General features: G+C 58.3%; 772 protein-coding genes, 24 tRNA genes, 7 pseudogenes, 1 riboswitch and 1 other annotated feature (2 of these 805 running past the window's edge). Of the genes and pseudogenes, 426 read left to right on the top strand and 377 right to left on the bottom strand.

Annotated elements, in window-relative coordinates; genetic code table 11:
- Positions 1-1885 carry the 5' portion of a PTS fructose transporter subunit EIIC gene (locus I6L46_RS09630; protein WP_216977966.1) on the bottom strand. 8 nt of this gene lie to the left of the window's left edge, so 1885 of the gene's 1893 nt are visible here — the first part of the coding sequence; it begins with the start codon at positions 1883-1885; its stop codon lies off the left edge, out of view.
- A 503-nt stretch (positions 1886-2388) separates the two neighbouring features.
- On the bottom strand, positions 2389-3588 hold the full coding sequence (gene manA, locus I6L46_RS09625) for a mannose-6-phosphate isomerase, class I (RefSeq protein ID WP_216977965.1): 1200 nt from the start codon (positions 3586-3588) through the stop codon (positions 2389-2391).
- A 129-nt stretch (positions 3589-3717) separates the two neighbouring features.
- On the opposite strand from manA, the gene I6L46_RS09620 reads away from it, so the two are divergent.
- On the top strand, positions 3718-4593 hold the full coding sequence (locus I6L46_RS09620; protein ID WP_005361632.1) for an AraC family transcriptional regulator: 876 nt from the start codon (positions 3718-3720) through the stop codon (positions 4591-4593).
- Positions 4594-4749: 156 nt separating this feature from the next.
- Entirely contained in the window at positions 4750-6003 is a 1254-nt protein-coding gene (icd, locus tag I6L46_RS09615) for an NADP-dependent isocitrate dehydrogenase (RefSeq protein WP_005347179.1), read from the top strand.
- 72 nt (positions 6004-6075) lie between these two features.
- On the opposite strand, the gene I6L46_RS09610 is transcribed toward icd, so the two are convergent.
- The 3 genes from I6L46_RS09610 to dsdX form a co-directional block, all read right to left on the bottom strand.
- A complete protein-coding gene (locus I6L46_RS09610; RefSeq protein WP_005337712.1) occupies positions 6076-6252 on the bottom strand; it encodes a hypothetical protein in 177 nt (58 codons plus the stop codon).
- Positions 6253-6560: 308 nt separating this feature from the next.
- Positions 6561-7892, bottom strand: a complete 1332-nt coding sequence (locus I6L46_RS09605) for a D-serine ammonia-lyase (protein WP_216977964.1) — start codon at positions 7890-7892, stop codon at positions 6561-6563.
- A 16-nt stretch (positions 7893-7908) separates the two neighbouring features.
- Complete coding sequence (gene dsdX, locus I6L46_RS09600) at positions 7909-9246, bottom strand: D-serine transporter DsdX (protein ID WP_216977963.1); 1338 nt, start codon at positions 9244-9246, stop codon at positions 7909-7911.
- Positions 9247-9469: 223 nt separating this feature from the next.
- Here dsdX and dsdC point away from each other — a divergent pair, with 223 nt between their 5' ends.
- Complete coding sequence (dsdC, locus tag I6L46_RS09595) at positions 9470-10414, top strand: DNA-binding transcriptional regulator DsdC (protein WP_216977962.1); 945 nt, start codon at positions 9470-9472, stop codon at positions 10412-10414.
- Between the two features lie 168 nt (positions 10415-10582).
- Here dsdC and I6L46_RS09590 read toward each other — a convergent pair whose 3' ends face one another.
- From I6L46_RS09590 to I6L46_RS09580, 3 genes are all read right to left on the bottom strand, one after another.
- Positions 10583-10759, bottom strand: coding sequence for a hypothetical protein (locus I6L46_RS09590; protein WP_005337704.1), 177 nt, complete (start codon positions 10757-10759; stop codon positions 10583-10585).
- 311 nt (positions 10760-11070) lie between these two features.
- Complete coding sequence (locus tag I6L46_RS09585; protein ID WP_139473602.1) at positions 11071-11520, bottom strand: C40 family peptidase; 450 nt, start codon at positions 11518-11520, stop codon at positions 11071-11073.
- 191 nt (positions 11521-11711) lie between these two features.
- Positions 11712-12620: a hydrogen peroxide-inducible genes activator gene (locus I6L46_RS09580; protein ID WP_005337702.1), complete on the bottom strand. Its 909-nt coding sequence runs from the start codon at positions 12618-12620 to the stop codon at positions 11712-11714.
- 146 nt (positions 12621-12766) lie between these two features.
- Between I6L46_RS09580 and I6L46_RS09575 the strand changes: the two genes are divergently transcribed.
- Positions 12767-13369: a peroxiredoxin C gene (locus tag I6L46_RS09575; RefSeq protein ID WP_005337701.1), complete on the top strand. Its 603-nt coding sequence runs from the start codon at positions 12767-12769 to the stop codon at positions 13367-13369.
- Positions 13370-13616: 247 nt separating this feature from the next.
- Here I6L46_RS09575 and I6L46_RS09570 read toward each other — a convergent pair whose 3' ends face one another.
- From I6L46_RS09570 to I6L46_RS09545, 6 genes are all read right to left on the bottom strand, one after another.
- Positions 13617-14582, bottom strand: a complete 966-nt coding sequence (locus I6L46_RS09570; protein ID WP_204383597.1) for an alpha-L-glutamate ligase-like protein — start codon at positions 14580-14582, stop codon at positions 13617-13619.
- 3 nt (positions 14583-14585) lie between these two features.
- The gene (locus I6L46_RS09565) at positions 14586-16124 is read right to left on the bottom strand and encodes an inactive transglutaminase family protein (protein WP_005337699.1); all 1539 of its coding nucleotides are present in this window, start codon (positions 16122-16124) and stop codon (positions 14586-14588) included.
- A gap of 3 nt (positions 16125-16127) precedes the next feature.
- Positions 16128-16916 (bottom strand): ATP-dependent zinc protease, encoded by a 789-nt coding sequence (locus I6L46_RS09560; protein WP_254203149.1) that lies wholly within the window; start codon positions 16914-16916, stop codon positions 16128-16130.
- Between the two features lie 52 nt (positions 16917-16968).
- On the bottom strand, positions 16969-17946 hold the full coding sequence (gene cmoB, locus I6L46_RS09555) for a tRNA 5-methoxyuridine(34)/uridine 5-oxyacetic acid(34) synthase CmoB (protein ID WP_216977961.1): 978 nt from the start codon (positions 17944-17946) through the stop codon (positions 16969-16971).
- Complete coding sequence (gene cmoA, locus I6L46_RS09550; protein ID WP_216977960.1) at positions 17943-18689, bottom strand: carboxy-S-adenosyl-L-methionine synthase CmoA; 747 nt, start codon at positions 18687-18689, stop codon at positions 17943-17945. Before cmoA ends, cmoB begins: the two co-directional genes overlap by 4 nt.
- 275 nt (positions 18690-18964) lie before the next feature.
- A complete protein-coding gene (locus I6L46_RS09545) occupies positions 18965-19813 on the bottom strand; it encodes a DUF72 domain-containing protein (RefSeq protein WP_216977959.1) in 849 nt (282 codons plus the stop codon).
- 162 nt (positions 19814-19975) lie between these two features.
- On the opposite strand from I6L46_RS09545, the gene I6L46_RS09540 reads away from it, so the two are divergent.
- From I6L46_RS09540 to I6L46_RS09530, 3 genes are all read left to right on the top strand, one after another.
- A complete protein-coding gene (locus tag I6L46_RS09540; RefSeq protein WP_005337686.1) occupies positions 19976-20227 on the top strand; it encodes an FmdB family zinc ribbon protein in 252 nt (83 codons plus the stop codon).
- 32 nt (positions 20228-20259) lie between these two features.
- Positions 20260-22026 (top strand): aspartate--tRNA ligase, encoded by a 1767-nt coding sequence (gene aspS, locus I6L46_RS09535; protein ID WP_005337684.1) that lies wholly within the window; start codon positions 20260-20262, stop codon positions 22024-22026.
- A 102-nt stretch (positions 22027-22128) separates the two neighbouring features.
- A complete protein-coding gene (locus I6L46_RS09530; protein WP_005337681.1) occupies positions 22129-22869 on the top strand; it encodes a YebC/PmpR family DNA-binding transcriptional regulator in 741 nt (246 codons plus the stop codon).
- Between the two features lie 524 nt (positions 22870-23393).
- On the opposite strand, the gene adhE is transcribed toward I6L46_RS09530, so the two are convergent.
- Entirely contained in the window at positions 23394-26060 is a 2667-nt protein-coding gene (adhE, locus tag I6L46_RS09525; RefSeq protein WP_019446648.1) for a bifunctional acetaldehyde-CoA/alcohol dehydrogenase, read from the bottom strand.
- Positions 26061-26900: 840 nt separating this feature from the next.
- On the opposite strand from adhE, the gene I6L46_RS09520 reads away from it, so the two are divergent.
- The 7 genes from I6L46_RS09520 to I6L46_RS09490 all read left to right on the top strand — a co-directional run bounded on the left by I6L46_RS09520 (position 26901) and on the right by I6L46_RS09490 (position 34658).
- On the top strand, positions 26901-27536 hold the full coding sequence (locus I6L46_RS09520; RefSeq protein WP_005337678.1) for a YchE family NAAT transporter: 636 nt from the start codon (positions 26901-26903) through the stop codon (positions 27534-27536).
- A 279-nt stretch (positions 27537-27815) separates the two neighbouring features.
- Positions 27816-29435 carry an ABC transporter substrate-binding protein gene (locus I6L46_RS09515; protein ID WP_216977958.1) on the top strand — a complete coding sequence of 540 codons (1620 nt, stop codon included), beginning with the start codon at positions 27816-27818 and terminating at the stop codon, positions 29433-29435.
- Positions 29436-29533: 98 nt separating this feature from the next.
- Positions 29534-30454, top strand: coding sequence for an oligopeptide ABC transporter permease OppB (gene oppB, locus I6L46_RS09510; RefSeq protein ID WP_005337672.1), 921 nt, complete (start codon positions 29534-29536; stop codon positions 30452-30454).
- Positions 30455-30468: 14 nt separating this feature from the next.
- A complete protein-coding gene (gene oppC / locus I6L46_RS09505) occupies positions 30469-31380 on the top strand; it encodes an oligopeptide ABC transporter permease OppC (RefSeq protein WP_019446650.1) in 912 nt (303 codons plus the stop codon).
- A gap of 54 nt (positions 31381-31434) precedes the next feature.
- Positions 31435-32415 (top strand): ABC transporter ATP-binding protein, encoded by a 981-nt coding sequence (locus I6L46_RS09500; protein ID WP_005337668.1) that lies wholly within the window; start codon positions 31435-31437, stop codon positions 32413-32415.
- Positions 32416-33411, top strand: a complete 996-nt coding sequence (gene oppF, locus I6L46_RS09495; RefSeq protein ID WP_005337666.1) for a murein tripeptide/oligopeptide ABC transporter ATP binding protein OppF — start codon at positions 32416-32418, stop codon at positions 33409-33411. It begins immediately after the preceding gene.
- Positions 33412-33713: 302 nt separating this feature from the next.
- The gene (locus I6L46_RS09490) at positions 33714-34658 is read left to right on the top strand and encodes a TerC family protein (protein ID WP_005337664.1); all 945 of its coding nucleotides are present in this window, start codon (positions 33714-33716) and stop codon (positions 34656-34658) included.
- Between the two features lie 65 nt (positions 34659-34723).
- Here the strand turns inward: I6L46_RS09490 and alr are convergent, their stop codons facing one another.
- Entirely contained in the window at positions 34724-35950 is a 1227-nt protein-coding gene (gene alr, locus I6L46_RS09485; RefSeq protein WP_216977957.1) for an alanine racemase, read from the bottom strand.
- A 173-nt stretch (positions 35951-36123) separates the two neighbouring features.
- On the opposite strand from alr, the gene I6L46_RS09480 reads away from it, so the two are divergent.
- Positions 36124-36573, top strand: coding sequence for an isoprenylcysteine carboxylmethyltransferase family protein (locus I6L46_RS09480; RefSeq protein ID WP_005361602.1), 450 nt, complete (start codon positions 36124-36126; stop codon positions 36571-36573).
- Positions 36574-36702: 129 nt separating this feature from the next.
- On the opposite strand, the gene tapW is transcribed toward I6L46_RS09480, so the two are convergent.
- Both tapW and I6L46_RS09470 read right to left on the bottom strand, forming a co-directional pair.
- The gene (gene tapW / locus I6L46_RS09475) at positions 36703-37842 is read right to left on the bottom strand and encodes a type IVa pilus ATPase TapW (protein WP_005361600.1); all 1140 of its coding nucleotides are present in this window, start codon (positions 37840-37842) and stop codon (positions 36703-36705) included.
- A 57-nt stretch (positions 37843-37899) separates the two neighbouring features.
- The gene (locus I6L46_RS09470) at positions 37900-38256 is read right to left on the bottom strand and encodes a DMT family protein (protein ID WP_005337656.1); all 357 of its coding nucleotides are present in this window, start codon (positions 38254-38256) and stop codon (positions 37900-37902) included.
- A gap of 112 nt (positions 38257-38368) precedes the next feature.
- Between I6L46_RS09470 and I6L46_RS09465 the strand changes: the two genes are divergently transcribed.
- The 3 genes from I6L46_RS09465 to I6L46_RS09455 all read left to right on the top strand — a co-directional run bounded on the left by I6L46_RS09465 (position 38369) and on the right by I6L46_RS09455 (position 41068).
- Positions 38369-39100: an ABC transporter substrate-binding protein gene (locus I6L46_RS09465; RefSeq protein ID WP_216977956.1), complete on the top strand. Its 732-nt coding sequence runs from the start codon at positions 38369-38371 to the stop codon at positions 39098-39100.
- A gap of 97 nt (positions 39101-39197) precedes the next feature.
- Complete coding sequence (gene btuC / locus I6L46_RS09460) at positions 39198-40205, top strand: vitamin B12 ABC transporter permease BtuC (RefSeq protein WP_216977955.1); 1008 nt, start codon at positions 39198-39200, stop codon at positions 40203-40205.
- A gap of 65 nt (positions 40206-40270) precedes the next feature.
- Positions 40271-41068: an ATP-binding cassette domain-containing protein gene (locus tag I6L46_RS09455; protein ID WP_216978037.1), complete on the top strand. Its 798-nt coding sequence runs from the start codon at positions 40271-40273 to the stop codon at positions 41066-41068.
- A 22-nt stretch (positions 41069-41090) separates the two neighbouring features.
- On the opposite strand, the gene aac(6') is transcribed toward I6L46_RS09455, so the two are convergent.
- Together aac(6') and I6L46_RS09445 are read right to left on the bottom strand one after the other, a co-directional pair.
- Positions 41091-41549 (bottom strand): aminoglycoside 6'-N-acetyltransferase, encoded by a 459-nt coding sequence (gene aac(6') / locus I6L46_RS09450; RefSeq protein WP_216977954.1) that lies wholly within the window; start codon positions 41547-41549, stop codon positions 41091-41093.
- A gap of 6 nt (positions 41550-41555) precedes the next feature.
- The gene (locus tag I6L46_RS09445) at positions 41556-42620 is read right to left on the bottom strand and encodes a 3-deoxy-7-phosphoheptulonate synthase (protein ID WP_213386391.1); all 1065 of its coding nucleotides are present in this window, start codon (positions 42618-42620) and stop codon (positions 41556-41558) included.
- Positions 42621-42764: 144 nt separating this feature from the next.
- Between I6L46_RS09445 and I6L46_RS09440 the strand changes: the two genes are divergently transcribed.
- A complete protein-coding gene (locus I6L46_RS09440; protein ID WP_005337641.1) occupies positions 42765-43145 on the top strand; it encodes a diacylglycerol kinase in 381 nt (126 codons plus the stop codon).
- Between the two features lie 81 nt (positions 43146-43226).
- On the opposite strand, the gene serA is transcribed toward I6L46_RS09440, so the two are convergent.
- From serA to I6L46_RS09415, 5 genes are all read right to left on the bottom strand, one after another.
- Positions 43227-44459 carry a phosphoglycerate dehydrogenase gene (gene serA, locus I6L46_RS09435; RefSeq protein WP_005337639.1) on the bottom strand — a complete coding sequence of 411 codons (1233 nt, stop codon included), beginning with the start codon at positions 44457-44459 and terminating at the stop codon, positions 43227-43229.
- 325 nt (positions 44460-44784) lie between these two features.
- Positions 44785-45438, bottom strand: a complete 654-nt coding sequence (gene rpiA / locus I6L46_RS09430; RefSeq protein WP_042083875.1) for a ribose-5-phosphate isomerase RpiA — start codon at positions 45436-45438, stop codon at positions 44785-44787.
- A gap of 161 nt (positions 45439-45599) precedes the next feature.
- Positions 45600-46196 carry a 5-formyltetrahydrofolate cyclo-ligase gene (locus tag I6L46_RS09425; RefSeq protein WP_042083872.1) on the bottom strand — a complete coding sequence of 199 codons (597 nt, stop codon included), beginning with the start codon at positions 46194-46196 and terminating at the stop codon, positions 45600-45602.
- 211 nt (positions 46197-46407) lie between these two features.
- A complete protein-coding gene (locus tag I6L46_RS09420) occupies positions 46408-47742 on the bottom strand; it encodes a Na+/H+ antiporter NhaC family protein (protein ID WP_216977953.1) in 1335 nt (444 codons plus the stop codon).
- Between the two features lie 428 nt (positions 47743-48170).
- Positions 48171-49151 (bottom strand): alpha/beta hydrolase, encoded by a 981-nt coding sequence (locus tag I6L46_RS09415; RefSeq protein WP_216977952.1) that lies wholly within the window; start codon positions 49149-49151, stop codon positions 48171-48173.
- Between the two features lie 273 nt (positions 49152-49424).
- Here I6L46_RS09415 and dapB point away from each other — a divergent pair, with 273 nt between their 5' ends.
- From dapB to I6L46_RS09395, 4 genes are all read left to right on the top strand, one after another.
- Positions 49425-50237, top strand: coding sequence for a 4-hydroxy-tetrahydrodipicolinate reductase (gene dapB, locus I6L46_RS09410; protein WP_005347132.1), 813 nt, complete (start codon positions 49425-49427; stop codon positions 50235-50237).
- Between the two features lie 669 nt (positions 50238-50906).
- Entirely contained in the window at positions 50907-52043 is a 1137-nt protein-coding gene (gene carA, locus I6L46_RS09405) for a glutamine-hydrolyzing carbamoyl-phosphate synthase small subunit (RefSeq protein WP_005337628.1), read from the top strand.
- 20 nt (positions 52044-52063) lie between these two features.
- A complete protein-coding gene (carB, locus tag I6L46_RS09400) occupies positions 52064-55288 on the top strand; it encodes a carbamoyl-phosphate synthase large subunit (RefSeq protein WP_216977951.1) in 3225 nt (1074 codons plus the stop codon).
- 301 nt (positions 55289-55589) lie between these two features.
- Positions 55590-56741, top strand: coding sequence for a DUF1615 domain-containing protein (locus tag I6L46_RS09395; protein WP_201989150.1), 1152 nt, complete (start codon positions 55590-55592; stop codon positions 56739-56741).
- A 65-nt stretch (positions 56742-56806) separates the two neighbouring features.
- Here I6L46_RS09395 and I6L46_RS09390 read toward each other — a convergent pair whose 3' ends face one another.
- The 5 genes from I6L46_RS09390 to I6L46_RS09370 all read right to left on the bottom strand — a co-directional run bounded on the left by I6L46_RS09390 (position 56807) and on the right by I6L46_RS09370 (position 61287).
- On the bottom strand, positions 56807-57679 hold the full coding sequence (locus I6L46_RS09390; protein WP_127005817.1) for a nuclease-related domain-containing protein: 873 nt from the start codon (positions 57677-57679) through the stop codon (positions 56807-56809).
- 23 nt (positions 57680-57702) lie between these two features.
- Positions 57703-58482 carry a phospholipase D family protein gene (locus I6L46_RS20725; RefSeq protein ID WP_254203148.1) on the bottom strand — a complete coding sequence of 260 codons (780 nt, stop codon included), beginning with the start codon at positions 58480-58482 and terminating at the stop codon, positions 57703-57705.
- 238 nt (positions 58483-58720) lie between these two features.
- Complete coding sequence (locus I6L46_RS09380; RefSeq protein ID WP_042056543.1) at positions 58721-59104, bottom strand: hypothetical protein; 384 nt, start codon at positions 59102-59104, stop codon at positions 58721-58723.
- A gap of 87 nt (positions 59105-59191) precedes the next feature.
- On the bottom strand, positions 59192-59740 hold the full coding sequence (locus I6L46_RS09375) for a hypothetical protein (protein ID WP_136501575.1): 549 nt from the start codon (positions 59738-59740) through the stop codon (positions 59192-59194).
- Positions 59741-60363: 623 nt separating this feature from the next.
- Positions 60364-61287: an autotransporter domain-containing protein gene (locus I6L46_RS09370; protein WP_234887736.1), complete on the bottom strand. Its 924-nt coding sequence runs from the start codon at positions 61285-61287 to the stop codon at positions 60364-60366.
- A gap of 265 nt (positions 61288-61552) precedes the next feature.
- Here I6L46_RS09370 and I6L46_RS09365 point away from each other — a divergent pair, with 265 nt between their 5' ends.
- Positions 61553-62428, top strand: coding sequence for an OmpA family protein (locus I6L46_RS09365; protein ID WP_005337611.1), 876 nt, complete (start codon positions 61553-61555; stop codon positions 62426-62428).
- 86 nt (positions 62429-62514) lie between these two features.
- Here I6L46_RS09365 and gloA read toward each other — a convergent pair whose 3' ends face one another.
- The 9 genes from gloA to I6L46_RS09320 form a co-directional block, all read right to left on the bottom strand.
- On the bottom strand, positions 62515-62928 hold the full coding sequence (gene gloA / locus I6L46_RS09360) for a lactoylglutathione lyase (protein ID WP_005337610.1): 414 nt from the start codon (positions 62926-62928) through the stop codon (positions 62515-62517).
- A gap of 56 nt (positions 62929-62984) precedes the next feature.
- Positions 62985-63626, bottom strand: a complete 642-nt coding sequence (gene nth, locus I6L46_RS09355; protein ID WP_216977950.1) for an endonuclease III — start codon at positions 63624-63626, stop codon at positions 62985-62987.
- Between the two features lie 13 nt (positions 63627-63639).
- Complete coding sequence (locus I6L46_RS09350) at positions 63640-64392, bottom strand: electron transport complex subunit E (RefSeq protein WP_216978036.1); 753 nt, start codon at positions 64390-64392, stop codon at positions 63640-63642.
- Positions 64393-64416: 24 nt separating this feature from the next.
- Positions 64417-65049 carry an electron transport complex subunit RsxG gene (gene rsxG, locus I6L46_RS09345; protein WP_216977949.1) on the bottom strand — a complete coding sequence of 211 codons (633 nt, stop codon included), beginning with the start codon at positions 65047-65049 and terminating at the stop codon, positions 64417-64419.
- A gap of 43 nt (positions 65050-65092) precedes the next feature.
- Positions 65093-66145: an electron transport complex subunit RsxD gene (gene rsxD, locus I6L46_RS09340; protein ID WP_005337606.1), complete on the bottom strand. Its 1053-nt coding sequence runs from the start codon at positions 66143-66145 to the stop codon at positions 65093-65095.
- Positions 66146-66156: 11 nt separating this feature from the next.
- Entirely contained in the window at positions 66157-68928 is a 2772-nt protein-coding gene (gene rsxC, locus I6L46_RS09335) for an electron transport complex subunit RsxC (RefSeq protein WP_216977948.1), read from the bottom strand.
- A 14-nt stretch (positions 68929-68942) separates the two neighbouring features.
- Positions 68943-69521 carry an electron transport complex subunit RsxB gene (rsxB, locus tag I6L46_RS09330; RefSeq protein WP_005350799.1) on the bottom strand — a complete coding sequence of 193 codons (579 nt, stop codon included), beginning with the start codon at positions 69519-69521 and terminating at the stop codon, positions 68943-68945.
- 2 nt (positions 69522-69523) lie between these two features.
- Positions 69524-70105: an electron transport complex subunit RsxA gene (gene rsxA / locus I6L46_RS09325; protein ID WP_005337600.1), complete on the bottom strand. Its 582-nt coding sequence runs from the start codon at positions 70103-70105 to the stop codon at positions 69524-69526.
- Between the two features lie 181 nt (positions 70106-70286).
- Complete coding sequence (locus I6L46_RS09320) at positions 70287-73430, bottom strand: DUF3427 domain-containing protein (RefSeq protein ID WP_216978035.1); 3144 nt, start codon at positions 73428-73430, stop codon at positions 70287-70289.
- A 214-nt stretch (positions 73431-73644) separates the two neighbouring features.
- On the opposite strand from I6L46_RS09320, the gene I6L46_RS09315 reads away from it, so the two are divergent.
- Positions 73645-73908, top strand: a complete 264-nt coding sequence (locus tag I6L46_RS09315) for a hypothetical protein (protein ID WP_042056561.1) — start codon at positions 73645-73647, stop codon at positions 73906-73908.
- 204 nt (positions 73909-74112) lie between these two features.
- Positions 74113-74481 carry a VOC family protein gene (locus I6L46_RS09310; RefSeq protein WP_005337594.1) on the top strand — a complete coding sequence of 123 codons (369 nt, stop codon included), beginning with the start codon at positions 74113-74115 and terminating at the stop codon, positions 74479-74481.
- Positions 74482-74603: 122 nt separating this feature from the next.
- Here the strand turns inward: I6L46_RS09310 and I6L46_RS09305 are convergent, their stop codons facing one another.
- Positions 74604-76184, bottom strand: coding sequence for a carboxylesterase (locus I6L46_RS09305; RefSeq protein WP_159143952.1), 1581 nt, complete (start codon positions 76182-76184; stop codon positions 74604-74606).
- 345 nt (positions 76185-76529) lie between these two features.
- Here I6L46_RS09305 and I6L46_RS20780 point away from each other — a divergent pair, with 345 nt between their 5' ends.
- A complete protein-coding gene (locus tag I6L46_RS20780) occupies positions 76530-76652 on the top strand; it encodes a hypothetical protein (protein ID WP_005350832.1) in 123 nt (40 codons plus the stop codon).
- Positions 76642-77661 (top strand): 23S rRNA pseudouridine(2604) synthase RluF, encoded by a 1020-nt coding sequence (rluF, locus tag I6L46_RS09300; RefSeq protein WP_216977947.1) that lies wholly within the window; start codon positions 76642-76644, stop codon positions 77659-77661. The genes I6L46_RS20780 and rluF overlap by 11 nt, the downstream gene beginning before the upstream one ends.
- Before the next feature lie 65 nt (positions 77662-77726).
- On the opposite strand, the gene I6L46_RS09295 is transcribed toward rluF, so the two are convergent.
- Positions 77727-78989 (bottom strand): cyanate transporter, encoded by a 1263-nt coding sequence (locus I6L46_RS09295; protein WP_216977946.1) that lies wholly within the window; start codon positions 78987-78989, stop codon positions 77727-77729.
- Positions 78990-79165: 176 nt separating this feature from the next.
- On the opposite strand from I6L46_RS09295, the gene I6L46_RS09290 reads away from it, so the two are divergent.
- Positions 79166-80008 carry a LysR family transcriptional regulator gene (locus I6L46_RS09290; RefSeq protein WP_216977945.1) on the top strand — a complete coding sequence of 281 codons (843 nt, stop codon included), beginning with the start codon at positions 79166-79168 and terminating at the stop codon, positions 80006-80008.
- A gap of 75 nt (positions 80009-80083) precedes the next feature.
- Here I6L46_RS09290 and rsmS read toward each other — a convergent pair whose 3' ends face one another.
- A complete protein-coding gene (gene rsmS, locus I6L46_RS09285) occupies positions 80084-80239 on the bottom strand; it encodes a pleiotropic regulatory protein RsmS (protein ID WP_074042636.1) in 156 nt (51 codons plus the stop codon).
- Positions 80240-80333: 94 nt separating this feature from the next.
- A complete protein-coding gene (locus I6L46_RS09280) occupies positions 80334-80801 on the bottom strand; it encodes an acyl-CoA thioesterase (RefSeq protein ID WP_021230653.1) in 468 nt (155 codons plus the stop codon).
- 138 nt (positions 80802-80939) lie between these two features.
- Between I6L46_RS09280 and I6L46_RS09275 the strand changes: the two genes are divergently transcribed.
- Positions 80940-81578: a tellurite resistance TerB family protein gene (locus I6L46_RS09275; RefSeq protein WP_042656069.1), complete on the top strand. Its 639-nt coding sequence runs from the start codon at positions 80940-80942 to the stop codon at positions 81576-81578.
- A gap of 153 nt (positions 81579-81731) precedes the next feature.
- Positions 81732-82190 (top strand): GNAT family N-acetyltransferase, encoded by a 459-nt coding sequence (locus tag I6L46_RS09270; protein WP_216977944.1) that lies wholly within the window; start codon positions 81732-81734, stop codon positions 82188-82190.
- A 93-nt stretch (positions 82191-82283) separates the two neighbouring features.
- On the opposite strand, the gene I6L46_RS09265 is transcribed toward I6L46_RS09270, so the two are convergent.
- Positions 82284-83699 (bottom strand): PLP-dependent aminotransferase family protein, encoded by a 1416-nt coding sequence (locus tag I6L46_RS09265; protein WP_216977943.1) that lies wholly within the window; start codon positions 83697-83699, stop codon positions 82284-82286.
- A gap of 122 nt (positions 83700-83821) precedes the next feature.
- Here I6L46_RS09265 and I6L46_RS09260 point away from each other — a divergent pair, with 122 nt between their 5' ends.
- From I6L46_RS09260 to I6L46_RS09225, 8 genes are all read left to right on the top strand, one after another.
- Positions 83822-85393, top strand: a complete 1572-nt coding sequence (locus tag I6L46_RS09260; RefSeq protein ID WP_139732364.1) for a cytochrome ubiquinol oxidase subunit I — start codon at positions 83822-83824, stop codon at positions 85391-85393.
- Entirely contained in the window at positions 85393-86532 is a 1140-nt protein-coding gene (gene cydB, locus I6L46_RS09255; RefSeq protein WP_204379963.1) for a cytochrome d ubiquinol oxidase subunit II, read from the top strand. The genes I6L46_RS09260 and cydB overlap by 1 nt, the downstream gene beginning before the upstream one ends.
- Positions 86533-86548: 16 nt before the next feature.
- A complete protein-coding gene (gene cydX, locus I6L46_RS09250) occupies positions 86549-86659 on the top strand; it encodes a cytochrome bd-I oxidase subunit CydX (protein WP_005337572.1) in 111 nt (36 codons plus the stop codon).
- Positions 86660-86780: 121 nt separating this feature from the next.
- On the top strand, positions 86781-87740 hold the full coding sequence (locus I6L46_RS09245; protein WP_216977942.1) for an MBL fold metallo-hydrolase: 960 nt from the start codon (positions 86781-86783) through the stop codon (positions 87738-87740).
- Entirely contained in the window at positions 87733-88059 is a 327-nt protein-coding gene (locus I6L46_RS09240; RefSeq protein ID WP_216977941.1) for a hypothetical protein, read from the top strand. Before I6L46_RS09245 ends, I6L46_RS09240 begins: the two co-directional genes overlap by 8 nt.
- Entirely contained in the window at positions 88047-88904 is an 858-nt protein-coding gene (locus tag I6L46_RS09235) for a DUF692 domain-containing protein (protein WP_216977940.1), read from the top strand. The genes I6L46_RS09240 and I6L46_RS09235 overlap by 13 nt, the downstream gene beginning before the upstream one ends.
- Entirely contained in the window at positions 88897-89691 is a 795-nt protein-coding gene (locus tag I6L46_RS09230) for a putative DNA-binding domain-containing protein (protein ID WP_216977939.1), read from the top strand. The genes I6L46_RS09235 and I6L46_RS09230 overlap by 8 nt, the downstream gene beginning before the upstream one ends.
- Entirely contained in the window at positions 89688-90296 is a 609-nt protein-coding gene (locus I6L46_RS09225) for a DoxX family protein (RefSeq protein WP_216977938.1), read from the top strand. The genes I6L46_RS09230 and I6L46_RS09225 overlap by 4 nt, the downstream gene beginning before the upstream one ends.
- 113 nt (positions 90297-90409) lie before the next feature.
- Here I6L46_RS09225 and I6L46_RS09220 read toward each other — a convergent pair whose 3' ends face one another.
- The 7 genes from I6L46_RS09220 to I6L46_RS09190 form a co-directional block, all read right to left on the bottom strand.
- The gene (locus I6L46_RS09220; RefSeq protein ID WP_216977937.1) at positions 90410-91081 is read right to left on the bottom strand and encodes an NAD(P)H-dependent oxidoreductase; all 672 of its coding nucleotides are present in this window, start codon (positions 91079-91081) and stop codon (positions 90410-90412) included.
- Between the two features lie 142 nt (positions 91082-91223).
- Positions 91224-92402 carry an MFS transporter gene (locus I6L46_RS09215; RefSeq protein WP_216977936.1) on the bottom strand — a complete coding sequence of 393 codons (1179 nt, stop codon included), beginning with the start codon at positions 92400-92402 and terminating at the stop codon, positions 91224-91226.
- 550 nt (positions 92403-92952) lie between these two features.
- Positions 92953-93756, bottom strand: a complete 804-nt coding sequence (dkgB, locus tag I6L46_RS09210; RefSeq protein ID WP_216977935.1) for a 2,5-didehydrogluconate reductase DkgB — start codon at positions 93754-93756, stop codon at positions 92953-92955.
- A gap of 65 nt (positions 93757-93821) precedes the next feature.
- Positions 93822-94118, bottom strand: coding sequence for a putative quinol monooxygenase (locus I6L46_RS09205; protein ID WP_064336428.1), 297 nt, complete (start codon positions 94116-94118; stop codon positions 93822-93824).
- A gap of 151 nt (positions 94119-94269) precedes the next feature.
- Positions 94270-94824: a hypothetical protein gene (locus I6L46_RS09200; RefSeq protein ID WP_136501583.1), complete on the bottom strand. Its 555-nt coding sequence runs from the start codon at positions 94822-94824 to the stop codon at positions 94270-94272.
- 484 nt (positions 94825-95308) lie between these two features.
- Positions 95309-95575 carry a VOC family protein gene (locus I6L46_RS09195; protein WP_216953296.1) on the bottom strand — a complete coding sequence of 89 codons (267 nt, stop codon included), beginning with the start codon at positions 95573-95575 and terminating at the stop codon, positions 95309-95311.
- On the bottom strand, positions 95562-95960 hold the full coding sequence (locus I6L46_RS09190) for a DUF6404 family protein (protein ID WP_216977934.1): 399 nt from the start codon (positions 95958-95960) through the stop codon (positions 95562-95564). The genes I6L46_RS09195 and I6L46_RS09190 overlap by 14 nt, the downstream gene beginning before the upstream one ends.
- Before the next feature lie 194 nt (positions 95961-96154).
- Between I6L46_RS09190 and I6L46_RS09185 the strand changes: the two genes are divergently transcribed.
- A complete protein-coding gene (locus tag I6L46_RS09185; protein ID WP_216977933.1) occupies positions 96155-97057 on the top strand; it encodes a LysR substrate-binding domain-containing protein in 903 nt (300 codons plus the stop codon).
- Positions 97058-97228: 171 nt separating this feature from the next.
- Here I6L46_RS09185 and I6L46_RS09180 read toward each other — a convergent pair whose 3' ends face one another.
- From I6L46_RS09180 to I6L46_RS09165, 4 genes are all read right to left on the bottom strand, one after another.
- Positions 97229-97462, bottom strand: coding sequence for a hypothetical protein (locus tag I6L46_RS09180; protein ID WP_019446771.1), 234 nt, complete (start codon positions 97460-97462; stop codon positions 97229-97231).
- Between the two features lie 193 nt (positions 97463-97655).
- Complete coding sequence (locus I6L46_RS09175; RefSeq protein ID WP_042056323.1) at positions 97656-99632, bottom strand: methyl-accepting chemotaxis protein; 1977 nt, start codon at positions 99630-99632, stop codon at positions 97656-97658.
- A 226-nt stretch (positions 99633-99858) separates the two neighbouring features.
- Entirely contained in the window at positions 99859-101361 is a 1503-nt protein-coding gene (gene glpK, locus I6L46_RS09170) for a glycerol kinase GlpK (protein WP_005337546.1), read from the bottom strand.
- A 53-nt stretch (positions 101362-101414) separates the two neighbouring features.
- Entirely contained in the window at positions 101415-102263 is an 849-nt protein-coding gene (locus tag I6L46_RS09165) for an MIP/aquaporin family protein (protein WP_005350866.1), read from the bottom strand.
- 489 nt (positions 102264-102752) lie between these two features.
- On the opposite strand from I6L46_RS09165, the gene glpT reads away from it, so the two are divergent.
- From glpT to I6L46_RS09120, 9 genes are all read left to right on the top strand, one after another.
- Complete coding sequence (gene glpT / locus I6L46_RS09160) at positions 102753-104111, top strand: glycerol-3-phosphate transporter (RefSeq protein WP_005337540.1); 1359 nt, start codon at positions 102753-102755, stop codon at positions 104109-104111.
- 102 nt (positions 104112-104213) lie between these two features.
- Positions 104214-104972, top strand: coding sequence for a DeoR/GlpR family transcriptional regulator (locus I6L46_RS09155; RefSeq protein WP_005347045.1), 759 nt, complete (start codon positions 104214-104216; stop codon positions 104970-104972).
- A 317-nt stretch (positions 104973-105289) separates the two neighbouring features.
- Positions 105290-106777 carry a glycerol-3-phosphate dehydrogenase gene (gene glpD / locus I6L46_RS09150; protein ID WP_139441312.1) on the top strand — a complete coding sequence of 496 codons (1488 nt, stop codon included), beginning with the start codon at positions 105290-105292 and terminating at the stop codon, positions 106775-106777.
- 106 nt (positions 106778-106883) lie between these two features.
- Positions 106884-107972 (top strand): glycerophosphodiester phosphodiesterase, encoded by a 1089-nt coding sequence (gene glpQ / locus I6L46_RS09145; protein WP_005337531.1) that lies wholly within the window; start codon positions 106884-106886, stop codon positions 107970-107972.
- 218 nt (positions 107973-108190) lie between these two features.
- Positions 108191-108673 (top strand): serine protease inhibitor ecotin, encoded by a 483-nt coding sequence (gene eco / locus I6L46_RS09140; RefSeq protein WP_005337529.1) that lies wholly within the window; start codon positions 108191-108193, stop codon positions 108671-108673.
- Positions 108674-108971: 298 nt separating this feature from the next.
- Positions 108972-109343: a DUF413 domain-containing protein gene (locus I6L46_RS09135; protein WP_005350885.1), complete on the top strand. Its 372-nt coding sequence runs from the start codon at positions 108972-108974 to the stop codon at positions 109341-109343.
- Entirely contained in the window at positions 109343-110215 is an 873-nt protein-coding gene (gene hdfR, locus I6L46_RS09130; protein ID WP_005337525.1) for an HTH-type transcriptional regulator HdfR, read from the top strand. Before I6L46_RS09135 ends, hdfR begins: the two co-directional genes overlap by 1 nt.
- Positions 110216-110390: 175 nt before the next feature.
- Positions 110391-111332 carry a hypothetical protein gene (locus I6L46_RS09125; RefSeq protein ID WP_216977932.1) on the top strand — a complete coding sequence of 314 codons (942 nt, stop codon included), beginning with the start codon at positions 110391-110393 and terminating at the stop codon, positions 111330-111332.
- A gap of 145 nt (positions 111333-111477) precedes the next feature.
- Complete coding sequence (locus I6L46_RS09120; RefSeq protein ID WP_005350888.1) at positions 111478-112668, top strand: amino acid aminotransferase; 1191 nt, start codon at positions 111478-111480, stop codon at positions 112666-112668.
- A 77-nt stretch (positions 112669-112745) separates the two neighbouring features.
- Here the strand turns inward: I6L46_RS09120 and I6L46_RS09115 are convergent, their stop codons facing one another.
- On the bottom strand, positions 112746-113243 hold the full coding sequence (locus I6L46_RS09115) for a DUF2062 domain-containing protein (RefSeq protein ID WP_216978034.1): 498 nt from the start codon (positions 113241-113243) through the stop codon (positions 112746-112748).
- A complete protein-coding gene (locus tag I6L46_RS09110) occupies positions 113237-113755 on the bottom strand; it encodes a DUF2062 domain-containing protein (RefSeq protein WP_216977931.1) in 519 nt (172 codons plus the stop codon). The genes I6L46_RS09115 and I6L46_RS09110 overlap by 7 nt, the downstream gene beginning before the upstream one ends.
- Before the next feature lie 27 nt (positions 113756-113782).
- Here I6L46_RS09110 and I6L46_RS09105 point away from each other — a divergent pair, with 27 nt between their 5' ends.
- From I6L46_RS09105 to I6L46_RS08995, 23 genes are all read left to right on the top strand, one after another.
- Entirely contained in the window at positions 113783-115984 is a 2202-nt protein-coding gene (locus I6L46_RS09105) for a DNA internalization-related competence protein ComEC/Rec2 (protein ID WP_216977930.1), read from the top strand.
- A 104-nt stretch (positions 115985-116088) separates the two neighbouring features.
- The gene (gene msbA / locus I6L46_RS09100; RefSeq protein ID WP_075115539.1) at positions 116089-117852 is read left to right on the top strand and encodes a lipid A ABC transporter ATP-binding protein/permease MsbA; all 1764 of its coding nucleotides are present in this window, start codon (positions 116089-116091) and stop codon (positions 117850-117852) included.
- Entirely contained in the window at positions 117852-118847 is a 996-nt protein-coding gene (gene lpxK, locus I6L46_RS09095; RefSeq protein ID WP_216977929.1) for a tetraacyldisaccharide 4'-kinase, read from the top strand. Before msbA ends, lpxK begins: the two co-directional genes overlap by 1 nt.
- A gap of 123 nt (positions 118848-118970) precedes the next feature.
- Positions 118971-119159, top strand: a complete 189-nt coding sequence (locus tag I6L46_RS09090; protein WP_005347033.1) for a Trm112 family protein — start codon at positions 118971-118973, stop codon at positions 119157-119159.
- The gene (gene kdsB / locus I6L46_RS09085) at positions 119156-119905 is read left to right on the top strand and encodes a 3-deoxy-manno-octulosonate cytidylyltransferase (protein WP_216977928.1); all 750 of its coding nucleotides are present in this window, start codon (positions 119156-119158) and stop codon (positions 119903-119905) included. The genes I6L46_RS09090 and kdsB overlap by 4 nt, the downstream gene beginning before the upstream one ends.
- A 212-nt stretch (positions 119906-120117) precedes the next feature.
- Positions 120118-120762, top strand: coding sequence for a UvrY/SirA/GacA family response regulator transcription factor (gene uvrY, locus I6L46_RS09080; protein WP_005337448.1), 645 nt, complete (start codon positions 120118-120120; stop codon positions 120760-120762).
- 127 nt (positions 120763-120889) lie between these two features.
- The gene (gene uvrC / locus I6L46_RS09075; protein WP_216977927.1) at positions 120890-122743 is read left to right on the top strand and encodes an excinuclease ABC subunit UvrC; all 1854 of its coding nucleotides are present in this window, start codon (positions 120890-120892) and stop codon (positions 122741-122743) included.
- A 199-nt stretch (positions 122744-122942) separates the two neighbouring features.
- Entirely contained in the window at positions 122943-123497 is a 555-nt protein-coding gene (gene pgsA / locus I6L46_RS09070; protein ID WP_005337443.1) for a CDP-diacylglycerol--glycerol-3-phosphate 3-phosphatidyltransferase, read from the top strand.
- Between the two features lie 181 nt (positions 123498-123678).
- Positions 123679-123754, top strand: a tRNA-Gly gene (locus tag I6L46_RS09065).
- A gap of 35 nt (positions 123755-123789) precedes the next feature.
- Positions 123790-123863: transfer RNA gene (locus tag I6L46_RS09060), tRNA-Cys, on the top strand.
- A gap of 41 nt (positions 123864-123904) precedes the next feature.
- Positions 123905-123991: transfer RNA gene (locus tag I6L46_RS09055), tRNA-Leu, on the top strand.
- 89 nt (positions 123992-124080) lie between these two features.
- The gene (locus tag I6L46_RS09050; protein ID WP_216977926.1) at positions 124081-125103 is read left to right on the top strand and encodes a site-specific integrase; all 1023 of its coding nucleotides are present in this window, start codon (positions 124081-124083) and stop codon (positions 125101-125103) included.
- A gap of 193 nt (positions 125104-125296) precedes the next feature.
- Positions 125297-125509 (top strand): hypothetical protein, encoded by a 213-nt coding sequence (locus tag I6L46_RS09045; protein ID WP_213391821.1) that lies wholly within the window; start codon positions 125297-125299, stop codon positions 125507-125509.
- Between the two features lie 130 nt (positions 125510-125639).
- Positions 125640-127772, top strand: coding sequence for a VapE domain-containing protein (locus I6L46_RS09040; RefSeq protein ID WP_216977925.1), 2133 nt, complete (start codon positions 125640-125642; stop codon positions 127770-127772).
- A gap of 630 nt (positions 127773-128402) precedes the next feature.
- On the top strand, positions 128403-129542 hold the full coding sequence (locus tag I6L46_RS09035) for a phage major capsid protein (protein WP_216977924.1): 1140 nt from the start codon (positions 128403-128405) through the stop codon (positions 129540-129542).
- Positions 129543-129592: 50 nt separating this feature from the next.
- On the top strand, positions 129593-130120 hold the full coding sequence (locus I6L46_RS09030) for an HK97 family phage prohead protease (RefSeq protein WP_216977923.1): 528 nt from the start codon (positions 129593-129595) through the stop codon (positions 130118-130120).
- Positions 130101-131150 (top strand): phage portal protein, encoded by a 1050-nt coding sequence (locus I6L46_RS09025; protein WP_216977922.1) that lies wholly within the window; start codon positions 130101-130103, stop codon positions 131148-131150. The genes I6L46_RS09030 and I6L46_RS09025 overlap by 20 nt, the downstream gene beginning before the upstream one ends.
- Entirely contained in the window at positions 131147-131434 is a 288-nt protein-coding gene (locus I6L46_RS09020; protein WP_216977921.1) for a head-tail connector protein, read from the top strand. The genes I6L46_RS09025 and I6L46_RS09020 overlap by 4 nt, the downstream gene beginning before the upstream one ends.
- Positions 131434-131751 carry a phage head closure protein gene (locus I6L46_RS09015; protein WP_216977920.1) on the top strand — a complete coding sequence of 106 codons (318 nt, stop codon included), beginning with the start codon at positions 131434-131436 and terminating at the stop codon, positions 131749-131751. The genes I6L46_RS09020 and I6L46_RS09015 overlap by 1 nt, the downstream gene beginning before the upstream one ends.
- 9 nt (positions 131752-131760) lie before the next feature.
- Entirely contained in the window at positions 131761-131928 is a 168-nt protein-coding gene (locus I6L46_RS09010; RefSeq protein ID WP_161494967.1) for a hypothetical protein, read from the top strand.
- A gap of 206 nt (positions 131929-132134) precedes the next feature.
- On the top strand, positions 132135-132395 hold the full coding sequence (locus tag I6L46_RS09005; protein WP_216977919.1) for a hypothetical protein: 261 nt from the start codon (positions 132135-132137) through the stop codon (positions 132393-132395).
- Entirely contained in the window at positions 132343-132723 is a 381-nt protein-coding gene (locus I6L46_RS09000; RefSeq protein WP_216977918.1) for a phage terminase small subunit P27 family, read from the top strand. Before I6L46_RS09005 ends, I6L46_RS09000 begins: the two co-directional genes overlap by 53 nt.
- A 64-nt stretch (positions 132724-132787) precedes the next feature.
- Positions 132788-134347 carry a terminase large subunit gene (locus I6L46_RS08995; RefSeq protein ID WP_216977917.1) on the top strand — a complete coding sequence of 520 codons (1560 nt, stop codon included), beginning with the start codon at positions 132788-132790 and terminating at the stop codon, positions 134345-134347.
- Between the two features lie 581 nt (positions 134348-134928).
- Here I6L46_RS08995 and I6L46_RS08990 read toward each other — a convergent pair.
- Genes I6L46_RS08990 through I6L46_RS08980 form a run of 3 tightly spaced genes read right to left on the bottom strand, consistent with a single transcriptional unit; the run spans position 134929 to position 137900 of the window.
- Positions 134929-136461: a tripartite tricarboxylate transporter permease gene (locus tag I6L46_RS08990; RefSeq protein WP_216977916.1), complete on the bottom strand. Its 1533-nt coding sequence runs from the start codon at positions 136459-136461 to the stop codon at positions 134929-134931.
- 9 nt (positions 136462-136470) lie between these two features.
- Positions 136471-136902: a tripartite tricarboxylate transporter TctB family protein gene (locus I6L46_RS08985; RefSeq protein WP_005350923.1), complete on the bottom strand. Its 432-nt coding sequence runs from the start codon at positions 136900-136902 to the stop codon at positions 136471-136473.
- Between the two features lie 11 nt (positions 136903-136913).
- Complete coding sequence (locus I6L46_RS08980; RefSeq protein ID WP_216977915.1) at positions 136914-137900, bottom strand: tripartite tricarboxylate transporter substrate binding protein; 987 nt, start codon at positions 137898-137900, stop codon at positions 136914-136916.
- Between the two features lie 222 nt (positions 137901-138122).
- On the opposite strand from I6L46_RS08980, the gene tctD reads away from it, so the two are divergent.
- A complete protein-coding gene (tctD, locus tag I6L46_RS08975; RefSeq protein ID WP_021229423.1) occupies positions 138123-138797 on the top strand; it encodes a transcriptional regulator TctD in 675 nt (224 codons plus the stop codon).
- Between the two features lie 43 nt (positions 138798-138840).
- Positions 138841-140196, top strand: coding sequence for a sensor histidine kinase (locus tag I6L46_RS08970; protein WP_216977914.1), 1356 nt, complete (start codon positions 138841-138843; stop codon positions 140194-140196).
- Between the two features lie 68 nt (positions 140197-140264).
- Here I6L46_RS08970 and I6L46_RS08965 read toward each other — a convergent pair whose 3' ends face one another.
- The 5 genes from I6L46_RS08965 to I6L46_RS08945 all read right to left on the bottom strand — a co-directional run bounded on the left by I6L46_RS08965 (position 140265) and on the right by I6L46_RS08945 (position 143206).
- Complete coding sequence (locus tag I6L46_RS08965; RefSeq protein ID WP_216977913.1) at positions 140265-140513, bottom strand: GlsB/YeaQ/YmgE family stress response membrane protein; 249 nt, start codon at positions 140511-140513, stop codon at positions 140265-140267.
- A 247-nt stretch (positions 140514-140760) separates the two neighbouring features.
- Entirely contained in the window at positions 140761-140937 is a 177-nt protein-coding gene (locus I6L46_RS08960; protein ID WP_019445078.1) for a DUF3606 domain-containing protein, read from the bottom strand.
- A 253-nt stretch (positions 140938-141190) separates the two neighbouring features.
- Positions 141191-141922 carry a UDP-2,3-diacylglucosamine diphosphatase gene (lpxH, locus tag I6L46_RS08955; protein ID WP_088869252.1) on the bottom strand — a complete coding sequence of 244 codons (732 nt, stop codon included), beginning with the start codon at positions 141920-141922 and terminating at the stop codon, positions 141191-141193.
- Positions 141919-142719 carry a DUF4269 domain-containing protein gene (locus I6L46_RS08950; protein ID WP_216977912.1) on the bottom strand — a complete coding sequence of 267 codons (801 nt, stop codon included), beginning with the start codon at positions 142717-142719 and terminating at the stop codon, positions 141919-141921. The genes lpxH and I6L46_RS08950 overlap by 4 nt, the downstream gene beginning before the upstream one ends.
- Entirely contained in the window at positions 142709-143206 is a 498-nt protein-coding gene (locus I6L46_RS08945) for a peptidylprolyl isomerase (protein WP_005337417.1), read from the bottom strand. The genes I6L46_RS08950 and I6L46_RS08945 overlap by 11 nt, the downstream gene beginning before the upstream one ends.
- Before the next feature lie 212 nt (positions 143207-143418).
- Between I6L46_RS08945 and cysS the strand changes: the two genes are divergently transcribed.
- A complete protein-coding gene (gene cysS / locus I6L46_RS08940) occupies positions 143419-144795 on the top strand; it encodes a cysteine--tRNA ligase (RefSeq protein WP_106843960.1) in 1377 nt (458 codons plus the stop codon).
- A 118-nt stretch (positions 144796-144913) separates the two neighbouring features.
- Positions 144914-145594 (top strand): hypothetical protein, encoded by a 681-nt coding sequence (locus I6L46_RS08935; RefSeq protein ID WP_158113984.1) that lies wholly within the window; start codon positions 144914-144916, stop codon positions 145592-145594.
- 3 nt (positions 145595-145597) lie between these two features.
- On the opposite strand, the gene I6L46_RS08930 is transcribed toward I6L46_RS08935, so the two are convergent.
- The 10 genes from I6L46_RS08930 to I6L46_RS08885 form a co-directional block, all read right to left on the bottom strand.
- Positions 145598-147403 (bottom strand): hypothetical protein, encoded by a 1806-nt coding sequence (locus I6L46_RS08930; protein WP_158113986.1) that lies wholly within the window; start codon positions 147401-147403, stop codon positions 145598-145600.
- 257 nt (positions 147404-147660) lie between these two features.
- Positions 147661-148191 carry a hypothetical protein gene (locus I6L46_RS08925; protein WP_158113988.1) on the bottom strand — a complete coding sequence of 177 codons (531 nt, stop codon included), beginning with the start codon at positions 148189-148191 and terminating at the stop codon, positions 147661-147663.
- A gap of 982 nt (positions 148192-149173) precedes the next feature.
- A complete protein-coding gene (locus I6L46_RS08920) occupies positions 149174-149929 on the bottom strand; it encodes an ABC transporter substrate-binding protein (RefSeq protein ID WP_216977911.1) in 756 nt (251 codons plus the stop codon).
- Positions 149930-150068: 139 nt separating this feature from the next.
- The gene (locus tag I6L46_RS08915) at positions 150069-150815 is read right to left on the bottom strand and encodes an ABC transporter substrate-binding protein (RefSeq protein WP_216977910.1); all 747 of its coding nucleotides are present in this window, start codon (positions 150813-150815) and stop codon (positions 150069-150071) included.
- Positions 150816-150945: 130 nt separating this feature from the next.
- Positions 150946-151692: an ABC transporter substrate-binding protein gene (locus tag I6L46_RS08910; protein ID WP_216977909.1), complete on the bottom strand. Its 747-nt coding sequence runs from the start codon at positions 151690-151692 to the stop codon at positions 150946-150948.
- 71 nt (positions 151693-151763) lie between these two features.
- A complete protein-coding gene (locus I6L46_RS08905) occupies positions 151764-152282 on the bottom strand; it encodes a GDYXXLXY domain-containing protein (protein WP_216977908.1) in 519 nt (172 codons plus the stop codon).
- On the bottom strand, positions 152279-153283 hold the full coding sequence (locus I6L46_RS08900; protein WP_216977907.1) for a DUF4401 domain-containing protein: 1005 nt from the start codon (positions 153281-153283) through the stop codon (positions 152279-152281). Before I6L46_RS08900 ends, I6L46_RS08905 begins: the two co-directional genes overlap by 4 nt.
- Positions 153276-154214 (bottom strand): DUF2157 domain-containing protein, encoded by a 939-nt coding sequence (locus I6L46_RS08895; RefSeq protein ID WP_216977906.1) that lies wholly within the window; start codon positions 154212-154214, stop codon positions 153276-153278. Before I6L46_RS08895 ends, I6L46_RS08900 begins: the two co-directional genes overlap by 8 nt.
- A gap of 164 nt (positions 154215-154378) precedes the next feature.
- Positions 154379-154936, bottom strand: a complete 558-nt coding sequence (locus tag I6L46_RS08890; protein WP_005346773.1) for a TMEM165/GDT1 family protein — start codon at positions 154934-154936, stop codon at positions 154379-154381.
- Positions 154937-155195: 259 nt separating this feature from the next.
- Positions 155196-155525, bottom strand: a complete 330-nt coding sequence (locus I6L46_RS08885) for a translation initiation factor (protein WP_005350971.1) — start codon at positions 155523-155525, stop codon at positions 155196-155198.
- A gap of 119 nt (positions 155526-155644) precedes the next feature.
- Between I6L46_RS08885 and I6L46_RS08880 the strand changes: the two genes are divergently transcribed.
- The 3 genes from I6L46_RS08880 (at position 155645) to I6L46_RS08870 (ending at position 158507) form a co-directional block, all read left to right on the top strand.
- Positions 155645-155872 (top strand): FeoA family protein, encoded by a 228-nt coding sequence (locus I6L46_RS08880; protein WP_005337384.1) that lies wholly within the window; start codon positions 155645-155647, stop codon positions 155870-155872.
- Between the two features lie 128 nt (positions 155873-156000).
- Positions 156001-158271 (top strand): Fe(2+) transporter permease subunit FeoB, encoded by a 2271-nt coding sequence (gene feoB / locus I6L46_RS08875; RefSeq protein ID WP_216977905.1) that lies wholly within the window; start codon positions 156001-156003, stop codon positions 158269-158271.
- Entirely contained in the window at positions 158268-158507 is a 240-nt protein-coding gene (locus I6L46_RS08870) for a FeoC-like transcriptional regulator (protein ID WP_064339967.1), read from the top strand. The genes feoB and I6L46_RS08870 overlap by 4 nt, the downstream gene beginning before the upstream one ends.
- A gap of 95 nt (positions 158508-158602) precedes the next feature.
- Here I6L46_RS08870 and I6L46_RS08865 read toward each other — a convergent pair whose 3' ends face one another.
- Both I6L46_RS08865 and I6L46_RS08860 read right to left on the bottom strand, forming a co-directional pair.
- Complete coding sequence (locus I6L46_RS08865; protein ID WP_216977904.1) at positions 158603-159253, bottom strand: DUF2913 family protein; 651 nt, start codon at positions 159251-159253, stop codon at positions 158603-158605.
- A gap of 98 nt (positions 159254-159351) precedes the next feature.
- Positions 159352-160647: a DEAD/DEAH box helicase gene (locus I6L46_RS08860; RefSeq protein ID WP_216977903.1), complete on the bottom strand. Its 1296-nt coding sequence runs from the start codon at positions 160645-160647 to the stop codon at positions 159352-159354.
- 286 nt (positions 160648-160933) lie between these two features.
- Between I6L46_RS08860 and I6L46_RS08855 the strand changes: the two genes are divergently transcribed.
- The gene (locus tag I6L46_RS08855) at positions 160934-161512 is read left to right on the top strand and encodes an O-methyltransferase (protein ID WP_216977902.1); all 579 of its coding nucleotides are present in this window, start codon (positions 160934-160936) and stop codon (positions 161510-161512) included.
- Between the two features lie 79 nt (positions 161513-161591).
- Here I6L46_RS08855 and I6L46_RS08850 read toward each other — a convergent pair whose 3' ends face one another.
- A complete protein-coding gene (locus I6L46_RS08850; protein ID WP_216977901.1) occupies positions 161592-163007 on the bottom strand; it encodes an FAD-dependent oxidoreductase in 1416 nt (471 codons plus the stop codon).
- A gap of 12 nt (positions 163008-163019) precedes the next feature.
- Complete coding sequence (gltB, locus tag I6L46_RS08845; protein ID WP_216977900.1) at positions 163020-167477, bottom strand: glutamate synthase large subunit; 4458 nt, start codon at positions 167475-167477, stop codon at positions 163020-163022.
- Positions 167478-168088: 611 nt separating this feature from the next.
- Here gltB and I6L46_RS08840 point away from each other — a divergent pair.
- From I6L46_RS08840 to I6L46_RS08800, 10 genes and pseudogenes are all read left to right on the top strand, one after another.
- Entirely contained in the window at positions 168089-169018 is a 930-nt protein-coding gene (locus I6L46_RS08840) for a TIGR01212 family radical SAM protein (protein ID WP_005337371.1), read from the top strand.
- Positions 169019-169395: 377 nt separating this feature from the next.
- Positions 169396-171540, top strand: coding sequence for a type I secretion system permease/ATPase (locus tag I6L46_RS08835; protein WP_005337360.1), 2145 nt, complete (start codon positions 169396-169398; stop codon positions 171538-171540).
- Positions 171533-172966: an HlyD family type I secretion periplasmic adaptor subunit gene (locus I6L46_RS08830; RefSeq protein ID WP_005350982.1), complete on the top strand. Its 1434-nt coding sequence runs from the start codon at positions 171533-171535 to the stop codon at positions 172964-172966. The genes I6L46_RS08835 and I6L46_RS08830 overlap by 8 nt, the downstream gene beginning before the upstream one ends.
- A gap of 37 nt (positions 172967-173003) precedes the next feature.
- Positions 173004-174329, top strand: a complete 1326-nt coding sequence (locus I6L46_RS08825; RefSeq protein WP_043819337.1) for a TolC family outer membrane protein — start codon at positions 173004-173006, stop codon at positions 174327-174329.
- Between the two features lie 135 nt (positions 174330-174464).
- Positions 174465-175217, top strand: a complete 753-nt coding sequence (locus I6L46_RS08820) for a transglutaminase-like cysteine peptidase (protein WP_254203160.1) — start codon at positions 174465-174467, stop codon at positions 175215-175217.
- A 3-nt stretch (positions 175218-175220) separates the two neighbouring features.
- The gene (locus tag I6L46_RS08815; RefSeq protein WP_206877790.1) at positions 175221-177146 is read left to right on the top strand and encodes an EAL domain-containing protein; all 1926 of its coding nucleotides are present in this window, start codon (positions 175221-175223) and stop codon (positions 177144-177146) included.
- Between the two features lie 257 nt (positions 177147-177403).
- A pseudogene (locus tag I6L46_RS20720) lies at positions 177404-178225 on the top strand (retention module-containing protein); the annotation flags it as partial.
- 444 nt (positions 178226-178669) lie between these two features.
- Positions 178670-192742, top strand: coding sequence for a DUF5801 repeats-in-toxin domain-containing protein (locus tag I6L46_RS08810; RefSeq protein ID WP_254203159.1), 14073 nt, complete (start codon positions 178670-178672; stop codon positions 192740-192742).
- An 86-nt stretch (positions 192743-192828) separates the two neighbouring features.
- Complete coding sequence (locus I6L46_RS08805) at positions 192829-193389, top strand: hypothetical protein (RefSeq protein ID WP_216977898.1); 561 nt, start codon at positions 192829-192831, stop codon at positions 193387-193389.
- A 56-nt stretch (positions 193390-193445) separates the two neighbouring features.
- On the top strand, positions 193446-194162 hold the full coding sequence (locus tag I6L46_RS08800) for an SIMPL domain-containing protein (RefSeq protein WP_194496065.1): 717 nt from the start codon (positions 193446-193448) through the stop codon (positions 194160-194162).
- A 136-nt stretch (positions 194163-194298) separates the two neighbouring features.
- Here the strand turns inward: I6L46_RS08800 and ahpF are convergent, their stop codons facing one another.
- The 3 genes from ahpF to I6L46_RS08785 form a co-directional block, all read right to left on the bottom strand.
- Positions 194299-195879 (bottom strand): alkyl hydroperoxide reductase subunit F, encoded by a 1581-nt coding sequence (gene ahpF / locus I6L46_RS08795; protein WP_167572544.1) that lies wholly within the window; start codon positions 195877-195879, stop codon positions 194299-194301.
- 124 nt (positions 195880-196003) lie between these two features.
- Positions 196004-196570, bottom strand: a complete 567-nt coding sequence (gene ahpC, locus I6L46_RS08790; protein WP_005337335.1) for an alkyl hydroperoxide reductase subunit C — start codon at positions 196568-196570, stop codon at positions 196004-196006.
- 691 nt (positions 196571-197261) lie between these two features.
- Positions 197262-197708 (bottom strand): CBS domain-containing protein, encoded by a 447-nt coding sequence (locus tag I6L46_RS08785; protein ID WP_139405300.1) that lies wholly within the window; start codon positions 197706-197708, stop codon positions 197262-197264.
- Between the two features lie 211 nt (positions 197709-197919).
- Between I6L46_RS08785 and queA the strand changes: the two genes are divergently transcribed.
- From queA to nlpI, 7 genes are all read left to right on the top strand, one after another.
- Complete coding sequence (queA, locus tag I6L46_RS08780; protein WP_005344678.1) at positions 197920-198972, top strand: tRNA preQ1(34) S-adenosylmethionine ribosyltransferase-isomerase QueA; 1053 nt, start codon at positions 197920-197922, stop codon at positions 198970-198972.
- 74 nt (positions 198973-199046) lie between these two features.
- Positions 199047-200183: a tRNA guanosine(34) transglycosylase Tgt gene (tgt, locus tag I6L46_RS08775; protein WP_069555774.1), complete on the top strand. Its 1137-nt coding sequence runs from the start codon at positions 199047-199049 to the stop codon at positions 200181-200183.
- 52 nt (positions 200184-200235) lie between these two features.
- Entirely contained in the window at positions 200236-200571 is a 336-nt protein-coding gene (yajC, locus tag I6L46_RS08770) for a preprotein translocase subunit YajC (protein ID WP_005337327.1), read from the top strand.
- 18 nt (positions 200572-200589) lie between these two features.
- Positions 200590-202443, top strand: a complete 1854-nt coding sequence (secD, locus tag I6L46_RS08765; RefSeq protein WP_005337324.1) for a protein translocase subunit SecD — start codon at positions 200590-200592, stop codon at positions 202441-202443.
- 10 nt (positions 202444-202453) lie between these two features.
- The gene (gene secF, locus I6L46_RS08760) at positions 202454-203401 is read left to right on the top strand and encodes a protein translocase subunit SecF (protein ID WP_005337322.1); all 948 of its coding nucleotides are present in this window, start codon (positions 202454-202456) and stop codon (positions 203399-203401) included.
- A gap of 84 nt (positions 203402-203485) precedes the next feature.
- A complete protein-coding gene (locus tag I6L46_RS08755; RefSeq protein ID WP_019446086.1) occupies positions 203486-203854 on the top strand; it encodes a rhodanese-like domain-containing protein in 369 nt (122 codons plus the stop codon).
- A gap of 90 nt (positions 203855-203944) precedes the next feature.
- Positions 203945-204889, top strand: a complete 945-nt coding sequence (nlpI, locus tag I6L46_RS08750) for a lipoprotein NlpI (RefSeq protein WP_005351017.1) — start codon at positions 203945-203947, stop codon at positions 204887-204889.
- Between the two features lie 65 nt (positions 204890-204954).
- Here the strand turns inward: nlpI and I6L46_RS08745 are convergent, their stop codons facing one another.
- Together I6L46_RS08745 and I6L46_RS08740 are read right to left on the bottom strand one after the other, a co-directional pair.
- On the bottom strand, positions 204955-205827 hold the full coding sequence (locus tag I6L46_RS08745; protein WP_216977897.1) for a U32 family peptidase: 873 nt from the start codon (positions 205825-205827) through the stop codon (positions 204955-204957).
- Between the two features lie 11 nt (positions 205828-205838).
- Positions 205839-206834 carry a peptidase U32 family protein gene (locus I6L46_RS08740; RefSeq protein WP_042080116.1) on the bottom strand — a complete coding sequence of 332 codons (996 nt, stop codon included), beginning with the start codon at positions 206832-206834 and terminating at the stop codon, positions 205839-205841.
- Positions 206835-207023: 189 nt separating this feature from the next.
- On the opposite strand from I6L46_RS08740, the gene I6L46_RS08735 reads away from it, so the two are divergent.
- The gene (locus I6L46_RS08735; RefSeq protein ID WP_005344837.1) at positions 207024-207557 is read left to right on the top strand and encodes an SCP2 domain-containing protein; all 534 of its coding nucleotides are present in this window, start codon (positions 207024-207026) and stop codon (positions 207555-207557) included.
- Here I6L46_RS08735 and I6L46_RS08730 read toward each other — a convergent pair.
- Complete coding sequence (locus I6L46_RS08730; RefSeq protein WP_005359788.1) at positions 207510-207926, bottom strand: hypothetical protein; 417 nt, start codon at positions 207924-207926, stop codon at positions 207510-207512. The two genes, I6L46_RS08735 and I6L46_RS08730, sit on opposite strands and share 48 nt — an antisense overlap.
- Before the next feature lie 187 nt (positions 207927-208113).
- Here I6L46_RS08730 and trmJ point away from each other — a divergent pair, with 187 nt between their 5' ends.
- The 20 genes from trmJ to I6L46_RS08630 all read left to right on the top strand — a co-directional run bounded on the left by trmJ (position 208114) and on the right by I6L46_RS08630 (position 227099).
- A complete protein-coding gene (gene trmJ / locus I6L46_RS08725) occupies positions 208114-208836 on the top strand; it encodes a tRNA (cytosine(32)/uridine(32)-2'-O)-methyltransferase TrmJ (RefSeq protein WP_047434362.1) in 723 nt (240 codons plus the stop codon).
- Positions 208837-208928: 92 nt separating this feature from the next.
- Complete coding sequence (iscR, locus tag I6L46_RS08720) at positions 208929-209432, top strand: Fe-S cluster assembly transcriptional regulator IscR (protein WP_026035025.1); 504 nt, start codon at positions 208929-208931, stop codon at positions 209430-209432.
- 53 nt (positions 209433-209485) lie between these two features.
- Complete coding sequence (locus tag I6L46_RS08715) at positions 209486-210700, top strand: IscS subfamily cysteine desulfurase (protein ID WP_021229687.1); 1215 nt, start codon at positions 209486-209488, stop codon at positions 210698-210700.
- 41 nt (positions 210701-210741) lie between these two features.
- Positions 210742-211125: a Fe-S cluster assembly scaffold IscU gene (iscU, locus tag I6L46_RS08710; RefSeq protein ID WP_005333813.1), complete on the top strand. Its 384-nt coding sequence runs from the start codon at positions 210742-210744 to the stop codon at positions 211123-211125.
- Between the two features lie 15 nt (positions 211126-211140).
- Positions 211141-211464 (top strand): iron-sulfur cluster assembly protein IscA, encoded by a 324-nt coding sequence (gene iscA, locus I6L46_RS08705; RefSeq protein WP_005333812.1) that lies wholly within the window; start codon positions 211141-211143, stop codon positions 211462-211464.
- 118 nt (positions 211465-211582) lie between these two features.
- Positions 211583-212101, top strand: a complete 519-nt coding sequence (hscB, locus tag I6L46_RS08700; protein WP_216977896.1) for a co-chaperone HscB — start codon at positions 211583-211585, stop codon at positions 212099-212101.
- A gap of 28 nt (positions 212102-212129) precedes the next feature.
- On the top strand, positions 212130-213977 hold the full coding sequence (gene hscA / locus I6L46_RS08695; RefSeq protein WP_216977895.1) for a Fe-S protein assembly chaperone HscA: 1848 nt from the start codon (positions 212130-212132) through the stop codon (positions 213975-213977).
- A 1-nt stretch (position 213978) separates the two neighbouring features.
- Positions 213979-214317: an ISC system 2Fe-2S type ferredoxin gene (fdx, locus tag I6L46_RS08690; protein WP_005333808.1), complete on the top strand. Its 339-nt coding sequence runs from the start codon at positions 213979-213981 to the stop codon at positions 214315-214317.
- A gap of 173 nt (positions 214318-214490) precedes the next feature.
- Positions 214491-215795, top strand: coding sequence for an aminopeptidase PepB (gene pepB, locus I6L46_RS08685; RefSeq protein ID WP_216977894.1), 1305 nt, complete (start codon positions 214491-214493; stop codon positions 215793-215795).
- Entirely contained in the window at positions 215792-217075 is a 1284-nt protein-coding gene (gene pepB / locus I6L46_RS08680; protein ID WP_005359802.1) for an aminopeptidase PepB, read from the top strand. Before pepB (I6L46_RS08685) ends, pepB (I6L46_RS08680) begins: the two co-directional genes overlap by 4 nt.
- 267 nt (positions 217076-217342) lie before the next feature.
- The gene (gene ndk, locus I6L46_RS08675; protein ID WP_005333805.1) at positions 217343-217771 is read left to right on the top strand and encodes a nucleoside-diphosphate kinase; all 429 of its coding nucleotides are present in this window, start codon (positions 217343-217345) and stop codon (positions 217769-217771) included.
- Between the two features lie 167 nt (positions 217772-217938).
- Positions 217939-219042 (top strand): bifunctional tRNA (adenosine(37)-C2)-methyltransferase TrmG/ribosomal RNA large subunit methyltransferase RlmN, encoded by a 1104-nt coding sequence (locus I6L46_RS08670; protein WP_005344856.1) that lies wholly within the window; start codon positions 217939-217941, stop codon positions 219040-219042.
- An 11-nt stretch (positions 219043-219053) separates the two neighbouring features.
- The gene (gene tapF, locus I6L46_RS08665) at positions 219054-219845 is read left to right on the top strand and encodes a type IV pilus biogenesis/stability protein PilW (protein WP_216953941.1); all 792 of its coding nucleotides are present in this window, start codon (positions 219054-219056) and stop codon (positions 219843-219845) included.
- Complete coding sequence (rodZ, locus tag I6L46_RS08660; RefSeq protein WP_216977893.1) at positions 219835-220806, top strand: cytoskeleton protein RodZ; 972 nt, start codon at positions 219835-219837, stop codon at positions 220804-220806. The genes tapF and rodZ overlap by 11 nt, the downstream gene beginning before the upstream one ends.
- Positions 220807-220816: 10 nt before the next feature.
- On the top strand, positions 220817-221932 hold the full coding sequence (ispG, locus tag I6L46_RS08655) for a flavodoxin-dependent (E)-4-hydroxy-3-methylbut-2-enyl-diphosphate synthase (protein WP_216977892.1): 1116 nt from the start codon (positions 220817-220819) through the stop codon (positions 221930-221932).
- A gap of 138 nt (positions 221933-222070) precedes the next feature.
- Positions 222071-223348 carry a histidine--tRNA ligase gene (gene hisS / locus I6L46_RS08650; RefSeq protein WP_167565141.1) on the top strand — a complete coding sequence of 426 codons (1278 nt, stop codon included), beginning with the start codon at positions 222071-222073 and terminating at the stop codon, positions 223346-223348.
- 3 nt (positions 223349-223351) lie between these two features.
- The gene (locus tag I6L46_RS08645) at positions 223352-224002 is read left to right on the top strand and encodes a tetratricopeptide repeat protein (RefSeq protein ID WP_021229680.1); all 651 of its coding nucleotides are present in this window, start codon (positions 223352-223354) and stop codon (positions 224000-224002) included.
- Complete coding sequence (gene bamB / locus I6L46_RS08640) at positions 223995-225179, top strand: outer membrane protein assembly factor BamB (protein WP_216977891.1); 1185 nt, start codon at positions 223995-223997, stop codon at positions 225177-225179. The genes I6L46_RS08645 and bamB overlap by 8 nt, the downstream gene beginning before the upstream one ends.
- Before the next feature lie 74 nt (positions 225180-225253).
- On the top strand, positions 225254-226750 hold the full coding sequence (gene der, locus I6L46_RS08635; RefSeq protein WP_108588207.1) for a ribosome biogenesis GTPase Der: 1497 nt from the start codon (positions 225254-225256) through the stop codon (positions 226748-226750).
- A 124-nt stretch (positions 226751-226874) separates the two neighbouring features.
- Positions 226875-227099, top strand: a complete 225-nt coding sequence (locus I6L46_RS08630; RefSeq protein ID WP_042056368.1) for a zinc ribbon domain-containing protein — start codon at positions 226875-226877, stop codon at positions 227097-227099.
- A 372-nt stretch (positions 227100-227471) separates the two neighbouring features.
- Here I6L46_RS08630 and mltF read toward each other — a convergent pair whose 3' ends face one another.
- Positions 227472-228956 (bottom strand): membrane-bound lytic murein transglycosylase MltF, encoded by a 1485-nt coding sequence (mltF, locus tag I6L46_RS08625; RefSeq protein WP_005344877.1) that lies wholly within the window; start codon positions 228954-228956, stop codon positions 227472-227474.
- 149 nt (positions 228957-229105) lie between these two features.
- Here mltF and purL point away from each other — a divergent pair, with 149 nt between their 5' ends.
- Positions 229106-233029 carry a phosphoribosylformylglycinamidine synthase gene (gene purL, locus I6L46_RS08620; RefSeq protein ID WP_216977890.1) on the top strand — a complete coding sequence of 1308 codons (3924 nt, stop codon included), beginning with the start codon at positions 229106-229108 and terminating at the stop codon, positions 233027-233029.
- 63 nt (positions 233030-233092) lie between these two features.
- Here purL and I6L46_RS08615 read toward each other — a convergent pair whose 3' ends face one another.
- The 24 genes from I6L46_RS08615 to I6L46_RS08500 all read right to left on the bottom strand — a co-directional run bounded on the left by I6L46_RS08615 (position 233093) and on the right by I6L46_RS08500 (position 264293).
- A complete protein-coding gene (locus I6L46_RS08615; protein ID WP_202002214.1) occupies positions 233093-234637 on the bottom strand; it encodes an HD domain-containing phosphohydrolase in 1545 nt (514 codons plus the stop codon).
- Between the two features lies 1 nt (position 234638).
- Positions 234639-236096 (bottom strand): HD-GYP domain-containing protein, encoded by a 1458-nt coding sequence (locus I6L46_RS08610; RefSeq protein ID WP_216977889.1) that lies wholly within the window; start codon positions 236094-236096, stop codon positions 234639-234641.
- Positions 236093-237229, bottom strand: coding sequence for an FIST signal transduction protein (locus tag I6L46_RS08605; protein ID WP_216977888.1), 1137 nt, complete (start codon positions 237227-237229; stop codon positions 236093-236095). Before I6L46_RS08605 ends, I6L46_RS08610 begins: the two co-directional genes overlap by 4 nt.
- 232 nt (positions 237230-237461) lie before the next feature.
- The gene (nuoN, locus tag I6L46_RS08600) at positions 237462-238925 is read right to left on the bottom strand and encodes an NADH-quinone oxidoreductase subunit NuoN (RefSeq protein WP_042056116.1); all 1464 of its coding nucleotides are present in this window, start codon (positions 238923-238925) and stop codon (positions 237462-237464) included.
- A complete protein-coding gene (gene nuoM, locus I6L46_RS08595) occupies positions 238922-240466 on the bottom strand; it encodes an NADH-quinone oxidoreductase subunit M (RefSeq protein ID WP_005337249.1) in 1545 nt (514 codons plus the stop codon). Before nuoM ends, nuoN begins: the two co-directional genes overlap by 4 nt.
- A 98-nt stretch (positions 240467-240564) precedes the next feature.
- Positions 240565-242412, bottom strand: coding sequence for an NADH-quinone oxidoreductase subunit L (gene nuoL, locus I6L46_RS08590; protein WP_216977887.1), 1848 nt, complete (start codon positions 242410-242412; stop codon positions 240565-240567).
- Positions 242409-242717 (bottom strand): NADH-quinone oxidoreductase subunit NuoK, encoded by a 309-nt coding sequence (gene nuoK, locus I6L46_RS08585; protein ID WP_216977886.1) that lies wholly within the window; start codon positions 242715-242717, stop codon positions 242409-242411. Before nuoK ends, nuoL begins: the two co-directional genes overlap by 4 nt.
- Positions 242714-243265 carry an NADH-quinone oxidoreductase subunit J gene (gene nuoJ, locus I6L46_RS08580; RefSeq protein WP_005337246.1) on the bottom strand — a complete coding sequence of 184 codons (552 nt, stop codon included), beginning with the start codon at positions 243263-243265 and terminating at the stop codon, positions 242714-242716. Before nuoJ ends, nuoK begins: the two co-directional genes overlap by 4 nt.
- Before the next feature lie 10 nt (positions 243266-243275).
- The gene (nuoI, locus tag I6L46_RS08575) at positions 243276-243818 is read right to left on the bottom strand and encodes an NADH-quinone oxidoreductase subunit NuoI (protein ID WP_005337245.1); all 543 of its coding nucleotides are present in this window, start codon (positions 243816-243818) and stop codon (positions 243276-243278) included.
- A 10-nt stretch (positions 243819-243828) separates the two neighbouring features.
- A complete protein-coding gene (gene nuoH / locus I6L46_RS08570) occupies positions 243829-244797 on the bottom strand; it encodes an NADH-quinone oxidoreductase subunit NuoH (protein WP_005337244.1) in 969 nt (322 codons plus the stop codon).
- Entirely contained in the window at positions 244794-247550 is a 2757-nt protein-coding gene (gene nuoG / locus I6L46_RS08565) for an NADH-quinone oxidoreductase subunit NuoG (RefSeq protein WP_216977885.1), read from the bottom strand. The genes nuoH and nuoG overlap by 4 nt, the downstream gene beginning before the upstream one ends.
- A 41-nt stretch (positions 247551-247591) precedes the next feature.
- Entirely contained in the window at positions 247592-248977 is a 1386-nt protein-coding gene (gene nuoF / locus I6L46_RS08560) for an NADH-quinone oxidoreductase subunit NuoF (protein WP_005351112.1), read from the bottom strand.
- Positions 248974-249516 (bottom strand): NADH-quinone oxidoreductase subunit NuoE, encoded by a 543-nt coding sequence (gene nuoE / locus I6L46_RS08555; protein WP_234928252.1) that lies wholly within the window; start codon positions 249514-249516, stop codon positions 248974-248976. The genes nuoF and nuoE overlap by 4 nt, the downstream gene beginning before the upstream one ends.
- An 80-nt stretch (positions 249517-249596) precedes the next feature.
- Positions 249597-251402: an NADH-quinone oxidoreductase subunit C/D gene (nuoC, locus tag I6L46_RS08550; RefSeq protein ID WP_216977884.1), complete on the bottom strand. Its 1806-nt coding sequence runs from the start codon at positions 251400-251402 to the stop codon at positions 249597-249599.
- Between the two features lie 2 nt (positions 251403-251404).
- On the bottom strand, positions 251405-252079 hold the full coding sequence (locus I6L46_RS08545; protein ID WP_005344917.1) for an NADH-quinone oxidoreductase subunit B family protein: 675 nt from the start codon (positions 252077-252079) through the stop codon (positions 251405-251407).
- A gap of 29 nt (positions 252080-252108) precedes the next feature.
- A complete protein-coding gene (locus tag I6L46_RS08540; RefSeq protein ID WP_005344919.1) occupies positions 252109-252513 on the bottom strand; it encodes an NADH-quinone oxidoreductase subunit A in 405 nt (134 codons plus the stop codon).
- 379 nt (positions 252514-252892) lie between these two features.
- On the bottom strand, positions 252893-253462 hold the full coding sequence (locus I6L46_RS08535) for a DUF1566 domain-containing protein (RefSeq protein ID WP_021231425.1): 570 nt from the start codon (positions 253460-253462) through the stop codon (positions 252893-252895).
- Positions 253463-253475: 13 nt separating this feature from the next.
- Positions 253476-254915 carry a DUF1566 domain-containing protein gene (locus I6L46_RS08530; RefSeq protein ID WP_216977883.1) on the bottom strand — a complete coding sequence of 480 codons (1440 nt, stop codon included), beginning with the start codon at positions 254913-254915 and terminating at the stop codon, positions 253476-253478.
- Positions 254916-254974: 59 nt separating this feature from the next.
- Entirely contained in the window at positions 254975-257422 is a 2448-nt protein-coding gene (locus I6L46_RS08525; protein WP_216977882.1) for a proprotein convertase P-domain-containing protein, read from the bottom strand.
- The gene (locus I6L46_RS08520) at positions 257419-259425 is read right to left on the bottom strand and encodes a prolyl oligopeptidase family serine peptidase (protein ID WP_216977881.1); all 2007 of its coding nucleotides are present in this window, start codon (positions 259423-259425) and stop codon (positions 257419-257421) included. The genes I6L46_RS08525 and I6L46_RS08520 overlap by 4 nt, the downstream gene beginning before the upstream one ends.
- The gene (locus I6L46_RS08515; RefSeq protein WP_216962214.1) at positions 259425-261563 is read right to left on the bottom strand and encodes a TonB-dependent hemoglobin/transferrin/lactoferrin family receptor; all 2139 of its coding nucleotides are present in this window, start codon (positions 261561-261563) and stop codon (positions 259425-259427) included. The genes I6L46_RS08520 and I6L46_RS08515 overlap by 1 nt, the downstream gene beginning before the upstream one ends.
- A 162-nt stretch (positions 261564-261725) precedes the next feature.
- Entirely contained in the window at positions 261726-262601 is an 876-nt protein-coding gene (locus I6L46_RS08510; RefSeq protein WP_005337213.1) for a flagellar motor protein MotB, read from the bottom strand.
- Complete coding sequence (locus I6L46_RS08505; protein WP_216977880.1) at positions 262579-263337, bottom strand: flagellar motor protein; 759 nt, start codon at positions 263335-263337, stop codon at positions 262579-262581. Before I6L46_RS08505 ends, I6L46_RS08510 begins: the two co-directional genes overlap by 23 nt.
- 659 nt (positions 263338-263996) lie before the next feature.
- Positions 263997-264293, bottom strand: a complete 297-nt coding sequence (locus I6L46_RS08500) for a hypothetical protein (RefSeq protein ID WP_111913728.1) — start codon at positions 264291-264293, stop codon at positions 263997-263999.
- A gap of 97 nt (positions 264294-264390) precedes the next feature.
- Here I6L46_RS08500 and I6L46_RS08495 point away from each other — a divergent pair, with 97 nt between their 5' ends.
- The 7 genes from I6L46_RS08495 to I6L46_RS08465 all read left to right on the top strand — a co-directional run bounded on the left by I6L46_RS08495 (position 264391) and on the right by I6L46_RS08465 (position 278606).
- The gene (locus I6L46_RS08495) at positions 264391-265644 is read left to right on the top strand and encodes a Fic family protein (protein ID WP_254203146.1); all 1254 of its coding nucleotides are present in this window, start codon (positions 264391-264393) and stop codon (positions 265642-265644) included.
- Positions 265645-265781: 137 nt separating this feature from the next.
- Positions 265782-266213: an antitoxin Xre/MbcA/ParS toxin-binding domain-containing protein gene (locus tag I6L46_RS20820; RefSeq protein ID WP_125609425.1), complete on the top strand. Its 432-nt coding sequence runs from the start codon at positions 265782-265784 to the stop codon at positions 266211-266213.
- Between the two features lie 488 nt (positions 266214-266701).
- Complete coding sequence (locus I6L46_RS08485; RefSeq protein WP_216977879.1) at positions 266702-267637, top strand: WYL domain-containing protein; 936 nt, start codon at positions 266702-266704, stop codon at positions 267635-267637.
- A 79-nt stretch (positions 267638-267716) separates the two neighbouring features.
- Positions 267717-269552, top strand: coding sequence for a site-specific DNA-methyltransferase (locus I6L46_RS08480; protein ID WP_216977878.1), 1836 nt, complete (start codon positions 267717-267719; stop codon positions 269550-269552).
- Position 269553: 1 nt separating this feature from the next.
- Positions 269554-272205, top strand: coding sequence for a DEAD/DEAH box helicase (locus I6L46_RS08475; RefSeq protein WP_216977877.1), 2652 nt, complete (start codon positions 269554-269556; stop codon positions 272203-272205).
- A gap of 96 nt (positions 272206-272301) precedes the next feature.
- On the top strand, positions 272302-276183 hold the full coding sequence (locus I6L46_RS08470) for a hypothetical protein (RefSeq protein WP_216977876.1): 3882 nt from the start codon (positions 272302-272304) through the stop codon (positions 276181-276183).
- Positions 276183-278606 carry a hypothetical protein gene (locus tag I6L46_RS08465; RefSeq protein ID WP_216977875.1) on the top strand — a complete coding sequence of 808 codons (2424 nt, stop codon included), beginning with the start codon at positions 276183-276185 and terminating at the stop codon, positions 278604-278606. Before I6L46_RS08470 ends, I6L46_RS08465 begins: the two co-directional genes overlap by 1 nt.
- 398 nt (positions 278607-279004) lie before the next feature.
- On the opposite strand, the gene I6L46_RS08460 is transcribed toward I6L46_RS08465, so the two are convergent.
- Positions 279005-279481 (bottom strand): hypothetical protein, encoded by a 477-nt coding sequence (locus I6L46_RS08460; RefSeq protein ID WP_216977874.1) that lies wholly within the window; start codon positions 279479-279481, stop codon positions 279005-279007.
- Positions 279482-280012: 531 nt separating this feature from the next.
- Between I6L46_RS08460 and I6L46_RS08455 the strand changes: the two are divergent.
- A pseudogene (locus I6L46_RS08455) lies at positions 280013-280488 on the top strand (transposase); the annotation flags it as partial.
- Between the two features lie 166 nt (positions 280489-280654).
- On the opposite strand, the gene I6L46_RS08450 reads toward I6L46_RS08455, so the two are convergent.
- From I6L46_RS08450 to I6L46_RS08385, 14 genes are all read right to left on the bottom strand, one after another.
- Positions 280655-281302 (bottom strand): hypothetical protein, encoded by a 648-nt coding sequence (locus I6L46_RS08450; protein WP_216977873.1) that lies wholly within the window; start codon positions 281300-281302, stop codon positions 280655-280657.
- A gap of 915 nt (positions 281303-282217) precedes the next feature.
- Positions 282218-283228 carry an AAA family ATPase gene (locus tag I6L46_RS08445; protein WP_041994706.1) on the bottom strand — a complete coding sequence of 337 codons (1011 nt, stop codon included), beginning with the start codon at positions 283226-283228 and terminating at the stop codon, positions 282218-282220.
- Between the two features lie 1019 nt (positions 283229-284247).
- The gene (locus tag I6L46_RS08440; protein WP_216977872.1) at positions 284248-285210 is read right to left on the bottom strand and encodes a site-specific integrase; all 963 of its coding nucleotides are present in this window, start codon (positions 285208-285210) and stop codon (positions 284248-284250) included.
- A gap of 137 nt (positions 285211-285347) precedes the next feature.
- Positions 285348-286544 carry a tyrosine-type recombinase/integrase gene (locus I6L46_RS08435; protein ID WP_254203145.1) on the bottom strand — a complete coding sequence of 399 codons (1197 nt, stop codon included), beginning with the start codon at positions 286542-286544 and terminating at the stop codon, positions 285348-285350.
- A gap of 712 nt (positions 286545-287256) precedes the next feature.
- The gene (locus I6L46_RS08430) at positions 287257-288564 is read right to left on the bottom strand and encodes a site-specific integrase (protein WP_254203144.1); all 1308 of its coding nucleotides are present in this window, start codon (positions 288562-288564) and stop codon (positions 287257-287259) included.
- A gap of 83 nt (positions 288565-288647) precedes the next feature.
- Positions 288648-288735 (bottom strand) — tRNA-Ser (locus I6L46_RS08425).
- Between the two features lie 145 nt (positions 288736-288880).
- Positions 288881-289498 (bottom strand): TPM domain-containing protein, encoded by a 618-nt coding sequence (locus I6L46_RS08420; RefSeq protein WP_005337196.1) that lies wholly within the window; start codon positions 289496-289498, stop codon positions 288881-288883.
- Between the two features lie 20 nt (positions 289499-289518).
- On the bottom strand, positions 289519-290244 hold the full coding sequence (locus tag I6L46_RS08415) for a YgcG family protein (RefSeq protein WP_005351128.1): 726 nt from the start codon (positions 290242-290244) through the stop codon (positions 289519-289521).
- Positions 290241-290831 carry a LemA family protein gene (locus I6L46_RS08410; protein ID WP_005346564.1) on the bottom strand — a complete coding sequence of 197 codons (591 nt, stop codon included), beginning with the start codon at positions 290829-290831 and terminating at the stop codon, positions 290241-290243. The genes I6L46_RS08415 and I6L46_RS08410 overlap by 4 nt, the downstream gene beginning before the upstream one ends.
- Before the next feature lie 85 nt (positions 290832-290916).
- Positions 290917-291654 carry a penicillin-insensitive murein endopeptidase gene (gene mepA, locus I6L46_RS08405; RefSeq protein WP_103251755.1) on the bottom strand — a complete coding sequence of 246 codons (738 nt, stop codon included), beginning with the start codon at positions 291652-291654 and terminating at the stop codon, positions 290917-290919.
- Positions 291648-292553, bottom strand: a complete 906-nt coding sequence (locus I6L46_RS08400) for an amino acid ABC transporter permease (protein ID WP_216977870.1) — start codon at positions 292551-292553, stop codon at positions 291648-291650. Before I6L46_RS08400 ends, mepA begins: the two co-directional genes overlap by 7 nt.
- Positions 292553-293374 carry a transporter substrate-binding domain-containing protein gene (locus I6L46_RS08395; RefSeq protein ID WP_058058418.1) on the bottom strand — a complete coding sequence of 274 codons (822 nt, stop codon included), beginning with the start codon at positions 293372-293374 and terminating at the stop codon, positions 292553-292555. Before I6L46_RS08395 ends, I6L46_RS08400 begins: the two co-directional genes overlap by 1 nt.
- 2 nt (positions 293375-293376) lie before the next feature.
- Entirely contained in the window at positions 293377-294174 is a 798-nt protein-coding gene (locus I6L46_RS08390; RefSeq protein WP_216977869.1) for an amino acid ABC transporter permease, read from the bottom strand.
- The gene (locus tag I6L46_RS08385; RefSeq protein ID WP_075115892.1) at positions 294167-294937 is read right to left on the bottom strand and encodes an amino acid ABC transporter ATP-binding protein; all 771 of its coding nucleotides are present in this window, start codon (positions 294935-294937) and stop codon (positions 294167-294169) included. The genes I6L46_RS08390 and I6L46_RS08385 overlap by 8 nt, the downstream gene beginning before the upstream one ends.
- A gap of 106 nt (positions 294938-295043) precedes the next feature.
- Here I6L46_RS08385 and I6L46_RS08380 point away from each other — a divergent pair, with 106 nt between their 5' ends.
- Positions 295044-295586 carry a hypothetical protein gene (locus tag I6L46_RS08380; protein ID WP_216977868.1) on the top strand — a complete coding sequence of 181 codons (543 nt, stop codon included), beginning with the start codon at positions 295044-295046 and terminating at the stop codon, positions 295584-295586.
- Between the two features lie 216 nt (positions 295587-295802).
- A complete protein-coding gene (locus I6L46_RS08375) occupies positions 295803-296084 on the top strand; it encodes an RNA-binding protein (RefSeq protein ID WP_005337180.1) in 282 nt (93 codons plus the stop codon).
- A 70-nt stretch (positions 296085-296154) separates the two neighbouring features.
- Here I6L46_RS08375 and I6L46_RS08370 read toward each other — a convergent pair whose 3' ends face one another.
- Entirely contained in the window at positions 296155-297054 is a 900-nt protein-coding gene (locus I6L46_RS08370; protein ID WP_139411973.1) for an aldo/keto reductase family oxidoreductase, read from the bottom strand.
- A gap of 147 nt (positions 297055-297201) precedes the next feature.
- On the opposite strand from I6L46_RS08370, the gene I6L46_RS08365 reads away from it, so the two are divergent.
- From I6L46_RS08365 to ltaE, 3 genes are all read left to right on the top strand, one after another.
- Complete coding sequence (locus I6L46_RS08365; RefSeq protein WP_005351138.1) at positions 297202-297609, top strand: helix-turn-helix transcriptional regulator; 408 nt, start codon at positions 297202-297204, stop codon at positions 297607-297609.
- 87 nt (positions 297610-297696) lie between these two features.
- Complete coding sequence (locus I6L46_RS08360; RefSeq protein ID WP_129503856.1) at positions 297697-298398, top strand: SDR family oxidoreductase; 702 nt, start codon at positions 297697-297699, stop codon at positions 298396-298398.
- A 112-nt stretch (positions 298399-298510) separates the two neighbouring features.
- A complete protein-coding gene (ltaE, locus tag I6L46_RS08355; RefSeq protein WP_216977867.1) occupies positions 298511-299530 on the top strand; it encodes a low-specificity L-threonine aldolase in 1020 nt (339 codons plus the stop codon).
- A gap of 89 nt (positions 299531-299619) precedes the next feature.
- Here the strand turns inward: ltaE and I6L46_RS08350 are convergent, their stop codons facing one another.
- From I6L46_RS08350 to I6L46_RS08340, 3 genes are read right to left on the bottom strand one after another with little or no spacing between them, the layout of a single operon-like run.
- Positions 299620-300051 (bottom strand): PAS domain-containing protein, encoded by a 432-nt coding sequence (locus I6L46_RS08350; RefSeq protein ID WP_216977866.1) that lies wholly within the window; start codon positions 300049-300051, stop codon positions 299620-299622.
- 8 nt (positions 300052-300059) lie between these two features.
- Positions 300060-301082, bottom strand: coding sequence for a response regulator (locus I6L46_RS08345; RefSeq protein ID WP_216977865.1), 1023 nt, complete (start codon positions 301080-301082; stop codon positions 300060-300062).
- Positions 301083-301136: 54 nt separating this feature from the next.
- The gene (locus I6L46_RS08340) at positions 301137-302075 is read right to left on the bottom strand and encodes a LysR family transcriptional regulator (protein ID WP_129503858.1); all 939 of its coding nucleotides are present in this window, start codon (positions 302073-302075) and stop codon (positions 301137-301139) included.
- A gap of 861 nt (positions 302076-302936) precedes the next feature.
- Here I6L46_RS08340 and I6L46_RS08335 point away from each other — a divergent pair.
- The 5 genes from I6L46_RS08335 to I6L46_RS08315 all read left to right on the top strand — a co-directional run bounded on the left by I6L46_RS08335 (position 302937) and on the right by I6L46_RS08315 (position 308899).
- Positions 302937-304889 carry a bifunctional diguanylate cyclase/phosphodiesterase gene (locus I6L46_RS08335; protein ID WP_013723827.1) on the top strand — a complete coding sequence of 651 codons (1953 nt, stop codon included), beginning with the start codon at positions 302937-302939 and terminating at the stop codon, positions 304887-304889.
- Positions 304890-305032: 143 nt separating this feature from the next.
- Positions 305033-306598 carry an AbgT family transporter gene (locus I6L46_RS08330; protein WP_005351146.1) on the top strand — a complete coding sequence of 522 codons (1566 nt, stop codon included), beginning with the start codon at positions 305033-305035 and terminating at the stop codon, positions 306596-306598.
- 71 nt (positions 306599-306669) lie between these two features.
- A complete protein-coding gene (gene nfsA / locus I6L46_RS08325) occupies positions 306670-307395 on the top strand; it encodes an oxygen-insensitive NADPH nitroreductase (RefSeq protein WP_216977864.1) in 726 nt (241 codons plus the stop codon).
- 191 nt (positions 307396-307586) lie between these two features.
- Positions 307587-308351, top strand: a complete 765-nt coding sequence (locus tag I6L46_RS08320; protein WP_005337161.1) for a hypothetical protein — start codon at positions 307587-307589, stop codon at positions 308349-308351.
- Positions 308345-308899 carry a VOC family protein gene (locus I6L46_RS08315; protein ID WP_216977863.1) on the top strand — a complete coding sequence of 185 codons (555 nt, stop codon included), beginning with the start codon at positions 308345-308347 and terminating at the stop codon, positions 308897-308899. Before I6L46_RS08320 ends, I6L46_RS08315 begins: the two co-directional genes overlap by 7 nt.
- 260 nt (positions 308900-309159) lie before the next feature.
- On the opposite strand, the pseudogene I6L46_RS08310 reads toward I6L46_RS08315, so the two are convergent.
- From I6L46_RS08310 to argA, 3 genes and pseudogenes are all read right to left on the bottom strand, one after another.
- Positions 309160-309557, bottom strand: a pseudogene (locus I6L46_RS08310) (IS4 family transposase); the annotation flags it as partial.
- Between the two features lie 70 nt (positions 309558-309627).
- Positions 309628-311040, bottom strand: a complete 1413-nt coding sequence (gene lysC, locus I6L46_RS08305; protein ID WP_216977862.1) for a lysine-sensitive aspartokinase 3 — start codon at positions 311038-311040, stop codon at positions 309628-309630.
- Between the two features lie 90 nt (positions 311041-311130).
- Positions 311131-311354: riboswitch (Lysine riboswitch) on the bottom strand.
- A gap of 107 nt (positions 311355-311461) precedes the next feature.
- Complete coding sequence (argA, locus tag I6L46_RS08300; protein WP_139739920.1) at positions 311462-312790, bottom strand: amino-acid N-acetyltransferase; 1329 nt, start codon at positions 312788-312790, stop codon at positions 311462-311464.
- 267 nt (positions 312791-313057) lie between these two features.
- On the opposite strand from argA, the gene msrA reads away from it, so the two are divergent.
- The gene (msrA, locus tag I6L46_RS08295; protein ID WP_216977861.1) at positions 313058-313690 is read left to right on the top strand and encodes a peptide-methionine (S)-S-oxide reductase MsrA; all 633 of its coding nucleotides are present in this window, start codon (positions 313058-313060) and stop codon (positions 313688-313690) included.
- A gap of 261 nt (positions 313691-313951) precedes the next feature.
- Here msrA and I6L46_RS08290 read toward each other — a convergent pair whose 3' ends face one another.
- From I6L46_RS08290 to I6L46_RS08280, 3 genes are read right to left on the bottom strand one after another with little or no spacing between them, the layout of a single operon-like run.
- Positions 313952-314287: a DUF3802 family protein gene (locus tag I6L46_RS08290; protein ID WP_005333735.1), complete on the bottom strand. Its 336-nt coding sequence runs from the start codon at positions 314285-314287 to the stop codon at positions 313952-313954.
- A 57-nt stretch (positions 314288-314344) separates the two neighbouring features.
- Complete coding sequence (locus I6L46_RS08285) at positions 314345-314833, bottom strand: GNAT family N-acetyltransferase (RefSeq protein WP_216977860.1); 489 nt, start codon at positions 314831-314833, stop codon at positions 314345-314347.
- Positions 314830-315213 carry an MmcQ/YjbR family DNA-binding protein gene (locus tag I6L46_RS08280; protein WP_123173264.1) on the bottom strand — a complete coding sequence of 128 codons (384 nt, stop codon included), beginning with the start codon at positions 315211-315213 and terminating at the stop codon, positions 314830-314832. Before I6L46_RS08280 ends, I6L46_RS08285 begins: the two co-directional genes overlap by 4 nt.
- Before the next feature lie 118 nt (positions 315214-315331).
- Here I6L46_RS08280 and I6L46_RS08275 point away from each other — a divergent pair, with 118 nt between their 5' ends.
- A complete protein-coding gene (locus I6L46_RS08275) occupies positions 315332-316126 on the top strand; it encodes an alpha/beta fold hydrolase (protein WP_216977859.1) in 795 nt (264 codons plus the stop codon).
- 105 nt (positions 316127-316231) lie between these two features.
- On the opposite strand, the gene kwaB is transcribed toward I6L46_RS08275, so the two are convergent.
- From kwaB to I6L46_RS08245, 6 genes are all read right to left on the bottom strand, one after another.
- Positions 316232-317191, bottom strand: a complete 960-nt coding sequence (gene kwaB, locus I6L46_RS08270; protein ID WP_216977858.1) for an anti-phage protein KwaB — start codon at positions 317189-317191, stop codon at positions 316232-316234.
- Entirely contained in the window at positions 317184-317771 is a 588-nt protein-coding gene (gene kwaA / locus I6L46_RS08265) for an anti-phage protein KwaA (RefSeq protein WP_216977857.1), read from the bottom strand. Before kwaA ends, kwaB begins: the two co-directional genes overlap by 8 nt.
- 475 nt (positions 317772-318246) lie before the next feature.
- Positions 318247-318729, bottom strand: a complete 483-nt coding sequence (locus I6L46_RS08260; protein WP_254203143.1) for an MgtC/SapB family protein — start codon at positions 318727-318729, stop codon at positions 318247-318249.
- 262 nt (positions 318730-318991) lie between these two features.
- Complete coding sequence (locus I6L46_RS08255; protein WP_216978030.1) at positions 318992-320044, bottom strand: lipocalin-like domain-containing protein; 1053 nt, start codon at positions 320042-320044, stop codon at positions 318992-318994.
- Positions 320045-320229: 185 nt separating this feature from the next.
- Complete coding sequence (locus I6L46_RS08250) at positions 320230-322659, bottom strand: FtsX-like permease family protein (RefSeq protein ID WP_216977855.1); 2430 nt, start codon at positions 322657-322659, stop codon at positions 320230-320232.
- Positions 322660-322689: 30 nt separating this feature from the next.
- Positions 322690-323370, bottom strand: coding sequence for an ABC transporter ATP-binding protein (locus I6L46_RS08245; RefSeq protein WP_216977854.1), 681 nt, complete (start codon positions 323368-323370; stop codon positions 322690-322692).
- Positions 323371-323567: 197 nt separating this feature from the next.
- Here I6L46_RS08245 and I6L46_RS08240 point away from each other — a divergent pair, with 197 nt between their 5' ends.
- A complete protein-coding gene (locus I6L46_RS08240) occupies positions 323568-324035 on the top strand; it encodes a DUF4357 domain-containing protein (RefSeq protein ID WP_005333716.1) in 468 nt (155 codons plus the stop codon).
- Between the two features lie 107 nt (positions 324036-324142).
- On the top strand, positions 324143-325567 hold the full coding sequence (nhaD, locus tag I6L46_RS08235; RefSeq protein ID WP_042055656.1) for a sodium:proton antiporter NhaD: 1425 nt from the start codon (positions 324143-324145) through the stop codon (positions 325565-325567).
- 87 nt (positions 325568-325654) lie between these two features.
- Here nhaD and I6L46_RS08230 read toward each other — a convergent pair whose 3' ends face one another.
- From I6L46_RS08230 to I6L46_RS08190, 9 genes are all read right to left on the bottom strand, one after another.
- Positions 325655-326866, bottom strand: a complete 1212-nt coding sequence (locus I6L46_RS08230; protein WP_216977853.1) for a Bcr/CflA family multidrug efflux MFS transporter — start codon at positions 326864-326866, stop codon at positions 325655-325657.
- 113 nt (positions 326867-326979) lie between these two features.
- On the bottom strand, positions 326980-328674 hold the full coding sequence (locus I6L46_RS08225; protein WP_216977852.1) for a hypothetical protein: 1695 nt from the start codon (positions 328672-328674) through the stop codon (positions 326980-326982).
- Positions 328675-328732: 58 nt separating this feature from the next.
- On the bottom strand, positions 328733-330103 hold the full coding sequence (locus tag I6L46_RS08220; RefSeq protein WP_216977851.1) for a hypothetical protein: 1371 nt from the start codon (positions 330101-330103) through the stop codon (positions 328733-328735).
- A 158-nt stretch (positions 330104-330261) separates the two neighbouring features.
- Entirely contained in the window at positions 330262-330822 is a 561-nt protein-coding gene (locus tag I6L46_RS08215; RefSeq protein ID WP_216977850.1) for a hypothetical protein, read from the bottom strand.
- 34 nt (positions 330823-330856) lie between these two features.
- A complete protein-coding gene (locus tag I6L46_RS08210) occupies positions 330857-332281 on the bottom strand; it encodes an NAD(P)/FAD-dependent oxidoreductase (protein ID WP_216977849.1) in 1425 nt (474 codons plus the stop codon).
- A 102-nt stretch (positions 332282-332383) separates the two neighbouring features.
- Entirely contained in the window at positions 332384-333223 is an 840-nt protein-coding gene (locus tag I6L46_RS08205) for an FTR1 family protein (RefSeq protein WP_216977848.1), read from the bottom strand.
- Complete coding sequence (locus tag I6L46_RS08200) at positions 333223-336213, bottom strand: YncE family protein (protein ID WP_216977847.1); 2991 nt, start codon at positions 336211-336213, stop codon at positions 333223-333225. Before I6L46_RS08200 ends, I6L46_RS08205 begins: the two co-directional genes overlap by 1 nt.
- Before the next feature lie 4 nt (positions 336214-336217).
- The gene (locus tag I6L46_RS08195; RefSeq protein WP_182962855.1) at positions 336218-336667 is read right to left on the bottom strand and encodes a hypothetical protein; all 450 of its coding nucleotides are present in this window, start codon (positions 336665-336667) and stop codon (positions 336218-336220) included.
- A 128-nt stretch (positions 336668-336795) separates the two neighbouring features.
- Positions 336796-337281 carry a YqhA family protein gene (locus I6L46_RS08190; RefSeq protein WP_005333692.1) on the bottom strand — a complete coding sequence of 162 codons (486 nt, stop codon included), beginning with the start codon at positions 337279-337281 and terminating at the stop codon, positions 336796-336798.
- A gap of 277 nt (positions 337282-337558) precedes the next feature.
- On the opposite strand from I6L46_RS08190, the gene I6L46_RS08185 reads away from it, so the two are divergent.
- On the top strand, positions 337559-338548 hold the full coding sequence (locus tag I6L46_RS08185; protein WP_216977846.1) for a DUF2860 family protein: 990 nt from the start codon (positions 337559-337561) through the stop codon (positions 338546-338548).
- 224 nt (positions 338549-338772) lie between these two features.
- Here the strand turns inward: I6L46_RS08185 and I6L46_RS08180 are convergent.
- Both I6L46_RS08180 and I6L46_RS08175 read right to left on the bottom strand, forming a co-directional pair.
- Positions 338773-338848, bottom strand: a tRNA-Asn gene (locus I6L46_RS08180).
- Between the two features lie 2 nt (positions 338849-338850).
- Positions 338851-338926, bottom strand: a tRNA-Asn gene (locus I6L46_RS08175).
- A 487-nt stretch (positions 338927-339413) separates the two neighbouring features.
- On the opposite strand from I6L46_RS08175, the gene dauA reads away from it, so the two are divergent.
- The 6 genes from dauA (at position 339414) to I6L46_RS08145 (ending at position 347174) form a co-directional block, all read left to right on the top strand.
- Positions 339414-341150, top strand: coding sequence for a C4-dicarboxylic acid transporter DauA (gene dauA / locus I6L46_RS08170; RefSeq protein WP_216977845.1), 1737 nt, complete (start codon positions 339414-339416; stop codon positions 341148-341150).
- A gap of 183 nt (positions 341151-341333) precedes the next feature.
- Positions 341334-341421 (top strand) — tRNA-Ser (locus I6L46_RS08165).
- An 83-nt stretch (positions 341422-341504) separates the two neighbouring features.
- A complete protein-coding gene (locus I6L46_RS08160) occupies positions 341505-342788 on the top strand; it encodes a tyrosine-type recombinase/integrase (protein WP_254203142.1) in 1284 nt (427 codons plus the stop codon).
- Between the two features lie 260 nt (positions 342789-343048).
- Complete coding sequence (locus I6L46_RS08155) at positions 343049-344200, top strand: site-specific integrase (RefSeq protein ID WP_216977844.1); 1152 nt, start codon at positions 343049-343051, stop codon at positions 344198-344200.
- Between the two features lie 83 nt (positions 344201-344283).
- Positions 344284-345252, top strand: a complete 969-nt coding sequence (locus I6L46_RS08150; protein ID WP_216977843.1) for a site-specific integrase — start codon at positions 344284-344286, stop codon at positions 345250-345252.
- A gap of 569 nt (positions 345253-345821) precedes the next feature.
- Positions 345822-347174 (top strand): virulence-associated E family protein, encoded by a 1353-nt coding sequence (locus I6L46_RS08145; protein WP_216977842.1) that lies wholly within the window; start codon positions 345822-345824, stop codon positions 347172-347174.
- Between the two features lie 624 nt (positions 347175-347798).
- Here the strand turns inward: I6L46_RS08145 and I6L46_RS08140 are convergent.
- A complete protein-coding gene (locus tag I6L46_RS08140) occupies positions 347799-348815 on the bottom strand; it encodes a GlxA family transcriptional regulator (protein WP_216977841.1) in 1017 nt (338 codons plus the stop codon).
- Positions 348816-348937: 122 nt separating this feature from the next.
- Between I6L46_RS08140 and I6L46_RS08135 the strand changes: the two genes are divergently transcribed.
- Entirely contained in the window at positions 348938-349828 is an 891-nt protein-coding gene (locus tag I6L46_RS08135; protein WP_216977840.1) for an MBL fold metallo-hydrolase, read from the top strand.
- A gap of 716 nt (positions 349829-350544) precedes the next feature.
- On the opposite strand, the gene I6L46_RS08130 is transcribed toward I6L46_RS08135, so the two are convergent.
- From I6L46_RS08130 to I6L46_RS08095, 8 genes are all read right to left on the bottom strand, one after another.
- Positions 350545-351267 (bottom strand): virulence factor, encoded by a 723-nt coding sequence (locus tag I6L46_RS08130; RefSeq protein WP_216977839.1) that lies wholly within the window; start codon positions 351265-351267, stop codon positions 350545-350547.
- Positions 351268-351278: 11 nt separating this feature from the next.
- Positions 351279-353828 carry a bifunctional lysylphosphatidylglycerol flippase/synthetase MprF gene (mprF, locus tag I6L46_RS08125; RefSeq protein ID WP_216977838.1) on the bottom strand — a complete coding sequence of 850 codons (2550 nt, stop codon included), beginning with the start codon at positions 353826-353828 and terminating at the stop codon, positions 351279-351281.
- A gap of 153 nt (positions 353829-353981) precedes the next feature.
- On the bottom strand, positions 353982-354164 hold the full coding sequence (locus I6L46_RS08120; protein WP_005337116.1) for a hypothetical protein: 183 nt from the start codon (positions 354162-354164) through the stop codon (positions 353982-353984).
- Positions 354165-354218: 54 nt separating this feature from the next.
- Entirely contained in the window at positions 354219-355544 is a 1326-nt protein-coding gene (rstB, locus tag I6L46_RS08115; protein ID WP_216977837.1) for a two-component system sensor histidine kinase RstB, read from the bottom strand.
- Between the two features lie 21 nt (positions 355545-355565).
- Positions 355566-356276, bottom strand: a complete 711-nt coding sequence (gene rstA, locus I6L46_RS08110; protein ID WP_216977836.1) for a two-component system response regulator RstA — start codon at positions 356274-356276, stop codon at positions 355566-355568.
- A gap of 317 nt (positions 356277-356593) precedes the next feature.
- Positions 356594-356669 (bottom strand) — tRNA-His (locus I6L46_RS08105).
- Between the two features lie 52 nt (positions 356670-356721).
- Positions 356722-356798: transfer RNA gene (locus I6L46_RS08100), tRNA-Arg, on the bottom strand.
- 37 nt (positions 356799-356835) lie between these two features.
- Positions 356836-356912, bottom strand: a tRNA-Pro gene (locus I6L46_RS08095).
- Between the two features lie 213 nt (positions 356913-357125).
- Here I6L46_RS08095 and folD point away from each other — a divergent pair.
- Positions 357126-357980, top strand: a complete 855-nt coding sequence (folD, locus tag I6L46_RS08090) for a bifunctional methylenetetrahydrofolate dehydrogenase/methenyltetrahydrofolate cyclohydrolase FolD (RefSeq protein ID WP_005337113.1) — start codon at positions 357126-357128, stop codon at positions 357978-357980.
- Between the two features lie 116 nt (positions 357981-358096).
- On the opposite strand, the gene cspD is transcribed toward folD, so the two are convergent.
- The gene (gene cspD / locus I6L46_RS08085; protein ID WP_005300025.1) at positions 358097-358315 is read right to left on the bottom strand and encodes a cold shock-like protein CspD; all 219 of its coding nucleotides are present in this window, start codon (positions 358313-358315) and stop codon (positions 358097-358099) included.
- Between the two features lie 229 nt (positions 358316-358544).
- Here cspD and clpS point away from each other — a divergent pair, with 229 nt between their 5' ends.
- Positions 358545-358862: an ATP-dependent Clp protease adapter ClpS gene (clpS, locus tag I6L46_RS08080; RefSeq protein WP_005337111.1), complete on the top strand. Its 318-nt coding sequence runs from the start codon at positions 358545-358547 to the stop codon at positions 358860-358862.
- Between the two features lie 59 nt (positions 358863-358921).
- Positions 358922-361177, top strand: coding sequence for an ATP-dependent Clp protease ATP-binding subunit ClpA (gene clpA, locus I6L46_RS08075; protein ID WP_005337110.1), 2256 nt, complete (start codon positions 358922-358924; stop codon positions 361175-361177).
- A 68-nt stretch (positions 361178-361245) separates the two neighbouring features.
- Here clpA and infA read toward each other — a convergent pair whose 3' ends face one another.
- From infA to aat, 3 genes are all read right to left on the bottom strand, one after another.
- Positions 361246-361464 (bottom strand): translation initiation factor IF-1, encoded by a 219-nt coding sequence (gene infA / locus I6L46_RS08070; RefSeq protein ID WP_005300033.1) that lies wholly within the window; start codon positions 361462-361464, stop codon positions 361246-361248.
- 68 nt (positions 361465-361532) lie between these two features.
- A complete protein-coding gene (locus I6L46_RS08065) occupies positions 361533-362249 on the bottom strand; it encodes an arginyltransferase (protein ID WP_216977835.1) in 717 nt (238 codons plus the stop codon).
- A complete protein-coding gene (gene aat, locus I6L46_RS08060) occupies positions 362246-362953 on the bottom strand; it encodes a leucyl/phenylalanyl-tRNA--protein transferase (RefSeq protein WP_204383427.1) in 708 nt (235 codons plus the stop codon). The genes I6L46_RS08065 and aat overlap by 4 nt, the downstream gene beginning before the upstream one ends.
- 19 nt (positions 362954-362972) lie before the next feature.
- Here aat and I6L46_RS08055 point away from each other — a divergent pair, with 19 nt between their 5' ends.
- The gene (locus I6L46_RS08055; RefSeq protein WP_005337104.1) at positions 362973-363443 is read left to right on the top strand and encodes a glycine zipper 2TM domain-containing protein; all 471 of its coding nucleotides are present in this window, start codon (positions 362973-362975) and stop codon (positions 363441-363443) included.
- 108 nt (positions 363444-363551) lie between these two features.
- Here the strand turns inward: I6L46_RS08055 and I6L46_RS08050 are convergent, their stop codons facing one another.
- From I6L46_RS08050 to ald, 3 genes are all read right to left on the bottom strand, one after another.
- Positions 363552-364799, bottom strand: coding sequence for a diguanylate cyclase (locus I6L46_RS08050; protein ID WP_005351207.1), 1248 nt, complete (start codon positions 364797-364799; stop codon positions 363552-363554).
- A 62-nt stretch (positions 364800-364861) separates the two neighbouring features.
- The gene (trxB, locus tag I6L46_RS08045) at positions 364862-365812 is read right to left on the bottom strand and encodes a thioredoxin-disulfide reductase (protein ID WP_019445530.1); all 951 of its coding nucleotides are present in this window, start codon (positions 365810-365812) and stop codon (positions 364862-364864) included.
- 185 nt (positions 365813-365997) lie between these two features.
- Positions 365998-367113, bottom strand: coding sequence for an alanine dehydrogenase (gene ald / locus I6L46_RS08040; protein ID WP_005337098.1), 1116 nt, complete (start codon positions 367111-367113; stop codon positions 365998-366000).
- 150 nt (positions 367114-367263) lie between these two features.
- Between ald and lrp the strand changes: the two genes are divergently transcribed.
- The 5 genes from lrp to serS all read left to right on the top strand — a co-directional run bounded on the left by lrp (position 367264) and on the right by serS (position 374179).
- A complete protein-coding gene (lrp, locus tag I6L46_RS08035) occupies positions 367264-367755 on the top strand; it encodes a leucine-responsive transcriptional regulator Lrp (protein ID WP_005300047.1) in 492 nt (163 codons plus the stop codon).
- A gap of 202 nt (positions 367756-367957) precedes the next feature.
- Positions 367958-370474 carry a DNA translocase FtsK gene (locus tag I6L46_RS08030; protein ID WP_302054300.1) on the top strand — a complete coding sequence of 839 codons (2517 nt, stop codon included), beginning with the start codon at positions 367958-367960 and terminating at the stop codon, positions 370472-370474.
- Positions 370475-370554: 80 nt separating this feature from the next.
- Complete coding sequence (gene lolA / locus I6L46_RS08025) at positions 370555-371163, top strand: outer membrane lipoprotein chaperone LolA (RefSeq protein ID WP_041202312.1); 609 nt, start codon at positions 370555-370557, stop codon at positions 371161-371163.
- A 76-nt stretch (positions 371164-371239) separates the two neighbouring features.
- Positions 371240-372577, top strand: a complete 1338-nt coding sequence (locus I6L46_RS08020; RefSeq protein ID WP_216977833.1) for a replication-associated recombination protein A — start codon at positions 371240-371242, stop codon at positions 372575-372577.
- 306 nt (positions 372578-372883) lie between these two features.
- A complete protein-coding gene (gene serS, locus I6L46_RS08015; protein ID WP_216977832.1) occupies positions 372884-374179 on the top strand; it encodes a serine--tRNA ligase in 1296 nt (431 codons plus the stop codon).
- 2 nt (positions 374180-374181) lie between these two features.
- Here serS and I6L46_RS08010 read toward each other — a convergent pair whose 3' ends face one another.
- Complete coding sequence (locus I6L46_RS08010; protein WP_216977831.1) at positions 374182-374358, bottom strand: hypothetical protein; 177 nt, start codon at positions 374356-374358, stop codon at positions 374182-374184.
- Between the two features lie 8 nt (positions 374359-374366).
- Here I6L46_RS08010 and I6L46_RS08005 point away from each other — a divergent pair, with 8 nt between their 5' ends.
- The 9 genes from I6L46_RS08005 to I6L46_RS07965 all read left to right on the top strand — a co-directional run bounded on the left by I6L46_RS08005 (position 374367) and on the right by I6L46_RS07965 (position 382513).
- Positions 374367-374855, top strand: coding sequence for a CvpA family protein (locus tag I6L46_RS08005; RefSeq protein ID WP_005337086.1), 489 nt, complete (start codon positions 374367-374369; stop codon positions 374853-374855).
- Positions 374856-374876: 21 nt separating this feature from the next.
- Complete coding sequence (gene purF, locus I6L46_RS08000) at positions 374877-376397, top strand: amidophosphoribosyltransferase (protein ID WP_005359990.1); 1521 nt, start codon at positions 374877-374879, stop codon at positions 376395-376397.
- 205 nt (positions 376398-376602) lie between these two features.
- Positions 376603-377361 carry a tRNA-(ms[2]io[6]A)-hydroxylase gene (miaE, locus tag I6L46_RS07995; protein WP_005346385.1) on the top strand — a complete coding sequence of 253 codons (759 nt, stop codon included), beginning with the start codon at positions 376603-376605 and terminating at the stop codon, positions 377359-377361.
- A 303-nt stretch (positions 377362-377664) separates the two neighbouring features.
- Positions 377665-378309 (top strand): adenylate kinase, encoded by a 645-nt coding sequence (gene adk, locus I6L46_RS07990; protein WP_005337083.1) that lies wholly within the window; start codon positions 377665-377667, stop codon positions 378307-378309.
- 98 nt (positions 378310-378407) lie between these two features.
- On the top strand, positions 378408-379382 hold the full coding sequence (gene hemH / locus I6L46_RS07985) for a ferrochelatase (RefSeq protein ID WP_216977830.1): 975 nt from the start codon (positions 378408-378410) through the stop codon (positions 379380-379382).
- Between the two features lie 34 nt (positions 379383-379416).
- Positions 379417-379809 (top strand): MAPEG family protein, encoded by a 393-nt coding sequence (locus I6L46_RS07980; protein ID WP_005346381.1) that lies wholly within the window; start codon positions 379417-379419, stop codon positions 379807-379809.
- A gap of 186 nt (positions 379810-379995) precedes the next feature.
- A complete protein-coding gene (locus I6L46_RS07975; RefSeq protein WP_005337079.1) occupies positions 379996-381300 on the top strand; it encodes an inosine/guanosine kinase in 1305 nt (434 codons plus the stop codon).
- 180 nt (positions 381301-381480) lie between these two features.
- Positions 381481-381843, top strand: a complete 363-nt coding sequence (locus I6L46_RS07970) for a DUF2750 domain-containing protein (RefSeq protein WP_005337077.1) — start codon at positions 381481-381483, stop codon at positions 381841-381843.
- A 175-nt stretch (positions 381844-382018) separates the two neighbouring features.
- On the top strand, positions 382019-382513 hold the full coding sequence (locus tag I6L46_RS07965) for a hypothetical protein (RefSeq protein WP_019445537.1): 495 nt from the start codon (positions 382019-382021) through the stop codon (positions 382511-382513).
- Here the strand turns inward: I6L46_RS07965 and I6L46_RS07960 are convergent.
- Complete coding sequence (locus I6L46_RS07960; protein WP_031227665.1) at positions 382476-384116, bottom strand: EAL domain-containing protein; 1641 nt, start codon at positions 384114-384116, stop codon at positions 382476-382478. The two genes, I6L46_RS07965 and I6L46_RS07960, sit on opposite strands and share 38 nt — an antisense overlap.
- Before the next feature lie 189 nt (positions 384117-384305).
- On the opposite strand from I6L46_RS07960, the gene glgC reads away from it, so the two are divergent.
- Positions 384306-385580 (top strand): glucose-1-phosphate adenylyltransferase, encoded by a 1275-nt coding sequence (gene glgC / locus I6L46_RS07955; protein WP_216977829.1) that lies wholly within the window; start codon positions 384306-384308, stop codon positions 385578-385580.
- Positions 385581-385664: 84 nt separating this feature from the next.
- On the opposite strand, the gene I6L46_RS07950 is transcribed toward glgC, so the two are convergent.
- Together I6L46_RS07950 and I6L46_RS07945 are read right to left on the bottom strand one after the other, a co-directional pair.
- A complete protein-coding gene (locus tag I6L46_RS07950; protein ID WP_216977828.1) occupies positions 385665-387662 on the bottom strand; it encodes a hypothetical protein in 1998 nt (665 codons plus the stop codon).
- Between the two features lie 195 nt (positions 387663-387857).
- Positions 387858-388409 carry a lipoprotein gene (locus tag I6L46_RS07945; protein ID WP_005337065.1) on the bottom strand — a complete coding sequence of 184 codons (552 nt, stop codon included), beginning with the start codon at positions 388407-388409 and terminating at the stop codon, positions 387858-387860.
- Between the two features lie 227 nt (positions 388410-388636).
- Here I6L46_RS07945 and I6L46_RS07940 point away from each other — a divergent pair, with 227 nt between their 5' ends.
- The gene (locus I6L46_RS07940; protein WP_216977827.1) at positions 388637-389407 is read left to right on the top strand and encodes a hypothetical protein; all 771 of its coding nucleotides are present in this window, start codon (positions 388637-388639) and stop codon (positions 389405-389407) included.
- 12 nt (positions 389408-389419) lie between these two features.
- Here the strand turns inward: I6L46_RS07940 and I6L46_RS07935 are convergent, their stop codons facing one another.
- The 3 genes from I6L46_RS07935 to I6L46_RS07925 form a co-directional block, all read right to left on the bottom strand.
- The gene (locus I6L46_RS07935) at positions 389420-389881 is read right to left on the bottom strand and encodes a DUF2919 domain-containing protein (RefSeq protein ID WP_042023947.1); all 462 of its coding nucleotides are present in this window, start codon (positions 389879-389881) and stop codon (positions 389420-389422) included.
- A gap of 148 nt (positions 389882-390029) precedes the next feature.
- Entirely contained in the window at positions 390030-390977 is a 948-nt protein-coding gene (gene corA, locus I6L46_RS07930; RefSeq protein WP_005337059.1) for a magnesium/cobalt transporter CorA, read from the bottom strand.
- Between the two features lie 293 nt (positions 390978-391270).
- On the bottom strand, positions 391271-392914 hold the full coding sequence (locus I6L46_RS07925; protein ID WP_121463522.1) for an electron transfer flavoprotein-ubiquinone oxidoreductase: 1644 nt from the start codon (positions 392912-392914) through the stop codon (positions 391271-391273).
- 169 nt (positions 392915-393083) lie between these two features.
- On the opposite strand from I6L46_RS07925, the gene I6L46_RS07920 reads away from it, so the two are divergent.
- From I6L46_RS07920 to aroG, 5 genes are all read left to right on the top strand, one after another.
- Entirely contained in the window at positions 393084-393851 is a 768-nt protein-coding gene (locus I6L46_RS07920) for an electron transfer flavoprotein subunit beta/FixA family protein (protein ID WP_139412005.1), read from the top strand.
- The gene (locus I6L46_RS07915; RefSeq protein ID WP_216977826.1) at positions 393848-394774 is read left to right on the top strand and encodes an electron transfer flavoprotein subunit alpha/FixB family protein; all 927 of its coding nucleotides are present in this window, start codon (positions 393848-393850) and stop codon (positions 394772-394774) included. Before I6L46_RS07920 ends, I6L46_RS07915 begins: the two co-directional genes overlap by 4 nt.
- Before the next feature lie 225 nt (positions 394775-394999).
- Positions 395000-396088 carry a 3-phosphoserine/phosphohydroxythreonine transaminase gene (serC, locus tag I6L46_RS07910; protein ID WP_100653568.1) on the top strand — a complete coding sequence of 363 codons (1089 nt, stop codon included), beginning with the start codon at positions 395000-395002 and terminating at the stop codon, positions 396086-396088.
- Positions 396089-396305: 217 nt separating this feature from the next.
- Positions 396306-397589, top strand: a complete 1284-nt coding sequence (gene aroA, locus I6L46_RS07905; RefSeq protein WP_005351267.1) for a 3-phosphoshikimate 1-carboxyvinyltransferase — start codon at positions 396306-396308, stop codon at positions 397587-397589.
- 220 nt (positions 397590-397809) lie between these two features.
- On the top strand, positions 397810-398865 hold the full coding sequence (aroG, locus tag I6L46_RS07900) for a 3-deoxy-7-phosphoheptulonate synthase AroG (RefSeq protein WP_005351268.1): 1056 nt from the start codon (positions 397810-397812) through the stop codon (positions 398863-398865).
- A gap of 126 nt (positions 398866-398991) precedes the next feature.
- Here aroG and I6L46_RS07895 read toward each other — a convergent pair whose 3' ends face one another.
- A complete protein-coding gene (locus tag I6L46_RS07895; RefSeq protein ID WP_005360022.1) occupies positions 398992-400587 on the bottom strand; it encodes a methyl-accepting chemotaxis protein in 1596 nt (531 codons plus the stop codon).
- A gap of 256 nt (positions 400588-400843) precedes the next feature.
- On the opposite strand from I6L46_RS07895, the gene hutW reads away from it, so the two are divergent.
- Positions 400844-402205, top strand: coding sequence for a heme anaerobic degradation radical SAM methyltransferase ChuW/HutW (gene hutW / locus I6L46_RS07890; protein WP_216977825.1), 1362 nt, complete (start codon positions 400844-400846; stop codon positions 402203-402205).
- 111 nt (positions 402206-402316) lie between these two features.
- On the opposite strand, the gene I6L46_RS07885 is transcribed toward hutW, so the two are convergent.
- The gene (locus I6L46_RS07885; RefSeq protein ID WP_216977824.1) at positions 402317-403720 is read right to left on the bottom strand and encodes a DEAD/DEAH box helicase; all 1404 of its coding nucleotides are present in this window, start codon (positions 403718-403720) and stop codon (positions 402317-402319) included.
- A 182-nt stretch (positions 403721-403902) separates the two neighbouring features.
- On the bottom strand, positions 403903-404379 hold the full coding sequence (locus I6L46_RS07880; protein ID WP_216977823.1) for a glutathione peroxidase: 477 nt from the start codon (positions 404377-404379) through the stop codon (positions 403903-403905).
- A gap of 349 nt (positions 404380-404728) precedes the next feature.
- Here I6L46_RS07880 and I6L46_RS07875 point away from each other — a divergent pair, with 349 nt between their 5' ends.
- Positions 404729-405337 (top strand): 2OG-Fe(II) oxygenase, encoded by a 609-nt coding sequence (locus I6L46_RS07875; RefSeq protein ID WP_005360026.1) that lies wholly within the window; start codon positions 404729-404731, stop codon positions 405335-405337.
- A gap of 204 nt (positions 405338-405541) precedes the next feature.
- Positions 405542-406531, top strand: coding sequence for a D-alanine--D-alanine ligase (locus tag I6L46_RS07870; RefSeq protein ID WP_216977822.1), 990 nt, complete (start codon positions 405542-405544; stop codon positions 406529-406531).
- 165 nt (positions 406532-406696) lie between these two features.
- Here I6L46_RS07870 and mngB read toward each other — a convergent pair whose 3' ends face one another.
- Together mngB and mngA are read right to left on the bottom strand one after the other, a co-directional pair.
- The gene (gene mngB, locus I6L46_RS07865; protein ID WP_216977821.1) at positions 406697-409351 is read right to left on the bottom strand and encodes a mannosylglycerate hydrolase; all 2655 of its coding nucleotides are present in this window, start codon (positions 409349-409351) and stop codon (positions 406697-406699) included.
- A gap of 86 nt (positions 409352-409437) precedes the next feature.
- The gene (gene mngA, locus I6L46_RS07860) at positions 409438-411384 is read right to left on the bottom strand and encodes a PTS 2-O-a-mannosyl-D-glycerate transporter subunit IIABC (RefSeq protein ID WP_216977820.1); all 1947 of its coding nucleotides are present in this window, start codon (positions 411382-411384) and stop codon (positions 409438-409440) included.
- 246 nt (positions 411385-411630) lie between these two features.
- On the opposite strand from mngA, the gene I6L46_RS07855 reads away from it, so the two are divergent.
- Positions 411631-412350, top strand: a complete 720-nt coding sequence (locus I6L46_RS07855; protein ID WP_069553902.1) for a GntR family transcriptional regulator — start codon at positions 411631-411633, stop codon at positions 412348-412350.
- Positions 412351-412464: 114 nt separating this feature from the next.
- Here the strand turns inward: I6L46_RS07855 and xseA are convergent, their stop codons facing one another.
- Entirely contained in the window at positions 412465-413844 is a 1380-nt protein-coding gene (gene xseA / locus I6L46_RS07850; protein ID WP_216977819.1) for an exodeoxyribonuclease VII large subunit, read from the bottom strand.
- 290 nt (positions 413845-414134) lie between these two features.
- Between xseA and I6L46_RS07845 the strand changes: the two genes are divergently transcribed.
- From I6L46_RS07845 to I6L46_RS07820, 6 genes are all read left to right on the top strand, one after another.
- On the top strand, positions 414135-414686 hold the full coding sequence (locus I6L46_RS07845) for a cytochrome b (RefSeq protein ID WP_216977818.1): 552 nt from the start codon (positions 414135-414137) through the stop codon (positions 414684-414686).
- Positions 414687-415130: 444 nt separating this feature from the next.
- Positions 415131-416594, top strand: a complete 1464-nt coding sequence (gene guaB / locus I6L46_RS07840; protein WP_005345006.1) for an IMP dehydrogenase — start codon at positions 415131-415133, stop codon at positions 416592-416594.
- Between the two features lie 84 nt (positions 416595-416678).
- Positions 416679-418268, top strand: a complete 1590-nt coding sequence (gene guaA / locus I6L46_RS07835; protein ID WP_129504193.1) for a glutamine-hydrolyzing GMP synthase — start codon at positions 416679-416681, stop codon at positions 418266-418268.
- A 379-nt stretch (positions 418269-418647) separates the two neighbouring features.
- Positions 418648-418920 carry a hypothetical protein gene (locus I6L46_RS07830; protein ID WP_216977817.1) on the top strand — a complete coding sequence of 91 codons (273 nt, stop codon included), beginning with the start codon at positions 418648-418650 and terminating at the stop codon, positions 418918-418920.
- A 399-nt stretch (positions 418921-419319) separates the two neighbouring features.
- Positions 419320-419760 carry a hypothetical protein gene (locus I6L46_RS07825; protein WP_216977816.1) on the top strand — a complete coding sequence of 147 codons (441 nt, stop codon included), beginning with the start codon at positions 419320-419322 and terminating at the stop codon, positions 419758-419760.
- Positions 419761-419849: 89 nt separating this feature from the next.
- On the top strand, positions 419850-420575 hold the full coding sequence (locus I6L46_RS07820) for a hypothetical protein (RefSeq protein WP_216977815.1): 726 nt from the start codon (positions 419850-419852) through the stop codon (positions 420573-420575).
- 311 nt (positions 420576-420886) lie between these two features.
- On the opposite strand, the gene I6L46_RS07815 is transcribed toward I6L46_RS07820, so the two are convergent.
- Together I6L46_RS07815 and I6L46_RS07810 are read right to left on the bottom strand one after the other, a co-directional pair.
- Positions 420887-421714 (bottom strand): bifunctional transcriptional activator/DNA repair enzyme AdaA, encoded by an 828-nt coding sequence (locus tag I6L46_RS07815; protein WP_199415521.1) that lies wholly within the window; start codon positions 421712-421714, stop codon positions 420887-420889.
- A 51-nt stretch (positions 421715-421765) separates the two neighbouring features.
- A complete protein-coding gene (locus tag I6L46_RS07810) occupies positions 421766-422530 on the bottom strand; it encodes an SDR family oxidoreductase (protein WP_216977814.1) in 765 nt (254 codons plus the stop codon).
- Positions 422531-422849: 319 nt separating this feature from the next.
- Here I6L46_RS07810 and I6L46_RS07805 point away from each other — a divergent pair, with 319 nt between their 5' ends.
- Positions 422850-424220 (top strand): leucine-rich repeat-containing protein kinase family protein, encoded by a 1371-nt coding sequence (locus I6L46_RS07805; RefSeq protein ID WP_216977813.1) that lies wholly within the window; start codon positions 422850-422852, stop codon positions 424218-424220.
- Positions 424221-424512: 292 nt separating this feature from the next.
- Positions 424513-425160 (top strand): thiopurine S-methyltransferase, encoded by a 648-nt coding sequence (locus tag I6L46_RS07800; RefSeq protein ID WP_005337003.1) that lies wholly within the window; start codon positions 424513-424515, stop codon positions 425158-425160.
- A 332-nt stretch (positions 425161-425492) separates the two neighbouring features.
- Here I6L46_RS07800 and I6L46_RS07795 read toward each other — a convergent pair whose 3' ends face one another.
- The gene (locus I6L46_RS07795) at positions 425493-428279 is read right to left on the bottom strand and encodes an insulinase family protein (RefSeq protein ID WP_216977812.1); all 2787 of its coding nucleotides are present in this window, start codon (positions 428277-428279) and stop codon (positions 425493-425495) included.
- 162 nt (positions 428280-428441) lie between these two features.
- Between I6L46_RS07795 and sixA the strand changes: the two genes are divergently transcribed.
- From sixA to I6L46_RS07780, 3 genes are all read left to right on the top strand, one after another.
- Complete coding sequence (gene sixA, locus I6L46_RS07790) at positions 428442-428909, top strand: phosphohistidine phosphatase SixA (RefSeq protein WP_216977811.1); 468 nt, start codon at positions 428442-428444, stop codon at positions 428907-428909.
- A 133-nt stretch (positions 428910-429042) separates the two neighbouring features.
- On the top strand, positions 429043-429249 hold the full coding sequence (locus tag I6L46_RS07785; RefSeq protein WP_005336998.1) for a DUF1107 domain-containing protein: 207 nt from the start codon (positions 429043-429045) through the stop codon (positions 429247-429249).
- Between the two features lie 164 nt (positions 429250-429413).
- Entirely contained in the window at positions 429414-430331 is a 918-nt protein-coding gene (locus I6L46_RS07780) for a DMT family transporter (RefSeq protein WP_216977810.1), read from the top strand.
- Between the two features lie 150 nt (positions 430332-430481).
- On the opposite strand, the gene I6L46_RS07775 is transcribed toward I6L46_RS07780, so the two are convergent.
- Positions 430482-430967 (bottom strand): cell division inhibitor, encoded by a 486-nt coding sequence (locus tag I6L46_RS07775; RefSeq protein ID WP_005333614.1) that lies wholly within the window; start codon positions 430965-430967, stop codon positions 430482-430484.
- A 230-nt stretch (positions 430968-431197) separates the two neighbouring features.
- Between I6L46_RS07775 and I6L46_RS07770 the strand changes: the two genes are divergently transcribed.
- Positions 431198-431395, top strand: a complete 198-nt coding sequence (locus I6L46_RS07770) for a DUF4250 domain-containing protein (protein ID WP_042055771.1) — start codon at positions 431198-431200, stop codon at positions 431393-431395.
- A gap of 375 nt (positions 431396-431770) precedes the next feature.
- A complete protein-coding gene (locus I6L46_RS07765) occupies positions 431771-434245 on the top strand; it encodes a glycogen/starch/alpha-glucan phosphorylase (RefSeq protein WP_216977809.1) in 2475 nt (824 codons plus the stop codon).
- Positions 434246-434308: 63 nt separating this feature from the next.
- Here the strand turns inward: I6L46_RS07765 and I6L46_RS07760 are convergent, their stop codons facing one another.
- Both I6L46_RS07760 and trxC read right to left on the bottom strand, forming a co-directional pair.
- A complete protein-coding gene (locus I6L46_RS07760) occupies positions 434309-435691 on the bottom strand; it encodes a DASS family sodium-coupled anion symporter (protein ID WP_005333606.1) in 1383 nt (460 codons plus the stop codon).
- Positions 435692-435852: 161 nt separating this feature from the next.
- Positions 435853-436287 carry a thioredoxin TrxC gene (gene trxC, locus I6L46_RS07755; RefSeq protein ID WP_005352560.1) on the bottom strand — a complete coding sequence of 145 codons (435 nt, stop codon included), beginning with the start codon at positions 436285-436287 and terminating at the stop codon, positions 435853-435855.
- A 187-nt stretch (positions 436288-436474) separates the two neighbouring features.
- On the opposite strand from trxC, the gene I6L46_RS07750 reads away from it, so the two are divergent.
- The 4 genes from I6L46_RS07750 to I6L46_RS07735 all read left to right on the top strand — a co-directional run bounded on the left by I6L46_RS07750 (position 436475) and on the right by I6L46_RS07735 (position 443571).
- Positions 436475-439279, top strand: coding sequence for a response regulator (locus tag I6L46_RS07750; RefSeq protein WP_216977808.1), 2805 nt, complete (start codon positions 436475-436477; stop codon positions 439277-439279).
- 166 nt (positions 439280-439445) lie between these two features.
- The gene (locus I6L46_RS07745; RefSeq protein ID WP_216977807.1) at positions 439446-441182 is read left to right on the top strand and encodes an ABC transporter transmembrane domain-containing protein; all 1737 of its coding nucleotides are present in this window, start codon (positions 439446-439448) and stop codon (positions 441180-441182) included.
- Entirely contained in the window at positions 441179-442930 is a 1752-nt protein-coding gene (locus I6L46_RS07740; protein WP_216977806.1) for an ABC transporter transmembrane domain-containing protein, read from the top strand. The genes I6L46_RS07745 and I6L46_RS07740 overlap by 4 nt, the downstream gene beginning before the upstream one ends.
- A 167-nt stretch (positions 442931-443097) precedes the next feature.
- Positions 443098-443571: a DUF4442 domain-containing protein gene (locus I6L46_RS07735; RefSeq protein WP_005352552.1), complete on the top strand. Its 474-nt coding sequence runs from the start codon at positions 443098-443100 to the stop codon at positions 443569-443571.
- Positions 443572-443604: 33 nt separating this feature from the next.
- Here I6L46_RS07735 and ybcJ read toward each other — a convergent pair whose 3' ends face one another.
- Positions 443605-443838: a ribosome-associated protein YbcJ gene (gene ybcJ / locus I6L46_RS07730; protein ID WP_005361116.1), complete on the bottom strand. Its 234-nt coding sequence runs from the start codon at positions 443836-443838 to the stop codon at positions 443605-443607.
- Between the two features lie 260 nt (positions 443839-444098).
- Here ybcJ and I6L46_RS07725 point away from each other — a divergent pair, with 260 nt between their 5' ends.
- The 3 genes from I6L46_RS07725 to pdxY all read left to right on the top strand — a co-directional run bounded on the left by I6L46_RS07725 (position 444099) and on the right by pdxY (position 446522).
- Complete coding sequence (locus I6L46_RS07725) at positions 444099-444662, top strand: phaC PHA synthase (protein ID WP_216977805.1); 564 nt, start codon at positions 444099-444101, stop codon at positions 444660-444662.
- Between the two features lie 76 nt (positions 444663-444738).
- Positions 444739-445494, top strand: coding sequence for a DUF429 domain-containing protein (locus I6L46_RS07720; RefSeq protein ID WP_216977804.1), 756 nt, complete (start codon positions 444739-444741; stop codon positions 445492-445494).
- Between the two features lie 164 nt (positions 445495-445658).
- Entirely contained in the window at positions 445659-446522 is an 864-nt protein-coding gene (gene pdxY / locus I6L46_RS07715) for a pyridoxal kinase PdxY (RefSeq protein WP_216977803.1), read from the top strand.
- 107 nt (positions 446523-446629) lie between these two features.
- On the opposite strand, the gene I6L46_RS07710 is transcribed toward pdxY, so the two are convergent.
- Positions 446630-447748 (bottom strand): glycerol dehydrogenase, encoded by a 1119-nt coding sequence (locus tag I6L46_RS07710; protein WP_216977802.1) that lies wholly within the window; start codon positions 447746-447748, stop codon positions 446630-446632.
- Between the two features lie 488 nt (positions 447749-448236).
- Positions 448237-448629 carry an NUDIX domain-containing protein gene (locus tag I6L46_RS07705; RefSeq protein WP_216977801.1) on the bottom strand — a complete coding sequence of 131 codons (393 nt, stop codon included), beginning with the start codon at positions 448627-448629 and terminating at the stop codon, positions 448237-448239.
- Between the two features lie 338 nt (positions 448630-448967).
- Here I6L46_RS07705 and I6L46_RS07700 point away from each other — a divergent pair, with 338 nt between their 5' ends.
- The gene (locus tag I6L46_RS07700) at positions 448968-449813 is read left to right on the top strand and encodes a DUF5718 family protein (protein WP_216977800.1); all 846 of its coding nucleotides are present in this window, start codon (positions 448968-448970) and stop codon (positions 449811-449813) included.
- Between the two features lie 57 nt (positions 449814-449870).
- Positions 449871-450310, top strand: a pseudogene (locus I6L46_RS07695) (GNAT family N-acetyltransferase).
- Positions 450311-450387: 77 nt separating this feature from the next.
- Here I6L46_RS07695 and I6L46_RS07690 read toward each other — a convergent pair.
- The 3 genes from I6L46_RS07690 to I6L46_RS07680 form a co-directional block, all read right to left on the bottom strand.
- Entirely contained in the window at positions 450388-450708 is a 321-nt protein-coding gene (locus I6L46_RS07690; RefSeq protein ID WP_216977799.1) for a DUF4377 domain-containing protein, read from the bottom strand.
- 93 nt (positions 450709-450801) lie between these two features.
- Positions 450802-452088, bottom strand: a complete 1287-nt coding sequence (locus I6L46_RS07685; RefSeq protein WP_005333572.1) for a citrate synthase — start codon at positions 452086-452088, stop codon at positions 450802-450804.
- Between the two features lie 177 nt (positions 452089-452265).
- Complete coding sequence (locus I6L46_RS07680) at positions 452266-452466, bottom strand: hypothetical protein (RefSeq protein ID WP_124929313.1); 201 nt, start codon at positions 452464-452466, stop codon at positions 452266-452268.
- A gap of 64 nt (positions 452467-452530) precedes the next feature.
- Here I6L46_RS07680 and sdhC point away from each other — a divergent pair, with 64 nt between their 5' ends.
- The 8 genes from sdhC (at position 452531) to sucD (ending at position 462104) form a co-directional block, all read left to right on the top strand.
- Positions 452531-452908 carry a succinate dehydrogenase cytochrome b556 subunit gene (gene sdhC / locus I6L46_RS07675; protein ID WP_005333571.1) on the top strand — a complete coding sequence of 126 codons (378 nt, stop codon included), beginning with the start codon at positions 452531-452533 and terminating at the stop codon, positions 452906-452908.
- Positions 452902-453246, top strand: a complete 345-nt coding sequence (gene sdhD, locus I6L46_RS07670) for a succinate dehydrogenase, hydrophobic membrane anchor protein (protein ID WP_005333558.1) — start codon at positions 452902-452904, stop codon at positions 453244-453246. Before sdhC ends, sdhD begins: the two co-directional genes overlap by 7 nt.
- 1 nt (position 453247) lies before the next feature.
- Positions 453248-455014 (top strand): succinate dehydrogenase flavoprotein subunit, encoded by a 1767-nt coding sequence (sdhA, locus tag I6L46_RS07665; protein WP_040066317.1) that lies wholly within the window; start codon positions 453248-453250, stop codon positions 455012-455014.
- Positions 455015-455030: 16 nt separating this feature from the next.
- Entirely contained in the window at positions 455031-455747 is a 717-nt protein-coding gene (locus I6L46_RS07660; RefSeq protein WP_005333549.1) for a succinate dehydrogenase iron-sulfur subunit, read from the top strand.
- A 115-nt stretch (positions 455748-455862) separates the two neighbouring features.
- On the top strand, positions 455863-458673 hold the full coding sequence (gene sucA, locus I6L46_RS07655) for a 2-oxoglutarate dehydrogenase E1 component (protein WP_216977798.1): 2811 nt from the start codon (positions 455863-455865) through the stop codon (positions 458671-458673).
- Positions 458674-458706: 33 nt separating this feature from the next.
- Positions 458707-459894, top strand: a complete 1188-nt coding sequence (gene odhB / locus I6L46_RS07650) for a 2-oxoglutarate dehydrogenase complex dihydrolipoyllysine-residue succinyltransferase (protein ID WP_216977797.1) — start codon at positions 458707-458709, stop codon at positions 459892-459894.
- Between the two features lie 171 nt (positions 459895-460065).
- Positions 460066-461232: an ADP-forming succinate--CoA ligase subunit beta gene (gene sucC, locus I6L46_RS07645; protein WP_216977796.1), complete on the top strand. Its 1167-nt coding sequence runs from the start codon at positions 460066-460068 to the stop codon at positions 461230-461232.
- The gene (sucD, locus tag I6L46_RS07640) at positions 461232-462104 is read left to right on the top strand and encodes a succinate--CoA ligase subunit alpha (protein ID WP_005333542.1); all 873 of its coding nucleotides are present in this window, start codon (positions 461232-461234) and stop codon (positions 462102-462104) included. Before sucC ends, sucD begins: the two co-directional genes overlap by 1 nt.
- A 136-nt stretch (positions 462105-462240) precedes the next feature.
- Here the strand turns inward: sucD and I6L46_RS07635 are convergent, their stop codons facing one another.
- The 6 genes from I6L46_RS07635 to phnR all read right to left on the bottom strand — a co-directional run bounded on the left by I6L46_RS07635 (position 462241) and on the right by phnR (position 470635).
- The gene (locus I6L46_RS07635; RefSeq protein ID WP_216977795.1) at positions 462241-463743 is read right to left on the bottom strand and encodes a hypothetical protein; all 1503 of its coding nucleotides are present in this window, start codon (positions 463741-463743) and stop codon (positions 462241-462243) included.
- 519 nt (positions 463744-464262) lie between these two features.
- Complete coding sequence (locus I6L46_RS07630) at positions 464263-465669, bottom strand: FAD-dependent oxidoreductase (protein WP_216977794.1); 1407 nt, start codon at positions 465667-465669, stop codon at positions 464263-464265.
- Positions 465670-465687: 18 nt separating this feature from the next.
- Complete coding sequence (locus I6L46_RS07625; RefSeq protein ID WP_216977793.1) at positions 465688-467424, bottom strand: putative 2-aminoethylphosphonate ABC transporter permease subunit; 1737 nt, start codon at positions 467422-467424, stop codon at positions 465688-465690.
- On the bottom strand, positions 467421-468515 hold the full coding sequence (locus I6L46_RS07620) for a putative 2-aminoethylphosphonate ABC transporter ATP-binding protein (protein ID WP_216977792.1): 1095 nt from the start codon (positions 468513-468515) through the stop codon (positions 467421-467423). The genes I6L46_RS07625 and I6L46_RS07620 overlap by 4 nt, the downstream gene beginning before the upstream one ends.
- Positions 468516-468787: 272 nt before the next feature.
- Entirely contained in the window at positions 468788-469807 is a 1020-nt protein-coding gene (locus I6L46_RS07615; RefSeq protein ID WP_216977791.1) for a putative 2-aminoethylphosphonate ABC transporter substrate-binding protein, read from the bottom strand.
- A gap of 120 nt (positions 469808-469927) precedes the next feature.
- Positions 469928-470635, bottom strand: coding sequence for a phosphonate utilization transcriptional regulator PhnR (phnR, locus tag I6L46_RS07610; RefSeq protein ID WP_047438836.1), 708 nt, complete (start codon positions 470633-470635; stop codon positions 469928-469930).
- 265 nt (positions 470636-470900) lie between these two features.
- Between phnR and phnW the strand changes: the two genes are divergently transcribed.
- From phnW to phnX, 3 genes are read left to right on the top strand one after another with little or no spacing between them, the layout of a single operon-like run.
- On the top strand, positions 470901-472043 hold the full coding sequence (phnW, locus tag I6L46_RS07605; RefSeq protein WP_216977790.1) for a 2-aminoethylphosphonate--pyruvate transaminase: 1143 nt from the start codon (positions 470901-470903) through the stop codon (positions 472041-472043).
- The gene (locus I6L46_RS07600) at positions 472040-473479 is read left to right on the top strand and encodes an aspartate aminotransferase family protein (protein ID WP_216977789.1); all 1440 of its coding nucleotides are present in this window, start codon (positions 472040-472042) and stop codon (positions 473477-473479) included. The genes phnW and I6L46_RS07600 overlap by 4 nt, the downstream gene beginning before the upstream one ends.
- Positions 473472-474311, top strand: a complete 840-nt coding sequence (gene phnX, locus I6L46_RS07595) for a phosphonoacetaldehyde hydrolase (protein ID WP_216977788.1) — start codon at positions 473472-473474, stop codon at positions 474309-474311. Before I6L46_RS07600 ends, phnX begins: the two co-directional genes overlap by 8 nt.
- Before the next feature lie 98 nt (positions 474312-474409).
- Here the strand turns inward: phnX and I6L46_RS07590 are convergent, their stop codons facing one another.
- The 9 genes from I6L46_RS07590 to nrfA all read right to left on the bottom strand — a co-directional run bounded on the left by I6L46_RS07590 (position 474410) and on the right by nrfA (position 483362).
- On the bottom strand, positions 474410-474862 hold the full coding sequence (locus I6L46_RS07590; RefSeq protein ID WP_216977787.1) for an NUDIX pyrophosphatase: 453 nt from the start codon (positions 474860-474862) through the stop codon (positions 474410-474412).
- A gap of 54 nt (positions 474863-474916) precedes the next feature.
- A complete protein-coding gene (locus tag I6L46_RS07585) occupies positions 474917-475546 on the bottom strand; it encodes a DUF2268 domain-containing putative Zn-dependent protease (protein WP_199428600.1) in 630 nt (209 codons plus the stop codon).
- Between the two features lie 91 nt (positions 475547-475637).
- Positions 475638-476843 (bottom strand): heme lyase NrfEFG subunit NrfF, encoded by a 1206-nt coding sequence (gene nrfF, locus I6L46_RS07580; protein WP_216977786.1) that lies wholly within the window; start codon positions 476841-476843, stop codon positions 475638-475640.
- Positions 476840-477454 (bottom strand): DsbE family thiol:disulfide interchange protein, encoded by a 615-nt coding sequence (locus I6L46_RS07575; RefSeq protein WP_216977785.1) that lies wholly within the window; start codon positions 477452-477454, stop codon positions 476840-476842. Before I6L46_RS07575 ends, nrfF begins: the two co-directional genes overlap by 4 nt.
- Positions 477451-479418: a heme lyase NrfEFG subunit NrfE gene (gene nrfE / locus I6L46_RS07570; protein ID WP_216977784.1), complete on the bottom strand. Its 1968-nt coding sequence runs from the start codon at positions 479416-479418 to the stop codon at positions 477451-477453. Before nrfE ends, I6L46_RS07575 begins: the two co-directional genes overlap by 4 nt.
- Before the next feature lie 136 nt (positions 479419-479554).
- Entirely contained in the window at positions 479555-480508 is a 954-nt protein-coding gene (gene nrfD, locus I6L46_RS07565) for a cytochrome c nitrite reductase subunit NrfD (RefSeq protein WP_216977783.1), read from the bottom strand.
- An 87-nt stretch (positions 480509-480595) separates the two neighbouring features.
- Entirely contained in the window at positions 480596-481276 is a 681-nt protein-coding gene (gene nrfC / locus I6L46_RS07560; protein ID WP_216977782.1) for a cytochrome c nitrite reductase Fe-S protein, read from the bottom strand.
- Positions 481273-481866: a cytochrome c nitrite reductase pentaheme subunit gene (nrfB, locus tag I6L46_RS07555; protein WP_216977781.1), complete on the bottom strand. Its 594-nt coding sequence runs from the start codon at positions 481864-481866 to the stop codon at positions 481273-481275. The genes nrfC and nrfB overlap by 4 nt, the downstream gene beginning before the upstream one ends.
- A 53-nt stretch (positions 481867-481919) precedes the next feature.
- Positions 481920-483362 carry an ammonia-forming nitrite reductase cytochrome c552 subunit gene (gene nrfA / locus I6L46_RS07550; protein ID WP_216978028.1) on the bottom strand — a complete coding sequence of 481 codons (1443 nt, stop codon included), beginning with the start codon at positions 483360-483362 and terminating at the stop codon, positions 481920-481922.
- Between the two features lie 720 nt (positions 483363-484082).
- Here nrfA and I6L46_RS07545 point away from each other — a divergent pair.
- Positions 484083-496934: a retention module-containing protein gene (locus I6L46_RS07545; RefSeq protein ID WP_216977780.1), complete on the top strand. Its 12852-nt coding sequence runs from the start codon at positions 484083-484085 to the stop codon at positions 496932-496934.
- Between the two features lie 98 nt (positions 496935-497032).
- On the opposite strand, the gene glpC is transcribed toward I6L46_RS07545, so the two are convergent.
- The 5 genes from glpC to I6L46_RS07520 form a co-directional block, all read right to left on the bottom strand.
- Positions 497033-498235, bottom strand: coding sequence for an anaerobic glycerol-3-phosphate dehydrogenase subunit GlpC (gene glpC / locus I6L46_RS07540; RefSeq protein WP_216977779.1), 1203 nt, complete (start codon positions 498233-498235; stop codon positions 497033-497035).
- 51 nt (positions 498236-498286) lie between these two features.
- Positions 498287-499552, bottom strand: coding sequence for a glycerol-3-phosphate dehydrogenase subunit GlpB (gene glpB / locus I6L46_RS07535; RefSeq protein WP_216977778.1), 1266 nt, complete (start codon positions 499550-499552; stop codon positions 498287-498289).
- Positions 499542-501215, bottom strand: coding sequence for an anaerobic glycerol-3-phosphate dehydrogenase subunit A (gene glpA, locus I6L46_RS07530; RefSeq protein WP_216977777.1), 1674 nt, complete (start codon positions 501213-501215; stop codon positions 499542-499544). Before glpA ends, glpB begins: the two co-directional genes overlap by 11 nt.
- A 226-nt stretch (positions 501216-501441) precedes the next feature.
- A protein-coding gene (locus tag I6L46_RS07525) for an IS3 family transposase (RefSeq protein WP_216977659.1) occupies positions 501442-502661 on the bottom strand; the annotation gives its coding sequence in 2 pieces (ribosomal slippage) (positions 501442-502313 and positions 502313-502661; 1221 coding nt in all).
- Between the two features lie 122 nt (positions 502662-502783).
- On the bottom strand, positions 502784-503239 hold the full coding sequence (locus I6L46_RS07520; protein ID WP_216977776.1) for a YchJ family protein: 456 nt from the start codon (positions 503237-503239) through the stop codon (positions 502784-502786).
- 123 nt (positions 503240-503362) lie between these two features.
- Between I6L46_RS07520 and I6L46_RS07515 the strand changes: the two genes are divergently transcribed.
- The 4 genes from I6L46_RS07515 (at position 503363) to I6L46_RS07500 (ending at position 508262) form a co-directional block, all read left to right on the top strand.
- Positions 503363-505030: a methyl-accepting chemotaxis protein gene (locus tag I6L46_RS07515; protein WP_139406894.1), complete on the top strand. Its 1668-nt coding sequence runs from the start codon at positions 503363-503365 to the stop codon at positions 505028-505030.
- Between the two features lie 132 nt (positions 505031-505162).
- Positions 505163-506374, top strand: coding sequence for an ROK family protein (locus I6L46_RS07510; RefSeq protein WP_042055876.1), 1212 nt, complete (start codon positions 505163-505165; stop codon positions 506372-506374).
- Positions 506375-506548: 174 nt separating this feature from the next.
- Positions 506549-507304 (top strand): tRNA-uridine aminocarboxypropyltransferase, encoded by a 756-nt coding sequence (locus I6L46_RS07505; protein ID WP_216977775.1) that lies wholly within the window; start codon positions 506549-506551, stop codon positions 507302-507304.
- 181 nt (positions 507305-507485) lie between these two features.
- Positions 507486-508262: a TSUP family transporter gene (locus I6L46_RS07500; RefSeq protein WP_179903794.1), complete on the top strand. Its 777-nt coding sequence runs from the start codon at positions 507486-507488 to the stop codon at positions 508260-508262.
- A 76-nt stretch (positions 508263-508338) separates the two neighbouring features.
- Here I6L46_RS07500 and I6L46_RS07495 read toward each other — a convergent pair whose 3' ends face one another.
- Both I6L46_RS07495 and I6L46_RS07490 read right to left on the bottom strand, forming a co-directional pair.
- Positions 508339-509205, bottom strand: coding sequence for a LysR family transcriptional regulator (locus I6L46_RS07495; RefSeq protein WP_158111136.1), 867 nt, complete (start codon positions 509203-509205; stop codon positions 508339-508341).
- A gap of 69 nt (positions 509206-509274) precedes the next feature.
- Positions 509275-510192, bottom strand: coding sequence for a DMT family transporter (locus tag I6L46_RS07490; RefSeq protein ID WP_164536671.1), 918 nt, complete (start codon positions 510190-510192; stop codon positions 509275-509277).
- Positions 510193-510360: 168 nt separating this feature from the next.
- Here I6L46_RS07490 and I6L46_RS07485 point away from each other — a divergent pair, with 168 nt between their 5' ends.
- The 3 genes from I6L46_RS07485 (at position 510361) to I6L46_RS07475 (ending at position 514057) form a co-directional block, all read left to right on the top strand.
- Positions 510361-511239 carry a helix-turn-helix domain-containing protein gene (locus I6L46_RS07485; protein WP_113739972.1) on the top strand — a complete coding sequence of 293 codons (879 nt, stop codon included), beginning with the start codon at positions 510361-510363 and terminating at the stop codon, positions 511237-511239.
- Positions 511240-511501: 262 nt separating this feature from the next.
- Positions 511502-513139 (top strand): ATP-dependent endonuclease, encoded by a 1638-nt coding sequence (locus I6L46_RS07480; protein WP_216977774.1) that lies wholly within the window; start codon positions 511502-511504, stop codon positions 513137-513139.
- 198 nt (positions 513140-513337) lie between these two features.
- Positions 513338-514057 carry a hypothetical protein gene (locus tag I6L46_RS07475; protein ID WP_064338076.1) on the top strand — a complete coding sequence of 240 codons (720 nt, stop codon included), beginning with the start codon at positions 513338-513340 and terminating at the stop codon, positions 514055-514057.
- Between the two features lie 94 nt (positions 514058-514151).
- Here I6L46_RS07475 and glgX read toward each other — a convergent pair whose 3' ends face one another.
- Positions 514152-516215, bottom strand: a complete 2064-nt coding sequence (gene glgX / locus I6L46_RS07470) for a glycogen debranching protein GlgX (protein WP_216977773.1) — start codon at positions 516213-516215, stop codon at positions 514152-514154.
- A gap of 196 nt (positions 516216-516411) precedes the next feature.
- On the opposite strand from glgX, the gene I6L46_RS07465 reads away from it, so the two are divergent.
- From I6L46_RS07465 to yjjG, 9 genes are all read left to right on the top strand, one after another.
- Positions 516412-516488 (top strand) — tRNA-Met (locus I6L46_RS07465).
- Between the two features lie 94 nt (positions 516489-516582).
- A tRNA-Met gene (locus tag I6L46_RS07460) sits at positions 516583-516659 on the top strand.
- An 88-nt stretch (positions 516660-516747) separates the two neighbouring features.
- A tRNA-Met gene (locus I6L46_RS07455) sits at positions 516748-516824 on the top strand.
- A gap of 88 nt (positions 516825-516912) precedes the next feature.
- Positions 516913-516989: transfer RNA gene (locus tag I6L46_RS07450), tRNA-Met, on the top strand.
- A gap of 88 nt (positions 516990-517077) precedes the next feature.
- A tRNA-Met gene (locus I6L46_RS07445) sits at positions 517078-517154 on the top strand.
- A gap of 88 nt (positions 517155-517242) precedes the next feature.
- A tRNA-Met gene (locus I6L46_RS07440) sits at positions 517243-517319 on the top strand.
- A gap of 88 nt (positions 517320-517407) precedes the next feature.
- Positions 517408-517484 (top strand) — tRNA-Met (locus I6L46_RS07435).
- Between the two features lie 171 nt (positions 517485-517655).
- Complete coding sequence (locus I6L46_RS07430; RefSeq protein WP_216978027.1) at positions 517656-519155, top strand: leucyl aminopeptidase family protein; 1500 nt, start codon at positions 517656-517658, stop codon at positions 519153-519155.
- 14 nt (positions 519156-519169) lie between these two features.
- A complete protein-coding gene (gene yjjG, locus I6L46_RS07425) occupies positions 519170-519850 on the top strand; it encodes a pyrimidine 5'-nucleotidase (protein ID WP_139408360.1) in 681 nt (226 codons plus the stop codon).
- A 117-nt stretch (positions 519851-519967) separates the two neighbouring features.
- On the opposite strand, the gene I6L46_RS07420 is transcribed toward yjjG, so the two are convergent.
- From I6L46_RS07420 to dusC, 3 genes are all read right to left on the bottom strand, one after another.
- A complete protein-coding gene (locus I6L46_RS07420) occupies positions 519968-520687 on the bottom strand; it encodes an ABC transporter substrate-binding protein (RefSeq protein ID WP_139408358.1) in 720 nt (239 codons plus the stop codon).
- Between the two features lie 160 nt (positions 520688-520847).
- Complete coding sequence (locus I6L46_RS07415) at positions 520848-521216, bottom strand: hypothetical protein (protein WP_005333451.1); 369 nt, start codon at positions 521214-521216, stop codon at positions 520848-520850.
- Positions 521217-521313: 97 nt separating this feature from the next.
- On the bottom strand, positions 521314-522258 hold the full coding sequence (gene dusC, locus I6L46_RS07410) for a tRNA dihydrouridine(16) synthase DusC (protein WP_216977772.1): 945 nt from the start codon (positions 522256-522258) through the stop codon (positions 521314-521316).
- A 123-nt stretch (positions 522259-522381) separates the two neighbouring features.
- Between dusC and I6L46_RS07405 the strand changes: the two genes are divergently transcribed.
- The 5 genes from I6L46_RS07405 to nfo all read left to right on the top strand — a co-directional run bounded on the left by I6L46_RS07405 (position 522382) and on the right by nfo (position 527756).
- On the top strand, positions 522382-522759 hold the full coding sequence (locus tag I6L46_RS07405; RefSeq protein ID WP_064335934.1) for a YbaN family protein: 378 nt from the start codon (positions 522382-522384) through the stop codon (positions 522757-522759).
- Between the two features lie 134 nt (positions 522760-522893).
- Positions 522894-523439, top strand: coding sequence for an adenine phosphoribosyltransferase (gene apt, locus I6L46_RS07400; RefSeq protein ID WP_005352403.1), 546 nt, complete (start codon positions 522894-522896; stop codon positions 523437-523439).
- A 172-nt stretch (positions 523440-523611) separates the two neighbouring features.
- On the top strand, positions 523612-526152 hold the full coding sequence (gene dnaX, locus I6L46_RS07395) for a DNA polymerase III subunit gamma/tau (RefSeq protein WP_216977771.1): 2541 nt from the start codon (positions 523612-523614) through the stop codon (positions 526150-526152).
- A gap of 114 nt (positions 526153-526266) precedes the next feature.
- Positions 526267-526596 carry a YbaB/EbfC family nucleoid-associated protein gene (locus I6L46_RS07390; protein WP_005333445.1) on the top strand — a complete coding sequence of 110 codons (330 nt, stop codon included), beginning with the start codon at positions 526267-526269 and terminating at the stop codon, positions 526594-526596.
- 317 nt (positions 526597-526913) lie between these two features.
- Positions 526914-527756 carry a deoxyribonuclease IV gene (gene nfo, locus I6L46_RS07385; RefSeq protein WP_216977770.1) on the top strand — a complete coding sequence of 281 codons (843 nt, stop codon included), beginning with the start codon at positions 526914-526916 and terminating at the stop codon, positions 527754-527756.
- 93 nt (positions 527757-527849) lie between these two features.
- Here the strand turns inward: nfo and I6L46_RS07380 are convergent, their stop codons facing one another.
- Positions 527850-528755, bottom strand: a complete 906-nt coding sequence (locus tag I6L46_RS07380; protein ID WP_216977769.1) for a LysR substrate-binding domain-containing protein — start codon at positions 528753-528755, stop codon at positions 527850-527852.
- A gap of 102 nt (positions 528756-528857) precedes the next feature.
- On the opposite strand from I6L46_RS07380, the gene I6L46_RS07375 reads away from it, so the two are divergent.
- The 5 genes and pseudogenes from I6L46_RS07375 (at position 528858) to I6L46_RS07355 (ending at position 534697) form a co-directional block, all read left to right on the top strand.
- Positions 528858-529850, top strand: coding sequence for a TDT family transporter (locus tag I6L46_RS07375; RefSeq protein ID WP_216977768.1), 993 nt, complete (start codon positions 528858-528860; stop codon positions 529848-529850).
- A gap of 258 nt (positions 529851-530108) precedes the next feature.
- Entirely contained in the window at positions 530109-531098 is a 990-nt protein-coding gene (gene lpxM, locus I6L46_RS07370; protein ID WP_216977767.1) for a lauroyl-Kdo(2)-lipid IV(A) myristoyltransferase, read from the top strand.
- A gap of 150 nt (positions 531099-531248) precedes the next feature.
- Positions 531249-532244 (top strand): lauroyl-Kdo(2)-lipid IV(A) myristoyltransferase, encoded by a 996-nt coding sequence (locus I6L46_RS07365; protein ID WP_216977766.1) that lies wholly within the window; start codon positions 531249-531251, stop codon positions 532242-532244.
- 195 nt (positions 532245-532439) lie between these two features.
- Entirely contained in the window at positions 532440-533300 is an 861-nt protein-coding gene (locus I6L46_RS07360; RefSeq protein ID WP_216977765.1) for a PA4780 family RIO1-like protein kinase, read from the top strand.
- A 121-nt stretch (positions 533301-533421) separates the two neighbouring features.
- Positions 533422-534697 (top strand): annotated as a pseudogene (locus I6L46_RS07355) (IS4 family transposase).
- A gap of 47 nt (positions 534698-534744) precedes the next feature.
- On the opposite strand, the gene I6L46_RS07350 reads toward I6L46_RS07355, so the two are convergent.
- Positions 534745-535269: a GNAT family N-acetyltransferase gene (locus I6L46_RS07350; protein ID WP_216977764.1), complete on the bottom strand. Its 525-nt coding sequence runs from the start codon at positions 535267-535269 to the stop codon at positions 534745-534747.
- A complete protein-coding gene (locus I6L46_RS07345; RefSeq protein ID WP_216977763.1) occupies positions 535266-536504 on the bottom strand; it encodes a GGDEF domain-containing protein in 1239 nt (412 codons plus the stop codon). The genes I6L46_RS07350 and I6L46_RS07345 overlap by 4 nt, the downstream gene beginning before the upstream one ends.
- A 25-nt stretch (positions 536505-536529) precedes the next feature.
- Here I6L46_RS07345 and I6L46_RS20775 point away from each other — a divergent pair, with 25 nt between their 5' ends.
- A complete protein-coding gene (locus tag I6L46_RS20775; RefSeq protein WP_302054299.1) occupies positions 536530-536658 on the top strand; it encodes a hypothetical protein in 129 nt (42 codons plus the stop codon).
- A 109-nt stretch (positions 536659-536767) separates the two neighbouring features.
- Here the strand turns inward: I6L46_RS20775 and I6L46_RS07340 are convergent, their stop codons facing one another.
- Complete coding sequence (locus I6L46_RS07340) at positions 536768-537262, bottom strand: prolyl-tRNA synthetase associated domain-containing protein (RefSeq protein WP_216977762.1); 495 nt, start codon at positions 537260-537262, stop codon at positions 536768-536770.
- A gap of 166 nt (positions 537263-537428) precedes the next feature.
- Between I6L46_RS07340 and I6L46_RS07335 the strand changes: the two genes are divergently transcribed.
- Both I6L46_RS07335 and I6L46_RS07330 read left to right on the top strand, forming a co-directional pair.
- Positions 537429-539855, top strand: coding sequence for a DNA polymerase II (locus tag I6L46_RS07335; protein ID WP_216977761.1), 2427 nt, complete (start codon positions 537429-537431; stop codon positions 539853-539855).
- A 74-nt stretch (positions 539856-539929) separates the two neighbouring features.
- The gene (locus I6L46_RS07330; RefSeq protein ID WP_005352362.1) at positions 539930-540181 is read left to right on the top strand and encodes a DinI family protein; all 252 of its coding nucleotides are present in this window, start codon (positions 539930-539932) and stop codon (positions 540179-540181) included.
- Between the two features lie 176 nt (positions 540182-540357).
- On the opposite strand, the gene I6L46_RS07325 is transcribed toward I6L46_RS07330, so the two are convergent.
- From I6L46_RS07325 to dcuC, 5 genes are all read right to left on the bottom strand, one after another.
- Positions 540358-541221 (bottom strand): DUF2927 domain-containing protein, encoded by an 864-nt coding sequence (locus I6L46_RS07325; protein ID WP_216977760.1) that lies wholly within the window; start codon positions 541219-541221, stop codon positions 540358-540360.
- A gap of 26 nt (positions 541222-541247) precedes the next feature.
- Positions 541248-541751, bottom strand: a complete 504-nt coding sequence (locus tag I6L46_RS07320; RefSeq protein WP_139732206.1) for a M48 family metallopeptidase — start codon at positions 541749-541751, stop codon at positions 541248-541250.
- Positions 541752-541895: 144 nt separating this feature from the next.
- A complete protein-coding gene (locus tag I6L46_RS07315; protein ID WP_216977759.1) occupies positions 541896-543539 on the bottom strand; it encodes a hypothetical protein in 1644 nt (547 codons plus the stop codon).
- Between the two features lie 189 nt (positions 543540-543728).
- Complete coding sequence (locus I6L46_RS07310) at positions 543729-545375, bottom strand: bifunctional UDP-sugar hydrolase/5'-nucleotidase (protein ID WP_216977758.1); 1647 nt, start codon at positions 545373-545375, stop codon at positions 543729-543731.
- A 91-nt stretch (positions 545376-545466) separates the two neighbouring features.
- Positions 545467-546819: an anaerobic C4-dicarboxylate transporter DcuC gene (dcuC, locus tag I6L46_RS07305; RefSeq protein WP_216977757.1), complete on the bottom strand. Its 1353-nt coding sequence runs from the start codon at positions 546817-546819 to the stop codon at positions 545467-545469.
- A 195-nt stretch (positions 546820-547014) separates the two neighbouring features.
- Between dcuC and I6L46_RS07300 the strand changes: the two genes are divergently transcribed.
- Positions 547015-547479, top strand: coding sequence for a hypothetical protein (locus I6L46_RS07300; RefSeq protein ID WP_069555799.1), 465 nt, complete (start codon positions 547015-547017; stop codon positions 547477-547479).
- A 183-nt stretch (positions 547480-547662) separates the two neighbouring features.
- Complete coding sequence (locus tag I6L46_RS07295) at positions 547663-548259, top strand: DUF922 domain-containing protein (RefSeq protein ID WP_047438590.1); 597 nt, start codon at positions 547663-547665, stop codon at positions 548257-548259.
- Positions 548260-548354: 95 nt separating this feature from the next.
- Here I6L46_RS07295 and mnmC read toward each other — a convergent pair whose 3' ends face one another.
- Positions 548355-550373: a bifunctional tRNA (5-methylaminomethyl-2-thiouridine)(34)-methyltransferase MnmD/FAD-dependent 5-carboxymethylaminomethyl-2-thiouridine(34) oxidoreductase MnmC gene (gene mnmC, locus I6L46_RS07290; protein WP_216977756.1), complete on the bottom strand. Its 2019-nt coding sequence runs from the start codon at positions 550371-550373 to the stop codon at positions 548355-548357.
- Positions 550374-550463: 90 nt separating this feature from the next.
- Between mnmC and fabB the strand changes: the two genes are divergently transcribed.
- Positions 550464-551675, top strand: a complete 1212-nt coding sequence (gene fabB, locus I6L46_RS07285) for a beta-ketoacyl-ACP synthase I (RefSeq protein WP_005336905.1) — start codon at positions 550464-550466, stop codon at positions 551673-551675.
- Between the two features lie 64 nt (positions 551676-551739).
- On the opposite strand, the gene I6L46_RS07280 is transcribed toward fabB, so the two are convergent.
- From I6L46_RS07280 to I6L46_RS07270, 3 genes are all read right to left on the bottom strand, one after another.
- Positions 551740-551910, bottom strand: coding sequence for a hypothetical protein (locus I6L46_RS07280; protein ID WP_216977755.1), 171 nt, complete (start codon positions 551908-551910; stop codon positions 551740-551742).
- Between the two features lie 96 nt (positions 551911-552006).
- The gene (locus tag I6L46_RS07275; RefSeq protein WP_204483453.1) at positions 552007-553692 is read right to left on the bottom strand and encodes an aspartate:alanine antiporter; all 1686 of its coding nucleotides are present in this window, start codon (positions 553690-553692) and stop codon (positions 552007-552009) included.
- Between the two features lie 773 nt (positions 553693-554465).
- Positions 554466-554541 (bottom strand) — tRNA-Asn (locus tag I6L46_RS07270).
- Positions 554542-554674: 133 nt separating this feature from the next.
- Between I6L46_RS07270 and uvrB the strand changes: the two genes are divergently transcribed.
- The 3 genes from uvrB to I6L46_RS07255 all read left to right on the top strand — a co-directional run bounded on the left by uvrB (position 554675) and on the right by I6L46_RS07255 (position 557768).
- Positions 554675-556687 carry an excinuclease ABC subunit UvrB gene (gene uvrB / locus I6L46_RS07265; RefSeq protein WP_216977754.1) on the top strand — a complete coding sequence of 671 codons (2013 nt, stop codon included), beginning with the start codon at positions 554675-554677 and terminating at the stop codon, positions 556685-556687.
- Positions 556684-556941 carry a YkvA family protein gene (locus I6L46_RS07260; RefSeq protein ID WP_005360976.1) on the top strand — a complete coding sequence of 86 codons (258 nt, stop codon included), beginning with the start codon at positions 556684-556686 and terminating at the stop codon, positions 556939-556941. The genes uvrB and I6L46_RS07260 overlap by 4 nt, the downstream gene beginning before the upstream one ends.
- A gap of 179 nt (positions 556942-557120) precedes the next feature.
- The gene (locus I6L46_RS07255; RefSeq protein WP_041202713.1) at positions 557121-557768 is read left to right on the top strand and encodes a DedA family protein; all 648 of its coding nucleotides are present in this window, start codon (positions 557121-557123) and stop codon (positions 557766-557768) included.
- A 70-nt stretch (positions 557769-557838) separates the two neighbouring features.
- On the opposite strand, the gene I6L46_RS07250 is transcribed toward I6L46_RS07255, so the two are convergent.
- The 3 genes from I6L46_RS07250 to nhaB form a co-directional block, all read right to left on the bottom strand.
- Positions 557839-559058, bottom strand: a protein-coding gene (locus I6L46_RS07250; RefSeq protein ID WP_216977659.1) for an IS3 family transposase whose coding sequence is annotated in 2 segments (ribosomal slippage) — positions 557839-558710 and positions 558710-559058 — 1221 coding nt in all. Because the reading frame shifts where the segments join, the coding sequence is not laid out codon by codon here.
- A 114-nt stretch (positions 559059-559172) separates the two neighbouring features.
- Positions 559173-559694 (bottom strand): disulfide bond formation protein DsbB, encoded by a 522-nt coding sequence (gene dsbB, locus I6L46_RS07245; protein WP_005336895.1) that lies wholly within the window; start codon positions 559692-559694, stop codon positions 559173-559175.
- A 98-nt stretch (positions 559695-559792) separates the two neighbouring features.
- Entirely contained in the window at positions 559793-561373 is a 1581-nt protein-coding gene (gene nhaB / locus I6L46_RS07240) for a sodium/proton antiporter NhaB (RefSeq protein ID WP_216977753.1), read from the bottom strand.
- Positions 561374-561706: 333 nt separating this feature from the next.
- Here nhaB and fadR point away from each other — a divergent pair, with 333 nt between their 5' ends.
- The 6 genes from fadR (at position 561707) to I6L46_RS07210 (ending at position 567308) form a co-directional block, all read left to right on the top strand.
- Positions 561707-562420, top strand: a complete 714-nt coding sequence (gene fadR, locus I6L46_RS07235) for a fatty acid metabolism transcriptional regulator FadR (protein ID WP_026034983.1) — start codon at positions 561707-561709, stop codon at positions 562418-562420.
- Positions 562421-562685: 265 nt separating this feature from the next.
- Complete coding sequence (locus tag I6L46_RS07230) at positions 562686-562826, top strand: TIGR02808 family protein (protein ID WP_005345965.1); 141 nt, start codon at positions 562686-562688, stop codon at positions 562824-562826.
- 179 nt (positions 562827-563005) lie between these two features.
- Positions 563006-563563 carry a YaeQ family protein gene (locus I6L46_RS07225; RefSeq protein ID WP_042055890.1) on the top strand — a complete coding sequence of 186 codons (558 nt, stop codon included), beginning with the start codon at positions 563006-563008 and terminating at the stop codon, positions 563561-563563.
- Between the two features lie 12 nt (positions 563564-563575).
- Positions 563576-564460: an AEC family transporter gene (locus I6L46_RS07220; RefSeq protein ID WP_005345962.1), complete on the top strand. Its 885-nt coding sequence runs from the start codon at positions 563576-563578 to the stop codon at positions 564458-564460.
- Between the two features lie 264 nt (positions 564461-564724).
- Entirely contained in the window at positions 564725-565189 is a 465-nt protein-coding gene (locus I6L46_RS07215; protein WP_058056875.1) for a hypothetical protein, read from the top strand.
- Positions 565190-565472: 283 nt separating this feature from the next.
- Positions 565473-567308 (top strand): sigma 54-interacting transcriptional regulator, encoded by a 1836-nt coding sequence (locus tag I6L46_RS07210; RefSeq protein WP_216977752.1) that lies wholly within the window; start codon positions 565473-565475, stop codon positions 567306-567308.
- Positions 567309-567478: 170 nt separating this feature from the next.
- Here I6L46_RS07210 and I6L46_RS07205 read toward each other — a convergent pair.
- The 7 genes from I6L46_RS07205 to I6L46_RS07175 all read right to left on the bottom strand — a co-directional run bounded on the left by I6L46_RS07205 (position 567479) and on the right by I6L46_RS07175 (position 569850).
- Positions 567479-567555 (bottom strand) — tRNA-Val (locus I6L46_RS07205).
- A gap of 38 nt (positions 567556-567593) precedes the next feature.
- Positions 567594-567670: transfer RNA gene (locus I6L46_RS07200), tRNA-Val, on the bottom strand.
- A 25-nt stretch (positions 567671-567695) separates the two neighbouring features.
- Positions 567696-567772, bottom strand: a tRNA-Val gene (locus tag I6L46_RS07195).
- A gap of 18 nt (positions 567773-567790) precedes the next feature.
- Positions 567791-567867 (bottom strand) — tRNA-Val (locus tag I6L46_RS07190).
- Between the two features lie 12 nt (positions 567868-567879).
- Positions 567880-567956: transfer RNA gene (locus I6L46_RS07185), tRNA-Val, on the bottom strand.
- Between the two features lie 159 nt (positions 567957-568115).
- Entirely contained in the window at positions 568116-569495 is a 1380-nt protein-coding gene (locus I6L46_RS07180; RefSeq protein WP_005360967.1) for an MATE family efflux transporter, read from the bottom strand.
- Between the two features lie 148 nt (positions 569496-569643).
- Positions 569644-569850, bottom strand: coding sequence for a YaeP family protein (locus I6L46_RS07175; RefSeq protein ID WP_005336882.1), 207 nt, complete (start codon positions 569848-569850; stop codon positions 569644-569646).
- Between the two features lie 130 nt (positions 569851-569980).
- Between I6L46_RS07175 and I6L46_RS07170 the strand changes: the two genes are divergently transcribed.
- Positions 569981-570883 (top strand): DMT family transporter, encoded by a 903-nt coding sequence (locus I6L46_RS07170; protein ID WP_216977751.1) that lies wholly within the window; start codon positions 569981-569983, stop codon positions 570881-570883.
- 103 nt (positions 570884-570986) lie between these two features.
- Positions 570987-571604 (top strand): riboflavin synthase subunit alpha, encoded by a 618-nt coding sequence (locus I6L46_RS07165; protein WP_216963876.1) that lies wholly within the window; start codon positions 570987-570989, stop codon positions 571602-571604.
- 174 nt (positions 571605-571778) lie between these two features.
- Here I6L46_RS07165 and I6L46_RS07160 read toward each other — a convergent pair whose 3' ends face one another.
- From I6L46_RS07160 to I6L46_RS07145, 4 genes are all read right to left on the bottom strand, one after another.
- Positions 571779-571982, bottom strand: coding sequence for a CPXCG motif-containing cysteine-rich protein (locus I6L46_RS07160; RefSeq protein ID WP_005336871.1), 204 nt, complete (start codon positions 571980-571982; stop codon positions 571779-571781).
- A 271-nt stretch (positions 571983-572253) separates the two neighbouring features.
- Positions 572254-572913, bottom strand: coding sequence for a hexitol phosphatase HxpB (gene hxpB / locus I6L46_RS07155; RefSeq protein ID WP_005360961.1), 660 nt, complete (start codon positions 572911-572913; stop codon positions 572254-572256).
- Positions 572914-573039: 126 nt separating this feature from the next.
- Entirely contained in the window at positions 573040-574218 is a 1179-nt protein-coding gene (purT, locus tag I6L46_RS07150) for a formate-dependent phosphoribosylglycinamide formyltransferase (protein WP_216977750.1), read from the bottom strand.
- Between the two features lie 85 nt (positions 574219-574303).
- Positions 574304-575194, bottom strand: a complete 891-nt coding sequence (locus I6L46_RS07145; protein ID WP_216977749.1) for a DMT family transporter — start codon at positions 575192-575194, stop codon at positions 574304-574306.
- 226 nt (positions 575195-575420) lie between these two features.
- On the opposite strand from I6L46_RS07145, the gene I6L46_RS07140 reads away from it, so the two are divergent.
- Positions 575421-576008, top strand: a complete 588-nt coding sequence (locus I6L46_RS07140; protein WP_005352326.1) for an FMN-dependent NADH-azoreductase — start codon at positions 575421-575423, stop codon at positions 576006-576008.
- Between the two features lie 183 nt (positions 576009-576191).
- On the opposite strand, the gene I6L46_RS07135 is transcribed toward I6L46_RS07140, so the two are convergent.
- The 4 genes from I6L46_RS07135 to I6L46_RS07120 form a co-directional block, all read right to left on the bottom strand.
- Positions 576192-576371: a hypothetical protein gene (locus I6L46_RS07135; RefSeq protein WP_216977748.1), complete on the bottom strand. Its 180-nt coding sequence runs from the start codon at positions 576369-576371 to the stop codon at positions 576192-576194.
- 156 nt (positions 576372-576527) lie between these two features.
- A complete protein-coding gene (locus tag I6L46_RS07130; RefSeq protein ID WP_005336858.1) occupies positions 576528-576716 on the bottom strand; it encodes a DUF4250 domain-containing protein in 189 nt (62 codons plus the stop codon).
- A 2-nt stretch (positions 576717-576718) separates the two neighbouring features.
- A complete protein-coding gene (locus I6L46_RS07125) occupies positions 576719-577183 on the bottom strand; it encodes a MarR family winged helix-turn-helix transcriptional regulator (protein ID WP_005336856.1) in 465 nt (154 codons plus the stop codon).
- Positions 577184-577353: 170 nt separating this feature from the next.
- On the bottom strand, positions 577354-578568 hold the full coding sequence (locus tag I6L46_RS07120) for a UPF0149 family protein (protein ID WP_216977747.1): 1215 nt from the start codon (positions 578566-578568) through the stop codon (positions 577354-577356).
- 231 nt (positions 578569-578799) lie between these two features.
- On the opposite strand from I6L46_RS07120, the gene I6L46_RS07115 reads away from it, so the two are divergent.
- Positions 578800-579660, top strand: a complete 861-nt coding sequence (locus tag I6L46_RS07115) for a S1 RNA-binding domain-containing protein (protein WP_005336853.1) — start codon at positions 578800-578802, stop codon at positions 579658-579660.
- Between the two features lies 1 nt (position 579661).
- Entirely contained in the window at positions 579662-579973 is a 312-nt protein-coding gene (locus I6L46_RS07110; protein WP_021229998.1) for a DUF1289 domain-containing protein, read from the top strand.
- A 54-nt stretch (positions 579974-580027) separates the two neighbouring features.
- On the opposite strand, the gene I6L46_RS07105 is transcribed toward I6L46_RS07110, so the two are convergent.
- The gene (locus I6L46_RS07105) at positions 580028-580351 is read right to left on the bottom strand and encodes an HI1450 family dsDNA-mimic protein (RefSeq protein ID WP_005336851.1); all 324 of its coding nucleotides are present in this window, start codon (positions 580349-580351) and stop codon (positions 580028-580030) included.
- 147 nt (positions 580352-580498) lie between these two features.
- Here I6L46_RS07105 and I6L46_RS20770 point away from each other — a divergent pair, with 147 nt between their 5' ends.
- The gene (locus I6L46_RS20770; protein ID WP_019445852.1) at positions 580499-580627 is read left to right on the top strand and encodes a hypothetical protein; all 129 of its coding nucleotides are present in this window, start codon (positions 580499-580501) and stop codon (positions 580625-580627) included.
- A gap of 3 nt (positions 580628-580630) precedes the next feature.
- Here the strand turns inward: I6L46_RS20770 and mtgA are convergent, their stop codons facing one another.
- The 5 genes from mtgA to minC form a co-directional block, all read right to left on the bottom strand.
- Complete coding sequence (gene mtgA, locus I6L46_RS07100; RefSeq protein WP_204385377.1) at positions 580631-581344, bottom strand: monofunctional biosynthetic peptidoglycan transglycosylase; 714 nt, start codon at positions 581342-581344, stop codon at positions 580631-580633.
- Between the two features lie 62 nt (positions 581345-581406).
- Positions 581407-581733: an HI1450 family dsDNA-mimic protein gene (locus I6L46_RS07095; RefSeq protein WP_005352317.1), complete on the bottom strand. Its 327-nt coding sequence runs from the start codon at positions 581731-581733 to the stop codon at positions 581407-581409.
- A gap of 197 nt (positions 581734-581930) precedes the next feature.
- Complete coding sequence (gene minE / locus I6L46_RS07090; RefSeq protein WP_005336848.1) at positions 581931-582197, bottom strand: cell division topological specificity factor MinE; 267 nt, start codon at positions 582195-582197, stop codon at positions 581931-581933.
- A 2-nt stretch (positions 582198-582199) separates the two neighbouring features.
- The gene (gene minD, locus I6L46_RS07085) at positions 582200-583012 is read right to left on the bottom strand and encodes a septum site-determining protein MinD (protein ID WP_005336847.1); all 813 of its coding nucleotides are present in this window, start codon (positions 583010-583012) and stop codon (positions 582200-582202) included.
- Between the two features lie 18 nt (positions 583013-583030).
- Complete coding sequence (gene minC / locus I6L46_RS07080) at positions 583031-583750, bottom strand: septum site-determining protein MinC (protein ID WP_042055924.1); 720 nt, start codon at positions 583748-583750, stop codon at positions 583031-583033.
- Positions 583751-583857: 107 nt separating this feature from the next.
- On the opposite strand from minC, the gene I6L46_RS07075 reads away from it, so the two are divergent.
- Positions 583858-584136, top strand: coding sequence for a YcgL domain-containing protein (locus tag I6L46_RS07075; RefSeq protein ID WP_042055926.1), 279 nt, complete (start codon positions 583858-583860; stop codon positions 584134-584136).
- Positions 584137-584991: 855 nt separating this feature from the next.
- Here I6L46_RS07075 and I6L46_RS07070 read toward each other — a convergent pair.
- The 3 genes from I6L46_RS07070 to I6L46_RS07060 all read right to left on the bottom strand — a co-directional run bounded on the left by I6L46_RS07070 (position 584992) and on the right by I6L46_RS07060 (position 588461).
- A complete protein-coding gene (locus tag I6L46_RS07070) occupies positions 584992-586362 on the bottom strand; it encodes an L-serine ammonia-lyase (protein WP_005336844.1) in 1371 nt (456 codons plus the stop codon).
- Between the two features lie 275 nt (positions 586363-586637).
- Complete coding sequence (locus I6L46_RS07065; protein WP_216977746.1) at positions 586638-588023, bottom strand: L-serine ammonia-lyase; 1386 nt, start codon at positions 588021-588023, stop codon at positions 586638-586640.
- Between the two features lie 153 nt (positions 588024-588176).
- Entirely contained in the window at positions 588177-588461 is a 285-nt protein-coding gene (locus I6L46_RS07060; RefSeq protein WP_216977745.1) for a pyrimidine/purine nucleoside phosphorylase, read from the bottom strand.
- Positions 588462-588731: 270 nt separating this feature from the next.
- Between I6L46_RS07060 and I6L46_RS07055 the strand changes: the two genes are divergently transcribed.
- Positions 588732-589973 carry a dicarboxylate/amino acid:cation symporter gene (locus I6L46_RS07055; protein WP_005352303.1) on the top strand — a complete coding sequence of 414 codons (1242 nt, stop codon included), beginning with the start codon at positions 588732-588734 and terminating at the stop codon, positions 589971-589973.
- Positions 589974-591606: 1633 nt separating this feature from the next.
- Here I6L46_RS07055 and pfkA read toward each other — a convergent pair.
- From pfkA to elyC, 3 genes are all read right to left on the bottom strand, one after another.
- Positions 591607-592578: a 6-phosphofructokinase gene (pfkA, locus tag I6L46_RS07050; RefSeq protein WP_005336840.1), complete on the bottom strand. Its 972-nt coding sequence runs from the start codon at positions 592576-592578 to the stop codon at positions 591607-591609.
- 149 nt (positions 592579-592727) lie between these two features.
- Positions 592728-593483: a triose-phosphate isomerase gene (gene tpiA, locus I6L46_RS07045; protein ID WP_047440675.1), complete on the bottom strand. Its 756-nt coding sequence runs from the start codon at positions 593481-593483 to the stop codon at positions 592728-592730.
- A 135-nt stretch (positions 593484-593618) separates the two neighbouring features.
- Positions 593619-594389, bottom strand: coding sequence for an envelope biogenesis factor ElyC (elyC, locus tag I6L46_RS07040; protein ID WP_216977744.1), 771 nt, complete (start codon positions 594387-594389; stop codon positions 593619-593621).
- A gap of 101 nt (positions 594390-594490) precedes the next feature.
- Here elyC and cmoM point away from each other — a divergent pair, with 101 nt between their 5' ends.
- The 6 genes from cmoM to I6L46_RS07010 all read left to right on the top strand — a co-directional run bounded on the left by cmoM (position 594491) and on the right by I6L46_RS07010 (position 602928).
- Positions 594491-595267: a tRNA uridine 5-oxyacetic acid(34) methyltransferase CmoM gene (gene cmoM / locus I6L46_RS07035; protein ID WP_033113262.1), complete on the top strand. Its 777-nt coding sequence runs from the start codon at positions 594491-594493 to the stop codon at positions 595265-595267.
- Between the two features lie 100 nt (positions 595268-595367).
- A complete protein-coding gene (gene mukF / locus I6L46_RS07030) occupies positions 595368-596687 on the top strand; it encodes a chromosome partition protein MukF (RefSeq protein WP_216977743.1) in 1320 nt (439 codons plus the stop codon).
- Positions 596668-597387, top strand: a complete 720-nt coding sequence (gene mukE / locus I6L46_RS07025) for a chromosome partition protein MukE (RefSeq protein WP_005336835.1) — start codon at positions 596668-596670, stop codon at positions 597385-597387. Before mukF ends, mukE begins: the two co-directional genes overlap by 20 nt.
- A 3-nt stretch (positions 597388-597390) precedes the next feature.
- Positions 597391-601818 (top strand): chromosome partition protein MukB, encoded by a 4428-nt coding sequence (mukB, locus tag I6L46_RS07020; RefSeq protein ID WP_216977742.1) that lies wholly within the window; start codon positions 597391-597393, stop codon positions 601816-601818.
- Between the two features lie 61 nt (positions 601819-601879).
- Positions 601880-602497, top strand: coding sequence for a hypothetical protein (locus I6L46_RS07015; protein ID WP_216977741.1), 618 nt, complete (start codon positions 601880-601882; stop codon positions 602495-602497).
- Between the two features lie 38 nt (positions 602498-602535).
- Positions 602536-602928, top strand: a complete 393-nt coding sequence (locus tag I6L46_RS07010; RefSeq protein WP_216977740.1) for a septal ring lytic transglycosylase RlpA family protein — start codon at positions 602536-602538, stop codon at positions 602926-602928.
- A 39-nt stretch (positions 602929-602967) separates the two neighbouring features.
- On the opposite strand, the gene I6L46_RS07005 is transcribed toward I6L46_RS07010, so the two are convergent.
- Positions 602968-604206, bottom strand: a complete 1239-nt coding sequence (locus tag I6L46_RS07005; RefSeq protein ID WP_216977739.1) for a PD-(D/E)XK nuclease family protein — start codon at positions 604204-604206, stop codon at positions 602968-602970.
- Between the two features lie 255 nt (positions 604207-604461).
- On the opposite strand from I6L46_RS07005, the gene I6L46_RS07000 reads away from it, so the two are divergent.
- Positions 604462-605292, top strand: a complete 831-nt coding sequence (locus tag I6L46_RS07000) for a hypothetical protein (protein ID WP_216977738.1) — start codon at positions 604462-604464, stop codon at positions 605290-605292.
- A 79-nt stretch (positions 605293-605371) separates the two neighbouring features.
- Here the strand turns inward: I6L46_RS07000 and I6L46_RS06995 are convergent, their stop codons facing one another.
- Both I6L46_RS06995 and I6L46_RS06990 read right to left on the bottom strand, forming a co-directional pair.
- Complete coding sequence (locus I6L46_RS06995; RefSeq protein ID WP_216977737.1) at positions 605372-605575, bottom strand: hypothetical protein; 204 nt, start codon at positions 605573-605575, stop codon at positions 605372-605374.
- Between the two features lie 394 nt (positions 605576-605969).
- The gene (locus tag I6L46_RS06990; protein ID WP_254203141.1) at positions 605970-607295 is read right to left on the bottom strand and encodes a triacylglycerol lipase; all 1326 of its coding nucleotides are present in this window, start codon (positions 607293-607295) and stop codon (positions 605970-605972) included.
- A 212-nt stretch (positions 607296-607507) separates the two neighbouring features.
- On the opposite strand from I6L46_RS06990, the gene I6L46_RS06985 reads away from it, so the two are divergent.
- A complete protein-coding gene (locus I6L46_RS06985) occupies positions 607508-608512 on the top strand; it encodes a Wadjet anti-phage system protein JetD domain-containing protein (RefSeq protein WP_216978026.1) in 1005 nt (334 codons plus the stop codon).
- Between the two features lie 41 nt (positions 608513-608553).
- Here the strand turns inward: I6L46_RS06985 and I6L46_RS06980 are convergent, their stop codons facing one another.
- A complete protein-coding gene (locus I6L46_RS06980; RefSeq protein ID WP_040070009.1) occupies positions 608554-609147 on the bottom strand; it encodes a hypothetical protein in 594 nt (197 codons plus the stop codon).
- 605 nt (positions 609148-609752) lie between these two features.
- On the opposite strand from I6L46_RS06980, the gene ygeW reads away from it, so the two are divergent.
- The 7 genes from ygeW (at position 609753) to I6L46_RS06945 (ending at position 618542) form a co-directional block, all read left to right on the top strand.
- Entirely contained in the window at positions 609753-610940 is a 1188-nt protein-coding gene (ygeW, locus tag I6L46_RS06975) for a knotted carbamoyltransferase YgeW (RefSeq protein WP_040070007.1), read from the top strand.
- Between the two features lie 137 nt (positions 610941-611077).
- Positions 611078-612277 (top strand): diaminopropionate ammonia-lyase, encoded by a 1200-nt coding sequence (gene dpaL, locus I6L46_RS06970; protein WP_040070005.1) that lies wholly within the window; start codon positions 611078-611080, stop codon positions 612275-612277.
- A gap of 139 nt (positions 612278-612416) precedes the next feature.
- Positions 612417-613634 (top strand): YgeY family selenium metabolism-linked hydrolase, encoded by a 1218-nt coding sequence (locus I6L46_RS06965; protein WP_101530615.1) that lies wholly within the window; start codon positions 612417-612419, stop codon positions 613632-613634.
- 114 nt (positions 613635-613748) lie between these two features.
- The gene (hydA, locus tag I6L46_RS06960; protein WP_216977736.1) at positions 613749-615173 is read left to right on the top strand and encodes a dihydropyrimidinase; all 1425 of its coding nucleotides are present in this window, start codon (positions 613749-613751) and stop codon (positions 615171-615173) included.
- A 95-nt stretch (positions 615174-615268) separates the two neighbouring features.
- Entirely contained in the window at positions 615269-616201 is a 933-nt protein-coding gene (arcC, locus tag I6L46_RS06955; RefSeq protein WP_216977735.1) for a carbamate kinase, read from the top strand.
- Between the two features lie 171 nt (positions 616202-616372).
- Entirely contained in the window at positions 616373-617296 is a 924-nt protein-coding gene (locus I6L46_RS06950) for a DMT family transporter (protein ID WP_216978025.1), read from the top strand.
- 160 nt (positions 617297-617456) lie between these two features.
- Complete coding sequence (locus I6L46_RS06945) at positions 617457-618542, top strand: calcium/sodium antiporter (protein ID WP_042011257.1); 1086 nt, start codon at positions 617457-617459, stop codon at positions 618540-618542.
- Between the two features lie 94 nt (positions 618543-618636).
- On the opposite strand, the gene yqeB is transcribed toward I6L46_RS06945, so the two are convergent.
- On the bottom strand, positions 618637-620229 hold the full coding sequence (gene yqeB, locus I6L46_RS06940) for a selenium-dependent molybdenum cofactor biosynthesis protein YqeB (protein WP_216977734.1): 1593 nt from the start codon (positions 620227-620229) through the stop codon (positions 618637-618639).
- Between the two features lie 27 nt (positions 620230-620256).
- Positions 620257-621105, bottom strand: a complete 849-nt coding sequence (yqeC, locus tag I6L46_RS06935; protein WP_216977733.1) for a selenium cofactor biosynthesis protein YqeC — start codon at positions 621103-621105, stop codon at positions 620257-620259.
- 1 nt (position 621106) lies between these two features.
- Here yqeC and mocA point away from each other — a divergent pair, with 1 nt between their 5' ends.
- The 11 genes from mocA (at position 621107) to xdhC (ending at position 639026) form a co-directional block, all read left to right on the top strand.
- Positions 621107-621754, top strand: coding sequence for a molybdenum cofactor cytidylyltransferase (gene mocA, locus I6L46_RS06930; RefSeq protein ID WP_302054298.1), 648 nt, complete (start codon positions 621107-621109; stop codon positions 621752-621754).
- A 319-nt stretch (positions 621755-622073) separates the two neighbouring features.
- Positions 622074-625184 (top strand): putative selenate reductase subunit YgfK, encoded by a 3111-nt coding sequence (gene ygfK / locus I6L46_RS06925; protein WP_216977731.1) that lies wholly within the window; start codon positions 622074-622076, stop codon positions 625182-625184.
- 30 nt (positions 625185-625214) lie between these two features.
- Entirely contained in the window at positions 625215-626543 is a 1329-nt protein-coding gene (ssnA, locus tag I6L46_RS06920; RefSeq protein ID WP_216977730.1) for a putative aminohydrolase SsnA, read from the top strand.
- Positions 626544-626623: 80 nt separating this feature from the next.
- The gene (ygfM, locus tag I6L46_RS06915) at positions 626624-627400 is read left to right on the top strand and encodes a molybdopterin-dependent oxidoreductase FAD-binding subunit (RefSeq protein ID WP_042062625.1); all 777 of its coding nucleotides are present in this window, start codon (positions 626624-626626) and stop codon (positions 627398-627400) included.
- A complete protein-coding gene (locus I6L46_RS06910; protein WP_216977729.1) occupies positions 627397-630294 on the top strand; it encodes a molybdopterin-dependent oxidoreductase Mo/Fe-S-binding subunit in 2898 nt (965 codons plus the stop codon). The genes ygfM and I6L46_RS06910 overlap by 4 nt, the downstream gene beginning before the upstream one ends.
- Before the next feature lie 95 nt (positions 630295-630389).
- On the top strand, positions 630390-631913 hold the full coding sequence (locus I6L46_RS06905; protein WP_216977728.1) for a nucleobase:cation symporter-2 family protein: 1524 nt from the start codon (positions 630390-630392) through the stop codon (positions 631911-631913).
- 52 nt (positions 631914-631965) lie between these two features.
- On the top strand, positions 631966-633282 hold the full coding sequence (guaD, locus tag I6L46_RS06900) for a guanine deaminase (protein ID WP_216977727.1): 1317 nt from the start codon (positions 631966-631968) through the stop codon (positions 633280-633282).
- Positions 633283-633679: 397 nt separating this feature from the next.
- Positions 633680-634981: an NCS2 family permease gene (locus I6L46_RS06895; protein WP_180343373.1), complete on the top strand. Its 1302-nt coding sequence runs from the start codon at positions 633680-633682 to the stop codon at positions 634979-634981.
- 373 nt (positions 634982-635354) lie between these two features.
- Entirely contained in the window at positions 635355-637673 is a 2319-nt protein-coding gene (xdhA, locus tag I6L46_RS06890) for a xanthine dehydrogenase molybdenum-binding subunit XdhA (RefSeq protein WP_216977726.1), read from the top strand.
- Entirely contained in the window at positions 637666-638544 is an 879-nt protein-coding gene (xdhB, locus tag I6L46_RS06885; RefSeq protein WP_216977725.1) for a xanthine dehydrogenase FAD-binding subunit XdhB, read from the top strand. Before xdhA ends, xdhB begins: the two co-directional genes overlap by 8 nt.
- Positions 638541-639026 (top strand): xanthine dehydrogenase iron sulfur-binding subunit XdhC, encoded by a 486-nt coding sequence (gene xdhC, locus I6L46_RS06880; RefSeq protein ID WP_216977724.1) that lies wholly within the window; start codon positions 638541-638543, stop codon positions 639024-639026. Before xdhB ends, xdhC begins: the two co-directional genes overlap by 4 nt.
- A gap of 115 nt (positions 639027-639141) precedes the next feature.
- Here xdhC and I6L46_RS06875 read toward each other — a convergent pair whose 3' ends face one another.
- Positions 639142-639681, bottom strand: coding sequence for a glycine zipper 2TM domain-containing protein (locus tag I6L46_RS06875; RefSeq protein ID WP_026035120.1), 540 nt, complete (start codon positions 639679-639681; stop codon positions 639142-639144).
- A 502-nt stretch (positions 639682-640183) separates the two neighbouring features.
- On the opposite strand from I6L46_RS06875, the gene I6L46_RS06870 reads away from it, so the two are divergent.
- On the top strand, positions 640184-640372 hold the full coding sequence (locus tag I6L46_RS06870; protein WP_005345660.1) for a hypothetical protein: 189 nt from the start codon (positions 640184-640186) through the stop codon (positions 640370-640372).
- Positions 640373-640434: 62 nt separating this feature from the next.
- Here I6L46_RS06870 and I6L46_RS06865 read toward each other — a convergent pair whose 3' ends face one another.
- Positions 640435-641961, bottom strand: coding sequence for a YfcC family protein (locus I6L46_RS06865; RefSeq protein ID WP_216977723.1), 1527 nt, complete (start codon positions 641959-641961; stop codon positions 640435-640437).
- A gap of 667 nt (positions 641962-642628) precedes the next feature.
- Between I6L46_RS06865 and I6L46_RS06860 the strand changes: the two genes are divergently transcribed.
- On the top strand, positions 642629-644251 hold the full coding sequence (locus I6L46_RS06860; RefSeq protein ID WP_216977722.1) for an acyl-CoA synthetase: 1623 nt from the start codon (positions 642629-642631) through the stop codon (positions 644249-644251).
- A gap of 86 nt (positions 644252-644337) precedes the next feature.
- Here the strand turns inward: I6L46_RS06860 and I6L46_RS06855 are convergent, their stop codons facing one another.
- Entirely contained in the window at positions 644338-645627 is a 1290-nt protein-coding gene (locus I6L46_RS06855; RefSeq protein ID WP_216977721.1) for a sensor domain-containing diguanylate cyclase, read from the bottom strand.
- 354 nt (positions 645628-645981) lie between these two features.
- Here I6L46_RS06855 and I6L46_RS06850 point away from each other — a divergent pair, with 354 nt between their 5' ends.
- Complete coding sequence (locus tag I6L46_RS06850) at positions 645982-647511, top strand: P-loop NTPase fold protein (protein WP_216977720.1); 1530 nt, start codon at positions 645982-645984, stop codon at positions 647509-647511.
- 33 nt (positions 647512-647544) lie between these two features.
- Here I6L46_RS06850 and hisIE read toward each other — a convergent pair whose 3' ends face one another.
- Genes hisIE through hisG form a run of 8 tightly spaced genes read right to left on the bottom strand, consistent with a single transcriptional unit; the run spans position 647545 to position 654795 of the window.
- Positions 647545-648195: a bifunctional phosphoribosyl-AMP cyclohydrolase/phosphoribosyl-ATP diphosphatase HisIE gene (hisIE, locus tag I6L46_RS06845; protein ID WP_216977719.1), complete on the bottom strand. Its 651-nt coding sequence runs from the start codon at positions 648193-648195 to the stop codon at positions 647545-647547.
- Positions 648188-648961 (bottom strand): imidazole glycerol phosphate synthase subunit HisF, encoded by a 774-nt coding sequence (hisF, locus tag I6L46_RS06840; protein ID WP_019446757.1) that lies wholly within the window; start codon positions 648959-648961, stop codon positions 648188-648190. The genes hisIE and hisF overlap by 8 nt, the downstream gene beginning before the upstream one ends.
- Positions 648961-649722 (bottom strand): 1-(5-phosphoribosyl)-5-[(5-phosphoribosylamino)methylideneamino]imidazole-4-carboxamide isomerase, encoded by a 762-nt coding sequence (hisA, locus tag I6L46_RS06835; protein WP_216977718.1) that lies wholly within the window; start codon positions 649720-649722, stop codon positions 648961-648963. The genes hisF and hisA overlap by 1 nt, the downstream gene beginning before the upstream one ends.
- 5 nt (positions 649723-649727) lie before the next feature.
- On the bottom strand, positions 649728-650369 hold the full coding sequence (hisH, locus tag I6L46_RS06830; RefSeq protein ID WP_216977717.1) for an imidazole glycerol phosphate synthase subunit HisH: 642 nt from the start codon (positions 650367-650369) through the stop codon (positions 649728-649730).
- Positions 650369-651478 (bottom strand): bifunctional histidinol-phosphatase/imidazoleglycerol-phosphate dehydratase HisB, encoded by a 1110-nt coding sequence (hisB, locus tag I6L46_RS06825; protein WP_216977716.1) that lies wholly within the window; start codon positions 651476-651478, stop codon positions 650369-650371. The genes hisH and hisB overlap by 1 nt, the downstream gene beginning before the upstream one ends.
- 15 nt (positions 651479-651493) lie before the next feature.
- Positions 651494-652564 carry a histidinol-phosphate transaminase gene (hisC, locus tag I6L46_RS06820; protein ID WP_216977715.1) on the bottom strand — a complete coding sequence of 357 codons (1071 nt, stop codon included), beginning with the start codon at positions 652562-652564 and terminating at the stop codon, positions 651494-651496.
- Positions 652561-653886 (bottom strand): histidinol dehydrogenase, encoded by a 1326-nt coding sequence (hisD, locus tag I6L46_RS06815; RefSeq protein WP_216977714.1) that lies wholly within the window; start codon positions 653884-653886, stop codon positions 652561-652563. Before hisD ends, hisC begins: the two co-directional genes overlap by 4 nt.
- Before the next feature lie 12 nt (positions 653887-653898).
- Positions 653899-654795 carry an ATP phosphoribosyltransferase gene (gene hisG / locus I6L46_RS06810; RefSeq protein WP_005345626.1) on the bottom strand — a complete coding sequence of 299 codons (897 nt, stop codon included), beginning with the start codon at positions 654793-654795 and terminating at the stop codon, positions 653899-653901.
- Between the two features lie 29 nt (positions 654796-654824).
- Positions 654825-654949 (bottom strand) — a sequence feature (His leader region).
- Between the two features lie 187 nt (positions 654950-655136).
- Here hisG and I6L46_RS06805 point away from each other — a divergent pair.
- From I6L46_RS06805 to rnd, 7 genes are all read left to right on the top strand, one after another.
- Positions 655137-655382 carry a hypothetical protein gene (locus tag I6L46_RS06805; RefSeq protein WP_216977713.1) on the top strand — a complete coding sequence of 82 codons (246 nt, stop codon included), beginning with the start codon at positions 655137-655139 and terminating at the stop codon, positions 655380-655382.
- Positions 655383-655449: 67 nt separating this feature from the next.
- Positions 655450-657369: an ATP-dependent DNA helicase gene (locus tag I6L46_RS06800; protein ID WP_216977712.1), complete on the top strand. Its 1920-nt coding sequence runs from the start codon at positions 655450-655452 to the stop codon at positions 657367-657369.
- A 90-nt stretch (positions 657370-657459) separates the two neighbouring features.
- Positions 657460-658161 (top strand): tRNA (adenosine(37)-N6)-threonylcarbamoyltransferase complex dimerization subunit type 1 TsaB, encoded by a 702-nt coding sequence (tsaB, locus tag I6L46_RS06795; protein ID WP_216977711.1) that lies wholly within the window; start codon positions 657460-657462, stop codon positions 658159-658161.
- A gap of 118 nt (positions 658162-658279) precedes the next feature.
- A complete protein-coding gene (locus I6L46_RS06790; protein WP_019446435.1) occupies positions 658280-658795 on the top strand; it encodes a Slp family lipoprotein in 516 nt (171 codons plus the stop codon).
- 8 nt (positions 658796-658803) lie between these two features.
- On the top strand, positions 658804-659682 hold the full coding sequence (locus I6L46_RS06785) for an alpha/beta fold hydrolase (protein WP_216977710.1): 879 nt from the start codon (positions 658804-658806) through the stop codon (positions 659680-659682).
- 198 nt (positions 659683-659880) lie between these two features.
- On the top strand, positions 659881-661557 hold the full coding sequence (gene fadD / locus I6L46_RS06780) for a long-chain-fatty-acid--CoA ligase FadD (protein ID WP_201910965.1): 1677 nt from the start codon (positions 659881-659883) through the stop codon (positions 661555-661557).
- A 108-nt stretch (positions 661558-661665) separates the two neighbouring features.
- Positions 661666-662778 (top strand): ribonuclease D, encoded by a 1113-nt coding sequence (gene rnd, locus I6L46_RS06775; protein ID WP_216977708.1) that lies wholly within the window; start codon positions 661666-661668, stop codon positions 662776-662778.
- Positions 662779-662958: 180 nt separating this feature from the next.
- On the opposite strand, the gene I6L46_RS06770 is transcribed toward rnd, so the two are convergent.
- The 6 genes from I6L46_RS06770 to I6L46_RS06745 form a co-directional block, all read right to left on the bottom strand.
- The gene (locus I6L46_RS06770; RefSeq protein ID WP_204479335.1) at positions 662959-663603 is read right to left on the bottom strand and encodes an MBL fold metallo-hydrolase; all 645 of its coding nucleotides are present in this window, start codon (positions 663601-663603) and stop codon (positions 662959-662961) included.
- 22 nt (positions 663604-663625) lie between these two features.
- Positions 663626-664741: a tRNA 2-selenouridine(34) synthase MnmH gene (mnmH, locus tag I6L46_RS06765; protein WP_216977707.1), complete on the bottom strand. Its 1116-nt coding sequence runs from the start codon at positions 664739-664741 to the stop codon at positions 663626-663628.
- Positions 664738-665775, bottom strand: coding sequence for a selenide, water dikinase SelD (gene selD, locus I6L46_RS06760; protein ID WP_216977706.1), 1038 nt, complete (start codon positions 665773-665775; stop codon positions 664738-664740). Before selD ends, mnmH begins: the two co-directional genes overlap by 4 nt.
- Before the next feature lie 411 nt (positions 665776-666186).
- Positions 666187-667371 (bottom strand): acyltransferase, encoded by a 1185-nt coding sequence (locus tag I6L46_RS06755; protein ID WP_216977705.1) that lies wholly within the window; start codon positions 667369-667371, stop codon positions 666187-666189.
- Between the two features lie 333 nt (positions 667372-667704).
- Complete coding sequence (locus I6L46_RS06750) at positions 667705-668898, bottom strand: class I SAM-dependent methyltransferase (RefSeq protein WP_005336736.1); 1194 nt, start codon at positions 668896-668898, stop codon at positions 667705-667707.
- A gap of 113 nt (positions 668899-669011) precedes the next feature.
- Complete coding sequence (locus I6L46_RS06745; RefSeq protein ID WP_216977704.1) at positions 669012-670442, bottom strand: methyl-accepting chemotaxis protein; 1431 nt, start codon at positions 670440-670442, stop codon at positions 669012-669014.
- Positions 670443-670524: 82 nt separating this feature from the next.
- Here I6L46_RS06745 and I6L46_RS06740 point away from each other — a divergent pair, with 82 nt between their 5' ends.
- On the top strand, positions 670525-670797 hold the full coding sequence (locus I6L46_RS06740; protein WP_005345583.1) for an acylphosphatase: 273 nt from the start codon (positions 670525-670527) through the stop codon (positions 670795-670797).
- A gap of 15 nt (positions 670798-670812) precedes the next feature.
- A complete protein-coding gene (locus I6L46_RS06735; protein ID WP_216977703.1) occupies positions 670813-671679 on the top strand; it encodes a CHAD domain-containing protein in 867 nt (288 codons plus the stop codon).
- Positions 671680-671816: 137 nt separating this feature from the next.
- Here the strand turns inward: I6L46_RS06735 and metG are convergent, their stop codons facing one another.
- A complete protein-coding gene (gene metG / locus I6L46_RS06730; RefSeq protein WP_216977702.1) occupies positions 671817-673850 on the bottom strand; it encodes a methionine--tRNA ligase in 2034 nt (677 codons plus the stop codon).
- Positions 673851-674036: 186 nt separating this feature from the next.
- Here metG and apbC point away from each other — a divergent pair, with 186 nt between their 5' ends.
- The 4 genes from apbC to I6L46_RS06710 all read left to right on the top strand — a co-directional run bounded on the left by apbC (position 674037) and on the right by I6L46_RS06710 (position 678368).
- Positions 674037-675119, top strand: coding sequence for an iron-sulfur cluster carrier protein ApbC (gene apbC, locus I6L46_RS06725; protein ID WP_204383191.1), 1083 nt, complete (start codon positions 674037-674039; stop codon positions 675117-675119).
- 110 nt (positions 675120-675229) lie between these two features.
- On the top strand, positions 675230-675874 hold the full coding sequence (gene udk / locus I6L46_RS06720) for a uridine kinase (protein ID WP_005352133.1): 645 nt from the start codon (positions 675230-675232) through the stop codon (positions 675872-675874).
- A 63-nt stretch (positions 675875-675937) separates the two neighbouring features.
- Positions 675938-676519 carry a dCTP deaminase gene (dcd, locus tag I6L46_RS06715; protein ID WP_005336719.1) on the top strand — a complete coding sequence of 194 codons (582 nt, stop codon included), beginning with the start codon at positions 675938-675940 and terminating at the stop codon, positions 676517-676519.
- A 376-nt stretch (positions 676520-676895) separates the two neighbouring features.
- Entirely contained in the window at positions 676896-678368 is a 1473-nt protein-coding gene (locus I6L46_RS06710) for an inorganic phosphate transporter (protein WP_201995598.1), read from the top strand.
- A 184-nt stretch (positions 678369-678552) separates the two neighbouring features.
- On the opposite strand, the pseudogene I6L46_RS06705 reads toward I6L46_RS06710, so the two are convergent.
- Both I6L46_RS06705 and rne read right to left on the bottom strand, forming a co-directional pair.
- Positions 678553-679643, bottom strand: a pseudogene (locus tag I6L46_RS06705) (IS3 family transposase); the annotation flags it as partial.
- Between the two features lie 115 nt (positions 679644-679758).
- Positions 679759-682851, bottom strand: a complete 3093-nt coding sequence (gene rne, locus I6L46_RS06700; RefSeq protein ID WP_216977701.1) for a ribonuclease E — start codon at positions 682849-682851, stop codon at positions 679759-679761.
- 413 nt (positions 682852-683264) lie between these two features.
- Between rne and rluC the strand changes: the two genes are divergently transcribed.
- The gene (rluC, locus tag I6L46_RS06695) at positions 683265-684209 is read left to right on the top strand and encodes a 23S rRNA pseudouridine(955/2504/2580) synthase RluC (RefSeq protein WP_201298857.1); all 945 of its coding nucleotides are present in this window, start codon (positions 683265-683267) and stop codon (positions 684207-684209) included.
- Positions 684209-684871 carry an HAD-IA family hydrolase gene (locus tag I6L46_RS06690; protein ID WP_216977700.1) on the top strand — a complete coding sequence of 221 codons (663 nt, stop codon included), beginning with the start codon at positions 684209-684211 and terminating at the stop codon, positions 684869-684871. Before rluC ends, I6L46_RS06690 begins: the two co-directional genes overlap by 1 nt.
- A 100-nt stretch (positions 684872-684971) precedes the next feature.
- Here the strand turns inward: I6L46_RS06690 and I6L46_RS06685 are convergent, their stop codons facing one another.
- Positions 684972-685553, bottom strand: a complete 582-nt coding sequence (locus I6L46_RS06685) for a nucleoside triphosphate pyrophosphatase (RefSeq protein WP_216977699.1) — start codon at positions 685551-685553, stop codon at positions 684972-684974.
- 119 nt (positions 685554-685672) lie between these two features.
- On the opposite strand from I6L46_RS06685, the gene yceD reads away from it, so the two are divergent.
- From yceD to I6L46_RS06610, 15 genes are all read left to right on the top strand, one after another.
- Entirely contained in the window at positions 685673-686194 is a 522-nt protein-coding gene (yceD, locus tag I6L46_RS06680) for a 23S rRNA accumulation protein YceD (protein WP_013723766.1), read from the top strand.
- Between the two features lie 19 nt (positions 686195-686213).
- Positions 686214-686381 carry a 50S ribosomal protein L32 gene (gene rpmF, locus I6L46_RS06675; RefSeq protein WP_005300935.1) on the top strand — a complete coding sequence of 56 codons (168 nt, stop codon included), beginning with the start codon at positions 686214-686216 and terminating at the stop codon, positions 686379-686381.
- A 9-nt stretch (positions 686382-686390) separates the two neighbouring features.
- Positions 686391-687410, top strand: a complete 1020-nt coding sequence (gene plsX / locus I6L46_RS06670; protein WP_216977698.1) for a phosphate acyltransferase PlsX — start codon at positions 686391-686393, stop codon at positions 687408-687410.
- Between the two features lie 7 nt (positions 687411-687417).
- Positions 687418-688377: a beta-ketoacyl-ACP synthase III gene (locus I6L46_RS06665; protein ID WP_040065495.1), complete on the top strand. Its 960-nt coding sequence runs from the start codon at positions 687418-687420 to the stop codon at positions 688375-688377.
- A 71-nt stretch (positions 688378-688448) separates the two neighbouring features.
- Entirely contained in the window at positions 688449-689384 is a 936-nt protein-coding gene (gene fabD / locus I6L46_RS06660; RefSeq protein ID WP_216978024.1) for an ACP S-malonyltransferase, read from the top strand.
- A 13-nt stretch (positions 689385-689397) separates the two neighbouring features.
- Positions 689398-690132 carry a 3-oxoacyl-ACP reductase FabG gene (gene fabG / locus I6L46_RS06655; RefSeq protein ID WP_005333159.1) on the top strand — a complete coding sequence of 245 codons (735 nt, stop codon included), beginning with the start codon at positions 689398-689400 and terminating at the stop codon, positions 690130-690132.
- Between the two features lie 158 nt (positions 690133-690290).
- Complete coding sequence (gene acpP, locus I6L46_RS06650) at positions 690291-690527, top strand: acyl carrier protein (protein WP_005300909.1); 237 nt, start codon at positions 690291-690293, stop codon at positions 690525-690527.
- An 82-nt stretch (positions 690528-690609) separates the two neighbouring features.
- Positions 690610-691851 (top strand): beta-ketoacyl-ACP synthase II, encoded by a 1242-nt coding sequence (fabF, locus tag I6L46_RS06645; RefSeq protein WP_005360452.1) that lies wholly within the window; start codon positions 690610-690612, stop codon positions 691849-691851.
- A gap of 68 nt (positions 691852-691919) precedes the next feature.
- Positions 691920-692726: an aminodeoxychorismate lyase gene (pabC, locus tag I6L46_RS06640; protein ID WP_216977697.1), complete on the top strand. Its 807-nt coding sequence runs from the start codon at positions 691920-691922 to the stop codon at positions 692724-692726.
- Entirely contained in the window at positions 692716-693717 is a 1002-nt protein-coding gene (gene mltG, locus I6L46_RS06635) for an endolytic transglycosylase MltG (protein WP_042083043.1), read from the top strand. The genes pabC and mltG overlap by 11 nt, the downstream gene beginning before the upstream one ends.
- Positions 693717-694358 carry a dTMP kinase gene (gene tmk, locus I6L46_RS06630; protein WP_144713191.1) on the top strand — a complete coding sequence of 214 codons (642 nt, stop codon included), beginning with the start codon at positions 693717-693719 and terminating at the stop codon, positions 694356-694358. The genes mltG and tmk overlap by 1 nt, the downstream gene beginning before the upstream one ends.
- Entirely contained in the window at positions 694343-695290 is a 948-nt protein-coding gene (holB, locus tag I6L46_RS06625; RefSeq protein ID WP_216977696.1) for a DNA polymerase III subunit delta', read from the top strand. The genes tmk and holB overlap by 16 nt, the downstream gene beginning before the upstream one ends.
- A 25-nt stretch (positions 695291-695315) precedes the next feature.
- Positions 695316-696095 carry a TatD family hydrolase gene (locus I6L46_RS06620; RefSeq protein ID WP_005345529.1) on the top strand — a complete coding sequence of 260 codons (780 nt, stop codon included), beginning with the start codon at positions 695316-695318 and terminating at the stop codon, positions 696093-696095.
- A 285-nt stretch (positions 696096-696380) separates the two neighbouring features.
- The gene (locus tag I6L46_RS06615) at positions 696381-697409 is read left to right on the top strand and encodes a site-specific integrase (protein WP_254203140.1); all 1029 of its coding nucleotides are present in this window, start codon (positions 696381-696383) and stop codon (positions 697407-697409) included.
- A 161-nt stretch (positions 697410-697570) separates the two neighbouring features.
- On the top strand, positions 697571-697855 hold the full coding sequence (locus I6L46_RS06610; RefSeq protein ID WP_216977695.1) for a RepB family protein: 285 nt from the start codon (positions 697571-697573) through the stop codon (positions 697853-697855).
- A 226-nt stretch (positions 697856-698081) separates the two neighbouring features.
- Here the strand turns inward: I6L46_RS06610 and rsmF are convergent, their stop codons facing one another.
- The 4 genes from rsmF to I6L46_RS06590 form a co-directional block, all read right to left on the bottom strand.
- Positions 698082-699512, bottom strand: coding sequence for a 16S rRNA (cytosine(1407)-C(5))-methyltransferase RsmF (rsmF, locus tag I6L46_RS06605; protein WP_216977694.1), 1431 nt, complete (start codon positions 699510-699512; stop codon positions 698082-698084).
- 144 nt (positions 699513-699656) lie between these two features.
- Positions 699657-702209, bottom strand: coding sequence for an MlaD family protein (locus I6L46_RS06600; RefSeq protein WP_216977693.1), 2553 nt, complete (start codon positions 702207-702209; stop codon positions 699657-699659).
- Between the two features lie 55 nt (positions 702210-702264).
- Entirely contained in the window at positions 702265-702867 is a 603-nt protein-coding gene (locus I6L46_RS06595) for a paraquat-inducible protein A (protein ID WP_005333132.1), read from the bottom strand.
- On the bottom strand, positions 702851-703477 hold the full coding sequence (locus I6L46_RS06590; protein ID WP_005345516.1) for a paraquat-inducible protein A: 627 nt from the start codon (positions 703475-703477) through the stop codon (positions 702851-702853). The genes I6L46_RS06595 and I6L46_RS06590 overlap by 17 nt, the downstream gene beginning before the upstream one ends.
- Before the next feature lie 147 nt (positions 703478-703624).
- On the opposite strand from I6L46_RS06590, the gene prpB reads away from it, so the two are divergent.
- From prpB to I6L46_RS06575, 3 genes are read left to right on the top strand one after another with little or no spacing between them, the layout of a single operon-like run.
- Positions 703625-704512, top strand: a complete 888-nt coding sequence (gene prpB, locus I6L46_RS06585; RefSeq protein WP_042055048.1) for a methylisocitrate lyase — start codon at positions 703625-703627, stop codon at positions 704510-704512.
- 10 nt (positions 704513-704522) lie between these two features.
- Positions 704523-705650: a 2-methylcitrate synthase gene (gene prpC, locus I6L46_RS06580; RefSeq protein ID WP_216977692.1), complete on the top strand. Its 1128-nt coding sequence runs from the start codon at positions 704523-704525 to the stop codon at positions 705648-705650.
- A 10-nt stretch (positions 705651-705660) separates the two neighbouring features.
- A complete protein-coding gene (locus tag I6L46_RS06575) occupies positions 705661-707106 on the top strand; it encodes a bifunctional 2-methylcitrate dehydratase/aconitate hydratase (RefSeq protein WP_216977691.1) in 1446 nt (481 codons plus the stop codon).
- A 99-nt stretch (positions 707107-707205) separates the two neighbouring features.
- Here the strand turns inward: I6L46_RS06575 and I6L46_RS06570 are convergent, their stop codons facing one another.
- Positions 707206-707934 carry a hypothetical protein gene (locus tag I6L46_RS06570; protein ID WP_216977690.1) on the bottom strand — a complete coding sequence of 243 codons (729 nt, stop codon included), beginning with the start codon at positions 707932-707934 and terminating at the stop codon, positions 707206-707208.
- Positions 707935-708193: 259 nt separating this feature from the next.
- Between I6L46_RS06570 and I6L46_RS06565 the strand changes: the two genes are divergently transcribed.
- Positions 708194-708526, top strand: a complete 333-nt coding sequence (locus I6L46_RS06565) for a polyhydroxyalkanoic acid system family protein (RefSeq protein ID WP_216977689.1) — start codon at positions 708194-708196, stop codon at positions 708524-708526.
- A gap of 255 nt (positions 708527-708781) precedes the next feature.
- Complete coding sequence (locus I6L46_RS06560) at positions 708782-710212, top strand: wax ester/triacylglycerol synthase family O-acyltransferase (protein WP_216977688.1); 1431 nt, start codon at positions 708782-708784, stop codon at positions 710210-710212.
- A gap of 109 nt (positions 710213-710321) precedes the next feature.
- On the opposite strand, the gene I6L46_RS06555 is transcribed toward I6L46_RS06560, so the two are convergent.
- From I6L46_RS06555 to I6L46_RS06540, 4 genes are all read right to left on the bottom strand, one after another.
- Positions 710322-711110: a hypothetical protein gene (locus tag I6L46_RS06555; RefSeq protein WP_216977687.1), complete on the bottom strand. Its 789-nt coding sequence runs from the start codon at positions 711108-711110 to the stop codon at positions 710322-710324.
- A 25-nt stretch (positions 711111-711135) separates the two neighbouring features.
- Positions 711136-711777 (bottom strand): TetR/AcrR family transcriptional regulator, encoded by a 642-nt coding sequence (locus I6L46_RS06550; RefSeq protein ID WP_111901102.1) that lies wholly within the window; start codon positions 711775-711777, stop codon positions 711136-711138.
- A 1-nt stretch (position 711778) separates the two neighbouring features.
- Complete coding sequence (locus I6L46_RS06545; RefSeq protein WP_128815567.1) at positions 711779-712966, bottom strand: patatin-like phospholipase family protein; 1188 nt, start codon at positions 712964-712966, stop codon at positions 711779-711781.
- A 94-nt stretch (positions 712967-713060) separates the two neighbouring features.
- Positions 713061-713633 (bottom strand): phasin family protein, encoded by a 573-nt coding sequence (locus I6L46_RS06540; RefSeq protein ID WP_005333118.1) that lies wholly within the window; start codon positions 713631-713633, stop codon positions 713061-713063.
- A 248-nt stretch (positions 713634-713881) separates the two neighbouring features.
- On the opposite strand from I6L46_RS06540, the gene I6L46_RS06535 reads away from it, so the two are divergent.
- Positions 713882-715867: an SDR family oxidoreductase gene (locus I6L46_RS06535; RefSeq protein ID WP_216977686.1), complete on the top strand. Its 1986-nt coding sequence runs from the start codon at positions 713882-713884 to the stop codon at positions 715865-715867.
- Between the two features lie 111 nt (positions 715868-715978).
- On the opposite strand, the gene I6L46_RS06530 is transcribed toward I6L46_RS06535, so the two are convergent.
- Positions 715979-717198 (bottom strand): IS3 family transposase gene (locus I6L46_RS06530; protein WP_216977685.1). Its coding sequence is split into 2 segments (ribosomal slippage): positions 715979-716850 and positions 716850-717198, totalling 1221 coding nucleotides; the frame shifts between segments, so codons are not numbered across the junction.
- Between the two features lie 85 nt (positions 717199-717283).
- A complete protein-coding gene (locus tag I6L46_RS06525; RefSeq protein WP_216977684.1) occupies positions 717284-718159 on the bottom strand; it encodes a triacylglycerol lipase in 876 nt (291 codons plus the stop codon).
- A 170-nt stretch (positions 718160-718329) separates the two neighbouring features.
- Here I6L46_RS06525 and I6L46_RS06520 point away from each other — a divergent pair, with 170 nt between their 5' ends.
- From I6L46_RS06520 to I6L46_RS06505, 4 genes are all read left to right on the top strand, one after another.
- Positions 718330-718632 carry a YebG family protein gene (locus I6L46_RS06520; protein WP_042055032.1) on the top strand — a complete coding sequence of 101 codons (303 nt, stop codon included), beginning with the start codon at positions 718330-718332 and terminating at the stop codon, positions 718630-718632.
- 311 nt (positions 718633-718943) lie between these two features.
- On the top strand, positions 718944-720221 hold the full coding sequence (locus I6L46_RS06515) for a tyrosine-type recombinase/integrase (RefSeq protein ID WP_216978022.1): 1278 nt from the start codon (positions 718944-718946) through the stop codon (positions 720219-720221).
- A 354-nt stretch (positions 720222-720575) separates the two neighbouring features.
- A complete protein-coding gene (locus I6L46_RS06510; RefSeq protein ID WP_216977683.1) occupies positions 720576-720914 on the top strand; it encodes a hypothetical protein in 339 nt (112 codons plus the stop codon).
- Between the two features lie 322 nt (positions 720915-721236).
- Positions 721237-721503 (top strand): hypothetical protein, encoded by a 267-nt coding sequence (locus I6L46_RS06505; RefSeq protein ID WP_216977682.1) that lies wholly within the window; start codon positions 721237-721239, stop codon positions 721501-721503.
- A 386-nt stretch (positions 721504-721889) separates the two neighbouring features.
- Here the strand turns inward: I6L46_RS06505 and I6L46_RS06500 are convergent, their stop codons facing one another.
- Positions 721890-722093: a DNA-binding protein gene (locus tag I6L46_RS06500; protein WP_236758173.1), complete on the bottom strand. Its 204-nt coding sequence runs from the start codon at positions 722091-722093 to the stop codon at positions 721890-721892.
- 115 nt (positions 722094-722208) lie between these two features.
- Between I6L46_RS06500 and I6L46_RS06495 the strand changes: the two genes are divergently transcribed.
- Positions 722209-722559, top strand: coding sequence for a DUF3653 domain-containing protein (locus I6L46_RS06495; protein WP_069526819.1), 351 nt, complete (start codon positions 722209-722211; stop codon positions 722557-722559).
- A 22-nt stretch (positions 722560-722581) separates the two neighbouring features.
- Here the strand turns inward: I6L46_RS06495 and I6L46_RS06490 are convergent, their stop codons facing one another.
- The 10 genes from I6L46_RS06490 to I6L46_RS06445 all read right to left on the bottom strand — a co-directional run bounded on the left by I6L46_RS06490 (position 722582) and on the right by I6L46_RS06445 (position 730315).
- Positions 722582-722914, bottom strand: a complete 333-nt coding sequence (locus tag I6L46_RS06490) for a hypothetical protein (protein ID WP_216977681.1) — start codon at positions 722912-722914, stop codon at positions 722582-722584.
- Between the two features lie 327 nt (positions 722915-723241).
- The gene (locus I6L46_RS06485) at positions 723242-723763 is read right to left on the bottom strand and encodes a hypothetical protein (RefSeq protein WP_216977680.1); all 522 of its coding nucleotides are present in this window, start codon (positions 723761-723763) and stop codon (positions 723242-723244) included.
- 24 nt (positions 723764-723787) lie between these two features.
- A complete protein-coding gene (locus I6L46_RS06480) occupies positions 723788-724138 on the bottom strand; it encodes a hypothetical protein (protein WP_216977679.1) in 351 nt (116 codons plus the stop codon).
- 447 nt (positions 724139-724585) lie between these two features.
- Complete coding sequence (locus tag I6L46_RS06475; RefSeq protein WP_216977678.1) at positions 724586-725788, bottom strand: zonular occludens toxin family protein; 1203 nt, start codon at positions 725786-725788, stop codon at positions 724586-724588.
- Complete coding sequence (locus tag I6L46_RS06470; protein WP_019446390.1) at positions 725789-726103, bottom strand: DUF2523 family protein; 315 nt, start codon at positions 726101-726103, stop codon at positions 725789-725791.
- 6 nt (positions 726104-726109) lie between these two features.
- The gene (locus I6L46_RS06465; protein ID WP_216977677.1) at positions 726110-727555 is read right to left on the bottom strand and encodes a hypothetical protein; all 1446 of its coding nucleotides are present in this window, start codon (positions 727553-727555) and stop codon (positions 726110-726112) included.
- 111 nt (positions 727556-727666) lie between these two features.
- Positions 727667-727891 (bottom strand): hypothetical protein, encoded by a 225-nt coding sequence (locus I6L46_RS06460; protein WP_019446388.1) that lies wholly within the window; start codon positions 727889-727891, stop codon positions 727667-727669.
- A gap of 298 nt (positions 727892-728189) precedes the next feature.
- On the bottom strand, positions 728190-728510 hold the full coding sequence (locus tag I6L46_RS06455; protein WP_023583768.1) for a hypothetical protein: 321 nt from the start codon (positions 728508-728510) through the stop codon (positions 728190-728192).
- 34 nt (positions 728511-728544) lie between these two features.
- Positions 728545-730077, bottom strand: coding sequence for a replication initiation factor domain-containing protein (locus I6L46_RS06450; RefSeq protein ID WP_216977676.1), 1533 nt, complete (start codon positions 730075-730077; stop codon positions 728545-728547).
- Positions 730064-730315, bottom strand: a complete 252-nt coding sequence (locus I6L46_RS06445) for a hypothetical protein (RefSeq protein WP_019446385.1) — start codon at positions 730313-730315, stop codon at positions 730064-730066. Before I6L46_RS06445 ends, I6L46_RS06450 begins: the two co-directional genes overlap by 14 nt.
- A gap of 124 nt (positions 730316-730439) precedes the next feature.
- On the opposite strand from I6L46_RS06445, the gene I6L46_RS06440 reads away from it, so the two are divergent.
- From I6L46_RS06440 to fabA, 3 genes are all read left to right on the top strand, one after another.
- Positions 730440-730832 carry a helix-turn-helix domain-containing protein gene (locus I6L46_RS06440; RefSeq protein WP_216977675.1) on the top strand — a complete coding sequence of 131 codons (393 nt, stop codon included), beginning with the start codon at positions 730440-730442 and terminating at the stop codon, positions 730830-730832.
- Positions 730833-730881: 49 nt separating this feature from the next.
- Positions 730882-732858 (top strand): Lon protease family protein, encoded by a 1977-nt coding sequence (locus I6L46_RS06435; protein ID WP_043820061.1) that lies wholly within the window; start codon positions 730882-730884, stop codon positions 732856-732858.
- Positions 732859-732956: 98 nt separating this feature from the next.
- Positions 732957-733496: a 3-hydroxyacyl-[acyl-carrier-protein] dehydratase FabA gene (gene fabA / locus I6L46_RS06430; protein ID WP_196783564.1), complete on the top strand. Its 540-nt coding sequence runs from the start codon at positions 732957-732959 to the stop codon at positions 733494-733496.
- Positions 733497-733580: 84 nt separating this feature from the next.
- Here fabA and rmf read toward each other — a convergent pair whose 3' ends face one another.
- The 6 genes from rmf to I6L46_RS06400 form a co-directional block, all read right to left on the bottom strand.
- Positions 733581-733757, bottom strand: coding sequence for a ribosome modulation factor (gene rmf, locus I6L46_RS06425; RefSeq protein ID WP_010674759.1), 177 nt, complete (start codon positions 733755-733757; stop codon positions 733581-733583).
- Positions 733758-733918: 161 nt separating this feature from the next.
- Positions 733919-735832 carry an ABC transporter ATP-binding protein gene (locus I6L46_RS06420; RefSeq protein WP_216977674.1) on the bottom strand — a complete coding sequence of 638 codons (1914 nt, stop codon included), beginning with the start codon at positions 735830-735832 and terminating at the stop codon, positions 733919-733921.
- A gap of 73 nt (positions 735833-735905) precedes the next feature.
- On the bottom strand, positions 735906-736136 hold the full coding sequence (locus tag I6L46_RS06415; RefSeq protein WP_115521471.1) for a glutaredoxin family protein: 231 nt from the start codon (positions 736134-736136) through the stop codon (positions 735906-735908).
- Complete coding sequence (rlmKL, locus tag I6L46_RS06410) at positions 736136-738331, bottom strand: bifunctional 23S rRNA (guanine(2069)-N(7))-methyltransferase RlmK/23S rRNA (guanine(2445)-N(2))-methyltransferase RlmL (protein ID WP_216978021.1); 2196 nt, start codon at positions 738329-738331, stop codon at positions 736136-736138. The genes I6L46_RS06415 and rlmKL overlap by 1 nt, the downstream gene beginning before the upstream one ends.
- A 139-nt stretch (positions 738332-738470) precedes the next feature.
- Complete coding sequence (gene ykgO, locus I6L46_RS06405; protein WP_074042696.1) at positions 738471-738596, bottom strand: type B 50S ribosomal protein L36; 126 nt, start codon at positions 738594-738596, stop codon at positions 738471-738473.
- Positions 738597-738860, bottom strand: a complete 264-nt coding sequence (locus tag I6L46_RS06400) for a type B 50S ribosomal protein L31 (protein WP_042055007.1) — start codon at positions 738858-738860, stop codon at positions 738597-738599.
- Positions 738861-739109: 249 nt separating this feature from the next.
- On the opposite strand from I6L46_RS06400, the gene I6L46_RS20715 reads away from it, so the two are divergent.
- On the top strand, positions 739110-739253 hold the full coding sequence (locus I6L46_RS20715; RefSeq protein ID WP_254203139.1) for a hypothetical protein: 144 nt from the start codon (positions 739110-739112) through the stop codon (positions 739251-739253).
- Here the strand turns inward: I6L46_RS20715 and I6L46_RS06390 are convergent.
- The 9 genes from I6L46_RS06390 to I6L46_RS06350 all read right to left on the bottom strand — a co-directional run bounded on the left by I6L46_RS06390 (position 739241) and on the right by I6L46_RS06350 (position 752912).
- Complete coding sequence (locus I6L46_RS06390; RefSeq protein ID WP_139408155.1) at positions 739241-739777, bottom strand: cell division protein ZapC; 537 nt, start codon at positions 739775-739777, stop codon at positions 739241-739243. The genes I6L46_RS20715 and I6L46_RS06390 overlap by 13 nt on opposite strands.
- A gap of 90 nt (positions 739778-739867) precedes the next feature.
- Positions 739868-740878: a quinone-dependent dihydroorotate dehydrogenase gene (gene pyrD / locus I6L46_RS06385; protein ID WP_005336601.1), complete on the bottom strand. Its 1011-nt coding sequence runs from the start codon at positions 740876-740878 to the stop codon at positions 739868-739870.
- A gap of 77 nt (positions 740879-740955) precedes the next feature.
- Entirely contained in the window at positions 740956-745794 is a 4839-nt protein-coding gene (locus I6L46_RS06380; RefSeq protein ID WP_216977672.1) for an NAD-glutamate dehydrogenase, read from the bottom strand.
- 278 nt (positions 745795-746072) lie between these two features.
- Complete coding sequence (locus I6L46_RS06375; RefSeq protein ID WP_005351919.1) at positions 746073-746294, bottom strand: DUF2835 family protein; 222 nt, start codon at positions 746292-746294, stop codon at positions 746073-746075.
- Between the two features lie 70 nt (positions 746295-746364).
- Entirely contained in the window at positions 746365-748989 is a 2625-nt protein-coding gene (gene pepN, locus I6L46_RS06370) for an aminopeptidase N (RefSeq protein ID WP_216977671.1), read from the bottom strand.
- A gap of 144 nt (positions 748990-749133) precedes the next feature.
- Positions 749134-751149, bottom strand: coding sequence for a carboxy terminal-processing peptidase (prc, locus tag I6L46_RS06365; RefSeq protein WP_139408162.1), 2016 nt, complete (start codon positions 751147-751149; stop codon positions 749134-749136).
- A gap of 8 nt (positions 751150-751157) precedes the next feature.
- A complete protein-coding gene (gene proQ / locus I6L46_RS06360) occupies positions 751158-751796 on the bottom strand; it encodes an RNA chaperone ProQ (protein WP_005351923.1) in 639 nt (212 codons plus the stop codon).
- Positions 751797-751898: 102 nt separating this feature from the next.
- Positions 751899-752357 (bottom strand): GAF domain-containing protein, encoded by a 459-nt coding sequence (locus I6L46_RS06355; protein WP_005360536.1) that lies wholly within the window; start codon positions 752355-752357, stop codon positions 751899-751901.
- A gap of 93 nt (positions 752358-752450) precedes the next feature.
- Entirely contained in the window at positions 752451-752912 is a 462-nt protein-coding gene (locus I6L46_RS06350) for a hypothetical protein (RefSeq protein ID WP_113739597.1), read from the bottom strand.
- Between the two features lie 281 nt (positions 752913-753193).
- On the opposite strand from I6L46_RS06350, the gene ccoN reads away from it, so the two are divergent.
- From ccoN to ttcA, 11 genes are all read left to right on the top strand, one after another.
- Positions 753194-754618 carry a cytochrome-c oxidase, cbb3-type subunit I gene (gene ccoN / locus I6L46_RS06345; protein WP_005360548.1) on the top strand — a complete coding sequence of 475 codons (1425 nt, stop codon included), beginning with the start codon at positions 753194-753196 and terminating at the stop codon, positions 754616-754618.
- A gap of 16 nt (positions 754619-754634) precedes the next feature.
- Positions 754635-755249: a cytochrome-c oxidase, cbb3-type subunit II gene (gene ccoO, locus I6L46_RS06340; RefSeq protein WP_005336618.1), complete on the top strand. Its 615-nt coding sequence runs from the start codon at positions 754635-754637 to the stop codon at positions 755247-755249.
- Between the two features lie 10 nt (positions 755250-755259).
- On the top strand, positions 755260-755439 hold the full coding sequence (locus tag I6L46_RS06335; protein ID WP_005336620.1) for a CcoQ/FixQ family Cbb3-type cytochrome c oxidase assembly chaperone: 180 nt from the start codon (positions 755260-755262) through the stop codon (positions 755437-755439).
- Complete coding sequence (ccoP, locus tag I6L46_RS06330; protein ID WP_005351929.1) at positions 755439-756422, top strand: cytochrome-c oxidase, cbb3-type subunit III; 984 nt, start codon at positions 755439-755441, stop codon at positions 756420-756422. The genes I6L46_RS06335 and ccoP overlap by 1 nt, the downstream gene beginning before the upstream one ends.
- 140 nt (positions 756423-756562) lie before the next feature.
- The gene (locus tag I6L46_RS06325; protein ID WP_043820362.1) at positions 756563-757063 is read left to right on the top strand and encodes a FixH family protein; all 501 of its coding nucleotides are present in this window, start codon (positions 756563-756565) and stop codon (positions 757061-757063) included.
- Positions 757064-757149: 86 nt separating this feature from the next.
- Positions 757150-759534 (top strand): heavy metal translocating P-type ATPase, encoded by a 2385-nt coding sequence (locus tag I6L46_RS06320; RefSeq protein WP_216977670.1) that lies wholly within the window; start codon positions 757150-757152, stop codon positions 759532-759534.
- Positions 759535-759672: 138 nt separating this feature from the next.
- The gene (gene ccoS, locus I6L46_RS06315; RefSeq protein ID WP_040065576.1) at positions 759673-759861 is read left to right on the top strand and encodes a cbb3-type cytochrome oxidase assembly protein CcoS; all 189 of its coding nucleotides are present in this window, start codon (positions 759673-759675) and stop codon (positions 759859-759861) included.
- Positions 759845-760531: a sulfite exporter TauE/SafE family protein gene (locus I6L46_RS06310; protein WP_058057692.1), complete on the top strand. Its 687-nt coding sequence runs from the start codon at positions 759845-759847 to the stop codon at positions 760529-760531. The genes ccoS and I6L46_RS06310 overlap by 17 nt, the downstream gene beginning before the upstream one ends.
- 68 nt (positions 760532-760599) lie before the next feature.
- Positions 760600-761355 carry an FNR family transcription factor gene (locus tag I6L46_RS06305; RefSeq protein ID WP_005351934.1) on the top strand — a complete coding sequence of 252 codons (756 nt, stop codon included), beginning with the start codon at positions 760600-760602 and terminating at the stop codon, positions 761353-761355.
- A gap of 151 nt (positions 761356-761506) precedes the next feature.
- A complete protein-coding gene (gene uspE / locus I6L46_RS06300) occupies positions 761507-762454 on the top strand; it encodes a universal stress protein UspE (protein ID WP_204477066.1) in 948 nt (315 codons plus the stop codon).
- A 74-nt stretch (positions 762455-762528) separates the two neighbouring features.
- Positions 762529-763437: a tRNA 2-thiocytidine(32) synthetase TtcA gene (gene ttcA / locus I6L46_RS06295; protein WP_128816148.1), complete on the top strand. Its 909-nt coding sequence runs from the start codon at positions 762529-762531 to the stop codon at positions 763435-763437.
- A gap of 74 nt (positions 763438-763511) precedes the next feature.
- Here ttcA and I6L46_RS06290 read toward each other — a convergent pair.
- From I6L46_RS06290 to I6L46_RS06280, 3 genes and pseudogenes are all read right to left on the bottom strand, one after another.
- Positions 763512-764618 (bottom strand): annotated as a pseudogene (locus I6L46_RS06290) (IS3 family transposase).
- A 128-nt stretch (positions 764619-764746) separates the two neighbouring features.
- A complete protein-coding gene (locus tag I6L46_RS06285; RefSeq protein ID WP_216977669.1) occupies positions 764747-765433 on the bottom strand; it encodes a DUF2987 domain-containing protein in 687 nt (228 codons plus the stop codon).
- Positions 765434-765449: 16 nt separating this feature from the next.
- On the bottom strand, positions 765450-766187 hold the full coding sequence (locus tag I6L46_RS06280; protein WP_005351939.1) for a hypothetical protein: 738 nt from the start codon (positions 766185-766187) through the stop codon (positions 765450-765452).
- Between the two features lie 201 nt (positions 766188-766388).
- Here I6L46_RS06280 and potA point away from each other — a divergent pair, with 201 nt between their 5' ends.
- The 11 genes from potA to I6L46_RS06225 all read left to right on the top strand — a co-directional run bounded on the left by potA (position 766389) and on the right by I6L46_RS06225 (position 777179).
- Positions 766389-767492 carry a spermidine/putrescine ABC transporter ATP-binding protein PotA gene (potA, locus tag I6L46_RS06275; RefSeq protein WP_005351940.1) on the top strand — a complete coding sequence of 368 codons (1104 nt, stop codon included), beginning with the start codon at positions 766389-766391 and terminating at the stop codon, positions 767490-767492.
- On the top strand, positions 767479-768366 hold the full coding sequence (potB, locus tag I6L46_RS06270) for a spermidine/putrescine ABC transporter permease PotB (RefSeq protein WP_216977668.1): 888 nt from the start codon (positions 767479-767481) through the stop codon (positions 768364-768366). The genes potA and potB overlap by 14 nt, the downstream gene beginning before the upstream one ends.
- Positions 768363-769133, top strand: a complete 771-nt coding sequence (gene potC / locus I6L46_RS06265; protein WP_005336644.1) for a spermidine/putrescine ABC transporter permease PotC — start codon at positions 768363-768365, stop codon at positions 769131-769133. Before potB ends, potC begins: the two co-directional genes overlap by 4 nt.
- Before the next feature lie 81 nt (positions 769134-769214).
- Entirely contained in the window at positions 769215-770282 is a 1068-nt protein-coding gene (locus I6L46_RS06260; protein WP_216977667.1) for an extracellular solute-binding protein, read from the top strand.
- A 144-nt stretch (positions 770283-770426) separates the two neighbouring features.
- Positions 770427-771044, top strand: coding sequence for a glutathione S-transferase family protein (locus I6L46_RS06255; protein ID WP_216977666.1), 618 nt, complete (start codon positions 770427-770429; stop codon positions 771042-771044).
- 233 nt (positions 771045-771277) lie between these two features.
- On the top strand, positions 771278-771697 hold the full coding sequence (gene rbsD, locus I6L46_RS06250) for a D-ribose pyranase (RefSeq protein WP_216977665.1): 420 nt from the start codon (positions 771278-771280) through the stop codon (positions 771695-771697).
- 36 nt (positions 771698-771733) lie between these two features.
- On the top strand, positions 771734-773263 hold the full coding sequence (gene rbsA, locus I6L46_RS06245; RefSeq protein WP_216977664.1) for a ribose ABC transporter ATP-binding protein RbsA: 1530 nt from the start codon (positions 771734-771736) through the stop codon (positions 773261-773263).
- Entirely contained in the window at positions 773260-774228 is a 969-nt protein-coding gene (rbsC, locus tag I6L46_RS06240; protein ID WP_005336670.1) for a ribose ABC transporter permease, read from the top strand. The genes rbsA and rbsC overlap by 4 nt, the downstream gene beginning before the upstream one ends.
- A gap of 30 nt (positions 774229-774258) precedes the next feature.
- Positions 774259-775134 carry a ribose ABC transporter substrate-binding protein RbsB gene (rbsB, locus tag I6L46_RS06235; protein ID WP_040065583.1) on the top strand — a complete coding sequence of 292 codons (876 nt, stop codon included), beginning with the start codon at positions 774259-774261 and terminating at the stop codon, positions 775132-775134.
- A 108-nt stretch (positions 775135-775242) separates the two neighbouring features.
- Positions 775243-776175: a ribokinase gene (gene rbsK / locus I6L46_RS06230; RefSeq protein ID WP_124929418.1), complete on the top strand. Its 933-nt coding sequence runs from the start codon at positions 775243-775245 to the stop codon at positions 776173-776175.
- A complete protein-coding gene (locus tag I6L46_RS06225; protein WP_216977663.1) occupies positions 776175-777179 on the top strand; it encodes a substrate-binding domain-containing protein in 1005 nt (334 codons plus the stop codon). Before rbsK ends, I6L46_RS06225 begins: the two co-directional genes overlap by 1 nt.
- Positions 777180-777266: 87 nt before the next feature.
- On the opposite strand, the gene I6L46_RS06220 is transcribed toward I6L46_RS06225, so the two are convergent.
- From I6L46_RS06220 to I6L46_RS06150, 15 genes are all read right to left on the bottom strand, one after another.
- On the bottom strand, positions 777267-778916 hold the full coding sequence (locus I6L46_RS06220) for a diguanylate cyclase (RefSeq protein WP_216978020.1): 1650 nt from the start codon (positions 778914-778916) through the stop codon (positions 777267-777269).
- Positions 778916-779392 carry a hypothetical protein gene (locus tag I6L46_RS06215; RefSeq protein WP_043820367.1) on the bottom strand — a complete coding sequence of 159 codons (477 nt, stop codon included), beginning with the start codon at positions 779390-779392 and terminating at the stop codon, positions 778916-778918. The genes I6L46_RS06220 and I6L46_RS06215 overlap by 1 nt, the downstream gene beginning before the upstream one ends.
- A gap of 91 nt (positions 779393-779483) precedes the next feature.
- Positions 779484-780257, bottom strand: coding sequence for a Sir2 family NAD+-dependent deacetylase (gene cobB, locus I6L46_RS06210; protein ID WP_005351956.1), 774 nt, complete (start codon positions 780255-780257; stop codon positions 779484-779486).
- Between the two features lie 60 nt (positions 780258-780317).
- Positions 780318-780959: a GNAT family N-acetyltransferase gene (locus tag I6L46_RS06205; protein ID WP_216977662.1), complete on the bottom strand. Its 642-nt coding sequence runs from the start codon at positions 780957-780959 to the stop codon at positions 780318-780320.
- Between the two features lie 3 nt (positions 780960-780962).
- On the bottom strand, positions 780963-782207 hold the full coding sequence (locus tag I6L46_RS06200) for a response regulator (protein ID WP_069527574.1): 1245 nt from the start codon (positions 782205-782207) through the stop codon (positions 780963-780965).
- Complete coding sequence (locus I6L46_RS06195; RefSeq protein WP_216977661.1) at positions 782194-786183, bottom strand: transporter substrate-binding domain-containing protein; 3990 nt, start codon at positions 786181-786183, stop codon at positions 782194-782196. The genes I6L46_RS06200 and I6L46_RS06195 overlap by 14 nt, the downstream gene beginning before the upstream one ends.
- 15 nt (positions 786184-786198) lie before the next feature.
- Positions 786199-786495, bottom strand: a complete 297-nt coding sequence (gene ihfA, locus I6L46_RS06190) for an integration host factor subunit alpha (RefSeq protein WP_005300715.1) — start codon at positions 786493-786495, stop codon at positions 786199-786201.
- A gap of 3 nt (positions 786496-786498) precedes the next feature.
- Positions 786499-788886 carry a phenylalanine--tRNA ligase subunit beta gene (gene pheT / locus I6L46_RS06185; protein WP_216977660.1) on the bottom strand — a complete coding sequence of 796 codons (2388 nt, stop codon included), beginning with the start codon at positions 788884-788886 and terminating at the stop codon, positions 786499-786501.
- A gap of 12 nt (positions 788887-788898) precedes the next feature.
- A complete protein-coding gene (gene pheS / locus I6L46_RS06180; protein ID WP_005351972.1) occupies positions 788899-789882 on the bottom strand; it encodes a phenylalanine--tRNA ligase subunit alpha in 984 nt (327 codons plus the stop codon).
- A gap of 376 nt (positions 789883-790258) precedes the next feature.
- Positions 790259-791478 (bottom strand): IS3 family transposase gene (locus I6L46_RS06175; RefSeq protein WP_216977659.1). Its coding sequence is split into 2 segments (ribosomal slippage): positions 790259-791130 and positions 791130-791478, totalling 1221 coding nucleotides; the frame shifts between segments, so codons are not numbered across the junction.
- Between the two features lie 108 nt (positions 791479-791586).
- Positions 791587-791943: a 50S ribosomal protein L20 gene (gene rplT, locus I6L46_RS06170; RefSeq protein ID WP_005300683.1), complete on the bottom strand. Its 357-nt coding sequence runs from the start codon at positions 791941-791943 to the stop codon at positions 791587-791589.
- 15 nt (positions 791944-791958) lie between these two features.
- Positions 791959-792156, bottom strand: a complete 198-nt coding sequence (rpmI, locus tag I6L46_RS06165) for a 50S ribosomal protein L35 (RefSeq protein WP_005300673.1) — start codon at positions 792154-792156, stop codon at positions 791959-791961.
- A gap of 86 nt (positions 792157-792242) precedes the next feature.
- Entirely contained in the window at positions 792243-792773 is a 531-nt protein-coding gene (infC, locus tag I6L46_RS06160) for a translation initiation factor IF-3 (protein WP_234923365.1), read from the bottom strand.
- Positions 792774-792794: 21 nt separating this feature from the next.
- Positions 792795-794723, bottom strand: a complete 1929-nt coding sequence (thrS, locus tag I6L46_RS06155) for a threonine--tRNA ligase (protein ID WP_216977658.1) — start codon at positions 794721-794723, stop codon at positions 792795-792797.
- A gap of 232 nt (positions 794724-794955) precedes the next feature.
- Entirely contained in the window at positions 794956-795543 is a 588-nt protein-coding gene (locus tag I6L46_RS06150; RefSeq protein WP_201946549.1) for a tetratricopeptide repeat protein, read from the bottom strand.
- A 173-nt stretch (positions 795544-795716) separates the two neighbouring features.
- Here I6L46_RS06150 and I6L46_RS06145 point away from each other — a divergent pair, with 173 nt between their 5' ends.
- Both I6L46_RS06145 and I6L46_RS06140 read left to right on the top strand, forming a co-directional pair.
- Positions 795717-796772, top strand: coding sequence for a PA0069 family radical SAM protein (locus I6L46_RS06145; protein ID WP_216977657.1), 1056 nt, complete (start codon positions 795717-795719; stop codon positions 796770-796772).
- Between the two features lie 576 nt (positions 796773-797348).
- Positions 797349-798746: an alpha-amylase family protein gene (locus I6L46_RS06140; RefSeq protein WP_254203138.1), complete on the top strand. Its 1398-nt coding sequence runs from the start codon at positions 797349-797351 to the stop codon at positions 798744-798746.
- A 107-nt stretch (positions 798747-798853) separates the two neighbouring features.
- Here the strand turns inward: I6L46_RS06140 and gyrA are convergent, their stop codons facing one another.
- Complete coding sequence (gyrA, locus tag I6L46_RS06135) at positions 798854-801601, bottom strand: DNA topoisomerase (ATP-hydrolyzing) subunit A (protein WP_101531355.1); 2748 nt, start codon at positions 801599-801601, stop codon at positions 798854-798856.
- 198 nt (positions 801602-801799) lie between these two features.
- Here gyrA and ubiG point away from each other — a divergent pair, with 198 nt between their 5' ends.
- From ubiG to yfaE, 5 genes are all read left to right on the top strand, one after another.
- On the top strand, positions 801800-802516 hold the full coding sequence (ubiG, locus tag I6L46_RS06130) for a bifunctional 2-polyprenyl-6-hydroxyphenol methylase/3-demethylubiquinol 3-O-methyltransferase UbiG (protein ID WP_005352120.1): 717 nt from the start codon (positions 801800-801802) through the stop codon (positions 802514-802516).
- Positions 802516-803211: an HAD family hydrolase gene (locus I6L46_RS06125; protein ID WP_216977656.1), complete on the top strand. Its 696-nt coding sequence runs from the start codon at positions 802516-802518 to the stop codon at positions 803209-803211. The genes ubiG and I6L46_RS06125 overlap by 1 nt, the downstream gene beginning before the upstream one ends.
- Before the next feature lie 622 nt (positions 803212-803833).
- Positions 803834-806101 carry a class 1a ribonucleoside-diphosphate reductase subunit alpha gene (nrdA, locus tag I6L46_RS06120; RefSeq protein ID WP_204383153.1) on the top strand — a complete coding sequence of 756 codons (2268 nt, stop codon included), beginning with the start codon at positions 803834-803836 and terminating at the stop codon, positions 806099-806101.
- An 80-nt stretch (positions 806102-806181) separates the two neighbouring features.
- On the top strand, positions 806182-807315 hold the full coding sequence (gene nrdB / locus I6L46_RS06115; protein WP_204385369.1) for a class Ia ribonucleoside-diphosphate reductase subunit beta: 1134 nt from the start codon (positions 806182-806184) through the stop codon (positions 807313-807315).
- Positions 807312-807635, top strand: a complete 324-nt coding sequence (yfaE, locus tag I6L46_RS06110; protein ID WP_204383152.1) for a class I ribonucleotide reductase maintenance protein YfaE — start codon at positions 807312-807314, stop codon at positions 807633-807635. The genes nrdB and yfaE overlap by 4 nt, the downstream gene beginning before the upstream one ends.
- A 120-nt stretch (positions 807636-807755) precedes the next feature.
- Here yfaE and mltA read toward each other — a convergent pair whose 3' ends face one another.
- Positions 807756-808907, bottom strand: a complete 1152-nt coding sequence (mltA, locus tag I6L46_RS06105; RefSeq protein WP_019445143.1) for a murein transglycosylase A — start codon at positions 808905-808907, stop codon at positions 807756-807758.
- A gap of 150 nt (positions 808908-809057) precedes the next feature.
- Between mltA and I6L46_RS06100 the strand changes: the two genes are divergently transcribed.
- Entirely contained in the window at positions 809058-809309 is a 252-nt protein-coding gene (locus tag I6L46_RS06100) for a DUF1289 domain-containing protein (protein WP_042053709.1), read from the top strand.
- A 108-nt stretch (positions 809310-809417) separates the two neighbouring features.
- Here the strand turns inward: I6L46_RS06100 and fruA are convergent, their stop codons facing one another.
- Genes fruA through fruB form a run of 3 tightly spaced genes read right to left on the bottom strand, consistent with a single transcriptional unit; the run spans position 809418 to position 813243 of the window.
- The gene (gene fruA / locus I6L46_RS06095) at positions 809418-811142 is read right to left on the bottom strand and encodes a PTS fructose transporter subunit IIBC (protein ID WP_216977655.1); all 1725 of its coding nucleotides are present in this window, start codon (positions 811140-811142) and stop codon (positions 809418-809420) included.
- Positions 811139-812128 (bottom strand): 1-phosphofructokinase, encoded by a 990-nt coding sequence (gene pfkB / locus I6L46_RS06090; RefSeq protein WP_216977654.1) that lies wholly within the window; start codon positions 812126-812128, stop codon positions 811139-811141. The genes fruA and pfkB overlap by 4 nt, the downstream gene beginning before the upstream one ends.
- On the bottom strand, positions 812128-813243 hold the full coding sequence (gene fruB / locus I6L46_RS06085) for a fused PTS fructose transporter subunit IIA/HPr protein (protein WP_216977653.1): 1116 nt from the start codon (positions 813241-813243) through the stop codon (positions 812128-812130). Before fruB ends, pfkB begins: the two co-directional genes overlap by 1 nt.
- Positions 813244-813539: 296 nt before the next feature.
- Here fruB and cra point away from each other — a divergent pair, with 296 nt between their 5' ends.
- From cra to I6L46_RS06060, 5 genes are all read left to right on the top strand, one after another.
- Positions 813540-814526 (top strand): catabolite repressor/activator, encoded by a 987-nt coding sequence (gene cra / locus I6L46_RS06080; protein WP_216977652.1) that lies wholly within the window; start codon positions 813540-813542, stop codon positions 814524-814526.
- Positions 814527-815076: 550 nt separating this feature from the next.
- On the top strand, positions 815077-816270 hold the full coding sequence (locus tag I6L46_RS06075) for an aromatic amino acid transport family protein (protein ID WP_216977651.1): 1194 nt from the start codon (positions 815077-815079) through the stop codon (positions 816268-816270).
- A 253-nt stretch (positions 816271-816523) separates the two neighbouring features.
- A complete protein-coding gene (locus I6L46_RS06070; protein WP_139462536.1) occupies positions 816524-817081 on the top strand; it encodes a hypothetical protein in 558 nt (185 codons plus the stop codon).
- Between the two features lie 220 nt (positions 817082-817301).
- Positions 817302-817688 carry an MAPEG family protein gene (locus I6L46_RS06065; protein ID WP_216977650.1) on the top strand — a complete coding sequence of 129 codons (387 nt, stop codon included), beginning with the start codon at positions 817302-817304 and terminating at the stop codon, positions 817686-817688.
- A 116-nt stretch (positions 817689-817804) separates the two neighbouring features.
- Complete coding sequence (locus tag I6L46_RS06060) at positions 817805-818455, top strand: hypothetical protein (protein WP_088868985.1); 651 nt, start codon at positions 817805-817807, stop codon at positions 818453-818455.
- Positions 818456-818574: 119 nt separating this feature from the next.
- On the opposite strand, the gene I6L46_RS06055 is transcribed toward I6L46_RS06060, so the two are convergent.
- Positions 818575-819975: a DEAD/DEAH box helicase gene (locus tag I6L46_RS06055; RefSeq protein WP_216977649.1), complete on the bottom strand. Its 1401-nt coding sequence runs from the start codon at positions 819973-819975 to the stop codon at positions 818575-818577.
- A gap of 348 nt (positions 819976-820323) precedes the next feature.
- Here I6L46_RS06055 and I6L46_RS06050 point away from each other — a divergent pair, with 348 nt between their 5' ends.
- The gene (locus I6L46_RS06050; RefSeq protein WP_216977648.1) at positions 820324-821154 is read left to right on the top strand and encodes an ABC transporter substrate-binding protein; all 831 of its coding nucleotides are present in this window, start codon (positions 820324-820326) and stop codon (positions 821152-821154) included.
- A 111-nt stretch (positions 821155-821265) separates the two neighbouring features.
- Here I6L46_RS06050 and aroC read toward each other — a convergent pair whose 3' ends face one another.
- Together aroC and prmB are read right to left on the bottom strand one after the other, a co-directional pair.
- The gene (aroC, locus tag I6L46_RS06045; protein WP_021230156.1) at positions 821266-822354 is read right to left on the bottom strand and encodes a chorismate synthase; all 1089 of its coding nucleotides are present in this window, start codon (positions 822352-822354) and stop codon (positions 821266-821268) included.
- A 12-nt stretch (positions 822355-822366) separates the two neighbouring features.
- Positions 822367-823302, bottom strand: a complete 936-nt coding sequence (gene prmB / locus I6L46_RS06040) for a 50S ribosomal protein L3 N(5)-glutamine methyltransferase (RefSeq protein WP_216977647.1) — start codon at positions 823300-823302, stop codon at positions 822367-822369.
- A gap of 82 nt (positions 823303-823384) precedes the next feature.
- On the opposite strand from prmB, the gene smrB reads away from it, so the two are divergent.
- Together smrB and I6L46_RS06030 are read left to right on the top strand one after the other, a co-directional pair.
- On the top strand, positions 823385-823909 hold the full coding sequence (gene smrB / locus I6L46_RS06035; RefSeq protein ID WP_005333198.1) for an endonuclease SmrB: 525 nt from the start codon (positions 823385-823387) through the stop codon (positions 823907-823909).
- 57 nt (positions 823910-823966) lie between these two features.
- Positions 823967-825262, top strand: coding sequence for a sensor domain-containing diguanylate cyclase (locus tag I6L46_RS06030; RefSeq protein WP_216977646.1), 1296 nt, complete (start codon positions 823967-823969; stop codon positions 825260-825262).
- Positions 825263-825394: 132 nt separating this feature from the next.
- Here the strand turns inward: I6L46_RS06030 and I6L46_RS06025 are convergent, their stop codons facing one another.
- The 4 genes from I6L46_RS06025 to I6L46_RS06010 form a co-directional block, all read right to left on the bottom strand.
- Positions 825395-826003 (bottom strand): histidine phosphatase family protein, encoded by a 609-nt coding sequence (locus I6L46_RS06025; RefSeq protein ID WP_216977645.1) that lies wholly within the window; start codon positions 826001-826003, stop codon positions 825395-825397.
- A 153-nt stretch (positions 826004-826156) separates the two neighbouring features.
- A complete protein-coding gene (locus I6L46_RS20815) occupies positions 826157-826297 on the bottom strand; it encodes a hypothetical protein (protein WP_216977644.1) in 141 nt (46 codons plus the stop codon).
- Positions 826298-826879: 582 nt separating this feature from the next.
- Positions 826880-828343, bottom strand: coding sequence for a chitinase (locus I6L46_RS06015; protein WP_216977643.1), 1464 nt, complete (start codon positions 828341-828343; stop codon positions 826880-826882).
- Positions 828344-828650: 307 nt separating this feature from the next.
- A complete protein-coding gene (locus I6L46_RS06010) occupies positions 828651-829871 on the bottom strand; it encodes a methyltransferase (RefSeq protein ID WP_216977642.1) in 1221 nt (406 codons plus the stop codon).
- Between the two features lie 184 nt (positions 829872-830055).
- On the opposite strand from I6L46_RS06010, the gene I6L46_RS06005 reads away from it, so the two are divergent.
- Entirely contained in the window at positions 830056-830634 is a 579-nt protein-coding gene (locus I6L46_RS06005) for an alkylphosphonate utilization protein (protein ID WP_216977641.1), read from the top strand.
- 202 nt (positions 830635-830836) lie between these two features.
- On the opposite strand, the gene I6L46_RS06000 is transcribed toward I6L46_RS06005, so the two are convergent.
- Entirely contained in the window at positions 830837-832363 is a 1527-nt protein-coding gene (locus I6L46_RS06000) for a fumarate hydratase (protein ID WP_005351759.1), read from the bottom strand.
- A gap of 294 nt (positions 832364-832657) precedes the next feature.
- Between I6L46_RS06000 and pabB the strand changes: the two genes are divergently transcribed.
- From pabB to I6L46_RS05985, 3 genes are all read left to right on the top strand, one after another.
- Complete coding sequence (pabB, locus tag I6L46_RS05995; RefSeq protein ID WP_254203136.1) at positions 832658-833941, top strand: aminodeoxychorismate synthase component I; 1284 nt, start codon at positions 832658-832660, stop codon at positions 833939-833941.
- Between the two features lie 42 nt (positions 833942-833983).
- Complete coding sequence (locus I6L46_RS05990; RefSeq protein ID WP_005351753.1) at positions 833984-834550, top strand: CoA pyrophosphatase; 567 nt, start codon at positions 833984-833986, stop codon at positions 834548-834550.
- 216 nt (positions 834551-834766) lie between these two features.
- On the top strand, positions 834767-836065 hold the full coding sequence (locus tag I6L46_RS05985; protein ID WP_005345325.1) for a serine/threonine transporter: 1299 nt from the start codon (positions 834767-834769) through the stop codon (positions 836063-836065).
- Between the two features lie 554 nt (positions 836066-836619).
- On the opposite strand, the gene sstT is transcribed toward I6L46_RS05985, so the two are convergent.
- Positions 836620-837870 (bottom strand): serine/threonine transporter SstT, encoded by a 1251-nt coding sequence (gene sstT / locus I6L46_RS05980; RefSeq protein WP_216977639.1) that lies wholly within the window; start codon positions 837868-837870, stop codon positions 836620-836622.
- Positions 837871-838224: 354 nt separating this feature from the next.
- Between sstT and I6L46_RS05975 the strand changes: the two genes are divergently transcribed.
- The 4 genes from I6L46_RS05975 (at position 838225) to I6L46_RS05960 (ending at position 845480) form a co-directional block, all read left to right on the top strand.
- Positions 838225-840141 (top strand): ATP-dependent DNA helicase RecQ, encoded by a 1917-nt coding sequence (locus I6L46_RS05975; protein ID WP_216977638.1) that lies wholly within the window; start codon positions 838225-838227, stop codon positions 840139-840141.
- Between the two features lie 591 nt (positions 840142-840732).
- Complete coding sequence (locus I6L46_RS05970; protein WP_033113275.1) at positions 840733-842655, top strand: PrkA family serine protein kinase; 1923 nt, start codon at positions 840733-840735, stop codon at positions 842653-842655.
- A 23-nt stretch (positions 842656-842678) separates the two neighbouring features.
- Positions 842679-843950, top strand: a complete 1272-nt coding sequence (locus I6L46_RS05965; RefSeq protein ID WP_005360363.1) for a YeaH/YhbH family protein — start codon at positions 842679-842681, stop codon at positions 843948-843950.
- 9 nt (positions 843951-843959) lie between these two features.
- Positions 843960-845480 (top strand): SpoVR family protein, encoded by a 1521-nt coding sequence (locus I6L46_RS05960; RefSeq protein ID WP_019445117.1) that lies wholly within the window; start codon positions 843960-843962, stop codon positions 845478-845480.
- Between the two features lie 171 nt (positions 845481-845651).
- Here I6L46_RS05960 and fadJ read toward each other — a convergent pair whose 3' ends face one another.
- The gene (gene fadJ, locus I6L46_RS05955; RefSeq protein WP_216978018.1) at positions 845652-847799 is read right to left on the bottom strand and encodes a fatty acid oxidation complex subunit alpha FadJ; all 2148 of its coding nucleotides are present in this window, start codon (positions 847797-847799) and stop codon (positions 845652-845654) included.
- Positions 847799-849109, bottom strand: a complete 1311-nt coding sequence (gene fadI / locus I6L46_RS05950; protein WP_216977637.1) for an acetyl-CoA C-acyltransferase FadI — start codon at positions 849107-849109, stop codon at positions 847799-847801. The genes fadJ and fadI overlap by 1 nt, the downstream gene beginning before the upstream one ends.
- 182 nt (positions 849110-849291) lie before the next feature.
- Between fadI and I6L46_RS05945 the strand changes: the two genes are divergently transcribed.
- The 11 genes from I6L46_RS05945 to I6L46_RS05895 all read left to right on the top strand — a co-directional run bounded on the left by I6L46_RS05945 (position 849292) and on the right by I6L46_RS05895 (position 861602).
- Entirely contained in the window at positions 849292-850242 is a 951-nt protein-coding gene (locus I6L46_RS05945; RefSeq protein ID WP_216977636.1) for a MoxR family ATPase, read from the top strand.
- Positions 850233-851135 carry a DUF58 domain-containing protein gene (locus I6L46_RS05940; RefSeq protein WP_216977635.1) on the top strand — a complete coding sequence of 301 codons (903 nt, stop codon included), beginning with the start codon at positions 850233-850235 and terminating at the stop codon, positions 851133-851135. The genes I6L46_RS05945 and I6L46_RS05940 overlap by 10 nt, the downstream gene beginning before the upstream one ends.
- A complete protein-coding gene (locus I6L46_RS05935) occupies positions 851120-851659 on the top strand; it encodes a DUF4381 domain-containing protein (RefSeq protein WP_216977634.1) in 540 nt (179 codons plus the stop codon). The genes I6L46_RS05940 and I6L46_RS05935 overlap by 16 nt, the downstream gene beginning before the upstream one ends.
- The gene (locus I6L46_RS05930) at positions 851656-852648 is read left to right on the top strand and encodes a VWA domain-containing protein (protein ID WP_216977633.1); all 993 of its coding nucleotides are present in this window, start codon (positions 851656-851658) and stop codon (positions 852646-852648) included. The genes I6L46_RS05935 and I6L46_RS05930 overlap by 4 nt, the downstream gene beginning before the upstream one ends.
- Positions 852639-854090, top strand: a complete 1452-nt coding sequence (locus I6L46_RS05925; protein ID WP_216977632.1) for a VWA domain-containing protein — start codon at positions 852639-852641, stop codon at positions 854088-854090. Before I6L46_RS05930 ends, I6L46_RS05925 begins: the two co-directional genes overlap by 10 nt.
- A gap of 20 nt (positions 854091-854110) precedes the next feature.
- Positions 854111-855631, top strand: coding sequence for a BatD family protein (locus tag I6L46_RS05920; RefSeq protein ID WP_216978017.1), 1521 nt, complete (start codon positions 854111-854113; stop codon positions 855629-855631).
- A 13-nt stretch (positions 855632-855644) separates the two neighbouring features.
- Positions 855645-856244 carry a sigma-70 family RNA polymerase sigma factor gene (locus I6L46_RS05915; RefSeq protein ID WP_005333245.1) on the top strand — a complete coding sequence of 200 codons (600 nt, stop codon included), beginning with the start codon at positions 855645-855647 and terminating at the stop codon, positions 856242-856244.
- Positions 856237-857016, top strand: a complete 780-nt coding sequence (locus tag I6L46_RS05910; protein WP_216977631.1) for a DUF3379 domain-containing protein — start codon at positions 856237-856239, stop codon at positions 857014-857016. The genes I6L46_RS05915 and I6L46_RS05910 overlap by 8 nt, the downstream gene beginning before the upstream one ends.
- A 402-nt stretch (positions 857017-857418) precedes the next feature.
- On the top strand, positions 857419-858744 hold the full coding sequence (locus tag I6L46_RS05905; RefSeq protein ID WP_040065665.1) for an outer membrane protein transport protein: 1326 nt from the start codon (positions 857419-857421) through the stop codon (positions 858742-858744).
- 252 nt (positions 858745-858996) lie between these two features.
- Positions 858997-860262, top strand: a complete 1266-nt coding sequence (locus I6L46_RS05900) for an outer membrane protein transport protein (RefSeq protein ID WP_216977630.1) — start codon at positions 858997-858999, stop codon at positions 860260-860262.
- 116 nt (positions 860263-860378) lie between these two features.
- Complete coding sequence (locus tag I6L46_RS05895; protein ID WP_216977629.1) at positions 860379-861602, top strand: EAL and HDOD domain-containing protein; 1224 nt, start codon at positions 860379-860381, stop codon at positions 861600-861602.
- On the opposite strand, the gene I6L46_RS05890 is transcribed toward I6L46_RS05895, so the two are convergent.
- Positions 861599-862774, bottom strand: coding sequence for a thiolase family protein (locus I6L46_RS05890; protein ID WP_216977628.1), 1176 nt, complete (start codon positions 862772-862774; stop codon positions 861599-861601). The genes I6L46_RS05895 and I6L46_RS05890 overlap by 4 nt on opposite strands.
- Before the next feature lie 122 nt (positions 862775-862896).
- On the opposite strand from I6L46_RS05890, the gene I6L46_RS05885 reads away from it, so the two are divergent.
- Positions 862897-863289: a MerR family DNA-binding transcriptional regulator gene (locus tag I6L46_RS05885; RefSeq protein ID WP_005360322.1), complete on the top strand. Its 393-nt coding sequence runs from the start codon at positions 862897-862899 to the stop codon at positions 863287-863289.
- Positions 863290-863395: 106 nt separating this feature from the next.
- Here the strand turns inward: I6L46_RS05885 and rplY are convergent, their stop codons facing one another.
- The 6 genes from rplY to I6L46_RS05855 form a co-directional block, all read right to left on the bottom strand.
- Positions 863396-863683, bottom strand: coding sequence for a 50S ribosomal protein L25 (gene rplY / locus I6L46_RS05880; RefSeq protein WP_005333252.1), 288 nt, complete (start codon positions 863681-863683; stop codon positions 863396-863398).
- Positions 863684-863799: 116 nt separating this feature from the next.
- Positions 863800-864687 (bottom strand): hypothetical protein, encoded by an 888-nt coding sequence (locus I6L46_RS05875; RefSeq protein ID WP_216977627.1) that lies wholly within the window; start codon positions 864685-864687, stop codon positions 863800-863802.
- A 95-nt stretch (positions 864688-864782) separates the two neighbouring features.
- The gene (gene hrpA, locus I6L46_RS05870; RefSeq protein ID WP_216977626.1) at positions 864783-868682 is read right to left on the bottom strand and encodes an ATP-dependent RNA helicase HrpA; all 3900 of its coding nucleotides are present in this window, start codon (positions 868680-868682) and stop codon (positions 864783-864785) included.
- 240 nt (positions 868683-868922) lie between these two features.
- Positions 868923-869345 carry a CBS domain-containing protein gene (locus tag I6L46_RS05865; protein WP_216977625.1) on the bottom strand — a complete coding sequence of 141 codons (423 nt, stop codon included), beginning with the start codon at positions 869343-869345 and terminating at the stop codon, positions 868923-868925.
- A gap of 120 nt (positions 869346-869465) precedes the next feature.
- Positions 869466-870743 (bottom strand): HD-GYP domain-containing protein, encoded by a 1278-nt coding sequence (locus I6L46_RS05860; RefSeq protein WP_216977624.1) that lies wholly within the window; start codon positions 870741-870743, stop codon positions 869466-869468.
- A gap of 295 nt (positions 870744-871038) precedes the next feature.
- Positions 871039-871221 (bottom strand): hypothetical protein, encoded by a 183-nt coding sequence (locus I6L46_RS05855; protein ID WP_162517540.1) that lies wholly within the window; start codon positions 871219-871221, stop codon positions 871039-871041.
- A gap of 364 nt (positions 871222-871585) precedes the next feature.
- On the opposite strand from I6L46_RS05855, the gene I6L46_RS05850 reads away from it, so the two are divergent.
- The 8 genes from I6L46_RS05850 (at position 871586) to I6L46_RS05815 (ending at position 880986) form a co-directional block, all read left to right on the top strand.
- Positions 871586-873124: an arylsulfatase gene (locus tag I6L46_RS05850; protein ID WP_254203134.1), complete on the top strand. Its 1539-nt coding sequence runs from the start codon at positions 871586-871588 to the stop codon at positions 873122-873124.
- A gap of 144 nt (positions 873125-873268) precedes the next feature.
- Positions 873269-874246 carry a MoxR family ATPase gene (locus I6L46_RS05845; protein ID WP_216977622.1) on the top strand — a complete coding sequence of 326 codons (978 nt, stop codon included), beginning with the start codon at positions 873269-873271 and terminating at the stop codon, positions 874244-874246.
- Between the two features lie 8 nt (positions 874247-874254).
- The gene (locus tag I6L46_RS05840; RefSeq protein WP_216977621.1) at positions 874255-875238 is read left to right on the top strand and encodes a DUF58 domain-containing protein; all 984 of its coding nucleotides are present in this window, start codon (positions 874255-874257) and stop codon (positions 875236-875238) included.
- The gene (locus tag I6L46_RS05835) at positions 875238-875759 is read left to right on the top strand and encodes a DUF4381 family protein (protein ID WP_042053780.1); all 522 of its coding nucleotides are present in this window, start codon (positions 875238-875240) and stop codon (positions 875757-875759) included. Before I6L46_RS05840 ends, I6L46_RS05835 begins: the two co-directional genes overlap by 1 nt.
- Positions 875752-876795 carry a VWA domain-containing protein gene (locus I6L46_RS05830; RefSeq protein WP_216977620.1) on the top strand — a complete coding sequence of 348 codons (1044 nt, stop codon included), beginning with the start codon at positions 875752-875754 and terminating at the stop codon, positions 876793-876795. The genes I6L46_RS05835 and I6L46_RS05830 overlap by 8 nt, the downstream gene beginning before the upstream one ends.
- On the top strand, positions 876792-878522 hold the full coding sequence (locus tag I6L46_RS05825) for a VWA domain-containing protein (protein ID WP_216977619.1): 1731 nt from the start codon (positions 876792-876794) through the stop codon (positions 878520-878522). The genes I6L46_RS05830 and I6L46_RS05825 overlap by 4 nt, the downstream gene beginning before the upstream one ends.
- Positions 878503-879834, top strand: coding sequence for a BatD family protein (locus I6L46_RS05820; protein ID WP_254203133.1), 1332 nt, complete (start codon positions 878503-878505; stop codon positions 879832-879834). Before I6L46_RS05825 ends, I6L46_RS05820 begins: the two co-directional genes overlap by 20 nt.
- Positions 879835-880050: 216 nt before the next feature.
- Complete coding sequence (locus tag I6L46_RS05815) at positions 880051-880986, top strand: LysR family transcriptional regulator (RefSeq protein WP_216977618.1); 936 nt, start codon at positions 880051-880053, stop codon at positions 880984-880986.
- On the opposite strand, the gene I6L46_RS05810 is transcribed toward I6L46_RS05815, so the two are convergent.
- Genes I6L46_RS05810 through I6L46_RS05800 form a run of 3 tightly spaced genes read right to left on the bottom strand, consistent with a single transcriptional unit; the run spans position 880983 to position 884250 of the window.
- On the bottom strand, positions 880983-881783 hold the full coding sequence (locus I6L46_RS05810) for an SUMF1/EgtB/PvdO family nonheme iron enzyme (RefSeq protein ID WP_216977617.1): 801 nt from the start codon (positions 881781-881783) through the stop codon (positions 880983-880985). The genes I6L46_RS05815 and I6L46_RS05810 overlap by 4 nt on opposite strands.
- 34 nt (positions 881784-881817) lie before the next feature.
- Positions 881818-882933: a tetratricopeptide repeat protein gene (locus I6L46_RS05805; protein WP_216977616.1), complete on the bottom strand. Its 1116-nt coding sequence runs from the start codon at positions 882931-882933 to the stop codon at positions 881818-881820.
- A 3-nt stretch (positions 882934-882936) separates the two neighbouring features.
- A complete protein-coding gene (locus I6L46_RS05800; RefSeq protein WP_216977615.1) occupies positions 882937-884250 on the bottom strand; it encodes an anaerobic sulfatase maturase in 1314 nt (437 codons plus the stop codon).
- A 343-nt stretch (positions 884251-884593) separates the two neighbouring features.
- On the opposite strand from I6L46_RS05800, the gene sbcB reads away from it, so the two are divergent.
- A complete protein-coding gene (sbcB, locus tag I6L46_RS05795; RefSeq protein ID WP_216977614.1) occupies positions 884594-886021 on the top strand; it encodes an exodeoxyribonuclease I in 1428 nt (475 codons plus the stop codon).
- A 155-nt stretch (positions 886022-886176) separates the two neighbouring features.
- Positions 886177-886677 carry a hypothetical protein gene (locus I6L46_RS05790; protein ID WP_005360277.1) on the top strand — a complete coding sequence of 167 codons (501 nt, stop codon included), beginning with the start codon at positions 886177-886179 and terminating at the stop codon, positions 886675-886677.
- Between the two features lie 78 nt (positions 886678-886755).
- On the opposite strand, the gene I6L46_RS05785 is transcribed toward I6L46_RS05790, so the two are convergent.
- On the bottom strand, positions 886756-888465 hold the full coding sequence (locus tag I6L46_RS05785) for a glycoside hydrolase family 36 protein (protein WP_216977613.1): 1710 nt from the start codon (positions 888463-888465) through the stop codon (positions 886756-886758).
- Between the two features lie 161 nt (positions 888466-888626).
- Between I6L46_RS05785 and I6L46_RS05780 the strand changes: the two genes are divergently transcribed.
- The 3 genes from I6L46_RS05780 to cdd all read left to right on the top strand — a co-directional run bounded on the left by I6L46_RS05780 (position 888627) and on the right by cdd (position 890736).
- Positions 888627-888983, top strand: a complete 357-nt coding sequence (locus tag I6L46_RS05780) for a CidA/LrgA family protein (RefSeq protein ID WP_005333279.1) — start codon at positions 888627-888629, stop codon at positions 888981-888983.
- Entirely contained in the window at positions 888980-889666 is a 687-nt protein-coding gene (locus I6L46_RS05775; protein ID WP_033112624.1) for an LrgB family protein, read from the top strand. Before I6L46_RS05780 ends, I6L46_RS05775 begins: the two co-directional genes overlap by 4 nt.
- 185 nt (positions 889667-889851) lie before the next feature.
- Positions 889852-890736, top strand: coding sequence for a cytidine deaminase (gene cdd / locus I6L46_RS05770; protein WP_115522309.1), 885 nt, complete (start codon positions 889852-889854; stop codon positions 890734-890736).
- Between the two features lie 130 nt (positions 890737-890866).
- On the opposite strand, the gene I6L46_RS05765 is transcribed toward cdd, so the two are convergent.
- Positions 890867-892252: a tryptophanase gene (locus I6L46_RS05765; protein WP_216977612.1), complete on the bottom strand. Its 1386-nt coding sequence runs from the start codon at positions 892250-892252 to the stop codon at positions 890867-890869.
- Between the two features lie 460 nt (positions 892253-892712).
- Between I6L46_RS05765 and I6L46_RS05760 the strand changes: the two genes are divergently transcribed.
- From I6L46_RS05760 to asd, 4 genes are all read left to right on the top strand, one after another.
- On the top strand, positions 892713-892877 hold the full coding sequence (locus I6L46_RS05760) for a DUF2256 domain-containing protein (protein ID WP_080741246.1): 165 nt from the start codon (positions 892713-892715) through the stop codon (positions 892875-892877).
- Positions 892877-894397, top strand: coding sequence for a cryptochrome/photolyase family protein (locus tag I6L46_RS05755; protein WP_216977611.1), 1521 nt, complete (start codon positions 892877-892879; stop codon positions 894395-894397). The genes I6L46_RS05760 and I6L46_RS05755 overlap by 1 nt, the downstream gene beginning before the upstream one ends.
- Positions 894398-894553: 156 nt before the next feature.
- Positions 894554-895861, top strand: a complete 1308-nt coding sequence (locus tag I6L46_RS05750) for a D-amino acid dehydrogenase (RefSeq protein ID WP_302054301.1) — start codon at positions 894554-894556, stop codon at positions 895859-895861.
- A gap of 360 nt (positions 895862-896221) precedes the next feature.
- A complete protein-coding gene (asd, locus tag I6L46_RS05745) occupies positions 896222-897334 on the top strand; it encodes an aspartate-semialdehyde dehydrogenase (protein WP_005345266.1) in 1113 nt (370 codons plus the stop codon).
- Positions 897335-897435: 101 nt separating this feature from the next.
- On the opposite strand, the gene fdhD is transcribed toward asd, so the two are convergent.
- From fdhD to I6L46_RS05720, 5 genes are all read right to left on the bottom strand, one after another.
- A complete protein-coding gene (gene fdhD, locus I6L46_RS05740) occupies positions 897436-898269 on the bottom strand; it encodes a formate dehydrogenase accessory sulfurtransferase FdhD (RefSeq protein ID WP_216977609.1) in 834 nt (277 codons plus the stop codon).
- Positions 898266-900398 carry a sigma 54-interacting transcriptional regulator gene (locus I6L46_RS05735; RefSeq protein ID WP_216977608.1) on the bottom strand — a complete coding sequence of 711 codons (2133 nt, stop codon included), beginning with the start codon at positions 900396-900398 and terminating at the stop codon, positions 898266-898268. The genes fdhD and I6L46_RS05735 overlap by 4 nt, the downstream gene beginning before the upstream one ends.
- A gap of 416 nt (positions 900399-900814) precedes the next feature.
- Positions 900815-901213, bottom strand: a complete 399-nt coding sequence (locus I6L46_RS05730; protein WP_216978016.1) for a hypothetical protein — start codon at positions 901211-901213, stop codon at positions 900815-900817.
- A gap of 96 nt (positions 901214-901309) precedes the next feature.
- Entirely contained in the window at positions 901310-903454 is a 2145-nt protein-coding gene (fdhF, locus tag I6L46_RS05725) for a formate dehydrogenase subunit alpha (protein WP_081376060.1), read from the bottom strand.
- Positions 903455-903500: 46 nt separating this feature from the next.
- Positions 903501-904100 carry a 4Fe-4S dicluster domain-containing protein gene (locus I6L46_RS05720; RefSeq protein WP_033112617.1) on the bottom strand — a complete coding sequence of 200 codons (600 nt, stop codon included), beginning with the start codon at positions 904098-904100 and terminating at the stop codon, positions 903501-903503.
- A gap of 398 nt (positions 904101-904498) precedes the next feature.
- Here I6L46_RS05720 and I6L46_RS05715 point away from each other — a divergent pair, with 398 nt between their 5' ends.
- The 16 genes from I6L46_RS05715 to hypF all read left to right on the top strand — a co-directional run.
- Positions 904499-905137 (top strand): DJ-1/PfpI family protein, encoded by a 639-nt coding sequence (locus I6L46_RS05715; protein ID WP_216977607.1) that lies wholly within the window; start codon positions 904499-904501, stop codon positions 905135-905137.
- Positions 905138-905279: 142 nt separating this feature from the next.
- On the top strand, positions 905280-906194 hold the full coding sequence (locus I6L46_RS05710; RefSeq protein WP_216977606.1) for a hypothetical protein: 915 nt from the start codon (positions 905280-905282) through the stop codon (positions 906192-906194).
- 119 nt (positions 906195-906313) lie between these two features.
- The gene (locus I6L46_RS05705; RefSeq protein WP_005333309.1) at positions 906314-906736 is read left to right on the top strand and encodes a GNAT family N-acetyltransferase; all 423 of its coding nucleotides are present in this window, start codon (positions 906314-906316) and stop codon (positions 906734-906736) included.
- 531 nt (positions 906737-907267) lie between these two features.
- On the top strand, positions 907268-909136 hold the full coding sequence (kup, locus tag I6L46_RS05700; RefSeq protein WP_216977605.1) for a low affinity potassium transporter Kup: 1869 nt from the start codon (positions 907268-907270) through the stop codon (positions 909134-909136).
- 615 nt (positions 909137-909751) lie between these two features.
- The gene (locus I6L46_RS05695) at positions 909752-910417 is read left to right on the top strand and encodes a 4Fe-4S dicluster domain-containing protein (protein WP_216977604.1); all 666 of its coding nucleotides are present in this window, start codon (positions 909752-909754) and stop codon (positions 910415-910417) included.
- Positions 910417-912288, top strand: a complete 1872-nt coding sequence (gene hyfB, locus I6L46_RS05690; protein WP_216977603.1) for a hydrogenase 4 subunit B — start codon at positions 910417-910419, stop codon at positions 912286-912288. The genes I6L46_RS05695 and hyfB overlap by 1 nt, the downstream gene beginning before the upstream one ends.
- Position 912289: 1 nt before the next feature.
- Positions 912290-913243 (top strand): respiratory chain complex I subunit 1 family protein, encoded by a 954-nt coding sequence (locus I6L46_RS05685; RefSeq protein ID WP_216977602.1) that lies wholly within the window; start codon positions 912290-912292, stop codon positions 913241-913243.
- Between the two features lie 80 nt (positions 913244-913323).
- Positions 913324-915042 carry an NADH-quinone oxidoreductase subunit C gene (locus I6L46_RS05680; RefSeq protein ID WP_216977601.1) on the top strand — a complete coding sequence of 573 codons (1719 nt, stop codon included), beginning with the start codon at positions 913324-913326 and terminating at the stop codon, positions 915040-915042.
- Positions 915043-915051: 9 nt separating this feature from the next.
- Positions 915052-915609, top strand: coding sequence for a formate hydrogenlyase complex iron-sulfur subunit (locus tag I6L46_RS05675; RefSeq protein ID WP_005345227.1), 558 nt, complete (start codon positions 915052-915054; stop codon positions 915607-915609).
- Complete coding sequence (locus I6L46_RS05670; protein ID WP_216977600.1) at positions 915609-916424, top strand: NADH-quinone oxidoreductase subunit B family protein; 816 nt, start codon at positions 915609-915611, stop codon at positions 916422-916424. The genes I6L46_RS05675 and I6L46_RS05670 overlap by 1 nt, the downstream gene beginning before the upstream one ends.
- Positions 916417-916830 (top strand): formate hydrogenlyase maturation HycH family protein, encoded by a 414-nt coding sequence (locus I6L46_RS05665; RefSeq protein ID WP_206817793.1) that lies wholly within the window; start codon positions 916417-916419, stop codon positions 916828-916830. Before I6L46_RS05670 ends, I6L46_RS05665 begins: the two co-directional genes overlap by 8 nt.
- Positions 916830-917321, top strand: coding sequence for a hydrogenase maturation peptidase HycI (hycI, locus tag I6L46_RS05660; protein WP_042029432.1), 492 nt, complete (start codon positions 916830-916832; stop codon positions 917319-917321). The genes I6L46_RS05665 and hycI overlap by 1 nt, the downstream gene beginning before the upstream one ends.
- A 214-nt stretch (positions 917322-917535) precedes the next feature.
- Positions 917536-917627, top strand: a tRNA-Sec gene (locus tag I6L46_RS05655).
- Positions 917628-917939: 312 nt separating this feature from the next.
- Positions 917940-919418 carry an L-seryl-tRNA(Sec) selenium transferase gene (gene selA / locus I6L46_RS05650; protein WP_216977599.1) on the top strand — a complete coding sequence of 493 codons (1479 nt, stop codon included), beginning with the start codon at positions 917940-917942 and terminating at the stop codon, positions 919416-919418.
- A gap of 4 nt (positions 919419-919422) precedes the next feature.
- Positions 919423-921348, top strand: a complete 1926-nt coding sequence (selB, locus tag I6L46_RS05645) for a selenocysteine-specific translation elongation factor (RefSeq protein ID WP_216977598.1) — start codon at positions 919423-919425, stop codon at positions 921346-921348.
- Positions 921345-922746: the 5' portion of a carbamoyltransferase HypF gene (gene hypF / locus I6L46_RS05640; protein WP_216977597.1), read on the top strand. 1037 nt of this gene lie beyond the right edge of the window; 1402 of the gene's 2439 nt are visible here — the first part of the coding sequence; its start codon is at positions 921345-921347; its stop codon lies beyond the right edge, outside the window. Before selB ends, hypF begins: the two co-directional genes overlap by 4 nt.

The raw sequence follows: 922746 nt of genomic DNA, 5'->3' as shown, positions 1-922746 counted from the left end.
CGTTTGCCTTGTTGCCCTGAGTGCGGGCCAGCAGTGCTTCCGGATTGTGGATCGCCTCCTTGGTCTTCACGTCGATGACCTCGATATCGGTGAAGCGCTCGCGGTTCTTGATAGCCACGTCGTGGGCGAAGATGACGCAGCGGGCGTTGGCGACATCCTTGGCGGTAATGCGGTTGATGATGCCGTTGGCGCCCTGGGTCTCGACCTTGATCTTGATCCCCTGCTTGGCGGCGGCCTTCTGCAGGCTCTTGGCGGCGAGGAAGGTGTGGGCAACGCCAGACGGGCAGGCGGTGATGGCCAGTACGTCTGCTTCTCCTTCCGCTTCAATGATCTCGAAGCTGGTTTGGGTGGCGGTCACGTCATCTTCTTCGCTCACCGGCTTCTTCAGCAGGTTGACGATGATGGCGGTGGTCAGGGCGCCGAGGATGGTACCCAGGATGTAGCCCATCTTGCCTTCAACAACCGGCAGGACAATCCAGCCACCCCAGGGGGCGTGGTTGATACTGTGCATCATGAAGCCGGTGATGTTGCCGACGATGCCGCCTGCGACGATGGCCGGGATAACGCGCATGGGGTCAGCGGCGGCAAACGGGATAGCACCTTCACTGATACCGATCATGCCCATGATGGCGGCCGCTTTGCCGGATTCACGCTCTTCTTTCTTGTAACGCTTCGGAGACATGAAGGTCGCCAGCGCCATACCCAGTGGCGGCACACAGATGGCGATACCGACACCACCCATCAGCCAGGGCTGGGTGTTGACCTGAGTCTGGGCAAACAGGGTCGCAACCTTGTTGACCGGGCCGCCCATATCGAAGGCGGTCATACCACCCAGAATGGCCCCCAGCATCACTTTACCTGAGCCCGCCATGCTGGAGAGCCAGTGGTTCATTCCTTCCATCATGGCGGCGATCGGGGCACCGATCCCCCACATCACGATGCCACACACCAGGAAGGTACCGATCAGCGGATAGATGAAGATGGAACCGAGCGAGGTCATGGAGTCAGGCAGCTTGATCCGTTTGAGCTGATTGACCACGAAACCTGCGATAAAGCCCACCAGAATGGCGCCGAGGAAACCGGTTTGATAGTGCTGAACGGCAATCCAGGAGCCGATCATGCCCGGGGCCAGGCCCGGCTTGTCAGCCAGCGAGTAGGCGATGTAGCCACCCAGTACGGCAGTAAACAGAGTCAGACCGGCGATACCCATGGTGGCCATGTCTTTAAGGAAGCCCGCTTCCGGTACGGCGCCCTTGCCGCTCATCATCACCGACAGGGAGAGCAGCACACCGCCTGCCACGATGAAGGGGATCATGTGGGAAGTACCAAACAGCAGGTGCTGCTTCATGGTGTTGAGGCGCTCCTTGAAGGTGCGATCGGTGGGTTCAACCGGAGCAGAGGCCTCCGGTTTGGCGGCTGGCGCCGGTTTTTCCGCTTTCGGGCCTTGCTTGAGCAGGGTCAGGGCTTGCTCGACGGTAGTGGCCGCTTTCATCTGCTCGATAAAGCCCGGCTCCAGTAGACGGGTAGAGAGCTCGGCCAGCACTTCGATGTGGTGGTTGGCGCCGCCATCCGGGGAGGCGATCATGAAGATCAGCTGGGTCGGCTTGCCATCTTCGGCGCCGTACTCGATACCCTGACGGCTGACACCGATGGCAATGGCCGGACGGCTGACAGCCTTGCTCTTGGCGTGGGGCAGGGCGACACCCTGCTCGAAGCCGGTGCAGTCCAGCTGCTCGCGGGCCCAGATATCCTTGACGAATTGCTGTTGATCAGACACGGCGCCATCGCGCGCCAGCATCTGTGCCATCTCGTTGAACAGGGCCTCCTTGCTGGTGGCCTTCAACTCCAGGCAGATGAGTCTGCCGTTGGTCATGGTGGGTAACATATTACTCTCCTGGCTCCGTTGCCGAGCCGCATGATGGGGGGAACAATTGACATGGATATTGTTCTCCCGTTGGCGCGGTGCCGAAATCGGACAAATGTGCCGTTTACTAGATTTTTGTGCTGGCAAGAATGAGCTGTGACTCTCATCTCGTTTTAGCGTGATGATTAAATTCGATGTGAATATGAATTTAATTATTTATTATCAATTACTTAGTTTGGTTTCGTTCGTGCGAAATCGTATCTGAGTGTCTAGGTCGATGATGAGTTTTCTGTGATGGAATGGATATTTGTGTGATTTGTTATGGGTCAATAGTGTGAGCTGGTTGGCAAATAGCAGGCGCCTCAAGTGATTTTATTGTCATTAATTGGGAGGGAGATAACTCTGAGAGTCTGGTCAACCGTGTTGTGAAGCGATGAAAGGGGATGGATGGGGATAAAAAACAAGGGCCATCATTGATGGCCCTTGCGCATGTTCGGGTGGGGGCATCGCCCGGGATGTGCTCGTTAGCAGCGGTTGCCGGCGCGGGCGACCCGTCCTTCGGCCAGCAGTTGATAACTGCCAGTCGCAGCAGGAATAAAGGCAGATTGCCCCTTTTCCAGACGCAGTGACTGTTCGCCTTGCTTGAGGGTCACTGTGTCATCAATGGCAAACAGGATCTCGGCGCTGGCAGTGGTGAGCTGATGCTCGCCAGCCGGGTAGACGCTGAAAGTGAAGTCAGGTACCGGCACGTCGAAGTGCTGTACCGCACCATCACAGCGGGGGGCCAGCAGGATCTGGTCATCCGGTTTGGCCTGGCAGCGCGTGCAGTCCAAGAGCTCTGCCACATCGATGTATTTGGGGGTGAGGCCAGCGCGCAGTACGTTGTCGGAGTTGGCCATGATCTCGAGGCCGGTGCCGCGCACATAGGCGTGCGGGGTGCAGGCATCGAGGAACATCGCCTGACCTGGCTCAAGCGTCACCACGTTGAGCAGCAGCGGCGAGAAGAGGCCCACATCTCCCGGGTACTGGGCCGCCAGACTGGTGATGAGGGCAAACGTCTCCTCATCCTGATGGGCGGCGGCATAGTCCAGCAGTCCTTCCAACGCCTCCTCCTTGCGCGCCCCTTCCAGTACCAGCAGCTGGTAGAAGAAGTGCTGCAGGCCCGCTTCATTCTGGCTGGCGGCAAGGGCTGCGGTCAGATCGGCGATGGCCGCCAGATTGACCCGCTCGAACAGTGCCAGAATGGCGGGAATGGCGCGAAAGCCGTTCATCGCCTGATAGGGGGTGAGGGCAAAGACAAGCTCCGGTTTATGGTTCGGGTCCTTGTAGTTGCGATTGCTCGCCTTGATATCGATGCCTGCGGCCTCCTCTTTGGCAAAGCCCGCTTCGGCCTGAGCCTTGCTCGGGTGCACCTGAATGGAGAGAGCCTTCTCGGCACACAACACCTTGAACAGGAACGGCAGGCTGCCAAAACGGGCGAAGGTGGCCTCACCCAGCGCGGCGGCCGGAGCCCTGTCGATCACCGAAGAGAGCTTTTGCACACTGCCCGCCAGCGTCACCTCGGAGCAGCCGTTGGGGTGAGCCCCCATCCAGAGCTCGGCCTGGGGTTTGCCTTGCGGGTTGGGAATGCCAAACAGGGTGGTGAGGGAGTCATGACTGCCCCAGTCATAGCCTTGAATCGGGTTTTGCATCAACAGAAAGGAGGGCAGATCGCTACTGCTCATAAGGGACGCCTCGTCTAGTTTGAAGAAAATCGGGTGCAGAAAAGGGTGGCATTACTGCTGTGGACCGGACTATAACATGGGCGGTCGCGCGCGCCGCAACCGCTTGCCTCTCTCTTGATCAGGATCACCATGTCTCTCATCTTCAGCCAACTGCTCGACGGAGCCCTGAGCGAACAGGTTCCATTTGACCAAATCTGGTTTGCCAGTGAACAGGGGGTGCCACCCAGTTTCAGCTATCAGGTCAACTTTCCCCGCCTCGAGCTGGTCTTTAGTGGCGAGTATCTCAACCAGATCTGGGACAGGGAGGAGGGGGTCAGAGAGATCAGCGTGTTACCAGGACAGGCGCTCTATATCCCTCCCAACGGCTGGAACAAGCCGCTCTGGACCACCGACTGCTCGGTGCTGAGCCTGCTGTTTGGCAAACGCCAGCTGGGGTTCAGTCTGGTGAGCAAGCGCCGTGAAGATCCGGACTTTTTCGATGTGCAAAAGCACAGCATCATGGCGCGGGCGGGCCATGTGATCGAACACATTCTGGCGGCGCTGAACGTACTGACCGAGGATCCTGGTCGCTCCCCCACCGATGATCACCTGCTGCAGGCCCTGCTGGCGAGTGCCCGTCAGCTGTTGCTGGAGTCCGCCACGGATCGGCCACGGGGGGCAGAGCTCTTTCACGGGATCTGCATTTATATCCAGGAGAACTTTCACCGTCCCATCACCCGTGACTCCATTGCCCACCGCTTCAACGTTTCAGCCAGCCATCTCTCCCACCTGTTCCGCGAGCAGGGTCATATGCGCCTTGCCGATTACATCAGTTGGGTGCGGATCGATCGGGCCAAATTCATGCTGAAAAAGTACCGCTTTCGTCTTGAAGAGGTGGCCAGTCGCTGCGGTTACAGTGACGTGAACTACTTCTGCCGGGTGTTCAAACAGAAGACCGGCTTGACCCCTTCCCAGTATCGTTCCCTGAGTCAGCCGCAGGCGGCGGCCAGCGAGCTGGAGGGATAACTGGGCGGGGTCGGAGAGGCGTGGTGACGGCGCACTGGCGGGTGGCTACCTCTTTGGTCTGACATGCTTTCTTGTCGTTTTATTATGAAAATGAATGGGCTAAGATGGCCGCGCGCAACAAACAAGTTGATAACAAACGGAAGTTAGGAGATGCCGATGGAAAGCAAAGTAGTAATCCCGACCCAGGGTCAGAAAATCACAGTCGATGCCAACGGCAAGCTGCAGGTTCCCAACCATCCGATCATTCCGTTTATTGAAGGGGATGGCATCGGTGTTGACGTAACCCCGGCCATGTTGAATGTGGTGAATGCTGCGGTCGAGAAAGCCTACAAGGGCGAACGCAAGATCGCCTGGATGGAGATCTATACCGGCGAGAAATCGACTCATGTCTATGGCGAAGGTGCCTGGCTGCCGGCCGAAACCCTGGATTTCATTCGCGAATACTGCGTGGCCATCAAGGGCCCGCTGACTACTCCGGTCGGTGGCGGTATTCGCTCTCTCAACGTAGCCCTGCGTCAGGAGCTGGATCTCTACATCTGCCTGCGTCCGGTGCGTTACTACGACGGCACCCCGAGCCCGGTGAAGCGTCCTGATCTGACCGACATGGTGATCTTCCGCGAAAACGCCGAAGACATCTACGCCGGTATCGAGTGGAAGGCCGACAGCGCCGAAGCAAACAAGGTGATCGCCTTCCTGCAAAACGAGATGGGCGTGAAGAAAATTCGCTTCCCCGAGTCCTGCGGGATCGGCATCAAGCCGATGTCCAAAGCCGGTACCGAGCGTCTGGTGCGTGCCGCCATCGAGTATGCCATCGACAACGATCGCGACTCCGTGACTCTGGTGCACAAGGGCAACATCATGAAGTTCACCGAAGGTGCCTTCAAGGATTGGGGCTATGCTCTGGCCCAGAACGAGTACGGTGCCCAGCTGATCGATGGCGGCCCATGGTGCTCCTTCAAGAACCCGAAAACCGGCAAGACCATCGTCATCAAGGATGTCATCGCCGACGCCTTCCTGCAGCAGATCCTGCTGCGTCCGGCCGAGTATGACGTCATCGCCTGTATGAACCTCAACGGCGACTACATCTCCGACGCGCTGGCCGCTCAGGTAGGCGGTATCGGTATCGCACCGGGTGCCAACATCGGTGACGGCGTGGCCCTGTTCGAGGCGACCCACGGCACTGCACCTAAGTATGCCGGTCAGGACAAGGTCAATCCGGGCTCCCTGATCCTCTCTGCCGAGATGATGCTGCGCCACATGGGTTGGGTCGAAGCGGCCGATCTCATCATCAAGGGGATGGAAGCGGCGATCCGAAACAAGACCGTCACCTATGACTTCGAGCGTCTGATGGAAGGGGCCACCCTGCGCTCCTGCTCCCAGTTTGCTCAGGACATGATCGACCAGATGTAATCTGCTGCTTGCCAGAAACGCAAAACCGGCGCCATGTGCGCCGGTTTTTTTATCGCGAAAGAGTGAAGGGGCTTATTGCGCCTGCTCTACGTGTTGCTGATAGCGTTGCTGCCATTTGCTGGTTTCTGCTTCATCACCCTGGGCCTTCCAGAAGGCGCAGATGGTGTTGGCAAGTTCCGAAGCCATCGCGTGATCTCCGTCACGTCGACTCATCAGATAATCTCCCAGCCAGCTTTGATATTGTTTCATTACCCGATCTCCTTATCTGATGTGCCCTTGAGGGTGCCCACCTTGACGGGAGCCTGTCGGCTCATCCTGGGGGGAACATCATCAGGCATGATGGTGCAAAGTCACGACCCGGGCAGAGAGCCCGATGGGCAATCTGGCGGCGAACGTGACGCGAGATGTCAAAAAATGAGCGCCATTTTAGCACAAACTGACCAACTTGGGGAAATTGTCGCCATGGATTGCGACAGAACTGCCCCATCCCCTTGTTCCCAAAACAGAAAACCCGCCGTGATGGCGGGTTGATTTGCAGATAAAAGTGGCGAAAAAGCCTAGAGCTTGGCGCTGGCCAGGTACTTTGCCATCTCTTCGGCGGGCACCATGCCACCGCCGGTGGCCCACACCAGATGGGTGGCGCGGGCCATGGTTGCGGCATCGCAACCGCGCCCGGTGAGCCACTCGGGATTGGCTGCCACCCGCCACGGGCCTGCCATACCCGCCAGGGCTGACGGTTCGAGTGTGATCTGCTCATCGCGCGCCAGCAGTCCCAGCAGGTCATACATCTCCTGATCGCTCAGGGTGTAGAAGCCTGCCAGCAGCCGCTCCATGGCGCGGCCGACGAAACCAGAGGCGCGCCCTACCGCGAGGCCGTCGGCTGCGGTGAGGTTGTCGATGCCCAGATCCTGCACCGCAATGGCATCGTGCAATCCGGTGTGGACCCCCAGCAACATGCAGGGGGAGTGAGTGGGCTCGGCGAAGAAGCAGTGAACGTTATCCCCGAACGCGAGCTTGAGACCAAAGGCCACGCCGCCCGGGCCGCCACCCACGCCGCAGGGCAGGTAGACAAACAGCGGGTGGTCGGCATCCACCTTGATACCCATCTGGTCGAACTGCGCTTTCACCCGCTCGCCCGCCACCGAGTAGCCGAGGAACAGGGTGCGGGAGTTCTCGTCATCGATAAAGAAGCAGTTGGGGTCGCGTTCGGCCTCTTTGCGCCCCTGTTCCACCGCCACCCCGTAATCTTCGGCATATTCGACCACGATGACGCCGTGTTCACGCAGCTTGCGCTTCTTCCACTCCCGCGCATCGGCCGACATGTGGACGGTGACGGTAAAGCCGAGCTTGGCACTCATGATGCCGATGGACATGCCAAGGTTGCCGGTGGAGCCCACTGCGATGCTGTAGTGGCTGAAGAACTGGCGAAACTCGTCGCTGAACAGTTTGCGGTAGTCATCCTCTTCCCGCAGCAGACCAGCCTTGATCGCCAACTGTTCGGCGTGAGTCAGCACCTCGTAGATACCGCCTCGCGCCTTGATGGAGCCGGAGATGGGCAGGTGGCTATCTTTTTTGAGCAGTAGTCGACCGGTGACCTCGACTCCGTAGCGCTGGTTGAGCGTAGCCTGCATCGCCGGAATAGCGGCGATCTCGGACTCCAGGATGCCGTTGCTGGCGCGGGTCTCGGGGAAGGCCTCGCACATGTAGGGAGCGAAGCGGGCCAGCCGAGCGGAAGCGTCCGCCACATTGTTGTTATCGAGCCCCACATAGGGCAGACCGGCAGCCAGAGTGGTGGTGTTGGGGTTGAACCAGGTGACTGGCTCAAGCGCGATCAGGGATTGCACCAGTGGAAATTGCGCTGTGAGTTGTTGTACGTCGATGTTTTTCATAGTGTTCTCGGTCTTGTTACACGATATAGGAGAGCAGGAAGGTACCGGCCAGCGCCATCAGGGAGGCGACCAAGGTGGCGGTGGTGTAGTACTTGAGCGTTTCGTTCAGGGTGGCGCCGCAATACTGCTTGACTAGCCAGAACAGAGAGTCAGTCACCATGGTGCAGCCAATGGCACCGGAGCCGATGGCCAGGGTCATGATCTCCGGGCTGATATCCGGGTAGTGCACCATGATGGGGGAGACGATGGCGGTGGCGCCCATCATGGCGACGGTGGCGGAGCCCACGGCGGCGTGCAGCACGATAGCCACCAGCCAGGCCAGCAGAATCGGGTGCATATCCAACTGGGAGAGGATAGTGGCCAGAGAGTCGCCCAGCCCACTCGCCTTGAGTACGCCGTTGAAGGCGCCGCCCGCTCCGATAATGAGCAGGATATTGGCGATGGAGGAGAAGCACTCCTCGGTCTTGTTGAGCAGCCCTTCCATCTTCATCTGCTGGCGGATCCCCAGCACGTAGTAGGCGGTGAAGGCGGCAATGAACATGGCGGTGATGGGGTTGCCGATAAACTCCAGCACGGTATAGAGGTGGCTGGCGTGATCCATGTTGAGCTCGGCGACCGTCTTGGCCAGCATCAGCAGGATGGGCAGCAGCACGGTGAAGAGCGAGGCGCTTAAGGTCGGGAGAGTTGCTTCATCGCGGGCCTTGATGTCGGCAAAGGCAGCGGGTACCTCCTTGAATGGAATCCGGTTACCCAGCAGCTTCAGAAACAGCGGACCGCCCACCAGCGAGGCAAACAGCCCGACCGCCAGACCATAGACGATGACGGATCCCACATCGGCGCCCAGCTGATTGGTGACGTAGAGGGCGGCAGGGTGAGGCGGTACGATGCAATGCACGGCCATCAGGGCGGTACAGAGCGGAATGGCCAGCTTGAGCAGCGAGGTGTTGGTCTTGCGGGCGATGGAGAAGGCCAGCGGGATCAGCAGTACCACGCCGACTTCGACAAACAGGGTGATGCCACATACCAGACCAACCAGCACCATGATGACATCCGGCGAAAGCCAGCGGCATCTCTGCAGGGCGAGGCCGATGCGCTCCGCCGCGCCCGACACCTCCATCATCTTGCCGAGTATGGTGCCAAGGCCGATGACGGCGGCGAGAAAGCAGAGCGTGCCGCCAATGCCCTCTTCCATGGCGCTGACTATCTTGAGGGGCTCCATCCCCATCAGGGTGCCCACATAGAAGCTGGCCAGCAGCAGGGCAAGAAAGGGGTGGATCTTGCCCTTCACTATGGTGACCACGATAAGAACGATGCTACTTAGCAAGGTAGCGATGACCCATACCTCTGAACTCATACTGCGCCTCGACATCTGTTGTTTGTGATTGTTTATGCGCTTATTGAATGAAAATGAGGCGGGGCTGACAAATGATGAAATCGACCACTTGGGTGAGCTGAAGTGATGCAAAGACGCTACATTGGTCACAATTTATCTAAATTACACTCTTTGGGTCTTTTGGCTTCATCCTGAAGGTGGCCTGTGGGTGTATCATTGGCGGCCATCGCGAAGAGGGGGATGAATGTATAACGGGGATAATTACATATCGCGCAACAAACTGCTGAGTGGCTACCAGCTGGCCAAGCTGCACACCTTCGAGGCGGCCGCCCGCCACGGATCCTTTGCCATGGCAGCTGATGAATTGTCGCTGAGTCCCAGTGCCGTGAGTCACCGGATCAGCGCGCTGGAAGAGGAGCTGGGGTTCAAGCTCTTTGAGCGTTTTCACCGCAAGGTGGTACTGACGGCGGATGGGCAGCGGGTGTTCTGGGCGCTCAAATCGTCGCTGGAGTTCATCAATCAGGAGATCCTGGAGATCAAGAATCAGGAACTATCCGGTACCCTGACCATCTATTCGCGTCCCTCCATCGCCCAGTGCTGGCTGGTGCCCAGGTTGGCTGATTTCTCCCGCCAGCATCCGCAGATCGAGCTCAATATCATCACTGGCAACGAGAACATCAACCTGCATGGTTATGGCATCGATTTGACCCTCTATTTCGATGAGAAGAGCCCGGAGCGGCTTGCCATCCACCCGCTGATGGATGAGTACATGCTGCCGGTCTGCAGCCCGGAATATGCCGAGCAGCACGGGCTTGTCGGCAATCCCGCCAACTTGTCCTTGTGCCGTCTGCTTCATGATCGGCAGGCGTGGGGATTTGACTCGGATACCGATGAATGGAGCTGCTGGGCTCGCCACGCCGGGGTCAGCCTCGAGGCATGCCAGTTGAGCATGGGTTTTGATCGCTCGGATCTCGCCATCATCGCCGCCATGAATCACGCCGGGATCGCCATGGGGCGCAAGAATCTGGTGAGCAAGCGACTGGCACGCAACGAGCTGTTGGCCCCTTTTGCCGGGCTGGAGATCAAGTGCGAGCAGCGTTATTACATGGCGACCCTGCCCAATCGGGCGTGTCCCAAGATCCAGGCCTTTATCGACTGGGCGCAGGAAATGGCTGCCGAGATGGAATGAACAGAGGCCGGTGCGCAAGAGCAAAATGAAGATGGTAAAGCGCGAGTGAACGAAGGTAGCGGTTTAACGTAGCGGGAAAATTGGGGGAGAGGGGTTGGCTGATGGTGGTTGGTCGCGAGTGGCCTTGCTGCCAACACCGGGTGGCTGGCAGCAAGGCAACGGTCGGGATCAGGTGGTCTTTTCCAGATGGTTCTGGTAAATCTGCTGCCACTTGTCCAGTTCGTTTTCATCACCCTGCTGCTGCCAGAACTCGCAGATGGAACTCGCCATCTCGCATGCCATGGCGTGGTCACCGTCACGGCGACTCATCAGGTATTGCCCCAGCCAGCTTTGATACTGTTTCATTGCACGATCTCCTTATCTATTTAACCCTTGATACTGCAGCTGTGGGCCACCCGTCCGGCAGTGTTGCGCCACACTCCACTTTCGCCGCGCGCTGCTTGTTATCGCCTCGCTTGTTGTCAATCAGGACAGAGAACGTATGAGAAAGAGGCGAAAGTGTTAAAAATTGGCCACCACCTTATCACAAAATGGTGTGATATGCAGGCTTTGGGGCCAATTGAGTTATAAGCGTGGGTTGTGTGTCCCGACATAGCGACATGGATTGACGGAGAGTATCGGCACGCAACTTGTGCCGCAAGCAGGCGTTTGAGTGGTTACTGGGTCACCCGACGTGCCTGCCAGTAGCGACTGTTCCAGTAGACGTTGTCGAGGCGGGAGCGGATCACTCCCTTGCTGGTGGAGGCGTGAATAAACTCGCCGGCACCTGTGTAGACCCCCACATGGTACTGTTGCCAGCCGGTTTTGAAGAAGACCAGATCCCCGTGTTGCAGCCGGTAGCGATCCACCTGTTTGCCAATGCTGGCCTGAGATTCGGTGGTTCTTGGCAGGTTGAAGCCCAGCACCTGACTGTAGGCGAGCTGGGTGAAGGCGGAGCAGTCTAGCCCGGCGCGGCTGGCGCCGCCCATGCGGTAGGGAACACCGCGCCACTGTTGGTAGAAGCCATCAAAGGCACTGCTCTGCCGGGGGGCCGGAGGCGGCTCCGGCGTGCTGGAGCAGGCGGCCAGCAGCAGAGTCAGCAGGGATAGCAGCAGCTTGCGATACATCGGGCTCTCTCCACGGACGGGTCTACCAAACGAGACATTTATCGAGCGCCATATCCTGCCAAATCGTTCTGGCGGTAGGGGGCGCGACAACTTTTCCATCATAAACAGGGATCTGACTCCAGACCTAGTCTCCGATAGGAAAAATGTGGTGGGGAACTGAAAAACGCCAACCCGAGGGCTGGCGTTTGTTGTCACTCGTTGTGGCTGATCAGCGGTTTAAGCAGCTCGGCCAGCTTGTAGAAGGTCTGCACCCGGGTGGTGCTGGGGCGCCAGACCAGCCCGATCTCGCGATAGGAGGTCTCTCCCGGCAGCGGGATGGCCACCAGATCGGAGTTGGCAAGAATGCCGGCATCGATGGCCATCTGCGGCAGGAAGGTGGTGCCAAGGCCCGCTTCCACCATCTGCACCAGGGTGTGCAGGCTGGTGGCGGCAAACGGGTTGATCTTGCTCTTGTCCCGCAGGCGGCAGGCGCTCACTGCGTGCTCGGTGAGGCAGTGCTCCCGCTCCAGCAGGAAGATGCTCTGGTTGGGCAGCTCCTTGTAGTCGAACGGGGTATGCAGACCGGCCGCCATGCTGGCGGGCATCACCATGTGGAACGGATCCTGGCCCACGGTCTTGCAGTGAAATCCCCCGATCTCGATGGGCAGGGCGAGGATCAGCAAGTCGAGCTGACCCTGTTCCAGCTGCTTGAGCAGATTGCTGGTGGTGTCTTCACGCAGCAACAATTCGAGGTCAGGATAGGTTTTGCTGCACTCTTTCAGCAGCTTGCTCAGCAGGAAGGGGGCGATGGTGGGAATGCAGCCAAGACGTACCGTCCCCTGCATCACGCCGCCCTGATGTTGCCCGAGCTCCATTAGATCCCGCGCATCGGAGAGTAAATTGCGAGCGCGCTCGACGATTTCCATGCCGACCGGGGTCATAATGAAGCTCTTGTGGTCCCGCTCCACCAGTTGCAGGTTCATCATGTCCTCCAGCGTCTGGATCCCGGTACTCAGGGTCGACTGGCTGACATGACAGGCCTTGGCGGCGCGGTTGAAGTTCTTGTGCTCATCGAGAGCGACCAGATATTGCAGCTGTTTGAGGCTGGGCCAACGTTGCATAGAAAAACCCGATTAATGCTATCTATTTAATTTGATTTAACTAATCTACCATCAGGTCTATAGTTTGTCGCTTGAATTAGATGGACTTGGCTCTAGGTAGCCCAATCCTCACCGGATTGTTCACTTCACATAAAGAGGAATTGAATATGGTATTGGTAGGCCGTCCCGCACCCGATTTTACCGCCGCAGCTGTTCTGGGTAATGGCGAGATCGTTGATTCATTCAACCTGTCATCCCACATCAAAGGCAAAGCTGCCGTTGTCTTCTTTTATCCGCTCGATTTCACCTTCGTCTGCCCGTCCGAGCTGATTGCCTTCGATCACCGTTATGAAGAGTTCCAGAAGCGTGGCGTGGAAGTGATCGGTGTTTCCATCGATTCCCAGTTCTCCCACAACGCATGGCGCAACACCAAAGTGGAAGATGGCGGTATCGGTCAGGTCAAGTACCCGCTGATCGCCGACGTGAAACACGAAATCTGCAAAGCCTATGACGTTGAGCATCCGGAAGCCGGCGTGGCGTTCCGTGGCTCCTTCCTGATCGACAAGAACGGTGTCGTTCGTCACCAGGTTGTCAACGATCTGCCGCTGGGCCGCAACATCGACGAGATGCTGCGCATGGTCGATGCCCTGCAATTCCACGAAGAGCACGGCGAAGTGTGCCCGGCTCAGTGGGAAAAAGGCAAAAAAGGTATGCAAGCCTCTCCGGACGGCGTTGCCAAGTACCTGTCCGAGAATGCTGACTCCCTGTAATCGGGCTGCACTCTCCTTGAAGAACCGGCGTCTTGGCGCCGGTTTTTTTATACCAGAGATTTATCCATCCCCTGACATTGCGGTCACACTCTTCTCGCTCCATCGCTATTCCAAGCTGCCGTTCGCTGGCGTACTCGTTGTTTCGAAATGAGATGCTGATCCGAATGGCTAGGTGGGGGGATATGCCGACAGACAATCGCCATAAAAAAAGCGCGCCATAGGCGCGCTTAGTTCACAAGCGAAGAAGTTATTCCTCAAAGATCCCGAAGTGATCCTTGGCGAAATTGACTCGCTGCTCCACGTTCATCTTCACCTGGCCCAGCTTCTCGATAGTCTTGAGATTGGGCACCAAGCCGCGACCGTTGGCGATCTGGATGGCAAGACCGGGACGGGCGTTGAGCTCCAGCAGCATGGGGCCGCGGAACTTGTCCAGCACCATATCGGTACCGATATAGCCCAGACCCGACATCTCGTAGCAGGAGGCGGCCAGGGTGAGCAGGGTATCCCAGTGTGGGACCTTGAGCTCATAGAGGTCGAGGCCGGTATCCGGGTGGTGGCGCAGCGGATTGCCAAACTGCACTGCCCGCAGGGCACGACCGGTACGCAGGCACAGACCCACTCCCACGGCGCCCTGGTGCAGGTTCGCCTTGCCATCGGAAGCCGAGGTGGAGAGGCGCATCATCGCCATCACCGGGAACCCTTTGAAGATGATCACTCGGGCATCGGGTACCCCTTCAAAAGAGTAGCCGTCGAACACATCATCAAAGTTGATGAGGCCTTCGACCAGCGCCACGTCGGGCTTGCCGCCAAGCGAATAGAGCCCCGCCAGAATGTTGGAAACATGGCGCTCCAGATCCTGACCGTTGGAGGCGCTGCCGTTGGGTTTATAGAAGAGGCCATCTTCCTGACGCAGGATCACCAGGATCCCCTTGCCGCCCGAGCCACGGGCCGGCTTGATGCAGAAGCCCGGCCAATCTTTTACCAGCTCGGTGATGCGACCCACATCGTGCTGGGCACGGATGGTACCGATCAGCTCAGGCACGGTAACCCCTGCATCCAGCGCAATTTGCTTGGTCTGCAGCTTGTCATCCACCAGCGGATAGAGGCTGCGCGGATTGTAGCGGCTGATGTAGGAGTGGTTGCGCTTGTTCATGCCGAGGATGCCTGATTGGGACAGGCTCCACGGGGTTGTGTATTTTTCCCAGAACCACATCGGTTACTTGTCCTTACCCGGGGTGACGCCAGATTTCATCTCGTCCACCAGCGGCTTGAAGCGCTTCAGTTCGCTCAGCTTGTAGCCGGTGTAGTTACCCATCAACAGCACGGTCGCCATCAGCACCAGCTGCAGGCCGAGGAAGTTGAAGGTGAGGTGACGAATAAGCTCGTTATCCATGGCCAGATAGGCGATGACGGCAACCAGCAGAGAGCCGCCGCCTTGGCGGAACACCTCTTTCGGGCCCTCTTCTTCCCACAGGATGGACATCCGTTCGATGGTCCAGGAGAGGATGATCATCGGGAAGAAGGTGATCTTCATGCCGTCGGTCAGCCCCAGCTTGAAGGCGAACGCCGAGAAGATACCGATCATCGAGATAACCATGATGATGATGGCCGATATTCGGGCGACCAACAGCAGGTTAAGCCGCGACAGATAGGAGCGGATGATGAGACCGGTGCCGACGATCAGCAGGAAGCCGATGAGACCGGTGACCAGCGAGGTCTGGATAAAGGCGACCGCGATCAGCACAGGCATAAAGGTACCTGAGGTCTTGATCCCAACCAGAACCCGCAGGAACACCACCATCAGCACGCCGATCGGGATCAGCAGCAAGCCCTTGAACAGGGTCTGCTCTTCCAGCGGCAGGCTGTGGATGGAGAAGTTCATCATCTCTGATTTTTCGAACTTCTGCGCCAGTGCCACGCTGACCGGCTGCTCCTGTTCGATCATCGAGAAGCTGACACGGGAGTTGTGACCACCGGTCACGTCCAGCAGGGCGCCGGAATTGTATTCCCACAGCAGCAGGTTGGCCGGACGACCCTGTTCACCGGTTTGCGGGTTGAACAGCTTGTAGTCGGTCGGGCTGTTGAATACCTGCAGATAATCCACCAGCTCCTGACGACGGCGGCCATCTTCCAGATTCAGAGCATGCACCACGCGGGTGGGGACGTCAGCATTGTTGAGCAGCTCGGCGATCAGGTTGGCGCGGCTCTTGTGCTTTTTCAGCAGCTCGGCGTTCTGCTCCTGCTTCTCGATCTCCTTGATGATCTCGCGAGTCAGGGTGTAGCCGTCGGCAGAGCGCTCCTGCGCCCGCTCGAGGATCTGCTTCATCGCGGTGGCATAAGGCTCACTCTCGATCTGCTTCTCGATGGCAGGCGGCTGCGGATTGGCGGCCGGTTTGGCATGGGCATCCGCCATCATGTCGACGCGGTAGTAAAGCTCCTGACGGCCAGAGGCGGTGCGGATGGACCACTCGGCGCGGGCATCGCCATCTTTCTCGACGAAGGAGAGGCCGTAGCCGGGGCTGGCGGCGTTCTCGTTCATCAGGGTGAAACCGGGCTGGGTGCCCGGGATGGCCAGAGAGGCGATCACCGGCTCACCGGTCGCCTCAAACTCCAGCTTGGCTTCGATGGACCAGATCTGGCGCTTTTCACCGGGCGTCAGCGGTACATCCAACGCGATATGGTGATAGATCGTCATCCCCAGGCCGACAATGTACAGCAGGGCTACCAGCAAATAGAACGGCTTACGGGAAACCATGGATTATTTCACATCCTTGAGCTTGGGTTTGGGTTGGATATATTCGCGGGCCACATCAACCACGGCGATGTCTTTCAAAAATTCGCGACCCAGCAGCACAGGGAAGGTCATGTCGCTACGGTCTTTCAGGGTAAATTCGGCTTTCTCGGTCATGTCGCCAATGCGCACGGCCAGACGCACTACCGGACGGCGGTCGAGGTCGTCGGCAGAGGCCTGACGCACCCGTACATGGCGTACCAGCGGCGCTTCGATCTGGAGCTTGTCGTCCACTTCCTGATGGCTCAGGAAGAAGCGCACCCAGTTTTTGCCGTTGCGCTCGAAAATGGTGATCTCCTGCGCACTGATGGAGGAGGTGGTCGCACCGGTATCGACCCGCGCCTGGAAGGCGTCGTTGGCCGCATCAACCCAGATCCACTCGGCTTCACCGACCATCAGCTTGCCATCGATGGTGTGACCCTGATTGGGGGCCGGGCACTTCTCGGTGGGGATGGCCATCGGCTTGGGCGGCTCGGAGGGGAGGGTGGCGAGCTTGTGGTCTACTTGCTTGACGGACTCTTTCATATTGGTGACATCTGTGTTGAGCTGAACCAGCAGGTGCTGTTGCTGCACATACTGCTTCTGTTGCTGTTCCATGGATGTTTGCAGGCGCTGCTCGCTCTGGCTCAGCTCGCTACGAAGCTCGGCCAGCGTCAGAGCAGGGACCTGAGGCGCTTTTTCCATATTGACACACCCGCCGAGACTAAGCAGGGAGAGCAGGGTCATTCCTTTTAATTTGCTTTTCATGTCATTCATTTAACTGTGCTTCCTGGAATTGGGTCAGTGTAACTTCCTGAATCGCCATCGGCTAGTCTTTGGCCTTGCGGGCAATCAGTACGGCACGTTTCGGCGCCGGGTGTCCTTCTACCGTGAGTGCTGGATTGTCTGGATCCAGATAGTCACTCAGGGATTCATTAATCATCCAGTCGGTACGACGCTGTTCGTCGGTGCTGGTCATATTCTCGTCTACTATCCGCACGTCGGTGAAGCCGCAGCGCTCGACCCACAGCTTGAGGGCGCGGCTTGAGGGAATAAACCAGACGTTGCGCATCTTGCCGTAACGGTCAGTGGGCATCAGCACGTCGTTGACCCCGCCATCGATCACCAGGGTCTCAAGCACCAGCTCGCCATCATCTTTCAATTGATTGCGCAGCTGCTCGATGTGCTCGATGGGGGATTTGCGGTGATAGAGCACCCCCATGGAGAAGACGGTGTCAAAGGCACGCAGCTCCGGCAGTTCCTGAATGCCGAGCGGCAACAGGTGGGCGCGCTGATCATTGCCCGCGAAGTGGCGAATGGCCTCGAACTGGCAGAGGAACAGCGGACTCGGGTCGATGCCGACTGCAAGCCGAGCCCCTTCACCCACCATGCGCCAGAGGTGGTAACCGCTGCCGCAGCCCACATCCAGCACGTAACGGCCTTCGAGCTGGCTGATATGGGGCAGCACCCGATCCCACTTCCAGTCAGAGCGCCACTCGGTATCGATGTGGATGCCGTGTACGGTGAACGGCCCCTTGCGCCAGGGCATGAAGTGACGCAGCAGGCTCTCGACCTTCTTGCGCTCCCCTTCGCCAAGGCTCTCGGCCGAACCAATCTCGACCCGGCTTTTCAGCTCGATGTTGCCGGGGGAGACCACCGGCAGCTTGTTGAGGGCGCGGTTCCAGCGCGGCAGGTCGCCATGCTGGTTGTCATGTTGCCAAGCGTGCAGCTGGGCGGGCAGGGTATGCAGCCAGTGGCTCAGCCGGTTTTTGGCAATTAGTTGATAGAAATTGGCAAAGTCGATCATGGCTGGGCGTCGCTGGATTTGATGGCAATCATGGAGCCGAAGTTAAAGCATTGGAACCAGAGATCCTGATGGACGAAACCGGCCTCCCGCAGACGGGCCTGATGCACCGGCAGGCTGTCGGTGCGCATCACGTTCTCAAGGGCAGTTCGTTTCTGGCTGATCTCCAGCTCGCTGTAGCCATTGGCCCGCTTGAAGTCGAGATGCAGATCGATCAGCAGCTCGTTGACCGGTTCATCTTCGAAGCGGAACTTTTCGCTCAGGATCAGGATCCCGCCCGGGCGCAGCCCATCGTGAATGCGCTGGATCAGGGCGGTCCGTTTCTCTGGTTCGACAAATTGCAGGGTGAAGTTGAGCACCACCACGGAGGCGTTCTCGATCTCGATGTCGCAGATATCTGCTTCCACCAGCTCCACCGGTACCTCGGATTTGAAGCCGGAGAGGTGGGCGCGGGCGCGCTCGATCATCGGATGGGAGAGATCCACCGCGGTGATGCGGCAGCCGGGCTGGCTGACATGGCGACGCATCGCCTGGGTCGCGGCGCCCAGTGAGCAGCCGAGATCATAGAGTCGGCTCTCGGGTTGGGCGTAGCGGGCGGCCATCATGCCGATGGCAGAGATGATGTTGCTGTAACCCGGCACCGAGCGCTGGATCATATCGGGAAACACGTCGACGACCTGTTCGTCAAAACAGAAGTCACCCAATCGGGCGATCGGGGCGGCAAAAATTTGATCTTTGGTATGCATGCTGGCGCAACCTGACAGTCGGGACATCACCCGGCTGTATTGTTCAATTGAGTCGTTGGGTGACACCCATCAGAGTAGATTTATCACCTGTTTACGAACGGGGTGGCTGGTCATGAAATCCTTTGGACCTGTCCTGTTCGTACGGGCCATGTTCCGGACCCTTACTTGGGGCGGTAGTGTAGAGGATTGATGGCCGTTTGTCTTGACGCCAGGGCTTGCCACGCCACAAAAAAGTACTTTTTTTACAGCGAAACGATGGCCACAGAATGGGTTGGCTAAAAGCGCAGCACTCCCTGCCGTGCGCGATCGTTTTCCCCCGGCCAGGGGGCCATATCCTGCTCCAGCAAGCGGGTGATCTGGCGGGCCAGCTCAGGTGCCTGGGCGTTGTCGGCAGTATGTATATAGAGGTAGAGATCTTTCCCCTCCGCGAGCCACTGGCGCCAGTGGGGGAGCCAGCTGGGCAGGAAGGGGTGATTGGCCGCCGGATCCGGCAGGCCGATAAAGCGCACCATGGGGGCGTTGGCGGTGGCCAGCAGATGCACCGGTAGGCGCGGTTTCTTGCCCTGGGCATCGACAAGGGCTGGCGTGGTTGCTTGCACCGAGAAGAGTGGCCGGCTGTCGAGCATCACCCGGTTCACACCCTGTTCCATCAGCAGCCGGTTTAATGCCCGCTCGGCCTCCCCCTTGGCGAAGAACTCAGGGTGACGCACCTCGAGGGCGTAGCGAAACGCCCGCGGCAGCCGATCGATGAAGGCCGCCAGTCTGGCCAGCCCCTGTGGCCCGAAACGGGCGGGCAACTGCAGGGTGAGCAGCCCCAGCTTGTCGTGCAGCGGGGCGAGCAGACGAATAAAGTCGGCGACTTGTTTGTCTGCGCTCACCAGATCGCTCTGGTGGCTGATGGTTTGCGGAAATTTGAAGTTGAAACGAAAGTGATCGGGCACCGCATCGGCCCAGCGCTGTACCGTATCGGGGGTCGGCAGGGCGTAGAAGGTGGTATTGCCCTCCACCGAATTGAACACGGTGGCGTAGTGGGAGAGGTGTTCGGCAGGCTTGGCGCCAAGGCCCAGCAACTGGCCTGGCCAGCTGGGGTGGGACCACTGTGGCAGGCCCAAATAGAGGCTCATGATGGCTATTCTCTTCGCTCTTGGTGCATTCGTGCCGATTTTTTGCCCGCTTTTTGCCATCGAGCGCAAAAAACTGGCGAAAGGAGGCTGCTGGCCATTTTACCCAAAAGGGGGTTTTCCTCTATAATGCCAGCCCTTTTGTTTATCAATTTCTTGTGACCCATGCCTATCTACGAATATCGTTGCGACGTCTGTGGCCATGAATTGGCAAAACTGCAAAAGCTTTCCGATGCCCCCCTGACCGACTGTCCGGCCTGTAGCAAGCCGAATCTGGTCAAGCTGATATCGGCGGCAGGCTTCCGGCTCAAGGGAACCGGATGGTACGAGACTGATTTCAAACCGGGTAAGAAAAAGAATCTGGCCAGCTGTGAGACAGACGGTGCTTGCCAGTCGTGCCCGGCGGCCCAAGGTTAACCGTCTCTCTACAATTTCGAAGGAAGAAGTCCATGCGCTCTATCTATTGCGGACAGGTCAATGAGGCCCATGCAGGGCAGACCATTACATTGTGCGGTTGGGTTCATCGTCGTCGTGATCTCGGCGGTCTGATCTTTATCGATATGCGCGACCGGGAAGGGATCGTTCAGGTGTTCTTCGATCCGGACAAGCCGGACGCGTTCGCGCTGGCCTCCGAGCTGCGCGGCGAGTTCTGCATCCAGGTGACCGGTGTGGTGCGCACCCGTCCCGAGTCCCAGCGCAACAGCGACATGGCCACTGGCGCCATCGAAGTGTTCGCTCACGAGCTCAACATCATCAACCGTGCCGAGCCGCTGCCGCTGGACTTCAATCAGGTCAACAGCGAAGAGATCAGCCTCAAGTATCGCTACCTGGATCTGCGTCGTCCCGAGATGGCCAAGTACCTGAAAACCCGTGCCAAGGCCAGCGCCTTCGTACGCCGCTTCATGGACGAGCACGGCTTCCTCGATATCGAGACCCCGATGCTGACCAAGGCCACCCCGGAAGGTGCCCGTGACTATCTGGTGCCGAGCCGCGTGCACAAGGGCAAGTTCTACGCTCTGCCGCAATCACCCCAGCTGTTCAAGCAGTTGCTGATGATGTCCGGCTTCGATCGCTACTACCAGATCGTCAAGTGCTTCCGTGACGAAGACCTGCGTGCCGACCGCCAGCCGGAATTCACCCAGATCGACGTGGAGACCTCCTTCATGACCGCGCCGCAAGTGCGTGAAGTGATGGAAGAGATGATCCGCAAACTGTGGCTGCACATCCTGAACGTGGATCTGGGCGACTTCCCGATCATGACCTTCGACGAAGCCATGCGTCGCTACGGCTCCGACAAGCCGGACCTGCGTCTGCCAATGGAGCTGGTCGATGTGGCTGATCTGCTGACTGCTGTCGAGTTCGCCGTGTTCGCGGGCCCCGCCAACGATCCGAAAGGCCGTGTGGCTGCCCTGAAAGTCCCGGGCGGTGCTGAACTCTCTCGCAAGCAGATCGACGAATACACCAAGTTTGTCGGCATCTACGGTGCCAAGGGCCTGGCCTGGATGAAGGTCAACGAAGCGGCCAATGGTATCGAAGGCGTGCAGTCTCCGGTTGCCAAGTTCCTCTCTGACGCCATCGTGCGCGAGATCCTGGCTCGTACCGGCGCTGCCGACGGCGATATCATCTTCTTTGGCGCTGACAGCAAGAAAGTGGTCTGCGATGCCATGGGCGCCCTGCGTCTGAAAGTGGGTCGCGATCTGGGCCTGCTGGAGAACAGCTGGAAACCGCTGTGGGTCATCGACTTCCCGATGTTCGAGGAAGATGGTGAAGGTGGTCTGGCCGCCATGCACCACCCGTTCACCGCGCCGAGCAACATGAGCCCGGCCGAGCTGAAAGCCAATCCGGTGGGTGCTTACGCCAACGCCTACGACATGGTGATCAACGGCTACGAAGTGGGTGGCGGCTCTGTCCGTATCCACAACAGCGAGATGCAGTCCACCGTGTTCGATATCCTGGGTATCACCCCGGCCGAGCAGCGCCTGAAGTTCGGCTTCCTGCTGGATGCGCTGAAGTACGGTACCCCGCCGCACGCCGGTCTGGCCTTCGGTCTGGACCGTCTCAGCATGCTGCTGACCGGCACCGAAAACATTCGGGACGTCATCGCCTTCCCGAAAACGACCGCGGCTGCCTGTCTGATGACAGACGCCCCCAGCCTTGCCAATGCCGCCCAACTGGGTGAGCTGGCGATTGCAACCACCGTCAAGGGCGACGAGTAAGCCGATACCGGCACCGGAGGCCGCCGCCGTGCGGCCTCTGTGTTTCCCTTGGGTTAGTCATGATCAGTGTTACTGACATTTAAAAAATAACGGAGAGTCTCTATGGCAGGTCACAGTAAATGGGCCAACATCAAACACCGCAAGGCCGCTCAGGACGCCAAGCGTGGCAAGATCTTCACCAAACTGATCCGCGAAATCACTACCTCCGCGCGTCTGGGTGATGCCGATCCCGCCAACAACCCGCGTCTGCGTGCTGCGGTGACTGCCGCCCTGACCAACAACATGACCCGCGACACCATCAACCGTGCCATTCAGCGTGGCGCCGGTGGTGGCGATGGCGAACAGCTCGAGACCATCGTGTACGAAGGTTACGGCCCGGCTGGCTCTGCCGTGATGGTAGAGTGCCTGACCGACAATCGTAACCGTACCGTAGCCGAAGTGCGCCACGCCTTCAGCAAGTGCGGTGGCAACCTGGGTACAGACGGCTCCGTCGCCTATCTGTTTAGCAAGAAAGGTCTGCTGACCTTCGTGGGCGTAGACGAAGATGCCCTGATGGATGCCGCGCTGGAAGCGGGCGCCGATGACGTGGTCACCGAAGAGGATGGCACCATCGAGGTGTACACCACCCCGAACGACTTCGGTACCGTGCTGGACGGTCTGGAAGCTGCCGGCTTCAAGGCCCAGAGCGCCGAAGTGACCATGATCCCCTCCACCGAAGCGGAGCTGGATGCAGAAACTGCACCCAAGCTGATGCGTCTGATCGACATGCTGGAAGATCTGGACGACGTGCAAGAGGTGTATCACAACGGCTCCATCTCCGATGAAGTCGCTGCGACCCTCTGATCGCTGAATCGTGCTCTCCCGATGGCAGCCTGATGGCTGCCATTTTTTTATCTTTGTATCGTGGCAACTGCTGATGCGTCGGTTGCGCAACTGGTGCTGCAACTCTCTTCACTGACAGTCTTTCCCGCTTTCTCTGCGAATTATCATTGCTCTGTCTCTGCCAGTCGGTTGGCCCTGCACGTATGCCAGTCGCAGTTCTGCTGCATTGCGTTAGCGAGGCTCCGCTTATCCTGTTTATCACACCTTTAGCTCTTGAGATGGCGTTGACTGCTCACATCTGCCCGTCAGGGTAATTCGTTGCGGGTAGGGGAGAGGAGGTGATGGAGCGTGCTCTTGTTATCACAGGGGCCCATCAATACAGAGTCACAGGTTGGGATGTCGATAACGGATTGGTTGGGGCGAGTTGGTTGGTTGGGAAGTTAGGGGCTGCACTACCGCAATCGGCTGGAGAGAGGAGCTCTGTGATAAGTGACAGATAAAAAAAGCCCGCGCAGTGCGCGGGCTTGTTATCTCAGGACTGGTTATCAGGCCTTGGATTTCTTCTTGCCTTCAACCTTGGCTTCAACCGGGGCAGCAGTTACCGGAGCGGCTTCGGTGAACGGACGACCGTAGTAGGAGTCCAGCAGAACCTGCTTCAGCTCGCTGATCAGCGGGTAGCGCGGGTTGGCGCCGGTGCACTGGTCATCGAAAGCTTCGATAGCCAGCTGGTCAACCTTGGCCAGGAAGTCAGCTTCAGTCACGCCAGCTTCGCGGATAGAGGCCGGGATACCCAAGGTAGCCTTCAGCTCGTCCAGCCAGGTCAGCAGCTTCTCGATCTTGGCGGCGGTGCGGTCACCGGCAGCAGTCAGACCCAGGTGGTCAGCGACTTCGGCGTAACGACGACGAGCCTGCGGACGGTCGTACTGGGAGAACGCAGTCTGCTTGGTCGGGTTGTCGTTCGCGTTGTAGCGGATGACGTTGCTGATCAGCAGGGCGTTAGCCAGACCGTGCGGAATGTGGAACTCGGCACCCAGTTTGTGAGCCATGGAGTGGCACACACCCAGGAAGGCGTTGGCGAACGCGATACCGGCGATGGTGGCAGCATTGTGCACCTTCTCACGAGCGATCGGGTCGTTGGCACCGTTCTGGTAGCTAGATGGCAGGTACTCTTTCAGCATTTTCAGGGCTTGCAGCGCCTGACCGTCGGAGTACTCGTTAGCCAGTACGGAAACATAGGCTTCCATGGCGTGAGTCACGGCATCGATACCACCGAAGGCACACAGGGACTTCGGCATGCCCATGACCAGGTTGGCATCAACGATGGCCATGTTCGGGGTCAGCTCGTAGTCAGCCAGCGGATACTTCTGACCAGACACTTCATCGGTTACTACCGCAAACGGAGTGACTTCAGAGCCGGTACCGGAAGTGGTGGTGATACAGACCAGTTCGGCCTTCACGCCCATTTTCGGGAACTTGTAGATACGCTTGCGGATGTCCATGAAGCGCATGGCCAGATCTTCGAACGCAGTGTTCGGGTGCTCGTACATCACCCACATGATCTTGGCCGCATCCATCGGTGAACCACCGCCCAGCGCCAGGATAACGTCCGGTTTGAAGGAGTTGGCCATCTCGGCACCCTTGCGAACCACAGCCAGGGTCGGGTCAGCTTCTACTTCGTAGAACACTTCCACTTCCATATTCTGTGCTTTCAGCAGGCTGACCAGTTCATCGGCGTAGCCGTTGTTGAACAGGAAGCGGTCAGTTACGACCATGGCACGCTTTTTACCTTCCAGGTCGCTCAGAGCGATCGGCAGGGAACCACGACGGAAGTAGATGGATTTCGGAAGTTTGTGCCACAGCATGTTTTCTGCCCGTTTTGCGACTGTCTTCTTGTTGATCAGGTGCTTCGGACCCACGTTTTCGGAGATGGAGTTACCGCTCCAGGAGCCGCAACCCAGGGTCAGGGACGGTGCCATTGCGAAGTTGTACAGGTCACCGATACCGCCTTGGGTAGACGGAGTGTTGATCAGGATACGCGCGGTCTTCATCTTGTCGCCGAAGTACTTGATGCGGTCAGCGTTGCGGTCCTGGTCGGTGTACAGACCTGAGGTGTGGCCGATACCACCGATGTTGACCATGTCACAGGCCATATCAACGGCGTTTTCGAAGCTGCTTGCACGGAACATACCGAGCAGCGGGGACAATTTCTCGTGAGCGAACTCGTCTTCTGCACACAGCTTGACGCCTTCACCGATCAGGATCTTGGTATCAGCCGGTACAGTCACGCCTGCCATCTCGGCAATCTTGGTGGCTGGCTGGCCAACGATGTTGGCGTTCAGGGCACCGTTGATCAGGATGACTTTACGTACCTTGTCAGCATCTTCTTTGGAGAGCACGTGGCCCTTGTGGGATGCAAAACGCTCTTTAACCTGGTCGTAGATGGCATCAACAACGATGACTGCCTGCTCGGAGGCACAGACCACGCCGTTATCGAAAGTCTTGGACATCAGGATGGAGGCAACGGCACGCTTCACGTCGGCGGTTTCGTCGATAACGATAGGTACGTTACCGGCACCCACACCGATAGCAGGCTTACCGGAGGAGTAGGCTGCTTTCACCATGCCCGGGCCACCGGTGGCCAGGATCAGGTTGATGTCTTCGTGCTTCATCAGGGCGTTGGAGAGCTCAACAGACGGTTGGTCGATCCAGCCGATGATGTCTTTCGGCGCACCAGCGGCAACAGCTGCATCCAGTACCAGCTTGGCAGCGGTATTGGTGGAGTTCTTGGCACGGGGGTGCGGGGAGAAGATGATGGCGTTGCGTGTCTTGAGCGCGATCATGGATTTGAAGATCGCAGTGGAGGTCGGGTTGGTGGTCGGAACGATACCACAAATGATACCTACCGGCTCGGCGATGGTGATGGTACCCATCTGATCATCTTCGCTCAGAATGCCGCAGGTCTTCTCGTCTTTGTACTTGTTGTAGATGTATTCGGAGGCGAAGTGGTTCTTGATAACCTTGTCTTCGATGATACCCATACCGGATTCTTCCACGGCCATCTGGGCCAGGGGGATACGGGCGTTGTTGGCGGCCAGGGCGGCGGCACGGAAGATCTTGTCTACCTGCTCTTGAGAGAAGCTGGCGAATTCACGCTGGGCTTCCTTAACGCGGGCGACCAGTGCATCCAGTTCAGCCAAATTGGTTACTGCCATGTTTATCTCCTGATTATTTGAAAACTGTTTAGTAAGACGTTGGCAATGCCCGGCAATTATAGTCGCCCTGTCAAGACGGTATCGTTGCAACAGCTTTTTCACATGCCTTACTAAATCGCTTTCTGAGTCGATTATAGAGCGGGGCTGACTCAGAAAAACTTGATCTGGATCATGTGTAACAAAAGAACAAAAGAAATTTTATTTCACAATCCTTGTTTGACTGATGTTATCGGAATGTGCATCAAAGGGAAAGGCGAGAGACTTGTTAACGCAGGGTAATAAACCACATTTATCAAGTGGTTAATTGCAATCGAACATAGGATTGCAGAGCTATTTTGGCGGTATAGGTTAGCAAATATGAGTGAATTGGTTTCAAAATCACCGACAAACGCACTTTATTCCAGCGTTTGTTGCAAAAATGATTGTTGTTTTAATCCATGACTAATCCGCTTTATTCCCCGAGGGGGCCATTTCTGCCCCCTTTCCCGGTTTTTGCATTGTGGCTCTCTTGCCGAGTCAATGACGTGATGTCTGGCCTGAAATAGTGGGAAGGCAAAGCCTGGATCCTCTCGAGTCGCTTGATCATTCGGTCTGTCATCGTCGGACTCTCTGGTCATGATTAAGCAGGCTTGCGCTCACTTTTCTGGCGCGTGTCGGGCGGTAGAAAGGGTTTTTGGCATCGGTTTATGCCAGTTAGCGCTGATGCATTAGATGAACTAACTAAAAAACCCTCAAAATGGTGAGATTATTTGATTGGTGCCCGCTCTGGCTATGATGTAAATTTACGCACGAAATTAATGGACTGGCCCGCTGGGCCCGAAACTCTATTGGAAGGCGCCTATGGCAGCAATTGACGTCTCGTTGTATTTGAAGTTTTTTGTCGGTTTGTTCGCAATTATCAACCCGCTTGGTTTGTTGCCGGTGTTTGTCAGCCTGACCAGCCACCATACCCAGGCCGAGCGGATGAAAACCAATACCACCGCCAATATCGCGGTGATGGTGATCCTGCTGGTCTCCATGTATATGGGGCAGCTGATCCTCGATGGGTTTGGCATCTCGCTGGCATCGTTCCGGATCGCCGGTGGGTCGCTGATTACCCTGATTGCCTGGTCGATGCTGCAGGGCAAGCTGGGCGAGGTGAAGCATAACAAACAGGAAAAGGGCGAACTGGCGGTGCGCGAATCTATCGCCGTGGTACCGCTGGCGCTGCCGCTTATGGCGGGTCCCGGTGCCATCTCCTCGGTGATTGTCTATGCCAGCCAGAGCCACTGGCAGCAGCTACTCGGCATGTCAGTGGTTGTCGTGGTCTTCTCCTTTTGCTCCTGGCTCATCTTCCGCGCCGCGCCGCTGCTGTTCAAGATCATGGGCAACACCGGCATCAACGTGGTGACCCGTATCATGGGTCTTATCATGATGTCGCTGGGTATCGAGATCATGGTGGCCGGCATCAAGGGGGTTTTCCCCAGCCTGATGTGAGCCAGCTCCGCTTTATGAAAGCCGGTCCTCGTGACCGGCTTTTTATTGGTTGCTTTTTGCCCGGTCTTTTCTAGAATCGGTCGTTTGTGTGAAAAATGAGCGCTTTGCTGGTGTTTTAATACTGAAAAAGCGCATGACGGCTGATTTTTTGACCAGAAAATGACGATTACCCTGACAATATCTGTTGCATTATCGGAATTGGCAGGGAATTATGCTGGGAGCGGGTTTTAACCCCGTCACTTTAAAAAACGCATGGAATGTTCTTGTTGGAGTAGGGAAATGACTCATAAAAAAACAATGATTAACACATTGCTGGTGGCTGCACTGTTTGGTGGCGTCAATGTGGCTCAGGCTGCCGATGTCCCGGCGGGAACCAAGCTGGCTGAAGTCCAGCAACTGGTAAAAGGCAACGGCTCCGAGCCTGCGACCCTTGACCCGCACAAGACCGAAGGAACGGTCGAATCCAATATCCTGCGCGACCTGTTCGAAGGTCTCGTTGCTTCCGGCCCGAAAGGGGAAATTCTCCCGGCAGTGGCTGAATCCTGGGAAACCAAGGATAACAAGCACTACGTCTTCCATCTGCGCAAAGATGCCAAGTGGTCCAACGGTGACCCGGTCACTGCCCACGATTTCGTCTTTGCTTTCCAGCGTGCCGTTGATCCGAAAACTGCCTCTCCTTACTCCTGGTATCTGGAGATCCCGACCATTGCCAATGCCTCCGAGATCATCGCAGGTAAAAAGCCGGCTGATACGCTGGGCGTGAAGGCGACCGACGACTACACCTTCGAAGTGCAGCTCGAGAAAGCGATCCCTTACTTCGTCAGCATGCTCTCCCATACCACCACCTATCCGGTACCGAAGAAGGTGATCGAGAAGTTCGGTGACAAGTGGACCCAGCCGGAAAATATGGTATCCAACGGTGCCTATACCCTGAAGAACTGGGTGGTGAACGAGCGCGTCGAAGTGGAGCGCAACAAGCACTACTGGAACGATGGCAAGACCGTTATCAACAAGGTGGTCTATCTGCCCATCCAGTCTACCAACGCCGACCTGAGCCGCTATCTGGCGGGCGAAGTGGACATCACCTATCAGATGCCCATCGAGCGCTTCAAGCAGATGAAGAAAGAGAAGCCGGACGAGCTGAAAGTGACCGGTTATGTTGGTACTTACTACTACCAGTACAACGTCAAGAAGAAGCCGTTTGACGATGTGCGTGTCCGTACTGCGCTCTCCTATGCCATCGATCGCAACGTGATCGCCGACAAGGTGATGGGTCAGGGTCAGACGCCGGGTTACACCCTGGTGCCGGACTTCGTCGATGGCTTCAAGCCGGTAGCGCCCGAGTGGTCGAAGATGACCCAGGCCGAGCGTGATTCCAAGGCCAAAGCGCTGCTGCAAGAGGCCGGTTTCGATGCCAGCAAGCCGCTGAAGTTCGAGCTGCTCTACAACACCGATGACAACCACAAGAAAGTGGCTGTGGCCGTGGCCTCCATGTGGAAGAAGCTGGGCGTGCAGGTGAGCCTGGTCAACCAGGAGTGGAAAACTTACCTGGAAACCAAGAAACAGGGTCAGTTTGACGTAGGTCGTGCCGGCTGGATCGCCGACTACAACGAAGCCTCCTCCATGCTGGATCTGATGCAGACCACCCACGGTAACAACGACGGCAAGTACTCCAATCCGGAGTTCGACAAGCTGATGGATTCATCCCGTGATCAGGTCGATGTGGCTGCCCGTAACAAGCTCTACGTCCAGGCTGAAGAGATCCTGGCCAAAGACATGCCGATCGCCCCCATCTACCAGTACGTGACTGCCCGTATGGTCAAACCCTATGTAGGCGGCTACCCGGCCAACCCGCTGGATAACCTCTACAGCAAAGATATGTACATCATTGCTCACTGATTTAAAGCAACAAGTCGCATAACAAGCAGGGCCCGCCAGACGGCGGGCCTTTATTACAACCGCGACCATTTGGAAGCAGTACAGGACAGGAAATGTCTATGTTGAAATTCATTTTTAAACGGCTATTGGAAGCGATCCCGACTCTGCTGGTCTTGATCACCGTCTCTTTCTTCATGATGCGTTTCGCCCCCGGTAACCCCTTTACCAGCGAGCGTTCACTGCCCCCCGAAGTCATCGCCAACATCGAGGCCAAATACGGGCTCGACAAACCCATTGGCATGCAATATCTCACCTACCTGGGCAACCTAGTGCAGGGTGATTTGGGCCCCTCTTTCAAATACAAGGATTTCACCGTCAATGATCTGGTGAGCCAGGCGCTGCCTGTTTCCGCCAAGATCGGGACCACGGCCTTCTTCTTCGCCGTGCTGCTGGGGGTCACCTTCGGCACCATAGCGGCACTGAAACAGAACACCATCATCGACTATCTGCTGATGTCGTCGGCCATGGCCGGGGTGGTGATCCCGGGCTTTGTGCTGGCGCCCTTGCTGGTGCTGTTTTTCAGTATTCATCTGGGTTGGTTCCCTGCCGGTGGCTGGCAGGGTGGTGGCATCCAGTTTATGGTGCTGCCGGTGTTTGGCATGATGATGTACTACATCTCTGCCATCTCGCGGATCATGCGGGGCAGCATGATCGAGACCATGAACTCCAACTTCATCCGTACCGCCCGTGCCAAGGGCTTGCCGCTGCGACACATCATCCTGAAACACGCGCTGCGTCCGGCTATGTTGCCGGTGGTCTCCTATCTGGGCCCGGCCTTTGTCGGCATCATCACAGGTTCCGTGGTGATCGAGACCATCTTCGGCCTGCCGGGGATCGGTCAGCTGTTCGTCAACGGTGCCCTTAACCGTGATTACTCCATGGTGCTCGGTCTGACCATTCTGGTCGGCGCCCTCACCATCACCTTTAACGCTGTGGTCGATATTCTCTACGCCTTTATCGATCCCAAGATCCGTTACTAATTCGGGAGTTCATCATGGTTGTTTCAACTGAAAAACGCGACGCCATCGAGGCGTTCGCGCAAAAAGTGGAAGTGGTGGAGGGGCGCTCCCTGTGGAAGGATGCCCGTCGCCGTTTCCTGCGCAACAAGGCGGCCCTGACCAGCCTGATCATTCTGACCATCATCGGTCTGGCGGTCATCTTTGGTCCCCATCTGTCCCAATACACCTTTGACGATCCGGACTGGGGTGCCATGCAGTCGCCGCCCGATATGGAAGCGGGTCACTACTTCGGAACCGACAGTCTGGGGCGAGATCTGTTCGTGCGCACCCTGCTGGGCGGTCGCATCTCCCTGATGGTCGGCATCATGGGTGCCATGGTGGCGGTCATCATCGGTACTTTGTATGGCGCGGCCTCCGGCTTTATCGGTGGTCGGGTCGACAGCCTGATGATGCGGGTACTGGAGATCCTCAACGCTTTCCCCTTCATGTTCTTTGTCATCATGCTGGTCACCTTCTTTGGCCGCAATCTGGCACTCATCTTTATCGCCATCGGGGCGGTGAGCTGGCTCGACATGGCGCGGATCGTGCGCGGCCAGACTCTCAGCCTCAAGAGCAAGGAGTTTATCGAGGCAGCCCACGTCTGTGGCGTCTCCAAGTGGAAGATCATCACCCGTCACATCGTACCGAATGTACTCGGTATCGTGGCCGTTTACGCCACCTTGCTGGTGCCGGGCATGATCATGTTTGAATCCTTCCTGAGTTTCCTGGGCCTTGGGGTTCAGGAACCGATGACCAGCTGGGGTGCCCTGCTGGATGAAGGCTCCAAGTCGATGGAAGTGGCCATCTGGCAACTGCTGTTCCCCGCCTGCTTTATGGTGGTGACCCTGTTTTGCTTCAACTTCCTCGGGGATGGTCTGCGTGACGCCCTCGATCCGAAAGATCGTTAATCGAGCATCGGGTCGACAGGAAAGCATCACGAAAGATCGATAAGGAGTTTTTATATGAAGTTACTGGATGTGAAAGATCTGCGGGTCGAGTTCAAGACCCCGGACGGCAATGTGGTGGCGGTCAACGACCTCAACTTTTCTCTCTCTGCGGGTGAAACCCTGGGGATCGTCGGCGAGTCCGGCTCTGGCAAATCCCAGACGGCCTTTGCCATCATGGGGCTGCTGGCCAAAAACGGCATTATTACGGGCTCCGCCAAGTTTCAGGGGGAGGAGATCCTCAACCTGCCGGAGTCCAAGCTCAACAAGATCCGCTCCGAGAAGATCGCCATGATCTTCCAGGACCCCATGACCTCGCTCAACCCCTACATGAAGGTGCAGGATCAGCTGATGGAAGTGCTGATGTTGCATAAGGGCGTCAGCAAGGCGGAAGCGTTCGAAGAGTCGGTACGGATGCTCGATGCGGTGAAAATTCCCGAAGCACGCAAGCGGATGGGGATGTATCCCCACGAGTTCTCCGGCGGTATGCGTCAGCGGGTGATGATCGCCATGGCGCTGCTCTGCCGGCCGCAACTGCTGATCGCCGACGAACCGACTACCGCACTCGACGTGACCGTACAGGCCCAGATCATGACTCTGATGAACGAGCTCAAGCGCGAGTTCAACACTGCCATCATCATGATCACCCATGACCTTGGCGTGGTCGCCGGTATCTGCAACAAGGTGCTGGTGATGTATGCCGGTCGTACCATGGAGTACGGCAAGGTAGACGATATCTTCTATCGCCCGAGCCACCCCTACACCGAAGGCCTGCTGCGCGCCATTCCTCGTCTCGATACCGAAGGGGAAGTGCTGCCCACCATCCCGGGCAATCCGCCCAACCTGCTGCGTCTGCCGACCGGCTGCCCCTTCCAGGAGCGTTGCCACCGGGTCAGCGAGATTTGCGGCCAGCAGTCACCGATCCTGACCCCGTTCAACGACGGTCGGGAGCGTGCTTGCCACTGGGTTTCGGATGCCATGAACAAGGGGGCCAACTAAATGGGTGCCGACAAAAAATTGCTGTTGGAAGTGTCTGACCTCAAGGTCCACTTCAGTATCAAGAGTGGCAAGGCGTGGCCCTGGGCCAAACCGTCCGACCTCAAGGCGGTCGATGGGGTGACCTTGCGTCTCTATGAGGGTGAAACCCTCGGTGTGGTGGGGGAGTCCGGCTGCGGCAAATCGACCTTTGCCCGCGCCATCATCGGTCTGGTACCGGCCACCGATGGCAAGGTGGTGTGGCTGGGTGACGATCTTACCAAGCTCGATCAGAATGCCCTGCGCGAGAAGCGCAAAGAGATCCAGATGATCTTCCAGGACCCGCTGGCTTCTCTGAACCCGCGCATGACCATCGGCGACATCATTGCCGAGCCGCTCATCACCTTCTATCCCAACCTGCCGCGGGAAGAGGTGAAGGAGAAGGTGCGCGCCATGATGAGCAAGGTGGGGCTCTTGCCCAACCTGGTCAACCGCTACCCGCACGAGTTTTCTGGCGGCCAGTGCCAGCGGATCGGTATCGCCCGGGCGCTGATCCTCGAGCCCAAGATGATCATCTGCGACGAGCCGGTGTCGGCGCTTGACGTATCCATTCAGGCGCAGGTGGTCAACTTACTCAAATCCCTGCAAAAGGAGATGGGGCTGTCGCTTATCTTCATCGCCCACGATCTGTCGGTGGTCAAGCACATCTCCGACCGGGTACTGGTGATGTATCTGGGCAACGCCGTCGAGCTGGGGACTCGCAAGGAGATCTTCGCCAACCCGTTGCACCCCTACACCAAGGCGCTGATGTCAGCGGTGCCGATCCCGGACCCTGAGCTGGAGCGCAACAAGGTGATCCAGATCCTGGAGGGGGACTTGCCCTCACCGATGAACCCGCCGTCCGGTTGCGTGTTCCGCACCCGCTGCCCGGTGGCTGGCCCCGAGTGCGCCAAGACCCGCCCCGTGCTGGAGGGGAACTTCGATCACGCGGTCTCCTGCCTCAAGGTCGACCCGCTCTGATGGGGATGTGTTGAACCTGTTTGCGGGGCTCCTTGATGGGGCCCCGATTTATTTCTGGCGGTAGTGAAGATGCCTCTTGGCGTTATCTTTTACCGCTGCTACTATCCGCGCAACAAGGGGAGTAACTTCTCGCCGGTTTGTCGTCATTACGGTGCACCCATTTCCTGCAGTGCACCCGGCAGCCGGGCAGTCGATGCAAATCAGCTGTAAGTGAGACCTTGCCGAGAGGCAAGGTGTATCTGCTCCAAACGCAAACCCATGCCTCTCGGTCGTGGGTTTTGTCGTTTTTGGGAGAAGTGAACATGGGTGAATGGTGGATGTGGACCGGTTTCTTCAGCATAGTGCTGGTCCTGTTATGGATAGACATACGCTTTGTCGGTGGCGGCAAGTCACACAAGGTGTCCCTCAAAGAGGCGGGCGTCTGGTCCCTCATCTGGGTCAGCGTGGCCCTGCTCTTCAACCTGGCCATCTGGCTCTGGCTCGATCACAGCGCGGGCCGTGAGATTGCCAACCAGAAAGGGCTGGAGTTCCTCACCGGCTACCTCATCGAGAAAGCGCTGGCAGTGGACAACGTCTTCGTCTGGCTGATGCTGTTCGGCTACTTTGCCATTCCAGCCGAGCTGCAGCGCCGGGTGCTGCTGTACGGGGTACTGGGTGCCATCGTGATGCGTGCCGGTATGGTGTTCGCGGGCAGCTGGCTCATCGAGCAGTTCCACTGGATCCTCTATCTGTTCGGCGCTTTCCTGCTGCTGACCGGTGCCAAGATGTTGTGGGCGGCCGACAAGGAGCCGGACTTGGCCAACAATCCGCTGCTGGGCTGGATGCGCCGTCGCTTCAAGGTGACCGAGACCCTGGAAGGGGAGAAGTTTTTCGTCTGGCGTGACGGTGTGCGCTATGCCACCCCGCTGCTGCTCATTCTGGTTCTGGTGGAGGTGAGCGACCTTATCTTCGCGGTGGACAGTATCCCGGCCATCTTCGCGGTGACCACGGATCCCTTCATCGTGCTGACCTCCAACATCTTCGCCATCATGGGTTTGCGTGCCATGTACTTCCTGCTGGCGGGTGTGGCTGATCGCTTCGCCCTGCTCAAATACGGTCTGGCGCTGATCCTGATGTTTATCGGGGTCAAGATGCTGCTGCTGGATATCTTCAAGATCCCGACCGGCATAGCACTGGGCGTAGTCGCGTTGATCCTGCTGGCATCCATGGGGCTGAGTCTGTTTGTGACCCGTAAAAAGGCCGCTTGAGCGCGGCAGACAATTAAGCAATAACAACAAGGGCTCCCGCGGGAGCCCTTTTTCATATCGCGTGATCAGCGTTTGATCTTCTTGGGGTTGGTGTAGCCCCAGATGGTGTACATGTCCGCCAGCAGGGCGCCGTTGTACTCCTCCAGATCCGCCTGTTTCACTTCGGCTTCACCCTGATGGCCAAACAGCACCACCTCGTCGCCGGGTTTCACCCCTTTCAGGTCAGTCACATCCACCATGATGGTGTTCATGGAGGTCTTGCCGACCACCGGCACCTTCTGACCCTGGATCAGCACATAGGCTTTGTTGCTGAGCGCACGGCGATAACCATCGGAGTAGCCCAGCGGCAGGTTGGCGAGCCAGGAGTCACGCTTGAGAGTAAAGGTGCGGTCATAACCGACGGTGTTACCCGCTGCATAGTGGTTGACCGAGGCGACCTGGGTCTTGAATGCCATCACCCGCTTGTATTCGGTGTGGGAGGGGATGGAGTCACCGTAGAGCAGGCCGCCCGGGCGCACCATGTCGAAGTAGGCGTCCGGCACGGCCAGAGTGGCGAAGGAGTTGGCGGCGTGGATGGTGATCTTGCTGCGATCCAGCTTGCCCGCTTCCAGCAGCCACTGGGAGTCCAGTTTGAACTGGGCCAGCCCCATCTTGACGTCCTCTTTCTCCTCAACCGGGAAGTGGGTCATGATGCCGACCGGGGTGATCCCCTTTAGCTTGAGCATGGCCAGCGCATCCTGCTTGGCATCGGCCAGACGCAGATCGATGCCGTTGCGGCTCATGCCGGCGGAGTTGAGTGCAATATGCACCGGAATGGTGGTGTGGTGGCGCTGGGCGATATCGGCGATACCCTGGGCACTCACCAGACTGCCGATCAGCTCCTCCATCTTGTAGGGCAGGGCCTGCTCTACTTCATCCGGGGTGGCAGCACGCACCCGCATCAGACGGCCGGTAAAGCCCTTCTCGCGGGCGACGCGCGCCTCTTCGTTGCTGGCGATGCCGATGCAGGGGATATTGGCCTTGACCACGGAGGGAACCAGCAGGTCGATGCCATGACCATAAGCGTCGGCCTTCATGATGGCGCAGATCTGCGGGCCTTTGTCGCCGAGGCGATCCTTGAGGGTCTGGATATTGTGTTCAAAGGCGCCCAGATCCACTTCCAACCAGGCGTTGCTGGCGGTTTGCTCCTGGCCGTTGCGATGATCCGTCGCAAGGGGCAGATAGGGAGCCGCAACGGCTTGGCCCGCGAGCAGGCCGAAGATCAGGGTAGCCAGCAGAGTTTTCTTGTGCATGGTGATTCCTTTTTGTTGTTCGCGTTGGATAGTTTGGACGGGGTCGGCCACATTGGTGGTGGTTTAACCACAACTTGTTGTTATTATTATGATCTTTGTCACTCTCAACAGGCGCTGACTGGTTGGGAGTCTACCGCAACACGGGTTCGGCCGACACTCGTCAGGGGAAGAAAATGGTCAATCTTGAGTTACGTTTGCCACCACCGCTGATCTTCCTGCTCTGTGCCGGGGCCATGTGGTGGCTAAGAGGGGAGAGTCAGCCCGGCATCTGGGCAATGGCGCTGATGGCTGTGCTGGTCGTGGCGGGGGCCATCATGGGATTTGGTGCCCTGCAACGGTTTCGTCACCACCAGACCACGGTCAGCCCCACCAAACCTCAGCACACCAGTCGTCTGGTAACCTGCGGCGTTTATCGTGTCAGTCGCAATCCCATGTATCTGGGACTGCTCTGCTGGCTGGCCGCCTGGGGCTGTTATCTCGGTGGAAGTTGGGTCTGGGTTGGGCCAATCGTGCTGGTGGCCTGGCTGACTCGCTTTCAGATCATGCCGGAGGAGCGGCTGCTGCGCGCCCGTTTCGGCGACGAGTATGTGGCGTATTGCCAGCGCGTTCGCCGTTGGTGCTGACTGGCTATGATCTGCGTGATCTGCGTGATCTGCGTGATCTGCGTGATCTGCGTGAGCTGAGGGATAAGTCGGGTCAGCTGTGCGGGATAAAGAGAACCCCGGGCGGGCTCGGGGTTCTCGAGGGGCTAGTTAGAAAAAATCGCCCTTCTCGTCCTTGGTGGGTTCGAGGCTCCAGCCGGTGGCATCGCTGCTGCTGGCGATCTGCCCCTTCTCCTTCCACAGCTTGATCTTGAGGCGCAGGTTGTTGGCCGAGTCGGCGTTTTTCACCGCCTCTTCTTCCTCAATTACCCCTTCCACCACCAGATCAAACAGGGCGCTGTCGAAGGTGACCATGCCGAGGGCCTTGGATTTTTCCATCACCTCTTTGAGGCCGCCAAATTCACCGCGCTTGATCATGTCGCGGATGGTGTGGGTGCCGAGCATGATCTCCACCGCGGCCCGGCGGCCACCATCGGTGGTTTTCACCAATCGCTGGGAGACAAAGGCCTTGAGGTTGTTGCCCAGATCGTTGAGCAGCTGCGGGCGGCGCTCCTCGGGGAAGAAGTTGATAATGCGATCCAGCGCCTGGTTGGCGTTGTTGGCGTGCAGGGTGGAGATGGCAAGGTGGCCGGTTTCGGAGAAGGCCAGCGCATGTTCCATGGTCTCGCGATCGCGGATCTCACCGATAAGAATGACGTCCGGCGCCTGACGCAGGGTGTTTTTCAGGGCTGCGTGGAAGCTGCGGGTATCCACGCCAACCTCCCGCTGGTTGATGATGCTCTTGCGGTGGCGATGAACGAACTCCACCGGATCTTCGATGGTGATGATGTGGCCGCCGCTGTTGCGGTTGCGATGGTCGATAAGCGCCGCCAGCGAAGTGGATTTACCCGAGCCGGTACCGCCGACAAACAGTACCAGACCGCGTTTCTCCATGATGGTGTCGAGCAGCACAGGCGGGAGTTTGAGATCTTCAAAGCGGGGGATGTCGGTCTTGATGTTGCGGGCCACCAGAGAGACTTCGTTGCGCTGCTTGAAGATGTTGACCCGAAAGCGGCCGATCTGGGGCAGGGAGATGGCGAGGTTCATCTCCAGATCCTTCTCGAACTGCTGCTTCTGCTCGCCATCCATGATCTCGGCGGCGATCCGCGCCACTTCACCCGGTTCCAGCGGCGTTTCGTTGAGGGGGCGCAGGCCGCCGTTAAACTTGGCGCAGGGGGGCGCGCCGGTCGACAGATAGAGGTCTGAGCCATCCTGCTTGGCCAGGATCTGTAACATGTCTCGCAATTCCATTTTTTGCCTCGTCGATCAATGAGATGCCATGAGCGGGATGATATTGAGTGTACAGTCTCAGGCGCCGGTCAGTTTCTCGCGAAAGACAAAAAAGACCGCACCGAGAATGCAGAGCCCTGCCCAGAGATAGTCCCATTTCAGATCTTCCTTGAGATAGAAGATAGAGAAGGGGACGAATACGGTGAGTGTGATCACTTCTTGCAGGATTTTAAGTTGGCCCACGCTCATCACCGTATGGCCGATGCGGTTGGCGGGCACTTGCAGCAGGTATTCGAACAGGGCGATACCCCAGCTCACCAAGGCGGCAATGATCCAGGGTTTATGGTTCATGCTCTTGAGGTGAGCGTACCAGGCGAAGGTCATAAAGACGTTGCTGCAGAGCAGCAGACCGATACTGGTGAAAATCGGGTTCATAGGGTTCTCCTTGAAAATCCGGCGCATTTTATCCCTGAACCACGGGTTTTCATACGTGGTGCGGGAGGGTATTTTTAACCAACAGGATAAGCCGTGCGAGGTATGCGACGGGATGGGCAAGTTATGCGGGATTGTGTTGTTACTGTTATTTGCCATGCCGGTGCGAGCGACCCCGACGCTGACGGTAGCCACCGATCTGTGGCCGCCATTTCGCATCCTGCAAGCGGATGGCCGGTTGCAGGGGCTCGACATGGACATCCTGCGCCGGTTGCAACAGGCGAGCGGCATTGAGTTGCAGGTACGGCGGATGCCGTGGGGCAGGGCGCTCAAGCAGATGCAGACCGGTCAGGTCGATCTGATGATTGGCCTCGCCTATACCGCCGAGCGGGCGCAGTTCATCGACTATCTGCAGCCTGCCTACTATCAGTGCTGGCCCGCGTTTTATGGTCAGCCGGTCAATGTGGCCCGGATCCACCAATACCGTGATCTGCAGGGGGCGAAGGTGGGCTATGTGCTCAACTCCGCCTACTTTGAGCCCTTCAACAGTGACAGCCGCCTCGACAAGCACGGAGTACCCACCGAAGATCAGCTGCTGCGCATGGTGCAGCGCGGTCACCTGCCGCTGATGATTGGCACCGACTGTCAGGTGGACTATGCCCTGAGTCAGGGAAATGCCAGCCGGATAGGCAAGGCGGACTACCGCCCCGCCACGCCGGTGACCCTCTATCTGGGGATGAGCAAGCACTCACCTCACCAGTCGCTGCGCCAGCCCTTGCTGGTGGCGCTGCAAAATCTGGTGGCCAGCGGCGAGATAAGGGTGATGGCCAAGCGTTACCAGCCTTGACCTTGGGTGGCAAGCCACTGTTATCATGCCCTTTTCCTGCTTCTCCCCCGGCGCTGCGACAGGGCCGGGGGGAAGCCTTGATATTCGGGGATCCTCCTTGTACCTCTCCCTTATCGCCCGCCAGCAGCGCTGGCAGCGGCGCTGGCTCTGTGGCCTGACGCTGCTGACCTTACTGCTGTTTCTCTTCTCCCTCGTCTGGGGCGAGTTTGTGCTGCTACCCTGGCAGCCCCTTGGCGATCTCGAACAGCGCATCCTGCTGGAGCTGCGCCTGCCCCGCGCCTTGCTGACCCTCTTGGCTGGCGCCGCGCTTGCTTGTGGCGGCGCCGTGTTGCAGGTGATGCTGCACAACCCGGTGGCCGAACCCGGGCTGCTCGGCGTCTCGAGCGGGGCGGGCCTTGCCGCCATGGTGGCGATGGCGGTGGCCAAATCCCTCGGCCTCTATCTGCCCGGCTGGGGGCTGTCGCTGGCGGCCTTCGGTGGCGCCCTGCTGGTGACCATGCTGCTCATTCGGCTGGCTCGCCGGGCGCGTCTCGGCCATGCCCGCTTGCTATTGTTTGGCGTCGCCATCGGCATTCTCACCAATGCCGCCATGACCTGGTTGATGTACTTTGCCGATGATGGCTCCTTGCGTGAATTCATGTTCTGGATGATGGGGAGCCTCTCTTACGGCAGCCAGCAGTTCGGCTGGTGGTGGCTGGTGCTGCCGCTCACCCTGTGCTGGCTCTGCTGGCAGGGCAAGGCGCTGCAACAGTTGTTGTTGGGGGAGACCCAGGCCCGCCTGATGGGGATGGATGTAGACAAGATGCGGGTGCGGCTGGTGCTGGCGGTCTGTCTGCTGACCGGTGTGGCGGTGTCGTTGTGTGGTGTCATCGGTTTTGTCGGGTTGGTGGTGCCCCATCTGCTGCGGCTCTGCGGTGGCAGCGATCAGCGCTTTCTGCTGCCTGCCTCGGCGCTTGGCGGCGGGGCCCTGCTGCTGGCGGCCGATCTGGTTGCTCGATCCACCCTGAGCGCGGGGGAGTTGCCTATCGGCGTCATCACCGCCTCGGTGGGGGCGCCGCTCTTTATCTACCTGCTATTGAGGCAAACTGCCGATGGTGCTGCATAAATATCTGCATGATTTGGTCGGGGCGCGCAGTCTCCTTATTTACCCGTTGTGGAGGCAAGATGCCGATGTCACCCGCTGATCCCATGCCGGTTTCTTCTCGTGCTACTGTGCCGCTGCTGGAGGCGCGCGCACTCGCCATTGCCGGACGGCTCTCTCCCCTAGATATCCGCTGGCATGGCGGCCAGTTGGTGGCGCTGCTTGGCCCCAATGGCAGTGGCAAGTCGACCCTGCTCGGGGCGCTGGCGGGGATTTTACCCGCCGATGGCACAGTGCTGCTGGGGGGGGAAGTGCTTACTGACATGAGTTGGCCCGAGCTTGCCAAACGGCGCGCCATGCTGCCCCAGCGTCAGCCCCAGCTGTTTCATATTCCGGTGTTTCAGGTGTTGAGCCTGGGGCTCGATGAGATGGTTGCACCCGCCAGACAGAATGAGGCGATAAATGCACTGTGCGAGGCATTGGAACTGGAAGCCTTGTTGGCTCGTGACTTCAGCCGGTTGTCGGGGGGCGAGCAGCAGCGGGTGCTGATTGCCCGCACCCTGCTGCAGGTGTGGCCGAGCCTCAATCCGACCGGCAAGGTGCTGCTGCTGGATGAACCGCTGGCGGGGCTCGATCTGCATCATCAGTTGGCGCTGTTGCGGTTGCTGAAAACCCTGGCCGGGCAGGGCTTGCTGGTGGTGCTCGCCATCCACGATATCAATCTGGCCATCGACTGGGCCGACCGCATTCTCTGCCTGCAAGGGGGCGCGGTGGTGCGCGAAGGGGGTGTCGAGCTGGTGGATGAGGCGCTGCTGGCGCAGGTGTTTCAGATCCGCACCGACCGCATCGAAGCGGCAGGGCGGGTGTGGTTTATGCCCAGTTTGTGAGAAACAAGAAAGGCCCTTGGCGTCAGCCGAGGGCCTTTTTGAAGAATACGACTCGCTCCGTTTCGGCAAAGCCGAGTTGTTGGTGCATCTGCTGCGAGTCAAGATTGTCGATGGCGGCATCGGAGGCCAGTTCCCGGCAACCCAGCTCGCGGCCCCACTGCGCCACCTGAGCGATCAAGGCTTGGGCCACCCCACGCTGGCGCGAGGCCGGTTGCACATAGACCCCTGCCAGATACATCACAGGGCTGCTGTTGCAGCCATTCACGTAATCGTGGCGCAGGGCTGCATCGGCAAAGCCTACCGCCTGACTCTGTTCATCCAGCGCCAGAAAGGCGTTGAGATGTGCATTGGCCAACATCTCAACCCCTTCCTGCAGGTGGGCCGAAAGTGCGTGGTGCGGCCACAGCTGCTGGCGCAGGGTTGCCCACTGCGCCAGCAGCGTCTCGTCGAGGGGGACTATCTGCCAGCCGATATTCGTCATCGGGGCTCAGGCTTGCCGCTTGGCAAGGCGTACCAGTGCAGCCTCTGCCAGCATCGCCAGCAGGGTTTCGGTGTCGCTCCATGACAGGCAGGCATCAGTGATGCTCTGGCCAAAGGTGGCGGCGCAGCCGTTCTCCACATCCTGACGCCCTTCCACCAGGAAGCTTTCGGCCATGATGCCGGCGATGCCGGTGCGGCCACGTCGCAGCTGATCGCAGATATCTTGCGCGACCAGCAGCTGACGGCGGTGATCCTTCATGCTGTTGCCGTGGCTGAAATCGACCACCAGACGCTCCGGCAGGCCCACATCGGCCAGCGCTTCACAGGCTTCATCGACACTGGCTGTGTCGTAGTTGGGTCGGTGGCCACCACGCAGGATCACATGACCAAAGGGGTTACCGGCGGTGCGGTAGATGGTCATCTTGCCGTCTTTGTCCGGCGAATAGAAGATGTGGCTGTGACGGGCGGCGCGCACCGCATCGATGGCGATGCGGGTATTGCCGTCGGTGCCGTTCTTGAAGCCAACCGGGCAGGATAGGGCCGAAGCCATCTCGCGGTGTACCTGGGATTCGGTGGTACGAGCACCGATAGCGCCCCAGGTGATGAGGTCGGCAATATACTGGCCGGTCACCATATCGAGGAATTCGGTGGCGGTGGGCATGCCGAGCTCATTGATATCGACCAGCAGCTTGCGTGCCAGTTTCAGCCCTTCGTTGACGTCGAAGCTGCCATCGAGGCGCGGATCGTTGATCAGCCCTTTCCAGCCGACGATGGTGCGCGGCTTCTCGAAGTAGGTGCGCATCACGATGCAGAGGCTCTCTTTATACTGCTCGCGCAGGGCGTTGAGGCGCTGGGCATACTCGCGAGCAGCAGCGGGATCATGGATAGAGCAGGGGCCGACAATGACCAGCAGGCGCTGATCGTCTCCGGCCAGAATGGCTTCCACTTCGCGACGGGCATCCAGCAGATTCTGGGCAATGGTATCGGTGATCGGAAACGCGTGTGCAAGCTCGCTCGGAGTGATCAGTGACTCCAGGCGACGGGTGCGCAATTCATCTGTGTGAATGGACATACAACTCAAGTCTCGAGTGGGTGGTGTCAGCCGCAAGGGGCGAAAAAGCAAAGAGATAAAATAAAGCAAAAGTCCCCTGATTGAAACCTTGGGGGGCTCTGATAGGATGTGAGGCCAAAATCGATTCCAAATGAGGTAGTTAGCGTGGCAAAGCCAGGGGCAACCGGGGTCACCCGCATCATCAACGCAACCGGTTACAGCATGAAGGGGCTCAAGTCAGCCTGGATTAACGAGGCGGCGTTTCGGCAGGAGCTGATGCTGATCCTGTTGCTGATGCCGCTGGCCTTCTGGCTGGGGGATTCTCTCAACCAGATCCTGCTGCTTATCGTCATCAGCTGGCTGGTGGTGATCGTCGAGATCCTCAACTCTGCCATTGAAGCTGTGGTAGACAGGGTTGGCTCCGAGCATCATGAGCTCTCCGGTCGCGCCAAGGATTTGGGCTCTGCCGCCGTCTTTATCGCGTTGGCCCTCAATGCCCTGGTGTGGGGCGCTCTGGTGGGCCGCAACCTGTTGGGGTGGTGGTAAGCCATCACGCTGCTTTGAGGTTCTGCTTCACACAAAAGCCCGTCATCACGACGGGCTTTTTGCTGCGCAGATAAGGGGCTATCAGTGGAGGATGCGGGCACGGATGGTGCCGTTGATCTCCTTGAGCTTGGCGAGCGCCTTCTCGCTGTGCTCGGTCTCCACGTCGATCACCACGTAACCGATATGGCTGCTGGTCTGCAGGTATTGACCGGCGATGTTGATCCCCTCTTCGGCGAAGATCTGGTTGATCTGGTTCATCACGCCCGGCTGGTTGCGGTGAATGTGCAGCAGGCGGCTGGAGCCCTTATGGCCCGGCAGCGACACTTCCGGGAAGTTGACGGCAGAGAGGGTGGAGCCGTTGTCGGAGTATTTGACCAGCTTGTTGGCCACTTCCAGCCCGATGTTCTCCTGCGCTTCATGGGTGGTGCCACCGATGTGCGGAGTCAGGATCACGTTCTCCAGCCCACGCAGCGGGCTTTGGAACTCCTCGTCATTGGACTTGGGCTCGACTGGGAAGACGTCGATGGCGGCGCCGGCGATATGGCCGCTCTTGATGACGTCAGCCAGCGCATCGATATCCACCACGGTACCGCGGGCGGCGTTGATGAAGATGGCGCCCGGTTTCATCATCCGCAGCTGCTCGGCACCGATCATGTTCTTGGTGGAGGCGGTCTCCGGCACGTGCAGGCTGATGACGTCAGACATATTGAGCAGCTCGACCATGCTCGGCACCTGAATGGCGTTGCCCAGCGAGAGCTTGTTCTCGATATCGTAGTAATAAACCTTCATGCCGATGCTCTCGGCGATGATGCCAAGCTGGGTACCGATGTGGCCGTAGCCGATGATGCCGAGCTTCTTGCCGCGGGCTTCCACCGAGCGATTGGCCAGTTTTTCCCACACGCCGCGATGGCACTTGGCGTTTTTCTCGGGGATGCCGCGCAGCAGCAGCAGGATCTCGCCCAGTACCAGCTCGGCGACCGAACGGGTGTTGGAGAAGGGGGCGTTGAAGACCGGAATGCCGCGGATCTGGGCCGCTTCCAGCTCTACCTGGTTGGTACCGATGCAGAAGCAGCCGATAGCGACCAGTTTGTTGGCGGCGTCGAGGACTTTCTCGGTGATCTGGGTGCGGGAGCGCAGCCCGATGAAATGGACGTCGCGGATCTGCTCGATCAGCTCCTCTTCGGAGAGCGAGGTCTTGAGATACTCCACACTGGTGTAACCTGCGGCACGAAAGGTCTCTACGGTGTTGGGGTGAACCCCCTCCAGCAGCAGAACCTTGATTTTATCCTTGTCCAACGAAAACTTGGCAGTCATGACGATCCCTCTGTATGTGCAAACGTAAGTGCAGATTTGGTGTGCGAAGAAAACCGTAAAGTAGCAAAAACGTTTGGGAGAGGGAATATTTGTGACGAAAGTCAAATTCTTTGAAGTTATCAACGAATGTTGTAAACATCCGTATGCAACTTGTTGAGGGATAAATAAAAACGGCGCCATCAGGCGCCGTCATTTATTCAGAATGCAATGTCTGGGTTAGTATCCCATCCCGGGGCTCAATCAACGCCATCGCTGTGTCAGGGTTGGCAAAATGGCGCTGGCGAGGGAGGGAGGATGCCGCTGCACTGTGCTGCCGGTGTCGGGATTACTGGGTAATCACGCCGTCCGGCGTACCGATCAGGACAACATCGGCGCCGCGCGCGGCGAACAGGCCGTTGGTGACCACACCAACAATGGCGTTCAGTCGTACTTCCAGCGCCTTGGCGTCGGTAATGGCCATGCCTTTCACATCCAGAATGTGGTTGCCGTTGTCGGTGACCACCCCTTCACGCCACACCGGGTTGCCACCCAGTTTGCGAATTTCGCGGGCCACGTATTCGCGGGCCATCGGGATCACTTCAACCGGCAGCGGGAACTTGCCCAGCACGTCGACGGTCTTGGTGTTGTCGATGATGCAGATGAACTTGTCAGCGACGGCGGCAACGATCTTCTCGCGGGTCAGGGCTGCGCCACCGCCCTTGATCATGTCGCGGGTTGCGTTGATCTCGTCGGCGCCATCCACATAGACGGAGAGGGCGTCGATCTCGTTGAGATCATATACGGTGATGCCGAAGCCCTTGAGGCGCTCGGTAGAGGCCACGGAGCTGGATACCGCCCCCTTGATCTCGTCCTTCATGGTCGCCAGCGCGTCGATAAAGTGGTTGACGGTAGAGCCGGTGCCCACCCCGACGATGGTGCCGGGAACCACATACTTGAGCGCAGCCCAACCGGCCGCCTTCTTCATTTCATCTTGAGTCATGATCGTTCCTTAAGAAAAAAGCGGGCGCATTATATCCAACCCGGTACCCCGTCGCGACCTTGTTGCTCACGTTCCTGGGCAAAAAGAGGAACTTTGTAAATCGTTTGCCTGTTTATTCTGCGTTTGCGCGCACAAAGCAGGGGCTGCCTGCCAAAAACAGCCTATTCAAAGCGCCAGCAGTGGCTCGGGGTGATGATCTGGGGCAGCGGCACATCCCACTCCTCTTGAGGGACCGTATCCACCTGCTGGCAGTCGTGGGCAATGCCGAGCGGCTTGGGGCCCAGCTTGTGCTCATGCCAGATGGCGAGAGTGCGATCGTAGTAGCCGCCTCCCATGCCAAGACGATTGCCCTGGGCATCGAAGGCGACCAGCGGGGTGCAGATAAGATCGAGCGTGCTGTGGGGCACCACCTGCAGGATATCCAGCTCCGGCTCTTCGATGCCGTAGCGGTTGCGTACCATGGGGCTGGTGGCGGTATAGCGCAAGAAGAGCAGGTGACCCGGGGTAAAAGGGTGGAGCACCGGCAGGTAGACCTCTTTGTGCTGGGCCCACAGCCAGTGGATGGTGGGCAGGGGGTTGATCTCCCCGTCATTGGCCAGATAGAGGGCAATGCGTTTGGCGGCGAGGATCTCGGGGTGTTGCTTGAACTGGGCCAGCAGCTGTTGGGCCGCCGCCTGCTGCTCGGCCGGACTCAGATTTTTGCGGCGTTGACGAACCAGTTGGCGCAGGGATTGACGTTCGGGTTGGGACTCATGCATGGGGAACCTCTGGTATAGCTGCGCATCGATGGTTTGAACGCGCTCTACCTTAGCACATTCACTCTTGACGTTAAGGGGGGCAGGGAAACCCCGTCCCGGACGGCTGATGCCCGGAACGGTGGGATAAATGCTGGCGGATCCGATAGTGAGTCAACAAGGGCCAGGGTGTGGCCCCTGTTGATGGCATGTCGGCGCGCCAGCGTCTGGTCTGTTACTTGTCAGCTTTGCCGCGCATCTGGTGCTTCACGAACACGGCAATCAGTGCCGCCACCGCGAGCGCCATCGGGTAGAAACTCATGCTCACTACCGCCAGCGGTGACAGGGCGAAGATGGAGCCCAGCAGCAGCGCCTGTGCGCCCCAGGGGATCAGACCCTGTACCACGCAGGAGAAAATATCGAGCATGGAGGCGGCGCGGCGCGGGGTGACACCGTGGTGTTCGGCCAGATCCCGGGCTACCTTGCTGGCGACGATAATAGCCACCGTGTTGTTGGCGGTGCAGAGGTTGGTGAGGCTCACCACCCCGGCGATGCCGAGCTCGGCGGCTTTCTCGTTCTGTTCACCATTGTGCTCGCGAGTGAAACGGGCAATCAGGGCGCTGATGCGCTCGCTGATCCATGCCAGTCCACCCTGACGTTCCATCAGGGCGCCGAGACCGCCGATCAGCATGGAGAGCAGGAAGATCTCCTGCATGCCGCTAAAGCCCTGATAGATATCCTTGCTGAATTGACCGATGGCGTAGCCGTTGATCATGCCCACCACTCCGGCGGCCAGAATGCCGATCCCCAGCACCACAAACACATTCACTCCGGCGAGCGCTAGCCCCAGGATCAGCAGATAAGGCATCACCTTGAACAGCTCGATGGAGCTGCCGTTGGCTGGGGATTCACCCACTGAGCCCAGGGTCAGATAGAGCAGGATCACCGCGATGGCAGCTGGGGCCGCAATCTTGAAGTTTTCGCGGAACTTGTCCTTCATCTCGCACCCCTGGCTGCGGGTTGCTGCTATGGTGGTGTCGGAGATGATGGAGAGGTTATCGCCAAACATGGCGCCGGAGAGAATGGTACCTGCCATCAGCACCGGATCGATACCGGCCGCCTGCGCCACACCGAGGGCCACCGGCGCCACGGCACCTATGGTGCCCATTGAGGTGCCCATGGCGGTAGCAATAAAGGCAGAGATGAGGAACAGTCCGGGCAACAGCGCCCAGCCGGGAATGAGGGAGAGACCCAGCGCCACGGTGGCATCAACGCCGCCGGTGGCCTTGGCCACGCTGGCAAAGGCGCCCGCCAGCAGATAGATAAGGCACATCGCCATGATATTGCTGTGGCCAACCCCCTTGAAGAAGGTCTCCAGATTGCTGTTGAAGCTCTCTTTGCCAAGCAGCAGGGCCAGCATTACCGCAGGCAAGGCAGCAACCGGAGCTGGCAGCTGATAGAAGGCGAACTCGACCCCCTGCAGGGTCAGCCAGGTACCGGTACCGATAAAGAGTGCGAGAAAAACCAGAAGTGGCAGCAAGGCCCTGGCACTGGGTTGAGTCTGGATCATGTGTTCCTCTGAAATTGAACAATGACCTCCTGTCATGAACTGCTTTGTACCTGTATCGGATAGGGATAGGGGGAAAACAGGGCGGGCATCCTGCCGCATTGGGGTGCCCACAGTAGTGAGTCAACCTCGCTTGGTCAAGATAGACGTCCAGATGGATAGGTGTTTTTGTTTGATGATTCTGGTGTTGTTGAGATATCCAAAGAATATTCGGAAAAAAAAGTTAGCGCTGTTTATTGTTCATTGCTGTTCTGACGCAGTCAGCGGGTATCGCGTGCCTTTAATAAGGAAAGAGGTAAACGATAAGATCTCTGCATGCCATCTTGGGGATTTCTCCCGCAGCCAAACGTCAGCCGCACCTCTCTCTATCTCTACGTGAGCATGGTTCGGATATTTCCAGAACGCGTGGACACAAGACCTGGGCTGTGTGGTTACTGTGTCAGTTTCTCCACCGCCTGAACGGCTGTCGCGAGAGCATCCTGTTCCAGCGTCAGCGGAATGTGGCCAATACCGGGCAGCAGGGTGACAGGCCAGGAGATGCCGAGACGTCTTAACTCAGGTTCAAGTTGATCTGTTTGGAAGGCTTCGTCATTTGCACCTGCGATCACGGCGCAGGGGCGTTGCACATTGCGTATGTTCTGCTGATAGTCGCGTTCTGGCTGGAAGTTCGAGGCAAGGTTGAAGGAGTAGGAGGGGGTCAGCAGGGATTTCGCCTCATCATTAAGGGCAAAGTTCAGCACGGTCAGATGGTTGAGTGCGGAAATATGGAAACCGTTGGGGATGCTCAGGGCGATGAGGCGAGGCAAGCCGACACGCACCCAGCCACCGCTGTTGGGCCGGTAGTTGGCGGCGGTGGGGCCGAGATAGGGGGAGAGCAGCAGATAGCTCTCGAACAGCGTTTGTCGCGCACTGCCAGCAACGCGCAGCACAAAGCCACCCCCTGACGAGAAGCCGACGAGTGTTGCAGGCTTGTCGGGGGCTACCGACTTGATGAAATCTTCCAGATCGTCCTCAAGCTGGCCGATGTAGGCAATGGTGCCTTTGTTGCCCGATGCGCCATGGCCGCGAATATCGAGGGCGTAGGCGTCGTATCCCGCTTGCGAAAAGGCGTCCGCCATCTTGTGCATGCTCTGGCTGCTGGCAGAAGAGCCATGAACCAATACCACGCTGCCCTTGACCTTGTTGTTCTTCGTATTGCCCTCTGCGCCATAGTGCCGATAGGCCAACTGCGTGCCGTCACGCGCCGGGTATCTTGAGAGGGGTGGCATATTGCTCCAGTCACTCCCCTTGAAAGGGTCGTTGATGCTGGCCATCGCCGGTGCCGAGCTCGGCCCGCCAAACAGCAGAGCCGCGGCCAGCATGACCAGGGTCAGTGATCCCAACCCCACTGCAAACAGCAATCCTGCGCTCATCCTTGCACCTCGTTTGATATCGACACGGGCGTTGCCCTGATTTTGCTTATGCTGGCATTTCACTCGTTCGAACCTATCAGATGGCACCCGGTCTGCCAAATGATGGAGTGCGACGATGAAAAACGGCCTGTGACCAAAAGGAAGTTCTTGGCCAGCCAGTGTGCGCTGCCGTTGGCGAGCGCAGCAAGGCGTGGTGGCATCATGGCTTTTCAAACCCGGCGCGGGCTGGTAAAACGGTCTCTTTCCATAATTAAAAGAGATGAGAGGGTGGAGATGGACAATCCGATCCGTGTGGCCGTGATGGGCTGTAATGGTCGTATGGGCAAGGTGCTGCTGGAGGCCATCACCAACACCGATGGCGTAGTGGTCGGCGCCGCGCTGGAGCGGCCGGGTTCGGCGGTGATCGGTCTTGATGCCGGTGAGCTCAATGGGCTGGGCCATCTGGGTGTGGCCATCAGCGACAGTCTGGACAAGGTGCGCGATGAGTTTGATCTCATCATCGACTTCACCCGCCCCGAGGTGACCCTTGCCAATCTGGCTTTTGCGCTGGCCCACCACAAGCAGATGGTGATCGGCACCACCGGTTTTGACGATGCAGGCAAGGCCGCCCTGAAAGAGGCGGGCAAGCAGATCGGTATCGTGTTCGCCTCCAACTACTCGGTCGGGGTCAACCTGGTGTTCAAGCTGCTGGAGCAGGCCGCCAAGGTGATGGGGGATTACACCGACATCGAGATCATCGAGGGCCACCATCGCCACAAGGTGGATGCGCCATCCGGTACTGCCCTCTCCATGGGGGAAGTGGTCGCCAAAACCCTGGGTCGGGATCTCAAGGAGTGCGCCGTCTATGGTCGCGAGGGGATCACTGGCGAGCGGGATCGCAACACTATCGGCTTTGCCACCATTCGCGCCGGCGATCTGGTGGGGGAGCATACCGTCATGTTTGCCGATATAGGCGAGCGGGTGGAGATCAGCCACAAAGCTTCAAGTCGCCTGACTTTCGCCAACGGTGCTGTGCGGGCGGGCAAGTGGCTTGGTCAGCAGGGTGCCGGTCTTTATGACATGCAGGATGTGCTCAATCTCAAGTGATGCCTCTGTGCGGCACTTTCGTACTACAGCTACCCAGTGAAAAACCCCGGCTTGCCGGGGTTTTTGCTGTCAGTCAGCCAGAGTTTGTGTAAAAAGACACGCTATCGGCAATTTTTATCTGAATGCCTTATAAATCACACTATTGCGCTATCCGCCAGATTTTCCCTTCCTGAATGTCATCACCAGGTAACAGATTTGAGCATCTTTATGGCGGATAAAGCCATTTTTTTACACGGACTGGAAAAGACTAAAAATTCAAACGCAGAAAAACGTTTTCCAATTTTCATGTTCAATCTTGTCATCATAAAAGCGTTAAATTTGTCATTAATGTTTTTTGTGTAAAATTAAATGTCATTGTTTTAATTGGTTTTTTTGTTTATTTTTGTCGTTATCGCTGGCTTAATGGCATCTTTTGATGGTGATTTTTCCTTTTCTTTCGCGGGAGGGGGTTGCAAAGCGATCAAGTGCATAGATAATGGGTAATGTTGCTTTTTTATTGAATTTAGATGCATTTCATTTGAGAAAAGACGTTGAAATGCCACTTTTTTTAAGTAGAATGCGCCCAATTTGCCAGAAATCTGCCGGGTTCGAGTCCTGTCCAAGACCGGAACCGAGCCCGCAACACCCAGGTAAATTGCTGAATTTAAAGCTAAATAACTGGAGGTTGTCTTGAATCACACTGCATTGCTAGTGCTGGAAGATGGAACTGTGTTCAAAGGCGTGTCGATAGGCGCCGAGGGATGTTCCGTTGGTGAAGTGGTTTTCAATACGTCGATGACGGGCTATCAGGAAATCCTCACCGATCCCTCTTATTCCCGTCAGATAGTCACCCTCACTTACCCCCATATAGGCAACACCGGCACCAACAGCGAAGATGAAGAGTCCAGTCAGATCCATGCTCAGGGATTGATCATCCGGGACCTTCCGATACTTGCCTCCAATTTCCGCAATCAGCAATCTCTCTCCGAATACCTCAAGTCTCACAACATCGTTGGCATCGCCGACATCGACACCCGTAAACTGACCCGCATCCTGCGCGAGAAAGGCGCTCAGGCTGGCTGCATTCTGGCCGGGAAACAGGTCGATGAAGCTTATGCTCTCGAACAGGCCCGCGCCTTCCCCGGTCTGAAGGGGATGGATCTGGCCAAAGAGGTGACGGTTGGTGAAGCGTACAACTGGACCGAAGGGAGCTGGCAGCTTGGCAAGGGGCATGTCACCCCGGATGCCGACCAGCTGAAATACCACGTAGTGGCCTATGACTTTGGCGTCAAGCGCAACATCCTGCGGATGCTGGTTGACCGTGGCTGCCGCCTGACCGTGGTGCCTGCCAAGACCCCGGCCGCCGAGGTACTGGCGATGAACCCGGATGGCATCTTCCTCTCCAACGGCCCCGGCGACCCCGAGCCGTGCGACTACGCCATCGAGGCCATCAAGGCTTTCCTTAATACCAACACGCCGGTGTTCGGCATCTGTCTGGGTCACCAGCTGCTGGGTCTGGCCTCCGGTGCCAAGACCGTCAAGATGAAGTTTGGCCACCACGGCGCCAACCATCCGGTGAAGAGCCTTGATGACAACACCGTCATGATCACCGCTCAGAACCACGGCTTTGCGGTAGACGAGAACAGCCTGCCGGATTGCCTGCGCGCCACCCACGTCTCCCTGTTCGATGGTTCCCTGCAAGGTATCCATCGCACCGACCGTCCGGCCTTCAGCTTCCAGGGGCACCCCGAAGCGAGCCCGGGCCCGCACGATTGTGCCGGTCTTTTTGACCACTTTATTGAATTGATTAAGCAGTATCGCGCCTAAGAAATAGAGGAAAGAGTTTCATGCCAAAACGTAACGACCTTCAGAGCATCCTGATCCTCGGCGCCGGCCCCATCGTCATCGGCCAAGCCTGCGAATTTGACTACTCCGGCGCCCAGGCGTGCAAAGCCCTGCGCGAGGAGGGCTACCGCGTTATTCTGGTCAACTCCAACCCGGCCACCATCATGACCGACCCGGAGATGGCAGACGCCACCTACATCGAGCCCATCACCTGGGAAGTGGTACGCGAAATCATCAAGAAAGAGCGCCCGGACGCCATCCTGCCCACCATGGGCGGCCAGACTGCGCTTAACTGCGCACTGGCGCTGGAGAAGCATGGCGTGCTGGCCGAGTTCGGTGTCGAGATGATCGGTGCCACCGCCGACGCCATCGACAAGGCCGAAGACCGCTCCCGTTTTGACAAGGCGATGCGCAGCATTGGCCTGGAGTGCCCGCGTGCCGGCATCGCCCACAACATGGAAGAGGCGTGGGGCGTGCAGCAGATGGTTGGCTTCCCCTGCATCATCCGTCCCTCCTTTACCATGGGCGGCTCCGGTGGCGGCATCGCCTACAACACCGAAGAGTTCGTCGAGATCTGCGAGCGCGGTCTGGACTTGTCGCCGACCAAAGAGCTGCTCATCGATGAGTCGCTGATCGGCTGGAAAGAGTACGAGATGGAAGTGGTGCGGGATCGCAACGACAACTGCATCATCGTCTGCGCCATCGAAAACTTCGACCCCATGGGTATCCACACCGGTGACTCCATCACGGTCGCGCCAGCCCAGACGCTGACCGACAAGGAGTACCAGCTGATGCGCAACGCCTCCATGGCGGTGCTGCGCGAAATCGGTGTCGAGACCGGCGGCTCCAACGTCCAGTTCGGTATCAACCCGAAAGATGGTCGCATGGTCATCATCGAGATGAACCCGCGGGTGTCTCGCTCTTCTGCGCTGGCTTCCAAGGCGACCGGTTTCCCCATCGCCAAGATCGCCGCCAAGCTCGCCATCGGTTACACCCTCGACGAGCTGATGAACGACATCACCGGCGGTCGTACTCCGGCCTCCTTCGAGCCGGCCATCGACTACGTGGTCACCAAGGTGCCGCGCTTCAACTTCGAAAAATTCGCCGGTGCCAACGACCGTCTGACGACCCAGATGAAGTCGGTCGGTGAAGTGATGGCCATCGGCCGCAACTTCCAGGAGTCCCTGCACAAGGCGCTGCGCAGCCTCGAGACCGGCAAAACCGGCTTCGACCCCATGGTCGACCTCAATGCCCCGGACTCCCTGACCCGCATCCGCCACGAGCTGCAGGATGCCGGCGCCGAGCGTATCTTCTACATCGCCGACGCCTTCCGCGCCGGCCTCTCCATGGACGGCATCTTCAAGCTGACCAAGATTGACCCCTGGTTCCTGGTGCAGATTGAAGAGCTGGTGAAGCTGGAAGAAGAGGTGAAAGAGCGCGGCATGGCCGGTCTCGATGCCGACTTCCTGCGCGCCCTCAAGCGCAAGGGCTTTGCCGATGCCCGTCTGGCCAAGATCCTCGGAGTGGCCGAAGGGGAAGTGCGCAAGCTGCGTGCCCGCCACAACATCTTCCCGGTCTACAAGCGGGTCGATACCTGCGCCGCCGAGTTCGCCACCAACACCGCCTACATGTACTCCAGCTATGACGAGGAGTGCGAGGCCAACCCCACCGACCGCGACAAGATCATGGTCATCGGTGGTGGCCCGAACCGCATCGGTCAGGGCATCGAGTTTGACTACTGCTGCGTACACGCGGCGCTGGCCCTGCGCGAAGACGGTTACGAGACCATCATGGTCAACTGCAACCCGGAAACCGTCTCCACCGATTACGACACCTCGGATCGCCTCTACTTCGAGCCGGTGACCCTAGAAGATGTGCTGGAAATCGTGCGCATCGAGAAACCCAAGGGCGTTATCGTCCAGTACGGTGGCCAGACCCCGCTGAAACTGGCCCGTGCACTGGAAGCCAACGGTGTGCCGATTATCGGTACCAGCCCAGATGCCATCGACCGCGCCGAAGACCGTGAGCGCTTCCAGTCTGCCGTCGAGCGCCTTGGCCTCAAGCAGCCGGAAAACGGCACCGTCACCGCGCTGGAGCAGGCGGTCGTGGTGGCCGAGCGCATCACCTACCCGCTGGTGGTTCGCCCCTCCTACGTGCTGGGTGGCCGCGCCATGGAGATCGTCTACGACGAGACCGACCTGCGTCGCTACTTCGCCGAGGCGGTTAGCGTCTCCAACGAATCGCCGGTACTGCTGGACCGCTTCCTGGACGATGCCACCGAACTGGACGTGGATGCCATCTGCGACGGCACCGATGTGGTTATCGGCGGCATCATGGAGCACATCGAGCAGGCCGGTATCCACTCCGGTGACTCCGGTTGCTCCCTGCCGCCCTACACCTTGTCCAAGAAGATTCAGGACGAGATCCGCGAGCAGGTGCGCAAGCTGGCGCTGGAGCTCGGCGTTATCGGCCTGATGAACGTACAGTTCGCGGTCAAGGGCAATGACATCTACCTCATCGAGGTTAACCCGCGTGCCGCCCGTACCGTGCCGTTCGTCTCCAAGGCGACCGGTGCGCCGCTGGCCAAGATTGCCGCCCGCGTGATGGCCGGTCAGAGCCTGAAAGAGCAGGGCTTTACCAAAGAGATCATCCCGCCCTACTACTCGGTGAAAGAGGTGGTACTGCCGTTCGCCAAGTTCCCGGGGGTTGACCCGCTGCTGGGGCCGGAGATGCGCTCCACCGGTGAAGTGATGGGTGTGGGCAGCAGCTTTGCCGAGGCCTATGCCAAGGCGCAGCTGGGTGCCAACCACGCTGTACCGAAAGAGGGGCGTGCCCTGCTGTCTGTTCGTCACAGCGACAAGGCACAGGTGGTCGATTTGGCCGCCAAGCTGCTGGAGCTGGGTTACGAGCTCGACGCCACCCACGGCACCGCCGTCGCGCTGGGCGAGGCGAGCATCAACCCGCGTCTGGTCAACAAGGTGCACGAAGGTCGCCCGCACATTCTCGACCGCATCAAGAATGGCGAGTACACCTACATCGTCAACACCGCCGAAGGGCGGGTGGCTATCGAGGACTCCAAGCAGTTGCGCCGCGCTGCCCTGCAGAACAAGGTGGCGTATACCACCACCATGAACGAGGCATTCGCGACCTGCATGGCCATCAGCGTTGATGCCACTGCCAGCGTCAACTCGGTGCAGGAGCTGCACCAGAAGGTGAAAAACCGCTAAGCGTTTGCAGCGGGCATCAGCCCGACTTGCCAGACGACCAACCCCCGCCAGCGATGGCGGGGGTTTCTTTTTATCTGTCGCTCACCGTACGGTTCGGGGCGGGTGAATCCTTGAAGAAGGTCATGAGTTCCGCATCGCAGACAACGGATGGCGCGTGGGGTGGCAAAAGCTGGCAAGGGGAGGGGATGCTGCGAGCGCGGGTTTCAACTGCGGCAGGCAATCCTCTACAATGGCCCCACTTTGCTTGTCAGTGCAGTGCCAGCGGCGCTGCCTGTAGGGCCTACAAAAAATGGACATGCTTATGAGCGCTTTACCTTCCTGTCGTCTTCTTGCCTTCTGCTCTGCCTTGTTGCTGGCCGGTTGTGCCAGTGATCCCGCCTCCGCGCCTGCCAAAGAGGCGAGCGTAAGCAACCCCAAAACGCCGCCTGCCATGCAGCCGCGCAAACCGGCGGATATGAAGAGCCGCATCGTGCGCTTCTTGCCCCGTCAGGTGCCTGACAAACAAGGGTGGGCCAACGACGTGGTGACGGCGCTCACCACCCAGGGGGTGACGGTCAATGATCACAATGTCTGTAGCGTGCTGGCGGTGGCGGAGCAGGAAGCCACTTATCAGGCCGACCCCGTGGTGCCGGGCCTTGGCAAGATCGCCTGGAAAGAGATCAACTCACGGGCAGCCAAGCTGCTGATCCCCGAATTTATGGTGCGGGCCGCGCTCTCCATCAACTCGCCCACCGGCAAGAGCTACGCCGAGCGGATCGACAAGTTGCGTACCGAGCGGGAGATGAGTGAAATCTTCGAAGACATGATCAGCATGCTGCCGATGGGCAAGACGCTGTTTGGCAACCTCAACCCGGTGCATACCGGCGGCCCGATGCAGGTGAGTATCGCCTTTGCCGAGGCCAACGCCCGTGGTTACCCCTATCCAATCAAGGATTCCATCCGCCACGAAGTCTTTACCCGTCGCGGCGGCATCTGGTTTGGCACCAAGCATATCTTCGGTTATCCCGCCGACTACCCGGATACCCTCTACCGCTTTGCCGATTTCAACGCTGGCTGGTACGCCAGCCGCAATGCCGCTTTTCAGGCCGCCGTCAGCCGTTTGAGTGGCAAAACTCTGGCGCTGGACGGGGATCTGATCCGCTATGACTCGGATCTGCCGGGCAATACCGAGCTTGCCGTCTACACCCTCGCCAACCGGGTCAATATGAGCAAGCAGGCGATCCACCAGAGCCTGCGTAAAGGGGATACCGCCGAATTTGCCGAGACCGATCTCTACCATCGCATCTTTACCCTGGCCGACAAGCAAGCGGGCAAGCGACTGCCCCGCGCCATCCTGCCCGGCATACAGCTAAAGAGCCCAAAAATCACCCGCAACCTCACCACCGCCTGGTTTGCCAAGCGGGTGGATGACAGGGAGCAACGATGCGTGCGGCAGATGGCGACGATTAGGTAAGAAGCATCAAGGGCGGCCAATTGGCCGCCCTTGATGTGAGAGTGAGTTTCCCCTTATGTGGCAGTTCATGCCTTGCTGTTCCCCGTGAGATTTACAATGAATCTGCATTTGGGGTATCCACTGCATCCCCAAAACCGATTGCCTCGGTTATCCCCCCGTTTGGCGGTACGCAATATCATCGGGTTGCCGCATCTGGGGCATAGTGGATTTTCTTGGGGGCGCGATTCGGTGATGGTTGGCGAGGCGTTCACCACCTGATTGACGACAGGCATTGCAGCTACGGATAAAGGCGGGTGGGGAACCTCGCTGTGACGTGCTTTCAACTGCGCCACATGCTGTTTATGGGTCTGCCAATTGGCGGCCAGTCGTCCCCGCTGGATGGTGTCGATCACTCTGGTGACTTCGGCAGGGGTCAGCACCTGCGCGGTTTTACTCTTGATATAGCGAATAAGCCCGCGGTTCATCACGTTATCCGGCATGGGGGTTTTAAAGGTGCAGTCGCCAATAAAGTAGATAATCGAATGGAGCTGATGATCAGCAAGACCCAGCAAGGATTTGAGTGTCATCAGGTGCAGATAGTTTTGGCGCAGGGGATTTTGAAAGGTATGTCTGCGGCGATAGAGCTGCTGGGTCCAGCTCTTGTGGGCTGGATTGCCAAATATCCACCCCTTGATGTTCTTGGTCTCGATCACAAACAGCCCGAAGCGCGAGACGATCACATGATCGATCTGGGTAGTGCCCTGCGGGGTCGGCAGGGTCACGTTCTTGAGCAGGTGGTACTCCCGCTTGTCGAGAAAGAGCCGGATGCCCAAGTTGATAAATGCTTCCCCAACCATTCCTTTGAACTTGGGCGTTTTGATCAGGGTGGCAATCAACAACAGGGGCAGCAGATACCAGAACTGGCCCAGCAGAACCGCAATAACGGGAGTGAAGTCCATTTCACATTTATCCAGTCAGTGAATTAGAGGGGATTCATGGCCTCTGGCCAGAGGAAATAGGGGCCAAATTTGGGGCTCATTCTAAACTCCCCTCCTTCCTCTTTGCCTTTCGCTGTTAGGTAATGCTTGCTGTCACGCAGCTCAAGCAAGCCGTGAGTCACCATTTTTTCCAACAACTCATTGGTTTTGATCCCCCACTTTTGCGCCAGTTTGGATGAGGTCAGTTTTTCAGTGGCTGACTCATTTTCGTTAGCAGAAGGCTGTTGGGTTTCGGCTTCACTGACAACCCGTTCAAGGGATATGCGGACTTCATCACTAACCCGAATAATTCGTTGTGCCTCATCATAGGCATCACGGTAAAGGTCATGATCTTCCGAGCGCTGGATCAATACCCCCATCTCGTTGTTATTGACCTGACTGAACTCGTAGAGATTGAGGCTGGTGACAATACACATCTCTTCATTGAGATAGCACTTGGCATGGAGGTTTTTGCAAAAGCTGGTGCGGATATAGGTGAGCTCTTTGAGCCAGCTGATCTCTTCCGGTTGCAGCTCACTTTTGCCATAGACGATCCGCACATCGATCTTGAGGCGGTTCTTGTCGGTGAGCAGCTCCTTGATCCTGTCGTTGAGCTTGAGGAAGGGGCTGATCAGGATCAGACGTTCTTTGGCATCTTTGATAAGTTCTTCAAGAAAGTAGTTGGTTGCGCTGGTATTCAAAAACTTGGCCATGGCAAAAATCTCTATCCCTGTGGTGTAACTGGTGGCGCAAATACTTGGCGGCGCTTGGCAGGCCATCTCCATGCCGGGCGCCGTGATCACTCAGCCAGTGCGGTTGGCAATCGACATCGTGGCTCCATGTGGACGATGGGGGCCAAACTGAGCCATTCTACCCATTCCATCAGAAGGAATATGTGACAGATTGCACTAACTCTGTGACAAGGCTGGATTTTTCGGGGCGGGCTGTGGTTGATGCTAAATCGCAGGTGCAAAAAAGCCCCTTGGCGGGGCTTGGTGTCTGGCAAGGCCGGTGTCGGGATTATCAATCGAACAGGATGCGGCCGCTGGTGCCGGCATCGCTGTCTTTCCAGCTGGCACCGCTTTTGCGCAGGGTGTAAGTGATGGTCTCCTGCTTGAATTTCAGGTAATCGCTGCCGCTGTGGCTTGGTTTTACCTGATTGCCATCGATATAGGTCTCCCCTGTGGTATCGACGTGAATTTCGGCCACGGTGCGGCCATCGTCAGTGACCGCCTTATAGTTGCCAGCCCACGGGCTCTCGTCGCCATACTGCACGGCCCCTTCCTGAGCGTGCGCTTGGGCATGGGTCTTGTGGCCGTGATGGGTTTTGGCCACGGCACAGCCGGAGATACCGACAGCCAGCAGGCAACCGAGGGCGACATTGAGCAGAGTCTGTTTGGATTTCATCTTCATTTACCTGTATCAAATAATTGCAATGGATAAGGGGTGGAGCCCCCACGGTAGGTGTGGGCCCCGCTGAGCCGTGGCTCGAAATCAGTCCTGATTGATGCCAGAAATATGGCCGCGGGCGTCGGTGAGGCAGTGCCAGAGCCGGTCATGGGGCCCCTTGATATCAATCATCATCCCCGCCTGGGAGTCGGCCACATAGTCGAGGGTCAGTTTGCTGCGGCTGACGCCCGCTTTTCTGGCGACGGCGTTCATGCAGGCGTTCTCGGCAACCTTGGTTTGCGCAGTGCTGCCGTTGTAGGCACTGCTACTGGCGATTTCATTATCATCATCATCGCCGTCGTCATCGTTCTCATCGTCATTGAGCTGGCAGGCGCCACTGTCGCCATTTTTGACAAAATAGGTGATGCCCCAGTCGCCATTTTTCACCATGGAGAGGGTGGTGCGCCCCTTGCTCGCCTCGTAGAAATTTGAATTCACTTTTTTAAGTGGAACTTGCTGGTTATTGATATAAGCCGTGCCATCTTCGACGCGAAGATTAATATGTCCAGGACAGCTGGCGGATAAATCAGGCACCCCTGCATATGCGGTTCCGGTCATGACCAATACAGAGAGAGCAAGCAGCGTTTTTTTCATCAGATAACCTCAAATCAACAAGGATCAGCAAGTGTGATGTCGTCAAAATAACGGTTGCTATGCCTGAACGTTATTTCTGTGCTCATTGCACACCTGTTATCGGTAGCCCGCAGTCAGTCGTTTCAGTGCGCCTCGTCCTGCCGGGATGACGCCAAATTTAGCAGTCGGGTGATGTAAGTAAAATAAAACAGGATTAATTGGATTCATAAAATATGAAAAACTATAAATCATTTAAAACAATGGGTTAGGTGCAGTTCAAGTCACTGTGCAAAAGATGGGGGACCATCCGGGATGGTTCCTTATGGGTGTCGATAAAGTTGCCATAGGGCTGCAATGCCGGGAGTAGAGTATTTCCTCTGTTGCATGATGGCACAGGCTGGCGATATCAAGGGCCAATCAGCCATTGCGCGCCGTAAATACACAGACAAAAACTCCAATATTCGGTGTGCTAGGGGGGGAATTAGCCTGCCAGCAGGTGGATATTTTTACCTGATATTAATGGGTGGTGAGATATATGAAAAGGGGCAGATCAATAAACCCTCCATCAATAGAGGCATGATTATCTGGAACGTTAATATACTTTCCCTGAGGATTGCCCACTCGTGGCAGGAAAATATAACGACTTAGAAACTCATGGCCAACCCGATGGAATAACCGCTGGTGTTGTGGCTGAACATATAGCGGGCAACCAGCCGGGTACGGGTGACTATGATGTCGTATTTGCTGCTATCCAGCTCCAGACCGGCGCCGATGGAGTTGAGGGAGTCAAAGCCAAGCAACCCCCGCTGCTCCCCCAGATATGCGGTATGAGCCCCCTCCAGTACATAGCGCACCGGTCTGTCGAGCAGTGTCCAGTGGAATAGCGGGGCCCGGCGACGCAGATAGAGACCGAGGTTCTCCGCCTCGGCGTGACCACGGACGCTGGTCGAGGTACCGCCAAAGCTCTGCAGGTGCTGGTAGGAGTAGCGCACTTCGATATCGATATCCTGCGCCTTTGAAAAGAGCTCGTAGTCGAGCATCAGCGAGCCTCCCAGTCCGTACATATTGAGCTGTCCACCATCGAGAAAATCCAGCGAATAGCCCTTGGTGCGCTCCAGAAGCCAGTTGCCGATCCGCAGATCGCTGGCCATGGTACCGAGCGAGACGTTGGCGATAGGGCGCAGCACCCAGTGGCCACCGCGCGGGTCTTCATGGAGGGCGATATCCCAGCCGATCCCGCCCGAAGCTGTCAGGCTGTTCCATTTGGTCGGGAGGGTGCGGCTCTCGGTGCCGTTGCTCACCACAAACTGGGGATCGTAGCGGCTAAAGCCGATCGCCCCTTCCAGATAGATGGGCACGGCTTCGCTCATGGTGGCGCCGCCACCGATCTGGGTCATGTTAAGGGCGGCAGATTGATTGGTGCCGCTGCCGATATCGAGGTTGCTGGCGGTGATGTCGGGCACCACAGTGAAGGTCATCAGCGAAAGCACCGCATTGGCGCGCTCCTGTGCCCACTCCTGATCCTGTGTTGCGGCCTTGACGGCGCTGCCGGATAGCGCCAGCAGCATTGGCAACAACATCTGCAATAAAGAGAAGCAAGAGCGGTGCATGAGTGTGGCTCCCGATAAGCGGCGTCTGATTGCCCTGGTTTTACTGTAGCGAGCTTCCTGCCGGCTGGCACGGAGCTAAGAGGGGGGAATAAGCGCCGCTTGCGGTCGGTTGCCGCTGAGGGGCAAGCCTTTGCCACACCAACGGCACGCCTTTGCAGTTTGTCGCTAAAGCTTGGCCTCTTGCCGCCGATATCTCTTGTGAGATCGTGTGGAGGACAAGCAATTGAACGCTTGGGTGTTGGGGTTGGTCAGCATATCCGTGAGTATGCAGTTACAGGCTGGGGTCACCGAATTTGGTGCCGGTCTGGATCAATCCGTCTGGCGTTTGACCTCCGATACCCAGATTGAGTGTCGCCTCGAGCATCCTATTCCCAACTGGGGAACGGGGGCTTTTGTCAGTCGTGCCGGGCGCAAGATCAACCTCGACTTCGAGCTCAAGGGCAAGCGGCCACAGGCCCAGACCCAGACGGTGAGTCTTGGCATCATGCCGCCGGTATGGCGCCCGGGGATAGCCGGGCGAGAAGTGAGTCAACTGCGTTTCTATCAACAGTTCGATGGGCTGGTGGAGGGGCAAACCGCCTGGACCATGCTCGACGAGCTGGAGGGGGGGCGGATGCCGACCTTCCAGTATCGGGACTGGTATCGCCAGAACCGCGCGGTGCGAGTGTCCCTCTCGTCGGTCAACTTTCGGGTGAAATATCAGGCATTTATCGACTGTCTGAGCGGGCTCTTGCCCTACAGCTTCAACGACATCGCCTTTAGCGTGCTCACCTACGACAAGAACAGCGATCAGCTCTCCATCCCCTCCAAGCGGCGGCTGGCGATGATCAGCGAGTTTATCAAGGCGGACAAGAGCATCGACGTGGTGGTGATCGACGCCTACAGCGACAGCTATGGCGGCCGCTGGCCGAACCTGAAACTCTCCGAGAAGCGGGCCGATGCCATCAAGAAGGTGTTTGTCGATCTGGGGATCGATCCCGGCAAGATCTCGGTGGAGGGGCATGGCGAGAAGCAGCACGTCGCCTCCAACGAAACCGAACAGGGTCGTGCCAAGAACCGGCGAGTGGTGATCAGCATGGGGCGTAACGGCGAGATCTAGCTTTGCGGCCCGGTCAGAGAAGCATAAAAAAGAGCGCAGATGCGCTCTTTTTTGATCCTGCTATTCAGCAGCGGGATTAGGGCAGCTTAGAAGCTGTCGCCCAGGCCAGTACCGGCATCTTTCTTGGCAATCAGTTCAATCTTGTAACCGTCCGGATCTTCGACGAAGGCGATGACGGTGGTGCCGCCTTTGACCGGGCCCGGCTCACGAGTGATCTTGGCACCGGCGGCGCGCAGTGCTTCGCAGGTGGCATAGATGTCGTCCGCTTCCAGCGCGATGTGGCCGTAGGCAGAGCCCAGTTCGTACTCGCTCACCCCCCAGTTGTAGGTCAGCTCGATCACCGCTTCATCCTTCTCGTCACCGTAGCCGACGAAGGCCAGGGTGTACTTGTACTCGCTGTTCTCGCTCTTGCGCAGCAGCTTCATGCCGAGGACGCGGGTGTAGAAGTCGATGGAGCGTTGCAGATCGCCGACACGCAGCATGGTATGCAGAATTCTCATTGCTCAGTTCTCCGGGTTGGTGATGTGTACTGCTTTCAATCTCGGTTGCGAGGCTATCAGCTTTCTGGATAGACCTTCTCTTTGTATTCGCACAAGTCCTCGATGATACAGGAACCACAACGGGGCTTGCGAGCCAGACAGGTGTAACGCCCGTGCAGGATCAGCCAGTGGTGGACATCCAGCTTGAACTCGGCGGGTACCACTTTGAGCAGCTTTTCCTCCACCTGATCCACGTTCTTGCCCACCGCAAAACCAGTGCGGTTCGATACCCGGAAGATATGGGTATCGACAGCGATGGTGGGCCAGCCAAAGGCGGTGTTGAGGACCACGTTGGCGGTCTTGCGGCCGACGCCGGGCAGGGCTTCCAGCGCTTCGCGGTTCTCCGGCACCTCGCCGCCATGGCGCTCCAGCAGGATGGCGCAGGTCTTGATGACGTTCTCGGCCTTGGTGTTGAAGAGGCCAATGGTCTTGATGTACTCCTTGAGCCCCTCAACCCCGAGATCCAGCATCGCTTGCGGGGTGTTGGCCACCGGATAGAGCTTGTCGGTCGCCTTGTTGACGCTGACATCGGTCGCCTGCGCCGAGAGCAGCACGGCAATCAACAGCTCGAATGGCGAGTTGAAGTTGAGCTCTGTGGTGGGGTGGGGGTTGTTTTCCCGCAGTCGCTCGAGGATCTCTCTGCGTTTCTGGTTGTTCATGCCTTGCGTCCGATCATAGCTCGGTCGCCCGGACGCGGGCCGGGGCAACGTTGCAGTGGGCTATGGTAGCGGCCTGTTTGCGGTCCCGCCAGTCGTTGATGGCGTTCTTGGCGGCGATCAGCAGCCCCAGCCCGATAAAGCCGCCAGGCGGCAAAATCGCCAGCAGCAGGCTTGCATCGGCGTGGAACAGCTCGATGCGCAGGGATTTGGCCCACTCGCCCAGCAGTAGCTCGGCGCCATCAAACAGGGTGCCCATGCCGATGATCTCGCGCATGCCACCCAGTACCAGCAGCACCAGGGTAAAACCAAGGCCCATCATCAGGCCGTCGAGGGCCGCCAGCAGCGGCGGATTCTTGGAGGCATAGGCCTCGGCGCGGCCGATGATGACGCAGTTGGTGACGATCAGGGCGATAAAGATGCCGAGTGCCTGATAGAGGCCATAGGTGTAGGCGTTCATCAGCAGCTGCACGCTGGTCACCAGCGAGGCGATGATCATCACATAGACCGGGATGCGAATATCCTTCGGCACCCAGTTGCGCACCAGCGAGACGGCGAGGTTGGAGCAGACCAGCACCGCCATGGTGGCAAGGCCCAGCCCCAGCGCATTGGTAAAGGTGGAGGAGACGGCGAGGGTCGGGCAGAGGCCCAGCACCTGCACCAGCGAGGGGTTGTTCTTCCACAGCCCCTGACTCATCAGCTCCTTGAGCTCGCCCTTGCGGCTTTCCAGCTCGGCAATCGGGGTTGCGCCCGTTTCAATCTGTTCCATCTGGTTCATGATGGCTCGACTCCGTTAGTTCGCCGCCGGACAAGCCGGGGCGTTGCTGAGCAGTTCGGGTTGCTCCTGCTGCAGTTTAAGCAGGTTCTTCACTGCCTTGACCACGGCTCGCGGGGTGATGGTGGCGCCGGTAAAGGCATCAAACTCGCCGCCATCCTTCTTCACCGCCCACTGGGGCTCGTTGTCATGGGTCAGGAATTTTCCGGCAAAGCTGTTGATCCAGTCCGATTTCTTCAGCTCGATCTTGTCACCGAGGCCCGGGGTCTCGTTGTGAGCGAGCACGCGCACGGCGGTGATGGTGCCTTTGGTATCAAAGCCCGCCACGATGCGGATCGCTCCGCTGTAACCATCCGGCGCGATCGCCTCCAGCGCATAGCCCGTTACCACGCCATTCTTGCTGGCGGTATAGAGGGCCTGCGGCTGATCGCTGCCGAGATACTTCCTGCTGGTCACCTGTTTGCAGCTGGCCACCAGATCGTTGTCATAGCTCCCCTCTGGCAGCAATACCGAGAGGGTCTGCTGCTTCTCCAGCTGCTGCTGGTGGGCGATTTTATCCTTGGTCAGCTCGTTGGTCAGTACCACCAGCGCGGTACAGCCGAGCGCGAACATCGCCAGAATTAGGCCGTTCTTGCGCATGCTCTTTAACATGTCCGGGCTCCATCAGCTGTGATGGGGGAAAAGGGCAGAAACATCATTGGCGACGGGCTCCATACACTTTCGGGCGAGTCAGGCTGTCAATAAACGGCACACAAAGGTTGGCCAGCAGCACGGCGAAGGCGAACGCATCCGGATAGCCGCCAAAGCGGCGGATGATGTAGACCAGCACCCCGATCAGCACGCCATAGACCAGTCGGCCGCGCGGCGTGGTGCAGGCGCTGACCGGATCGGTGGCGATAAAGAAGGCCCCCAGCATAGTCGCGCCGCTGAATAGATGGAACATGGGCGTGGCAGTCGCATCCGGGCTCACCAGATAGCCGATGGTGGAGGCCGCCAGCAGGGCACCGAGAATCGCGGTGGGAATGCGCCAGTTGATCACCTTCTGCTGCAGCAGGAAGAGGCCGCCCAGCAGATAGCCGAGGTTGACCCAGCTCCAGCCGATGCCGCCCCAACCCTCAAACAGCGGGCCGCTCAGGATCTCGCCGGTGGTGAGCCCCTGAGTCAGGCCGGTTTTCAGGGTATCGAGGGGAGTTGCCATGGTGAGACCATCCACCCCCTGCTTGAGCTGGGCCATGCTGTAGCCGTCGAGGCTAAAGCCGGTGAAGATCACCGACGCCGCATCGCCAAAACCGAGGCTGTAGGCGCGCACGCTCTCCGGCGGCAGCCAGCTGGTCATCTGCACCGGGAAGGAGACCAGCAGCAGCACATAGGCGACCATGGCCGGGTTGAACAGGTTCTGGCCCAGTCCGCCGTAAAGGTGCTTGGCGACAATGATGGCAAAGGCAGTGCCCACCACCAGCATCCACCATGGCAGCAGCGGCGGCAGGGAGAGACCGATCAGCACGGCGGTGAGCGCCGCACTGCCATCCATCAGGGCAGGCTTGATGGCGCGGCCCCGCAGCTTGAGCACCAGCGCCTCGCACAGCAGCGCGGTCACCAGCGCCAGCAGGATCTGGATAAAGGAGCCCCAGCCGAAGAACCAGGTCTGGGCCAGCAAGCCCGGCACGCAGGCCAGGATCACCAGCAGCATCAGGGTTCGGGTCTGTTTGCGGTTATGGGCAAACGGCGCAGTCGCAATATTGAACATGAGTCTGTCGATTACCTTGTGGTTGTTCGGTCGGCTGACGGGACATCTTCAGCGGCGGTCCCGGCGGCTCTGGCTGCCTCGGCCGCCAGCTTCTTCGCCTTGGCGCGGGCCACCGCGGCTGCAATGGCCGCTTTTTTCGGATCAACCGGGGCATCAGCCGCAGGGGCGTTCGCTTCAGGCACGGCAGTGACGGCAAGTGGTTGCTCACTGCTGGCTGCATCGCTTTGCATCGGCTCGGCCGGTGCGCGCTCCCCCTCAGTTCCGGCACTCTCTAATTGAGTACCGGCATTTTCTACCTCTGCACTGATACGCTCGCTCTGCTGGGCCAGTTTTTTGGCCTTGGCTCGGGCGATGGCTGCGGCGATAGCGGCTTTCTTGGGATCGACAGCTTCGCTTGCAGCCGTATCGCTTTGGCTGGTGGTTACTTCGCTCTTGGCTACCGTCACGTCGCGGGTCTGTGCGCTGGCAGTTGGCTCACTCTGCGCACCCTCAGCACCGGCACTTTCGCCCTGCTGGGCCAGCTTTTTGGCCTTGGCACGGGCGATGGCTGCGGCGATAGCGGCCTTCTTGGGATCGACCGCTTCACTTGCAGCCGTATCGCTTTGGCTGGTGGTTACTTCGCTCTTGGCTACCGTCATGTCGCGGGTCTGTGCGCTGGCAGCTGGCTCACTCTTCGCATCCTCAGCACCGGCACTCTCGCCCTGCTGGGCCAGCTTTTTGGCCTTGGCGCGGGCAATAGCAGCGGCGATAACAGCTTTCTTGGGATCAACCGCTTCGCTGGCCGCAGATGGCGCATCGCTTTGGATTGCTGCCGTTTCGCTGGTGCCTGCGGTGGCAGTCAGATCGCCCTCAGCGCTGTCACCCTGCAGCGCCAGCTTTTTGGCCTTGGCACGGGCAATGGCGGCGGCAATCGCCGCTTTTTTCGGATCAACCTCTGCTTTTTGCTGATCAGCATCTACCGCAGGTGCAGCAACGGCTTCGGCAGTCACAGGCTCGGCGCTATCACCCGCTTGCGCGGCTTTCTTGGCCTTGGCGCGGGCCAGTGCGGCGGCGATGGCTGCTTTCTTGGGATCGCTGGCGGGGTCCACCGCCTCGGCGGGTTGCGCCGTAGCGGCTGTTTCGCTGTTTGCGCTCTCCGCCAGCTTGGCGGCGCGGCGCGCCTCCGCTTCCCGTTTGCGGGCTTCGCGGGCGGCAATCACTGCGCTGTTGTCAGGCAAGCCCTCTGCGGTGGCGGCAATGGCAGTGATGGGGGCATCCTGCTTGGCCTTGATGCGGGCGAGGGCGGCTGCCACCGGATCTTCCCCGCCTGCGGCCGTCATGGTCTGACGGCGCTGGGCGGCGGCTTCGGCGTGGCGCGCTTCGCGGGCCGCTTTCTCCCGCTCGAAACGAGCCTGCTTGGCCTCGAAACGCTGCTTGGCGCGTTCGGCTTTTTCGGCCTCGGCACGGGCTTCGCGAATGTCGTCCTTGGCGATTTTGTAGTACTGCACCAGCGGGATCTCGCTCGGGCAGACCCAGGCGCAGGCGCCGCACTCGATGCAGTCCATCAGGTTGAGCTTCTCGGCCTTGTCATACTCCTTGGCCCGGCTGTACCAGTAGAGCTCTTGTGGCAGCAGGGTGGCCGGGCAGGCGTCGGCACAGGCGCTGCAACGGATGCAGGGCTGCTCCGGGCCGGGGGCTGGCAGTTCGGCCTGCGTCGGCGCCAGCAGGCAGTTGGTGGCCTTGACCACAGGCACCATGGCGTGGGGCAGGGTAAAACCCATCATGGGGCCACCCATGATCACCCGCTGCTCCGCTTCCGGTTGCAGCTCGAAACGCTGCAACAGCCAGCGCACCGGCGTACCGAGGCGCACCCAGGCATTGCCGGGTTTTTTGAAGCTGTCGCCGGTGAGGGTGACGATCCGCTCGATCAGCGGCTCGCCGTCGATAATGGCGCGCTTGATGGCAAACACGGTGGCGACGTTGAGCACCATGATGCCGATATCGACCGCGCGGCCACCCTTGGGCACCTGACGGCCGGTCAGCAGCTCGATGGTCTGCTTGGCACCGCCCGAGGGGTACTTGGTCGGCACCGTCTTGACCAGCACGTCCTCGTCGGTGGCGTGGCGGGTCAGCTGCTCAATTGCCTCGGGCTTGTTGTCTTCCACCCCGATCAGGGTGAGTTTCGGTTTGAGCAGGTGCTTGAGCACCCGGATGCCATCCATGATCTCGTCGGCATACTGCTGCATCAGCCGATCATCGGTGGTGATATAGGGTTCGCACTCCAGCCCGTTGACGATCAGGATCTCGGTGAGCTGGCCGCGGCCATCGAGCTTGCTGTGAGTGGGGAACACGGCGCCGCCAAGGCCCGCCACCCCCGCCTGCTGGATGCGCTCAAGCAGCTCGCCCCGCTCCAGATTCCAGTAATCGGCTTTGCCATTGCGCTCGCCCCACTCATCCTCCCCATCCGGGGTGAGAATGACACAGAGATCGCCGAGTCCGGAGGGGTGGGCAACCGTGTGGTTGCCAATCTCGGTGATGGTGCCGGAGGTAGAGGCATGGACAGGGACGACCCGCCCCTTGGCATAACGGGTCAGCGGCTGCCCTTTTTTGACCTTGTCGCCCACCTGCACCAGCAGATCGCCGGCGGGGCCTGCGTGCTGGCGCAGCGGAATGATGAGGCGCGGCGGCAGACCGGCGTCTACCACCGGGCTCTGGCTTGATTGCAGCTTGTTGTCGGCGGGGTGAATGCCACCGTGAAAGTCCCAGAGCGTGCCGGCTTTGATACGTTCGAGTAAGGAATGCATGGTTGCTCCGCTGTTTATTCCACTATCTTGACCGGAATCTTGCCCGGAACATGCACGTTATTGAGATCCCACTTCCAGTTATCGACCGTGGTGGGCACCGGGATCATCTCGATGCAGTCGGTCGGGCAGGGATCAACACAGAGATCGCAACCGGTGCACTCGTTGGCAATCACGGTATGCATCGCCTTGGTGGCGCCGACGATGGCATCCACCGGGCAGGCCTGAATGCACTTGGTGCAGCCGATGCACTGATCTTCGTGGATAAAGGCGACCTTTTTGACCGGCACGGCGGCCTCGTCACTGCCCCCCAGCGGCTGGGGCTCGACCCCCATCAGATCGGCAATCTTGCGCATGGTGGCCTCGCCACCGGGTACGCATTTGTTGATCTGATCGCCGTTGGCGAGCGCCTCGGCGTAGGGTTTGCAGCCGGGATAGCCGCACTGGCCACACTGGGTCTGGGGCAGCAGGGCATCGAGCTGATCGACGATGGGGTCTGCTTCCACATGAAACTTGACGGCGGCAAAGCCCAGGATAATCCCGAACGCCAGCGCCAGCAGGGTGAGCACCAGAATGGCAAAGAGAATATGGATCATGGTTATATCTTGATAAGGCCGGTAAAGCCCATAAAGGCCAGCGACATCAGACCGGCGGTGATCATGGCAATCGACACCCCGCGAAACGGGGCGGGCACATCGGCGGCGACCAGACGCTCGCGCATGGCGGCAAACAGGATCAACACCAGCGAGAAGCCGGTGGCGGCGCCAAAGCCGTAGATCACGCTCTGGATAAAGTCGTGTCGCTCATTGATGCTGAGCAGCGCCACCCCGAGCACCGCGCAGTTGGTGGTGATGAGGGGCAGGAAGATCCCCAGCAGGCGATAGAGGGTCGGGCTGCTCTTGCGCACCACCATCTCGGTAAACTGCACCACCACGGCGATCACCAGAATAAAGGCGAGGGTGCGCAGATAGGCGATATCCAGCGGCAGCAGGATATAGTGCTCCACCAGATAGGAGCTGGCACTGGCGAGGGTCATCACGAAGGTGGTCGCCAGCCCCATGCCGATGGCGGTTTCCAGCTTGCCGGAGACCCCCATAAAGGGGCAGAGGCCGAGGAATTTCACCAGCACGAAGTTGTTAACCAGCACGGTGCCGATCAATAAAAGCAGGTACTCAGTCATCAATTACCGTCACTGAAAGTCGGGTTATCGGGGTTTGAAGGCGGGCGGTATTATCTGACGTTAGGGCCAGTTAAACAACCGCAAGGCCGCATGGTTATTATGCAACTGGATAATTTAGCCGGGGTTTTGGGCGAGAATCCGGTGGGTTTTGCGTCATATCCCCACCGGGTGAGAAGCCTTACTAACCAACAGCCAGTTTGGCGGCCTCTTTCCACATAAATGGCGGCATCGGAGTAGTGAGACGCCATTTTATGTTCATCGGTTGGCTGCCTGTGTGGGATACGTACTCCACCTCACCAAAGTTCACAAAGCCAAGGGTGCGGCCAAATTCATCTTTGCTCTGCTCGCGGACGAACAGAAACAAGCGCTTACCTTCTGCTCTGTGGTTTATGTAACTCAGCCCCTTACCCCGTTCTGGGCGAGCGCTGTTTTGGCTCTGCCAATGAAACAGCGACTCGTTGATGGCGTAGTCGTGATAACGGGTGGTGGGGGAGAAGTGCTGTTCCGTTTTGTTCAAGGTCACGAACAGCAACTCGATATGTTGCTCTGCGATGACATAGACCCCTTCGCGAGCAGTGGGTTGCTGCGCGAAGGTAGTCGCGCCAAAGCCAACCAGCACCTGCTCTCTGGCATAACGGGCATGCAGCTGCAGTGGATTACCGGGAAGGTTTGGCATGGCGCTTTGTTCGTGCTGCACCCGGTTGATCAGCATGGGCAACAGATCTGCCAGCTCGGCCCTTAATTCAGGTTGATTGAGTTGTTTCAGGCTGTGCGCCAAGGAGCTAAAGCCAGCAGTGGGGCCGCTCTGTTGCCAGAAGTCGTAATGGCACATCAAGGCCATGCGTGCATCGTGCTCGGCCGTTAAGGTAAATGCGTCTGCCACCAAGGTTTGTAAGAAGTTCAAGTAATGGAGCGCATCGCAGCCCAATAGCCGGGTTTTGATGGCCCGGGTGTAGAGAGTCGACAGCTTTTCATCGCTCATTTCAGAAATGGTATGGTTGTGGGCCTGTTTGACCAAGGCGCTCCAATTGCCGCGCTTGTAGATCTCCTCAAGGCTAATGTGAGGGTAGAGCTTCAAAAAGTTCGCTAGTGTCAGAGGTAAATCGCAATCCTGTGAGAAACGGCGGATCAGGCCCATAAGGAGCGAGGTATTGAGAGTCGCCTTCTTGATATTGCTCAGAATTAACTCTTGGGTCTGTTTTGAGAGCTCGATGCGGCAACCCAAGGGGGCGTGAGGGAAGCCCTGTTTGATCTCGTGGCTGATCGCCTTGTTGGTTTTGCCCACCAGTGCCCGGAATTTCTGGGCAAAGTCATACTCAACACGGGCATTGCCAACAAAGTCCAACACGGTGCAGCACTCTTTATCGCTCGCCAGCCGCAGGCCGCGCCCTAATTGCTGTAAGAAGATGGTGAGACTTTCCGTTGGTCGTAAAAACAGCAAGGTATCGACTTCCGGGATATCAACCCCTTCGTTGAAGATGTCCACCACGCAGAGAATATTGATAACCCCAGTGCGCAAATCTTGTTGTTTACTATGCCGCTCGTCTCGATTATCGCTGGTGAGAATATCAGCCTTGATGCCCTTCAATAAAAAGGCCTTGCGCATAAAATCGGCATGTTCACGGCTCACACAAAATGCCAGTGCTTTGATCTTGGTAATATCGGTGACGATCTCATTGAGGCTCTGGACGATTTTCTGTACCCGCTGCTGATTGTGGGTATAGATATTGGTGAGCTCAGTGATGTCATAACGGCCATTTTTCCAAGCCACTTGGCGCAAGTCAGTATCATCATCGATACCAAAATATTGGAATGGACAGAGATGGCGACGATTAATGGCCTCTGGCAAGCGGATCTCTGCTGCGATGACACCACAAAAATCAGCGAGAATATCACCGCCATCATGGCGCTCTGGCGTTGCGGTCAATCCAAGCAGAATGTGAGGTTCAAAGGCGGCGAGCAAACCACGATAACTGGCCGCAGCAATATGATGAACTTCATCGATGACGATGTAATCGAAATAATCTGGGCTAAGACGTAAATTAGCCAGCTGGTTATTCAAGGATTGCACCGAGGCAAATAGTTGACGGTAGTGGGTTGGCACGGCGCCGCCGACCAAGAGTTCGCCAAAATTGGATTGCTTGAGCACACCGCGGTACGAGGCTAATGCTTGGCGCAAGATCTCCTCTTTGTGGGCGACAAACAGGAACTTGGCGTCGGGTTTGGTTTTCAGAAAACGCGCAAAATCAAAAGCGGAGATCAGGGTTTTCCCTGTACCAGTGGCCGCAACCACCAAGTTACGGAAGCGCTGGTGTAAAGCGCGCTCCATCGCCAATTGTTCAAGGATCTCCAGTTGATGGGGAAACGGCGTGATATCAAAGAAATAGGCAGGGCTATTTTTGTCCCCATCCCCACGGGCCTCTTGCAGTGCATGCTGCAATTTTGTACAGCTTTCGAGCTTGCCATCAAACAGCTCAAAATCATCGGATTCCCAATAGGTTTCAAAGGTACTTAGGGATTTCTCGATAATATGAGGGATCTCTTGCGAGGTGATTTTTAGGTTCCACTCCAAGCCGCTAGTGAGGGCAGAGTGAGAGAGATTGGAGGAACCTATATAGCCGGTATGAAAGCCGGTATTTCGGCAAAAGAGATAGCTCTTGGCATGCAACCGCTCGCGCTGGGTGTTATAGCTGAGTTTGACTTCGGTATTTGGGAGGCTGGCTAAAAATTCAACTGCCTTGGCGTCGGTCGCCCCCATATAAGAGGTAGTAATTACTTTTAATTGGCGGCCGCTGCGAGTGAACTCTTCCAGCTCATGACGGAAAATCCGGATACCTGCCCATTTGATAAATGAGACCAGCCAGCAGATGCTATCTGCCGATAATATTTCCCGTTTAATCTCCGACTCCATCGACAAACCCGCATTGCTGCCACAAAACAGTTCGCTCTGAGTGAGACCTGTCAGAGGGAAAATATCCTCGGCATATTGTTTTAAATTGGCGGAGATGGGGTTATCCAACAGGTAGAGCGCTGTCAGAATTTTTCCCTGACTATCGATGAGGTTCTCGCTAATAAAGTCTGGGTCTTGGGTGCGATCCTTTAGCCAAAGCAATAACTGGTTAGCCAGCTTGATCTGCCGTTGCAGCTGATCCTCTCCAGTTACCGAGCCCACCGCATATTCCAAAACCCGGCTCAGAAATCTGGATAACCAAACTGCCGCTTCGGCAGGTTCAAGCTGGCGTTCCCCTACGTAAAAGTGCTCGCGGTCGAGTCGAGATGTCAGCAGTTGAGTAATGAGCTGTTCATAAATACCGCATTGTTGCATCACGCACGAGCCTCGAACATTGTCTATAGAAGAAAGAGATAATATCATTTTTTTCATCTAAATCAGCATGTTATTATCGGTGGCATGTTTGGTTATGGAGCCCGTATTATTAATTTTTTCACGTGGCTCACAGATTCAAGATGTGGCAGCATTTTTTTCTTACCCCATGCTGGGCTTTATTACTGCCACTATCTGCAGTGACTGAGGAGTACAGATGTTCAAGAAACCGGTAGCGGTTGAACTGGAGGCCATCAATCAGGAAGGTGAGATACAGGTGGTGCGTGACAGCGGTCTGACCGTTCAAGGCTACAGCGTTTACTTGCGAGTCGAAGAGAGCAACGGCTGTGCCTTGGCAACCTGTGTGGCAGACTACGACACCATCGGCCCTGCCTACGAACTGGCAGAGCGGTTGAGTCAGGCGCTGGCCATCCCGCTCATTGTGATGACTCCAGAAGCATTAATGCCAGTGAAGAGTTAGCCAAACGCGACAACAGCAGCCATTGCAACGCCCAACTGAACACCCCTTAAAAATCACATCATCATTTGCGCTCTCTTTGCGCGCTACGGCACAAATGGGTTTCCCCTTGCCGGGTATGATGGGGTAGCCCGCCGTGGCGGCAGCAGTCGGATGCTTGCGGGCATATGCCGGTCACATCAGCCAGATCACCACCAGGAGGTAACCATGATCAGCCATATCGACCATCTGGTATTGACGGTCAGTGATATCGAACGGGCCGTGGCGTTTTACAGTTCGGTGCTCAATATGGAGGCCATTACCTTCGGTGCGGGGCGCCGGGCGGTAGGGTTTGGCAACCAGAAGATCAATCTGCAACTGCTGGGGCAGGAGCCGCGCAATCGGGCGCAGGTGGGGTCGGGAGATGTCTGCCTTATCACCCGCTGGCCGCTGGAGCAGGTGATGGCCCAGCTTGCCTGCCACGGGGTGGAGATTGTCGAGGGGCCGGTGACCAAAAGTGGCGCCTGCGGGCCGATAGAATCCATCTACTTCCTCGACCCTGACCAGAACCTGATAGAAGTGAGCATCTATCCCTGAGCCCACCAAGCCATCAGTCCCATCGCCATCTCCAGCAGAAAGGGGCCGTCACTTGACGGCCCCTTTCTTGTATCGCCATCGACCCAGCGCCAGTGCCTCTTTGCCGATACTCCAGAAACGCCCTAGAAAGGCGAGCTGCTCTCGTCGCTCTCCTGTAAAAACTGCTCCACTTCTGCCTGATAGGCCGCATCAGGTTGACCGCTGCTGGCAGGGATTACGGCGGCAGGACGAGCGACGGGAGGGGCGGTGAGGGTCTCCATCACCCGCTGCTGCAGATAGGGGTAGAAGGGGTTGGAAGAGGTGCGGGTGAGGGCGCCGGGGTTGACGATCAGCACACCGCGCTCGCCGCGCAGGGCCAGACCGCCGAGATTGATGCCGTATTGCTCCCGCTGCTCCGGGCGCGCCGCCATGCCATAGAGGGGGTCGTCCATCGGGAAGGGGAGCGCCACATGGGAGAGGGAGTAGATCTCCTTGGGATAATCGATACCCAGCGGGTGGAGCTGCTCAGGCTGGTCTGCACTGGCCAGCGTTCTGGCCTGCGTCGCGGGGGAGGAGGGTTCGACATTGCCCACCACGGTGAGGCGATAGTGCCCGGGGGCGTTTGGCAGCAAGCGGTGCAGTGCCAGCTCTGAGGCCGAGCTCATCAGCGGGCCAAACAGGGTGCTGCGGTTGATATCAAACAGCACCAGTTCGCTGCCGTTGGCCGGCAGGTAGTGGTAGAGATCGGCAATGATGGAGCGGGTGCTGACGGTGTAGTCCATCACCGACTGGAAGGTGAGGGCAGGGGGAAACGCCGCCAGCTCGCCACTGGCGGCCAGCTGGCGTACCTGCTGCTGGATGGCGTGGGTCAGGCGATAGGACTGGCGCGCGCCGTTGACCGGAAACGAGTTGTACTTGAACGGGTTGAACTCCGGCATGGTGTCGAGCCAGGCGGCGTTGGCAAAGGCGGGCAGCAGGGCAGGCACGGCCTTGAGCCCGGCGAAGCGGGCAAAGCGGGTCACCCCGATCATCGGGGAGATCAGCACCAGCCGATCCGGTTTTGCCAGCGTGCCGCTCGGGTCGGCCAGCGCATCGAGCGCATATTTTACCGCCAGCGCGCCGCCGTTGGAAAAGCCCACGAGATGCAGCGGCCGCTTGCCCGGTGCCAGCAATCTGGCCTCCCGCACCGCAAGTCGGGTGGCGGCCAGCCAGGTCTCCCAATCCACATCCACGAGGCCAGCGGGCACGGTGCCGTGGCCGGGGATCCGCAGCCCCAGCGCGATAAAGCCCTGCTGCTGATAGCGTCTGGCCAGATGGCGCAGGCTGTAGGGGGAGTCGGTCAGGCCGTGCAGCAGCACCGCTACCCCTTTGGCTTCCCCCTCGGGGCGCAGTAGGTAGGAGCGGTTCCAGTTCTGCTGAAAGCGGGCGGGATTGATGGGCGCGTCCTGATGGTAGCGATTGCTGGCCAGTTGCTGCTCGGGCGGTGTCTTGGCGACTACTTCGGTGGCCACTAGCTCGAACAGCTCTGCTTCGCGGGCCAGATAGGCTTGCCAGTCGCTGTTGTCGAGCTCATCGGCGCTGAGTTCGGGGGGCACCACTGTGTGCCACAGCTGCAGCGGCGCTGCCTGCCAGGCGAAGTAGGCGATCACCGCCCATGCGGTCAGCAACAGCAGCAACAGGGTCAGCAGAGCACGGCGAACAAGGCGGCGAGTGTGAGCCAGCATGGTGCAATCCTTGGCGATAGAGGTGGAGCCGCCTTTGGGCGGGCGAGTTCGGCGCAGCACATTGGGCGCGGCCAACCGGCTTAAAGCCTAATGGAAACAAGGTGATATGTATAGTTGATGGCGTTCGTCCGCGCTGGCTGTGGGCACCAGATCCTGCCGTTGGCATCAGGCTGGCCGTTCGAAGGCTGCATCGCGGGCCATCTGGCGCTGTGAACTTATCCGCGGATGCCAGCTTGGGCGCTGCGACCTTGCAACTATCTGCCCCTGAAAGGGGGCAATTATGCTACTGTAGCGGCGTTTTTTGATGGATAAGCTGGCATTGGCCTTTTTTGAAGATGGAATGGTATGCAGAATTTTGACGTAGTGAATTGGCTGATGCAGCAAACAGCCTCCCCGGCACAGCCGGAACAGGCGATGGCACAACCGGGCGCGGCCCAGACCCTGTGGCAGGTGACCCATGCTGGCTAACGAATCCATGCGCCTGAACAAATACATCAGCGAGAGCGGTATTTGCTCGCGCCGCGAGGCCGACCGCTTTATCGAGCAGGGCCACGTCTTTATCAACGGCAAGCGCGCCGGGATCGGCGATCAGGTGCAGGTTGGCGATCTGGTCAAGGTGAACGGTCAGGTGATCGAGCCGCGCGAGGCGGACAGTCTGGTGCTGATCGCTCTCAACAAGCCGGTGGGTATCGTCAGTACCACAGAGGCGGGCGAGAAGGACAACATCGTCGATTTCGTCAACCACAGCACCCGGGTCTTCCCCATCGGGCGGCTCGACAAGGATTCGCAGGGGCTGATTTTCCTCACCAACCACGGCGATCTGGTCAACAAGATCCTGCGGGCGGGCAACGATCACGAGAAAGAGTATCTGGTGACCGTCGACAAGCCGGTGACCGACGAGTTTGTGCGCGGCATGGCTGCCGGGGTGCCGATCCTCGGTACTGTGACCAAGAAGTGCAAGGTGAAGAAAGAGGCGCCGTTCGTCTTTCGCATCACCTTGGTGCAGGGGCTTAACCGCCAGATCCGCCGCATGTGCGAGCACTTCGGTTTTGAAGTGACCAAGCTGGAGCGCATCCGCATCATGAACGTCAGCCTCAAGGGGCTGCCGGTGGGCGAGTGGCGCGATCTCACCGACGACGAGCTGATCGATCTGTTCAAGCTGATTGAGGACTCCTCCTCCGAGGTGAAACCGGCCAAAGGCGACAAGCCTAAGGCGGCCAAGGCTCCTGCGGCGCAAAGCGCCAAACCGGCCCAAGGCAAGAAGCCGCGCCGCGATGACGATCACGAGATTGGTGGTCGCCCCAATGTGCCGGGCCCGGAAGCCTTCGAGAAGAAGCTGCCGGTGGGCAAGGGGGGCGCGGGCAAAGGTGCGGCCAACAAGGGCTGTGCTGGCAAAGGGGCCCCCGGCAAGGGTGGCAAACCGGCGGCAGGCAAGCCGCGCACCGCTAACAGCGGACGGCAGAAGAAGGGGCGCTGAGTTGCCCCTCTGAGTGGCGTCAGCCGCCAGTCATCTCCAATACGGTTATCTCCAACACACCGGCCTCAGGCCGGTGTGTTGCTTTGGGCCGCAGCGCTGGCCGGGAGGGGCGCCGAGATGGTCGGCTCGCTGGCGGTCGGTAACCGCATGACGCGGTGGTAGTGGCGCGGGTCGAGACGCAGTACCAGCAGGCTCATCAGCAGCAAGCCCCCCAGTTGCCACTGCCAGGCGGCGGCGAAGTCGCCAAACAGGTGATAGAGGCGCGCCGCCACCCAGGGGCCGGTGGCCGCCAGCATAAAGCCGAAGCCCTGCATCAGGGCGCTCAGGGTGCCGGCGCGGCGCGGGTCGGGCAGGTGATCGAGCGCAATCACCATGATCAGCGAAAAACTGCCGCCAAGACCGGCGCCGCACAGCATGCACCAGAGGATCGGGGCACTGGCTGGCGCCAGCCATAGGCCGCCGAATCCCGCCAGCTGCATGGCGATGGCAAGGCCCATCCACGGCCGCCGATCCAGACTGCGCGCCGCCAGCAGCGGCAGGCCGAGGCCGCTGGCAGTCTGCGCCAGCGCCAGCCAGGCGACCAGTTCGCCCGCCTGCGCGGCGCTCCACCCCTGCGCCATATAGGCGGGGGCCAGCCAGGCCACTACGATGCCGTAACCGCTATTGATGATGCCAAAGCAGACGATCAGCAACCAGCTGCGGGGCAGGGTGATCAGCCGCTGTTCGCCGTGGGGAATGGCGACCGCGGCGGCCCGTGGCAGACGCACTGTCCACCCTAGCCAGACGAGGGCCAGCAGCACCGGCAGGCTCCAGAGCGCCAGCGCCCGCGACCAGTCGAGGCTCGCCGCCAGCCTTGGGGTAAGGCTGGCCCCCAGCGCCCCGCCCCCCATCATGCAGGCAGAGAAGATCCCCATCACCAGCGGCACCTTGTGGGCGAAGGCCTGCTTGATCAGTGCGGGCAGCACTCCCTGCACCAGTGCCGACCCCAATCCACAAAGCGCCGCGCTGGCGATCAGCAAGGCACCGCTTTGGGCATCGAAGCGCATGGCGCTACCAATACCGAGCAGCAGCAGGGCCGCCCCCAATAGTTGGCGCGCACTGGCGCGCCGACGCAGGCTTGGGGTGAGCAGCACGCCAATCCCGATGAGCCAGAGCGGCAACAGGGTAAGCCAGGCGAGGGTGTCCATCCCCAGAGCCAGACGCTGGTCAATGGCTTGGGCCAGCGGGCCGATGGCGGTAAGAAAGGGGCGCAGGTTCAGGCCAATCAGGATCACCAGCACCAGCAGGGCCGTCTGGCCTGCGGGATGATCCGCATTTCGTTGATTCATCGGGTGCTGTTTCCGGTTCTGGGAGAAACAGGGGGCATTCGGGACGCGGAGTCATCGGGGCTGAACATGGCAGATCACCGTCAAAGGAGGCAAAAGCGCCAGCCTAGCGGGGGCGAAAGTCATTTGGAAATTAAATGATAGAATGGGCTTCAGTGGTTTTGTAAATGGAGTGCCCCATGCTGGATCCCCTGTTACTGCGCAGTTTTGTCGCCATTATCGACACCGGCAGCTTTACCCGCGCCGGTGAACGGGTCCATCTGACCCAATCCACCATCAGCCAGCAGATCCGCCGCCTTGAGCAGCAGCTTGGCTGCCCGCTGCTGGATCGCTCCGGTCGGCAGGTGGTGGCGACGGCCGAGGGGGAGCAACTGCTGGGGCTGGCCCGGCGCATTCTGGCGCTGCTGGCACAGGCCGAGGAGCAGGTGAGCGAGGGGAGCATATCGCTCAGCCTCGGGGTGCCGGAGGATTTCGCCGCCGGTGCCATCACTCCGGTGCTGGCCGCCTTTGCCCGCGACTACCCCGAGGTGCGGCTGGAGGTGGAGAGCGGCCTGAGCCACCACATCTGGCAGCGCTTCGCGGCGGGGGAGCTGGATCTGGCGCTGGTCAAGCAGACTCGCGGTCAGGGTTCGCCCCTTGCCAGCTGGCGCGAGCCGCTGGTGTGGGTCGACAGTCGCGACTGGCCCGCACGGGAACGGGATCCGCTGCCGCTGGTGGTGTTCCCGAGCGAAGGGCTCTATCGGCGGCAGATGACCGAGGCGCTCGATGGCCTCGGTCGGCGTTGGCGTATTGCCTATGTCAGCGCCAGCCTTGCCAGTTTGCAGGGGGCGGTGAGCGCGGGGATCGGGGTGAGCTTGCTGCCCAAACGGTTGATGCCCGCCGATCAGCTGGCCCTGACCCAGTGGCCCAAGGTGGCATCGGTGGAGCTGGCGCTCCATGCCGGTGGACGCGGGAGCGAGCCGCTCACCCGCTTGAGCGCGGCCCTGATCGCCCTCTGTGACGAGGTGATGGGGCCACAGTGAGTGGCTATGTGGGGAAAACTTCTGTGGGGAAAAACTGACGTCGGCAAGATAAGGCGGAAAAAGTACGGGGAGGGATCAGTGATCCTTCCCCTCCGCCAGCTTGCGCTCGTAATCCTGTTTCACGATGGCCAGAGCCGCCAGTACCAGCTCGGGGGCCAGCTGGTTGGTTTCCAGCAGTTCAATCAGATCCACCGCGAGTTTCACCTCGGGTGGGGCAGTTTCCAGTGACATGGGCAGGGTTCCGGTTGCGGGAAGAGGGGGGATTATACAGGGGCGCCGTCGTTGGCCGAAAGCGCCCGCGCTGTCGGGCTGTGAGGCATGAAGGTCAGAGGTGCTGACGCATCTCCTTGTCGATCTCCTCGCGCAGGGCAATCAGCTTTTTGGCGTACTGCTGCAACTGCAGATCGCTCTCGCTCACCGGTTGCCACTGGGGCACCGGGGTCGGTTTGCCCTGCTCATCCATCGCCACAAAGATGATGATGCAGTGGGTGGTCTTGTGGCGCTCGGTGTCGGTGGGGTGGCGGCTGTAGACATCCACCGCCAGATGCATGCTGGTGGTGCCGGTGTGGATCACCTGAGCGTGAACCTCCACCAGCTGGCCAATCTGGATGGGGCGCAAAAAGCGGATCCCCCCCACATAGACGGTCACCGCATAGCCGCCACACCAGCCAGCAGCGCAGGCATAGCCCGCCTGATCTATCCACTTCATCACCATGCCGCCGTGTACCTTGCCGCCGAAATTGACGTCGGAGGGTTCGGCCAGAAATTGCAGGGTCAGTTCGCGATTTGGCACAGTTACATCCTTATTGCCTGAAGGGTTTCCCTGAGCTTTGCCCCATCGGCCTGCCCGGTCAAGGGTTCATCCCCGATTCAGGGGGGCGGGGTCACTATCTGGCTCTATCGACGGGAACATAGCCGCAGGAGTGACACCATGAAACAGATGCTGGAACAGTTACTGGGGGCTGGCAAAGGCTGGCTCAACGAAGGCGGAGACAAGCGCAAGGGGCAGATGCAGGGGGCGCTGGCCGGTGGCGCGCTCGGTCTGCTGCTGGGCAATAAAAAAGTGCGCAAATATGGTGGCAAGGCCGCTGCCGTGGGGGGCGCTGCGGCCCTTGGCGGGCTGGCCTACAAGCTCTATCAGGATTGGCAGGCCCAGCAGGCGGCACCGGCCCAGCCTACCCATCCCATCAGCGGGCTGGAAGGCAATGCGCTGGATGCCCGTGCGGCGCTTTTGGTGCGCGCCATGGTGGCAGCAGCCCGGGCCGATGGCCATATCGACGGCGCCGAGCGCCAGAAAATTCAGGAGTACCTGACCGAACAGGGCCAGAGCGATGTCGCCCGCTGGATTGACGCCGAGCTGGCTCGCCCCCTCGATCCCCACGCGCTGGCGCGGGAAGTGACCGATATGGAGCTGGCCACCGAGGTCTATCTCGCCTCCCTGCTCGCCATCGAGGTGGATCACTTTATGGAGCGCGGTTATCTCGACGAACTGGCGCGCGCCCTCAAGCTCGATGACAACCTCAAAGGGAGCATCGAGCGTCAGGTGGCCCAACTTAACGCCCCCGCCTGATACCCCTCATCGCCATGGATTGCCGATAACGCCCCGCTCATGGGGCGTTGTTGTTTCTGCTGCCCGTTAAAAGATGCGGATGAGCCTATTTGGATTGCGGGGCACAGCCCCTAAGATGGCGCAGGACCATCACCTTTTCGCAAGGAGCAACCGTTGGAGATACGCAAGGCAACCGAACTGGATATCGACGCCATTGTCGAGCTGAACCGGCAGATAGGAGAGATCCACCATCAACACTATCCCGAGGTGTTCTGCCCCCCTTCACCAGAGGAACGGGGGTTCTTATTGAGCGCCATCGGCGCGGAAGGGCGTCTGTTCTGCGTTGCCGAGCAGGATGGCAGGGTGGTGGGCTTTTTGACTGCGCGGATCGACATCAATGACTCTGTGCCGTTTCTCACCCGTGCGCCGATTTGCCGTATCGGCTCCGTGGTGGTGGATGAGCAGCACCGCTCCCGCGGGATTGGCAAGGCGCTGATCGCCCATTGCGATGAGTGGGCCAAGGCCCGTGATGCTCAGCAAATCCGGCTGGAGGTGATGGCCTTCAACGAGCGCGCCCAAGCGCTCTACGAGGCGCTGGGCTTCAAGGTGCAGTCGCAGATCATGGCCAGATGAGCTGTTTGTTATGGCGAGTAACGCCGCGTCACTCCCCAACTACAAAGGCCCGTTACGGGCCTTTGTTCGTTTCGCCAGCGGCTCTTTGCCACGTTACTTTTCGCTGAGTTGCGCGGCAATCAGCGCGGCCAGTCGGGTGAGGGCCTGCTCCAGCTGTTCGCTCCAGGGATGGGAGCTATTGAGGCGCAAGCAGTGGTTGTGTTGCCCCTGACTGGAGAAGAGCGCGCCGGGGGCCACTGAAAAACCGCTGCCCAGAGCCTTGGCGTGCAGGGCTCGGCTGTCGAAATGGGCAGGCAGTGCCAGCCAGAGAAAGTAGCCGCCATCGGGGGAGGAGATCCGCACTTCGCTGGGCAACAGCCGTTGCAGGGCCGCCCGCATCTGCTGCTGGCGCTGGGCCAGGGTGTGGCGCAGGCGGCGAAAGTGGGCATCGACCCCGCCCTGGCGCAGCATCTCGGCCAGCGCCAGCTGGCTCGGTACATTGGTGGAGAGGGTGGACATCAGTTGCAGCCGCTGCACCCGCTCTGCATGGGGTCCCGCCACCACCCAGCCGACCCGAAAGCCCGGCGCCAGACACTTGGAAAATGAGCTGCAGAGCAGGCTGTCGCCACGCTGATCCCAGTGGCGGATCGGCTTGGGGCGCTCGCGGCCGAAGTAGACCTCGGCATAGACGTCATCCTCCACCAGCGGCACCTTGTGGGCGTTGAGCAGTGCCATCAGCCCCTGTTTGTGCGCATCGGGCATGGTGTGGCCCAGCGGGTGCTGCACATTGCCCATCAGCCAGCACGCCTTGATCGGCATCTGGCTGAGGGCATCTTCCAATAGCGCCAGATCGATACCCACCCCCGGGATCACCGGGATCTCTACCGCCTTGAGTTTCAGCCGCTCGATGGCCTGAAGGGCGCCATAGAAGGTGGGGGACTCCACCACCACCCAGTCACCGGGCTCGGTCAGCACCTGCAGGCTAAGGGAGAGCGCCTCCATGGCGCCGGTGGTGATGATGATCTCCTGCGGATTGACCGCCACTCCGTCGCTGGCGTAGCGCTGGGCGATGGCGCGGCGCAGCGCTTCGTTGCCGGGGGGCAGGTCGGCCACCGTGCTGAAGGGATCGAGTTTGCGCATGCAGCTGGCCAGCGCCCGCCCGAGCTGGGGATGGGGGAACAGGGTCGGGTCTGCTACCGACATGCCAAGGGGCACCAGATCCCGCGATTTGCTCGCCTGCAACACTTCGAACACCAGATCGTTGATATCCACCGAGCCGCTGTAGTGAGTTTGGCTCAGCGTGTGCTGCACGACCTGTGGTGAGGCGGCTTTGACGTAGTAGCCGGACTGGGGGCGGGCGAGGATCCGCCCCTGACTTTCGAGCAGTTGATAAGCCTGCAACACCGTCATGGGGCTGAGCCCGTGGGTCTTGCAGCTCTGGCGAATGGAGGGGATACGCTCCCCCGGTTGCCAGATGCCATCGTCGATCTGGCTTTGCAGGCGGTCGGCCAACTGCTGGTAAAGGGACATGATCTGGATCAACTGTTATAGGTGTAATTCAATATAACTGCATCTGTTATAGGTGTCATGCTCCGTGATGTACTTGTCACGCACGAAACGTGCAAGGCAAATACAACAAAAGAGAGTGACGCATGATCAATCCGGATGACGTGGTCAGCCTGTCTCGCCTGCAATTTGGCGCCACGGCCCTGTTCCACTTCCTGTTTGTGCCCCTCACGCTGGGGTTGTCCTGGATCCTGGTGATCGCCGAGTCGGCCTATGTGATGACCGGCAAGGTGATCTATCAGGACATCACCCGCTTCTGGGGCAAACTGTTTGGCATCAACTTCGTCATGGGGGTCACCACGGGGATCACCATGGAGTTTCAGTTCGGCACCAACTGGGCTTATTACTCCCACTACGTGGGGGACATCTTCGGTACCCCGCTGGCCATCGAGGGGCTGATGGCCTTCTTCCTCGAATCGACCCTGGTGGGGCTCTTCTTCTTCGGTTGGGACAAGCTCTCCCGCGGCAAGCACCTGCTGGTGACCATGCTGGTGGCGCTCGGCTCCAATCTCTCGGCGCTGTGGATCCTGATCGGCAACGGCTGGATGCAAAACCCGGTGGGGGCCGAGTTCAACCTGCTGACCCAGCGCATGGAGCTGGTGGATATCGCCGCCGTGCTGTTCAATCCGGTGGCGCAGGTGAAGTTCGTTCACACGGTGGCGGCGGGCTATGTGGCCGCCTCCATGTTTGTGATGGGGGTGAGCAGCTGGTATCTGCTGCGCAAGACGGAAGTGCAGTTTGCCCTGCGCTCTTTTGCCATTGCCTCCGGCTTTGGGCTGGCGGCCATCCTCTCGGTCATTGTGCTGGGGGATGAGTCGGGCTATCGCACCGGCGAGGTGCAGAAGGTGAAACTCGCCGCCATCGAGGCGGAGTGGGAGACCGAGCCAGCGCCAGCCTCCTTTACCCTGTTCGGCTTCCCGGATCAGACTGCCGAGACCACCCACGCAGCCATCAAGATCCCGTATCTGATGGGGATCATCGCTACCCGCTCCATCGACGAGGCGGTGACCGGCCTCAAGGATATCAAGGTGCAGAACGAGGCACGCATTCGCAGCGGCATGGTGGCGGCAGAGGCCCTCGAGCAGATCCGGCAGGGTGATGACACCCCGGCCAACCGTGCCCGCTTCGAGCAGCACGGCAAGGATCTTGGCTACGGCATGCTGCTCACCCCCTATGCCAGCAATATCGCCAAGGCTGGTGAGGCGGAGATTGCCAAAGCGGTCGATGACTCCATCCCGCCAGTGGCGCCGCTCTTCTGGGGCTTTCGGGTGATGGTGGGGCTTGGTGTCACCATGCTGGGGCTGATGGTGGTGAGCTTTGTTCAGCTCTGCCGCAACCGGCTGCAAGACTCGCCACGGCTGCTCAAGACCCTGCTCTGGAGCATTCCGCTGCCCTGGATTGCCATCGAGGCGGGCTGGCTGGTGGCCGAGCTCGGCCGTCAACCCTGGACCATCAGCGATGTGCTGCCGGTGTCGGCCTCGGTCTCTTTGCTTCAGCCGGGCCAACTCTGGTTCAGCCTGATCGCCATCTGTTCCATCTATACCCTGTTGCTGGTGGTGGAGCTGTTCCTGTTGCGCCATGTGATCCGCAAGGGGCCCGCCATTCTCCATACCGGCCGCTACAGCGGTGAACAACCCGAACTTGCGAGGATCGCCTGATGGATTACGCAACCCTGAAACTCATCTGGTGGGCGCTGGTGCTCTTCATGATGGTCGGTTTTATCGTGATGGATGGCTTCGATCTCGGCATCGCCATGCTGCTGCCGGTGGTGTCGAAAGATGACAACGACCGCCGTCTGGTGATCAACAGCGTGGGGCCGGTGTGGGAGGGCAATCAGGTGTGGCTGATTGCCGGTGCCGGTGCCCTGTTCGCCGCCTGGCCGCTGGTCTATGCCGCCGCCTTCTCGGGGCTTTATATCCCCATGGTGGTGCTGCTGCTCGGGCTATTTTTGCGTCCGGTCGGTTTTGACTATCGCAGCAAGCTGGCCGATCCGGTGTGGCGCCGCTGGTGGGATCGGGCACTGGTAGCCGGTGGCCTGATACCGGCGCTCATCCTCGGTGCTGCTATCGGTCTGGTGATGGAGGGGCTGCCGTTTCGCTTCGACACGGCGCTGCGTCTGCACTACGGCGCATTCGACTTCCACTGGGGCTGGCTGCTCTCGATGCTGGCCACCGCCATCACCCTGTTGCTACTGCACGGCGCCGGTTTTCTGCAAGCCAAGGTGACTGGCACCCCTGCGCTGCGCGCACGGGGCATCGCCATCCTGCTGGCCCCGCTGGTGAGCCTCTGCTACCTGCTGGCCGGCTGGCATCTGGTGGATCTGCAAGGGTTTCAGCTGACCGGTGTCGGCACACAACCCTTTGACCCGAATGCTGCCATCAGCCCGCTGATGAAGGGGGTGATCCCCCACGCCGGAGGCTGGCTGCGCAACTATTTTGACTATCCGCTGCTGTGGCTGGTGCCGATCATCGGGGCGCTGGCGCCGCTGGTGAGCGGGATTGCCTCCTGGCTGGAGCGGGGCCGGATTGCGCTGCTGGCCAGCGCCATCGCCTGCGCCGCCATGCTCTGCTCGGTGGCCATCGCCCTGTTCCCCTTTGTGCTGCCTTCATCCCTCGATGCGGTCAGCAGCCTGACCCTGTGGGACTGCACCTCCAGCTACAAGACCCTGGCCATCATGTTCGGCCTCGTGCTGGTGCTGATGCCGGTCAACCTGGGCTACACCGGCTGGGTCTATCGGGTGGTGCGCGGCAAGCTCGACCGTGCCCGCATCAAGCGCGACAGCCATCAACTCTACTGACCTCAAGGGATCTGCTATGTGGTACTTCACCTGGATTTTGGGCCTCGGATTCGCCCTGCTGCTGGGCCTGTGCAACCTGCTCTGGCTGGAAGCGCGCTGGCAGGCGGACGAACGGGACGGTAACTGACGGCGGGGTTCGCGCCCCGCCACGGCCGGTGGTTGGCGTTCACGCGTCGCCATCGGCCCCTCTCTCCCCCTCTTTAAACGACACACACTTTCAACCGACAACCAACCGACAGGTAATTGTGATGAAACAGAGATTGAAAGCGGTGGCGCTGGCCATCGGCTGCGCGCTCACCGTCGCCCCGGCCTGTGCCGAGCCGGTACAACTGACACCACTGGATAAAACCTTCACCCTGCAGGTACTCGGCAGTGGTGGCCCCATCTCCGACGACCTTCGCGCCTCCTCCAGCGAGGTGATCTGGTGGAAGGGGAAATCCCGCATCCTGATCGATGCCGGTGGCGGCGTCTACCTGCGCTTCGGCCAGGCGGGGGCCAAGCTCGAAGAGGTCGATTTTATCGGCATCACCCACTTCCACACCGACCATGTGACCGACCTGCCCGCCCTGCTCAAGGGGGCCTACTTCTTCGAACGCAGCGATCCGCTGGATCTGGCGGGGCCCGAGGCTGGTTCGGCCTTCCCTAGCATGAGCGGCTACTTCGATGCCCTCTTCAACAAGGACAAGGGCGCTTATGCCTACCTGAGCGGTTTCAAGGATGGCACCGATGGCCTCTTCCCCATCACCTTGCACGATGTGCCCTACCAGAGCCCGCAGCCCCACACCGTCTATCAGCAGGATGGGCTGACCATCACCGCGCTCGGCATCCCTCACGGTGACGTGTCCTGTCTGGCCTATCGCATCGAGAGCGCCGAGGGGACCATCGTTATCTCTGCAGATCAGAACGGCAGCAACCCGGCCTTTGTGCCGTTTGCCAAGGGGGCCGACATTCTGGTGATGCCGCTCGCCATCCACGAAGGGGCCGACCCTGTCTCCGCCTCGCTTCACGCCAAGCCATCTGTGGTGGCCAAAATTGCCTCCGAGGTGAACCCCAAGCTGCTGGTGCTCAACCACTGGATGGGGTTGGGGTTGAGCCGCAAGAGCGAGGCGCTCGACATCGTCAAGTCGCAGTTCCGCGGTCAGGTGATTGCCGCCCGCGATCTCTCCAGCTACCCAGTTTCATCCGTCAAGGAGTCCACTCATGAGTAACCCAAGCAGCAACAAAACCAACAAACTGACCCTCTCCATCGCCATGACCAGCCTGATTGCCCTGACCCCGGGGCTGGCGCTGGCGGCCACCCCGAGCGATGCGCCGGTGAAAGCCGCCCCCAGCGAACAGCACGGCGGCAAGTGTGCGGCGGGCAAGTGCGGCACCGAGAAGCGCTTTGAGAAGCAAGCCCTCGACAGTGATCCGCAGGGGCGGCTGGTACGCGCCCGCGATGGCAAGTGTGGCGTGGCGGGCGAGGGGATTGATGGCAATACATCCAGCCAGGGCAGCAAGATGACGGAGGGGGTATGCGGCCAATAAGCTCCCGCAGTCGGGGGATCGGGCTGCGTCAGGAGCATCTGGATGCGCTCTGCGCCGGCCCCGTCCGCCCCGGCATCGACTTTCTCGAGCTGGCGCCGGAGAACTGGATGGCCATCGGCGGCGCCAAGCGGGCGCAGCTGCATCAGCTGGCCGAGCGTTACCCGCTGGTGGCCCACGGCCTCAGCCTCTCCCTCGGCGATTGCCAGCCCCTCAATCGCACCCTGCTCAGTCAAATCCGCACCTTTCTGGACGAGTTTGGCATCGAGATCTATAGCGAGCATTTGAGCTTTTCCCGCGACCAACAGGGTTATCTCTACGAGCTATTACCTGTGCCGCGCCAGTGGGAGAACATCCCCTATCTGGCAGAGCGGATCGCGCAGGTGCAGGAGGCGCTGGCCCGCCCGCTGGTGCTGGAAAATATCTCCTACTACCACGGCTATGACCACGAGATGCCGGAGGAGGATTTTCTCGCCGAGCTGGTGGCGCGCAGCGGCTGCGAGCTGCTGCTCGATATCAACAACGTCTTTGTAAACAGCCGCAACCACGGTTACTGCCCCAAGCGGATGATCGCCTGGCTGCCGAGCAATGCGATCCGTTACTTCCATATCGCCGGTCATCTGGAAGAGGCAGACGGCACTTTATTGGATACCCATGGCAAACCGGTGTGCGAGGAGGTGGTGGCGCTGGCCCGTTATACGGTGCAGACCCATGGCCTGCGTCCCCTGCTGCTGGAGCGGGATCACCATCTGCCGCCGCTGGCCGAGCTGGAGGCCGAGCTGGCGCGGGTGCATGGCGCCTGTTGTGAGGCGATCGACCGTCAGGTGCGGGAGGTGCGTTATGGATAGACGGTTATCTCTGGTCACTGCGTCCAAAACGGCGCCGCAGCGAATGCAGCAGCAGACCGCCTGGCTGGCGAGCCGGGTGCGGCTGCCGCAGGATGGCATCGCCAGCCACTATGCCCGCAGCGTGCGCGCCAATGTGGAGTCGGTGCTGGAGAGCGCCTTTCCGCTCACCCACGCTCACTGGGCGCCGGTGGACAGGTGGCAGTTGGTGGAGGGCTTTGTTATCCAGCACGGCGCCGAGGCCCCGGAGTTTCACCATATCGCCACCGAGTTTGTCCGCTATGTGCAGCATCGCCACGGCGAGGGCTCTCTCAACTGGCCCAGGCAGCGGCTGGCGCTGCTGGAGTACGAGTGGGCCTGCCTCTGTGTCGAGATTGATGAAGGGGTAGTGCCGCAAGTTATATCGGGGGTTGAGGTGACGGCGGAGAGTTCATTTCGGCTCAATCCCACCCTGCAACTGCTTGAGCTCCCCTTTGCCATTCGTCGCAGCGGCGTGGTGCCGACCCGGCAGGGCAACCACTTCTATGGCCTGTTTCGCAGCCCGGAACATCAGGTGGTGACCCAGCGCTTGCGCGAATGGGACGTGGCCCTGATCCAGCTGCTGCAACAGCAACCGGGGATCACCCAAGCCGCGTTCCAGCAACAGGTGCAACAGGTTCGCAGTGATTTTGATCTGAGCGAGTGGGCGCGCCATTTTCACCGGCTGGGTCTGTTGACCTTGCCCGTCGGTGAGCGCCAGCCCGGCGCCCCCTTGCACCCATTTAGCAAACACCAAGGAGAATTCCCATGAACAACACCCTGATCCAGTGGTACGAGCGGGCGGTGGCCCAGTGCAAGCGGCTCGATTTTCTGGCCCTGCTGACCATTCGCCTCTATCTCATTCCGGTCATCTATGTGGGGGCCCACTCCAAGGTGATGGGCTTTGCCGGCACCGTCGCCTGGTTTGGTGCCCCGGTCTCGGAAGGGGGGCTCAACCTGCCGTTCCCGACCCTGCTCGCCTTTCTGGCGGCGGGCACCGAGGTACTGGGCTGCATCTGCATCGCCCTTGGCCTCTTTACCCGTATCATGGCCATTCCCACCATCTTCCTGATGAGCGTGGCGAGCGCCATGGTGCACTGGAAGCACGGCTGGGACGCCATCGCCACCGGCAGCATGGAGGCCACTGTGCGCCTCAACGGCTTTATCGAGTGGCTGGCCGCCAACTTCCCCGGTCGCTACAACTACATCACCGAGCTCGGGGATCCCGTGATGCTCAACAACGGGATGGAGTTTGCCGCCACCTACTTCGTGATGCTGCTGGTGCTGCTGGTTTACGGCGGGGGCCGCTACGTCAGCCTCGACTACTGGCTCAAGCGGGCGGTGACCGGCAAAGCAGGCGTGCAACAGGCGGCATAAGGCTTGCCCACGGATAACAAAAACCATAACGACAGAGCGTGAAAAACAGCGAGCGGCCGGGGGCCGCTCGCTGTTTTTGTGCTGTGTGGGGGGAGTGTCAGCCGCGTCAGCCGCTACTGGTAGCGGCCGACTGCGATGGGGGACTCCTGTTCAATCTGGCCAAGGCGTTTGGCCCACTGGGCGAGCCAGGCTTCCCGCTCTTCTTGCGAGACCCGCACCGGGGCATAGCAGATATGGGGGCGCAGCACGTCGAAGCCCACAAATTGCAGGAGCCCGCGCTGGATGGGGCGCAGCACACCGTCGATATCGCCGTTGAAGCCGTCGGGCAGATAGGTCTCGGCAGGGCCGCCGGTGGTGAGGCTCAGCAACGCCCGCTTGCCGCGAAACTTGCCGCTCTCGTAGATATGGCCCTGACCATAGACCCGCCCCATGGCAAAGACCCGATCCACCCACCCCTTGAGGATGGCGGGCAGGCCGAACCACCAGAGCGGGAACTGGAAGATCAGCAGATCGGCCGCCTCCAGCTTTTGCATCTCCTGCTCCAGTTGCGGGGCAAAGCTGCCCTGCTCGGTGGCAGCCAGCTCTTCAAGCTGCAGCTTGAGAAAATCGGGATCGCTGGCGGCAGTGAAGTTGCGCCGATCCGAGACGGGATCAAAGCCCATGGCATAGAGATCGCTGGTCATCACTGTGTGGCCCGCCTGCTCCAGCGCCCTGATGGCGTGGCAGAAGAGGGCACCGTTGAAGCTTTTGGGTTCGGGATGGGCATAGACAATAAGCACCTTCATAACAGACTCCGTGGCAAATGATGCTAGGGGGCAGGCTTGGTTACTGAAACAGTTGAGGGCTTGAGGCTGTGTCACAGCATAGAAGCCTGCCGCGCCGATTGCAGCAGGCGCCACGCCCTTGCGTGACGCCTGCTGGCGCAGCTTATGCCTGACAGGCGGCGAGCCGGACGGCTTCACGGCGCTCGCTGACATGGGTCAGCCCGTAGGCCAGCAGCACGATAAGGGCGCCGAGCCAAGGGGTGTGCATCAGGCCGAGGTGCTCAACCACCAAGCCACCAACCACGGAGCCGAGCGCGATGCCGACGTTGAAGGCGGCAATATTGAGGCCCGATGCCACATCCACCGCCTTGGGGGTGTGCAGTTCGGCCTGCTTCACCACCAGTACCTGCAGACCCGGCACGTTGCCGAAGGCAAAGGCGCCCCACACCAGCACGGTGAGCACGGCCAGCACCGGATGGGGGGCGGTGAAGGTGAGGGCCAGCAGCACCAGCGCCAGACCGGCAAACAGCAACTTGAGCGCAGGCAATGGGCCCATCTTGTCGGCCAGCTTGCCACCCCAGATATTGCCGACGGCGACCGATACCCCGTAGACCAGCAGGATCAGGCTCACCGCACCGGCGCTAAAACCGCTCACCTGCTGCAGGATGGGGGCGAGGAAGGTAAACGCCGTGAAGGCACCGCCATAACCGAGGGCGGTTTTGGCGTAGACCAGCAGCAGCGGCTTCTTGGTCAGTACCGAGAGTTGCTCGCGGATGGTGGAGGCTGCCCCCTTGGGCAGGTTGCCCGGGATCAGCAGCAGGCTACCCACCATGGCGACGAGGCCGAGCAGACTTACCACCAGAAAGGTTTCCCGCCAGCCAAAGACCTGACCAATCCAGGTGCCGAGCGGTACGCCGGTCACCAGCGCCACTGTGAGGCCGCTGAACATGATGGCGATGGCGCTCGCCGCCTTCTCTTTGGCCACAAGACCCGTGGCGATGGTGCTGCCCACCGAGAAGAAGACCCCGTGCGCCAATCCGGTCAGGATGCGGGCCACAATCAGGCTCTCATAACCGGGGGCCTGCCAGGCCAGCAGGTTGCCGGCGGTAAAGAGTGCCATCAGCCCTACCAGCAGCCACTTGCGCGGCACCTTGCCGGTGAGCGCCGTGAGCACGGGGGCGCCGATGGCAACCCCAAGGGCATAGAGGCTGACCAACAGGCCCGCCGAGGGGAGCGAGACATTGAGCTGCTCTGCGATAGTGGGGATAAGCCCCACAATCACAAATTCGGTGGTGCCGATCGCAAAGGCACTTAAGGTAAGGGCAAATAACGCCAGTGGCATAACAACTCCTTGGTTAGGGACTCCCGACGGGAGAATGGCGCCAGTATGCCGATGGGTTTTGTTGGCAAAAATGACGGTGACATCAAATTACTTTTGCCAAATCAGCAGCAATGGCGATGAGTAGGAGGGGAATGGGAGAGACAAGAGTGGCCGCAAAGAGGGGGGAAGAGAGATGAGATCGAAGTGACTGGAAAGCAGAGACAAAGCGTGTTGAGCGAGTAGGGTATAAAGAGGAAACGGGGGCGGGGGTAATGGAAGGAGACAGGGTTGGCTGAACCTGCTGTGCGTGGGGGAATGAGCAACGAGTGAGATGAAAGGGCAAAAAAAGCGGGAGGCATGATACCTCCCGATTTTGCTGAAAAATGTCGTTGAGCGTTATTTGCACCCTTCTCCCCTTGTGGGAGAAGGGTTAGGGATGAGGGGGAGGTCGCTTGCCCCCTCACTCTGACCTTATCCCGTCGGGAGAGGGGATAGTTCGCAGTTGCAATAGGCTCGTGAGAGTTGCCGGTATCCGCCGTCGAAGCAAGAGAGCCCATGTCTCCCTTCCCGTTTAATCCCAATCTGGTGCAAAGTCCGGGTTGGCGCAGCGCTCACCCCGATCCAGCGTGGCGATGGCGGCCATCTCCTCGCTGCTCAAGGCGATATCGAGAGCGGCCAGATTGGCTGCCTGATTCTCCCGCTTGGTGGAGCTCGGGATCACTGTCATGTCCTGCGCCAGCAGCCAGGCCAGCGACACTTGGGCCGCCGAGACGCAGTGGCGCTGGCCAATCTCCATCAGCAGCGGCTCGCTCAGCACCTTGCCATAGGCGAGCGGCATATAGGCGGTGACGGCGATACCGTTAGCTTTGCAGAACTCGACCACCTTGCGGTTTTGCAGCAGGGGATGAACCTCGATCTGCTGGTGGGCGATGGCCCCAGGCCCCAAAATCTCGATAGCCTGTTTGAGCTGGGCCACGGTGAAGTTGGAGACCCCGATCTCCCGGGTCAGGCCCCGGGCCTTGGCCTCGGTCAACTGCTCCAGATAGACTGCCATCGGCACCTCATCCTTGGGGGAGGGCCAGTGGATCAGCGCCAGATCCAGATAGTCAGTGCCCAGTTTTTCCAGGCTTACCTCCAGGCTCGGGAGCACCTTGCCCGGGCCAAACTCGCTGGTCCACACCTTGGTGGTCAGGTAGATCTCGTGGCGGGCAACAGTGCTGCGGGTCAGCACGGCGCCGACTTCGGCTTCGTTGTCATAGATCTGGGCGGTATCGATATGGCGATAGCCCAGCTCCAGACCGTTGGTCAGGGTGGCAAGCAGCGGCTCGCCCTTCAGGCGGAAGGTGCCCAGACCCATGGGTGGCATATTGATCATCTTATTCCTCAATGGGGTGGTGGTTGGCCCTTGATGGGCTGAACAGAAACAGGCTCTAGGGCCAGTCAGGCGCCCAGTGGCTGATAGCGGCGAATGGTGCTGCTGGCAAACCAGGGCTCGGCCTTGGCGACAAATTCGGTAAAGTGGGGTTGGCCCTGATGGGCGGTGAGGGCCGCTTCGCTCTCCCACACTTCGTAGAGCATCCAGCTGTGGGGATTGTCCAAGTCTTGGTGCAACTGATAGCGCTGGCAGCCCGCCTCTTGCAGCGTGGCCGCAATCAGCGGCTCAAGGGCGGCGCGAAACTGGGCGGCGAATTCGGGTTTGGCTTCAAGCTGGGCAATCACAATCACGGGTGATGACATCTGAACCTCCTTGGCAAAAACGAAGGGTCAGTATGCCTGTCGTGACTTGCTGGAAACAGGGCGCTGGTCGCAAAACAGTATTGAGGGGAGAGCAGCAATGGGGTAATCCAGGACATATAAGAGGAATACGCTAATGACCTCATTACACGAATCAACAATTTATTTTTTTAGTTTCTAAGTTTCGACCTATTCTGATTGCAAGCGTCAGGATCTTATGTGCTTCTACATAAGCTTCGATTGTAGGTGATTTGCTGAATGTTCCATCCATCTTAACATCTTGAACTATTGCATCTACTAAATGATGAAAGTTAATAATTTGCTTCGATGTTTCATGATCTACCACGCCCAAATGTTTACAGTTTTCTTGATATACTCTGGAATAATGAGGCGGGATATCGGAGGCTAATATGTATGTATCATCTGGATTTTCTTTTAAATGAGCAATGGCGTTATTGATACTGTCAAGAAACCCTCTTGTTTCCATTAAATTAAGTAATGCGGATATTTCGGTAATCAGAGATCTTGTAATTTGTAATGAAAACATTTTCTCTTTTTTACGTTCAATTATGCTAGAAGTAATAATTGAACTGAGCGAACCCAAAACTGCACCGCCAAGGGCTGCAATAACTGGAATCCATTCGTTCGATCCTTTACTTCCAATAGCCTTGATTGATTCAGTTACAAGATTAATTTCTTCTGGGCTCATAGAACACCTTTTATAAAATTGCCATATAGATGGCATGATATTCTACTGTAATTACCTTCAAAATAACACCTTGAAATTTTGATGCAATCTGACAGCCATCTGCATCTGCAATAGAATGTAATAATATTTGTTGGGAACTGTGTCTTAAATGCCATGATTAAGTCAAGAACACGTAATATGAAATGAACACTTCACCTGTTTTTTTTCAAAAAAACGGTTCGGTGTTTTCTTTTATAAACCTTTCGGATATGTAGTAGAGAACGATATTATGAATAATATGGATGTAGATTGTTTCACTTCGTCCAGTATTATCAGGCGCTAAATAGCTGTTCCGAATAATAGATCACTGCACTCGTACAGCTTCTACAAGTGACATTGAGCACGCATCGTGCGCTAAGCCTTGTCACTTCAGGCTTTCTCGCCAGATTGCACAAATGCCTTACGCCACAAGGCTTCCGGCAAGATGGAGCACTATTAGGATCAGTTATTTAGCTTGCACCGACCAGACCGCAAACTCATTGCCGCTGGGCTCAACGAAGTGGAAACGGCGTCCACCGGGGAAGTCGAATAGTGGGCGATTGATGGTGCCACCGTGTTGGCTTACCTTGGCTTGGGTCGTTTCAATATCGGCGCTGTAGTCGGGGCCGTAACCGACAAACTGCCAGCCAAATACGGCCTGAAAGAATGCTTTGGTCGCGGCGAGATCCCTGGCCGCAAACTCCACATAGTTCAATTTTTCATGGGCTTTCATGCAGTTCGTCTCCCTCATCATCAGCATCGCTGGGTTCAGCAAGTTGTTCCCACGGGGTCAGTTTAAGCTGCTTGCGCCGTAGCCAGAGCCAAGATGCCATGGTCAGGCCGCAGAATCCCGCAAACAGGGCTGTTTGGCGCAGGGCAAACAGCGGATCTATCCCCATGGGGTGCCAACTGAAAAACCACATCGCCATGCCCCATACCAGACCAATGCCTACCCCGAATAGCAGAACGTTGGTTAGCCAACCCTCATAGTGAGGCGGTTTGACGGGATAACCGAACCTGAGCAGCAGTCTGCACAGCGGTGGATTGTAGTTGGCATGCCATACCCCTTTGTTAGCCAGCTCCTGATGGGCGGCGGCCAGCCGTTCTTCAAATGTCATGGTATTCATCCTTGTGAAATAAGTGGTGCCATACGGTGCTTTTCTGGCTGCATTGTACTGACAAATCGCGGGCATGATGTGGGCTCGCGGTCACGTTCTTTTTCTGTAGAAAAAAGAACTGGCCTCACCGCACGCTTGCCAATCCACAGCGGCTGCGCCTATAAAGGCCCATTACTCTTGTCCGGATAACAGCAATGAAGACCCATTCTGATGAACTGACCCTGTTTGTGGCGGTGGTGGAGGCGGGCAGTTTTCGCCAGGCTGCGGAGAACCTCGGCATGGATAACTCGGTAGTGAGCCGCGGCATCAAGCGGCTCGAAGAGAAGCTCTCAACCGTTTTGCTCAATCGCACCACCCGCCGGGTCAGTCTGACCGAGGAGGGGAGCTGGTTCTATCAGCGGGCGGTGAAGATCCTGACCGAGATGAGTGAGGCGGAGGGGCATCTGCTGATGCGCCGGGAACAACCCGAAGGGGTGTTGAGAGTCGATGCCGCTACCCCCTTTATCCTGCACCGGCTGGTGCCGATCATCGGCGAGTTTCGCCGCCGCTACCCCGCCATCGAGCTACAGCTGCACAGCTCGGAGGGCTTTATCAATCTGATGGAGCGGCGGGTGGACATGGCCATCCGCATCGGCGAGCTGACCGACTCCTCCCTGCGTGCGCTGCCCCTTGGCCGTTCGCGGTTGCGGCTGCTGGCCTCTCCCGCCTATTTGAGCGAGCGCGGCACCCCGCGCCAACCGGCGGATCTGCTGAGCGGTCACGAGCTGCTTGGATTTTTGCATCCCGATCACCTCAACCACTGGCCGCTGCTCAGTGCCGAGCAGGGGGATCGCTTTGCCATTACCCCCAGCCTGCGAGCCAGCAGCGGCGAAACCTTGCGTCAGCTGGCGCTGGCGGGGCAGGGAATTGTCTGTCTGTCGGATTTTATGACCGGGCCGGATCGGGAGTGCGGCGCGCTGGTGGAGGTGCTGGCCCGCAGTAACAGCGGCGCCTCGCGCCCCATCAATGCAGTCTTCTACTCCGATGCCCAGCGGGATATCCGACTGCGGGTCTGGCTCGACTTTCTCAAAGAGCAGCTTGGCAGCCATACCCTGTAGTGCAGGTTGGATTGTACGGTTTGTTTGAACGGTTCGTCGCTGCGGTTTGCTTGGCGAAGAACAAGCCGCGCCTTCGTTGCGGCCCATCAGCATTAGCCTGGTGGCAGATAAACAGACGGCCGATTTGAGGGGCGGCCGCCGGTTCGGGAAGGTGTGTGAGGTGAAGCGCAGTTACCGTGGCAGTTTGCCCCATACCCGGCTGAGCAGGGCGCCGCCGATCACTGGCGGAATGGCTAGCAGCAGGGTCCACTGCCAGGAGAGGCCGCCGACGGTGGCGGCCAGTACGATGCAGGTGAGCACCACCAGTTGGGCCACCATCATCAGGAAGGTGCCTTCGCGGGGGGTCAGGGTCTCTTTTTGAGTGGCGACGTGGGCTACGGGCGCTTGATTGGTGGTCGGTTTCATGGCGATATCCCTCTGTTGAGTCTGATATCACTAAGCAATGGCCATTCCACATTTTTTCATGTTAATTATCAATTGTTTGCGAGTTTCGTCGTCATTCCCGTTTCGAGAGGGCAGGCAAAATGATTTGCAAAATGAAAACGCCACCCTGCGGTGGCGTCTTGGTTATTGAGAGGGAGATAGGGAAGCGCCGGACCTAGCCAATCCGGTATTGGCGGATCTGCTCGTCGATGGCTTTGGCCAGTTCGAACAGTTCGCGGCTGGCGGCATTGCTCTCCTGCGCGTGTTCCCGCTGGTGTTCGGCCACCATGGCCAGCTCGTCAAGCGCCGTTCTGGCTTGCCCCATCTGTTGATTCTGCGCCTGCGCCAGCGCGCTGATCTCGTTGATCTCGAGGGCGGTCTGGTTGATCTGGCTGGTGGCATCAACCAGCACCTCTCTGGCCTGATTCATCCGGTTGTATCCCTCTTCGCTCAGGTTGCGGGAGTCTGCCATCGAGCTGCTGGCCTGCCGGGTTCCCTCCTGCAGGCGCAAGATAAGATCCTGCACATCCTTGGTGGCGGTCTGGGTACGCACCGCCAGTTGGCGTACCTCGTCGGCCACCACCGCAAAGCCCCGCCCCATATCCCCCGCCCGGGCCGCTTCGATGGCCGCATTGAGGGCCAGCAGGTTGGTCTGGTTCGAGACATCGCGGATGAGGTTCATTATCTGGGTGATGTTGTTGCTGTCTTTCACCACCTCATCGAGCAGGGCCGAGGAGCTGCCGATGCTGCTGCGCAAGGTGTCGAGTTGCGCGGCGCTCTGGGTCACATCCTGCTCGATGCTGAGCATATGGTTGGCGATGCGTTGGGTCACGTCGTTGACCCCTTCAGAGCGGCTGGCGATCTGCTCGGCGTTGTCGCCGATGGTGGTGACCACAGTGGTCAGCTCCTGAATGCTCTGGGCCTGCTGGCACGCTTCTCCTGCCAGTGCCTGGGCCTGCTGCATGGATTGGGACGACTGCGCGGAGAGGGCGCTGCCTGACTGCTGGAACCGGGAGAAGCTCTGGTTCAGGCTCTGGATCAGCTGATTGAAACTCTGGGCCATCATTCCCAGCTCCGACTCGTCAGAGAAATCGAGACGGGTCGCCAGATCCCGATCGGCGGTGATGTGATGCATGCCATCGGCTGCCTGACGAATGGGGCGACTGATGGAGTGAGCCAGCCAGGCGGATGCCAGCATGGCGATCCCGCCGATGGCGAGCGAGACCATGATGATGAGCTGGCGGGATTCCTGCAGTCCCTCTTCCAGCTCGGCGCTGTTGATCTCGCCAATCAGCAGCCGGTTGAGGGTGGGAATGTAACGTACCGCGATGAGGTAGGTTTGCCCCTCCAGTGTTAGCGCCTCTACGGCCACCTGTTCCCGGGCATTGGGAATAAGCCGTTTGACGGTATCGAGGAAGGATTGCTGGTGGTGGGCGGCGCCTTCCACCTCCTGCTCGGGGTGGATCTCGATATTGCCCTCCATGTCCGCCAGATAGACCTGACCGCTCTTGCCGATCCGGTAGCCGCTGATGAGTTTGCTCAGGGCGCTCATGTCGATGGAGGTGCCTGCCACTGCCAGGGTCTTGCCCTCGTGGGTGACGGCGGTGTTGATATAGAGGGAGGCGCGCTTGTCAAAATCCGAGATGTCGAGGTTCAGCTCATAGAGTTTGCTGCGTTTGAGAAAGCCGAAAAACCACCCATCTTTCGGGTCTGATTCGCTCAGCGATTTCTGGGCGGTGGGGCCGCCGCTGAAGTTGATCAGGGTGTTGCTCTGGCGGGGTGCGATAAAGACGTTGCCGCCGATCCGCCGTTGCAGATCCTGAAAGTAGCGCTCCATGGCGGGCCACTCTTGCTCTGGCATGCCAGCGGTCAGCCAGTCGATGACAAAACGGTTGCTGGCCAGCGCCTGCGCCTCGGTCAGGTGCTGGATAAGCTGGGCGGTCAGCTGGTTGGCAATGCGATCCACGCTGCTTGGCAGCTCGTAGCGTTCGACCCGCTGCTGGGCCTGACTGTGTGATATCTGCTCGAGGATCAAGGTGATGCAGCTGATGGCGATGGCCATCAGTATCGCCACGCCAGCGAGGATCCGGGTGCGGATCCCGAGCCCTGACCAGAGTGAGTGCAGTGTAAAACGGTGTATCGCCCTCTCCATATCGCTCTCCTCATAAATAAGGTCGCATATGCGACCCAGATGATGATTATAGATAGAGAACTCAATTGCGTTGTGGCGGATGGTGACAACAGAGGGCGGCAGAAAAACAGGAGGGAGCAGTTAGCGGGGAAGGGGGCAGAAAGCGGCAAGGGAAAGCATAAAAAGAGAGGCCGACATTGCGGTCGGCCTCTCTGGGGTTTCTCTCAACAGAATGTCGGATGCCCGATCAATCCTCTTCAGCCCAACGGCGTGAACGCTCAACCGCTTTTTGCCAGCCGCTGTAACGTTTGGCGCGATCGTCTCTGTCCATCTGCGGGATGAACTCGCGGTCCACGCTGAACTTGTCTTCCAGCTCGTCCGAGCTCTTCCAGAAGCCGACTGCCAGACCAGCCAGGAAGGCGGCGCCCATGGCGGTAGTCTCGATGCGGGTCGGACGTACCACCGGGGTGTGCATCATGTCAGCCTGGAACTGCATCAGGAAGTCGTTGGCTACGGCGCCGCCGTCTACCTTGAGGGCTGCCAGCTTGATGCCGGAGTCCTGCTGCATCGCATCCAGCACATCGCGGCTCTGATAGGCGATGGATTCCAGCGCAGCACGGATGATGTGGTTGCGGTTGGCACCACGGGTCAGACCGACCATGGTGCCGCGAGCATACGGATCCCAGTAGGGCGCGCCCAGACCAACGAAGGCCGGTACCAGATAGACGCCGTTGGTATCGCCCACCTTGGAGGCGAAGTAGTCGGTATCGCGGGCATCGTGAATGATCTTCAGCTCGTCACGCAACCACTGGATGGTGGCGCCGCCCATGAATACCGCACCTTCCAGCGCGTAGTTCACTTCCCCTTTCGGGCCGATGGCAACGGTAGTCAGCAGACCGTTGCTGGAGCGAACCGGCTCGGTGCCGGTGTTCATCAGCATGAAGCAGCCGGTGCCGTAGGTGTTCTTGGCCATCCCTTTTTCAAAGCAGAGCTGGCCGAACAGGGCAGACTGCTGGTCACCGGCAATACCGGCGATGGGGATGCGGGAACCGCCGCCACGGGTGGTGTAGCCGTACACTTCGGAAGAGGGTTTCACTTCCGGCAGCATGGACATGGGGATGCCCAGCTCGTCCAGCATCTTCTCGTCCCACTTCAGCTCGCGGATGTTGTAGAGCATGGTACGGGAGGCGTTGGTCGGGTCGGTGACGTGCACTTCACCGTTGGTCATCTTCCACACCAGCCAGGTGTCGATGGTGCCGAACAGCAGCTCGCCGTTCATCGCCTTTTCACGGGCACCTTCCACGTTGTCGAGGATCCACTTCACCTTGGTACCGGAGAAGTAGGCGTCCAGCACCAGACCGGTGTTTTCACGCACGTACTCTTCCAGACCGCGTGCTTTCAGCTCTTCACAGATGGCTGCGGTGCGGCGGCACTGCCAGACGATGGCGTTGTAGATGGGTTTGCCGGTGGCCTTTTCCCAGACAACGGTGGTTTCACGCTGGTTGGTGATACCGATGGCGGCGATCTCTTCGCTGCGCAGGCCGGTCTTGGCCAGTACTTCGGTAAAGACGGAGGATTGGGTCGCCCAGATCTCCATCGGGTCGTGCTCTACCCAGCCCGCTTTCGGGTAGTGCTGGGTGAATTCGCGCTGGGAGGTACCGACAATGTTGGCATCCTGATCAAACACGATGGCGCGGGAAGAGGTGGTTCCCTGGTCCAGAGCGACGACATATTTCTTTTCAGCAGACATGATGTTCTCCACGTTTCTATTTTCCACGTTTTTATACGTTGGAGGGGCCGCTCTTATGCGGCAGCCTCTTCTTTGGCGGTTTGGGTCGCTTGCTCGGTGGTGACGACACGGTTGCCCGGGACGCAGGGAGCCAGCACTTTGACATACAGAGCGGTACCAATCTGGGCGCCAACGATGGGGCCAAGGATCGGAACCCAGAAGTAGGGGTTGTCACGACCACCGGTCAGGGCAACATCACCCCAGCCAGCAAAGAACGCGAACAGTTTCGGACCAAAGTCACGGGCCGGGTTCATGGCAAAACCGGTTAACGGGCCAAGGGAGGCGCCGATCACCGCGATCAGGATACCGATCAGCAGAGCGGCAGCGAAGCCTTTGGGGGCGCCGTTGTTGTTGTCACCCAGCGCCATGATGCCCAGCATCAGGACGGCGGTGATCACCAGCTCGACGGCAAAAGCTTGCATATTGGTCAGCAGGGCATTGGGGTAGGTGGAGAAGATCCCGGCGGTGCCGAGGCTCTCGACGCTGCCGCGCACCACGTTATGGGTCACTTCCCACTGGGTGAAAAGGTTACCATAAAGGAAGTAGACAAGGGCCGCGAAGCAGAAGGCACCGGCCATCTGGGCGATAATGTAGGGTACCACTTTGCGCTTGTCGAACCCGCAGAAGGTCATCAGCGCCAGGGTTACAGCCGGGTTCAGGTGGGCACCTGAAATGCCGCCGGTCACATAGATGGCAATGGCCACACCCAGACCCCAGGTAATGGAGATTTCCCACTGCCCGAAGTTGGCGCCTGCCAGCACCAGTGCCGCCACACATCCGACGCCGAAAAATATCAGCAGGCCGGTTCCGATAAACTCGGCGATGCACTCGCCAAGCAGGGTATTGGGTCTTTGTATGCTCATACTTTTGTTCCTTATATCCACCCGTAGAGGTTTGATGTTCCGTTTTATCTTTTTGTGTCTATCCGTTGCTGCCGAAAACGTTTCCTTGTTGTTTTTGCGTCTTGCGCAAACGTTATGCTCGTTTGCGCTCGTTATCGGTCGTGACAGAAAATAACCCTTCCCAATAATTTCACCATCCCCCCTCCATAGGAAATGTGGACAAGATCCCACTCATTGCTAAGAAAATGTGACGTAAAGCATCTTGATAACCGCTGGTTACCACTTAGGGGGTAGCTCACAACCCTTGCCACACAAGGGCTGGCGCTTGCTGAGTGATTTCTCATTTGGAGCTTTTATTTGTAATAAAACTGCAATATTTGAGCATGCATCACAGATTAAATGAGCGCATATGAGCACAATAGGCTCGCTTACGAATCAGCGGACTCACATGATTCGTCGGAATGGTCAGGGCATCCTCAACCGCCCATAACAACAATAAGGAAGCAGAACATGCTTAGTCTCTTCAGGCCTGCGGCGCACATCGACAGGCTCCCGGCTGACAAGGTCGACCCCTTCTACAAACGCATGCGTTGGCAGGTGTTTTTCGGGATCTTCTTCGGTTACGCCGGCTACTATCTGGTACGGAAAAACTTCAGTCTGGCGATGCCCTATCTGATCGAGCAGGGCTTCTCCCGTGGTGATCTCGGTTTCGCGCTCTCCGGGGTCTCCATCGCTTACGGTTTGTCCAAGTTCCTGATGGGGAACGTCTCTGACCGTTCCAACGCCCGTTACTTCCTCTCCGCCGGTCTGCTGCTCTCGGCTGCCATCATGTTCATGATGGGTACCATGCACTGGGCCACCTCCAGCATTGCCATCATGTTTGTGCTGTTGTTCCTGAACGGCTGGGCACAGGGCATGGGCTGGCCGCCCTGCGGTCGCACCATGGTGCACTGGTGGTCACAGAAAGAGCGCGGCGAAGTGGTTGCGGTCTGGAACGTGGCGCACAACGTGGGCGGCGGCATGATTGGCCCGCTGTTTATCCTCGGGATGGGCTGGTTCAACGACTGGCGCAGCGCCTTCTATGTGCCTGCGGCAGCGGCGGCCGCCATCGCGGTGATCGCCTTCTTCGTGATGCGTGATACCCCGCAATCGGTCGGTCTGCCTCCCATCGAGGAGTACAAGAACGACTATCCGAAGGATTACAACGAGAGCCACGAGCAGGAGTTCTCCGCCAAGGAGATCTTCGTCAAGTACGTGCTGCACAACAAACTGCTGTGGTACATCGCGATCGCCAACGCTTTCGTTTACCTCATTCGTTACGGTGTGCTGGACTGGGCGCCAACCTACCTGAAAGAGGCCAAGCACTTCACCGTCGACAACTCTTCCTGGGCTTACTTCCTCTACGAGTGGGCCGGTATTCCGGGCACCCTGCTGTGTGGCTGGATCTCTGACAAGATGTTCCAGGGCCGCCGTGCCCCGGCCGGTATCCTGTTCATGGTGCTGGTGACCCTGGCTGTACTGGTCTACTGGTTCAACCCGGCCGGCAACCCGACCATCGACATGATGGCTCTGGTGGCTATCGGCTTCCTGATCTACGGCCCTGTCATGCTGATCGGCCTCTATGCTCTTGAGCTGGCACCGAAGAAAGCAGCCGGTACTGCGGCAGGTTTCACCGGTCTGTTCGGTTATCTGGGCGGCGCCGTGGCAGCCAACGCCATGCTGGGTTATACCGTTGACCACTTCGGTTGGGATGGCGGCTTCATGGTGTTGACCGTCTCCTGCGTGCTCTCCATCATCCTGCTGGCGATGACCCTCAAGCATGAGAACATTGCCGTTGCGGCCAAGAAAGCGGCTGCCCATAAGGCATAAAACGTGATCCTCAGCTTATTGATCCCAAAGGGGATCAGGTAAACTGCCAAAAGGCCCCGCATCTGCCGGGGCCTTTTTTTGTCTCATCATCGGAGTGCAAGCGTGAAGCAAACCCAACGACATCTGGAGATCCTGGACGTCCTGACGCGGCAGGGATTTGTCTCGACCGACGATCTGGTGACCCACTTTGACGTCAGCCCCCAGACCATTCGCCGGGATCTGAACGATCTCGCCGAACAGAACAAGATCCGGCGCCATCATGGCGGTGCCTCCCTGCATTCGAGTACCGTCAATACCGCCTACAGCGCCCGTAAAGTGATGCAACTCAAGGAGAAAGAGCGCATCGCCCGCGAGGTAGCGGCCAATATTCCCGACGGCTCATCGCTCTTTATCGACATAGGTACCACCACCGAAGCCATTGCCCGCGCCCTGCTCGATCACCGCGAGCTGCGCATCGTCACCAACAACCTCAACGTGGCCAGCATTCTGACTGCCAAGGATGACTTCACCGTCATCATTGCCGGCGGCGAGATCCGCAACCGCGATGGCGGCATCGTGGGGGAGGCGACCCGCGACTTTATTGGTCAGTTTCGCATGGACTATGGCGTCATCGGTATTTCGGGGATCGACAACGACGGCTCCCTGCTCGATTTCGACTATCACGAGGTGAAGATTGCCCAGGCCATCATCGCCCACTCCCGTCAGGTCTTTCTGGCCGCTGACCACACCAAGTTCGGTCGCAATGCCATGGTCAATCTGGGCAATCTCAGCCAGATCCACGCCCTCTTTACCGATCAGGAGCCACCGGAAAAGCTGACGCGATTGATGGCGCAACACCAGATCGCCTGCCACATCTGCTGACGGCGAAACACGCCAAGGCTGTGCCGGTCGCCCGTCAGGGCGGCCTCCTTTCTCTTTTTCTCCCACATCTCTGCACCCATCTCACCCCTTTATAGGTATTGCAAAAACCACTATTCAATCTGGTTTTTTTGGCTATTAACCCGCCGATTTTGGCCCGACACCATTTGCTCCGTTGACCTGTCCCCTTTGCCACCTCTGGCGGGCTGTGGCGATCACACTTTCACCATAAAATGTTCGTTTGTTGTATTTTCATGTTCTAAAATGAGCGAAATCAAACATTGCTGTTATAGCAATCATAAAAATGAAAGTAGGTGAACATGAGCGAACATTATGATCTGGTCGTCGTCGGTGGCGGCATCAACGGGGTCGGCATCGCAGCCGATGCGGCAGGACGGGGTCTGAAGGTTGCCCTGTTTGAGGCGCAAGATCTCGCCTCTGCCACCTCGTCCAACTCCAGCAAGCTGATCCACGGCGGTTTGCGCTATCTCGAGCATTACGAATTCCGGCTGGTGAAAGAGGCGTTGGCGGAGCGTGAGGTGCTGCTCGGTATGGCGCCTCACATCGCTCGTCCCATGCGTTTTCGCCTGCCGCACCGCCCGCACCTGCGTCCGGCCTGGATGATCCGTGCCGGTCTGTTCCTCTATGACAATCTGGCCAAGCGCGACAAGCTAAAGGGGAGCTGTGGCGTGCGCTTCCTGCCGCAAGATGGTTTGACCGCGGGGATCAACAAGGGGTTTGAATATTCCGACGCCTGGGTCGACGATGCCCGGCTGGTGGTGCTCAATGCCATGATGGCCCGTGACAAGGGGGCCGATGTGCAGACCCGCACCCGCTGCATCAAGGCGGTGCGCGGTTCCAAACACTGGACGCTCACTTTGGAGCGGGAAGGGGGCGAGCAGTTCACCGTCACCTGCCGTGGTCTGGTCAATGCAGCGGGCCCCTGGGTCAAGACCTTCTATGACGAGAGCCTGCACGAGAAATCCCCCCGCGGCATTCGCCTTATTAAAGGCAGTCACATGATAGTGCCGCGCATCCATGAGCGCGAAGAGGCTTATATCCTGCAAAACGAAGACAATCGCATCGTCTTCGTCATCCCGTATCAGCAGGATTACTCCCTTATCGGCACCACGGATGTGGAGCACCACGGCAGCCCGCGGGAAGCGAAGATCAGCGAGGCCGAGATCAATTACCTGTGCAAGGTGGTCAACGCCCACTTCACTCGCCAAATTGCCCCGAAAGATGTGATCTGGACTTACGCCGGGGTGCGCCCGCTCTGTGACGACGAGTCAGATTCACCGCAGGCGGTGACCCGCGACTACACCCTCGAACTTTCTGGTGAGTCTGACGGTGCGCCGCTCTTGTCGGTGTTTGGCGGCAAGCTCACCACCTATCGCAAGCTGGCGCAGGCCGCCTGCAACAAGCTCAAGCCCTGGTTCAGCCAGATGGGGGATGACTGGACTGCGACCAGCCGTCTGCCCGGCGGCGAGTTTGACTGCTCGGTACGCGAGCTGGCCCGCGCCTTTGCGCTGGAGTTTGACTGGCTCGATGATCGCAGCGCCCTGCGCATTGCCGAGGCCTATGGTGCCCATGCCCGTCTCTGGCTGAAAGAGGATCGCGGCATTCACTTCGGTGGCGGCCTGTACGAGTCTGAAGTGCGCTATCTCATCGAGCGGGAGTGGGCCTGTTCACTGGACGATATCCTCTGGCGCCGCAGCAAGCTGGGGCTGCGCCTGAACGAGTCAGAGCAGCAGATGCTGCAGATCTGGCTCGACCAATACCATCAGGCTCTGCGCAAGGCGAGCTGATGAGTGACGGTGGGCAGTGCGCTGCTGCCCACCGCTTTCCACCGTAAATATGCAACAAACCTCTGATAGAACAATTACCTACACACAATAATAAAGAGCATCACATATGAAAAAACTCGCCGTTTCCCTCATCGCCTTGAGCCTTGGGGCCTCCCTCTCATTACCCGTGTTGGCTGCCGATGAAGGCAAGGTGGTGATCGCCCACCGTGGCGCTTCCGGCTACCTGCCCGAGCATACCCTGGAGTCCAAGGCGCTGGCCTATGGCATGGGGGCCGACTATCTGGAGCAGGATCTGGTGATGACCAAGGATGACCAGCTGGTGGTGATGCACGATCACTTCCTCGATGGCATCACCGATGTGGCGGCGCGCTTCCCCGGCCGTGCCCGTCCGGACGGTCGTTACTATGTGGTGGATTTCACCCTGGACGAGGTGCGTTCCCTGCGCATGACCGAGCCGTTCCAGCTGGTGGATGGCAAGCAGGTGCCGGTCTATCCGGCCCGCTTCCCGCTCTGGAAGTCAGACTTCAAGATCCACACCTTCCAGGAGGAGATCGAGATGATCCAGGGGCTCAACAAGAGCACCGGCAAGAACATCGGCATCTACCCGGAGATCAAGGCGCCCTGGCTGTTCCGTCACGAAGGCAAGGATATCTCCAAGGCGGTGCTGAAGGTGCTCAAGGAGTACGGCTACACCGGGAAGGATGACAAGGTCTATCTGCAGTGCTTCGATGCCGATGAACTCAAGCGCATCAACAGCGAACTGATGCCCGCCATGGGTATGGATCTGAAACTGGTGCAACTGATGGCCGAGACCGACTGGAACGAGACCATGGTTTACGACGCCAAGGGCAAGGCGACCCCCTACAACTATGACTGGATGTTCAAGCCGGGAGCGATGAAAACCATCGCCAGCTATGCCGAAGGGATTGGCCCGTGGAAGCCGATGATCGTCACCGAGCCGGGCACTTTGGGCAAACCGGTCTTCACCGGCATGGTAAAAGAAGCCCACGCGGCGGGCCTGAAAGTTCACCCCTATACCTTCCGTCAGGATGAGGGGCAGATCCCGGCCTATGCCAAGGACTTTACCGATCTCCTTAACATCTTCCTCTATCAGGCTGATGTGGATGGGGTGTTCAGTGACTTCCCTGACAAGGCGGTGGCCGTCATCAAGGCCCATCAAGAGGCGGCCAAATAGCACTCTGGCGCCATTTGAATGCAACGCGAGGCCAATTGGCCTCGCTTTTTGTTTCAGGTTCCCGTAACGGGGGTGTGCGCCCTGTCAGAAAATAGCCAGATCACGTCATGGTGTGCCGGATCTGCATCATTTTACGCAGTTTTTACGTAGCAGATCGCTGGCATGAAATCGGCAGAGCGGTTAGTCTAGCGGCGTTGAACCAACCCCATGAGGTACAGATGAAAACCGTATTGCGTTTTAGCCTGCTGGGCGCCTTGTTGCTGGGTGGCCATGCCTTCGCCGCCGAGCCGAAAAAATTTGATATCAGCATGTTCCCAGCCGCTGACGTGAATCAGGAACGTGTGGTGATCCGCCTGCCTGAAGTCGAGAAAGAAGCCGACATGATGGTCGAGCTGCAGGTCGGCAAAAAGATGATGGTTGATTGCAACGTACCGCGTTTTGCAGGCAACCTGGAACAGCACAGCGTCAAAGGCTGGGGCTACAACTACCTGAAACTGGGCAAAGTCTCCGACCCCATCAGCACCCTGATGATGTGCCCGGATAACCAGCAGAAAGAGACCTTCGTCCAGATCTACGGTCAGGGCTTCTTCGTGAACTACAACTCAAAACTGCCGTTCGTGATCTACGTGCCGCAGGAGTATGAAGTGCGCTACCGTCTGTGGCGTGCCGACAACCTGGCCCAACCGGCCATGATTGAGTAAGCATGTTTGAACCAAAGGTTCAGCTGGTTCACCTGATGTGATAAATAAAGCGCCGTATGGCGCTTTATTTATGCCTGCACAGTCCAAAAAGTGACGTGCAAATTGGCTGCACGTTTACATAAGTTTATTATTTATCAACGTTTTTTGTGTGTTATGCCACAAAATCGGCGTCAACGATGGGGCAAAGTGACTTCGATAAAAGATATTTATTAACATAGTGAGAAAATTGATTTTGCACTCGGCGATGGCCTGATGATACTTGCCCGCAAAGGTCAAACTAACCAGAAAAAAGAGCACTATGAGCTTCGAATCAGACAAGCGTTTCAACGACTTCAAACATTTTCCCCGTGGCCTGCGTCGCAGTGGCGAATTCACTGTGGCCGAAGCGGACAGTCTGGAAAAGTATGGTACCGCCATGCTGGCACTCTACCAGGGCAACCTTGCACCCCGTGACGATGTCGAGTCAGCCTTCGTCGAGCAGGTCAAATCCGGCGAAGCCGGTGCCAACCCCCATGCCAAGGTGTGGTTCAAATACCTCAAGGTGATCGGTCCCAAGCGCGTTCATCGCCTCTGCACCGTCGTTGGCGGCGCCAGCGAAGAGAGCAGCGGTGGCGGCAGCTTTGATGTCGGTGGTGGCAGCGGTGGTGGCAGTGACGAGTCCATCGATTAATGGATACCGAGCTGCTTCGGACCTTTATCGAGGTGAGCAAGACCCGGCATTTTGGCCGGGCTGCTGAAAATCTCTACCTGACCCAGTCGGCGGTGAGTTTCCGGATCCGCCAGCTAGAGCAGCAACTGGGTGTCAGTCTGTTTGCCCGTCATCGCAACAACATCCGCCTGACCGCCTCCGGTGAGCGTCTGCTGCCCTACGCAGACGCCATCTTGCACACCCTTGGTCGGGCCAAGCAGGATGTTGCGCTCTCGCCAGGATTCAGCCAGCAGTTGGCTATCGGCGCGCCCGCTGTGTTCTGGGAGCTCGATTTCAACGACTGGCTCAATCACATCTATGCGCTGGCGCCCGGTTTGGCGGTGCGGCTGGAAACAGCCTCCCGCGAGCACCTCTGCCGCCAGTTGCTGGAGCGCTCCCTCGATCTGGCCCTGCTCTCCGAGCCCACCAAGATCGACGAGATTGCCCTGCATCCCATCGGTGAGCTGGTGTTCGAGCTGGTGAGCCGGGATCCGGCCGCCAATGCCGACAACCTGATGCAGATGCCGCACATCCACCTCGACTGGGGCACCAGCTTCGAGCCGCAACCCAGCCGTTTGCAGAGCCTGCAAAAGACCCCGGTGCTGCACTCCAGCTCTGCCAGCATGGCGTTGCAGTTCGTGCTGGCCAACGGTGGTGCTGCCTACCTGCCACGGCGCATGGTCAGCCCCTTCCTCGAGAAGGGGGCGCTCCATCTGGTGGAGGGGGGCCAGCCGCTGAGCCGCCCGCTCTATCTCGCCTATCTGGAGAAATCCGATCGCCGGGAGCTGATCGATCAGCTGCTGACCCTGCCACTGGGCTGGCACGACGCCGAGCTGCGCCTCAACGTCGAATAAGCGTCGAGTGTTATCCAAGGAAGAGCCCACCCCACGGTGGGCTCTTCTGTTTGGGGAATATTGCAGGGAGCGAGGTCACGTAATTGGCGCGGGAGGCTTGGCGTCATCGGCCTGTAACGGTACCTTTTCAGGCTGTTTGTTTATCTGATTGAGCACTGGCAGGGATGGATTGTAATTGATCGACTTTAGTCACCCCGAATGGCGGGCGCTGGCGCAGCAGTTGCTGAGTCACTCACCAGTGGTGATCCGTGGCCGCCAGTGGCAACCGCTGGTGGGGCTGCTCAAGGATAACCAGCTGCTGCTCGCCTATGGCAGCCACAGCTATGAGCTTACCCCGGCCGGGCGGCGCTATCTCACCCGCGAGCTGATGCTGGCCGAGATCGCCACCGCACCCCCCGAGCCCGAGGAGTGGTTGCATGCTCAGGGCTGGCAATTGGGGGAGCAGGTCAACGAACGGGTGCTGGCGGCGCTCTATCGCAAGAGCGAGGTGAACTTCACCCCCAACGAGCAGATCGATTTCGAGGACAAGGGGATCCGGCTCTGTGCCGATCAGCTGTTGCGCTTGCGCGCCGCCCAGCCGTTCAGCCTCTTTTTCAGCGGCGGCACCCTGATCGACGCAGCCCCCTGGTTGCAGGCGCTGGGGGAGGTGGCGCTGCCCGAGCGCACCCTGGCGCGGCTTGGCAAGATCCTGTGGGGGGAGGGGAGTATCGAGCGGGTGATCACCACCGACAGCGTCGGTGCCTTTGCCGAGATGCCCCTTGATGCTGGCACCTTGCTGGTGTGGGCCCCTCCATCGGCTCCTCTAGCCTTGCAGCAGCTAGTTGCCGCCTTGCCCCCCAATGTGTTGTGGAGTCATCTCACCGCCCTCGACCCTGCCGGGGTGGATCGGCTGCAGGCGTTGGCCCAGCGCTTGGGCCGTCCGGCCAGCTGGTGGCTGCCCCGTGATCTGGCCCCCATTCTCAGTGCGTATGCCCAACCTTTGACTGAGGCAAGGCACTGGGAGCCGAGCCGGATCCCCAAGTCATTGTTAGCAGTTTGTAGCGGTTTGGTTGAGTCCAATGGTGGCTTGTCGGCCGAGGTGTGCGCACTGGCGCCAGCGTGGCATGCCGTTGGTTGAAATTGGTCTGAAAGCGAGCCAAAAAGCGGTTTTCCCTCATTGAACGCGGTGATATAAAGAGTTGACGAAGCGCTCGCCAGATGAGCGCTTTTGTTTATCAAGCCGCTTTGCCACCCAACGAACTCAACGGAATACAGGGAATACCATGTTTGAAAAGGTTGTTGCCGCCCCAGCGGATCCGATCCTGGGCCTGACCGAAGCCTTCCGCGCTGACTCTCGCAGCCACAAGATCAATCTGGGCGTAGGGATCTACAAGGACGAGTCCGGTGCTACCCCCATTCTTCACTGCGTCAAGAAAGCCGAGCAGAAGCTGCTGACTGACGAGAAGACCAAGAACTACCTCGGTATTGAAGGCAATATCGAATATGGCCGCATCGTACAGCAACTGCTGTTCGGGCAGCACTCTGCGCTGGTTGCCAGCGGCCGTGCCAAGACCGCGCAAGCGCCGGGCGGTACCGGTGCCCTGCGTATCGCGGCCGAATTTGTGGTGCGCAACGGTCTGGCCAAGACAATCTGGATATCCGATCCCACCTGGGCCAACCACGTCAGCGTGTTCCAGGCCGCGGGCCTGACCGTCAAGTGGTACAAGTACTACGACGCCGCCACCAAGGGACTCGACTTTGCCGCCATGCAGGCCTCGCTGGCCGAAGTGCAGCCGGGTGAGCTGGTGCTGCTGCATGGTTGCTGCCACAACCCGACCGGTATCGACCCCACTAGCGATCAGTGGCGCGCGCTGGCCAAGCAGAGTGCTGCCGCCGGTTGGTTGCCGTTGTTTGACTTCGCCTATCAGGGTTTTGCCCGTGGTATCGAAGAGGATGCCGAAGGCCTGCGTATCTTCGCCGAGTGCCATGACGAGCTGCTGGTGGCGAGCTCTTTCTCCAAGAACTTCGGCCTCTACAACGAGCGGGTCGGCGCCTTCACTCTGGTCAGCGCGACCAAGGAGATCGCCGACGTGGCCTTCACTCAGGTCAAGACCGTGATCCGTGCCAACTACTCCAACCCGCCGTCACATGGCGCCGCTGTGGTCACCGCCGTGGTGAGCGATCCGGCTCTCTATGCCGAGTGGGTCGAAGAAGTGGCTGCCATGCGGGTGCGTATTCGCGAGATGCGTGAACTGCTGGTAGAGAAGCTGGCGGCCCTCGGCGTGAGCCAGGATTTCAGCTTTATCCGCGAGCAGAACGGCATGTTCTCTTTCTCCGGTCTCACCAAGGATCAGGTGGAGCGCCTCAAGAGCGAATTTGCCATCTACATCGTCGGCTCCGGCCGGATCAGCGTAGCCGGTATTACCCGCGCCAATATCGACCCTCTGTGCGAGGCGATCGCCAAGGTGCTGTAACGCCAGCCGTTAACCGCACTATAGGAAAAGCCCGTCACGCCAGTGACGGGCTTTTTTGATCCAGCCGGGTGAGCTGTTCAGCGGGCGCCTTGCCACAGCTTGCGCAGTTGCAGCAGCAGCGCGGTCAGGGCGCCGCCACTCAGGGCGGTGAGTACCGCCAGCAGCAGGCTGCCGAGCAGGAAGGGAGGCACCAGGGTGGCCGCCTCCTGCTCCAGCCAGTGGAGGGTCCAGCTGAGGTGGAAGGGCTCCGGCGTCTGGTGCAGTAGCAGACACCCGGTGCGATAGGCGTAGAGGTACATGAACGGCAGGGTCAGCGGATTGTTGAACCAGACCGCCAGCAGTGCCAGCGGCAGGTTGAGACTGAATGCCAGCGCCAGACCGACTGCGATGAGCGAGTGCATCGGTATGGGAAACCAGCAGGCGAAGATCCCGGCTGCCACCGCGCCACTCAGGGCGCGAGTGCCCCCTTGCCAGAGGGCTGGGGCAAGCAATCGCTCACCAAACAGGGCAAACCACTTCTGCTGGCGCAGGGTATCGGGATCTAGCTTCAAGCGGGCAAACCAGCGACTCAGCATGGGCGGGCCATCTTGCGTTTTTTCCACTGGCGCACCGTGCTGAACCGCCAGAAGGTTCGGATCAGGGTGTAGCCGATGAGAGAACTGAGCAGGGCCAGGATCAGCGAGCCCAGAAGCAGGGGCGGCGCCACTGTGCCCAGTACCGAGACCAGCCACTCCCAGGTGAACTCAATCTCTATCTGCTGCGCGGAATGTCCCATGAGCTGGCAGCCCACCAGATAGGCGCCATAGAGCAGGGGCGGCATGGTAAAGGGGTTGGAGAGCCAGACCAGCGCCACCGAGAGCGGCAGATTGACCCGGCACAGGATGGCGCCACCGGCGGCCAGTAGCATCTGGCAGGGGAGCGGCACCCAGGCCATAAAGAGGCCCACCGCAAATGCCCCGGCGGCCGAGCGACGGTTGAGGTGCCAGAGGTTGGCATCGAGCAGCAGTTTGCCGAACAGCCGCAGGTGCTTGTGTTCTTTCAGGGTTTGCTGATCGGGCATCCAGCGTTTAATGAGTCGTTTGGGCATATTGAAACCTTGCTAAATACTTTCTCCATGGATCTGCGTCTGTTGTCGTTTGCCCTAGGGGCAAGCTCCTCACTGCTCTGGCCATGGTTACCTTCACTCGCATGGGGGGGCCTGTTGCTGTCCCTGCTGATCCCCCTTGCATGTTGCCGTGCTTGGCGGTGGCTGTTTCTCCTGCTCGGCATCCTCTGGATGCAGGCCAATCTTGCCTATCGGCTGGCCTGGCTGGAGCGGTTGGGCGATCAGACGAGCCACATGATAACCGCACAGCTGCAAAGTGCAGAGCCCGAGGGGGATAAATTTGTCCGGCTGCTGCTGCGGGTGAGCACCCTCGACGAGCAACCGGTGACACCTGAGCCCCTGATCCGGGTCAATGCCTATCAGGCATTGCCCGCCATGACAGTAGGTAGCCGGATCACTCTGGTGACCTCGTTGAAATCGGCTCACGGTCTTGCCAACGAGGCGGGGCTGGATGGGCGGCGTCTGCTGCTGGGCAAGGGGATCACCGCCACCGGCAATTTGCGTCGGGTGATAGATATTCAACAGGCACCTGCGGGGTGGCGCGAACGCTGGTTGGGCGCGGCGACCGAGAGTTGGCGCCCACTTGATGATGCCCCCTTGCTGGCGGCGCTCACTTTTGGCGTGCAGAGCGGCATTACGGATGCCCAGTGGGAGCTGTTTCGCGGCAGCGGCCTGACCCATATCATCGCCATTTCAGGGCAGCATATTGCGCTGGTGGCGGTGCTCGGGTGGTGGCTGGGCAGGCTGTTTGGCCTGCGCGGCGCCATCATCACCTCCCTGCTCTTTGCCGCCGTCTACAGCGCGTTGGCCGGATTTGCGGTGGCCACCGAGCGGGCCCTGATCATGGTGCTGGTGTGGAGCGTGTTGCGCTGGAGCCGGCGAGAGTGGCCGGCCTGGCGCATCTGGTTGTGGGCCTTTGTGGTATTGACCCTCTGGGATCCCTTCGCCCTCTATTCGGCCGGTTTCTGGCTCTCGTTCCTGGCGGTGGCCATCTTGCTGCTGGTGGGATATCACCATGACAAACCGGGGCTCTGGCAGATCCAGCTCTGGCTGCTGCTCGGTCTGCTGCCGCTGCAACTGGCGTTGTTCGAGGGGATAGCCCCCCTCGCCATGGTGATCAACCTGTTGGCGGTGCCGCTCTTTTGTATCGCCATCATTCCGCTGGCCCTGATCGGTGTGCTGCTGGCGCCGCTATCCACCTTGCTCGCCTATCTCCTGTTCTGGCTGGCGGATTTGGGGCTCGGGTGGGTGCTGACGATCCTGAGCTGGCTTTCCGATCAACTGCAACTGTGGTGGCCACTGCCCGGCTGGTGGCTGCCGGTGAGTACGCTCTTGCTGTTGCTCTGGTTCTGCTGGCAATGGCGGGCGGCCCGCTGGCTCTTGCTGCCGGGGCTGCTGGCCCTGACGCTTTTTCTCTGGCCGGCTGCGCCGCGCTGGCAGCTGCGGGTGCTCGATGTGGGGCAGGGGTTGGCAGTGCTCATCAGCAAGGGGGATCGCGCCATCCTTTATGACACCGGCGATCGCTATCCCGGCGGCTACAACATGGCGGATGCGGTGATCCTGCCCCAGCTGAGCCATCTGGGGATCCGGGTGATCGATCGCCTCATCATCAGCCACAAGGATCGTGACCATGCCGGCAATCGCAAGCGACTGCTCGGCGCCATGCCGGTGCGCAGCGAGCTATCCTCTTATTCCTTCAGTGAGGGAACAACGCTCTGCCAGCGTGGGCAACAGTGGCGCTGGCAGGGGCTCTCGTTTGCAGTGCTCTGGCCCGAGCGCCCCGGTGGCGGGCGCAATAACGATGGCTGCGTGGTGCGTATCAGCGATGGGCAGCGCAGCGTGCTGCTGAGCGCCGATATCGAGCGGCAGGCCGAGCTGCGACTGGTGGCGCTGGAGGGAGAGGGGATGGCCAGCACCTTGTTGGTGAGCCCCCATCATGGCAGCCGCACCTCCTCCACGCCCCCGTTTGTCGCGGCGGTAGCGGCGCAGGAGGTGATCCACAGCGCCGGTTTTATGAATCAGTGGGGCTTTCCCCGTCCCGATGTAGTGGCCCGCTATCGGGATGCCCGCCAGTGGATCACCGGTCAGCAAGGGGCGATGCTGGTCGAACCCACCGAAGAGGGCTTGAGCGTCACCGCCGAGCGAGATCTGGGGCCTTGGTACCGGCGCAGTGGTGAGTGGTGGCGACCGCGAGTGTGGTTTGAGCAATAATCCGCCATTTCTGCCGTGTAGGAATGCGATATAGGTGGCGGCGCTTGGTGTCAGCCTGCGCTTTGGCTAGAATAGCCCGTCATTTCCATTACTAACGGCTATTCATGCAACAAGAAACCTCACAAGAGAGCTGGCCAGTATTCAAACGCCTGCTCGGTTATGTCCGTGATCGCAAGCTGGGCCTGGTCGGTGGCATCATCGGGATGCTGGGCTACGCCGCCGTGGATACCACCTTTGTCTACTCCATCAAGCCGCTGATCGATCAGGGCATCAATGGCAACGACAGCACCGTTTTGAAATGGATGCCTTTCTTCGTCCTCGGCATCGTGGCCCTGCGCGGTGTCGCCAACTTTCTCTCCAACTACTGCATGGCCTGGGTTGGCAACCACGTCGTGATGCGTCTGCAACAGCAGGTGTTCAATCACATGGTGGCGATGCCGATGAGCTTCTTTGACCGTCAGAACACCGGTCATTTGCTCTCCAAGGTGACCTATGACGCCAGTCAGGTCTCCTCGGCGGCGAGCACCACGCTGGTGACCCTGGTGCGGGAAGGGGCGACCGTGGTCGGCCTGCTCGGCCTGATGTTCTGGCACTCCTGGCAGCTGTCGGTGATCTTTTTGGTGGTTGGCCCGCTGGTGGGGGTCATCATCGGCCTTATCAGCCGTCGTTTCCGCCAGATCAGCCGTCACATCCAGCAGGCGGTGGGAGATATCACCACCTCCACCGAGCAGATGCTCAAAGGGCACAAAGAGGTGCTGATGTTTGGTGGCCAGAAGGTGGAAGAGAAACGCTTCTTCCAGGTCAGCAACAACATGCGCCAGCAAACCATGAAGATGGTCGCGGCTGATGCCATCGGCAGCCCGGTGGTGCAGATGGTGGCCTCCATCGCGCTGGCTGCCTTCCTCTATGTAGCTACCATCGATAGTGTGCGCAGCGAGCTGACTGCCGGTACGTTTACCGTCATGATCACCTCCATGATGATGCTGCTCAAGCCGCTGAAAAGCCTGACCGACGTCAACAACCAGTTCCAGCGGGCCATCACAGCCTGCCACAGCCTGTTTGGCCTGCTCGACACCGAGCCGGAGCAGGATACCGGCACCCGCACTCTGGAGCGTGCTCGCGGCGAGATCGAGTTTCGCAACGTCACTTTCACCTACCCGACCAAGGACACCCCGGCGCTGCACAACGTCAGCTTCAAGGTGGAGGCGGGTAAATCGGTGGCGCTGGTGGGCCGTTCCGGCTCTGGCAAGAGTACCATTGCCAGCCTGCTGACCCGCTTCTACGACATCGATCAGGGCGAGATCCTGCTGGACGGCATCAACATCCGCGAATACAAGTTGAGCGAGCTGCGCAAGCAGTACGCGCTGGTCTCCCAGCATGTTCATCTGTTCAATGACTCGGTGGCCAACAACATCGCCTACGCTGCAGAAGACAAATACAGCCGCGACCAGATCGTGCAGGCCGCCCGTATCGCTCATGCCGACGAGTTCGTCAGCAAGATGAGCAACGGGTATGACACTGTGGTTGGCGAGAACGGTGCATCCCTCTCCGGCGGCCAGCGTCAACGTGTTGCCATTGCCCGCGCCCTGCTGCGCGATGCGCCGGTTCTGCTGCTGGATGAGGCCACCTCGGCCCTCGATACCGAGTCCGAGCGCCACATTCAGGCGGCTATCGACGAGCTTTGCAAGGCGCGTACCTCGCTGGTGATCGCCCACCGTCTCTCCACCATCGAGAAGGCGGACGAGATCCTGGTGATCGACGAAGGTCATATCGTCGAGCGCGGGAACCACGAAGCATTGATGGAACAGCGCGGCACCTATGCCCAGCTGCGCGCTATTCAGTTTGGCAACGCGGGAAGCAAGGCCTGATGCTGGAACGGCTCTGGTATCGCAAAAGTGGCTGGCGCTGGTTGCTGGCCCCCTTTGCCCTGCTGTTTGCCATCATCAGCGGCACCCGCCGCTACGCCTATCGTCACGGCTGGCGCAAGGGGTATCGCTCCTCCTTGCCGGTGATCGTGGTGGGTAATATTTCGGTGGGGGGCAACGGCAAGACGCCGGTGGTGGTCTGGCTGGTGGAGCAGTTGCAAGCTCGCGGCTATCGCCCCGGGGTGGTGAGCCGTGGTTATGGTGGCAAGGCGCCCCATTACCCCTATCGGCTGGATGAGACCAGCACCACGGCGCAGGCTGGAGATGAGCCGGTGCTGATTGCCCGGCGCTGCGGCTGCCCCGTGGTGGTTGCCCTGAAACGGGCCGACGCGGTACGACTGCTGGAGCAGAGCGGTGAGGTGGATATCATCATCACTGACGATGGTCTGCAGCACTATGCGCTGGCCCGCGACATCGAGCTGGTGGTGGTGGACGGAGCGCGCCGTTTCGGCAACGCCTGCTTGCTGCCTATGGGGCCGCTGCGCGAGCCGGTCACTCGTCTAAAACGGGTGGACGCCATCATCTGCAACGGCGCCGAGCCGGGCAAGGGGGAGTACCCCATGCAACTGGTCGCCGACACCCCGCGCCGGGTGCGCGACGATGCGCCGTTGCCTGCCCCCTTGTCGGGGCAGGTCGATGCGCTGGCGGGGATTGGTCATCCGCCCCGCTTCTTTGCCACCCTCGAAGGGCTCGGCTATCAGCTGGATCAGCAGGCCGCCTACGGCGATCATCACCCCTTCGATCGGGATGAGCTGGTGGCTCGCTTTGCCAGCAAGCCGCTGCTGATGACCGAGAAGGATGCGGTCAAATGCCGCTCGTTTGCCCTCGATAACTGGTGGTATCTGCCGGTCAGTGCCGAGTTGCCCGCCTCCCTGCTCGATGCCCTGCTGCACAAGCTGGGGGCGAAGGCAAAGGGTGCGACCAAGGCGCAAGATTAATCTCCCTTGCCTGAGCGAGGGAGAAGTGGACCAATAGCGGTCCCGTATGGAATATCTGGTTGCTCGACATCCATCGCTGGCGTGATGAAGCCGCCAGCGCGACATCGTTGAAGGAGTATCGTTTTGGCTTTGGACATCAAGTTGCTCGACATCATCGCCTGCCCGGTCTGCAAGGGTAAGCTGCATTACAACAAAGCAGTTCATGAGTTGGTCTGCCGCTTCGACAAGCTGGCCTATCCGCTGGAGGAGGGGATCCCGGTGCTGCTGGAGAATCGTGCCCGTCCGCTCAATAGCGATGAGTTGCCGTCATGAGTTTCGTTGTCGTTATTCCTGCCCGCTATGCGTCAACCCGTCTGCCGGGCAAGCCGCTGGCGGATATCCATGGCAAGCCCATGGTGCAGCACGTGGTGGAGAAAGCCCTGCAATCGGGTGCCGATCGGGTGATCGTCGCCACTGACGATGCCCGGGTACAGCAGGCATTGTTGAGCACCGGCGTCGAGGTGTGCATGACCTCACCGGATCACCAGTCCGGCACCGAGCGTCTGGCCGAGGTGTGCCGTCATTACGGCTTTGCCGCCGATACCATCATCGTCAATGTGCAGGGGGATGAGCCGCTCATTCCGCCCGCCATCATTCGTCAGGTGGCGGACAATCTGGCCGCTGCCACGGCGCCGATGGCGACCTTGTCGGTGCCGATCAAGGATGCGGAAGAGGCGTTCAACCCGAACGCAGTGAAAGTGGTGACTGACAAGGATGGCTACGCCCTCTACTTCAGTCGTGCCACCATCCCCTGGGATCGGGATCGCTTTGCCAAGAGCCATGAGCAGATTGGTGACCACTACCAGCGTCATATCGGTATCTATGCCTATCGCGCTGGCTTCATTCAGCGTTATGTAGACTGGGCGCCAAGCGTGCTGGAGCAGGTCGAGGCGCTGGAGCAGCTGCGGGTGCTCTGGTACGGGGAGAAGATCCACGTGGCGCAGGCGCTCGAAGCGCCACCGGTTGGTGTCGATACCCAGGCCGATCTGGAGAAGGTGCGCGCCTTTTTGGCCAACTGATGGCTACAGCACTAACGTCATGAAAAACGGTGTCGCAAGGCACCGTTTTTTGTTTTGAAAATTTATATAATTATTTGATTTTAAACGCTAAACATGGGTTTTCTCAAACTTTTGGCGTGCATGGTTTGCCAAAGCGACGAGTTTGGTTATGATGCAAGACGCCCTGTTAACCCTAACCGGGCGGCTAAAACGAGATAAAACGGGGTGTTTGGGTGATAAATGTATTCCTGGTCGATGATCATGAGCTGGTGCGTACAGGGATAAGACGCATTCTTGAAGATGTGCGCGGGATCAAGGTGGTGGGCGAAGCACAGAGCGGCGAGACAGCAGTTACGTTCTGTCGCCAACACCATCCGGACGTGATCCTGATGGACATGAACATGCCGGGTATTGGTGGTCTGGAAGCGACCCGCAAAATTCTGCGGATCCGCCCCGATGTGCGCATCATAGTGCTGACCATTCATTCAGAAAATCCGTTCCCCACCAAGGTGATGCAGGCAGGCGCCGCCGGTTACCTGACCAAGGGGGCTGCTCCCGACGAGATGATCCAGGCGATCCGGCTGGTGCACTCCGGTCAGCGCTACATCTCCCCGGAGATTGCCCAGCAGATGGCCCTCAGCCAATTTGCCTCCGCTGACGAGAATCCCTTCAAGTCCCTTTCCGAGCGCGAGCTGCAGATCATGATGATGATCACCAAGGGGCAGAAGGTGACTGATATCTCCGAGCAGCTCAACCTGAGCCCGAAGACGGTCAACAGCTACCGCTATCGGCTGTTCAGCAAGCTGGGGATCAACGGTGACGTGGAACTGACCCATCTGGCCATTCGCTATGGCATGCTGGATGCCGATACCCTCTAATCGGCTGGCGTGTGGTCACAAAGGCGGCGCGTGCCGCCTTTTTGCTTTTCTGCCCTTTTGCTTTTCAGGCGGCGAGGGCAGTATGCTCTGCCCGTCAATTTTTGCCTTTGTGTGAGCCGAGTTGCTGATGACCCTCTCTTCCGAACCTCTCTTCGACAGCAAGGCGTTTCTGAGCGCCGTCACCCATCAAAGTGGCGTCTACCGCATGTATGACAGCGGTGGCACCGTGATCTATGTGGGCAAGGCCAAGGATTTGAAAAAGCGGCTCGCTTCCTACTTTCGCACCAACGTCGACAGCATCAAGACCCGCACCCTGGTGCGACAGATCGCCGATATCCAGGTCACCGTTACCCACACCGAGACCGAGGCGCTGATCCTCGAGCACAACCTGATCAAGCAGTACCAGCCCCGCTACAACGTGCTGCTGCGGGACGACAAATCCTACCCCTGGATCATCATCACCGCACACCAGCATCCGCGTATCGGCGTCCATCGCGGTGCCCGCAAGGTGAAGGGGGAGTACTTCGGCCCGTACCCCTCTGGCGGCGCGGTGCGTGAGAGTTTGCACCTAATGCAGAAAATATTTCCGGTACGCCAGTGCGAGGATGCGGTCTATGCCAATCGCACCCGTCCCTGTCTGCTCTATCAGCTCAAGCGTTGCGCCGGCCCTTGCGTACCCGGGTTGGTGAGCGAGGCCGAATATGCCCAGCAGGTGGAGCTGGCCAAGCTGTTTCTGGCGGGCAAGAACCAGCAGGTGATTGGCGAACTGGTGGGCAAGATGGAGTCCGCCAGCGGTGATCTGCGCTTTGAAGAGGCGGCCCGCTATCGGGATCAGATCCTGGCGCTGCGCCGGGTCACCGAGCAGCAGTCGGTGAGCGGCAACGTGCTGGATGAGCTGGATGTGGTGGGGGTGGCCTTCGAACAGGGGGCGGCTTGCATCCATGTGCTCTTTATTCGTCAGGGCAAGGTGCTGGGTTCGCGCAGCTACTTCCCGAAAGTGCCGGCCGATACCCCGCTCGACGAGGTGGTGCAATCCTTCCTGCTGCAGTTCTATCTGTCGGGGCAGGGGGGGCGGCAGATCCCGAGCGAGGTGCTGCTCGATGTGGCGTTGGAGGATGAGAGCGTCATCGCCGAGACCCTGAGCCAGACCGCCGGTTACAAGGTGCGGGTGGTGAGCCGAACTCGCGCCGAACGGGCCCGTTTTATCAAGCTTGCCTCCATCAATGCCGAGACGGCGCTGCGCTCGCGGCTTGCTCACAAGAGCACCATCACCGCCCGCTACGATCAGCTGGAAGAGCTGCTGGAGCTGGAGCGCCCCATCGCCCGCATGGAGTGTTTCGATATCTCCCACACCATGGGGGAGCGCACGGTGGCCTCCTGCGTGGTGTTCAACCGGGAGGGACCGCTCTCATCGGAATATCGTCGTTTTAATATCGACGGTATCACTGGCGGTGATGACTACGCGGCGATGGAGCAGGCGCTGGAGCGCCGCTTTGGCAAGCAGCAGGAGCCGGACAAGGTGCCGGACGTGCTGTTTATCGACGGTGGCCTCGGTCAGTTGCGCCGCGCCGAAGAGATCCTGGCCCGTCAGCTGGAGTGTCTCGGCGGCAAATATCCGCTGCTGGTGGGGATTGCCAAGGGGGTCACCCGCAAGGCGGGGTTGGAAACTCTCATTATGGGGGAGAGCCACGAAGAGCTGCATTTACCGGCAGATATGCCCGCTTTGCACCTTATTCAGCATATTCGCGATGAATCCCACCGTTTTGCCATTACCGGCCACCGGGCCAGACGGGCCAAGGCCCGCACCAGCAGCAGTCTGGAGGATATTCCGGGGGTGGGGCCAAAGCGACGGCAGGCGCTGCTCAAATATCTGGGCGGTCTGCAGGAGGTCAAAAAGGCGAGCGTGGATGAACTGGCCAAGGTACCCGGCATCAGTCAGGAGCTGGCCCAGACCATCCACGATGGCTTGCACAGCGCCTGAGCAGGGTTAGCAGCATGGCACAATCGCTAACTCCTTGATGCACAAGAGCCGTGACGCGGGGGGGCCGTAAATGCCATAATGGCCCTCGCATTTTGAGAAGATTGATGGATTAAAAAGACCAAGACGGGCGCCAGTGCGGTTGCATCGCAAATCGGCTTTGGCGCACTATGTAGCGACGTACAAGAAGTGGCTGAAAATAATGACAAACATACCTAACCTGTTGACGTTTTTCCGGATTTTGCTCATTCCCGTCTTCGTCATCCTGTTCTATCTGCCTTATCAATGGTCCTATCTGGCTGCCGCCATCGTCTTTATTCTGGCCGCTGCCACCGACTGGTTTGATGGCTATCTGGCTCGCAAGCTCAATCAGTCCACCGCCTTTGGTGCCTTCCTTGACCCGGTTGCCGACAAGATCATGGTCGCCGCCGCACTGGTGGTTATCGTCGAACACTACAACACCATCTGGGTGACCATCCCCGCCATGACCATGATTGGCCGCGAGATCATCATCTCCGCCCTGCGTGAGTGGATGGCCGAGCTCGGCAAACGCTCCTCGGTGGCGGTCAGCTGGATTGGCAAGTGGAAGACCATGATCCAGATGGTGTCGCTCACCGGTCTTATCTGGCAATACAACGTCTGGATGGTGTGGCTCGCCTATGTGATGCTTTATGTCGCCACCGTGCTCACCTTCTGGTCGATGTTCCAGTACATGAAGGCCGCCTGGGGCGATCTGACCCACCACGCCAACTTGTGAGTCACCCGCGCTGCAAGGTGAGGTTTCCGCTGATTTGAGGCAGGAAACGGCCAAAGGCGCTAAAACTGTTCAAAAAGGGTAAAAAATGCCCGAACGATCAGGTAATTAAATATTTCTGGTTGACTGGGCGAGGAACATCGCTAGAATGCGTCCTCGTAGTCAGGCAGTCAGCCAGACCAATGCGGGAATAGCTCAGTTGGTAGAGCACGACCTTGCCAAGGTCGGGGTCGCGAGTTCGAGTCTCGTTTCCCGCTCCAAATTCAGACAACAGAGAGCCAACTCTCTTTTGCATGGCGCGTTAGCAAAGCGGTTATGCAGCGGATTGCAAATCCGTTTAGTCCGGTTCGACTCCGGAACGTGCCTCCATATTGACAAGCCCGCCACGCGAGCTTGATACCGATTGCGGTGCCCGAGTGGTGAAATCGGTAGACACAAGGGATTTAAAATCCCTCGACGTTCGCGTCGTGCCGGTTCGATTCCGGCCTCGGGCACCATTAACTTGATGATTTTAAAAGAAAAGTTCTAACTCTGTCGGTGCGAGTCAACATCCCATTAGGCGCAATCAGGCGTAAGGATGTTGAAAATGGCAAAAGTACAAGAACGACAAGGCGCAAAAGGTAAAACCTACCGTGTGGAATTCATGCGGGAGGGTTCTCGCGTATCTAAAACATTTCGACTTAAAAAAGAGGCGGAAAAATTCGCCGCTTTAATCACCCTCAATGCTGACTTGGCCGGAACATTGGCTAACGTCACGCTCAACTCGTTAACCCTCCAAAATGCTATAGCTGAGTACCTCGACCAGCACACAGGCAAAGACCCCAACGCGAAAGGGCGTCTCAACTGGTGGGCCTGTGCGCTTGGTGCAGACAAGCTAATCGGCAAAATCACAAAACAAGACGTTAAAAAGTGCCTTCAGTCGATGCTTGATGATGGCATGGCTACGGCTACCCATAATCGGTACAAGTCCGCGCTGTCCTCCGTGTTCGAGTTCATAAACGACCGCTACGACTGCCAGCACAACCCCGCCCGCCAGATCAAACAAATCAAAGAAGCCCGCCAGCGTGAGAGATTCGCATCCCGTGAGGAACTGGAGCGACTATTAGCAGCTTGCAAGGTCAGCCAGTGGGAGCGCCTGCACCTGCTTGTGCTGATGGCCGTCAGCACTGGGGCTCGCCGTTCTGAGCTCCTGGGGCTACGCTGGAACGCGATCAACTTCCAAGACAAGACAGCCTATCTAAGCGACACCAAGAACGGCACAGACCGTGTTTTGCCGCTCACTGGCGACTGTCTGAACGAGCTGGCCGCCTTTCGTGAGATCGGGAATGGCTGGTTGTTCCCACACCCTGATGATCCCCTATTCCCTTTCAAGCACTTCGACAAGCATTGGTACGCCGCATTGGCACAGGCAGAGATCACCGGCTTGGTGTTCCACGGTCTGAGACACACAACCGGCAGTTACTTGGCTATGAGTGGGCAACCTCTGTCAGTGATTAAAGAGGTACTGGGCCACAAGACCATTGTCACGACCCAGCGGTACGTTCACCACTCCGTTGAGAGTAAAAAGGCAGCGGTGGATGAAGTTTTTGGAAACATTTTAAATAAATAATGACCGGATAAAACGGAATCTAATTAAATGTTTTTTCATTCGGTTAGATATTAAAAGAGTTATTTTGTAAAAATATATATTTACGTTTTTAATGTATAAAAACAGGGGGTTGCAATGCGAATCACTGTGAATCAATATAGAAACCGTTGGCTCGCACTGACAATATTAAAATCACTTTTCTGAGGGTATATATATGAACAAAGTACAAGAATTGGCTATGGACTTAAATAACTGGACTCCGATCCGGCAAGCTAACGTCCCTGGTATGAATTATCAGGTACTGTTACGGTGTTTGCGTAAGCGCGATGAAGATCCGTCTCTCCGTAAATGCTGCCGTGAGGTAGGGAATCGACTGTTTCTGAATAAGCCGCTGTTCGGTCTCTGGATGGCGGGTGAGCTGGAATGAAAAAGAGCTCCAATGTGTCCACACTGGAGCCCTCACCCTTTCAACTATGTATCCACACCATTAAAAGGTTTTTGCCGATTTCCAACGTTTTGCAAGAGCGTTGGAAATTGCACACACTAAAGGAAGCTGTATGCAACCTAAATATAATGATTTATCTGATCCCAGTCAAGGTGACTGGTTAGATAAACAGCTACACGAACTTAATATATATGACCTGATTCCGGTATATAAGTTACCCCAGTTGCCTAGCGACCCACTTAGGCACACACCGGCGAAGTATGCCAACGGGGAGAAGTACCCCATCCAGCATACCGAGTGGTCACGGGCTTGTAGAGACTGGGTAGGCATAAGACTTAACAGGTTTGTTCTGGTCGATTGGGACGGTTACAAGCCTGAATCTATTAGCTTTGACACCCTGGCAGAGGCTTTAGGTTTCACAGGTGATGAGTTAATGACACATTGTATCCAGTGGAACGCTGAAAGCACCTCGTTGCACTTCCTTTTCGTTATGCCGAACTGGGTGAATGTAGAAGAATTCAAACAGGCAAATAACGGAAAATGGTTTGCTGGTGTAGATATAAAAACAGGCAATCAGCTTGCTTATGTGAAAGCCTCGAAAACAAATAGGATGGCTGGTTTTGTTCCAAGGGAGGCACCATCGCCAGTGCTCGCCGCTCTGAAAAAAGAGGGTAAAACTAGCGCTCATATTAATACCAAAGTCATGCTTGATTCTGAGGCTATCCATACTATTAACGAATGTGACCCAGATACAGGGTATGACAAATGGTTAAAAGTTATCACCGGCACTGTTGACCAGTATGGCAAAGGTGAAGATGTAATAAACACGCTCGACCGGTGGAGCAGTAAGAGCAAAAAATATAAAGGTCGCCACGAGATTGAATCAAAGGTAAAGAGTATCACCCAAGGCGGCGGGACGACTTGGGGCACTGTCCTGCATATGGCTGGTAAGACGAGAGCACAAATTACACCAATATCAGCACATGAAGCGTTTAAAGGCTACCAGCTACCGCCAGACTCGCCAAAGCTGGTTGGGATGATGCGTGAGTATCCCTATCCGGATAGGACATTCGACAAGGCTAATAAACCGCTACAAACAAGCGACAATCTGAAGACATTGCTAAAGAACATGGGGATTCAAATCGCCACCAATAAGATGAACCTTAACCTGGACATTGAACAAGATGGCCGGATAGTTGAGCCGAGTTTTGAAGCTTTGAGATCAATGCTTATAGATGAGGCGCAAAAGACCGGTCTCCCCATCCAGACGATTGATTACCACCTAGCCGCCATCGGAGAGCAAAACAGTTATCACCCTATCGCAGCGGCACTCGATGGCAAGCACTGGGACGGCGTAGAGCGGGTGCAGCGTGTTCTCGATTGCCTGCCCTGCACTGACCCACCGCACAAAGACACAGTTTTCAAAAAGTGGTTTATAGCGGCAATGGCGGCGATCTACGAGCCTTCATTCTCCGCGAAATTGGTGCCTGTGCTGAAGGGGGGGCAATCGACCAGAAAATCGGCTTTCCTGTCTCGTGTCTGTTCCATCGTTGAGGGGAGCTTTCTACCTGAGGCCAGTCTGGATGCTGAGAACAAGGATTCAGTGATTGCTGTTGCAAGCCACCACATTGTTGAGTTGTCAGAGCTGGAACGGACAACCCGCAAAGAGGCCGGAGCATTAAAAGCACACATAACCAAGGACATTGACACTTTCCGAGCACCTTACGCCCGCAGTGCTATTAACAAGAGAAGGCAAGGCGTCTTCGTTGGCACGGTCAATGATGACGAGTTTTTCAAGGACACCACGGGTAACAGCCGCTTTGCTGTTATCGAGCTAACAGGCAAGATCAGCCTGGACGCAGTTAACGATATTCTCGGGTATTCCTACGATAATGGACGGGTTAGGCAGACAGACAGAGAGCAGCTTTTACAATTCTGGCTTGAGGTCAAACACTGGTATGACACCGGTTGGAGTTGGGTACTCACCGATTCAGAGTCAGAACACAGTGAGGCCAACAACAGCAGGTTCATGGTGAAGGGCGATTATTATCACCTCATCATGGAGAAGATGGAGCTATGGTGGAACGGCCATAATGTAGGCATAAGCGCTTCAGAGGCTGCCGGAAGGCTGGGCCTAAATGCCAGTTATTCCGGCAAAGTAGGTAAAGACCTTGCGCAACTGGCGAAGGATGGACTATTGCGAGTAGGTGAAGGCAGACAACGACGCCAGTATTTTAAAGCATGATCGGTATTAACTACGGGGGCTCACCAAATCGGTGGGCCTTTTTGTTTTCGGTGACAGTGCGTGACAGTACGTGACAGTGGCTTTTTATTGCACTGTCACGCCTACAACCCGCGCCACGCTTGGGTTTGCTGTAATCGGTGACAGTGTGACAGTAGTTTCTAATAGAGTAGATATGAGTAACAGGTAATAGGGGTATAGAGAGGGGTATAGGGGGTATATAGGGAAAAACACCCGCACACTGTCACCACATGGAGCAAACCCAGCAGTGGCGCGGGTTACAGACCGATAGCTCCACTGTCACCGCACTGTCACGCACTGTCACCGAACACCAACACAACTGCGCATAATTTTGAATGTGCTTAATAAATATTGAATAAACCCATCAAGATTTTCACTCAATTAAACAATCATTCCTCTGTATGACCCTGCCATCGACCGGCGCCATCCTCAAATTTTCGTATACGACCATTTCAGCGAACACCTGTACTCTCAATTACGTAAAATCCTTAGTAACAAGATTTTACGTAAGTTATTGAATTATAAGAAATTAACTCCTTGATCGGGAATTATCTCGGTGCTAGCTTGTGGACTGTCAACTGACGTTTTTTAACCCGATATCGAGGTCTTTTTATGAAAATTGAGCTTCTTAAGCGGTCTCTGAATGAAACCCGAGAGCAAATGAAAGCCTTGCTGGTCAAGGCTGAGAGCGAAACCCGCAGCATGGATCAGCAAGAGTTGGAGCAATTCAACACTCTGAGAGCTAAGGCGGAGGGGCTGCACTCAACCATTCAGGCCGCAGCAGCACTCGAAGAAACCGAGCTACGAGCAATGCCGAGCCAAGGCGACAGTGGGGCGACCAAACCGGCACCGACCCGTGACGAGCTCCGAAACTGGATGGCAAACGGCGAAGTGGCCGAGCGAAGCATGACAACCACCAACACAGCCGCCGTTGTCATTCCGGCAGTGCAGAAAAGCATTCAAGAGAAGATGGTTGCAGCTTCACCGTTGCGCCGCTTGGCCGCAGGCTTTACCACTGACGCTCTGACCTATGGGGTACCTGTTCAAGTAACTGGGGCTGAAGTTAAGCCTGGTGATGAAACCACCGCCCGAGGTGAGACCGCAGCGCCAACCATCGAGCTTGCCGAAGCAACGCTCGTGGAGCATTACGCACAACCTATGGTGTCCCAACGTATCCTTGACGGTAACGGCGGCGGCTATGACCTAGAAGGTTTCATGAATGGTTCGGTGGCGAAGGCTTACATCACCAAAGATAACCAGCTTCACGCCGACTTGCTCAACGACGCAGTAGAAGACCCAGCCGCGTTCACCTTTGGCAAAGTCCGCCTGGCTGGTTCCCTGACCGGTAGTGATATCAGCGTGATCCTGAAAGAGCTGCGCGCAGCTACTAAGGTTCTCCCCCTGGTGCACCGTTCCAATGCTCAATGGCTGGTTGCATCCGATGTGGTGACTTCTTTCAGCAACCTTGAAGACACCACCAAACAACCGCTGTGGGGCAGTGTCGAAGGTGGCGAAGGTAAATTATTGCTGGGCTATCCGGTAAATGAGTGCGAACAACTCACCCCTGGCACCATGTATCTCGCCAACTGGCCGGAAGCAATGTTTATCGTGGACAACCCCGCAGGCGGCAACCTCCGCGATCCATACAGCAAGAAGGGATACGTCTCTCTTTATAGCTGGATGTATAGCGGCAGCCAACTGACTGACCCCGAGGCGATCGTAAAGGTCAAAGTGACCGTTACCGCGCCGTAATGACTGAGATTGGCCCCTGTAATGGGGGCCTCTTTTGAAAGGGGAAAAGTATGAATATTGAAACCCGAGTATCAAAACTAGGCGCTGAGAGTGGCAAGCTCGTTGGTGTTGCAATTGCTTATGGCACCCGTTCGCAAGACCTGGGCGGCTTTGTCGAGATCATCGAGCCTGGCGCTTTTTCCAAGCATTTGGCGACTAATCCAGACGTTCGAGCCCTGTACGAGCACGACAAGAAAGACCTGTTAGGCAGGACAGCCAGCGGCACCCTGAAAATTAGTGATTCACCGCAGGGGCTGGCCGTTGAAATCGACCCGCCAGCAACCCGAGCCGGTGCTGATTGCGTGGAGCTGGTGAAGCGTGGAGACCTGTCTGGCATGAGTTTTGGTTTCAGTGTGGTGAAAGACCACTGGGACATGAAGGCAAAGCCACCAGTACGCCGCGTAATCGAGGCCAGATTGCACGAGGTAACGATAACCAGTAACCCAGCATACCTGACAAGCGCCATAGCGTTACGCTGCGCCTCAGGGGCTCTGATGAACGCAACAGAGTGGAGGCAGTATGAACTTCTGGCCGTTTAAGCGTAACTCGACAGAAACCCGCTCAATGAGTATCGAAGCGTTTATTGATGCAGTGACCCGAGTCAATAGCAGTTCGGGCGTGAGCGTGACCAGTGAGAGCGCCAACGGTCTGGCCGCTGTGTTTGCTGCCATCAGCTTTATTAGCAAGCAGGTTTCAGGCTATCAACTGACCGCCGCTAATCAAACAGTGGAGCAGTTACTTACTGTTTCGCCTGATGACGTGATGACTGCGCACAGTTTCAAAATGGCGCTGATGCAAAACCTGCTCCAGCACGGTAACGCCTTTGCTCGCATTCACTGGGGTTTGACCGGCTGGCCGGAACGCCTTGAGTTTATCGCCTCGCACCGTGTGGGCGTGAACGTTGACCAGAGTCACACGCTCCGCAATTACTGGATCGATGGCAAGGCCGAGCTGGTCAAAAACGTGGTGCACTGGAAAATTCACAGCCTGGATGGGCTCGTCGGTCGCTCGCCTGTCACAGTTGCGCGTGACGCTATCGGTTTGGGATTGGCACAGCAGAAGCAGGCAGCAGACCAGCAGGCCAACGGATTGAAGCCGAGCGGTATTATTGAATTCCCTGGCTATCTCAACAGTGAAAACGGCAAGAAATTCAAAGCGAGCCTTTCCGAAAGGAATCCTGGTGAAACCCTCGTATTGGAAGGGGAGGCCAAATGGAAAGCTGTGAGTCAGTCGAACGCAGATGCTGAATTCATTGAAAGCCGGAAATTTAGTGTTATCGAGGTGGCGCGTATTTTCGGGATCAGCAAGATATTTTTACAAGCTGATGAAGGTGGCGCGAGATATGACAATTTGGGCAGCGAGCAGCGTTCGCTGATGCTTAACACAATCAGCCCTTATCTTGATCTGATTTCAGCGGAACTTAGTCTAAAGCTGATGGTGCCTTGCTCGTTTAAACAAATGGACTTGTCTCGCCTTGACGCAAAGACCCGTTTCGATATTTATAAAACTGGTGTTGAGATTGGCGCATTGACTCCGGAAGAAATTAAATCGGCGGAGGGTTTTAAATGATCACTCTCGAATTAGTGAAAGAGCATTTGCGATTACCCGCAGTGACAGCAGAGGATAACATCCTGACGCTTTATATCGCGGCCAGTGTTGATGCAGCAAGCCACCATATCGGTGAGCCGGTAGTAAATGACAGCACGATGAAGCCGAGCATAAAGGCAGGTTGTTTGCTTCTGATTGGCACGCTGTACGAGGCCAGAGCCGATACCACCGAGTTACAGCGCCATATCGTACCACAGACCGTGGAGCGCTTATGGAGTGCTCACAGACAGCACGGGGTATTCTGATGGACAGAGGTCGATTGAATAAGCGCGTAACCATACTGGAGCGGGAACAGGGAACAAACGACTGGGGCGAACCTGTTGAAATTTGGACTCCCGTTCTTACCTGCTGGGCAAACGTTCGTTACGTTACTGGACGGGAAATTATCGAGGGTGGCTTGGTATTTTCAGAACAGACGATCACTGTAGTTATGGATTACAGCTCGCTGATATTACCAAAACACTTTATAGAAGCAGACGGAAAGCGATTCTCCATTCAAGCGGTTGCACCTGATGCAACAGATCGATTCATGAATGTCACAGCAAAACAATATATTCAATGAGGTATTAAGATGAAACTTATTATTCGGATCGGTAGTCGCGTTGTTGACGCAAAAGAAATTGCACGACCAGTGGAGACTTTTAAAAAAGACGACATTGTAACATGGGCGGGCGCTAAATGTGTTGTCGATTACGTGAACAACGACACACTGGCATTACAGATGGTCACTTATCCGTGATATTCCGCTGCGCTTATCCTGGCTGTGGTGCACGAATAAGCGAAAGTCAGCGCGGGCGGTGTGATAAGCACCCCCGCTCATTTACCCGAGTTCGTAAGCTACATAGCAAACAATATGGAAGTGCATCATGGAAAAGAGCGAGAGCAGCATTTATTCAGGTGTACCCGCTTTGTCTGATTTGTTTTCTGGAGGGAGTGATCACGCCAGTGGACGAGGTGGATCACATCATCCCGCTGGACGACAACAGCGACTTGGAGCACCTCACGCACCCAAGCGGATTGGCAGGGCTGTGCAAGTCGCACCACGTAAACAAAACAAAAAGTGATGGCAACCCAGCAGAGCTGGAGCGATACCGTCAACGAATAGAACAAGCCAAGAGGTTATACAATGAACAAAATGCCACCGATGCCACCGATGCCACCGAAGAAGCCCAGTTCCACCGTGGTGAAATATCCGCGACCATCTAACCCGAAGCTATTGGGCAAGGTGGGGCAAGCAACCTGGAAGCGCCTGATCCCGCTCCTGGTGAACCCGACGGATGGTGACTTGCAGTTACTGGAACAGCTTTGCATTCAAACCAGTGTAAACCAGCAAGCAGCAGAAGACATCCAGACCCACGGCACCCGCGCCACCAATGCGGCGGGCAGTAGTATAGCGAACCCGTCTTGCAACCTGTTCAACAGCACTAGCAAGCAGATCCTGCACCTGAACAAAGCTCTGGGTCTGAATGCGATGACCAAGCACGTGAGCCGTATGCCTCAACCGGATGAAGATGATGGCTTTGACCAGATCTGATGACCGCCCGTGGCACCGTTACGCGCTAGCAATCCGTTCCGGTGCCATCCCTGCATGTGCCGCCATGAAAAAGACCGTTGAGCGGTACTTTTCCGAGATTGTGAGAGATGACGTTTATCTTGATGAGGATGAGGCCGCCCGAGTGCTTCACTTCTGCAAGTTCATCACGCATCACAAGGGAGAGCTGGCAGGCCAGCCGTTCACGGTGGAAGACTGGGAGGCGTTTATCCTGGTCAATGCTTTGTGCATGAAGTGGCGCGACACCGGATTTAACAAGTACCGTGAAATTTTCGTGTTTGTGCCGCGAAAGAATGGAAAAACTTTTTTAGCCTCGACTTTCGCCAATTACCTACTGATTGCGGACAAAGGCCAACACGATATTTTCACCTATGCCAAGACCGCTGGACAGGCTCGCCTTGCTTTCGATGGTTGCAAGCAGCAAATACAGCAATCCAAAGCGCTTAGCAAGCGGTCGAAAGTGTTTGCCCACTATGTTGACTCACCCGCCAGCAAATCACGCCTGAAACCTGTGAGCAGCAACACGGGCGGGAACGAAGGGTTAGGGGGGTCGAGTATCTGCGACGAGTTACACACTCACCCAGACGGCGAGATGTTCTCTGTCATGCAACTGGCTATGGCCGCTCGCCGTCGAGCCTGGCATTTCATCATCACAACGGCTGGGACGAGCACGACGAGTTTCTGCAAACAGTACGCAGACCAATGCAAGCAAAGCACCAGTGAGACGCTGTTTTCAGCTATCTATGAGCTTGATGATCCGAGCGAGATGGACGATCCGACCCAGTGGGTCAAAGCGAACCCTAACCTGGGCGTTTCAGTTTTTGCCGACGAGATAGCCGCCAGTATGGAAACGGCGAGACTGATCCCAAGCCAGTGGGCCGAATTCCAGACTAAGCGGTTTAACCGGTTCACCAGTGGCGAGCAAGAATTTATCAGCGCCGCAGATTGGGCAGCCTGCCATATACCCGATGAGAGCTCCCCAATTGAGCGCCAGCCCGTCTATGTGGGCATTGACCTATCAGCAGCGAGCGATATCACTAGCGTTTACTGTGTGCAGCCTACGGGCGCAGTCGGTGAGGTGAGGGTTTGGGGTTATAACTTCCTTCCTCGCGCAGCCCTTGAACGTGGCAAGAAAAATGCTGGTATCTATGCCGAGTGGGTTCGAGAAGGACACCTGACCATTGCAGGAGAGCGGACGATTGATTATGAACATATCGAGCGCAAGATTTACGAGCTGGCCGAGCATTACGATCTGCAAAGCGTTTCCTTTGACCCTTGGAACTGTAACCAGACACTGACACGTCTAGAGAGCAACGGGATACCGGTCGAGAAGGTGAGGCAAGGTTTTATCAGCCTGTCAGCACCAACAAAAGCACTACAGGTTGCAGTCATTCAGCAGAAGGTGATTCACGGTAATGATCCGATCCTGAATTGGGCGATAGGGAACGTCTGTTTGGCTACCGATGCAGCCGCAAACATCAAGCCAGATAAAGCCAAGAGCGAGAACAAAATCGATCCGGTTGCGGCGTTGTTGAACGCTTATCGCACTTGGTCACTTGAGGCAGAGCAAGGCCAAATTGATGAAGCGTGGAGCGTTGCTATCTAGGCGTAAACTAGGCGGAAGACACCCAAAAACTAGGCGAAATCGAGTGATTCACAATGACTTGAAGGCCATATAAATCAATGATATGGTTGCCCCGTTGACTGCACTTACAGCTTTTAAAATCCCTCGACGTTCGCGTCGTGCCGGTTCGATTCCGGCCTCGGGCACCATTAAAATCAAAGAGTTACGAAAGGCCACTAGAAATAGTGGCCTTTTTCTTTTTCCTCCGAATCCACATTTGATCCAAACAGGTGTTGTCCGGTAGAGCCTCCGGCGTTTAATTGCCAGCTCAAGCTCACTATAAGGCTTGCCACCCCCTGACTCGGTGGGGAATACAGATCGAGAAAAAGGGATACAGCGGCCAGTCTGAATATTTCCTTGTCACGTAGCGGCTTGCTCATAAGACCTGCTGAATGACGTCAATTTGAGGCTCTTGAAGTGCCAGAGAACGCGGGGCGATTAGCGTTGATATATTGGGTGTTTTTATAACGTTAGTGACAGATGGATGCGGTCTGTTAAAAAGGGCGAGATCGTTCAGATCTCGCCCTTTTATATCAATATGTCACGTCATCTTTCTTATCGGATCAGGCTCCCTGCTCCGGGCGGGCGTCCGGGATCAGCGGATCGGCTTTGCGGCGGCGCAGCAGGCGTACCAGCGGGGGCAGGGTGATCACTGCAATGGCCAGTACCAGCAGGGTCTGGCTGATGCCGCTGCTCCACAGGATGGCGGTGTCGCCATTGCTGATGGAGAGGGCGCGGCGCAGGTTCTGCTCCAGCATTTCACCCAGCACGAAGCCCAGAATGAGCGGTGACATGGGGAAGTGCATCTTGCGCAGCAGGTAGCCAAAGACCCCGAGGCCCACCATCAGCAGCAGATCGAAGGTGGTGCTGTGCACCGCATAGACTCCCACCGCCGAGACGCTGGCGATGGCGGGCACCAAAAACCAGAGCGGGATGGAGAGCATGCGGGTAAAGAGCCCCACCATGGGGATGTTCATCACCAGCAGCATGACGTTGGCCAGCAAGAGGGCGGCGATCAATCCCCACACCACATCGGGCTGTTCGGTGAACATGGTGGGGCCCGGGGTGATGTTGTAGAGGGTCAGCGCCCCCATCATCACCGCTGTGGTACCCGACCCCGGCACTCCCAGTGTCAGCATGGGGATAAAGGAGCCGCAGGCCGATGCGTTGTTGGCCGCCTCTGGCGCGGCCACACCGCGAATATCCCCTTCGCCGAATTTGGCATTGGGCCCCGCCAGCCGTTTCTCGCTCATGTAGGTGATGGCGCTCGCAATGGTGGCACCGGCGCCGGGCAAAATGCCGACGAAGAAGCCGATGGTGGAGGAGCGCAACATGGTGCCGGTGCAATGGACCAGCTCCTTGAAGTTGAACAGCATCCGTCCGGTGGTGCGCACCAGCTTGGCGCCACTGCTGGTATGCTCCAGCATCAGCAGGATCTCGCTCACCGAGAAGAGGCCGATCACCACCACGATAAACTGCACCCCGTCCGAGAGGTGAACGCTGTCGAAGGTGAAGCGATAGACGCCAGTGTTGGCATCCACCCCGACGGTAGCGAGCCCCAGCCCAATCAGCGCGGCCATAAAGGATTTGAGCGGGTTCTGGCTCATCATGCTGCCAAGGCAGGCGATGGCGAACACCATCAGGGCAAAATACTCCGCCGGGCCGAAGGCCAGTGACCAGCGTGCCAGCGCCGGGGCGAACAGTATGATGCCGCCGATGGCGAGCATGGAGCCGACAAAGGAGCTGACCGCCGAGATGGAGAGGGCCACTCCCGCCTTGCCCTGCTGGGCCATGGGGTAGCCATCCAGCGCGGTCATGATGGCGGCGGCATCCCCCGGCACGTTGAGCAGGATCGAGGAGATCCGCCCGCCATACTCGCAACCTATGTAGACGGTGGCGAGCAGAATGAGCGCCGATTCGGGGGGCAGTTTCAGGGCAAAAGCCAGCGGCAACAGGATGGCGACCCCGTTGATGGGGCCAAGGCCCGGCAGCAGGCCGACTACGGTGCCGACAAAGCAGCCGATCAGGGCAATCACCAGATTCTCCGGGGTGAGTGCCACCGCAAAGCCCTGGGATAGGTACATCCAGGTATCCATATTGACTCCTTAAGAGAACCAGACGCCGAGGGGCAGGGTGACATCCAGCAGCCGGTCGAAGGCGAGATAGAGCACCAGACCACCGACGACGCCGGAGAGCAGGGCAGCCTTGGCAGAGGCGCCAAACAGGCGCCCCAGTACAAAGGTGAGCAGGGTGGTGGCCAGCGGAAAGCCCAGCCACTCGAAGCTGGCACCGTACCCGGCCAGCGCCACCACCATGATGGCGAGGTGGCGCAGGGTACGCAGCGGCGGCCAGCTGACGGTGTCCGGCTGGCGGCGCAGCAGCAACAGGGCGCAGAGCGCCATCAGGCCGATGATGCCGAGCGGGAAGGGGCGTGGCCCCAGCGGCTCATAGCTGTATTCGCTCTGGATCTGCCAGGCGATGGCGGCACCCGCCAGACAGAGCAGCAGCCAGATGGCGGCGAAGATGCGGTCGCTCATGGCTGCGGCTCCTATTTGGCCAGACCGAAGGCTTTGGCCTGCTCGCGATATTGCGCTACCTGCTCCTTGACGTAGCTGTCGAGGGCCTCGCCGGTGAGGTCAAACTCGAACAGGCCGCGCAGATCCCGCTGCGCCTTGAAGGTGTCGGTCTTCACCAGCTGATCGAAGGTCTGCTTCCACCACTGGTATTCGCTGTCGCTCACCTTGGGGCCGACATAGAAGCCGCGGATCACCGGCCACACCAGGTCATAACCCTGCTCCTTGGCGGTGGGGATGGTGGCCAGCTTGCCGGGCAGCCGCTCGGCTGAGAACACCGCCAGCACCCGCAGTTTGTCGCCGCCGATATAGGGCACCATCTCGCTCAGATCGCCGGAGACCGCCTGCACATGGTTGCCCAGCAGCGCGGTGACCGGCTCGCCGCCCCCTTCAAAGGCGACGTAGCGCATCTTGTGCGGGTCAACCCCGGCCTGTTTGGCCAGCAGCGCCGTCTTCATCCAGTCCTGACTGCCGATGGAGGCGCCTGCGCCGATCACCACACTGTTGGGATCGCGCTCCATGGCGCTCACCAGCTCCTTGAGGTTCTGATAGGGGGCATCGTGGCGCACCGCGATCATGCCGTAATCGGTGCCAACCGCCGCCAGCCAGCGCACATCATCCACCCCGTAACGGCCAAATTTACCCTGTGAGAGGTTGAGCAGGGAGCCATCGGAGAAGGCGACCACGGTCCCCGCCTCGGCAGGGCGCTGGGCCACGATGGCGTTGTAGGCCACGGCGCCGACCCCGCCCGGCATATAGGTGACCCGCATCGGCTTGTCGATGGTGCCGGTCTCCTGCAGGCTCACCTGCAGCAGCTTGCAGGTGAGATCGAAACCACCGCCCGGTTTGGCCGGTGCGATGCATTCGGTACGGCTCGGAGTCGTGGCACTTTCGGCCGCCTGCAGTGGCAGGGCGCCGAGCAGGGTCAGCAGGGCGAGGGCATGACGTGTGCGTTGCTTCATGGTTGTGTGCTCCATCTTGTCGTTGTTTTTCCTGGGTGTGACTCCGTCGATAGACGAAGTGATGCGAAATTGTTAAAACAACAACCTTTCATTCACCTTTCAATCGCTGACCAAGAGCCGGGAGTGTGACCCTGATCGCACCTTCTCCCGCAATGGCAGTGACGAAGGGATGCAGTTGAAGCAGTGCGGCTGAATGCTGCGGTTAGGAACAAGGGGAGAGGGATGCGCTTGCTGTTGGCGGAAGATAATCACGAACTGGCCCACTGGCTGTCGCGGGCACTCACCAGCGCCGGTTTCGCGGTGGATTGGGTGGCTGACGGGGCTCAGGCTGACCACCTGCTGCGCCACGAACAGTACGCGCTGGCGGTGCTCGATATCGAGATGCCCAAGCTCGACGGGCTGGCGGTACTCGGCCGATTGCGCAGTAGGGGGCAGGGGGTGCCGGTGCTGCTGCTCACCGCCCGCGGCGCGGTGGAGGAGCGGATCTGCGGCCTCAATGCCGGAGCCGATGACTATCTGGCCAAGCCGTTCGATCTGGGGGAGCTGGATGCCCGGCTGCGAGCCCTGCTGCGGCGCAGCGAAAGTGGCGGTACCGAGTTGCGGCTGGGTCGTCTGACCCTGCATCCCGATGGCTATTTTCTGCTGGCCGATGCCCGCCTTGCCCTGACTCCGCGCGAACTGGCGCTGCTGACAGCGCTGATGTACCGCCATGGGCGGCCTGTCGCCAAAGGGCAGTTGTTCGAGCAGGTGTTCAACCTCGATGACGAGGTAGGGCTCGACAGCATCGATCTCTATATCCACCGGCTGCGCAAAAAGCTGGTGGGCAGCGGGGTGGTGATCACCACACTGCGCGGGCTGGGCTATCTGCTGGAAGCGGCGCCGGAGGCTTCCCATTAGTCGCTCCCTGCTCCATCAACTGCTGCTGTTTCTGGGGGGCCCCTTGCTGATCCTCTGGGCTGCCTCGGCCTGGTATAGCTACTACGGCGCACTGGCGGCGGCTACCTCGGCCTATGATCGTACCCTGCTCGCCTCGGCCCGCACCGTTGCCGAGCGGCTGACGGCAGCCGAGGGCAGTCTCAGGGTGGATGTGCCCTATGTGGTGCTCGACAGCTTCGAGCGCAACATGCGCGATCGCCTCTTCTATCAGGTGCGTGGTATCGACGATAGGGTCATCTCCGGCTTTGACGACTTGCCCCCCATGCCGGACGGTACGCCACTGACCGACCGCTATCCGGCGCTCGCCTACTTCTATGACGGGCTTTATCAGGAGGCGCCGATCCGCGCCGTGATGCTGCTGCAACCGGTAGGTGAGGGGGGCGTCAACGGCATGGCCCGCATCACGGTGGCGGAAACCCTGCTCGGTCGCCAGCAGCTGGCGGAGCAGTTGCTCTGGTCGGCCCTGCTGACCCAGGGGGCGCTTGTGGTGCTCACCCTGCTGCTCGCTTATCTGTTGCTCAAACGGCTGCTCACTCCGATGCGCCGTCTGTCGCGGGAGATCATGCGCCGTGATGCCGCCAATCTTGCCCCCTTGCCCGACCTGCTCCCCTGGCAGGAGACCCGGCCGCTGGTGCAGGCGTTCAACCGCCAGCTGGCCCGATTGCGCCAGCTGGTGGCCCGGCAGGAGCGCTTTAGCGCCGATGCCGCCCATCAGCTGCGCACCCCGCTCACCATTTTGAAAACCCAAGTTGAGGTGGCGCGCGGCAGTGGCGATCCGGCCCTGATGAGCGAAAGCCTCGATGCCATGGCCGTGCGGCTCGATCACACCATCGCCCTGACCGAGCGGCTCCTGCTGCTGGCGCGACTCAAATCAGACGAGTGCTCCGGGCTGCGCCAGCGTGAGCCCATGGAGTTGACGGCGCTGGTGCAGCAGGCCTGTTTGTCACGGTTGGCGCAGGCCCGCAGCAAGGGGATCGATCTCGGTTACGAGGGGGAGGAGTCCGCCATCATGCTGGCGGGGGAGCCGCTGCTGCTGGGGGAGCTGTGCGCCAACCTGCTCGACAACGCCATCAAATACACCCCACCCCACGGCACCGTGACGGCGCGGGTGGTGCGAAGCCACGGGCAGATCTGGCTGGAGGTGGAGGATAGCGGCCCCGGCATCGCCCCCGAGCTGGCGGAACGGGTCTGGCAGCCGTTCCAGCGCCTCGAGCAGGGCAGCGAACAGCCGGGAGCGGGGCTTGGTCTGGCGCTGGTGCGCGATATCGCCCACTACCACCACGGCGAAGTGGTGTTGCTGCCGAGCACCCAGCTGGGGGGGTTGCTGGTCAGGTTGATCTTGCCGCTGGCAACATCGTGAAGGTGATACAAAAAGAGAGGGCACCGTGTGGTGCCCTGTTTATCTACACATAAGATGGCGTTGGGTTGTCAGCTGCGGATCTTGTTGAAGATAAACAGGACGATAAGGGCACCCACGGTGGCGATGGCAATGCTCGAAATATTGAAGCCGGTCACCGAGCCCAGACCCAGCAGGGTGCCCACATAGCCGCCGACCATGGCGCCGACAATTCCCAGCAGGGCGGTCATGAAGAAGCCACCACCGTCGCGGCCCGGCATGATCCACTTCGCCAGAATACCCACCAACAGTCCCAATACGATCCAGGTGATAAAGCCCATGGATTAATCCTCTCTGTGTGTTTGAGCCCGCATTATAGGCAGGGATGCCGAGATGCGAAGGGCCGGATGGCGCTGGCTGGTCACAAGCTGTCGGACGGCGGCCGGCGCTGGTCGGGCTGCACAGTCCGGTTATGAGCGGTTGAATGGCGGTATGTGCGCCGCCAAACAGGGGTGGGGATGGCTCACGTAAAGGCGAAGATGAGAAAAGCCCCGCGAGCGGGGCTTGGTTTGTGACGGGGTGGTGCCCTCACTTCTTGAGGTGTTTTCGGATCGCCTTGCCTGAGGTGCCGACTGCCTTGACCGCCCGTTTGAGCTGGACCTCGGTGCACTCGAACATTTTGATCCACTGCTTCATCTCATAGGGATCGTTGACATTGATCTTCTTGGCATCGAACGGGTGAGCGACCGCATTGCTATCAGGCATACAAACCTCAACTTGTTGAAATAGCTGGCGAGAAAGACGTTTCTGCCTGAGCGCCATCATCCTCTCAATTGGCAAGGGGCAAGGTGACGGGGTTCACACAACCCGGGGACTGAAGGAGGAGTGCAGGTTTGCTTTGCTGATCTGTGAGCGATCACCACTTATTCGCTCGCGCCTGATGGGCAGTGAACCGGATGGCGCGAACGATGGTGGGGGTGATGGGGCGTTTTTGTGGGTCAGCCGGACTGACGGGCTATCAAGCCTCTGCCAGTGCCCGCATTTCCAGCCGCTGCTCGCCGGGGCGGCAGATCAGCACCGAGCCTTGCTCGAACCAGTCACCCAGCACAATGCGGCGGGCGGGCTGGCCATCGAGGGTGAAGTCGTGGATGGCGGGTCTGTGGGTGTGGCCGTGGATCATCATTCGGCAGTCGTGGGCGCGCAGGGTGTCGTCCACCGCCGCGGGCGTCACATCCATGATGATCTGGCTCTTGTGGGCATTTTCCATCTGGCTTTGGCCGCGCATCTTGCAGGCGATGGCCTGACGGCGGGCGAGCGGCAGTCGCAAAAAGAGCCAGCGCAGCCATTTGAGCTGGGTGATGCGGCGAAACTTCTGATACCCCTCATCCAGGGTGCAGAGCAGATCGCCGTGGCTCAGCACCACTCGCTCCCCATAGAGGTCGATAACGCAAGGGTCACCCAGCAATGTCATCCCCGCGCGCTTGGCAAACTGCTGGCCCAGCAGAAAGTCGCGGTTGCCGTGGATAAAGTAGATGGGCACGTTCTGCTGGCTCAGGGCCAGAAAGGCGTCGGCTATCTGTTGATGGAGCGGATTGGGGTCATCATCGCCAATCCAGAATTCGAAGAGATCCCCCAGCACATAGAGGGCATCGGCGCCGGGGGCGTCGTGCTCGAGAAAGCGCACCAGTGCCGCGGTCATATCGGGCCGCTGGGCAGAGAGGTGAATGTCACTGATAAAGAGGGTGCTCATGATGTGGGGATCGGGCTCTCGGTCGAAACAGGGCAAACAGGGATGGCAGAGATAGTAGACACAACAGGGGACGAATCGTGCGCTGCGGGCGCCATCTCGCCAGTTGAGGAGGTATAGATATCGTCACGGGATGGCGGCTGCCATGACAGCTCGGCCAGATTGCGTCCCTCCAGCGTCAGCAGGGCGGCATAAGGATCGCCCGCCAGCCCCAGCAACCGGCACATGGCCGCTTCTCCTTTCAGACCCTCTTCAAGGCGCAGGCGCAGCACTTCGCGGTAGAAAGCATCGCCAAACCGCTCGAGCAACGCGGCCATCAGGGTGAGGTGGCGCCAGCCGTTCAGCGTCTCGATGGGGGCGGGGGTGACATACAGCTCCAGCGGCCAGCAGGCATCGCTCATGTCAGAACCGCTATTAGCACAGCTCTGGTCGAGGCGGGGAAAGGTGCGCTCCAGCAGCCAGATATGGTCGCCTTTGGCGTATGCCAGCCAACCTTGAGTTTCGAGCGTCGCGGCAAACTCGGCGGGATCTGGATGCTGGCAGAGAATATCGAGATCGCTGCCGGGCCGATCGAGGCCGATGGCGAGCGTGCTCACCAGCGCCAGATCGGCGCACTGCGCGGCCAGCTCATCCCACACACCGGCGGTGAGCAGGGCATGGGCCGAGCGCTGGCGCGGGTTGCCGTGGGCCAGATAGTCAAGGCGGCGCCAGTTTGGGCTGGCAGTGGGGGAGGCAGATGGAAAAACTGCGGCCGGGGCCGCAGTTTTGTCAGTGCCGAGTCGGCAGAGATCAGTCAGCAAGGGTCACCTTGGTGATCACTACGTCTTCTACCGGCACGTCCTGGTGGATGCGGCCGTAGTTACCGGTCTTGACGCCCTTGATCTTGTTGACCACGTCCATGCCGGCGGTCACTTCACCGAATACGCAGTAGCCGAAACCCTGGGTGGTAGCGGATTTGAAGTCGAGGAAGTCGTTGTTGTTCACGTTGATGAAGAACTGGGCGCTGGCAGAGTGCGGCTCCATGGTGCGGGCCATGGCGATGGTGCCGATCTTGTTGGAGAGACCATTGGCCGCTTCGTTCTTGATGGGGGCGCGGGTGTCTTTCTCTTCAAAGCCCGGGGCATAGCCGCCGCCCTGGATCATGAAGCCGTCGATAACGCGGTGGAAGATGGTGTTGTCGTAGTGACCGTCACGGCAGTATTGCAGGAAGTTGGCCACGGTTTCCGGGGCTTTTTCAGCGTTCAGGGTGAGGGTGATGTCGCCGTGATTGGTGTGCAGAGTGACCATGATATGTCCTTTCATTTGATGCGGACGACGAAGTGCCCGCAGGTGTATGGCATAAAGTGGTGGCAATTCTAGCCCATCAGGGGCTGGCGGCATAGTCTCTCTGGCGCCGTAACCGTGCTGGCAGGCGGGATTGGCCCGCTTTTCTGCCTCGTTTTCTGCCCCTGAACGGGGTATTATGACCAACCATTTTACTCACAGGCAGTGGTTAGAAGATGCTGAAGATATACAACACACTCACTCGTCAAAAAGAAGAATTCAAACCTATCCACCCGGGCAAGGTGGGCATGTATGTGTGTGGTGTCACCATCTACGATCACTGTCATATCGGCCACGGCCGCACCTTCGTCGCCTTTGATGTGGTCGCTCGCTACCTGCGTTACGCCGGTTATGACCTCACCTATGTGCGCAATATCACCGACGTGGATGACAAGATCATCAAGCGTGCCGCCGAGACCCAAGTGACCTGCGACGAGCTGACCGAACGTCTGATTGGCGACATGCACGCCGACTTCGACGCCCTCGGCATGGTGCGCCCGGATATCGAACCGCGCGCCACCCAGCACATCGAAGAGATCATCGAGCTGGTGCAATCCCTGCTGGAAAAAGAGCACGCCTACGTGGCGGATAACGGCGACGTGATGTTTATCGTCGAATCCTACGCCGACTACGGCAAGCTCTCCGGTCAGGATCTGGAACAGCTGCAAGCCGGTGCCCGCGTCGACGTGGTCGATGCCAAGCGCAACCCGCTCGACTTCGTGCTGTGGAAGATGTCGAAGCCCGGCGAGCCAACCTGGGAAAGCCCCTGGGGCCCGGGCCGTCCTGGCTGGCACATCGAGTGCTCCGCCATGAACTCCAAGCACCTTGGCAACCACTTCGACATCCACGGCGGCGGCTCCGATCTGCAGTTCCCGCACCACGAGAACGAGATCGCCCAGTCCTGCTGCGCCCACGGTGGCGACTACGTCAACACCTGGATGCACAGCGGCATGGTGATGGTGGATAAAGAGAAGATGTCCAAATCCCTTGGCAACTTCTTCACCATCCGCGACGTGCTGGCTCACTACGACGCCGAAACCGTCCGTTACTTCCTGATGTCCGGCCACTACCGCAGCCAGCTCAACTACTCGGAAGATAACCTCAAGCAAGCCCGCGCCGCGCTGGAGCGGATGTACACCGCCCTGCGCGATCTGCCGGCAGCCGCCGCTGCCGGTGGCGACGAGCAGGTAGCGCGCTTCAAGGAAGCGATGGACGACGACTTCAACACCCCGGAAGCCTACTCAGCCCTGTTTGACCTGGTGCGCGAGATCAACCGCCAGAAGGGTGAAGACATGGCCGTTGCCGCCGCGCTGGGCGCCCGTCTGCGCGAGCTGGGCGCCGTGCTCGGCATCCTGCAGCAAGATCCCGAGGCCTTCCTCAAGGGTGACGAAGCGGATGAAGAGGTTGCCGAAATCGAGCGCCTGATCGCCGAGCGCAATCAGGCCCGTGCCGACAAGAACTGGGCTGCGGCGGATGCCGCCCGCAACCGTCTCACCGAGATGGGTATCGTGCTGGAAGACAGCGCCGGCAAGACCAGCTGGCGCCGTGCCTAAGGATCGCCGGTTGACGATCTGACGCAGAGCGCAGCCCTTGGGCTGCGCTCTTTTTTTCAGGGCCCGGCGCGTTGTTCAAGGCGCGGCCCATGCAATCGAACATAAGGAAGTTGGCATCATGAAGATATCCAGCTGGCCCGTGCTGGCACTGGCCCTCTCTGCGGCGGCCCTGATCGCCCCGGCCCATGCGGGCACCACCACCAGTGGCAAACTCGATCCGGCCGCCAGTGCCCGCGCCAAGGCCAAGGTGGCCCAGTTTCTCGACTGGGAGCGCGCAGTCAAACCGAGCGGCCTCTATCAGAGCGATCTCGGCGGCGCGCTGCCCACTATCGTCTCCCCCGAGCTACTCTGCCTGCTCAATGCCGCCTCAAAGGCGCGCGAAATAGCCACCCGCGAGGCCCCCGACGAGAAGCCCCCCTTTGTCGAGGGCAACCCCTTCCTGCCCAACGCCTGGGATAACCTGCTGGGCTCGGAGATCCTCTCGTCGCGCGCCATCGCCGGCAGCCGGGATCGCAGCGAGGTCAAGGTGCGCTTCACCTTTGGCGAGCCGGGCACCCCGCTCGACGCCCCCAGCGGCACCTACCGTTTTGTCAGCACCTATCTGGTACAGGACGGGCCGCAAGGCGCCCGCATCACCGATATCGACGCTGGTGGCAGCTGTGATTTCTGCCAATCCGGCAGCCTGCGCGCCGCCCTCTATGAGACGCTCACCGCTTATCCCGCCGCCGGGGGAGAGCAGTGCAAGGGGTTGGCTGAGATGGCAAACAATCCAGAGAATATAAATGAAAATTTCAAATAAAATTTATTTTTTGTGATCGTCTAGTCCTATTATATAGAACTCAGCCCCTGAAGACCTGATTGCGTTTTCAGCGCTAACTAATAACACATCCAACTGTGTTTTTATTTTGGAGTTATCTACTGATGTATAGATACTTTTCTGGGTGTGAGGCTGTATTACTATTACCCGTTTCTTTATATGCTTGTTATCTTTTAATGATTCTATCTTGCTGAAGAAGTCTTCTGGCTGTGCTTCTATTCCGTCATGCCAGCATAGCTTCTCTGTTGAGTTACTATACCGTTGGCGGAGATCTTCAACTAGAGTTTTTCTTGTGCAGTAACGTAGATTTTTAACGGCTTGGTTTAATACTATATCATGTGCACCGACAGATATTCTCCTTAAGGGGGATGCGCTCTTAGCAGCTTTTATATGAATTAAAGATATTATGTGATAATTACTATATTCCACGTAGTGGATGAAGTCGGCTTTTTCTCCTGCACCATCATCACAGTACAACCATCCTTTTGAAGATTCTGATGTGTTAAATTCGCTTGGCTCAATCCAGTAACCATTCCAACGATTCTTAACCCAACAGAATAGAGATTTATTCTTTCCCGTTTCCTGCAAGTCAGGTTTTTTGGGATCACTTCCTGGCTTTTCTTTTGTAACATCATAGTTCTCATAGTCGGCCCATATGAATTTATTATATTCAACGTCTTGATAGCCAGTTCTAAATACCATTCCATTTACAATGGCATGACCTGATTCAAACCAACACTTTATCAACTCTGGGTATCTGAATACTCGTGTGTAATAATCAAAATATTTCTTTTTTATAGGGATTTGTGTTTTCAGCTCTAATGTGACTTTGTAATCATCAACCTTAACGGCTACGCACACATCACCAATATGCGTTCCTTGATAAGTAATCCTCAATGAAATGTCTTTGCCTGTAAAGGATGGAGTAAGCTCAGCAGAATAATCATACTGCAATTTTCTAAGTAGCTCTTTTCGTACTTGGCCGTCTTCTTCAGATATAAACTCATAATCAACAAGGGAAAAGTCATAAGGCGAATTAAGATCATCAGGGTTGGATATAGGGTAAGAGAGTATTCCTATTGGTGTTTCTGATTCACTAGCATTTGACGTTAATATATCAAGAATTTCAATGGTTTTATTTTCAAATGAGTTCCAGTCATTACAAGGTCCTCTCCAGATCGACGAACGAAAAGGATTTATCCCAAGTGAACTCTTTCTATTGTGACCATGCACTTCAGTTCGTACAGCAGACATCATATAAGATTGATCTATTAGAGGGTCAAGTGTATCAGCAACACTTTTCCCACCTAAAACTTTTGAATCAGCTTTGAAATTTCCTTGACCATGGATTCCTAATAGCCATAACATTTTTATCTCATCTTCGTTTATGAAGTTGCCATATAATTTTCTTATTGGTACTGGATAAATGTGTTCAAGTTTTTTTCTACCAAAGTAGTCTCTGATTAAATCTTTTTTGCCTTTCTCAGAAAAATAAAATGCAAAGTGATCTTTTACAAGGAAACTAACAAAGACATGGTTTTCAATATCTTTTATATCAATATTTTTAGACCAGCTAGGTTCTTTTCTTACAGAATATGGAGTGATTTTTACTAAGCCTAACTCATTTATACTATCGATAATGGTATTGCCTGTTGTCATCTCACCATCTGACTCATCATTTAATATTTTTAAAATTACACCATGATAATCAAAGTTTTCGTCACTATTCTTTGATTTTATGGCAAGTAATATTGATAGATATGGTGCTACATTATTTTTATCTATGTTCATAATATGTTCTCATCCCTGTCGATATATGAAAAATCATTTTCACTTAGTCTGTATATTCTATGGGTGAAACGTAGTTATAAGTATGAGGGATAGGGTGTTATCACGACTGAATGCTCAATGTCTGGCCCCCCATGGGGTGAGGGAGGGGACGGTTATTCTTGTTCAAGGTTAGTGGCAACAAGCTTGTCCCCAAATCCTGGTTATCAGAAATGGCATTGAATTAAGTTAATTACTATGAATACGTGCTGTCTGATGGTCTATTTCTTAAGTTTTCTATTTTTCCTTGCAGCCAGTTCATTAAGTTCATGCTCGATCAATTCAAACCAGGTTTTATCTACGCGCTCGAAGGTATTCTCTTCATGAAAATATTTTACCAGTTGGCCTTCTTCATTATAACAATAGACACCGTCATCGGCCCAAACCTTGAGAACTGGAATTACCTTGTGACCCAATTCTTTGAACTGTTCTGCTGCTATATGTATATTCATCCATTCAGGAGCATCCTCGCTATAAGCGTAAGAATAAACACCTCGTAAAAACTCCCAAAATGGTGCCACAGCCAATATTTCTGCATATGGCCACAATTCCTCTTTAACCTCTATAAAGAATCCACCTAACGCTCCCATAGCATGAGAGATATAGTCATCTGGTAATTTAATCCCATACTTCTCTCCAAGAATCATCACCTCGTCTTTTGTTGGAGCCTGATCTCCTGCCGCAACAATGTAATAATCATCATCCCAGATCTCCAGTATCAGTTCTCTCGTTTTATCTGTTACGTTAACCATTTTTATTGTCATCCTGTTAGCATTGTCTTTAGAGGCAGGGTTAAATTAGTGAAGCTTAATTAGATATTCGAAAAATAAGGTTCTGCCACTGCGAAATACTCACTGTCGGGTCTTCAATATAAGGTCATTCCCCGACTGTTAATTGTCCTCGGGCCTTAGGGTCTTTGCCCCCTGTTGTTCGCCGAGGTGAGCCCGTTTGTCCAGGCAGCGAGGCAGGACGCCGAGCGAGCGCCGCTGGGCCAGGGGCCAAACCGGAATTGGACGAGCAACGCTCGCCCCGGTTTGGCGCAAGGACAAGGATGTCCGCAGCGGACTTTGACCGACGCCAGGGATGGTGGAGGTCAAAGCCCATCGGTGCGTGCCGTCGGACAAACGGGTGAACCGAGGGAACCCGACGCAGGAGGGCGAACAAGTGGGGGAGTAGACCTTTGGTGACTTTGGGTCTTTCCAAAGTCACTCGCCTAGCCGCGCAGCGGCGGCGAAACCCCGTCGAGGACGGAGTCCTCGTGTCCTGCGCGGCGAAGCCGTGCTATTTAGACGGCGATATTTAGCCAAGCAAAGACGTTACCTACCCCCTCACCCTAGCCCTCTCCCGCAAGGGGAGAGGGGACAGTTACCGCGGACGATTACGCTTCGCTAATCGACCCTACGCTAAAGTCGCTACCGCCCCTGACTCTCGCTACCAGATTGCGCCGTTGACCATTGATCTCGGAAAAGGGGTCAACAGACGCCCGTCGCCATATTACGGAGCCAGAGTGGTCTTATCTATGGTTTTGATGGGCTAACTATCAGAAAAGAGTGATTTTTTGCGCTGGCACAAACTTTTATTAATTGGTGATTAGTTGTTGGTTGTCGGGCTTGGAGCTGGCAGGGCGGTGGGGGGGCGCCGCGAGAGGAGTGCAAGCGGTAAAAAGAGGGGGGCGCAAACGGTAAAAAGCGAAGGGGCCCGCTGTGGGCCCCTTGTTGTTGGCGCTCGACGCCGCTATTTGGCGGCGGGGGCAGGGAAGTATTTGCTGTGCAGCAGCGGGTATTCGCTGCTCGCCAGCACCTGGGTCAAGCCGGTCTGGAACTCCTTGACCAGCTCGTCGCTCACCGGATGGCTGAAGGCGAAGCAGAACTGCTCCGAGCTCAGCACCCACTGCTCCTTGAAGCGGGTGGGATCGAGTTTTTGTTCGACGATCAGCTGCTCCATGGTGGTCTTGTTGGTGGAGACCAGATCGACCCGGCCGGAGGTGAGCATCTTCAGCGCCTGTGCCAGCCGGTTGGCTGCCATCAGTTTGGTTTCGTCAAAGCCGTTGTTGAGCAGCAGTTGCTCCCCCACATCGGCCCGCACCGCGCCGATATTGAACGCCTTGGCATCGTCGAGCTTGGTGATGGTGATATTGCGATCGGCCAGCCCCACCAGCACGATCTCGGCATACCCGATGGGGCAGGCCCACTTGAACAGGGGGTCCCGCGCCTGGGTGCGGGCGGTGGAGAAGAGCACCGCATTGGGTTTTTGGGTCAGCAGGTAGTAACCACGCGCCCACGGCATAATGGTGATGGGCTGCGCCGGGGTATTGGTCTTTTTCCACACCAGTTGCAGCAGCTCGACCGCGAGGCCGGTGGGGGCGCCGCTGGCATCGGCGTAGTTGTAGGGTTTGTACTCTTCGGTGATGTAGTGCAGTTTGCCGAGCTCAGGACTCGCCTGTGCGAGGGTGGCCAGCAGCGCCCCGGCCAATCCAATCCATGGTTTCATTTTTGCCATCCTGATCAAGGGAATATCTGCTCAAGTGTGACCAAGCTGGCCGATTTCGCCAAGGCGACGGAGCATGTTTGGCAAAAAAGCGCGGGTGCACAGTCCCATCCCGCGCCCTATGTCGGCGGCGATCAGGGCGTTAGCGCAGCGGCAGGTATTTGGCTTGCAGGGCCGAGAAATCCGCTGAGGCGACGACATGGGTCAGCGCCTGCTGAAAGAGGGCGACCTCGCTGTCGGGCACCTGACGGCTGAAGGCATAGCAGAGCGGTCTGGCATCCAGCACGAAGGCGACATGAAAGTCATCCGGCTTGAAGCCAAGCTGCTGCAGGGTTTGATAGCCCGCCAGCTTGTTGGTCGCAAACAGATCGGCACGACCTGAGGTGAGCATCTTGGCCGCCTGGGTGAGGCGGTTGGCCAGCATCAGCTGGCGCTCATCGATACCGCGCTCGAGCAGCAGCTGTTTGGAGACGGTAGAGCGCACCACGCCGACCTTGTAGCGGCTGATCTCGGCCACGGAGCTGAGGGTGATGTTGTCCGCCTTGCGCCCCAGCAGCACAAACTCCGAGTGATCTATGGGGCAGGCCCACTTGAAGAGCGCTTCCCGCTGCGGGGTGCGGGCGGTGGCAAACAGCACCACATTGGGTTTTTGTTGCAGCAGGTTGTAGCCCCGGGCCCAGGGCATAATGCGGATGGGCTGGGGCGACACGCCGCGCGCTTTCCAGATAAGCTGCATCAGCTCTACCGACAATCCGGTCGGCATCCCTTGCTGGTCGCTGAAATTAAACGGGGGAGAGATTTCGCTCAGATACTCGAGCTTGCCCGGATCGGCCTGTGCGAAGGTGGCCCACAAGAGCAGTAGCAGATGAGGTAGGTGCCATGTCCGCACGGGAAAGATCCTTCGCAATCAACTATGTAGCCCAGTTTGACTGCTTGTGGCGGGAATAGCTAGCCACCTCTATTGCATCTTTCATCAATAAAATGGGCAGCGAACTGCTGCCCATCGGGTGAGTGAGTGCTCAGCGCACCGGCAGGTATTTGGCCTGCAATTTGCGAAACTCCTCCGAAGCGAGGGCGCGGGTCAGGCCCTGCTGAAAGAGGGTGATCTCGCTGTCGGGCACCTGACGGCTGAAGGCGTAGCAGAGCTGCTCGGCGCTCAGCACCATGGCCACGTTGAAGTCGTCGCTGCTCAGCTTCAGTTCGCGGATGGCGTCATATCCCGCCAGTTTGCTGGTGGCGAGCAGGTCGGCGCGGCCGGAGAGCAGCATCTTCAACCCCTGCGACAGGCGGTTGGCCGGGATGATGTTGTTGTCATCCATGCCGTTGTTGAGCAGCAGTTGCTCGGCGGCATCCGAGCGCACCGCGCTGATCTTGTATTGGCTCATCTGTTCGAAGGCGGTCAGGGTGATGTTCTGCGCTTTGCGGCCCAGCAGTATGTACTCCGAGTAGCCGATGGGGCAGACCCACTTGAAGAGATCCTCCCGCGCCTGGGTGCGGGCGGTGGAGAAGAGCACCACGTTGGGCTTCTGGGTTAGCAAGTAATAACCTCGCGCCCAGGGCAGGATGCGCACCGGCTGGGGCGTCACGCCGCTGTGTTGCCAGATCATCTGCAGCAGATCGACCGCAAGGCCGGTGGGCTGGCCTTGCGGATCGCTGTAGTTGTAGGGGGGGTACTCTTCGGTGAGGTACTCGAGCTTGCCCAGATCAGCCCGGGCCATCGAGGCCCAGCAGAGCAGCAACAGATGACAGATCAGCCATATCCTCATTGGGAACATCCTTAGCGATCAACCTTCTCTTGAGTGTGACCATGAACAGAGTAAATAGCCACTCACTGCCGTTACCAGCGGGCGCGGATCTGCCCGATGGGCTGGTAAGCCTCATCCCGCAGCCCTACCAGCAGGGTCTTTCCATCCGCTTGCAGCCGGAACTCGCCGTAGCGGGCCGCTTCGTACTGCTCCCCCGTGCCTTCTTCAAAGAAGTAGGCATCGGGGCCGATCTGCCACTGCCGCTCGCTCTGGTGCACCTGCAATAGCCGCTCATCGCTGGCGAGCCGATCCGGTTTGCCATCGGCCACCAGAGTGGCCACCTGATGGGCATCGAGGCGGATCACCAGGGTGTCGCTGCCCTTGTTTTGAGTCGCACGGGAATCGCGGCTGGTCAGCTCGCGGGCAATCTCATAGTTGAGCCGCATGTAATCCCCCTGCATCAGGGAACGGGGATCGACCGGAGCGAGCCGCAGCAGCACCACTTCGCCGCTGCTCATGGCGTGCTCATAGCGCCAGACGGTGGCATTGATGCCTGCCAGGATGGCGAGGCCACTCAGCAACAGGGCCAGGTGTCGGGTGACGGGTTTCATGAGTCGCTCCTTGCCGCGAAGGTGGTGAGCAGCTGGCGGGCCACCAGCAGCAGGATGCCGGAGCCCAGCAGCAGCCAGGATTTGGTCATCAGGGTGAGCCCCAGATCGTAGTAATAGAGCGAGCCATAACCGAGCAGCAGCAAGGCCGAGAGGGTCATCAGCCCCAGACTGCCGGCATAGAAGCCGAGGATCAGCACCAGTGCGCCCGCCCCCATGCCGGGGATGATGGCGCTGATCAGCACCAGCGGCAGGCCAAACAGCAGGGGGAGCCTCAGCTTCACCATCACCGCCAGCAGCAGGGCGGCGCAGATCAGGGGATTGAGCCAGATCGGCAGGCGAGACAGCCCCAGTTCGTCCAGCACGCTGCTGCCGCCATCCCACAGCGGATGGTGCAGACGGCCCAGCACCAGCAGGGAGAGGGCGAGCCCCAGCGTGATGGAGTGGTAGAGCTGGTGACGCTCTGGATCCCTATCTGCCCGCAGCCAGCAGAAGGTGATGGCCGCCATCACTAGCGGCAGCGCCAGCAGTTGCAGCCCGAGGCAAGCGAGGCCAAGGGTGAGCAGCAGGGCCGCCGCCACGCTGTGAAACAGCCGCACCAGCCAGTGATCGAACAGCACGGCGATGGCAAGGGAGAGCAGGCACAACCCAAACCAGAGCAGGGCGTGATGGAGATCCAGCTGATCGAGCAGGCCATAGAGCAGCCAGGCATCGGCCGCCAGCGCGAGGGCCAGCACGAACTGATCCCAGAGATCGCCGCGCTGGCTGCGATTGAGGGCGTAGGCCCCCGCCAGCAACACGGCCCCGAGCAGCACGGCGCTGTTGGCCTCGCGGGTCAGCTGCTCGAAGGTGAGAAACAGGAAAAAGAGCAGGAACAGGGCGGCAATCCAGCCCACCAGCCCGAGCAGAAAGCGGCTCGACCAGTGGGGCTGGTTGTTGCGGGGCATCTCTCCCTCCACCAGATTGGCCTGTTGCAGTGCTTGCCAAAGGGTCAGATCACTCATGAGACCTCCGTTGTTGTTGCAGCCAGCGGGCGGCGGTGACCGAAAGGCCGATGGCAATCAGGCTCAGCAGCAAAAAGCCGTTGATGTCGGGCTCCATCCACTTGCCCAGCGCCGCGAGGATGACGGCAATCAGGCTGAGGCACCCCATGGCGAGTCCGGCGATAAATCTGTGATGCCAAAGGGCATAGGCCGCAGCGAGCCAGCCAAGCCAGAGCGGCCACACCAGCGGGGAGGCGGCATCAAACAGCGCCAGCAGGGTGAGCAGGGTGGCCCCCAGACCGGCAGCAAGGCCCGCCAGCCAGCTTGGCATCAGGCGCCAGCGGTTTGGCGCCAGCAGAAGCAGACCCCAGAGGGCGGCGTTGAGCAGGGTAAGGCACCAGCCCAATCCCTCTTCATCGAAGGTAAAGAAGAACGTGAACAAACCGAGCCGCCAGTAGAGCACCAGCGCCAGCTGGCCGAGCAGCCAGCTCAAGGTCCAGAGCAGCGGGCTTTGGCCAAATGTCGCCAGTGGCACCAGCATCAGCGCCCAGGTGGCGAACAGCTGCCAGGGATCGGCGCCGGTCTGGTAGGTTTGACCCACCAGCGCCAGCAGGGCGCCGATATTGAGGGCGATAGCGAGCAGCAGCGCCTGACGGGGGGTATCCCCCAGTGGTTTGCGCCACAGCAGAAGCAGCATGGCGAGCAGCGGCGCCTCCAGCAGGGCGAGGCGGGAGACCCGGCCCAGCTCTTGCCAGTTGAAGGCGACGAAGAAAATAAGGCCAGCCCCGATACAGAGGGCGCCGAGCCAGAGCAGCAGCCGGTCAAACAGCCACTGCCAGCGCGCCGGATGGGGAGGAAGATCGGCGAGGGTCAGGGCGTCCGCCAGCTTCTCTGGCGCCAGCCGTCCCTGTTTGACCCATTCGAGAAGCGTCTCTCTTGATACGTTGTGCATGGGGGGACTCCACGAGGTTTGCCCCATTATGGCATGAGGCACCCGCAACCGTGCACTGCCCCTTGGCTCTACGGCTGGTGGTTGCGACAGCGGATTACGCACTAGACACAGCAGCAAACAAAAAAGCCCTCCACATGGGAGGGCTTGAGCAGCGGAAAAGGCGATCAGGCAAAGATCAGAGTGCTCACCCCGAGGCCGACGAAGAGGATGGCGCAGGCGATGCGGATCCCCTTGAGCGGCAGCTTGTCTGCCCCCAGCTTGCCGATCAGCACCACAGGCACGTTGGCCAGCATCATGCCGAGGGTGGTACCGGTAATGACCTGCACCAGCGAGTCATACTTGGCGGCCAGCAGCACGGTGGCGATCTGGGTCTTGTCGCCAATCTCGGCAATAAAGAAGAGCACGAAGGTGGCCATAAAGGGGCCGTATTTATCCAGCGGGCTCTCCTCGTCATCCATCTTGTCCGGCACCAAAATCCAGATAGCCATGGCGATAAAGGCGATGGCGACCAGCCAGGTCATTATCTTGGGATCGAGCCAGCGGCTGATGAACTCGCCAATCCAGGCAGCGCCCGCATGGTTGAGCAAGGTAGCCGCCAGCATGCCGGCGATGATGGGCCAGGGCTTGCGAAAACGGCAGATGAGCAGCAACGCCAACAGCTGGGTTTTATCGCCGATCTCGGCAATAGCGACGCTGAGGGTTGAGGTTAACAAGGCTTCCATAAAAATGACCGGGGGACGGAATTGTTATAAACCAAAGACAAGCCTGCGCCATCCGTCCCCGGTATTGGCACTGGCCCGTCAAAGGTCTTGTCAAATCCATGGTTGGCATGGATCACCCTGACCATGGTGATTTGGCACCAAGTATGTTGATCAGGGTCGCAAACCGGTATTCATGCAATGGATGGCACCGGCGTGCGAGACTACTCCCCCTCGATGGGAGCGGGCATTCTAGGGAAAAACCGCATGAGTGACAAGGGGATCAGCCACCCACCAGCTTGACGCTGAAACCGGCTTTCTCCAGCTCGGTTTTGATCAGGTCCCGTTTATCCCCCTGGATCTCGATCACTCCCTCCTTGATACCGCCTCCGGTGCCGCACTTTTTCTTGAGCAGGGTGGCCAGGGATTTTTGCTGTTCGGCGGGTACGCCATGAATGGTGATCACCCCGGCACCCTTGCGCCCCTTGGTCTCGCGGCGAATGCGCACGGTGCCGTCGGTGGGGAAGGGGGAGGCGGATTGGGGAGCACTCTGCTCCTTGATCATGCCGCCATCTGTGCTGTAAACGAGGCGGCTGTTGTTGTCGTGACTCATGGCAATACTTTATGGGTTAGCTAAGCGGAGTTTGATTTTACTCAAATAAAAGTTGAAGACACAGCTTATAATGCCCCAAGTAAAAGCGAATTATTATTGTTTAACTTCAGGAGTCAGTCATGGTACTCACGCAGTTGTCACCGGGACAGAGTGCTCGCATCAAGAATATGAATCAGCTCGCCCGGCCGCTGCGCCGCAAACTGATGGTGATGGGCCTGTTGCCCCAGACTGAAGTCATCTATCTGCGCTCCGCCCCCCTGGGGGACCCGCTCCAGATCCAGTGCCAGGGGATCTGTCTCTCCATGCAAAAGAGTCTGGCCCAGCAAATAGAAGTCGAGCCGGTATAACCCCCTGTTCGGCTACCGCTCTGGTCAAGAACGTCACCGGGAGCGGTTCAGAGACAAGAAGTCGAGCCTGCAAAGCAGCTTGCCACACGCACGCGGCGGGTTCAGAAGAAAATAGAGGTAGAGCTGGTATGAATTATTCCCTGGTAACGGTAGGTAACCCCAATAGCGGCAAGACCTCCCTGTTCAACGCCCTGACCGGCGCCCGCCAGCAGGTAGGCAACTGGAGTGGTGTCACCGTCGACAAGAAGATGGGTGAGTTCAGCGCGGGTGAGCATCACTTCAAGCTGATGGATCTGCCCGGCATCTATAGCCTGGCCAGTCAGGATGGCAGTCTGGACGAGCAGATCGCCAGCCGCTTTGCCCAGGGCCAACAACCCGACCTGCTGCTCAACGTCATCGACGCCGCCAATCTGGAGCGCTCCCTCTACCTCACGCTGCAACTGCGCGAACTGGGCCTGCCCATGGTGGTAGTGCTCAACAAGATGGATATCCTGCAAAAGCGCCGCATCGTCATCGACGAGAGCAAGCTCGGCAAATCCCTCGGTTGCCCGGTGGTGGCCCTCTCTGCCCACAACAGCAAGCAGGTTGCCGCCTTCAAGCAGCAGATCCGGCAGTTTATCGGTCAGCCGCAAGCCGCCTTGCAGCTCGATTACGGCCACGCGCTTGAAACCGATCTGGCGGAGTTGGAGACCCTGCTCGCCCCGCATCACCTCACTACCCGTGGTCGCGCCCTGCGCCTGCTGGAAGAGGATGCGGTGATGCAGGAGACCCTGCTGCCCGGTCAGCAGGCGGCCGCCGCCAATGTAGTGGCTCGCGCCCATCAGGGACAGGATATCGACCTGCAGCTGGCGGATATTCGCTACGGCCATATCCACCAGTGGGTACAACAGGCTCGTCAGCAGAAGGGCAAGCTCACCGAGGCCCAGAGCGAGTGGCTGGATCGGGTGCTGCTCAATCGCTGGATTGGCATCCCCTTCTTCCTGTTTGTCATGTACCTGATGTTCCTGTTTGCCATCAACGTTGGCAGCGCCTTTATCGACTTCTTTGACATCATGGGCGGCGCCCTGTTTGTCGATGGGGTGCACCACCTGCTGGGGCTGGTCAATGCCCCCGAGTGGCTGGGCGCCATTCTGGCAGACGGCTTTGGCGTTGGCTTGCAGACGGTGGCCACCTTTATTCCGGTGATTGGCTGCCTCTATCTGTTCCTCGCGGTGCTGGAGAGCTCCGGCTATCTGGCCCGTGCCGCCTTCGTGGTGGATGCCCTGATGCGCCGCCTCGGCCTGCCGGGCAAGGCGTTCGTGCCGATGCTGATGGGCTTTGGCTGTACCGTCCCCTCGGTGATGGCGACCCGTACCCTCAACTCCGAGCGGGAACGGCTGATGACCTCCGCCATGGCGCCCTTCATGTCGTGCGGTGCCCGTCTGCCGGTTTACGCCCTGTTTGCGGTGGCTTTCTTCCCCGAGTCAGGTCAGAACCTGGTGTTCGGTCTCTACCTCATCGGCATTCTGGTGGCGGTGCTCACCGGCCTGTTGCTGCGTAGCACCCTGCTGCCGGGCAAGAGCGACTCCATGCTGATGGAGATGCCGGATTACGAGTGGCCGCGTCCGGTCAACGTTGCCATCAAGACCTGGCAGAAGCTCAAATCCTTCGTCTTTGGTGCCGGTAAAACCATCGTACTGGTGGTCGCCGTGCTGAGCGTGCTTAACTCCCTGGGTACCGATGGCAGCTTTGGCCATCAGGAGCAGGAGAGCTCGGTCCTGAGCAAGATAAGCCAAGCGGTGACCCCGGTGCTGCACCCCATCGGTGTACGCGATGACAACTGGCAGGCCACGGTCGGTATCGTCACCGGTATCTTCGCCAAAGAGGCGGTGGTCGGTACCCTCAACAGCCTCTACGCCGGTGGTGGCGATGCAGAGGAGGAGAGCGAGTTCTCGCTGGTGGCCAGTTTCCACGAGGCGATCGATGCCGTGGCGGCCAATCTGGCGGAGATCAACCCGAGCGACCCCATGGGGCTTGATGTTGGCAACCTCGACGACCAGAAAGCTGCCGCCGAGGCGCAGGAGGTGGATGTCTCCACCTACGGCAATATGCAGACCCACTTCGACGGGGCGGCCGGAGCCTTTGCCTACCTCTTGTTCGTGCTGCTCTACATGCCTTGCGCGGCAGCCATGGGCGCGCTGGTGCGGGAAACCGGTCGCCAGTGGGCGCTGATGACGGCGGTATGGTGCAACTACATGGCCTTTATGTGCGCCACCCTCTTCTATCAGGTGGCCACCTTCGCCGCTCACCCGGAGCAGAGCCTGTTCTGGATCGCCAGCTACGGCCTCTCTCTGGTACTGCTCTGGTGGGCCGGTCGCCGTCACGGTGATATCGTTGCCCGCAAGGTGGTGACCTTATGATCCTGCGCGAGCTGGGGGATTACCTCGCCGCGCAGCAGAAGGTGAGCCGGCGTGATCTGGCTCGCCACTTCCACACCTCGGAAGATGCGGTGGAGGCCATGCTCGGCGTCTGGATGCGCAAGGGGCGAGTCATCAAGCGTGAAAGCCGTATCTGTGGTGGCAGTTGCTGCGGCAAGAGCGAGGAGGTGATGTTCGAGTGGTGTGACGCGGGCCAGATTGGCATCAAGATCCGCTAAACGACTACCCAACCTCATCACCAAACATCGAACAATAAAAAACGGCAGATCCTGCGCAAGGGTCTGCCGTTTTTTATTGCTGAAGACAGGCGGGCTCAGGCGCCTTGGCGAGCCTCGCTCAGCAGTGCCAGCGCCGGTTGGGCGTTGTCCGGCATCAGCCGGTAGGCTTTGTGGTGTTTGACCAGGGTGGTTTTCTTGTTGCCCTGGCTCAGCAGCAGGCCGTGCTTGAAGGCCACCTCGGCCAGCACCTTCTCGTCACCGCGCACATAGAGGGTAAGGGGTTTGACAAGCTCACCGTCCTCGATATGGCCTTCATATTCGCTATGGCTTACCACCAGACTCGCCTGACCGCCCGATTGCAGGCGCAGCTTGGCGTTCACCTCGCTCTCGGTCAGCACCAGCCAGCCTGCCGCTGAGAGCTCCTCCAGCAGGGCAGCCAGCTTGGCTCCCAATTGCTGCGGATTGGTCATGGCGCACTGGTATTGGAAGGCGATGCGCTCCAGCAATCCCTTGAGATCGGCGCCCGCACCCAGAGTGCGGCCAAGCTGCACCCAAGCTTTCAAATCTTCCATCACCAGACGGGAGAAACGCTTCTCCTTGAGGGAGTCGGCCATCCAGGTGCAGAGAAAGTGGCTCTCTTGCGCCGGAGTGCGCTTGCCTGCCTTTTGTTCGGCGGTGCGGACCAGTTCGGCCAGACTCTGGGTGGCCATCTCGAACAGGGCCTGATTGTAGGTTGGAGAGGTCATAAGCAATCCTTGAGTTGACCACCAGGGGCCAACACCGATGACAGAGATGGCAAAGGCGCCAGTGGCGCCTTTGCGGTTCAATAGAGCAACTGCCCGCCTTATTTCGGCTGACGGGGCTTCTTGGCTGCAGCCAGACGCTTGAGGCGCTGACCCTGCAGCTTGGCTTCGGCCATCACCTGGGCCACGGCGTTATCTTCACGCTGCGGGCGCTTGCCGAAGCGACGACGCTCTTGCAGCTGTTTGATCAGCTCGTCACGGCTGCTCACCTCATAGCCCGGCACCATGATGCGGCGGATCTTCTGGCCGATCAGGGCCTCGATCTCCAGCAGGGTGCGCTCCTCTTCACGGCTGACGAAGGAGATGGCCATGCCGCGCTTGCCGGCACGACCGGTACGGCCGATGCGGTGCACGTAATCTTCCGCCAGGAACGGCAGATCATAGTTGACCACGTATTCCAGATCCGGAATGTCCAGACCACGGGCGGCCACTTCGGTGGCGACCAGTACCCGTACCTTGCCTTCCATGAATTCGCGCAGGGCGCGGCGACGGTTGCCCTGGGCCTTCTCGCCATGGACCACGGCGGACTTGATGCCGTCGAGGTTCAGCTCCTCGACCAGCACATCACAGCTCTCGCGGGTACTGGCGAACACCAGCACCTGCTGCCAGTTCTGCTTGCCAATCAGCTCTGAGAGCAGCTCGCGCTTGCGCTTCTGCTCGACCGGATAGACGGTATGGCTGACGCTGTCGGCGGTGGAGTTCTGCTTGTTGACGCTGACGATCTGCGGTCTGTCCAGCATCAGGTTGGCCAGCTTCTTCACCGCGTCGGAGAAGGTGGCGGAGAAGAGCAGGTTTTGACGGGTTTTGTTGACCGCTTGCAGGATCTTCTGCACATCGGCACTGAAGCCCATGTCGAGGATGCGATCCGCTTCATCCATCACCAGACACTCGACGCCGGAGAGGCTGAGGTTGCATGCGGTGAGGTGCTCCAGCAGACGGCCCGGGGTGGCCACAATGATGTGAGCGCCCGCTTTGAGCTTCTTGGCCTGTACGTCCTGCTTGCCACCGCCGACGATGGTGATGGTGGTGATATCGAGATACTTGGCGAAGTCATTGATGTTGCTCGCCACCTGAGCCGCCAGCTCGCGGGTCGGGGTCAGGATCAGCACCCGGGCGTTGGAAGGCTGGACCGGAGCCGGATTGTCTACCAGACGCTGCAAGATGGGCAGGGCGAAGGCGGCGGTCTTGCCGGTACCGGTCTGGGCGCTGGCCAGCACATCGCGGCCACGGCGAATGGCCGGGATCGCCTGTTGCTGCACAGGGGTCATCTCCTGATAACCGCAATCTGAGACAGCACGCAAAATCTCGGGGGCAAAATCGAACGATTCAAATCTCATAATGGGTTCCTGTGTTCCAGCTGGGCTGTGTTTGGCTTGGTTAGCTCGGCATGAGCGAGACGGAGGTTGTAACCACCGACGGCTGCGCCTGACATCAAGTCAGAGAGTGAGCCGGAAAATGGCGGGCGCGAAGTGTAACAGATAGACGTCACAAATTCTGCCTCAAATGGTTGTCCTTTTCTCATCCTTTGTGGTGTGAATGGCGGTTGAAAGCAATCATTTGACTCCCAAATGCCAAGCTTAGATGCGTGGCTAATGGTTTTGGGCAAGGACAAAAGGGATATCGATGGAACTGGAACAGTTAAAACGCCAGCTGGAGCAGCTTGGCGAGCGCAATGACAGCATGCAGCAGGCTCGCCACCGCAAGTTGCTCAATATCACCCGCGACACGGGGGAGTTGCTGTCAGTATTGGTACAGACCCGTGGGGCGCAGGCGGTGCTGGAGATTGGCACCTCCAATGGTTACTCCACACTCTGGCTGGCAGAAGCTGTGCGTCGGTTGGAGGGGCACGTGACCACCATTGAGCTGGATGAGGATAAGCGCGTGCAGGCCCATTACAACTTTCAGAGGTCAGGGTTGGCCCCCTGGGTAACCTTGCTGGCAGGGGATGCAGGCGAGCTGTTACCGACCTTGCCGCAAGCCGGCTATCAGCTCATCTTCCTCGATTCGGATCGTCAGCACTACCGGGCATGGTGGCCGCAGATCCGCCGCCTGCTGGCACCCCGTGGCCTGCTGGTGGTCGACAACGCCATCTCCCATCGCAGCGAGATGGTGGAGTGGATGAACGAGGTCGGGCAGGATCCGGCCTTTGCCACCTCGCTGGTGCCGGTCGGCAAGGGGGAGTGGCTGGTGGTGCGTTTGTAGGGGGTCGGTAGCTACAAAAAATCAGCCCCGCATTGGCGGGGCTGATTGTTAGGGAACATCACGGCTGTGGCCGGTCAGATCAGACCGCCAGATAGTCCATGATCCCTTCGGCCGCTTTGCGCCCTTCGTAGATGGCGGTCACCACCAGATCGGAGCCACGCACCGCGTCGCCACCGGCAAACACCTTGGGATTGCTGGTCTGGAAGGCGTATTCCGCCTGCTCGCGGGCCTTGATGCGATCCCTGTTGTCGAGCTCGATGCCGAACTCCGCCATCCAGGGCTGGGGGTTGGGCTGGAAGCCAAACGCCATCACTACCGCATCGGCGGCCAACACCTGCTCTGAGCCCTCGATGACCACCGGATTGCGGCGGCCATTGGCGTCGGGTTCACCCAATTCGGTGCTCACCACCTTGATGCCGCAGGTGCGACCGTTGGCATCCAGTTCGACCGCCACCGGTTGCAGGTTGAACATGAACTCAACTCCCTCCTCGCGGGCGTTCTTCACCTCCCGCTTGGAGCCCGGCATGTTCTCCTCGTCGCGGCGATAGGCACAGATCACCTTGTCAGCCCCCTGACGGATGGCGGTACGCACGCAGTCCATGGCGGTATCGCCACCGCCCAGCACCACCACCTGCTTGCCGGCGAAGTCGATATAGTCGGCTTGCGCCTTCTCGAACCCCAGCAACCGGTTGGCGTTGGCGATGAGGTAGGGCAGGGCGTCATAGACTCCCGGCGCCTCTTCGTTGGCAAAGCCGCCCTTCATGTACTTGTAGGTGCCGACCCCGAGGAAGACCGCATCGAACTCGCCGAGCAGATCGGCGAAGGTGATGTCCTTGCCCACTTCGGTCTCGAGACGAAACTCCACGCCCATCCCCTGGAAGATCTCGCGGCGACGCTGCATCACCTCTTTTTCCAGCTTGAAGGAGGGGATACCGAAGGTGAGCAGGCCACCGATCTCCGGATACTTGTCAAACACCACCGGGGTGACGCCGTTGCGTGCCAGTACGTCGGCACAGGCGAGACCAGCCGGGCCGGCACCAATGACGGCGACCCGCTTGCCGGTCTTGACCACGTTCGAGAGATCGGGCTTCCAGCCCATCTCGAACGCCTTGTCGGTGATGTACTTTTCGATGTTGCCGATGGTCACCGCGCCGAAGCGATCGTTGAGGGTGCAGGAGCCCTCACAGAGGCGATCCTGCGGGCAGACCCGGCCGCACACTTCCGGCAGGCTGTTGGTCTGGTGGGAGAGCTCCACCGCCTCCAGAATGCGCCCCTCTTTGGCCAGTTTCAGCCAGTTGGGGATGTAGTTGTGGACCGGACACTTCCACTCGCAGTAGGGGTTGCCGCACTCGAGGCAGCGATCCGCCTGCATCTGTACCTGAGGCTGATTGAAGGACTCGTAGATCTCCACAAACTGGATTTTGCGGATCTTGAGCGGCTTCTTGGGCGGGTCGACCCGCTGGACATCGATAAACTGAAATACGTTCTGGCTCATAGGGTTCCCTCCTTATTGCGCCTGGATTCTGAGTTCTGCACTGGAACGGCTGGTGTGACCCAACAGCGATTTCACGTCACTGGACTTGGGTTTGATCAGCCTGAACTTGGGCACATAGGAGTCGAAGTTGGCCAGGATCTCCTCGGCGCGCGAGCTGCCGGTCTCATTGAGGTGCGCCGTGATGATGCCGCGCAGGTGCTCCTGATGGATGGCGAGATCCGCCACGTCCAGCAGTTCCACCAGCTCGGGGTTAGTGCGCTTGGCGAAGTTGCCGCACTCGTCGAGCACGTAGGCAAAGCCGCCGGTCATGCCCGCCGCAAAGTTGACGCCAGTCTGACCGAGCACGGTGACGATGCCGCCGGTCATATATTCACAGCCGTTGTCGCCAATCCCCTCGACTACCGCCAGGGCGCCGGAGTTGCGCACCGCGAAACGCTCGCCAGCAGTGCCTGCGGCGTAGAGTTTGCCGCCGGTGGCACCGTAGAGGCAGGTGTTGCCGATGATGGCTGCTTCGTGGGATTTGAACGCCACGCCGACATGGGGCTTGATCACCAGCTTGCCGCCGGTCATCCCCTTGCCCACGTAGTCGTTGGCATCGCCGGTGAGGATCATCTCGAGGCCACCCGCGTTCCAGACGCCGAAGCTCTGGCCTGCGGTGCCGTTGAAGTGCACTTTGACCGGATCCGCCGCCATACCCTGGTTGCCGTGCCGCTTGACGATTTCGCCCGAGAGACGCGCACCCACCGAGCGGTCGGTGTTGCGAATGTCGTAGCGGAACTCGCCGCCGCTTGAGGTTTCCACCGCCTCCAGCAGATCTTCCACCATTTTCAGGTTGAGTGGCCCCTTGTCGAAGGTGGGGTTGTGTTGCTGGCTGAACAGGCTGGAGCCTGCCGGTGCCACCGGACGGGCCAGAATGCCGGAGAGATCCAGCTTGGCCTGACGGGCGGTGAGGCCGGGCAGGGCTTCCAGCAGATCGGTGCGGCCAATCAGGTCGGTCAGCTGGGTGACGCCGAGCTGAGCCATCAGCTCGCGGGTCTCCTCGGCGATGAACTTGAAGTAGTTCATCACCATCTCCGGCAGGCCGGTGAAGTGCTCGCGACGCAGCTTCTCATCCTGAGTGGCAACGCCGGTGGCGCAGTTGTTCAGGTGGCAGATCCGCAGGTATTTGCAACCGAGCGCCACCATGGGGCCGGTGCCAAAACCAAAGCTCTCGGCGCCGAGGATGGCCGCCTTGATGATGTCGAGACCGGTCTTGAGACCACCATCCACCTGCAGCCGCACCTTGTGGCGCAGACCGTTGGCCACCAGCGCCTGCTGGGTTTCGGCCAGCCCCAACTCCCACGGGGAGCCGGCATATTTGACCGAGGTGAGGGGGCTCGCGCCGGTGCCGCCGTCATAACCGGAGATGGTGATGAAGTCGGCATAGGCCTTGGCCACGCCGCAGGCAATGGTGCCAACGCCGGGTTCGGAGACCAGTTTCACCGACACCAGACAGCTCGGGTTGATCTGCTTGATGTCGAAGATGAGCTGGGCCAGATCCTCGATGGAGTAGATGTCGTGGTGCGGCGGCGGTGAGATCAGGGTCACGCCGGGCACGGAATAGCGCAGCTGGGCGATCTGGGCAGTCACCTTGTCACCGGGCAGCTGGCCCCCTTCGCCGGGCTTGGCCCCCTGAGCCACCTTGATCTGCACCACGTCGGCGTTCATCAGGTAGTGAGGGGTGACGCCAAAGCGACCGGAAGCCACCTGCTTGATGCGGGAGTTCTTCTCGGTACCGAAACGCTTGGGATCTTCGCCCCCTTCGCCGGAGTTGCTCTGACCGCCGAGGCGGTTCATGGCGACAGCCAGCGCCTCGTGGGCTTCAGGGCCGAGGGCACCGATGGACATGGCAGCGGAGTCGAAGCGGGGGAACAGCTTGTCGGCTGGCTCAACCTGATCCAGCGCGACCGGATTGTCGACTTTCTTCAGCGCCAGCAGATCGCGCAGGGTGGCAACCGGGCGTTCGTTCACCAGACGGGCGTACTCTTTGTAATCGGCATAGTTGCCGGAGCGCACCGCGGTTTGCAGGGTCTGCACCACATCCGGGTTGTAGGTGTGGTACTCGCCGCCGTGGACGAACTTGAGCAGGCCGCCGTGGGGGAGGGGCTTGCGCACCAGCCAGGCCTGACGGGCCAGATTGTGCTGATCCTGCTGGATGTCGGCAAAATCGGCACCCTGAATACGGCTCGATACGCCGCGGAAGCAGGTATCGACCACCGACTTGGCCAGGCCCACCGCTTCGAAAAGCTGGGAGCAGCGGTAGCTGGCGACCGTGCTGATGCCCATCTTGGACATCACCTTGTAGAGCCCCTTGTTGATGCCGTTGCGATAGTTGACCATGGCCTGGCGCAGGGACATGGCGAGCACGCCCTCTTCAACCTGTTTGGCCAGGGTTTCGTAAGCGAGATAGGGGTAGATGGCGGTCGCGCCAAAGCCCAGCAGCACCGAGAAGTGGTGCGGGTCACGGCAGCTTGCAGTTTCCACCAGAATGTTGGCGTCGCAGCGCAGGTTGTTGTCCACCAGGGTGCGCTGTACCGCGCCCACCGCCATGGCGGCCGGGATCGGCAGGGTGTCGGCGCTGATATCGCGATCCGACAGCACCAGCAGCACGGTGCCACTCCTGGCAGCAGTTTTGGCTTCGTCGCAGATGCGCACGATGGCCGCTTCCAGCCCCTCTTCGGGCTTGAAGTTGAGGCTGATCACCTGATGTCGGTAGTACTCACCTTCCAGTGCCAGCAGCTGGTGGAAGTCGGAGTAGAGCAGGATCGGTGACTGGAACAGCACCCGGTGGGCGTGGCCGAAGGTTTCGTTGAAGACGTTCTGCTCGCGACCGATACAGGTGGCCAGCGACATCACATGGTTTTCCCGCAGCGGGTCGATGGGCGGGTTGGTCACCTGGGCAAACATCTGGCGGAAGTAGTCATAGAGGGTGCGCGGGCCGGAGGAGAGCACCGCCATCGGGGTATCATCCCCCATGGAGCCGACCGCTTCCTGACCGTTTTCACCCAATACCCGGATGATCTGATCCAGCTCCTCGAAGGAGTAGCCAAACAGCTTCTGATAGGTTTTCAGCTGGTCGTCGGAGAACTCGCGGCTACCGGTCTGGCTGTCGTCCATCTGCTCGAAGGGGACTAGCCGGCGGCAATGTTTATCCATCCACTGCTTGTAGGTGTGGCGGTTCTTGAGGTCGTCATCGATCTCGAAGCTGGTCCACACCTTGCCGTTGCTGGTATCCACCACGAACAGCTCGCCCGGGCCGACCCGGCCCTTCTCCAGCACTTCGTCCGGGGTGTAGTCCCAGGTGCCAACTTCGGAGGCGAGGGTGATGAACTTGTCCTTGGTGATGACGTAGCGGGCCGGACGCAGGCCGTTGCGATCGAGGGCGCAGGTGGCGTAGCGACCGTCGGTCATGACGATACCGGCCGGGCCGTCCCACGGCTCCATGTGCATGGAGTTGAAGTCGTAGAAGGCGCGCAGGTCATCATCCATGTTCGGATGTTTTTGCCATGCAGGCGGGATCAACAGGCGCATGGCGCGGAACAGGTCCATACCACCGGCGAGGAAGAGATCCAGCATGTTGTCGAGGCTGGAGGAGTCAGAGCCGGTGGTGTTGACGAAGGGAGCCGCTTCCTGCAAATCGGGGATCAGCGGCGTCGCAAACTTGTAGCTGCGTGCCTTGGCCCACTGGCGGTTGCCGGCGATCGTGTTGATCTCGCCGTTGTGGGCCAGATAGCGGAACGGCTGGGCCAGCGGCCAGCGCGGGCTGGTGTTGGTGGAGAAACGCTGGTGGAAGACGCAGATGGCCGCCTGCATACGGATGTCGGCGAGATCCAGATAGAAGCGCGGCAAGTCCACCGGCATGCACAGTCCTTTATAGACGGTGACCAGATTGGAGAGGCTGACCACATAGAAGTAGTCGTCGTTAACGCGCTTTTCGATGCGGCGGCGCACGATATAGAGGCGGCGCTCGAGATCCTTGTCGACCCAGCCGGGCGGGGCGTTGACAAAGACCTGTTCAATGCTGGGCAGGGAGGCTTTGGCGATGGTACCCAGTACGTTGGTATCGACGGGCACCTTGCGCCAGCCAACCAGACTCAGGGTCTCTTTTTCCAGCTCTTCGTCGATGATGTCGCGGGTCTGCTGGGCCAATACGGGGTCAGGGTTGAGAAACAGCATGCCGACCGCATAGTTGCGGCCAAGGTGCCATCCCTTCTCCTCGGCGACAGCTCTGAAGAAGCTGTCCGGTTTTTGCAGCAGCAGACCGCAACCATCGCCGGTCTTGCCATCGGCGGAGATCCCGCCGCGGTGCTGCATGCGAGCCAATGCTGACATCGCGAGACGAACAAGCTTGTGGCTGGCTTCCCCTTCCATGTGGGCCAACAGGCCGAAGCCACAGTTATCCCTCTCCAGCTTTGGATCATATAGTGACATTGCATTTCTCCCTTGCTCGGCCTTGTATCGCACAGTCATCACCTGACTGCATAAATTGCGATTGGCTCTTGTGGTTCCGTCTGCCTGACGTGGCGAATCTCCAAACTAATGGGATTTTCTGGCGAGGTCAATCGCAGGTCAGGTTTGTCTTCATGGTTACATTCGCATAACAAAATGTCGGGTTAGGGGGATTCGCTCGCAGTTATGGAGTGTTTATTCTGTGTAGTTTGATTTTGTTGGTTAAATATATCGTCATTGGCGGGCTCAATGGTGCGCTCGGCGACGATGGGCGAATGTAGTAATTTTACCAACCCGATGTGGCCGACAGCGGAAGGGATCACATTTTCAATATCCCATGCTTGCAATTGTGTGCTGTCGGGTCTCTTTGAATTTTTCATTGTTCAACAGTGGGTTATCAGGTCTCATTTTCATATGGATGTTTACTGTTTGAATCGTCAAAGAACTGTAAAAATCCTTTTTTTGCGCTTTTTCTCTATATTTATTCAAAATTGGTCGGGTATTTATATGTTTTACCCTCTCCGCTAGCTTGATCCAGCTCAGCCCCTGTTTTACGCAAGCTCGTACAATGGCGCTCCTTTAGCGGAGGTGTCATGCAGTTACACGAACTCGTCAATACATTCGGTCAGGATCTCAAGCAACGTCATGGTCAGAAGATCCACAAACTCTCCATCCACGGGGCCTTCACCTGCCCGAACCGTGACGGCACCCTGGGTCGTGGTGGCTGCACCTTCTGCAACGTATCCTCTTTTGCTGACGAGTCGGCTCAGCAGCTCTCTGTGGTGCAACAATTGCTGGCTCGCCGGGACGAAGTCACCCGTGCCAAACGCTATCTTGCCTATTTTCAGGCCTATACCAGCACCTATGCCGAGGTCGAATATTTGCAGCGGATGTATGAAGAGGCGCTGTCAGTGAGCGATATGGTGGGGCTCTGCGTGGGCACTCGCCCCGATTGCGTGCCAGATGCGGTGCTGGATTTGTTGGCGGGCTATCAGGCCCGAGGCTACGAGGTGTGGCTGGAGCTCGGGCTGCAAAGTGCCAACGACAAGACCCTGCAACGGATCAACCGCGGCCACGGTTATGCCGCCTATGAGGATGCGGTAAGACGTGCCCATCAGCGCGGCATCAAGGTATGTGCTCATCTGATCGTCGGCCTGCCGGGCGAAGTGCCGATGGACAGCCTCGATACCCTGCATCGCATCGTTGAGACCGGTGTTGAGGGGATCAAGTTGCATCCGCTTCATGTAGTAGAGGGCAGTACTCTCGGCAAGGCGTGGCAGGCGGGGCGGCTTGAGGTATTGACGCTGGAGCAGTATGTGGAGGCGGCCGTTGCCATGATCCAGCACACGCCGCCCGAGGTGGTGTATCACCGGATTTCGGCCTCCGCGCGCCGTCCAACCCTGTTGGCGCCAGCTTGGTGTGAAAATCGCTGGACGGCCATGGCGGACATTGCCAAAGCACTCTCATTGAGCGGCCCACAAGGTCACGCGTTGGGCAGACCCTTCATACTTCCTGACCTATAATTGAGCGCCAGATTATTATTTTCACGTAAAACATAGGGTTATATAAAAAACTTCATACCCTAAACTATAGTTTTGGTACGTGCCGGTTGATATAGTGGTGCGCCATAATAAATGTCATTATCAATTAACTCCGACATTCACCCTGATTGCAGTGTTAGCATGGTGTTGATGAGCCGATTATTTTTACCAATAACGAATCATGCCGCCATTGCTGCTGTGCCGGGAAATTGGGGATGAGTGTCGCGATCTATCTGGACAGGTTTATCCCCTGATCAGTCTCATCAGCGGGAAGGCCACTCGGTTTTAGCGTGGCTATAGCAGGGAAATATGAGCGATGAACGCTCCTATCTACCTCATTTATGCAGTGACAGGATGCTATGCAAGCAGAAACAAGTCGTATTGATGAGTTATTGGAGTGTCTGGTCTTCTTGACCCGTTTTTATGGTGTGCCCAACAGCCAGGATGCCCTGACGACCGGGTTGCCACTGGTCTCCGGACGCCTGACTACCGCACTCTTTTGCCGTGCTGCCGAGCGGGGCGGGTTATCCGCCCGTGAAGTGATACAGCCACTGGCCGATATTTCTCCCTTGCTGCTGCCTTGTGTATTGCAGATGCGCAATGGTGGCGCCTGCATTTTGCTGGAGTGGAATGAAGATCGAAGCCAGGGGAAAGTGATTTTCCCGCAGGCCGGTGATGCCGCGCAATGGCTGACCGCAGCCCAGTTGGGTGATGAGTATCTGGGACGCCTCTTCTACGTGAAGAAGCAGTTCAAGTTTGACGAACGCTCGCCCAAGGTGCTGGAAACCCGTGATGGCCACTGGTTCTGGAGCACCTTGTTCGAATCCCGCGGCATCTATCGCGATGTGCTGATCGCCTCCATTCTGATCAACCTGTTTGCCATTGCCAGCCCTCTTTTCACCATGAACGTCTATGACAAGATTGTGCCCAATCTGGCGTTTGATTCACTCTGGGTGCTGGCGGTCGGGGCTATGGTGGTCTTTACCTTCGATTTTGTGATGCGGCAGTTGCGCAGTTACTTTATCGATATCGCTGGCAAAAAGTCTGATGTGCTACTGTCCGCCAAGATCTTCGCCAAGGTGATGGGTATGCGGATGGAGTCTCGTCCCGCTTCCACTGGCGCGTTCGCCAAACATCTGCAGGAATTTGAATCGGTGCGAGAGTTTTTCACCTCCGCAACGGTTTCTACTCTTATCGATCTGCCTTTTGCCGTCTTCTTCCTTTTTATTATCTGGATGTTTGCCGGTGTGATGGTGGTGGTCCCCATCGTCGCCATGCTGATCCTCATCGCCTACAGCTTCTATATTCAGGAGCCCCTCAAGCAGTCCATCGAAGAGGGTTCACGCCTTGCGTCCCAGAAGAACGCCAACCTGATTGAAAGTATTTCCGGGCTGGAAACCGTCAAGATTTTCGGTGCCGAGAGCATGTTCCAGCATCGCTGGGAACAGGCCGTCTCCCATATTTCCACCTGGGGCGTACAGACCCGCCGCATTACCAACTCCATGTCCTCGCTGGCCAGTTATATCCAGCAGGTGGTGACGGTTGGTCTGGTGATCGTCGGTGTTTACCAGATCTCGGAAGGCTTGGTCACCATGGGGGGCATGATTGCCGCCGTGATGCTCTCCAGTCGCGCCATTGCACCTATGGTGCAACTCTCCGTGTTGTCGACCCGTTATAACCAGGCCAAGTCAGCACTGGATATTCTGGAAAAAATCATGCAAACCCCGGGTGAGCAGGAGGAGGGCAAGCAATATATCCATCATCCGGTGATTGCCGGTCGAATTGAATTCGAGAATGTCTCCTTCAAATATCCCGGCATGGAAACCAGCACCCTGCACAATATCAATTTGCGCATTCAGCCGGGCGAAAAGGTGGCGATTATCGGCCGGATTGGGGCGGGTAAAACGACCCTCGAGAAGCTGTTGATGGGGTTGTATCGACCGACCGATGGCTCGGTACGTATCGACGGCTTTGAACTTGATCAACTGCCACCTGCGGTGATCCGTCGCAATATCGGCTGTGTTCCGCAAGATGTCATTCTCTTTTTCGGATCGGTGCGGGACAACATCATGCTGGGTAATCCGCTGGTGGATGATGTGAGAGTCTTGCGCGCAGCCAAGCGGGCGGGTGTCACCAACTTTACCAACCGGGATCCTAACGGGCTGGATCGGCAGATAGGTGAGGGTGGCCGTCAGCTATCCGGTGGCCAGCGTCAGTCGATCCTGCTGGCACGCGCCCTGCTCAATGATCCCCCCATTCTGGTGATGGATGAGCCGACCTCCAACATGGACAACCAGTCCGAGATGCAGGTCAAACAGGAGCTAGCCAGACTGGGCCCGGAAACCACATTGATCCTCATCACTCACAAAACCTCGATGCTGGATGTGGCATCGCGAGTGATCGTTATCGAGCAGGGGCAGATCGTTGCTGATGGCCCCAAAGAGGTGGTGTTGCAGCAGTTGAAGGAAGGCAAGGTGCGCGTGCAGGAGGTGTCCCATGGTTAAGGGGCTCATGGACTGGTTCAAGCGCAGCAAAAAGACGCCTTCCGGCGAGGTATTGCCAGCACCCGAGCATCTGGAGTTTGTCGATGACGGCGCGGCAGCTGTACTGCTGACCACGCCGACCGGAGCTCGCATCCTGTTGTGGTGCTGCTTCCTCTTTTTCATGAGTGCCATCGTCTGGGCGGCCTGGGCCGAACTGGATGAAGTCACCGTGGGTCAGGGCAAGGTTATTCCGTCCCGTCAGCTGCAGGTGATCCAGAACCTGGAAGGGGGGATCGTCAAAGAGATCTTCGTCAAAGAGGGGGACATCGTCGAAAAGGGGCAGCCGCTGCTGCGTATTGATGACACCCGTTTCCGCTCCGACTTTAGAGAACGGGAGCAAGAGGTGGTCACCCTCAAGGGGGATGTGGCCCGTCTGCGCGCCGAGATGGCCAGCGTCGAGGTGAAAAACGACCCGGCACTGGGGTGGCGTGAGCAGGTTGTGGTAGGCGAAGCGCCAATCCAGTTCCCCGATGGTTATGAAACCGTCTTTGCCGAATACGCACACCGTGAGCGGTCTGTACAGCGGGATCGCCTCAATAACCTGAAGAACCAGCTCTATATTCTTGGTCAGCAAATCGAACAGAAAGAGCAGGAGCTGATTGAACTGAATGCCAAGATCCGCACCGTGAATCGCAGTGTGGATTTGGCCAGACAGGAACTGAATATTAGCCGTCCGTTGGCGAAAGAAGGTATAGTGCCTCAAGTGGAGCTAATCAAGCTTGAGCGGCAGGTCAACGAGATGCAGGGGGAGCTGGAGAGCAACCGTCTGCTGATCCCAAAACTCAATTCGGTACTGCGTGAGACCATCTCCAAGCGTAATGATATTGCGCTGAAGTTCAGAGCAGATTCCCAGACTGAACTGAATGAGAAACAGGGGCGGCTTGGCCAGTTATCAGAAGGGCAGGTTGGCTTGCGAGACAGGGTTGACCGGACCAGCGTGATTGCACCGCTCAAGGGCACCATCAAGAAGCTCAAGATCAACACCCTGGGCGGCGTGGTTCAGCCCGGCATGGATTTGATGGAGATTGTGCCGCTGGAGGATACCTTGCTGGTAGAAGCCAAGGTGTCACCGAAAGATATCGCCTTCCTGCGACCGGGGCTGGATGCCATCGTCAAAATTACTGCCTACGACTTTACAATCTATGGAGGATTGCATGGCAAGGTTGAACAGATAAGTGCGGATTCGATCCAGGATGAGGAGGGGAACTCCTTTTATCTGGTTCGGGTTCGAACAGAGAAAAGTTACTTGGGCGATGAGCTTAACGCACTTCCCATCATCCCCGGTATGTTAGCCAGTGCTGATATCATTACTGGTAAAAAAAGTGTCCTAGACTATTTGCTTAAGCCGATTTTACGGGCAAAGCAGTCGGCACTGAGAGAACGATAAGCCAACAATCTAAAAACAAAACATGACTGGAGATAACATGAAAAAAACGATTGTTGCCATGCTGGTCAGTGGCTGCATCCTGATCCCTAGTTTGGGTCAGGCCCAGACTCTGGAAGAGTCGGTGGCACAGACACTTGCTACGCATCCCAAGATCAAGGAAGCGTTTGATCTGTATCAGGCACGACTCTATCAGCATGATGGAGCCAAGGGTGGCTATTATCCTACGATCGATCTGCGTGGTGGCGTAGGCTATGAAAAAACTGACAGCCCTTCTACCCGTGCTGCCAGTGCCAACAGCAATATTGATGATTCCATGACTCGCAAGGAGGCTGGACTCAGTCTGCGGCAAATGTTGTTTGATGGCTTTGATGTCAGCAACAACGTCTCCAGAACCGAAGCTGAAGCCAATGCCCAGCGTCTGGCGATGATCTCCGAAGCTGAAAATACCGCGCTGCGAGTAGCTGAGGTCTACCTCAATATGCTGCGCCAGCAGGAGATCCTGGAGCTTTCCAAACAAAACCTGGAAACCCACGAACAGATCCGCAGCGACATCAGCAAGCGGACTGATTCAGGGCTTGGCTCTACTGCGGATCAGACCCAGATTGAAGGTCGTGTTGCCCGGGCCTATTCAAATCAGGCCGCTGCCGAAAACAACTATCGCGACGCAGAGAGTGAATTTATTCGTGTCGTGAACGAGGTACCAAAAGATCTGGTACAGCCGGTTCCCAATACCGAGCTTATCCCGGCCAGCCTCGATAGTGCGCTGAAAACGGCGACCGAAGTCCACCCGACCCTGCTCTCTTCCCTGCAGGATATCGAAGCGGCCAAGTATCAACATGAAGGCGCCAAATCCGGTTTCTACCCGAATGTAACATTCGAGGTCGATCAGAACTGGAATGAGGATATCGATGCGGTCAAAGGGCGCAACGATGATCTGACCGCAATGGTGCGCATGCGTTACAACCTGTTCCGTGGCGGTTCTGATGTGGCAGAGAGCAATGCAACATCGGCGCTCTACTCTCAGGCGAAAGACATTCACTTGAATGCGTTTCGCCAGGTTGAGGAAGGCACTCGTCTGGCCTGGAACGCGAAAGAGTCGCTGGCCAAGCAAAAGACCTTCCTGAAAGAGCATGTTGACGCCAGCTATGACACCGTACAGGCATACAAGAAGCAGTTTGGGTTGGGTCAACGGACATTGCTGGACGTATTGAACACCGAGAACGAACTGTTCGAGGCGCGTCGCAGCTATATCACTGCCGAGTATGATGCACTGCTGGCGGACTATCGCATTCTCAACGCTACAGGTAGCCTGCTCAATGCATTTAGCGTCAAACAACCCGCTGAATGGCAGGCCAGGCAATAACCGTTTGCCCATGATCCCGCTGGGATCATGAACGCCAACATGGTGACTGCTGCTGGCAGTCACCATGTTTGGCTAAAGCAGATGGTTGCACGGGCTTTGAGGAGTGCAGCAGCAATAATGCAGCAGGAATATGACGTGACACTCCAGCGCGGAACCGGCGGCAGATGGTGTTATCTTCTTAATGAATGGAGATACCGATCCTTACGCGCTCTGCGCCACTCCTTATGGATCCTGCTGTTACCCTTCTCACTTCTGCTCTGTGCCAGTCAGCCTCTGCCACAGGAAGATCTCAACTTGATCAAACGGGCGGAGCAGACCTATGGCGCCAGAGCCGGCAAGCGTGTAACTAGTTGGCGTATGCTGGTCATGGAGACGAAGGGCAGGGCCCTGAGTGAAGAAAAAAAGCTTGAGCGGGTAAATAATTTTTTCAATCGGATGCGTTTTCTTGACGATATCAAGTTGTGGCGCAAAAAGGATTATTGGGCAACCCCGCTAGAATTTTTGGGAGCCGCTGGGGGAGACTGTGAAGATTTCAGTATCGCCAAATACTCTACGCTGCTCGAGCTTGGGATCCCGGATGATAAAATGCGGATGGTGTACGTTAAGGCTCTTGATTACAACCAGTTTCACATGGTGGTGGCATATTATGAGACACCCTCTTCCGTTCCGGTTATTTTGGATAATTTGATAGGCTCGATTCGCCCAGCCACACTGCGGCGTGATCTGGTGCCTATTTACAGTTTTAACGGTAGTCACTTGTGGTTGATGAAGGCACGAGGCCAAGGGGAACTGGCTGGTCAATCATCCCGCTTGGGATTATGGAATGATTTACGCAATCGCATGACCTCGGGGCGATTGGCTCGGCCAGTGGTGAATTTGGATGATTAACCTATGACGCTCTATCGACAGTTATTAGCCACCATGCTGCTGCTGTTTGGATTGTTATTTGCGGCCACATACTGGGTGCAATTCAATTCAACCCGCACTTATCTTGCGCAGCAACAGGAAACAACGGTCATCAATACGGCAACCTCGCTGGGGCTTGCGCTCACCCCCTATCTGGAAAACGGTGACAAGGTCGGTGCCGAGTCGGTGATCCAGGCCATTTTTGATGGTGGCTATTATCGATTGGTTCGCTTGGATTTGCTGGCATCAAAGGATGTCATCGAGCAGGAAAATACCAACAATATTCAGGGGGTACCGCGGTGGTTTGTAAATTTGGGACTGTTTCCTGAGGTATCCAACGAGTCAATTCTGACGTCTGGCTGGTTGCAGCTTGGAAAATTAAAAGTAGTTGGTCACCCCGGCCAGGCTTATTACGAGTTGTGGCGGGGGATGAGCGAGCTGGCGAGCTGGTTTCTGGTCGGCTTTTTGATCACCACCATTTTGTTGATGAGAGCACTCAACTACTTGCTCAAGCCACTCAAACAGATCTGTGATCAAGCCGTCGAGATTGAGCTGCACCATTTCGGTCATACGATCCCGGAGCCTAAAACCCATGAATTGAAGCAGGTCGTTCAGGCGATCAACACCCTCTCAAGCAAGTTGGCGTTGCAGTTCAAAGAGCAAGCCGATGAGGCCGAGAAATTGCGTGAGCGGGTTTATGTCGATGCCGTGTCGGGGCTTGGCAACCGAGCCTATTTTGTGGGCCAGGTAAACGCATGGATAGCGGAGGCTGGCCAAGGTGGCGTCATGCTGGTTGCGGTCGACATGCTGGATGATATCTATCGCGATGAAGGCTTTGCTGCCCGTGACAACATGGTCAAATCGATAGCTCAGGCTTTGAAAGAGCAATTAAAAGGGTGGGATGGCGCAGCCTTGGCACGGATCTCCGCGACGGAATATGCGCTGCTCTGTCCAACTGACGATCTCACTCAGTTAAAAGAGCTGGCTGAAGTGATTAATAGCCGCATTGCCGATCTGGTGGTGAATCCAATGGGCGAAGGGGATGCGCTCTCCGTCATCGGTATTGCTGGTCGTGATGGCAATGATGATCTCTCTGCCTTGTTGACCAAAGCCGATAATGCGCTTGGCAAGGCGCGCAATGAACGCCGTGGTGCTGTGGTGATGGAAGGGGGGACCGAGCAAGGTTTGATGGGGCGTTTGGCCTGGCGAGATCTGGTACAAGATGCCATTTCACGACAACTTTGGCGCTTCAAAGCACAACCAGCTTGCCGGTTTGATAATGGAGCAAGGTTGCATGCCGAGCTATTTGCTTCTATCTCTCGGGATGGCACTGATTATTTTGCCGGTCAGTTCTTGCCCGCGATTGAACAGTTCAAATTGGGTGGCGAGTTTGACCAGGCGGTGCTTGATGCTTGCGTTCCATTACTGCAAAAACAGTCTGATCTGGTACTGGCGATCAACATCACTGCTGGCTCGCTCTGCTCGGATGAGTTTTTAACCTGGTTGACGCGCTATCTGATCGAGCATGTTGAGCTGAAAGAGCGGTTGTTATTTGAAATACCTGAAGCTGCCATCATGAAACATAAAGACAACGTGGCTGCGTTGGTGGGCACCTTGCAAGCTCATGGCTTCCAGTGGGGGGTTGACCACTATGGTCGTCACTTCCAGTCTCTGGGCTATCTGGAGGAGTTGTCGCCGGCTTATGTCAAGGTTGATCACGGTTATACCAGTCAGGTCATGGAGCCGGGGGCTGACACCTCATTCCTGGCTGCAGTGTGTCGCGCCGCACATAATGCCGGTGTGACCACCATTGCAACCCGCGTCGAAGATCAACATCAAGTGGAACTGCTTTCCAAGTTGCATATCGATGGTTACCAGGGATTTGTTCATCCCGCCTTCCCATTGTCTTGAATTAAATGCTGGAAATGGCCCCGATAGGGGCCTTTTTTATACCAGTCACTTTTCTTTTCGCCATTTTTCTATAACCAACTCAAGGTCGGTCTTGAATGGGGCTATACCTAGAGTTCTGATTTGTATTAATAAATTCCAACTCTTCGATTTTTTTCCGTTTATTTGTTGAATTCCTCTCGAACGTACGCTTTTTTGCAACGGAACAGCGCGCTATCTCCTTCTACGGTGTAGACATCAAGATCTGTCACCTTGGAGCAATGGATATGCGTACCCAAATCATCGACAAGTCCGTGGTTGTCTCAGCTATAGAGGGCAATGTGGAGATTGTGCTGGCTGATGGAAGCAGCCGCCCTCTGCAAAAAGGGGAAATTCTCCAACCCGGAGCAAAATTGACCATAGCGGATGACGCCAAGCTGGCTCTTTCCCCTTATGACGATACTCCTGCATCGGATGTTCCGGCAGGTTCCGAGTCCGCTGAACCTGCTCAACCGCAAGTGGCGGCCAGCCAGGAAGGCGCACCTTCAGATATTGCCGCATTGCAAGAATCGATTCTGCAGGGTGTTGACCCGACTCAAAACTTTGAGGCTTCTGCTGCTGGTGGGGCACCAGCGGCCGGTGGTGGTGGCGGCATTGGTGGGGTTGCGGGGGCCAGTGGTAATGGTGGTTTCGTAACAATTGATCGAACAGGCGATGCCACGATAGCGGCTGCAGGGTTTGATACTACCTACGATACGGCCGCTGTCATCAATGAAAATCAGGCCGAAGATTTGATTCTTGAAAATCAGCTTGATGATTTGGGCGAAACCGCCGAGACCTTGGAAGACACTCAGGTCAGTGGGAATTTACTCGACAATAGTACCAATCCAGATGGGCCTGCTGATGCCTCTATCGTTTCATATGACTGGGGTATCAATATCGGAGTCCCTGCGGGTGTTGCTGCCACCATTACCGGAGTGGGCACACTGATCATCAACCCGGATGGGAGCTATACCTTTACTCCTGCGCCTAACTATGATGGCGCTGTTCCCCCGGTGAACTATCAGGTAACTGATGGCCAGGATACAGTGACTTCAACACTCGTTATCTCCATTACTCCGGTAGATGAGGCGGTAGGCCTTGATGGGCTTACTCTGGAAGGGGGAGAGGTGTTGGTCAGTGATGCCAACCTTGCAGACGGTTTGGCACCTAACGCAGCCGCGTTAACTAAAAGTGGGGTGTTTACCTTCAATGCCCCGGATGGAGTCCAAAGTCTTGCTTTGGGTAACGTTACGCTCATCACCAATGGTCAATCTGCTACCTCTTTTCCCCTGTCAATTATTAGCCCGTTAGGAAATGTCCTGACAATTACCGCGGTGACCTACAACCCTGTGACTGGTGCAGGACAAGTCAGCTACAGCTATGCCCTTGGCGACAATGAAAACCACACAAGACCTGCCAATGACACCTCCTTGAGCGAGAGCTTTAGTGTCGTTTTGACTGATAGCGATGGCGACACGGCTAGCGATACCCTTGATATAACTATTTTGGATGACATTCCCACTCTGGCTGGTGATATCGGGTCAACTCTGGGTGGTCAAGTGCAGGAAGATGCGCTGACCAGCGGCAACAACGAAGGGACTGGTCAGAGTGCGAGCGCCAGCGGCGCAGCTGGGACCCTGAATAACCTGGTCAACTTCGGTGCTGATGGGGCAGGCAGCTTTGGTCTTGGCAGTGATGTCAGCAGTCTGACCGCGCAGGGACTGACCAGCGGCGGTGTGGCGCTGAGCTACAGCGTGGTGGGTAATGTGTTGACTGCCAGCGCAGGTAGTGTGCCGGTCTTTACCCTGACCGTAGGGGCAGACGGCAGCTACAGCTTTACCCTGAGTGGCCCGTTGGACCATCCGGTTGCAGATGGTGATGACAGCGAACAACTGGCTGGCGTGGGCATCGACTTCTCTGGCGTGCTGAGCGCCACCGACGGTGATGGCGACCCGCTGACAGGTGGCTTCCCGGCGGGGAGCTTTGCCATCAAGGTGGAAGATGATGTGCCGGTGCTGGCGGGGGGAGAGGATGAGCGGCCCCAGGTTGGTGGTCAAGTGCAGGAAGATGCGCTGACCAGCGGCAACAACGAAGGGACTGGTCAGAGTGCGAGCGCCAGCGGCGCAGCTGGGACCCTCAATAGCCTGGTTAACTTCGGTGCTGATGGGGCAGGCAGCTTTGGTCTTGGCAGTGATGTCAGCAGTCTGACCGCGCAGGGGCTGACCAGCGGCGGTGTGGCGCTGAGCTACAGCGTGGTGGGTAATGTGTTGACTGCCAGTGCAGGTAGTGTGCCGGTCTTTACCCTGACCGTAGGGGTAGACGGCAGCTACAGCTTTACCCTGAGTGGCCCGCTGGACCATCCGGTTGCAGATGGTGATGACAGCGAACAGCTGGCTGGTGTGGGCATTGACTTCTCTGGCGTGCTGAGCGCCACCGACGGTGATGGCGACCCGCTGACAGGTGGCTTCCCGGCGGGGAGCTTTGCCATCAAGGTGGAAGATGATGTGCCGCGTGTCGTGCTCGCAGACGATGCGCCGCGTATTGGTGCGATAGTAGATGAAAGCCTGGCCAGCTTGGATGGTGTTGGCAGCGACGGGGTGGCCAGTGCCACGCTGAGTGCAGCTGACGTGCAAGCTCAGTTTGCAGCAGCCTTCGGGGCGGATGGGAAAGGCAGTATCGGTTACAGCTTGGCGCTGACCGGCAGCAACGTGGCGAGCGGCCTGTATGCGGTCGACCCGCAGGCAGCCAACGGCCAGGGAGCGGCCATCGTGCTAAATCAGGCGGGTAACGTTATCACCGGCAGTGTCGGTGCAGTGAACTACTTTACCCTGACCATCGACCCGACCACCGGGGAAGTGACGCTGGCCCTGCTGGACAACGTCTGGCATGGCGACACTGCCAGTGCGGATGACAGCGTGGTGCTGAGCGTGGACGAGGGCGTGCTGACGCTGGTGCAGACTGTGACCGACGCCGATGGCGATCGGGCCAGCGCGTCTGTGGACCTGGGCGCCAACGACGTGTTCCGCTTTGAGGACGATGGCCCGAGTATCAGTGCCGGCAGTGCGGCCAACGACAGTCTGCAGGTGGACGAAAGCAACCTGTCACTCAATGCCAGTACCAGCTTTGCCAGCCTGTTCACCAGCAGCTTTGGCGCCGATGGGGCCGGCACCCTGGTTTACAGCCTGAATGTCAGTGCTGCCGGGGCAGATAGCGGGCTCAACGACACCGCGACCGGTCAGGACATCCTGCTCTATCTGGAGAGTGGCAGCGTGGTCGGCCGGGTGGGTGGCAGCAGTGGCAGTGTGGCCTTTACCCTGTCGGTCAACAGCAGCGGGGAGGTGACACTGGATCAAGAGCGTGCCATCGCACACACCCCGAACAGCGGCCCGGATCAGGAGAGCAGCCTGCTGTCAGCCAATCTGGTGCAACTGGTGGGCACCATCACTGACAAGGATGGCGACAGCCAGAGCGCGAGCGTGGACCTGGGCAGTGCCATCAGCTTCAAAGACGATGGTCCGAGTATCAGTGCCGGCAGTGCGGCCAACGACAGTCTGCAGGTGGACGAAAGCAACCTGTCACTCAATGCCAGCACCAGCTTTGCCAGCCTGTTCACCAGCAGCTTTGGCGCCGATGGGGCCGGCACCCTGGTTTACAGCCTGAATGTCAGTGCTGCCGGGGCAGATAGCGGGCTCAACGACACCGCGACCGGTCAGGGCATCCTGCTCTATCTGGAGAGTGGCAGCGTGGTCGGCCGGGTGGGTGGCAGCAGTGGCAGTGTGGCCTTTACCCTGTCGGTCAACAGCAGCGGGGAGGTGACACTGGATCAAGAGCGTGCCATCGCACACACCCCGAACAGCAGCCCGGATCAGGAGAGCAGCCTGCTGTCAGCCAACCTGGTGCAACTGGTTGGCACCATCACCGACAAGGATGGCGACAGCCAGAGCGCGAGCGTGGACCTGGGCAGTGCCATCAGCTTCAAAGACGATGGTCCGAGTATCAGTGCCGGCAGTGCGGCCAACGACAGTCTGCAGGTGGACGAAAGCAACCTGTCACTCAATGCCAGCACCAGCTTTGCCAGCCTGTTCACCAGCAGCTTTGGCGCCGATGGGGCCGGCACCCTGGTTTACAGCCTGAATGTCAGTGCTGCCGGGGCAGATAGCGGGCTCAACGACACCGCGACCGGTCAGGACATCCTGCTCTATCTGGAGAGTGGCAGCGTGGTCGGCCGGGTGGGTGGCAGCAGTGGCAGTGTGGCCTTTACCCTGTCGGTCAACAGCAGCGGGGAGGTGACACTGGATCAAGAGCGTGCCATCGCACACACCCCGAACAGCGGCCCGGATCAGGAGAGCAGCCTGCTGTCAGCCAACCTGGTGCAACTGGTTGGCACCATCACCGACAAGGATGGCGACAGCCAGAGCGCGAGCGTGGACCTGGGCAGTGCCATCAGCTTCAAAGACGATGGTCCGAGTATCAGTGCCGGCAGTGCGGCCAACGACAGTCTGCAGGTGGACGAAAGCAACCTGTCACTCAATGCCAGCACCAGCTTTGCCAGCCTGTTCACCAGCAGCTTTGGCGCCGATGGGGCCGGCACCCTGGTTTACAGCCTGAATGTCAGTGCTGCCGGGGCAGATAGCGGGCTCAACGACACCGCGACCGGTCAGGACATCCTGCTCTATCTGGAGAGTGGCAGCGTGGTCGGCCGGGTGGGTGGCAGCAGTGGCAGTGTGGCCTTTACCCTGTCGGTCAACAGCAGCGGGGAGGTGACACTGGATCAAGAGCGTGCCATCGCACACACCCCGAACAGCGGCCCGGATCAGGAGAGCAGCCTGCTGTCAGCCAACCTGGTGCAACTGGTTGGCACCATCACCGACAAGGATGGCGACAGCCAGAGCGCGAGCGTGGACCTGGGCAGTGCCATCAGCTTCAAAGACGATGGTCCGAGTATCAGTGCCGGCAGTGCGGCCAACGACAGTCTGCAGGTGGACGAAAGCAACCTGTCACTCAATGCCAGCACCAGCTTTGCCAGCCTGTTCACCAGCAGCTTTGGCGCCGATGGGGCCGGCACCCTGGTTTACAGCCTGAATGTCAGTGCTGCCGGGGCAGATAGCGGGCTCAACGACACCGCGACCGGTCAGGACATCCTGCTCTATCTGGAGAGTGGCAGCGTGGTCGGCCGGGTGGGTGGCAGCAGTGGCAGTGTGGCCTTTACCCTGTCGGTCAACAGCAGCGGGGAGGTGACACTGGATCAAGAGCGTGCCATCGCACACACCCCGAACAGCAGCCCGGATCAGGAGAGCAGCCTGCTGTCAGCCAACCTGGTGCAACTGGTGGGCACCATCACTGACAAGGATGGCGACAGCCAGAGCGCGAGCGTGGACCTGGGCAGTGCCATCAGCTTCAAAGACGATGGTCCGAGTATCAGTGCCGGCAGTGCGGCCAACGACAGTCTGCAGGTGGACGAAAGCAACCTGTCACTCAATGCCAGCACCAGCTTTGCCAGCCTGTTCACCAGCAGCTTTGGCGCCGATGGGGCCGGCACCCTGGTTTACAGCCTGAATGTCAGTGCTGCCGGGGCAGATAGCGGGCTCAACGACACCGCGACCGGTCAGGACATCCTGCTCTATCTGGAGAGTGGCAGCGTGGTCGGCCGGGTGGGTGGCAGCAGTGGCAGTGTGGCCTTTACCCTGTCGGTCAACAGCAGCGGGGAGGTGACACTGGATCAAGAGCGTGCCATCGCACACACCCCGAACAGCAGCCCGGATCAGGAGAGCAGCCTGCTGTCAGCCAACCTGGTGCAACTGGTGGGCACCATCACTGACAAGGATGGCGACAGCCAGAGCGCGAGCGTGGACCTGGGCAGTGCCATCAGCTTCAAAGACGATGGTCCGAGTATCAGTGCCGGCAGTGCGGCCAACGACAGTCTGCAGGTGGACGAAAGCAACCTGTCACTCAATGCCAGCACCAGCTTTGCCAGCCTGTTCACCAGCAGCTTTGGCGCCGATGGGGCCGGCACCCTGGTTTACAGCCTGAATGTCAGTGCTGCCGGGGCAGATAGCGGGCTCAACGACACCGCGACCGGTCAGGACATCCTGCTCTATCTGGAGAGTGGCAGCGTGGTCGGCCGGGTGGGTGGCAGCAGTGGCAGTGTGGCCTTTACCCTGTCGGTCAACAGCAGCGGGGAGGTGACACTGGATCAAGAGCGTGCCATCGCACACACCCCGAACAGCGGCCCGGATCAGGAGAGCAGCCTGCTGTCAGCCAACCTGGTGCAACTGGTGGGCACCATCACTGACAAGGATGGCGACAGCCAGAGCGCGAGCGTGGACCTGGGCAGTGCCATCAGCTTCAAAGACGATGGTCCGAGTATCAGTGCCGGCAGTGCGGCCAACGACAGTCTGCAGGTGGACGAAAGCAACCTGTCACTCAATGCCAGCACCAGCTTTGCCAGCCTGTTCACCAGCAGCTTTGGCGCCGATGGGGCCGGCACCCTGGTTTACAGCCTGAATGTCAGTGCTGCCGGGGCAGATAGCGGGCTCAACGACACCGCGACCGGTCAGGACATCCTGCTCTATCTGGAGAGTGGCAGCGTGGTCGGCCGGGTGGGTGGCAGCAGTGGCAGTGTGGCCTTTACCCTGTCGGTCAACAGCAGCGGGGAGGTGACACTGGATCAAGAGCGTGCCATCGCACACACCCCGAACAGCAGCCCGGATCAGGAGAGCAGCCTGCTGTCAGCCAACCTGGTGCAACTGGTGGGCACCATCACTGACAAGGATGGCGACAGCCAGAGCGCGAGCGTGGACCTGGGCAGTGCCATCAGCTTCAAAGACGATGGTCCGAGTATCAGTGCCGGCAGTGCGGCCAACGACAGTCTGCAGGTGGACGAAAGCAACCTGTCACTCAATGCCAGCACCAGCTTTGCCAGCCTGTTCACCAGCAGCTTTGGCGCCGATGGGGCCGGCACCCTGGTTTACAGCCTGAATGTCAGTGCTGCCGGGGCAGATAGCGGGCTCAACGACACCGCGACCGGTCAGGACATCCTGCTCTATCTGGAGAGTGGCAGCGTGGTCGGCCGGGTGGGTGGCAGCAGTGGCAGTGTGGCCTTTACCCTGTCGGTCAACAGCAGCGGGGAGGTGACACTGGATCAAGAGCGTGCCATCGCACACACCCCGAACAGCGGCCCGGATCAGGAGAGCAGCCTGCTGTCAGCCAACCTGGTGCAACTGGTTGGCACCATCACCGACAAGGATGGCGACAGCCAGAGCGCGAGCGTGGACCTGGGCAGTGCCATCAGCTTCAAAGACGATGGTCCGAGTATCAGTGCCGGCAGTGCGGCCAACGACAGTCTGCAGGTGGACGAAAGCAACCTGTCACTCAATGCCAGCACCAGCTTTGCCAGCCTGTTCACCAGCAGCTTTGGCGCCGATGGGGCCGGCACCCTGGTTTACAGCCTGAATGTCAGTGCTGCCGGGGCAGATAGCGGGCTCAACGACACCGCGACCGGTCAGGACATCCTGCTCTATCTGGAGAGTGGCAGCGTGGTCGGCCGGGTGGGTGGCAGCAGTGGCAGTGTGGCCTTTACCCTGTCGGTCAACAGCAGCGGGGAGGTGACACTGGATCAAGAGCGTGCCATCGCACACACCCCGAACAGCGGCCCGGATCAGGAGAGCAGCCTGCTGTCAGCCAACCTGGTGCAACTGGTGGGCACCATCACTGACAAGGATGGCGACAGCCAGAGCGCGAGCGTGGACCTGGGCAGTGCCATCAGCTTCAAAGACGATGGTCCGAGTATCAGTGCCGGCAGTGCGGCCAACGACAGTCTGCAGGTGGACGAAAGCAACCTGTCACTCAATGCCAGCACCAGCTTTGCCAGCCTGTTCACCAGCAGCTTTGGCGCCGATGGGGCCGGCACCCTGGTTTACAGCCTGAATGTCAGTGCTGCCGGGGCAGATAGCGGGCTCAACGACACCGCGACCGGTCAGGACATCCTGCTCTATCTGGAGAGTGGCAGCGTGGTCGGCCGGGTGGGTGGCAGCAGTGGCAGTGTGGCCTTTACCCTGTCGGTCAACAGCAGCGGGGAGGTGACACTGGATCAAGAGCGTGCCATCGCACACACCCCGAACAGCGGCCCGGATCAGGAGAGCAGCCTGCTGTCAGCCAACCTGGTGCAACTGGTTGGCACCATCACCGACAAGGATGGCGACAGCCAGAGCGCGAGCGTGGACCTGGGCAGTGCCATCAGCTTCAAAGACGATGGTCCGAGTATCAGTGCCGGCAGTGCGGCCAACGACAGTCTGCAGGTGGACGAAAGCAACCTGTCACTCAATGCCAGCACCAGCTTTGCCAGCCTGTTCACCAGCAGCTTTGGCGCCGATGGGGCCGGCACCCTGGTTTACAGCCTGAATGTCAGTGCTGCCGGGGCAGATAGCGGGCTCAACGACACCGCGACCGGTCAGGACATCCTGCTCTATCTGGAGAGTGGCAGCGTGGTCGGCCGGGTGGGTGGCAGCAGTGGCAGTGTGGCCTTTACCCTGTCGGTCAACAGCAGCGGGGAGGTGACACTGGATCAAGAGCGTGCCATCGCACACACCCCGAACAGCAGCCCGGATCAGGAGAGCAGCCTGCTGTCAGCCAACCTGGTGCAACTGGTGGGCACCATCACTGACAAGGATGGCGACAGCCAGAGCGCGAGCGTGGACCTGGGCAGTGCCATCAGCTTCAAAGACGATGGTCCGAGTATCAGTGCCGGCAGTGCGGCCAACGACAGTCTGCAGGTGGACGAAAGCAACCTGTCACTCAATGCCAGCACCAGCTTTGCCAGCCTGTTCACCAGCAGCTTTGGCGCCGATGGGGCCGGCACCCTGGTTTACAGCCTGAATGTCAGTGCTGCCGGGGCAGATAGCGGGCTCAACGACACCGCGACCGGTCAGGACATCCTGCTCTATCTGGAGAGTGGCAGCGTGGTCGGCCGGGTGGGTGGCAGCAGTGGCAGTGTGGCCTTTACCCTGTCGGTCAACAGCAGCGGGGAGGTGACACTGGATCAAGAGCGTGCCATCGCACACACCCCGAACAGCAGCCCGGATCAGGAGAGCAGCCTGCTGTCAGCCAACCTGGTGCAACTGGTGGGCACCATCACTGACAAGGATGGCGACAGCCAGAGCGCGAGCGTGGACCTGGGCAGTGCCATCAGCTTCAAAGACGATGGTCCGAGTATCAGTGCCGGCAGTGCGGCCAACGACAGTCTGCAGGTGGACGAAAGCAACCTGTCACTCAATGCCAGCACCAGCTTTGCCAGCCTGTTCACCAGCAGCTTTGGCGCCGATGGGGCCGGCACCCTGGTTTACAGCCTGAATGTCAGTGCTGCCGGGGCAGATAGCGGGCTCAACGACACCGCGACCGGTCAGGACATCCTGCTCTATCTGGAGAGTGGCAGCGTGGTCGGCCGGGTGGGTGGCAGCAGTGGCAGTGTGGCCTTTACCCTGTCGGTCAACAGCAGCGGGGAGGTGACACTGGATCAAGAGCGTGCCATCGCACACACCCCGAACAGCGGCCCGGATCAGGAGAGCAGCCTGCTGTCAGCCAACCTGGTGCAACTGGTGGGCACCATCACTGACAAGGATGGCGACAGCCAGAGCGCGAGCGTGGACCTGGGCAGTGCCATCAGCTTCAAAGACGATGGTCCGAGTATCAGTGCCGGCAGTGCGGCCAACGACAGTCTGCAGGTGGACGAAAGCAACCTGTCACTCAATGCCAGCACCAGCTTTGCCAGCCTGTTCACCAGCAGCTTTGGCGCCGATGGGGCCGGCACCCTGGTTTACAGCCTGAATGTCAGTGCTGCCGGGGCAGATAGCGGGCTCAACGACACCGCGACCGGTCAGGACATCCTGCTCTATCTGGAGAGTGGCAGCGTGGTCGGCCGGGTGGGTGGCAGCAGTGGCAGTGTGGCCTTTACCCTGTCGGTCAACAGCAGCGGGGAGGTGACACTGGATCAAGAGCGTGCCATCGCACACACCCCGAACAGCAGCCCGGATCAGGAGAGCAGCCTGCTGTCAGCCAACCTGGTGCAACTGGTGGGCACCATCACTGACAAGGATGGCGACAGCCAGAGCGCGAGCGTGGACCTGGGCAGTGCCATCAGCTTCAAAGACGATGGTCCGAGTATCAGTGCCGGCAGTGCGGCCAACGACAGTCTGCAGGTGGACGAAAGCAACCTGTCACTCAATGCCAGCACCAGCTTTGCCAGCCTGTTCACCAGCAGCTTTGGCGCCGATGGGGCCGGCACCCTGGTTTACAGCCTGAATGTCAGTGCTGCCGGGGCAGATAGCGGGCTCAACGACACCGCGACCGGTCAGGACATCCTGCTCTATCTGGAGAGTGGCAGCGTGGTCGGCCGGGTGGGTGGCAGCAGTGGCAGTGTGGCCTTTACCCTGTCGGTCAACAGCAGCGGGGAGGTGACACTGGATCAAGAGCGTGCCATCGCACACACCCCGAACAGCGGCCCGGATCAGGAGAGCAGCCTGCTGTCAGCCAACCTGGTGCAACTGGTTGGCACCATCACCGACAAGGATGGCGACAGCCAGAGCGCGAGCGTGGACCTGGGCAGTGCCATCAGCTTCAAAGACGATGGTCCGAGTATCAGTGCCGGCAGTGCGGCCAACGACAGTCTGCAGGTGGACGAAAGCAACCTGTCACTCAATGCCAGCACCAGCTTTGCCAGCCTGTTCACCAGCAGCTTTGGCGCCGATGGGGCCGGCACCCTGGTTTACAGCCTGAATGTCAGTGCTGCCGGGGCAGATAGCGGGCTCAACGACACCGCGACCGGTCAGGACATCCTGCTCTATCTGGAGAGTGGCAGCGTGGTCGGCCGGGTGGGTGGCAGCAGTGGCAGTGTGGCCTTTACCCTGTCGGTCAACAGCAGCGGGGAGGTGACACTGGATCAAGAGCGTGCCATCGCACACACCCCGAACAGCGGCCCGGATCAGGAGAGCAGCCTGCTGTCAGCCAACCTGGTGCAACTGGTGGGCACCATCACTGACAAGGATGGCGACAGCCAGAGCGCGAGCGTGGACCTGGGCAGTGCCATCAGCTTCAAAGACGATGGTCCGAGTATCAGTGCCGGCAGTGCGGCCAACGACAGTCTGCAGGTGGACGAAAGCAACCTGTCACTCAATGCCAGCACCAGCTTTGCCAGCCTGTTCACCAGCAGCTTTGGCGCCGATGGGGCCGGCACCCTGGTTTACAGCCTGAATGTCAGTGCTGCCGGGGCAGATAGCGGGCTCAACGACACCGCGACCGGTCAGGACATCCTGCTCTATCTGGAGAGTGGCAGCGTGGTCGGCCGGGTGGGTGGCAGCAGTGGCTGTGTGGCCTTTACCCTGTCGGTCAACAGCAGCGGGGAGGTGACACTGGATCAAGAGCGTGCCATCGCACACACCCCGAACAGCAGCCCGGATCAGGAGAGCAGCCTGCTGTCAGCCAACCTGGTGCAACTGGTGGGCACCATCACTGACAAGGATGGCGACAGCCAGAGCGCGAGCGTGGACCTGGGCAGTGCCATCAGCTTCAAAGACGATGGTCCGAGTATCAGTGCCGGCAGTGCGGCCAACGACAGTCTGCAGGTGGACGAAAGCAACCTGTCACTCAATGCCAGCACCAGCTTTGCCAGCCTGTTCACCAGCAGCTTTGGCGCCGATGGGGCCGGCACCCTGGTTTACAGCCTGAATGTCAGTGCTGCCGGGGCAGATAGCGGGCTCAACGACACCGCGACCGGTCAGGACATCCTGCTCTATCTGGAGAGTGGCAGCGTGGTCGGCCGGGTGGGTGGCAGCAGTGGCAGTGTGGCCTTTACCCTGTCGGTCAACAGCAGCGGGGAGGTGACACTGGATCAAGAGCGTGCCATCGCACACACCCCGAACAGCAGCCCGGATCAGGAGAGCAGCCTGCTGTCAGCCAACCTGGTGCAACTGGTGGGCACCATCACTGACAAGGATGGCGACAGCCAGAGCGCGAGCGTGGACCTGGGCAGTGCCATCAGCTTCAAAGACGATGGTCCGAGTATCAGCGCCAACGCAGCAGTGCAACTGGACGATGATGCCCTGGCGGGCGGCATAGCTGGCGGCACGGGCGACGACCCGAATGCGGTCAACATCAGTGGTACCTTGGGTCACAGCTTCGGTGCTGACGGCGCAGGCAGTGTGCAATGGCTGACTACGGGGGCGCCGGCTGGATTTACTTATGAAACGAATCCCGCAGGCGCTCTGTTGGTCAAACAGGGGGCGACCACAGTGCTGACAGTAACACTGAACTCGGCTACTGGGGCGTATAGCGTGACGCAGAATTCGCCTATTCAACATGCGAATGCTGATCAGGAGAACAACCAGGCGTTTACCCTGAACTATAAAGTGAACGATGGCGATGGCGATACCGCGACCGGCACGTTGGCTATCAATGTCGATGACGATACGCCGGTGGCGAAGAACGACACGGCTATCGTTGCCGAGTCCAGCGGCAAGGACTTCAACGTCGCGTTCGTGCTGGATTCCAGCGGCAGTATCAACGGTACCGAGTTCGCCACCATGATGGCGGCTGTGCGGGCGGCAGGCCAGGCGCTGTTCAACGGCACCGACGGTACCGTGCAGATCACTATCGTGGCGTTTTCCACCGGGGCTACTTCTTACACTGCGATCAGTTCGCTGGCGGCCTTCGAGTCGCTGATTGACAGCATCCTGGCCAACCGTCCCTTCAACGGCAATACCAACTTCACGGCGGCAGTTGAGCAAACCATGGATGTCTACAACCCGATACCGGGTTGGAGCAACCAGGTATTCTTCATCAGCGACGGCAATCCGAATGTCGATACCGGTGTCAACAACTCGCTGGAAAGTGGCACGGCGACGGATTGGAACAACTTCATCGACAGTAACGGCATCAACGTCACCACCATTGGGGTGGGTGACGGCATCAACGGGCCGCGGCTGCAGGATGTCGACCTGGATGGCAGCGGCTCGCCGATTCTGGTGACCGACTTCGATGATCTGATCGACGCGCTGCTCACTCAGATATCGGGCAACACGGTCAGCGGCAACGTCCTGCTCGGCAACAACAATGTCGTGGGTGGCGGTGACGACGATGCCTTTGGCGCCGATGGCGCCGGTCGGGTGCTGTCGATCGAGATCGATGGGGTTACCTACACCTGGAACGGCGTGGGCACCATTGCGGTGAGTACGGGCGGTAGCATCGCCGGTAGCCAGTTGAGCAACATCGTCACCGATCTGGGCGGCAAACTGAGCTTCAACTTTACCAACGGCACCTGGAGCTACGTTGCGCCGCAGAGCGTTGCGTCGGATACCAGCGAGAGCTTCGACTACGTGATCATCGACAAGGACGGCGACCCGTCGCAGGCCACGCTGACGGTCAATATCGAGGATGCTGCACCGGTGATCGGCAGGGTGGACGAGGACGAACTGCCCGGTGGTATTACCGATAACGATCTGCAGACCACGGTTGCCACCGGCAGCCTGACCGAGCTGCTGATCGGCAACGGTCCTGCCACCTTCAGCCTGCAGAGTTCGCCGGCGTTCCTGCCGACCCTGACCTCTGATGGTGTGGCTGTCACCTACAACGTCGTCGGTAATACCCTGACGGCGATGGCGGGCGCGGCCACTATCTTCACCCTGGTGGTGCAGGCCAATGGCGCTTACACCTTCACGCTCAGCGGTCCGCTGGATCACCCGCTGGCCAACAGCAACGACAACGACAACGAAATCCTCACGCTGAACCTGACCGAGGCAGTCAAGGCCACCAACGGCGGAAATCCGGTGCCGCTGGCCGGTGATCTGCTGATCCAGGTCGAGGACGACGTGCCGGCGATCTTGGCAACCTCGAACCTAGTGTACTCCAACAGTGGCAACCCGGGCGGAGCTACCGGCGTGTTCGACTACAGCACCGGTGCCGATACTCGTGGCAGTGGTCCCTTCAGTGCGGCGGACTCGGACTTCAAGTCCATCATGCTGACGGGCAATGTCGGTGGCTCGGCGATCAGCGCGCAATCGGTGACCTGGGTGTCGGAGAGCGCTACCACCGCGACCTTCGATATCGAGTTCGACTACGCGCCGAACCCGGCCAACCCCGGCGTCAAGGAAGAGGCTACCGGTACCCTGACCTTCGACAAGGTGAACGGCACCTACACGGTGACGCTGGACGGGCCGATCGAGGGCTTCCAGGTGCTGAAAACCAGCGCTTCGCTGGGTATCACGGGCTATGTGCCGGGTGGAAGCTCGGTGGATACCACCAATCCGGAGGTGGCGGTTTCTCAGCTGGCCACTGACTTCTTCGTGCAGTTCAGGAGCTACGCCGAGACCGGTGGTGGCACCGGTAGCAACAATCTGCAGACGGGAGGCACGAACACCAACGTCTTCGTCAATGGTGAGACCTTCACCCAGACGAGTTCCTACGTCTCTCTGTCCAACAGCGAGAACGGGGTGGCGGGCGACACCATTGGCAAGGGCGAAGTGCTGGACCTGAACTTCTATACCTCCAACCCCACCGGCAACCTGGGGCTGACCCCGACCGGCCGTGCTGATGGCGTCTACCTGAAGTTCGATGGCATCAACAATGAGGATTTGGTTATCGTGCTGAAGCTGGTCGGTGCCGGAGGTGTTACGACCACTAGGGCGCTGGTGGTCAGCAACAGCGACATCTACCGCAATTTCAGCGGTGCAACGGCGCTGGCTGCCCTGGCCGTCTATGGCATCACCCTGGACAACAACGATGGAGCGATCGTCATCGAGAGCAATGACTACAACGCCGCCGGTGAGAGCTGGCAGATCTACGGGGCGCAGATCCTGACGTCGGTCGAAGACATCACCACCAGCGTCGCGCTCAACTATGACCGCGACTTCAATGATGGTTTCGATGGTCTCACCAGCTTTGCCAACCAAAGCGACAACGATGTGGTCAAGGTCTCCGATATCGGCTTTATCAAGACCCAGACCACCACCGTGGATGCGGACCTCGACTTCCTAGTGGTAGTGCAGGATGCCGACAACGATGCCACTTCGAGCGTGAATCTGCATGTCACCATCGAAGCTGGCAATGTGTTCACCGGCACAGCTATGGATGACATCATACATGGCAGTGCCGATAACGATACACTCAAGGGGTTGGGCGGAGATGATCAGCTTATCGGTGGATTAGGTAATGACATCCTGATCGGTGGATTAGGCTCGGATACTCTTGTAGGTGGCTCTGGCAGCGATACCTTCAAGTGGGGGGCGGGTGATATCGGTGGTGTGGATGTCATCCAAGACTTCACCACCGGCACTGGCGGAGATGTACTGGATATAAGCGAGCTGCTCACTGGCGAACATGCCAACTCTGGTTCGCTTGATGCGTACCTCAATTTCAGTAGTGATGGGCCAGGCACAAACAAATCAACATTGACTATTGATTTGGATGGTACGAATGGAGGAACCACCCACGTCATAAAATTTGACAGTATTGACTTGACGACCCTGGGTAACAGTGACTTGCAGATTATTCAGAAGTTGCTGGATGACGGTAACTTGAAGGTTGATCCGTAACGTTGTCTCGGGGCCGGGCTTGCCTGGCCCCTGTTTTTTCCTCAAGGGGATGGATAAGATAGCGGCAGTAGAGGAGAGGGGTAATCATGCAGTCATTCAACTGGGTCGACATTGATGGCATCCGTTATAGCTGGGATGGGCAGGGGAACATTACCTGCGCAGGCCAGTTTGGCTATCAGGCCTCGATCGCGGGGGATCGGCTGGATGGGATGGAGATTGAGAATGAGGCCGGTGATGTAGCGGGCTCGCTCTATGTTGATTTCGCTACGGCCTCTATCACTTATGTGCCGGTCATGGATACCGAGTCTGCCCATAACATGATTCTGGTTGGCCATAATCAGGGGCAGCAGGAGTATCCGCTGGCCAGTTTTCACTCTCCGTTGTTGCAAGATTTGCTAGGACCATCTGATACCATCCCTTGGTCTGCGATGGAGGAGGATAGTGGTGGCACCAATATCGGACAGGCGGTGCAAGGACACGTTCTGTCGTGGGACTCGTTCCATTTCGATGATGAGGTGTTGGTCTGTGGCGCGGCTCCTGCGCTGGATATGGCAAACCAGAGCCAGGATCCCGGCAGCATGGTCACCATTAGTCTCGATCTGACCAATCAGATACTGGATCAGCTCCCTCCCTTGCATGATATATGAATCCCGTAACTGCACGGGCATAATGACCTCAATCTTTCCGATTGAGGTTTTTTTCTATGTGGCGTCCCCTTCTTACTCTTTCCGCTCTGGTTGTCAGTGCTCCGCTGCTGGCGATTGAAGTGCCGCAAGCGCCCCATCTGGTGGTGAGTGGTTATGCCGAGCAGAAGACCGAACCCGATATGCTCACCCTCAATGTGGCGGTGAGTGCACTGGATAAGCAGGGCCTTAAGGCCAAGCAGCAGGTCGATACCAAGGTCGCAGCCTTTTTCAGCCAACTGGAAGGGCTGGGAATAAAGCGCAGCGATGTTGAGGCTGGCAACCTGATGGTCTCGCCGGAATATCAGTATGGCGAAAATAAGAAGCCGGTATTGTTGGGGTATCGTGCTCAGCGACAATTGGCGGTGAAGCTCTATCAGCTCGACAAGTTGAGCCCCCTGATGGATACCGCACTTAAAGCCGGGCTGGAGTCTGTATCCCAGATTGAATACGGGTTGAAATCGCCGCAGGTCATCAAGGAGCAGGCCCGTCTGAATGCCGTTGAGGATGCCAAAATCAAGGCTGAATCTCTGGCCAAGGCGTTCGGGATGAAGCTTGGCAAGGTCTACAGTGTGGAGTACCGCAATGCTTCGCCCATTACCGCCTACAGCCGCAACCTGAAAGTGGTGCAGGCCATGGCGATGGCTGCTCCTGCGGCGGATATGGCGGACAACAGCTATCAACAACAGCAGATCACGGTAAGTGATAATATCGAGGCTGTTTTCTTGCTGGAGTGATGCCCGTCGTTTAAGTCCAGTCATGAACAACCCCGCCATTTGCTGCGGGGTTTTTATTGCGCATCGATGCAGATATAAAAAAGCCGACGCTCGTGTTTACTTAATCGAGCGTCGGCTTTTTGTTGCGCTGGGTTTATCAGGCGGTCACAGCATCAGCCTGGGTCGCTTCAGGAGCTGGGTTACGGATGAGGTAATCAAACGCACCCAGTGCGGCGGTGGCGCCAGCACCCATGGAGATGATGATCTGCTTGAACGGTACCGTGGTGGCATCCCCTGCGGCGTAGACGCCGGGCAGGGAGGTCGCCCCTTTGGTATCGATCTCGATCTCGCCAAAGCGGGTCAGGGCTATCTCGCTCCCTTTGAGGAACTCGGTGTTCGGTACCAGGCCGATCTGGACGAAGATACCCGCCACCGCCAGGTGTTTGATCTCACCTGTGGTGCGATCTTCGTAGTCCATACCGACCACCTTGCTGCCATCACCTATCACTTCGGTGGTGCGAGCGCTCATGATGATGTCGATATTGCCCATGGAGCGAGCCTTCTTCTGCAGTACTTCATCGGCACGCAGGGTGTCGGCGAACTCCACCACAGTCACATGCTCGACGATGCCAGCCAAGTCGATCGCTGCCTCGATGCCGGAGTTACCGCCCCCGATCACCGCAACCCGCTTGCCCTTGAAGAAGGGGCCATCACAGTGCGGGCAGTAGGCCACGCCCTTGGTGCGGTACTCGAGCTCGCCTGGCACGTTCAGGTCACGCCAGCGGGCACCGGTCGCCAGGATCACGGCGCGGCTCTTCAAGGTGGCGCCAGAGGCGAGATCCACGTTCACATATCCATCTTTGCTGATGGCGGCGGCGCGCTGTTCGGTTATCACTTCCACGCCGTACTCTTTGACGTGCTGCTCCAGGCTGGCGGCCAGTTTGGGGCCTTCGGTATAGGGCACGGAGATAAAGTTCTCGATGCCGACGGTGTCCATCACCTGACCACCGAAACGCTCGGCAACGATGGCAGTGCGAATGCCTTTACGAGCGGCATAGATGGCCGCTGCGGCGCCGGCCGGGCCACCTCCCACCACCAGTACGTCGTAGGGAGCTTTCTCATTCAGCTCGGCAGCCTTGCGCTCGGCGGCGCCGGTGTCGAGTTTGGCGACGATCTCTTCCAGCGAGATACGGCCCTGGCTGAACGGTTGGCCGTTCAGGTAGACATTCGGTACCGCCATGATTTGACGCTCGGCAACCTCTTCCTGGAACAGGGCGCCGTCGATCATGGTGTGAGTGATGCCGGGGTTCAGGGTAGCCATCAGGTTGAGGGCCTGTACTACGTCCGGGCAGTTGTGGCAGGAGAGGGAGATATAGGTCTCGAAGTGGAACTCGCCCTTGAGATTGCGGATCTGCTCCTGCACGGCTGCATCTGCCTTGGAGGGGTGGCCGCCGCTTTGCAGCAGGGCGAGCACCAGAGAGGTAAATTCATGACCCATGGGGATGCCGGCAAAGTGAACGCGCGGGGCTTGGCCCTGCGGCGCGACACTCATGGAAGGCTTGCGAGCGGCAGTGCCAGAGGTCTGGGTGATCTTGGGGGACATCTCGGCGATCTCGCTGGCCAGTGCCAGCAGCTCTGCAGATTTGTCGCTGTCGTTGCCGGACACGCTGATCTCGATGGGATTGACGATGTACTGCAGATAGGTGTTCAGCTGTTGTTTGAGGTTGGTATCCAACATCTTCGAATTCCTTCTTGTGATTGCGGGTCGGCGTGAGATGTAAGCCGTAAAGCAGACCGGCGCCTTTGCTTGGGGCCGGAAATAAAACCGGCCCTTATACGGGCCGGTCTTGGAAGCGGGAGGCTTAGATCTTGCCTACCAGGTCCAGGGACGGGGCCAGAGTGGCTTCGCCTTCTTTCCATTTGGCCGGGCACACTTCACCCGGGTGGGAAGCAACATACTGGGCCGCTTTGACTTTGCGCAGCAGTTCCAGTGCGTCACGGCCGATGCCGCCAGCATTGATCTCGACGATCTGGATGATGCCCTGCGGGTCAATTACGAAGGTACCGCGGTCAGCCAGACCAGCTTCTTCGATCATCACGCCGAAGTTGCGGGTGATGGTACCAGTCGGGTCACCAATCATCGGGTACTGGATCTTCTGAATGGTGTCAGAAGTGTCGTGCCATGCTTTGTGAGTGAAGTGGGTATCGGTAGAGACAGAGTAGATCTCGACGCCCAGTTTCTGGAATTCAGCGTAGTTGTCAGCCAGGTCGCCCAGCTCGGTCGGGCAAACGAAGGTGAAGTCAGCCGGGTAGAAGAAGACCACGGACCACTTGCCTTTCAGGTCAGCGTCAGACACCTGAACGAATTTGCCATTGTGGTAGGCGGTAGCATTGAACGGCTTGATTTCAGTGTTGATGTAGGTAGACATGTAATTGCTCCTTGGTGATGTACATATGCCGGTCTGGTGTTGAAGAGTCTTGCCAGACGAGGCGCTTAACTTTCGATGGATTCATCATAGGGGCTTCCGCTAATCGATAAAAGCCGCAATTTTGAATCGCTTAAATCTACTTATTAGATAACTCACTATGGCTGTACCTAACATGAATATCTCTGGCCTACTGAGATAACTCCTTGTCGTGGTTCAATATCTGTGCGCTACATCGCCTTTTCAAGGCATAAGAAGGGGTGTGCAGAGCCACGATGACGCGATGAGATAAACGGTGGTGCAAACAGGTGGCGCAGGAGGTTGAGGCCGCTGCTCGCAGCGATGGGGGATGTGCTGGTAAGGGGGAAGCCGAAAGCGCAGATAAAAAAATCCCGGCGCTATCGCAACGACAGGGCCGGGTCATCAAACAAGGAATGGCTATATAAACAAATGCTTTACAGCAAAGACTAACTACGGGGTGTGCAAACTTGCAGACATATGAGAGGAAGATAATGGGTGCACAATCCCTCGTCTCCCCCTCGGCAACTATTGCATGAGAGGGATGATAGTGTGATGCAGATCACAATGCAAGCATTTGGTGTAATTTTTCAATCAAAATGAAAGTATTTCATCATTTCAGCTTGTTTTGACGGCTGAAAACGCTTTTATTGTAATTTAATTACATTGCATTCTGTCAAAATTCGGTTGGGGGTTCCTGCTCTTCCATCAATTCCAGCAGGTTGATGGCCACGGCAATAAAGTCCGACTCGGTGACAATGCCGATCAGCTTGCGTCCTTTGAGTACCGGCAGGCAGCCATATCTGTGCCGCTGCAGGTAAAGTGCCGCCTCCTTGATGCCGGCGTGAGGATCTACGCTCGCCACTTGCCGTGTCATGATCTCGTCGAGTTGCACGCTGTCGGTAAATTCTGCTTCCCGCTCCGGGCTGATGAGCAGCAGCTTGGATTCCCGGGTGGCCAGGATATCGGTGAGGGTTACCAACCCCAGCAGGTGATGCTGCTCGTCGACGATGGGAATGTGGCGGATCCGCTCCTGCTGCATCAGGTCCATCGCCTGTTTGACACTGTTTGACGGACCCAGAGTGAAGGGATGTTCGGTCATGATTTCGGATAGGGTCATCATGGTGGGCCTCCTTGTGTATCTGCTTTCACCCTAGCCCAGCCCCAACTGGCAAAACATGATCAGGGTCAATACATAACATTAAAGAATCATTAACCGGAGGTGTGTCTCAATATTGCTCGCTACCCCTTGTCTCTCTTGGGTTTTTGGTCTTTTGGGTTGCCTTGGAAGATGGGGATAACTAGACTAGCCGCCGATTCCCCCGAGGTGAAAGATGCAAGTATCCGATTTTCATTTTGATCTGCCAGACGAGCTGATTGCCCGCTATCCGATGGCAGAGCGTACTGCCAGCCGCCTGTTGCAGCTCGATGGTCAGACTGGCGCCCTGCGCCACGGTCAATTTGTGGATGTGCTGGATCAGCTCAATCCGGGTGACCTGCTGGTATTCAATAACACCCGTGTCATTCCGGCGCGCATGTTTGGCCAGAAGGCCAGCGGCGGCAAGCTGGAGGTACTGGTCGAGCGCATTCTGGACGAGCACAGCGTGCTGGCCCATGTCCGTGCATCCAAGGCGCCCAAGCCCGGCACCCGGATGATCATGGATGGTGGTGTTGAAGCCGAGATGCGAGCCCGCCACGACGCCCTGTTCGAGATCCACTTCCTCGACCCGCGTCCGGTGCTGGAGATTTTGGAGGCCATCGGCCACATGCCGCTGCCCCCCTATATCGACCGTCCCGACGAGGATGCCGACAAGGAGCGCTACCAGACCGTTTACAATCAAAAGCCGGGCGCCGTCGCGGCGCCGACCGCCGGCCTGCACTTTGATGAGCCGCTACTTGAGAAAATTCGGGCCAAAGGGGTTGAAACGGCCTTCGTCACCCTGCATGTAGGGGCGGGGACCTTCCAGCCGGTGCGGGTTGAGAAGATTGAAGATCACCATATGCACTCCGAGTATGCGGAAGTGCCGCAAGAGGTGGTGGATGCCATCGCGGCCACCCGTGCCCGTGGTGGCCGGGTGATTGCGGTGGGGACCACGTCGGTCCGTTCGCTGGAGAGCGCGGCCAAGGTCACCCTGGCACAGGGCAAACCGCTGGCGCCCTTCTTTAGTGACACCGACATCTTCATCTTCCCTGGCTATCAGTTCCAGATTGTCGATGCCATGGTCACCAACTTCCATCTGCCGGAGTCGACCCTGATCATGCTGGTCAGCGCCTTTGCCGGTTATGACAACGTGATGGCGGCCTATCAGGCAGCCGTGGCCGGGCAGTACCGTTTCTTCAGCTACGGGGACGCCATGTTCGTCACCCGTCGCCAGGTTGAAGCATAAGCTTCAGCTTATTTACCGGGCCGTGAGCGGCCCTCCTATTGTCAGACTGTTTATCTGACGCAGCCGAGGTAGCAATGAAATTTGAACTGAAAACCACCGACGGCCGTGCCCGTCGCGGTCAACTGGTCTTCGAACGTGGTGTGGTACAAACGCCGGCCTTTATGCCGGTCGGGACTTACGGCACCGTCAAGGGGATGACCCCGGAAGAAGTGCGTGAAACCGGCGCCCAGATCCTGCTGGGTAACACCTTCCACCTCTGGCTGCGTCCGGGTCAGGAAGTGATGCGTGCCCACGGCGATCTGCACGATTTCATGAACTGGCAGGGACCGATCCTGACCGACTCCGGTGGTTTCCAGGTGTTCAGCCTGGGCCATATTCGCAAGATCACCGAAGCGGGCGTCCACTTCCGTCACCCCATCAATGGCGAGAAGATCTTCCTCGACCCCGAGAAGTCCATGGAGATCCAGTACGATCTGGGCTCCGACATCGTGATGATCTTCGACGAGTGCACTCCGTACCCGGCCACTTATGAAGAAGCGCGCAAGTCCATGGAGATGTCCCTGCGCTGGGGCAAGCGCTCCCGTGAAAAGTTTGATGCGCTGGGTAACAAGAACGCCCTGTTCGGCATCATTCAGGGCTCGGTCTACGAAGATCTGCGGGATGTCTCCCTCAAGGGGCTGCTGGAGATCGGTTTCGACGGTTATGCGGTCGGTGGTCTGGCCGTGGGCGAACCCAAAGAGGACATGCACCGCATCCTCGAGCACGTCTGCCCGAAAATTCCGGCTGACAAGCCGCGCTACCTGATGGGTGTCGGCAAGCCGGAAGATCTGGTGGAAGGGGTGCGCCGTGGTATTGACATGTTCGACTGCGTCATGCCGACCCGCAACGCCCGCAACGGCCACCTGTTCACCACCGATGGCGTGGTGAAGATCCGCAATGCCCAGCACCGCAACGACACCAGCACCCTGGATGCCGAATGCGATTGCTACACCTGCAAGAACTACAGCCGTAGCTACCTGCACCATCTGGACAAGTGCAACGAGATCCTCGGTGCCCGTCTGAATACGATTCATAACCTGCGTTATTACCAACGCGTGATGCAGGGTTTGCGGGACGCGATCGAGCAGGGTAAATTAGACGACTTTGTAACAGAGTTTTACCGTCGGCAAGGGAAGCCTGTGCCTCCGTTAGCTGAAAATGACGTTAAATAACAACAACATATAATTTTGTTTTTTTAAATCTACATCAATAAGAGGTTGTTAAATGAGCATTATCTCCAAGGCGTATGCAGAAGGCGCAGCACCGGGTGCACAGGGTGGTGGTATGGAAATGATCATCATGCTGGCCGTATTCGGCCTGATTTTCTACTTCATGATCTATCGTCCCCAGGCCAAACGTGCCAAGGATCACCGCAATCTGATGAGCTCCTTGTCCAAGGGTGATGAAGTGCTCACTTCCGGTGGCCTGGTTGGCAAAATTGCCAAAGTGGCTGCAGACAGCGATTACCTGGTGATCGCCCTGAACGACCAGACTCAAGTCACCATCAAAAAGGACTTCGTCTCTGCCGTTCTGCCCAAGGGTTCTATCCAGTCCCTTTAATCTCCCAAGGAGCACAGCGTGTTGAATCGCTATCCGCTGTGGAAATACCTGATGGTGATCCTGGTGATCGCCATCGGTTTTCTATATGCAGCCCCCAATCTTTACGGCGAAGATCCGGCTTTGCAGGTTTCTGCCAGCCGTGGTGCCGAAGTCAAGCTAGATACTCTTGATCTGGTGAAAGAGACCCTTGAAGCGGCCAAGATCCCGGTCAAACATGCTGCATTCGAGCACGGTTTTATCCTGATCCGTTTCAAGAACACCGAAGACCAGCTGAAGGCGCGCGATATCGTTGCCAACAAGCTGGGCGACAACTTCATTACCGCACTCAACCTGGCACCTTCCACTCCCGCCTGGCTCGAAGCCATCGGTGCGGCGCCTCTGAAGCTGGGTCTTGATCTGCGCGGTGGTGTGCACTTCCTGATGGAAGTGGACATGGCCGAAGCACTGACCAAGCAGCAAGAGCAGATGGTGCAGGATTTCCGCTCCGAGCTGCGCACCCAGAAGATCCGTTACTCCGGCGTACGCCGGGTCGGAGATCAGGTGCAGGTGATCTTCCGTGACGAAGCCGATCAGGAACGCGCCGTTTCTCATCTGCGTCGTCAGAACCCTGATTTGACTTTCACTACCGAGCAGAAAGGGGATGAGTTCATCCTGCTGGCTGGTCTGAGCGAAGCCAAGATCAAGGAAGTGAAGAAGTACGCCCTCGAGCAGAACATCACCATCATCCGTAACCGGGTCAACGAACTGGGCGTGGCCGAGCCTCTGGTACAACAGCAAGGCGCCGAGCGCATTGTCGTTGAACTGCCCGGTATTCAGGATACCGCCCGCGCCAAGGAGATCCTGGGTGCAACCGCGACCCTGGAATTCCACATGGTCGATGAGACTGCCGACATCCAGGCTGCGGCCGATGGCCGTGTCCCGCCCAGCTCCAAGGTCTACAACGATCGAAACGGTCGTCCCGTGGTGCTGCAAAAGCGGGTGATCCTGACCGGTGACCACATCGTGGGTGCCCAGTCCGGTTTCGACGAGTACAGCCGTCCCCAGGTCAACATCAAGCTGGATGGCCAGGGTGGCAACAAGATGGCCAACTTTACCAAGGATAACGTCGGTAAAGGGATGGCGACCGTCTTCATCGAGTACAAGCCGGTCGGTCAACCGGGTCCGGATGGCAAGCGCAAGTTCCGCAAGCAGGAGGAGGTGATCAACGTCGCCACCATCCAGTCGCGTCTTGGCAGCCAGTTCCGTATCACAGGGATCGACAACGCCAACGAAGCCCACAACCTGGCGCTGCTGCTGCGTGCCGGTGCCCTGATCGCCCCGATCCAGATCGTGGAAGAACGCACCATTGGCCCGAGCCTGGGTCAACAGAACATCGACAGCGGTATGGAAGCCATCGGCTGGGCCATGCTGGTGATCGTGCTGTTCATGGGGATCTACTACCGCGCGTTCGGCTGGGTCGCCAACCTGGCGCTCTGTATGAACCTGGTGTTGATTGTCGGCATCATGTCGATGATCCCGGGGGCCACCATGACCCTGCCGGGTATCGCCGGTATCGTCCTGACGCTGGGTATGGCGGTGGATGCCAACGTGCTGATCTACGAGCGTATTCGTGAAGAGATCCGCAACGGTCGTGGTGTTCAGCAAGCCATCCATCTGGGCTTTGATCGGGCATTCTCCACCATCGCCGACTCCAACGTGACCTCGCTGATCACCTGCGTGATCCTGTTCGGTATCGGTACTGGCGCCATCAAGGGCTTTGCCCTGACGCTGGGCATTGGTCTGACCGCCTCCATGTTTACTGCCATCACAGTTTCCCGTGCCATTATCAACCTGGCTTGGGGTGGACGGCGTATCGACAAGCTGCCCATCTGAGGATAGAGAGATGTTTCAGATTCTACATTTTGAAAAACCGATCCCGTTTATGCGCTATGCCAAGCCGGGTGTGGTTTTCTCTTCCGTGCTGATGGTGGTAGCCCTGTTCTTCCTGTTTGATCGGGGGCTGAACTGGGGTCTGGACTTTACCGGTGGTACCACTATCGAGGTGGGGTTCCAGCAGTCGGTGAGCCTGGACAAGATCCATGACGCTCTGGAAGAGCAGAAGATTGAAGGGGCAACCCTGCAACACTTTGGCTCCAGCCGTGACGTGCTGTTCCGCCTGACCCCGAAAGAGGGGGTCAAGGTAGAACAACAGGGTAACGAAGTGCTGGCGGCGGCCAAGCAGCTCGACGAGGGCGCAGTGCTCAAACGCGTCGAGTTCGTCGGCCCTTCCGTGGGTGATGAACTGGCGACAGACGGTGCGCTGGCCATGCTGGCCTCCATCCTCTGTATCCTGGCCTACGTGGCAGTGCGTTTCGAATGGCGTCTGGCGCTGGGGGGCATTCTCTCCCTGGTGCACGACGTGGTGATCACGCTGGGTGTCTTTGCCTACTTCCAGTACGAGTTCGACCTGACCGTACTGGCGGCACTGATGACCCTGGTGGGTTACTCCCTGAACGATACTATCGTGGTGTTCGACCGCTTGCGGGAGAACTTCCGCAAGGTGCGTAAAGGGGATACCGAGTACATTCTGGATCTCTCCATGACCGAGACCCTGAGTCGTACCATCATCACCTCCGGCCTTACCTTTATCGTGGTGCTGGCGCTGCTGCTCAAGGGCGGTGCGCTGATCCACGGTTTTGCCGTGGCCATGGTGATCGGTGTGGCGTTCGGTACCTACTCTTCCATCTATGTGGCGAGTGCGTTTGCCATGTTCCTCGGCGTCAAGCGCGAGCACATGCTGCCCACCCAGGTAGAGAAAGAGGGTGCGGACCAACAGGAAATCCTGCCGTAACAGTGAAGAGCGCCTCATGGCGCTCTTTTCTTATCTCTGCGTGTCGTTTGCTGACGCACATGATTTAAACAACAGGAGTTTGTCATGCATCACAATCCCCGTTTTTTGGCGCTTGTTGACGGGATCCGCTCCCGCATCACCGAAACCGATGTTCACCAGATCAAGCGCTGGCAGGACGAAGGGCGCACGTTTCACCTAATCGACGTGCGGGAAGAGAGCGAGTGGGCCAAAGGCCATCTGCCCGGTGCCCGATATCTGGGTCGTGGCGTGATTGAGCGGGATATCGAGACCCAGTTCCCGGATCTCGAGACCGAGCTCTACCTCTATTGTGGTGGTGGTTTTCGCTCAATTCTGGCGGCGGACAACCTGCAACAGATGGGTTATCGCAAGGTGATCAGCGTCGACGGCGGGTTTCGCGGTTGGTGCGATGCCGGATACCCTGTCGAATCCTGATTTATTTGAGGTAGAGGGGCACAGCTACATGACAAAGCGGCAGTTGACCTTTACCATATGCGGGGTCAAGCGTAAGCGTCGGAGTGTTCATTGAACGTCAGGAAAGGGATTGGATACCTCCTCGGTATCCTGTTGTTGCTTCCCATGTGGGGTTGCAGCAGTAGCAGTCAGGTTAACACCCCCAAGGTTCCCAAGCCGCAGCCTGCTTCACTGGTGTTGGCGACCCCCCTGCAGGTCTCCTACCAGAGTGAGCTGGCGCTCGCCCGACTCGGGCAGATGCTCAGTGAAATGGAACTGACCACCGAGCAACGGGCAGAGTTGTTCTATGAGCGTGCCGTGGTGTTTGATCGGGTTGGTCTGCGTTCCCTCGCGCGGCTCGATTTCAACCGTGCCCTGCGGGAGAAACCGGATTTCGCCGAAGCCTACAACTTCATCGGCGTCTATCTGGTACAGCAGCAGAATTACGACGAAGCCTATGATGCGTTCGATTCTGCCCTCGAACTGGCGCCGGACTATGACTATGCCTATCTCAACCGTGGCATCGCCCTCTATTACGGCAACCGTCCCGAACTGGCCGCGGCCGATATGAAGCGTTTCTACGAGGCGCAGCCGGAAGACCCCTATCGGGTGATCTGGCTCTATCTGGCCGAGCAGAAACTCGACCCGTCGGCCGCCATGAGCCGGATGCGCGAGCGTCTCAACAAGTACGATGACGATGCCTGGAACTGGGATCTGGTTCGCCTCTATACCGGCGAGATCAACGCTTCCCAGCTGATGGGCAACGTGGTGAAAGGGGTGAAGGATAACCGGGAGCTCGCCGAGCGCCTGTGTGAAACCTACTTCTATCTGGGCAAGTTCGAGCTGGGCAAAGGCAACCGCAAGGAAGCCATCAGCTACTTCAAGCTGGCCTTATCCAACAACGTCTATGACTTCATCGAGCACCGCTATGCGCTGCTGGAACTGGAGTTGATGGCGCGCAAGCCCTTGCCGCCAGGTGCCCAGAGCGCTCGTAACAAGGGTGATCAGCCCTCCTGAACCACTGCCAGATAGTGGTAAAAAAGGCCTCGCGATGAGGCCTTTTTGTTGGGCGAATGGCGGGTTTACTCCACCAGGCACATGCCGGGGATCTGGCGCCAGTAGCCGTTACAGTCGCTTCCTTGCTGCAAGGGGAGGGGAGCCTGGCCCTGCCGGTTGGCTTTGAAGCGGGCCAGCATCTCCAGCGTCTCCATCCCTTGCGGTGAAAGTCTGACCACATCCACCAGACCTTCCATACCAGCCAGCTCGTTACCCAGGTTGTAGCAGTAACCGGACTGGGTCTGGATCCCGTTGAGATTGAACACCCGCTGCCCCTCGCGGCTGTTGGCCAGTCGTCCGGTGGGGTAGTTGATGCAGGCGAGCTCGCAGTTGTCCTTGGGCTTGTCGAGGGATCGGGCGGTGAAGCAGCGCGCCGAGTAGGCGAGCGGCAGATGACCGTAGGCAAACACCTCCACCTCAAATTGGTCGCGCAGGGGGCCCAGATCCTGATTGAGCTGGATCAGCCAGTCACGGGAGAGCTCCACCGGCATGACCCAGCGTTTCATCCCCTGTTTGAGCAGCATGCGCAGTACATCGGCGTTATAGGCGTTGATGGCGGGGCCACAGACGAAGGGGATCCCTGCCTCCCAGGCGAGTTGCACCGTACCGAGATCGTTGGCTTCGACCATTAGATCGCCATTGTCGACCAGCCGCTTCACCTCCTTGAGCTCGGAAGGCGCGGAGATAAGGGCGAGGGTCGAGAGCACGACCTGCTTGCCGGAGCTGGCCACCTGACGGGCCAGCGCAATCCAGTCATCGACTTTGAGTTCGCGCCGCTTGCTGCAGACGGTCTCACCCAGATAGATGATGTCGGCCTGACTGTCGGCAGCGGCATGATAAAAGGCTTCGGTATCGGCTTTGGGCCAGTAGAAGAGCAGAGGCCCGAGAGAAAATTGCATGGGTGGACTCCTTATTGCCACTGACGATGGTAGGCGCCGAGGGTAGTCTGGCTACCTTCGGAGACGCGTGCGAGCTGGGCATCCCACTCAGCTTTGACCTGATAGGCCTCGGGATTGGCCTGATAGGCATCGATGGCTGCACGCCATACCCGGGTCACCTGCTCCACATAGGCGGGGCTGCGCTGGCGCCCTTCAATCTTGACCGACTGGATCCCGGTCTTGAACAGCTCGGGCAGGAGACCCAGGGTATTGAGACTGGTGGGCTCTTCCAGCGCGTGGTAGGTCTGCCCATCCACGTCGAAACGCCCCTTGCACAGGGTTGGGTAACCGGCATTTTCGCCCGGGCCATAGCGGTCGATCAGCACCTCGTTGAGCCGCGACTCGAGACCATTCGGGGTCTCTTCCCAACGGACGAACTTGGCCGGTGAGCAGGCGCCGACGGTGTTGGGACTCTCGCCAGTCATGTAGGAGGAGAGATAGCAGCGCCCCTCGGCCATGATGCAGAGGCTGCCAAAAGCGAATACCTCAAGGCCAACATCGGTCTCGCGGGCCAGCTGCTTGACCTGATGCATGGAGAGCACCCGGGGCAGCACCACCCGTGTGACATTGAATTGCTGCTGATAGAAGCGTATGGCGGCGGCATTGGTGGCGCTGGCCTGCACCGAGACATGGAGTTCCATCTCGGGGTAGTGGCGGCTGGCATATTCCAGCACGGCGAGATCGGCGATGATTAACGCATCGGCGCCGAGGGCCACCCCGCGATCAACCGCCTGTTTCCATCGAGTATCGGCCCCGGGATGGGCAAAGGTATTGATGGCAATATGCAGCTTGCGACCATGTTGATGCACATAATCCACCGCCTTCTCCAGTTTGCTGTCGGTAAAGTTGAGACCGGCAAAGTGGCGGGCATTGGTGTCATCCTTGAAACCGATATAAACGGCATCGGCCCCGTTATCCACGGCGGTTTTCAGTGCCGGCAAACTGCCTGCCGGACAGAGTAATTCCATTGGTACGCTCCGAGAGTGCATATGAAGGGCAAACGAGCCCTGATTGTATGCAGCCATGCACTCTCGCTTTTTGACCTGAGGCAGCTTTGTGTGGCTTTACCCTTCTTGAGGTAACCCTGCACAATTTTGATTTCCAACAGGATCTTGCCACTCGCCCTGTGTTTGAATGCGCAAAAAAGGGAGTCTATTGTGTTTCAACAACTGCAACGTCGCCTGGTCGAACAGGCTCCGCGCTTCTTGCGCCATCCCCTCAAGCTGGTTCCCTTCAATCTGCAAAAGCAGCTGATGGAGAGTTTGCTGGCCCGGGTTTTCAAAGAGGCTATCGAAGATGGCGATTTCGAGTTTCTGGCAGACAAGTGGCTGAAAGTCGAAGTCTCTGATCTGGAGCTGTGCTGGTTTATCAGTGAGCAGAATGGCCAGCTGGTGGTGGCTCGCGAGTGTGACAAGGCCGATGTCTGCTTCAGCGGTACCGCCAACGACCTGATCCTGATTGCCGGTCGCAAAGAGGATCCGGATTCGCTCTTTTTCCAGCGCAAGCTGAAGATAGAAGGGGATACCGAACTGGGCCTTGAGGTGAAAAACTTGATGGACAGTCTGGATCTCGATGGCTTGCCGAGCCTGATGAAGTATCCCCTGATGGATCTGGCGACGTTTATCGAACGCGCCCGCACCGAGTCAGCGCAGGCTCCGGTGCAGACGGCGCCGGGCGGGATCCCGTCTTAAGTGGACAATCACCCCATGGGCATGGCGACGATAATGGTGCCGTGCCCAGAGGCAACGACAGGCCCACAGACAGGGCACCAAGGCGATGAGTGCCGCAGGGGCGGGCAGCTGTGACATGGCCAGCCCCGCAGCCAGCCAGATGAAGGGCTGCGCTTCATACAGCCACTCCGGCTGCAGCCAGCGTTTGCTCGGAAAGATAATCAGGTCGGTACGCCGGTAGCTGGAGCGCATCATCCAGGTCACCGCTCCGGCGATAAACAGCAAGGCGCCTGCAAACCAGAGCAGGGGCTGATCACTCAACGTAATAATGGCAATGGCTGCCAGCAGGTAGAGGCTGGGCAATCTCTCATAGATAAAGGGAGGAAGCATGGCGTTGTGTCTCCTGTGCCGTTTATCGGATATCCATCAAGTTTACTCCCCCCCTCTCACTTCCCTCATGCTGGTTTGTTATACAAACGGGTGGTTTTGTTCTGAAATGGCTCGGCTTTTACGGTGCCAACATCGTGTTCTCTTATGTTACAATTGCGCGCCATTTTTGACTGAAGATTGACTGGGCATGTTGGATCAGATTCGTATCGTTTTGGTAAACACCTCTCATACCGGCAACATGGGGTCTGCGGCACGCGCCATGAAGACCATGGGGTTGACCCAGCTGGTATTGGTTGATCCGCAAGCCTTGCCGGATGACAATGCCTTCGCCCTGGCGGCTGGTGCCAGCGATGTGCTTGCCAATGCCCGTATCGTCCCGACACTGGACGACGCGATCGCCGATTGTGGTTTGGTGATTGGCACCAGCGCCCGCTCGCGAACCCTGAGCTGGCCCATGCTCGATCCCCGTGAGGCCGGCGAAAAGTCGGTAGTCGAGGGGATGCAGCACCCGGTCGCGCTGGTGTTTGGCCGTGAACGCACTGGTCTCACCAACGACGAATTGCAAAAGTGCCACTACCACGTGGCCATTCCGGCCAATCCCGATTACAGCTCCCTCAATCTGGCCATGGCGGTGCAGACTCTCTGCTACGAAGTGCGGATGCGCTGGCTGCAGGGGCAGGCCGCCGAGCCTGAAGACGAGATGGTCTATCCTAGTGCCGCCCAGCTGGAAGGGTTCTATCAGCACCTGGAACAAACCCTGATGAAGACCGGTTTTATTGCCGATGACCATCCGGGTCATGTGATGAGCAAGCTGCGTCGCCTGTTCAATCGGGCTCGGCCGGAAGCGGCGGAGCTCAACATTCTGCGCGGTATTCTGACCTCGGTGCAGAAAGCGCGCGTACCGGATTAATCCGACTGATTTACTCAACCATATACTTGACTGATTTGGTCGGGTATGTGACCATGTGCCCCATTAAATTGCTTCGCAAGACGGTAAGGCACATGAGACTGACTTCAAAAGGACGTTACGCTGTAACCGCCATGCTCGACGTGGCGCTGCATGCAGAGCAGGGGCCCGTCCCCCTTGCCGATATTTCCGAGCGCCAGGGCATCTCGTTGTCCTATCTCGAGCAGCTCTTTGCCCGCCTGCGCAAACATGGTCTGGTGAGCAGCGTGCGTGGCCCGGGCGGTGGTTATCGCCTCGGGTTGGCCCCAGGCGAGATTTCGGTTGGTCAGGTGATCACCGCGGTCGATGAGTCGGTCGATGCAACCAAGTGCCTCGGCAAGGGCGGTTGCCACGGCGGTACCCAGTGCCTGACTCACTCCCTGTGGCGCGACCTGAGTGAGCGGATCTCCAGCTTCCTCGGGGATATTACCTTGGCCGAGCTGGTACGCCAGGCCGATGTGCGTCGCATTGCCGGCAAGCAAGATGAACAAATGAAGACCGTGTTGTCCCTGGTTGATCGGGCAGAACACGGCGATGTGAGCTTGAAAGTCCAACTATAAACGTGCTTTCCACAGCGGGACTCTGTATGACCCGGACTGTGACGGAGAAAAACATGAAACTGCCTATTTACCTTGATTATTCGGCAACCTGTCCGGTGGACCCGCGTGTCGCAGAAAAAATGATGCAGTGTCTCACCATGGATGGCCTGTTCGGCAATCCGGCTTCCCGTTCTCACCGCTTTGGCTGGCAAGCCGAAGAGGCGGTGGATCTGGCCCGTAATCAAGTGGCAGATCTGATCGGTGCCGATCCCCGCGAGATCGTCTTCACTTCCGGTGCGACCGAATCCAATAACCTGGCCATCAAGGGTGTTGCCCACTTCTATGCCAGCAAGGGCAAGCACATCATCACCTCCAAGACCGAACACAAGGCGGTGCTCGATACCTGTCGCCAGCTGGAGCGTGAAGGGTTCGAGGTGACCTATCTTGAGCCGATGCCCAACGGCCTGTTCACTATCGAGATGATCGAGAATGCCATGCGTGATGACACCATCCTGGTGAGCATCATGCATGTGAACAACGAAATCGGCGTGGTTCAGAACATTGCCGCCATCGGCGAGTTGTGCCGTTCCCGCAAGATCCTGCTGCACGTGGATGCCGTTCAGAGTGTGGGCAAGATCCCGGTAGATGTGGAAGCACTGAAAGTGGACCTGCTCTCCGTCTCCGCGCACAAGGTGTATGGTCCGAAAGGGATCGGTGCACTGTTTGTTCGCCGCAAACCCCGCGTTCGTCTGGAAGCCCAGATGCACGGTGGCGGCCACGAGCGCGGCATGCGTTCCGGTACTCTGCCGACCCACCAGATCGTCGGTATGGGCGAAGCTTTCCGCATCGCCAAAGAAGAGATGGTGAGTGAAGGCGAGCGCATCTTGGCTCTGCGCCAGCGTCTGTGGAATGGCATCAAGGATATTGAAGCCGTCTACATCAATGGCGATCTGGATCAGCGTGTTCCTGGTAACCTCAACGTCAGCTTTGCCTATGTGGAAGGGGAATCCCTCATCATGGCGCTGAAAGATTTGGCGGTCTCTTCCGGTTCGGCCTGTACCTCCGCCAGCCTGGAACCTTCCTATGTGCTGCGCGCACTGGGTCTGAACGACGAGCTGGCACACAGCTCCATCCGTTTCAGCATGGGTCGCTTCACCACCGAGGAAGAGATTGACTACGCGGTCAAGCTTATTCGTGACTCCATCGGTCGTCTGCGCGAGATGTCCCCTCTGTGGGAGATGTACAAAGACGGCGTCGATCTGAACACGGTCGAATGGGCTCATCACTGATCTATCTGGTCAGTGAGCAACAGAATTAGCAGGAGTGAGATATGGCTTACAGTGAAAAAGTAATCGACCACTACGAGAATCCTCGCAACGTCGGTGGTTTCGACAAGAATGATCCCAGCGTTGCAACCGGCATGGTCGGTGCGCCCGCCTGTGGCGACGTGATGAAGCTGCAATTGAAGATCAGCGACGAAGGCATCATCGAAGATGCCAAGTTCAAGACCTACGGCTGCGGTTCCGCCATCGCCTCCAGCTCCCTGGTGACCGAATGGGTCAAGGGCAAGACCCTGGACGAAGCGGCTGGCATCAAGAACACCGATATCGCCGAAGAGTTGGCCCTGCCACCGGTGAAGATCCACTGCTCCATTCTGGCCGAGGACGCCATCAAGGCCGCCATCGCCGATTACAAGCAGAAGAAAGGTCTCTAAGCGCCGGAGAGCAGTATGGCTATTACCATGACAGATGCCGCCGCGGCACGGGTTTCCTCTTTTCTGGCTAACCGGGGCAAGGGCATTGGCCTGCGCCTCGGCGTCAAAACCACCGGCTGCTCCGGTCTGGCCTACGTGCTTGAGTTCGTTGATGAACTGACCGATGAGGATCAGGTGTTCGAGCAGCAGGGCGTCAAGATTATTGTCGATGCCAAGAGCCTGATCCATCTGGATGGCACCGAGCTGGATTTCGTCAAGGAGGGCCTCAACGAGGGCTTCCAGTTCAACAATCCCAACGCCAAAGGCGAGTGTGGTTGCGGCGAAAGCTTCAGTGTCTGAGATGTTTGACGTCAATGATCCTTCGTCTGTGGTTGAGCGGGTCGCCCATGACCCGTTCAACCATATCTCATTTGCCAGGGGCGAGTGAGGTTGTGGCGAACGTTTCCAAGAGGTTTGCATGAATCATTTCGAGCTGTTTGGGCTGGTTGAAGGCTTCGAGCTCGATACCCGTCAGTTGGCTGATACCTACCGCCAGCTGCAAACCCAATTCCATCCTGATCGTTTTGCCACAGCCCCCGAACGGGAGCAGCTGGCTGCCGTGCAACGTGCCGCCCAGATCAACGAAGCATTCACCACCCTCAAGGCGCCGCTGCGCCGTGCCGAATATCTGCTCTCCCTGCGTGGCACCGATATCCGTGGTGAACAGCAGACTCTGCAAGATACCGCGTTTCTGATGCAGCAGCTGGAGTGGCGCGAACGTCTGGCCGATCTGAAAGATGACGCCGACCCTGAGCGCGCCATCAAGGATTTTCGCAGCGAGATCAGGCATGATCACCAGATGTTGATGCAGCAGCTGACCGAGTCTCTTGCCGCCGGCAGAGATCTCGTTGCCGCTGATTGCGTTCGCAAACTCAAGTTTGTCGACAAGCTCCTCGAAGAGCTGGAACGATTCGATGACTCGCTTCTCGAGTCTTGATCCTTTAACGCTGGAAGTTTCATTACCCATGGCATTACTGCAAATCGCCGAACCCGGCCAGAGCGCTGTTCCTCATCAGCACAAACGTGCCGTCGGCATCGATCTCGGCACCACCAACTCTCTCGTCGCTGCGGTTCGCAGTGGTCACGCCGATACCCTTTGCGATGAGCAAGGGCGCGACCTGCTTCCCTCAGTGGTGCACTATCAAAGCGACGCCATTCGAGTGGGGATTGATGCCAAGCGCGAAGCGGCGCTCGATCCTCACAACACCATCGTCTCGGTCAAACGGATGATGGGCAAGGCGCTGGCCGATATCGATACCCGCCAGCAGCCTTACCAGTTTGTTGCCGCCGACAATGGCATGCCGCAACTGCAAACCCGTCAGGGGCTGGTCAATCCGGTGCAGGTATCGGCCGAAATTCTCAAAAAGCTGGCCGAGCGTGGCGCCCAGACCCTGGGTGGCGATCTCGATGGCGTGGTCATTACCGTGCCCGCCTATTTCGATGATGCCCAGCGTCAGGGCACCAAGGATGCGGCCCGTCTGGCCGGTCTGCACGTGCTGCGTCTGCTCAACGAGCCGACCGCGGCCGCGATTGCCTATGGCCTTGACTCCGGTCAGGAAGGGGTGATCGCGGTTTACGATCTGGGGGGCGGTACCTTTGATATCTCCATCCTGCGTCTGCACCGCGGTGTGTTTGAAGTGATGGCGACCGGCGGCGATTCGGCCCTCGGCGGTGATGACTTCGATCACCTGCTGGCGGACTGGATCAAGGAGCAGGCGGGCCTCTCCGGCAAGCTGGATGCCCATCTGCAGCGCGAGCTGCTGGATGTGGCCGCTGCCGTCAAACACGGCCTGACCGATGCCGAGCAGGTGGCGTGCACCTTTGCTGGCTGGCAGGGTTCAGTGAGCCGTAGCCAGTTTGATGAACTCATCACCCCGCTGGTGAAACGGACCTTGCTGGCTTGTCGCCGCGCCCTGCGCGATGCCGGTCTCGAGCAGGTGGAAGTGCTGGAAGTGGTGATGGTCGGTGGTTCCACCCGGGTGCCGCTGGTGCGCGAACTGGTGGGCGAGTTCTTCCAGCGTACGCCGCTGACCAGCATCGATCCGGACAAGGTAGTCGCCATCGGTGCCGCCATCCAGGCCGATATCCTGGTGGGCAACAAGCCCGATGCCGAGATGCTGCTTCTGGACGTTATCCCCCTGTCGCTGGGTCTGGAGACCATGGGTGGCCTCGCCGAGAAGGTGATCCCGCGCAACACCACTATTCCGGTGGCCCGTGCCCAGGAGTTCACCACCTTCAAGGATGGTCAGACCGCCATGGCTATCCACGTGGTACAGGGTGAACGCGAACTGGTCGCCGATTGCCGCTCCCTGGCCCGCTTTACCCTGACCGGTATTCCGCCGATGGCCGCCGGTGCCGCCCATATTCGCGTCACCTTCCAGGTGGATGCGGATGGTCTGCTCTCGGTCAGCGCCATGGAGAAATCCTCCGGCGTGCAGGCCGAGATCCAGGTCAAGCCCTCTTACGGGCTGGCGGAGCAGGATATCCTCAACATGCTGAGCGCCTCCATCGAGAACGCCCAGCAGGATATGGATGCCCGCATGCTGGCCGAGCAGCAGGTTGAAGCCGACCGGGTGGTCGAGAGTCTCAATGCGGCGCTGGCCGCCGATGGCGATGCCCTGCTCAATGCTGCCGAGCGTGCCGAGATTGATGCCGCCATCGCCCATCTGCTGACCATGCGCAACAGCGGTGCAACCCATCAAATCAAAGAAGCCATTGAGGCAGCCGATGCTGTCAGTGGCGAGTTTGCAGCCCGCCGGATGGACGCCTCCATCCGCAAGGTGCTGACCGGACAAAACGTCAACAAGGTGTAATATGCCAAAACTGATCATTCTTCCTCATCCCGTACTCTGTCCGGATGGCGCCGCCCTCGAGGGGCAAAGCGGCGAGACTATTCTGGATGTGGCGCTGCGCAACGGTATCGAAATCGAGCACGCCTGCGAGAAATCCTGTGCCTGCACTACCTGCCACTGCGTGGTGCGCGAGGGCTTTGACTCGCTCGAGCCAAGTGACGAGCTGGAAGACGACATGCTGGACAAGGCGTGGGGGCTGGAGCCGGAATCTCGTCTCAGTTGCCAGGCAAAACTGGCGGACGAGGATCTGGTGGTGGAACTGCCCAAGTACACCCTGAACCTTGCCTCTGAACGCCATTAATTACACATGAGTGAATTGCACGTGCAGCATCCTGTGGTGCTTCAGTGATATGGTGGAAGGCCGTGACCCTCGGGGGCACGGCCTTTTTTGTATTCGTTATTCTCTCTTTGCCAATAAGCTCTTTCCCATAAAGAGTGCTTATACATAGTGCCAGTAAAAAGGAAGCAAACACGATGGCTGACATGATGAAGGTAGCGTTATCCACCCAGGCTGCGGCCGCCTATTGGGGCGAGGGCGCCCAGCTCAGTTTCAATGGCGACGAGGCACTGATCCATCTTGGTGCCGCCGGTCAGGAGAAGGATGTTCTGCGCACCGTTCAGCGCGCCGCCCGTCGCCTCGAATCGAGCGGGATCAAGCGGGTGACGCTGGTCGGTGAAGGCTGGGATCTGGAGCGTCGCTACGCGTTCGCCCAGGGGTTCTACGCCGCCAAGGGAGCCCGTGAACTGGATTTCGGCCAGCAGAGCGACGCGGAAGCCCGTGAACTGGAGGCGCTGCTCAAGGCGGCTCGCTGGGTACGTGACATCACCAATGGCTGTCCGGAAGAGATCTACCCCATGAGTCTGGCGGAATCGGCCCTGTTGCTCATTCGTGGTCTGGCCGGGGATCAGGTTACAGCTCGCATCACCGCCGGTGAAGCGCTGCGCGAGTCCGGCCATATCGGGATCTGGTCGGTTGGCCGTGGCAGCGAGCGCGAGCCTGTGCTGCTGGAGCTTGACTACAACCCGACCGGTGATCGCAATGCGCCCGTGGTGGCGGCGCTGGTGGGCAAGGGGATCACTTTTGATTCCGGTGGCTACTCCATGAAGTCCTCTGACAACATGCTGCCGATGAAGTCCGACATGGGCGGCGCGGCCATGGTGACCGGTGCGCTGGCGCTGGCTATCAGCCGCGGTCTGAACCAGCGGGTGAAGCTCATTCTCTGCTGCGCCGAGAACCTGGTCTCCGGCCACGCCTTCAAGCTGGGCGACATCCTTACCTACAAAAACGGCATTTCGGTCGAGATCCAGAACACCGATGCGGAAGGGCGTCTGGTGCTAGCCGATGGCCTGATGGCGGCCTCCGACAGCGGTGCAGCTTATATCCTTGACGCAGCCACCCTGACCGGCGCCGCCAAGATGGCGCTGGGGCGCGACTACAATGCGGTGTTTGCCCTCGATGAGACCGAACAGCTGCGTGCGCTGGCCGCCGCCAAGGTGGAAAACGAACAGGCGTGGGCGCTGCCGCTGGAACCCTGGCATGCCAGCCAGCTCACCTCGGCCTTTGCCGATCTGGGCAACGTCGCCTCGGCAGAGGGTACGGCCGGTGCCACCACGGCTGCTGCGTTCCTTTCCCGCTTCGTGCGTGATGAGGGCAAGGGTTGGGTGCATCTGGATCTGGCAGCCTCCTATCAGAAATCGGGCAACGATCTCTGGGCGACCGGCGCCAAGGGGCACGGTCTGCGTACCATCGCCCGCTGGCTGCAGGAGGTGACCGCATGAATGTCTGGTTAAGTCGTGAATTTGCACCGGCCGAGTGGGGGGAGGGGGCGCTGCTCTCTCACCGTGCCGACGGCATGGTGATCCATCTGGTGACGGCCAATCCGCTGCTCGATATCCAGCAGGCGGCCCGTCGCCTCTGCCAGCAGGGGATCCAGAAAGTGACCCTGGCTGGTCACTGGGAGCGTGAACAGCAGTGGGCTTTTGCCCAAGGGCTGCAAACCCCCAAGGCGGAGGTGCAACTGCAGTGGGCCATGTCCTCGGAAGAGGACAGAGAGGAGCTGGAAGCGCGTTGGCTCTGCGGCCGCTGGGTGCGCGAGATGACCAATGCCACCCCGGAGCAGTTGGGCCCGCTGGAGCTGGCGGTGGAAGCTGCCTCCTTTATTACCGAGCTGGCGCCGGACAAGGTGAGTCATCGCATTTTGAAAGGCGAAGCGCTGCAACAGGCGGGCTGGGTCGGCCTCTATCAGGTGGGCCGCGGCAGTGCGCGCGAACCGGTATTGCTGGAGCTCGACTTCAACCCGGGGCGTGACCCCAAGGCGCCGGTAGCGGCAGCGCTGGTGGGCAAGGGGATCACCTTTGACTCCGGCGGCTACTCCATGAAGAGCTCCGAGGGGATGCTCACCATGAAGTGCGACATGGGTGGTGCGGCGATTGTCACAGGTGCGCTGGCGCTGGCTATGCTGCGCGGGCTCGACAAGCGGGTGAAGCTGATCCTCTGTTGCGCCGAGAACCTGGTCTCCGGCCACGCCTACAAGCTGGGCGACATCCTCACCTACAAGAACGGCACCACGGTCGAGATTGTGAATACCGATGCCGAGGGGCGGCTGGTGCTGGCCGACGGCCTGCAACTGGCGAGCGAGTCCGGCGCACCGCTGATCATCGATGCCGCGACCCTGACCGGCGCAGCCGTGATGGCGCTGGGTGGGCGCTACAATGCTCTGTTCGGCCTCGACAAAGGGTTGGTAAGCCGCGCAATGACCTATGCCGATGCCGAGCATGAGCCTGCCTGGCCGCTGCCGCTGGAGCCCTGGCACCGCCAGCAGTGCCCCTCCCATTACGCCGACACGGCCAACAGCCGTCCGGTGAAGGGGGGCGGGCCGGGTGGCGCCTCCAACGCGGCGGGTTTTCTCTCCCGTTTCGTTGCCAACGAAGGGATGGGCTGGTTGCATATCGATCTGGCAGCTTGCTTCAGTGACAACGGCGATGCCCTCTGGGCGCCGGGGGCCAATACCCTGGGGATGCGCACCATAGCGCGGGCCTTGCTGGCGGAAGCCAAATAGGCGAGACAAGGCACCTTCGGGTGCCTTTTTCATGCTGTTCGAATTGTGAACAAAAGATGGGGTTTTGGCGGCTTAAGGTAACTATCGTGCGCAAGCGCACATATTTTCCGGCTCTGCTCGGTCAAGATGAGTGTGGATGTTGATTGCAAGGGAGTGATGTTTAATAAAAAGTTGCTTGTTTGTGTGTTTTTCCGGTTTTTGTTTACGTATAATCGCCAGCGAACATGGATTCTAACAATAAAACTCTGTAGTTAAGGAAAGATATCAATGGCCATCGAACGTACCTTCTCTATCGTCAAACCGGATGCTGTCAGCAAGAACCTGATCGGTGCCATCTATAGCCGTTTCGAAAGCGCAGGCTTGAAAGTGGTGGCATCCAAAATGCTGCACATGAGCAGTGAACAGGCTGCCGGTTTCTATGCCGAGCATCAGGGCAAGCCTTTTTATGACAATCTGGTCAGCTTCATGACCTCTGGCCCTGTCATGGTGCAGGTGCTGGAAGGGGAAGACGCCATCCGTCGCAATCGCGAGATCATGGGCGCTACCAACCCGAAAGAGGCGCTGGCTGGTACCTTGCGTGCCTGTTATGCCGAGAGCATCGATCGCAACGCAGTGCATGGCTCCGATGCACCTGCGTCCGCTGCCCGCGAAATTGCCTACTTCTTCTCTGACAACGAGATCTGCCCGCGCGGCTGATTTTTGTGGATGATGACCCAAGGGAGCCTCGGCTCCCTTTGTTGTTTTCGCCGTTTACGCAATATCCCTCTATTCTCCAGGTGGAAAGCCAGACCCATTATTTGTACAATGCCGCCCCCTGACGTCGTCAGCCAATAATTGATGAAGTGTTTGAACTGAGGCCATTGATGAGCGAAACAAAAATCAACCTGCTGGATCTTGATCGGGATGCCATGCGTGCCTTTTTCGTCGAACTGGGCGAGAAGCCATTCCGGGCAGATCAGGTCATGAAGTGGATCTATCACTTTGGGTGTGATGATTTCGATCAGATGACCAACGTCAACAAGGTGCTCAAAGAGCGCCTCAAGGCGATCGCCGAGATCAAGGCGCCCGAGATCAGCCGCGAGCAGCGCTCTGCCGATGGCACCATCAAGTGGGCTCTGCAGGTGGGCGATCAGGAGGTAGAGACCGTCTACATCCCGGAAGATGACCGCGCGACCCTCTGCGTCTCCTCTCAAGTTGGCTGTGCGCTGGAGTGCAAGTTCTGCTCCACGGCTCAACAAGGCTTCAACCGCAATCTGAAAGTCTCCGAGATCATCGGTCAGGTGTGGCGTGCGGCCCGCGTGGTCGGTGGCAAGCGTCCCATCACCAACGTGGTGATGATGGGGATGGGCGAGCCGCTGCTCAACCTCGCCAACGTGGTGCCCGCCATGCGTCTGATGATGGATGACTACGGCTTTGGCATCTCCAAGCGCCGGGTGACCATCTCCACCTCTGGCGTGGTACCTGCGCTGGACAAGCTGGGTGACCAGATCGACGTGGCGCTGGCTATCTCCCTGCACGCCCCGAACGACAAGTTGCGTTCAGAGATCATGCCGATCAACGACAAGTACAACATCGAGGAGTTCCTCGCCGGTGTCCGTCGCTACCTGGCCAAATCCAATGCCAACGGTGGTCGGGTAACCGTCGAGTATGTGCTGCTCGATCATATCAATGACGATATGCAGCATGCGCACGAGCTGGCCAAGGTGCTCAAGGACACTCCGAGCAAGATCAACCTGATCCCGTTCAACCCCTTCCCGGGCAACCCTTACGGCAAGCCGAGCAACAGCCGTATCGATCGCTTCTCCAAGGTGCTGATGGAGTACGGTTTCACCGTGATTGTCCGCAAGACCCGTGGTGATGACATCGATGCCGCCTGTGGTCAGCTGGTGGGTGACGTGATTGACCGTACCAAGCGAACTATCAAAAATCGGATGCAACAGGATGGGATTTCCGTCAAAATGGTTTAAATGCTAAGCCATTGTATAGACAGGGAATGGATACACGTACATTGATCGTAGTGGCAGCGCTCTGCGCGCTGCCAGGCTGTGTGACCGAGACCACTTACGCTGGCCAGAACTCGACCCAGCGTGAAGTGGGTCCTGACCTCAAGGCGGCTGCCCAAACCCGCCTCGACTTGGGTATCCAGTACCTGCGTCAGGGCAATGCCGAGCAGGCCAAGTTCAATCTTGATCGCGCCCTCCAGTATGACCCCTCCAATCCTCAAGTGCAGATCGGTTTTGCCTACTTCTACCAGAGGGTGGGGGATTTCAAGGCGGCTGAAGAGCATTACAAGAACGCCCTTGCCATGGATCCGTCCAATGCTGACGCAATGAACAACTATGGCGCCTTCCTCTGTGATCGTGGCCGTTATGATGAGGCAGACAAGGCATTCAACCAGGCTGTTATTCAACCAGGCTATGTGAAGATTGCCGATACCTATGAAAATGCGGCACTTTGTGCCCTGCAAAATCGCAGAAATGATAAAGCAACCGAGTACTATCTCCTGGCCTTGGGGTATAATCCGGGCAATCCAAGGTTATTGCTGGACTTGGCCGAGCTTTCCATGAAAGATGGCAAGCTGCCTGATGTGCAGTCCTACCTCGCCCGTTTTGCCGATGTGTCAGACGAGAATGAGGAGAGTCTCTGGTTGAGACTCAGATTGGCACAGGCAATGGACAAGCCGGCATTACTTCACCAATTCGGGACTGAGCTGGTAAGGCAATATCCCACTTCGCAACAAGCCAAGCGTTATTTAGCCAATGACTATTGAACAGCCACACGATTTCCAACAAGACGATTCCCAGGCAGCAGGTCCAGGCCAGCTGCTGCGCAATGCCCGTGAACAGCTTGGCTGGACACGAGAACAGGTTGCGTCCCGCATTCACCTTCGTCTGACCCTGATCGCCGCCATCGAATCGGATACCTACGACAAACATACGTCCCATACCTTTATTCGGGGCTATCTGCGTACCTATGCCAAGTTGGTCGGGATCCCGGAAGAGACCATTCTGGCCGCTTACGACAAGCTGGGTCTGACTCCTCCCGACAATATCGACATGCAGAGCTTCTCCCGTCGCTCTCGCCAGCAAGCCAACGACAATCGGCTCAAGGTAGTCACCTGGCTGGTTATTCTGGTGTTGATTGCGCTCTCGGTCGCCTGGTGGTGGCAGAGTACTTCCCGTCGCTCCGCCGGTGATGAAGCGCTGGCAGCCACCGAGATGAGTGCAACCGGTTCGACTCCGGCTGAACCTGCTATCACGCCGCCCGATGCGATCAACACCGCCCCGGTGGAAGGCGCTGCCATCGCACCTGCCGCCACTGACGTGACTGCCCCCGCGGTGGTCTCCGATGCGACTGCTACCCTGGCGCCTGCTTCTGCGGCTGTTGCCCCGACCGATGTCAGCGCGGCTGTCGGCACTGCGACCGATGCTGCGGTATCCGGCGCCAATGGCACCGAATCTGAAGAGGCTGTCGTTGATCCGGCGACTGCGCCGCAACTGAAGATGAGCTTCACCGCCGATTGCTGGCTGGATGTGAAGGATGCCAACGGCAAGACCCTGTTCAGTGGTCTGAAGAAGGCCAACGACGAGCTGGTGCTGGAAGGCGCCGAGCCCCTGAAGTTCATCATTGGCGCGCCCATGGCCGTCAAGCTTGACTACAAGGGTCAGTCGTTTGATATGAGCCGTTACAACAACGGTCGTACAGCCCGCTTCTCACTGCCGCAGGAGTAATCTGTTTCCCATGTCTTCTCACGAATCACCCATCATTCGTCGTAAATCCAGACAGATCATGGTTGGTAATGTACCGGTTGGGGGCGATGCCCCCATTACCGTGCAGACCATGACCAACACCAAGACCACAGATGTCACCGCCACCATCGAGCAGATCCAGCGGATCGAGCGGGTCGGTGCCGATATCGTCCGTGTCTCCGTGCCCACCATGGAAGCGGCGGAAGCCTTCCGGCTGATCAAACAGCAGACCCGCATCCCCATCGTTGCCGATATCCACTTCGACTATCGCATCGCCCTGAAAGTGGCCGAGTATGGCGCTGACTGCCTGCGCATCAATCCGGGCAACATCGGCAACGAGCAGCGTGTCCGCTCTGTTGTCGATTGCGCGCGCGACCTCAATATCCCGATCCGTATCGGGGTCAATGGCGGGTCGCTGGAGAAAGATATCCAGGAGAAGTACGGCGAGCCGACCCCAGAGGCGCTGGTAGAGTCCGCCATGCGTCACGTGGACTATCTCGATCGTCTCGATTTCCAGGACTTCAAGGTGAGCGTCAAGGCCTCCGATGTGTTCCTGGCTGTAGGTGCCTATCGCCTGCTGGCCAAGCAGATCGAGCAGCCGCTGCACCTTGGCATCACCGAAGCGGGCGGTTTCCGGGCTGGCGCGGTGAAGTCTGCCATCGGTCTGGGCATGCTGCTTACCGACGGCATCGGCGATACCCTGCGTATCTCGCTGGCGGCGGATCCTGTGGAGGAGGTGAAGGTCGGTTTCGATATCCTCAAATCCTTGCGTATTCGCTCCCGTGGCATCAACTTTATCGCTTGCCCATCCTGCTCACGGCAGGAGTTCGATGTGATCGCTACCGTCAACGCACTGGAAGAGCGGCTCGAAGACATCATCACCCCGATGGATGTTTCCATCATCGGCTGTGTGGTGAATGGGCCGGGTGAAGCGCTGGTCTCCGACCTTGGTCTGGCGGGTGCCGCCAACAAGAGTGCCTTCTATGAGGGGGGCCAGCGGGTCGATCGGCTCGATAACAAGGATCTCATTCCAACTCTGGAGCGCCGCATTCGCGCCCGCGCCGCCATGCTGGATCCCGCCAACCGGATCCCGATGGACAAGGAGTGAGCGAAACAGGGCCACATTGGGTGGCCCTTTTTCCAGGTGACTGATTTTAAATCCCGCATCCGGATTCCCTGATTTTACCTTGGGGGGGAAAATCCCTATAATGCGGCCAAATTTTACCTCTTTTTCTCGAGTATCAACGTGGCAAAACAGATCCAAGCTATTCGCGGTATGAATGATTGCCTGCCGGAGCAGAGCCCGGTATGGCAGAAAGTAGAACAGATCCTGCGCCAGGTCGTTGCCAGCTATGGCTACAGCGAAGTGCGCATGCCGATTGTCGAGCAGACTCATCTGTTCAAGCGCGCCATCGGTGAAGTGACCGACGTGGTCGAAAAAGAGATGTACACCTTTGAAGACCGTAACGGCGACAGCCTGAGCCTGCGTCCGGAAGGGACCGCCAGCTGCGTCCGTGCCGGTATCGAACACGGTCTGCTTTACAACCAGGAACGCCGGATGTGGTACATGGGCCCCATGTTCCGTCACGAGCGTCCCCAGAAGGGCCGTTATCGCCAGTTCCACCAGTTCGGTGTCGAGCTGTTTGGCATCAACGGGCCGGACATTGACGCTGAGCTGATCATGCTGACCCACCGTCTGTGGCGTCTGTTTGGCATCAGCGAGCATGTCACCCTGCAGCTCAACACCCTGGGTCAGAGCGCCGAGCGTGCCGCTTACCGCGATGCGCTGGTGGCCTATCTGGAGCAGTACAAGGAGCAGCTGGACGAAGAGAGCCAGCGCCGCATGTACAGCAACCCGCTGCGGGTGCTCGACTCCAAGGATGAAAAGGTGCAGGCCATTCTGGTGGGTGCCCCGCGTCTGTTCGACCATCTGGGCGAAGAGAGCCTGGCCCACTTCGAGGGGCTCAAGCGCCTGCTCGAGTCTGCCGGTATCAAATACGAAGTGAACGAGCGTCTGGTGCGTGGTCTTGACTACTACAACCTGACCGTGTTCGAGTGGGTCACCAGCAGTCTGGGTGCCCAGGGCACCGTCTGTGCCGGTGGCCGCTACGATGGTCTGGTAGAGCAGCTGGGCGGTCAACCGACCCCGGCCGTGGGCTTTGCCATGGGCATGGAGCGTCTGGTGCTGATGCTGGAAACTCTCGAGCTCAACGCCGATATCCGCCCGGCGGTGGATGTCTATCTGGCGATGGTGGGCGAGGGGACCGAACAGGCTGGCTTCCAGCTGGCAGAGCGTCTGCGCGATGCCCTGCCGGACCTGCGCCTGATGAGCCACTGCGGTGGTGGCAACTTCAAGAAACAACTCAAACGTGCCGACAAGAGCGGCGCGGCAATCGCCCTGATCCTTGGTGAGACCGAGGTGCAAAACGGGGAGATCACTATCAAATATCTGCGTGGTCAGGCCGAGCAACAGACCGTCAAGGTTGACGCCGCCATTGCCCTGCTGGCAGCCAAAGGAGAGTAAGCTGTGGAAGTCTATACCACCGAAGAACAACAGGTTGAGGTTATCAAGGAGTGGTGGAAAGAGAACGGAACCTCGGTGATTGCCGGGACCGTGATCGGTCTGGTCGGTCTGTTCGGCTGGCGCTATTACAACCAGCACCAGCAAGAGACCATGGAGGCCTCCTCCCACTCTTACAACCAGGTGATTGAGCAGCTGGCCAAGGGCGATGCCGCCGGTTTCGAGCAGGCACAGCAGTTTGTTACCGCCAACAAGGGGGACTCCTACGGTGAACTGGCCGCGTTGCAACTGGCTGCCGCTGCCGTCAAGGCGGGCAAGCTGGATCTGGCTGCCGAGCAGCTGGAGCTGGTGGCGACCACGGGTGACGAGAGTATTCGTCCCATCGCGGCGCTGCGTCTGGCCCGTGTACTGAATGATCAGGGCAAGGCAGATGAAGCGCTGGCCAAGCTGGCGACCATCCAGAATGAGGCCTTCAAGGCGCAGGTAGCGGAAGCCCGTGGTGATGTGCTGCAAAAGCAGGGCAAGACCGAAGAGGCTCGTGATGCCTATCAGGCAGCGGCCGATGCCGGCGGCCTGCAGGGTAGCGCCGAGCTCAAGCTGAAAATGGACGATCTGGCCCTGCCGGCCGTTGCGACTGGTGAGGCACCGGATGCGTAATCTATTCAAGATGGTGGCGCTGGGGGCTGCGGTCTCCTTCGCTCTGCAGGGTTGCTCCCTGTTCAGTTCCGAAGAGGATCTCAACCCGATGGCGCCGCTGCCCAAGGTTGAATCTGCCTTCACTGCCGACACCGCATGGTCATCCACTGTGGGTGATGGCATCGGTGACTTCTACTCCCAGCTCAAGCCGGTGGTGGAAGAGGATCGTATCTATGCGGCGGCCCGTGACGGCGATGTCAGCGCCTTTGACCGTGCCAGTGGCGATCGCCTCTGGACTGTCGATCTGGCCGACCTGCCGGTCAACGCCGACAAGCGCAGCGCTCGTCTCTCCGGCGGCCTGGTCTCCCGTTACGGCAAGCTGTTCCTCGGCTCCGAGAACGGGGTGGTCTACGCCCTGAACGAAGAGAATGGTGAAGTGCTGTGGCAGACCAATGTGCCCGGCGAAGTGGTGGCAAGCCCCGCGGTGGAAGATGGCCGCGTGGTGGTGTTGACCACCTCCGGTCGCCTGATCGCCCTCGACACTGATGAAGGCAAGATGCAGTGGTCGCTCTCCGAAGAGCAGCCGCCGCTGACCCTGCGCAGTGCCGGTGCACCGGTGATCACCAACGGCGCCGTGATTTACGGTCGTGCCGATGGCAAGGTGGGCATCGCCCTGCTGAGCAACGGCCAGCCGGTGCGCCAGTCCAAGGTGGCTGATCCGCGCGGTGCCACCGAGCTGGACCGCATGGTTGACGTCGATACCAGCCCGCTGATTGCCGGTGATGAGCTCTATGCCATCGCCTACAACGGTCAGCTGATGGCGCGCAAACTGATGACCGGCGATGAAGTGTGGAAGCGCAAGTATTCCGGCTATCGCGATCTGGCGATGACCGGTAATGCCATCGTGCTGACCGACAGCCGCAGCCACCTGTTTGCCATCGACCGTCGCAACGGTCTGGAGCTGTGGTCCAACACCCAGCTGGAAAATCGTACCGTCACTGCACCTGTCATCTTCGGTGACTATGTGGTGGTGGGTGATGTGGAAGGATACCTGTATTGGCTTGATCGTACCGACGGTACCATCAAGGCGATGCAGCAGCTCGATAGCAGTGGTCTCTACGCCGCCCCGCTGGTGGATGGCGAGACCCTGTATGTGCAGAGCCGTGACGGCAAGTTGTACGCCCTCAAGCGTCCTTGATCGTCCGATAATGTGAATATCCGGCTCCTGGTCTTCGGACCCGGAGCCTTTGTCGTCTTGAGAATGAGGCTTTTATGACTCCTGTAGTAGCCCTGGTGGGCCGCCCCAACGTGGGGAAATCCACCCTGTTTAACCGCTTGACCCGTACACGGGATGCCCTGGTTGCCGATTTTCCCGGTCTGACCCGGGACCGTAAATACGGTCAGGCGAAGTTGGGCGAGCTGGAATTTATCGTGGTCGATACCGGCGGTATCGATGGCACCGAAGAGGGGATCGAGCTGAAGATGGCCGAGCAATCCCTGCTGGCCATCGAAGAAGCGGACGTCGTGCTGTTCATGGTGGATGCCCGTGCCGGTCTGACCGCAGCGGATCAAGCTATCGCCGAGCACCTGCGCAAGGCCCACAAGAAGGTATTTCTGGTGGCCAACAAGACCGACGGTATCGACGGTGATTCCGCGGTCTCCGAGTTCTACGGTCTGGCGCTGGGCGAGGTCTACCAGATCGCGGCCGCCCACGGTCGTGGCGTGCTGAGCCTGCTGGAACTGGCCCTGGCTCCCCATCTGGAGACCCTGGTCGACGCCACTACCGATGAAGATGCGCAGGATGAGGAAGAGGAGGACTTCGACGAAGAAGCCCTGCTGCGCATGGTGGCTGCCGGTGAACTCGATACCAAAGAGGACACCAAGGAGACCCCGTTCGCCGACCTGCCCATCAAGTTCGCCATCGTTGGTCGTCCCAACGTCGGTAAATCTACTCTGACCAACCGCATGCTGGGTGAAGATCGGGTCATCGTCTATGACATGCCCGGCACCACCCGTGACTCCGTTTACATTCCGATGGAGCGTGACGAGCAGAAGTATGTGGTTATCGACACAGCCGGTGTGCGTCGTCGTGGCAAGGTGCACGAGACGGTTGAGAAGTTCTCCGTTATCAAGACCCTGAAAGCTATCGAAGATGCCAACGTTTGCCTGCTGGTGATCGACGCCCAGGAGACCATCACCGATCAGGACTTGAGCATCCTTGGCTATGTGCTCCACGCCGGTCGCTCCGTGGTGCTGGTGGTGAACAAGTGGGATGGTCTGGATCAGAAGGTGAAAGAGGATGTGAAGAACGAGCTGGATCGTCGCTTGGGCTTCATCGACTTCGCCCGCGTTCACTTCATCTCCGCCCTGCACGGCAGCGGTGTCGGCCATCTGTTTGAATCCATTCAGGAGGCTTACCAGTCCGCCACCCGTCGTACCAGCACGGCCATGCTGACCCGCATCATGCAGATGGCGCAGGAAGATCACCAGCCGCCGATGGTCAACGGTCGCCGCGTCAAGCTCAAGTATGCTCACGCCGGTGGCTACAACCCGCCGCGCATCGTGATCCACGGCAACCAGCTGAACGACTTGCCGGACTCCTACAAGCGGTATCTGATCAACTACTTCCGCAAGTCCCTCAAGATCATGGGCTCGCCGATCCGGGTCGAGTTCCAGGAGTCGGTCAACCCGTTTGAAGGGAAGAAGAACACCATGACCCTGAGTCAGGAACGTCAGCGCAAACGGCTGCTGAAAATGAAGAAGAAATAAGCCCTGGCGGCTGCCCTCACCGGCAGCCGCTTTGTTATCCTCGCCATGTTAGGGTGAGGAATAAGGGGAGGGGGATCTGCCATGGAGCCAGACCATGGCAGATCCACTTTTCGAGGAGTTGATTATGGAAGCCCTGCTTTGTCCGTCATGCCAAGCTGAACTGGATACCCGCAGCAAGGAGCAAACCTGTGGCCAGTGCCAGGCTAACGTTCACGTTACGGCCATCTGCCCCACCTGCCAGCAGGAGCTGGAGCGTCTCAAGGCGTGCGGCGCAGTGGATTACTTCTGCAACCACTGCAACTCCCTGATCTCCAAGCGGTCGGTACAGTTCAAGGCGGCGCTGGTGTAAGACAGTATTCAGGTGAGAAAGAAGATAAAAAACCCGGCGAATGCCGGGTTTATGCTGTGTGCTCTGCAATAAGCAGGGTATAGGATCGATTTCTGCGCCACAGATTGCGCTTGATGTCATTAAGCTTGAGTTTGCGTCTGGGGCTCCAGCTGCACTTCGCTTTTCTGACCAGACTGATTTTTCTACGTTTTTGCATCTTGGTCTCCTCCCAACTCAGGTGGCCATCCCGGCCTTGGGTCATTGATGGAGCCCATCCGAAATTGCTGTTATTTAATCTCTCAACATAATGAAAACAATGCGATTTCGGATAGGCTCCGATGTGAATCGATGGTAACAGAGAAGTTTGCGTGAAAACAGCCGAATAATGACTGGTTAGCGCATGGTGATCTGATTGACCACTTCGGCGATGGCGGTGGGGCGCTCGGCCAGCTCGGGCTCGCTGTCGTTGTCGAGACTCTCCCGCTGATGTGCCTTCTGCTGCTCGTTGTCGAGCCAGAGCAGACTCTGGTAATACTGGCGCACGTTGTTGACATAGTTACGCGCCTCGCTGCCACGGGCATAGCCGTAACGTACCTTGCGGTGCCAGCGCGCCTGTTGCAGCAGCGGCAGCACCTCTTTCACGTCGCTCCAGGCGTCGGGATTCTTGCCGAGCTCTTTGGTCAGGCGGCGGGCATCCATCATGTGGCCGTAACCGATGTTGTAGGCGGTGAGGGCAAACCACACCTTCTCGTCATCGGGCACCGAATCCGGCACCTTCTCCATCATCTGTTGCAGATAGAGGGAGCCACCCTTGATGCTCTCTTCCGGATGAAGCCGGTCGTTGACTCCCATCGCCTTGGCGGTGGGCTCGGTCAGCATCATCATGCCGCGCACGCCGGTGTAGGAGCGGGCCTGCGGGTCCCAGTGGGACTCCTGATAGCTGATGGCGGCGAGCAGACGCCAGTCGATATTCTTGGCGTGAGTCTGGAACAGCGGCTGGTACTTGGGCAGCAGGCTCTTGGCGCGCTTGAGGAAGGTGCGGGTATCGACAAAGTCGAAGTTCTGCACGTGGCCGAAGTACTTCTCGTCCAGCTTGGCGATGGCACCATCCATAAAGCGCTGACCGAAGAAGTCGATCACGCTGGCATAGAGGCTGTCATCGGGCAGCTTGCTCATGGCCCAGGCAACGGTCTGCTTCTGGGCCAGGGTCAGCCCCTCGGTGAGCTCCGGGTAGTAGCGCTGGGTACGGGCCAGCACGGTATCCTGCACCACCGTGTAGTCAATCTTGCCATCCACCACCTGCTTGAGCAGCTCCTCCACATCGGCGTTGTCGCTTGTGCTCCAGGCTAGTTTCGGATTTTCTTTGCTCATCTCTTTGAGCAGATCTTCACCGGTGGAGCCGGCGGCCACGACCAGCTTGCCCTTGATATCGTTCAATGAGGCCGGCTTGGGTTTGCCGTTGCGGTAGACCAGTTTGGGGGAGACCTGGTAGAAGCCCGGGCCGAAGCGAAACAGCTCGCGTCGTTCGGGGGTGACCATGATGGCGGCAGCCGCCAGATCGAGTTTGCCCTTTTTCAGCAGGGTGACCAGTTGGTCAGTGGTGTCGACCGGGATGATGGTGAGTTTCACCCCCAACCAGTCGGCATAATTTTGCGCCAGCTCGTAATCGAACCCCTGGGCGAGGTCGTCACGCTGGTAATAGGAGGTGGGACCATAGATGGTGCCAACCCGGATCTCGCCTCGCTGGCGGATCTGCTCCAGCTGGCTGGAGGGGCTATAGAAGTCGCAGCCAACCAGCGTCAGCGTCAACAACAGCCCGATAAACAGTCGAAAAATGCAGCGCAAGTAGGTGAGTACCTTTGTTGAAAAAATCGGCATTTGTCAAAAAAGAGGCACCTTTATACCAGAGAGTGTGCGCAGAGTCACACTGCACGAAGTGAGAAAAACGTTTGTCCGCTGTGAGCCAGATCCCTATAATACGCGCGTCTCAATTCCCCCCCACTTTAAAACTTGGTGAGAAAGGTCATATGGATATCTTGCGTGGTGCCCCAGCACTGTCTGATTTTCGTGTCCAAAAACTGCTGCAACGCTTCGCACAGATGAGAAACGAGAGTGGAGTAGAGAGCGGAGTAGAGATAGAGGATGTCTATGCCGAGTATGTGCACTTTGCCGAGCTGACAAGCCCCCTCTCTCCCCCCGAGCGAGCGACCTTGGGCCAGCTCTTGCGCTACGGCCCGACCATCCCCGAACACACCCCCAGCGGTCAGCTGTTTCTTGTTACCCCCCGCCCCGGCACTATCTCCCCCTGGTCTTCCAAAGCAACCGACATCGCCCACAACTGCGGCCTGAAACAGGTCAAGCGGCTGGAGCGTGGTATTGCCTATTACCTGACCATCAAGGGGCAGGGTGAGCTGAGTGCCGCCCAGCGCAGCGCCATTGCCGCCGTGTTGCATGATCGGATGATGGAAGTGGTGTTTGCCGACATGGACGCGGCGAGCGCCCTGTTTGCTCACCACGAACCGCGCCCCTTTACCCAGGTGGATGTGCTGGGCGGTGGTCGCGCAGCCCTGGCCGAAGCCAACGTGGCGCTCGGTCTGGCGCTGGCCGACGACGAAATCGACTATCTGGTGGAGAACTTCACCAAGTTGGGTCGCAACCCCAACGACATCGAGCTCTACATGTTCGCCCAGGCGAACTCCGAACACTGCCGTCACAAGATCTTCAATGCCGACTGGACCATCGATGGTGAGCAGCAGCCCAAGTCGCTGTTCAAGATGATCAAGAACACCTTCGAGCAGACGCCGGATCATGTCCTCTCTGCCTATAAAGACAACGCCGCCGTGATGGAAGGGAGCCAGGGTGGCCGCTTCTTCCCGAGCCCGGCCAACGGCGAATACCAGTATCACCAGGAACAGGTTGACATCCTGATGAAGGTGGAGACCCACAACCACCCGACCGCCATCTCCCCGTTCCCGGGCGCGGCTACCGGCTCCGGCGGCGAGATCCGCGACGAGGGAGCCACCGGTCGCGGTGCCAAGCCCAAGGCGGGTCTGGTCGGTTTCTCCGTCTCAAACCTGCGCATTCCCGGCTTCGAGCAGCCCTGGGAGCAGGATTTCGGCAAGCCGAGCCGCATTGTCAGCGCCTTTGACATCATGCAAGAGGGGCCGCTCGGCGGCGCCGCGTTTAACAACGAGTTCGGCCGTCCGGCCATTCTCGGCTACTTCCGTACCTTCGAAGAGGAGGTGCCGAGCCACAACGGCGTCGAGGTGCGTGGCTACCACAAACCCATCATGCTGGCGGGCGGCATCGGCAACATCCGCACCGAACATGTCCAGAAAGGGGATATCCCGGTCGGCGCGGCGCTGATCGTGCTGGGCGGCCCGGCGATGAACATCGGTCTGGGCGGTGGTGCCGCATCCTCCATGGCCTCCGGCCAGTCAGCCGAAGATCTCGACTTTGCCTCGGTGCAGCGTGACAACCCCGAGATGGAGCGCCGTTGCCAGGAGGTGATCGATCGCTGCTGGCAGCTGGGTGACGACAACCCTATCGTCTTTATCCACGATGTGGGGGCGGGTGGTCTCTCCAACGCCATGCCGGAGCTAGTCAACGACGGTGAGCGTGGCGGTCGCTTCGATCTGCGCGCCATCCAGAGCGACGAGCCTGGCATGAGCCCGCTGGAGATCTGGTGCAACGAATCCCAGGAGCGTTACGTGCTGGCGGTAGCGCAGGACAAGCTGCCGTTGTTCAAGGCGCTGTGCGAGCGTGAGCGCGCACCCTATGCCGTGATCGGTACCGCGACCGAAGAGAAGCATCTGACCCTCTCTGACAGCCACTTTGACAACCAGCCCATCGATCTGCCGCTGGACGTGCTGCTCGGCAAGGCGCCCAAGATGCACCGCGACGTGGTGACCTTGCCTGCACAAGGTAAAGCGCTCCAGCTCGATGGCATCACTTTGAGTGACGCTGCCGAGCGGGTACTGCGCCTGCCGACCGTGGCGGAGAAGTCCTTCCTGATCACCATCGGCGATCGCAGCGTGACTGGCTTGGTCAATCGCGACCAGATGGTTGGCCCCTGGCAGATCCCGGTGGCCGATTGCGCCGTCACCGCTACCACCTACGACAGCTATCACGGCGAAGCCATGTCCATGGGCGAGCGTACCCCGGTGGCGCTGCTCTCCCACGCCGCCTCCGCTCGCATGGCTGTGGCGGAAGCGCTCACCAACCTGGCGCCGGCTCATATCGGGTCGCTGAAGCGGGTCAAGCTCTCCGCCAACTGGATGGCCGCTGCCGGTCACCCAGGGGAAGATGCCGGGCTCTATGAGGCGGTCAAGGCGGTGGGTGAGGAGCTCTGCCCGGCCCTTGGCATCACCATTCCTGTGGGCAAGGACTCCATGTCCATGAAGACCCGCTGGCAGCAGGATGGCAAGGAGCAAAGCGTCACCTCGCCGCTCTCCCTGCTCATCTCCGCCTTTGCCCGGGTCGAGGATGTGCGCAACACAGTCACGCCACAACTGCGTACCGATCTCGGTGAAACCGACCTTATCCTCATCGACCTTGGCAATGGCAAGCAGCGTCTCGGCGCATCTGCGTTGGCGCAGGTCTATCGCCAGTTGGGTGACAAGGCGCCGGATCTCGACAATCCGGTCCAGCTCAAGGGCTTCTTCAACGCCATTCAGGCGCTGGTGGCTGATCGCAAACTGATCGCCTACCACGACCGCTCCGACGGCGGCCTGTTCGTCACCCTTACCGAAATGGCGTTTGCCGGCCACTGCGGCCTCGACATCCAGCTCGATCGCATCGGCGGCGAGCTGCTGCCTGCTCTGTTTAACGAAGAGCTGGGCGCCGTCATTCAGGTGCGCCGCGAAGATAAAGAGGCGGTGATGACCCTGCTGGCCGGCCATGGTCTGGCAGCCTGCTCCCATGTGCTCGGTACCGTGCGCGAAGGGGATCTCATCACCCTGCAACGGGCCGGTCAGGAGGTCTATCGTGCCAGCCGTACCGCCCTTCGCACCATCTGGGGCGAGACCAGCTGGCAGATGCAGCGCCTGCGCGACAACCCCGAGTGCGCCGACAGTGAGCACGCGGCCCGTCAGGACGCCACCGATCCGGGTCTGCATGCCAAGCTGACTTACAACCCGTCCGAGGATGTGGCGGCGCCCTACATTGCCAAGGGTGTTTCACCCCGTCTGGCGGTGTTGCGCGAGCAGGGGGTCAACTCTCATGTAGAGATGGCGGCGGCGTTCGATCGTGCCGGTTTCGCGGCAGTGGACGTCCATATGAGCGACATTCTCTCCGGTCGCATCAAGCTGGAGGAGTTCCAGACCCTGGTGGCCTGTGGCGGTTTCTCCTACGGTGACGTGCTGGGGGCGGGGGAAGGCTGGGCCAAGTCCATCCTGTTCAACGACAACGCCCGCGAGCAGTTCCAGCGCTTCTTCGAGCGTGGCGATACCCTCTCTCTGGGTGTCTGCAACGGTTGCCAGATGATGTCCAACCTGCGGGATCTCATCCCGGGTGCTGATCTCTGGCCGCGCTTTGTGCGCAACCGCTCCGAGCGCTTCGAGGCCCGCTTCAGTCTGGTGCAGGTGCAGGAGTCCCCATCGGCCTTCTTCGCCGGCATGGCAGGCTCGGTGATGCCTATTGCCGTTTCCCACGGGGAAGGGCGTGTCGAGGTGCGCGATGCCGCTCACCTGAGCGCACTGCAGCAGAGCGGTCTGGTAGGGCTGCGTTTTGTCGACAACCGCGGCAGCGTGACCTCGCGTTACCCGGCCAACCCCAACGGCTCGCCGGATGGTATCACCGCAGTGACTACCACCGACGGTCGCGCCACCATCATGATGCCGCACCCGGAGCGGGTGTTCCGCACCGTGGCCAACTCCTGGCACCCCGACAACTGGGGCGAGGACGGCGCCTGGATGCGGATGTTCCGCAACGCCCGGGTTCGTCTGGGTTAATAGAGACAGCACCAGCGCATAAAAACAGAAACCGGCCAATTGGCCGGTTTTTTATCCGTGTCGTTACGGCTTGCCGAGCGGTTGGGGGATAAAGTCTCCCCGGTCGAGGATCCGCAGACAGGCATCCACCACATCCGCATCGAGCTGATGGCCGCGCATCTGGATGATCTGCTCACGGGCCTGGGGAATGCCGAGGGCGGCGCGATAGGGGCGATCCGAGGACATGGATTCGACGATATCGGCGACGGTGAGGATGCGGGCCTCCAGCAGGATCTCATCCCCCTTGAGTCCCAGCGGATAGCCGGAGCCATCGAGATACTCGTGGTGCTGGTGGATCATCCGGGCGATGGGCCAGGGGAAGTCGATATCCTTGAGCACCAGATAGCCGATGGCGGGGTGTTCCTTGACCAGCTCGAACTCCAGTGGCGTGAGGCGTTCCGGTTTGGTGAGAATTTCAGCCGGTACCTGGATCTTGCCGATATCGTGCACCATGGCGCCCAGATAGATCCCCCGCAGTCGCTTCTCTTCCAGCCTGAGCTCCCGGCCGATGGCTTGGGCCAGCTTGGCCACATGTTTCTGATGGCCAGCGGTATAGGGATCGCGCTGCTCCAGCACGGCGGCGATGGCACCCAGCGCATCTTCCAGTGCCAGCTCCAGCTGGCGGGCATGGAAGATCTTCTCCTGTTGCGAGCGCAGATAAGCCTGCTGGGTATGGCGCGCCTGCAGGCCATAGGTGAGGTAGTCGGTCAGCTGGATGAAGAGCTGCTCCTCCTCCTGGCTGAACAACCGCGGCTGGTCGCTGTGAATGATCAGCGCACCGGCCTGATCCTCCTGCAGTGGCAAGGGGATAAGCAGGCGGGAGCGCAACGGGTGGCGGCCGGTATGGGGCCGCTCGTGGAAGATCACCTGATTGAGGCGCCGCTGGTGGAGGATGGCCTGGGTGAGGGCCTCATCGTTCAACCACAGCGTTTGTTCCGAGGCATCGGCACTGCCTGCCTGCGCCACGATCCTCGGCGGGTGGGCGAGTTCGGGCTGGCCTTGCAGCACTGCCACCAGCGGAAAACGGTCATCGACGGCGATGGCATCGCAGATATCCTGCAGCAGTTGCGGCTCATCGCCCGGTTTGAGCAGGGCGTGGTGGGCGCGGCTGATCGCCTGCTGGGTCCAGCTGTACTGTTGCAGTTTCTCCTGCTGCCACTTCTGCTCGGTAATGTCTTCGAAGAAGACGCCGACCCCCACGATACTCCCCGCCTCATCACGCAGGGGAAACTTGGTGGTGCTGAGCCAGCGGGCTTCCCCCCCCTTCAGATAGGGCTCTTCGATGTGCTGGTGTATCCCCTCGCGCATGACTCGGGCGTCATCCTCCCGATAGCGCTGTACCAGTTCGGGAGGAAAGAAATCGCAGTCATTCTTGCCCACCAGTGCCTCTGGTGAGAGGGCGAGATCCGCCGCCAGCAGGCGGTTGCCCGCGATGTAGCTGAAGCGGGTGTCTTTGAGCAGCACCCGATAGGGAAGCTGATCCATCACCTGGGTCAGCAACAGCGCCGAGGAGGGGAGCGCATCGGTCAGTGGGTGGGGGAGTGCACAGGAGGTGAGGAGTTCGGACATCTTATCCCGCCTTGTCTGCAAGTTGACTGATGGGAGGGCCGAAGTGGTAGCCGCTCTGCCAGAGCACGATACAGCTGTTGACCACTTTTTCATCGTAATGGATCCCGGCATAGCGGGTCAGTTCGGCAAAGGCGTCACTCAGGGGCATGGCCCGGCGGAACGGGCGATGGGAGGTCATGGCGATCAGCGAGTCGGCCACCCGGATAATGCGCGCCTCCAGGGTAATGGCGTTGCCCGCCAGCCCCTGTGGATAGCCGCTGCCATCGAGGTTTTCGTGGTGCTGCAGCACTATGGTGGCGATGGGCCAGGGGAAGTCGATCTGTTTGAGAATATCGTGGCCGGCCTGGGGGTGCTGCTTGATCAGTTCGAACTCCACCGGCCGCAATTCACGTGGGCGGGTGATGATCTCGGTGGGGATCTGCAGCAGGCCGATATTGTGCACCATGGCCGCCAGTCCTAGCGCATCCAGCCGCTCTTGCCGCAGTTGCATGGCCTGCCCGATGGCCAGTGCCAAATCGCGCACCCTCAGCTCATGGCCCGCACTGTTGCGATCCTTGTGGCTGATGGCGCTGGCGAGGGCACTGATGGTCTGGAACAGCAGGTCACGCTGGTGGCGCTCGCTCTCCTTGAGGCGGGTGATGTCGACCAGGGTGCCGATGATGCCGGCAACCATCCCCTGATGGTCATAGAAGAGATCCTTGAAACAGATGACCTGATAGCGCATGCCATTGCGGTCATGCAACTGCTGTTCGATGCACTGGGGCTGGCGACTTCGCAGCAACTCGGCTTCCCGCATGCTGTAGGCCTCGGCAAGCCCGACTGGCAGCAGCTCCTCGACCCGTCGACCCAGCAGTGCCTCCTTGCCGATGCCGATCACCTGATTGAAGGCCTGGTTGCAGCCCAGAAATCGCCCTTCGATATCTTTGTAGAACACCGGGATCGGGATAGCCTTGAGCAGGGATTCGTTGAAGTGTTTCAGATCCTTCAGTTCGGCCTGCTGACGCAGGGCGAGCAGCTCGCTGTCCTTGCAGAGGGAAATGGCGCGGGCCAGGTTGCCGAGCACCGGGCTGAACAGATGGCAGACCGGTACGATCTGCTGATGTGGCTGGGGGGCGAGCAGCAAGATGAGATAACCCCCTTCAACCTTGAGCCGATAGGCAAACTGGTAGGGGCGGCTGCCCGGCAGGGGGAGCGTCTGTTGCAGCAGGCAGTGCTCCTCCTCGCTGACCCACCCAGGCAGGGTCAGGGTGGTGCCGGTGTGCTGACGCAGCTGCTCGTCGCCGATCACCTTGAGCAGCTTGTATCCCTCCCGTTGTTGCTGCAATACCGCGCCAACCGGCGTGGCGCAGTGATGCATCAAACGTTGCAGTACCTTGGTGAGCAGCGCATCCAGCGTCACTTCACGCCCGATGCAGAGCGCCAGATCGCAGACGATGGCCATGGCGTGGTCGTTGTTCATATCACTGCCCCGTTACAGAGAATGGCGCCGTTATGAAATTGGGGGTAATCCCCATGGCGCACGCTGCCAATTTCGCCAAGGGAGAGGGCTCCTGCCAGATCGCCGGCCCCCGAGTGGGTCAGCAGGGTGCGCAGCTCGGTCACCGTCTGCTGGTCGAAGTGCAGCTGGCGTCCTGCGCAGTAGTAGACCTCCAACAAGTGTGCCCGGGTGAGGGTTTGTTGCTGGTTGAGGCGCCTGGCCAGTGAGCAGGTATGTTCGGTGGCACTCTCTGGCGCCTTCAGCAGGGTGAGGATGCTGTGCTCCGCGACCTCGCCGGCGCAGAGCAGGGCGCCGTCATCGTTTGCCTCGACGGGGATCCTGACAATCACATCCCCGTTGGCCCTCAGCAGGCCCAGTGGCATGTGCACCACGAAACGGTAGAGCTCCTCGCGCACCATAGTGTGCTGGAATTGCTGGCGGATCAGCCCCTGATATTTTTGAAAGGCCGGTTGCCAATCGATGTAGGCAATCTTGTTCGCTTCACTGCTGGTGGCCAGCATCGGTTGGGCCGAGAGCTGGTAACCATGTTCCAGAAAAGGAAAGCTGTTGCTGGGCAGCAGCGTGCAGTTGACCCCGTAGGCAAGTTGCCGTTGATTGTCGAACAGGCAGGCAAGGGGGGTGAAGCTGCCGCTGCCTGCGTTGGCGCCGGCATAGTTGACGCGATTGGCCAGTTGCAGATAAAGCGCATCCAGAATGGAGGCGATATTGGGAATGAGGTTGTCGAAGGTCAGAAACAGGGTTGGTGGCTGCGAAGGGGTTGGCCAGGTGGCCAGCATGCTCTCCACCTGTTCCGCAATCAGTTGGGCAAGGGATGCTGCGCTGGCCTGCGGTGTCAGGGGCAGCAGTGTGGCGTGATAGGGGTTGGCTCTGGGCAGTAGCCAGGCCCCTTGCGGCAACAATCCTTGCGCACCGATCAGCTGGGGGAAGATGGCGCCATCCAGGGCGATGTTGAAGTCGCGGCACAACTGCTGCAACAGGGGGACCTGAGCGCAATCCTGTTCGGCCAGCAGTATGGTCAGCTTGCCTCCTTGCAAGGGTGCCAGCGTGGCAGCCAGTTCTGTCGGGTTAAATTGGCAAACGTAGTGTTGCTTCATCAATCTGAACTCCATTCCAGAATATAACCAATATATCAATAAGGAATTCAAGAGGGTATGAGGATCTCGCCCGGTTCTGGTTGTATGGCAAAAACCATGATGGGCATCACCCTCGCTGATTGATCTGTCATTTGCTGGCTCGCGGAGTGCGCGATGCTGTCGGTCCGCAAATAGAAAACCGGCAGCCAAGGCTGCCGGTTTTGCGGGTAATGAGGGGTAGCGACGGTAAAGGTTACTGCAATACCACGTGCTGGAACCCTTGTACCAGGCTGATGACCGGCTGGGGATAGAGCCCCAGCAACACCACCAGCACGGCAGAGAGCAGCACTACCACACCACCGGAGGAGAGAGCCCAGTCGGCGCTGGCATCGCGCTGCTGCATACCCGGTTCGCGCAGATAGAGGGTTACCATCACCTTGAGGTAGTAGTAGAGACCCAGTGCGCTGCCGAGCACGATGGCACCGGAGAGCCACCAAAGCTGCGCCTCGACGGTGACGCCGATGAGGTAGAACTTGCCGATAAAGCCGAGGGTCATCGGGATGCCCGCGAGTGACAACATCATCACCGTCAGTACGGCAGTCAGATAGGGGCGCTTCCAGAACAGACCACGATAGCTGTGCAGGGAGTCTGCATCCTTGCCGCGATAGGGGCTCGACATCATGCTGACGACGCCAAAGGCGCCGAGGCTGGTGAAGAGATACATCAGCAGGTAGACCCCGGCCGCTTCCACCGGCATCTGGCCGAATCGGCTCGCCACGATCACCGCCAGCAGGTAACCGAAGTGGGAGATGGAGGAGTAACCCAGCATCCGTTTGACGTTGGTCTGCACCAGGGCCAGCAGGTTGCCGACCATGATGGATATGACCGCCATGGCTGCCAGCAGCCAGTGGATCATGGGATCGCTCGCCGCCGGTACCGCCAGATAGAAGCGCAACAGCACGGCAAAAACCGCCACCTTGCTGACGGTGGCGAGGAAGGTGGCGACCGGTGCCGGGGCACCTTCGTAGACATCCGGGGTCCAGAGGTGGAAGGGGGCCAGGGAGAGTTTAAAGGCAAAGCCGACCAGCATTAACCCCAAACCGCCCATCAGCAGCGGATGGTGAGCCGGGCTCTCGGCCAGGGTCTGCCCCAGGGCAGCAAAGCTCAGGCTGCCAGCCTGTGCATAGAGCAGCGCCATGCCAAACAGCAGGAAGGCGGTGGCGGCGGCAGAGAGCACCATGTATTTCACCGCTGCTTCCAGCGAGTGGCGCTCGCGGTAGGCGTAACCCACCAGACCGAACATCGGCAGGGTCAGCATCTCGATCCCGATAAAGAGAGAGGCGAGGTGACGGGAGCAGGCCAGCACCAGACCACCAGCGGTGGCGATCAGCAGCAGCAGGAAGAACTCTTCCCGGTTGTCCGGGTAGGCTTTCAGCCACGATTGACCGAAGGTGCAGGTGGCCAGGGCGCCGATGAGCACCAGTCCCATATAGAAGACGGCGTAACTGTCCACTTGCAGCAGCGGGGTGACCCCCTGATCCCCCTGAGCCATCACGATGGGCAGCGAGAACAGTGCCAGATTGAGGCCAACAATGGTCACGGTAAAGGCGGTGGTGACACAGCGGCGCCACGCGATGGCCAGCATCAGGGCCGCCATGGCCCCGGTGGTCAACAGCAGGGGAAGCAGTGCCAGCAGTTGGGAAGCGGAGAAAGTCATTGCAGGGCTCCAGCAGTCGGCAGCAGATACCAGTGCAGCACGTTGATAAGGCTGCTGCTGGCGGTATCAATCACGGGTTGGGGATAGAGGCCAAGCAGAACCAGCAGTCCCGCGATCACCATCATCATGGTCAGCTCGCGGCGATCCAGTCCCTTGAGCATGCTCTCATCCTTGGCGGGGCCAAAGCAGGCGCGCTGCAACATGATGAGGGAGTAGACCGAGGCCAGTACCAGACCGAAGGTGGCGACTGCCGTGATAACAGGGGCAACCTGGAAGCTGCCGACCAGGATCAGGAACTCGCCGACAAAGTTACCGGTGCCCGGCATGCCAAGCGACGCCACCGAGAAGAAGAGCATCACGCCGGGCAGATAGCGCAGGCGTCCCCACAGGCCGCCCATCTGGCGCAGATCCCGGGTGTGCAACCGCTCGTAGAGCTGACCGCAGAGGATAAAGAGGCCGGCAGCGGAGAGACCGTGGGCGATCATCTGCACCACGGCGCCCTGCAGGGCCAGTTCGCTACCCGAGTAGATGGCGATCATCACAAAGCCCATGTGGGAGATGCTGGTGTAGGCTACCAGCCGTTTGATGTCGGTCTGGGCAAAGGCCACGATGGCACCGTAGACGATCCCGATCAGGCCAAGCACCATGGCGTAGGGAGCAAATTCGGCGGACGCTTCGGGGAAGAGCGGCAAGGCAAAGCGCAGCAGACCGTAGGCGGCGGTTTTCAGCAAAATACCGGCGAGATCCACCGAACCTGCGGTCGGCGCCTGACTGTGGGCATCCGGCAGCCAGCCGTGCAGCGGTACCAGCGGCATCTTGACCGCGAAGGCGATAAAGAAGCCCAGCATCAGCAGCCACTGAACGCCCTTGCTCATCGGTGTATTGAGCAACTCCAGATAGTTGAAGGTGAAGACTCCGGTGGCATGCTGGTGGGTCAGCACCAGCCCGATGATGGCCACCAGCATGATAAGGCCGCTCACCTGGGTGTAGATGAAGAACTTGGTTGCGGCGTTGATCCGTGATTTGCCGTCAGTTACCGAATGGCCCCAGAGCGCAATCAGGAAGTACATGGGGACCAGCATCATCTCCCAGAAGAAGAAGAAGAGGAACAGGTCCAGCGCCATAAAGACCCCGAGCACGCCGCCCAGGATCCAGAGCAGGTTGAGGTGGAAGAAGCCGATGCGCTGCACGATCTCTTTCCACGAACAGAGAATGGCCAGTACCCCGATAAAGCAGGTGAGGATCACCATCAAGAGCGACAGGCCATCCACCGCCAGATGCAAAGAGATGCCAAAGCGCGGGATCCAGGGCAGGCGCCACTCGGCGGCCCAGGCTGAGGCAGCACCGGAGACGCCCGCGCTGTCGAGACCCGTGGTGGCAAGGGAGAAGTCACCACTTAGCCAGATGGCACAGGAGAGCAGCAGGCTGGCGCTCATGGAGAGCAGGGCTACCCAGCGGACAAACTGCCCGCCGAGACGCTCCATCTGCCAGCAGAGCAAGCCGCCGATAAAAGGAATTAGCAAGATCCAGAGTAAGGTCACGGTATCAGCTCTCGTTCAAGTTCATATGAGATTGCGCTCCCTGTTCCATCAGGGAGAGCAAACAGCCCGGCTGTACGATCTTCGTGTTGTTCATCGCGTTATCCCAGCAGCAACAGCGCCAGCACCAGCACGGCGCCGATCCCCATGGAGGCGGCATACCAGCGCAACTTGCCGGTCACGGTCCAGGCCAGCAGCTGGTTGCCACGCAGGGCAAGCCAGGCGGGCAGGCCCATCATCCAGTCCAGCGGATCCTGCCCGACCAGACGGGTCGCCAGCAGATAGGGTTTGACCCACAGCTGGTCATAGAGCCAGTCAAAGCCCCAGGCGTTGAACCAGAGGGTGCTGAGCAGCCGGCCTGGCGCGCTGTTGGCAATGGAGGTGGCCAGACGGCGCTCACCAAGGAACAGAAACGCGGCCAGCGCGATGCCAGCAATGGCGATGATGCCGGAGGTTATCTCCAGTGCATGACGACCCTCTTCGATATGATCACCCGGGCCTGCCGGCAGCACACCTGCCAGTGGCGGGGTGATCAGTGCCCCGATGCCGGTGGAGAGCACCAGCAATACCAGTAGCGGCAGATGGTGAGCCAGACCGTGACCAGCGTGGGCTTTGGTCTGCTCTTTGCCATGGAAGGCGATAAAGATCAGCCGGAAGGTGTAGAGCGAGGTGAGGAATGCCCCTACCAGACCTGCCCACAGCAGAGCGCTTTGGCCCGATGCTTCCACTTGCCACAGGATGGCATCCTTACTGTAGAAACCGGAAGTGACCAGCGGCAACGCCGCCAGCGCCGAGCCACCCACCAGGAAGCAGGCATAGACCAGCGGCAGGCTCTTGCGCAGGCCGCCCATCTTGAAGATGTTCTGCTCATGGTGGCAGGCAACGATAACGGCACCGGCGGAGAGGAACAGCAGCGCCTTGAAGAAGGCGTGGGTCATCAGGTGGAAGATGGCCCCTTCCCATGCGCCGACACCGAGAGCCAGAAACATGTAGCCAATCTGGCTCATGGTGGAGTAGGCGAGGATCCGCTTGATATCGGTCTGAACCAGCGCGGCAAAGCCTGCCAGCACTAGGGTGATGGCGCCAACCAGCCCGACCAGATGGAGGATCTCTGGCGCCAGCAGGAACAGGCCGTGGGTACGGGCAATCAGGTAGACACCGGCGGTCACCATGGTGGCGGCGTGGATCAGCGCTGAGACAGGGGTCGGGCCTGCCATCGCATCCGCCAGCCAGGTTTGCAGCGGCAGCTGTGCCGATTTGCCGACCGCGCCGCCCAAGAGCATCAGGCAGGCCAGCGACAGGGCAGGGGAGCCCTCGGCAAACAGGGTCGGGGCACGAACCAGCAGCTCGTGGATATTGAGGGTGCCCAGTTCCCGATAGAGGATAAACAGGCCGATGGCGAGGAAGACATCACCCACCCGGGTCACGACAAATGCCTTGAGGGCCGCCGCTCCGTTCTTGCGATCCTTGTAGTAGAAGCCGATCAGCAGGTAGCTGCACAGCCCTACCCCTTCCCAGCCGAGGTAGACAAACAGCAGGTCATCGGCCAGTATCAGAAACAGCATGCTGGCGATAAAGAGGTTGGTGTAGGTGAAGAAGCGGGAGTAACCCTCTTCCCCGCGCATATACCAGGAGGCGAACAGGTGGATGAAGAAACCCACCCCGGTCACCACCCCCAGCATGGTCAGCGACAGGCCATCCAGTGCCAGCGAGAAGCTCGGGGTAAAGTTGCCCACCGCCATCCATTGCCACAGGCGCTGGACATAGACGCCCCCCTCGGGCGGGTTGCCCAGAAAGTCGATGCCCACCCACAGGGTAGTGAGGGCCGACAGGCCAATGGAGCCTACCCCGATCAGCGCCGAGGTACGCTCACCAAACCGGCCGAGGGAGAAGGCCAACACCAGCCATCCCAGCAGCGGAAATAGAAAAGTCAGATATAAGAGGCTCATCCGCGCATCTCGCTCACAGTGTCCACGTTCAGGGTGTGGTAACGACGATAGAGCAGCAGTAACAGGGCAAGGCCGATACTGGCCTCCGCTGCCGCCAGAGAAATCACCAGGATATACATGATCTGGCCATCGGCCTGGGCCCAGCGGCTACCCGCCACCACAAACGCCAGTGCCGAGGCATTCATCATGATCTCGATATTCATCAGGATGTAGAGCAGGTTGCGGCGGATCAGCAGACCGCACAAACCGATGCAGAAGAGCACCGCGGCCAGCAGGAGGCCGTGCTCCATAGGGATTCCATTCATTGCTGACCTCCTTCTTGTGCAGAGCGGGAAGCAGAGCGCGGGACGGAGAGCACTTCACCGCTCTTCTCTTCCCGACCCAGGTGATAGGCGGTTACCAGACCCGCCAGCAGCAGGATGGAGGCAAGCTCCACCGCCAGCACATAGGGGCCAAAGAGCTCGACACCCACCTGCTTGGCGGTCACTTCGGTCACTCCGATCAGGCCGCCGGTCACCCCGAGAATGCCGTGGGCCAGAAAGCCCAGCAGGATCAGCGAGAGCAGGGCTGGGCCCCCCCAGGTCATGGGGGTGAGCCACTTTTTCTCCTGCGCCTGGGCACTCCCCAGGTTCAGCATCATCACCACGAACACGAACAGCACCATGATGGCGCCGGCGTAGACGATCACCTGCAGGGCGCCCGCAAAGGCGGCACCCAAGCAGAAGAAGATCATGGCCACGGCGATGAGGGAGATGATGAGATTGAGCAGCGCATGCATGGGATTGCTGGTGCTGATCACCCGCAGCGTGCTGTAAATGGCCACCAAGGCCGAGGCATAAAATGCCAGTTCCATGATTGACTCCTCAGGGCAGCAGGCTCTTGACATCGATGGGCTTGGCTTCGTTTTCGGCATCCCCTTTCGGCTTGCCGTCGATGGCCATCCCGCTCATGCGATAGAAGTTGTAGTCCGGGTATTTGCCGGGCCCGCTGATCAGCAGATCCTCCTTCTCGTACACCAGATCCTGGCGGCGATACTCACCCATCTCGAAATCCGGTGTCAGCTGGATGGCGGTGGTGGGGCAAGCCTCTTCACACAGGCCGCAGAAGATGCAGCGAGAGAAGTTGATGCGAAAGAACTCCGGATACCAGCGACCATCTTCCCGCTCGGATTTTTGCAGCGAGATGCAGCCGACCGGGCAGGCAACTGCGCAGAGGTTGCAGGCCACGCAGCGCTCGTCCCCGTCGGGGTCACGGGTCAGCACGATGCGACCGCGGTAGCGGGGGGCCGCATAGACTGCCTGCTCCGGATAGTTGAGGGTTTCACGGGGCCGCCAGGCATGGGAGAAGACCATGGCCAGACTGCGTAACTGGGTGCCGACACCCTGAATAATGCTAACAATTTTCATATTGAGTGCCTCACTGCGTACTTATCAGTACAACTGCCGCGGTGACCAGCATATTGATCAGGGTCAGCGGCAAGCAGACTTTCCAGCCAAACGACATCACCTGGTCAAAGCGCGGGCGAGGCAGGGAGGCCCGCAGCAGGATGAAGAACACCATGAAACAGGCGGTCTTCAGGGCAAACCAGATGAAGGGGGGCAGCCAGGGGCCGTGCCAGCCACCGAAGAAGAGGGTCACGATGAGCGAGGAGATCAGCACGATGCCGATATATTCGCCCACGAAGAAGAGACCCCACTTCATCCCCGCATACTCGATGTGATAGCCATCGGCGAGCTCCTGCTCGGCTTCTGGCTGATCGAACGGGTGACGGTGGGTGACGGCGACACCGGCAAACAGGAAGGTGACAAAGCCCAGGATCTGGGGCACCACGTTCCACAAGTCTGCCTGTGCCTCGACGATATCCCGCAGGTTGAAACTGCCGGTCTGGATCACAATCCCCATCAGGGATAGCCCGAGAAACACCTCGTAGGAGAGGGTCTGGGCCGAGGCGCGCAAGCTGCCGAGCAATGAGTATTTGTTGTTGCTCGACCAGCCGGCGAACAGCACCGCATAGACCGCCAGCCCCGCGATGGCCAGGATGTAGAGCAGCCCCACATTGAGATCCGCCACGCCCCAGGTGGGGGTGATGGGCACCACCGCAAACGCCAGAATAAAGGCGGTGAAGGCGATGATGGGGGCCAGGATAAAGATCCGCCGATCAGCGAACGGCGGGATCCAGTCCTCCTTGAAGAACATCTTGATCATGTCGGCGGCCAGCTGGAGCAGACCAAACGGCCCCACCCGGTTGGGGCCGTAGCGATCCTGCCACAGGGCCAGCAGACGGCGCTCGATGAAGCTCATGAAGGCGCCAGCCCCCACGATCCCCACCAGCACGATCAGTGCCTTGCCCACCTCCAGCAACAGATCGATCAGCGACTCGCTCATGCGATCACCTCCTGCAGGTTATTGATATATGCCTGTTGCAGCGCAGTTGGCAGGCCGTTGACGCCAAGGGGCAGACCCACCAGACCGGCCGCCAGCTGCTCGCTCAGACGCAGACGCAGTTGCCAGTGGCTACCGCCCCAGGAGAAGGAGACCTGACTGCCCCCGTGGAGGGCCAGACGCTGCGCATCAAGGGGATTGAGCACCAGCTCGGGTTCGTTCATCCGGGCCTGAATGACCGGGCTGCGAGCGGAGAGCTCCTCGCCGCCAAACAGCTGGGCATAATTGACCACTTGCAGCGCCTCTGCGGCCTTGAAGGGGGCAGGGATGGTGGTGAACCAGCCGAGCAGCTCCTTGCCTTCTGCCTGCGGGTCTGTTGCTTCCAGCAGACGGCGACCCGGATCGCCAGCACGCAGTTTGCCACCCACTTCATCCTGGAACTTGTTCCAGGCGGAGGGAGAGTTCCAGCCCGGCGCCCAGGCGAACGGTACTTGCGGCAGCGGCTGACGGGCTCCGGCATACCCTTCCATGGAGAAGTTGAAGGGGGAGTCGGGATCTTGCGCTACCCGCGGCTCGCTGACGTTCTGATCCGCCAGCATGGAGGTGCGACCGCTGTAACGATGCGGCTCACGGGCCAGTCGCATGCCACGGATCCGCAAGCCTGCGTTGGGCGCCGCTTCCAGCATGGTAGCCAGCAGCGGATTGCTGGTGGCGCAGTCATGGTTGACCTGGTCGAAGTTCTGCCAGCGCAGCGGCTTGCGTTCGATCGCCCCTTGCAGCGCCGCCAGCCAGCGCCACCCTTCACGCACCTGAATATCGGCGTTGTAGAAGGCGGGCGCATAGACCTGGAAGAAGCGCTGGGCGCGCCCTTCCATGTTCACCAGGGTGCCATCGGCCTCTGCAAAACTGGCCGCTGGCAGCACCAGATCTGCCTTGTTGGCGGTCGGGGTCGCCTGATGGTCGATGACCAGCAGGTGCTGCAGCCGTGCCAGCGCAGCATCCACCCGGTTGCGCGGCGCGCGGCGGTAGAGATCGTTCTCCAGGGTGACCAGCGCCAACCCCTCTTCGGCCTCGATACGCGCAAGGGCGGCTTCGAGCGGCTTGTCTGACAAGGTTTGAGCGCCCAGCATGGCCAGACCCAGCGAGTTGGCCTCCTGGCCAACCAGCGCGATGCTGGCTTCCAGTCCACGGCCTTTCAGGGCGCGGGCAATGTTGCTGGCCGCCTCAAGCAGCGCCACCTCGCGGGCAGTGGAGCCTGCAATGATGAGCGGCTTCCTGGCGTTGCCGAGCAGTTCGGCCCAGCGAGTCGCTTGTGCCTGCTGCTCGGGGCAGAGGTCGGCCACGGCCGGTGCGGCCGGGTCGAGCAGGTTGGCGATGGCAAAGCCAATGCGCGCCTGATCGGCATAGGGGGCGTGCAGCTTGTCGGCCGCCACATCGTCCAGACGGGTGGTGTCGAGGCTGGTGATGAGCAGCGGGTAGCGCTCGTTCTGACCCAGGGTCTGAACGGCGGCGACTTGCCACAGATCCACCTTCATCTTGCGGGCCAGCTCGCGAGCCTTGCCCTTGACGGCTTGGCGCAGCGCCAGCGCGATACGGGCGGCGCTCATGGTGACATCTTCGCCGAGCAGCAGAATGACGTCGGCCTCTTCCATGTCCCGCAGGCTCGGAGTCGGCACGCCGCCCTGTTGCAGGATCTGCAGCATCTTCAGCTGACAGGCCCACTCGGCCTGCTCGACGCCTGCGTAGAAGTTGGCTTCACCCACCAGCTCGCGCAGGGCAAAGTTGCTCTCCAGCGAGGCGCGGGGCGAGCCGATGCCGATGAGGCCGCGGGCCGTGCGCAGGGCATCGGCGGCTCGGTTGAGGGCGCCATCGACCGTGATGGTCAGCTGGTCGTTGCCATCTTTGAGCAGCGGTTGGCGCGGGCGGTCCGCCAGATTGACATAGCCATAGCCAAAGCGGCCACGGTCACAAAGGAAGTAGTGGTTGACGCTGCCATGGAAGCGGTTTTCGATGCGGCGCAGCTCGCCATAACGCTCGCCCGGACTGATGTTGCAGCCCACGGAGCATTGCTGGCAGATGCTGGGGGCAAATTGCATGTCCCACTTGCGGTTGTAACGTTCGGAGTGGGTCTTGTCGGTGAAGACGCCGGTGGGGCAGACCTCCACCAGGTTGCCGGAAAATTCACTCTCCAGGGTGCCATCCTCGACCCGCCCGAAATAGACGTTGTCGTGGGCACCATAGACCCCGAGATCCTCGCCACCGGCATAATCCTTGTAATAACGGACGCAGCGATAGCAGGCGATGCAGCGGTTCATCTCGTGACCGATGAAGGGGCCCAGCTCCTGATTCTGGTGGGTGCGTTTGGTGAAGCGGTAGCGCCGGCTGTTGTGGCCGGTCATCACCGTCATGTCCTGCAGGTGGCAGGCGCCGCCCTCTTCACACACCGGGCAGTCGTGGGGGTGGTTGGTCATCAGCCACTCCACCACGCTCTTGCGAAATTCTTTAGCCTCTTCATCCTCGATGGCGATGTAGCTGCCATCGGTGGCCGGGGTCATGCAGGACATGACCAGACGGCCGCGCTTGTCATCGGCATTCTGATACTGTTTCACCGCACACTGGCGGCAGGCGCCAACGCTACCCAGCGCCGGATGCCAGCAGAAATAGGGGACGTCCAGACCCAGCGACAGACAGGCTTGCAGTAGGTTATCTGCTCCGTCTACCTCGTACTCTTTGCCGTCTACATAAATGGTTGCCATACAACTTCCCTGAAACCTGTTTTGTGAAATCTGTGGTGTCGTTACCAGCGCTCGCCCAGCAGATTGGGCTGGATCCCTTTGACCGGCTTGCGGTTATCACCGCTGCCTTTGATCCCGGCCTCGAATTCGGAGCGGAAATATTTGATGGCGCTGGCCAGCGGCTCGACGGCGCCCGGAGCATGGGCGCAGAATGTCTTGCCCGGGCCAAGGAAACCGCAGAGTTGCTCCAGGGTCGCCAGATCGCCGGATTGCCCTTCGCCACGTTCCAGTGCCCGCAGCAGCTTGACGCTCCAGGGCAGGCCGTCGCGGCAGGGCGTGCACCAGCCACACGACTCGCGGGCGAAGAACTCCTCCATGTTGCGCAGCAGGGAGACCATGCTGATGGAGTCATCCACCGCCATGGCGAGGCCAGTCCCCATCCGGGTACCTACCTTGCCGATACCGGCGGTATACATCTGGGCATCGAGGTGCTCCGGCAGCAGGAAGCCGGTGCCCGCGCCGCCCGGTTGCCAGGCTTTCAGGCGATAGCCGCTCTTCATGCCGCCGGCGTAATTTTCAAACAGCTCGCGGGCGGTGATGCCAAAGGGCAGCTCCCAGACCCCGGGGTTGTTCACCTTGCCGGAGAAGCCCATCAGCTTGGTGCCGTGATCTTCCGAGCCCGGCAGCGCCAGCCCGTGATACCAGGCGACTCCGTTGCCGATAATGGCGGGCACGTTGCAGAGGGTTTCGACGTTGTTGACGCAGGTGGGTTTGCCCCAGACACCTGAGACGGCGGGGAAGGGGGGTTTGGCACGCGGGTTGGCGCGGCGCCCTTCCAGCGAATTGATCAACGCCGTCTCTTCACCACAGATGTAGCGGCCGGCGCCGGTGTGGACGAACAGCTCGAAGTCAAAACCGGATCCCAGAATGTTCTTGCCCAGCAGACCGGCGGCCTTTGCCTCTTCCACCGCGCGGCGCAGGTGGATGGCAGCATCCACATACTCGCCGCGCAGGAAGATATAGCCGCGATAGGCCTTGAGCGCCCGGGCACTGATGATCATCCCCTCGATCAGCAGATGGGGCAGTTGCTCCATCAGCAGGCGATCTTTCCAGGTGTTGGGCTCCATCTCGTCGGCGTTGCAGAGCAGGTAACGGATGTTCATGCTCTCGTCTTTGGGCATCAGCCCCCACTTCACGCCAGTGGGGAAGCCCGCACCGCCGCGCCCCTTGAGACCGGCATCCTTGACGGTGCTGACAATCTCGTCCGGGCTCATCTGGCCGAGTGCCTTGCGGGCGGCTTCATAGCCCTGTTTGGCCTGATACTCCTCCAGCCACACCGGCTGGCCGTCATCCCGCAGCCGCCAGGTGAGCGGGTGGGTCTCGGCGGTGCGGGCCGTGCGGTTGGCGGTGCCAAGAGAGGCGAGGATCTTGTTTTGCGGCAGGCTCATGGGTAAGCCTCCAGCGTTTTCAGCAAGGTCACCGGATCGAGGCCGCCATAGGTGTCGTCATCGATCATGATGGCTGGCCCCTTGTCGCAGTTGCCAAGACAGCAGACCGGCAGCAGGGTGAAGCGGCCATCCGGGGTGGTTTGACCGGGGCCGAGGTTCATCACCTCCTTGAGACCGGCCATCAGATCTTCATGGCCATTGATGTAGCAGACCATGCTGTCGCAGACGCGGATGATGTGACGCCCTACCGGCTGGCGGAAGATCTGGCTATAGAAGGTGGCAACCCCCTCCACGTCGCTGGCGGGAATGCCGAGCTCGGACGCGATGGCATGAATGGCGCCGTCGGGAACCCAGCCTCTGGCCTGTTGCACGATCTTGAGCGCTTCGATGCTGGCGGCGCGGGGATCTTCGTAGTGGTGTTTCTCGTGTTCGATGGCATCGAGTTCAGCCTGGCTCAGAACGAAGTCGTCCTGTTTGCTGCTGCATGCCCCTTGCCCCTGTGGGGTCTGATTATTGTGACACTGACATTGCTGGCTCATGACTTGACCTTTGGTGGCTTGTCCTTTTACTGCTCGTCCGGCGATCCCGATTCCCGGCCATGGCCGGGAGGGCGGATCACTTAACGGTCCACATCCGACATAACAAAATCGATACTGCCCAGATAGACGATGAGGTCCGACACCATGCTGCCCTTGATCACCGAGGGGATCTGCTGCAGGTGAGCAAAGCTCGGGGTGCGGATCCGGGTCCGGTAGCTCATGGTGGAGCCGTCACTGGTCAGGTAGTAACTGTTGACCCCCTTGGTCGCCTCAATCATCTGGAACGACTCGGCAGCGGGCATCACCGGGCCCCAAGACACTTGCAGGAAGTGGTTGATCAGGGTCTCGATGTGCTGCAAGGTGCGCTCTTTGGGCGGCGGGGTGGTGAGCGGATGATCCGCCTTGAAGGGGCCCTCCGGCATGTTCTTCATGCACTGCTCGATGATCGACATGCTCTGGCGGATCTCCTCGATCCGCACGGTGGCTCTGTCGTAGGCATCACCATTGCTGCCGACCGGCACTTCAAAGTCGAACTGATCGTAACCGGAGTAGGGACGCCACTTGCGCACGTCGAAGTTGAGGCCGGTGGCGCGCAATCCGGCACCCGTAGTGCCCCAGGCCAGAGCCTGTTCGGTGGTGTAGGCGGAGACCCCGATAGTACGACCACGCAGAATGCTGTTGCGCATCGCGGCTTTCTCGTAATCCATCAGCCGCTTGGGCAGCCAGCTCAGCAGGTTGTCCTGGATCAGACGTTGCCATCCGTTGGGCAGGTCGTGGGCAACACCGCCGATGCGGAACCAGGCCGGATGCATACGGGCGCCGGTGATCGCTTCGATGATGGTGTAGATCTTCTGGCGGTCGGTAAAGGTGAAGAAGACCGGGGTCATGGCCCCCACGTCCTGGATATAGGTACCGAGGAACAACAGGTGACTCTGGATGCGGAACAGCTCCGCCATCATCACCCGGATCATGTCGACCCGCTGGGGCACCTTGATACCGGCCAGCTTCTCGACCGCCAGCACGTAGGGGAGGTTGTTCATCACCCCGCCCAGATACTCGACCCGGTCGGTATAGGGAATGTAGCTGTGCCAGGACTGGCGCTCGCCCATCTTCTCGGCACCGCGATGGTGGTAACCGATATCGGGCACACAGTTACGGATCTCCTCGCCATCGAGTTGCAGTACCAGCCGGAAGGCGCCGTGAGCCGAGGGGTGGTTGGGACCGAGGTTGAGGAACATGTAGTCCTCGTTCTCGTTACCACGTGCCAGACCCCACTCCTCCGGTTTGAACAGCAGGTTCTCCTGCTCCATGTCCTGTTTGGCGGCATCAAGCATGAAGGGATCGAATTCGGTGGCGCGCGCCGGGTAATCCTTGCGCAGCGGGTGACCCTGCCAGCTCTTGGGCATCATGATCCGGGTCAGATGGGGATGGCCATCGAAGGTGATGCCCATCAGATCCCACACTTCCCGCTCGTACCAGTTGGCATTGGGGAAGTGGTTGGTGATGGTGGGCAGATGCAGGTCACTTTCGGCCAGCGCCACTTTCAACATCACATCGGCGTTACGGTCGATGGAGATGAGGTGATAGAAGACGGTGAAATCGCTCTGGGGCAGACCGTCGCGATTGCTGCGCAGCCGCTCATCGGTGGCGCTGAGATCAAACAGCATCACAAACGGGGAGGGCACCTTGCGCAAAAAGCCCATCACATCCTGAAGCAGTTCGCGGGGAAGCCAGACCACCGGCACGCCAGTGCGCGTGGTCTGCACGGTGAAGTGCTCGGCCCCGAAGTGGGCAAACAGTTCGCCAATGACTTTGGCATCCTTGTGGTCGCTGGGCTGCCACTGGGCCATGGCGTAATTGCTGGGAAAATCACGAGTCAGTTTCATGGTCAGATCTCATCCGGCGTGCGCAGGTTGGTCACATTGATCCGTTCGCCGCGCTTGCGCTCTTTTTCGGCCTGCATCTGGGGACGGTAGATCCCCTGATCGCCCACCACCCAGGAGAGGGGGCGGCGCTCTTTGCCGATGGAGTCCTGCAGCAGCATCAGGGCTTGCAAAAAGGCTTCGGGACGGGGCGGGCAACCCGGAATGTAGACGTCGACCGGCAGGAACTTGTCCACCCCCTGCACCACGGAATAGATGTCATACATGCCGCCGGAGTTGGCGCAGGCCCCCATGGAGATCACCCACTTGGGTTCGAGCAGCTGTTCATACAGGCGCTGGATGACTGGCGCCATCTTGATGAAGGGGGTCCCTGCAATCACCATGAAGTCGGCCTGACGGGGCGAGGCTCGGATAACTTCGGCGCCGAAGCGGGCCACATCGTGGGGGGAGGTGAAGGCGGTACACATTTCCACGTAGCAGCAGGAGATGCCGAAGTTGTAAGGCCAGAGGGAGTTTTTGCGGCCCCAGTTGACTGTGTCTTGCAGCACCTCCTCGAGGCGGCCCATCATGATGCCGCGCGTCGCTTCTTGCGCCAGTGGGTCATCGACGGTCTGGCGCTGCTCCTGGGGGTAGCGCTCAACGGGTGCATCCGGGTCAATCCGGGTCAGGGTGTACTTCATGGTGCAACCTCAAGGAAAGGGTCTGTGGTTCAATCACTGTTTTTGTTGTTCAGCTGCGGTTTGCGCGGTGACCAGTCCAGTGCGCCGATGCGCCAGAGGTAGATCAGGCCGATAAGCAGCAGTCCGATGAAAATGGTGGCTTCAATAAAGCCGACCCAGCCGCTCTCCCGCACGGAGACAGACCAGGCAAACAGGTAAAGGGCCTCGACGTCGAAGATGACGAAGAACATGGCGACCAGATAGAACTTGGCGGAAAAACGCAGGCGGGCACTGCCAACCGAGTCGACACCAGATTCAAATGGCTTGTTCTTGGTGCGGCCGTAGGCGCGACCTCCCAGCAGGGCAGCGAGGCCTATCATCACCAGACAGATGGTGATGGCACCGATGACATAAATGGCAAAAGCCCAATGTTGAGCAGAAATATCAGCAAACATAGAGGTTTTTCCTAACCAAATTAATCAAGCGACTTAACAATAATGTTACGCATTATGACACTTTCGCACTGATTTACATGTCATTTTTACGGGTTAATTATTAATCGGTTAACCAGTAATTAAATTTTGTTAAGAAGCGCACTTTTTTGTTGGTTATGGCGGGCGAGAAAGGCCTGGAAAGCGCAGAGAGCTGCTCCTCGTTATCACCTGAAAGGGGTAAATGCCGCGGGCGAAGCCGGATCAGGTCGGTATCGCGGGCAGGGGGCACAGGTGGGTGAAGAGCGTGATGGCGGGTGAGGTAGGGGGGCGGCAAGAGCAATAAAAAGAGAGGCTTTCAAGCCTCTCCTGTCATCGCGTTCCGGTTTCGAGCGTGGGGCAGTCAGGGTTTATTGGCGACCAGCAAGACCTGATCCGGGTAGGCGCCAATGGCGCGAAGACCGATATCTCCCGAGGTGATATCCAGATACGCCCGCTGACCATTGGCGGAGGTTACCGTGCTGCTCATCAGATAGACATAGCCCTCATTGACCTCTTTACCGCCCCCCGCCATGGCGCGCGGGAAAATGGCTTCATTGAGAGAGGGCTTGTAGCAGGCATGCTCGACCAGGGTCGCCAGCTCCTTGATGTCGGGCAGGCGCCACTGGCTGATACCGCCGAAGTGATAGAGAGCATGGCTGCTGTCACTGCGGATCCGCTCCGCCACTTGCAGCCCCTGCTGCCAGTAGTAAACGGTCGGTTCCCCCAGGCAACTGCTGCCACTCCATGTCTGCCCCAGTTTGCAGCGCATCCAGGTGAGGCCGGTGTGTTGATCTGTGACGGTGCCGTTGCCATGGTCAAGAAAACGGGCAGAGGGGGCGGTGCGATCCATGGTGTCATCACAAATGGCAGCACCGTGGGCCAGGGGGGCCAGCAGTGCCAGCATGGCGAACGAAAAGCGATAAAGGCTCATGATATTCCTCGGGTTATTGGGGAGTGGCGACCAGTCGTACCTGCATTAGCTCGATATAGGTATCTTGCTGCACCAGCGCGGGATAGGTGGTGCCCGCATCTTCTCCCAGGAGCAGGACTGTGCGTTTGCTGATGGGGCCACCGGAGAAGCGCTGGGCGGTGTTGCTGGTGGCGCTCCAGTAGTAGCCATGGTAGGTGTCATCTTCCGAGGAGGCGATATCCGGGAAGTAACGGGTATCCACGATGATGCGTTGACCCAGCGGGTCCTTGGCCAGGCTGCCGTAGTGCATCAGTGACATCAGCTCACCCATGGTGGGCAGCCGCCACTGGCTGATGCCGCAGCGCTGCTCGCCATTGAGCCACTGCTGATACGCGCGGGTGGTCAGCATGGTGGTCAGCGCCTGTGCCCGGGCGAGGGCCGCCAGATCTCCTTCGGCGGTGAGCTGTTCGATCCTGTTATGAATATGCTGGTAGGCCGCTTGCTGCTCGCCTGCGGTCGCCTTGAACTGCTCATCCTCATAGGCAAAGGGTCTGCTTTTCCAGGCCGGGCTCAAGGGATCATCCGATTTGACCTCCCACACCAGACCGGTATTGAGATCCTTGACGCACTGCCAGCTCGTCGCGTTGTCAGGGAGCGCCTGACCGCGATCATCGAGTTTGCGATAGGCAAGCTGGGGACGAGTGCGATTCCAGCTGGCATCTTGTCCCGGATAGTCGGCGGGTTCCTGTTCCAGCAGCGGGTCGTTGCCATCGCTGAAGGTGGTGACTCCGGTGACGGTTAGCAGGTTGCGTGGCTGCTGCTGCACCAGCAGGGTCAGCAGCTTGCTTTGGGTATCTTCAGCGAACTGGCCGTTGCGTTGCCACTCCTGAGCCAATTGCGCCAGCATCAGGCTGATGGCGCGATAGCTGGTGGTGAGCAACTGGGTCTCCTTGGCGGTGGCAAGGCGTGTGCGGGCCTGTTGCTGCAAGCTGATCGCCACCTGTTGTAGCGCCTGATCAAACTGGCCGAGACCTGCGATGGCCGCGCGGTCGCCGCCCGGTTGCAGCGGCGCGAGATCGGCCAGCAGCTGCGTCAGTGCGCGATCGGCGGCCACCCCTTCGGCAATACGGCTCTGCCACAGGGTGCTGAGCAGGGTCGGTTGCAGCCGTTGTGGATCCCCTTTGGCGGCCGGATGTGCCAGCAGCAGGTCTCCGCTCCTCGGTACGAACAGCAGGGGCGAGTTGACGATGTTGGCCGAACGGCTGACCAGGGCCACAACTCCTTCGCCGCTGACGGCAGGGTCGGCAGGATCACATTGCCAGTTCTGATCCAGATCGGCGCACAGGGTACCGGCGGTCGGCAGAGCGACATCGACCCGGTAGTCCGGGATCGCCAGTGGTGCGTTATCTTCCCCGCCGCCACAGGCGCTGAGCAGGGCTGAGAGGGTTGCAATAACCAGTACGGATGGTTTCACTTCACATTCCTTGATTCGGTCACAGGTTCACGGGGGCGGTAACCCCCGTGGTACAGGATTCAACGGCGCGGGGTGCTCCGACGCCAGAGGCGGGGCCAGAGGGCCAGCAACAGCAGCAGGGGGGAAGTCATGCCGCCACCCCCTTCATCCTGCTCAAGGGTAATGATGCCGGTGTTGGGCAGGGCTTCATCCTTGTCGCAGCGGGCGCCGACTTGCTGGGCTACACGCCAGTTGCGCAACTGACCGGTGTCACCGGCGCTGGTGTCGTTGATCTCCAGCAGCCAGCGGCCAGCGAGCGGTTCGCCGTGCAGCTTATCGAGTGATTCGAACGGTACCAGTTCACGGGGAAACTCCCCCTTGAGCCGGGTATGGCTGGCGTAGCCCTTGTTCCACAGGCTGATCCGGGTACCGTAAGGGGAGGTGAGCCAGATCTCCAGCTGCTCCAGCTTGCTGTGCTCCAGATCGAGGGCGACCACGAATCCGCTGTCGATGCGGGCCTTGCTCTCGGGCAGGGTGAGAGTGAAGCGGGACAGGCCGTGCCGTTCATTGCTCACCGCATCCTTTATCTGGCCACCCTGGCCGATGGCCCGCTGCCAGAGCGGTTCACCGATCGGCAGTTGCAGGTCAAGGCGGGTCTGGCGCTCGGTGGGGCTGGGCAGGGTGAGCTGGAACTGCAGCGGCAAGGTGACCGCTTCGCCACAGGTCAGGTTGCTCGCTGCTTCCAGCGGCAGGGTCCAGCGGGCGCTGCCATTGGCGTTGAGCTCTCCCTGCCAGTGACCGTCACCCATGAGCCCCTTGCTCGGGAGCAGGCTGGCGTCAGCCACGGTCAGGGGGCGGCCGCTCTGGTTGGTCAATTCGATGGCGAGGCTCTTTTTCTCCCCGGGCAGCAGGTAGCTGTCATCGGCAAGGCGGGCCGCAATGGGAGTGGGCAGCAGGGCGTGGTGGCGGAAGGTCTGCTCCAGCAGCTTGCCATAGCTGCGATCCGGATAGAGGCGGTTGGCGGTATCCACGGTGACCCGCGCCAGCTGGGGCATCCGCACCTGCGGGCCGAGGCCGAAGTGGGATTCAATCAGCAGGGTATCGAACTCGTCACGGGCTACCTCGCCATACTGTTCAACGGCCTGGCGCAGCGCGGTGAAGAGCGGGGTGCCCCACAGCTGGTCGCCGTTGCTGCCGTTGATGGTGAGGTGAGCCGGATAGAGGAAGCCCGGATGATAGCGCGCCCGCAGATCATCGAGCTGACGGGGCGTCCGGCCGCTGATCCTGGCATCCCAGTTGAAGACCATGAAAGGCTCGAACTGGCGAGCCTCTGGACTACGCTGGCGCCAGCTGGCGGCCAGATAGTCGCTAAAGCCCTCGCCGATGGCGCCCCAGTCACCCTCTTCTCCCATGTCGGGCAGGATATGGTGCTGCACCGCATGGCCAAACTCGTGCCAGATCACCATGGGATCTTCCGCGTCGGGCACCCCTATCCGGCCAATTTCCAACCGGCGCAGGAAGGGGTCATAGAGAGAGTTGTCCTGCTCCCCGGCATCGGTATCGATGGCCAGGGGGCCGCCCATCAGCGTCGGGTAGCCAAGGGATTCCACATGGCGCTGGGCCAGATCCAGATGGTAGTAGCCATTGATATCGAGGAAGGCGGGCTGCTGGTGATCCAGCTGGAAGCCATCGGCATCAGGGCTGCTAAAGGGGGCAGTTTCCGGCGCCGTGCCATCCACGACCCGGGCGCGTGGGCCACTCAGCTGGTAGGTGTCATCCACCTTTTGTACCCTGAGCGGCACGGTGCGATAGGCCCCGTTGTCCAGCACCAGATCGTGGCGCCACAGCAAATTGCCATCTTGCAGTTGGGTGCGTGGGTCGAGGGCAAAGATACGGGCCTGCACCGTGGCCGCTTCCCCTGCCAGCGGTGCCGCTTCGGCACGGGTATTGGCCTCTTGCAGCGTGCGCCCCAGCAGGGCGCTGCCATCGCAGGTGACAAACAGTTGCCAGTGGCTGCTCTTGCTGTTGCCCGGCTGGCTTTCCACCGCCAGCAGACGCCAGGCCGCAGTCAGGGTGTCGCCATCCTGCCAGTACCAGGGCTGGGCTTCGTCACTGCCAGCGAATTGCCACACAGTACCATCCAGCGTGGCGGTATAGGCATCCACCCCGGCGCGGCTTGCTTCATCACATGGAGCCGCCTGTGCCTGCATCAGCCGGGTATTGTGATAGAGACGCCACGGGCGACCCCGCTCATCGAGACTGATGGCGGCCATCAGGCCGGCGATCGGTGCGCCATTGAGCTGCTGGCGATAATGCAGATAGTGGCCCAGCTTGCCTTGGCGCTGATAGGCCGGGGCATCACTCAGGGTGACGCCGAGCTGCTGTTCGAGCCAGAGGCGGGTATCGGCCGGGGCGTCCTGTTCGACAAAACGCAGTTCGGCGGCTTGAGTGGAAAAGCCAGCCAGCCCCAGCAAGAGGGCGGGCAACAGGGGTTTCATAGTGGTACTCCCAATCAGCGGCAGGGTCATTGATTTATCCCCGCCAGATGCAACAAGAAGGCAAATTCACGAGCCCGATCGCCACCACCGGCGCGGTGGCCTCCCTCCAATTCGGTCAGCAGCAGGTAGGGGCCGGAGCCCGTGCTGTGCTCCCGCAGGCGGGCCAGCCACTTGACCGGCTCCCAGTAGGGGACCTGGCTGTCGTGCAGGGCGGTAGTGACCAGCAGGGGTGGGTAGGGGGCGCGGTACAGGTTGTCGTAGGGGCTGATGCGGCGCATCGCCTGATACTCTGCGGGCTTGGCCGGGTTGCCCCACTCCTGATACTCCTGACGGGTCAAGGGGAGGGCGGGATCGCTCATGGTGCCGAGCATATCGACGAAGGGAACCTGCAACACGGCGCCGCTAAAGAGTGTCGGTTGCTGGTTGAGGGCCGCAGCAACCAGCGTGCCCCCCGCGCTGCCCCCCATGGCAAACATGGGCAGGGGGGCTGCGTCGGGCAACCAGTGGCGCAGGGCGTTGCCGGCTGCGATAAAGTCGCTGATGCCGTTCTGCTTGTTGATGCCCCGCCCGTCGCGGGTCCACTGCTCCCCCAGCATGCCGCCGCCGCGCACATGGGCGATGGCGTAGACAAAGCCCCGATCCAGCAGGCTCAACAGCTCTTTCTGGTAGTAGGGGCGCATCGGCGTGCCATAGGCGCCATAGCCGTAGAGCAGTACGGCGCGAGGGGCCAGATCCTTGCGCCACACCAGCGAGACAGGCACCCGGGTGCCATCGGCAGAGGTGATCCAGCGCCGCTCGCTCTGATAGGGCAATGCTTTATTGCCTGCGGTGTGCTGGTCGTTGATCCACTGGCCGCTGTTCAAATCCAGCCAGCGCTGGCCGGGGGGCTGGCTCAAGCCCTGACTGCGCACCAGAATACGGTCGCTGGCCGGGTCATGTTCTCCTTGCAGCCAGCCGGTACCGGCGCCACTGGCCAGCGGCAGGCGCTGGCGTTCATGGCCGTTGCGATCGAGCAGGGCGAGCCAATCCTCCCCCTGCTGGCGAAACTGCACCACCAGATGGCGATCAAACAGTCGCCACTTCTCGGGATCGCCGAGATCCTCCTCTTTGGCGGGCCACAGGCGCTGCCACTCACCGAGCGGCGTGCTGGCTGAGTAGAGGGCAAATGCCCCCTCCCGGTTGCTCTTGATCACCCAGCCAGACTGGCTGTCCAGATAGTATTCCACCCCGCGCTGGCGGGGTTTGATCTGCTGCGGCTTGTCCGAGTCGAGCAGGTACTGCTCCGAGCTGTCGTGGTTGTTGCCCTGCAACACCAGATGCTGGCCATCCGTGGTGCGATAGAGGCTGAGCAGCCAGGCGGGATCCTGCTCCTCATAGAGAGTCTGCTCCTGGCCATCCTGCCAGCCGCGCAGCTGCCAGGGGCGCAGGGTGTAGCGCTCGTTGGCGATGGTGTAGAGGGTGCGACCATCTTGTGACCAGGCGAGATCAGCGCTGCGCTGCGCCAAACTGGCCAGCACCTTGCCGCTCTGGAGATCGAGCAGGGTGACCTGATAGTCGAGATCGCCGCGCCTGTCTTCGGCGATAGCCAGCGTGCGGTTATCCGGGCTCAGAGCCCAGCCGCCCGCTTCGTAATAGGCCTCACCCGCTCTGGCGGGAAGCCGCTGCAGCACCTTGCCCCCGTGGCGTTGCCAGAGTGAGCCATCCGGGCGCAGCAGCCATGCCTGATCGCCGCGGACAAGCCAGTTCTCTGGCACAGATTCCCCCGCCGGATGACGGGCAAACTCGGCGCGCAAGGTTGCCTCCAGCGGTTGCTGCGCGGCGAGTTGCTGCTCGCTCCAGCGATTTTGCTGCTTGAGCAGGGCGAGAATGGCCGGGTTGCTACGGCTCTCGTCCCGCAACCAGAAGTAGGGATCCTGGCGTACGGGATTGCCTGAAATCAGGTGCGATTGGGACGGGATCGGCGGTGGCAGGGCCTCTTGCGCCCACGCCAACGGGGCGGCCAACAGGGCCGCCATGATTGCATGATGTTTCATCACATCCCCACGAAACGGTAGCTGAGGCTGGCTGACAGGTAGCGGCCGCTCTGGCTGTAGAGGGAGGTATCGCTGCCAGCCGGAAGTCCGGCCACATCCTGATAGCGGACGTAGCGGGTATCGAGCAGGTTGCCGATGGTGGCATTGACCTTGAGCGCCTCGGTGATCTGCCAGTCGCCTGTGAGATCCAGACTGAACCAGCCTGCGCTGCTCTGGCAGGCACCGTTGTAGCCAGTCTGCGCATTGGCGCATTGGGGCACCTTGGTCATGGCGGCGGCATAGTTGCCACTGAGCTCAACCCCCCAGTCGAGCTGTTGCCAGCGCAGGGTGGTGTTGCCTTCCAGCGGTGTCTGGGTGCGCAGCGGCTCACCGCGGTGATCCTTGCCATCCATCCAGGCCAGATTGGTCGAAAGCTCCCACTCGTCGCTCAGCCAGAGGCTGGCGGCCAGCTCGGCGCCCCAGGTTTCTGCTTTGGCGACGTTGCGATACTGGCGCAGGAAGACACCGTCATCGAGGCGAAAACCGGTCTGGCGCCAGTCGATGAAGTTGTAGTAGCGGTTGTAGAAAACGGCCGGTTTGACGCTCCAGTTGTCGCTTTGGCCATTCACTCCCCACTCCAGACTGTGGCTGGTCTCCTCCTTGAGGTTGGGGTTGGCAATGATCTCGAATGGCGGCATGGCAAAGTAGTGGGGAATGTTGCCGTAAACCTGATCGTAAGCGGGGGCGCGGAAGCCGTTGGCATAGCTGAGCCAGCTGCGCCATATCTCGTTGAAGCGGTAACTGGCCGCCACACTGGGGGAGATGTGGTCGCTGTGGTTCTCAGCCAGATTGCTGTCCGGTGCGCGCAGGCGCTGGCGGTCAAAGCGCAGGGTCGGGGTAAACTGCCAGCTGCCCAGATCGATCACATCGCTCAGCCAGATGCCATCGCGGCGGGTCTCGGCCTTGCTGAAGGGGGCTTTCTGACCCTGGGTGGTGATGCCATCTTCCAGGGTCAGATTGCTGACCGGTCGCTCGTGGTTGGCCTGCTCCACTTCCACACCGTAGCTGAAGGTGTGATCCAGCGAGCCGGTGCTCAGCTTGCTCTGCAACTCCAGCTCACTGCCAAGGCGCAGCTCCTCGAACGTGGAGAGGGTGCGCTGGCTGCGATATCTGGGATAGCCGCTCAGGGCATCGTTGCGCAGCAGCTGGCGCTGGTTGGCTTCGTTGCGTGACTGGTTGCCAAACAGGCTCCAGTTGAGGGTATCGACCATGCCCAGATCGTTGGCTTCCCAACTGAACTTGCCGCCCTGGGTGCGCTGATCGCCATCTTCCTGAAAACCGACCACGTCCCAGCTGCCATCGGGTTGGGGCACCGCTTTGGGCCCCATCTGGCGTTTGGCGTGATCCTCGTAGTAGTCCAGCTCCAGCCGCAGAGCGTGATGGGCATTGAGGGGGAGGCGGCTGCTGGTGGAGGCACTCATGCCATCCAGATCCGCCGGAATGCGGTTCTCCTCAAAGTTGGCGGTTTCGTTGCCACGCCAGCCGGAGAGGCGCAACAGATGTTCGCTCTCCAGTGCCCGCACCGCGCCGGTCATGCTGAGCTTCTTCTTGTTGCTGTCGCCACCGTAGAGGGTTTTGGCCGCCAGATAGCTATCTTGCTGTTGCAGATAATCTTCCGGCTGCTTGGTATTCATCACCACGGTGCCGCCGATGGCATCGGAGCCATGCAGGGAGGAGCCGGCCCCCTTGGCCACCTCAATTTGCTTGATGTCATCGAGATCGAAGTTGAAGCGACCCACCTTGTCATTGATGTTGTCGGCGCCAAAGCCGTCGCTGACGCGCACCCCATCCTTGATCAGCAGGATACGGTTGCCACCGATGCCGCGCACGCTGATGTTTTGCGGTCGCCCGGCAGAGCCGGTGACCGAGACACCGGGGATCTTGCGAAACACATGAGTCAGCTCGCTGGCGACCTGACGGTCCAGCTCTTCCTGGGTGATGACGGTGATGGAGCCGGAAACATCGGAGAGTTTCTGTTGTACCCGTTGCCCGGTGACAATGATGGTGTCGTCGCTGCGAGCCTTCTCCACAGGGGGAAGATCGGCCGCGCCAGCGGAGGCACACAGGAGTGCCGGCCATGCCTGAAGCAGTTTGTTCATAATGATAATTGTTTTTATTTAAGCCTGAAGGGCGGCATTATTGCAGAGGCCTGACCACTTGACAATAAATGGCAATTATTATCATTAAGATCTTATGGTGTTGATATTATTGAGTTATTTGTTTTTAGAAAGGGGCTCCCGCGCGAGGCAGGAGCGGGGGGATCAGGGCTTGAGCAGTTGCAGCGACTCTTCTGCGGCCTTGCCTTGAGAGAGGGTGATATCGACCCGGCGATTCGCCTGGCGATGTTCAGGGGTGTCATTGGCAAAGCGGGGTTGAGTGTCGGCAACCCCCTGAGCGATGACTCGTCTGGCATCCAGCTGGGGGTTGGTCAGCATGGTCTGCACGATGGAAGAGGCCCGCAGCACCGAGAGCTCCCAGTTATTGCGATAAAGCTCCACCGGCGCCTGGGAGTTGTCGGTATGACCGGTGACCACTACCTGCCCCGGGATATTGGCCAGAATGCCTGCGATCTTGTTGACCAGCGGGATGAACTGGGGCTGCAGGAACGCCGAATCGGCGGGGAACAGCGCCTTCTCGCCGATGCGGATCACCAGCTGACTGCCAAGCTGCTCGACCTCCAGATCCTTCGATTCAATCTGGGCCTTGAGCTGCTGCTCCAGCTTCTGCTTGGTCACCTGCACCCACTCCTGCTCCCGGGTCTTGTGGGGCCAGGCTTCGGTGGCGCTCGGTTTTTCAGAGGCACCTATGGTCTCGTTGAAGGGGTCCGATGCCGCCATGGGGGCATCTTTCTCCAGCACAGTCTCCTCTTTCGGGCTGCTCGGCGTAGTTTTTGATTCCGGCTCGAGAATCCCTGTGCCCCCCTGCATCAAAGGTGAGCCGGCAGGCGGGGAGATGAGGCCGATTTTACCCAGCGACTCGATAAAGCCCTGGATAAGCACCCGGGTTTCGGACTGCTTGGCCATGGCAAAGGAGTAGAGCACCACAAACAGGGCGAACAGCAGGGTCATGAAGTCGGCATAGGAGACCAGCCAGCGTTCATGGTTCTCCGGTGCTTCAGCCTTTTTCTTTTTGGCCACCGTGACCTCCCAGATAAGGTGCGAGGGTAACTTGCAGGCGCGCTTGGGACTCGCCATCCACGATGCAGAGAATGCCGGTCAGGGTCATCTCCTTGTAGTGGCGGATCTGGTGGGCAAACCCTTTGTAACGGTTGCCGAACGGCAAGAAGATCAGGTTGGCGGCGGATACCCCGTAGATGGTGGCGATAAAGGCCACCGCGATGGCGCTGCCCAGCTTGTCGGGAGCATCCAGCAGACCCATGGCGTGGATCAGGCCAAATACCGCCCCGACGATCCCCATGGTCGGGCAGTAGCCGCCCATGGCTTCATAGAATTTGACCGTCTGTTCGAGATCTTCCTGCTCGAACTCGATCTCGTTCTCCAGCACCTCGTGTATCTTGGTTTTCTCGTAACCATCAACCATCATCTGCACCCCTTTCTTCAGGAAAGGATCCTTGATCTCGTCGATCATCCCTTCCAGCGCCAGCATGCCGCTGCGGCGGGCGTTGCCTGCCAGGGTCTCCAGCAACTGGGCCTGTTCATGCATGTCGAGCTTGAGGGGGGAGAGCAGCCATTTGAAACGCTTCATGGTGCTGCCGACGACGGAGAAAGGGAACTGGGTCAGCGCAGCACCTATGGTGCCACCGATCACAATGAGGAATGCGGGCAGATCGAGCAGTGCACTGGGGTGCCCCCCCTCGATCATGTTGCCGCCAAGGATGGCGATCAACGCCAGTACCAAGCCAATCAAGCTCATTTTTTACACGTCCCTGCATGTTGATAATGGCTAGTGTAGCTACTTAAGTATCAGTTTTTCAAAATGAAATCCAATCGCTGAGCAATTAATGGGCGCTGGGTAACGTCCATAAAAGAAGGCGTGTTGCGGCCATAAGATGGCATTGCAATCATCTTGTTGCTCCTGTTGTGACTGGAAGGAACGCTTGTCGGGTGGGGCAATCACAAAAGCAAGGTAGGGGGCGGGAGCTGGCAATACGAAAAGCAGTGATGTTCCATCAGTGCTTTGCAAACCGGGGGATGAGTGCGTGGATGATCTGCCAGTGCGTGGCTCTGGCTCACTTGTCGACATAGGTGTTTGCCGGAAAGCCAAAAACCGACCCTGAGGTCGGTTTTTTTAAATTTGGCGGTGAGGGAGGGATTCGAACCCTCGTGCTCGTACTTCACAGCACAAATATAACCTTCAATTTCAATAACTTACGCTATGATTTGTCGCAATAAAAGCAGCGTGATTGTCTCAGGTAATTGCTATGAGACTTATCGTACTTTTATATAGAAAATTAATGAAATGTCAACCACATAGGTTGTGGCAATTGACTGCGTTGTAGCTCCTATCTGACCGATCAAGAGGCCCTTGGAGAAACACCTTTGCTTAACACAAAAAATCTGTGTTGTATGGGGTCAGATAAGCTCCAGGTTCCGACTGACTAACCCAAAATCAGGTTCTAGCTCATAACCTTTTTCTGAAAACATCATTGCCCCACGCCGCTCCTCTTTCATATTTGCGATGACTTGAAAAAAGCAGCTCTCACACAGGTGGACCTCGTACTGTTCACCATCGTGCTGAGAGCCATAGCCCCATTGGGCACTCAATGTTCCAAACGAGATATTTGAACAGTCGGTTTGGCAGCTCTCTTCACAGACATCACAGCGGACATCGCTGACTACCTCTACCTCTTTTATTGCCATAATTTTCATATCTTGCAGCTCCATTTGTCCGGTCAGTCACTTATTGTGCAGCATCCTCCGACAAACGACACCCCCAGCGGGTTCTTTCAATGGCGCTGGTTGTGTCATGAGCCGATTGACGGTTATTATCGACTCATATCACGAGCCGAATGTGATGTCGATTCGGCTCGGTTGTGGCATTGCACTACTTGCCCGCGACACAGAATCAACGAGGTTATCGATGGCAGCAAACTGGATCTGGCAACACGATGAGTGGCCAAATTTTTGCTGGAAAGATAAGCCGTTACTGCCACGGCTACGCATGGTGTACCGCAATCTGGGACTACTCCAGGGCCTTCACTTATCAGCCCACAGCACAAAACCAGCGCATCAGTCACATGTGCTTGATACGCTACTTGCCAATCTTATTGCTTCATCGGCCATCGAGAATCAACGACTTAATGGGCAATCATTACGTACATCGCTGGCTCGTCACCTTGACATATCGGAACAGGCACCTTACCCCACCTCAGATCGCTCTGATGGATTGGCGGCCATGATTGTTGATGCAATCTATAACACCGATGAGCAGTTGACGCTGGAACGCTTGCTGCAATGGCACCGCTGGCTTTTCCCCGCTGATGACCGGAGATCGCATCAGATACGCGTTGGCCAGCTGCGTGGTGATGAGCCGATGCAGGTGATATCCGGAGCACGTGATCGACTCATCGTGCATTTCGAAGCCCCACCACGAGAGGGGCTGGAGCAGGAATTGGCCACTTTCATCGAATGGTTCAGAACCAGTCTCGATGACCCCTGCCTAGACCCATTACTAAGGGCCGCCATCAGCCACATATGGTTTGTCACTTTGCATCCGTTTGATGACGGTAATGGGAGAATCACCCGAGCCCTCACCGATCTTGCACTCTCTCAGGCCGACAACCAGAGCATCACTCTGTATGCAATGTCGACCGTGATTTTCGAACACCGAGCCGATTACTATCGCGCTCTGGAGCAGACTCAGAGAGGAGGCGTGGATGTCACAGAGTGGCTGGTTTGGTTTTTGGACACACTCAACGTCACGCTGGAACAGGCCCAACAATCATGCTCCCATACTCTGGCCCGGAACCGTTTCTGGCAGCAACACGCTAGCGACCAGTTGTTCACAGAACAAATCCAGATCCTGAACCATTTGTTAGACGGTTACATACAGGGCGGCCTACCGTGCATTAGTGCCAGCCAGTATCAAAAAATTGCTCAGGTGAGCAAATCAACTGCGACACGCCATCTTACTGAGCTACTTGAAAAAAACTGCCTAGAAAAAGGGTCAAGTGGCGGCGGTAGAAATACCAGTTATAGGCTCAAATTGACACATCATTGATAGAGGGACTCAAAATGGGATGGGTTTTACAGGTATAGTGAGAAGCCAATCGACTATGGGCATGTGTGATTGGCCACCGTCAGATTGGTTTCTTTATATAGGATGCCTGACGCCAGGTAGAATTGGGGAGCAAAACAATGGACCAAACGATAGCTGTTTTGAGCATTGAGCCACTGGGACTGTGGTTGTACGCGGACGGAAAAAAGCATTTTTTGGAATTTAGACATTTTCCGTGGTTTAGCGGAGCTCCAGTAGCATCGGTGTTTAGCGTTGAGCCGTTAGGGGATGACGGAGTACGGTGGCCTGATCTGGACATTGATCTACATCTGGCCAGTATTCAGGATCCAGCTCGGCATCCACTCATTAGTCAAGATCCACCAGTAGCACCCGCAGTAATGGCTGCGGCCATAGCATTACATGATGGTAATGCATCACGTGCACTACGATGGTTGCAGAAACCTGCGATAGCACTTGGGGGCAGGCGTCCGGTTGACTACCAGGATAGTCCAGAACACATCCAGGCCGTGCTCGATCTTATCGGGCGCATCGAGCACGGCGTCCTAAACTAAAGCGGAATCTCGCACCAATTTAAGGCTAGTGTCAGGTGATAACTGATCTGTACTGGCAGAAGTTGCCAGGCGCGTTCGAGAGAGTCGACGTGCCCTGATATCTACAGACTCAGGAAAGGTGTATCTCAAATCAGTAACATCCTCGTGCCACTGGTTCGGTTAGCACATTGATAGCGGCTATCAGCAATGGCACAAAACAAGGTCTTCATGCCGATACCTGAGCGACAATAGCAATCAAGATCAAAAAGTTGTCGCTTAGTCTTCCCTACAAAATAACTTGTGATACGATGACACCTAATAAAATTGATTAGGTTAAAGCCTATTCAGTGTTTCATGGCTATCGGTCCTGCTTCACCCAGTAGAGATTGCTAAGTCATTGCGGATGAAGAGCTGCGTTGAGCGACACTGTTCAATGTGATTACGCGATGTCGGTCACTGCTTGATAAACAGAGTTTTAAGAAACTGGTTGAATTGGATGAGCAAGACGCATGACAAATGATGGTTTAAAACAAACGGTAGCGAAACCAGATAGGTCTTCGCAGATAGCACAGTTGCCCCAAGCAACCAGAGATCGCATTGCTCACATCGATTTCACCTTACTGTTTAAAGGAGAAGCGGTTCGGGCGGATTTAGTCGATCGCTTCAGCATAGCCGCCGCTCAGGCCACGAAAGACTTCACAATGTACCGAGAGCTTGCACCAAACAACATTGAGTATGACCCAAAGCTCAAGCTGCATAAGCGTGGTGAAGCATTTGAACCCTTGTTCGACTATGACATCGTTCGAACACTGGCGACGATTAGCCAAGGGTATGGCGATGGCTTCACAGGCAAGGTAAAACCACCTCTTGCGTGTGAAGCACCTTATCACCTTAACAAACCGAGTTTATCGATAGTGGCGAAAGTCACCGAGGCCATACACAAAGGCAAAGCCTTGCGTATCACCTATGTATCGCTATCAAGCGGTGAAACAACCCGTGAAATTGTGCCTCATACGCTGGTGGATAATGGTCTGCGTTGGCACGTTCGTGGTTTTGACCGCAAGCGTAGTGAATTCCGTGACTTTGTACTGACCCGAATTAAAACCGCTGCTGTGCTTGAAGATTCAACCTTATCGCCTTCTGTTATCAAAGAAAGTGAGCTCGAAACCCAAGATCGACAGTGGAACCGATTCGTAGAGCTGGAGTTAGTGCCGCACCCACGCATAGCGCACAGTGAAGCGATTGAGCTGGACTATGGCATGGCGGGTGGCGTACTGAAGGTTGAGATCAGAGCTGCAACTGCGGGGTATTTGCTCAGGCTTTGGAATGTCGATTGTTCCGAGACCGCTTGCTTATCAAGCAGTCAATGCCAACTGGTATTGAACAATCGTGCCGCGCTTTATGGGGTACAAAACCTCGCAATTGCGCCGGGTTATGTCACTTAGACGATGAGCACAACCCAGGCAACACTTTTTATTACTAGAGATTAATCATTAGAATTAATGAAGAATTTAAGGAATACCTATGCCAACGTTGGATTTTAAAGGTAAGCAGTTTGTATATTCACACCACCTGAGTGTGCCGTTTCGTGAACTAAAAGTGGTTGCCGATAAATCGTTACCGCAAGAAGGCAAGGCGGCCTCACTGGATGACAACCTCATCATCCATGGCGATAACCTCGAAGCCCTCAAGGCGTTACTGCCGACTCATGCCGGTAAAGTAGACTGCATTTTTATCGACCCTCCTTACAACACCGGTAATGAAGGCTGGTGTTATAACGACAATGTGCGTTCACCACTAATGCAAGAGTGGCTTAAAAAATCTGCTAACCCTGTAGATAAAGAGGACATGGAGCGTCATGACAAGTGGTTATGTATGATGTGGCCTAGATTAACTCTTTTGAGGGAGTTATTGGCAGATGAAGGAAGTATCTGGATGACTCTTGATGATAACGAGATACATCGAGCAAGGATGCTTTTTGATGAAATATTTGGTGAGGAAAATTTTGTTGCTTGTTGTGCTTGGGAAAAAACCTATACACCTAAAAGTAATGGGAGAGTCATAAGTACCGATCATGATTATGTGCTGATCTATTCAAAGACTTCATCTTTTACCGAGCATGGCTGGAATTATCTTGCTAAAAATGAAGAGCAGGTTGGGCGCTACACAAATTCTGACAATGATCCCAATGGTCCTTGGAGAACATACCCATTAGATGTTCGAACTGAGGATAGTGAACGTCGGGAAAAATACCGATATGAAGTTGTTCTTCCTTCTGGGAGGGTCGTGAAGCCTGCTAAAGGAAGACACTGGGCGTTACCTGAAGCTGAATTTATAAAGCAGAGAGATGCTGGCGAAATTTATTTTGGTAAAAAAGGCGATGCAATGCCGACTAAAAAGGCATATTACGATCCTAATGAAGATAAAGGTGTTATCGCACGCAGTTGGTGGACTTATAAGGATGTTAAAGGTAATCAAGACGCAAAAAAAACACTATTAGATATTTTTGGCGATGTTGAAACAGATTTTCTTACCCCAAAACCATATCAATTGATTCAAAGGATTCTAGACATAGCTACAGACAAAAACTCTATAATTTTAGACTCTTTTGCTGGTTCAGGAACAACAGCACATGCTGTGCTTGAGGCCAATAAAAATGATTCGGGAAATAGAAAGTTTATACTAATTGAGTGTGAAGAGTATTGTGACCGAACTACGGCAAGTCGTGTTCGAGGGGTAATCAAAGGTTATAAATTCAAAGGTACACAAAAACAAGAGCTTCTTTCAGAAAAAATCACTTGGTCGGTATTTGAAAAGAAGCAGGCTAAGCTTCTAGATAAAATTGCTGAAATAGAAGCAAAACACGCCAAAGATTTCAACAAAATCAAAAAAGAGCTCAAGGACGGTGTGCTGACTGTCACCGGTGAGCGCAAAGTGGATGAGTTTGCCCCAGGCATTGGTGGCAGTTTCACTTATTGTACCTTAGGTGAGCCGATTAAAATTGAAAGTTTACTTACCGGCGAAGCGATGCCGTCGTTTGACGCGCTCGCGCGTTATGTATTTTATACCGCCACTGGGCAGTCGTTAGAAACGGTCGCTAAAGCCTCTGCTGATGGGTTTATCGGTGAAACTGACTTATTCCGTATTCATTTGTTCTATCGTCCAGATAGCGAATGGCTGCGCTCAAATGAAGCGGCATTAAACGCAGACAAAGTAGCTGCGATTGTTAAAAACAATGCCACGAAAAAGCGCACGATTGTCTTTGCGGTAGCGAAATTTATGAGTCAGAAGGACTTAACTGAAAAACAAATTGAGTTTTGCCAGTTGCCTTACGCTATCCATCGCATTATGGGGGCGTAACATGGAGTTAAAAGACTACCAAAATGGTGTGCTGGATAAGCTTGATTATTACTTAAAAAAGCTGGCCGACACCAAGGAAGAAGCGGAAGATTTTGTTGCTTTTCAGAAAATGAAAGGCAAAGAGGCTCGCTTAACCGATTATGCCAAAGATACGTGGGAAGCGCTGGTACAGGAGCGCCGTATCGACCTACTTAAAGACAAAAGCGGTCACTTGGTACCTGCGCCTTATGTCACAAGGTTTGACGGCTTAGAGCGGCCAATTCCTAATGTATGCCTGAAAGTACCGACGGGTGGTGGTAAAACCTTACTTGGTGTAGCTGCCGTTGAACGCCTGCAAACGGATTTGTTTACGCAACAGACTGGTATGGTGCTCTGGGTGGTGCCGTCGGATGCCATTTACAAACAAACCTGGAAACAGTTGGCCAATCGTGAGCATCCGTATCGGCAAATGCTAGAGCGTGCTTCGGGCGGGCGTGTGAAAATGCTCGAAAAGAACGATGCATTTACCAAGCGGGATACCGACGGAAACCTGTGCGTTATGCTGTTGATGCTGCAATCCAGTGCGCGTCAATCCAAAGAAACTTTGCGCATGTTCCGTGATAGCGGGCGATTTACCACCTTCTTCCCGATTGAGGATGACACCACCGCCAATGAGGCATTGCTGAACAGTATTCGCAATTTAGATTGTAACGATCTTTCAGATTACGGTTGGCAAGAAGGCATAGCGCCAGGCTCTGTGTCAGTCAAACAAAGCTTAGGCAATGTGTTACGTATAGTACGGCCCATTATTATTGTTGATGAAGGCCACAAGGCATACAGCGAAACGGCCAGAGATACGCTTTGTGGTTTCAATCCTAAGTTTATTCTTGAACTTTCTGCTACGCCGAACGCAAACGGTAAACATCATTCAAATGTGCTGGTGAACGTGTCTGGTCAAGCTTTGAAAGATGAGCAAATGATTAAGTTGCCCATCAACTTAATCAACGAAGACAAAAGTGAGTGGAAGCATACCTTGTCACTTGCGCACGCTAAATTGGCTGAGCTTGAACAGGATGCCGGGCAGCTACAAAACGAAACCGGTCGCTACATTCGCCCCATCATGCTGATCCGTGTTGAGCGTACAGGTAAAGACCAACGAGATTCAGCCTTTGTGCATGCGGAAGACGCCCGCGAGTATTTAATAGAAAAACTGGGCGTGAATGAAAATGAAATTCGCCTGAAAACGTCTGATAAAGACGAGTTGGGTGATGATGACTTGCTCAGCGAAATGTGCCCCGTTAAATACATCATCACAAAGGATGCGCTGCGTGAAGGGTGGGATTGCCCCTTTGCTTATGTGTTAACCGTATTGTCTAAAATGACCGCAAAAACGGCAATCACTCAAATGATTGGCCGGGTATTACGTCAACCCCATGCGCGATTGACACAAAAACCAAGCTTAGATGAGTGTTATGTCTATACCTTTGATCAGGATGTGATGGAAGCCGTTGCCGGTGTGAAGCAAGGGTTAGAAGAAGAAGGGATGGGGGATGTGGCGAATCAGGTTAAAGCCTCGGAAGCCAACAAGCCCGCCACAGTGGTAAGCAAAGAAACGTTGTTACGAAGAGAACGTTTTCGTAGCTTGCCTAAAATATTCTTGCCTCGGGTTTTACATCGTGATGCTGGATATGAAGAAGGCTACCGCTTGTTTGATTACGAACGGGATGTGCTGGGTGACCTAGATTGGGAGTCGCTGTCTTATTTGAACGCAGAGAACTTCCAGTTAGTGGACGACAAGTTACAGCGCACGATTGCCCGTATCGACTACAAAATGTCAAAAGATAACCAAGGTGAATTGGACTTGGCGGATCCAGTACACGAAAACATCGAATTTGACCCCAGTGCGGGCCTAGATATCTCGTCTATGGTAAGGCAGCTCACCGATGTCATTCCAAACCCTTGGCAAGCCATGCGGGTGTTAACGCAGACGTTAGACATCTTGCGTGGTAATGGCGTTTCTGAGGAGGCGTTGTTTACTAACCGCCTTGAGCTACTCAAAGAGATGAAGCGCGATATTAAACAACAGGTTGCTCAATTGTCGGAGCAAATCTTCAGGTCTAAGTTGGACAAGGGGGATATCTCCCTGCGCCTACTCGCCTCAGATCATGAAAAGCTAAATTGGGAACTGGCACAAACCTTAGAAGTTAACGTCAGTAAGTATGATCAGGTGCTTCGCCGCAAAGATGGATCTGAACTCGAAAAAAGCCTGTTCGAAAAGGTCTATCAAAATGAGCTTAACAATTTAGAGCGAGACACAGCCTGGTATTTGGACAAACAAGGATCAGTGTATTGGTGGCATCGCATTGCGGTAAATCAGCGCGAGTACAGCCTGCAAGGGTGGCAAAAGCAAAAGGTTTACCCTGACTTATTGGTGTGCGTCGAACAGCCTAGCTCAGGTAATTACCGTTTCTCGGTGTTGGAAACCAAGGGCGAGCATTTAAAAGGCAACGACGACACTGAGTACAAACGTCGTTTGTTTGAGCTTTTAACTGAGCATGTCAAGACGGCGGTAGATGCCGGAAAGCTTACATTGGAAGCAGCGTCGGGCGGTATGTCCTTCAGAATGCTGATGGAAGACAGTTGGTCGCAAGAGATCGTGCCTGAATTGAATTAATGAGTGATTTGTTGGTGTTGTGTTGTCTCCAACCTTGTCGCCCCTTCTAAAAAAGGGGCGAAACTCCAAAGGATTATCAAGTTAACGAGGATTTAGATGAGTCAGCCAATACCGACTTCTTATAATCAAATCATTGCGCATACGATTGAACAGGCACTTGCTCTATCGGTTAATGCAAAGAACGAAAATGCTATTGCTGGCTTTTGCCAGTTACAAGGTCCAACAGGCGGTGGCAAAAGTAGTTCTCTTTATCGTAGCCCAGACGGGAAAATTCCAGCGAGCCTTGAATTTATAAAATCCAAAGGGTTGCAGGCCATATTGGTCACCCATCGCTGGAACATCCTGCATGACATTTATGAAAGTGCAACGAGTGCAAAAGATAGCTCAGGTAACCCGCTGCTCGTTAGTATTCTTTATGCTCAGGATGAAACTGTTGTCAGTGCCGTTTCTCAACGGGCACTGCCACACGAACAAGGTGTTCAAAAATCTGACTTGCCCGATCCTTATAAGGCCATTGAGGAAATCCATGGTTTAGGAGTGTTTCGTTCTAATGCTGATAAAGAGGCTTTCGTCCGTGCTTGCCACAACGTTTCAGCCATTGCCCGTAATGTTGAGTACAAAAAGAAAAGTCCTGATTCGATGGGCGTCTTACTCGAACGAGAAGAGCAGGAACTAAGAAAACTGTGTGGGTTTGTCGAGCGCTCGCTACTTGGTGGTATGTCATCCTTAGAGAAGGCAGTGAAATATTCCAGTAAGCACCATGGAAAGACGCATGAACTCACGAGGCAAGCAAAAGAAAAGCTTCGCTTATTCAGAGAAAACAAATGGGTGCGCAGAATTTTTCCTGCTATTGCCTGGCACGATGATAAGCAACATTTGCTGGTGTTAACGACACAAAAAATGTTTGCTTCATTTTACGACGGTAAACAGAAAGTCAGGATGTCGAGCGGGCAACTGGCCGGTAAGGTGGTATTTGTTGATGAATTTGATTACCAAGCTGACATTTTACAAACATTACTCGCACAGTCTCAAATGGTGCAAGAACCGCCAGAGTGTATTGGTCAATTACTTGAAGGGGGTAAGCGCTTATTAGCGCGAATGCAGTTTGTTACTGCCGAACCTATACCTGAGCTTTACAGTGAGCTTAAACAGCTTATTGCCGACTTAGAGGAGGATCTAACGAGTAAAGGTGTCGATCTCAATCAGTCTAGGGCGCTGGTAATCCCTTTAAAGCAGTATGAATCAGGTGCTCCGTTCGAAAAGAAATATTTGTTTCGCTCAGATCACTTAGTGACCAGTGAACCTTTGCAGTTACAGCAAAAACCCTATGGCTTTGAAGTAAAAAGTCATGGTGAAAGCGATGATGTATCGGTTGATGTCGGTGATTTTTTGCGGGTGATGGAGAAATATATCAGACGCTTCAGTTTATTGTTGTCACAGTTTGCGACCGATGAGTCCGAAGCCTATGAGTATCTTGTTAGGTTAAACCGATTACTTTTCGACCCCGCTAATGACTATCGACCATCATACTACAGCACAGCTTTACCTAGTTTATCGCTATTCTCCTTACCCCGTACAAGCTTAGCTGAGTTAGAGGCGCTGAGTAAATCAAACCTATTGCCAAATACTCAAACGAATATGTTTGGCCTGACAACCTGGCTGTTAACCACTGATGAAGCCGAAGCAGATATTGACCCACTGAGGATCAAGATTAAACGAGCACTATTGCCGACAACACCTGAAGGGTTAATGGTTTCGCTATCTAGTCGGAATCTCGTTTTTGCGTTATCCGCAACCTCTTATATCGAGAGGGCAATTGGCCATTTTGATATACGCTGGATTGAAAGCGCTTTGCGTTACGTTGCACAGGCCCGCAATCCACAATGTAACGAGAGTTTTTTGGGTGATAGTTTTGAGCCGCGCCCCGAAGATTGGTTTAAGAAGCCGATTCCATATTTACAAACTGGCGAGGATAGGCAGCTACAAATGGCTGTGATCCGCTCATTGGTTAAAGACAAATCGGAAAAGCGTCGCTCGGCACTGAAAACCGCGATCCACGACTTTGATGATGCAATCAATTCTCCAGTTTTTCAGGAGGCAAAACTGCATTTAAATGCAGTATTTTTTGAGGCTGAGAACTCAGACTACAAGTATGCATACCGGCAGTCTGTGCTGTTTAAATTACTACATGTTCTACGTTTAGCATCGAATGAGCCACAACATAAAGGGCATTTGGCCTTTGTTAACTCAGTTAAATACCTGAGGAAGTGGTTGATTAGTGATACCGCAGAAAACAGCAGAATTAGCGCTGATTGGCTTGAAATGGAGCGACCAACGGCCGGAGTATTGTCTTCTTTTGACGATGTATTTATTCCTTTAACTGTCAACGGTAAGCCTATGATGATTTGCTTACTAAATGCAGAGGCACAAAAGAAAGAGGGATTTGAGCACGCATATCAAGCGGCGTTCGACTCTGGTCGTATTGTCGTTGTAATGACACAAACCGCATCCGCAACCAATGGTATTAATTTGGATTACTCCTTGCCTAACTCTCAAGGAAGGATGGATCTGACGTCGCTTTTTATTATTGAAAGTAAGCACTTTTACTTTTCACCATGGGATAGTAATGATGCTGATGATGAAATGTCTCATGCTGGCTTTCAACTCAGAAACTTAGAAAAATTAGTCAGGCGCTCAGAGTTTTCACGTAAACAGCAACGGCAATTCATTATGCCATTGATGAATAACTCAGTCTCTAAAATCCAGGAGCTAAACAAGCTTTATAAAGGGACAAATGACTACGTTAAGAATCTTGCCGCTGATGTTCAGCAGCAAGTTGGTCGTATTGAACGTGCTTGGACATATGTGCCTCATGTAGCGATTCATTTGAGCGATGATGTAGCAGGTCATCTTCGTAATTACGGCCAACTAACAGTTTGTACTAACAACCGAAATTGGGTTTCAAACCTTAACAATCAGCTTATTGATGATCTTGTTTACTCAGAAAACGCTTCGGTTTCCAACTTTCTTGAGCTGTTGAGAACGCGATCCCAGGATGGCTCTGGTGCAGTAGATATTATTGATAACAAGTTGGTTTCTGCTATCCGAGATGCACGACAAGGTAAGGGTTGTATTGAAGAAATTTCAGGGCTTTGGTATGAACTAGGCCGAGCTGTATTACAGCATGATCTTCAATGGAAACCTCAGAAAAATACTTTCGGCATAAATGAGCCTTTGTGTCGTTGGGCGTGTTTTGAAAGACCGGAAGAGTCAAAGGCTACTGGTGAAATATGGTATGACCCGAAAAGTTGGCAGTTCTTTGCGAAGCGAGCAGCCGGATTGATTAAATATAATCCCCAGGCGCTCTATGAAGTAGTTAAGCGACAACCGGCCATCTCGGATTGGTTTAATCGCAAAGGTTTTCGAACTTCATTTCATCCTTCTGCTAATGACATTGAAGAGCAATTTGCATTTCATCCAGTCGTTATTCAGCGAATTTTACAAGGACGTATTGGAGAAGAAGGCATTCGCGCATTGCTTAGTGATAAGCAGCTTTTTACTAAACAAGATGTTTATAACCATGAGCTGTTTGAATTATATGATTTTGAGATAGCAAACGCGGATGTTTTTGTTGATGCTAAATTTTGGTCTATAGCCGCTCTAGAACAGTCTGATGAAGGCTTTGATCAATGGTGTGCTTCTGGTAAACATCCTGATTTTTCTCCTTTTGGGTTAATTAAAAAGTTGGAAAAGATACGCCAAGTCCGTGGTGAAAATGCCATTTTGGTTATCGCGAATCTATTAACTGGTGAAGATTGTTCTTTATCTGGCTTCTCTGAAATGTTGGAGCCAGTAAAAGTTGAGAATGCCTCAATCCTGTTTTTACCAGGCTGTCTAGTGAGCGATGGGTATCAAATGACGTCTGGCTTTAAGTGGTTTTCTAAAATAGTTTGGCAGCGTATAAAGGAGCAAAGTTAATGGATAAGAATAAAGATTTGAGGAAGTTGCCGCTGTCTCATTTAGTTTATTTAAATAGCGAGGTTGATGCAGATAAAGCCAACAAATTTGTGGTTTATCACTATCCACTTCTCAATAACAACTATCAGTGGAAAGAGAAGAAAGCCTGGGAAGAACGTATTGATGCTGAACTAGACAGCCGGCAGTTTGCCTATTTAATGAAAAAAAATGGTAATCAGTTTGGTCTCTATGTCGCTTTACAAAGTTCAAGTGATAGTCCTCCGTCTATTGTAGACGCTGAGTTGCAACCTATTAATCCAGTTCGAGTTGAATATTCACCGGTGTTAAATCCTGTGTGGATTCGACTGATGATGCGATCATTACGGGCTTTTGGCGGTCATTGTAAAGGCGCTTACAGTTTAGGTTGTCCGTTATTGAAAGTAGATAGCTGGGCTGGCGGTGTAAATGCGATTAGTCTAGATTGTAGAACTCAGCAGTTAAATGATGGTAATACCACTGAAATTGCTCTGTTTTATACCAATGTTCCATTAAGACCGTTGTCTAATGACGATGATATAGATCGCATTAAAAAGCCTCTATGGGTCTATGACAAAAATAAGGTACTCGTCAGGTGGTATCCTGGCCATGAAAGAAAACCGAGAGGTACGCTGTTTAAAGAAATTGGAAAGAGTAAAAATTCACGGAAACAGCGTCCGTTTCTGGATCTTTCTACACCAACCAGGTTTGAGCAAAGTTGGCCTATGGTGTTAAAACCAGTGCAAGATGCGCTTATCCTTTTTGCGCGTGACTATGGTTTTGAACTTTCAGCTAAAACGTTAAATCTCCAACCGCTGACGTTGAAAACAAAGCATAAGGCCAATAAGGCTAAGTCATCTTTCCCAAGCATCGATATATCCGGTGAAATCAAGATTATAGACCTAAGAGTTAATGCCGTTGTTGCTTGTGAAGAAATCTTAGACTTATTTAAATCTATAATTGCACAGAAAGACGTCGATGTTTCGTGGAATTTACTAGATGGAACTGCGGCAAATGACTTTGAACGGATAAAGCTTGAACGTTCGGACCGCGTTTTGATTCTGCTAGATCAGGAAAAAGGTATTGAAGATGATCGTTATCCACTAACGAAGTCGTTAGTTGGACGGTGTGCAGTTCAACATATCAACGTTAATCCTCATGATGTAACGGGAGACCCAGTCGAAAAAGGGTTGTTAATCGAGTCAAAAAGAGACGATGACCCGATAAAGCTATACGTTGCGTCTGAAGGTGGATATTACACCTACAACTACGACTTATTAGATACCAAGGCATACAAAGAAGCGATAATTAGAAAGCTTGAAGTGGTTCTTAAAGAGTTAGAGATCAAACGTTTACTGATTGATTCTGATAAGCCTATTTCTCAAGTCTTGCCATTGCAACACGCCTGTTTAAACGAATCAACCATTGTCATTACTGATGGTTATTTGTTTACGGTTTCAAATGACAGACCGGTTTTGATCCCCTTCGATCCCACTGATTCTGGTATGACTTTGAAAACAAATGAGTACCTGGCCAATTTCGAAACATCTGTAGATGATTTGCTCACTTTGATGAATGAGAATTGGCCCTATAGTTATCGTCAGAATGTCGTAATGGATTACTACGGTACGGAAGTTGATAAACAACGACGCTTTGCGGCAAGAATTACGCTTGTTTTGAGTAAGGATAAGGACGCACAAGTATCAATTATGATGCAAGATCCATCTTACGACCAAACGAATGTATTGCCACTGGGTATGGAAGATGCGCTTACGGATTTAACCAAGAAACAGAGGCCTTATCCGTTGACGGATTGGATGCTGCCAGATAGTGAAGTATTAATCAATATTGTCAAAGAGTTGAGTGATGATGGCGTTCTGTCCAGCCAAAAAGCAGCAATGCGCTTTGAAAGTGAACTGCCAGAATTAGTTGAATTATGGCAAGAACAATTAGTTTCGCTTCATCAGCAAAATGAAACAAAGGTGACTTACTATCAGGTAAAAAAAGAGGTTATTCAGCGTTGGTTAGATAGGCGAGGTAAGAAAAAGGACACATCAATCAGCGGTAGTTTAGATACCTTGTTATCTCGATACTTTGATAAGCCTTTAAACGACATCAAACGCTGGATGAGTAACATACCGGGTATTCAACGCATATGGTACGACAAAGAAAAGGGGTATTTTGTTGTCGGTGGATTAACCTCTCCAAAAGCTCAGTTAATGAGACAGCCAAGCATCCGACAATGGCACACCTTGCAAGGTGAATTGGACATCGAATTACTTGCTGATTTGCTAGATGTTGATTGGGTTCGTATGAATCAGCTTGCGGGTAACCCCTGCGTGACAACACTAATCAAGCGATGGAAAGAGATAAATCCCGACTCTAGAGATGCGATTTTGCTCAGTTGAGAATCGACGTTGGGAAGGAGCGAACAAGTGGAGCACATTGGGAGAAAACCAGTGGTGGGCAATGCCTTTTCTTGATGGCAACGGCAGACAATAAAGGGGCTAATGTATCAAGCCAAATTAACTGAAAATCGATGCTAGATAGACAATGTTTGGCCTCGTAAAAAATCGAGGCGTTATACCAAATCTAACAAATAAAAAGGGACTGCAAACGCGCTGCGCTTTCAGTCCCGCTTATTTTAAGATTACTACTTTCATCAGATGTGCATTTCACGTTATTGGTGAAGGTGTTTTAACCTCATACATATCATGTTCAAACTTCTTACACATCAATAAGATTGATGGAGCAAGCCAGACTAACTTTCAATAGTTAGTTTTGCTCGAACCAACATCAATAATGGCTATACTTTTACTCTTGAGAGTACATTTATCGCCATTTTGTAATTTTCTATAATAGTAGATTCATTCACATTGTCAGCCCCCATCTCTGCAAGGAAATTCTCAGCAGATTGGTAGTCTCCACCTGGCATATAGTAACTAGGCATGTTGCTACGGGCCCAATCAGAATGTACTTGATCATAAGTAACAGTACTACCATTCTCATCATTGTAAAATGCATCAGCAAGATCATCATAATATGTCTTAATAGACACATCATCTAATGCTCTTGCAACAAGCATTGCAATGTCCTTATTCACAAGGACAAACGGGGGGAAATCATGAAGTTCATACATATAGTTACTATTTTTGAGCACCACATGCTTATCAAGGGCATAGGTGTTTTCATTCCGGTTAATGCCCCCCATCAAATGGACGAGTGCATTATTAATAACCTCAGATTCAATCGCACAGACGTCATCATTAACTTTTTCAATCATAATACAACCTCATATATTAACGAAGATTTTTCAGCACTTGTGTTTATCTATTGGTAGGTTGAAGACCTACCCCAAAGCAATGAGTTTATTGCCAAATAAAAACTTATAGGTTAACGCAAAACACATTCACTATTTGTAGTGATAAATGTATAGCGCGCGTCTAGTTGCAGTTAATTTAGGTTGATTTCATGCAAATGGCAATAGCAATTAGCAAAAATATCGAAAATATTTTTTCATTAAATATGAACTGATTTTTGCTCTCTTTTTACTGTCCATAATGAGAAGTTTAAAACAATGAAAATCAAAAAAATCACACGGAGAAAAGTCATTTTCGTGGAAAAAAATAATGGGGTTTCACATAATTATTTCCAACATAAAAAGTAAAAAAAACAGTATAAAAATCTCGCCAAAAAATCATGAGATCATGAAAAAAAAGCTTAGATGTTCTGGAAAAAAACCGTGGCTTTTTTACGTGTGTAAACTGAGATTTCTATGCACCTACATGAGCAAAAAATCGATTACTAACAGACTGCCCCTTGCTCGACCAAGAACAAGCGTGGCGAGCGTGACGGCGAGATGCACCAGACCAAGAAGAAAGGCAATCAATGATACTTCGGCATGAAGGCTCATATCGGTGTCGATGCCAAGAGTAGCCTGACGCACAGTCTGGAGACCACGGCAGCCAATGAGCATGACCCAATCAAGTGGGAAATCTGCTCCATGGCGAGGAGGCATTTGTGTTCGCTGACGCAGCGATATCAGGGGTACGGAAAATCGTGAAGAGCTGGCGGATGTAAAGGCACAATGGGCGATTGCGATGCGACCAGGCAGGCTCAAGGAGCTCAACAAGCATCCGCGCCAAAGTGGAGCCCCCGTTTCGGATCATCAAACGTCAGTTTGGCTTTGTGAAGGCGCGGTTCAAGGGGCTGCGCAAGAACGACAACCAACTGGCGATGTTGTTTACGCTGGTGAATCTGTTTCGCGTGGACCAGATGATACGGGCATGAGATAGCTGTGCCCAAAAATCGAGATAATCCTCGAAAATGAGGCTAAATGGCGCTTAATAGCCGAATACTTGCGGCAAAAAGTTAGGTTTTGGAGTGATGGGCATTTCAAATGCGGACAAAGAGCTCGTGGTGAAGATGCGATCCACTTGTTCGCACCTTCCCTAGACTAACTGCTCGCGACACAAATCCCGTTATCCCGCAGCATTCCATCCGAACACCGTGCGACAGTGGAGTGAAACGCATCGCTGAGATCGTAAACCGGATCGTGGAGCAAATTGAACTCGGTCACTAACAGGCCGGGGTTCATATGAGAATAGTTTGGGATTGCACCCAGCAGGTGGTTACGCAGATGCTGGGTCATCTGGAAAAAATCCTTGCCCGATAACAGGGGGGCATCCAATCGAATTAGCTCAGTGAAGGACTTTGGATAGCTAGAGTCGATGATATAGCCGCTGACCTGATAGGTGTATGTTCGAGCCCTTAGTCGCCTCTGGCATCTATGCCCATCCTCTGGCTGCGTATAGCACTGCTCCCGGGGTGGCTGCGGGATAAACTCGAGATGCGGCAGATCGGGATGACCCAGCAGGATAAATTGGGTGATCAGGCAGTGTCGAACGTCGGCGCTACCACAGCCAGCATTAAAACCAGCCTCGACGCTGTCACGTCGCAGTTGGTTGAAATGTTTAGCCAGCAAAATGGGTTGGTTATAGGATCTTTCATCGATAAATGGAAGTTCACATCCGGGCTCGGTGATATAGCCGTTTAGGTGGTAGATGAATGGGCCGATGAAAGGCTTTTTAGTTAAAATTATCATGATTAGTCCAGTGGGGGAAATTGGCAAACGGTTGCTGTTGTGATGATATAACAATCATCCTATTTGAATACTCGGGAGCAGAACCCGATCACCAGCCCCACGAAAAATTAGTATAAATAGAGATATTGAAATTTTTAAATTTCTCCCGCCATTTCAAAATCCTATCGCATAGTTGATCCATCATGAGTCGCCATTGGGTATCTAAGAGATGTGCCCACGGTAAACCGAGAGATTACCTCTGTCAAGCCAAAAATCTGGATCATGCCATTGATTTTAAAGGAGTTTTTTATTGAAAAAATAATTGTACAAATTTTGCTCTTGGTTTTTTTTTTGCTCATTTTGGGTGTTTGTTGCACAGTTCTTGACCGGTAATCCCCCCCCCCGAAAAACTGGGGTGCTTATAAGTACAATTTTCTCGTATCTTGAATGCACCCGTACCACTTGGCCGACGGGTCTCTCCTAACGAGCTCAGAATTGACCGTTAATACACTGAGATGAGTTCTTATTGACCGGCCTGCATTGCTAAACTCTGGATCATATATTCACATAGAACGCAGTTCTATGTGGAATTTATGAAAGTAAAGACGGCTTCCGATGAGACGCATTTTTAGAAATGGCGATAAGGAGGAGAGTGCACTGAAAAAGAGGCAGCGTGAAGTTCAATCCCAGCCAGTAAAATAATAAAACCGTTTTTTTGTTTTCATGAAAAAATTCCTTTTTTATTTGAAAACAAACGGGGGGGTTAGATTTTTTTTAAAATTAAACTTGATGCTTTCATACCTACTTATTTTCGAGATGTCAACCGATGAGGATAAGAGTAGATTTATCCTCATCGAGCCGGGGGATTGTTAAGGGGGTGCAATATATCACATGCAATACTTATATATATGTAGTTCATTGCACTATTGCATCCAATTAATTGGCGGATGTGGATGAATCTGCTAAATGTGTGATAGCAATGCCATCTGTTAATACATATTCAGTCCGTTCAGATGTCGCCACCCTTGTCACCCAACCATTATCGACACATTTTTTTATGTAATTTTTTGCCTGCCGTTCTTTTACAGAGAAATACTGGCAAAACCTCTCGGTCAATGTGGTGGCAGAAATCGCCTCCTGGCCTTCCAGTGCCTCCAGCAGCCCATCCATCAGCCTGTCGCGCTCCTCCCCGATGGCACTGACTAATGTCAGCCCAATACGATTAAGGAGTATTTCGTCAGGTGTTTCAACAGCCCTCGCACTGAACGTCAGGTTGTAGCGAGCGCCCTGACCCTCTCGCGTCCCCAGTGAGATGACACCATCGGCCTCACCATGAATCGAAGAAGCTCCCCGCATGCTCATTACGCCAGCCTTAACCCCACCTGCATTAGGCGAAGCCTTTCTTGCGTGATGAACGATGATGTGTGCAGCTGAGCCGCTGATTTTTCGAATGGCTCGCATCACCTGACCCATTTCGCCATTGTTGTTTTCCTCTGCATTATGCATCCGAGCGAGGACATCCCAGATGATCAAATCCGGTTGAATGTCGTTGACAATATCTATTATTGCCTGTGATGCCATAGGATCTAATACATCAGTCGATTTATAATCGCCGCACCGCAAGAATGTTTTAATGTTTTTTGCATCTCCCAAGTTGGTCTGTGCCGACATGGTGTAGTATCGCTGCCAAAACAATCTGTCATTGACCTCAAAATCCATATACAATACGAGCGCTGGCCTTTTAATTTCCCAATTTAAAAATACACTACCGCTGGCTACAGCCAAGCCCAACTGCGTTGCAAGCAAAGATTTACCCGTTTTGGGCGAGCCATTAATAATCCACTGTTCGCCTTTTTCAATCAGATTATCCACCACCCAATTAGGGCGTTGCTGGCTGGAAATTAATCCAGCAGCAGGACTGAAATTATAATGTTTTTCATTATTCATAAACATACCTATATTATTGTGGTGACTTAGTACTATGTTGATATGTCTCATCGTTTACATATATGCATAAGCTAATCATGCGTATATGTATAATTAACTACCCCGTGTTGTTGCAGATACAGTGTTTTTATGTCTGATATTGCGCTATCAGTATGAAGGGCATGGATAATCAGGTATAAAAATGCCACCAACAATGGTGGCATTGGTCGTCTGTCCTCGATCAGCAAATGAGCCCGAGCGCCCGAAGGCGTTGGAGCGCCCGATCCTGTGCATCGTTCGAATAATCGGCTTCCAGAGTGATCCGAGCAAGGCGCTCAACCAGCCGCCTGCCACTTTCATCGAGCCTCACAGACACATCGAGCAATGACACTGTGTATTGAGTGTTACATGCCGATGCCAACGCAGCAGCCAGCACCCTGCTAGATCCGGTGCGCGGGTGTTCTGAAATGATTGCCAAAATTTCGTTTAGAATTTTCATCTATTTCCTCTATGTTGTTAAACAATATGGTGCCTTTTCGGCTGTCATAAATTCTGCTGGTTAGATACTGGTTGTGATGTAAACGCCCTCGATTGATCAGCACCAAGCGATGTTATGGCTGCGTTTTGTGTAATAACAAATAATCATCTAAACATTTTTTATGTCTGGTATTTCGCCATCAATATGGATGACCGTCACCGATATATAGGCATCAAGGTAGTTCCTCCTCGTGCCTCGTCAGACTCCACCTTGACCCCTATATTCGGCTCCTTTGTCATGCCATATTAATCGCTTCATACCCTCCATAAAAATGGGTTCTCCACCCCACTCCGGTCGCTGCGCAACCTACGGGGGTTCCGGGTTCGCTACTCTCACCACACCCACATTCTTACGTTCGTAAGAATGTTTTACCCCGCGTTCTTACGCTGTGTTGGCTCTGCGTTCTTACGGTTGCGGCGAAGGCGTTCTTACGGTTGCGCCGCAGGGGGATTTGCCAGCCCTGCTGTGATAGCAGCAAGGCTGTCCCCCTGTAGCCGCTCCCTTATCGGGAGAAGTCGTCATCGGCATCGCGATGCCGATTGATGAATGCCGCCATGCCTCTCGGCGTTGTTGGGGAAGTTGAATCTGCGCTCGGCGAAGGCTCAGCCACTGTTGTGGGTGTAGCTACCTGGCGATAAGTTGTGTTATCCGCAGAAAGCTCGGCGTGCGTTGTCCTGATATGGCTCAGGTCAGCATCCGCTGGGCAAGTGGGTAACACGTTACCATTAGCGGATTTACGATTGCCGTATTTGTCCACAGAAGACGTTGCCTGATGACCCATGATGTAGGCAATGCGCTGCCGGTCGAGCCCGGACGCTTTGAGCTCAGAGCCCATCTGATGGCGCCAGCTGTAAAAGGTCGGCAGCGATTTTCGCGTCGGCCAGAGTTTTTTGCCCGCCGCACGCAGCTTGTCCTGCAATGAGCCAATTTTTGCTTTCTTTGCCTCGGTCACCATAAGTTGCAATTCTTCTGGCGAAAGAGTGTTAAACTGTAAGACCCGATCTGCACCACGTTTGCCATTATGACTTTTTTTGGCTCCGATAACGGTGAGCCGATTACCCTGCGCAGTTATGGTGGCTAGTTCAGCAGGTCTTATCCCCGCGCGCATAAACAACAACATGGCCGCCAACATAGCTTTGTCATTACGCGCCTTAAAATACTGAATCAGTGCAACGAGGTCATCATTCTCGATCTTTTTAACTCTTTTTTGTTTTGTCTTAACCGGTATGTCTGGCCTACTCAGGGCTTGAATTCGCTCGGCCGCGTCGGGAAAATTCAACAATCGCTGATGATATACCAGTGCACAGCGCAGTTTTCGCCAATAGCCTGGACTGCATTCTAAAGCGCGAACCAACAATTCATCTGCAATGTTTTTTGCTGTGATGTTGAGGCCCTTTTTCTTTAGAATTTCATAATGATTTTTTGCCAGTCTTTCATATTCCTTTTCCGTTGCCTGTGTAGCCATTCGGTCATCTCCCAGAGCGCTTGAATAACGCCTTCTTTAGATAGTGGGCAGGATTTCCCCACCCACGACGTGGATCCATTTATTAAAGGTGCGATTTAATTTTAAATTAATGCTGAATGCGTGATGTAGACAGTGATTTACTGCGCCACAGATATTCGCTGCATTAAAATACTCATCAATCTCTGCATGACAGCAGGAGTTGCCAGTAATGTGTCGACATCGAATTCGCTTTCAGTTTTTTTATCTTCAGTTTTTGGATTACTGCTCGGCACAGTAACTTGAGCCTGCTGACCAGCCATACAGGCATTAAATACCGTGTCAGCCCTACCCCTATAATCAGGGGCGTCCTCCATCAACCACTTGCCATAATGGCGTACCACCATTTCCGTACCGGTGTGCCCCATCTGACGGGCTATCCACTCGATGCTGATCCCCGCCGAGAGCAGTTGGCTTGCATAGGTGTGCCGAAATTGAGATGGCCCCCGATAACGCACCCCAGCAGCCTGACAGAACGGCCTGAAAAACCGCTCACGGAACTCATCAACCGAGGCATAACTGCGCCTTTTGGCGCTGTAGTAAGCCAGCAGGGTGCGTTGTTCACTCATCTGAGTGCGATTGTCCGACCTCGTGACCGTAATCTTCTTAGCCTTACGATGCTCCGCTAGCCTCATCAAGGTTTTGAGAGATCCAACAGCCTGTTCTGACAGCTCTATCGTGCGAATAGATCCCCGGGTTTTGGGCGTTTTGTACTGCCCATCAACCAACGCAAGGTCAACCAATAAGGTCTTCTTGTCGAGATTGACCGCCTCCGCACTGACCGCCATTAACTCACTGATGCGCAGACCCGTAGAGATACCGAGTTGGATGAGTGACACCTCCAGCAAATGGGTGCTTTTCAGGGCGAGAAATGCCTTAATTTCGTATTGATAAAATGGATCAGGTTCGTCCACCTCAAATTTGCATTTTTTAATGCCATCCATTGGACTGGTATGAATAACACCATCGCTGACAGCTCGTGCAAAGACTTGTCTCAATATATCCAAATATTGGTTAATGGTATTTCCTTTATATTTTTTGTTGCAAAATTTCACTACGAGCAGTTCAATGTCACTCGCACGATATGACGTCAGCGGTTTATCACCAATCCATTTTATCAACTGTTCTGCTTTACGCTTCGAAATGTCATAGGTTGTCTGCGCATACTGGTATTTTTTGATTTCCAGGTGCTGACGAATGGCTGCCGCCAGTGAATGCTCATCAACAATGACTGAACGCACAGTGTTGTGTTTAGTGTTTTGTTTTTGAACGGTCCTTTTATTGGTTTGTTTGTTCATAATTACCCTCATTACAGTTATAAATACTCCTTCAATTACAAAAACAGCAATAGCAAAACGTGATGCTCACGCATCGATACCGAGAGGGTAATAGTGCACCTAAAAATAGCGATATAAATTACTCTGTGACGCTATAAACAGATAAGTTTCACCTCAAAATCCTGTTAATTTGTCAAATGCCAAGTATACATTAGCGATAGCTGATGTCATTTAATCGATATAATCAAATGTTCCCGTCAGATTTTTACTCAACATTGCATCAAGCAAATACCATGTGTTATTCACTTCACCCGAATTTGGGTAATAACAACCCGTTCAGCGTATCGAAGATAGCTGTGATATTGGTGGTATTTTTTAAATCTGAAGGGGTGATAACCCTTGTTTGAACGAGATAAACGTGTCGGTGTGTTCTACGCCATATTCATTTCGTTTCGATCCTTCGTGTTTACTGTCGTTGTTATGTCCTTGTTAGCAGCTTTATCAGCATACTACAACGATTGAGGCCCACCTGTCAATGCAAATGACCCACAAAGAAAAATAAATGTCAACATGTTTTTATTGGGTTTTTTAAATATTTTCCAGTGCACTTAAAATCATTATAAATCATGAGGATAGGGCGCTACTCGCCCCATTAAACCGCCGAGAAATGCTCTCATATTGGTTTTTTCATGGGGGGTAGACAGCCCTGTTACCCAAAAAATATGCGTCATCTTTACGGTGATTTTCCCCCTGACAGCAGGTGGTGGGGTATCAGGTCGGTAGGAAGGGATTGGATTTTCTCATTCAGCAGCCTAATGTTCACACGTTTGCCATAGCGGCCAAACGTCAGGCCATTTTTACTGTGTCCCGCAAGTTCGGCCACAATATGCTCAGCAACGTCCGCCTGTTGCAGCTCATCGATAAACGTGTGTCTCATCCCGTAAATGGTGGGGCGGCCCTGACCTACGATGCCAGCATCATTGAGGTGGCGTTGGAAGCGACAGGTGATGTTATGCGCCCAGTCGTCGTCTTTGCCTGATGGTTGGTCATCGAACAAAAATACCTTCCCTTGACTGCGACGACTCTCCACATAGTCCAGGAATTGATGTCCAATCAACGCACTATGCAACGGCACGGTACGGTACGCATTGGCAGTTTTGAGCTGTTGATCCGCCTCTCCCGCATCGACCATCAGACACCAAATCCCCTCAACCTGTTTGATGTTCTGAGTTTTGAGCTGGCAAGCCTCGGAGGGTCGCAGCCCGGCATACAGGCACAGCAGGGGCACCCACCAGTCTTGAACTCTCAATTTTTTGCCTTTCTGGGATTGTTTGCTGCGCAGGCTGGCAAACAGCTGAGCCAGTTGAGGGCGATGCCAGCGCACTCGCTCCTCATCCGCCCGTTTGTGCGGCTTCTTGCCTGCCGACAACCCATCAAAAGGGTTACGGCTGCAATAGTCCAGCGCCACGCACCAACGGAAGAACTGTTTCAGGGCGGCGAGGTAATCTCCTTTGGTTTTGAAACTGAGGTTGGTCTTGCGCAGCAAGCTGTTGCGGTACTCCTGCGCCAGAGCGGGCGTCACCTCATCGACTTTAACCCCTTTGGCCCAGGTGACGAAGGCGTTGATCCGAAGTTGGAGCTGGCCCACCGACCTATGCTGGATCCCCTCACTGGTTTTAGTCTCGATGAATCTCGCCAATGCGTGGGTGAGCATGATCCCACTGCTGGGGCAAGCTGGGGCATCAACAGAAGGTTCACGAGGTGTGGAAGGTGTTTGAGGAGGGATGAACCCCGCTGCTTTGAACGCGTCTAGATCGGCGCGGATCCAGCGATAGAAACTGCGGGGGGCAGTATCGGCAGGAGTAGCCGCGATAAGTGCACGAGTACGAGCTGCCACTGCCAGGTTGCGGTCTACGGCGAGCTGACGATCTTTGGTGCAAAGGGAAGTACGGATAGCGAAGGGCAAGCCACGGTCACGTAATGACTTAGGCAGCGGGAGACGAGTGTAGTAGGTGCCGGAGGCATTTTTACTCAGATACATGATTGTTCCACCCAGTTGATCCAGGAAAAAAATCACGTAAGTCTAGAAATGAAAAAACCCGTTGAAATTCAACGGGTTATATTTGGCGGTGAGGGAGGGATTCGAACCCTCGATACGTTGCCGTATACACACTTTCCAGGCGTGCTCCTTCAGCCACTCGGACACCTCACCAATTTTTCGTTCGCTGCGCTGTTGCGCTGGAACGGGGCGTAATTTAGGGGAAAGGGCTGTGTGGGTCAACCTCTTTTCCCCTTATTTTTCATAATCTTTTCCGAATGCCTAACCCTTGTGCAGAATGCCGGTTTTTTAAACCGGATCAGGGCTTGTCGAGGATGATCAGACTGTCCGGCAGCTCGTTTTGATCCCGGGTGGCCGGGAAGGCATCGGTCAGAATGGCGCTGACGCGCTCCACGCACTCCAGAAAACCCTGTTCGATCTCCTTGTTGCGCACTCGCGCCACGAAGTCGTCGATGATCTCCTGCCACTGGCCGTTGTCGATATGCTGGGCGATGCCGTCATCCACCAGTATTTCTACATAGTGCTCGGCGGCCGAGACGAAGATCAGCACCCCGAGCCGGTCGCGGGTGCGGTGCAGCCCCTGCTCGACAAATTGCAGGCGAGCCATCAGGGCCGCCCGGTGCTGGCGAACCTTCTTCGGGATGAGCCGCATCTTGATGGGGGTCCAGTGGAACAGCAGGCTCAGCAGCAGCCAGACCGACCACTGCACCAGCAGGATTTCGTACCAGCCGAGCCAGAAGCCGAGCTGGAACACCAGCAGCGGCGTGAGCATCGCCAGCAGCGCCGCCCAGAGGGTGGGAATGTAGCGATAGCCATCGCTGGCCGGGGCCAGCACGGTGACCAGTTCAGCATCAGTCTCTAGCTCCGCTTCGCGCACCTTGGCCTGAAGCGTGTGGAAGAACTGTTTAGAAATCATGATTTGTCTCTTTACTCCTGTTACCAGCCACCGGAGGCTCCGCCGCCGCCAAAACTGCCGCCGCCACCGCTGAATCCGCCGCCAGAGCGACCACCAAAGGAGCCGGCACCCAATCCACCGGCCATGTAGGTCGACCGACGTCGTCCTCCCGGCCCACCGCCACCACCCCCGCGCAGGTTGTGGAGCACGATCATCGCAATCACCACCAGAATAAACAGCCAGGGGCCGCCACCGTTGTCACTCTTCGGCTGCTCGACCGGCTGATATTCTCCGGCGAGTGCCTTCATGATGCTCTGGCTGCCCGCCATGATCCCGGCCACCATATCGCCGCGCTTGAAGGCGGGCAGGATGCGGCCATGGATGATGTTGGCTGCGATGGCGTCGGGCAGGGCGCCTTCCAATCCATAACCTACCTCGATCCGCACCTTGCGCTCATCCTGGGCGATCAGCAACAGCACGCCATTGTTTTTGCCTTTCTGGCCGATCCCCCAGTGGCGACCGAGCTGGTAGCCGTACTCCTCGATAGTCTCCCCATCGAGGCTGTCGACGGAGACCACCACCAGCTGGATGCCGCTGCGCTTTTCAAAGGCGGCCAGCTGTTGGGTCAGTTGATGGGCCTGTTTGCGGGACATCAGACTGGCTTCATCCACCACCCGTCCGCTCAGCGTCGGGAAGTCGGGTGCCGCTTGCAGGGCACTGGCCCAGAGCAGCAGACAGGGAAGAAACCAGCGCAGCATCATCTTCATTGGAAGCTGACCTTGGGCGCCTCATCGGCACCGGGTTTGGCACTGAAACTGGGTTTGGCTTCCAGATCCGAGTAGAGCAGCTTGGACCAGATAACGCCGGGGAAAGTGCGGATCTCGGTATTGAACTGGCGTACCGCCTCGATATAGTCGCGGCGAGCCACCGAGATGCGGTTCTCGGTTCCTTCCAGTTGGGCCTGCAGTGCAAGGAACTGCTGATCCGCTTTCAGCTCGGGGTAGCGTTCTACCACTACCATCAGGCGGGAGAGGGCGCTGGAGAGCTGGTTCTGCGCCGCCTCAAACTCCTTGAGCTGGGCAGGATCGCTGACCTGCACGCTGCCGACCCGGGCACGGGCATCGGTGACCGCCTTTAGGGTCTCCTGCTCATGGCTGGCGTAGCCCTTGACGGTGGCGACCAGATTGGGAATGAGGTCGGCGCGGCGCTGATACTGGTTCTCCACCTGCCCCCAGCTTGCTTTAACCTGCTCATCCAGGGTCGGAATGTTGTTCATGCCGCAGCCGGTCAGGCCGAGCAGCAGGGTCAGGGTCAACAGGCTCTGCGTGGTTCTGCGCCAGAGTGATGTGGCCATCTTGTTGTTCTCCTTTGGTATTTCGAGTCGATAGTGCGCCATGGATGGTGTACGACCAAGAGTGCACCACCATACCAGCTTGGGGTCAGTTGCCACAACGCGCAGGTAGCTCAGGTCGCTTGTTGATGCCGGAGACCTTGGGTAACTGGGGCTTGTCTTTTAGCCAGGAGGCCAGCTCTTCCCCGCAGCCATTGCCGGGCGGAATGGGAGCCTGGGGCTCGCAATCGGGGCTGCCTGCCGGGCAGCGCAGCCGTACGTGGAAGTGGCTGAAGTGGCCCACCCAGGGGCGCAGCTTGGCGACCCAAGGTTCGTTACCAGCCTGTTGGCAGACCGCGGATTTGATCACCGGATTGACGAAGATGCGGGCCACCTCGGGTTTGCTGGCCGCAAGCCGCAGCAGGGTGAGCTGCTGGGGGCCAAAGCGGCCCGGTAACATCTTGTAGCTGGGTTCGTCGATCAGCGCCCACTCCTTGGGGGCATCCTGCTCCCATTTGCTGATGGGACGGTTGGCCATGCGAAACCAGATATCGGCATCAAGTCCGGTCTGATGGCTGCGATGGCCAGAGGTAAAGGGGCCGCCACGGGCCATCGCCAGATCAGCGATGTAGAGATCTGGCAGCCCGGCCATGCGGGTCTGGTTGGCCAGCGCTTGCAGATAGTGGATGAGGTCGGGGTGGCCGTAGTAGCGCAGCCGCTTGGTGCGGATCACCTGATAACCCGGCCCTTCAAGGGGCAGGGATACGCCGTTTTTCAGGCAACCGGCGGCATAACCACCGATGGCTTCCGCTTGCAATACGGTCGCCAGCAACAGGGACGTCAGCATGTGCGTGCTCCTTGTCTTGCTTCGAGTCGGCTCAGCAATACGAACAGACTCAAACATATAAATAAATAGGCCGCGGCCACCAGCAGCCAGATCTCGTAGACCAGTCCGCTGGAGTTGGCCATCTCGGTGCCGACGAAGGTGAGCTCCTGCACCGAGATAAGGGAAACGATGGCGGTATCCTTCACCAGCGCGATGAGCTGCCCGGTGAGGGGGGGCAACATCAGCAGCATGGCCTGCGGCAGGATCACATGGCGCAGCCGCACCCAGGGGGAGAGCCCGAGGCTCTGCGCCGCCTCCCACTGGCCACGGGGGATGGCAGCCAGCCCGGCGCGGACGATCTCGGCGACGAAGGCTGCGCTGATCATGCCAACGCAGAGGGTGCCTGAGATGAGGTTCTCCCAGCGGGCTGGTGGGCCAAACAGCGCCTCTTGCCACGGGGAGAGTGATACGGTGCCGAACCAGCGGGAGAGGCCGCTCGCAGGCAGCAGCTGGTTGGCGATAAAGAAGTAGAAGATGAAGATAAAGACCAGCGGCGGCAGATTGCGGATCAGCTGGATAAACAGGGTCGCGGGCATCACCAGCCAGGGGCGGCGGCTGAAGGCGGCTACCCCCAGCGCAGTGCCGAGCAGCAGCGCCAGCACCATGCCGAGCAGGGCGATGCGCAAGGTGGTGAGCAGACCGCTGAAAAAGTAGGGCAACTCGCCTTGAGGGCCGGGGGTGAACAGCAGGTCGAAGGCTTCATGCCAGCGCCACTGATAGGCCACCCCTATGTGCAGGCGGCTGGTCAGCCAGAGGCCAGCCAGCAGCAGGATCAGGGCGATCGCCCCATCCAGCCAGTTGATGTTCCGACATGCCCCACGGACGATGCGCCGGATGGTCTCTTTTAGAGCAATCAGCATCAGGGGTTGGCGACCTGCGCTTCCCACGCCAGCGACTTGAACCAGTAGTCATGGCGCGCCTTGAGCCAGCCATCGGCCTGACGGGCTGCGATCCACTCGTTGAACTGCTCAGCCAGGGCATCATCCCCCTTGCGCAGGGCAAAGCCTTCATCGCCTTGTGCCAACGGCTCGGCAAACGGCATAAAGAGGGCATCCGGGTGGCGCAGCGCCTCTTGCTCGGGTTTCGGGGAAGAGGAGAGGGCGCCGTGGGCGCGGCCGTTCAGCACCTCCTGAAATACCTGTGACTCGTCATCAAACTGGCGCAGGGTGGCCTTGGGGAAGTGTTCTTTTGCCACCTGTACCGGTGAGGCGCCACGACGTACCGCCAGGATCACCCCGCGCTGGTTGAAGTCCGCCACGGTTTTCTTCTCTTTGGCCAGGGTGCTGGAGGCGGCCAGCTGCACCCCCGAATGGGAGTAGGCCTGGGTGAAGCGCACGCTCTTCTCCCGCTCGGGGGTGATGGTGAGGCCGCCGATGATGACGTCATATTTTTTCGCCAACAGGGAGGGGATGATGCCATCCCAGGCGGTAGGCACGAACTCTACCTGCCAGCCGTTATCTGTGGCGAGGCGACGGGCCACGTCAATCTCGAAACCGATCAGGGCCCCCTGCTTGTCGCGCATCGCCCAGGGGGCGAAGGTGGACATGCCGACCCGCAGGGTACCGCTCTGCTCGATCTGTGCCTGGGTGTCGGAGGGGGCAGTTTGTGCCAGTGCCGGAGTGAGCAGGCTTGCCAGCAGCAGGGCTGCGCCCGACAGGGTGGTCTTGAATGACAGATTCATGGTTAGCGTCCTTGTTGATCCGGATTCAGGTGACGGGCCAGCGCCCTCGAAAAGGCTGACAGCGTCAGGGTTAACAGCAAATAGAGGGCAGCTACGGTAAACCACACCTCAAAGGTCAGAAACGTATCGGCAACCAGAGTACGCCCTTCGTTGGTCAGATCGAAGATGGCGATCACACTCACCAGCGCCGAATGTTTGATAAGGGAGACCAGCTCGTTGGTCAGCGGCGGCAAGGTGATGCGCACCAGCTGGGGCAGGATCACCTTGCGCAGGGTGATGGCCCGTGACAAGCCAAGCGACTGGGCAGCCTCCCACTGTCCTTTGGGAATGGCCTGTACACCTGCACGCAGCACTTCGGCGGTGAAAGCGCCCTGATAGAGGGAGAGGCTCAACACGGCGCAGGCAAGGGGGGCCAATCCCAGCATGGGGCCCAGCAAGAAATAGAGAATATAGAGCTGCACCAGCTGGGGCGTGGTGCGCACCAGCGCCAGATAGGCGATGGCGAGCCAGGGGCCGAGCCGGGAGGGAAGCAACCGCAGGCTGACCACGCACACACCGACCGCCATCGTGCCCAACAGACTGAGCAGCGCCACCTGCAAAGTGACCAGCAGGCCGTTTAGCAAGGGGCCGGCATAAAAGGTTCCCTCATCCCACTCGCCGAGAAAGGGCAACACCCGCGGCCACTGCCACTCATAGCCCATCTGGCGAGCGCCGCTATAGAGCGCCCAGCCCAGTAGCGCAGAGAGCATCACAGTGCCTGACAACCAGCCGAGCAGGCGGGGACGATTGAGCCTAGCCATGATAGCTGAGCACCTGTTCGAGGAAGGCCCGGGTGCGCGGGTGCCGGGGGGCGTTGAACAGCTGGGCGGGCGGGGCCGACTCGATGATCTTGCCCTCGTCCATAAAGAGCACCCGATCCGCCACCTGACGGGCAAAGCCCATCTCGTGAGTGACGCAGATCAGGGTCATCCCCTCGTCAGCCAGCTCGCGGATCACATCGAGCACTTCGCGGATCATCTCGGGGTCGAGGGCGGAGGTGGGTTCGTCAAACAGCATCAGCTCGGGTTGCATGCAGAGGGAGCGGGCGATGGCGACCCGCTGCTGCTGGCCGCCGGAGAGCTGGTGTGGGTACTTGTCGGCCTGTGCCTGAATGCGCACCCGCTCGAGCAGCCCGAGCGCCCGGGCTTTGGCCTCCTGAGGGCGCAACCCCAGGGTATGCACCGGTGCCACCATCAGGTTTTCCAGCACCGTCATATGGGGGAAGAGGTTGAACTGCTGAAACACCATGCCAACCCGACCTTGCAGGCGGCGCAGGTAGGAAGGGGTCACCGGCTCGCCAAACAGGAACAGCTGGCCGTCGTCGATCCCCTCCAGCCCGTTGATGGTGCGGATCAGGGTCGATTTTCCCGAGCCTGACGGGCCACAGATAACCCACTTCTCTCCCCGTTCAATGGTGAGATCGATGTGATGAAGAGCCTGAAAGTCGCCATAGAATTTGTCGACGCCACAAAAGCGCACACAGGGTTGCGAGCTGGTCAAGAAGCGGGTCCCACTGAGAATCATTTACGCCATGGTATTGATTTTATAGGGGGATGACAAAGAAAACCCCCTTGTCAGCATCCTGATGGCTATTCACAATGGCGCCATTTCGTGATGACAGGAGCTTTTCATGCGTATTACATCCTTGCTTGCCGGTTCCCAGGTGCAGCTGTTGATGCCGCCAGCGGTTCGCTATCGCTGCGTCATTTTTCTGCTGTTGCTGGTGAGTTGGGGCGTGGTGGCGGCCTCCTTGTGGGATGGCTGGGGCGCCATGGCGCTGCTCAACTGGGTGGGCCTGGTCTTTGGTGGCATCACCGGGATCATGGTGTCGCTGCCCCGCAGCTGGCAGCCCTGGCGCCTGGCGGAGCTGGGGTGGGATGAACAGCATATCTATTTGCTCAATGGCAACAAGGATGAGGCGCTGGCGCTGCCCCGCAGCCAGCTGGTGGCGCTCGAACGGGAGCGGCGAGTGGGTCACGACGGCCAGTGGCTCGACTTCAGCCTCGATCTGCAACTGAGTGAAGAGGAGCTGGCGACGGCTATGGCCTTGCTGGATCTCAAGGCGGGGGAGCTCCATCTGGTGAGCCCGTCGGTCTATCGCTTCGGCTTTAAACGGGCCTGGCACGGTCGCCGGATGCTGGCGCAACGGTTGTCAGATCTGCAATCGGCCTGAGTCGACTATTTTCTCGACAATTCCCGGCAAAGCTCAGATACTGCCAGTGACTCGAATTGATCTTGTCTGCACTGTTAACCCAAGAGATCAATCACTTGACGACAGTGTGGAGAAGGCCACGGCATGAAGCCATGGCAGGTCCGGCATAGGGGTTGTGCCCTTACCGTTATGCTGGGAATTGCATAGAGAAGGCACCTTGAATCGAGAGTGGATGGCATGAAGATTTACGTAGGAAATCTGTCGTACCGGATGACGGCCGACGAACTGAAAACCCTGTTCAGCCAGTTTGGACAGGTCGACAAGGTTGATATCATCATCGACCGCGATACCGGCCAGTCAAAGGGGTTTGGTTTTATTGAAATGCCGGTCAATGGTGATGCCGAAAAGGCCATCGCTGGTCTGCATGGCACAGAAGTCGGTGGCCGTACCATCACCGTCAACCAGGCCAAACCGAAGACAGATGCTCCCCGTGGTCGCCCGCAACAGCGCCACCGCTAAGGTACCTCGGCAATAAAAAACGGCATGGGTTTCCCCCATGCCGTTTTTGTTTCTGGACGTTTTGCTGTTATCAGGGGACGTCGTAACCGAGCGCCGCCTTGCGGATGCGGAACCACTGCTGGCGATTGAGGGCGATGGATTCGGCGGCCACGGCGGCAGCAATCCGCTCCCGCTTGCCGGAGCCAATCAATGGCAGCGGCTGGCTTGGCAGCATCATTACCCAGGCGTAGACCACCTGCTCGATAGTCTGGGCGCCCACTTCCTGACGGATCTGCTCCAGTTCGGCACGCAGCGGGGCATAGGCGTCATCGCTGAACAGTCGGCCGCCGCCGAGACATGACCAGGCCATCGGCTTGATGCCAAGCTGCTGGCACTGATCCAGGGTACCATCGAGGGTCCCTTCCTGATGAAGCGGCGAGATCTCCAGCTGGTTGGTGACCAGCGGGAAGGGGAGGCGCGATTGCAGTAGCTCGAACTGACGGGCGGTGAAGTTGGATACCCCGGCGTGCTTGATCTTGCCCGCCTGTTTCAGGGTGATAAAGGCATCGGCCACTTCATCTGCGTTCATCAGGGGATCCGGGCGGTGGATCAGCAGCAGGTCCAGATGGTCGGTGCCGAGCTTGCGCAGCGAGGCCTCGGCGCTGGCGATGATATGGTCCTTGCCGGTGTTGTAGTGGTTGAGAGCATGCTCTGGCTTGGCGGTGAGGGCGATACCGCACTTGGTGACAATCTCCATCCGGCTGCGCAGGGAAGGCTCGAGGCGTAGGGCGTGACCAAAGGCCTCTTCGCACTGGTAGCCACCATAGATATCGGCGTGATCGATGGTGGTGACCCCCAGATCCAGATGATATTTCATCAGATCGAGCAGAGCGGCCGGAGAGAGCTGCCACTCCATCAGGCGCCAGTAACCCATGATGAGGCGAGAGAAGGTGGGGCCTTGCGGATGCAGGGCGACACGGGATACAGACATGGTTGACTCCTTGAAAAACACGATGCGAAAACGATGTGCAACATAGATGACTGCGGGCATCTTGGCCTCATGTGGCTGGCAAAGCAATAATGGGCAGTGGCATGATTCGAACTTTGGTTCTGATCGCAGAGTAGGAGAGAGAGTTGGATGGAAGGATTTGCCGAGCGCTTGCAGAGCCTGATCGGGGAGATGAGCGTGAGCGCGTTTGCCCGCAAGGTGGGGCTCAGTGAAGCGCTGATCCGCAAATATTTGAAGGGAGCCGAGCCTGGCCTGGCGCGGGCCAACCAGATCGCCATGGGGGCCAACTGCTCGCTGGAGTGGCTGGCAACCGGCTGCGGTTATCTCTACCGTCAGGCTGAAGTGGTCGACAGGGAGGCGCTGGCAGCGGCGCAGCTACTGCTGGGCGAGCAGCAACCCGGGGTGGGGCTGCCCGATGAGGAGGCACTGGTCACCCTGCTCGCCTATTACCAGTTTTTGCGCACCCACAAGAAAGCGGACGGTTTTCTCGACTTGGCGCTGGCGCGGGAGTTTGGTCGCCATCTGGGGGAAGCGTGATGAGGGGCATATTACCCTTTGGTCGTGTCACGGCCGGTTGATTATTCTGATACGCTCTAAGCAAGATAACTCTCCATGGAATGGGCGATGAGCTACTTGATCCTCGGAAGCGGTGCGCTGGGCTCGGCGCTGGCAAGAGAGCTGATGGCAAGGGGGGAGTCCTTCCTTCTGGCCGGGCGCACCTATCCAAAAGGGATCGAGATGGGGGCCTTCTTCCCGCTGCAAGAGGTGGACGCCATCTCGTTCGACGCCCTGTTTACCCTCTACGACACCGATCCGCTCCCCACCGTGGTAATCAACACCATCGGCCTGTTGCACGATGTCAGCTTTATGCCGGAGCGGCGGGTCGAAGAGGTGCACCCCAAGTGGCTGTGCGACAGCCTGCTGGCCAATGCCTGGCCAACACTGGCGCTGGCTGCCCGTTTCAGTCGGTTGATGGGCAATGACCATCCGCTGTGGCTCTGTGCCATCTCTGATCTGGCGGGCTCCATCACCTCCAATCTGGAGGGGGGACGTTACAGCTACCGGATGAGCAAGGCGGCCCTCGACATGGGGGTGAAAACTCTGGCCCTCGAGTGGGCGCAACGTTTCTCGCAAGCGGGGGTGGTGGCGGTGGCGCCCGGCTTGATGGACTCCCCGATGAACACCCCCTTTCTGAGCGAGTTGCCTGCGGAGCAATTGCAGGAGCCTGCCGAGGTGGCGGTGAAACTGCTCAATCTCATCAAGGGGTTATCGTTGACCCAATCGGGTCAGCTACTGGATCTCAACGGTCAGCCGCTGCCTTGGTAAATCCCGCCTGCGGGTTCTATGGACGTCTATTGGCTTCACATTCTGCTCATGCGCCCCTTGCCAAGCGAGGGGCGCATGGCTAACGTCACTCTCCTGTTTCAGGAGGGATCTCATGCGCTATATCGATTTACGAAGTGACACCGTCACCCAGCCTACTGACGCCATGCGTCAAGCCATGCTCCACGCCGAAGTCGGTGACGATGTCTATGGTGAAGATCCGGGCGTCAACGCGCTGGAGGCCTTTGGGGCCAGATTGCTGGGCAAACAGGCGGCGCTGTTTGTGCCGTCCGGCACCATGTCCAATCTGTTGGCGGTGATGAGCCACTGTCAGCGCGGTGAGGGGGCCATCCTCGGCAACGCCGCTCACATCTATCGCTATGAAGCGCAGGGGAGTGCCGTGCTGGGCTCCGTAGCCCTGCAACCCTTGCCGATGCAGCGCGATGGCACGCTGGCATTCGATGATATCAAGGCTGCGCTGGCCCCTGATGATGCCCACTTCGTCCAGACTCGCCTGATCTGCCTTGAGAACACCCACAACGGCAAGGTGCTGTCGCTCTCCTATCTGCAGGAGATGGGGGCATTTGTTGCTGAACGTGGCTTGAAGCTCCATCTCGATGGCGCACGGCTTTTTAACGCCGCCGTGGCCAGCGAGACCCCGGTCGAGGTGATCGCCGCTCCATTTGATAGCATCTCGATTTGTCTCTCCAAGGGGTTGGGCGCACCGGTGGGCTCGCTGCTGGTGGGCAGCCACGATTTCATCGCCCGTGCGCGCCGCCTACGCAAGATGCTGGGAGGTGGCATGCGTCAGGCGGGGATTCTGGCGCAAGCCGGTCTGTTTGCCCTCGAGCAGCATGTGACCCGCCTGGCCGATGATCACCGCCGTGCCAAACGGCTGGCCGAAGGGTTAGCTGCACTCCCGGGCATCGAGCTCGACCTCTCGCTGGTGCAGAGCAACATGGTGTTCCTGCGGCTGCGTGAGGGGGAGTCTGCCCCTTTGCTGGCCTTTATGAAGGAGAGGGGGATCCTCTTCTCCGGTTACGGCGAGCTGCGGCTGGTGACCCATCTGCAAATCAACGATGACGATATTGAAGAGGTGATCGACGCCTTCACCGAGTATCTCGGAGCGCGTTGAGACGGCTGGTGAGGTAGAGGTTATACCAAGACCTGTTCATACCGAAATAACAGAGGGCGCCGCGGCGCCCTCTGTTATTTGCTGCAAGCTCAAGCCTGCCGCTGGCCGCTCATCAGCATGGCCTCATCGGTGGCGTCGTAGATCATCACCGCGATATGGGTTACCTGACCGCCGAAATCGGCCAGTGGCACCAGGGTCAGGTTCTGGAACATATGGGGGGCCGAGCCGGTAATGGGGCGATAGTTGGAGAAACGTAGCAGATAGGGCTTCTGCTCCCAGGTGCTGAAGGCGCGGTTGTTGAGTTTGAAGACCATGTTGGCCTTGCGTTCGAACCAGGCTCTGTCCACATTGGGGAAGAGCTCGAACAGTACGCCATCGCGCACGTCACTGGCCAGTCGGCCGCTGTGGCTCTCCATAAAGCCGTTCCACACCTGAACCTTGTACTCCTTGTCGAGCACCACCAAGCCTACGTCCAGGTTCTGGACTATGTTCATCAGCCAATGAAATTCACGGATTTCCATAGTCACTCCTAGAGCATGTGCATGATTTTGTTGTTCATGGTGGCGATGGAATCTTCGGTAAACAGCAGCAGCAGATCACACTGCACCGCGTAATCCTGGATCCGGTAGTTGATCTCGATGGCGAGCGTGCGGCGCCAGCGACTTTTGTTGGTGTTGATCAGCTCGTTGATGGGTCTGTGCTGGCCGAGCACCACCGGGTGGCCCTGACTGAAGGGGGTGTCGAGCTGGTTGGCGTAGCCGCGCAGGAAGGCGCCGATCAGCACGTTGGCGGTATCCATCAACAGCTCCAGTTCGGCGGTGCGATCCAGCGTTCCCTGATGGTTCATCAGCTTGGCCAAATCTTTGAAGCTGGAGTCATGGAACAGGATCAGCGCTTCGCCGGCGATCCCCGCCCCGATAAAACCCTGACAGACGGCGGAGAGGGTATCTGAATCCGCAGCGGCCGAGAGGGCCATGTGCAGCTCGGAGACCTCCAGCACGTTGACGTTGGGGATAGGCAGTACCACGAAGGCGTTGAGCAGACGAGCCAGCAAGTCGGCTGCCTGACCCATGGAGACGTTGGCCAGCTCCTGATAGACATCGCGGATTTCGGGGGTGATCTTGACGCCTGCATCGGCTACCACGCCGCTTGTCAGCTGCTCGGGGGCGCTTGGTTGAGCGCTCGGGGCGGCACTCCAGAAATCATGCTTTTTGAGCAGGGCGAGCAGGGTTTCGGGGGCGGCGGGTTTCTTGATGAAATCGAGCGCCCCCAGCCCCATGACCCGTTGATAGGCCTCTGGCTGGATATCCCCGGAGACCACGATCACCTTGTTGCGTAGCCCCTCCCGTTGGAGGGTCTCCAGCACGCCGTAACCGTCCATCTCCGGCATGGTCAGATCGAGGAAGATGAGATCGCCATGACCCATCAGCACCTGTTCGATCCCTTCGAGACCATTGGCTGCGTAGTGCAAATCGACTTTCCAGTCGGCCGGGAGCGCCCGCGCCAGCTGTTTGCGGGCGAACCCGGAGTCATCACATATCAATACATTCATGGCGTTAGGCAGGCTCTGTTGGCAAGGGATGCTATAAGTGTGGCCCGCTAACGGTCAGATGCAATGGGTGAGGCTATCACCTTGTGAAAATTGGTTGTCCCACTGCCGATTGCGATAGCGTGCTGAGTATTTTTCAACAAATTCAACGAACATCTTAACACGCAACGGAGCGAACTGGTGCTGGCAACACAACATGTAGAAGGGGCGATTGCCGGTTTGCCAGTCGGTCAGTACCGGCACCAGCTGCTCGTCATGGAGGAAGCTGCTCAGATAGTGCAGCGGGGCATTGACGATCCCCAGATGACGCCGGGCTGCACGTACCGCGGCCTGGGTCTGGTTGACGGTCAGTTTGGCGCTGCGTTTGATGCAGACGCTCTGGCCATCCTTGTCGGTCAGCTGCCAGTGCTGGTGAGGCCAGCAGTAGATGAGATCATGCTCTTCCAGCTGGTTGGGGTGGGAGGGAGTGCCCTTCTTGGTCAAATAGAGTGGTGAGGCAAACAGGCCGTACTCGATATGGCCGAGACAGATCGCATTGGGCAGCGACTGGGGCAGCTCACCATTGAAGAACACCAGATCCCGATCATTGTCGAACAGGTGCTGGTGATCATTGGTCTGGGTGATATCGAACTGTACCTCGGGATAGTGCAGCCCGAATTCGGCCAGCATATCGATGAGAATGGTGTTGGAGAGTGCGATCGGCGCAGCTATCCGGATAAGCCCGTTGATATCGGCCTCTTGACCCTGGATCTCGCTGGTGGCCTGCTCGATTTGTGCGAGTGGCGTGCAGAGACGTTCGTAGTATCTGAGGCCATCATCGGTAAGGCGGAGCTTGCGGGTAGAGCGATGTAGCAGGGAGCAACCCAGTTGCTCTTCCAGCTGGGAAATGCGTCGACTGATGGTGCCTGTTGGCATGCCCAGTGCGGCTGCAGCGTGGGAGAATCCTCCCTCTTGCACCACCTTGACGAACAGGTAGAACTCTTCGATGTGCTTCATAAACGCTGTTCTGGGTGTAACAAGGGGGCAACCATAAAAAGAGCGTTCCGGGTTGGCAAGGGTAATTCAGCGTTTAATTGATCTGGATTCGATTTCTGTTGATACCAGTTCTCCACCCGCCCGTCATCTCAGTTTCCCCGAGCTGGTGATTATTCCGGCACGATGCCAAATGGTACTGCGGCAGTGATGTTTGCCATATGCCCTGATTTGTTCCGCTATAACCGCAGGCGAAGGCCGATATTGCAACCTGATGGAAGGGCGCCGGGTTGCTCTGCGTACTCAGCCGGGGTGGTTTGCCATCCACTGCCAATGTGATGCAGATCATATATTCGGGTTTTGCTCATTGCCTGTTGAAAAATGAATTTGGGGTATATCAATTCCGCCTTAGTGAACTATTTTTGTCCGTTTTGGCGTTTTTTTGGCTGTTTATCCATCCGCTTGGTTAATTAATGGAAGCTTTGTGACAGAGAGTGATGACTATTTCCACCATTGATTTAAATGTTAATAACAAATTTATCGCAGCAAATATGCAATTGCTCTTTCAAGGTCTCGAGTGGATAGCTCTTAGTGCTTGTTTTTACTGGGGAAAAAAGTTAAAAATCGACTATATGATTTGCCTGGATTAACAGGGTCCTTGGCTGAGTCCTTTGTAGTATTGCCGTACAGGCTGCCCTGTTGTTGATATCTGAAATAGTTTTGTCCGCTCTTGGCTATGTGAAAAGGGATAATGGCCGAGAGGTATTTGCACCTTGCATTCTGCAGCTAGCGGTTTGCCAGATCTGTTTTCCGGTTAACCAGTGACCATCCAGCATGAATGACCTTGACCAGATGAATACGCTTGACGAACGGTTACTGAAGACGATGGATGTTCTGCATACCCCGATCTGGGTTTATGACATCGAGCATCACCATATTTTCTGGGCAAACAGCGCCGCGCTCTCCGTGTGGGAGGCGACGTCTCTCGACGAACTCTGCTCCCGCGACTTCTCTGCCGATATGGCAACCGCCATCGATCTGCTGTTGCAGCGCTATCTGGGTGATTTTCAGCAGGGGCGCAGTTACAACGAGTGGTGGACCCTCTCCCCAAAGGGGGTCAAGAAGCAGATCTATCTGCGCCTCTCCGGTATTCAACTGGCTGGCCGGCTGATGATGATGACCGAAGCGGTGCTCGACTCCGATACCCTCTATCAGGAGTCCTCGCTGGCAACCGGCGATACCCTTGCCTGCCTGTTCGATAGCCATGGTGTGTTCGAGAGTGGTAACTATCACTTCGAAATGTGTTTCGGCCACCAGATCGCCAAGCTCTCCCAGGTTTTCTCCGGCAATGATGACAGCTTCTACCAGAAGCTCTCCCGTCTCGATGAAGTGGTGACCGAGGGGGAGTGCCGAACCCTCAAGGGGATGCGCTGGTTCCAGTATCAGTTCCGCTATATCCAGCAGGGGGCCCGCATTCTGCTCACCATGCGGGATATTACCGATCGCAAACTCGAAGAGCTGGAGCATCGCCACCTCGCCTGGCACGACTCCCTGACCGGCCTGCTCAATCGGTATGGCTTGATGAAATCCCTCGAGGCCTATTGCGGGCTGGGGGAGCGTTTCGCGCTGGTGTTCATGGATCTGGACAACTTCAAGCTGGTCAACGACAACTACGGCCACAAGGCGGGAGATCGCCTGCTGGAGCGGGTCGCCGGTCGCCTCAAACAGATTTGCCCGCGGGATGTGGAGCTGGCTCGCCTCGGTGGCGATGAATTCACAGCACTGGTGCCGCTGGGCAATCAGGGGGATCGGGCGCAAGAGGTGGCCGATCAGATGCTCTCCCAGATGACCAAGCCGCTGCAACTGAGCGGGCTGCCGGAGGTGACCATCGGCGGCAGTATCGGTATCGCCATCTATCCAGATGATGCGGATGACGGGGACAACCTCATCACCCGTGCCGACATGGCCATGTATCAGGCCAAGCAGATGGGGCGGCTGCGCTGGCAGCGTTTCACCCCCAGCATGCAGCAGACCCTGCAGCGCAAGCTCAATCTCAAACAGTTTCTGGCCAAGGCCATCGGCCGTCAGGAGCTGAGCCTCTGTTACCAGCCGCAGGTCGATGCCGCCAAACGGCGTCTGATCGGTTACGAGGCGCTGCTGCGCTGGTACAACCCGGTGCTCGGCCATGTATCGCCGGTGGAATTTATCCCGCTGGCCGAAGAGATGGGGCTGATCCGCGAGATCGGCAGCTGGGTGCTCTCCACCGCGCTGGCACAGGTAGCCAGCTGGCAGAAGCGCTTCCATCAGCGGGTGCCGGTCTCCGTCAACCTCTCCGGTTTCCAGCTCTCGTCGGCGCTGCCCGGGCAAGTTCGCCAGCAGCTGGAGCTGCACGGGGTGGATGCCTCCCTGTTGACGCTGGAGCTGACCGAAACCGTGCTGATGCTCGATATGAAGGGGTGCCTCGGTATTCTCGACGATTTGAGCGAGCAGGGGATCAAGATTGCCATCGATGATTTCGGTACCGGCTACTCCTCGCTGGCCTATCTCAACCGGTTGCCGATCAACAACATCAAGCTGGATCGCTCCTTCGTGGTCGGTCTCAACTTGCCGGTGATCCGGGCGACTGCGGCCATGGCCACCAATCTGGGGTTGGGGATCATGGCGGAAGGGGTGGAGGAGCCTCACGAGCTGGCCGCACTGCAGACCCAGGGGTGCCATGTGTTCCAGGGATATCTGTTCAGCAAGCCGCTGACTGTGGCGCAAGTCGAGGCGAGCGGTTTCGTGGTGGAGTGCCAGGTCGGGCGTTATCCACTGCTAGATGCCGTAATGGCAGAGTAACAAGTGTGCGTTAGGCCACAACTTGGAATTTTATTCCGCAATAATTAATCAAAATTAATCATTCTTTTGCGATCGGTCATGAGACGGATTGGCTGGAGTTGCTAGCATGCGACCTCGTTTCTAGGGAAAGGAGTATCGCAATAATGAGTCATGCTGCTGTCAATGACCGTCCGGCCAGCCCTCCCAAAGGTTGGCTGAACCGTTTCCTCAATGGCGTCGAGAAAGCCGGGAACAAATTACCCGACCCCGCCATGCTGTTCCTCTACGCCTTGCTGATCGTCTGGGTCGGCTCCTGGGTGTTGTCACAATTCCAGTTTGATCTGGTCAACCCCCGTACCGGGGAGGCGGTAGTGGTCAACAACCTGCTGACCGGTGCCGGTCTGGCCGAGTTTCTCTCCACCATGGTGACCACTTTCACCGGCTTTGCCCCGCTGGGGATCGTGCTGGTGGCCATGCTCGGGGTCGGGGTGGCCGAGCAGTCCGGTTTTATCAATACCGGTCTGAAAAAGTTGCTGAAAGTGACGCCTGCCCGTTTTCTCACTCCCATGCTGATCCTGGTGGCGATCGTCAGCCACACCGCCGCAGATGCGGGTTATGTGCTGGTGATCCCCATCGGTGGCATCATCTTCCACGCTGCCGGACGCCATCCGCTGGCGGGGATCGCCGCTGCCTTTGCCGGCGTTTCCGGCGGTTTTGCCGCCAACTTCCTGCCCTCCGGCGGGGATGCGCTGCTGCAGGGTTTTACCCAGTCCGCCGCTCAGTTGCTCGATCCTGACTACATGGTCAACACCCTGTGCAATATCATCTTTACCGGTGCCTCTTCGTTGCTGATCATCTGCGTCGGCTGGTTCATCACCGAAAAGGTGGTGGAGCCGCGCCTCAAGCATGTGGCGCTCAACGAGGATCTGGAGAGTGCCGACGAGATGGGGCGCTACAGCGCGCAAGAGAGCCGAGCCTTCAACTGGGCCGGGTTTGCCATGCTGGCGGCTATCGTGCTGCTGGCTCTGGCGCTCTCCCCGAGCGATTCACCGCTGCGTGCTGCCGATGGCTCCCTGACCACCTTTGCCGCGCCGGTGATGAAGTCCATTGTGCCGCTCATTTTCCTGCTCTTTATCCTGCCCGGGATTGTCTACGGCTTTGTCGCAGGCAGCTTCAAGAGTGGCAAGGATGTGATCGATGCCATGTCGGCCACCATGAACAAGATGGGCTCCTACATGGTGATGGCCTTCTTCTGCGCGCTCTTTATCAAGGCGTTTGGTGACTCCAATCTGGGCACCCTGCTGGCCCTCTCCGGTGCCGAAGTGCTCCATGCGTTGGCGCTGCCCGGTGAGGTGACTATCGTCGGGATGATCCTGCTCACCGCCAGCGTCAATCTGGTAGTCGGCTCGGCCTCCGCCAAGTGGGCGCTGATCAGTCCGATCCTGGTACCCATGCTGATGGCGGTGGGGATCTCCCCCGAGCTGACCCAGGCGGCCTATCGGGTCGGGGATTCCGCCTCCAACATCATCACCCCGCTGATGGTCTTCTTCCCGCTGGTGGTGGTCTATTGCCAGCAGTATGTGAAGAGCACCGGGATCGGTACTCTGGTCTCCATGATGCTGCCCTACTCGCTGGCCTTCCTGGTGAGCTGGACGATTTTCCTGCTGCTCTACTGGGCGCTCGGCTTCCCGCTCGGGTTGCAAGCCCCTTACGTCTATCCGGCCCCTTAAGCTGGGTGTGCGAGGGTGCCTTGGGCTCCCTCGTTTTTTTCGCTATGGTGTTACCTCATTTTGGAGGTGCCATGAATCAGACCATCGATCTTATCCTTTCCCATCGCTCCATTCGTCAGTTCACTGCCGAGCCGATCGCCCCGCAGCAGCTGGATGCCATTCTCGCCGCCGCCCAGTCCGCCTCAACCTCGAGCTTTTTGCAGGTGACCAGTATTGTGCGAGTCTGCGAGCCCGAGGCGCGTCAGCAGTTGGCCATGCTGGCGGGCAATCAACCCTATGTGGTGCAGGCGGCCGAGTTTCTGGTGTTCTGCGCCGATTACCACCGCCACACCCAGATAGTGCCCGAGGCCCAGACCGGCTATGCGGAGCAGTTGCTGATCGGAGCCATCGACGGCGCCCTGATGGCGCAAAACGCCTTGCTGGCGGCGCAGTCGCTGGGGCTGGGCGGGGTCTATATCGGCGGCATTCGCAACCATCCGGCCGAGGTGAGCGAACAGCTCGGCTTGCCCCATCAGGTGATCCCGCTGTTTGGCCTCTGCCTTGGTCATCCTGCCCAGCAGCCGGAACAGAAACCCCGTCTGCCCAGGGGATTGGTGGTGCATCAGGAGCGCTACCAGCACGAGCAGGATCGCGGCCTGCTGGCCCAGTACGATCAGCAGATCGCGGACTACTATCAGGCCCGTAGCAGCAACAACAAGCAGCAGACCTGGAGCGGCCAGATCCGCGCCATTCTGGGCAAGGAGTCCCGCCCTTTTATGCTGGGATTCCTGCAATCGCGGGGCTTTAACCTCAAGTAATGGCGCTGATGGGCGATACTATGGGGAGGTGACCGTCATGGTCATCATCCCCTGATCCTGCAATCTCTCCCTGAGACCGGGGGCACAGCTTGGTGACAAATCGTGGGCAAGGGGGGATCTGCAGGCTACCTTAAGTGGGTAAGCTGTTGTAGGATCACGCAATTGGATAGGAACAGGGGTTTGGACATCCTATGATTTTAACTTTGGTATTGCTGTCTATCGGCGCACTCCTGTTTTTGGTTATCGCCTATAACGTGGTGCAGCAATATAAGCAGAAGGCAGAGGCGGACAAGCGTCACGCCGTTGCCAGACACAAGACGGTGGCCGACGAGACTGAAGAGGTGCTGCTGAACGTCAATCTGGTGCCTTTCTCCAAGAACATGGTGTTGCTGTTGCAGCACCGGATCCTCGATGCCTATCGCGCCATCGCCCAGGTGATGCCGAACAATCAGATCAAGCAGCGCATCGTTGATGTGCAGACCCAGATCAAGAATGTGCAGGAGAACTACAGCGTGCAGGATGAGGGTCAGTTCAAGACCCCGGAGTCCGATCGTCAGGCGATCCAGATGCTGCAGTTGGTCAAGAAGATGCGGGCCGTGCTGCGGGTCGAGCACAACAAGGGCAAAATTGACCCTCAGGGGTTTGCCCAGGAAGAGCGCCGCCTCGAGCTGATGCAGCTCAAGATCAACATCTCCAATCTGGTCAAGCGGGCGATGGATGCCCGCATTCAGGGCCAATATGGTACTTGCCGCCAGCTCTATACCAAGGGACTCTCTGCCATGGCGAGCGTGGGCGACAAGGATCCCTATCTGCTGGCCCGTGAAGAAGATATGCGTCAGGGGCTCAAGGAGCTTGAAGAGCTGCAGCAGCAAAATAGCGCGCAGGATCTGCAAAACATCAAGGACAAGGAAGCCGACGAGCTCGATGTCCTGTTTCAACCCAAGAAGAAATGGTAAGCATGTCCCACCCACTCGATTCCACACTGGGGCCAATGGCCCCATTTGTTTCTCAGCTGTTGGCCGAACTGGCCGCCACTGGCGTCACCATTTCCCGGCCAACGGTCGATCACTTCTGTTATCGGGCGGCTACCCTGCAGGAGTACCGCGCGCTATGTGCTGTGCTGGCTGAGGCGGGCTCCTTGCTGGTGGAGGGTATGATTGGCGGACGTCCCATCGCCACCTATCAGTTGCATCAGCCGCTGTTGGCTGGTGAGGTACAGGTACCCTGTATCGAGCTGGCTGCACCGAAACCGGGTCGCGTCCATCAGGCGGGGCTGGAACATATCGAGCTGGTGGTTACTTCACTGCAAGATCTGGTAGCGCGCTATCCCGAGCTGCCATTCAAAACCGGCAACATGCAGGATATCCGCAACCCCGATATTGGCCTGATGTTGCCCTCCGGCCAGATCAAGTTTCACCTGCGCCCGCTGGCTGAGGTGATCGCCGAAGAGGTGGCGATCGACGCTGTGGTCTCGGTGCCTGCGGATTATTTCGATCAGGAGTGATCCTGCGTTCAATGCGGTGCGAGCCTGACAAGGCTCTTGAATAACGCAGCAAAAGGGGTTACCGGTGTGACTAATACCAGTCAGTTAAGCCTGAATTATATTGTTTTTATTGGCTTTTTTCACACTGTGCCTCTGTGGCCTTGCCTTCAAGCCGCGGGTAACTTCGCTCCCTTCGTTTCGGTAACACAAGTGCCTTGGGGATGGAGTCGGGGGATGCGCCGCTACCGTTGCAAACTGTGTCTGCGCACCAACACCATCCTCTCCATGATCGCTTGAACAAGCAGGTGGCTAGTGAGCTTCATCTGGCAGAGCATGCGCACTTGCGGATAAGCGGTCTCGCCATGCTGGGTGCTGGGATTGGCAAACGCAGCGGCATAGTCTGGGGTATCGGGCATCAGCCACATAACATCATCGGCGACGATCAGTTTGGGTGATAGGCATGTTGGTGCTAGATCGAGGCGGTTTCGTGACTCTTGTCCCCGAGCTTCTGGTGGGCTTGCAGGAAGGCGCTGGGTTCAACAACGGGACGGTCACTGGGTGGCGACGCCCTCTTCGCCGAGCAGAGCCATTATGAGCTCGGGAACATGAGGTTGGAGAGTGACTCAAACTGGGCGGCATTGTTGGCGTGGAGGAAGTCGAGAGTCTATTCGATACGCATTAAAATCCGAAACCAAGCCAACTGGTTTCGGATTTTTACACATCAAGAGGATCGATCAATTGATCCTTAACTAATCGGCATCAACCTTGCGGGCGCCCTGTTGCGTGTTCGAAATTGCCTCGGTTGAGGATCTGTCCAGCAACTCCTGATGGAGGCGGTTGACGATATTGCCCGCCTCGCTCTCCTTGACCAGGAAGCAGAGGTTGTGGGCGCTGGCGCCGTAGCAGATCATCCGGATGTTGTGCTCGCGCAGGGCGTCAAAGACCTGACTGCCCACCCCGTTCACTTCGCTCATCCGGTTGCCGATGAGCGCTACCAGTGCCAGACCGGTTTCCACCTCCACCTTGCAGAGTTGCCCCAGTTCGGCCAGTACCTTGTCGCTCAGGATCGGCTCGCCGTTGCTCTGGCTGCCGGTGTGATCCAGCGTCAGTGACACGCTCACCTCCGACGTGGTGATGAGGTCGACCGAGATGCGGTGACGGGCCAGAATGCCGAACACTTCGGCCAGAAAGCCGTAGGCGTGGAACATGTTGAGGCTGTGCAGGGTCACCAGCACCTGCTGGCGGCGCAGGGCGACGGCGCGAAACAGCGGGCTTGAATCTGTGCTGGCGCGGATCCAGGTACCACCGGCGGCAGGATCCTTGGCTGAGCCGACAAACACCGGAATATTCTGGCGTACCGCCGGTTGCAAGGTGGCGGGGTGCAGCACCTTGGCGCCGAAGGTGGCCATCTCGGCCGCTTCGACAAAGCTGATTTCGGGGATCGGGCGGGCGCGGGTGACGAGGCGCGGATCCGTGGTGTAGATGCCGGGCACATCGGTCCAGATCTCGATACTGGCGGCATCGAGCGCTTCAGCCAAGAGGGCTGCGCTGTAGTCAGAGCCGCCGCGCCCCAGCGTGGTGGTGCGGCCATAGCCATCGGCACCGATAAAGCCCTGGGTGATGATGAGGCTGTCGCCAAGCTGCGGGCCCAGCGTCTGCTGGCAGAGGGTACGGGTGGTGGCCAGATCGACGGTGGCCTTGCCAAAGCGGCTGTCGGTGCGCATCAGCTGGCGCACATCCTGCCAGTGGGCCTTGACGCCGCGCTGGCGCAGCAGCTCGGTAAAGAGGCGGGTAGACATCAGCTCGCCGCAGGCGATGAGGCGATCGGCCAGCTCCGCATCGGTATGCTGGTGGGCTTGCTGGGCCATGAGGCGAATTTCGTCCAGCTGGCCATGAATGAGGGCGCTCACATCAACGGGGTTGCCGAGATCGGTCAGAATGGCCTGCTGGATCCCGGCCAGTTTGGCTAGCTGCTCGTCGCGGCCAGCTTCGTCCAGCTCCCCTTGTGCCAGAGCGACCAGCAGGTTGGTGACACCGGCGCTGGCGCTTAGCACCACCACCCGGGTGGCGGGATTGGCCAGCACGATATCGGCGCAGTGATTCATGGCCGGGAAGTTGGCGACACTGGTTCCGCCAAACTTGGCGACATTGATCGGGCTCATTGCTTACTCCTGTCTTATTTTAAGATTCCGGTTCCATCGGGCAAAAAAGAGAGGAGGAGGCTGAAAATGGCAGGAATGAACGAAGCTATCCCGGCCAGAAGCACTCCACCTGCAGAGCCCATCCCGTACCGCCCCTGACAGGGCGCGGTGGGGGATGATCACTACCGATGACAACCCGGGGGATTCAGCCCCCGCAGCCGACGTTGAGGTTACCAGTCTCCTCAATCGTCTCGGCGCTGCTCCCCCTGACCCAAGTTCACCGGACGCTGGCGTCCTCCCTTGGGCTGCCTGGGCAGCGCTCCTCTTCTGGCTCCACCAGGGCGGTGGAGTGCATTTAGAAATACCCTGCGTTGGATTGCACTGTCAATCGAGTTTGTGAAAAAGTTCAAAGTATCAGCGAACTCAACGCAGGATCAATGACTTAGGCAATGCTCTTTGACAAAACCTTGGAACGGCGCTGCCAGTTGTAGAGACGCTGGCGCGCCACCGGCAGATCTTCCACTTCCAGAGGATCAAAGCCCCGCTCCCGGAACCAGTGGATGGAGCGGGTGGTGAGTACGAACAGGCGGCGAATGCCGAGCCGCTTGGCCCGCTCGGCCACCTTGGCCACCAGCTGATCCCCCCGGTTGGAGTTGCGATAGTCGGGGTGAATGGCGACGCAGGCCATCTCCGCCATCGCCTCTTCCATGAAGCAGTAGAGGGCCGCGCAGCCGATGATGAGGCCATCGCGCTCGATGATGGTGAACTTGTCGATCTCCATCTCCAGTTGTTCGCGGGAGCGGCGCACCAGAATGCCTTCCTCCTCCAGCGGGCGAATGAGATCCAGAATGCCGCCGATATCCTCGATGGTGGCGGCGCGGGCCTGCTCGGCACTTTCCCGCACGATTTGGGTGCCGAGGCCGTCGCGACTGAACAGCTCCTGCAGCATGGCGCCATCATCCTGATAGCTCACCAGATGGGAGCGGGGCACCCCGCCACGGCAGGAGGCAATGGCCGCACGTAGGTAGCGGGCGGTGCCAGACATCTCTTCGCCCGCCTGCTCCAGCTCCACCAGCAGCTCTTCGGCCTGCTCGGGGAAGAGCTCGGAGATGGCTTCGCCGCGTCTGTCCATCACCCCCTGGGTGCTGCTAAAGCAGATGAGTTTGTCCGCCTTGAGATCGACCGCCACCCGGCGGGCCACCTCTTCGGAGCTCAGGTTAAAGCTCTCGCCGGTGACCGAACAGCCGATGGGGGAGATAAGCACCAGACTTTTCTGATCGAGCTGGCGGGTGATCCCCTCCACGTCGATGCGGCGCACCCGGCCGCTGTGGCAAAAGTCGATGCCATCATCCACCCCCAGCGGCTGGGCGGTGACGAAGTTGCCGCTCACCACGCTGATCCGCGCCCCCTGCATGGGTGTGTTGGCGAGCCCCATGGAGAGCTGGGCGGTGATGTCGTATTGCAGGCCGCCACACACCTGCTTGATGATGGTGAAGCTCTCGTCATCGGTGACCCGGATCCGCTTGTGGTACTGGGCCTCGATACCGGCGCGGGCCAGCGCCTCATCGTTTTGCGGACGTGAACCAAACACCAGCACCAGGCGTATGCCCAGAGTCTGCAGCAGAGCGATATCGCTGACGATATTGGCGAAGTTGGGGTGGCAGATGGCTTCTCCCCCCATCATCAGCACAAAGGTGGCACCCCGATGCACATTGACATAGGGGGTGGATTGCCGGAAGGCATTGACCAGACTGGGTTCGCGTTCACGCACTTGATATTTCTTCCATAAAAAAACAGCGATTGGCTCAATATATGAAAATTAATTCACAAATCAAGACTAAATATTGATTTTGGTCGTTTCTGGTCTACGAGGGGCGGCTTGGCCGTGCGGATCGGGAAAGAGTGACGGACGGTGCAGATGGCCGCCGGAGTGAGCGATGAGGGCCCGCCGGTTGATCCGGCGCGATAAACTGCTATCTTCGATGCTCCTTTTCGTCAGCTGTGTGATTTCACAGGGTTTTATACAAGGACAGAATTCATGGAACAGATTATTTCACCGGCAGATGCCCTGCCGGGACGACGCGAAGCGATGGTGATTGGTCAGCAGCATGCGGTGAATAGCAACCCCACTCAGGGGCCTTGGCCCGAGAACATGGCGATCGCCTGGTTTGGCATGGGCTGTTTCTGGGGCGTGGAGCGCCTGTTCTGGCAGCAGCCGGGCGTCTACTCCACCGCGGCCGGTTATCAGGGCGGCGTGACCCAGAATCCCACCTACAAAGAGGTGTGCAGCGGTCTGACCGGCCATGCCGAGACGGTGCAGGTGGTGTTTGATCCGGCGGTGATCAGCTACGGCGATCTGCTCAGACTGTTCTGGGAGCAGCACGATCCGGCGCAGGGGATGCGTCAGGGCGGGGACATCGGCACCCAGTATCGCTCGGTGATCTTCTATGGCGACGAGAGCCAGCAGATCATTGCCCAGCAGAGCATGGCGGCCTACCAGCAGGCGATGGCGGCAAGCGGTGACAGCCGTGCCATCACTACCCGCATTCTGCCGCTGGCGCCCTTCTACTACGCCGAGGATTACCATCAGCAATATCTGGAGAAAAACCCAGATGGTTACTGCGGATTGGGTGGCATCGGAGTCTGTTTGCCACCCAGCCTGAACCGCTGAACAGGTTTGTAGTCGATTTCTTAATAAAAGTGAAAATAAATGGTCGGAGGAGGGAACTTATTGCGACCAGTCGGGACTAACTAGGTAGCGTCCAGGGATCGGATGCAAAGTCCAGACACATTTCTTGCCTTGATAACCGCCTGATGAATGAACGCACTGGCGGGTTGAAAATGATAGCAAGCAGGGCTGCCCACCAAGGCGGCCCTTTTCCTTATCTGCTGTTCTGAAATCTTGCGTTGGGCGGGAAAACCGGACGGCAGATCAGCCGATGGCGCTGTCGAACAGGTTCTTGATGAGATCGATAAACTCGATGAGGAAGGTTTTCTGTTCCGGGGTCGGGGCGCGCAGCCAGACGGCGGAGAGCACCTCTTCCAGGTCGGCGACCACGGCGTCGGCCTCCTGCATAATGGCGAAACGCACCTTGGGATCGAGCTGGGGGTTTTGCTCGCAAATGGCCATCAGGTTGCTGGCAACTCGGCCACTGACCAGATCTTCGATGGTCTCTTCACCATCGTTCTGCTGTTGGGATTCAAACAATCCCAAACTCTCCACCAGATACTCGATCAGCGAGATATAGCCTTCACTTTCTACCACCATGGTTGCTGCCTCAATACAGTAACAATACGAAAATTAAGCGTATTTTAGTGGCTTGCCCTAGCTTGGCAAGCAGCAGTGCAGGCGATGGCGAGTAAAACTGACTCCGCCCCGCTCCACGCACTCCAGCCCGGTCAACGTAAAGCCATGTCGTAAAAATAGCTCATAACTGAAGGCGCTGGCCTCGGTGGTGATGAGGGTCATACCGAGCCCTCGGGCCCCCGCGAGCGCCGTGGTGAGCAGCAGATTGCCCAGTCCCTGGCGCTGATGGTCGGCGCTCACATAGAGCAGGCTGAGGTGGCCATCGGGGCTCAGGGTGACAAACCCGAGGGGCACATTTGCCTGCTCTACTACCCAGCCGTGGTGCTCGCGCAGCTGGCTGACAAAGCCCGGATGTTGTGAACCGAGGGCCCACTGCTCCACCTGTTCGGCGCTGTAGAGCTCGGGGCCGCTGCGTCGCACCGCCTGCTCAAACAGGCTCACGAGAGCGGGGATATGTGCCTCGCCAAGGGGGACAATGCAAAGTGCTGGATTAAGTGCTGGCGTCATAAGGTTGGGCCGTCAGTGGGGGAGAGGGGACGCGGCGCCTGTGGCCGTTTGGCTTTGGGCAGACCCGCGACAACCCGCTCATAGGAGTGGTGCACCCAGCCTTGCCACAGATCATCTGGCAAGGTGCTGTTCAGGGTCACTGTGTTCCAGTGTTGCTTGTTCATATGCCAGCCCGGTTTGACCTCGGGGTGGATCTCGCGCAGCAGCAACGCCAATTCGGGCTCGCATTTGAGGTTGATGGTAAGCGGCTCGGCCTGCCAATCCACCAGCGCGAACATCTTCCCCGCGATGCGGTAGACCAGGATCTCCGGGCCAAATGGGGTATCTTCGGTGGCGCCCGGCAGGGTCAGCAGAAAGTGGCGCAAACGGGTCAAATCCATGGAAAGTTCTCGCGCAAGGGGTGATCCGGGTCATGTCAGGCGCATATCTATCGGCGGGGCTGTTCTGTTAATATGCGCGCAGCCGAGTATACCCCCCATCACCAAGGGAGCCTATTGGATGTTGTATCACAAGACTTTCGAACTGGGTCCCGAGCGGGATTGGGTGGTGTTTGTCCACGGCGCCGGTGGCAGCTCCTCCATCTGGTTCAAGCAGCTGCGCGCCTATCGCGAGCACTTCAACGTGCTGTTGCTGGACTTGCGCGGCCACGGCCAGTCCCACCAACTGCAACAGGTGGTCAAGGGCCACTACAGCTTTCGGGAAGTGACCGAAGATATCGTTCGGCTGCTCGATCATCTCGATATCCGCCGCGCCCACTTCGTCGGCATCTCCCTTGGTACCATCCTTATTCGCCATCTGGCCGAGCTCTGCCCGGAGCGGGTCAAGAGCATGGTACTGGGGGGCGCCATTTTGCGGCTCGATATCCGCTCGCGGGTGCTGGTGCAGCTGGGCCGACTCGGCCAGCACTTCCTGCCCTATATGTGGCTGTACCGGCTGTTTGCCTTCATCATCATGCCGCGCCAGCACCATCAGGAGTCGCGCAACCTTTTTGTGCGCGAGGCCCGCAAGCTCTGCCAGAAGGAGTTCAAACGCTGGTTCCGACTCGCCACCGAGGTCAATCCGCTGATGCGCTACTTCCGCGAACGCTCCCTGCCCATTCCCACCCTCTATGTGATGGGGGAGGAGGATCATATGTTTCTGGCACCGGTGCGCGAACAGGTGGCCCGCGATGCCAGCTCCTCGCTGGCGGTGATCCAGCAGTGCGGCCATGTCTGCAATGTGGAGCAGCCGGAGCAGTTTAATCGTACTACCTTGGATTTTATTACTCGCCAAGTTGGTGTTGCTAACCCGTAATTGCCGAGCACTTGTATGGCTTATCGCTGCATTTCCCCTACAAAATAAGCCCCTGACAGAAAAGTCTGTTAGGGACTTATTTTAATGCTATGTATGCAGGACAAACTAGGTGCTAGCTCTATCTTTTGCTCTAGCAATGTAGTTCATGCCTGTTAGTTCTGATTTCAAAAACTCATCATCCAATAGCTGCAGAAAATTAGAACAGCGTGATATGCTATTCAAGTCAAATTGACTACCATCTTCTGTTAATTTTAGCTTCCCTTCATAGAAGGGCTTGCTCATGGCAAATGAGATAATTTCTTCATTAGATAAATCTTGTTCTATCACAGCTGAGTTTTTAAAGACCTTGACAAATTTCCTGGCGAAATTAATTTCCTTGTTAATCTGTTTGTTAAACTTTTCTAGATTTTCGACAAGGCCGCGCGATTCAATACTTGTGCAGTATTGGGCTGCCTTGGCATGGATGATTTTGTCAAATCCTAACTCTTTCTCAAATGCTCTAACATTATTAATTAAATAGTTCTGTCCAATTTTGGCAAAGATAAAGTTGTTATTTAGTCTCAAAACATCATCTGTCATTTTTACGACGCGAGTCTTATGAGTTGTAAAGAAAACTCCTTTCCCCGAAGTCCATAGAGATGTTCTATGTATGTACTGATAAAATGAGATTACTTTCCCATCACTTCCTTTAAGTCTTATGACAACAGCTTTAATACTTGACAGACCTTTGCTTCTAACTTGGTACTTGCCAATTATCTTATTGGCTTGCATCTCGTTGACTTTATCTAAATACTTAAACTCATGAATTTGGTCATCAAAATCAAAATAGTAAAGCGCATGCTTTCTTTCGTCGGCATTAGATAAATTTGGAATTGAGAATTTTTCGTTATCAGTGAATTTGTTTTTCAGGTCACTGACAAAACTAACCATAAACTCATCCAAGCCATCACTTTCAATATCAGAATCATAGAGTTCATTATTGTCATCATCAATAAAGAAAACTTTAATCCCTGAGCATGTGTCTAGAATGCTCTTCATGTCATTTTTAATATCATCTCTAGTCATTATTTATTTTCCTAGCAAAGCAAACATCTTCTGAGATAAATTTATAGGCAATGTTCTGCCCTTTTCTTAAGTCATGTTTTGTTAATACAATTACGGAATGGTAATGGCTGACATGATCTGCTAACGTGGCCCTGTATAATTTATATCCATAAATAGATAGCGTAGGATTTGTATAATATTTATCTGTTCTGACAAAGATGATGCCAATTACAATCAATAAAAATAAATATGCAAGCAACTTTAATGGGGAGTCAAAGTTTAGTCCTGCAAACGGAACAATATATGTCGCTAAAAAGCTTAAATGTTCATAATTTTCACTTTTACAATCAATGACCAATAAACTGTCGCTAGCACTTCCATTAAGCTCAAAGTCGAATTCACGTCTTAAGAACTCGCAGTATGCAATGAGAGCCAGCATTAATATAGGAAGCCAATTTGATAAGGCATAATATATAATAATATTATGTTTTAGGTCACTATCCGAAGATGGCGGATTTATATTAATGGAAAGGAAAATTACCATGACAAATAAAAACATAAGTGAAAGAATGTAAAGTTTTATTTTCTCCTTAGTATTCATATTCAGCCCCTAAATCATTACTTAACATTATCCAACTGTTATTAGTAATAAGTTTTCCATCAAATGAATCCTTACCGCACGGAGTTGCTGCTCCCCTAGTGCTGCTTTTAAACAGATTGGATGTTGATCAATCATCGGCTTACCTCGGCTGCTTTTGGGGCTGCGGGTGCCGCATGGGTAAGATATCAAACAGTGACTAATTTAAGTGAGTGAAAAGTTATTTATCGCTCGGATTTTGAAAGGTTTTTTGACGAGGATCAGCCTTGAGCCAAGTTGGCTGTGGGTTGAGTGGGCGAGGGGAGTTTAATAAATAAACAGATAAGGCATCCTTGGCTACTAGCGCCAAGTGACTGGAATGGCGGGGCAATATCACTGTGATGCCCTGTTATAAGGGCTATGGGTTTCGGGTCATCGAGCAGACCGACCACTCGGGTGGCCGGTATCTGCAGAGGGCCGCAGTCAGTGGGGGGGAGGATTACTCACGGCCCTCTTTTTTGATCCCCAGCAGCCAAGGCACGATGGTCAGAATAAACAGCGCGATCAGGGTGGCGAGCACCGCGGTGGACTCTCGGCCCATACCCGCGGCAATACCGATGGCGGCGGTAACCCAGATACCGGCGGCCGTGGTCAGCCCCTTGGTTTCTGTTTGTCGGGTGCCCAGAATGATGGTGCCAGCCCCCAGAAATCCCACCCCGGCAGTGAGCCCCTGCAACACCCGGGTCAGATCGGCAGTTGATGCGCCAGCTTGCTGGGGGATCAGCACGAACAGGGCGGCGCCAATACTGACCAGCATATGGGTGCGGATCTCGGCACTTTTCCCTTTCTGTTCACGTTCGTAGCCTAATAGACCGCCGAGCAGACCTGCCACCAGCAGGCGCAATACAATCTGGGTCATCTGCTTGATATCTTGAATATCGGTGAACTCGGAGACGATGGTCTGCCAGATCTCTTGCCACATAAATGCCATCCTTGTGCATGCTGCATATGAATTGAACGAATCAAACCGGTTAATGTTGTCGCCATGGGTGCTGTACGAAAATACGCCATGAGACCTCATCCGCAGGGTATCAAACGCTGACTTCCCTTGTTGAGTAAAAAGTGTTGAGTAAAAAGTGTTGAGTAAAAAGCTGTCCAGGTTGTCGGATTTTAATGAGTTCTTGATAGCGCCCTGCTTTTTAAGCGAGCGTCAGAATAAGGGATAACCGGCGATGGTCGCAGGCTTAATAGCCGGTCATCTCCAGATAGCCGACCCCCTTGGCATCCCCCGAGACAGAGACTGCCCCCTCCCAGTAGTCAAAACGACCAGTCATGGCCTGATTGGGCTGACGGGCTTTGATGGTGAGGCTCATTCCGGCGGCGTTTAGCTGCCACTCAACGGGGTACGCTTGTCCCTTGGGGCCGCGCCAGGTGTTGCCCGGCGTAAGGTGAATCGCGTCAGGGGCGAGCACCCGGCTGCTGCCATCCCGCTCAATGAGAATGCCGTAGCGGTTTTCTGGCTGGTTTTCGGGATTAGCGCGGCCCGGTTTGGTGCGCAGGCGAAACAACATCAGCTCGCGGCCATCAGCCAGTTGCAGCGAAAACCAGTCCCAGCCCGATTGCCACTCCGCCAATACCGTGCTGCTCCACTCGTGATCAAACCAGCCTTGTCCGGTGACGGTGCGGGTCTCGCCATCGCTGATCAGGGTGCCGCTTAAATGCAGGCGTGGGTAGGAGTAGTAAAAGGAGGCGTTGCCCGGGCTCTTCTCGCTGTAACCGGCCTTGCCTTGCAGCACCAGCGGCTTGGCGGCAGTGACGGTGAGGTTCAGCTCGCCAATCTTGCTCTGCACCTTGAGGGTGGCGGGGAAGAGCGCCGCCCCTTGCGAGGCAAGCCGCCACTCCCTGAGCCAATATTGGCCGCCGCTGGCTCCCGCCAGTCCCGGTCCTTGCCGACTGGCCCGTTCATCTTGCTGGTGGCTGCCACGGTCGAGATCCGTGATGGCAAACTGGGCCAGCCAGAGCTGGGGGGTGAGCCAGGGGTTGCTGGTGCGAAGTTCTTGTTCGATCCCTTGGCGAAACAGGGTCCACTGCATGCCATATTTGCGCCCCTGTTCATCCTTGAGGTTGCCGGTGAGATACCACCACTCGGAGCGGTAATCGGGGTGGGCGGCGTGATCCTCCGGCAGCTGGATGGTTTGCCCCGGCAGCACCTTTTTAAAGCTGTCGTTGCCACCGCCGAGCAGGGCGCCCAGATCGCTGGCCTGCGTGCTGTCGATCATGGCAATCAGCGGGATCAAGAGGGTGGAGAGCCACAGGGGCCGTAAGGAGGACAAGATCCCCCTCACCCTGGCCCTCTCCCGAAGGGAGAGGGGATGGTTCAATGCCGCACAGTGCTCTTCTTTGCGCTGAAGAAGGGGCGGAGAAAGGGACGTGGTCGATGGGAGCTTCAAGCCATGGCTGAGCCAGTGCGCTAACCGATATTTCATACCACTCTCCTTGCCGCATACCAGGAGGCCAATGCGCCACACACCGGCGCCAGCAACAGGGCCGTGACCGCATGAAGGGGGGCGGCCTCGAAGGCGAGGCGCCAGCCAAAGGCGCGGGGGTTGACCACCTCGATCAGCACCCAGGCGAGGCCATATCCCACCGGCAGGGCCAGCAGGGCGGTGAGCAGCCCCAATCCAGCCCCTTGCCACACCAGCAGCTGGCGGCAGTGGCGGGGGCTCAAACCCAGACTCTGCAAGGTCTGCAGCTCGCCACGGCGTGCCAGCCCCAGCACCATAAAGGCCGAGCCAATGCCGACAAAGGCGATGCCGAGGATCAGCAACTTCAATAGCTCGGTCACCACAAAGGTCTGGTCAAACACCTTGAGTGCCGCGCTGTGAATGGCGGGGGCGGAGAGCAGATTAAGCTGCTCGCCAAAGCGCTCGCGCAGGCGGTCGGCCAGTTGTTCGGGGTCGTCGCTAAAGAGGGCGAGGGATTGCACCGCCCCGGCCTCGAAGGCGTGCAGGATCTGCCCCTTGTCGCTGCCGTAGTCCTGATAGACGCCGGTGACAGTGAACTGCCTTGGCCCCTGCTCGCCGCTGATCGCCAATGTCTGGCCCACCTTGACCCCGAGGCGCACCGTCAGCGGTTCGCTCGCCAGCACTTCGTCGGGACGGGTGGGCCAGCGTCCGGCCAGCAGCGGATAGGCCGCTTTAAGCTGGGGGATAAAGTCCATCTGCGCCCACTCGATGGGCTGCCCCTGCCAGCGGGCGGGGTGCACCGAGCGGCGCGAGGCGGCGCTCACCAGCGGGTTGGCGAGCAGGCTCTTAAGGGTTGTGTCGCTCAAGGTGCCCTTGTTGCCAGCCACCCCCTTGGGAGCGGTGACATAGAGATCGGCGGCCAGACGCTGGCCGAGCCAGATCTCCACGCTGGAGCGAAAACTCGACACCATGACCCCGATGCCGATGGCCGCCGCGATGGCGAGCTGCAACGCCATCACCGCGATGGCGGTGCGATCGAGATGATAGAGGGTCTCGGCCACCCCGAGCCGGGCGGTGAGGGGGCCGCCCGCGCGCCGTCGCAACCAGCCAAGCAGGCCGCGCAGGGCATCGGGTAGCCAGAGCGCCATGGCCAGCAGCCAGCCGCCGGCGATAAAGAGGGCGCCGGTCAAACCGGTTTGCGGCAACCACAGGCACAGAGCGCACAGCAGCAGGATGGCGATGGCCAGCACGCGCCGTCGCCACGGGTGAGCGGGGGGACGGCTGCTTCCCGCTCGCAGTTCGAGGGGGGATTGGCGCAGCAGTTGCCACCAGCCGGGCAGGTTGGCAGCCAGCGTGCCGAATAGCCCGATCAACAGCGCCTTGAACAGGCTCATAGGGGAGAGGCGAAGCAGGTCGATGGGGTTGGGCCCATAGAGATCGGCTAGCGCCTGGGTGAGCTGCCCCATCAGCGCCAGCGCCAACAGGCTCCCCAGCAGCACCCCGAGCAGGGTGCCGAGGGTGGCGAGAATAAGTAGCTCCAGGATAAGCCAGCGGAGCACCCGACTCTGCCCCATTCCCAGAATGATCAACTGGGCCAGCTGGGGGCGGCGCACGCTCTGGACAAATCGCTGGGCGTTGAACACCAGAAACAATCCCACCGCCATGGCGAGCAATGAGAGCGCCGTCAGATTGAGGGCCAGCGCATCGCCAAGCTGGCTGGCATCGAGCGCCGGGCTAATGGGCTCAAGCCACAAGGGCTGGTTCGGGTAATCGGTTTGCAGGGTGGCCTGCAGGGTGCGAGCTTCTGATTCGCTTAGCTTGAAGACGATGCGATCGAGCCGACCCGCTTTATCCAGCAGGGGTTGGGCGAGGCCAATATCGGTTATCAGCAGTCGCTCCATGGGCACGGCGCCCGGTTCAAACGTGCCCGCCAGCGTCAAGGTCAGGGTTCGGGCGCTGGTGCCATCGCTGCCGCCCAGTACAAAGCGGCGGCTCTGGCCCGTTTGCCAGCCAAGGCGATCTGCCTCGGGGGCCGCCAGCCAGATGCTGTCGGCATGGGTTAAGGAGAACTCGGGTTGGTTCGTGGGTCGGGCGCCAAACAGCTGGCGCAGAGGGCCGGGGTTGAAGAGATCCATTCCCAGCAGTTGAAAGCTGCGCCCCTCTTCATCCTTGAGCCAGCCATGGAGCTGGGGCATGGCATCGAGGGCGGGCTGGCTGGTCACCAGCTGCACGTAAAGCTGCTCATCCAGCCCGCCAGCAGGGGCCAGCCGGTAGTTGGCTTCCCCTGCCAGCTGGCTGCGGGCGGCGACGAAGTTGGTGCGGGCACTGTGATTGAGCAGCTCGATGGCCACCACCAGCGATACCCCCAATACCAGCCCGGCCAGACTCATCAGCAGCAACCAGGGGTGACTGCGATAGAGGCGCAGCAGCGCTTTGAGTGGCAGCATCAGCGAGTCCCCGACAGACGCAGTCGCTGCCTAGTCATGACGGGGCCCCTTGAGCTCGATAAGTTGCCCCCCTTCGAGGCGCAGCACCCTGTCTGCCAGCGCAGCATAAGCGGGGTTGTGGCTCACCAGCAGCAAGCCTGCGCCGGTATCGCGTACTGCCGCCACCATCAGCGCCATCACCTGTTCGGCATTGTGCTCATCGAGGCTGCCGGTGGGCTCGTCGGCGAGCAGCCACTGGGGCTGATGGATCAGGGCGCGGGCCAGCGCCACCCGCTGTCGCTGGCCGCCGGAGAGCTGCTCCGGCCAGGCATGGCGCTTGTGGCTCATATCGAGCCGCTGCAGCAACTGGTCAATCTTTGTCTCATCCGGTGGCAGCCCGTTGATGGCGAGCGGCAGGGCCAGATTCTCGGCCACGTTCAGGGTCGGTAGCAGGTTGAAATCCTGATAGACGATGCCGAGATGGCGGCCCCGCAGGCGCGCCCGCTCGTCGGGGGAGCGGGTGTCGATCCGGGTCTCCCCCAGCCAGACCTCCCCTTCATCCGGTGCAATCAGCCCGGCGATCAGATTGAGCAAGGTCGACTTGCCGCAGCCGCTTTGGCCCAGCAGCAGGGTGATCTCGCCAGCAGGGAGGGCGAGATCGAGATGGTGGAACAGCGGCAGTCGTTCACTGCCGTTATCGAAGCTCTTGCAGAGGTTGCGCAGGGTCAGCATGGGATAACCGTTTGATGGTCAATGGCTTTCATCATGCTTGGTACGCTAGCACGGCCAGCATTGATCAACACCCCTTACGGTTGATCAAGAGTGCCAGTTAGTGATCAAGGCGGCAAAAGAGCAGTGGATCCTCGCTGGATCCCGCTTGCCCGAGGTGGTTAGAATAGGGGCTTCCATGGGTCACAGGATGAGCAAGGATGTTACACAAGCAAGTCAGTTTTATCATCGATAGCAAGGGCAACAAGCAGGCTGCCGTCGTCCCCATCGAGATCTACAACGAGCTGATGACCCTGCAAAAGGCACTCTCCGACAACCGGCCGGGGGAGCGCGAGCTCTACCACTTCAACGGCAAGGGGGCCGAGGCCCACGGTTATCCGGTGGGCAAGCGGCAAAATCCGGGCTTTATGGTGCTGGCCGGTTCCACCGCCAATGGCGAGGATGCCGCCTCTTTGCGTGAAGCGGTGATCGAGCTGCGTCACGAACTGCTGGAGAAGGGGGTCATAGTGCCCCGCAGTCAGGGCGGCTTTGTCTTTACCGCCGATCAGCTGTTCAACAGTCCGAGTCTGGCCGCCAGTCTGGTGGCGGGCAATAACCGCAGCGGTCTGGATGCCTGGCAAAACAGCGCAGGCTATACCCTCAAACAGTCGGGTTTCGGCAAGAAATAATCCCGCGTTTCGACAGCAAACCAATTAAGCGTTAATTGACCTGGATGAATTTTTCTTTTCATCCAGGTGCTAGCATCATTGCCAGACGGTTCTAAAAGGAAGAGACCATGTCTGCGCTCACCCCTGTTATTTTGCTGCTGTCCCTGTTTATCCCTCCTGCCCATGCCAGTAGTGGCCCTGTTCTGTTGACATCCTCCTCAATCGGACTTTTTTGTGTCGGATTGTTTGTGTTGGCCTACGCCCTGGTGATGGCTGAAGAGTATCTGCAACTGCGCAAGTCCAAACCCGTGCTGGTGGCCGCCGGGGTGATCTGGATCCTGATCGGTATCGCCTATGCACAGCAGGGGATGAGCCCTGTCGCCGAGCAGGCATTTCGCCATACCCTGCTGGAATATGCCGAGCTGATGCTGTTCCTGCTGGTGGCGATGACCTATATCAACGCCATGGAGGATCGGCGGCTGTTCGATGCCCTGCGCGCCTGGCTGGTGCGATCCGGCTTTCACTTGCGCACCCTGTTCTGGTTGACTGGCGGGTTGGCATTTTGCATCTCGCCGGTGGCAGACAACCTGACCACTGCGCTCTTGATGTGCGCCGTAGTGTTGAAGGTGGCCAACGGTGATCGGCGTTTTGTCAATCTTGCCTGCATCAACATAGTGATCGCCGCCAACGCCGGAGGGGCGTTCAGTCCCTTTGGCGATATCACCACCCTGATGGTGTGGCAGGCGGGCAAGGTGCAATTTGGCCAGTTCTTCACCCTGCTGATCCCCTCTCTGCTCAATTTTCTGGTCCCGGCCATCCTGATGAGCCTGATGGTGCCGCGCCATGTGCCGGAGGCTGATAACGAGGTGGTCGATCTCAAGCGGGGGGCCCGCCGCATCGTCGCGCTGTTCTTGCTGACCATCATCACTGCGGTGCTATGCCACAGTTTCCTCCATCTGCCACCCGTACTGGGCATGATGCTGGGGCTCGGTTATCTGCAGTTTTTCGGCTTCTATTTGCGCAAGTCGCTGCCGCGATCCCTTGCCCGCAAGCGTGCGCTCTATGAACGCAATGGTGATGAGGTACGGTTGCGCAGTCTGGGTTCTGTGGTGCCATTTGACGTGTTCAACAAGGTGGCCAAGGCGGAGTGGGATACCCTGCTCTTCTTCTACGGGGTGGTGATGTGTGTCGGTGGGCTGGGCTTTATGGGGTATCTGGAGCTGGTATCACACTGGCTGTATGCCGGTGGGGATCCCACCATGGCCAACATCTTCATCGGGGTCTTGTCGGCCATCGTGGATAACATTCCCGTGATGTTTGCCGTGCTGTCGATGAACCCGGACATGGCGCTGGGGCAGTGGCTGCTGGTGACCCTGACCGCCGGAGTGGGCGGCAGCCTGCTCTCCATCGGCTCTGCGGCCGGTGTTGCCCTGATGGGGCAGGCCCATGGCATGTATACCTTCTTTGGCCACCTGAAGTGGCTGCCTGCCATCTTGCTCGGTTATCTGGTGAGCATAGGGGCGCACCTCTGGCTCAACAGTGCCCAGTTCTGAACGTCTGGGCGCCAGTACGAGCCAATACGAAGAGAGGCTTCCGTTGACGGAAGCCTCTTTCGTTTTTCTGAGCGGGGGGAGGGGGGATCAATCGCCTCGCTTGCCGGTCAGCAGCCAGTAACTCAGAGTCGAACCCACCCCGCAGCAGGCGATGGCAATGGCCATCGGCAGCGGCGAGTGGGGCGGATTGAGGTTTACCAGAATGCCGACCAGGGCGCCGATGCCAAAGCGCAGGGTGCCCGCCAGTGCCGAGGCGGTGCCCGCAGATTGCGGGAAGTGGCCCATCAGGCCGGTCATGGCGTTGGCGCCCACCAGACTGATATGGCCGACAAACAGCACCACCGGAATGACGATGCCCCACAGGCCGCCGGTCTGGCTCCAGGCGTTGTAGACCAGCAGAGCGCCCGCGCAGGGCAGCACCAGCAGACCGTATTGCAGCATCCGCTCGGCGCCAACCCCTTTCACCAGTCGGCTGTTAACGAAGGTGACCACCATCATCAGCAGGATATTGAGGCCAAACAGCCAGCCGTAGTGCTCGGTCGGCACCTTGAAGTACTCGATATAGACGTAAGGGGAGCCGCTTAAGAAAGCGAACATGCCGGAGCTGGAGAGGGAGCCGCACAGCACATAACCCATGGCGCCGCGATGGGAGAGCACCCCCCAGTAGTTCTTGAGGATCTGGCCCAGATTAAGGGGCTGACGGTGCTCCGGTTTCAGGGTTTCCTGAATTTTCCACTGCATCACCAGACAGATGAGCAGGCTGATCCCCACCAGCAGCCAGAAGATCACCCGCCAGTCGGCGTGGGCACTGATATAGCCGCCCACCACAGGGGCTACCAGCGGCGCCAGCGTCATCACCAGAATGACGAACGACATGGCGCGAGAAAATGCATCCTTCTCGAACAGATCGCGCAGCAGGGCATTGACCACCACAGAGCCCGCCGCGCCGCCCGCCGCTTGCAACATCCGATAGGCCAATAGTTCGGGCAGGGAGTCCGCCATGGCGCAGCCCACCGAGGCGATGGCAAACATCACCAGCCCCGCCAGGATCACCGGCTTGCGGCCATAGCTGTCGGCCAGCGGGCCGTAGAAGAGCTGGCCGATGGCAAAGCCGCCCAAAAAGGCGCTGATGGTGAGCTGGGCGCCGTCGATGCTGGAGGCCAGATCCCGGGCGATGGCCGGAATAGCGGGCAGATACATATCCACCGCCAGCGGGGTCAGACCCGCCAGAGCGCCGAGCAGGATAAACAGGAAACGGGGGGAGAGGGCGGCAGCCTGAGCTGTTGGCGATTGGGGCATAGGGTATCCGCTGGTGAACCTTGGTTGAAAAAGGGAGAAGGGCGAGTCTATCAGGTTTGCCCCCGCTCGGCATGACGTTCCTGCCCCCTCAAAAGGGGGAGGTGCTCGGCCGCTCAGCCACCTTGGGAATCACGCTTGCGGTCATGCGGGCGCGCTGCGCGGATCACTCCCCCCAGCCAGAGCAGCCAGGCCAGCGACGAGATGGCGTACCCGAGCCGCTCCGGCCAGCGGGCGGTGAGGGTAAAGGTGAGGCTGTGTTGTCCGGCGGGCACCCAGACCTGCACCAGCCCGTTGCGGGTACTGCTGACGCTCAGCGGCAGGCGCTGGTCGAGCCTTGCCTGCCAACCCGGGTAATCAAACTGGTGCAGGATCAGTTTGGCGGGCGCCGGGGCATCCACCGTCAATTCGATATGACGAGGCTGCCAGCGCTGGATCTGCCAATTCACCCCCTGATGGTCGCTGGTGATGGCGGGCTGGAATTCCTCTTTCCAGGCCAGCAGGGTGGGGGCAAACATGCCGCGCGGCACCTGCTTTGGCCGATATTCGCGAGCGCTGCGCTTGCTGTCGAACTCCCCGTCAAGCTGACTCTTTACGGGAGCCTGGGTGAGCGGTGCCTCGCGTACATAGATTCCCTGCGAGAGCAGGGTGAGGGCAAGCAGTAGCCACCAGACCCACTGCCACGGGCGATAGGTGGGGGTACCCAGCGCCACCACGGCGACGGTAGCGATGACCAGCAGCAGATTGAGGCGCCAGGGAAATTGCACCAGTTGCAACGGAGTGAGCAGGCGCCACAGGGGCTCGCTTGGTGGCAGCATCATCAGAAAGCTCAGGGTGCCAATGACCCCCCAGAGCAGCAACTCGGGATGGCGTGGCTCGCGGGCAGCCGCCCAAGCTACCAGCAGCAGAGCCAGGGTGAGCAGCGTCAGCCAGGCGAGATGGCCGCGAAAGCGCCAGTCATCACGGCTTTGGGGCAAACGATCCAGAAAGTTGCGCTGAAATTCGAACATGCCAGTGCGCATCTGCTCCATGGAGATCCCCCCCTGATCCAGCAGAGCGGGCAGCAGCAACAGGCTGGCCATCGCCAACCCCCAGAGCTGGCCCAGCAGGGTGTCAATGAGCGGGGAGGCGGTGACAGGGACACTGACAAGCGTTGTGCTCCCCTTGTAGCGCCAGACCAGCAGCAGGCTGCGCAGGGTGAGCAAGCCCAGAATGAGCAGGGTGCTTGGTAGATGGGAAAGCGTCAGCATGGAGACGGCCAGTGCGAGCAGCAGTAGCGCAAAGGGGGCGCCGCGGCAGAGGCGATCCTGCGCCAGCAGTGCCAGCGGTGCCCAGACGAAGGCCCAGCTCTCCGCCAAGGCAAAGCGGGCGTAGATATCGATGGCCAGATGATAGGGCAGCGCCATATAGAGCAGACTGGCCGACAGCGCCCGCCCGTGGCCGGCAAAGGGGCGCAACCAGAGATAGGCAAACAGGCCGGAGAGCCAGAGTGCCACGCTGCTGCTCCAGAGCAGCGGCGTCATCGCCTCGTGGGCCAGTGGGGTGGGGCCGGCGAACAGGGCGCTCACATAGTAGGGCAAGGGGGGATAGAAGAAAAAGACCGGGCTGCCAAAGGCGCCGTTCATCTCCATCAACCAGCGCGGATAGAGCTCACCTTGCCACAGTTGCACGGCAAAGAAGTGACCGGAGAGCAGGTGGTGAAACAGATCATGGCCCTGACTGCCGCCGCGCAGCCAGAATGGCAGCAACAGGAGGGAACAGGCCACGCTCAGCACCGACAAAACCCACAGCCACTCTCTGGTTACACGCATAAGGAGACTCGTCTGTTATGGATGCGCAGTGAGTGTACCCGAGTTGTTCCCCTCTTTTTTAGTTGTCTTGGTGGTTTTTTGTGTTCTTTCTGTGTTTCTTGTCACTTTCCCCATGGGGTGTCTGCAGTGAGGGAATGGCGAGCCAGAGTCCGGGCTCGGCGGCAAAGCGTGGGGCAAACCAGTGCTGGCGCACCGCGCTGGGCATTTCGTTCGCGGCGATGGAGCGGCGACTGAGGCGGCAGGCTCCCTGAGAGAGCGCCAGCGCCGCATCCCCCTTGTACCAGCCGTCCGTCACCGGCAGTGCCGTGGTCTCCCGCAGCAATCTTACGCCCCACTGGGTCACCAGCGCCGGACACGCTTTTTCTGCCAGTTTTGCCGCTTGCACCATGGCGGGCGGACGGGGCAGGGTGAAGGTCACGCCGATCAGCAGCAATCCGGCCACCGCGACCACCCCCTCGCCACGGCGCGGCAGCCAGCCTGCCAGCAGCACGATACCGAGCAGGGTGATGGGCGCCAGATGGCGGGGATTGTCGGGATTCTGGCCAAACAGGGTCCAGAGCAGCAGGACGAGCCAGTAGAGCGTCCAGAGCGGTGAGAGGGCGGCAGGGTGGTTTTTTGATCTTTGCCAAAGCGGCAGTACCAGCAGCGCCCCGACAGCCAAGGGCCAGAGCGGGGTAAGCTGATCGTTGAAGGTGCGGGCCCAGCTCAGCAGCCGATCGCCATGGGCTGCCGCCGTGTTGCCCCACAGGGTAAAGTGGCCGTCGGTAAAGCGGCGCCCCTCGCTGAAGTAGGCCCAGCCATCGGCTTGCCAGACAAACAGCAGGCTGGTAAGCCCCACCAGCGCGATGGGGAGCACAAATCTGACGCGCGTGCCATGCTGCGCCAGCCCGAGCCACAGGGGCAGCAGCGCCAGCACAAAATAGGAGGGGCGCAGGGCCAGCATGAAGCCAAGCATGAGGCCAGCCAGTACGAATCTGCGCTGCTGCAAGGCCAGCTGCGTCCCGAGCCAGGCGGCGAGCGCGGGCCCATCCGAAAGGCCGGAGAGCGCCAGCGCCGGGGTGAGCGGCAGTGCCAGCACCAGCAACCAAACCGGCGCCAGCAGGCTTGGCCGTTGCCACAGTCTGACCGCCAGCAAGGCGGCGAGGGGCGCCAGCAAACTGCTACCCAAGAGGCTTGCCCACTGCACCGCCCGGGCCGGATCGTCTACCGCCAGATTGATCAGCCGCGCCAGCCAGATAAAGGCGGGGTAGCCCGGAAAGTGGGGGGAGAACTCCAGCACGCTAAAGTGCGTCACCCCGTGGGCAAAATTGAGGGCATCATCGGAATCGAGCGCCACCGGGAAGGCCAGCAGCCAGCCGAGCCAAGCCAGTTGCAGCAGAATGAGCAGCCAAATGGTGGTGGAGCAGGGGGAAGGCCAACGCCGGGCCATTACCTTACCCCTCATCCCCAGCCCTTCTCCCGCAAGGGGAGAAGGGGGCAAACCGTCGTCCGGGTGCATTTATCGGTAGGCCGTGCGTAGGGTGGGTAGCGCGCAGCGAAACCCACCGTTTGTCACAGCGAGGTGGCGCAATGATTGGCAGGTTGCCATCAAAGCGGCGCCAGCACGGCCATCAGCGCTTTTTCTGCATCGCTAAAGGCGGCGGCATCGGCGGGCTTGGCGCCCACCCCGAATACCCCCGGGTTACCGATGGCATCCAGCACCTTGGCCAGCGCCTGTTCGGCTGCCTTGCGATCCCCTTCACTGAGGGAGGGGAGGATCAAATCGAGGAAGCGCTTGCTCTTGACCACCAGCACCTTGGCGGTCTGGTAGTCGCCAAGATTCTGGCTGGCCCCTTCGAGGCGGCGCTCGATCTCCGCCTTGTAGGCGCGGTTGAGCAGGGCGGCGGTGGCTGCGGCATCTTGGGCCTTGATGGCGGCGGCCAGCGGCACTTGCAGCTCCACCTTGTGGTGCTGTTCCAGATAGCTCAGTTCGTCGGCAATCTCGCTCAAGGTGGCGCTAGCATCCTTGCCGTCAGTGGCGGCGCCCAGCAGCGCTTCGCGGGCGTCGATCAGAGGCTCCTTGCCGGCGGCGGCGTAGGAGTAAGCCTGCGCCTGCCCACTCATGGCCAGCAGCAGGGTGAGGGCGAGTAAACCCGAGCGGATGGTCATCCTGTTCTCCTTACTTATGCCAATGGCGCGGCCATCAGGCCACGCTCTGGGTTTCGATCACGGTATTTTCGTTGCGATGGTTAAAGATGGCATGACGTCTGTCCACCCCGTCGATCACCATGTCGGCAGCCATCATCCCCATCTCCATGGAGGTGTCGGTGAAGATATAGCGAAATGTCCCCTGACGGCCGGTCATGATGAGGTTTGTGATGGGCATCAGCGCCTTGATGGCTTCGTTGCGGCGCGTCTGATAGCCCAAATCCATCAGCGGATAGGCGTATTCGCTACGCGCTTCAAAAGTTTCATCGCCAAGCTTGGCGGTATCGACGCCGAGGCTCGCGAGATCGGCGGTAACCCGACCGCGCAGATCAGAGAGCGGAGCCTGCCAGGTGGCATCCCCCGGATTGCAGGGGATCTCCAGCATCACCGAGGTCTGGCCCTTGGGCGCCATAAAGGGGCTGCGGCGGCGCGGCTCCTGCAAACGGGTGGCCAGAATATGGGGGTCGGAGAGATACTGCCAGGTGTTGTCCGACAGGTTCTCTGTTTTAAGCGGCATATTGACGAAGCGAAGCGACCGGTAGTGCAGATCGCACGGCAAGCCAAGATGCTGGCAGGTGAGCGGCAGCGGCAGGGTAGAGATCACCTGATCAAAGTTCTCGCTCTGCTCAACGTCATCTTGTTTCCAATAAACCCGTTCGATGCGGCCATCGGCCTGCTCAAGGCGGGTGATGGTGGCACCGGTTTTCAGCTCAACGCCCTCTGCTACCAGCCGCTCCCCCAGTGTGGTGAAGATCTGGCCGAAGCCATATTTTGGGTAGCGATATTTGCGGGCATAGGTGCGCACCGAAATGCTGCCGTTGCGTCTTGGCAGCAGGCGGCGGGCCACGTCTTTGAGATCGATCAGGCTGATGCGCTGGCCGGCCCAGTCGGCGGAGAGCTTGTCTGGGTTGATGCCCCACAGTTTGCCGGTGTAGCCCTCGAAGAACTGGCGGTAGAGGGTGCGACCAAAGTGGCTCTGGATCCACTCGGCAAAGCTTGCCTTGGCAAAATCGGTGGGCTTCTTGGCAAAAGGCAACAGCAGCAAGTCTTTCACCGCACCGGCCATCAGGGCGAGCGGCGCCGTCTTGAGCAGGTTGGGCAGGTTCAAGGGGTAGTCATAGGTGCGCCCGCCAAAGCGGATCACGCTCTTGCGCTCGGCGTGGAGCAGGTCGTCCCCCATCAGCTCGTCGATAAAGGCGAGCAGCTCGGGGTTTTTGGTGATAAAGCGGTGACCGCCGTAGTCGAAGCGATACTCCCCATCGCGCCCCTTGAAGGTCTGGGTGGCGCACATGCCACCGACCACCGGCTCCTGCTCGAACAGGGTGACTGCAAAACCGGCGCGGCGCAGGCGCCAGGCCGCCATCAAACCGGCGGGGCCAGCACCCAGCACTGCAATGCTTTTCTTGTTGTTATCGCTCATGACCTATTCCGAAACTGCTTGATAGATAAGGGAACCGCGCCAAGGCGCGGCTCCCGAATAGTGTTGTTACCCCGTGGCTTTGTTGCCACAGGGCGTGCGGGCTCAGCCCTTGCCGGATGCGGCGCTCACCTGCGGGCGATAGCTGCGCTGCCAGAGGGTAACGAAGATCGCCAGATAGAGGGCCCAGGTCAGCAGCTGTAAGCCAGCGGGTGAGGCATTGTAGCCAAACAGAGCGCGCAGGAAGGTACCAAATACCCCCTGATCGTCGAGAATGTGGCTGATGTCGAACACCGGTGTGGTCCAGAAGGTGATGATGTCCGCCGCCTGCAACATGTTGACGGCGGACGAGAGCAAGCCTGCGGCGATGATGATGATAAGCAGGCCGGTCCAGCGGAAGAAGGGGGCCAGCGCCACCTTGCGGGTGGAGCGCAGCAGCCCCCACACCAGCGCGATGGAGACCAGCAGACCCGCCAGCGCGCCCATCAGGCCGGATTGCAGATCCACCCCTTGCCCGGAGTAGAGCAGGGCGGAGAAGAAGAGCACGGTTTCAAACCCTTCGCGCATCACAGCCAGAAAGGCGAGCAGCACCAGCCCAAACAGGTTGCCGCCATCGATGGCCGCATCGATGCGCGCCGTCATGGCCCCCACCTGGGATTTGGCCTGCTTTTGCATCCAGATCGCCATATAGGTGAGCACCAGAGTGGCGAAGATGAGGATCCCCGCCATCAACAGGTGGTTGTAGCGCTCGCTCTCGAACTGGCTCACCACCACCTGGAACAGGAAGGCGACCACAAGGGAGGCGATAAGGCCGAGCCCCACCCCCAGATAGATGAACTTGTTGTAGCGGCTCGCCCCCAGCTTGGCGAGGTAGGAGAGGCAGATGCCGACCAGCAGGAAGGCTTCCAGCCCCTCACGCAGGGTAATCAGAAAACTTGCAAACATCAGGATTGAGGCTCCGTAGCGGGCGTGACGAGGAGAGGCTGCAAGGTAAGTTGCAACCGATTTAGCTGCACTATGGGTGGCTCCGGCAAGCTCGGCTCGGCGGCGCGCACCGCATCATTGACCCACTTGGGGTAGGTGCGGAAATTGAGTTTGATATCGGCCTTGAAGGGCCCCTGGGCATCTGCGGGTAGCGGCCAGGCTTCATCGCGCCAGCCATCGGCCGGAATGCGGGTATCTTCCAAGAGCTTGGCGTAGCGCCAGAACTTGAGCCCCACCGGCTTGCCCTCGGCATCGCCGAACACTTTTCTGAACAGTCGCGCATCTTCGGGGACTGCACCATCCACCGGCTGGCCGCTGGCAAGCACCAGCTTGCCGCTGGCGTCGGTGACGGTCAGCTCCAGCCAGAGTTCACGAAAATCGGCCACCCCGGTGGGCAGGGCATGGCCTGCGCCGGTATTGGCGACCCGCACCACCAACCGCTGACTATCGGCAGCCTGTTCGATACGGGCCGAAAGGGTAGCGCTGGAGCGCAGCAGGGCCAGACTCTCCTGTTCAAGGTCGGGGTTGCGCAGCCCCACCAGCTGGTGCTGGGCGCCAGTAAAGTTGTGGCGATAGAGCCGCGCCTTCATGGTGCCGTTTTCGGTGGACTGGCCCGCCACCGGCGCACCGCCATTGCCCGGCTCCGGGTTCATATGGCAGTCGATACAGGTGCGCCGCTTGGCGGGATCCTCCGCGTTTGCGAAGCTGGATTTTTCCCACTCGTCCCAGGTGTTGACGATATTGGCGCCGCTGCCCGGGGCAAACTCGTTGTGGCACGACTTGCACAGAGCCGCGTCGCGGTAGAAATCCTTCTGATAGGAGGCTTTGTGGGCCGCCGGACGGGCGTTGATCTGCCGCTCGGCTAGCCAGTGCTGGAGGCTGCCGCCCGGGGCATCCTCGAACACATAGCTCTCGCGGTCTTTCAAATTCACGGTAAAGGCGCTGTTGCCGCCCGCATCTTCCACCTTGGTGATGCGATGGCAGAGCACGCAGCCGGTCCCTTCCTCAACCACAGGTTCACCCGTCTTGTGGGCGGCAATCAGTGAGGCGCCGCCCTGCTCGAACATGTGGGAGCCCTTGGGCAGATCCAGCTGGCCTGTCATCACCTGCTGGGGCATATGGCAGCCCTGACACCACTGACCGAACGCTTCTCCTTCGGTTTCGCGTGCCAGCGCCTGCACCACCTTGTAGTAGGGGTGGGAGTTGCCCATCAGCCGATGGTTGCTCTCGCTCCAGTCCTTGAACGCCTGTTGGTGGCAGTTCTGGCAGGAGGCGGAGTTGAGCCACTCTTTCGGGTGGGTAGTCGGCGCCCTGGCGGGATCCGTGCGCGGGGCATCGAGCCGCAGCCAGTTGGCGAGATAGGGGAGGTTGCCATCGGCGGTGACGAAGGCGTGCAACTCTTCCATCATCGCTTTCACTTCCGGTTGGGGCCTCGCGGGGTCAACTGCCTCGGCCCCATCGCGGGTGTCGTGCCCCATGCCGCCCTGGGTCTGCTGGGTCATGCGCAGGTATTCGCCGACAAAATCCCCCGCCACCATGTTGGTGAGGTTGGCGTGGCCGTTGATGGCGTTGTCGCCGCTCTTCTGGCGATGGGCCGCCATCAGATAGCGGTTGGTGAAATTGAACCCGTCCAGATGGCAGGAGTTGCAGCTCATCCAGTTGTCTCCTGCCATGGGGAAGCGTGAGTTGGACGCTGTGTTACCAAGGTTGAATAGCCGCTCGCCGCGCTGAAGCGGCTCGGGGCGGGGATCCGTCTCTACCAGTTTGGCGAACTGGGGCACATCGACCGTGACTCGGGCAAACGGGCCGCTGCCGCCACTATTGAGGCGGGTAAGATCCTGCCCCATGGCGTTGTGCACCAGAATATGGTCGCCATCGATCAGCAGATCCCGCGGATTCTGGCCCGGCAGGTGACGCAAGAGCTGGGTCGCCTTGGCGCCCCCCTGAAACTTCTTGCGGCGGTGGCGGTTGTTGTTGGACTTGCCGCTGCGGGAGAGATCAAACACCAGCAGATCTTCCGAGCCAGCCAGGGTCAGATAGACCCGCTTGCCATCGGCGGCAAAGCGCGCTGCGAACGGGTTGGAGACGATCTGGCTGCGGTTGCCGACGCTTGGCAGGTTGATCTGCAAAAAGAGCTGCTTTCTTTCATCGACCCGCTCTTTCTCCTCATCGAGATCGATGATGGAGACGGCCGGAAAGACGGTGCTTTGAAACTGGAAGGGGTGGCTGAAGCTCCACAGCACGTGGGGCAGCCAGGCCTCGCTGCCATCGGGGGAGAGGGCGATGCCATCGAGCAGGCGCGGCAATCCCTGCGAGTCGCTCGGCGTGTCGCTATGGGTCTCGGCCAGGGTAATGAGCTTGGGCTTGGGAAGCGAAGATCCCTTGGCGCCGTGGCCAAGCTTGGCGAGATCATAGATGGCGAGCTGGCCTGTCATGGCGTGGGTGAGCAGCAGGCGATCGTCGTTGGTCAAGGCCAGCCCGCGGGGAGTCTCGGCGGTCTTTGCATCCAGCTGTAGGTTGCCTGCGGTGTCATAGGCCTGCAGGCGAGCGGATTCGAACAGCGTGACCCAGAACCACTGCCGCTTGGCATCGAAGATGACCCCATAGGGTCTATGGCCGGTGGGGATCGCCTTTTCCAGATCGAGATCATCATCCAGCAGCAGCAGGCGATCGCCGCTGTAATCGGTGACCAGCAGGGTGCCATCATCGGCACGGGCAAGCTGGCGCAGATCACCCCCCAGCGGCACCTCTTTTAGCCGCTTGCCGCTATCGCGCTCAAGCAGGGTGACCGAGCCTGCGTTCAGGTTGGCGGTGACGAGGCGCGGGGCGCTTCCCTCCTCATAGGCAAGCATCCCGGCGCCCATCTGCTGGGCCAACGCGAAGGGGCTGGCCAGCAGCAGGACGAGGGCCAGCAGGGGTGACAAATATGCAGAGAACGATGACTTCAACATGGGATCAGGAGCGCCATTTCAAGATGGTCCAGCGCCAGGCGTGGCGCAGCACCAGAGGAGTTAACGCCAATGCGCTCAACCAGTGGGCCCAGCTGGCGAGGTTGCCCATGGCATCGCCCGGGGTGCCGTGCAGTACCAGCAGCAGGCCGCTGGCCAGACAGATCAGCAGCAGGGCTTCAATAATCCGCCCCGTGGTGCGCAAAAAAGGTTTGTTGCTGCGATTCAACAAGCTGCGATGGGAGAGCCAGAAGGCGCCAAACAGCAGCGGGAACAGGGTGAGCGAGAGCATCACATGGAAAAACAGATTCCAGCGTGCCAGCGACCAGAACGGGGTCAGCGGTTCCCACAGCAGCAGGCCGGAGAAGAACATCAGATAGAGGGTGCCCTCGGCGGCCTGATGGTGATAGGCCAGCCACTGCCAGAATTGTCGGGGTGAGAGAGAAAGGCTTGTCATAAAGGCTCCAGCACCCGGGCGGGGCAGCCCGGGGGGAGCAAGTTTATAACGCAGTAAGAGTAATGAAAAGTGTTATCAATTGTATTGCTGGTGAATCAAGGCTGAACAAGCACAGTGATCAAGCTCGACTATTTATGCTCCGCCATCCGCTCGGTCACCGCATAGATGAGCGCGGCCAGCGAGAAGGCGAGAAACACCACCACGGACCACTTCATATCGACTTCATTGATGATGCCATCTTCGAGAAATGCCTTGAGCACCTCCACTCCGGCGATGGTCACCAGCGAGTTGATGACGATGAGCTTGAGGGAGGCAAAGTTGATCTTGCTAAGCCAGTTGCTGCTAAGGGAGGCGCGCTGCTCTTCCGTCTGGATAAATTGCACATAGCCACAGATAGCAACCAGGATCAGCATCTGGGCCACCAGTATAAAGTCCACCAGGGTCAGCACGCCGGTAATGAGGTCCAGATAGGGGATCTCGAAAATGTTTACAGAAAGCTGATAGAGCTGCATGGCAAACTTCACCATCAGCAATACCACGCAGATGAGAATGCCAATGTAGAAGGGGAACATCATCAATCTGCTGCCATTGAGCATGAAATTGAATCGACGCATGAGAACTCCGATGTTGGGAACAGGGGTAAATAGAGTGAGTATGGCGCGAGCAGCCCGCAGCGTTGCAAGGCCGTGGGGACTGATTATGCCGGGTCGCCCCCTGCTTGCGCCTATAAAAAAATAAAAAGCCATCATAAAAAATAAAACCGCATCCCGCTGTCTTATTTGTGATTTTTCCCTGCCGTAAGATGCCGCTTCTCAATTCAGGGGGGCGACTGCCTCCCTCCTATTTATCAGGCTCGGCCCACTCTTGTGGCCGCTTGCCAGGAGTGTTGCGATGCGTATTGGTCTGCTGTTGAGTATGGGGATGCTGGTTGCAAGCGGGGTTCAGGCACAAGAGCTGGGAGCCATTCCCGGGGAATCTGGCTTTTCCGGCAGTGTGCTGGCGGGGGCCAGCGTTGGCGAGACCAAGTCCAATTTTGCCACGGGGAGTGCAGGTAGCGAGCGTATTGACGCTTTGGGTGTTGCGGCGCAGCAGCGCCACCTTGATCCGGTGATCAACGGCGATCTGCGCTACACCTTTGCGTCCACCGGTAGCCAGCTGTTTCTGGGCAACCTCATTCAGGATGCCATTCGTGGCGACGGTACCCAGCAGTTCGGGCTGCGCCAGCAACTGGGGGACAAGGGGATCGTGGCCGGTTCGCTGGTGTTCAATGCCACCCCGGTCAAGGTCTGGCGCGATCCCTTTGCTGTGGGTGTGGAACGCGAGCAGAGTGACGTGCGATCCCACGGCGCCCGTCTGGCGTGGGACAACATCTGGGGTAGTGCGCTCAGTGGCAGCATCACCAGCCGCGACGTCAAGGTGGATGGGGAGTCCAGCGGCGAGCAATATGGTCGCGCTGTGATGGGGATGCTGGATCGCAATGGCCGGGTCAACTTCGCCGAGCTCTCCTACCAGTTCCGGCTGGCAGACGATCAGTTCCTCGAGCCAGCAGTGCGCTATGAGAAGGCTGATCTGGCGGGCAGTGCCGAGTCTTATGTGAGCAAGGGGTTGCAGCTCACGTACGCCAAAACCTCGCCCCGCTGGTCATTTGTCAGCAACCTCTATCTGGGCAAGCGCGACTATGACGAGGCCAACCCGCTGTTTGGCCAGCGTGCCGACAGCCGCGACATGGCCATCGATGCCACCCTCTTCTGGCACCAGCTGTTTGGCATTGCGCCGCTCTCTGCACTCCTGAGCGCCAGCTACGCCACGGCAAACTCCGGGATCGACTTTTACGATATTCACGCCACCAGCATCACCACAGGTCTGCTCTACCGTTTCTGATCCCGGCATCCGGCAGTGAGATGAGGTGCACACAAAGGAGCTGGTCAATCCAGCTCTTTGTTTATGGGATGGAGCGCAATAGACAATTCAAGCTGTATGCAGGTTGGTCATCACATGCAGGCAAGAGGCGTTATGACAGAGGGCATTTGAAGGGCGCGCGTGACAGGGAAGGGGGCGAACAGAAGATACGAAAAAGCCCAGCCAAAAGGCTGGGCTTTAGAATTTGGCTCCCTCGACAGGACTTGAACCTGTGACATACGGATTAACAGTCCGCCGTTCTACCGACTGAACTACGAGGGAATTGGCTCCTCCTACTGGACTTGAACCAGTGACATACGGATTAACAGTCCGCCGTTCTACCGACTGAACTAAGGAGGAATTGCCTGTCTCGTTAAGACGGGGCGAATATTAATGACCAGGGCGGCTGGTGTCAACCCGCGAATTTCCCGAAAACCGGATTTTCGGACTGTTTGCCCAAAAGTTGCGCTTTGCGGTTTATTTTCAGCACAATCAGTCCCTTGCCATCGCTCCCCCCAACCGGCCCAGGGGTTATTGGCTCGGTTCGCATCAACCTGATGATGCCAGTATGATGTCGCGAACGTGCTGGTAATACAGTGAGGCTCAAATGGTAATCTTTGTGGCAAAAAGGGGGAGAGCAGGAGCCAAGATCGGCGATTTGGCGGCAAATAGGCCAAATAACGGGTGAGCGCGCGTTTCATTGATCCTGCCCATCGAAAAAATGGCCGGTCTGGAGTAAGGTTACGCAGGATACCATCGCCGCGTCGACAGCCCTGCCGGCCCTTGATGATGATCGGGCGCCGGATCTCTCCGGCCTTTATCTCCCTCTTCTGGTATTACGATATACATGCACAAGCAAGCCTCTTTAAATAGCGTGAAGTTCGCCATAGCCTTACGCCAGTCCTGTATTGATGAACCCTACAGCATGGCCCGCTTCGGCCGTGATCTTATCGCCGGTGTGACGGTGGGCATCATCGCCATCCCGCTCGCCATGGCGCTGGCCATTGCCAGCGGTGTGCCGCCGCAACACGGTCTCTATACCGCCATCATCGCCGGTATCGTGATCGCCGTGACCGGTGGCTCCCGTTACTCCATTTCCGGCCCGACCGCTGCCTTTGTAGTGATCCTCTATCCGGTCGCCCAGCAGTTCGGGGTCGGTGGTCTGTTGATGGCGACGCTCATCTCCGGCCTCTTTCTGGTGGCGATGGGAATGGCCCGTCTTGGCCGCCTTATCGAGTACATTCCCCCGTCAGTGACGCTGGGCTTTACCGGTGGTATCGCCATCGTGATCGCCACCTTGCAGATCAAGGACTTCTTTGGACTGAGCGTGCCCGAGATGCCGGAAACCTATCTGGGCAAGGTCGAAGCGCTGGCCGCCGCCCTGCCAAGCTGGCAGTGGGGCGATACCCTGGTGGGGGTCGCAACGCTGGCCGTGCTGCTGCTCTGGCCGCGCCTGCGTTTGCCGGTGCCCGGCCACTTGCCCGCGGTGCTGGTCGGGGTAGGTCTGGGTTTTGGCCTCCATTACTTTGGGGTGGATGTGGCCACCATTGGCAGCAAGTTCAGCTATACCCTGGCCGATGGCACCCAGGGGATGGGGATCCCGCCCATCGCGCCGACCCTGGTGATGCCCTGGGCCTTGCCCGGACCTGATGGCTTGCCAGTTGAATGGAACCTGGCGGCTGTTGAGCGGCTGCTGCCTGCCGCCTTCTCCATGGCGATGCTGGGGGCGATCGAATCGCTGCTCTGCGCCGTGGTGCTCGATGGGATGACCGGTCGCAAACACAGCTCCAATGCCGAGCTGGTGGGGCAGGGGCTTGGCAACATCTTCGCCCCCTTCTTTGGCGGCATTACCGCTACCGCTGCCATCGCCCGCTCTGCCGCCAACGTGCGTGCCGGCGCTACGTCCCCCGTCTCGGGGATCGTCCATGCGCTGGTGGTGCTGGCCGCCATTCTGGTGCTGGCCCCTTGGCTCTCCTGGTTGCCGCTCTCGGCAATGGCTGCCTTGCTGCTCATCGTGGCCTGGAACATGAGTGAAGCGCACAAGGTGGTGGAGCTGATCCGTCGCGCGCCCAAATCCGATGTGCTGGTGCTGCTGGTCTGCCTGTCACTCACCGTCATTTTCGACATGGTCATCGCCATCACTTTCGGGGTGATCCTGGCGTCCCTGCTCTTTATGCGCGAAATCGCCAAGATGACCAAACTGCACGATTTGGCCGAGCACAAGCGCTATGCCCATGAGGTGCCGGACAACGGCCTGCTCTACAAGATCAACGGCCCGCTCTTCTTCGCAGCGGCCGAACGGGTCTTTGCCGAGCTGGAATCACAAGTGAAAGGACACAAGGTGCTGGTGTTGCAGATGGAGGCGGTTTCCATCCTCGATGCGGGCGGCCTGTCAGCCTTCCTCCACTTTGGCAAGCAGATGGCTAAAGCCGGTGTCGAGTTGCGGGTGGCCGAGTTGCAGTTCCAACCGCTCAAGACCCTGGCCCGTGCCAAGGTGCGGCCGCAGCCCGGCAGGCTGGAATTTTACGGCTCGCTGGAAGAGGCGCTCAAAGGTGAACATTTGCACGAAGCGGCAGTAAATTGATTGAAAGGGATACGAAACGGCATATTTTTGGTCACTTGGTTCGGATATTGAGCAAACGAACGCAAAAAGTAAAAAATTGCATTGACCAAAAGCCATCATATCCCTTACATTACGCCCCGTCGCCGCGGCATGGTCCGCCAGCGAATGTGCAGCTCAAGCACATAAAGCAGTGAGCAAAAATTTGGTGAGGTGTCCGAGTGGCTGAAGGAGCACGCCTGGAAAGTGTGTATACGGCAACGTATCGAGGGTTCGAATCCCTCCCTCACCGCCAAATATAACCCGTTGAATTTCAACGGGTTTTTTCATTTCTAGACTTACGTGATTTTTTTCCTGGATCAACTGGGTGGAACAATCATGTATCTGAGTAAAAATGCCTCCGGCACCTACTACACTCGTCTCCCGCTGCCTAAGTCATTACGTGACCGTGGCTTGCCCTTCGCTATCCGTACTTCCCTTTGCACCAAAGATAGGCAGCTCGCTGTAGACCGAAACCTGGCTGTGGCAGCTCGTACTCGCGCACTTATCGCAGCTACCCCTGCTGATACTTCCCCTCGCAGTTTCTATCGCTGGATCCGCGCCGATCTTGACGCTTTCAAGGCTGCGGGGTTCATCCCTCCTCAAACACCTTCCACACCTCGTGAACCTTCTGTTGATGCCTCAGCTTGCCCCAGCAGTGGGATCACGCTCAGTCATGCACTGGCGAGATTCATCGAGACTAAAGCCAGTGAGGGGATCCAGCACAAGTCGATGGGCCAGCTCCAACTTCGGATCAACGCCTTCGTCACCTGGGCCAAAGGCGTCAAAATCGATGAGGTGACGCCCGCATTGGCACAGACGTACCGTAATGCCCTATTGCGCAAATCTGAGCTCAGTTTCAAAACCAAAGGGGATTACTTAGCCGCACTCAAACAGTTCTTCCGCTGGTGTGTGGCCTTGGAATATTGCGCGCGCAACCCGTTCGACGGACTCACCGCCGGTAAGAAACCCGTCACGCGACGAGCCGATGAGGAGCGTATCCGCTGGCAGCGCCCTCAACTGGCCCAACTGTTTGCGAGCCTGCGCAGCAAACAAGCTCAAAAGGGCAAAAGACTGAAAATCCAGGATTGGTGGGTGCCGCTGCTGTGTCTTTATGGCGGACTGCGGCCCTCCGAGGCTTGTCAGCTAAAAACCCAAAACATCAAACAGGTAGACGGCATCTGGTGTCTGGTGGTGGAGGCCGGTGAAGTCGGTCAAGCCCTCAAGACCATCAACGCCTATCGCACAATTCCACTGCACCATGCGCTGATTGCGCACCAATTCCTGGACTATGTGTCCCATCGTCGCCACCAAGGGCAGACGTTCCTGTTCGATGACAAACCGTCAGGCAAGGATGATGATTGGTCACATAACCTTGTGTGTCGTTTTCAGCGTCATCTCAATGATGCAGGTATCATCGGCAAAGGCCGCCCCACCATTTACGGGCTGCGGCATACCTTTATCGATGAGTTGCAACAGGCCGATGTGGCTGAGCACATCGTGGCGGAATTGGTGGGTCATAGCAAAAAGGGGCTCACGTTTGGGCGCTACGGCAAGCGACTAGGTATCGCGTTGCTGCGAGAAAAAATCGAGTCAATCCCCAGCGATTTAGTCGAATTTTGAATATCAGGCCAAATAGGCATTTGAGTGGGTGAGGTATACCCACTCACGTGCTTGCCTGGCAAAGTAACATGTTGATTTTCATCATTAAAATAGTGTGACAGGCTTCTGCTGTTACTGGTCGTTAATTTGACAATTTATTTATTTCAAATATATTTAAAATTGACATTAAATTAGTTTTTGTTAGGTTTCACTTTTTATTTGACTTGGTTTTTGCTGAATGTAATCCTGCGCAAAATTATAATAACAAAAACAGGGTGCACATGAAAAATAACAACAATCTAAAATCAGATCCTCGTGAAAAAACGTTCAAAACCGCAGTAGAGGAACACCTGAACATAAAATATCAACAGGTATCAGACGCAACCTATGATGTTTTGTGTAGAAAGGCCTGGCAGCTTATCCGTAAATGGGGAAAAAAGAAGCTGGTTGATATTAATGCAACCGACATCGAAATGTATATTGCCAAACTGCTAAAACGCCTCAAAGGGAACACAGTTAATCAATATATTGACATTATGCGACAGGTATTTAACAGGGCCTATCGAGATGGCATTATAAAAATCAATCCGATGTGTCATGTCAAAAATTGTCGATTTGAGGTGGTAGAGCCTCAGCCATTCCTGCAATCAGAGATCCAGTTATTTATTGCACATCAACATATCAACCCTATTGGTGCAGCAATAATCCAGGTTGGTATTTCCACTGGACTGCGGATCAGCGAATTGTTGGCAATTAGCCGTGAGGCTATCGACCTGGATAAACGCACACTGCGTGTTGATCTGGCCCTGGTAGATGGTTGCTATAAAACGCCGAAAACCAAAAGCTCCTGCCGAACAGTCGAGTTGACTGTCCCCGCGGTGCAGGCACTGTGCACCCTTCTGGAGCATGCTAGGCATCGCAAAGAGAAAGCTATTTCGGTCATGTGTGCTGACAATCGTACGCGGATCAAACTGCGCCGGACTTTATTAGCCTATTATCCGGATAAGCGACGTCAATACATCAGCGTCGATGAATTCAGAGAGGATTTTTTTGAGCCGTTTTGTGCCACTGCGGGCGTTGCCTACCGAGGGCCATCGCAATTTAGACATACCTATGCCAGTCAACTGTTGTCCGCAGGTGTTAATATCGAATGGATTGCCAAACAGATGGGGCATACAAGTACCGCAATGATAAGGCGCCATTATGGAAAATGGTTAGTCGAGGATGCTGCGGATTTCAAAACATTAGCCGAAAACGCGCTTGCTCGTTGCTTCCGCCTTAATGAGAAGCAGACTCTGGTTTCGGCCAACAACTCAGAACTTGACATGACTAAATTAATTGCCGACCCAAAAATTCAGCAATATTTATTAGGGCTGGTTGCTCAATCAATGAAAAACATACATGTTGGTGAACCGCATTCTCAATCAGATTAGCGATAACTACTGTGATTCATATCGATATATTATTGATTCGATAATACGTTAAATAAGGGCCGTTAAGAGCCTAAGGAATAAAAATGGCTACAGAAAAAACAAAACTAGAATACGAAAGGTTGGCAAAACATTTCTATCTTCGCCTTGAAAGAAAAAACATCAAGGTTACAGCTAAAAACATTTCAGATGAGCTGTTGGCCTGCGCGCCTGAATATCGTCCTGACTACTGGCGTCGCCTGCGTGGAGCACTTGTCTATCATCAAAAAAATCTGGGTTATGTCGAGGCCGCTGAGCGCATTATGGGATTACGTAATCCAGTCACGGCTCAAGGTAGCAATACTCCAGTTAAGAAAAAGCAGAACAGGGTTAAGAGCATCAATCCTGCTGACCAAACCGTGCTGATCGATTATTTCAACGCGCGGAATGATATAAGAATGGTTGCTGCGATAATACTATTTTCCTACACTGGTATCAGGCCCACTGAACTTGCTGACATTACAGTAAATGGCGATAAAGTACGTATTGTGGGGGCAAAAAAGAGCCATAATGGTATTCGTGGTGCAGACAGGACTCTGCAATTTGAAGGCGTTGACCCTCGCTGGTTAAGCTCAATAGTCAAAGAAGCACAGTTCGCCAATATTAAATCGTTGCAAGATAAACTTCGCATTGCAGGAAAAAATTTATGGCCGAAGCGCAATCATCTCCCTACATTTTATAGTTGGCGTCATCAATTGGGGTCAGAGCTCAAAGCCTCCGGAATGGACCGCGTACAAATTGCCTATTTGATGGGACATCAGGCCACAGCCTCAGTTAATCGTTACGGAAATCGAAAATCAGCAAGAGGAGGACGTTTACCGAGTTGTCCTGCTGATGCTGACCCGAGCCACATTAGAGTGACTCACAACGTGCCGTCTGCGGATAATAAAAGCTATATCCAGCCAAATACACCAATAATGGTGGTTGAGCCAAGTGAGGAATCAAATGTTAAGCGAAAAGGAATGGCTTCATTTATAAATAGAGACAAATCAAAAGATGATGGTTTCTCGCGGTAATATTCTCAATCTTCACTCATCAAAAATAGTCATACTCGGACATATAAACACCTAATGATGGTTTTCATTGGCGTGAAAAATATAACATGTAGCGCTTACGGATGCGCACGTAAGTGCGCCATGAAAAGAGTCGTAAGTACGCAAAGAATACAACCGTAAGTATGATTTAAAACACACCGTAAGCACGGCTGTTGAAAACCATACTTACGCACGTAAGTATGGGGGTGTGTCGAGGTTACGAGACCGGAACCCCCGTAGGTTGCGCAGCGACCGGAGTGGGGTGGAGAACCCTTTTTTATGGATGGTATGAAGCGGTCAATATGGGATGACGAAGGAGGCGGGTATAGGGGTCAAGGTGGAGTCTGACTCGGGACGAGGAGGAACAACCTTGACGCCTATATCTCGGTGACGGTCATCCCATATTGATGGCGCAATACCATTCATAAAAACGGTTTGAATTTAATTGAGTGGAGCCATGTATGTTTTAACTACCCCACGCAATTAAAAAGTAGAAAATGGCAGAGGTTATATATAACAACAATCAGGTGATAACACCGAGGATAATAAAAATGAAAAATAATAAAAACAAAACAGCGGGGCATGATATTTCGTCATATGACGGTCAGAAGGACGGTGCTGCCACACAACAGGTGCAGCAGGCTGCCAGGTCGGTGATGCAGGGTAAACTGCTGACTCTGCCGGATATGAGCCCTACTGGCCGCCCCATCAAAACCAGCTCGAATTTGTTTGCTCTTATCACATTCAACGGTTGGGAGCCACGCTACAACCTGATGACGGGTGAGGCAGAACTGGCTAATGCGGATGGTGAGCGTCTGGGAGGCTCTGAGGCGGGTCAGCGATCCGCGCTGGTTGATGCCTGCCAGTTGGCAGGTGTGCCGGATGCCGTGATTGAGGAGCACCTGATCGCAATTTGTGAGCGCCACAGTTATCACCCTGTGCGTCAGTGGCTCGAACGTGGGGCTCCGTGGGATGGGAAACCGCGCATCGATGCGGTGATTGCTACCCTCAATCCTGCTAATCCCGTCTATGCGGGGGCGGTATTGCATGCATGGCTGGTTGGGTGTGTCGCTGCACTCTATCAACCGCGCTGGTACTCGAAATTGGTGCCTGTGTTGGTGGGGGCACAGTCCTATCGAAAAAGCGCCTGGGTGAGCCGTCTGGCTACTGTGGTGCAAGGTTCGACCCTTGATTGTGCCATCAATCCAGACAAGCCTGATGATGTTCGTCGCGCAGTGTCTGCATGGGTTGTGGAGCTGGCTGAGCTTGAGAGTACGACCCGACATGAGGCGGGTAGCCTCAAGGCTTTTTTGACCCGAGAGAACGACAGCTATCGCCTACCCTATGCCCGCTGCATGACCACCAAAAAGCGCCAGACTTCCTATATTGCCACGGTCAACGGGACGGATTTTCTCAAGGATACAACCGGTAACTCCAGATTTGCTGTTATCGAGTTGGCTGCGGCAGCTGATGTTGAGGGCCTGAATTCGATCCTTGGATGGAGCTGGAGTGCAGGCCGTTTGTCCCAGACAGACCCTGAGCAACTGCGCCAGTTTTGGCTGGAGGTAAGGGAGCGCTATGAGTCAGGAGCAACGTGGTTTCTGGATGATGCAACAGCTGCACTAGCTGCATCGGAAAACGATGCTCACACAGACAAGGGTCCATATTATGAGGTTATTTACCACCACCATCTATCGCGTCCACTGGCCTCATCTGAATGGCTCACGGCGAGCGGGCTGTGCGCCCGCCACGGTGAGAGGCTGAGCATGGCGAGTAGTTGGGGTAAGGCACTCCGGTTGCTCGCGAGCGAGGGCAAGCTCCAGAGCCGCAGGGTGCGTTCTAATAGGACCGAGTACCTGCTGCCCGTCGATAGCCCCAAAGAGAAGGGTAAAGCCGACAAGTGACTCTTAAGCCCTGCCGATAAGGCGGGGCTTTTTCTGCCCGTCTATTGGGCAAATGATTAATTGGTTAAGTGCATGTTAAGTGGTTTTTCTAGCTTCTTAACCAGCCTCAAACCCTCGCCATTACTGACCTACAGTGGTTTTTGGTTAATTGATTAAGGTGATTTATATATAAACACTGAGTAAACCTTGATAAGAGCCCATCCAGCACTCACCACGCTTCATAGCAACTTCACTTACTCAGCTTAACCATCATTACTTCAAACGCAGTCATGGCAAGGGTTTGAGGCTGATTAATGGGAGATTTACTCGCTTGACCTGCATCCAACCAGAGCAACCCATGACATCCTATAAAGAATACCGATCACCACCACAACTCGGCAGGTTAATTAGGGCTTGAGGTTGTAAAACACAGGGGGCTCTGATTGTTTTATTGCCGTTGAATTCTCAACGGCAGATTAGCCATATCAACCCGATCAGATATACAGGACATTAATCGTCGAGTCCCTTTAAAAGGCTCGCACCTCCCCCAAACACAACAAAAGTATATAAAAACAGCACCACCTCTACAAAATTTCAGCATCTGAACCTTTAGCTCCAACGCGAAACAGGCAGTTGAACATGTGTTTACGATTGAACAGACGACTTGGCAGAACGATCCAGCTCTTGCGTCTCCGCCTCAGGATTCATTTTACGAAAGAACATCCGTCGATAGTCAGAGGGTGACGTGCCTAACTGGGCACTGAATTGTTGCCTTAACGATAAGGCTGTCCCGAAACCGGCTTCACCTGCGATGCATTCAATCGGCAAATCCGTCGTTTCCAATAGCGCTTGTGCTCTGGCAACGCGCTCAGCATTCAACCATTGGGTGACCGTACTGCCAGTGGCGTCGCGAAACCGGCGAGTAAAGGTTCGCCGGCTCATCTTTGCCCTTTCAGCCAGAACATCCAGCGACAGAGCATCGGCCAGATTCTGCCTCGCCCATATCAGCACATCGGACAGATTAGTCTCGGTGGCAAGTCGCGGGACGGAGTGTTCAACATACTGTGATTGTCCCCCCTGCCGATGTGGAGGGGTCACCAGAAGCTTCGCAGTGCGATTGGCCGTTTCAGCGCCGTATCGCTGCATCACCAAATGAAGGCAACAGTCAATCGCGGCTAGGGTTCCTGCGGAGGTCATGATGTTGTCGGTACTGGCGTAGAGCACCTCGGGCCGAAAACGTGCCTTCGGAAACCGTTGTGCAAACGTCTCTCGTGCGAGCCAATGCGTCGTCGCCTCTCTCTCATCAAGTAAACCGGCATCGCCGAGCACAAACGCGCCCAAGCATAACCCCACGATCAGCTTGCCTTGGACATTGGCGAGTTTCAGCGCTTCAACCAGCGCTGTTGATGCGACAACCGAGGGATCACTCCAGGCAGGAATGACGATGACATCGGATTTATCCATGAGCCCAAGCCCGTGCTTGACGGTGATGGCGATACCCTGATCGCTCTCTACCATGCCCGGTACCTCAGCACAGTAGCTGATTTCGTATCGCGGTTCATGCTGAGCGGTTTGAACGGTTCCGAATACGAGTCCTGGTACGGAGAGATGAAACAAGCTCACACCATTGAAGGCGAGTACAGCAACACGTATGGCGGACATAGGTTAGATCCTGCTTGATTACCAATGGCCCAATTATATCGAAATATGTCATTTTGGCCACTTTTGAACGTATGGAGATTAAGCAAAAATGACCACCTCGAAACGTCAATAGGAACAATCACATGAAACTCAACGCTCTTCCCCTCGTACTCTCCATTGCTTTTGGTGCAGTCACCGCCCCGGTGTTTGCAGGAGAAAGCGACACTCAGGATTCCACTTCAACTCATAAAGTTGAAATGCAGCAGGTTCGTAATGCGACAGTGAAAATCACTTACGCAGGCACGACCTTCCTGATCGATCCGATGCTGGCTAAAAAGGGCACTTACCCTGGGTTTGAAGGTACCTATCGCAGCAACCTCCGCAATCCGATGGTGGAATTACCCGGATCGGTAGAGGACGTCATTTCCGGTGTTGATGCGGTCATCGTTACTCATACCCACCTTGACCACTGGGACGATGCCGCACAAAAAGTACTGCCAAAAGACATTCCGCTGTTTGCACAACATGAGGCTGATGCACAACTGATCCGCTCTCAGGGTTTCAAGAACGTACGCGTACTGACTGACAAAGCTGAATTTGGCGGAGTTAAAATTACCAAGACCGGTGGTCAGCATGGCACAGACAAAATGTATGCCGATCCCACTCACGCACAACTGCTTGGTGAAGCCATGGGCGTCGTTTTTCAAGCGAAAGGTTATAAGACCCTTTACTTGGCCGGTGACACTATCTGGCGTAAAGAGGTTGACCAGGCCATTGAGACATATAACCCCGAGGTCATCGTACTCAATGCCGGGAAAGCAAAATTGATCGGGTACGAAGGTGCGATCATCATGGGCGAGGAAGATGTGCTGCATGCATCACAGGCTGCGAAAAATGCAAAAATTGTTGCGGTGCACATGGACGCAGTCAATCACATGTCCTTGACCCGTGAAGAATTGCGGACCTACGTCAAGAAGCAGGGTATCGAGAGCCGCGTTGATATCCCGGAAGACGGTGAGTCGCTGGCGTTCTGATGTAAATCACATGGCACTGAATGACGTCGCTAGTTAATGATCCCCAAAGGATTCGGTGCTCGGTTAGGAGTGGGTTATTCAAAAACCCACTCCTGAACACCCTGTTTGAGTGGCCAACACACGCCCTGTCTTTACACCAAATCAATCGGATAACTTGACTGGGGATCGTTTATGGACTTCGCGATGACGTGAATAGACTCGTCATTCAGAGATAACCATAACATGATCTCGATAGTCAGAAAGCCTGCTCAAGTTCTTGACATTCCAGAGTTTCTCTTTATAAAGGATATAGAAAGCTCATGGCAATAGCTTGAGTCAATTGAGATGTTTTTATGGTCGGCAATGCCTGCGTAAGTAATTGAATGTAAAGGTTATGTTTGTGTGGTGATATGTAAGAACGAGGGTTCGAATCCCTCCCTCACCGCCACATTGCAAAGCCCTGATGGAAACATCAGGGCTTTTGTTTTATGGCGCAATCCCGAGCGGTTGTCAGCATAGGACTGCAAATCTTCGTTCTTGATAGCGCATCTGGCTGAACCGCTTGGGCAATCGTAGTGAAAAGCCTCGGTGACTTTGACGCCACGGCCAACCCATTGGTCGATCCTTTTAAAGTTTCCGCCCGATTCAGTACCAGGGCCTCTCGCAAGAGAGGCCCTTTTCATTGCTCGCTGATTTGCCCTGCTCGGTACTTGAAAGGCATTCCGTGGTGATACCGGTTAATGCTCCACAGTCAGCGGATCCGGGGGTAGGTTCAGATGCTTGGTGATGGCCTGATAGAGCTGGGGGTAGTTATCGTCAAAATGATGTCCTCCCGGCAGGGTGATGCTGGTGACGTTGGGTTGGTTGAGACGGGGGCAGAGGCGGTCGCCGTCATCGTCATCGGCTCCTTGCAGGCAGAGCATCGGCAGATCGCGGATGGTCTTCACCTGCGGTTCGGTCGGGTAGCTGCGGGTCTTGTGGGTCAGCATGTCGCTGACGTGGATCTCGAAATCCGAGCTGGTAGAGGGGGAGAGCATCACGGCCCCGACTAGTCCCTGACGATAGTGCTCCGGCAACCGGTTGATAACGAAGGGGGCAATCTCTGCACCAAACGAGAAACCGACCAGTAGCCAGTGGGGGCGCTGCCAGCGGGCCTGATAATCATCGAGGATCCGCTCCAGATCGGTGGTCACCTGCTCCGGGGTTTTCTTCTTCCAGTAGTAGGTGAGGGAGCTCCAGCCCACGACCGGCATGCCGTGCAGCTGAAACTGGGCGCTCAGCCCCTTGTCGAGGGCCGCCCAGCCACCATCGCCGCTGAGAAAGATCACCATGGGGGCGTCGGATGGCTGCTTGACCGGCAGCTCAATCAGGCTCAGGTCATCCTTGACCGGGGCGGCGTGCGCCGCAAAAGATGAAACGGGCAGTACGAGACTGAGTAACAGCAATATCAAGGCTCTCATTGGCCATGCTCCTATTTCTTGATCAGCCCCAGCGGGCCGCGGCTAATCAGGGTGATCAGGTGAGTCAGGGTTCTGGGCAGTACCAGCTTGCTGCTGCAGAGCAGGTAGCGGGGTTCCCAGCGGGGCGAAAATTTCTCCTTGTAGCGTCTGAGCCCCTGGAAGTTGTAAAAGCGGCTGCCGCGCACAAACAGGGTATTGCCAAGGCGGGCCCAGTAGCTGCCGAGCGGGTGATCGTTGAAGCCGGACATGGGGGCCATCCCCAGATTGAAGCTGGCGTACCCTTGCGCCTTGCCCCACAGCAGCAGCTCGACAAAGAGAAAATCCATGATGGGGGCGGTGCCGGTATCCAGGCTGTAGCGCATCAGATCGATGGAGAGCATCTCCTTGTTATCGCTCACCCAGAGGTTGGCAAAGCCGACGATCTGCCCCTCGTGCCACACCAGTGCAGCCGGGCTCAAGGTCAGGTAGTCAGGCTCGAAACGGCCGACCGAGAAGCCCTTCTCCTTGCCCATCTTGCTCTGTAGCCAGGTATCGGAGACGGTCTGCAATCTGGGCAGCAGGGGGGCCACGGCACTGGCCTCGACCACCTCGAAGGTCAGTCCTTCCCGTTTGCCCTTGGCGTGGCTCTGGCGCAGGTTGCGCAGCCGGCTGCCCGCCAGATCGAAGGTGGCCAGATCGACCATCGCCTCTTCACCGAGCTTGAAGGGGATCAGCCCCAGCTCCAGATAGAGCGGAAGATAGCGGGCCGAGACCTGATAAAAGACCGGGTTGGCGTCGTGCTCGTCGCACCGCTCGCGAAATTGCCAGAGCAGCTCTTCGATCTGCTCGGGGCGGCCGACCGGATCCCCCATCACAATCCAGCTGTTGCCCTCGATGCCATACATCAGGAAGGCGTTACCGGCGGGGTGGAACAGCAGGGACTTGTCCTGTAGCTGGGCCAGATAGCCGTGGATCCCCCCTTCACGCACCACCAGTTCGTGAGCGCGCGCCAGCGTCTCCTTGTCCGGCTTTTCACCGACTACGCGCAGCGGTGCAAGTAATTGGGCAACCCCGGCCACGGCCAGCACGGCCACCACGCTCCCCATGGCGCGCAGGCCGCGGGCAGCCCCGCCGTGGGGCGAGAAGTGGAACCAGAGGGCGTGGTCATACTCCACCTGACGGTAGGAGAAGAGCAGCAGCCACAGCGCTCCCAGCAGCACGGCGCCGACCGAGATGAGCCAGCCCGGGGTGTACTGGGGATAGAGCAGCGACCCCTTGCGATAGAAAAGAGAGCGGCAGGGAGTCATGATCAGCAGGAAGCTGCCGAGCAGCAGGGCTGACTCCCAGTCCCCCCCCTTGAGCAGGGAGAAGGCGATACCCAGAGCCAGCAGCAGCTGGGTGATGCGAAACGCGGCGTCGTGACGGCGATAGAGGCTGCGAGCCAGCAGGATCAGGAGGATACCGCTCACGCTGCCGAGCACGTGGGAGAGCTCGAGCAGGTGGAGCGGCAGCACTTGCAGCCACACCTCGATGTGGCTGCGCATGGTCGGGATCATACCCGAGCAGAGCAGCAGGCTACCGGCGGCGAAGGTGCCCATGCTGATAAGGGCAGGCAGAAATTCGCGCACTGCGCTCATCAGCCCCTGTAGCCGCTGCCAGCGCGCTTTTTGTTGCAGCATCTCCTGACTCGCAAAGAGCAGCAGGGCACAGAGAAAGGGAAGCAGGTAATAGATGCAGCGATAGAGCAGCAGCGAGGCGAGCAGCTTGTCGGTTGGCAGATAGTTAGCCAGCAACAGGCTCATGCTCGCTTCGAACACCCCAATCCCGCCCGGCACGTGGGCCAGCACCCCGAGGAAGCTGGCCAGCACGAAGGCACTGAGCAGCACGGGGTAGGGGACGCTATCGGCGGGCAACAGCACAAACAGCACGGCAGCGGCGGCCATCCAGTCAGCCAGCGCGACCAACAGTTGCAACAGACGAACCTTGAAGCCGGGCAGGGTCAGCGTGTGTTTCCGCCAGGAGAGACGTGGGGCGGGCCAGCAGAGGTAGCTGGCCACCAACAGCAGAGCCATGACGCCCGTCAGCCTGAGTAGGGTATCTGCCCATTGCGGCCAGTCAGGCAGCAGCTGTGATACATCGCAGGTCAGTAGGGCACCACCTCCCCACGCCAACAGGCCGAGGAAGAAGGTGATGGAACAGAACAGCACCACTCGGGCTACCTCACCGGTCGCCAGACCGAGGGCTGAGTAGAGCCGATAGCGTACCGAGGTGCCGGTCAGCAGGGCAAATCCCAGGGTGTTGGAGAAGGTGTAGGCGATAAAGGAGGTGATGCTGACCTGTTGCCAGGGAAGGCGTTTGCCCAGCGCATGGAGCGCCATCATGTCATAGCTGCAGAGGCAACCATAACTGAGCAGGGTCAGCAACAGGGCGCCCGCCAGTCGCGGCAGGGGTTGGGACCAGATGGCCAGACGAATATCGTGCCAGTGCCATGCCTGAGTCAGGTGATACAGCACGGTCAGTGCGGTGCCGAGCAGCAGCAAGCTGTACAAGGGGCCGAGCCATTTAAGCAGATGACGCCACATGCCATGTTCCTGTGGTCATTGACCGTTTCCCGCAAAGGGGGAGCCGGGTCGTGGATCCGGTTTGGACGAGGGAGGCGCTCGTCAGGAAAATTTCGGGAAGAGATGGAAAGGGAGGCGTCAGCCTCCCTCTGTGCTATCCAGTGACCGGTTGGATCACTTGGTTTTCGGTGCGACTTTGACGGCAGGGGTCTTGGCGTGGGTGGCTTTATGGTGTTTTTTCACCACCTTGGTCTGGGTCGCCTGCGGTGTGGCGGTCTTGGTCGGGGTGGCCGCCATGGTGAAACCGGAGGTGAGGGCGAAGACGGCAGCCAGGGTCAGGGGAATGATCTTTTTCATGTTCAATTTCCTTATTCGGGTTGATGTTATGGAGCGTTCTCCATGACAGTCATCCTATGACGGTTGCGGCGGCCCTTCAGTGAGCGGTTGGTGACGGTTTGTATCCAAATGTACAGGCAGGGTGAGGCAGAAGCGGGCGCCGTGGTCACTGGCCAGCAGCGCCACATCCCCTCCGTGATGACGGGCAATGCTGCGCACGATGGCCAGCCCCAACCCGGTGCCGCCGGTGCGACGATCCCGGCTCTGATCAAGGCGCACGAATGGTTCGAAGATCTGGGGGGCCAGCGCCGGATCGATCCCCGGCCCATCGTCGCTCACCTCCAGCAGATAGTTCTCCTGCAGCCGCGAGATGGAGAGGGTAACCTCGCTCTCGGCGTAGCGCAGAGCATTGCCGATCAGGTTTTCCACGGCGCGCGTCAACAGCCGTTGATCGCCGCACCAGGGCATGTAGCGTTGCGGCAGATCAAGGGTGAGCCTCTTCTCAGGTGCCAGCGCTTGCCAGTCGCCGAGATGCGTTTGTGCCCAGTGGCTGAGTTCAAGCTCGTCGCGCTGCAACGGCAGCTCGGGTCTATCCAGCTTAGCGTAGGTGAGCATCTCTTCGATCAGGGCGTCCAGCGCCCCCAGATCTCGCTCCAGCGCCTGCTGCTCCTGCTCGGCAGGGGCAGGATCGAGCATGGCAAGCCGATAGCGCAACCGGACCAGCGGGGTGCGCAACTCGTGGGCGATGGCATCGGTCAGTTGCTTGCGGCTGGCAATCATGGCCTGCAATTGGGTCGCCATTTGATCGAAGGTGCGTCCCACCCGGGCCAGACTGCTGCCCGGTGGCAGATTGGTTCGGCAAGAGAGATCCCCATCGCCTACGCGACGTGCGGTTTGCTCCAACTGCTGCAAGCCGCGCCAGTGGGGACGCAACCAGAGCAGAATGGGCAGGCCGAGGGATAGGCCGATCACCAGCAGCAGCCCCACATCGACCCAGTGCAGCTCGTGCAGGTAGGAGAGGTAGGGTACAGGGCCGACAATCAGCACCCGGTCGGTATCGGGGATGCGCTGCAGGAAGGTGTCATCCTCCTCGACGATGACAATGTTGCCGGCGGCCAGAAAGGCTTGATCATCGCTGGCCAGTGGCTGGCGCACCAGCTCGCCGATCTTGAGGGGGAGGGTAAACTGACTGCTCTGCTCGGCCAGCCGATCGGGCCAGCGCTCTGGCGGGGTTCTTGCCAACTCGCCGGTCAACAGGCCAAGAGAGCCCTGCATCATGCGTTCGAGATAGCGATCACCCGCCCGTTCGGCGGTCACCTGATAGACCACACCAACCAGCAGGATGGCCAGGGTGAAGCAGCCGATCAGCAACAGATAGAACTGGATAAAGAGGCGGCGCATGGCGGTGCTCCCGAAAGAGGGTTATTCCCAGGCGTGGGGGACGAAGAGGTAGCCTTTCTGGCGCACCGTCTTGATCCGGGTCGGGTTGTCGGGGTTATCACCCAGTTTGCGGCGCAGGCGGGAGATGGCCACATCCATGCTGCGATCCTGACCGTCGTACTCCCGGCCGCGCAAGCTGCGAAAGAGAGCTTCCCGTCCTAGGATCTGGCCGGCGTGACAAGCGAGTTCCCACAACAGATCAAAATCGGCGGTCGAGAGAGCAATGCTCTCGCCATCGAGCCGCACATCTCGTCCCGGACCATCCACCCGTAGCCGACCAAATTGCAGCTGCTGGGGAACGCTGCTGGTGGCTGCCGGTTGGGTTGATGCTTGCTGGTGCTGGCGAAACTGCACCCTCAGTCTGGCCAGTAGCACGGGGGGCGGGGTGGTTTTAAGGATGTAGTCGTTGGCGCCCAGCTCCAGACTCAGGATCTGGTTCATGTCGCTATCCAGCGAGGTGAGCATTACGATGGGGCCGTCGAAGCGCGGCCGCAGATCCCGGCAGAGGGACATGCCATCTTGCCCTGGCAGCATGATATCGAGCAGCACCAGATCGGGCTGTTCGGCCTCGATCCGGGCCAGCGCCATGTCCCCTCTGGGCTCGAGGATCACTTCCATATCGTGGCGGCCGAGCCAACTGCTGATGAGCTGGCCAATCTCGGGATCATCTTCGACAAAAAGAATGCGTTGCATAGAAAAGCTCCAACGGAAAGCAGGAGAGAAGAAGAACGATCAGCATATCAATGGTGCTTGGGAAATACAGAAAAAGAACCGGGCAGGCTGGTGCGTGTGGGAGTGTGGCTGTGTGTATCGATGGGGAGGCGCACATCGTGACAAATGGGCAGAGCCGCGTTTATCGATCTAGAGGATGATGGCCTTGTAGACAAGGCAAGGCTCTGTCGGGCGTAAAAACAAAAAAACCGGCCAAAGCCGGTTTTTTTGTGGTGTAGACCAGAAGGTCACTGCACCAGTCGATGGACATCCCCTTGCGGCGATTATCGACAGAATAATGGGGTGGCTGATGGGGCTCGAACCCACGACAACCGGAATCACAATCCGGGACTCTACCAACTGAGCTACAGCCACCGCTGAAATTTTCATCAACGCTCGCCAATCCAGAAGGATTGGGGAACATCAATGGCGCGCCCTGCAGGATTCGAACCTGCGACCCACGGCTTAGAAGGCCGTTGCTCTATCCAACTGAGCTAAGGGCGCTTTGTATCAACCCGTTTTGAGGACGAGTCGATGAACATGGTCGGTGATAAAGGATTCGAACCTTTGACCCTCTGGTCCCAAACCAGATGCGCTACCGGACTGCGCTAATCACCGAAAATCCCTGACCAGCATATCGACATGAGTCGTACTGGGCAACGGGCGGGCATCATAGCCAAGCGTAAGGGCCAGCGTCAACGACTTTTTCCCCCAGTAAATTCAAGTGCCTACTTATTGCCCGCTACAGGTATGGCGTGCGTCTGCCGCTAACATCCCGGCTAAAAAAATGCGACAATGCGCGGCAGTTGAACACATGGTGAGTGGAGAACGATGTCTGCCAAAATCATAGATGGAAAACAGGTTGCGCAAACGATTCGCAGCCAGGTCGCGGCGCAAGTCCAACAGCGGTTGGCGGCAGGGAAACGGGCTCCAGGGCTGGCAGTCATTCTGGTGGGGGCGGATCCAGCCTCTCAGGTCTATGTCGGCAGCAAACGTCGGGCGTGCGAGGAGGTGGGTTTTCTCTCCCGATCCTATGACCTGAGTGCCACTGCCAGTCAGGAAGAGCTGCTGGCGCTGATCGACCAGTTGAATGCGGATAGCCACGTAGATGGCATTCTGGTTCAGTTGCCGTTGCCGGATCACTTTGATACCACTCAGGTGTTGGAGCGGATCCAGCCTGACAAGGATGTAGATGGATTCCACCCGTATAACGTCGGCCGTCTGGCCCAACGTATTCCGGCGCTGCGCCCCTGCACCCCGAAAGGGATCATGACGCTGATCGAGACCACCGGCGTGAAGACGCACGGTCTGCATGCTGTCGTGGTGGGAGCGTCCAACATAGTGGGGCGTCCCATGACCCTCGAATTGTTGCTGGCGGGCTGCACAACCACGACCTGCCATCGTTTTACGCGGGATCTGGAAGAGCAGGTACGCCGTGCCGATCTGCTGGTTGTCGCAGTTGGCAAGCCCAACTTCATCCCTGGGGAGTGGATCAAACCGGGGGCACTGGTGATCGATGTGGGCATCAACCGTCTGGCTGATGGCTCGCTGGTCGGGGATGTAGAGTTTGAGACGGCGCGCAGCCATGCCTCCTTCATTACCCCGGTACCCGGTGGCGTGGGCCCGATGACGGTCGCCAGCCTGATGGAAAATACCCTGATCGCCTGCAGTGAATATCACGACTGATCATGGCTGGCGATAACCTGTGATCCCATGAGGAGGCAGGATTCGCCAGAAATCTGACAATAAAAAACCGGTTGCTCAGAGAGGAACCGGTTTTTTATTTATCCAACGGGCGTTATTTACATATTTTGTGCTTCGTTTGGCACAATCACAGAGGCGTGATTTCCTTTCGGCCCCTGTTGCAGTTCAAAATTGACAGCCTGACCCGCTTTCAGGGTCTTGTAGCCCTCCATTTGAATCGTGGAGTAGTGAGCGAAGATATCCTCACCGCCCCCTTCCGGACAGATAAACCCAAATCCTTTTGCGTTGTTAAACCACTTAACTGTGCCGGTTGCCATACTTCTACATCCTTTTATTGATTACCCAGAAGTCGTTGAGTAACCTGCGCCAGCCCTTTATAACTAGGGACATGGGCCCATAGCAGACGGGCGCAGATTAGCAAGTAACCAATCTAGTCTAACTTTTGAGCGAGTCAAGAAGTTGTTAACAGCTGATGTGATCTGGTTAACAAGTCTATTGACAAGCTTGTGTGAGACGGTAGTAATCTAGAGGTACCAAAGCGCGATTATGAGCAAGCAGAAAGAACTCTTTGCTAATGAAGAGATTGCAGAAGCAGAGAAAACAAAGCTGCAGCCGCCACCCATGTATAAGGTTGTGTTGAACAACGATGACTACACGCCCATGGAGTTTGTGGTGGAGGTGCTGCAAAAGTTCTTTGGTATGGATTTGGACAAGGCGACTCAGGTCATGCTGAGTGTGCATTATAGTGGTAAGGGTGTCTGCGGCATGTTTACCGCAGAGATCGCCGAAACCAAGGTTGTCCAAGTCAACACCTATGCACGTAACAACGAACATCCACTGCTCTGTACTATGGAAAAGGCTTGAATCTGATGACTTGATGGCGAGTGTGACACCACATTGTAGCTGTACTAGGGGAGGTGCCTATGTTGAATAAAGATCTAGAAAAGACGCTGAACGAGGCTTTCAAACTGGCCCGTGACGAGCGCCACGAATTCATGACCGTCGAGCACCTGTTGTTAGCCCTTCTGGATAACAGTTCAGCCCATGAGGCGCTGAGCTCCTGTGGTGCCGATGTCGAGCAGATGCGCAAGGAGATCCGCGCATTCATCACCCAAACTACTCCGCTCATACCGCGCGACGATGAAGATCGTGAAACCCAGCCGACACTGGGCTTCCAGCGCGTGTTGCAGCGTGCCGTCTTCCATGTGCAATCCTCCGGAAATACCGAAGTCAGCGGCGCCAACGTGCTGGTCGCTATCTTCAGTGAGCAGGAGTCACAAGCTGCCTATTTCCTGAAAAAAGCCGAGATCAGCCGTCTCGACGTCGTCAATTTCCTCTCCCACGGGGTGCGCAAGGACAGCAAGCCGGATCTCGGCAGCAATAACAATCCCGAGTCTGATGATGATGTTTCGGCCGCCCAGATCGAGAGCTTTGCCACCAACCTGAACCAGCTGGTGCTGGAAGGGCGCATCGATCCGCTGATTGGCCGTGATCAGGAGCTCAATCGTACCATTCAGGTGCTCTGCCGTCGTCGCAAGAACAACCCGCTGCTGGTGGGTGAAGCGGGCGTGGGTAAAACCGCCATTGCCGAAGGTCTGGCCTATCGCATCGTCAAGGGGGATGTCCCCGAGGTGATTGCGGGCAGTACCATCTATTCGCTGGATATGGGTTCTCTGCTGGCGGGCACCAAATACCGTGGTGATTTCGAGAAGCGCCTCAAGGTACTGCTCAAGCAGATTGAGCGTCAGGAAGGGGCCATCCTCTTTATCGACGAGATCCATACCATCATCGGTGCCGGTGCGGCATCCGGTGGTCAGCTGGATGCAGCCAACCTGATCAAGCCGCTGCTCTCCAATGGTTTGCTCCGCTGTGTGGGATCCACCACTTATCAGGAGTACGCCCAGATCTTCGAGAAAGACCGTGCGCTGGCCCGTCGCTTCCAGAAGATCGATATTGTCGAGCCGACTATCGATGACACCACTCGCATCCTGATGGGCCTCAAGAGTCGCTATGAAGCTCACCACGGCGTGCGCTATACCGCCAAGGCGATCCGGGCAGCTGCCGAGCTCTCTGCCAAGTACATCAATGATCGTCATTTACCCGACAAGGCGATCGACGTGATCGACGAAGCGGGTGCCGGTCAGCGGTTGCTGCCGGCGAGCAAGCGCAAGAAAGTGATCAATGTGCAGGAAATTGAGTCCATCGTAGCCAAGATCGCCCGCATTCCGGAGAAATCAGTTTCTTCCTCGGATAAAGAGGTGCTGAAGAACCTGGAGCGCAATCTGAAGATGGTGGTCTTTGGTCAGGATAAAGCCATCGAGGTGCTGACCGATGCGATTCGCCTCTCTCGTTCAGGTTTGGGTAACGAGCGTCGCCCGGTTGGTTGCTTCTTGTTTGCCGGTCCTACCGGTGTTGGTAAAACAGAGGTGACCCAGCAGTTGGGCAAGGCATTGGGTGTCGAGATGCTGCGCTTTGATATGTCCGAGTACATGGAACGCCACACCGTCTCACGCCTGATTGGTGCGCCTCCCGGCTATGTTGGTTTTGAGCAGGGTGGTCTGCTGACCGATGCGGTGATCAAACACCCTCATTCCGTCGTGTTGCTCGACGAAATTGAGAAAGCTCACCCGGACGTATTCAATCTACTGCTGCAGGTGATGGACAACGGCACCTTGACCGACAACAACGGGCGTAAGGCGGATTTCCGTAACGTCATTTTGGTGATGACTACCAACGCCGGAGTGCAGGAGACTCAGCGCAAATCGATTGGCTTCCAGCAACAGGATTTGAGCCACGATGCCATGGCGGTGATCAACAAGACCTTCAGTCCGGAGTTTCGCAACCGGCTTGATCACACCATCTGGTTCAACCATCTGGATATGACGGTGATCCATCAGGTGGTCGACAAGTTCATTGTCGAATTGCAGGTTCAACTGGATGCGAAGGGAGTTTCTCTCGAGGTGTCCGAGCGTGCCCGCCACTGGTTGGCGGAGAAGGGGTATGACAGAGCCATGGGCGCCAGACCGATGGGTCGGGTAATCCAGGAGCACCTCAAGAAACCCCTGGCCAACGAGATCCTGTTCGGTTCACTGGTTGACGGGGGAATTGTGAAGGTTGAGTTGGTAAATGACAGCCTCAGCTTTGATTTTCAGGTCAATGTTGAAGCTGTTTCCCACTAAGCGTCAGTGATCAGAAAACGACAAAAAACCCCAACCGAAAGGTTGGGGTTTTTTGCTGAATTCCTGGCTTAGCGAGAGCGGAAAACAATACGTCCCTTGGAGAGATCGTAGGGAGTCAGTGCTACCGTTACTTTGTCTCCAGTCAGGATACGAATGTAGTTTTTGCGCATCTTGCCTGAAATATGAGCGATAACCACGTGACCATTCTCCAGTTCCACACGGAACATGGTATTGGGCAGGGTTTCGAGAATAGTGCCCTGCATCTCAATACTGTCTTCTTTAGCCATTGAATCCTCTTGATAAGCCACAACAAAAAACCGCTGGATCATGCCGGATTTAAGGCTATGTGTAAAGTTTACTCGGGCTTGGTGTCGATATTTTTCCATTCCCCCTGAATTAACAGCTCATGAGGGAGATAATTGCGCTTGTAATTCATCTTGCGACACGCCTTTACCAGATAGCCAAGATAGAGCCAGCTTCGCCCGGTTCGCCTGGCCAGATCGAGCTGGCAGAGGATGGCAAAGGTGCCCAGGGAGCGATCGGCATAATCCGGATCGAAGAAGGTGTACATGGCACTCAAGGAGTGGGGCAGCAGGTCTGTGGTGGCGACACCGATCAGGCGGCCTTCCTTGCGCATCTCCAGGTAGAGCGGCGGCATCCAGTCACAATGGAGAAACCCGCGATACTGGCTGCGGTTGGGGGGATACATGCTGCCATCGTGGTGGCGCTCACGAATGTAGCGTTCGTAGAGCAGGTAATACTCGGGTTTGTCATCATAGCTCAGGACGATTTCGATATCCCTGTTGAGCTGGCGGATCCGCTTCTGGCCTCGGCTGGGACGAAAGCGTTCGCTGTGAATACGAAGGGACTGGCAGGCATGGCACGCCGGGCAGTGGGGGCGATAGATGTCGTTGCCACTGCGGCGAAAACCGGCAGTCAACAATCGCTCGTAACCGTTGGCGTTGAGCAGATTGTGATCCATCAGCACCAGCAACTGCTCCTGTTCATGGTCCAGATAACTGCAGGGATGCTTGGGGGTCAGCCCTACTTTTAGGATCACTTCTTCAGTCATAGGCTGATTTCCCCCTCTTGCCAGCAGGAAGCCAATAGTGGTTGATGGCCAAGGCGCGCCAGCTCAGCCAGAAAGCGGGCCCGTGGCCACTCCTCGATACCCAGGGTCGCCAGAAACGGGTTTTGCATCTGGCAATCGATGAGGGCGCCGCGATGGCGGGCGAAGTGGCGACAGAGTGCCACCATGGCAAGTTTGGCGCCGTTATCAATCCGGCTGAACATGGATTCACCGCAAAACAGTCGGCCGATAGAGAGGCCATACAGTCCCGCTTGCAGCTCTCCCCCTTGCCAGATCTCGATAGAGTGGGCATGACCCAGCCGGTGCAACTGCTGGTAGGCATCGATCATGGGTTGGCTGATCCAGGTGCCATCGGCAGTGCGACGAGGGGCGGCGCAGGCGGTAATGACTTCATTAAAGGCGCGATTGACAGAAATATCGAATGGGGTACGGCGGATAATCTTCTGCAGTGTCCGCCCCACATGGAGTTGGTCGGGACGGATCACCCCGCGGGGATCCGGTGACCACCACAGGGTCAGTTGGTGGGGTTCATTCCACGGGAAGATCCCCTTGTGGTAAGCTGCCAGCAATCTGGCAGGGGAGAGATCCCCGCCGATTGCCAGCAAGCCGTTGGGTTCTTCCAGCGCATGGCTGGGGTCGGGAAACCAGCAAAGCTCATCATCCAGTTGGGTAAGATAGCGAGACATAAGGCAACGAGGTTCATAGATGAAGGCCATTATCCTGATAGTATCCAGCTTGCTCTGCTTTGTCACGGCGCCCGCCGGGGCGGAGGTCTACCAGCGCAATACCGCGCGGCCGGTCAATCAGGTTGTGTTTGGTCAGGTCGAAACGGTGCGCAATATTACCCAGCGCCAGATCCTGGAGTCCGAGCACTCTGGCTGGAAGACGCTGGGTGGTGCCGTGTTGGGCGGTCTGCTGGGCAACCAGTTTGGCGGCGGTCATGGCCGTGAAATCGCCACCGCCGTCGGCGCACTCGCGGGGGCTGCGGCTGCGCAGCAATACCAGTCCGGGGGAACCGTGGTGGAAAACAAGCTGGTGGAGCTGCTGATCCGCAACGAACAAAATGCTCTTATCAACGTGATCCAGGATTATGATCCCGCCATGGTCTTTGCCAATGGGGACAAGGTGCGCATTCTCTACTTCGATGATGGGGTGCGGGTCGACAAGACTTACTGACTTTCGATAGTCTCGGTGATGGGGAGACTGTGGCAGGGAAGGAACCCGCAGACTCTCCTGCTGGAAAGTCTGTCGGGCGGTAATACACGGGACTGATGCCCTGAGGATTCAGATAGCTGTCTCTTGAGAGACTATCTTGTCGCGACCGGTGTTCTTTGCCTGATAGAGCAGCCGATCCGCTACGCTCAGCGCCTCGTCCATGGATATCCGCCCGACACTGATCACGCCGTAACTGGCGCGAACAAAGAGCGGGGTTTCCGGTGACAAGGGTTGCTGGCGCAGCTGCTGGCGCAGCCCTTCAAGACGCTTGATCAACACGGGGACGGTACAGTGAGGCACCATCATGGCAAACTCCTCTCCGCCAAACCGGGCGATCATGGCATCGGGGAAGAACTGGGTCAGTAGCCGGGTCAGATGGCAGAGCAGTTGATCGCCGATGGCATGGCCCCAGTGATCGTTGACCTGCTTGAAGTGATCCACATCGAGCACACAGAGTGCCAGAGGCGTCTGCTGGCGCTGATGCTCTTCAAACCATTTTTGCCCTTCGTTGAACCAGTAGCGCCGGTTGTAGAGACCGGTCAGGTAGTCACGATTGGCGGACTCCTGAATGCTGTTGAACTGCTCGAGGGCCTCTAGATTGTGGCTGACCCGACACTGCAGCTCTTCCGGCTCGAACGGCTGGTTGAGAAAGTCGTTGGCGCCTTGCTTGAGGTAGCGAGCAGAGAGACCGCGTTTGTCCGAGACCGAGATCCCGATAATCGCGAGCTGCTGCTTGCTGTATCGCTCTCTCAGCATCCGCACCAGACTGATGCCATCGATATCCGGCATATAGTAGTCGACCAGTGCCAGCCGGATGTCCGGGTGTTGCTCCAGCATCGCCATCGCTTCACGGGCATGACTGGCCTCATGCACCTGCAACAACTGCTTGCGCAACTGGGCCATGGTGCGGTGACGGGAGGTGCGTGAGTCGTCGACTACCAGCACTTCGATGGACTGGTTGAGATAGAGGCGGTGCACCAGACTGACGGCATATTGCAGCGAGTGGCGCGAATCCTTCATCACATAGTCCAGCACGCCGGTTTCCAGCCAGGCGGCACGTTTATCCTCGCTGATGTCGGCAGTGAGGATAACCACCGGCAAACCTCGAGCTAGCAGCTCGTTGACCGCTTCGCCACGGGGCGCATCCGGCAAGGTCAGGTCCACCAGCGCGACCACATACTCCTCTCCCCGACAGTGACGGGCGCCTTCGAGGGTATCGAAGGCGTCAATCTCGAGGCCTGTCTGCTGGGCAATGGCCTGAGTCAGCATACGGCGGATGGTCAGGCTATCTTCGACAATCAATATCTTCTGTTTCATTAGACTCCTTCAAATAAAAAAGGCATACCGACTGGTATGCCTTATATCACAACTGCGCTTATTTATTGCGCGTCGAGGTAGCGTTCGGCATCGAGGGCTGCCATGCAGCCGGTACCGGCAGAGGTGATCGCCTGACGGTAGTTGTGGTCGGCCACGTCGCCGGCAGCGAAGACACCTTCAATGCTGGTCTGGGTGGCAAAACCGTCGAGGCCGCCACGTACCTTCAGATAGCCGTTTTGCATCTCCAGCTGGCCATCGAAGATCTGGGTATTGGGCTGGTGGCCGATGGCGATGAAGACGCCCATCAGCGGCAGCTCGCTGGTGCTGTTGTCCTGAGTGTTGCGCAGGCGCACACCGGTGACTCCCATCTGGTCACCCAGCACTTCGTCCAGGGTCTGGTGGGTGTGCAGCACGATGTTACCGCTCGCGACCTTGTCGTGCAGACGCTTGATCAGGATCTTCTCGGCCCGGAACTCGTCGCGGCGGTGGATCAGGTGCACCTTCTTGGCGATGTTGGCCAGATACAAGGCTTCTTCAACTGCGGTGTTGCCGCCGCCGATCACCGCCACTTCCTGATTGCGGTAGAAGAAACCGTCACAGGTGGCACAGGCGGAGACGCCGCGACCCTTGAAGGCCTCTTCGGAGGGCAGGCCCAGATACTTGGCGGAGGCGCCGGTCGCGATGATCAGGGCATCGCAGGTGTATTCGCCGTTGTCCCCTTTGAGGCGGAACGGGCGCTGAGTCAGTTCGACACTGTTGATGTGATCAAACAGGATGCGGGTATCGAACTTCTCTGCATGCTCTTTCATGCGCTCCATCAGTGCCGGGCCGGTCAGGCCTTCCGGATCACCTGGCCAGTTCTCCACTTCGGTGGTGGTGGTCAGCTGACCCCCTTGCTGCATGCCGGTGATGAGCAGGGGATTGAGGTTGGCGCGGGCGGCGTAGACGGCCGCGGTGTAACCGGCCGGGCCTGACCCTAAGATCAGCAATTTGCTGTGAGTGACTTGGCTCATGATGTCATTTCCGGGATGTGATGAGTTTGCGCGATTGTAGGTAATTCGTGATCCGGGGTCAAAGGCTGGTGAGTCGATTGCACTAATCGTGTTCACAAGGGGTGACATGCAAAATAAAGGAATAAAAAAACCGCCCATCGCGGGCGGATTTTCACTCATCTCCAACTGGCGCAGGCCAGCGCAGATCAGTTCAGCAGGGTCAGGGGATCCGTGTAGGCAAGGCCATGTGCCACGGCCACTTCCTTGCAGGTGAGCTTGCCCTCCATCACGTTGAGCCCGTGCAGCAGGTTGGGATCGCTCAGCAGTGCCTGACGATACCCTTGCTGGGCCAGCTTGATAATAAAGGGGAGGGTGGCATTGTTGAGCGCCACGGTCGAGGTGCGGGCCACCGCCCCCGGCATGTTGGCGACACAGTAGTGCACCACCTCATCGACAATATAGGTTGGATCCTGGTGGGTGGTGGCGTGGGAGGTTTCCACGCAGCCGCCCTGATCGATGGCCACATCGACGATGGCAGAACCCGGCTTCATGCGCGCAATGTGGTCACGGCGGACAAGTTTTGGCGCAGTGGCACCCGGCACCAGCACACCGCCGATGACCAGATCGGCCGCCAGCAGATGGCGTTCCAGGGTCTCGCTGTTGGAATAGACCACTTTGGCCGCTCCCTGGAACTCGTTATCGAGACGGCGAAGGGTATCGACGTTGTTGTCGAGGATGGTCACATCCGCGCGCAGGCCAATGGCCATGCGGGCTGCATTGGAGCCGACCACGCCGCCACCGATGATCACCACCTTGGCCGGTTCGACACCGGGTACGCCGCCGAGCAGCACACCGCTACCACCGCGCGATTTTTCCAGCGCCTGGGCACCTGCCTGAATAGACATGCGACCTGCGACTTCCGACATGGGGGCCAGCAGGGGCAGGCCGCCACGGCCGTCGGTGACGGTTTCATAGGCGATACAGATGGCGCCGCTTTTCAGCAGGGCTTCGGTCTGGGGCAAGTCTGGCGCCAGATGCAGATAGGTGAACAGGGTTTGACCCGGACGCAGCATAGCACATTCGACAGGCTGAGGTTCCTTGACCTTGACGATCATCTCGGCTTTGGCGAAAACCTCTGCTGCAGAGGCCAAAATTTCGGCTCCAACAGCGATATAATCTGCATCGCTGAAGCCAATGCCGTTTCCGGCACCGCTTTGGACGAAAACAGTATGGTTTCGTGCTGTCAGTTCACGTACACTGGCCGGAACCATGCCTACGCGGTATTCATGGTTTTTTATCTCTTTAGGTACACCGATAATCATGCTATCCCTCGTCTATAGATTGGTGTTTCATGTTGCCAAAATGTTAACCAACATTTGCGCCTAGTATATTCAGGTATTGACAGGATTTGTGACCATAATTATAAAATGACTGGTGATTCTTACCAAAAAATAGCCAAAGGATGGAATAAAATGATGGAAGCTAAGAGTCGGCTAAAGGATTTGGACAGGATTGACCGCAACATTCTTAATGAACTGCAAAAGGATGGCAGGATTTCGAATGTTGAGTTGTCCAAGCGAGTTGGCCTGAGTCCTACACCGTGTCTGGAACGGGTTCGTCGCCTCGAGCGACAAGGTTATATCGAAGGATATGCCGCTATTCTGAACCCTCATTATCTGGACGCATCTCTGCTGGTGTTTGTAGAGATAACCCTCAATCGCGGGGCGCCTGATGTGTTTGAACAGTTCAACAAGGCTGTTCAGGTGCTCGAAGAGATCCAGGAGTGTCATCTGGTTTCCGGTGACTTCGACTATCTGCTCAAGACCCGAGTCAGCGACATGTCGGCTTACCGCCGTCTGTTGGGGGAAACCCTGCTGCGTCTGCCCGGTGTCAATGACACCCGCACCTACGTGGTGATGGAAGAGGTCAAGCAGAGCAGTCGTCTGGTGATCAGCACCCGATAAAGCAGGTTATGCCGTGGTATCTTTTCCATATGAGACACCATGACAGTCAGAAACGAGCGGCCGGTCCGCTCGTTTCTTCTTGTAAAGATAATTGCAAATATGGCCCCGTCCCATCAGGCTCTGGCTGACAATCGATGGGCTTTTCGGGGATACTAGGCCCCCTTATTTCCTGCATTACATGTTTTCAGAAAGGAGCCGGAGTTTGGCCGATAAAAAGCTGTTTACTCCTTTATCAGGTACACAACGGATCTTCGAAGCCGTCTTGATCGCCATCACCCTGATGGCTGCTTATCTTCTGCTTGCCCTGTTGTCCTATCATCCCGCTGATCCCGGCTGGTCCCAGACCTCCTGGCAAGGGGAGGTGAAGAACCTCGCCGGTAGTGCCGGTGCCTGGCTCGCCGATATCACCATGTTTACCTTTGGTGCCTTCTCCTATCTGGTGCCGCCGCTGGTGGTGCTGCTGGGCTGGAGTCTGTTCTGGCGCCCGAGCCGTCTGCTCGATGTGGATTACCTCACCCTGGGGGTGCGGATCATCGGCTTTATCCTGACCGTGCTCGGCATGTCGGCCATTGCCAGCATGAACTTCAACGATATGCAAAACTTCTCCGCCGGTGGTCTGGTGGGGGATGTGATCGCTTCTGCAGTGGTACCGCTGTTTGGCGGCGTCGGGGCCAACCTGATGCTGCTCTGCTTCGTGGCAACCGGCATCACCCTGTTTACCGGCTGGTCCTGGCTCACCATCGTCGAGCAGATCGGTGCGGCCTGTACCGGTTCGGTCAGCGCTGTTTACCACTTCCCGACCACCCTCGGCCGCTGGCTGACCGGTGGCTGGCGTCAACCCCGCAACGAGGGGCCGGATCCCTTGCTGGAAGGCGGGGTAGGGGCCATCGCGTTTGATGACGAGGAAGATGAGCCGCACACCAGCTGGACTCGCAAGCCCAAGGCCAAGAACCAGAAGGCTGCCTCCGAAGAGTGGCTGCCGGAACTCGACGAGGATACCTTCGAGTTCGATCCCCAGTTTGATGATGAAGATGATGAGCCAGCTCCGGCTGCCAAACCGAAACGTGCGGTGGCGGCCGCCAATGGTCGCCGCCAGCCGGTACTGGCTGTGGCCGATGACGATGATGAGGACGATCTGGATCTGCCCTGGGCCGAAGGGGACGACGAGGTCGCTGCGTCGGTAGCCGTCGCACCAACCAAGCCCAAGCGTCGTCCGCAGTCAACAATGCCACCGTTGCCGAGTATCGAGCTGCTCGACCGTCCACCTGCCAAGACCCAGATGATGAGCAAGGATGAGCTGGATCGCATGGGCCGTCTGGTGGAGGCCAAGCTTGCCGACTACAACGTGCAGGCCAAGGTGGTGGGTGTCTATCCGGGTCCGGTTATTACCCGTTTCGAGCTGGATCTGGCGCCGGGCATGAAGGCGAGCAAGATCACCAACCTCTCGCGCGATCTGGCCCGCTCCTTGTCTGCCAGCAGCGTGAGGGTGGTGGAAGTGATTCCGGGTAAAACCTATGTGGGGATCGAGCTGCCCAACCGGGTGCGCCAGACCGTTTACCTGCGCGAAACCCTCGACTGCGATGCTTTCCGCGATAGCCGCAACCCGCTCACCATGGGCCTGGGTCAGGACATCGCCGGCGAGCCGGTGGTGGTGAACCTGGCCAAGATGCCGCACCTGCTGGTGGCCGGTACCACAGGTTCCGGTAAGTCGGTGGGGGTCAACACTATGATCATCTCGATGCTCTACAAGTCATCCCCCGATGATCTGCGCTTCATCATGATCGACCCCAAGATGCTGGAACTCTCCGTCTACGAAGGGATCCCGCATCTGCTGACCGAGGTGGTGACCGACATGAAGGACGCCGCCAACGCCCTGCGCTGGTGTGTGGGCGAGATGGAACGCCGTTACAAGCTGATGTCGGCAGTCGGGGTGCGCAACCTCAAGGGCTACAACGACAAGGTGCTGGCTGCCATCGAGGAGGGGGAACCTCTGCTGGATCCGTTGTGGCGCCCGGGTGACTCCATGGATCAGATGCCGCCAGAGTTGGAGAAACTGCCTCACATCGTGGTGGTGGTGGACGAATTTGCCGACATGATGATGATCGTCGGCAAGAAGGTGGAAGAGCTGATCGCCCGTATCGCCCAGAAGGCGCGGGCCGCCGGTATTCACCTTATTCTGGCGACCCAGCGTCCGTCGGTGGATGTCATTACCGGTCTTATCAAGGCCAACATCCCGACCCGGATCTCGTTCCAGGTGTCGAGCAAGATCGACTCGCGCACCATCATCGATCAGGGTGGTGCCGAATCTCTGCTCGGTATGGGCGACATGCTCTACATGCCGGCCGGTACCTCCAACCCGACCCGGGTACACGGTGCGTTCGTCGATGATCACGAAGTGCACAAGGTGGTTGCGGACTGGAAACTGCGCGGCGAGCCGAACTACATCGAGGAGATCCTCTCCGGTGAGTCGGGTGGTGAAGGTGGCAGCGGCGAATATGGCGGTGGTGGCGATGAAGAGCTGGACCCCCTGTTCGACGAAGCGGTTGCTTTCGTGGTGGAGTCCCGCCGTGGCTCGACCTCCAGCGTCCAGCGCAAGTTCAAGATTGGTTACAACCGGGCAGCCCGTCTCATCGAGCAGATGGAGAATCAGGGCATCGTCAGCTCACCGGGTGGCAATGGTCAGCGCGACGTGCTGGCACCGCCGCCGGTGCGGGACTAAGCCTCACCGTTTCATACTATCCCTGGCCATGCCCTCCGCGGGCGTGGCCTTTTATCGAGAGCGTCTTTATGAAGAGCGTGATGAAAAAACAACTGTTGATGGGTACCGTGCTGCTGATGGCCAGCAGCCAGGTGTGGGCCGATGCGGCCAGCGATCTCAAACAGAAGCTGGCGGGGGTGAGCCTCTTCTCCGCCAAATTTGCCCAGACCGTCTATGACAGCAAGGGCAAGGAGCTGCAAAAGGCCAGCGGCGATCTGCTGGTGCAGCGGCCAAACCGTTTCAACTGGCACACTACCTCGCCGGACGAGAGCCTGATCGTGGCAGATGGTCAGGATGTCTGGGTCTATGATCCCTTCGTCGAGCAGGTCACTGCCCTCAAGCTGAAAGATGCGGTGCTCAACACCCCCTTTATTCTGATCGCCGGCAATGACGACAAGTTCTGGAAGAACTATGACGTGACCCAGCAGGGCGATGTCTACACCGTCACCAGCCGCAACAAGGATGAGCTGATCGCCTCCTTCCGTGTCACCTTCGACAGACAAGACAACATCAGTCGTTTCGATGTGAAAGAGGCGCAAGGGCAGTGGAGTGAATTCACCCTGAGCAGCTTCAACCGCAAGCCGGTGCTCAAGGGCAACGAATTTGTTTTCAAGATCCCGAAGGGGGTCGAGCTGGACGACCAGCGCTAATGAGCAAGCGGTCGTTGGATTGCTCGCCACTGCGCCAGTCAAAGGCGAGTGACGTGACGTTGGGTGGTCAATACAGATGAGCAACTTGTCGCTGGATTTCTCATCGGACTTTCGTCCGCTGGCGGCCCGGATGCGGCCGCAAAACCTCGACCAGTATATCGGTCAGCAACATATCCTGGGGGCTGACAAGCCCCTGCGCAAAGCGATCCTGGCGGGTCACTGCCACTCGATGATCCTGTGGGGGCCGCCCGGTACCGGCAAGACCACGCTGGCGGAGTTGATGGCTCACTACTGCCAGGCGGAAGTGGAGCGACTCTCTGCGGTCACCTCCGGTATCAAGGAGATCCGCGCCGCCATCGACAAGGCGAAGGAGAACAGCTGGCGCGGGGTGCGTACCATCCTGTTCGTGGATGAGGTGCACCGCTTCAACAAGAGCCAGCAGGATGTGTTCCTGCCTCACATCGAAGATGGCACCATCACCTTTATCGGTGCCACCACCGAAAACCCCTCGTTCGAACTCAACAACGCACTGCTCTCACGAGCACGGGTCTATCTGCTCAAGCGACTGGAGGAGAGCGATATTCTCGCCATGCTCGATCAGGCGATGACCGATCCCCGTGGTCTCAATGATCCGGCACTCACCTTCGCCCCCGGCGTCAAAGAGGCGCTGGCCAAGGCGGTGGATGGGGACGGGCGTAAATCCCTCAACTATCTGGAGCTGTTGGCCGACATGGCCGAAACCGACAGCACAGGGGCGCGGGTGATCGACAGTGCCCTGCTCGCCGCCGTGGTGGGGGAGCACGTGGCCCGCTTCGACAAGGGGGGCGATCACTTCTACGACCTCATCTCGGCGGTGCACAAATCCATTCGCGGCTCGGCGCCGGATGCGGCGCTCTATTGGTACGCCCGCATGGTGAGCGCCGGTTGCGATCCCCTCTATATTGCCCGCCGCTTGCTGGCGATTGCCTCGGAAGATGTGGGCAATGCCGATCCCCGTGCCATGCAGGTCGCCCTGTCGGCCTGGGATTGCTTCCATCGGATCGGGCCGGCGGAAGGGGAGCGGGCCATCGCCCAGGCGATCGTCTATCTCGCCTGTGCCCCGAAAAGCAATGCGGTCTACACCGCCTGGAAGGCGGCGCTTCATGATGCCAAAAACCTCCCTGACTTCGAGGTGCCGGTACACCTGCGCAATGCGCCGACCAAGCTGATGAGCGATCTGGGCTATGGCGCCGAGTATCGCTATGCCCATGACGAGCCGGGCGCCTATGCTGCGGGCGAGCAGTATTTTCCGCCCGAGCTGGCGGGCAAGCAGTACTACCAGCCCACCGATCGCGGCCTTGAAAAGCAGATTGGCCAGAAGCTCGATTACCTCCAGGAACTGGACAGGCAAAGTCTGCAGCAACGGGGCAAATAGCCCCTTTGTTACCTCGCATGGCTGAAAATTGGTCAGGCGTTTGAATATGCAGGACGGTTTGCGTGCCAAAGTCGATAAAAACGACACAAATAGTCCCTGTTCGGGCGGGGGGGCGGTCTGCTACACTGCCCGTCTGACCCCGCTTGTCTTGGCCTTGCGCCATCTTCTTGATCTCGAAGGCCTGATTGTTGAGGCCCGATTCTGAAGACGATTGGGGTGCGCCAACCGATGTTAACTTCCGGATCTGTTTCCCAGCCCGTCATGACGACTCAGGCCCAGATCCCATTTTAAAAAAGTAGGTAAACCATGCTGGATCCCAAATATCTGCGCAGCGATATCGAAGAGGCTGCCGCTCGTCTGGCGACACGTGGCTACGTTCTGGACGTAGCGGCTGTCAACGCTCTGGAAGAGAAACGCAAGGATCTGCAGTCCCGTACCCAGGAGCTGCAGGCCGAGCGCAACGCCCGCTCCAAATCCATCGGTGAAGCTGCCCGTCGTGGTGAAGATGTTGCCCCGCTCAAGGCCGAAGTGACCAAGATCAACGACGAGCTGGAAACCAGCAAGGTCGAGCTGGATGCCCTGCTGGCCCAGCTGAAAGCCATTGCCGACGCCATCCCCAACCTGCCGAGCGAGACCACTCCGGTGGGCCGTGACGAGAACGACAACGTGGAAGTGCGCCGCTGGGGTACCCCGCGCGAGTTCAGCTTCCCGGTGCGCGATCACATCGAGCTGGGCGAAGCGGCCAAAGGCGTTGATTTCAAGAACGGCGTCAAACTATCCGGTACCCGTTTCGTGGTGATGAAGGGCCAGATTGCCCGTCTGCACCGTGCCCTGGCCCAGTTCATGCTGGATCTGCACACCCAGCAGCACGGTTACACCGAGTGCTACGTGCCCTATCTGGTGAACCCGGACAGCCTCTATGGCACCGGCCAGTTGCCGAAATTTGCCCAGGACCTGTTCAATACCGGTATCGAAGGTGAAGGGGAAGAAGAGGGCAAGGTGCGCAAGTTCTCCCTGATCCCGACCTCCGAAGTGCCGCTCACCAACATGGCCCGTGACGAGATCTTTGACGCCCAAGAGCTGCCGATCAAGATGACCGCCCACAGCCCCTGCTTCCGCTCTGAAGCGGGTTCCTACGGTCGTGATACCCGTGGCCTCATCCGTATGCACCAGTTCGACAAGGTTGAAATGGTTCAGCTGGTTCACCCGGAGAAATCCTGGGATGCGCTGGAGGAGATGGTGGGTCACGCCGAGAAGGTGCTGCAACTGCTGGAGCTGCCGTATCGCGTGATGGCGCTCTCTACCGGTGACATGGGCTTCTGCGCTTCCAAGACCTACGATCTGGAAGTGTGGCTGCCAGCCCAAAACACTTACCGCGAGATCTCCTCTGTCTCCAACTGCACCGACTTCCAGGCGCGCCGCATGCAAGCTCGCGTGCGCATCGATGGCAAGCCGCAGCTGCTGCACACCCTGAACGGTTCCGGTCTAGCGGTGGGTCGTACCCTGGTTGCCGTGATGGAGAACTACCAGCAGGAAGATGGCCGCATCGCCATCCCGGCTGCGCTGCAATCCTACATGGGTGGCCTGACCCACATCGGGTAAGTTCACGCCGCAGACCACAACGCCATGGCATTGCCATGGCGTTGTGCATTCTGGCGCCGATCAACCGTTTTAGTGTTGAAAAAATGCGGCTTTTCGGCGTCGCTTTGAACAGTTAACACATTTTTATCAAGCAATGCGCAATCGTTTTTGTTAGACTGCGCCGCAATTTCGCAGGACATCTTTTTCTATGGTCTGGATTGATTACGCCATCATCGGCATCGTCGGTTTCTCTGCTCTCATCAGCCTGGTGCGCGGCTTCGTCAAGGAGGCCATGTCTCTTGTCACCTGGTTCGTCGCCTTCTTTATTGCCAGCCATTTCTATCCCGATCTCGCCGTCTATTTCACCTCCTTCTCCGACGCGCTGGTTCGCAACGGTCTGGCCATCGCGGCGCTGTTTGTGGCGACTTTGATCCTCGGCAGCGTGGTCAACTATGTGGTGGGCCTGTTGGTGGACAAGACGGGTCTCTCCGGTACCGATCGGGTGCTGGGGGTCTGCTTCGGTGCAATTCGCGGGGTGCTGATCGTCAGTGCCCTGCTTTTTTTCATGGATACCTTCACCAGCCTCTCCCAGAGCGACTGGTGGGTGGCGTCCAAGCTGGTGCCGGAGTTCAAGCCGGTGATCCAGTGGTTTTTCGGGTTCATGTTGAACTCATCCAGTTTTCTTAAACAGGTATAGTGACTTCGAGGTAGCAAAGACATGTGTGGTATTGTCGGTATAGTTGGCACCACCCCCGTCAATCAGGCCCTCTACGACGCCTTGACGGTGTTGCAGCACAGGGGACAGGATGCCGCCGGGATCGTGACCATTGATAGTGGAAACTTCCGGCAACGCAAGGCCAATGGCCTGGTGAAGGACGTGTTTGAAGTGCGCCACATGCAGCGTCTGCAAGGGAACATCGGCATAGGTCATGTCAGATACCCCACCGCAGGCAGCTCAAGTGCCGCTGAAGCCCAACCTTTTTATGTGAACTCTCCCTACGGCATGGTGCTGGCCCATAACGGTAACCTCACCAACGCCAAGGAGCTCAAGGAGCAGCAGTTCAAGGTCGCCCGCCGTCACATCAACACCACCTCCGACTCGGAAGTGTTGCTGAACGTGCTGGCCCACGAGCTGGATCGCTGTGACAAGATGGCCCTGCGTCCCGAAGATATCTTCGCCGCGGTGCGCAGAACCCATCAGCAGATCCGCGGTGCTTATGCGGTGGTCTCGCTGGTGATCGGCCATGGTCTCATCGGTTTTCGTGATCCCAACGGCATTCGCCCACTGATCCTCGGTCGTCGTCAGGACGAGCAGGGCCAGGTGGAGTACATGCTCGCCTCCGAGAGCGTGGCACTCGACGCCATCGGTTTCGAGACGGTGCGGGATATTGCGCCGGGTGAAGCTATCTACATCACCGAGCAGGGCCAGCTCTTCTCCGAGCAGTGTGCGGAGAACCCGCAGATGAGCTCCTGTATCTTCGAATATGTCTATTTCGCCCGTCCCGATTCGTGCATCGACAAGGTCTCGGTCTACGCCGCCCGCCTCAACATGGGTCGCAAGCTGGGTCAGAAGATTGCCCGCGAGTGGGAAGATCTCGACGTCGATGTGGTTATCCCCATCCCCGAGACCTCCTGTGACGTGGCGCTGGAGATCGCCCACACCCTGGACCTGCCATACCGTCAGGGCTTCGTGAAGAACCGCTACATCGGCCGTACCTTCATCATGCCGGGCCAGACCCAGCGCAAGAAGTCGGTGCGCCGCAAACTCAACGCCATTAGCTCCGAATTCAAGGGCAAGAAGGTGTTGCTGGTGGATGATTCCATCGTGCGTGGTACCACGTCCGAGCAGATCATCCAGATGGCCCGTGAAGCGGGGGCAGCCAAGGTCTACTTCGCCTCGGCGGCGCCGGAAATTCGCTTCCCCAACGTCTATGGCATCGACATGCCCACCGCCAACGAGCTGATCGCCCACGGCCGTGAAGTGGAAGAGGTGTGCAAGCTGATTGGCGCTGACGGTCTGATTTTCCAGGATCTGGAAGATCTGGAAGAGGCGGTGCGGGAGATCAACCCGGATCTGCGTCACTTCGAGACCTCGGTCTTCAATGGCCACTACGTCACCTCCGACGTGGACCAGTCCTATCTGGATCACCTCAACGCCCTGCGCAACGATGACACCAAAGCGGTGCGTGAATGGCAGGAAGGCACCAGCAATCTGGAAATTTTTAACGAAGGTAGTTAAACGTTTGCGGTTTTGCCGGATAGGATAGCGAGATGGGGGCCTGTGGCCCCCATTGTCGTTTTTACCTAACACGGGCAGAAGGAGGAGGAGATATCTGTTTGAAAAACATCCGTTTATCTTGCCGGATATGGGCATGGCCAGCGGGATCCGCTAGCATAGGCGGCAACATATATGACCGATACGCTTTTAAGAGACGAGAGTTCAGATGGATGATCTGCTAGCCCCAGTGCGCCAGTTTTTGCAGTGCGAGACCCCGGATGAGTGGGTGGAGATGGCGCGGGATCCGGCCCGTTTACCGACCCTGCTCATCGATCACGCCAACTGCGAGACCAAGGCCGCACTCACGGCCCACAGTCTGGTGCGCCGCTACTGCCTGCCCAAGGGCAAGCGCCATCTGCTGCCCAAGCTGGAGTTTTATCGCGAGCTGGATGCCATCCCGGAGAAGGCCGAGATCCTGGGCAAACGCAGCATGGGGGAGTCTGATCGCACCGTCTTTGCCGAGCTGGAGCGCAATCCGCTGCTGTTTCCCATGGTGCGACTTATTCAGGAGGAGCTGCACCACTTCGAGCAGGTGCTGGAGATCATGCAGGCCCGCGGCATCGAATACGGGCCGGTGACGGCCTCCCGCTATGCCCGTCAGTTGATGCAGCATGTGCGCACCCATGAGCCGGCCACCATAGTCGACAAGATGATCATCGGTGCCTATATCGAGGCCCGCTCCTGCGAGCGGTTTGCCAAGCTGGCGCCCCATCTGGACGAAGAGCTGAGCCGCTTCTATGTCTCTTTGCTGCGTTCCGAGGCGCGTCACTATCAGGATTACCTGAGCCTGGCCGAACAGTACGCAGGGGAGGATATCAGCGAGCGGGTGGCCTTCTTTGGCAAGCTGGAAGCCGAGCTAATCTGCTCGCCGGATCCGCAGTTCCGGTTTCATAGCGGCCTGCCTGTCACATCTGACAGTTGTTGACGCACAGGGGGCAAACTACTATTGCCCTGTTCCTACTACGAGCGACAAGTAGTTACTTTTGAGCGCAATTCCCGGCCCTGAGCCGGGATCTTTTTTTCTGTCGTACCTCCTTCCTGCTTTTGGCGCTCTATGCTGAATCCTTGGCTATTTTTGCGTCTTCCCCTTGCGATGAAATCCTGTTCGATCAGCCGGTTATTGTGGTGATAAAGTGCTCATTCAGGTGGCTCACCCTTGTAGAAACGGGCGAAACCGTGTACTTTTTTGCCTTCGCAAGATTTGAATAACCAATCAATAGGAGCGTGTATGCGCATTGTTCTGTTGGGGGCTCCGGGCGCCGGCAAAGGTACCCAGGCTCAGTTCATCATGGAAAAACACGGTATTCCCCAGATCTCCACCGGCGACATGCTGCGTGCGGCGATCAAAGCGGGCACCGAGCTCGGTCTGAAAGCCAAAGCTGTGATGGACGCAGGTCAGCTGGTCTCTGACGACATCATCATCGGTCTGGTCAAAGAGCGCATCGCTCAGCCGGACTGCGCCAAAGGCTTTCTGTTGGACGGTTTCCCGCGCACCATTCCCCAGGCGCAAGCCATGAAGGACGCCGGTGTCGTGGTTGATTTCGTGCTGGAGTTCGATGTGCCGGACGAAGAGATCGTCAAGCGCATGAGCGGCCGTCGCGTTCACTCAGGTTCCGGCCGTACCTACCACGTGGTGTTCAACCCGCCGAAAGTGGAAGGCAAGGATGACGTGACCGGTGAAGATCTGGTGATCCGCGCCGACGACGAAGAGACCACAGTACGCAAGCGTCTGGATGTATATCATCAGCAGACCGCCCCGCTGATCGGTTTCTACGGCAAAGAGGCGGAAGCGGGCCACACCCGTTACGTCAAGATCGACGGCACTCAGCCGGTTGATCTGGTCAGCAAGCAGCTTGCCACCATTCTGGGCTGATCTTTGCTGCCGGCACTGTTTCCCGTGCCATCAGATAAATAAAGAGAAGGGCCCTGTCGGGCCCTTTTTGCATAATGACAGATAGACAGGAAGCCAACGTGACCACGAAAACCGGAATATTGCTGGTCAATCTGGGTACCCCAGCCGCACCGACCACCGCTGCCGTCAAAGCGTTCCTCAGCCAGTTCCTGCACGATCCCCGTGTGGTTGACCTGCCCCGCTACCTCTGGTGCCCGCTGCTCCACTTCATCATCTTGCCGACGCGCTCGCCCAAAGTGGCCAAGCTCTATCAGCAGGTGTGGACCGAGCAGGGCTCGCCGCTGATGGTGATAAGCAAGCAGCAGCGCGCCGCACTGGAGCAGGAGCTCAAGCGGGAGGGGGTTGAGGTGCCGGTAGAGCTGGCGATGACCTATGGTTCCCCGTCAGTGAATGATGGCTGGCAGGCGCTCAAGGCCAAAGGGGTCAACCGGGTGATCCTGTTGCCGCTCTATCCGCAATATTCGGTCAGTACCACCGCCTCGGTCTTCGATGCCTGGAGCAAGGCGATGAAGAGAGAACGCAATCTGCCGGTGGTACGGCTCATTCGTGATTATCACGCCCATCCCGAATACATTCAGGCGCTGGCCATGAGCGTGCGCCGTCACTGGGAGCAGCACGGTCAGGGTGATCACCTGCTGATGTCGTTCCACGGTATTCCCGAGCGCTACGAGAACGAAGGGGACCCCTATGGTCACCAGTGTCGCCATACCGCCAGCTTGCTGGCCGAGGCGCTCGGGCTGGAGACCGGGCAGTGGACGGCCAGTTTCCAGTCCCGCTTTGGCAAGGAGGAGTGGCTCAAGCCCTACACAGACGTGACCATCGCCGGTATGCCAGCTGCGGGCATCAAGCGACTCGATGTGATTTGCCCTGCCTTTGCCGCCGACTGCCTCGAAACCCTCGAGGAAATTCAGGTACAGAATCGGGAGATCTTCATGGAGGCCGGTGGCGAGCGGTTTGAATATATTCCGGCCCTCAACAGCGATCAGGCCCACATCAGGATGATGGTCTCGCTCATCTGCCGCGAATTGGCATGAGTGACCGGCAGTCAGTAAAACAAGGAGTCGAGTCATGGTACATATCACGCTTATATACGCAGGCCTGCTGGGGCTGCTGTTTTTGGGGCTATCTTTCTGGGTGGTCAGACGTCGTGCCCAGTTCGGGGTGATGATAGGGCAGGGGGAGGCCCCCGAGCTGCTGGCGGCGATCCGGGCCCACGGCAATTTTGCCGAGTATGTGCCGTTGACCCTGCTGTTGATGGCGCTGTGCGAGCTCTCCGGTGCCGGTGCGCTCTGGCTGCATGCCGGTGGCGCCATGCTGCTGGTCGGCCGCATCCTGCATGCCATCGGCATCCAGATCCCCAAAGCCCCCAATGTGCCCCGTTTTCTGGGTACCTTGCTGTTCTGGCTCGCCCTCGGCCTCTTTTCGGTACTGGCCCTTTTGCAGGGCATGGCGGCCGCCTGAAAACAGGCGCTTTTTTATGCTAGGGAACCACCTCGGACGGGGTGGTTTTTTTATGGTGAAAAGGCAAACGTTTTTCCTTGCAAGCCTTGTCTATACTGACTCCATTATTTAAACAGGGCGACTTTTCGGGGCGGCGGATTGTGTTAAAATCCCGCCCCTCTTTCCCCCAGAGCACAGAACATTGCCATGAAATTTCCCGGTCAGCGCAAGTCCAAACACTACTTCCCTGTCGACAGACGCGATCCCCTGGTTCCGCAAAATCCCCTGTTAACCGAGCTGGGCAAAGCCTACGTGGTCGGGATTGATCAGACCCTCGTTGATATTGAAGCCCATGTGGATGAAGACTTTCTGACCCGTTATGGTCTGAGCAAGGGGCACTCCGTCGTTATCAATGACGACGTGGCCGAACGGATTTATGACGAGCTCAAGGCCAACAACATGGTGGTGAGCGAGTTTGCCGGTGGCACCATTGGCAACACGGTACACAACTACTCGGTACTGGCCGATTCCCACTCCATCCTGCTGGGTGTGATGAGTCAGGATATTCGAATCGGCTGCTACGCCTACCGTTATCTGTGCAACACCTCTTCCCGCGTCAATCTGGACTATCTGCAGCCGGTGGATGGCCCCATCGGCCGTTGCTTCACTTTCATTACCGAGTGCGGCGAGCGCAGCTTCGGTATCAACGCTGGCAAGATGAACCAGCTGGATGTGCAGCACATTCCGGAGGATGTGATCAAAGGGGCGTCTGCACTGGTTATCACCGCCTATCTGGTACGCGGTGACGATGGTGATCCGATGAAAGAGGCGGCCATGACTGCGGTGCGTTATGCCCGTGAGGCCGGTATTCCCGTGGTGCTGACCCTGGGCACCCGTTTCGTTATCGACGAAAACCCCCAGTGGTGGCGCGACTTCATTGCCGAAAACGTGACCGTGCTGGCGATGAACGAAGACGAAGGTGAAGCCCTGACCGGTATCGCTGATCCGCTCGGTGCGGCCGACAAGGCGCTCGACTGGGCCGACATGGTGCTCTGTACTGCTGGCCCCATCGGCCTCTACATGGCGAGCTACACCGATGAGGACTACAAGCGCGAGACCACTCATACCCTGCTGCCTGGCGTTATCCCCGAGTTCAACATGTATGAGTTCAGCCGCCCGATGGCCCGTGCCAAGTGCCGCAAACCGGCCCGTATCTACTCCCACATCTCCCCGTACATGGGTGGCCCGGAGAAGATCAAGAACACCAACGGGGCAGGGGATGGCGCCCTTTCCGCCGTGCTGCACGACATGGTGGCTAACTCCTATCACCGGATGAATGTGCCCAACTCCGCCAAACACATCTCCGAGTTCCTGACTTACTCCTCACTGGCCCAGGTGTGCAAATACGCCAACCGCGTCAGCTACGAGGTGTTGGCCCAGAGCAGTCCCCGTCTCTCCCGCGGTTTGCCGGAGAAAGAGGACAGCCTGGAAGAGGTTTACTGGGAGCGTTGATCTCCTGAATCTGCAAGACGCCTCCATCGGGAGGCGTTTTTGCAGGCAAATATGGGTTATCCCGGCTTTTTTCCCGGAATAACCCCAATATGCTTGAGTCCATGTCACTTTTACGACACCATTTGGCCATCGTATTGTCGCCCGACAATGCCGCAGCACCCGAAAGAAAGAGAGAATCCCATGAGCATGCTTAACGACAACCTTGACGCCAATTTCCAACTGTTTATCGAACAAGTCCGCGAGTCGGGTCAGGTGTGGGGTCTGCGCTATGGGGAAGACTGGGTCGTCTGCCGCTCCGCCGAATTTGAAGATGCCGACGTGATGCCGCTCTGGTCTGCCGAAGAGGACGCCCGTCTACATTGCGTCGACGAGTGGGCCGATTACGAGCCGGAAGTGATCGATCTGGAAGAGTTTCTCGATATCTGGATCAACGATCTGGATGAAGACGATGTGCTGGTCGGCCCGAACTGGAACGCCGATCTGGAAGGCCAGGAGCTCGAACCCATCGAGCTGGCCAAGGCTCTGGTTGAACTGGACGCCTGAAAGCGCCTCCATTGATGGCTTGAACGCACAGGCCATCGGGACAAAGACCGGCATCCGTGAGGGTGCCGGTCTTTTTTATGGTCGAATGGCCCGATTGATGAGTTAAAAGCCGATTTGCCTTTGCACCTGTCAGAGGGATGGTCCATCATCAACCTTTTGCCAAGGGAGGAGCGCCATGTTTGTATTCGACGTAACGGGAGCTGCGGGTGAGAAGGCCAGCATTCGGGTGCAGGCGCTGGATTGGGCGCAAGCCGGACCAGTGACCTTCCAGTGCGATGACGATCAGCTGGCGGTCCTACTCCTGAGCGGTTGTCGTTGCGATGCTGTGGGCTTTTTCAACCTGTTGGCGGGGTGCAAACCGCTCTATATCGAGCAGTGGCTCAGCTACCTGCAAGAGAGTGGCCGCATTGGCAAGTGGAGTCACCAGACCGAGAGTCCCGCCGATGGGGACTATCTGGCCAGAGCCGGTCTGGAGCACGATGAGCTCAATACCCTGCTTGGCCAGGTCTATCAGGTGGCGGGGTTCAATCGCCTGCAAATCAACCGTTACCTCAAGAACCGCCACAACCCCACCACACTGGCGACCCGTTACGATCAGAAAGAGCTGGAGCGCTATCGCCAGCTCAATGACATCATTCTGACCCTTTTGAAGCTGAAGCATCCTCAGTAAAGAGCCCCAGCTGGCTGATATCCGGTCGCAGCGGTTGCGGCCGGGCGATCAGATAGCCCTGCAAGCCATCCACGTACATCCCCTGCAGCAGCTGTTTCTGGCCAAGCTGTTCTACCCCCTCTGCAATCACCTGACACCCCATCCGATGTGATACATCGACGATCATCCGCACGAACTGCTGGTTGGTCTGATCCTGCTCCAGTCCGGTGATAAGGGCAGGATCGAGCTTGATGTAGTCGGGCTTGAGCTCGCGAAACAGGGTAAAGGAACCGATCCCCTTGCCGAAATTGGCGATCGCCGAGCGACTGCCGTTGCGGCGCAGCAGTTCAAACACCCGCTTGGCGCCGGTCAGGTTGCGCTCCAGATGCTCTTCATCCAGTTCGAACACCAGATTGGCGCTGGTATTGGGATCTTTGAGCAGCTGGCGGTCAAGCCAGATCAGGAAGGCGCTGTTTTGCAGCAGGTTGGGGGAGAGGTTGATCCCCCAGCGACTCTGGTTGGCACCAAAGGCCCGGTACTGGCGCATGATGTGGGTAATGACCAGTTGCTCCAGCCGCATCACCATATCGAGCCGCTGGGCCATGGCAAACAGGGTGTCGGTGGGCAGGGCGGTGCCGTCATTGCCGCTGAAGCGGGTGTAGATCTCGTTGTAAGCCAGCATGCTGCGGTGCAGGGGCTGGATCGGCTGGTAGGTAAAGCTGAGTCGCTCCTGCGCCAGCACTTCAGTCAGCACGTCGCGCCAGTGGTGTTGCCCCTGCAGATCGGAGGCGCTGTCATCCTGCTGGATGGCCCAGCCGTTGATGGTTTCGGTCTGGGCGCGAGCCAGCGCCAGATCCGCTCTGGCCAGCACGGCTTCAATTTTCTGGCCGCTGCTGAGCTTGGTCAGCCCCGAGTAACCGGTGCTCTCCAGCTCGTGCTGATCCTGATAGTGATCGAAGGCCACCTTCAAATCCTGCCCCAGCAGATGGGGAGGAATATTGGCCACCGGTTGCACCAGCACGGCGAAATCAGCCCCCGAAATGCGGTAGACCTGATTGCCCGGGAAGCGGCTTACCACCCGTTTGATGAGGGCGGCCATGTCCTTGATGTAGGCATCGCCAGACTGGAAGCCGCGCTGGGCGTTGATCTTGCCAAGCTCGGTGGCACGGATCAGCACCAGGGTCGCGGTCTGGGTGTCCTGATCCCGCTGCAGCAACTCGGTCATGTCGCGGCGAAACGCGTGGCGGTTGAGTAGCTGAGTCAGCTCGTCGGTGGTAGCCAGGTTGCTGAGCTCGGTCAGCTGGCGATGGGCGCTCTGCTCGGCACTTTCGAACTGCTCCAGCAGTTGTTGCAGCACCTCCTGGGAGGCGGGCTCATCGAGTTGTGAGGGATCCCGCCCCCTGATCGCCTTGACCCAGGTGAGCTCCTGATGCTGGAGCATGCCATCCATGGTGCGGATGGCCAGCATCAACAGCAGGATCATGCCAAGCAGTGTGGTGGCCAGAATAATGGCCAAAGTAAGCGGTGTGCTCTGCAGGGCTAACCAAACTGCTTGCAGGAGCAGCAGGGGTATGGTCACTATGGTGGCGATCAGAAAGAGGGTACGTCCGAGCTTGTGAACCATCTTGTCATCCTTGAAGTGGCTGCTTTGTGGGGGAATTTTAACCAAGCTGGCGGAGCAAAGCATGCTATTCCTCGCAACTCGGTGAAAAGGGTCAATTGAGATCGGTTAAATGTGAGTGAAACCACTTTCACAGGTGCCGAAACAGGCGAAGATGAGTTGAAAATAGATCAAACAAGGCAGAGGTAAATCATGTTGTTAGAGCCCGAAAATAGTGCCAAAGCACGACAATTATTGAACCAGAGTATGGCACTGGTGCTGGCGGGTGGACGTGGTAGTCGCCTGAAGCAGTTGACTGACAACCGCGCCAAGCCTGCCGTCCATTTCGGTGGCAAATTCCGGATCATTGATTTTGTGCTCTCCAACTGTATCAACTCGGGGATCCGCCGCGTTGGTGTAGTCACCCAATACAAATCCCACAGCCTGCTGCGTCACCTGCAATCGGGCTGGTCCTTCCTGCGTTACCAGATGAACGAATTCATCGACCTGCTCCCTGCCCAGCAACGGGTGGACGAGGTGCACTGGTATCGCGGCACCGCCGATGCCATCTATCAGAACGTCGATATCATCCGTGACTACGGCCCCAAATACCTGGTGGTGCTGGCGGGGGATCACATCTACAAGATGGATTACGCTGCCATGCTGCTCGACCATGTGCGCCTTGGCGCCAAGGTGACGGTCGCTTGTATCGAGGTGCCGCGGGCCGAGGCATCCGCCTTCGGGATCATGGATATCGACGAGCAGCGCAAGATCCGCGCCTTCGTCGAAAAACCGGCCAATCCGCCCGCCATGCCGGGTTGCGAAGATCGCTCGCTGGCCTCCATGGGGATCTATATCTTCGAGGCGGAGTACCTCTACCAACTGCTGGAGGAGGACATTCACAATCAGGACTCCAAACACGACTTCGGGATGGATGTGATCCCCCGCATCGTGGAGGAGGGGATGGCATTTGCTCACCCTTTCAACATGTCCTGTGTCGGGGCGCGCGAGGGGCAAAAGCCCTACTGGCGTGATGTAGGTACGCTGGACTCCTTCTGGGAAGCGAACATGGATCTCGCCTCCGTGCTGCCCGAGCTCGACATCTACGATCAGAACTGGCCCATTTGGACCAGCCAGACCCTGACGCCACCGGCCAAGTTTGTGCAGGACCGCAACGGTCAGCATGGTATGACCATCAACTCCATGTTCTCGGGCGGGACCATCGTCAGCGGGTCATTTGTGCTCAACTCGGTGCTCTTTACCAATGTGCGGGTGCACTCCTTCTGCACCCTGGATCAGGCCATCATCTTCCCCGGGGTAGAGATTGGTGCCGGTTGCCGTCTGCGCCGGGTGGTGGTGGATAAAGGGTGTGTGCTACCCGATGGGCTGGTGGTGGGCGAGAATGCCGATGAGGATAGTCGTCGCTTCTACCGCTCCGAGCAGGGGATTGTGCTGGTGACCAAGGAGATGCTGGACAAGCTGATTTGAGGAAGGCCCTTGAAACTGTGTCAGACACTGTAATGCAAAGGGAGCCAATTTGGCTCCCTTTTTCATGCTGGTGAATGGCGAGGATTACTCGCTAACCACTGCTTTAGCAGCCATCACCATGGCGGTGCCGTGCTTGCCACCGGCAGCGGTCACTTGCGGTACGCCATCTTCATCGGTGTCGCTGCCGGCACCTTCGATGATGTTCTCGCCGGAGTCACCGATCCACTCGGCCATCTGCATGCCACCGTTGACGGTGCCACGGAACCAGCTGACGTACTGACCGGTCAGCTTGGCCAGCTCCAGCTCGGGTGCCTTCTCGGCCCCTTCGTTGCGCAGGTTCAGCATGGCAGAGCGCAGGGCGCCGGAGATGGCAGCCTGGGTCCAGGGAGTGTATTCACCCTGTTTACCCGCCAGCCAGGTGCCCGCCTTGTCATTGAAGTAGGCCTTGTCGGCAGCGATAAACAGCTCGCGGGCGGCAGTGCGGTACTTGGCATCGGAGGTAGCGAGGAACGCAGCCGTCAGACCACGGATGGCGGCGAACTGCGCATCGATGGAGTGGCCGGCATCGAGCTTGCCACCTAGCGTGATGCCGTCATGCACCAGACCATTTTTGCCCTTGAGGTTGGCAAGGATGAAATCGGCTTGTTTGCGGATCAAGTCGAGCGCCTCTTGACCCTGCTTGGTCTTGAGGTTCAGCTCGCCATTGTCACCTGCGGCGTAACCGACCGGCAGCGCATCCTGAGCGCGCTGGAAGATCTGCAGGGCGACCAGTGCGTAAGCGGCGTCAAAGGTGGTGACGTGCTTGCCCTGTTTGCCTGCCTGCCAGCTGTCGACCAGGGTACCAGCCTTGGCATCAAAGTGCAGGGCTGCCAGGTTCTTGAAGGTGAGGTTTGAGAGATTGATCGCCAGCGAGAAGGCATCGCTGCCCGCAACCGCTTTGCCCAGGTCATTGACCTGGTTGGCAGCCGGTGCGGCGGCAAACGGCGCACCGTCAAACACGGCGTGGAAGGCCGGGTTCTGGTTGGTGTTGGCGCTGCGCTGATCGCTGAAGGCATAGAACTCGGAGAGTGGCCACAGCATCATCCAGGCATCGCGCAGCTGGGCGGAGCCATCCACCACCTCCAGCTTGCCAATGGCACCGGCATCGTTGTTGCTGGTTTCGGTCACTTTCACCTGATGGGGGAAGTAAATCACGCCCTTGGACGGATCGTACTGCGGGGTGATCTTGGCGCCCAGTTGCTTGCCATCGAAGCCGAGCTGGTTCTGCATGATGGCCAGCTTGTCGATGGATTGCTCGGTCAGCATCATGCCGTTGAAGCCATCGGCGGCAGAGACGCCCAGCTTGTGCTTGCCATCCTGATCCATGGTGGCGGAGGCGGCTTCTACCTCTTCATCGGTTTCGGCCACGTGCATGCCGCCGAGGAAGTCCTGCGACCACATCACCTCTTTGAGCAGGATGCCGCCCACCGCTGCGGGCACCAGCAGGTTGTCGCTGCCGCTCCAGCGCAGGGTGCTGTAGTCACGGAAGTAGGCGGGCACCTGGGTCTTGACGGTTTTCTCGGTCCCTTTGGCGGTCTTGATGGTGATCTGGTCGCCATTGACCGGGGTGGCGTTGACGGCCTGGGCAAACTCCGGATTGGCGGAGGCGTAGGGCAGGGAGAGGGGATACATGCCCTGCGGCACTTCATCAGCCGGGAAGCCAACGGCGTCGGCCATGGCCAACACCCGTTGCCCCAGAGATGCCATGGTGCCGCCACGGGCCAGGTTTTGCGGCCCGTTCACCAGATGCGGGCCCATGCCGGATTGGTAGTTGAGGGCGTACATCGCCTCTTCGGAGTATTCGTAGGATTCGATGCCGGCGGCGAAGTCGAACGGGGTCGGCTCATCGGCACGGTTGGCATCCAGCACATCCAGATCCAGCCCCAGCGCTTCGGCCAGCGGCTCACCGGAGAGCTCGAATTCGGTATAGGCCAGCATGTTGGCGGCGGTATTGAATGTCTTGTCTTCGACTTTGACGGCAGCGTGTGCGGCGCCGTTGATCAGTGCGCAGGCGATCGCCTGAACCAGTACGGTTTTTCTCATGTCCCTTCTCACCATTGGTTTTATTATTGACGCTTCTCATGACGAATCTAAATGAGAATGGTCTGCATTATGCTGTGTTGGCGGGGACTTGAGAAGTAAAAAACCGCCCCATTCGGCTGCACGTTAAACCGGATGTGCGCTGTCGAAAAGGACGGTTATCTGTTTATTGCGCTGAAAGTGCCAGTGTGGCGGGGATCAGAGCAGCTTGAACGGGATGACCAGACGGCCTGGCTCTACCTTGAGGGCTTCGACCTTCTCCTTGATCCTGGCTTCGTTCTTGCGGCTGCTGTCGAGGCGGTAGACCGGGGTCTGCGACAGGAACAGGGAGAGCGACTGATTGAAGGTGGGCAGCAGTGGGGTGAGGGCGGCCCCGATATCGGCAGGCTCGGTCTTCACCGAGACCAGCTCAAGGTCGCGCAGGTAGATGGCGCCTTGATCGGCCACATAGTCCGGACGGGCACTCAGGGCAAAGCGGATCTTCATCTGCTGGCTGCCAAGGGGGCTGCTCACCTGCAGGTCGCCAGCGGCATCCAGCTCGATGCGATCTGCTTGTTTGCGGCCGATACGGCTCTGCATCTCATCCAGACGGATCTTGCTCGACATGATGCCGGGGATCCCCAGCTGTTTTTCAAAAGAGACCTGATCTTTGAGGTACTGGTTGATTTCGGCCTCGCTGACGTTGTACTGGGTCAAGGAGCAGGCTCCCAGCAGCAGGGCGAGGGGGAGTAACAACAACTGTTTCAACATGATGGATTCCGCTTGGGCAACTATGATGGCGCTATCTTACGCGATAACGGGCGTGGAATGAGAGCCTCATACCGTGGGAAATCACGGAGTTGCTGCATTCCCGATTGTTTTTTGGCAACCGCCGGGTTCATCATCGACGAGTGAGCGGAATAGGGCTGAGCTGTTTGCTGCGGGCATGGGTCTACGCCTTAAGCAGAGAGAAGAGCACAGAGAACGAGGAGAGCGTAATGGTTCGGATGGGCAAGGTTGGCCGCAGGGCGCTGCTGTGGCTTGGCTGCATGATGGGACTCTGGAGCCCATCGCTGTGGGCCGAGGTGAAAGTGATCTCGGTCTTCGAGGCGCAGGCGGCGGTGCAGACCCTCAAGGAGATCTATCCCCAGCTTGGGGTCAGCGCCATGGGTAATCAGCTGGTGCTGAGCGGTACGCCAGCCCAGCTGCAGGAGGCCGAAGCCACGCTGGCACAGATCAACCAGCCACCGCAAAGCCTGCTTATCGAGTGGCGGGTCGATGGTGCCGCCAGCGGTCAGCAACTGGGGGGCTCAATCAGTCGCGACGAGGCCAAGCGGCAGTGGCTGGTCGATGGCAACGCCCAGCAGTACCAGCGCAGCCAAAACGACAGCTGGCAGGTGCGCGGGCTGTCGGGTCGTCCCGTGTTGCTGCAAATGGGCTCCTATCAGCCGGTCACCTTCTATCAGTGGAACGGGGGCGCGGTGGTGGGGATGATGCCGCTGGTGAACGGCCTCTATGCCACCGCAACCCTGATAGGGGAGAGGGTTCAGGTAGCGCTCAGCAGCGAACAGGCGAGGCTGGATCAGGGCACCATCAATCGTGGGCAGAGTGCCACCGAGGTGAGCGGGGCCCCGGGCCAGTGGCTGACGGTGGGGGAGCTCTCGACCAGCTCGGCAGATCAGGGAAGCAGCCTCGGCACCCAGCTACAGGGCGGGCGAGGCAGCCAGAGCGAGCGCCAGACCCTGCAGATCCGGGTCACTCGTCAATAGGTGTCAGCCCCGTCAGTGGGGCTGATCTGCGGCATATTCCCGTAGCTGGCGACTGCGCAGCAGATACCAGAGCGCCCAGAGGCTGGCGACCAGCACCAGTGCGGTGGGCCAGCTGAATGACCACTTCTGCAGATTGAGGCTGTGCAACTGCATCAGCAGGCCGCTGACGGCAGAGCAGAGTAGCAGCAGCGGGCTGTGGCGCCGGAGTCTGGCGCGAATGCTTTGGGTCTGCTGATAGGTGCCGCCGCAGGCGAGCAACGCCAGCATGGCGGGCACGTCGGTCAGCAGGCTGATGTAGAGGGTGATCTTGTCCGGATAGAAGAGGGTCAGGATCTCGCTGCCGCTCTCGCGGGTGACCCCTGCCATCAAAAAGAGCCAGACCGAGCGGGTCAGCAACAGGGCGATGGGCCAGAACCAGAGGGGCGGGCGCAACTGGCCGTGGTCGTCATATCGGTGTTCGGGGTAGAGGGTCATGGTTGCCCGTTATCCACTTGAATTGAGTGATGAAGGGGATATGGGGCGACGAAGCGTCCTTTGCAAGGCGTTGGGTGTGGCGCAAATTAATCGGGGGGCCATGCCCCCCAATCCGTTTCTTCAGATATCGCAGTGCGCGTCGGCGGCGTTACAGCCAGCCTTTGCGCTTGAAGAAGAGGCCGGTGCCGAGCGATGACATCACCATCAGTACCAGTGACATGGGATAACCATACTCCCAGGCGAGCTCCGGCATGCGGCCGAAGTTCATGCCGTAGATACTGGCGATCAGGGTCGGCGGCAGGAAGATCACGGCGGCTACCGAGAAGATCTTGATCACCTTGTTCTGCTCCAGATTGGTCACCCCCATGGAGGCCTCCAGCTGGAAGTTGATCTTGTCGAACAGGAACTGGGTGTGGGGCAACAGGGATTCCACGTCGTGCAGCATCTCGTCGATCCACTTGTTCTGTTCAAGGCTCATGCGCTGGCGCAGGCTGCGTTTGAGGAAACGCAGGGCGCGGCGGGTATCGTGCAGAGAGAGACGGATCTGGCCGTTGGCCTCTTCCTGTGCCATCAACTCTTTCAACATGGGGTTGATCTGATCCGGCTCGAAGATCTGATCGGCGGTGTTTTCCAAGGTCTTGTAACCATCTTCGATAAGGTCGGAGAGGTACTCCACCTTGAGGTTCTGCACCTCCAGCAGGATGTCGAGGGCATCCTCCACCTCCAGCCGATCCTGGCGCATATAGTGGCGCAGCAGGCGCACCAGCCCGATGTCATCTTCGCGAATGCTGATCAGCAGGTTGTTGCGCAGGGTAAAGGAGACGTGGACACCCTTGGTGTCACGACCGATCCGCTGGGGAAACAGGGAGTGAATGTGTAGACCATCGGTATCCCAGTAAAAACGGGCGGATGCTTCGATGTCGTCGAGCTCTTCCTTGTCGGGGACCTCTTCCAGGAACAGGCCCGTCAACCATTCTCGCTCTGCCGTGTCCGGCTTGTAGGCATCAAGCCAGACCGTGTTGTCAGGTACTATGTCGTCAGGCCCGAGCGTGACTATGTCCAGCACCTTGTTATTGAGAATGTAGGCGGTGATCATCTGTCCCCCCTTAAAAAGTCATGGGTAATCAGGGATGGTTGCACAGGTCATGCGGCCTTAGATCGCTGCAGAAGGCGATCCCGTGGATAAGCAGATCGGGCCGATGGAAAACCTGAATGCGGCGAACTATACAGGGGCGGGCCGCGCTTGTCAGGGGCTATTCATCAGGGATTCAGCTTGTTTGTTCAAAAAAACAGCGAGGTCGGATCACCTGAGCGGCTATGCGGGGTAGAACCCAGCCTTTGGCTGGAGGAGGGCTAGCTGGGGCTGCTTGTTGCCGCTGCCCCGCTTCATCACATATTGGGATAATTGGGCCCGGAGCCTCCCTGTGGCGGTGTCCAGACGATATTTTGACTGGGATCTTTAATGTCACAGGTCTTGCAGTGGATGCAGTTGGCGGAGTTGATCTGCAGTTTGGCCGCGCCTTCCATTTCCAGTACCTCAAACACCCCGGCCGGACAGTAGCGTTGGGCGGGTTCGGCCCAGGTGGGCAGATTGACCTCGACCGGAATGCGCTCGTCCTGCAGCTTGAGGTGGCAAGGCTGATCCTCGTCGTGACTGGTGTTGGCCAGATACACAGACGAGAGCTTGTCAAAGCTCAGCTTGCCATCGGGTTTGGGATAATGGATGGGCTCGCAGCGGCTGGCAACGCGCAGCTGACGGTAATCGTGAGCCTTATCGAGCAGCTTGAAGGGCGAGTTTGCGCCAAACAGCCGTTGCTCCAGCCAGTTGAAGGCACCGCCTAACCAGGGACCATAGCGGTGAAGCGCCGCGCCGAAGTTGCGCGCCGCCTTGAGTTCGCGGGCCAGCCAGCTCTGGTGCAGCTCGTCACCATACTGGGCCAGATCCCGGCCCCCTTCATCGCCCCCCCGCAGGGCCATCGCGACGGTTTTTGCCGCCAGCATGCCGGACTTCATGGCGGTGTGGATCCCCTTGATGCGGGAAAAGTCGAGAGTGCCCGCATTACAACCGATCAGCAGGCCGCCCGGGAAGTGCATGCGGGGCAGGGCGTGCCAGCCCCCCTTGGTGATGGCGCGGGCGCCATAGCTGATGCGCTCACCTCCTTGCAACACGCCAGCGATAAGCGGGTGATGTTTGAGGCGCTGGAATTCGTCGAACGGGCTGAGCCAGGGATTCTGGTAGTTGAGATCGACAATCAGCCCGACTGCCACCTGATCCTCCTCCATGTGATAGAGGTAGAAACCGCCGTGACTATTGCCGCCCCCTTGCTTGCCGAGGGGCCAGCCACTGCCGTGCAGCACCTGTCCCGCTTTGCCTTGACCTACTGGCAGTTGCCACAGCTCCTTGAAGCCGATGGCATAGTGCTGGGGCTGGGCAGGGCTTGCCAGGTTGAAGTCGGCGATCAGCTGTTTGCCGAGATGGCCGCGGGCCCCTTCGGCAAAGAGGGTGTAGCGGCCGAGCAGCGCCATGCCGGGCACATGATCAGCTTTTGGATTGCCCGCCCGATCCAGCCCCAGATCGCCGGTGATGACCCCCTTGACCCGGCCCGCTTCCATGATAAGTTCGCTGGCGGTAAATCCTGGGTATATTTCGACTCCCAGTTTTTCCGCCTGTTGGCCAAGCCAGCGGCAGAGATTGCCGAGGCTGACGATGTGACAGCCCTCATTGTGCATCCGGGGTGGCACCGCCCAGGCGGGGAGTTGCAGGGAACGTTGCTCGCTTTGCAGCAGATGAACCTGATCGTCGCTGACCGGCACGCCGAGCGGCGCTTGCTGCCAGCAATCCGGCAGCAGCTCTTGCAAGGCGACGGGATCAAAAAGGGCGCCGGAGAGCAGATGGGCGCCAATTTCGGCCCCCTTCTCCAGTAGACAGACAGAGAGAGTGGCATCCTGCTGTTTCAGGGCGATGGCTGCACTGAGCCCCGCCGGACCGCCGCCGACGATGACGACATCAAATTCCATTGCTTCCCGTTCCATCTTGCCTCTGCGCTCTGGTTGGCCTAGGGTAATGCTGGTAGTTTACGTAAACGTAAAGCGATTGTAAGCAAAGCTGAGCAAGAAAAAGCAAAAAATCAGGGAAGAGCGTACTGCAACAAACGCAGAGGCACACTAATGAATTCAATCCAAAGAGACGAGGCATGACCCCATGAAGCTGCTGGTCGCAATCAAACGGGTAGTCGACTACAACGTCAAGATCCGGGTGAAGGGAGACGGCTCCGACGTGGAGCTGGCCAATGTGAAGATGGGGATCAACCCCTTTTGTGAAATTGCGGTGGAGGAGGGGGTCAGGCTGCGGGAAGCCGGGGTTGCCAGCGAGCTGGTGGTGGTGACCTTCGGCCCTGACGCTGCCGCCGAGCAACTGCGCCATGGACTGGCGTTGGGGGCGGATCGGGCACTGCACTATATAACCGGTGAGAGTGTCACCGATGAGACGCTCACCCCGCTGACTGTCGCCCGCGCCTTGCACAAGGTGTGTGAGCAGGAGCAGCCAGATCTGGTGCTGCTCGGCAAGCAGTCCATCGATTCAGACAACAATCAGGTGGCCCAGATGCTGGCTGCCCTCAATGATTGGCCGCTGGCGACCTGTGCGTCCGCCCTCAAGGTGGAAGCTGGGGAGCTGCTGGTGACCCGCGAAATCGACGGTGGCCTCGAGACCCTGGGCATGCCGTTGCCTGCGGTAGTGAGCGCCGATCTGCGTTTGAATGAACCGCGCTTTGCCTCGCTGCCCAACATCATGAAGGCCAAGCGCAAGCCGCTTGATAGCGCTCCGTTCTCGACACTCGCCGTTGAGGTGGCCAACCAGACCCGTTTGCTCGGGGTGATGGCGCCGCCAGCCCGCAGCGCCGGGATCAAGGTGGGCTCGGTGGACGAGCTGGTGGACAAACTCAAACACGAAGCAAAGGTGCTGCCATGAGCGTGCTGATCATTGCCGAACATCATCAGGGTCATCTGGCCGACAACGTGGCACAACTGGTCACCGCTGCCGCTTCCATCGGCGGTCAGGTTAACCTGCTGTTGCTCGGGCAGGGGCTGACCGAGGCGGGTGAACAGGCGGCTGCCATTGGCGGTGTCGGCAAGGTTCTGCTTGCCGAACATCCCCGCTTGGCCGACGGGCTGCTGGATGGGGTGGACAAGCTGCTGGCCAGCTGGTGCGAAGGTTACAGCCACTGCCTGATGGCGGCGAGTACCATGGGCAAGGCGCTGCTGCCACAGGTAGCGGCTCGGCTCGGGGTGGAGATGCTCTCCGAGGTGACGGCTATCGAGAGCAGCGACACCTTCCTGCGCCCCATCTATGCGGGCAATGCCATTGCCAGAGTGGCAAGCTCGGCGCCCGTCAAAGTGATGACGGTGCGGGCCACCGCGTTTGCCAAGGCGGCGACGGGCGGGCAGGCTCTCATCGAACGCTTGGCCGTGCCCGAATTCGCTGGTCGTACCCGACTGGTGGAGCGCCGCGCGGTGCGCTCCAGCAGGCCCGAACTGACCGCCGCCCGGGTGGTTGTCTCCGGTGGCCGCGCCCTTGGTTCCAAGGCGCAGTTTGCCCTGATTGAGGCGCTGGCCGACAAGCTGGGCGGCGCCGTGGGGGCATCGCGGGCCGCTGTTGATGCGGGATATGTCGCCAACGATCTGCAAGTGGGGCAGACCGGCAAGGTGGTGGCGCCCGAGCTCTATATAGCGGTCGGCATTTCGGGGGCCATCCAGCATCTGGCGGGGATGAAGGAGTCGAAGGTGATCGTGGCTATCAACAAGGACTGCGACGCCCCCATTTTTCAGGTGGCGGACTACGGGCTGGTGGGGGATCTCTTCACCCTGCTGCCTGAGCTCACCGCCAAACTGTAAATTTGTCAGAAATGGCTGAGCTGTGGTCGTTTATGCGCTCTGCCCGCCATTTCTGTGCATGTTCCCTGCAAGCCCTGACCCGTTCAGGGCTTTTTCTCCTGCAAGGGGGATGCAGAGTGACGGTAAAAGGTTGAGCCAGCTCCCAAAAAGCCTTTGATCCGCTGGCTGCTCTTGTGTAAAACCTGACAAGTCATCGATTACTCTCATCCACTCACGGAAAGCGTCATGAGCAAACAGATTTACAACTTCTGCGCCGGCCCCGCCATGCTGCCGGTTGAAGTCATGGAGCGCGCCCAGCGCGAATTTTGTAATTTTCAGGGGCTGGGAGCCTCGGTCATGGAGCTTTCCCATCGCGGCAAGCCCTACATGGCGGTTGCCGAGAAGGCTGAAGCGGATCTGCGCGAGCTGCTGGTGGTGCCGGACAACTACAAGGTGCTGTTTATGCACGGCGGCGGCCGCGGTCAGTTCTCCGCTGTGCCCATGAACCTGCTGGGCGGGGCCAACAAGAAGGCGGACTTCCTGCTGACCGGTGTCTGGTCCCAGAGCGCGGTGGATGAAGCCAAAAAGTATGGCGATATCCAGACCTTCCAGGGGGTTGCCAAGAACGAGCAGGGGATTTCCCACCTGCTGCCGACCCCGGCGTTTCGCGCCGATGCGGCTTATGTTCACTACTGCCCGAACGAAACCATTGACGGCATCGAGATGTTCGACATCCCGGCCACTGGCGAGGTGCCGCTGGTGGCGGATCTCTCCTCCACCATTCTCTCCCGTCCTCTCGACGTGAGCCGCTTTGGCATCATCTATGCTGGTGCCCAGAAAAATATCGGGCCGTCCGGGCTTGCCATCGCCATCGTGCGCGATGATCTGCTGGATCAGGCGAGAGCCGATGTGCCCTCGATTTTCGACTACAAGCTGACTGCCAAGAACGACTCCATGTTCAACACGCCGCCCACCTACGCCTGGTATCTGGCCGGTCTGGTGTTCGAGTGGCTGAAAGAACAGGGTGGCCTCGAGGCGATGGAAGCGCGCAACAAGGAGAAAGCCGACTTCCTCTATGACTATCTCGATCAGTCGAGCTTCTACGGCAATCAGGTTGATGTCAGCTGCCGTTCGCGGATGAACATCCCGTTCCAGCTGAAAAATGCCGAGCTGGACAAGCAGTTCCTGGCAGAATCGGAAGCGGCCGGCCTGCTGGCCCTCAAGGGGCACCGCATCGTCGGTGGCATGCGCGCTAGCATCTACAACGCTATGCCGCTGGAGGGGGTGAAGGCTCTGGTGAGCTTTATGGATGGCTTTGCCAAGCGCAACGGCTGAGAAGAGAGTACTCACATGCTTGCTGGCGGCCTCTCGTGAGCCGCTTCCAGCTATTGCAGTGATTCAAGACGCCGGGGATACCCCGGCGTCTTTTTTTCAACAGAACCAGCGCGCTGGCGTTTGCCGTGTGATTTCCGCTGAAAGTGCCCTTGCCGAGCGGGACGCAGGCTGTTAACGTCCGGACAGGCGTTTATTTTTGAGATAGCACAGGAAGTCTATGAATTCGTTGCGTTTGGAACCCATTTCTCGTGTGGCCGGAGAGGTCAATCTGCCCGGCTCCAAGAGTGTCTCTAACCGTGCGCTGCTGTTGGCGGCGCTGGCTCGTGGCACCACCCGTCTGACCAACCTGCTCGACAGCGATGACATTCGTCATATGCTGGCTGCGCTGACCCAGCTCGGGGTCAAGTACAAGCTCTCTGCCGACAAGACCGAGTGTACTGTACAGGGTCTGGGTCGCAGCTTTGCGGTGAAAGAGCCGGTCAATCTGTTCCTCGGCAACGCCGGTACTGCGATGCGACCGCTGTGCGCCGCCCTGTGCCTCGGCTCAGGTGAATATACTCTGGGCGGCGAGCCGCGCATGGAAGAGCGTCCCATCGGCCATCTGGTGGATGCTCTGCGTGAAGCAGGTGCCCATATCCAGTACCTCAAACACGATGGTTATCCGCCGCTGGTGGTGGATGCCAAGGGGCTGTGGGGCGGCGATGTGCACGTCGATGGCTCCGTCTCCAGCCAGTTCCTGACCGCGTTTTTGATGGCAGCGCCGATGGCGGCCGGTGATACCCGGATCCATATCAAGGGGGAGCTGGTCTCCAAGCCCTACATCGACATCACCCTGCACATCATGAAGCAGTTCGGGGTGGTCATCGAGCACGACAACTACAAGCTGTTCTACATCAAGGGCAACCAGACCTACATCAGTCCGGGTGACTTTCTGGTGGAAGGGGATGCCTCCAGCGCCTCTTACTTCCTCGCAGCGGGCGCCATCAAGGGCAAGGTGCGGGTCACCGGCATCGGCAAGCACAGCATTCAGGGTGATATCCACTTCGCCGATGTGCTGGAGAAGATGGGCGCGCGCATCACCTGGGGCGATGATTTTATCGAGGCGGAGCAGGCGCCGCTGCACGGGGTGGATATGGACATGAACCATATTCCCGATGCGGCCATGACCATCGCCGTTGCCGCGCTGTTTGCCGAGGGGCCGACCTCCATTCGCAATATCTACAACTGGCGGGTGAAAGAGACCGATCGTCTGCACGCCATGGCGACCGAGCTGCGCAAGTTGGGCGTCGAAGTGGAGGAGGGGCATGACTTCATCACCGTGACCCCGCCGACCCAGCTCAAGCATGCCGAGATCGATACCTACAACGATCACCGTATCGCCATGTGTTTCTCGCTGGTGGCGCTGTCGGATACCCCGGTCACCATCAATGATCCCAAGTGCACCTCGAAGACCTTCCCGGATTACTTCGACAAGCTGGCCAGTATCAGCCAGCGTGGCTGATCACTGACAAACCCGTCATCACCGACGCTTCGGGCCCGCGCTGAGCGGGCCTTTTTGCCTTCCTTATCCGCACTTCCATTTCGCCTAGCATTATTTCAATAACTTGCAAGATTGCCATATAAAATAGTTTTGTTATTGCTGTAATTTCCTATTTACACATGCGCTGTCGCGGGCTATGTTGAGATTTCCTAATCGCAGTCATCTAGCAGGAAGCCTTGTCATGCAGCATCAAACCGACGACGTTCGTATCAGTGAAATCAAAGAGTTATTACCCCCGGTTGCGGTGCTTGAGAAGTTTCCGGCTACCGAGGTGGCCTCGTCCACCGTTTTTGAATCCCGTCAGGCCATTCACAATATCCTGGCCGGCGAAGATGATCGTCTGCTGGTGGTGATTGGTCCTTGCTCCATCCATGATCCGGTTGCCGCGCTGGAGTACGGCAAGCGCCTCAAGGCGTTGCGCGACGAGCTGAAAGGTCAGCTGGAGATCGTGATGCGGGTCTACTTCGAAAAACCGCGCACCACAGTGGGCTGGAAGGGGCTGATCAACGATCCGTACCTCGACAATAGCTGCAAGATCAACGACGGTCTGCGCATTGGTCGCAAGCTGTTGCTGGATCTCAACGACATGGGGCTGCCGACTGCCTCCGAGTTCCTCGACATGATCACCCCGCAATATGTGGCGGATCTGATGAGCTGGGGCGCGATCGGTGCCCGTACTACCGAATCCCAGGTACACCGCGAGCTGGCCTCCGGTCTCTCCTGTCCGGTGGGCTTCAAGAACGGCACTGACGGCACCATCAAGGTTGCCATCGATGCCATTGGCGCTGCCAGTGCGCCGCACCACTTCCTTTCGGTTACCAAATACGGTCACTCCGCCATCGTGGCGACCCGCGGCAACCCGGACTGTCACATCATTCTGCGTGGTGGTCGTGAGCCGAACTACAGCGCCGCCCATGTCAGCGAAGTTGTGAAGGGGCTGGAGAAGGCCGGTCTGCCGCAGAAGGTGATGATCGACTTTAGTCATGCCAACAGCAGCAAGCAGTTCAAGAACCAGATGGTGGTGGCCGAGGATGTGGCCGGCCAACTGCGTGCCGGTAGCAAGGCGGTGTTTGGTGTGATGGTGGAGAGCCATCTGGTGGAAGGCCGTCAGGATCTGGTGGAAGGGTGTGAACTCACCGTCGGCCAGAGCATCACCGATGCCTGCATCGGTTGGGCTGATACCGAAGTGTTGCTGCGCAACCTGGCGGATGCCGTTGCAACCCGTAACGCCCGTTAAAGCTATCCTGGCGGCGCTGTTAATCGTCAACGCGCCGCTGGAACAGCAACGCTGCCGTTCGGCCAAATCGAATCCATAAAGCAAAAGCGCGACCCTCGGGTCGCGCTTTGTCGTTGGTGAAGTGGATTACCAACGGTAGGTTTTCAGCAGAGCCTCCAGTTTCTGACACTGCTCCACCAGCTGGATGCTGGCGAGGTTGGCGGCGTGCGCCTGACCCAGGGTGTCGTTGGAAGTGTTGCGAATATCGCTCACCGAGCTGTCTACCTCATGGCAGACCCTATCCTGCTCTTCGGCCGACTGGGCCATCTGGGCGTTGAGGTCGTTGATGCGGGCGATGCGCTCGATGATGTTCTGCATGGCTGCCAGGGTCGCTTCGGTCTTGCTGATGCTCTCATCGGCTTTGCTTTTTGCATCCCCGATCACCGTAACTGCGCTCTGGGCCTCATTTTGCAGGGCGGCGATCATCTGAGAGATCTCTTCACTGGCGGCGCGGCTGCGATTGGAGAGGGCCCGCACTTCATCGGCCACCACCGCAAAGCCACGGCCTTGTTCGCCTGCCCGGGCCGCTTCAATCGCAGCGTTGAGGGCCAGCAGGTTGGTCTGATCGGCAATACCCTTGATCACCTCGAGTACGCCGTCAACCGCAAGGCAGCGGCTGTCGAGTTGCTGGATCACCTGATCCACCCGATCGATCTCTGCCGACATCTCGCCCATATCGGTGATGGAGTGCTGGGCGAGGCGACTGGTGTCAGCGGCATCCTGATTGGTGAGGGCGGAGAGCTCGGCGCTGTGGCGGGCATGTTCGCGTACTTCATGAGAGCTGGCGGCCAGTTCGCTGACGGCGGCGGCAACCTGGGTGGTCATCCCCTCTTGCTGGCGGGCCGAGTTTTCGGTCTGGGTCGCCACCTGACGGATCTGGTTCGACTCCTGATAGAGCTGGTGGGTTGCCCCTTCCACCTCCTGCAGGCTGTGGCGGAATCCCTGCACCATGTCATTGACGGCGCGGGTCATCTGGCCCAGTTCATCCCGGCTGTGATTGACCAGGGGGAGGGCGAGGTCGCGCTCTTTGGCCATCCGGATCATGGTGAGTTGCAGCTGGCGCAGAGGGTGTTTCACGTAGCGTTGCAATACCCACCAGAGCAAGCCGAAGCCGAGGCTGAAGACGGCGGCTAGGCTGCCGCTCAGGATCAGGTTGTTGTGGCGGATCTCGCCGAAGGTGTGGCTGAGGTCATAACTGATCCGCACTGCCCCCATCACGGTCCCCTCATTGACCTGATGACAGGTGAGGCACTGGGTACCGCGATACTCCTTGTAGGCTTTGAACGGTTTGATCAGGGTGAGCCGGTTGCCCTGCTGCTCCAGAATGGCTTCGCCCTGATTGATGGCTCGCTCATCGAGGGGATCCTGCGCTTTCTGATCCGGATGACCCGGGCCAAACAGGTTGCTGACGGCTGGCGCGCGTACCAGACGGGCCTCAACGATGCCCGCTTCACTCTTGAGTTTGGTCTGTACTATCTGCCGGTTGGCCATGCCACCTGTCATCATCAGTACGTTCACCTGATCCATATAGGTGTTGGCCATGCTCTCAACCTTCTCCTCTGCCAGCCGGATGGCGAGATCCCGTTGCAGCCAGGCGGAGAGTTCGAAGCAGAGGCCAAAGGTGGTGCTGATGACCAGCGCAAGAGGGAGGAATATTTTCCAGTTCAAGGAGAGGTTATGCATTTTGGGCAAGTTCCATGCGCTTGGTGTTGTTATGTGATCCCGTATCATCTTGATCGTAGACGAAGAAACGGCGGGAGATGGTTCTCTATCGGCACACGATAACCACTCTTGAGTAAATAATCTGTTAAGCCGATCGGTAATGCAGGTTGCCAAAATGCCTTTCGGGAGGGGGGCTGCTCCTCGGGTTGATCCAGAACAAATTGCCAGTAACGATAATCGTTATCATTGTCATTATTTGCTGATAATAGTGACCATCATGAATCTGACCCCTTCCATGACCGGTATTGCCACGCCGGATCCCCTCAAGTTTGCTTTTAGCGCCAAGACCTCGGCTCACGCCAGTCGGGGAGGGATGCGCCCCTTCCCGCTGGATGAGGCTGGCTGGCAGAGCTGGTGGCAGCGAGAGAGTGAAGCTGAGGAGCGCGCCCTCTACATCCACATTCCGTTTTGCCGAAAGCGCTGCAGCTTCTGCAATTTCTTTGAAAATGGCGCCAATCCGGCGCGGATCAACCGCTATGTCAACGCCTTGTGCGCCTCCCTTGCGCAGGCGGCTGACACCTCGCTGGCGCAGAGCATGCCATTTTCAGCCGTCTATGTGGGGGGCGGTACGCCGACCGACATGAGCGCCGACGAGCTTGCCATGCTGGCCGCCGTGATCCGCAGTTTCCCGTTGGCGGCCGATGCCGAGGTGACGCTGGAGGGGCGTCTCAACGGCTTTGATGATGAGAAATGGCAGGTTGCGCTGGCGGGGGGCTTCAACCGCTTCTCATTCGGGGTGCAAAGCTTTGATACCCGGGTGCGTCAGCAGGCGGCCCGTTTCGATGACAGGGAAACCTTGCTGACCCGTCTGGGTGAGCTGACCCGGGATGATGCGGCTGTGATCGTGGCGGATCTCATCTTTGGTCTGCCCGGTCAGGATGATGCCGTGTGGCAGCAGGATATCCGCGATGTGATGGCGAGCGGTGTACACGGGGTCGATCTCTACCAGCTCATCGCCATGCAGGGCACCAATCTGGAGCGGGCGCAGGAGAAGGGCACCCTGGATTGGCTCGCCGATGGCCAGCAGCGGGCGGCCATGTATGCCTATGGCGGGGCGCAACTGGAAGCCCACGGCTGGGAGCGCCTCTCTTGCAGTCACTGGCGGCGCAGTCCGGCCGAGCAGAGTCGTTATAACCAGATGGCCAAGCGCGGTGCGGAGATCCTCCCCTTTGGCGCCGGTGCAGGAGGCAACATTCTTGGGCATGGCTTGATGTATGGACGTGATCTGACCCCTTGGCACGACGCGCTGGCCAGTGGCAAGCGGGCGCCCGGGATGGTGATGGGGCGCAATCCCAATGCCAGGGTGGACGGTCTGCTGCGTGGCGCCCTCGATAGTGGCGTGCTGGAGCTGGATCGTCTGCCAACGCCTTTGCTGACCCATCTGATGCCGCTTTTTGCCGCCTGGCAGCAGCACGGGCTGGCCGAGATCGGGAGTGCACGGTTGCAACTCACCCTCGCCGGACGCTTCTGGAACGTCAATATGCAGGCTGGCTTGTTCGAGTTCTTGCAGCTCAATCCGCTCGATGGTTCTGCGCCGCCCAGCCATGGTACCGCTGCGGTGCGCCATTCGCTGGTTTGAGCCCGAGCGGAGCATTTGCACGGAGCACTTGCATGGCTCCGAGCGATCCATAACGAAAGAGGGAGCCTTGCAGGCTCCCTCTTTTGGCTTGGCAGTTAGCGTCGCGCGAGCTTACTCGTCGCTGCTCTCCTGATAGCTGTCGCGCATTGCTTTGGGCAAGCGGCGCATCGGTGCAAAGCCGATATCCTCACCCACTACTTCCCGCTTGCGGGACTTGTTTTGAGGAGATTGGGCGGGATTTTTGCTGGCGTTACCTTTGGCTTTGCCCTTGCCCGCGGCTGGCTTGCCCTTGGCATTGCTGCTCTTGGCGTTGGCATGGCCGCGAGCCCGAGGCGGGTTCTGCACCGGCTTGCTGCCAGGCAGAGTCTGGCGACTTGGCTTGCCGCTTGGCTCATACCCTTCCAGGATCTCCACGGTCAGGGATTGGCCGATCAGGGCTTCGATAGCCTTGAGCTGACCCAGCTCGTCCTGGCTGACCAGCGAGATGGCCTCGCCGCCACGACCGGCGCGGCCGGTACGGCCGATACGGTGGATGTAATCCTCCGCCATCTGGGGCAGTTCAAAGTTGATCACGTAGGGCAGTTGATCGATATCGAGACCGCGGGCGGCGATATCGGTCGCTACCAGCACCCGCACCTCGCCACTGCGAAAATCGGCCAGCGCTCGGTTGCGGGCACCTTGGCTCTTGTCACCGTGGATCGCCACGGTATTGAGACCATCTTTTTGCATCTGCTGGGCGAGGCGGTCGGCGATCTGCTTGGTGCGAACAAACACCAGCACCCGTTGCCAGTTGCCACGGCCAATCATGTGGGAGAGCAGCTCGCGGCGGCGTTCCCGATCCACCTGAATGATGCGCTGGGTCACCTGCTCGGCAGCAGTATTGCTGGGGTCAACCTCGATCAGTGTGGGGTCGTTCAGCAGGTCATCGGCCAGCGCCTTGATGTCGTTTGAGAAGGTGGCAGAGAAGAGCAGGGTTTGCCGCTCTGCAGGCAGCGCCTTCATGATGCGGCGGATGTCGACGATAAAGCCCATGTCGAGCATGCGATCCGCTTCATCCAGCACCAGCACTTCCAGCTGGCTCAGGGTCAGGGCGCCCTGGGTCAGCAGATCCAGCAGACGGCCCGGGGTGGCGACCAGAATGTCCACCCCCAGCTTGATGGCGTCCAGATTGGGCTTGATGCTGACACCGCCATAGGCGATCAGAGTCTTGAATGGCAGGTGGTGGGCATACTTGATGATGCTCTCGCCCACCTGTGCCGCCAGTTCGCGGGTCGGGGTCAGTACCAGTGCGCGCACCTGACGACGGTCACGACCATGGTTGGCCAGCAGACGCTGCAACATCGGCAGGGTGAAACCGGCCGTTTTGCCTGTGCCTGTCTGAGCGCCGCCGAGCACATCCTGACCGGCCAGAATGGCCGGAATCGCTTGCTGCTGGATGGGGGTTGGCTGTTCGTAACCCAGCTCCTTGACGGCCCGCAGAATATGCGGAGACAGACCCAGTTCGTTGAATGACATGTTCGAGAGAAACTCCTGAGATGAGCCTTTGGCTCAACGGGCAGCCAGCGTGTTGGGGCCAGCCACGATATGGAAAAGATAGTGGGGCCGTAATATAGCAAAAGAGCGGCCGCTGCGCAGTAGCTGTCGCACCGGCCGCCATACAATCGTTCAACGCAGTGGCGTAAAACGGTGCGGGAGCATCAGAGCATCTCGCGGATCTGCTCGGCCAGGCTCTCCGGTTTGGCCTGGGGGGCAAAGCGCTCTACCACATTGCCATCGCGGTCGATCAGGAACTTGGTGAAGTTCCATTTGACGTTTTCCAGCCCCAGAAAGCCCGGTTTCTGTTGCTTGAGCCACTGGTAGAAGGGGTGGGCATGCTCACCGTTGACATCGCACTTGGCCATGATCGGGAAGGTGACCGGATAGTCGAGGGAGCAGAAGCGGGCGATCTCGTCCGCATCCCCCGGCTCCTGCTGACCGAACTGGTTGCAGGGGAAGCCTAAAATCACCAGCCCCTTGTGGCCTAGCTCCCGATAGAGCGTTTCCAGCCCTTCATATTGGGGAGTAAAACCGCAGCGACTGGCCACATTGACCACCAGCACTACCTTGCCCGCCAGTTGAGTCAGCGGGTAGGGGGTACCATCCAGTCGTTGCAAAGTGAGATCGGGCAGAGGCATGAGAAGATCCTTTCGTGGGTGATGCGCGGGTTGTGCCGTGAGTGGTTCGGTCGGTGACAGAGACAAGCGCCGGATGAACAGCAACATGGCGATGCGGATACGGTATCGGTTGGCTCTTGGTACCGCAAGGAGGCCGCGGCGCCTCTTCGTACCGATTGCAAGGGCCATCACAGTTTCGACAGCCAATACGCCTGTTGGCGGAGCGGGATCACAACTGGCGATAAAAAGCGGGGAGGCGAGCAGCAACTCGCGTATTGATGTTGGGACTTCTCAAGAGAAGCAAACCGGTTTGTGACTTTGCCGGTAAGTCGCTACAAAGCGCCCTCTTTCCACTCATTGTGAGCCAATCTTGGACTATCAAGCTGCCATGGATGCCATTTACACCCGGGGATGGGTGATAGTGGATGATTTTTTGACCGCCGCCGAGGTGGATGCCCTCAAAGCCTGTTTGCCAAGCGAATGGCAACCTGCCGGGATCGGCCGTGACGCCCTGCATCAGGGCAATCCCGACATTCGCCGTGACCAGATCCACTGGCTTGAGCCCTCCCTCGGTGCGCCGGTGGCTGACTACCTCGCCCGGATGGAGTCCCTGCGTCTTGCCGCCAACCGGATGCTGATGCTGGGATTGTTCGACTATGAGGCCCACTTCGCCCGCTATCGCAGCGGGGATTTTTACGCCACCCATCGGGATGCCTTTGCCGGTCGCTCCAACCGCCGTCTTACCACCGTGTTTTACCTCAACAACGACTGGCTGCCCGAAGCGGGTGGAGTGCTGCGCATGTATGACGACAAGGAGCAGTTTCTGATGGATGTCAGCCCCAAGGGGGGGCGGCTGGTCATGTTTCTCTCCGAGGAGTTTCCCCACGAGGTGCTGCCTGCCAATCGCGAGCGCTACAGCATTGCCGGCTGGTTTCGGGTCAATGGCAACGGCATGGGAAGGGTCGATCCCCCGCGCTGAGGTGCAATGTGTCCCGATTTTGACACAGGGGAGACTTTTCACTGCAAGAAGTGGGGTCATGGGTCTCCCATCAGCTGACAAGGGTTGATCTCCCTTGCTACACTGGCGCGCACTTATGTTCGTATCTGGCTTCGTCCGGTTTTTATGGTGGTTGGCTTATCAAATGGTCATGACGAGGCCGCTTTTCCCAAGGGATCACATCTAATGAAGAACATGCATGTCTTGCTGCTGTGCGGCGGCGGTGGCTCAGAGCACGAGGTTTCTCTGCGCAGCGCCAATTTCCTCGAGCAACAACTGGGCCTTCTGCCCGGTGTCGAAGTGACCCGCGTCGAGATGTTCGCCGATCGCTGGCTCAGTGCCGATGGCCGCGAGTGCAAGCTGGGGCTCGACAAGCTGCTTTCGTTTGACAGCGTGGCCCGTCCGGTGGATTACGTGGTGCCCTGCATCCACGGTTACCCGGGTGAGACCGGCGATCTGCAATCCTTTCTCGAGCTGGCCGGATTGCCTTATCTCGGTTGCGATGCCGAGGCGAGCAAGATCTGCTTCAACAAGATCAGCACCAAGCTGTGGCTCTCCGCCATCGGCATTCCAAACACCCCCTATCTGTTCCTGACCGAGCAAAATGACGCTGCGCTGGCCGAGGCGAAGGCCGCGCTGGCCAAGTGGGGCAAGGTCTTTATCAAGGCGGCCTCCCAGGGCTCTTCCGTTGGCTGCTACTCCGCCAGCAACGAAGCGGATCTGGTAAAGGGCATTGCCGATGCCTTCGGTTACTCCGAGCAGGTACTGATTGAGAAGGCGGTCAAGCCGCGCGAGCTGGAAGTGGCGGTTTACCAGTACGGTGACGAGCTGGTGGCCACCTATCCGGGCGAGATCTGCGTGCCGCAGGACAAGTTCTACACCTATGAAGAGAAGTACAGCAGTGCCAGCCATACCGAGACTGCACTGCGTGCCGAGGGGTTGACCCAGGCGCAGGCCGATGCGATCCACGAGTATGCCCTCAAGGCGTTCCGTCAGCTGAAACTGACCCATCTCTCGCGCATCGACTTCTTCCTGACCGAGGAGGGGGAGATCCTGCTGAATGAAATCAACACCTTCCCTGGCATGACCTCCATCTCCATGTTCCCGAAACTGCTGGAGCATCACGGTCACCGCTTCTCTGACTACCTTGAGCAGATCCTGCGCAAGGCCAGCTAAGCGCGCTCTCCCGCTCGCGGGATGAAGCAGAACCCAATAAAAAATCCCCGCCAATTGGCGGGGATTTTTTTATGTCTTTATCAAGCGGGGGAGGCCAGCTTGAAGGGATAAACAGGCGGGGATGACTCTTCCCCGCCTGTTGCTAGCTGTGGGTGTTACCGGCGGTTAGCCGCGAGCCACCCGAAAGCGCACGCTGCGTGAGTGGCACGGCGCCAGCTCCCCAAACTCGCCAGCGGCCAGTTCAAGGGGCAGGGGTTGCTCATCCATCCGCACCGCTTGCCAGTCCTTCAGGGCGTGTTCGCAGCTCACTTTGCCACCCTCCAGTACCGCCTGCTCGCTCGGGTTGTAGACCCGGATCACCAGCGCCTCTTCATCCTCTGCCTTTTTCAGGGCGCTCAGCACCGGACCGGAGGGGTCCATGGTGAGCAGGCTGAAGTGGAGCGGGGTGGTGAAGCTTGCCTTGTTGAGCTTCATGGCATCGAACGGGATCTTGTTGTAGCAGCGCACCGGGGTGAGGTAGCTGCGCGCCGCCTGCATCACGTTGGCGCTGATGTGATCGCCAGCAAACGCCAGCAGGCTGAAACGGCAGCTGAGTTTGCCACGCACCTGGGAGTCCGGGGTGGGCAGCTTGATGCCGGAGGGGCGACCCGGGCGCAGCAGCAGCTCCTCTTTACCGAGTACGCCGACCCCGCGCAGCAGGGTGAGTGCCAGGGTGTCGCACTGCTCGCCGATCACCTCAAACTCGCGCAGACCGTCACTCAGCACCGCCAGCCCCTGCTTGCCATCTTGCAGGGCGACGAAGTTCATCAGCTGCCAGACCGGAATGGGGGCCTCTTTCCACCCCTCCGCTTCCCAGTTCGCCATGGCGCTGTCGCGGGTGGGGCGGGTGATGCAGCCAAACTGGTTGTCGGAGACTACGGTGTCGCTCGGGAAGGGGGTGGGGATCAGCACCCGCACCCGGTGGTCATAGGCCTGATTGTCGAGCTCCAGCTCGATATCGATACGCGGGCTCTGGTGCGCCAGCGTGATGCGGCAGGTGACATCAAGGTGGCCGCTGCACTGGCGGTTGGCCCGCTCGGCGAGGTTGGCCGGCAAGGCCATACGCAGTTTGAGGGTGGCGATGCTCTGCCACGCTTCATGGGTGACCTCACGGGTCACCGCAAACTCGGTGGAGTAACGCAGCCACTCGTCCCGCGATGGTGAGTAGTCATATTCGTCGCCATCATCGGAGCCCTCTTCCAGCGTGAGCACCTGATCGAAGGTGGTGCCGCGCAGCTTGTCCAGGATCTGCAGGGTGCCGTTGTCATTGAGGGCGATGCGGTAAAAATCGTTCTCCAGCAGCTCGCCGCTGGCCGTCACCGGTTGCTCCAGTCCCGGCTGGTTGCCCTCGATATGGAGAGTGCAGTAGCCCATGGCCGGCAGCGGATGGCAGATCTGGATGTCGTACTCCATAAAGGGGTCGTAGTTGCCGTAGTGAACGATCTGTCGGTCTACCAGACCCGGATCAATCTCGCGTCTGGCGCGGATGAAGTAGGGGACCGGCTGGCCTGCTTCATCGCGCAGGGCAAAGGATTGGGCACGAATGCGGATGCTGGTGTTGATCACCTCCTGACGGGGGAAGGGCATCAGGTTGAAGAGGCAGAGTTTGTCGGCCACCTGCACGCCGTCTTCGCAGAGCGCCACCGGCATGTTGTCGACAATCTTGCGCATGTAGAAGCGGATCAGGTTCTCGGCCATGTCATCGGCCAGAATGAAGCGGGTCATCACCTCCTGATGCACCTTGTCGCTGCAGCAGCAGCCGATGCTGTCATGGGCGTGGTTCTTCATGATCTCCTTCCACATCTTCTCAAGCAGCCCGTGGTGGTACTCGAAGCCGAGTGCCCAGGCGATGCTTGCCAGCGGTTCGAGGATGTTGACGATCTTGTTCTCGATGGCGGCGTGGGCCAGCTTGATGTCCATCCGGGTGGAGGAGATGGTGCGGTGTACCCGCATGTATTTGCCGTCGTTGAACTCCCCCTTGAGGGTGGCCAGCTGGTCGCGGCACGCCTCAATGCGCTCGAAGACCTGCTCGAAGCGGCTCATGTGGAATTCACGCTGGGGGTAGATCTCGCGCAGCTTGTCGATAATGGCGAAGATGTTCTGTTGCAGCGGCATCTGGTCGTGGCCGTTGGGCAGCAGGATATCCTTGGTCACCGAGGCCTTCTCCAGCACCTCGAAGTAGGATTCGAGCCGCTTGCGCAGGCCCGCTTCATCTTCCGGCAGGTACTTGCCGATGGCGTAGCCGAGCGGCAGTACCTGGGCGGTCACCTCGCTGCCATCGTTGCTCTGCCAGAGGAACTCGGTCTTGTCAGTGCCGTGGCGCTCGGAGCAGCCGCGCCAAAACATGGCCCGATCGATCCCGAAGCCGTTGAAGATGTGGGGCAGTTGGGAGGACATGCCGAACGAGTCGGGCAGGTAACCGATCTTCATCGGCTCGCCAAGGCTCAGGCAATCGCGCATCCCGTAGAGCAGGTTGCGCAGGATGGACTCGCCGCTCACCTGCATGGTGTCGGTCTGGGTGTACCAGGGGCCGATGATGAGCTTGCCCGCTTCCACCAGCGCCTTCACCCGGGCCTTGTTCTCGGGCTGGATGGCGAAGTAATCCTCCAGCACCGCGGTCTGGCCGTCCAGCACGTAGAACTTGTAGTCGGGGTCGGATTCAAGACGCGCCAGGATCTCCGCCATGTTGTTGACCAGCAGGATGCGGGACTCCTCGGTGGTGAAGTACCACTCCCGATCCCAGTGCATGTGCGGGGTGATGTGAACTCGTGAAACTGTCATGACAATGATCCTTTGCTGACGCACGGCGGCCTTTGCCTGCCGTGCGGAAAAATAGTCTGTTGAAAAAGCGGTGGTGAAGATGCGCCTTACTCTGCGGCGACCACCTGATAGGTGCCGCGCTGCATGGCGTGACGGCGCCAGCCGATCAGCACCACAGTGGAGATAAGGGTGCCCACCAGTGCCGCACCGAGCCAGACGGCGGCAGCCATCAGGGCGCCATGGCCGCCATCGTGGAGCAGGAAGAGGGAGAAGATGCCGGCTCCCGGGGTGGAGAGACCAATCCCCATGGCTCCCACCATGGCGCCGGTGACCACCGAGCCTGCGAGGAAGGAGCCGATCACCCGGATTGGATCTTCGATGGCCATCGGAATGGCGCCCTCGGTGATCCCCGCCAGCCCCAGCAGCCAGGTGGACTTGCCGGTCTCGATCTCGAAGGTCTGGAACAGGCGTGGCGCCAGCATGGTGGAGAAGGTGACGGTAAAGGCCGAGACCATCTTGACCGCGCCGAAGATGGCGTAGGGGCCGTAGACCCCGTTGGCCATGGCGCCGAGGCAGAAAGCGTAGGCCGCCTTGTTGACCGGGCCACCCAGGTCAAACGAGCACATAAAGCCGAGCAGGGCGCCCAGTACCAGCGCATTAGTGCCGGAGAGACCGTTGAGCCACTCGGTGAGGCTGTTGTTGAGCCAGGCTACCGGCTGGCCGATGACAAACAGCATCAGGCTGCCTGCCACCAGAGTGCCGATCACCGGATAGAGGTAAAAGGTGAGAAAGCCTTTGAAGTTGGGGCTAAGGCGCACATGCTGCTTGACCCAGCGCATCAGGTAACCGGCGATAAGACCACCGACCACGCCGCCGAGGAAGCCGGAGCCAATCATGTTGGCGGCCAGTCCCGCCGCAAAGCCCGGGCCCAGCGCCGGTTTGTCCGCCAGCGAATAGGCGGTATAGGCCGCCAGCACCGGTACCATCAGAGTGCCCAGCATGCCACCGCCCAGCTTGCGGTACATCCAGAGCCAGGAGTTCTCGGTATCAAACAGATGTTGCAGGCCGAAGATCTGGGCCAGCAGCACAGAGACGGCGAGCACGGTACCGCCCGCCACGATCAGCGGCACGGCAAAGGAGATGCCGCTCAGCAGCGCCTGCTTGAGCTCGGTCTTGAGGCTCACCTTCTTGCCGGTTGGCGCGTCGCTCTGGCTGGTGTTGGGCGTCGGGGCGGTGCGACCGGCCTTGGCCGCTTCCAGCGCGTCATTCAGGATCCGCTCGGCATGGCGGATGGGCTCGGCCACCGGCGTCTCGATCCGGGGGATACCGGCGAAACGCTCCTGCTCCTTGATGGCCACCTCGGCGGCGAAGATGCAGGCTACTGCAGCATCGAGCGCCTCTTGCGGCAGGCGATCCTCGATGCCGTTGGCACCCTGCTTCTCGACCAGTACCCGAATGCCCAGCTTGCGCCCCGCCTTTTCCAGATACTCGGCAGCCATATAGGTGTGGGCGATCCCCGCCGGACAGGCGGTGACACAGACCACTGTGGGTTGATTTGTATCTAAGTTGTCTTCTTTTGCTGGTTGCTTGCCGCTATCCCCTTCACCATCGAGCAGCGCCATCAGCTGCTCGGCACTCTGGGCCGCCAGCACTGCCTCGCGGGTATCGTCATCCACCAAGGCTGTAGTGAGGGTGGTGAGCAGCTGCATATGGGTCGAGCCCGCCTGATCGGTCGGGATCGCCAGCATGAAGATCAGGTTGACCGGCTCGGGGCCGTCGATCCCCTCCCAGCCCAGCTCCTCGCTTAAGGTTGCGACGGCAAAGGCCGCTTCGCGCACCGCATCGCACTTGCCGTGGGGCACCGCCAGCCCTTCGCCAAGGGCGGTGGGGCCCTGTGCCTCGCGGGCCATGACCGCGGCCAGAAAGGCGGCCTTGTCGTGCAGCTTGCCGGCCTGATCGAGCCGATCAGCCAGGGCATGAATGGCCGCATCCCGATCGGCAAACCGGGTTTGCAGCGTGATGAGATGGGGGCCGGTAAGACTGGTCAGATTCATGATGATCCTCTGTCAGGTTGGCTTGCCAGCAAGCCGTCATGGTGAAAGTGACAGCGATGCTAACAAACCGGCCGACTGATTTTTGTGAGTGGTATCATACAATTCATTATTTGTATTGTTTTTGTATTGTCTTGCCAAGGTGATTTGTTAGGTCAAATGGAGCGAGCCGTTTTGTCTGCCGGGCAACTGGGGTAGAATGGCGCCTCTTCCATTTATCATGGCGCAGAGCCGACGAGGTGGCCTTTCGTGTCGAAAAAACCCATGTATCGCCAGATAGCCGACACCATCCAGCAGTGGATTGCGCAAGGGGAGCTGGCCCCCGGCGATGCCCTGCCCACCGAAGCCGAGTTGCGCGAGCAGTTCGGGGTGAGCCGGGTGACGGTACGTCAGGCCCTCAAGCAGCTGACCGAACTCAACGTCATCGAGAGCATTCAGGGCAGCGGCAGCTACGTGCGGCAGGAGAAGGTGAACTACGACATCTATCAGCTCACCAGTCTCTACGAGAAGGTGACTGATCCGGCGGCCGAGACTCACAGCGACATTCTTGCCTTCGAGGTGATCAAGGCGAGCCGCGAGCTGGCCGAGCGGCTCAATCTGCTGGAAGGGGCGCTGGTCTACTACGTCAAGCGGGTGCGCTTTATTCGCCAGATCGCGGTAACGCTGGAGGAGACCTGGATGCCGCTCGCTCTCTTCCCCGATCTCAGCTACGCGGTGATGCAGGGCTCGAAGTACCACTACATCGAAGAGGTGAAGCAGCTGGTGATCGACCGCAGCGAGCAGGAGATCATTCCGGTGCTCCCCTCGGCTCAGGTAGTGGAGGCGCTCGGTATCGACCCGGCCAAGCCCATTATCGAGAAGGTCTCCCGTGGCTTCTTGCAAGATGGCACCGTGTTCGAGTTCAGTCGCAACTTCTTCAAGAGCGATGATTACAAGTTCACCCTGGTCGCCCGCCGCGCCAAGGGGTGAGGTCGCAAGCACCCGAGACCAAAAAGGCCAGCACCGTGTTTGCGGTGGTGGCCTTTGTTTTTGGCTGATTGCCGGGCTGAATAGCAGATTGGCTGGTGGTTTGATGCAGCCGATCTACTGCGCTGAGTCTTTGATAACTTGCTCGACCCGTACCTGCAGGCTCCCTTGCGCCAGAGTGGTAATGAGCTGATCGCCACTGTTGACCTGATCGGCACGGCTGATGACGTCGCCACGCGCAGTGCGGGTGATGGAGTAGCCGCGACCGAGAGTAGCGAGCGGGCTCACCCCGTCGAGGCGTGCGGTGAGCATGGCGAGGCGGTGACTAGCAAGGTCTTGCCGCTTGGCAATCAGGGCATGGAGTCGCTCCTCGGCCAGCTGATGGCGGCGCTTGCCAGCGGCCAGCAAGCGCTCCGGGCTCTTGCCATGCAGGCGCAGTTCAAGGTTGGTGAGGCGCCGCTCACCCTGATGCAGCCGCTGGCGCAGCAGTTGCTGCAAACGGCTGGAGAGTTCGTCGAGCCGCTGGGATTGCTGCTCCAGCCGCCGTTTCGGGTCCTGATGGTCGAGCCGTTTTTGCAGCAGGATGAAATCGTGGCGGGCGGTGGTCTGCTGGCGGCTCATCGCCTGCAGCAGTCGCTGTTTGAGGTGGGCGAGGCGCTGGATGCGGGCCTGATTGTCCGGCGCCACCAGCTCGGCGGCTGCCGACGGGGTAGGGGCGCGCAAGTCGGCGGCAAAGTCGCTGATGGTGACATCCACCTCGTGGCCCACTGCGCTCACCACAGGTATGGCTGAGTGGGCAATGGCGCGCGCCACCGCCTCTTCGTTAAAGCACCAGAGATCTTCAAGTGAGCCGCCGCCACGGCCGACGATCAGCACATCCACCTCGGCGCGCTGGTTCGCTTTGGCGATCGCCGCGACGATCTGGCTGATGGCGGCGCTCCCCTGTACCTGAGTCGGGTAGATAAAGAGCGGCAGATCCGGCGCGCGCCGTTTAAGCACCGTCAGCATATCGTGCAGGGCGGCTCCGGTGGCGGAGGTGATAAGGCCCACCGCCCGCGGTTCACGGGGCAGCGGCCGCTTGCGGCCTTCGTCAAACAGCCCCTCGGCGCCGAGGCGGCGCTTGAGCTCTTCAAAACGCAGGGCCAATACGCCGTCGCCCGCCGGCTGCATCGACTCGATGATCAGCTGGTAGTCGCCGCGCGGCTCATAGAGGGAGACCCGCGCCTGCACCAGCACCTGCATGCCATCCTGCGGGCGGAAGGCCACCCGCCGGTTGTTGCCCTTGAACATGGCGCAGCGCACCTGCGCCGACATGTCCTTAAGGGAGAAGTACCAGTGGCCAGAGCTTGGCATCGCCAGATTGGAGAGCTCGCCGGTCAGCCACACCAGCCCGAGATCCTGCTCCAGGAGCATGCGCACGGCGCTGTTGAGGCGGGTGACGGTAAAGACCTGCTGCTCGCGGCCGCTTGCCGCACTGGATGGGGGAAATCGGTTCAATGGCGTACCTGTGGTCTGCTCCGGTGGGGCCGGGATAAAACAATGGCCGCTATCTTAACCCGAAACAGGGAGAGGGCGTTAAGCAGGAGGCGCCAGCAGCAGAAAAGCAAGATTGGAAACGCTGCCGTTTATCCGGGCAGGCAATATGGCTCCCGATAAAAGTCCTCGCGCTTGCCTGCATCTGGCCGCGTTGCGGCTTGCCTAGATGCCGTTGATCTCTCAGGTGCTGCTGATGTTCACGGCGCCACCATCTTGACCAACGTTTACTCGCCCCCTGTTTGGAGTAGCTTATGAATCCCTCAACCCACTTAACTTTGACGACCCGTTTGCTGCACTGGTCGGTTGCCTTGCTGATGATTGGCCTGACCCTTGTCGGTTATCTGATGGTGAAATTTGAAATATGGGATCTCTATGCCCTGCATAAATCTCTGGGGGTGATTGCACTGATCTTGATCTTGCCCCGCGCCATTCTCCGCCTTGTTAGAGGGTGGCCTGAGCCTGTGCGTCAATATCCTGTTTACGAGGCATTGGCAGCCAGGGCGATCCACTGGGGCTTGCTGATTTCAACGCTGCTTATTCCGGTGTCCGGTCTCTGTTATTCCGCAGCGGCTGGCCGAGGTGTAGCGATATTTGGCTGGTCTATTATCCCGATGAATCCAGATATCCATGATCCTGCCAATGTGATTCCATTCAGTGAATCCGTTCGGGATATTGCTCACACAGCTCATATATATTTGCCATATGTCATGCTGGCATTTTTGTTGGTGCACATTGTCGGGGCGTTGAAACATCATCTGCTGGATAAAGATAATACCTTGCTGCGGATGGTGGGGAGAAAATAATAAAGAGAGACAACCCTTGTTGTGCCAGAAAATATATTTTGGCAGCGGGCGAAATTTATTATCCAGACCGAGCAAAGGAGATTGAGAAGAGAATGATACCGGTACGAGTGGTCGCCGCGAGGGCAAGAGACAATACAAGGACACAAGACAAGGGGAGGGTGGTCAGAGGCCGCTTGCTCCCTGAGCCCCTGTCGATCATCCCGTTGCATGGGGGTTGGGCTGTGTCGGCACCTACCGGTTTTGCATAAATCACCGGTTAGCCAACTCTTTTGCCCCGAAATAGCGCTTTTCGTACTGATAATCTTGGTTTTTTGGCGTTTTGGCCGCCTAAAAGAGGGCTATGCCATAAAAAATTCAAAAAACTTCTTTACCAGTGACCAATGCGTGAGTAAACTTCGTCGGCAATATTTTACACCCCCACTTCCTCAACGGTGAGATATTGCCATGCTCAGGATTGCCAAAGAAGCGTTAACCTTCGACGATGTACTGTTGGTTCCCGCCCACTCCGAAGTTCTTCCCAATACTGCCGATCTGCGTACCAAGCTGACCTCCGCCATCAGCTTGAACATCCCGATGATTTCCGCTGCCATGGACACAGTGACCGAAGCCCGTCTGGCTATCGCACTGGCACAGGAAGGCGGTATCGGCTTTATCCACAAGAACATGTCCATCGAGCAGCAGGCTGCCGAAGTGCGCAAGGTCAAGAAGTACGAGAGCGGCGTGGTCACTGACCCCGTCACCGTACGTCCTGACATGACCATCGCCCAAATCAAGGAGCTGAGCCACAAGAATGGCTTCGCCGGTTACCCTGTGGTGACTGACGGCAATCAGCTGGTCGGTATCATCACCGGCCGTGACGTGCGCTTCGTGATTGACCTCTCCCAGACCGTTGAACAGATCATGACCCAGAAAGATCGTCTGGTCACCGTGCGTGAAGGGGCCCCTCGTGAAGAGGTGGTTGCCCTGATGCAAAAGCACCGTATCGAAAAAGTGCTGGTGGTGAACGGCGACTTCAAACTCAAGGGCATGATCACCGTTAAAGATTTCCAGAAAGCCGAGCGCAAGCCGCACGCCTGTAAAGATGACAAGGGTCGTCTGCGGGTCGGTGCTGCGGTCGGTGCCGGTGCCGGTAACGAAGAGCGCGTTGCTGCGTTGGTGGAAGCCGGTGTTGACGTGCTGCTGATCGACTCCTCCCACGGCCACTCCCAGGGCGTACTGGATCGCATCAAGGCTACTCGCGACGCCTATCCGGATCTGCAGATTATCGGTGGCAACGTGGCGACCGCCGCGGGCGCCAAGGCGCTGGCTGCTGCCGGTGTCAACGCCGTCAAGGTCGGTATCGGCCCGGGCTCCATCTGTACTACCCGTATCGTGACCGGCGTGGGCGTGCCCCAGATCACCGCCATCTCCGACGCCGTTGATGCGCTGGAAGGCACCGGTATTCCGGTGATTGCCGACGGCGGTATCCGCTTCTCCGGCGACATCGCCAAGGCCATTGCCGCGGGCGCCAGCTGCGTCATGGTAGGTTCCATGTTCGCCGGTACTGAAGAAGCGCCGGGCGAGATCGAGCTCTATCAGGGTCGCTCCTTCAAATCCTACCGTGGTATGGGTTCTCTGGGCGCCATGTCCAAAGGCTCCAGTGACCGCTACTTCCAGACCGACAACGCCGCCGACAAGCTGGTGCCGGAAGGCATCGAAGGTCGCGTGCCGTACAAGGGTCGCCTCAAAGAGATCATCCACCAGCAGATGGGCGGCCTGCGCTCCTCCATGGGCCTGACCGGCAGCGCCACCATCGACGACATGCGCACCAAAGCTGAATTCGTGCGCATCTCCGGCGCCGGGATGAAAGAGTCCCACGTCCACGATGTGACCATTACCAAAGAAGCCCCCAACTATCGGATGGGCTGATAAAACGGGGCCCTGCGCCCCGTTTTTCCACCCTTTTTTTATCCCGTGCCCTTTGTGACAACATCAGCCTGATGCAGGAATAAAATGACTAAAGACATTCACCAGCACCGTATCCTTATCCTCGACTTCGGTTCCCAGTACACCCAGCTGATCGCCCGCCGCGTGCGCGAAATCGGCGTTTACTGCGAACTGTGGGCCTGGGACGTAACCGAAGAGCAGATCCGCGAATTCAATCCGAGCGGCATCATCCTCTCCGGCGGCCCCGAGTCCGTGACCGAAGCGGGCAGCCCGCGCGCCCCCGAGTATGTGTTCAACGCCGGTGTCCCTGTGTTCGGCATCTGCTATGGCATGCAGACCATGGCCGAGCAGCTGGGTGGCAAGGTGCAATCCTCCACCGAGCGTGAATTCGGTTACGCCAAGGTGGAAGTGCTGGGCGAAGCTGGCAAGAGCAGCGCCCTCTTGCGCAATATCGAAGATGCCATCGCCGACAACGGCAATGCCCTGCTGGATGTCTGGATGAGCCACGGTGACAAGGTCACCACCATTCCGGCCGACTTCACCACCATCGCCCAGACCCCGACCTGCCCGCACGCAGCCATGGCGTGTGAGGCCAAGCGCTTCTACGGCGTGCAGTTCCACCCGGAAGTAACCCACACCCGTCAGGGTGCCCGCATGCTGGAGCACTTCGTCAAAGATATCTGCGGCTGCGAATGCCTCTGGACCCCGGCCACCATCATCGACGACGCCGTCGCCCGCATCCGCGAGCAGGTGGGGGACGATGAAGTGATCCTCGGTCTCTCCGGTGGTGTCGACTCCTCCGTGGTCGCCATGCTGGTACACCGCGCCATCGGCGATCGCCTGACCTGCGTCTTCGTGGACAACGGTCTGCTGCGTCTGAATGAAGGCGAGCAGGTGATGGAGATGTTTGGTGACCACTTTGGTCTGAACATCATCAAGGTTGAAGCCGAAGATCGCTTCCTCTCTGCCCTGGCCGGTGTTGACGAGCCGGAAGCCAAGCGCAAGATCATTGGCCGCGTCTTCGTTGAAGTGTTTGATGATGAAGCGAAAAAGCTGAAAAACGCCAAGTGGCTGGCGCAAGGCACCATCTATCCGGACGTTATCGAATCCGCTGCCAGCAAGACCGGCAAAGCCCACGTCATCAAGTCTCACCACAACGTCGGCGGCCTGCCGGAAGAGATGAAGATGGGTCTGGTCGAGCCGCTGCGCGAGCTGTTCAAAGACGAAGTGCGCCGCGTTGGTCTTGAGCTGGGTCTGCCCTACGACATGCTCTACCGTCACCCGTTCCCGGGCCCGGGTCTGGGCGTGCGCGTCCTTGGCGAAGTGAAGAAAGAGTACTGCGATATTCTGCGCCGCGCCGATGCGGTCTTTATCGAAGAGCTGCGCAAAGCCGACCTCTACAACCAGGTCAGCCAGGCGTTCGCCGTCTTCCTGCCGGTGCGCTCCGTTGGCGTGATGGGCGATGGTCGCAAATATGACTGGGTCATTGCGCTTCGCGCCGTCGAGACCATCGACTTTATGACCGCCCACTGGGCACATCTGCCGTACGACTTCCTCGGTCACGTATCGAACCGCATCATCAACGAGATCAACGGTATCTCCCGCGTGGTGTACGACGTCTCCGGCAAGCCGCCTGCAACCATCGAATGGGAATAAGCGGCTCGCGCCCTTCTGCCCTTCGAGCATAAAAATGCAAAAAGACGCCCTTGAGGCGTCTTTTCTTTTCTCAATCGTTTGCGCAACACATCTTCTTTTTTCGAGCAGCTTTTTCGCCACCTTGCCCCTGTCATATGTGACAGGGGCATTTTTGCCATCCCGCACTAGGCTCTCTCATGCCAATTGAGCCCGCTGTCAACAGCGGCTTGTGGCTGGGGGGAGGGCTGATCCAGTTGCAGATAGCTGCGTAAATTTGCCCATCGTTATCGTGCCAACCGGCAGTGATGACACCCCGGTGGAGACCGGAAACCACTTGAATCAACGGGGCGCAGCCCGAACGGCCAAACGAGTCGGGATCATAGAGCACGGAGAGTTTGATATGTCAGAACAAGCAGTGTTGGTGGGTGGATGGACCGCATATTACAAGCTGACCGCCGAGGATCAGGCGGTATTTGATCAGGCGCTGAAAGGATTTGTCGGGGTGCAGTACGTACCCTTTGAAGTCTCCACTCAAGTGGTGGCTGGTACCAACTACCGCTTCAAGTGCAAGAGCACTGTGCCGCTTGCCAAACCGATCCATGGCGAAGCCGTGGTACAGATCTTCAAATCACTGGACGGGGATGCCCATATCACCTCCATTACCCCAATCTGATTGGGTGGTAGGGCAAGGCGGGGAGGGGGAAATCTCCTAGCCGGTTTGCTTCAAACCCTGAAAATAAGAAAGACGCCTTAGGGCGTCTTTCTTATTTCCACTACCAGTTACGTCTGATGTGTGGTCGGTATTTGTACTTATTGATTAATTTGTTGATCTTGCTCAGGAAACTATCATCTCACTATTTCCTTGTCTCTCCAGCTTGCTATGATTTTCGTTTAGCAACAGTTTGAGGATTACTGTTTAAAATCAAAGTAATGCCATAGATAAATAGCAGCAAGCTGGAGGCTATTCGGCAATTAAAGCAGCCGGACTTTTAAGGGGTGTTTTGCTATCTTATCGAATTAGTACCATATTCATTCCATCAGATTCACTGTTAGCGACAATGAGGTTTACATTATGTTCGAGCTAGAGAGTCCAAGAAGTCTTTTCGAAGAAATTCAAAGTGCGCTTACAGAGTACAACAGAAAACCTAATAGCAGGCTTTTTCTGTTTATAGTATTTTCTCTTAATCACTTAAGAGAGTGGATTGCTGGAAACGGTGCTAAAGAGGTTTATGATAAATCAAAAGCAGGGAAAGAACTCAGCGATGGAGAGGTTTTCTTACTAGAAATAGGTACGTTAAGTGAGTTTAACTTGGTCAGGTTATTGTGTAATAAAAGCAAACATATATCTGTAAGCTTACCATACGAGCTAACTACTTCTAGAGGCTTTCATGTTGGTAGCCCGTGCACTGACTCGCTTGACCAACTCTATTATACAATTGATGGTCTAGATTCACGACATGTGTTCTTTGTTGTTATGCAAAAATATAGTGAATGGTTTTTAAAGAACAACTAATAAGTGAATTTTTGTAGAATATAAAAAGTTGTGGTGTAAGCTCGAAATTTTACCTGTATGGTTAAAGCTTAAATATTAAGAGGTTTTAGATGACGGATAGGCGATGGGGAATAAATATTGATGTTGAAGGTTTTTCAAATTTATATGAGTCTGGTGAAGATAATCAAACTAGGGCGATCTTGGGGTTGAGTGAGCTAATGCATTCCATTATTCAACTAGGTATTCGAGTTTTTCCTGGCTCCCCCATTTCGAATGAAAGTGATAGGTTGTTTTCACATCAATTTGGTGATGGGTTTATCATAGTTTCAGATTATGAAGAAAGTGATGCCGGTCGAGCTATCGCAATAGCAGTAGCTTTAATGAGGCACATGTTAATTAATGGGTTCGCAACTAAAGCAGCAATATCAACGGGGAGCATGTCTGATATTAGCGGCTGTTACCCAAATGAGATGCGTGATGCGAAAGGAGGTATATTGCCTATGGGGGCGGGTTTGATGACCTCCATCCCTGTTATGGGGACAGCACTAACAAAAGCCCATAAACTTGGAAGTAGGGCCTCTGGATGTGTATTAATAGTAGATAAAACACAGTTTTCTACACTTCCCTCTGATCTTGTCTATAAGTCTGAGTCAAATTTGAGTTTCATTAATTGGCGTTCAGATATTAACTATTTGGCTAAAGGTTATGCTGCAAAAGCAGGCTTACAGTTTGGTACCAATGAGCAATTAAATGAACTATTCGATAATTACGTGAAAACGGAGCCCTGTCCTCCACAAAAATGGATAGCTGGTAGCCAAATCGAGGTGTCCACATAACAATTACAAGTGCTGTAGGGTGCAATGAAATTGCACCTCTACTTTTGTTTCTCATACCTTGCACAAAAGCCGCTCGGCAAATGGTGCAATGCGCTGAGCTTATTGCACCCTACGTCTTTTCGTAAATCCGCTGGGGTGGGGTGGCTAGGCACCATGTCTTGCCAAGGCAACAAAAGGGGCGATCTGCGCCCCGATTCTTCTGATCTCCCTGCTTTATATCGCCGTACGCTGTCTGGCGCTGTCTGATTGTTTGCTGACTCACCACCAACAGTTCTGTTTCTCCCCCATCAGGCGAGCAGAAAAGGCCACCTTCACTCATACCTCGCCGCTTCCCAGGCGTGTATCGCCTGTTTGCGGGTCTCGCCCCAGTGATAGCCGCCGAGTTTGCCGTTTTGCTGGATGACCCGGTGACAGGGGATCATCAAGGCGACGGGATTGGCGCCCACCGCTAGCCCCACGGCGCGGGCGGCTTTGGGGTTGCCGACGGCGTTCGCCACCTGGGCGTAGCTCACCACCTTGGCGGGCGGGATCTGCAGCAGCGCCCGCCAGACGCTGATCTGAAAGTTGGTGCCGCTCACGTGCAGCGAGATGGGGCGATCCGGCGCCTTGCTGCCATCGAACATGGTGTTGATGACCCCTTGAGTGCGTGATGGTGCTTCTTGCAGCGTTGCCGCAGGCCAGCTGCGGGCGAGGTCGGCCAGTGGCGCCTCTGGGGCCTTGTCATCGAGAAACGAGAAGTTGCACACCCCCCGCGGGGTCAGGGCGACGAACGCCTGACCGAAGGGGGTGTCGTGCACCCCGTGATCGATAACCAGCCCGGCCCCGCGCTGCTTGTACTCGCCCGGCGTTACCGCTTCGAGCTGCACGAAGTGATCGTAGAGCCGCGAGCCGCTGCTAAGGCCCAGGGTATCTGCCACCTCAAGCAGGGGGCGCGACTCCTGCAGCAGCGCCTTGGCCCGCTCCAGGGTCAGCACCTGCAGATAGCGTTTGGGCGTCACTCCGGCCCAGCGGCTGAACAGCCGCTGGAAGTGAAAGGGACTTAAGTGAACGTGCGCCGCTATCTCGTCCAGAGTGGGTTGGCGCTCCACCTGACTTGCGATAAAACGGATGGCATCGGCGATGCGGGCGTAATCAGACATAAGGCGCTCTCACGATAAGTTTGCGGTCGCAGTGTGTTGGGGGCGACAACATCATGTGCGACAAATAGATACCCCACCATCGGCCAGCAAGGCAATGCCGGTGGTAAAGCTGGATGCATCGGACGCGAGATAGAGGGCCGAGCGGGCGATCTCCTCCGGTTGGGCCAGCCGTTTGAGGGCATGCATATTCTGCACAAAGGCGAGACTCTCTGGCGTATCGGTAAAGGCCCGCCCCATGGCGGTGTCGGTGCCCCCCGGCAGCAGGGCGTTGACCCGCACCCCTTGTGCCCCATACTCGGCGGCCAGCACCCGGGTCAGGCCGATGAGGCCCGCCTTGCTCGCCGCATAGGCCGCCATGCCGGGCAGCCCTAGGGTATGGCCGACAAAGGTGGAGGTAAAGATAAGCGAGCCGCCGCCGCGCGCATGCATGGCGGGGATCTGGTACTTGGCTCCCACAAAGGCGCTGGTGAGGTTGGTATCCAGAATTTCCTGCCACTGCGCCAATTCAAGCTCCTTTACGCTGCCCGGCGTGCCTGTGGTACCGGCGTTGTTGAAGGCGATATCGAGCCCGCCGAAACGGGTTAGCGCGAGCTCCACCAGATCGCGGGCGTAACTCTCGCTTTTCACATCTCCCGCCAGACTCACCGCCTGGCCCCCCTCATGGCGGATCTCCTCCACCAGTAGATCCAGCTCGGGCTGGCGGCGGGCGCCGACGACGACGCTGGCCCCTTCGCGGGCAAACAGGATGGCGCTGGCGCGACCGATGCCGGAGCTGGCGCCGGTGATGATGGCGACCTTGTTGGACAGTAATGACATGGCAGTTCCCTCGCAGGTGTGTTGTGCGCCAGCTAAGTGGCTCACAAGGTTGGCTGTGGGTTGGAACTCCAATAGGTTCCAACCGACTTGGGTTTGACCCCCACTATGGCAACCACTCCTCGCTGGAACGACCCGAATCTTGCTCTCTTTCTCTCCAACTCGTTTTGCTACATGTCGATACAGGCCTTCGTGGCAACAAAAGGGGCGAACTGAGCCCCGAATTCTTTATAATGCCCCCCTTTAAAATCGCCGAACCCGGGTTCGGCGCGCTGATGGCTGGCTACACCATCAGACAGGTCATCAGGATTGAGAAACGGTTATGCATACTCTGGAACAGCTGCGCGCAGGTGAACTGTGCGGTGCCCGCCATCTGAAGCTTTGTGAAAACCTGACGGAGTTCCCCAGCGAGATTTTGAGCCTGAAAGAGACGCTGGAGGTGCTGGATCTCACCGGCAACCAGCTAAGCACGCTCCCCGACGAGCTGGCCGGGTTTGGCAAACTGCGCATCATCTTCTGCTCCGAGAACCGCTTTACCGAGCTGCCCGAGGTGCTGGGGCGCTGTCCTGCGCTCACCATGGTGGGCTTTAAGGCCAACCAGATCGACACAGTTTCGGCCAAGGCGCTGCCTGCGGGGTTGCGCTGGCTGATCCTGACCGATAACGCAATTGAGCAGCTGCCTGATGAGCTGGGCCAGTGCGACGCTATGCAAAAGCTGATGCTGGCGGGCAACCGTCTGCGCGAGCTGCCCGCGAGCCTTGCCAACTGCCGCAATCTTGAGCTGCTGCGCATCGCCGCCAACCGCATCGAATGCTTCCCCGAGTGGCTGCTCTCGCTGCCTCGCCTTTCATGGCTCGCCTACTCCGGCAACTCCTTTAGCGAAGGGGCGGAGGCGCGGGCCATCGATGATGCCCATGTCGCGCCCATTGCCTGGGAGACGCTGGCGCTGGGCGAGTTGCTGGGGCAGGGAGCATCCGGCGTTATCCATCGCGCCACCCTTGTGGGTAATACTGCTGATGAAGTGACTCAGGCGAGCGGCAGAGCCGATGCCAGTCAGGTGGCGGTCAAGCTGTTCAAGGGGGCGGTGACCAGCGACGGACTGCCCCGCTGCGAGATGGCGGTATCGCTGGCGGCGGGCACTCATCCCAACCTTATCAAGGTGATGGGCAAGGTGGCGGATCACCCCTCCGGCATTCCGGCACTGGTAATGGAGCTGATCGATCCGGCCTTTGCCAATCTGGCCGGGCCGCCGAGCCTGGACTCCTGCACCCGGGATGTCTATCCCGAGGGGCTGGATCTGAGTGTGCTGGATGCGCTGGCGATGGCCCACGGCATCGCCTCGGTGGCGGGCCATCTGCACCGCGCGGGCATCATGCACGGGGATCTCTACGGCCACAATATTCTGTTTACCCGCGGGCCTGACGCCCCGGCTCGCGCTCTGCTGGGGGATTTTGGCGCCGCTTCCTTGTATGACCGCTGCGACCGCGAGCGGGCCGTAGGACTTGAGCGACTGGAAGTGCGCGCCTTTGGCTGCCTGCTGGAGGAGCTGCTGGCCCATTGCGATACGCAAGACTCACCGCTCGATGGGTTGCATCAACTCAAAGCGGCCTGCCTCTCTGAACTCCCCGCCGAACGCCCCGATTTTGCTTATATCGAGCGCCAGCTGGCGGCCGCTCGCGCCACGCTGTCGTGACTTTTTTGGCGTTGGTAGGCACGTTTTGGCCTGCCAACGTCATTTCTTTCATTCCTTTCATTCCTTCATCGCCATACACCCATGACGTTTTTGCATGGGTTGGTATACCTCTGCCCGTTATAAACGTACCCAATAGCGCTCATTGCGACTGCGAGGCGCACGGCAAGGGGATGTCCCGTAATTCGCTCGATAACACGCAGAGGCTGCGCGGCAAAAAGGGGAGGGCAGAGGGTTGCGCGGTGCCGGTTAAGTTGTGATATTGAGGCATCTTTAGTACAGAAGGGTAATAACGATGGAAGCTGCGTTTTGGCATCAGCGTTGGGAAGAGAACCGAATTGGCTTTCATCAGGCGGACTTCAACCACTGGCTGCAATCTTGGTGGTCAGCCCAGCAAGCGGACGAGCCGGTGCTGGTTCCCCTGTGCGGCAAGTCCCGCGACATGCTCTGGCTGAGCGCTCAGGGTCATCCGGTCGACGGTTTCGAGCTATCGAGCCTTGCCGTCAGCCAGTTCTTCAGTGAAAACCAGCTCGCCGCGACCGTCAGCGAGGTGGGCCCTTATCAGTGCCATCAGGTGGACAGCCTGCGCATTTTTCAGGGGGATTTTTTCGCCGCCCCCAGTCTGGGTCGCCGTTACCGGCTGGTCTATGACCGCGCGGCGCTGATCGCCCTGCCGACCGCGATGCGCCGCCAGTATGCAGCCCTGATCAGTTCGCTGGTCGAGACCGGTGGCCAGATCCTGCTGGTGACCCTTGAATATCAGCCTGAGCAGCAGAGTCAGCCCCCCTTCTCGGTGGGTGAGATGGAGGTGCGAGCCCTGTTCGAGCGCGATTTTCGTATTGAGGTGCTGGGGCGCGCCGCCGAGGTGGATCACCCGCGGGTGCTGTCGGGTCAGCTCTCCTACTTCGATGAGGTGGCCTACCGGCTGGTTCGCCGGGGTTAACGGGCAGCTAACGTGCGGCCAAAGGGTGATCTGCGCCGACAAATCATCGGGCTACGCGCTCTTCGCTACCTCCTTTGACGTAGATCAACGTGACTGGCGGGGGGAGTGCCTAATATGAGGCTGTTTCTCAATCACTGTTGGCATTGCAAAGCGAGTATCGGGTCTTTCCCGCTTGCTGATCAGCAACTCAGTGTCTGATTTTCACGCTCATGTTCACTTTTGGCGGCTTTGGTCGCAATTGTTATGGTTTTTCCAGCCGACCCTGATGGGTCGGCTTTTTATTGCCTGCGATATGCCGTAGGAATGGAAAAACGGGGGATGTCGAGGCCTGATCAGGCCTCGAAGGTGGCGGCATTGAGCCGAAATGCCCGTGGATCGTCGATAAACTGGCCGGTGATCCGCTCGTCATGTTCGTGCCCCTGACCATAGCTGCAGAGGATCAGCCGATCGGAGGTGCGCGAGCGCAGTTGGGTGATAAAGCGCACTAGGTCGGCGCGGCTCAACTTGCCCACCTCGTCGCAGACCCGTTCCCGCTGATCAAACCCCAGATCCTTGTTGCCGATGCTGACCCACAGCCGCTGGCCGCGACTGCGCAGATTGGCATCCCGCTCGCTCAGCTGGGCTTGAAGCCCCGCCTTGCTCTCTTGCCACTGCTGCTCGGTAAATTCGAGCATGGCGAGCGGGAAGAGGTCGATAAACTCCTCCACCGCATCGAGCAGGATCTGCGGCCCCGCCACCGGCGACTGGATATAGAAGATCAGCCCCGGGTGGCGATTGAGAGGCAGGTTACCGGCGCCCACCACATAACCCAGTTGCTGGCGGGTGCGCAGCTCGTGGAAGAAAGTAGAGGACATGATGTGGTTTGCCAGGGTGAAGCATGCGAGATCCCGCGCCCGGGTGGTACGGGACTGGTAGTAGACCAGGAGCGCCGAGTCTTCGTGATCGCAACCCTGCTCGCGAATAAGGGTGCCCCTGTCCTGAATGGAGATGAGCGGGCGGCGGGTCTCGCCGCTCGGCTTGCTGCTGGTGCCATTGATGTCGCTCAGGTGGCGCTCCATCAGGGCGGCCAGCTCCAGTGCTTCGGCGGCAGTCCAGTCGCCATGCACCAATGCCTCGACATGCACCTCGCCAAACAGCTGGGCCACGAAGCCGGGCATCTCCTCCAGCTCGACGGTGCGCAGGTGGCGCAGCAACTGCTCGAACGGCGGGTTGTTCGGCTGCAACAGGCTGGTGAGCTGGTTAAAGAGCTGGGAGATGGGGCGCGCCTTGGACTGGTTGTCCCAGTTGCGAATGAGCTGCTCCTTGATCTCGGCGAAGCGACCCGGATCCGGATACCCCAGGGTGCGGTTGCCGAGGATCATGTCGAGCAACAGCGGCTGCTTGTCGGCAAAGCCGCTCAGGTTGATGGTAAAGCCCCCCTGATGGGCATAGATCTGGTAACCCAGCCCCGCCAGCTCCGCCGGATAGGTGAGGGCGTTGAGGTGGTCAGCCAACAGCTCCACGGCGAGGCGCGCCATGGCGATATTGCGCGGATTTTTGACCGCATGTTCGCTGTCGATGGAGATATAGAGATTGCCCTTGGGCACGCTGAACAGGTGCTCATGGAGGTGCCAGAGGCGAAAACCGGGGCGATCGATAAGGCAGGCTGGCATGTCGGCGGCAAGCTCGGGTGTGCGCGGATCGAGCCTACTGCTGATAAAGGGGTTGGGCTTGGGCAGCGCCAGCGCCGGATCCGGTTCGCTCTGCTGCCAGCGAATTTTCTCGGCCTCGGTAATGGTCGCCACGCTATAGGGGGTCTGATACCAGCGGGCCAGCCGATCGGTCGCCACTTCCGGCGCAGTGATGGTGATACGCAAATTGTGCGGGGTGAGCTTGGCGAGGAAGCGGCGGATCAGCCCCTCGTCATATTCGCGCATCATGTAGTCGCCGTAGAGCAGCTCCTCAGGTTTGTAGCTAAAGAGGTTGAGCACCAGCCCCGACACCGTATCGAGGGGGCGGCCGCGCTCCTGAAAGCGGAACGCCGATTCGAGTACGGTCCGTTTTTCGTCATAGCGCCAGCTCTGCAGCCCTTCGCGGCCGATCAGTTTCAGATAGCCAAACAGGGCGGCGAGGATGTCGTCCACATGCTCAAGGCCCAGAGGGGTGAGGCCAAAGTTGACGCCAAAATCCTTGAAGTTGGCGCCGCTGATGCCACCGCCTGCCGAGAGCTGATTGACCCAGCCTTTCGCCTTGAGCAGGGAGAGCAGGCTGCCATCCCCCTCATAACCAATCAGATGGCTCAGGAAGGTGAGGGGCTTTTTGTCGTAAAACTCGTCCACATTGGGCAGGGGGAAGCTCAGCGACAGCTTGCGGGTCTCCTTGACCGGATTGATGTGGATGCGCACGCCGAGATCGTCGAGCCGGTAAAGCGGCATGGTGAGGGTCGGGGTTCCCAAATTGCGATTCAAAATGGGAGCAAAGTAGCGACAGCACCACTGCAACTGGGTATCGATGGATTCCGGCGAGATCATCACCAGCGCCATGCGATCCGCGCTGTAGTGGCTTTCGTAAAAACGGATAAGGTCGGAGCGCAGATCCCGTCCCGGCAGATCGGCCAGGGTATCGAGGTTGCCCACCGAGAACTTGGAGAAGGGGTGCGCCGGGTTGACCGTCTCTTTATGCACCTGATAGCTGCGGCGCATGTCGTCCTGCAGCTTGAGGCGATACTCGGAGTCGACCGCGTTGCGCTCCTTGTCCACCCACTCCGGATCAAACGTGGGGCAGATAAAGAACTGGGAGAAGCGATCTAGCCCCGCTTCGAAGAAGCCGTTGTCGATCTCGAAGAAGAAGTTGGTGAACTCGGTGCCGGTCCAGGCGTTGTTGCTGCCGCCATGACGGCTCATAAATTGCTGGTACTCACCAGGCTTGGGGTAGGTGCAGGTGCCGAGAAACAGCATGTGCTCCAGAAAATGGGCCATTCCCTGCCGGTCAGCGGGATCGTCAAAATGGCCGGTATTGACCGCCAGTGAGGCGGCGGATTTGTCGGTGTCGGGATCACAAATCAACAAGACCCTGAGCCGGTTGGCCAGCTCCAGAAAATGGTATTGCCGATGGTCATTGGGACTGGCATATGGGCTCATTGGCGTGTGACTCACGTTGGATTTATTTGAATTTAAACATGATTATCGACCCCGCTATCCCGTCAGGCAAACCCTTTTCTGAGAGGTAGCGCAATTGTTTCCACACCCGTGGCGGGGTAAGATCCCCCGGCTATCAAAACAGGCCCGTTGGGCGAGGTTGTAATGAAGATCTATATCATGCGTCATGGCCAGGCTGGCATGAATGCGAAAACAGATGAACAGCGTCCATTGACCGAGCAGGGTATTGAAGAGTCTATCCAGATGGCCCGCTGGCTGGCGCCTCAGCTGATTGGCCCGCTGGATAGGGTGATCCACAGCAACTATCTGCGGGCACGCCAGACCTGGCAAGCCATATGCAGTGAATTGCCTGACGCAGCAGCCGTTGAAGAGAGTGGCGACATTACCCCTTACGGTGATCCCGCTTTCGTGGCCAGCTACCTCACCACTTTGGCGCAGCAACATGACCAGATCCTGATGGTCAGCCATCTGCCGCTGGTGGGTTATCTGGTGCAAAGCCTCTGTCCGGCCGCAGGAGCACCCATGTTTGCCACCTCGGGGATTGCCTGTATCGAGTGGCACGATGGCAAAGTAGCCTTGCTCTGGCTCGAAGGGCCGCATACAATAGGCTAAAAGTTAATAAAAAGTTATAGATTGAATTTTTTGGGAAGAGATGGGCGAGTTTTCCGGATTTTTATAAATATTTTACGGAATTAATTCGCAGAAGCTGCTGTCATACGGATACAACTGCAAGAGGTTGCAAACGATGAGAGTGTTCAAGAAGTACCTGCCACTGATGGTGGCAAAGCATGTCAAAACCTTCTTTAAAGGTCGGATTTACATCCATGGTCGGGGGCGGTTTGATTTCCAATCCGGTTTGTTGCTGATGCCGAATCCGGCGGATATTCCCCATCGCCAGACAGTCACCGAGGTCAACGAGCTGATCTCCAGACTGCACATGGATGCCGCGTGATGCGCTTCTGAACCTGTTTCTGCACTGATATGCCCGCACTTTTGCGGGCATATTTGTTTCTGGCGGCTGGCGTTCACCGCTTGGCTGTTCAGGCCCACACCTTTGTTTATCTCTCATCGCCCCCTATACTGGCCCGCTGTTGTCTCTTCGGTCTGGATCCTCTCATGCCCCTTGCCTTTCTGTTTCCCTTCTCCTGCATTGCCATCTGGGCTGGCAATGGCATTGTCAGTAAACTGGCGGTTGGTGTTTTGTCTCCTGCAGCCTTGGCCTGGTCGCGCTGGGTGGTGGCTGCGTTGGTATTAAGCCCGTTTCTGGCCCGTCGGGTATGGCGTGCGCGTGCCCGCATTCGTGCCGGTTTTTGGCAGATCGCCATGCTGGCCTTGCTGGGCATGGTGCTCAACCAGACTTTTGGGTACTACGCGGCGCAAACGCTAGGGGCGACCGAGATGGGACTGATGATGGGACTGACGCCGCTGTTGACCGTGTTGTTCAGCATCTGGCTGCTGCGCGAGCGGCCCACCTGGGGCGCTGTACTGGGGGCGCTGCTTTCCATCCTTGGCTTGTCTATCTTGCTGGGGCAGGGGAATCCGACCCGGCTGTTTACCCAAGGCATTCATATCGGCTCTGTCTATATGCTGATCTCGGCCGGTACTTATGCCCTTTACAGCGTGCTGCTCAAGAAGTGGGATCTGGGGCTCGACAACTGGTCGCTGCTCTACGGTCAGGTGATCTGCAGTGTGGTGATCCTGACCCCCTTCTTTTTGCTGGTGGATGGCCAGTGGCCTGATGGGCGGGCCCTGTGGCTGATCCTCTATGCCGGTATCCCCACTTCGGCGCTCTCGCCCTGGCTCTGGATGCAGGGCATCGCCCTGCTCGGCGCCAACCGTACCGCCATCTTTATGAACCTGCTGCCGGTGATGACGGCTGGCCTTGCCATCACCCTGCTGGGGGAGCGGCTGACCAGCTATCACCTGATCGGGGGTGGGCTGACCCTGCTGGGTGTCTTGCTGGCACAGCTGCTGGTGCGTCCGGTGGTGATGGGTCGCCGCCGGGTGGTGTTGGCACCCTGTCCCGAAGAGTAATCTTGCGTGAAAGCGTAAGTGGGCCCAATGGCCGCCAATGAAAAGCGCCTGCAGCAATGCAGGCGCTTTTCATTTTGCTGGGATTTTACTGAGTAATGATGGCAATGGCTTTGTCGTTGCAGCCATGCCCAAGAATGGCCAAATTTTAACTTAGTGATTTAGATAGATATCTTGCTCTGCATACGCCAGCAGAGGTGTGCCGAGGTTAGTCCGTTTCGCGCCAAAGAAGCGGGTGAGTACGCCAGATTGCTGTCCCAGTCGCTGCAGCTTGACGTGATCCAGCTCGATCTGCTCAGGCAGCCAGGTAAATACGGCGGCGCAGTGACCATTGCCCAGACTGCGCTCCAGGGTTTGCTGCCAGTTCTTGATTTTGGGGCTATGTACCACCAGCACTCTCTTGGGATCGATACCTCGCTCTTCCAGACGGCTGACTGTGGGGCGTCCCGGCGGGGCGATCAGCAAGATCCAGCCGGTATGAGCCTCCCCAAGCTTTGTCAGCTCGCTCAGAAACTGATCATCAGACTGGATAGTCACACCATAATGAGCCAACTCCGCTTTGCAGGCGGTTCTGGTGGGCCAGGGCTTGCTCATGACACGATTCATCGCAAAGGGCAGTGAGTGCAGGGGCTGGTTCATATATGGGGTTCCTGTATGAATATCCAAGCTGTATGTGCATACAGTAGTTATATCCTGTGGCAGTGACAAGGTGTTTTTGCTGAAAAATGTGATGGTGTTGGCATGTGTCGTTAGTAAGGTTATGTTTTTAAACACTATTTAATATAAAGCTGGTTGGGTGTTTTTCGTACTATGGACAAACCTTGCGTAACCGCCCATGGTTATACAGGTCATTTACAGGAGGTGCCGCCATGGATATCAGTACCTTGCAACATCTTGATGCCAACATCTTGCTGGGCATCATCAATGAGAAGCTAAGGCTTGAGTGTGACGGGTTGGAGGAGCTGCTGGCCTATTACGATATGAGTGAAGAGCAGTTGGCAGGACGTCTGGATCAGATTGGGTACCATTACGATCCATTGAGTAATCAGTTCAAGGCACATCTTTAAGGGTGCAATGATTGCTTCATATTTATACGGTAATTTTTCAGGCACATTGAAACCGGTTTCAATGTGCCGTCTTGCTGCCTATTTTCAGGGATTTTCAAGGCTTGGCAATCTCTGAAAACCTATTCATGCCAGAATATTTTTATTGTTTCATTAAGTTTATGATAATAAAGGGAATGCTTGTTTTTATGCGATCAATTAAAGGAAAGGGTTTTCAAGCTTTTCAGGCTGTTTTTATCGGTTAAAGTGTGACTTGCGTTAACTTTTAATTCTGCCGCTTTAGTTAGTATTCTCACGCCGGTACATATTTTGAGATAACAACAGCGCCGGTCCCGCAAGCGGGATAACAATTTTATTTGTAACGAAGGAATATGGTTTATGGCTACCAAGAAGAAGACAGACCAGGATCTCCAACTGGATAAAGATCAGCTCAAGGCGAGTATCGTGCGTCACCTGCGTTCTACCTTGGGAACAAGCGAACAGAAAGCCTCTCCCGAAGCGTGGTGGAAAGCCACTGCGGCGGCCGTCAATGAACAGGTGTACGAGCGCCTGACCCGCACTCAGCAGACTCATTTCAAGAAAGATACTCGTGCGATTCACTATCTCTCTGCTGAATTCCTGATGGGACGATTGACTTCCAACAACCTGCACAACCTCTCCCTCTACAAGACTTGCGAAGAGGCGCTGGGCGAACTCGGTCTGGAACTGACCGACCTGTGCGAACAAGAGCCTGACATGGCACTTGGCAACGGCGGCCTGGGTCGTCTGGCTGCCTGCTTTATCGACTCGCTGGCCACTCTGAACTATCCGGCGGTTGGTTACGGTATCCACTACGAACACGGTCTGTTCCGTCAGGAAATCCAGGATGGCCGCCAGATCGAGCGTCCGGACTCCTGGCGTGAATATGGCAACCCTTGGGAGATTTGCCGTCCGGAGTCGGTACAGGAAGTCCCCCTCTATGGCTATGTCGAGACCGTGTTTGGTGACAATGGCGGCCTGAAGAAGGTTTGGCACGCGGGTCGCAAGATCAAAGGGGTGCCTTGGGATATCCCGGTAGTCGGTTTTGGCGGGAGTACCGTCAACATCCTGCGTCTGTGGGAATCCCGAGCCTCCGAGTTTTTTGACTGGGACGTGTTCAACGCCGGTGGTTACATCGACTCCCAGGCAGAGAAAGCACAGGCCGAAACCATCTCCAAGGTGCTCTATCCGAACGATGAGACCGATGCCGGTAAAGAGCTTCGCCTGATCCAGCAGTACTTTTTCTGCGCCTGCTCCATCAAGGACATCATGCGCCGCTACAAGCGGGTACATGAGAGCGACTTCAGCAATTTCGCGGCCCAGATCGCTATCCAGCTCAACGATACTCACCCCACTATCGCCATTCCCGAACTGATGCGAGTGCTGGTGGATGAAGAGGGGCTGGACTGGGCGGCCGCCTGGGAGATCAGCTATCAGGTCTTCTCTTATACCAACCACACTCTGCTGCCGGAAGCGCTGGAGAAGTGGTCGGTCAGCCTGTTCGAGAAAGTACTGCCTCGCCATCTGGAGGTGATTTACGAGATCAACGCCCGCTTCCTGAACGAGTTGGTGGAGCCCAAGTGGCCGGGCAACGATGCTATCAAAGCCAAGCTCTCCATCATCGAAGAGGGAGATGTGCGCAAGGTTCGCATGGGCAACCTGTGCGTGATCGGTTCGTCCAAAGTGAACGGTGTGGCCGAGATCCACTCCAAGCTGGTGAAGGAAGATCTCTTCCCCGAGTATGCCGAGCTGTGGCCGGAAAAAATGTGCAACGTGACCAACGGGGTGACCCCGCGTCGCTGGCTGCTGGCGTGCAACCCGGAGCTGGCGGGTCTCTACAACGAAGTGGTGGGCAAGGAGTGGCCGCTGCAACTGGACAAACTGCGTGGCGTGGTGAAGTTTGCAGACGACAAGGCGTTCCAGCAGCAGTTCATGACCATCAAGCGTCACAACAAAGAGAAGCTGGTCAAGGTCATCAAGGACGAAACCGGTATCGATGTCAGTGCCGAGGCGATCTTTGACGTTCAGATCAAGCGTCTGCACGAGTACAAGCGCCAGCAGCTGAACCTCATTCACATCATGGCACTCTATCGTCGTCTGCTGGCCAACCCGGACTATGACATGCATCCGCGCGTGTTTATCTTCGGCTCCAAAGCGGCGCCCGGTTACAAGCTCGCCAAAGACATCATCTATGCCATCAACAAGCTGGCGGATCGGGTCAACAACGATGCTCGTATCCAGGGCAAGCTGAAAGTGGTGTTCATGCCGAACTACCGCGTGAGTCTGGCCGAGAAGCTGATTCCGGCGGCAGATGTCTCCGAGCAGATCTCTACTGCAGGTTATGAAGCATCCGGTACCGGCAACATGAAGATGGCACTCAACGGTGCAATCACCATCGGGACGCTGGATGGAGCCAACATCGAGATCGCTGAAGAGGCGGGTGCCGAAAACTGTGCCATCTTCGGTCTGAACGTGGACGAAGTGAAGTCGCTGAAGGCGCGCGGTTACAACCCGTACGACTTCTACTATGCCAACTCCGAGCTCAAAGCCGTGCTGGACTGGTTTGATACCGACTACTTCACGCCTGGTCGTCCGGGTGAACTGGCTTCCATCAAGCGCTCCTTGCTGGAAGGGGGAGACCCTTACCTGACCCTGGCGGACTTCCAGTCCTACTCGGATGCACACAAGCTGATCGATACCTGGTATCGGGATCCGGCACTGTGGGCGAAGAAGGCCATCATCAACTCGGCCACCATGGGCAAGTTCAACTCCGACCGCTCCATTCAGGACTATGTGGATCGGATCTGGGATCTGAAGGCCTGCAACATCAGCTAATCGGATTCATAAATGAGAAAACCCCCGCAATGCGGGGGTTTTTGTTTATTGGGGGAAGCTGGATCAAAGGATATCGCCAACAAAGTAGGCCAGCAGGGCGAGCAACACGGTAAAGACAACGTTCAGAGCCATACCGGCTTTCATCATCTCCCTTTGGCGGATGTGGCCACTGGCAAAGACGATGGCATTGGGCGGCGTGGCGACTGGCAGCATAAAGGCACAGGAGGCACCGATAGCGATCAACACCGACATCACCACAGGTGATACACCCAGCGCCTCGGCGACACCGGCAAACAGGGGAACCAACAGTGCGGCGGTGGCGGTGTTGGAGACCAGCTCGGTCAGGAACACCACGAAGGCGGCCAGCATAAGCAACACGACAAAAATGTTGGCGTTGGAGAGTACGGCCGACAGATGGCTGGCCAGGAATGCGCTGGTACCAGTGGCCTTGAGAATGGCGCTCAGGGTCAGACCGCCGCCAAACAGCATCAGCACGCCCCAGTCGGTGTTCTGGTTGACGTCATCCCAGCTGGCGACACGGCTGACCACGATGGCCACGATGGCGCCCATGGCAATCAGGGTGTCGAGTTGCGGAATACCGCCAAAGGCGTTGGAGATGGGTTGTGATCCGATCCAGAGCACAACGGTGGTCAGGAAGATTGCCAGCGTCACTTTACGCTCGCGGGTCCAGTTGATGGTGACATCCTGGATCTCGACGCGGTGGCTGAGACGCGGGCGGGTCACCAGATAGAGCAGGGCAATGCCGCAGGGCATCAGGATCAGCACAACTGGAACACCGAATTTCATCCAGTCAGTGAAGCCAATCCCCATCTGGGCGGCTGCGATGGCGTTGGGTGGGCTACCCACCAGGGTGCCGATGCCGCCGATACTGGCGCTGTAGGCGATCCCCAGCAATACGAAGACGAAGGTGGCGCGCTCTTTTTTGCTATCGAGGCGTGCCAGCATACCGATCGCCAGTGGCAGCATCATGGCGGTGGTAGCGGTGTTGCTGATCCACATCGACATGGCGGCTGTGATGGTAAAGAGCAGGATGACGCCCCAACCCAGATGACCATTGGCCAGGTGCATCACCTTGCCTGCCATCAGGGTATCCAGTCCCTGTTTTGAGAGGGCTGCCGCGAGGGCGAAACCGCCAAAAAAGAGGAACAGGATCGGGTTGGCAAAATCGGTGAGGGATTTGCTCATGTCAAACACCCCGAGCACGGTAGCCAGCAAGGGCACCAGCAGCGCGGTGATGGTGACGTGCAGTGCTTCGGTCAGCCAGAGGATGGCGATAAAGACCAGAATGCCCAGCCCCTTGTTGACCATGGGGTCAAACGGGAGCCAGGCGAGCATGGCGCAAAGTAGCAAGACATCCAGGATGACGATCCCTGATTTGATGTCCAGCCAGCGAGATGGAGCAGAGGGTACAGCTGATGTGTGCATAATGTTCTCTCGGTTAATTTATGGTTGTTTTTGTGTTGCCGAGATTACATCCATTCACTTGTTTGAAACAGACTCACATGTTGAAAATCAGCCTCTACTCACATACTCATTGATAAAAATGAGGAAATGAACACATAAATAAAACATGTGCGAAATATAAATCAAACATCCATGAACTGTTCCAGCCATTGCTTGAACATGCTCTTGGGCAAGGAGCCATTTATCTGGTTCACCAGTTTGCCCTGTTGGAAGACCATCAGGGTGGGGATGCTGCGAATGGCGTAACGGGCGGCAATGGTGCTCTGTTGCTCGGTATCGACTTTGGCAAAGCGCATCCGTGGTTCGAGTTCATGGGCAACCTCATGAAATACCGGAGCAAACTGCTGGCAGGGGCCGCACCAGCTGGCCCAGAAATCGACCACGACCGGGATATCTGAGTTGATCAGGGTATCGAAGTTATCCGCATTCCCGAGGCAAGGGGTCTGGCTGAACAGGAGGGCTTTGCAGCGCCCGCATTTGGCAGATGTATCGATATGGGTAACGGGCAGGCGGTTCCTGGTAAAGCAGTGGCTACAATAAGTAGTGATAAATGACATAATTGGTTCCTTCTAAATCAGCTCTGGCCGGGGATATGATGAAAAGCCAGAATGAAGCAATCGCGAAACAATAGCGAAATATCAGAGCAATAACGGTAACACAGTGCCCAGCGGGAGTGGATAATTCCCCCAGGGTTCATTGCCTGACCGGATAATTCAGCGACCACCAGATGAGAGTCGAGACGGGATGAATAAAGGATCACGGAAAAACCGTGCTGTGCCAGGGCTGATTGTTGCCCTGCTGCTTGCCTTTTCGGGCTATTGCTGGCAGTCGCTCAGTCAGCAGCAGCAGGCCCACAACCTGAACGAAGCGGCCGAGGTGGTGCTGAACAGGATCAACGCCGATACCCTCTATCTGCTTGGGCGGGAGCAGGCCAATGACAGCAATGTCCAGCAGCGACTGAACCAGTTATCCATCACCCTTGACGGTTTTGTACGGGAAGTCAGAAGCGATCCCGAGCTGGTGCAAGACGACCTTTCCCAGGCTCTGCTTGATGACATGGACACCTATCTGATGGCGCTGGCCAGGCTTCATGCCATTGAGATGGCTATCGAGTACCTCAATGCGCCCCTGCAGGCCCAGATTAAAAAGGTGCGGGGGATAAGCCCGTCAGACAGTGCGCTTCATCGCGACCTGGAGGAGCTGGCGCAACTGAGCAACTATCTGCAGCGCAGTTGGGACAAACGTGAACAGACTACGCTGGACCAGCTGCAACAGCAGTTGCAATCCCGTTATGGCAACTTGCCGGAGATCGCTACCCTGATCCGTCTGAGCAAGGAGATGAGCCAGCAGGTGATTGCCTATCACACCTTGCGTTACCAGCTCATCGACATGCATGTGATCGAGAGTCTGGTGCGCTGGAAACTCGACAAGCTGGAGCGCGCCTCCTCTTTGATGAACCGCTTCTATCTGATGGTGCTGTGCGGGGCTTTGATCTGCTTTGCGCTGGTGGCCTTCACCCTGTGGCGCCGCAATCAGAAGCTGAGCGAGTTGTCGCGCCAGACCGGCTTGCTGGCCCAGGCCAAAAGCGATTTTCTGGCCAACATGAGCCACGAGATCCGCACCCCCATGAATGCCATCATAGGTTTTAGCTCGCTGGCACTGCAGACCGAACTGGATCAACAACAGCGGGACTATCTGGGCAAGATCAAATCCTCATCCGATACCCTGCTGCTGCTGATCAACGACATCCTTGATTTGACCAAGGTGGAGTCCGGCAAGCTGACGTTGGAGGAGATCGACTTCGATCTCAGTGAGCAGCTCGATTCGCTGGCGGGCATGTTTGCCGATCTGGCGGAGCGCAAACACGTGGAAGTGGTTATTCGCAAGTCACCGGAGGTGCCGGTCTTCTTGCGTGGGGATCCCTTGCGATTGGGACAAGTGCTGGTCAATCTGGTGAACAACGCCATCAAGTTTACCGAACGCGGTGAAGTCGAAGTCTGCATCGAGCTGGCCAATCCTCACCCAATGCGGATCCGCTTCAGTGTGCGCGATACCGGCATCGGCATTGCCGAAGAGAAGCAGACCCAACTGTTTCAGGCGTTTACCCAGCTGGAGGCGGGCAATACCCGCAAATATGGCGGCTCGGGGCTCGGGCTCAATATCTCCCAGCGGCTGGTGGAGCTGATGGGGGGGCGGATCAGCGTAGAGAGCAAGCCTGGCGTCGGCTCTCTGTTCAAGTTCGATATCCCGATGGCGCAGGCGGTCTACGGCGTGGCTGGACGGAAAGTCTTCTTCGAGAACCAGCCGCTGGTGATGGTGATGGATGACAACGAACTGGTGCTGGAGCTGGCCCGGGACATTCTGACTCGCGCGGGAGTGCGAGTGCTGCCGGTTAACTCCCTTTCCCGTGCCCGTCAGCTGCTCCGTGAAGAGGGACCGAATCTGCGGTTGGCGATCCTCGACTGGCGCATGGGTCAGGAGGATGGGCTCGATCTGGCGCTGGAGATGTATCAGCACAGTCAGTGGCGGCGGATCCCCATCCTGATGATCAGTGCCTGGGCCAGAGAGGGGCTACACGCCCGGATGGATAGCATGGGGCTGACCCATTTTCTGCCCAAACCGATGACCGAAAATGCCCTGCTGGCCAAGGTGGACGAGCTGCTCAACGGCAGCTCCTACGAGCTCAACCTGCGCAAGGCCGAGGCACAGGGGGATCAGCAACACTTCAAATCTCTGTTGCAGGGTACCCGAGTGCTGTTGGCGGAAGACAACCGGGTCAATCAGCAGCTCATCATCGAATATCTGCGGCGCGTCGATGCGGTAGTGTGTGTGGTCAGCAATGGTCGGGAGGCGGTGGAGCGGGTCGCAGAGCAGCCGTTTGACGTGATCCTGATGGATTTGCAGATGCCGGTTCTGGACGGACTCGATGCCACCCGCCAGATCCGCAAGATGGTCGACAAACACGATGTGCCCATCATTGCCCTCACCGCCAGTGCAATGCCCGGTGACAAGGAACGTTGTCTGGGGGTGGGGATGAATGGCTATGTCACCAAGCCGGTGAGCAAGCTGGATCTCTACAACAACCTGCTGCAGTGGGTAAAGCCGCAAGGGGTGGAGCAGGCGGGGATCATGGAGGTTAAACCGCCGGATATGATCGGGATCCTCGATCTGCAGGATGCACTCAAGCGGCTGGAGCAGGACAAGGAGGCGTTGCAGATCCTGTTCAAGCTGTTCATGTCGGAGCACAAGGACGATCTGTGGGAGATCCGCTCCGCCCTGCGCCGTCAGCAGCCCGAGGTGGCCAGCAAGCTGCTGCACACCCTCAAGGGGGTGTCTGCCAATATCTCGGCGGCCCGTCTGCAATTGGTGGCTGGCGAGCTGGAGTGGCGCTTGCGGCAAAACGAGGTGCTAAGCGAGACGGATCTGGAGCAGTTGCAACAGGTCTTTAGCCAGACCCGGGAAGAGGTGTCACACTTCCTGTTGACCGGTGAGCAGCATGAAAATTCGTATAATCCCTATTCATCAGGGGATGATCGCATGTCACAGTGAATTAAATAGTAATTATTCTCAACCATCCCGGTTCGGGATATGATGAGCTTTCGTTCGAATCGCCTCCAGCCGGAGGCGATTGTTTTCATTCTTCTATTTCTGCGTGGCTTCTCTGATGGCCGCTTCTTGGAGCGGTCACGGGCAGAGAGCGCTAAAGGTTGGTGGTGTGAGCGTATTTTTACGATTGAGCTGGTTTTTCAAGGAGCAGTGGCCCCGTTATCTGGCCGCCATCTCCCTGCTGCTGATGGTGGCCCTGTTGACCGTTATTCCGCCCAAAGTGGTGGGCTGGGTGGTGGATGGCATCACCAAGGGCGGTCTCGACAATGGTACCCTGATGCGCTATCTGGCGGGGCTGTTTGGTCTGGGTGTGCTGATTTATCTGCTGCGCTACGTCTGGCGGGTGATGCTGTTCGGTGCCTCTTACCGTCTGGCCTATGTGTTGCGCAATCGCCTGTTCAGTCATTTCACCCGGATGAGCCCCGATTTTTATCAGCGCCACCGTACTGGCGATTTGATGGCCCATGCCACCAATGACATTCAGGCTGTGGAGATGACCGCTGGCGAAGGGGTGCTGACCCTGGTGGACTCCATCATGGTCGGGGTATTGGTGCTCTCCATTATGTGCAGCCAGTACTCCTGGCAGTTGACGCTGGTCTCCTTGCTGCCGCTGCCGGTGATGGCCTATTTCATGAACCGCTTCGGCACCCAGATCTACACCCAGTTCAAGGCAGCGCAAGGGGCCTTCTCCAGGCTCAACAACAAGACTCAGGAGGCCCTTTCCGGCGTGCGGGTGTTGAAATCCTATGCGGTTGAATCGCTGGAAGATGAAGGCTTTGCCGAGCTGACCAAACAGGCGGGGGAGCGCAATATGGCGGTGGCCCGCATCGATGCCAAGTTCGATCCGGTCATCTATCTCTGTATCGGTTGCTCCTACTTCCTCGCGGTGGCGGGGGGCAGTGTGCTGGTGCTGCGCGATGAGTTGACCCTGGGTGAGCTCACCAGTTTCACCATGTACCTTGGGCAGCTGATCTGGCCGATGTTTGCCATCGCCTGGCTGTTCAACATCATCGAGCGGGGTAGCGCCGCCTACTCCCGTATCGAAAGCCTGCTGGGGGAGCGCAGCGATATCGAAGAGCCCGCCCAGCCGGCCGCGTTTACCTCTGCCTTTCCTTTGCAGATCAAAGGGGTGAGCTATCAACTTGAGCAGCGCACCCTGCTTGCGGATATCGACGTTACCCTCAAGCAAGGGGGGATGCTCGGGGTGGTGGGGCGCACCGGGGCAGGCAAGAGCTCCCTGCTCAAGCTGTTGATGCGCCTTGCCAATCCGACTCACGGTTCGATAGCCATGGGTGGCGTTCTGATTGACCAACTGCCGCTCGCCACATTGCGCAGCCAGTTTGCCTATGTGCCGCAGGAGCCATTCCTGTTTTCCACCACCATCGCCGCCAATATTGCCCTCGGCAAACCCGATGCGAGCCGCGAGGAGGTCGAACGGGTGGCGCGCATTGCCTGTGTCCACGATGATATCGTGCGTTTCCCCAAGGGCTATGAGACCGAGGTGGGGGAGAAAGGGGTGACCCTCTCCGGCGGCCAGAAACAGCGGCTGGCCATTGCCCGCGCCCTGCTGCTGGATGCGCCCATTCTGGTGCTCGATGATGCGCTCTCGGCGGTGGATGCCCACACCGAGCAGCAAATTCTGCATGCCCTCAAGGCCCATCGTCGCACCCTGATCCTGGTCAGCCATCGCATGACGGCGGTGGAGCAGGCCGACGAGATCCTGGTGCTGGAGCAGGGAACCGTTAGCGAACGGGGTCATCACGGTGCCCTGATGGCGCACAATGGCTGGTATGCAGATATGGTGCGTTATCAGCGTCTCGAAGAAGCGGTGGAGGAGAGCCTGTGAATCCGACCATTAAACGACTGCTCGCCTACTGCGCCCAGTATCCTCGCTGGCTGATCCAGGCGGGGATTTGCCTGCTGCTTGCGACCGGTGCCGAAGTGGCCGGGCCGCTGCTGATCAAGCTCTTTATCGATGACTATCTGGCGCCTCGCAATATCGTGCTGCCCACCATAGCCCTGATTGCAGCGGGCTATCTGGGTTTGCAGGTGCTGTCGGCGGCGGGTTTCTATCTGCAATCCCTGCGCTTTAACCGTATCGCTCAGGCGGTGGTGCAAACCCTGCGCGAGCAGGTATTTGCTACCGCCATCCGTTTGCCGGCCCGCTACTTTGACAAGCATCGCTCCGGCTCGCTGATTTCCCGCATCACCAACGACACCGAGGCGATCATGAACCTTTATGTGCAGGTGATTGGCTTGCTGGTGCAAAAAGTGGTGCTGCTGTGCGGCATCCTCATCTCCATGGCGCTGCTGGATCTGCGGCTGATGCTGGTCTGCTCCCTGTTGCTGCCCGCAGTGGGCGGGGTGATGTGGCTCTACCAGAAACTGAGTGTGCCGGTGGTGCGAGCGACCCGCAGCCTGCTCTCCGACATCAACAGCCGCCTCAACGAGTCGCTGCAGGGGATGCCGGTGATCCAGGCGATGGTGCAGGAGCGCCACTTTGCCAACGCCTTTGCCGAGGTGAATCAGCAGCACTGGTCGGCACGGATCAAGAGCCTCAAGATCAACGGCATTTTGCTGCGTCCCCTCATCGATCTCTTCTACATGATGGTGCTGATCGGTCTGTTGGCGCTGTTTGCCCACGAGGGACTGAGCAGCACTGGTGCCATTCAGGTGGGTGTGCTCTATGCCTTTATCAGCTATCTGGGCCGGATCATCGAGCCGCTCATCGAGATGACCAACCAGCTTAACCAGCTGCAGCAGGCGATGGTGGCGGGGGAGCGGGTCTTTGCCCTGCTCGATGAAACCCGCGAGAGCACCGGGGGCGAGCTGCGCCCGCTGGAAGGGCGGGTCAGTTTCGAGCGGGTGAGCTTCTCCTACGATGGCGAGCAGCAGGTGCTGCGGGAGGTCAGCTTTGCCGCAAAACCGGGCCAGATGCTGGCGCTGGTGGGCCATACCGGCAGCGGCAAGTCCACCATCATCAGCTTGCTGATGGGCTTCTATCCGCTGGATCAGGGGCAGATCCGCTTCGATGATCACGCACTGGATACTCTGTCGCTGGCGGCGGTGCGCCGCAGCATCGGGTTGGTGCAGCAGGATCCCTTTATCTTCGTCGGCACTCTGGCGGAGAACCTGCGTCTCGGCCGCGCCGGCATAGATGACGCGCGGCTCTGGCAGGCGCTGAGCGAGGTGCAGCTGGCCGAGTTTGTGCACAGCTTGCCACAGGGGATCAACACCCTGATGGAGGAGGGTGGCAAGAACCTTTCCGCCGGTCAGCGGCAACTGCTCTCCTTTGCCCGTGCACTGGTGGGAGATCCGCGTATCCTCATTCTGGATGAAGCGACGGCGAGTGTGGACTCCCAGACCGAGTTGGCGCTGTCGCAGGCGATCTCTGCTGCCCGTCGTGGCCGCACCACCATCGCCATCGCCCACCGCCTCTCGACCATCGTCGATGCGGACGAGATCCTGCTGCTCTCCCGCGGTCAGGTGAGCGAGCGGGGTACCCATGGTGAGTTGATGGCCCTCGGCGGTAACTATGCCCAGCTGTTCGAGATGCAGAGTCAGGGGGCCTGGCTCGAAGAGAAGCGCGCCTGATCGGCACATTTGCTGTAACAGCGACATGAGCGAAAAGAGGGAACCGGTGCGGTTCCCTCTGTTTTTTTGGGTTGGGCAAAAGGTCGTAAGCGTGATCCCTGTGCTTGTCGAATGGCGCAGATGCAGGCAACATGTTGTTTACATTAACTCATCGGATCAGTTCGCATATGGATTTGCAACGCTTCAAAGCCAATCTGGCACTTCGGCTGTTTGCCTGGCGCTATATTCCCGTCATCGGGTTTTGTGCCCCGATCATCGAAGAGATGAACGCCAAGGCGCTGCGCATTCGCATTCCCCTTGGCTGGCGTACCCGCAACCACCTGGGCAGCATGTATTTTGGCGCGCTGGCGACCGGCGCCGATCTGGTGGGTGGTCTACTGGTGATGGAGAAGGGGCGGCAGCGGCGCAAGAAGGTGCACTTCGCCTTCAAGGATGTGCAGGGGGAGTTTTTGAAACGACCGGAGGGGGATGTGCAGTTCGACTGCGCAGCGGGGGAGGAGATTGACGCCATGATCGACGAATCGTTGGCAAGCGGTCAGCGCATCAATCGCCCCATCCGGGTGGTAGCCACCTGTCCGTCATTGAACGGGGATGAGGCGATGGCGCGTTTTGTGCTGACCCTGTCGATCAAGGCCAGCTAGCGGGTTGCCGGAGAGTGGCTCCCCGAGACGGGGTTAGCCAATCTCCGGGCTGACGCCCTCTTTCACCACGACCTTCATGCCGTTGAAGTTGACCACCTGTTCGGCCACGATCTTGCAGCGCTTGCGGGTCTCGACCTGACCGTCCACCTCGACCAGCCCTTCGGCAACGAGGGCTTTGGCGGCGCCGCCACAATCGGCCCACCCCTGATGTTTGATAAGGTCACACAAGGCAACGAAGGGGTGACCTTCGAGCAGAAACGTCTCCATGGGAAATCCTCTAGATGGATGAATGCCGGATACAGCAGGGCGACTATTTTAGGCAGTTCGCTCAGGCAAAGAAAGGAAGAGGGGCCACTCGCTGCGAAAAAGTGGCCGATTGTCCTTGAGGTGGCGCTTTCGCAAGACCTGATGGAGAGGTGAGAGGGCCAACCGTGACGTATCGTGACGCACCTCGTCCCTGCTGGTGTGCCCACACTCTCCCCTGACTGTTAGGATCGGGCCACTCTCAATGGCCCAAGGAACTTTCCATGACACTCTCCCGCCTGCTGCTGGCATGCAGCGCCCTGACTCTGTGCGGTGTCGCGCAGGCCAGTACTCCGGTGCAGGTCTCGCTGCCCGGGGTCAATTTGCCCGCGTCCCATCAGGTGGAAGGGGCGCGCGCCTCGCTGCTCTACGGTCGGACCGGTCAGGTGAAGGGTATTGATCTGCCGATCTTCGCCCTCTCCGATGTGGATCGGTTCAGTGGCCTGCAGCTCGGGATCTTTCTCGGTGCCGGCCGGGTGCGCCACCAGTTTGGCGGGGTGGCCATCAATGCCGTCAACTGGCATGAGGGGCAGGATACCGGCGTCAATCTCGGGCTGGTCAACCTGACCAATAACGTACAGGGGATCAACTGGGGGGCGGTCAATATCGCCAAGGGCAATGCGCTGGCCAACGTCGGGCTGGTCAACTATGCCGAGCGCACCACCTTCCAGATCGGTTTTATCAATGCCACCAAACACCTCGACGGCTTGCAGATCGGGTTGGCCAACTACGCCGCCAACGGCGTTTTCCCCATTTTGCCGCTGGTGAACTTCCAGAAATCGTTCTGAGTGGGCGGTTCGCTTTGCGTTAAGCGCCTTGGCTGATTACCCTGTGCCCCTTCTATCCGTGACACAGAGGTAACAGATGACGGCAGGGCAGATGAGTGCAATCGGAATTGGCTGGGATGTGCGGGGCTGGCAGGGCAGCGCCCAGGCGGTGGCCGTGGTGGGCTGGCAGGCCGACTCCAACAGTCTGCACTGGCTCGGGGTGTCGCCGTTGTTTCGCCTGAGTTCACGGGTCGCGCCGGATCTGGCCGCCTTGCTGCGTCCGGCCCTGCAGGACGAAGCCTTGCTTGCGCAGGTCGAGGCCTGCCCGCAACTGGCGCTCGGTATCGATGCACCGCTCGCCTTTCCCCGCGCCTTGCGGGATCTGCTCAACGGCCAGCCACATAGCTGCGCCGTGCCCGAACGGGAGATAGACAACCCCTACGCCTATCGCGACTGCGAGCGCTGGTTGTATCAGCAGTACGGCAAAAAGCCGCTGTCGGCCACCTTCGACCGGCTTGGCAACAACGCCACTCTGGCGCTCTCCATGCTGCCGCAGCTCTCTGATCTGCAACTGGTGCCGACCGTTGCCCCGAAGGCCAGTCGTGCCGTGCTGGAGGTCTATCCGGCATTGGCCAAAGTGGGCGGCAAGGCCTCCCCGGCACGGCCCGAGCTGGCGGCCTTACTGCCTGCGGACGTGCTGGTCGGCACCGATCGCTACGATGCGGCGCTCTGCGCCCTGATGGCGCTGCAATATGCCGCTGGCGGTCGGGTCGCCCAACTGCCCGCCCTGTTGACTCCGCCAGCCGGGATGGCGCTGGATGAGGGGTGGGTCTACCACTTCGCCCGTCCATAGCGAGCAGAAAAAACGAATGCAAAGCAGTGCCGAATGGCATGGCTTCAGGCCAAAAGCCTGCGTTTAATCAGGAAAATGCCGGTTCGTGCCGTGACAGGGTGGCAATCCAATATCTTCATCCGATATATTGCCCCCTTTGCTGATCCTTTGTTGTGGTGATCCCGATGAAATCCGTTATCTCTATTCAGTCCCACGTGGTGTTCGGCTGTGCCGGCAACAGCGCCGCCGTTTTCCCCATGCGCCGTCTGGGTGTCGACGTGTGGCCTGTCAATACGGTGCAGTTTTCCAACCATACCCAGTACGCACAGGGCTGGCAGGGGATGGCGATGCCGGCGGGACACATCAGCGCGCTGGCCGAAGGGCTGGGCAATATCGGGGTGCTGGGCCAGTGCGATGCGGTGCTGAGCGGGTACCTCGGTTCGGCCGAGCAGGGTGACGAGATCCTCAAGGTGGTCAACGCCGTCAAGGCGGCCAATCCCGATGCCATCTACTTCTGCGATCCGGTGATGGGGCATCCCGAGAAGGGGTGCATCGTCGCCCCCGGCGTCACCCGTTTTCTAACCGAGCAGGCGCTGCCGGTGGCTGACATGATGGCCCCCAACCTGCTGGAGCTGGAGACCCTCTGCGATACCCATCTGGCGGATCTGGCGCAGACCCGCGCCGCCGCCCATCAGCTGCTGGCCCGTGGCGTCAAGCTGGTACTGGTCAAGCATCTGGGCCGCGCGGCGCAAGACCCGAGCCGCTTCGAGATGCTGCTGGCCACCCCGGATGGGGATTACCTGATTGCCCGCCCGCTCTATGACTTTGCCCGCCAGCCGGTCGGGGTTGGCGATCTTATCAGCGCCCTGATGCTGGCCAACCTGCTGACCGGCCACGATGCGGTCAGCGCGTTCGAGCGCACCAACGCCTCGGTGGATGCGGTGCTGCAGGAGACCTGGCGCCAGCAGGCTTACGAGCTGCAACTCATCGCCGCGCAAGATGCCTTTGCCCTGCCAGAGGTTGCAGTGCGAGCGGTGAAACTGCCCTGAGTCAACGCGGACTTTCGTCTATCCCGACAAGGGGGTGGGATGCAGATGAAAAAGGCTTGCCAATGGGCAAGCCTTTTTACTGTTTGCCTGTTTAGTGCGGCAAGCAATCAGATGCGGGGATGGCGGAGGCGATAACGCTCAGCCATGGCATTGGCCGCTACCATGGCGGCGTAGACATCCTGTTCACTCACTGTCATCGGCATGTTGCCCATGGTATCGAGGGGATCGCAGGCCAGCTGCGCCACCTTGCGCCACTCGCTTTCATCAAAGTGGGTGAGTCCCAACTCTTGCAGCGTCATGGGCAGACCTGCACAGTCGATGATGCGAAACACCTCATCAAGTTCGTGTTGCGGGGCGCGCTCAAGCACGAGTTGGGTCAGCAGGCCGAAGACTACCTTCTCGCCATGCTGGGCACGATGGAGCTCCGGGATCAGTGACATGCCATTGTTGATTGCATGAGCGGCGGCCAGTCCACCGGCTTCTGCACCGACCCCGCTGAGGTAGATGGTGGCCTCGATAACCTGCTCCAGCGCCGGAGTCGAGACATGGTGGCGTATTGCATCCATGGCCAGCTCGATGTTCTCACCAAGCAGCTCGTAACAGAGCTTTGCCAGACCAAGGCCAGTGCGTGAAGGGCGTTTGCCGACCAGATTGAGCCCGTCCGCCCGATAGCAGGCGCGCGCCTCGAAATAGGTGGCCAGGGCATCGCCAACGCCTGCGGAAAAGAAGCGGGGAGGGGCGGCGGCAATGATGGCCGTGTCAGCCAGCACCACGTCCGGATTTTGCGGCAGGAACAGATAGCGTTCAAATTCACTCGCCTGGTTGTAGATCACCGCCAGCGCCGTACAGGGGGCATCCGTGGAGGCAATCGTCGGGAACAGCACAACCGGACGGCGCAGATAGAAGGCCACGGCCTTGGCGACATCCAGCGTCTTGCCGCCGCCGATCCCGACAATCACGTTCGCACCATATTGCTCTGCAAGGTGGGTCAGGCGGTGGATCTCCTGTTCGGTGCATTCGTAGCGAAACTTGTCGACCACTCCCCTGAGACCTGCCTGCAGGAGCCCCGCCAAAGCTTCTTCCCGTACCCGCTCCAGAATGAACTCATCGCTGATGAGCAACGCATAGTCACCAAAATCTTTAACGTACTCATGGAGTTGCGGGAGAAGGCGTTGACCGATGATGAACTTTTTGGGGGAGGTAACTGTACGGGGCAAAGTGGGCATCCATTATTCCTCAAGGCAGTGAACAACATAGATTTGATTATCAAATGGGTCTCTCACGATACGCCTGATGATGCAATATATGAAGAAGAAATGGGGGGTGTTTTAATCATTAATTAATCTTTCTATTTATTTGGCTGTATTTTGGGGCGGCGATTGGCGGTGTTGAGGCATGCAGGCGCAATGGCTCTATCGTGGCAATCCGTCGCAAGCCATATTGCTGCAACAAACAGTCACGCTGGCAACAAGCAGGGCCGCTTGGTGCGGCCCTGCTGTATTTGGATAAGGGATAGGTGATGGTCAGAGCAGTTTGTAGAAGATGACGGTTGCAGCAAGGGAGCCATCGGCGTTGCGTGCGCTTTGGTATGTCGCTGCACTATAAACATTCCACAATGTCCATCTGGCATCCTTGTCGTTGCGCTGTTATGTGGCTGATTGCCACCGTTGGTGAATTTGAGGTGGATACGTATGCTTGGCGCAAGCACGACTTGTCAGCGGATCAGCCCCTGCTCAACCAGCCACGTAAACAGCAGGCGGGAGACGGGGGAGATCTCATCGAGGTGAGAGCTGTCGAGCCAGCGCAGCTCGGCAATTTCGGCCGATGCGATTGGAGTGCCGCTTGTTTCGCCGGTGTAACAGCGCAGTCGCACCTCGACTCCTGCCGGTTTGCCATCGGCCTGGGCGCTGAACTCGCAGGCAAAGCGCAGGGTATCGGGCTGCAGGGTAACGGCCAGCTCCTCCTCAATCTCGCGGATCAGCGCCGCCTCGTCGCTCTCGCCCGGTTCACGCTTGCCGCCCGGGATGTAATAGATGTCCTTGCCGTGGGAGCGGGCGCAGAGCAGTTGCTGATCTTTAAAGGTGAGCCAAGCGAGTTTGTCGATCATCCGTTTTCTCTCCAATGGGGTTGCCGTGATGAGCAGTGGCGCACTCAAGCGCACAGTTGTTTTGCATGCCGGCAGCCTAACAAAGATGAAGTTGAGTCCCAAGGAGAAAGAGGGGAGATGCCGGAAACGCACTGTTTCCAGCGCGGTGACCGCGTAGCTGAATGAGTGCGCAATGGCTGGTTCGCCACAGCCTTCTCGTCCCTAAAAAAGCGGACTGGCGCACATCACGACAGGGCCGGACTGGGCGAAGGCGGGGTCCTTGTGGTTTAATCTTGCCACTTTAGCGGTAGTAGGCGACGAGCCTGCTACCTTGCGTTGGCAAGATGCAGGTGAGCAAGATGCAGATAGCAGCAGAGAGCAAGTTTATCGGACTCGGGGTCGCGGGTAATTTCGCCGGTCATCTGGAGCAGGCGGGTGAAGCATCGGACTTCGTAGCGGTAGTGGTGCGTGACACCACGGCGCCCAAGGCGCTGTTCCCCTTCTTCGTGCCGGGCCATCCGGGTCAGCTCGGGGTATTCCCGTTGAGCGACAAGGCGATCTTCCTGCCGGAAGCGGCGGTCAGTGGTGACGAGAAGGTGCAGATCGAGCCGGAAGTAGCCCTCTGGTGCGAGCTGGAGTATGCCGGCAAGCAGGTGGTGGCGATCCATCCCCGCGCCTTTGGCGCCTATAACGACTGCTCCATCCGTCGTCCCAACGCCAAGAAGATCAGCGAGAAGAAGAACTGGGGCGAAGAGAGCAAGGGGTTGGCGGCCAACCTGCTGCCGCTTTCCGGTTTTACCGCCGGTTGCGAGCTCGATGACTATCGCATCGCCTGCTATCTGGAGCGGGACGGTGAGCTGTACGCCTACGGGGTAGACAGCGCCGCCATCGACTACAGCTACTTCCACGGCAAGCTGCTCGACTGGGCCATCGACAAGTTCAATCATCAGCAGGATGAAGGGCCGGCGGAGCACATTCAGGGACTGCTGGCGCAGGCGGGACATCCTCCCCATGCGCTCATCAGTATCGGTGCCACTCGCTATACCCCGTTTGGCGAGACCCACTTCCTCAAACCGGGCGACACCTCCTGCGTGGTGGTCTACCCGGGCAGCCGTTATAGCGAAGCGGATATTCGCGAAGCGATCCGCAGCCGCAACTTTGGCGCTGATATGTCGGTGTTGCTGCAGGCGGTGCAGGTGCGCTAATCACCGTTGCCAGCGGGAAGGTGTCTCTTCCCGCTGGTTATCATATCGATTCATTTCATGACGATTGTTCCGGTATCCCGGGTCGATTATCCGGCCCTGAGCGATCTGTGGGAGGCCTCTGTTCGGGCGACCCACCACTTCCTGCCCGAGACCGAGATCCTGGCTCTTAAACCGCTTATTCTGGAGCACTACTTCGATGCGGTGACACTGCACAGTGCCCGCACAGAAGAGGGGCAGATTACGGGTTTTAGCGGAGTGTACGAGGGCAAGCTGGAGATGCTGTTTGTGGCACCCGAGGCGCGCGGTAGTGGCGTGGGGCGTTTGCTGGTGGCCCATCCATCACGCAGGGCGGCGCGACGCAGGTTGACGTCAACGAGCAGAACGAACAGGCGGTGGGCTTCTATCTGAAGATGGGATTTACCGTGACGGGTCGTTCGCCACTGGATGGTCAGGGCAAGCCCTATCCGCTGCTGCATATGGCGCTGGCGCCGACCTGATCGTGCCTGATGAGGCGCAGTACCCATAAACCAACGGGGGATGGCATCAGCCATCCCCCGTTTTTTGATCGTGTTTGTTACTTGCTGGCGACCTTGTTCACCACCTTGATCAGCTGATAGCGCAGGGAGGGGGCATCGGCCGGCACATCGGTGAGCTGCTCCTTGCTGACAGTGAGCTGATAGCGGTAACCCGGCTCGAACTGGAAGCCTTCAATATCCTGGTAGAACAGTGTCCAGGGCTGCTGCTCATCACTGCGAACCTGCATGCACTGCATCGGGCCAACTCCGACGCAATCGACCAACTGGCTGTTGATATAGAGGGTCTCTCCCTGTGACGGGGCGGGGGTGCTCTGGCAGGCGGTCAGCAGCAAGGCTGCGCTGATAAACAGTGGTTTCATGATGGACTCCTTCAACGCGAAAGGGGGCATTAGAGCGGCAAACAAAAAGGCGGTCAATGACCGCCTTTGTAACAATCCATATCAACGCAGTGGTTAGCGTTGCTCGAGCGGAGTGAACTCGCGCAACGGGTGACCCACGTAGAGCTGGCGTGGACGACCAATCTTGCTGTCCGGGTCTGAGTGGAACTCGTTCCAGTGCGCAATCCAGCCAATGGTGCGGGAGATGGCGAAGATCACGGTGAACATGCTCATCGGGATGCCGATCGCTTTCATGATGATGCCGGAGTAGAAGTCCACGTTCGGGTAGAGTTTCTTCTCGACGAAGTAGGGGTCGGAGAGCGCAATACGCTCCAGCTCCATGGCCACGTCCAGCAGCGGATCCTTGATCTGCAGCTCGGTCAGTACTTCGTGGCAGGTTTCGCGCATCACGGTGGCACGGGGGTCGTGGTTTTTGTAGACACGGTGACCAAAGCCCATCAGACGGAACGGATCATTCTTGTCCTTGGCCTTGGCGATGTACTCGGGGATGCGATCCACCGAGCCGATCTCTTCCAGCATGCGCAGGCAGGCTTCGTTGGCACCACCGTGGGCCGGTCCCCACAGGGAGGCGATCCCCGCGGCGATACAGGCGAACGGGTTGGCACCGGAGGAGCCAGCCAGACGAACGGTGGAGGTGGAGGCGTTCTGCTCGTGATCCGCATGGAGGGTAAAGATACGATCCATGGCACGTTCAACGATGGGATTGACCTTGTACTCTTCGGTCGGCACGCCAAACATCATGTGCAGGAAGTTACCGGCATAGGAGAGGGCGTTACGCGGCTGCATGAACGGCTGGCCGATGGAGTACTTGTAACACATGGCTGCCAGAGTCGGCATCTTGGAGAGCAGACGGAAGGCACAGATCTCGCGATGCTGCTCGTTGTTGATGTCGAGGGCATCGTGATAGAAGGCTGACAGGGCGCTGACCACACCGCACATGATGGCCATGGGGTGGGAGTCGCGACGGAAGCCGCGGAAGAAGAAGGCTATCTGCTCGTGCACCATGGTGTGGCGGGTGACCAGGCGTTCGAATTCGGCATATTGGGCCTTGGTCGGCGCTTCGCCGTACAACAGGATATAGCAGACTTCCAGATAGGTGGCCTGGGTGGCCAACTGGGCGATGGGGTAACCACGGTGCAGCAAGACACCCTGATCCCCGTCAATGTAGGTAATGGCAGATTTGCAAGAACCTGTCGCCATAAAACCGGGGTCAAAGGTGAAATACCCCTGTGATCCCAATTTTCTGACATCGATGACATCCGGGCCGATGGTGCCGGAGAGGATCGGCAGTTCGACCGGATCTTTTCCGGGCAGGTGTAGGGTGGCTATCTTATCAGCCATAGCACGTCTCCTTTGCTCTTTATAATTTGGTTCCAGTCCTACTCTATTACGACTTTTATGACGCTGGCAAAGGTTGTTACCCATACCGAAGTGGCTGGAGCGCCTTATTTGAAACAGAGTTCCTTATCAATGTCAATTTTGCTGGAACCCCATTAATGGCATTAATGAAATGTTAAATTAAATATGCGATCGAGTTTGCGGTTTTGTGTTTTCTTTGTAGCTAATTGATTGTCTTCGGTTAAGGCCGCCGATATACTGCGCCACGTGGGTCATGGCTGCGGGTGTTTGAAACGCTTTGGCAAAGCCTGATGTGAAACCGAAAACTCGCGTTTTGGCTTTTTCAGAGTGTTTTGGTAACAAAAAACCAACAATCACCATTCCGTGCCCTCAAGTGTGAGTTAAAACAATAACTAACGTGCTCAATGGAGCTGAGTGGGCAAGCGTGAAAAACAAACAGAGACCGGTCAACCTCGACCTACAGACGATCAGCTTTCCTGTCACTGCCATTGCATCCATCCTGCACCGTGTTTCAGGGGTCATTACCTTTGTTGCACTGGGCATCTTGCTGTGGATGCTTGGTACTTCACTCGCCTCTCCCGAAGGGTTTGAAACCGTGGTTGCCATCATGGACAACTTCCTGGTCAAACTCGTGCTGTGGGGGATCCTGACTGCGCTGGCATACCACATTGTGGGCGGCTTGCGTCATCTGGTCATGGATATGGGCTATTGGGAAGAGCTGGAATCCGGCAATCAGAGCGCCCGCGTGGCCTTCGTGATCACCGCGATCCTGGCTGTATTGGCGGGAGTGCTTGTATGGTAACCAATTCTGCAACCTTCGGGCGCAGCGGCGTTCATGATTACATCCTGATCCGCGCCACCGCCCTCATCATGACCTGTTATGTCCTCTATCTGGTGGGCTTTGTCGCGTTCAACGACATCACTTACGAGGTGTGGGCAGGCTTCTTCGCCAAAACATTCACCAAAGTATTCACCCTGTTGACCCTGCTCTGCGTACTGATCCACGCCTGGATTGGTCTGTGGCAGGTGCTGACTGACTATATCAAGCCGGTAGGGCTGCGCGGGGCGCTGCAATTTGCCCTGGTCGTGGTGCTGTTTGTCTATCTGATGACGGGTTTCGTCGTGCTGTGGGGTGTGTAAGGTGACTATTCCAACTCGTGAATTTGATGCGGTGGTTATTGGTGCCGGTGGTGCCGGTATGCGCGCCGCGCTGCAGATTGCCCAGTCCGGCAAGAGCTGCGCTCTGTTGTCCAAGGTTTTTCCAACCCGTTCTCACACTGTTTCCGCCCAGGGCGGGATCACGGTTGCGCTGGGCAATGCCCACGATGACAACTGGCAGTGGCATATGTATGACACGGTAAAAGGTTCCGATTACATCGGTGATCAGGAAGCCATCGAGTACATGTGCAAAACCGGCCCCGAGGCTATCTATGAGCTGGAGAACATGGGGCTGCCCTTCTCCCGTTTCGACAACGGGTCTGTCTACCAGCGTCCGTTTGGTGGTCAGTCCAAGAATTTCGGTGGCGAGCAGGCTGCCCGTACTGCGGCTGCGGCCGACCGTACCGGTCACGCCCTGCTGCACACCCTCTACCAACAGAACGTCAAGAACAAGACCACTGTCTTCTCCGAGTGGTATGCGCTGGATCTGGTGAAGAACCAGGATGGCCACGTGGTGGGTTGTACCGCCATCGACATGGAGAGCGGTGAAGTGGTCTACTTCAAGGCCAAGGCCACCGTGCTGGCGACTGGCGGTGCCGGTCGTATCTACCAGTCCACCACCAACGCCCACATCAACACCGGTGACGGCGTCGGCATGGCGCTGCGTGCCGGCGTCGGCGTGCAGGATATGGAGATGTGGCAGTTCCACCCGACCGGCATCGCCGGGGCTGGGGTGCTGGTAACCGAAGGCTGCCGTGGTGAAGGTGGCTATCTGCTCAATAAAGATGGCGAGCGCTTCATGGAGCGTTATGCGCCGAACGCCAAGGACTTGGCCGGTCGCGACGTGGTGGCCCGCTCCATCATGATCGAGATCCGCGAAGGCCGTGGTTGCGACGGTCCCTGGGGCCCGCACATCAAGCTCAAGCTGGATCACCTCGGCAAAGAGGTGCTGGAATCCCGTCTGCCGGGGATCTGCGAGCTCTCCCGCACCTTCGCCCACGTGGATCCGGTCAAAGAGCCGATCCCGATCATCCCGACCTGCCACTACATGATGGGCGGCGTGCCGACCAACGTGAATGGCCAGTGCCTGACTCAGGACAAGAACGGCAACGATGTGCCGGTAGTCGGTCTGTTTGCGGTGGGCGAGATTGCCTGCGTCTCCGTACACGGTGCCAACCGTTTGGGTGGCAACTCCCTGCTGGATCTGGTGGTCTTCGGCCGCGCGGCCGGCATGCATCTGGTCAACACCCTGGGCGAGATGGATCACGGCCGCGATGCTTCCGAGTCGGATCTGGATGCCGCACTGGCACGCTTCAACCGCTGGGAAAATTGCCGTGACGGTGAAGACCCGGTGCAGATCCGCAAAGACCTGCAGCGCTGCATGCAGAACAACTTCTCCGTATTCCGCGAAGGTGCGGCGATGGCAGAAGGGTTGGCCGAGCTCAAGGTTATCCGCGAACGCCTCAAGTCAGCCCGTCTGGATGACACCTCCAAAGAGTTCAACACCCAGCGCATCGAGTGCCTGGAGCTGGACAACCTGATGGAGACGGCGTTTGCCACGGCGGTTGCCGCCAACTTCCGTACCGAGAGTCGCGGTGCTCACTGCCGCTTCGACTTCCCGGATCGCGACGATGAGAACTGGCTGTGCCACAGCCTCTATCATCCGGACACCGAGTCCATGACCCGTCGCGCTGTCAACATGTCACCCAAGACCCGTGAGGCGTTCCCGCCCAAGGTCCGGACTTACTGATTGCGGAGCCAGCCCTATGAACGTCACATTCTCTGTCTACAGATACAATCCGGATGTTGATAACGTCCCCCATATGAAGGAATATCGTCTTGATATTCCTGAAGGTTCCGACATGATGGTGCTCGACGCACTGATCCAGTTGAAAGAGCTGGATCCCACGCTCGCCTTCCGCCGCTCTTGCCGCGAAGGGGTCTGTGGATCAGACGGTCTCAACATGAATGGCAAGAACGGTCTTGCCTGTATCACCCCGCTCTCCGACCTGCTGAAGAAGGGCAATAACGTCGTTATCCGCCCCTTGCCCGGCCTGCCGGTGATCCGTGATCTGGTGATCGACATGACCCAGTTCTACACCCAGTGGGAGAAGGTCAAACCCTTCCTCATCAATGATGACAAGTTGCCGCCGGTGCGTGAGCACCTGCAATCCCCCGAAGAGCGCGCCAAGCTTGACGGCCTGTACGAGTGCATTCTCTGTGCCTGCTGCTCCACTTCGTGCCCCTCCTTCTGGTGGAATCCCGACAAGTTCATCGGTCCGGCCGGGCTGCTCGCCGCCTACCGCTGGCTGGCTGACAGCCGCGACACCGCGACCACCGAACGACTGGGGAATCTGGACGACGCATTCAGCGTGTTCCGCTGCCATGGCATCATGAACTGCGTGAACGTCTGTCCGAAAGGCTTGAACCCGACCAAGGCGATTGGTCAGATCAAGTCGATGTTGCTCAATCGGGCTGTTTAGTATCAGGGCCGGCCAGGTGCTGGCCCGACCTCTGGATAGCCATCCCACCCGTGGCAGGATGGCTATTTGACCCCTACAAGCTGCGCAGCAGTAACAAGAAGTACAAGGGATAGAAATGCATAACGGCGTGATGAAGGCCTGGTTGGAGTCATCTCACCTGGCTGGTGCGAATGCAAGCTATATCGAGGATTTGTACGAATCCTTCCTGGAAAATCCTGACTCCGTGTCCGACGAGTGGCGCAGCCTGTTTAGCGAGCTGCCCCAGGTCAATGGCCATGCGGTTGAACAACCCCACTCCCAGGTCCGCGATTATTTCCGTCGTCTGGCCAAGGATCCCTCTCGCTACAGTGCCCCCGTCTCCGATCCGCAAGTGGATGCCAAGCAGGTGCGGGTATTGCAGCTGATCAACGCCTTCCGTTTCCGTGGTCACCAGAATGCCAATCTGGACCCGCTGGGCCTGTGGCAGCGTGAAACCGTTGCCGAACTGGATCCTGCGTTCCACAACCTGCAGGGCGCAGATATGGAGGCCACCTTCAATGTGGGCTCCTACGCCATCGGTCGCGAGACCATGGTGCTCTCCGACCTCTACGCCTCGCTGAAGAAGACCTATTGCGGCTCCATCGGCGCCGACTACATGCACCTCACCTCAACGGAAGAGAAGCGCTGGCTGCAACAGCGTCTCGAATCCATTGAGGGGAAGGGGAGCTACACCCTCGAAGAGAAGACCCGTTTCCTCGAGAGCCTGACTGCCGCCGAAGGGCTGGAGAAATATCTGGGCGCCAAGTTCCCGGGAGCCAAGCGCTTCTCGCTGGAAGGTGGCGACGCCATGATCCCCATGCTCAAGGAGTTGATCCGTCGCGCCGGTGAGCAGGGCTGCAAAGAGGCCGTTATCGGTATGGCCCACCGCGGTCGTCTCAACGTGCTGATCAACGTGCTGGGCAAGCGCGCTCAGGATCTGTTCGACGAGTTTGCCGGCAAGCATGGCGAATCCTGGGGGACCGGTGATGTGAAGTACCACATGGGCTTCTCCTCCGACTTCGCCACCCCGGGTGGCAACGTCCATCTGGCGCTCGCCTTCAACCCCTCCCACCTCGAGATCGTCAACCCTGTGGTCATCGGCTCGGTCCGTGCCCGTATGGATCGTCGCGGTGACAAGGATGGCTCCAGCGTGCTGCCCATCACCATTCACGGTGACTCGGCCATGGCCGGTCAGGGCGTGGTGGCCGAGACCTTCAACATGTCCCAGACCCGCGCCTATGGTGTCGGCGGGACGGTGCGCATCGTCATCAACAACCAGGTTGGTTTCACCACCTCCTATATTCGTGACCTGCGTTCTACCGAATATTGCACCGACATCGCCAAGGCGGTGCAGGCGCCGGTGCTGCACGTCAATGGGGATGATCCGGAGGCTGTGGTGCTGGTGACCCAGATTGCACTGGATTACCGCAACACCTTCAAACGCGACGTGGTGATCGAGCTGGTCTGCTACCGTCGTCACGGCCACAACGAAGCGGATGAGCCGAGCGCCACCCAGCCGCTGATGTACCAGAAGATCAAACAGCACCCGACCCCGCGCAAGATCTACGCCGATCAGCTGGTGGCCGAGGGGAGCCTCGCCCAGGAGCGGGCGACCGAACTGGTCAACGAGTATCGCGAAGCGCTGGATCGCGGCGAGCGGGTGAGCAAGGAGTGGCGGCCGATGGAGCTGCACTCCGTCGACTGGACCCCTTATCTGGGCCACGACTGGAACATGGCCTATGAGAGTGCCGTACCGATGGATCACCTCAAGAGCCTCGGTGAGCGGGTGAGCCAGTATCCGGCGACCCACGTGCTGCAGCGTCAGGTCGAGAAGATTTACGAAGACCGCCGTCTGATGGCCACGGGTGAGAAGCTGGTGGATTGGGGCTTTGCCGAAACCCTGGCCTACGCCACCCTGGTGGACAAGGGTTCCCGGATCCGCTTTACCGGTGAAGACTCCGGTCGAGGCACCTTCTTCCACCGCCACGCCGTGCTCCACAGCCAGACCGATGCCAGCACCTACACCCCGCTGTGCAACCTGCACGACGAGCAGGGCCCGTTCGAGGTGTATGACTCTGTGCTGACCGAGAACGCGGTACTGGCCTTTGAATATGGCTACGCCAGCGCCGAGCCGGCCGGCCTCACTATCTGGGAAGCCCAGTTCGGCGACTTCGCCAACTGTGCCCAGGTTGTGGTGGACCAGTTCCTCTCCTCTGGCGAGCAGAAGTGGGGCCGGATGTGCGGCCTGACCATGCTGCTGCCGCACGGTTACGAGGGGCAGGGCCCAGAGCACTCCTCCGCCCGTCTGGAGCGTTATCTGCAGATGTGTGCCCAGCACAACATGCAGGTGTGCGTGCCCTCTACCCCGGCACAGGTATTCCACATGCTGCGTCGTCAGGTAGTGCGTCCGATGCGCCGTCCGCTGATCGTCATGACGCCCAAATCCCTGCTGCGCCATCCGCTGGCGGTCAGCAAGCTCGAAGATCTGGCGGAAGGCACCTTCCAGAACGCCATTGGCGAGATCGACGCGCTGGATCCGAAAGTGGTCAAGCGGGTGGTTTTCTGCTCCGGCAAGGTCTATTACGACCTGCTCGAAGCCCGTCGCAAGGCCGAGCAGCAAGATGTGGCACTGGTGCGAATTGAGCAGCTCTACCCCTTCCCGGAAGAGGAAGTGCGCGCCATTCTGGCCGATTACAGCCATGTCACCGACTTTGTCTGGTGCCAGGAAGAGCCGCAGAACCAGGGCGCCTGGTACTGCACCCGTCACAACTACGATGACGTGCTGCCGACCGGAGCCACCCTGCGTTATGCCGGTCGTCCGGCGTCCGCCTCACCGGCCGTTGGTTACATGTCCGTCCACGCCAAGCAGCAGAAAGCCTTGGTGGAAGATGCCCTTACTCTGGCCTAAGCCCTGAACAAGAAGTAACAAGGAACTGATTAGATGACTATCGAGATCAAGGTACCGGACCTGCCGGAATCAGTGGCGGATGCCACCATTGCCACCTGGCACAAGAAGCCGGGTGATATGGTTGCCCGTGACGAAGTGCTGGTCGACATCGAGACCGACAAGGTGGTGCTGGAAGTGCCGGCACCGCAAGCCGGTGTGCTGGGGGATATTCTGCAAGGGGAAGGGGCGACCGTGTTGTCCCGTCAACTGATTGCCATCCTCACCGCAGCCCCGGTGGCCGGTGAAGAGACCAAAGAGAAACCCGCTGAAGCGGTGGCCGATGATGGTGCCGATGGCTTGAGCCCCTCGGTGCGCCGCCTGATTGGTGAGCACGACATCGACGTGACCAAGCTGACCGGTACCGGCAAGGGCGGTCGCATCACCAAGGATGATGTGGAAGCCTACATCAAGGCGCTGAGCAAGCCTGCCGCAGCCGCTCCGGTAGCTGCTGCCCCGGTCGCGCCGGTTGCCGCGCTGGCCGGTCGCAGCGAGAAGCGGGTGCCGATGACCCGTCTGCGCAAGCGCATCGCCGAGCGTCTGCTGGAAGCGAAAAACACCACCGCCATGCTGACCACCTTCAACGAGGTCAACATGAAGCCCATTATGGATCTGCGCAAGCAGTACGGCGAGATCTTCGAGAAGAAGCACGGCATCAAGCTCGGCTTTATGTCCTTCTACGTGAAGGCGGTAGTGGAGTCCCTCAAGCGCTATCCGGAAGTGAACGCCGGGCTGGATGGTGACGACATCGTCTACCACAACTACTTCGACGTCAGCATCGCCGTCTCCACCCCCCGTGGTCTGGTGACGCCGGTGCTGCGCGACTGCGACAACATGAGCCTGGCGGACATCGAGAAGGCCATCAAGGATCTGGCCGGCAAGGGCCGCGACGGCAAACTGACCGTGGATGAGCTGACTGGCGGCAACTTCACCATCACCAACGGTGGTGTGTTCGGGTCCCTGATGTCCACCCCGATCATCAACCCGCCCCAGAGCGCCATTCTGGGCATGCACAAGATCCAGGATCGCCCGATGGCCGTTGACGGCAAGGTCGAGATCCTGCCGATGATGTATCTGGCGCTCTCCTACGATCACCGTCTCATCGACGGACGCGAATCGGTAGGCTTCCTGGTCTCCGTCAAGGAGCTGCTGGAAGACCCGACCCGTCTGTTGCTGGACGTCTAAGCCTGTGGCACCCGGGCAAGGGGTTTGCGCCCCGAGCCGAATGTGCTGCTGGACGTTTGAGTAATACCCGAGCGATTGAAAGATAACGAGGGGCCGCCCAGGCCCCCATTCACAGGGGATTGAGAAACACCAGCCCCGGACGGAAATACCTACAACACGGATAGAGCATCTATGAATCTGCATGAATATCAGGCAAAACAGCTGTTTGCCGAGTATGGCCTGCCGGTCTCCGAAGGTTATGCCTGTGCTACCCCACAAGAAGCGGCCGAAGCGGCCGACAAGATTGGCGGCAATACCTGGGTCGTCAAATGCCAGGTACACGCTGGTGGCCGCGGTAAAGCGGGCGGCGTGAAAGTGGCCAAGAGCAAGGATGAGATCCGTGCCTTTGCCCAGAACTGGCTTGGCAAAAATCTGGTGACCTACCAGACCGACGCCAACGGCCAGCCGGTCACCAAGATCCTGGTTGAATCTTGCACCGACATCGCCAAAGAGCTCTACCTGGGCGCCGTAGTTGACCGTGGCTCTCGCCGCGTGGTCTTCATGGCCTCGACCGAAGGTGGCGTGGATATCGAGAAGATCGCCCACGAAACCCCCCATCTGATCCACAAGGCGGCTATCGATCCGCTGGTGGGTCCGCAGGCTTATCAGGCCCGCGAACTGGCCTTCAAACTGGGTCTGGCCGGCGATCAGATCAAACAGTTCACCAAGATCTTCATGGGTCTGGGCCAGATGTTCCTAGATTGCGATTTCGCGCTGCTGGAGATCAACCCGCTGGTGATCACCGCGCAGGGCAACCTGCACTGCCTGGATGGCAAGATCAACATCGACGCCAACGCATTGTATCGTCAGCCCAAGCTGCGCGAGATGCACGACCCGTCACAAGATGACCCCCGCGAAGCGCACGCCGCCCAGTGGGAGCTGAACTATGTGGCCCTCGATGGCAACATCGGCTGCATGGTCAACGGCGCGGGTCTGGCCATGGGCACCATGGACATCGTCAACCTGCACGGCGGCAAACCGGCCAACTTCCTTGACGTCGGCGGTGGCGCCACCAAGGAGCGGGTGACCGAGGCGTTCAAGATCATCCTCTCCGACAGCAACGTCAAAGCGGTGCTGGTCAACATCTTTGGCGGCATCGTGCGCTGCGACATGATCGCGGAAGGCATCATAGGTGCGGTCAAGGAAGTGGGGGTCAAGGTGCCCGTGGTGGTCCGTCTGGAAGGCAACAACGCCGAGCTGGGTGGTATCAAGCTGGCCGAGAGCGGCCTCAACATCATTGCGGCCAAGAGTCTGACCGATGCCGCGCAGCAAGTCGTCAAAGCAGCGGAGGCCAACTGATGAGCGTACTGATCAACAAGGACACCCGAGTCATCTGCCAGGGCTTTACCGGCGGTCAGGGTACTTTCCACTCCGAGCAGGCGCTCTCCTACGGCACCCAGCTGGTGGGCGGCGTCTCCCCCGGCAAGGGCGGCACTACCCATCTGGGCCTGCCGGTGTTCAACACCGTCCGTGACGCGGTCGAAGCGACCGGCGCTACTGCCTCCGTCATCTATGTGCCGGCGCCGTTCTGCAAGGATGCCATCCTAGAAGCGATCGACGCGGGTATCAAGCTCATCGTCACCATCACCGAAGGCATCCCGACGCTGGATATGCTGGACGTCAAAGTGAAGCTGCAAGAGACCGGCGTGCGGATGATCGGCCCCAACTGCCCGGGTGTGATCACTCCGGGTGAGTGCAAGATCGGCATCATGCCGGGCCACATTCACAAGCCGGGCAAGGTGGGTATCGTCTCCCGCTCCGGCACCCTGACCTACGAAGCGGTCAAGCAGACTACTGACGAGGGCTTTGGCCAGTCCACCTGCGTCGGTATCGGTGGCGACCCCATCCCGGGCTCCAACTTTATCGACATTCTGGAGATGTTCCAGAACGACCCGCAGACCGAAGCGATCGTGATGATCGGCGAGATCGGCGGCAACGCCGAGGAAGACGCGGCCGCCTATATCAAGGCCCACGTCACCAAGCCGGTGGTCTCCTATATCGCGGGTGTTACTGCGCCTCCCGGCAAGCGGATGGGCCACGCTGGCGCCATCATCTCCGGTGGCAAGGGTACTGCCGCCGAGAAGTTTGCCGCGCTGGAAGATGCTGGCGTGAAAACCGTCCGCTCCCTGGCCGATATCGGCAAGGCCTTGCGCGAAGTGACCGGCTGGTAATTCCTGTTAGCCCGTTATCTCTAATAAAAATGCCGCCCAATGGGCGGCGTTTTTATTATGATGGATACGTTCTTCTTTATCGTAAGCACGAATTAGCTTTTTGCGATTCGAACCTACAATCTAATTTTAACTATGGTTAAGGTTTTTTAGATTCGAATAAAGCCTTTATCTTTCCTAATGAGTCAAGTGCTCCATCAAGTGTTTGATGAACAGGTGTCTTGTCCCCATGCTTCTTATCTAATGTGTCTGATGCATTTTTTGATACAGCATCAATGGCTGCCTCAAGAAGTTTATTCATGAGTACAGGGGTTTCCTCCCCTAACGCCTCAATTTGAGCCTTGAAATTTTGGAATGATTTTGCCAAGGCTTCCTTATGCGCATATTCTTGCTGTAAACGTAATGCTTCACTTCTTCTTTTTGAAGAGAACAACGCTAACCAAATTACAGGTATAATTATCGGTGCTTTATATAAAATATTAGAGGCCAATGTTGTTAATTCTGGGATGTTATGAAACTTTATATAAAACCAACCAAGCTCTTGAGTCATTGATACAAGTGCAGTAAAAATTAAACAGGCAATTGTACCGTAGAATATTATTGTGTTTTGAATAATCGGGCCATCAAAGCTGACTTTCATTTCTCTATATGCGCTTGCTAAACCAGCGCTGGTTGCACTAGGGAGTAAACTCTCTATCTCTTCAACAAGAGTTTTATATTTTAACTCTTGAGTTTCTTTGAATCTTTCTAGTTCTTTTTTTCTAGTGTCAATTTCTGATTTCAATCCTCCTTTTCTATTTTCATCATCCTGAAGTTCACCAAAAACTAGATTGTAATAATTACTGAAGTCATCAATCTTTGACCTGAGCTTTACAAGTTGGGATGCGCTTTCTTTCGCATCTGACTCTATATTATCGAGAGCAACGTTTATTTTCTGTTCTACAGAGTCATCGGTTGAAGTTCCCTCAAAGAGAATCTCAGAGAAATTCAGTATTTTTTCATGGGCTTGAGTTATTTCTGACTCAAACTCTTCCATCCTAGTCTTTAAACTTTTGCTCACGGAGTTATTAAAATAATCTTCATCTAGGTTTGTGATTTTTTCACTAATTATTTCGCAGTTTTCCAGTTCTGATGCTGCGTTATTCTTTATTTTTTCAATTTCATCTAACAGGTAATCGGCGTCAGATTGGATAGAGTCAAATTTTGTGGTGATTTCTCTATTAATTGAGTCTAGGCTTATAGAAATCTCTTTTGTGTAGGATGAAAAGGCTGTTTTAGCCGCTCTAGCTGCCTTTCCTGTTATTACTTGGTATGGGCGTATATAAGTTAGCAGATTATCCAAGTTAGAGTTGGCTTGAATGATATGTTGAATATTTCGGCTGCTATTAAAGCTCGATATGCTTTGCAGACACGCAGTAGCTTGGCTTGAAAAATTGCTCCATGTTTGCTCTGGTATTAATTCTGGGTCGCAGGCTAATAAAAGTTCATTTATAAATGCTATAACTTTCTTGAGTCTTGCTATTTCAGTTGTATCGGTGATGACTGTTTTATCATCTGAGTTGATACTATCTTTTAACGATACAATTTGAGACCAAGTATCTTGGAAGGGATGCTTTTCAAAATTTTCTATCCAGCGACTCATAAATAACACCAAAAAAGTTAATACAAAATGTCATGTAAGTATGAAATATAATAATCACTCAAACGAAAGCTAATTCTTAAAGTCACAACCCAATATAATCTTTATTGAAAATGCAACCTTAGAAAACAACATCAACTAAGGCGGTTTATCCTCAATTGAGGCATGGTAACTGACGCAGTGAACTATGCAAACTGAATGAAGACAAAAAGCAGTCGGAGATCAATAAATTTGTTAATAAGGTGATTGGTGGCGATTTTTTGAACTCTTGACTTTAAAAAGCGACACGAATTCGGATTATGGGGGCGGGAGTATGTCATAGCTATTGCCTGCCGCCAGAATTGAACAAACCAAGATTGTTGCGCAGCGTCAACGTTGTCTGGAGCTGTCCTGCTGATGCATCAATTCTGCTGACGCAGGGGTCAATCAGCTGGTCATGTTGCTTGATAATGTCCCTCTGGTTTCACCTGTAAACTGCCGACCCAAGGGGCGGCAGTTTCAATAAATATGGTCTTGGGAAGGCTATTTATCCGCCTTGCCCGCCGCATCGGCAAGTTTGGCCAGCTGTTTGTCATACCAGGCCACCGGGCGGTTCTCATCTTCCGCCCGCTCTTTGCGGCGGATGGCATTGCGCACCGCCATGGCGCCTAGCCAGCGAAACGGCTCTGGCGGGAAGTAGCCGCGCGGGCCGCTGACCAGCGCGCAGTCGCGCCACGGCTTGTCCTCCTCCCGCACTTCATCTCTCACCAAAGCCGCCAGTACTTGACCGCCCATCCAGCTCTGCGCCACCCCGTTGCCGGAGTAGCCGAGGCCATAGACGATATTGGGCTGCCCTCGCCAGTGGCCGAAGAAGGGGAGGCCATCCACCGAGCGGTCGGAGGCGCCGCACCAGCTGGCGGCGATGGGCACCTCGTTGAGCGCCGGAAAGAAGCGGCGCAGGGTGCGGGTGAGGGGGGCAAGATAACGGCTGGGGGCATCAAACTCGGCCAGATGGCGGTTGGCAAAGGCGAAGGTGTTGCCCCCCTTGCCCAGCATCAGCCGCCCTTGCGGGGTGGAACGGTAGTAGTGGACGAAGGTGCGGCCATCCACCACGGAGCGGCCGTGCTCAAGCTGCTGGGCGGCCAGTGCATCCGGCGCGGGGGCGGTTATCACCATATCGGAGGAGACCAGCACGATACTGCGGCGAAACTCGCGAAAGTGCTGCACCATGGCGCTGTTGAGGGCCAGCACCACTTTGCGGGCACGCACCTCACCCTGCGGTGTCTGCACCCGTGCCGGCTGACCCGCCTCAAGGCGCTGCATGGGGGAGTGTTCATAGACCTCGACCCCCAGTTCCCGCGCCACCCGCAGCAGGCCGCGCACCAAGAGCGCCGGTTGCACCGACCCCGCGTGGGGGCTGTAGAGCCCCTCCAGATGAACGTGGGAGCCGCTCTGGCTCGCCAGCTCACCCTCTTCAATCACCTGCCACTGGTTAAGGTCGGCGCGTTGTAGCTCCTGCAATACCGGCTCCATCAGGCCGCGCTGCGCCTCGCTGGTGGCGGTGTAGCAGGTGCCCTCGACCCTCAGCTGTGCCTCAATGTTGTGCTGTTCGCAGAAGCGGGCGATCTCGTGCACCGCCTGCTCGGATCTTTGCACCAGCCAGGCGGCCTGCTTTTCGCCAAAGAGGCGCCTTAACGTCAAATACTTGGCCGACCAGGTGAGCAAACAGCCGCCGTTGCGCCCGGAGGCGCCGCTGCCGCAGCGATCTTTCTCCAGCACCATGACGCGCAAGTGTGGCTCGGCCTGTTTAAGGGCGATGGCGCTCCAGAGCCCGGTAAAGCCGCCACCGACGATGCAGATATCGACCTCGTGGTGGCCGTGAAGGGGCGTGGGCGGTGCGGGCTGTTCGGCGGCGAGCGCTTCGGCCAGCCAGAAGGGGAGAGTGGACATGATGACTCCGCGATAAGGTTATTGGTGGCGCCAGCGCTGGGTGCGATCCAGCAGGGCGCGACTTAAAAAGAGCTGGAGCAGCTTGACGGTGGCGGCGGCCAGCAGGATCAGGGTGGCCATGGCGGCGGCCGCGGCGGTATCGCCGGAATCCTCCATATTGAGCACGGCGATGGAGGCGAGCACGCTGTCGCTCGAATAGAGGAAGATCACCGCCGAGGTGGTGGTCATGGCGTTGACGAACAGATAGATAAAGATCTCCAGCAGTGCAGGCAGGGAGGCGGGCAGGGTGACTCGCCAGAACGCCTTCCAGAGCGGAATACGTAATGAGATAGCCACCAGCTCCAGCTCCTTGGGCAACTGCTTGAGGCTGGTCAGCGCCGTCATATGACCCACGGTGTAGTAGTGGATGACGCAGGAGAGCACCATTAGTGGCAGGGTGCCGTAGAGGCCGCCAAACAGCGGATTGCCGTTGAAAAAGAAGATGTAACCCAGCCCCAGCACCATGCCGGGTACCGCCAGCGACAGCATGGCGAGCAGATGCAGCAGCTGGCGAAGCCATGCGAAGTGGCGCCCCTTCTCCTGCGCCCAGGCCAGCACCATCACCAGTACGGTGCCGATCTGCGCGGTATAGAGGCCCAGCTGCAAGGTGTTGGTAAAGGGCTGCCAGCCATAGACGCTGTTGCTGTCAAAGGCGTAGTGATCCAGCGTCAGAGCGAGGTTGTAGGGCCAGAACTGTACCAGGGAGCCGTAAACCGCCATCCCCACCAGCGCCAGAAACAGCAGGGCCCAGAGAGCACACCAGCCGAGCGCCAGCAGATCCCGCAGCCGATGGGGCTTGGGCTGATAGGGAACCGCCTTGGTGCTGCTCTGCTCCTGCATCTTGCTGCGCACTCTGTGCTCCAGGGCAAAGCTCAAGAGCGCCGGCAGCAGCAGGGTGACGCTGGCAACGGCGCCGAGGGAGAAGTTCTGCATCCCGATCACCTGCCGGTAAATATCGGTGGCCAGCACGCTGTACTGGCCGCCAATCACCTTGGCCACCCCGAAGTCGCAGATGGTGAGGGTGAAGACGGCGATGGCGGCGCTGAGCAGGCCATAACGGGCGGTGGGCAGGGTGACGGTGACAAAGGTGCGCCAGCCGCTGCTGCCCAGCACCCGGGAGGCTTCATAGAGGCGGGCATCGCTCTGACCGAGCGCCGTGATAAGGATCATCAAAGCGTGGGGGAAGCACCAGAAGCCAAGGCCAATGACGATACCTATGGGGCCGTAGATGCTCTCGCCGCCGAGCAGCCCCTTGGCGATCCCCTGATTGCCAAACCAGTAGACCAGACTGATGGCGGGCAGCAGGGAGGGCATCAACAGCGGGATCAAACCTATGAGGCGAAACAGGGGCTTGCCCGGCATACAGGTGCGGGTGAGGGCATAGGCGTAGCCAAAGGCGATGGTCACCACCAGCGCGGTGATCAGCACCCCGAGCCAGAGGGTGTTGCCAATGGTGCGCCCCAGATGAGGGGAGTCGAAGTAGGCGCTGAAGTTGGCAAGGCCTATCCAGAGGCCATTCTCATCCTGCAGGCTCTTTTGCAGCATGGTGAGCAGCGGCAGCAGCAGACCGCCGGTGAGCAGGGCGATACCGAGTGCAAGAAGGATCAGTTGCAGCAGTTGATCCCGGCTCCAGCCGCGACAGAGCCGCTGCCAGCGGCCTTCTTGCCGGGCTGTCGTTGGCGGCAACAGGGAGGAGGTCGCAAAGGGGGCTGTCATGGGCGATCTCCTTCAAACAGTTGCATCGCCGCGGCGGGCCAGTGCAGCGAGCAGCGCATGCCGCTGCGCCAGCCACCCTGTTCGTGACGGGGCAGCTCGTGGGTCGGGCGCTCCACCAAGATCTGCTGCGGGCCCAGATAGGTGTCGGCGGTGCAGATAAGACGCTGGGCGGCGCCGAGAAACTCCACCTGATCGATGGTTGCTTCAACGCCATGTTGCCCAAGATACGGCTCGCTCGGCGCACTCAGGGTGATTGCCTCGGGGCGGATCGCCACCTGCAATTTGCTGCCGGCCGCGGCCTGATTGGCGAGTTGCAACGGTTGTTCGTTGAGACGCACCTGATTGGGGCTCAGCACCAGGGTCTCGAGGAAGTTCATGGTACCGACAAAGCTTGCCACGAAACGGCTGGCAGGCTGGTGGTAGATCTCCTGCGGAGTGCCCACCTGTACGATGCGGCCGCCCTCCATCACCACGATGCGATCAGCCATGGTCAGCGCTTCTTCCTGATCGTGGGTCACCATGATGGTGGTGATGCCAAGGCGCTGCTGCAGGGCGCGGATCTCGCTGCGAAGATGGGTGCGCACCAGTGCATCCAGCGCGCTGAGCGGTTCGTCCAGCAACAACAGACCGGGGGAGAGGGCCAAGGCCCGGGCCAGCGCCACCCGTTGCTGCTGGCCGCCTGAGATCTGGCTCGGGTATTTGTGGGACTGGGCAGTGAGATCCACCAGCCCCAGCCAGTGATCGACCCGTTCCTTGATGAGATCCCGCGCCAACCCCTGATTCTCAAGGCCGAAGGCGATGTTCTGGGCCACCGTCAGGTTGGGGAAGAGGGCGTAGGACTGAAACACGATGCCAAAATCGCGCTCCTGGGGCGGTAGGCGGGAGATATTGCGCCCCCCTTGCCAGATCTCGCCACTGTCCGGCAGATCCAGCCCGGCGATGGCTCTGAGCAGGGTAGTTTTGCCGCAGCCGGAGGGGCCGAGAAAGCAGATAAACTCCCCCGGCTCAATGGTCAGAAAGATCCCCTTGAGGGCCTGAAAAGCACCGAACTGCTTGTTGAGATGTTGAATGTCCAGATAGGGCTGGGTCATGGTTCGACTCGCTACTGATTTGGTATATACCAGTTTGAGGGTGAAGTGTGACGGTCAGGTGATCGGGGGATGACAGCTTGATGACAGTCAAATGAGATCGGGTCGCCAGCAAGTGGTTGGGCCCTGTGTGGATGGGCGAAGCATCGCTAATTGAAGGCAATACAAACTCGGGAAGTTAAAACCAAAAAGCGAAGGCCAACAGCTGTTGGCCTTCGACTGGCAGTTTATTGGCAGCGGTGTGTCTGGCGTGAACAAACCGCCGCCCTTCACGCTTACTGCTTGGCTTCGGTCTTGCCGTCGAAGCTGGCGCTCCACTGGGCCAGGATGGCGTTACGCTCGCGGGCTGCCCAGCTAAAGTCGTTGTCGATCATCTGGCTTTTGATATCCGCCGGATAGCCCGCTCTCGGTTGGGCCACATCGGGGATGGCGACCACGGCGAACGACTTGTTGTAGAGGGCGTTGGCCTGTTCGGTGGCGGCAAAGTCGAGCAGCTGTTTGGCTGCTTCCAGCTTGGGGGTGCCCTTGATGATGGCGGCGGCTTCCATATCCCAGCCCGACCCCTCTTTCGGGAATACCACCTCGATGGGGGCACCCTTGGCCTTGAGGCTGGTCGCCGGGAAGTCGAAGGAGATACCGATCACCGTCTCACCGCTGGCGGCCAGCTTGCAGGGGGCAGAGCCCGAGTGGGTGTAACGGTCGATGTTCTGGTGCAGGCCGTTCATAAATTGCCAGCCCTGCTGTTCGCCCATGGTCTGCAGCCAGCCCGCAACGCTCAGGTAACCGGTGCCGGAGGAGCTGGGGTTGGGCATGATCACCTTGCCCTTGTAGATGGGCTTGGTGAGGTCGGCCCAGCTGGTGGGGGCCGGGATCCCCTGTTTTTCCGCCTCTACCTTGTTGAAGCAGATAGCGCTGAAGAAGGCGTCCAGACCGATCCAGTGCGGCTCGGCCTTGCTGTCGCGAAAGCGGCTGTCGAGCTTATCCAGTCCTTTCGGTGCATAGGCATTGAGCATCTGCTGCTGATCGAGCTGCATCAGGCTGGTGGCGGCCAGTCCCCATACCACATCCGCTTTGGGCTGGGCCTTTTCTGCCAGCAAGCGGGCGGTGACCACGCCGGTGGAGTCACGCACCCACTTGATGTTGATGTCCGGATGCTGGCGCTCGAACGCGGTTTTCAGCTCGTTGAGCTGCTCCGGTTCGAAGGCGGTGTAGACGGTGAGATCGGTCGCGGCCAGTGCCGGGGCGGTCATGGCAGCCAGCACGGCGGCAGCCAGCAGATGGGTTCCCTGTTTCATCCTCTTCTCCAGTTAAATTGGTTTGGTATAAACCAGATTGGTCGAGAGAGAGGCTAGGGGATCTTTATGACGTGACCGTGACAGCCCCGTGACGTTTTGCCGTTCCTGATTTATCCGTGACTAATCCTGGGTATCCACCTCGATCTCCAGACTGTCGTGACGCCAGTACTCCAGATCGAAGTCGAGTACCCGGCCGTGCTGATCGAAGTTGAGTCGCTCGAGGCGCAGGGCGGGTAGACCGGCGGTGGCCCCCAGCGCCTTGGCCACCTCGTCCGGCAGGGCGGTGGGGAAGAAACGTACCTGCATGCGGGCGTAGTGGAGATCGTAATGGGCCTGGTAGATCTCGGTCAGACTGCCGTTGAGATCCAGCTCCAGCAGGCCGGGTACCCGCTCAGGCAGGCAGTGGTTCTCGCAGTAGCAGATGGCGCGCCCGTTGGCGTAGCGCAGCCGTTTTAGCAGAAACAGGCTGTCGAACGGCTTGAGCTGCAGCTGCGCCATCAACGCGGGCGGTACTGCCTGGCGGCTTTTCTCCAGCAGCTCGGTGTGCGGTTCTCCCCCTTGCTCCCGCACTATCTGGTGAAAGTTGGAGGTGCGTCTGGGGTTCAAGCGAAAGCGCGGCGGGGTGACGAACCAGCCGCGGCGATCCTCCCGATAGATAAGGCCGTTCGCCTCCAGCTGCACCAGCGCCTCGCGGATGGTGACTCTTGTTGTGCCATAGAGTTCCCCCAGCAGCCGCTCGGAGGGGAGCTTGTCGTTGGGGGCCAGCCCTCCCGCCAAGATCTGGTTGGCGAGGGCATCCTTGATTTGCAGATATTGCGGTTTGCTCATGAAAATCCCTGGTTTTGCAATAAGTTGTGCAATGAGTTGGGCAATTGGCTGGGCACAGGACAGGTCATCTGCCCGGTCGTTTCACGGCAACATCAACATGCGTTGGTAGATACCAGAATCGCCCCTGTTGTTCAGGCTTCCTAGATTATCGCGATCCCTGCGCTGAAAATGAATTTTTTGTTGCACGTAGCGCCACCCCTTTGACCTTGGCGGGGCAGTTACCCACAATGCGCTCATTCTGGTATATACCAAAAGGAGCGAAGTCATGACCCATATTCCTGCGGCCCCCGCCGCCGTCGATTACCTGCTGCTGACCCCGGGCCCCCTCTCGACCACCGCCACGGTGCGCGCCGCCATGCTGCAAGACAGCTGCACCTGGGATGCGGACTACAACCTCGGTGTGGTGGAGCCCATCCGCCGCGAGCTGGTGCGCCTCGCCACCGGCCCTGAATATGAAAGTGACTACAGCGCCGTCTTGCTGCAGGGCAGTGGCAGCTATGTGGTGGAGAGCGTGCTGGGCTCGGCGATAGGCATCGATGAGTGTCTGCTGATCATCAACAACGGCGCCTACGGTGCCCGTATGGGGGAGATGGCCCGCTGTCTTGGCCTGCGCCACCACGAGCTCGATTGCGGCGAGACAACCCGCCCGGAACCCGCAGCCATCGAGGCGATGCTGGCGCGCCACCCCGAGATCACCCACTTGGCCATGGTGCACTGCGAGACCACCACCGGCATGCTCAACCCGCTGGAGGAGGTGGCTGCGCTCTGCCAGCGCCGCGGCATTCGCCTGATCGTCGATGCCATGAGCAGCTTTGGCGGTATCCCCATCGATATGGGGTGCCTTGGCATCGAGTTTCTGATCAGTTCCGCCAACAAGTGCATTCAGGGGGTGCCGGGCTTTGGTTTCGTCATCGCTCGCCGCGCCGCGTTGGCAGCCTGTGCCGGTCGCGCCCGCTCGGTCTCCCTCGACCTGCACGCCCAGTGGCAGACCATGGAGCAGCAGGGGGGCAAGTGGCGCTTTACCTCGCCCACCCATACTGTGCTTGCCTTTGCCCAAGCCCTGCGTGAGCTGGACGAGGAGGGGGGCATTGAAGCCCGTCATCAGCGCTACAGTGAAAATCAGCGTACGCTGGTGGCGGGGATGGCTGCGCTTGGCTTTGCGCCGATGCTGCCAGAACAGTGGCAATCCCCCATCATCACCGCCTTCTACTCTCCGACCCACCCGGACTACCGCTTCGCTGACTTCTACCAGCGGCTCAAGGCGCAGGGCTTTGTCATCTATCCGGGCAAAGTCTCGCAAGCCGATTGCTTCCGTATCGGCAATATCGGCGACGTGACCCCTGAGCGGGTGCGCGATCTGCTCGCCGCCATGGCCAGCGCCTGCTACTGGCAAGGGGACGCGCGATGACCAACATGCTGGCTCAGGGTCGTGATCTGCGTGGCCGCGATTTGCATGACCATAAGCTGCACGGCAGTGGCCGCTCCGATAGCGAAGGGGATATCAACCTCGGCGAGGGGCGGGCGCGTTGGTGGGCTGACCAGAGCGAAGATGTACAGGCGGGATTGGCGGAAGACAGCCGCTACTTTCTCCATCAGGCCCTCTCCACCCCCTGTCTGGATTTGATCGAGGGGGCGCAGGGGAGCTGGTTGACCAGCGTATCGGGCAAGCGTTACCTCGATTTTCACGGCAACAGCGTCCATCAGCTGGGCCACGGCCACCCCAGGGTGGTGGCCGCGGTGCAGCAGCAACTCGCCGATCTGCCGTTTGCACCCCGCCGCTACACCCATCAGGTTGCCATCGACTGTGCCCGCACCCTGGCCGAGCTGGCCCCCGGCGATCTCAACCGGGTGCTGTTCGCCCCCGGCGGCAGCGAGGTGGTGGGGATTGCCCTGAAGCTTGCCCGTTTCATCACCGGCAACAGCAAGGTGGTGTCCCTGTGGGATGCCTTTCACGGCGCCTCTCTCGATGCCATCTCGGTCGGCGGTGAAGCCTGTTTTCGCGCTGGCATGGGCCCGCTGATGGCCGGAGTGGAGCGCATCCCGCCGCCCACCCGTTATCGCGGCGTCTGGTATCGCGGGGAGGTGGATGACCTGCACTACGCCGATTATCTGGAGTACGTCATCGAGAAGGAGGGAGGAATAGGCGCCTTTATCGCCGAGCCCATCCGTAACACCGACGTACAGGTGCCCTCGAAGGCCTACTGGCAGCGGGTGCGGGAGATCTGCGATCGCCACAGGGTGCTGCTGATCGTCGACGAGATCCCCAATGCCCTGGGCCGCACCGGCCACTGGTTCAGCTTTGAAGAGTTCGGCATCGAGCCTGACATCATTTGTCTGGGCAAGGGGTTGGGGGGCGGTGTGGTGCCGTTTGCCGCGCTCATCACCCGCGACCGTTTCAATCAGGCCGCAGCTATTTCGCTCGGTCACTACACCCACGAGAAGAGCCCTATCGGCTGCGCGGCGGCCCTCGCGACCATCGCTACCATCCGCGAAGAGGGGTTGCTGGCAAAAGCGCAGGAGGATGGCGGTTTTATGGCGGCCGAGCTCGGCAAGTTGGCTAAGCGTCACCCGCTGATCGGGCAGGTACGCGGTATCGGTATGCTTTGGGCGCTCGATCTGGTGGTCGATCACCAGAGTCGTGCCCGCAATAGCCAGGCCGCCGAGCGGCTGCTCTACCGCTGTCTGGAGCTGGGGCTCAGCTTCAAGGTCTCCCAGGGCAACGTTATCCAGCTCTCGCCACCGCTCAATATCGCCCGCGCCGATCTGGTGCGCGCCATCACCATTCTCGATCACGCCCTTGGCGAGATCGCACTTTCACCGAAACAGGAACACCACCATGACTGACTTGCAGACTGCCATCGACCCGACCACCGACGTGGAGGCGCTGATCCTCGACTGGGCCGGTACCGTCGTCGATTTCGGCTCCTTCGCCCCCACCTCCATCTTCGTCGAGGCCTTCGCCCGCGCCTATGACTTTCCAGTGACCCTGGATGAGGCGCGCCAGCCTATGGGCCTTGGCAAGTGGGATCATATCGCCGCGCTGGGCCGTCTACCTTCGGTGGATGCGCGCTGGCAGGCTCGCTTCGGCCACCCCATGAGCCACGCCGAGGTGGACCACATTTATCACACCTTTATGCCGCTGCAGATTGCCGCCGTGACCTGCTTTGCCACCCCCATCCCCGGTGTGCTGCCGGTGCTGGACGCTCTGCGGGTGCAGGGGATGAAAATCGGCTCCTGCTCCGGTTATCCCCGTCCGGTGATGGAGGCGCTGGTACCAGCGGCGGCCGATCACGGCTATCGCCCGGATCACTGGGTCGCCACCGACGATCTCAAGGCTGGTGGTCGCCCCGGCCCCTGGATGGCGCTGGCCAACGTGATTGAGCTCGGAGTGAGCGCGGTGCATCGCTGCATCAAGGTGGATGACGCCGTGCCGGGTATCAGCGAAGGGCTTAACGCGGGCATGTGGACGGTGGGGCTGTCGGTTTCCGGCAACGAATTTGGTGCCACCTGGGAAGAGTTTGCCGCCATGAGCGAGGCGGAGATCGCCGCCCGGCGCGCACCGGCCGAGGCCAAACTGCGGGCGGCGGGGGCACACTATGTGATTGATACCCTGGCCGACATCGCCCCGGTTATCGCCGATATCAACCGCCGTCTGGCCGCTGGCGAGCGGCCGTAGGCCATCTGCTTGGGCTAACAAAAGCGCTTGGCTGGCTTTAGATACAACACGCCCCCATCCGGGGGCGTGTTGCATTTACAGGGGGAAGCCGTGCGCGGTCAGCGGATATCGACCCGCATCAGGGGAGAGGGGGCGTTGTCGACAAAATGGTGCCAGATATGGCCGTAGAGCGCCTTCTGGCCGGGGAAACTCACCAGCGCCTTGGCTTCGGCCTGGGAACACCAGCGATAGTCTATGTGCTCGTCGTTGAGAATCACCGCCTGATTGGGCGGGCAATAGACTACAAAGACCGGCACCACCTCCACCGTATTCAAGCTCGCCTCGTAAAACTGCTCCAGATACTGGCCGTTGTAGAGTTCGGTGACCCGTATCCCCGTCTCTTCGCCAAACTCCCGAATAATGGTCTGCCAGCCGGTTTCACCCGCCTCCACCGTGCCTGCCACATGACACCAGAACCCCCCCTTGACCCGTTTCATCACCAGCAATCTGGTTTCGCCATCGACAGTGGTAAGGGCAACGCCAGAGACGGCCTTGCAGCGAATGGGGATCATGATCTTCTCTCCGGGTTTGGGCTCTGTGATAGCCATTAACAGTGTAAAGGCGTGTTAATTGAAATACGCTTCGGCGGGCAGGCCCATGACCTCTATTTCATTCAGGCCATTTTTGGCCAGATAGTTGGCCACCAGATTGAACCCCACCCAGTAACCGGCATATTTGGGAAATGGCCGGTTATCACGGCAGTAGAAAAAGTCTAAATAGTTGAACTGCTTGCTGGATAGATGGGGCGTCATCTCTGCCAGGAGCGATTGCCAGTCATGGTGATGAGACTCCTTGAACAGCGAGGGGAGGGTGCCACCATTGAACCTCTGCTCAAAGTAGCAGGCCAGTCCTTCAAAAATCAGGTTTTCGGCCAGTGTTTCTGCTTCCACCTTGTTCTTCTTTTGCACGATATGGTGGACTTCGTGGGCCAGCACGGCAGGCAATTCGGTAATGATCACCTCTTTGATGTCGGGCCGTTCCAGATCAAGCTGGAGTTCTATTCGATACATGTTGATGGCCCAGCCACCGATACCCGAGTCGGGAGCATCCCCCTCGGCAAAAGGGCTGAAGGTGACATCCAGTTGGGAGAGATCGAACAAGGTATTCAATTTGTGCGCCGTCTCGGCAAAAACGTGCCTAATGGTGTCATCGAGCCCATCGAATTTGCCCGAGTCGTTTAACAGGGTGAGTTGCATCCAGACATCCTTGTCTATTGAAAGAGAGTGCTGAGCCACTTGCGTGGTCGCGGCGCCATATCACCACGATTACCCTCCTTCAATCAAGGGGTTATCCGCCCATTATGCTTGCCGTCTGGATCGCCTCAATCAGCGCGGCCCGGTTGATGCGAGGGCGCTCGCCATCGAGCAGTTGCTGCCACAGCGCAATGGCCTGGCTGTAGCGGCCATGCAGGAAGTGATCGGAGGCGAGCAGCATCAGGGCGCTCACTTCCCCCGCATCCTGCTTGAGAGCACTATCGAGCAGGCGGGTTGCCTCGGGAGTCAGCTGCTGGCCCGCCTGATAGTAGAGCACGGTGGCTTGGGCGGCTTGAGTCGCCGCGCTTGCACCCCCCTCCAGCAGGGCCAGACGCTGATAGGCGAGCAGAGCGTTGTCATATTCGTTCCGATAGAGATAGAGCTGGCCGAGCGCCGCCCAGCTGTCGAGATCGGCAGGATTTCGCTGAAGCTTCTGATGCAGACTCCCCAGCTCCTTGTCTTGCAGATCCCGCGGGCTCAATCCCGCCAGCGGATCGGGACGGGATGCATAATCCTGCCATGCCTGATAGCGGCCGGTGCCCAGATACACAGCGGCAACGGCCGCGATGGCCAGGAGGCCAAGCAGCAACAAGGCAAGCCCGTGCCGATGATAGCGGCCGCGATTGTCATGCTGGTTGGCCAGTTGCGCGCGCAGGGCCAGCTCAGCCGCCGGGATAGCGCTGGCCAGGCGGGCGGCGCTCAGCTCCCTGTAGAGTGGCTGGTCGGGGGAGAGGCCTGCCTGCTCCCCGTGCATGATCAGCAAATTCAATTCGCTGCGCGGATCGGCGGCGGGTTGAGGGGGGGCCTCAACGATGGCCTTAACGACAGGGATGGGTTGCGCCTTTGTGCGCGTCAGGCGGCGAAACAGGGTCAACAGCGCCAGCCCCAACAGCAGCAGGGGACCGCTCCACAGCAGCGCCGTGCTGCTCTTGAAGGGGGGATCGTAGCGGACGAAATCGCCGAAGCGCTCCGTCATGCGGGCGATCACCTGTTCATCAGACTGCCCCTCGTCCACCCAGCGGTAGACCTCTAGCCGCAGATCTCGCGCGATGGGGGAGTTGGACTCCACCAGATTCTGGTTCTGGCACTGGGGGCAGCGCAGGGCGCGGGCCAGCTCTTGCGCCCGATTTTGCAGCTCGGGGTGGCGAAACTGATAGGTATCGACTCCGCTGGAATATGCAGTTGCACTCAGCAGCATGCCGAGGGCCAGCAGGGTGCAGGCAAGAGAACGGCGCATCATGGCTGTGTCTCCCGAGCTGATGTTGCAATAGACGGCGCAATAGATGGCGCAATCGCGGGTGCCGTTGTGGCAGCCTTTATCTGCGCATCAGCTCGCGCCTTGTCGAGCTGGGGGGCAAACTGGCGTTGCCAGATCCCTTTGGTAAGCTCGCCGGTATGGCGGACGAGCAGGGCACCATCGGCATCAAACAAATAGGTCTCAGGCGTGCCGTAGACGCCGAGCTCAAGGGCCAGTTTGCCGTCGGGGTCGGCCAGTACGGCGCGATAGGGGTTGCCCGCCTGGATAAGCCAGGCGCGGGCGGCATCCCTCTTGTCCCGGTAGTTGAGACCATAGAGGGGCACTGTGGACGCGAGCTCGCTGAGAAGCGGATGTTCGGCGCGGCAGTTGGCGCACCAGCTGGCCCAGACGTTAAGGACAAAGGGCTCCCCCTTGAGGCTGGCGGTCTGGAGCTGGCTCCCATCCAGCAGATTGTCGCTCTGCCACGCAGGCAGGGTACGGCCGAGCGTCGCTTCATCCTGGCTATATGGATTGTTGCCAAGGCCGAGCCAGAGCAGAGTGCCGAGCCCCAGAGTAAGGAGCAGGGGAAGAAAGAGACGCAGGCGGGATCTCATAACGCCTCCTGTTCGAGCCGTTGATGGGAGGTGCGAACCGCAACGGAACGGGAGGCAAGCAAGGGGCGACGGGCGAGCAGGCGCAGGGTGCCGCCCGCCATCATCAACAGGCCGCCGAGCCAGATCCAGCGCACCAGCGGCTTGTAGTGCAGCCGCATGGCATAGGCATCTGGCCCCATCTTCTCACCCAGCACCACGTAGAGATCGCCAAAAAGTCCCCACGCGATGCCCGGTTCGTTCATGTTCATGGTGCGCACGCTGTAGTGGCGCCGCTCCGGCGTCAGCCGCGCCACCTCTTTACCGTCTTTATGCACGCTAAGCGTGATCCGCTCGGCGGTATAGTTGGGGCCGATCACCGGCTCGCGCCCCTCATAGCGAAATTCGAAGGCACCGAGCTGGTAGGGCTGGTTGGCACTTAGCACAGTGCCCCCCTCCTGACTGTGGTCACTCACCTGCGCGATGCCAAGGGCGCACACCGCCACCCCGAGGTGGGCCAGCAAGCTGCCAAACCGATTGAGGGTGAACTCGCGCAGAAATGTCGGTTGCATGAGCGGGAGTAACAGACTGGCCATCAGCCAGAGGCTCACCATATTGGCGAGGATGCCAATCCAGCTACCGGAAAACGATCCCTGTTCCAGATAGGCAAGGCTAAGCAGCCCGCCGCCAAGCAGGCCAAACAGCGGCGGCAACAGCGAGTTGAGCCGGGAACCTGCCGCAAGCTGCTGCCAGCGCAGGCGTGGCAGCTGGGTCATCAGCGCCATTAGGCAGAGGGCCAGCGGCACGAAGATGGTATTGAAATAGGGGGCACCCACCGAGAGCGAGCCCAGATGAAGCGACTGGAACACCATGGGGTAGAAAGTGCCGAGCAGCACGCTGGCGCAGGCCACGCAGAGCAGCAGGATGGAGGCGCCGAGCAGCCCCTCCTTTGACAGCAAGCCAAAGCGGGCATAGGGGGCGCGAATGTCCGCCCGCAGGGCAAACAGGGTGAGGGCGCAGGTCAATAGCAAGCCGAGCAGTAACAAGAGGGTGAGGCCGCGGCTGGGGTCCACCGCAAAGGCGTGTACCGAGGTGAGCACCCCGGAGCGCACTACAAAGGTGCCGAGCAGGCTCAAGGCGAAGGTAAAGATGGAGAGCAACAGCACGGCGTGGCCGTAAGCGCCGCGCTTCTCGCAGACAATCAGGGCGTGCAGCAGGGCAGTGCCGAGCAGCCAGGGCAAGAGGGAGGCGTTTTCTACCGGATCCCAGAACCACCAGCCGCCCCAGCCGAGCTCGTAGTAGGCCCACCAGGAACCTAGCACTATGCCGGCGGTGAGAAACACCCAGGAGCCGAGCGCCCAGGGGCGGCTCCAGTGGGCCACGGCGCCATCCAGTCTGCCCGAATGGAGCGCCGCCATGGCGAAGGCGAAGTTGACCGCAAAGCCGACGTAACCGAGATAGAGCAGGGGCGGGTGGATGATAAGGCCGATATCCTGCAGCATGGGGTTGAGATCGCGCCCCTCCAGCGGCCCCGGGAACTGGCGGTCAAACGGGCTGGAGAAGAGCAGGGTATAGAGGGCAAAGAGCCCGACGATCAGCCCCATGATGGCCAATACCCGGGCTGTGATCAGCGGATCGACCCGCTTGGAGCAAAGGGCCACCAGGGCGCCCCACAGCCCCAATGCAAAAACAAAAAAGAGCATGGAGCCCTCGTGGCCGCCCCATACCGCAGCCAGCTTGAAGCCCAGCGGCAGGGCGCTGTTGGCGTGTTGAGCCACATAGCTGATGGTGAAATCATCCTGGCCAAAGCAGCTGGCGAGCAGCAGCAGGGAGGCTAACAGCAGGATGGCATTGATCAGTGCCAGCGGCGTGGCGCAGCGCAGCAGGGTCGGGGAGGCGAGCCGCAATCCCAGCCAGGGCAGGGTGCCCTGCAGCAAGGAGAGTGCCGCCGCCAGCAACAGTGAGAGATAGCCGAGCTCTGCCAGCACACAACCTCCAGTCAATCATTCGTCTATGTTATGCCGCAGCGTCTGCACCGTACCGGCGCTGGGGGATAACATCCACATTCCTGGCAACAAATAAGCGCCAGTCACCCGAAGGTGGCTGGCGCCGGTGAGTATACGGTTACACTACCGTCATCTGGCCGGCATAAAGCACGAAGTAGCGCAGCAGCATGATCCCCACCAGGGTCAGGCTGCAGACCAGCACCAGATGGCCATTGCGCTCCCGCAGGGGGGCCGGGGTCAGCAGGGCCAGCAGCTGGGGCAGCAGCATGCCGAAGCCCACCACCCCTATCCAGAACACCTGAGCCCAGAAGCCGCTGCCGATGGCCGCCCACATCGCCACCTCTTTCTGGCCGCCACCGAAGTAGAGGCCGGTAAAGAAGCAGACCAGCAGCAGCACCTCCACCGCCAGCACCGGCCGCTCGAAGCGATGCACGAAGCTCACCCCCTGGCTGTGGTGGTTCTCCTTGAAGAGCGTCACCGCCAGCAAGATGGTGGAGGCGATGCCGGAGCTGATGCCCGAGACCAGAAACAGCACCGGCAACACCGGGTTGTTCAAGAGCGGATAGGTCTTGAGCGCCGAGAGCAGAAAGCCGGTATAGGCCCCCAGCAGTACGGCGAGCAGCAGCAACAGCGGTGCCAGCAGCCGCTCGATGCGGGCGAGCCAGCCAATCAGCCCATCCACAAAGGCGAACTTCTCTTGCAGCAGGTGACGACGCAATGTCTCAATCTCGGAGCGAAACACCACCGCCAGCCAGGCGAACAGCACCGCCATATAGAGCTGAAACAGCATGACCCCCATCGACATCACGGAGTCGAATTGGTAGTGGAACATCAACTTCCAGAAGGTCCAGGGGCGGGCCAGATGGAAGATAAGGATCAGCAGCCCCAATATCACGCTCGCCGGCGCCAGGATTGCGGTCGCCTTGATGATGCCGCTCTCGCTGCCTGCCCCCTTGCGGCGCAACAGCACCGAGAGGGTGGTGGCTCCGGCGGAGATGCCGAGCAGAAAGAGATAGATAGCGATGGGCCAGTCCCAGACAAGTGAAGGGAAGTGAAATGCGTCATGCAACATGATCCATTCCTCCTTCTGTGACTGCGGTAGATGGCGATCGGACAAATCCCCAGACAAGGGAGAGGAATTGCAATGCCGCTTGCATGGTCATGACGTTATCTCCCCTTTGGGCACGCGGTACATCTTGGGCGAGGTGCCGAGCGCCTGCTTGTAGCGATAGGTGGTCTCCTTCACCAGTCGTTGGGCGATGGGGCTGTCCGGATCATCCAGATTGCCGAACACCAGCGCCTTGGTGGGGCAGGATTCCACGCAGGCCGGCTCCTTGCCTGCCGCCAGGTTGGTCTTGCGGCAAAAGTCGCACTTGTCGGCCACCTTGGTCACAGGGTTGATGAAACGCACCTGATAGGGGCAGGCGGCCAGACAGTACATGCAGCCGACGCAGAGATCCGGGTTGACGTCGACGATGCCATCCTCCTTGCGGATATGGGAGGCACCGGTGGGGCAGACGTGCACGCAGGGTGCGTTGTCGCAGTGCTGGCAGGACTTGCGAAAGAAGTGGTACTCGGCATCGGGGAAGGTGCCGATGGGGCCGGAGCGGATGATCTCGAGGCGCGAGACCCCCTCTGGCACCTGATTCACCTCCCGGCAGGCATCCATGCAGGCGGTACAGCCGATGCAGGCCGTCTCGTCGTGGAGCATGCCAAAGCGTACCCCGTCGATGGTCTGGCTGTGGGCAAGGGGGGTGGCAAGGGAGCGAGTCGGCCCCGTCATCATGATAAGGGCCCCTGCTCCCATGCCCGCCATAAAGTCACGGCGAGAGCAGCTCATTGTGCCTCCTTGCCCGAGGTGGTGTTCGCCTTGGCCGCCTTGACGGCCTCATGTTGCTTGCTGTGGCAGTCGACGCAGAGCCTGATGCGGGATTTTTCCGGGATCCCCACCATGGGCTCCTTGGCCGGATGCAACTGGTGGCAGCTGGTGCAGGTGAGCTTGGTGGCGTGCACGTCGTGGGCCCAGAGCGCCTCGCGAAGCACTTTGGGCTCGTGGCAACTCATGCAGACTCCATTCTGCTCGCTGATGGGATAAAGCTTGATGCTCTCTTTATCCTTCAGGCTGTGGCTAAAGCGCATCACATCTTTGACCCCTTCCCTGTGCTGAGGGGAGGGCTGGCCGTGGCAGTTGGTGCAGGTGACAGGTGCCAGGTTGTTGGGATTGGTCGCCTGACCATGCTTGCCGTGCATTCCCTCGCTCTGCTCCTTGTGACAGTCGGTGCAGGCCTTGTCGGGATTGCGTAAAAATTCCACCTCATGTGTAGCTGGAACAGGGGCTGCTGCCGGCTCGGCCGCCTGACCCTGCAGGCTGGTGAGCAGCATGGCTGCCATCAGCATCAGTCGTAAAAAATCCATCGTTAAATCACCCATAGGAAGCCTCCATCCGCTGCGGGCCCGACTTGGCGCCGGGCCTGCAGGCGCCGTTACTGTGCCAGCCGTCCGGCCGCTTTGGCCTCGGCATCCCAGGCGGGGACCGTGGTCTTGAGGAACTGGGCCTTGTCGCTGTTGAACTGCTTCATATCCATGCCAAGGGCCGCTTGCGCTTTCTCCTTGGTGGAGATGTCGGGGATGGCGATTTCGTGGCTGATCCCCTTGCTGGCCAACAGGCGCGCCAGCTTGGTGCGGGCGTCAGCGGCTTTATCCAGCGCGCTGCCAAGTACCTTGAGGGCCACTTCGGGGGCGTGCATCTGCACCCCATGGGAGGCGATGGCGTAGTCCCAGCGCCACTGGGCGTGACGGATGTCCTGCAGAATATCCTTCATCTCTGCCTCGGTGGCGCCGGCATCCCAGGCCGCCTTGGCTTCAAAGTGGGCGTGTACCAGCTGCTTCTCGACCTTCAGCTTGGTTTCGATTACAGCCTCTTTGCGCTGCTTGACGATCCCTTGCAGCATCTCCTTGCTCTGGGTGTGGCAGTTGCGGCAGGTCTGATCGAAGCGATCGAAGGGGTTGCCTACCTTGTGATCGGTGTAGACCTTGCCCTGTTCGTTCTGCACCTTGGGCATGTGGCAGTCGACGCAGGCGACGTTGTTCTGGCCGTGAATGCCGGCGCGCCAGGTCTCGTACTCGGGGTGCTGGGCTTTGAGCATGGGGGTCTTGGAGAGGGCATGGGTCCAGTCGGCAAAGCCTATTTCATCGTAATACTGCTCCATCTGCTCAACTGTGGTGCCCTTGTCCCAGGGGAATTTCACCGCCTTGGTGGGGCCGCTGAAGTAGTACTCCACGTGGCACTGGCCGCACACCTGGGACTGCTGATCAAAGCGCCCTTGCTCCTTGAATGGCTTGCCAATGGCGGTCATGGCCCGGTCGGCATAGGGACGGGAGAGGTGCAGGGCAGGTTTGCCCTCCTTGAACTCCTTCGAGGCGGTGTCGTGGCAGTCGGCGCAGCCGATGGTGTTGACTACTTCCGGCCCACCCTTGGCCCACATCCCTTTGAAGTAGCCATCTTCACCCTTCTCGTCGATGACGCGGGCCACATCCGGGCCTTTGCAGCTCCAGCAGGCCATCGGCAGCGGGCCATCTTCGGCTGTCTTGGGGGCGCCGGTACGCAGGGTTTCCCGTACATCGGTCAGCGCATAGAAGTGGCCCCGCGGCTTGTTGTAATCCTTGGCGAAGGGGTAACCGCCCCACAGCACCACCATATTGGGATCTTCCGCCAGCGCGTCGGTACGCTCCTTGCTTTCGCTGGTGGCTTGCCAGCTGGTGAACTGATCGGCGTGATCCTTGGCGAACAGCTCGCTGCGCGCCTCTATCTTGCCCTTGGTGGTTGCGTCATCAGCCAGTGCCCAGCCGCTGGTGCCAAGGCTGGTAGTCAGCAGCAGGGTGGCGAGGCCCAGTTTGATATGCCTGTGTTGTGAACCCACGTTTATCACTCCCAGATAAATGTTTTGGTCTCGTCTGACCCGTTCCATCTTGGTGTGGATCTTCCCCCCGTCCGGCGGGGTGGGCAGACATTCGCTTGCGGGTGAATAAAACCGCGCAATATATGATTGCTCGAGGGTTACCCTAACAAATAGGTAAATTTAATGATGATTTATCGAAGGGAGAGTTGTGCCAGATCAATTGGTGCACAGGATTGATCGCTGAAATGAGATCTGGATTAAATTTTATGGAAACTCAACTTCTTGTTAACTGCCGAGCATTCGATGGCAGGCGTTTGATCGATACAGCTACGTACAGGCACTTTTTGCTGCTGATCCTGATTGCTGCCGTATTGTTCACATATTCTGGCAATATCTTATGCTAATAATTGACTGAATATGCAAATTTGCGGTGTTGTGGTGTGAGCTTTTGACCTTCGGATTATGATCCATTTATTGAGGCAGCAGTGGATTTATCGTCAAACGACAGAAATGGTCACATGAAGTCTGATAGACCCATTAATAAAGGTGATGGAATTGGGTCCATCCAAATCTCATTTTATTAAAAAGGGTCTGTTAGATGCACAATCTTGTAAGTTATGGCCATTTTATGGCAATTATTGTCGAAAATAGCGAAAAGACCCACTTAGTCTGGTGCGGTATGATTATTGAACAGACAAGTACCCTGTAGGTACTGATGTTGGTGGTTAAGGTTTTGCTGGAGGTTGTATGGCTGAGTTGCAAATTGAAAAGTCCACGGTGATCTCCCAACTCGAGGGTTCCGTGTTTGTCATCAGTGCAGATGGATCTGTCATACGAGCAAAGGTGGGGATGGCATTGCAGCCGGGGGACCGCCTGCAAACTGCCCAAGGGGGCCACTTTCAACTAGCCGAGCCGGGCAGTGAGCCTACTGGTGAGCAAGATATGGCCGCCCAACCTGAGCCCGCCACACCTGCTGCTGATGGGCAACCGGCCGATCCGGAACTGGCCTCGTTGCAGGAGGCGATCCGTCAGGGTATTGACCCGACAGAGCTGTTTCAAGCGGCGGCCGCCGGTAACGCAGCCGCTGCGGGCAATATCGGTGGTGTAGCAGGTTCCAGCTCGGGTGGATTTGTGGTGGTCGATCGTACCAATGATGCCACCCTGGCCGAGGCCGGTTTTGATACCGACCATGCGGTGCAACCTGTTGGCGATGAGCAGCTGTTTTCCGAAGAGCGTGATTTCTTTGCCGCCATCACCATCACCGAGCCCCAAACCAGCGACAACATTATCAACGCCGATGAAGCGGCTGGCGTCATCATTAGTGGTGTGGTGGATGATGTGGAGGTAGGCCAGCCAGTCACTGTGACCCTTATCGATCAGGCGGGAAATTCACTGACGGTGACGACCGTGGTGCTGCCCGGCCTGGTGTGGGAAGCCAATTTTGGCGATGTGACCGGCAAGCTGGTGGATGGCCCGTTGCAGATTGTGGCCAACACCCAGGATCAGGCGGGCAACAATGCCAGCGACACCGGACAGACTCTGCTTGATACCATCACCACCATTACCCTCGATCTCGCCGATGAGAGCGACACCGGCGCCAGCCAGACCGATGATCTGACCCGCGACAATACCCCGCTGCTGCAGGGCAAAGGGGAGCCCGGCGCCACCGTAACCCTGAGCCTTGGCGGCAGCGTGCTCACCGTCCTGACGGTGGATGCCGCCGGTAACTGGCAATATCAGCTGTCGCAGACCCTGGCCGATGGCCAGTACCAGTTTCAGGTCAATTCCGTGGATATTGCCGGCAACCGCGCCAGCGATATCCTCGTTATCAATGTCGATACTCAGGCATCTATCGACATCGATGATCTCGATACCACTGCCCTGTTTGGCAACAGCAGCGCCACCCTGACCGGTTCCACCAGCAATGTGGAAGCGGGTCAGAGTGTCACCATCACACTTGTTGACAGCAATGGCCAGCCGCTGTTGACCACCTCGGCACAGGTGGGGGCCGATGGCCGCTGGCAGGTATCAGGTCTTGATCTCTCCGGTATCAATCAATCCTTTGAAGTGCGTGCCAGTGTCACCGATCTGGCGGGCAACAGCGCCAGCGATGGGGCGCCGCTGATCGGTCAGAGCGAAACCCTGACGCTCTCCGAAGCCGGATTGGCCGGTGGCCCGATCACCGCGACCGGCAGTCTAAATACCGGTGCTGGCCAGGATGGCAATCTGCAAGTCCAGTTCGCCGCTGATCAGAGTACCTTGGAAGGGCTGGGGCTCGTCAGCCATGGCGCGCCCCTTGGCTACATCATCAACGGTCAGACCCTGACCGCCAGTGCTGGTGGGGCGACTGTCTTCACCCTGACCCTCAACAATGATGGCAGTTACCGCATCGTCTGGAGTCAGAGCCTGGATCACGGTCAGGACGTGTTGCGCCTGCCGTTCAATCTCGAATATCGAGACAGCGACGGCGATCTGGTGAAGGCGCCGCTGGTGATCAATCTGGTGGACAGCAATCCACCCAACTTTGACGTTGATCTCCCGCCCATTACCCTGACCGAAGATGCCTTTATCAACGGTGCTGCCGTAGTGGGTGAGAGCCGCTTTGTAGTCAAACACGGTGTCGATCCTTTGTTGGTGGATTCGCTGGTGTTCAGTAATCAGAACAGTACCCTGACTACCCTCAACGGCTCGGGTCTTGCCAGCGATGGTCATCCGCTGACGTTTGAATTTGCCGATGATCGCACCTTGGTGGGTTACTACCTGGATGGCAGTGGCCAACGGGTGGAGGTGCTGCGCGCCGAATTGAATGCGCAGCAGCAGGGCAGCGATCTGGCTGGGCGGGTGGTGGTCACCCTCACCGGCCCGCTCGATCATCAGGGGAGCGACACGCTTTCCCTCGATTTGCAGGTGAGCGCCAACGAGATAGATGGGGACAGCACCAGCGCTAACCTGACGTTGACTGTCAATGATGGCAGTGATCCCGCATTGGGCATCGACAAGGGGGTCGCCCTGCAAGAAGGGGGCAACCAGAGCATCGATGGTCAGCTGCCGGTGACGGTGGGGAGCGATCGTCTGATCTCCCTCAACTTTGAGGCCAGCCAACCGGCGCTGGATGGGCTCACCAGCCAGGGCAAGGCGACGACTTACGAGGTTCAGGACAACCAGCTGATCGTCAAGGATTGGCAGGGCAAGGCAATCCTCACCGTTACTATTGGTCTGGATGGGAAATACAATGTCTCCCTGACCGGGGTGTTTGACGAGCCGGAAGCGACCAACAGCCTCAACCTTGGCCTGAAGGTACAGGGCTCAGATTTTGACGGGGACAAGAGCAATCTCGGCATCCTCAATATCACCATTACCGACGGTGCCTTGCCGCAGGTTAATCCTGTCTCCCTCACGCTCACCGAAGATAGCAACTGGCAGCAAGGCCAGACCCTTGACGGCGATCTGACTATCACTGCGGGCAGCGATCCGCTGGCCAGCATCACTTTCGATGCTAATCAGCCGGGGCTGCAAGGGTTCACCTCGGGCAAGCAGGCCGTGACGATCGCGGTGGCCGATCATCGTATCGAGGGACGTACCCCAGATGGCAAGCTGGTGTTTGAGCTGACCCTCGGTAACGATGGCAAATACAGCTTCACCCTCCATCAACCGCTGGATCAGGGCAGTGCCGACAGCCTGCTCAAGGCAGGCTTTACCCTGCTCGACAGCGATGGTGACAAGGTCTCCTCCACCATTACTGTGGCGGTGGGTGATGGTGCCAATCCGACCATCTCCGCCGTGACCGGCACCATCATCACCGAGATGGCGCAAGGGGAGATGGCTGCCGTCAGCACCATGAGTTTCTCGGTCGCGCACGGCAGCGATGCCCTCGACCCAGCATCCCTCGGTTTTGACATCGCCGCTATCCAGAGCACCCTGACCGGACTCACCAGCCACGGCAACCCGGTTACTTTCACCGTCGATCCCGCAACCGGCCAGCTGGTCGGGACCGCCGGTGGGCAGGTGGTGCTGCGCGCCGAGCTGAGCCTGCTCGATAACAACGGTAACTGGAGCGTCACCGCCAAGGTTACCCTGAGCGGCGAGCTGGATCACAAGGGGAGTGAATCCCTCAACCTGCCGCTTGCCGTCACCCTGGCCGATAAGGATGGCGATCGCATCGGTACCACGCTGCCGCTCACCATTGCGGACGGCAAGGCGCCGAGTTTTATCCCGGGCACTGGTGTAACCCTGGATGAGGGAAACCTCACCGGCGGCAACAGCTTGAGTCAAACCGGTCACTTCGATGTGCAAGCCGGGTCGGATCGGGTGGTCGAGGTGGCCTTTGCCGATGGCAGCCAGCAACCGGCGCTCACAGCACTTGGCCAGCCCGTCAAATACGAGCTGGTTGATGGGGACCCCGCCATCCCCGGTAGCCAGCTGCTCAAGGGTTATGTGATGGTGGATGGCCAGCGGGTCGAGGTGTTTGAGGTCAAGCTGATTGGCAGCCTCGATCAGGCGGGCAAAAACGGGTTTGACTATCAGGTCACTCTCTATCAGGGGCTTCATCAGGGCGGCAACGCCGTGACCGAGTTGCCCATCAAGGTGATCGTCAACGACTACGACAAGGCGGGCGGTAACAACGACAGCACCAGCGGCACCCTCAATATCCAGATTGGGGAAGGGGAGAAACCGACCCTCACCCTGACTGGCGTCACCTTAAGCGAAGGGCGTTTCGATGGCGCCAACTCGGCGGTGGATGACCAACAGGCTAGCGGCAAAATAATCATCAAAGCTGACTCGGATCCGGTGACCGATGTGCGACTGACCCTCTCCGGTCAGGTTATGGATGCCAACGGCAAGCCCATTACCCACAATGGCGAAGTATTGACCTGGAAAGCGGTTGGCACGGATGGTCACACCTTCCAGGCGGTGACCAGTGGTGGTCTGGTAGTGATGACGGTCTCCATCCCCACTGTGCCCGCCACCATCGCCGCTCACACCAGCGCAGAGATCGGTTATCAGGTGACGGTGCATACCAACCTGGATCACGGGGCGGATAACAAACTCAACCTGACCTTGCCGGTAGAAGTCACCGACAGCGATGGCAGCAAAAATCAGGGAACCGCTACTATCACAGTAAGTGATAGCGCAGACCCTGTGCTCGGTCTCGATAGAGGCGTCGCCCTGCAAGAAGGTGGCAACCAGAGTATTGATGGTCAACTGCCGGTGATGGTGGGGAGCGATCGTCTGGTCTCCCTCAACTTTGAGGCCAGCCAACCGGCGCTGGATGGGCTCACCAGCCAGGGCAAAGCGACGACTTACGAGGTTCAAGACAACCAGCTGATCGTCAAGGATTGGCAGGGCAAGACGATCCTCACCGTTACCATCGGTCTGGATGGCAAATACAGTGTCGCCCTGACCGGGGTGTTTGACGAGCCGGAAGCGACCAACAGCCTCAACCTTGGCCTGAAGGTACAGGGCTCAGATTTTGACGGCGACAAGAGCAATCTCGGCACCCTCAATATCACCATTACCGATGGTGCCTTGCCGCAGGTTAATCCTGTCTCCCTCACGCTCACCGAAGATAGCAACTGGCAGCAGGGCCAGACCCTTAACGGCGATCTGACTATCACGGCGGGCAGCGATCCGCTGACCAGCATCACTTTCGATGCCAATCAGCCGGGGCTGCAAGGGTTCACCTCGGGCAAGCAGGCCGTGACCATCACGGTGGCTGACCATCTTATCGAGGGGCGTACCCCAGATGGAAAGCTGGTGTTTGAGCTGACCCTCGGCAACGATGGCAAATACAGCTTTACCCTCCATCAACCGCTGGATCAGGGCAGTGCCGACAGTCTGCTCAAGGCGGGCTTTACCCTGCTCGACAGCGATGGAGACAAGGTCTTCTCAACCATCACTGTGGCGGTGTGGGATGGTGCCAACCCGACCATCTCCGCCGTGACTGGCACCACTATTACCGAGATGGCGCAAGGGGAGACGGCTGCCGTCAGCACCATGAGTTTCTTGGTCGCGCACGGCAGTGATGCCCTTGACCCTAACTCTCTTGGTTTTGATATCGCCGCGATTCAGAGCACCCTGACCGGACTCACCAGCCACGGTAACCCGGTCACTTTCGCCGTTGATCCCGCAACCGGCCAGCTGGTCGGAGCCGCCGGTGGCCAGGTGGTGCTGCGCGCCGAGCTGAGCCTGGTCGATAACAACGGTAACTGGAGCGTCACCGCCAAGGTCACCCTGAGCGGCGAGCTGGATCACAAGGGGAGTGAATCGCTCAACCTGCCGCTTGCCGTCACCCTGGCCGACAAGGATGGCGATCGCATTGGTACCACACTGCCGCTCACCATCGTGGATGGCAAGGCACCGAGCTTTATTCCGGGCAAAGGCGTGTCCCTGGATGAGGGGGACCTCACCGGCAGCAACAGCTTGAGTCAAACCGGTCACTTCGATGTGCAAGCCGGGTCGGATCGGGTGATCGAGGTGGCGTTTGCCGATGGCAGCCAGCAACCAGCGCTCACTGCACTTGGCCAGCCCGTCAAATACGAGCTGGTTGATGGGGACTCCGCCATCCCCGGTAGCCAGCTGCTCAAGGGCTATGTGATGGTCGATGGCCAGCGGGTCGAGGTGTTTGAGGTCAAGCTGATTGGCAGCCTCGATCAGGCGGGCAAGAACGGTTTTGACTATCAGGTGACCCTCTATCAGGGGATCCATCAGGGCGGCAACGCCGTGACCGAGCTGCCCATCAAGGTGATCGTCAACGATTACGACAAGGCGGGCGGTAACAACGACAGTACCAGCGGCACCCTCAATATCCAGATTGGGGAAGGGGAGAAACCGACCCTCACCCTGACCGATGTAACCCTCAATGAAGGGCGCTTCGATGGCGCCAATTCTGCCACTGATGACCAGCAGACGAGCGGCAAGATCACCATCAAGGCTGACTCGGATCCGGTGACCGATGTGCGACTGACCCTCTCCGGTCAGGTCATGGATGCCAGCGGCAAGCCCATCACCCATAACGGCGAAACCCTGACCTGGAAAGCGGTTGGCACGGATGGTCACACCTTCCAGGCGGTGACCAGTGGTGGTCTGGTAGTGATGACGGTCTCCATCCCCACAGTGCCCGCCACCATCGCCGCTCACACCAGCGCAGAGATCGGTTATCAGGTAACGGTGCATACCAACCTGGATCACGGGGCAGACAACAAGCTGGAACTGAATCTGCCGGTCGAAGTCACCGACAGCGACGGCAGCAAAAATCAGGGCACCGCCACTGTCACGGTGACTGATGGCATCAACCCGATCATATCCGCCATTGAACCGGTTCGGGTCGAGGAGTCTGATCTCGATGCAGTGAACGGTCAGCATCCGGGGACCACACCTGCAGGGAGTGGAGAAACCGATAGTGGCAAGGTGACCATCACAGCCGGTTCGGATCGGGTTGCCTCCCTTGAGCTGGATGTGGCTGCATTCAATCAGGCCAATCACCTCACGTCGGGTGGCAAAGCGGTTACACTGGCTGCACACAGCACCGGCTGGTATCTGGCTACGGCCGAGGGGGGCAAGCCCGTTTTCTGGGTCCACCTCGATGTTAACGGCAGTTACAGCGTCCATCTGGTTGGCCAGCTTGATCACGGTGCACAGGGCAAGGATGAGTTGACCATCGAAGTGCCGCTGTTTGTCACCGATCATGATGGCGATCGCAGTCCGAACGTCAGTGTGACCGTGACGGTGCAGGATGACATGCCTATCGGCACTGTGCTGGCTCATACCCTGAGCGAGGGGAGCAGTAGTGTGACCGGCGATCTGCTGCCTACCGCCAATGAAGGTGCGGATGGTGCCCGCGTCGAGTCGATCAGCATCAATGGCCAGACGTACGCCATCAATGGATCTTTGATACAAGATGTAATGAGCCCCGATGGCAAGCAGGTGATGGGAACCCTGACCATCTCTGCCGACGGCTCTTACTCCTTCAAGCCTGCGGCCGGTTTCAATCACGACGCAAGTCAGCTCAGTCAGGTGGTGACAGCCCATCTGGTCGATGGCGATGACGATCGTGCAGACAGCACACTGACCCTCAATCTGCAGGATGAAGCGGTGCGCTTTACCGTTAGCGAAGCCATTGGTAACGAAGATCAGGGGGCGCAAGACCCGAGGCTGGGTATCCCTATCAACATGCAGCTCGATATTGGCGATTTCGATCGCGGTGAGCATGTGGATCAGTTGCTTATCCAGGCGCCTGCCAATGCCCATGGCACCTTCTATTACAACGGCGTTGCCCTCACCACCACGGCTGATGGCAAGTGGTTTATCGTGCCGCCAGCGGCCATGGTGACCAGTGATAATGTTCACTACACCACTCAGGGGGTGACCTTTGTGCCTTCAAACAACTGGTCGAGCTGGAGCTATGGCGGTCAACCACTGCATTTCCAGGTGCAACTGCAGGTCGGTGTCACCGAAGGGGCGGCACCTGCGGCCGTAACGGGGGATCTGGCTGTGACGGTGCGCGGCGTGGCCGACAAGCCGATGTGGGACACAGCCAACACCACTCGCCACTATGACACCGATGAAGACAGCACAGGTATCAAGCTGGACGTCAAGGCGAGCCTGACTGATACCGACAGATCCGAGACGTTGACCTATCAGATCAAGCTGGAAGCGGGCAAGGGAACCCTGATGCTCGACGGTGCTGAGCTCAAGCCAAATAGCCATGGCATCTACACCGTTTCGGCAGGCAACATCAACAAGGTGACTGTGGTTCCGGGCGAGGATTTCAGTGGTGACATCAAGCTGTCGGTGACGCCGATCAGCACCGAGAAGAACCCTATCGCTCAGGGTCAGGGCACGGCGCAGGGAGACAAAATTGATCTGGTGATCAACGTCAATCCGGTGGCAGATGACGCCAAGCTCACCGTGCGTGACATTCAGGGCAAGGAAGACACCCTGCTCGATCTGGGCAGCAAGATCTCCCTTGCTCATCTGGATGACAAACTCGATGGCTCCGAGCAGATGTTTGTCCGCATCAGTGGTCTGCCTGACGGTGCAACCTTGTTGCTGGGTGGTTCCGCCGTTGCACAGAACGCAGCCGGTTACTATGAGGTTCCTTTTGATCGGATTGGCGAACTCAAGCTGCAACCGCCGAAAAACAGCAACGTCGATTTCGATCTGACCATCAAGGGAGTGGTGAAAGACACGGCGACCTTGACCGATGCCAACGGCCAGACCCATACCGTGGTGAACGAAAAGGAGACGGGCTCCCAGACCCTTCATGTGGATCTGGTGGGGGTGGTGGATCAGCCTCACTTCGAGCTTGGCAATACCGGCTGGGAGGCCGAAGGGACAGGCTATGCCATCACAGTGGGTGAGGATGGACGGGCGCCGCTCAACTTTACCCTCACCTCGGGCGAGTGGGTCGATACCCCGAACGACACCTCCGAGAGCCTCAACGTGGTGCTGCAAGGGTTGCCGGAAGGTGCCCGGGTCTTTGATGCCAATGGCAAGGAGCTGACCCTCACCTTTGCCGGACTCGACGCCCATGGCAAGCCGACCTATCAGGTCGATGTCTCCGATTTTGGCAACCTGCTTATACAGCCGCCCCACAACAGCACGGCGGATTTGAACCTGATCGCCAAGGTGGTGGTGACCGAGAACGATGGTGATCACAAGAGCTTCGATGTGCCGCTGCATATCAAGGTTGAACCCGAGATTGACGCCACCGATTACAGCAAGACCAGCCATGGCCTGGAAGATCAGTTCACCGTGCTGGACTGGCATCCGACCCTTACTGACGGCGCCGAGAAAGTCACGGCGCTGAGTCTCTCCGGGGTAGAAGATGGCTACCAGATCTGGCTGCGAGTCGGCAGTGTCGAGAGTCCGCTGACCGTGGTCAGTGGCAAGGTCACCCTGACAGCCGCCCAGCTCGACAGCCTGCTCAACGGGGGACAACTGCTGGTGAAGGCGCCGGAGGATAGCGATCGGGATACCACTATCCAGAGCCATGTCACCGTGACCCAGCACGATGTGGATTCGGGCGCGGTGGCCGAGAAGGTGATCGATGGCAATCTGCATGTCGATATCCAGGCCGTGGTGGAGTCCGATGGCAAGCTGGTGCAGACCGGCGGCCCGCTGGTAGGTCAGGGCGGTGCCGATATCGATCTGGCAGGGCGTTTCCTCTTTACCGACCTCGATCCCTCGAGCGTGGAGGAGATCGACTATCTGGTGATTAACCTGCCGGTGTTGAACGGTGGCGTAGGCGATCAGTTTGTGGTGATTGGCGGTATCAACAACGGTAACGGCAGCTGGATCGTGCCGGCGGGTAATCTCGGCAGCTTCAAGCTGCATGCGCCGGACGGGGTTGTCGGCAAGGTTCAACCGATCCGCATCGATGCCATGGTGATCGACCGGGGCGATGATGGCGATGCCAGTGCCCACGTCAAAGTGAGCCTGAAAACCAGTGCCGAATTTGAGAACACGCCAGTGACGCCCAAGACTCCGGCGGCGACTGTCGATATCGATGACAACGCCGTGCTGGTTGGCAAGGAGGATATCCGGGTTGATTTTGGTCAGCAGCTCAAAGGCGTGATCCATATCGGCGCCGCCGATCAGGCCAGCGACGAGGTGACCATTGTCCTCAAGGGGTTGCCAGCAGGCGTGACCATCAGCGGGGCCGAGTACAACATCTCGACCGGTGAGTACGTCATCAAGGTGTCGCCGTCACTGGCGGGCCTGGAAGGGTTGACCCTCGGCTTGCCGCAAGACTTTGCCGGCTCGCTCAATATCGAGGTGAAGGTGGTGAATACCGATACCGCCAGTGGCGACATCAAGGTCGACAGCAGCACGGTACGGGTCGATGTGGCCCCCGTGGTCGATGTGAATAGTGGCCGTGGCGAGCATCCGGAACTGACACTGACCGTGCAGGACACCAACCATGACGGACAGCCTGACAATCTGGAAGATAGCAAGATCCACCTCGATCTCTCGGTGAAACTGGCCGATATCAGCCCCTCCATCGCGGGCGGCGGCCTCGAAACCGTTGAGCGGGTCACCATCACGGTGGATGCGAAATATGGTTACTTCCTCGATGGCAGCGGCAAGCCGGTCAACACCCTGGTGGTCAACGATGTGGCGGCCCTCAAGGACTTGGTGTTTGTGCCCAAAGAGCACTTCAGCGGTCAGGTACCGCTCGACATCAAGGTCGATATTGTCGATACCGCGCTGGTCGGTGGCCAGCAGGTGACTGACAGCGGCAGCTGGAGCGGACAGGTCGGCTTTGAGGTGAGACCGGTCAACGATCCGGCCCAGCTCTCGGTTCACAGCGTCACGGGGAGCGAAGATGGCACGGTCAACCTTGCCGGATTTGGCGCAACCCTTATCGATAACGATGGCTCGGAGCAGATCGTCGCGCTGCAGATCAAGGGGGTACCGGATGGTTTCACCCTGTCGGTTCCGGCGGTCAACAATGGCGGCGGCGTCTGGCAGATCCCGGTGGGGACCGATTTCTCCAAGCTGACCCTGATCCCGCCAGCTGATTTCAGCGGCACCGTGGATCTGTCGCTGAGCGCCTTTACCCTCGACAAGGGGCTCACCATTCCGCTCGAAACCAGTGGCAGCTTTACCGTCACCGTCAATCCGGTGGGGGATGCCCTTATCGCCGACATTCAGGGTCAGGCGAACGGTACCGAAGGGGATGTGATTACTCTGGATCTGGGGCTGGAGACCCGGGATACCCAGCCAACCGGCGGCAGTGCGGGTAATGTGCATGAGAACAAGCCCGAGCAGGTGCGGGTCACCATCGAAGGGGTGCCTGATGGTGCCGAGATCCGCTTGCCAAATGGCGTGGCGGGGACGGTTGTTGATCTGGGTGGCGGTCGTTGGCAGGTCACTACCGAGGGCGGCAAGCTGGGTGCAGTCGAGCTGGTGACCAATGATGCCAACGGTGCACTGGATCTCAAGATCACCGCCCAGAGCCTCGACAACGGCGCGCTTGGCCCCGAGGTCAATGGCACCATCCATGTGGAGGTGAGTCCGGTCAACGATGCGCCAATCAACGTATTGCCAACGACCCCTCAGGTCGCGCAGGAAGATCAGCCCTTCGTTATCCACGGTTTGCAGGTGAAAGATGTGGACGCGGGCAACAGCCCCATCAAGATCACCCTGTCGGTGGAGCATGGCATCCTGACGCTGCCTGCTGGCAGCGGCGTGACGGTGGTCGGCAACGGCACCGGTTCGTTGGTGCTGACCGGCACGCTGGCCGATCTCAATGCCTTGCTCTCTGGTGGGGTCACCTATCAGGGCAACAGTGATTTCTACGGCAATGACGCCCTGACCATGGTCACCAACGATCAGGGGAACACGGGTAGTGGCGGGGCACTCAGCGATACCGATGTGCTGCCCATTGAGGTGCAGCAGGTCAATGATGCCCCGGTCAATCAGCTGCCTGGCAGCATGACGGTGAAGGAAGATGGCTCACTGTCGCTCTCCGGCGTCAGCGTGAAGGATGTGGATGCAGGCAGTGCGCCTGTCTCCATGGTGCTGCGGGTCGAGCATGGTGTGCTGACCTTGCTGGGTGCAACCGGTGCCGTGATGGTGCAGGGGGCGGGTACCAGCGAGATCACTCTGGTGGGGTCGCTGGCTGATCTCAACCAGTTGCTGGCAAGCAACCTGCATTATGAACCGGCCAAAGATTTCTGGGGAGAGGATACCCTTACCGTCACTACCTCCGATCAGGGCAACAGCGGTGCGGGCGGTTCTCTGAGCGACACCGATCAGGTGACCATCACGGTCACTCCCGAGCCGGATATGCCGGGTCTGACGGTGGATCAGCATGCGTTCCATGCCTTGCAGGGGGCCGTTATCCCCCTTGGCATCAACGCCAGCGTGGTCAATCCGGCCACCGGCGAGCTCTCCATCCGCATCAGCGGCCTGAATGGGGCGCAGGTGCAGGACGAGCATGGTCAGAGCGTCGGTCATGCCGATGGCAATGGCGACTGGCTGATCCCGGCCGATCACTCGGTTCCGCTCTACTTCAGCGGTTTTGGTGACGGTGACCATGTGCTGGGGATCAGTGCCGAGTCGAATGTCGGCGGTTCAACCGTCAGCACGCCCCTTGAGACCATTACGGTGCACGGCCAGAGTGGTCATGAGCTGGTCGGTTCCGATCAGGGGGATTGGCTGTTTGGTTCCTCCGGCGATGACCGTCTATTGGGGGGCCATGGCAACGACATTCTCACCGGTGGGGCTGGCAGCGATCTCTTCGTTTGGCAGCAAGGGGATGAGGGTAGTCAGGGGCTGCCCGCCATCGATACCATCACCGACTTCCATCCGGAGCAAGGGGACAAGATCGATTTGGCTGATATGCTGCAAGGGGTCACTGGCAATGGTGTCGATGATCTGCTCAAGCATCTCTCCGCCTCGGTGACCACAGGGAGCAATGGCCTGAGCGATGTGAATCTTTCGGTTTCCCCCGCGGGTGATGGCCAGATAACCCAACAGATCACCCTGAAGGATGTGGACCTGACCAGCTGGAATCTCACCAGCACCTCGTCCCACGATATCCTGCAGAGCATGCTGGAAGATCAACATAGCCTGATCATCCAGCACCCCTGATAGCGAGCGTGAAGCGTAAAAAGAAGAGCCGGCAATTGCCGGCTCTTTGTTTATCTCTGCGTGGATTGTTTTTATGCGGCCGCAAGGGCCGAGGGGATTCAGGCCAGCGCCTGGGCCAGCAGGTGGATCGGATGTTCACAGCGGAAGCTGGTGCTCATCTCGATCTGCCATTTGCAGGTCTCGCAGTCGGTGATCACCAGATCGGGGGAGAGGCGGTTGATTTGATCAAATAGCCCCTCGCCGATGGTCTGGCTGGTCTGGTAGTTCTCCGACTTGAAGCCGTAGGTGCCGGCGATACCACAACACTGGGACTCCAGCACCGTCACCTTGACCCCAGGAATGGCGCGCAGCAATTCGAGGGTGTAGATGACGCCCCCCATTTTTTCCATGTGGCAGGGGGTGTGGTAGGCGATGTGCAGATTGAGCGGCTTCATCGCCGGTTTGTTGCCCTTGTAGAACTCGTTCCACAGGAAGCGGGTCACCAGCGAGATGCGATCCCGTACCTTGTGGTTGTCCTGCTCCAGCAGGTGGGGATATTCATCGCGCAGGGTAAAGCCGCAGGTGGAGGAGGTGGCCAAGAGCGGTATCTCGTTGCCCAGCAGGGAGTTCTCCATCTGCTTGATATTGAAGGCCGCCTGCTGCTTGGCCTTGTCCATGAAGCCGTTGGCAATCAGCGGCACGCCGCAGCACTTCTCCCGCTCCAGCAACTGCACGCCGATGTTCATGGCGTTGAGCACCTGCACCAGCTCCTTGCCGAGTTGCGGGTGGTTGTAGTTGACGTAGCAGCCGTGGAAATAGGCTATCTGGCGCTCATAACGAGCCTGAGTCTCTTTCTGCTTCTTGTACCAGCCGCGGAAGGTGCCCTGGGAGTATTTGGGCAGGTCGCGGTGGGAGGAGACCCCCAGCGCCTTGTCCAGCACCAGCTTCATCGGCTTGAGGCCGGTGGTGAAGTTGACCACCGGAGCCATCAGGGTAGACATGCTGCCCATCAGGTCGGTGTGAGAGAGCACGAACTCGCGGATCCCCGGTTTGAAGCCGCTGTACTTGTCTTTGGCCTTGGCGATGATGTCGCCGATGCGCACTCCGCTCGGGCAGGCCACTTCGCAGCGTTTGCAGTTGGTGCAGTGCTTGAGGGCGTTGTCAAACAGCTCCGGGCTCTTGATCCGCAGCCGCTCCCCATCCGGGCCCGCCTGTTTCGGGCCGGGGTAGGCGGGATTGGCCTTGGCCACCGGACAGTAGGCGGTACAGACGGTGCATTTGATGCACTGATCGAAAGTTTGGTTGGCATGATCCAGTAGCATGTCAGTTCTCCTCCCGTAGGGTGTGAAGGCACGGGATATGGGACGAAGTAATCATTGGGCGGCGCCCAGAATATGACCGGCGGCCTGCCAGCCGGTGGCAACCGCGACACCTGAGCCTGACCCCTCCTTGATGGGGTCATAGTGCGCCAGCACGCTGCCGGCGCCGTAGAGGTTGGCGAGCGGCTTGCCACCGCGCAGCACTCTGAGCTTGTCGTCGGTCTTGACCCCGAACCCCATAAAGGGGTGGTGGTCGAACAGGCGGCGACCGGCCCAGGCGTCGCGCTCCTCCAGACTCAGCACATCGGCATCGAAGATGGGTTCGCGAATGCCGCGCAGGCGGGACTCCAGCCCGCGGCTAAAGAAGCTGCCGGAGGCGAGCACGAAGTTGTCGGCTTCAAACAGCTGATCATCGCCATTCTGGGTATGTACGCCGACCACCCGGTCACCTTCGTAACGGGCGCCCTGCACCCGCTCGCTGGTGAGGAAGGTGCCGCCAAGGGCCATAAAGCGGCGCTTGAGCGCCTCCTGCATCCGCATACCTATCAGAGACGGCGGCATGGTGGCCACCTCCTTGATGGTGCAGCCGGTGCGCTGTTCCAGCTCCGCCAGACGGGGGCCAACCAGCCCCAGCGACAGGCAGGCGGGCAGCACGATATGGCGGCAGCCGGGTACGCCGCTCTCCTGCACCATGCGGCAGATCTCGCGGGCCAGATCGGCCACCAGATGATGCTTGTCACACAGGCGCGCGATGTCGGCTGAGCGAAACTCGTGGGGATTGCGGCTGAATTCCGCCAGCTGTGGCAGGCGGATTTCGCCAGTCAGAATGCGGCAGTGGGCAAAACGCGGATGGGTCGCCAGATTGGCGGCCGCCAGTGCCGGATGAAAGTCGCGAAAGCCCTCGAGGGTGGCCAGCAGCAGTACACCCGGGATCGGCGCATCGGTCACGCAGGCACAGGTATCGGGGGAGAGCCAGGTACGCTTGAGGGTGCCGATGGGGGTCAGGCGCTGGTGATTGGTGTCGTGGCGAACCAGCGGCAATCCCTGCTCGGCGCAGTGGCGCTGCAGATCGGCCAGACTCGCTTCGATATTTTGCATCCCCACCTTGCTGTAGGGGTGATCCGGATGGGCTGCCATAAAGGCGGGCAGGGCGGCGCGGGGATCTCCCTCGCTTTCGAGCAGATCGACCGAGCCGGAGGAGAAGTGCAGGGCACTCTGGCCGGAAGCCATCAGCAGGGTCTTCTGGCCCGCCTCTACCAGCCGCAGGGCGGCCGAGAGTCCCGCCATGCCACCGCCGATAACGATATTGTCAAACTTCATGACGGCTCTCCTTGTGAGTGATCTCGCTGGTTGGGTCGCGTGGGGTATCGGCGACCAGCTGTGGCGCCGTCCATTCCCCCAGGCCAAACAGCCCTTCGTAGATCCAGTAGGTGAACTCGGCCTCGCGCAGGGCATCACCCCACAGAACGGGGCGGGTTCCCTTGTAACGCTCCTCAAGGAACTGGCGCAGCATGACGCAGGCCTGACGGCCATCGGCCTTGCCGTACTCCTGCATCAGACCGGCGGCGCGGTAGGCGCAGAGCTCGCCCTGACAGGGGCCCATGCCCAGACGGGTGCGGCGGCGCAGATCGATGAGGTTGTCCACATCCAGCTCGCGCAGGGCGTATTCGATTTCACCTGCGGTGACCATTTCGCACTCGCAGATCAGGGCGTTGGCCTTCGGATTGTCACGGAAGAAGGCGATGACCCGCTCGCCGTGGCGGTATTGGGCGGAGCCTTCGACCGGCACCGAGAGACCGGGAGCGGAGACCTTCTCCGGATCCCGCGAGCCAGGCAGGCTCAGCTCGGCGGTCTGGCAGGGTTTGTTGTTACCGAGTTTCTTGGCCAGCAGATCGGTGGCCCATTCCGCCATCAGGCGGTAGGTCATCAGCTTGCCGCCGGTGATGGTGTTGAAGCCCTTGAGGCCATCGCGTTCGGCGTGATCCAGCAGCACTATGCCGCGGCTGATGTTGCGGCCGGTGTCGTCACCGTCCACCGCCACCAGCGGGCGAACGCCTGCGTAGGCGCGCAGCAGACGGGTGCGGGCCATGATGGGAGCGAGCTTGATACCTTCGCGCAGCAGCACCTCCACCTCTTCGGGCTCGACGGTGAGCTGGTCAATCTTGTTGTAATCGATGCGACTGGAGGTGGTACCGATGAGGGAGATGGTATCGCCTGGCACCAGAATGTCCGCATCCGCCGGTTTGCGGGCGCGGTTGAGCACCAGCTGGTTGATGCGGTAATCCATGATGAGCAGGGAGCCCTTGGCGGGGAACATGCGGATGCCGAGATCGGCGTATTCGCAAATTTGCTGGCCCCAGATGCCGGCGGCGTTGATCACCTCCTGACACTCCACCTCGAACGCTTCGCCGGTTCGGGTATTGATCGCCTTGACCCCGTGTACCCGATCTTGCGTGCGCAGCAGCCCCAGCACCTTGCAGTGGGTGAAAATGCGGGCGCCGTGCTCTTTCGCGTCCAGCACGTTGGCGGCGGCGAGGCGGAACGGATCGACCGTGCCATCCGGCACATGGATGGCGCCGATCATCGCCGGGTTGGCGTTGGGCTCCATGCGCAGGGCTTCACCGGGATCAAGTTGGCGAGTTTCGATACCGGCCAGGGCGCAGGCATCCATAAAGGTGGTTTGGAAATTGATGTCATCTTCCGGCAGGGTGAGGAAGAGGCCGCCCGTGTCCTCGACACAGTGGCTGGCAATCCGCTTGAGGATGCGGTTTTCCTGGATGCATTCGCGGGCGGACTCCTGATCCGTTACCGCGTAGCGGGCACCGGAGTGGAGCAGGCCGTGGTTGCGGCCGGTGGTGCCGGCGGCGATATCATCGCGCTCGAGCAGGATGCAGTCGATGCCGCGCAGTGCGCAATCGCGCATGATGCCGGCCCCTGTGGCACCGCCGCCTATGATGACGACTTGTGTGGTTATTCTTCTCATTGTTGCCCGTCTCATCTCTTCCAGATGAGGCCAGTGTGGCCTACTTCTGAGTGGAAATGTTTGATATGGGCCAAATTTGCGCTCGCAAACGCTCATTTGCTCGCGCGTTAATGAGCATTATGTGACATTTGTCACGCTTGTTATCGCATCGGTTTGTGGGCTGGTGGCGAATAACAGTGTCTAGTCCTGAAATAGGTTTACACATTTTCAACTAGCATTTCTCTACTCAGAACCCCCTATGTACCGCATCGGGGGTTCTGTATTTCAACGCATGATGCGGCCGCTCCGCGTTGTAAATATCTACTGCTTCACGCACCATCTCCCGCGCTTGCGCCAAATCCTGCGGGCTTTGCAACAATAACTCTCCTTTCAAAATCCCGTTCACCCGCTCCGCCAACGCATTCTGATAACAGTCATACCCATCCGTCATCGAGCATTTCACCCCGTACCGTTCATGTAATGATTGATACAGTCCCGAGCAATACTGCACGCCGCGGTCTGAGTGATGGATTAGCTCCCCGCCGCCACGCCGTTGCTTCAGCGCTTTCTTGAACGCCATCGCCACCGATTCGGCATGCATCCCTTCGTGCACGTGATGGCCCACTATCTTGCGTGAGTACGCATCCGTCACCAGGCTCAGGTACAGCGGTCCGCTCCTGGCTGGCAGATAGGTGATATCTGCAACCCAGACCTGCTCCGGGGCCACCGGCGTAACCTGCTCTGGCCCCGCCTTGAGCAAGTTGGGATGACGGTAGAAACGGTGAAAACTGTGGGTGGTCTTGTGATACGCCCGTCTGGGTGGCACCAGCAGGCGGTGCTCGGTCAATATCCGAAACAGCCTGTCCCGCCCGACCTTGAGCCCGTCATCATCCTGACCCTGCAGCAGATAATGCAGCTTGCGAGTGCCCACCCGCGGTTGTCGCAGTCGAACCTGACGCACGAAGCGCACCACCTGCAATCCCTGTGCATGGCGCTCGTCGGCGACCCGATTGCGCTTGTAGTAAGCCTGCCGGCTTATCCCGAGAAACAGGCAAGCCCTGACAATGGTCAGCCTCTCGACTTGCCGCTGCGAGAGGACTTGCCGGGTCGCTTTTTTACGATGGAGACGCCGTAGTCATTCTTCAGTACATCGACGACGGCCTCAAAGAACTGGGCTTTCTGACTCATCAGCGCCAGCTGTTGCTCGAGTTCCTTGATGCGCAGTTCGGGTGTCTGGTTGTCGGGGTCAGGCATGGTGATGCTCCTGCCGGCACGTACAGAAGCCCCCTGGCTCCAATCTTGCCGACCATGTTTACGTAACCATACCAGAATGGTCGAATTGCCCTGAATGCCATATCGGGCTTGTGCTTGCTGGCAACTGAGCTCGCCTTTTTCAATCTGCTCGACCAGTGCCAGTTTAAAAGTCAGTGAGTAATCGCGCTGTGTCCGTTTCACACCTTGTCCCATCGGGTTCTCTATTTATTGGGGGGGAAAGGTGTAAACCATATTCAGGACGGCACACAGGCACAAAAAAGGGGCATCGGATGCCCCTTGTCACTGTTTGACGAGTCTGGAGGGGGTGTGATGCGTCAGCCGCAGCACTTCTTGTGCTTTTTGCCGCTGCCACAGGGGCAGGGATCGTTGCGTCCCGCCTTGAGGGGGGCCGGATCCTGCTCCCCCTCGGTGTAAACCCAGCGCCCCTGATAACGCACGAAGCGAGAACGCTCATGGAGGCAGTGACGCTCATCCCCCTCCAGAAACCAGGCTTTGAACTCCACCATCCCGGTTTCATCCTCCGGGCCGCCCTGGCTGGCGATGATCTCGAGACCATCCCAGCGGGTGTCGATGCGTGAAAGCTCTTCGGCGGTGAGACCGCCAAGGTGGGCCGGGTGCCAGCTATGGACCAGATACTCCCCCAGACCGAGCACAAAAGCGCTGTAGCGCGAGCGCATCAGCTGCTCCGGGGTGTCAGCCACTGCGCCACTGTGACGTAAGCCACAGCACAATTCGAGAGAAAGGGTTGAGCCGCAAGGACAAAGATTCATGATTTTCACGTTCTGGCCGATTTGTTTAAGGGAATTGTAACGAAAGCTGGGCTCGCCCTGCCAGCACCTATACTGATGAGTAAGCAAGGAATTCCAATAAAAACAGCTGCAAGGATGTGAAAGATGACGCTAAAGCAGAAAATCCTGTTACTGGGTGCAGTCCCCGTACTGTTGATGGCCCTGGTGGTCAATCTCAGTAACTACATGGTCTCCAAGAGCGATCTGGAGTCTGATCTGGTGGTGGCGAGGGAAAATGCCATCAAGGAGCGTAAAGCGCTGCTCAGCAGTTACATCATGATGGCCAAAACCGCCGTCGATGCCGTGTATTCCCTGCCGGATTCACCGGAAAATCGTCAAAAGGTCAAAGAGTTGCTCAGGCCGCTGCGTTACAGCAGTGACGGCTACTTCTTTGTCTATGACTTCGAGGGCAACACCATACTGCTGCCGGTGCGTACCGAGCTGGAGGGGAAAAACCGCTGGAACGACAAGGATGCCAAGGGCAAATTGCTGATCCAGGAGATCCTCAAGTCGGCCCGTCAGGGGGATGGTTTTACCGAATACTGGACAGCCAAGCCCTCCATCGGTCGCGATGCCCCCAAGCTGGCCTTTACTCTGGTGCTGGACAAATACCAGTGGGCCATTGGTACTGGTTTTTATATCGATGATATCGACAACGAGCTGGCGGCCCTGCGGGCAGAGCGCGAGAGCAACATGCATGCCTCGTTGCAGAGCAGTGTGCTGGTGATCCTGTTGATCCTCGGTATCACCCTGGCGGCGACCGTTATTGTGGGCAACCGGGTCACCAAGCCGCTGGCGGATGCGGTGCTGGCATTGAACGATATTGCCAACGGTGACGGGGATCTGACCCAGCGCCTCAAGGTGCAGAGTCAGGACGAGATTGGCCAGCTGGCCAGCGCTTTCAACCGCTTTGTCGAGCGGATCCAGTCGGTGGTGAGTCAGGTGGGCGAGACCAGCAACCACCTCTTTAGCGCGGTGGACAAGTTGCACCATCTGAGCGAGCACTATGACCATCAGATGCAGGGTCACAGTCGCGAGACCGATCAGGTGGTCACAGCGGTGACAGAAATGAGCTCCACCGCGCAGGAGGTGGCTGCCAGTGCCTCCAATGCCGCGACGGCAACCAGCGATGCGGCCCGTGAATCGGACGCCGCCCGGGGTGTGGTGAGCGGGGCCATCAACAGTATCAACCGGCTGGTGGGGGAGGTGCATACCGCCTCCGGCGTTATCGAACAGCTGGCGCAAGAGACCGCCAAGATCGGCTCGGTGGTGGAGGTCATTCGCGGCATTGCCGAACAGACCAACCTGCTAGCGCTGAACGCCGCCATCGAGGCGGCCCGCGCCGGTGAGCAGGGACGCGGCTTTGCGGTGGTAGCGGACGAGGTGCGTTCGCTGGCCGGTCGTACCCAACAGAGCACCAAGGAGATCAACGAGATGCTGCAACGTCTGCAGGGCGGGGTGAAGCAGGCGGTGGAGGTGATGCAGGCGAGCGAGGATCGCAGCCAGGAGACGGTGCAGGAGGCGAGCCATATCGCCAGCTCCCTCGACAGCATGGTGATGGCGGTCAGTACCATCAACGACATGAACATCCAGATCGCCACCGCCGCCGAGGAGCAGCACGCGGTATCCGAGGAGATCAACAAGAACCTGGTGGCCATTCAGCAGATTGTCAGCGAGCTGACCAGCGCGGCGGTGGAATCCAACAGCACCACCCGCGATCTGGCCAGTACCGGCGACAAATTGCGCAAACTGGTATCGCAATTCCGTTATTGATCTTGTAATGGTCCGTGACGGCAACCACAAGATGCGGCCTGACCCCCGGTTCAGGCCGCACTTTATTTGGGGATTGACCAATAATGTGTGAAAATTGCCAGCCTCTTTTTTTCAGCCTTTGCCCCATACCCTATGAATGAGATCGTGAAAGGTAGTATCGATTTGATCCGGCAGCTCAACTACGGCCTGGTCTATGCCAGCCTGGAAGAGCACAAGGAGCTGTCGCGCACCGATCTCTCCCGCCTGACCGGTCTCTCGCCAGCCAGTATCACCAAGATCACCAGGGAACTGCTCGATGGGGGGCTGGTGGTCACCTGTGGTGAAAGTTCGGTGGGGCGCGGCCGTCGTCAGACCTTGCTGCGCATCAACGAACGCCGCTTCCAGTTTCTCTCCATGCGTCTTGGCCGCGGCTACGTGGATATGGCGCTGTTTGACTTTTCCGGCCGTTCGCTGGCCCGCCAGCGCCACCTCTTTACCGAGGAGGAGCGCGCCGATCTGCTGGGCAGTCTGGTGCATGCCATCAAGGTGTTTTTGCCGAGAAAGTCCCTCAGTCTGGCCTGCATCGCCCTTTGTCTGCCGGGTCAGGTAGAGCGCCACTCCGGCATGGTCAAGCACTTCCCCTTCTACGATCTGCGCAACTGGCCCCTTGGCCCGACTCTGCAACAGGCGTTCTCGGTACCTGTGCTGGTGAGCGGTGATGTGCGCACCTGGATCCAGGCCGAGCGGGAGTGGGGGGCTGCCAAGAATTGCGCCGATGCGGTGCTGGTGTTTGTCCACAACGACATCGGGGTCGGCATGGTGGTCAATGGCCAGCTTATCGAGAGCGAAAATGCGCTGCTCGGAGATCTCAGCCACCTGCAGCTCGAACCCTATGGCCAGCGCTGCTACTGCGGCGGCTTTGGCTGTGCCTGCACCCTGGTGACCAATCAGGCGTTGGAGGCGCAATACCGAGATTTGCGCGAGCGGATGCAGGAGCACGACTTGCCCGAGAGCGTCACCATTCGCGAGCTGTGCGAGCTGGCGCTGGCAGGCAACGGTCTTTGTCAGGATATTCTCCATCAGGCGGCGGGCCGCCTCTCCAAGGTGCTCTCCAATCTCATCTGTCTGCTCAATCCGGGCAAGCTGCTGCTGGGGGGGGAAATCACCCGTGCCGATCGGCTGCTGTTCCCCATGCTGCACCAGTCGCTGGCCAGCCAGTTGCCCGCCGAATATCTGGTGCGGCTGCAGATTGAATCCACCCACTTCTACGAAGATCCCACCAAGCCCACTTCGGTGCAGGTGCACAAGGCACTGCGCGATGGCAGCCTGTTGCTGGAGCTGCTGCGCAGCTGTCAGGAGTCGTAAGGCAAGAGGGGTTGGCACTGCGTTTGGCGAAAGGGGAAGGGATTGCTGTTCCGCCAGCGCGTAACTGGGTACAATCTTGCCCTTTTCCGGCAGCCCTCCTGTTATCGCGCCCCGTAGCGCCATGACATGTTGGCACCGCTGCCGTTCCTGTTTTGACTCCAGTTGTGAACCTAGATGAAGCCTGTTCCTGATCACGCCGTCAACCGCCTGCGGGCCTGGCGCAAGAGTATCTCTACCCGACCGTTTCTTGCCCGTGGTGGCACCCTGGCCCGCTGTCCGGCCTGTCAGCTGCGCGAGGATTGGTGTGCCTGCGAGTGGCGCCCCGAGCTCAAAGCGGAGGCCGGTTTCTGCCTGCTGATGTATGACAGTGAGCCGATGAAACCCTCCAACACCGGTCGCCTCATCGCCGATGTGTTGCCGGATACCACCTGGGCGTTTCTCTGGTCACGCACCGAGCCCCATCCCGAGTTACTGGCCCTGCTGGCCGATCCCGCGTGGCAGCCCTATGTGGTCTTTCCCGCTTGCGAGAAGGAGCCGGCCCGTTTGACCGGCGAGGTGGTGCTGGCGCCCGGCAAGAAGCCGCTCTTTATCCTGCTCGACGGTACCTGGCCCGAGGCGCGCAAGATGTTCAACAAGAGCCCCTATCTGGACGGTTTTCCGGTACTCGCCATCAAGCCTGATGCGCTCTCGACCTACGGTATGCGGGTGGCCAACTGCGACGAGCACCTCTGCACCGCCGAAGTGGCGGCCTGTGTGCTGGAAGTGGCGGGGGAGCTCAGGGCGGGGCAGGCACTGCAGCACTGGTTCAACTTGTTCAGCAGCCGCTACATGGCCGGTCGGGTCAGCCGTTTCCCCGGTGCCGATGAGGATCATCTCTGTGAGGCGCTGGCGGCCATCAAGGAAGCGAACGTCGCTTCAACGGCTTGCTAACGGGCCCTCTGAGCTCAAATTAATGAAAATAAGGAATCAATTGGCTGCCACTGTTTCGTTAGATTCATGGTCAGTGGCTCGCTAGGATAGCGGACAGCCTGTGCAGCCCCCCGCACAACGTCGTTTTGGTTATATCCGGTTGCTCGACCCTTCGGGCAACCCACTCTCGTGAGGTCTATGGATGGAATTGGAACTGGTTACCCTGTTTGCCCTGTTCGGTGTAGCGCTTGTCGCCGGCTTTATCGATGCCATCGCCGGTGGCGGCGGCCTGTTGACGGTGCCGGCCCTGCTGGCCACCGGCATGCCCCCGGCGCTGGTGCTCGGTACCAACAAGCTGCAGAGCAGTTTTGGCTCCTTCTCCGCCACCTGGTTCTATGCCCGCAAGGGGCTGCTGGAGTGGGCGATGATCTGGCCTGCGGTGATCTGCACTTTTATCGGTGCGGCTATCGGCACGCTGGCGGTGCAGACCATAGACGCCGCCATTCTCGAGCGCCTGCTCCCTTTCCTGCTGATGGCCTTTGCCTGCTACTTCTACTTCTCGCCGCGGGTAAGCGATGCCGAGAGCTCCCGCCGTCTGACTCCCATGCTGTTTGCGTTGCTGGTGGGGGGCTGTGTCGGCTTCTATGACGGGTTTTTCGGGCCGGGCACAGGTTCGTTTTTTGCCATCGGTTTCGTGGCGCTGGCGGGCTTTGGCATGGCGCGCGCCACCGCCCATACCAAGCTGCTCAACTTCACCTCGAATATTGCCTCCCTGCTGTTCTTTGCTCTTGGTGGCAAGGTGGTGTGGAGTGTCGGTTTTTGCATGGCTCTGGGGCAGTTTATCGGCGCCCGCTTTGGCTCCAAGATGGTGCTGAAAAAAGGGGTGAAGCTTATCAAGCCGCTGTTGGTGACTGTCTCCTTGCTGATGTCTGCCAAGCTGGTCTGGAGCCAGTATCCCGAGCTGTTTGCCTGGATCTGATGTGCGCCTTGCTTGCCGCATCGAAATTGTTAACGGGGCCCTTGGGCCCCGTTGTCATATCTGGTGTTTTACAGCGCTAGCGCGGTGTGTCGCTGCGGTGGCGAAAGTGTTGGTGCAGGGCGCTCACCAGCCTGGCGATCCGCTCTCGTTTTAGGCTGTTTGGCCGGTAGACCAGATGAAGGGGGCGGCCCAGTCCGGGCAGTGGGCGCGCCATCTCCCCCTGTTCTCCCACCAGCCCCAGCAGGCCAGCGGGGAGCAGCACAGGGCCAATGCCTGCCTTGGCGAGTTCGATGAGCGCCAGATAGGAGTCGAGCTCCATGGTGGGCTCCAATCCCATATCTGCCAGCGGTTCGCGCAGGTAGCGGTTGGAGGGGTTCTCCAGATCCATGGTGAGGATCTTGCGCCTGCTTTCTACGCTGGCTGGCGGCAGGCTCTGCTGCGCCTCGCCAACCAGATAAAAGGGCTCCTCAAGCAGCAGATCGGCGCCGAGGCCATGGCCGGGTGGGAGCCGACCGGCGCAGATGCCGAGCAGGGCATCACCGCTGCGCACCCGCGCCAGAATGACCGGCGTGTGGTGGGTAGAGAGGGCAAGGTGGGGATCGCGCTCCAGATAGTCGCGCATAAAGTGGGCGAGATAACCGGCCAGCAGGGTTTCAGAGCAGGCGATGGGGAGGGGGCTCTGATCCGTCAGATCCTGACTATCGGCAAGCACCCCCTTCATTTCGGCCAGACTCGGCGCCACTCGCTCAAGCAGCTCCTGCGCCTGCGGGGTGAGCCGGATCTGGCGCCCCTCCGGCTCGATCAGCTTCTTGCCGAGGCGCTGCTCCAGCTGGGCAATCCGCTTGCTCACTGCCGACTGGCTGATATAGAGGCGACTGGCCACCTTGGCCATGGTTCTTTCACTTGCCAGCAGGCTCAGCGTCTCCAGCCCTTCCAGTAACATCTCGCCCCCTTGTTTATCGCCATCAGGATCGTCACAGATTGAGCAGCGCTACCTTAGGGGCTGACTGGCTCAGGAGCAAGGGTCGTTTGCTGCCTTGGCCGGTCGAATGCGCCATTCGCTCAAGGGCGGCGCGAAGATCACCAGATTGCCGATGAGGCTGATCACCACTCCGGCCACCGAGACCGGCTGCCAGACAAAGCCTTCATAAAAGGTGGAGAGGGTAAGCGCCACCAGCGGAAAGAGCACGGTGGCGTAGGAGGCCTTGCTGGCACCGATGCGCCCCACCAGCGTCAGGTAGGCGGTAAAAGCGATCACCGAGCCAAACAGGGCGAGGTAGACCATGGCCGCCAGATAGTGGCCATCGGTTGGCACCATCAGTTGCTGCCCGAGCAATATGACCCAGCCCAGCAACAGCACCACGCCGTAAACCATGCCCCAGGGCACCAGTTGCAGTACGTGGTAGCCGTGGCGTTGGCCCCGGGCCGAGACCAGATTGCCCAGCGAAAAGCAGAGGGTGCCGCAACAGGCGAGCAGCAGCCCCTTCCAGCCGTTTGCACCCAATTGCGCATCTGCCAGCACCGGCCAGAACAGCAGCAGGGTGCCAAAGAGCCCCAGCAAGGAGCCTTGCAACCAGCGCAGGGTGGGGCGCTTGCGCTCGAACAGCCAGAGGTTGATGCCGTTGAAGATGCTGGCACTGGCGAAGATCACCGCCGACATGCCGCTCGGGATATAGCGTGTGGCGTGGTAGAAGCAGAGAAAGTTGGTGGAAAAGAGCAGGGCACCGAGCAGCGCCGCATAGCGCTGGCCATGCCACGGCAGGCGCGGAAAGCGGCCGCTGGCGGTGAGCAGAGCAAACAGTGCCACCGCTGCCAGCAGGAAGCGATAGAGCACCGAGACCTCGATGGGGATGGGGCCAAGTTGCCAGGCGATGGCAATCCAGGTGCTGCCCCAGATAAGCACGGTGGCAAGATAGAGCATCAGATTCATCACAGTTCCGGAGAGTCAGGGAGAGATGACCCACTATGGGGCGAGCTCTGATGGCTGGATTGCACCATCTTGCGGTTTTTCATCGCCCTGCGCTGTCATCTGTGGGCGTGGTCGGTAAGATGGATGGCAGCGGCATAATACGTACACCGGAACAGGCGGCAGGGGCGAATGAAAACAGCAGGGGTATTTGATGCACTGGTCAGCACCGGCGCCCGGCTGGAGGACGCCTGCTGGCTCGAACCCGGGCTTGGCGTCGCCAGTTGGCGCAACTGCTATGACCAGACCCGCTATCACAAGCCGGGCCACCACACCCTGAGCGTCTATCTGCAAGGAGGCGAGCAGACCGAGCGACTCGATGGGCCGGGTGGCCACGGCGGCACCGGCAAGGTGTGCATCATGCCGGATCACCACAGATCCGAGTGGCTGGTGCGCGAAGAGTTTCGCTTCTTTCATCTCTACTTCACCCCGACTCACCTCACTCGTATCGCCGAGGAGGTGTGTGACAAGGAGGGGCGCCACCTGCAACTGGTGGACAAGACCTTTATCGACGATCCGCAGGCGGCTGAGCTGGTGCAGCGCCAGCTGATGCAACTGCAGTGGCAGCACGGGGTCGATCGGCTGGCGCTTTCACACGGCGCCTGGATGTTGATCCTCCACGCCTACCGCCACCACACCGAGGAGGCTCCCGGTTTGCCGCCTCTGCGCGGCGGGCTGGCGCCCGTGGTGATCAAACGGGTGCAGGAGTATCTGCAGGCCCATCTGGCCGATTCGGTCACGCTGGCAGAGCTGGCGCAGCAGGCGGGGCTGAGCGAGTACCACTTCGCCCGCATGTTCGGCCAGAGTCTCGGTTGCCCGCCCCACCGCTATCTGCTTGGGCTGCGGCTCAAACGGGCCAAGCAGCTGTTGGCCGGCCCCGAGCCGCTGGCCAGTATCGCCAGTCAGTGTGGTTTCTCTTCCCAGGCCCATTTCGGCAATCGTTTTCGCGAGGCGTTTGGTTTGACGCCGGGGCAGTGGCGGGCACAATTGTCATCTTCCCGTCACAGATAACCCTGAGACTTTGGGCAAAAGAGGTGTACTCTCTACCACTTATCCATTGAAAGGAATGCCCATTGAATTATCGCAAACGTCAAATCCGTACCCGTCATCTCTGGTTCAGCCACTGGAATGCCCCGCAAGATCGCACCGCTGTTGTGACCCCTCCCGAACCTGCAGTGCCTCACAGTTCACGTTGAAAAAGCCCCGCCTGCGATAGGATTTTTCCGGTAACTTTGCCACTATTGCCCCATCACAATGATGTGGACATGGCTGGATGTTTCTGGAACGTATTGAAGTCAAAGGTTTTCGCGGTATAAATCGCCTGTCGCTCGGGCTGGATCAGACCACAGTGCTGATCGGCGAGAATACCTGGGGCAAATCGAGCCTGCTGCGCGCCCTCTGGTGTTTGCTGGGGCAGGATGCCGAGCCCTATCAGTTCACTGCCGAGGATTTTCACCAACCGGAAGATCCCGAATTGGCCCCGGCGCGACACCTGCAACTGGTGCTCACCTTCAGTGAGCACAGACCCCAGATGTGTCAGCACTCCCGTCGGCTGGCCCGTCTTTGCCCCTCCTGGGTGCTGCACAAGGACAAATTCCACCGCATTCACTATCGCGCCAGCGCCGAGCTGCAGGCGGATGGCTCTGTGCTCACCATTCACGACTTTCTCGACGGGGTAGGCAAGAGCTTGCCCATCGCCAATACCCACGAGCTTGTCTGCATGCTCATCACCATGAACCCGGTCTTTCGCCTGCGCGATGCCCGCACCGCCCGCAACGGGGTGGAGACGTTGCAGTGGGGAGATCTCTCCGAGCATCGCCTGAACGAGCTGGCGGACAAGCTCATCGACGAACCCCAGCGGATCGGCGAGCCGGAGCTCAAAGAGGCGTTGCAGGCGGTGCGCCAGCTGATGGATCACTACTTCAACGCCCTGGCCCCCATCAAGAACAAACCGCGCAGTCAGCGTGACATCATCAATCGCCCCATGACATTGCGCAATCCGGGCAACCTGCATACCCTGCTGCATCGCGCCGATAACCGCGCGCTGCAGCTGGCGATGGCCGGGATGGCGGCCACCCTGCTGCAAGCGCGGGGCAACCGGGAGCTGGAGGAGGGGGCCCGTCCCATCATGATCCTGGAGGACCCGGAGAGTCGGCTGCACCCGACCATGCTGGCGCTGGCGTGGGGGCTGCTGGAACAACTGCCGGGTCAGAAGCTGCTCACCACCAACTCGGGAGATCTGCTCTCTTCCCTGCCGCTCAATCAGGTGCGACGACTGGTGCGCCGTCAGCAGGATATCCTCTGTCACCAGCTGGGGGGCGAGCGTTACAGCAGCGACGATCTGCGCAAGATCGCCTTCCACGTGCGGATCAACCGCCCCATGTCGCTGTTTGCCCGTTGCTGGCTGCTGGTGGAGGGGGAGACCGAGATCTGGCTGCTCTCCGAGCTGGCCCAGATCTGCGGTTACAGTCTGCGGGCCGAGGGGGTGCGGATCATCGAGTTTGCCCAGTGCGGCCAGTCGCCGCTCATCAAGGTGGCGCGGGATTTTGGCATCGAGTGGCACCTGCTGACCGATGGCGACGAGGCGGGGCTCAAGTATGCCACCTCGGCCCGTGGCCAGCTCAAGGGCGAGCGGGAGCGGGACCGACTGACCCAGCTCCCTGCCGCCGACATCGAGCACTACCTCTATCACAACGGTTTTGAAGCTGTGTTTCGCCGCGAGGCCGGGGTGGGCGGGCGCGCCATGTGGAGCGCCAGTCACATCATCAACAAGGCGATCCATCACCGCAGCAAGCCGGGAATGGCGCTGGCGGTGGTGGAAGAGGCGGAGCGGCTCGGCGCCGAGCATATTCCACCGGTGATCCGCCAGATGTTTGCCCGGGTGGTGGCGCTGGCCCGCGGTCAGGGCTAAAGCCAGCGCCGTATTCCGTCCCTATGGACATGGCTGCCAGCAGGGCACCCTTCAAGGTGGGCTCTGCTGGCAGCAAAGTGCCCCGGATTGTTTGCCCACGATTGTTTGTCGCGATTGGGGATAGCCCTCGGTTTGGGTATACTCGCCCCTCTCTGGCGCCTCGGTGGCGCACCTCGAATCTTTACTGCTGGAGGCGTCGTGTTCGTCCAACTCCCTTTTTGGCTCTTTCCCCTTACCGGATTGATGGCGCTTGGCGCCCTGATCGCCCTCGGTATCGTGCTGTGGCGCGGTGATATCTGCCCTGGCCAGCGCTCGCGCATCAGTCAGCAGCTCTTCTCCATCTGGGTGATTACCGCGCTCTCCCTGATGCTGGCGGTCGAGGCCAAGGCGGCCAGCTGGCTCATCTGGAGTGGTGGGGCCGCACTGGTGCTCGGGGTTGGCTTGTCGCTGGCCCAGTCACGGCTGGAGGGCAAGCGTTCAGTCCCCTCGACACTGCTCTGGCTACCGGCGTTGCCGCTCGCTCTCTATGGCTTCGGGCTGCTGCAACTGCAGGGCTGGGTGAGCGGTTTGCTGCAGATGGCGATGCTGGGGGCGGCCTTTGCCCACCTGATGCTGCTGCGGGCCCGTCATCGTCTCAAGGCATTCAACACCCTGTTGCCGCTGGCCGGTCTGGTGGGGGCGATGGCCAGCCTTGTCTGGCTGGCAGTGCTGGTGGGCTGGCAAGGGGGTGAGGCCAATCTCGATGCCCTGATCCCGGCGGTGGTGACCCAGGCAGCGCTGCTGGTGGCCTCTCTGCTGCTCTGGTTCAGCCCGCTTTACTTGCAGCGTGATACCGCGCCAGTGGTGGTCTCTACCTCCCTGTGTGGCCTGCTGATCGCCCAGATCGCCGCTACCAGCGTGTTGCACCAGCTGATCTGACACTGGTGCTGAAAAGAGAAAGCCCCGAGCCAACACTCGGGGCTTTTGCATCTCTGGCTTGCAGGTATCGCTGCTATCAATTCACAGCAATCGATCAATAGAAATCGTCGGCCCCGCAGATAAAGAGGCAACTGCTGCGTGGCTGGGCCAGATATTCGCGGGTCAATCCCTCCAGCGGCATGCCGAAGGTGCAGATATCCTGCGGCGAGGGGAGGGCGGTATCGAGGATCCGCCGCCAGTAGCCGCCGACCCCCTTGGGGGGGCTCGGCAGGTTGAAGGTGAGGGGCTCCCAGTAGGCGTTGAACAGCACATAGAGCGCCAGCTTGGTTTCGCTCGACAGCGCCGACATTGCGATGGCGTGGGAGTGGGGGCTGAAATCCGGTTGCCCGGCGTTGACCCCGTGCCAGCAGATCTCGCTGTGGCGCAGGATCTCGGTGAGTGACAGCGGCATGCTCTCCTGCTCCGGGCGCTGGAACAGGTGTTTGCGGTATTGGATCAGCTCCTTCATAAAGCGGAACATCTCCTGACTGCGGGCATTGGGCAGCCAGTTCATCCAGCAGGTGGCATTGTCCTGACAGTAGCCGTTGTTGTTGCCCCGCTGGGTGCGCAGCAGCTCGTCTCCCATCAGCAGCATGGGGGAGCCCACCGAGAGCAGGGTCGCCACCATCATGTTTTTGGCCTGACGCATCCGCAGGGCGTTGATCTGGGGATCTTCCGTTACCCCTTCATGGCCGTGGTTCCAGCTGAAGTTATGATCGCAGCCGTCACGGTTCTCCTCCCCGTTGGCCTCGTTGTGCTTGCTGTTGTAACTGGCCCAGTCCCACAGGGTAAAACCGTCGTGGCAGGTAACGAAGTTGATGCTTTTCTCGGGATCGGCGTGGTGATAGTGGTAGATGTCGGGACTGCCGCAGAGCCGCTCGACAAAGGCGGTGACGCTGTTGTCATCCCCGCGCAGGAAGCGGCGCACATCATCCCGGAACTGGCCGTTCCACTCACGCCAGCGGGCGCCGGCCAGTGACCCCACCTGATAGAGTCCCCCCGCGTCCCAGGCTTCGGCAATCAGCTTGATGTCGGCGATGTTGGGGTCGGTATCTATGGTGCGCAAGGTAGGCGCATTGGCCTGCGGTTGACCCGATTCATCCCGCGACAGAATGGCAGCCAGATCAAACCGAAAGCCATCGACGTGCATCTCCTGACGCCAGAAGTGGAGGCTGTCCATGATCATCCGCAGCACCACCGGATGGGCGCCGTTGAAGGTGTTGCCGCAGCCCGAATAGTTGGTGTCCTTCTGGTTGTTGTCGAGGATGTAGTAGGCCTCGTTGTCGATGCCGCGAAACGAGAAGGTGGGGCCATCATCTCCCCCTTCGGCGGTGTGGTTGTAAACCACGTCCAGGATCACCTCGATATTGGCCTTGTGCAGCGCCTTGACCATGTCGCGAAACTCGGTCAGCGGATCATCGCCGCAGGCGTATTGAGCGTGGGGGGCGAAAAAGGACATGGGGCTGTAACCCCAGTAGTTGGAGAGTCCTTTGGGCGCATCCTGAGGATCGAACTGGAACACCGGCAGCAGCTCGACGGCGGTGACACCGAGAGATTGCAGGTAGGGGATCTTCTCAATCAGCCCTAGATAGGTGCCACGCAGCGCCGGATCGACCCCGGAGCTCGGGGACTTGGTAAAGCCCCCCAGATGCAGCTCGTAGATCACCGAGCGGGAGAGGGAGTGAGCGGGCAGTTTGTCTCCTTCCCAGTCGTAGTAGCGAGTATCAACCACCTTGTTCTTGGCGCAACAAGCCAGATTGCTGCCTGGACGGGCCGCCGCCCATCGATCGTAATTGGCGCCAAGCTCGATGCTGCGGCCGTAAGGGTCGAGCAACACCTTCTCGGCATCGAAGCGGGTGCCGCCATATGGGCGCCACGGGCCCTGAATGCGATAGGCGTAACGTTGCCCGACCGAGATCCCCTCCACATGGATATGCCAGTAGTAGGCGGTGCGGTTGAGGCGCGGGGAGAGGGGGATCACCTCGGGGGTCGCATCGTCTGCGCTTGCGAAGAGCAGCAGTTCGACCCGGCTGGCGAGGCGTGCCCAGATCGCAAAGTTGACGCCGTGACTGTCGGGTGTGGCCCCCAACTGACGGCAGTGACCGGCGGAGATGCGCATATTCTACCTACCCAAAATGAGGAGTGTTCACCTTATTGAGTGTAGTGCCGGATACCTGGTAAGGACTCGATTGCCTGAAAAAACAGCATGATGCTGCTAATGACCGCACTATTTGTCCGATTAATCTACGAATAAACTTTTTTTGAGATATTTACTTGCAATCTGTGCGCTGGCGCCTATTATTGGCGACCTCAGACGCGGGGTGGAGCAGCCCGGTAGCTCGTCGGGCTCATAACCCGAAGGTCGTCAGTTCAAATCTGGCCCCCGCAACCATCTGAGATCCTGACCAGTCAAACCGGTGTAACCGGTTGGTGGAAAAGGAGAAATCGAACTGGCTACTGCTCGGCCACTTCGAGAAAAATTCGGACGCGGGGTGGAGCAGCTCGGTAGCTCGTCGGGCTCATAACCCGAAGGTCGTCGGTTCAAATCCGGCCCCCGCAACCAACTCTTTCGTCAGCTTGCGATGGTCTAAACAATCGAAAGCAGACAAACGCCATCAAGCTACTGCTCGGCTTGAGGGTGACAATTCGGACGCGGGGTGGAGCAGCTCGGTAGCTCGTCGGGCTCATAACCCGAAGGTCGTCGGTTCAAATCCGGCCCCCGCAACCAACTTTTTCGTCAGCCTGCGATTGCGTAAACAATCGAAGGCAGACAAACGCCATCAAGCTACTGCTCGGCTTGAGGGTGACAATTCGGACGCGGGGTGGAGCAGCTCGGTAGCTCGTCGGGCTCATAACCCGAAGGTCGTCGGTTCAAATCCGGCCCCCGCAACCAACTTTTTCGTCAGCTTGCGATTGTATAAATAGTCGAAAGCAGACAAACGCCACCAAGCTACTGCTCGGCTTGAGGGTGACAATTCGGACGCGGGGTGGAGCAGCTCGGTAGCTCGTCGGGCTCATAACCCGAAGGTCGTCGGTTCAAATCCGGCCCCCGCAACCAACTCTTTCGTCAGCTTGCGATTGTATAAATAGTCGAAAGCAGACAAACGCCACCAAGCTACTGCTCGGCTTGAGGGTGACAATTCGGACGCGGGGTGGAGCAGCTCGGTAGCTCGTCGGGCTCATAACCCGAAGGTCGTCGGTTCAAATCCGGCCCCCGCAACCAACTCTTTCGTCAGCTTGCGATTGTATAAACAGTCGAAGGCAGACAAACGCCAACAAGCTACTGCTCGGCTTAGGGGTGACAATTCGGACGCGGGGTGGAGCAGCTCGGTAGCTCGTCGGGCTCATAACCCGAAGGTCGTCGGTTCAAATCCGGCCCCCGCAACCAACTTTCTGTACGTTCCCTTCCTGCATTGCCAATCATTGAACAATCCTTCTTGATGCTCGTCACCATCTGGTGATTGCTGCTATTTCTGACGCTTTTTCAAGACCAAAACTGGTCGTATCAACCATTTGTTGGGTATCATCAGGTATCTCTTCATGGATGAGGCACGCGCCTGTGATCACTCCCTTCACCTATCTTCCTCCTGCTATTGAAAGCCGGGATGCCACGCTGGCCGAAGCCCTTGCCCAAGGGCTGCCGTTGCAACTGCTGCTGATCGCCGAAGAGCAGAAGGAGTCCTTGCTTTCGCTCCCCGCCCTTGCGGGTCTCCAGACCCAGCTTGCGTTGGGGAAAAAAGCGCCCTTTACCCTGATGCATGGCAATACCCTGTTGCAGGTGATGTTTGTGGCCGGCAGTGTGACGCGGGATCACCGCCTCTATAAACAGATCAGAGGCTGGATTGCTCCTCTTTCTGGGCTCAATGTGGAGCGGTTCGGGCTGCATCTGGAAGGTTTTTCTCCCTCCGAGCGAGTGATGCTGGCCGAAGTGATGTTGTCGGCCCTGCTTGCCGCCAATATTTCGTTGCCCACCAGCAAGCGCCGCAGTGAAAGCAGTTGGAGCTATCAGCAGATCAAGGTTTCACCCGCGGTGGTGCTGGACTTGGCACGCCTTTACAGCGAAGCGGGGGGCAACGGGCTGGCTCGCCATCTGGCGGTGTTGCCTGCCTCCGAGCTGACGGCCGCCAGCTATCGCGAGTTTGTCAGCAAGCTGGCGCAAGATGAGGGGTGGCAGTGTCATCACTATGATCAGGCACAGCTGGCCGAGTTGGGGGCGGGGGCGTTTCTGGCCGTTGCTCGTGGCTCGGAAGACAATCAGGGGGCCATGGTCAAGCTCAGCTACTATCCACCCAAGCCGGTGCGCCGCATTGCGTTGGTGGGCAAGGGGATCTGCCACGACTCTGGCGGTTACAACCTCAAGGTCTCCGGCAGCATGTATGGCATGCATCTGGACATGGGGGGGAGCGCGGTGGCGCTGGGGGCCCTCTACGCTATCAGCCGAGCTCAGCTACCCTACGAGGTACACTGCTGGCTGGCCATTGCCGAGAACCATATCGGCCCTCACGCCTATCGCCCCGGTGAGGTGGTGACTGCCATCAATGGCACCTCCATCGAGGTGGTCGATACCGATGCCGAAGGGCGAATGGTACTGGCCGATACCCTGGCGATGGCGGTGCAGGATACCCCGGATCTGCTGCTCGATTACGCAACCCTGACCGGGGCCTGCAAACGGGCGCTGGGTAGCCGCTACAGCGGCGTCTTTACCAATCGCAGCGAATGGATTGCATCACTGGTCAATCTGGGTCAGCGCAGCGGCGAGCGGATCTGGCCCTTCCCGCTTGATGACGATTATGACGACAACATCGAAAGCGAGTGGGCCGATCTGTTGCAGTGTGCGCCGGGCAGTTCGCCGGATCACATTGATGCGGCCCGTTTCCTCGCCCACTTCGTGCCCGAGCAGACTCCCTGGCTGCACTTCGACCTGAGCGGTTTTCGCAACAAGGGGGGCAATGGGGTGGTCTCCAGCGAAGTGACCGGCTTCGGCGTGCGTCTCACGCTGGATCTGCTGGCCAGCCCGCTTGGCAGAGTTGGTCGCCAAGCCTCTGAACAATCTGAATGATTACAAGGATTTCTGTGAAACAACCAAGCTATGACTGGGTGCTGTTCGATTTGGATGAAACCCTGCTCGATTTTCCGGTCGCCTCTGCGCTGACGCACACCCTGCAGATCTATGGTGTACAGGCTGATGACGCCAGCATGGCGCAGTACCACGCCCTCAACCATGGGCTCTGGCAGCAGTACAACGACGGCGAGATCGATGCAACGGCGTTGCAGCAGACCCGCTTCTCCCTCTTTGCCCAGCAGGTTGCCGCCGATCCCATGGCGATGAACAACACCTTTCTGGAGCAAATCATTGCCCTTAGCATGCCTCTTGAAGGGGTGGTCGAGACCCTGCAACAGCTGCGCACCAAGGTGCGGATGGGGATCATCACCAATGGTTTCAGCGTGCCTCAGCGGGGGCGGCTCGGCAAACTGGGCTGGAGCGAGTGGTTCGAGCCGCTGGTGATCTCCGACGAGATCCGGGTGACCAAGCCGGCGCCAGCTATTTTCCAGCACACCCTCTCCCTGATGGGGCAGCCAGATCCGGCCCGGGTGCTGATGGTGGGGGATAACCCGAAAACCGATATTGCCGGGGCGGCGGCGCAGGGGCTGGCAACCTGCTGGTACAACCCGGCGCGGCAAGCGGGCGAGTGCGATGCCACCCACGAAATCCACCACTTCGCCCACCTTGCCGACATTGTGCTGGGACGCTGATAGCCAGGCTTAACCCATCACGTTATCGGTGACCAAAACGTCCTGGCAAGTTGCAACCAGGGTTGTTTGAAACAGGATTGGGTTTGCTTGAGACTGCAAGGGGAGCAGATGCTCCCCTTACTTATGAGTGTTTTCCTGTGAATGCAGGGATCTGAACTGGTAGCGATCGAGGATCTGCTGATAGTCGGGGCTCTGTTTCAATTGATCGATAGCCTGATTGATCCGCTGCAGTTGCGCTTCTGTGGTGCTCTCTTTGCTCAGCATCAGGTGAACCGGTGTCAGTTCGATATGCAGTAGAATATACAGCTTGTCCTGCACGCCATCCTTACCCTGCCACTCCTGCAGTCCGTGGGGATCCAGAATAAACCCCTGGATCCGTCCCCCTTGCAACATCTTCAGCAGCTGATCCAGCCGCAGGCGCATCTGCAAACGGGGCTGCAGCTCGGGCCTTGCCATCAACTGGCGGAAGGTATTGCCGTAATCAAAGCCCTTGAGCACCCCGATATGAAAGTCAGGGGTGTTGATCAACTGCTCCAGGGTGGTGATCCCGCTCCAGCGCTCGGCATCTTGCCGACGGATGACGATGGCCGTTTCCTCTTCCCGATAGGGGTGGCTGAAGCGGGCATATTGCTGCCGCTCGGCGGTGATATTGGCTGACATAGCCAGTTGAACCGTGCCGAATTTCAGCTCGTGCAACACGCGAGCCCAGGGCATTTCACTGAATCTGGCCTGATAACCGGCACGCAGGAAGATGGCGTTGAGCAGCTCCACATCCAGTCCGCGGAGCTGTTGCTGTTCATTGCGATAACTGAAGGGCTGCCAGTCGACCCAGCCCACGACCAATGACTCCTGTGCCGTAGCCTGGCAACACAAACACCATAACAACAAGAGTCTGTACACAACGCATACCCTCGAACAGGCTGATACGGTGAGTATTGGACAGGAACGACGGAGTAACCAGTGCTGAGGGTTGAGCGGATGCACAGATGTGCATCCTTCACAGTTCGTGGGCGTGGAATCCCTTGCGATAACGGGTTTCACAGCGCGGGCAGCGTTGCAGGGTCGGATCCTGTTCCAGCTGTTCGATGGAAAGCGGCTCTTCACAATCGGAGCAAAGGCCATAGAGGCCAAGATCCATCTGGCAGAGTGCCGCATCGATCCGCTTGAGGCGGGCCACGCTCTGCTCAACCTTCGGTAGATCCAGCCGGCTGGTCAGTTCCACCAGTTGATCCTGCTCGCAGTGACCGACCTGTTCGGCCCACTCGTCACGGCGGCAGGCTTTAAGCTGACCGATCAGCGTTTCTCTTACTTGGGCCCAGTCTGACAGCAGGCGATTACGCCAGACAGTCAACTGTGCTTGCGTCATTTCACACACATTATCCCCCACAGGACAGACGACAGATTCGGGGCAGTATAGGGATCCGATAACTCTATCAAGATGATATGCGTCAAGTTAAACGTGGTTAGCCGTGGCTTTTGGCTGCTTGCAGCAGGGCATCGCGGATGGGAGCCGTCTCTTTGAGCACCCGGATCTCCTGAAACAGCAGGTCCGCTTCGGGATATTCCCGCTTGAGATAGCTGAACCACTGTTTGATGCGGCTGGGGTAGTAGTCGGCTTTTTCGCTGGCCAGATCCTGCTCGGTATAGCTCACCATCAACTGCAGCACCTCGGCCCAGCTCATGTGCGGGCAGCCGGTTTTCATCACGTTGGCCAGATTGGGCAGGGAGATGGCGCCGCGCCCGACCATCAGGGCATCGCAACCCGAGACCCTGGCGCAGGTGAGGGCATCTTTATGATCCCAAATTTCGCCGTTGGCGGTGACGGGGATGGGCAGGGCGCGGCGAATGGCGTCCACATATTCCCAGTGGGCGGGGGCCTTGTACCCTTCGCGCTTGGTGCGGGCATGAACGGCCAGCTCGTTGGCGCCCCCCTGGAAGACCGCCTGAGCGTTCTCCAGATAGAGATCCTTGTCATCGTAACCGAGGCGAATTTTGGCGCTCACCGGCAGATGGGCGGGCACCGCCTCGCGTACCGCCTTGACGATGCGGTAGATGGTCTCGGGCTCTTTGAGCAGCACCGCACCGCCCTTGCTCTTGTTGACCGTTGGGGCTGGACAGCCGAAGTTGAGATCGACGCCGGGGGAGCCCAGCTCGATGGCGCGCACGGCGTTCTCGGCCAGCCACTCGGGGTGTTGCCCCAGCAGTTGTACCCGCACCGGGGTGCCTGCGCGGGTTTTGCCATCTTGCAGCAGTTCAGGGCAGAGGCGGTAGAACACCTTGGCGGGCAGCAGCTGATCGACGACCCGGATAAACTCGCTCACGCAGAGATCGTAATCATTGACGGAGGTGAGTACCTCCCGCATCAGGTGATCCAGTACCCCCTGCATGGGGGCCAAAATAACGCGCATAACGGCTTTCCGACGAGAGTGGCAAGAAAAAAGAGCGCAGATTGTAGTGGTGTTGCGGCCCGCTGTCAGCACCCGCTCAAACTCTGTTAGGCTAGAGGGAGATAAATCACGCAAGGAGAAGGAATGAAGCGTTGGTGTCTGATGGCGCTCGGGTGGCTGGCATTTGCCACTGGTATTGTGGGCATTGTGCTGCCGCTCTTGCCGACTACCCCCTTCATGTTGCTGGCTGCCGCCCTGTTTGCCCGCTCGTCGCCCCGTTTTCATCGCTGGCTGTTGACCCATCCCTGGTTTGGCCCGCCCATCGTCGATTGGCAACAGTATCGCGGCATTCGTCGTCAGGCCAGACGGCGCGCCATTATCTTCATTTTGCTCACCTTTTCGGTGTCGCTGGCGGTGGTGCCACTGCTGTGGGTCAAGGGGTTGCTGGTTATCATAATGGTGATCCTGCTCACCTGGTTAATGCGTCTGCCGGTGCTGGAGCCAGTTGCAATGGTGAAGTGAAGTCCCTAAGCTATTGCAGCAATAATGCTATGGAGTCGGCCTGTCATTTTTGCGTGACAGGCTTTTTTATTTCCCGCAGAAGGGAATTGAGAAAAAATGGCCACCCCTGGGTCAAAAAAATAAGCGGTCAACACATGAATCCGGAAACCCTGAAATTTATCGAAGCAAGCATCAAGACCATTCCCGACTATCCGAAGCCGGGCATTCTGTTTCGTGACATTACCAGCCTGATCGAGAACGCCGAGGCCTTCAAGGCCACCATCGATCTGCTGGCCAATCATTATCGTGATCAAGGGATCACCAAGATTGTTGGCACCGAAGCTCGCGGCTTCATCTTTGGCGCGCCGGTTGCCTATGCCATGGGGCTGGGCTTCGTGCCGGTCCGCAAGCCGGGCAAGCTGCCGCGCGAAGTGATCGAGGAGTCTTATGCCCTCGAGTACGGCACCGACACCCTGCAACTGCACACCGATGCCATCGTGCCCGGTGACAAGGTGCTGGTCGTGGACGATCTGCTGGCGACCGGTGGTACCGTCGATGCGACCGTCAAGCTGATCCGCCGTGCCGGTGGTGAAGTTGCCGATGCGGCCTTCATCATCTCCCTGCCGTCTCTGGGGGGCGATGCCCGCCTGACTGCCGCTGGCATCAAGGTGGTCTCACTGGTCGAGCTGGCCGGCGAGTAATGCCTCTTCGGCCCGATCCTCTGCATCGGGCCTGCATTGAACCGGTGCCCTTGCGGGCATCGGTTTGAAAATCAAGCGATCCCTCCCGCTCTCACCGATAGCCGATACAGCCAGCCCGCCATTTGTGTTAGCATCCGGCCTCAATGCCCTGTCTTCCCTGCATGATGGATTTATGAGCTATCAGGTTCTGGCGCGTAAATGGCGCCCCCATACGTTTGAACAAGTGGTAGGCCAGCAACATGTGCTGACCGCCTTGACCAACGCCCTGGATCAGGGACGGCTGCATCACGCCTATCTACTGAGCGGTACCCGTGGGGTCGGCAAGACCACCATCGCCCGTATTCTGGCCAAGAGCCTCAACTGCGAGCAGGGGATCAGCAGCCACCCATGCGGTGTCTGCGATACCTGCCGCGAGATCGATCAGGGCAACTTTGTCGACTTGCTGGAGATTGACGCGGCGTCGCGAACCAAGGTGGAAGATACCCGTGAGCTGCTCGACAACGTGCAGTACCGCCCGGCCCGTGGCCGCTTCAAGGTCTACCTCATCGATGAAGTGCACATGTTGTCGCGCCACAGCTTCAACGCGTTGCTGAAAACCCTGGAAGAGCCCCCCCCCTATGTGAAGTTTCTGCTGGCCACCACGGATCCGCAGAAGCTGCCCATCACCATTCTCTCGCGCTGTCTGCAGTTTCATCTGAAGAGTCTGGAGCAGACCCAGATCGCCAAGCAGCTCGAATGGGTGCTGGATCAGGAGGGGCAGCACTTCGAGCCACGCGCCCTGCTGGCCCTGGCCAAAGCCGCCGACGGCAGTATGCGCGATGCCCTGAGCCTGACCGATCAGGCGCTGGCCCACGGTAACGGCAGCGTGCGCCTCGAGAGCGTGCTGGCGATGCTGGGGACGCTCGATCACCGCCATCTGCACCAGCTGCTGGAAGCCATTTTGCGGCAAGATGCCCCCGCGGCCATGGCCAAGATCACCGAGATCGCCACCCTGGGCCCCGATTTTGATCAGCTCCACGCCGAGCTGGAAGGCTTGCTCCATCGTATCGCTATGGCGCAGCTGCTGCCTGCCAGTGTGCAGGAGCAGGGGGCGGATGCTGATTCCCTGCTGCAACTGGCCAAGGCGATGAGCCCGGAAGAGGTGCAGCTCTGCTACCAAATTGTGCTAAGTGGCCGTAAAGATCTGCCCTGGGCCCCCGATGGCCGCACCGCGCTGGAGATGACCTGCCTGCGGATGCTCGCCTTCTCGCCAAGGCGCGATGCCCTGCATCCGGCCAGCCTCACTGCGCTGCCCCCGTCAATGACGAGCAATGCCACTCCGGTAGCCTCCTTGCCGGGAAAGCGCCCGGCCGCTGAATCGGCCACACTGGCACCGATCAGCGGCGCCGTGCCCGCGGTTGATGTCTCCCTGCCTGCGATGACGGATGACATCGGCAACCCCGCCGACAGCGAGGAGGATGCGCAAGCCGCCGAGCTGTTCAGTCAGCAGGATGAGCTGCTGCGCGAGGCTGTGGGCATGGGGTATCAACCAGAGCCCGCGTTGACCCATGCGCAGCCCGATGTGTCTGCGCACTCAGCTGCACAGCCCGCAGATGCGGATGAACAAGCTTCTGCCGCAGCCTACGCGGACCATTCCCGTGGCGAGTCGCTGACTGCCAGCATCGAGCCCGCGCTCGAACCGACAACCACGTCGGTTAGCGCACCTGAAGCTGTTTCAGCGGTGTCGAGCATGCAGAGCCTGCTTGGCAAGCGAAACATGCTGCGCAGCCGCCAGCGTGGTCAGGAAGCCCCAGCGGCGCCCGCGCCGCGCGCGGTGCCGGTTGCGCCAGCTCGCCCTGTCGCGCCCGCTGCTGCACCGGCCGTCGCGCAACAGCCAGCTCCGGTCAGCCAACCGGCCGGGCAGGGGATGGCGACGATGGGTCACTATGATGATCTGCCGCCAGTGGATCTCTATGGCGACGGTTACGAGCCGCAGAGTGACAACGGGGAATACGAAGAGTACCTCAATCAGGGCTTTGCCGGGCAGACTCAGGTGATGAGCCACGCCCCCGTCACGGCACCGGCTCAGCCAACCGATCTGCCCCCCTGGGATCTCGACGGGCAGCCGAGCTATCGACCCGGCGAGCGCAGCGCTGCGGCGCCTGCGGTGACGCCAGCCCCTGCGACCCAGCAGCCCGTTGCAAGCACGGTAGTGGCTGCTGCCCTTGTGACGCAGGATGAATCCCCTCAGCCAGTGATGGAGACCATCGACTGGGATGAGCTCGAGAGCGACAGCGAGCCGCAAGAGGGGGAGGCGACACGTCTGATTCCCTCCTCGCTGCTCAATGGTTGCGGTGACGCTTGGGCCGAGTTGATCGCTCACACTCAGGTGGGAGGGCGGCTGCGCCAGTTGGCCATCAACTCGGTGATGACGCGGGAAGGGGACAAGGTACTGCTAACTCTCAAGCCCGAGCAGCGCCATCTGGTGAGCGACAAGGCGCGCGCCGATCTGGCCGAGATCATCGGGCCAGCGCTGGGTCAACCGGTGCAGGTCGAGGTGACGCTCGGTGTGGTGCCTGACCAGGAGACTCCCCTTGAGATCGAACATCGCCTTTATCTCGGGGTGCGCGAGCAGGTGACCCGGGATCTGGAGCAGGATCCCAACGTGCAGTTTTTAGTTCAGCGGTTTGGTGCCGTGCTTCATCACGAGAGCATCGAGCCCCTCAACCGCTAAATTCCGTGGCCGGGAGCTTGCTTCCGGTTGAAAAGCAGTTTGGCTGTCCCCATCTAGGACAGACAAGCCCACAGCCCGGCGCTGGATGCCGGATTTCAAGACGAGAGACGACATATGTTTGGTAAAGGTGGAATGGGGAACCTGATGAAACAGGCCCAACAGATGCAAGAGCGTATGCAGAAGGCGCAAGAGCAGCTGGCTCAGATGGAAGTGACCGGTGAAGCCGGTGCTGGCATGGTCAAGGTTACCATGACCGGTAGCCACAGCGTCCGTCGCATCGAGATCGACCCCTCCCTGATGGAAGATGACAAGGAGCTGCTGGAAGATCTGGTCGCTGCCGCTTGCAACGATGCCGTGCGTCGTGTGGAAGAGCAGAACAAGGCCAAGATGGGTGAACTGACCGGTGGCATGCAACTGCCGCCAGGCTTCAAGATGCCCTTCTAAGGCGACTCTCCCCGCGCATTCTTGCTACCTTGTCGCTGGCCATTCGGGCCACGGCAAGGGGGACGGCCGAGAGACCCAAAGACGCAGCGTTATTGCTCAGGCGATACGCTGCGTTTTTTATGGGCGCCATGCTGGCGTGGACGGGCTCTAACTATACCTTCTGGGGAGAGGTTGCCACAGTGCAGGCCGATTGCGCCATGAAACGCAGCCGCTTTGCCAAGGCAGCGCTATTTGTCGATACCCGCTATCGGATATCCCGGTTTGGCGTGGCCGGGCTGGATCGGCATAATGGCGGCTTGCCGTATCGAGGAGATTGTATGAAATATATCGGAGCCCACGTCAGTGCGGCCGGCGGGGTGGAGAATACCATCGCCCGCGCCCAGGCCATCGGGGCCAACGCGTTTGCCCTCTTTACCAAGAATCAACGTCAGTGGCAGGCGGCTCCCTTGTCGGATGCCACCATCAGTGCCTTCAAGGCGGCTTGTGACAAGGCCGGTTTTCTGCCGGAGCAGATCCTGCCCCACGACAGCTATCTCATCAATCTGGGCCACCCGGATCCCGATGGTCTGGCCAAATCCCGCGATGCGTTTCTCGACGAGATGAAGCGCTGCGAGCAGCTGGGGCTTTGCTATCTGAACTTCCACCCCGGTAGCCATCTCAAGCAGATCCCTGAGGCGGCCAGCCTCAAGTTGGTGAGCGAGTCCATCAACTGGGCGCTGGAGCGCAGTGAAGGGGTGACGGCGGTGATCGAGAATACCGCCGGGCAGGGGACCAATCTCGGCTGGTCGTTCGAGCACCTTGCCACCATCATCGAAGGGGTGGAGGACAAGAGCAGGGTCGGGATCTGTTTCGATACCTGCCACGCCTTTGCCGCGGGTTACGATCTGCGCACCGCCGAGAGCTGCGCTGCCGTCTTTGCCGAGTTCGACCGTACGGTGGGTTTTCACTATCTCAAGGGGATGCATATCAACGGCGCCAAGTGTACCTTCGGCAGCCGGGTCGATCGCCACCACAGCTTGCGGGAGGGCAATCTGGGGGAAGCAGTATTCCACCACATTATGAATGATGAGCACTTCGATCGCATTCCGCTGATCCTCGAGACCATTGACGAGTCCATCTGGGGCGAGGAGATCAGCTGGTTGCGCAGTCTGGCGAAGTGATACTCAGAAGCGAATCAAAGAGAGGGAGCCGCGGCTCCCTCTCTACTTTTTCCCATTGGCGGGCGGGCGTGCCAGCGGCGCTCCGAGCGCGCGTTACTCTGCGCGGCTCACCTTGGCATCCTTCACCTGAGCCCGGCAGAAGTGGATAAAGTGGCGCAGGGAGGTGGAGTGGTACTTCTGCTTGTGCCAGATAAGGGAGAGCTGGCGCGGGAAGCGGCGGGAGAGGGGCAGGGCGATCAGCCGCCCATCTGCCAGGCGATCCGAGGCTGCCAGCCGGGAGATAAAGGAGATGCCAAGCCCCTTCTCCACCGCCAGCATCACCGCCTCCAGAGTGTTGAGTTCAAGCCCTGGTTGCCAGCGGGGCAGCTCGGGCTGGATCTGCTGGATAAATTGCTCGCGGCTGCCCGATTGTGCTTCACGCAATACCCAGGTCTCGCCCCCCAGACGGGAGAGGGAGAGCTCCTTCTTGTTGGCTAGCGGGTGACCGGGTGGGGCTACCACCAGCATCTCGTCCTGCAGCCAGGGTTCGGCGAGCAGGTCGGGGTGGTGGTTCTCCCCCTCGATCAGCGCCATATCCAGCTCGAAGTTGGCCAGCGCATGGCAGAGCAGGTGAGTGTTGTTGATGGTCACCTTGGGGGGGAGTCCCAGCTCCTGTTTGCTGCTGGCGAGCAGGGTGGGGAGCAGGTAGTTGCCGATGGTCTGGCTGGCACCAAGGCGCAGCTGGCCGCTCGGTTCGGCATCGGGGCTGAACAGGTTCTCGATATCCTGCATCCGGGTCAGCAGTTCTTCAGCAGCTGGTTGCAGCAGGCGCCCCTCGTTGTTGAGCTGCAATCTGGGGTGAATGCGGTCAAACAGCGGGGTGGAGAGCTGGCGTTCCAGCTCCTGCAGCGACTGGGAGACAGCCCCTTTGCTCAGGCAGAGCTCGTTGGCGGCAAGGCCAAGGTTTCCATAACGGGCAATGGTGGCGAACACTTTCAGCTGCTGCAGGGTCAGTTTCATCGTGTTTGGTTTTCCTGAATGATTGATTTAATTCATTTAGATATCGTAAACGATAAGGGACCATTATCCTATCGCCATAGTCATCAATAGAAAGGTGTCATCATGATCGCAAGAACCCGTAAATCACTGGCTGGCGCCCCAACCCCCATGGCGGGTCTGGCGCTGGGCATCGCCAGCCTTGGTTGGTGTTGGGAAAATGCCGGTCACTTCGATGGCCGGATGCAACTGCTGGGCGCTGCAATTGCTGCCGTGCTGCTGGTGATCCTGACCTTCAAGTTTCTGCTTCACCCCCGCCTGCTGTTGCAGGATCTCGCTCACCCCGTAGTCGGCAGTGTGGTACCGACCTATGCCATGGGTACCATGGTGGTCTCCAAAGCGCTCGGTATGATTGCGCCGCAAGCGGGCGAGGCCCTCTGGCTGTTTGCCGTAGCTGTTCACCTGCTGTTCCTGGCCACCTTTATCTGGCATCGCGCCAAAGAGTTTGAAATTCACCACATGGTGCCGAGCTGGTTCGTGCCACCGGTGGGGATCATTGTGGCTGACGTCGCCTTCCCGGGTGGTCAGTTTGCCCCGCTGGCCAACGGTCTGCTTTGGTTCGGGATCATCTGCTACGGCCTGATGCTGCCGCTGATGCTCTATCGCCTGATCTTCAGCCATGAAGTGCCGGATGCCGCCAAACCGACCATCGCCATTCTGGCGGCCCCTGCCAGCCTCTCTCTGGCCGGTTACCTGACCGTCAGCCAGGAGCCGTCACTGCTGCTGGTGGCAGTGCTGTTGGGGATCGCCATCCTGATGACCGGTATCATCTATCTGGCCTTTATCAAACTGCTGCGTCTGCCTTTCTCGCCCGGTTATGCCGCCTTCACCTTCCCGCTGGTGATCGGTGCCACCGCTCTGTTCAAAGTGGCTCATCTGGTGGAAGGGTTTGCGCAAGGGAGTCACTACGTCGAGCAGATCAGCCTGCTGGCCCACTTCGAGCTGGGGGTGGCTACCGTGATCGTCGGGTATGTGGCACTGCGTTACCTGATGTTTTTTCTGCCGCAGCGTAATACCGAAATGAATAACGGCATGGCCCGCCAGGGTGCTCACCGTTAAATCTTGAAGAAGATGTGACATCGGGAAATGGATAAGCAGTGCGCTCCGAGAGCGACGGGATAAACGACCAGTCATACGATGGATGGACAAAGAGCCTCCACCCTGGTTGTGTAACGAGCAAAATGCCCCGCGGTGCGGGGCATTTTTTTATGGTTTTTTGATGTGGCGCTCGTGGCGGGCTATTTGCCATGGATTTAACTGGTATTACCTGTCAGGACGACTACAATGCAGCACCACTTTTTCGCTCGACCCCAATACATGTCGTCCCAAGATCCCGTATTTGACTCCTCTTTTGAAGCCCGTTTTCTGCATCCCCGCTACTGGTTCAGCTGGCTGGCGCTCGGCGTGCTGATGTTGCTCGCCTTTGTGCCGGTGCGATTGCGCGACCGTTTGGCCGAAGCCTTGGCACCGCTGGTGTTTCGTATCTCGAAAAAACAGATCTATATCGCCAGAACCAATCTGGAGATCTGCTTCCCGGACAAGAGCCCGGAAGAGCGGGATACCATTGCACTGACCTCGATCCGGGTCGGCCTCAAGAGTCTGTTGGGATTTGGCGAGTTCACCATGCGCAGTCAGCGTTATTTGATGAGCCGGATCCAGGTGATCGGTTGGGAGCATATCGAGGCGGAGCGGGCTGCCGGTCGTCCGGTGATCCTGGTAGTGCCCCATACTTGGCCGGTGGATGCCGCCGGTTACTGCTTCACCCAGCGCGGGGTGCCCATGTGCACCATGATGAAACGGGCGCGCAATCCGGTGTTTGATTGGCACCTCAACCGTGCACGAGCCAAGAACGGTTGCCGCGTCTATGAGCGCAGCGCCGGGATCAAGGCGGTGATCAGGACCATCAAGAGCGGTCGCAGCTTCTTCTATCTGCCGGATCAGGATCATGGCCGCGAGAAGAGCATCTTCGTCCCCTTCTTTGGCTATCCCAAAGCGACCCTGCCTGCCTTGCCCCGTCTGGTGCAGGTCAGTGGCGCCAAGGCGGTGCCGCTGCTCGCCTGCTATGACGAAGAGAACCACTGCTACCGGCTGGAGATTGAGGCACCGTTCGACAACTATCCCACCGAGGATGTGATGGCCGATACCTGTCGCATGAACGACATGGTGCAACAGCAGCTGATGCGCCATCCGGGCCAGTACATGTGGTTCCTCAAGATCTTCGATACCCGTCAGGATCAGGAGGGGCTGGATGGCCTATACGAGGCGGGGATCCAGCGGATCCGCAAGGGATTGTCGCCCCACGGCTGACCCAGAATTTGGATTGATTGAAATGGCCCCAGGTGGGCCATTTTTTATGATAACTAGTCTGATCAGTGCCTTGCAGGCTGATGGCCAGCCTCCCCAGGGTAGAAAAAAATGTCAGGATAACTACAATAACCGTTTGTTTTTGATGACTTGATGGCCGCCATGTCTGCGTTAGATCCGGTATTTGATACCTCATTTCATAGCCGCCTGCTGCATCCCAAATGGTGGGGCAGCTGGTGTGCGCTGGGCCTGCTTTCCCTGCTGGCATTTACCCCCGCGAGACTGAGGGATCGCTTTGCCGATCTGGTCTCTCCAACCCTGCTGCGTTTTTCGAAAAAGCAGGCCTATATCGCCGATACCAACCTCAAGATCTGCTTTCCCGAGCTGGATGCCGCAGCACGTCAGGCGCTGCTGCTCAAATCGATCCGGGTCGGGCTCAAGACCTTTATGGGCTTTGGCGAGCTCAGCTGGCGCAGCAAGGCGCGGCTGACCCGCCGCATCAAGGTCACCGGCTGGGAGCATGTGCAAGCGGAGCAGGCTGCGGGCTGCCCGGTGATTCTGGTGGTGCCTCACACCTGGGCGGTCGACATGATTGGCCGCTACTTCTCCATGATGGGCATTGAGATGTGCACCATGATGAAGAGCCCGAAAGATCAGGTGTTCGACTGGTACATCAACCGCGAGCGGGCCAAAGGGGGCAAAGTGTACGAGCGCAGCGCCGGGATCAAACCGGCGATCAAGTCGATCCGCGCCGGTGCCAGTTTTTTTTACCTGCCGGATCAGGATCACGGCCGCGAGGCGAGCGTGTTTGTTCCCTTTTTTGGTCGCCCCAAGGCAACCCTGCCCGCGCTGCCCAAGCTGGTGAAGCTGACCGGTGCCAGAGCGGTGCCCATCTTCGCCAGCTATGACGAGGATGAGGGGTGCTATCTGCTGGAGATTGAGCCGCCGTTTGACCCTTATCCCACCGCCGATCTGCTGGCAGACGTCAATACCATGAACCGGGTGGTAGAGATGCAGGTGGCGCGCCATCCCGAGCAGTACATGTGGTTTCTCAAGATCTTCGAAACCCTGGAGCATCAGGAGGGGGATGACGGCCTCTATGAAGCGGGGATCCAGCGCATTCGTCAGGGCTTGCCGCCCGAACCTTGAAAATTGGCCCGCTTGCGGGCCATTTTTGTTGGCACAGGCGCCTTTCGTATTTGGTCTGCTGCTGGTGGTTTTTAAGGCGAACGGGTGGACAAAAACAGCGCAAACAGGGGATAACAGGGTGTCTTATGAAAGGGAGAGGCAGGTGAGCGTGCGCGGAGCTATCTTCGAGAGCGGAAATAGGGTAAAAGGGCGGCCATGAAAATTCCAAATCGAATCCAACCTCTGGTTGATGACGGCCTGGTCGATGAGGTCGTCAGCCGGTTGATGAGCGGCAAAGAGGCCGATGTCTATGTGGTGCGCTGCGGCGACGAGATCCGCTGCGCCAAAGTCTATAAAGAGGCGTCCAAGCGCAGCTTCAAGCAGGCCGTGGTCTATCAGGAGGGGCGCAAGGTGCGTAACAGCCGCAGCGCTCGCGCCATGGAGAAGGGCTCCAAGTACGGCCGCAAACAGCATGAAGAGGTGTGGCAGAACACCGAGGTCGACGCCCTGTTCAAGCTGGCGGCGGCCGGTGTGCGGGTGCCACAGCCCTATGTCTGCCTCGATGGTGTCCTCTTGATGGAAGTTATCACCGATGAGGATGGCAATGTCGCGCCGCGCCTCAACGATGTGGCGCTTACCCCCGAGCAGGCGGTCATCGACCATGCCAAGGTGATCCGTTACGTGGTGCGGATGCTCTGCGCCGGTCTTATCCACGGCGATCTCTCCGAGTTCAATGTGCTGGTGGATGAACAGGGCCCCGTCATCATCGACCTGCCCCAGGTGGTGGATGCCGCCGCCAACAACCAGGCCAAGGCGATGCTGGAGCGGGACGTCAACAACATGCGCAACTACTACGGCATGTATGCCCCCGAACTGCTCAAGACCCGTTATGCCCAGGAGATGTGGGCGCTGTTTGAAGATGGCAAGCTCACCCCCGATAGCGAGCTGACCGGCCACTTTGAAGAGAGCCGCGCCGCCATCGATCTCGATTCGGTGCTGCAGGAGATTGAGAGCGCCGAGGAGGAGGCCTATGCCCGTCAGGCCCGGATGAAGGCGGAACAGGAAGACAGCTACTAACGGTCTTGCCACGTTCGCAAAAAGAGCGCCTTCGGGGCTAATGCCGATCAGTTAAGGATCCATTGACCGATCCTCCTGATGTGTAAAAATCCGAAATCTGTTGATTGGTTTCGGATTTTTTATGCGTATCGACCAGGCTCTCGATTTCCTCCACGCTAGCAATGCTGCTCGCCGAAGAGGATGTCGTGACCCTGCGTCGCCGCCGCATGCCCATGGAGCGCCTGGTCTGGGCCATCATCGGCATGGCTATCTTCCGCCACGTCTCCATGACCCAGCTGGTCAATCAGCTCGATATCCTCTTGCCCGGCGACCGCCCCTTTGTCGCCCCCAGCGCCTTTCTGCAAGCTCGCCAAAAACTGGGGGACAAGAGCATTGAGCGGCTGTTTCACGAGACCGCCGTAGGCTGGCATCAGCAGGCCAATCATCCCGGTTGGGCTGGGCTGCAACGGCTCGCCGTCGATGGCGTGATGTGGCGCACCCCCGATACCCAGGACAATGCCGCTGCTTTTACCAAACCGGGCACCCAGCATGGCGAGACCACCTATCCGCAGGTGCGCATGCTCTGTCAGATGGAGCTGACCAGCCACCTGCTCACGCAAGCCGTCATGGAGAGCTGCGCCGTCAACGAGATGGTGTTGGCCGAACAGCTTGTCGCACGCACGCCGGACCACTCGCTCACCCTATTCGACAAGGGGTTTTACTCTCTCGGTCTGCTCCACGCATGGCAGAGTGCGGGCGTTGAGCGACACTGGTTGCTGCCGCTCAAAAAGGGCACCCAATACCAGGTGGTGCGCAAACTGGGGCGCCAGGATGTACTGGTCTTGCTGAAAACCAGCCCACAGGCGAGGAAGAAGTGGCCGCACCTGCCGGACACAGTGGAAGCCCGCCTGCTGACTCGCACTATCAACGGCAAAGAGCGGCAGGTACTGACCTCGATGGTCGACCCGATGCGTTTCCCGGGGGCTGACATCGTCGAGCTCTACAGCCACCGCTGGGAAATCGAGTTGGGCTATCGGGAGATGAAGCACAGCCTGCAACAACACCGGCTGACCCTGCGCAGCAAGAAGGCAGCGGGGATACGGCAAGAGCTGTGGGGCGTGCTGCTGGCGTACAACCTGCTGCGCAGCCAGATGGTAAAGATGGCGGCGAGTCTGAAAGGATACACGGCGAGTCAGCTGAGTTTTCACATGGCGTTGGTCTATCTTATCCATGAACTGAGCTGCATGCCGTACCTGTCACCGGGGAGTATCCCGAAGCGGGTGGCGGAGCTGGATAAGCAGGCGGGGCAGTTTGTATTACCGGAGCGAAGGGAGCGGAGTTACCCCCGCAGTGTGAAGCCAAGGCCACAGAAGTACAGTGTGAAAAAAACCAATAAAAACAATGCCAGTCAGGCCTAACTGACTGGCATTACGCCTTCGGGGCGCTCTTTTTATTGGTGCTGCGGCTATGGTCGGCTGGGGCTGGGGGCTAGCTGATACATCTCCAGCCAGTTGCGATCCCCCGGATGGAAGCGCCGCCCCAGCAACACGCCCCCGGCGGCCGTAATGACCTTGCGGGAGGCCAGATTATCTTCGCCGCAGCAGATCAGCACCGGCGCTGCCAGCACCTGTTGTTGCACCCAGCGCAGCAGCACGGTCGCGGCCCCTTCGCCACGGCGAGAGGGGCGGGTTTCGTAACCGATATGACCCAGCCACTGGCGGGTTGCCTTATTGTCACCGTGACGAAGACGCAGGGTGGCGATGATCTCCTCGCCATCGAGGGCAAAATAGGTGGTGGTCGGCAGGTATCCACTGGGCAAGTTGCGCCCTTTGGCGTGATCCAGCAGGCTCTGTAGCCAGCCGTCCGGGTCAAATTGCGCCACCTGATAGAGCGGCTGTCCGTCCTCGGCGCATTCGGTGACATAGCGATGGTAAGCCGGGGCATCTGCCAGCCTGGCCGGTCGGCACTGCAGAGCGAGAACTGCGCTCATGGCAGGACCGCGCAGGGCGGCAGCGGTTGCGGTTCGTTGTGGTGGAGCTCCTGTACGCAGGCCCGTTGCCTCCCAGCCTGTTTGGCGGCGTAAAGGGCCCGATCCGCGCGCAGGTAGGCCGCTTCAAACCCCTCGTCAGGATGCAGCGAGGTGAGGCCGATGCTGAGGCTGATGGGGCCACCGGCCAGCGCCCGAGTCGCCTCGGCGATCTGCTGTTGCAGGCTGTGGCAGTAGTCGGGCAGGGTCTGCGGGTCCGCCATCAGCAGCAGGGCCAGCTCATCGCCGCCAAGCCGACCGGCCATGCCCTCGGCAGGCAGGGTATTGGTGATCACCCGACCCACGGCCCGCAGCATGGCATCACCGGCGGGGTGGCCGTGTCGGTCGTTGATCTGCTTGAAGTTGTCCAGATCGATCAGCAGCAGCTGGCTAGGGCTAGCTATCTCGCGGGCACGGAGGGCCACCTGGCGCTCGAAATAGTGGCGGCTGAACAGGCCGGTCAGCTCATCCTGATTGGCGCGCCGCTCCAGCTTGCGCTGGGTGGCCAGCAGGGCTTGCTGCTGGCGGGTGTGGACCAGGTTCAGCAGCAGATAACTGCGGGCGATGGTAAAGAGCAGGCTGAGCAGGATCACAGGCCCGAGCAGCGGGTCGGTGAAGGAGTTGGCCGCCAGCTCCGGCTGCCAGAGGTGTTTGGCGATCCGCAGTAGTTGCAACAGCAGTTGCAGGCCGAGCAGCAGAATGGCAAAGCGCAGCACCCGATAGACGGGGGCCAGCCGCTGGTAGCGCCAGAGCTGCCAGATAAGCAGCGCAATCTGCAGCGAGAGCACGCCGGAGAGCACGATGATCCGGCTGTGCACATCAAAGAGGGGTTGCTGCAGGGCGGTCAGGGCAAACAGGACAAAACCGCCGAGGGTAACGGCGGGCAGCAGCCAGCCCAGTTGGTCGGCTTCACGGCGAAAGAAGTGGCGCATCCCCCGTTCATAGAGCAGGGTGGTCGACATCAACAGCAGGTTGGTGCAGAGAATATTGGCAAGGGATGCATTTCCCTCAAGGGGGCGCAGCAGCAGGCAGCAAAAAGCCCCCGCGATAACCAGTTCCCCCGCTGACCAGTAGATCAATGCCCTGATCTGGCGATGGGTGTGCCACATGGCGGCGAAAATGGTGGCGACCCCCACATGTGACAGCGTGACGAACAGCACCAGACTCAACAACTGGGCCGAGGAAAACAGACTTGGCATCAAGGGGCTCTCTGGGAAGTCACCTGTGAACGAACAGGCGATGGGGTATCGCCCGCTGGCAGTGGCCGATCACAACATGAATCCAACCTATTATCAATTGGTTAAATGGCCGAATGTGCTCACCTCCGACTTCTTGCTCGATGGCAATTGCTGACTCGATTTATTAGCGCACAAGGAGCCATTTTATTGTCTTGTCAGTCAATTTCGCTGCGTGAAAGGTGGTTGTGTTGGCGGCAGGGTGAACCCAACCGCCAGACGTTGTGCTAATTGCAGGTTGTAGCAGGCAAGCGCATTACGATGGCCTCCCTGTCCAGATGGGTCAGCAGACGGCGCACGTCGTCGAGGCGGATGATCAGAGTCGCGGTGTTGACCAACGGATGGCACTGCACCTGTTCGGCCTGCCAGATGGCCTCATCCACCACCAGCTCTACCGCTTTTTCCCTGTCGCGCACTATGGCGAGCAGGGTGACCGAACCCGGGGTGAGGCCAAGCACGGCCTCGAGCCGCTCGGGGGAGCCAAAGCTCAGCCGTTTGACCCCGAGCATTGCTGCCAGCGCCTTGAGGTCGACCCGGTGCTCCTCCGGACTCACCACCAGAAACAGCCGCTCGCTTTTCGGGTCGCGCAAAAAGAGGTTTTTGGTCTTGGCAGCGGGCAGGTCGGGCAGCAGCTTGCTCGCCTCCTCACAGGTAAACACCGGAGGATGGTCAAAGCGCTGGTAGGGGATAGCCAGCTGATCCAGCAGGGAATAGATTGCCACAAAGACTCCTTTCGTCGGCGAAGAGTGGTCAGAACGGGATGGGCGGGAATAACGACCGGATCGAGCTTACCAGTTTGACTCCCGCCTCGCAGCCAGCGTGACGATTGCGAGCAGGCACTGTATGAACGTACAATAGTCCCATTCTCGGACAGCCCCTTTACGCTTCATGACTGCAACCCTGCCCACCGTATCCGCCACTCCGCCCCTCGACGGTTTTATCCTGACCCGCCATGGTCGGGACGTGCGCGGTCGCAACGGGCTGCCTGCAACCACCGAAATCGTGATGTGGCTCTGGAGCGCGCAGGGGCCGGTGCGGGTGGTGGTGCCGGGGCAGGAGCCGGTGTTCTTTTTGCCGCAGAGCCATATGGCAGAAGCCGCCGAGCTGTTCAAAGGGGCCGGGGTGAGCGGGCGGTTTCGCCGCCTGCCGATGCACACCTTCGACGGTCGGCCTGTAGTGGGCTGCTATTTCATCACTCTGAGTGCCTTTCACCGTGCCATCGAGCTACTGCTTATTCGCGGGCTGGAGCACTTCGAGGCGGATATCCGGCTGCCGGAGCGGTTTCTGATGGAGCGTTTCATCACCGCTGGCGTGCGCTTCGATGGCCGGGCGGTAAAAAAGGGGGGCAAGCAGGGCTACTGGGAGGTGAACGAGGCGCGCTGCGCGCCGCAGGCGGTGACGCCAACCCTCTCCTGGGTGTCGCTGGATGTGGAGTGCGCCATGGACGGGGCGCTGTTCTCGGTCGGCCTTTACAGCGAGCAGGATGCGCGGGTCATCATGATCGGCACCCCGGAAGCGGATGCCGAGAGCTGGGGCACCCAAGTCCAGTGGGTGGCGGACGAGAGCGCCCTGCTGAGTGCGCTGGAGAGCTGGTTCAGTCACCATGACCCCGATCTGGTCATCGGCTGGAACGTGGTCAACTTTGACTTTCGCTTGCTGCTGCGCCGCGCCGAGCTTAACAAGCGGCGGCTGCGGCTCGGGCGGGGTCGTGAGCTCTGCTTCTGGCGCTCGTCACGGGGCGATCCCCAGACTGGCAACGTCATCATTCCCGGGCGCATGGTGCTCGACGGCATCGATACCCTGAAAAGCGCCACCTGGCAGTTTGCCAGCTACAGCCTGGATGCGGTGGCGAGCGAACTGCTCGGCCGTGGTAAAGATATCGAGGATGTGGCCAATCGGGGGGAGAAGATCACCGAGCTGTTCCACTCCGACAAGGAGGCGCTCGCCCGCTACAACCTGGAAGATTGCAAGCTGGTGTGGGAGATCTTCGATTACTGCCACCTCATCCCTTTTGCCATCGAGCGCGCCTCCCTCACCGGCCTTGAGCTGGACCGGGTAGGGGGCTCGGTGGCGGCGTTTACCAACCTCTATCTGCCGCGGCTCCATCGTGGCGGCTACGTGGCGCCCAATTTGCCGGCCGACGGTGGGCTGGCAAGCCCCGGCGGCTATGTGATGGACTCCAAACCCGGTCTCTATCGCCATGTGCTGGTGCTCGATTTCAAGAGCCTCTATCCCAGCATCATCCGCACCTTCTGCATCGACCCCATGGGGCTCATCGAAGGTCTGCAGCATCCCGAGCACGCCATTCCGGGCTTTCGCGGCGCCATGTTCTCCCGCGAGCGGCACTTCTTGCCGGAACTCATCGCCACCCTGTGGGCGGCGAGGGACAGAGCCAAGGCTGCCAGCAACAAGGCGCTCTCCCAGGCCATCAAGATCATCATGAACTCTTTCTACGGGGTGCTGGGGTCGGGGGGCTGCCGTTTCTATGATCCTCGCCTAGCCTCCTCCATCACCCTGCGTGGCCACAGCATCATGCAGCAGACCCGCGAGTGGATTGAGGCGAAGGGGTTCGAGGTGATCTATGGCGACACCGACTCCACCTTTGTCCATCTGGGGCGCGAGACCAGCCCCGATGAGGCGGACGAGATCGGCCAGCGACTGGCTCAAATGATCAACGATAACTGGGCTGCACTGATCAGGCGCGAGTTCGACCTGCCAAGTTATCTCGAGATCCAGTACGAGACCCACTATCGCCGCTTTCTGATGCCCACCATCCGCGGGCTGGAGAAGGGCAGCAAGAAGCGCTATGCGGGGCTGGTTGGCAAGGCCAGTGAGGGGAGTGAACAGCTGGTGTTCAAGGGGCTCGAATCGGTGCGCACCGACTGGACCATGCTGGCCAAGCAGTTTCAGACTCGCCTCTATGAGCTGGTGTTTCACGATGAAGATCCCAGCGGCTATGTGCGCACCATGGTGGATGAGACTCGCGCCGGTCGCCACGACGATCTGCTTATCTACCGCAAACGGCTGCGCCAGAAGCTCGAGGAGTATCAGAAGAATGTGCCGCCCCATGTGCGGGCAGCTCGGCTGGCCGATGAGGAGAACCTGCGCCGCGGTCTGCCCCAGCGCTATCAGCATCGGGGCGCCATCGCCTATCTGATGACCCTCAATGGCCCAGAACCGCTGGAGTACCGGCGCAGCGCCATCGATTACGAACACTATATCGACAAGCAGTTGCGGCCCATTGCCGATGCCATCCTGCCCTTTATCGGCGAGTCGTTCGACCGGATCTGTGGACAGCAGCTGGATCTTTTCTGATTGGTGCAAGTTGGCACTTTACTTCCCATGAATACTGGATAAAAATACAGTTATAAATCATGGAGAAGTTTCCTATGCGTCTTGAAATCATCATCGACAGAAAACATCAGATCCCGACCTCGACCATGGAGGCGCTGCGTCAGGAGCTGCTCAAGCAGCTTGGCGAAAAATTTCCCGACATCCATGTGCGGGTCGCGCCGGGCAGTGCCATGGCCCTGACCGTCAGCCGTGCCAGCAAGGAAGACAAAGAGCTGGCCGAAGCCATGGTGCAGGAGGTGTGGGAGAACGCCGACAGCTGGATGCCGGAAGAGAACGTCGCCTCCTGATCCCGCACTGTCAGTGGATAACTCGGGCGTTGGATAAATGGGTTGCGGATAAACGTGCTTGCCCGCTACTGATCCGCCGCTCCCCGGACAACAAAAAAACGCAGCCAGGTGGCTGCGTTTTTTTGTTGGTGATGAGCTCGCGGTGGCTTGTCTGGCTCTGGGTTGAGCCAGGCCCGTTACAACCCCGCCCAGCTTTTCAGGCTCTGCTGCTGCACCCGGCGGTTGGCTTCGCGGATCTCCCCCCTAGCGCGCAGGTCGGCCAGCGCAATGGGCAGTGCGGCGCGGATCTCGTCACTGCTCATTCCGGCTTTGAGGGCCGGGTGATAGGCCATCTTGAGCAGCACATAGTCCAGCCCGGTCAAAAAGCTGTCGATGCTGTTGTCATTGAAGATGGAGGGAAACACCTTGTCCGAGTCGTTGGGCAGCCCCATCACCTGGGTGAACTCCTCCACCACGCAGTCGAGAAAGCGTCCCTTGGCCCGGCTGTAGTCTACCGGAATGATGATGGTGGCACGGCTGATCTCGTGTTTCGCATTGGTTGCGAAGTTGGCAAGGCAGAGCCCCTCCTTGAGCGCCATCTTGACCGATGGATCGTCCCCCATGGTGCGGTTGGCCCAGCTCTTCATCTTGCTGTAGTCGGTCATGATCAGGGTGAGGTTGGGCTTTGCGGCCACCATGCTGATGGGGTGGCCGGTGATGCGGGCCAGATGGGCCGCCTGTACTTTCACCACGTCGGCCTGCAGCGGCTTGTCACCCGACTCGTTGATAAGTTGCAGCCGGATCGGCTGCTGCCAGCGGGCAAAACGGGTCTGCCTGGCTTCGCCATACTCCCGCTCCATGGCGATGGCCATAAAGCTCTCGACCAGATAGCTGTCGCTCTGCCAGCGCTCATCGGCACGGGCGCTGTGGCCCGCGAGCAGAAGCAGCAGCGCCAGCAGCCCGCGTGACGCGCGGCAGGGATGGGCAGCGCGGCCCAAGCTGGCCATTACCAAAGTGGCAATAAAGCGGGTGGCACCAAAGGGGATGGCGGCAAATGACATGTTTCCTCCCTGAAACGGTTGTCAGCCTAGCGGTTGGCCTTGTCGATATCGCGCCAGGTGAGCCAGAGCCTGAGATCAAACTCCAGTTGATGATAGTCGGGCTCCATGTGCTGGCAGAGCTGGTAGAAGCTCTTGTTGTGATCCTTCTCTTTGATATGGGCCAGCTCGTGCACCACGATCATTTTCAGGAACGGGGGCGGCGCCTCCTTGAACAGGGCGGCGATGCGGATCTCGTTCTTGGCCTTGAGCTTGCTGCCCTGCACCCGGCTGACGTAGGTGTGCAGGCCGAGGGCATCCTTGATCACATTGATCTTGCCATCGAACACCACCTTTGACAGGGGCGCCGAGCTCTTGAGATAGCGGTTTTTCAGCTCCATGGTGAAGGCGAGCAGCGCCTTGTCGCTCTGGATCTGGTGGCTTTCCGGATAGCGTTTGGCCAGCATGTCGCCAAGTTTGCCTGCCGCGATCAGCTGCTGTACCTGTGCCTTGAGGGGGTCGGGATAGCCGCCCAGATAAGTTAGTTCCGCCATGGTGTCACTCGTTACATCAAAAAGAGCGTCATTGTAGTTATCTCGGGCGGGCTTGCCTACTGCGGGCCGTCGCTGCAAGGGGCTTTGGCGCAAGAAAAAGGGCGGCCATTGCAACAATGGCCACCCTGCGGGGCGTATTGACGATCAGCGTCGGCGATAGAGACCCGGATCCACCTCTTCGTAGTGGCTAGTCAGGTATTGATAGAAGGCGAGATGGGAAGGGGAGCTCGGTTTTTTCAGCTCCTCGCTCACCCGATCCGGCTTGGCGATGATGAACTTCGGAGTCTGGCGCTGGATATCGGCCAGCACCCGCTCGCGCACGTCATAGGGCGGATTGACGTTGGCAAAGAAGAGGTAGGCGGATGCTGGCTGGCGATCGGTCCAGAGATAGTATTGCGGCTGGATGCCATCGACCCAGATCTTGTCGCTCGGGACTGTCTCGGCCTTGATGCGATCAACCCGTACCTGCGCCGCCGGATTGAAGGGGCGACCCTTGAGGGTGCCTTCCCAGGCGTTGTTGATCATCAGCAGCAGCATGGCCAGCGTTGCCAGCCAGGGGGTGGCACTGCGCACATCCCAGGCTCGCCAGAGGGGGATGAGGATCAGCACCGGCAGCGCCCACAGCAGGCTGGTGCCGAGCACCTCGTTGACCCGCTCGAGGGACCACTCCTTGGTGCTCCAGCCAAAGGCGAGCTGCTGGGCCAGCAGCCAGCTGGCAGTGAGCACCACCAGCGAGATGCAGAGCAGGCCGATCGCATCAGCCTGCTGTTCGCTGCGATCCAGCAATACCGCCAGCGGCAGCACCGCCAGTTGCAGATAGAGCACGTCGTAGTGATCGAACACATGGCCGGAGACCGAGTTGGCGATCAGGGTAAACAGCATCCCAAACAGGGTCGCCAGCAGTGCGGGCAGATACCACTCCTGACGGCGGCTCAGCATCAGAATGATGAAGGCGGGCAGCAGCATCACAAGGCCTGTGCGCAGCAGGCCGACGGCGCCCACCATGGGGGAGAAGCCATTGCCGTAGCTCCCTTCGAAGAAGATGTCGAAGGCGTAGTATTTGAAGGCCGCCAGCAGATCATGCTGCTGGAAGTAGGCGTAAAGCGGGCCGCCAATCAGCGCCAGCCCCAGCAGGCTGGAGATGAGCAGCAAGATAGCATCACGCCACTTCTCATGCAGACACCAGTGGCAGAACAGCACCAGATACCAGGCCCCCCAGAAGGCGCCGTTGTTGGTGCGCATCCAAGCGACGATGGCGAAGGTAAGGGCCGCCACCAGTGCCGGCCACCAGCGAAATCCCTTGTCCAGCAGCAGGGTAATGAAGGCCCACTGGGCGATGAGGGCGAGGTGGAAGGTCCAGTCCTCAGTCATGTTGCCGTAGTAGTAACGGGTGCCGTAGAGAGCCAGCACCGCCAGCATGGCGCCAAGGCGCGCCTTGAACGAGAGTCCGAGCTGGGCAAAGGCCTGCCAGCTGGCTAGCAGTCCGAGCCAGCATAGCACCCACTCCAGCGCCCAGATCCCGACAAATCCCCCCATTCGATAGCCCAGCGCGTCGAGAGCGAAGATCATCGGCCCCTTGATGTCGATCATGTCGCGATAGAGCACGCCCCCTTCGCTCCACATCTTGCCCATCACCGCGAACAGCGAGGCATCAAAGCCCGGCGCCATGGCGTGGAAGAGCGGGTTGCGCAGACAGAAGAGCAGCGCCAGCAGGGCGGTCAACAGCACGATGGCTGGCTTGATACCCGGGTTGACGCGAGGGGGAGTGAAACGGATGGAGTGATTCATGAAGTCGCCTGTTCCTGCAGCTGGTCTTGAAAGCGGGCCTATCTTGCCGAGCTAGTGAGTGCGATGCAATGGGGCAGGCCCGTGTGGGGCAAATATTCTCGAAAAAGCCCGGTTCTTGCAGGGAACCGGGCGCTGGCTGCGGCAATATTGGCCGTCAGGGGGATGTGGCAAAGCCATTCCCCCTCTGCATCAATGGAGGTACTCAACCAAGGGCGGCTGCGCTTCCAGTGTCGGCAGGTGGCGAGCCCAGCGGATAAAGGCGTCGGCCAGGGTGATGCCGAGCTCCTGATTGTGCTGGGTCAGGGTACGCGCCAGTGCGGTGTAGCCCTCCTTGCCGGAGGCGGTATAGGCGCTCGACACTCCGCGATAGACCTGTTCGGCATGGACCGCTTGCCACTGGCCGGGGGCGGCTTCCCACTCCAGTCGGGTGATGCGCTGACCCTTGGGCCGATCGGCCTGATAGGTGAAGCGCACCCCCGCGGTGTAGGGGAAGCTGCCGTTGCCATTGCCGACCACGCCGTTGTTGGTGGCGTTGTCGATGGCATTCTCCAGCGCTTCCGCCAACTCGTGACCGTGCACCCGATAGAGGGTGAGGGGAATGGCAAACGGCAGCAGGCGACCGGCGATATCTGCTTCGCTCAGGGGGCCCGGCTCCAGCGAGCAGCGCACGCCGCCAGCATTGTGCAGGGCAAAGTCCACCTCGCCTACCTGTTCACGGGCGGCGGTCAGCATGGCGCGGGCCACCAGCGGGGCGAGCTGGCTGCCGTGGGGCAGGGTGGCATCCGGCAGCCGCTGATGGGGCAGTGGCGCCGCCAGCCGGGTGACGATGCGCTGGCTCATGGTCTCTATCTCAGGCCGATAGCGTTTGGCCAGATGTTGTTCAAGCTGTGGATCCGGCTCGCAGAAGGTGAGCCCGACAGGTGGCGTGGAGGCAAACGGCCAGGGCTGCCAGGGGAGCCACTCCAGCTGCCCCTGACTCCGCACAACACGGCCTGCCTCATCGAAGGTGAGCTCGCAGACACCGAGGCAGAGGGCGCTGTGGCCAGCGTGCAAAATGGCCACTCCGTTGTTCATCAGCGGATAGCTGCCTTCGCTTGGCAGACCCAGCGGCGCGAGATCGCCGAGCAGGCTGTGGGTATGGCCACCGATGATGAGACTGAGCTCGGGGAAGCGCTCTGCCAGCAGCTTGTCCTGATCCAGCCCGAGGTGGCTCAGCAGCACGATATGCTGGATCCCTTCGCACCTGATCTCCCGCAACACTTTAGTGAGGGTCTCGGCGACCGCGTGGAAACGGGTGTGGGGATCCGGGTTGGCGATGGCAGCCATCTGGGCGAGGGTGATGCCGAGCAGCGCAAAGGGAACCCCATCGATCACCCGGCGATGCCAGGGCTGATGGGCGTCGTAGAGGTGGGGAATATCCCACAGCCCAAGCGGCGTGTCGGCAGGCTCCTGACTGTTATCCAGATTGGCGGCCAGCACCGGAAAATCGAGCTGGCGCAAGAACTCCACCAGCGGGCCATTGCCCAGATCGAACTCGTGGTTGCCGAGCACCATGGCATCGGGGGCCAGCATGGCGAGCAGGTCGGCGTTGGCGCGCCCTTTGAAGCGGTTGAAATAGAGAGAGCCCTGAAAGGAGTCGCCACCGTGCAGAAACAGAAAACGCTGGCCGGCTGCTGCGGCTTTGGCACGCAGTTGGGTCAGTCGGGTCAGGATCCGGGCATAACCGCCGCACTGGGTGCGCCATTGGCCTTCACCGACAGGGGAGAAGCTCATGGGCGCGCCATCGAAGTGGGAGTGGCAATCACTGAAATGGGCAAGTTGAACCGTAATACTCATCTCGGTCCTCCTTAGGGGGAAAATGAGCACCGAGTCTACTGCAAAGGGGGGGGAGGATACCAGCCCGGCAGGGTGCCGGGCTGGTCAGCGATCAGGCGGGTACCATGATCTGGGTGGCGACGATCACCACCAGCAGGCCGACGGCGACCGGCATACTGGTGCGCTTGACCACCTCGAACGGCGAGAGCTTGCCCATCCCGGCACAGGCGACCACCACCCCGGATACCGGCGAAATGGTGCGACCCAGGTTGGAGGCTTGCAGCATCGGGATCACCAGATAGGCCGGATTGATGCCAAGGCTGCTGGCCAGGTTGGGGATCAGCTCCACGAAGGCGTAGAAGGGGGCATTGCCCGAGCCGGTGGTGAAGGCGGCCAGGGTGGTGATCACCACCAGTGACAGCATCATGATCAGGCCACCCGAACCGAGATCCTGCGCGTGAGCAAGCAGAGTGTCGATAAAGCCGATGGTCATCAGACCCTGGGCGAAGACACCGGCACCGACCAGCAGCATGACCACACCGGCAAAGGCGTCAGCCATGTTGCGCCAGCAGACCTGCAGACCGTCCAGCAGCTCCTTGCCATTGCGGATCCGCACCAGCTCCAGAAGGCTGGCCAACACCATGCACATGACGATGATGGTGACGATATCCAGCTGCGGACCCCATTTGCCGTCAAACACCAGCACCCCGATGATAGGGGTAAAGGGCAGGATGGCGTAGAAAGCGGGGGCGGTAGTCACCAGATCACCCGGGGCGACCGGCTCGTTGAGCTCACCGGATTTCTGGTCAAGGTAGCGCTGCCAGAAGAAGTGGGTCACCGCCATGCAGGCGATCGCCACCAGCGAGATGGGCAGGGTCAGCTTGAAGGCAAAATCCAGCAGCGGCATGTTGGCGGCCTGAGCGGCCATCACCACGTCCCCTGAGGTGGGTGCCAGAATGATGGCGGCTGGCGAGGCGCACACGGCCGCAGCCGCACCACGGGAGATCCCCATGTTGACCATCAGCGGGAACAGGGTTGCCATCAGCAGCACGCCGAGGCCGGTAGCGGAGCTGACCGCCAGCGACATGGCGCAGGCCACCAGATAGGCAGCCACCAGCAGGATATAGGGGGACTTGATGATGCCGAGCGGTTTGCTGGCCAGCTTGACCAGAATGGTGTTGGCGCCGATATGGCTCATGTAGCCGGCGAAGCCGCACAGCACCATGATCAGCATCCCCAGTCCACCGCCACGGTCATTGAGCAGGAAGCGGACGTATTCGAAGATATCGGTTGCGATATAACCGGTGCTGACCACCTTGCTCGGCAGTACCGGCTTGCCCATCATGGCGGTGATGACCAGCAGCAGTAAGCCGCCGCTCAACAGCACCCCGGTCGCGGAGTATCCTTTGAAAATGGCACGGCCCACCACCAGGGTGACCAGGGTGCCAACGATGAGTTCCAGCATATGTTGCCTTCTGATTGGATGAGAGTGGAGGGAGTCTATTCCGATAGGGGTAGAGTGGCGACTGGAAACAGGATGTTGTGTGAGCTAAATCAACGTTTAACCCCATGAACAGAATTAAAGAAAGGTAAAGGTACTTTACCCAGCGGGTTTGGCTACCTACCCTTGCCAGCCTTGGTTGTCTTTTGAGGCTTTTATATGGTGGTTGGTGATTTTTCAGGCATTAAACGCTCTATTTTCCTGCTTGCGATGCTATTTTCACCTACTTGCGTGTTTGCGGTAACCAATGACGGTTTTCATCAAACCGGTCCTCATCAGGCGGTCGCCATGCGGCGTCTCATGGCTCCTCACTCTTACGGCGTACTGGTGGTTGCCGAGGGGAACAGACCCCGTTTTGCCGCGTTGGCATCCAAAACCACCGAAGCAAACTGCCTGGCCCGTCATGCCATCCGGGTAGATGGGGTTGCGCTGCTGGTCACCCCGAGATTCTATGCCAAAGAGGGAAAACGGGGACTTTGCGAGCTGTGGCTCAATGAGGGGGCAGATCAGGACTTTTTTGCCAACCGCCTTAAAAATGATCATTTTATTCAGATAGATGGTCATGACATCAATGTGAAAAACTATCACCTCGACTGGCAGCGCATCAGCCGTCATGCTCAATAAAAATACAGTTTTGCCCTTGTGCCATACTCTGCTCACGCAACCTGTGAGCGTGCTCTGATTTCTGGGCGCATCATTGTATTGCGCCGCCTCGTCGTCACACATAGGCTATACCCGTCATCTGTGTGGCGGTGGGGTTCACCAAGGTTGGTACTCCGCCCGTGCAATCAAGGAAGGTAGTCTGGCATGGTCAGCAAGGTTTATGGAGTAGTGGGGGTCGGGTTGTTGCTGTTGCCCCTGATGAGTCAGGCTCAGCCGAGCCGGCCGCAAGTGGTGCCAGAGTCCCGCATCAATGTCCGTTTTTATGAGGTCAATGCAACCAGTCCGGAGCAGCTTGCCCGGGCGATTGCCCAGAGTGCTCCCAAGGTGAATGGCAAGCCCGTACTCGGCAAGGCGAGTTATCAAGTGGACTGGCAGCTGGATACCGAGCAGTTGCCGGGGCGCTGCCAGCTCAACCGGGTGACGGTGACCACCAACGCCACTGTGTTGCTGCCCCGCTGGCGTCAGAGCGCGAACAGTAACGATCCTGCCCGCCAGCGCTGGGGGCGGCTGCTCTCCAGCATGTTTGACTACGAATCTCGCTTCAAGGAGATGGTGCTGCAGGGGGCAAATCAGGTGGGTGGCGCGATTGCGGGATTACCCGGTCATGCAGATTGCCAGGCGCTGCGCTATGCCGCGTGGGCAGCAGGTAGTGGTGAGCTGAACAAGGTCAGGGGACGGCTCGACGGATTCCAGCGTCAGACAGGTTACGGCGAACAGCTCGGGGTGCACTGGCCCAAGTAAGCGCTATCTCAAGACGCAATATCCAGCATCGCACGATTTGATAAATAGAATGGCCGCCCGATGGGCGGCCATTCTATTTGTTTGCAGAGTCCGGTTTAGACCAGCGCTTTGCCTTTGAGCAGCTTGCGTACCCAGTAACGGGCCGGGTGGAGCACTTCCAGCAGATCGGCGGCCAGCGGCAGGGGCTCGCCGCAGATCTCGCTGGCGAGCAGCTCGCCACAGAGCGGCGCCGAGCAGAGGCCCCGTGAGCCGAGCGCCCCCAGCACATAGAGACCGGGATGGAGGGGGAGCGGCTGGGCGTTGTGCTGATCATGCTGCAGCTGCGCATAGTGATCCGCCAGACCTTGCAATCTGGCCACTGGCCCCACCACCGGCAGGTGATCCCGGCTGGCACAACGCACCCCTACGCGCGCCTCGTTGCCACTCACATCCACTTCGGCGGGCCAGGTTTGCTCCGGCAGGCAGGCTTGCAACCGCACCTGATTCTGGATTTGCTCCTCGGCACGAAACTCAAGGCTGCTCTGGTTGCGGCCATAACTGGCGCCGATGCAGTGTTGATCGTTGTGCATAGGTGTGAGGTAGCCATCGTAGCAGAGCACGGTCTTGAGCTGACGCAAGCTGGCCGTGGTCGGCACATGGCTCACCTGACCGCGCACCGGATAGAGGGGCAGCTCGGCAAAGGGGAGCATTGCTGGCAATTGGTGACCGGCAGCGACCACCAGATTGGGGGCCTGCCAGTGGCGGCCATCCTGGCTTTCTACTTGCCAGCCATCGGCCTGCTCGGCAATGGCGCTTACTTGGGTGTGGTACTCCACCTGCAGCAGACCACTGGCTTGTGCTTCTTTGATTGCAGCGCGGGTGAGATCCGCAGGGCAGAGCCAGCCCCCCAGCGGGTAACTGACGCCGCTGTGGCCGCAGGGCAGGCCAACCACCTGCTCTACCTCTGCTGTAGAGAGGGGATGCATCAGCTCGGACGGGAAGGGGCCCTGGCTCATTTTCGCCAACTTGGCTGCCGATTTGTCGTCATAACCGAGCTGGGTCACTCCGCATAATTCGAAAGCGATAGGATGGCGTTCGGCCAACGCCAGTAGCCGTTGGCGGGCATAGCCAAAAGCGAGCGAATAGAAGCGTGATAGCGCATCGTGCTCGCCGTTAAGCAGTGGATAAAGCGCACCCTGGCGGTTGCCGGAGGCGCCGGTGGCCGGTTCGCCATCTGCACACAGCAACGTCACCTTGCGGCCCCGCTCCACCAGAGAGAGCGCCGTCATGGCCGAGGCAATGCCGCCGCCGATGATCACTACCTCGCCAGCGCGCCCGGCAGGACGGGCATACCAGGGGGCGATGGTCTGCTGCGGCTGCTTGTCGGTGCGATCCCCCACCAGCATCTCCCGCTTGCTACCGTGGCCCTTCACCTTCTTCATGGCAAAACCGGCGGCAATCAGGCCGCGACGGACAAAACCGGCACAGGTAAAGGTGGCGATGGAGCAATCGGGACGGGCGAGGCGAGCGAGACCATCAAACAGCTCCTGTGTCCACATCTCCGGGTTCTTGGCCGGGGAGAAACCATCCAGATACCAGGCATCCACCAGCCCCTCTGCCCAGTGAGGCACCTGCGGCATCATATCCTTGATGTCGCCAAACCAGAGATCGAGGTGAATGCGGCCGCCCGCAAAATGCAGGCGGTGGCAACCGGAGACCGGCTGCGGCCATTGGGCAACAAGATCCTGACTCAAGTGGCCAAGTTCAGGCCAGGCGGCCAGCGCTTTACGCAGATCGTCTTGGGTCAGGGGGTATTTCTCGAAACTGATGAAGTGCAGACGGGAGCCGTTGCCGGATTGAGGCGCCTGTTCCAGGAAGGCTTGCATTGTCGCCAGAAAGTTAAGGCCTGTGCCGAAACCTGTTTCACCTATCACGAAACTGTCACTATCGTGGTGCGAAAATCGCGCAGGTAGCCGGTTTTGCTGCAAAAAGACGTAGCGGGTTTCACTTAGACCGTTATCATTGGAAAAGTACACATCCCCGAAGTCACTGGAGACAGGAGTTCCCGCTTCATTCCAGTCCAATCGGGCATGATGTAAGGATGTTTGACTCACGTTTTCCTCGGCTCGCGTCACAAAATCGCGGGCATTCTACGTGAAAGCAGACCAGTTTGGCAGCCGAAAGCGGGTAGACTTGGCGCCAGTTTTTCCAGACGAGATGAATTAATGAGAAGAGCAGTGATCACCGGTATCGGCGTCATCTCCAGTATCGGCAACAACAAGGAAGAAGTGCTGGCCTCCCTGAAAGCAGGTAAATCCGGCATCACCTATTCCGAGCAGTTCGAGCAGCACAACCTGCGCAGCCGTGTCTGGGGTAACATCAAACTCGATCCGTCTGAACTGATCGACCGTAAAGTCATGCGTTTCATGGGCGACGCTGCGGCCTACGCCTACCTCTCCATGCAGCAGGCCATTGAAGATGCCGGTCTGGCGGAAGATCAGGTCTCCAACGAGCGTACCGGCCTGGTGGTCGGTTCAGGTGGTGCCTCCGGCAAGAACACCTCGGAATCTGTGGACATCGCCCGTGAGAAAGGGGTCAAGCGTGTGGGCCCTTACATGGTGCCGCGCACCATGTCTTCCACCACCTCTGCTTGCCTGGCGACCCCGTTCCAGATCAAGGGTGTCAACTACTCCATCAGCTCAGCTTGCGCCACCTCTGCTCATTGCATCGGTCACGCGCTTGAGCTGATCCAGCTTGGCAAACAGGATGTGGTCTTCGCTGGTGGCGGTGAAGAGCTGGACTGGTCCTCTACCATCCAGTTTGACGCCATGGGTGCCCTCTCCACCAAGTACAACGACACGCCGGAAAAAGCGTCCCGTACCTATGATGCGAACCGCGATGGTTTCGTTATCTCCGGTGGCGGCGGCATTCTGGTGATCGAAGAGCTGGAACATGCGCTGGCGCGTGGTGCTCACATCTATGCCGAGCTGACTGGCTACGGTGCTACCTCCGATGGCTATGACATGGTCGCGCCGAGCGGTGAAGGCGCAGTGCGTTGCATGAAGATGGCGATGCAGGGTGTGGGCAAGGTTGATTACATCAACACCCACGGCACCTCCACTCCGGTGGGTGATACCAAAGAGCTGGAAGCTATCCAGACTCTGTTTGGCGCCAACGGTCCCAAGATCTCCGCAACCAAGGCGATGACTGGTCATGCGCTGGGCGCTGCCGGCGTGCACGAGGCTGTCTACTCCCTGCTGATGATGGAACACGGCTTTATCGCCCCCAGCATAAACATCGAGACCCTGGACGAGAAGGCTGAAGGTCTGCCCATCGTGCGCGAGTACGAAGCGGCCGAACTCAACACCGTCATGTCCAACAGCTTCGGCTTTGGCGGTACCAACGCCTCCCTGGTGTTCAGCAAGTTCAAAGCATGATCATCCGGTTGATATGAAAAAAGCGCCTCAGGGCGCTTTTTTTGTTTCCGTGATCTGCCATCACTCATTGCAGAGCAGAGCAGAGCAGAGCAGAGCAGAGCAGAGCAGAGCAGAGCAGAGCAGAGCAGAGCAGAGCAGAGCAGAGCAGAGCAGAGCAGAGCAGAGCAGAGCAGAGCAACAACCATTGTGGGTTAGGGGGCAGACAGCGCAGATGGTTGGTGTCAGATGAGATCACACCAATGAGCCAGCTCCGCATCTTGGGAGAAAGGCAGATAGCAAGAAGGGAGCCTGAGGCTCCCTTCTTTGTTAGCGGTAACTTGATGGCTGCTGGTTAGAACCAGAAGCCGATGATAAAGGAGCCTGCCAGCGTCAGCATCACGTTGGCCACCGCATAGGTACCTGCGTAGCCAAGCGCCGGAATGGAGCTGTTGGCGGCTTCGTTGACCACATCCATGGCGGGGGCGCAGGTACGGGCACCTGTGATGGCGCCAAGCAGCAGGGCCGGGTTCATCTTCAATACCCAGACCCCGAACAGGTAACCGACCAGCACCGGCAGGGTAGTGACCAGCATGCCGGAGAAGAGCACCACGGCACCCACTTCGCTCAGGTGGTCCAGAATGCCGCCACCCGCCTTGAGACCGGTGCTCACCATAAAGACCGCGAGACCAAGATCCTTGGCAAGTCGCAGGGCGCCCGGGGGCACGTAGCCGACCGTCGGGTGGTTGGCCCGCAGATACCCCATCAGAATGCCTGCCAGCAGCAGACCGACCGCGTTGCCGAGACCAAACTCGATCTGACCGAACACCAGCGAAACGGAGCCGATCAGCAGGCCGAGCACGAAGAAGGTGGTGAAGGCCACCAGATCCGTGGTCTGGCTGTGGATGCTGATAAAGCCGATCTTGTTGGCCAGCAGTTTGACCCGCTGCTTCTCGCCGCTGATCTGCAACACGTCGCCCTTTTGCAGCATGATGTTGCGATCGAACGGCATCTCGATCTGGGAGCGCACCACCCGGTTGAGGAAGCACCCTTTCTCGGTGAGGTTGAGCTCCACCAGATGGCGGCCTACCACGGAGTCATTCTTTACCACTATCTCTTCGGTGACGATCTGCAGGTCAAGCAGGTTGCGGTCGAACACCTCTTTACCGTTGCGGTAGTTTACGTCCAGCTTCTCGTGGCTCTCGGGATAGCCCACCAGGGCGATTTCGTCCCCTTCCTGAATAACGGCATCGCCATCGGGGCTGGCCAGAATGCCGTTACGGCGGATCCGCTCTACATAGCAACCGGTATGGGGATAGATGCCGGTCTCTCGCAGGGTACGACCACCTATCCAGGCTGCCAGCTCAGGGCCAACCCGATAGGCGCGGATGATGGGCAGATAGGTCTTGCGACTCTCGCTGTCGGAGAGACCCCGCTCACGGGCGATTTTTTGCGCTTCGGTATTAAGGTCGAGGCGTGCCAGCGAGGGGAGGTAGCGCACCACCAGCATCAGGCCCACCAGACCCACCAGATAGGTCAGGGCGTAGCCGATGCCCATGTTGTCGAGCACCGCCTGCATATCGGTCTGATGGGGCAGGTTGAGCAGACCGCTGCGCAAGGCATCCTGGGCACCTACCAGCGCCGGGGTCGAGGTGAGGGAACCCGCTAGGATCCCCGCCGCCATGCCCGGTCCCAGATTGAAGAACTTGGCGAGCCCCACCGTCAGCAACAGGGCGGTCAGCAAGATCACCAGGGTGAGAGTGATGTAGTGGATGCCGTCGCGCAGGAAGACGCTGAAGAAGTGAGGGCCCGCCTCGATCCCCACACAGAAGATGAACAGCATAAAGCCGACGTTTTCTGTGGTGGCAGTAAACTCGAAGCCCATCTGGCCGAACAGCAGGGCGGTAAACAGCACACCTATGGTGTTGCCAATCTGAAAGTTGCCAATTCGCACCTTGCCCAGCAGCAGGCCGAAGGCCAATACCACGAACAGCAGCAGGGAGTCGCTTTGATGTAGCAGTGTCACGAAATCTATGGTCATGCCCGGAAAAACCGAGGAAAAAAGTGGGGCCGATATTGTGCCGTATCTATCACTAATAAAGAAGCATAAGGGGGGATTAATCGGAAGTTATCGGACGCTATTTAATCAGCAGGCGGCGGGATAAGGGGAGCATCGGAAAAAAGCAGGTGATTTTTGCTCTCCTTCCCGTTGTCAATTAGTGAAACATGCTGGTTGCAGCCGGGCTTGCACTGTCATGGGTGAGATTTTAGATTCTGCTGTCTAGCGCTTCGCCACAGATCGGTTTCAGCAGATTCAACCTGGGGATCTCTTGGTCGTAAAAGAGTCAAATGACGAGATACTAGCGTCATTCCCATATGGGGAAAGGGCTGGCAAAAAGATATCTCCGGAAAGTGCCAATAGAGCCTGTTAATCAACAGTTACAGAGGGTGGGACAAAACAGAATAAAATCAGGTTAGCCTGTAAAATGGTCTCCTGTTGCAGGGGATAACAGGCAATCCCGCGTCCTGACAGGGCTTGCTGCACTTACCCACAGAATCTGTGGATAACCCTGTTTATGAAACTTGTTCATCGCCCTGAAAGCCGCGCCAGTACTGGGATGCAAGGGCTGTTCAAAAAATACCGGAAGAAAAATGTTTGTATAAAAATCAAATAGTTAGATGCGACAGGAGAAAACTCTGTCGAGCCGGGACGGGTAACAAAAGGGAGCGTCAGCAGCAAGAAGGAGCTTGTGCATTAAAATTGGCAGGAGAGGGCACTAAAGTGGATAACTTGCACCGAGATGGTGAGGAATTTGGCTCCCCCGACTGGACTTGAACCAGTGACATACGGATTAACAGTCCGCCGTTCTACCGACTGAACTACGGGGGAACATCAGGCAAGGAGGAGCATCATACAGAAGGTGTCCTGGGTGGTCAAGCCATTCGCGGGATGATGGCACGGGTGTACCGCTGCCAAACCCTCGGTTACACTGCTCCTCTGCTGTTTTGTGTCGGGAGTGTTCATGAGCAAATTGTTCAAGTTAGCCAGCCAGTTTCAACCCGCCGGGGATCAGCCCGCGGCGATTGCCCAACTGCTGGATGGCATCGAGTCGGGGCTGGCTCATCAGACCCTGCTAGGGGTGACTGGTTCGGGCAAGACCTTCACCATGGCCAACGTCATCGCCACCTTGAACCGCCCGACCATGATCCTGGCTCCCAACAAGACCCTGGCCGCCCAGCTCTATGGCGAGATGAAGGAGTTCTTCCCCGACAACGCGGTGGAGTATTTCGTCTCCTACTACGACTACTACCAGCCCGAAGCCTATGTGCCGACCACCGACACCTTTATAGAGAAGGATGCCTCGATCAACGATCACATCGAGCAGATGCGATTGTCGGCCACCAAGGCGCTGCTGGAGCGGCGCGACGTGGTGATCGTCGCCTCGGTGTCGGCCATCTATGGTCTGGGGGATCCCCAAGCTTATCTGAGCATGATGCTGCATCTCAAAGTGGGGGATGTGATCAACCAGCGGGATATCCTGCGTCGCCTTGCCGAGCTGCAGTACACCCGCAACGACATGGCGTTTCAACGCGGTACTTTCCGGGTGCGGGGGGAGGTGATCGACATCTACCCCGCCGAATCGGACAAGCTGGCCCTGCGGGTAGAACTCTTTGATGAAGAGGTGGAGCGCCTCTCCCAGTTCGACCCGCTGACCGGCGCTATCGAGCAGACGGTAGTGCGCTACACCATCTACCCCAAGACCCACTACGCTACCCCGCGCGAGACCATTCTGGGGGCTATCGAGCATATCAAGGAGGAGCTGCGCAGTCGCCGCGAGCAGCTGTTGTCCCTCAACAAGCTGGTTGAAGAGCAGCGCATCAGCCAGCGTACCCAGTTCGACATGGAGATGATGCAGGAACTGGGTTACTGCTCCGGCATCGAGAACTACAGCCGCTACCTCTCCGGCCGTGCGCCGGGGGAGCCACCGCCCACCCTGTTTGACTATCTGCCGGGGGACGGCCTGCTCATCATCGACGAGTCCCACGTGACCGTGCCGCAGATTGGCGCCATGTTCAAAGGGGACCGCTCCCGCAAGGAGACCCTGGTGGAGTACGGCTTCCGGCTCCCCTCGGCGCTGGACAACCGGCCGCTCAAGTTCGACGAATTTGAAGCGCTGATGCCGCAGACGGTGTTTGTTTCGGCGACTCCCGGCCCCTACGAGCTGGAGAAGTCCGGCGGCGATGTGGTGCAGCAGGTTGTGCGCCCAACCGGCCTGCTCGATCCGGAGATCGAGGTACGTCCAGTGACCACGCAGGTGGACGATCTCCTTTCCGAGATCCGCAAGCGGGTCGCCGTCGAGGAGCGGGTGCTGGTCACAACCCTGACCAAGCGGATGGCGGAAGACTTGACCGAGTATCTGGCGGAGCACGAAGTCAAGGTGCGCTATCTCCACTCCGATATCGATACGGTCGAGCGGGTGGAGATCATCCGCGATCTGCGCCTCGGCAAGTTCGATGTGCTGGTGGGCATCAACCTGCTGCGGGAAGGTCTCGACATGCCGGAAGTGTCGCTGGTGGCAATTCTCGATGCAGATAAAGAGGGCTTCCTGCGCTCCACCCGCTCGCTGATCCAGACCATCGGCCGGGCGGCGCGTAACCTCAACGGCAAGGTCATTCTCTACGGCGATACCATCACCAACTCGATGAAGGTCGCCATTGAGGAGACCGAGCGGCGCCGCGCCTTGCAGCATGCCCATAACCTCAAGCATGGCATCACCCCCAAAGGGCTCAACAAATCCATTGGCGATGTGATGGACATGGGAGGCAGCCGCACGGCAGGCAAACCTGGCAAGGGGATGCGCAAGGCGGCCGAGCCGCAAGGGGAGTACCATGTTCGCTCTGCCAGCGAGATTGCCAAAGAGATCAAACGGATGGAGGAGCAGATGTTCCAACATGCCCGTGATCTGGAGTTCGAACAGGCGGCGGCACTACGGGATCAGATCCAGCAGTTGCGCAGCGAGTTGATCGAATCATGAGCCGCAAACGCTGGCTGATTTGGCAACGACTTCGTCGTCTCTATCAGGGTTTTCGCCATCCTGGTACCCCCTGGTGGGCGAGGGGCCTGGTGATCCTTATTCTGCTCTATGGCATCAGTCCAGTGGATCTTATCCCCGACGTGGTGCCCTTGCTGGGTTGGTTCGATGATGTGACCCTGCTGCTGGTGTTGCTATGGGGTTGGGAGCGTTGTTTGCCCCCCGCAGTGCGCAGCGATCTGGAACAGGCCTCCTAGTTCACCTTTTCAACACCACGCTCGACATAACTCTTTGTGCCCCCACCCTCGAAGGAAGCGGAAAAACGGTTTCATTTGAAGGTGGGCGCTGCGGGATGAAAAAGAGGCTGGCCCGGTGATTGTCGCCCGGATGGCATTGGCGTAGACTCCACGCCGTTCACTTTATGGGTATGGAAAAAATGGATCTGATCCTCTTTGCAATCGACTTTATCCTGCACGTTGACGTGCACTTGAAAGAGCTGTTCGAGAACTATGGCGTCTGGGTTTACGCCATCCTGTTTCTGATCATCTTCTGTGAAACCGGGTTGGTAGTGACGCCGTTCCTGCCGGGTGACTCCCTGCTGTTTGCCGCCGGTGCGCTTACTGTGGGCAGCGTGCTGGACGTCCATACCCTGGCGGCCGTGCTGATCATCGCTGCCGTGCTGGGCAACGTGGTCAACTACACCATTGGTCACTTCTTCGGCGAGCAGCTGTTCCGCAACCCGGACTCCAAAATCTTCCGCCGGGATTATCTGGAGAAGACCCACGCCTTCTATGCCAAGCATGGTGGCAAGACCATCATCATCACCCGTTTCCTGCCTATCGTGCGTACCTTTGCGCCGTTCGTGGCAGGGATGGGGGCCATGACCTATCCGCGCTTCCTGGCGTTCAACCTGGTTGGCGGCCTGCTGTGGGTGCTGTCGTTCGTCTATGCGGGCCACTTCTTTGGCAATCTGCCGGTGGTGCGTCACAACTTTACCCTGCTGATCTTCGGCATCATCGGTATCTCCCTGTTGCCCATGGTAATCGGCGCGGTCAAGGCCAAGATGAGTACAGCCAAGGCATAACCAGAAATACGGTCAACCAGGTGTCTAGTCCTGAAATAGGTTTACACATTTTCAACTAGCATTTCTCTACTCAGAACCCCCTATGTACCGCATCGGGGGTTCTGTATTTCAACGCATGATGCGGCCGCTCCGCGTTGTAAATATCTACTGCTTCACGCACCATCTCCCGCGCTTGCGCCAAATCCTGCGGGCTTTGCAACAATAACTCTCCTTTCAAAATCCCGTTCACCCGCTCCGCCAACGCATTCTGATAACAGTCATACCCATCCGTCATCGAGCATTTCACCCCGTACCGTTCATGTAATGATTGATACAGTCCCGAGCAATACTGCACGCCGCGGTCCGAGTGATGGATTAGCTCCCCGCCGCCACGCCGTTGCTTCAGCGCTTTCTTGAACGCCATCGCCACCGATTCGGCATGCATCCCTTCGTGCACGTGATGGCCCACTATCTTGCGTGAGTACGCATCCGTCACCAGGCTCAGGTACAGCGGTCCGCTCCTGGCTGGCAGATAGGTGATATCTGCAACCCAGACCTGCTCCGGGGCCACCGGCGTAACCTGCTCTGGCCCCGCCTTGAGCAAGTTGGGATGACGGTAGAAACGGTGAAAACTGTGGGTGGTCTTGTGATACGCCCGTCTGGGTGGCACCAGCAGGCGGTGCTCGGTCAATATCCGAAACAGCCTGTCCCGCCCGACCTTGAGCCCGTCATCATCCTGACCCTGCAGCAGATAATGCAGCTTGCGAGTGCCCACCCGCGGTTGTCGCAGTCGAACCTGACGCACGAAGCGCACCACCTGCAATCCCTGTGCATGGCGCTCGTCGGCGACCCGATTGCGCTTGTAGTAAGCCTGCCGGCTTATCCCGAGAAACAGGCAAGCCCTGACAATGGTCAGCCTCTCGACTTGCCGCTGCGAGAGGACTTGCCGGGTCGCTTTTTTACGATGGAGACGCCGTAGTCATTCTTCAGTACATCGACGACGGCCTCAAAGAACTGGGCTTTCTGACTCATCAGCGCCAGCTGTTGCTCGAGTTCCTTGATGCGCAGTTCGGGTGTCTGGTTGTCGGGGTCAGGCATGGTGATGCTCCTGCCGGCACGTACAGAAGCCCCCTGGCTCCAATCTTGCCGACCATGTTTACGTAACCATACCAGAATGGTCGAATTGCCCTGAATGCCATATCGGGCTTGTGCTTGCTGGCAACTGAGCTCGCCTTTTTCAATCTGCTCGACCAGTGCCAGTTTAAAAGTCAGTGAGTAATCGCGCTGTGTCCGTTTCACACCTTGTCCCATCGGGTTCTCTATTTATTGGGGGGGAAAGGTGTAAACCATATTCAGGACGGCACAAGGACGAGAAAGAGGGAGCCATAATGGCTCCCCCTTTTTATCTTCACGCGGGCATGACACTCAGTTGCAGCAACGCCCTTTCACCAGATTGCCGATGGCCACCACGGTGAAGACCAACAGGTAAGCGGCGAAGATGACAACCAGCCACTGGGGCATGGAGTAACCGAAGAACTGCCAGGTGATCTGGGCACAATCCCCTTCTGGCATAAAAAGCCAGGGGAGCCACTGATCGAGCGGAGCCCAGCTCGGGAAGTCGGCAAACGGGCTGCAGACGTTGAACGGGGAGGGGTTGACCTGATAGTCCACATGCTTGAGGGCCAGCTGGAAGCCGCGGAAGGCACTGTAGCCCCATAGCAACATGGCACTCCAGCGAACATACCACTTATCCGGCGCCACCATGCCGAGCAGACCGGCGGCCAGCACACCCAGGGTCGCCAACCGTTCGTAAACGCACATCACGCACGGGGAGAGGCCCAGCACATGCTGGAAGAAGAGGGCGCACAACTCGAGGAACAGGGCTGATGCTGCCAACAGACCCCAGGCCAGCCGATGGGCGGCGATACGGCGGAGAAACTCGATCATCTCATTGATCTCTCAGAAAAAACAGTGGCTGAATTAGAGCAGAGCGGAACCGAAAAGAAAAGGGCCCTGAAAGGGCCCTCGGAAACCATCTCAATTGATTAATGCAGCGCCGGCTGTACCGCTGGCAGCGCACTTTCCATCACCAGCCATCCGTGCTGATAGAACCACTCGGTGGCAGGACCAAGCAGCAATTCGACAGAGAAAAAGCCGATCAGCCCCAGCACCAATGTGTAGGGCAGCGCCATCCAGACCATGCGGCCATAGGAGAGGCGCAGCAGCGGCGCCAATGCCGAAGTGAGCATAAACAGGAAAGCGGCCTGACCATTGGGGGTGGCGACCGACGGCAGGTTGGTACCTGTGTTGATGGCTACCGCCAGCAGATCGAACTGGGCGCGGTCGATGGCACCATTGAGCATGGCCGTCTTCACCTCATTGATGTAGACAGTGCCGACAAAGACGTTGTCACTGACCATGGAGAGTAGACCGTTGGCTACATAGAAAAGCGCCAATTGTTGCTCTTGTTCCGCCGAAAGAACCCACTGGATCACCGGCTTGAACAACTGCTGATCGATGATGACGGCGACCACGCTGAAAAACACAGCCAGCAGGGCGGTAAAGGGCAGCGCCTCTTCAAAGGCCTTGCCCAGAGCATGCTCTTCGGTAATACCGGTGAACGAGGTTGCCAGCACGATGACCGAGAGGCCAATCAATCCTACCGCTGCAAGATGCAGAGCCAGGCCGACGATCAACCAGATGGCGATCAGAGCCTGTACCATTAGCTTGGCCTTGTCCTGCTGGGTGCGTTTGGCATTCTCATGCAGGTTGTACTCCTCCATGATGGCGCGCACCGACTCCGGCAATTTGGCTCCATAACCGAACCATCCCATCTTCTCGACCAGCACACAGGTAAGCAAACCGCAAATAAAGACGGGGAGCGAGACGGGGGACATACGAATGGCAAACTCGCCAAAGTGCCAGCCAGCCTGCTCGCCGATGATGAGGTTTTGCGGCTCGCCCACCAGGGTGCAGACACCACCCAGCGCGGTACCGATGGCGGCATGCATCATCAGGCTGCGCAGGAAGGCGCGGAACTGCTCGAGAGCCTGATAGTGGTCTTCCTTTACTTCCTGATCATGGGTGTGGTCATGTGCATGTCCAAATCCCTTGCCGGAAGAGACCTTGTGATAGATGGCATAGAAACCGGTGGCAACGCTGATCACCACGGCAATGACCGTCAGTGCATCGAGAAAAGCTGACAGGAAGGCGGAGACCAGACAGAAGGAGAGGGAGAGCAGGATCTTGGAGCGTACGCCGATCAGCAGCTTGGTGAAGACATAGAGCAGCAACTGTTTCATGAAATAGATACCTGCCACCATAAACACCAGCAGCAGCAGCACTTCGATATTGGCAACCAGCTCATGCTTGACCTGATCGGCGGAGGTCATGCCAATCAGCACGGCTTCGATCGCGAGCAGACCACCCGGTTGCAGGGGGTAGCACTTGAGGGCCATGGCCAGGGTGAAGATAAATTCAACGACCAGCAACCAGCCTGCAATGAAAGGATCAAGGTGGAAGGCGATCGGATTGATCACCAGAAATAGCAAAATGGCGTTTTTGTACCACTGTGGTGCATTGCCCAAGAAGTTCTTGGCGAATGCCTGCCCTAGGCTTATTGGCATGATAATGGGTCTCAACTTTGTTGTTAGGATCTGCTTCTATGCAGTCAAGGATGATTCGACCTGTGCCTCCGGATGTTGGCCTTTATCTGTCTGATTCCTCGTGATTTTAATCAAAAAGCGTGACGATTATAAATGATAGCCGATGGATCTCTGCCCATGTGTCTGTTTTATAACCACCTTGTCGGGGTTGGCCGGCTCCCCTGCGGCGATTAGATACATATTCCCAACACTATATTTGCCATATGTGAGCAGAGGACTGACCTTATGCTTGCCAGCCATCATCGCTTTGATATCATTCGTCAGCCTTTTTACGCATTACAACAGAGTCAATTCATGGTTATAAAAGCGCAGAGCCCAGCTGGGTTTGCCGAGGAATACATCATCGAGTCCATCTGGAACAATCGCTTTCCTCCCGGATCTATTCTGCCCGCCGAGCGTGAATTATCCGAGTTGATCGGGGTGACGCGGACGACCTTGCGGGAAGTGCTGCAGCGACTGGCCCGTGATGGCTGGTTGACCATACAGCATGGCAAGCCGACCAAGGTGAACAATTTCTGGGAAACCTCCGGCCTCAATATTCTGGAGACGTTGGCCCGTCTGGATCAGGACAAGGTACCTGACCTGATAGCTCAGCTGCTTTCCGCCCGTACCCACATCTGCACCATCTTTATCCGCGGGGCGATCCGTCACAATCCGGAACAGGCCGCCGAGATCCTGCGTGGCGCCGATGGGGTCGAGAACAACGCCCAGGCTTATGCCGAGTTCGATTATCGCCTGCACCACCAGCTGGCGTTTGCTTCCGGCAATCCGATCTACGCTTTGATCCTGAACGGTTTCAAAGGGTTGTACAGCCGGGTCGGCAGCTACTACTTCTCCGACAAGCAGGCTCGCGAGACCGCAGATGCCTACTACAAGACCCTGCTCAATCTGGCGGAGACCAAGAACCACGAAGCCGTGTTCATGACGGTGCGTCAGTACGGTATCGAGTCCGGCAAGCTGTGGACCCGCCTGCGTCAGGACATGCCAAGCGATCTGTGCGACAACTGATCCCTTGCCTGTGCTGTCCAAGAAACGCGCCATCCGGCGCGTTTTTTTATTCTGCCGAGTTTGTGTCTATCCTTGATTGGCGGTGGTAATTGCTTGAACTGCATGGATATTTGGCCAAAAAGCTTGATCCAGCGCAAATGAATCCTGCATTTATCACTTTGGTGGCATAGGACCCAACCGCTGATTGAGGTCAAATGGAGTCATCAAGAGCGGAGCCAATATCCGCCAGAAGGAACACACCTTTCACCGGATGAAGGACACAACAATGAGTCTTCTTGAACACACCATCTGGACAGTACTGGGATATGGGGCCATGCCCTTTATCTTTCTGAGCGGATTCGTGGCGGTGGCAGTGACCTGTTGCATGCTGCTGAACGCGTTCGGGGTACAGTCCGCCGAGAAGTGAGTCGCTTCTCCATGCCGCCAAATGCCAGTCTTCGGACTGGCATTTGTTTTTTGTGTCTTTTAAAGCACTTATCCCGGCAGGGAAGGGGAAATCTTTGGTCAGGATGGTCGAACCTGCCGCCGATTTTGATTACACTGGCGCCCGTATTTCCCACTCACCATAGGTGTTCAAGGTTTTCTATGGCTCTCAAGGCAACCGTATTCAAGGCCCAGATCAGTTTGTCTGATATGGATCGCAATCTTTATCAGGACTTCTCCCTCACGCTGGCGCGCCACCCCTCCGAAACCGATGAGCGGATGATGATCCGGCTGGCGGCCTTTGCCTGGCACGCTGCCGAGCGACTGGAATTCACCAAGGGATTGAGCGCCGATGACGAACCCGAGCTCTGGTGCAAGAACTACTCGGACGACATAGAGCTCTGGATCGAGCTGGGCCAACCCGATGAAAAACGGCTGAAAAAGGCCTGTAACCGTGCCCGTCAGGTGGTGCTCTACCTCTACGGTGGTCGTGGCACCAGCGTCTGGTGGAAGCAGAACCAGGGCAAGCTGAGCCAGCATGACAACCTCAGCATCATCGAACTCTCCGACAGCCAGACCCTGCCGCTGACCGCCATGGTCGAGCGCACCATGCAACTCACTTGCACCATTTCCGATGGTCAGCTCTGGGTCAGTAACGGCGCACTGGAAGTGACGCTGGATCCGGTGGTGCTGATGGGCAAACCGGCCCGCGAACTGTAACGGACGCAGCCCATGTTCAGCGCCTTGCTCAATATCGTCATTCCGGTGTTCGGTGTGGTCGGGCTCGGTGCACTCTACGGGCGATTGCGACCGGGGGCTGCGCTCGGTTACGTCAATCGGGCCAATATCGAGCTGTTTACCCCTGCGCTGGTCTTCTCCGCGCTGGTCAAGTATCCGCTGGCGCTGGCGGAGCATCTGCCGCTGATTGCGGCGGGGGCGCTGGTTATTCTGTTACCCGGTCTGCTGCTCGCGCTGCTCAAACTCAAAGGAATTGAGCGGGCAGCGCTGATCTTGCCCGCCATGTTCCGAAATACCGGCAATCTCGGTATCCCCTTGATGGTGCTGGCGTTTGGCGAGCAGCAACTGGGGGCCATCGTGATCCTCTTTGTGCTCTCCAATCTGCTGCACTTTTCGGTCGGCATGTTTATCCTCTCGGCAAATACCTCCCGCTGGCTGTGGCTGCGAAGCCCGGTGCTGTGGGCCGCGCTGGCCGGTTTGCTGGTGGCCAACCTGCATATCACGTTGCCGGAATATGTGGTGACCACGGCCTCGCTGCTCGGCCAGATCTCGGTGCCCCTGATGCTCTTTGCGCTGGGTATTCGCCTGATGGAGGGGGAGCTTGATCACCTTGGCCTCGCGCTCAAGTGCAACCTGCTCTATCTGCTGGCGGGGGGATTGTCGCTGCTGCTGGCGATCTGGCTGTTGCCCCTCAAGACGGAGTGGATCCCGCTGTTGATGTTGTCGGTTTCCTTGCCCCCTGCGGTCTTGAATTACATGCTCTGCGAGCAGTATCACTGTCAGCCGGACAAGGTGGCCAGTATCGTGCTCGGCGGCAATGCCCTCTCTGTGCTGGTGATCCCGCTAGCGGTTTGGTTGGCACTTCATCTGCCTGGCTAAGTCAGATTGCATCGCTGCGGCGGTGCGACTCACTGGTCAATTGCTTGATCGAACCGAGTCACAGTCGTTCGCATCTCATCCTTGCAGGGGAAAGTTAGCCTATCAGGATCAGCAAGCTCTTCCATGCCATCTCTGTCCATCATTGCCTCCGTAATATATCTGTCGTCCCCGTATCCGACCCTGAGCCCCGGGCCTAACGGCGACAGCTATAGTTGAAAAAGAGCTGACTGACACTGTTTAACCAATGCCAGTGAGGGAAACCGGATGGGCACAAGTGAGCAATCTGATCCTGTGGGGCAGGCAAAATCGCGCTATGACCCGGCATTGCCTACCGGTTATGACTGGCGCAGACACCGCCGTTTTATCCTTAGTGGCGGTGGTTACAAGGCGGAATGTCGCCGTCGCAACTGGTTTCTGGAGTTGCTCAATCCGGTGCCCTATGTGGTGGTGCGAGACATAGCCATCGGCGGCATCGGCATTCTTGGGGCCATACGGTTGAAAGAGGGGGATGAGCTGGTGATTACCATTCCCTCTGGCGAGAAGCTGCGCGGTCTGGTCGTGAGATCCCAGCCAGACCCACTTTTTCCCAAACTCTATCGCACCGGTATTCGTCTGCATCGTTATCCGACGGCCGAGCTGTTTGCCCGCTGGCAAAGTTACATTCAGCCGCAAGATAAAGCGGATTTCGACCATGAGTGCCAAGTCTTGAAACAGGTACGTGGTGCGTGAACCAGATGCCATTTCAGAGGTTGTTTTCCCCACATTCAGCATGATCTGTCGATGGACTTTGCGGATCAGCAGGCTTGTCTGGCCCAAGTGATTTATCTTGCTGCATGTGTTTTCATCTTTATGTTTTTATTGAATTTTATCTGTGCCTCTGAAGTCACGGAGGATACGGATCATTTTCCCTTTTCGTGATCCCCCCCGAAGTAGTTCCCCCTGATATCCCTTAGTATCTGGCCAGCATGACTCCCTTTAGGGGGAGGATAACAAGAACAAAAAGGAATGATGGATGAGATCCGTGAGCAACCAGTGTCTGTTGATGCAGATCCAGCCGACCATCTTGCGCTTTGCCAAGATGCTGGCGAGTGTGCTGCAGCTTGAGGTCGAAATTGTGGATGCCGATATGGTCCGGGTGGCTGGTACCGGGCCCTATGGCAAGTTCTTCGGACGTCAGCTGGAGGGCGACTCCCGCCTGCTGCGCTATGTGATTGATAACCAGCGGGAGAAGATCGTTACCCACACCAGTGATGATCCCGTGTGTGACGGTTGTACCTGCAAGGAGAGCTGCCGTGAGCGCGCCTTCCTCGGGGTGCCCATCATGGTGGACGAGCGCTGCATCGGGGTGATCAGTCTGGTGGCTTTCAGCGACGAGCAGCAGGCGCGCCTCAACAACAATCTGCAGGATGTGTGCGACTATGTGCGCCACATCTCCACCATCTTTGTGGCCAAGTTGCTCGATTCGCGCGGGCTGTCGGACGGGGTCAACAAGGTGTTCCTCAATCTGATGACCAACATGGATCAGGGCTGCCTGCTGCTCGATGACAAGAGTCAACTGCTCTACGCCAACGAGGCGGCGCTCCATCATCTGGGTTGCCAGCAGGAACAGCTGCAGGGGCGCGAAGTGGGGATCCGCCCGCTCACCTTCTCCCAGCAGGGGCTGAGTGGTCATCTTCAGCACATCATCACCTTTGAAGGTCGTCAGGAGCTGATCATCGGCCAGCTACATCATGTGCAGGGCCAGCAGCTCTTTCTGATGGCGTTTCACCAGTCCCACTCCGGTCAGGTGCAGGAGCCGGATCCGGATGTGCGGATCGATCAGCTGATCGGCGAGAGCAAGCCGATGCGCACCCTCAAGCGACTGCTGCACCGCATCGCCCAGAGCCCCTCCAGCGTGCTGATTTGTGGCGAGAGCGGCACCGGTAAAGAGGTGGTGGCCCGCGCTGTCCATCGCCTGAGTCCCCGTCAGGACAAGCCTTTTATTGCCATCAACTGTGCCGCCATTCCCGAACAACTGCTGGAGAGCGAGCTGTTTGGTTATGTGAAGGGCTCCTTTACCGGTGCCTCCAGCGGTGGCAAACAGGGCCTGATCCAGGCGGCCCATCAGGGCACCCTGTTCCTTGACGAGATTGGCGACATGCCGCTCACCATGCAGGCCAAGCTGCTGCGGGTGCTGGAGCTGCGGGAGGTGACTCCCATCGGGGCCAGCCGACCGGTGCCGGTGGATATTCGCATCATCGCCGCCACTCACCAGCATCTCGATCAATACATCGCCGAAGGGAAGTTTCGTGAAGATCTCTACTATCGCATCAACGTCATCCCCCTCAACCTGCCGACGCTGCGGGAGCGGGAAGGGGACGTGGAGCTGCTGACCCACTACTTCCTCAACCTGCACACCAGCCGCATTGGCATTGTCTATCCCGGTCTGGCACCCGAGGTGATGGCGCTGCTCAAGGGGTATCGCTGGCCGGGCAACGTCCGTGAGCTCAGCAACCTCATCGAATATCTGGTCAACGTCAGCCAGGCGGGCGAGGTGATTGACGCCAGCCTGCTGCCCCCCAACATCATCCGCAATCAGGAGCCCCATCGCGTGGTGGCCCAGTCGATCCCGGTGACCAATCTGGATGCGGCGTTCAATGTACCTGCCACCGCTCCGCTCGCCGCCACGCCGGAGAAGCTGCCTGAACCCGTTCCGGGTGAGAGCGGCCTTGAGAGCATGGAGAAACAGATGATAGAAGAGACCCTGCAGCGGCTTGGCAACAAGAAACTGGCCGCACAGGCGCTGGGGATTGGGATTGCCACCCTCTATCGCAAGATAAAGAAGTACGAGATTGCCGTGCAGAGCTGAGGCGCTGGCGGCGTTTATCCGGCCCGTGTCATTCATCGGATGGCACGGGTTTTTTTATGGGAACAAGGCTCTGCGTTATTGCCGAATTGTGCTGAACGGATTGGCGGGGCAGGGGAGTGGCTAAATGGCAGAATGCAAAAAGCCCGCTCGATGAGCGGGCTTTTTTAATCTGGTGCGTCCTAGTGGATTCGAACCACCGACCCCCACCATGTCAAGGTGATGCTCTAACCAGCTGAGCTAAGGACGCAGGGTGCGCAATGCGACTTTTATTTCTTTATGCAGAAGTGGTGGGTTTAATTGGATTCGAACCAACGACCCCTACCATGTCAAGGTAGTGCTCTAACCAACTGAGCTATAAACCCACATCTGCATTTCTTTCAAACTGAATGGTGCGTCCTAGTGGATTCGAACCACCGACCCCCACCATGTCAAGGTGATGCTCTAACCAGCTGAGCTAAGGACGCATAATCAGTGTTGTGTGATGGTGCGTCCTAGTGGATTCGAACCACCGACCCCCACCATGTCAAGGTGGTGCTCTAACCAGCTGAGCTAAGGACGCATCACAGAAAAGTGGTGGGTTTAATTGGATTCGAACCAACGACCCCTACCATGTCAAGGTAGTGCTCTAACCAACTGAGCTATAAACCCACTTTCTCTTACTTCACTACGCCAGCGCTGCTGACGTGGTCGGCATACTACCCATGCCCCCCAAGGCTGTCAACAGGCCATATGCACAAAGGAGACTGTTTGCCCAGTTCTTGCGCAGCCTGTTGATTTTGCAGGCGAGTTGTCGCTCGCCAAGTCCTTTTACTGAGAACGCGACAGGGTAGTGCAGGCTTCCGGAGTGGCAAAACGGCCATAGATGTAGCGCAATCTCGCCCCCAGCATCAGGGCCGCACTGGTGAGGCCGACGATAAAGCCGATCCAGAAGCCCTGTGGCCCCATCCGCGGCACCAGCCAGTCGGTCAGACCCAGGATCATGCCGGTGGGCAGCCCCAGTCCCCAGTAGGCGACGATGGTGACGTAGAAGATCGCCTGGGTATCCTTGTAACCGCGTAGTGCGGCGGCCGCGACCACCTGCACCGAGTCGGAGATCTGATAGATGGCGGCGAAGAACAGCAAAATGGCCGCCAGGACGATCACCTGCTGATCATCGGTATAGATGGATGCGATCTGCTCGCGCAGTAGCACCGTCATGGCGGCAGTGGCAGCAGCGATGGCCATTCCCAGCATCAAGCCGGTGCGAGCAGCCACCCGGGCGTGATGGGGCTGCCCTTCGCCGATGCTGTGACCGACCCGGATGGTGACACCCACCCCGATGGAGAGGGGCAGCATAAAGACCAGGCTGGAGAAGTTCAGCGCAATCTGGTGGCTCGCCACCGTCTCGGCGCCGAAGGGGGCCAGCATCAGGGCCACCACGGTAAACAGGGTCACCTCGCAGAAGATCGCCATGGCGATGGGGAACCCTAAGCGGAACAAGCGCCAGATCCGGCTGCCGTTGGGGCGAGCCAGCTGGGAGAAGAGCCGGATCTCGGTGAAGTGACGGGAGAGCTTCACATAGAGGATCATCGCCAGCAGCATGGCCCACAGCACGATTGCCGTGGCCACGCCACAACCCACCCCGCCCAGTTTCGGCATGCCGAAGTGACCGTGGATGAAGATGTAGTTGGCGGGAATATTGACCGCCAGCCCGACAAAGCCGATCACCATGGTGGGCATGGTGTGGGAGAGCCCCTCACTGAAGTTGCGCAGCACCTGAAACAGCACGAAAGCGGGCAGGCCCCACAGAATTGCGTGCAGATAACCAGTGGTCTTGGCCGCCATCACCGGCTCCACATCCATGAACTGCAACGCCAGCGGGCTGTAATAAAGCGCAATCATCGCCAGCGGGGTGACGATGAGCGCCAGCCAGAAACCCTGATGAACGGCCGGGCGAATTGCCTCCCGTTTACGGGCGCCATTGAGTTGGGAGACGATGGGGGTGAGCGCCATGATGATCCCCTGCACCAGCAGGATCACCGGTAGCCAGAAGCTGGAGGCCACCGACACGGCGGCCAGATCGACCGCACTCACCTGACCCGCCATCACGGTATCGACGAAGTTCATGGCCACCTGGGCCACCTGGGCGACCAGAATGGGGCTGGCTAGACGGACGAGCTGCTTCGCCTCGGACCAATAACGTTGCACTGACACCTCCGAGTGGATCAGATAGATAGAGAAAGAGCGGAAATCGGGAAGAGCCTTTGCACTTTCGGACGAAAGTGCAAAGGGTGGGGGAGGCATTCTAGCCTGAAATTCAGCCAGGACGAAATAGTTGCCACCCCAAGGGGCAGGATCAGGCGTCTTCGTGATCGCTGATCAGCAGGTTGGCGGCAGCATAGGCAGCCTGTTCACGCAGCTCGGCGGGTACCCGCTCATCGGCGGCGACCGCGTTGAGGGCGCGAATAGTGGCGGCAATGGCGTTTGGCACATAGCCCTGTTCGCCGGAGCCAATCTGGTTATAGGCGATACGGATCGCTTCACAGCACTCATAAACCATCATGATTTGCTTCCTTGAAAGTAAAAAGGCGAGCAAATATAGCGGTTTTGCTCCCATTTTGTCAGTCTCGCGGTTGTAATTTGCGGCAAGCCCGTTAGTTTGATTACCCCCTTTTCCTGTTTCGGCCTCTTTGATGCAGCTCTGTTCGCGCAACTCACTGGCGATCTTTCTGACGCTGTTTGCACTTCTCGCCCTGACGCTCAAGGATGGCGCGGACAAATATCTGGTACTCCATGGCTACTCCGTGATGGAGATGGTCTGGTTTCGCTTCTTTGTTCCTTTCCTCGGTCTGCTGCTGTTGTTGCCAAGGCGCACCATGTCGGCGCTGCTGGCGGTGGATCGCTGGCTATTGTTGCGCTCGCTGCTGTTTCTGGTCTGTGCGCTGGTCTCGGTGATTGCGCTGGCCCATGTACCGCTCAACGTCTACACCATCATTTGCCAGCTTGGTTCGCTGGCCTTCGTGGTGGCGGGCGTGATCTTTTTCAGGGCGCGTCTGACCCGGACCAAGGTGGCGGCCGTGCTGTTGGGGTTGTTTGGCGTGCTGGTGGTGACCCATCCTGACGGGGGCGACGCGAACCTCTACTATCTGCTGCCACTGGTCATTGTACTGGCCAACACCGGCTACAACCTCATCACCAAGCTGGTGGATCCACGTTTGACCACCCTCGATATCCTGATCGTCACCTGCTTCATGCTGGGGATGGTGGCAATGGTTGCACTCTGCTGGCAGCCTGCACTGTGGCGCTCCCCTGGGCTTGCTGACTTGCCCTATCTGCTGGCGCTACCAGTGGTGACCCTGCTCTCCCAATATTGCCTTATCAAGGCGATGCAGTATGCGCAGGCCTCTACTCTGGCGCCCTTCTTCTATTTCCAGATCTTTTTTTCTACCCTCTGCGGCTATCTGATGTTTGGTGAAATGCCGACCCTCAGTAGTATGGCGGGGTGTCTGCTCATCGTGCTGGCTGGCATAGTGGTCATTCATTCCCAGCGCCGGGCTCGAGTGCTGGCGCGGTCTGAGGCGGCGGAGCAGGTGTGACAGTTTGTACGAAACGAATTGTGTAAAAAACGGATTATGTAAAAGAAGCGGTCACAGGCCGCGATAAAAAACAGAGCGTGTTACCAGAAACAAAGAGGTGATGATGTTTACCGGAATTGTGCAAGGTGTGGCCGAGCTGGTCGCCATCGAAGAGAGTGCTTCATTTCGTACACACGTGATCCGCATGCCAAGCTTGGCGTGGGGGGAAGGGCTGGCCCTCGGCGCCTCGGTCGCTCACAACGGTTGCTGCTTGACCGTCACCCGGGTTGAGGGGGATCTGGTCAGCTTCGATCTGATGCAGGAGACTCTGCGTCTCACCAACCTCGGCCTGCTAAAGGTGGGGGACAAGGTCAATGTGGAGCGGGCTGCCCGCTTTGGTGACGAGATCGGCGGTCATGCCATGTCTGGCCATATCATCGGCATGGCAGAGGTTACCTCGGTGATCGACACCCCCAACAACCGTCAGGTGTGGTATCGCCTTGCTCCCGAGCTGATGAAATATGTGCTGACCAAGGGATACATCGGCATCGACGGCATCAGCCTGACCATCGGCGAGGTGCGCGAGCGGGAGTTCTGCGTTCACCTGATCCCCGAGACCTTGGCTCGCACCAACCTGGGTTGGGTCAAGGCTGGCTGGCAGACCAATATCGAGATCGATCCCCAGACCCAGGCCATCGTCGATACGGTGGAGCGGGTACTGGCGTCACGCGGGGGTCACTGAAAGGAAACGGCTCGGTGTTAATCGCCTCATAAGCAAGGGCCTGCAGTGTGCAGGCCCTTGTTATTTACATGGTGAAAATATCTACTCAACTTTTTATGACTCGCAGTCACAACATCTGCTCAGCTCTTTGCGACTTGCAGGCAAAACAGCTGTTCGGCCTTTTGTGACTCGTAATCAAAACAGTTGCTCGTCGTCTGCATCCACAAACAACTGCAAACAGTCGCGGGCTTCGTCGCGGTGAAGCCGCAGGTGGATCGGATTGCAACAGGCCATGCAATCTTCGTAAAACTCCTGATCACCCTGGCTGGCATCCAGCTCGACCCGGGTATGGTGACCGCAGTGGGGGCAGACGATGCGCTTGCTGGTGTACTCGATCATGATAACCTCCTCGGGCCCTGAGGCCGCCTATCTACCCTGATTCTAGTCGGGCTGCAGGGGGTTAACCGCGAGCAAACGCACGTTTATGACAGAGATCAAGGCTGAGGGATGGCAAGGTGCAACCGGTTGGACTGGTCGTGTGCGAGAGGAACAATCTGGTTGAGAATGACAGGTGAAAAGAGGGAAATTGCCAACGGTTGTTTGGCAATCACAGGGGGCAGGAGCCCCCTGCGGGTATGAGAACGCGAGCGCAGCAAGGCAGCGATAGGCGCTACTTGACCCAGCTGGCCAACATGTCGGCATTCAGCTCGGCCAGCGAGCCGAGCTGGTAGTTGGCGATGGCCAAGCGTGGGTCACCCACTAAAGCGGGATCCGGCACGATCAGCGCTGTCATGGAGGCCGCCTTGGCCGCCAGCAGGCCGGTAAAACTGTCTTCGATGGCCAGACAGTGTACCGGTTCCACCCCCAGCTTTTCGGCGGCGTGGATGTAGACATCCGGGTGCGGTTTGCCGAAACGCTCTACTTCAGCGGAGTGAACCGCCATAAAGCGATCGCGAATGCCGAGTTTGCCGAGCACCGCTTCTACCATCGCAAAGGGGGAAGAGGTGGCCAGACCCACTTTCAGGCCGCGGGCTTCGATAAGGTCGAGCGCCTCCAGCACACCGGCTTTGGCCTGACCTTCGGAGAGGATCAGGGCGTTGACCCGATCCAGAATGCGCTGTACTACCTCTTCCTGAGTTGGGCCGCTCCACGGGCGCAGGCGATACCAGTGGGCGACCAGCTGATCGATGCGCACGCCGATGGTCGATTCGCAATCCTCTACCGTGTGGGGGTGACCCAGTTCGGAGAAAACGGCGATCTGGGCCCGTTGCCAAAAGGGTTCCGAGTCGATCAGAACACCATCCATATCGAAGATCACGGCAGCTAACATCTTGTACTCCTGACAAATTTGAAGAGGGGATTATAAGCCTGACGGGGAAATGCAAAAGGGGCATTGCCATGCCCCTTGCGCCCGATCACATCGGCAAACGTTTGTTTTGCTGTGGCAAAAAAGCCCTTAGAACAGTACTTCGACCTTGGCGGCCACGGCTTTGGCTTTTTCCACCGCATCCTGGCAATCCGCTGCGCGGGCCAGCGCCACGCCAAGACGGCGACGACCGGCGATCTCCGGCTTGCCAAACAGCCGCAGCTGGGCGCCCGGCACCAGCGCCAATGCCTCACCAATCCCCTGATAGCGGATATTCTGGCTGTGCCCTTCGCGCAGTACCACGGCGGAGGCGCTCGGCCCGTACTGGGTGATGGTACCGACCGGCAGCCCCAGAATGGCGCGCACATGCAGGGCGAACTCGGAGAGATCCTGCGAGATCAGGGTCACCATGCCTGTATCGTGGGGACGCGGCGATACCTCGCTGAACCACACCTCATCCCCCTTGATGAAGAGTTCGACCCCGAACAGGCCGTAACCACCGAGGGCCTCGACCACCTTGGCCGCTACCTCTTTGGAGCGGGACAGCGCCAGCTCGCTCATCACCTGCGGCTGCCAGGATTCGCGGTAGTCGCCATCTTCCTGACGGTGGCCGATCGGATCGCAGAAGTGAATGCCATCGACTGCGCGTACCGTGAGCAGGGTGATCTCGTACTCAAAGGGAACGAAGCCCTCGACGATCACCTTGCCACGACCGGCACGGCCACCCTCCTGGGCGTAGGTCCAGCTCTCATCGAGCCTGGCGAGATCGCGCAGCACGCTCTGTCCTTTGCCGGATGAGCTCATCACCGGCTTCACCACGCAGGGCATGCCGATAGCCTCGACGGCGGCGACAAACTCCTCCTTGCTTTGGGCAAAGCGGTAGGGGGAGGTTGGGAGGCCCAGGGTCTCGGCGGCGAGACGGCGGATCCCTTCCCGATTCATGGTGAGCTGGGTGGCGCGGGCGTTGGGCACTACCTTGACCCCCTCCTGCTCAAGGGCTGCCAGCGTATCGGTGGCGATGGCCTCGATCTCGGGGATGATGAGGTCGGGTTTGATCTCGGCGACCAGCTCGCGCAGAGCGGCGCCATCGAGCATATCCAGCACCCGGGCGGCATGGGCCACCTGCATGGCGGGGGCGTTGGCATAGCGGTCGGCGGCGATCACTTCGATCCCGAACCGTTGCAACTCGATGGCGACCTCTTTGCCAAGTTCGCCGGAGCCCAGCAGCAGGGCACGGGTGGCGCCGGGGCGGGTTGCGGTTCCAAACATACGATCTCTCCTGATGTCGATGGTCATTGTTGATGATCGCTATTACACAAATAGCGGACAAAAAAAGAGGCACGCATGGCGTACCTCAGGAAACGGGTTTGTGAGCGCGCTGCTCCAGATGGGTCAGCAAGGTAATGGCGCCAATGATGATGGCGGCGCCAAGCCACAGACGGCCGGGAGGCGCCCAGCCAAATACCAGCCAGCCCGCCAGCACGTTCATCGGCAGCTTGGCAAAATCGAAAGGTTGTACGAAGGAGGCCTCCGCCACGCTGTAGGCGCGGGCGATGGACATCTGGGCCAGAGCCGACAACACGCCGGAGGCGGCTACCAGCAGCCACTGGCTTTCCGTTGGCCACTGCCACTCTGGCAGCGCCAGCATGGCGTTGAACGGGGTACTGAAGATAAGCAGGTAGACCACGATAGTGTGGGATGATTCGTTGGCCGCCTGATAGCGTACCAGCAGGGAGTAGCCCGCCCAGAACAGCGCCGCCGCCACCGGCAGCAGGGAGGCCCAGTTGAACTCGTCAGCCCAGGGGGCGAGGATCAGCATGGCGCCGGCAAAGCCCGCCAGAGTGGCCAGAATACGGGCCCGGCTCACCTGCTCCTTGAGCAGCAGGGCAGAGCCCAAGGTGGCAAACAGTGGCGAAGTCATCAGCAGGGCGATCCCCTGCCAGATGGGGACGGGGTACGCCAGTGCCCAGAGCCAGAGCTGGATGCCGATCACTGCCAGCAATACCCGCAACAGGTGTAACCGGAACTGATTGGTCATCAGGGATTGGCGCAAGCCATGGCGAACCAGCCAGGGCAGCAGGCAGATCAGGGCGATCAGGTATTGATGAAAAGCGACCTGGGTCGATGGGAGACCAAGCTTGAAGCTGACATACTGGCTCAGGCTGTTGACGGCGGCGAAGCAGAGTCCTGCCACCATCATCCAGACTGCACCGGCCAGAGGAGAGTGCCTGCGCGAGGGTATCATGGGATCCGGGTCGCTGGAAAAAAGTGCGGCGGATCATAACGGCAATCGTTTGTTCTGCCAAGGGTTGAAGCACGGCCGCAGGGTTGGCTGGCGAGGAAGTGGCCTTGCATCAAAAAATTTGAACAAGTTGAGCATCTATTTTCGCTATCAGCAAATAAGCACAATGTTTAGAGTGACCTCCATCGACAGCAACGCTGTTCAACCGACAACCAAATGGAGTTTCACCATGGCCAATATCCTCGTACTCAAATCCAGCATCCTGGGTCAATATTCCCAATCCAACGCCCTGATCGACGGCTTCCTGGCTGATCATCAGGATGATGCCGTCACCGTGCGTGATCTGGCTGCCCTCAACCTGCCGGTGCTGGATGGCGAGCTGGCCTCCGGCCTGCGCGGTGGTGACAACCTCAATGAACGTCAACTGGCGGTGATCGCCCAGTCCGACGAGCTGATCGCCGAACTCAAAGCAAGCGATCTGGTGGTGATTGCCGCTCCCATGTACAACTTCAACATCCCGACCCAGCTGAAAAACTGGATCGATCTGGTGGCTCGCGCTGGCGTCACCTTCCGCTACACCGAGACCGGTCCGGTGGGTATGGTTGAAAATACCCGTGCGCTGGTGATCAGCCCCCGCGGTGGCATGCACGTCGGCAGCGCCACCGATCTGGTCACTCCCTACATGCGTACCGTGCTCGGTTTCATCGGTATCAAAGAGGTGGATTTCATCTACGCCGAAGGCATGGGGATGGGTCCGGATGCCCAGAGCAAGGGGATGGAAGCGGCCAAAGCGCAGCTTGAGGCTCTGGCTATCTAAGGGCTCTCTCTATAAGGGCTATCTATCCCGTCAGGGGTTATCTCTTCAAGGGGTTGCCCCGCCAGATACAAGAACGCAGCCATCAGGCTGCGTTTGTTTTTGGGTTAGATATGATTGCGACACACGTTGTTGTTGCAGAGAGTATTGCGGCAAGCGGTCGGTACAGACGTTCCGGCGGAGTCACTACTCCATCATAAAACGGCGACAACCACGCACCAGCAGCAATGCCACCGCGACCAGCAGGCCAAGCAAGAGGGTGGTTAGCCACTGTTCGGTACTTTGCGGCATGTGGGGAGTGAAGAGGCTGATCATCAACAGGATACAGAGCGTGATCAACAGGCTCTGTCGGGTCATCAATATCATGGGGTCATCCTTGGTTTGCTCACCTGAAACGATTTTAATGCCCTCTTGTGACAGGGTGATGTATCCGTGCATCACCCTGTTGGGGCTCTTCAGACCATATCAGGTTTTTACCGCAGAGCCAGCGCCATCATGTGATCCCGATCCCGCTAGCTCTCTTTATCTGAACTGTTTCTGCGCTGGCTGGTAGTGAAAATCGCCGCTGGCGAGCCGCGCTTCCAGTGCAGCCTGATCGATATCCTGCGCCTTGCAGAGATCATCCAGATCGTCATAGCGATCACGCAGCTGCATATTGACGACGCTCAGCAGCATGTTGATGTCCATGGTGGCGAACTTTTTCAAATCCATGATTATTTCTCCCGATCCAGTGATTGCAGCTGCTCAATGGCGGCGCTGACGCTGTGCAGATGCTGGCGGATCGCCTCGCGGGATTCGCTTGGCAGATAGTCGGTCAGGGTATGTTGCCAGCTGCCTGCTTCACTCTTGAGCTGCAGGAAGAGTGCGAGCCCGGCATTGGTGAGGGAGACCAGGCTGATGCGTTTATCCTGCTCGCTGCTCTCGGTAAAGATGATCCCTTTTTCAACCAGACGGCGGATCTCGCGGGAGATGCGCACCTTGTCCATGCCGCTCGCCTCGACCAGCTCTTTCTGGCTGATGGGGTAGTTGGGGCCGAGCACCATCATCAGGCGCCATTGCGGCACGGTCAGCTGGTAACGCTGTTCATAAAACTGTTCGAAGGTATCCCGTAGCATCTCGGCGGCATGTACCAACTGATAGGGCGGGTAGTGAGCGAGTAACGCTATGATTTTTGACATATTACACCCTGCTGTGACGGCTGCATCAGATGCAGTTTCTTTTGATACTTTGACATTGATGATACGAAACTCAAGCTGATTTGTCTGACCCGGTTGCGATGAAATGTGCGGTGGCGCACGCCCTCAAGGAAAAACCGGGTCTGACCGACGGGATTTTAAGCCAACGCTGTTCAGCCTTTACGCAACCAGATGAGGGCGTTCTGCTTGAGCCAGGCCTCGCGAGTGTGGATGGCGTAGAGTGCTGCCTCGTTGCGGCTGCCCGCTTGCCAGCTTTGTGGCTCCTGTTTGGGCAGCTTGCGCTGACCCAGCAGGCAGGCCGGAATGTGCGGGTTGGCCTCGATGGCGATCAGCAGATGGGGCTTGGCTGCCTCGGCACCCTCGGTAGCAAAGACCATCAGCGCCTTGTTGTAGAGCAACCAGCTGGAGGCTTCATCGAAGCGCACCAGCAGGGCGGCCAACGCCTGCCAATCCCCTTGCAGTGCATAGAGGGTGGAGAGGTTGTAGCGGCAACCCAGCTCATCGGCCATGCAGATTGTCAGCAGCGACAGATACTCCGCTTTGGCCTCGCCCAGCTTGCCAAGGCGCAGCAGGCAGTCGGCGCGCCCGGCTCTGGCGGCCAGCAGAGGACGCAGCTCGGGGGCACTCCAGCCGTGGCCGGCGATTTGCTGCCAGAAGGCTTCATCAAACAGCGGAGTGGCATCGGCGATGATCTTCTCGAACCAGCCGAGGCGGGCCTGATGATCGCGGCAGCTGTCGGCCAGCTCGAACCAGGTCTGCCACTGCTGGGCCTGCTCGCCATTGAGGGTGACATCAGCGCTGGGGGCGGCCTGATACTGGTCGAGGTTGAGCAGCTGGTTGAGGGCGGTTTTCATATTCTGGCGCTGGCGTTTGCAGAACTCGACAAAGGGGAGTTCACTGGCGGCGGCGCTATAGAGCATCTGGGCCATCTGCTTGTCGCGAAACAGGCTCAGCTCGGCGGCCAGACTGAAGCGGTACTGGGTGGTCGGGTCGTTCAAATCCTTCGGCTTGGGCCAGGTGGCAAAACCCATGCTGAAGCCATAACACCATTGACCGAGGGGATGGCTCTGCTCGAACACCTGCTCCGGGTTATCGCTGGGCAGGCGGCATTGGCTCGGCAGGGCTAGCTGGGCGTCGTCGGCCCGGGCTTCCAGCTCGGCGATCAGATGGTTGAGGGCTTCTGCGCTTTTTTCATCCAACTCGGCATCCTGTTCCAGCAATCCAGCCAGCGGGCGTTGCCAGTCAGGGGTCTCTGGCCCTACCAGACGGGCACAGAGAAAACCGTGCAGGGCTGGGTAGGTCATGTCCTGATTACTGTGGCTCTGGATCCATTGATTAAGATGGCGGGTACGAGTGGATGGGTTCATCGACAGTTCCTCTGGATTTGAACAGCCGCGAAGTCTACCTAAAAGTGGGGTTATTTACAGCAAATGGCCGCCTGTTTGGCGATTTAATCACCATTGGCGGATAAGATAAGGGCGAAAGGGCGGCCAGTGGTGGCTTGGGGACTAGGCCGGATCACCGCTCTTGAGGTAACATGCGCGCCCATAGGGGCCATGTTCAGTTGGCCCATCCGGGTAATGAAAAAAGAGAGCACCATGATACAGATTGGCAAGATGAACACCCTCACCGTTGTTGAACTCGAAGACCGTGGCGCCTGGCTTGCGGCCGATGAGTACGGTGAACTGCTGCTGCCCAAGCGTCAACTGCCGGAAGGGGTGAAAGAGGGGGATAGCGTGCAGGTCTTCCTCTATCTGGATGCCGATTGCGAGCCGGTGATCACCACCGACAAGCCATTTGCCATGGTGGACGAATTTGCCGGTCTGAAAGTGGTCAATGCCAACAAGATTGGTGCCTTCCTCGACTGGGGCATGAAAAAGGATCTGTTTGTGCCCAGCCGCGAGCAGAACAAGCCGATGCAGGTGGGCCACGTTTATCTGGTGCGTCTGCAACTGGATAACGAAGGGCGCATGGTCGGCACCAGCCGCATCGAGCGTTTCCTGACCCCGGCCGGCAGCAACTTCAAGGTTGGTGACGAAGTGACCGCGCTACCGGGGGAGCACTCGCCCCTTGGCATCAAGGTGATCGTCAACGGTCAGTATCCCGGCATGCTGTTCAAGAACGAAGTGTTTGGCCGGGTGATGACCGGTCGGCCGCAAACCGCCTGGGTCAAGCAGGTGCGCGAGGATGGCAAGCTCGATCTGACCCTGCAAAAGCCGGGTCTGGCGCGGGTTGATGACGCTGGTGAGCGCATTCTGAGCCGGATGAAAAAGCAGGGCGGCAGTCTGGCGGTGGGTGACAAGAGCGAACCCGAACTCATCTACAAGCTGTTCAGCATGAGCAAGGGCACCTTCAAGAAGGCGATCGGCGGCCTCTACAAGCAGGGCAAGATTGTCATCGAAGATAACGCCATCACTCTGGTGGCCACAGAGACCGACTCGGCCGTGGATAGCGAATAAGATGCCGAGTCCCTGTGTTGGCCTCTGCAAGGCGAAAGACGGGCTTTGCCTTGGTTGTGGCCGCACCCTGAGCGAGATCGGCCACTGGTCGGCGATGGATAGCAAGGCCCAGCTGGCGGTGATGGCCGAGCTGAATGGCTCGAAAAGCACCCACCGCTGCCCGGGTTGTGGCGAACCGGCCTATTGCGCCGTCTCTGCCGGTCAGACCATTGCGCAGTGCTGGTGCAGCCAGTTGCCGGTACTGCCGATGCAGGAGGCCAGCGCTTGCTGGTGCCGCCGCTGTCTGGCCAAGGCCATCGCGGCGCAGGATTAGCAGAGAACAGAAATAAAAAGCATAGAAACAAGAAAGGCGCCGATGGCGCCTTTTTTATGCCTGCTGCTGGCGATGCCAGCGCACATGCACTTGATCTTCGGTCAGCAGACGGGGCAGCAGAAAGGTGGCGAAGATCACCTCAAACTCATCCTGATGATCCAGCAAACCGACCCACACTTCGACCCAGCGCTCCATATCGACCGGCTCACCCAGCTCGGTCGACCAGTCGGCATTGGGCAGGGTTGCTTCCACGGCGCCACGCTGCTCAAACTCCAGGGTGATGTCGACTATTTGTTCGGGGGCCAGCATATCGGCGGCCTGCTCAAGAAACTGATCATAGGCCCATTCGACCAGCTGATCCGGGGTACGCTGTTCCATGAAATCACTCCAGATACATCGAGGTTCGCTACTGTAACAATTATTGGCTGTGGCGGCCAGACCAGTGCGCCGGGCGGGGCTGGCCTGTCCAAGTTGCCGTTGGGGGAGTATGGTTAAGGCGCGGATCATCTGGCAGGGAGTAAGGGGATGAAGCAGCGGGGACGGCGGCAACAGATCAAGCGACGGCGCGAGGCCTGGTGGTGGCACTATCTGCCGCTTCACCGCGAGACGGTGGGCGGCCATCTGGGCCCACCGGAGAAACCCGATGAGCCCTGAGGATCAGTCGGCCTGATGCACCCGATTGAGGGTGATCTGACCCAGTTGCCCCATCTGGCGGCGGATCCAGACCGAGCGTTTCTGCACATAGGGTGAAGGGGGCTTGATCCGATAACGCCACGGATTGGGCAGGGCGGCGGCCAGCAGGGATGACTCGTAGCGGGTCAAGCGGCTGGCCGGTTTGCCAAAGTAGGTGCGGGCGGCGGCTTCGGCGCCATAGATGCCGGGGCCGAACTCCACGATATTGAGATAGACCTCGAGAATGCGGGCCTTGTCCCAACCCAGCTCCATCAGCAGGGTAAACCAGGCCTCCAGCCCCTTGCGCAGGAAGCTGCGATCACTCCACATAAAGAGGTTCTTGGCGGTCTGCTGGCTGAGGGTGCTGGCACCGCGCACCCGTTCGCTGTGCTGGTTGTGCTTGAGCGCGGCGTTGATGGCATCCATGTCAAAGCCGTTGTGATCGGCAAAGCGCTGATCCTCGGCGGCAATCACCGCCAGTTGCAGCTCCTTGGAGATGGACTCCAGATCTACCCATTGATGGCGCACCTGGGTGATCTTGGCGGGCGGAAAGAGGGCCCGCTCGATACGCCAGCTCCACATCGGCGGATCGATAAAACGCAGCAAGGCGACCGAGCCGACCGAGCAGAGCAGCCCGGCCAGCGCGATCTTGCCTGCCCACCTCAACACCCGGCGCCCAAACGATGCAGATGGGCGCACGGGGGCCACGGCGTCAGGGCCAGACTCCCACTGATAGTGGCTGGGATCATCGGGATCCGGAATTATTGGGGCAGCCATTCGATGTGGCAGAACTTCTCGTCAACACGGCGGGAGAGCAGCATGCGGGCAAACAGGTGCTCATACTCTTGTTCTTCATTGCCAAGGCCTACCCAGATCTCGGCATAGTCGGTATCGCTCACCGCAAAACCCACGTCCGCTTCCCAGTCATCGGCCGGGTCGGTTTCGGCCAGCAGGCCGCGGTCGTTGAACTCCTGATTGAAGCGGGCGATCTCCTGCTCCGGCAGGTTGTCAGAGGCCAGCTCCATAAAGAGTTCGAGGGCGGTATCGAGCAGTTCCTCGACGCTGTGCATTTCGTCATTCATAGACATAAGCGGTCTGTTCCAGAAAAGAGAAAAAGGTGCCAGCGCAGATCACTGCCTGCGGGGCGGCGCTATTCTAGCGGTCGGCAGACCCCTTGGCGAGATGAGGCGAGCCGCTGTGACCTGTTTTTGTGCCAATAAAAAACCGGATCCAGTGACAGGATCCGGTCTTCATTGGGGGAAGGGGTCACGCATAGGGCGTCAGCTCATCCCTTCTTGTCATCGGCGAAGGTGATGTTGAGCTCCAGTACCGACAGCTCATCACTCTTCTGATCCAGTTGGACGGTTATCTTCTCCGGATCAATGTTGACGTATTTGCGGATCACATCGAGGATGTCCTGCTTGAGCTGGGGCAGGTAATCCGGCCCCCCTCTGGATGAACGCTCGTGAGCAACAATGATCTGCAACCGCTCTTTGGCCAGTTGTGCGGTGTTCTGTTTCTTGTTGGAACGAAAATAATCCAATAATGACATGTTTAACTCCCGAACAGTCGGCTAAAGAAGCCCTTCTTCTCTTCTTCCAGAAAACGAAATTCCTTGGCATCGCCCAGCAGGCGGGACACCGCATCTTCGTAGGCCTGACCGGCATCGGACTCCTTGTCCAGAATAACCGGTTCGCCGGAGTTGGAGGCGCGCAGCACCGCCTGGGACTCCGGGATCACCCCGAGCAGCGGGATGGCCAGGATCTCCTGTACATCCTGCACGCTCAGCATGTCGCCGCGGTTGACGCGGGTCGGGCAGTAGCGGGTCAGCAGCAGGTGCTCCTTGATGGGGTCTTCGCCACGCTCGGCGCGACGGGACTTGGAGGCCAGGATGCCAAGGATGCGGTCGGAGTCACGCACGGAAGAGACTTCCGGGTTGGTGGTAACGATCGCCTCGTCGGCAAAATAGAGCGCCATCAGCGCGCCCGCCTCGATCCCTGCCGGGGAGTCGCAGACGATGTAATCGAACTTCATCTCCGCCAGTTGATCCAGGATCTTCTCGACCCCCTCACGGGTGAGGGCATCTTTGTCCCGGGTCTGGGAGGCGGGCAGGATAAACAGATTTTCCGAGCGTTTGTCCTTGATCAGCGCCTGATTGAGGTTTGCTTCCCCATTGATGACGTTGACGAAGTCATACACCACGCGCCGCTCGCAGCCCATGATGAGATCCAGGTTTCTCAGACCGATGTCAAAGTCAATGACCACTGTCTTGTGACCACGCTGGGCTAAGCCGGTGCTCAGGGCCGCACTGGTTGTGGTCTTGCCAACGCCACCTTTACCCGATGTAACGACTATGATTCGCGCCATTCTCGCTTCCTTGTAACTCTATTTGATACGGTCTATTCGGAGTTGTTCATTGTCCAGCCGGATATGGACCGGTTGCTGGATCAGGCCTGCCGGCAATGCATCGCTTAGCTGGAATGTGCCCGCGATGGAGAGCAGCTCGGCCTGTAATTGCTGGCAATAGATCCGGGCCTGGGTGTTGCCCCGGGCACCGGCAATGGCTCTGCCACGCAGGGTGCCATAAATATGAATGCTGTCATCGGCGAGCACTTCGGCTCCCGGACTGACGGACCCCAGCACCACCAGCGAGGTGCCGGCGGCGTAAATCTGCTGGCCGGAACGAACCGGTCCCACATGTACCTTGCTCGGGATCAAGGGGGCGGGTTCGGGCTCGGGAACCACCTCAGGGGCGGCTGGCGCGGGGGCAGGCTCGGGTTCCGGTTCGCTCTTGCGACTCTTGCCCGAGGCCATCACGGCCAGTCCCACCGCCTTGGCGGCTGTCTTCATCTCTTCACTGCGCGCCCCCGTGATGCCGACCAGCACAAATTCTTCGGACTCCACCAGCTCCTTGAGCTGTTCGAAATCGGGAATATGTTCCAGTCGGGAAACATTGATCACCAGCGGCGCACAATTAAAAAAGTAGGGTGCCTGGGCCACTTTTTCGGCCAACAACTGACGTATCCGCTCAGGCTCGCCATCGCTGATATGCAACACAGAAATAGTGAAGGTGGTCCCTTTCAATTCGTTATCGCGCTCAACCATGAATCTTCCCCGAGGCAGAGATGCTAATCCGTTATTGTTATTCAATTCCTGATGTTATAGTTTGCCCCCATCAGAGGCAATAAACTCGTCGGATTATATCAATTTCCATGTTGTGTGCAGTCTATAAAAGTCGCAAAAAAGCCGAGACCTACCTTTTTGTTGAAAAAAGAGAGGATTTCTCCCGCGTTCCCGAGCCATTGCTGAGCGCATTCGGGCGTCCCGAGCTGGTGCTGATGACCAAGCTGGATCCGGCCAAGCCCTTGGGGTTGGCTGATGTCGGCAAGGTGATGGCCGCGCTGACCAACCAGGGGTTTTACCTGCAGGTGCCGCCGCCCCCTGAGAATTTGCTGGAGCAGCACAAGGCCAACCTGAAAAAACCATCCTGAATATCCAGCCCCGTTGTGTGTTCTGCCCAGCGGGGCTAATTCTTTGTGACTCTGCATGACGCATTCCGGCCCCGGAGAGGTGGCCTGCGATAATCCCGTGACAGGATCTGGCCAAATTAAACCCTCCCTTTGGTGATATTCACTTTTCGCTGTTTAAATAGAAAGTCAATCTGCTCCCAACACCATATCCTCAACCTTTGCTGGCGCTCACAAAAATAGCGAGTGGCGCGTACTCATATCCTCCATTTCAACGGCTATTGGCTCATTCATCGATTATTTTCAGCCTCTTCCTTGGGCGCTTTTTTGGCCTCCACTGCGTGATGAGTTGTCCATCAAAGGGCGCGTAAAGAGGGCGGTGATAACAGTGCTAAAACCAGTTTGCGCGATGTGCTGTGGCCAAAATGATGAGCTAACCCCCTGTTTGTGTACTTGATTGTTTGCCCTGATCACGAAAGTGCCACATAGGAGGCAATCAATGTGGCGGCGTGATAATCCGCAGGGGGAGTGGTAACCGCGTCTTGCCAAACAAGGGTATGACCAAAGGGGGATATTGAGATGAGGGGCCATCTCGATATCGATTAGTTGTGAAATTGTGGCTGGGGCAAGATAGCGGGTAAAAGGTTTCATGTAGGGGCGTAATGTCCCTCTCAATGCATTGAGAAGAGTTAATCAAGGTATGTAATTAGAGAGGTATGCAGACAAGGCAATCCGCATTGCGGTGGCGTAGCAGGGACATATCCGCGACGCCCTACAGTGAAATGGTCGGTATGCCGGTATAAGTGCCCGGCATCCCATTCGGGCAATAAAAAAGGCGGGATATCCCGCCTTTGTTCAGATGAGGGTCGTAACCCTTATTTATTCGCAGGCAACCTGCATCACCTTGATGGCCAGACCGCCACGGGAGGTTTCACGGTACTTGGAGTCCATGTCCTTGCCGGTGATGTACATGGTCTCGATCACCTTGTCCAGGGAGACGCGTGGCTTGGAGGTACGACGCAGGGCCATACGGGAGGCGTTGACTGCCTTCATGGCGGCGATGGCGTTACGCTCGATGCAAGGCACCTGTACCTGACCGGCAACCGGATCACAGGTCAGACCCAGGTTGTGCTCCATACCGATTTCAGCGGCTTCGCAAACGTGCTCCGGGCTACCGCCCATCAGCTCGGTCAGACCGGCAGCGGCCATAGAGCAGGAGACACCCACTTCACCCTGGCAGCCCACTTCGGCGCCGGAGATGGAGGCGTTCATCTTGTAGAGGATGCCGACGGCACCGGCAGCCAGGTAGAAACGGGTGTACTCGTCGCGGCCAACCGGCTGGATGAACTTGTCGTAGTAAGCCAGTACGGCCGGGATGATACCGGCAGCGCCGTTGGTCGGGGCGGTGACCACGCGGCCACCGGCAGCATTTTCTTCACTCACGGCCAGAGCGAACATGTTGACCCAGTCAACGATGTTCATCGGGTCGCTCGAGAGGTTCTCGTTGGTGTTGAGCTGACGGTAGAGCGGTGCGGCACGACGGGGTACGCGCAGCGGGCCGGAGAGAACGCCTTCGGTACGGCAGCCGCGCTCGATACCTTCGCGCATGGTGTTCCAGATCTTGCCGAACTTCTTGTAGATCTCTTCTGGAGTGTTGAAGCACTTCTCGTTTTCCATCATTAGGGCAGAGATGGAGAGACCGGTCTGGCTGCAATGGGCAACCAGCTCAGCGGCGCTCTTGAACGGATAGCGTACGGACATGTCGCCGCTGTCAGCCTTGCCGAAGTTCTCTTCGTCAACGATGAAACCGCCACCGATGGAGTAGTAGGTCTTGCTGTAGACCACTTCATCTTCGATCAGGGCAGTCAGCTTCATGCCGTTTTCGTGCAGCGGCAGGGCTTCGTCGTGGAATACCATGGCGTCACGCGGGAAGCTGACGGTGTGGCAGTGCAGGCCGATCGGCAGGCGCTCGGTCTGCTCAACACGGGAGATAAACTCGGGGATGGCATCGATATCGACATTTTCCGGCAGGTTGCCAGCCAGGCCCATGATGATGGCAGTGTCGGTATGGTGGCCTTTGCCGGTCCAGGAGAGGGAGCCGTAAACATCGACATTGATCCGGGTTACATCGCGGATCTTGCCGCCCGCGCGCAGCTCGTCAACAAACTGTTTGGCCGCTTTCATCGGGCCAACAGTGTGGGAAGAAGAGGGGCCTACACCGATTTTGAAGATATCAAAAACGCTGATCATGTCACTATTACCTCAGGGTAGAAGGGGGCGGCATGCCCACTCACAGAAATTTGGGAGATCCATGGAACGCGCTTGTCAGCGCAGGTCACAGAACCAGATAACCGTAGTGTAACGGCTCCAGACCTAAAAAAAGTTGAAATAGATCTATTTTTGTTGAATTTGAGGCGCAAGTATAAAATTTATTTTTGTGCTTATCCATTTTGTTAAGCGTTTGCCCATAAAAATACCCGGCGATGCCGGGCATTTCGGAACCAAATGGAGTCATTTGCTGTTTTTTAACATTCGGTAATGTTAACGGCGAGGCCGCCACGGGCCGTCTCCTTGTATTTGGTCTTCATGTCGTTGCCGGTCTCCCACATGGTCTTGATCACCTTGTCGAGCGACACCTTGTGCTCACCGGTGCCGCGCAGGGCGAGGCGGGCGGCATTGATCGCCTTGACCGCCCCCATGGCGTTGCGCTCGATGCAGGGCACCTGCACCAGTCCGCCGATGGGATCACAGGTGAGGCCGAGATTGTGCTCCATGCCTATTTCGGCGGCGTTCTCCACCATGGCCGGACTGCCCCCCAACAGTTCGGTCAGCGCGCCAGCCGCCATGGAGCAGGCAACCCCAACTTCACCCTGACAGCCCACTTCGGCCCCGGAGAGGGAGGCGTTCTTCTTATATAAGATGCCGATGGCAGCCGCGGTGAGGAAGTAGCGGATCAGCATCTCGTCATCCACCTTGTGCACGAAGCGATCGTAGTAGTGCAGCACGGCGGGGATGATGCCCGCAGCGCCATTGGTGGGGGCGGTCACCACCCGGCCACCGGCGGCGTTCTCTTCATTGACGGCCAGCGCAAAGAGATCGACCCACTCCATCACCATCAGCGGATCCTTGTTGAAGTTGGTCTCGCAACTGAGCTGGCGGAACAGCCCCGGGGCGCGGCGCCGAACCTTGAGGCCGCCCGGCAGCACCCCTTCGCTTTTGCAGCCTCGCTCGACGCAGCCCTGCATCGCCTGCCAGATCTTGCGCAGCCCCGCTTTTATCTGCTCATCGCTGCGAAATACCCGCTCGTTGGCCAGGATCAGCCCAGAGATGGAGAGGCCGCTCTCCTGACAATGGGCAAGCAGTTGGGCGCCGCTGTCGAACGGGTAGGGGACAGGATGTTCGGCATCGGACTTGGCGGCCTCTTCTTTGGCGGTGGCAAAGTGGCTCTCTTCAATGATGAAGCCGCCCCCGATGGAGTAGTAGGTCTGGCTGAAGCGCAGGTTTTCCTCTTTATCAAAGGCCCGCAGAGTCATGCCATTGGTGTGGGCCGGCAGGGTCTTGCGGCGGTTGAAGATGATGGCACCGGTGCGGGGAAAATGGCTTGGTTGCTCGCCTGCCAGCGGCAGGTTCTGCTCCTTTTCCACTCGAGCCAGAATGGCGGGAATCGCATCGATATCGACCGATTCCGGTTCAAAGCCCGACAACCCTAGAATGATCGCCTTGCCGGTGCCGTGCCCTTTGCCGGTCTGGCCCAGCGAGCCGTAACACTCCACTTCGACCCGCGTGACCTGTGGCAGATGCCCTTGCAGCTTGAGCTGCTGGACGAAGGCATAAGAGGCACGCATGGGGCCGACGGTATGGGAAGAGGAGGGGCCAATTCCGATGGAAAACAGGTCAAACACGCTGATCATGACATCAATCCGGTGATGGTTTATGTCTGTTTATTCTAGGATTTTTGCCGTGGATGGAAAGCGGGGATGTGCGGTGCTGTGACATGGATACAGATAATGGGCTGGGGATTGCCCAAGAAGGTTGAAGGGGTTGATCCCCTTCAACCGGCCTGATCAGTCGAGAAATTCGCACAGATAAGCTGTGGGGGTTTTCACTTCCAGTTTGAAGGAGGAGTGACCGGCCACCAGGAAGGATTCACCCTGGCTGTAGGTGTGCCACTCATCTTCATCAGCCAGCTGGATGGTGAGAGCGCCCTTGATCACTGTCATCCGTTCGGGGGCGGCGGTGTTGAACAGGTAGTCACCGGCGTTCATCACCCCGACGGTTGATTTCTCGCCTTTTTGTTCGAAAACGATGGATTTTACATTTCCGTCGAAATACTCGTTAACTTTCAGCATGTTTACATCCCTGTGTGTACGTTTGTGCAGCCAAACTAGCACAATCTTTTGCCAGTTGTCATGGGGGATGAGGTAAAAATCGCCGAGACCGCTTTGAATCTTCACTTTTTCGCAAACTTATTAATAGCCAAGGTTAATGATTTGCTGATTTAAAACAGTAATTAAATGTGAGATAACACGCGCAAACAGGGGAATGGGCAGCCGCTCATTCCCCTGTTTGGTTAATTGCACTGGGAAAAGTGTGAATTTTGCTACATAAAGGAACATATTGTGTTAACTAAAGGACTCATTAAAAACATCGGCTTCCAGGTTGTGGTCGCCATGGTACTGGGCGCAGTGGTCGGCGCGTTCATGGGTGAACAAGCCACCGTGTTTGCACCGCTCGGTACCCTGTTTATCCAGCTGATCAAGATGCTGGTGATCCCGCTGGTGGCGGTTGCCATCCTCTCCGGCGCCGCCAATCTGGGCGCCAGCCCGGCGGCGGGCAAGATCGGTGCAGCGACGCTGGCCTTCTTCCTCGTGACCTCAGCGTTGGCCGTGTTGCTGGCGCTGGTGATGGGGCAGATCTTCAAACCGGGTGTCGGGGTCGATTTCGCTTCCGTTGCCTCCATGTTTGGCGGTGACTATGCCGATAAAGGGGCGTTGCCGGATGCAGTTGCCACCTTGCTTGGCATGATCCCCACCAACGTCTTCAACTCCCTCAACGAGGCTAACATCCTGCAGATCCTGGTGTTCTGCATGTTCCTCGGCATTGCGCTGGCCAAACAGCCGCGCGAGCGGGCCAAGCCACTGGTCGATGGGCTCAATACCCTGGTGGATGCCTTCGTCTGGATGATCAACAAGGTGATGATCATCGCGCCGCTCGGGGTGTTCGGTCTGATGGCTGAGGCCATCGGTACCTATGGCTTCGATGTGCTGACCCTGGTACTCAAGCTGTTCGTGGTCTATGTGGCTGCCATCCTCATCTTCGGCTTTGTGGTCTATCCGCTGCTGGTGATGATGTTCTCCAACACGCCGGTAATGAAGTACCTCTCTGCCATGAAGAAGCCGCAGATCGTGGCCTTTTCCACCGCCTCTTCCATGGCGACCCTGCCGGTCAATATGGAGACCTGCGAGCATGATCTGAAAGTGACCAACGCGACAGCCTCCTTCGTGTTGCCGCTGGGTGCCACCATCAACATGAGCGGCAACGCCATCTATTACGGTCTGGTCGCCATCTTCTTCGCGCAGGTTTACAACATCGATCTGAGCGTCGGTGCCTGGGCGGCCATCATTGTGACCTCCACTCTGGGGGCGATCGGTCAGGCCGGTGTGCCGGGCCCAAGCTTCCTGGTGGTTGCCGTGCTGCTGGCGGCAGGGATCCCCATCGAAGGGCTGCCGCTGCTGTTCGCGCTGGATCGTCTGTTCGACATGATCCGCACCTCCCTCAATATCACCGGCGATGCGGCCTGTGCTGTCATTGTTGACCGCTTCAGCCCGGAATATGACCCGCAGCGCTGGAACAAGGCATAACTGCTTTGAGCTGGACTGAGATATAACAGCCCTAAGCTGACACTGCGTAACGCGAGCCCCTGCCATGATGGCGGGGGCTTTTTTATATCTGCCGGACAAGTATCAGAGCAAAGGTGTGCACAAGAGATTGCTGACGGATTTAGCTGTGTTGAATGGAGAGTACAGGAGGGGAAAACATCAGTTGTGGGCATGGGCCGTGTGGCGTCAACCGGACTGTTGTAGATGCCGGGGTAGGGGATTGTCAAACTGCGGGTAACAAAAAGGGGAGCCTTGCTCCCCTCGGATATGATCTGCTGCTGGTTCTACTCCATCAGCCCATATGGTTAAACCATCCTGGTTACACCCTTGTGGCGAAAGAAACAGCGTCAACGTGATGAAATCATATCTATGTTGACCATCTCGGCATTGTCACTGAAAAGCGCCAGTTGGTGGCGATTAAACAGACATGACAAAGAGGTCGGTCCGGATTGATGCCTCTCTATCCGGCTCAGAACTGTGACAGTGAGGGCAGAGAGACAGCAACCAGGGTGAAAAACACCGTGAAAACGGCAGTGACGACAAACTCTTTCATTTTTCTCTCCCTAAGTTGTTGGTTGATGTAGTCAAGATACCATAACAAGGGGGTAAAACAAGATTTAAATTGATAAAATGGCCGCTTTATGTTTTTGGTTGGTTGAGATGGCTGTTTTTGTCATATTGAGCTGATTTTATCACCTCATCTGGCGGGGTTAGCATTCAATATTCTGTTTTTATGATTATTTCATTTAAATTCAATTGGTTGGTGAGCTGCTGGTTGGCTTGGTGGTGGGTTTTTTATGGGGGCTCAAATGGAGTTCTATAAGTTTTCACCCTCGTAATAGTGTCATTGAGGTCATAAAAAGTGTGCAAGGCAGTGGTTTGACGATTCCTGACGTAGATAGCCCATCCAAAAGAAGTCTATGGAGAGAGTCTGGTTGCCAACCCTTGTCGCACCATCACTTTATCAGTCCAGAGTCTCCGCATTTTTACAGCAAAACACTGGGGGCATAGGGAGAAGAGCCGTGCATCGGGGGGATACAGAGTGGCAGCTGGCTGTTTTATCACCGCCAATTTCCCCGTCGGCCTCGGAGTTGACATGGCCGCAGCAAGAGTGAGGTGAGCAATAGGCCAGAGGCGTATTCTCTGGCTGGGCTGGGCTGGGCTGGGCTGGGCTGGGCTGGGCTGGGCTGGGCGCGAGTAGCGATTTGCGTAGCCGGTGCATCTGCGTGAATCATGTGAGTGCAATACGAGAACTGCGCCGGAGCATGGTTGGATAAGATATCTGAATCCCTTCTGCAAGATTGAGATATAAAAAGCGGCGTATGACGAGGAGGCTGAACAAGCTCGTTTCAGGGTCGACAGAGCACAGGTCAACGCAATCCGGTTCGCAGTGATAAAACATCCACGACAATACCGGAACTCTGTTCGTAGGCTGAAGCAGGTTGCTGTGAGGAGAGGAAGGCTGGTGATCAGTAAGATGGCGCAAGGGTTGGTAATCAGGCAAACCGTATGGTGAGGGCCACACAGCGTGCCGATGCCCCCGTTTTTGCAAGATATAAAAAAACCCTCCGATGGAGGGTTTTTGTCATCAACAGCCGGTAAAAAGCCGCTTGGCTTAGAATAGGGTGGTGGAGAGGTTGTACAGCTCCTGATCGAACGGACGCTTCATGTTCTCGATGCAGTCGATGATGTCGTGGTGTACCAGCTCGTTGCGCTGGATACCGACGCAGCGACCACCGTGACCAGCCAGCAGTTGCTCAACGGCGTAAGCACCCATACGGCTGGACATGATGCGGTCACGGGCAGTCGGGGCACCGCCACGCTGGATATGGCCCAGGATAGTGGCGCGGGTTTCACGACCGGTCAGGGCTTCGATGTCCTTGGCCAGTGCGTTCACGTCGGTAACGTGCTCGCAGATGGTGATGATGGCGTGCTTCTTGCCCTTGGCTTCGCCTTCCTTGATCTGCTTGAGCAGCTTCTCTTTGTCGAAAGCCACTTCCGGCACGATCACATACTCGGCACCACCGGCAACGGCAGCAGACATGGCCAGATCGCCACAGTGGCGGCCCATGATCTCGACCACGGAGATACGGTGGTGGGAGCTGCAGGTGTCGCGCAGACGGTCGATGGCGTCAACCACCACGTTCAGGGCAGTATCAAAGCCGATGGTGAAGTCGGTACCGGCGATGTCGTTGTCGATGGTGCCTGGCAGGCCGATGCAGGGGAAACCCTCTTCGGTCAGCTTCTTGGCACCCATGTAGGAGCCGTCACCACCGATGACGACCAGCGCATCGATACCGTGCTTTTTCAGGTTTTCGATCGCTTCGGCGCGCACTGCGGGGTCTTTGAAGGCAGGGAAACGGGCGGAGCCGAGGAAAGTACCACCACGGTTCACCACGTCGGAGACGCTGTGACGCTCCAGCTTGACGATGCGATCCTGGTGCAGGCCGAGGTAGCCATCATAAATACCGTAAACTTCCAGGCCATGATGCAAACCGGCGCGAACCACGGCGCGAATGGCTGCGTTCATACCCGGTGCGTCGCCACCACTGGTCAAAACACCAATACGTTTGATTTGTTTGGTCATGAGTGCCTCTGGATCTGAGTTGTCAAATACGAATGTTTAAATAGACAAGCCACTTTTACTATATCGGCTTTCATATGGGATGCGGGGGCCACCATAGGAAAAGCGATACAAGAGAGGGGACAAGCCCCTCTCTTTGCCGTAATCAGCGATTACTTGGCAGCGCCAGCGATGATCTGGGAGAAGTCGTCCACTTTCAGGGACGCACCACCGACCAGGCCACCGTCGATGTCCGGCTGACCGAACAGGTCGGCTGCAGTGGCGCCAGTAACGGAACCGCCGTACAGGATCTGTACTTTGGCAGCAACGGCGGCATCAAAACCGGCCAGGTACTGACGGATGTGAGCGTGAACGGACTGAGCGATCTCCGGAGTGGCAGTCTTACCAGTACCGATGGCCCATACCGGCTCGTAAGCGATAACGGCGTTGTTGAAGGAGGCGATGCCGCAACGGTCGATAACGGCTTTCAGCTGGGTCTCAACCACGTTCTTGGTCACGCCGGCTTCGAACTGCTCCAGAGTTTCACCGATGCACAGAACCGGGATCAGGCCGCCTTTCTGGATCGCTTCGTACTTGGCAGCAACCACGTCGTCAGTCTCTGCGTGCAGGGTACGACGCTCGCTGTGGCCGACCAGAGAGTAGGTGCAACCAAAGGCTTTCAGCATGGAGGGGGCGTTTTCGCCGGTGAAGGCACCAGACTCGTGAACGTCAGCGTTCTGGGCACCGTAGGCAATCTTGCTGCCAGCGGTCAGTTGCTCAACCAGACCCAAAAAGATAACCGGCGGGCAGACGGCGACTTGCACAGAAGGATGAGCGGCAGCAGCCGGGGTCAGTCCTTTGATCAGAGCTTCTACAGAAGCTTTGGTGCCGTTCAGTTTCCAGTTACCCATTACCAGGTGCTGTCTCATCTTGTATATCTCCTAGGCATTTGATTGCGCGACATTATATGAATTGAACCGAGCCCAAGATAGCTGACCCGGCGGCAAATGACGTAATTTTTTTTCGCTTTCCTGATCCAAATCAGGAATGAAACGCTTGATCGCTCATTCGTTAACCTGCCCCCGCAAGCGAGCCCACCATACCCCAATCCATTCGTGGATGGCAGCTTCGGAATACATCAGATAACGTCCTTTGGGTAAATAACTGTAGAGCGGCTGGGGTACCTGGCTCTGCTTGGCGGTGTAATCGGTGGGGGCCGGCACGGCCTTGAGTCCCTGACCCTGATAGAGGGCCATGGCACGTGGCAAATGAGTGGCCGAAGTGACCAGCGCCACCTCTTTTCCTTTCAGATGGCGGCTGATACTGACCGCTTCATCATGAGTGTCTTTGTTGTTTTCAAACAACGTCATTCGCGAACGGGGAATACCAAGGCTCTCGGCCATCCGGGCATTGACCTCGGCATTGGAGAGGGGATCTCCCGACACATAGCCGGAGAATACCAGCTCGGCTTCAGGATAGGCCTGGGCGAGGCGAACCCCTTCGAGAGTGCGGGCCAGGGCAATATTGTTTTGCCAGGAGCGCTCGGGCACCGCCGGGTCGCTGACATGACCATTGCCGAGCACCACGATGGCCTTGATGTTGGGATGCTGGCTCACCTCGAATGGCGGGAAGGTTTGTTCCAGCCCGCGGGCCAGTTCATAGCTCATCGGCCGCATCCCCATCAGCGCCACAATGAGCAGAGAGAGAGTGGCCAGCAGCTTGCCGGTTTTCTGAAAACGGGTGAACCAGAGCAGCAGCAGGGCGATCAGCAGCAGGGAGAGGGAGAAGGGGAGCGGCATCAACAGCTGACCCAGCCACTTTTTGAGCACAAACACGGCAGACACTTCCTTGAGTTTTCAGCAAATTCGGGATGTGACAGAATACCTCTCTTTTTTGGGATGGCCACAACCCCGTGGCGCTAATGTTGAGTTTCTCCTTGAAGCACGATCAGAGTTTTGACGGGCGCGCCGACAAGTTCGCCCGCAACATTTACGACTCCACCAAGGGGCGCATCCGCACCACCATTGTCTGGAGCGACATCGAAGCCTGCCTGGCCCGCCTTGGCAACCGTCCGCTACGCATCCTCGATGCGGGGGGCGGTTTTGGCTATTTCGCCCAGAAGCTGGCGGCCATGGGCCATCAGGTGGAGCTGTGCGATCTGTCAGCAGAAATGCTGGAACTGGCCCGCAGCCAGATCGCCGAGAAGGGGCTGGAAGACAAAATCCGTCTCATCCATTGCCCCATTCAGGATCTGAAGCAACACGTGACCGGGACCTTTGATCTGGTGCTCTGCCATGCGGTGCTGGAGTGGCTCGCCGAGCCGCGCCAGACCTTGCTGGGTCTGTTCCCTTTCGTCAATGCCGGGGGCATACTGTCGCTGCTTTTCTACAACCGTCATGGTTTGCTGTTCCAGAGCTTGGTGGTGGGCAATTTTGACTATGTGCGCCTTGGCCTTCGCAAGAAGCGCCAGACAGCGCTTACGCCCACCAATCCCCAGCTGCCGGAGCAGGTCTATGACTGGATTGGTCGCGGGGGGCTGCGCATCATCGGCAAGACCGGGGTGCGGGTGATCCACGACTATATGCGTCACAAGCAGGATCAGGTGGAGAAGTTCGACGATCTGCTGGCCATGGAGCAGCAATATTGCCGTCAGGAGCCTTTTGTCTCCCTCGGTCGCTATATCCATGTGATGGCCCAGAAGCCGGCCAGCTGATTGCTCGCGGTTCACTTCGATGTGAACCCTGTTTTCGATGCTACCGGATGTAGCCGCGCGCACGATTTTGCGCCCAATACAACAACGAGATGACAACATCATGATGAGTACATCCCGTACCCTGCCCGAAATGGTGGGATGGGTCAGGCAGGAGGGGTTGGCGTTGAGCCTGCCAACCGACCGGCTGGCCTTTTTGATTGCAATCAAGACCCTGTCCGAAGATGAGTCGGACCTGTCGGAAGCGGCGCTGCACGATGCCTTCGGCTATGTCAGCAGCGCCTTCGGCCAGATGGACGAGACCCTCACCGGTCGCGCCAACAACGCCATCAACGATCTCATTCGTCAGCAGCTGCTGTCGCGTTTCAACACCGACATGGTGGCGGGGGAGAGCCTCTACCGCCTGTCACGCCTGGGTGTGAGCATCGTCGACTTCTTTATGGATCAGCGTCAGGTTGATTCCATCAAGCTCTCCATTCTGCTCGAACACCTGGCTGCCGAGCTCGACACAGCCCGCAAGGCTGCGCTCGAGACCAACACTCGCGAGCAGTGGGATGCCGAGGTGCTGCCGCGCCTCACCTTCTCGCTGGAAGAGACGCTGGGGCGGATCGATCTCACCCAGCGCGCCATGGATGAGCAGCAGAATCAGGTCAAGAGCGAGATTGCGGCCCTGCTGACCCAGAACTGGGTCGATGCCATTCACAGCTGCGAAAAGCTGCTGCACGAGACCGGCCAGACCCTGCGCGAGCTGCAAGATACTTTGGACGCTGCCGGCCACCGCCTGCAGGCGGGGCTGCTCAATATTCAGGAAGCGGCACAGGGGCGCGACGATCTGTTCCACGTCGAGGAGCTGACTCACGCCTTGCAGGGGCGCCTTGACGTCATCACCAGCTGGGGTCAGCAGTGCATCGAGCTCTGGTCCCGCTACGACAGGCACGTCCACAAATTTATCCGCAACGCCATCGACATGGACAAGAACCGCGCCTTCAGCCAGCGGCTGCGCGAGTCCATTCGCAACTTCGAGCAGCACAACTGGCAACTGCGGGTGGCCGAAGAGCCCCGTCTGCTGGAGCTGCGCGACGAAACCATCGCCATCCACGACGAGGAGGTGACCGGCGAGGTGCCCCTCGAGATGGAGTACGTCGAGATGGTGGACATCAACCAGGAGCTGGCCGAGCGCATCGAGCGTTATCTGGCCCGCTACCCCGAGCAGGGGCTGCAGCTGGACTTGGCCGATGTGCTGCGGGAATACCTGCTGGACTACCCGGCTCATGCCCACTTCGATGTGGCGCGTCTTCTGATCGACCAGGCCGTGCGCCTGGGCCATGCCAGCGGCGAGCGCGAACTGCATCGCCAACCCGCATGGAAACCCATTAACCAAGCTGGATCCAAGGTTCAGGCCTATGTCATTGATCAATTCTGAGTTTCCCTTGCCGCTGCGCCTTGCAGAGGCGATTGCCAACCCCTTGTTTCCGCGCATCGATACCGCCTTGCGCTCCGGCCGCCACATCAGTGCCGACGAGTTCGAGCAGCATTCGGCGCTGGTCGAATATCACAGCGAGCTGGAGATCTTCTACGGCCGCTATCAGGTGGAGCTGATCAAGGCGCCGGAAGGCTTCTTTTACCTGCGCCCGCGCCCGAGCTCCGATATCGGCACCACTGTGCTCTCCGAGCTCGATATGCTGGTGGGCAAGGTGCTCTGCTACCTCTACCTGAGTCCGGATCGTCTCGCCTCGGAAGGGGTATTCGCCATGGCTGAGCTGCAGGAAGAGGTGCTGAGCCTCGCCGACGAGAAGCAGCTGCTGCGGATGGTCAACAGCCGCTCCGGCGGTACCGATCTCGACAAGAAAAAGTTGCTCGAAAAGATCCGTACCTCCATGCGCCGTCTGCGCCGCCTTGGCATGATCACCGCTCTTGGCAATGGCGATAAATTTCGGGTCAACGAATCGGTGTTCCGTTTCGCCGCCGACGTGCGCTCCGATGAAGATCCGCGTGCCGTCCAGCTGCGGATGATCCAGGAGGGTGAAGCCATCTTCCACGACGACGAAATGCCGAGCAGCGACTCGCTCTTTGATGACATCGAGGCGGATCTCGATGAAGAACAACTGGATCTGGAGGTATAACCGGTGCGAGGCAAGTTCAAATCCCTGACCATGGTCAACTGGAACGGCTTCTTTGCCCGGACCTTCGATCTCGACCAACTGGTCACCACTCTTTCCGGCGGCAACGGCGCGGGCAAGTCCACCACCATGGCGGCCTTTATCGCAGCGCTCATCCCTGACCAGTCACTGCTCCATTTCCGCAATACCACGGAAGCGGGATCGAGCAGCGCCTCCCGTGACAAGGGGCTCTACGGCAAGCTGCAGCGCGGGCACTGCTATTCCCTGCTGGAAGTGATGAACAGCCGCGAACAGCGGATCTGGGTCGGCGTTCACCTCGAGCAGGTGGCCAACCGCGACAACAAGGTCAACATCACCCCGTTTGCGCTGGTGGATGTGCCGGAGAATCTGGCGCCGACCGATCTGCTGCTGGAGAAGCTCGATGGCGGCAAGGGGCGGGTACGCGCCTTTACCGACCTGAAAGGGGCGGCCGCCGAGCTGGGGGCGTTGAAAGTCGCCAAATTCAATACGGTGACCGACTATCACAACTTTATGTTCGAGTTCGGCATCACCCCGAAGAAGCTGCGTGATCAAAAAGATCGCGGCAAGTTCTATCGCCTGATCGAAGCCTCCCTCTACGGCGGCATCTCCTCGTCCATCAGCCGTTCCCTGCGCGAATACCTGCTGCCGGAGAACTCCGGGGTGCGCAAGGCGTTTGCAGACATGGAGGCGGCCATCTATGAAAACCGCCGCACGCTGGAGGCCATCAAGGAGACCCAGGGTCAGCGGGATCTGTTCAAGAACCTGATCACCGAGACCACCCACTATGTGGCCGCCGACTATGTGCGCAATGCCGCCGAGAAGAGCCGCCTCTCCGAGCTGGCCCTCAAGGCGCGCCAGGAGCTGGCCGACAAGCGCCGTATTCTGGCCGAAGAGAAGCAGCGCGCCATCTATCTGGCCGACGAGGTGGAGCAGCTCACCAACCGCGAAAAATTGCTGACCGACGAGCTGGAGTCTGCCTCCGAGCATCTGGCCAAGGTGATGGCGGCTGTCAGCTTGCAGAAGAAGATCGAAATGTATCGCGCCGATCTGGCGGATCTCTCTGACAAACTCGAACAGCAGCAGGCGGTAGTGGAAGAGATCCACAGCCAGCTGCTGGAAGTGGAAGAGCGCAAGGAGCTGGCGCAGGCAGAAGTCGACAGCCTCAAGACCCAGCTGGCCGACTACCAGCAGGCGCTCGATATCCAGCAGACCCGCGCCATCCAGTACCGTCAGGCGGTGCAGGCCCTCGATGCTGCCCGCGAGCAGTGCGAGTTGCCGGGGCTGACCGCCGAACAGGCGAGCGACACCCTGCATCAGTTCCGCGCAGCCGAGCAGAGCCTCACCAGCCGGGTGCTGGGGGCCGAGCAACAGCTGGCACTGGCCAAGGCGGCGGTGGCCGAGCACGAAGCGGCGTTGGCGCTGCTGCTCAGCATCGCCCCGGAGACAGTGCGCGAGGCCGCCTGGCCCACCGCGCAGGCGCTGCTCAAGCGTCATATCGAAGACAAGGCTCGCATTGCCCAGGGGCAGGGGCTGCGCGCCGCGCTGGCTCGCCTCGAGAAAGAGAGCGAAAGCCAGAAGAGTCTCTTCAAGCTGCGTGACGAGCTGCAGCAGGCCTCTGGCCAGCTGATTGCCAACAGCGATGAGCTGGAGATCTTCCTCGAAGCCCAGCGCACCCGTCAGGAGGAGCTCTCCGAGCAGCAGGCGGAGGTGAACCAACGCCGCGCCAGCCTCGAGCATCAGGGCACCCAGCTGGGTCGTGATATTGCGGAGCTGACCAAGCTGGCGCCGCGCTGGCTCAAATCCTTTGAAAAACTCGAGCAGCTGCGCGAGCAGAGCGGTCTGCCGCTCTCCACCGCTGAAGAGCTTTCGGCCGGTATGCAGACAGTGCTCGACAAGGAGCGCGAGTTCGAACAGGAGAGCAACCGCATCGCGGCGCAGAAACAGGCGCTGGAGCTGCAAATTCGCAACCTGCAGCTGGGGGCTGGTGAGGCAGATCCGCGGCTGGCTCGCATCGCCGAGCAGGTGGGGGGCGTGCTGCTCTCCGATGTCTATGACGATATCTCCATCGACGATGCCCCTTACTACTCCGCGCTCTACGGCCCGGCTCGCAGCGCCCTGGTGGTGCTCGACCTCGAAGGTGCCATCGAGCGGCTGAAAAAGCTGGAAGATTGCCCGGAAGATATTTACCTGATTCAGGGCAACCCCGACTCCTTTGACGAGGATCTGGTGGAAGCGGATGAGCTGGGGGACGCCGTGCTGGTGCGCACCAGCAAGCGTCAGGTGCGCTTCTCCCGCTACCCCGAGCTGCCGCTGTTTGGCCGTGCAGCCCGGGAAAAACGGATCGAGCAGCTCGACCTTGAGCGTGAAGGGCTGATCGAGGGTTACGCCAAGGCCGCCTTCGAGCAGCAGAAGTACCACCGTCTCTACGGTCACTTCCGCGACTTTATCGGCCAGCATCTGGATATCGCCTTCCGCCCCGACCCCGAAGCCGAAGTGCAGGCCAAACAGGCCGAGCTGCGCGCGCTGCAAGGTGCCATCGGTGAGTGCGACAAGCAGCTGAGTGATGCCAAAGCGGCCGCCGCCCAGCTGACCCGCCATATCCAGCTGGTGCAGGGGATGCTGCCCTTTGCCCACCTGTTTGCCGAGACTGATCTGGCGGCCCGCCTCGAGGCGGCTCACGCCGATGTGGAAGCCCTGAAACAGGCCGAAGCCTTTATCGCCAAACACGGCAAGTCGCTGGAGAAGCTGGAAACCATGGTGCAGGTACTGCGTCAGGATCCGCAGGATCTGGCCGCGCTGCAGGCTGCCTACGATGAGGTGAGCGACCTGCTGGCCGAGCAGAAGCGCCGTTGCTACGCCCTCGATCAGCTGGTGGCCCGTCTGCCGCACTTTGCCTATCAGGATGCGCAAGACCTGCTGGGCAAGGCCTCTGAAATGAGCGAGCGACTCAAAGAGAAGCTCAAGGCGGCCGAGCTTGCCGCCCGCACCGCCGGCGAGCAGCACAAGCAGATTGCCCAGCGTCACACCGAGGCGCTACAACTGCGCACGGCGCTTAACTCCAGCGTCGAGGCCAAGCGCCAGACCCTGACCGAGTTCGAGCAGGAGCTGGCGGCCATGGGGCTGACCCTCTCTGACGATATGGAAGAGAAGGCGCGTGCCCACAAGAAAGAGATTGAAGAGCTGCTGATCCGCACCCGTTCCCGTCGCACCAGCGCCGAGGCCCAGTTGCAGGTCACCAAGCGCGAGATCGAATCCCTTGGCGGTCGTCTCAAGCTGGAAGGCAAGGATTACTACAGCGCCCGTAAATCTCTGGTGGGGCACAAGGCGAGCTGGTCGCGGGTAGTGCGGCTGGCGCGGGAGACCGACGTCGAGAAGCGCCTCAACAAGCGTGAACTGGCTTATCTTGACAGCGACGAGCTGCGCTCCATGTCGGACAAGGCCCTCGGCGCCCTGCGGGTGGCTGTGGCCCACGACGAGGCCCTGCGCGATGCGCTGCGTCTCTCTGAGGGCAACCGTAGCACCGAACAGAAGGTCGCCTTCTACGTGCAGGTCTACCGCTACCTCAAAGATCGTATTCGCAACGACATCATCCGCTCCGATGATCCGGTGGAAGCGATCGAGGAGATGGAGATCGAGCTGGCCCGTCTGGCCGATGAGCTCAAGCAGCGGGAAACCCATCTGTCGCTCTCCTCCCACGAGGTGGCGGCCAAGATCACCAACATCATCCGCCGCGAGCAGAACCGCATCCGGGTGCTCAACCAGGGCTTGCAGAACATCGCCTTCGGTCTGGTGCGCGGGGTGCGTCTCAACGTCAATATCCGCGAGGCCCATACCCGTCTGCTGACGGCGCTGGCCGATCAAACCGCCATGCACAACGATCTGTTCGCCGACAAGGAGCTCAGCTTCTCCGAGGCGATGGCCAAGCTGTTCCAGCGTCTCAATCCGCAGATCGAGCAGGGGGATCGCAGCTATCAGGTGATGGGCGATGTGCTGCTCGACTATCGCAACTATCTGGAGCTGGAGATCGAGGTGCAGCGCGGCGCCGATGGCTGGCTGCGGGCCGAGAGCGGCGCGCTCTCCACCGGCGAGGCGATCGGTACCGGCCAGGCCATCCTCTTGATGGTACTGATCAGCTGGGAGGAGGAGTCCCGCCGTCTGCGCGGCAAGGATATCGCCCCCTGCCGTCTGCTGTTCCTCGACGAAGCGGCCCGTCTGGATGGCAAATCCATCGCCACCCTGTTCGAGCTGTGCGAGCGGCAGGATATGCAGCTGCTTATCGCGGCGCCGGAGAACATCAGCCCCGAGAAGGGCACCACCTACAAGCTCATCCGCAAGGTGCAAGGCAAGCACGAGCATGTGCATGTGGTGGGCCTGCGTGGCTTCGGCTTTAGCGATGATAAGCTGATTGCCTGATAGGTAACGTATGAAAACGGGAGGCAGGCCTCCCGTTTTCAAAAGATTGAAGAGGGCTATTATGGTGATAGACAAAGATGTTGTTCTGCCAATTGTCACAGCCCTAGTCGGATTTCTGTCCGCTCAGTTCTATGCATTTATACAGGCTCGCATCAATAGAAATAGAATTAAAAATAATATGTTTCTTGAGCTTTCCGATATTGATGCTCAGTTAGAAAATGCACAATTAACTCTAGAGGGAAATATAAAGCATATCTGTAATAAAGAGTTTAGTGGTGCATTTCCAAGCAAGATAAGAGCTTGTGTTTTTAATGGTTTTTTTGTTGATGTCGCCATCCATCTTAATCGCTCCCAACGAGTATCATATCAAATCATTCATGGGTATTTGGATGATATTAATAATGAGTTGTCATATTTGGTTGGTGAAACTAGAGTTTTTAGAGATGAGGTTTTTAGTAACGGGGGAATAGAGCGAAGCAAGCTTAATATCTGGATGGATAGATATAGAACGATTTATACGAACATTTGCATGGCTCGTTGGCATATCAGACATCACATAGATAATAAAATAAATCCAGAGCTTCCTCTATCTGGTTGTGTTTATGATGAGTATCAGGTTTTTTGTAGGAATATTGATAAAACATTGAATGATTTCATACATGAAAGTATAGATAAATAATTTTCATGTTAGATGCTTTATTTAACAAGGATAATGTTATGCATAATAGAGTGGGCGAAATTCTAGTAATATCACTCTGTTTGCTACTTGTAGCCTGTAGCAGCCGTTATGACGAGCGTCACGGCGGTAGCTGGCGCGGCTATAGCGAGACCGGTTACGCCAGCTATTATGCCGACCGCTATCACGGTAAAAAGACCGCCAGCGGCGAGATCTATCGCAACAACCTCAATAGCGCCGCCCATATGGAATTGCCCTTTGGCTCCATGGTGCGGGTTACCAACCTCGCCAACGGCAAGAGTGTAGTGGTCAAGGTCAATGACCGCGGCGCCTTTAAAAGGGGGCGTATTATCGATCTCTCCAAATCAGCCTTTAGCGCCATCGGCAATATTCGTGACGGGATTATCAAAGTAAAGGTTGAAGTCCTTAGATAATTTTATTAGAAGGACATTGTTGTAAACGGCTTGCATGTATTATGTGAAAAGAGATTGGAAACTACTTTCCATTCTAAAAATGTGTTGTATTAGTTGCTCGATACGAAGAGTTCTATTTTCAACTTGAGTAAAATAAACATAGGTGCAGCTTTCATTTTTTTCATATTCTTCGAATGCTATTGGATGTGGGCATCCTTGTTCTGGATCAAAGTAATAGCAAGATAACCAATTAGGGTCCTTGGCTGAAACTGCGTTACCCACCCCAACATTGTTGTTGACTGACAACTTTAGCTCTTGGTTAACACACAGTTGGTTATTTTTGTCATGACAGCGCAGGCCATAATGTAGCCATGAATACACATTTATGTAGGTCCATATACTCTTGAAACTATCTTCATATATACAGTAGCGTATTCCAATGTTACGATGGTTTTTGCTTTTGAAAAAATATGCATGACAAATGTCATCTATATTACTTCCGCCATATATTTCAGGTTTCTTCCCTACAGAGATTAGTTTTGCATTCAGTTCGTTCCAAAACAATCTCATAATACGTTCTTGTGCATAAACGACCGCTTCAGATATCGATAAGGCAGCGAGCATTTTCTCAGTAGAACCAGCAATTTCGGTAGAGAGAGCAGGGATAAGGCTATTTTTATGAGTCAATTTTTCCACCAATGATAGATATTGATTAAGGGTTTGTTTTACTACTGACTCGTTAGGCGCCTGTGCTACGCATTTCTGAAGCCATGTTAAAATGTGTATATCAAAAGAAATACAATTGATATGTTCTATTGGTAGTTTTCCTAAACTATATAGTGATGGTTCTTTACCATTTAAAGTGAGATAAAATATTGATACCCTTTCATTATTTTTTGCACGAAAAAATAACTCATCATAATAGTCATTAAGTTGATTACATTGATCTCCAGCATCAATTTTCATTTCAATGCCGATCAGATGACTTTTGGTGCTGATGGTAAAATCTATCCTTCTTCCTGATCTAGTTAAATCCTCTCGTCGAACCTCTATGCTATGAGCATCGACATCCAAGTTGATTATTTCAAGAAGGGTCTTTACAGGAAAATAACCAAGATTGTGTGCACCTCTAGGATTTAATAGCTCATATATAAACCTTGAATGTGTACCGACCTCATCTTTTTCAATATTAAGGATGGAAAATAGATTGAAGTTTACACCATTATGAACGCTGGCCTTTTCATGTTCAACAATTGTTGAGTGTACTTTGTCAAGTAGACATTCTATCCTTGAGTTCAAGTATTCACCTGTGAGCACGGTAAGTGAAAGATAATATTATGTAGATACATTGTATACTTGCATAAATAATAAAAACTTGATCAACACGATGTTTATAAAACATTTGTATGTATAAATGTAACTGATGATACTCTGAACGAATTACCGTGTCGCCCTCTGAACCGTTTAACCAGAACGGCTGGAGCAGTGGACGCATGAGTGACAAGCATTAACTGAAAATGGTTGGCAGGACTATGTATATGGGGAGCAGGCAGAATGAAAGTGGCAAGATGGAATGTCAGGGCGCTGTTTAGCCGCAAGAGCAATGAGGTGCGGGGACGTTATGGGGTGAAGGACCTGCTGTTGCTGGGAACATTGTGGGTCGCACTTCCCGCATCAGCCGATGAAGAGCAGTTGCCGGCCGAATATCGCCCCTTTGTGCAGCAGTTGGTCGATGCGGCAGAAGCCCGGGATCATCAGGCCCTTGCCAACCAGATGAAGTATCCCTTCAAGCAGGAGTATCCCATTCCTGCCATCAAAACCCCGGCGGAGATGCTGACCCGTTTTGACGAGGTATTTGATGACGTCATTTTAACAAGCATCGCTACATCCCGGGTCGGGCAGGATTGGCAGACCATGGGCTGGCGCGGCATTATGCTGGGCAGTGGCGAGGTCTGGATGGATTTTGATGGCAAGGTGATCGGTATCAATCATCAGACGGCGCAGGCCGCCAAATTGAAAGCCGAGCTTATCGCCAGGCAGAAGAGCGATCTGCATCCCAGTGTGCGGGAGTACAAGAACCCCGCTTTGATGTGGCAGACCGAGAAATTTACCATCCGCATCGACGAGTTGGACGATGGCCATTATCGCTACGCCTCCTGGGCCAAGGGCAAGAAGCTCGCCGACAAGCCGGATCTGGTGCTGAAAAATGGCACCGTCAGGGTGGAGGGGACGGGGGGCAATCATACCTATCTCTTCACGAGCGGCCCCTATCGCTACGAGTGCGTCGTCACCATACTGGGTGAGCGAGGTGTGCCATCGGGTGAGCTGGTGGTCTATAAAGACGACGTCGAGATAGTGCATCAACCGGTGATCAAGGTGCTGTGACAGCAAATCCACATAAAGAGAGATCAAAGAGCGGCCAGGTGCCGCTCTTTTGCTTTCGAAAATAGAGAGATGAGCTGCGCTAGGTTTGTGGCACCCTGACCCCTTTATCGAGATAGAGGCTGCTGAAGTGGGCTCGGTGGATGACAAACATCACCTGATGGCGGCTGCCGTCGGAGAGGATAATAAAATCCCCCGCCTGAGCGGGGCTTTGCAAGGTGATCTCCTGCTCGGGGGCGGTCAGGCGATCGACATCTTCCTTGAAGGTGAGGGTGTAAGAGTACATATGGCGCTCCACTGCTGGCTCATATCAAACACTCCGTTGAAGGTAGTTGCTGGCAAGGGGGCGCGCGGCGCCCGATTGGCGCTGTTAGACCAAATATCAGCGATGAGAACGTGCGTGGCTTCAGTCGGGTTGTTCTGCTGAGGTGCGCTTGAGGCGTTTACATCAAGGCCATTGGTATCAAAACGATGGTAAAGGGGCGAAAGGGGGATGAAAAAACCGCCTATTGGCGGTTTTTCTTATGCGGTGGGCCCTACTTCAGGGCCTTCTTCAGCTTCTTGATCTTGCCTTCATGCTTGGCAATTTTCTCAAGACGAGCGGCGATCTTCTTCTTGATCTCTTTCTTGCTTGCTTTGGCCATCGGTGGCGCTCCTTTGCAGTGGGGACACATCAAGTGTCAGTGTGGGTCTTCCCTTTGACGTCCCAGAGTGCCACAGGGCTCCTGTGTGAACCAGCATTCTGTTGCTTTAATAGCCAGTTCGCTATAACTGCAAGGGCTGAGCCAGCGCAGCAGTTGCTGGCCAACCTGCGGGTTGGCGAGCAGGGCCATATGGCTGGTGCGATAGACAATCAGGGTATGGGCAGGAAGAAAAGCCAGCTGATGGCGCGCTTCGTTGTGCTGACCGAGGGCACTGCGTAGCGGCACCAGTCCATCGCCAATCAGCCGGTCGGCCAGCAGGCTGCGCTTGGCGGCAGTGGTCGCGGCGATGGCATAACAGTTGACGCTGCAGGGTAAGGGGAGTGGAACGCGGGGATCGCGCAAGGGCACGGCGGGGTCGGGTTGGGCCACTTCGTCGATCACCTTGCCGTGGCGCAGATCCTTGATGCCTGCACTGCGCAGCCGCGCCAGTCTGACGAAGGGTTCGCTGTAGGCGGTAGCGGGCAACAACTGTTCCAGCCAGTGACCTGCATGTTCGAGCGGTGCGCCATGATGTGGTGTGCCGAGAAATATCAGGTTGGCAAGGTGCGCAGGCCAGGTGAGCCCGGCCACGCCGGCATGGTGGCAGGCGCTGCGTGCAACCAGTCCCCCCATGCTATAGCCCATTATCGTTATCTCTTTGAGCTCTCCCGGCCAGTGGGCGAGCAACTGCTCCAGCAACAGAGCAAGTTGCTGCCCGTTTTGTGCGATGGGCAGGCCCGAGTTGTAGCGCAGGTAAAGAGGCTGATAGCCAAGCGCGTTGGCAAGTTGCTCCCCGTGATTGACCGGCTTGCCTTGATGCTCGGTCTGCCACTGCAGATCGTTCATGCAGAGGCCATGGATCATCAGCAGCACCCGTCCCTCGCGGGGTAGATCCTTTGGCATCGCTTGCCAATCGAGGGGCTTGCCCTGATAGCGCAGTGTCATGGGGGTGGCGAGGGCATTGTGGTGCTCGACCAGCTTGTCCCCCAACATGCCGTTGAGCGTGGCGATCAGGGCTGCACGTTTCGGGGTTTCGGGGATCTGGTGGGGCGGCGGTGTGGCTGGCAGGCTGCTGAGTAGTTGGTTGATACCGCTGCTTAGGGTGTTGGCGGTGCCATGTACCCCCTTGTAGACCAGCCCGGTGATCCCGGCTGTTTTTCCCTCATCCCGTCCCTTGAGCCCCATACCGCTCAGTACCGCCTGATGTACCGCTTCGGTGATCTCTACCGCGGCGGGCAGCGCCAGAGTCAGCAGGTGCGCCAGCTCGCGGATATCCGAAAGATGCCAGGAAGAGGATGGCAATGGGTCTGTGGCGTCGGTCATGGCAAGCCCTTGTGAAAGCGGGGGTCTCGTTGTCGTGTCGCGAAGAGCGCAACGTATCTCTATATCAAACCAGCTTGCGCCCTTTGTGGCGGGTTTACCAGTAACGGGCCATGCATGGCGGGGCTGATAAGAACCGCTTGCGAAGCCGGTCACGGTAATGACAGGGAAAATCACCTCTACTTCGTCATATGAAGCCACATGGAGAAGTGATGATGTCGCTGTTTGATGAGGTGCGGGTACAGGATTTGTGTGCACGGTTGCTCGATAGCCAGAACGGAAAGGGCTGCTCCCTTGAGAGTCGGCATGGCCGCGAGTTGAAGGATCTGTTGCAGGCAGTGGCGGGGATCAAGCCGGTTGGCCGAGGTGCTCATTATGCGTTGACCGACGCGGGGCGGACTTATCTGACCGGACAACTGGCACGGGCAGAGCACCCCGAACCGGACAAGGGTGAGCTGCTGCAACGTTTGGGAGTGAGTTTGCCTGCACGGCTCAATCAGGCCTGCTTTTATGCCCTCTGGCATGGGGACAGCAAGCATTCGCGATCAGCATCCCTTGCAGCGCCAATGCTTGCGGACTTGACGCTCACGCAAGATGAGGTGATCCGCATCCGCACCCTCGAGCCGCTCTCACTGGTCGATCGGCAAGGCCAGCAGCACGATATGACGGTAATGATGGCGCTGCTGGGAGAGTTGGCGTTGCCGGAGCGGACTCTGGGCATGCTGGCGGCCATCGGCTGGCAGGGGGAACGGGTCATTACGGTGGAGAACAAGGGGGCCTTTGTCGACTACCCGCTGCAACCCGGGCAACTGCTGCTCTTTGCTCCCGGTCGCAATACCTCCCTGGCCAAACAGCTGATCCCGCTGCTGCCTGCGGGCGTGCAGTGGGCACATTTCGGTGATCTCGATCAACGGGGTATCGATATTGCCGTCGAGCTGGCGCGCGAGCTAAATCGACCGGCCATGCTCTGGCTTCCCTGTGAGCTGCAACCTTATCTGGATCACTATGCCCGTCCGGTACGCACCTTTGCGACGGACAGTGGCAAGGTGCCCTGGCGTGTGACTAAGCAGGCTGATCAGGTCGATAGTCATGGCGCGTTGGCAGGCGTTCCCTGGCTCGATAAACTGATCACAGACGGGACTTGGCTGGAGCAGGAGGTATTGATTCTGGCGCCTCGCTGGTGGAGCTGGTCATTGGAAGCGATGGGCAATCAGGTGTGAAACGGGGAGCCTGTGCTCCCCGTCATTTCGTGGTCAGCTGCTTACTTGGCGTTGATGGGCCCCTTGGTGCCGGCATCATTATCGACCCAGCCATCTTCACCCTTGATGCGGCGATCCCCCTGAATGGTGTAGATGACCATGCCATCCTTGAACACCAGCGCGCCATCGGATTTTTTGGCATTGACCTTCTTGTCGTTGACCCACACCTGATCCTTGCCATCGATGCGGATATTGGCCACGGTGGCGCCGGTTTGGGGGAAGGTGGCGATCCAGTTGCCCGTATAGGGGCTGCCGCTGGTTGCCGCGGCCGGAGCATTGCCAACACCGGCAGCCGCGTTCTCAGCCTTGGTTTTGTTGATATCGCAGCCATTGAGCTCGCTCACCTGAGTGCAACCCGAGCGCTCCAGCTTCTGCTCATAGCTCAGATTCAGACCGCCCTCCGCCGCAGGGGCAGCCGTGCCAAATCCCGCCTTGGCATTTTCCGCTTTGGTTTTGTGAATGTCACAGCCCTGCGCCTCGGTAACCTGGGTACAACCGGATCGCTCCAGTTGCTCGGCATATTTGGCGCTGATGGCGTAGGCAGGGGCGATCCCGAGCAGGGTCAGGGTGATGAGCAGAGCGGCATTCCTGGACATAGATAATCCCTCAAAGATGTAAGTCATGCAGGTTCTTCCGCGCAGTTGCGGCAGTGAACGTCGGGCTCTTCTGAGCATCCGAGACAGATGCGCAGCTGGCGTATTCACGTTAGCACCTTGGGCCAACCGCGCCCAGCGATGTGGCCGGAAGATAAGGCGAGAGGCGATACGGGAGTGCAGGGGAAGCGAGATAGCAGCAGTGTCAACGCTGGAGAGATCATTCCAAGAGAAAAGGTGTTGCGGGCATTATCATAATGATAACAACAGCCCCGTCGATATCATTTCAGCCCCTGAAACTGACCTTTGATGATAATTCTCACCGATGCCGAGATATCGCCTCTGATTATTATCACTCGGCTATTTTATGGCTTGGCTGATCCGCTCACCTTTTTATGGATTAAATCGCTGAAATAGCCGCTGATTTTGTGGGTGGCATCACACACTTTTGCCATTTATTAATATCTGCCTGCATTTTATTGGTTTGGCACGGTTATTGATTGCCTCATATCGAAGCTAACCGACGCGCTCACCCACAACCGGGATGCTGGTGACATCGTGAGTGAAAGGGGAGCTATCCATATCTCATCCAATGATTGGGGCGAACGATGAAAGCAGTTAACGAATTAATCAAAGAGATCAGAGCACTCAAATCCAACCTGCATGAAAAAGATTTTCTGCTGACCTGGGAGCAAACTCCTCAGGAGCTGGAGCTGGTATTGAAACTGGCCGAATCCCTCAAGACCCTGCGCGCCGAAAATATCTGCACCAAACTGTTTAACAGCGGGCTCGGTATCTCGGTTTTCCGCGATAACTCCACCCGAACCCGCTTCTCTTACGCCTCTGCCCTGAACCTGCTCGGCCTGGCCCAGCAGGATCTGGATGAGGGCAAATCCCAGATCGCCCATGGCGAAACCGTCCGTGAAACCGCCAACATGATCTCGTTTTGCGCCGATGCCATCGGGATCCGTGACGACATGTTCCTCGGTGCCGGTAACGCCTATATGCGCGAAGTGGGCGCCGCACTGGATGAAGGGTTCGAGAAGGGAGTGCTGCCCCAGCGTCCGGCGCTGGTCAACCTGCAGTGCGACATTGATCACCCGACCCAGTCCATGGCTGATCTCGCCTGGTTGCAGGAGCACTTCGGCAGCCTGGAGAGCCTCAAGGGCAAGAAGATTGCGATGACCTGGGCCTACTCCCCCAGCTACGGCAAGCCGCTCTCCGTGCCCCAGGGCATCATTGGTCTGATGACCCGTTTCGGTATGGACGTGACCCTGGCCCACCCGGAAGGGTATGACCTGATCCCGGATGTGATCGAAGTGGCCAAAGAGAACGCCAAGGCCTCCGGCGGCAGCTTCCGTCAGGTCACCTCCATGGAAGAGGCTTTCAAGGATGCGGATATCGTCTATCCCAAGTCCTGGGCCCCCTACAAGGTGATGGAGCAGCGCACCGAGTTGCTGCGCGCCAATGATCACGCCTGCCTCAAAGAGCTGGAGAAACACTGCCTTGAGCAGAACGCCAAGCACAAGGATTGGCACTGCACTGAGGAGATGATGAAGCTCACCAAGGGGGGCGAGGCGCTCTATATGCACTGCCTACCGGCCGATATTTCCGGCGTCTCCTGCAAAGAGGGCGAAGTGACCGAAGGGGTATTCGAGAAATACCGTATCGCCACTTACAAAGAGGCGAGCTGGAAGCCCTATATTATCGCCGCCATGATCATGGCCCGTAAATTTTCCGCCCCGGCAGAAACTCTGGAAAATCTGATTAAAGAGGCGCAAAAGCGGGTGAAATAAATAACGGCAGGGCAGGGTGAATATTCATCCTGCCCATACTGTCGAATTCATTATTTCGAGTTTTCTCCCCGTGGTATCTGAATAACGGATCTCCCGGCGAGGCAGCTCTTTGTCAGGTAACGCCTAGTGAGGTAAGCATGTCCCAATTTTCGCTGAAGATGGATATTGCCGATAACCGCTTTTTTACCGCCGAGCCATCTCCGCTGTTTTCTCGCGCCGAAGCACAAAAGGCTCGCGCTTTTCATAAAAAACTGGCCGGTTATGAACCGACCCCATTGTGCGACCTGAAAGATCTGGCCGCCTATATCGGGGTGAAAAATATATTGGTCAAGGACGAGTCAAAGCGCTTTGGCCTCAACGCCTTCAAGATGCTGGGTGGCGTTTATGCCATCGCCAACTTGCTCTGTGAAAAGTACGGGGTGGCCATCGAGGATTTCTCCTTCGATCTCATCAAACGCACCATCAAGGAGCCGATGACATTCGCCACCACCACAGATGGCAACCACGGTCGTGGCGTTGCCTGGGCCGCCAAACAGGTGGGTCAGCATGCGGTGGTCTACATGCCCAAGGGCTCGGCCCAGGAGCGGGTTGACCACATCCTCAATCTCGGTGCCGAGTGCATCGTCACCGACATGAACTATGACGACACCGTGCGCCTAACCATGAAGATGGCCGAAGAGCGCGGCTGGCACATAGTGCAGGACACCGCCTGGGAGGGCTACACCAAGATCCCGACCTGGATCATGCAGGGTTACTCCACCCTGGCCGACGAAGCGGTCGAGCAGATGCAGGCCATGGGCATCAAGCAGCCGACCCACGTGTTGCTGCAGGCTGGCGTTGGTGCGCTGGCGGGCGGTGTGCTCGGTTATCTGGTGGACTGCTTCGGGGCGAAAAACCTGCACAGTATCGTGGTCGAACCGGATCAGGCCGACTGCATCTTCCGCTCCGGTGTGGCGGGGGAGATGGTCAACGTGGGGGGCGACATGCGCACCATCATGGCCGGTCTCGCCTGCGGTGAACCCAATCCGCTCGGCTGGCCGCTGCTCAGAAGCTGCACCACCCAGTTCATCTCCTGTCACGACAAGGTGTCGGCATTGGGCATGAGAGTGCTCGGCAACCCCCTTGGCAATGATCCACGCATCATCTCCGGTGAGTCCGGCTCGGTCGGTACCGGCGTGCTGGCGGCAGTACGTCACCACCCGGATCGCGCAGCGCTGATGGCGCGCCTCGGGTTAAGTCGCGACTCCGTGGTGCTGATCATCAACACCGAAGGGGACACCGATGTGACCCACTACCGGGAAGTGGTGTGGGAAGGCAAACATCCTGCCTGCGATTAACCCCGGCTGTGAGTAACCCCTGCGAGAGCAGAGAGACGAATTGAAGAACTGATCGCGCCTCGCCAACGGTGCGCGGTAACGGGCACAGGGCGCGGCCGACGAACAGGCCGCGCACTCTCAGTTGTTATGGAGAATCACAATGAGCAAGCAAATTCCGTTTGAAATGGTGTTGGAGAAGGCCTACCAGTACAAGGCCGAGATGAGTCAGTTCCTGCGCGACATGATCGCCATCCCGAGCGAGAGCTGCGATGAAGAGCGCGTCGTGCTGCGCATCAAGCAGGAGATGGAGAAGGTTGGCTTTGACAAGGTCGAGATCGACCCCATGGGCAACGTGCTGGGCTATATCGGCCACGGCCCGCACCTGATCGCCATGGATGCCCACATCGATACCGTGGGCGTCGGCAACATGGCCAACTGGAAGTTCGACCCCTATGAGGGGATGGAAGATCACGAGATCATCGGTGGCCGCGGCGCATCTGACCAAGAAGGCGGCATGGCATCCATGGTCTATGCGGGCAAGATCATCAAGGATTTGGGACTGGAAGATCAGTACACCCTGCTGGTGACCGGTACCGTGCAGGAGGAGGACTGCGATGGCCTCTGCTGGCAGTACATCATCGAGCAGAGCAAGATCCGCCCCGAGTTCGTGGTCAGTACCGAACCCACCGACTGCCAGATCTACCGTGGCCAGCGTGGTCGCATGGAGATCCGCGTTGAAGTTCAGGGTGTCAGCTGCCACGGCTCTGCGCCGGAGCGCGGTGACAACGCCATCTTCAAGATGGGCCCGATCCTTGGCGAGCTGCAGGAGCTGAGCCACAACCTCGGCAACGACGACTTCCTCGGCAAGGGCACCCTGACCGTCTCCGAGATCTTCTTCACTTCGCCGAGCCGCTGCGCCGTAGCGGACAGCTGCGCCGTCTCCATCGACCGCCGTCTCACCTGGGGCGAGACCTGGCAAGGGGCACTCGACGAGATCCGCGCCCTGCCTGCGGTGCAAGCCGCCGGTGCCGAGGTCTCCATGTACCAGTACGACCGTCCGGCCTATACCGGTCTGGTCTACCCGACCGAGTGCTACTTCCCGACCTGGAAGGTGGAAGAGGATCACATCACCGTCAAAACCCTCTCCAAGGCTTATCGCGAGCTGTTCAACAAGGAGCCGGTGGTGGACAAGTGGACCTTCTCGACCAACGGTGTCTCCATCATGGGTCGCCACGGCATTCCAGTCATCGGTTTTGGCCCGGGTAAAGAGCCGGAAGCCCACGCGCCGAACGAGAAGACCTGGAAAGAGCATCTGGTCAAGTGCGCCGCCATGTACGCCGTGATCCCCATGCTCTATCTGGCCGAGCTGGACAAGTAAGGGGGCTGCCGGGTGGTGACTGCCATCACCGCCCGTCTGTTGCAAGTGTGGCAAGTGCCCCGACTCCATTGAGGCGGGGCTTTGCTGTTTGAAGTGATGTTCGAGGTGGTGGGAATGAAACGGCTGATCAAAAACGGTGTGCTGGTCGATGCGCAGGGTGAATATCGTCAGGATCTGCTGATCGAGAGCGGGGTGATCCGCGCGCGGGCCGCCGCTATCCAGCCCGATGGCGAGACCGACGTGATCGATGCCAGCGGCTGTTATGTGATGCCGGGTGGCATCGACGTCCATACCCACTTCAACATCGATGTGGGCATTGCCCGCAGTTGCGATGACTTTTTCAGCGGTACCCGTGCTGCCGCCTGTGGTGGCACCACCACCATAGTCGATCACATGGGATTTGGCCCGGCGGGGTGCAATCTGCATCACCAGCTGGCCCGCTATCACGACTATGCCGCCGATCAGGCGGTGATCGATTACAGTTTTCACGGCGTTGTCCAGCATGTGGATGACGCCATCCTCCACGAGATGGCCGCCATGGTGCAGGAGGAGGGGATCAGCAGCTTCAAGCTCTATCTCACCTACCAGTACAAGCTGGGGGACCATGACGTGCTGCGCGCCCTGGCCCGCCTCAAGGAGGTGGGGGCGCTTGCCACCGTCCATCCCGAGAACGATGCCGCCATCGCGGCGCGCCGTGCGGCCCTATTGGCCGCCGGTCACCATGAACCCTGGTATCACCCGCAAAGCCGCCCGCTGGAGTGCGAGGCGGAGGCTGTGGCCCGGATGATCAATCTGGCGGGGCTCGCTGGCAATGCGCCGCTCTATATCGTCCACCTCTCCAATGGCTTGGGACTGGAGTATCTGAAACTGGCGCGTCGTCAGGGCCAGCCAGTCTGGGTGGAGACCTGCCCGCAATATCTGCTTTTGGATGATTCCTGTTACTACCGGGAGAACGGGGTCGACTATCTGCTGAGCCCGCCGCTGCGCTCACGCCGCGAGCAGGACAAGCTGTGGGTCGGTATCGCTGCGGGCGACATCGATACGGTGGCGACCGATCACTGCAACTTCTCCCACGCCCAGCGCATGACCCTCTCGGGGGGCGATTTCAGCTGCTGCCCCAACGGCTTGCCGGGCGTCGAGAACCGGATGCTGCTGCTGTTTGCCCACGGGGTGTTGGGCGGGCGCATCTCGCCGTCCCGCTTCGTGGCCCTCACCAGCGCCAACCCGGCGCGCCTGTTTGGCCTCTGGCCGCGCAAGGGCAATCTTCAACCGGGGGCCGACGCTGATCTAGTGCTGATGGATCCCCGCGGTGACACCCTGATTTCTCACCCACTGCTGCACGACAACGGTGACTACAGCCCCTACGATGGGATGCGCTGCCCCGGCCGGATCAGGCTGACCCTCAGTCGCGGCGATATAGTCGCCCGCGATGGCGAGTTCCTCGGGCGGCGTGGTCACGGCCGCTTTCTGGCCAGAACGCCCTTTGATCCGGCGTTGGCGCCGGAGCTGCACTCGCCTTGCTCCACTGTGGCCGTCTGACAATCCGTTCGAAATACGCAAATCAGCAAGGTTATGTGAACAACGAAAGGTGGGCCGGTATTGCGCCGGCTTGTCCCATCACTGGAGATAACAAGATGAAACAGAGAATCGTACTGGCCCTTGGAGGCAATGCGCTGGGCAACAACCTGCCCGAGCAGATGAAGGCGGTGCAGAGCACGGCGGGCACCATTGCCGACCTGATCGCCCAGGGGCATGAGGTGGTGGTGACCCACGGCAACGGCCCGCAGGTGGGGATGATCCAGCAGGCGTTCGAGGTGGCTGCCCGCCATGACCCCAAGGCGCCCCATCTGCCCATGTCGGTCTGCGTGGCCCTGAGTCAGGGTTATATCGGTTATGACCTGCAAAACGCCCTGCGCGAGGCCTTGCTGGCGCGTGGTATTCACAAGCCGGTCGCTACACTGGTGACCCAGGTGGAGGTGGATAAAAACGATCCCGCCTTCCAGGACCCGAGCAAACCCATCGGCGGTTTCTTCAGCAAGGAGGAGGCCGAAGCATTGATGGCTAGGGGCGAGCGGCTCAAAGAGGATGCCGGCCGTGGCTATCGCCGGGTAGTGGCATCCCCCAAACCCGTCGATATCATCGAGAAAGAGACCGTCTCTGCCATGCTGGCCGCCGGTCAGGTGGTGATCACCGTCGGTGGTGGCGGCATCCCGGTGCTGCGGGAGGGCAATCACCTGCGCGGAGCCAGTGCGGTGATCGACAAGGATTGGGCCAGTGCCAAGCTGGCGGAACTGATTGACGCCGACATGCTGATCATCCTTACCGCGGTAGAGAAAGTGGCCATCAACTTCGGCAAGCCCGATGTGCAGTGGCTCGATACCCTGAGCGTGGCCGATGCCAACAGCTTTATTGCACAGGGGCAGTTTGCCAAGGGATCCATGCTGCCCAAGGTGGAGGCGGCGCTCTCGTTCGCTACCTCCATGCCGGGGCGCAAATCCCTGATCACCTTGCTGGAGAAGGCCGCCGACTGCATTGCCGGCAAGACGGGAACTCTTATAAGCCGCTAGGTGTTCCAGCTCGGGTTGAGTGTGATTGCGGGGGCCGTCGGCCCCCTTGTTCATTTTGGGGCAGTCATGGTCAGCGGAGGATGAGCGGCGTAAGATGGCCGCCTTCAAGCGCGGGCAATACGCCGAGAACAGACCTGGCGCAATGAGTGACAAGAGGTGAGTAACAAACAAATGAGTGGAAAGATCAATATGGCGGCGTTGGTGGGATTGATCCTGCTCACCGCCATCTGGAGTTACAGCTGGATCGTGATGAAGCAGGTGATGCTCTACGCGGGGGCCTTCGAGTTCACCGCCCTTCGCTGCCTGTGCGGATCTCTGGTTCTGCTGCTGGTATTGGCCCTGCGCGGGCGCCGTTATCTCAAACCCACTCCGTTTCGCTATACCCTCGCCATCGCCCTGTTCCAGACCTGCGGCATGGTGGGGTTGGCCCAGTGGGCTTTGATCAGCGGCGGGGCGGGCAAGGTGGCTATTCTGAGCTACACCATGCCGTTCTGGGTGGTGATCTTCGCGGCGCTCTTTCTCGGTGAGCGGATGCGCAAGCTGCACTATCTGGCGGTCGGAGTGGCCGCCTGCGGGCTGCTGCTGGTGATCCAGCCCTGGCAACTGCACCTGGATTCCATGAAGAGTGCGCTGCTGGGGATTGCCTCCGGTATCTGCTGGGGGATCAGCGCCATCATCGCCAAGCGGATGTATGCCCGCCATCCCGGGGTGGATCTGATGTCCCTCACCACCTGGCAGATGATCTACGCAACCATAGTGATGGCGCTGGTGGCGGCGCTGGTGCCGGAGCGCCCCATCGACTGGCAGCCCTACGTGATGGGGGCGCTGGCCTATAGCGCCATCTTCGCCACCGCCATCGCCTGGAGTCTCTGGCTGTTTGTGCTGAAAAAACTGCCAGCGGGTATCGCCGGCCTCAGCACTCTGGCGGTGCCGGTGACCGGCGTGCTGCTCTCCTGGTGGCTGCTCGGGGAGAACCCGGGGCCGGTGGAAGGGAGCGGCATCGCCCTTATCGTGCTGGCGCTTCTCGTCATCAGTCGCAAGGGCAAGCGCTCTGTGGTGTCGGTGGCGGGGGAGACCCGCATCAAGCACGGCTGAGTGGTGACTGGGCTGCCAGTGGCACGATAAACAGCACTCAAAAGAGCCCGCGACAGGGGACCAGCCCCTCGTTACAATGGCGTGGTCTGACTGTGCTGGAGCACAGGTATCTGATTTATTGTGATTATTTCAACGAACCTAACGGCAAGGATGAGACCGTATGATGACGCTGGTGTGGTTGGCTGTAGGCCTGGTGTGTCTGGTGGTGGGGGCCGAATCTCTGGTGCGGGGCGCATCTCGCCTCGCCACCATGATGGGGATATCGCCACTGGTGGTGGGATTGACCATAGTGGCCTTTGGGACCAGTGCTCCCGAGCTGGCTGTGAGCATCCAGTCTGGCCTCGAGGGGCAGGCAGGGATAGCGGTGGGGAACGTGGTCGGCAGCAATATTTTCAACGTGCTGTTTATTTTAGGTATTTCGGCACTGATCGTACCGTTGACCGTCTCCCAGCAACTGGTACGTCTCGACGTTCCCTTGATGATAGTGGTCTCTTTTCTGGTGTTGTTGCTGGGCTACGATGGCCGTATTGCACCACTGGAAGGGGCGCTGCTGTTTGCCGGCATCATCGCCTACACCGCGTTTCTCTTTGTCCAGAGTCGACGGGAAAACAAAGCGGTGCAGGCGGAGTATGAGCAGGAGTTTGGTACCCGTGAAGCGAGTACGGCGGGCAACTGGTTGCGCAATCTGCTCTTTATTGCCGCAGGTCTGGGTCTGCTGATCCTCGGCTCCCGCCTGCTGGTTGGCAGTGCAGTGGAGATTGCCCACTACTTCGGGGTGAGCGATCTGATCATCGGCTTGACCATAGTGGCGGCCGGTACCTCCTTGCCCGAAGTGGTGACCTCCATCGTTGCAGCCCTGCGCGGGGAGCGGGATATCGCTGTGGGGAACGTGGTGGGCAGTAATATCTTCAATATCCTCTGCGTGCTGGGGCTCACCTCCATCGTCACTCCCGGTGGGCTTGAAGTGTCGGCCACCGCCCTTCAGTTCGATATTCCGGTAATGATTGCGGTGGCGCTTGCCTGCCTGCCCATCTTCTTTACCGGTTACACCATCGCCCGCTGGGAAGGGGCCCTGTTTCTGGCCTACTACATCGGCTACACCTGCTGGCTGATCCTCCACGCCACATCCAGTCCGCTGCAAGGTCAGTTCAGTGCAGCGCTAACCGGTTTTGTGTTGCCGCTCACCGCCATCACTCTGGTTGTGCTGGCGGTGCGAGCCTGGCGATTGCAACGAACCCGGTCGTGATGCAGGTTCTCCTGATGTAAAGGCGCTGCATCAACCGACAGGCCGAAAAAAGCCCCACCATCATGGTGGGGCTTTTTGCTTGGTGAGGGGGACGCTATCGGCGCTGGGCCAGATGCATCATGGCTTCCAGCACGGCGCCGCCGATGGCGCGTGCCTTGTCGGATACCGTAGTGGCGTCGGCCCGCTCGCCTCTGGGATCGATGTCACCGATCTTGAAGCCGACAGTCACCTCGATGCCATCGCTCAGCAGCCCCCGCACCATGCCGGAGAGCGGCGCGATAATGGGGGCGTCCCCCACATGGGCGATCACATCCCCCTCCTGCACCAGATCACCGAGCTTGATAATGCTCTTCATCACCCCGGCGACAGGGGCACGCACCACCCGGCGGGCGGAGTGCCCCTCGATCACCCCGGGAATGCCGGTATTGGGTTGGGCGGGGCCCTGATAGATGACCCGGCCCAGATGATGGCCGCGGTTGGTCTCGATCACCGCATCGCAGTCGCGCCCTGCCTCAAACCCCGGGCCAAGGGCCACCGTAATGGGGGCCATCTCCTTGTGGGTGCCGAGATTCTGCTTGGCGAGGATGGCATCCACCAGATAGCGGGGCTTGAGCTCGGCGAGGGTGGCACAGTCGGGGTCAACCAGTAGCGGAATGACGCCCCGATCCAGCTGCTCGAACGCCTGCTCGACGCTCTCGACCCGCTTGGCTCGGACCCCTTCGACGCTGGTCTCGCCGTCAAACATCCCCTGGGCGAAGGCAACGGTACGGCGGATCACCGTGGGCTTGTCGAGATCCAGCATCACCACCTTGAAGCCGGCATTGTGCAGGCGCAGCGCCACCCCGGTGGCGATATCGCCTGAGCCACGCATCACCACCAGCTGATCCCGCTTGAGGCGCACATCGTCCTGCATCAGACCACCCGCTTTGCCGTTTTTCACTTGAAGCAGCTCGGCGAGGATGCTGATGGCGATCTCTTCGGGGGTTTCGGCTCCGATGTTATAACCGATGGGGGCGTGCAGCTGCTGCAGTTGCTCCTGGCTCACCCCTTGCTGGCGCAGCGCCTGGGTGAAGGTCTGCACCTTGCGCTTGCTGGCGAGCAGCCCCAGATAGGCGAGGGGACGGCTGATGAGCCGATCCAGCGCCTCCTTGTCCTGATGGTTGGTGGCGATGATGACGAAGTTGGCGGGCTCGATGGCCAGTTTATCGATCACCGCGCTGATGGTATCGGCCTGCACCAGATGGGTACCGGCGGGGAAGAGGTCAGGGTTGAGGCTCCCTTCAAAGCAGTCGCCCACATGGACATCAAAGCCGAGCGGCGTCGCGGCATGGGCCAGCGCTCGGTTGACGTGGCCGGCGCCGATCAGTACCAGACGGGGGCGCAGGCCGTAGACATCGATATAGACCGACATGGCACCACCGCAATCCGACCCGACCGCATGCTCACCGTTGCGGGCCATCCGGCCGTGGAAGATACGGGGCTTGCGTTCGGCAATGGCGGCCATCGCTTCCTCGATCACCAGCCGCTCGATCATGCCGCCGCCGATGGTACCGAGGATCTGGCCATCGGCCATCACCAGCATCTGGGCCTGATGGCGCGGGGTGGAGCCCCGGCTCTCGATGATCTGGGCCATGGCAAAGGGAATGTTCTCCTGTTCCAGTCGGGCTGCGTGTGCAAACAGATTCATAAGGTACCTCTTCTTATCCTTAAACCATCATGGGCGAGGCGGCTGAGCCTCATCCTGAGCGAAGTAACCGAGTGCGTGGCGAATGGGCTGTGGCTCGCGAACCGCCCCCTGCCAGATGGCATAGATCTCGGGGTGGCGGCTATGCAGCTTTATCAATTCCGCCAGCCACGACGCCTCATTTTGATAATCGCCATTGATAAACCAGATCCGGCGCGCCCTGGCCGGGGTGCCCTTGAACAGCCCCTCGGGGTGGGAGAGCAGCTGGTGAAACAGGGCCCAGTCGAGGGGGTCACCGGCCTCTATCCCGCATAGGGCCTGAAGCTCTGTCCAGCGGTGGATCTGCTGCGGGTCGGCCTTGGCCCCCACCATGGCGCCGCCCGTCAGGGCGATCACCCAATCACTGTGCTGAGGAATGCAAGGTTCGTGCAAAGCGGGCACTTTCAATAACTTGTGATGGGCGCCATCCGCTTCGACCAGGATAAGATCGAAGCGCTGCTGCCCCTTGATGAGATCAATCTGCTGGGGCGTGGGGCCCGCCACCTTTCCGGTGCGCTCGTCGAGATGGCTGAACAGGGCAACCAGCGCTGGGCCATCCGGTAGCGCCTGACAGCGGGTAAGTTGACGAACGGGATCCGTCTCGATAATCAATTCCCGATAGTGTGACGGGGCAGGCAGAAACATCCGGGTGGTGGTGGTAATTAGCACCCTTTTACCCTGTTGATAAAAATATTCCGCCAGCCAGAACAGGGTGCTGGTTTTTCCACCGGCCCCGCAGAGGCTAATTAAGGTGGTATGGCTATCAATATTTTTGGTGAGCGGGTTTAATAGCGGATCTATATCTGGAAATGCGACAGCAACAACGTGTGGTAGCGACATAATGACGACCAAAATAAATATCGAAGGGAGTGGAAAACAACGTTGCCAGGAACAAGTACAGTGTGACTGTATAATAACGGCGGCGGGTTTATCTTCCCGAATGGGTACCTGGAAAATGATGCTACCTTATTGCCAGGGGACAATGCTTGATGCAAGTCTCAAAAATGCCCTGGCTTTTTGTCAGCGGGTTATTCTGGTGGTGGGCCATCGTGGCGAGGAGCTTCAAGCCCGCTACGGATCACGGCCGGATATTGTTGTCGTCCACAATCCCGACTATCGGCAGGGGCTGGGCAGCTCCATCCGCTGCGCCCTGGCGGCCAGTGACGCTGACTACCTCTTTATCAGCCACGGGGATCTCCCCTGTATCCCGCGCGAGGTCTATCAACAGCTCTGGCAGGCACAGGGCTGTGAGACACTCTTTCCCACCTGGCAGGGGGAGGCTGGCCATCCGGTGTTGCTGCCAAAATCCCTTGCCCGCGAGTTGGCTGCGGCCCCGGTACAGTCGTCGGTACGGCGCTGGTTGCAAGGGCATCCACACCGTATGGTGCCAGTTGACAGCCCCGCTATCCTGTTTGATGTGGATACCCCGGAGCGCTATCAGGCGCTGCTGGGTGGCATTCTTGAAAATGAGAGCGAGCCCATGAAATAACCCAGTTTAAAAAGATAACGGGGAGATAAATGGCGTATCAAAGTGATATTTATCGCACCCTATCTGATAGGGTGAGTTCTTTTTGAACTGCTCATTAAGTAAATTCCAGAGTGATTGATAACTACTCGCAATACCCATAATGGTGGCATCGTAAATTATCTCCATTAATTGGAGCTGTCTCACGCTTTTACCGTAAAAAATAGTTTTGTAACTGTAGTGGCCTGATTGTTGCTCTTCTCCTTGCCAAGGGGGAACACCCGTGCGGGATACCCCATTTATTCATGCTGCCAATGGGCAGAACAGCTGCAAGGAGATAGCCATGGGCGATATTATGCGACCCGTTCCGTTCAAGAACCTGCTGACCCGTATTTTCGCGGAATATAAAGAGAGTCAGAGCATTTTTAGTATTCCCGCCGCGCAATTCTATCGCAAGCAGGACGAGCGCAAGATCAAGGTGTTCGGTGAAACCTGCGAGACCCCCATTGGCCCGGCAGCCGGCCCCCATACCCAGTTGGCCCAGAACATCGTCACCTCCTGGCTGACCGGCGGGCGCTTTATCGAGCTCAAGACGGTGCAGATCCTGGACCATCTCGAACTGGAAAAGCCCTGCATCGATGCCGAGGATGAGTGCTTCAACACCGAGTGGTCCACCGAGTTCACTCTGCCCAAGGCGTTCGACGAGTATCTGAAAGCCTGGTTTGCCCTCTACCTGCTGGAAGAGGTGTTCGACCCGCGCCTCGACGGAGAGGCCAAGTCCTTCATCTTCAATATGAGCGTGGGTTACAACCTCGATGGCATCAAACAGCCACCGATGCAGCAGTTCATCCACAGTCTGATGGATGCAAGCCAAAGTCCGAAGTTTGCCGAGTACCAGCAGGTGGTACGTGAGCTGGTGGCCGACGAGCAGTTTATCGCCGAGCTGGGAATGGGGGCGCGCCGCGATCGCCTGCAACAGCTGGTGGATCGTATCCCGGCCAATCTGGTGCACGGCGTCACCCTCTCTACCATGCATGGCTGCCCGCCCAACGAGATCGAGGCCATCTGCCGCTACATGCTGGAAGAGAAGGGGCTCAACACCTTCGTCAAGCTGAACCCGACCCTGCTGGGCTATCCGCGGGTGCGCGAGATCCTCGATACCTGCGGCTTTGATTACATTGGTCTGAACGAAGAGTCGTTCGATCACGACCTCAAGCTGGATCAGGCCAAGGCGATGCTTACCCGCTTGATGGCGCTGGGGGCCGAGAAGGGGCTCACCTTCGGGGTGAAACTCACCAACACCCTCGGCACCATCAACCGCAAAGGGGCACTGCCGGGGGATGAGATGTATATGTCCGGCCGTGCGCTGTTCCCGCTCTCCATCAACGTGGCGGCCGTGCTGTCTCGCGACTTCGATGGCAAGCTGCCCATCTCCTACTCCGGTGGTGCCAGCAAGTTCAATATCGCCGAGATCTTCGAGACTGGTATTCGTCCCATCACCATGGCCACCGACCTGCTCAAGCCGGGTGGCTATCTGCGCCAGCTGGAGTGCCTCAAAGAGATCGACGCCTCCGATAGCTGGGGCATGAGTCAGGTGGATGTGGCGAAGCTGGAAGCGCTTGCCGCCAAGGCCCTCACCATGGATTACACCCAGAAGGAGTGGAAGTCCGACGATCGCATCGAAGTGGGTGGCGGCCTGCCGCTGACCGACTGCTACGTAGCGCCCTGCGTCACCGCCTGCGCCGTGCATCAGGATATCCCCGAGTACATTCGCCTGATGGGCGAGGGGGAGTATGTCGCGGCCCTTGAGCTGATTTATCAGCGCAACGCCTTGCCCGCCATCACCGGCCATATCTGCGATCACCAGTGCCAGTACAACTGCACCCGTCTCGATTACGACAGCGCGCTCAATATCCGTGAGCTCAAGAAAGTGGCGCTGGAGCGCGGCTGGGAAGGGTACAAGGCGCGCTGGCATAAACCGGCAGGCAGTGGTGACAAGCACCCGGTTGCGGTGATTGGTGCTGGTCCGGCCGGTCTCTCCGCCGGTTACTTCCTGGCCCGTGCCGGTCACCCGGTCACCGTGTTCGAGCGCGAAGCGGATGCCGGTGGCGTGGTCAAGCACATCATCCCCGAGTTCCGCATCCCGGCTGAACTGATCCAGCATGACATCGACTTTGTCGCCGCCCACGGGGTCAAGTTCGAGTTTGGCTGCGATCCGGCGCTCACCGTCGACAAGCTGCATGCCCGGGGCTTTACCTATGTCTTCGTCGGCATCGGCGCCGACAAGAATGGCGGCATGCGTCTCGAAGGTGGTCATGATCGGGTCTACAAATCCTTCAACTTCCTGCGCAGCTTCAATCAGGGCAAACCGCTGCCGCTGGGCCGCCATGTGGCGGTGGTCGGTGCCGGCAACACCGCCATGGACTGCGCCCGTGCCGCCCTCAAGGTGCCGGGTGTCAGCGATGTGACCGTGATCTACCGTCGCAGCGAAAAAGAGATGCCCGCCTATCGCGAGGAGGTTCTGGAAGCGGTGGAGGATGGGGTACGTTTTTGCTTCCTCACCAATCCGGAGCGCTTTGAGAAAGATGGCAAGCTCACCGTGCGGATGATGGCGCTGGGGGATCCTGACGAGCAGGGCCGCCGCCGTCCTGTGCCCACCGAGCAGACCGAAGTGATGCAGATGGATGCCCTGATCACCGCCATCGGCGAGCAGCCTGACTGCGAGGTGCTCAAAGCGATGGGCATTCCCCTTGGCAGCGATGGCTGGCCCGAGGTGGACAGCCAGACCGGCGAAACCAGCCGTCGCAACGTCTTCCTCATCGGTGACGTGCAGAGTGGCCCGTCCTCCATCGTCGGTGCCATTGGTGGTGCCCGCCGCGCCGCGGATCTGGTGCTCTCTCGCGAGCATATCGCCAGCCAGCAGAGTGAAGTGACCATCCAGCCGTCGGGCAAGGATGAGATCTACCGCCGCAAGGGGAGCATCGCCGTCACCCTGGTCGACAAAAACGAGCGGGAGGCCTTCGTGGCGCAAGAGGCGCACCGTTGCCTCGAGTGCAACTACCTCTGCAGCAAGTGCGTGGATGTCTGCCCCAACCGGGCCAACGTCGCCATTGCGGTGCCGGGCTTCAAGGATCAGTTCCAGACCCTGCACCTGGATGCCTACTGCAACGAATGTGGCAACTGCGCCCAGTTCTGCCCGTGGCAGGGCAAGCCCTATCAGGACAAGGTCACCATCTTCAGCCTGCCCGAGGACTTCGACAACAGCCGCAACCCCGGTTTCTATCTGGCGGATGGGGGTGAGCTGCGGGTGCGTCAGGGTGGCGAGACCTATCGCCTGACCATAGATGCCCAGAGCCGGATCAAGGACGCGCCTGCGGCCCTTGGCGATATGTGCCGGATCATCAGCCATGTCCATGCTCATCACCACTACCTGCTGGGGGCCGTCGAGGCCTGAGCGAACCACGAATAAGCGAAGGAGCAAACCATGTTTATTCTGAAGAACGTCACCGCTGTCCAGCTGGAGCCGACCCGGGTGCTGGAAGGGGTGGATATCGCCATCGAAGGATCGCTTATCAAAGCGGTGGGGCCCAATCTGCGGGCCCTCTACCCGGAGGCCAACTATCGGGAGATGGGGGGCAAGCTGGTGATGCCGGGCATCGTCTGTGCCCACAACCACTTCTACTCCGGCCTGTCGCGGGGGATCATGGCCAATATCGCCCCCTGCCCGGACTTTATCTCCACCCTAAAAAACCTCTGGTGGCGGCTCGATCGGGCGCTTGATGAAGAGTCCCTCTACTACAGCGGTCTCATCTGCTCGCTGGAAGCGATCAAGAGCGGCTGCAGCGCGGTGATCGACCACCACGCTTCGCCCAACTTCATCAAGGGCTCCCTGAATGTGCTGCGCAAAGGGTTTATGGAGGCGGGGCTGCGCGGCATGACCTGCTTCGAGACCACGGATCGCAACGGCGGCCTCGCCGAACTGCAGGCCGGGGTGGAGGAGAACATCCTGTTCGCGCAGGCCATTGATGCCGCCAAGGCCAAGGGGAACGAACCCTATCTGGTGGAGGCTCATATCGGTGCCCACGCCCCCTTCACCGTCCCCGACGAGGGGCTGGCCATGCTGCGCGAAGCGGTGCAGGTCACCGGTCGCGGCCTGCATATCCATGTGGCGGAAGACCGCTACGACATGGCCCACGGCCACCACCACTATGGCAAGGAGCCCATCGCCCGGCTGGACGAGTTTGGCCTGATCGACAGCAAGTCGCTTGTCGCCCACGGCATCTACCTGAGCCCGTCCGATATCGAGCTGCTCAACAGCCGCGATGCCTTCCTGGTGCACAACGCCCGCTCCAACATGAATAACCACGTGGGCTACAACATGCACCTGCCGGAGTATCGCAATCTGGCGCTCGGTACCGATGGCATCGGCTCCGACATGCTCGAAGAGCTCAAGTTCGCCTACTTCAAGCACAAGGATGCCGGCGGCGCGCTGTGGCCAGACAGCTTTGCCCGCTTCCTGTGGAACGGCAACACCCTGCTGGAGCGCAACTTCGGCGCCAAATTTGGCCGCCTGGAGCCCGGCTACAAGGCCGACCTCACCATCTGCGACTACGACGCGCCGACCCCGCTGGCGCCGCGCAACCTCGGTGGCCATCTCGCCTTTGGTATGGGATCGAACAGCGTCAACAGCGTGATGGTGGAGGGGCGCATGGTCTATCAGGATCGCGAGTTCCCGTTCGATGTCGCGCCCATTTATGAGCAGGCCAGCAAGGTGGCGAGCCGCCTGTGGCAACGGATGGATCAGCTGGCCTAAGGCCACCTTCCACAGTTTTGGACCGGATTGCCCGCCCTGTGGATCTCCCCGGCGGCGGGCAGCAAGAGTAAGGACGACACATGATTGAGCAATTCTTCCGACCCGAACAACTGGGTCAGGCTTTGGAACTCAAGGCCAGCTTCGGCAACGACGCCGTCTACATGGGGGGCGGCAGCAAGCTTAACGCCGCCCCGACCCGCACCGACAAGAAGGTCGCCATCTCGCTGGAGAAGCTGGGGCTTGACCAGATTGAGCAGCAGCATGGCCAGCTCCATATCGGCGCTACCGTCACCCTGCAGACCCTGAAAGAGGATCCCCGTACCCCAGCCGCCCTGTGCGAGGCGCTGGGGTTTGTCTACTCCCGCCATCTGCGCAATCAGGCCACCATCGGCGGCGAACTTGCTTGCCAGCAGCAGGACTCCCCCTTGCTGCCGGTGCTGCTGGTGCTCGAAGCTGTGGTCGTGCTGGAGAACAACCTGCTGCAACCCATCGACGCCTATCTGGCGGGTCAGCGCAATGCCCTGGTGCTGGGGATTGTGCTGCCGGAGCCTGAACTGCGCTGCGCCACCCGCCGCATCAGCCGCAACGCCGATGGCCTGGCGGTGATGACCGCCGCGGTGGCCCTCGACAGCATTGGCGAGATGCGGGTGGCCGTCGCTGGCGTCACTCCGCAGCCGATGCGCCTGCGGGATCTGGAGCGCCGCGATTTGCACGATGCCGCGCTGGAGGCCGCCGTGAGCGAGCTGATCTCGCCCCGCGAGGATCTGGCGGGCAGCGTGAGTTACAAGCGGTATATCACTGGCGTGGTAGTGGCGGATCTGCTGGTGGACTGCCAGCAGCAGGAGGTGCAAGCATGATGGAACTCAACTTTACCCTGAACGGTGCCCTGCGTACCGTCATCTGCAAGGCCGGTGACAATGCCCAGCGGGTGCTGTTCAATCAGTGCCGGATGCACTCGGTGCGCAACAGTGACGACGGCTTCGGTTTTGCCGGCTCCGACGCCATTCTTTTCAACGGCAAGGTGATCAACGCCTCCCTGCTGATCGCCGCCCAGCTGGAGGGGGCGCAGGTGCGCACCGCCGAGTCGCTGGGCAGCTGGAACCAGCTCAGTCTGGTGCAGCAGGCGATGGTGGACGTGGGTGTGGTGCAGTCCGGTTACAACGATCCGGCCGCGGCGCTGATTGTCACCGACCTGCTTGATCGCCATCCCGAGCCCAGCCGTGATCAAATCGACGATGCCCTCTCGGGCCTGTTTCACCGCGATGGCGGTTACCAGCAGTTCTATCAGGCCATCGAGCTTGCCAGTTCACGGATGAAGGATCCCGATTATCTGTGCCAGATTGCCCCCGAGTTTCGCGACGATCTGCGCCACATCGGCAAGATCTGCCCCAAGGTTGACGCCGCCAAGATGGTACAGGCCAAGCCCTGCTACGTGGAGGATCGGGTCACCGAGGATGCGCTGGTCATCAAGATGCTGCGCAGCCCCCATCCCCATGCGGTGATCACCAAACTCGACGTGAGCCGCGCCGAAGCCATGCCGGGCGTTGTGCATGTCATCACCCACCTCAACTGCCCGGATATCTACTACACCCCGGGTGGCCAGAGTGCCCCCGAGCCGTCACCGCTCGATCGCCGCATGTTTGGCCGCAAGCTGCGTCATGTCGGTGATCGGGTAGCCGCCGTGGTGGCCGAGAGCGAAGCCATCGCATTGGCTGCGCTCAAGCTCATCGAGGTCGAGTATCAGGTGTTGCCGGCGGTCATGAGCATTGACGAGGCGATGGCCCCCAATGCGCCGCTGGTGCACGACGAGCCCATCGTCTACATGGCCGGCGCTCCGGCGGATCTCGAGCAGCAGAACGCTTGCTCGGTGCGCCGTGGCGACGAGCACATGATCATCAACTTCCCCATCGGTTCCCGTCCGCACGAGAACCTGGCCGCCAGCGTCCATGGTCAGATCGGTGACGTGGCCAAAGGCTTTGCCGAGGCGGACGAGATTGTCGAGCGCACCTACGAATCGACCCAGGCCCAGCAGTGCCCGACCGAGCCGCACATCTGCTTCACCTACATGGATGGCGACCGTCTGGTTATTCACGCATCTACCCAGGTGCCGTGGCACGTGCGCCGTCAGGTGGCGCGCATCGTCGGCATGAAGCAGCATCAGGTGCATGTGATCAAGGAGCGGGTAGGGGGCGGCTTTGGCTCCAAGCAGGATATCCTGCTGGAAGAGGTGTGCGCCTGGGCGACCAGGGTCACCGGCCGTCCCGTCACCTTCCGCTACACCCGTGAAGAGGAGTTCATCAGCAACACCTCCCGCCATGTGGCCAAGGTGAAGGTGAAAGTGGGGGCCAAGAAAGATGGCACTATCACTGCCATCGAAATGGATTTTCGTGCCAACACCGGTCCTTACGGCAACCACTCTCTGACGGTGCCGAGCAACGGCCCGGCGCTCTCTTTGCCGCTCTATCCGTGCGACAACGTGCGCTTTACCGTCAACACCTACTACAGCAACATCTGCCCGACCGGCGCCTATCAGGGCTACGGCGCGCCCAAGGGCAACTTCGCGCTGACCATGGCGATTGCGGAACTTGCCGAGAAACTGGGCATCGATCAGCTCGACATGGTGGAGCACAACCGGGTGCATGAAGGGGACATCCTCAAGGTGCTGGGTGCCATCGGCGAGGGCAAGATGCCGACTTCTGTGCCCCACGCGGCCAGCTGTGCCCTCGAGCCCATCCTCAAACAGGGTCGCGAACTGATTGCTTGGGATAGCCCCAAACCCGCTGACGGGGATTGGCGCATCGGCCGTGGCGTCGCCATCATCATGCAAAAATCGGGGATCCCCGATATCGATCAGGCCAACTGCATGGTCAAGCTGGAATCGGACGGCACCTTTATCGTCCACTCCGGTGGCGCCGATATCGGCACCGGCCTCGATACCGTGGTGGCCAAGCTGACCGCCGAAGTGCTCGGTTGCCCGCTCAGCGATGTGCATGTGATCTCTGGCGACACCGACCACGCCCTGTTCGACAAGGGGGCCTACGCCTCGTCCGGTACCTGCTTCTCCGGCAATGCGGCCAAGATGGCGGCCGAGAACCTCAAGGCGAAGATCCTGTTCCACGGCGCCGCCATGCTGGGCGAGCCGGTCGAAGACGTAGAGCTGGTTCACCCGGGTATCGTGCGCGGCAAGCAGGGGGAGGTGAGCCTCGCCAAGCTGGCCCACAAGGCCGAGACAGGTACCGGCTTCGGTATCCTGGTGGGCACTGCCAGCTACATCACGTCGGAGCTTGCCTTCCCCTATGGGGCTAACTTCGCCGAGGTGGCGGTCAACGTCAGAACCGGCGAAATCCGGCTCGACAAGTTCTACGCCCTGCTCGACTGCGGCACCCCCATCAACCCGGAGCTGGCCCTCGGCCAGATCTACGGGGCGACCATGCGGGCCATCGGCCACACCATGACCGAAGAGATCTGCTACGACAGCAAGGGCATACCGCTCACCCGGGATCTGAAGAGCTATGGCGCGCCCAAGATTGGCGACATTCCACGCGATTTTCGGGCCTTCCTGGTACCGAGTGACGACAAGGTCGGCCCTTACGGCGCCAAGTCCATCTCGGAGATCGGGGTCAACGGCGCGGCGCCCGCCATAGCCACCGCCATCCACGACGCCTGCGGTGTCTGGCTGCGCAAGTGGCACTTCACGCCGGAGCAGATCCTGCGCGAGCTGGGCAAGCTGGAGCAAAACGTGTCGGCATAACAAAAGAAAAGGTGAGGGGCGGGCGCCAGCTCGCCCCCAGCGCCTGACGGCGGAATGAGTACTCCGCCTACATTCTGTGTGATGGGACAAACATGATGTCTAAAACAACACGCAAGCACTCGGATCTCATTTACGAGCTGGAAGACAAACCCTCGTTTTATCAAACCCTGATGGGCGCAGTGACCCATCTTCTGGCCATTTTTGTCCCTATGGTGACCCCGGCGCTGATCGTCGGCGGCGCCCTGGGCCTCTCCACCGAGATCACCGCCTATCTGGTCTCCATGGCGATGATCGCCTCCGGTATCGGCACCTGGCTGCAGGTAAACCGCTATGGCCCCATCGGTTCGGGGCTGCTCTCCATCCAGTCGGTCAACTTCTCCTTCGTGACCGTGATGATCGCCCTCGGCGGCGCCATGAAAAAAGATGGCATCCACGAGGAGCTGATCGTCTCGACCCTGCTCGGGGTCTCCTTCGTCGGTGCCTTTCTGGTGATGGGCTCCTCCTTCGTGCTGCCCTACCTCAAGCGGGTGATCACCCCGACCGTGAGCGGGGTAGTGGTGCTGATGATTGGTCTGAGCCTTATCAAGGTGGGGATCATCGACTTTGGCGGCGGCTTCTCCGCCATGAGCAGCGGCACCTTCGGCAAATACGAGAACATCGGGCTGGGGCTCTTGGTGCTCTGCGTCATCGTCGCCTTCAACTGCAGCCGAAGCCCGCTGCTGCGGATGAGCGGCATTGCCATCGGCCTGATGGTGGGTTATGCGGTGGCCCTGATGCTCGGCATGGTGGATTTCTCCGCCCTTGAGAACCTGCCGCTTATTACGGTACCGATCCCGTTCAAGTACGGTTTCTCCTTCGATTTTCACGCCTTTATGCTGGCGGGCACCATCTATCTGTTGAGCGTGCTGGAGGCGGTGGGGGACATCACCGCCACCGCCATGGTCTCCCACCGGGATATTCAGGGCCCCGAGTTTCAAAAACGGCTCTCCGGCGGCGTGCTGGCGGACGGGTTGGTCTCGGTGATCGCCTCGGCACTCGGCTCTTTGCCGCTCACCACCTTTGCCCAGAACAACGGCGTCATCCAGATGACCGGAGTGGCCTCACGCCATGTGGGCAAGTTTATCGCCGTCATCCTGGTGCTGCTGGGGCTTTTCCCCGTAGTAGGACGCTTCTTCACTACTATCCCGTCACCTGTGATGGGGGGCGCCATGGTCATCATGTTCTCGATGATCGCCATCGCCGGTGGTCGCATCATCATCAGCCACGGTTTCGATCGGCGGGAGACTCTGATTGTCGCCACCTCGCTGGGCCTTGGGCTCGGGGTTTCCTACGACCCGAACGTCTTCAAGGTGCTGCCGGCGGGTATCTACATGCTGGTGGAGAACCCCATCTGCGCCGGCGGCATCACCGCCATCATCATGAATCTGGTGCTGCCGCAAAGCCGCAAGCGCAAGGCAGCCGTCAGGGATGCCGAAGCGGTGGAGGTGATCCAGCTGAGCGACAAGCCGGATGTGATCTTTACCGCCCGCAGTGCGGGCCTGTCATCGGCCAGCAAGGGTGAGGGGTCACCAGAGCCAGTGTCCGGGCAGGCGGTGGCGCCACAAGTGGAACGGATCTGACGGTTAAACCGGCAAAAAACGTCAACAGAACAAGAAAAACAGGGAAACGGTTATGAAAAACGACAACTCTGTCAAAGCGGTACGCGGCAGCTTCTTCGATATCACCCGGGTGGTGGATCAGCCCGAGGAGATTGAGTCCAACGCCCGCCTTATCGAGGATGGTCTGCTGATCATTCGCAACGGTTGCATCGACTGGTTCGGTGAGTGGGAGGAGGGGAAAGATCGTATTCCGGCCGAAGTGCGGGTGCGGGATTACCGCGGCAAGATGATAGTGCCGGGCTTTGTCGATACCCACATTCACTACCCCCAGAGCGAGATGGTGGGGGCCTATGGCGAGCAGCTGCTGGAGTGGCTCAACCGCCACACCTTCCCGGCCGAGCGGCGCTACAACGATCTCGAATATGCCCGCGAGATGTCCACCTTCTTTATCAAGCAGTTGCTGCGAAACGGCACCACCACGGCGCTGGTGTTCGGCACAGTGCACCCCGAGTCGGTGGATGCGCTGTTCGAGGCGGCCAGCCGCATCAATATGCGGATGATCGCCGGCAAAGTGATGATGGATCGCAATGCCCCCGATTATCTGCTCGATACCGCCGAGAGCAGTTATGTGCAGAGCAAGCAGCTTATCGAGCGCTGGCACGGCAATGGTCGACTGCTCTATGCCATCACACCACGATTTGCACCCACTTCGACACCCGAGCAGCTGGCGATGGCGCGGCGACTGCGCGAAGAGTTTCCCACCACCTATCTGCACACCCATCTGTGCGAGAACAAGGACGAGATCGCCTGGGTCAAATCCCTCTTCCCGGCGCACAAGGACTATCTCGATGTCTATCACCAGCACGGCCTCACCGGCCACAACTGCGTGTTTGCCCACTGCGTCCATCTGGAAGAGCAGGAGTGGGATTGCCTGAAGAAGACCGGCTCCACCATCGCCTTCTGCCCCACATCGAATCTTTATCTCGGCAGCGGCCTGTTCAAGCTGCACAAGGCGTGGCGCAAGCAGGTGAAGGTGGGGATGGGCACCGACATCGGCGCCGGCACCACCTTCAACATGCTGCAGACCCTCAACGAGGCCTACAAGGTGATGCAACTGCAGGGCGAGCGGCTCTCGGCCTATCAGGCCTTCTATCTGGCGACCCTGGGCGGCGCCCATTCGCTGGGGCTGGACGAGAAGATCGGCAGCTTTGCGGTGGGCAAGGAGGCGGACTTCGTGGTGCTCGACCCGGTCGCCACCCCGCTGCAGCAGCTGCGTTATGACAACTCCACCACCCTGCGGGACAAGCTCTTTGTGTTGCTGACCCTAGGGGATGACAGATCCATCTACCGCACCTATGTGGATGGCCAACTGGTGCATGAACGGGGGTAGGGCTTGTAGTGGGCTGCCGCGGCGCAGCCCCAACGAATACGGTGGCTGGCGTGTCCCACAGGGGCGCCCGTCTTGCCGCACCACAGGGGATCTCCCCGCATAGAACGTGAAATGGCCCGGTTTTTTTGACCAGCAAGGCAAACGTTTGAGTCAAGGCTGCCTGCCCTGGTCTGTCTGTCGCATCCTCTGCCACCATCGCCTGTTTCTCATCAGACTGGCGCTCGGCAGACCCGCAGATCCTGTCGCCATTTCGTCATGGAACATTCAGGCGCGTGTGAAGGAGTTGGGTATGACCCAAGCAAACAGCAGGACAAACAGCGTGGAACAGCTGGCCAATGATGACGCCAGCCAGAGCGCAGCAAAGCAACAGCCGCTCACGGCTCTTGATCGCTACTTTATGATCAGTGAGCGGGGCAGCAATGTCAGACAGGAGGTGCTGGCGGGCCTCACCACCTTCCTTGCCATGGTCTACTCGGTGATCGTGGTGCCGAGCATGCTCGGCAAGGCGGGCTTTCCCCCCGGCGCCGTGTTTGTCGCCACCTGTCTGGTGGCGGGGTTCGGTTCGCTCTTGATGGGGCTCTGGGCCAAGTTGCCGATGGCCATCGGTTGCGCTATTTCCCTCACGGCGTTTACTGCATTCAGTCTGGTGCTGGGGCAGCAGATCCCCATTCCGGTGGCGCTGGGGGCCGTCTTCCTGATGGGGGTACTCTTTACCGCTATCTCGGTGACCGGGGTGCGTAGCTGGATCCTCGACAACCTGCCGATGGGAATTGCCCACGGTACCGGCATTGGGATTGGTCTCTTCTTGCTGCTTATCGCCGCCAACGGGGTGGGGCTGGTGATCAAGAACCCGCTGGAGGGGCTGCCGGTGGCGCTGGGGGCTTTTACCTCCATGCCGGTCATTATGTCCCTGATCGGCCTTGCGGTGATCTTCGGGCTGGAGAAGCTGAGAGTACCGGGGGGGATCTTGCTGGTGATCATCGCCATCTCCATCTTCGGCCTGATTTTCGATCCGGCGGTGAAGTATCAGGGACTGTTCGCTCTGCCGAGCCTCTCGGACGATCAGGGCAAGTCTCTCATCTTCAGCTTGGACATCATGGGCGCGCTCTCGCCGCTGGTGTTGCCCAGCGTGCTGGCGCTGGTGATGACGGCGGTATTCGATGCCACCGGCACCATCCGCGCCGTGGCGGGGCAGGCCAACCTGCTCGATAAGGATGGTCACATCATCAACAGCGGCAAGGCGCTCAGTGCCGACTCGGTCAGCAGCATCTTCTCCAGTCTGGTGGGGGCGGCCCCCGCTGCCGTCTATATCGAATCGGCCGCGGGCACGGCTGCGGGGGGCAAAACCGGCCTCACCGCGACTGTGGTGGGCGGCCTGTTCCTGCTGATGCTGTTCCTCTCGCCGCTCTCCTATCTGGTGCCCGCCTATGCCACCGCACCGGCCCTGATGTATGTGGGGCTCTTGATGCTGAGCAACGTCACCAAACTCGATTTCGATGACTTTGTCGGGGCCATGTCCGGGTTGGTGTGCGCCGTCTTTATCGTGCTCACCTGCAACATTGTCACCGGCATCATGCTCGGCTTCAGCTCGCTGGTGATCGGCCGCATCTGCTCGAAGGAGTGGCACAAACTCAACGTCGGCACCGTGGTCATCGCCCTGGCACTGGTGCTCTTTTATGCTGGGGGGTGGGCTATTTAGGGATAACCCGCCCGTTTGGGGTCGCACTGGCGGCCCCATTTTTATGCCTGTTTTTTTAGCCCGCCCACGCAGGCATCACGCCTAGGCCGTCTCCGAAGTTGGGGGGGCATCGCGATACCATTTTGATAAATCCCCCTACCAGATTGATAGGCTCCCACCCTTGCTCTCCTCGCTCTGCCGCTTTTTTCACCGCTGATGTGCCCCGTTTGCTCAGGGGCCACGTTTGGCTTGTCGCTTCGGGCCAACAAAAGCGGGCTAGATGGGATCCCCTTCACACTTCTCCCCATTGTCCTGACGATGGCGGGAAACAGGCGCATATCTTGCTGTTTTTTATGCCGGTTCCAGATTTTTCCATTCGAAAAAGGACTTGCATATGTCCATAGGATTACCGCTCAAGCGGGTGGATGCCGAGGCCAAGGTGACCGGCAGCGCCCGCTATACCGATGACAACATCATGCTCGGGATGCGCCACGCCAAGTACGTGCGCAGCAATATTGCCCACGGCAAGGTGCTTGCCATCGATGCGACCGAGGCGCTGGCCCTGCACGGGGTTGAAGCCGTGTTTACCCATGAAGATGTCCCCACCACCTGTTTTCGCACCGCCGGTCACGCCTGGTCTCTCGATGAGGCCAAGCGGGATGTGAAAGACCGCCGTCTGCTCACCGACCATGTGCGCCACTTTGGCGATGGCGTCGCCATCGTGGTGGCCCGCGATCCGCTGGTCGCCGAGAAGGCCGCCGCCCTGGTCAAGGTGACTTACGAGCCGCTACCGGTGATGACGGATGCCGAAAGTGCGCTGGCCGACGATGCCTATCCCATCCACCCGAGCGGCAATCTGCTGCGCCAAAGCCAGCTTCGTGCCAATGACCCGGAGCAGGCCATCGCTGCGGCCGATCTGCAGTTTCAGGGGCACTACCGGACGCCGGTGGTGCAGCACTGCCATCTGGAGACGGTGACCTGCTACGCCTACATGGATCAACCGGACCACATCATCGTCGTCAGCAGCACCCAGATCCCCCAGATAGTGCGCAGCCGGGTGGCCAAATCCCTCGGTCTGCCCTGGTCGAGCGTGCGGGTGATCAAGCCCTATATGGGCGGCGGTTTTGGCAACAAGCAGGATGTGCTGGAAGAGCCGATGGCGGCGTTTCTGAGCTACAAGCTCGGCGGCGTGCCGGTCAAGGTGACCTTGAGCCGGGAGGAGTGCTTCTTTGCTTCCCGCACCCGCCACGGCTTTGCCATCGACGGCACCCTCGGTATCAACCGGGATGGCACCCTCAAGGGCTATCAACTCGACGTGCTCTCCAACACCGGCGGCTATGCCTCCCACGGCCACTCCATCGCCAGCGCCGGCGCCAACAAGATCAGCTACCTCTATCCGCGCAGCGCCTTTGGCTACGACGCCAAAACCTTCTACAGCAACCTGCCCACCGCCGGTGCCATGCGCGGTTACGGTGCGCCGCAGGTGGTGTTTGCCCTTGAATGCATGCTGGATGATGCCTGCGCCGAGTTGGGTCTGGATCCGCTCGAAGTCCGCATCGCCAACGTGGCGCGCGAGGGGGATGTCAATCAGGTCAACCAGAAGACCATCTACAGCGCCGGGTTGCCGGACTGTCTGCTGCGTGGTCGCGAGATGTTCGAGTGGGATCGGCTCAAGGCCGAGTGTCTGGGGCAGGATCCTGCCAGCCGGGTGCGCCGTGGCATCGGGGTGGCGTGCTTTAGCTACGGCTCCAACACCTATCCGGTGGGGGTCGAAATTGCCGGCGCCCGCATGCTGCTCAATCAGGATGGCACCGTCAATCTGCAGATCGGCGCCACCGAGATAGGGCAGGGCTCGGACACTGTCTTTGCCCAGATGGCGGCCCAGACCCTGGGGATCCCGTTTGATCAGATCCGGGTCATTTCGACTCAGGATACCGACATTACCGCCTACGATCCGGGCTCGTTCGCCTCGCGCCAGAGCTATGTGGCGGCCCCCGCCATCCATCAGGCGGCGCTGCAGTTGCGGGCGCGCATTTTGTCGCTGGCGGCCCAACTCTGCCATCAGGATGTAGGGTCGCTGACCCTGATCGACGGCTACGTGGTGCTGGCCGGTGCGCCGGACAAGGTGCTGATCAGCGTGGCCGAGGTGTCGGTCAACGCCTACTACCATCTCACTATCGGTGGCCAGATAACCTCCGAGGTCTCCCACAAGACCACCACCAACCCGCCAAGTTTCGGTTGTACCTTTGTCGATCTCAGCGTCGATATCGATCTCTGCAAGGTGACCATCAATCGCATCATCAACCTGCACGATGCGGGCAAGATCCTCAACCCGCAGCTGGCAGAGGGGCAGGTGCATGGCGGCATGGGGATGGGGATCGGCTGGTCCCTGTTCGAGGAGATGATCATCGACGCCAAGACCGGTGTGGTGCGCAACCCCAACCTGCTCGACTACAAGTTCCCCACCATGCTGGATTTGCCCGAACTTGAATGCGACTTCGTGCAGACCTACGAGCCCCAGTCGGTCTATGGCCACAAATCCCTGGGGGAACCGCCGATCATTTCGCCGGGCCCGGCCATCCGTAACGCCATTCGCATGGCGACCGGGGTGGCCATCAACGAGCTGCCCATCACCCCCAAGACCCTGTTTCGGGAGTTTGTCGCGGCGGGTTTGATTGGCGAGGGATCAGGGGAGGAGCAACACCATGTTTGATATTGCCCGTTACTACAAGGCCCGCAGTGTGGCCGAGGCGGTCGCCCTGCGTCAGGCCGACCCCGAGGCGCGCCTGCTGGCTGGTGGCACCGATGTGATGATCCAGCTGCATCACCTCAACGCCGCCTATCGTCATATCGTCGATATTCACGACTTGCCCGAACTCAAAGGGGTGAGCGAGCTGGCTGACGGTTCTATCCGCATCGGCTCCGGCACCACCTTTACCGAGCTCATCGAGAACGAACTGGTGCAGCGCCGCCTGCCGATGCTGGCCGAGGCGGCCGCCACCATCGCCGGGCCGCAGATCCGCAACGTCGCCACCTATGGCGGCAACATCTGCAACGGCGCCACCAGTGCTGACTCGGCAGCACCGACTGTCGCGCTGGAGGCTGTGCTGGAAATCGCCGGACCCAGTGGCACACGCCGCATTCCCATCGCCGGTTTTCACACCGGCCCCGGCAAGGTGGCGCTGCAACCGGCGGAGATCCTGGTGGCTTTTCACTTTGCACCGGATTCTCACCCCCATGTGGGCTCCCACTATTTCAAATACGCCATGCGGGGTGCCATGGATATCGCCACCATCGGCTGCGCCGCCTACTGCCAGATTGAGGATGGTCACTTCAAGAATTTGCGGCTGGCCTATGGGGTGGCGGCCCCAACGCCGGTGCGTACCCCCCACGCGGAAGCGGCGGCCGAGGGGCAACCCCTGACTCGCGCCACACTGGCCGCGATTGCCGAGGCGGTGGTGGCCGATGTGGCGCCACGATCCTCCTGGCGGGCAGAAAAGGAGTTTCGCCTACACCTCATCAAAACCCTGGCGCAGCGGGTGGTCGCCTGCGCAGTCGAACGTGCCGGAGGCAAGATCCTATGATGCAACCGCAAAGCTGTCCCGCCGTAGAGATCCAGTGCGAGATCAACGGCAAGCCTTACTCCTATGCAGTGCCGCCCACCATGTCGTTGCTCCGCTTCCTGCGCGGGCAGGGGCTTATCAGTGTGAAAGAGGGGTGCAGTGTCGGTGAGTGCGGCGCCTGTACCGTGCGGGTGGATGGCACTGCTATCGACAGCTGCCTCTATCTGGCGGTGTGGGCCGATGGCAAATCCATTCGTACCGTGGAGGGGGAGCGTAAGGGGAATGAGCTCTCCGATGTGCAGCAGGCCTTTATCGACGAGGGGGCGGTGCAGTGCGGTTTTTGCACCCCGGGCCTCGTGATGGCGAGCGCCGCTCTGCTCGACAAGACCGCACGTCGTCCGCTGACCGATGCGGAGATCCGCCGCGGGCTGTCGGGCAACCTCTGCCGCTGTACCGGTTATCAGAACGTGGTACGGGCGGTGAAGAAGTGCTGCAAAGGGTGATAGTTCGGGTGCCGTGAGTGGTGCGTGCCGTTGTGTGAGAAAGGAAACAAGCCGCCCAAAAACACAGGCCCGCCTCGAAAGAGGCGGGCCTGCTGCTGAGTGGGGTCAGGAGAAATCACACTTTTGGCTGGTCGATCACCAATTTGCCATCTTTGACCGGAATGGTTGCACCGGGGGCTTGCTTCATGCGGATCACCCCCTCCTGACCTGCGAGGCGATAGGTCACGTCATAACCAATGGTGTTGACGCTAGTATCCTGCACGGTTTTGCAGCGCTGCTCGGTGGTGGTGTAGGTATCGCCAGCCTGCATATTGCCCTGCACCTGATTACCGGCATAACCCCCCGCGACAGCCCCGGCAGCGGTGGCCACCTTCTTGCCACTGCCGCCACCAAACTGGTGGCCGACCACGCCCCCCAGCGCCGCGCCCACCACGGTGCCGAGGATCTTGTGCTCATCCTGTACCGGCTTGCGGTGGGTCACGGTGACGTTGCGACACTCCTGGCGGGGAGTCTTGATGGTCTCGGTGATCGGCTTGCTGGCAATCACCTCGGCAAAGGTGGGTTGTGGTGTAAAGAGGGAGCCGCTAGCCGCCGCCGAGAGTGCCAGGGCCGAGGCGATGCCAATACCGATACCTGCCATCATGGATCTGTTCATCTTATGGTTCTCCTGCATACCCATACGGGCTGTTCCAATCTGGCGCCATCTTGTCATAACCGGTTGGCCGGACAAGGCGAGGGGGATGGGTCTGCGACAGGCGCTGGCAAGGTCAAAAAATAGCCACTATGAAAAACTGTCTGACTTTGGCGACAACGGACTAAAAGTGACCAGTTTCCGGCGTATGGTGGACTCTGTCAGTGTGATAAGGAGCAATTCGAGTCGCAATTTGCAAGGCGGGCGGTGAGCAGAACGCAAAAGCGGCAAAGGGTTGACGAATGGAGGTCAAGGGTAAGCGTGTGCCAGTGCCCTCTACCGTTGGATAGGCCACGCAAGTGGCTGATAAATGGCTCCAGCCCCATCGGATGTTGGCCGATATGAGATCACGGCAAGCATTTTGCTTTGATTGGGTGAAGCAGAGGGTGAACGGGTCGGCAGACAACTGCGTAAGACCTGATATGAAGATGTTCACCCGAGATCACCGGATCAACGAGGGGGAGATATGTCAATGTTACCCAGCTGGATCACCCCGGCCATTCAGGCCAACATCATTACGGTGCAGCAGGCCGAACGTCTGCTCTCATCCCTCTACCGGCCCTTGGCCGAGCAGGGAGAGGAGCTTCCCGCCGATATCGCCGACATCAGCCTAAAGCTCTACTGCTTCCGCCAGCAGGGGCGGGTGCGCCACTAAGGCTGACAAAAGAACACCCCGCGCCAGGCACGGGGTGTTGTCACTCATGTATCACAGGCCCATCAGGCCAACATCACTTGCGTCACCAGCATCAGGGCGCCAAATCCCAGCACAAAGCCTACCATGGGCAGCACGAACTTGACCCACTTGTTGAACTGGATGCCGAGCATCTGCAGAGTGACCAGCACCAGTCCGGTGGGGGCCAGGAACAGCATGGCGTATTGGCCCCAGTTGTAGGCCGACACCACGATATAGCGGGGGATCATCACGGTATCTGCCAGCGGCGCCATGATGGGCATGGAGAGCACTGCGAGCCCCGAGGAGGAGGGCACCACCAGCCCCAGCAGGGTGAACACCAGCATCTGCGCCACCGCGAACACGGCGCCGTGCATGCCGGAGACCAGATCGGAGGCGTAGGCCAGAATGGTGTCCGAGATCATCCCCTGATCCAGCACCAGATTGACCCCCCGTGCCAGCCCGATTATGAGGGAGACCGCCACCAGCTCCGACGCCCCCTGAGTGAAGGCCTCGACTGCCTCTTTCTCTTTGAGACCCGAGATAAAAATGATGATGATGGCGATGGTCAGGAAGGAGGCTGCCATCTGCGGAAACCACCAACCGGCCATGGAGACGCCCCACTCCATCAGCGGGAAGGCGAGGATAAACAGGGTCAGAATGATCTTGCGGCGCAGGGTGAAGGGCACCCCTTCGTCCATAGAGCCCTCTTTGAGAAAACGGGCGCGAAAACTCTCTCTGTCCTCATAGGTGTAGGAGAAGGCCGGGTTGGCCTTGATCTTCTTGCAGTACCAGTAGAGATAACTGATCACCACCATGGTGCCCACCAGACAGCCAATGGCGCGAAAGATCAGCCCCTCGGTAAAGGGAATGCCGGCGGCATTGGAGGCGATCACCACCGAGAAGGGATTGATGGTGGAGAAGGTGGTGCCCATGGAGGCGGCGAGGAAGATGGCTCCCACGCAGACGATGGAGTCATAGCCGAGCGCCAGAAAGATGGGCACCAGTATGGGATAGAAGGCGACCGCCTCTTCCTCCAGTCCGCAGGTGGTGCCTCCCAGCGCCATTACGAAGCAGACCAGCGCCACAAACAGGAACTCGTTGCCCCGGGTCTTGCGCGACAACGCCACCAGCCCTGCACTGAAGGCACCTGTCTTGTTGATGACGCCGATCAGCCCCCCGAGCACCAGAATAAAGACGATGATATCCGCCCCCTCTATGGTGCCCTTGACCATGCTGACCGCCACGTCACCGAACCCCTTGGGCGCTTGCTCCAATCGGGCATAGGTGCCGGGAATGGCAATGGGCTTGCGGATGGTGCCGTTGGTAAATTGCTCCACCGCAATATTGATGTTAAGTTTTGCCAGGGCATCCTGGGTTGCGGGAAGTCGGCTTATTTCCCCCTGTGGGCTATTGACCATCAGACTTTCACTGGCTGGATTATAAGAGAGCTTGGCATAGGCGCCCGCCGGAATTATCCAGGTCAGTGCAATGGCCAGTAACATAATAAGAAACAGAATGGTAAATGCAGTAGGGAATTGTCTGCGTGGTGTGGTATTCGGCACGGCACACATAAAATGCTCCTTGATAAAGCAGGTTTGGGCTCGGCGGAATATCGGGTCGATAGGGTTTCTGCGTCATACATCCAAGGTACGCAAACTCACTGTGGATTGCGTAGTGATTGGCGAGAAATCTGGCCTGATATTGAACATCCGGTAGATTGTTTCACGTTGTAACCGTAACCCGTGTGTGGCTGAATGAACATGGTGCCATGCTCGCTTTATGGGATGGCTCACAAAATTTATTTTCCATGGATTTAACAGCTGATATGAAATAAAAGTTATTATGCAATAACTATTTCGGCTTTCGTTTTATGCGGTTTACCTTAAATAAAGGTCATGAAAATAGTGCGTGCCGAGATGAATGAAATGACATATAAAGCAGTTTTGACGGAATAATATTCCATTATCGTCATTTTTCGTTATTCGCCAAAAACAGCCTGTGAAAAAAATGGCACGCTTTCCCGTAATGAAATATTTTTTTGCAACGAAAACAGGGGGCCTCTGTTGGCAGCAGGCTGCCCCTGTCTAAGACGTTTTGCTAATACCTGCCGCCGCAGGCTCACTGTTAGGCTGTCATCCCCATAAGAGACCAGTGACGGGCAGGATGCCCATGTCGCCTCCTGGCCTCTGAATCATCCCGGAACACCCCGTTTTGTGCCACCTGTGAGGAAGGAACCCGATGCCAGTGCAGAACATCTATGAGCGTGACCTTGCCAAAACCGCCGCCAATTTCGAGGCCCTGACCCCCATCAGCTTTTTGGGGCGGGCGGAGCGGGTCTATCCCGACTATCCGGCGCTGATCCACGGCCCGCTGCGCCAGAGCTGGGGCGAGACTGCCCGCCGTTGCCGCCAGCTGGCCTCGGCCCTGCGGCTTCACGACATCGGAGAGGGGGATACCGTCTCCATCGTCGCGCCCAATATCCCGGCGATGTTTGAAGCACACTTCGGCGTGCCCATGAGCGGCGCCGTGCTCAACACCATCAATACCCGGCTCGATGCCGAGTCGATGGCTTTTATCTTTCAGCATGCCCAGAGCAAGGTGGTGCTGGTGGACAGGGAGTTTGGCGCCGTGGTGCGCAAGGCGCTGGATCTGCTGAATAGCCAACCGCTGGTCATCGCCATCGATGATCCCCTCTACCAGGAAGGGGCGCTTGTCAGTGACCTCGACTATGAGACCTTTATTGCCACTGGTAACGGCGATGAACCCGGCTGGTTGCCGCAAGATGAGTGGCAGGCCATCTCCCTTAACTACACCTCCGGCACCACCGGCAATCCCAAGGGGGTGGTCTATCACCATCGCGGTGCCCACCTCAACGCCATCAACAACGTGCTCTCCTGGGAGCTGCCCAAACATCCCGTCTACCTCTGGACCTTGCCGATGTTTCACTGCAACGGCTGGTGCTTCCCCTGGACGCTGGCAGCCACCGCCGGGGTGAGTATCTGCCTGCGCCATGTGCAGGCGGCCGCCATTTATGAGGCGCTGCACGAGCACAAGGTGAGCCACTTCTGCGCAGCGCCCATCGTGCTCAATATGCTCAACAATGCCGATCCGGCGCTCAAGCAGGGGCTGGATCACCCCATCAAGGTGATGACCGCTGGCGCTGCGCCCCCCGCCACCGTGATCGCCGGTATGGAAGCGATGGGGATCGCCGTGACCCACGTCTATGGCCTGACCGAAACCTATGGCCCCTGCGTGTTGTGCGAACCGCAAAGAAGCTGGCAGGGTCAGGATGCCACGGCGCTCTCCCGCCTCAAGGCGCGCCAGGGTGTTGCGTCGCCTCTGCAGGGGGAGATGCGGGTCATCAATCCGGTCAGTGGCGAGCCGGTGGTCAAAGATGGCAAAACTATGGGGGAGATAGTGCTGCGCGGTAATGTGGTGATGAAGGGATATCTGAAAAATCCGGCGGCCAGCGCCGAGGCGATGGCGGAGGGGTGGTTTCGCAGTGGCGATCTGGCGGTATGGCACCCGGATGGTTATGTGGAGATCAAGGACAGATCCAAGGACATCATCATCTCCGGCGGGGAGAATATCTCCAGTCTGGAGGTGGAAGATGTGCTCTATCGCCATCCCGATGTGGACGAAGCTGCGGTGATCGCCATGCCCGATGAGAAGTGGGGGGAGGTACCCTGCGCCTTCGTGAAACTGAAAGAGGGGCGAGAGACTACCCAGGCGGAGTTGATCGCCTTTTGCCGGGAGCAGATGGCCCACTTCAAGGCCCCCAAACGCATCATCTTCACCCCGCTGCCGAAAACCTCGACCGGCAAGGTGCAAAAATTCGTGCTGCGCAAACAGCTGGGGTAGCGGTCTGTTCGTAAGGAGCCAGCACAGCAATTCATAGGAGGGAGATACAAGGGGTCTGGAGGGCTGCTGGCCCTCCCGTTGTATGGCTAGGGAGCCTTGCAGGCGACGCAGTTGCGGCCGCTCTGTTTGGCCTGATAGAGCATCTGATCGGCGCGGGCGTAGAGGCTCTCCATCAGCTCCCCTTCGCCATTTTCCACCAGTCCTGCGCTGATGGTGATGACCAGCTTATCTCCATCGGGCAGGGGCAGCGGGCTTTGCATCACCTGCAGGCGCAGCCGCTCGGCCAGTGATGCGGCGGCCGAGAGGGTGGTGTTGGGCAGCAAGATGGCAAACTCGTCACCGCCGATGCGAGCCAGCACATCTTCGCTGCGCAGCACCGATTGCATCACCCTGCCCAGATGCATCAGCGCGCTATCCCCAAGGGGGTGACCGAAGCGATCGTTGATGCACTTGAACTGATCCACATCCAGCACCATCAGCACCGAGGTGAGGTGGTGGCGCATGTCCAGACTGAGGTTCTTCTCGCACATCTCGAAAAAGAAACGGCGGTTGTAGAGACCGGTGAGGCCATCACGCACCGACTGCTGGTGCAGCCGCTCCTTGAGCTGGTGCAGTTCGGTAATGTCGGAGGAGATACCGATCAGGGTGGGGGTGCCATCCCCCAGTAGAAAGGGCACCTTGACCGACCAGTAATAGTGCTGATTGCCTTCGGGATCGGTCAGCATCTCTTCCCCGGCTTGCAGCTCGCCGGTTTCGAATACCCAGTTGTCCAGTCGCCACAGCTGGCAGGCGCTGGCCGCGGGTATCACCTCATCATCGCGCCGGTTGATGATCTGCTCGGCAGGAAGGCCCAGCAGATCGGCGACCTTTTGGTTGACGTAGAGAAAGCGGTGCAGGCTGTCCTTCATATAGATATGGGCATCCACGTTGGCGAGGATGATTTCCAGCAGCTGATGCTGCTCCGCCATGCGGGCCTCAATCAGCTTGTGTTCGGTGATATCGGTGGAGATGCCGCACAGGCCGATCAGGTTGCCATCCTTGTCATGGATGGGCTTTTTAACGGTCCAGTAGCAGCGCTTTTCCCCGGTGGATTTGAGGTAGTTGATCTCCTCCTGGGCGATGGCGAGTTGTTGCTCCATTACCAACCGGTCGTTGCGTTGAATGGTGTCGGAGAATTCGAGATCAAAAAAGGCCCGATCATCCTGCCCCTGCAACTCGGCGAGGGTGCAACCAAAGAGATCCAGCACCGCCTGATTGGCATAGGTGTAACGGCCCGCCAGATCCTTGGTAAACATGTAGGCGTCCGTCTCGTTGAAGATGGCTTTGAGGTGATCCAGCTCATGCTGTAACTGGATAGAGAAGGGTTCATCCTTCATGGGGCTAGCCATCCTTGGTTAAGGGCATCGTTGTATACAGCGCGAATATATGTACCAACAGTTTAAATTAAGCACTTCACAGGCCATGTTTCGCGTTTATTTCCGCAGGATCTGCGCCATGTCACACGATTGTCATCGTTGGTGTGGTCAAAGGAAATCAACTGAGTCCGTGGCTATGCAGATAACTGTCCCACTCATATCGGCCCTGCTTCGTGGGCCAGCAGCAAAGAGATTGCCCAGCAGTCAAATACGCCCACCCGAGCGGTGGAAAGGGCAACAAACAGGTCTTTAATCAAACTATTTTCTCGGCGACCCTGATATCATCCTCAGCAACGCAATATGGAGAGATACGAGATGGCAGTGGCACCGTTTAATTGGAATGACGCAGTTCAGTGGGACGGGCCCGGGGCCATTGCGGGCGGTGAAGAGTTGGCTGGTGATCGGCTGGAACGTGCCCGCTATGCCGAGTTTCTGACTAAATACCTCGCCGCCGAAGGCAAGCAGCGCAACTATGTGCTCAACCTCAATGCCGAGTGGGGGGCGGGTAAAACCTGGTTTATCAAGCGCTGGTATATGGAGCTGAAAGCGCACTATCCCACCGTCTATATCGATGCCTGGCAGCAGGATTTTTCCGATGATCCTTTATTGACGGTTATTTCGTCGATTATCGAACAATTGAGAGATGCAACAGGAAATAAGGTTGCAATACCTGATGGCATCAAATCCAAGCTATTGGGGTTGCTAAAGGTGGGCGGAAAATTGGTGCTCAAGTCAGCCATTAAAAAAGCTGGATGGGAAGATAGTGATTTTTCTGTGGAAGGCGAAGATGCAGATAAGCTGGTTGATACGCTTTGTAGCAATCACAAAGAGCGTTATGAATCTATCCAGTATCTTAAACAAGAAATTCGGCAATGGGTTGAAGCTGCGGTTTCAGCAAACTTAGACCAATTGGATGGCCAAGGTCGATTGGACTATCCCGCCTTTATTCTGATTGATGAGCTGGATCGCTGTCGCCCCTCCTATGCGGTAGAAATGCTGGAGACCATAAAACATATTTTTGATATTCCCGGCGTGGTGTTTGTACTTGCAACCGATACTGAGCAGTTACAGCATGCTATCAAGGTAATTTATGGCGATGGTTTTGATGCAGAAAGTTATCTTGGCCGATTTTTTCATAGACGATTTACGTTAGGCAGTATCTCTCGGCGAGAGTTTATTAAGCAGGCAGTTGTAGATAAAAAATTGCATTTTGAGCATGTCACTGTATGGCCTGAGATCACTAATAGCCAAGTGTTGGTAAATGTATTAACTGCTGTTTGTGATCATTTTTCATTGAGCTTAAGAAAAACAGAGCAAGTGTTGGATCGAACGATCGCGTCCATCGTAAATTACCAAGGTTGCACATTAAATCTGATTTTTCTTGTTTACCTGTTCTCTCTATGCGAGAAAAATAATGAAGATTATCGCGCTGTAGCAGATGGCAAAATGCCTAAGACAGATAACCATCCTACTTTGAAAGGTTTTAATAGTCTGACAAGTGAGTATGAAGAACAACATTTTCAATGTTTTATAAAAGCAGGAAGTACTATAGGAAGTTATATTAAGGATGTCGATGGTGAACGATATGCAAATCCATTTAAAGATAGTGAATATATGGTTTCCTTGAGAAACATTTTAGTTATGTCTTATGAGGGGCTATTGAAGCCGACTTTAGATGATGAATATTCATCTCGTTTTATCTCGTTAACAATAGATTGTGTTAGGCGTATGCGGAATTTGACGGTAGAAGAAAATACTATTTTGGCAGAAAAGGAACTGTCACTATTGGAGCGACGTTTAACAACGTATAAAAATTTAGTTGAGCTGGCTGTGCATCTTGACTAAGTAAAGCCGGGATAACCCGGCTTTACTATCAACTTATTTATTATGCCGCTCGTAAAGCCGCTGAACGACATCCTGTAATCCCAGCCCTTCGTTTTGCAGCAGCACGGTAAGGTGGTAGAGCAGATCGGCGGATTCGTTGATGAGCTCTTCCCGATCCTTGGCCATCGCGGCCAGCGCCACTTCCACACCCTCTTCACCGACCTTCTGGGCGATGCGCTTGGTCCCTTTGGCGTAGAGGCTGGCTGTGTAGCTGGTGGCCGGATCGGCCCCTTTGCGGGCGGCCAGCACCTGTTCCAGTTCTGCCAGAAAACCGAGGGGTGGCAGCGGGTGGTCATTAAAGCAGGAGGTGGTGCCTTTATGGCAGGTGGGGCCGACGGGGTTGGCGGCAATCAGCAGAGAGTCCTGATCGCAGTCGGTGCTGATGGCCACAAGGTTGAGCACATTGCCCGAGCTTTCCCCCTTGGTCCAGAGCCGCTGTTTGCTGCGGCTAAAGAAGGTGACCTGACCGGTGGTCTGGGTCTTCTCCAGCGCCTCACGGGTCATAAAGCCCTGCATCAGCACCTCGCCGCTGGCGGCATGCTGGACGATGGCGGGGATCATGCCGTCGCATTTTTCCCAGTCGAGCTGCTCGGCAAGGGGGCGCGTGCTGGCGGTTGTTTGTGTGTTATCAGAGAAGTTATTCACGGATGGCGACTCCTTCGGTTTTCAGCCAGCGTTTCAATTCGGGAATGGGGATAAGGCCCTTGTGGAACACGGAGGCGGCCAGCGCCCCGTCCACATCGGCGAGGGTAAAGGCATCGCGAAAGTGTGCCATGGCACCGGCACCGCCGGAGGCAATCAGCGGCACCTTGCAGACACTGCGCACCAGCTTGAGCTGGTCGAGATCATAGCCCTGACGCATGCCGTCCTGATTCATCACGTTCAGCACGATTTCGCCCGCGCCGCGCTTTTGCACCTCCTGCACCCAATCGAGAGTGTGCCAGGCGGTGGTGCGGGTGCGGCTCTCGTCACCGGTAAACTGTTTGACCTGATAGTGGCCCGTCTCGGCGTCGAAGTAGGAGTCAATGCCCACCACCACGCACTGCACGCCAAAGCGCTCGGCCAGTCGGCTGATCAGAGTCGGGTCGGCAAGGGCCGGAGAGTTGATGGAGACCTTGTCGGCGCCAAATTCGAGGATCTGGCGGGCATCTTCCACGCTTTTAATGCCACCGGCGACGCAGAAGGGGATATCGATCACCTCCGCCACCCGGCTCACCCAGCTCTTGTCCACCACCCGGGCATCGCTGGAGGCGGTGATGTCATAGAACACCAGCTCGTCAGCCCCCTCTTCGGCGTAGCGGCGTGCCAGTTCGACAATGCCGCCCATCACCTCGTGATTGCGAAATTGCACCCCCTTGACCACCACGCCATCTTTCACGTCGAGGCAGGGAATAATGCGTCTTGCCAGCATCAGTTGCCTCCTGTGGTAACGGCTGCGGGAGCTTGCCAGCAGGCGATGGCGTCACCTACCGAGAACTTGCCCTCCAGCAGAGCGCGGCCAAGGATGATCCCCTTGACGCCGGAGCCCTTGAGCGCCTCGATATCCGCGATGCCGCCAATACCGCCGGAGGCCTGAAAGGCGACGCTCGGGTAGCGGGCGCAGAGATCACGATAGAGCTCGACGTTGGTGCCAGCCAGGGTGCCGTCACGGCTGATGTCGGTGCAGAGCACATGCTTGAGCCCGGCGGGGAGGAAGCGATCGATCAGCGCTTCGATGGTCACGCCGCTGTTCTCCTGCCAGCCTGCCACCGCGATATGGCGATTGCCCTGCTCATCGATATTGACGTCCAGCGCCAGCACGATCTGCTCGGGGCCATATTTCTCCATCCAGCTGGCTACCAGATCCGGGGATTTGACGGCGGTGGAGCCAATCACTACCCGGCTGGCACCGGCGGCCAAGAGGTCTGCCACATCCTGCTCCGTGCGCACGCCGCCGCCGACCTGCACCGGCGCTTCGGTGGCTGACAGCAGTTGGGTCAGCAGGGGCAGCTGGCGCGCCTTGGCATCCTTGGCACCGTCCAGATCCACCAGATGGAGCTGCACCGCCCCCTGGGAGACATATTCATCGAAGCGGGCCTGTGGGCTGCTGCTGTATTCGGTCTTCTGCTCGTAGTCCCCCTGATAGAGGCGAACCACCTGACCGTTGATAAGGTCAATTGCGGGAATGATCATGCTAGTCACAGCTCCAGAAAATTTTGCAGCAAACGGGCACCGGCTGCGCCTGAGCGCTCCGGGTGGAATTGGGCGCCGAAGAAGTTGCTGTGCTCTGCAACCCCACCGACGATAGCGGTAAACGGCTGGCCGTAGTCACAGGTCGCCAGCGTTGCCCCGGTCACCTCCAGCGCATAGGAGTGGACGAAATAGAAGTAGCTGCCGCTCGGGATCCCCTTGAGCAGAGGATGGGTCTCATCGTGTTCAATCTGGTTCCAGCCCATATGGGGCAGTCGCAGATTACCGACCTCCATCAGGCGGATCTTGCCCGGCACTATGCCAAGGCAGTCGATAAGCCGCTCTGACGAGTCATCCGTACCCATGCTCTCTTCGGAGGCCTCCGCCAACATCTGCATACCGAGGCAAAAGCCCAGCAGCGGCTGTTTGGCGGCGCGAATAAGGGGCACCAGCCCGCGCTCGTTGAGGTTTTTCATGGCGGCCACCGCGGTGCCGACACCGGGCAGGATCAGCTTGTCCGCCTGCTCGATATCGGCGGCCAGGCTGGAGACCAGCGGCTGCACGCCGAGGCGCTCGAATGCCATGCGCACCGAGGCCAGATTGGCACAGCCGGTGTCGATAATGACCAGCTTCTGCTTGCTCACATCCATCACAGCACTCCCTTGCTGGAGGGAAGCTCGCTCCCTTCCACCCGAATGGCCTGACGCAGGGCGCGGCCAAAGCCTTTGAACAGCGCCTCTACCTGATGGTGGGTGTTGCCGCTGCCCACCTTCATCTGCAAGGTGATGGCCATGGCGTCCGAGAGGGAGCGGAAGAAGTGAGGCACCATCTCGGTGGCCATCTCGCCCACGTTGTCGCGGCCAAAGCCGCTCGGGCAGTCAAACACGAAGTAGGGGCGACCGCTGAGATCCAGTGCGGTGCTCACCTCCTGCTCGGTCAGCGGGCGCGCATCGATCACTGCCTGCACCTCGTCCATCGCCAGCACGAAGCCGAAGCGACCGATCCCGCGCTTGTTGCCAAGGGCCTGACGCAGCGCCTGACCCAGCGCCAGCCCCACATCCTCTACCGTGTGGTGATCGTCGATATGCAGATCGCCGCTGACGTTCAGCTTGAGCTGGAAACCGGCGTGGGTGGCGATCTGATCCAGCATGTGATCAAAGAAGCCGATGCCGGTGGCGATCTGGTTGCCACCGCTTTTGTCTAAATCCACTGCCGCCTGGATGCGGGTCTCCTTGGTGTAGCGCTCCACCGAGGCTACGCGCCCCTTGGAGAGCAGCTGATCACGGATGGCGAGCCAGTCGTGATCTTGCGGGTGGTAGCGAATGCCGCCAATGCCCATATTCTCGGCAAGCTGCAGATCGGTCTGGCGATCGCCAATCACGAAGGAGTTGGCAAAGTCGATGCGACCGGAGGCGAGGTACTCCTTCACCAGCCCGAGGTGGGGCTTGCGGCAGCTGCAGCCGTCGGTGGGGAAGTGGGGGCAGATCAGCACCTGCTCCCACTTCACCCCTTGCGATTCAAACAGGTGCATCATCAGGTCGTGTGGCGGCTGGAAGTTTTCCAGCGGCAGGCTGGCAGTACCCAGCCCATCCTGATTGGTCACCATCACCAGCACGTAACCGGCGGCCAGCAACTCGCGCAGCACCGGAATGACCATGGGCTCGAAACGCAGCTTGGCGAGGCTATCCACCTGCTTGTCGGTCACCGGCTCTTCAATCAGGGTGCCGTCGCGGTCGATAAACAAAAACGGGGTCTTCATCGCTACATCCTTGTCTTACAAAGTGGGAGAGGGCAGATCACGCAGTACCGCCAGCACGGCATCCATCTCGCCCTGATAGCCGATGGTGACGCGAATGCTGTTATCAAGGCCGGGTTTGGTCGAGAAATCTCGCAGTATGATGCCGGCGGCCTTCATGGCGGCAAAGATGACGGCGCCATCCACAAAGCGCACCAGCACGAAGTTGCCCTTGTCTTCGAATACTTCCTTCACGCAGGCAAGCGTTGCCAGCTCTGCCTTGAAGGCGGCTTTTTGCTTGTTGAGCTCTATCACTCGCTCGTGCATCAGCTCCAGCCCCATGGGGGAGAGGGCTTGCGCCGCGATCTGGGCGATGGGCTCGGGGATGGGATAGGGGGCGATCACCTTGGCCAGCATGGCGATCACCTCGGGGTTTGCCAGCGTAAAGCCGCAGCGGATCCCCGCCAGGGCAAAAGCCTTGGAGAGGGTGCGGGTCACCACCAGATTGGGGAAGCGGGCCAGCAGGTCCACTACGGACGCCTCGGGGCAGAACTCGATATAGGCCTCGTCCACCACCACGATGGCGCGATCCCGCGCCTTTTCCAGCAGGGCGATAAGGCCGTCGCGGCCCACCAGATCCCCGGTGGGGTTGTTGGGGGAGCAGAGAAACACCAGCTTCACGTCACTGAGGCGATCGGCGATGGCGGGCCAGTCCGGCTGGCGGCTGGCGGTCAGCGGCTGCTCAACAATCCCCACGCCACAGGTTTCGGCGCTGATGGCGTACATGCCGTAGGTGGGCGGGCAGATGAGGATCTGATCTTCACCCGCTTCGCAGAAGGTGCGGATCAAGAGCTCGATGGCCTCGTCGGCGCCGCGGCTCACCAGCACCTGATCGGGATTGACCCCGGCGTAGGCGGCATAGCCGTTCACCACCTCGGCCGGTTGGCACTCGGGGTAGCGGTTGAGGCGGCTCCCCTCGATGGTGAAGGGATAGGCCTGCGGCGCCTCGTTGGCGTTGAGCCAGACGTGGCCCTTGCCACCGATACGGCGGGCGGATTGATAAGGGGTGAGGGCCCGCACCACGCGGCGCGCCAGATTGGCAATGCTCATGACAAATCCTTCTGCTGTGCTGTTGGTTGGGGCGCGGCGGCCAGGGCGTTCAATCTGAGGGTGACGGCATTTTTGTGGCCATCGAGCCCTTCGGCCTGAGCAATGCGCTCGACGATGGGGCCAAGGCCCTGAATGCCGCGCTCGCTCAACTCCTGCACCGTGTAGCGGCGCTGATAATCGGCGAGGCCAAGGCTCGAGCAGGTGCGGGCATAGCCATAAGTTGGCAGGGTGTGATTGGTGCCGCTGGCGTAATCGCCGACCGATTCCGGTGTCCATGCTCCGAGGAAGATGGAACCGGCGTTCTCGAGTTTATCCAGCAGATCGCGGGGGGCGCGGGTCTGCACGATCAGGTGCTCCGGCGCGTAGGCGTTGGAGATGGCACACGCCTCGGCCAGATCGTCACAGAGGATCACCAGACTGCTGCCGAGCGCCTGGGCGGCGATATCGCGGCGGCTCAACTTGGTCAGCTGGCTCTTGATTTCCCCTGCGATGGCATCGGCCAGCAGCGCCGAGGTGGTGACCAGCACCACCTGGCTGTCGGGGCCGTGCTCGGCCTGGGAGAGCAGATCCGCTGCCACGAAGGCGGGGTTGGCGCTCTCGTCGGCAATCACCAGCACCTCGGAGGGGCCGGCGGGCATGTCGATGGCGGCGCCGCGCCAGTCGCGGGATACCTGCCCCTTGGCTTCGGTCACATAGGCGTTGCCCGGGCCGAAGATCTTGTCCACCTTGGGGATGCTCTCGGTGCCGTAAGCCATAGCCGCGATGGCCTGGGCGCCGCCGATGGCGAACACCTTCTCGACGCCGCAGGCGCGGGCGGCAAACAGGATCTCGTCGCTGGCGGGGGACGGGGTGCAGAGCACCACTTCACGGCAACCGGCGATAGCAGCCGGAATGGCCAGCATCATCACGGTGGAGGGGAGCGGCGCGCTGCCCCCCGGCACATAGAGGCCGACCCGACTGATGGGCTGGGTGCGCAGCTCGCATACCACCCCGGGTTGGGTCTCCACCCGTACCACCGGCTGCACTTGTGCGGCATGAAAGGTACGAATGTTGGCAATGGCCGCTTCGATGGCATTTTTGATGTTGTCATCCAGCCGCGCGCAGGCGGCTTCAATCTCATCTTCGCTGACGCGCAGCTGCTCACGGGGAGCGCGCTCGAAGCGCTGGCTCAGCTCGCGCAGGGCCTCATCGCCACGGCTACGCACTGCAGCGATGATATCCCGCACTACGGCGCCAATATCGGCCTCGTCACTCAAGGCCGGTCGGGTCAGCACGTCGGCCTGCTGGGCGGGGGAGAGGGTCTTCCAGATCAGGGTCTGCATGATGTCCCTTCCTTATTCCATCATTTTTTCGATGGGCAGCACCAGAATGGAGCTGGCACCCAGAGCCTTGAGCTGCTCCATGGTCTCCCAGAACAGGGTCTCGCTGGAGACGACGTGCAGCGCCACCTGATTGGTGTCACCGGCCAGTTGCATGATGGTGGGGCGCTCGGCACCCGGCAGCAGATCGGTGATGGCATCGAGCTTGTCTTTGGGGGCGTGCAGCATGATGTACTTGCTCTCGCGCGCCTGCTGCATCCCTTGAATGCGGGGCAGCAGTTTGTCGATGAGCTTCTGCTTGGCATCGGACAAGGGGTTGGGGGCCTGTACCAGTACCGCCTTGGAGCGGTAGATCACCTCCACCTCTTTCAGGCCGTTAGCTTCCAGGGTCGCGCCGGTGGAGACCAGATCGCAGATGGCATCGGCGAGACCCGCGCGGGGTGCCACTTCCACCGAGCCGCCCAGCATCACGCTCTTGAAGCCGAGACCCTTTTCGTCGAAGAAGCGCTTGAGCAGCCCGGGATAGGAGGTGGCGATGCGTTTGCCTGCAAGGCTCGCTGGCCCTGTGTAGTTCACATCTTCCGGCACCGCCAGCGAGAGGCGGCAGCCACCAAAGTCCAGCTGCTTGAGGGTTTTGACCTCGAAGGGGAGGCCTTGGGAGGCACGAATAAGCTGCACCTCTTCCAGCACGTTTTCGCCGATGATGCCAAGGTCGACCACCCCTTCCATCACCAGACCCGGGATGTCGTCATCACGCACCCGCAGGATATCGATGGGCATGTTCTCGACATGGGCGATAAGGCGCTGTTCGCGCAGGTTGATCTTGAGGCCACAGCTCTTGAACAGGGCTTGGGAGTCCTGGCTAAGACGACCGGACTTTTGCATGGCGATACGCAGACGTTGTGTTTCCATTTGCTCGATTTCCTTCTAGTCAAAAACGAAAAAACCCTCGGAAGTGGGTGCTTCCGAGGGTTTATGAATCTTGCGGTCCTTTTGGAAGTCACCAGTTAAGTGTCTTCCAGCAGTCAACCTCCTGAAAGACTAGTCGGGATGATGATGGTGGTGATGAGTCTTCAGGGTGGTGAACTTCATGTAATCAATCCTTTACAAAATCAAATGTCGTAATTGACGCCTGATTTAAACTACCTGCCTTGACAGAAAATGCAACCCGAAATCGTGATTTGATCGATTAAAGTGGCGAAAACGGTTTTCTGGTCGATAACTAGACAATAACCCCTGCAGGAGTAGCCATCATGCCCAGCCAGGACCTGTTGTTCCCCATTTTGCCCCGGGCGCCTGCTGCGCCCGGCAGCGAAGAGATCAAGCGGGAAGTGAACCAGATCAGCAAGAAGCACCAGCTGCGCAAGACCAGCACTGACAACAGTGACTCCCAGCAGCGCCAGCAGGCGTATAGCACGCCCGCCAAGCGTGATCAGCCCAAGGCGGAGGAAGGCGATCACAAGCCGGATCTCGAGCATCAGATCGATCTGTTCGTCTAGGCAGATTATCTGTCCCGCTTTTGCCGCGCTTTTGGCATAATGGCCGCTTTTGCTGCGGGACGCCCTTTTGACCATCCAGACCCTGTTCAAGCCAGATGGCCCTCTGGCCAGCCATATCGACGGTTTCAAAGCCCGCGCTCCCCAACTGGAGATGGCCGAAGCGGTCGCGCGCGCCATCAAGAGTGGTGGCCGTCTGCTGGTTGAGGCAGGAACCGGTACCGGCAAGACCTATGCCTATCTGGTGCCTGCGCTGGAGTCCGGCAAGCGGGTGGTGATCAGTACCGGCTCCAAGAACCTGCAGGAGCAGCTCTTCTATCGGGATCTCCCGACCATCACCGGCGCGCTCTCCTACACCCCGCCGGTGGCCCTGCTCAAGGGGCGCAGCAACTATCTCTGCATTGAGCGGATGAACCGGCTCTTGAGCGAATCCCATCTGCAAAAGCCTGAAATCCTGAACGATCTGGTGAAGGTCAAATCCTGGTCCACCGCCACTGATAACGGCGATGTGGGGGATATTCCAGGATTGCAAGAGAACGCCGAGATCCTCGCCCACGTCACCAGCACCAACGACAATTGCCTCGGCCTCGACTGCCCCTATTACGACGACTGCCATCTGGTGGTGGCTCGACGCCGCGCCATGGATGCCCAGGTGGTGGTGATCAACCATCACCTCTTCTTCGCCGATATGGCGGTGAAAGACACCGGATTTGGTGAGTTGGTGCCCGAAGCGCAAGTCTATGTCTTTGACGAGGCGCACCAGCTGCCGGAGATCGCCACCAACTACTTCGGCAAGTCGGTAGGCAGCCGAACGATTCAGGATCTGGCGCAGGATATCCAGCTGGCCTATCGGGCAGAGGCGCACGACATGGCCCAGCTCGGCAAGGCGGCGGACCGGCTCGCTATCGCCAGTCAGGACTTGCGTCTCGCCTTCGGGGTGGATGGCGGTCGCGGCAATACCCGCGACATGCTGCGCCAGCCGCTCTGGGGGCAGGCTTTGGCTCGTCTCAACGATGCCATCGGACTCTGCTACGAGGTGCTGAAACTGGCTCTCGGCCGGGGCGAGCAGCTGGATCATGCCTTCGAGCGGATCAGTGAACTGCGCACCCGCCTGGGTGAAGTGCTGGCGGTTAACCAGACCGGTTTCTCCTACTGGTACGACTGCTCACGGCTTCATTTCACCCTCAATCTGACGCCGCTGTCGGTGGCCGAGCGATTCAGTGCCGAGGTGCAAAGACCGGAGGTGGCCTGGGTCTTCACCTCCGCCACCTTGACGGTGGATATGCGGTTTGATCACTTCAAGGCCGAGCTGGGGCTGGCGGGCAGCGCCGAGCTGATCCTCGACAGCCCGTTCGACTATGGCGAGCAGGCGCGGCTCTGTGTGCCCCGCTATCTGCCGGAACCCAACGCCTTTGGCCGTGGCGAGCAGCTGGCCAATCTGATGATCCCCCTCATCAACAAAACGCCGGGGGGCTGTTTCTTCCTCTGCACCAGCCATCAGGTGATGCGCCAGGTGGCCGAGGTGCTGCGCCGGGAGATTGGCCGCACCGTCTTGTTGCAGGGGGAGGACAACAAGCAACGGTTGCTCAAGGAGTTTGTCGAGAATGGCCGTGCCGTGCTGGTGGCGACCAGCAGCTTCTGGGAGGGGATCGACGTGAGAGGGGCGGCGTTGTCGTGTGTTATCATCGACAAACTGCCGTTTGCCAGCCCCGATGATCCGCTGCTCAAGGCGCGGGTGGATGATTGCAAGCTCAAGGGGGGGGATCCCTTCGCCGAGCTGCAGTTGCCCAAGGCGGTGATTGCCCTTAAGCAGGGGGTAGGACGGCTTATTCGTGATCGCAGTGATCACGGGGTGCTGGTTATCTGTGATCCCCGAATGGTCAACAAACCTTATGGCGCCACTTTTATCAAGAGTCTGCCCGCCATCCCTCGCACCCGGGAGTTGGGCACGTTGGGGAGTTTTTTCGATCGCACTGAACGCGGTGAATAAGTGTGCCGCCAGATAACAGATTTGAACAACGGGTGAGCATATCTCGCTTGCCGGTTATGTAATTGACTGATTTTATAGAGATTGGAAAGCATGAACGAGTTGAAGATCCTGGCCGTTGATACCGCCACCGAAGCCTGCTCCGCCGCCTTGCTGGTGGGTGACAAGCTGTTCTCCCGCTGGGAGGAGGCGCCACGGGATCACACCCGAAAAATCCTGCCCATGGTTCAGGCTGTGTTAGAGGATGCCGGGATAAGTTTGAGTGACCTTGATGCCATTGCGTTCGGTCGCGGCCCGGGCTCCTTTACTGGCGTGCGGATCGGCATCAGTGTGGCGCAAGGTCTGGCGTTTGGTGCGAGTGTGCCGCTGATTGGCATCTCGACCCTGGCCGCCATGGCGCAAGGCGCCTATCGACTGGATGGCGCCGAGCAGGTGCTGACCGCCATCGATGCGCGGATGAACGAGGTCTATTTCGGCCGCTATGAGCTGATCGATGGCCGCATGCAACTGGTGGGCGACGAGGTGGTGAGCGAGCCCGCGGCACTGGTTGACGCCCGTGGCAAGCTGGCGGGTCAGGTGACCTGCGTCGGCACCGGTTTTGAGACCTATGGCGAGACCCTGAGTGGTCTGGCCGATGAGCTGGCGGTGAGTCAGGTGCGCTTCCCGGCGGCAGAAGACATGTTGCCGCTGGCCCGCGCCGCCTGGCTGGCGGGGGAGGCGGTACCGGTTGAACAAGCAACGCCGGTCTATTTGCGTGACAAGGTGACCTGGAAAAAACTGCCGGGTCGCGAATAAGGGCAGGAGCACTGACGTCATGTCGCTCTTGCCGCTCATCAGCTGCAATAAAAGCGGATGGCCCGACGGGCCACGCCGGCAACAGGAGAGTGACATGATGCGTAATACCAGAAGCGACATGATGAAACGCACTATGGTGGTCGGGGCGCTGGCTCTGCTGCTCGGGGCCTGCAGCTCGGTCCCCAAGGAGCTGGCCTATGAGCCAGAAAACCAGCTGGTGGCCTATCAGCCCGCCCTTGGCGGAATGGAGGGCAAACCGGCCCGCTGGAGCGGCGTTATCTCGGCGGTGCACAACAAGGCGGATCAGAGCGTTATTGAAGTGGTCTATCTGCCGCTCAAGTCCAACGGTGTGCCGGAGCAGACCGAGCAGAGCCCGGGCCGTTTTCTGGCCATCATGAAGGGTTTTGTCGATCCGACCCTCTACGCCAAGGGGCGCAGCCTGACAGTGCTTGGCACCATAGGCCAACCGGTTGATAGCCAGATTGGCGAGCACAAGTACCGCTTCTCTGTGCTCAATGTGACGGGCAGCAAGCTGTGGCCGCCAGTCAAGGAGGTGGAGGTGCGCTACATGGACCCCTACTTCTACGACCCCTTCTATGATCCCTTCTGGCCGAGACGGCCGCTGCGTCGCTAAGGCTTGCCATGATCAAGAGCATCAAAAGCACTCTGCACGAACGTCTGCTCACCTTGGCAGATGGTCGGCAGGTTGCCCTGCTTGAGAATCAACTCGCGGATCAGACTCAGCAGGGCAAACCCCTGCTGATCGCTTTGCATGGCTGGCTCGACAACAGTGCAAGCTTCTTGCCGCTGGCACTGCATCTGGGGGATTTTCACCTCATCTGTGTCGATCTGCCGGGACATGGTCACTCCGATCACAAAACCACCCCTTATGTCTTTGTCGACTGGCTGGACGATCTCTACCAGATCGTGCTGGCGGCAGGGTGGTCGCGCTTCACTCTGCTCGGTCACTCCCTCGGGGCGTTGATCGCCTCGGCCTATGCCGGGGTATTTCCCGAGCAGGTGGAGCGGTTGATCATGCTGGAGGGGCTGGGGCCGCTGAGCCAACCCGATGAGGAGGTACCTGCCCAGCTGCGACGTGCGATTTTAAACCGCAGTCGCACCCGGGAGCGCAGTGCCAACGGCTTTGCTTCCATCGATGAGGCTGTCGCCGCCCGTTGCAAAGTGGCGGATATCACGCCGCAGGCGGCGCGTCTTATCTGTGAACGGCAGCTTGAGATGAGGGCAGGGCGCTGGCACTGGCGCAGCGACCCCCGCTTGCGGGATCTGTCGCCTCTGAGAATGAGCGAAGGACAAGCCCGGGCACTGATTACGGCTATCCGCTGTCCTGTGCTGTTGATTCAGGGGGAGCAGGGCTTTGCTGCACTTGAAGCCCAATGGCAGGCCCGTCAGGATGCCTTCCAGCAGATCGAGCGGGTCATATTGGGTGGAAACCACCATTTTCATATGGAAAATTCGGTTGATACGGCCGTTTGTATCGTAAAGTTTTGTCAAGTTCGGTAGAATCGCCAGCTTTCAATAATTCCAGGTTTGTTTTCTCCCTCACATTTTTCTGTTGTTAATTTGCTGTTAATTGATGTTGCGCTGTGTAAATATGGGCGGCATTAGAGCATCAGCTTAAAACAACCGATTAAAATGGATGTGAACCGGGACGGAGGCAACACAGTGAGCGCACAGGTGCTAGTTATGCAGGAGAAGTTTGTGGAAAAAGTCTGGCTGAAACGTTATCCGGAAGGGGTCCCCGCCGAGATCAATCCAGACCAATACAGCTCCCTGGTCGAGATGTTCGAATCCTCGGTGACCCAGTTTGCCGATCAGCCCGCCTTCGTCAACATGGGCCAAACCATCACCTACCGCCGACTGGAAGAGCAGTCCCGCGCCTTTGCTGCCTACCTGCAAAACGAGCTGAAGCTGGAGAAAGGGGATCGGGTTGCGGTGATGATGCCTAACCTGCTGCAATATCCCATCGCCGTGTTCGGCATCCTGCGCGCCGGCATGATAGTGGTCAACGTCAACCCGCTCTATACCCCGCGCGAGCTGGAGCATCAGCTCAAAGATTCCGGTGCCAAGGCCATCGTCATCGTCTCCAACTTTGCCCATACCCTGGAAAAGGTGGTCTATGACACCCCGATCAAGCACGTTATCCTGACCCGGATGGGGGACAACCTGGGGCTGGCCAAGGGCACCCTGGTCAACTTCGTGGTCAAGTACGTCAAGAAGCTGGTGCCGAAATACAATCTGCCCCACGCCACTACTATGCGTCAGGCACTTTCCAAGGGGCGTTTCCTGCAGTACATCAAGCCGGAGATCACCAACGACGATCTCGCCTTCCTGCAGTACACCGGTGGCACCACCGGCCTCTCCAAAGGGGCCATGCTGACTCATCGCAACATGATTGCCAACGTCGAGCAGTGCCTCGGCGTCTACGGCCCCATGCTGGAACGCGGCAAGGAGTTCGTGGTCACCGCGCTGCCGCTCTATCACGTCTTCGCCCTGACCGTGAACTGCCTGCTCTTTATGCGTATCGGCGGTTACAACCTGCTGATCAGCAACCCGCGCGACATCCCGGGCTTTGTCAAAGAGATCAAGAAGTACCCCTTCACCTGCATTACCGGGGTCAACACCCTGTTCAATGCGCTGGTCAACAATGAAGAATTTCAGGGGATCGCCTTTGACAAGCTCAAGCTGACCATCGGTGGCGGCATGGCGGTGCAGCGCGCGGTTGCGGAGAAGTGGAAGACGCTGACCGATACCCCGCTGCTGGAAGGCTATGGCCTGACCGAGTGTTCACCACTGGTGAGCGTCTGCCCCTACGACCTGAGTGACTACAACGGTTCCATCGGTCTGCCGGTCTGCTCTACCGAGATCCGGCTGGTAGATGACAGCGGTCAGGTGATCCACGCCCTCGGCACCCCGGGCGAGATGCAGGTGCGCGGCCCGCAGGTGATGGTGGGCTACTGGCAGCGCCCCGAGGCGACCGCCGAAGTGATGCAGGATGGCTGGCTCTGTACCGGTGATATCGCGGTGTGCGATGAGCAGGGCTTCTTCAAGATCGTTGACCGCAAGAAGGACATGATCCTGGTCTCCGGTTTCAACGTCTATCCGAACGAGATCGAAGATGTCGTTGCCTTGCACCCGAAAGTGCTGGAAGTGGCCGCCGTGGGTGTGCCGCACAAGGTCTCCGGCGAGCTGGTGAAGATCTTTGTGGTCAAGAAAGATGCAAAATTGCAGGAGGACGAGATTATTGCCCACTGCCGCAAACATCTGACTGCCTATAAGGTGCCGAAACTGGTAGAATTTCGTGACGAACTTCCCAAGACCAATGTGGGCAAGATCCTGCGCCGCGTACTGCGCGACGAGGAGATTGCCAAGCAATAACCGGACTGCAGCTGCAGAATTTTCTGCAAACCAGCACCGTCGTTATGCAGAACCGTGGGTCATCCCACGGTTTTTTCTTTTTGGCCCTGATCAACCGCGCAGGCACAGATGCACTATCAACTTATCACTCAGCAAGCCGAACTTGAGCAGTATCTCGCTTCTCTGGCCGACGTTCCCCTGGCTATCGATACTGAATTCGTTCGCACCCGTACCTACTATCCCCAGCTTGGCCTGTTCCAGATCTATGACGGCGAGCATCTGGCGCTGCTGGATCCGCTCACCCTGGATCTCTCCGCCCTCTGGCAGCGACTGGGCCGGGAAGGGCAGATCGCCATCCTGCACGCCTCTGGCGAAGATCTGGAGCTTATCCAGCATCAGGCGGGCCACCTGCCCAACCAGATGCACGACACCCAGCTGGCTACCGCCTTTCTCGGTTACGGCGTCTCGGTCGGCTTTGGGGCGCTGGTGAATGAATTCCTCGGGGTCGAGCTGGAAAAAGATCAAGCGCGCACCGACTGGCTGGCCCGCCCGCTTACACCGCGTCAGCTCGAATACGCGGCAGCGGATGTCTTCTACCTGATGCCGCTCTACGAGAAGGTGATGGCCAAACTGCGGGAAAGCGGCAAGTTTGCCTGGTTCGAGCAGGAGTGCCAAAACCATTCCGCCCGCAAGACTCAGGGTAGCGATCCCCGTCAGGCTTATCTTGATATCGTCAACGCCTGGCAACTGGGTCGCCGCGAGCTCGCCATTCTGCGCGAGCTGGCCGCCTGGCGCCAGCAAGAGGCGGTGCGCCGGGACCTGGCCCTCAATTTTGTGGTGAAAGAGCTGCACCTGTTCAAGGTGGCGGAGCGTCGTCCTGCCTCCCTGCGGGATCTCAACGAGCTCGGCCTCTCGCCCATCGAGATCAAGATCCACGGCAAGCGGATGCTCGATATCGTCGCCAAGGCGCAGCAGAGCGATCCGGACAGCTGGCCCGAGCCCATTCGTCGGCTGGTGGACTTCCCCCAGTACAAGACCGAGCTCAAGCGGATCAAGGCACTGGTGGAAGAGAAGGCCAAGGTGAGCAATATTCCGCCCGAGCTGATTGCCAGCAAGAAGATCATTCACCAGTACTTCACCTGGAGCTGGCGGATGAACGACGAAGAGCGGGCCCGCAGCGACAAGCCGATGCTGCTGCAAGGGTGGCGTCATGAGCTGGTCGGTCACCTGCTGGCACAATAAGCCACCAGACGGTTGCACCTATAAATCAATCCTCACCCTCGGGTGGGGATTTTTTATTGGACGAGATTCAGAGAGAGGCAATGATGGGGTGGCCGATCTGGCCAAGCGATCAATTTGGCATGTATCAGCGGGAATAGGGGAAGAGTGAAAAAGGCAGCGGAACACCGCTGCCTTTTTTGATCACCAGATAGGCTGGGTCAGGTAGGGGTTGCTCGCCTTCTCGCGGCCGAAGGTGGAGCTGGGGCCGTGGCCCGGGATAAAGACGATCTCGTCACCCAGCGGCAGCAGGGTTTCGGTGATCGACTTAATCAGGGTCGCGTGATCGCCACGGGGGAAGTCGGTGCGGCCGATGCTGCCAGCAAAGAGCACGTCGCCAACCCAGGCGAGCTGCTCGGCTTGAGAGAGCAGCACGATATGGCCCGGGGTGTGGCCGGGGCAGAAGTAGACATCCAGCTCGCACTGGCCAAGCTGCACCTTGTCACCCTGCTCAAGCCAGCGATCCGGCGTGAAGGCGGGGGTATGGGCGAAGCCGAACATCTGGCTCTGCTGGGGTAGCATGTCGAGCCAGAAGGCGTCTTCCTTATGGGGGCCGGTGATGGCGACGCCGGTTTTTTCCCGCAACTCGGCGGCGGCACCGACGTGATCAAGATGACCGTGGGTCAGCAGGATATGGGTCAGGGTCAGGCCGCGTTTGGTGATGGCAGCCAGCAGTTTGTCCGCTTCGCCGCCTGGATCGATCAGGGCCGCCTGATGGGTCTCGTCACACCAGATGAGGGAGCAGTTCTGGGCGAACTGGGTGACCGGGATCACCTCGAATTTCAACATAGAGTTCCTCTCTTGGGATGGGTCAGCCACGCAGTGCGCTGGCATGCTGCTCGGCGAAATAGTTGAGACAGGCCTGCTTGTCACCGCGAAACACGATGCGTTCCTGCTTGTTGCCAAGCTGATAGAGATACATGGGGTCGTAGTAGCGGGTCAGCAGCAACGTGATCCAGGCCAGATGCAGCGCGGTATCGCCGCTCTTTTCCTGCTCGGTGAGGGCAGTCTGCATCAGGGCATCCAGCTCGCGGTGGGCCTGATCGCCGAGACGGCGCTTGAGGCGGGCCAGCGCATCGGTGAGGTAGGCTGCAAACAGTGGCCATCCCTCTTCTTGGCCATACATGGCTTGATAGCGCAGCCAGAGATCGTGCACGTAATCTTCGCGGATCTGCTCGGCCCGATCGATTTGCGGAACATCTACCACCACCAGCGGCGCCTGACTCATGGCCTCATGGAGGGAGAGGGGCAGACAGCAGCGGCCAATCAGGCGGCTCTCGTCCTCGACCACGAAGGCATGCTCGCCCTGATGGCGGCGCTTGAGCAGCTCGATGGCGAGGTTATTTTCAAAATTGATGTTGCTGGGCTGGCCGCCGGGCAGTTGACCGAAGGAGGAGCCCCTGTGATGGGCGTGCCCCTCCAGATCCACCGCCTGGGTCACCTGATCGAGCATATGGGTCTTGCCGGAGCCGGTCATGCCGGTCAGCACGCTCCAGTGACACTCGGCAGAGGCCTTGTCCTGGGTGTCGATCAGGAAGCGGCGCAGCTCCTTGTAGCCACCGGCGACGCGGGGGCGAGTCACCCCGGCATCAGCCAGCCACTGTTGTACGGTTTGCGAGCGCAGGCCGCCGCGAAAGCAGTAGAGCACGGCATCGGGCTGCTTGCGCAACTGCGCCAGCCAGCCTTCGAGTCGCTCGGCCCGTACTGCTCCCCCCACCAGCTTGTGTCCAAGCTCAATGGCGGCGGCCTGACCCTGCTTCTTGAAGCAGGTCCCCACCTGGGCGCGCTCATCGTCTGTCATCAAGGGCAGGCTGGTCGAGCAAGGGAAGGCCCCCTCCTTGAACTCGATGGGGGCGCGCACATCAATCAACGGCACATCGTCCAAAAAGAGTTCGGCGTAGTCCGTGGCCAGTGGCAATTCATTCATTGGACAATCTCGATAAAGCGGGAGCCCTCAAGGGGTTTGATCTGGCCGATGGGCGAGAGCGCAAGGCCAGCTTCGTGCGCGATGGCGAGCAGCTCGGCTTCGCTCTCTTTACCCACTGCGACCAGCAGGCCGCCACTGGTTTGCGGATCGCACATGATGTTACGGGTGCGATCGTCCATGGCATCCAGCTTGTGGCCGTAGGAGTCGTGGTTGCGCAGGGTCCCGCCCGGTACGCAGCCCTCGGCGAGGTAGTAATCCACCTCATCAAGCAGTGGCAGTGCCTTGAAGTCGAGGCGGGCGCTGACATTGGATCCTTCGCACATCTCCAGCAGGTGACCGGCCAGACCAAAGCCGGTGACGTCGGTCATGGCGTGGACACCCGGCAGCTCGGCAAAGCGTTGACCGATCTTGTTGAGGGTGCACATGGCGTTGGGGGCCAGTTGCTCGTGTTCGGGCTTGAGCTTGCCCTTCTTCTGGGCGGTGGTGAGGATACCGATACCAAGGGGCTTGGTCAGATAGAGGGTGTCACCCACCTTGGCGGTATCGTTCTGCTTGATGGCGTCAAGGGGCACGATACCGGTCACCGCGAGGCCGAAGATGGGCTCGGGGGCATCGATACTGTGGCCACCGGCCAGCGAAATCCCCGCTTCATGGCACACCTGACGGCCGCCGTCGATCACCTGCTGGGCCACTTCGGCGGGCAGGGTATTGATGGGCCAGCCGAGGATGGCGATGGCGACGATGGGCTTGCCGCCCATGGCATAGATATCGCTGATGGCGTTAGTGGCGGCGATGCGGCCAAAGGTGAAGGGGTCATCGACGATGGGCATGAAGAAGTCGGTGGTGGAGACAATGCCCTGACCGTTGCCGATATCGACCACGGCCGCGTCATCTTTGCTGCTGTTGCCAACGATCAGGGTCGGGTCGTTGAAGCCCGGGATCTGGCTCTTGAGAATGGTGTCGAGCACCTTGGGAGAGATTTTGCAGCCACAGCCAGCGCCGTGGCTGTATTGGGTCAGACGAATGGAAGACATACTTACCCCTTGTTTGTGCACCGTGTGCAGAGGCTCTGCGGGAGCCATCTTGGTCAATGCGCGGCCATCTACCGTCATGTAAAGAGCCGCAAAAATAGGTGGCCTTGGCTGCTTCTGGAAGCAGTGATGTCAGGCAGTCACGCAGGGCTGCCGGGTAGGACGGGGAAGAAGAGGCGACAGATGCGCCAACACAGCCCCGCCAAGGGCCACAGGACAGGGCATTATGCCACAAATGCCCCTTCCGGTTCGAACAGGAATTCACACAAAGCGAAGGGGATTGGCGGGTGGAGGGTTAGGGAGGAGGGCTCTGGCGTGAGCCGCTCAGTTATCGGCAGGGGTGAAGAGAAATCGTGGAGTTGCCCCGCAGAGGTTGGCTTAACCTCTGCGGGGCAATCAGCTGGCTAAAGCAGATTAGCCGGCTTGCTCCAGCACCGGCTGGCGAGCCTTGCCCCAGCGGCGCAGGCGCCGTTGTAGTGGTCGCTCCAGCAGGTTGTAGCTCAACGCCGAGAGGCCGATCAGCACCGCCAGCATCAGCAAGGTTGCCACTACCCCCAGCAGCGGGTTGGTTTGGGCATACCACCACTCGGTGAGCCCCGGCGCCAGATAGTGGATAAGCTCGCACCCGGTGAGCAGCACCAGCACATGGAGCAGGTAGATGGAGTAGGAGAGATCTCCCAGCCAGTTGGTGAAGCGGTTATCCAGGAGGTGCAGCAGCGGGCTTTGGCGATCGCCTTGGCAGGCGGCAATCCAGATCAGCAGCACGTAGGAGGCGATCAGCAGCAGGGTCAGCTGCGGCGTCATGGTGAACTGCATCAGCGCGAAGGGCAGCACAAAGGCGATCAAGAGCGGCAGATCCCGCTTCATCATGGGCATGCCTTTCGCAGCCTTGACCCTTGGCAGCAGCCAGAGGCCGAGCACAAATTCACTTACCCCGCGTCCCACCGCCAGTGCCCCGCTGGTGACATCCAGGGTGCCGCGACTGTGTACGATAAAGGCCAGCACCGTCAGCGCCAGCAGGGGGACGAGATGGCTCCAGCGACTACGGGTGACCGCCAGCGGAATAAGCAGCGGGAACAGCAGGTAGCTGATCCACTCCACGCTGAGCGACCAGGCGGCGAAGTTCCAGGTCAGCCCGTGATCGGTTACCACCTGCAGCAGCAGGAAGGCGCTCGGCAGCGCCTCGGCCGGGGTGAAGGGGGAGCCGAAGGGGGGCATCCCTTCCCACTCCCACATTTTGAACAGGGGGCCAGCGTAGAAGACCACCCCGTGCTGCGCCTTGTAAAGCTCCCAGCCAACCAGCAACAGCAGGGTCACCAGGTAGAGGGGGTAGACGCGGGTCAGCCGCAGCCAGAGAAAACGGCCATAGCTCACGGTACGGGGCGTGCGGGTGAAGGCCTCGCCATAGACATTGGCCAGCACCACGCCGCTCAAAATAAAGAACAAGTCGACCCAGAGGTAGCCATTCTCGATGAGCTGGGTGTGGCCTGCGATTGACTCCATCCACTGGGGAAAGAGCAATAATCGGGCATGGAACAGCACCACCATCAGGGCAGCGATGCCCCGCAGCGGCGTTAACAGCGGCAATGATTGATTCATAACGGGATCCCTTGTGATGTTCAGCTTGGCCTGACATCGATTTTTGTTGTTGTACCGTCCATCAATCCTGATGGGACGGTTGCCCCAGCTTGGCTGCCGCAGGCGGGATCACACTACGGAAAAGAGAGTCATACGGATGTGATTTGAATCATAAATGTGCAGCTTTTGTGCAAAGAAATTTAAACAGAGAAGCCGTGGAGAGCAGGTAGGGAAAGAGGAGGAGAGGAAACACCAATAAAGCAGAGAGGGTGGTCATTCAGGCCTATACGGCGCGGGCAAAACAATCAGGCCCGCGAGGGGCCTGATTGATCACAAGGAGAGGGTGGTTGCCGATCAGCGGGCGCGCACCACCAGACCCTTGAGGTAGAAGCCTTCCGGATAGGCGGTACCGATAGGGTGATCGGAGGCCTGGGAGAGCAGCTCCAGGATCTGGGCATCGCGACCGGCATCGAGCGCCGCATCAGCAACGATCTTCTGGAACAGACTCTGCTCCATCAGGCCGGAGCAGGAGTAGGTCAAGAGCACGCCACCCGGTGCCAGCAGCTGGAACGCCAGCATGTTGATGTCCTTGTAGCCGCGGCAGGCACCCAGCAGCTGGGCCTTGCTCTCGGCAAACTTGGGCGGATCCAGCACGATGACATCGAACTTCTCGCCCTTCTCGCGGTATTCACGCAGCAGCTTGAACACGTCGTGACGGACAAACTGGGTGTTGCTGGTATCCAGCCCGTTCAGCTCGGCATTCTGGCGGGCGATATCCAGCGCATTTTGGGAGAGATCGACGTTGACCACTTCCTTGGCGCCGCCCTTGAGAGCATAAACGCCAAAACCGCCGGTGTAGCAGAAGCAGTTGAGCACCCGCTTGCCTTCGGTGTACTTGGCAGCAGCCTGACGGTTATCCCGCTGATCCAGATAGAAGCCGGTTTTATGGCCGTTACGAATGTCTACCAGGATCTTGACGCCACCATTCTCTTCGATGACCACCGGTTCGTTCGGGGTCTCGCCATAAATGACGCCGGTGCGCTCTTTCAGCCCTTCCTTCTTGCGTACCGCCACGTCGGAGCGCTCATAGATGCTGCACTCTGGGTAGAGGGTACGCAGTGCTTGCGTTATCAGCTCGCGCTGGAACTCGGCACCGGCAGAGAGGATCTGGCACACCAGAAAATCGGCATAACGGTCGATGGTCAGACCCGGCAGGCCGTCGGATTCGGCGGCGCAGAGGCGATAGCCGGTGAGGCCCTGACGCTTGATCAGCGGATCGCGAGACTCTTGCGCATATTTGAGGCGACGGATAAAGAAGTCGAGATCGACGGTCTCATCCTTGTCGAAGGTCCAGACCCGGGCTCGGATCTGGGAGCTGCCTGACCAGGCGCCACGGGCGAGCCACTTGCCATCGTTGGCATAGATCTCGACGGTATCGCCGTCAATGGGGTTGCCCTGAACTCGCTCAATCCCCTTGGAGAAGATCCAGGGGTGGCGACGCAGCAGGGATTTTTCGCGGCCTTTGACGAGATAGATGGAAGCGCTCATGGATGTTTGCCGATGGTAGAAAGAAAAGGGGCCACATTCTATGTGGCCCGCAGGTAAAACTCAAACAACCCTGTGTAATGGATGGGGTTGCCCTGATCTGACACCTCATACGGTCAGAGCTTAATCCCCTTGAGTGCCTGGGTCAGTTCGCTGGCGGTGGCTTTAAGCCCCTGCGTACCGGCTACCGAGGCGCTGGCGGATTCTTCTACCTGCGCCGCTTCATGGCGTACCTGATCCAGATTGTGGGTGATCTCGGCGGCGACCGAGCTCTGCTCCTCGCTGGAGGTGGCGATCTGGGTGCTCATCTCTAGCACCGCATCGCTGTGGTTGCTCAACTTTTCGATATCGAGCCCCACTTCGCTGATGAGCTGCTGGCTGCTGGCGGCGCGCCCCACGGTTTTCTCCATGATCTCGTTCAGCGCGCCGGTACCGGTCTGCAGCTCTTCGATCATCTGCTTGATCTCCACCGTCGCCTGCTGGGTACGGCTGGCGAGGGTACGCACTTCATCAGCTACCACCGCAAAGCCGCGACCCTGCTCACCGGCCCGTGCCGCTTCGATAGCGGCGTTGAGGGCCAACAAGTTGGTCTGCTGGGAGATGGCGTTGATGACGTTGACCACCTCGTTGATCCGGTTGGCGTTGTGGGTGAGCCGCTCGACCGCGCCGGAGGCGTTGCCAATTTCGTCGGCCAGGGTGCGGATCGCTTCGATGGTGCGGGCTACCCGGTTGGCGCCATTGGCTGCCTCTTCGCTCGACTGGCGGGTTTGTTGCAGGGTGTCGTTGGCATTGCGCGCCACTTCGCGAATGGCGGCTGACATCTGCTCCATGGCAGTGGCCAGTGAATCCATGTGCTGGCGCTGGGAACGCGCCATGGTCTCGCCTTCGCGTGCATGGTCACGAAACTCATCGGCGGCCATGGTCAGCGCTTCGGCAGACTCCTCCACCAGTTTGACGATCTGGTGCTGGCGGTCGGTAAAGCGGTCGATGCTACCCGCCAGGGTGGAGAACTCGTCCCGCACCGGGAAGAAGTTGAGTCGGAAGGTGAGATCCCCGCCCGCCACGGTTTGCAGCGCCTTGTTGGTGGAGTAGAGCGCACCGGAGACAAAGGTCATCATGTAGTGGATCACCAGCGCCATCAGGGCGGCCAGCGCGCCGATGAGGAGCAGGGTCGAGCCCTGACCCTCCCACATGGAGAGGTTGCCGGTATCGAGATCACCGGTGACGTAGCCCGCCTGACCCGCTGGCGCGCTAAAGAGGTAGTGATCTCCTTGCTGCTGCAACCCGCTGCTGCCTTGCCGGGTCAGACGCAGATCAGCAGGCAACACCAGAGTGGGCTGCTGGCTGACCAGCTGCGCTGTGGTCTCGACCCGTTGCTGCAACTGCGCTACCCGCAGGGAGATCTCCTGCTGATGGCAGGCCGCCAGCATATACCAGCTGAGAAAGGCGATGATGAAGAGAGGTAACCAGAACGCGATATGGAATTTTTCACTGATGGTGAGGTGAATGAGATAGCGGTCAACCCACCGGAATTTAACTTCTTTCATAATGGAGCTGCATCCTGCAGAGATAGAGTGTCGGGCACATTATCGTCTCGGGAATTTTTTTCTTAAGCGGAAGGTGTGAGAAATGGGAGAGCAATCGTTTGTCATTCGGGTGTGGGGGCAGGTGCAGGGGGTGGGATTTCGCTATTTCACCCGTGAGCGGGCGCTGCAACTGGGTTTGCGGGGCCATGCCTACAACCTGGAGGATGGCTCGGTGGAGATCCTCATCAGCGGCCCCGCACAGGGGGTGCAGATGATGCTGGGTTGGCTGGAACATGGCCCGCGCACCGCCCGGGTGACCCGGATGGAGTATGAAGAGGCGCTGCCGCCCACCGGCCAGGGCTTTCACACCAACTGAAGGGGCGGGGACGAGATGGACGCTGACAAGGAAAGTCTGTTGCTGACTCAGGCAACAAGCTGGGTCGCCCGTTATCAGGAGGCGGCGCGAGCGGTGCGCGAAGAGGCCAGCGAACCGGCCGTGCATGGCTACCGTATCGCGGCGCGCCGCTTGCTGGCGCTGCTCGCCCTGTGGCGGCCACTCACCTATCATCCCGAGCTGGAGCAGCGTCTGCTGCGCTCGGTCGGGCGGCTCTCGGCGCTGCGGGATGCGCAGGTCTACGCCGAGCGTTTTGGCAAGCCGCCTGCCAGCACTGGTAATACCCACAAATCGGCCTGTCGCGTGCCCCTGTTGTCGCGGCGACTGGCCCGCTGGCTTGCAGCGGTGGCGCAGGTGCCGGATGCGCGTGCATTGGCATCGCTCTATCAGCAGCATCTTGCCCTGCGCCTTGATGAGGCGCAGAGCGCTCTCGATGAACCTATTCCCTGCGTTGGGAAGTCTGCCAGCTCCCGTCAGCAACAGTTGCGCCGCTGGCATCGGCTGCGCCTCGAGATCAAGCAGGCCCGTTATGGCGTAGAACTGTTGCTGGATCTGGGGAGTGGAGATCCCGGCTGGTTGAGCACCCTGACTCACTGGCAGGAGCGACTCGGTCAGTTGCAGGATTGGCGTCAATGGCGGCGGAGGTTGCGAGCAGAGCAGGAGGGCACCCACAAGCAGATGAAACTGCGGCAGCAGTTGAAGGGGAAGATCACTGCCCGTTTGCGTCAACTGGACTGCCAGCAGGCGGAGCTGGTGGCGCTTAAACTGGCGATGCAGGCAGGCCACAACGTGGATGACATGCCAAGTCGGCTGGTCAGGTATTCAGAACAAAATGTATCGACCGCGAATCCCGGTTGTGGATAGCCCCGAGACCGCAATCTACGAAAGCCAACCGCGACCAGCATCTACAAAAACTATCCAAGCCAAACAGGTGAGATAAAAAAAGAGAGGCCGTTTGGCCTCTCTTTTCTATCTGGCTGTGGTCGCAGTCAGCGATGTGCTTACTTGACGCGCATGCCAGGCTGGGCGCCTTCTTGCGGCTCCAGGATCCAGAGATCCTTGCCGCCCGGGCCTGCGGCCAGCACCATGCCTTCGGACATGCCGAAACGCATCTTGCGCGGCGCCAGGTTGGCCACCATCACGGTCAGCTTGCCTTCCAGATCTTCCGGGTTGTAGGCGGACTTGATACCGGCAAACACCTGACGGGTTTCGCCGCCGATATCCAGTTGCAGCTTGAGCAGCTTCTCGGCTTCCGGTACCGCTTCAGCCTTCTTGATCAGCGCGACGCGCAGGTCAATCTTGGCAAAATCGTCATAGGTGATGGTTTCGCTGATGGGGTCATCAGCCAGGGGGCCGGTCACTTTCGGTGCCTGCTCCTTGGCCAGGTCTTCCTTGGAGGCCTCGATCATGGCTTCAATCTTCGCAGGCTCGATGCGGGAGAAGAGGGCCTTGAACGGCGCAACGGTGTGATCGACCAGCGGCATCTCGATGCCATCCCAGCTGAGGGTTTCGGCCAGGAAGGTTTCGGCACGTTCGGCCAGCAGCGGCATGACGGGCTTGAGGTAGGCCATCAGCACGCGGAACAGGTTGATGCCAACAGAGCAGACCGCCTGCAGCTCGGCGTCAGCCCCTTCCTGCTTGGCGATAACCCAGGGAGCCTTGTCGTCCACATAGCGGTTGGCCTTGTCGGCTAGCGCCATGATTTCGCGGATGGCGCGGCTGAATTCGCGGCTCTCATACGCTTCGGCAATGGCGGTACGGGCATTGGCGAATTCGGCGTAGAGCTCGGGCTCGGCGCAGGTTGCTGCCAGCTTGCCGCCAAAACGCTTGGCGATAAAGCCGGCGTTGCGGGAGGCAAGGTTGACCAACTTGTTGACCACGTCAGCGTTGACCCGCTGCACGAAATCTTCGAGGTTCAGGTCCAGATCATCGATGCGGCTGTTGAGCTTGGCGGCGTAGTAGTAACGCAGGCACTCCGGATCCAGATGGTTCAGGTAGGTGGATGCCTTGATGAAGGTGCCCTTGGACTTGGACATCTTGGCGCCGTTGACGGTCACATAGCCGTGCACGTTGACCTTGGTCGGCTTGCGGAAGTTGGCACCTTCCAGCATGGACGGCCAGAACAGGCAGTGGAAGTAGGCGATGTCCTTGCCGATGAAGTGGTAGAGCTCGGCGTCGGAGTCCGCTTTCCAGTAGCTGTCAAAGTCGATGTCGCCGCGCTTGTTGCACAGGTTCTTGAAAGAGGCCATGTAACCGATGGGGGCATCGAGCCAGACGTAGAAATACTTGCCCGGGGCTCCGGGGATTTCGAACCCGAAGTAGGGGGCATCACGGGTGATGTCCCACTGCTGCAAGCCGCTTTCGAACCACTCCTGCATCTTGTTGGCCATCTCTTCCTGAATGGCGCCGGAGCCACGTACCCACTCAGAGAGCCATTTTTCAAACTGCGGCAGGTCGAAGAAGAAGTGCTCGGAGTCCTTCATTACCGGAGTCGCGCCGGAGACGGCAGATTTCGGATCGATCAGCTCGGTTGGGCTGTAGGTGGCGCCGCAGCTATCACAGTTGTCGCCATACTGCTCCGGAGACTTGCACTTGGGGCAGGTACCCTTGACGAAACGATCCGGCAGGAACATGGATTTTTCCGGATCGAACAGCTGGGAGATGGTGCGGCTCTTGATAAAGCCACCATTTTTCAGGCGGCCGTAGATCAACTCCGCCAGCTCGCGGTTTTCGTCGCTGTGGGTGGAGTGATAGTTGTCAAAGCTGATGTTGAACCCGGCGAAATCGGCCTGGTGCTCCTTGGAGACAGCGGCAATCATCTCTTCCGGGGTAATCCCCATTTGCTGTGCCTTGAGCATGATCGGGGTGCCGTGGGCATCATCGGCACAGATGAAGTGCACCTGATGACCGCGCATTCGCTGATAACGAACCCAGATATCGGCCTGGATATGTTCCAGCATGTGGCCAAGATGGATGGAGCCATTGGCATAGGGGAGGGCGCAGGTTACCAGCATTTTACGAGGATCAGTTGCCATATTACGTTCTTGATGTGCTTGTTGGGATGATAGAGTGCCGTGCATGTTACCCGAATTGGGGGTAGCCTGCCTAGGGTTGTGGCTATGCCAACCTTGGCAGCACCTGCTGTTACGATGGCAGGCAAGCCACTGATTTGTGTGCGGTAACCGTTCACCTCAAGATAATGACAAGATAATGAGGAGTTAATGGTGATTGATTCAGTAAAACAGATCCTCGCCGAATTTAAGCCAGCAGGCTGGCACAAGGATCTGGTGGATGCCGGATTCGTTCGCGAGATCATCAATCAGGGTCAGGGGCTTACTATCCGGCTGGTATTGCCGTTTGCCGGTCTCTCGCTGCTCGATCAGCTCAAAGAGAACTACGATGCCAGGCTGCGCAGCGCCACCGGCGCCGCCCGCATCGACTGGGCATTGGAGATTGACGTCGCCAGCATGCCGCGGGCGCAGGGCCTCAATGCCGTGCAGGGCATTCGCAACATCATCGTCGTTGCTTCCGGCAAGGGGGGGGTGGGCAAATCCACCACCGCGGTCAATCTGGCGCTTGCGCTGCAAAAAGAGGGGGCGCGGGTCGCCATTCTCGATGCCGATATCTATGGCCCTTCCATTCCCACCATGATGGGCACCCTCAAAGAGCGCCCGGTCAGCCATGACGGCAAGCTGATGGAGCCGGTGATGGCCTGCGGCCTCAAGAGCAACAGCATCGGCTATCTGGTCTCCGAGCAGGATGCCACCATCTGGCGTGGCCCGATGGCGAGCAAGGCGCTGGCGCAGATCCTCCATGAGACCCGTTGGGGCGAGGTGGATTATCTGGTGGTAGACATGCCGCCGGGCACTGGCGATATCCAGCTCACCATGGCTCAGCAGGTGCCGACGTCGGCGGCTGTGATCGTCACCACCCCGCAAGATGTGGCGCTGGCCGATGCTCGCAAGGGGATCGCCATGTTCAACAAGGTCAATGTGCCGGTGCTCGGCATCATCGAGAACATGAGTTATCACGTTTGCAGCGCCTGTGGTCATCATGAGCCGCTGTTTGGTACCGGTGGCGGCCAGAAGATGGCAGAGCAGTATCAAGTGGCGCTGCTTGGCCAGTTGCCGCTGCACATCGATATCCGCCAACACATGGATGATGGCTGTCCGACGGTGTTCGGCGCACCGGAAGGAAGCCTCGCTCAGGCCTATTTGAAGCTGGCGCGCAGGGTAGGGGCTGAACTCTTTTTCAGCGCAAAACCGATTGCGACCCCCCTCTATACCATGGCGCTGGATGAATAATCGGCGGTCGGTCACTTGAAAGGGAATTGAGGGTGGGCATGACCCACCCTTTTTTATATAATGGATCGGTTTAAACCATCCCCACTGCTCTTCTCTTTTAGGTATTTGTCATGTCTGATACTCAACATTCGTGTGTGATCATCGGTATTGCGGGCGCATCTGCGTCTGGCAAAAGTCTTATAGCCCAGACCATTTATGAAGAGCTGGTGGCCGAACTGGGCGCAGGTCAGATTGGTGTGATCACCGAAGATTGCTACTACCGTGATCAGACCCACCTGACCATGGAAGAGCGGGTCAAGACTAACTATGACCACCCCAACGCGCTGGATCACGACCTGCTGGTACAGCACCTGAGTCAGCTGGTCAAAGGTGACGCGGTTGCCATTCCCCAGTACTCCTACACCGAACACACCCGGATGAACGAAGTGACCCCGTTTGCGCCGCGCCGGGTGATCATTCTGGAAGGGATCCTGCTGCTGACCGACAGCCGTCTGCGGGATCTGATGGATGCCTCCATCTTTATGGATACCCCGCTCGACATCTGCCTGTTGCGCCGTCTGGTGCGTGATGTGCAGGAGCGTGGCCGCACCATGGACTCCGTGCTCAAGCAGTACCAGAAGACGGTGCGTCCGATGTTCCTGCAGTTTATCGAGCCGTCCAAACAGTATGCCGATGTGATCGTGCCCCGTGGTGGCAAGAACCGCATCGCCATCGACATGCTCAAGGCGCGTATTCGCCACATGTTGATTGGTTAAGATGAAACAAGCCGGGTGATGCCCGGCTTTTTTAAAAGCACAATTTGTCAGGAGAGTCGCCCAATGCGTCTGTGTGATACCGATATTGAACGCCATCTGGATGAAGGCAAGATCGTCATTGAGCCACGGCCCGGGGTAGAGCGGATCAGTGGTGTCAGTGTCGATGTGCTGCTGGGTAACGAGTTTCGGGTGTTTCGCGATCATACCGCGCCCTATATCGACCTGAGCGGCCCGAGCAGCGAGATGGCCGATGCCATCGATCGGGTGATGAGTGACGAGATCCACATCCCCGATGGCGAAGCCTTCTACCTGCACCCAGGTCAGCTTGCGCTGGCGGTGACCTACGAATCCGTCACCCTGCCTGCCGATATCGTCGGCTGGCTGGATGGCCGCTCTTCACTGGCGCGGCTGGGTTTGATGGTGCACGTGACGGCGCACCGGATCGATCCGGGTTGGTCCGGTCGCATCGTGCTGGAGTTCTACAACGGCGGTAAACTGCCGCTGGCGCTGCGTCCGAAGATGAAGATCGGCGCCTTGAACTTCGAGATGCTCTCCGGCGTCGCGGCCCGCCCCTACAACAAGCGGGAAAATGCCAAGTACAAGAGCCAGCAGGGCGCCGTTGCCAGTCGTATCAATCAGGATTGATAACTGGCAACACGGCAACGATTCAAGGGAGCACAAGGTGCTCCCTTTTTGCATCTGGAATCAAACGGATATGGGGTTGATGGTGCTGGTCGGATGAGATTGGCGGGGCAGGGACGTTTTATCACCACTTTCGCCCGTTTTTTGTCATAAAAACGTCATAAAAATGAAATTATTGGCTTAATTGTCAGCTATTTTTGCCCTTTCCCGCAATCATTGGTGGCTTTAATTAATCGATGGCAAGCCGCATGAGGACTGGCGCTAGGATATTTTTTTCCAAAAAGCTCTTTTTTTTTATGGCTGAAATATTTCAATGGTGGCTATGGTGTTGGCCGCCATCTGGCATAATCCGCCGCAACTCATAAACAGGCTTTTTTTTATGTTTGAAATGTTTAGTGGTTTGGGTTTGTGGTGGTCAATCGGTTTGGTATTGGCCGTTTTTTTTGTGCTTGCCTATGAATTTATCAACGGCTTTCACGATACCGCCAACGCGGTAGCTACGGTTATCTATACCAAGGCGATGCCGGCTCACCTGGCGGTTGTCGCATCGGGGATCTTCAACTTTTTTGGCGTCATGTTCGGCGGTCTGGGTGTGGCCTATGCCATTGTCCATCTGCTGCCCATTGACCTGCTGCTTGGGATGGACTCCACCCAAGGGTTGATCATGGTCTTCTCCTTGCTGTTTTCCGCCATCGTGTGGAACCTGGGCACCTGGTTCTTCGGGATCCCGGCCTCCAGTTCACATACCTTGATCGGTTCCATTCTGGGGGTAGGCGGCGCCTATGCCTGGATCACCCATAAACCGGTGACAGAAGGGATCAACGTGGGCAAAGCGATCGACATCATGCTTTCCCTCATCATCTCTCCCACCATAGGTTTCATCATCGCGGCACTGCTGCTGTTGGCGATGAAACGCATCTGGACCAGCAACAAGATCCACAAAACACCGGAAGAGCGTCAGCTGGTGGATGGCAAGAAGCACCCGCCGTTTTGGGCGCGTCTTACCCTGGTGGCCTCGGCCATGGGCGTCAGCTTCGTGCACGGCTCCAACGATGGCCAGAAGGGGATCGGTCTGGTGATGCTGGTGCTGATCTGCATGGCACCCGCTTATTTCGCGCTGGACATGAACAGCCGCTCCTATGACCTGGATCGGACCCAGGATGCCAACCAGCGCATCATGGAGATCTACCAGCGCAACCAGTCTGCCCTCTCTGGAGTCATCAACTTCTCTGCACCGGCAACGGCTCAGGAAGAGCTGATGACTCACTGCTCCGCCGATGGCGTGCTGCAGGCGATGGCCACCCTGGATGCCCGTCTGGGTGCCGTGCGTACTTATGATCAGATGAGCCTGACTGACCGCCGCGAAGTGCGTCGTCTGCTGCTCTGTATTGATGACACCGCCCGCAAGGCTGCCAAGCTGCCGCTGCCAGCCAAGGAGCTGACCGATCTGGCCAAATGGCGCAAGGATCTGACCGCGACCGCTGAATACGCACCGACTTGGGTTATCGTCTCCATCGCACTGGCGCTCGGTTGTGGCACCATGGTGGGCTGGCGTCGTATCGTTCATACAGTGGGCGAGAAGATCGGCACCACCGGCATGACCTACAGCCAGGGCATTGCGGCCCAGATTACGGCTGCAACCTCCATCGGGGTCGCCAGTCTGACCGGTATGCCGGTGTCCACCACCCACATCCTCTCTTCTGCGGTGGCGGGGACCATGATTGCCAATAAATCCGGCCTGCAGAGCCAGACTATCAAGACCATCCTGATGGCCTGGGTGCTGACCCTGCCGCTGACAATGCTGCTCTCCGGCGGCCTGTTCATCGTCAGCCACCATCTGTTTGGTGGATAACATCGCTATTTTTTCTAAGGGCCCGCGGGCCCTTTTTTCATATCTGCGATTCTCTTTGATATGCCAACAAACAAAGTTGTGCATTAAAATTATCAATAGGTGTGATGCTAAAAATTAACGCTTTGAATGAACTTTCTCAGAGATATACAAGCGCAAATACAGGAGAAAGCAGGGCGTTTTCCTGTAGCAACACTCCCTTCAAAATCCCGTTCACCCGCTCCGCCAACGCATTCTGATAACAGTCATACCCATCCGTCATCGAGCATTTCACCCCGTACCGTTCATGTAATGATTGATACAGTCCCGAGCAATACTGCACGCCGCGGTCCGAGTGATGGATTAGCTCCCCGCCGCCACGCCGTTGCTTCAGCGCTTTCTTGAACGCCATCGCCACCGATTCGGCATGCATCCCTTCGTGCACGTGATGGCCCACTATCTTGCGTGAGTACGCATCCGTCACCAGGCTCAGGTACAGCGGTCCGCTCCTGGCTGGCAGATAGGTGATATCTGCAACCCAGACCTGCTCCGGGGCCACCGGCGTAACCTGCTCTGGCCCCGCCTTGAGCAAGTTGGGATGACGGTAGAAACGGTGAAAACTGTGGGTGGTCTTGTGATACGCCCGTCTGGGTGGCACCAGCAGGCGGTGCTCGGTCAATATCCGAAACAGCCTGTCCCGCCCGACCTTGAGCCCGTCATCATCCTGACCCTGCAGCAGATAATGCAGCTTGCGAGTGCCCACCCGCGGTTGTCGCAGTCGAACCTGACGCACGAAGCGCACCACCTGCAATCCCTGTGCATGGCGCTCGTCGGCGACCCGATTGCGCTTGTAGTAAGCCTGCCGGCTTATCCCGAGAAACAGGCAAGCCCTGACAATGGTCAGCCTCTCGACTTGCCGCTGCGAGAGGACTTGCCGGGTCGCTTTTTTACGATGGAGACGCCGTAGTCATTCTTCAGTACATCGACGACGGCCTCAAAGAACTGGGCCTTCTGGCTCATCAGCGCCAGCTGTTGCTCGAGTTCCTTGATACGCTGTTCGGGCGTCTGGTTGTCGGGGTCAGGCATGGTGATGCTCCTGCCGGCACGAACAGAAGCCCCCTGGCTCCAATCTTGCCGACTAGGTTTACGCAACCATACCAGAACGGTGGAGCGGCCCTGAATGCCATAACGCACCTGAGCCTGTTTGTAGGTGAGCTCGCCTTTTTCAATCTGCTCGACCAGTGCCAGTTTAAAAGTCAGCGAGTAATCGCGCTGTGTCCGTTTCACACCTTGTCCCATCGGGTTCTCCATTTATTGGGGGAAAGGTGTAAACCATATTCAGGACGGGACAAAGAGAAATAAAAAAGCCACACCGGTTGGTGTGGCTTTTGTTTAGGGGATCAACCCGGGTTGCTTAGGGGCGACCGGCCGGGCAGGTGGCCACGTTGACGGCGGCTGTGCTGCCACCATGACGACCTGATGTGCTCACTTCGTTGCGTACCAGCGGCGGGTAGTTAACCGGCTCACGGGCAGGCAGGGCAGGGGCTTCGGCAGGGGTTGCCATCGGCGCGGATGCTTTGCGGGCACGAGCCAACAGGCCAGCACCGTGAGCTACCTGTTTTGTAACGACCGGAGTCTCTTCAATCGCAACGGCAGCGACAGGTGCCGGGGCTTCGACAACATCAGCTGGCATTTCGACTGCAGCCGGTACAGCTTCCACGACAGGAGTGTTGACAGCAGGAGCTTCTTCAACCACCGGAGCAGTTTCAACGACTTCAGCAGCCACCACGTCGATAGCCGGAGCGGCGACAACGGCAACTTCCGGCTCTGCTGGCACCACGACCTCAGCGACAGCGTTAACAACCGGGCTAGCGCTCACATCGGCTTGAGTTGCTTCAACCTGGGCTGCAGCCTGTTCGGCAGCTTCTTCTGCAACGGTTTCGACAACCACATGCTCGGTCAGTGCGGCAGAGGCTTGCAGGGCAGCTGCGACGGCTTCAGCGCTCGGGATGGTAACAACGGGCACTACCGGCTCTTCAACCTGCGCTTTGGCAATATCTGCCTGGGCTGCGGTGGTCAGAGTGGTAGTATCTTGCTGTTCTTCATCACGCTGGCTGCGGGCATCTTCGTTGATGCGCTTGCGGCGCTGTCCTTCGATACGCTGGCTGCGCGGAGTGCGGCGTGAACGGCGCTGGCCTTCACTCTGCTCTTCCTGCTCGTTACCCACGGTGGCATCGATCACTTCAGCTTGCGCAGGTACTTCGTCAACCGGCAGGGCAGGGGTGTCAGTAGCGGCGACATCGACGCGGATCTGCTTGCGCAGTTGGCGACGTTCGCGGCGCTCGGCCACTTTCTGCTCTTTCTCCTGACGTGGCTGGGCGGCAGCTGCATCAACGGCGTCTACTGCATCAACAACGACTTCGGCGCGCGGCTCACGGGGAGCACGAGGTTCACGGGCAGGACGTGGCGCACGTTCCTGACGCGGTTCGCGAGGCTCGCGCTCCTGACGGGGTTCACGTTCCATGCGTTGTTCGCTGCGTACTTCGCCACGAGCTTCACGCTCCTGACGAGGTTCGCGCTCTTTACGCGGACGGCGATTGCGGTTTTCACCAGCTTCGCGGTTGCCACCTTCACGCTTCTCGCCTGCTTCCGCATTGTTGCGGTTGCCACGATTGTCGTCACGACGAGGACGCTGACCACGGCCACGGCCTTCTTCGCGCTGGTGACGTTGACCTTCATCCTTGCGTGCTTCACGAGCTGCAGGTTTCTCGGCGGGCGCTTTCACGTCGGCAGGGGCTGCATCGCTGCTGAACAGGCCGGTAATGCCTTTGATCAGCTTGCTGAAGAAGCCGGCTTCGGCAGGGGCCGCAGTAACGGGAGCCGCCGGCTGTTGCGGTGCAACAGGGGCAGGTTGTGCCGGTTGGGCAAAGCCTTGCAGCAGCGGTTGCTCACGCTCGATCACCTGAGCTTGCTTCGGTTGGTAGACCGGCTTGGCAATCTCGGTTTTCAGCTCGTAGCTGGCCGCTTCCGGGATCTCGTTCTGACGAATGCGGGTCACTTCGTAGTGCGGAGTTTCCAGATGCTGGTTCGGAATGATGTAAACACGCACATCATTGCGCTGTTCCAGACTGGCGATGGCAGCACGCTTCTCGTTAAGCAGATAGGCTGCAACATCCACCGGCACCTGGCCGTGAACCTGCTCGGTGTTGTCCTTCATCGCCTCTTCTTCGATGAGACGCAGGATGGACAGGGCGAGGGATTCGTTGTCACGGATCACGCCTTGACCCTGGCAACGGGGGCAGATGTGGCTGCTGGACTCGTTGAGGGAAGGGCGCAGACGCTGGCGAGACATCTCCAGCAGACCGAAACGGGAGATACGGCCCAACTGGATGCGGGCGCGATCCTGATGAACCGCTTCACGCAGACGGTTTTCTACTTCGCGCTGATGGCGAACCGGCGTCATGTCGATGAAGTCGATAACGATCAGGCCACCCAGGTCGCGCAGACGCAATTGACGAGCAATTTCGTCGGCCGCTTCCAGGTTGGTTTGCAGCGCAGTCTCTTCGATATCGCCGCCCTTGGTGGCGCGGGAGGAGTTGATATCGATGGAGGTCAGCGCTTCGGTCGGATCGATAACGATGCTGCCGCCGGAGGGGAGGCGCACTTCACGCTGGAAGGCAGATTCGATCTGGCTCTCAATCTGGAAGTGGTTGAACAGGGCAACTTCACCCTTGTACAGCTTCACACGGTTGAGGAAATCCGGACGCACCAGCTCGATATGGGCCTTGGCGCGTTCAAAAATCACCGGATTGTCGATCAGGATCTCGCCCACATCGCGACGCAGATAGTCACGGATGGCACGCACGATGACGTTGCTTTCCTGGTGGATCAGCACCGGCGCAGCGCGCTCCTGGGAGGCTTTGTGGATGGAGTCCCAGTGGTTGAGCAGAACGTTCAGATCCCACTCCAGCTCTTCCGGCGACTTGCCCACACCGGCGGTGCGCACGATCAGGCCCATGCCTTCCGGCACGGTCAATCCGCTCAGAGCTTCTTTCAGTTCGGTCCGCTCATCACCCTCGATGCGGCGGGAGATTCCACCTGCACGGGGGTTGTTGGGCATCAGTACCAGGTAGCTACCTGCCAGGCTGATAAAGGTGGTGAGGGCTGCACCCTTGGTGCCACGCTCTTCCTTGTCGATCTGGACGATAACTTCCTGACCTTCGCGGACCACTTCTTTGATGTTGGGACGACCCTGATAGGAGTAACCGGAGGGGAAGTAATTGCGGGCGATCTCCTTCAACGGCAGGAAACCGTGGCGCTCGGCGCCGTAGTCAACAAAAGCAGCTTCAAGGCTGGGTTCTACGCGGGTGATCTTACCCTTGTAAATGTTCGCTTTCTTCTGCTCGTGTCCCGGACTTTCAATATCCAAATCGTAGAGCTGTTGTCCGTCAACCAGCGCTACGCGCAACTCCTCTTCTTGAGTTGCGTTGATAAGCATTCTTTTCATTGAGTTCTCATTATTGTGTCATTTTGATTTCCTCCATCTGGGTCCTGCCAGCGCCGGCCTCGGGTCTTCAGCATACTGGGGCAACCTCCCGGTTGGGGTATGCATGAGGCGCAAACTAAGGGCGTTCTGGTCATCACTTCTCGAGAAGGAATGAATAAGGATGCCGAAATGGAGACAAATAAACGGTGATGTTTGTGTTCTCCATGCGTTGTACCTCGCACCCGGGAACCGTCATGTTCTTGTATACACGGTGTTTCGGGATTGGGTGGCATACTTTTTGGCCACTTAGTACAAGGCTTGAACACAATGACAAAACCTTGTTTATTATCCCATTTAAACCTCTTTTATAGCAAGGCGCCATTTTTCAACAAACCATGCAGCCAAGGGGCGCTGGCAGTGTTAAAATCCGCGCCATGACACAGATACAACAACAAGTGCAGCTGCTCACCATCGAAGCTGAGCATGACGGGCAGCGCATCGACAATTTTCTCAAGACTCAGCTAAAGGGCGTCCCCAAGAGCCTGATCTATCGCATCCTTCGTAAAGGCGAAGTGCGAGTAAACAAAAAGCGCATCAAACCGGAGTACAAACTCTGCGCAGGTGACGAGGTGCGGGTACCCCCCGTGCGCGTTGCCGAGAAGAATGAGCTGCCTTCAGCCAACCTCGGGGTTATCCAGCGTCTGGAGAGCCAGATCCTGTTCGAAGACGATGCCATGATCGTGTTGAACAAGCCCTCCGGCATGGCAGTACACGGTGGCAGCGGTCTGAGCTTTGGCGTGATTGAAGGGCTGCGAGCCCTGCGTCCGGAAGCCCGTTTCCTCGAATTGGTTCATCGACTGGATCGCGACACCTCTGGTGTATTGCTGGTTGCCAAAAAACGCAGCGCCCTGCGCAGCCTGCATGAGCAGTTGCGCGTCAAGACCATGCGCAAGCAATATCTGGCGCTGGTACGCGGCAAATGGCAGGCTCACGTCAAGGTGGTCAATGCACCTCTGCGCAAAAACGATCTGCAGTCTGGCGAGCGGGTAGTGCGGGTCAGCGCGGATGGCAAGCCATCGGAAACCCGGTTCCGCATCGTGCGTCAATTTGCCGAAGCGACCCTGGTCGAGTGCAGCCCCATCACCGGTCGTACCCACCAGATCCGGGTGCACACCCTGCATGCCGGTCACCCGATCGCCTGTGACGATAAGTACGGTGAAGCGGCGTTTGACGAGAAAATGCGCAGCCAAGGGCTAAAACGGCTCTTTTTGCATGCCTGGAAGCTCAGCTTCACCCATCCGGCCGATGGTCGCGAGATGCAGGTCGAAGCGCCGCTGGCACCTGAACTCGACAACTTCCTCAACGACTTGCCACGCTGATGCAGGATATCCGGCTCGCCATTTTCGATTGGGACGGTACTCTGATGGATTCGGTGGGCCGAATTGTGGCCTGTGTACAGGGGGCCGCCAGAGATTGTGTGCTGGCGGTACCTTCACCAGCCCAGATCCGGCAGATCATCGGATTGAGCCTCGATGTCGCCATGTCCCGTCTGTTCCCCTTATGCAGTGGCAGTGGCGCCACCAGCGGTGAGCGCCAGATTGCCGCACTCATCGATCGCTATCGTCATCACTATCTGCACGATGCCACCCCCAGCCCGTTGTTTTCCGGGGCAGGGGAGTTGCTGCATGATTGGCGGTCACGAGGGCTGCAACTGGCCGTCGCGACCGGCAAATCACGCCGTGGGCTGGATCGGGTATTGGATGAAACCGGGCTACGCCCGTTGTTTGTGGCTAGCCGAGGGGCCGATGAGGCTCGCTCCAAGCCTGATCCGTTGATGCTTGAGCAGATCCTGGATGAGCTGGGGCTGTCACCCCGGCAGGCGGTGATGATTGGCGACTCTGTTCACGATATGGCGATGGCCGAGGCAATTGCCATGCCGCGCATTGGCGTTACTTGGGGTGTAGATAGTTGGGATGCCCTCAGTCGCCACGGACCTGTGGCGGTGGTGGACTCCATGACGGCTCTTCGCGGGCTGTTGTAGACGCCTCTTTTTAAGAGACATCGATCTGATTGATAACAGAAGCCCGGTCTATTGACCGGGCTTTTTATATGCTCGATCTAGCTTATCTATTTACCCGCAATCAGGGCAGGGCAATACCGTGGTGCTCCAGCAGCTCGATCAGGCCGATCAGCGGCAGACCGATCAAGGCGTTAGGATCGCGCCCTTCCAGCCCCTTGAACAGCACGATCCCCATCCCTTCGCATTTGAAACTGCCCGCACAATCGAGGGGCAATTCAGCCTCTACATAGCGGCGAATGGCGGATTCGTCGAGATCGCGAAAGTGGACCGTAAACGGTTCAATCAATTGATGAATCTCATTGGTTGCAGCGTTAAGTACGCACAGCCCGGTGTAAAAGGTGACGCTGCGACCTTGAGCCGTCATCAGCTGGGCGATGGCATTGTCGATGGTGCCCGGTTTGCCGAGGATGTGATTATTGCAGACACACACCTGATCAGAACCGATGATCAAGCCGTGATCACGATGTTGGGCGACAGCATCAGCCTTTGCCCGGGCAAGTCGGGCCACCAACTCCTGAGCGGATTCATCTGCCAGTGGTCGCTCATCCACATCGGGGGCGGCACATTCAAAGGGGAGACCGAGCTTCTCCAGCAGGGCTTTGCGATAGCGAGAAGTTGAGGCGAGGATCAGATTCTGTGGCATAATCGAGTTACCGATGAAAGCAGGTACCGGCATTCTAGGGACTTGTGACGTTAAAATCATCGGCGGTAAGGACTTTTTCCTTTGACTATCAGTTGTTGGACCTATATTATTCGCGCCCTATGCAAAAGGTGAAGTTGCCCGTTAAGGTTGATCCAGTCCGTAGTGCCTTGAAGCTGCTCGATTACATCGGGATAGTGGAAAAGTCGCAGATGCCCAGGCTGGAGGAATCAACCGCTGGCTTGCAGAGTGATATCGACGTATCACTGCACTTTGGCAAAGATGTCCAGAAGTTGACCGTTATGAAAGGCACTGCCCATGCCAAGGTTGACCTGGTTTGCCAACGTTGCGGAGAGACATTCGAACACCTCTGTGAAGCTGAATTTATCTACACTCCGCTGTTCGAAAGAACAAACGAGGAAGAACTGCCGGAAGCTTATGAGCCCATTGAGTTGGACGAAAACGGCGAGATAGATCTTCATCAAATCCTGGAGGATGAACTCATCCTCTCGTTGCCTCAAGTCGCAATGCATTCTCTGGATGCATGCCCGAGAGGAAACATGGAGATGACCTGGGGTGAAATCGAACCTGCTGATGAGCGGCCGAATCCCTTTGCAGTTCTTGAAGAGCTTAAACGTAAGTGAATTTAGGAGTTAGCCTACAATGGCCGTACAACAGAACCGTAAAACCCGTGCCAAGCGTGGCATGCGTCGTTCCCACGATGCGCTGACCACCGCTGCCCTGACTGTTGATCAGACCAGTGGCGAAATTCATCGTCGTCACCACGTGACTGCCGATGGTTTCTACCGCGGTAAAAAGGTAATCGCTTAAGGATTGCCTTTGTCTACGCAAACTGTCGCGCTAGACATCATGGGGGGAGATATTGGCCCCTCGGAAACAGTGCCTGCCGCCGTGCAGGCACTGTCTCTTTTACCCCAGCTAAAACTGATCCTGGTCGGCGACCAGCACCAGACCTCCTCTCTGCTACAGCAACATGGCTTGCTGAATCATCCCCGCGTTCGTTTCGTGCATGCATCCCAGGTGGTTGGCATGGGCGATAAACCGATCGTGGCGTTGCGAACTCTGAAAGACTCCTCCATGCGGGTGGTACTCAATCTGGTGAAAGCCGGTGAGGCCGAGGCCTGCGTCAGTGCCGGCAACACAGGTGCGCTGATGGCGATGGCCAAGTGCGTGCTCAAATCCCTACCCGGGGTAGACAGACCCGCCCTCATCAAGGCGTTGCCAACATTGAGTGGCAAACGCACCGTGATGCTGGATCTCGGCGCCAACGTCAGTTGCGATGCCGATACCTTGCTGCAGTTTGCGGTGATGGGCTCTGTCGTGGCCGAAAAGGTAGAAGGCATTGCATCACCCCGTGTTGCCTTGCTCAACATCGGCGAGGAGGAGATTAAGGGCAACGATCTGGTGCGCCACAGCGCCGAATTGTTGCGTCAGTGCCACGCGCTCAATTATGTCGGGTTTGTCGAAGGGGATCGCATCTTCAGCGGCGACAGCGACGTGATCGTCTGCGACGGTTTTGTCGGCAATGTCGCCCTCAAAACGGCCGAGGGGGTGGTGCGGATGATGGCCCAGCTGGCCGGATATCCCCGCAAGAAACGCACTTTTCTTGGCCGGATCGCCGGATTTATGTTCAAACGGCGTTTTTCTTACCTGAACCCCGACCAGTATAACGGAGCAAGTCTGTTAGGATTGCGCGGCATTGTGGTAAAAAGTCATGGGCGGGCCGAACGGCGCGCTCTGTGTAATGCGATCCTGCTGGCCGCACAAGAGGCCAAACATCAACTTCCACTGCAAATAGCAGATCGCCTTGAAGCTGTCTTCTCTGACAGGGATCTATAAGAACTCTATGCATAGCAAAATTCTGGGTACTGGCAGCTACCTGCCGAGTTCAGTGCGTACCAACGCCGATCTCGAGCAGATGGTTGAGACCAGTGATGAGTGGATCGTGGAACGCACCGGTATCCGTGAGCGCCGTATTGCCGGGGCTGACGAGACCGTTGCCACCCTCTCTTACCAGGCCGCTCTGCGCGCCCTGGATGCAGCCGGTTTGACCGCTGCCGATCTCGATATGATAGTGCTGGCCACCACCAGTGCTGAAAATGCCTTCCCGGCTGCCGCCTGCGAGCTGCAGGGGCTGCTCGGTGTTCCGGGCATTCCTGCCTTTGACGTGGCTGCAGCCTGCGCAGGTTTCACCTACGCACTCTCCATTGCCGATCAGTTCGTCAAATCTGGCGCTGCCCGCCATGTGCTGGTCGTCGGGGCCGATGTGCTCTCCCGCATGTGCGATCCGCAAGATCGCGGCACCATCATCCTGTTTGGTGACGGGGCAGGGGCTGTGATTGTCGGTGCCAGCGAGACGCCGGGTATCCTCTCTACCCATCTTCATGCCGATGGCCGTTATGGCGAACTGCTCAAGCTGCCTCATCCCCGTCGCGGCATGCCGGGTGCCGAGCTCGAAGCCTATATGTATATGAAGGGCAACGATGTGTTCAAAGTGGCGGTCACCCGTCTGAGCGAGATCGTAACCGAAACGTTGGCCGCTGCTGGCATCGAGCCGAGCGAGCTGGATTGGCTGGTGCCGCATCAAGCCAACTTCCGCATCATCAGCGCCACAGCCAAGAAGTTGGGTATGAGCCTCGATAAAGTGGTGCTGACCCTCGACAAGCACGGCAACACCTCTGCTGCGTCCGTTCCGGTTGCCTTCGACGAAGGGGTGCGGGATGGCCGGATCAAACCGGGTCAGCTGGTACTGCTGGAAGCTTTTGGCGGCGGTTTTGCCTGGGGCTCGGCGCTGGTTCGCCTCTGATCTTCGGCGGGATGGTGCGCCCATCATCCCGTCACCGATTTCATTTTTGTCTTATCTAAAAGGAATCAATGATGACCCAATTTGCCATTGCCTTCCCGGGACAAGGTTCCCAGTCCGTTGGCATGCTGGCCGAGCTGGCCGAACAACATGCCGTGATCAAGGAGACCTTCGCCGAAGCGAGTCAGGTGCTGGGTTATGACCTGTTTGCCCTGGTGATGGATGGTCCGGTTGAAGATCTGAACAAAACCTGGCGCACCCAGCCTGCGCTGCTGACTGCCTCTGTCGCCCTGTGGCGCCTGTGGCAACAGCTGGGTGGGGCAACCCCTGCCGTCATGGCGGGTCACAGCCTGGGTGAGTACTCCGCGCTGGTTTGCAGCGGCGCACTCGATTTTGCCGATGCGGTCAAACTGGTCGAGCTGCGTGGTCTGGCCATGCAGGAAGCGGTACCGGAAGGCACCGGCGCCATGGCGGCCATCATCGGTCTGGATAACGAATCCATCGCCGCCAACTGCGAAAAAGCGGCACAAGGGCAGGTGGTCTCTCCGGTCAACTTCAACTCCCCGGGCCAGGTGGTTATCGCCGGCCACAAAGAGGCCGTTGAGCGCGCCAACGTGCTGATGAAAGAGTCGGGCGCCAAGCGTGCGCTGCCGCTGCCGGTCTCAGTGCCGTCTCACTGCGCGCTGATGAAACCTGCCGCAGAAAAACTGGCAGCTGCGCTGGACGGGATCGAGATCAAGGTTCCAACCATCGCGGTCATCAATAATGTCGACGTATCCTGTGAACAGGATCCGGCCGCCATCAAGCAAGCGCTGGTACGTCAGCTGTTCAGCCCGGTTCGTTGGACCGAGACTGTCGAGCGGATGGCCAATGAGGGGATTACCCTCGAGATCGAGATGGGACCGGGCAAAGTGTTGACCGGGCTCGCCAAGCGCATCGACAAGCGCGTAGAAGGTATTCACGCCAACGATGCCGCCTCTTTCGAGCAGGCGCTGGCCCAGATCAAGTAAACAGGAGCAAGTGATGAGCTTTACCGATAAGGTTGTGTTGGTGACCGGTGCCAGTCGTGGCATCGGCCGTGCGATTGCCGAAACATTCGTGGCCCGTGGCGCGAAAGTGGTCGGTACGGCGACCAGCGAGAGCGGTGCCGAGGCGATCAGCGCCTATCTGGGCGAGAATGGTTGCGGCATGGCACTGAACGTGACCAGCCAGGAATCCATCGAAGCCGTCTTCGCCGCCATCAAGGCGCGCTTTGGCGACATCGACATCCTGATCAACAACGCGGGGATCACCCGTGACAACCTGTTGATGCGGATGAAAGATGACGAGTGGAACGAGATCATCGATACCAATCTGACCTCGCTTTATCGTCTGAGCAAACCTGTGTTGCGTGCCATGATGAAGAAACGTCACGGTCGCATCATCAGCATTGGCTCCGTGGTGGGAACCATGGGCAATGCCGGTCAGGTCAACTATGCTGCCGCCAAGGCCGGTCTGGTTGGTTTTACCAAATCGTTGGCGCGGGAAGTGGCATCTCGTGGTATCACAGTGAACGCGGTTGCCCCCGGTTTCATCGAAACCGACATGACCCGTGCCCTGAATGACGATCAACGTGCCGGCATCATGAGTCAGGTGCCTGCCGCCCGTTTGGGTGATCCAAAAGAAATTGCCGCAGCTGTGGTATTCTTGGCTTCTGATGAAGCAGCCTATATCACCGGCGAAACCCTGCATGTTAATGGCGGGATGTACATGGTGTAATCAATTTGTCGTAAGATCTGTTCAAATTTGCGATAGTACGCCGAAGTTTGGCACATTTCGTGGTTTGACCAGCGGCAAGCTACTTGCAAACTCACGTCAATTGAATAAACTACCCCAACCAGACGCAAATAGCGTATTTTTAAAGGAAAATTCAGGTCATGAGCAACATCGAAGAACGCGTAAAGAAAATCATCATCGAACAACTGGGTGTTAAAGAGGAAGACGTTAAGAACGCTGCCTCCTTCGTCGACGACCTGGGCGCTGACTCTTTGGATACCGTTGAACTGGTAATGGCGCTGGAAGAAGAATTCGATACCGAAATTCCTGATGAAGAAGCCGAGAAGATCACCACTGTTCAAGCGGCTATCGACTACATCACCGCTAATCAGGAATAAGTTCCTGTTCTAAGAGAAGCGGCCCAAGGGCCGCTTCTCTTGTATTTGTTCCCTTTCAAAACACCTCTCGGAGACTACCTCAGTGTCAAAACGCAGAGTCGTGGTGACCGGCTTGGGGATGCTTTCCCCGGTGGGTAACACTGCCGAATCCAGCTGGCAAGCACTGCTCAACGGGCAGAGCGGCATTTCCCTTATCGAACATTTTGATGCCAGCGAGTTTGCAACCCGCTTCGCAGGTCTGGTCAAGGATTTCGATCCCGAGCAGTACGGTATCAACCGTAAAGACGCTCGCAAGATGGATCTCTTCATTCAATACGGCATCGCGGCCGGTATGCAGGCGCTGGATGATTCCGGCCTGACCATCAATGAAGAGAATGCCGAACGTGTCGGCGTGGCGATTGGCTCCGGTATCGGCGGTCTGGGTCTGATTGAACAGAACCACGAAAGCTTGGTCAACGGCGGCCCGCGCAAGATCAGTCCCTTCTTCGTTCCGTCCACCATCATCAATATGGTGTCCGGTCATCTCTCCATCATGAAAGGTCTGCAAGGGCCGAACATCGCCGTGACCACCGCCTGTACCACTGGTACCCATGCCATCGGCATGGCTGGCCGGATGATCGCTTACGGTGATGCCGACGTGATGGTCGCCGGCGGTGCCGAGAAAGCCTCCACCGCGATGGGGATGGGTGGCTTCGCTGCCGCCAAGGCACTCTCCAACCGCAACGACGAGCCGCAAAAAGCGAGCCGTCCGTGGGATAAAGATCGCGATGGTTTCGTGCTGGGTGACGGTGCCGGTGTACTGGTGCTGGAAGAGTACGAACACGCCAAGGCCCGTGGCGCCAAGATCTACGCCGAGCTGGTCGGTTTTGGCATGAGCGGTGACGCGTACCACATGACTGCGCCTCCTGCTGATGGCAACGGTGGCGCTCGCGCCATGAAAAATGCCATCAAGGATGCCGGCATTGCCCCCGAGCAGATTGGTTATATCAACGCGCACGGCACCTCCACACCGCTGGGTGATGTGGCCGAGCTGCGTGGCATGAAGTCGGTGTTTGGTGAGCACGCCAAATCCCTGATGGTCAGCTCCACCAAGTCCATGACCGGTCACCTGTTGGGCGCCGCCGGTGCCATCGAGGCGATCATCACTGTGTTGGCCCTGCGTGATCAGGTGGCTCCGCCCACCATCAACCTGGACAACCCGGATGATGAGTGCGATCTGGATCTGGTACCCCATGTGGCCAAGCCTGGCAGCTTCGAGTACGCCCTTTCCAACTCATTTGGTTTTGGCGGCACCAATGGCTCACTGATCTTCAAACGCGTATAATTTGCCGCAGGGCAAAGACACAGGCCCGATACTGCCGGTATCGGGCCTTTTTTATCGGAGGGATCCCTTTGCTTATCAATGGCATGAAGCTTGATACCATCTCGGCCTATGATCGGGGGCTGGCTTATGGTGACGGTCATTTCACCACCATGGCGGTCAGGGAGGGTCGCATGTTGCAGTGGCCTGCCCATCTGGCACGGTTGCAGCTGGCCAATAACCGGCTGGGATTGGTTGAACCGGACTGGGACCTCTTGACCCGGGAGGTTGAAGAGATGGTGGCCGAGCAGCCACAATGCGTGGCCAAGGTGATCCTGACCCGCGGCGAGGGGGGGCGGGGCTATGACGGCAGCGGATGTCAGCACACAACCCGGATTGTCACTCTGGCCCCATTTCCGTCTCACTATGGCCAGTGGCAACAGGAGGGGATCGAGATGGTGGTGTGCCGCCAGCGGATCGGTGATGCCCCCATGCTGGCCGGGCTTAAAACCTTGAATCGTCTGGAGCAGGTATTGCTGAAAAGCGAACTTGTCAGCCGAAATGCAGTCGAAGGGATAGTGCTTAACAGTCGCGGTTTTCTCATTGAAGGGGTCAGTGCCAATCTGTTTTGGCGTCGGGGCAAGACGGTGTTTACGCCCGATCTCGCCCGCGGTGGTGTCGATGGCATCATGCGCCGCCAGGTGGTGGCGATGTTGAAACAGATGAGTATTGAGTTGCGTGTGGTAGAGGCTCCGCTGGAGTCACTATGGCAGGCGGAAGAGGTGTGGCTCACTAATACCCTGATGGGGATCGTGCCGGTCAATGGCATCGAGGATATTCACTATCCCCCAGCGGTATTGAGTCGCCGTTTACAGGAGCGTTTGGTCATTGAAGTTTAATCGGCTTTACACCCTGCTCGCGGGGGCGGCACTGACGGTTGCCGCTGCCGGGGGCTATGTACATTACAAATGGCAACAGGTAGAGACGCTCACCAACAAGGGGCCGACCCGGCTCTTTACGGTGGAGAAGGGCGCCCATGCGGCGCGCCTCATCGCCGAACTGGGGGAGGGGGAAGCCAGCCCCTGGGCGGTGCGGCTCTGGCTGCGCAGCCATCCCGAACTGGTGGCCATCAAATCGGGCACCTATGAAATCAAGGAAGGGGCCCCTCTCAAGGAGACCCTCTCTCTGTTCGCATCGGGCAAGGAGTTTCACTTCAGCCTCACCTTCGTTGAAGGTTCCCGTTTCGAGGATTGGCAGAAGCAGCTCTCCAGCGCCCCATACCTTGAGCGATTGACCGTCGAGCAATCCGAAGCCGACCTGGCGCAGGAGCTCGGCATCGAGAATGGCAAGCTGGAGGGGTGGTTCCTGCCGGAAACCTACGCCTATACCACCCATGCCAGCGATCTCTCGATCTTGCGTCGCGCCCATCAGGATATGGAGACTTTCCTGCAGCAGAGCTGGGAGAAACGTCAGGCCAACCTGCCTTACAAAACGCCCTATGAGGCGTTGATCATGGCCTCCATCATCGAGAAAGAGACCGGACAGCCGGACGAGCGGGCGCAGATCGCCTCGGTGTTTGTCAATCGACTGCGTCTGGGCATGAAGTTGCAAACCGATCCCACCGTCATTTACGGGGTGAAGGATCGCTACGATGGCAATATTCGTCGCAGCGATCTGACCGACAAGAATCCCTACAACACCTATGTGATCGACGGCCTGCCGCCCACGCCTATTGCCATGCCGGGCAAGGCCTCCATCGAAGCTGCGCTTAACCCCAAATCGACGGACTATCTCTATTTTGTCGCCAAGGGGGGCGGAGCCCACTATTTCTCCAAGACCCTCGACGAACATAATCGGGCGGTTCGCGAATACATATTGAAGAAACCCTAATGTCTAAATTTATTGTGATCGAAGGATTGGAAGGGGCAGGGAAGAGCTCGGCCGTGCGTTATGTGACCGACTATCTGCAGCGCCACGGCATCAACCGGATCGAGTGCACCCGCGAGCCGGGTGGTACGCCACTGGCCGAGCGGATGCGGGCCATCGTCAAAGAGGTGCACGACGAGCGCCTCACCATCGAGGCGGAATTGCTGCTGATGTATGCCTCCCGGGTACAACTGGTGGAGACCCGCATCAAACCCGCACTGGCCGACGGTGTCTGGGTGGTGGGGGATCGCCACGATCTCTCCTCCCAGGCCTATCAGGGTGGCGGCCGTGGTATCGATGCACAGCTTATCGGAGCCATCAAGCAGGCAGTGCTCGGCAACTTCAAGCCGGATCTCACCCTCTATCTCGATATCGATCCAGCCCTTGGCTTGCAGCGCGCGCGCCATCGCGGCGAGCTGGATCGCATCGAACTGGAGCAACTGAGCTTCTTCGAGCGTACCCGAACTCGTTATCTCGAACTGGCCGCCAAGGATGATTCCATTGTGGTGATCGATGCTGCACAAACGCCGGAACAGGTCAAAGCGGCCATCGAGTGTGCATTGGATCACTATCTGTCGAACGAGCCGCTATGTATCCCTGGCTGATCCCTGACTGGCATGCCCTGAGCCAGACGGCCCAGTCCGGTCGTCTCGGCCACGCCTGGTTGTTGCTGGGCGATCCCGGTCTTGGCAAGGAGCAACTGGCTGAGCGGCTGGCGCGTTTGCACCTTTGCCAACAACCGGATCGTGGAGAGCCGTGTGGTCAGTGCCACTCTTGCCAGCTGTTTGACAAGGGCAACCACCCGGATCTCGGCACCATAACGCGCGACAGCAAGACCATCGGGGTCGAGGCCATTCGCGAGATTTGCACCCGGCTGCAGGGCTCTACCCAGCTCGGCCGTGGCAAGGTGGTGATCATTCCTGATGCGGAGCGGATGACCGAATCGGCGGCAAATGCCCTGCTGAAAACCCTGGAAGAGCCGGCCGGCGACAGCTTGCTGTTGCTGATTGCCTCCCAGGTTTCCCGGTTGCTTCCCACCATTCTCAGTCGCTGTCACAAACATGTCTGTCAATTGCCTGCGGAAGGGGAAACAGTACGCTGGTTGGCCGAGCAGGGTCATCAGGCCACTCTGGCTCAGGTGCGGATCTGTCAGGGGGCCCCGCTGCGGGTACTCGACTATATCGAGCAGCAACAGGACGGTACTCGCCGCGAATTGCTGGAACAGTTTGTCGCCCTGAGTCAAAGTCCGGTCAAGGCGACGGCACTGTGCAGCCAGCTGGGTCAGGAGACGCAGGTCAGGTTGCACTGGTTGCAGCTCTTCTTGTGCGATGCCCTGAAAACCCAGGCCGGATGTGGTCACCATCAGCTGGCAATGCCTGATCTGGCCATTTTGAGTCAACGGTTGGCGGAGCAGCACTCCAGCGAAAAACTGCTGGAGGCAGAACAAGATCTGGTTGCCCTGAAAGCGGCATGCCAGCCGGGTCAGCTCTCCAATCCCACCATCCATCTGATGAACTGGCTCAGTCGCTGGTTATAAGTACCGACAAGCAGAAAGGTTTTATATGTTACTCGTTGATTCCCACTGTCATCTCGATCGCCTCAGCTATGGCAGCAAGCAGACCAGCATGGCTGATGTACTGGCAAAGGCCGCGAAACTGGACGTGGGATATTTTCTCTGTGTCAGTGTGACTCAGGCACAGTTCCCGACCATGCTTGAGGCGATCGCGCCCTATCCCCAGGTGTTTGCCTCTTGCGGGGTACACCCGCTCAATCAGGAACCCGGTGTCGATGCCGAGTTGCTGCTCAAGCAAGCTGCCGATCCACGTGTGGTGGCCATCGGTGAGACCGGTCTCGATTACTTTTACTCGCCCGAGAACAAGGAGGTTCAGCAAGCCTCTTTCCGCGAACATATCCGGGTCGCTCGCGCGCTGAACAAGCCGCTGATCATCCATACCCGCGATGCCCAGCAAGATACCTTGCAGATTATGCGTGAAGAGGGCGCTGATCAGGTGGGCGGTGTGCTGCACTGCTTCACCGAATCCCTCGAAATGGCACAAGCCGCGATGGCGATGGGGTTCTATATCTCAATCTCCGGGATCGCCACCTTCAAAAATGCGTCCGCCCTGCAAGAGGTGGTCAAGGCTCTGCCCCTCGACAGATTGCTGGTCGAGACCGACTCGCCCTATCTTGCCCCCGTACCGCATCGGGGGAGGGAGAACGAACCCGCCTTTGTGCGAGACGTTGCGCAGTTTATTGCTGACCTGCGTCATATTCCGCTCAATGAATTGGCAGAAGCCACCAGCCGGAATTTCTTTGAACTGTTCAAACTGGCGAAAAAATAACACAGAAGCCCCGTTGCTCGGGGCTTTTATATTTCAAATACCAAGCTGATTACCCACCTGAATATCAATACCGAACCATGTTATCTCTAACACTCCCCAGCCAATGTAACCTGCTCATCCATACAAACTTGAGTAGAATCATATTCTGATGTTTCGTTTATCTAATGTGGCCAAACGGTATAAAAACATCAGACTATAAGTATCGATAATATTCATTATCGATACTTGATGTGTGTGGAGGATCCTGTAAGATCCTCTCAAACTACATATGAATCATAGAGTTCCGTGGCATATCCAACCTTGTCCAATCCGGCTCATCAGTCACTGCAGACTGTTTTCGATGCACAGCTAAATAGTCGGGCACGCCGCTTTTTGCGCAGTGCAAAAGCGGATTCCACCCTCAATGCCTATCAGGCGGATACCCGTATTTTTGTCTTCTGGTGCCAATTACACGGGCTGGATCCACTGCAAACCACCCATCACGACATCATGAATTTTCTCGCAGATCAGGCTGACGGCGTATTGGCCGACTGGGTATGGCTGGATAAAGAGGAGGGGAAGGGAGAGCTGCGTAACGGTGAACCTCGAAAACCGGCAACCCTGGTGAGACGGCTAGCCGGTATCCGCTATGCCTTCAAACAGAAAGGGATTCACCCCATGCCCACCGAACATCCCGAAATCAAGGAGATGATGCGCGGTATTGTCAGGTTGGGGGATAACCGCAAGCGCAAAACCGGCGCTCTGACGCTGCAGCCATTGACCCAGGTGCTGGATGGCATCGACACCCGTGATCTGGCGGGTTTGCGCGATCACACCCTGCTACTGCTGATGTTCAGTGGCGCCTTGCGCCGTTCGGAAGCGGCCCGAATTGAGGTGAGCGATCTCGATTTTGTGGGGCAGGGGATCCGCCTTCGTCTCAAACCGAGCAAGCATCAGCTTCATGAAACCGAGATAGCCCTGATCCCGGGCAAGCACTATTGCCCCGTATCGGCACTGCAAAAGTGGCTACACAAAAGCCGGATCAGCGAGGGGCCGCTATTTCGGCGCATGAACCGCTGGGGTCAACTGATGGCCGAACCACTCGGCCCACAAGGCATCAATCTGATGATCAAGCGGCGAACCGGTCAAGCCATTGACGATCTTTACGTCAGTGGCCACAGCCTGCGGCGCGGATTTATCACCTCTGCCGTGACTGCCGGCAAACCGATGAACAAGATCATCGAGGTGACGCGCCACAAGGATATGCGAACCCTGCAGGAGTACTTCGATGACGCCCATAAATTCTCCGATCATGCCCTTGATGGCTTGCTTTGACACAACTGCGCTACTGCATTTTTTATGTTAAATGATATCTTGTTGATCTGATGATATATTTGCCGTGCAGCCAGCAGCCCAAGGTGGAAGGGGCATCTTCCAATGGATAATGGCATGTGATGAGAGATAACAAACTCGGAAACGTAATATCGCAAGGACATATGAGCCAAGAAATGACAGTGCGTGAAGAGCAAGAGGCGGGGCCCCAAAACAATGCCGAGCGGCAGCGCCAACATGTAAAACGCAAGCAGGAGACCCATACCCGGCTGCAATGCTGGATCAGCAATCGCCACGCCGAACGATTGGCCGCACTTGGTCTTCATCTCGAAGACAGTCAGGCATCACTCATCGAGCAGGCGATCGATCTGCTCTACCAACATGAGTTGGGTAGAGAACCTCCGTTTGAAAACAGAGTCGCCATACAGGTCGAAGAGACTGTTGGATAGACACAAAAGTGAAGTAACAGCGATACGTGAAGAGATAAAAAAAGCCAGGTACGAATTCCTTGTACCTGGCATAGGGGAATTGGCTCCTTGCAGAGCCGTGCGCTAACTGGTGTTCGGATTGCCTTAAGCTTAGACAAGGCTCAAGGCTTTTCAAGATCCGAAGAAAAGTTCAACCAGAGTGTGGGTATTTCAGACTCGTTCAAGTGCTTATGCACCGAGCGGCCCACTACGCATTGAACAGATTGTTGTCACGCACCAGCTCGCGGGGGAGGGCATTCTTGACCCGACTCCCCACCCATTTCCCCATGCCCAGGGTATGCCCCTGATAGCGGACGATCACCTCGCCAGCGCCCGCATCCTGTTCTGGCCAGACGTCCCGTCCCATCATGAATTCCCGTGCATTGGCGCTATCAAGCTCGACCACGCCCTTGCTCGCTTTATCGCCATAGGCCAGTGCCCACTCATGAGTGAGGCGATAACCTTTCTTGAAGGTCTCGGCCAACTTGATGCCGATGCGATCGAAGCGCAACTTGCCCTGCACCTGATCAAACCGCTGGGGGAAGAGCCAGATCTCGTCATTTCGGCCAAACAGCTGACCCTGCGGTGCCACCCCGAAGTTGGCTTCGATCTCGCACAATATGGGTTCCGCCTCTTTGGCAGGAAGCGGCGTAAAAGGGAATTTTCCCAGCTTGCCCGGCTTGAACATGGTGTTGGGCACCGAGTGATGTTTGCGCAATCTGGCGACGAAAAAGCCTTCACTGTCGAAGATCTGAGGCCAAACGTGCAGGTATCCCTCGGATGTACAGGCCTGCTCTGCATGGGGGAACAGGTCAGCCAGCGAGTCAAAACTCAAGGCATCGCCAAACTTGTCCAGCAGGGATTGGCAGACCGCCTGATTCTCCTGCTCACTCAAGGTGCAAGTGGAGTAGACCAGTACGCCGCCCGGTTTCAAGGCATGGAAGGCACTCTCCAGCAGCCCCTGCTGCACTGCCGCAATCTCGTCGATGCTCTCGATGCTCCAGTTGCGCAGCGCATCTTCATCCTTGCGCACCGTACCTTCACCGGAGCAGGGGGCATCGAGCAGGATGGCATCGAATGTCTCCGGCAACCACTGGCCAAATACCTTAGCATCAAAATGGGTCATACCTACATTGGTCACTCCGCAGCGCTGGATATTGGCGCTGAGCACTTTCAACCGGCTGCTGGAAAACTCGTTGGCAACCAGCATCCCCTGATTGTTCATCAGGGCGGCTATCTGGGTGGTCTTGGAGCCGGGGGCCGCCGCTGCATCCAGCAACATACCATCCGCTTTGATCTTGTCGCTGGCAAAGAGCGCCGTCACCGGCAGCATGGAGCTCGCTTCCTGAATGTAGAAGAGCCCGCTCAAGTGTTCGGCGGTGTTGCCAAGGGGGACGGTTTCATCGCTGCGGGTCAGCCAGAAGCCGGTATCACACCAGGGTACAGGGTCGAGCTGCCAACCCAGTGGCTCCATCAGGGCGACGAAATCCGAGACGGCTATCTTCAAGGTATTGACCCGAATGCTGCGGCGCAGCGGACGTCGACAACTGGCCACAAAGTCATCCATCGAGAGATGGGCCGGCATGATGGCCGCAATGTGGCGTAAAAAGTAATCGGGAAGGAAGGTGTTGTCGTGCACTGTGCCGTCTCGTTGACCGAAAAAGAGGGGCGATATCCTACCACAAGGCTAAGAATATTCTGAATCTGAACCCTATCAACCGGCACCGGAATATAAAAAAGCCCGGCACTGTGCCGGGCTTGGATGAGATACAAAGGGAAGAAATCAGGGCTGGATACGTGGACTCCACTCCAGCCACTCTTTCTCGGCCTTGCCGTAGAGCGCATAGCTGTGTCCCGCCTTGACGGTTGGCCCCATCTCTCTCTCCGGCGTATTGAAGGCTATGCCGCCGGCCAGCAGGCTCTGTACTGTCTCGACCTCTATGGTACCCCCGGTCAGGCCGATATCCGCCTTGACCCCGGAGACATTCCAGAAACGGGAGTTGGCCCGCACCAAATGGGCATACTCCTGATCCACGTTGACATCGATCACCACCTCGCTACCATCCCGAGCCAGCGCCACCTTGGTGACACTGCCCACCACCATTTTGCGAAACAGCAGCGGGCTGCCGACGCTCAGGCCATTGACGGAGGGGCTCTTGAGGGTCAGGGCCAGACCCACCGGGCCGACCTGACTCAAGGGGAAGCGATCTTTGCCAGCGCCTTTACCGGGTTGTGCTTCTACAAACGCCCCCTTGATCAGGGTATCAAGGTGAGCGACACCGCCCAGCCCCAGCTTGGCCTGCACCAGAGTAAAGCGGGCGCCGGACTGCAGGAAACGCTCGGCATAGTGGCCATCGAGTTCCGCCTTGAAGATCACCTGACCCAGTGACGGCTCCAACTCGATCTCTTCAATTTTGCCGATATCGACACCGCGATAGCGGATCGGGCTGCCAATCCCGAGCCCCGGATTGCTCTCTGCCACCAGTGACAGCTGGCGCACCTTGGCCTTGGCTTGCTCCCTGGAATCGAACAGTTGATGACTGCTGCGGCCATTGGCCAACCGATCGAACTCGATGGCACCGCGCAGCAAGGTACCGAGGTTGCCCACCTTGACCTGCACCCCATCGACCCGCACCTTGGTGTCGATGGCCGGTTTTTTCCAGAACTGGGGTTGCTGGGCGAGTAGGGGAGCATAGACCCCATCAATCTCGAGTTCGATCTCGACCCCCTCTTTGGCGGCACGCAGCTGTTTGACCTTGCCCGCTTCAAGCCCAAGATAGAGTACAGGTGAGCCAATGCCGATGCCATCGGCCTGATCTGCTTTGAGCAACCAGCGCTGCGGCTTGGCATCACGGGTACCGAGCAGTGCCAGCTCCTGACTCGGGTAGAGACGGTTAATCCGCTCGCCACTGCTGGCTTGTACCAGCTTGATCCCGCCCCCCAACCATGCACTGGCCGGACTGGTTTCTACTTTGATGCCGCTCAGATCGGCATCGATCTGCAACGGGGCGGCGCGATAGAAGCGGGCACGGTTGAGCAGATGACCATAGTTCGGCGCCATCACCAGCTCGACGCTGGCATTGCCGCGCGCATCCAGGGTGAGCTGGCTGATACGGCCCACCTGCAATCCCTTGTACCAGACAGGTGCATCCTGATTGAGCCCCGCCAGATCGTCAGCCTGCAGCGTCACCTTGGTGCCGCTCTGGGGCGCGCGATCGGTCAGGGTCATCTTCTGTACCGGTTTGCCCGCTACATAGTCGAGGCGAATGGCCGGGCCGGAGAGCAGGCGATCTGCATGCTGCACGCCGGTCGCGGAGAGGGAGACGCTCTCCCACACCAGTTGACTCTTGTCGGTAATGCGATAAGCCTGCTCCGGGTTGATCAGCGCTGTGACCACACGGCCTTTGTCGGTGAGGCGAATGGGGTCGATACGACCGATCTCGATCCCCTCATAGAGGATGGGCATCCCCTCCTTGACCGGGAGATCACCAGCCGCAATGTCGATACGCGCACCGCGCGCTGCTTCCGCCAGCCCTTTATAGAGGACGAAAGTCTGTCCCTTCTCCGGCTCCGGTGAATCTTTGGGCGAGTCAAAGGCAATGCCGCCGCTCAGAATGGAGGTGAGGCTGCCGGTCTCCACGCTGACGCCAGCCAGACTGAAGGAGCCCTTGATGCCACTGATGTTCCAGAAGCGGGTATCGGCTTTGACCAGATGTTCGAAACGCGGCTCGATCACCAGATCCAGAATGACGTTCTGGTTGTCCTGACCCAGGCGCGTATTGATGACGCTGCCCACCTCGATACCGCGGAAATAGAGCTTGGCGCCAATCCCCACCGACCCCAGCGAATCGGCGGTCAGGTGCAGCATGCGACCCTGAGCCTGATAGCCGGGAGGAGGGCCCTCCAGTGCATCGAAGGTCTCCTCCAGCGGATTGCTTTCACGCCCCGGTTGCAGGTTTATGTAGTTGCCGGAGACCAGGGTATCAAGGCCGGAGATCTCGGTGAGCGACGCCTTGGGGCTCACCAGCCAGAAGTCGGATCCCTTGCGGATCAGCGGTCTGGCACGGCTGTCAATCTTGGCCATCACCGCAATCTTGCGGCCATCTTCAGCCAGCTCCAGCTCTTGCACCACGCCGATGGCCACCCCCTGATAACGAACCTGGGTTTTACCCGGCAAGATGCCGTTGCCCTGGGCGAAGTTGATCTGGATAAGCTGGCCACGGCTCAATACCTGCTGATAGAGAAAGCCACCTGCCAGCAGCAGGGCTATCAGGGGTAACAGCCAGACCGGCGATAACCAGCGGCGCTTTTCGATGACGGGTTCAGCCCCGATCATAGTGACTCCTTATTGGCTGGATTAAACAGCGCATCAGACAAAAACAGAGAAATCATTAACGGGCCGCCTTGTCCCACAGTAAACGGGTATCGAGCATGCGGGCCGACATCATGGTCAGCACCACCACACCGGCAAAGGCGGTGGCCCCCGGGCCTGCGCGGACACTCAGCAGCACACCCCGATCGACCAGTGCCACCATCAGCGAAATCACGAACAAGTCCAGCATCGACCAGCGACCGATAAAATCGATCACCCGATACATCACCAGTTGGCGCTTGCGCCGCACCGGTTTGGCCCGCTGCAACTGCCAGCAGATCCAGCCCAGCCCCAATATCTTGCCCACGGGTACCAGTATGCTGGCGGTGAGGACTATGGTGGCAATCCCGCTCATTTTGCTGCGATAGAGCATCATGATACCGCTGAAGATGGTATCTGACTGCAGTAACCCCTTGTTGTAGAAATGGGTAATGGGCAACAGATTGGCAGGCAACAACATGAAGGTGGCGAGCGCCAGCAAGCCCCACGACCAGGCGAGGGAGCGGGGGATGCGCACCTGCAATTTGCTGCTGCAACGGGGGCAGACTGCCCCGGCTTGATAGCGCACCAGCAGACCGCAGGTATGGCAGCGGCAGAGTCCCATCTCACGGGCGCTGGTCATGTTCCGGCTCCTTTAACGGGATCCGCGCCCAGTAGGGGGCGGGGTCAAACAGGATCAGCAGGGTCATGTTGAGCAGCATCAAAATACCGAGGCTGAGCAACCCGCCACCGAGGCGCACATCGGCGATGTCGATCAGTTTGAACAGGGCAACCAGCAGGCTGACGATATAGACCTCCAGCATGGCCCAGTGGCGAAACACCTCGACCAGCTTCAAAGTGACGGGAAGAATGTGCCAACGTTTGGCCAGACCCGAAGCCAGCACAAAGATCCCCGCCAATAATCCCACTGGCGCCAACACGGCGCACCAGAGCACCAGGCTGGCCACCCACCATTCTCCCTCGCCAAACAGCACCAGAATACCGCGCAGCAGGTCGGCGTCGGTATTGACCCCAGCCAGCCGCAGATAGATCAGCGGTTCAAAAAAGGCGGAGGGCAGCAGCAGAAATCCGGTGATGGTCAGGGCCATCAACTGGGAGGGACGAAAGGCATAACGGCCATAGAGATGTTGATGACATCGCGGGCAGTGGGCATGGCGACGCAGCGGCAGTGCTTTGCGCTGGATCAGCAAGTCGCACGCCGGACAGACAATTACGGAACCGGGCTCCATCATACAATTCAACCTGTTGAAGGAATTGGTGAAATTTACCCTAAAACCGGTTTCCTGTCTTGCCTGCGGCCAGAATGTTACGAAAGTATAGTTGACGTTAACGTAAACGTGATATTAGATAGCCAGACTAGACAGGTGAAAGGAGTCATGATGTCCAGTTTGTCCCCCTCGGCAGGCCTGCGCTTTCGCACCGCCCTTGCCAATGAACATCCCCTGCAGATCGTCGGCACCATCAATGCCTATATGGCGCTGATGGCCGAGCGCAGCGGTTTTCAAGCTATTTATCTTTCAGGTGCCGGAGTGGCCAATGCCTCCTACGGCTTGCCGGATCTCGGTATGACCTCCCTCAACGACGTGCTGATCGATGCCGAACGGATAACTGCTGCGACCCGTGTGCCGCTGTTGGTCGATATCGATACCGGCTGGGGCGGGGCATTCAATATCGCCCGCACCATTCGCGCGTTCGAGCGAGCCGGGGTTGCCGCCGTCCATATGGAAGATCAGGTGGCCCAAAAGCGCTGCGGCCACCGTCCCAACAAGGCGGTGGTCACGCTGGAGGAGATGTGCGATCGCATCAAGGCAGCAGTGGATGCCCGCGAGAATAGCGAGTTCGTCATTATGGCCCGCACCGATGCACTGGCGGTGGAGGGGATGGAGTCTGCTCTTGAACGCACCGCTGCCTATGTGGCCGCCGGTGCCGACATGATCTTCGCCGAAGCGGTGACCGAGCTTGCCCAGTACGACCAGTTCAAGCTGGCGGCCAAAGTGCCGATCCTCGCCAACATGACCGAGTTCGGCAAAACCGAGCTGTTTGACAAAGAGCAACTGGCCGCCTACGGGGTCGACATGGTGCTCTACCCCTTAAGTGCCAACCGCGCAGCCAATCAGGCCGCCCTCAACGTCTATCACCATATTCGCCAGGATGGCCATCAACGGGCCGTCGTGGAGACCATGCAGACCCGGGAGTCGCTCTACGACTTCCTCGGATATCACCACTACGAGCAGACACTGGATCGTCTGTTTACAGCCAAGGAATAGGAGGCAGCTTATGAGACAGCAAAAACCGTTGGGCGGGGCCGGTCTGCGCGGTCAAAGCGCAGGGGAGACCAGTATCTGCACAGTAGGCAAGAGCGGCACTGGTCTTACCTATCGCGGCTATGACATCAAGGAGCTGGCCGACAGCGCTCAGTTCGAGGAGGTCGCCTATCTGCTGCTCAAGGGGGAATTGCCCGGTGAGCAGCAGCTTGACGCCTACAAGCGCGAACTGCGTCGCCTGCGCACCTTGCCCCTGCCGCTGCTGGAGGTACTGGAGCGCATTCCCGCCGATGCCCATCCCATGGATGTGCTGCGCACTGGCTGCTCCATGCTCGGCGATCTGGAGCCGGAAGATGGTTTCGAGCATGAGCATGAAGTGGCGGATCGGCTGCTGGCCGCCTTTCCGGGCATTCTGATCTACTGGTACAAGTTCAGTCACGAGGGCGTTCGCATCGCCCTAGATACCGATGAAGAGTGTATCGGTGGCCATTTCCTCGCGCTGCTGCACCAGAAAGCGCCGAGCGAGCTGGAGCGTCGGGTGATGCATGTCTCCCTCATCCTCTACGCCGAGCATGAGTTCAACGCCTCCACCTTTGCGGCGCGGGTTTGCGCCTCGACGCTCTCTGACATGTTCTCCTGTATCACCGCCGCCATCGGCACCTTGCGTGGCCCGCTCCACGGCGGTGCCAACGAGGCGGCCATGGCGATGATTGAAGATTGGCAAGACGAGGCGCAGGCAAGGCGCGAACTGCTGGCCAAGCTGGCGGCCAAGGAGAAGATCATGGGCTTTGGCCACGCCATCTACCGCACTTCTGATCCGCGCAACGTCATCATCAAGGAGTGGTCGGCCAAGCTTGCCGAGGCGGTGGGTGATGATCGCCTCTATCGCGTCTCCTGCGAGGCGGAGAAGGTGATGTGGGAAGAGAAAGAGCTCTTTCCCAACGCCGACTTCTTCCACGCCAGCGCCTATCACTACATGGGGATCCCGACCAAGCTGTTCACGCCTATCTTCGTCTGCTCGCGGGTCACCGGCTGGTGCGCCCACGTGATGGAGCAGCGCGAGCACAACCGGATCATCCGTCCGAGCGCCGATTATGTCGGCCCGGCCCCCCGTCACTTTGTCTCTCTACAACAACGATAAGGAAATCACGATGTCCGCCAACGTCGACGTCAACCACAGACCCGAGCCCGATCAGGTACTGGTAGATATTGCCGATTATGTCTGCAACCACCCCATTACCAGCTCTGCGGCTCTCGACATCGCCCGCTACTGCCTGATGGATACGCTCGGCTGTGGCCTGCTGGCCCTGCGCTTCCCCGAGTGCACCAAACACCTTGGCCCCATCGTACCCGGTACACTGGTACCCCATGGTGCCCGGGTGCCCGGTACCCAGCTTTGCCTCGATCCGGTCAAGGCGGCCTGGGATATCGGCGCCATCATCCGCTGGCTCGATTACAACGACACCTGGCTGGCCGCCGAGTGGGGTCACCCATCCGACAATCTGGGCGGTATTCTCGCCACCGCCGACTGGCTCTCCCGTACTCGCGTGGCCGAGGGCAAGGCGCCGCTCACCATGGCCGATGTGCTTGTAGCCATGGTCAAAGCCCACGAAATTCAGGGTGTGCTGGCACTGGAGAACTCCTTCAACCGGGTTGGTCTCGATCACGTGGTGCTGGTCAAGGTCGCCAGCACCGCCGTGGTGACTCACATGCTGGGGGGCTCCCGCGATCAGGTGATCGATGCGGTCTCCCAAGCCTGGGTCGATGGCCAGAGCCTGCGGACCTACCGTCATGCCCCCAATGCGGGGTCGCGCAAAAGCTGGGCGGCGGGGGATGCCACCTCCCGCGCGGTGCGCCTCGCCCTTATCACCATGAGCGGCGAGATGGGCTATCCCGGTGTGCTGAGCGCCCCCAAGTGGGGCTTCTACGATGTGCTGTTCAAGGGCAACCAGTTCGCCCTGCACCAGGGGTACGGCAGCTATGTGATGGAGAACGTGCTGTTCAAGATCTCCTATCCCGCCGAGTTCCACGCCCAGACCGCAGTGGAGTGCGCCATGAAGCTGCACGCTCAGGTGAAGGGGCGGTTGGATGAGATCGACCGCATCGAACTCACCACCCATGAGTCGGCCATTCGCATCATCAGCAAGGTCGGCACCCTCAACAACCCGGCAGATCGTGATCACTGCCTGCAGTACATGGTGGCGGTGCCGCTTATCTTCGGTCGCCTTGTCGCCGAGGATTACGAGGACGATGTTGCCGCCGATCCCCGCATCGACGCGCTACGCGGCAAGATGGTGGTGCAGGAGGACAAACGCTACAGCCGCGAATATCTGGAGGCAGACAAGCGCTCCATCGCCAACGCCATCCAGATCTTCTTCAAGGACGGTACTCACACCGCCAAGGTGGAGGTGGAGTATCCAGTCGGCCATCGTCGCCGTCGGGAGGAGGGGATCCCGCTGCTGATGGAGAAATTCCAGCACAATCTGGCCACCCGCTTCCCGGCCAAACGGGTCAACGATATTCTGGCCCTCTGTCAGGATGGGCCGCGCCTTGCCGCCACCTCGGTACACGCCTTTATGGATCTGCTGGTGATCTGACCGGTCTTGTATTGGGCTACATATCGGCAAACAGTGATAAACGAAAAGCGGGCTCATCGGCCCGCTTTGTTATTCCGGCGGCAGATCCCTCGATAAGCCTTACTCAAGCGCACTGCTGTCGCCGTTAAAGAGCGCCATCATGATGGCCGTCTCGCGACTGGCGATGGTCTCGAGAAACTCGTTGGCACGCCCCATCTGATGACACACCTGATAGCCGCGCTCGACAAAGGAGAAGAGCTCGCCAAGCCCCGCCAGATGGGCGGGCCCTGACACCAGCTTGAGGGTCGCCCCCAGCAGCGGCTTTCTCGCCAGTCTGTCCAGCGTCATGCCAAGCTCGCTCACCAGCGCAATCTGATGTTCGCGGCGCGCCTGTTCATCCACGGCACGATAGGCGATGGTGTAATGGTCCGGCGTGATGGGAGCAATGCCATCAATGCGCCGCAGTGCCACCACCATCAGGTAATCCAGCTCTTCGGAGAGAGCGTCGAGCTCGATCGCCTGCGCTAGCACCTTGAGGCCGGACTCCGGCAACAGCCGCTCGGCGGTCGGCATCACCCGCATCACGTCCGCATCGCGGCGGGCGCAATCCCCGGGGCCATAGAGATCGGTCAGGAAAAACTCGGCGGCAGGGCCATAGCGGTCACTCTCCAGCAGATCTCGATGGGTCCGCCCCAACCGGTCGGCCTGCCACTGGCGTAGCCGATCCCGATCCTGCAGATCCTCCTGGTGAGCACGCATCTGCTCGCGCAAGGCTGCAACCCGATTGAGCTGGCGGTAGAGCCGACCCAGGGTGCTATCGTCGTCGTGGGCATGTTCTTGATGCGTCATCTACAGCTCTCTGGCCTTGGGCCCATTGATGGGAATTCGGTGATACGAAGATACAAGTGAATGAAAAACAAGCAGCTTTTGCTGACCGTTCCGTGACAAGTGTAGCGCGCACGGGGGAGGGAATAAATGCCATGTCCCGCTGATGGCCTGCATCCCTCTCGACTCTGTTAAGTGAGTCCCATTTATGTGAACCATCCTTTCATTTGTTGTGAACATGTGTTTAATATCAATAACTAACTTATGACCCAGAGTAACGACCATGTTCTTCAACTCGCTCGCTGGCAACAGCGCACTCTCTACCATCCTGATCAGCCGGCAGCATCCGCTGGGATTGGCCGCCGCCCGGATCGCGGCCGAAGCCATCGCTGCGGACATGAGCGAGAGCTATCAACTCGATTGCGAATGGGCAGATGAAGAGGAGACCGAGCTTCGTTTTCGCGGCTCAGGGGTACATGGCACTCTCACCCTGGACGAAGATACCCTGGAACTGGAAGTACATCTTGGCTTGATGCTGTTGCCGGTACGCAGCGTACTGGAGCAAGAGATCCTCGATTATGTCGACAATCGCTTACCTTGCCCCAAACGTGTTTGAATCTCTTCGTTGCACTGGTTTTAAATAAACCAGCTGTAAACGATGGCTGTTTGAAATAAGTTGGCAAGCCATATGGTTTGTCAGATTTATTATCCGGCAAGGTCTCGATTCTATTTTGTAAGTAATCTTTCATCTTTATTTCATATTTCGAGTCGGCACTCATTAAAGTCATTCTGATTGCATCAAGCCTTCATCCGGATATGAGGGAAGGAGCAATTTGCCGCCTCGGTAAATTCATTTTGTAGGGAAACAACCATGCCACTGAGTGAATTTATCTCCTGCGTCGATACCGCTTGGTTACGCATGGACAGACCCAACAACCTGATGCAGATCATCGGTGTCCTGATGTTTGAAGGAGAGCTTGATGAAGCGCGTCTGCGGGCCGGATTGCGCCATACCATTTCGGTGCAACCCCGCTTCCACCAGCGGGCCGTGCTGGAGGGGGGCTCCTACTACTGGCGCCATGATCCCGATTTCGATCTCGATCAGCACCTCAAGCGAGTGATCCTGCCGGGTGAAGCGGGCAAGCTGGAGCTGGAGAAGCTGGTGGCCGATCTCGCCTCGACGCCGCTCAACCACCAGCGCCCCCTGTGGGATATGCACCTGACCGACACTTCGCTGGGTGGGCAAGCGCTGGTGGTGCGCATTCACCACGCTATGGGCGATGGCTTCTCGCTGGTGCGGGCCATGCTGACCATGATGGATAACACCCCGGAAGGGGCGCCGCGACCACCGTCACCGGAGCCACTGGATGACAGCGATGACGAGGATGAGGAGGATTGCCACCAGGGCAGCCGTCTGGTGCGGGCCGGTCTCAAGCTGACCGGTAGCCTCTGGTCCAAATATGTCGAAGTGGTCACCCATCCCACCAAGGCGGTGGATTACCTCAAGACCGGACGGGATGTGGCGAGCGAGCTGTGCAATATCGCCACCCTCGGTGATGATTCACCCTGTCGCCTGCGTGGCAAGACCACCAGCACCAAGCGGGTGGCCTGGTCGGAGCAAATTGATCTACCGGATATCAAGGCAGTGGGCAAGGTTCTGGGCTGCTCGGTCAACGATCTGCTGATCGCCGCCACCGCAGGGGCGTTTCGCCACTACCTGCAGGAGAAGGGGGATGATGCCAACAAGGTCAAGATCCGCGCCCTGGTGCCAGTCAATATGCGTGCACCGGACGATGAGGGGGCACTTGGCAACCGCTTCGGGCTGGTGGCCCTGGACTTGCCACTGGATGTTGAACACCCGTTGCAGCGGCTCTATACCGTACGTGACCGGATGCAGGAGCTGCGCACCTCGCTACAACCCGTGGTAGTGCTCAACTTGTTACATGCCCTTGGCATGGCCCCCAATGCGGTGCAGCAGCAGGCCGTCGAGCTGCTCACGGCCAAGGCCAGCGCGGTGATCACCAATGTGCCCGGCCCGCAGCAGACCCTCTATCTGGCTGGAGCAAAATTGCGTCAGCCGCTGTTCTGGGTGCCGCAATCGGGGGATATCGGCGTCGGCGTCTCCATCCTCTCTTACGATCACAAGGTGCAGCTGGGCCTTATCACCGACAAGAAGCTGGTACCGGATCCGGATCGGGTGGTCGAGCGGTTTGCGGTGGAGTTCGAGCAACTGCTGTTGCTGGTTCTGATGGAGCCGGAGCTGTTGTTTGACCCGAACGGCCTTGATGCGCTGCTGGGTTGAGTGTGCACTTGAGCGACCGGTGACGGCGTAACCAACCGGTCAGCATCCATCATAAAAGAGGCCAACCCGCGGGTTGGCCTTTTGTTTTTCTTAGCGGTAGGAATGGCGGTTAATCCTCCAGCTCCTCGCGCGCCGCCTCTACATCAAGGCGCTCCATGGCATCCATGGGTTCGCACTCGGCCGCTTCGGCATAGAGGGCTTCGGCCGCTTTCAGGCGGCTTTTCCCATGCAGCATCACCTGGGCATTGGCATACTCCATCCGCGCGATGGCGGAGTCGGGGATCAGTGCCAGCGCCTCCTTGAAGTGACGCTCGGACTCCTCCTTCTTGGCGCCATAGGTGAGGCCGCCGATCATGGCACCCAGCTTGTCGACGATCTCGGCGTGCCATGCACCAAAGGCAATATGGGCTTCGGCGTGGCCGGGTTCGATCTCCAGTGCCTTCTCCAAGCTTGCCTTGATCTTGTCACCAATACCCTGAGAGAGGGCCTTGGAGATGGAGATCACCTGGCTGTAGCGCCCAAGTGCCAGCGCGTGGAAATACCAGGCATTGGCGTTCTTGGGCTGACGCTTTTGCAGCTTCTCGGCATGGCTGGCCGCCCGCTCGAAGGCGGCGCGCTTGGCATATTTGTCTTCCAGCAGATAGCTGGCATGGATCACCAGCGCCTTGTTCGCCACATTGAGGCCAGCCTCACCGGCCGCTTCGCCAAGGGCAACTGCTCGGGCAAAATCCCCAGCATGATAGGCCCGCCAGGCATCCTGTACCTGCTCATCCTCGGGCCAGGGTTCGGCATCCCCCTGATGGAGACGATCCCAGTTGTCCGCCAGCTTCTGGCCGGCATAGTCATAGGCCGCATCCGCGTAGGGGAAGGGGACAAATTCGAGTTGTGAAGTGGTCATGCTTGTGCTCCCTGTAGCATGTGAATCAAACCTTGTCGGTGTAGTGGTGGGCGAGGGCGCCCAGATGAGCGCGGGCATCGGCCCGCAAATAGGGTGCGACCAGCTGCATCACCTGAAAGACGCCGAGGGCGATATCGGCGTCCGCCTTGGGATGCAGTGCCCGCTGATAAGAGATCCAGAATGTGCCCACCAGCGCCACATTGGCCGCCAGCGTGCGCATCTGTTGCGCCGTGCCCTCCATCAGCCCAGCCGTTTGCAGATGGTTGCAAATGGCGATGGCGGTCTGCTCCTGGCGGCGCAGCAGGGCGGAAAAGCGCTGCTCCACCTGATGATAACCACTCATCAGGGTCGCGATATCGTAGTAGAGGAAACGGTACTGCCAGATGGCTTCAAACATCAGGTGGAGAAAGAGCCAGATATCTTCTGGTTCATCGGACGGGGTGCTGACCGCCTCCAGCAGGCGATCCATCTGCTGTTCAAATTCGCAGAACAGGGCGTTGACGATCTCCTCCTTGTTGTGGAAGTGGTAATAGAGATTGCCCTGGCTGATCTCCATCTCGGCCGCAATGGCCGAGGTGGTGACGCTGGGTTCCCCTTGTCGATTGAAGCAGGCGAGGGCAGTGGTCAGGATCCGCTCCCGGGTACGGCGTTTGGGTTTGCGATCCATGCTATTCCTTTGGTGATGAACGGCGCACGCCGTGGCGATAGCGTTTGGCAAGCCAGTGCTGCAACTGCTCCAGCGACTTGTCGAGGGCGGCAACCGAGCCAATGCCGGGGGCCAGCAGGGTGCGATCTTCATCGGCCAGCGCGGCCAGATTGAGCTCAAGGCCATGCTTGGCCAGCACTGGCGCAAGCTCGTCACGACGCTGCCAGAGATCGCTGCGGGTATGCTGGTAAGCGTGCTCGCAGAGACGGCGGCGATCCCGGTAACTGAACACATTGGTGAAGAACATCTCGCCATCGGCAGAAGAGGGCTCAAACAGCAGGGCGTCGGCGTCGGGATATTGGTGTTTGTAGCGATCCATCCCCACATGCATGCGGGAGTGGATGATGGCGCGAAAAGTCTGGGCCAGCACCACCGGCAGACCGCTGTCCACCAGATTGGTCGGGGTGCCGGCGGCCATGTCCGCATCATAGGGCACCAGCGGATTGATGCAGAACACCAGATCCGCCCCCTCTTCCAGCGCTACCGAAGCGTGCAGGGTTTTGATCAGCGCCCCGTCCACATAGTAACGACCGTTAATCAATGAAGGGGGAAAGAGGCCGGGCAGGGCGGCGGACGCCTGTACCGCCGCCGAAATGGGCACGTCATCGAGCCCCGGGCTACCGAAGGCGACCGGATGGCCGGTGTCGAGTTCGGTAGCGACCACAAACAGTCTGCTGCGCAACTGGCGGAAATCGTTACTGCGGCCGGGACGAGAGAAAAACTGGGTCAGGGTGCGATCTACCCCGCGGTTGTCGAACAGTCCGGTCGGAATGGCCTTGGAGAGCCCCTGCAGCGACTCAAACAGGCTGCGCTTCCAGGGCGCTGCCAGATAGTAGGTCAGGCTCTGCCACGCCAGCGGCGGGATCGAGGTCAGACGGTCAGCATATTCACGAAAGGCGGGGCGCAGCAAGGTAGCCGGGTCAAACATCTCCCCCGAATCATCGCTGAGCAGGATCCGCACCAGCTTAGCCGGCGAGATGCCGTTGGCCAGCGCCGACGCCACCACGGCCCCCGAACTGACGCCAACATAGATATCGGCATGGTCCAGGCGCAGGCCGTTGATGCTGTCAGAGAGGGCTGCGCAGGCACCGATCTCGTAGATGCCGCCGAGCGGCCCGCCGCCAGCAAGGGCAATTGCGATGGTACTCATAGCGTTGCCTCCCTATCCATGACATTCATCATGACAAGACCGGCCCAGCGCAGGGCATGGGCCGGTATCAATCACCTTCCGTCACCGCGAGGGATCAGGGCAGGACGCTCTCTGCTTTGGCTTTCACCTCTTTCACCGCATCTTCAGCGGCGGAGAGGAGATCGGCGGCCTGCTCAACCACGGCCTCTTTAGCCTTGGCTACCGGCGCCTTCTTTACCGGAGGCTTGCGGGCAGCGGGCTTTTTGGCGGCAGCCGGTTTGGCTTCAGCGGCAGGGGCTTCCTCTTCCTGCGCATCCAGCAGTTGTTGGACCACGTCGGTCAGCTCGGCCATGCGCTTGGAGAGCTTGTCGATATCCTTGCGGGTCGGAATGCCGAGGCTGGCCACAGCGCGCGCCACGCGATCTTCAAATACCTGCTCCAGACGGCCCCAGGTATTGGCGGTCTTGTCGGTCACAGCGGCAATCTTCTCATCTGCGCTCTGACGGGTTTTTGCTTGCAGCGCTTCGCCTTCCTGCACCAGCGCTTCAAAGATCTTGCCACCCTCTTCCTGCGCCTTGGCATAGGCACCCAGACCCGCCAACCAGATCTGCTGGGTGGACTCCTTGATGGTGGAGGTGAGTTGGTTGTCGGTCACTGACCCTGCCAGCGCTTTCAATTTCTTAGCCATGATCTTCTCCTTGAATAACGACAGTTAAATGTAATGGCGACAACGAAACTGCAATCGGGTTGTGGCATTACTGATTTTTCAACTTCAGTCTAGGGACAAAAAATAGAGGGTTCTACCTAATAACGGAACAGGCACACCACCGAAATTAGGGTTTGCTCACGAACCGACAATCAAATTGCGGATTCCCATATGAATCGTGATATATCTAACAACCTAGTAACACCCTAATCAGTAGCAGGATTCTCTTTATGAACTATTTCATTACTGGCGGTAGTGGTTTTATCGGGCGTCGATTGATCAAAAAGTTATTCCAACAGCATCCCGACTGTATCGTCTATTTTCTGATGCGCGCCTCTCATCAGGATAAATTGCCGGAGTTATTTGCATTCTGGAATGTGGATGAATCGCGCGCAGTCCCGGTTTTTGGTGACATGACGCAACCGCTGCTGGGGGTGTCGGTCGAGATGCAGGAGCCGTTGATCGGCAAGATCGACCACTTCTTCCATCTGGCTGCCATCTATGATCTCAACGCCAAGGCCGGGATCCAGCAGCAGGTCAACACCGAAGGGACCCGTCAAGCCGTTCAACTTGCCGAGCGGCTGGGGGTGGGGCAGTTCCATCACTGCAGCTCCATCGCTGCAGCGGGCCTGTTTGACGGTCTGTTTCGCGAGGACATGTTCGATGAGGCCGAACACCTCGACATGCCTTACTTCCAGACCAAGCACGAAGCGGAAGGGATTGTGCGCAATGAGTGCACAGTTCCGTGGCGAGTCTATCGACCGGGGATCGTTGTCGGTGACTCCAACACCGGCGAGATGGACAAGATCGACGGCCCTTACTACTTCTTCAAGACCATTCAGAAACTGCGCCGTCTGCTGCCGCCCTGGATGCCAGCCATCGGGGTTGAGGGCGGGCGCATCAATATCGTGCCGGTCAACTTTGTGGTCGATGCCATGGTGCATATCGCCCATCAAGAGGGCGAGGAGAACAAAACCTTTCACCTGACCGACCCCAATCCGATGCGGGTTGGCGACATGCTGAGCACCTTCTCCCGCGCCGCCCATGCGCCAGAGCCTGCGATCCGCATCAACGCCTCTCTCTTTAATTTCATTCCCCGCCACCTGACCGCCATGCTGATGACCATGGCGCCGGTGCGCCGCATCCGCGATGCCGCCATCGCCGATCTGGGTCTGCCCAAGGATGTGTTCCGCCTTATCAGTTATCCCACCCGTTTCGACAGTCGCGAAACCCAGCGGGTACTGAAAGGGACCGGTATCGAAGTGCCGCCGCTGCACAGCTACGCCTGGCGGTTGTGGGATTACTGGGAGCGTCACCTCGACCCGGAACTCTTCATCGATCGCTCCCTGCGTGGTCGGGTAGAGGGCAAGGTGGTGCTGGTGACCGGGGCCACCTCCGGCATTGGCCGTGCAACCGCGCGCAAGCTGGCGGGGGCGGGGGCCAACGTCGTTACCATCGCCCGCGACGAGCAGAAGATTGCAGAGACTAAAGCGGAGTTTGCCGAGCTGGGGCTGACCATCGAGATCTATCAGGGGGATCTCTCCAATCTGGCGCAGGCCGAGGAGATCACCGCTCGCATCGTGGCCGATCACGGTGGCGTCGATATTCTGGTCAACAATGCCGGCCGCTCCATCCGCCGCTCCATCCGCCGCTCCATCGAGGACTCCTTCGATCGCTTCCACGATCTGGAGCGCACCATGCAGCTCAACTACTTTGGCGCACTCAAGGTGATCATGGGGGTGCTACCCACCATGATCGAGAAGAAAAAAGGGCACATCATCAACATCTCCTCCATCGGGGTGTTGACCAATGCGCCGCGCTTCTCCGCCTATGTTGCCTCCAAGTCGGCCCTCGATGCCTGGGTGCGTACCGCCGCCTCCGAGTTTGCCGACAAAGGGGTGAGCTTCTCCATCATCAATATGCCGCTGGTGAAAACGCCTATGGTCGCACCGACCAAGGTCTATGAGCAGGTACCGATGATGACGCCGGAAGAGGCTGCCGATCTGGTATGCGATACCATCATCAACAAGCACGTTCGTCTGGCCACTCGCCTCGGGGTGTTTGGTCAGGTGGTGCATGCCCTGGCACCACGTGTCGCCCAGGTGATCATGAATACCAGCTTCCGCACCTTTGCCGATCCCAAGGATGGCGACAAGTCCAAAGCCACCGCCGATCAGGTTGCCGTCTCGACCCTGATCAAGGGGATCCACTTCTAACCGGATGATGGGATAAAGAGATCAACAGGGGCCTGAGCAATCAGGCCCCTGTTTTATTTGGATGTCTAGTCCTGAAATAGGTTTACACATTTTCAACTAGCATTTCTCTACTCAGAACCCCCTATGTACCGCATCGGGGGTTCTGTATTTCAACGCATGATGCGGCCGCTCCGCGTTGTAAATATCTACTGCTTCACGCACCATCTCCCGCGCTTGCGCCAAATCCTGCGGGCTTTGCAACAATAACTCTCCTTTCAAAATCCCGTTCACCCGCTCCGCCAACGCATTCTGATAACAGTCATACCCATCCGTCATCGAGCATTTCACCCCGTACCGTTCATGTAATGATTGATACAGTCCCGAGCAATACTGCACGCCGCGGTCTGAGTGATGGATTAGCTCCCCGCCGCCACGCCGTTGCTTCAGCGCTTTCTTGAACGCCATCGCCACCGATTCGGCATGCATCCCTTCGTGCACGTGATGGCCCACTATCTTGCGTGAGTACGCATCCGTCACCAGGCTCAGGTACAGCGGTCCGCTCCTGGCTGGCAGATAGGTGATATCTGCAACCCAGACCTGCTCCGGGGCCACCGGCGTAACCTGCTCTGGCCCCGCCTTGAGCAAGTTGGGATGACGGTAGAAACGGTGAAAACTGTGGGTGGTCTTGTGATACGCCCGTCTGGGTGGCACCAGCAGGCGGTGCTCGGTCAATATCCGAAACAGCCTGTCCCGCCCGACCTTGAGCCCGTCATCATCCTGACCCTGCAGCAGATAATGCAGCTTGCGAGTGCCCACCCGCGGTTGTCGCAGTCGAACCTGACGCACGAAGCGCACCACCTGCAATCCCTGTGCATGGCGCTCGTCGGCGACCCGATTGCGCTTGTAGTAAGCCTGCCGGCTTATCCCGAGAAACAGGCAAGCCCTGACAATGGTCAGCCTCTCGACTTGCCGCTGCGAGAGGACTTGCCGGGTCGCTTTTTTACGATGGAGACGCCGTAGTCATTCTTCAGTACATCGACGACGGCCTCAAAGAACTGGGCTTTCTGACTCATCAGCGCCAGCTGTTGCTCGAGTTCCTTGATGCGCAGTTCGGGTGTCTGGTTGTCGGGGTCAGGCATGGTGATGCTCCTGCCGGCACGTACAGAAGCCCCCTGGCTCCAATCTTGCCGACTAGGTTTACGCAACCATACCAGAACGGTGGAGCGGCCCTGAATGCCATAACGCACCTGAGCCTGTTTGTAGGTGAGCTCGCCTTTTTCAATCTGCTCGACCAGTGCCAGTTTAAAAGTCAGCGAGTAATCGCGCTGTGTCCGTTTCACACCTTGTCCCATCGGGTTCTCTATTTATTGGGGGGGAAAGGTGTAAACCATATTCAGGACGGCACAGGAATAACAGTTGAAGGACGAATAAGGAGGATCAGACTCGGGACAGCAGATCAAGCACCAGATCAGTCGTGCGACGGGAGTAGAGCAAAGAGAGATGGCCAATGGCGGGCAACTCGATATCCTCCATTCCCGTCAATCGTTGCCGCTCTTGCGGCATCACCACATTGTCGTGACTGGTGCGCACTGAGATGCCGGGCACGCAAAGCGGCACAGAGGCAAAACGCTGCAACCAGCCGGAACCGGGCTCCATCTCGCGGGCATTGGCCCCAAGCCCAAGGGCGGCCAGCTGACTGCCCTGATGAGGCGTAGCCAGCGTGATCAGGCGCGCGACCTTGCCACCACCATGGATAGCCAGATAGTCGCGGCAGACCAGCCCGCCCATACTGTGACCAACCAGCACCAGCTTGTCAGCCCCGGTCTGCGCCAGCACATCGTCAATCCGGGTGGCCAGCAGTGGCACCATCTCATCAATATGACCAAATGGTGGCATCAGGGTAATGGTGGCAACCACATGGCCTGCGGCTTCCAATCGGGCGCGCTGGGTGCGCCAGATCCCGCGACTGCAACCGTAACCATGCACCAGCAATACGGGGCGCTGGCATGGACGCAGCCGATCGGGTGCCATCAGCAAAGGCTCGAACGGTAACAACAAGGTGAAGGTGTAGAGGTAGGCCAGCATCTCCTGCGCCATCATCTTCACCCTGCGCCAGGGGCCGATAGCCGGGGAGGGGTAGAAGCGGGTAAACAGCCAGCTGCCGAGCACCACCAGACAACGCAACCCAAGCAGGGCAAACACGACAAACAGCAGGGTCAGCAGCCAGGGGAGTCCCACGACCAAGTGGGCGATACTCCCGAGGAGCAGCACCTCTACCATCAGCAGGATAAACAGGTGTCGTACGATCGTCATAAGGCCATGATCCGACCAGTCAGGCGTGGAAGTCAAATGGCACTTTGAGACAACTTGATCCAACGCGGCTTTTGTCGCTGAACCCCGGCGAACTCTTTTCCGGTGAGGTTATTTGCAATACTGTATATCCATACATATACTCTATCCATCATCACCAAGAGGAGGCCATCATGGCTGTCGAAATCAAATATGTGGTTGTTCGTGGGGGAGTGGAAAAAATGACCTTTGCCAGCAAAAAAGAGGCCGATGCCTATGACAAGCTGCTGGATACGGCCGACGAGTTGATGACCCTGTTGGCTGGCGCCCCGATCGAGCTGGCGCCAGAGCAGCAAGAGAGTCTGGCATTCTACCTGGCAGAGCAGCGCGATGTGCTGCAAACCCTGCTGCGTGGCGGCAAGGTTCAGGCTGGCACGAAAGAGGAAGAGACTCCAGCAGCCAAGCGCAAGGAGAAGCCACTCAAACAGGTGGCCTGATTGCACAGACCTGCTATTTCTCGGGATAAACAGCTCACCGCATTCACTTTATTTGCATTTAAAAGCATTTTTACGGCTATTTACCCCGAGAATTTTTTAACAGCGGTGCATATCCAATGCATAACAAAATAGCGTGCATCACTGAGCGACACTTAATCAGCAACAACAAGAGGCAATACAAATCCCAATAGAAGCCACATTCATCTATCACGAGCCCTTTTCTAGCAATTCGGCTCACAGGCTCATATCGACTCATTTCAGCATCAACAAGCAACACCATGACTCAACAACCATTATCCTTGCCGCCAGCCATGCCGCTGTTTGACAGCCTTATCTATCTGGAGGCCGGTAACCCACAGGTCAATCAGTACCTTGCCAACCTCAGCCTCAACGATGTACCCGATGCCGGTCTAGTTTACGAACTGGCGGTCGATTGGCTGCTGGAGCAGCGCAACAGCGAAAACAATTACAAAACCTATCGCAGCGAACTGACCACTTTTTTGCACTGGTGCTTTCGCGAGGCGGCCATCAGCCCGAAAGATCTCACTCGCCGCATCATGATCCGCTATCTCGACTACTGTCAGTCCCCCCCTGACGAGTTGATCGCCTATCGCAACGTGGCGCAGTTTGTCCTCGACAAGGAGTGGGGAGAGCGGTTGCCCAATCCGCAATGGCGACCGTTTCTCGGCAAGCGGGAGCTGGGCCGCACCTTGCCCTATCGCCTGAGCGAGCAGGCGATGAAGACCAAGCTGGCCATCCTGTCGGCCTTCTTCCAGTTCCTGATCCAGGAGGAGTACATGGACAGGAATCCCGCTCTGCTACTGCAGCGGGTCAAACGGCCGCAGCAGCAGGAGGCCGATGATCAGGTGCAGGCCTTCAGCGAATTGCAGTGGTCATACGTGATGCAGGCCGCCGATACCCTTGCCAACGACCATCCGGAGCAACACGAGCGCAGCCGTTTTCTCACCATTCTGATGTACGCCTGCTATCTGCGGATCTCTGAGGTTGCAGCCCGGCCGGGCTTTACCCCTGTGATGGGGCAGTTCAGGCGGGATCGCAAAACCGGCGTGTGGGGCTACTTTATTCCGCAAAGCAAAGGGGGCAAACGGCGTACCGTAGCGGTATCCCAAGCACTGTTGGCGGCACTTGAACGCTACCGCCGCTTCCTCGGTCTCTCTCCCTTGCCGACACCGGATGAACAGACGCCACTGTTCGTTCGCCATAAAGCGGCAGCCAACGGTCGCGAGCAGGGGGAGATCAACGCCAATCTGGGAATTCGCCAGCTACGGGATTTGATCATGGTGATCATCGGTAAAGGGGCAGAATTGGCAGAGCAGGATGGATTTGCCCAGGATGCAGCCGAAATGCGGCAACTATCTCCCCATGCGATCCGCCATACCGGGATCACCCATGACATCAATCTGCACGGGCGGCCGCTCTCCCACGTACAGGCCGATGCAGGACATGACAGCATCGACACCACTTCGAAATACCTGCACACCAGCAACAGTGAACGACATGAGAGCGCCCAGCAAAAGCCGCTGGACCGACTGAACCAACAAATGAGAGATAACGTTCACAAAAGCTAACGAACAACGTGACATTACCCTTGATTTGTATTGACTGCTCTTAGAAAACACAATGGCTTGTTTGGGGTGTCATAGAAGTTGGCTCGGCAATGTTGTACTTCTCTGGATGACAATCGGTTCAGGAAATATTTTTGGCTCACATGGATGATTCAGAACAGGCACCTTGCCATCTGCGGGATACATATTTATCCCGTAGCAGAGAAGCAAAAAACGAAATTGCTTGCTGAAACAACGAGAACACCCGATGCCGGAAGCAATCATATTCGGTTGAACAGCGCCTTGTTATCACACTTGCATATCCACTCATCATTGGTGATATTGATTTCAATATTAATGAGATACCAAGGAGCAGGTATGCAAGTGGCAGTGGTGGAAAACACCTTCAGGATCGTTGGCAAAGGGTCGCTCATGGCCCAGTTCACCTTTATCTCTTCAGGCACACTGCATATCTGGTTTCCGGATGTGGGCCTGCAGATGGAGGCCCACTGCAAAGAGTTGCGTATTGAAGATTGCACCATTATCTATACCAATGGCCTCCATCACGGCCAGCCCAGAGCACTCTGGTCCTTAACCCTCCATCCCGATGATATGAACGAGCTCAAACGCATATTGCAGCAATTCAACAGCAACCTCTACTTGACCTGCCAGCCACCCACATTGGCCATCGCCAAACGTGCCTTGAATATGAATTGACCCAACTTCCAAAAAAGTCGCAATTATGTCAGCCACAACAATAAGCCGTGAGGATTAAGGTAAGGGGAATCTATTGCGATAGTCGGCATTTTTATGGCTGCTTTACAAAAAGGAGTATCAATATTTCCAGAGAGAGACCTCTCAAGTAGGGGACAGATATTTCTAAGAATATTCATTGTAATAACGAGGGTTTTAACTGTGAAAATCAAACATAATGTTCAATAAGTGAGGGGGATTCCGCACAACGTATTGATTTAATAGTGAACTCTTGTCTCAAAATGGGACATTTGTGGTTTCAGAATATCGACTAAGGGGAGGGGGGATGTCTGATCATTGGGATGACTACTTCAACCAGGAAAAGGCACCGCCTGACTTCCTGGTTGAGCGAGTAGATGTTGTGGGCGAGGGGGCTGTGGCGGATCAGTTGGCCAAGTTGGCCGACCTCTACATTGCCAAACAGCAGGGTAACCGGATAGCAGGTCTTGCTGACTTGGGTGAGGATCTTCTTAAACTGGCCAAGACTGGCATTCGTGACGGTTCATCGTCATGCGCTGGATTGATGAAGGAATTGTGCCGCAGAACCAGCTGAAGAAAGCATTGTTATCTCTCACGTGATGCCGATAACCACATTTATCGGCATCAGTTTAGTGCCTCAGCTCGCCACAGCTTGAAACTCATCCAAGCTGGACTCATATCTGTCTAGAGCATTTTGCTCTACTTACGAGGAAGCTCCTATATATGAACATATGTGATGATGAGATGCTTGTTCTCAGCGAGAATGAGAAAAAACTAGAAAAGAGTATGAGGCCATGAAGAAGTCTGGAGCCTCGTCAGAGCAACTTTGGTCTAAAGCCAATGAATTGCACAAAGCCAATGAGGCCTGCAATAATTATGCGTCGAAGCATACGTCTGCTTATTCCTCGTAATCTCTAATCTTGACCCCAATCCATTTCACCTGGTGGTGTGGCATTGGGGTCACACTGAGCCAACAGTTCTTCCAGAGTGTAGCGCGGCTGGCCAAGCAGCTTGGCTGCGAGCACGCTCCACATCATCAAGCGCCGCAGTCAGCAGCGCCGGATCACCATCTTCAAGAGCTGCCAGCAGATAGGCAACCATGTCGGCCTCAGTGGCCAAGACGTCAGCCACATCAAAGCGGCTCCATTGTTCGGTTCTCTTCATTTCGTCCTCCTGCACCCATTATTGCGCATAATGCGACGTTTTGTTAAATGCCCATCCGAAACCCGCCGATAAGCCACTCCACGCAATTTTGCTGGTTTATCAGGTATTTACTTGGATGGAACGAGAGTTGACCAAAAACTTCATTTTTCGTTGGTTTGAGTGCGGTTTATCAATTGAAGAAACGGCCAATCTTTGTTTTGTTTCTGTGAGGCAGGTCACATATTGGGATAAGGGCAAAGAAATCCCACCTGCCTATAAACGGCTGATGCGTATGGCTTCGGGTAGGGAGTTGCCCACTATCTGGAAGGAATGGGAAGGCTGGCGTATGAAGAATGATTGCCTTGTATCACCGACAGGAGTCACCTACGACAGGCGAAGGCTGGAGGCCATAGCCATCATCCAAGCGGAGAGATCCGAACGGCAGATGGAAGCCTTCTACTGGAGAAAAAAGCTAGGCGTAATGTGAACCTGGGGGCTGCGGCCCCCTTTTATTCATCATGAGCTGAAGCGCAATAGGCAATGTAATTCGTTGCCGCGTGGCAGTGACGACATTGAAGCCACCAAGCCCCTCCCGAAGCCCCATAAGCCTCCAAAAGCTCTTCACCCTCTAAAACTTTAGAGCACAGGTGTACCCCATCCTCATCTTCATAACCACAACACTTAACGGATAGATAGGGTTTAAGAACCGATTTCTGCTCTGCAGAAAGACTATCAAAGCCAAACCGAATTGCGCGATGAGCCAATCCAACAACCATAGGGCTAGCATTTTTGAGAAGGTCAAAACTAAACAAGTGGCATAATATTTTTAAGGTGGTATCCATAGGAATCTCTTTGTTATCAATGGCTTTACCACAACCAGAAACCACACTATTAACAGTGTCAATTATAGGCCACAACTACCAGATTGGTTGATAGAAAAGGTATATGTCGGCGCGTTGCGCCGCAAAAGCTGGAGGCTGCGCCCCCCGCGCTTTAGTAAGAGCGCCCCTGCTCTAAACACTTGCCCGAGTGGGCCTGAGCACAGAGGTTGCCCGTATGGCCCCACCATCGAGGCTGGAAGGGTTCCGAGAGGGTAGGGGATGGGGTAGAATTCCCCCCGTATTACTACACGGGGGGCAAGGAGAAGATCGGCAAACCAATGCGCTGAGTTAACTAAAAAAAAACCTAACAAAAGAGGTTAATAATGCGAACAGCAGCACCAAAACACCCCCCAAACCAGTCAATAAACATACCCATAAACATACATACCAATATTTCATGGCTGAAAGATTAAAGCGCTGTTGCTCACGTTTAACAGCATCTAATATCTGAGAAGCACGACAACCATTATTAGATAAAGATATTATAACCTTATTCACGTGAGATAAAACGCTATGCATTTTGTAAACTTCAAAAATCACAAACGTTGAAATAGAAATCAAAATTAAAAATGCTGATGAGAGCATATACAATATAGATATCCCATCCTTAACCACACTCAACAATGAAAAGTAACCAGCATAACCTGCAACAATAATAAGGTTTGTATAGCTAGAATTTGATGACATTATTGCAGAATAAATTTCTTTGTTGGCCTCGACGTCCTTTTTCCGTTCAATCTCCTCTTCAACTTCAGCCCACATAGCCTTACTTTTCTCATGAAACTTCAAAAAATCTGAATTATCACTCACTTTAACCTCACCAATAAAATTAATTTACAAGCGCCCAGATCTATCACCATATAGCTTCAATAACGTACATAAAACAAATAAGTTCAACCACACAATAAATAGTAAGACCATAAAAGAAACAGTATGAGCATTATCGATTGACAATAGAAACTCTGAAAAATATCTAGCAAAATCATTAAGTTCATTCTTATATTCAGGTATATCATTAGCAACTTTCAAAGAAACCAATGTAATAGCAAGAATCAAAACAATATTGAAATAAGCAGCAACAAGAAGATGGAACGCATACTCAATATAAAATCTCGGCTGTGAAATGGCTATTGCAGCCAGCAATCCACAAACACCATAAAAAGCACTCTGAATATCAATCATCATTTCATCCAATAGTAAAAACTATAGCACTATACCAATAGTGCCTAATTTAAAAGACCACTACAAGATTTGAGTGAACTATTAAAAGTAAGTACAAGACCGCAGATAACGCTTGTCTTCGACAGGAAGCAAAGGCTGTCACCACCCGCGCCCCATAGCCTACAGGGTTTCGTCCTCGCTGCGCTCCTTCCTCAACCCTTCCGACTGGTCGCTCTGACTGGGGCATTAAAGACTGGTTTGGCAGGGAAGGGGGAGGAGGGTCATTCTCGGGAAAGTTCAGAGCCGCCTATCGGCGGGAGCCGCGCTTGGAGACATAATCTCTCGGGGTGAGTGCGAGGGTTGCGCTTCTATGGCTGCGCCATGAAAGACAAACACCCCGCCATCCCAGTAAAAATGCGACACCTGCGATCGTATTTAACATAAACAATCGCGTTACGCAGTTATATTAATTTATGTCCGGTCATCACTTGGTTTGTTTTTGGTATCACCGCCAGCAAAGAGGGCAGCATTGTATTTACGGCGCAGAGCGTCACCTTCTGGATCACAATAAACGTCAACAGGCTTGCCCTGATACTTCACCACAGCATGGCAGGCGCTCATAGCATCCACGCTGGCCAGTTGATCCGGCCAGTCATCGCTGTAAACAGGCTGCACATCGTCACCCTTGCGCAGGGCGAAACAATACTCGACCCGATATGATCCCCGTTCATCCTTTACCAACACATGGCAACTGATGATCAGCTTGTGCCCCGCAAACGGCCCTACAGAAAGAACCCCGCTATCAGACGCAACAGGAGCGCCGCTAGGACGTACCCCAGCAGTGGGCGAAGTACCCACCGCCCCAGAAGTCGCAGCAGCGGCAGGAGAGGGCGCAGGGGCCTTACTAGGCTTATCAATAAATTCCGGCTTGATGAGGCCAAAATAGAGACAGAATCCAATAACACCCAGAAAAAACAGAATTTTAGGATCTCGCAGAATCGAGCTACCCGCGATTGTATCCGTGACTTGGCCTGTTGTAGTTGAGTCGTAGAGCTTGAAAACATAGTTGGGCACCTTGTTGAATGGCTTGGCCTGCAGAACATCGGACATGGATGCGCCGCTGTTGTCCGCCAGATGCAAGACCGTTTTATAGCGCTTCCCAAAGCCCAATATCTTCATGTTGGTGTGTCTGATCGCCGTCTCTGATGCGGCCCTGATCACGGCGTGAACCTTCTTGATGTTCGGGGTAGTAAAGACGAAATCCCAGTTGTGGTGACGGTGCATATCAAAGGCAACGTCTATGGTTTCCGGTCGCCCATCAGCCTTGGCGACTTCCGGCCCACCCGGATAATCAAGTCGATCGAGGTCACTCTGACGCCATGCAGGCGGAAAGATCCGCTGCACTTCATCGACCAGAAAGAACACGCCCTTCGGTGCCCAGTGGTAGAAGCGGGCCAAGTGGTCGCGGCCCTCTTGGGCTTCCGTGTCGATGTAAGTCACCTTGAACTCATCGGGCACCGCCTTACCCAGTACCTCTTTGCAGCGTTCGGCGGTGAACCCGCGAACGTTGGTGATGATGTGACGGCCTGCCTTGATGGCGGGGATCACATCGGTGTGGATGGCCCCTGATGATTTGTAAGAGCCTGGCGCCCCGTGGTGGATCTTGATGGACATTTACCACCCCATGATGTTCAGCAGGAAGCGGGTAACGAAGGCTTGCGTCAGGATGGCGAGCCCCTTATCCAGATGGATAAAGAGCAGCATCGAGCGAAAGTCGGCGGGGAGGGCATTAAAGGATTGGGAGATCATTTCACTAAAGTGAACGTTCACCAAAATCTGCTTGGCAACGTCCCATGTGAAGGTGAGCATAAACAACTTAAACTCAACCCATTGCACCGCCATTCTGATTGCCAGCCATGCACCGAACTGCACAGCCAGTTGATATATATCGTTGAAGAACGAATTAAAGAACTCACCAAGCCATTCCATGACGTGTTACCTCTTAAATACAATTGCGAACGCAATGAAGTAGAAAATAAACATCATCAGCGCGGCGATGATGTTCCAATATTCTTTTGCAGGTGGACAAACGCGATAGTCTTTTCCGCCGTAAGTGAAAAAGTCGAAGCACTCGATAACCCCAGCAGAGCCGGAAAGCTGAAAATCAAAAATATCCCTGACTTCATCGCCAATATCTTTGTATTTGTCAGAGATAGCCTTGTTTGCTTCATCCAGTTTCTTTTGAATGGCTGCCACATCAAAGAAACAGTCATTACCAGAACATGCAGAAGAATACTTAGCCTCTTTCACAGAAAGCGGGTTGTCCCCAGAGCCTGGCAGCTTGGAATAATCAATACTGGAACCATCACCACCAGAACCACCGCCAGCCTCGCCGGATGCCAGCTGACGCTGCAACTCATAGAAAGCCTGCAACAGATCACCAGAATTATTGGCTGTCGTGCCGCCAGTTCTGCTTATATTGTCGTTGATAGCTTCAAGCATATTGAACAACTGCTCTTGATTAGGCGAACCAGTTGAGCCGCCTGTAGAACCACCGCCCATTGAGCCACCACCAGAAGAACCTGACGACATTTGCTCCATCAGCTGACGTATGGCGTAAACATTACCGGCCATGCCATTACGACCCAAAGCACCCTCAATAGCAGCCAAATGGCCTTTAACATCGCTCATCTTGAAATCAATGTTATTCAAAGAGCCATAACGCATGGAATCCAAAGTGCCAAAAAGCTTATCCTCAAATTCCTTTGAAAGATTGCCGCCAGTACCAGCCGCACCTGAAGCAGCCCCAGAGGAAGAATCAAGTTTACTGATCTTCTCTAAATAATCATTGGACGTATTAATACGCCCCATGATATCCATGAGGGTACTTTTTGAATAAAAGGTTTCGTTAGCTGTTCGTTCAAGATGATAAAGCGCAGTTTTCATATCCCGAGAAAATGACTCGGCACTATGAGCAATAGAATTAAGATTGCCAGAGTCCTGTTTAGAACCTTCAACAACCTGACGCAGAGCAACACCAAGGTTTTTATTTAGTTTAGCAACAGCCCCCGAAACAGATGTTCCGGTGGCATCACCAATAACTGGTTCAAAATCAAGCCAGCCAGCAATCGGTTTAGTGCCAGAAGGGCCTTCATCTGGCGTATTGCCACTGCCATCTGAATCGCCGTTGCCACTACCATTCTCGGTAATACTGCAAGCCGTTCCGGTAGTCTCTACTGGCCCCTTGGTATTTGCCAGCGGCAACTCTACACACACACCATTACAAGCAACCAAACAGCCACCAAGCTGAGAGCCTTCAAATTTAAGACAAACAGGCAATGGAGTTGCCATCGTGACGTTACCCAATTGCACACCGACAGGACAACCCGCAATTGCAAATGCCGCCGATGGAAATAACAGTAAAAGCCAACCTAAGCGCACACAGCCCCCAATATAAAAAAGGCGACCGGAGCCGCCTTAAATAGAGAAGGATGTTCGCCATCCCTCGACAAAGAACAAAAACCAGAGTGTCCCGATAAGCAGGGACATGGTTTAGGCTTTACGGATCAGGGAAATAACGATACCTGTAGCGGTCACCAGTGCGACAACCAGCAACACCTTGGGAGAGGTGTTAGTGACGTCAGCTTGCGCGGCTTCCATTGCCTTGGCTGCGGCATCAGAGAGGCCAGTACCACCTTCGGCCATAGCAGCATTAGCAGACAGACCACACACAGCCGCAATGCAAGCATTACGGAACAAGCCTGATACTTTTTTCATTATTTTATCCTCGTTTTGCACCAACAATTACACGGGCAATTGCGCCCAATTTTACGCCCAAGACCCAGACGGCAAGGCCAGAGCCAAAGGCAATCCCCACAGTGGATATATCGAACTGGAACCAGTTTGATATATCCGTGAGTCTGGAATGCTCCTGCACAGTCAGGAGCACATATTTGCAAGAATCCCCCTCGGATAATCGAGCATATCCCTCGGAGGTAATATCTAGACAAAGCATTATCGCGCCCTCGTCGTCGCTCGCTGCGCGCTCTCGCTCCTCCTCCTCGGTGCGCGGCGGTTATACCGGCTTTTTGTTAGGCTGGAAGCCAACAACCACATTTCGGGTCGGATTCTGGGGATCGGCTTCAAGCACAAGATCAATGGCAACCAGCTTGGGGCAGTCGGCCATTTCTTTGATAGTTGCCGCATCATTACGAAGGGCCAGTTGGCGAACTTCATAACCCCATGAGTGGATATTGCACTCGGGTTTGTTGACGTTATTTGCCGGAGCCAGATATTCCACTTGTGCGAAATCATAAGGGACAGGAGCGCCAGATTTACGGGACACACCATAACCATGAGTAACACGAGTTACCAAAACACCAGTGAGCAGGGACATAATATTTACCTCGTTGAAGAACCTGATTTATAGGTCAAACTAAACAATGCTCACCCGATATAAACTCGGGTGGTAGCGGCATTCTTAACCGCGCTGGAATATCATCTTCTTTAAGATGCGCTGTTAATTGGTGAACAATCGTTTCAGGGGCGAGCCCCTCAACACTTGCTAACCAATTAACAAGGCGGCCCGCCATGCGAGACATATGAAAAACTGCATTGTCCCGACTGGTCTTGAACTTGTTTTTAAAGGTGGTCACACGTACCGGAACAGATTCCGACTGTTTAATAGCATCAAGCCATTTGGCAAATTGCGGATACATCCCAGCAAAATAAGGGTCGGGATTAATCAATACATCGAGCGGTATTATCCGGTCTTTATTGTGTAACTCGCCTTCGGCGCGTACCCAATTTGGGTTCTCTGCCGATTGCATTTGTTTACCCTTTTCGTATATCCGAGCACATTTACCGTTGATCCGGCTGCCCACATAAAAAGAACAACCCTTGGTCGGTGCCATGCCAAACCGCTTTACGATGCCCTTGGCAATCTCGGATATAACGAACTCACCGGATTCGATTTTCATCCACGCCGGAGCACGGCCCCGCTCTGGGTGAAACTCGCCAGCCTGAGCGCCATCAATGGCCCCCTGATAACTGATCACCTCACCGCTGTAGTCATCGAGCGCCAAATCCACCCGAGTGATGCGAACCGATGGAATGTGAGAGATAACAGAGTGCAAAGCCTGCATATCGAGGGCCGCACAACCCACGCCGGAAAAACTCACCATGCAACCGTGGTTGGCAGCCCCCCAACCAATCAGGCCACAGGGGAGGCCATCACACAGCAGGTCGGCCGAGTTGGCGTAACCATGCAGACCGGAGCGGCGAGGGCGCATAGTGAAACGAGGCTCGGGGATAGGCACCCCGATCTTGGTGTTCAGTTCTTCCAGCCACAGCTCGATCTCGGAACAGCACAGGGCATCGAGAAATTGCACCCCGTAGCAGTCAATCAAATCGTTGTAGGCTTCCCAATACTTGGCACCCTCGACAACTTCGAACTGGGAGAACTTGAGCAGGGATGCGCAGACAGCTTTCAGCTCTTTGCGCATGTCGGCCCGAGATCGGTAGTTAGAGTGCAAGGCCCGCTCCATCATTTCGGTCATGGAAGGGGTAAAGACGGGGGCAGGGGACTTGACCACACCCTTGAGGCTCAACCGCTCGGTGGCCTTGTCGTAGACACGCGCCGCAGTAGGGGCAGGGGTTGCGCCCAACCGCTGCGCCTTATCACAGAGCCGCTCTGACACCTTGTCGAAGTGGGTGAGGGGAGCGAAACCGACCGGACGCTTCCACAGGTAACGCAGACCCTCGACAGCAGGCTCAGAGAACGCCGCTTGCAGGGCTTTTACCTTGGTGTCAAAGCGCGGGATAGCCTTCAAGAGCGCACCTTGTTTGGCAAGCTCGGTCATCTGGCGCAACTCGGTCGGCGCCCAGGTGAAGGACAGATAATCGATCAGGGTTTTGGTGCCGATAACGCTATTTATCGGCATCACGGAATTATGACCAGTCATCGAAAAAGACTCCCTGATCATAGAAACCTTGCCATGTGTCCTCGGTCACTTCGACCAGCTCGAACACGGTATCGGGATACGTCATGGACAGATAGACCCGCAGCTCATGCAGATCCCGAAACATCTCAACCTGACCCGCGACACAGGCGGAGAGATCGCCGGTCGGTTCAGCCTGCCAATAGACCTTGCGCTCTATGAGCGCAGGCAGATCTTGGTTTTGTGGGCTAGAGTAGGTCATAGATCAATCACTTGATTAGGTTGGCAAGTGGCATTTGATCAATTTCGCAAGTAAGTTTCAACGGGCTTTTTTAGGCCAAAAATGGTTATGATACGGCCATTGATAAAGTGAGGAGTTAAGAAAAATGGACTCTAAATCGTTGATCGAGGCTTACATGAGAGCCAAAAAATTCACCCAGTTTCAGGAAGTCGCCGCTGACTTGGGTTTCACGCAATCTCACATATCACGCTTTACCAGAGGCAAAGCGCAACTCACTGATGCAACAGCAAAAAAGATTGCCGAGGCTGTCGGCCTTGATGTCAAAGAAGTCATGCTAAGCCTTGCAGCAGCCAGAGAAGAAGATCCCGAGCTAAAACGCGCTTGGTATGACATTTTAGCGAAGTACACAAAAGGTACAGGCACGGCTGTAGCCCTTGCGGTTGCTATGTTCCTGACCCCTAGCCACGGGCCAGACAACACTGCGCATAATGTATATTATGTTAAATTACATATCTTGTTTCCTGTCACCACTAATTGAACTGTGTATAATGGCAACAATTGATCCTATCTTCGACCGGATGTCTTAAGTGGCTGAATTAACATCAGAACAATTAAAACCCGCTTTTGCGATTGAACAGTTCCCCAAGCTAAGCGAGCTTGAACCTATCCCCTTTGCTGCGCTGCAACCCAGAGCCATTTCCGGCATCAAACGCCTTGCCAGTTTTGATGGTGACTGTCCGGTCATGCTGCTCAACGGGTTTCCCGGCGCAGATTACGAAGGCGTTTGCCAGACGCTGATTGCCGACTCAAATGGCAAGGATGGTGACCTGTTTGATCTCTGCTACACCGAGAATCTGAACAACCCCTACAAGCCTATCTGGCTGCGCCTGCAACCAGGCACCGGCGTTGAGTTTTGCGAAATGGTTGGCGAGCTGCTCAAGCTGTTGAGCCACCATCTCGATGCCGAACGCATCGTGACCCGCATCATGCGCAAGCAGAACAATGATCCGAAAATCGATGATTTCCTCTCCGATCTGGCGGCTCACGTGGCATTGGGTCTGGAATTCCAGCACCCCATTCTGATCAACTTGCTGATCCACCACGAAGCGCAGGAAGCGCCGGTGATTTATGGCCGTGATCTCAACTGGGATACCCTGTTTGGCTCCATCAACTACCAGACCGAGCAAGGCTCTGTGTATGCTAACCAGCACCTGCTGGAGCCTGGCTTGCTGCGCGAAGCCAACGGCGGCTACCTCATTTTGCAACTGGACGAGCTGCTGGATCAGCCGCACCTCTGGTTCAAACTGAAAAATGCCATGCAAAAAGGCGAGCTGGACTGGAACGCCTATCAGGAAGGGAAAACCCTGACCCCCTTCTTCGCGCCTGAAGCAACCCCTATCAAGCTAAAGCTGATCCTGGTCGGTGACCGACTGGACGTGGCCGAGTTCCAGATGCTGGATCGGGATATGTCCGAGCGCATCTTCCTGCGCGCGGATCTGGTGTCAGAGGTGAATATTGAAGAGGGTCTGCAGGAATTTCTGCAGTACCTGGCCTGGCTGCGCCAGCGTTGGAGTCTGCTGGACTTCACGCCAGCCGCCCTCGCCGCCCTTTGTCGTCATGCCAGCCGCCTCTGTGACCATCAGGAGTGGTTGTCGCTCTCCGAAGTGCAACTCTCCGCCATCATGCGGATGGCTGACAGTCTGGCCCGGGAGCTGGAATCTGATGTGGTCACCGACGAGCATATTCGCGGCGCACTGGAAGAGCAGGATTACCGCCTCAACTATCTGGTTGAGCAGTCCGATCAGGGGGTTATCGACGGCCAGATCCTGCTGCAAACCGATGGCGAAGAGATTGGCCAGATCAACGGCCTGTCTGTCATTCAGGTCTCCGGTCACCCTTATGACTTCGGTGAGCCGGTGCGCCTCACCGCGACCGTACACCTTGGTGATGGCGATGTGGCGGATATCGAGCGCAAAGCGGAGCTGGCCGGTCATATCCACGCCAAGGCGATGATGATTATCCACGGCTATCTCTCCAACAAATTTGGTGCAGAGAACCCCTCCCCCCTGTCGGCAAATCTGGTGTTCGAGCAGTCTTACCACGAAATTGATGGCGACAGTGCCTCACTGACCGGCTTGTGTGCCCTGCTCTCTGCCCTCGCCCGCCAGCCTATCTATCAGCACTTCGCCGTGACCGGTGCGGTCGATCAGTTTGGCAATGTGCAGGCCGTTGGTGGCGTCAACGAGAAGATTGAAGGCTTCTTCCGGGTGTGCAAAATCCACGGCATTACCGGCAAGCAAGGGATCATTTTGCCGGGCACCAACATCCAGCAGCTAAACCTCTCTGACGAGGTGATTGCAGCGGTTGAAGCGGGCCAGTTCCACATCCACCCGGTGGACCATGTGGAAGAGGCCATCGAGTTGCTGACTGGCTGTGTCGCCGGTGAGCCTGATATGCCCGATACCCTGTTTGGCCGTATTCAGGAGCGGTTGGACGAGTTGAACGGCTCCACTGCCAAAGTCGGACTGCTGCAATCCCTGCTGGGGCGCCTGTTTGGCCGCTGATGAAGTGATCGGAGTTGTTTAGCGAACAACTGTAAGCTAAATTGACCCAGCTTTGACCCATTTGAAGGAAATACCGCGTGACCGTAGACAATACCACCATGGAAGCCCGCCTTTCCCTGTGCGAACAGGGCAAGAACTCTTTTACCCGTGAAGAGCTGCTGGCTTGCAGCCGTGGCGAACTGTTTGGTGAGGGTAACAGTCAGCTGCCTGCCCCCAACATGTTGATGATGGACCGCATCGTCAAGATCAATGACAACGGCGGCGAACACGGCAAGGGCGAGATCCTGGCTGAGCTCGACATTACTCCGGATCTCTGGTTCTTCGATTGCCACTTCCCGGGTGATCCTGTGATGCCAGGCTGTCTCGGTCTGGACGCCATGTGGCAGCTGGTTGGCTTCTTCCTGGGCTGGAAAGGTGGCCCCGGCAAGGGTCGTGCTCTGGGCGTGGGTGAAGTGAAATTCACCGGCCAGATCCTGCCGACTGCTAAGAAAGTGACCTACAAGATCACCTTCAAGCGTGTCATCAACCGCAAGCTGGTGATGGGAATTGCTGATGGTGTGGTCGAAGTCGACGGCCGTCCGATCTACAGCGCCACCGACCTGAAAGTGGGCCTGTTCAAAGATACCACCGCATTCTGATCTCTCTGATTGGTGGTAAAACAGCATTAACGCAAAGGGGCCACAACGGCCCCTTTCCTTTTGTAATGAGTGATGAAGTACCTGCTACTTCATGAAGAGGCCTGAGCCCCGCCCTTCCATGGCGTCACGCCAACCACCAAGCCAATGCCCTCGGGCATCCAGGCATTGATACGGACACGCTTCTTTCTGTTTGCCGACCACGCCAGCCTGATAACCACGAGCACGAGCTCTTTCCAGACGGTCCCGCTTCTGTCTCTTCATCATCTACGACCCTCTTCGTGGAACAAAAAAAGCGACCAATTCTGCATCGGTCGCTTTCATCTTTACTCCTGCGAGCGCACTCGGTCAAACAAAAACTTCCACCCTAACCGGGCTATGTGACACAAGGCACTGAACTGGATTAAGTTTTAATTACAGGGAACTTACTCCTGATTTTTGAGTCCTTCCAGCTCTTCCCAGCGAGCAAATGCCTGCTCCAGCGCAGCTTCAGCGGCATTGAGCGCATCCAGTTTCGGCTGGGTTTTATCTGCCGGCAGCGAGAAGAACCCTGGCTGGTTGATCTCGCTTTGCAGCGCATCCAGCTCGGCTTCCAGCTGTTCGAGACGAGCGGGCAACCCTTCCAGTTCAAGCTGCAGCTTGTAGGAGAGCTTCTTGCTCTTCTTCGGCGCTTCTGGCGCGGCGGCAACGACCGGCTCCGGGGCCTTGACCGGTGTGCTCTTGGCCTGTTGTTGAGCGTTCTGCTGTTCGCGGGTCGCCATCATGTCGGCGTAACCACCCACGTAATCGCTGATGCGGCCATCCCCTTCAAACAGCCAGCAGCCGGTCACTGTGTTATCGATGAAGCGACGATCGTGACTGACCAGCAACAGGGTGCCGGGGTAGTCGGAAAGCAGCTCTTCCAGCAGCTCCAGAGTCTCGACGTCGAGGTCGTTGGTCGGTTCATCGAGGATCAGCAGGTTGCTGGGCTTGAGGAACAGCTTGGCCAGCAGCAGCCGGTTCTTCTCACCACCGGAGAGCGCCTTGACCGGCGTACGGGCCCGCTTGGGCTCGAACAGGAAGTCCTGCAGGTAACCGAGTATATGACGGGAGCGGCCGCGCACCATCACCTCCTGCTTGCCCTCACCCACGTTGTCCACCACCGTCTGCTCGGGATCGAGCTGCTCGCGGTACTGATCGAAGTAGGCCACCTCCAGATTGGTGCCCCCCTTGACGGTGCCACGGGTCGGCTCAAGCTGACCCAGCAACAGCTTGATCAGGGTCGATTTGCCGCAGCCATTGGGGCCGACCAGCGCAATCTTGTCGCCGCGCAGTACCTGCAGATCGAGCCCCTTGAACAGGGTGCGATCGCCAAAGTCCAGCCCCAGCCCTTCGGTCTCGAACACCAGCTTGCCGGAGCGATTGACCTCGTCCAGTTGCAGCTTGGCCTTGCCCTGCAGCTCGTGGCGCTGGGAGCGTTCCATGCGCATTGCCTCAAGGGCGCGCACCCGACCTTCGTTACGGGTACGGCGAGCCTTGATACCCTGACGCACCCACACCTCTTCCTGGGCCAGTTTGCGGTCGAACTCGGCATTTTTCAGCTCCTCGACCCTCAGCCACTCCTCTTTCCCCTGCAGATACTCGTCGTAGTTGCCCGGCCAGGAGGTGATGGCGCCGCGATCGAGATCGATGATCCGGGTGGCCAGCTTGTGGATGAATTCCCGATCGTGAGAGATAAAGACGATGGCGCCGCGAAAATCCTTGAGGAAATCTTCCAGCCAGTTGATGGCTTCGATATCCAGGTGGTTGGTCGGCTCATCGAGCAGCAACAAGTCGGGATCGCAAGCCAGCGCACGGGCCAGCGCCACTTTGCGCAGCCAGCCGCCGGAGAGGCTGTCGAGGGTCACGTCAGGATCCAGCCCCAGCAGGGTCAACACCTGACTGATGCGGGTCTCGAACTGCCAACCGTTCTGATAGTCGAGCTGCTCTTGCAACTCGCTCATCTTGCGAATGTTGGCGTCTGACGGATCGCTCGCCAGCTCCATGGAGATGTGGTGGTACTGCTTGAGCAGCTCCCCCACCCCCGCCAGCCCTTCGGCGGCATAGTCAAACACCGTCAGCTCGCTGGAAGCAGGCGGATCCTGCTCAAGGCGGGTCACTTTCAAATCTTGCTGCAGCACCAGACGCCCGTCGTCCAGCGGCAATTCGCTGGCAATGACCTTCATCAGGGTGGACTTGCCCGCCCCGTTGCGGCCAACCAGGCAGAGGCGCTCGCCCCGCTCGATGGTCAATTCGGCATTGTCGAGCAGCGGGAAATCACTGAACGACAGACATGCGCCGTGCAATGTTAAAAGAGCCATGTGTGTTCCTTATTTCATATGAAAAAAACGGGCAGCAGACTGGGTCTGCCCCCGTTTTATCGTCAAATCACTCTCACCCCTGACGGGCGGCCCAGCTTTTGAGCTCGACCAGCGTGAAGGGCCAGCCGAGCTCGCGGCCCGCCTCGTCACGCAGCACCGGAATGCGCACCCGATAGGCGGCAAGCCACTGCTCATCATCCATGATGTCGCACTGGCGGGTGGTAGTGGCAAGGCCTGCCTCCTCCACCAGCGCCCACGCCTGTTCGCACAGGTGGCAACCGTCGGTATGAAACAGGGTCAGCATCACGCCTCGCCTTGCTCCGGCGCATGGGTGATGATCCAGCAGTTGTGGATGTGCTGGTTACGTTCGAAATCCTTCGGTCGCGTCTTCTGGGTGATGTTCTGGGCCTTGAGACCAGTGGCCTCTAGACCGGCCAGATCCATCTTGAAGTGACGCTTGTTGTTGGAGAAGACCAGAGTGCCGTCCGCTGCCAGCAGGCGCTTCAGGTGCTGCATCAGCAACAGGTGATCGCGCTGTACGTCGAAGCTCTCGTCCATCCGCTTGGAGTTGGAGAAGGTGGGCGGATCGATGAAGATGAGGTCGTACTGCTCATCGGCTTCAGACAACCACTTCAGGCAATCTGCCTGGACAAACTTGTGCTGACGGCCCACCAGCGAGTTGAGGCGCATGTTGTCCTGCGCCCAGTTCAGGTAGGTGTGGGACATGTCCACTGTGGTGGTCTCGCTGGCACCGCCAAGACCTGCGTGCACGGTGGCACTGCCGGTGTAGGCAAACAGGTTCAGGAAGCGCTTGCCCTTGGCCATCTGACCCAGCATACGGCGAGTCTGACGGTGGTCGAGGAACAGGCCGGTATCCAGATAGTCGTAGAGGTTGACCCACAGACGGGCACCGTACTCCTGCACTTCCATCCGGTGCTGCTCTTCGGAGAGCTTCTGATACTGCTGTTTACCTTCCTGACGCTCACGCACCTTCAGGATCACCTTCTCGCCGTCCATGCCGGTCACCTTGATGGCGGCCTGAACCATGTCGAGCAGACGCTGACGAGTCTTCTGAGCGGGGATATCCTTGGGCGCGGCATACTCCTGCACCACCAGATAGTCCTGATAGCGGTCGATGGCGGCATTGTATTCCGGCAAGTCGGCATCGTAGATACGATAGCAATCGATGCCCTCTTTGTTGGCCCACTTCTCGAGGGTTTTCAGATTCTTGCGCAGACGGTTGGCAAAGTCCTGCGCCACCTCTTTTTGCGAGGCCACGGAGTCCAGTGCGATCTGGTAGTTACGCAGCTGACACTCGAGGGCGCCGTTGAACAGGCGATATTGCTTGTCGGCGCGCAGGCGCAGACAGCTCAAGAGCTCCGGTGAGGCAGAAAGAATGGATACTTTCCAGCCCTGGAAGCTGCGACGCAGAGCATCGCCAAGGGCCTGATGCACTTCCAGCAGCGCCGGGAACTCGCCAAGACGCTCGCCGTAAGGCGGGTTGGAGATGAGCATACCGACTTGGCGGGCCTCTCCTTGACCTTCTTCCCCTTCAACAGGGGTAGGCATCGGCAGCGGGTTTTCCAGCTTGGTGACATCGGCCTGCTTGAAGGTGATGAGATGGGCGACACCGGCCGCTTTGGCGTTGTCACGGGCTTTGAGCAGCACACGTGAATCGGCATCACAACCAAACAGTTTCACCTCGCAGCGCTGCATACCGCGTTTGGCTCGCACTTGCGCTTCCATCATCAGGCTTTGCCACAGCTCGCTATCGTGCTGCAGCCAGCGATCGAAACCGAAGCGCTCGCGGCGCAGCGCCGGCGCCATGTCGGCGGCGATAAAGGCCGCTTCGATCAGCAGCGTACCGGAACCGCACATCGGGTCCATCATGGGCTCACCGGCCCAGCCACTACGGGCAATCATGGCGCAGGCCAGGTTCTCTTTGAGCGGTGCTTCACCTGTGCCTTGACGATAGAAACGCTGGTGCAGCGCCGGGCCTGACAAGTCCAGCGTGATATTGGCCTTGCCTTTGCCCAGGTGCGCCATGATGCGGATATCCGGCGACTTTTTGTCCACGTCTGGACGCACGTGACCGCGCTTGGTGAAGCGGTCAACGATGGCATCCTTGATTTTCAGCGCGCCATATTGGGTATTGCGAATGGCAGGGTTGGTACCGGTAAAGTCCACCGCGATGGTAGAGGTACCGGAGAAGTGCTCTTCCCAGGGAATGGTGTGGGCGCCCAGATAGAGATCCAGATCGTCGTTCATCTGGAATTCGGAGAGCACCAGCACGATACGGGAGGCAAAACGGCTCCACAGGCAGGCCTTGTAGCCAATCGCCAGTTCGCCTTTGAAATGGACGCCAGCCACGGTCTCACGGACCTGCTCTGCGCCAAGATTGGTCAGCTCATCGGCCAACAGGTTTTCCAGCCCCTTGGGGCAGGTTGCAAAAAATTCTTTCATCACGCTCACGGGGAACCCATAAAAATAGTGCCGTATTATACCTCATCAGGCGGGCTGGAGCATGCAAAAGTCGGCGCAAACAGCAGGATGGAAACAGATTGATAGGTGGTGAAAAGGTAAAAGGCCCCATGACTATCCGATGGCGAGATCATGGGGCCAGACATCATTTAGCGGATCACTTCATACGAGCCTTGAAACGGGGATTGCTTTTGCAAATCACGAACAATTTTCCCCGACGACGCACCAACTGACAATCGGGATGACGTGCCCGTGCGGATTTGAGTGAACAGACGACCTTCATTCAGGACTCCTTCTTGCTTGAAAATGCGCCAAAGCGCTTGTTGAAACGGGCCACACTCCCCTCGCTCGATACCTGCTTCTGCTTGCCGGTATAGAACGAGTGCGACTGGCTGGAAACATCGAGCGACACATAGGGATACTCCTTCCCGTCTTGCCACGTATAGCGGCGATCGCTCTTGATGGTTGAACCGACCAGGAAAAAGGCATCTGCCGCCGTGTCATGGAACAGCACCAAACGATAATCCGGGTGAATATGAGACTTCATGGCAACTCCATTTTGTTATGTTATAACAAAATGTAAGTGAGAATAGCTCTCGTTTCAAGCATAAAATGTCGTATAAAGAAAATCGCAGCAGTGAGTGATGTGTTGATAGCGAGGTGGAAGCACTACGCAAGCAGAACGAAACAAGAATGAGACACCATGCTTATAGCACGGAAGACCAAGATACTGCGTGGGTCAGAACACAAGGCGCAAGTGACTGTAACAAGCCTCAAGAGAGGCTGGATCACAACCATGAAGATCAATGAGAATGGGCAAGATGTTCGCGGATCAATGAAGTATCAGAAACGAGGAACTATGGAGGTGACAACAGTAAAAACAGGCAGCGGTGTAATCACAGAGATAAAACGATTGATGAAAATATATCAACTGACCTGACGATATTGCTCGGTCACGGTAATACGCGGTTTCATCCGGTTATTCATCACCTTGATCACCCCGAAACGCGGCAAGGTTTTACTGGTGGTCAATACCAGATCGGCTGTGAGGTTCAAACAGACGCTGGCCTGCTCCCCTGCCTCAATGACCATAAATTCGCCGTTACCATGGGGTGTATTCATCAGGACCAGATCACCGTTTTGCGGGATCACTTGCGGATGCTGTTCACTAAAAAACCAGCTTTGCGGCATCAGGGGTTTATAAAAACGACTGACCGCGATGGCATTAAGCACCAACTGAACCTGATGTGGAATACTCCACTCAAGTTCGGCTGCTTTATCCATCAACTGATAATAGAGGGCGGCATCATCGACACAAAAAGGCTGGGTTGCAAATGAGCTGGGCACCAAATGTCGCCCTTTATACTCGGTAGCAAATAACATGTTATCAGACAGGTCCAACATCAGACGGTCACTCTGGGCATCATAGTGCCATTGCCAGCTATCGGTCGGTTGGATAAACATGTTGGAGCCCTTACTTGATAATTACCAGTTGACTTTATTCCATATGCAGGAAATCAGCAACGTCAAATAAAGGGCTCCGCCATCTATTTCTTAAATATTGGTCACAATCTCTTTGACCAACCCCGGCCCTTTATAAATAAAGCCGCTATAAATTTGTACCAGACTGGCACCGGCGGCCAATTTTTCACGGGCGGCCATGGCACTATCAATACCACCCACACCGATAATTGGCAGAGCACCATTGAGCGCCTTGGCCAGATGACGGATCACCTCGGTACTCTTGTGCTGCAGCGGACGACCGCTCAAGCCACCCGCTTCACCGGCGTGGGGCATGTCATAAATCATCTCGCGCTCGAGGGTGGTATTGGTGGCGATAACCCCATCAATGCCATTACGCACCAGCGAAGCGGCCACCTGATCTATTTCTTCAAGGCTTAAATCCGGGGCAATTTTAACCGCCAGCGGCACATACTTTTTATATTGGGCGGCCAGCTCTTGCTGCCGCACCTTGAGGGCGGCCAGCAATTCATCCAGCGCCTCGCCATATTGCAGCGAACGCAAACCCGGAGTGTTGGGGGAAGAGATATTGACGGCAATATAACCGGCGTGATCATAAACCTTGTCCATGCAGATCAGGTAATCATCCTTGCCCTGTTCGATGGGAGTATCTTTGTTCTTGCCGATATTAATGCCGATGACTCCCTGATATTTGGCCTCTTTTACCTTGGCCACCAGATGATCAACCCCCTTGTTGTTGAATCCCATCCGGTTGATGATCCCCTCTGCCGGAATAACCCGGAACAGGCGGGGCTTGTCATTGCCGCTCTGGGGTCTGGGGGTGACGGTACCGACTTCGATAAAGCCAAATCCCATGGCGCCCAGCGCGTCAATGCACTCACCATCTTTATCCAGACCGGCAGCCAATCCAACCGGATTGGCAAAAGAAAGCCCCATGACAGTGACGGGGCGTTTCGGCAAATTCTGGCGGAAGAAACAATCGAGTGGCGTACCGAGAAGGCGGGGCAAATATTTCATGGAGAGATCGTGAGCCTGTTCCGGATTGAGTTTGAACAGGAAATGCCTGGCGATGGGGTACAACATCTTTGCTCCTTAAAGAAAGCCCCGGCAACTGGCCGGGGCTTTGGGTGTAATGTCGGTGTCATGCCTTAATCTGGCAATTAAAGTGCCCGACAATTCAACTGGAGCAGGTTCAACTCTCGCAAGGCCACCGAGAACTTGGCGAACTCGTGGGTACTGGTGGTCTTGAAGTCGGCCAACATGTGGGTCCAACGGGACAAGAGTTGCTCATGCTCCGAAATCCAGTCGGCCAGTATGGTAGCGCATTCTCCCTGATCTTTGCACCCTTCCAGTACCACAGAAGTGAGACTGCGTTGCTGCCAGTCCAGATCTTCGCGGAAGGAGGCTCGCGCCATCGCCTGCCAGTGGTTGCCGACCGGCTGATGGTTGATCTGGTCGAGGAACCAGTGCAGATCCAGTTTGGCCCCGAGGCGATAGTAGACATTGGCGGCACGCAGGATATCGGTCTTGTGCTCCGCGGCAATTTGCGCCAGATCCAGGCTGGAGAAGAGGCTGCTCATATGGGCGACCTGACGGGCAATGGCCTCCGGCACCTGTTTCTCCATCCACTTGGCAACAGCCTGACGATGCTCGGCTACTTCGCTCTCATCCATTACCTCGTAAAGGTGCTTCCCTAAGGTCTCGAACGCCGGACGGAAGAAGGCGATGTTCTCGCTGATGCTCCAGCTGCGATTGCGGGCGCGCAGGAACCAGCGGGTGGCGCGGCGTACAATGCGGCGGCTGTAGAACATCAGCTCGAGCTGAGTCTGGGCATCCACCAGGTTGTCGCACCCTTCGATATCACGCCACAGCTGGTTCATACCAAACACTTCGCGGGCCATGGCAAAGCAGCAGGCCACTTCGGCGACCGAGGCACCGGTCTCGTCCTTCATCCGGCTGGCGAAGTTGAGCCCCATGTCGTTAACCAGCATGTTGGCCACCCGGGTAGCGATGATCTCGCCGCGTAGCGGGTGATCGGCCAGCTGGGCACCAAACTGCTGCTGCACCTTGGCCGGGAAGCTGGTGACAAGCATGTTGGCCAGGAACGGTTCGTCGGTCACTTCCGGGCAATTGAGTTGCTCTTTCAGCACCATCTTGCCGTAAGCCACCAGCACCGCCAGTTCGGGGCGGGTCAGTCCCTGCCCTGCCGCCATCCGCTCGGAAAGCTCCTCATCGGATGGCAGGAACTCGAGCGTACGGTCCAGCTTGCCTTCCCGCTCCAGTCCCTGAATAAAGCGCTGCTGCTCTTTCAGTTGTTCAGAGCCGCGGAAGCTGGTGACCGAGATGGACTGGGACTGGCGATAGGCGTTGGTGATCACGATCTGCGCCACGTCGTCGGTCATCTCATACAGCATCTGGTTACGTTGCTTGAGGGTCAGCTCCCCTGCCGCCACCAACTGGTTCAGCAGGATCTTGATGTTCACCTCGTTATCAGAGCAATCCACCCCGCCCACGTTGTCGGTAAAATCGGTATTGATGCGACCGCCCTGACTGGCGTACTCCACCCGGCCAAGCTGGGTAAAACCGAGGTTGCCTCCCTCACCCACAATACGGGCCCGCAGATCGCGGCCATTGACCCGCAGTGCGTCATTGCTGCGATCGCCCACTTCCCCATCGCTCTCGCGAGCGCTCTTCACGTAGGTGCCGATGCCGCCGTTCCACAGCAGATCGACATTGAGGCAGAGCAGTGCCTTGATCAGCTCGTTCGGCGCCATGCTGGCCTTGTCGGTACCGAGCAGGGTCTGCATTTCCGGGCTCAGCTTGATGGACTTGGCCGAGCGCAGGAAGATGCCGCCCCCTTGTGATATCAGCTCGCGGTTGTAGTCATCCCAGCTGGAGCCCGGCAGATCGAACAGACGCTGGCGCTCGACAAAACTCTTGGCCGCATCCGGGGTCGGGTCGACGAAGATGTGCATGTGGTTGAACGCGCCCACCAGCCGGGTGTGCTCGGAGAGCAGCATGCCATTGCCGAACACGTCGCCGGCCATGTCGCCAATCCCGACGCAGGTAAAATCGGTGGTCTGGCAGTTTACGCCAATTTCACGAAAATGCCGTTTGACCGACTCCCAGGCGCCGCGGGCGGTGATGCCCATCTTCTTGTGGTCGTAACCGACCGAGCCGCCGGAGGCGAACGCATCACCGAGCCAGTGACCGTATTCGAGGCTTATGTCGTTGGCGATGTCGGAGAAGGTCGCCGTGCCCTTGTCGGCGGCGACCACCAGGTAGTAGTCATCCTCATCGTGACGCACCACGGATTTGGGCGGAATCACCTCGCCGCCGATGATGTTATCAGTCACATCGAGCAGACCGCGAATAAACAGACGATAACAGGCCTTGCCCTCCTCCTGGATGACGGCACGGGGTGCCCCCACCGGCATCTGTTTGCAGTAGAAACCGCCCTTGGCCCCCACCGGCACGATGACGGTGTTCTTCACCTGCTGGGCTTTCACCAGACCCAGCACTTCGGTGCGGAAGTCCTCTTTGCGATCTGACCAGCGCAGGCCGCCACGGGCTACCTTGCCCCAGCGCAGATGTACCCCTTCCACTCGCGGTGAATAGACGAAGATCTCGAATTTCGGCAGCGGCAGCGGCATGTCGGTGATGCTGGAGGGAGCCAGTTTGAAGGAGATGTAGGGCTTGATGTTGCCCGCCTTGTCCAGCTGGTAGTAGTTGGTGCGCAGGGTAGCGTCGATCATCTCCACATAGCGGCGAATGATGCGATCGTCGTCCAGGTTGGCCACCTGATCCAGCTTGGCGGCAAGCTCCTCGTGCAACTTGGCTTCTGCCTTGGCGTCCTGTTTGCCTGCGGGGTCGAGACGCTGCTCGAACAGGGTAAACAGCAGCTGGGCGATATCAGGGTAACGGGTCAGGGTCTCTTCGATATAGGACTGGCTGAAGGAGACGCCGGTCTGGCGCATGTATTTAGCATAGGCGCGCAGCACCGAGACCTGACGGCCGGTGAGACCCGCCCCCAATACCAGCCGGTTGAAGCCATCATCTTCCAGCTGCTTGTTCCAGATGGCGGCAAACGCCTGCTGGAAGCGCTGCTGACTCTGGGCCAGATCAAAGGGCTGCTCGCCGTGAAGCAGCATGGAGAAGTCGAGGATCCAGAACAGATCGCCCCCCGGAGTGCGTACCTGATACGGGGTCTCGCCGATCACCCGCAGTCCCATGTTCTCCAGCATCGGCAGCACGTCTGAGAGGTGAATGGGTTCGGTGCGATGGAACAGCTTGAGCCGTACCCGACGATCGTTCTCCTCCTCCTGCGCGCGGTAAAACAGCATGCCCAGCGGCTCGGCTTCACTCAGGTTATCGAGCGCCATGATGTCGGCCACGGCAGAGCCCGGCAGCACATCTTCCTTGTAAGCACGGGGGAAGGCGGTGCTGAAACGGCGGCGCAGCTCGTTGCCACGGGCCTCGCCATAGTGGGAAAGCAGCACGGAGTCGAGTCTGTCGTCCCAGCTGCGGGCCGCTTCAATCAGGTTGTTCTGTACTTCGTTCACATCCACATCCACGTTGTTGTTGTTGACCCGTACTATGTAGTGGGTCCGCGCCAGCACGCCTTCGGTGAAGTAGACGTTGAACTCCACCTCTTCATTGCTGCCAAAATATTTCTGCAAAATTTGCTGGGTCTTGATCCGCAGCGCCGTGTTGTAGCGCTCCTTGGTGACATAGACCATGCAGGAGAAGAAACGACCATAGACATCCCGGCGCACGAACAGCCGCAGCATGTCCCGCTCCTGCATCTCCAGTACGCCAAGGCCGGTAGCCAGTAGTTCCTCTTCACGGGCCTGGATCAGCTCGTCACGGGGATAGGTTTCCAGCACGTTGAGCAGCGCCTTGTAGGCGTGGGAGCCCTTCTCGTGACCGGAGGCGGCCATGATGCGTTCGAGACGATGGCTGATGAGCGGGATCTGGGTCGCGCTGGTGTTGTAGATGGAAGAGGCGTAGAGACCGATGAAGCGATCTTCCCCGATCACCTTGCCATGCTCGTCAAAGCGCTTGATGCCGATGTAATCCACATAAGCCGGACGGTGCACCCGGGACTTGCTGTTGGATTTGGTGAGGATCAGCAGGTCAGAACTCAGGGCGGCGTGACGGGCACTGGCCGGCATGTTGCCAAGGCGCTGGCCCACCTCCTTGATGGAGTTCTTCATCAGCCCAAGGCTGGAACTCGCCTGCGGCAGGATCTCGTGATCCCCCTCCACCGCCTTGACATCGTAACGACGATAGCCCATCAGGGTAAAGTTGTGGGCAGCTACCCATTTGAGGAAAGCAACGCAGGAGGCCACCTCCTCCTTGCTAACCGGGTGCTTGCGCTTGGGCAGTTCGTCGATGATCTCATTGAGCTTGGCCAGCATCGGTTGCCAGTCGCCGACTGCCAGCGCTACTTCACCAGCCACCGAGTTGAGCTCGGTAGCCAGCGCGGCCATCTGCTCCTCGCTGGTGAGGTGATCGATCTCGATAAGGAATGCCGTTTCAACCGAGGTCTGCCCGTCGGTGTTGTCGAGCGCCAGAATGGCGTCAATCTTGCCATCCGCACCACGAATGAGGTGCAGCGGTTGATGCAGCATCATGTGGGCAGTGATATTGAGCCGCTTGAGCGCCATCCGGATGGAGTCCACCAGGAAGGGCGAGTCCTGCAGGATCACCTCGACGATGGTATGGGGCGATTGCCAGCCGTGACGGGTCAGCTCGGGATTGTAGACCCGGATGTAGGGATCGGTACCGCTGCGCTGATTGAGGGCATTCCACAGGCTCAGGGCCGCGCCATAGAGATCGCTGTCATTGCGATCGTGCAGATCGGAGCTCGCCATGTTGCCGTAGAACTTGGCAACGAAGCGCTCGACCAGAGAGGCACTGTTTTTGGGCAACTTCTGATGGATCAGGCTGAGAACGTTTTCGAGCAGAACTGAGGTAGGGGCGTCTTTCAATGCCATTTTTATATTCCTTATCGGACGACATTAACCACCGACGCAGAGGCAACCACCCTGGTTACCCGCTGGTGCAGAGTTGTTGCGAAGTGTAATGGCTTGGCTAAGGGAAGGCGAGGAAAGGTGCTAACGAGATGTTAAAAACAAGGTGCAGATCACGGCTTAAACTGTGAGAAATTTTACAAATAACCAAAAATACAGAAATTCCCACTACCTTTGTGCCAGTTTACCGGATAGATAGTGACGCAAAGCAGATAAACAGTCGGTAATCTGTTCTATTTTTGTTAATTTATGCGTTCGAGACTGATAAAGCGGTAATCGTCCTGGGTTTTGAGCCGAAAATAGCCATGCACACCATTGATGGCGACAAAGGGGCGTATTTTTTCTATGCCAAGCTCCAGGGTCAATCCCTGTTCGCTGCGCACCACCAGCCGTCTGGCATGGCCCTGATACATCAGCATCACCTCATCGCTATTCAATGAGAGCCGAAAAGTAAACTGCTTCACGCTTGCTCCTGATCACACGACAAATCACACAATAGGGGCAGGCGCATTCACGCCCCTGCCCCGTCGATACTTACTGCTGCAGCGCCTTGCTGACCTTCTCGAACAGATCCCGAGCCAGCCCCTCAAGGTTGGCAAGACGGGTCAGCTCGGCGCGGATCAGAGCCTTGCGCGCCTCATCCAATCGCTTGAACTGGATAAGCGGAGTGATAAGGCGGGAGGCCACCTGAGGATTGACCTCGTTGAGCTCGATCAGCAGATCGGTCAGGAAGCGGTACCCGCTGCCATCCACCGCATGGAACTGCACCTGATTGCTCATGGCGAAGCTGCCGATCAGCGCCCGCAGCCGGTTCGGATTGCGAATGCTGAAAGTGGGGTGACTCATCGCCTGTTTCACTTCACTCAGCACATCGGCAGCCGGTTTGCTGCCAATCAGCCGCAGCCAGTTGTCCAGCACCAGTCCATCCTTGGCCCACTTGCCTTCAAAATCGGCCAGCAGCGCAGCGCGGCATGGCAACAGATAGCCGTTGGCCACCTGCAACGCCGCCAGGGTGTCGGTCATGTTGTCGGCAGTTGCATACTGCTCGCGCACCAGCGCATCGGCATGCTCTGCATCCAGCGCCGCCAGATAGCCGAGCACGACCCCTTTGAGGGCCCGTTTGGCCATGTCGGCATGCACCACCTGATAACCATTCAGACGCAGGCTCTGATAGGTTGCCGCCAAGCGCGCACCAAAGGCCTCGGCAAGACGGGTGTGGATCGCGTCGCGCACCTGATGGATGGCATCGATATCGGCCACCTCGAACAGCTCGGTCAGGGTCGCTTCACCGGGCAGCGCCAGGATCTCCGCCTTGAGGGCCAAATCGAGATCGCTGTCGTCCAGAATGGCGACGAAGGCGGCCAGCAGGGGTTGGGAGAGCTCAACCCCCTGCCCGTACTGGACCCGTGCCACCCCATCGATGACCGCTTTATTGATCAGCATCTGGGCCGCATCCCAGCGGGCAAACTCGTTGCGGGCAAAGCGCATCAGGAAGGCGAGCGCTTCGTCGCTGTAGTCATAGTGCAGCTTGACCGGCGCGGAGAAGTCTCGCAGCAGGGAGGGAACCGGCTTAACCAGCACCCGATCGAATACGAAGGTCTGCTCCGCTTCCAGCACATCGAGCACGTTGCCGATGGCCTTGCCCTGATACTGCAGCGCAATGACGGCACCCTGCTCGTCATAAAGCTCGATGTCGAGAGGGATATGCAGCGGCAGCTTTTGCGGTTGATCCTGAGTCGGCGGGGTGTGCTGGCTCACATGGAGGCGATAGATACCGCTGGCGGCATCGTACTCGTCGGTAACGGTCAGCTCGGGGGTGCCGGACTGGCTGTACCAGCGACGGAAACGACCGAGATCCACACCGGAAGCATCCTCCATCGCCTGCACGAAATCATCGCAGGTGGCGGCCGAGCCGTCGTGACGTTCGAAGTAGAGGCGCATACCAGCCTGGAAGGCATCTTCCCCCAGCAGGGTGTGCATCATGCGGATCACTTCCGACCCCTTCTCATAGACGGTCAGGGTGTAGAAGTTGTTCATCTCGATCACCACATCCGGGCGGATCGGGTGTGCCATGGGGCCGGCATCTTCGGCAAACTGCGGGCCGCGCATGGTACGCACGTTGTTGATGCGGTTGACGCCGCGGGAGCCGAGATCGGAGGAGAACTCCTGATCCCGGAATACCGTCAGCCCCTCTTTCAGGCTGAGCTGGAACCAGTCACGACAGGTGACACGGTTGCCGGTCCAGTTGTGGAAATATTCGTGACCGATCACCCGTTCGATACCGTGGTAGTCGCTGTCGGTGGCGGTGGCCGGATTGGCCAGCACGAACTTGGAGTTGAAGATGTTGAGCCCCTTGTTCTCCATGGCGCCCATGTTGAAGAAGTCCACTGCGACGATCATGTAGATGTCGAGATCATACTCGAGACCGAAACGCTGTTCGTCCCAGCGCATGGAGTTGATGAGGCTCTCCATGGCAAAACCGGCGCGATCGAGGTTGCCCTTGTCGACGAAGATCTCGAGGGCAACCTTGCGGCCGCTCTTGGTGGTGTAGTGGCTGCGCTCCACATCGAAATCACCGGCCACCAGCGCAAACAGGTAGCTGGGTTTGGGGAAAGGATCCTGCCACTGCACGAAGTGACGGCCGCCATCCAGATCACCGCTGTCGACCTTGTTGCCATTGGAGAGCAGGAAGGGGAACTGGGCTTTGTCGGCGGTAATGCGGGTGCTGTAGCGCGCCAGAATGTCGGGGCGGTCCAGATAATAGGTGATGCGGCGAAAGCCCTCCGCTTCACACTGGGTGCAGTAGGCATCGCCAGACTTGTAAAGCCCTTCCAGCGCGGTGTTGGCAGTCGGATCCAGCAGGGTGACAATGGTCAGCACACATTCGGCCGGCAGGTTGAACAGGGTCAGACTGCTCTCGCCTTGCTCGTAGTGGTCACAGGGAATGCCATCGATGGCAACGCTCTTGAGAGTCAGCTGCTCACCATCGAGGACGAGCGGCGCATTGTGCTCGCCGTTGCGACGAATGCGGGTGATGGCGGTGACCTGGGTCAGCGGCTCCTGCAGTTGGAAATCGAGGTCGATGGTGTCGATCCAGTAGAGCGGCGCCTGATAATCCTGGCGATATTTGGCCGTCATGGCCTGGGAGTGATCGGTCATTATTGTCTGCTTCCACGCTTGTTAAAGGCGAGAAAGAGGCTGTCACAACCAACTGGCGGGGTCAAACAATTTGCATTACGTCAGATATGCCAGAAAAAAAGAAAGGGCGACCGCAGTCGCCCTTGTGCATTGGAGGTCGCTTTGTCAGCTGCGTTTGCTGACCTTGGCCAGATCTGCCGTGATATTGGCCGCTTCGATGAGATACTCATCGGGCGCTTCAAAATCAGCGGGCAGTTCATCCAGACTCTTCACCGCCGGCTTGCCAAGACGTGCCAGACGCTCGTTGGTACGTTTGAGCGCTTTCTCATCCTGTTTCGCCTGCTCTGCAACACGCTCCGCCTCGTTGAGGGAGACCGACTTCTTGTCTTTCTCCTCCTTGTAGTCGGCGATGTCCTGCATCACATAGGCAAACTCGGGATCCTTGGCGATCCGGGTGTCGTGCGCTGCCTGCAACTTGGGCAGTACACTGGCGAAGTTGCCGAGTTTCTCGTAGTTGGCGGAGGCAATCTTGTCCCACGGCAACGCATTGAACTCACGGCTTTCGCCCGTCTCTTCCGGAGCAACCGGTGTCGGGAAGCTGATATCCGGCGCAACGCCCTTGTTCTGGGTGCTGCCACCGTCGATCCGGTAGAACTTGGCGATGGTGTACTGCACGTGACCGAGCGGCTGCTCGTAGAAGTCATAGACCTTGGCGAGACTGCGATGCTGCTGCACCGTCCCCTTGCCGAACGAGTTTTCACCCAGAATCAACGCGCGGCCATAATCCTGCATGGCGGCAGCGAAGATCTCGGAGGCCGAGGCACTGTAGCGGTCGATCATCACCGACATCGGGCCGCCGTAGTAGACGTTGCCATCGTCATCGCCATTGACCGTGATACGGCCCATGTGATCACGAATTTGCACCACGGGACCGCTGGCAAAGAAGAGACCGCTGAGGGCGGAAGCTTCAGTCAGGGCGCCGCCGCCGTTACCGCGCAGATCAATGATCAAGCCATCGATCTTCTTCTTGTTCAGGCTGGAGAGCTCCTTGATCACGTCGTCGTGCAGATTGACGTAAAAACTCGGGATCTCGATGACGCCAATTTTCTTGCCTTCGGCGTTAATCACCTTGGACTTGGCAGCCCGGTCTTCAAGGCGCACCTTGTCGCGGGTCAGCTCGATCTGCTCGGTCTTGGCAGTTGCGCCCTTGCCGCGCTGGATCTCCAGCTTGACCTTGCTCCCCTTGGGCCCCTTGATGAGCTCGACCACGTCATCAAGACGCCAGCCGATCACATCGACAATCTTGCCATCTTCCTGCCCTACCCCGGTGATCTTGTCATCGGGTTTGAGGTGGTTGGATTTGGCAGCCGGGCCACCGGGCACCAAAGAACGGATGACGGTAAAGTCATCTTCCGCCTGCAACACGGCACCAATCCCCTCGAGCGAGAGGTTCATCTCGGTGTTGAAACGATCGGCACTGCGCGGTGAGAGGTAACTGGTGTGCGGTTCGATGGCGCGAGCGAAGGAGTTCATGAAGAGCTGGAAGACATCCTCACTCTCGGTCTGGGACATCCGCTTGATGGCGTTGTTGTAACGCTTGCCAAGCAGCTCCTTGATCTCGGGCCACTCCTTGCCGCTGAGCTTGAGACTCAGGGCATCGAACTTGACCCGCTGACGCCACAGCTCGTTGAGCTCTGCTTCATCTTTGGGCCAAGCCGCCCCTTCCCGATCAAACACATAGTTGTCGGTCTGGGTAAAATCGAAAGGAGTATCAAGCAGTTTGAGGGCGTATTCGAACCGCTCATAACGCCGCTGCTGACTCAGGTTGAACATCTCGTAGGCGGGAGCCAGACGGCCTCTTTCGAGGTCGGTGTCAAAACCGTTACGGTACTTTTCAAAACGGCTGATATCAGAGGCCAAAAACAGGTTGCGGCTGTAGTCCAGATTCTCCAGATATTTATCGAAAATCACGGAGGAAAAGGCATCGTCCAGCTTGAACTGTTTGTAGTGCGAGCGGGTAAACAGATTGGTAATTCGCTTGCTGGCCGTAGCATGTTGGCTCTCTTGAGCCAACACAGGCAAATCACTCTCCTTGAGCACCGGCTCGATGGCCTGTGCAAGCCCGGCAAGCGCCAGGCTACAGGCAACGAGGGAAAAACGAATTACGCCATGCTTCAACATTTGTCTCCTTAGAGAACCAAGTGCTCTGATTTGACCCGCACCATCATGCCGGTCTGCAGTTGGACCTGTACATCGTCCTTGGTTACTTCCTTGATGGTTGCCGGAACCGGGAATTTACCCATAACGACGCGCACATCCTGGCCCACTTTCAGCGTAGCGGCATCCACTTTAACCAGCGGAGCGTCAGCGACCGGTGCCTTGGCGGCAGCTTTCGGCTTGGCAGCTACATCAGCTTTCTCGGTTTTGCGCACAGCAGGACGACGGGGCTTCTTGGCCTTCTCATCCTTCTCTTTGGTATTGGTACGACGGCTGGCGAATACACGCTCTTTGCTCTCTTTCAGAGCTTGCTTGGCGTGCTCGATGTGCTCTTCGGTCAGCAGCTCGCCCGGGTTGCCATCCAGATCAACGCGAGCCTGGCCAGCTTTAAGACCGTGCAGGTAGCGCCAGCTGGAGGTGTATTGACGCAGTGCGGAACGCAGCATGGTCTTGGAGACTCTGGCATCGTCAGCAAGACGCTCGGCCAAATCCTGGAAGATGCCAATCTTGAGCGGCTTGGCCTCTCCTTCAGCAACGAAGCAGGCCGGGAATTTCTCGACCAGGTAGGCAACGATCTCTTTACTGTTCTTCAGCTTCTCAGTGTTTTCCATGTATAACCTTGGCTTTCATATAAACGCACGGGCACGTCCCGAGCACAACAAAGGCCCCATTATAGAGAGCTTGGGGCCTTTTGCGAACCATCTAGCAATGACTTAGAGCATGCTTTCCAAAATTTGCACCGTTTCTTCGAGGCCAATCCGGTCTTGCTGGTCGAAACGGTTAAAAATCGGACTGTCGATATCGAGTACCCCGATGATCTCGCCACCACGACGCACCGGGATCACGATTTCCGAGTTGCTCGCGCCATCACAAGCGATGTGACCATCGAACTGGTGAACATCGTCAATGAGCTGGGTTCTCCCCTCTGCTACTGCCGTACCACACACCCCGCGGCCGACCGGGATCCGCACGCAGGCCGGTTTGCCCTGAAATGGCCCCAATACCAGGGTCTCGCCCTGCAACAGATAAAAACCGACCCAGTTGATCTCCGCCAGCTCCTGATTAAGCAGTGCGGAGAGGTTGGCCAGATTGGCAATCAGATCGGTTTCCCCCTCCAGCAGCGCCTTGGCCTGCTGGTTGAGGGTGCGATAAAACGGTTGTTTTTCAATCATGATTAAATGAACTTCACTCCCTGATGGTTTGGGGAAGGTAACGCCTGGCCGGGAAATTTCAAATATTTTTTCCACTCCCCGCTCCTTGCGCCGTTATTCCCGGGCAACGGAAAGCGCCAATTGCTGGCGTTGACCATTACTCCACTCGATATTTAACAACCAGATCATGACGGGTGAGGTACAGCTCCCCACCTGGGTCACCCCCTGCCACAGTCCGTCTATTTCTTCAAAGTTCACCGGAATGGTGCCCATAAACATATCTTTTCCTTCGAGTGTCGCTTTCACCGGTTTGATGGCCGGATCGCCGCCGGTAATAGCGATGGCAAAGTCATGTTCGGCGCGCAGCGGTAATTCCTTGATGGCGACCGTCAGCGGCTTGTCACCAATCAGCGCGCTGCAAGGGGTGTGGGAAAGATCACAAATCTGATCTTTTTTCTGGTCAGCAGAGACGCTGTTATCGGCCGAAAACCAGGTGCGATAGACCATCAGCGCCAATAACAGCGCCAATACCAGTACGAGGTGCAAAACTTTACGTGCGGTAAGTCTCTCTTTCATCAAAAACAGCCCGATTAAGATGCAATTAAAATAGTTTTTTGTGATCTCGAACAAGGTAAAAAACTGCCATATCGAGACCGGACGGAGCCAAATATATCACTGTTTATACTGTTATTTTACCTGTCACTTCAGTATCATTCCCATGCAGTTTTCATTTAGCCATCTTTTGCTTTTCCTTTCGTTAACAGATGTTAACAACTGGTCGGCGGTGGCTGATGAAGCCAGTCCGGTCCTCCGGATACAAAACCAAACAACAGCAGCATCGGAAGCGGAATATAACGATGAGCCATACAACTAACCATCCTGAGTACAACTACACCGTTGTTCGCCAGTTTACCGTCATGACGATTGTCTGGGGAATTGTCGGCATGTCGGTTGGCGTACTGATCGCAGCCCAGTTGATCTGGCCTGCCCTCAACTTCGAGACCCCGTGGCTGACTTACAGTCGTCTGCGGCCCCTCCATACCAATGCAGTGATCTTCGCCTTCGGCGTCAGTGCACTGATGGCCACCTCCTTCTACGTGGTGCAGCGCACCTGTCAAACCAGACTGTTTGGTGGCCCGCTGGCAACCTTCGTCTTCTGGGGCTGGCAAGCAATCATCCTCTCTGCCGCCATCTCTCTGCCGCTGGGTTTCACCTCCGCCAAAGAGTATGCCGAGCTGGAGTGGCCGATTGATATCGCCATCACTGTGGTATGGGTCGCCTATGCCATCGTCTTCTTCGGCACCCTGATGAAGCGCACCACCTCCCATATCTATGTGGCGAACTGGTTCTTCGGTGCCTTCATCATCACCGTTGCGGTGCTGCACATTGTCAACAACATGGAAGTGCCGCTCTCCGGCATGAAGTCCTACTCCATGTACTCCGGCGCCATGGACGCCATGGTGCAGTGGTGGTATGGCCACAACGCGGTAGGCTTCCTGCTGACCGCCGGCTTCCTGGGGATGATGTACTACTTCGTGCCCAAGCAGGCCGGTCGTCCGGTTTACTCCTATCGCCTCTCCATCGTGCACTTCTGGGCGTTGATCTCCCTCTATATCTGGGCAGGTCCGCACCACCTGCACTACACCGCACTACCTGACTGGGCTCAGTCACTGGGCATGGTGATGTCCCTGATCCTGTTTGTCCCCTCCTGGGGCGGTATGATCAACGGCATCATGACTCTCTCCGGTGCCTGGCACAAACTGCGTTATGACCCTATCCTGCGCTTCCTGATCGTCTCCCTCTCTTTCTACGGCATGTCGACCTTCGAAGGCCCGATGATGGCGATCAAAACCGTCAACGCCCTCTCCCACTACACCGACTGGACCGTTGGTCACGTGCACTCCGGTGCGCTGGGCTGGGTTGCCATGGTCTCCATCGGTGCGGTTTACCATCTGATCCCGAACCTGTTCGGCCAGGGCCGGATGTACAGCGTCAAGCTGATCAACGTTCACTTCTGGCTGGCGACCGTGGGCACCGTGCTCTACATCGTTGCCATGTGGATTTCCGGCGTGATGCAGGGCTTGATGTGGCGTGCAGTCAACGAAGACGGCACCCTGACCTACAGCTTCGTTGAAGCCCTGCAGGCATCCTATCCCTTCTATTTCGTGCGCTTCCTGGGTGGCTGCTTCTTCGTCACCGGCATGTTGCTGATGGCTTACAACGCCTATCGCACCATCACTGCGCCCAAAGGTTCTCTGGAACCTGTCGCCCAGCCAGCATGATTGAAGAGGTCAACCCATGAGCAACAATAACCGTCACGAAATATTTGAAAAAAGCGTTCCCATGCTGGTGGTCGGCATCATCTTTGCCATCAGTCTGGGGGGCCTGGTTGAAATCACCCCGCTGTTCTTCCAAAAGCAAACCACCGAGCCGGTGGAGGGCCTCAAGCCCTACACCGCTCTGCAGATGGAAGGGCGCGACATCTTCATTCGCGAAGGCTGCACCAACTGCCACAGCCAGATGATCCGTCCGTTCCGTGCCGAAACCGAGCGTTACGGTCACTACTCGGTCGCCGGTGAGAGCGTCTGGGAGCACCCCTTCCTGTGGGGCTCCAAGCGTACTGGTCCGGATCTGGCCCGTGTCGGTGGCCGTTACTCCGATGAGTGGCACAAGGTTCACCTGATCAACCCGCGCGATGTGGTACCGGAATCCAACATGCCCGCCTACCCATGGCTTGATACCAATGTGCTGACCGGTGAGATGACGGCCAAGAAGCTGGCGCTGTTCCGCGATCACTTCGGTGTGCCCTATACCGATGCCGATATTCAGGGTGCGGGCGAAGCCGTCAAGGGCAAAACCGAGCTGGATGCGCTGGTGGCCTATCTGCAATCACTGGGTCATGCCCTGAAATAAGGAGGCGAAAATGGACTACGGCACATTTCGCGGTCTGTATACCCTGCTGTTGATGGCCATCATGATTGGCATCATCGTCTGGGCCTACAGCAAACGCCGCAAGACCTCTTTCGACGAGGCTGCCAATCTGGTTTTTGCCGATGATGAGCAACCCGGTGCTGATAAAAAGAACGCAGGAGCGAAACAATAATGAGCACTCTGTTTAGCATTTTTGTGACTGTCATCAGTCTGGGAACCATCCTCGGCTGCTTCTTGCTGTTGATGTGGTGCCGCAAGGACAAAATGGGTGTTGAAGAAGGCAAATCGATGGGTCACTCCTTCGATGGCATCGAGGAGATCAACAACCCGCTGCCGAAGTGGTGGACCTACATGTTCCTCTTCTTCATCGTCACCGGTCTGGTCTATCTGATCGCCTTCCCGGGGCTTGGCAACTTCAAAGGCCTGCTGGGCTGGCAAAGTTCCAACCAGGACGTGCGCTCGCTGGCCGAGTCCAAGGCTGCAACAGAATCGGCCAAGGCCGAAGGTCGCGCGGTGGAGTATGACCGCGAGGTCGCCAAGGCTGACGAGATCTACGGCGCCAAGTTCCGTGAACTCACCTATGAAGCGGATGGCAAAACCTATCGTGCCATCACCGAGATCGCCAAGGATCCGGAAGCCCTGAAAGTGGGTCAGCGTCTGTTCCTGCAGAACTGCTCCCAGTGCCACGGCTCCGATGCCCGTGGTGGCCGCGGCTTCCCGAACCTGACCGACAGCGAATGGCAATGGGGCGGCCAGCCTGATCAAATCAAGACCACCATCATGGGCGGTCGTCAGGGGATCATGGCTGCCTGGGGTGAAATCCTCGGCAAAGATGGCGTTCAGGAAGTGGCCTCCTATGTGCTGAGCCTCTCCGGTCGCAAGGTTGACCTGGTGGAAGCGAAGAAAGGTGAAGCACGCTTCGCTATCTGCGCAGCTTGCCACGGGGCCGATGCCAAGGGTGGTATTGCCGTCGGTGCGCCAGATCTGACCAACAACACCTGGCTCTACGGTGGCTCCCGCGAAGTGGTGGTACAAACCATCACCCACGGTCGTCACGGCGTGATGCCAGCCTGGAAAGACATTCTGGGTGAGGACAAGGTTCACCTGCTGGCCTCCTACGTTTACAGCCTGTCTCATCAACAGTCTGCCAAATAAGGTTCGCCCGTAACGTTGTAACATGTGATAAACACGTGATTACACAGCAAAAAGCCTCGACTCCTCGAGGCTTTTTGTTATCTTGTGTTGCGTAAAAACCATCTTCCACGTTAATCATTCGTTTCATGGCAGTAGCAATCATGACCCAACCTCTATCCAAACCGTGGTATCGCCAATTCTGGCCCTGGTTTATCATCGCCCTCCCCACTGCTGCCGTTGTCGGCAGTATCGCCACCGCCATCATCGCCAGCAAGGATGGGGTCAATCTGGTGGCCGAGGACTATTACAAACAAGGGAAAGAGATCAATCAGGACTTGAGCAAGTTTGACCGCTCCGAAGCCCTCAATATCCGCTTTGGGCTGGAAGTTGACGGCAACGAGCTGACCCTCAAACCCATCAGCGGTGACATTCCTGCCGGGCAAGCTCTCTATCTCTCATTGTTCCACCCGACCTTGGCCGGTCAGGACAGCGAACACATGATCACCGCCGATGCGAGCGGCACCTATCGCCTCCATTTCGACAAGCCGCTGGTCGGCAAGTGGCACATTCGGGTCGATGCCTTTGACCACGAGTGGCGATTGCAAGAGACCGTCCAGCTGCCCACCCTGGCCCCTGTCGAACTCGACCCGAAAGGACGCTAAGCCATGACCGGCTGTTCTCACTGTGGCGAGCCGGTGCTCGCCACCGCCCCTGCTGCTTGCATTCTGCATTCAGGGGGGCATCAATCATGAGCCCTTGCTTTCACTGTGGCGAGCCGGTACCCGCCAATAGTAGCTATTCCCTCGAGATAAAGGGGATTGTTCGCCCCATGTGCTGCCCCGGTTGTCAGGCTGTAGCAGAAACCATCATGGAGTGCGGCCTCGCCAGTTACTACGATCACCGCACCGCACCCGGCACCAAGGGGGATCTGGTGCCCGAGGAGCTGGCCGCCCTCACCCACTACGATCTGGCAGAAGTGCAACAGGAGTTTGTCACCGATAGCGGTACCCTTCGCGAAATCCAGCTGACAGTTGAAGGGCTCACCTGCCCCGCCTGTGCCTGGCTTATCGAACGCCACTTGATGACACTGGCGGGCCTACGCTACATCAACGTCAACACCACCACCCACCGGGCCCGCATCAAGTGGGATCCGGACCAGCTCTCCCTGAGTGACATCCTCAAGGGGTTCGCCCAGATCGGCTATCGTGCCTACCCGTTCCAGACCCATCAACAGGAGGCGCTCTACGCCAAAGAGGTGCGCAGCTATATGTTCCGGCTGGCTCTGGCGGGGCTGGGCTCAATGCAGGTAATGATGTGCGCCGTGGCCCTCTACATGGATCTCTTCATCAGCGTTGAAGATGAGTTCATGGTCTACTTCAAGTGGATAAGCCTGCTGCTCTCCACCCCCATCATGATCTATTCAGCCCAGCCCTTTTACGTGGGTGCCTGGCGCAGCCTGAAACAGGGTCACCTGTCGATGGATGTGTCGGTGTCGCTGGCGCTGATTGGGGCTTTTATCGCCTCCATGTGGGCCACAGTGTTCAATACCGGTGAGGTCTATTACGACTCCATCACCATGTTCGTCTTCTTCCTGCTGCTGGGGCGCTTTCTCGAGTTGCGGGCCCGGCGCAAGGCGTCGGAATCGAGCTCCAACCTGGCGCGACTGGTGCCCATCATGGCGACCCGCATCGATGAGGAAGGGGAACATGAGGTAGCGGCCAAGACCTTGCAGGTCGGCGATCGGGTACGGGTGCTGGCCGGTGCTACTTTGCCGGCGGACGGCATCATTGTCGAAGGGCAAGCCAGCCTCAACGAATCCATGCTGACCGGCGAACAGCTGCCCCTGCTCAAACAGCGTGGTGATCAGGTCTATGCCGGCACCATCAACACGGATGCCCCGCTGCAGATCCGGGTCAGTCACCGTATCGAAGAGTCTCGGATCGCCCAGATCATGCGGCTGCAGGATCATGCCCTCGATGATAAACCGGCCATCGCCCAGATGGCGGATCAGCTGTCGCGCCACTTTATTCTGGTGCTGCTGATCATTGCCGCCGCGGTCTGGACCTTCTGGCACTTCCATCAACCGGATCAGGCGTTCTGGGTCACTCTCGCCGTGCTGGTCGCAACCTGCCCCTGTGCCCTGTCGCTGGCGACTCCGACGGCGCTGACCTCGGCCACCGCCAATCTGACCCGCAACGGCATTCTGCTGCGCCGTGGTCATGTGCTGGACGTGCTGACCAAGGCAAACCGGATCGTGATGGACAAGACTGGCACCCTGACCACAGGTGAGATCAGTCTGACCGGCACCACCACCTTGGCAGAGATGGACGAGACGCAATGCCTCGCCATCGCCCGGGCCATGGAAGCGCAATCAGAGCACCCCATAGCTCGCGCCTTCCGGCTACCCACCGACAGTATCAGTGTGCTGTCATCCGCCCGCGAGATCACCCCGGTCATCGGTCACGGCATCACGGCGCTGGTGGATGGCGTACGCTACCGCATCGGCAGTGCCCGCTGGCTTGGGCTGGATCCGGCGCAAGAGCGCGGCCGCGGTCTGGCTATCTATCTGGCCAACGAGCAGCAGGTCTTGGCCCGCTTCAATCTGGAAGATACCCTGCGCCCCGATGCCAGGGCGCTGATCGCGGCATTCAAGGCAGCCGGTCTGCAAACTACCGTGCTGACTGGCGACAGCTCTTTGCAGGCAGACGAGATTGCCCGCGAGCTGGGCGTGGATGAGCTGGTCAAGGGAGTCTCACCCGATGGCAAGCTGGCCTACCTCAAGGCCCGGGAAGCCCAGGGGAATATCAGCATCATGGTGGGCGATGGCATCAACGACGCCCCGGTACTGGCTGGCGCTCACGCCTCGTTTGCCATGGCTGGTGGCACCGATCTGGCGAAAAACAGCGCCGACGCCATCCTGCTGGCCGATGACCTGAGCCGACTGCTCGAGGCCAGAGTGCTGGCAATGCGTACCCGCAAGATCATCATCGAGAACTTCGCCTGGTCCATCGGTTACAACCTGCTGGTGCTGCCGCTGGCAGCCTGCGGCTGGCTCCCCCCCTATCTGGCGGCGGCGGGCATGTCGCTCAGTTCACTCATCGTGGTGACCAACTCCATGCGCCTCAACCGATGAGACCGGTGGCGAAAAATAGCTGAAAATGTGGCCTGCCTCCGATGCAGGCCACATTTCTCACTGATAGCGGCTGGCCCCCTGCCCGAACAGGGTTACCATAGGGGACGCTTGCCAAGGATGAACGCCAAGGTACCTCTCATGAATATAATTTTTGTCCTGATCCCCATCGCCATACTGTTTGTGATCATCGCCGGGGTCGTCTTCTTCTGGGCCATTCGCTCCGAGCAGTTTGAAGATCTCGACCGGCAGGGTTCCAACATCCTGTTTGACGAAGAGCAACCTGCCCACAAAACCGTCAAGCCTGCTGACCATGACCCACAACCTTGATCTGGCCGGCGCCCTGCTGGTCGGACTGGCAGGCTCTGCCCACTGTATCGGCATGTGCGGTGGCGTCTCCGCCGCGCTCTCCATGGCGATCCCCGCCAACAAGCAGCATTTTTGGGGGCGACTCGCCTATCTGCTCAACTACAACCTCGGTCGGATCCTGAGCTATGTCATCGCAGGTGCACTGGTGGGTGGCCTGCTCGCCACCACCAGCGAGCTGGGCGCTGGCAAACACGCTATTGCCGGCTTGCGCCTGGTAGCGGCGTTATTGATGATTGCGCTTGGCCTTTATCTGGCGGGCTGGTGGCAAGGGATCTTGCTACTTGAGCGGCTCGGCGCAAGACTTTGGCCCCGTATCAAACCGCTGGCGGGCAAATTTCTCCCCTTCACCTCGCCTTTGCAGGCACTGCCCTTTGGCATGGTGTGGGGTTGGCTGCCTTGCGGGCTGGTCTACTCCATGCTGACCTGGAGCGCGGCGGCCGGTTCGGCCAGTGGCGGTGCGCTCATCATGCTCTTTTTTGGTCTCGGCACCCTGCCCACCCTGTTTGCGTTGGGCGGGCTTGCCGATCGCCTGAGATACTGGCTCACCCTGCGCAGTTTGCGCCTTGGCGGTGCCCTGCTGCTCATTTTGTTCGGGGTACATACCTTCTGGATTGGCATTGCTTCCTTTTGAAACCCTATCCAAAACGGATGAGTTGATGGTAAACTTGTTTGATATAAATCAATTATTCGTATGAGCCTATGATCCCGGAAAAGAAACCTGGCAGACGTATCCAGAGCGGTGGCTGTGCAATTCATTGCCAGGATTGCAGCATCAGTCAGCTCTGTATTCCCTTCACTCTGAACGACAACGAGCTTGATCAGCTGGACAGCATCATCGAGCGCAAGAAGCCGATCCAGAAGGGTGAAGAGCTGTTCAAGGCTGGCGATGAATTCAAATCGCTCTATGCCATCCGTTCCGGGACCATCAAGTCTTACACCATCACCGAACAAGGGGATGAGCAGATCACTGCGTTCCACTTGGCTGGCGATCTGGTCGGGTTTGATGCCATCAACAAGCAGGCCCACCCCTCCTTCGCTCAGGCGCTGGAAACGGCTATGGTGTGCGAGATCCCGTTTGAAGTGCTGGATGATCTCTCCGGCAAGATGCCCAAACTGCGCCAGCAGATCATGCGTCTGATGAGCAGCGAAATCATGGGCGATCAGGAGATGATCCTGCTGCTCTCCAAGAAGAATGCCGAAGAGCGCCTCGCCGCCTTCCTGCACAATCTGTCGGTACGCTTCTCCGAGCGCGGTTTCTCCGCCAAGGAGTTCCGTCTCTCCATGACCCGTGGTGACATTGGCAACTATCTGGGTCTGACCGTCGAGACCATCAGTCGTCTGCTCGGCCGTTTCCAGAAGTCCGGTCTCATCAGCGTCAAAGGCAAATACATTACCGTGCTGGATCAGGTCGCGCTGGGCATGATGGCCGGTGCAACTCGCCCGCCCTGCGGCTGATTTTTACGCTTACCCTCCCGCTTTTCTCCTGCTTTCCCTGCCGGATCCTTTCCTCTGGAATGTGATCCGGTACGTTCCCCATACCCTCCTCCTGCGCTAAGCTGTAATGGCTAAGATTCTGCTGTCATTGGACTTTTCCAAGGAGGAGAAGATGGTCAAATATCAGAATATTCTGGTGGTTATCAATCCAGAAGAGGAGCGTCAAATCGCCCTCGAACGGGCAGTCAAAGTCGCCGAGCTGGACGAAAACGCCCATCTGACCCTGCTGCTCACCATCTATGACTTCTCGTATGAAATGACCGCCATGCTCTCGGTGGACGAGCGGCAAGAGATGCGCGACGGCGTCATTTCACAGCGACGTGAGTGGCTGGACGAGATCCTGACCCCCTATCGGGCACAGGGGATCGAATGCGAAGTGAAGGTGGTCTGGCACAATCGTCCCTTCGAGTGCGTCATTCAGGAAGTACTGGAGCAGCGCCACGATCTGGTGGTCAAAGCCACTCACCATCACAGCTTCCTGCAAACCTTCATCTTTACCCCCACCGACTGGCACCTGCTGCGCAAATGCCCCTGTCCGGTGCTGCTGGTCAAGGAGGGTCACTGGCAACGGGGCGGCAACATCATCGCCGCCATCAACTGCTCAAGCGACGATCCGGATCAGAAACTGCTCAATGAACGGATCACCCAGGAGGGAAGCGACATCGCCGAGCTGCTGGGCTCCAACCTCTATCTGGTCAACACCTACCCGGGCACCCCGGTCAACGTGGCCATCGAGCTGCCGGAGTTTGATCCCAACGCCTACAACGAAGCTATCCGCAAACACCACGAAAGCCTGCTGCTCAGCCATGCCGACAAGTTCGGGATCGGTCATCTCTGGACCCGGGTAGCAGAGGGGCTACCGGAAGAGGTGTTGCCAGATATGGCCGAAGAGCTCAAGGCAACCTTGATGATCATGGGCTGCGTCGGCCGTACCGGGCTTTCTGCAGCTTTGCTCGGCAATACCGCCGAACATGTGATTGACCGCCTCTCCTGCGACATCCTGATCCTCAAACCGGCGGACTACAGCTGCCCGGTCGACAGTCGTCACAATCAATCATAAGGTGCCTGGCACCTTGCCCTCCCCCGGGACATGGCTATAATAACGCGCTTATTTGTGTCCCGGGTTTTACGAGCATGCTAGAAGAGCTGAACGCCAAAGAAAAATACAGTTTTAACAAACTGCAGAAGCGCCTGCGGCGCAACGTGGGTCAGGCCATTGCCGACTTCAACATGATTGAAGAGGGCGACAAGGTCATGGTCTGCCTCTCCGGCGGCAAGGACAGCTTCGGTATGCTCGACATACTGATGAGCCTCAAAGCCAGCGCCCCCATCCATTTCGATCTGGTTGCCGTCAACCTGGATCAAAAGCAACCCGGTTTCCCCGAGCATGTGCTGCCCGAGTATCTGAATTCCCTCGGCATCGAGTACAAGATCGTCGAAGAGGATACCTACTCCATCGTCAAGGAGAAGGTGCCGGAAGGCAAAACTACCTGCTCCCTCTGCTCACGGCTGCGCCGCGGTATTCTCTACCGCACCGCCCAGGAGCTGGGTTGCACCAAGATTGCCCTTGGCCACCACCGCGACGACATCCTCGAGACCCTGTTCCTCAACATGTTCTACGGTGGCAAGCTCAAGTCCATGCCGCCCAAGCTGGTGAGCGACGATGGCAAGAACGTGGTGATCCGCCCGCTGGCCTACTGCAAAGAGAAGGATCTGATCCGCTACGCTGACGTCAAAGCCTTCCCCATCATTCCGTGCAACCTGTGCGGCTCGCAGGAGAACCTGCAGCGTCAGGCCATCAAGCAGATGATGCAGGATTGGGATCGCCGCTTCCCCGGTCGTATCGAGACCATGTTCACCGCCATTCAGGACGTGATCCCGAGCCACCTGCTCGACCACAAGCTGTTTGACTTCAAGAGCATCAACCGCGACTCCGGCATCATCGATGGCGGCGACAAGGCGTTTGATCCGCCCGAGATGCCAAAGGCGCCGCTGCTGGATATCGACGAGATGGACATGCTGGATGTGATTGAAGTGCGCTAAGCCGCGCTCACAGGGCAAATGCCAATGTCTAGTCCTGAAATAGGTTTACACATTTTCAACTAGCATTTCTCTACTCAGAACCCCCTATGTACCGCATCGGGGGTTCTGTATTTCAACGCATGATGCGGCCGCTCCGCGTTGTAAATATCCACTGCCTCACGCACCATCTCCCGCGCTTGCGCCAAATCCTGCGGGCTTTGCAACAATAACTCTCCTTTCAAGATCCCGTTCACCCGCTCCGCCAACGCATTCTGGTAACAGTCATACCCATCCGTCATCGAGCATTTCACCCCGTACCGTTCATGTAATGACTGATACAGCCCCGAGCAATACTGCACGCCGCGGTCTGAGTGATGGATTAGCTCCCCGCCGCCACGCCGTTGCTTCAGCGCTTTCTTGAACGCCATCGCCACCGATTCGGCATGCATCCCTTCGTGCACGTGATGGCCCACTATCTTGCGTGAGTACGCATCCGTCACCAGGCTCAGGTACAGCGGTCCGCTCCTGGCTGGCAGATAGGTGATATCTGCAACCCAGACCTGCTCCGGGGCCACCGGCGTAACCTGCTCTGGCCCCGCCTTGAGCAAGTTGGGATGACGGTAGAAACGGTGAAAACTGTGGGTGGTCTTGTGATACGCCCGTCTGGGTGGCACCAGCAGGCGGTGCTCGGTCAATATCCGAAACAGCCTGTCCCGCCCGACCTTGAGCCCGTCATCATCCTGACCCTGCAGCAGATAATGCAGCTTGCGAGTGCCCACCCGCGGTTGTCGCAGTCGAACCTGACGCACGAAGCGCACCACCTGCAATCCCTGTGCATGGCGCTCGTCGGCGACCCGATTGCGCTTGTAGTAAGCCTGCCGGCTTATCCCGAGAAACAGGCAAGCCCTGACAATGGTCAGCCTCTCGACTTGCCGCTGCGAGAGGACTTGCCGGGTCGCTTTTTTACGATGGAGACGCCGTAGTCATTCTTCAGTACATCGACGACGGCCTCAAAGAACTGGGCCTTCTGGCTCATCAGCGCCAGCTGTTGCTCGAGTTCCTTGATACGCTGCTCGGGCGTCTGGTTGTCGGGGTCAGGCATGGTGATACTCCTGCCGGCGCGCACAGAAGCCCCCTGGCTCCAATCTTGCCGACCATGTTTACGCAACATCGCGCTGTGTCCGCTTCACACCTTGTCCCATCGGGTTCTCCATTTATTGGGGGGGAAAGGTGTAAACCATATTCAGGACGGCACACAAACAATAAAAAAGGAGCGATCATCGCTCCTTTTTGCTTTCTTGATCTGCCTCTTACCAACGTGACAGCGGCATCAGCCCTTGTGCAGCCAGGGGGTCAGTCGCAGCACGTCACCCTGCAGGCGCAGTTGCCCGGTGGCGAACGCGGCCAGTTGCTCATTGCTCAGCAGCAGGTGGCCTTCCTGCCAGGGCAGCGCCTCCTGACGGGCGCCATCAATCAGATAGGCGGTGCCGATCTGCTGCACCAGGGTAATGCGCACCCCTTCCATCTTCGGCAGGAAGTGCTTGCCGACCATGCCCGCCATCTTGTCGAGCAGCGACTGCATCTGCTGCTGACGGGCCGCCAGCTCGGCCAGTGGCAGTTCGGGCCCGTTCGGCGCATCGGCCATCACCTGTACCGTCATATCGCATGTGGCGTGCTCTTCTTTCAGGCCGACGGTCACTATCCCCTTGTCGAGGTTGAGATCCTCATCAAAAGGCAGGCGCAGTTCGCTATCGACCGTTACCTCGCCCGCCACTTCCTTGCTGTCGGTTGCAACCCGGGCAAAGGTGAGGCCGCAGCGCTGACCATTTTGCGGATCGGTCAGATAAAACCCCAGTCTGGCGTGACCAAACTCCCCTTTGGCAAAGGTCTTCATCTGGCTGTAGAAGGTGCTGTATTGCAGATCCAGCACCGGCTCAGCCAGCGCCAGCCCAGGCAGCAAGAGCATGGCCAGCAGACTCTGGCGCAAGGCTTGGGTCACTCCATATCGACGGGTCATTCAACGTCCTTTTGCATCATGCATTGAAATGGTTGGGGCCTTCTGTCACCTCGTTAACCTCTACACCTACCCCGCAGAGATCCCGATAGAGGATCCCCTTGCAGTTGAAATAGAGCGGTGCCACCCAGATAAGCCCCAACCCCATGGGGATCAGAGCCAGGAAGAAGAGCGCGGTCATCACGCCGTGGAACAGCACAATGCTGGGCCAGCCGCGCGCAAAGAGCTTGAGAGAAACCAAAATGGCCTGGGGCGGCGTCAAGCCACGCTCCAGCACCAGTGGGACGGTAAAGAGCAGCCCCATGCCGATCAGGGCCGAGGGAATAAAAGAGAGTACGGCGGGCAATCCCAGCAGATCGAATAGCGGGCCAAACAGGCTGGTGAGCAGACTACCAAGCAGGCTCAACATGCCGAGGCGTACAAAGTGGCGGAAGAAGTCGAACACCTGGTTGGCGCGGGCGCGCACCCCGACCGACTGCTGCAACCCCAGCATATCGAGGGAGCTGGTCATGGGAGCCATCACCACCGTCATCAGCAGACTCAGCACCATGGCCACATTCATCTGGCTGTCATCCCCCAGATAGGGCAACAGCAGCACATTGCTGAGCAGGATCCAGATCGCCGTCACCCCGACAATCGCCAGCAGCAGGCCAAATCCGGTACGGCGGGTCTGTTGCCATCCCTCCTGGATGACCCCTTTCAGATCAAGGCGGTAGCCTTGGTTCAGAGACTGCTCAAGGGAGCCGCCAATACGCATTTTATTACTCAATTGACTATCCAATATCGAAAACGACCAAATCAGGTGGCACATTATAGCGATTTGGTCTGCTATTCGTAGCCGTTTTTCCTGCGCACTTGCGGCTAATTCGGGCCAAAAAGCCTTTAATTTCATGTGTCGGCTGCATAGAATGCGGCCCTCTTTCAACACGATGGCCACTGGCTGGGGTGAGACTGGCGGATGATGAACAATCCACAGGTAATTGTCGCGCTGAACAAGATCAGCAAAAAATACGATGGCAAGGTAATCCTGAGTGACCTTGACCTTGAAATCTATGACGGTGAATTTCTTACCCTGCTGGGCCCCTCCGGCTGTGGCAAGACCACCCTGCTGCGCCTGCTGGCCGGGCTCGAATCGGTCGACGGTGGCACCATCCATCTGGCCGGTGACGAGATCACCCATATCCCCGCCGAACACAGGCACATCAACACCGTGTTCCAGAGCTATGCGCTCTTCCCTCATATGACGGTGTTTGAAAACGTCGCCTTTGGCCTCGAGATGCAGAAAGTACCGGCCAGCGAGATCCGTCAGCGGGTCGAGGAGACCCTCGCCATGGTGCAGCTCACCGAGCTGGCCAACCGCCGCCCGGATCAGCTCTCCGGCGGTCAGCAACAACGGGTCGCCATCGCCCGCGCCGTGGTCAACAAGCCTCGCCTGCTGCTGCTCGACGAATCCCTCTCGGCACTCGACTACAAGCTGCGCAAGCAGATGCAGAGCGAGCTCAAGGCGCTACAGCGTCGCCTTGGCATCACCTTTGTCTTCGTTACCCATGATCAGGAAGAGGCGCTCACCATGTCTGATCGCATCCTGGTGATGGAGGGCGGCAAGATCATCCAGCGCGGCACCCCACGCGATATCTACGAGTCGCCAGCCAACCTGTTCGTGGCCCGCTTTATTGGCGAGATCAACGTGATGGATGGCAAGCTGATCAGCCAGCGCGAGCCCGGTATCTGGCAGGCCGAGGTAGAGGGGCGCGAATGCCTGCTCCATACCACCTTGCCATTCCAGCCAGACGACAAGGTACTGGTGCTGCTGCGCCCGGAAGATCTGCGCATTCTCGATCAGGATGACGATCAGAGCGGTGCGCTGCGGGGCAACATCCGCGAGCGCAACTACAAGGGGGCGACGCTGGATTCGGTGATCGAGCTCGAAAGTGGCAAACAGCTGCTTATCTCCGAGTTCTTCGACGAGGATGACCCCGATTTTGACTACCGTCTGGGTCAGGAGGTGGCGATCCACTGGGTTGACAGCTGGGAGGTGGTGCTGCCCTATGAGCCTCACTAATCTGCGGGTACCGCACAGCTTTGCCCACAACGGCTTTCGCAACGGGGCCATCGCGCTGATCCTCGGCTGGCTGACGCTGTTTGTCTTCCTGCCCAACCTGATGATCGTCGGCGTCAGCTTCCTGACTCGTGACGAGTCCGAGCTTATCGCACCGCTCTTTACCCTGAGCAACTATGGCCGCCTGCTGGACCCCCTCTATTTCGAGGTGCTGCTCCACTCTCTCTGGCTGGCGCTGCTCGCCACCGCCATCTGCCTGCTGGTGGGCTACCCCTTTGCCTGGCTGCTGGCCCATCTGCCAGCGCGTATCCGCCCGCTGCTGCTGTTTCTGGTGGTGGTGCCGTTTTGGACCAACTCCCTGATCCGCACCTATGCGCTGAAAGTGCTGCTCGGCACCCGGGGGCTGATCAACGGCTGGCTGCTGGATCTGGGGCTTATCGAGCGGCCGCTGCAGATGATGTATACCGAGGTGGCCGTCATCATCGGGCTGGTCTATGTGCTGCTCCCCTTTATGGTGCTGCCGCTCTACTCCAGCATCGAGAAGCTGGATGGCCGTTTGCTGGAGGCGGCGCGAGATCTCGGCGCCAACGGCTGGCAGCGGCTGGTACGGATCATCCTGCCCCTCACCCTGCCCGGCATCATCGCCGGTTGTCTGCTGGTGTTCCTGCCCGCCATGGGGATGTTCTATGTCTCCGACTTGCTGGGTGGCGCCAAACATCTGCTGATCGGCAACCTGATCAAGACCCAGTTCCTCAACAGCCGTGACTGGCCCTTTGGCGCGGCCATCAGCGTGATGCTGACGGTGCTGATGGCGCTCTTGGTCTACTGCTACTGGCGGGCGGGCAAGCTGCTCAGCAAGAAGGGGGAGCTGGCATGATGCGCGCACTGAAAGCTCTGTTCCTGCTGCTGGTGTTTGGCTATCTCTATGTGCCCATCGGGGTGCTGATCGCCAACTCCTTCAACCTGTCGAAATATGGCATCGACTGGCGCGGCTTTACCCTGGGCTGGTATGAGAAGCTGTTTGCCAGCGCCAGCCTGATGCAGGCTGCCCAGCACTCCCTGACTATCGCCGCCCTCACCGCCACCGCAGCCACCCTGATCGGCACCCTCACCGCCGTGGCGCTGTTTCGCTATCGCTTTCGCGGCAAGCAGTACGTGAGCGGCATGCTGTTTGTGGTGATGATGTCCCCCGATATCGTGATGGCCATTTCGCTGCTGACCCTGTTTGTAGTGACCGGCATTGCGCTGGGCTTCTGGTCGCTACTGATTGCCCACATCACCTTCTGCCTGCCGTTTGTGGTGATCACCGTCTACTCGCGGCTGTGCGGTTTTGATGTGCGGATGCTGGAGGCGGCACGGGATCTGGGGGCTGGCGAGTGGATCATCCTGCGCCGCATCATACTGCCGCTGGCCCTGCCGGCGGTGATGGCGGGCTGGCTGCTCTCCTTTACCCTGTCGCTGGACGACGTGGTGGTGAGCTCCTTTGTCACCGGCCCGGCCTACGAGATCCTGCCGCTCAAGATCTACTCCATGGTCAAGGTGGGTGTCTCCCCCGAGGTCAACGCCCTGGCCACTCTGATGCTGGTCGCCTCCCTCGGGATGGTGCTGCTGGCGCAACTGTTACTGCGTAAACGGCAGGGTTGACCCTGCCCGTTTCGTCCCCGCCACCTTTGGCGAACTCTGTCACGGTGGGCCGCAAGGCCCCATAACCCCAAGGAGTTGTTGATGACAATCCAACACAAGGCCGGCGCCCTGCTGGCAGCCGCCCTCACCCTCACCACCCCGCTGCTGAGCCAGAGCGCTCACGCGGCCGACGAAAATGTGGTCTACTTCTACAACTGGTCGGAATATGTGCCGGACGGCCTGCTGGAGCAGTTCCAGCAAGAGACCGGTATCAAGGTGATCTACTCCACCTACGAATCCAACGAGACCCTCTACGCCAAGCTGAAAACCCATGGTGACGGCTATGACGTTGTGGTGCCCAGCACCTATTTCATCTCGAAAATGGCCAAAGAGGGGATGCTGCAGCCGCTGGATCGCGCCCAGCTGCCCAACTTCAAGCACCTCGACCCCACCCTGCTCAACCATGAGTACGACCCGGACAACCGCTACTCCATCCCCTATATCTGGGGCGCAACCGGGATCGGCACCAACACTGACATCATCGAGCAGCCGGTCACCAGCTGGAAGCAACTCTGGGCACCGGAGTGGAAAGAGAGCCTGCTGCTGATGGACGATGCCCGCGAGGTGTTCCATATCGCGCTGGTGCAGCTGGGTTACAGCCCCAACACTCAAGACAAGGCGCAAATTGCCGAAGCGTTCGAATACCTGAAAAAGCTGATGCCCAACGTCAAGGCGTTCAACTCCGACAACCCGGCCGACCCCTTTATCGCCGGTGAGGTCAATATCGGCATGCTGTGGAACGGCTCGGCATACGGCGCCCAGCGCGAATACCCTTCCATCCAGATGACCTACCCCGAAGAAGGCGCCGTGCTCTGGATGGACAACCTCGCCATCCCGGCCAAGGCCAAGCATGTGAAAGAGGCCCACGCCCTGATCAACTTCCTGATGCGCCCCGATGTGGCCGCCAAGGTGGCCGAGGCGATTGGCTACCCCACCCCGGTCAAGGATGCCATTCCCCTGCTCACCCCGGCGTTTCGCAACAACCCCATGGTCTTCCCGAGCGACGAGATCAAGCGCAAGGGCGAGTTCCAGTCCGATGTGGGTGATGCCTCCCGCCTCTACGAGCAGTACTTCCTGCAGCTGAAAGCCATGGTGGCCAAGGCCGGTTAAGTCGGCTATTAATTGACCCTGACGGGGTTAATAGTTTAAGGGGGCAATATTTGCCCCCTTCTCTTTTTTCATGACTGCCCGTGGTGCTGTGCGAAGCAATCTTTCGCCGATATCGCGGGTGGCCTGAGCCAATCAGGAGTATTCATGTCCGATCTGACCCTCTTCTTCGCCCCCGGCTCCTGCGCCGTGGCGGTCCAAATCGCACTGCTGGAAACCGGCGCCCCGTTTACTGCCCGCCAGCTCAATCTGGCTGCCGGTGAGCAGCGTTCGCCCGAATACCTCGCCATCAACCCCAAAGGGCGGGTGCCAGCCCTGATCACCGAGCAGGGCACCCTGACCGAGACCCCGGCCCTGCTGCTCTATGTGGCGCAGCGCTTCCCCGATGCCAAGCTGGCGCCGCTGGACAATCCGTTCCAGCTGGCCCGCATGCAGGAGGTCAACAGCTTCCTCGCCTCCACCGTGCATGTCTCCCACGCCCACGGTCGCCGTGGCAGCCGCTGGGCCGATGACGAGCAGGCCATTGCCGCCATGCAGCAGAAAGTCGCCAGCAATATGCGTGACGGCTTTGCCCAGATTGAGCAGCACTATCTGGCAGGCCCCTGGGTGCTGGGCGAGCAGTTCAGCGTGGCGGACATTTATCTGTTCGTGGTCGCGGGCTGGCTGAAAAGCGATGGGGTCGAGATCAGTGAATTCCCCAAGGTTGCCGATCATTATCAGCGCATGCTGAGCCGTCCGGCGGTCGCCAAGGCACTGGCCAACTAACCATAAAATCAATAGCTCGATGAATAACAAGGGTGTCAGGGCTCTGCTGACACCCTTCCTGCCTCCTCCCCTGCACTTCTTCTCCCGCCTTTGAGATCGTTTTCACATTTCCGTGGTTTTGCCGTGGCCCTTCCTTAGTAAAAAGCCTATCTTTGCGCCATGACGCAACCGGTTGCGTAACCGGTTGCCTAGCGGTTCACAGATTGACGGGCCAAGGCCTGATGAGGTGCTGTATGAAACGAGGCGTACTGCTCAATGCTCCCCTGAGTGCTCTGGTGGCACAGATGGGCCACACCGACGAGATCACCGTCTGCGATGCAGGCTTGCCCATTCCGGCAGGTCCGCAGCGGATCGATCTGGCTCTGATGGCGGGGACGCCCAGCCTTGAAACCGTACTGACCGCCCTGCTCACCGATCTGGTGGTGGAGAAAGCGATCATGGCAAGCGAGATCAAGCAGATCAGCCCCGCCGCCCATCAGGCACTGGTCGAGCAGCTTGAGGCGCACGCAGCCGCCCAGGGCAAGCCCATCGCCATCGAATACTGCCTGCACGAGGAGTTCAAGACCCGCTCCCGCCAGAGCAAGGCGATCGTGCGCAGCGGCGAGGTGACTCCCTACGCCAACCTGATCCTCTGCGCCGGTGTGGCGTTCTGACATTCTTCAAAGAAGGCCTCTTCAAGGAAGCTGCAAATGAGCACAACCTCTCCCCTCTCACCCATTCTGGAGCTGACCGGGATCGTCAAGACCTTCCCCGGTGTGCGCGCCCTCGACGAAGCGGGTCTGCGGGTCTATCCGGGCCAGGTGATGGCCCTGCTCGGTGAAAATGGCGCCGGCAAATCCACCCTGATGAAGGTGCTGACCGGCATCTATCAGGCTGATGCGGGCAGCGTCAGCTACCGCGGTCAGTCGGTTCACTTCAAGGGCCCCCGCGACTCTCAGGATCAGGGGATCAGCATCATCCATCAGGAGCTGAACCTGCTGCCGGAGTTGTCGATTGCCGCCAACATCTTCCTCGGTCGCGAACCCCGTACCCGTTTTGGCAGCATCGACCACAAACAACTGCGCGAGCGGGCAAGTGGCCTGCTGGCGCGACTTGGCGTCAAACACGGGCCGGATACCCGGCTCGGGGATCTCTCCATCGGCGAACAGCAGATGGTGGAGATTGCCAAGGCGCTGTCGTTCGATGCCAGCGTCATCATCATGGATGAACCCACCGATGCGCTGACCGATACCGAGACCGAGCAGCTGTTCAAGGTTATCCGCGAGCTGCGTGAGCAGGGTTGCGGCATCGTCTATATCTCCCACCGCCTCAAGGAGATCTTCGAGATCTGCGATCGGGTCACCGTGCTGCGCGATGGCAAGTGGATCGGTGAGAAGGCGGTGCGTGATCTGGATGAAGACAAGATCATCGAGATGATGGTGGGTCGCCGACTGGAAGAGCAGTACCCGCGCCTTGAGCGCGAGCTTGGCCCCGTCAGCTTGCAGGTGAAGGATCTGGCAGGCCCCGGCGTGCGCGGGGTGAGCTTCTCCCTGCGTCAGGGGGAAATTCTGGGTTTTAGCGGCCTCATGGGTTCCGGTCGTACCGAGCTGATGAAGCTGATATACGGTGCCAGCCCTGTCAGCAGCGGTGAAATCACGGTAGATGGCCACGCGCTGGTGCCAACCAGTCCGGCCGATGGTCTGGCCGCAGGCATCGCCTATATCTCCGAAGATCGCAAGGGGGATGGACTGGTGCTGGAGCTGTCGGTGCGCGAAAACATGAGTCTGTGCGCCCTCGACGAGTTCATCAGCAACGGCAAGATCGATGGCAAGGCCGAACGGCAGGCGGTGAGCGACTATGTGCGCCTGTTCAACATCAAGACCCCGAGTCAGGATCAGCTGATAAAGCTACTCTCCGGCGGCAACCAGCAGAAGGTGGCCATCGCCAAAGGGCTGCTGACCCGGCCCAAGGTGCTGATCCTCGACGAGCCGACCCGCGGCGTCGACGTGGGGGCGAAAAAGGAAATTTATCAGCTGATCAACCAGTTCAAGAAGGAGGGGATGAGCATCATTCTGGTCTCCTCCGAAATGCCGGAAGTGCTCGGCATGAGTGATCGCATCATGGTGATGCACGAAGGGCGCATCAGCGCAGAGTTCAACACCCGCGATGCCAATCAGGAGAAGCTGATGGCGGCGGCAGTCGGTAAACAGTGGCAATCAGAGCAAGAGGCAGCACAATGACAACCCAAACCCTTTCCCGCCGTGGCGTCATGAGCAAGGCGTGGTGGATCGAGAACAAATCCCTGGTCGCGCTGCTGGTCCTGATTGGTGTGGTCTCCTTTTTGAGCCCCAACTTCTTCACCGCCGACAACCTCCTCAATATCCTGCGCCAAACCTCGGTCAACGCCATCATGGCGGTCGGTATGACGCTGGTTATCCTCACCGCCGGTATCGATCTGTCGGTCGGCTCGGTACTGGCCCTGTGTGGTGCGCTGGCCGCCACCATGGTTGCCATGGAGCTGCCGATCTGGCTGGTGGTGCCCCTCACTCTGGGGGCCGGTGCCCTGCTGGGCGGCGTCAGCGGCCTGATCATTGCCAAGGGCAAGGTGCAGGCATTTATCGCTACCCTGGTCACCATGACCGCCCTGCGCGGTATCACCATGGTCTATACCGAGGGTCGCCCCATCTCCACCGGTTTCAGTGACGGCGCCGATCACTTCGCCTGGCTCGGTACCGGTTACCTGTTCGGTCTGCCGGTGCCCATCTGGCTGATGGCTATCGTCTTCCTGCTCGCCTGGTTCATGCTCAACCATACCCGTCTCGGTCGCTATATCTACGCGCTGGGTGGCAACGAATCGGCTACCCGCCTCTCCGGTATCAATGTGGATCGGGTGAAGCTGGCGGTGTATGGTCTGTGCGGCGCGCTCTCGGCACTGGCAGGGCTTATCGTTACCTCTCGCCTCTCCTCTGCCCAGCCAACAGCGGGCATGGGTTACGAGCTGGATGCCATCGCCGCCGTGGTGCTGGGTGGTACCAGCCTGATGGGCGGCAAGGGCCGCATCATGGGGACCCTGATAGGGGCGCTGATCATCGGCTTCCTGAATAACGCCCTCAACCTGCTCGACGTATCCTCCTATTACCAGATGATCGCCAAGGCCAGCGTGATCTTGCTTGCCGTGATGATCGATAACAAAAGCAATCGTTGATAAGACAAGCCACACACAAGGAATGAAATGATGAAAAAGCTCAATACCCTGCTCACTGCCGCCATCATGTCCGTGCTGGGCACCGCCCATGCCGCCGATCAAACCCTGGCCATGGTGGTCTCCACCCTCAATAACCCCTTCTTTGTCACCATGAAAGAGGGTGCCGAAGCCAAAGCCAAAGAGCTTGGCTACGAGCTGGTGGTACTGGATTCCCAGAATGACCCGGCCAAAGAGCTCTCCAACATGGAAGATCTCACCGTACGCAAGGTCGGCGCCATTCTGATCAACCCCACCGACTCCGAAGCTGTCGGCAACGCCATTCGTCTGGCCAACCGCGCCAGCATTCCGGTACTGACCCTGGACCGCGGCGCTGCGCAGGGTGAGGTCAAGGCCCACATTGCCTCCGACAACGTGGCGGGCGGTAAGCTGGCCGGTGACTTTATCACCGAGAAACTGGGTACCGGTGCCAAGGTGATCCAGCTCGAAGGGATTGCCGGTACCTCCGCCGCCCGTGACCGTGGCGAAGGTTTTGCCCTGGCCGTGGCGGCCAACAAGCTGCAGGTGCTGGCTTCCCAGCCTGCCGACTTTGACCGCACCAAGGGTCTGAACGTCATGGAAAACCTGCTGGCCGCCCATCCGACCGTACAGGCTGTGTTCGCCCAGAACGACGAGATGGCGCTGGGTGCCATCCGCGCGGTGCAGGCTGCCGGCAAAGAGGTGATGATCGTCGGCTTCGACGGCACTGACGATGGCAAAGCCGCCGTAGCCAAGGGTAAACTGGCCGCCACCGTGGCCCAGCAGCCTGCCCTGATTGGTGCCATCGGCGTCGAGACTGCCGACAAGGTGCTGAAAGGTCAGCCGGTCGAGAAATCCATTCCGGTACCGCTGCAAGTGGTCAGCAAATAAATCACAAGGGGGAGGCTCGCCTCCCCTTTTCCCTCTCGTTCAGGTGCCTCCCGGCTTGAGCTCACGCCATCACAGTGTTCAAGCCAAGATGCATCAGGAGTAGTCAACATGAATCGTCTCGTCGTTCTGGGCAGTGTCAATGCAGACCATGTGCTGCGCGTTCCCCACTTTCCTCGCCCGGGTGAAACCCTGACCGGCCACAGCTATCAGGTGGTCCCGGGTGGCAAGGGGGCCAATCAGGCAGTCGCAGCTGCCCGCCTCGGCGCCCCCGTCTCCTTTATCGCCCGCATCGGTGATGACGCCATCGGCCACCAGATGAAGAGTGGCTTTGCCAAAGATGGCATCGACGTCAGCGCCGTCGAACTCGATCCCAAGCTCCCGACCGGCATCGCCATCATTTATGTCAGCGATGAGGGGGAGAACAGCATCGGCATCTCCGCCGAGGCCAACGGTGCCATCACTCCGGCTGTGGTGAAAAACCACGAAGCCATGATCGCCGACGCCCACACCCTGCTGTTGCAGCTGGAAGTGCCGCTGGAGAGCGTCCATGAAGCTGCACGGCTGGCCCGCGCCCACGGCACCCGGGTGGTGCTCAACCCCGCCCCTGCCCGTCCGCTCTCCGCTGAGCTGTTGGCGCTGGTGGATCTTATCACCCCCAACCAGACCGAGGCCGAGCTGTTGACCGGCGTAAAAGTCACCGATGAAGCGAGCGCCCGCGAGGCGGCCGCCCGCTTCCACCAGATGGGCATTGCGGATGTGATGATCACCCTGGGCTCCCAGGGGGTTTACTGCAGCAACGCACAGCAGCAACAGCTGATCCCGGGCTTTCGGGTCAAGGCGGTGGATACCACTGCCGCGGGCGATACCTTCAACGGCGCCCTGCTGGCGGCGGAACTGGCCGGTGCCGATTTCCACAGCGCGGTACGCTTTGCCCATGGGGCGGCGGCGCTCTCCGTCACCCGATTCGGCGCCCAGAGCTCCATCCCGAGCAAGCAGGAGGTCGACACCTTCCTGCTTGAGCAGACTGCGCAGGGGCACTGATGGCCAATATCAAGGAGGTGGCGGCGAGGGCCCAGGTCTCCACCACCACCGTCTCCCATGTCATCAACGAGACCCGCTTCGTCGCCGAGGAGACCCGTGAGCGGGTCTTCGCGGCCATGCGCGATCTCAACTATGCCCCGAGTCTGGTGGCCCGCAGCCTCAAGGTGAAGGAGACCAACAGTATCGGTATGCTGGTCACCACCTCCAGCAACCCCTTCTTTGCCGAGGTGGTGCGCGGGGTGGAGCGCTATTGCTTCGAGCAGGGCTACAACCTGATGCTGGGCAACACCGAAGGGCAGGCAGAAACCGCCCTCTCCTACCTCAAGATGATGCTGCGCAAGCGGGTCGATGGCCTGCTGATCATGTGTAGCGAAGGACAGCAAGAGGTGTTCAATCAGCTCGACTGGCTCAAGAGCCTGCCGGTGGTGGTGATGGATTGGGGTCTGGTTAGCGAGGATGTGGATCTTATCGCCGACAACTCCTTCCATGGCGGTTATCTGGCGACCCGCCATCTGATTGAGCTGGGCCATACCGCCATCGGCTGTATCACAGGCCCCCACAGCCGCGCCCCCGCCAACCAGCGCCAAGCTGGCTTCGAGCAGGCGTTGCAGGAGGCAGGTCTCACGATCAATCAAGAGTGGATCCAGGAGGGGGACTTTGACTGCGCCAGCGGCCATCAGGCGATGACTCGTCTGCTGGCATTGCCCGAGCGTCCCACCGCCCTCTTTGTCTGCAACGACATGATGGCGATGGGGGCCATCAGTGCCGCCCATCAGGCGGGGCTGGTGATCCCGCGGGATATCTCCATCGTTGGCTATGACAATGTGGCACTGGCAGAATTTATGTCGCCGCCGCTCACCACCGTCAACCAGCCCAAAGAGGAGCTGGGACGCCTCGCCGTCACCCGCCTGCTGGCCCGCATCAACGGTGAAGCGGTGGAGAACCACCTGATCACCGTCGACCCAGACCTGGTGATCAGGCAATCCTGCGCCCCTCGCACCTGACGTTCAGGGGCAATAAATGAAACAAGGCGACCCCGAGGTCGCCTTGTTTCATTTTGTCTCTTGCCGGTGCAATACCGCTTTTTGCCCTCAGGCCAGCGACCGGGTCTCCCTGGCTGCCAGCACTTGCAGTGGCACCAGCCCCAATCGTCTGGCCAGAGGCTGCAACAACTCGCCATCTTCATCACCCTGCGGCAGCCAGTAGCGAACGGGCCAGCCTACTGCCAGCTGCGCCGCGGTGGTGCTGCCAATCGCTCTGAGCGCCAGAGTGCAACCCTGTTGCCGCAATCCCGCCAGCAAGGCACCATCCGGCTGTAGCGTCGGTACCAGCAACACTAGCGGCGTGCAGGAAGCCTCCGGCAAATAGGCCAGTAGATGGGTCAGCTGGGCCTGATTGTCGAGCGGGACCAGCAGTGTCCGACCATCGGCATACTGCGCCTCGTGCGTTTGCAGCACACGGGCCAACACGGGCCCCAGTACGCCGCACTCCTGCAGCCAGCGCATATGGCATGGGACTCCCTGCTCACGCCACTCAAGCGCCAATTGCCACATCTCGTTGCCCTGTCCGTCCGTCAGCGCCTGCAATGCCACTCGCAGCGGTGCAGGCTCGCGCCCCGCCAGCCACTCTCGCAGCTGATGAAGCTGCTGTTGACTCAACTGCAACTGTTGCAGCATGGCAGGCTCAAACCAGCTGATCGCCCCCTCCTGGCTACGCTTGGCCTGGTTAAGGGCCAGGATGGCCTGATCCAGCAGCCGGGCGGCATCCTGTTGCTGCGCCTTGGCGACCCCGAGTCGACAGGCCAGATCGAAGCTGCACTCCCGGGTCACGAACTCGAAATGGAGCAGATCCACCAGCTCATGAATGGCGGTTTCCAGCGCATCATTCGCCTTGGTCAGCACCACGGCAAATTCATCTCCGCCGAGCCGGTAAGCGTGGCTGCCATGGGCCTGCTGCAGCTTGTTGGCCACCATCTGCAACAGCCGATCACCGACCTGATAACCCAGCAGATCATTGACCTGCTTGAAGCGCTTGAGATCGAGCACCACCAGGGCGCTCACATCATCAGCATGCAGAGCGCGAGAGAGCTGCTCCTGCAGGGCACGGCGGTTGCCAAGCAGGGTCAGGGGATCGAGCAGGGCAAGCCGACGGTTCGCCAGATTGGCGCGAATGAGGGCAGCGACCAGAGCGCCACCGGTCAGCAGCAGGATCAGTTGCCAGATCTGCAGCCAGAACAGGCTGTTGCGGATTTGGCTGACCGAATGCTCCCGCTCCTGGCCGGAGAGGATCTGATCCCCTATCTGCTCGACGAGGCGGGTCTGGCTGGCGATCGCCTCCTGCAAGCGGGCAAGCTCAGCCCCCTCGCGCAGCGCACCAGCCTCCATCTGGGGTTCGAGCTGCTTGATCTGCTCGAACAGGGTGGCCAGCACTTTACCGAGACCGTGCCGCTGGCGCATCTCGGCGGTTTCACTGCTGATGAGGAAGATATCGAGCCGGTTCCACAGCAGATCGTAATCGAGGCTCAGGGTCTCCATCGACAGTCTGCCAGCCCGGTAGAGCTGCAGGTCATAGAGGAAACGCTGGGATTCGAGCATTACCTGGCTGATGTTCCAGTGGACATTGCGGTAGAAAGTATCGACCAGCTGCTCCTGCCGATACTGCAGATAGAGGCTGCTGCCCGACGAGAGCAGAAACAGCAGCGACACCGCAACCAACAGCAGTTTGTGGCGGGACAGCCCCATCAATCGACGATCTCGATGCGGGTCACCTGCCACACCATGCAGTTATGAATGGCAGGCACGTCCAGCTTGGGATAGGTGGTGAACGGGATGAGCAGCCAGAGCGGCCCTTTGTTGCGCCGGGTCAGCGGTTTGCCGTCCTCCTGACGCACCAGGGTCAGCGGCACGCCGTCGAACAGGGCCAGATCCACCACCTGCTGATAGCCGTTGAGGGCCGAGACGGCGATCTTGCGAGCATCCGGGATCCCTTGCGCCGCCAGCACGGCTGACAGGGTCGGCCCGCGATAGTGGTGGGCGCCCTGAGTCCAGGGGGTAGTGGTGGTGAATTCGGTCTGTGGCAAGGCGGAGAGAGCCGCCTCATCGAGGTTCACCTGCTGGCCATCTGGCAGTATCAGGGTCATCAGGGGGATGGAGGCCGATGCACTGGCACTGGCCAGCACCAGGAGAAAAAAAGCGATCCATTGCTTGACTGCGGTCATGGTAATTTGCGCCAACTGCGTCCCATTTTTTAAATGGTTGCCAGTGTGGCGATTTCACCGAACCATTGCAACTGTCCCGTCGCACAGTAGCTCAGGGACCGCGCATCTCCATCCAGTTGTGCCCCTCGACTTGCCTCGGTTGATGAATGCCGCACGCCTCCAGCAACTCATCGACATAGGCGGGCACCAGTAGGGAGGCTGGGCCATAACGTTTCTCGTCAAACTGGCTACCTACCTCGCTCGGTTCGAGATTAAGCTCGATGGTGTGCGCCCCGTTCAATCCCGCCTCATGGACAAACCCGGCGGCCGGATAGACGGCGCCAGAGGTGCCGATGGAGATAAAGAGATCGCACTGGGCCAGCGCGCTGTAGATGCGATCCAGCCCGAGCGGCATTTCACCAAACCAGACCACATGGGGACGCATCGGCTGAGGGAACTGGCAGCAGGAGCAGAGCTCGTCCTGATGGAGATCGCCGCGCCACTCGATCACCTGACCGGACTCGGGGCAACGGGCCTTGAGCAGCTCCCCGTGCATATGGATAAGGTTCTTGCTGCCAGCGCTCTCGTGCAGATTGTCGATGTTCTGGGTGACCAGGGTGACCGTGCCGGGCAGCAGTCGCTCGAGGCGGGCCAGCGCATAGTGGGCCGGATTGGGGTGAACCTGGGGCTGTTGCAGCTGTTTGCGGCGGGAGTTGTAAAAGCGCAGCACCAGTTCGGGATCCCGGGCATACCCCTCGGGGGTCGCCACATCCTCGACCTTGTGCTCTTCCCACAAACCGTCGCAGGCACGAAAAGTCTTGATGCCGGATTCGGCAGAGATCCCCGCGCCGGTCAGGATCACGATATGTTTATATGACTGCGCCATAAGCTGCTCCGTCTATCCCCGCACAATAAATGTGACCTTAGCACAGGGAAAAAAGTGTCACTATTCGCCCTTGGTCTTAAGCGGCGCCGCTGGCGGTGCGGGTAACCAGGCATCCAGTACCGACAGATCCAGCCTGACAAAGACCATCTCCCGCCCGGTCACCAGGGTCAGCGGCAAGCCAAGGCGCTTGAGCAGGGTCAGCATCGGCCGGTTCTGGGCCAACACTTCCGCCGTCCACTCCCGGATCCCGTCCTCCCTGGCCAGCAGTGCCAGCGCCAGCAGAATCCGCCTCCCCGCCCCCTTGTGCTGAAAGTGATCCGCCACGATGCAAGAAAACTCCGCCCGATCGGGATGAAGGCGGCGGCGGATTGATTGCGCCTGAGCCAGCGGCTCACCAGCCAGATCGGTCAGTAGCAGCGAGATTTGTTGTTCGGGATGGTAATTGAGAAATTGGGCTACCTGTTCCGGTGGCGGCGTCCGTTTCGGACGCATAAAGCGCAGATAGATGCTCTCTTCACTCAATGCATCGTAAGCAGCCAGCATGCGGGCAGGCGGCACCCCATGCAGCTCGCGCAGCAGGCAAGGCACCCCGGATACCTCCATAGCCAGTGGCAGCGCAGCTCGGGAAAGCGGATGGGGCCAGCCCTCCAGTCCTTTGCCAAGGCGCTCCCGGTGCATGGGCCAGCAGAGGTAGCGCGGCATGGCTTACCAGCGCCCCGTCATACCGCGCTCTCGCCACACCTCGACGTCGAGCAGGTTGTAAGGATCATCCAGATAGACGGCGATCCCCAGCTCCCGAACCCGGGCCATAAAACGCCCCAGCAGGGAGTCACCGGTCAAGGACTCCATCTCCGGCAAGATCCCCTGCCCCAGCAGCAAGGCTTGCAGCGGCAAACGCTCCAGCAGATCGAATGGCAGATGCTGGCTGTTATCGAGCAGCAGCGCCAGCTTGCTCCCCGCCAGACTGGCTTGCAGCACCAGCGCGAAGCGATCGGCATTGCCGAGCAGGTGGTCACGACGGTGGATCAGCAGGGTCAGTTCGGCTGGGGTACGCGACTGCTCCGTCAGCCAATCCTTGAGCGCCTCCCAGCGGCTGGGCAAACCCGTTACCGCCAGCCAGACCGGATGAGGGGTCGCGGGACTGGAGAGCAGCCCAAGCTGACCCTGCACCTCCCCCTGCCACCGGCGGATGGAGCGGCGCTGGCCGCTCAAGCGCTGCTGACGCAGCGGGCCCAGATAAAGTCGACGCAGCAACCTGAGCAGCTCGTCGCAATCAAGCGGCTTTGCCAGTGCAGCCAGAATGTTGAAACCGGCATCGTGCAGCAGGCGGCGGGCACCGTCGATCAGCGTCTGCTCATGGGCCGAAAGCAGCACAATGGGCAGCCCGGCCTCCTGCAACTGGGGCTGGTTCATCAGCAGACTGATGGCATCTTGCTCCACTAGGCTGAGATCGCACACCAGCAGGCTGATGTCGCCCGCCGACAATGCAGCAAGACAGGCCGATTCATCCTGTACCCACTGACAGGAGAGCCCCAACCCGGCGATGGTCTGTTGCAGTTGCATCCCCTGAAACGGGTGATCCTCGAGCAGCAGCACCTTGTTAGCGGCCAGCCAGTTGCACCAGTTACGGTAACTGGCGGCAAGCCCCCCCAGCCAATCCTCGCCAATAGCGTAAATTCCCTCATGCTGCTGCAACTGGGGGAAGTAATCCGCCTGCTGATGAGCGGCGGGGTCGTAAAGGGCAATGGCACCTGCCGCAAACAACCCTTCCCACTGCCAGCAGGCATCCGGTCGGGTACGGTGCAGCGTGACATAGGAGGGCAATGTCATGGTGCTGGCCAACTCATGGGCGGTGCTGTCGAGGGCATAGAGCACAATGGGGCAAAATCCTGCCGCCTCATGCTCTTCCGAATCGAGCAACGCCAGTAATTCTTCATCAGTGATGATCATCTTGAGCCCTCTTTGAAAACTGCTGGCTGAACTCATCCAGTGCCCGGTTCAATCTGGCTTGCAGCATCGGATGGGGCGCCTGTTGCCACTCTTCAATGACCGCAACCAACGCAGTCGCCCCTACCATTCTGGCGGCCCCCTTCAACTTGTGTAAAGCAGCATTCACGCCAACTTCATCTTCTTCTGTGCTGCAACGCTCAAGTTCGGCCAAATCATCACGGGTAGCCTTCAGATAAAGGGCGGCCAGTTCATCGGTCAGCAGCGAGGCAACCGGTGTCGGGGCGACAGCATTGCTCCCCTCTTTGGCAATATGGCGCAGCAAGGTCGCCAGCTCCTTGAGGGCGACCGGCTTGTCCAGATGGCCATCGCAACCGCAGGATTGCAGCTCCCTTGCCGCCTGATCACTGAGATCTGCGGTGATCACATAGACCGGCAGACGGGCCCAACGGGCGGATTGGCGCAATTGCCTGCACAGCTCGGCCCCGTTCATCACCGGCATCTGCAGATCGGTCAGCACAAAATCCACCTCTTGCTGCGCCAGCATCTCCAGCGCCAGCTGCCCGTTGGCGGCAGTGATAACGCTGGCACCAAGTTGCCCCAGTTGCAGGCTGATCAGCTCGCGATTGACATCGTGATCTTCAACCAGCAGTACCCGCATGCCAAGCCCTGGCTGGGTGCCGGCGACCGGTTGATCCGGGGTCAAGCGTGGTTGCAGCAGGGTGATGATGGTCCCTGGCACCCAGGACTCCCCTTGCCAGGCCCAATAGTAGAGCCCCTTCTCGTCCACCTCCGCTTGCAGCGTATCAACGGCGTTGCTGACGGTGGCGATCCCCAATCGACTGAGCCAGGGCGAGAGAGCTTGCGCCTCATCGTGGGGTAAAGAGAGTGCCAGCTGCCGCACATTGGGCTGCCAGTCCGGCTCCTGCTGCACCCGCTTCAGGGGCAACTCGCAATAGAAGCGGCTACCGCCACCGACACGCCCCTCGACATCGATAAGCCCCCCCATCTGATCGACCAGCTGCTTGCAGATCGCCAGACCAAGACCGGTGCCCGGCGCCCGCAGCTGCCCTTCAACGGCAAACTGCTCGAACGGCATAAAGAGCGTGGTGCGCATCTTGGCGGTGATTCCCGGTCCCTGATCATCCACACCGAAGCGCAAGGTCGATGCGACCACCTCGGCCCACAGCACCACTTCCCCACGCAGGCTGAACTTGATGGCATTGGAGAGCAGGTTGTGGAGCACTTGCCGTACCCGGTGAGGGTCGAGGGTCTGCAGGGCTGGCAGAGCCGGGTCCAACTTAAGGCGCAGTTGCAATCCCTTGGCCCGCGCCTTGGTCCAGTGCACTGCCGCCACGTGCTCGCACAGTTCGGCAAAATCGGTGGGTTGCGGCGAGAGGGAGAGTTTGCTGTTTTCGTTGCGGCTAAAGTCGAGCACATCGTTGAGCAGGCCGAGCAGCTCATCCCCCGCCTGACGCACCCGCGCCAGCGCAGAGTCTTGCTCTCTCGACAAAGGAGTACTGGCCAGCCACTCCAGCAAGCCGAGCATGGCGTTCATCGGCGTGCGGATCTCGTGGCTGATGGCGGCCAAAAAGCGCCCCTTGGCCAGAACGGCCTGTTGCGCCTGCTCATGGGAGTGCTGCAATGCCTGATCCTGCTCAACCCTGGCAGTGGCATCCTGCATCACCGCATAAATTCGCCAACCCTGCGGCTGACTGCGCCCACGGCCATAGAGCTGCAACCAGCGCACCCCCTTGGTCGGATGGTGGTAGCGCATGGTGAATGCGAAGGGTTTGCCAGCCTGCAACATGGCGAACATCTCACGGCGTACCCGGCGGCGATCCTCGCGCTCCAGCATAATGAGCACCCGTTTGGGCTCACGACGGATCTGCTGACTCGCCAGCCCCAGCAGCTCGTAACAGCCCCGGCTGATAAACTCGATCCCCCCTACCCGTCCCCGCTCGAACATAAACTGCAGCACCACGCCGGGAACGGTATTGGTCAGGGCGCGCAGGCGGCGCTCTGCCTGACGCAAAAAACGGGCCTGCTCACGCAACACGCTGATATCCGACAGGGCGATGAGATCGGTGGCGGGTGCTTGCTTGTCCAGTCGCAGCGGATGCTGGGCATAGGCGAAGACCTGATCCCCCAGCACCAACTCCCCTTCACTCTTCTGAGGCTGCACCGGCGGCAGCATCAACTGCTGCGAATAGCGCAGGGCCAGACGTCGCCCCTGTTTATTGGATTTGATCACCTTGCCCTGGCTGTTGCGCAGATAGACGGGCACCGGCAACGCCTGAAACATGGTTTCCCGCAGCTCGCTCTCGATGGCCAGCGCCTTCTCGGCGGCGTGACGCTGGGCCACTTCCCGTGCCAGTTGCTGGCGGGAACGCCAGATCCCGCCGATGACGATACCGCTGATCAGCAGTGCCATGGCGATGGAGCCAAACCAGGCGGCGTAGCTCACGCCGGGCTGCTGCACGACGAGCAAGCGGCGCCAGCGCTGGTTAAGTTCGTCGATCTGGGTGCTGGTCAGCGCCATCAGGTTGCGATCCATCACCCCGGCCAGTTCGGTCTGACTCTTGTTGATGGCAAAGCCAAGACTGAAGCGATCTTCCAGCTCCTCGATATCGAGCCCTTCCAGCAAGTTGGTACGCTGGGGATATTGCAGCTGATAAAGCTCGCTCAGCATGGCGTCAGCCTTGCCCTGTTTGATCGCGGCAAGCCCCTGCTCGAGGCCGTCGGTGCGAACCCACTCCTGATCACCGAGCAGGGCGAGCAAGGAGGGATCGTAGAGGGATTCCGGCACCAGAATACGCTGCTGCTTGAGTTGGGTGATGCGATCGGCAGCCAGCTTGCGCTTGCTGATCAAGGCAAACCGGTTGGTGGAGATCGTCCGACTGAAAATGAACTGATCCGTCAATGCCGGGGATTCCGGCAAGCCGGCCATCATATCCGCCTCACCACGGCGCAGCTTTTCTACGGCCTCCGCCTTGCTGGCGGCAGGCACCAGCTTGTATTTCAAGCCGGTCTCCTGGGTGACCCAGCGCAGCACATCCGCGCTCCACCCTTTCGCCTCCCCCAGATCATTGACGCCGCTATAGGGCATCAACTCGGGATTGACCACCAGGCGAATGGTGCGACCGCGGCCGGATAACCAGGCCTGCTCGGTATCGCTGAAGTGGGGCTGGTTGACATATAGCGACCCCTGATCGAGATAACGGGCCAGATCGGTATAGATAGTACCGGCGGGCATATGACGGATCAGGGTGTCCACCAGATTGGCCAACTCCGGCTGATCACGCATCATCAAGCGATAGCTGATGATCCGATCCTCACCAAACAGGCGGCGCAGGCGCAAACCATCGGCAGGAAACTCGCGCATCAGATAGCGCAGTTGCAGATAGTCCCCCAGATAGGCATCACCCTTGCCGCTCTGCAGCGCGTCGTAGACCTTCTCTCCGCTTTTTAGGGAAATAATGCGTGCCTGAGGATAGAGCTCGTGCAACAGGCGGGCAGAGTCTGCCACCGAGTAGACCAGAAAGCGGGCCTGTTTGAGATTTTCACCCTTGTAGAGGATGGCGGCATCGGTTTCCATCATCGGACGACTTAACCGCATGCCCTCCACGGCCTTCTTGCGGGTTCCGACATAGGGAATGATGTCGCATTCCCCCTCTGCGAGCCCGTTGCGCAATGTCTGCCAATCGGGCAACTCTTTGAGCACGAGGGGAACCGGGAACAGCTCCTGCAACCGGGCGAGGCGATCCTTGAGCAGTCCCCCCTCGGCCATCAGGTATGGTGGAGGAAGCGTCGCAGGATAGCAGAGCGAAAGCTGGCTCAGTGAATTCACATAAGCCTGGGTAGCCGGCGCCAACGGCAGCACTGTGGTCTGCAAAGGCTTGGCGTGCAATGGCAGTGCCAGTACGGCACCCAGAAGAAAAACGGGGAATTTGGTCATCTGAAAACAAAAGCCAGGCATCTGCCTGGCTTTTTATCACTCGTTGGGTTCAACATTTTCTACCCTGGCCTTGAGCTTCTGGCCAGGCCGGAAGGTCACCACGCGGCGGGCGCTGATAGGAATATCCTCGCCCGTCTTGGGGTTGCGTCCGGGACGCTGATTCTTCTCACGAAGGTCAAAGTTACCGAAGCCTGAAATCTTGACTTGTTCACCACGCTCAAGCGCCTGTCGGATTTCCTCAAAGAAGGCTTCCACCATATCTTTGGCTTCACGCTTGCTCATCCCGAGCTGGGTGAACAGGTGCTCTGCAATGTCGGCTTTGGTAAGCGCCATAGATCAATCCCTCAAGGATGCATTCAACTCTTCACCAAGGGCCCGCACGACATTGTCTACGGTCTCGGCAATCTCTTTCTCCTCCAGGGTGCGCTGGGTGTCTTGCAATACAAGACTGATGGCCAGGCTCTTCTTGTCCTCTGCCATACCAGCACCCTGGTATACGTCAAACAAGTTTATTCCAACTACCTGATTTCCGCCAACTTTTTTAATTACCGCAAGCACATCACCTGCCAGAACCTGACGATCGACCACCACGGCGATGTCGCGACGGTTCGCCGGGAACTTGGAAACTTCGGCAGCAACCGGTACTTTGGCCGGGGTCAGCTTGTCCAGCTCCAGCTCAAACATCACCGCACGGCTCTTGAGGCCCAGCTTCTTCTCTAGGCTCGGGTGGATCACACCGATGTGGCCGATGATCTCGCCATTACGCAGGATGGCTGCGCTCTGGCCCGGGTGCAGGGCGCTGTGCTCGGTGCGCTCGAAGGTAAAGGTGGCCCCTTCGGCGGTCAAGTCCAGCACCGCTTCCAGATCCCCTTTCAAATCAAAGAAGTCTGCTGCACGGGTTTTGATATCCCAGTGCTCGTCGCTCTGATTGCCAGTGATGATACCGGCCAGCATCGGCTCCTGACGGATGCCGTTCTCGGCGCTTTCATCCTTGATGAAACGCAGACCCTGCTCGAACAGACGCACGCGCGGCTGCTGACGGTTCTGGTTGTAAACGACGGCCTGCACCAGACCCGGGAACAGAGAGACACGCATGGCGGACATCTCGACCGAGATCGGGTTCGGCAGTAAGATGGCATCGCTCTGCGGGAACAGGGTTTGCTGGGTCTTGGGATCGACGAAGCTGTAGGTGATCGCTTCCTGAAAACCGCGGTCAACCAGCAGGTCGCGCACGCGCTTCAGGGTCACCTGCCCTTCTGCCTGCTCCACCATCGCCAAGGAGGCAGCGGGTTTCAGGTTCGGGATGTTGTTGTAGCCGTAGATGCGAGCCACTTCCTCGATGAGGTCTTCCTCGATGGCGATATCGAAACGCCAGGAGGGTGCCAGCGCAGTCCAACCGTCAGCATCCACAGTAACCTGCATGCCAAGGCGAGTCAGGATCTCGACCACCTGAGCATCTGCCACGCTGATACCGATCACCTTGTCGAGCTTGCTGCGACGCAGCTTGATGGGTGCCGCTTTCGGCAGATGGGCATCGGATTTGACCTCGATGACCGGACCCGCTTCGCCGCCGCAGATGTCCAGCAGCAGGCGAGTTGCACGGTCCATCACCTTGGCTTGCAGCTCCGGATCCACCCCGCGCTCGAAGCGGTGGGAGGAGTCGGTGTGCAGACCGTAAGCACGAGCACGGCCAGTGATGGAGAGCGGCGCAAAGAAGGCGCACTCCAGCAGGATGTCGGTAGTGGTCTCGGATACACCGGTGCGGTTGCCACCGAAGATACCGGCCATGCAGGCAGGACCTTTGGCATCGGCAATCACCAGGGTGGTCTCTTTGAGCTTCACTTCGTTGCCGTCGAGCAGGGTCATCGGCTCGTCAGCGTGGGCGCGACGTACCACCAGTTCCCCTTCCAGGGTAGCCAGATCGAAGGCGTGCATCGGCTGACCGTATTCCAGCAGCAGATAGTTGGTGATGTCGACGATGGCGTCGATGGAGCGAATGCCGCCACGGCGCAGCTTCTCTTGCATCCAGAGCGGACTTTGGGCCTGCAGGTTCAGCCCCTTGATAACGCGCCCCAGATAACGGGGGCAATCGGCTGGCGCTTCCACCCGGATCGGGAAAGTTGCATCAATGGTGGCAACAGCTGGTGCCCAGGTCGGCTCGACCACGTCCACACTGTTGAGCACGCCGATTTCGCGGGCCAGACCGGCGATACCGAGGCAATCGGCACGGTTCGGAGTCAGATCCACGTCGATGGATACGTCGTTCAGATTGAGGTAGTCACGAATATCGGTACCAATGGGAGCATCGGCCGGCAGCTCGATGATGCCATCGGCTTCAACGTCGATACCCAGCTCGCTGAAAGAGCAGAGCATGCCGTGGGACGGTTGGCCACGCAGTTTGGCTTTCTTGATGGTGAAATCACCAGGCAGGGTCGCCCCTACTTTGGCCACGCACACTTTCAAGCCCTGACGGCAGTTCGGCGCGCCACAGACGATGTCCAGCAGTTCGGCCTCGCCCACGTTGACCTTGGTCACCCGCAGCTTGTCGGCGTCCGGATGCTGGGCGCACTCGACAACTTCACCCACCACCACATTGTTGAACTGGCCAGCAACCGCTTCCACGGCGTCCACTTCCAGACCGGCCATGGTGATCTGGTCGGCCAGCGCGTTGTCACTCAACTCGGTGCGGACCCACTCCATCACCCAGGATTTACTGAATTTCATGTTCTCTCGCCCTTACTTGAACTGCTTGAGGAAGCGCAGGTCGTTTTCAAAGAAGGCACGCAGGTCGTTGACCCCGTAACGCAGCATGGTCAGGCGCTCAACGCCCATGCCGAAGGCAAAACCGGAGTATTTTTCCGGATCGATACCGACCGAACGCAGCACGTTCGGGTGCACCATGCCGCAGCCCAGCACTTCCAGCCACTTGCCGTTCTTGCCCATCACGTCGACTTCGGCGCTCGGCTCGGTGAACGGGAAATAGGAAGGACGGAAGCGAATGGTCAGATCTTCCTCGAAGTAGTTGCGCAGGAAGTCGTGCAGAATGCCCTTCAACTCGGTAAAGCTGGCATGCTCGTCAACCAGCAGGCCTTCAACCTGATGGAACATCGGGGTGTGGGTCATGTCGTAGTCGTTACGATAGACGCGGCCCGGTGCAATGATGCGGATCGGCGGCTGCTGCTGCTGCATGGTGCGGATCTGCACACCGGAGGTATGGGTACGCAGCATCAGATCAGGATTGAAGTAGAAGGTGTCGTGATCGGTACGCGCCGGATGGTGAGCCGGAATATTCAGCGCATCGAAGTTGTGGAAACCATCTTCAATCTCGGGACCACGGGCAACCTTGAAGCCCATCTCGCCAAACAGGCGCTCGATACGCTCGATGGTGCGGGTCACCGGATGCAGACCACCATTCTCGATGCGGCGACCCGGCAGGCTGACGTCGATGGTCTCGGCAGCCAGCTTCTGGTTCAACACGGCAACTTCGAGCGCTTCACGACGCTCGTTCAGCGCATCCTGAACCTGCTGTTTGGCCTGGTTGATCACTGCGCCCGCGGCGGGACGCTCTTCGGCAGACAAGGCACCCAGGCCCTTCATCTGCTCGGTAAAAAAGCCCTTTTTACCCAGATATTTGACCCGGATTTCGTCGAGGGTCGCGATATCGCTCACGCCCTCAATTTCGGCTCTGGCTTGGCCGACTACTTCTTCAAGCTGTTGCATGTCTTCCTCGTCACCACTCCCGGTACAGGAGCCTTTAGGCTAAATAAGGTCAAGAGGGGAATAATACAAAAAAAGCCCCTTCGCTGACCATAGCTAAGGTGGGCTTTTCTCCCTACAAATCATTTTGTTATATCAAGCGAGTCTCATTGGCTTACCGCCACTATTAAAATAGTGAAAGGAGCATCAGGTTTGTTGGCATATGAACTATTTATAGAATTAGTGTTCTTGCACATATCTCTTTGTGTGGAGAAATCTGCAACCCATGTAAAACTGTGGACAAAACGTGGACGGGAGAAAGGAAAACGTGGTGTAAAACCGTGAATAACATGTCTAGTCCTGAAATAGGTTTACACATTTTCAACTAGCATTTCTCTACTCAGAACCCCCTATGTACCGCATCGGGGGTTCTGTATTTCAACGCATGATGCGGCCGCTCCGCGTTGTAAATATCTACTGCTTCACGCACCATCTCCCGCGCTTGCGCCAAATCCTGCGGGCTTTGCAACAATAACTCTCCTTTCAAAATCCCGTTCACCCGCTCCGCCAACGCATTCTGATAACAGTCATACCCATCCGTCATCGAGCATTTCACCCCGTACCGTTCATGTAATGATTGATACAGTCCCGAGCAATACTGCACGCCGCGGTCTGAGTGATGGATTAGCTCCCCGCCGCCACGCCGTTGCTTCAGCGCTTTCTTGAACGCCATCGCCACCGATTCGGCATGCATCCCTTCGTGCACGTGATGGCCCACTATCTTGCGTGAGTACGCATCCGTCACCAGGCTCAGGTACAGCGGTCCGCTCCTGGCTGGCAGATAGGTGATATCTGCAACCCAGACCTGCTCCGGGGCCACCGGCGTAACCTGCTCTGGCCCCGCCTTGAGCAAGTTGGGATGACGGTAGAAACGGTGAAAACTGTGGGTGGTCTTGTGATACGCCCGTCTGGGTGGCACCAGCAGGCGGTGCTCGGTCAATATCCGAAACAGCCTGTCCCGCCCGACCTTGAGCCCGTCATCATCCTGACCCTGCAGCAGATAATGCAGCTTGCGAGTGCCCACCCGCGGTTGTCGCAGTCGAACCTGACGCACGAAGCGCACCACCTGCAATCCCTGTGCATGGCGCTCGTCGGCGACCCGATTGCGCTTGTAGTAAGCCTGCCGGCTTATCCCGAGAAACAGGCAAGCCCTGACAATGGTCAGCCTCTCGACTTGCCGCTGCGAGAGGACTTGCCGGGTCGCTTTTTTACGATGGAGACGCCGTAGTCATTCTTCAGTACATCGACGACGGCCTCAAAGAACTGGGCTTTCTGACTCATCAGCGCCAGCTGTTGCTCGAGTTCCTTGATGCGCAGTTCGGGTGTCTGGTTGTCGGGGTCAGGCATGGTGATGCTCCTGCCGGCACGTACAGAAGCCCCCTGGCTCCAATCTTGCCGACCATGTTTACGTAACCATACCAGAATGGTCGAATTGCCCTGAATGCCATATCGGGCTTGTGCTTGCTGGCAACTGAGCTCGCCTTTTTCAATCTGCTCGACCAGTGCCAGTTTAAAAGTCAGTGAGTAATCGCGCTGTGTCCGTTTCACACCTTGTCCCATCGGGTTCTCTATTTATTGGGGGGGAAAGGTGTAAACCATATTCAGGACGGCACAACAGATACAAAAAAGGAGGCCCGAGCCTCCTTTATTTTTTATAACAGAGCTGGATTAGACCAGAGCTGCTTTAGCTTTTTCAACCAGGGCGGTGAAAGCCAGCTTGTCGTGAACAGCGATATCGGACAGGATCTTGCGATCGATCTCGATAGAAGCCTTCTTCAGACCGTTGATCAGACGGCTGTAGGACAGACCGTTCTGACGGGCTGCAGCGTTGATACGCGCAATCCACAACTGACGGAACTGACGCTTTTTCTGGCGACGGTCACGGTAGGCATACTGACCAGCTTTGGTTACCGCTTGTACCGCTACGCGGTAAACACGGGAACGGGCGCCGTAGTAACCCTTGGCGGCTTTCATTACTTTCTTGTGACGAGCACGAGCAGTCACACCACGTTTAACTCTTGGCATTTTTCACATCCCCCCTTATGCGTACGGCAGACAAGCGACAACACGTTTGTGGTCGGCAGCGGAAACAAAGAACTTCGGTCCCAGCTGACGCTTACGCTTACTGCTCTTCTTGGTCAGGATGTGACGCAGGTGGTTGTGCTTGCACTTGAAGCGACCTGAGCCAGTCTTCTTGAAGCGCTTTGCGGCGCCCCGGTTGGTTTTCATCTTCGGCATTTCATACTCCGCATTGTGAGTGACAACAAAATCGCAAGGCGAACCTACTCATGGAGCGACCCCCATGAGTCAATTTCTTGTGGGCCTTAAGATTTCTTCTTAGGTGCGAGGACCATCACAGCTTGACGGCCTTCGACTTTCGGGAACGATTCGACTACGGCCAACTCTTCCAGATCGTTCTTGACGCGCTCAAGAACCTTGATACCAAGATCCTGGTGTGCCATTTCACGACCACGGAAGCGCAGGGTGACCTTAGCCTTGTCCCCGTCTTCCAGAAAGCGAACCAGGTTGCGTAGTTTTACCTGATAGTCGCCTTCGTCAGTACCAGGACGGAATTTGATCTCCTTGACCTGGACGACTTTCTGCTTTTTCTTCTGTTCTTTGGTGGTTTTGCTCTTTTCGTAGAGGAATTTGCCGTAATCCATGATCCGGCAAACGGGCGGCTCGGCGTTCGGACTGATCTCGACCAGATCCACTTCGGCCTCTGCGGCCAAGTTCAGTGCTTCCTGGATAGATACGATGCCAAGAGCTTCGCCATCCAGACCAGCCAAACGAACTTCTTTCAGACGGATCTCTTCATTGATCCGGTGAGCGCGGGCTTGCGGTTGCTTGCCCAGTTTTTTTCCGCCTTTTATAGCTTATTCCTCCACTTTCTTTTGTCCGCGGGTCTGAACTTCCTGGGTCAGCAGAGCGATGAACTCTTCAACAGGATAAGTGCCCAGGTCAGCCCCTTTACGAGTCCGTACTGCAATCTTACCGGCTTCAAGTTCTTTATCGCCGCAGACCAGCATGAAAGGTACTCGCTTCAAAGTATGCTCGCGGATTTTAAAGCCAATCTTCTCATTTCTCAAGTCCGCTTTTGCGCGAAGGCCCGCATCATTCAATGCTTTGGCTACTTTCACCGCATAATCGGCCTGATTGTCCGTGATATTCATGACCACAGCCTGAGTCGGTGCCAACCAGGTCGGGAACAGACCGGCGTACTCTTCAGTCAGAATACCGATGAAGCGCTCGATAGAACCCAGGATGGCCCGGTGGATCATCACAGGTACGTGGCGATCGTTGTTTTCGCCCACATAAGTGGCACCCAGACGACCAGGCAAGGCAAAGTCGAGCTGCACGGTACCACATTGCCACGCACGATCAAGGCAATCGTGCAGGGTAAATTCAATTTTGGGACCGTAGAACGCCCCTTCACCCGGCTGCAGATCGTACTTCAGACCGTTGAGTTCCAGCGCTTCGGCCAGGGCTTTCTCGGCGCGATCCCACATTTCGTCGGAGCCGATACGCTGCTCGGGACGAGTGGAGAGCTTGACTACGATGTTCTCGAAGCCAAAGGTACCGTAGACGTCATAGACCATGCGAATACAGCCGGAGACCTCTTCCATGATCTGCTCTTCGGTACAGAAGATGTGGGCGTCATCCTGAGTAAAGCCGCGCACCCGCATCAGACCGTGCAGGGAACCGGACGGCTCGTTGCGGTGGCAGGAGCCAAACTCGGCCATACGCAGCGGCAGATCGCGGTAGGACTTCAGACCCTGGTTGAAGATCTGGACGTGACCCGGGCAGTTCATCGGCTTGATGGCGTACTCGCGGTTTTCGGACTGGGTAGTGAACATGGCCTGGGCATACTTCTCCCAGTGACCTGAACGCTCCCACAGGACGCGATCCATCATGAACGGACCTTTCACTTCCTGATAGTCGTACTCTTTGAGCTTGCCGCGGATAAAGGTTTCCAGCTCACGGAAGATGGTCCAGCCATCGTTGTGCCAGAACACCATACCGGGTGCTTCTTCCTGCATGTGATACAGGTCGAGCTGCTTGCCGATCTTGCGGTGGTCGCGCTTGGCGGCCTCTTCCAGACGCTGCAGATAGGCCTTGAGCTGCTTCTTGTCAGCCCAGGCGGTACCGTAGATACGCTGCAGCATCTTGTTGTTGGAGTCGCCACGCCAGTAGGCGCCGGACATCTTCAGCAACTTGAAGTGGTGGCAGTGACGCATGTTGGGCACGTGCGGGCCGCGACACATGTCGATGTACTCTTCGTGATGATAGAGACCTGGCTGGTCATCACGGGCAATGTTCTGATCCAGGATTTCGACTTTGTAAGACTCGCCGCGCGCCTCGAATACATCGCGCGCTTCTTGCCAGGAGACTTTCTTCTTGATGACGTCGTAATCCTTGGCTACCAGCGCCAGCATGCGCTCTTCCAGGGCAGCCAGATCTTCATCGGTCAGGGTACGGTCAAGATCAACGTCATAGTAGAAGCCGTTGTCGATGACAGGACCGATGGCCATCTTGGTCTGGGGCCAGAGTTGCTTGATAGCATGACCCAGCAAGTGGGCGCAGGAGTGGCGCAGGATGTCCAGACCTTCTTCGTCTTTGGCGGTGATGATGGCCAGCGCTGCATCGGCTTCGATCAGCTCGCACGCATCCACCAGTTCACCGTTTACCCGACCGGCAATGCACGCCTTGGCGAGACCGGGACCGATGTCCGCAGCCACATCCATGACGGAAACAGAGTGGGCAAATTGACGTTGGCTGCCGTCAGGCAGAGTAATGATTGGCATTATGTGTTTCCTTATACAGTGGTGACCCCTACCAAAGGTCACATGCGGGATGGAAAAGAGATTCAAAAAGGTGATGTTCTGGTTCTCCACAGCACTTTGCGAAGACGGCCTGACACGTAAACCACATGTTTAACATGACAAACCAAGCCAAAACGGCCCCATGCTACCAGAAGTCGGGCGTGCTGTATCGGATTTGCAGATATTTTCTACAGTCAAATGAGTCGCCTGCCGACTATTCACCAAGCAGAGATTGCCAGTTGAAGTCAAAGTCACTGCTCCCCTCCTCGGCCAGCGCCAGCTCTTGCAGCACCTGAAGCGCCAGCTTGTTGCCCTTTTGTGCCGCCTGATAGAGCCACTGCTTCGCCTGAGGCAGATCGACCCTGCCGCTGACCCCCATCAGATGAAGGACGCCGACTTTCAGCATGGCCGGGACATCACCGTTACGGGCAGCCTGATCCATCCAGTGAAAGGCTTGGCGCAGATCTCGCTTGACCCCCACACCGCGCAGATAGAGCTCTGCCAGCCGATATTGGCCGAAGGGATCCCCTGCCAGCGCCGACTGGCGATAGAGGCTGATGGCCTGGTGGATATCCTGCTCGCTCCCCTGCCCCACTTCATGGCTCCAGCCCATCAAGGCTTGCGCCCTAGGTTGCCCTTGCGCCGCCAGTGGCGACCAGATCCGGGTCGCCTCATCAAAGTGACCGGTACGCCAGGCACGGTTGGCGGCAGCCATCTCCTGCTCGGTGGAGAGCGGAAGCAGACGCCAGATAACCAGGGCAAGCAGACCGATAAACAGCCAGCGGGAAGTGGTGGGGCTCATGATGATTTCCGTGATCCAGTTCTCATTTCGTCTATGTAAACGAAATGTAGCGTTGCGATCAAGCAAGAGATCCCTGCGACAACCCTTTTTGCACCCGGTCGATCAGCAGTTGTTGTCATTTATCCGGCTCACCTGCAAAATAACTGTATGTATAAACAGTGTCGGTGCACACCATGGCAGGACGAGGCAGCCCCCTCAATATCGATCACCGTTTTAGCGGTCCCCTTGTCGAAGCGGTCGATGACGGCTGGCAATCGTCCGATTGGGATGCCGCCTTCACTTCTTCTGTGCCTGGCACCGAGGTGTGGGAGATCGATGCACGCAGCATCATCAGCTACAACAGCTCGCCGGATGTCCCCTTTGGTCGCTCCATCAACCCCTATCAGGGGTGCGAACACGGCTGCATCTACTGCTATGCCAGACCCAGCCATGCCTATCTGGAGCTCTCCCCCGGCCTCGATTTCGAGAGCAAGCTGTTTGCCAAACGTAATGCAGCCAACCTGCTGCGCCGGGAGTTTGCCAAACCTGCCTATCAGCCACAGACCATCTTCATTGGCGCCAATACCGACCCCTATCAACCCATCGAGCAGCGCTATCGCCTCACCCGGCAGTTGCTGGAAGTGATGCTGGCCCACCGCCATCCGGTCGGGCTCATTACCAAGAGCGCCATGATCTTGCGCGACCTCGATCTGTTGACCGAGCTGGCCAGAGAGGGACTGTGTCAGGTAATGGTGTCGGTGACGACCTTGAACGAAACCCTGCGGCGACAGCTGGAGCCCCGCGCCAGTACGGGCGCAGGCCGCTTGAAAGTGATCGAGAAGCTGGCCAACGCTGGCGTGCAGGTGGGGGTACTGGCCGCCCCCATGATCCCGCGGCTCAATGAACCTGAGCTGGAGCAGATCATCAAATCGGCCGCCGAGGCTGGCGCCAGTTGCGCCGATTACATCCTGCTGCGGTTACCCCACGAGTTGGCTCCGCTATTTGGGGACTGGCTCGATACCCACTATCCGGGCCAGAAGGAGGCTATTTTGAATCAGTTGCGAGCCAGCCGCGGTGGCGGGCTCAACAGTACCGCCTTCGGCACCCGCATGTGCGGTGAGGGGCACTTTGCCGATCTGCTGGCCCAGCGATTTCGCCTTATCAGCAAGCGCCTCAATCTGGGTAAACGCCATATTCAGCTCAAGCAGGATGGGTTTATCCGCCCCGGGGAGCAGCTGTCGCTCTTCTAATCCCCCTGCTCACGCCCTTCACACATCAGGCGTGCCAAGAGGTTGAGAGGAAGGCCTGCCGCAACACATCCTGTGGATACCCCGCTTTTCAAAAATTTCCAACGAAGTAGCCATGTCACGACAGGATCGCGCTACCCGGCAAAGAGAGGGCTAGCGCCTTAGCCTGCGCGCTAATTCCGACCCTGTTGCACCATTTCAACCGGCAGTCGCGAGGGTTCATGAGCCACTTCGTGCTCATCCTCTTCATACAGCGGCACCTCTGATTCGCCCCATACCCGGCTCCACCAAATTTCCCACGTGATCCAACTGGTCATATGCAGCTCCTGACGGTGAAGGTGATGGCAACAACGCACCACTCGCCCGGCAGGATAGCGGCTGGGAATGACAGGGAAATGACAAAAAAATCACTTGTTAAAAGGCAACTGGCGGTGGCGAGGAAAAGCCGAAACAGTTCACATATTCGGCGAAATCATCCTGAAAGCGGTCACAAATCTGCAGGTTGTGGATTGCAGCACATCCTGTTCCTGCCAAAGCTGGCTTGCCCATTCAGGCATCTATAAAAACAGGGACACAATAATGAAACACACAGCGGGAATATGGGCGATCGCAGGTATGCTGATCGCCCCCTTGGCGCACGCCGACGTCATACTGCACGCCTTCAACTGGAAGTACAGTGAAGTGACGGCCAAAGCCGACCTTATCAAGTCGGCCGGTTACAAACAGGTACTCATCTCACCGCCTCTCGAGTCATCAGGCAACGAATGGTGGGCCCGTTACCAGCCGCAGGATCTGCGCCTTGTCGACTCCCCCCTTGGCAACAAGCAGGATCTCGAGCAGCTGATCGCCGCCATGAAGGCGCGTGGCATCGCCGTCTATGCCGATGTGGTGCTCAACCACATGGCCAACGAAAGCTGGAAACGCCAGGACCTCAACTATCCCGGCAACGAGCTGCTGCAAAGCTACGCCAGCAACCCGGCCTATTTCGAGCGCCAGAAACTGTTTGGCGATCTGGGGCAAAACTTCCTCTCCGGTCAGGATTTTCATCCCGAAGGGTGCATCAGCGACTGGAGCGATCCGGGTCATGTCCAGTATTGGCGTCTCTGTGGCGGTGCCGGTGACAAGGGGCTGCCGGATCTGGATCCCAACAACTGGGTGGTAAGCCAGCAACAGGCCTATCTCAAGGCGCTCAAGGGGATGGGGATCAAGGGTTTTCGGGTCGATGCGGTCAAACACATGAGCGATTACCAGATCAATGCCATGTTCACCCCCGAAATCAAACAGGGGATGCACGTGTTTGGCGAGGTGATCACCACAGGGGGTGCTGGCAGTACCGATTACGAGCGCTTTCTCAAACCCTACCTCGACAGTAGCGGTCAGGGAGCCTATGACTTTCCGCTGTTTGCCTCCCTGCGTGGCGCGCTGGGGTATGGCGGCAGCATGAACCTGCTGGCGGATCCGGGCGCCTACGGTCAGGCGCTACCGGGCAGTCGCGCCGTCACCTTTGCCGTGACCCACGACATCCCCACCAACGACGGCTTCCGCTATCAGATCTTAAGCCAGACTGACGAGAAGCTGGCCTATGCCTACCTGCTTGGGCGCGATGGTGGCTCGCCACTGGTCTATTCGGATCACGGCGAGACCCAGGCCAAGGATGGACTGCGCTGGCAGGATTACTACCAGCGCGCCGATCTCAAGGGGATGATCCGCTTCCACAATGCGGTGCAGGGTCAACCCATGCAGCTGGTCGGCAGTGGCGACTGTTTCGTGCTGTTCAAACGGGGCAAACAGGGGCTGGTCGGCATCAACAAGTGCGACTATGAGCAGGAGTACTGGCTCGATACCGCCAGGTTCGAGATGAACTGGTATCGCAACTATCGGGACGTGCTCGACCAAGGGGCCGTAGTCAACGTGCAGAGCCAGTGGGTACGGGTCGCCATTCCTGCTCGCAGCGCCAGAATGTGGCTGCAGGAGTGATCCAGCCGTAAGATCAGCGAAGAGTCATAAAAAGCAGACAAATAAAAAGAGCGACCACCAGGGTCGCTCTTTTTGCTCAGAGACGTTGCTCGGGTAACAGGTGACGATTACTCGTCGCCCGCTTCCCCAGCATCGACCGCATCAGTGCCGGTCGCGGTATCGGTACCTTCAGATACCTCACCGTCAACGGCCAAAGCGTCGTTCTCGTCTTCGTCGCTCTCGGCGATACGCTGCAGGCCAACCACGGTCTCGTCTTCACCGGTACGGATCAGACGGACACCGCCGGTGTTACGGCCAATGACGCTCACCTCGGCAACACGGGTACGCACCAGGGTGCCGCCGTTGGTGATCAGCATGATCTGGTCGGTATCTTCGACCTGGATCGCATCGATCACCTTGCCATTACGCTCATCCACCTTGATGGAGATAACGCCCTGGGTACCACGGCTCTTGGTCGGGTATTCGGCCAACGCAGTCCGCTTGCCGTAACCGTTCTCGGTGGCGGTGAGGATGGCACCTTCGCCGCGCGGAACGATGAGGGAAACCACCTTGTCGCCGGCGCCCAGTTTGATGCCGCGCACACCGGCTGCGGTACGACCCATGGGACGCACACCCTTGAAGGTACCCTTGCTTTCGGTGCCTTCGCCGTTGTCGCTGCCATCATCGTCATTGCCGGCATCGTCGTCGGTTTCAACGTCATCGCTGACATCCGCATCGGCGCGACCGCTGCCTTCCGCGAAGCGAACGACTTTGCCCGCGTCGGAGAAGAGCATGATCTCGTTGCTGCCATCGGTGATATCCACCCCGATCAGCTCATCACCTTCTTTGAGGTTGATGGCGCGGATACCGGAGGAGAGCGGACGGCTGAAGTCAGAGAGGCTGGTCTTCTTCACGGTACCGTTGGCGGTGGCGAAGAACACATACTTCTCGGCGTCATATTCCTTCACCGGCAGGATAGCGGTGATACGCTCACCCTCTTCCAGCGGCAGCAGGTTGATGATGGGACGACCACGGGCGCCACGGGACGCTTCCGGCAGCTGGTAAACCTTGAGCCAGTAGACCTTGCCACGGGTGGAGAAGCACAGAATGGTGTCGTGGGTGTTGGCCACCAGCAGACGCTCCACAAAGTCCTCTTCCTTGATCCGGGTGGCCGACTTGCCACGACCGCCGCGGCGCTGGGCCTCGTAGTCGGAGAGCGGCTGATACTTCACATAGCCCTGGTGAGACAGGGTAACCACCACGTCTTCCGGGGTGATCAGATCTTCGATGTTGATCTCGGCACTGGACATGCTGATCTCGGTGCGACGCTCGTCGCCATACTGCTCACGCACGGACAGCAGTTCATCGCGGATCACTTCCATCAGACGAGCCGGGCTCGCCAGGATGTGCAGCAACTCGGCAATCAGATCCAGCAGAGACTGGTACTCTTCCAGGATCTTCTCGTGCTCGAGGCCAGTCAGCTTGTGCAGACGCAGGTCAAGGATGGCCTGGGCTTGCTGTTCGGTCAGGAAGTATTGGCCTTCACGGATACCGAACTCCGGCTCCAGCCACTCTGGCCGTGCCGCGTCGTCGCCCGCTTTTTCCAGCATGGCGGCCACGTTGCCGAGTTCCCAGCCCTTGGCAACCAGGCCCGCTTTCGCGTCGGCCGGGGTCGCGCTGTGGCGGATCAGCTCGATGATGGGATCAATGTTGGCCAGCGCAACCGCCAGACCTTCCAAAATGTGTGCCCGATCCCGCGCTTTGCGCAGTTCGAACACGGTCCGGCGAGTCACCACTTCACGGCGGTGCAGCAGGAACGCATCCAGGATCTCTTTAAGGTTCATCACCTTGGGCTGGTTGTTATCGAGCGCCACCATGTTGATGCCGAACGTGGTCTGCATCTGGGTGTGCTTGTAGAGATTGTTCAGCACAATCTCGCCGGACTCGCCGCGCTTGATCTCGATAACGATGCGCATGCCGTCTTTGTCAGACTCATCGCGCAGGGCACTGATGCCCTCGATCTTCTTCTCTTTGACCAGCTCGGCGATCTTCTCGATCAGTCGAGCCTTGTTCACCTGATAGGGGATCTCGTGAACGATGATGGTCTCGCGACTGGTCTTCTCGTCCACTTCCACTTCAGCCTTGGCCCGCACATAGATGGAGCCACGACCGGTACGGTACGCCTGCACGATGCCGGAACGACCGTTGATAATGCCGCCGGTGGGGAAATCCGGGCCGGTGATGTAGGTCATCAGCTCGTCAATGGTGAGGTCGCCGTTTTCGATCAGCGCCAGGCAGCCATTGACAATCTCGGTGAGGTTGTGAGGCGGAATGTTGGTCGCCATGCCCACCGCGATACCGGAGGAGCCGTTGACCAGCAGGTTAGGAACCTTGGTAGGCATGACCGCCGGGATCATCTCGGTGCCGTCATAGTTCGGCACCCAGTCCACGGTCTCTTTGTCCAGATCAGCCAGCAGCTCGTGGGAGATGCGGGCCATCCGCACTTCGGTATAACGCATCGCCGCGGCGCTGTCGCCGTCGACTGAACCGAAGTTGCCCTGACCATCGACCAGCATGTAACGCATGGAGAAATCCTGCGCCATCCGGACAATGGTGTCATACACAGCGATATCGCCGTGCGGGTGATATTTACCGATTACGTCACCGACCACACGGGCCGATTTTTTATAGGGCTTGTTCCAGTCGTTCCCCAACTCGTTCATAGCAAACAGAACGCGGCGGTGAACCGGTTTCAAGCCATCACGCACATCCGGCAGAGCTCGTCCTACGATCACGCTCATGGCGTAATCAAGATAGGAACTCTTGAGCTCTTCTTCGATGTTGACCGGCGTGATCTCTCTGGCCAGATCGCTCATAGAAAGCCTTATCCCTAATTAGTTGTTCTTTGGCTTAAACAGCGCGACATGGTAACACACTGAGCCAAATACCTTAAGCCACAAATCGGGGATCAGATCGGGCTGGTGTGACAAAGTCCGTCCGTTATAATGCCCGCCAGGACAATAGATTGCGCCCATGACTCAGAAGCGGGCGCCCTGCCACAGGATCTTCGAAAAATGAACAGTGATGCCAATGTCGATCTGACAGAAATCGCCAAGTTTGAAGCCATCGCCTCCCGCTGGTGGGACATGGAAGGTGAATTCAAACCCCTGCATCAAATCAATCCGGTACGCCTTGACTGGATCACCGACAAAAGTGGCGGTCTGTTTGGCAAGCGCATTCTCGATATCGGATGTGGTGGCGGTATTCTCTCCGAGAGCATGGCCCGCCGTGGTGCCAAGGTCACCGGCATCGATATGGGCAAGGAGCCCCTCGGCGTCGCCCGCCTGCACGCCCTTGAGCAGGGTGTCGAGCTCGAGTACCGCCAGATCACTGCCGAAGCCCATGCTGCCGAAGTGCCGGGCCAGTATGACGTGGTCACCTGCATGGAGATGCTGGAGCATGTGCCGGACCCCGCCTCCGTGCTGCGCGCCATCGCTACCCTGGTGCGCCCGGGCGGCCGGGTGTTCGTCTCCACCATCAACCGCAACCCCAAATCCTATCTGATGATGATCATCGGGGCCGAATACCTGATGAAGATGGTGCCCAAGGGTACCCACGATCACAAAAAATTCATCACCCCGGCCGAACTGTGTCGCATGGGGGAAGCAGCTGGCCTGCTGGTGCGGGACATGAGCGGCGTCCACTACGCCCCCCTCACCAACCAGTTCAAGCTCGGCAAGAATGTCGATGTCAACTATATGGTGGAGTTTGTCCGCCCGGAGCACGGTTGATGAGCGCCTCTCGCCCTCTTCCCCTGCGCGGTGTGCTGTTCGATCTGGATGGCACCCTGCTCGACACAGCCCCGGATCTGGGTGCCGCCGTCAACCACGTGCTGATCAGCGAAGGCTTTGCGCCGCTCTCTGACGACATCATTCGTCAGACCACCTCCCACGGAGCGCTCGGGCTGCTGAAAGCGGGCCTCGGCGATGAACTGCTTGAAGAGCTGGGGGCCACGCGCCTGCGCAATGCCCTGCTCGACTACTACGCGGCCAATCTCTGCGTCGGTACCCGTCCCTATGAGGGAATGGTGGATCTTATCGAGTGGCTCGACGAGAAACTGCTCCCCTGGGGCATCGTCACCAACAAGCCGGGCTTTCTCACCGAGCCACTGCTGGCAGCCCTGCCAGAGCTTGCCAGCTGCGGCGTCACTGTCAGTGCCGATACCCTGCCGGTACGCAAGCCCGACCCCGCCCCCATATTCTTTGCCTGTGAGAAGCTGGGGGTCGAAGCAGCTCACTGCCTCTATGTGGGGGATCATGTACGGGACATCGAAGCGGGCCGCAACGCCGGCATGCGCACCGCGGTCGCTGGCTGGGGCTATCTCAATGATGAGGAAGATCCCGCCCAGTGGGGCGCCGATCTGCACTTTGATACCGTGCAAGCCCTGCACCACTGGCTGCGCTATGAGTTGACGGCCAAGGCGTAACGCGCAGCCTTACCGGCTGATATGCGATAACGGGGCGAAGAGACTCTCCGCCCCTTGCATCTTTCCTTTACGCTCCTGCCTCCTGCGCCACCACCACTCGTCTATTCATGGATAATAAAGGCAGCTTTCTGCCTGTTGGATACCCATTTGACAAGCTAACAGCCGTCAAAAAGCGGCCACAAACCACCGTCATCTGATGCAAAGCCCTTGCCACGCTGAACCCGCGGCTGCGACAACTGGACAGCTTTTGACCCTTGTTGCATAAGGGATAATCAGCCGCCGTTTGCTAGTAAAAAGCCCCCCGTTTCGCAAGCAAAAAAAGTTATTTAAATTTTCCATCTTCGATCGGGAGACTTGCTTTTAGCGGAGCGGACGAATGAAAACCCGCTCACTGTGAGCAGTCACTAACTGATGGGGCAAGACTCACAATTTATCCACAGCTCGTCACTTATCCACACATTGCAATGGCGGGCTGACCTCACTATCTTGTAGCTCGAACTTAAAATAACACTACATCTTGTGATTCATCGCACAATCTCTACCCAACTCCCGCACACCGCCGGAGCCTGGATGGCGCCATTGTGCGATGGTTTTTCGGGAATCAACTGAAGGTCATCAGCCAATGAACTTGTTTGTGACGAAGCGTAACGGACACAAAGAACCCATCGATCTGGATAAAATTCACCGCGTGCTGGACTGGGCCGCCGAAGGGCTCGACAACGTGTCGGTCTCCCAGGTAGAGCTCAAATCCCACATCCAGTTCTATGACGGTATCCGTACCGCCGACATTCACGAAACCATCATCAAGGCGACGGCTGACCTCATCTCCGAGCAGACCCCGGACTACCAGTACATGGCAGCCCGTCTGGCCATCTTCCACCTGCGCAAGAAGGCCTACGGCCAGTTCGAACCGCCCCACCTCTACCAGCACGTGGCTCGTCTGGTGGACATGGGCAAGTACGACAAGCACCTGCTGGAAGACTACACCCAGGCCGAATTCGAAGAGCTGAACACCCATCTGGATCACTGGCGCGACATGGATTTCTCCTACGCGGCAGTCAAACAGCTGGAAGGCAAATATCTGGTCCAGAATCGCGTTACCGGCGAGATCTACGAGAGCCCGCAGTTCCTCTATATGCTGGTTGCGGCCTGCCTCTTCTCCAAGTATCCGAAAGATACCCGTCTGGACTACATCAAGCGCTTCTATGACGCGGTCTCGACCTTCAAGATCTCCCTGCCGACCCCGATCATGAGCGGCGTGCGCACCCCGACCCGTCAGTTCAGCTCCTGCGTACTGATCGAATGCGACGACAGCCTGGACTCCATCAACGCCACCGCCAGCTCCATCGTGCGTTATGTCTCCCAGCGCGCCGGTATCGGCATCAACGCCGGTCGCATCCGCGGTCTGGGCAGCCCCATCCGTGGTGGCGAAGCGTTCCACACCGGTTGCATCCCCTTCTACAAATACTTCCAGACTGCCGTGAAGTGCTGCTCCCAAGGCGGCGTGCGAGGCGGTGCGGCTACCCTGTTCTACCCGCTGTGGCACACCGAAGTGGAAAGCCTGCTGGTGCTGAAGAACAACCGCGGCGTGGAAGAGAACCGTGTTCGTCACATGGACTACGGCGTGCAGATCAACAAGCTGATGTACCAGCGCCTCATCAAGGGCGGTGACATCACTCTGTTCTCCCCGTCTGATGCGCCGGGTCTGTACGATGCCTTCTTTGCCGATCAGGACAAGTTCGAAGAGCTCTACGTCAAGTACGAGCAGGATCCGGCCATTCGCAAGAAGACCCTGAAAGCGGTAGACCTCTTCTCCCTGATGATGCAGGAGCGTGCCGGTACCGGTCGCATCTACATCCAGAACGTCGATCACTGCAACACCCACAGCCCGTTCGACCCGAGCGTGGCGCCGGTACGCCAGTCCAACCTCTGCCTCGAGATTGCGCTGCCGACCAAGCCGCTCAACAACATCGACGACGAGAGTGGCGAGATCGCCCTGTGCACCCTCTCCGCCTTCAACCTGGGTGCCATCGACAAGCTGGAAGATCTGGAAGAGATGGCCGATCTGGCCGTGCGTGCCCTCGACGCCCTGCTCGACTATCAGGACTACCCGATTGCCGCCGCCAAGAAGGGCAGCATGGGTCGTCGCACCTTGGGGATCGGCGTCATCAACTACGCCTACTACCTGGCCAAAAACGGTGCCCGTTACTCCGACGGCTCCGGTCTGGCGCTGACTCACCGCACCTTCGAGGCGATCCAGTACTACCTGCTGAAAGCCTCCGTGCAGCTGGCCCGCGAGTTCGGCCCCTGCCCGCTGTTTGGCGAGACCACCTATGCCCAGGGCATCCTGCCCATCGACACCTACAAGAAGGATCTGGATGCGCTGTGCAACGAGCCGCTGCATCTGGATTGGGAAAGTCTGCGTGAAGAGATCAAGTCCGTGGGCTTGCGTAACTCCACCCTGACCGCCCTGATGCCGAGCGAGACCTCCAGCCAGATCTCCAACGCCACCAACGGCATCGAGCCGCCGCGCGGCCTGGTGTCGGTCAAGGCCTCCAAAGACGGCATTCTCAAACAGGTGGTGCCCGAGTATGATCGCCTGAAAGATCAATACGAATTGCTCTGGAAGCAACCGAGCGTTGACGGCTACCTGCAGCTGGTCGGTATCATGCAGAAGTTTGTGGATCAGGCGATCTCCGCCAACACCAACTACGACCCTGCCCGTTTCGAAGGCAACAAGGTCCCGATGAAACAGCTGCTCAAGGACTTGCTGACTGCCTACAAATACGGCCTCAAGACCCTGTACTATCACAACACCCGTGATGGTGCAGACGATGCCCAGACCGACCTGCAAGATGACGGTTGTGCTGGCGGGGCTTGCAAAATCTAAGTCACGGCAAGAACTGATAACCGGGCGGGAGCATGAAGCTCCCGCTCTCCTGTTTTCTCTATTCACATATTCTGGTAACCATGGCCTATTCAACTTTCTGCCAAACCCAAAACGACCAGCTCAAAGAGCCGATGTTTTTTGGCCAATCGGTCAACGTAGCCCGTTATGATCAACAAAAGCACGAAGTGTTCGAGCGGCTGATCGAGAAGCAGCTCTCCTTCTTCTGGCGCCCGGAAGAGGTGGATGTCTCCCGTGATCGCATCGACTATCAGGCCCTGCCGCCCCACGAGCAGCATATCTTCATCTCCAACCTGAAGTACCAGACCCTGCTGGACTCCATTCAGGGTCGCAGCCCCAACGTGGCCCTGCTGCCGCTGGTCTCCATTCCGGAGCTGGAAACCTGGATTGAGACCTGGGCCTTCTCCGAGACCATCCACTCTCGCTCCTACACCCATATCATCCGCAATATCGTCAACACCCCCGCCCAGGTGTTTGACGATATCGTGACCAACGAGCAGATCTTGAAACGCGCTGGCTCCATCAGCCACTTCTACGACGATCTGATCGAAGCGACCGCCCTCTACAACCTGCATGGTGAAGGGACCCACACCGTCGCGGGCCGCGAGGTGACCATCACATTGCGCGAGCTCAAGAAGAAGCTCTATCTGTGCCTGATGAGCGTCAACGCGCTGGAAGCAATTCGCTTCTACGTCAGCTTCGCCTGCTCCTTTGCCTTCGCCGAGCGTGAACTGATGGAAGGCAACGCCAAGATCATCAAGATGATCGCCCGCGACGAAGCGCTGCACCTCACCGGCACCCAGCACATGCTGAACCTGATGCGTACCGGCCAGGATGATCCGGAGATGGCCGAGATCGCCGCCGAGTGCGAACAGGCCTGCTTCAAGATCTTCAAGGAAGCGGCCATTCAGGAGAAAGAGTGGGCCGAGTACCTGTTCCAGGACGGCTCCATGATCGGCTTGAACAAGGACATCCTCTGCCAGTATGTGGAATACATCACCAACTTGCGCATGAGCGCGGTCGGCCTGCAGCCAGCCTTTGCCGGCACCAAGCAAAACCCGATCCCCTGGATCAACACCTGGCTGTCATCCGACAACGTGCAGGTCGCCCCGCAAGAGGTAGAGGTCAGCTCCTATCTGGTCGGTCAGATCGACAGCGAAGTCAATGCCGATGACCTGGGTGATTTCGAGCTGTGAGCGACGCCACCAACACGCTGCCCCCTGCCCCGCACGCGCCTGCTCAGCAGCAGGCGGTCGTGGCACCACGGGTACATACCCGGGATGGTGCCGTGCTGCACGCCCATCCAGGCGAAAGCGTGTTGGAGACCCTGGAGCGCCATGGGCATCATGTGGAGTTCCAGTGTCGCAGCGGCTATTGCGGCGCCTGCCGCACTCCGCTGATGGCCGGCAAGGTGCACTACCCCAATGTGCCGCTGGCATTCGTCGCCCAGGGGGAGTGCCTCCCCTGCTGCTGCAAACCGGTCGGCGCCATCCGGCTGGATATCCAGAAGAGCTGACGCAGCCACAGACTGACAACTCGCACAAAATATAGAAAGCCGCCGGAGCAATCCGGCGGCTTTTTTTGTCTCTTCACATTGCTCGGGCGCCAGATTACAGACGCGCGAACCCTCAGAGGATTACAACCAGGGGGCGGCAGTCGGCCCATGGTGCAGGCCCAGCTTCCAGACCCGGCCAAAGTGCTTGTAGTGACCGGCTGCGACACCGGCCTTCTCACCCATACCGTGGTAGAGATCGAGGTGCCCCTTCTTCACCGCCCCGCCCACATCCAGCGCAATCAACAGCCGCAGCTGGTGCTTGCCGGTCCAGTTGCCCTCTTTATCGAGCAAGGGAACTTCGGCGAGGATCGGCGTCCCCATCGGCAACAGGGTCTTGTCGGCAGCGACGGCCGCCAGCGGCAGCAGCGGGATACCGGCCGCGCCGATCACATCATTAGTAGGGCGGCGCTCGAAGAATACATAGGAGGGGTTCTGCTCCACCAGCTCCTTGACGCTCTCCTCCGGCTGTCGGTTGGCCCACTCCTTGATGGCCTTCATCGACATCTGCTCTTTGGGCACTTCACCGCGATCGATTAACACCCGGCCGATACTGACGTAACCGTGACCATTCTTGCCGCTGTAGCCCAGATATTGCAGCCGATCGTCATCTCCGTAATGGACAAAGCCCGAGCCCTGCACATCCATCAGGAAGTTGTCTATAAGGGATTTGCTGTAACCCAGCTCCAGCCCGCGATTGGCCAAGGCCCCCTGATGGATCTCGGCCCGGGTCGGACAGCGACCGCCACATTTTGGCATGGCATAGATGGGATATTTGTACTTGGCATCCGGGCGGTGACGCACCTCCAGCACCGGCGAGTAGTAACCGGTAAACAGCACGTTCCCCATGCGATCGGCGCCGCCCAGCTGAGCCAGGCTGATACCGTAACGGGTGATGTCGGCAGGATTGCCGCCGCCCGCCACCCAGCGGGAGAGCTGGTGATAGAGCTCGCCATAACGGCGGGTCATCTTGCCGGAGCGCTCCAATACCAGTCTGCTTTGCGGGCCAAACTTGCTGTAGTCGGCACGTGCACGGCTATTGACCCGTTCCACCCTCACCAGATCCTCTGGCAAGGTCCCGTCCAGATACTGCTTGCCCAGATTTTCCGGCACCTCGCAGTTAAGAAAGCATCTGTTGTCGGTCTGTTTTTTGGGCACTTCTGCTTTGTCAGAGTTGCCCGCACAACCGGCCAGTCCCAGCACTGCGGCGGTCAGCCAGTACGCGTGTTTGTTCATATGTCCTCATATAACGCCAAGAGCCATGCTCGGCGGGGAAGATGCCAAATTTGCAGGGGGAAAGCAAACGACATCAATCACTTGAAGCAGGATTTCTCCAAAGGGGATCCGCTGGGTTATAACAAGGTGACAGGATGTGCGAGGTAATGAATGGAACAGCTCGAAATATTCCCGTTGCAAAGCCCCTGCATCGGGGTCTGCGAAGTGAACAACAAGGGCTACTGCAAGGGGTGCCTGCGCAATCGCGAAGAGCGTTTCAACTGGCTCACTATGACCCCTGCCCAGCAACAAGAAGTGATGCGCCTGTGCCGCAACCGCAAGGCGCGGGTCGACGCCGCCCGCCGCAAGGCACAGGAAGGCGCTCCCAGTGAACTGCAAGCACAGCCCGGCTGGGATTTTTAAACTCAGCCTACCTGCAATCCCCACCTCACAACTCACCTATATCACCGGCAAAACAAAAAGCGGCACGCAGGCCGCTCTTGGTTATGACGTGTTGCCGGTTGGCAAGGCTTATGCCGTGGCCAGTTTGGCCTGCTCTTCGCCGCGTTTGAGCATGGCGTAGGAGACACCGGTCAGCAGTGACCCTGCTGCAATCGCCACGATATACATCATGACGTTGCTGATAGCGTGCGGGATAAAGAGCACAAACAGACCGCCGTGGGGTGCCATCAGCTCGCAGCCAAACAGCATGGAGAGCGCACCGGTCAGGGCACCGCCGACCATGCAGGCCGGGATGACCCGCATCGGATCCTTGGCGGCAAACGGGATGGCCCCCTCGGAGATAAAGCACAGACCCAGCACGAAGGAGGCTTTGCCCGCTTCCTGCTCCGCCTTGATGAACTTGGTGCGGGCCAGGAAGGTGGCGATCCCCATCCCCAGCGCCGGCACCATGCCGGCGGCCATCACCGCAGCCATCGGGGCGTAGGTTTTGGAGGCCAGCAGGCCGACCCCGAAGGCGTAGGCTGCCTTGTTGACCGGGCCACCCATGTCGAAGCACATCATGGCGCCGATGATGACACCCAGCAGCACGGCGTTGGCAGAGCCCATGTTGTTGAGGAAGGTGGTCATGGCATTCATGATGCCGGCTACAGGGCCACCGACGACGTAGATCATCACCAGACCGGTAAAGAGGCTGGCAAACAGCGGAATGATCAGAATGGGCTTGAGCGCTTCCAGGGTCACCGGCAAACGCACCTTGTCGCTCAGGTACTTGGCGCTGTAACCGGCCAGGAAACCGGCGACGATGCCGCCGAGGAAACCGGCGCCCAGCGAGCTTGCCAGCATACCGCCGATCATGCCGGGGGCGAGACCCGGACGGTCAGCGATGGAGTAGGCAATGTAACCGGCCAGCACCGGGATCATCAGGGCAAAGGCAGAACCACCACCGATCTTCATCAGGGCCGCAGCCAGAGTGCCTTCCATCTTGAACGCTTCGATACCGAACACGAACGAGAGCGCGATGATAAGGCCGCCCGCCACCACCATGGGCAGCATGAAGGAGACACCAGTCAGCAAATGCTTGTAGGGGCCTGCTTTTTCCTCTTTCTTGGGTTGGCTGGCACCGCTGTGGCGATAGGTTTTCGCCTCACTCCAAGCCTTGTCCAGCTCGGCGCGGGTTTTCTTCAGCGCAGCGCCGGTGCTGGTGCGATAGACCGGCTTACCGTCAAAACGCGCCATGTCCACTTCGATATCGGTGGCGAGGAACACCAGATCGGCAGCGGCAATCTCCTCAGCGGTCAGGGCATTCTGGGCACCGACCGAGCCTTGGGTCTCGACGCGGATCTGATAACCCAGCTGTTTGGCCATGGTCTCCAGCGCTTCTGCCGACATAAAGGTGTGGGCCACCCCGGTCGGGCACGCTGTCACTGCCACGATGCGCTTGCCAGCGGCGGCGGGTTTACCTGCTGCGGGAGCGGCTTGATGACGATAGACGCTGGCACCGCTGGTGGCGGCTTCCAGCAAGGCAGCGGGATCCTGCAGGGCGAGATCCATGCTGCCCTGATAGACTCGCTTGCCATCATAGGCGGCGAGATCCACCGGGCAGCTTGCGACAACCAGCACCAGATCGGCAGCAGCAATCTGCTCCTTGTTCGGCACCTGACGCGGTTGCACGCTGGAGCCGACGTCGAGGGTGAGTTCCCAGCCAGCCAGTTTGGCCTGCTGTTCTATCCGTTTTGCAGCGAGAAAGCTGGTGGCAATGCCCGCCGGGCAAGCCGTAACCAAGATTGCTTTCATTGGGCATCTCCTGAGTTTTCCATTGAGGGGGTATGGCATTGAACCGGTGCCAGCGCATCCAGACGCTCTACGCGCACCTGTTCAAGTAAGGGGTTGAGCACATTGATATCGTCAAAGCCGACCGCCACCTGACTGACCGCCAAGGCCGAGACGGCGGTGGCCAGCCGCAGGGTCTGCTCCGTCGCCCAGCCAAGGCTCAGACCATGGGCAAGACCGGCGACCAGAGAATCGCCAGCACCCACGGTGCTGACCACCTGCATCCGCGGCGGAATGGCCTGCCAGACGGCATCTGTGGCAAACCAGATCAGGCCGTCGGCGCCGTTGGAGATCACCACGTTGGGGATGCCGCTTGCTTGAAGCGCGCGGGCACACTCGGCCTGCTCGCTCAGGGTCTTGATGGGGCGGCCTGCCCACTGGCTCAGCTCCTCCAGATTGGGTTTGACCAGGGTCGGCGCCGCCTTGATCCCTTCGCTTAAGGCTGCACCGCTGCAATCGAAGATCACCTGCTTACCCTTGGCCTTGAGCAAGCGGATCAGATGAGCGCAGTAATCGGGAGCCACCCCTTTGGGCAGGCTGCCCGCCAGCACGAACCACTCTGCATGCGCAGCCAATTGGTCGATGGCCTGCTCCAGCGCGCTCACCTCCCCTTGCTCAATGGTGAGCCCCGGCAGGTTGAGATCGGTGACCCGACCAGACTGCTCGGAGATCTTGACGTTGATGCGGGTGCTGCCCGCGACACGGACAAAGTGATCATCCAGCGCCCGCTCTGCAAACAGGGAGACAAAGCTCTGCTCATTGTCTGCGCCAAGCCAACCGGTGACGCCCACCTCGCGGCCCAAGTCCCTGAGCACCATGGCGACGTTGATCCCCTTGCCTGCGGCACGCAGGTTGGCCTCGCTCACCAGATTGACCTCGCCCAGGCTCATCGCCTCAAGGCGAGTAGTGAGATCAAGGGCGGGGTTGAGGGTGATGGTAACAATCTTCATCAATGCGCCCCCTCGCCGAGACCAGCGGCGATGGCCTCACCGATCCCCTTGAGAGCCGCTTCGGCATCTGCACCTTCGGCGCGAAATGCCAGACGGTGACCGCACTTGACCCCAAGGCCGATCACCTTCATCAGGCTCTTGGCGGAGACCGCCTCGCCGCTGCCATCCAGATTGGCCACCCGGATGTCGGATTCAAACTCTTTGGCCACCTTGACCAACATGGCGCCGGGACGAGCGTGCAAGCCGTGGGGGTTGATGATGGTGAAGGTTTCGGAAAGACCGCGCGCGGGGCCTGCTTGCAGCATGGCCAGTCCCTCGCCGCCCGCCAGCGTAGCGAGTTGGCCGGCAGCCGCCAGTTTGGCCAGATTCTCCAGTTGCGGCAGATGGCTGCTATCTGCGGCGCACAGCAGCAGCATGGCGCTGACCGGCAGCTCCCCTGCGCGAAGTTCGCAGCTCGGGGTAGCCAGCACCCAGCCAGTCTGGGCCGATGCTGTTTGCTGAACATTGGCGCGGGCGAGCCAGACGCCCTCGCCCAGATAGGCAGGTTCGCTTGCCAGCAGCGCGCTCACCATGGCGGCATCGCCCCAGCCCGCAGACTTGGCGCGGGCGGCTGCTCCCAGCAGCAGTTGGTCGCGATCATCGGCCGGGAAGTCAGCCAGGGTCAGGTATTGCACCTCTTTGGCGGCAGTGGCGCCGGTCAGGATATTGATGATGGTGTCGGCATCGGTGGCCTCTTTGAGCTGAGCTGCCGCCTGCTCGTCACCCAGCACATGGGTGAGCTGGCGCAAAATGCCCAGATGCTCGTCGGACTTGGCGGCGATGCCGATGGCGACATAGGCGATCTGCCCCTCGTCCCACTCGATACCATTGGGGAACTGGGCCACCATGACGCCGGTGCTCTTCACCAGATGACGGGTGTCGGTGGTGCCGTGGGGAATGGCGATGCCGCTGCCAAGGTAGGTGGCATGCTGCGCTTCACGGGCCAGCATTCCATCCACATAGCCCGCTTCCACCAGACCGGCTTCGGTCAGTTTGCCTGCCAGCAGGGCAATGGCGTCCGACTTGGTCGCCACCGACTGTCCCAGCAAGATCTGCTCTCGCGCCAACTTCAACATAGAGACTCTCCATCAGGTTCCGGCCGCGCCGGTACGTCACAATTGAACATTCGGATAACTCGCCAGCTGACAATAGACCCGAACACGGTTCACTGTGATCGGGGCCCGATTTTCAGGCCACTGGGTCTCTTCGCTGCTGACAGGCTGAATCGTTTCACTTACACTCAGACTGAATCGTTTCAGCGAATTGATCAAGTACCCACAAAGAGTGCTTTTCAATGGTATGATCCCGCGCACACTTTTCGGTGCCCTCACCCGGCAGTGACCGTGGGCCTTGCAACTCAAACAGAGCCAATATGATGAAACTGGATGAAATCGCCGCCATCGCCGGTGTCTCGCGCACCACGGCAAGCTATGTGATCAATGGCAAGGCCGACCAATACCGCATCAGCCAGGCCACCCGCGACAAGGTGATGGCCGTTGTCACCGCCCACAACTACCAGCCGGATAGCCGTGCCGCCTCCCTTCGTGGCGGCCAGACCAAGACCCTCGGCTTTATCCTGCCCGACCTTGAAAACGCCAGTTACGCCAAGCTGGCCAAACGGCTGGAACAGGGGGCGCGGGCGCAGGGATATCAGCTGCTGATCGTCTGCTCGGAAGATGATCCCGCCACCGAAAAAGAGCTGGCCCAGATGCTGGTGAGCCGCCATGTGGATGCCCTGCTGGTGGCCAGCTGCCTGCCGCCAGACGACCCCTTCTACGGTAAATTGCAGGCGCAAGGCAACCAGATCCTCGCCATCGACCGGGCGATGGCCGCCGACAAGTTCGTCACCGTCGCCAGTGAAAACGAGAAAGCGAGCTTTGATCTCACCAGCTCCCTGCTTACCCCGACCTTGCGCCATATCGCCTTGATCACCGCGCTGCCGGAACTAACGATCAGTAAGGAGCGCAAAGCCGGTTTCGAGCAGGCGGTCGCCAGTCATAGCGCGGCTCGCCACCTGCGTGAGGGGGATCACTTCTCCCGCCTTGAGGGGTATCGCCTGATCAAGGATCTGCACCAGCAGCTGGGTCAGCTGCCCGAAGCGCTGATCACCACCTCCTATATCCTGATGGAGGGGGTACTCGACTACCTGTTGGAGCAAGAGATCGACATGAGCCAGCTCGCCATGGCCACCTTCGGGGACGATCGGCTGCTCGACTTCCTCCCCTTTGGCATCAACTCCCTGCCCCAGCAGCACGACGCGCTGGCGAGCCAGGCGCTGGAGCTAGCGCTCAAGGCGGTGAACGGCGACTACCAGAGCGGGCTGCACTATGTGAGCCGCACCCTCAAGCGCCGTCGCTAACCTGACCGCAGCAGACCCGATTTGCTGTCAATGGGTGTGTAAAGCGAACAGATGACAATAAGGCTGCCAGCATAGGCAGCCTTATTGTTTTTCCCCACAACCCTACCCGCCCGCTTTGCTTTCTCTACCGTCTGGCCGACTAAACAACCGGCCTCCACACCCTGTTCGCCGCACAACTCAACGCCCCCTCCTCGCTCCCTTATCCGTACTGTTGCCACTTGGCTGACCTGTATCAATGAGCCCCTGCCAGCCATTTTTCGGTGATTTTTTCTGCAATTAGCTACCACCGTCATCATTTATTTCCACTTGTTGCCACAAGCCAGCACAAGATCCGTATAAAAGGGGTTGTTTCCGCTATTTTGATCCGCTAACGTGGCAACCATCTTTTACAAGTGACAGGTTTTAGGTACAGATGTTCCCGTTCCGATATTGCTAGCCTCCGGCCCTATCCCCGGAGGCACCTTCTGATAACGCCAATCGGCCCCCTCTTGTTGACGTCACTGCTGACATCGCCTGTTTGCACTGACACCGCTACGTTCGGATGGATAACATGAATACCAAAACCCTGGGTTGTACCCTGTTGATTGCCGGCACCACCATAGGTGCCGGCATGCTGGCCCTGCCGCTGGCCTCCTCCTCCCTTGGCGGCCCCGCCACCCTGATGCTGATGGTCGGCCTCTGGGCCCTGATGGCCTTCACCGCCATGCTGCAAGTAGAGGCAAGCCTCAACACCGGCAAGTGGTACCTGCACCAGCTGGCGGATCATCTGCTCGGCCCATGGGGCAAGCGCATCGCCTCCTTCTGTATCCTGATGCTGTTCTACTCACTGGCCTCCGCCTACATCAGCGGCGGCAGCAGCCTGCTGGTACAGGCGCTGATCGATGCCGGCATGACCCTCAGCCAGGAGCAGGCCGCCTGGGCCTTTACCCTGCTGTTTGGCGGCATGGTCTGTGTCGGCACCCGATCGGTGGATTACCTCAACCGGCTGATGTTCACCGTCAAACTGGTGATCATGGTGGTGGTGCTGGCGTTGCTGCTACCCCGCACCGAAGGGCAGCATCTGCTCTCGATGCCGCTGGGTCAGGGCCTGTTGCTGGCGGGCCTGCCGGTCATCTTCACCTCGTTCGGCTTTCACGGCTCCATTCCGAGCGTGATGCTCTACCTCGGTGACTGCCCAAAACAGCTGCGTCGGGTCTTTGTCTGGGGCTCAGCCCTGCCACTGATCCTCTACGTGCTGTGGCAGGTAGCGATCCTTGGTTTGCTCGGCCAACAAGCCCTGCTGCAAACCGGTGGTGCGCTGGACAGCCTGCTGGCAAACGTCGGCAAACTGGTGAGCTGGCCTGTGTTTAATCAGGCGATGCACTTGTTTGCCGACCTGGCGCTCGCCACCTCCTTCCTCGGGGTAACGCTGGGGCTGTTCGACTTTATGGCCAAGGCAGCCCGCCGCAAGGACAACTGGCAGGGCCGCACCCAGACTGGCCTTATCACCTTTGTGCCGCCATTGCTGTTTGCCCTCTACTTCCCGCAGGGCTTTATCATGGCCCTCGGCTACGCCGCCATTGCGCTGGCGATCCTCGCGGTACTGCTGCCGGTGGCGCTGGTGTGGCAGAGCCGCAAACAGGCGCCTGCCCACCATTACCGCGCCCCGGGTGGCGTAGTGGCGCTGGGTCTTGCCGCCGCCATGGGGGTGCTGATTGTCGGCGTACAGATCAGCGTCAGCCTTGGAATGCTGCCAGCGCTGTAATCCCCGATACTAAACGCCCCAAATAGCCAAGCCCCGCCAATTAACTTGGCGGGGCTTTTTGTTGGTAAACGAATCAAGTTGGATACAGGCATCCGCCATTAATTAAGAGTGCGACCCTTACCAAACAAACACCCAAACCTTCGGCTATATACCGACATTTTTACTACCCAACCCTGAATAATCAGTTCAAAAACCGTTCATGCCCCTTCGCTACACTGCGCCCTCGTTTATCGCTATCAGGAGCTAGAAAACAATGATGTTGCACCTCAAGAAGAGCACCCTTGCCCTCATCCTGCTTGCCGCCAGCGGCGCACTTAGCGCCGCCGAAATCGCCAACAACAATATTACCGAGGCGGAGATCAAGGCCGCGCAGGATGGTTGGGGCGCGGCGCTTATCAAGATCAGCGATGATTATCGCGCCGGTGGGATTGAGCGCGCCAAGGCGACCGCCGAGTCGGTGCTCGACAGCGCTTATGGCTACCAGCAGGGGCCGGTGCTGTTCAAGCCGACCCTTGCCGGTGGCGAGCAGACCTTTCGCACCAACCGCGAGGGGGCGCTGGCCTACTTTGTCGGCAACAACAGCGCCTACCCCACCGACAAAGGGTTCGCCCTGAAAAACTGGCAGAGCTATCGCTATGACAATGCCGCCGTCTATATCAATGGCGACATGGCGCTGACCATGGGCAAGGTTCATCTGGTGGATCGCGATAACAAGGAGACCACGGTCGACAAGACCTGGGGTTTCAAGAAGGGGGATGATGGCAAGGTGCGCATCGTGCTGCACCACTCCTCCCTCCCTTACGAGGGGTAATGACGGGGCGCAGCCCACCATCAACACGGTCAAAATACAGCCCTGCCACCTCGGCAGGGCTGTTTGTTTTGCGCCTGCACTTGGCCGATGGCGAGTGAGTGGATGACGGTCGTGCTAAGGCAGTTTGCTGCTACCCTCAAGGCAAGCCATTGAGATGCAGAGCAATATCGCATCTCTGAACACCAGCTACTCGATATCATCACACAAGGAGCCAGATACCATGCCCATACTGCCTGTTTACGCGGCCCTGCTCGCGCTGCTGTTTGTATTGCTGAGCATTCGAACCATTCGCAACCGCCATAGCCGCAAGGTGGCGCTGGGGCATGGGGATGATCCCGCCATGCTGCGCGCCATGCGGGTACACGCCAACTTTGCCGAGTATGTCCCCCTCGCCCTGCTGCTGATCTATTTCGTCGAAACCAGCAACCAGACCCCCTGGCTTATCCATCTGCTGGGGAGCGCCTTGCTGCTTGGCCGCCTCTGCCATGCATTTGGCATGAGCCGCACGCCGGAGAACTTCCGTTATCGGGTTGTGGGAATGGGGCTGACCTTCACTGTGATCCTGGTGAGCGCGGCCCATATCCTGATCACGGCGCTGCTCCCCTGACCCGGCCGTCACGAATAGCTGGCGAAACGGTCTGGCAGCCATCCCTATCGGCTATTCTTCACTGCACAGATAGTCGCAACAGTGCTGCTTAAACAAGCCCGATTCAGGAGTGCGATATGAAGTGGATTGGCTGGTTACTGCTTGTCGGGCTGACTCCCGTTGCCCACGCAACCCCGCTAAAGCTGGCGGCAGCGGTCGAACACACTGCGATATTGCGCCCTTTTATTCATGACTGGTTTGGCCGGGCCGGCATCGACTTTCAGTTGATCCCCTGCACTTATGCCCGCTGCGAAAAGTTGATTGAGGCAGACCATGCCGTCGATGGCGATATGGCCAGGATCAAGGGCTTTGATCAGACCTATCCCCACTTGCTGCAGATCGGTGCCCCCATCTCGGAGGCGGCGATTTATGGTCAGCCACGGGATAACCCAAGCTGGCCCCCTGCCGAGGGTACCGTGATTGGCTGCCTGCGCGGCATCCAGTGGTGCGAACGCTTCCTCGGCAACTATCAGGTCATCTGGTTGAACGATGAGAAGCAGGGGCTTGCCCAACTGCATCGAGGCAAAGTGGATTGGCTCATCAAGATGCGCCCTGCCTCTCAACCTGCACTGGCGTCCCCCTGGCAGAAGATCACCAAAGAGCAGGTCTTTCTCTATCTCGATAAAAAGCACCGGGCGGAAATTGCAGCCCTGCTCAAGGTACAGCTGGCGTTTATCAATAACGGCCGCTGGCTGGCGATGCAAAAGCAGTACCTCTCCGCCATCTAGCGTTGCTCTCGCTGCACCACACAGTGCCGATTACATGGCTGAAAAAACAAAAAGCCCTGCCAGATTGGCAGGGCTTTTTCAGTCAACCGCATAGCTGGGGAGTCAAGCTCCCGAGCCGCTTACTGGTTGTGGGTAGAGCGACGTGGACGACGGGCCTGAGCCGGTTTGCCAGCGCCATCAGCCGGACGCTGACCACCTTGCGGCTTGGGCTTGCCACCGTTACCGGTACGGGCACCACCCGCATTGCCATTGGAGGCGGAACGACCAGCCCCCTGACGCTGGCCTTGACCTTGCGGACGCGGCGCACGGCGCTGCTCGCTCGGATCACGGGGCTCTTTGCGCAGCGGCGCGCCGATACCACGGGCGATGTTGTCGAGGGTCTCGCGGGACGCTTCGAAGCCGGGCACCTGCTCGCACGGAATGTTCTGCTTGGTCAGACGCTCGATCGCCTTGATAAGCTTGCCTTCATCGGCAGCAACCAGCGAGATGGCGTGACCGGCAGCACCGGCACGGCCGGTACGACCGATGCGGTGAACGTAATCTTCCGCCACGTTGGGCAACTCGAAGTTGACCACTTGCGGCAACTTGTCGATGTCCAGACCACGGGCGGCGATGTCGGTCGCCACCAGCACCTTGACGCTACCATCCTTGAAACCGGCCAGCGCGCGAGTACGGGCACCCTGGCTCTTGTTGCCGTGGATGGCGGCGGCGCTGACGCCGTTCTTGTCGAGAGTCTCGGCAACACGGTTGGCCATGTGCTTGGTACGGGTGAACACCAGTACCTGCTGCCAGTTGTTGCTGGTGACCAGATGACTCAGCAGCGCGATCTTGTTGGCCTTGTCGCACGGGTGCACCAGCTGCTCGATACGCTCGGCGGTGCTGTTGCGCGGGGCCACTTCGATCACTGCCGGGTTATCCAGCAGACCGGTGGCCAGTTCGCGGATCTCGTCGGCAAAGGTGGCGGAGAAGAGCAGGTTCTGACGCTTCTTCGGCATCAGGGCCAGGATGCGGCGGATGTCGCGGATAAAACCCATGTCGAGCATGCGATCCGCTTCGTCCAGTACCAGGATCTCCACCTCGTCGAACTTGACGGCGTTCTGGTTATAGAGATCCATCAGGCGGCCAGGACAGGCCACCAGCACGTCCAGACCACGGCGGGTCGCCATCATCTGCGGGTTGATGCTTACGCCACCGAAGACCACGTGGCTGCGCAGGGGCAAATGCTTGCCGTAGTTGCGCACGCTCTCGCCCACCTGGGCGGCCAGCTCACGGGTCGGGGTCAGTACCAGCGCACGGACGCGGTTCGGAGAGACCTTGCGCTTGCTCTCCATCAGACGTTGCAGCATCGGCAGGGTAAAGCCTGCGGTCTTGCCGGTCCCTGTTTGGGCCGCCGCCATCAGATCGCGGCCAGCCAGAACGGCAGGGATCGCTTGCTGCTGAATGGGGGACGGGGTGTCGTAGCCTTGTTCGGCAACGGCACGCAACAAGGGTTCGGCCAGACCGAGGGAAGTAAAACTCATAATTACCTGCTAGAGATAGGGGCGCCGGGGATTTGTGGTGGGGCTCCTCTGCTGAGCCGATGCCATCTCACAAGATCTGGGCCTATTGAGAAAACAACGATTTCCCCGGGGAGCAGAGCAAAGGGGAAAGAATAGAGGCGCAGTCTAACGGAGTTGTCCGGGATAAACGAGAAAAATGTGATGCTCCTCCCAGCACGAACAGAAAATCCCCCTCCTGCCCCCCGAATAATCCCGTTGATTGATGTAGCACGCACCACACTATTAACTGGCAACACAATATCAGCCCTCGCAGGCATGGCTCGCGGGGCAAACGCACGGGATAAAAGAACACAATAACGAGGTTTAGCTATGACCACGCCATATCGTCCCCGCGGCAGCTGGCAGGCAAGGATTGGCCTGCTGCTTCTGCTGCTAAGCCCTCCGCTGCAGGCCAGTCAGACCCTGACCGTGGCCTGGAGTCACTGGCCCCCCTTCAGCCAAATCAACAACCGGGGTGAGCTGGATGGGCTGGATGTCAGCCTGACCCGCCAGATCCTCACCCAGGCGGGCTTTGCCCCCAAGTTTCGCGAGCTTCCCTGGGCGCGGGCACTGCATCTGGTAGAACACGATCAGCTGGATGTGGCGATGGCCGCCCTCCCTCTGCCGGAGCGCCAGAGCTATGCCCGCTTCTCGACCCCCTACCGTCAGAGTGCCTATGTGCTGCTGAGCAATGACCCTATCCCGGGCCATCAGGATCGCTGGGCACAGCTCGATAATCTGCCCGCGTTGTGCAACGAGAAGGGGCTCAAGATAGGCAAGTTGCGCGGCACCCGCCCCATGCATCAGATGGATAGCTGCCCGGCGCTTAAAATGGCGACCGAATACAACGCCGATGAGCGGATGATCGATCTGCTGCTGGCCCGCCGCCTCGATGGCATCATCATGGAGTGGCAATATGCCCGCTACCGGCTGGCCCAGCTGGGGGCCGAAGAGTTTATCAGCTGCCAACTGTTGCTACACCACCAGCCGGTCAGCCTGATGTTTGCCAAAAACAGCGTGAGCGAAGAACAGATCCTCAAAGTCAACGAGGCCATTCATGCCTTGCCCAAACCCCACAACAAGTTCTCGCCCCCCAGGTGTCGCCTCAATGCCGACCCGGGCGCCGCGGATCTGCTGACCCGCACTCTCCGCAAGCATTGACGGGATAAGCCGCCACTTGAAATAGCAAAGGCGACCCGAAGGTCGCCTTTTTGGTATTGTCGAACTTGTTCCCCGAACAGGGTGCGATCAGTCGATGTGCAGCAACAGCGATCAGCGCAGCTGTGGGGTATGAGTCAACACCCCCTGATTCTGGGCGCGATGGCGCAGCAGGTGATCCATCAACACCAGCGCCAGCATGGCTTCGGCGATGGGCACGGCGCGAATGCCGACACAAGGATCGTGACGACCCTTGGTGATCATCTCGATTGCCTCGCCTTCGGTATTGATGGTCTTGCCCGGCACAGTGATGCTGGAAGTGGGCTTGAGCGCCATGCTCACCACAATATCCTGACCCGACGAGATCCCACCCAGAATGCCGCCCGCGTGGTTGCTGGCAAAGCCTGCCGGGGTCATCTCGTCGCGATGCTCGGAGCCTTTTTGCTCCACCACGGCGAAACCGTCACCGATCTCCACCCCTTTCACCGCATTGATGCCCATCATGGCATGGGCAATGTCGGCATCGAGACGATCAAATACCGGCTCACCTAGGCCCACCGGCACATTGCGCGCGATGACCTGCACCTTGGCGCCAATGCTGTTGCCCTCTTTCTTCAGGTCACGCATGTATTGATCCAGTTCTTCCAGCTTGCCCGCATCAGGGAAGAAGAAGGGATTCTGCTCAATCTGCGCCGCGTCAAACGCCTCAGCCTTGATGGGGCCGAGCTGGGAGAGAAAACCGGTGATCTCGATGCCGTGCACCTGTTTGAGGTACTTCTTGGCGATCGCCCCCGCCGCTACCCGCATCGCGGTCTCGCGTGCCGAGGAGCGACCACCGCCGCGATAGTCCCGCTGACCATACTTCTGGTGGTAGGTGTAGTCAGCGTGACCCGGCCGGAACAGATCCTTGATGTCGGAGTAATCCTTGGAGCGCTGATCGGTATTCTCGATGAGCAGCCCGATGGAGGTGCCGGTGGTCTTGCCCTCGAACACCCCGGAGAGGATCTTCACCTCATCCGGCTCACGGCGCGGCGTGGTGTAGCGGGAAGTGCCCGGCTTGCGCCGATCCAGATCCCCCTGCAGATCCGCTTCGCTGATCTCCAGCCCCGGCGGGCAGCCATCAACCACGGCGCCCAGCGCCAGGCCGTGGCTCTCGCCAAAGGTGGTAACCCGAAAGAGTTGACCAAAACTGTTCCCTGCCATGCGCGCTCCTGCTTAGTTCTTGTAGATGGCGAAATGATCCTGATACTGCACCAGCTCTTCACGGCTCATCACAAAGACGCCGTGGCCGCCGTTCTCGAACTCTACCCAAGTAAAGGGGATCTCGGGGAACTGGGCTTCCAGATGGATCATACTGTTGCCCACTTCGACCACCAGCACACCGTTATCCTTGAGGAAATCTGCCGCATGGGCCAGCAAACGCTTGGTCAGCTTGAGACCATCGGTGCCGGACGCCAGCGCCAGCTCGGGCTCGTGACGGAACTCGTCCGGCAGATCCGACATATCTTCTGAGTCCACATAGGGCGGATTGGAGACGATGAGATCGTACTTGTCGCCCGCCGGCAGATCGCGGAACAGATCGGAGCGGATCGGAATGACCTGCTGCTCCAGCCCGTGATCGTTGATGTTGCGCTCGGCCACGTTCAGCGCATCGATGCTGATGTCGATGGCATCCACTTCTGCTTCCGGGAACTCGTGGGCCATGATGATGGCGATGCAACCTGAGCCGGTGCACAGGTCCATGATCCGGGTCGGTTCATGTTTGAGGAAGGGCGCGAAACGGTTGGCCACCATCTCGGCAATGGGTGAACGGGGAATGAGCACCCGCTCATCCACGTAGAACTCCCAACCGGCATACCAGGCCTTGTTGGTCAGGTAGGCGGCCGGTACTCGCTCCTGTACCCGGCGGATAATCAGCTCGGCGATACGGTGACGCTCGCTGCTGGTGAGACGGGAGTGGCGCATGGCCGGGTCTACATCCGGTGGCAGATGTAACGCGGGCAGTACCAGCTGCACAGCTTCATCCCAGGCGTTGTCGGTTCCATGACCGTAAAAAATCCCGGCGTCGTTGAAACGACTCATGGCCCAACGCAACATGTCCTGGATGGTGTGCATCTCGGCAACCACCTCATCGATAAATATCTTGTCCAAATCCACCTCCAAGTCGAGTAATATCCGGCCCGAGCCCCGTTTACGTTGCGGGCAAGACGCATACCTAATACATGAGCATCTGATGAAAAAAACGCCCTCACCGACAGACGAGGAAACCCTGCTGTTCCGCGATGCGATAAAAGGTACCCGGAAAATCAAGCAAGATACCATAAGGGCCGAGTTACGCCCGGTCAAGCAGAAACGCGAATTGCGCGAAACCCGCGAAAAGCTTGGGGTTGACCACTATTTCAGCGATGAGTATCAGCCCCATCTCGACGATGATGGGCCGACCCGTTACGTGCGGGAAGATGTGTCAAAATTTGAGCTGAAAAAGCTCAAGCGGGGCATTTATCCGCCGGAGATCTATCTCGATCTGCACGGCATGAACCAGCAGCAGGCAAAACAGGAGCTGGCCGCCCTGCTCACCCTCTGCCAGAAAGAGAACATTCACGTCGCCTCAGTGATGCACGGCATCGGCAAACATATTCTCAAGCAGCGCATTCCCAGCTGGCTGGCCCAGCACCCCAATGTTCGCGCCTTCCATCAGGCTCCCCGCGAATGGGGCGGCGACAGCGCCATTCTGGTGTTGCTGGATATCGAAGAGTAGTTAGCCAAACGACCACACTATACTGAATATCAATATGTTATTCGCCGTGGAGGTCGCATGTTTACACAGGGTTCCCATGCCGACATAAAGTCATCTCTCGACGCCATCGGCGCAGCCGTGGCGGTGTTCAGCCTCGACAAGGATGATCACTTTGTGCTGGTCTCTGCCAACGATACCTTTGCCAAGGCGTTCGAGCTGGATGTCCTTGGCAGCATTGGCAAACAGCTGAGCGAGATGTTTCCCCGCTACATCACCAATACCATCGAGCCGCCAATGCACGAATGTGTGCGCATGCAGACCGGGCTCGAGAGCGAGCTGCCCATCGACAGCCTGTCGCGCACCAGTTGGTGGCGTTTTATTCTCTCCCCAATCATCCCCGAGCAGGCACGGATCAACCGGATCATCGTCACCGCCATCGACATCACCGCCAGGATGCAGCTGGAAGAGGCGCTCACCACCAGTCGCCGTCGCTTCGAAGCGGTGGTCAACTCCGCCTATGACGGCATCATCAGTGTCAGCAGCGAGTCACGCATCGAGCTTATCAATACCGCCGCCTGCGAGATGTTCGGCATCGACGAGAGCTATCTCGGCAAGCGGCTGGAAACCCTGCTTCCCCAGCGTTTTCGCGCCAATCACGAGACCTATTTCAAAGCCTTCAGCAGCTCCCCCATCAATTCGCGCCCGATGCATGCCCGCGCCTCGGTGATGGGTCTGCGCCACGATGGCAGCGAATTTCCGCTGGAGGTGACCATCGCCAAGATCAATCTGGGCCCGACCACCGAGATGACCGCCATCTTGCGGGATATCTCTGAGCGAGCCCGACTGGTGGAGGAGTTGAAGGTCGCCGCTACCACGGATCCCCTCACCGGCATAGCCAACCGGCGCCGCTTCAACGAGCTGGTCAACGCCGAGATGCAGCGCTGCCAGCGTTTCGGCCATACCATGAGCCTGCTCCTGATCGATATCGACCACTTCAAGGAAGTCAACGATACCTTTGGCCATCAGCAGGGGGATCTGGCGATCCTGAGTCTGGTGAAACGGATCAGCAAACAGCTGCGGGAGGTGGACATGCTGGGTCGCTGGGGTGGTGAGGAGTTTATCGTGCTGCTGCCGGAAACCTCCCTCGAGCTCGCCTGGGCCAGCGCCGAGCGGATCAGGCTCGCCATCGAATCCCAGCACCATGCACTGGACGGGGCTCTTGAGATCTCCCTCACCATCAGTATCGGGATCAGCGCCAGCAAGGGCAGCCATGACACTGTAGAGAAGATGGTTAGACGAGCCGACACCGCCCTGTATCTGGCCAAGAAACAGGGGCGTAACTGCTGCCGCAAAGAGGAGCCGGAACCGACCTGATGGCGCACGCCCCTACCCTCTGGTGACACTGCTAACCTGTGCCTGCAGAGATAACCAACCGCAACGAATACAAAAGACAGCGCGACTCTCTTCGGTAGCGCTGTCTTTTTCGTTCTACCTTTGGTGCACGTTTCAATCACCACCATCAAGAGGACGGCTAAAGCGCAGTGGGCCACCATCAGCCAGAGAGAGCCTCACCGACAGCATGCCGCCGTTGGGCAATTGCCATTCGAAGAAATCATCAAAACCGGCAATCGTTACGGCGCGGATCACCTTGGCGACCACACCGTGCGCCACCAGCAGTATTCGCTCCCCTTGCATGGTCGAAACAAGTTTCGTGAGTCCCTGCGAGACCCGAGCAATCACCTCATCAATGGTTTCACCACCGGGTGGAGATTCAGCCCAGCGCCGGGTGATATTGCGCGCCCACAGCTCGGGATAGCGTGTTCTTGCCTCTACCTGCGTCAGTCCTTCAAACAGGCCGACATCACGCTCACGAAAAGCAGGCACAAGCTCCACAGGCAATCCCAACTGACGAGACAAGATGGCTGCACTCTCCCTTGTTCGCAGCAGGGGGGACGCCAGCAGCCGATCGAACGGAGCCTGAGTGGCCGCTATCTCGTCAGCCAATCGGGCAATGTGCCTCTGGCCACTCTTATTAAGCCCGATATCCAGCGCGCCCTGATACCGTCCTTCCGCATTGGCTTGCGTCTCGCCATGGCGGATAACGACCAGCTCCATGCCAACCTCCTTTGTTGGGGTTACTTCCCTTTGGGATAACGGGGATGCTCGTCCTGGATCGGCAACCAGGGAAGCTGGCTTTCGGTATGGATGTGGTAGGTTGGCGCAACAGCATCCGGATTATCGAGGGCGGTGATGGCCAACGTGAGATAGTCAGGGTACTGGGTACTGGGTACTGCGATATGTAAGGGAGGAGCCACACTCGGCGCAAAATCCCCGGCGGATAAAATCTGAAGACGCATACTCGGTCGGTTTGCCGCATAACCACTGCACCTCTTCGGCGTGAAAGTCCATCCAGGCCCCGACCGGTGCCCCGTGGTGCGCTGGCAATCCCGACAGTGACAAAAATCGGCCGCAAAAGGTGCAGTCAGCACCTCATAACGGATCGCCCCGCAATGACAACCCCCCTTCATCTCGCCCCCTCGTTGCAATTTTGCACAAGCCAAAGAGATTACCAATATAAACCGGCCGTTTACATTTATTTTCTCAAGGGAATAAGCGACAATGTACCGAGATAAATCAGAGTGATATAGCAAGACCTCACCATTTCAAGTGATAAATGACAGTTTACCAATAGAGAAAATACTCCTCATATTCGCAATGAGAGGTTTCATTTTATGGTGGAAAATGTATTCGCAAGTAGCGCACTACGCTCATCATAAGACGCTAGTTTATGGGGGCTAACGAACCTGAATATAAATTTTATTCTTAACTCTGCTTCAACACTATTTCAATTTTCAGATAGAAACTCACCTTATCAGTTAGAACATAAGCACCATTAAAAATACAAGATAATATTCAATGATGCACTGTTGATAATTAACGAGGAGAAGGAGTTACCCACCCTCTCCTCTTTGGGAGTTAAATTACGCCATCTTATTTGGCAGGAACTACAACCCAGGGGCCGCCTTTGGCGGGATCATCCCCCTGTGTCCACCATTTGGCCTGATAGACAGCTCCCTTGTAGCTCACCTTGCTGCCAGCGGTGTAGACCTTGGTCGCTTCCCATGCCGGGTTGCCACCGATGGGTGGTTCACTCGGATCGACCGGTGGTGGAGTCAGTTTGTCCACAACCCGCACTTTCGGCCAGTTGGCGTGGGAGCCGTAGAAGTTGGTCACGCACTTCTCGTAGTCACCCGGCACCAGCGCAGAATAAGCGGTCTGAAAGCCCACCAGCTCGCACTCGAAGGAATAACCGCCCGGGCGATCCGGATAGTACTTCCAGTTGCCATCCCAGTTGGTGTAGAGCACGTCGGTAGCACCGTTGAGATTAAGGCTGCCATAGGGAGTCTGCTGCCAGCAGGTGTTCTTCTCATCCGCCTTGATCGGAATCTGGTAGTGGTTGGCCAGCCCTTCCCAGTAGCGGATGCGATTGACAGGCTGCCCCTTGTCCTTGTTCTGTTCACCACACTCGATACCGCCGTTGATGACGTTGATGGTTGTACCGAAGCCATAGCCGATACCGGCGTCAGCTTCCCGTTTGGAGGGTACCCAGGTACGATCAATCACGTGTAGCATGGCCGGTTTCGGGGCCTGCGGGGTGAGGAAAAACCAGATGGCAGAAGCGAGGTTAAGCCAGGAGTCCGCCACCAGACCCGGGTTGTTGAGCAACACGGAGGCATCGCCATCAAACATCGCCTCGGAGAAGGCGCCGTAGTTAAAGTGGTAGGAGAGTTGCTTGGCGCCGCGGCCGAAGTACCCCTGACCCGTGCTGCAAGGCCACTTCTTGTTCTGCCAGTCGTTCTGGCCACAGCCGGTGGTATAACCGGTCTGTCCCTCTGACCAGCCCATCTCCCGCACATGCACCAGCGCCTGTTGCCACTCCTCCAGCCCCAGCGGGTTATCGGAGACGTTCTCCTTGGCAATATGGCCACCGGTCTCCTGAGAGAAGTGCGCAAAGGCGGTCACAATGGATTTTTTACAGATCGCATCAGAGTCGCGACCGTCGGTATATTCGCCACAGAACGCAGGGAATTTACCGATGGCTCGCAAGAAGCGGACATAAGTATATTCCGGCGCTGCCATCTGGGTTAAATATTCCCATTCAGATTGGGGAAATACCCGTTCAACCCGTTTTACGTTGTCAGGATTGCTTGCCAAACCCGGTTCAATGGCATCAACGATTTTATTTGACCGGGTCGCCAATGCCTTGGCCCATATTGCATACATGGGATTAGCCGTCTTGGCTTTTTCCATGGCAGCCAGATCCGGGGCGGCAATCACATATCCTCCCGCATTTTGCGGATCGGGTTGAATATTCATGGCTGCACTCATTGCGGCATAGCTTGGCAATGCGCAGGCGGCAGCGATTAGCCAGGCACAACGCTTGGGTTTGAACATGTTTATCGTCCTTGTTTGAATTAATGCGTTCCAAGAGTAGGTGTTTCAACAACTAAATTCACGATGAGAATTAAGAAATAAGCAGAATTTGTGAGCCATTTCACCTTGTGATATTCAGTACAACTGAAACAAAGAAAAAGAACCCAAACGAAAACGCCACAGCGTGATCTGTCGCCCATTTTTAGAACAGTTAAGACGGCCAGGTGACCTGCCATACGGTCATTGTTCGTGATGAAAAAAATGGCTGACAGGCTCAACCTGTCAGCCATCATCAATGTTCAAGAAAAATGCTCAAAATAGCCGGATGTCAGGCACGCACGGCACGGATCAGGATATTGCGCGGGGTCATGGGTTTGGCACAAAACTCCCCCACTTCGACCCGATAGCCCTGCTCTTGCAAAAAGAGCGCGCGATCCAGCGCCAGCCAGATCTCGAGGGGACGGCGAAACAGGTGGCGCACCAGCTCCATGCGGGCGACATCACCAAAGCGGCGCTCCCCGTGTTCCAACCAGGCGGGATACTCCAGCCCGGCGGGCAGCACAATCCCTTTGCGCTCTGCAGCCCAAACGCAGAATGCCTCGAAGGTGCCGGTCAGCAGGCTCTTTTGCATATTGGGCACCGGCAGATACTCATCCACCCCGCGCACCTGACGCTGCAGGCAGTCAAACCCGAGACGCCACACCACTTCCTGCTCCCGCAGGCGGGCGATCCGCGCACCGCCAGTCACCGTCTCCTGTAGCGGCAACTTGAGATCCGCCTTGCTCAACACCAGCTCACTGGCGTTGGCCGCCACCGACAGCGGGCGATAGTGGCTGCTGCGGATCAGGTGATAACAACAGGGAGAGATGGTCACTCCACTGGCACTGCGCTCGGCCACCCGCTCCAGCAGATGGGTGTGCAGCTCACCGCAGGCATGAAGCGCCATGGCATGGTGCTCGGGGGCGATCAGCGCCGCCGATTCAGGGGCAAAGGCATCGGCGCAGGTAAAGGTCATATTGGCGCCATCCCGCTCGGCCAGCAGCCGACCTTCGTCACAAAGCTGTCCTTGCAACTCCAGACTGAGGATAGGAGACTGTCGATGAAGTGACACCAGCCGCCCAAGATGTCCCTTGCCAGCACACCACTCCAGATAGGGGCCCTGATGGGCAGGCAGACAGGCGGTGAACGACTCGATCTGGGCCTGCTTGCGCCCCGGCATATGCAGCGCTATCTCCTTGCTGCAGGTGATGGGATCCGGGGTAAACGGGGCAAGCTGGCTGAGCTGCTGCAGCTCGACTCCCTCGGCAATCCAGGGGGCAAGCAGACTGCTGAGGGCATCCATATCCGCATCGAGCTCTGCCAACTGGCCGAGCGTCAGCCCATTGAGCAACGCCGCCAGTTCGGGCGCCTCATCGGCAAAGGCCATGGTCAGATGATGATATGGCTGATATTGCCACCAGCGTCGGTAGCGGGTGAGCAGTCGATCCAGTTGTTGAAAACGTTGAGCCAGCACGAATGCCCCTGCCTTGCTGTCAAAAAGGAGGCTCATTCTAGCGATCCCGCTTCAAATTGCACTCTCAATACCAAACGATCAGCGCCGCGCAACAGCACAGCCAACCTTGTGAGCCAGGGCAAACCTGACAAAGTGCGGGGTTTTATGCTATATTCCGCCCCCTCTTTCACGCGCCCCGCCCAACGCGGGTCGTTTTACCACTAGCTATGGGACCAACAACATGACCATCAACGCCATTCTGCAAGCGCGCGCGGGCGCCAAGTGTGAACTGTGCAGCGCCGAGCAGGCGCTGACCGCCTTCGTGGTGCCTCACTCCCCCGCCAGCGACGATGATCACAGCGTTGCTATCTGTGACACCTGCCGTGGTCAGCTGGAACAACCGGATACCCTGATGGTCAACCACTGGCGTTGCCTGAGTGACAGCATGTGGAGCCAGGTGCCTGCGGTGCAGGTGATGGCATGGCGCCAGCTCAAAGCTCTCTCCGGCAAGGGTGAAGTGTGGGCTCAGGATCTGCTGGACATGATGTACATGGAAGACGAAGCCAAGGCCTGGGCTGAAGCTGGTATTGCTGACGAAGATGACGACAGCGTACCGACCGTTGACTCCAACGGCGCCGTGCTGCAAGAGGGCGACTCCGTTACCCTGATCAAGGATCTGGACGTGAAAGGCGCCGGTTTCACCGCCAAGCGCGGCACTCTGGTCAAGGGCATCCGTCTGACCAACAACCCGCTCCATATCGAAGGCAAGGTCAACGGCGTGCAGATCGTACTGGTGGCCGCCTACCTGAAAAAGGCCTAAGCCAAGGGCGATTGCTCTGCTGTCTACTGCCAGAGCACAAGCACAACAAAAAGGATGGCGTCACTCCATCCTTTTTTATACCTGCTTGCCGCAAACGGCCAACTTGAGCCCATAACAGGCCAGCCAAAGCAAAAAGGCGCATCCGGATGGACGCGCCTTCTTTACAGGGCCGATACCGTTAACCGGCAGCGGAAACGGTCACTCAGGAGGAGAGCTTGCCGTCCAGCTCGGCAATCTTGGCCGACCAGTAGGCCGGGCCGGTTTCGTGGATATTGTTGCCTTCGGAATCGACCGCTACGGTCACCGGCATATCTTCCACTTCAAACTCGTAGATCGCTTCCATGCCGAGATCGGCAAAGGCCACCACGCGCGCCTTCTTGATAGCCTTGGCCACCAGATAGGCGGCGCCACCAACGGCCATCAGATAGACGGCCTTGTGCTGCTTGATGCTCTCGACGGTTTTCGGACCACGCTCGGACTTGCCGATCATGCCGATAAGGCCAGTTTCACCCAGCATCATGTCGGTGAACTTGTCCATCCGGGTAGAGGTGGTGGGGCCAGCCGGGCCAACCACTTCGTCACGCACCGCATCGACGGGGCCAACGTAATAGATGAAGCGGTTGGTGAAATCGACCCCTTCCGGCAGCCCTTCGCCATTTTTCAGCATGTCGGCGATACGCTTGTGGGCGGCGTCGCGACCGGTGAGGATCTTGCCGGAGAGCAGCACGGTATCACCGCTCTTCCAGCTGGCCAGCTCGGCCTTGGTGATGCCATCAACGTTGACGCGGCGCACGTTGCCACCCGCTTCACGGGTGATCTCCGGCCAGTCACTCAGTTTCGGCGGAGTCAGTTCGGCAGGGCCTGAACCATCCAGCTCGAAGTGAACGTGGCGGGTCGCGGCGCAGTTGGGGATCATCACCACCGGCTTGGAAGCGGCGTGAGTCGGCGCAGATTTCACCTTCACATCCAGCACGGTAGTGAGGCCGCCCAACCCCTGGGCACCGATCCCCAGCTTGTTGACCTTGTCGTAGAGCTCGACCCGCAGCTTCTCTTCAGTGGTTTGCGGGCCACGGGCGATCAGCTCCTGAATGTCGATGTGCTCCATCAGGGCCTCTTTGGCCAGTACCGCCGCTTTCTCGGCGGTACCGCCGATGCCGATGCCCAGCATGCCGGGCGGGCACCAGCCTGCGCCCATGGTCGGCACGGTTTTCAGCACCCACTCGACGATATCGTCAGAGGGGTTGAGCATCACCATCTTGGATTTGTTCTCGGAGCCGCCACCTTTGGCCGCGATGCTCACTTCCACCTTGTTGCCGGGGATCATGTCGATATGGACCACGGCAGGGGCGTTGTCTTTGGTGTTTTTGCGACTGCCGGCCGGATCGGCCAGCACGGAGGCGCGCAGCGGGTTGTCAGGATTGGTGTAGGCACGACGGGTCCCTTCGTCCACCATCTCCTGCACAGTCATGTCGCTGTCCCACTGGACTTGCATGCCAATCTTGACGAAACAGGTCACGATGCCGGTGTCCTGGCAGAGCGGACGATGACCTTCGGCGGACATGCGGGAGTTGATCAGGATCTGGGCCAGCGCATCTTTGGCGGCCGGGTTGGCCTCACGGTCATACGCCGCTTTGGCAGCCTGAACAAAATCCAACGGGTGGTAATAGGAGATGTACTGGAGGGCATCTGCGATAGAATCGATGAAATCCTGTTTTTTTATAATGCTCATATCATCCTCACTGGTCCTTGTCTCTGCCACGGAGCAGGGCAAGGGCTTCCATATGATGGGCCGTGCTGACGTGCTGGCTAAAAACTATCAACCAGCAAAAAACGAACGACACGGCAGTTTTTTCTTAAGTCACCGACACCTATGATACGCTTGCCCACCAGCACCGACTAGGGTTCGGGAACCAAACTGTTGCCTGTGTAACATAAAATGACGCCAACACTTCATATCCATCATCTAGACCATAGTGCTGAGCTCCATCAGCTTTTTGCCCGCCTGCAACATCAGCCGTGGGCCATGTTGCTGGAATCGGCGGGGCCACTCGGCGCTGATAACGGCTTTGATATCATCACTGCCGATCCGCTGGCGACCCTCGAAACCCGCGGCGAAGTGACCACTCTGCGTGTCGAGGCGAATATCAGCAAACACCACGAAGATCCCCTCGCCCTGCTGGCTCATACCCAGCAACAGCTGCTGGGGGAGCTGGATCTGTGTGCCACTCACCTACCCTTTATTGGCGGCGCCCTCGGCCTGTTTGGCTATGATCTGGGCCGTCGCTTCGAGCGACTGCCAGTGCAGGCCGCCGCCGATATCGCGGTGCCGGACATGGCGGTGGGCATCTACGACTGGGCGCTGCTTCGCAATGTGGCGACCGGCGACTGGCAGCTGGTGCACTGGGGGGATGAAGCGGGTCTTGCCAACCGGCTGGCTTGGCTTGAACAGCAGCAGGCCAAACCGGCCCCCACTTTTGCCTTGCAGGGGTCGTGGCAGAGCAATATGAGCCGCGCCGAGTATGGCGAGAAGTTTGCCCGTATTCAGGAATATCTCGCCGCAGGGGATTGCTACCAGATCAACCTGACCCAGCGTTTCAGCGCCCCCTATCAGGGGGATGAGTGGCAGGCCTATTGTCTTCTGGCAACCGCCAACAAGGCCCCCTTCTCTGCCTTTATCCGTCTGCCGGAGAGCGCGCTGCTGAGCCTCTCCCCCGAGCGCTTCCTGCTGCTTGATGGCCGTCATATCGAAACCAAACCCATCAAAGGCACTCGCCCTCGCCACCCCGATCCGGCCATCGATCGGCAAGTCGCGCGGGAGCTGGCGCAGGCGGACAAGGACAGATCAGAGAATCTGATGATCGTTGATCTGCTGCGCAACGATATCGGTCGGGTCAGCCGGCCAGGCTCGGTCAGCGTGCCTCATCTCTTTGCGGTGGAGTCGTTTCCGGCGGTACATCATCTGGTCTCCACCATCCATGGTGAGCTGGATGCACGCTGGCAAGGGGTCGATCTGCTGCGGGCCTGTTTCCCGGGTGGCTCAATCACCGGCGCCCCCAAAATCCGGGCTATGGAGATCATCGAAGAGCTTGAGCCCCAGCGCCGCAATGCCTATTGCGGCAGCATCGGCTACCTCAGCCAGCATGGCCGAATGGACACCAGCATCTGCATTCGCACTTTGATCGCCGAAGCGGGTCGTCTGCACTGCTGGGCCGGTGGCGGCATCATCGCCGACTCCGACGCCGACAGCGAATATCAGGAGACCTATGACAAGGTCGCCCGCATCCTGCCACCGCTGTCGGCGCTGTAACCCTCCCCACTGTCTGGCCAACGCACAGGAGAGCTCCCCGCCATGGATCGCCACGAACTGCTGACCCGCTTCCAGTTGCAGCGACCCGCCCCGGCCCATCGCCTCGCCATCGGCGGGCTCAGTCCGGCGGCAGTGTTGATCCCGGTGGTGATGCGCGATGAGGGGCTCAGCGTGTTATTGACCCGGCGCAGCCCACGGCTGCGTCATCATGGGGGGCAGATCAGCTTCCCCGGCGGGCGACAGGATCCCGGCGACGAAAACCTCATTGCCACGGCGCTGCGGGAGACCGAAGAGGAGCTCGGCATTCCGGCCCGGCTGATCGAGGTGATCGGCACCCTCAACCCGCTCAATACGGTGTCACGATTCGAGGTACTGCCGGTGCTGGGGCTGCTCGATGGCAACTATCCCCTCATCCTGAGTCCGGATGAGGTGGATCACGCCTTCGAAGTGCCGCTGACCCATCTGCTGGATCGACGCAACCACATCCCCCTGACCCTTTCCAGAGGAGGGAAAGCACACACCATCTACTGGATCCCTTGGCAACAGCACTTTATCTGGGGGGCTACCGCCAGCATGATCAACCAGCTAGCCCAGCATCTCGCAAAATAACAATTTACCTACATTTTGCTGAGCGAGATTTAATCATTAACACTAAAATAACGTGCCAATTGATAAACAATAATTGAATTTTTCTTGTTTTGATCACATTTCCATAAGAAAGTGCGGTTTTTCGTGCCGTAAAGATGAATTTGATCAACATTTTTGATTAGAAAAACCGTATCCTTGCGCCGACTTAATAAGAACCACACATTCGGGGTGAGATAGATGTCAAACACAGTCACTGGCACGCAGGGAGTTGCGGCGTCAACAGAGCAAGGGATCAGCTCTACTCAAACCACTCGTTGGGAAAAACGCGACTCTACCTGGGTCATCAGTCTGTTCGGGACCGCGGTTGGCGCGGGGATCCTGTTCCTGCCGATCAACGCGGGTATGGGCGGTTTCTGGCCGCTGGTCGTCATGGCGCTGCTGGTAGGTCCCATGACCTATCTGGCCCACCGTGGTCTGGCCCGCTTCGTCCTCTCCTCCAAAAAGCCAAATGCAGACATCACCGAAGTGGTGGAAGAGCACTTTGGCGTGGGTGCCGGTAAATTAATCACCCTGCTCTACTTCTTCGCCATCTACCCCATCGTGCTGATCTACGGCGTGGGCATCACCAACACCGTGGAAAGCTTTATGGTCAACCAGCTGCAGATGAGTGCTCCGCCGCGCTGGATCCTCTCCATCGTGCTGATCATGGGCATGATGTCGGTGATGCTGGCCGGTGAAAAGCTGATGCTGAAAGTGACCGAGCTGCTGGTTTATCCGCTGATCGCCATTCTGGCCGGTATCTCTTTGTACCTCATTCCGGACTGGACCGGTGCCGCGCTGGAGCAAGTGCCCTCTGCCAAGGATTTCGCCACTACCCTGTGGCTGACCATCCCGGTACTGGTTTTCTCCTTCAACCACAGCCCGGCTATCTCCAGCTTCTCCCTGGCCCAGCGCCGCGACCACGGTGATCAGGCTGTCGAGAAAGCCGATGCCATCCTCAAGCGTACCGCCATGGTGCTGCTGGGCTTCGTGATGTTCTTCGTCTTCTCCTGCGTCATGAGCCTGACACCGGCCCAGCTGGCGGAAGCCAAGGCTCAGAACATCGCCGTGCTCTCCTATCTGGCCAACCAGCATGCCAGCCCCATCATCTCCTACTTCGGTCCGTTGGTTGCGTTCGTGGCCATCGTCTCCTCCTTCTTCGGCCACTATCTGGGTGCCCGTGAAGGTCTGAAAGGGATGATCGTGCAGAACATGCGCAAGTCAGGCAAAGAGCCGAACGCCAAGAAAGTCGAGATGTTCATCATCGCCTTCTTCATCCTGACCCTGTGGGGCACTGCCATTGCCAACCCCTCCATCCTGGGCATGATTGAATCCTTGGGCGGCCCGATCATCGCTACCATCCTGTTCATCATGCCGATGTACGCCATCAAGCGCGTACCGGCCATGGCGAAATATCAGGGCCATATCAGCAACGTATTTGTCGCTGTGATGGGGATGATCGCTATCTCCGCCATCCTCTATCAGCTGGTCGGTTAATCCCCTACCTGCCGCTGGTAGCAAAAAGCCAGCCGAATAGTCGGCTGGCTTTTTTATCTCTGCAATCTGTGCCTCCGCGATTCCCCTGCTCTCTCCTTATTACTCTCCTCACCTTGTTGGATATCTGCATGCTCACCAGCGCCATGATTGAACATGCTTAGGGATTCACCATGTACCGGCCCCATACCCGCAGCTCAATATCGCCAACACGTTTACTCCCCCTCACCAAACCATGATGGCGTGTCTGATAGGACGGGTTCATCTGCCGCAGCCAGCCACCTCCATTCTTCTTTGATGCTGTGATTGTCTTGAAGAGCTGGGGTAAGCCATAGCAATCGGCTCTTGACAGAGCAGACAAAGGTGTGTGGCGCACAATAGAGGGAGTAAGCACAACTCGAAGGGACAAAGATAAGGCTGCGCCCTGGACAAGGTCGACAGAGTGTCCGGCACATCAGCCAAAGAGCCTGCTTAAAGAGGAAAAGAGAGCAAATCCGGCAATAAAAAGCGCCCTCCGAAGAGGGCGCAAGTGTGTTGCGAAACTGACCGTTACGAGATCAGGCTTCGCGGCTCGGTACCGGAGCCACATCCAGCAGGCTTTCATCTTCGGCCATGCACGCTGCGGCGGTGAACAGCACGTCGGTGGAGCTGTTCAGTGCTGTCTCAGCAGAATCCTGCAACACGCCGATGATAAAGCCGACGGCTACCACCTGCATGGCGATGTCGTTGCTGATACCAAACAGGCTGCACGCCAGCGGGATCAGCAGCAAGGAGCCACCGGCGACACCGGACGCGCCACAGGCACTGACGGTGGCTACCACAGAGAGCAGCACGGCCGTTGCCATGTCCACTTCCATCCCCAGGGTATGTACCGCCGCCATGGCGAGCACAGTGATGGTGATGGCCGCACCTGCCATGTTGATGGTGGCACCCAGCGGGATGGAGACAGCGTAGGTATCTTTGGGCAGGCGCAGTTTTTCACACAGCGCCATGTTGACCGGAATGTTGGCGGCAGAGCTGCGGGTAAAGAAGGCGGTCACGCCGCTCTCTTTGAGGCAAGTCAGCACCAGCGGATAGGGGTTGCGCTTGATCTTCCAGAAGACGATCAACGGGTTGACCACGAAGGCGATAAACAGCATGCAGCCGATCAGCACCACCAGCAGTTGGGCATAGCCAAACAGGGCGTCAAAGCCGGTCTCTGCCAGAGTGGAGGCAACCAGACCCAGGATCCCGAGCGGAGCACAGCGGATCACCGCTTTCACGATGGCGGAGACACCGTGAGACAGGTCAGTGATCAGCGCCTTGGTGCTCTCGTTGGCATGGCGCATGGCGATACCCAGACCGATGGCCCACGCCAGGATCCCGATATAATTGGCATCCATCAGCGCCTTGACCGGGTTGGTCACCACGTTGAACAGCAGGGTCTGCAGCACTTCGGTGATCCCGCCTGGCGGGGTGATCTCGGCAGTATTGGCCACCAGATGGAGGTTGGAGGGAAACAGGAAGCTGGCAATCACCGCGACCACGGCCGCAGAGAAGGTACCAAACAGGTAGAGCGCCAGCAGCGGGCGAATATTGGTCTTCTGACCCTGCTTGTGACCAATGATGGCCGCCATCACCAGTACGAATACCAGCAGCGGGGCTACCGCTTTCAGTGCACCAACGAACAGACTGCCGAGCAGACCTGCCGTTTTCGCCCACTCGGGCGCAAACAGTGCCAGCAAGATACCGAATACCAGACCAACCAGGATCTGGCTGACCAGACTGGTGCTATTGACCAGCCGAAGGAGGGGGTGTTGTTGTGTCATCAAAAAAGTCCCTAAGCACCGTAGTGCATGAATCATGAGTCCTGTCTGCAACCACTCATCGGGAGACCCCTGTCGCCCGAATGTGGTGTCTGTGGCCAGCCTTCTGTCGGGCCGATCCGCCAGTCACCGGATTGCATGACGGAATATCCCATTCGCCATCTTTTTTTTCCAGAGACTCACCAAAAAATATCCCGTTTCCATCACAAAAAACCGCAACAAAACCTTAACTACAGCGCAACCACCCATTTTTGTACGTTTTATCGACACTCTCTGCCCTTACCCTCACGACCATTCCTATGCCACCCGTGACCGTGTCGCTGTGCTATCATCCCCCATTTGCCGCGGAGCCTTGCCATGATCCCATCCCTGCTCAACCAATATTTTGGTTTCTCCGCACTCAGGCCAGGTCAGGAAGCGGTGATCAGCCGAGTGCTGGCAGGTCAGAGTGCCGCCGCCATCTTTCCCACCGGCTCCGGCAAGTCCCTCTGTTATCAACTGCCTGCCCTCGCCCTGCCTTACCTGACCCTGGTTATCTCGCCGCTGCTGGCGCTGATGCACGATCAGCTCGCCTTCCTCAAAAGCAAGGGAATAAGCGCCGCCACCCTCGACTCAAGCCAGAGTCCGGAGGAGAGCCGACGAGTGATGCAGCAGGCGCTGGATGGCCAGCTCAAGATCCTGATGATCTCGGTGGAGCGACTCAAGAACGAGCGCTTTCGCCGCTTTATCCAGCAAGTGCCGCTCTCGCTGCTAGTCGTCGATGAGGCGCACTGTATCTCGGAGTGGGGCCACAACTTTCGCCCCGACTACCTCAAGCTGCCGAGCTATCGCCATGACCTGAAGATCCCGCAGGTGTTGCTGCTGACGGCCACCGCCACACCGGCGGTTATTCAGGATATGCAGAGCAAATTCGGCATAGCGCCGGAGGGGGTCGTGGTCACCGGTTTCTACCGCTCCAATCTTGATCTGGCGGTCATTCCCCTTGCGCCCGATGTGCGGGATAGCTGGCTCGCGCAGGAGTTGGCCAACGATCCGGCGGCCCCTACCATCGTCTACGTCACCTTGCAACACACCGCAGAAGCCTGTGCCGAGCAACTCATTAGAGAAGGGATCAACGCCCGTGCCTATCATGCCGGACTCGACTCGGCGCTGCGCAGTCAGATCCAGCACGACTTCATGGTGGGCAAGGTGGATTGCATCGTCGCCACCATCGCCTTTGGCATGGGGATCGACAAAGCGGATATCCGGCGGGTCATTCACTACGATCTGCCCAAATCTATCGAGAACTACAGCCAGGAGATTGGCCGCGCCGGACGGGATGGCCAACCATCGCGCTGTATCGTGCTGGCCAACCAGAGCCAGCTGCCGGTGTTGGAGAACTTCGTCTACGGCGATACGCCGGATTTGAGTGCCATCCTCCAGCTCCTTGCCATCATCAAGCAGAGCGGGAACGAGTGGGAATTCACCCTGCTGCGCCTATCCAACGACACCAATATCCGCCAGTTGCCCCTTAAAACCCTGCTGGTCTATCTGGAGATGGCAGGCATCATCACCCCGGCCTACAGCTACTACGCCGACTACCGCTTCAAGTTTGTGCTGGATAAAGGCGAGATAGTGAGTCGCTTCAATCCGGATCGTCGCCAGTTTCTGGAGCAACTGTTCGCATGCGCCCCGCAAGCGCGCAGCTGGTGCACCATGGACTTTGACGCCCTCTGGCAGGGCTATCAGGGGGAGCGGCAGCGGGCCGTTGCGGCGCTCGACTACCTGCAACAGCAAGGCTGGATCGAACTCGAAAGCAAGCAGATGACCGAGGTCTACCGGATCACCCGTCAGGGGTGGGACAACGAGCAGGAGGCAAAAGCCCTGCACGCACTGTTCCTGCAAAAAGAGCAGAGCGAGCTGGCAAGACTGCAAGCCATGCTCAACTTTTTCACCTCAAGTGAGTGCCTGAGCCACCGCCTCGCCCGCTATTTTGCCGATGAGGTGGCGCCGGTTCATTGTGGCCACTGTTCGGTTTGTCGTGGCAAGGTGGCACATCTCCCTCCCCTGCCCTCACTGACCATGCCAAACGCGGCGGGGATCCGTGCCTGGTGCGATCCGCTGATTGCCAAAACAGGTTCGGTGGATGCTCGTGTTCTGGCCCGTTTTTTGTGTGGTATCGCCACACCGCAGACCAGCCGGGTCAAGGCCAAATCGCTGGCAGGCGCAGGCCAGTTGGCCGCCCACCCGTTTGCCCGCGTCCTGGCGGCAGTGCAACAAGCCTACCCTTGCTAGGTGAGTGCTGGCTGCGTCAATAGCCACCAGCAGAAACAAGCGCTTACAGACGCAGAAAAAGAAGACCCTCGCGGTTGCGAGGGTCAAGCCAACGGAAACGTGCTTAAACAGAGCTTGGTGAGGCAACAGTCAACTCTCTTGCTAAAGCATCTTGCTGCTCACACCTCGCCAATCTAGGGCACTCAAAATGTAGCGTCAATGTAAAAATTAGAGCCAAAACTCCAAACAAAGTGATTTACGTTGACGTTAACGTAATGACATTCTCATCCATAACCCCGCCAACCCGCAGCCCCATTGCCTTTCGTCAAACCCCTTAATCTTTTCGCAATAAGTTCCCTGTTTCCCATAAACATTTATTTTTTATGTCTTTGACATTTACCTCACTATCGTGGCAAAAATAATTTAACAGTCAGTAACATAGCGGTGTTGTTGACTGACCCTCCCCGCACAAGGATCGGGCAGGTTTCTTCAGAATTTAACCTATCAACCGTGATGGATTACTGGAGTCTGTTGACTAGGCTTTAAAAGCGCACAACACAAAAGCAGTCATCCAACTTTTTCAGGGCAAGCGACTATAACGAGGGCAAAGTTATGGGCATCTTCGAGCACTACCAACAGCGATACGAAAAGGCAAGGGAAGAGGAGTACACCATCCAGGAGTTTCTGGATATGTGCAAGCAGGACAAAGCCTGCTACGCCTCTGCGGCCGAACGTCTGCTGACCGCCATCGGTGAACCTGAGATGGTAGACACCTCTGCCAACCCCAGACTGAGCCGGCTTTTCTCCAACCGCGTCGTGGCACGCTATCCGGCATTCAAAGATTTCTACGGTATGGAAGAGGCGATCGAGCAGATTGTCTCCTACCTCAAACACTCCGCCCAGGGGCTGGAGGAGAAGAAACAGATCCTCTATCTGCTGGGCCCCGTTGGCGGTGGTAAATCCTCGCTGGCAGAGAAACTCAAATCCCTGATGCAGAAGGTGCCCATCTATCGCATCAAGGGCTCACCGGTCAACGATCACCCCTTCTGTCTGTTCGACATCGAAGAGGATGGCGAGATCCTGGAAAAAGAGTACGGCATTCCACGCCGTTATCTGCGCCCCATCATGTCGCCCTGGGTTGCCAAGCGTCTGCACGAGTTTGGCGGCGACATCACCAAGTTCAAGGTGGAGAAGGTCAACCCCTCCATACTCGATCAAATCGCCATCGCCAAGACTGAACCCGGTGATGACAACAACCAGGACATATCCTCACTGGTCGGCAAGGTAGATATCCGCATGCTGGAGCACTTCGCCCAGGATGACGCCGATGCCTACTCCTACTCCGGTGCGCTGTGTAAAGCAAACCAGGGTGTGATGGAATTTGTGGAGATGTTCAAAGCGCCCATCAAGGTGCTGCACCCGCTGTTGACTGCAACTCAGGAGGGGAACTACAACGGTACCGAAGGGCTCTCAGCCCTCCCCTTTGACGGCATCTTGCTGGCTCACTCCAACGAATCCGAGTGGCAGCAGTTCCGCAACAACAAGAACAACGAGGCCTTCCTCGACCGGGTCTACATCGTCAAGGTGCCTTACTGCCTGCGCGTCTCCGAAGAGGTGAAGATCTACGAGAAGCTGCTGGTCAACAGCGAGCTGACCGAGGCCAAGTGCGCCCCGGGTACCCTCGAGTTGCTGGGCCAGTTCTCGGTGTTGTCACGGCTGAAAGAACCCGAAAACTCCAGCATCTACTCCAAGATGCGGGTCTATGATGGCGAAAGCCTGAAGGACACCGATCCGAAGGCGAAGAGCTATCAGGAGTATCGCGACTACGCCGGTGTGGACGAGGGGATGAATGGTCTCTCTACCCGCTTTGCGTTCAAGATCCTCTCCCGCGTCTTCAACTTCGACCACGCGGAAGTGGCCGCCAACCCGGTGCACCTCTTCTATGTGCTGGAGCAGCAAATCGAGCGCGAACAGTTCCCGCAAGAGCTGCACGATCGCTACCTTGAGTTCATCAAGGGCTATCTGACCCCGCGCTATGTGGAGTTCATCGGCAAGGAGATCCAGACCGCCTATCTCGAGTCCTACTCAGAGTACGGCCAAAACATCTTCGATCGCTACGTCACCTACGCCGACTTCTGGATCCAGGATCAGGAGTACCGTGACCCCGAAACCGGCCAACTGTTTGACAGAGCGTCCCTCAACAGCGAGCTGGAGAAAATTGAAAAACCCGCCGGGATCAGCAACCCGAAGGATTTCCGTAACGAAATCGTCAACTTCGTGCTGCGTGCCCGGGCCAACAATGCAGGCCGTAACCCCAACTGGACCAGTTACGAGAAGCTGCGCACCGTGATCGAGAAGAAGATGTTCTCCAACACGGAAGAGCTGCTGCCGGTTATCTCCTTCAACAGCAAAACCTCGGCCGAGGAGCAGAAGAAGCACGATAACTTTGTCGAACGGATGATGGAGAAAGGCTACACCCGCAAACAGGTGCGACTGCTCTCCGAATGGTATCTCAGGGTACGCAAGTCATCCTGACCCTGACTGTTCAAGGGGGAGTTATGGCGCATTTTATCGACCGCAGGCTCAACGGCAAAAACAAAAGCGCAGTCAATCGGCAGCGCTTCATCCGCCGCTACAAGAAGCAGATAAAACAAGCGGTCTCGGATGCTGTCTCCAAGCGCAGCATTCAGGACGTTGACAAGGGCGAGAGCATAAGCATCCCGACCAAGGATATCGGCGAGCCCCATTTTCATCAGGGGCACGGTGGTAAACGGGAGATGGTGCATCCCGGCAATGATCAGTTCGTCTCCGGCGACAAGATTGACCGTCCCAAAGGAGGGGGCGGCGGACAGGGTTCCGGCGAGGGACAGGCATCCAATCAGGGTGAAGGGGCCGATGATTTCGTGTTCCAGATCTCCAAGGATGAGTATCTCGATCTGCTGTTTGAAGATCTGGAGCTGCCCAGGCTGCAGAAAACCCAGCTCAATCAGCTGATGGAGGTCAAAACCTATCGGGCGGGCTACACCTCAAACGGGGTGCCCGCCAACATCAACGTGGTGCGCTCGCTGCAAAATTCGCTGGCTCGGCGAATGGCGTTGCAAGCGGGCAAGAAACGCCAACTGCATGAACTGGAAGATAGGCTGGCCCTGCTGGCCACCGATCCCAACGAGCACTTTGCCGAAATCGCCCTGCTCGAGAAGGAGATCAGGGAGCTGAAACGACGGATCGATGCGGTGCCGTTTATTGACACCTTCGATCTAAAGTTCAACAACTTCGTCAAACGGCCCGTCCCCTCCAGCCAGGCGGTGATGTTCTGTCTGATGGACGTATCGGGCTCCATGGATCAGGCCACCAAGGAGATGGCCAAGCGTTTCTATATCCTGCTCTATCTGTTCCTGAGCCGGACCTACAAGAACGTCGAGGTGGTCTATATCCGCCACCATACCCAGGCCAAGGAGGTGGACGAGCACGAGTTCTTCTACTCCCAGGAGACAGGCGGCACGATTGTCTCCAGCGCCCTCAAGATGATGAACGACATCATCAACGAGCGTTACCCCGCCAACCAGTGGAACATCTATGCGGCGCAGGCATCTGACGGTGACAACTGGGCTGATGACTCACCGCAATGCAGGGAGATCCTGGCGCGGGACATCATGCCAAGGGTACGGTACTACTCCTACATCGAGATCACCACCCGTGCCCACCAGACCCTGTGGCACGAATATGAGTCGGTAGCCAGCCAGTTCCCCCACTTTGCGATGGAGCACATTCGCAAAGTCGAGGATATCTATCCGGTGTTCCGCGAGCTGTTCAAGAAACAAGCGGCGTGAGGAGGTCACATGATCGAAACAGAAAAACGTGTAGCGCCACTGGATGACGGACCAGACTGGAACTTCGATCTGCTGGAGACCTATCACCAGGAGATCGCCCGGGTCGCCCGTTTCTACAAGCTGGACACCTACCCCAACCAGATCGAGGTGATCACCGCCGAGCAGATGATGGATGCCTACTCCAGCGTCGGCATGCCCATCGGCTATCAACACTGGTCGTTCGGCAAGCGCTTTATCCATACCGAGCGCAACTACAAGCGCGGCCAGATGGGGCTGGCCTATGAGATTGTCATCAACTCCGATCCCTGCATCGCCTACCTGATGGAGGAGAACACCATGCCGATGCAGGCGCTGGTGATGGCCCACGCCTGCTACGGTCACAACTCCTTCTTCAAGAACAACTACCTGTTCAAGGCCTGGACCGATGCCTCCTCCATCATCGACTACCTGTTGTTCGCCAAGAACTACATCACCCAGTGTGAAGAGAAGCATGGCATCGAGGCGGTGGAGCAGCTGCTCGACTCCTGCCATGCCCTGATGAACTTCGGGGTGGATCGCTACAAACGTCCCCAGAAGATCTCGATGGCAGAGGAGAAGCGGCGTCAGAAGGCGCGGGAAGATTATCTGCAGACTCAGGTCAACGAGCTGTGGCGTACCCTGCCCAAGCAGCATAAAGCCGCTGGTGTGGAGGACAGGCGCTACCCCGCAGAGCCCCAGGAGAACATTCTCTACTTCATCGAGAAGAATGCCCCCTTGCTGGAGCCCTGGCAGCGGGAAGTGGTACGAATAGTGCGCAAGATCAGCCAGTATTTCTATCCACAAAAGCAGACCCAGGTGATGAACGAGGGATGGGCCACCTTCTGGCACTACACCATCCTCAATCACCTCTATGACGAGGGCAAGCTGAGCGATCGCTTCATGATGGAGGTGCTGCACAGCCACACCAACGTGGTCTATCAACCTGCTTACAACAGTCGCTACTACTCGGGGATCAACCCCTATGCGCTGGGGTTTGCCATGTTTACCGACCTGCGCCGCATCTGCGAGAACCCGACCGAGGAAGATAGATACTGGTTCCCCGACTATGCCGGCAGCAACTGGGTCGAAACCCTCCACTTTGCCATGCAGAACTTCAAGGATGAGAGCTTTATCAGCCAGTTCCTCAGTCCCAAGGTGATGCGCGACATGAAGCTGTTCGCTATTGATGACGATGATCTGAAGAACTATCTGAAGGTCTCCGCCATTCACAATGACGAAGGCTATCGTCAGGTGCGCAATACTCTGTCGGCCCAATACAACCTCAGCAATCTGGAACCCAATATTCAGGTCTACAACGTTGCCGTGAAGGGGGATCGCTCCCTCACCCTGCGCTATGTGCCCCACAACCGTATCCCTCTTGGTGACTCACGCCACGAGGTGCTCAAACACCTGCATCAGCTGTGGGGGTTTGATGTAGTGCTGGAGCAGGACAACGGTGAACTGCCACCCGATATTATTGGCCGCTGCCCGGAGCGCAAACCGGGGATCTGATCCGTGACGTGATATCTCGACGGCCCACTTCGGTGGGCCATTTTTTCGGCCTTCGCCTCTGCCTGCATCATCGCAGCACCACCTGAATAACCCGAACAAACCACAATATAGAAAGAGGCCCGCATGGGGTGCGGGCCTCTTCTTTGCCTTGCGGCCAATCTGCAGCGGCTATCAGTAGAAGGTCTGCTGCTCTGCGGCCATCGCCTTGAGACGTGCACAGGGGGCGAACCGGTCGCCGTGGCGCTTCTGGTAATACTCCAGACGGCCAACCAGATGATCAATTCCTAAGGTGTCCATGTAGCGGAACGGGCCGCCAAGGAAAGGCGGGAAACCGATGCCGAAGATGGCCCCGATATCGCCATCACGGGCCGACGCCACCACACCGCTATCCAGCGCCATGGCCGCTTCATTAAGCATCAGCAACACGCAGCGCTCGGCGATCTCCTGACGAGCCAGCTTGGCAGACGGCTTGATGCCGAGCACGCCATAGACGCTCTCGTCCACCGTCTTCTTGCCCTCTTTGCCAGTCAGCTTGTTGCGCGGTGCCGCCTTGCCATAGAGGTAGAAGCCCTTGCCGTTCTTGCGTCCCTTGCGATCATTTTGCAGCAACTTGTCGAACGCCTTGGGCGCCTGGAACTGCTCGCCGCCCAACTCTTTCTCGAGAATGGGGGAGATCTTGGCGCCCACATCGATCCCCACCTCGTCCAGCAAGGTGATGGGGCCAACCGGGAAGCCAAAGTCCAGCAGCGCGCTATCCAGCACCTCTACCGGCTCCCCTTCCAGCACCAGTCGCGCCGCTTCATTCATGTAGGGCGCCAGGATGCGGTTGACGTAGAAACCGGCTTCGTCCTTCACCACGATGGAGGTTTTGCCCTGGGCGCGGGCAAAAGCCAGGGTGGTAGCGACCGTCTCGGCACTGGTGCCAGCGTGGGGGATGATCTCCGCCAGCGGCATCTTGTCCACCGGGCTGAAGTAGTGCAGCCCCACGACTCGCTCCGGATGCGCAGCCTCTGCCGCAATCTGGTTGATGGGCAAGGAAGAGGTGTTGGAGGCAAACACTGTGTGTTCACCACACTCGCGCTCCACGTCTTTCACCATCTGGTGTTTGAGATTGAGATCTTCAAACACAGCCTCCACCACCATTTCCACCCGGTGAAAACCGGTGTAGTCGAGGGTGCCGGTCAGTAGGCTCATCTGCTTTTCCAGCTCGCTGCGCAAAATGTGACGACGCTTGAGCTTCTTGGCCAGAATGTCATAACTGTAGCGCATGGCATTGCCGATCCCGGCGCTTGTCACATCCTTGATCCGCACTGGCACGCCCGCCTTGGTAGCGGTGACGAACGCAATGCCGCCCCCCATCAGACCACCGCCCAGCACGGCGGCATGGGCCACCTTGCGCGGCTCGGCTCCCTGATAGGTGACCTCTTTCTTCATCTCGGTGGTGGCAAAGAAGATGGAACGCAGGGCGGCAGACTCAGCAGTCATCACCAGCTCGCCAAAGTGGCGGGATTCAGCGGCCAGACCGGCCTTCATCCCCTCCTCCACACCTATGCGCACCACCTCGAGGATCCGCTCCGGCGCCGGGTAGTTGCCACGGGTCTTGGCTTTCACCCCCTTGCTGGCCTGATCGAACAGCACCTTGCGGCCCAGCTTGTTGGTCTCCAGCACCTTGCCCTGCAGATCCCGTTTCAACTGATGACGCGGTTTGCCCTTCTTGGCCAGCTTGATGGCAGCATCCAGCAAGATTGACGGCGGCACCACATCGTCCACCAGCCCCAATTTCTTGGCTTGTTTGGCGCGAACCTGCTTGCCGGTCAGCATCAGATCCAGCGCCTTGGCCACCCCGATAAGGCGCGGCAGACGCTGGGTACCGCCAGAGCCCGGTAGCAGGCCGAGCTGCACTTCCGGCAATCCCAGCACAGATTTGCCATGATCGGTCACCACCCGACCATGACAGGCCAGCGCCAGCTCCAGCCCGCCACCGAGGCAGGGGCCGTGAATGGCGGCGATCACCGGAATGGTCAAGGATTCGATCTCGGCAAAGATCTCCTGCCCTTCTCGTGACAGGGTCTCGGCATCCTTGGCACTGGTGCAAGCGGCCAGCATGGTGATGTCAGCGCCGGCAATGAAGGAGTCCTTCTTGCCGGAGGTGATCACCAGACCGATCAAATCCTTGTTGCGTTTCACCTCGGCCAGTACGGAGCGGATCTCCTCGACAAAGGCGGCCTTGAGGGTATTCATGCTCTCGCCCGGCACATCCATGGTGAGGATGCCAATGCCATCTTTGCGAACATCCAGGGAAAAAGTCTTAGCGCTCATCATTCAACCTCCAACACCATAGCCACGCCCAATCCACCCGCCGCGCAGGCGGTGTTGAGCCCCAATCCCCCGCCGCGACGACGCAGCTCGTGCAGGGTCTGGGTGATCATCCGCGCACCGGTCGCGGCAAAGGGGTGGCCATAGGCCAGCGAACCACCGAGGACGTTGAACTTCTCCATGTCCACCTCGCCGATGGCCTGATCGCGGCCCAGCTTGTCACGGGCAAACTCGTGGCTGGCAAACATCTTGAGGTTGGCCAGGGTCTGGGCGGCAAAGGCTTCGTGCATGTCGATCAGGGTCAGATCACTGAGCGTGATACCAGCTCTGTCCAGCGCCAGCGGCGTGGCATAGGAGGGGCCCATCAGCATGTCTTGCCAGACATCGATGGCCGAGAAGGCAAAGCTGCGGATATAGCCAAGCGGTTCGAGGCCCAGCTCTTTCGCCCGACCTTCCCGCATCAGCAACACGGCAGCGGCGCCATCGGTCAGCGGCGTGGCGTTGGCTGCAGTGACTGTGCCATGAACCCGGTCAAACACCGGTTTGAGCTTGGCGTAGCTCGCGAGATCCGAGCTTTCACGGATATTGTTGTCCCGCTCGAGCGGTAACTTGTAGGGCGGTACATGGGCGGTAAACACCTCGCCGCTGAGCTTGCCATCGGCCCAAGCCTGCGTGGCCAGAGTGTGGGAGCGGTGAGCCAGCGCATCTTGCGCCTCGCGGCTGATCTGGTGGCTCTTGGCCATCTGCTCAGCGGTCTGCCCCATCGAAAGTCCCGTAGAGTATTCCGCCACTGCAGGCGGCACCGGCAGCAGATCCTTGACCCGCAGCTGACGCAGAATATTGAAGCGCTGCTGCAGATTGCGCGCCTTGTTGAGATCCACCAGGGCGCGGGCCAGCTTCTTGCTCACCCCGATAGGCAGCACGGAGGAGGAATCAGCACCGCCGGCGATGGCGATGTCTACGGTACCGGCCATGATGGATTCGGTGACGTTGGCCACCGCCTGAAAACTGGTGGCGCAGGCGCGAGAGACGCTATAGGCATCGGTATTGACGCTCATGCCGGTACCGAGCACGATCTCGCGAGCAATGTTGGGGGCTTCCGGCATCTGAACCACCTGGCCAAACACCAGCTGGTCGATAAGCTTGGGATCGAGATCGGTACGGGCGAGCATCTCGCTCACCACCAGTTTGCCGAGATCGACTGCAGGCACGCCATGAAAGGCGGTAGCCTGCTTGGCAAAGGGGGTACGCAGCCCCGCCACGACGGCAATCCGTTCGCCCTGGCGAGTCGTCAGTTTCAATGGCTGTTTCATCCTGGCTCCTTGGTTTAAAAGGCAGAGGTCTGACCTCATTGCGCCACATCTTAACAATCCAATCACAAGTTTCATACAGCTGATTGAAACTAAATTAAGCGCGGCAAGGCCCCTTTGCTCGCCCTTGGGAAGCAACTGGAGTATAAAAAGATCAACTTCCATAAAAACAACGGGTTTATCGCATGGCAGCGGCCGAGTTCAGAGCACTTAGGGACTATCTTGGCAGTCAGATCCTGGGGCAGGAGGAGTTAATAGAAGGGCTCCTGATTGCCCTGTTATGTGAAGGACATGTGTTAATCGAAGGGGCCCCCGGCCTTGCCAAAACCCGCGCCGTCAAGGCGCTCGCTGGCGCCGTCGAGGGGCGCTTTGCCCGTATCCAGTTCACCCCCGACCTGCTTCCTGCCGATCTCACCGGCAGCGAGGTGTTTCACCCGCAGGATGCCAGTTTTGTTTTCCAGCCAGGCCCCCTCTTCAACCATCTGGTGCTGGCGGACGAGATCAACCGGGCACCGGCCAAGGTGCAATCAGCACTACTTGAAGCCATGGCTGAACACCAGATAACCGTGGGCAAAAAGAGCTGGCGGCTGCCGCCCCTCTTTATGGTCGCCGCCACCCAGAATCCCATCGAGCAGGAGGGAACCTATCCCCTGCCGGAGGCCCAGCTCGACCGCTTTCTGCTCAAGCTGATGGTGGATTACCCGAGCCCTACGATGGAGCTCGCCATCTTGCAGCTCAATGCCAGCGGGGAACAGCTTGGCGCGACTCCAGTGACTCTGAGTCAGACCAACTTGCAACGTGCTCGCAGCGAAGTGCTGGCGGTGACCATGCAAAGCCGACTGGAGCACTATCTGGTGGAGCTAGTCTGCGCCACCCGCCCGGGCAGTGGTCTTTGCCCTGCCCTTGAGCCATTGATTGCCGTGGGGGCCAGCCCTCGGGCTACGCTGGGACTGGCTCGCTCCGCCCGCGCCCGCGCCTGGCTTGCCGGACGAGATTATGTGCTGCCTGAAGATATCCAGCTGCAAGCCTATCCTGTGCTGCGCCACCGCCTTATTCCCAGCTATCAGGCACTGGCCGACAATCTGGATAACGATATCCTGATCGCCCAACTGCTGGATCAGGTGCCATGTCCCTAGCGCCGGAGCTCCATCCCGATATCGCCCTGTCGCTGCCACGGCTACTCAATATCCGGCTCTGGGCCAAGGCCAGGAAGCCACCTCACGCAGGCAGAAGCAACAGCGAACGCGGCAAACCGGGCCGATCTCCCGGACTCACGTTTCGCGAGCTGCGCGCCTATCAGGCGGGTGATGAGGTTCGTCATATCGACTGGCGGGTGACGGCGCGTCTTGGGCGCCCTTATACCCGCCTCTATAGCGAGGAGCTGGATCAGGCGCACTGGCTGCTGCTCGATCTCTCTCCCGCCATGTATTTCGGCTCCACGCTGCAACTCAAGGCTCGCCTGGGATGCGAGCTGGCGGCAGCCCTGATCTGGCAAGGGGGGCAGCAGCACAACACCCTGATCTGCCACGGGCTTATCCCCCATCACCAGAGCCAGCGCGGCAGCGTGCTGCCCCTGCTCGAATCCCTCTGCCATCACTATCAGCAAGGGCTGGCCCGCCGGGAGCTTTCTCACTCACTGGCCGACACCTTGTCCGGCGTGAAGCTGCCTCACGGTGCCAAGCTGACGATCATCACCGATCACAGACCCTGCGAGTCGGCGCTCTGTCAGCAATTGCAACTGCTCTCCCGGCGCCATGATATTCACTATTGGCAGATCCGCGATCCCCTTGAGGCAGCCCTTCCCCCTGACGGCCAGCTGCCAGTGGCTATCGATCGGCCAGGGCAGCACTATCAGGGCTGGCTGGATGGATGCCATGTCGGTTTCTCCCGCCGCTACCAGCAAGCTGCAGAACAGCAACTGACCCACGGCAAGCAGTTGCTGTTGCCATTGGTACAGCGTCTCTACCTGCTCGATAACAGCCAGACGCTACAACAGCAGTGGCAGGAGGGGTTATGTCATCAGGGATGATCTCCCCCGCCGAACTCGACAGCGCCAGTCCAGCCTCCGAGGCTATCACCCCGCCGCTGGCCGCCCTGATGCGCGACATCCACCCGGGACCTAATCTAATTGAACAAGGTCTGGATCCCCGGGAGCAGGCGCTATTGTGGCTATTGATCACAGGCCTATTGCTGCTACTGATCGTCCTGATTGCCCGCAGGGTGATACGTTACCGCCGCTGGTGTCGTCAGCTGGAGGGAGATCCGGCACTGCTGGTGGCACGCATACAGGAGGCCCTGCGTCATGAAGCTCTGCAACGTTGGCCCGAGGTGCGCCAACTGCAAGGTGAGGCGTGGCTCGCCTTCATCGATCGCCACGGCGGCAGCGATTTTAGCCAGTTCTCGTCTCACTGGAGCAGTTGGCTCTATGGCAGCCAGAACCCGACTCGCGAGCAGTGCGAACAACTTCGGCAACATTATCGCCGCTGGGGTCAGACCCTCTTCTTGCAATGCTCTCCCCGCTCGGGGCGTAAAACCGCGCGGAGGCATTCATGACCTTGGCCTGGCCCTGGTTTGCGCTGGCGCTGGTGCTGCCCTTGCTGGTGCGCTTCGGCTTGCCGCCCCTGCGCAGCGGCTATCTGGCTCACCCCGGGTTTGCGCTGCTGCGTCCTCAGGCCGGATTACCGCTCTGGCGCGCCATGCTGCTCTGGTGCGCCCTTATCCTCGCCCTCTGCCGCCCCCAGTGGTGGGGAGAACCGGTTATTCAATATGAAGGGAGTCGGGATCTGCTGCTGGCGGTGGATCTGTCAGACAGCATGCGCACCCCTGATATGCTCGATAACGGCGAGCAGCAAGCACGGCTAACGGCGGTGCGCCAGCAGATCAAGACGCTGATCGCCAAACGGGCCGGAGACAGGGTGGGCCTCATTGTCTTTGCCGATCACGCCTACCTGCTCTCTCCCCTCACTCAGGAGATCCCTGCGTTGTTGACCTTGAGCGACGAGCTCGATTTTGATCTGGTCGGCCGAACCACCGCCCTTGGCGAAGCCATCCAGCTGGCACGTCAGCATGGGGATCCTGGTCGCCCCACCGCCCTGCTGCTGGTCACTGATGGCCGCAATACCGCAGGCAATGCCGACCCGCTGCAGGAGGCCAAACTCGCCGCCGCGCAGGGAATAAGGATCTACACGCTGGGGGTCGGGGCCGATCCCGATACCTTTATCCAACCCTACGATGAGGCGGGCAGCGGTCAGGCCGATCCCAGCAGCGAACTGGACGAGCCGCTCCTGAAAGAGCTGGCGCAGATCGGCAGGGGGCATTACTTTCGGGCACGCACCCAAAGCGATCTCGATGCCATCAACGCGACTCTCAATGCCCTTGAACCTGCCCCCATGCCGATTGCCCAGTACCAGCCGGTGATCGAGCTCTACCCCTGGCCGTTGGCACTGCTTTGTGGCTTGCTGCTTCTGCCATCAGGGCACGGCAGACTGGAGTTTCGCATGGTGCGTAACTGGCTGGCACGAGGCGCGCGCAGATGGAGCTGATCTTGCTCCGCCCTCTGTGGCTGATCGCACTCATCCCCTGGCTCTGGCAAGGGTGGTGCCGTCGTCGCCAGCCCCCGCTGCTCGCACCTGCTATGCAGACTTATCTGCTGCCAGCATCCCGTCCTCAGCGCCCCTGGCTCTGGCTGGCAACCCTGCCCGTGATTATGGCCCTGAGTGGCCCCGCACTGCGAGGCGAGCTGCAACAGCAGCCTGCGGCACCGCTCAATATCTGGCTGCTGGACCTGTCACGCTCGATGACCGCTACCGACCTCAAACCGGATCGGGCGACCCGGGTCAGATGGCAGTTGCAGCAGCTGCTGAGCCGCGCAAAGGGCGAGCGCATTGCGCTGATCCTCTACGCAGGCGACGCCTACCTCGCCATGCCGCCAACCCGGGATCATCAGGCCCTTTCGCTGCTACTGCCCGACTTGCGCCCCGATATCATGCCGTTGCAGGGCAGCAACCCGGCACGGGCGGTGGAACTTGCCATGAAGCAGCTGGCCCCTGGAGAACAAGCGCGTCTGCTGCTGATCACCGACGACCTCACCCAGAATCAGATGACCCAAATCGCCGCCCTGTGGCCCTGCCAGCAACGCCTTCTTTGCCGCGACACCCAGTCGGCACGCCTCGATATTCTGCTTGCCAGCAGCGGTCAACCGGCCCCCATGCCCGCCATTCCGGCCAATGAGTTGGGGTTTGCCGCCCGCATGCCCGCGCAGTTGCCCGCCCCCGATAGTCAGGCCATTGCCGCTCTGGCCAATCGTCTCGGCGGTGAGCTGCAGTGGCTTGGCAGCGACGCCCCCCGATTTGCGCCGCTGCCCACCACGACCTCGGCCCTCACCCCGGCACCACTGGATCTTGGCCCCTGGCTGCTGATCCCCTTGTTACCACTGGCCTTGTTGGCCAGAGTCGGCGCCCGGCTGATGGTGGCACTGATGCTGGGGTGGCAACTGCTTGCGCCGCAAGATCTGCAAGCAGCAGAGAAGGGAGATCTGCAAGCGATGCAGGCTTATCAAGAGGGGGATTTTCAGCGGGCTGCCCGCACCTTCAACGATCCAGTCTGGCGCGGCAACGCCTGGTATCGGGCTGGTGCCTACCGGCAAGCCATCGCAGCCTATCAGGAAGCGACGAGCGCCACCGCCCACTACAACCGCGGCAATGCCCTGCTGCAACTGGGGGAGTTTGCGGCCGCCAAAGAGGCCTATCTGGCCGCTCTGGCACTGGAGCCCGGCCATGAAGATGCGCTCTATAACCTCTCTCTGTTGCAAGGCGGTGCGGCCACCGCTCCCGATACCAGCACCAGCAAGCAACCCAAGCCATCGGCTGAACAGCAGGCAGCAGCAATGCCCCTGCCCCCCTCTCCCCCGGTGTTGCTGCTGGAGCAGCGACTGCGCAAAGAGGCGCTGCGCCGGGATCTGATCAAGGTGGAGGAGCCCTGGTGACGCGGGCAGGATGGGGGCTGTTGGTCGCACTGGCGAGTCCACTTGGTTGGGCCCTGCCCCCCCGGGCAGAGCTGCTGCCGGGGGCTGACCCCAGCGATTGGCTGCTGATCATCGAAGCGGATGGCGAGCGCCAGAGCAACGAGCTGGAGATCTCCCCCCTACTGCGCCAATTTGCAGTGGGCAGAGTGACCATGAGCCGGGTCACCACCCCGGTACAACAACTGACTCGCTGGCAGATCCCGCTGCACCAGAGCGGTTCACCTGCAAATACCGAGGTGGTGATTGCCCCGCTCAAGCTCGGAAATGAGTTCACCCCCTCGCTCCCCCTGCCATTGAGAGAGGTGAAAACAGCGGCACTACCGCAACCCGCAGCCCCCTCGCCCCTCGAGATGCAGGCCAGCCTTGATCATCAGGGCCCGCTCTATCCCGGCCAGCCGGTGATCTACCGGCTGACACTGTGGCTGCCCACCAGTATGCAAAACCCGGCGCTGAGCGAGCTTAGCTCTGCCCACTTCACTATCCGTCGCCTCGGTAGCGACGAGTGGATCGCCCCCGCTCAGGCAGGTCTACCCGGTCGGCTCACCCGCAGCTGGCTCGTTCAGGCAAAAGCGCCGGGACTCTGGTTCCTCGACTCACCCCGCTTGCAGGGGCAGCTCACGCAGCAAGGGAACAAGCCGCAAAAACTCTCGGCCCGCGCGGCACCACTCGAGGTTCGGGTCGACAAAGCCCCCGCCACGCCAGTGGCCACCCGGCTGACCCTGAGTCAACGGCTTGAACCGGCCACCACGGGGGAAGTGGGTGAACCGCTGATCCGAATCCTCACCCTGACCATGGAGAATGGTGACAGCGGCCAGATCCAGCTTGCCCCCCTGATGGCCCATCAACTGCCAAGCGGCATACAGGCACATCCCGATGGCGAGCAACAGCAGGAGCGTTACCGTGATGGCAAGCTGTTGTTTGAGCGACAGTGGCGCCAGACTCTGGTCGCGGATCAGAGCGGCGACTATCAGCTCCCCCCCATTGATCTGCCCTGGTTTAATACCCAAAGCGGCCGGATTGAGCAGGCCAGCCTGCCTGCCACCACGCTGACGTTTCAGGCAACGACAAATCGGCAACCTGATCAGCAGACATCGCAGGTGGCACTGCGAGAGAGCCTTTGGTGGGTCGTGCTGGCCATAACGCTACGTGCACTATGGCGCCACTGGCCCCGCTGGCCCCGCTGGCGCGCCTTCTATCAACTGCAACGTGCCCTTGCCCAACACCAGCCGGATGCCAGTCGCAAGGCGCTGATCAAGTGGGCGACCATGCGCTGGCAGGTCTCCTATTATCAATTAGGCCAGTTGCCTGACGCTGGGCATAATCGGCTCGGCAACGCGCTCGCCGCACTCGAGCGAGCCTGTTTTGCACGGCCCTCTTCTGGCCCGCCCATCGAGTGGCGCGCTCTAGCGCGTACCCTCAGGGCTGATGAAACGGCCGGTATTGCGTACCTGATTTACCTGCTGGCGCACGGGAGTTCCCGCTCCCGCCGCTACGCCCCCTGACAAGGATTGCCCAATGGCACTGCTGTTTTTTAGAAAAAAACGTGCTCAGCAGCATATTGGTGGAAATGATCCGGCCACTTCGCCGGTCTCTGATCCCATGGCTGACAAACAAACCAAATTTGAAGCACTGGTTCATGCGCTGCACGGCGATCTCTACCGGTATGCCTACTGGCTGACCCGGGATCCCAACGTGGCGGAAGATCTGGTACAAGAGACCTTCCTGCGTGCCTGGAAGGCTATCGACACCCTGCAGGATGACAAGGCGGCCAAAGGGTGGCTGATCACCATCCTCAGACGGGAGAACGCCCGCCGCTTTGAACGCAAACAGCTGGAGCTGGTGGATCTCGACGATCACCCTCAGCCCCAGCACGACGCGCTGCACAGCGAACAGGAGATGGAGAACGAGTGGTTGCACCGTCACATCGCCCGGTTGCCCGAGGAGTATCAGGAGCCACTGCTGCTGCAAGTCGTGGGAGGATTCAGTGGTGAGGAGATTGCCGAGATGCTCGGCCTCAACAAGAACACCGTCATGACTCGACTGTTTCGCGCCCGCAACCAGATCAAGGAGGCGATGGAGCAGAAGAACCAAGCAAGAGGACACGGACATGGATGAACTCGAATTTCGCCGCAACGCCATGATCCAGCCCAACGATAAACTGCCGGATTTTCTCAAAGCCGCTGAAGCAAGCCAGGCCAATCGGAACTATCTCGACGAAATGAAGCAGTTCGACAGAACCCTCAAGCGCGCCATGCAGGTAGAGGTTCCCGCCGGACTGGCCGAGCGGATCCTGCTCAGGCAAGCCATGCTGCAAGACAGTGATGCGCAAGATGATATGCCGCCATCCCGACCCCTTGGCACGGCGCCGGTCAAGCTCCGGACATCGACATCCTGGCGCCAGATCGCCCTGGCTGCATCGGTCGCCTTCCTGCTGGGAATGAGCACCCGCTGGATCACGCTGCCAGAGACGGCTCCTGCGGCCCTCTCCCTCGCACAGGTGGCGATGGCTCATGTCTATGGCGAAGAACCCTTTATCGAAGGTGTCGATGAGCAGGTCAATCTGCATAACATCAATGCCAAGATGGAGAAGTATGGCGCCACCTTAAGCGGGATGGATGGGCTCAAGGTGACCTATGTCAATCACTGCTCGTTTTATCAGGGACCGGCCTTGCACATGGTGATCCAGGGAAAGATGGGGCCAGTCACTCTCTTTTTAGTGCCCAAACATGTGCCATTAACCCTGCAACAGGCCACCTTTGAAGATGGCACCCTCAAAGGAGAGATTGTCCAGCTCAAAGGCGCCAATATGGTACTGATTGGCGAGATGAGAGAGCCACTTGCCCCCGTTGCCAACGCCCTGCAGTCACGTCTGCAGTGGGACATTTAACATCGCTGGTTAACAACCTCAGATCCATCCTCAATAGCAGGCGGCGGTCACGAGCCGCTGCCTGTTCCCCCCCTGATTACTCCCCTTTGTCACTCATTTGCCTCAAGATTTCGAAAAATTGACAAAATTATTTTTGTGACGGAGATCGGCAATCCAGGTCAATAATCCACCTTTAGACCCTGAAAATGATGAATTAAACAGCAAGTTAAAACAAATGATTAACACATCGATCACTTTTATGTATTCTGCTGTCACTGGTCTGATTTCTTACCTCCTACCAGATCCATAGAATCACGCCAGAATTGATTGGGAAGAAGCTGAAATAAAAACGGATTTTGTCGAGGTTTGCATTGAACGTGCAGCCAATATCGGCAAAAAAATCTGCCTACAAGAGAGAACACCATGACGACAACTATTTTCAAAAAGAGCCTGATTGCCGCAACCATCGCGCTGGCCACCGGTCAAGTCCATGCTGCGGCATTCCAGTTGAACGAGCACTCGGCCTCTGGTCTGGGTCGCGCCTATGCCGGTGAAGCAGCTATTGCCGACAACGCCTCCGTGCTGGCCCGTAACCCGGCCGCCATGACCACCTTCGACAAGATGGCAGTTTCTGTCTCCGGCACCTACATCAAACCGGATGTTGATGTGGAGGGAAAAACTAGTGGTAACCTCACACTTCCTAACGGGGCTTCAATTCCAAACGTTTTTAATAGTGACGCCTCTGCTTCTGGGATTGCGCCAGCAGCATTTGTTCCGGCCTCTTACTTTATTCAACCGTTAAATGACCAGTGGGCATGGGGTATTGGTCTATTTTCCAACTACGGCCTGTCTACCGAATATGACAAAAATTTTGCGGCCGGCTCGGGCGCTGGTGATACATCCCTTATCACCTTCAATATCAACCCAAACATCGCTTACCGAATTAACGAACAACTCAGCATCGGTGCTGGTATTAACGCTGTTTATGGTGCTGCAGAGCTGAATCGCTTTGCTGGTGTACTTGGTAAACCAACAGGAACTCCTGCAGAGACCTCCGTCGCTCATCTTAAAGGGGATACTTGGGGCTTTGGCTGGAACATCGGTACTCTCTATGAAGTTAACGAAAACCATCGTTTTGCTCTGACTTATCGTTCACAAGTCGATATGAGCTTTGACGGTGACTTTAGTGGCTCCACAACCACAACCAAAGGCGCAACTGTAGATGGTAACTTGAAGCTAGACCTGCCTGCTCAAGCTGAATTTGCCGGTTATCATCGCCTGAACCAACAGTTTGCCGTTCACTACTCTGTTAACTGGACTGACTGGAGTGCTTTCCAAGAATTGAATGCCACAAGCGCCAGTTGTAACTCTCCGGGCAAACCAGGCGTATGTCTTTATAAGCCAGAAAAGTTTAAAGACTCTACTCGCTACTCCATCGGTGGTACCTGGTATATCAATCCGGCTTGGGAAGCGCGTCTGGGCTTCGCCTATGACAACACCCCGATTGAAGCTGAATACCGTAGTTTGAGTATTCCGGACTCAGATCGTATCTGGTATAGCGCTGGCGCCACCTACCATATCAACACCGATATGAGCGTTGACTTTGGCATGGCCTACCTTGATGGCAAGAAGGTCGATGTTAATGAGGGCTTGGTAAGCCACGATGGAACTATCAACAATCCACGCTGGCAGGGTACTTCCCACGGCAACGCCTTCCTGGCCTCTGCCCAATTCAACATGAAGTTCTGATTATTGATAAAATTGAAAGAGCGCCATCAGGCGCTCTTTTTTTGTCCGAAATAGCCATTTCAGCGCACACATGTAGCACACATGTGTTTATTTTTCTTTTTTAATCAAACTATTAGATCGCGCCTTCCCAGCATTAAATCTTGTTTTATCCAGATACTGGCCATTACCGTTGCCTTACTGGTCATACCATATAAAATCCTGCCTCCATTCATATGACCGATTGAACCTTCGGGTAACAGCAAGGATCTTGCCATGCATCCCATCATCAAACCATCCGCCATCGCCCTGCTGGTGATCGCGGGTCAGACCCATGCCGCGGGCTACCAGTTATCAGAACAATCAGCGACGGGTCTTGGCCGCGCTTTTGCTGGAGAGGCCGCTATTGCGGACAATGCCTCAGTATTGGGCCGCAATCCCGGTGCTATCACCCGTTTTCGTAGCCCTACTCTTTCTAGTGGCGTTATCTACCTGAAACCGGATGTCAATATCGGCGGCCAGGTACGCGACAATTTCGGCACCCAGAATGCCATAGCCAACGATATCGCAGATGATGCCTGGATCCCGAACCTATATTTCATTGCGCCGATTAACGAACGTCTGAGCATGGGATTATCTGCCACCTCTCACTACGGCTTGGGGATCAAGATGCCGCAGGGCTATCATGCCGGTCATTTCGGTAATGTCTCTGACATCAGAACCGTCGATTTGGGGAGTGCGCTGGCTTATCGCGTCAGCGACATGCTCTCCATTGGGGTGGGGCTCTCTCTCATTCAGGGTGAAGGGGAAGTAGGCGGCACCTATCCCACCACCCTAACCAATGGTCAAAGCGTCATTGCCAAGCATGTGAAAGGCGATGGCCGCGAACTCGGCTGGAACACTGGTATTCTTTTGACCCCCAGCGAGCGAACCCGGATAGGTCTCTCCTACCGCAATGGCGTTGATCTCAAGCTCAAGGGGGATGCGACCCTGAGTAAGCCAGTGCCAGTAGTGCCGGGTACATTTGTAAGCATCAGCGATCAAGGCAATCTGGTGCTGCCGCTGCCTGCGACGGCTGAGCTGGCACTCTTCCAGCAGATAAACGATAAACTGGCGATCCATAGCAGCATCAACTGGACTGACTGGAGCAAGTTTACATCGTTGACGGCCAATCTCGCTCATCTGGGCACCCTACCAATTAAAGAAGAGCATTGGGAAGATAGCTGGCGCTATGCTCTGGGGATGACCTATCAACTGGATGCCAAATGGCAACTGCGCTCCGGCATGGCCTATGATGCCAGCCCGGTGCCAGCCGATCGTCGTACCATCTCCATCCCGGATGCCGATCGCCTCTGGTATAGCCTGGGAATGGGGTATCAGTTCACGCCCGACCTGAGCGTGGATCTGGGGCTGACCCTGATCGATGGCAAGAAAGTAGACGTGCATGAAAGCTTCACCCAAGGCAGCTATCAATCCCGCTTTGATGGTACCTCCGAAGGAGATGCTTGGCTGGCTGGTGCACAATTGAGCTATCTCTTCTAAATTCCTTCCCTGCAAAAAAACGCTATGCCAATTATTGCCTTACTCAATAAGGTGAACACTGGCATAGTGTTCTGCAACACCATAAAATCAACCCAGTACCTTTACTGGAGCAAGGCATGTATTCCTACGTAGCAAGACAGCCGATCCTCGACAGAGACCTCAACACTCATGCCTATGAGCTGCTCTTTCGCGATAGTCTGAATAATGTCTTCCCGAGTATCTCCTCCCAGCAGGCGACGTCACGCCTGGTGGTCGAACAGTTCCTGCAACAAAATATCGATCAGCTGTTGGGGGGCCGCCCCTGCTATATCAATTTCCCCCACTCACTGCTGCTGGAGGGATTGGCAGAGTGCCTGCCGCCCGAAAAAGTGGTGATTGAGATCCTGGAAGATTCCCCACCGGATGATGCCCTGCTGGAAAAGGTGAAACAGCTGCACAAGCTGGGATATCAACTGGCACTCGACGACTTCACCATGTCACCGGATTGGGAGCGCTTCCTCCCCTTTATCCACATCATCAAGTTTGATCTTCGTGCCACCCCCCTGATGCAGATCAAAGTGTTTATACAGCGGCATCAGACGCTGGGGCTCACCTATCTGGCGGAAAAAGTAGAGGACAAGGCGGAGTTCGAGCGGGTCAAACAGCTGGGGATCCAGCTGTTCCAGGGTTTTTTCTTCAGTCGACCCGAGATGGTCAAGCAAGCCACTATGGAGCCGGCGCAAGTCGTAGTGATGCAGTTGCTCAACGTGGTCAACGAGGCAGAGCCTGATATCAACAAGATTGAGCAGCTACTCGGTCAGGATATCTCCCTCTCCCTCAAGCTGCTGCGCTATGTTAACCATCTCAAAGGCCACACCAACCCTATTTCGTCATTTCGTCAGGCTGCCATCTATCTGGGCAACACCCAGCTAAAGCGCTTTGTTTCGCTGGTAGCCGCGACCAGCGCCGGCAAGGGCAAGAGCGCCGAGCTCTACCAGATGTCGATGATCCGTGCCCGATTCTGTGAACTGCTGGCCCACGCCCACGCTCCGAGCCAGCAGGCACAACAAGCCTTTATCACCGGTCTCTTCTCCCTGCTGGATGTACTGATGGAACAGCCGATGGACAAGCTGCTCGGCACTATCCCTCTAATCGACGATATTCGGCTGGCGCTGCTGGAGCGCAAAGGCAATCTGGGTTTCTACCTCGCGTTTTGTGAAGATTACGAAAGCGCCAACTGGTCACGGGTCACGGCCAGAACAGCCCGCCTGGGGCTGAGCGAGGATAAAGTGAGTCACCTCTATCTGGCCGCCACCACCTGGGTCACGGAACAACTGCTGGCGATGGAAGCCACCAATTAATTCGCCTCATCATTCACTTCGACCGCGATAGCGGTCGCCTCCCCGCCCCCGATACAGAGCGCGGCTACGCCTCGCCGCAGACCCCGTTGCCGCAGCGCGGCGATCAGCGTCACCAGAATGCGCGCGCCACTCGCCCCCAACGGATGACCGAGTGCACAGGCCCCACCATGCACATTGACCTTGTGATGAGGGATGCCGACCCCGCTCATGGCCAGCATGGTGACCATGGCGAAGGCCTCGTTAATCTCGAACAGATCCACCTCTTCCACCGACCATGCAAGACGCGCCAGCAAGCGTGAAATGGCGCCAATGGGCGCAGAGGTAAACTCGGCGGGCAATGCCGCGTGGCTCTGATAACCGACGATCCGAGCCAGCACAGGTACCTGCCAGGCTTGCGCCGTGGCGCCATCCATCAATATCAGCGCCGCCGCACCATCCGAGATGGAGCTCGAATTGGCCGCCGTAATAGTGCCTTCCTTACCAAACGCTGGCTTCAGGGTCGGGATCTTCTCCGGTCTGCCCTTGCCGGGCTGCTCGTCTTCGGCCAGCAACAAGCGATCACCGCGATAGACACTTGCCAGCTCGGATGCAAATGCACCGGCTTGCTGCGCATCGCGCGCACGCTGCAACGACGCAAGAGCAAACTCATCCATGGCACTGCGGGTCAAACCGGCCTGATCGGCGCTGCGCTGGGCATGTATCCCCATCAGCTGGCCATCATAGGCATCTTGCAAACCGTCGAGGAATAGGTGGTCCAACACCTTTTGATGCCCCATCCGAAAGCCGTTGCGGGCATTATCCAGCAGATAGGGGGCACGGCTCATACTCTCCATCCCCCCCGCGACCACCACCCTGTTGTCACCAAGGCGGATGGTATCCGCCGCCAGCATCACTGCTTTCATGCCGGATCCGCACACTTTGTTGACCGTGGTAGCAGGCGCACTATCTGGCAACCCTGCTTTCAACAACGCCTGCCGGGCTGGCGCTTGCCCCACGCCCGCCGCCAGCACATTGCCCATAAACATTTCATCGACCTGCTCGGGAACAAGCCCGCTTTGCAGCAGTGCCGCCTCGATGGCACAGGCGCCCAACTCAGGCGCAGTTACCTCTGCCAATGCCCCCTGAAACGCCCCCATCGGAGTCCGCTTTGCCGCCACAATTGCAATATCCATTTGCCTGCCTCTGTTTGTTACATGGCCATAACATAGGGGTTCTGACGCAATGGAACAAGAGTTGCAGTGCAGTTTACGTTTAGGTAAGGTGCAGACAAGATTTAGCTCGCCAAGAAGTCTGTATGAACAACAAGGATGAAGGACGGCGCTTCAGCATCAGTGAGCTGGCCCGGGAATTTGATATTACGACGCGCAGTATCCGTTTCTACGAGGATCAGGGGTTGCTCAATCCCGCCCGAGAGGGACAAACCCGCATTTATAGCAAGCAGGATCGGGTTCGCCTCAAGCTCACCCTGCGCGGCAAGCGGCTCGGGTTCAGCCTCGCCGAGATCCGCGAGTTGTTTGATCTCTATGATGCCGACAAGAGCAGCCGCACCCAGTTACAAACCATGCTGGGACTGGTTGAGGAAAAACGGGAGACACTGCAACAGCAGATGGAAGATATCAGGATGGTACTGCTGGAGCTGGATGCCGCCGAGCAGCGCTGCCAACAGGCCCTTAGCCAGCTGGGATAACCGCCTTGCTGGGCTGACCAGGTAGCTCTTTCAGCCTGCTCACAAGATGCCAGATAGCAAAAAGCCACTCCCGAGAGTGGCTTTTCTTCAACCAGACGGTTCGCTATTAAACGCGAACGAAGTCCAGGTGGATCAGCTTGTAACGTACCGGGTGACGCTGGATAGCTTTCACTTTTACGTTAACTTCTTCACCGTTGATAACCAGAGTCAGTACAGACTCATAGAATTCCGGCTTCTCTTGAGCCAGGATCATTTTCTTGTGGTCAACAGTGATGGACAGGGCTTCTTTGCCTGCACCGTAAACGATGGCAGGAACTTGGTCAGCTTGACGCAGGCGGCGGCTCGCACCTTTCCCCAGGTCAGAACGGACTTCAGCTTGGAATACGAAAGACATAGTATGTATCTCTTTTGGATGAATTTATGGTGCTAACTGCGACCGGTCAGCACCTCGCAAAACGAGCGCGAATACTACCACGGGCCAAATTCGGATACAAGGCACCGACTCAGCATTTAGCGCCCCTGCTCCAACCGGGCGAATTGCTGCTGACGCTGGGCTGGGCTCAGGGCATCAAACCGCGCCAGGGTCTCGGCGCGCGGGCAGTAGAGTCCCTCCCCCGTTCTGACCCGAATGCTCTTGCCAAGCCGCGGCTGATTCTCTGCCACCAGCGCCAGCAAATAGCTGTAGGTATCTGCTCCCTGAGCGCTGGATAACTGGTTCGCTATACGCCACAGGGTCTCCCCTGCGGCGACCTGATGACACACAGTTTGTGGACCGCCGGCCGCAGGAGCCGAGAGGGTAAGCATGGCGTCACTGCCTGCGGATAAGCTAGCCGTGTGGCTGGCGAGCGCCATATCGGCGCTCGCTACTCCCTCATATCCTTGGGTACCACTCATCCCCGCAGTGCGAAACGTCGCCCCCAGCTGAGCCAGTAGAGGTTCGCTCTCTGCGGGGTCGGTGAGCATATCAACACCACCGAACGCGCCTTGGGGTCTGCGGAACTCGGCGATAAAGGGCGCGACAGGTTGCGCGTGATAAGCAGGGGACCCACTCCCCTGCTGCACGATTGCACCAGCCGCAACAGCCTGCCCAGGAACAACCCCGTAAGCCATCTCGTCGATGCGCCGCAGCCTTGCCAGATAGGTTTTGGAGAGCTGCGCCTCCCCCTCGAACAGATCGAAGGGGGGCACCAATCGGGCTGGAAAGAGGATCTGCCAGCGACCGTGCTTTTGCTTTTGGGCCAGCGGCGGAAACTGATTGCCACGCCAAGCCACAAACATCGCAGGCGGCGTGCGCGCCAGCGGGTAATATTCCGGGTTCAACTGCACCCAAGTTTGTTCCGCGATGGGTTGATAACCGCTGATCACCACCTGCGCCACACTCAACCAGATCCCCAGCATCCTTGCCTCCCTGATTTGCGGTTTGAAGGGGCTACCTGACCGGCAACCCCTTCTCATCACCCGCTATCATGCTGTTAAAACAGTTAGATAGCAGCTTAGCACTGAGCGATGGCGTTAAGCACCCGTTTATCGGAGACCGGATAAGGGGTACCCAGATTCTGAGCGAAGAACGACACCCGCAGCTCCTCAATCATCCAGCGGATATTGACCACCTCGGTGGGAATAAGCTGGGATTTGGGGATCTTGGCCAGCAGCGCCTTGTACTCCGACTCCACGCTGTGCACTTTGAGCATGTAGACCCGATCCCGGTTGGGATCGATGGCGAGCTTCTCCAGGCGGCGCTCGATGGCGCGCAGATAGCGCAGCAAATCAGGCAACCGCTGCCAGCCGGTCTCGGTGACAAAACCCTTGTGAATAAGGTTGCCGAGCTGCTGCTGGATATCGGACATGGCAAAGGCGGTATCGAGCTGCATCTTCCCCTTGAGCCGCTTCTTGATCTCATGGGAGAGCGTCAGTACGGCTTCCACCTGCTTGGCCACCTCCACCACCGCATCATTGAGCTCGGCACGGACATACTCCTTGAGCGCCTCGAAACCGGCCTCGTCCCAGGCCAGCCCACCATGTTGCTCGATCAGCTTGTCGCAGCCGCAGGCGATGCAGTCATCTATCAGCTCCGCCACCTTGCCAAACGGGTTGAAATAGAGCCCGAGCTTGGCCTTGTTGGGCAGCTTCTCCTGCAGATACTTGATAGGAGATGGCACGTTGAGCAGCACCAGCCGGCGCTGACCGGCCCACATCAGCTGCTGCTGCACCACAGGGCTCTCCACCAGCTGGATGGCGACCGAATCTTTCTCGTCTACCAAGGCCGGATAGGCTTTCACCTCGAAGCCGCCCCGCTTCTGGCTGTACTCTTGCGGCAGCTCGCCAAAGCTCCACAGAGTGAGGCCGGACTGCTCGATATCATCGTCCGCCACTTGTGACAGGGTCTCCTGTACCTTGCCACGCAGCGACTCTTTCAAGGCTTCCAGATCTTTCCCTTCCGCCACCTTCTTGTGTTTGTCGTCCACCACCCGGAAGGTGAGTTTCAGGTGATCGGGTACCGCAGCCCAGTCCCAGGATTCGCGAGGTACGGTGACACCGGTCATGCGGCGAAGCTGACGCTCCATCTCGTCCAGCAGCGGTCCCTGTTCGGGGTTGATGCTGGCAAGCAGCGCATCGGCATAGTTTGGCGCCGGCACGAAGTTCTTGCGCATCGGCTTGGGCATCGACTTGATGAGGGCCACCAACAGCTCATGGCGCAGCCCGGGGATCAGCCACTCGAACCCCTTCACCTCCACCTGATTCAGGAGCGGCAGCGGAATATGCAGGGTCACGCCATCCGCCGCCTCCCCCGGCTCGAACTGATAGGTCAACTTGAGCTTGAGGCGCCCCTGCTGCCAGAAGTTGGGATAGTCGAGATCGCTGATGTGGGCCGCATCCCCCTTCATCAGCATCTCTTTTTCGAAGTTGAGCAGCTCGGGGTCCTGCTTTTGCGCCTCTTTCCACCACTTGTCGAAGTGACGGGCAGAGATCACCTCCTCCGGCAAACGGGCATCGTAGAAGCGGAACAAGTCCTCATCATCCACCAGGATGTCGCGCCGACGGGATTTGTTCTCCAGCGCCTCCACCTCGGCCAAGAGCTTGCGGTTATCGCTGAAGAAACGGTGACGGGTCTCGAAATCCCCCTCCACCAGCGCGCGGCGTATAAACAGCTCGCGGCACAGCGCCGGATCGATACGGCTGAAGTTGATGGTGCGCTCGTTGACCAGGGTCAGACCATAGAGGGTCACCTTCTCCTTGGCCATTACGGCGCCGTTTTTCTTCGACCAGTGAGGGTCGCTGTGGTGCAGCTTGATGAGGTGGCCTGCCAGCGGCTCTACCCACTCGGGTTCAATCTTGGCGTTGATGCGGGCGTAGAGACGCGAGGTCTCCACCAGCTCGGCGGCCATCACCCACTTGGGCGGCTTCTTGAACAGACCCGAGGCCGGGAAGAGGTGGAAGCGACCATTGCGGGCGCCGAGAAACTCCGGTTTTTCCAGATCCTTGTTGCCGATATGGCTCAAGAGGCCGGTCAGCAGCGCGCAGTGCACCGTCTTGAAATCTGCCGGTTCATGGTTGGCTTTAAAACCAAGCTCCTTGACCGTCTGACGCAGCTGGAAGTGAATGTCCTGCCATTCGCGCACCCGCAGGTAGGAGAGAAACTCCTTCTGACACATGCGGCGGAACGGGTTGCTGCCAAGGGCATCCTGCTGCTCTTTCAGGTAGTTCCACAGATTGACGAAGGCGAGGAAGTCGGAATCCTTGTCTTCAAAGCGTCGGTGCTGCTCGTCGGCGGCCTGCTTCTTCTCCATGGGCCGCTCGCGGGGATCCTGAATGCTGAGGGCCGCGGTAATCACCATCACCTCGCTCAGGCAGCCAGTTTGCGCCGCGCTGATCACCATCTTCGCCAGACGCGGATCAAGGGGGATGCGCGAGAGCTGGCGACCAGTCTCGGTCAGCTGCAACTTGGCTTCGCGATCGCCGGTGGCGGGCAGCTCGCGCACCGCCTCCAGCTCTTTCAAGAGAGTCAGACCATCCTTGATATGGCGGGACTCCGGCGGCTCGACGAAGGGGAACGCCTCCATATTGCCAAGGCCGAGCGCCAGCATCTGCAGGATGACCGATGCCAAGTTGGTGCGCAGGATCTCGGGGTCAGTGAAGGCAGGGCGGCTGTTGAAATCCTCCTCCGAGTAGAGCCGGATACAGATGCCGTCCGCCACCCGGCCGCAGCGCCCTTTACGCTGGTTGGCACTGGCCTGGGAGACCGGCTCGATGGGCAGGCGCTGCACCTTGGTGCGCCAGGAGTAACGGCTGATGCGGGCGGTGCCCGGATCGATAACGTAGCGGATGCCCGGCACCGTCAACGAGGTCTCCGCCACGTTGGTGGCGAGCACGATGCGCCGTCCGGCGTGTTGCTGGAACACCTTGTTCTGCTCGGCGTTGGAGAGACGGGCGTAGAGCGGCAACACCTCGGTATCGCGCAGATTGAGCTTGCGCAGGGCATCGGCAGTATCGCGGATCTCCCGCTCGCCGTTCATGAAGATAAGGATGTCCCCCAGCCCTTCGCGGGCCAGCTCTTCCACCGCGTCGAAGACGCCCTGCAGTTCGTCGCGTTCTTCCAGCCCTTCGCTCTTGTCACTGGTAAGTGGACGGTAGCGCACCTCCACCGGATAAGTGCGGCCGGAGACCTCGATCACCGGCGCCTTGTTGAAATGGCGGGAGAAACGTTGCGGGTCGATGGTGGCCGAGGTGATGATCACCTTGAGATCGGGGCGCTTGGGCAGCAGTTGCTTTAGATAGCCCAGGATGAAGTCGATATTGAGGCTGCGCTCGTGGGCCTCATCGATGATGATGGTGTCGTACTGGGTAAGCATCCGGTCGTTCTGGATCTCCGCCAGCAGAATACCGTCAGTCATCAGCTTGATGTGGGTCTGCTCGCTCACCTGATCGGTAAAGCGCACCTTGTAGCCCACGTAGTGACCGAGTTCGGACTCCATCTCCTCGGCAATACGGGCCGCGACGGTGCGGGCCGCCAAACGGCGTGGCTGGGTGTGGCCGATGAAGCCCTTCACCCCACGCCCGAGCGCCAGACAGATCTTGGGGATCTGGGTGGTTTTGCCCGAGCCTGTTTCGCCGGCGATGATCACCACTTGGTGCTCTTCAATGGCCTTGGCGATCTCCGCCTGCTTCTGGCTGACTGGCAGGTTATCCGGATAGGTGACCTTGGGCACTCCGGCCAGACGGGATTGGTAGCGCGCCTGTGCCGCATCCAGATCGGCGGCGATGGTCTCTAGCACGGCGGCTTGTTTGCCTTCAGGCAACTTTTTGACCCCGTGCAAACGGCTGGAGAGACGGCGGGCGTCAAGGTTCATGCAGGCAGGGAGACGGCGGCGCAGCGCCTCGATAGAGAGAGACAAGGTACGAATTCCTTAAATAGGTGCCCAGAGGGGCCATATCGATTAGCTACGAGCGATCCTAAAGAGCGAGCGGGAACGGTGCAAGCCTTAACGTAGCGTTATATATGGGAAGACAGAGAGATTGGCCAATCCCCAAACATGACAGAACAATCATTGTAAGATGGCATAACATGAATAAATGGCAGCATATGAAATAGCCAAGGCAAGCCGAAGCTTGCCTTGGGAGAGAGGAAAACAGGGTTAACCGTGGGTGCGATGGACAAAACAGGTGGTGAGCTGGGCGTGAATGGCCTGCATGACATTGTGACGATTGATGACACCGAGCAGACGCCCTTCCTCCACTACCGGATAGATCTTCGGCTTTTGCCCCATCATCATCTCCGCCAGACTCAAAATGCTGGTATCGGGACCCACCGACAACACCTCCTTGCGCATCACATCCTTGACCTGCGCCACCTGTTCGCAGTGATAGGCCTCCTTAAGCAGCACTGCGATGCAATCCTGCTCGGAGATCCAGCCAATCAGATGGCCCTGACCATCCACCACCGGGCCACCGAGCTGATGACTGTTCAGAAATTTCTCGACCGCAGCTTGCACCATCATGTCGGCAGTGAAGGTGATGGGTCTGCTCTGCATATAATCCTTGGCTTTTAGCGATTCCATATCTGCTCCCCTACGGTAGTCCATCAAGCTGGCGTCTTGTGCGCCGGTACCGACACCATGCTCGGCTTGTTCCAAGCATAGCTGGCTCGCGGCGGTATGAGTCAGCGGCCAGCCTCTCCCTCAATTGATGGCATGATCCGGCTCGCGATCCGGAATGGCTGCCATCATCATCTGCGGCAAGTGATCGGCCAGCACCGCCACCACCGCAGGATCGACCCGCCCCTGATCCGCCAGTTGCTGCATAAAGGTCAATGCGTCACGGGCCGGCAGGCCGCGCCGATAAGGTCTGTCCTGCACCATGGCCTGAAAAATATCAGCGACCCGCAGGATCCGCGCTTCGAGCGCCATGGCGGATGCCGGCAGGTGGAACGGATAGCCCTCCCCATCAGGCTCCTCATGGTGATAGGCCGCCCAACAGGCAATCTCCTCAAACCCTTCGATATGACGCAGGATCTGGTAAGTCTCGAAGCTGTGGGTATTGATGATGGCCCGCTCCTCTTTCGTCAGGGTGGCAGGCTTGTCGAGGATCTCGTCCGGCACCCTGAGCTTGCCCAAATCGTGCAGCAAACCGGCGATCTCCAGCATGTCACAATGGATGGCACTGACTCCCATCAATTCTGCCAGTGCCCGAGACAACCTGCTCACACCGAGTGAATGCGTCATCGTGAATGGGCTTTTGGCGTCGACAATGCCGGAGAAGATCTGCGCCAGCGCTTTTAGCTCCCCGTTGAAGGTCAGACAAGGCTCCCGCACCTGCAGCATCTCCAGCATGTAATCATTGATGGAGCGAGCTTCCAGCTGCAGCCAGAATGCCTCAGAGCGAGACGCCTTGAGGAAGGCATCCACCAGCTCGGGGGCAAAGAACTCGTCACGGAAATCCTGCAGGCGTGCGCGGATCTCGTTGGTATGCATCAACAATGAACCATCGCCATAGTAGGGCGCCGCCAACGCATCGCAGCGATCCACCAGAAAGATAAGGTTGGCCTGACGGGCTACATTGGGGTCCACATCGGCCATCTCGCGCAACAGGTGCCAGTGGGTATGGTGATAACGGATAGGCAGGGCCAGTGGGGCCAGCAAACGGAAATCCTTGAGCAGCTGATATCCCACCTCGCAGTGGCGCTGGGAGGACTCCCAATCGAACTCGCTGACCAGATGGTGATGGGTGATGGTCGAGGAGACACCGATATCATGCAGCACCCCCAGCTCGAACAGCAGACAGCGTTCGGCCTCACTCATTCCCAGCTCCCGGCTGCACTCGGCAGCCATAATCCCGACCCGTTTACCGTGGGCCACATCGCCAATGCCCACCAGATCCAGCGAGGCTGACAGGGCATACACCACCTGCCTTAGATCCACTTGCAATGAAAAGGGGGCTGCGCCCTGCGCTCTGTCCATGATCCGGGTCCCATGCGATGTTGTTGTATCAAACTGGCGCTGTTTTATGCTTCGCCTTCTATCAACTTAGTCAATAGCTGAGCCTTTTACCTTGTTTTTATAGGCATTTATGACCCTGGCACCTTGAAAAGACAAAGATCACAGCTGGATTTATTTGGCCACTCCCATTCAAGTTATATTTATCCGCTCCAAAATATGCGAGCAGACTTTTTAAATCTCGCGTAGAGGTTGTGAGCATTTTTAAAACTCATATCTGAGCGAAACAATCAACATCCCAACTTTACTTAATTATTACTTAATCAGAATTAAAGAGTGCTCGGCTTGCCAGTAAGAGTTTTGAATAAAGGCACACCACAACGCCCATAACTGCCACCATCCCCAAATTAATTAACAAAACTGTGAACTCCATCACCCATTTATTCGCCTTGTCGCCATCGATAGCGGTAGACACCTCCGCCTTCTGGATACAGCTTCCCATGCTCGCTCCAGCCCACCCGATAGCCTGCGACCGAAGAGTTGGAGAAAAAGTATCGGATAACCAGCGGTTATATTCGCTATAAGGCGACAAGGATAAACGGGATTTATAGAGTGAAACTGTTGAAAGCTGATTTCCAAGCGGCGGTTAACTCGGGCTATTCAGGTCATATCACTCTTTGCAGGTCATAACGACAGCGATAAAGGGGAATGTGCCCATCCGGGTATTCCATCCCTTCCAACAGCCTGCACGGGATGATATTTCCACCGCGTTAAACACACGCTGCTTTCATTGCCCATTTTGTGTACCAATTCACATTAGATTAGGAGTGGAGCCAATAATGGCCATTCAAATAAACAAAATAGCCATGAGCCTTGCCTTAATGGTCACCGCTGGTAGTGCCACAGCAGCCGCCAAGCCCAATATTCTTGCCATCATGGGCGATGACATCGGCTACTGGAACATCAGTGCCTACAACCAGGGGATGATGGGCTACCAGACCCCGAACCTGGACAGGATCGCCAATGAAGGGGCCCTCTTTACCGATCACTACGGTCAGCAATCCTGCACCGCCGGCCGCGCCGCCTTCATTACCGGTGAAGAGCCATTTCGTACCGGTCTGCTGACCATCGGCATGCCCGGATCCACCCACGGCATTCCGGATTGGGCCCCCACCATCGGTGATCTGCTCAAAGAGCAGGGTTACATGACGGCTCAGTTCGGCAAAAACCATTTGGGCGATCAGAACCAGCACCTGCCGACCAAGCACGGCTTCGACGAGTTCTTCGGCAACCTCTATCACCTGAACGCAGAAGAAGAACCTGAAACCTACTACTACCCGAAAGATCCGGAGTTCAAGAAGAAGTTCGGCCCACGCGGCGTCATCAAATCTTCTGCCGACGGCAAGATTGAAGATACCGGCCCCATGACTCGCAAGCGCATGGAGCATGCTGACGAAGAGTTCCTCGAGTCCTCGCTGGCGTTCATGGAGAAAGCAGTCAAGGCCAAGAAGCCCTTCTTCATCTGGCACAACGCCACCCGCATGCACGTCTGGACCCGTCTGCAAGAGAAGTATCAGGGTAAATCCGGCGTCAGCATCTATGCCGATGGCATGCTGGAGCACGATGATCAGGTGGGGATCCTGCTCGACAAACTGGACGAGCTGGGGGTCGCCGACAACACCATCGTGATCTACACCACTGACAACGGCGCCGAGACCGTCAGCTGGCCGGATGGCGGCACCACCCCCTTCTATGGCGAAAAAGGCACCACATGGGAGGGCGGGATGCGGGTTCCGCAACTGGTTCGCTGGCCGGGCGTGATCAAGCCAGGCACCAAGGTCAACGCCATGATGGCCCATCAGGACTGGATGCCGACGCTGTTGGCCGCTGCCGGTGTACCGGATGTGAAAGAGAAGCTGGCCAAGGGCTACAAGGCCAACGGCAAACAGTGGCGGGTGAAACTGGACGGTTACAACTTCATGCCGTACCTCGCCGGAAAAGCCGACACCTCCCCGCGCAACTCCATGCTCTACTTCTCCTCAAACGGCGAACTCAACGCCGTTCGCTGGAATGACTTCAAACTGAACTTTGCCACCATGGAGGGCAACATCACCGACGCGGCGCGTGTGACTCCGAACTGGCCGCAGATCATCAACCTGCGCGCAGATCCATTCGAGAAGGCACCGCATGAATCAGGCATGTATCTGCGCTGGATGGCAGACAACATGTGGCTGTTCGTACCTGCACAGGGGATCCTGAAAGAGTTCTTCGACACTCTGCCCAACTATCCGATGCAGCAGAGCTTCCAGATGAACCCTGCCAGCATTAGCTCACAGAGCCTGATGCTCAAGGGCAAACTGGCAGAGCTGGACGCACTCAAGCAAAAAGTCGCCACCATCAAGTAAGGCGGTGACTCCAACGCCCATCACTCTCTGGTGGGCGTTTTCAATTTCCAGCCGGCTCGCCTCGTGCCGGCTGGAAATTGAAAACCTGTTGGCCCCCTCCTAGCCCTATCTCTGTCTCGTTAAATGTACCCTGTGGAAAACCCTATGAACCCCTTGCAACAACAGATCTCGCAACTCATCGAACAGGTTGGTCACAGTGTGGTCGGCCAGTCCCATGTGATCCGCGCCCTGGTCATCGGCCTGCTGACCAATAGCCACGTGCTCCTTGAAGGTTTGCCCGGCACCGCCAAGACCCGCTCGGTCAAGGCGTTGGCAGAAGCCCTCAATACCAGCTTCGGCCGCATTCAGTTCACCCCCGACCTGCTCCCCTCAGATGTAACCGGCACCGAGATGTATCAGGAGCGTGACGGAGCCCACCAGTTGCGTTTCCAGCCAGGCCCCATCTTCAACAGCATCGTATTGGCCGATGAAGTGAACCGCGCCCCCGCCAAGGTACAAGCGGCGCTGCTGGAGGCGATGGCCGAAGGCACCGTCACCGTTGGTGACAAGAGCCATCGCTTGCCCGAGCTCTTTATGGTGCTGGCCACCCAGAACCCCATCGAGCAGGAGGGGACCTACCCGCTGCCAGAAGCCCAGATGGACCGTTTTGCCCTCAAGGTCTCGGTCGCCTACCCCGATGATGAGGCAGAGCTTGCCATCATTCGGCTGGTGCGGGCCGAAGAGCGCGGTACCCGCCAGCAGAACGAGGGGTTCGCCCCCCTTTCCCCTGAACTCATCTTGCAGGCCAGATCAGAGCTCTCGGCCATGACGGTCTCACCGCTGGTGGAGCACTACATCATTGCGCTGGTCATGGCGACCCGACACCCCGATCGCTACCCGGCCACCGGGCTGCCACAGTGGATTGCGGTCGGCGCCAGCCCCCGCGCATCCATTGCTCTGGACAAGTGCGCCCGCGCCTATGCCTGGCTGCAAGGGCGCAACCACGTGCTGCCCGACGATGTGCGCGCCATGGTGCCCAGCGTGCTTGGCCACCGTTTTACCCTCAGCTATGACGCGCTGGCAGATGGGGTGGATCACCAGCAGGTGGTGATGGCTCTGCTCGATCACGTCGTCATCGGGTAAGCGATACCATGACACCTCGCTCCTTATCCCATGACAGGCTGACACAGTGCGGGCAACCGCCCAGTGGTGACCCCCGCATCCACTGCGACTACCTGACACTGGTCCGGCTTCAGGGGCTGGTCGGCCAGTTTTCACTGCTACCCCGGTTAAACAGCGGCAACCTGCTGTGCGGCCGTCACCCGTCGCGCTTTCGCGGCCGTGGACTCAACTTTGAAGAGCTGCGCCACTATCAGCAAGGGGATGATATTCGCACCCTGGACTGGAAAGTGACCTTGCGCACCGGCCGCCCCCATGTGCGCAGTTATAGCGAAGAGAAAGATCGTCACGTGATCCTCTGCGTTGATCAGCGCAGTTGCATGTTCTTCTCCTCGGTGGAGGTGATGAAGTCGGTAGTGGCCGCCGAAGTCGCTGCCCTGCTCGGCTGGCAAGTACTCAAAGAGAGCGATCGGGTCGGGCTCGCCATTTTGCACTGCGATGGCGTGGCGTGGCTGCGCGGCCAGCGCTCCCGTGGCCACTGGTTGGCAGGACTGCGCCAGCTCTGTGCCGCCAATCATGCTCTCTCGGCCACCAGCCGCGACAGCGAGGCGACCGGTCTGGTCCCCCTGCTGGCGATGCTGGGCCGCCTCAAGTTGAAAAATGCCACCCTGATCTTTCTCAGCGACTGGACAGGCGTCACCGAGGCCGACCTGACCCGCCTCGGTTACTTGCAGCAGCACAACGATGTACTGGCACTGCACATCGCCGACCCCCTCGAGTCGACCCTGTCGACCACAGCAGCAGACGCCAGCTGGGTAGTCGGCGATGGCCAGTACCAGCTCAATATTGCTCCCCACCAGATCCCTGTGCTGGATCAGGGGCTAGCCCGCCAGCAGCAGCTGAAAAAAGATCAACTGCTGCGACTGATGGCCCTCAAGGGATTGCCGCTTATCACCCTCGACACCGGTGGCCACCACCTCGCCCGCCTCATTACCGCATTGGGAGGAGATCACTGATGAACCACAAGCTGCCCGGCACCTATATGCTGCGCGAATTGCAGGACGTGACCGTACCACCCACCATCAGCTGGCAACCGCAAACCGCAGGCTGGCTGCTGCTGGCGCTGAGCCTGGGGGCGCTGGCGCTGCTCTGGCTCTATCACCGGGCACAGCGCTGGTGGCAACAGCGTTACCGCCGTGAAGCGCAGGCGGCCCTGCGCACGATCAACTGGTCTGATGCCGGGGCCAGTCTGGCGCTGTTTCACCTGATCAAGCAGGTGTTGACCCACCTAGATCCCCGGCACGGCAAGCTGTTTGGCATGGCGTTGCTGCAGACCCTCGACAATGCCATGGCAGATAGGCAGCCCCGTTTCGCGACCGAACTGGGGGAGCGCTGGCTGGTATCGCTGGTCTGTGATCAGGTGGTGTTAACCGTCAGTGATCAGCTCTGCCTCGTTTCCCTCTGCAACGACTGGCTTGCCCACCACCAGACTCCAATACAAACAGCCTCGTTGGCAACGGAGGCCCATCATGCTTGATGCAGGTCTCGAGTTTGCCCACCCCCACTGTTTCTGGCTGCTGCCCCTGCCTTTGCTGGTGTTTCGCCTTATTCCGGCCTATCGCACTCGTCAGAGTGCCATCAAGGTGCCCTTCTTCGACCTGCTGATCGACCTGCTGGATGAGCCGCCGCGTGAGGGGGCAACCCAGCTGACTGCCAGCTGGTGGCAACGGATCGCCCTGATCACCGTTTGGCTACTGGCGGTACTGGCGCTGGCCAAGCCCACCATCTATGGCCCGCCTCAGGTACGCGAGCGGTTCGGGCGGGATGTGATGATAGTGCTGGATCTCTCCGGCTCCATGGCCGAGACCGACTTCTCCCCCGACCCCGGCAAGTCCCTCACTCGGCTCGACGCCGCCAAAGAGGTGCTTAAACAATTTGCTGCAACGCGCGAAGGAGATCGACTCGGGCTCATCCTGTTTGGGGATGCCGCCTTCCTCCAGGCGCCGTTTACCGCCGATCTCGACACCTGGCAAACCCTGCTGCAGGAGACCGATGTCGCCATGGCAGGCCAGAGCACCCATCTGGGGGATGCCATCGGTCTGGCAATCAAAGTATTCAACAACAGTGATCGCCACGGGCAACTAGACCAGAACAGCGCCAAGCGGGAGAAAGTCACCATCATCCTTACCGATGGCAACGACACCGGCAGTTTTGTCAGCCCACGGGATGCGGCCCGGGTAGCCGCGGTCAACGGCGTGCGGCTGCATACTATCGCCATGGGGGATCCGGCCACCGTCGGCGAACAGGCACTCGATCTCGATACCCTGCAACAGTTGGCGACCCTGACCGGCGGCCAGTTGTTTCAGGCTCTTGATGAGGCGCAGCTGACGCGCGCCTATCAGGTGATCGGTGAGCTGGAGCCACAACGCTACGAAAGCACCCGCTTTCAGACCCGCGAAAGCCTGCACCATTACCTCATCGCCGTCAGCGTTGGCCTCTATCTCACTCTCTTTTCCCTGTTGACCCTCAGGCGCTACCGCCTGCGCACTGCTCTCTCAGGAGACACGCCATGATGGATCCCCTCTACTGGCAACAGCTCTGGCTGAATGCCCACTTTCTGCGCCCCTGGTGGCTGCTGGCCTTGCTCCCCCTTGTCGCCATCCTGCTGCTGCGCTGGCGCATGGATGAAGCAAACAGCTGGCAACAGCGGCTGCCGCCCCATCTGCGCGAGGCGCTGACGCTGGGGGACACCGGCTGGAAAAAGAACCTGCCCCTCAAAGTGCTGGGGCTGCTGATGGGGCTCGCCATCCTGATCTGTGCAGGGCCGACCTGGAGCCGTGAACCCTCCCCCTTTGGCGAAGATCAGGGCGCCCTGCTGATCCTGCTCGATAACAGCGACTCCATGCTGGAAACGGATATCGCCCCCAACCGCTTGACGCGGGCCAAACAGAAGATCAGCGATCTGCTAGCGACCCGCGATGGCGGGCGCAACGGGCTGGTGGTCTTTGCCGGCTCGGCCCACACCGCCATGCCGCTGACCCGTGACAGTGCCGTCTATGACCCTATCCTCGCCGCCATCCGTCCCGAGATCATGCCTAAAGCGGGCAAGCGCACCGAACAGGTGATCCCGCTGCTCACCGAGCTTCTGGCCGATGAGACCGGCAGCACCGTTTTGCTGGTGAGTGATGGCATCAGCCCCTCCGCCATCGCCCCCTTGGCTGACTATTTCCGTGGTCAATCCCGTCAACTGCTGATCCTGGCCGCTGGCGACCCGGCCCTGAGTGGCAAACGCCCGCTGGAGCTTGCCTCACTACGGCGACTGGCCAGTGACAGCGATGGCACCCTGCTCACCATGACGGTGGATAATGGCGACGTAGAGCGCATCAACCGGGGGATTGAACGCAACTTTTTGATCCACAACGACTCCCTGATGCCCTGGCAGGACATGGGTTACTACCTGCTCTTTCCGGTCGTCGCCCTGCTGCTGCTCTGGTTTCGAAAAGGCTGGCTGGTGCAGTGGGGTCTGGTGGCAGCCATCGGTCTCTCCCTGCTACAGACGACGCCTGCGCAGGCCACCACCTTCTCGCTGGCGCCCGCAGAGCCGACAGAGCCTGCGATCAATCACTGGGCAAAGGCGCTGAAACAGCAGTGGTTAAACCTCTGGCTCACCCCGGATCAGCAGGGGCAGTGGTACTTCCAGCAAGGTGACTATCTGGAGGCGGCTAAACACTATGAAGATCCCTTCTACAAAGGTGTGGCCTACTACTATGGCGCCGAGTTTACGCTGGCCCAGTCAGCATTCCTGCAAGCCGACTCCGAACAGGCTCTGCTCTATGCCGGCAATGCCCTCGCCAGACAACGTGAGTATCTGGCCGCCCGCCGGCTGTTCCGGAAACTGGCTGACGAGGCCAGCGACCCGAGCGTGCGCCAATCAGCCGCCCACAACTATCAGGTGATGAGCGGGATTGTTGACGAGATCAACCGCGCCAGTCAGAGCCAGACCGGCACGCCGGATGGACCTGATCACTCCAGTGAACTGCCCGATGATGAGCCACGCAGTGCCGACGGGGCGGAAGAGACAGTGGCTTCATCCCTGATGGCGCGCGAAACCCTGACCGCAGATCAGATCCTGGCCAATCCGGCGCAGGCCGAAAAGTGGCTGCGCCGGGTGGAGTCTGATCCCGGTGACTTCCTGCAAGCCAAATTCCGCCTCCAGCTACACGCGCAGCAAGCGGGCGCAACCGCCCGTCCTCGTTCTGCCACCCACAAGGAGCCTACCCATGTGCAACCGGCACAATAAACTCCGCCACTGGCTGTGCGGATATGTGGCGACCGCTACCCTGCTCGGGGCCGTGCTGATCACGGTCGAAGCACAGGCTGCCGAGGCCGCTGATGCGACTGACGCCACTCAGGTAACCCTCAAGAGCTGGTTGAAAGAGCAGGGGGAGGAGAAGCGCCCCTATGCCGTCAACCAACAGATCACCCTCTATCTGGAGCTGGCCACCAACCGCTGGTTTACCGCGGGTACCCGCATCGGCCAGTTCGAGCTGCCGGGGGTCATGGTCAAGCAGCGCAGCGAGCTGGCGACCAACTTCACCCAGCGCCGCGATGGCGAGACCTGGTCGCATCAGCGCTGGGAGCTGACGCTCTATCCCCAGCAATCCGGCCAGTTCGAGATCCCCGCCATCACGGTGCGGGCCACCGTGGCGCGCCCTGAAGGGGGCTCCCGGCAGATCACTCTCACCACCCACCCTCAGCGTTTTGCCGCCGCTCTGCCCGACCCAGCCCTGACGGTCGGCGGGCGTTGGCTGAGCGCCAGCAATCTCACCCTGAGTCAGCGTTGGCAGCGCTCTGCGGATGACCATGCTGACGGCGAGCTGCGGGTAGGGGATGCTATCACCCGCACCGTGACCGCCAGCGGGCAGGATACCCTCTCGGTACTGATCCCGCCGCTGATCACTCCGCTTGCAAGCGATGGGCGGGTACAGGCCTATCCGGCGCAAGCCCGACTGAACGATACCCAGGAGCGGGGGGAGTACCTTTCGACACGGGAAGATCAGACTACCTATATCGTGCAGCGCGGTGGTGAGTTGACCCTGCCCGCGCTGGAGCTTGCCTGGTGGAACAGCCAGACTGGCCACCTGCAAACCCTGACCCTCCCCGGGCAATCCCTGCAAGTGCGCCACACTCCCGCCTCCTGGCTGTCGTCCTACTGGCATCGGTTGCTTGGAGTAGCCAGTGGTGTAGCCCTGCTGGTGCTGGCGCTCCTGGCTATAGCCCGTTACTACCATCACCCCCCTCGCCCGCTCGGCTGGCAATATGGGGCCGCCATCTGGAGCAGGCAGTGGGGGGCGGTGCGGGTGCTGGCCTATCGCTATCTGCGGGCCAAGAGGGGTTGGCTGGAACTTAGCCGTGTCAGTTCCGATCCGGCTTGGCAGCAACAACAGGCTGTATTCCAGCAAGATCCCCTTGATCGGGCTGATGCGCTCAGGATGGGCTGGCGCCTGCTGGTGCGCCTGCAAAGGCAACGGGGCGCCAGTCATGGCAACATCCGCTCACGTTGGGCCACATTGTCGGCTGGCAAGCGGCCCTGCCGGAATTGCCCCCCCTGACTGGCAAACCGACCTCAGCGGATCAGTCATCCAGCAACGCAAACAGATAAATAAAGTGCGCCACGCAGCAACCAGCCCTGCACTGGTTGTCCCACTTTGCCCACTTCATTACACTGCCAAAGTGGGATACTGGCTGGCGTGGCAGGTTCTCCCCTCCGGCTACCCAGCTGTGCCAAGGCAGTGTGATTTTTCCACGAACATGTGACGAGGCCTCTCTTGTTAGACATCAGAAGTACCGAGCTGAACCTGATCCCGATCTTTGTCGCCATCTATGAAGAGCGCAGCCTCTCCCGGGCGGCGACACGCATGGAGATCAGCCAACCCGCCGTCAGCAAGGCCCTCAAGCGACTGCGGGAGATCTACGGTGATCCTCTGTTTAATCGCAAGGTCGTGGGGATGGAGCCCACCTCGTTTGCCATCGACATCTATCCGGCGATGGCGGCCGCGCTGAAAAACTTCAGCTCGACCCTCTCGACCTCGCGCACTTTCAATCCGCGCACTTCCCAGCGAGTCTTTTCCATCGCCTGTGTCAGACTGGTCAGCGCCCAACTGGTCCCGGCGCTGCTGTGCAAGATCCGGGCACACGCCCCAGGTATTTCGCTCGAGGTGCATCCCCTCTTTACCGAGGATATGGAGAGTGACCTGCGGATGCAGCGTTATGATCTCATCATCGACATGACCCAGAGCGGGCGCAGCATGCTCAAGAGCGAGGTGCTCTATAGCGAGCAGGTGAAGGTGGTGTGTGCCAGCAACCACCCGCGACTGGGCAGCAACTTGACGGTAGAGGCCTATTTTACCGAGGAGCATGTGGCGTTGGCCCAGTGGCAGGTCAGAGGCAGCATGATCACCGCCGAGCACCTGCCGCAAATGGCCAACCGCAATATCGTGGTACGGGTGCCGACCGCCATGGAGATGCTGCCCATCATTGCATGCAGCGAGATCATCGGGGTTTTGCCCACCTCTATCATAAATACCTTTGCCGGCATGTATGATGTGCGGGTACTCCCCTTCCCCTTCGAGGAATCAGTATTCAGCCTGTCGGCCATCTGGCATCCCAGCCGGACCACCGAGGCGGGCCACCGCTGGTTGCGCCAGCAGTTGTTCGAGGTGGTCAGCGAGCTGGGGCTGACCACCTCCATCGATCAGCCCTAGTGGGCATCTCGCACCAGTCGCAATCCCATGTCAGCCATCATCACCGACTGGCTGGCAAAATCACGCCGGAAATTTTCAGACAATTCAGCCTCATAGGCGTAGCTGCCGCCTCGCACCGATTTATGGGCGAGGTGGCTCTTGCTCTCCTGGGCATTGTTCGGGTTCTCTTGAGGAGTGTGGCGATAGAAGGTCTCTTCATAGGCATCAGCCACAAACTCCCCCACATTGCCGGTCATGTCGTATAGCCCCAGCTCGTTGGGCTTTTTCAGCCCCACCGGATAGGCGCGATTCTTGGCGTTGCCGCTGTACCAGGCCACTTCGTCAATCTGATCGGAGCCGCTGTAACGATAGCCTTTACTCAGCTTGCCCCCCTTGGCTGCATACTCCCACTCAGCTTCGGTGGGCAGGCGGTAGTGAGCGCCGGTCAACTCATTGAGCCTTGTCACAAACAGATTGGCCTGTTGCCAGCTGAGGTTGTTGACCGGTACCTCCGGCGCCTGGAAATAGCTGATGGAGGGGCCCATCACCGCCTCGAACAGGGCCTGGGTCACCTCGAATTTTGCCATGTAGAAGCTGTTGAGCGAGACCGCATGCTGCGGCCCTTCGCTCGCTTTGGCGGCAGGGTCGTTGGAGCCCATCTCAAAACGGCCCCCTTCCACCAGCACCATGTCCGCTTCAATCTTCTGTCGCAGCGGATGGAGCGGCTGGTTGTCCTGTTTGACCGAGAGGGTGCAGCCGGCCACCAGCAGGGTGGTCGCCAGCAACGGAATTGCGCATTTGAACGGTATGATCGTCATAGCCTGACCTGTGCAGTAAGAGAAGTGGCAGCCATTACTGGCCAGCGGAAACCGGCGGCGCGCTCGTCTTGCTCGCGCGCTTGCTATTGAGCTCGGCCAGCACCTCGGGGGGCGCTATCTTGCCAAGTTCACTCATGCAGGCGTTGCTCTTGGGGTTATCGTGGCGAAGGTAGATATCGCACACCGCATAGAGCTGCTCCGGCGCGCCGGAGATCCGGTAGGCAAGCTCGAACGAGCCGATGGCTTTCTCGAGATCCAGCGGCTCTTGCAGCACCCCGTTGAGATACCAAAAGTAGCTGTTATTGCCAGCGAGCTCCGCCGCCTGTGCCATGGTGACTGCCGCTTCGCTCTTCTGATCGAGGCGCACCTGGGTCAGCGCCTTGGCGTAATGGAGGTTGGCATTCTGCGGCAGCACAAGAATCCCCTTGTTGAGCAAGGCCAGCGCCTCGGCATCCCGTTGCTGGGCCCGCAAGTTGTCAGAGAGACCAAGCCAGAACAGGGGATTATCGGGCTGATTGGTCAGCAGTTGTTCGTAGCTTGCCTGCGCCTTGTCCCACTGCCGGGTCCAGCGATAGAGATCTGCCTGCAACAGCTGCTGCGCAGGGTCCTGCTGCCGGGCGAGATACTCGCTCAACTCCGCCAGCGGCTGGCCAATGGCGCTCAGTTGCCCCTCATTCATCGCGCCATAATCGCGCGCCAGATTGAGGGTGGCGGTGCGGCGAACCTCGGCACTGTTGTCAGCCAGCAGCGGTGAGAGCAGTCGCCAGCGGTGCGCAAACTGATAGGGAGCGGCGGCAATCACCGCCGCTTCGCGCACCAATGCGTGCTCATCACGCAGGCTTCTGGCCACCGCCACCAGACTGTTCTGGTTCGGATAAGCAGCCAGCTGGCGCAGGGCATCGGCCCGCTCCACCACTGGCAGAGAGATATCCTGCGCACTGTAGGCCCACTGCTGGATCTGGGCGGCTGAGGGCACACTGGCCGCCACGGATGCGGTGGGTGCCTCATTCGCTGATGTGGTGACCGGCGGCGCAGGGCTGGCTACCGCCAGCGCTGCGCCAGACAGGGTCATGCCAAGGGCCAGCCACAAGGAGCCCATGGTACCGGAGCGGGTGTGACGGAACTCGCAGCGACTCAACATGCTCTGCATCGCTTATTTCCTCTGACCATGTGTCATGACGCTGTTATTCATCCCCGCATCACGATACTTGCCATTGGCCACAGGGTAACCTGCATGGCGCAGGATATAGGCCATCGACTGATCGATATGGCTGAAAAACTTGTACCAACCGGCACAGAGGTAATTCAGACCTGCCTCCCCTTCGTGGGTACGAATAAAGCGGTTCTTCGGGCACTCCCCATAGCAGGCAAACTGGTAGTCACACTGCTGGCATTGGCGGGTCAGGCTGCGCGATTTGGCAAAGCCGAACGCTTGCTGGGCGGGCGAATACGCCAGCTCACTGAGTGGCTGATGGTGGATATTGCCGATCTTGTACTTGGGATAGACATAGTGGTCACAGGCAAACACATCGCCGTTGGGCTCCATCGCCAGCCCCTTGCCGCAGATCTCCCCCAAGGTACAGAGGGGGTTCTTGCGCCCCATCCAGGTCTCGACACTCGCCTCGAAATATTGCACGAAGACCCGTCCCAGATCCCGCTGCACCCACTCATCGAAAATGGTGATGAGAAAATCACCCCACCCCTCGGCCGAGACGCACCAGGGCTCGACCACCGAATTCTTGTGCCAGGGATTGAGGCGCTTGTCCCCCTGTTTGAGTTGCTCCTGCGGTTGCCAAGTCTGGGGCGCGGTGGTGCGAAAACTCTTTTGTTCGACAATGGGGATAAACTGCATCTGGGGCGACTTCACCTCATCACGCAGGAAGCGATAAACCTCCAGCGCATTCTTGCTGGTGAGGTTGTTGACGCAAGTCAGGGTGGCAAACTTCACCTTGTATTTATGCAGCAACGCCACCGCCGCCATCACCTGATTGAAGGTTCCGCGCCCGGCTCGGTTGACCCGATAGGCGTTGTGCAGCAACTCGGGACCATCAATGCTCAGACCGATGAGAAAGTTGTTGGCGGCCAGAAATTCACACCACTCATCGTTGAGCAGGATGCCGTTGGTCTGCAGATCGTTGGCGATCACCACCCCTTGAGGCTGGTATTTGCGCTGCAACTCAACCACCTTGCGAAAATAGTCGAGCCCGAGCAACGTCGGCTCGCCTCCCTGCCAGGAGAAGATGATCTCGGGGGTATTCTGCCCCTCGATATATTGGCGGATATAGGTCTCAAGGGTCTGCTCATCCATCTGGGGCGAACACCCCTTCTTGTATTCCAGCAGATCCTGCTTGCTGAGGTAGTAGCAGTAGGTACAGTCGATGTTACACACGGCCCCTATAGGTTTGGCCATCACATGCATCCGCTTGGATGCCTTGCCGTTGAACTGTGGACCCTGAGTAATCACCATAACTGCACCACCTGCAAAATTGCTGTTTTGAGGCCTGCAGTCTAAAGGCTCCCGCTGTCACACGCTGGTTATACCCCTTATAACCAGCGGATATGGGACCAGGCTAACATTCTGATGTCATAAAAAATCATCGCATCCTACGAGATAAATTGGTCGTATAGTCCCGGTGAGCAAGACAGAAGTGCATAAGATATCGGGAACAACCGCCCAATAAACCGCCACCTGCGCGGCTCGCCCTTCGTTCTGCCTGCGCTATGGTTTACCATGCACACAATTGTGGTGCCTGGCACCGCCCACCCTAGCGCCAGGCGCTACCGTCATCGGATACCTCATCTCGAGCAACATGAGCAAAACAGCACACGCGGGCAACGAGCCAACATTCTACTTCCACGACTACGAAACCTTCGGCATCAGCCCCGCCAAGGACAGGCCGTCGCAGTTTGCCGGTATTCGTACCGATGCGGATTTCAACCTCATTGGCGAGCCGCTGGTCATCTACTGCAAGCCGCCGGCAGACTACCTGCCAGATCCGGAGGCGTGCCTCATTACCGGTATCACGCCACAAAAGGCGATGAAGGATGGGCTGTGCGAGGCGGATTTCATTCGCCAGATCCACGAGCAGTTCGCCACGCCGAATACCTGTGTGCTTGGCTACAACAGCATCCGCTTCGATGATGAAGTGACCCGTTACACCCTCTATCGCAACTTCTATGATCCCTATGCCTACAGCTGGCAGAATGGCAACTCCCGCTGGGATATTCTCGACATGCTGCGGGCCTGCTATGCCCTGCGGCCGGAGGGGATCGAGTGGGCGTTTGACGATGAGGGCAAGCCGAGTTTCCGGCTGGAGAAGCTGACGGTCGCCAACGGCGTCGCCCACGCCAATGCTCACGATGCACTCTCGGACGTGCTGGCCACCATCGAGATGGCCAAGCTGGTGAAAAAAGCCCAACCCAAGCTGTTTGGTTATCTCTTTGATCTGCGTAACAAAAACAAGGTGAAGGCGCTGATTGACGTGGTGACCATGAAGCCGCTGGTGCACGTCTCCGGCATGTTCTCCCCCTGGCAGGGTTGTGCAAGCTGGGTCTCGCCACTTGCCTGGCACCCCACCAACCAGAACGCGGTGATCATGGTGGATCTGACCCGTGACCCCACCCCGCTCATTGAACTCTCCAGCGAGGAGATCCGCGAGCGCCTCTATACCAAAAAAGAGGAGCTGGGGGATCTGGCGGGCATTCCGGTCAAACTGGTGCACATCAACAAGTGTCCGGTGCTGGCGCCGGCCGCCACCCTGACGGCGGAACGGGCCGACGAGCTCGGCATCGATCGGGAGCAGTGCCGCAAGAGCCTGGATCTGCTGCGCGCCCACCCCGAGGTACGGGAAAAACTGGTGGAAGTGTTCAATCAGGAGTTCGCCGGCAGTAATGACAGCGACCCCGATACCCAGCTCTACGCCGGATTCTTTGGCCATGGCGACAAGTCCACCATGGATCTGGTGCGTGCCACCCCCGCGGATCTGCTGGGTGAGCGGGAGTTCGCCTTTACCGACTCCCGGCTGCCGGAGATGCTGTTCCGCTACCGCGCCCGCAACTGGCCACACACCTTGAGCGAAGCAGAGCAGAAACGCTGGCGCCTGCACTGCAGCGACTACTTCAGCCGTCGTCTGCCGGACTACGTGCCCCGTCTCGAGGCGCTGGCCGAGCAGAACCAGAGTAACGAACGGAACTTTGCGATTCTTAAGAGTCTCTATCACTATCTGGAAGATTTATGAGTTGTGAGTAGTTTCACAATAAATCCTTCCCGCTCGTCCCCTTCTTCAGGTCATAATGACGAAGGGGATTTCCTCAAAAACCAATATCTTGCGACATTCTGAGCGGATGTCTCCCAAGCAAGAGATCTCTTTGGCCGAACGGAAGCCATTTGCTGATGCCTCGTCACCACGCACTGCTCGGATTACTGGCCCTGCTGCCGCTGGCAGCCAACGCCGCATACCGGTTCGATGTGCCGGATTATCTTGCTCGCCTGCCCGAGCAGACCTATCGCATCGTAGAACAGAACTTCAACACCCTTTATCAGCAGACTGATTTCACTCCCCTGATCACCAACAGCTACTTCAACGGCTCCCATCTCTACAAGTTTGTCGGGGTACCGCTGGCCATCAGCGCCCAGTCAGGTTTCCAGCTGGAGGTGTTTGGTCAGGTCTATAACCGCGCTTCGCAAGCCTATATGCACCTGAGCGAGGACATGTCCCTCTATCGGGTGATGCGGGTCGATCTGATGGGGAACCCCAATGATCAGCTGGCCATCGGTTTTGGTCTGGGGGTGCCCATCACCCCGTTGCTAACCCTCAAGGCGATCGCCTCCGGCAGTGATATCCCGGGCTATGGCTCTGCCAAATACGCCGTTGGTTTTGAGTGGCGTTACTGAAAAACGTGACTGATAACCGCTAATTGAAACAATTCAGGCTCCGTAATGGAGCCTGAATTGTATGTGGTGAGGCTGTGATCAGGTGTAGTGGATCACCCGCCCTTCGCCCCCTTGCAGGGTCACAGCCGTACCGACTGCCTGCCCATGCCAAAAATCGGTTCCCCCTTCCGGCAGCAGAAACTCCTGTGGTTGCCCCTCCCAGTTGAAGAGGCAGAGCAGAGTGCCGCCCTCGGGCAGGCTTACTTCGCCACAGGCAAAGTCCATCGATTCGAAACGGGCAGAGGGTGCACGAACAGCACAAAGACCCAGCAGCTTGCACAGTTGCGCCGCCTGCTCCTCATCGAGATCTTGCAGTCGATCACCCGCCAGCATCATGCCGCCGCTCGCCACCAGCGCTGCCAGATGGAAGCTGTATTCAGCCTTGTTTGCCTGCTGGCTAGGCAGATCACGCAGACAGATGCAGTCGGGGTCGAGGACCCAGAGCTTGTCGTTCTGCCAGGCGCGGCAGAAGGCCTCGCGGGCGATCTGGCGATAGCGGTGGCCATTGCGCTCCACATCATCACTCACCCGCATGCCGTGCACCAGCCCAAGGCTCGGCCAGATGGGCGCGTTGCAACCGAGCAGGAAGGCACCATCGCCAGCACCGCGCAGAATGGCGGCCATGCCGCGCCGATAGGCTTCAACCCGGGTGGCAGCCGGATCGTAGAAACGGCCACCGTGGATGGCGCCCCAGAAGTTGGCATCGAGCTTGAAGTAGTGGATGCCCCACTGTTCGCGCAGGGTGCGGAACACCTGCTCAAGGTGCGCCTGCACCTCGGGGTGGGTACCGTCCAGCACATACCAGGGCGTGCAACGCCAACCACCGTAAGTGACACGCTCGGAAGGGAGCGGCAGGCCGTCATCCCCCTTCACAAACCAGTCGGGGTGATCCTGAAACACCTGCGAAGTGGGTTCGGCAATAAAGGGAGCGACCCAGAGGGCAGGCTCGCAGCCAGCCCGTTTGATCTCGGCAGCCAGTGAGGCTACACCTTGCTCGAACTTGGCCGACGGGGTCAGCCAGTCGCCCATCTTGGCCTGATAGCCGTCGTCTATCTGCACATAGCGCAGCGCAGGGAAGCGCTCGGCGCGCACCTGCAGATTCTCGCGAATGTCGGCGGCACTTACCTCGGCGTAGTAGTGATACCAGGAGCACCAGCCGCTCGGACGCTCACTCACCTGGCAGATCAGCGAGCCGTGCTCGGCCTCGATCAACCGTGCCAGCTCGGCCAGCAGATCCTCGCGCTCCGCTCCTTCGAGGCAGATCAGCGCCTCGCTCTGCCAGTGCTCACCGGCCGCAAGTTTTCGCCCTTCGCAATTCATCAGGATCTGCAAGCGGCCATCGGGATAGAGGCGAAACTCCCCACCAAAACGGTGGCAGCTGGCAAAGGCGAGCAGCAGCCACCCCTTGCCATGTTCCACCAGCAACAGGTTGTGAATGGTGTGATAGCCATTGTCATCGGTGATGCGATAGACGCTGGCATCAGGGCAACGGCCGACATGTTGCGGTGATTGCCAGCTACCCATGGTCTGGGCCAGCATCTGGAATCCTTCGCCATAGATGGCGCTCTCCACCGGCAGGCCAAGCTTGCCGTCAAACAGCACCCAGCGGTCAACCGGAGTGGCATCAGCGCTGGTGTTGTCGAGTCGCACCCGGCACAGGGGCCCTTCCCACTGACGGGTTTGCAACAGATGGGGTGGCAACGCGTTATCGTTCGCCAGCTGGCGAACTCGGGACAAGAGGGATGTCATCACTACTCCTTGTAGTTCGAAAAAGGGTTCTATCAGGCACTTTTCAAAAAATGCCAATCAAATCAGCCTCAAATGAACTGATTTCAGTTGTTATTGTTTTAATGCCGCGACCCGCCCTCTCTGGTAAACTGCGATTTTTCTTCCCAGTCGATGAGGTTCACGTGATCGCGCAACGCGCCTTGCTGTACTTTCGTGACTTTATGGTCATCGTCGCCTGCCTGCTGGCAGGCAAATCCGTGGCAGCCATCCTGCCGTTTGCCTTTCCCGGCAGCATCATCGGCATGCTGCTGCTGTTCGTCCTGCTCTCTCTGCAACTGATCAAGCTGCACTGGGTCGAGCTGGGGGCAGGCTTGCTGCTGCGCCACATGGGCGTTTTGTTCGTGCCGGTTGCGGTCGGACTGGTGGCCTGGCTTGAGCCCCTGCGCCAATCCTTCGGCGTCATCATGCTCTGCATCGTGCTCGGGATCGTGCTGATCCTCGCCACCGTCGGTCGGCTCTACCAGAGGATGAACAAATGATCTTCTGGCTCGCAATTCCCCTGACCCTGGCGCTCTATTTCGCCACCCGCGCCCTCTATCGACGCCTGCCCTGGCCCATCATCAATCCGGTGCTGGTGCCGACCGCGGTGATCATTGGCCTGCTGCTCTGGCTCGATCTGCCCCTTGAGCAGTACGAGCGCGGCAGCAGCCCCATTACCATGCTGCTGGAGCCCGCCGTGGTGGCGCTGGCGCTGCCGCTCTATCAGCAGGCGCGCCAGATCCAGGCCAAGCTCAAGCCCATCCTAATCTGTACCCTCGCCTCCGTCTTGATCTCGGTGTGCACAACCCTGCTGATCGGTCATTTTATGGGCACAGATCCGGCGCTGCTCGCCTCATTGGCGACCAAATCCATCACCACCCCGCTCGCCATGAGCGTCAGCCAGTCCATCGGCGGCATTCCCGCCATCGCGGCCGCCGTGGTGGTGGTGGTGGGGATTGTCGGCGCCCTGATCGGCTACCCGCTGCTCAAACTGCTGAAAGTGACCGACCCGGAAGCCCAAGGGCTCGCCATGGGGGCCTGTGCCCACGCCATCGGCACGGCTACTTCCGCCGAGAAAGGGATCACCCAGGGCGCCTTTGCCTCGCTGGCCATGGTGGTGTGCGGCATTCTCACCGCTGCCGTCGCTCCCCTCCTCTTTGCCATCTATCACTGGCTCACCTGACCGATGATTAACCACCCCGACGGCTCTGCAGCGCTGTCGGGGTGCGACCTGCCGCACAATTTGCACAAGACAAACGTTTCCATTACCATCCCCCTCCGTTTGCCCATCAGGGCGTGAGCCTGCTCACACATTTACCCGAGCTTGCTCCCTACAATGGCCGCCCAATTGGCCTTTGAGGACACACTATGCATCCCCGTTTTGCCAAGCCATTCGATACCCTCTCTGCCCCGCTCAAAGCAGCCGTGCAGCCCATGCTGGATAGTGCCGACTTCAACGCCCGCTTCACGCCGGAGCAAGTCGCCACCCTGAAAGCCGCCACAGGTCTCGATGATCGCGCACTGCGCCTCGCCCTGTTGCCGCTGGCTGCTGCCTGCTCGGTGGCACCCATCTCCAAGTTTTACGTCGGTGCCATCGCCTGTGGCCTGAGCGGCACATGGTACTTCGGTGCCAACATGGAGTTTGCAGGGCAAGGTCTGTTCCACTCGGTGCACGCCGAGCAGTCCGCCATCTCCAACGCCTGGCTGGGTGGCGAGACCGGGATCTCTGAAATCACCGTCAACTACACCCCCTGCGGCCACTGCCGTCAGTTCATGAACGAGCTGAGCACCGCAAAAATCCTGAAAGTCTCTCTGCCCGATGACCTGAGTGCCCTGCAATCCTTCCTGCCCCACTCGTTTGGCCCAGCGGACCTCGACATCACGGATGCGCTGATGAGCCCGCAGGATCACGCAGAGCTTCAGCTTCAAAGCGAAGACCCGCTGTGGCAAGCCGCGCTGGCCGCCGCCCGTCAAAGCTACGCCCCCTACAGTCAGGGCTATGCTGCAGTGGCGCTGCAATTTGCCGATGGCCGCATCTTCTCTGGCCGCTACGCCGAGAACGCCGCCTTCAACCCCAGCCTGCCACCGATGCAGATGGCCTGCGCCCATGCGGTGCTTAACGGCGAAGATCTCGCCACCATCCGCCGCGCCGTACTGCTGGAGAATAAAAACGGCCAGATCAGCCAGCGTGACTCCGCCCAGTCCACCCTCAAGGCGCTGGGCTCGGTCGAGCTGGAGTATCAAGCGGTCTGACCCAGTTTGCTTCGATAAACGAAAGCCCCCGCACCTTGGTGCGGGGGCTTTTTACTTGGCCGTTTAATCGGGGGCAACCCTTGATCTCACGGCTTGGCGCGGTTGATCACCCCGTCTAACAGATTACTGATCAGACAGGCTTGAGCCGCGCAGTGAAGTGGCGCAGCAGCGGCGGCTCGTAGTCGAAGGTGAGCCCGCGAATGTCGCTGGCCCGCGCTTTCACCGCGATCAGGCAGTCGGCCACATAGTCCATGTGATCCCGGGTGTAGACCCGGCGCGGAATGGTCAGACGCAACAGCTCGAAGTCCGCCGCCTCCTGCTTGCCGGTGGCGGGATCGCGCCCGAGCAACAGGGAGCCAATCTCCACCCCGCGCACACCCCCTTCCAGATAGAGCTCGCAAGCGAGCGCATGGGCCGGGAACTGCTCGGCCGGAATATGGGGCAGCAGCTTTTTGGCATCCACAAACACCGCATGGCCGCCGGTGGGGGTCTGGATCGGGATACCCGCCTCGGCCAGCCGCTCGCCGAGATAAGCCACTTGACTGATGCGATAGGTGAGATACTCCTCATCCATCCCCTCCCGCAGTCCGATGGCGAGCGCCGCCATGTCCCGTCCGGCAAGGCCGCCATAGGTGACAAACCCCTCCATCGCCACGCAGCGCACCTGCACCGCGCGAAACAGGTCAAGATCCTCTTTAAAGCAACAGAGCCCACCGATATTGACCAGCCCGTCCTTTTTGGCCGACATGGTGAAGATGTCCCCCAACGCAAACATCTGGCGCACTATCTCCTTGATGCTGCACTTGGCATAGGCCGGATCCCGCTCCTTGATAAACCAGGCGTTCTCGGCAAAGCGGGCGGCATCGATCACCACCGGAATATGGTGGCGACGGGCCAGTTCGGAAACCGCCTCCATATTGGCCATGGAGACCGGCTGACCACCGGCGCTGTTGCAGGTGACCGTGATGATGATGCCGGCCACGTTGTCGGCCCCCAGGGTCTCGATGGTGTCGCTCAGACGAGGGAGATCAAAATCCCCCTTCCAGGCATAAGGAACCGTGGTGTCGAGGGCTTTCGGAGTGAGCAGGTTGATGGCCCGCGCGCCGGCCAACTCCACGTGGGCCTTGGTGGTGTCGAAGTGGTAGTTGGAGATAAACACCGGCGCCTTGCCCTTGCAGCGCTTGACCAGCTCGGGGAAGAGGATCTGCTCCGCCCCGCGCCCCTGGTGGGTAGGCATCACATGCTGGTAACCAAAAATCTCGCGCACCGTGCGCTCCAGCTCGACGAAGTTGCGGCTGCCCGCATAGGCCTCATCCCCCATCATGATGCCGGCCCACTGACGATCGGACATGGCACCGGTACCACTGTCAGTCAGCAGATCGATATAGACATCTTCGGCCAGCAGCAGGAAGGGGTTCCAGCCAGCGGCCTCGAGGGCAGCACGACGCTCGGCGCCAGTGGTCTGTTTGATGGGCTCGACCATCTTGATACGAAACGGCTCGGGTATACGACGCATAAAAGACTCCTCACCGGCGCAAGGCCAGTGTGTTTGAAATCGGGATTGGCAAAGAGGCCGGGGCGATCAGGGTCGTCCGGCTGACAAATTCAAACGGCGGGTGCCGCCAATCAGCGGTGAGGAAAGTCGAAGGTGAGAATGGGATCCCGGGTATACCAGTGGGCGAGCAGGCAAGCTGCCCGGGGCGTAGCTGTCATGATTGGCATCACTCCCCTCCATATCGGTTGTAGACAGTCGGTGGCCAACAAGATCCATTGATGGATGCTGCCAACAGGCAGCCTCGCCACGTTAACGGCTGGTTAATTTGCAAACAAGGGGTGCACCTACGGGCTGTGCGCCCGCTCACAAAGTGGGCGTCTGCGCGGCAAACCGGCAGTGAGGTTGATCCGCCCGCGCCCCCGGTTCGTTATTCTCCCTACGCACATGCCACATCCCCCATCAGCCAGGGCCGGAAGCCATCATGCATCGCAAACCCCATCTCCCCGAAAAGATCTGCCCCGTCTGCCAGCGCCCCTTCAGCTGGCGGCGCAAGTGGGCGCGCAGCTGGGAGGAGGTTCGCTACTGCAGCGAGCGCTGTCGCCACGCTCGTCACCGCAGCCAGCAACCTGAGGGGGAGCGAGTCTGATGGAGCTGCGCCTGATTCTCGGCGATCAGCTGAACGCCGCTCACAGCTGGTTTCGCACCTCGAATCCGGCAACCTGCTATCTAATGGCGGAGCTGCGCCAAGAGACCGACTACTGCCGCCACCATCGCCAGAAGGTACTGGCCTTCTTTGCCGCCATGCGCGCCTTCGCGGAGGCCCTTGGCAAGGCGGGCCACCGCGTCTGTTACCTGACCCTCGATGAGAGCGCCCGCTGGCCCGACTTGCCCGGCCTGCTGGCAGCCCAAATCGCGGCGCATCAGGCAGACAGCTTTGCCTGGCAGAGCCCGGACGAGTGGCGCCTCGCCAGCCAGTTGAAAAGCTGGGCGGCGGGTCTTGTCATCCCTGCCACCGAGGTGGAGAGCGAGCATTTTCTCACCCCCCGCGATGGCTGGCAGCACTACCCCCACAGCCGGATGGAGTTCTTCTACCGCGCCTTGCGAAAGCAATACCAAGTGCTGCTCGATGAGCGCGGCCACCCCCTTGGCGGGCGCTGGAACTTCGATGACGAGAACCGCGCCAAGCTGCCGGAGCGTCAGCCGATCCCGGAACCCCTCACCTTTGCCAACGAGGTGAGCGAGATTGATGCCATGCTGACCCGTCACGGGGTCAGTACCATCGGCGAGGCAGATGCCAGCAGGCTGCCGTGGCCCATCACAAGGCGCCAGAGTCGCGAGCTGCTGGCCCATTTTCTGGCCCACTGCCTGCCCCACTTTGGCCGCTATCAGGATGCCCTGAGCGAGCGGGGCTGGAGCCTGTTTCACAGCCGCCTGTCGTTTTCCCTCAACAGCAAGATGCTTCATCCGCTTGAGGTGATCCGCGCCGCCGAATCCCACTGGCAGGCCAATCAGGCCACCATCACGTTGGCGCAGGTCGAGGGGTTTATTCGCCAGATCCTCGGCTGGCGCGAGTTTGTCCGAGCCCTTTACTGGGAGAAGATGCCCGACTACCAGCAGACCAATTTTCTCGGTGCCAACCGGCCGCTGCCCGGCTTTTTCTGGAGCGGTGAAACAGACATGGCCTGCGTGCGCTACGCCATCAACCAGTCCCTCGAGCATGGCTACGCCCACCATATCCAGCGGCTGATGGTGACCGGCAACTTAGCCCTGCTGGCGGGGATTGATCCTGACGAGGTGGATCAGTGGTATCTCGGTATCTATGTGGATGCCATCGAATGGGTGGAGCTGCCCAACACCCGCGGCATGAGCCAGTTTGCCGATGGCGGCCTGATGGGCAGCAAGCCCTACGCCAGCAGCGGCGCCTATCTCGAGCGAATGGGCCACTACTGCAAGGGGTGCCACTATCAGGTCAAAGCCCGCAGCGGCGACGGTAGTTGCCCCTTCAACAGCCTCTACTGGCACTTTCTCTGGCGCAATCGGGACAAACTGGGCGGTAATCCCCGCCTCGCCCTCCCCTATGCCAACTGGGATGGCCAAGCCGCTGAACAGCAGCAGGCCATTCTGGCGACGGCGGAGCAGTACCTGATCCAGCTGGAGCAGCTGTAAGCGGGCCATGCCCCCTGACACATACCCCTGACAGCAGCACAGCGATTTACGCTGGCAATCAGGCTCACCATCGCACCAAACACCAGCTTGTGACAGGCAAGCAGACGGAGATCCCAATCCTGCGCAGAGCAGTTGAATATCCTGTGGCGGCTGATTATGGTGGTGGCCACATCAGGAGATCAGTCAAGGAAAGACGATATGGAGATAGTGGTTCTCGGTGGCGGCGTGATCGGGGTAACCAGCGCCTGGTATCTGGCCAAAGCGGGTTACAAAGTAACCCTGCTGGAGCGACAAGGTGGCGTCGCCCTTGAAACCAGCCATGCCAACGCCGGGCAGATATCCCCGGGTTATGCGGCCCCCTGGGCGGCCCCCGGCATCCCGCTCAAGGCCGCCAAGTGGATGCTGCAAAAGCATGCCCCCTTCACCGTGCGCCCCACCGCAGATCCCTTCCAGCTGCGCTGGATGCTCAGAATGCTCGCCAACTGCACCCCGACCGCCTATGCCACCAACAAGGGGCGCATGGTGCGTCTGGCCGAATACAGCCGCGACTGCATGAAGCTGCTGCGTGACGAGCTGAACATCGATTACGAAGGGCGCCAACTCGGTACCCTGCAGCTGTTTCGCAGCCAATCCCAGCTCGATGCCAGCCAGCGCGATATCGAGGTGCTGGAGGAGTATGGCGTCCCCTACCAGTCGCTGGATGCCAGCGGCTGCGAAGCGGCAGAGCCTGCGCTGGCGCGGGTGCGCGGCAAAATCGTCGGTGGCTTGCGTCTGCCCGGCGACGAGACCGGCGACTGCTTCCGCTTCACCAAGGCCCTTGCCCTTGAAGCCGAGAAGCTCGGGGTCAAGTTCGTCTTCAACTGCGACATCGACGAGATTGAGCAAGCCCGCGGCCGCGCCGTGGCGGTGCGGGCAGGCGAGCAGCGCTATCGCGCCGATGCCATCGTCTGCGCGCTCGGCAGTTATGCCACCGGCTTTTTACGGCCGCTGCTGCGCCCGCTCGGGCTGGAGCTGCCGGTCTATCCGGTCAAGGGCTATTCCCTCACCCTGCCGATGATCAACGCCGAGGCCGCACCGCGCAGCACCGTGCTCGACGAGACCTACAAGGTGGCCATCACCCGTTTTGACGAGCGGATCCGGGTCGGCGGCATGGCAGAGCTGTCGGGCTACAACCTCGCTCTCAACCCCAGACGTCACGACACGCTGGCGATGGTGGTCGGCGATCTCTTCCCCGAGGGGGGCGATATCAGCCAAGCCGAGTTCTGGACCGGCCTGCGCCCCATGACGCCGGACGGCACCCCGCTGGTGGGGCCGAGCCCCATTCCCGGTCTCTGGCTCAATACCGGCCACGGCACCCTGGGCTGGACCATGGCGGCCGGCTCGGGGCAGCTTCTGTGCGATCTTATCAGCGGCAGCGAGCCCGCCATCAGCGATGAGGGGCTCACTCTGGCCCGTTACGGTTAAGCACCCTAGCTGTCGGGCTGTTTCACTCGTCAACTACGCCCTCAGACAACAGCAGAGGACGTTCTCAACCGCTTTATTGACAGGCCACCGCCATAAACGGTGGCCTTTTCGTCTGATGTTGACCTTCTCCCTCCCCGTCTGCCTGAGCGGTAGTCTGGCTGCCGGTTAATGCAGCAAACGGCACAGAATATTGCACAATTCGACTTGCGCAAGCCGCCACAATCCGTAATGTGGATAGACGCATTTTTCGCAGCGCATATTTTTAAATGGCCTGTAAACCGCTTGTAAACAGGCGTCGCCAGACAAGGGGTTACGGGTGTCACCACGAGTTTCTTTAGCAGCAATCCAGGGTAGGACAATATGAAAAAAGTAGGTTTGGTCGGTTGGCGTGGCATGGTGGGATCGGTTCTGATGAGCCGGATGCAGGAAGAGCAGGATTTCGCCCATATTCAACCCACATTCTTCACCACCTCCCAGGCCGGTGAGGCCGCTCCCAACTTCGGCGTCGATGCCGGTACTCTGCAGGACGCCTTCGATATCGAGGCGCTGGCCAAGCAGGATATCATCATCACCGCGCAAGGCGGCGACTACACCAAGGATGTCTATCCGCGCCTGAAAGCCGCTGGCTGGCAGGGGTACTGGATTGACGCCGCCTCCTCCCTGCGGATGGAGAAAGACGCCGTCATCATTCTGGATCCGGTCAACGGCGATGTGATTGAACAGGCCCTGAACGATGGCATCAAGACCTTCGTTGGCGGCAACTGCACCGTCAGCCTGATGCTGCTGGCCCTAGGCGGCCTGTTCAAGGCCGATCTGGTGGAGTGGGTGAGTGTGGCCACCTATCAGGCGGCCTCCGGTGGCGGTGCCCGCCATATGCGCGAGCTGGTCACCCAGATGGGGATGCTGCGCGATGAAGTGGCGGTCGAGCTGGCAGACCCCGCCTCCGCCATCCTCGACATCGAGCGCAAGATCACCGAGAAGACCCGCTCCGGCACCCTGCCGGTCGACAACTTCGGCGTGCCGCTGGCCGGTGGCCTAATCCCCTGGATTGACACCAAGCTCGACAACGGCCAGAGCCGTGAAGAGTGGAAGGGTCAGGCCGAGACCAACAAAATTTTGGGTATCGAGAACGCCGTCATTCCAGTGGATGGTTTGTGCGTGCGGATCGGTGCCCTGCGCTGCCACAGCCAGGCCTTCACCATCAAGCTGAAAAAAGATGTGCCGCTGGCAGAGATCGAAGCGCTGCTGGCTGCCCACAACGACTGGGTAAAAGTGATCCCCAACGATCGCGATATCACCGCTCGCGAGCTGACTCCAGCGGCCGTTACCGGCACCCTCAGCATTCCGGTGGGTCGTCTGCGCAAACTCAATATGGGCCCTGAGTATCTGGCCGCCTTTACCGTGGGTGACCAGCTGCTGTGGGGCGCCGCCGAGCCGCTGCGCCGCATGCTGCGTATCCTGCTGGCGCGCTAATCCGCCACAGCAGCAGAAACAACAAGGGCGGGGAGTCACACTCCCCGCCCTTTTTCATTGCCTGTTTTCGTGACCCGTTTAACGGGTTCACGGCCTTGCCATTACTTGAGCAGGATTCGCTGGCAGCCGCTGTAGATCTCGGCCCGACCGGGGCGGCAAAAGCCCACCAGGGTGAGCCCGGTCTGCTCGGCCCGCTCGACCGCAAGCTCGGTGGCAGCGGAGATGGCGAGCAGGATCTCGACCCCGGCGCTGGCGCACTTTTGCACCATCTCGAAGCTGGCGCGGCTGGTTACCAGAATGGCGCCATCCCGCCGACCGCTGCGGCACAGATGGCCCACCAGCTTGTCCAGCGCAATATGGCGCCCCACATCCTCGCGGATGGCGAGAATATTGCCCTCCCCGTCCAGATGCACCGCCGCATGGGTGGCGCCGGTGCGCTGGCCCAGCAGCTGGAGCGGGCGCAGCGCGGTCAATACCTTGTCGATATGGCCCACCGCCAGACGCTGGCTGTCGGGCAACGCTGGCTGGGTGCGGATCACCTGCTCCAGACTCTCGCTGCCGCAGATGCCGCAACCGGTACGGCCCGCCATGGTGCGCCGCTTCTCTTTGAGGCGATGGACGCAGCGATTGGCCAGGGTGATATGCAGCTCAATCCCCTGACAGCCGTCAATCTGCTCGATGTCGTGGATATCGAGCAGGCTGTCGATGATCCCCTCGGATAGCGAAAAGCCGATGGCAAAATCCTCCAGATCGGAGGCCGAGCACATCATCACGCTGTGGGCGATGCCGTTGTAGACCAGCGCCACCGGCGTCTCGGAGGGGAGCGCCATCTCGCTGTCGCAGGTCAAGGTATCGGCGCGGTAGTGCACCACCTCGCGATGGATGGCACAGCGGGCCAGTTCGTTCTGCGCCTCCAGCTCAAGTAGCTCTCTCATGGTGCGACCCCGTCAATGATCTCGGGATCTCTGGCCGAGATGCCGAGCCGCTTCATTTTCGAAAGCAAGGTGGTGCGCTTCATACCAAGGCGGTTAGCCGCCCCCCGCTCGCCAGCGACGATGCCGTTGCAGTCGCGCAGGGCGGCGATGATCGCCTCACGCTCATCAATCGGCCCCTCCTCGGCAAAGAGCGGCGTGGCAGGTTCGTCATAAACCAGGGTCTCAATCTTGTGGTAGCCCTTGAGGGGCATCAGCTCATCGGGCGAGAGGTTGAGCACATGGCCGCGGGTCATCACCACGGCGCGCTCGATAACGTTCTCCAGCTCGCGGATATTGCCGTACCAGGGGAGCGACACCAACATCTTCATGGCATCGGCGGGGATCGAGGTGATGGTGCGGCGCATCCGCTTGGCGATCTTCTTGATAAAGAAATTGACCAAGAGCGGAATGTCCTCGCGCCGCTCGCGCAGCGGCGGCAGCTCGATGGGAAAGACGTTGAGGCGGTAGTAGAGGTCGCTTCGAAAGCGCTTGTTCTTGACCATGGAGAGCAGATCGCAGTTGGTGGCGGCCACCAACCGCACATCCACTGCGATGGGGTTGCTGTTGCCGACCCGCTCCAGCTCCTGCTCCTGCAATACCCGCAAGAGTTTGGGCTGCAAGTCCAGCGGCATATCCCCCACTTCGTCGAGGAACAGGGTGCCCTTGTGGGCCCGCTCGAAACGGCCGATACGCTGGGTCAGGGCGCCGGTAAAGGCCCCCTTCTCGTGGCCAAAGAGATCGCTCTCGATAAGGCCGGTGGGGATGGCGGCGCAGTTCACCTTCACCATCTCGTGGTCGTGGCGGGCACTCAGGGCGTGAATGGCCTGGGCGATCAGCTCCTTGCCGGTGCCGGTCTCGCCGAGGATCAGCACGGTACTGTCGCTCTCGGCCACCAGCCGCACCTTCTCCAGCACGCTCTCCATCACCGCGCTCTGGTAGATGATGTGGGGAAACTCCCCCTGCATCTGCGGCTCGTTGATGCGAATGGTCTTCTCTTTTGCGCCGTTGGTGTTGGAGATCTCCTGCTGGGCCTGCACGTTGTTCATGGCAATGGCCGTGCGCGCCGCCACCTGCTCCAGCAAGGAGATATCGATATCGGCAAAAAAGTCGGCGTTGGGGTGCGAGAGGATCAACACCCCCAGCAGGTTGCCCCGATAGCGCAGCGGCAAAATGCAGGAGCTGTCAGCCTCTGGCGGCAGGATCTGGGAGGTAAAGCGGCAGCGATTGCTGCAGCCGTGGCCATGTTCGCGATAGACGAAAAACGGCTCGCTATGGCCAAGGGCCCCCTGCAGGCACTTCTTTTCGAAACAGGAGTGGTCGATGATGCCCGGCTGCTCGCTCTGGTGCTGATTGACCAGATAGCTCTTGAAGCTGTCGGAGGTGGCGTTGTATTCGGCCAGACACAAGCTGCTGATGCCAAAGTGATGGTGCAGGATGGCAAACAGGCTCTTGGGCAGCTCGGCGATGCGCACCAGTTTGATTACCGCGTTGGTCACATCCACCAGAATTTTGCAGCTGTCGCGCTCAAGACGCAGGGAGTTGGCCTGCTCCAGGGTGCGCTCCTTGTCGAGCACGTTCTCCAGCGCAATGGCGATAATGGCCGCCAGCTGGGTCAGTTTGGCAAGGGTCTCCATGGTGAAACTGTCGAGCTGGGTGTTGATGAACTCGACCCCACCCAGATGGCTGCGGGCGGTGGTGATGGGGAGCTGGCAGTAGGAGCGCAGCCCCCCGTAGACCCCTTCGCGATCCAGCGCCGGGCAGCGATTCTCAAAGCGGGCGGCAGCGAGAATGATGGCCTGTTCCGGGGTCTCTTTGGCAGGACGGGGGGAGAGGTGCAGCTCTGCCTTGGGGCAGACCAGATGCTTTGGGCCGGAATGTCCCATGAAGTAGAAGATGGCCTCCTCGTCCGCACCCATGTTGAGGATCAGGTTGACCCGGGTCACGCCGCCGAAGCTGGCATCTATCTTGTTGAGTTTGTGGATAAAATCATCGAGCGTCACGGCCGACAGGAGGGATTTGGAGAGCAGGAGGAAACCGTCGTCCCAGATGGGAGAGATCTCGTCCAGGGGGATGGCACTCACATTTAGCATTGCGGCCTCACGTTATATCGATTTAGTCACCAGTCAGGCTGTCCATGCCATCGCATCACGACAAGCACTCGTCACCAAAATAAATAGCCGCAGCCCGTAAAAGCGGCTGCCAATAAGAAAAGCGGTGACGAAAATTGTCGCATGTTGCAATTCCAGAGTTGTTATTAACGAACGACAACAAAAAGTAACATCGTTATCGGGAGATATATTGGAATGGCGACTCATCATAGATGAGCTCAAATTTCATTACAATCCGATTTAATATATCTGATGGCCATATTTAACCTGTTATTTCATCAGTTCTTGATCTCAATTAAGGCACCCGAAAAGTGGGCCGCCGTCAACTGTCAGATCTGCCTCTCCTCTTCGCTGGCTGCGGGTTTCGAGATGGCGTTTGCTGCCCATCCATCAGCAATTTATGAGGTGATGATCCGGCTGTGGCAGCATTTCAGGCCACCGAAGATAAAGAGGGCCGACAGGCTCTGGAAGGCCATCAGCAGCCAGCTGGCGTTGTCGGCAAGCTCGGCGGTGACGCTCTGGTGCGTGAGGTAGATCAGCAGGGTGATCACCCCCAGCAGCAGGCCGTTGATCAAGGTGGTGGAGATAAACCCGATCAGCCAGGCACTGGAAATACTCAAGGCGGAAAATACGCTGCCCATGGCAAGCCGTGCCGCCATAAAACAGCCGAAAAAACCGAAGCCGAGTAGAAATATCATCTCGTCGCGCCAAATATAGCAACCTATTCCCAGCAATATCACCGCCAGATAGGTGCCAATATAGAAAAGTCCGAATAAGCGACCAATTTCATGTTGCATCATTTACTCCCCCTTTCTTTGGGTAATAAAAGGGTGCCCGACTCGATAAATCCGAGTCGGGTTCCCTTATTTGTGCAGAACCTCTTTTTAGGGCGGTCAGCCCTTGGCTGCGCTGCGCAATTTCGCCTTGAGCGCGCTGTATTCAGTCTGGACGTACACTTCCGCCTCAGGCTGATTGTCGATGCGCTCGATCTTCACCGCGCAGTACTTGTACTCCGGCGTGTGAGATACGGGATCGACGTGCTCGATGGTGAGCTCGTTACAGGCCCCGATCCACCACTGGTAGGTCATGTAGACCACCCCGGCGTTGACCCGGTCGTTGTAGTTGGCCCGGGTAATTACCTTGCCACGGCGCGACGAGATCCAGACCAGCGCCTGATCCTTCACCCCGAGCTTCTTGGCATCGCTCGGGTGGATCTGCACATAACCGGGCTCATCGGCCAGGGTTTGCAGCGCCGAGCAGTTGCCGGTCATGGAGCGGCAGGAGTAGTGACCCACCTCACGCACGGTGGAGAGCACCAGCGGGTACTCGGCACAGGGCTGCTCCAGCGGCGGCCGCCACTCGGAGGCGATCAGCTGACCCTTGCCGCTCGGGGTGGTGAACACATTCCCCTCGAACAGAGTGCTGGTGCCCGGGTGATCCTCGGTCGGGCAGGGCCACTGCACGCTCTTGAGATCGGCCATCTTGTCGTAGCTGACCCCGGCGTAGAGCGGGCAGAGCGCACGCATCTCGTCCCAGATCTCTTCGGTGTTGTGGTACTCCATGGGATAACCCATGGCGGTCGCCATCAAGGAGAAGATGGCCCAGTCCGGCTTCACGTTCTCAGGAGGCGTCACCGCCTTGTAGAAGCGCTGGAAGCCGCGATCCGCCGAGCTGTAGACCCCTTCGTGCTCGCCCCAGCTGGTGGCGGGCAGAATGACGTCGGCCATCTCGGCAGTCTGGGTCATGAAGATATCCTGCACGATCACCAGCTCCATCCCCGCCAGAGTGCGACGGAACTGACCGAGATCTGCCTCGGTCTGGGCCGGATCTTCACCGAAGATGTAGAAGGCCTTGCACTTGCCCTCCTCCACCTTGTGGCCAAGCTCGGTCAGGCGGTAGCCGGGTTTCTGGGAGAGTGACTCCACGCCCCACGCCTTGGCGAACTTGGCGCTGATGGCGGGATCGGCCACCGACTGATAACCCGGGAACTGGTGGGGCAGCATCCCCATGTCACAGGTGCCCTGCACGTTGTTCTGACCGCGTACCGGCCCGCAACCGGTGCCGCGGCGACCGAAGTTGCCGGTCAGCAGCGCCAGACCCGCCAGCCCCTTGACCACGTCCACTGCCTGACCGTACTGGGTCACCCCCATGCCCCACAGGATCATGGACGCAGGCGACTCGGCATAGGTGCGAATGGCGGCGCGGATATCCGCGGCTTTCAGGCCGGTGATCCCCTCGACATATTCCGGGGTGTACTTGGCCACCGTCGCCTTGAAGGTCTCGAACCCTTCGGTGTAGTTGGCGACGAATGCCTTGTTGTAGAGCCCTTCATTGATCAACACGTTGGCGAAGGCGTTAACCAGCGCCATGTTGGAACCGTTTTTGAGCGGCAGCCACTGATCGGCGATGCGGGCGGTCTCCACCATACGGGGATCACACACAATCACCTTGGCCCCGTTTGCCTTCGCCTTGAGGATATGGCGGGCGACGATGGGGTGAGAGTCAGCTGCGTTGTAACCAAACACCAGCAGGCACTTGGTCTCTTGAATTTCGGGAATGGCGTTGCTCATGGCGCCGTTGCCTACAGTTGTCTCCAGACCGGAGACTGAGGGTGCGTGTCACACCCTCGCGCAGTGGTCGACGTTGTTCGTCCCAATCACCGCACGGGCAAATTTCTGCATCACATAGTTGGCTTCATTGCCGGGGCCACGGGCAGAGCCGGTAGTCATGATGGCGTCCGGGCCATATTTCGCCTTGATGGCAGAGAGACGGCTGCTGGCAAACTCGATCGCTTCATCCCAGGAGACCGCCTCGAACTTGCCACCGCGCTCGCGGCGGATCATCGGGCTCTTGAGACGGGGGGTCAGCAGGTTGGTGTCGTTCAAGAAATCCCAACCGTAATAGCCCTTGAGGCAGAGCTGCCCCTCGTTGGTCCGGCCGTTGGCGCCTTCGGCCCCCACCACCTTGTCGTTTTCAACCAGCAGGTTGATTTTGCAACCGGTGCCGCAATAGGGGCACACGGTAATGACTTTTTTCATGACTCACACTCTTGTTTGTTAACGAAAAACGGCTCGGCAAGCCCGCTCACACCCGCGCCGGCATCGCCAGCAGTGCCTCGGCACTGGCCAGCTGTTTCTGCCGGTTCAGGTTTTCAAGATGCTCCGGCGTGACCAGCCGCAGCGCCTGGGTCGGACACACCTCGACACAGGCCGGGCCCGCCTCGCGGTGACGGCAGAGATCGCACTTGAGCGCCTGCGCCTTGGTCTGCGGACGCTTGAAGAGCGAATCGGCAGCGGGAGCCACCTCTTTGAGCACCACCGCCATGGCGCCGTAAGGACAGGCCACCACGCAGGACTTGCAGCCGATGCAGCGCTCCTGCAACACCTTGACGCAACCATCCTCGCTGACGATGGCATTGTTCGGGCAGGCCATGGCGCACGGCTTGTCTTCACACTGGCGACAGAGCACCGGCGTGGTCACCTTGCTGCCCACGATCACCTTCAGGCGCGGCTGAAAGTAGCTGTCCTTGGAGACCAGATGTCCATCCTCGATGGCAAGATGCAGGCCGCCCTCCCGCTCAAGGGTCCCGCTGCAAGACCCTGACTGGTGTGAAACGGCGCAGGCCACCTCACAGGTACGACACCCAATACAGAGACTGGGATCTGCAATCACGAAGCTGTTCATAGAGAGGGATCCTAAATGGTTCGTTACACCGGGCCGCCCGCCGACAGGCAAAGAGGCGGCCAGCCCCCCACAAAGCATTTATCAGACCAAAACGGGCCAAGGGTGCAATAAAAATTCACAACCATATGAAAATAAAGGAGTAATCAGAAAGAGATACGTGCTGAGTGCCACTACTGACGAAAGTGACGACGGGCTGGGAAGTGTGATCGACACGACAAAAGTGACGAGCTCGACACCGGCTGACCAACCCCGCCCCTTCAGTTTTCTATCCCTCAGGTTAATATGTGCCACTTGGCAACCAGCTCCGTTAGGGCCGCCTTCATAGATATATGAAATACAATAGGGTTGATTAAAAGTTGCTTAGATAGGTTAAGCACCAAAGATTTTATAGGTGATATATGTATAAAGTAGGCATTGTCTTATTTGATGATTTTACAGATGTAGATTTTTTCTTGATGTACGATTTACTTGGCAGGACAACAGATCGTTGGTCAGTGAAAGTTTTAGGGACCAAACCATTTCACCGATCTCACCTTGGTATTTCAGTGACAACTGACGGTGCGATTTCTGAGGTTGTTGAACAAGATGTTATACTCATCACTAGCGGTAAACGTGGCATCCCTGCAGCCATGAAGAATCATGAATTTATGTCCTCATTAATACTTGACCCCAGTAAACAGCTTATAGGTTCAATATGTGCAGGCTCCTTCATTTTACATGAGCTGGGATTACTTGAAAATAAAAGAATGACAACAAATCCTGATGCAAAATTTGCGTTAGAATCACTTGGTGGTGATGTTCAAGATTTACCCCTAGTTGTCAATGGTAATATTGCAACTGCAGGTGGATGTCTTTCTCTGATGTATTTAATTGGTTGGCTCGCAGAAAGATTGTTTGATGTGGATACTCGAAGGATGATTCAAAATCAGCTACTCCCTGCTGGTCAACAAGAAATCTTCGAAAAATTGATATCATCAACTATCAGGTCTGCAGAAAAACAGAACACTCATAACAATATATCATTGGAATATGTATGATATTTTATAGTGCTGTAGGGTTAAATACGCGCAAAGCATTGCACCTTCACTCTTGCGCATTAATTAGTGGAACTATGCTTGTTGTATCTTCTGATTATGCTTTCCATACCCTTTACTGAAGCATGAAATTCATGGAGGATTAATGACATCTCGGGAACTACTTGAGCAAGCTGTACACAGCAGCGCTATTATTCATCAGCCTCATGCGCTAAAAGCCTATTTATCAGCTCAATTTCTTGCTGCACACCTTGGGCAACCGGAAGCCTTGTGGCAACAAACCGCCAAATTGATTGCCAAGGATGGATTACAGGTGTCAACGGTACTTACCGATAGTGTACAGCCTGTCGCTTTCTCCGATTTACGCAGACATCTCATTCTGGCGCGTGGTATCTATCCCGCTGCCTATCAGGCTGTTTCCCAATGGCATGCCGAGTACGGCTTTCACAATATCTTTGAATTCTATATCGCCAAGGCGGCCAGAAAACCTGAGTATTTATCCCATAATGTCACCATTTTGCTTGCACTAAATGAGATATACAACATCCTTCCTCCCGAGTGGGTGCCTGCATTTTTAAATCGGGTCACGGAGTTTGCCACTGCTACCTTCACTAATGAAGAAAATATAGAGCGCTGTGAGGCGATCACAACCGGACAGCTGGCAACATTAGAGGATGTATTGCATTCCTGTTTGCAGCAGCCCGGCTTTTTTGGCCATAACCTGATCACTTTGGCCTGGATAGTTCGCTGCAAAACCTCGTTATCTGATGCTCAATATAATGCCATGCTGGGCAACCTCAATTTACAAGCCGTCAGTTCCCTTGAAGATCCTGATGACGAACTGGATTTAAAATTGTGGAACTCCTGCACCACCCATAATGATCCAGATGGTTTTATTGAACAAATACGAGCATTGGTTTTTGATAGTTGCTTTAATCTGCACCAGATTACCTTGGCTGACGCACTCTGCTTCTTGCAGCAACAATACCCTGAGCATACAACTGAATTAATAAGGGTCACCAAGTATCACACCATAAAATGTGCTGAAATGAGTTCGTAAAAATAACAGTGTAGGGTGTAATAAGCGCAGCGCATTGCACCTCTTGCCTCTTTTAATACTTGGTGCAATTCACTTCGTTCATTGCACCCTACGATTACGTTTTAATGGAGTAAGATTTAATGAATATAAAAATCCATAATGAACATAAAGATGAAATATTCAATGTACTTGTTGATAACCTTAGACAATTTAACTTTGATAAAATGGGTGAGGAACGATCCCAGCCTTTAATTGTTGCCATTCATGATGATAATGACGAAGTTGTCGGTGGCATTGCCGGACGTACTATTTATCATCAACTGTTGATCGAAGTACTTTGGGTACACAGTGACAAGAGAGGACAGGGTCTCGGCATTAAATTAATGGAGATTGCTGAACGTGAGGCACATAAACGGGGATGTATTGCTGCTCAAGTCGACACTCTCTCATTTCAGGCACCCAAATTTTATGAAAAAATGGGATTTAAAATAGTCGGTAAAGTGAGCGGCGTTAAAAATAGTCCTGACCGCTATTTTTTATTGAAGCACTATCATGGAGAGTAATAATTACTGTAGGGTGCAATAAGCGCAGCGCATTGCACCTCTTGCCTCTTTCAATATTTGGTGCAATTCACTTCGTTCATTGCACCCTACATTTTCCCCGCCCAAATAAAGACTCCATTGCTACCCAACGCTCTCCCCTTTGCCATCCTGCCAGCATTTAATTAGTGATTACTTTATCGTCTATTTATTATCCATTTTGGTAAAAGAGAGTAGCCAAACCACTTCGCTAGATAAAACAAACAGTTGCCTGCATTGTCGCGGCCTATCTCAATCGCCGGATAATTAATTCTCTTACTCAAATTGAACTTTTGATTATTTATAACTGAGCATAGTCCCGCAGAGTGTGTGTCATTATAAGCTTAATGACAGATGAACAGACTGTGTTCCATGACAAGCAGATCACTATTCCGTTAGCGCCCTTTCCCATCGCAATCCATTAATTCTCTCCCGATTAAATATCACGACTTTCCTGATAGGTCGGGCAGCTGTGCGTTGGCAAACGTGTAAACATCAAACTGACAAGATGAACTCATGAACTGTGATAAACAACAAGCCACTCCCGGCGTTATGCTGGCGGCGATTGGCGTAGTCTATGGCGATATCGGCACCAGCCCTCTCTATACCTTGCGCGAGTGCCTGTCAGGTCAATTCGGGTTCAGCGTCGAGCCGGCCTCCATTCTCGGCTTTCTCTCGCTGATCTTCTGGCTGCTGATCCTGGTGGTGTCGGTCAAGTACCTCTCCTTTGTGATGCGGGCCGACAACGCCGGCGAGGGTGGCATTCTCACCCTGATGTCGCTGGCGACCCGCAACGCCTCCACCCGCTGGACGCCGCTGCTGATCATCCTCGGCCTGATTGGCGGCAGCTTCTTCTATGGCGAGGTGGTGATCACCCCGGCGATGTCGGTGATGTCGGCCATCGAGGGTCTGAGCATTCTCACCCCCGCCCTCGACCCCTATATCGTCACCCTTTCGGTGCTGGTGCTGACCCTGCTGTTCGCCATCCAGAAACATGGCACCGCCATGGTGGGCAAGCTGTTTGCCCCCATCATGCTGATCTGGTTTATGACGCTGGCAGTGCTGGGGCTGCGCGGCATCATCCACAACCCCGAGGTGCTGGGTGCGCTTAACCCCATCTGGGCGGTGCGCTTCTTTATCCAGTACCAGACCACCTCCTTCTTTGCCCTCGGCGCCGTGGTGCTGGCCATCACCGGGGTAGAGGCGCTCTACGCGGATATGGGCCACTTTGGCAAGAATCCCATTCGCCTCGCCTGGTTTATCGTGGTGCTGCCGTCGCTGGTACTCAACTACTTCGGTCAGGGGGCGCTGCTGCTGAGCAACCCCGCCGCCATTGCCAACCCCTTCTTCCTGCTCGCGCCGAAATGGGCGCTGGTGCCGCTGCTGCTGCTGGCAACCATGGCGACGGTGATCGCCTCGCAGGCGGTGATCTCCGGGGTCTTTTCGCTGACCCGTCAGGCGGTGCGCCTCGGTTATCTCTCCCCCATTCGCATCGTTCACACCTCCGAGCAGGAGTCCGGCCAGATCTATATTCCGGTCATCAACTGGATGCTCTATATCTCGGTGGTGATCGTCATCATGAGCTTCGAGCACTCCAGCAATCTGGCGGCGGCCTACGGCATCGCGGTGACCGGCACCATGGTGCTCACCTCCATCCTCTCCTGCTCGGTGGCCAAGAACAGCTGGCACTGGAACAAGTATCTGGTGGCTATCCTGTTTGCCGCGCTGCTCTGTATCGACGTGCCGCTCTTTGCCGCCAACCTCGCCAAGATCTTCTCCGGCGGCTGGCTGCCGCTCACCCTGGGCGCGGTGATGTTCACCGTGATGACCAGCTGGAAGAGCGAGCGTTTCCAGCTTATTCGTCGCCTGAACGAGCACGGCAACTCCCTTGAGCCGATGATCGCCTCGCTGGAAAAATCCCCGCCGACCCGGGTGGCCGGTACTGCTGTCTATATGTCGCGGGTGGTCAATGTGATCCCCCATGCGCTCCTGCACAACCTCAAGCACAACAAGGTGCTGCACGAGCGGATCATCCTGCTCACCCTGCGGGTTGAGGATGTGCCCTACGTCCACAATGTGCGCCGTGTCTGCATCGAGCAGCTCTCCCCCACCTTCTGGCGGGTAGTGGCAAGCTACGGCTGGCGCGAGACCCCGAACGTGGAGGAGATCTTCCACCGCTGCAACGCCGAGGGGCTCAGCTGCCGGATGATGGAGACCTCGTTCTTTATGGCCCACGAGTCGCTCATCATGAAAGACCGCCCCTGGTATCTCTATCTGCGCGGCAAGCTCTTTATGCTGCTGCAGCGCAACGCCCTGCGCGCCCCGGATCAGTTCGAGATCCCGCCCAACCGGGTCATCGAACTTGGATCCCAGGTGGATATCTGATGGCGGGTTGATGGCCTATTGATGGCATAAAAAACGTCAGCAAATAGAGAGGGAGGCATTGGCCTCCCTCTTCTTTTCCGTTAACCCCGATTACCGCCCCCCTCATCCCCAGCCCTTCTCCCGCAAGGGGAGAAGGGGGCAAACCACGGCAAATCGAACCAGCTCATCTCCCCTCACACAACAGCCGTAGGGTGCAACAAGCGCAGCGCCGTGCACCGCGAACATATGGCTGACCTCCCCCCTCATCCCCAGCCCTTCTCCCGCGAGGGGAGAAGGGAGCAAAACCACGGCGACCCCCACAGACATCCCACCGTAGGGTGCAACAAGCGCAGCGCCGTGCACCACGAACATATTTTGATAGCGGTGCAATTCACTGCGTTCATTGCACCCTACTCATGCTGCATTTTCCAAGGTGACGAACCCTCCCGGCGGCTTCGTCACAAGTGACGAACGTCACAGTTCGACAGCCACACCAGCGCGTTCACCCAACCACGCTAAGATTTTTATTTATTTAAAAACAGCCACTTAAAACCAATTTCGCAGCAAAAACCAATCTGGCCCGTATCTTGCCAACCTGCCCCTACTTTCTCCGTTCGCGACACGACAAGGTAGGCTATGAACCGCTTCGTTATCGCTGACCCCAAGCTTTGTATTGGCTGTGGCACCTGTATGGCGGCCTGCAGCGAGGTACACAAGGCGCAAGGTTTGCAGCAAGCCCCCCGTTTAACCGTTATGCGACACGAGCAGGCGACCATGCCGGTTCAGTGCCGCCACTGTGACGATGCCCCCTGCATCAAGGTGTGCCCGGTCGAGGCAATTCGCCAGACCGGCGATTGCGTGCAACTCAATGAGTCGCTCTGCATCGGCTGCAATCTCTGCGCCGTGGCCTGCCCCTTTGGCGCCATCCAGAGCGGCGGCAGCCGTCCGGTGGCCGTGGCCACCAGTTACGACACCTATATCCCCTGCTCCATCCGCTCCAGCAACCCATCCACCTCTGCCGGCCTGCGCTGCTTTGGCGAGGATCTGCTGAGCTGGGAGCCGGGAGTGCGCAGCATCGCCGTCAAGTGCGACCTGTGCGAGTTTCGCGCCGACGGCCCGGCCTGTGTCGGAGCCTGCCCCTCCCAGGCACTGAAGCTGGTCAATGACGGCGACACCGAACGCGCCGCCCGTATCCGTCGCCACCAAGCGGCCGACACCAACCCGCAAGGGGCCTCCGCCTTCTCGGCGCCTGCCACGGCGATCCCTGCATCCGATTTATCTAACACAGAGGGAGTTCGCTGATGTTGTCCCCCCTTGTAATGGCCACACTCCTGCTCTTTTTGCTGGGCGCTGCCGCCGGTTTGCTGCTGCAAAAGCTGCCCGCACTGGCCAACCGCCTCAATAGCGGCTTTGCCCTGCTGGGGTCACTCGCGGGTCTGGTCGCCTCCATCCAGATCTTTGCCCAAGGCACCCCCGTCGACGGCCAGCTCTGGCTGCTGGGCTCGGTTCATCTCGACATGCTGGCCGCGCTGATGCTGCTGGTGATTAGCACCGTCGGCGTCGCCGTCGCCCTCTACTCCTTTGCCTATATCCGCGAATATCAGGGCAAGGGCGATGTGGCCATCGGCGCGCTGATGAACCTCTTCCTCTTTGCCATGGTGGGCATGGTACTGGCCGACAACGCGCTCGGTTTCTTGCTCTGCTACGAGCTGGTGACCCTCACCACCTACTGGCTGGTCAAGACCAACCCCGAGGCCGCCAAACAGAGCCGCCTCTATCTGGTGATGAACCATATCGGCATGGCGCTGGTGCTGATCGCCTTCTGGCTGCTCTGCCGCGAAAGCGGCTCGCTGGAGTTCGCCGCGCTGCGCGAGCACCATCTGGCGGGCGCATTGGCCTCTCTGGTGTTTCTGCTCAGCTTCTGCGGCTTTGGCCTGCGCGCCGGTTTCGTGCCGCTGCACGGCTGGCTGCCGGTGGCCGAGCCCGTTGCGCCCTCCCATATCTCGGCGCTGATGTCCGGCGTGATGGTGAAGCTGGGTCTCTTTGGCATCTTGCGGGTCAGCATCGATTTTCTCGGCGCCAGCCAGCTCTGGTGGGGCTATGTAGTGCTGATCTTCGGTGCCTGCTCGGCAGTGCTCGGGGTGCTGTTTGCGCTGGCCGAGCATGACCTCAAGCGGCTGCTCGCCTACCACACGGTGGAGAACATCGGCATCATCCTGATGGGGATGGGCATCGGCATGATCGGCATCGCCAACCAGCAACCGGCACTGGTAGTGCTGGGACTGCTCGGCGCCCTCTATCACCTGCTCAACCACGCCATCTTCAAGAGTCTGCTCTTTATGGGTACCGGCTCGGTGATGTTCCGTCTGCACACCCGCGACATGGACAAGATGGGAGGGCTGGCCAAGCTGATGCCCTGGACTGCGCTGGCGTTCCTCATCGGTGCCATGGCCATCTCGGCGCTGCCGCCGCTCAACGGCTTTGTCAGCGAGTGGTTTATCTATCAATCCCTGCTCTCCATGACCAAACTCGGCACCTCTGTCGTTGCGCCGCTCGCGGTAGTGATGCTGGCGGTGACCGGCGCCATGGCGGTGATGTGTTTCGTCAAGGTGTACGGCATCTGCTTCTGCGGCGCACCGCGCAGTGAACACGCGAGTCACGCCCGCGAAGTGCCGGGCGCCATGGTGGCAGGCACCCTGCTGCTGGCCGCGGTCTGTCTGGTGCTGGGTCTGGGCGCCCCCTGGATTGCCCCCCATATCGCCAGCTATGGCCAAGCCTTGGTAAGTGGCCAAATGAACGTGACCACTGGCGCCACCCTACTGCCACTCGACAGCTCACAAGCGATCCTCTCCCCGCCCGTTATCGCCATCACCCTGCTGGGTCTGTTCCTCATTCCGCTGCTGGTACTGGCCATCTTCAAGGGGCCCAAGCTGGGTCGTCGTCACGCCGGCACCCCGTGGGCCTGTGGTTACGCCTATGAGGAGCGCATGAGCCTCACCTCCGGTGGTGTCACCCACACCTTGCGCCAACTCTGCGCGCCACTCTATCGCAAGCAGCCCCAGCTCGATCTGGCCAGCGCCCTGCACGGGGTGAGCGATACCAGCGGGACGACCGGCTGGCTGCTGCACGGTGCGGTGCTGGCGCTCTTTATCCTGATGGCAGTAGGAGTCTGATATGCCTGTTCTTGAAATGCCGAGCTGGGGCATGGTTGCCCTCGCCCTGACCCAGGCCATCGCCATGCTGGCGCTGGCGCCGCTCGCCACCGGTTTTAACCGGGTGCTGCGAGCCAAGATGCACTCCCGTCAGGGGCCGGGCCTGCTGCAGGATTACCGGGATATCGCCAAGCTCCTGCGCCGTCAGGAGGTAACCCCCGAGCCTGCCGGCATCATCTTCAACCTGATGCCTGCACTGCTGATCGCCGCCCTCTTGCTGGTAGGGATGGCGCTGCCGACCCTGACTCACGAGTCCCCCTTCCCCATCGCCGGGGATCTCATCACCGATATCTATCTGTTCGCCATCTTCCGCTTCTTCTTCTCCCTCTCGGGGCTAGACAGCGGCAGCATGTTTGCAGGGATCGGCGCCCGCCGCGAACTGACTCTCGGCATTCTGGTAGAGCCCATTCTGGTGCTCGCCTGCTTCATCATGGCGATGATGGTGGGCAGCTCGGATCTGGGCAATATCAGCAGCTATGTGGCGACCCAGCCGCTGGCCGCGCCGGTTGCCACCCTCTTGGCTGGCGCCGCCTGCGCCTTCGCGGTGTTTGTCGAGATGGGCAAGCTGCCTTTTGACTGCGCCGAAGCCGAGCAGGAGCTGCAAGAGGGGCCGCTCACCGAGTACTCCGGTGCGGGGCTGGCCCTGCTCAAGCTCTCCATCGGCCTCAAGCAACTGGTGGTGGTGCAGCTCTTTATGGTGATTTTCCTCCCCTTCGGCAAGGCGGCCAACTGGAGTCTGCCTGCGCTCATCGGCGCGGCGCTGATCCTCGCCTGCAAGCTGCTGGTGGCCTTTTTACTGGCTGGCATCATCGAAAACGCCATGGCCCGTACCCAGTTCGTGCGCACCCACAAGCTCACTCGCTACGGGTTGGGGCTGGCCCTGCTGGCGCTGCTCGCCTATCTGGTCGGGATCTGAGCCATGCCCGCCAGCACAGCAACTTTTTCCGATTTCATCATTTGTGAATGCTCATTCCCGAACATTAAAGTGAGAACTGCATGACCATCGCCATTTCGGATCGCATCGGCTGCGACTACATCCAGCAGGTGCGAGCACAACTGCCCCACGCCATCGTCGACGAGGAGTGGCAAACCGCCGATCAGGCCACCATTACCGTCAAGCCCACCAGTCTGGTCGAGACGGCCAGCCTGATCTTCCACCAGCTGGGGGGCTGGCTTCCGCTCTCCTTTGCCAATGACGAGCGCAGCCTCAACGGCCACTTCGCCGTCTACCACGTCTTCTCCATGGAGGGCGACACCAAGTGCTGGATCACCGTCAAGGTGCTGGTGGATGCCGATACCCAGGAGTACCCCTCCATCACCCCGACCATTCCGGCGGCGGTGTGGGGCGAGCGGGAGATCCGCGACATGTACGGCCTGCGCGCCATCGGTCTGCCAGACGAACGTCGTCTGGTGCTGCCTGACGACTGGCCGGAGGATATCCATCCCCTGCGCAAGGACGCCATGGATTATCGCCAGCGCCCGATGCCCACCACCGGCACCGAGACCTACCCCTTCGTCAACGAACTGGGCAGTGATGCCAACCGCATCGTGCCGGTCGGCCCGCTGCACATCACCTCGGATGAACCGGGCCACTTTCGTCTGTTCGTCGATGGCGAAGACATCATCGATGCCGACTACCGCCTCTTCTATGTCCATCGCGGCATGGAGAAGCTGGCGGAAACCCGCATGGGCTACAACGAAGTGGCGTTTCTGACCGACCGGGTCTGCGGCATCTGCGGTTTTACCCACAGCGTCGCCTACACCACCTCGGTAGAGAACGCCATGGGCATTGCGGTGCCGGAGCGGGCCAAGATGATCCGCGCCGTGCTGCTGGAGGTGGAGCGCCTGCACAGCCATATCCTCAACATCGGCCTGTCGAGCCACTTCACCGGTTTCGACACCGGCTTTATGCAGTTCTTCCGGGTGCGGGAAAAATCCATGACCCTGGCCGAGCTGCTGACCGGCGCCCGCAAGACCTATGGCCTCAACCTGATTGGCGGGGTGCGCCGCGACATCTTCAAGGAAGATCGCATCAAGGGTGCCCAGCTGGTGCGCGAGCTCCGTGATGAGTTGAAACCGCTGGTGGCCATGCTGCTGGATACCGCCAACATCTCCTCCCGCCTCATCGGTATCGGCAAGCTCGAGCCGCAAATTGCCCGCGATTTCAGCTGCGTCGGCCCCATGGTGCGGGCGAGCGGCTTCAAGCGCGACGTGCGCCGGGTTCACGACTTTGCCGGCTACCGCGAGCTGCCGATGGAGATCCAGACCAAGGCGGGTTGCGACGTGCAATCCCGGGTGCTGGTGCGGATCCACGAGCTCTACGACTCCCTCGACATGATTGAGTTTGGCCTGGAGCACCTGCCGGAAGGGCCGCTTTTGACCGAAGGGGTCACCTATCAACCGGGCAAGTTTGCGCTGGGCTTTACCGAGGCGCCCCGCGGCGAGAACGTCCACTGGAGCATGACCGGGGATAACCAGAAGCTGTTCCGCTGGCGCTGCCGCGCCGCCACCTACGCCAACTGGCCTGCTCTGCGCTACATGCTGCGCGGCAATACCGTGGCGGATGCACCGCTCATCATCGGCAGTCTGGATCCCTGCTACTCCTGTACCGACCGGGTCACCCTGGTCGACCCCAAGAAGGGCAAATCCACCGTGGTCTCCTACAAGGAGATCGAGCGCTACGGCATCGATCGCAAAAACTCTCCGCTGAAATAAGGGGTCATCATGATCAAGCTGTTCAAGACCATCCTCAAGGCTGGCACCCCGACCGCCAAGTACCCCTTCGCCCCTTACGAGGTGAACCGGGATTTTCGCGGCAAACCCAAATATCAGGCGGATCAGTGCATCGCCTGCGCCGCCTGCACCAAGGCCTGCCCGGCCAACGCGCTGGTGATGGAAGTGGACATGGAGACCGGCGAACGGCGCTGGGAGATCTCCATGGCGCGCTGCATCTTCTGCGGCCGCTGCGAAGAGGTCTGCCCGACCCGCGCCATCGCCCTCTCCCCTGAATTCGAGCTGGCGGTGACCAACAAGGCGGATCTCTATGAAGAGGCCCGCTTCGCGCTGGCCCCCTGCACCCTGTGCGGCACCTACTTTGCCCCGAGCAAACTGGTGGCGCTGGTGGAGGACACCCTCAAGCAGGCGGGCACACCGCTCGCGACCCCGGAGCGGCTGCATCACTGCCCCGACTGCAAACGAAAACAGAGCATGCTGAGCCAGCCTGACTCGGCCCTGATCACACCGATAGCCACACCGATGGCCGCACAAAAGGAGTGGATGTGATGAGCAAGATCAAAGGCATAGAACCGGTTGTCGGCCATGCCCATACCCGCGCCGTGCCGCTGGCACAGGATCCCGAGATCGCCAAACTCAAGAAGACCCTGCTCAAGGACATTCGCCGCTCGGCCTATGTCTACCGGGTCGATTGCGGCGGCTGCAACGCCTGCGAGATCGAGATCTTCGCCACCATCACCCCGCTGTTTGATGCCGAGCGTTTCGGCATCAAGGTGGTCGCCTCCCCCCGCCACGCCGACATCCTGCTCTTTACCGGCGCGGTGACCCGGGCGATGCGGGTACCGGCCCTGCGCGCCTACGAGGCGGCGCCCGATCCCAAGATCTGCATCGCCTACGGCGCCTGCGGCTGTGACGGCGGCATCTTCCACGACCTCTACTGCGTCTGGGGCGGCACCGACAAGATCGTGCCGGTGGATGTCTATATCCCCGGCTGCCCTCCGACACCGGCGGCTACCATCTACGGCTTTGCCGTGGCGCTCGGTCTGCTTGAGCAGAAACTCAAAGCCACCAGCCACGAGGTGCAACCGGGTGAACGGGTCGAACTGCGCCACACCGGCATCCCCAATGAAATCCGGGTGATGATCGAGCGCGAAGCGCGCCGCATGGCCGGTTACCGGCAGGGGCGGATCATCGCCGACGAATTCATGGCCCTGCTCGAAGGGGCGACCCAGCAGGATGTGGATCTGCGCATCCAGAGCTACCTCGATCAGCACGACGATCCGCGCCTCTCGGAGATCGTCAACAACCTCGCAAACGCCTGCCTTAACCGGGCGGCCGGCAAGGGAGAGGCGGTACATGGCTGACGAGGTTTTTTTCTACCGCCTCTCGCGCAAGTTCGTCGACGAGCAGTTCGACGTGCCGGAAGAGGCCAGGGAGGTGATGTACTACAGCCTCGCCATCGGCCACCACCTCGGCATCGTCGATTGCCTGCGAGCAGACCTGGTCTGCTCGCTGACCGGTTATCGCGACTGGGTAGCCAAGCTGCCAGAGGGGAGCGAGGCGCGCCGCAAGATGGAGGGATTTCTCACCTTTGGCGAGATCACCATCTATCGCGAGCACTGCCACATGCTGGCCTGCGCCTTCGACCGACTGCGCAAGGCTGGCAATGTGCTTGATGAGCAGGAGCTGGGCTGGACCAATACCTTTATGGATCAGCTCACCGCCCTCTTTAACGACCCCCATATGTACCTGATGGTAAGGAGCCGCTGATGGGCTGCAATCTCGTGTTGACCGTGGGCAATGCCATGATGGGGGACGACGGTGCCGGCCCCTATCTCGCCGACAAGCTGCAGGCCGCACCCCTGCCCGGCTGGATCCATATCGACGGCGGCATCGCGCCGGAAAATGTGGTCTACAAGGTGCGGGAGCTGCAACCGGAGCGGGTGGTGCTGGTGGATGCCGCCGAGATCGGCGAGAAGGCGGGAACCCTGCAGGTGATCCCCCCCGAGACCATCGCCGAGATGTTTATCTTCTCGACCCACAATATGCCGCTCAATTTCCTGATCGACGAGCTCAAGACCTTTGTCCCAGAGGTGATCTTTGTCGGGGTACAACCGGCCATCGTGGCGTTCTCCTTCCCGATGACAGAGATGGTGAGCGAGGCGATGGATTATCTTTATCAGCATCTTGATGCCGCCAGTGACACCAGTCTGTTAATAGATAAACTGGATCAGTGGAATATTGCCAACGCCAACCGGTGATTATTTATCGAGTTGTTAACGACCGTTATTGACCGACGGTTCCGGCAATGTGATCGAGGCCCGATGTTAAATTAAAAACATCGGGCTAATTGTGCTGAACTTGATATAAAACAAGGTTCTTTGATTTTTTCAAAAAATCGCTAACCCTCGCTTTTTTATGACAAAAAAAAGCGTTGCTAGTCACAGAAATTTGCCACAAAATGGCGACCGTTACGGAAGTTGATGGGGTCTGGTGGCCTCCTCGGTCTTCAAAACCGATGTGAGCCGAGAAGGCTTTGGCAGGTTCGATTCCTGCCTCTTCCGCCAAATTAATCTATTGAACAAATACTCTCCCGCTGAATTTTTCGGCCTGAACATTATTTCCATTGTTTGTTCAATATGTTTGAAGTAATACCTTAAAAAAGGTGCTTGCCGCTTGCCAATATAATCCGATGTCAGGTTATCTCGCTGGCCAAAAATTAATTTATCAGCATCGATGCAGCATTAATTTATACCCGCTCATTGATGCACCCAGTTTGCAGTCATCCGCAAATCGCCAGCAGTGCCATAACCCGTCAGCTCGGCCTCTATCGGCAAACCGGTGCGCATCCCGAACCCACGCACTGCACTGGTAATCCCATGCCGAACTCGTCTCACGCGCCAGCCATCCCCCACCGCCAGCCCGCATCAGGTCAGGCTGCCGACGATTCACTGCCAGATTCACCGCAACAGCCCAGCCAGCAACAAACGCGCCGTCTGCCACAAGTGGAACAGCTGCTGCAGCAACCCTTTCTCGCCGGGTTTATCGAAGCGCTGAGCCGCCCGCTGGTGACTCAGGCGGTGCGCGACACCCTGAGCGAGCTGCGCCAGAGCGAAGATTTTCGCCAGCACGGCGTCGCCCCCGAGCAGATCGAGGCGCTGATTGCCAAACGCTGCCAACAGCAGTTGCGCCAGCGTCAAACCCGGGTGATCAACGCCACCGGCACCCTGGTGCACACCAATCTGGGACGCTCACCGCTAAGTGCCGATCTGTGGGACGAGGTGCGCGACCTCAACACCGGCTACAACAATCTGGAGCTGGATCTCGCCACCGGCAAACGCGGCGGGCGCAAGGGGCTGATCGCCCCCCTGCTCCGTTGCCTCACCCAGGCCGAGGATTCGCTGGTGGTCAACAACAACGCCGCTTCGCTCTTTTTGCTGCTGCAGGAGGTGGCCAAGGGGCGCGAGGTGATCGTCTCGCGCGGCGAGCAGATCCAGATTGGCGGCGGCTTTCGCATCCCCGATATTCTGGCGCTCTCCGGCGCCAAACTGGTGGAGGTGGGCACTACCAATATCACTACCGCCAAAGATTACCTCGATGCCATCACCGATCAGACCGCGCTGGTACTGATGGTGCACAGATCCAATTTCGCCATTCGCGGCTTTACCGAATCCCCCGATATCGGCGAGGTGGCCCGCGCCCTGCCCGAACATGTAGTGCTGGCGGTGGATCAGGGGTCGGGCTTGACCACCGAAGAGTTTGCACCGGATGAAACCTCAGTGCGCCAGTACATCAAGGCGGGGACGGATCTGGTCTGCTACTCCGGTGACAAGCTCTTGGGGGGCCCGCAATCGGGCATCATCAGCGGCCGCAGCGACCTTATCAAGCGGCTGGAAAAACACCCCATGATGCGCACCTTCCGCCCGAGCCGCATCGTCTACTCCCTGCTCGAACGCCTGCTCATTCACAAGCTCAACAAATCTCCCGTCGGCGAGGGCATTGCCCAACGCACCTTGAGCAACCTGGCCGCCATGCAGGCGAGAGCCTCCCGGCTGATGGCCGCCCTGCCCGGCTGCTTTGTGCCGGTCCCCGCCCAGTTGGTGGTGGGCGGCGGTACATTGCCGGACGAGTTCTACCCGGCCCCTGCGCTGGAGTGCACCGACCCGCGTCCGGCCCAGCAGCTGCTCGATGATTTGCGCGACCTGCCGGTGCCGGTCATCGCCACCGTGCGCCAGCAGAAGGTGCTGCTCAATATGGCCACCCTGCTGCCGACCGAGATGGAACTGCTGATCGCCCAACTCAGGGAATTGCTGCTGCCCGCCCCGTTCAATGCAACAAATGCGACCGAGGAGCCTTGATCCCATGACCCCCTATCGCGCCGTTATCGGTCTTGCCGGCCACGTGGATCACGGCAAGACCCTGCTGATCAAGGCCCTCACCGGCATCACCACCGCCCGCGCCCATGAGCAGGCCATCGGCATGACTCAGGATCTCGGCTTTGCCCACTTCGATGACGGTCAGGGCAACACCATAGGCGTCATCGACGTGCCCGGTCACGAGCGCTATATCCGCAATATGGTGGCGGGGCTCTGGAGTCTGGATCTGGTGCTGCTGGTGATTGCCGCCGACGAGGGGTGGATGCCGATGACCGGCGATCACCTGCGCCTGCTCAAGGCGATGGGGGTGCCGCGCCTGCTGGTCTGCATCAACAAGTGCGATCTGGTCTCCCCCGACGAGCTTTTACTGTTGGAAGAGAGCCTGCTGGAGCGGGTGATGGACGAGAGCGGCATGGTGCCCGATATCGTCAGCGTCAGCGCCAAAACCGGCGCCAATATGGCCGCCCTGCACACCACCATCGTGCGCCAGCTGGCCGATCTGCCAGCCTCACAAGCGCCCCGCGAACAGGGCGCACCGCGCCTCTATGTTGATCGTGTCTTTACCGCCAACGGCACCGGTACCGTGCTCACCGGCACCCTGCAGCAGGGCCGCCTCAAGGTGGGGGACAAGCTGCGCCTCTACCCCGCCGATCGGGAGGTACAAATCCGCTCCCTGCAGGCCTATCACCAGAGCGTCGACGAGATCGGCGCCGTCTGCCGGGTGGCGGTGGGCCTTAAAAAGGTGCCCCACAAGGAGGTGGCCCGCGGCCACTGCCTCACCAGCACTGCCGGCCAGTGCGAGGCGGCCACCCACCTTATCGTGCGGCTCAACACCGAGAGCCTGAGCGACAAGGCGCTACGCCCCTCTCTGCACAACAAGGAGGTCGAAGTCGCCCTCGGCAGCTGGCATGGCCGAGCCCGTTGTGTGCCGATAAAAGAGGCACCTATAAAAGAGCTGCCCATCAAGGATACCCGGCTGGCGCGGCTGATCTTTGCCAGCCCCATCCCCTGCTTCTTTGGCCAGCCGCTCGCCATTATTCGCCACGGCAGCAGCGAACTGCTCCACGGCGCCCGCATCGTCTGGTGCGGCGACATCCACCCCGCCAGACGCAAGACGCTGCACGCCCTGCTGGGCGAGCTGCCAGATGAGCTCGAGCACTACAACCCGGCCACCCTGCAACTGGGGCTCAACGGCTATGTGCTGGCCAGCCGCTTTGACCAGCAGCCCGAGCAGGTTACCCCCCTCGGTGAGTGGCTGCTGGATAACTGCTGGCTGGCCCAAAGCCGCGACCAGCTGCTGGCCACCCTGGCCAGCGAACCGCTTAGCGCCGCCGAGCTGGCAACCCGCTTTGGCATCGCCCTGCCGGTCACTCAGGCCCTGCTCCAGCAGCTCAAAAGCGAGCAGCTTGTTCGCCTGCACCATGACAAGTGGCAACCGGGCAGCGGCGAGTCGGAAGATGATCTGGGAGAAGAGGCGCAGCTGGTACTCAAGGTGGTGCGAGATCAAGGCAAGGAGGGTTACGAGCCCGGTAAACTGGGCCCCGGCGGCGTGGAGCAGGATCCCTTTATCACCCGCAAGCTGCCCGCCGCCCTGCAGCAGGGCTTGCTACAAAAAGGCGCGTTGCAAAAGCAGCTGCGCAATCTGGCGCGACTCAAGTATCTGGTTCAGCTCGATGGCCCCATCTACTACGACGCCGAGCTTTACAACCAGATGGTCGCCGCCGTGCTGGCGGGCCAGCAGGTGGGAGATCTGATCGACATGGCATCCCTCAAGGAGATCACCGGCTTGTCGCGTAAATACGCCATTCCGTTCTGCCTGCGCATGGAGATGGATGGCTGGGTACGGCGCGAGGAGAACGAGCGCCGGGTCCTGCGCTTGCCGCAGACTCAAGATGAGATGGAGCTGGCATGAGCGCCACCATCGCCCCCTCTGGCTCTGCCAATCCTGTGGCCAACCGGCTGCGCCGCGAATTTCATATCGACGGTATCGTACAGGGGGTCGGCTTTCGCCCCTTCGTCTATGGGCTGGCGCTGCGCCACGGCCTTGCCGGTTATGTCTTGAACGATGCCAATGGCGTCACTATTGGCGCTGAAGGATCCCCTGAGCAGCTGACCACCTTTGCCCGCGAGCTGCGGGAACTGGCACCGCCCTTAAGCCGTATCGATCACTTCAGCGAGCGGGAACTGCCCCTTGCTCATGATCCCGACTTCGATGGCCAATTTCATGGCCAGTTTCGAATTAAAGCGAGCCAGCAGCAGAGCGCGGCCACGGTCGCCATCTCGCCGGATCAGGGGATGTGCGAGGCGTGCGCCACGGACGTGGCCAACCCCAACGATCGCCACCATCGCTACCCCTTTACCAACTGCACCCACTGCGGCCCGCGCTACACCATTATCCGCCGCCTCCCCTACGACAGACCCCACACTGCCATGGCGGGCTTTGCCATGTGTCCGCGCTGTGCGGCGGCCTATGAAAACCCGCTGGACAGACGCTACCACGCCCAGCCGGTGAGCTGCCCCGAGTGCGGGCCCCATCTCAGCTGGCGCAGCGGCCACGGCGATGCGCTGGCCGAGCGCGAGGATGCCCTGCAGGCCGCCGCCCGCGCCCTGCAGGCGGGGGCGCTGATTGCGGTCAAGGGGATGGGGGGTTATCACCTGATGTGTGATGCCCGCAATGAACAGAGTGTTGCCAGATTACGAATGCTCAAGCGGCGCGCGCGCAAGCCGCTGGCGGTGATGCTAGGCTCCCTTGCCGAGGCCAAATTGCATGTCACCGGCAGCGAAGACGAGTGGCAACTGCTCGCCTCTCAGGCCAGACCCATTACTCTGCTGCGCAAGCGCAAAAACGATGATCGGTTCTCAGAATCCCTACTGACAACCGCGCCACTGGCCGAGGGGATCGCCCCCGGCATTCCCTACCTTGGCATCATGCTCCCCTATACCCCGCTCCATCAGCTGCTGCTGGATGCCTGCGCCATGCCGCTGGTGGCCACCAGCGCCAATGGTCGCGGCAGCCCGATCCTGATCGACTGTGAGGCAGTAGTCAGGGAACTCGGCAGCGAGATTGACGGCATACTGGATCACAACCGCCCCATCCTGCACCCGTGCGACGACAGTCTGGTGCAGTGGGCAGGCGGGCGGCGCCAGACGTTGCGGCTGGCCCGGGGCTATGCCCCCTGCACCCCCAGCTTGCAAGAGGCGGTCAAGGCGCCGCTGCTGGCGGTCGGGGCGCAGCAGAAGAACCAGCTGGCGCTCGCCTTCGGCCGCCAGCGCATCTACAGCCCCTATATCGGCGATCTGCAGAGCCTGC

This window comes from Aeromonas sp. FDAARGOS 1416 (assembly GCF_019048085.1).
GTDB lineage: Bacteria > Pseudomonadota > Gammaproteobacteria > Enterobacterales > Aeromonadaceae > Aeromonas > Aeromonas veronii.
The sequence above is the reverse complement of the archived record's forward strand: the minus strand, read 5'-3'. Positions and strand labels throughout refer to the sequence as shown.

Bases quoted from the DNA above. Each gene is read 5' to 3' on its own strand.
- manA (WP_216977965.1), bottom strand. From the start codon at position 3,588: ATGAGCAGTAGCGATCTGCCCTCCTTTCTGTTGATGCAAAACCCGATT.
- I6L46_RS09620 (WP_005361632.1), top strand. From the start codon at position 3,718: ATGTCTCTCATCTTCAGCCAACTGCTCGACGGAGCCCTGAGCGAACAG.
- icd (WP_005347179.1), top strand. From the start codon at position 4,750: ATGGAAAGCAAAGTAGTAATCCCGACCCAGGGTCAGAAAATCACAGTC.
- I6L46_RS09610 (WP_005337712.1), bottom strand. From the start codon at position 6,252: ATGAAACAATATCAAAGCTGGCTGGGAGATTATCTGATGAGTCGACGT.
- I6L46_RS09605 (WP_216977964.1), bottom strand. From the start codon at position 7,892: ATGAAAAACATCGACGTACAACAACTCACAGCGCAATTTCCACTGGTG.
- dsdX (WP_216977963.1), bottom strand. From the start codon at position 9,246: ATGAGTTCAGAGGTATGGGTCATCGCTACCTTGCTAAGTAGCATCGTT.
- dsdC (WP_216977962.1), top strand. From the start codon at position 9,470: ATGTATAACGGGGATAATTACATATCGCGCAACAAACTGCTGAGTGGC.
- I6L46_RS09590 (WP_005337704.1), bottom strand. From the start codon at position 10,759: ATGAAACAGTATCAAAGCTGGCTGGGGCAATACCTGATGAGTCGCCGT.
- I6L46_RS09585 (WP_139473602.1), bottom strand. From the start codon at position 11,520: ATGTATCGCAAGCTGCTGCTATCCCTGCTGACTCTGCTGCTGGCCGCC.
- I6L46_RS09580 (WP_005337702.1), bottom strand. From the start codon at position 12,620: ATGCAACGTTGGCCCAGCCTCAAACAGCTGCAATATCTGGTCGCTCTC.
- I6L46_RS09575 (WP_005337701.1), top strand. From the start codon at position 12,767: ATGGTATTGGTAGGCCGTCCCGCACCCGATTTTACCGCCGCAGCTGTT.
- I6L46_RS09570 (WP_204383597.1), bottom strand. From the start codon at position 14,582: ATGTGGTTCTGGGAAAAATACACAACCCCGTGGAGCCTGTCCCAATCA.
- I6L46_RS09565 (WP_005337699.1), bottom strand. From the start codon at position 16,124: ATGGTTTCCCGTAAGCCGTTCTATTTGCTGGTAGCCCTGCTGTACATT.
- I6L46_RS09560 (WP_254203149.1), bottom strand. From the start codon at position 16,916: ATGAATGACATGAAAAGCAAATTAAAAGGAATGACCCTGCTCTCCCTG.
- cmoB (WP_216977961.1), bottom strand. From the start codon at position 17,946: ATGATCGACTTTGCCAATTTCTATCAACTAATTGCCAAAAACCGGCTG.
- cmoA (WP_216977960.1), bottom strand. From the start codon at position 18,689: ATGCATACCAAAGATCAAATTTTTGCCGCCCCGATCGCCCGATTGGGT.
- I6L46_RS09545 (WP_216977959.1), bottom strand. From the start codon at position 19,813: ATGAGCCTCTATTTGGGCCTGCCACAGTGGTCCCACCCCAGCTGGCCA.
- I6L46_RS09540 (WP_005337686.1), top strand. From the start codon at position 19,976: ATGCCTATCTACGAATATCGTTGCGACGTCTGTGGCCATGAATTGGCA.
- aspS (WP_005337684.1), top strand. From the start codon at position 20,260: ATGCGCTCTATCTATTGCGGACAGGTCAATGAGGCCCATGCAGGGCAG.
- I6L46_RS09530 (WP_005337681.1), top strand. From the start codon at position 22,129: ATGGCAGGTCACAGTAAATGGGCCAACATCAAACACCGCAAGGCCGCT.
- adhE (WP_019446648.1), bottom strand. From the start codon at position 26,060: ATGGCAGTAACCAATTTGGCTGAACTGGATGCACTGGTCGCCCGCGTT.
- I6L46_RS09520 (WP_005337678.1), top strand. From the start codon at position 26,901: ATGGCAGCAATTGACGTCTCGTTGTATTTGAAGTTTTTTGTCGGTTTG.
- I6L46_RS09515 (WP_216977958.1), top strand. From the start codon at position 27,816: ATGACTCATAAAAAAACAATGATTAACACATTGCTGGTGGCTGCACTG.
- oppB (WP_005337672.1), top strand. From the start codon at position 29,534: ATGTTGAAATTCATTTTTAAACGGCTATTGGAAGCGATCCCGACTCTG.
- oppC (WP_019446650.1), top strand. From the start codon at position 30,469: ATGGTTGTTTCAACTGAAAAACGCGACGCCATCGAGGCGTTCGCGCAA.
- I6L46_RS09500 (WP_005337668.1), top strand. From the start codon at position 31,435: ATGAAGTTACTGGATGTGAAAGATCTGCGGGTCGAGTTCAAGACCCCG.
- oppF (WP_005337666.1), top strand. From the start codon at position 32,416: ATGGGTGCCGACAAAAAATTGCTGTTGGAAGTGTCTGACCTCAAGGTC.
- I6L46_RS09490 (WP_005337664.1), top strand. From the start codon at position 33,714: ATGGGTGAATGGTGGATGTGGACCGGTTTCTTCAGCATAGTGCTGGTC.
- alr (WP_216977957.1), bottom strand. From the start codon at position 35,950: ATGCACAAGAAAACTCTGCTGGCTACCCTGATCTTCGGCCTGCTCGCG.
- I6L46_RS09480 (WP_005361602.1), top strand. From the start codon at position 36,124: ATGGTCAATCTTGAGTTACGTTTGCCACCACCGCTGATCTTCCTGCTC.
- tapW (WP_005361600.1), bottom strand. From the start codon at position 37,842: ATGGAATTGCGAGACATGTTACAGATCCTGGCCAAGCAGGATGGCTCA.
- I6L46_RS09470 (WP_005337656.1), bottom strand. From the start codon at position 38,256: ATGAACCCGATTTTCACCAGTATCGGTCTGCTGCTCTGCAGCAACGTC.
- I6L46_RS09465 (WP_216977956.1), top strand. From the start codon at position 38,369: ATGGGCAAGTTATGCGGGATTGTGTTGTTACTGTTATTTGCCATGCCG.
- I6L46_RS09455 (WP_216978037.1), top strand. From the start codon at position 40,271: ATGTCACCCGCTGATCCCATGCCGGTTTCTTCTCGTGCTACTGTGCCG.
- I6L46_RS09445 (WP_213386391.1), bottom strand. From the start codon at position 42,620: ATGTCCATTCACACAGATGAATTGCGCACCCGTCGCCTGGAGTCACTG.
- serA (WP_005337639.1), bottom strand. From the start codon at position 44,459: ATGACTGCCAAGTTTTCGTTGGACAAGGATAAAATCAAGGTTCTGCTG.
- rpiA (WP_042083875.1), bottom strand. From the start codon at position 45,438: ATGACTCAAGATGAAATGAAGAAGGCGGCCGGTTGGGCTGCGCTCAAG.
- I6L46_RS09425 (WP_042083872.1), bottom strand. From the start codon at position 46,196: ATGCATGAGTCCCAACCCGAACGTCAATCCCTGCGCCAACTGGTTCGT.
- I6L46_RS09420 (WP_216977953.1), bottom strand. From the start codon at position 47,742: ATGATCCAGACTCAACCCAGTGCCAGGGCCTTGCTGCCACTTCTGGTT.
- I6L46_RS09415 (WP_216977952.1), bottom strand. From the start codon at position 49,151: ATGAGCGCAGGATTGCTGTTTGCAGTGGGGTTGGGATCACTGACCCTG.
- dapB (WP_005347132.1), top strand. From the start codon at position 49,425: ATGGACAATCCGATCCGTGTGGCCGTGATGGGCTGTAATGGTCGTATG.
- carB (WP_216977951.1), top strand. From the start codon at position 52,064: ATGCCAAAACGTAACGACCTTCAGAGCATCCTGATCCTCGGCGCCGGC.
- I6L46_RS09395 (WP_201989150.1), top strand. From the start codon at position 55,590: ATGAGCGCTTTACCTTCCTGTCGTCTTCTTGCCTTCTGCTCTGCCTTG.
- I6L46_RS09390 (WP_127005817.1), bottom strand. From the start codon at position 57,679: ATGGACTTCACTCCCGTTATTGCGGTTCTGCTGGGCCAGTTCTGGTAT.
- I6L46_RS20725 (WP_254203148.1), bottom strand. From the start codon at position 58,482: ATGGAGATGGCCTGCCAAGCGCCGCCAAGTATTTGCGCCACCAGTTAC.
- I6L46_RS09380 (WP_042056543.1), bottom strand. From the start codon at position 59,104: ATGAAATCCAAACAGACTCTGCTCAATGTCGCCCTCGGTTGCCTGCTG.
- I6L46_RS09375 (WP_136501575.1), bottom strand. From the start codon at position 59,740: ATGAAAAAAACGCTGCTTGCTCTCTCTGTATTGGTCATGACCGGAACC.
- I6L46_RS09370 (WP_234887736.1), bottom strand. From the start codon at position 61,287: ATGCTGCTGGCGCTATCCGGCAGCGCCGTCAAGGCCGCAACACAGGAT.
- gloA (WP_005337610.1), bottom strand. From the start codon at position 62,928: ATGAGAATTCTGCATACCATGCTGCGTGTCGGCGATCTGCAACGCTCC.
- nth (WP_216977950.1), bottom strand. From the start codon at position 63,626: ATGAACAACCAGAAACGCAGAGAGATCCTCGAGCGACTGCGGGAAAAC.
- I6L46_RS09350 (WP_216978036.1), bottom strand. From the start codon at position 64,392: ATGGAACAGATTGAAACGGGCGCAACCCCGATTGCCGAGCTGGAAAGC.
- rsxG (WP_216977949.1), bottom strand. From the start codon at position 65,049: ATGTTAAAGAGCATGCGCAAGAACGGCCTAATTCTGGCGATGTTCGCG.
- rsxD (WP_005337606.1), bottom strand. From the start codon at position 66,145: ATGTTCAATATTGCGACTGCGCCGTTTGCCCATAACCGCAAACAGACC.
- rsxC (WP_216977948.1), bottom strand. From the start codon at position 68,928: ATGCATTCCTTACTCGAACGTATCAAAGCCGGCACGCTCTGGGACTTT.
- rsxB (WP_005350799.1), bottom strand. From the start codon at position 69,521: ATGATCCATATTCTCTTTGCCATTCTGGTGCTCACCCTGCTGGCGCTG.
- rsxA (WP_005337600.1), bottom strand. From the start codon at position 70,105: ATGACTGAGTACCTGCTTTTATTGATCGGCACCGTGCTGGTTAACAAC.
- I6L46_RS09320 (WP_216978035.1), bottom strand. From the start codon at position 73,430: ATGCAACAATGCGGTATTTATGAACAGCTCATTACTCAACTGCTGACA.
- I6L46_RS09315 (WP_042056561.1), top strand. From the start codon at position 73,645: ATGTTCAAGAAACCGGTAGCGGTTGAACTGGAGGCCATCAATCAGGAA.
- I6L46_RS09310 (WP_005337594.1), top strand. From the start codon at position 74,113: ATGATCAGCCATATCGACCATCTGGTATTGACGGTCAGTGATATCGAA.
- I6L46_RS09305 (WP_159143952.1), bottom strand. From the start codon at position 76,184: ATGCTGGCTCACACTCGCCGCCTTGTTCGCCGTGCTCTGCTGACCCTG.
- I6L46_RS20780 (WP_005350832.1), top strand. From the start codon at position 76,530: ATGCAGAATTTTGACGTAGTGAATTGGCTGATGCAGCAAACAGCCTCC.
- rluF (WP_216977947.1), top strand. From the start codon at position 76,642: ATGCTGGCTAACGAATCCATGCGCCTGAACAAATACATCAGCGAGAGC.
- I6L46_RS09295 (WP_216977946.1), bottom strand. From the start codon at position 78,989: ATGAATCAACGAAATGCGGATCATCCCGCAGGCCAGACGGCCCTGCTG.
- I6L46_RS09290 (WP_216977945.1), top strand. From the start codon at position 79,166: ATGCTGGATCCCCTGTTACTGCGCAGTTTTGTCGCCATTATCGACACC.
- rsmS (WP_074042636.1), bottom strand. From the start codon at position 80,239: ATGTCACTGGAAACTGCCCCACCCGAGGTGAAACTCGCGGTGGATCTG.
- I6L46_RS09275 (WP_042656069.1), top strand. From the start codon at position 80,940: ATGAAACAGATGCTGGAACAGTTACTGGGGGCTGGCAAAGGCTGGCTC.
- I6L46_RS09265 (WP_216977943.1), bottom strand. From the start codon at position 83,699: ATGTCCCTTTACCAGCAGTTGGCCGACCGCCTGCAAAGCCAGATCGAC.
- I6L46_RS09260 (WP_139732364.1), top strand. From the start codon at position 83,822: ATGATCAATCCGGATGACGTGGTCAGCCTGTCTCGCCTGCAATTTGGC.
- cydB (WP_204379963.1), top strand. From the start codon at position 85,393: ATGGATTACGCAACCCTGAAACTCATCTGGTGGGCGCTGGTGCTCTTC.
- cydX (WP_005337572.1), top strand. From the start codon at position 86,549: ATGTGGTACTTCACCTGGATTTTGGGCCTCGGATTCGCCCTGCTGCTG.
- I6L46_RS09245 (WP_216977942.1), top strand. From the start codon at position 86,781: ATGAAACAGAGATTGAAAGCGGTGGCGCTGGCCATCGGCTGCGCGCTC.
- I6L46_RS09240 (WP_216977941.1), top strand. From the start codon at position 87,733: ATGAGTAACCCAAGCAGCAACAAAACCAACAAACTGACCCTCTCCATC.
- I6L46_RS09235 (WP_216977940.1), top strand. From the start codon at position 88,047: ATGCGGCCAATAAGCTCCCGCAGTCGGGGGATCGGGCTGCGTCAGGAG.
- I6L46_RS09230 (WP_216977939.1), top strand. From the start codon at position 88,897: ATGGATAGACGGTTATCTCTGGTCACTGCGTCCAAAACGGCGCCGCAG.
- I6L46_RS09225 (WP_216977938.1), top strand. From the start codon at position 89,688: ATGAACAACACCCTGATCCAGTGGTACGAGCGGGCGGTGGCCCAGTGC.
- I6L46_RS09220 (WP_216977937.1), bottom strand. From the start codon at position 91,081: ATGAAGGTGCTTATTGTCTATGCCCATCCCGAACCCAAAAGCTTCAAC.
- I6L46_RS09215 (WP_216977936.1), bottom strand. From the start codon at position 92,402: ATGCCACTGGCGTTATTTGCCCTTACCTTAAGTGCCTTTGCGATCGGC.
- dkgB (WP_216977935.1), bottom strand. From the start codon at position 93,756: ATGATCAATATGCCACCCATGGGTCTGGGCACCTTCCGCCTGAAGGGC.
- I6L46_RS09205 (WP_064336428.1), bottom strand. From the start codon at position 94,118: ATGTCATCACCCGTGATTGTGATTGCCCAGCTTGAAGCCAAACCCGAA.
- I6L46_RS09200 (WP_136501583.1), bottom strand. From the start codon at position 94,824: ATGAGCCCAGAAGAAATTAATCTTGTAACTGAATCAATCAAGGCTATT.
- I6L46_RS09195 (WP_216953296.1), bottom strand. From the start codon at position 95,575: ATGAAAGCCCATGAAAAATTGAACTATGTGGAGTTTGCGGCCAGGGAT.
- I6L46_RS09190 (WP_216977934.1), bottom strand. From the start codon at position 95,960: ATGACATTTGAAGAACGGCTGGCCGCCGCCCATCAGGAGCTGGCTAAC.
- I6L46_RS09185 (WP_216977933.1), top strand. From the start codon at position 96,155: ATGAAGACCCATTCTGATGAACTGACCCTGTTTGTGGCGGTGGTGGAG.
- I6L46_RS09180 (WP_019446771.1), bottom strand. From the start codon at position 97,462: ATGAAACCGACCACCAATCAAGCGCCCGTAGCCCACGTCGCCACTCAA.
- I6L46_RS09175 (WP_042056323.1), bottom strand. From the start codon at position 99,632: ATGGAGAGGGCGATACACCGTTTTACACTGCACTCACTCTGGTCAGGG.
- glpK (WP_005337546.1), bottom strand. From the start codon at position 101,361: ATGTCTGCTGAAAAGAAATATGTCGTCGCTCTGGACCAGGGAACCACC.
- I6L46_RS09165 (WP_005350866.1), bottom strand. From the start codon at position 102,263: ATGAGCATACAAAGACCCAATACCCTGCTTGGCGAGTGCATCGCCGAG.
- glpT (WP_005337540.1), top strand. From the start codon at position 102,753: ATGCTTAGTCTCTTCAGGCCTGCGGCGCACATCGACAGGCTCCCGGCT.
- glpD (WP_139441312.1), top strand. From the start codon at position 105,290: ATGAGCGAACATTATGATCTGGTCGTCGTCGGTGGCGGCATCAACGGG.
- glpQ (WP_005337531.1), top strand. From the start codon at position 106,884: ATGAAAAAACTCGCCGTTTCCCTCATCGCCTTGAGCCTTGGGGCCTCC.
- eco (WP_005337529.1), top strand. From the start codon at position 108,191: ATGAAAACCGTATTGCGTTTTAGCCTGCTGGGCGCCTTGTTGCTGGGT.
- I6L46_RS09135 (WP_005350885.1), top strand. From the start codon at position 108,972: ATGAGCTTCGAATCAGACAAGCGTTTCAACGACTTCAAACATTTTCCC.
- hdfR (WP_005337525.1), top strand. From the start codon at position 109,343: ATGGATACCGAGCTGCTTCGGACCTTTATCGAGGTGAGCAAGACCCGG.
- I6L46_RS09120 (WP_005350888.1), top strand. From the start codon at position 111,478: ATGTTTGAAAAGGTTGTTGCCGCCCCAGCGGATCCGATCCTGGGCCTG.
- I6L46_RS09115 (WP_216978034.1), bottom strand. From the start codon at position 113,243: ATGCTGAGTCGCTGGTTTGCCCGCTTGAAGCTAGATCCCGATACCCTG.
- I6L46_RS09110 (WP_216977931.1), bottom strand. From the start codon at position 113,755: ATGCCCAAACGACTCATTAAACGCTGGATGCCCGATCAGCAAACCCTG.
- I6L46_RS09105 (WP_216977930.1), top strand. From the start codon at position 113,783: ATGGATCTGCGTCTGTTGTCGTTTGCCCTAGGGGCAAGCTCCTCACTG.
- msbA (WP_075115539.1), top strand. From the start codon at position 116,089: ATGCAACAAGAAACCTCACAAGAGAGCTGGCCAGTATTCAAACGCCTG.
- lpxK (WP_216977929.1), top strand. From the start codon at position 117,852: ATGCTGGAACGGCTCTGGTATCGCAAAAGTGGCTGGCGCTGGTTGCTG.
- kdsB (WP_216977928.1), top strand. From the start codon at position 119,156: ATGAGTTTCGTTGTCGTTATTCCTGCCCGCTATGCGTCAACCCGTCTG.
- uvrC (WP_216977927.1), top strand. From the start codon at position 120,890: ATGACCCTCTCTTCCGAACCTCTCTTCGACAGCAAGGCGTTTCTGAGC.
- pgsA (WP_005337443.1), top strand. From the start codon at position 122,943: ATGACAAACATACCTAACCTGTTGACGTTTTTCCGGATTTTGCTCATT.
- I6L46_RS09050 (WP_216977926.1), top strand. From the start codon at position 124,081: ATGGCAAAAGTACAAGAACGACAAGGCGCAAAAGGTAAAACCTACCGT.
- I6L46_RS09045 (WP_213391821.1), top strand. From the start codon at position 125,297: ATGAACAAAGTACAAGAATTGGCTATGGACTTAAATAACTGGACTCCG.
- I6L46_RS09040 (WP_216977925.1), top strand. From the start codon at position 125,640: ATGCAACCTAAATATAATGATTTATCTGATCCCAGTCAAGGTGACTGG.
- I6L46_RS09035 (WP_216977924.1), top strand. From the start codon at position 128,403: ATGAAAATTGAGCTTCTTAAGCGGTCTCTGAATGAAACCCGAGAGCAA.
- I6L46_RS09030 (WP_216977923.1), top strand. From the start codon at position 129,593: ATGAATATTGAAACCCGAGTATCAAAACTAGGCGCTGAGAGTGGCAAG.
- I6L46_RS09025 (WP_216977922.1), top strand. From the start codon at position 130,101: ATGAACTTCTGGCCGTTTAAGCGTAACTCGACAGAAACCCGCTCAATG.
- I6L46_RS09020 (WP_216977921.1), top strand. From the start codon at position 131,147: ATGATCACTCTCGAATTAGTGAAAGAGCATTTGCGATTACCCGCAGTG.
- I6L46_RS09015 (WP_216977920.1), top strand. From the start codon at position 131,434: ATGGACAGAGGTCGATTGAATAAGCGCGTAACCATACTGGAGCGGGAA.
- I6L46_RS09010 (WP_161494967.1), top strand. From the start codon at position 131,761: ATGAAACTTATTATTCGGATCGGTAGTCGCGTTGTTGACGCAAAAGAA.
- I6L46_RS09000 (WP_216977918.1), top strand. From the start codon at position 132,343: ATGCCACCGAAGAAGCCCAGTTCCACCGTGGTGAAATATCCGCGACCA.
- I6L46_RS08995 (WP_216977917.1), top strand. From the start codon at position 132,788: ATGAAAAAGACCGTTGAGCGGTACTTTTCCGAGATTGTGAGAGATGAC.
- I6L46_RS08990 (WP_216977916.1), bottom strand. From the start codon at position 136,461: ATGGATACCTGGATGTACCTATCCCAGGGCTTTGCGGTGGCACTCACC.
- I6L46_RS08985 (WP_005350923.1), bottom strand. From the start codon at position 136,902: ATGAGCGACCGCATCTTCGCCGCCATCTGGCTGCTGCTCTGTCTGGCG.
- I6L46_RS08980 (WP_216977915.1), bottom strand. From the start codon at position 137,900: ATGAAGCAACGCACACGTCATGCCCTCGCCCTGCTGACCCTGCTCGGC.
- tctD (WP_021229423.1), top strand. From the start codon at position 138,123: ATGCGCTTGCTGTTGGCGGAAGATAATCACGAACTGGCCCACTGGCTG.
- I6L46_RS08965 (WP_216977913.1), bottom strand. From the start codon at position 140,513: ATGGGCTTTATCACCTGGATCGTATTGGGACTGTTGGTGGGTATTCTG.
- I6L46_RS08960 (WP_019445078.1), bottom strand. From the start codon at position 140,937: ATGCCTGATAGCAATGCGGTCGCTCACCCGTTCGATGCCAAGAAGATC.
- lpxH (WP_088869252.1), bottom strand. From the start codon at position 141,922: ATGAGCACCCTCTTTATCAGTGACATTCACCTCTCTGCCCAGCGGCCC.
- I6L46_RS08945 (WP_005337417.1), bottom strand. From the start codon at position 143,206: ATGGTCACTCTGCACACCAATCACGGCGACATCACCCTCACCCTGAAC.
- cysS (WP_106843960.1), top strand. From the start codon at position 143,419: ATGCTGAAGATATACAACACACTCACTCGTCAAAAAGAAGAATTCAAA.
- I6L46_RS08935 (WP_158113984.1), top strand. From the start codon at position 144,914: ATGAAGATATCCAGCTGGCCCGTGCTGGCACTGGCCCTCTCTGCGGCG.
- I6L46_RS08930 (WP_158113986.1), bottom strand. From the start codon at position 147,403: ATGAACATAGATAAAAATAATGTAGCACCATATCTATCAATATTACTT.
- I6L46_RS08925 (WP_158113988.1), bottom strand. From the start codon at position 148,191: ATGGTTAACGTAACAGATAAAACGAGAGAACTGATACTGGAGATCTGG.
- I6L46_RS08920 (WP_216977911.1), bottom strand. From the start codon at position 149,929: ATGAAACCATGGATTGGATTGGCCGGGGCGCTGCTGGCCACCCTCGCA.
- I6L46_RS08910 (WP_216977909.1), bottom strand. From the start codon at position 151,692: ATGAGGATATGGCTGATCTGTCATCTGTTGCTGCTCTGCTGGGCCTCG.
- I6L46_RS08905 (WP_216977908.1), bottom strand. From the start codon at position 152,282: ATGAAACCCGTCACCCGACACCTGGCCCTGTTGCTGAGTGGCCTCGCC.
- I6L46_RS08900 (WP_216977907.1), bottom strand. From the start codon at position 153,283: ATGAGTGATCTGACCCTTTGGCAAGCACTGCAACAGGCCAATCTGGTG.
- I6L46_RS08895 (WP_216977906.1), bottom strand. From the start codon at position 154,214: ATGCACAACGTATCAAGAGAGACGCTTCTCGAATGGGTCAAACAGGGA.
- I6L46_RS08890 (WP_005346773.1), bottom strand. From the start codon at position 154,936: ATGGAAGCCTTGTTAACCTCAACCCTCAGCGTCGCTATTGCCGAGATC.
- I6L46_RS08885 (WP_005350971.1), bottom strand. From the start codon at position 155,525: ATGAGTCACGACAACAACAGCCGCCTCGTTTACAGCACAGATGGCGGC.
- I6L46_RS08880 (WP_005337384.1), top strand. From the start codon at position 155,645: ATGGTACTCACGCAGTTGTCACCGGGACAGAGTGCTCGCATCAAGAAT.
- feoB (WP_216977905.1), top strand. From the start codon at position 156,001: ATGAATTATTCCCTGGTAACGGTAGGTAACCCCAATAGCGGCAAGACC.
- I6L46_RS08870 (WP_064339967.1), top strand. From the start codon at position 158,268: ATGATCCTGCGCGAGCTGGGGGATTACCTCGCCGCGCAGCAGAAGGTG.
- I6L46_RS08865 (WP_216977904.1), bottom strand. From the start codon at position 159,253: ATGACCTCTCCAACCTACAATCAGGCCCTGTTCGAGATGGCCACCCAG.
- I6L46_RS08860 (WP_216977903.1), bottom strand. From the start codon at position 160,647: ATGAGATTTGAATCGTTCGATTTTGCCCCCGAGATTTTGCGTGCTGTC.
- I6L46_RS08855 (WP_216977902.1), top strand. From the start codon at position 160,934: ATGGAACTGGAACAGTTAAAACGCCAGCTGGAGCAGCTTGGCGAGCGC.
- I6L46_RS08850 (WP_216977901.1), bottom strand. From the start codon at position 163,007: ATGAGCCAGAACGTATTTCAGTTTATCGATGTCCAGCGGGTCGACCCG.
- gltB (WP_216977900.1), bottom strand. From the start codon at position 167,477: ATGTCACTATATGATCCAAAGCTGGAGAGGGATAACTGTGGCTTCGGC.
- I6L46_RS08840 (WP_005337371.1), top strand. From the start codon at position 168,089: ATGCAGTTACACGAACTCGTCAATACATTCGGTCAGGATCTCAAGCAA.
- I6L46_RS08835 (WP_005337360.1), top strand. From the start codon at position 169,396: ATGCAAGCAGAAACAAGTCGTATTGATGAGTTATTGGAGTGTCTGGTC.
- I6L46_RS08830 (WP_005350982.1), top strand. From the start codon at position 171,533: ATGGTTAAGGGGCTCATGGACTGGTTCAAGCGCAGCAAAAAGACGCCT.
- I6L46_RS08825 (WP_043819337.1), top strand. From the start codon at position 173,004: ATGAAAAAAACGATTGTTGCCATGCTGGTCAGTGGCTGCATCCTGATC.
- I6L46_RS08815 (WP_206877790.1), top strand. From the start codon at position 175,221: ATGACGCTCTATCGACAGTTATTAGCCACCATGCTGCTGCTGTTTGGA.
- I6L46_RS08805 (WP_216977898.1), top strand. From the start codon at position 192,829: ATGCAGTCATTCAACTGGGTCGACATTGATGGCATCCGTTATAGCTGG.
- I6L46_RS08800 (WP_194496065.1), top strand. From the start codon at position 193,446: ATGTGGCGTCCCCTTCTTACTCTTTCCGCTCTGGTTGTCAGTGCTCCG.
- ahpF (WP_167572544.1), bottom strand. From the start codon at position 195,879: ATGTTGGATACCAACCTCAAACAACAGCTGAACACCTATCTGCAGTAC.
- ahpC (WP_005337335.1), bottom strand. From the start codon at position 196,570: ATGTCTACCTACATCAACACTGAAATCAAGCCGTTCAATGCTACCGCC.
- I6L46_RS08785 (WP_139405300.1), bottom strand. From the start codon at position 197,708: ATGATGACCCTATCCGAAATCATGACCGAACATCCCTTCACTCTGGGT.
- queA (WP_005344678.1), top strand. From the start codon at position 197,920: ATGCAAGTATCCGATTTTCATTTTGATCTGCCAGACGAGCTGATTGCC.
- tgt (WP_069555774.1), top strand. From the start codon at position 199,047: ATGAAATTTGAACTGAAAACCACCGACGGCCGTGCCCGTCGCGGTCAA.
- yajC (WP_005337327.1), top strand. From the start codon at position 200,236: ATGAGCATTATCTCCAAGGCGTATGCAGAAGGCGCAGCACCGGGTGCA.
- secF (WP_005337322.1), top strand. From the start codon at position 202,454: ATGTTTCAGATTCTACATTTTGAAAAACCGATCCCGTTTATGCGCTAT.
- I6L46_RS08755 (WP_019446086.1), top strand. From the start codon at position 203,486: ATGCATCACAATCCCCGTTTTTTGGCGCTTGTTGACGGGATCCGCTCC.
- I6L46_RS08745 (WP_216977897.1), bottom strand. From the start codon at position 205,827: ATGCAATTTTCTCTCGGGCCTCTGCTCTTCTACTGGCCCAAAGCCGAT.
- I6L46_RS08740 (WP_042080116.1), bottom strand. From the start codon at position 206,834: ATGGAATTACTCTGTCCGGCAGGCAGTTTGCCGGCACTGAAAACCGCC.
- I6L46_RS08730 (WP_005359788.1), bottom strand. From the start codon at position 207,926: ATGCTTCCTCCCTTTATCTATGAGAGATTGCCCAGCCTCTACCTGCTG.
- trmJ (WP_047434362.1), top strand. From the start codon at position 208,114: ATGTTGGATCAGATTCGTATCGTTTTGGTAAACACCTCTCATACCGGC.
- iscR (WP_026035025.1), top strand. From the start codon at position 208,929: ATGAGACTGACTTCAAAAGGACGTTACGCTGTAACCGCCATGCTCGAC.
- I6L46_RS08715 (WP_021229687.1), top strand. From the start codon at position 209,486: ATGAAACTGCCTATTTACCTTGATTATTCGGCAACCTGTCCGGTGGAC.
- iscU (WP_005333813.1), top strand. From the start codon at position 210,742: ATGGCTTACAGTGAAAAAGTAATCGACCACTACGAGAATCCTCGCAAC.
- iscA (WP_005333812.1), top strand. From the start codon at position 211,141: ATGGCTATTACCATGACAGATGCCGCCGCGGCACGGGTTTCCTCTTTT.
- hscB (WP_216977896.1), top strand. From the start codon at position 211,583: ATGAATCATTTCGAGCTGTTTGGGCTGGTTGAAGGCTTCGAGCTCGAT.
- hscA (WP_216977895.1), top strand. From the start codon at position 212,130: ATGGCATTACTGCAAATCGCCGAACCCGGCCAGAGCGCTGTTCCTCAT.
- fdx (WP_005333808.1), top strand. From the start codon at position 213,979: ATGCCAAAACTGATCATTCTTCCTCATCCCGTACTCTGTCCGGATGGC.
- pepB (WP_216977894.1), top strand. From the start codon at position 214,491: ATGGCTGACATGATGAAGGTAGCGTTATCCACCCAGGCTGCGGCCGCC.
- pepB (WP_005359802.1), top strand. From the start codon at position 215,792: ATGAATGTCTGGTTAAGTCGTGAATTTGCACCGGCCGAGTGGGGGGAG.
- ndk (WP_005333805.1), top strand. From the start codon at position 217,343: ATGGCCATCGAACGTACCTTCTCTATCGTCAAACCGGATGCTGTCAGC.
- I6L46_RS08670 (WP_005344856.1), top strand. From the start codon at position 217,939: ATGAGCGAAACAAAAATCAACCTGCTGGATCTTGATCGGGATGCCATG.
- rodZ (WP_216977893.1), top strand. From the start codon at position 219,835: ATGACTATTGAACAGCCACACGATTTCCAACAAGACGATTCCCAGGCA.
- ispG (WP_216977892.1), top strand. From the start codon at position 220,817: ATGTCTTCTCACGAATCACCCATCATTCGTCGTAAATCCAGACAGATC.
- bamB (WP_216977891.1), top strand. From the start codon at position 223,995: ATGCGTAATCTATTCAAGATGGTGGCGCTGGGGGCTGCGGTCTCCTTC.
- der (WP_108588207.1), top strand. From the start codon at position 225,254: ATGACTCCTGTAGTAGCCCTGGTGGGCCGCCCCAACGTGGGGAAATCC.
- I6L46_RS08630 (WP_042056368.1), top strand. From the start codon at position 226,875: ATGGAAGCCCTGCTTTGTCCGTCATGCCAAGCTGAACTGGATACCCGC.
- mltF (WP_005344877.1), bottom strand. From the start codon at position 228,956: ATGCCGATTTTTTCAACAAAGGTACTCACCTACTTGCGCTGCATTTTT.
- purL (WP_216977890.1), top strand. From the start codon at position 229,106: ATGGATATCTTGCGTGGTGCCCCAGCACTGTCTGATTTTCGTGTCCAA.
- I6L46_RS08615 (WP_202002214.1), bottom strand. From the start codon at position 234,637: ATGTCCGAACTCCTCACCTCCTGTGCACTCCCCCACCCACTGACCGAT.
- I6L46_RS08610 (WP_216977889.1), bottom strand. From the start codon at position 236,096: ATGAACAACGACCACGCCATGGCCATCGTCTGCGATCTGGCGCTCTGC.
- I6L46_RS08605 (WP_216977888.1), bottom strand. From the start codon at position 237,229: ATGAAGCAACACTACGTTTGCCAATTTAACCCGACAGAACTGGCTGCC.
- nuoN (WP_042056116.1), bottom strand. From the start codon at position 238,925: ATGACTTTCTCCGCTTCCCAACTGCTGGCACTGCTTCCCCTGCTGTTG.
- nuoL (WP_216977887.1), bottom strand. From the start codon at position 242,412: ATGAGCCTCTTATATCTGACTTTTCTATTTCCGCTGCTGGGATGGCTG.
- nuoK (WP_216977886.1), bottom strand. From the start codon at position 242,717: ATGAATGGAATCCCTATGGAGCACGGCCTCCTGCTGGCCGCGGTGCTC.
- nuoJ (WP_005337246.1), bottom strand. From the start codon at position 243,265: ATGGAACTGGCATTTTATGCCTCGGCCTTGGTGGCCATTTACAGCACG.
- nuoI (WP_005337245.1), bottom strand. From the start codon at position 243,818: ATGAAAATTGTTAGCATTATTCAGGGTGTCGGCACCCAGTTACGCAGT.
- nuoH (WP_005337244.1), bottom strand. From the start codon at position 244,797: ATGAGCGAGTCGCTGATCGATCTGTTGCTGGAGGTGGGCAAGGCACTG.
- nuoG (WP_216977885.1), bottom strand. From the start codon at position 247,550: ATGGCAACCATTTATGTAGACGGCAAAGAGTACGAGGTAGACGGAGCA.
- nuoF (WP_005351112.1), bottom strand. From the start codon at position 248,977: ATGAGCCTGCCGCAAAACAAGATCCTCGCCTCTCTTGGCACCGCCAAC.
- nuoE (WP_234928252.1), bottom strand. From the start codon at position 249,516: ATGAGCCAGCAATGTCAGTGTCACAATAATCAGACCCCACAGGGGCAA.
- nuoC (WP_216977884.1), bottom strand. From the start codon at position 251,402: ATGAAACTGACTCGTGATTTTCCCAGCAATTACGCCATGGCCCAGTGG.
- I6L46_RS08545 (WP_005344917.1), bottom strand. From the start codon at position 252,079: ATGAAGTACACCCTGACCCGGATTGACCCGGATGCACCCGTTGAGCGC.
- I6L46_RS08540 (WP_005344919.1), bottom strand. From the start codon at position 252,513: ATGTTTGCTGATATTTCTGCTCAACATTGGGCTTTTGCCATTTATGTC.
- I6L46_RS08535 (WP_021231425.1), bottom strand. From the start codon at position 253,462: ATGAGCCTTTATCGCTTTTCGTTCGCCATGCTGGCACTGCTGGCCCCC.
- I6L46_RS08525 (WP_216977882.1), bottom strand. From the start codon at position 257,422: ATGACCCTGCCGCTGATTGGGAGTACCACTATGAAACCCCTGTTGCCC.
- I6L46_RS08520 (WP_216977881.1), bottom strand. From the start codon at position 259,425: ATGAAACATCATGCAATCATGGCGGCCCTGTTGGCCGCCCCGTTGGCG.
- I6L46_RS08515 (WP_216962214.1), bottom strand. From the start codon at position 261,563: ATGAACAAACTGCTTCAGGCATGGCCGGCACTCCTGTGTGCCTCCGCT.
- I6L46_RS08505 (WP_216977880.1), bottom strand. From the start codon at position 263,337: ATGAGCTTGATTGGCTTGGTACTGGCGTTGATCGCCATCCTTGGCGGC.
- I6L46_RS08500 (WP_111913728.1), bottom strand. From the start codon at position 264,293: ATGAAAATTATGGCAATAAAAGAGGTAGAGGTAGTCAGCGATGTCCGC.
- I6L46_RS08495 (WP_254203146.1), top strand. From the start codon at position 264,391: ATGAGCCGATTGACGGTTATTATCGACTCATATCACGAGCCGAATGTG.
- I6L46_RS20820 (WP_125609425.1), top strand. From the start codon at position 265,782: ATGGACCAAACGATAGCTGTTTTGAGCATTGAGCCACTGGGACTGTGG.
- I6L46_RS08485 (WP_216977879.1), top strand. From the start codon at position 266,702: ATGACAAATGATGGTTTAAAACAAACGGTAGCGAAACCAGATAGGTCT.
- I6L46_RS08480 (WP_216977878.1), top strand. From the start codon at position 267,717: ATGCCAACGTTGGATTTTAAAGGTAAGCAGTTTGTATATTCACACCAC.
- I6L46_RS08475 (WP_216977877.1), top strand. From the start codon at position 269,554: ATGGAGTTAAAAGACTACCAAAATGGTGTGCTGGATAAGCTTGATTAT.
- I6L46_RS08470 (WP_216977876.1), top strand. From the start codon at position 272,302: ATGAGTCAGCCAATACCGACTTCTTATAATCAAATCATTGCGCATACG.
- I6L46_RS08465 (WP_216977875.1), top strand. From the start codon at position 276,183: ATGGATAAGAATAAAGATTTGAGGAAGTTGCCGCTGTCTCATTTAGTT.
- I6L46_RS08460 (WP_216977874.1), bottom strand. From the start codon at position 279,481: ATGATTGAAAAAGTTAATGATGACGTCTGTGCGATTGAATCTGAGGTT.
- I6L46_RS08450 (WP_216977873.1), bottom strand. From the start codon at position 281,302: ATGATAATTTTAACTAAAAAGCCTTTCATCGGCCCATTCATCTACCAC.
- I6L46_RS08445 (WP_041994706.1), bottom strand. From the start codon at position 283,228: ATGAATAATGAAAAACATTATAATTTCAGTCCTGCTGCTGGATTAATT.
- I6L46_RS08440 (WP_216977872.1), bottom strand. From the start codon at position 285,210: ATGGCTACACAGGCAACGGAAAAGGAATATGAAAGACTGGCAAAAAAT.
- I6L46_RS08435 (WP_254203145.1), bottom strand. From the start codon at position 286,544: ATGAACAAACAAACCAATAAAAGGACCGTTCAAAAACAAAACACTAAA.
- I6L46_RS08430 (WP_254203144.1), bottom strand. From the start codon at position 288,564: ATGTATCTGAGTAAAAATGCCTCCGGCACCTACTACACTCGTCTCCCG.
- I6L46_RS08420 (WP_005337196.1), bottom strand. From the start codon at position 289,498: ATGATTTCTAAACAGTTCTTCCACACGCTTCAGGCCAAGGTGCGCGAA.
- I6L46_RS08415 (WP_005351128.1), bottom strand. From the start codon at position 290,244: ATGAAGATGATGCTGCGCTGGTTTCTTCCCTGTCTGCTGCTCTGGGCC.
- I6L46_RS08410 (WP_005346564.1), bottom strand. From the start codon at position 290,831: ATGGCCACATCACTCTGGCGCAGAACCACGCAGAGCCTGTTGACCCTG.
- mepA (WP_103251755.1), bottom strand. From the start codon at position 291,654: ATGCTGACGTCCCTGTTGCTGGCGACCGTATTGCAAGCGGAAGCCATC.
- I6L46_RS08400 (WP_216977870.1), bottom strand. From the start codon at position 292,553: ATGCTGATTGCTCTAAAAGAGACCATCCGGCGCATCGTCCGTGGGGCA.
- I6L46_RS08395 (WP_058058418.1), bottom strand. From the start codon at position 293,374: ATGAATCTGTCATTCAAGACCACCCTGTCGGGCGCAGCCCTGCTGCTG.
- I6L46_RS08390 (WP_216977869.1), bottom strand. From the start codon at position 294,174: ATGGCTAGGCTCAATCGTCCCCGCCTGCTCGGCTGGTTGTCAGGCACT.
- I6L46_RS08385 (WP_075115892.1), bottom strand. From the start codon at position 294,937: ATGATTCTCAGTGGGACCCGCTTCTTGACCAGCTCGCAACCCTGTGTG.
- I6L46_RS08380 (WP_216977868.1), top strand. From the start codon at position 295,044: ATGCGTATTACATCCTTGCTTGCCGGTTCCCAGGTGCAGCTGTTGATG.
- I6L46_RS08375 (WP_005337180.1), top strand. From the start codon at position 295,803: ATGAAGATTTACGTAGGAAATCTGTCGTACCGGATGACGGCCGACGAA.
- I6L46_RS08370 (WP_139411973.1), bottom strand. From the start codon at position 297,054: ATGTCTGTATCCCGTGTCGCCCTGCATCCGCAAGGCCCCACCTTCTCT.
- I6L46_RS08365 (WP_005351138.1), top strand. From the start codon at position 297,202: ATGGAAGGATTTGCCGAGCGCTTGCAGAGCCTGATCGGGGAGATGAGC.
- I6L46_RS08360 (WP_129503856.1), top strand. From the start codon at position 297,697: ATGAGCTACTTGATCCTCGGAAGCGGTGCGCTGGGCTCGGCGCTGGCA.
- ltaE (WP_216977867.1), top strand. From the start codon at position 298,511: ATGCGCTATATCGATTTACGAAGTGACACCGTCACCCAGCCTACTGAC.
- I6L46_RS08350 (WP_216977866.1), bottom strand. From the start codon at position 300,051: ATGGAAATCCGTGAATTTCATTGGCTGATGAACATAGTCCAGAACCTG.
- I6L46_RS08345 (WP_216977865.1), bottom strand. From the start codon at position 301,082: ATGAATGTATTGATATGTGATGACTCCGGGTTCGCCCGCAAACAGCTG.
- I6L46_RS08340 (WP_129503858.1), bottom strand. From the start codon at position 302,075: ATGAAGCACATCGAAGAGTTCTACCTGTTCGTCAAGGTGGTGCAAGAG.
- I6L46_RS08335 (WP_013723827.1), top strand. From the start codon at position 302,937: ATGGATGTTCTGCATACCCCGATCTGGGTTTATGACATCGAGCATCAC.
- I6L46_RS08330 (WP_005351146.1), top strand. From the start codon at position 305,033: ATGAGTCATGCTGCTGTCAATGACCGTCCGGCCAGCCCTCCCAAAGGT.
- nfsA (WP_216977864.1), top strand. From the start codon at position 306,670: ATGAATCAGACCATCGATCTTATCCTTTCCCATCGCTCCATTCGTCAG.
- I6L46_RS08320 (WP_005337161.1), top strand. From the start codon at position 307,587: ATGATTTTAACTTTGGTATTGCTGTCTATCGGCGCACTCCTGTTTTTG.
- I6L46_RS08315 (WP_216977863.1), top strand. From the start codon at position 308,345: ATGGTAAGCATGTCCCACCCACTCGATTCCACACTGGGGCCAATGGCC.
- lysC (WP_216977862.1), bottom strand. From the start codon at position 311,040: ATGAGCCCGATCAATGTCGCCAAGTTTGGCGGAACCAGTGTCGCCAAC.
- msrA (WP_216977861.1), top strand. From the start codon at position 313,058: ATGGAACAGATTATTTCACCGGCAGATGCCCTGCCGGGACGACGCGAA.
- I6L46_RS08290 (WP_005333735.1), bottom strand. From the start codon at position 314,287: ATGGTGGTAGAAAGTGAAGGCTATATCTCGCTGATCGAGTATCTGGTG.
- I6L46_RS08285 (WP_216977860.1), bottom strand. From the start codon at position 314,833: ATGACGCCAGCACTTAATCCAGCACTTTGCATTGTCCCCCTTGGCGAG.
- I6L46_RS08280 (WP_123173264.1), bottom strand. From the start codon at position 315,213: ATGGATTTGACCCGTTTGCGCCACTTTCTGCTGACCCTGCCGGGCGCC.
- I6L46_RS08275 (WP_216977859.1), top strand. From the start codon at position 315,332: ATGTTGTATCACAAGACTTTCGAACTGGGTCCCGAGCGGGATTGGGTG.
- kwaB (WP_216977858.1), bottom strand. From the start codon at position 317,191: ATGACTAGAGATGATATTAAAAATGACATGAAGAGCATTCTAGACACA.
- kwaA (WP_216977857.1), bottom strand. From the start codon at position 317,771: ATGAATACTAAGGAGAAAATAAAACTTTACATTCTTTCACTTATGTTT.
- I6L46_RS08260 (WP_254203143.1), bottom strand. From the start codon at position 318,729: ATGTGGCAAGAGATCTGGCAGACCATCGTCTCCGAGTTCACCGATATT.
- I6L46_RS08250 (WP_216977855.1), bottom strand. From the start codon at position 322,659: ATGCTGCCACTCAAAGCGCTGCTGCGCCTCTATCGCAGTCACCCCTGG.
- I6L46_RS08245 (WP_216977854.1), bottom strand. From the start codon at position 323,370: ATGCTGACCCTGCGCAACCTCTGCAAGAGCTTCGATAACGGCAGTGAA.
- I6L46_RS08240 (WP_005333716.1), top strand. From the start codon at position 323,568: ATGTTACACAAGCAAGTCAGTTTTATCATCGATAGCAAGGGCAACAAG.
- nhaD (WP_042055656.1), top strand. From the start codon at position 324,143: ATGTCTGCGCTCACCCCTGTTATTTTGCTGCTGTCCCTGTTTATCCCT.
- I6L46_RS08230 (WP_216977853.1), bottom strand. From the start codon at position 326,866: ATGCCCCAATCGCCAACAGCTCAGGCTGCCGCCCTCTCCCCCCGTTTC.
- I6L46_RS08225 (WP_216977852.1), bottom strand. From the start codon at position 328,674: ATGCGTGTAACCAGAGAGTGGCTGTGGGTTTTGTCGGTGCTGAGCGTG.
- I6L46_RS08220 (WP_216977851.1), bottom strand. From the start codon at position 330,103: ATGGCCCGGCGTTGGCCTTCCCCCTGCTCCACCACCATTTGGCTGCTC.
- I6L46_RS08215 (WP_216977850.1), bottom strand. From the start codon at position 330,822: ATGACCATCCGCTCGGGTTTACTCGCCCTCACCCTGCTGCTGGCCATG.
- I6L46_RS08210 (WP_216977849.1), bottom strand. From the start codon at position 332,281: ATGAGCGATAACAACAAGAAAAGCATTGCAGTGCTGGGTGCTGGCCCC.
- I6L46_RS08205 (WP_216977848.1), bottom strand. From the start codon at position 333,223: ATGTTTGCAAGTTTTCTGATTACCCTGCGTGAGGGGCTGGAAGCCTTC.
- I6L46_RS08200 (WP_216977847.1), bottom strand. From the start codon at position 336,213: ATGTTGAAGTCATCGTTCTCTGCATATTTGTCACCCCTGCTGGCCCTC.
- I6L46_RS08195 (WP_182962855.1), bottom strand. From the start codon at position 336,667: ATGACAAGCCTTTCTCTCTCACCCCGACAATTCTGGCAGTGGCTGGCC.
- I6L46_RS08190 (WP_005333692.1), bottom strand. From the start codon at position 337,281: ATGCGTCGATTCAATTTCATGCTCAATGGCAGCAGATTGATGATGTTC.
- I6L46_RS08185 (WP_216977846.1), top strand. From the start codon at position 337,559: ATGCGTATTGGTCTGCTGTTGAGTATGGGGATGCTGGTTGCAAGCGGG.
- dauA (WP_216977845.1), top strand. From the start codon at position 339,414: ATGCACAAGCAAGCCTCTTTAAATAGCGTGAAGTTCGCCATAGCCTTA.
- I6L46_RS08160 (WP_254203142.1), top strand. From the start codon at position 341,505: ATGTATCTGAGTAAAAATGCCTCCGGCACCTACTACACTCGTCTCCCG.
- I6L46_RS08155 (WP_216977844.1), top strand. From the start codon at position 343,049: ATGAAAAATAACAACAATCTAAAATCAGATCCTCGTGAAAAAACGTTC.
- I6L46_RS08150 (WP_216977843.1), top strand. From the start codon at position 344,284: ATGGCTACAGAAAAAACAAAACTAGAATACGAAAGGTTGGCAAAACAT.
- I6L46_RS08145 (WP_216977842.1), top strand. From the start codon at position 345,822: ATGAAAAATAATAAAAACAAAACAGCGGGGCATGATATTTCGTCATAT.
- I6L46_RS08140 (WP_216977841.1), bottom strand. From the start codon at position 348,815: ATGTCCGCCATACGTGTTGCTGTACTCGCCTTCAATGGTGTGAGCTTG.
- I6L46_RS08135 (WP_216977840.1), top strand. From the start codon at position 348,938: ATGAAACTCAACGCTCTTCCCCTCGTACTCTCCATTGCTTTTGGTGCA.
- I6L46_RS08130 (WP_216977839.1), bottom strand. From the start codon at position 351,267: ATGAGAGCCTTGATATTGCTGTTACTCAGTCTCGTACTGCCCGTTTCA.
- mprF (WP_216977838.1), bottom strand. From the start codon at position 353,828: ATGTGGCGTCATCTGCTTAAATGGCTCGGCCCCTTGTACAGCTTGCTG.
- I6L46_RS08120 (WP_005337116.1), bottom strand. From the start codon at position 354,164: ATGAAAAAGATCATTCCCCTGACCCTGGCTGCCGTCTTCGCCCTCACC.
- rstB (WP_216977837.1), bottom strand. From the start codon at position 355,544: ATGCGCCGCCTCTTTATCCAGTTCTATCTGTTGCTGATCGGCTGCTTC.
- rstA (WP_216977836.1), bottom strand. From the start codon at position 356,276: ATGCAACGCATTCTTTTTGTCGAAGATGATCCCGAGATTGGCCAGCTC.
- folD (WP_005337113.1), top strand. From the start codon at position 357,126: ATGTCTGCCAAAATCATAGATGGAAAACAGGTTGCGCAAACGATTCGC.
- cspD (WP_005300025.1), bottom strand. From the start codon at position 358,315: ATGGCAACCGGCACAGTTAAGTGGTTTAACAACGCAAAAGGATTTGGG.
- clpS (WP_005337111.1), top strand. From the start codon at position 358,545: ATGAGCAAGCAGAAAGAACTCTTTGCTAATGAAGAGATTGCAGAAGCA.
- clpA (WP_005337110.1), top strand. From the start codon at position 358,922: ATGTTGAATAAAGATCTAGAAAAGACGCTGAACGAGGCTTTCAAACTG.
- infA (WP_005300033.1), bottom strand. From the start codon at position 361,464: ATGGCTAAAGAAGACAGTATTGAGATGCAGGGCACTATTCTCGAAACC.
- I6L46_RS08065 (WP_216977835.1), bottom strand. From the start codon at position 362,249: ATGACTGAAGAAGTGATCCTAAAAGTAGGGCTGACCCCCAAGCATCCC.
- aat (WP_204383427.1), bottom strand. From the start codon at position 362,953: ATGTCTCGCTATCTTACCCAACTGGATGATGAGCTTTGCTGGTTTCCC.
- I6L46_RS08055 (WP_005337104.1), top strand. From the start codon at position 362,973: ATGAAGGCCATTATCCTGATAGTATCCAGCTTGCTCTGCTTTGTCACG.
- I6L46_RS08050 (WP_005351207.1), bottom strand. From the start codon at position 364,799: ATGAAACAGAAGATATTGATTGTCGAAGATAGCCTGACCATCCGCCGT.
- trxB (WP_019445530.1), bottom strand. From the start codon at position 365,812: ATGAGCCAAGTCACTCACAGCAAATTGCTGATCTTAGGGTCAGGCCCG.
- ald (WP_005337098.1), bottom strand. From the start codon at position 367,113: ATGATTATCGGTGTACCTAAAGAGATAAAAAACCATGAATACCGCGTA.
- lrp (WP_005300047.1), top strand. From the start codon at position 367,264: ATGATGGAAGCTAAGAGTCGGCTAAAGGATTTGGACAGGATTGACCGC.
- lolA (WP_041202312.1), top strand. From the start codon at position 370,555: ATGAAAAAACAACTGTTGATGGGTACCGTGCTGCTGATGGCCAGCAGC.
- I6L46_RS08020 (WP_216977833.1), top strand. From the start codon at position 371,240: ATGAGCAACTTGTCGCTGGATTTCTCATCGGACTTTCGTCCGCTGGCG.
- serS (WP_216977832.1), top strand. From the start codon at position 372,884: ATGCTGGATCCCAAATATCTGCGCAGCGATATCGAAGAGGCTGCCGCT.
- I6L46_RS08010 (WP_216977831.1), bottom strand. From the start codon at position 374,358: ATGTCCTGCGAAATTGCGGCGCAGTCTAACAAAAACGATTGCGCATTG.
- I6L46_RS08005 (WP_005337086.1), top strand. From the start codon at position 374,367: ATGGTCTGGATTGATTACGCCATCATCGGCATCGTCGGTTTCTCTGCT.
- purF (WP_005359990.1), top strand. From the start codon at position 374,877: ATGTGTGGTATTGTCGGTATAGTTGGCACCACCCCCGTCAATCAGGCC.
- miaE (WP_005346385.1), top strand. From the start codon at position 376,603: ATGGATGATCTGCTAGCCCCAGTGCGCCAGTTTTTGCAGTGCGAGACC.
- adk (WP_005337083.1), top strand. From the start codon at position 377,665: ATGCGCATTGTTCTGTTGGGGGCTCCGGGCGCCGGCAAAGGTACCCAG.
- I6L46_RS07980 (WP_005346381.1), top strand. From the start codon at position 379,417: ATGGTACATATCACGCTTATATACGCAGGCCTGCTGGGGCTGCTGTTT.
- I6L46_RS07975 (WP_005337079.1), top strand. From the start codon at position 379,996: ATGAAATTTCCCGGTCAGCGCAAGTCCAAACACTACTTCCCTGTCGAC.
- I6L46_RS07970 (WP_005337077.1), top strand. From the start codon at position 381,481: ATGAGCATGCTTAACGACAACCTTGACGCCAATTTCCAACTGTTTATC.
- I6L46_RS07965 (WP_019445537.1), top strand. From the start codon at position 382,019: ATGTTTGTATTCGACGTAACGGGAGCTGCGGGTGAGAAGGCCAGCATT.
- I6L46_RS07960 (WP_031227665.1), bottom strand. From the start codon at position 384,116: ATGGTTCACAAGCTCGGACGTACCCTCTTTCTGATCGCCACCATAGTG.
- glgC (WP_216977829.1), top strand. From the start codon at position 384,306: ATGTTGTTAGAGCCCGAAAATAGTGCCAAAGCACGACAATTATTGAAC.
- I6L46_RS07950 (WP_216977828.1), bottom strand. From the start codon at position 387,662: ATGAGAAAAACCGTACTGGTTCAGGCGATCGCCTGCGCACTGATCAAC.
- I6L46_RS07945 (WP_005337065.1), bottom strand. From the start codon at position 388,409: ATGTTGAAACAGTTGTTGTTACTCCCCCTCGCCCTGCTGCTGGGAGCC.
- I6L46_RS07940 (WP_216977827.1), top strand. From the start codon at position 388,637: ATGGTTCGGATGGGCAAGGTTGGCCGCAGGGCGCTGCTGTGGCTTGGC.
- I6L46_RS07935 (WP_042023947.1), bottom strand. From the start codon at position 389,881: ATGACCCTCTACCCCGAACACCGATATGACGACCACGGCCAGTTGCGC.
- corA (WP_005337059.1), bottom strand. From the start codon at position 390,977: ATGATCACCGCCTACATTCTCAATAACAAGGTGCTGGACATAGTCACG.
- I6L46_RS07925 (WP_121463522.1), bottom strand. From the start codon at position 392,914: ATGGAACGGGAAGCAATGGAATTTGATGTCGTCATCGTCGGCGGCGGT.
- I6L46_RS07920 (WP_139412005.1), top strand. From the start codon at position 393,084: ATGAAGCTGCTGGTCGCAATCAAACGGGTAGTCGACTACAACGTCAAG.
- I6L46_RS07915 (WP_216977826.1), top strand. From the start codon at position 393,848: ATGAGCGTGCTGATCATTGCCGAACATCATCAGGGTCATCTGGCCGAC.
- serC (WP_100653568.1), top strand. From the start codon at position 395,000: ATGAGCAAACAGATTTACAACTTCTGCGCCGGCCCCGCCATGCTGCCG.
- aroA (WP_005351267.1), top strand. From the start codon at position 396,306: ATGAATTCGTTGCGTTTGGAACCCATTTCTCGTGTGGCCGGAGAGGTC.
- aroG (WP_005351268.1), top strand. From the start codon at position 397,810: ATGCAGCATCAAACCGACGACGTTCGTATCAGTGAAATCAAAGAGTTA.
- I6L46_RS07895 (WP_005360022.1), bottom strand. From the start codon at position 400,587: ATGCATAACCTCTCCTTGAACTGGAAAATATTCCTCCCTCTTGCGCTG.
- hutW (WP_216977825.1), top strand. From the start codon at position 400,844: ATGAATCTGACCCCTTCCATGACCGGTATTGCCACGCCGGATCCCCTC.
- I6L46_RS07885 (WP_216977824.1), bottom strand. From the start codon at position 403,720: ATGTCATTCAACGAACTGGGTCTGTCTCCGCATATTCTGCGGGCCGTC.
- I6L46_RS07880 (WP_216977823.1), bottom strand. From the start codon at position 404,379: ATGCCTCTGCCCGATCTCACTTTGCAACGACTGGATGGTACCCCCTAC.
- I6L46_RS07870 (WP_216977822.1), top strand. From the start codon at position 405,542: ATGAAGAACATGCATGTCTTGCTGCTGTGCGGCGGCGGTGGCTCAGAG.
- mngB (WP_216977821.1), bottom strand. From the start codon at position 409,351: ATGACAGTTTCACGAGTTCACATCACCCCGCACATGCACTGGGATCGG.
- mngA (WP_216977820.1), bottom strand. From the start codon at position 411,384: ATGAATCTGACCAGTCTTACCGGCCCCCATCTCATCACGCTGCAAACC.
- I6L46_RS07845 (WP_216977818.1), top strand. From the start codon at position 414,135: ATGAATCCCTCAACCCACTTAACTTTGACGACCCGTTTGCTGCACTGG.
- guaB (WP_005345006.1), top strand. From the start codon at position 415,131: ATGCTCAGGATTGCCAAAGAAGCGTTAACCTTCGACGATGTACTGTTG.
- guaA (WP_129504193.1), top strand. From the start codon at position 416,679: ATGACTAAAGACATTCACCAGCACCGTATCCTTATCCTCGACTTCGGT.
- I6L46_RS07830 (WP_216977817.1), top strand. From the start codon at position 418,648: ATGTCAGAACAAGCAGTGTTGGTGGGTGGATGGACCGCATATTACAAG.
- I6L46_RS07825 (WP_216977816.1), top strand. From the start codon at position 419,320: ATGTTCGAGCTAGAGAGTCCAAGAAGTCTTTTCGAAGAAATTCAAAGT.
- I6L46_RS07820 (WP_216977815.1), top strand. From the start codon at position 419,850: ATGACGGATAGGCGATGGGGAATAAATATTGATGTTGAAGGTTTTTCA.
- I6L46_RS07815 (WP_199415521.1), bottom strand. From the start codon at position 421,714: ATGTCTGATTACGCCCGCATCGCCGATGCCATCCGTTTTATCGCAAGT.
- I6L46_RS07810 (WP_216977814.1), bottom strand. From the start codon at position 422,530: ATGTCATTACTGTCCAACAAGGTCGCCATCATCACCGGCGCCAGCTCC.
- I6L46_RS07805 (WP_216977813.1), top strand. From the start codon at position 422,850: ATGCATACTCTGGAACAGCTGCGCGCAGGTGAACTGTGCGGTGCCCGC.
- I6L46_RS07800 (WP_005337003.1), top strand. From the start codon at position 424,513: ATGGAAGCTGCGTTTTGGCATCAGCGTTGGGAAGAGAACCGAATTGGC.
- I6L46_RS07795 (WP_216977812.1), bottom strand. From the start codon at position 428,279: ATGAGCCCATATGCCAGTCCCAATGACCATCGGCAATACCATTTTCTG.
- sixA (WP_216977811.1), top strand. From the start codon at position 428,442: ATGAAGATCTATATCATGCGTCATGGCCAGGCTGGCATGAATGCGAAA.
- I6L46_RS07785 (WP_005336998.1), top strand. From the start codon at position 429,043: ATGAGAGTGTTCAAGAAGTACCTGCCACTGATGGTGGCAAAGCATGTC.
- I6L46_RS07780 (WP_216977810.1), top strand. From the start codon at position 429,414: ATGCCCCTTGCCTTTCTGTTTCCCTTCTCCTGCATTGCCATCTGGGCT.
- I6L46_RS07775 (WP_005333614.1), bottom strand. From the start codon at position 430,967: ATGAACCAGCCCCTGCACTCACTGCCCTTTGCGATGAATCGTGTCATG.
- I6L46_RS07770 (WP_042055771.1), top strand. From the start codon at position 431,198: ATGGATATCAGTACCTTGCAACATCTTGATGCCAACATCTTGCTGGGC.
- I6L46_RS07765 (WP_216977809.1), top strand. From the start codon at position 431,771: ATGGCTACCAAGAAGAAGACAGACCAGGATCTCCAACTGGATAAAGAT.
- I6L46_RS07760 (WP_005333606.1), bottom strand. From the start codon at position 435,691: ATGCACACATCAGCTGTACCCTCTGCTCCATCTCGCTGGCTGGACATC.
- trxC (WP_005352560.1), bottom strand. From the start codon at position 436,287: ATGTCATTTATCACTACTTATTGTAGCCACTGCTTTACCAGGAACCGC.
- I6L46_RS07750 (WP_216977808.1), top strand. From the start codon at position 436,475: ATGAATAAAGGATCACGGAAAAACCGTGCTGTGCCAGGGCTGATTGTT.
- I6L46_RS07735 (WP_005352552.1), top strand. From the start codon at position 443,098: ATGGATTTGCAACGCTTCAAAGCCAATCTGGCACTTCGGCTGTTTGCC.
- ybcJ (WP_005361116.1), bottom strand. From the start codon at position 443,838: ATGGAGACGTTTCTGCTCGAAGGTCACCCCTTCGTTGCCTTGTGTGAC.
- I6L46_RS07725 (WP_216977805.1), top strand. From the start codon at position 444,099: ATGACACTCTCCCGCCTGCTGCTGGCATGCAGCGCCCTGACTCTGTGC.
- I6L46_RS07720 (WP_216977804.1), top strand. From the start codon at position 444,739: ATGACGGCAGGGCAGATGAGTGCAATCGGAATTGGCTGGGATGTGCGG.
- pdxY (WP_216977803.1), top strand. From the start codon at position 445,659: ATGAAATCCGTTATCTCTATTCAGTCCCACGTGGTGTTCGGCTGTGCC.
- I6L46_RS07710 (WP_216977802.1), bottom strand. From the start codon at position 447,748: ATGCCCACTTTGCCCCGTACAGTTACCTCCCCCAAAAAGTTCATCATC.
- I6L46_RS07705 (WP_216977801.1), bottom strand. From the start codon at position 448,629: ATGATCGACAAACTCGCTTGGCTCACCTTTAAAGATCAGCAACTGCTC.
- I6L46_RS07700 (WP_216977800.1), top strand. From the start codon at position 448,968: ATGCAGATAGCAGCAGAGAGCAAGTTTATCGGACTCGGGGTCGCGGGT.
- I6L46_RS07690 (WP_216977799.1), bottom strand. From the start codon at position 450,708: ATGAAACCACTGTTTATCAGCGCAGCCTTGCTGCTGACCGCCTGCCAG.
- I6L46_RS07685 (WP_005333572.1), bottom strand. From the start codon at position 452,088: ATGGCTGATAAGATAGCCACCCTACACCTGCCCGGAAAAGATCCGGTC.
- I6L46_RS07680 (WP_124929313.1), bottom strand. From the start codon at position 452,466: ATGGTGATTGTTGGTTTTTTGTTACCAAAACACTCTGAAAAAGCCAAA.
- sdhD (WP_005333558.1), top strand. From the start codon at position 452,902: ATGGTAACCAATTCTGCAACCTTCGGGCGCAGCGGCGTTCATGATTAC.
- I6L46_RS07660 (WP_005333549.1), top strand. From the start codon at position 455,031: ATGAACGTCACATTCTCTGTCTACAGATACAATCCGGATGTTGATAAC.
- sucA (WP_216977798.1), top strand. From the start codon at position 455,863: ATGCATAACGGCGTGATGAAGGCCTGGTTGGAGTCATCTCACCTGGCT.
- odhB (WP_216977797.1), top strand. From the start codon at position 458,707: ATGACTATCGAGATCAAGGTACCGGACCTGCCGGAATCAGTGGCGGAT.
- sucC (WP_216977796.1), top strand. From the start codon at position 460,066: ATGAATCTGCATGAATATCAGGCAAAACAGCTGTTTGCCGAGTATGGC.
- sucD (WP_005333542.1), top strand. From the start codon at position 461,232: ATGAGCGTACTGATCAACAAGGACACCCGAGTCATCTGCCAGGGCTTT.
- I6L46_RS07635 (WP_216977795.1), bottom strand. From the start codon at position 463,743: ATGAGTCGCTGGATAGAAAATTTTGAAAAGCATCCCTTCCAAGATACT.
- I6L46_RS07630 (WP_216977794.1), bottom strand. From the start codon at position 465,669: ATGTCCACTCTCCCCTTCTGGCTGGCCGAAGCGCTCGCCGCCGAACAG.
- I6L46_RS07625 (WP_216977793.1), bottom strand. From the start codon at position 467,424: ATGACAGCCCCCTTTGCGACCTCCTCCCTGTTGCCGCCAACGACAGCC.
- I6L46_RS07620 (WP_216977792.1), bottom strand. From the start codon at position 468,515: ATGACCCAGCCCTATCTGGACATTCAACATCTCAACAAGCAGTTCGGT.
- I6L46_RS07615 (WP_216977791.1), bottom strand. From the start codon at position 469,807: ATGAAACAGGGAACCCATCTGCTGGCTGCCGCCGTGCTGGCTGCCATG.
- phnR (WP_047438836.1), bottom strand. From the start codon at position 470,635: ATGAGCAAACCGCAATATCTGCAAATCAAGGATGCCCTCGCCAACCAG.
- phnW (WP_216977790.1), top strand. From the start codon at position 470,901: ATGACCCATATTCCTGCGGCCCCCGCCGCCGTCGATTACCTGCTGCTG.
- I6L46_RS07600 (WP_216977789.1), top strand. From the start codon at position 472,040: ATGACCAACATGCTGGCTCAGGGTCGTGATCTGCGTGGCCGCGATTTG.
- phnX (WP_216977788.1), top strand. From the start codon at position 473,472: ATGACTGACTTGCAGACTGCCATCGACCCGACCACCGACGTGGAGGCG.
- I6L46_RS07590 (WP_216977787.1), bottom strand. From the start codon at position 474,862: ATGATCCCCATTCGCTGCAAGGCCGTCTCTGGCGTTGCCCTTACCACT.
- I6L46_RS07585 (WP_199428600.1), bottom strand. From the start codon at position 475,546: ATGCAACTCACCCTGTTAAACGACTCGGGCAAATTCGATGGGCTCGAT.
- nrfF (WP_216977786.1), bottom strand. From the start codon at position 476,843: ATGATGCGCCGTTCTCTTGCCTGCACCCTGCTGGCCCTCGGCATGCTG.
- I6L46_RS07575 (WP_216977785.1), bottom strand. From the start codon at position 477,454: ATGAGATCCCGCCTGCGTCTCTTTCTTCCCCTGCTCCTTACTCTGGGG.
- nrfD (WP_216977783.1), bottom strand. From the start codon at position 480,508: ATGTTGCATGACGCATTTCACTTCCCTTCACTTGTCTGGGACTGGCCC.
- nrfC (WP_216977782.1), bottom strand. From the start codon at position 481,276: ATGAGCTGCTCTCGCCGTGACTTTATGGCGGGCATGGGAGCAGGGGCC.
- nrfB (WP_216977781.1), bottom strand. From the start codon at position 481,866: ATGGGTGATTTAACGATGGATTTTTTACGACTGATGCTGATGGCAGCC.
- I6L46_RS07545 (WP_216977780.1), top strand. From the start codon at position 484,083: ATGGCTGAGTTGCAAATTGAAAAGTCCACGGTGATCTCCCAACTCGAG.
- glpC (WP_216977779.1), bottom strand. From the start codon at position 498,235: ATGCTACTGGATCATGCCAACCAAACTTTCGATCAGTGCATCAAATGC.
- glpB (WP_216977778.1), bottom strand. From the start codon at position 499,552: ATGAAGTTTGACAATATCGTTATCGGCGGTGGCATGGCGGGACTCTCG.
- glpA (WP_216977777.1), bottom strand. From the start codon at position 501,215: ATGAGAAGAATAACCACACAAGTCGTCATCATAGGCGGCGGTGCCACA.
- I6L46_RS07520 (WP_216977776.1), bottom strand. From the start codon at position 503,239: ATGAATCTTTGTCCTTGCGGCTCAACCCTTTCTCTCGAATTGTGCTGT.
- I6L46_RS07515 (WP_139406894.1), top strand. From the start codon at position 503,363: ATGACGCTAAAGCAGAAAATCCTGTTACTGGGTGCAGTCCCCGTACTG.
- I6L46_RS07510 (WP_042055876.1), top strand. From the start codon at position 505,163: ATGAATGAGATCGTGAAAGGTAGTATCGATTTGATCCGGCAGCTCAAC.
- I6L46_RS07505 (WP_216977775.1), top strand. From the start codon at position 506,549: ATGAAGCCTGTTCCTGATCACGCCGTCAACCGCCTGCGGGCCTGGCGC.
- I6L46_RS07500 (WP_179903794.1), top strand. From the start codon at position 507,486: ATGGAATTGGAACTGGTTACCCTGTTTGCCCTGTTCGGTGTAGCGCTT.
- I6L46_RS07495 (WP_158111136.1), bottom strand. From the start codon at position 509,205: ATGTTACTGGAAGGGCTGGAGACGCTGAGCCTGCTGGCAAGTGAAAGA.
- I6L46_RS07490 (WP_164536671.1), bottom strand. From the start codon at position 510,192: ATGAATCTGATGCTCTATCTTGCCACCGTGCTTATCTGGGGCAGCACC.
- I6L46_RS07485 (WP_113739972.1), top strand. From the start codon at position 510,361: ATGAAAACAGCAGGGGTATTTGATGCACTGGTCAGCACCGGCGCCCGG.
- I6L46_RS07480 (WP_216977774.1), top strand. From the start codon at position 511,502: ATGTTTCTGGAACGTATTGAAGTCAAAGGTTTTCGCGGTATAAATCGC.
- glgX (WP_216977773.1), bottom strand. From the start codon at position 516,215: ATGCGCATCTCCGCCGGTCACTGCCGTCAGTTGGGGGCCACACCCGAC.
- I6L46_RS07415 (WP_005333451.1), bottom strand. From the start codon at position 521,216: ATGACGCAAGCACAGTTGACTGTCTGGCGTAATCGCCTGCTGTCAGAC.
- dusC (WP_216977772.1), bottom strand. From the start codon at position 522,258: ATGCGCGTTATTTTGGCCCCCATGCAGGGGGTACTGGATCACCTGATG.
- I6L46_RS07405 (WP_064335934.1), top strand. From the start codon at position 522,382: ATGAAGCGTTGGTGTCTGATGGCGCTCGGGTGGCTGGCATTTGCCACT.
- apt (WP_005352403.1), top strand. From the start codon at position 522,894: ATGAATCCGGAAACCCTGAAATTTATCGAAGCAAGCATCAAGACCATT.
- dnaX (WP_216977771.1), top strand. From the start codon at position 523,612: ATGAGCTATCAGGTTCTGGCGCGTAAATGGCGCCCCCATACGTTTGAA.
- I6L46_RS07390 (WP_005333445.1), top strand. From the start codon at position 526,267: ATGTTTGGTAAAGGTGGAATGGGGAACCTGATGAAACAGGCCCAACAG.
- nfo (WP_216977770.1), top strand. From the start codon at position 526,914: ATGAAATATATCGGAGCCCACGTCAGTGCGGCCGGCGGGGTGGAGAAT.
- I6L46_RS07380 (WP_216977769.1), bottom strand. From the start codon at position 528,755: ATGAAACTGACCCTGCAGCAGCTGAAAGTGTTCGCCACCATTGCCCGT.
- I6L46_RS07375 (WP_216977768.1), top strand. From the start codon at position 528,858: ATGATCGCAAGAACCCGTAAATCACTGGCTGGCGCCCCAACCCCCATG.
- lpxM (WP_216977767.1), top strand. From the start codon at position 530,109: ATGTCGTCCCAAGATCCCGTATTTGACTCCTCTTTTGAAGCCCGTTTT.
- I6L46_RS07365 (WP_216977766.1), top strand. From the start codon at position 531,249: ATGGCCGCCATGTCTGCGTTAGATCCGGTATTTGATACCTCATTTCAT.
- I6L46_RS07360 (WP_216977765.1), top strand. From the start codon at position 532,440: ATGAAAATTCCAAATCGAATCCAACCTCTGGTTGATGACGGCCTGGTC.
- I6L46_RS07350 (WP_216977764.1), bottom strand. From the start codon at position 535,269: ATGAGCGCAGTTCTCGCTCTGCAGTGCCGACCGGCCAGGCTGGCAGAT.
- I6L46_RS07345 (WP_216977763.1), bottom strand. From the start codon at position 536,504: ATGCCAAGTCTGTTTTCCTCGGCCCAGTTGTTGAGTCTGGTGCTGTTC.
- I6L46_RS07335 (WP_216977761.1), top strand. From the start codon at position 537,429: ATGACTGCAACCCTGCCCACCGTATCCGCCACTCCGCCCCTCGACGGT.
- I6L46_RS07330 (WP_005352362.1), top strand. From the start codon at position 539,930: ATGCGTCTTGAAATCATCATCGACAGAAAACATCAGATCCCGACCTCG.
- I6L46_RS07325 (WP_216977760.1), bottom strand. From the start codon at position 541,221: ATGTCATTTGCCGCCATCCCCTTTGGTGCCACCCGCTTTATTGCCACT.
- I6L46_RS07320 (WP_139732206.1), bottom strand. From the start codon at position 541,751: ATGGCGGAACTAACTTATCTGGGCGGCTATCCCGACCCCCTCAAGGCA.
- I6L46_RS07315 (WP_216977759.1), bottom strand. From the start codon at position 543,539: ATGAATCACTCCATCCGTTTCACTCCCCCTCGCGTCAACCCGGGTATC.
- I6L46_RS07310 (WP_216977758.1), bottom strand. From the start codon at position 545,375: ATGAGTATTACGGTTCAACTTGCCCATTTCAGTGATTGCCACTCCCAC.
- dcuC (WP_216977757.1), bottom strand. From the start codon at position 546,819: ATGCTGGAACTCATCGTTGGCACCCTGGTCACCCTGGTGGTGGGCCGT.
- I6L46_RS07300 (WP_069555799.1), top strand. From the start codon at position 547,015: ATGGTGGTTGGTGATTTTTCAGGCATTAAACGCTCTATTTTCCTGCTT.
- I6L46_RS07295 (WP_047438590.1), top strand. From the start codon at position 547,663: ATGGTCAGCAAGGTTTATGGAGTAGTGGGGGTCGGGTTGTTGCTGTTG.
- fabB (WP_005336905.1), top strand. From the start codon at position 550,464: ATGAGAAGAGCAGTGATCACCGGTATCGGCGTCATCTCCAGTATCGGC.
- I6L46_RS07275 (WP_204483453.1), bottom strand. From the start codon at position 553,692: ATGACCATAGATTTCGTGACACTGCTACATCAAAGCGACTCCCTGCTG.
- uvrB (WP_216977754.1), top strand. From the start codon at position 554,675: ATGAGCAAATTGTTCAAGTTAGCCAGCCAGTTTCAACCCGCCGGGGAT.
- I6L46_RS07260 (WP_005360976.1), top strand. From the start codon at position 556,684: ATGAGCCGCAAACGCTGGCTGATTTGGCAACGACTTCGTCGTCTCTAT.
- I6L46_RS07255 (WP_041202713.1), top strand. From the start codon at position 557,121: ATGGATCTGATCCTCTTTGCAATCGACTTTATCCTGCACGTTGACGTG.
- dsbB (WP_005336895.1), bottom strand. From the start codon at position 559,694: ATGATCGAGTTTCTCCGCCGTATCGCCGCCCATCGGCTGGCCTGGGGT.
- nhaB (WP_216977753.1), bottom strand. From the start codon at position 561,373: ATGCCAATAAGCCTAGGGCAGGCATTCGCCAAGAACTTCTTGGGCAAT.
- fadR (WP_026034983.1), top strand. From the start codon at position 561,707: ATGGTTATAAAAGCGCAGAGCCCAGCTGGGTTTGCCGAGGAATACATC.
- I6L46_RS07230 (WP_005345965.1), top strand. From the start codon at position 562,686: ATGAGTCTTCTTGAACACACCATCTGGACAGTACTGGGATATGGGGCC.
- I6L46_RS07225 (WP_042055890.1), top strand. From the start codon at position 563,006: ATGGCTCTCAAGGCAACCGTATTCAAGGCCCAGATCAGTTTGTCTGAT.
- I6L46_RS07220 (WP_005345962.1), top strand. From the start codon at position 563,576: ATGTTCAGCGCCTTGCTCAATATCGTCATTCCGGTGTTCGGTGTGGTC.
- I6L46_RS07215 (WP_058056875.1), top strand. From the start codon at position 564,725: ATGGGCACAAGTGAGCAATCTGATCCTGTGGGGCAGGCAAAATCGCGC.
- I6L46_RS07210 (WP_216977752.1), top strand. From the start codon at position 565,473: ATGAGATCCGTGAGCAACCAGTGTCTGTTGATGCAGATCCAGCCGACC.
- I6L46_RS07175 (WP_005336882.1), bottom strand. From the start codon at position 569,850: ATGATGGTTTATGAGTGCTGTGAAGCGATCCGTATCGCCTATAACCAG.
- I6L46_RS07170 (WP_216977751.1), top strand. From the start codon at position 569,981: ATGCAGCTCTGTTCGCGCAACTCACTGGCGATCTTTCTGACGCTGTTT.
- I6L46_RS07165 (WP_216963876.1), top strand. From the start codon at position 570,987: ATGTTTACCGGAATTGTGCAAGGTGTGGCCGAGCTGGTCGCCATCGAA.
- I6L46_RS07160 (WP_005336871.1), bottom strand. From the start codon at position 571,982: ATGATCGAGTACACCAGCAAGCGCATCGTCTGCCCCCACTGCGGTCAC.
- hxpB (WP_005360961.1), bottom strand. From the start codon at position 572,913: ATGTTAGCTGCCGTGATCTTCGATATGGATGGTGTTCTGATCGACTCG.
- purT (WP_216977750.1), bottom strand. From the start codon at position 574,218: ATGTTTGGAACCGCAACCCGCCCCGGCGCCACCCGTGCCCTGCTGCTG.
- I6L46_RS07145 (WP_216977749.1), bottom strand. From the start codon at position 575,194: ATGATACCCTCGCGCAGGCACTCTCCTCTGGCCGGTGCAGTCTGGATG.
- I6L46_RS07140 (WP_005352326.1), top strand. From the start codon at position 575,421: ATGGCCAATATCCTCGTACTCAAATCCAGCATCCTGGGTCAATATTCC.
- I6L46_RS07135 (WP_216977748.1), bottom strand. From the start codon at position 576,371: ATGATATTGATGACCCGACAGAGCCTGTTGATCACGCTCTGTATCCTG.
- I6L46_RS07130 (WP_005336858.1), bottom strand. From the start codon at position 576,716: ATGGATTTGAAAAAGTTCGCCACCATGGACATCAACATGCTGCTGAGC.
- I6L46_RS07125 (WP_005336856.1), bottom strand. From the start codon at position 577,183: ATGTCAAAAATCATAGCGTTACTCGCTCACTACCCGCCCTATCAGTTG.
- I6L46_RS07120 (WP_216977747.1), bottom strand. From the start codon at position 578,568: ATGAACCCATCCACTCGTACCCGCCATCTTAATCAATGGATCCAGAGC.
- I6L46_RS07115 (WP_005336853.1), top strand. From the start codon at position 578,800: ATGATACAGATTGGCAAGATGAACACCCTCACCGTTGTTGAACTCGAA.
- I6L46_RS07110 (WP_021229998.1), top strand. From the start codon at position 579,662: ATGCCGAGTCCCTGTGTTGGCCTCTGCAAGGCGAAAGACGGGCTTTGC.
- I6L46_RS07105 (WP_005336851.1), bottom strand. From the start codon at position 580,351: ATGGAACAGCGTACCCCGGATCAGCTGGTCGAATGGGCCTATGATCAG.
- I6L46_RS20770 (WP_019445852.1), top strand. From the start codon at position 580,499: ATGAAGCAGCGGGGACGGCGGCAACAGATCAAGCGACGGCGCGAGGCC.
- I6L46_RS07095 (WP_005352317.1), bottom strand. From the start codon at position 581,733: ATGTCTATGAATGACGAAATGCACAGCGTCGAGGAACTGCTCGATACC.
- minE (WP_005336848.1), bottom strand. From the start codon at position 582,197: ATGTCATTATTGGATTATTTTCGTTCCAACAAGAAACAGAACACCGCA.
- minD (WP_005336847.1), bottom strand. From the start codon at position 583,012: ATGGCGCGAATCATAGTCGTTACATCGGGTAAAGGTGGCGTTGGCAAG.
- minC (WP_042055924.1), bottom strand. From the start codon at position 583,750: ATGGTTGAGCGCGATAACGAATTGAAAGGGACCACCTTCACTATTTCT.
- I6L46_RS07075 (WP_042055926.1), top strand. From the start codon at position 583,858: ATGTTGTGTGCAGTCTATAAAAGTCGCAAAAAAGCCGAGACCTACCTT.
- I6L46_RS07070 (WP_005336844.1), bottom strand. From the start codon at position 586,362: ATGATCAGCGTTTTTGATATCTTCAAAATCGGTGTAGGCCCCTCTTCT.
- I6L46_RS07065 (WP_216977746.1), bottom strand. From the start codon at position 588,023: ATGATCAGCGTGTTTGACCTGTTTTCCATCGGAATTGGCCCCTCCTCT.
- I6L46_RS07060 (WP_216977745.1), bottom strand. From the start codon at position 588,461: ATGCTGAAAGTTAACGAGTATTTCGACGGAAATGTAAAATCCATCGTT.
- pfkA (WP_005336840.1), bottom strand. From the start codon at position 592,578: ATGACCAAACAAATCAAACGTATTGGTGTTTTGACCAGTGGTGGCGAC.
- tpiA (WP_047440675.1), bottom strand. From the start codon at position 593,483: ATGAGACAGCACCTGGTAATGGGTAACTGGAAACTGAACGGCACCAAA.
- mukF (WP_216977743.1), top strand. From the start codon at position 595,368: ATGATGAGTACATCCCGTACCCTGCCCGAAATGGTGGGATGGGTCAGG.
- mukE (WP_005336835.1), top strand. From the start codon at position 596,668: ATGTCATTGATCAATTCTGAGTTTCCCTTGCCGCTGCGCCTTGCAGAG.
- I6L46_RS07015 (WP_216977741.1), top strand. From the start codon at position 601,880: ATGGTGATAGACAAAGATGTTGTTCTGCCAATTGTCACAGCCCTAGTC.
- I6L46_RS07010 (WP_216977740.1), top strand. From the start codon at position 602,536: ATGCATAATAGAGTGGGCGAAATTCTAGTAATATCACTCTGTTTGCTA.
- I6L46_RS07000 (WP_216977738.1), top strand. From the start codon at position 604,462: ATGAAAGTGGCAAGATGGAATGTCAGGGCGCTGTTTAGCCGCAAGAGC.
- I6L46_RS06995 (WP_216977737.1), bottom strand. From the start codon at position 605,575: ATGTACTCTTACACCCTCACCTTCAAGGAAGATGTCGATCGCCTGACC.
- I6L46_RS06990 (WP_254203141.1), bottom strand. From the start codon at position 607,295: ATGACCGACGCCACAGACCCATTGCCATCCTCTTCCTGGCATCTTTCG.
- I6L46_RS06985 (WP_216978026.1), top strand. From the start codon at position 607,508: ATGTCGCTGTTTGATGAGGTGCGGGTACAGGATTTGTGTGCACGGTTG.
- I6L46_RS06980 (WP_040070009.1), bottom strand. From the start codon at position 609,147: ATGTCCAGGAATGCCGCTCTGCTCATCACCCTGACCCTGCTCGGGATC.
- ygeW (WP_040070007.1), top strand. From the start codon at position 609,753: ATGAAAGCAGTTAACGAATTAATCAAAGAGATCAGAGCACTCAAATCC.
- dpaL (WP_040070005.1), top strand. From the start codon at position 611,078: ATGTCCCAATTTTCGCTGAAGATGGATATTGCCGATAACCGCTTTTTT.
- I6L46_RS06965 (WP_101530615.1), top strand. From the start codon at position 612,417: ATGAGCAAGCAAATTCCGTTTGAAATGGTGTTGGAGAAGGCCTACCAG.
- hydA (WP_216977736.1), top strand. From the start codon at position 613,749: ATGAAACGGCTGATCAAAAACGGTGTGCTGGTCGATGCGCAGGGTGAA.
- arcC (WP_216977735.1), top strand. From the start codon at position 615,269: ATGAAACAGAGAATCGTACTGGCCCTTGGAGGCAATGCGCTGGGCAAC.
- I6L46_RS06950 (WP_216978025.1), top strand. From the start codon at position 616,373: ATGAGTGGAAAGATCAATATGGCGGCGTTGGTGGGATTGATCCTGCTC.
- I6L46_RS06945 (WP_042011257.1), top strand. From the start codon at position 617,457: ATGATGACGCTGGTGTGGTTGGCTGTAGGCCTGGTGTGTCTGGTGGTG.
- yqeB (WP_216977734.1), bottom strand. From the start codon at position 620,229: ATGAATCTGTTTGCACACGCAGCCCGACTGGAACAGGAGAACATTCCC.
- yqeC (WP_216977733.1), bottom strand. From the start codon at position 621,105: ATGTCGCTACCACACGTTGTTGCTGTCGCATTTCCAGATATAGATCCG.
- mocA (WP_302054298.1), top strand. From the start codon at position 621,107: ATGACGACCAAAATAAATATCGAAGGGAGTGGAAAACAACGTTGCCAG.
- ygfK (WP_216977731.1), top strand. From the start codon at position 622,074: ATGGGCGATATTATGCGACCCGTTCCGTTCAAGAACCTGCTGACCCGT.
- ssnA (WP_216977730.1), top strand. From the start codon at position 625,215: ATGTTTATTCTGAAGAACGTCACCGCTGTCCAGCTGGAGCCGACCCGG.
- ygfM (WP_042062625.1), top strand. From the start codon at position 626,624: ATGATTGAGCAATTCTTCCGACCCGAACAACTGGGTCAGGCTTTGGAA.
- I6L46_RS06910 (WP_216977729.1), top strand. From the start codon at position 627,397: ATGATGGAACTCAACTTTACCCTGAACGGTGCCCTGCGTACCGTCATC.
- I6L46_RS06905 (WP_216977728.1), top strand. From the start codon at position 630,390: ATGTCTAAAACAACACGCAAGCACTCGGATCTCATTTACGAGCTGGAA.
- guaD (WP_216977727.1), top strand. From the start codon at position 631,966: ATGAAAAACGACAACTCTGTCAAAGCGGTACGCGGCAGCTTCTTCGAT.
- I6L46_RS06895 (WP_180343373.1), top strand. From the start codon at position 633,680: ATGATCAGTGAGCGGGGCAGCAATGTCAGACAGGAGGTGCTGGCGGGC.
- xdhA (WP_216977726.1), top strand. From the start codon at position 635,355: ATGTCCATAGGATTACCGCTCAAGCGGGTGGATGCCGAGGCCAAGGTG.
- xdhB (WP_216977725.1), top strand. From the start codon at position 637,666: ATGTTTGATATTGCCCGTTACTACAAGGCCCGCAGTGTGGCCGAGGCG.
- xdhC (WP_216977724.1), top strand. From the start codon at position 638,541: ATGATGCAACCGCAAAGCTGTCCCGCCGTAGAGATCCAGTGCGAGATC.
- I6L46_RS06875 (WP_026035120.1), bottom strand. From the start codon at position 639,681: ATGAACAGATCCATGATGGCAGGTATCGGTATTGGCATCGCCTCGGCC.
- I6L46_RS06870 (WP_005345660.1), top strand. From the start codon at position 640,184: ATGTCAATGTTACCCAGCTGGATCACCCCGGCCATTCAGGCCAACATC.
- I6L46_RS06865 (WP_216977723.1), bottom strand. From the start codon at position 641,961: ATGTGTGCCGTGCCGAATACCACACCACGCAGACAATTCCCTACTGCA.
- I6L46_RS06860 (WP_216977722.1), top strand. From the start codon at position 642,629: ATGCCAGTGCAGAACATCTATGAGCGTGACCTTGCCAAAACCGCCGCC.
- I6L46_RS06855 (WP_216977721.1), bottom strand. From the start codon at position 645,627: ATGAAGGATGAACCCTTCTCTATCCAGTTACAGCATGAGCTGGATCAC.
- I6L46_RS06850 (WP_216977720.1), top strand. From the start codon at position 645,982: ATGGCAGTGGCACCGTTTAATTGGAATGACGCAGTTCAGTGGGACGGG.
- hisF (WP_019446757.1), bottom strand. From the start codon at position 648,961: ATGCTGGCAAGACGCATTATTCCCTGCCTCGACGTGAAAGATGGCGTG.
- hisA (WP_216977718.1), bottom strand. From the start codon at position 649,722: ATGATCATTCCCGCAATTGACCTTATCAACGGTCAGGTGGTTCGCCTC.
- hisH (WP_216977717.1), bottom strand. From the start codon at position 650,369: ATGGATGTGAGCAAGCAGAAGCTGGTCATTATCGACACCGGCTGTGCC.
- hisB (WP_216977716.1), bottom strand. From the start codon at position 651,478: ATGAAGACCCCGTTTTTGTTTATCGACCGCGACGGCACCCTGATTGAA.
- hisC (WP_216977715.1), bottom strand. From the start codon at position 652,564: ATGAGCATTGCCAATCTGGCGCGCCGCGTGGTGCGGGCCCTCACCCCT.
- hisD (WP_216977714.1), bottom strand. From the start codon at position 653,886: ATGCAGACCCTGATCTGGAAGACCCTCTCCCCCGCCCAGCAGGCCGAC.
- hisG (WP_005345626.1), bottom strand. From the start codon at position 654,795: ATGGAAACACAACGTCTGCGTATCGCCATGCAAAAGTCCGGTCGTCTT.
- I6L46_RS06805 (WP_216977713.1), top strand. From the start codon at position 655,137: ATGCCCAGCCAGGACCTGTTGTTCCCCATTTTGCCCCGGGCGCCTGCT.
- tsaB (WP_216977711.1), top strand. From the start codon at position 657,460: ATGAACGAGTTGAAGATCCTGGCCGTTGATACCGCCACCGAAGCCTGC.
- I6L46_RS06790 (WP_019446435.1), top strand. From the start codon at position 658,280: ATGATGAAACGCACTATGGTGGTCGGGGCGCTGGCTCTGCTGCTCGGG.
- I6L46_RS06785 (WP_216977710.1), top strand. From the start codon at position 658,804: ATGATCAAGAGCATCAAAAGCACTCTGCACGAACGTCTGCTCACCTTG.
- rnd (WP_216977708.1), top strand. From the start codon at position 661,666: ATGCACTATCAACTTATCACTCAGCAAGCCGAACTTGAGCAGTATCTC.
- I6L46_RS06770 (WP_204479335.1), bottom strand. From the start codon at position 663,603: ATGTTGAAATTCGAGGTGATCCCGGTCACCCAGTTCGCCCAGAACTGC.
- mnmH (WP_216977707.1), bottom strand. From the start codon at position 664,741: ATGAATGAATTGCCACTGGCCACGGACTACGCCGAACTCTTTTTGGAC.
- selD (WP_216977706.1), bottom strand. From the start codon at position 665,775: ATGTCTTCCATTCGTCTGACCCAATACAGCCACGGCGCTGGCTGTGGC.
- I6L46_RS06755 (WP_216977705.1), bottom strand. From the start codon at position 667,371: ATGAATCAATCATTGCCGCTGTTAACGCCGCTGCGGGGCATCGCTGCC.
- I6L46_RS06750 (WP_005336736.1), bottom strand. From the start codon at position 668,898: ATGAGCGCTTCCATCTATCTCGTCAAAGGCCGCGAAAAATCCCTGCTG.
- I6L46_RS06745 (WP_216977704.1), bottom strand. From the start codon at position 670,442: ATGAAAGAAGTTAAATTCCGGTGGGTTGACCGCTATCTCATTCACCTC.
- I6L46_RS06740 (WP_005345583.1), top strand. From the start codon at position 670,525: ATGGGAGAGCAATCGTTTGTCATTCGGGTGTGGGGGCAGGTGCAGGGG.
- I6L46_RS06735 (WP_216977703.1), top strand. From the start codon at position 670,813: ATGGACGCTGACAAGGAAAGTCTGTTGCTGACTCAGGCAACAAGCTGG.
- metG (WP_216977702.1), bottom strand. From the start codon at position 673,850: ATGGCAACTGATCCTCGTAAAATGCTGGTAACCTGCGCCCTCCCCTAT.
- apbC (WP_204383191.1), top strand. From the start codon at position 674,037: ATGGTGATTGATTCAGTAAAACAGATCCTCGCCGAATTTAAGCCAGCA.
- udk (WP_005352133.1), top strand. From the start codon at position 675,230: ATGTCTGATACTCAACATTCGTGTGTGATCATCGGTATTGCGGGCGCA.
- dcd (WP_005336719.1), top strand. From the start codon at position 675,938: ATGCGTCTGTGTGATACCGATATTGAACGCCATCTGGATGAAGGCAAG.
- I6L46_RS06710 (WP_201995598.1), top strand. From the start codon at position 676,896: ATGTTTGAAATGTTTAGTGGTTTGGGTTTGTGGTGGTCAATCGGTTTG.
- rne (WP_216977701.1), bottom strand. From the start codon at position 682,851: ATGAAAAGAATGCTTATCAACGCAACTCAAGAAGAGGAGTTGCGCGTA.
- rluC (WP_201298857.1), top strand. From the start codon at position 683,265: ATGACACAGATACAACAACAAGTGCAGCTGCTCACCATCGAAGCTGAG.
- I6L46_RS06690 (WP_216977700.1), top strand. From the start codon at position 684,209: ATGCAGGATATCCGGCTCGCCATTTTCGATTGGGACGGTACTCTGATG.
- I6L46_RS06685 (WP_216977699.1), bottom strand. From the start codon at position 685,553: ATGCCACAGAATCTGATCCTCGCCTCAACTTCTCGCTATCGCAAAGCC.
- yceD (WP_013723766.1), top strand. From the start codon at position 685,673: ATGCAAAAGGTGAAGTTGCCCGTTAAGGTTGATCCAGTCCGTAGTGCC.
- rpmF (WP_005300935.1), top strand. From the start codon at position 686,214: ATGGCCGTACAACAGAACCGTAAAACCCGTGCCAAGCGTGGCATGCGT.
- I6L46_RS06665 (WP_040065495.1), top strand. From the start codon at position 687,418: ATGCATAGCAAAATTCTGGGTACTGGCAGCTACCTGCCGAGTTCAGTG.
- fabD (WP_216978024.1), top strand. From the start codon at position 688,449: ATGACCCAATTTGCCATTGCCTTCCCGGGACAAGGTTCCCAGTCCGTT.
- fabG (WP_005333159.1), top strand. From the start codon at position 689,398: ATGAGCTTTACCGATAAGGTTGTGTTGGTGACCGGTGCCAGTCGTGGC.
- acpP (WP_005300909.1), top strand. From the start codon at position 690,291: ATGAGCAACATCGAAGAACGCGTAAAGAAAATCATCATCGAACAACTG.
- tmk (WP_144713191.1), top strand. From the start codon at position 693,717: ATGTCTAAATTTATTGTGATCGAAGGATTGGAAGGGGCAGGGAAGAGC.
- holB (WP_216977696.1), top strand. From the start codon at position 694,343: ATGTATCCCTGGCTGATCCCTGACTGGCATGCCCTGAGCCAGACGGCC.
- I6L46_RS06620 (WP_005345529.1), top strand. From the start codon at position 695,316: ATGTTACTCGTTGATTCCCACTGTCATCTCGATCGCCTCAGCTATGGC.
- I6L46_RS06610 (WP_216977695.1), top strand. From the start codon at position 697,571: ATGAGCCAAGAAATGACAGTGCGTGAAGAGCAAGAGGCGGGGCCCCAA.
- I6L46_RS06600 (WP_216977693.1), bottom strand. From the start codon at position 702,209: ATGATCGGGGCTGAACCCGTCATCGAAAAGCGCCGCTGGTTATCGCCG.
- I6L46_RS06595 (WP_005333132.1), bottom strand. From the start codon at position 702,867: ATGACCAGCGCCCGTGAGATGGGACTCTGCCGCTGCCATACCTGCGGT.
- I6L46_RS06590 (WP_005345516.1), bottom strand. From the start codon at position 703,477: ATGATGGAGCCCGGTTCCGTAATTGTCTGTCCGGCGTGCGACTTGCTG.
- prpB (WP_042055048.1), top strand. From the start codon at position 703,625: ATGTCCAGTTTGTCCCCCTCGGCAGGCCTGCGCTTTCGCACCGCCCTT.
- prpC (WP_216977692.1), top strand. From the start codon at position 704,523: ATGAGACAGCAAAAACCGTTGGGCGGGGCCGGTCTGCGCGGTCAAAGC.
- I6L46_RS06575 (WP_216977691.1), top strand. From the start codon at position 705,661: ATGTCCGCCAACGTCGACGTCAACCACAGACCCGAGCCCGATCAGGTA.
- I6L46_RS06570 (WP_216977690.1), bottom strand. From the start codon at position 707,934: ATGACGCATCAAGAACATGCCCACGACGACGATAGCACCCTGGGTCGG.
- I6L46_RS06565 (WP_216977689.1), top strand. From the start codon at position 708,194: ATGTTCTTCAACTCGCTCGCTGGCAACAGCGCACTCTCTACCATCCTG.
- I6L46_RS06560 (WP_216977688.1), top strand. From the start codon at position 708,782: ATGCCACTGAGTGAATTTATCTCCTGCGTCGATACCGCTTGGTTACGC.
- I6L46_RS06555 (WP_216977687.1), bottom strand. From the start codon at position 711,110: ATGACCACTTCACAACTCGAATTTGTCCCCTTCCCCTACGCGGATGCG.
- I6L46_RS06550 (WP_111901102.1), bottom strand. From the start codon at position 711,777: ATGGATCGCAAACCCAAACGCCGTACCCGGGAGCGGATCCTGACCACT.
- I6L46_RS06545 (WP_128815567.1), bottom strand. From the start codon at position 712,966: ATGAGTACCATCGCAATTGCCCTTGCTGGCGGCGGGCCGCTCGGCGGC.
- I6L46_RS06540 (WP_005333118.1), bottom strand. From the start codon at position 713,633: ATGGCTAAGAAATTGAAAGCGCTGGCAGGGTCAGTGACCGACAACCAA.
- I6L46_RS06535 (WP_216977686.1), top strand. From the start codon at position 713,882: ATGAACTATTTCATTACTGGCGGTAGTGGTTTTATCGGGCGTCGATTG.
- I6L46_RS06525 (WP_216977684.1), bottom strand. From the start codon at position 718,159: ATGACGATCGTACGACACCTGTTTATCCTGCTGATGGTAGAGGTGCTG.
- I6L46_RS06520 (WP_042055032.1), top strand. From the start codon at position 718,330: ATGGCTGTCGAAATCAAATATGTGGTTGTTCGTGGGGGAGTGGAAAAA.
- I6L46_RS06515 (WP_216978022.1), top strand. From the start codon at position 718,944: ATGCCGCTGTTTGACAGCCTTATCTATCTGGAGGCCGGTAACCCACAG.
- I6L46_RS06510 (WP_216977683.1), top strand. From the start codon at position 720,576: ATGCAAGTGGCAGTGGTGGAAAACACCTTCAGGATCGTTGGCAAAGGG.
- I6L46_RS06505 (WP_216977682.1), top strand. From the start codon at position 721,237: ATGTCTGATCATTGGGATGACTACTTCAACCAGGAAAAGGCACCGCCT.
- I6L46_RS06500 (WP_236758173.1), bottom strand. From the start codon at position 722,093: ATGAAGAGAACCGAACAATGGAGCCGCTTTGATGTGGCTGACGTCTTG.
- I6L46_RS06495 (WP_069526819.1), top strand. From the start codon at position 722,209: ATGGAACGAGAGTTGACCAAAAACTTCATTTTTCGTTGGTTTGAGTGC.
- I6L46_RS06490 (WP_216977681.1), bottom strand. From the start codon at position 722,914: ATGGATACCACCTTAAAAATATTATGCCACTTGTTTAGTTTTGACCTT.
- I6L46_RS06480 (WP_216977679.1), bottom strand. From the start codon at position 724,138: ATGATGATTGATATTCAGAGTGCTTTTTATGGTGTTTGTGGATTGCTG.
- I6L46_RS06475 (WP_216977678.1), bottom strand. From the start codon at position 725,788: ATGTCCATCAAGATCCACCACGGGGCGCCAGGCTCTTACAAATCATCA.
- I6L46_RS06470 (WP_019446390.1), bottom strand. From the start codon at position 726,103: ATGGAATGGCTTGGTGAGTTCTTTAATTCGTTCTTCAACGATATATAT.
- I6L46_RS06460 (WP_019446388.1), bottom strand. From the start codon at position 727,891: ATGAAAAAAGTATCAGGCTTGTTCCGTAATGCTTGCATTGCGGCTGTG.
- I6L46_RS06455 (WP_023583768.1), bottom strand. From the start codon at position 728,510: ATGTCCCTGCTCACTGGTGTTTTGGTAACTCGTGTTACTCATGGTTAT.
- I6L46_RS06450 (WP_216977676.1), bottom strand. From the start codon at position 730,077: ATGACTGGTCATAATTCCGTGATGCCGATAAATAGCGTTATCGGCACC.
- I6L46_RS06445 (WP_019446385.1), bottom strand. From the start codon at position 730,315: ATGACCTACTCTAGCCCACAAAACCAAGATCTGCCTGCGCTCATAGAG.
- I6L46_RS06440 (WP_216977675.1), top strand. From the start codon at position 730,440: ATGGACTCTAAATCGTTGATCGAGGCTTACATGAGAGCCAAAAAATTC.
- fabA (WP_196783564.1), top strand. From the start codon at position 732,957: ATGGAAGCCCGCCTTTCCCTGTGCGAACAGGGCAAGAACTCTTTTACC.
- rmf (WP_010674759.1), bottom strand. From the start codon at position 733,757: ATGAAGAGACAGAAGCGGGACCGTCTGGAAAGAGCTCGTGCTCGTGGT.
- I6L46_RS06420 (WP_216977674.1), bottom strand. From the start codon at position 735,832: ATGGCTCTTTTAACATTGCACGGCGCATGTCTGTCGTTCAGTGATTTC.
- I6L46_RS06415 (WP_115521471.1), bottom strand. From the start codon at position 736,136: ATGCTGACCCTGTTTCATACCGACGGTTGCCACCTGTGCGAACAGGCG.
- ykgO (WP_074042696.1), bottom strand. From the start codon at position 738,596: ATGAAGGTCGTCTGTTCACTCAAATCCGCACGGGCACGTCATCCCGAT.
- I6L46_RS06400 (WP_042055007.1), bottom strand. From the start codon at position 738,860: ATGAAGTCTCATATTCACCCGGATTATCGTTTGGTGCTGTTCCATGAC.
- I6L46_RS20715 (WP_254203139.1), top strand. From the start codon at position 739,110: ATGAAGATCAATGAGAATGGGCAAGATGTTCGCGGATCAATGAAGTAT.
- I6L46_RS06390 (WP_139408155.1), bottom strand. From the start codon at position 739,777: ATGTTTATCCAACCGACCGATAGCTGGCAATGGCACTATGATGCCCAG.
- pyrD (WP_005336601.1), bottom strand. From the start codon at position 740,878: ATGTTGTACCCCATCGCCAGGCATTTCCTGTTCAAACTCAATCCGGAA.
- I6L46_RS06380 (WP_216977672.1), bottom strand. From the start codon at position 745,794: ATGGCATTGAAAGACGCCCCTACCTCAGTTCTGCTCGAAAACGTTCTC.
- pepN (WP_216977671.1), bottom strand. From the start codon at position 748,989: ATGACCGATCACTCCCAGGCCATGACGGCCAAATATCGCCAGGATTAT.
- prc (WP_139408162.1), bottom strand. From the start codon at position 751,149: ATGTTGAAGCATGGCGTAATTCGTTTTTCCCTCGTTGCCTGTAGCCTG.
- proQ (WP_005351923.1), bottom strand. From the start codon at position 751,796: ATGGAAAACACTGAGAAGCTGAAGAACAGTAAAGAGATCGTTGCCTAC.
- I6L46_RS06355 (WP_005360536.1), bottom strand. From the start codon at position 752,357: ATGATTGAAAAACAACCGTTTTATCGCACCCTCAACCAGCAGGCCAAG.
- I6L46_RS06350 (WP_113739597.1), bottom strand. From the start codon at position 752,912: ATGAAAGAGAGACTTACCGCACGTAAAGTTTTGCACCTCGTACTGGTA.
- ccoN (WP_005360548.1), top strand. From the start codon at position 753,194: ATGAGCCATACAACTAACCATCCTGAGTACAACTACACCGTTGTTCGC.
- ccoO (WP_005336618.1), top strand. From the start codon at position 754,635: ATGAGCAACAATAACCGTCACGAAATATTTGAAAAAAGCGTTCCCATG.
- I6L46_RS06335 (WP_005336620.1), top strand. From the start codon at position 755,260: ATGGACTACGGCACATTTCGCGGTCTGTATACCCTGCTGTTGATGGCC.
- ccoP (WP_005351929.1), top strand. From the start codon at position 755,439: ATGAGCACTCTGTTTAGCATTTTTGTGACTGTCATCAGTCTGGGAACC.
- I6L46_RS06325 (WP_043820362.1), top strand. From the start codon at position 756,563: ATGACCCAACCTCTATCCAAACCGTGGTATCGCCAATTCTGGCCCTGG.
- I6L46_RS06320 (WP_216977670.1), top strand. From the start codon at position 757,150: ATGAGCCCTTGCTTTCACTGTGGCGAGCCGGTACCCGCCAATAGTAGC.
- ccoS (WP_040065576.1), top strand. From the start codon at position 759,673: ATGAATATAATTTTTGTCCTGATCCCCATCGCCATACTGTTTGTGATC.
- I6L46_RS06310 (WP_058057692.1), top strand. From the start codon at position 759,845: ATGACCCACAACCTTGATCTGGCCGGCGCCCTGCTGGTCGGACTGGCA.
- I6L46_RS06305 (WP_005351934.1), top strand. From the start codon at position 760,600: ATGATCCCGGAAAAGAAACCTGGCAGACGTATCCAGAGCGGTGGCTGT.
- uspE (WP_204477066.1), top strand. From the start codon at position 761,507: ATGGTCAAATATCAGAATATTCTGGTGGTTATCAATCCAGAAGAGGAG.
- ttcA (WP_128816148.1), top strand. From the start codon at position 762,529: ATGCTAGAAGAGCTGAACGCCAAAGAAAAATACAGTTTTAACAAACTG.
- I6L46_RS06285 (WP_216977669.1), bottom strand. From the start codon at position 765,433: ATGACCCGTCGATATGGAGTGACCCAAGCCTTGCGCCAGAGTCTGCTG.
- I6L46_RS06280 (WP_005351939.1), bottom strand. From the start codon at position 766,187: ATGCGTATTGGCGGCTCCCTTGAGCAGTCTCTGAACCAAGGCTACCGC.
- potA (WP_005351940.1), top strand. From the start codon at position 766,389: ATGATGAACAATCCACAGGTAATTGTCGCGCTGAACAAGATCAGCAAA.
- potB (WP_216977668.1), top strand. From the start codon at position 767,479: ATGAGCCTCACTAATCTGCGGGTACCGCACAGCTTTGCCCACAACGGC.
- potC (WP_005336644.1), top strand. From the start codon at position 768,363: ATGATGCGCGCACTGAAAGCTCTGTTCCTGCTGCTGGTGTTTGGCTAT.
- I6L46_RS06260 (WP_216977667.1), top strand. From the start codon at position 769,215: ATGACAATCCAACACAAGGCCGGCGCCCTGCTGGCAGCCGCCCTCACC.
- I6L46_RS06255 (WP_216977666.1), top strand. From the start codon at position 770,427: ATGTCCGATCTGACCCTCTTCTTCGCCCCCGGCTCCTGCGCCGTGGCG.
- rbsD (WP_216977665.1), top strand. From the start codon at position 771,278: ATGAAACGAGGCGTACTGCTCAATGCTCCCCTGAGTGCTCTGGTGGCA.
- rbsA (WP_216977664.1), top strand. From the start codon at position 771,734: ATGAGCACAACCTCTCCCCTCTCACCCATTCTGGAGCTGACCGGGATC.
- rbsC (WP_005336670.1), top strand. From the start codon at position 773,260: ATGACAACCCAAACCCTTTCCCGCCGTGGCGTCATGAGCAAGGCGTGG.
- rbsB (WP_040065583.1), top strand. From the start codon at position 774,259: ATGAAAAAGCTCAATACCCTGCTCACTGCCGCCATCATGTCCGTGCTG.
- rbsK (WP_124929418.1), top strand. From the start codon at position 775,243: ATGAATCGTCTCGTCGTTCTGGGCAGTGTCAATGCAGACCATGTGCTG.
- I6L46_RS06225 (WP_216977663.1), top strand. From the start codon at position 776,175: ATGGCCAATATCAAGGAGGTGGCGGCGAGGGCCCAGGTCTCCACCACC.
- I6L46_RS06220 (WP_216978020.1), bottom strand. From the start codon at position 778,916: ATGGGGCTGTCCCGCCACAAACTGCTGTTGGTTGCGGTGTCGCTGCTG.
- I6L46_RS06215 (WP_043820367.1), bottom strand. From the start codon at position 779,392: ATGACCGCAGTCAAGCAATGGATCGCTTTTTTTCTCCTGGTGCTGGCC.
- cobB (WP_005351956.1), bottom strand. From the start codon at position 780,257: ATGGCGCAGTCATATAAACATATCGTGATCCTGACCGGCGCGGGGATC.
- I6L46_RS06205 (WP_216977662.1), bottom strand. From the start codon at position 780,959: ATGCCGCGCTACCTCTGCTGGCCCATGCACCGGGAGCGCCTTGGCAAA.
- I6L46_RS06200 (WP_069527574.1), bottom strand. From the start codon at position 782,207: ATGATCATCACTGATGAAGAATTACTGGCGTTGCTCGATTCGGAAGAG.
- I6L46_RS06195 (WP_216977661.1), bottom strand. From the start codon at position 786,183: ATGCCTGGCTTTTGTTTTCAGATGACCAAATTCCCCGTTTTTCTTCTG.
- ihfA (WP_005300715.1), bottom strand. From the start codon at position 786,495: ATGGCGCTTACCAAAGCCGACATTGCAGAGCACCTGTTCACCCAGCTC.
- pheT (WP_216977660.1), bottom strand. From the start codon at position 788,886: ATGAAATTCAGTAAATCCTGGGTGATGGAGTGGGTCCGCACCGAGTTG.
- pheS (WP_005351972.1), bottom strand. From the start codon at position 789,882: ATGCAACAGCTTGAAGAAGTAGTCGGCCAAGCCAGAGCCGAAATTGAG.
- rplT (WP_005300683.1), bottom strand. From the start codon at position 791,943: ATGCCAAGAGTTAAACGTGGTGTGACTGCTCGTGCTCGTCACAAGAAA.
- rpmI (WP_005300673.1), bottom strand. From the start codon at position 792,156: ATGCCGAAGATGAAAACCAACCGGGGCGCCGCAAAGCGCTTCAAGAAG.
- thrS (WP_216977658.1), bottom strand. From the start codon at position 794,723: ATGCCAATCATTACTCTGCCTGACGGCAGCCAACGTCAATTTGCCCAC.
- I6L46_RS06150 (WP_201946549.1), bottom strand. From the start codon at position 795,543: ATGAGCCCCACCACTTCCCGCTGGCTGTTTATCGGTCTGCTTGCCCTG.
- I6L46_RS06145 (WP_216977657.1), top strand. From the start codon at position 795,717: ATGGCAGGACGAGGCAGCCCCCTCAATATCGATCACCGTTTTAGCGGT.
- I6L46_RS06140 (WP_254203138.1), top strand. From the start codon at position 797,349: ATGAAACACACAGCGGGAATATGGGCGATCGCAGGTATGCTGATCGCC.
- gyrA (WP_101531355.1), bottom strand. From the start codon at position 801,601: ATGAGCGATCTGGCCAGAGAGATCACGCCGGTCAACATCGAAGAAGAG.
- ubiG (WP_005352120.1), top strand. From the start codon at position 801,800: ATGAACAGTGATGCCAATGTCGATCTGACAGAAATCGCCAAGTTTGAA.
- I6L46_RS06125 (WP_216977656.1), top strand. From the start codon at position 802,516: ATGAGCGCCTCTCGCCCTCTTCCCCTGCGCGGTGTGCTGTTCGATCTG.
- nrdA (WP_204383153.1), top strand. From the start codon at position 803,834: ATGAACTTGTTTGTGACGAAGCGTAACGGACACAAAGAACCCATCGAT.
- nrdB (WP_204385369.1), top strand. From the start codon at position 806,182: ATGGCCTATTCAACTTTCTGCCAAACCCAAAACGACCAGCTCAAAGAG.
- mltA (WP_019445143.1), bottom strand. From the start codon at position 808,907: ATGAACAAACACGCGTACTGGCTGACCGCCGCAGTGCTGGGACTGGCC.
- I6L46_RS06100 (WP_042053709.1), top strand. From the start codon at position 809,058: ATGGAACAGCTCGAAATATTCCCGTTGCAAAGCCCCTGCATCGGGGTC.
- fruA (WP_216977655.1), bottom strand. From the start codon at position 811,142: ATGAAAGCAATCTTGGTTACGGCTTGCCCGGCGGGCATTGCCACCAGC.
- pfkB (WP_216977654.1), bottom strand. From the start codon at position 812,128: ATGAAGATTGTTACCATCACCCTCAACCCCGCCCTTGATCTCACTACT.
- fruB (WP_216977653.1), bottom strand. From the start codon at position 813,243: ATGTTGAAGTTGGCGCGAGAGCAGATCTTGCTGGGACAGTCGGTGGCG.
- cra (WP_216977652.1), top strand. From the start codon at position 813,540: ATGATGAAACTGGATGAAATCGCCGCCATCGCCGGTGTCTCGCGCACC.
- I6L46_RS06075 (WP_216977651.1), top strand. From the start codon at position 815,077: ATGAATACCAAAACCCTGGGTTGTACCCTGTTGATTGCCGGCACCACC.
- I6L46_RS06070 (WP_139462536.1), top strand. From the start codon at position 816,524: ATGATGTTGCACCTCAAGAAGAGCACCCTTGCCCTCATCCTGCTTGCC.
- I6L46_RS06065 (WP_216977650.1), top strand. From the start codon at position 817,302: ATGCCCATACTGCCTGTTTACGCGGCCCTGCTCGCGCTGCTGTTTGTA.
- I6L46_RS06060 (WP_088868985.1), top strand. From the start codon at position 817,805: ATGAAGTGGATTGGCTGGTTACTGCTTGTCGGGCTGACTCCCGTTGCC.
- I6L46_RS06055 (WP_216977649.1), bottom strand. From the start codon at position 819,975: ATGAGTTTTACTTCCCTCGGTCTGGCCGAACCCTTGTTGCGTGCCGTT.
- I6L46_RS06050 (WP_216977648.1), top strand. From the start codon at position 820,324: ATGACCACGCCATATCGTCCCCGCGGCAGCTGGCAGGCAAGGATTGGC.
- aroC (WP_021230156.1), bottom strand. From the start codon at position 822,354: ATGGCAGGGAACAGTTTTGGTCAACTCTTTCGGGTTACCACCTTTGGC.
- smrB (WP_005333198.1), top strand. From the start codon at position 823,385: ATGAAAAAAACGCCCTCACCGACAGACGAGGAAACCCTGCTGTTCCGC.
- I6L46_RS06030 (WP_216977646.1), top strand. From the start codon at position 823,967: ATGTTTACACAGGGTTCCCATGCCGACATAAAGTCATCTCTCGACGCC.
- I6L46_RS06025 (WP_216977645.1), bottom strand. From the start codon at position 826,003: ATGGAGCTGGTCGTTATCCGCCATGGCGAGACGCAAGCCAATGCGGAA.
- I6L46_RS20815 (WP_216977644.1), bottom strand. From the start codon at position 826,297: ATGGACTTTCACGCCGAAGAGGTGCAGTGGTTATGCGGCAAACCGACC.
- I6L46_RS06015 (WP_216977643.1), bottom strand. From the start codon at position 828,343: ATGTTCAAACCCAAGCGTTGTGCCTGGCTAATCGCTGCCGCCTGCGCA.
- I6L46_RS06010 (WP_216977642.1), bottom strand. From the start codon at position 829,871: ATGAGCCTCCTTTTTGACAGCAAGGCAGGGGCATTCGTGCTGGCTCAA.
- I6L46_RS06005 (WP_216977641.1), top strand. From the start codon at position 830,056: ATGACCATCAACGCCATTCTGCAAGCGCGCGCGGGCGCCAAGTGTGAA.
- I6L46_RS06000 (WP_005351759.1), bottom strand. From the start codon at position 832,363: ATGAGCATTATAAAAAAACAGGATTTCATCGATTCTATCGCAGATGCC.
- pabB (WP_254203136.1), top strand. From the start codon at position 832,658: ATGTTGCTGGAATCGGCGGGGCCACTCGGCGCTGATAACGGCTTTGAT.
- I6L46_RS05990 (WP_005351753.1), top strand. From the start codon at position 833,984: ATGGATCGCCACGAACTGCTGACCCGCTTCCAGTTGCAGCGACCCGCC.
- I6L46_RS05985 (WP_005345325.1), top strand. From the start codon at position 834,767: ATGTCAAACACAGTCACTGGCACGCAGGGAGTTGCGGCGTCAACAGAG.
- sstT (WP_216977639.1), bottom strand. From the start codon at position 837,870: ATGACACAACAACACCCCCTCCTTCGGCTGGTCAATAGCACCAGTCTG.
- I6L46_RS05975 (WP_216977638.1), top strand. From the start codon at position 838,225: ATGATCCCATCCCTGCTCAACCAATATTTTGGTTTCTCCGCACTCAGG.
- I6L46_RS05970 (WP_033113275.1), top strand. From the start codon at position 840,733: ATGGGCATCTTCGAGCACTACCAACAGCGATACGAAAAGGCAAGGGAA.
- I6L46_RS05965 (WP_005360363.1), top strand. From the start codon at position 842,679: ATGGCGCATTTTATCGACCGCAGGCTCAACGGCAAAAACAAAAGCGCA.
- I6L46_RS05960 (WP_019445117.1), top strand. From the start codon at position 843,960: ATGATCGAAACAGAAAAACGTGTAGCGCCACTGGATGACGGACCAGAC.
- fadJ (WP_216978018.1), bottom strand. From the start codon at position 847,799: ATGAGCGCTAAGACTTTTTCCCTGGATGTTCGCAAAGATGGCATTGGC.
- fadI (WP_216977637.1), bottom strand. From the start codon at position 849,109: ATGAAACAGCCATTGAAACTGACGACTCGCCAGGGCGAACGGATTGCC.
- I6L46_RS05945 (WP_216977636.1), top strand. From the start codon at position 849,292: ATGGCAGCGGCCGAGTTCAGAGCACTTAGGGACTATCTTGGCAGTCAG.
- I6L46_RS05940 (WP_216977635.1), top strand. From the start codon at position 850,233: ATGTCCCTAGCGCCGGAGCTCCATCCCGATATCGCCCTGTCGCTGCCA.
- I6L46_RS05935 (WP_216977634.1), top strand. From the start codon at position 851,120: ATGTCATCAGGGATGATCTCCCCCGCCGAACTCGACAGCGCCAGTCCA.
- I6L46_RS05930 (WP_216977633.1), top strand. From the start codon at position 851,656: ATGACCTTGGCCTGGCCCTGGTTTGCGCTGGCGCTGGTGCTGCCCTTG.
- I6L46_RS05925 (WP_216977632.1), top strand. From the start codon at position 852,639: ATGGAGCTGATCTTGCTCCGCCCTCTGTGGCTGATCGCACTCATCCCC.
- I6L46_RS05915 (WP_005333245.1), top strand. From the start codon at position 855,645: ATGGCACTGCTGTTTTTTAGAAAAAAACGTGCTCAGCAGCATATTGGT.
- I6L46_RS05910 (WP_216977631.1), top strand. From the start codon at position 856,237: ATGGATGAACTCGAATTTCGCCGCAACGCCATGATCCAGCCCAACGAT.
- I6L46_RS05905 (WP_040065665.1), top strand. From the start codon at position 857,419: ATGACGACAACTATTTTCAAAAAGAGCCTGATTGCCGCAACCATCGCG.
- I6L46_RS05900 (WP_216977630.1), top strand. From the start codon at position 858,997: ATGCATCCCATCATCAAACCATCCGCCATCGCCCTGCTGGTGATCGCG.
- I6L46_RS05895 (WP_216977629.1), top strand. From the start codon at position 860,379: ATGTATTCCTACGTAGCAAGACAGCCGATCCTCGACAGAGACCTCAAC.
- I6L46_RS05890 (WP_216977628.1), bottom strand. From the start codon at position 862,774: ATGGATATTGCAATTGTGGCGGCAAAGCGGACTCCGATGGGGGCGTTT.
- I6L46_RS05885 (WP_005360322.1), top strand. From the start codon at position 862,897: ATGAACAACAAGGATGAAGGACGGCGCTTCAGCATCAGTGAGCTGGCC.
- rplY (WP_005333252.1), bottom strand. From the start codon at position 863,683: ATGTCTTTCGTATTCCAAGCTGAAGTCCGTTCTGACCTGGGGAAAGGT.
- I6L46_RS05875 (WP_216977627.1), bottom strand. From the start codon at position 864,687: ATGCTGGGGATCTGGTTGAGTGTGGCGCAGGTGGTGATCAGCGGTTAT.
- I6L46_RS05865 (WP_216977625.1), bottom strand. From the start codon at position 869,345: ATGGAATCGCTAAAAGCCAAGGATTATATGCAGAGCAGACCCATCACC.
- I6L46_RS05860 (WP_216977624.1), bottom strand. From the start codon at position 870,743: ATGGACAGAGCGCAGGGCGCAGCCCCCTTTTCATTGCAAGTGGATCTA.
- I6L46_RS05855 (WP_162517540.1), bottom strand. From the start codon at position 871,221: ATGGGAAGCTGTATCCAGAAGGCGGAGGTGTCTACCGCTATCGATGGC.
- I6L46_RS05850 (WP_254203134.1), top strand. From the start codon at position 871,586: ATGAGCCTTGCCTTAATGGTCACCGCTGGTAGTGCCACAGCAGCCGCC.
- I6L46_RS05845 (WP_216977622.1), top strand. From the start codon at position 873,269: ATGAACCCCTTGCAACAACAGATCTCGCAACTCATCGAACAGGTTGGT.
- I6L46_RS05840 (WP_216977621.1), top strand. From the start codon at position 874,255: ATGACACCTCGCTCCTTATCCCATGACAGGCTGACACAGTGCGGGCAA.
- I6L46_RS05835 (WP_042053780.1), top strand. From the start codon at position 875,238: ATGAACCACAAGCTGCCCGGCACCTATATGCTGCGCGAATTGCAGGAC.
- I6L46_RS05830 (WP_216977620.1), top strand. From the start codon at position 875,752: ATGCTTGATGCAGGTCTCGAGTTTGCCCACCCCCACTGTTTCTGGCTG.
- I6L46_RS05825 (WP_216977619.1), top strand. From the start codon at position 876,792: ATGATGGATCCCCTCTACTGGCAACAGCTCTGGCTGAATGCCCACTTT.
- I6L46_RS05820 (WP_254203133.1), top strand. From the start codon at position 878,503: ATGTGCAACCGGCACAATAAACTCCGCCACTGGCTGTGCGGATATGTG.
- I6L46_RS05810 (WP_216977617.1), bottom strand. From the start codon at position 881,783: ATGACGATCATACCGTTCAAATGCGCAATTCCGTTGCTGGCGACCACC.
- I6L46_RS05805 (WP_216977616.1), bottom strand. From the start codon at position 882,933: ATGCAGAGCATGTTGAGTCGCTGCGAGTTCCGTCACACCCGCTCCGGT.
- I6L46_RS05800 (WP_216977615.1), bottom strand. From the start codon at position 884,250: ATGGTGATTACTCAGGGTCCACAGTTCAACGGCAAGGCATCCAAGCGG.
- sbcB (WP_216977614.1), top strand. From the start codon at position 884,594: ATGAGCAAAACAGCACACGCGGGCAACGAGCCAACATTCTACTTCCAC.
- I6L46_RS05790 (WP_005360277.1), top strand. From the start codon at position 886,177: ATGCCTCGTCACCACGCACTGCTCGGATTACTGGCCCTGCTGCCGCTG.
- I6L46_RS05785 (WP_216977613.1), bottom strand. From the start codon at position 888,465: ATGACATCCCTCTTGTCCCGAGTTCGCCAGCTGGCGAACGATAACGCG.
- I6L46_RS05775 (WP_033112624.1), top strand. From the start codon at position 888,980: ATGATCTTCTGGCTCGCAATTCCCCTGACCCTGGCGCTCTATTTCGCC.
- cdd (WP_115522309.1), top strand. From the start codon at position 889,852: ATGCATCCCCGTTTTGCCAAGCCATTCGATACCCTCTCTGCCCCGCTC.
- I6L46_RS05765 (WP_216977612.1), bottom strand. From the start codon at position 892,252: ATGCGTCGTATACCCGAGCCGTTTCGTATCAAGATGGTCGAGCCCATC.
- I6L46_RS05760 (WP_080741246.1), top strand. From the start codon at position 892,713: ATGCATCGCAAACCCCATCTCCCCGAAAAGATCTGCCCCGTCTGCCAG.
- I6L46_RS05755 (WP_216977611.1), top strand. From the start codon at position 892,877: ATGGAGCTGCGCCTGATTCTCGGCGATCAGCTGAACGCCGCTCACAGC.
- I6L46_RS05750 (WP_302054301.1), top strand. From the start codon at position 894,554: ATGGTGGTGGCCACATCAGGAGATCAGTCAAGGAAAGACGATATGGAG.
- asd (WP_005345266.1), top strand. From the start codon at position 896,222: ATGAAAAAAGTAGGTTTGGTCGGTTGGCGTGGCATGGTGGGATCGGTT.
- fdhD (WP_216977609.1), bottom strand. From the start codon at position 898,269: ATGAGAGAGCTACTTGAGCTGGAGGCGCAGAACGAACTGGCCCGCTGT.
- I6L46_RS05735 (WP_216977608.1), bottom strand. From the start codon at position 900,398: ATGCTAAATGTGAGTGCCATCCCCCTGGACGAGATCTCTCCCATCTGG.
- I6L46_RS05730 (WP_216978016.1), bottom strand. From the start codon at position 901,213: ATGCAACATGAAATTGGTCGCTTATTCGGACTTTTCTATATTGGCACC.
- I6L46_RS05720 (WP_033112617.1), bottom strand. From the start codon at position 904,100: ATGAACAGCTTCGTGATTGCAGATCCCAGTCTCTGTATTGGGTGTCGT.
- I6L46_RS05715 (WP_216977607.1), top strand. From the start codon at position 904,499: ATGTATAAAGTAGGCATTGTCTTATTTGATGATTTTACAGATGTAGAT.
- I6L46_RS05710 (WP_216977606.1), top strand. From the start codon at position 905,280: ATGACATCTCGGGAACTACTTGAGCAAGCTGTACACAGCAGCGCTATT.
- I6L46_RS05705 (WP_005333309.1), top strand. From the start codon at position 906,314: ATGAATATAAAAATCCATAATGAACATAAAGATGAAATATTCAATGTA.
- kup (WP_216977605.1), top strand. From the start codon at position 907,268: ATGAACTGTGATAAACAACAAGCCACTCCCGGCGTTATGCTGGCGGCG.
- I6L46_RS05695 (WP_216977604.1), top strand. From the start codon at position 909,752: ATGAACCGCTTCGTTATCGCTGACCCCAAGCTTTGTATTGGCTGTGGC.
- hyfB (WP_216977603.1), top strand. From the start codon at position 910,417: ATGTTGTCCCCCCTTGTAATGGCCACACTCCTGCTCTTTTTGCTGGGC.
- I6L46_RS05685 (WP_216977602.1), top strand. From the start codon at position 912,290: ATGCCTGTTCTTGAAATGCCGAGCTGGGGCATGGTTGCCCTCGCCCTG.
- I6L46_RS05680 (WP_216977601.1), top strand. From the start codon at position 913,324: ATGACCATCGCCATTTCGGATCGCATCGGCTGCGACTACATCCAGCAG.
- I6L46_RS05675 (WP_005345227.1), top strand. From the start codon at position 915,052: ATGATCAAGCTGTTCAAGACCATCCTCAAGGCTGGCACCCCGACCGCC.
- I6L46_RS05670 (WP_216977600.1), top strand. From the start codon at position 915,609: ATGAGCAAGATCAAAGGCATAGAACCGGTTGTCGGCCATGCCCATACC.
- I6L46_RS05665 (WP_206817793.1), top strand. From the start codon at position 916,417: ATGGCTGACGAGGTTTTTTTCTACCGCCTCTCGCGCAAGTTCGTCGAC.
- hycI (WP_042029432.1), top strand. From the start codon at position 916,830: ATGGGCTGCAATCTCGTGTTGACCGTGGGCAATGCCATGATGGGGGAC.
- selA (WP_216977599.1), top strand. From the start codon at position 917,940: ATGCCGAACTCGTCTCACGCGCCAGCCATCCCCCACCGCCAGCCCGCA.
- selB (WP_216977598.1), top strand. From the start codon at position 919,423: ATGACCCCCTATCGCGCCGTTATCGGTCTTGCCGGCCACGTGGATCAC.